Raw genomic sequence first — 765,513 nt, forward strand, 5'->3', positions numbered from 1 at the left:
GTCGGACGGCCCGGCAGCAAACCGGGTTGCGGACCACCTGCGATAATGCAGTCATGAGCACTCGGGCACGCGTCCTGCCAGACACCAGTTCACTGGCGGCCGACGACGCCAAGGAGCAACTGCGCCGTGTTCTGCGCGAGCACCGCGCCGCCCGCCACCGCCACCCCGAGCACGGTCACAACGACACCTGTGAGCGGCTCACCGCCCATATCCTCCAGGCCATCTCCGGCATGGACACGGTGGCCGCCTACGTGTCCGTGGGCCACGAGCCGTGCACCCGACTGCTACTGCAACAACTTGAAGAATCCGGCACGCGCGTGCTGTTGCCCGTGCTCGGCCCGCACCTGGCGCGCTCCTGGGGCTACTTCCACGGGGTCGCCGACCTGGCGGAGCGCTCCCCCGGCCGCCCGCCGGAGCCGAGCGGTGAGGTGCTGCCCGCCGCCGCCATTGCCGACGCCGAGGCCGTGATCGTGCCGGCACTCGCCGTCGACCGCTCGGGCCGGCGACTGGGCCAGGGCGGCGGCTGGTACGACCGGGTGCTGCCATTGCGCCGCGCCGGCGTGCCGGTGTTCGCGGTGGTGCACGACGACGAGCTGGTGGCCGGTCCGTTGCCAGCCCAGGCGCACGATGCGCCCGTCGACGTCGTCATCACTCCCGACGAGTGGTTCCTGCTGGAGGGCTCGGCCTTCGCCGGCACCCCCACCGACCAGGACTGACCGCCGTCGGCACCCCTCGCCGCGGCCGCGCCGTCACCGCAGTCCACAGGGGCGGTTGGCGACACCCCACGCCCGTTCCATTCACAGGGCCGGCACGCGCGTGAGCGGGCTGTGCCACTTTGAGTCCATGTCTCGCCCTCGCCGTCGCCCCGACCGCACGCCTCGTTCCAACCACTCCCCGCAACCCGACGGGCGCCGCCCGACGCGCCCGTCCCTGCTGCTGTGGCGGCAACGCCACCTGGTGGTCGCCGTCTGTCTGGCCGCCGCCGTGATGGCGGCGCTCGGCGTGCTCCGCCCGGCACCGGAGGGTCTGCAGGAGGTGCTTGTAGCGGCCCGCCACGTCAACGCCGGTGCCGTGCTGACCGAGGCGGACATTGAGATGCGGGCGGTGGCGCAGTCCGCCCTGCCCGAGACCGGCCTGGCCGACACGGACGTGGTGGGCAGTCGCGCCGCGATCGCCCTGGAGGAGGGCACGGTGCTGACCACGTCCATGACGAGTGCGGCCCTGGCCACCACCCTGACGCCGTCGGAGCGGCTGGTGCAGGTGCCCATCGATGTTGGAGCGGAGTTGGCGGAGCCCGGAGCGCGGGTAGATGTGGTGGCCGAGCGCAGCGCCGCGGCCGTCGGAGACGCGGGCAACTCCTCCGCCGTCGTGTGTGCGGGCGCGCGGGTGGTGCTCACGCAGCAGGAGGGCGATACCGACCGGTGGACCGCACAGACGAAGGTCACACTCGTTACGCTTGCTGTCCCGGCGGTGGACGCTAACCTAATCGTAGGCGCGGCCACGAATGGTGCGCTCGGCATTGTGCTGAGCCCATGACGTCGCCCGCCTCTTGCCATGCGGCCGCGGCCCGTCCCCGGGCTGCCGAGTCGCTCCCGCACCGTGACTTCCGCGAGTGGCACACCTGCGCCCTCGCTCCACACCGAAAGGCACCACATGCTCAAGGGATTCAAGGAGTTCATCGCCCAGGGCAACGTCCTGGAACTGGCCGTCGCCGTCATCATCGGTGGCGCCTTCGCCCCCATCGTTCAGGCCATCACCGACGTCATCATGGGCATCATCGGCGCCCTGGTGAAGCAGCCGAACTTCAACTCCGTGTTGCAGTTCTCCATCAACGGCTCCGACCCGATCCAGCCGGGCACGATCATCACCGCGCTAGTCAACTTCCTGCTCGTCGCCGCCGCCGTCTACTTCTGCGTCGTCGCGCCGATGAACAAGCTCACCGCGCGCCTGAAGAAGGAAGAGGAGGAGGCCGCCGAGCCCACCGACGTCGAGCTGCTGACCGAGATCCGCGACCTGCTCAAGCAGCAGGGCTGAGCCGATCACTGGCTCCCACCGGTCGGCCGTGACGCCGACGGTCGGAGCCAGGAGAAATGAAGTGGCGTCCGTCTTACGGCGGGCGCCACTTCGTTTTGTCCACGCGCGGCCTTCGCCGCTGCGGGCGGCTCAGCCCCAGTGGGGTGGCACTTCGCGCAGCAGCCGGGCGTCATTGGCGCGGTCGGAGCCCTCGCGGCCATTGACCCCGCCCTCGCGAGAACGCGCGTCGGTGAGCGCGTCCGTGCCGCGTCGACGCTCCGCCTCCGCCTGCGCCTGCGGTGCCTCGCCCCGGGCCACGCGGACCGCGTCCTGTGGGGACAGCGCGACGACGCGACGCCTACCACGCCTGATACCGGCCCCCGTCACGTCGGGCGCCTCATCCGCGTCGTGTGTGTGCAAGTCGCCCATCGTTCAGCGGCTCCGGCGCACGGCGTTGGCCAGCACGGCGTCGATCCCGGCCCCGTGACGGGTCAGGGCCAGCGCGTCGCGCAGCTGCTCGACCTCCTCGGCCTCGCTGCGCTGCACGCCGTCGGAGCGGATCCAGGCGACGAGCTCGTCGAGCTGGTCGTCGGAGTAGGCCTGTAGCGGCAGCCCCTGCGCGATCGGCGGGCGTTCGCCGCGCACGGGCGCGTCAAGCTGGGTCTGGTGCGGGGATGCCGTCTTCCCCGACTGCCCGGTCGCGCTTGACTCCGCCGGTTCGACGGGATGGGGTTCGGCGTCCTCCATGTGCTGCGGCAGGGGGGTGGCCGTCGCGACCTCGGTGCGGGAGGCGAGCACCGCCAGCACTTGCGCCTCGATCTTGCTCGCCTCCCCCTCCACGTCGACGAACACGCCCGCCGAGTAGGCCATGTGCACGCGCCAGCCGCGCTGCTGGAGCCGCTCCACCCAGTGCCGGTCACGCCGACGCAGGCTCCGCTCCGCCACGTACTGCTCGTCGTCGGTAAGCACGGCGACCAGCAGTTCGCCCGGCAGGTCCGGGTGGCCGATGGCCAGCGGGATGCGCACCCCGCCTTCAATGCCGTAGCGGGGCACCACCACCAGCCCCTTGCGCCACAGGTGCTCGGCCAGCTCGACGAGCAGCCGCTCGGGGGCTACCTCCTCCTGCTGCGGGTACTGCGCACCGGAGTCGGCGGCATGCACCAGCACCTCGCGCAGCAGTCGGGCACCGGGAGCGTGCAGGCGCTCGGCGTCGATGTCGTCGGGTCCCAGGCAGGACACGATTTGGGTGCTGCCGCGCGAGGCGCACAGCGCGTCCACTAGGCCGAGCATGCCGCCGAGGTCGCTGACCTCCCCGAAGTTGTGGATCGTGCGCCCGTGCGGAGTCTTGGCGTAGCCGACGGAGACGATGATGTGGTCACGGCGCAGCGAGCGCGCCTCCCCCAGGTCCACGACGACGAAGGGCTCGGATACGCCCGTCTCGAAGTAGTCGGCCAGGGCCGGTGAGCCGGCAACGGCGGCGGTCGTGGCGCGGCGGATCTCCTCGGCGTGTCGGGCGTTGAGCGCGATGACGCCGAGGGACTGCTCGGGGTGGGTCAGGGCGTGGTCGATGATCAGGTCGACCACCCGGTTGACCTCCGCGGGAACCGACTCAACGGCGGTGTGCCCCGGAGCGGGCATGCCCCGGCCGTCAACCAGGGAAAGAGACAGGCGGGAGCGGCCCGGCGGCGCCGGGATCGCCTCAACGACGTCGTCGTAGCCGTTGGCGGCGAGGAAGCCGGCAATCTCCGCATCCAGGGTGTTGCGGCCGGTCGGCAGCGTCACCCGCGGCAGCAGCGGGCCGAGTTCGGAGGCCAGCCCGGAGGTTGAGCGGCGGGGATCACCGACGACGAGCACCTGCTCGGCGCGCACGAAGGCGGGCATGACCCGGGACACCGGCACGTGGGCGGAGGCGTCCAGGATCGCCAGGTCCACCACGGCGTCGGCGGTGAACACCTGCGGCACCAGCGTGGGCGGAATGATCCACACGGGCTTGGCGACCAGGGCCAGCGGGTGGGCGGCAATGATGTCGCGCAGTGGCACCCCCTCCTCCAGCGAGAGGGCGCGGTACAGGCTACGGGCGGCGTCCTTGTCGGCGTCGACGGTCTCGCGGACGCGGCGGGTGCAGGCCTGGGCGACGGGGCCGGCCAGAGAGTCGGCCTGAGAGGCGTCCAGCTCGCGCAGGGATACGGCGAGGTCGTTGAGGGCGTCCGCGTCCAGTCCGCCCAGGTCGGGGTCGTCTTGCATGATCTGCCCGAGCAGGGAGTACCACCAGCAGTAGGTGAGCTCGTCATCGATCTGTGCCGGTTCCACATCACGTGCCGCCAGGTCGTCCAGCAGCGGGGTCAGGCCCAGGTCGCTGAGGGCGGTGACCACGCGGTTGATCTCCGGGAGCTTGTGGACGGTGACGTCGTCGGCAGCCAGCACGCGGGCGCGCTGCTCCAACTCGGTCAACGGCAGGTCCATCAGGACCATGTCCGCGCCGATAATCGGCTGCAGCGCGGTCACGGCGTCGCGGGCGCGTTCGGCCACACGCTGCATCTGGTCCAATCCCTGCGGCAGGTGCGGCCAGCCGCCCTCGGGGTCGTAGCGGCGCCACACCTCGCGGCGCTGCTGCACCTTGGCCAGCTCCCCATGCAGGTCGGCCACTTCCCGGCCGGGGCGCACCAGGTCCCGGGCCTGCTTGACGAACCGGCGCCGGGCGGCATAGCCCATCTCCACGCTGTGCTCCTGGCGCCAGTGCTTCGAGGCGGTGGCAATGACCATGTCGGCCGCAGAGCGTTCGAAGACCTCGGGCAAGAAGACGTCCAGGGAGTCGCGCACGCCGTCGAGCATTTCCAGCTGCTCACACCACTGGCCGAGCGTTTCGGCGCGGGTGATGCCGGTGGAGGTGTGCACCGCCTCAATATGCTCACCGACGGCGGGCAGCAGCTCGTCGGCGAGCCGGGTCAGTCGGGCCAGCGCGTCGGTGGCCTCGTCGACGTCGGCCACGGCCATACCGTTCCAGGCCGAATCCGCCAGGGCGGAGGTGAACAGGCCGAGCGCGTGGGCTCGGTGCAGCAGTTCGGACGCGCGCCGGCGTCCGTCGGCGTTCAGGCGCTCCAGGTGTCCGGGGGTGACGCGGGCGTTGGTGCGGGCGCGGCCGGAGGTGAGTTCGGCGAGCTGCTGCAGCGCGTCGTAGGCGGAGGCACCCCACGGTTCGCGCGGCTTGTGCAGGGCGGCCACGTAGCGGGAGAGCTTCTCGCGCACGGAGGTCAGACGGTTGCGCATGCCGACAATGGCGGTCACATCCAGGTCGGGAACGTTGACGCCCATGGCGGTCTTGATTTCCTCGGCCGCATGACGCCGCCAGGCGGGGTCCTCGGTGAGGTCGATCACGATGGAGCCCAGGCCGAGTTCGCGCAGGGCGGCGGCCACGGCGTGCCCGTCGGCGCTGGTGGCGGGCACGTGCAGCACGGTGCGGCCCAGAGCCGCGGCGTCGGCCATGATGGCGGCGAGGACGGCGGCCACGTCGGAGCCGGGTGGCGCGTCCAGCAGCAGGGAGGCGCCGGAGCCCACCGCCTCGACAGCGTCGAGTTGAGCCGGATCCAGGTCGCCCACGCCCCGCTCATCTTCGGGGGCCCGATCGGTGGGGTTGGGCTCAGGCAGGGCCACATCCAGGGCGGCCCGGGCCTCGGCGTCGCCGGCGAGCGCGGCCACGAGTGCAGAAGTGCGGGCGCGGTCGACGGTGGCGTCGAAGTCCTCGAGGAGCGCCTGCCCGGGGTGGACGAAGGCACCAACGACGAGCCGCTCGTGGATCTCGAAGCCGGGCAGGAACTCGCGTCCGAGCGAGCCGATGCCGCTGAGCGCGTCGCGCGGGGTGAAGCCGTCGTCGGCCAGGGTGGCGCGGGCGACGACGTCGACGTCCACCGTGCAGCCATGGCGGCGCAGCGCCCGAGTCAGGACCGGGTTGACCTCGATCGACGTATCCAGGGTGAGGGCGGCATCCGCGCCGGCGCTGGACAGCCGCACCGGCCGCAGAAGCACGGGAGCGCTGACGGTGCGCACGGCGACCGGCCGGGCGGAGGGCGCGTCGGTGTCGGTCACGTCGGCGGCAGGCGTGGCAGAGGGCGCCGCTTCGGGAGCCTCCGGATCGGCGCTGCCATCGTCGGAGGCGTCAGCCTCGGCGTTCGCGGCGGCTCGTGCGGCGGCGGGGCCGGCTGCGGCAGCATCGTCTGCCGGGCTGGGCGTGGGGAAGGCATCGTCGTCATCCGCTGTGGGTACCGGCTCGGTCCAGCCGGCCACGCCAATGGCCAGGTACACGGGAGCCACGCCGAACCGACGGGAGAGCTGGTCGGTGCGGCTGGCGAGTTCATGCAGGGACTGCCGGGCGATGCCGAGTGCGACGCGCTCGCGCACGAGGCTGCCCAGGTGGGTCGGGCGGCCTGCGTACAGCTGAGCGAGGCCCGAGGGGTGGGCGGCGGTCAGGTCGACAATGCCGTCGTGGTCGGAGAAGGCGTCGAGGCTGGAGGTGCCGCCGAGGTCGGCCAGTTCCTGGCGCCAGTCGTCGAGGGCCTCGTCGATACGGGCCCGACGCTCGGCGTCTGACACCGGGGTGCCACCGGACTGCGTGGCCGCGGCGGGGTCCGCGGGCAGGTCGACGTCCTCGGGGTCGCGCGTCTGCGCCCCGGCGTCGTGCCGGTTGCGGCCCAGAGAGAACAGTGGAGGCGTCATATTTCCTCACGATATCCGCCCGGCCGCGGCGGGCGGCGCCGACTCACCGATAGCGCGGGAATCTGCGGCGATGTCCCGACGGAGCCACACCGGCACGGCGAGAACCTGCCTACCTAATGGGCTCTTCGTGTTTGTGGATGTGGTGGTTCGGGCCGGCGCTGCGTGTGGGTGGTCGTTGTCCGGGACCGGAGGTCGTATTCGGGTGCGTGAGGTCGTTTTCGGGTCGCCGAGGACGTCGTCGGACCGGCCGCCTTCATTTCGCCCCACGCCCGCCACGCGACCCGGCCACGCCCACAAACCCATTGACAGGCTCGCCTGGAAGCGGGACCGTCTGCTACGCCACTTCCCGGTCTGCTACGCCGCTTCGGGGTTAACAACGCCGGTTAACCGTCTGCTGAAGGAACTGCAGGTGTACAGCAGAACGTTAAGTAGCGTCGTTAACGCCCAACCGGCACACCACACACCCCACCCCGTGTTATGGCTCAGGACATCGGTGACAGTTCTGCCGCAGCCCGCCACAACCACCACACCCCCAAACCGGAAAAGCCGATTTGGACCGCCCCAGTGGCGCACTACGGCGGTCCAAATGGAGGCTGACGGTCCACACAGAGGAAAGCGGTCCGAACAGTGCAGTCCGGCGGCGGGCAGCCTCACAGCACGCCGGTCTACAGCGGCACGCCCGCACCGAAAAATCCCGAAACCCGGCGTCTCCACGGCACTCCGGCCTAAAGCACCGCGTTCGCGCTGATGGCCCGGTTTCCGCGTGGTTGTGCGGGAAGGCGGCTGGTGCCCCCGGCGCGATTCGAACGCGCGACACCCGCTTTAGGAGAGCGGTGCTCTATCCCCTGAGCTACGAGGGCCGGCTGAGGACGGCTGCGATCCTACCCGATCGCAACCCGTCCCCAATTCCGTCGCCGGTTCGAGTGGTGCCGACCGCGTGCGCGACCGGCATCGTCTCCGTCAGGCGCGCGACCAGGGGGTGGTCTGAGTGCGGCCCACGCGTACGTCCTCTTCTCGCGTGCGAGCGGGAACCACCATGACGGGGCAGGAAGCGTGTGAGAGAACACCCTGGCTGACCGAGCCCAGCAGCAGTCCGGAGAAGCCGCCGCGACCGCGAGAGCCGACCACCACTAGGTCGACCGCGGTGGAGAACTCGGACATCAGTTCGGCGGCGTTGCCGTCCAGGGCGTGGCGGCGCACCACGACGTCGGGGTGGCCCTCGGTGGCCTCGGCGATGGCCCGGTCCAGGCCCGAGCGCACGTCGGTGAGAACCTGCTCGCGATCAACGGCGGCGGGCAGCCAGGCGAGCGCCCCCGCGCCAGAGGCCATGGGGACGGCTGCGATCGCGGTCAGCTCAGCGCCCCAGGCCTCGGCCTCGCGCACCGCCCACCTCAGGGCCTTGCGCGCCGAATCGGAGCCGTCGACGCCGACGACAATGCGGCGCACGGGGGTGAAGGCAGAGCCCTCCGTGTGGCGCGGAACCACGACGGCGGGGCAGTGGCTGTGCGCCGGTAGGGCCGAGGACACGGTTCCGAGCAGCCGGTCGGCGAAGCCTCCACCGCCGCGAGTGCCCACCACGGCGAGGGAGGCGTCCTCGGACAGGTCAACCAGCACGCCGGCTGGATCTCCGGTCTCCAGGGAGCTGGTCACGGTTACGCCCCGCCCCTGGGCGCGGGCGACCGCCTCGTTGACGACCGCTTCGGCGCCGGAGCGCACGGCCGAGTCATCCAGAGCGGCGTAGCCGCCGTCGAGCGAGGCGGTGGTGAAGGAAGGCAAGGAGTAGGCGCACAGGATGTGCACGCGCCAGCCGCTGCAAGCCGCACGGTCAACCGCCCAGTCAACCGCCTCCAGGGATTCGGGTGAGCCGTCAACTCCGACGAGGACGACCTTGTCTTCAGCCATGGGTTGTGTCCCTTTCTTCGAGCATCGGGTACTCGACCCGACTCATTGTGCCCTGCAGGCGGGCGTGTTCCAAAACACGTTTTGAAGATAGCACGTGGGGGCGGCCGGCCACACGGCCGACCGCCCCCACGTCAGGAAGCAGTTAAGCGTACGGTTCAGCCCACGCGCACATACTGCGGGGAGCCGTACACGGCGCGGTAGGACACGCCGACACTCGGGTTACCGGCGTCAATCATCATGCCGCCACCCGCGTAAATCCCGACGTGGCCGCCGTAGTAGACGATATCGCCCGGCTGGGCCGCAGCCGCGGACACGATCGTGCCGGAGGCGCCCTGGGCGTACGAGGTGCGCGGCAGGGAGATGCCGACCTGGCCGTAGACGTACTGGACCAGCCCAGAGCAGTCGAAACCGCCGTTGGCCGGGTTATTGGAGCCGTAGACGTAGGCCATGCCGGTGTACTGCATGGCGATCGAGACGACGGAGGAACCGGACGCGTTGGCGGGCGCGGCGGTGGCCGCGGCCTGGGTGGCGTCGGCGGTGGCCTCGGTAGTGCCCGCCGCGTCGGCGGCGGTCGCATCCGTGGCAGCGACGTCGGCGGCGACCTCGGTCTCCTCGGTCGCCTCGACCTCGGGCTCCTCCTCGACCTCAATGACCGGGGCCTCGGCGGTCGGGGTGTCCACGGTCTCGACGTCGCTGGGGACGGAGACGGAGTCGGCGACCTGCACGGCCTCGTTGGTGGAGACGGCAGTGCGCGCCTCGGCGGCGAGCGCACCCACGCCCTGAGTCTCAAGTGAGCCGGCGGACTGCGCGGCCTCGTTGGTGTTCGCGGCAGAGGCACCGGAAGCGATCATGCCCAGGGCCAGACCCGAGGATGCGGCCACTGCGAAGCCACGGCGGGCGACCGGAGCGACTGAGTTCATCGGGGTCAACGGCCGAGCGGCCTTGCGGTGCCGAGCCGAGGTGCGTGTTGTCATGTAGTGGTTCTCCTCTGAGATGCCGACGAGGTGAGCTGTCGGGTTCGGACTGGAGACGCCCGGCCCGCATCACGCGGGCTTCACCCCAAGGCTCCAGTCGATGCCGGAGCCGCTTTTGGTTCCCCCGTTCCTGCCTTGGTATGTGGGATATGGCTGCCGGAACCGAGCGGCAGGATTAGGCCTCGTTTCCAGCGCCACGAGCGGCTAGCGCCCGCAACGGTGAACACGTTACCCGAAGACCCCTCCCGGCGTCACGGCGGGATCACACACACCGCCGTGAAACGTCGCACATGCCGGTTGCGGTGTCCACGCCTGCCGCCCCGTCCCCGGCCATGCGGACACAAAAACGCCCCGCTCCCCGGGGCTGGGGTGCGGGGCGAGTGCGGTCAGCTGACGCGCAGGTAAGTCACACCGGAGTAGACGGCCCGGTAAGACACACCCTTCGAGGGGGTGGCGTCCACCATCATGCCGTTGCCCGCGTACAGGCCGACGTGGCCGGACCACCACAGGATGTCTCCGGGCCGAGCCTCGTCCGCGGAGATCGGCGTGCCGATGGCGCGGATCTGGCCGGACTGGTGCGGGATGCTGATGCCGTACTGGGCGTAGATGTAGGACACCAGGCCGGAGCAGTCGAAGGAAGACGGGCCGGAGGCGCCCCATACGTAGGGAGTGCCGACGTATTGCATAGCCAGCGCGACCATGCCCTCGCCGGTGGAGGTCGTGGCGGCCACCTGGGTGGTCTCGCTCGCCTCCACGGTATCCGAGACCTCTGCGGTCTCCTCGGCTTCGACAGCCTCCTCGACCTCGGGCTCTTCTTCGACCACTGGGGCGGTGGCGGTGACGGTGGCGGCCTCGACGACGTCCTCGCTCCAGTTCGTCTCCGAACCGGTCGAAATGGCGGCGTTGGTGGTGACGACCTCGCGCGCGTCGGTGGCCAGTGCGGCCACGCCGGCCTGACTGAGTGCGCCGGCCGAGCCGGTGGCATCCGCGTCATCGCTGGCCGCGTTGGCGCCCGAAGCGATCATGGTGAGGGCCAGGCCGGAGGAGGCGGCGACGGCAAGCCCGCGGCGCGCAACCGGGGCGGCATCCGTCAGGGGCGTCAGCGGACGCGCGGCCTTGCGGTGGCGGGCCTTGACGTTTGTAGACAATGAATTCTCCTGCAGAGCCGACGAGGTTAGCTGTCGGGTTCGGGCGGGAGACGCCCGGCCCGCGTGCTGCGGGCTTCACCCCGAGGCCGCGTCCGCCGGAGCGTCACGGCCGGAGAAGTGGTTCCCCCGGGCCTGCCGGAAAAAGTCGTTGGCGGAGGCGGCTCGCGCCGGCAGGCTTGGGCTCCGCGGGCGCCTCCACAGCCGAGGGGTGCCGGCTGCGGCATCTAAGTTAATGAAGTTCCCCCGTCCATGGGTAGTTTTCTCCGCCGCTCCCGCTGTGGAATCTCCCACGGCGGGGTCGCGCGGGCAACATTCTCGGCCCGCCGCACCACTGCCGGGGGGTGCCCCTATGTGGTTTGTCAAGCGGCGGTGGGTAGTTGTTGGGCTGGTGGGTCGTAGAGGGAGCCGTGGCGGATCATGGCGTATAGGGTGAGGATGCGGCGGTGGGCGAGGGCGAGTACGGCTTGGTTGTGGCGCTTGCCCTGGGCGCGTTTGCGTTCGTAGTAGGCCCGGGATGCGGGGTCGGATCTGAGGGATGCGAAGGCTGACAGGAACATGGCGCGTTTGAGGCGCTTGTTGCCCGCGTGGGAGACGCACCTCACCCCGGATGGAGGACCCCGACCGCCGGGTGACTGGTGTCAGGCCGGCGTATGAGGCCAGCTGGGCGCCCGTGGGGAATGTTCTACCCGCGGTTTCGGCCAGGAACACAGCGGCGGCCGGGACCCCCACCCCGGGGCACGGGTGGTCAGGGGCCGGGCAAAATGAGGGTGGGCCACCCGCCAGGGCCACTGGCCTGGGCGGCGACATCGTCGCGTTGGGCGCGGGTGGGCGATGAGCCGGCCGGTGCCGGGTGGGGCAGCACCACCCCGGCCGCGTCGGTACCAGCGACCACGACGGTCTGCTTGCCCAGGGCGTCGGTGATGGCCTGCGCCCAGGCGGCATGCCGTCTGCACCCGTTGGATTCGGGGCTTGGCGTCGATACGCGCCCGCCCGGCCTTGCGCAGGCGGGCGGGGGTGGGCCAGGCGGCGATCACCTCCAGCACGCTGTCGTGTTCGAGCCACTTGCCCAGCACAGTCTCGAGGGCTGGGCGGGGTCTGGGTGCACACGGGCCCCGGATACGGCCCCTCGGTCTGGCTGGTCCTGGCGGGCCAGGTCCAGGCCCGAAGCCGGTGAGCATACTCAACGCGGCCGCGTCCTCGTCCGAAGTGCCGATGGACCTGAGAGTGTGGGGCATGGTGCGGGCGGCGTCGGCGATCACCGCGGCGTCCTTCGCGTCGGTCTTGGCACTGCCCGGGGGCCTGGTCCGCGATACGGCGCATCGACAGGCCGGGCAGGTAGCCCACGGTGATGCCCATGTCCTGGGCCACCGCCACTGCCAGGGCACCGATCGTCGCCGGCTGATCCACAGCCACCAGGACCCGGCCGTGCTCACCGAGCCGTTGGTAGACCTCGCGTAGCCGGTCCTCGCTGTTGGGCAGGGCCTTGTCGAACAGCTTCTTCCCGTCGCCGGTCAGGGCCGTGGCCCAGTGCTCGGCCTTGCCCACGTCAATACCGACGAAGACCTCCACATCCTCGATATCCATCTTCCCGCGCGCCTCTCTCGTGCGTTGGTGGGTCAGCCTGTCAGGCAGACGGCCCCGCACCCACGCCTGCGAAAGGACTCGCGTCAAGCGGTCCGTTCCCCTAATCAGCGCCTCCCATCCGCCCGCCACCATGGGTGACAACACCCCCCGGATCATTGCATAGACAGGGGCAAGACACCCGTGCCCACAGCGGCTGGCCCAGCCACCGGCACTCCTTCACCGGCGACCACAAACAAGGTAACGGGCCGATCGTGCCGGTTCAGCGCTTGAGGAAGAGGTGCCTGGCCAGGGCACTGGGCAGGAGTACAGAGGCGTCGTCGTCCTGTCGGCTGACGCGGATGCCGCCGACCGTGGCGGTGAGCCGGACCGGAGTAGCCGCCCCAATGCGGGCATCCTCTAGCTGAGCGATGACGACGTCGTCGGCCTGGATGGGCTCTCCCACACGGGAGACGACGGCGTCTGAGCGCCCGTCGCGGACCAGGCGCTCGGCGCTGATCTCGTCACTTGCGGGGGCGGGGTGGGTGGGGACGCGGTCGGGAACCGGGTTGCCGAAGGGGTCGGAGGTGACCTCACCCAGGATCGCCGCCAGGCGGTCCTCAACCTGCTCACTCATCACATGCTCCCACCTGCAGGCCTCGTCGTGAACGAGTCTGCGATCCAAGCCGATCACGTCCAGGAGCAGCCTTTCAGCAAGTCGGTGCTTGCGAATAACTTCGGTGGCCCGACGGCGCCCCTCGTCGGTGAGCTGAAGGGAGCGGTCGTCGGCAACCCATATAAGGCCGCTGCGCTCCATGCGGGCGACCGTTTGAGACACGGTCGGGCCGGAGTGGCCTAGGCGCTCAACGATGCGCGCGCGCAGCGGCAGCACGCCATCTTCCTCAAGCTCGTACACGGACTTGAGGTACATCTCGGTAGTGTCGATTAACTCGCTCATCTGGTGCCTCCTCCGATGACCACTGACCGATGCAGCACGGCTGACCGTAGCCGGGGTGCGGCGTATGCGCATGTGCGTGAACAGGATATCGGTCCCCGGCTCCGACGCCGATGACGGGTTCGATCATCCGGCCCCGCGAGCTACTCCGAGGCGGTGGGAGCGCCGGGCGTGTCCGCCTCCGCGGCGCCCGCCGCGCCGTCGCCAGGAGCGCTACCTGCGGCGCGTTCACGCGGGCCGACGGTGGTCAGGAAGGGGCGGGTGGAGGAGTAGGCGAAGTCGATGTGCCAGTGGCGCCGCGCCCAGATGCCGGCGGCCACCGCCACGATTACGGCGGCGATTCCACCGGCCAGGATGGCTACGCGCGGTCCCCATTGGTCCGACACCCAGCCCACGATTGGCGCCCCAATGGGGTTAGTGCCCAGGAAGAACATCATGTAGATGCTCATGACGCGCCCGCGCATGGCCGGCTCCGTGTTCAGCTGGATGGTCTGGTTGGCGCTGGTGAGCACCGTCAGCACGCACAAGCCCACCGGGATCGAGGAGAGCGCGAACAGCTGGTAGCTGGGCATCAGCGCCATGGCGATCGTGAACACACCCAGGAAGAAGGACGCGACCACCAGGGTGCGTACCCGCGGGGACTTGCGCCGCGCCGCCCACAGGGCCCCGGCCAGGGAGCCGATGGCGAAGATCGAGGAGACGCTGCCGTAGGCGTCGGACTCCAGGTCGAAGGCGGAGCGCACCATGGCCGCCATGGTCACCTGGAAGTTGAGGGTGAACATGGACACGATCGTGATCACCGCGATGATCACGATGATGTCAGTGCGGTGGCGGATGTAGGCCAGGCCCGCCCGCAGCTGTCCCTTGGCCCGTTTGGCGCGGGGGACGTCATACAGCTCCGACACGCGCATGCTCGCCAGCGCCAGCGCCGGGAACAGGAAGGTCAGAGCGTTGACCAGGAAGACCCACCCCGGGCCGATCCAAGCGATGACCAGGCCGCTGACCGCCGGGCCGATGAGGCGCGCGGCGTTGAAGGAGGCCGAGTTCAGTCCGACCGCGTTGGCCAGGTTCTCGGCGGGGACCATCCGGCCGACGAAGATCTGACGCGCCGGGGAGTCGTAGGCGGAGGCCAGCCCGGTGCCGAAGGCGGCCAGGTAGACGTGCCAGAGCGCCACATGGCCGGCGAGCACGTCGGCGGCCAGGATCAGGGAGACCACGCCCATGGCGGTCTGGGTGAAGATGAGGAACTTGCGCTGGTCCACCCGGTCCGCGACCAGTCCGGCGTGGGCGCTGAACAGCATGGCGGGCAGGAACTGCAGCGCCGTGGTGACGCCGGTGGCGGAGGCGGAGTCGTCGGTCAGTATGCGCAGCACCAACCAGTCCTGAGCGACGCGCTGCATCCAGGTACCGATATTGGCCACGAGCGCGGCGAAGAACCAGATCCGATAATTGTGGAACTTGAGTGACTCGAAGGTGCTGCTCACGGTGGGGAGATAACTCCAGTTTCGCGGTGTGACGACGGGCGCACCCGCTGGGATGCGCGCTTTTTTGGGATCGGTCAATTGTACGTCTGTACACCGGGGACAGACAGGGGGCGACGACGTGACCGTAGCCGCGTCGTCGCCCCCGATTCGTGTGCGCCGGGCGCCGTCTGGCGCTCGGATCCGGCCATCAGCCGACGCCGAGGATCGCCTTGATGGGCTCGAGCGTGAAGTAGATGACGAACAGCACCGAGGCGACCCACATCAGCGGGTGAATATCCTTGACCTTGCCGCGGGCCAGCTGGACGACCAGGTAGGAGACGAAGCCCGCGCCGATGCCGTTGGTGATGGAGTAGGAGAACGGCATCATGATGATGGTGATGAAGGCCGGCAGGGCAATCTCGGGGGTCTTCCAGTCGATGTCCGTCACCTGGGTCATCATCAGGAAGCCGACCACCACCAGCGCCGGCGTGGCCGCCTCGTAGGGCACCATGGAGACGACCGGGGCGATGAACATGCTGGCCAGGAACAACACCCCGGTGACGACGGAGGCGAGGCCGGTGCGGGCACCCTCGCCGACGCCCGCGGCCGACTCGATGTAGGAGGTGTTGGAGGACACGCCCCCGGCACCGCCGGCAATCGCGCCCAGGGAGTCGACGACGAGGATCTCGCGGGTGCGCGGCGGGTTGCCGTTCTCATCCAGCAGGTCGCCCTCGGCACCGATGGCCACCATGGTGCCCATGGTGTCGAAGAAGTCGGCGAGCATGAGGGAGAAGACCAGCAGCACCACGGAGACGACGCCGACCTTCTCCACGCTGCCCAGCAGGCTGAAGTGGCCCAGCGTCGCCAGGCTCGGCAGCTCAACGGGCGCCCCCTTCAGGGCGGGGATGGACAGCGACCAGCCGGTGGGGTTGGTCGTCTCGTCAAAGGCATCCAGGTGGGCGAAGGCCTCGATCAGGGCCGCCAGGATGGTGGAGGCGACGATGCCGATGAGGATGGAGCCGCGCACCTTGCGCACGTGCAGCACGAGTATCAGGAACAGGCCGAACAGGAACACCAGGACGGGCCAGCCCTGCAGGGAGCCGCCCAGGCCGAGTTCCAGCGGGGTGCCGCCGGCGCGGACGACCTTGGCGTCCACCAGGCCGATCAGGGCGATGAACAGGCCGATGCCCACCGAGATGGCGGTCTTGATGTCCGGCGGGACGGCCTTGAACACGGCCTCCCGGAATCCGGTGAGCACGAGGACCAGAATGATGACGCCCTCGATCACCACCAGGCCCATGGCGTCGGCGTAGGTCATGCCGTTCATGCCGACCAGGGTGTAGGCGATCATGGCGTTGATGCCCAGTCCTGCGGCCAGTGCCATGGGATAGTTCGCCACCAGGCCCATGAGGATGGTGATGACGCCCGCGACGAAGGCGGTGCCGGCGGCGATCTGCTCGGTAGTGCCCAGTGGCGCGATCCCCTCGTGGGGCGTGGACAGCACCAGCGGGTTGAGCACGAGGATGTAGGCCATCGTGAAGAACGTGACGATTCCGCCGCGTAGCTCACGCGCCACCGTGGAGCCGCGCTCGGTGATGTGGAAGAAGCGGTCGATCGCGCTGCGGGAATCCGGCGCCCCGGCCGCTGCTGACGTTGTGGGAGATGGGGTATGTGTGGTCACGTGTCGTGATTGTCCCAGACGCGGCCGCAGCAACGAAACTCCGGCCACCCCTTGGGACGCCGCCGACGCCCAGGCCCGGCGGGGTCGGTGCCGCCCGCGAGCGCGGGGAGGCTCAAGAGCGGGTAGGCAGCGAGGCCTCCAGGGCGGCCAGGGCGTCGGCAGCGGCCTGGGGAGCGGCGGCGTCGTCGTGGTGGGCGTGCTCGAGGGCCAGGTCGGCGACGGCGTCGCGAGCCGAGGCGGCGCGCCGCGAGGCCACGGTGGCCTCCGGATCCTCTTCTTCCGCAGTCTCCGGCTCCTCCGGGGACTGTTCGGGGACCGAGTCAGCCGCGGCGTCCTGGGCGGCAATGGACTTGCCGGACCTGCGCGAGGTCTTCTCGGTCGGGTCGGCGGAGGTGTCCGCGTCCTGGGCCTCGGCCTCGCCGACAGTGGTCGGCTCCGGTTGCGCGGCCTCCTGGTCGGTGAGTTCGTCGCGACTGCGCCCGCCGCGCAGGTCCGTGCCGTTGGTGGCCAGCGGCTCCATGGCCGCCTCGTCCAGGCGCGCAGGCGTCACCGGCCACTCGGGCCCCTGATCCGGCAGGTCGGTTTCGGAGTGGGCGCCACAGCCGTGGTCGAGGGAGACCACGCGCCCGTCGTCGGCGGCCCACTCGTTGGCGCACACGCCGAAGGTGTTGCGCAGGCGCCCGCTCATGGGCACCAGGAACCCGCAGGTGGCGCAGGTGGCGTGGGCCTTGCGCACGCCGTCGGCCTCGGGGCCGTGGTCGCCGTCGTACCAGCGCTGGGCGGCGCGGCGGTAACCCTCCGCGGACAGCACGCGGGCGCGGCCGAGGTCGAGCTCATCCAGGGCCACGGTGTCCCCGTCCTCGCCGGTGGCCTCCCAGCCGGGCTCGAGCCGCTCGTCCGTCTCCCGCCGGGGCAGCCGGTCCGAGCGGGAGGCGTCTCCGGGCCGCAGCCGATCCGCCCACGGCACCCAGGCGGGGGCAAGCAGGGCATCCTCGCCGGGCAGTAGCTCCAGCTCGCAGATGGTGGCGGTGCGCCCGCGGGGCGGACGGGTCATGGTCACGGCCCAGCGCCAGCCGCGGTAGCCGGCCAGGTTGCATTCGAACAGGTGGGTGATCAGCCGCTTGTCCAGCTGCCGGCAGGCGGTGTACGGGCCGACGCTGACCGGTTCGGTGATCTCGCCCAGGGCGGCCCGGGCGGCCTCGATGGCGGCCTCGGAGGTCAGCACCCGGTCCTTGGCGGCCGTGGCCTGCTCGGCCGGGGTGGGCAGGGCACCGGGACGGTCGCCCGCGGGCTCGACGACGGCGGTGCGCGCGGCCTGCACCGGCTTGCTCGACGTGTTCTTCGACCTTTGAGTCGCTGCGTCAGTCACGGCTCAAGTGTAAGCGGACGGTCGGGCCGGCGCTCGCCCTCACCTACCATCCAGGCGATAGCCCGCGCGGTCCGCTGGATACCGCCGGTGAAGTGATCCCCGGGGTTGAGCTCGAAGACTGTTTGGACGCCCATGCCGGCATAGGCCCGGTATAGCGCCCGGGTGTTGGCCTCGACGGCGCGCACCGGCTCCACGGCCGTGCTCGCCTCCTGATCCCCGAGCGAGAAGTACACGCGCTCGGGCAGGCGCACGGGCTGGTGCGCGCCGGCGTACTCCAGGAACCCCGGAAACCAGAATGAGCCCGAGGCACTCGCAAGCCGGGAGAAGACATCCGTGCGGTAGCTGGCGTAGACGGCGAACAGGCCGGCAAGCGAGTATCCGGCCAGACCCAGGTAGGCGGGGGCGGCCGGCAGCCGTTCCAGCGCATGCGGCAGTATCTGGCCCGTCAGGACGTCGAGGTAGGCGTCGGCGCCGCCGGTGCATGGCACGTCTTCGGGGCCGAGTGCCGGAATCGGCCAGGGCGACATGTCATGGTTCCAGTCGATGCCGGACACCGCCGCCAGGGAGAAGGGCGCTTCGGCAATAGATGCAGCGGCCTGCCACACCGCCTGTCCCTCACCTTGCACCGTATTGAGCACCACCAGGGGCGCGCCGGGCTGCGGCGCCACGAAAAGCTCCACGTGCTTACCAGCTACGGTTTCGTTCACGAGCGCAGATGGTAGCGGCTCAAGAACTCCTTGGTCCGCGGCTGGCGCGGGTTGCGGAACACGACGCTTGGTGGCCCCTCTTCGCAAATCACCCCAGCGTCCATGAAGACGACCCGGTCGCTGACATCATCGGCGAACTGCATTTCGTGAGTGACGATGAGCATCGTCATCCCGCTGTCCGCGAGCGCCTTGATCACGTTCAGCACCTCCCCCACCTTCTCGGGGTCCAGCGCGGAGGTGGGTTCGTCGAACAGCATTATCTCCGGCCGCATGCACAACGCACGCGCGATGGCGGCGCGTTGCGCCTGACCGCCGGAGATCTCATCCACGTGGGCGTCGCGGAACTCGTACATGCCGACCCGTTCCAGCTCCTGCTCCGCCACCTGCTGCGCCTCGGCGCGCTTCATGCGCCGCACCGTCGTCAACGGCAGCATGCAGTTCTCCAGCACCGTCTTGTGCTGGAACAGGTTGAAGCCCTGAAAGACCATGCCGATCCGTTCGCGCAGCGCCCGCAGGTCCGTGCGAGGATCGCTCAGGTCCTCGCCGTCGAACAGCACCGACCCACCGTCGGGCTCCTCCAGCAGGTTGACGCAGCGAAGCAGCGTCGATTTTCCGGAGCCGGAGGCCCCGATGATGCTGACGACCTCGCCACGCACAACGGTCAGGTCGATGCCCTTGAGAACACTCAGCTCTCCGAACGACTTGCGCAGGTTGCGAATCGTCAGGATCGGTTCGCTCATGCGGCGATCTCCTTCTGGGCAATCCCGATGCGTCGCATGCTCGTTTCGAGCAGCCAGGTCAGCGACAGCGTGAGGATCAGGTAGATGACGGCGGCCGTCAGGTAGTTGGCCAGGTACTTGTAGTAGAAGCCCGCGACCGAGGAGGTGGCGAACATGAGTTCCGTGTAGCCGATGATGGTCAGCACGGAGGTCCCCTTGATGTTGTTCACCAGCTCGTTGCCGATCGACGGCAGGCTGTTGCGTACGGCCTGCGGGAAGATCACCTTGATCATGGTCTGCCAGTTCGAGAAGCCCAGCGACACCGCCGCCTCCCGCTGCCCCCGGTTGAGGGCACCGACGCCTCCACGCAGCACCTCCACCAGGTACGCGGCCGAGTTCAGCGATACCGTCAGCAGCGCGGCCATGAAGAAGCTCCACCGCTGGTTCACCTCGGTGATGCTGGCGTTGGGCATGGCCGAGCGCACGATGTTGAAACCCGCGTAGTAGACGATTGCCGCCTGCACCATCATCGGTGTTCCCCTGAAGATGGTCACGTACAACTTCACCAAGTCCACCCCCGTGCTCTTGGCGAATCACAGCGGCCGCGAGTCCCGCCTGCCGGGTGCGTTGATGCGCAAGAACACCAGGCCGACGGCGAGCACGAATCCGGCCACAGTTCCCAACACCGACACCGACAGCGTGCCCCACACGCCCGAGAGCCAAAGCCTGCGCGAGTGGTACAGCATGTAGACCATGGACGGAACCATCGCGTCAGGGTTCTCTTCCAGCGCCACAACCTCACGGCACCAGGGGATCACCCACACCACTGCGGCGAGCAAGACCAGCGCGATCGCCGCAGCAACGGTCGCGAATCTACAGCCGCGTCTCATTTCTGCCCCGCGAGCTCCATCGCCGAGTCCATCAGATCCTGTCGCTGCTCCGGGGACACGGAGGCCAACGCCGTATTGATCTCATCCAGCAGGGCCGTGTCATCCTTGCGCACCCCGGCGCACACGCCGTTGAAGTCCAAGACGAACCCGTCGTCGTCGGGGAAGTCGACTACCACCGTATCCGGGTACTGTGCCTGGTACGCCTCGGCGGACTCAAGGTTGATGACAATGCCGTCGGTAGTGCCCGCATCCAGTCGCTCGAGCATGTTGGTGATGGTGTCCACCGCAGGGAGGTGGTTGACCCCGTCAATCTGGTCGATCACCGTGTCCAGCTTGGTGCCCTTCTGTCCCAGCAGGCTCGCACCGACGAAGTCCTCCGGCACCGTCGCCGAGGCGTAGTCACCGTCGGCCTTGACCATCACGCCGTACTCAGTGGGCTGGGGCACGTAGATCTCGGAGAAGGCCGCCGCCTGCTTGTGCTCGTCGGAGTCGACCATTCCGGAGAACACCGCATCGACCTGCCCCTGGTTGAGTGCCTCCAGCAGTCCATCCCAGGGAAGTTTGACGATTTCCAGCTCCGCGCCCATATTGTCCGCCACCAACTTGGCGATCTGCACGTCGTATCCCTCGGCGTAGAAGCCCTCGTGATTGCTGATGGGAACGTTGGTGTCAGAGGGCTCTCCCTCCTCCCAGTTGTAGGGGGCATAGGCACATTCGACGCCGACACGCAGCGTTTTCGCGTTGCTTTGGCCCGTCGCGCCATCGCCTCCCGACCCGCATGCAGAAAAGGACAGGGACACGAGGCACAGCAGCACTATGCTCGCGATTCTTCTCATGTTCAGAACCTTCTTGATCGGCGTCTGGGAGAGGGAACCATCGACATGTCATCGAACAGGCGTTCGATAATGTTGGCACGCTACAGGTGGCGATCCCGGCTGTCAAGCCGTCGGCCGAGCCCGCCAAAGGCGCTCGTAAACAGTGCCAGGCCAACTCTGACCAACCACACTATATACATCGTTACGATGCAACAACAAGGCTAATGCGCCGTTCAACCGGCCTCGACCGACACGATCCGGTGGACGGCGACGGTCAACTCGGTCTCCCTGACCAGGTCGGCCAGGCGCACCCGGCCGGGTTCGACGGCGAGCACCCGCACGGTGCGCTCCTGCACGTTCCCGTCGGGGCCGGCCAGACGCAGCCGTACCCGCGCCCGTGAGGCCTGTGCCTGACGCAGCAGTGCCAGCGCATGCACCGGGTCGGTGGCCGCCATCGGGCCGGCGCCGCCCGCGGCACGGCGTGCCTCCTCCCCCGCGCGCAGACGGCCGACCAGCGCGGCCAGCTCCCGGCGTCCGGGACGGCGACGGCGGACCGCGTGCTCGTTTCCCGGGCGGGCCGGTGCCGGGGCAGGGAGGCGGCGCCCGCCCCGGGGCGTTCGGAGATCAACAGTCGGCCATGCTCGTTCTCCAGCACCGGGGCCAGACCGGCGGCACGCAGTTCACGCAGCACCACCCCGGCGGGTGCGGCGGACAGGATGACGCCGGGCGCCACCTGGTCCAGTCCCAGGTCTTTGAGCGCGGCGTCGGCGATGATCCCGGCGGCTACGGCCGGGTCGGCCACGCGCAGCACGCTGGCGACCTCGCGCACGCGCACCGCCCCGTGGCGGCGGGCGGCGTCGGCGATCAGGACCGTGAGCGCGCTGGGCAGCGGGGTGGGACTGAAGCGGGACAGGGCCTGGGTCAGTTCGGTGGCGGACCAGCCGCTGTCCAGGGCGCGGCGCACGGACTGGGGAGTGAAGCGGACGGTGAGCGCTCCGCCGCGGGACTCGACCTCGCTACTGCGCTCTAGGGCGGCGCCGAGTTCGGGCGCAGGGCGGCCGGGGACGATGGCGGTCAGGTCCGACTGCACCAGCAGGAGGTCGACCGGCGCAGCAGGCAGGTCGGCGGCCAGCGCCTGCTCGAGCGCGGCCAGCAGTGTCCCGTAGTGATTGTCCGGGTGGCCGACGGCGTCGGCGGGGGCATCGTCCGCCGCGGCGCTGCCGGCGGGTGTGGACGCTTCGGGGGCGCCGGCATTGGGACGCAGGCAGGCTGCCAGAACCCTTCCGGCGCGGCTGAGGGCACCGCCGCCGGTCAGACCGAGCAGCTGGGCCTCGGCGAGCACCGCCGCCACCGCACCCTCGGGCAGGGGCCGACGCGGCCGGGCGAAGGTGAGGGCGGCGTGCACCCAGTCGGCGTCGACCGAGGTTCCGGCGGGTAGGGAGTCGAGCAGGGCGAGGATGCGACGGCGCAGCCGGCCCGCCCAGGCGGCCTCGACGTCGGCGCCCAGGACGGGCCGCAGAGCGCCGTCGTCGGCGCGGGTGCCGACCAGCCAGGGGGTGCGGGCCGAGCCGGCCCAGGCGGCGGCGAGCGCAGCCCACTGCTCGGGTAGTTCGGCGTCCAGCCAGGCGGGGACCGTGTCCGCGGGCACCCACGCGGCGCCGGACTCGTCCAGGCCGAGGAGTTCGGCACCGGCGGCGAGTTCTATGACGCTGGCGGCCACGGCGCGCTCCAGGCCGAGGGCGGCGGCGGTTCGGTCCAGTGCCCGCACGCCCACTCCACCAGTGCGCAGAATCTGGCCACCCTCGCGTCCCCATTCGGTCAGCAGCTCGCGGGTCAGGCGAACCATCTCCTCCGCGTGACTGACCGACTCGGAGGCGACCGCATCTGCGGACAACACCTCCAGGGTGTCGGTGGCAGGGGGCGCGAGCGGCTCACGGGTCAGGCGGCCACCGCGCAGGGCGAGGCCGACCTCGCGCGGCAGGACGAAGCGCGTGCGTCCGGCGGCGTCCGCGGTGCGTTCGAGCCAGCCGCGCTCGACCAGCTCGGCCGTGCCGGCGGAGCTGCGGCCGGGGCTGAGGGTGCCGACCGGGGGACCCCAGGTCAACGCCTTCAGCACGCCAATGCCGGGGACGGGCTCGTCGGCCTGTTCCAGGGTGGACAGCGGGGGTGGGAGCTGCTCGGCGGCGGGCGGGTCGGCGGCGGCGGGGCCGAGTCCGAAGGGGTGGGGACCGAAGGTGTCGACCAGCCCAGGGACGGGGCCGGTGTCAATGACCAACGCCAGACGGGTAAGCACGCCCAGGCGGCCGGCGACGTCGTCGGCGCTGAGCCCCAGGGAGGGCGCCAGGGTGGCGGGGTCTACGGAGCGCAGGGCGACGGTGGCCTCGGCGACGGCAACGGTGACGGCATCCAGGTCACGCAGGGCGGCGTCCACGCTGGTGCGGGCGCCGGCGCGCACGGCCAGGGCGGTGAAAGAGGCGGAGGGTGGAGCGACCAGGTCGGGGCGTGCGAGTAGAAGCGCGGCGACGTCGCGGTCGGGCAGGGCCGTCAGGTGCGCGGCCAGCTGTTCGACGGTGGTGCCAGGTGCGGGCTCAGGCCGCCCGGTGCCCGGATGCTGGGTGCTCATCCGGGTAAATCTACCGCGGTCGATGCCTGCCGGGCCATGACCATGACATCCTCTCTGACAGCGTTCACCTTCGGCTGGGGGAACCGACCCGGTCCTGGCGCTCAACCCCGGATGCGTTCAGCACGGTTGAGCGTCCGCTCGCCGACGGCGGGACCGTTGAGCAGCATCTGCGCGGTCCTCCTGTCGGTGACCAGGGACGTTATGAGGCCTGAGCACGCGACCGCCCTCATCGCAGGCACCTTTTGAGACCCGCCGGCGACGGCGAGAACGCGCGGTGTGCGCAGGAGCTGAGCCGCGGTGATGGCGATGCAACGGCTCTGAGCCGTACAGGGAACTATTCGTCCGCGGTCGTCAATGAAGATGCCGAGCATCTCGGCGCGGGCCCCGCCGGACTCGAGCTGTTGTTTCTCCTCGTCGCTCAGCGCATCCATTAGCTGGGTCACAGGCGGGTCCCAAGAGCCGATCGAGACGACCGCCAGTGACAGGTCGGCGTAGGCGGCCAGGACGGAGGCGATGGCGGGATCTTGCCGCAGCGCCTTCGCAGTCTGCGGGGAGTCGACGAACATCGGTGCGAAGATCGACAACGTGGTCGAGCCGGAGTGAGTTGAGACCGAGCGGAAGATGTCGACGGGCGAGAGGGCGAAGTCCGTCCCGACAGCGCCCGTGAGAGCGACGACTCTGGCGTCGGCGAGGGGGCCGACGTGGGCGCCGATCTCGGCGACGGTGCGACCCCAGGAGAAGCCGATCGTATCCCCCCGACCGGCCATGGAGGCGATCTCGGTCGCTGCTGCGCGGGCCAGCGCCTGGCGGTTGGTGCTCTCGTCCTTGGCACCGGGTACTACTACGCAGTCGCGCAGGTTGAGGTGGGCGGCGACGCGCTCTCCGAGAACATCATCGGGATGGGTCGGCTCAACGATACGGATCTGCACGATGCCGGTTTCACGGGCACTCTCGAGCAGTCGCGCCACCTTGAACCGCGAGATGCCGATTCTCTCGGCGATCTCAACCTTCGACTCGTTCGCCTCGTAGTAGGCGCGCGCCACTGCGACCATCAGGCCAGTTTCGTCGGGCACGGCACCTCCTTGCTCGTCTGAGCAAGCGTATATGTTCCGAGCGGCCTTGACGCGCACGGCCCTACACCCTTATTGTACTCCCATACGAGCAATGATGCTCATATGAGCACAAGGAGACCGCCGTGGTCACAGTCGACCCCTCAATGCTTGCCCTCCAGACACCCCCCGACGACTGGCGCGACCTCATGAGGCGCAGCGCCGCACTCCTCGAGCAGCACCAACTCATCACGCCGACCTACGTCGATGCCGTCTTTGCCGGCCTCGAGCGCAACGGCGCCTACATGCTCATAGCCCCCGGAGTTCTGCTCGCTCACGCCCGCCCGGAGGAGGGAGCGCTCGGTACTGGGCTCAGCCTCCTGACAACCACCGAGGACGTCGCCCTTATGGACGACCCCTCAATGCCGATCCGGCTCTTCTTCACCCTCGCCGCCAATGACTCCCAAGAGCACCTTGCCCTCCTCACCGCCCTGGCCGAAACGCTCATGGACTCCGGCCTCATGAACGAGCTCCGCGAATCCGAGGACCCCGTCCGGGTGGCACAGATCCTCACCCCGTCAGAGTCATGAGGCTCGTCGTCAACGGCCTCGAGCAGGAGATTCAAGAGGACTCCGATGGCGTCTCGAAGCTGCTCGAACCGGCAGTCGCGGCTTGGATGCGGCGCCCGCCCGCGAGCCGCCGCAGTTTCGCCTTCCTCGCCGCCCCGCCGGGCACCGGCAAGTCCACTCTCGCCGAAATACTCGCACAACGCCTCGCCCCGGACCTTCAATGCGTGGGCATGGACGGATTCCACCTGCCCCAGGCGGAACTCGACCGACGCACCATCGTCCGTGACGGGTGCGCCATCACATTGGCCGACGTCAAGGGGGCGCCGGAGAGCTTCGATCTAGAGGCGTTGAACCGTGCGCTCATACGGGCACGCCGGGAGGACATCACCTGGCCGCGCTATGACCGAGTACTCCACGACGTCGTCACCGACGGCGACGCACTGACTGCCTCACATGTTCTCGTAGAGGGCAACTGGCTACTCCTCGACGAACCCGGCTGGCGGAGTCTTCGCCGCCATGCAGACCTGACCGTCTTCATCGCCGCGCCCGAAGAACTCCTCGCCAGACGCCTCATAGCACGCAAGGTGCAGGGAGGCCTCAGTACGGACGCCGCCCGTTCCTTCTACGAGCGCAGCGACGGCCCCAATATCCAACGCGCCCTCAACCACTCATTCCGCAACGGCACCGATCTCGTCCTCACCATGGATCGCGACGGGCTTCTACACGAAAGTGACCACGCATGACCACTCACCAATCCACTGCACCCTCGCCCTCGGGACGCGCACGCCTGCAGGCATTCGGAGGTTTCCTCACCGCCATGGTCATCCCGAACATGGGCGCCTTCATCGCCTGGGGCCTGATCACCGCGCTATTCATCCCCGACGGATGGATCCCCAATGAGAGCCTCAATACGCTAGTTGATCCTCTCATCAAGTACATGCTCCCCCTATTGCTGGCGTACTCGGGAGGCCACCTCGTGCATGGCCAGCGCGGCGGCGTCGCCGGCGTCATCGGAACCATCGGACTCGTTGTCGGCTCCGACATACCGATGTTCCTGGGCGCGATGGTCATGGGCCCGCTCAGCGCCTGGATCATCAAGAGGTGGGACGGGATCATCCAACCCCGAATCCGCCCCGGCTTCGAGATGGTCGTGAACAACTTCGGCCTGGGCATCATCGGATTCGTCCTGTGCATCATCTCCTTCAAATTCATCGGCCCCGTCATCGAGTCGCTAAACAGCGGTCTGACCTGGGTGATCAATGCCCTTGTGAACACCGGCGTGCTCCCCCTGGTCGCTGTCCTCAACGAGCCCGCCAAGGTGCTGTTCCTCAATAACGTCATCGACCAGGGCATCTACTACCCGCTCGGAATGCAGGCCGCCCAGACGGCCGGCAAGTCGATCTTCTTCGTGCTCGCCTCCAACCCCGGCCCCGGCCTGGGCCTGCTCATCGCCTACTGGCTCTTCTCCGGCAACAAGATCATGAAGGAGACCGCCCCGGGCGCCATGATCATCCACTTCCTCGGCGGCATCCACGAGATCTACTTCCCGTACGTGCTCGCCAAGCCGATCACCCTGCTCGGCATGATGGCCGGCGCGGCCTCAGGCATCGCCACCGCGCAGGTCTTCAACGCCGGCCTGGTGGCCGGCCCCTCGCCGGGGTCGATCTTCGCCTACATCATGCTCACGCCCCGCGGCAACCACCTGGGCATCGTCGCCGACGTCGTCGTAGCCACCCTCGTTTCCTTCCTCGTCAACGCAGCCCTGCTGCGCGCCTCCGCCCGCAAGGACGCCGCCATCGGCGACGCCGAGTTCGAGCAGGCGCGAGCCCGCAGCGCCGCCATGAAGCAGGAGGGCAAGGGCCTGCTCGCGGCCGTAACGGCTGACGGAACGCAGGTTGCGACCAAGACCATCGGCAAGGTCATCTTCGCCTGCGACGCCGGCATGGGATCGTCCACCATGGGCGCCAGCCTGTTCCGCAAACGGCTTGACGAGGCCGGCATCAGCCTCGAGGTCGGCAACACCGCCATTGAGAGGGTTCCCGACGACGCTGACGTCATCGTCACGCACAAGAACCTCGCCGAGAGAGCAGCCAATGCCAACCCGGGCGTTGAGATCGTCTCCATCGAGAACTACCTCTCCGACGCCCACATCGACGACCTCTACTCCCGGATCGAGTCCCAGCAGGAGGCGGACAAGTGAAGACCAGGGCCGTCTACATCGCAGGCGCTCACAAGGCGGTACTAGCCGAGAATGAGCTGCCGCCGCTCGGACCCCGCGAGGTTCTCATGAAGGTAGCGGCATCGAGCATGTGCTACTCGACCTACAAGGCGTACTGCCTCGGTGCCGAGCACAAGCGCGTGCCCGACGACGTGGCCGAGCACCCAGTCATGACCGGCCACGAATTCAGCGGAGAGATCGCCGAGGTCGGCTCGGAGTTGACCGGCCGCTACCGGGTGGGGCAGCGCATCGTCATCCAACCCGCTATGGGACTGCCCTCGGGCTACTCCCCCGGTTACAGCTACCCGGCCTACGGCGGGGACGCGACGTACACGATCGTCCCCGAGGTCGCGATCGACAAGGACGCGATCCTCCCCTACGACGGCACCTACATGGCCAATGGCTGTCTCGCCGAGCCGCTCATGTGCATCATCGGCGCCTTTCATGCGAGCTACCACACAACCCAGTACGTCTACGAGCACGAGATGGGCATCAAGAGGGGCGGGGCACTCGCTCTCCTAGGAGCGGCGGGCCCCATGGGCCTGGCCGCCGTCGAGTACGCGCTCAACGGCCCGTACCAGCCCACTCTGATCATCGTCACCGACATTGACCAAACGCGTTTAGATCGCGCGCGACGACTCCTGCCGCCCGAACGGCTGGAGGGAACGGGCCGCCGGCTGGTGTACCTCAACACGGCGGGCTGCGACGACCCCGTTGATCTGCTGCGCGGACACACCCCCCATGGCATGGGCTTCGACGACATCATGGTCTTTGCCGCCAGCCGCCCCCTGTTGGAGATGGCGGACCGGCTCAAGGGCCGAGACTGCTGTCTGAATTTCTTCGCCGGGCCGACCGACAAGGACTTCTCCGCGACATTCAACTTCTACGACGTCCACTACGAGTCCGCGCACGTAGTGGGCACATCCGGTGGGGCGCGGTCGGACATGCTCGAGGCCCTCCAGCTGACCGCCGAGGGCAAGTTGAGCCCCTCTCTGATGATCACTCATGTGGGCGGGCTCGACGCCGTTCCCCACACGTTGGAGCACTTCAAGGAAACTCCCGGCGGGAAGAAGCTCTTCTACCCCTGGGCAACCATGCCGCTCGTGGCACTCGCCGATCTGCGAGCCAAGGCCGCCCAGGACCGCAGATACGCGACTCTTGCCGACATCGTTGAAGCCAACGATGGCATCTGGTGCGAGGAGGCCGAAGCCTTCCTTTTGGAGAACTTCTCCTGACCCCGCGACGCACTTCTCGTGGGCGCCGCTCCGCTGGCGGTGAAGGCGTCGCCTGGGTCACGGCGGGCGGCGGTCCACGGCTGCGATACTCCCGCCCATGTCAGATTCCGGCTACTCCCCCACCCTGCCCGACGGCCCCCTGATCGTCCAGAGTGACAAGACCGTCCTGCTGGAGGTCGCCCACCCCGACGCCCCCGACGCCCGCCGCGCCATCGCGCCCTTCGCCGAGCTCGAGCGCGCCCCCGAACACATTCACACCTACCGGATCACGCCGCTGGCCCTGTGGAACGCGCGCGCCGCCGGCCTGGATGCGGAGACGGTGGTCCACGTGCTCATCACCTACTCGCGCTTCCCGGTGCCGCACGCCCTGCTGACCGAGATCGCCGAGACCATGGGGCGCTACGGACGGCTGCAGCTGGTGACCGACCCGGCGCACGGGCTGGTACTGCACGCCACCGACGCCCCCGTCCTGGCGGAGGTGATGCGCTCCAAGCGCACCAAGGGACTGCTGGGTACGCGCCTGGGCGATGCGGACGTGGTGGTGCACCCCTCCGAGCGCGGGCACCTCAAGCAGGAGCTGATCAAGCTGGGTTGGCCGGCCGAGGACCTGGCCGGCTATGTCGACGGCGAGGCGCACCCGATCGCGCTGCGGGACTCGGCGGCGGATGTGGCCGCGGGCGTGCCGGACGCCTTCGCGCTGCGCCCCTACCAGGCCCAGGCGGTGGACGCCTTCTGGGCGGGAGGCTCCGGCGTCGTCGTACTGCCGTGCGGGGCCGGCAAGACCCTGGTGGGGGCGGCCGCCATGGCCCGCTCCTCCACCACCACCCTGATCCTGGTGACTAACGCCGTTTCGGCGCGGCAGTGGAAGCAGGAACTGCTGCGCTTCACCTCCCTTACCGAGGACGAGATCGGCGAGTACTCCGGCTCACGCAAGGAGATCCGCCCGGTCACGATCGCCACCTACCAGGTGCTGACCACCAAGCGGAAGGGCGTCTACCCGCACCTGGATCTGTTGGACGCCCGCGACTGGGGGCTGATCGTCTACGACGAGGTCCATCTGCTGCCCGCCCCGATCTTCCGCATGACGGCGGACCTCCAGGCCCGCCGTCGGCTGGGGCTGACCGCCACGCTGGTGCGTGAGGACGGGCGGGAGGACGAGGTGTTCTCGCTCATCGGACCCAAGCGCTACGACGCCCCGTGGAAGGACCTGGAGAATCAGGGGTGGATCGCCCCGGCCGTGTGCACGGAGGTGCGACTCACCCTGGACGCCGGGGAGCGGATGGCCTATGCCACCGCCGAGGCCGACGAGCGCTACCGGCTGGCCGCCTCCACGCCGGCGAAGCTGCGCATCGTGGACTCCCTGCTGGCCCGGCACCCCGGGGAGTCGGCGCTGGTGATCGGCCAGTACGTGGACCAACTGGAGGAGCTGGCCGAGCACCTGGGGGCGCCGCTGATCACCGGGGCGACGACGGTGCGTGAGCGCCAGCGCCTGTATGAGGCCTTCCGCTCCGGGGAGGTGAGCACACTGGTGGTCTCCAAGGTCGCCAACTTCTCCATCGACCTGCCAGGCGCCTCGGTGGCGGTGCAGGTGTCGGGCTCCTTCGGGTCGCGGCAGGAGGAGGCGCAGCGGCTGGGACGGATCGTGCGCCCCAAGGACGACGGGCGGCAGGCGCACTTCTACACGGTGGTCGCCCGCGACACGGTGGACCAGGAGTTCGCCGCGCACCGGCAGCGCTTCCTGGCAGAACAGGGCTACGCCTACGAGGTGGTCGACGCCGAAGATCTGGAGGACCTACAGGCGTCCAGGTAGTCCGCGCAGACGGCATCGGGGATCTCGCTGTGGTGGCTGCTTGGTGGCCTCGGTGGCGGGTTGTGGTCATTGTCACGTGGGGTTTGGGTGGTGCGAGGGTTATGGGGTCGTTACCGTCGCGGGTGTGGAGGATGTTTCCCTGGAGGCGCGTTTGGCGCGGATTCGTGCGGATGTGGAGCGGTCTCGGCGGGATGCGCGGGCGGCTGCGCGAATGCAGGAGCGGGCTGAGGGTATCCGGGCTCGGGGGGTTTCGCGGGGTCGTGAGGTGCGTGTGGAGGTTGATGTGGCGGGCCGGCTGGTGGGGATCACGTTCCTGCCCGCTAGTGAGGGCTTGTCTTTGCGGGGCCTGTCGGAGGCGGTGATGGCGGCTTTGGCGGATGCGCGTCGGCGGGCGACCGAGCAGGTGCGGTTGGTGGTGGATGAGACCCTGGGGGCGGACTCGGCTCTGGGCCGCCGGGTGCTGGAGTCCTACCAGCAGGACACCACCGGCGGTGGGGCCGGTGGGGGCGCGGCCGCCTCCGGTCCTGCCGGGGGCGCATCTAGTGGGCGGCCTGCGTGGGGGGTGGCGCCCATGCCGGTGCGGCCTGCGGGCTGGGATGGGCCTGGCGGGTCGGGGCGGCGTTGAGGTCGTGCGGCTGTCTGGTGTTTGCCTGAGTGAGTGTTCGTTTCGTTTCGGTGCGTGGGGAGTTGATGATTGTGACTGCTGGTATTGAGGTTGATACCGGTGTGCTGCGTTCGGGTGGTGGTGACGCCCTGGGGGTGGCTGACGGTGTGGACGTGGCGTTGGATGCCGCAGGGCAGGCCCTGGCCTCGGACGCGTTCGGGGTGATGTGCTCGCCTTTGTTTGTGCCGGCGTATGCGTTGTTGTCTACGGCGGTCAATGGCGCGGTTGCCGGTACGGGTGAGAGTGTGGAGGAGGCGGGCATGGACTTGCGCACTGTGGCGCAGGAGTTGGATGAGACCGACGCCGATGCTGCTGCCGGCGCCCGGGCGCTGAGCGGCTGGTAGCCGGTGGCCCCGGCACTGGGGCGTCGCTGCTGTTCCTGAATTCGTAGCTTTATTGGAGGGTCCCTGTGAATAAGTACTTTGAGCTGATGGGTGATCCGGCCACCGGCCAGCCCATCACCACCAGCACCACTGCTACTGCCACCGCCGGTACTGCTACCGCCACTACGGCTGCTGGTAGTAGCAGCAGCTTCGGCGCCGGCGGTGGTGGTTTCGGTGGCGGTGGTGGCAGCTTCGGCGGCGGTGACGGTAGCGGTGTGGGTACTGGTGGTTTGCCTGCTGGGGAGTACGGGGGCGGTACCGGTGGTTACGCCGGTGGTGGCACCGGTGGTGGTTACGCCGGTGGTGGCGGGTTTGGTGGCTCCGGCGGGTCGTTCGGTGGCGGCAGTGCCAGTGGTGGGTCGTCTGCCGGTGGTGGTAATCCGTTGGTTGCGCAGGCGGAGGATTCGTCGACGGGGTTGTCGGGTCTGCGTCTGGTTGAGGATGGCCAGGATGTTGTTGATGCGTTGAAGACGGATTCGTGGGTGGATGACGCGCTGGCTGGTTTCGGCACGGTCGCCGACACGGTCGCTTTGGTTACTGATCCGATCGGTGAGGTGCTGGGCAGTGCGATTGGGTGGGCGATTGAGCACCTGGATCCGCTCAAGACCTGGTTGTATGAGCTCACTGGTGATCCGGGTCAGGTGACTGCGGGTGCGGACACGTGGGCGAACATCGCCACCAAGCTGAACACGTGCAGCGTGGATCTGACCGACTCGATCCAGGTGCGCCTGGCCGGGCAGTCCTCCGAAGCGGTCAATGCGTATAAGTCGTTTCAGACGGATAACGCGGCCCGGTTGTCGTTGGCGGCGTCGCTGGCTGGGGGTATCTCCAAGGGGTTGACGGTGGCGTCGGTGATCGTGCAGATCGTGCATGAGATGGTGCGTGATGCGATCGCTGATGTGCTGGCGAAGCTGAGTATCAAGCTGGCCGCCACCGCCCTGACTGCGGGGGCGGCGGCTATCTGGGCGGTGCCCTCCCTGGCGTCGGACGTGTTCAAGTGGGCTACCCGGTTGGAGCGTGAGGTCACCGCGGTGGTCAGGTCCGCCTCCAGCCTGGGGGACGTGTTCAAACGAGCCACCACGTTAATGGACAACCTGTCCGACGGGCTGAAGGGCCTAGGCCCCCACCCCGCCATGGCGAACATGGGCCCGGTCCCGCACACACCCCGCACGCCCAGCACGCCCCGGGCCGGCCGAACCCCACCCCGAGCCGGAGGCGGTGGTAAAGGCAGCAGCGGCAAGGGCGCCGGTAAAGGCGGCCAGTCGCCACGTAGCCCGCAGCCCAAACCCCAGCCCAAAACCGTCGACCCGAAGCCCGTGATCGGCGGTAAGAGCGAGAGCGGGCCATCGCGGAATAGCCCTAACGCAAAGTCCCAAGCTGCTTACCGGAGAGCGCAAGACGCAAAACGCCAACTGCCGAAGACCGAAAGGAACAGGACAAAGGCTGTTTCATCCGACCACAACAAAACATTAAGCGGATGGGGCGGCAATCGCCCTTCCGAATTCCATAAGCCGAATGTCGACGAAGTGCTTGCCAAGCAAAGAGAAATCGGGCATCCGCCGGTGGACATGGGCGGCAGAGATCATGGCGTTTTAGGTCAGTGCAAGGCTTCGCACGCCGAGCGCCAACAGTCTCTCATCGCCAAGGAACCGGACATTGGCGTCTCCAAAAACATCTGCCCTGACTGCATGGGATACTTCCGAAAGCTTGCAGCATACGAAGGGCGCGAATGGCGCGTCACGGACCCGAGGGGCACTTGGCTGTTTCGTCCGGATGGCAGCGTCGTCAAACCTTAACGAAACAGAGGTGCCGTAATACGTCCTTGTACATAACATGCCTCACTCAAGGAAGGTGAACTCACATGATCGACACGACTGTCCTCAATCGGGAAATATCTGCTGGTAGAACCGCGCTTTCTTCAAGCGACGAGGCAATCCTACCGCTTGGTGTGCGCAGACGTATTTGGGCCGCAATGCAGGACCCTGACGACGATGACGCCACTTATCGGCGTCGTGTAGAGTTGGCGATTCTGTGCGTCAAGCGAGTCCAGCACATCTGGGACCGGGGGTTCCCTGGTGACGCAGGGGTTAGCGAGATGCTTACGCTCGCACAAGAACTCGTCAACGAGCAAGCCGACCCAGAGCAGGCGGAGTGGCGCGCGGAAACCTTTTTGGACAACGTTCTTGACAGTGTCTCGTCATTTGATGCCATCGTTCAGCCTGCCACCTTTGTGGCTGACGCCGCTTCACGTACAGTGATATCTGCCTGTTATCGTAACCCTGATTACGATACCGCGGATCCGGAAACGGACGACGATGAGCTGCTGCCAGACTCGCTTGAGCCGAGTTATAGCTGCGCTAGTGCAGCTGCGGGTGCTTTGAATTGGCAGCCGATTGAGGAGACTGATGTGGAGGCGCGTCGAGAGTTTTGGACCTGGTACTTGGATGAGGCTATCCCCCAGGTCCTTGCAGAATGACGCCAGACAGAGGCAACCGTCTTCGAAAGCGGTTTGGAGCAGGCCAGCCCGCGGTGAGGTGTCTAGGGTGAGGGGGAGAACAATCTCTCTATTCGTTCCCAGGCGTATGAGGAGCAGGTCACCGGGGTTACCGTGAAGGACTCCTATTACGTCGACGGCGTGGAGTTCGGCGGTTTCTACGACGGTGCCCTCCACGACGCCAAGGGCTTCTACTACAACCTCACCAAAACCCCATTCGGCGACAACGTCATTACCGAGATGGTTGATTCAGCAAATGATTAACTTGACGCGGTGTGGGCGGTTGGCGCCAGTACGCCTATACGCTGGCATGTGGCCGAACCCGAAATGCTCGACCTGCTCAAAGACATGCAAAGCGCTGGGGATTTCCCTGCTGGTATTGAGTTGGTGCACACTCCACCGAACTTCTAAACCACGCCAAGCGCATTCGCTTCTGGTACCCTTAAGCAGGGCAGAGGAACACCGAGGAGGGACCCCACCGATGGCGGCAAATTGGAAACTTGGCTTTAGGATGCGTCGTCCGGGGCAGGAGGAGCGCATGGAGGAGGAGGCTGCGCGGTCCTGGGAGCTGATCCAGCAGTTGCGGGGCCTGCATCCCACCCTGGACCCGTGGCGCGAGAGCGATACGTCTAAGGCGAAGGCTGCGGCAAATCCGGAGATCACCACCCTGGAGGAGTATCTCGCCGTCATGCACGCCAACATCGAGCCTGACCTGTCTGGTGTGATGTTCGCGCTGTTTTCTGGGGATGTGGACCGGGCCGACGGTGCCTCCATCATGGTGAGGATCGGCGGGTGGCAGCCTGACACAGGTGGCGTATTGCTTGAGTTCCACAGTAGTGAGTTCGCTGAGCTTATCGCCACCAACGGTGCGTTGGCTGATCGTCTGCTTGCCATGGGGGCAGACATTCTGGATCCCGAGATCGGGGGCCTTTCCCGCTCGGATCATCCGCTCAATGATAAGCCGGAGCCGTATGACTATGTGCAGGGGTGGAAGCTGTTCTTCCCGGCCTCCTCGCCGCACTGGGCGCAGGCCGGTGCCCTGGCCACGGCCTCCTACCCCACCGCTAACGGTGCGGTGTTCACCTACGGCAGCCCCGATACCTACCCCACCATCCTGGACACCTGGCCCAAGAACGCCTGAACCCCCACCTCCTCACAGGGTGGCCCGCCCCGGGCGCTGACAAGCCCCTGGGGCGGGCCGCCCTGTCTTGCCTGACTCAAGTCCGGTAGTGCACGCCGGGGAGTACAGCAGAAGCCGTTCGACAGCCTGGTCTCGCCGGACAACCCCGCCCGGGTGACGCTGCCGGACGGACGCGTCATCGAAATCACCGAGGTCGAACTCCTTCAAGCACCCAGACAATACTGACCAACCGCCTCAGAGCATGAAAGGAAGCGAATAGTGAATTACTTCGTAACTTGGAATGTGGATGCTCGTCACGGGCGAGGGGAGCGATTCAAGGTTCGTCAGACTCCGGAGATGATAGCCGACGACATCGCGCATGATCTGACTTACCCGACATTTCTTACCGGGGTCCTCGGTTTGCTTTGGGTGTTCAGCCTTTGCCGGAGAGGGTGAGGTTTCCTGATGAGTTGGCTGATGATGATCCTGAGCAGATGCGGTATATGCAGGCGGCTGGGTCGAATCGGGCGTTGACGATTGAGGCCCGCGTCCCCAACCCGGACGGAGGCTACATCCACTACGTGCTGGCCCGTGAACCCGTCGCGGACCCTGACCGGTGGGTGCCACTGTCCTGGGACAACGGCTCGCCCGAGCCCTACACCATCCACCTGCACCCCGAGGAGATCTTCACCGGCCAGCAGGCCGTTCCCGTCTTCCGCGACTACATCATCAACGGCCGCCTCCCCGACCCCCAGCTGCTGCGCGTAATCGACGTCTAGCCCCATACCCTGAGGACCGGTCAATACCGCCGATTCAGACGTTCGCCGAAGCTTTGTGCAGACGATGAGCGCGGGCCTGCCGCGCCAGCACGCGGGCGAGCGCCCGCCCGAATGCCTGGACCACGGGCTCGGCCCGCTCCGCGTCGGCGCGCACGCGTCGCCCGGCGGCCAGCGCCTCGGCAGGAAGATCAGCGTCGGAGAGATGCTTCAGCTCCTCCACGTCGTCAACCGCGCCCAGCTTCCACGCGGTTATGCGCGACTCCACCCGCTCCATCCGCACCGGCGTGGACTCCGGGTGGTGCTGAAGCGCCAGCAGGCGGCCGGCACGCCAGGCCTGCACCGGCGCGCCCGCGGAGGAGGCCAGCAGCGTGGCCGTCGCGGGCAGGCTCACGACGCCGTCGTCGTGGGAGACGAGCACTGGCAGCCGGGTGCCGTCGTGGGTGGAGATGCCTGCGCGCACGGCCGCGCGGACGGCCTCATCGACGATCTCGGAGAAGAGTGGGTCGGCGGCGGCCGCATCCTTAAGCTCCAGGTCGACGACGCCGCGCTCGGTTCCGTAGGGAGAGGGCGCGGCGGTGGTCCCGCCGATCGCTTCGGCGGCGATCTGGGCGCCCAGGCAGATGGCGACGGCGGGCACCCACGTCTCGACGACGCCGTGCAGGAGGTCGCGCAGCGGGGTGATCCAGGGGTGGTCGGCCTCGGCGTGGGCGCTCATGGGGCCGCCGAGCACCACCAGGCCATCACCCAAGTCGTCCAGGCTCGGCAGCGGATCCCCGGCCTCGGGGCGCACCATACGCAGGGTAAGCCCCTCCGCGGCCAGCCATTCGCGCAGGCGGCCGATGGGAGCATGCGGCTCGGGCTCGATCACCGTGATGATCGGGGCGGTGGACGTGGGGACGGCGGCTAGAGCCGCGGCGTCGACAGGGACGGTGGCGTCGGTCATGGGGACAATTGAAGCCGCGAGCGCGGTCAGCGCAAGCCCGACGTCGCAGCTGTGAGCCGGAAGACGCACGGTCGCACTCCCCACCCCGCCCGATCACCGAGGTCGGCTGATCTTACGGGCCGAGGTCGGCCGGCATGGCGTGCCGGGGGCGAAACCGCTTGCCGCCGCGCCTGCTAGCGGGGACGATGTCCCCGATGCGATCAAATGCCCGCCCGTCCACGGGCGCCACTGCCTCTGCCGGCACCTATCGTTCTTGCAGGACCCGCAGACCCGCGGCCTCCTTGAGCACGCCCGCGGCACGCCGCGCCGTCCGGCTCGTGCTCGGCGCTGTGCTGCTCGTCGGCGCGGCCGGGACCGCGGCGACGGCGAGCGCCGCACCACACGCCGGGCCGCATGCCTTCGCCACCGCCTCCGGTGGCACCGGTGGTGCCGTAAACACCGCGGTGGCACCCGCCGAGGTGTCAACCCGCATTGCCGACCACGTCACGGACGACGCCGGCATCCTCGACGATGACGCCGCGCAGGCGGCCGTAGACGAGCTGGCTGAGGACGGCGTCGGCCTGTGGATCGTCACCATGAGCGATGACTCCCAGACCGCCGAGCAGTACGCCGCCAAGGCCTGGGAGGCCTCCGGGTTCGACACCACCGACCTGCTGCTGGTGATCAACCTGCCCGCCGACGGCGCCAACAGCTTCGCCTTCGGCGGCTCCGCCTACGACTCCGTCTGGTCCGACTCCAAGCTCGACTCCGTACGCGGCGACATCCAACAAGCCCTGAGGAACGGCGACTACGACGGCGCGGTTACCGCCATCGCGGACGCCGCCGGCTCCGGCTCGGGCGTCTCCGGCACCGCCCTGGGAGTGGGCCTGGCCGTCGTCGGTGCGGGCGCCGTGGGCGCCGTCGCCTACAACCGCAGCCGCAAGCGGAAGAAGGGCGCCGGCAAGGCCGTCCAGCCCGCCGAGCCTCTGGAGGCGTTGCGCACCCGCGCCGGCGCCACCCTGGTCAGCACCGACGACGCCGTGCGCTCCGCGGCCGAGGAGTTGTCCTACGCGCAGGCCCAGTTCGGCCTGTCCGCCACCGATGACTTCACCGCCGCCCTGACCGCCGCCCAGGAGCAGGTGGCGCTGGCCTTCGAGCTGCGCGGCCAACTGGACGACGCCCCCGGGGATGAGACCCGCCAGCGGCAGCTCTGCCAGGAGATTCTGTCCCGCTGCAACGAGGCCACCGCCGCCATCCAGGCGCAGGAGGCGGCTTTCAAGGAGCGGCGCGGCATCGAGGAGAACCTGCCGCGCTCCATCACCGAGACCGCCCAGCGCGCCGACGAGGCCGAGCAGGCCATTACCGCGGCCGACACGCTGCTGGTCACCCTCCACGCCACCTACCCCGACAGCGCACTCACCTCCATCTCGGAGGCGCCCGCGCGCGCCCACAAACTGGTAGAGGCGGGCCGGGCCGCGCTGGACCAGGCCCGGGCCAGCATGGACGCCGGCAATCAGTCCACCGCCGTCGAGCAGGTGCGCATCGCCCAGGCCTCAATCGCCCAGGCGGGCGAGCTGGCCGGGCAGGTGAGCGGCGTGCGCGAGCGGCTGGAGCGGGCCGACGCCGACTTGGAGGCGGCGATCGCCTCGATCTCTGCCGACCTGGTGGATGCCCAGCGGCTGGCGGGGCAGGTGCCCGCGGCGTCGTTGCAGCCGCTGGTGGCCGACGCCGAGGCGGCCGTGGCCGAGGGCCGCGCCGCTTCGAATCCCGACGGCGACCCGCTGGCCGCCCTGGACCACCTGGCCCGAGCCGAGTCGGCGCTCGACGCCGCCCTGGCGCCGGCACGCCAGCAGGAGGAGAACGACTCGCGTGCCCGCGCCTCCCTGGTCTCTCGCCTGGGGCGGCTCAACTCGCAGATCTCCGCGGTGACCTCCTACATCACCAGCTATCGCGGCGCCGTCGGCTCCCCCGCACGCACCGCCCTGGCCGAGGCCTCCCGGCACGCGGCGGCCGCCACCTCCCTGCAGAACACCGACCCGACGGCGGCCCTGGCCGAGGTCACCTCCGGGGAGTCGCTGGTGGCACAGGCGCAGGCGCAGGCGGAGGCCGACGTGCGGCGATCCGGCTCCTGGGGCTCCGGGTCGGGCGGGTCCTCCAGCTCTGGCGGCATCGACCTGGGCTCACTCGTGCTCGGCGGCATCCTCCTGGGAGGCAACCGGAACTACGGCGGCTGGGGCGGCGGCCCGCGCCCGCCACAGCCACCACGGGGTGGCGGCTTCGGCGGCCCACGGGGAGGCTCCTTCGGCGGCGGCCACCGCGGAGGTGGTTTCGGCGGCGGAGGCGGCAGCTTCGGCGGCGGCCGCGGGGGCGGCTTCGGTGGTGGCGGCGGCCGTTTCTGAATCGGCTGGTCGCGTCGCCTCGGGGCTACACCACACGTCGGCACGCCCCACCGTAGGCGGACCACAGACGGGCCGGATAGAGGAATCGTCGTCGACAATGCCGGTCGTTTTCCGACGATCGGGCGCGGTTTCCTGGAAGTATGGCCCGGTGACGGCGCCGGCAGACCCACTCCGTCGGCTGCTGCGCCTATGCGCATAGTCTGCTCATAAGGTGGACGCATACAGCCCGCAAGGGCATCCATACCCATACCATTCGCTCCCCGGCCGTCGGGCGAGCACGACGAAGGGAAACCACATGGCTGAGAAGCAGTCGATCCTGGGGCGCATCGCCCAGCTCACCCGCGCCAACATCAACGCCCTCATCGACCGCGCCGAGGACCCGGAGAAGATGCTCGACCAGCTGGTGCGCGACTACCGGGCCTCCATCGCCGAGGCGCGCGACGCCGTCGCCCAGACAATCGGCAACCTGCGGTTGGCGGAGAAGGACCACGACGCGGACGTCGCCGAGGCCAAGGACTGGGGCAACAAGGCGCTGGCCGCCTCCCGCAAGGCCGACGAGCTGCGTGCCGGCGGGGACGCCGCCGGGGCCGACAAGTGGGACTCCCTGGCGAAGATCGCGCTGACCAAGCAGATCGCTGCTGAGAACGAGGCCAAGCAGGCCGAGCCGATGATCGCCTCCCAGCAGCAGGTCGTCGACCAGCTCAAGACCGGTCTGCAGCAGATGGAGACCAAGCTCGGTGAGCTGCAGACCAAGCGCGACCAGCTGGTCGCCCGGCAGAAGAACGCCGAGGCCCAGGTAAAGGTGCAGGGCGCCATCCGCTCCATCAACATCATGGACCCCACCAGCGAGCTGTCCCGCTACGAGGACCAGGTGCGCCGCGTCGAGGCGCAGGCCGCCGGGCAGATGGAGATCGCGGGGGCCTCGCTGGAGGCACAGTTCGCCGAGCTGGAGTCCTCCGACCAGCAGTTGGAGGCCGAGGCGCGTCTGGCGGCCCTCAAGGCCGGCGGCAACGCCGCCCTGCCCGGCGCCTCCGCCCCGCGCAGATCACCGATGGGGATGTCGACGCCGCCTTCGAGGCACTCAAGGCCGAGAGCGCGCAGGACGCCGAGGACGCGCAGGACGCCGCCGAGACCGACGACGACGCCTCCTCGTACTGAGCCCGTGCCGGCGAGGCCGTCTGGCCGCCTACCGGCTTGCGCGTCGGTGCCCGTCCCATCCGTGGGACGGGCACCGATGCGGCATCGGCCACCCGGCTGCAGCTGACACCGGGTCGCCATAGTCACGCTGCCAGCGCAATCGCTCCTGCGAAGCGCTCCATGCTCGTGACTTGCGTCGGGCCGTGCCTTAGTTTTGCCCTATGCCGAATCTGCGCATCGACACCGCCCGCGGCATCAATCTCGCCGCGACGATGCACCTGCCCGACGGCGCCGCCCCCTTCGACCCCGATGCCTTCGACGAAGAAGCCATCAATTCCGGACGTCCCGTTCCGCCGCGCGAAGAAGGCGTCGTAATCCTCGCCCACGACTTCCTCACCGACCGCCACGGCCTGGACCATCGGCTGGACGCACTTGCCGAGCAGTACCGGCGCGCCGGCCTAGCCACGCTCCAGTTCGACTTCTCCGGCCTGGGTGAGTCCGACGACGACGTGATCACCCTGGCCGGCGAGATCGAGGACCTGCAGGCCGTGTCCGCCTGGCTCGCCAACCGCGGCTACGTCCGCCAGGCCATCCACGCCAACGGCTTCGGCGCCACGGCCGCCCTGTTGGCCCGTCCCGCGCAGGTGCGCACCGCCGTCGTCGCCGGGGCCGTCGTCGGCCCGCAGTCCATCCTGTGGGAGAACGTCTTCTCCCCCGAACAGCTCGACGAACTCGACCGGCACGGCCTGACCCGCCTGCCCGACGACAACCCCAACTCGCGCGAGTGGGACGTGCTGAGCAAGGAGACGCTCGCCGACGTCTCCCTGCAGACGCCGGAGAAGACCATGGCGGATCTGCCCTGGCCCATCCTCATGCTGCACGGCGCGCTGACCGAGGAGTTCCCGGACACGGCGGAGGCGGCCACCGAGGCCTTCCCGCTCCTGCCGGAGGGCAGCCGCCTGTACCAGGTACAGGCCGACGGCGATGACGCCGCTCGTGAGGTCGCCCGGCTGAGCACCGAGTGGGTCATCCGCCGTTTGAGCTGAATTCCGCACTCACGGCCCCGCGCTGACCCTCCCGCTACCTTCGCCGAGGTCGGCAGGGGTTACCTGCCCGGGTCGGTCGGATCCACGAGGCGCACCCACCAGGCACGTCGCCCCGCCCACTTTTTCCGCCAAGGCACCCACAGGCGGAAAAACTTCTGTTGGCCAGCTCACGCCGCCGGCTCCGATACTCATGCGCACGGAGGACCAAACGCATGAGCACAGCACTGACCGACCTGATCACCGATGATCACGTGATCATCCATAAGCACGTGGCGACCTGGCAACAGGCGATTGCCGCCGTCGCCCAGCCGCTTCTCGCGGACGGTGCAATCACCGCCGCGTACATCGACTCAATGATCGACGCAGTTGACCGGTTCGGCCCGTACATCGTGCTCTCGCCACACCTGGTTCTCGCCCACGCCCGGCCCGAGGCGGGAGTGGTGCGCCAGGCCATGAGCGTCATGACCTTGGCGGACCCCGTCAACTTCAATCACCCGGAGAACGACCCCGTCGACATCGTCTTCTGCCTGGCGGCCGTCGACGACGACTCCCACCTCAAAGCGCTCCGAGAATTCGTCGCTATCGCCGGCGACCGCCCGAAGCAGGAGCGGCTCATCGCGGCGAAAACCGTCGATGAATTTCAGCGAATCCTCCGGCAGGAGGACTGACCCGAGCTGGGGCACCCACCCCATTTCAAACGGCAAGGTCACGACACGAAGGAGTATCCCATGACCAGACCACTCGATATCTACTTCATCTGCGGTGCCGGACTCGGCAGCAGCCTGGCCTGCCAGATGGAAGCGGAAGAGGTACTAGCCGACGCAGGCATTCGCGCCAACCTCGGACACGAGGCCATTTCCGGAATCCCGGGCGTGCGCGCGGACATCATCGTCTCCGCGGAGAACTTCAAGCCCACGATCGAGAAGTACGAGCTCGACCCCGCTATCTCATTCGTATTCCTCAAGAACATCGTTGACAAGACCGAGATCGCGGAGAAGCTACTCCCGGTCGTGCAGGAGAAGGAGGCCCGAGCATGACCGTAATCAACTGGATCATCAACAACGTCCTCACCCAGGCCGGGATCATCATCGGCTTGATCGCCATGCTCGGCCTCATCCTGCAGAAAAAGGGTGTCGGCGCCGTCATCATGGGTACGTTCAAGACCATTCTCGGTTTCTACGTGCTCTCGGCGGGATCGGCCGTACTGGTGACCACACTGACGTACTTCGGCGTGATGTTCCAGGCGGCATTCCACACCACCGGAATCGTGCCGAGCATTGAGGCCGTCAACGGCTACGCCACCAACAACATGGGCCTGGGAGGGCAGATCGCGCTGGCGTTCCTGGGCATCTTCGTCGTCAACATCCTGCTGGCGCGATTCACCCCGTGGAAGTACATCTTCCTCACCGGTCAGGCCCTGCTGTGGATGTCCACGATGACCGTCATCTTCGGCTACGCGGCCGGACTGCGCGGTGCCGGGCTCATCCTCGCCGCCAGCGTGGTGGGCGGCTTCTTCTGCGTCGCCATGCCCGCCCTGGCCCAGCCCATCGTCCGCCGCATCACCGGTAACGACGCGATCGCGCTGGGACACTTCTGCACCATCGGTTACCTCGTTGAGGCGGGGGTCGCCTGGCTCGTGCGCAAGCGCAACGTCGAGAAGCAGCCCTCCACGGAGGACATCAAGCTCCCCCGCTCCCTGGAGTTCCTGCAGGACACCTACATGTCCCTCGCCGTGGTCATGACTCCGCTGTTCCTCATCGTCGCGGCGGTCGCCGGACCCGAGCCGGTGGCCGAGCAGGTCGGAACCATGAACTACATGATGTACGCCTTCCTGCAGTCCATCCAGTTCGTCGTCGGCGTCTACGTGCTGATGGCCGGTGTGCGGCTGCTGCTGGGTGAGATCGTCCCCGCCTTCCGCGGTATCTCCATGAAGCTGGTGCCCGACTCCAAGCCCGCGCTGGACTGCCCGGTGCTGTTCCCCTACGCCCCCAATGCGGTGGTCATCGGCTTCATCACCACTACGATCGGCACCCTGATCGCCATGGTGGCTCTTCCGGCCGTCGGTTTCGCGGTGATCGTGCCCGGCATGCTGACGAACTTCTTCGCGGGCGGCACCGCCGGCATCTTCGGCAACACCGTGGGCGGGCGCCGCGGCGCCATCATCGGCGGCGTGGTGCACGGCCTGTTCATCACGCTGCTGCCGGCACTGCTGGTGACCACCTTCATGAACCTGGGCTTCCCCAATTTGTCCGCGACCGACGTCGATACCATCACCGCCGGCCTGCTGTTCGCCTACATCGTCCGCCCCATCATGAACGCGTTCTGAGGGCGGCGAGATGAGACTATTCCGCAGAAACCGGAAGCAGGCCGAGCACCGGTCGACGGCGTCCGCCGACGCCGTCGAGACGGGCGAGGCGGTTGAGACACCAGCGGCGCAAACCGCTTCCGACCAAGAGGCCCTGCGCGAACGCGCCGCCGCGCTCACCGCACAGCTGGAGGAACAGGCCGATCCCGAGGCGCGGATCAAGCTCCTCAACGAGCTCGGCGGCCTCCAACAGGAACTGGGCGACGCCACCGCCGCGATCGACAGCTACGAGGCGTCCATGGCGATCCGCGAGCAGTTCGGCCCGGCCTACAACGCACTGCTCACGCTTTACAACGACCAGTTGAGGCAGGCCGCCAGGGCCCGCGACGACGCCGCCATCCAGCAGTGGACCGTGAAGCTCGACGAGCTGACCGCCCTGTCCAAGCGCGTCATGCGCTCGCAGTTCTAGACGAGCGCCCCTGCCGGGCGCACTGCCCGAAGCAATCGTTCACCCATTCAATCCCAAAAGGAAACGCCCAAATGTATATCCCCATCACCCCGATGCTCGCCGAGGCCCGGCGCCTCGGTTACACCGTCGGCGCCTTCAATGCCCACAACCTGGAGATGGTCCCCGCGATGATCCGCGCCGCCCGGGATCTGGGCTCCCCGATCATCATCCAGACCTCTCCCGGCACCGCCCGCTACGTGGGCATGAAGAACCTGGTGGCGGTGTGCCGGGCCATGGCGGAGGACGAGATCGTCGACGTCGCCCTGCACCTGGACCACGCCACCGATCTGACCGATATCCGCGACGCCATCGCCGCCGGATACTCCTCGGTCATGTTCGACGGCTCCCAGCTGCCCTTCACCGAGAACGTCGCCAAGTCGCGCCGCGTGGTCGCCTTCGCCCATGAGCACGGCGTCTCCGTAGAGGCGGAGATCGGCACGATCGGAGGCACCGAGGAGGGCATCCGCAACCGGGAGGGCAAGTACACCCAGCCGGAGGAGGCCCAGCAATTCCTTGCCGAGGTCGACTGCGACGCGCTCGCCGTCAGCATCGGCACCAACCACGGCCAGTTCAAGTCGAAGACCAAGATCGACCTGGACCTGCTCGGCCGCATCAATGACGCCGTCGCCGTGCCCCTGGTGGTGCACGGCGGCACCGGCGTGGACGAGGCGGACTACCCCGAACTGACCGCCAAGGGCATCCGCAAGTTCAACGTCGGCACCGAGCTGCTGGTCGGCTGGACCCGCAAGGCGCAGGAGACCTTCGGGGCCACCAAGGTCAACAGCTCGCTGCGCAACAACATCGTGCCCTGCAACGACGTCGTCGGTGAGATCGTCGCCCACAAGATCGCGTTGTTCATGGGGCGTCGGCCCGAATGACCCCGGCGAGCTGCGAGGCGACGGTGAGTGGAGCAATCCTCGTCCTGGTCGCGGGCCTGCCCGGCACCGGTAAGAGCTACTTGTGCACGCGCATAAGGGAACGCTTCCCGGGTTGCGCGCAGGTGTCCATCGACGACATCAAGGAGAAGCTGTGGGAGGAGCACGGGTTCGACAACGCCGAGCAGAAGCAGGCCCTGGACCGCAGGGCGCTCGGGATCTTCTTCGGTGAGATTGAAGCCGCGTTGAACCGTGACGCTCACAGTGGCGACATGAGTGACGACTCCAAACGTCCGCTGGTGCTGTCCGACTACCCGTTCAGCATTAAGCAGCTGCCGACGCTGCGGGCACTGTGCGAGCGCTACGGCGCCACCGCGTTGACAATCCGCCTGACCGCCGACCTGGAGGTGCTGTTTGAACGGCAGCAGCGGCGGGACCTGGATCCCTCACGGCATCTGGGCCACATCGTCGACCGGTACCACCGCGGCGACTCGCTCCCGGATCGCAGCAAGGCCGCCGGCCTGCTGAGCCGTGAGGAGTTCTACCGGCGCTGCACCACGCGCGGGTATGACACCTTCCGGCTCGGCGAGCTGTTGGAGGTGGATGCCACGGATCTGGACACCGTTGATCACGAGGCGATCCTCGACTGGATCGCCGCGCGGAGCTGAGCCGTCATGACGAGTTTCGAGGATCTGCTGCAGATCCTCTCCGAGGAGCCACGGCCGTTCTCCTCCGGCGAGCTGGCGGCGCGGCTGGCGGTATCCACGCGCACGATCCGCAACTACGTGACCGCCGCCAATGAGCGCTACGGGCGGGTCATCACCGCATCGCACTCCGGTTACCGCCTGGATGCATGCGCTTTGGAACGGGCACGGATGCGGCCGGCGCCGGCCGGGTCTCGGGATGATGGTCCCGAGGCCCGGCTGGCACATATCCTGCGCGTATTGGTCGCCGCCCAGGGGCCGGTGAGCGTATTCGAGCTGGCGGAGCAGCTGCACGTCTCCGACTCCACAATCGAGGCCGACCTGGGCAAGGCCAGGCCGCTGGTGGCCCAGTTCGGTCTGCGCCTGGCGCGCGACCACGAGCGACTGTCGCTTCAGGGGGAAGAGGCGGCGCAGCGCCGTCTCATGCGGCGCATCCTCACCGGGGCCGCCGTGCGTCGACGCCAGTTCATCGACGTCGCAGAAGTCGCCCACCGGCTTCGGGAGCCAGAACTGCTGGGCTTCAAGAAGCAGCTGCGCGAAGTGCTAGATGGCTTTCAGTTGTCCATCAACGAGTGGACCGCCGACGAGCTAGTCGCCCACATCGCCATCATGGTCGACCGGGTGCGGCACGGGCGCTCCGTTCACGATTCGCAGCTGCCCCCGGACGACGCGCTCGCCCCGGTGTCTCGCGCGGTGAGCGAGCTGGTGGCGAAAGTATTCGGGGTGCAGGTGCCGGAGCGGGAGGTCTCCTACCTGGCGCTCCTGCTGCTGACCAAGGCCGCCCCCGCCTATCCGGAGGAGACTTCCAACCCGGAGGTCAGGGCCTTCCTCGACGAGCACTATCTGGCCATGGTCACCCGGATCGTCGCGAAGCTCAACGCGAACTACCTGGTGGACCTCGCGGACGACAGGTTCATCGCCTTCCTCGCCATGCATGTGCGGAGCCTGGTGCAGCGGGCAGCGCACCATGACTCCGCCCGCATCCCGGTGGGGCAGTCCGTGAAGAACACCCACCCGCTGGTGCACGAATTGGCGGTGTTCATCGCCCGGCAGATTCAAGTGGAGACCGGCATCCAAGTCAGTGAGGACGAGATCGGCTTCATCGCCTTCCACGTGGGCGGCCGCCTGCTCTCCATGCACGCGCAGGACGACGAGGTCGCCGTAGCCGTCGTCGTTCCCCGCTACTACGACGTCCACGTCTCCCTAATGCACGCCGTGGAGATCGCGGTGGCTGGAACCGGGCGAGTGGACCGGGTGATCACGGACGTCGACGACGTCGGGCCCGACCTGGCCGCCGACCTGATTGTGAGCACAGTGCCGTTGCCGAACGCGCCCGATGTGCCGGTGATCCGCACGGGGCTGCTGCTGACGGACGCAGATCTGGAACGAATTCGAGAGATGACGGCGGATATCGCGGCCGGCCACAAGCGGTTCAAGGCCGCCGCCTGGCTGACTACGGTGATGGAGCCGGAGTTGTTCACCCGGATCCCGGACGGACAGGACCGCGATACCGCACTGGAAAGTGCGGCGAGTCTGCTCGCCCGTGCCGGCGCCGTCGGCCCGGAGTTCCTGGATCAGGTCAAGGAGCGGGAGCGGTTGTCCACCACGGCCTTCACCTCCGGTGCCGCGATTCCGCACACGATTGAGATGACTGCGGCGCGCACTGCGATTGCCGTGTGCCTGGCCGATCGGCCCGTCGACTGGGACGGCACGCCGGTCAAACTCATCGCCATGCTGTGCCTGTCCGCGGACAGCCGCGACGCCTTCGGAGATGTGTTCGACGCGGTGATCAAGGCGCTGGTGGATCCCGCCAAGGTCGCCCGCCTGGCCGCAGCCGACTCCTACGACGCCTTCGTCGCCACCATGCTGGACGTGCTGTGACTGGGGCAGGCCGCCGGCGTTCCGCGCCGTCCGAGGCGAGCACGACCTTTGGATGCGGTTTACGACCTTAGAGGACGTTTTACGGGTTCTTCGTGTTTGAGGGTGTGGTGCTGGCGACTGGTGTATACGCCAGTGCGGGGGGGGTGAGTGCGTGGGTCTGGGTCCGGCCTGGATTCGGGCTGAGCCAGTACGCGGGGCTACTACGGGGCTCTGGCGGCCTAGGAGGATGTCGGGCGGCGGGGGCCGGGCGCTTCGGCTACTGCCTGGGCCGCGAGACGAGGTCGGCAGCGTCCTCGTGTCCGTGGCCCGGGCCGTCTACTACTCCGGTTCGTGCTCTAGTACTCCGGTTTGACCTCTGCTGAAGGGCTTTGGAGCCTTCAGCAGAGGTCAAACCGGAGTAGTAAACACCGAAGGGGCGTACCCAACACACCCTACGGCCGCCCTATGGCGCCGCACCCAGCGCCCCGGCCCCGCGTCTCAACACCCCCAGGACCCGCCGCGAAGACCCGAGCCGAACCACCACACCCTCACAAACACGAAGAGCCGGTTTACGACCCTCCCGGGGTCGTAAACCGTCCCCCAAGGTCGGAAAAGGTCAACCGGCACCACCCGACCACACCGCGGGGTGTGACTTCTACCGACTTCGACACGTAGCTTCGACCGACCTCGGTGGTCATCTCGACCGACCCCGCTGAAGGGAAGGAAGCGGATGGGCGGGGGACCCGAGAACGTCCTGGCACCAAGTGTCAGTGACCGCCGGCGGCCGTGAAGAGGCTGTTGCGGGCTGCTCAGCCCTCCTGAGGGGCGGACTGGCCGTAGCCTGTGTCGCGAATCTTCCTGGCGACGGTGTCGATCTGCTCGTCGCTGAGGAGCTTGGGGGTACCGACAGCGAGTGTGCGCAGGTAGAGCTCGCAGACCCACTCCAACTCCAGAGTGAGGGTATAGGCGCTGCGCAGGTCGGCACCGGCGACGACGGAGCCGTGGTTGCTCATGAGCGCGGCGGTGCGTCCCTCAAGTGCCTTGGCGACGTTGGCGGCAAGCTCGGGAGAGCCGTAGACCGCATAGTCGGCCACGCGCACGTCCGGCCCGCCGAACATGGAGATGTAGTAGTGCACCGCGGGCAGGGCCGTGACTCCCTCCAGGCTGGCGACGGTCGTGGCCGCGCGGGAGTGGGTGTGGACGACGGCGTCGAGCCCGGTCGAGTGCATGGTGGTCAGGTGCAGGTCGAGCTCCGAGGCCGGCTTGAGCGGCCCCTCTACCTGCCTCCCGGTGGCGTACTCGACGACGGCAATGAGGTCGGGGCGTATGTCCTCGTAGGGCAGGCCGGAGGGCGTGATGGCGAGGAGGTCCCCCTCGCGTACGGACAAGTTGCCCGCGGTGCCCACGACGAGGCCGTCTGCTGACAGGTGGGCGCAGGCCTCGGCGATCTGCTCGCGGGCGTGGTGAAGAAGCACGAGATGAGCCTTTCCATGAGGTGCGGCGCGGCGATGCATCCCGCCGCGAGATCGCAGCACACCCACGATGCCATGTTTGCGCTCTCATGTCTACAGCACCGGACGCTGCGAATAATTACTTGACGCCATCCGCTTGCGGTGCACATACTTTGTTTGCGCTCTCATTGAGGCGCGTCTCTGGTCACCGACGCCCAGCGAAAGGTAGCAAGCCCATGTCCACCACCTATCCCGCCATCGGCATCCGGCCCCTGATCGACGGTCGCCGTCGGGGCGTGCGCGAGTCCCTCGAAGACAAGACGATGCGGCTCGCCAACGACGTCGCCGAACTCATCGCCTCCCGTCTCACGTACCCCGACGGGTCCCCGGTACGCACCGTCATCTCCAGCACCACCATCGGTGGCGTCAGCGAAGCCAACGCCTGCAAGGAGCAGTTCCGCACCGAGAACGTCTGCGCAGATCTCACGGTCACCGCCTCCTGGAACTACATCACCGAGGTGCTCGACCTCGACTCCTCCATCCCCCACGCCATCTGGGGCTTCAACGGCACCGAGCGCCCGGGAGCGGTCACCCTGGCCGCCGCCGCCAGCGCCTACAACATGCTGGGCATACCCTGCTTCGGCATCTACGGTCATGACGTCCAGGATGCCGAGGACTCCGGACTCACCGACGACGTCGTCGAGAACCTGCTGCGCTACGCCCGCGCCGCCCTCGCCGTCGGCCTCATGAAGGGACGCAGCTACCTGTCCATCGGCACCGTCTCCATGGGCATCGCCGGCTGCCGCCCGCCCGAGCAATTCCTCGCCGACTACCTCGGCATGCGCACCGAGTACATCGACATGATTGAGATCGACCGCCGCATTGAGCAGGGCATCTACGACCATGAGGAGTACGACAAGGCCCTGGACTGGGCCCGGGAAAACCTGCGCATCGGTGAGAACCACAACCCCGAGCACAACCGTGTGACTCAGGAGGAGTACAACGCCCAGTTCGACTACTGCGTCAAGATGATCCTCATCGGACGCGACCTCATGGAGGGCAACCCGAGGCTCGCCGAACTGGGCTTCGTCGAGGAGGCCGGCGGGCACGACGCCATCGCCGCGGGGTTCCAGGGCCAGCGCCAGTGGACGGACTTCAAGCCCAATGGCGATCTCATGGAGACCATGATCAACACGACCTTCGACTGGAACGGCAAGCATCCCGAGAAGGTATTCGCCACCGAGGCCGACGCCGCCAACGCCATCACGATGCTCTTCAACTCGTTGCTCACCCACCGCCCCCAGCTCTTCAGCGACGTGCGCACCTACTGGAGCCCCGAATCGGTCAAGCGCATCACCGGCTACACCCTTGAGGGTCGTGCCGCCGACGGGTTCATTGACCTGCGCAACTCCGGCGCCACCACCCTCAACGCCACCGGTCAGGAGCGAGACTCACAGGGACATCCCGTCATCAAGCACTGGTGGGAGATCACCGACGAGGACATCGCCAATGACCTGGCCACCACAACCTTCCACGCCGCAACCCGCGAATACTTCCCCGGCGGTGGGTTCTCCACGCACTTCGTCACCGCCGGTGACATGCCCGTCACGGCGGCGCGGCTCAACTTTGTCGCCGGCCAGGGTCCGGTCCTCCAGGTGTCCGAGGGGTGGACCGTCTCCCTGCCCGATGAGGTCCGCACCACGATCGAGGACCGCACCGACCCGACCTGGCCGACGACCTTCTTCGTTCCCCGCCTGACCGGCGCGGGCGCTCACACCAGCGTCTACGACTGGATGGCCAACTGGGGCGCGAACCACACCGCGACCGGCTACGGCCACTTCGGTGCCGACCTGCTCACCCTCGCCGCCATGCTGCGCATCCCCGTGTACATGCACAACATCCCGCGGGAGCACATCCTGCGTCCCAAGGCCTGGATCCCCTTCGGCACCGCCGACCTGGAAGGGGCCGACTTCCGGGCCTGCGCCGCCTTTGGCCCCATCTACCGCTGATGGACGCACCACGATGACGAGCACCGGCGCACACCCCAACCAGGAGTCGAGCCACGACCGTAGGCACGACGCCCTCGCACTGGATCTCGGCTCGAGTTCGGTCCGCGGCGTCCTGGGGCGCTACCAGGATGGGGTGGTCACCACCCAAGAGGTCCATCGCACCCACCACCAGGTGATGGAGCGCGACGGGTACCTCACCTGGGACCTCGCACTCATCCTGGAGGGCGTGCGCCGGAGCATCGAGGCCGCGACCACGCTCACCGGGCGCCTCCCCGACTCGATCGGGACGGACACCTGGGGCGTCGACTACGGCCTCCTCGGCACGGACGGCACCCTCCTGCGGGCCCCGCGCGCATACCGCGACGCGCGGTCCTCACGCTGGGCCGCCGAGTTGGACGCACGGCTCGACCCCGCCGCGGCATGGAGGGCCACGGGGGTCCTGCCGCAGCAGATCAACACGATCTACCAGCTCTTCGCTGACCTGCGCGAGGAGCCGGATCTGACCGACCGTGTGGGCACGCTCCTCCCGCTGCCGGACCTGATCGCCCACCTCATGGGGGCACCTGCCAAGGTGGGACGCACCATCGCCTCCACAACAGGACTGGCACGGCCCGGCGCCGACGCATGGTCCCAACCCGTCCTAATGGCCGCGGGCATCCCCATGGGCTGGCTTCCGGAAATCGTCGACGACGCCACCCTGGCCGGCCGGACGGCGGAGGGGATCGACATCGTCCGTCCCGGTGGGCACGACACCGCCTGCGCCGTCCACGTGCTTGGCCTTGGTCCCGAAGAAGTGCGAATGTTCATCTCCTCGGGATCGTGGAGCCTCGTCGGTGCGACCCTGCCCGAACCCGTTGTTACGGACGCCGCTAGGCGCGCCGGACTGACCAATGAGGTCCGCACCGACGGCGGAGTGCGTCTGTTGCGCAATCTAACCGGCTTCTGGCTCCTCCAGGAGTGCCAGCGGGCCTGGGACGAGGAGGACACGCAGGCACTGCTCGACGCGGCCTCCGAGGTCCACTCCTTGGGCGCTGTCATCGATCCTGACGACCCCGCTTTTGTGCGCCCGGGCCGGATGCCCGACAAGATCGCCAACTGGTGCCTGGAGCACTACGGTCTGCGACCTACGGACCGGGCGCAGACCGTCCGACTCATCCTCGAGTCACTCGCCTGCGCCCACGCCAACTACGCGTACCTGCTGCACGACGTCGTCGGAGACCGACTCGACCCCGCCGCCCCGATCCATCTGGTCGGGGGAGGGGCCCGCAACACTCTGCTCGTACAGATGACTGCATCCGCCTGTCACCGCCCCGTAATCGCGGGCCCGACCGAGGCCTCCGCACTCGGCAACATCCTCGCCCAGCTCGAGGCCACCGGCGTCATCGCCCCCTCCGAGAGGGCCGACGTCATCGCCCGCTCGGTGTCTCCACAACGGATCGAGCCCGGAGACGCCGCACCCTTCGACGCGATGCGTGAGCGCCTGCGCTCCGCAACCGCGTCCTGCCCCTCACCGACCACGTATCCGACCACACGATGAAAGGAGCGATGATGCTCCGCAATATACCCGCCAACCTGTCTCCTGATCTCGTCAAGATCCTGCTCGAAATGGGGCACGGAGACGAGATTCTCCTCGCCGACGCTAACTTCCCCGGCCACCACCTGCACCCCGTCACGGTGCGCGCAGACGGCCTCGGTATCCCCGACCTGCTGCGCTCGATCCTCCGGCTCATGCCGCTGGACCGGTACAGCGACTACCAGGTCGCCCTCATGAAGCCCGTCGGTGACGACCCGCGTCCGCCCGTGTGGGACGTCTACGAGCAGATCTGGACCGAGGCCGAGAAGGAGGCCGGGCCGGTCGTGGTACGCACCATTGAGCGCATGGCCTTCTACGAGCACACGCCGTCCGTCGCCGCGGTGGTCATCACCGGAGAGACCGCCCTGTATGGCAACCTCATCCTCAAGAAGGGAGTCCTGTAGGAACCCGCAGCCGCACGCACTCGACCCGACACCCCCGGCTGCGTCCGGGAATCCACCCCTGCAACGGAGCAGAACCATGTCAACCGCAGTACCCCCCACGACCTCCACCGATCCCGGCCCCGGCGACAGCACTGCCCCCGGGCGCGGGTTCCTTCATCCGGGGATGGCGATCCCCTTCGGCCTCCTGGTGGCGTGTTTCGCCGCCTGGGGCCTTGCCGCGAACATGACGGATCCCCTCGTCAAGGTCTTCCGGTCCGTGTTCTCGATGAACAACGTCCAGTCCTCACTCGTCCAGTCCGCCTACTACGGCGCCTACTTCTGCCTGGCGCTGCCAGCCGCGTGGATCAACTCGCGCCTGGGCTACAAGGGAGGGGTCCTTATCGGGCTCTCTCTCGCCGCCACCGGCGGTCTCCTGTTCATCCCGGCGTCGCATGTGATGACCTACTCGGTGTTCCTCGCGGCTCTGTTCACGCTCGCCTCCGGCCTATCGATCCTCGAGACCAGCGCCAACCCCTTCGTCATGGCCATGGGCCCGGCACACAACGCCACCAGGCGCCTGAACTTCGCGCAGGCCTTCAACCCCATCGGCTCGAACCTCGGCGTCCTGCTCGCCGCGACCCTCATCCTGCCCAACGTCAACCCGGCGACCGCCGAGCAACGCGAGGCGATGACCGAGGCCGAACTCCTCGCCACCCGCTCCGACGAGCTGCAGGCCGTCATGGGACCCTACGTCGTCCTCGCCTTCCTATACATCCTGCTGGCCATCAGCATCGCTACTGTCAAGGTCCGTGAGCGCCCGCCCGAGACCGTCAGCCGCACGACCTCCCAGAGCCGGTTCAAGCGCCTGCTGGCCAACAAGCGCTACAGCTTCGGTGTGGTCGCCCAGTACTTCAATATCTCCGCCCAGACCTGCATCTGGACCTACATGCTCCACTACGTCACCGAGACCCTGGGCGTATCGGACACCGTCGCGGGCTACTGGCTGCAGTGCTCCCTCATCGTCTTCCTCGTCAGCCGCTTCGTCATGGTGTGGCTGATGGGCCGCTACGACGGCCGTCGGCTCATGGTCGTCACCTGCGTGACCGGCGTGTGTCTGGCACTGTTCAGCACGGTGAGCGCCAATATCGTCGGCGCCGTCGCTGTCGCGATGCTCTCGGCGTGCATCTCCCTGCTGTTTCCCACCATCTACGGCGAGGCCCTCAAGGGCATGGGAGAGGACACGAAGTACGGCGCCGCCGGCCTGGTCATGGCCATCATCGGAGGTGCCACCATGCCGCTGGTCCAGTCCTGGGTCATAGATCGCTCGTCCGCCGCCGTCTCCTACGTGGTGGTCGCGGTCTGCCTGGCCGTGTGCGCCGCCTACGCTCTCTACACGCTGCGTCTGGAGGATCCGAAGCCCGCGGCGTCCGCCGCCTGAGAGCGCCTGGACTCTCGCCGCATAGGGGTCCACGACCGGGCTCCCCGCCGCGGGAGAGGGACCGGGGCGACGCGCTCAAGGGCGCGAGGAGTCGCGCACGACGAGTTCGGGCGTCAGTGTCATCGATTCGGGGGAGCCGCCGTCCAGGGCCTCGGCGGTCAGCGCCAGCGCCTGGCGCCCGAGCATGTCGAAGTCCTGTATCACCGTGCTGAGAGAGGGGGTTGACCAGCGAGCTTGCGGTATGTCGTCGAAGCCCACCACGGCCACGTCATCGGGCACCCGAACGCCCGCGGCAAGCAGCTCGTGGCACACACCGAGGGCAATGTCGTCGTTCGCGGCAAGGATGGCGTCGGGCAGCCCGGACTCCAGCAGGCGTCTGGCCACGCGCGCCCCCGTCTCACCCGTCCATGCGTCCGTACCGATCCATCGCCCCGGGACCCCCGCCTCGGCACAGACCGCCTGGTAGGCGGACAGGCGCTCGGTGGCGTCCTGCCAGGCGAGATCGCCCGTAATGTGCAGTAGACGACGGCGACCCTGGTCGAGGACGTGCTGGGTAGCCAGGCGCTCGCCCAGCGCCTGGTCGATGCCCACCGTCCTCAGCGACGCGAACGCATGCTGTCCCGAGATGACCACAATGATACGGTCCTGGTCGCGCTGGGTCGACAAGACCGCGAACACATCGGTGCGCTGCGCGAGCACCACGATCGAGCCGACCCGGTACCCGCGCAGGTGCGCCAGCGCCGCAGTGACCGACGCGGGGTCTGTACCGTCGGCCGTGGCGAGGATGAACTCGCTGCCGTGGTCATGCACAGCGCGTGCTAGGGCCGCGAAGATCTCGGACATGCCGTGGGACAGACTCGCGGCCAGCAGGATGCCGACGGCGCCCGAGGACCCCGACGCCAGGGACCGCGCCGCCAGGTTGGGCTCATAGCCGAGTGCGGTCACGGCCGCCATGACTCGCTGGCGAGTCCCCGGCCGGACCGATGGATGGTTGTTGAGCACCCGCGAGACCGTCTGGGAGGACACCCCGGCGGAACTGGCGACATCGGCGAGGGTCACGGGGCTGGGCATGACCCGTATGTTACGCGTGGCGAGCCGGGACGGACGGGGATGGGGGACAATAGGCGGCCTGATGAGTGACAACGAGCGACCAACCCGGCGCGCGGACCGCCCTGAAGCCGGCAGCAACAACGGCAATGGCACTCGCGGGCGGCGTTCACGAGGGCCCCGCCCCCGGCGCGGCCGGCGCCAGTGGCACGGCTACACCCCCGCGCAGATTGAGTCCCGCCGCGCCGCCGTACCCGTGATCACCTACCCCGAGGAGCTGCCCGTCAGCGCCCGCCGCGAGGAGATCGCCGCCGCCATCCGCGAGAACCAGGTGGTGATCGTGGCCGGCGAGACCGGCTCCGGCAAGACCACCCAGCTGCCCAAGATCTGCCTCGAGCTGGGCCGCGGCATCACCGGCATGATCGGCCACACCCAGCCGCGGCGCATCGCCGCCCGCTCGGTGGCCGAACGCATCGCCTACGAGCTGTCCACCCGCATCGGCCCCGACGGCGTGGTCGGCTACCAGGTGCGCTTCACCGAGGAGACCGGCCCGGGCACGCTGGTCAAGCTCATGACCGACGGCATCCTGCTCGCGGAGATCCAGTCCGACCCGCTGCTGCGCCGCTACGACACGATCATCGTGGACGAGGCGCACGAGCGCAGCCTGAACATCGACTTCATCCTCGGCTACCTGGCCCGACTCCTCCCCCAGCGCCCGGACCTGAAGGTCATCATCACCTCCGCCACCATCGACTCCGAGCGCTTCGCCGCCCACTTCGGCCAGACCGCGCCCACCGCGCAGGACGCCCCACTCGCCGGAGGCGGCCATGACGCCCTCGCCGAACATGGCGACACCACCACACAGTCCCGCCCCACACGGGTGCCCGCACCGGTGATCGAGGTGTCCGGGCGCACCTACCCGGTGGAGATCCGCTACCGGCCGCTGGTTCTCGACCCCACGGACCCCGACGACCCCGACGCCGACGCCTCCGGCGTCCAGGACTCCTCCCCCGCCGCCCGGGGACGGCAGGGCACCGGGGCGGCACAACCCGCGCCGGAAACCGACCGCGACCAGGTCACCGGCATCCTCGACGCCGTCGACGAGCTCATGGCCGCCGGCAGCGGCGACATCCTGGTCTTTCTGGCCGGAGAGCGGGACATTCGCGATACCGAATCCGCCCTCATCGACCACCTGGGTCCGCGCTACACCCCGCACGGGCGCACCTCCACCCCCGGCGCCGTCGAGGTGGTGCCGCTGTTCTCGCGCCTGTCCGCCGCCGAGCAGCACCGCGTGTTCGAGGCGCACACGTGCAGGCGCATCGTGCTGGCCACCAACGTGGCCGAGACCTCCCTGACCGTGCCCGGCATCCGCTACGTCGTCGACCCGGGCCTGGCGCGCATCTCCCGCTACTCCAACCGCACCAAGGTGCAGCGCCTGCCGATCGAGCCGATCAGCCGGGCCAGCGCCAACCAGCGCTCCGGACGGTGCGGGCGCGTCGCCGACGGTATCGCCATCCGCCTGTACTCCCAGTCCGACTTCGAGTCGCGCCCGGAGTACACCGAGCCGGAGATCCTGCGCACCTCGCTGGCCTCGGTGATTCTGCAGATGGCGGCGCTCGGCCTGGGCGACGTGCAGGACTTCCCCTTCCTGGACGCCCCCGACGCCCGCGCCGTACGCGACGGCATCCAGCTGCTGGGCGAGATCGGCGCCATCGAGACCTCCGGCCGCGAGGGCTCGGGGCGACGGCGGGGAGGCCGGGGCGACGGCGTCCGTGGGCCGCGGCTGACCGAGGTGGGCCAGCGCCTGGCCCGGCTGCCCATCGACCCGCGACTGGGGCGCATGCTGCTGGAGGCCGGTGAACGCGGCTGCGTCAGCGAGGTCATGGTGATCGTGGCAGCGCTGTCCATGCAGGACGTGCGCGAGCGCCCCGCCGACCATCAGGAGGCCGCCGACGCCCTGCACCGGCGCTTCGCCGAGCCGACCAGCGACTTCCTGACCTACCTGAACCTGTGGCGCTACCTGCGCACCCAGCAGCGCGACCTGTCCGGCTCCGCCTTCCGGCGCATGTGCCGCTCCGAGTTCCTCCACTACCTGCGAGTGCGCGAGTGGCAGGACGTGTACAACCAGCTGCGGCAACTCGCCCGCCCGCTGGGACTCGCCGCCGCCCCCGTCGACCTGCCCACCGCGAGCGCCGTGCGCGCGGCGGCCGCCGGCCTGGAGCCGGGCACGCAGGCGGCCACCATTGCCCACGGGGACGTGGCGGCAGCCGTCGTCGCCCTGGGTCGCAGTGCGGACACGCCCAGCGCGGACGCCATCCACCGCTCCCTGCTGGTGGGACTGCTGTCCAATGTGGGCACCTGGGACGAGCGTCGTCGCGAGTATGCGGGCACCCGCGGCAGCCACTTCGTGATCTGGCCGGGCTCGGGTCTGCGCCGCAAGACCTACGACTGGGTGATGACCGCGGAGCTGGTGGAGACTTCCCGCCTGTTCGCGCGGACGGTCGCCAAGGTGGATGCCCGCTGGATCGAGGAGGCGGCCGGGGCTGCCGGGCTGCTGCACCGGGTGTATGGGGAGCCGTACTGGTCCACGCGCCGCGGTGCCGCCATGGTGCACGAGAAGCTGCTGCTGTACGGGATGACCCTGGTGGCCGACCGCCCGGCCACGCTCGCCTCGGTCGGCACCGCCGATGCGCGCGAGTTGGCGCGGGAGATGTTTATTCGCTCCGGGCTGGTGGAGGGCGGCTGGCATGCCCGCCACGGCTTCGTGGAGCGCAACCGGGCGCTACTGGAGGAGCTGGCCGACGTCGAGCAGCGGCGCCGCGAGCACGGGCTGCTGGCCGGCGACGAGGCCCTGTTCGACTTCTACGACGACCGCCTGCCCGACGACGTCTATGGCGCGAACGACTTCGACGCCTGGTGGAAGCGCGAGCGCCGCAACCGTCCGGACCTGTTCGACTTCACCCGCGAGCTGCTGCTGCCCGGCGGGGACGACACCGCCGGTTACCCCGACGCCTGGGTGCAGGGCGATCTCACGCTCGGCCTGGAGTACGTCTTCGAGCCGGGGACGCCCAACGACGGTGTGAGCGTACTGGTTCCGGTGGAGGTGCTGGGCCGTCTGGAGCCGACCGGCTTCGACTGGCTGGTGCCGGGTCTGCGCCCCGAGCTCGTGGTGGCAACCATCCGCGCCCTGCCCAAGCGGGTACGTCGGGCACTGGTGCCGGCGCCCGACGTCGGGGCGCAGATGTGGGAGGAGATCCGCCGGGACGTCCCCGGTGCGGCCGGAGGCGCGGGGGCGCCTTCGGCGCCTGGGGTTCCCTTCCGGGAGGCCTTCACGGATGCGGTGGGGCGCCTGCGGCAGGTGGAGATCACCGAGGCCGACTGGGAGGAGGCCGCCGCGCGGCTGCCCGACCACCTGCGCATCGCCTTCGTGGCCGTGGATGGGGCCGGCCGGGAACTCGACCGGGATAAGGACCTGGTGGTGTTGCAGCGCCGCCAGGCCGGGCGCACCGAGGCGGCCGTGCGCGACGCCGTGCATGGCGCCATCGCCCAGGCCATGGCCGATGCACAGCGTTCCCAGGGGCGGCGTCGCGGCGGACGCGGCAGGCGGCGCGGCCAGGGCGGCGGCCCGGACGCGGGTGCGTTTGCCTCCCGAAATGCCGGGGGCAATGCCGCACCCGCGGCGAATGACAAGGGGACCCGCGCCGTCGGGCCGGGACTGGCCGAGCGTGCGGGACTGACGGACTGGCCAAAGGACGTCACCGGCCTGGAGGGTCCGGAGCACTCCACGATTCCGGCCACGATCGAAACCCCGGGCACGGCCGGCCTGGTGGTGCGCGGCTACCCGGCGCTGGTGGCCGTGGGGGCGCGAGGCGCGGATCTGCGGATCCTGCCCGACGCCGTCGCCCAGGAACGCGCGCACGGCGCCGGGGTGACGGCGCTGACGCTGGCGCGTACCGCCCTGCCCACGGCCCGCATCACCTCCCGGTGGAACCCCACCGAGACGCTGACGCTCGCGGCCAGCCCCTATCGGAGCACCGAGGCACTGGTGGAGGACATGCAGCTGACGGCCGCGCGGAGCATCGCCGACCGCTGGGCCGCGGCGCGGCGCACGCCCCTGGCCGGCGTGCGGGAGCAGACCGTGTTCGAGCAGCTGGTGGCCACCATGCGTCAGGAGCTGGAGGACGAGGTCTACCGCGTGGCGCAGGTGTCCGCCAAGACGCTCGCCGCCCAGCGGGAGGTCGAGCGGGAGGTGTCGACCCACACCTCATTGGCGCTGCTGAATACGCTGCAGCAGGTGCGCGAGCATGCGGCGGCACTGGTGTACGACGGTTTCATCGCCGACACCCCGCCGGAGCAGCTGCGGCACCTGCCCCGCTATTTGCAGGCGCTGGCAATGCGCGTGGGTAAGGCGGAGTCCTCCCCCAGCCAGGATGCGGCGCTGGCCTACCAGGTGGAGCAGGCCGAGCGGCTGTTGGCCGATGCCCGGGCCCGGGCTGCGGCGCTACCGACGGATCCCGAGCGGGAGGCCGTGCTGGTTGAGGCGCGCTGGCTGATCGAAGAGCTGCGCGTGAGCCTGTTCGCCCAGACGCTCGGCACCGCCCGCAAGGTCAGCGTGCAGCGCATCAGCAAGCTGCTGGCCAAGGTCTGAGCGGAGCCGTCATCGCGAGGCCCCGGAAGGAGCCCCGCACGGCGGTCTCCGCTATCTCCTCTGTGCGTAGCTCGCGTGTTCAGTCAGTGCCGATCGTGTCTATGACGGCCTTGGCGGTCTTGAGGTCGGCGCCGGGCAGCTTCGGGCCGTGCTCACCGCCGGAATCGCACGCCGTCGACGACCAGACCCGTAATTTCGTATACAAAAAAGCCGTGGATAAGCACCTGTTACATGGCGACTCCGTCAGTGATGACCAGATCCAGGCCTGGGCCGATGAGGCCGAGGCCGGCTATGACCTATCCAAGCTTCCAGCTCCACGACGTGGGCGTCCGCCACTGGGCAACGGCCCCACTTCGGTTCTGACTGTGCGCCTGGACGCCGAAACGATCGCTGCCCCGACCGCACGCGCCGAGGCCGATGGGATCACCACGCGCTCGGAGGCTATCCGTACCGCCGTGCGCGAGTGGGCACACGTTGCCTGACATCCACCGCTCCGCACGCAAGCACTACCAACGAGGCCACCTCAACGATGATGACATCCACTACGCAGCGGAACATGTCCTCTACTCCCGGACGAGCGCCTGGGATGTCAGAATCGATGACAAACGAGGCAGGCGGGTGTCGACGTCCGCAAACAAAACCTTGGAATCATGCGGGCTCCAGATCAGGCCCGGCGGGCGTGGGCGGTGTTTGTCATCGATTGTGGCAACTACATGAGCATCACCGCACCCCCGGCGGGGCTCCTAGCCCGCACGCCGCCCATCGGGGCCCATCCGAACCACCGTGCGGCCTTCACCCGGCAACCGCCACCCCGCCAAACCCTCAAGCTGAGAACTATCGAAATACCCGTCGGCGTTTTCCGATCAAGGTCACGTCCGGGGCAGCCATCACTCCCGTGCCCGAAGGACCTCGCCGACGCTCCGTTCCCGTCCTGCGCGCGCCGAGGCCACGACGGCCAGGCAGGTCGTGGCCAGTGCCAGCCCGCCCACCACGCCGAGTTCTCCCCACGGACCGCGGACGATCGTGGCCAGCACGCCCGCCCCGGATGCAGCCGCCATGAAAGCGCTGGTCGCCACCGACACAAGCAGTCCGAGAATCACGGCTGCGCCGGCATGCAGCGCCCCCTCCAACACCTGCGCCGCGAGCACCGTGCGCTCCCGGGCACCGGCCGCCTCCAGCAGCGCCGCGTCGCGTCGCCTGCCGCTCGCGCTCATCGCGATCACCGCGACACCACCACTCCAGGCGGTCACCAGCGCCAGGCTGAACATCGCCAGGAAACCAGACAGGCGCATGTTGCCGAAACCGGCGTGCGTGGCACCGAACATGACCGCCACCAGTCCGATCGCCACCAGGAACGGCAGCACCGTGGCGGCCGAGCGGCGCGACTGCAGGGAGGCCGTCCTGGTGGCCACCAGCCAGGCCGGGCCGCGCGCCGGCAGCAGCCCGAGCAGCCGCTCAAGGAGGGGAACCAGCCCGGGCGTCAGCACGCACACCAGCCCCAAAGCGCTGAAAGACCCCAAAATGACGGCATTGATGGCCTCGTCGGTCATGGCCCCGGCGCTGCGAGCCGTCACCGCCGCGGCGACCACTCCGGTCGCGAACCCGCCGACCAGAGCGATTCGGGTCAGTACTCCGAGCAGGCGCCGCAGACTCCATGCGTTCCCGGCACCGCCTCGGCCGGCGATCAATTCCATCTCCGTCGCCCGGGCGGCCCGCCGCGCGGGCCCCCATCCGCCGATCATCTCGGCCCCGGCGACCACCACCGCGGTCCAGATCAGATCACCCGTCTCCCACTGCGGCGTCGTCCCGGGCAGTGCCACCTCCTGGTCGATGAGCAGCGGCACCATTGCGCGAGCGACCGGCCACCCGAGTGCCCCGCCGCCGAGGGAGCCGACGGCGCCAACGACGGCCAGCTGCCCGAGCAGAATTGCGCGCAGTGTTCCCGGACGCATCCCCAACGCCCGCCACAGGCCATGGTCCCGCTGGTGCTCAGCGATCACGAGTGCGGCCGTCGAAGTGAGCACCGCCGCCGTCGCCAGCACCACGGAGGCGATGATGAACGCGCTTACCGTGTGGGCGGCGTCGGTCATATCGGCGCGAATGGAAATGCCCCACTGGTTGACGCCGGTGGCTGCCGACGCCGTACGCAGCGAGCCGTGCATGACCATGAACTGGCCGGATACACATGCCCCGGCCACAACCGCGACCACGCAGGCCCAGGTCCAGGAGGAGGCGTGCCGCCGCAGGTCGGCGAACAGTAGGTGCATCATCGCGCCTCACCCGCCCCACGGGTGAGCAGGACGGCCCGGGCGACGGCGTCGGCGTCACCGCCCGGCATCTCGGACATGAGGCGGCCCGCTCCCATCACCAGGACTTCGTCGGCGCGTGCCGCGGCCGAGGCGTCGTGCGTGACCATGAGCACCGTCGTGCCCATGGCGCTCAACTCAACCAACCAGTCCAACACCTCCGCACCGGCGGCGACGTCGAGTGCCGCGGTGGGCTCGTCGGCGAACACGAGCGCCGGCCGGGAGGCCAGGACCCGGGCGATGGCTACCCGCTGCCGTTCCCCGCCGCTGAGTTCGTGGGGCAGGTGGTGGGCCTGACCGGTCAGCCCCAGTCGTTCCAACGCCGCATCGACGGCGGTGCGTGGCAGTGGGCGCCGCCGCAGCCGCCCGGGCAGGGCGACGTTGTCCCTGGCGGACAGGGCCGAGACGAGGTTGTCGTCCTGGAAGATGAAGCCGACATGGTCGGCCCGGAAGCGGGCGGCGTCGCGGGGGCGCAGGGCGGTAGTGTGGGTGCCGAGGAGCCGCACCGTCCCGGAGGTGGGCCGGTCCAGTCCCGCGATGCACTGCAGCAGCGTCGACTTCCCGCAGCCAGAGGCCCCGACCAGGGCGGTGAAACTCCCCGCCTGCAGGTGTAAGGCGACGTCGTCGACGGCGGTGACGGCCGCACGACGCCGTCCGGGCAGCGTGAATACGCGCCGGAGTGCGGCCACGTCGATTGCCGGCGCCTCGTGCCGGATTGTCGGTCCACCGGGCGGGCCGGTGAGCGGGGCGGCTGCGGGGCCGCGCGCCGCTGTCTGCGCCGCCGGTGCGAGTTGCGTCGGTTCCGGGTCGGTTCGGGATGCTGAGGCTGCCATGGCAGTCAGGAAACCCGAGTTGCCCGGGTCCGGTCACTGGTGCCGACGCCCGTCCCGCCGGCAGCCCGGTGGTGCCAGGTCCACTCCGGGCGGGTGCTGGCACCCGTGTAAGGCGCGGTCGGCCGCCATAGGGTCTACACATGGCCATCGCAGCCGTACCCGCCGACATCGCACCCCACAGCGAAACTCCCCACCGCTGGGGGCGCCGCGGCATGCTGGTGCTCATCGAGCTCCTTCACGCCGTGGCATTCCTGCCCCTAGTGGTCGCCGCGATACCCCTACTGCTGGCCTTTCATCTGACGCTGCCGCTGTTGGCCGAGGCCGACCGTGCCCTGGCGCGCCTTGCCGGCGCTAACGCCCCGCGCGCCCTACCACCCGGGAAACTGTGGGCGTGGCTGCGGGGACGCGTGGTCCAGGCCGCCTTCTGGAAGCAGGACGTCCCGCTGGTTCTGGGCGGCACGCTGCTCAGCGCCGTCGGCTTCTTCGTCGCCGGTATAGGCGGGATACTGGTTGGCGTCCTGGCCGTCGGCCCCTTCATCGCCTCGCCCGAGCAGCCGCTGGAAGTCAGCCTGCGCGACCTCGTCGGCTGGTCGTACTCGGCCACCTCCTTCGGTCAGGTCTGGTGGCTGGAGCCGATCGCGCTGGTATGTCTCATCATCCTGCTGGGACTGCTGTTGGTCATAGGTAATCTGCGTTGCCGCATGACCGCGGCCCTGTCCCGCCCCGATGAGGAGGCCCGTCTGGATGCCCTGGCCGCGGAGGTCGGCCACTTGACCAGCGGCCGAGCCACGCTCGTGGACGCCTTCGACGCCGAACGCGCCCGCATTGAACGCGAACTGCACGACGGCGCACAGCAGCGGCTGGTGGCGGCGGCCATGCACCTGGGCGCGGCCGAGCTGCACGCCGGTCGGCTGGCGGGGATCGGCTCACCCGCCGGTCGCGCGGCGGGCCCCGCCGTCGCCCCCGCTGGCGTCATCCCCTCCGACAGCTCAGGCAACCCCGCCTCCACGGGCCGCCAGGCCGAGGCGCTTGCGGCGCTGCGGGCGGACGTGCGTTCCGCGCAGGAGGAGGTCGAGGCCTCCCTGCGCAGCCTGCGGGAGACCGTGCACGGCATTCGGCCGGCAATCCTGACCGAACGCGGCCTGGCACCGGCGCTGCGCGACCTCGCCGGACGGGCGCCTCTGCCCACATCCGTGACAGTAGTCGGAGGGGACGACGATCTGGCCGCCATCACCTCGCCGGTGGCGACCACCGTCTACTTCGCGGTCGCCGAAGCGCTGACCAACGCCGCCAAGTACGCCGGTCCGGCGGCACAGGCGCGGGTCGAGATGGTCGTGACCGCAGACGGACTGACCGTGACCGTCGGCGACGACGGGGCGGGCGGCGCCGATCCGCTCTTCCCCGGTTCGACCGGCCTGGCGGGCATGACGCAGCGCGTGGAATCCGTCGGCGGACGCCTGCTGATCGACTCGCCTCCGGGAGGCGGCACCAGGTTGACGTTGACCGCGCCGCTGATCCCGCCATGGGCCCGGGGCTGAACCCATCCGGGCGCGCTCCGGGCACAGTCCGACTGCGGTCCGCTCCCGGCGCCGTGGTCGTCGTTCCGACCGGGGCCACCGCCTACGGCAGGATGGGCCCATGAGGATCGTGCTCGCCGACGACGCCGCCCTCCTGCGCGAGGGCCTGGCCGGGTTGCTCACCGCGGCCGGGCATGAGGTGGTGGCGCAGGTTGCGGACGCCGATGCACTGCGCACGGAGGTCGAACAGATGGCCACGGCGGGGGCACTGCCAGACGTCGTCGTAACCGATGTGCGCATGCCTCCGACCGGCACCGACGACGGTCTGCGCGCCGCCATCGCCCTGCGTGCCGCTTATCCGGGACTGCCCGTCGTCGTCCTTTCCGCCTACGTGGCCGGACCCTACTTACGTGAGCTGCTGGATGGACCCGATGCCGGTGCGGGCGGGGTCGGCTACCTGCTCAAGGAGCGCGTCGGCCGGGTCAGCGACTTCATGCGGAGCCTGGACGTGGTGGCGGCAGGCGGGGTGGTGGTCGACCCGGAAGTGCTGTCCCGGCTCATGCGTGCGGGCTCGTCCCTGGAGCTCACCCGGCGTGATGGCCTCGAGGCCGCGCAGGGGGACGCGCACGCCGCCGATGGACGGCGCGCGGAGGCTGCGTACGGCCGCGGCCGAGCTGCGGAGGGTACGGCGCTGACGCGCCTGACCCCGCGTGAGCAGGAGGTGCTCGCCCTTATGGCCGAGGGACTGTCCAACTCGCAGGTGGCCGAGCGCCTGGTGGTGTCCGACGGCGCCGTGGCCAAGCACGTCGCAAACATCTTCGCCAAGCTGGACCTGCCGCCCGAGGAGGGCAACCGCCGCGTGCGCGCCGTGCTGACCTGGCTGCGCGCCCACGCCTGAGCCGACCGGGCAGCATCCCTCGCAGAGACCACCAACGAGGCAATAGGCGGTGAGTGGTCTCAGGCTTCAGCAAGCACGGTGGCGCCACCGGCGCCTGGTCGTCAGGACAGCCCCGATGAGGACCAGGCCGGCAGCGGCAGCGAGTTCGGGCAGCACGGACGTGCCCGTACGGGCAAGATCCTGAGGGCGAGAGACCGGCGTCCCGACCGAGACGACGGATGTAGCCTCGTTGGGGGACGCGTTGTCGGTGGGCGCACTCGGATCCGTCACCGCCACCGATGTGGCCGCCGATGAAGAAGCGCTGGGCGGGATCGTTGTGCTCACCCGTACGAGCCACAGTTGTCCATTACTGAAGATCATCTTGAATGATCCGTCAACGCCCTCAACAGTTATCGAGTCGAAGGCGCCGGATACGGAGCCCGTCACAGTCGCGAGGAGTAGCGAGCCTCCTTCGGCCAGAACCGTCGTGTCACCGGAGACTACCAGTGCCCCATCGATGGCCATGTCTCCCGTGACAGTGAGGCTCGGGGACTGGGCAGACGTGGTGGCAGTACTCGCAGGCGAGCCTGGCGTCGCGCTCCCTGCGACTACCGACAAATTGAGCTCCGCAGCGTCGGAGAGTGCAACCGTGCCCGTCACCTCGACCGGTTCGTCGACGGTCTCCGAGAGCACGCCGTCATCGACAGTGATGTCTCCGCTACCGACGGCGGTCATCGAGTCGGCAACGAGGGTGCCGCCGTTCACGGTCACGCCGCCGCTGAACGTGTTGTCACCTGAGAGCGTGAGTCGGCCTGTGCCGTCGAGCTCGAGCGACCCGGCGCCATGGATGTCGTTGCGCCATGTGTCCGCCGCCTCATAGCCGGGGGCCGAGGCATCAAGGCTCACGACGGTCGCACCGTCGAGTGACCCGTAGCCGCCGGAGGCTGCGAGGAGGTTGAGCCGTCCCCATCCCTCGGAGTCGTCGAGCAGGACATGCCCGGATTCGATGGCGGTGGTCCGCAGAACCTCGCGCCGCTGGTCCCGACTTAGGTAGGGGAATCTGGTCTCAAGGAGGACCTCGGCCCCCATCGGCACTACCGCCGGCTCATCGGTCGAGTCGGTGAGGGGCAGCCCGTACGTCATTCGCTCCGTGTAGACCGCCAGGAGAGACTCGTACTCGTCCTGGGTCATCGTGTCGGTAGCATCGAGAGCGGTCGCGGCATCGGCGACGGCCTGCTCCTTGACGCCCGCGTTCTCCTCGTTCGAGAGCGTCGCCGCGGCCAGTGCCGTCCCGAGGGTGCGCCCACCGATCACGTCGCCGGCGGAATGCATGCCGGAGATAATGCGGTAGTCGCCAATCGTGGAGGCGTTGGCGACCAGCTCGGCGTAGTGCTCGGGCACGGCGTAAGCCAGAGCGAGAGAGGCCATGTAGCCGGCACTCGTGTGGCCGGAGGGGAATCCGCCGTCCGTAAGTGAATCTGACGCCAACTCAACGCCCCCGAGGACGTCCGCGACTCTGACATCCGTGCTCCAGCGGAACGGACGCGGATACCGGAACGCCAGCTTCGCCGGATTCGAGCTGGTGTTAGCCCCGCGCACGGCGTTTACCAGTGCGACGACGGCGCCCAGGTCCGAGTCCGTGTCCGCCCACGCTCCGTTGGAATTCCCTGTGTCCGAGTACTTGACGGTCGTGGAGTCTGCGGGGATGTCCTCCGTTATGGAGGTGCCGGCGTTAGCGAGTTGTCGGAACAGCGGTGCGTCCACGCCGAGACCGTCAATCGCACTGTAAGACTGGTTGCGACGATCTGTAAGGTAGGCCTGCACCGCTTGCTCCTCGGTCCGCTCGGAGGTGGCGTTCTCCGAGTAGGCAATATTGGCCTGTTGAAAGGACTCGTTGAGGATGGTGCCGTCGGCGGGGGTCTCACCGGGCTCCCACACCTCATAGAACTCCGCGAGCAGGCTCACCGCGGCATTGGTGTCCGCCGCGAGATTGGCGGTCGTATTCGTCGAATAGGACTCAACGAAATACGATCCGTTAGCAGCAGGCACGGGATCAAGCGGATCAGTCGCCGCGGTCTGTGCGACGGCATTGGGGATCAGGAACATGGCCAGCACGAGCACCGTCGTGAGCGCGATACCGCCGCATTGATAGTCGTGACGGTCATGCCGGAAGGAAGACATCATTGGCTCCTTGGGGATTTACGTATGGCATTGGGATCAAGTGGTCTCAGCCCGTACGCCGGTCGACGCGAGTCCGGGAGGGCGATCCGCCCGCCTCACGCCGCGCGCGTGAGGCGCAGCGTGAGCGTGCCGGGGATGTCGATGGTGACGTAGAGGCGGGTCCCGGCCAGGGCGTCGGTGCCGCCGAGGTAGCGGTACTCCTCACCGGGTTCATAGAAGGCCGGAACACGGCCCACACGGTCGGCGACGACGTCGATGACGGTTCCGTCATTACCGCTCAGCGTCGCCGTTCTGTTGAGGACGAACGCCTCCTCCCCCAGCGCGCGGGCACCGTCGACCTCGACGTCATCGCCGAGCGCGATCTCGAGACAGGCTCCCGTACAAGGGCCCTTAAGGTCGACGGAGAGTTCAATACCGTCGCGCAGATCGCGGATGCTCACCTCCGTGTCAAGACGAAGTGAGATGGTCTTGCGCCGGGAGAATGCCATCCGGGCCGCGAAGCGTCCCTCGAACTCCATGTCGTAGGTGCCGTCCTCATGACGCGAGGCAGCGTCGAGCGGCAGGTAGTAGTCGGCGCTTGCGCTCTCTCGCAGGACAACCGTGTCATCGCTCGTCTCCCAGTCAGTGGGCCGGAAGGGACCGAGACCGAAGAAGTTCCGGGAGAGGCGCAACGAGCGCAGCTCAACGCCGCCGAGCCAGGCGTGCATGAACGTCGGGTTGCATGCGAGCCCGGATGCAATACGTCCCGCTGCTGGGTAATCGGAGTAGCCGTCGACGACGAGGCGCTGGTCTCCGTGTGTTCGCACAACCAGGCCCGAGTCGAGAACCCGGACGCCGTCAGCAGGCGCCACGGGCGTCGGCATCAAACTGGCTGTCACGGGGTGCAGGAGAACGCAGGCCAACTCGTCGCCCCCGCTGGGAATGCCGAGGTCCCAGGCGCGCTGCGCCCACCATGCGAGGTCTGAGCGATTGCGCTCGATCGCGATGCGCCGAAGCTGGTGGTGAAAGCGCCCAAGGCTCACGGTTACGTCCCCACGCTGATCCTGCCGGCGCGAGTGCATGGTCTCGACGTTCCCGGCGGGGTCGGTGAGCAGGGTCATCGTTGTGAGGTTGTGCTCGACGACGTCAACGAGAGCCGGCAGCCCGAGGGCGGTCGCGATACTAAGCAGGCTACGATTGGAGACGTCGATCGCGTAGTTGGCCGATCGCTCGGAGTACTGCCCGTCGGTATCGACATCAATCCCCTCGGCTAGCCACTCATCGATGCGTGCACGACGCGCCGGGTCAGGCCAACGCCGCTCCAGATGGGTGAGCGCCTCAACCAACTCCCAACGGTGGTTGGGTGTGTGCACGCCGCCGGCTTGGAGGGCTGGATCGAGCCTCCGTACCATCGCCTCGAGCCGCCGGCTAAGGGCCCGTACGTCGTCGCCGGCGTCGGCATCGAGGAGCTCGAGGCTCTCCATGAGGTCGTTGGCCGTGAAGGACGAGTCGGGCGGAGAGTCCAGATTGTCGCCACTGAAGAGGCCGGAGTCACCCTGAAGTGTCTCAAGGGACCTCGTCAGGCGATCGGCGTAGGCGATGAGTGACCGGTCGCCGTGCAACCGGCTGCCCGCCGAGAGGTGGCAGGCGACGGCGATCTTCATCGCCCGCGCAAGCCGCCTATGAGAGGGCCTCGCGGCTAGGAACGACTCCTCAGTGGCGAGGAGGGTGTCGGCCTCCCACGCCGCATTCTCATGCAGAGCAGCGAGGTAGGTGCGATCAACCCCCGTAGGCCCTGCCGGAGCGGTCATACCAACCGTTGCCGTCACGACTCGACCTCTTTCAGTCCTTGATTCCGGATCCAAGGTTCGCGTCCATGATGTTGCGCTGGAACACGAGGTATATGACTAGCAGCGGCAGGATCGAGATCACGGAGGCCGACAGCAGCACCGACCAGTTGATGTTCTCGGCGCCGACGATCGAACGCAGCGCGACCTGGAGGGTGTACTTGTCGTTGTCCGAGATGACGATGAGGGGCCAGATGTAGTCGTTCCAGCGCCACTGGAAGGAGAAGATGGCCAGGGTAACAGCCGTGGGCCTGGCGAGCGGCAGCATGATCCTGAAGAATGTCTGGAATTCTCCGGACCCATCGATGCGAGCGGCTTCCAGGAGCTCGTCGGGAACGCCCATATAGAACTGACGGAACATGAAGACGCCGGTGGCGGTCATGATTGAGGGCATGATGAGGCCTGCGAGATTGTTGTACAGGCCCAGATCGCGGATGACGAGGAAGGTCGGAGAGAGGATAACCTCGGTGGGCAGCATCGTCGTCATGAGGAGGCAGACGAAGAGCACTTTGAGCCAGCGGTTCTTGTACTTCGCCAGGGCGTAGCCCGTGGCGGCCGACACCATGACTGTAAGAACGGTCGTCGTGAACGCGACAATGAAGGTGTTCTTGAAGTAATTGGCGAAGTTGAAACGGGTCCACGCCTCAGCGTACCCGCCGAGCGTCCAGCTCCTCGGGAGGAAGGACAGCGGGAACGAGAACAACTCGCCGTTCGATTTGAATGATGACAGGACGAACCACAGGACGGGGAACGCGTAGATAGCGGCGACAACCCACATGAGGAGCGTTAATGTGATGGATTTGCGCTCCTGCGGGCCACCCTCTTTGATGCGCTTGGATCTCGTAGCCATATCATGCCTCGTTGTCACGGTTAAGGCGAAGCTGGACGAGGGATAGGATCAGCAGGATGACCATGAGGACCATCGATGCAGCGCTGGCATAGCCGACCTTCGCCCGCGAGAAACCGGTGGTGTAGATGTACTGGACGATGAAGTTGTTCGACGTTCCGGGGCCTCCGCCGTTAACGGCCTGGACGAGGGCGAACTCCTTCATTGAGCCCAGGGTGCTCAACAGGATAACCATGAAGGATGTCGGCCGGATAGACGGCAGGATGATGTGCCAGAAGGTCTGCCAGGAGGAGGCGCCATCGAGGGCGGCAGCCTCCTTGACGCTGGTCGAGACGTTCTTGAGGGCGCCGATGAAGAGCAGCATATTGAAAGCCGTCCCCGCCCAGGCACCAGCGAAGATCACGACAGCCAGGGACAAGTTCGAGCTCGTCTGCCACGACGGCTGTCCGAGTCCGACCAACGAGAGCAGATAGTTGATCAGCCCGAAGCTCTCTCCGAACATCCATCGCCAGATGACGCCGACTACGATCGGGGAGATGAGCCACGGCATGAACAGCAGCATGCGGGCGGGGGCCGCACCGACGACACGCTTGCTTGTGAGTATGACCGCGGAGAATAGCGAGAGGACGTACCCCAGCGGCACGGCGATAACCGCGTATTCGAAAGTGCGCAGCAGCGCCGAGTAGAAGTCCTTGTCAGATAACAGCTTTGCGTAGTTCGATAGCCCAACCGCACTGAAGCTGCCCCGCCCCTTGTAGTTCGTGAAGGAGTAGAACAATCCACTCGCGGCAGGCCACACGAAGAACACAAGGTAGAGGACAATAATCACTGCAACGAAGACGAACGGCTGCCAGTGGTACGTCCCCGGGGACCTGCCCCAGCGCCGCTTCTTATGAGTTCTTTCCAAGTTTGTTTCTGACGCCATAGCTCTTCCCAACGCCATGTCGGCCTCTGTCACCGGGGCGCCTCGAGTTCCCGCGGTGACGTGTTGGGAGGAGCGGCTCGACGCCGCCCTCCCGGCAACCGTCGTGTCAGCCGTTCGCGACGGCCTCGTCGTACTGCTCGATGATTCTGTCGATCGTCGTATTGACGTCCTGCTCGCCGGACACGTACTTGATCACCTCGTCGCGCAGCGGGTCGCCGTCGACGATCAGCCCGCGATTCTGCCAGTCAAGGCCTTGAGTCACTTGGTAGCCGGCGATATCAGGCGACGCGGCAATCTCCTTCGCATAGATTTCGAAGGAGTCCTGTGCGAAGTCGTAGTCGACTTGCATGTCCTCAACAGCGGGGATCGCAGCAGCCAGCTTGCAGTACTTCCGGTACTGGTCCTCGGCGAGCGCCCAAGAGATGAATTCCTTAGCCGCCCCACCGTTGCCATTGGTATCGAAAGCGGTGAGGAAGCCACCGGTACCGATGTTGGTCGAACGGGTCGGCTGCTGCGGCATGTATGCCGAGGCCCACTCGAAGTCGGTGATGTTCTCCTCGAAGTCGGCGAGCTGCCAACAGCCGGAGTAGTAGGCGACGACCTCGCCGGACTTGAACAGGGCGGAGGGGTCGTCCTCGCTCAGCCACACGGAACGCGGCATGATCGCGTCGTCGTTCATGTTGCTGAAGTACTCCAGAGCCTTCTTCGTGTTGTCGTTCGTGGAGTAGGTCCCGTCGTCCGCCTCAACAAAACCCTCGGACCCGAACTGGTAGAGGAAGGCGCGCAGACGGTGCGATGTGCGGTCCATGACCAGGTTGTAGCGGGCGCCGGTGGCCTCCTTGACCTTCGTCGTCGTCTCGATGAATTCATCCCAGGTCCAACTCTCGTCCTCGGACGTCGGGTAGGAGACCCCCGCCTGCTCGAACAGGGACTTGTTTACAAAGAGCCCAACGGAGGTAACAGCGGCAGGGATGGTGAGGACCTTGCCGTCGTCGTCCGGCAGCAGCAATGAACTCATGATGTTGCGTTCGCTCGCGACATCGGCGAGGTCGACAAGGTCCTCGGAGAAGGTCGGGTCGACCGAGGGGATACGACCGATGTCCGGCAAGTCACCGGCTAGCGCCGCGTTGACCAACTTGGTGTTGAAGTCATCGTAGGCGACGTCAACGATTTCGATGTGGATGCCTGTGGCGGCCTCGTAGTCCTCGGCGAGCACGGCGTAACCGCCGCCCTCGTTGGCGTCGCCGGACAGCCAGAACGTCAAGCTGCTCGGTGTCTCCGAGTTTGAGGAGGAGTCGCCGTCGGAGCCGCAGGCGGCGAGCGCCAAACCGGATGCTGCCAACAGGGCGCCTTTGGCCAGCGAGCGACGTGTTATGGCCAAAGACGCCGGGAACGTCTGCGCATCGTCGGTAGGGAGTGGGATGGATGTGGGGGGCACTGTCGGCTTGCCCTTAACAGCAGGCATGGCGGATCTCCTTCCCTTCGTTGCAAACGAGATCGAACGAAGAGTAAGCGACCTGTTTCGATCTGTCAAACTTCAGTTTCATGGGTATCCTCATGCTGCACGCCCGAGTCAACGACCCGGCCGTACCGGTCATGCCACCACGTCCCGCTCAGCAACTGCGCTCCCCCATGCCGAGCGCGTTACTGCCCGGGACCCGGTCGAGGACGCGGGGCACTGCTCGCAGCTTCGTCCGGCGTCACGACTGCACTCGCACTCATCGCGGCGGGCTGCGCGCGCGGACATCGTGGTGAGATTCTGAGACGCACCATGAGCGCTACTTTCTTCTCCCGTCCCCGTTTGACCCCGTTGGCACCCCTGGCTGGTCTCCAGGAGGCCAGACGCGATCCGTGCACCGTGACCCGGGCGATCCAGGGCTCCATTGACGCCGCGGCCGCCCGTGGCGGCGGTGACGTTGTCCTGTCATCCGCGGGCACCTGGCTCGTCGATGGGCTCGTCCTGCGCGACCATGTCACCCTTGTCCTCGGGGAAGGCGTAACACTGAAGGCGAGCGGGGACGAGCAGCGCTATACCCGGCGTCCCGGCCCGTTCGAGCTGCTCAGTCACGACACCCCGATCAGCGCACTCATCTACGGCAAGTCCCTAACCGGCGCCGGTGTGCGCGGCCGGGGCCGTATCGACGCCAGCTACGAGCGGTTCATCCCCCCGAACCAGGGCGATGCTCCTCATCTGCGGTTCTACGACTATCCCCGGCCGATGACTGTTTACTTAGAGGACTGCCGCGGTCCTCTCATCAAGGACATCACCATCATCGGGGCGCCCTTCTGGACGATCCATCTCGTCGGGTGCGTCAACACGGCGGTGCAGGACGTGACGATCCGCAACGAGATGCGCATGCCCAATACTGACGGCATCGACATCGACCGCTGCACGAACACCCTCATCGACGGCTGCACCATCACCACCGGTGACGACGCGATATGCGCCAAGTGCACCGAGGAGACCGCGCGCTACGGCCTGTGCGAGAACCTCACCGTGCGCGATTGCGTGCTCGAGTCCCAGAGCTCGGCGATCAAGTTCGGCTCCTCGAGCTTCGGCGGCTTCGCCAACGCTCTTTTCGAACGCATCACCATCAACCGCTCCAACCGCGGAATCGCCTTCCAGCTGCGCGACCCGGGCACCGCCCGCAGCATCGTCTTCCGCGACATCACGATCTCCACCAGACGGTTCTCGCCGGAGTGGTGGGGCTCTGGCGAACCGGTGCACCTCACCCTAGTTCCGCGCGATATAGGAACAAACCTCGCCGACTCGTGCATTGAGGGCGTGCGCTTCGAGCGTGTGCAGGCGCACAGCGACAACGCGGTCGTCATCCACGCCGCCGCAGGTCGCATCGAACACGTCTCCTTCCACGACTGCACAATTCAGTTGAACCGCCAGGAGGGCACTCCGTCAGACTTCGACCTGCGTCCCTGCATGGGTCCGCACACTCTCGTCGCGCCTGCACGCCCGGTCGTGACCACCGTCGGCGGCGTCAGTTGGGACGGCACTCCCGTGCCTGTCATCGGCCCGCGGGCCCGCTGACCGGGGATGCCCAATACCGGGCGTCCGGCGCCATGCGCCAACCGGGACCTCACAGGACCGCGGAGACCAACCGGCACACGTTGTCGATGTAGCGCCGCCACCAGGGTTCTTTCGCCCACTCCGCAGCGGTCAATTCGGTGGACACACGCCGGTAGTAGGCGTCGTTGTCCCTGAGCAGCGCATCCAGGTCGCCGCCGAAGGAAAGCAGCATCATCTCGTAGTTCAGGGCGAAGGAGCGGAAGTCCATGTTCGCGCTGCCGATGACGCCGACCTCGCCGTCGACCGTCAGGTACTTGGCATGCAGAACCGTCGGCGCCGGGTACCGGTAGATGCGCACACCGGCGGCGAGCAGCGCCCCGTAGTAGGAGCGTTGAGCGTGGTTGACGATCAGATGGTCGGATTCCTTGCCGACGAACAGTTCTACGTCGACCCCGCGGTAGGCGGCCGTTGTCATGGCGGCCAGCAGCGCCTCGTCGGGGATGAAGTAGGGGCTGGTGATCGACACGCGCCGGGTGGCGTTCTCGATCAGGGATACGAACATCCGGCGATTCGGTTCGGTGGGGTAGCCGGGCCCGGAGGGCACCAATTGCATGGCGTTGACGACGGCGTCGGGCCGGTCCGGCTGCGGCGCGGGCGTGCCGACCGAGGGCCTACGGGCCAGTAGTTCGGTCACGTCGGGCGTCCCCAGAAGCGCGTCCTGCACCTGAAGCACCTCGCCGGACTCGAAGAACCAGTCCATGGCGAAGACCGTCTCGGCCTCCACCACAATGTCCCCGGTGACCTCCACGGACAGGTCGGCCCAGGTGCGTCCGGCCCGGATGTTGGAGCGCAGCCGGTAGGTGGGGTCGATGATGTTGTGCGAGCCGATGAAGGCGCGCTCACCGTCGATGGTGAGGACCTTGCGGTGGTTGCGCAGGTCGGGGCGGCGGAAACGCCGTTTGTGCGGCAGCAGCGGCATCATGAGCCGCCACTGGATACCCGCGGCGGTGAGCCGTCGGCCGAAGTCCTTCCAGCCGGGATACTTGCGCGAGCCGAGGTGATCCACCAGTAGGCGCACGGTGACGCCGCGGGCGGCGGCCCGGGCGAGCGCGTCGTAGAAGACGTCGGTGACCTCGTCCCAGCTCTGGATGTAGAACTCGACGTGCACATGGTGCTGGGCCGTATCGATGATGCGAGCCATGGTGGCGTAGGTCTGGGCGGAGTCCCGGTGCAGGGCGACGACCTCCCCGGTGACACAGGGCAGGCCGGTGAGTTTACGGTTCATCCGCAGCACCGAACTGAGCTGCGGTGACGGCCGCGCCCCGGCGGGCACATCGGGCATCCCCGAGGCGAACTCGTTTACGACCGCATTGGCCTCGAGCTGCTGCTGGTAGCGCTTGCCGTGCACCCAGGGGCTGCCCAGGAAGAGGTACAGGGGCAGGCCCACCACGGGCAGCAGGAAGATCAGCAGCAGCCAGGCGGTGGACGACGATGGACGACGGTTCTCCGGGACGGTCCCCAGCGCCACGAACTTGATCACATACTCCAGGACAACCCATACGGTCGTCAGCACCGGATGCCAATCCATGCAGGCAATCCTCACACGCTTGCGGCCAGCACCGCACCGCCTCGACGGCGCGCCGTATCAGTCGGCGGTCGAGGGCGTGGGGTCGCCGAACAGCGTGCGGTAGTAACCGTAGAAGTTCCAGTTGCCCCAACTGGTGCAGTCGTCGCCGCCGTCGGCCGCAGCGGTGTTGGCCAGGTAGGGCGTGTAGTTGTACAGGCCCGCCGTCGCCTGGTTGGCGGGCGTAAGCTCGCCGCTGCCGCACAGCGCATCGGGCGAGTAGGCCAACTGCGTGGTCGTGCCGGCAACCACCTGGAAGCCGGCCGGGTCGAGCCGGTAGGTCTGGAACTGGGAGGCAGCGCCATACAGCTGGCGGAAGAAGCCGGCGTATTCGGGGTCGCACTCCTGCCCGTCGGGGCAGGCGTAACCGGTGGCCGCCTGGTAGCGGCTCTCGTTCAGGGTGAGCCCGGAGGCGGTGAGCAGTCCCTGTTCTTTTTGCAACAGGACCAACAGCACGCGCGGGTTGATGTCGCAGGAGGTGGCTACCTGGGAGATGACCTCGGCGGCCGTCTCCCCCGTGGCGGCGGTGTAACCGCCGGGGCAGGCGGTGCTGGCCTCGCGGTCCTCGGTGTCGAAGGTGGCCTCTGCCAGGCAGGGGGTGCCGTCGACGCCGCTCTGACAGCCCGCGTTGACGGTGTCGATGAAGGCGGCGACCTCGGTGGCGGTCATGGCGGAGGAGTCGTAGAAGACGTCGTCGTCGATGATGTGCTCGGCGTCGAAGCCGGTCATGTCGCGAGCGATGGCGGCGGGCCTCGTGGCCGCCGTGGGAGCGGGTGAGGCCGGCGTGGTGTCGACGGCGTTCATCACCAGCAATCCGACCAGCAGCGTGGTCAGGAAGGCGGTCAGGAAGACGCCGACCGGGCCGAGTCGGCGGGGGTGGCGTCGCCCTCCGCGGCGCCGGCGGGAGCCATGTCCGCGCGCCCCGGCTCTGGCCGCCCTGGCCAGCCGGGTGCCGCGCGGAGCCGTTGAACGGCTGCGGGCGGATGCTCCGCGTACCGCGCGGTGGTCGGCGGCGGTGTGGCGCGTGCGGCTTTGCGGGGAGCGGCGCGTCGGCCGGTCGGCGGGACGTGACATCGCAGCAATGTTGCCATACGCCGGCGCCGACTGCGCGAAGCCGGACGCGGCGGGGGCCTCGACAGTGCGTCCGGACCCGACATGGATCAACTACGCTCGGGGCGTGAACCTGCCCGACGTGCTGCCGCTGGCCCAACTCTTGATGGAGGAGCACGACGTCGCCGACTGGTCGGTGTCATTCGACCGCGCGCGGCGCCGGGCAGGGCAGGCCGACCACTCCCGTCGGCGTATCACTCTGTCCCGGCAGCTGATGGCGCTGTATGACGAGTCCGAGGTACGTGAGACCGTGCTGCACGAGATCGCTCATGCCCGCGTGGGTGCGGCCCATGGGCACGACGCCGTGTGGCGCGCGGAGGCCCGCCGGATCGGTGCCTCCGGCAGGCGCCTGGTCAGCGGTGAGGCACCGCGCGTGCCGGGACGCTGGGTGGGGACCTGCCCCGCCGGGCACACCGTGGACCGGATGCGGCGCCCGGCGCTGCCGTGTTCCTGTTCGCGTTGCGCGCGGGGCTTCAACGCCGAGCATCTGCTGAGCTGGTCCTACGACGGCGTGCCGGTCAGCCCGCAGGAGATCGGCGCCGGTTATGCCCGGGCCCTGGCCGGGATTTCCCGCGCCGGCCGCCGTGCGGCCGAGTGACCACGCGGTACGCCGCTTGGCCACGGGGCTGGTTGGCGCTCCGCTAGTACCCCGGTGCCGCGGCCGACGACTCACTTGCCGGCGGTGGACTCACGGACCACGAGCTCGGGCGGGAAGACGATGTGGCGCACCGCGCCGTCGGCGGACAGCAGGAGGTCGGCGGCGGCCGCCCCCATCTCCCGCATGGGTTGACGCACGCTGGTCAGCGGGGTGATGAGTTCGGAGGCGACGGAGACGTCGTCATAGCCGACGAGGGCGACGTCGCCCGGGATGCTCAGGCCGCGACGGCGAATCTCCCGCATGGCACCGATGGCGAGCTGGTCGTTGGCGCAGAACAGCGCGGTCGGCCTGGGGTCGCCTCCCAGCAGCGCTGCCGCTCCGACGGCGCCGGCATCCGCGGTGAAGCCCTGTCCACCGCTGACGGCCTCGATCTCCGTGAGGGCCCCCTCCGGGTCCAGGCCCGCCTCTGTCAGCGCGGCAATGACGCCGTCGCGCCGGTCCACCGCCTGGCGCACCGTGAGCGGGCCGTTTACGAACCCGATGCGGCGGTGGCCGAGTTCGATCAGGTGGGCGACGGCGGCACGGGCACCGGCGACGTCGTCACCGGAGACGGTGGACAGCTCCGCGGAAATCGGGGGGTGATCCATCAGCACCACGCGGATGCCGCGACCGGCGAGGACGGCGAGGTTGTCGAGCGTGGAGGCGGACGGGGTGACGATGACGCCGTGCACGTCCATGCCGGCCAGCAGGGTCATCAGTTCGCGCTCGCGCTCCGGATCTGAGTCGGTGGAGCCGAGCATGGGGATACGGCCGTCCTCACGCAGGCGGTCCTCAATGCCGCGGGCGGCCTCGGTGAAGAAGGGGTTGGAGATGTCGTGGACGAGTACGCCCACCAGAGAGGAGCCGCCGTGACGCAGGCGGCGGGCCGCCTCGGAACGGACGAAGCCGAGCTCGTCGATGGCGGCGCGCACGCGGTCGAGGGTGGGTTGGGCGACGCGTTCGGGGTGGTTAAGCGCGTGTGAAACCGTGCCGACCGAGACTCCCGCCCGTTCGGCCACATCACGCACCGAGGGCCGTGCCATGTTTGCTCCTTACTGCTGCCGTACTTTAGAACTGTTTGTCGACGGAACATAGATACAACCATTGACCCAGGTTGACTACCGGCACCATCATCCCAGACCAAGCCCCTGAACCACGGACCGCCACTACCTACGACCAACGGCTCACCACCACTCGACGCACATAGGCACATCACCGGGGGCGCATGGGCGACGGTTACGGGCCTCGAAGACCCCGGGGACTGCACGAAGCCTCACCCACCGGCCTTGCGGACTACCGGCGGGTGTTGCGCAAGCGGACCGGCTTCAACCGGCTTCAGTGGTGCTCTCGCCGCGCAGCTGGCTGGTCATTGGCTCTGGCCGGGGCGAGATAGCGATCGTTAGGCGCCGTGCTCATCGACGCCCGGTTCACGCCGGGCCTCCTGGCTGTAGCGGTCACCACCATCGACAAACTCATCTGCGCCTATAGCGGGCCCCGGCAACAGCGGCATGCACTCGCATTCTCCCCTGTCCTTCTCGGGGCAGCCTCAGCATACGGCCCCGCGTACTTCCTAGTGATCTCCGCCCTAGCCTGCATCGACAACCCACTCCCCATGCCCACCACGATCCGCAACTCTCCCGGGCAGTTCCAGATGAGGCACTGAACCACTTTCGCGCGGCACCTGAGATGAGTCTCGTCGAGAGGTTGCCTGACACCCCCGCACGGGGTATGACCTGCTTCACATTCACCCCCAACTGGAGCACTGCCATGAAATGCTCACCCCTGAAGAAACTCGTGATCCTCTGCGCCACCTGCGCAATGGCAATTCCTGGCGCACTAGCCATCTCTCCACCAGCACAGGCTGCGGTGCCAAATTGCATCTCAGTCAGAAATCACCCATCAACATGGGTGGTCGGCAACGCCGTCATGACCGGCGGCGTCGTAGAGGCCACAAACAACTGTAAAATAACACGAGGAGTGAAGTTTATAATCATTGCCGGATTTGATTCGCGATGCATGAGAATTGCGCCGGGCAAAAAGGCGATCTACCCACACAACCCGTTCTTCTACTCGAATGGGAGCGCGTTTTTCTCCAGAGCAGACTCCTGCTAGGCACTCCCTTGGCATTTGAGTGACAATACCGAGTTGAACGCGCTGCATGCGGCGGGGCGGCGCACCGTGGCACTGAACTCCAAGGACGCCTTCACCGATCGCCCGACCCGCGAGCAGCGCGCCTGGGTGGGCGACGGCTGGGTGCACCAGCTGGTGCACCTGACCCGCTTCGACGATTGCACGGCGCACCCTGACCTGGTATGCCGACTACGTCGACGACTCCGGGCTGGTGGCGGACGCCTCGGAGTGGAATCTCGTGGACTGGTCCGCGACCTTCCTCGACGGTCGTTCGGCGCTGATCAACGGCCTGTTCGCGCTTGCACTGGGCGAGTACGCCCGCATGAGCGCCGACGTCGGCAACGCGGCGGACGCCACCTGGGCGCGCGAACTGCTTGCCGGCGTGAAGGCCGGCTTCGAGGACCTGTGGGATCCGCAGCGGTGCTGCTATGTGGACCATGTGGACGGCTCCGGCGACGCCCGGGCGGCCTCACAGTTGGCTAACGCACTGCCCCTGCTGGCGGGAATCGTCCCGGAGGACCGCACTGAGGACGTGGTGCGGCTGCTCACCGACACCGAGCACCTGGTGGTCCGCTCCTGGATCGGCGCCAACGGTGTGTACGACGAGCAACTGATCATTGACAACATTCATGGCGTCCAGCGGGTCACCTGGGACACGGAGACCGAGCACGTGCGTGCGGAGCCCTTCGCCTCCGCGCTGGTGCATGAGGCTCTGGCCGCGGCCGGAAGGACGGACGCCGTCGTGGACGATATGCGCCGGTGGAGCGAGTTCCTGGCCGACGGCTACGACACCTTCGGAGAGTGCTGGGGTTGGGGCACGCCGTGCCACGGCTGGAGCTCCTGTCCCACGTCCGACCTGGTCCGCCACGTGCTGGGAGTGCGACCGGAGCAGCCCGGTTTTGCACGCGCCGTCGTCGCCCCGCGGCCAGATCTGGCATCCGGCCTGCACGGCAGTGCCCCCACCCCGGCCGGCCCGATCACGGTGTCCTGCACCGCCGACGCCGTCCGGGTGACCAGCCCGGTCCCCTTCACCTTCATAACGCCGTCGGGCAGCGCCAGTCGGCACGATGCGGGCGAATACGTACTGCCGCTACAGGTATAGGGGCTCTTCGTGTTTGTGGGTGGGGGTGTCTGGGTGGTGGTTTGTGTGTGTGCTCCGGCGGGCGCGATGAGCGGGGATGGGATAGTTCACCGTGAATCTCGGTGAATCTCGGTGGATCACGGCGGACAGCGGCGGATCGTGCGTGACGGTTCGGGTGCTTGCGTGAGAGTTCGCGCCTTCGCCTGACGGTTCGTACGCTCGGGTCGACGGTTCGGCACATCCAGCGACGGTTCGTACGCTCTGGTCGACGGTTCGGCACATCCGGCGACGGTTCGTGGGGTAGGGGTACTGTGCTGTCTCCACACTTCTGGGACGGTTGAGTCTCATGACTTCTGGGACGGTTGAGTCTCATGGGTTTTGGGACGGTTGGGAGCGGGGTGAGCGGGGTGGCCTGCTGATGATTCTGTTGGGTGGTTTGGAAGCGTTGATGGTGGCCCGGCTGTGGGTCTGTGCCTGGGTGGGCTGGGGCCAGGGAATCGCGGCGAAGTGTGTTCCGGCCTGGTCGTAAAGGTCCAGGCGGGTGGGGTACTGGCGGAACTCGATTCTCTGGCCGGCCATGAAGGAACCGACGTAGATGATCCGGCCCTTGTAGGTCACGCTCCCGTTGCTCAGGGCCTGTCTGCTGGTGATGGCCGGGTCGGTGCTGGCTGCCTGCGGCAGGCTCAGCGGCACCGGCCCGGATAGCGCGTCAAGGTTGATCGGGGAGGGGTTGGGCAGGGCCCGGGGGACCTGGTGCCACACGCGTATGGGGGTTATGGCTATCCCCAGCCCCTGGTGCTGGCGCTCGGTGTTGTAGTAGGCGGTGAAACACTCCAGGCCGGTGTTGAGGTCCTCCAGGGTGGTGTAGGGGTGCGCTTCCAGCCACAGCTGGAGGGGCTTGTGGGAGCTTTCGACCTTGCCCTGGGTCTGTGGGTGACCGATGGCGCCGCTGATCGGACGGATCCCCAGGCTGGCCAGCCACCTCTCTGTCCGCCCGAATCCGGTGGTGCGGTGAGTGTTGAAAGCCCTGCCGTTGTCGGTCAGGATGGCTGCGGGCCGCCCCCAGGAGTCTGAACTGCACCGGGTTTGATGGAGGCAGTGAATGCACGGAAGGATCACTGTCATGAGTGCACCGAGGAAGTACCCTGAGGAGTTGCGGGAGCGGGCTACCCGGATGGCTGTGGAGGCCCGCCGGGACCCCGAGAGGTCTAAGGGGGCGATCCGCAGGATCGCCGAGGAGTTGGGCGTCCACCCCGAGGCGCTGCGTACCTGGGTCAAGAAGGCCGAGATTGACGCAGGCGCCCGGCCGGGAACCACGAGCGAGGACGCCCAGCGGATCAGGCAGCTGGAGGCCGAGAACCGCGAACTGCGCAGGGCAAACGCGATCCTGAGGAGCGCGTCGGCTTTCTTCGCGGCGGAGCCAGGCCGCCCGTCCCGCTGATCTGCGAGATGCATCGACTCCCACAGGGAGGAGCTGCGGGGCCTGTGCCGGTTCTGTCAGGCGCTGGCCAGCGCCGATGTCAAGATCGCCCCGAGCACCTACTACGCAGCCAGGAGTCGTCCCCCATCGGCAAGGACGGTGCGCGACCAGGCTCTGAAGGCCGAGATCGGGCGGGTGCATGAGAACAACTACTGCGTACTGGGCGCAAGGAAGATGCATGCGATGCGGGGCCGTCCCGAGGAATCCGCCCGGCACGGCCTGGGGCATGTGGCCCGCTGCACCGTGGAGCGTCTGATGCGGGACATGGGCCTGCACGGCATCCGCCGCGCCAAGTCGCCCAGGACGACCCGGTCCGTACCGAAGGACGCATGCCCGGCGGACCTGGTCAAAAGACACTTCAGCGCCTTCAGGCCGAACGAGCTGTGGGTGGCGGACATTCCCCCACTACGTGGGAGGTACCCCCACCTACGTGCGCACCCTGTCGGGCTGGGTGTATGTGGCCTTTGTCACTGACGTGTACTCCCGTCGGATCGTCGGCTGGCAGACGTCAACGAGCTTGTACACCGATCTGGCGCTGGACGCTCTGAAGATGGGTATCTGGCAGCGCCAGCGCGAAGGAGCCGACCTTACCGGCCTGATCCACCACTCCGACCGCGGGGTGCAGTACCGGGCGATCCGCTACGGGCAGACCCTGTCCGACTGCGACGCTGTGGCCTCGGTGGGCTCCAAGGGAGACTCCTATGACAACGCGCTGGCCGAGGCCCTGAACTCGCTCTACAAGGCCGAGCTCATCCGCAACCACAAGTACCTCGACTCCCACGGGCCCTGGGAGGGCATCGACGATGTCGAGCTCGCTACCGCCGAGTGGGTGCACTGGTTCAACACCGTCCGGCCTCACTCCGCCATCGACATGCACAGCCCCGTCCAGCACGAGCAGGCATACACCCCACCACCACCAGATACCACCGACACCGCCGACGCCCAGGACGTCGGCGAGCAGACCACCAGCCAACCCCAGCCGGCGACCGCCGGCGCCAGATAAAACAGCCTCCACAAAACCCGGGGCTTGACAGTCGAACGCCTCGGACAGGATTTGGCGGGTGGCCTCATGCGTCTCCCCGCCCCAGGCCGCCTTGAGCGCCACCAGCACCCTGGAGCAGTCATCGATGACCTGGTAGATGGTCACCACACGCCCCTGGATGCGCCACTCGATACCGTCTAGCTGCCACAGCTCGTTAGCACTGGTACGCGTGAACCGCTTGAAAGACACCCGCGGGCGCTTGCGTGGCGCCGGAACCACCAGCCCCATGGCCCGCATGCGCCTGGCAATAGTCGCCCGCGACGGGGCCGGGTTGGCCCCCGCCCCGGACAGCACCCACCACACCGACCACGCACCCGCATCCTTCCCGTCGGCAACCAGCTCCCGGCGTACCTGGGCGATACGCTCATCAACCCGCTCATCCCAACGGCGCGCCGGGTGCAGCGGCGCCCTGGAACGGGCGACCAGCGCCGCCCCCGGTCCCTCCTGCTTGGCCCGCTTACGGATCCGGTAGAACGAGGACTTCGAGACCCCCACCTGCCGGCAGAACTCCTCCACGCTCACACCCGCAACCCGCGAGTCAAACTCAATGATGCGCTGACGCTTGAACGGCGAAACTGCATAACCCATCCCCCAACCCAACCCCACCCGCACCGCCCCAGAATCTCACGACTTCTGACACTCCCAGATGTCATGAGATCCAACAGTCCCAGAAGTCATGAGACAACACAGTGGGGTAGGGGTACGAACCGTCGTCGTTCATGCCGAACCGTTACTGCTACCTGACGAACCGTCACCGGAACACACGAACCGTCCACCCCACGACACCACCCCATCACGCCGCGCCCTGACGCCGACCAATGACGGCCCACGTGCCAGAGCCCTCCGACGCCGCACTCGGCAGTCCACCTGACCCGCGCCCGGCGGTGCGGGTCAGCGCCCGGCCCGCGCCCGGCGGCGTGGGCCTGGGCTTCAGGGACGGGGACCCGCCCCCGTGGCCCGGGGTTGGCGGGGCCCGTATTCCCCGGCCGGCTGCGCTCCCGTGAGACGGCCGTCATGTCGATTTACGACCTTGGGGTGCGAATCACGACCACCCCGGAGTCGTAAACCACACCCCAAGGTCAGAAACCAGCGCCGACCAGCGCTTCGCACTCGAGCTTGAGGATGCGGCCGCACGGAACCACCACGCGGCAGGCCCCCCTCGGACCCGGCAGGTCGCCTCCGGGAGCCGCAGGCCGTCCACGGGCAGGCCGCCCTCGAGCACGGGAGATGGCCTTCGGGCACGTGAGGCTGCGCGCGGGCGCGGGAGAGGTCGTCCTCGGCAGAACTCGTTCTCAGGCCAACCAGAACACACCACCAGCCACACCCCCAAACACGAAACGCCGGTATAGGACGCATAACCGACCGTATAATCGCTTGCCGACGATTGGAGTTCGAATGCCCACCAGTAACACCTCTGATTCCCAACCCAAGACGCTCGTCGTGCACTACTCCGCCCACGGGCACACCCGCCGCGTGGCGGAGACCATTACCCGTGCGCTCGGAGCCGACGCCTTCGTGTTGTCCCCCACCGAGGCCTACTCCGAGCCCGAACTGGACTACAACGACCCGCGCAGCCGGGTCTCGCGCGAGCACGTCGACCACAGCCTGCGTCACGTGGCGCTGGTGCAGGACACCCCGGATGGATTCGCCGGCTACGACGTCGTGCTGGTCGGCTACCCCATCTGGTGGGGTGAGGCCTCCTGGGTCATGAACGAATTCGTGAAGAACAATGACTTCACGGGTAAGACCGTGATCCCGTTCTGCACCTCGTTCTCCTCCCCGGTCGGCGCCAGCGCCCGCGATCTTGCCGCTCTGTCCAGCACCGGCGACTGGAGGCCCGGCACCCGCCTGGAGGCGAACATTGATGCCGCCGGCGTGCGCCGCTGGCTGGAGCGGCTCGGGGTCGACGCATAGGGGCAATGGACCCCGACGGCATATGTCTAAGCCGACGAAGCCCGGGCCACAAGGCCGACGTCCCGCCTATCGGCGTCATCGGGCAGTCGTCCGTCTGTGCCGGCGTACGGCTGGCGACCGCTCTTGTCGTATCGTGACGGGGGCGTGATGTGTGGGGTAGGTTGAGGCCGTTGCCGAGAGTGCAGCCCGCTACCCGCGCACCTGCCCCTGCCCGATACGATCTGAGAGTTGAGACCCCGATGCCGTCCTCCCCCACCTACGACGCCGACGATGATGACGTCCGCATGGCGCCCAACCGCAAACTGGAGGCAATTCGAGAGGTCAAGCACTACGCACAGGGCTCACGCTACCGCCTGGACGCCTGGGAGCCCGCCTCTACCACGGACTCCACCAGCCAGCACAGTGAGACCTTCGACGCCGGACTGAACGAGAACGTGTGGACCTCGCCGGTAGCCGACGACTACCGCACCGACATCGACACCGCCGACTCCGGCGCCTACGACGCGATCGGCGACATCGTCTCCGACCTGACCGACGCGGAAAACGCCTTCTACGACGCCGGGCTGGACATGGTTCCCGAGGACTCCGCCCTTGCCAGATGGCCCCTCACCTAACCACCCCCTGCCCCGCATCCCTCTGAACCACCCGCAAAGCACGGAGCCAAGCCCCATGGCCTTCATCAAGATCGACACCGACAAGATGCAAACGGTCATCAGCAACCTCGAAGACCGCGCCGAAGCGATCGACCACGAACGCAACGGCATCAACCAGACCAGCGCCTACTACCACGACCCGGTGCAGTCCGTGGTCGACGCAACCCAGGTACTGCCCGGCTTCCTGATCCCGGGGCCCGGATCGGGGACCATGGCGGCCTACGCATCCACCATGCGCGATCTCGCCGAGGAGCTGCGCTCGCGCCGCCAGGAAGCCATCGACATCAACGAGTCCGGCATCACCATGGCCAACCCCGACGGCACCCTGACCTACTACCTGCCCGACCCACCCCCAGGCACCACCGACGAAGCCGCCTACTGGCGCAACATGGACACCGCCGACAACGTCCACGCCTACAACACCGGGTCAGTAGAGACCGCCAAGGCCGAAGCCACCGAACTCCAAGAAGCACTCGCCAACGGCACCTCCTCCCAAGGCCGCACCCCCGAGGAGATCCTCGACCAAATCGACAAGCACCGCGACATCCCCACCTACGGCCTGGCGTTCTGCCAGACCATGGGCGTGGACAACATGCTCGATGCCCCACTGGAAGCGCAAAAGGACACCAACTACGCCTTCCAATCACAGCCGGAGATCATCAACCGGATGGTGGAAACCTTCGGGCATGTCATGTGTGCCGCCTCCAGCCTTTACGACGAGACCTCCTACCAGCCCTCCGTCTCATCTCCATCCTCCCCACACCAGTACTCGCTCGCATCGTCCATCTACAACGCCGTCACGGAAAAGGGGCACGAGGGCCGCGCCACCGTGCTGGACGCCTACCTCACAGCTGACGGCACCGTTTACGACACCGATTTCCTAGTCGGTCTGGCCGAGCTGATGGAGACCATTGAGGACTGGCCCGCCGAACCCAAGGGCGTCACATGGCACAGCGGCAACTACGGGACCGATGACTATGCGGACAAGTACCTACCCGACCACACCACCGACCCGCTGGCGGCCGTCCTCAACGGCATGGCCCGCAACACCGAGGCGTCACTGGCCTACCTTGCCCCAGAGGACTGGAACAGCGAAGACGGCCTCTGGGCGCCCTCGGCACAAGACAATCAACGCATGGAGATGCTAGCCAACCGGAAATGGACAGACCTGAGTATGGAAGGCCTATCAGCTGTCTTCGCCGCCGCCTCCGCCTCACGAGCCCCATCGGCAGACAACACCGGCACCCCAGTCGGCACCGAAAACAGCCGACGCGCCGCCTGGGCCACGGCAAACGGCATCACCATCCTCGAGGCACAAGACATCCCGGCACGTGGGCAAACCAAACACAACATCGGCATCATGCTCGGAAACTGCGGACCCGAAGTCATTGGTTTGGCAACTCGCGGTGATGCTGCATCCAGCCGCAACGACCTTGGCGCCTCACTAACTAATTGGGGTCACGATCAGAAGGCGATGAATAATGCAATCGCCCACCTATTATACGAAGCGTCTACGTCACCCGAGGCCGTCTACGAAATTGCCCGGGGCACCACCGCCTACACCGCCGCGCACACTTCTTTGGCTGCGACAGAGGACGGTCTCTCCACAGACACTATTAGGCGCTACTACAACAACGAGGGCAGTGTTCTAGCTCTGCTCACGGTGCTAGGTCAAGAGCATGCCGACAGCGCCTATAACGGCGCCACTGCCGCAACCACCCTGCTGTCACTGGTTCCCGGTGTCAACGTCCCCGCAACACTAGCCAACGCCAGCTTGAGTCTCGAAGGCTCGCCTACGGTTGATGTGACCGGAGCGAACGACCCCTCGGTGCTACTCGGAGCTGCCTACACCAATGCGTTCAACGCGGGGCTTATAAACGATCCGCCCGACCCTGCCACCACCTCGTGGTACTCCGTTGACGCCAACGGCGGCCACCGCATCACACTAGAAACAGACGAACAGTACAGAGGCTTTTATACCTGGGTCACCGACGGCGCAGGAAACAGCCCCGACGTAGCAAACGCCCTTGATCAGATCAGTGTCGACGGCGGCGCAAGGACTTGGACCAGCACCGACGATTTTAAGGATGCTTATGGTGGTGAGGAGTGGTGAAGCGCGATGGAGCTGACTCGACCCCGGCACCCGGGTTCCCCCTGGGCCCCGGTTCCCAGCCCCGCCATGGCGCTCGGCGTCGCGTCGTTGTGGTTGTGTTGATCTTGGCGCTCGTCGTGGCGGGGGTTGCTGGTGGTGTGTGGTGGCGGGTGTGGGTGGAGGACCCGCTGGAGGCACAGCTGGCCGAACTCGCCAACGACCCGGCCGCCGCCCTGAACTACCTCGCCCCCACAGACACTGACAACGCCCCCACCGACGGCAACAACGGCAACGACAATGACGGCGATGACGATGACTTCAGTGACGGGTGGGTGCCGTCCGATGAGGCCCGAACCCGGTGGGACCAGCTAACCGGACGGCACTGGGGCACCAAGGGCATCACCGCCCTCACCCAGGCCCTCGCAGCCGCCTCATCCCTCAGAACCGACACGGGCGAGGACGGCCAGCGCGCCACCTGGGTTACCGCCCAGGGCATCATCCTCCTGGCCAACCACACCAACCGCCTCACCGACCAGGCCAAGGCCAACACCGGCGTCATCCTGGGCAACTGCCCCACCGAACTCATAGCCCTGGCCCAACGCTTCCCCATAACCAGCACCGGACCCGACAACTACTACGAGGCGTTCCCTATAACAACCGCGGGCACCGACGAACAGACCCTCACCACGGCTACCGCCCACCTACTGTACGAAGTAGCAGACTCAACCGAAGCGGCCTACGAGATCGCCCGCGCCACAACCGCCTACACCGCCGCACGAGCCTCCCAATACATGAACACCCACGGCACCTCAACCGACACCCTGGCCGACTTCTACGCCCGCAACACCGACGCCCTGAACCTACTCACCCTACTAGGCGGCACCACCGACATCACCGACGCGGCCAACGCCGGAGCCGCAGCCTCCACCGACCTGTTAACCATCACCACCAACACCAACGGCCAACACACCATCACCCACACCCCCACAACCACACCTCAGCCCAACCCCACCATCCCCACAGGCACCCCCGGCCTACCCGCACCCATCTACACCAATGCGTTCAACGCAGGCCTCATCAACAACCCACCAGACCCCAACACCACCACCTGGTACACCACAGACACCAACGGCGCCCACCACGTTATATTGGAAACTAACGAACAGCAAAGGAACTTCTACACCTGGGTAACCGACGGATCCGGAAACAGCCCCGACGTAGCAGACATCCTCGATCAGAATGGTATTAACGGCAATCCAGAAAGATGGCGCACCACCGACGATTTTAAGGATGCTTATGGTGGTGAGGAGTGGTGAAGCGCGATGGAGCTGACTCGACCCCGGCACGCGGGCTCCCTCAGGGCGCCGGTTTCCGGGTCCGCCATGGCGCTCGGCGTCGCGTCGTTGTGGTTGTGTTGATCTTGGCGCTCGTCGTGGCGGGGGTTGCTGGTGGTGTGTGGTGGCGGGTGTGGGTGGAGGACCCGCTGGAGGCACAGCTGGCCGAACTCGCCAACGACCCGGCCGCCGCCCTGAACTACCTCGCCCCCACAGACACTGACAACGCCCCCACCGACGGCAACAACGGCAACGACAATGACGGCGATGACGATGACTTCAGTGACGGGTGGGTGCCGTCCGATGAGGCCCGAACCCGGTGGGACCAGCTAACCGGACGGCACTGGGGCACCAAGGGCATCACCGCCCTCACCCAGGCCCTCGCAGCCGCCTCATCCCTCAGAACCGACACGGGCGAGGACGGCCAGCGCGCCACCTGGGTTACCGCCCAGGGCATCATCCTCCTGGCCAACCACACCAACCGCCTCACCGACCAGGCCAAGGCCAACACCGGCGTCATCCTGGGCAACTGCCCCACCGAACTCATAGCCCTGGCCCAACGCTTCCCCATAACCAGCACCGGACCCGACAACTACTACGAGGCGTTCCCTATAACAACCGCGGGCACCGACGAACAGACCCTCACCACGGCTACCGCCCACCTACTGTACGAAGTAGCAGACTCAACCGAAGCGGCCTACGAGATCGCCCGCGCCACAACCGCCTACACCGCCGCACGAGCCTCCCAATACATGAACACCCACGGCACCTCAACCGACACCCTGGCCGACTTCTACGCCCGCAACACCGACGCCCTGAACCTACTCACCCTACTAGGCGGCACCACCGACATCACCGACGCGGCCAACGCCGGAGCCGCAGAGCTACAGAAGGCACTGGAGAACGGCACCTCCTCCCAAGGCCGCACCCCCGAGGAGATCCTCGACCAAATCGACAAGCACCGCGACATCCCCACCTACGGAGCCGCCTTCATCGACGCACTAGGCACCGAGGAGTTCCTCACCCTCACCATAGATGCGCAGACCGCGTATAAGAACATCAACCAGTACGGTCACTGGGTGACGCGGAGCGAGGAGGATGACGCTTCATTCGAACGAGTGATCACGACGCTGGGCCACGTGTTTGCGGCCGCTTCCCAGCCGGAGGTGAACAACGAGTCCATGACCAGCGGCCTGAGCCGGGAGGTGGGCGACGTCATCACCACCGACGGCAAGCAGGGCCTGGCCTCTGCGGTGACCGCACTGATGTCCGTGTCGGATACGACTTATGGGACGGACTTCGTGGTCAACCTGGCCAGCGACATGGAGACCACCGACAACACCCCAATGAACCTGGGAAACCTTTCTGCGGCCCGTACCGGCGAATATCTCGAGGGCTATGCAGCTGACGCGATGGCGGGGCCGCTCTTCGCCATGAGCCGCAACCTGGAGGCTGCCGACAAGTACTTCACGCCTACCCTGGTCAACCCGCCGATCGTGATTGATGAGGATGGCAACGCGACCAACCCGATCACCGACTACGACCCGAACATCTCGTTCACCACCCGGGACGGCCGCACCATCACCGCACAGGAGCGCACCGACCTGCTCTTCTCCCGGACCTGGGTGCGCGACAACGAGGAGGCACTCACAGCCGCTTATGCGGCGGTGTCAAGCCAGCGCGGGAGCACCGACGGCGCCCTTGACGGGCGGGCGACCTGGGCGTGCGGCCAGGCGCTGGAGTACTTCGGCAGCCATGAATTCTCCAAGTCTTCTGAGCGGACCAAGGTCAACCTCGGTGTGTTCACCGGCAACCACGCCGCCGAGATCACCGGTATGGCCATCTTGGAGGATGCGGACCGCCAGTACGGCTACGTCACCGCCAACGACTACGCCCACGATGCCGAGTCCAAGCGCAGGGCGTTGAAGCATGTGGTCGCGTCCTTCGCGGACTCCGACGACGCGGTGTCCGCGGCCGGGCAGGGGATCGCAAACTACACCGAGCGGGCCGCGCACGCCGAGGCCGCAGAGGACCTCCCCGCAGACGGATCGACCCCGACCCCCGAGCAGGTGACCTTGGCGCAGACGCGCATGACCGGCACCTATACCAATGGGCGCACGGCAGCTGCGTGGGTGGATGCAGTCGCCGACCAGGCCAATGAGCGTTCAAGTACTCGGCGCGACAAGGAGCGGGCGCAGGCCGGCGCGGCCTTCGCCATCGTGGGCGCGATCCCCGAACCGGCCGCCGCAGCCGTGTCCGCCGTGGGCTCCACCGGACTGTCACTGTGGGAGGCGGTGTCCAACGACACCGTGACCGCCCTGCAGATCGACGCGACCGGTTACAACGCCAGCATTACCGAGGTCGCCGTCCAACACGGGCTCGTAGACGAAAGCTACTTCCCCAGCGCCGATAACCCGCAGTCCTGGTACGACCCGGAAACCAAGACCATCACCATCACCGATGACACCCAGAAGGAACAGTTCCAGCAGTGGTGGGCCACCAACGGTGACGACATCGGCCTGTCCGGCGACCTCATGAACCTCAGCCTGAGAGCAGTCACTCCCCAGGAAACCTAGCTGCCCGAAGACTAATAACACAACCAACCACCAGCACCGGTAACACACAGCCATGAGCTCACCCACCACAGACAACAACGCCACCATCCAAGACCCTGATACAAGCACGAGTAGTCCGAGACGACGCTGGCTGGCAATCGTGCTCACCATCACGGTCCTGTGCGCCGGGGCCCTGGCCTGGTGGCGCCCCTGGGAACATGAGGAGGAGGTACTGCCACCGCCGGAGGCCGTATGCCAGGACGTCTACAACACTGCCGAGTTCGACCGAATCCTTGACAGCCACATCGGAAGCGACCATGTACTCGCCTATGGGGGCTGGAATAGGCGTTGCACTGTTTCGTCGGGCATGCCGACGGCCACGGACGCCAGAGGCTACGAAATGTACGGCACCATCGCGTTCATCGAATACTGGCACGACAATGAGTACGACGCGGGCAACGGTTACAAGTGGACCGATGAGACCATGGCCGCGGACACCGACAACGGAGTCCAGAAACTCAACACCCCCGAACTAGAGGGCAACACCTACCTCTGGGTAATGCAATCTGGCCAAAGCAACTATGTGCACGGTATCTGGTTCGGAGACGGCTTCACAATAGCAGCGGTCATTCCCCATCCAGAGAATAACCTAGACGGCCCCAAAACCACCCAGGAGGCCATGGCCGTCATGCCCGAGCTGCTGACGTACGTCGTCATCCAAGCTCAGGAACACCACGCCATTCCAAACCCCAAGCTCAGCAAGACCCCTGTAAGCGAACCGACCGACACGGCGGATACACCCGCCACGGACTCGGCAGCCATCAGAAACCAGCCCACCAGCACCCCGTCCGCATCCTGACCCATGGAATCCACCACTCCCGCACCCGCCCCGAGCGCTCCCCTCCCGGAGTCCGACCACCGACCTACCCGCGGCGCTCGGCGTCGCGTCGTTGTGGTTGTGTTGATCTTGGCGCTCGTCGTGGCGGGGGTTGCTGGTGGTGTGTGGTGGCGGGTGTGGGTGGAGGACCCGCTGGAGGCACAGCTGGCCGAACTCGCCAACGACCCGGCCGCCGCCCTGAACTACCTCGCCCCCACAGACACTGACAACGCCCCCACCGACGGCAACAACGGCAACGACAATGACGGCGATGACGATGACTTCAGTGACGGGTGGGTGCCGTCCGATGAGGCCCGAACCCGGTGGGACCAGCTAACCGGACGGCACTGGGGCACCAAGGGCATCACCGCCCTCACCCAGGCCCTCGCAGCCGCCTCATCCCTCAGAACCGACACGGGCGAGGACGGCCAGCGCGCCACCTGGGTTACCGCCCAGGGCATCATCCTCCTGGCCAACCACACCAACCGCCTCACCGACCAGGCCAAGGCCAACACCGGCGTCATCCTGGGCAACTGCCCCACCGAACTCATAGCCCTGGCCCAACGCTTCCCCATAACCAGCACCGGACCCGACAACTACTACGAGGCGTTCCCTATAACAACCGCGGGCACCGACGAGCAGGTCGCCACCTCGTCCCTTGCACGACTGGTCTATGTGGTCTCAACCTCAAAGGAGGCGAGTTACGAGATCGCCCGTGCCACGACCGCGTATACGGCAGCACATGCCTCCCAGTACATGAACACCCACGGCGCCTCAACCGACACCCTGGCCGACTTCTACGCCCGCAACACCGACGCCCTGAACCTACTCACCCTACTAGGCGGCACCACCGACATCACCGACGCGGCCAACGCCGGAGCCGCAGCCTCCACCGACCTGTTAACCATCACCACCAACACCAACGACCAACACACCATCACCCACACCCCCACAACCACACCCCAGCCCAACCCCACCATCCCCACAGGCACCCCCGGCCTACCCGCACCCATCTACACCAACGCGTTCAACGCAGGCCTCATCAACAACCCACCAGACCCCAACACCGCCACCTGGTACGCCACAGACACCAACGGCGCCCACCACGTTATATTGGAAACTAACGAACAGCAAAGGAACTTCTACACCTGGGTAACCGACGGATCCGGAAACAGCCTCGACGTCAAACACGTCATGAACCGAATCGGTATTAACGGCAATCCAGAAAGATGGCGCACCACCGACGATTTTAAGGAATACTACGGTGGTGACGACTGGTGAAACACACCGACACCGCCCCACGAAGCCGGGAAATCAGGCCAATACAACGCTGGCTGGCAATCGTGCTCACCATCACGGTCCTGTGCGCCGGGGCCCTGGCCTGGTGGCGCCCATGGGACCAGCCGGAGGAGATGCCGGTGCCGCCGGAGGCCGTATGCCAGGACGTCTACAACACCGCCGAGCTCGACCGAATCCTTGGCAGCAGTATCGGCAGCTCCACGATACAGAGCTACGGCGGTTGGGATAGGCGTTGTACTGTTTCGTCGGGCAGGCCACCGGCTACGGATGCCAGAGGCTACGAAATGTATGGCACCATCGCGTTCATCGAATACTGGCACGACAATGAGTACGACGCCGGAAACGGTTACAAGTGGACCGATGAGACCATGGCGGCGGACACCGACAACGGCGTTCAGAAACTCGACATCCCCGAACTGGAGGGCAACAGCTACCTCTGGGTAATGCAGATCGGCTCGGAGAACTATGTGCATGGCATCTGGTTCGGGAACGGCTTCACCATTGCCGTCGTCCTGGGCGACCCAGGAGGCAGCCTTGACGGCCCCAAAACCACCCAGGAGGCTATGGATGTCATGCCCGAGCTGCTGACCTACGTCGGCACCCAAGCGCAGGAACACCACGCCATCCCAAACCCAAGCAAGTCCCCCACCGGCGAACCGACCGCGACGGCGGAAACGCCCACAACGGAACCAACGGCAACCAGCACCCCATCCGCATCCTGACCCATGGAATCCACCACTCCCGCACCCGCACCGGACACTCCCCTCCCGGAATCCGCCCACGACGCTCGGAACCGCGCCATCGTGATCGCGCTGGTCTTGGCGCTCGTCGCAACTGGTATCGTCGGCTTGTGGTGGCGTCCCTGGGATCAACCGGAGGAGATGCCGGTGCCGCCGGAGGCCGTATGCCAGGACGTCTACAACACCGCCGAGCTCGACCGAATCCTTGACAGCCACATCGGAAGCGACCATGTACTCGCCTATGGGGGCTGGAATAGGCGTTGCACTGTTTCGTCGGGCATGCCGACGGCCACGGACGCCAGAGGCTACGAAATGTACGGCACCATCGCGTTCATCGAATACTGGCACGACGACGAGTACGACGCCGGAAACGGTTACAAGTGGACCGATGAGACCATGGCCGCGGACACCGACAACGGAGTCCAGAAACTCAACACCCCCGAACTAGAGGGCAACACCTACCTCTGGGTAATGCAATCTGGCCAAAGCAACTATGTGCACGGTATCTGGTTCGGAGACGGCTTCACAATAGCAGCGGTCATTCCCCATCCAGAGAATAACCTAGACGGCCCCAAAACCACCCAGGAGGCCATGGCCGTCATGCCCGAGCTGCTGACGTACGTCGTCATCCAAGCTCAGGAACACCACGCCATTCCAAACCCCAACCCCAGCCAAGACCCCGGCACCCCCGAAACCTCTGACGCCGTCAATACTCCTGCCGCGGCCCCGATGACCGCCAACGACCAACCCACCAGCACCCCGTCCGCATAATGACACAAGCGCAAGCGATCCACAGCTACCTTCGGTACGACAAGTAGAGATTAGCCGGCGCCTTATGGTTGTTTGGTGGGTATGGTGTTTAGGGCCTGGATCTCCGCCACCGGGATGCTGGTGGTCGTGGACGTGGTATGCGTGTCCATGGTTCCGGCGGCGCCGTCGGTGGCCGTGTAGGTGATCGCGTAGGACACTTTGATGTCTACCGGAGTCACACCGTCCTTGAAGTGCGCACTGGACCGGTCGAACACGATCAGGCAGTCCGTACCCTTGGCGTCATTGTCCTCACTCCAGGGGATGCCGAAGCCGGTGCACGTGGCAGTGCCATCCTTAGGCTGAAGGGTCAGCATCGAGGCCGTGGCGGTGATCGTGGCGGTGGTAGACCCCGCCGTAGCCGTCACCTGCACCTCCTTGGGGGTATCACCCGTGGCCCACACCCAGGTATCCATACCCACAATCGTGGCCCCCACATCCCCAACCATCGGGTTATACGAGATCGTCGCCGTAGGGATCGTCACCGCATCCCAGGCGGCCTGCGCCAACGTCGCCCCATCCACCTCCGGAACGGGAGCAGACTCGCCTGCGGGAACCCACACCGGGCTATTTTCCGCATAGTACGCCTCAGCGATATCGCCAATGCTGCGCTCGTCATCGTCGGCCATATACTTCGACGAGCACGTCGGCATATACCAGCGCCCTTCCGTGTCATCCGCGTGCAACCGGTAGTCGGGGTAGTCTAGTTTCTGCTCCTCCACACTCTTCCCATCAAAGTTCAAGTTCCGGGTATCCTCGTCCGCCTCACCGGAGTCGAACCACTCAGCCACCTCCGCCCCCGTACTGCCCTCCTGGTACCAGCACACCGGATGCACCGCAGCCGTCACCGACTGCGACGACACCGTAGCGCCACCCGAACCAGACCCGTCCGCAGCAGCCGACACAGACTCCACCTCCACACTCATCGTCACCGAACCATCCCCGCCAGATGACACCGAACCAGATGACAAACCAGTGTCATTATTCCCGATACCTTTAGCCTGCGCAGGGGCCACAACAGAGGCCAGGCTGATAACTAACGCCATCACAGCCGCCGAAACACGTCTATCGATCATCATAACTCACACCGCACACTCATTAGTGGATAGAGTCTGTTCGCCTGACACTTTCCAGGTTCCATCCTCATTGATCATAGTGATTAGCGTTTCATAGCGCCCTTGGAGGACTTCAGGGTTACTGACATCATTACCCTGAGCATCGTAGGCGGTCAGCGCCGATTGGTCCCCACAAGTGACAACTTCCGCCTGAGCGTTCTTAGAATATGGCGATGTTATGAGTACGGAAGCAATCGCAATCCTCAGTCCACCCTCAACGATCTCTCCACTAGAAGCTTCGTAATTGTTTACGATTATCTGATATTCTTCGTCGGTGGTGAGTGGTTCGGCGTTTTCTACGCCGGTGCCGGTGAACCAGATGTTCCAGGTGACCTGGTCGTAGTTGACGAAGGCCTTCAGGACTTCAGTCTGCTGCTCATCCAGATCCTCGGGGATGGAGGTAACTTCGTAGCGCTCGGTGGACAGCGACTCCGCCGTCACCACACCCGCAGCCTCCGCGGAAGCAGCAGCCGCGGACTCAGACGCCTCCGCCGACGCCGCAGCCTCCGGATCATAGGTGGGGATACCCAAGGGGTTGTCGTCCGACTCAGACGAACACGCCACCACCGGCGCACAGGCCAGCAGCAGCGCCGCCGCACCAACAGCGGCACGGCGCAACCTTGGAGAACCGGGCAGGAAACCAAGCATGACCAACTCCTCCGCGGGCCCTCACAGGTCGCACTCGCAATCAACGTCATCAGGATGTTATAGAGTCTCACACGCCCGTAGATCACACGCAAGCAACAACGGCGGCAGGCACACGCCCCAGCACCCTTGACACTCGCCCGGGACCGGACTAGCGTTGCCGATGTTGAAACGGTTCACACCGTTGGCGCCGCGAAACCAGCGGCGCAAGACTCGAACAAGGACGTTCCATGACCGACTCCCCCAGCGCCGACGCCTCCACCGCGGGCACCTCCGCGCAGGCAGCCCTCACCGAGCTGCTGAGCACGACCACCGCCCGCTCCCCTCACCGCTGCTGCTTCCTGCTGCACGTACGTCCGGACCGGCTCACCGAGTACGTCGAGGTCCACCAGCACGTGTGGGAGGAGATGCGCCAGGCCCTGACTCGCTGCGGATGGCGCAACTACTCGCTGTTCCTGCGCCCCGAGGACGGGCTCGTCGTCGGCTACTTCGAATCCGACGACGTCGACGCCGCCCAGTCCGCCATGAGCGACGAAGAGGTCAACACCCGCTGGCAGAAGGAGATGGCCCAGTACTTCGTCCAGCCCGACGGCGGCACCAACGAGATCCTGCCCCAGTACTTCTACCTTCCCTGACGCCCCCGCCCGCCCCCGTCCCCCACGATTCAAGGAGGAACCCGTGGCACGCAAGCCACTAACCGGCTGGAAGGCGACCGCCGCCGTCTCCATGTCGAACTACATCGACTCCGGCTCCATCATCGCCATCGCCACCTCGCTCGGCTTCTGGAGCGCCGCCTACTTCCCCGACGACGACGGCACCATCGCGGGTCTGCTCGCCGCCTTCAGCTCCAACGCCTTCGGCGCCGCCATCGGCGCCCTGATCGGCGGCCCGCTGTGCGACAAGTACGGGCGCAAGTTCATCTACACCTATGACCTGCTGCTGTATGCGCTCGGCGGCCTGATCGTCGTCTTCACCGCCAACCTGCCGATGCTGTTCACCGGCTTCGTCATCATCGGCCTGGCCGTGGGCGCCTCCGTCCCCGCCGGCTGGACCTACATCGCCGAGTTCGCCCCCACCGGGCAGCGCGGCAAGCACATCGGCGCCACGCAGCTGGCCTGGTCCTTCGGCCCGTTCATCGGCTACGGCCTGGCCGCCGCCCTCGCCCCGCTGGGCCTGCTCGGCAGCCGCATCATCTTCGCCCACCTGGTCGTGATCGCCCTGGTCACCTGGTACATCCGGCAGGGGCTGGAGGAGTCCGAGACCTGGCAGAACGCCAAGGGCGGCGCCCAGGCCAAGCCGCCGTCGATGTGGGCCGCCTTCCGCAAGCTGTTCAACCGTCGCGTGAACATCACCGCCCTCATCTTCCTGGCCGTCATCTACACCTGCTGGAACCAGGCCGCCTCCCAGAACGGCATCTTCCTGCCCACGATCCTCAGCTCCATGGGCTACGAGACCCTCCAGACCGACCTGTTCTCCATGCTGTCATGGGGCTTCGTCATCGTCTCCACCTTCGTCTTCATGAACCTGGTGGACCGCGTCCCCTACCGGTGGCACTTCCTGGTAGGCGGGCTGGCGGCCATCGTCTCCTGGATCATCCTGGTCTTCGGTCCCTCCGACGCCGCCTGGACCGCCTTCGGCTACACCATCGTGTGGGGCCTGTCCGCCGGCCCGTCCGCCCAGGCCTTCTACTCGGTGTGGTCCCCCGAGCTGTTCGCCACCCCGTACCGCTCGGCCGCTCAGGGCATCGTGTTCTTCGCGGTTCGCCTGGCCTCCGGCCTGATCTCACTGATCTTCCCGGTCATCCTCAAGTGGGAGGGCGGCCTGGTCGTCGACGGCCTGATCCTCATCGGCTTCCTCGTCGTCTCCACCCTGGTGGGCACCATCGGCGCCCCCAAGACCCAGGGCAAGTCCCTGGAGGAGATCGAGTTGGAACGCTACGGCGAGCGCGTCACCAACGCCAACGCCTGATCACCCATGGCCCGGTCCACCGGCCGGGGCCGCAACAACCCATCACCATCCGAACCAACACATTCAAGAAACGGAGAGAAACCATGACCGCATCGGTCCCCTCGCTGTCCGACCTCAGTGCCGAGGCCCGTGGTCTGCTTGAAACCCAGACCATCGAGCTGCCCAGCTGGGCCTTCGGCAACTCCGGCACCCGCTTCCGCGTGTTCACCACCGCCGGCGTACCCCGCGACCCCTACGAGAAGATCGACGACGTCGCCCAGGTCAACAAGTACACCGGCGTCACCCCCCGGGTCTCCCTGCACATTCCGTGGGACAAGGTGGACGACTACGAGACGCTGCGCAAGCACGCCGAGGACCAGGGCGTCACCATCGGCAACATCAACTCCAACGTCTTCCAGGACGAGGACTACAAGCTCGGCTCCCTGACCAACTCCAATGAGCGCATCCGCCGCAAGGCAATCGACCACCACCTGGAGTGCATCGACATCATGCGCGCCACCGGCTCGCCGGCCCTGAAGATCTGGCTCGCCGACGGCACCAACTACCCCGGCCAGGACTCCATCCGCGCCCGCCAGGATCGCCTGGCGGACTCCCTGGCGGAGATCTACGCCGCCCTCGACGACGACCAGGAACTGGTGCTGGAGTACAAGTTCTTCGAGCCGGCCTTCTACCACACCGACGTGCCGGACTGGGGCACCAGCCTCGTACACTGCCTGGCACTGGGAGACCGCGCCAAGGTCGTGCTCGACACCGGCCACCACGCCCCCGGCACCAACATCGAGTTCATCGTCGCCCAGCTGCTACGGCTGGGCCGCCTGGGCGCCTTCGACTTCAACTCGCGCTTCTACGCCGACGACGACCTGATCGTGGGTGCAGCCGACCCCTACCAGCTGTTCCGCATCATGAACGAGATCGTCTCGGCCGGGGCACTCGCCCCCGACTCCGGTGTCAACTTCATGCTCGACCAGTGCCACAACCTGGAGGAGAAGATTCCCGGCGAAATTCGTTCGGCCACCAACGTGCAGGAGGCGACCGCCAAGGCGCTCCTGGTGGACCGCGAGGCCCTCGACCAGGCGCAGCGCGCCGGCGATGTCCTGGCCGCCAACGACATCCTGGTTGACGCCTACAACACCGACGTGCGCCCGCTGCTGGCGGAGCTGCGCGAGTCCCAGGGACTGGCCCCCGACCCGATGAAGGCCTTCATCGAGTCCGGCTACCTGGACAAGATCCGCTCCGAGCGTGTCGGCGGCACCGCCGCCGGCTGGGGAGCCTGAGAGAGGTGCCGACCATGACCAACGCCCACCCCATCCACGTCGGGGCCGTCGACCTGGGCGCCTCCTCCGGGCGCGTCATGGTCGGCACCATCGCCGACGGCCGCATCGAACTGACCGAGACGCGCCGCTTCGCCAACGGGCCCATTCCCCTGCCGGGACCCGGCGGCGAGCGCCTGTACTGGGACGTGCTGCACCTGTGGGACGAGATCCGCCAGGGTCTGCTCGCCGCCGTGCGCGACGTCGGCCCGCTGTCGGCCGTCGGCATCGACACCTGGGGCGTCGACTACGGACTGCTCGGCCCCAGCGGCCTGTTGTCCGGACAGGTGAGTGCCTATCGCTGTCCCCGCACGCGGGGCGTGCCCGAGGAGGTCTTCGCGGCCATCCCCGCCCCCGAGATGTATTCGGTCAACGGCCTGCAGGTGCAGGACTTCAACACGCTCTTCCAGCTGGTGGCCGAGTCCCGCGACGGCGGCCTGCCCCGTGCCACACCGGCCGACGGGGGCGTCGTCTCGGCCGCAGGCGCAGGCTCCGCCCAGCGCACCATGCTGCTGTTGCCGGACCTGTTCACCTATTGGCTCACCGGCAGGCCGGTCGCCGAGATCACCAACGCCTCCACCACCGGCCTGGTCGACGCCCGGGAGCGCGCCTGGTCCGCGCCACTGCTTGAGCGGCTGCACACCGAGCTCGGTGTGGACCTGGACGGCGTGCTGCCGGAGGTCGTGGAGGCCGGCACCGTCGTCGGGCCGGTACGCCGCGACGTCGTCGATGTCTTCGACCCTGACGGTCGCCCGACGCCGGTGGTCGCCGTCGGCTCCCACGACACCGCCTCCGCGGTCGCCGCCGTGCCCGCGGCCGGAAGCGACTTCGCCTACATCTCCTGCGGCACCTGGTCGCTGGTCGGACTCGAGCTGGACGCACCGGTGCTCACCGAGGCATCTCGGGCCGCCAACTTCACCAACGAGCTCGGCGTGGACGGTACGGTCCGCTACCTGAAGAACGTCATGGGGCTGTGGGTGTTCAACGAGGCCGTGCGCACCTGGCGCGAGCAGGGCCTGGAGCTGTCCTACCGGGAGCTCGATGCGGCCGCCGAGGCCGCCGACCCGCTGCGCACCGTCGTCGACATCAACGATCCGGTCTTCTTCAATCCCGGCGACATGGCCGCCCGCATCGACGACTTCGCCATCCGCACCGGCCAGCCGCGCCCGCGCAGTGTGGGCGAGTACGTGCGCTGCATCGACGACTCCCTGGCTCTGGCCTACCGGCGCGCGATGCGTGAGGCGAGCGAGCTGTCCGGCAAACGCGTCGGCGTGCTGCACATGGTCGGCGGCGGCATCAGCAACCGGCTGTTGTGTCAACTGGCCGCCGACGCCACCGGGTTGAAGGTGGTGGCCGGGCCCGCCGAGGGCACCGCTCTGGGCAACATCGTCGTCGCCGCCCGCGGCGCGGGGCTGATCGAAGGCGACCTGACCGCACTGCGAAAGCTGGTGGGCGCCTCCTGCGACATCACCGAGTACGCCCCCGACCCGGCCGCGGCCGCCGGGTGGGACGCCGCCGAGCGGCAGCTATTCGGCTAAACCACACCCCGCCCGCGCCCCACGCACCATCCGCCAACTACACGGAGAAGACCCATGACCGACGCTCCCGGCGTCGCCCCGCCCACGCCGCAGCCCACCACTACCCGCGACGGCGTGCCCGTCGCCCCGCTGGCGGGCGGCTTCCTACCGCCCTACGCCGAGCGAGTGCACCTGATCGCCGACTTCCCGGCCCCGAGCGCCGAGGATCTGGCCGCCGCCGACCCCGCCGCGACCGCCGGGGCGCCCTTCGCCGCGGAGGCCCTGACAGCCATGGAGGCGTGGGAAGCGCCCTTCGGGGAGCCGGAGCCCACTCACACGCTCGTCGAGGACCGCGAGCTGCCGGGCCCGCACGGGCCGATACCGGTGCGCATCTACCGCCCCGAACCCGGCTGGGCCCCGCCCACACCCTCTCCGGCCACGGAATCGGGCCTGCGCGCCGGACTGGTGTGGTACCACGGCGGCGCCTTCATGGGCGGCGACCTGGACATGCCCGAGGCCGACGCCGTCGCCCGCGGCCTGGCCACCCGCACCGGGGCGAGCGTCGTCTCGGTCTTCTACCGGCTGTGCACCGGCGGCGTTCACTACCCGGTCCCGCACGACGACGCCTACGCCGCCTACCAGTGGGTGCGCGGGCACGCCGCCGAGTTCGGCATCGACGCCGCTCGCATCGCCGTCGGCGGTGCGAGCGCGGGCGGGAACCTGGCCGCCGGGGTGACGCTGCACGGCATCGACGACGACGCCGCCCCCTGGCAGGCGCTACTCGCCTACCCGGTGGCGCACGGCGGGCACTGGCCCACCCCCAGCGAGGAACTGGCCGCCCGCCTGGAGCAGATGCCGCAGATCCTGCGCTTCCCCACCGACATGATGGCGGCGATGAACACCAACTACCTCGGCGCCCCACTCGACGCCGGCGCGGGCGCACCCGCCTATGCCTTCCCCGGGGACGTGGTCGATGCCGCCCGCCTGGCGGGCTGGCCTGCCACCTACATCGAGAACTGCGAGAACGACGACCTGCGCGCCTCCGGTGAGGCCTTTGCCCGCCAGCTGCGGCAGGCGGGGGCCGACGTCGAGGTGCTCACCTGCGCGGGCGTGCCCCACGGGCACCTCAACGCCGTCGGCTCGCCGCTGACCGCCGCCAGCTTGGACCGCTTCGCCGCAAGGCTGACCCGCCCGGTCTGAAACGGCCACCCCCGACGGGGTACGAGCGCCCCGCCGCACTCATCCACAATCTTCCAAGAACACCGATCGGAAAGGACAACCACCGTGACCACCATGCCCCTGTCAGAGATCCTCGCCCAGATGGGCGCCGCCGGACGCCGCCTTGACCACATGGGCGCCGTCGAGGCCGGCGCCGGCAACATCTCCGTGTCCATCAATGCCACGGCCGAACAACTGGCCCTGACCGACCGCTTCCCGCAGGTCGCCCCCGGCACCGAGCTGCCCCTGCCCGCCCCGGCGCTGGCCGGCCGCACCGTACTGGTGACCGGCTCGGGCTGCCGCCTGCGCGACGTCGCCGCATCCCCGGAGGCGAACGTATCCGCCTTCGTCGTGGACGAGGGCGGCGTCACCGGCACCTGGTACACCCACCCCGACCGCGCCTACGTGCGCCCCACCAGCGAGTTCAACTCCCACCTGGCGGTCCACAACGACCAGGTGGCTCAGCGCGGTGTGGACTTCCAGGCCGTCATCCACGCCCAGCCGCCCTACCTGGTCCAGCTCTCCCACATCAAGGACATCCGCAACACCGCGGACTTCAACCGCCGCATCCTGCGCTGGGAGCCGGAGACGATCGTGCAGCTGCCCCAGGGCATTGAGGTGCTCGACTTCATGGTGCCCGGGTCGGCCACCCTCATGGAGAACAATGTGCGCGCCCTGCGCGACCACGTGATCGTGCTGTGGTCCAAGCACGGCATCATGGTGCGCTCCGACGTCGCCCCCCTGGCCGCCGTCGACAAGGTCGAATACGCCGAGACCGGCGCCATGTACGAGGTCCGCAACATCATGGCCGGCGGCCTGGGCGAGGGCGTCACCGACGCCGAGCTGCACGCCGTCGTCGAGGCCTTCAACGTCGACACCGACCTGTTCTAGCCGCCCCGCCGTCGAGATTATCCGAACTACTTCAAAGGAGAATCCCGTGACCCACCCCGCCGCACTGGAGGCGCTGCGCGCCGCCATCGCGGAGCCGCCCATCGAGTACCGCCCGGAGCTGCGCTGGTGGCTGGCCGAGGGACTGCACACCGACGCCACCATCCGCCGCGAGATCGCCGCAGCCCACCGCCTCGGCTTCGGGGGCATGGAGTTCCTGGCCATGCCCGAGGAGAACATCGACGAGGCCCGCTACGGCTGGGGCAGTGAGGAGTGGACCCACGACTCCCACACGATCGTCGCCGAGACCACCGCCCGCGGCATGTCCTTCTCCTTCACCTCCGGCACCAACTGGTCCAACGCCAACCTGCCCACCATCACCCCGGACGACCCCGCCGCCTCCCAGGAGCTCGACGTCGAGTACGAGCCCGTCCGCGAGCGCCGTGTCGGCCTTCTGCCCCGCATCGACCTGGGCGCCGACCGCGGCGAGGGCGGACTGCCGGGATCCCGGGTGACGCCGAAGCGGCAGCACCTCGTCGCCGTCGTCGCCGCCGCCGTCACCGACTCCGGCCCAACAGCCTCCGGACTCAGCACACCCGCCTCCGACGGTGCCGCAACCCTGGCCGGGGCCGACGGTGCGGCGGGTACGACCACCGTCCAAGCACTCACACCGGTTATCGACGTCGGCACCCTCACCGACCTGACACCCCTCGTCACCGGCGACGAGGGTGCCGAGGCACTGGACTGGAGCGCCCCGGACGCACGCGACTGGCGACTGTTCGTCTTCTGGATGCACGGGACCGGGCAGACCGCGAGCCCGTCGGCGTCCGTCAACTACACGGTCAACTACCTGGATCGTGACGGCGTCGACGCCGTAATCGACTACTGGCGCGAGGTCGTCCTCACCGACGCCCTCAAGGCGGATATCGCCCGCAATCCCCGCGCTCAGATGTACATGGACTCCTTGGAACTGAACACCTGGGGCGAGGGCGGCATGTTCTGGGGGCGCTGCGTGGCCGAGGAGTTCCGCGCCCGCCGCGGCTACGACATCACCCCCTGGCTGCCCCTGCTGGTGCGCTCCGCACCGCTGATGGCGGTGTCCACCCGGTACCGCTTCGAACCCGACGCCGCACACGCCATCGAAGTCGCCAAGGTCCGCCACGACTACGTGGCCACCCTTACCGACCTGTACATCGAGCACATGCTCCAGCCCTTCGCCGATTTCCTGCACGAGCAGGGCATCGCGTTGCGCGCCGAGATCTCCTATGGGCTGCCCTTCGAGCTGACCCGCCCGGGCGTGGCCGTGGACGGCATTGAGACCGAGTCCCTGGAGTTCGGCTCCCAGATCGACGCCTACCGGCTCATGGCGGGGCCGGCGCACCTACTGGGCAAGCAGTACTCCTCGGAGACCGGGGCGACCACCCGCAACCACATGCTGCCCCACCGCTTCTACGACCAGATCATCAACACGCAGCTGGCGGCCGGCATCACCAAGACCGTCCTGCACGGCTGGTCCAGTCCCGCCGGCGCCGAGGGCAGCACCGAGTGGCCCGGCCATGAGGGCATGCTGCCCATGTTCTCCGAACGCTTCGACACGCGCCAGCCCGCCGCCGAGTTCTATCCGCTGTGGAACCGGGCCGTCGGGCGCGTGCAGCAGGTGCTGCGTCGGGGCCGTCCGCGCATCGACGTGGGCATTCTGCGCACCGACCACTTCACCGACAACTCCTCCGGCATGATGTTCTACGACGGCGAGCGCCGCATTCCGGACGAGGTCGCCTACGGGCGCATGTGGATGCGCGACCGCCAGAACCACTGGTGGCGTGACCTGGGTATGCAGGACGCCGGCTGGGGGTACGAGTTCTTCGACGGCTCGCTGCTGCTGCGCGACGACGTGGTCTTCGCCGACGGCGTCGTTCAGCCGGACGGGCCCGGCTACCAGGCCCTCATCGTCTACCAGGAGGCGCTCGACGCCGACGTCGCCGCCCGGCTGCTCGAATGGGCGCGCGCGGGCCTGCGGGTGCTGATCGTCAACGGGGCCAGCGAGCTCAAGCGCCTGGAGACGGGCGAGTACTTCCACTACGGGGCCGCGGCCGCCCGCACGCCCGGACTGGACGGGCGCGACGCGGAGCTGGCCGCGACCATGGCGGCGCTGAAGGTGCTGCCGAGCGTCGCCGAGGTGGATGAGCCCGCCCGCGCCGTGGAGGCGCTACGAGCGCTGGGGGTGATCGGCTACCACGAGTTCGCCGTCCCGAATCAGAACGTGCTCGCCTACGAGCGCATCGACGGGGACCTGACCCATGTGTACGTCTACCACTTCCTGTACGAGACCGAGGCGCCCACCCGCGTGAATATCAAGATTCCCGGCGCCGGCATCGCCTACCAACTGGACCAGTGGAGCGGCCGATTCCGCGAGCTGGGTGACGCTCACACCGAGCCGATCGGCCCCGGTCACTCCGATGTCACCGTCGTCCCAGTCCGCCTACGCCCGGGCGAGGCCGCCGTCATCACGCTCGACCGCTCGGCCGGGTACTCCCTGGGCGAGTCCGCAACTGCACCCGCAATCGTCGCCGAGCTCTCCGACTGGGACATCACGGTGGAGTCCTGGGACGCCGGCGAAGCCCAGCTGATCGAGGAGGACCGCGGCCTGGGTTACGCGACCCGCGAGGTGCTCCCCACCACCGCCGTCACCCGTCTGCGGGCCAACGGTACCGCCCTGGCACCATGGAAGGACTTGGACGGCGTCGGCCCGGAGGTCTCCGGCGTGGGCGAGTACCGCACCACGCTCAGGCTTGACGTGGTGCCGGACGGGCGTCCGGTGCTCGATCTTGGCGACGTCTGCGGCGGCCTGGGGTCGGTGAGTATCAACGGCGGCGCACCGATCGGTTTCGACACCTCGGCGCCCCGTGTGGACGTGACCGGCCTGCTGCGCACGGGCAGCAACGACGTCGTCGTGCGCGTGTCCTCCTCGCTTTCCAACCGCCTCAAGGCCCGCGGCTACTACGAACGGATTCCCGACGTTTCCGCGCTGCTCAGTGGTCTGCCGTACCGGCCGCACCATGTGCCGGTGCGTGACTACGGCCTGACCGGCCCGGTCCGCCTGCTAGTCGAGAACTGAGGCTCGCGCGGCGTTCCCCCTGCACGTCGGGGCGACACACACCAATACTCCCCGACGCCGCCACTTCCACCGATCTCGGCGAGTCAGGGGGTCGGGGAAGCGGGTGCGGGCACAGTGGCACGCTCGACCACCCGCGCCAGCGTGGTGGGGGCAGCGGGTATCTCTGTCCCATCGAGCACTGCTCGTGCGCGGGCCGCCAGGTACTGCGCGAAGGCCACCATGTCTGGAGCCACCGTGGTCAGCGGCGGGTCGAGGAACCTGCCCAGCACCTCGTCGTCGGCTCCGATCACCGCCAGCTCGTCGGGCACGCGCAGCCCCGCGTTTCTTGCCGCCGCCACCGCCAGGCCCGCGTGCAGATCGTTGAAACAGACCACGGCGTCGACCCCGGCTTGCGACCAGTCGTGCAGAACTCCCGTGAACTCGCCAACCGCATCCTCGTCTAGAGGTCCGACGGCGTACTCGCGCGGGACGGGAAGCCCCTCCTGCTCGCAGGTCGCCAACACGGCCCGCCTGCGGGAAGCGACCAATGGTTCCAGCCCGGGCATCCGGGTGGTCAGGTAGGCGGGGCGACGCAAACCATGAGCCGCCAAATACCGCACCTGTAAGCCCGGCAACTGGCCGAGGACCAGATCGGAGAGCGGATCGCCCCGCCCGTCACGATCCACCAAGGCCGCACCCACCGCGGCGACCACGTCCGTCTCGTCCTTGTTCAGGCCCGCCGGGGCGATGACGAGTGCAGGATCCACGTGTTTGAGCACGTCGGCGATGGGCGTGTCCGAACCGCAAGACAGGAGGGTCATCCCCCAGGAGTGAACCTCGCGGGCCAGGGCGTCGCGCAGCAGTCCGGCCAGGGAGCCCAACGGAAGCACCTCTTGGCCCGCCGACGGGATACGTCCCGAATCACGCAGTAGCACCACCCGAGAACGCCCCGAGCCGAGTGCGGCCCCTGTAGCCGACGGGACATAGCCGAGTTCGCGGGCCGCTCGGAGCACCCGCTGCCGTGTCTGTTCGGAGATGCTCTTGTCCGCACGGCGGTTGAGGACGTAGCTGACGGTGGCGCGAGAGACGCCGGCACGCCTCGCCACATCACTGCTGAGCACCCGGGCCATCCGTGCCTCCATCTGTTTGCGGGAGTTCGCGCCGACGCGTCGGGATGCCGTGGCCGCCCGCGGGATTGACAGTACACCTGGGCGCCCTGTTCGGGAGATCACACTTGCGGCGGCGCGACAGACACCCTATCGTAGGCCCCGAGGTTACCCGTGTAACCTGCTGTCAACAGTCAGATTGGACCGAATCAATGGATGATTCCTCCACGGTCGGCGCGCCCGCATTCGTCGCTGAGCCCGTCAGCCCCCACGTGACGCGCATACGCGGCCCCTACGACGCACACATGTATCTCGTGACCGGAGATGAGCGGGCACTGCTCATCGACACCGGTTACGGCGTGGGCGACCTGGCCGCCCTCGTCGCCTCGCTGACCGACCTGCCGCTGACGGTCGTGCTGACTCACGGACACGTCGATCACGCCTTCGGCGCCTCGCAGTTCCCGGATGTGCGCATGCACCCCGCCGATCTGCCCGTACTCGCCGAGCATCGGCTCAAGTCCCGCCAGGTTCACGCCGATGCCGCCGCCACCCACGGACACCCCGTGTTTCTGGCTCCGGAGGTGGATCCCTCCCGTATCACCCCATTACATACGGGCGAGCGCCTGGAACTCGGCGGCCTGAGCGTCGCCGTGCTGGCCGCACCGGGCCACACCCCCGGCTCGGTGGCACTGCTGGTGGAGGAGGAGCGGGTGCTCATCACCGGGGACGTCGCCAACCAGTTCACCTTCCTGTTCCTGCCCGAGAGTTCCACGGTCACCGACTACCTCGCGGCGCTGCTGGACCTCAACGCCAGCACCACCGGCGCCTATGACCGCGTGCTCATCTCGCACGGCGCCGGCGAGATCGCCCCGACGGTGCTAGAGGATCTACTGGCTCTGGGCCGTCGAGTCCTGGCGGGAACCGACGACGGCGTCCCCTTCCACTTCGAGGACGTCGACGCCCGCATTGCCCGCGCCGTCACACCCGCCACCGACGACGGACCGCCCGCAGACGATGCCCCCAACCTCGTCTACGACCCGCAACGCCTCTGACTCAACGAGCACACCGTCCCCAAACACAACCCAAATCGACATCGGCGTCGGGCCCGCACCTGGTCCGGCGCCGGCACCAAGCAGTTCAAAGGAGAACGTCACATGTCAGCGTCACTAGCAACACGCCACGACGATCCCGACGCCCGCCTCGGCTGGGTCGAGCGCGTGGGATACGGTTCCGGCCAGTTGGGCATTAACGCCATCAACGGAATTCTCGGCTCGTTCCTGACCGTGTACTTCACGAACGTCGCCTTGCTGGACGCGGCCGTCATCTCCACCATCATCGCCGTCTCCAAACTGTTCGACGGCGTCTCGGACATCATTGTCGGCAGACTGGTCGACCGGACGAAGTCGAGGCTGGGCAAGGCGCGCAGCTGGCTGCTCAGAGTATGCGTCCCGTTCGCCGTGGCGGTCATGCTGCTCTTCCTGGTGCCGCCCAACTGGCCCGGGGCCGTGAAGTACGTGTACGTGTTCGTCATGTACAACGTGGTCAACGCGGTGTTCATGACCTCGATGCTGGTGCCGTTCTACTCGATGATCTCACTGATGACGCGGAACTCCTACGAGCGCGGTCTACTGGGAAACATCCAGCAGATCTTCCAGACCCTCGGCAACGTCATCGTCAACGCCGTGTTCGTATGGTTGCTCGCGCGATTCTCCTCCGACGCCGCGAACCCCAACACCCAGCAGGCCTACACCCTGACCATGCTGTGCTTCTGCGCGGTGATGGTCCTGCTGGCCCTCGTAACCGTCTTCACCACGAAGGAGCGCGTCCACGAGGGCGGAGGGAGCTCCACCAAGGCCGCCGCCTCGGCCGGCGGCGCCGGCTTCTGGGAGAGCGTGAAGGCCCTAGTAACCAACAAGTACTGGGTGATGATGTTCGTGGCGATGCTGGCGATATTCTTCGTGATCATTTTCAACGCCGTGGGCGCCATCTACTACTGCATGTACGTCTTCTACGACATGAGCCAGTACAGCTGGTTGTCCAACTCGATGGCCATTGCACAGTTCGCCATCATGTTCGCCACCCCATTGCTCATGGCCAGATTCGGCAAGGAGAAGATCTACATCGCCGGCATCGGAATCTCGACACTGGGTTATCTGGGGTTCGGTCTGTTCGGCTTCAGCGTTCCCATCATGATCGTCTGCAACATTCTCAAGGGCCTCGGCCTGGGAATGGCCGGCGGCATGGCAATGGGCATCGTCGCCGACACGCTGACTTACGGCCGGCTTCGCACCGGCATTGATGCCGTGGGCATGGGCAACGCGGGCGTATCCGCGGCGCAGAAAATCGGCATGGGGCTGGGAACCGCGGTCTTCGGGTGGGTGCTGTCCGCCTCCGGATTCGACGGCTCCCTGGATCTGGAGGGGCTGCGCCAGCCCGAGTCGGTTACCACCGCCATCCAACTCATGTTCAACTGGATCCCGTTCACAATGTTCCTGCTCGTATTCGTGGCTCTGGCGTTCTCATTCCGCCTCGAACGAGACATTGAGGCGCTGCGCGCCCAGGGCGACGCGCAGGAACCTCTGGCAGCGGGCCGACCCGAGTGAACCCCGCGCCGACCAGCCTGCGCCTGAGCCCACCCGAATGACATCATGAGTTCGCGCGCACGCCCGGACGAACACAGCCGTACAAGTCCCGCCCCGGACTAAGGAGCTCCCCATGCAGATCACCCAAACCGGTCCCGCACCCGCCCCCGTCAACCTGACCGTCGACCACCAGCACGCCCCGCTCGGAGTGGCGGTGCCGCGGCCGGTGCTTTCCTGGCAGGTGCCGGGCGAGGCACCCGCGAGCGCCTACGAACTGCAGGTGCGCGGCCTCGACCCGGCCACCGGCACCGCGCTCACACCGCCGGTGTGGGCCACCGGCCGCGTGGAGATCCCCGACCCGCCCGCCTCGCCCTGGCTGCCCTACGACGGCGAGCCCCTGACCTCGGATGCGGACTACACCTGGCGGGTACGCATCTGGACCGACTCCGCCACCGACGCCGAGCCCTCGCCCTGGGCCGACTCGGCCTTCTCCACCTCCCTGCTGGACGGGGCCGACGTCGTCGCCGACTGGGTGGAGCCCACCCAGACGCCGGTGGAACTGGAGCCGGAGGCCTCCTTCGCCACCCTGTTCACCCCGCAGGAACCGGTACCGGCCGGGGACAAGCTGCATCCGGTAAAGCTCGTGCGCCAAGACCTGCCCCGTACCGACGTCGACGCCGCCCCCATCACCCGCGCCCGCCTGTACTTGAGCGCTCAGGGCGTGATCGAGGCGAGTATCGACGGCGCCGCGGTGGGCGACAGCGTGCTCGCACCGGGGTGGACCAGCTATCACACCTACACCGAGTTCGAGGTCCACGACGTCACCGCGGCCCTCACCGACCCCGCCGGGACACCCCGGCCCCATACGTTGGGCCTGCGTCTGGGCGACGGCTGGTTCGCCGGCCGAGCCACCATCACCGGGGAGTCCGGCCAGTACGGCACCCTGCTGCGCGGCTGGTGGCAACTGTCGATCACCCGCGCCGACGGCACCCACCAGACCTGGGGGCCGGACCGCACCGCCCGCTGCACCGAGTCCGGGCCACTGCGCTACAGCGACATCATGATCGGTGAGAAGCGCGACGACCGGATGGCCGCCGCCGTCGCCGGTTGGGACCGCCCCGGCTTCGACGACTCGGGCTGGGATCCGGTGCGCATCATCCCGACCGCCGAGCTGGACCCGGCCACCGCCCTGGAGCCCTTCCGCGGTGAACCGGTGCGCCGCCTGCTGGAGCTGCCCGCCGCCCGGGTTATCACCACCCCGGCCGGGGAGACGGTGCTGGACTTCGGGCAGGTGATCGCCGGGCGGGTGCGGTTGCGCGCCGTCGGCCCGGCCGGCACCGAGATCACCCTGGAGCACTCCGAGCACCTGGACGCCGACGGCAACTTCTTCTCCAACGTCCAGGGCCCGAACAAGGACCAGCGCGACCTCTGGGTCCTGGCCGGCACGGGCACGCCGCAGGCGCCCGAGACCTACGAGCCGACCTTCACCTTCCACGGCTTCCGCTACGCGCGGGTGACCGGCTACCCCGGCGAGCTGCGCACGGGTGACGCGGTCGCCGTCGTCGTCGGCTCGGACCTGGAGGCGGCGGGCGACTTCACCTGCTCCGACGAGCGCCTGAACCGGCTGCACGCCAACACGGTGTGGTCCCAGCGCGCCAACTTCCTGTCCATCCCCACCGACTGCCCGCAGCGGGAACGGGTCGGCTGGACCGGCGACATCCAGGTCTTCGCCCCGGCCGCCACCAACAACGCCCAGGTGCACACCTTCCTGGCCCGCTGGCTGCGCAACGTGCGCGCCGACCAGCTCGACGACGGCCGCGTGGTCATCATCTCCCCCTTCGCCCCGCGGCAGGCGGCCATGGAGGGACAGCCCGGCATCGGCGGCATCACCGCCGCGGCCGGCTGGGGCGACGCGATCATCCGTGTGCCGCTTACCCTGTGGGAGCGCTACGGAGACGTCGACACCCTGCGCGCCAACTACCCGGCCATGCGAGCCTGGGTGGAGATGCAGTCGCGGCAGGCCGCCACCGAACTGCCGCCCCGCCTGCGCGGCGCCGACTGGGAGGACACGGACCGCACCTCCGGCTGGGAAGCCCTGGATGAGGCCACGACCGCCCGACAGCGACTGCTGTGGAACTCGCGCATGCACTTCGGCGACTGGCTGGCGCCGTCGACCCTGGCCAGTGGCGCCCCGGACGCGATCATGGCGGCGCCGCACCTGACCAGCGAGTTCGTCGGCGCCGCCTTCCACGCCGAGGCGCTGCGCACCCTCGCCCAAGTGGCGCAGGTCCTCGGGCACTCGGACGACGCGGCCGCCTATCGGGAGCGCTGGGAGGCGGTACGGGCCGCGGTGGCCGCGGAGTACATCGGTGCCGACGGCGCCATGGCCCCGGACCTGCAGGGCATGTACGTGCTGGCGCTCGCCTTCGACATCGTCGGTGCCGACGATCCGGACGGCGGCGCGCGGCGTCGGGCCGTGGCGGACCGGCTGGTGCGGCTGGTGCATGAGGCGGGCGACCACCTGGACACCGGCTTCCTGTCGGTGCCGTTCCTGCTGGACGTGCTGGTCGACTCCGGGCATGCGGACGCGGCCTGGGCGGTGCTCATGCAGGACACGGTGCCGTCCTGGCTGTATGAGGTGGCCGAGGGGGCGACCACGATCTGGGAGTCCTGGGACGCCGTTGCCCCGGACGGGACCGTGGGGGCGATGAGCTTCAACCACTACGCCTTCGGCTGCGTGGATGACTGGTTGTTCCGCCGCCTGGGCGGGATCGTGCCGACCGAGCCCGGCTACCGGCGGGTGCGGGTGGCGCCGCTGACCGGCGGGCCGGTGTCCTGGGCGCGCTCACACAGGGACACGCCCTTCGGCCGGGTGGAGGTCGCCTGGGAGCGCGTCGACCGGGCGGCGCCGGACGCGAACAGCGCGGAGGCTGCCGCTGACGCCACAGCCGCAGGGCTCGCCACCCCCGGCTCCACCGTGCGCTACGAGGTGGTCCTGCCGTCCGGCGTCACCGGAGAGCTGGTCACGCCCGACGGCGACGTGCGCGAGTTGAGCAGTGGGCGCACGGTGCTGGTCGCATAACCGCCGCGGGCGAGCCTGGAGCGCAGGCTGCAACTTGTTTCATGGCGTTACTGAAAGCATGACAGACTGCACACTCTCAGGACTGGATCGGGTGCCGACCGGTCGGTACATTTATGGGTGTCGGCAGGAACAGCCAGCCGGCCCCGGTCGAAGAACCGGCCGGGAGAACTCAACCGAAAGGAACCGAACATGTTCTTCGACATCGATCTGGCCGTCCGCGCCGCCGCCGCCCGTGAGCGTGAGCTCGAGCGTGCGATTGCCGCCGAGAACGAGCAGCGCTGAAAGCGACTGCAACACGGTGACCGCCTGACGCGGCTCACCCCGCGGGTGCTCCCGCGACGGCCATAAGGCCACGGAATACGCAGGGCGAGGACGAAGAGGTCCTCGCCCTTCTTGCTGTCTTGCTGAGTGAGCCCATCACCGCGATCGGTTGAATGGCTCGGGACGCCGACTTGGCCGCTCGAGGCCGGACTGATTCGCCCGACGCAACTGTTTGCTTCGCTCTGCGATTTGCCCGAGTACATCCGCCTTCGAGCGGACAGGACGCGTTTCAGTCAATTCCAGCGCGTGAGCAATGCCCTCACGCACAACCGGCGCCGACTTCAGCGCACCCGCGCGCTCAACGAGCGAGTCGACCCGCGCAAGCCTCTCCGCCGAGTCTCCGGGGCGGTTGCGCAACTCGGTGAGTACCTCGACGGCGCGCTCCGGCTGCATCCACTCTCCGTCATCGCCCCGTAGATTGTCATAGTGAACGGCGCCGGCGCGATCCACAATCGACAGCCGGTGCACATCCGGGCTCGAAGCGGCGGCACGCAGGGTCTGCGGTGTTCCCATCAGGCCCGCGTCGTGGGCCGCCAAGGGCGTCCAGCGCGCAGCCCTGCCAGTCTCCAACGCCGACAGATAGCGGTCTATGCATCCCGTCCACGAGTCGAAGGCACTCACACCCAGCGCTACCAGGTGCGTGCGGGCACCCGCCTTCGCGAACTGTGTCAGCGTTCCGAGCGTGGTCTCCGGACGCCGCAGGGTTCCTTCCACCACCGCCGAGTAACCGTGCTCGGCGGCGTAGGCCAGCGCCTGCCCGACCAGCCAGCCGGACAACTCCGCCGTCGCTGCGGGCATCGCCTCCGGGTCCGCGGAACGCGACAGAGTAGGAAAGTCCGGGTGGAACTGCCGCAGATCGTCGCCGACGATATCGACAAATGACGCACCGGGGTAAAACTCACGCAGCGCTGCGCCAATCGCGCGCGTCTTCCCAGCACCAGGTTGAGCGCCCACAGATAGCAGCACTGGTGACGGCGACGGAGCAGCGCTAGCGAATAGCCGAGCACATGCTCGGTCCCAAGCCCTCCGCTTGGTTACCTCGTCCATCATGCAGCTGCCGAAGCAGGTCTGGCAGCACGTGCGTAACGTAGCAACTGAAGGGTGCGGTCCCACTGCTTCATAGTTGCCACGATCATCGCGCGATCATTCGGGTTAACGGCCTGCCGCTCATTTTGAAGCAGGCGGCCCTGCTCGTCCCAAAACTCCACCGCCTCCGCGTCACCCGCATCCTCGGCCGCATACGCCAGAGACACGTACTCGCCGCCGAGCCGCGTGCCACACTCGTAAAACACGTCGTACAGGACCGACAGCTCCGTCGTCGACCAGTCCTTGCCGCTCATGTTGGCTCCTTCCGCCCCACTATCGAGTCTAGCGCCGCGGGCGTGGTCCGACCCGATGGCCCGCCCGCGCTTCGGACCGCCGGAGCGGCGCCGTCGGCTTCACGGCCCGACGACGCCGCCGGCGTTTCCGGCTACCGGTTCAGTACCGCCCCGTTGGACTGGGCGATTTCCCCGAGCACATGGGCGCTGGGCTTGGGGGCGCGCGCCTGCGTGTCCCGGTCGACGGCGATGATGCCGAACTTGGGACCGTAGCCGAAGATCCACTCGAAGTTGTCCATGGCCGACCAGCACATGTAGCCGCGCACGTCCACGCCGTCGGCGATCGCGGCGCCGACCTCGCCGATGGCGGTGCGCAGGAAGTCCACCCGCTGGGTGTCGTCCTCCGTGTTCAGCCCATTCTCGGTGACGTAGATCGGCATCTTGACCGCGTCCCAGGCCTGCCGGACCACGGCGCCGATCGCCCAGGGCCAGATCTCCTCCCCGCCCTGGTTGAGCACGGCGCCCTCTTCGGGCGGCACCGGCCCATCGGGGCCCAGCACCGTGCGGTTGTAGGTCTGCAGCCCGACGAAGTCGTCGCCCTCGCTCACGCGCAGGTAGCGCAAGTTGTTCTCCTCGTTCATGCGCGCCACCCGCTCCTCGCCGCCGGGGGCCGCGTGGAAGTCGGAGTTGGCCAGCGTCCAGCCGACCTGCATGTCGGGCTTGACCGCCTTGATGGCCTGGACGGCGGCCTTGTGGGCGGCGCACTTGATCTCGTAGGCCTGCGGCGTGGCCGAGAGCTGGAAGCCGGCGACCTTGTCCGCCGTCGTCCCCAGGGCGCGGGCGGCACCCTCCCAGGTGGGATTACCGAACCGCTGGGCGGGCTCCCGCTCGCACATGCCCATCTCACCCAGCAGGATGGCGAGGTTCGGCTCGTTCATGGTGCAGGCGATGTCGAACAGGTCGCATAGCTCCTCGGTGACGCGGCGGCAGTAGCGGGCGAACAGGGCCGGGGTGCCGGCGTCCTCCCAGCCGCCGCGGGCGATGAGCCACTGCGGGGAGGTGAAGTGGTGGTAGGTGACGATCGGGGTGAGCCCGTGCTCGCGGCAGGCGCGCAGCATGTCGCGGTAGTGGGCGATGGCGACGGCGGAGAACTCGCCCTCGGCCGGCTCGATGCGGCTCCACTCCAGGGAGAAGCGGTAGGAGTTCAGCCCCAGGGAGGCGAGCAGGGCGATGTCCTCCCGGTAGCGCGTGTAGTGGTCGCAGGCGTCGCCGGAGGACTCGGCGTACATGGTGCCCGGTACGTGCTCGTACAGCCAGACGTCGTTGTTGACGTTGCCGCCCTCCACCTGATGGGAGGCGGTGGCAGTACCCCACAGGAAGCCCTCGGGGAAGGGCGTGGTGGGGGCGGTCGGGGCGGGTGAGGATGCAGGGGTGGTCATGGGGCGATTATCTCCGTGGCGTAGTCGGTGGTTGGGGGGAAGCCGCAACGAGTGCGGCGGGTTGCGCGGCGGGGCCGAGCCCGCCCGGCCGACCGGCGACGGCGGTCGGCGCGGGCCGGCCGTCGTCGGCACGGTTATTTGACGCCCTTGATGAGGGGCATGAGCAGGGCGCCGATGAAGCAGAACACGGCGGCGATGCCCCACAGGAGGGGGTAGTTGTCGTTGTGGGCGCCGAGGATGGTCGGAGCGAGCGCGGGGACGATGACCGTGGGCAGGTTCAGCGCCAGCCCGAACACCGCCATGTCCTTGCCGGCATCGGCCTCCGAGGGGAGCACGGCCGCACACAGGGCCAGGTCGACGGTCAGGTACATGGCCTGCCCCATGGCGAACAGGCACCAGGCCACGGTGAAGATGGTGAAGTTGCTAGACATGGCGGCCATGACGAGGGCGCCGGCCATGATGACCGCGGCGAGCGCCACCAGCGGTCTGCGTACACCCAGTTTGTCCGAGAGCCAGCCCGAACCGGTAAAGAAGATGATCGAGATCGGTGCGCTCATCAGGGACAGGTGTCCGGCGAGCTTGCCGGCCGACTCCGGGTCGTTGTGCAGGCGGATGATCAGGTAGAGGACGAAGAAGTTCAGGAACGAGGTCATGGCGATGCCGGCGAGGAAGCGGGCCAGCCAGACCCAGCCGAAGTTCGGGTACTTGAGCGGGTTGACAAAGAAGTTGGTGAAGATGCTCAGCAGCCCTCCCTGAGGCACTTCCGCGGCGGTGTGCTGCGGGTCCTTGTACAGGACCAGTAGCGGGATGATGCACACGATGGCGAGGAATGGCGGGATGCACATCAGTAGGACCGTGTTGCCCACGAAGGCGGAGGCGATGTAGGCGGCGGCGGACATGGCCAGCGCACCGCACAGGCCCATGAACCCCATGACCCGGCCACGCATGTTGGCGGGGATGCCCTCGACGGGGATTACGGCGTAGGCATTGAAGCCGGCCTGGGCGAAGGTGAGGCCGACGACGTAGGCGGGCACAATGATCGCGGGATTCTCGGTCACGCCGATGAGGTAGAAGCACGCGGTCGCCACGAGATAGCCGATGACGATCCAGGGCTTGCGGCGGCCCCAGCGGCTGGTGGTGCGGTCGGACAACGAACCGATGAGTGGAATCAGGGGCAGCATCAGGAGTGCCGCCAGGGACGTCGCCGTTGAGTACGTGGCGGTCGCGGTGTCCTCGGAGATGATCGACAGGCGCAGCTGCAGCACCGTGCCCATACCCATCATCATGATGTAGCCGCCGATGGCGCCGATGATCACCAGCCAGATGGTCTTACGCGGACGGCCGAACTTGGCGGTGATGCGGGCGGTCTCCTCGTCCTCCGGGCTCATGGCCGCGGCCTGAGCGGAGTACGCGCCCTCGCCGGTAGGAGCTTCGTGGTTCTCCGCAACCACGGCGGAGGCGTAGGGATCTTCGGCACCTTCGTACCTGGTGCTGGGTGGGGTGGTCATTGATCGTCCTTGATATGCGGCCGGCAGCGGTGCCGGCGACGGCGCGCTCGCGCGGTCCGCGGCGCCTAACAGGTACACCATAACCCAAGTTGCACCATGTTGGTCAAGATCTACATCACTTCCAAGTTGGTCTGTATCCACTGCGCCCATCCGTAGGCCCGTTCACCCGCACCCCACCGAGCCCGGTGACCCCGCCGGCGATCAACTAGGCTTAGCGCCCGAGCCGACCGCTCCCGCGTGGACCCGGCCCCCGCACACACCACTGGCCAGAGACGAGGTTGACAGTGTCCGCTTCAGACGCCGTCGCCCCTCCGGACGGGCGCACGCGCTACGCCAACGGGGAGCGCCGCCGCGCCGCCATCACCGACGCCGCCATGGAGGTCTTCGCCGAGCAGGGCTACAACAACCTCTCGCTGCGTCAGATCGCCGACGCCGTCGGGGTGAGCCACACCCTGCTGCGCCACCACTTCGGCAACAAGGAGAAACTGCTTGAGGCGGTTCTGAAGCGGCGCGAGGAGACCGAGTCCGAGTGGCGAGCCACCCTCTTCGCCGAGCACGGCCTGCTCGAAGCGCTTCCCCTGGTCATGGAGCACAACGCCACGATTCCCGGCCTCATCCAGCTCGACGCCGTCATGCGCGCCGAGGCGGTCAACCCCGAGCACCCCGCACACGACTACATCGTCGGCCTGGCCCGGCGTTTCCGGGCGGCGGTGCGCGCCGACCTGGAGGGCGAACGCGACGCGGGGCGGCTGCGCACCGACGTCGACCTGGACCTGGCCGCCATGCAACTGACGGCACTCATCGAGGGCGTGCAGGCGGAGTGGCTGCTGGACCGCGACGTCGATATGGCCGGCGTCGTACGCGACTTCGCCGAACACCTGCGCAAGGCCTAGCCGCCCAGCCCCCGGAGCCGTCACCCGCTGCCGAGTTTCCGCAGTCCTGGCGGCGGTCTCTACCACGACCCTGGAGTGCATTCCACGACCTCGGTGACACTCCACGACCTTGGGGTACATTCCACGACCACCCCGGGGTCGTGCAACAGGCACCAAGGTCGTAAAACCCCGCCCGGGGTCGTGCAGTACACGGGACGACGCAAGCACCGCGGACTCCTGGGGCAGCGACGGCGGTACGGGACGGTCCGGGCTCCGCAACATCGGCCGCTCCAAGGTCAACACCTGACGGAGAATCACTCACCTTGAGGTGCCACGAGGCTCTGAATACCGTACTCAGGCGGGCAGCACCGCCACACCACGGACCCCAATCAACCGACGAGAGGAACACCCATGCAGATCGGAATTATCGGAACCGGCAATATCGGCGCCAGCATCGTGCGCGCATTGAGCGCCGCCGGGCACGACGTCGCCGTCGCCAACTCCCGCGGCCCGCAGACCATCCCGGCCGACCTACTCGTTGACGGCGCCCGTCCCGTCACGTCCGCGCAGGCGGTAGAAGGCGCCGAGGTGGTCATCCTCTCGGTGCCGCTCAGCGCGATCCCCACGCTGGCGCCGCTTCTGTCCGATCTCCCCGAGGACGCGACCGTCATCGACACCTCGAACTACTACCCGGGTCGAGACGGCGAAGACCTCCTGCCCGCCGGTACGGTCGAAAGCCTGTGGGTGTCCGAGCAGCTGGGCCGTCCCGTCGCCAAGGCATGGAACGCCATCGGCTCCGCATCACTGGCCACCAAGGGCGCCCCCGCGGGAACCCCAGGCCGGATCGCACTGCCCGTGGCCGCGGACCGGAGCATCGACATGCAGCGGGCCAGGGCACTGGTCGAGGAGACGGGCTTCGACGCCTACGACGCAGGACCCTTGGCCGAGTCGTGGCGCCAGCAGCCAGGGACGCCCGCATACGGCACGGACCTGACGCTCGACTCGCTCCCCGGGGCTCTCGGCCGTGCCGACGCCGAGCGCGCCCCGGAGCGGCGCGACCTGGTGGTCGGGGTGTTCTCGAGCTGGCTCGGCGCCGGCGTGAACCCGGACGCGCAGTGGGGCGTCGCCGTCGCACGTCTCATCTGCGGCGGTCCCGCCGGCGCTGCCGACGACTCCACGGCGGAGCACTAGCCGGCCCGAAACGCGTGGAGCGGGCAGTGCTCGCTCCACGCGTTTCGGCACGCCGTTCTCGCGGTCCATCCCGACCGCGCACGCGGAAAGGTTGACGAATCCCCCGCGGGCCGAATACGCTCACACCAATTCGTGAAACGGTTCAACGATGATCCGGAGGAACCCGTGACCACACACCAACCCAGCCAGCCCGCCGCCTCCGCCAAGAGCTCGAGCTCAAGCACTCCGCTCACAGCCGACGCCGGCGCACCCAACGCCGGACTCCTCACCGCCGCCGCGCCCGACGCCACCGATCCGGTCGGCCCCCTGGCCGCCCCACACCGGCTGCGCGTGGATCACCAGCGCCCCGACCTGTCCGTCCTCGGCGGCACCGGCCCCACTCCCGCGCTGTCATGGGAGGTGCCGACCGCCCCCGCCGGATGGAGCCAGGCACATGCCGAAATCGAGATCGTCCGCGCGAACGTCGGCGCACTACCCGCCGCCCCGCAGACCTTCAACCTGGAGGGCGCCGACGCACTGTTCGTTCCCTGGCCCGCCCCGCCGCTGAGCTCACGCGAGAGCGCCGCCTGGCGGGTGCGCGTTGCCGGGGAAGACGGAATCTGGTCGCCCTGGTCGGCGCCCGCCGTCGTCGAGACCGGCCTGCTGAGCCGCGACGGCTGGACCGCCCGCCCCATCACCGCACCCGGCAACCGACGCACCGATCCGGCACCAGTCATGGTCCGCCGCCTCACCGTCCCCGCCGGCACCACCACCGCCCGCCTACACCTGACCGCCGGCGGCATCTACGAGGCCTTCATCGACGGCGTCAAGGTCGGCGCGGACGAGCTCGCCCCGGGCTGGACGGAGTACTCCCGGCGCATCCTCGCGCAGACGCACGACGTCACCACCGCGCTGACGCCGGGCGAGCACGAGCTCGCCGTCGTCCTGGGCAATGGCTGGTACCGCGGCCACCTGACCTGGGCGATGCACGAGGCCGTCTATGGGGAGGACCTGTGGCTGCTGGCCCAGGTGGAGCTGAGCGACGGGCAGGACACCACCGTCATCGGCACGGATGAGGCGTGGACCTGGCGCCCCTCCAACGTCACCGCCAACGACCTGTACAACGGCCAGTCCACGGACCTGCGCCTGCCGGCGCTGGGCGAGGCGGAGGCCGAATCCCCGGTCGCCACCCTCGACCTGCCCGAAGCGGCGCTGGAACCGACCACGCTGCCGCTGCCCACCGTCGTCGGCGAGGTGCGGCCCGTGGAGGTCATCACCACGCCGTCGGGCAGGCGCATCGTGGACCTGGGGCAGAACCTGACCGGGCACCTGCGCCTGACCGTCCCCGGCGGCCACGCGGGGGACGTGGTCACCCTGCGTCACGCCGAGGTCCTCGAGCACGGCGAGCTGGGCACGCGCCCGCTGCGCCACGCCGAGTGCACCGACCGTGTCACCCTGGCGGGTACCGGCACCGTCGAACGGCCCGAGGTCTTCACCCCCACCCTCACCCAGCACGGCTTCCGCTACGTGGACGTGGAGGGCTTCCCCGGCGACGACGACGCCCTGCTCGCCTCCGTCACCGCCCGCGTGGTGTCGGCAGGTATGGAGCGGGCGGCCTGGTTCGCCAGCTCCCAGCCGCTCGTGGACCGGCTGGTGGAGAACACCCGCTGGTCCACGATCGACAACTTCATCACCGTGCCCACCGACTGCCCGCAGCGCGACGAGCGGCTGGGCTGGACCGGTGACATCGGCGCCTTCGCCCCCACCGCCCTGAGTCTGTACGACGCCGCCGCCTTCCTGAACTCCTGGACGAAGGACCTGGCCGCCGCCCAGACGCCCGACGGCGCCCTGCCGGTGGTCTCCCCCGACGTGCTCGGCGGCAACAAGCTGACCTGCGCCTGGGGCGACGCCATCACCCTGGTGCCCTGGGCGGTCTACGAGGCCACCGGGAATCCGGCTGTGCTGGCGACGAGCGTGGAGGCGATGAGTTGCTTCGTCGACGGCGTCGACGCGGTGGCCGGGGCCTCGCACCTGTGGCGGGGCGGCTTCCAGTTCGGTGACTGGCTGGATCCCGACGCGCCGCCGGAGGAGCCGGCCGCCGCCAAGGCCGACCCGGATGTGGTGGCCACCGCCTATTTCGCCCGCAGCGCCGACATCACCGCCCGCGCCTGGGCGATCCTTGGCGACGCCGAGCGCGCCGCCCACTACGAGGCGCTGGCCGCGAGCGTGCGGGAGGCGTACCTGGATGCCTACGTCACCGCCGACGGGCTGATCCTGTCCGACTGCGCCACCGTCTACGCCCAGGCACTCGCCTGGGACCTGCTGGACACGCCGCGGCGCGTGAACGGTGCCGGACGGCGCCTGGCCGACCTGGTGCGGCTGCGGTCCTTCCGGATCTCCACCGGCTTCGTCGGCACCCCGCTGGTGCCGGCCGCACTGGTCAAGGGCGGCCAGGCCGCCACGGCCTCCCGGCTCGTGCTGGAGCGGGAGTGCCCCAGCTGGCTGTACCCGGTGACCATGGGGGCCACCACCATCTGGGAGCGCTGGGACTCCATGCTTCCCAACGGGGACATCAACCCCGGGGAGATGACCAGCTTCAACCACTACGCCCTGGGTGCCGTCACCCAGTGGCTGATCACCGACCTGGCGGGCCTGGACGTCGTCGGCGCCGGCGGCCGGGCGCTGCGGGTGGCCCCGCAGGTGGGGCACGGCTTCACCTCCGCGAGCGTGGTGCGGCGGCTGCCGCTGGGCACCGCCCGCACCGCCTGGGAGATCGACGGCGACGTGCTGCACGTGAGCATGCAGGTACCGGTGGGGGCGAGTGCCGAGCTGGTGCTGCCCGGCGCCGCGCCGGAGACGCTCGGGCACGGCGTGCACGAGCGCACGGTGAGCTTGCCCGAGCAGCTGCACGACGGCGGTCGAACGATCCGCACGGTGCGGGACCTCATGGACGATGACGCGGCCTGGGCGCGCGTGGTGGAGGCGGTGGCCGGCAAGCACGGCGCCTACATGGCCGACCCGGCCGCCACCCTCACCGGCTTCCTCACCCACGAGCTCGGCTCGACCGCGAAGGTGATCCCGGGCGCGGCCACCATGTATGGCTTCATCCCCGGCATGGAGGCGGTGCGGGAGGCGCTGGATGGAGTGATCGCGGAGGTGGCGCCGGACGCGCCGGAAGTCCCCGCCGCCCAGCAAGGCTGACCCCCACCCCCCTCCGCCGAGGTCGGTGGATCTTACACACCGAGGTCGGTCGACATGGCGGTGGTCCGGGAGCCCTCCCGCGATCCCGGACCACCGCCCCGCCCCAGAAAGAAAGCGCTATGTCCATCCGCTCCACTCACCCGATCCTGCCGGGTTACTACCCGGACCCGTCCATCTGCCGCGTGGAGGACACGTTCTGGCTGGTCAACTCCAGCTTCGAGTACCTGCCCGGCGTGCCGGTGCACCGCTCCACCGACCTGGTGCACTGGGAGCAGGTCGGCCACGCCTACACGCGTCCGACCGCCCTGCCGCTGCCCGGCGGCGACGCCGGCTCCCAGGGCACCTTCGCCCCCACCATCCGCCACCACGACGGCACCTTCTATGTGATCGTCACCAATATGGGTCAGGACCCGCTGGGCCAGCGCATCGTGCGCACCACCGACCCGGCCGCCGGCTGGTCCGACCCGGTGGAAGTGCCTGACACCCCGGGCATCGACCCGGACCTGTGCTGGGACGAGGAGGGCATCTGCCACCTGAGCTGGCGCGGGGTGTCCTTCGAGACCGGCACCGCGGTCTCCACGCTGCGCTCGGTGCCGATCGACCCGGACACCGGCGAGCGTCTGGGCGAAGTGGTGGATCTCTGGCAGGGCACGGGCATGCGCGACGCCGAAGGGCCGCACCTGTACCGGCGCCGAGGCTGGTGGTACCTGCTGCTGGCCGAGGGCGGCACCGGCGTCGGCCACTGCGTGACCATGGCGCGCGCCCGCGAGCTGACCGGCCCGTGGGAGCAGCACCCCGGCAACCCGATCCTCACCCACCGCTCCACCGACCATCCGGTGCAGGCCACCGGGCACGCCGACCTCGTCCCGCTCGACGACGCCGGCTGGGACGGGGGCCGCTTCGCCATGGTGCACCTGGGCATCCGCCAGTTGGAGCCCTTCCCCGGCTACCACGTCAATGGCCGGGAGACCTTCCTGGTCGGCGTCGACTGGGAGGGGGACTGGCCGGTCGTCGTCGAGGACCGCTATGCGGAGGCGATCGCCGCGCGCGACGCCGCCTCGACGCAGGCCTTCACGGATGAGTTGCGCGGGCGGCCCGGCCCGGTCGCGGACGGCGACGCCCCCTGGGACCTGCCCGACCGGTGGGTCTCCCCCGGCGGGCTCGCCCGTACCGCGCTGACGCGCAACGCGGCCGGGGCGCTGGCGATCACTGCACCCGACGACGACGCCGCGCCGCGTCCGCTGCTGGCGACCCGGTGCCGCGACGTCGGCTGGCGGGCCGAGGCGGAGTTGACGGTGGAGCCGGGCGCCGTCGTCGAGCTCTGCGTGTATTTGGACCCCGATCACCGGGCCGCCGCGCGCTGGGACGGGAGCCGCGTTGTGGGCGTGGCGACCTCGGCGCCGTTCGAGCAGGTTCTCGGCGAATTGGCGGCAGAGGACTTGGAGGCGGCGCAGGGACGGACGCTGCGACTGTGGGTGAGCGCGCAGCTACCGGAGTCGGGGTTCTTCGGGCAGCGCGTGCCCGACGAGCTGGTGCTGGGCGTGAGTATGGCCGGACGGGACGTCGAGTTGGGGCGGTTGGACGGCCGCTACCTGTCCACCGAGGTGGCCGGCGGCTTCACCGGTCGGGTCGTGGGCGTGCGCGCCATCCGCGGCACCGCAACCGTTGAGCGCTTCGACTACCAGCCGCTGTAGACACATCAGGCTCGGGCAGAATGAGCCCGATTGACCGGTTGCACACTTCTCCTCGGAGCCCAATCCCACAATCCGCACGATTCCGCGGTTCTACTGAGACCGCCAGCAGCCATGAGCCGCCTCCAGTGTGCAACGAGGCGCCCGTTGCACACTGGAGCATCATCATCCATTTCAAACTCAACCACGTTTTTCGCGTAATACCAACAAATACTACGGGTCAGTCCGGGTCATGCCAACAGTCGTTGCGTGCAACCCCGCCACCTGAGCTCGGGGTTCCTCGGCGAACACCCTGCAGTTCTGGATTATCAGCCCAGGGTCCGCAGGGACAAGGAAAGTGTTGTCGGCGTGGATGTGTGTTGGATCGGGGTTTTTCGTTGAAGTGGCAGGTAAAGGTCGGGGCCAGTCAAGGGTGGGGCGTGATCAGGTACGCCTGGCACTAACAGGCCGCGGTATGTGGTACACGGCTCCGGGATGATCCGTAACGGCGCCATCACTACTGTTTGCCGCTCCTCGGTTGGCCTCGCGACTGCGGCAGGTGGCTGTGGGGCGGGCTGCCTGACTGCCGCGGAGTTGCCAGGGGTCGTGTTCGGGCATGGAAGGTCGTATTCGGTGGGTGGGGGTCGTCCTCGGGTGTAAGGGGACGTTGTCGGTGACCATGGACGGGGTGGGCGCAAGAAGGGGGTTGTGGGGTCGGTGAGGACGTATTCGACCATCGCCCATCGGCCGAGAACGTCCTCGTAAGCCCGAACCCCTCATCATTCGGTAGGGATTGGGGTACACGAGGTCGTACTCGGCGCGTGCGGGACGTTTTCGGGCGTACCAGGTCGTACTCGGCCCGTGTAGGTCGCACTCGGGGCGAGCCTGGACGGGCGAGACGTAGAGCTGGGCCGGTTCGACGGCCGCTACCTGTCCACCGAGGTGGCCGGCGGCTTCACCGGCCGGGTCGTGGGCGTGCGCGCCATCAGCGGCACCGCGACGGTGGAGCGCTTCGCCTACCGACCGCTTTAGGTGCACGGGAGGCGGCCGGAAGGAGCGCCTCGACCGTTTGCTCGCTGGAGGGAAGATGCGGATTGGAGCGTCGCCATTCAGGACGCGAGTTCGCGTTCGAGGATCTCGCGCAGCAGTTGGCTTCGGGTCTCCCCACGCGCCTGCGCCCTGCGGTCCAGCGCATCGCGTCGGGAACGCGGCACCTTGAAGGCGACCGTTACGAGTTCCTCCTCAGACAGCCGCGGGCGCCCGGGCGGGCCCACGACGAAGGCGCCCGGCTCGCCCGGAAAGTCGCCGCGTTCGGCCGCCCGCGCGAGTGCCTCAATGTCATCGTCTGTGAGCGTCCTGCCGCTCTTGGTCGTGTACTTCATCACCGGTTCCTCCTAACCGAGCCCGAGTTCGATTGCCGCGAGCCGTCCAGGGCCTAAGGCCCCAGTGCGTCTACTGCGCTGATCGGACGTCTACTACGCGGGTTCGCCGTCGGTTGTATGCCTCCGGAGCCTTCAGCAAACCGCTAACCAGCGTACCCAACAGCGAAGTGGCGTAACTGAAGAAAAAAGAGACAGCCCGTGCAGCCCCTGATACACGCCGGGACGTCCAGATAAGTGATGGCGGCCCAACTCGTCGCGCTATGAACGTTGCGGTCATAGCCGATAACCCTCCGATTACTACCACACCGGTCATATACGCTTGAGATGCCTTCTTCGGCACCTCCTCCCGGAACGCTTCATGTCCTTGCCGGGAAGGTAGGAGCCAGGAAGGAGGTGGGGGCTGTGGCCAAGTCGAAGGACAAGCGTCGCAAGGTCCGCAGGGACAAGGAAACGGCCCGGCAGACGAGCGAACTGATCAGTGCTGTCGCTCGTCTAGTCCGGGCCGTCGGTGTCCTTGCCGACGCCCTCGGCAGGTGGTTCAACTGAACTATCTGCCTCGGGGAGTCATCCGGGTTGCATCCGGGTGGCTCCCCACCATTATGCGTCCGCGGTCTTCCGGTGGGCAAGGTGAATCATCAGAGCATCAACGTCCACGGCGACTCCGAATGACCGCTGGATCAGTCGCAGCGCACGCGCACGGCCATCCAGGGGCGGCTGGGCAGTGCCACCTCCACGCTTCCGCTCGCGCCGGTGGCGACTTGTTCGATTGTCATGTTCCAGGTGTCGATCACATCGATCGCCGCGGTGCGGCCCTGGGGAACCGTCACGGCGCTCCGGTAGGGCTGAGCACCGCCGAAGTAGGTCAACATGTAGTCATCCCCATCGACGGCAGTCTTCGTGCCCAGGCCGGGAGGCGCAGGCAGCAGCCGCCCACGCGGGGCCTCCTGGATGAGCCGGCGCAGGAAGGCAATGCGTTTCCAGCTCTCACCCCGCAGGACACCGCCGTGGGCCCACCAGATCCCCTCCTCATGGAAGTAGGTCTCACCGTGGGTCATGCCGGCGCCGCGAATAATGCCCTCCCAGAAACGACGCAGCTCCTCCTCAGCGGTGAGGTTTCCCCACTCGTGCTCCAGGTTGCCCTCATAACCGTATTCGTCGATGACGACCGGCTTGCCGAAGCGGTTTCGCAGTTCGTCCACCTTCCGTCCCATCTCGTAGCCTCCGCCCTGGAAGGACACGTGACTGACCCAGTCGGCGGAGGCGTCGAAGGGCTCGAAGATGTTGTGTACGCCGATGGGGTGCCCCACCGGGTCCTCCTCCACCACAATCCGCCCCAGACGGTCCCAATCCGAGAGGCGCTTAGTTGTCAGCAGCTCGTACTCGTTGGCCATGGACCACCACACGTTGGGGAAGGCGGCCAGACGCCGGACCACGTGCCTCAGGTAGGCGTCGTCGACGTCCGGAGTCATCTCCGCGAAGCCCCAACGGTCGTAGGGGTGAAAGAGGATGAGATCGGCGATGATCCCGAGGTGCCCCAGTTCCCGCACGCACTGCTCAAGCCTGTCGAAGAAGTCTGCATCGAACGCGTCCCAGTCCCACTCGCGCTCACCCGGGCCTGTCGAGCGAAAGGGGACGGATTCCGGGTCGGCGTGGTTATAGTCGTAATGTTTAGGGAAGATGCACATGCGGAGCTTGTTGAAGCCGCTGGACGCCAGCGTCTCCAAGGTGCGGCGGCGCATGTCGGCACCCTGATGAATCCAGGCGTAGGCGGTGGTGCCCAGAGGCGTGAAAGGCAGGCCATCGGCATGGGCGAAGTGCCCGGCTACGACGCGCACAGGCCCGTGCTCACCTATGCCCGCCGGGTGGACATCGACTTCCGCCTCGAGCGGAGCGACCGCAGCGATCCCGTCGACACGCAAGCGCCAGTGGCCGGACACCTCGGGCAGGAAGCGGGCGGCCAGCTCGTCGCCGCGGCGATAGAAGACTCTCACGGACGTCCGTATACGGCTGCCTCCGGTCGTATCTCCGGTATCGGCGCCCGGGCCGGCGGACTCCACATCGGCCGCGTCGACGTCAACGAGTGTGGCGGTGAGGGTGACACTTCCAGCGATCTCGACGTCACGCAGTAGGGCTCCCGCGCCGGGAATGGTAACGGTTACCTCCACGGGCTCGTAGCAGCGGGCCGACACCGGGGCGCTCAATCGTGCTCGCGCCTGCTGTTCTAGCGTTGGCGCGGCGAGCGGGCGGGCCGCGCGGCGCACGGGCAGCACAGTGGGATCCTCGAGTTCGGCGAGCTCGGCGAGGAGCTCGGCACGCGCGGGGTTGTCCCAGCCGAGCGTGATCCCCAGCAGCCCGCCGATGGGAAACTCGGGGTGTTCGACGGCGACCTGGAGGTCGGTAAGCCACGGGATGCCGTGTTGAAGGAGAGCGCGTGCCTGCGGCACGCTGAGGACCGCCCCCAGGGTGGATTGCGGGCTGAAGTGGTTCATAGCAATCGCCTCCGACGATGTGAATGAGGATGACAGCCGCATCCGTCACGGCTGCTCGATGCGAGCGGGTGCGCGCAGAGTGCGGTGGCGCCCAACGACGGCGTCGGACCCGGTGACTCGGAAGGATGCCTCTGCACGCACATTATCGCTGGAGGAGCCCACCCGCAGATCCACATCTCCGGCCTCGACCATCCAGTGCATGTCCCCGTCCAGCAGGGCCAGCAGGCTCGGAGCCACCTCGAAAACGACGATGGCAGACTCACCGGCCGCAAGTTCGATGCGCTGGAAGCCGATTAGTTCCTGAACGGGACGAGTCGTCGTGGCGTAGCGGTCGGTGGCGTAGAGCTGGACTATCTCGGTGCCGGTCCGTTCCCCGGTATTGGTCACCGTGACGCGTGCCGACACAGTGCCGTCGGGCGCGATGGACTCAGCGTCCAACTCAAGTTCGGAGTATGCGAAAGACGTGTAGGACAGGCCGTATCCGAACGCATAACGCGGAGTGTGAGGCATGTCGACGTACTCGGGAAAACCCACCGACTCGCCCTGATGCCACTGGGAACCGTTGGGGTGGTTGTAGTAGACCGGCACTTGTCCGGCGCTGCGGGCGACGGACACGGGCAGGCGCCCGGTAGCGTCGACGGCGCCGGTCAGGACGTCAACGATGGCTTGTCCCCCGACCTCGGCCGGGTTCCACACCTCAAGTAGGGCGCTGAGCCCATCGGCGGCATCGGAGGAGACGGGCCGACCATCCATGTGAATGCCGATGGCGGGAACGCCGAGCGCTTCGATCCGTCGCAGCAGCCCCTCCTGCGAGGCGGGCAGACCCACCTCCGTCGAATCGATTCCCTCACCCATTGTGGCAATGGAACCCGTCCCGTTCTTGCCGCCGAGCATGAGAATGACGAGGTCTGTATCCGTTGCCGCCGTAAGCGCTTCCTCATACCCGGCGTCGGAGTCTCCCGCGACTTCGTATCCACGTACCCAATCGATCTCGCTGTTGGCCAGGCGCTCACGCAACTCATCGAGGATACAGCGGGCATCGGGGTGGAAGGCGTCCAGGATGGCGTCGAATTCCTCCCGTTCGTCGGACTGGACGGGCGTTCCGGGAATCGTGTCGTATCCGGTGGTTGTCTCGGCGTCGGCATCGATGGTGCCGGCCATGGAGGCACGCGCGGCCAGCACGCCCTCGGCCATGGACTCGTGCGTGTAACCGGCGAAGTGGAAGCGGGCATTCACGGCCTGGGGGCCGACGACGAGCACGCGTCCGGGGGCGCGGTCGCCCGTCGCGGGGAACGGCAGGATACCGTCGTTGCGCAGCAGCACGATGGACTCGCGGGCGCTGCGCAGGGCGGTCTCACGGGCCCGCTCGCGAGCGACTCCGGTGAAGGGGACCGTCAGTCCGGCCCCCTCGCGGGCGTAGGGATCCTCGAACAGTCCCATGCGGAACTTGGCCTCCAACACTCGGCGCACTGCACGATCCAGCGCGGCCATGTCCGCCCGGCCGGAGTCGAAGCGGGCGGCAAGCTCATCGTTGAACCCCTGGATTTCATGCCATTCGGCATCCATGCCGGCGGTAAGGGCGCGTTGCCCCGCGTCGGCGAAGGTCGCGGCGACCTTCTGGAATGCGTGCATGTTGCCGATGGCGCCGTAGTCGGAGACGACCACACCCGTGAATCCCATCTCCTCGCGGAGCAGGCCGGTGAGCAGGCTGCGGGAGCCGGATGCGACTTCGCCATTGATCGAGTTGTAGCAGGGCATGACGCCCCCGAGCCCGGCATTAATAGCAGCCTGGAAGGGCTTGGCGTAGACCTCGCGCAGGAGGCGGGCGGTCACGGGTGCGTGAGCACCATGGATACCCCCCTCTGAGCCGTGGAAGCCGACGAAGTGCTTGGCAACCGCCTCGGTGCGCCGGCCGGTGCCGTCGTCGGCCTGAAGGCCACGGGTGAAGGCGGCACCCAGGGCACCGGCCAACGTGGGGTCCTCGCCGTAGGCCTCGCCGAAACGTCCCATGCGGGGGTCTCGGGCGATGTCGAGTACTGGGGCAAGGGAATAAGTGATGCCGACAGCCCGTTCCTGAGCGCCGACGATCCGTCCGAGTTCCTTCTCCAGCTCCGGGTCGAAGGAGGCGCCGCGACCGATTCCGTTGGGGAGGGAGACGGCACCGGGCAGATACGCGCCGCAAACGGCCTCCATGTGGAAGGCCGCGGGGATGCCGTGGGGCTGACGGGCAATGATCTCGGCCTGGAGACGGCGCTGGAACGCCGCCACCTCGGCAAGATCGGTGACTCGTCGCATTTCCAGGGTGGTGACGTGACCGACTCCGAGCGGCGTCCCCGCGACAACGGCCTGGATGTCCGTGTCGGCGTCGCAGCTGCGGGGGAACACGCATTGCAGCTGACTGAGTTTCTCGGCCGTGGGCATGTCTGCGAGTAGACGGTCGGCGCGTTGCGCCGGACTGAGGCTGGTGTCCAACCAGGGTGCGCTGTGCATTCGGGGTCTCCTTATCGGGTCGTGCATTTGCAGGCAATCTGTTGCGGCCGCAGTCGGCGGTCAGTCGAAGTCCTCGACGCGCCACTCGTCGTGCCAGTCGATCCGGACGCGGTCGTCGTCAAAGCGAATCGGGAGCCAGACATAGTCGGCCACGGCGGTGTCGGCGCCATTCAGTTCATAGAGAGAGGCCTCGACGGCGGGGCTGGGCGCGGGGTCCAGGATTGTCTCGGCGTCGGCGCGCTGCCCGCCCATGGGCCTGAACCGCTCGGCGAAGCCCTGCTGCACCAGGCGGGCGTCACCGTTCCAGGCGGGCAGCCAACGGTCGGCCAACGCGATGTACAGGTCCTGTTTGCCCGGATGCCGGAAGACCGACGAGATCTGCGAACGGTAAGAGGTTCCGGTGATATCACCGGCGTGTGGATCGCCCTGCTCACTCCACGGCCCGTGGTAGCTGGGAGCGGTTGCGACCATGGATGGGTTGGGCAGGTAGCCGGTGGTCCCAGAGGTGATCAAATAGTGGTGCCCTCCCCGCTCGAAGTATGCGGGGGCCTCACGCACGTAGGGAGGTTGCAGCCGGGGGAAGTGGGTGGAGTAGTAGCCGGTGACGTCGGTGTAGTCGGTGGTGAGGTCGGCGCAGATCAGTTCGGAGTGGACCCGTTCGTAGTAGTAGTAGCCCTTGGCGTCGGTGGGGTCCACGACCAGGTCGAAGTCGCCGGCGTTCATGCCCAACGGCTTGAAGTCTCGGTGTGCCATCCGGTAGGGGCCGAGCAGATTGTCCGCAACCAGCACGCTGGAGCGCTGCCCGTGTCGGCTCATGACCTTGACCCAGCATACGAACAATCCCGTCTCCGCATTGAAGACGATGTGTGGACGGTCCAGCTTCGCGGCCGGGTGGAGCGGGGAGGAGGGATCGTCCGGCTCCGGCGGGATGATCAGCCCACAGTCCTCCCAGTTGTACAGATCGGTGGAGCGGTAGGCGCGCACACCCCAGTGCCAGGTGGAACCGTCGGGGGTGGTGCGCTCCTTGTTCTCGCCGTACCAGTAGTAGACGCCGTCGACGACGATGATTGATCCGCCATGGGCCTGGATGCGTTTGCCCTCGGTGTCGTACCAGGGACGTCCGGGAGTGAAGCAGGTGCGGCGACACACACGCCCCGCATCCGGTAGGGACTCCGGGTGAATGGACGGAAATGCTGCGACGTGGAAAGGTGACGCATCCGCATCATTCGTGCCGGCCACTGGCGGGTGGTTCGGAACGTTCATGCTCATCGCAGCTCCTTGATGGCAGCACCTATCACGGTCTCGATCCGCTCCCGCAGGCCAGGTGGGGCGAAACGGGGGTCAGGCGTCAACTCGGGGGCGATAGTCGACGGCGGCCGGTCGAGCAGCGGTCGCATGCGACGAGCCAGACCGGCGGAGTCGACGGTGAGGTCCCCGGCGTCCGCCATTACTGCGATGAGCGCCTCCCAGGCGGCGGGGTCGTCCATGAGTTCGCGCACGGTCCGGGGGCGCGGCCGCTCGCGGGCGGGCAGCGGCGCCGCGAAGGCATGATGGCCGGGGCCGATGTCCACGGCCGCAGTGTCCGGTGAGTGGTCGGGCAGGCGGACCGTGCCGGTCACGCCAACGGGCAGGTCCGCCGTGAGCTCCAGGACGCCGTTGTGAACCTCCCAACTCACGGCGATCCGACCGTAGGGACTCAGGTGGCTGGTGGCGGCGGAGGTGACGCCGTCGATGGGCGCAGGCGCAATCTCAACGTGCCCCCACCCCGGTACTGCGGGCGACAGTCCCGCCAGGCCCCGGTGCAGCCAGTCGGCGACGGCGCCCAGCGCGTAGTGGTTGAAGCTGGTCATCTCCCCGGGGTTGATGTCCCCGTTGGGAAGCATGGAGTCCCAACGCTCCCAGATAGTGGTGGCCCCCATAGTCACCGGGTACAGCCATGATGGGCACTCGGTCTGGAGCAGCAGACGGCCGGCTACGTCGGCGTGCCCGGTGGCGACCAGGGCCGGGATGACCAGCGGGGTGCCGACGAAGCCGGTGGCGATGTGGAATCCTGACAGGCGCACCAGATCGGCCAGGCGTTCCCCAGCGAATGCCCGCTGCTGCGCGGTCGGGAGCAGGCCCCAGCAGATGGCGAGCGCGTAGACGGTCTGGGCGTCGGAGTGGATCCGGCCGGCGGGGGTGACGAAGGCGCGGTTGAAGGCGGCACGTGCTTCATCGGCCAGACGCCGGTAATGCGCTGCGACGACGGCCTCGTTAAGTCTGTCTGCCGTGTCGGCGACGACGCGGGCTGAGCGGGCGAAATAGGCGGTGGCGACCACGTCGGGGTCGGCCTTCGCGTCAGCCGGACGGTCCGGTGGGGCGGTCGGATCCAGCCAGTCGCCGAACTGGAAACCACCAGACCAGATGCGGTCCTCCCCGGCCAGCGCGGCAACGCGGTCCACCCAGGCGCGCATAGAGGGCAGCTGGGCACGCAGCACCTCAGGGTCGCCCGTGGCCTCGTAGACGGCCCAGGGCACCAGGGTGGCGGCGTCTCCCCAGGCGGCTGCGGGAGCCTGCCTCACGGCCGGTTCGAAGGTGGGGGTGAAGTGCCGCACGCCTCCGTCCGCGTACTGCTCGGCTGCTAGGTCGGTCAGCCAGGACTGCAAGAACGAGGTGGTGTCGAACAGGTAGGCGGCGGTGGGTGCGAAGGCCTGAATGTCGCCGGTCCAGCCCAACCGCTCGTCGCGCTGGGGGCAGTCGGTGGGGATGGAGACGAAGTTTCCGCGTGTCGACCACACGACGTTGTCATGCAGCCGGTTCAGGAGCGGGTGGGAGCAGGCGAAGGTGCCGGCCGGTTCCAGGTCGGAGCCGATGATTATCAGTTCGATGTCCTGGGCGGCCAAGTCCGGAACACCGGAGACCTCGGCATAGCGCAGCCCATGGAGAGTGAGCGTGGGCCGGAGGACGTGTTCTCCGGCGTCGGGCAGGATCCAGGTGTCGGTGGCGCGCGCCCCGCGCAGGGGGCGGGTGCCGAGTTCTCCGTCCTCGAGGACCTCGGCATGGCGAATGGTGATCTCGGTGCCAGCTTCCAGCCCGCGGACGGTCAGACGGGTGACGCCGACGGCGTTCTGTCCGAAGTCGACCAGAGTCTTGCCGCTCGGCGAGTTCCAGACCCGCCGGGCGGGCAGAGCGCCGGTGGGACGGATGCGGGGCGCGGCCTGGGGAACGAGCTTTGGAGATGTCGCGCCACGAGCGGCGCCGGACGGGGCGGCGGACACGATCTCAACTCGGTGGGCGGACGCACCGGAGTCGGCCAGACGCAGGTCCGTGGTCTGCCCGTCGTACAGGTCATCGGCGACGACGGCGGACTCGGCGGCGGTCCAGGACTCGTCGGTGACGATGACAGTGCGGGTGCCGTCGGCCGCGGTGAGCTCGAGCTGGGCGGCCAGGGCGAGCCGGTCGCCGTATACCGCCGCGTCGCCCAGGTAGCCGAGGTGTCCGCGCCACCAGCCGTTGCCGAGGAGCACATCGATCCGGTTGGTGCCGGGCTGCAGCAGTTCGGTGACGTCCCAGGTGACCACTTGGAGCCTGTGGGTGTAGGAGGTCCAGCCGGGGTTGAGGACGGAGTCGTCCACGCGTACGCCATTGATGCTGGGCTCACAGACGCCGTGGGCGGTGGCCCTTAGACGGGCTGTGAGTAGACCGTCTGGCACCTCGATCGTCCGGGAGACGACGGGCGCTCGCTCGCCGACGCCGCCGATGTCGACCGGGGCGATGAAGGCGGCCTCCCACTCCGCGGCATCGAGGAGGGCCGCCTCGACCTCGACCCGGGCGGACCACGGCGACCACGCCGAGTCTTCGGCGCTCGCGGGCGGCGCGCCCGCCCCGGGTTGCGCGGCTTCTGCGCCGCTGGGAAAAGCGGCGCGATCGACGTGGTCCGTCCTCCCGCGCACGCGGATGCGGACGGTAGCGGATTGGCGGGAGGCCAGCGGCGTCGTCGGCCAGGGCACAAGGATCTGCTCCGCGGACTTGACCGTCGCCACTTCGGTTTCGTGTCCCTCCCCTCCTGCGCGGGTGACCTCCACCTCGTAGCCCTCCTGACGCCACCCGTCGGGAGCACCGCTGATCCGCCATGACAGGCGTGGCGTGGCGGTTTCGACGGCCAGTAGTCGTGCGGCGGCGCGATGATGCTCGAAGCGCAGATCGACGACTGACGGGGCGGTGTGAGCGGACATTGCGGAGTCTCCGGAGGGTTTGGTGGATAAATGGACGGTTGGCGGTAACGCCCTACCCGGTGGACGCGAGGAGGAACGACCACCGGGTAGGACGCCGGGGTCATGCGGTGTGTGCCAGGGCGAGGCGCGCCCGGCGGCGGGACCGCTGTTTGACCGGGTCGGCGACGGGCGCCGCCATCTGCAGCCGGCGCGTGTACTCGTGCGCCGGTGCCGTGGCCACCTGGTGCGCGTCGCCGAGTTCGACTATCCGTCCCTGGTACAGGACGGCGATGCGGTCGCTTACGCGGTTGACCACGCCGAGGTCGTGGCTGATGAACAGGTAGGCGACGCCGGTGGCCTGCTGGATGTCCTCGAACAGCGTGAGCACGCGGGCCTGGGTGGTGACGTCCAGGGCGGAGGTGGGCTCGTCACAAATGATCACGGCGGGGTCCAACGCGAGCGCCCGCGCGATGGCGATGCGTTGGCGCTGGCCGCCGGAGAACTCGCGGGGGTAACGCCCCGCGGTGTCCGCAGGCATGTTGACGGCGTCGAGCAGCTCCAGGACTCGTTTCCGGGAGTTCTCAATGCCGGCGGCCTGCAGGGGTTCGGTGAGAATGTCGCCGATTCGCATGGCGGGGTTCAGCGAGGTGTACGGGTCCTGGAAGACGACCTGAATGTCTCTGGCGATGGCGCGGCGCTCACTGCGGGAGACATTGGAGATGCGTCTGCCGCGGAAGCGGATTTCCCCGCCTGAGACGGGGGCCAGGCCCAGAATGGCGCGGCCGATCGTGGTTTTGCCGGAACCGGATTCACCGACCACGGAAAGGGTCTCGCCTGCGTGCAGGTCGAGGCTGACACCGTGAATGACGGTGGTGCCCGCACCCCGCTTGGCACCCGGGAAGGTGACGACGAGTTCATCGACTTCCAGGAGTGGAGTGCCGGTGGACTTGGCTTGGGCCTTCGTGCTGGTCATGACTCGACCTCCATGAGCTCGACGCTGAGGGAGGAGGACAGCAGGTCGCGCGTGTACTCCTCGCGGGGGTGGGCGAACAGGGATTCGACGTCCTGAGTCTCGATGATCTCCCCGTCCTTCATGACCGAGACGGTGTCGCACAGGTCGGCGACGACGCCGAGGTTGTGGGTGACGAAAATGAGGGCGAGGCCGCGCTCGCGGGCGAGCTCGCGCAGCAGATCCAGGACCTCGGCCTGCACGGTGACGTCCAGGGCGGTGGTCGGCTCGTCGGCGACGATGACATCCGGCTCGCATGCGAGTGCACCACAGATGAGTACCCGCTGGGCCATGCCACCGGAGATCTCGTGCGGATACAGGCCCATGACGCGTTCGGCGTCGTCGATGCCGACGGAGTGCAGTAGGGAGATGGTCCGCTCCCGTATCTGTTCCTTCGACAGGTCGGTGACGGCGCGCATGCCGTATGCCAGCTGTTTGCCGATGGTGAAGGACGGGTCGAGGTTGCTCATGGGCTCCTGCGGCACGTAGGCGACCTTATGTCCGCGGGTGGCCTGCATGGCCTCCTCGTCGGCGAGCACGTCGACGCCGTCGATCATGATCGTGCCGCCCAGTTTGAGCGCTTCCTTGGGGAGGATGCCCAGCACCGAGAAGGCGATCTGCGACTTGCCGGATCCAGATTCCCCGACGAGCCCGTGAATCTCTCCCTTGTGCACATCCAAATCGATACCGTGAACGACCTCCCGGAAACCACTGTCGGTGGTGTAGCCGACGCGCAGACCGCGGATGGAAACGGCGGCCTGCGGGTCCGGGGCGGCGACGACGTCGTCCCGGTGAGCGGCGATGGTGACCTCCAGCGCATCGCGGCGCTGGCGGCGGGTGACGACGCGCGCCCGGGCGGAGGCCTGAAGCGCATCGGACAGGGCATTACCCAGGAGAATGAGGGCGAGGATGGTCACCGAAATGACCAGAGCCGGCCAGAGGACGGCGACGGGGTTGTTGTAGATGCCGTTGAAGGAGACCTGGAGCATGACACCCCAGGAGACGCCGGCCGGATCGCCGAGCCCGAGGAACGACATTCCCGCCTCGGTGCCGATGCCGGAGGCGAGGATGAAGGCGCCCTGGATGACGATGGGGGCGCGCACGGCCCACAGGATGTGGCGACCGATGATGCGGGCGTCGGACAGCCCGACAACGCGGGCCGCGTCGACGTAGAGCTCGTTGCGTACCGAGACGACCACAGAGCGCACCAGGCGGTAGTAGGTCGGCGCGGTCAGTAGGCCGAAGACGGCCATCATGACCGGGATGTTCGGGCCGGTGACCGCGTACAGGGCGATGAGCAGGATGATGGAGGGCAGCGACATGAGCACGTCGGTTACGAAGCCGGCCACGGTTTCGAAGCGGCCGCGGTAGAAGCCGGCCACGAGTCCGCTGCTCACGCCCACTGCAAGGGAGACGCCGAGCATGAGCAGGCAGGAGACGACGGTCTGCCGGGAGCCCCAGATGAGGCGGGAGAGGATATCCCGCCCCGAGCCGTCGCCGCCGAGCGGGTGCCCGGGCGTACCCGGGGCCGCATTGGTGGCGGCGAGGTCGGTGACATTCGGGCCGTACCGAGCCAGCAGCGGGGCGAAGATGGCGGTGAGGACGACCGCTGCCACAATTAGCAGGCAGATGTCCGCGAGGGGGTTGCGCAGGAGTCGGAGTAATACGCTGCTATCCGTGGTCTGTCTGCCATCGTCGGCGGAGGTATCTGTAACAGGATCTGAGACGTTTGTTTCGGTTGTGGGAGTTGGCGTGCTCATCGTGTTCTCGCCTTCGGGTTGAGGAGGGTGATCGCAAGGTCGCCCAGGAAGTTGACGATCAGTACGATGACGGCGGTAACCAGGACGGTCCCCATGACCATGGGTACGTCGAATATCTGCGCCGAGGAGTTGGCGAGCTGTCCCAGACCCGGGAGCGCGAAGACCTGCTCGATGAATACCGCCCCGCCCAGGAGGGAGAAGACGGTGAGGCTGAGGACGGTCAGTCCCGGTGCAGCGGCGTTGCGCAGCACATGGCGGAAGATGACGGCTCGCTCGCTCACGCCGCGGGCGCGCAGCGTGCGTACATAGTCCTTACCGAGTTGATCGAGGGTGGCGGTTCGGAACTGCTGAGCAGCGCTGGAGACGGCGCCGATGAGCAGGGCGAGCACGGGCAGGGTGATGGATGCGGCCCACCCTCCCGGCGACACGTCCGGGGATACATAGCCGGTGGCCGGCAGCACCCGCCAGAAGATCGCAAAGAGGAATACCAAGACGATCGAGGTGATGAATGAGGGAACCGCGGTTCCAAGGATTGAAAGGAATTGGAGTATCCGGTCGATCCGACCGCCCTTGACCGCCGCGGTGACACCCAGCAGCACGCTGAGCAGTGCCGTGAGGACGAGTGCGACAGCGGTGATGGCCAGGGTGACGGGCACGCGCGTGGCCAGAGCCTCGGTCACGGACTGGCCGGTGTAGAAGGAGCGGCCGAGGTCTCCGGTGAACAGGCCCTGCACCCAGTGCCCGTACTGAACCAGGAGGGGCTGGTCGAGCCCTAGTTCGACCATCTTGGCGGCCACATTCTCTTCGGTGACTTCGGCCTGCATCCCCATGACCGCCCGTGCAATGCCCGGGCCGTTGCCGTACATGAGGAAGAAGACCACGAAGGTGACAACCACGAGGACCACCACCGATCGCAGCAGGTTCCTCAATACCGAGGTGAGCATGATCAATACTTCCTGTCTGGTTTCCAGCCTGTGCGGCGATTTACTGGAAGTCGCGGAGCTTGGGGGCCAGGCCTTCAATATCGGAGACGTTGTCAATGACGACGTCGGCGGTGTGGGCGTAGAAGGAGGTGGGGTTGACCATGGGGGCGAACCAGGCCTGGTCGATGATGTACTGGTTGATGGCCTTCTGCGCGGCCTCGGCCTCCTCGTCGGTGCCGGTGCAGATGATGTCCCACTGTTCGTCGACGTACTCGTCCTTCTGGTGCTCAAGATTCCAGTAGCCGGTGTCGCGTACCACGATGTCGATGTCCTGGGCGGAGTCGCCGATATTGCCCAGCTGCCACAGCACCACCGGGTAAGTACCCGAGAGCAGGTCGCCGATGGCGTTGGCTCCGGTTAGCGGCACCTGTTTGACGGTGATGTTCAGTTCGGCGAGCTGCTGGGTGACGTAGGGCATGAGCACGTCGTGGTTCTGGCCATCCATGGTGGGTAGCTCAAGCTCGAAACCCTCGGCGTAGCCGGCCTCGGCCATGAGGGACTTGGCCTTGTCTACGTCGAAGGGGTACGGGTCGGCGAGGTCATCTAGGTATGCAGTGGAACCGGGGCGGAAGATCTGGTGGGAGACCTCGCCGTGGCCGGCGTAGAGGTTGTCGACCATGGCCTGCTTGTCGAAGACCATGTTGATGGCCTGGCGCACGCGGACATCACCCAGAGCTGGGATGATCTCGCCCTTGTGGTCGGTGAGCAGCAGCCGGGTGGTCTGACCGTTCATTTCCTTGACCTCGAACCCGGAGCCGGTCACCTCGTCGTAGGACTGGGCGTTAACCAGGGTGCCGTCGATCTGTCCGGTCTTGAGGGCGTTCAGCGCGGCGGTCTCGGAGGCGTACACCTTGCAGACGAGCTTGGCGTAGGGGTAGGCGTCGGCTTCCCAGTACTCCTCGTTCTTGGTGAAGGAGTACACGGATCCGCGGGTGGTTCCTGCCTCATCAAGCAGATAGGGGCCGAATCCCACGGGCTTGTCGTTCAGGTTGCCGGAGTCGATCAAATCGGGCGAGGTGAGTTTGACCCGGGAGACTCGGTCATTCATGAGGGGCTGCGGCTCGGGCCAGGTGAGCGTGATGGTCTGGGCATCAGGAACATCGAAGGTGATGCCCTCGTACAGGCTGCGCGTGGCCTCATTGGTAGCGGCGAACTCGAAGTTCGCTCTGACGGCCTCGGCGTCAGCTGTAGCACCGTCGGAGAAGGTGGTGCCCTGGCGCAGGTGCGCCGTGAAGCTCCTGCGGTCGTCGCTGATCTCCCAGGATTCAGCCAGGCTGGGCTCGAGCTCGCCGAACTCGTTCGGACGGCACACCAGCCCCCAAATCGCCTCTCCCGGCCAGCCCTGATAACCGGGTTGATTGTTGGGATCCCAGCCTTCGATATCGGCGGTCATGCCAAGGGTGAGAGTGTCCTTGGCGCCTCCGGAGGCCGCACCGCCGCCGGTATTGTTGGCTCCTCCGGTGCAGGCGGCGAGTATCGCACTGATAGTTACAGCAGCGGAGCCGGTGAGCATGGAGCGACGGGTGACGAGTCGCATGATGTCCTCCCTTGGACGGATGGGATACGAACTCCTGGCCGAGTCGGCGTCGACTGTCGGCCGGAACCTTGCACAACCGGACTGTGCAACGTTCTACGACGACGATAGAACCTCCGAAGACGGTTGTCAAGGAGATGGTCTCGCGACGCAACATACACGAGAGTCGGCCACTCAAGCCCCCAGACCTGCCATCTCGCGCAACGACCGCGACAGCCACGCCACCATCTCACGCTATGTAGAACGGTGCACTACATCTAGAATGCCCACGTGTCCGCATCTCCCTTACCATCAGGCCAGTCGAAGCCCCGCAAGCGCGCCACCATCAAGGATGTTGCGGCCGAGGCCGGGGTTTCGGTCGCCGCCGTCTCAAAAGTGCTCCGGAACGCCTACGGTGTCTCCGACCAAATGCGGCAGCGGGTAGAGGCAGCGATTGAGAAACTGGACTACCGCCCACGCACCGGAGCTCGCACCATGCGTGGCAACTCGCAGACGATCGGTCTGGTGCTGACCGACTTCGCCTCACCCTTCCAATTCGAGGTGGCCGAGGCCATCGCCTCTCGACTCAACGAGACCCAGTACCAGGACATCCTGACAATCGCCGGCACTTCACCTGAAGGCTACCGCAGACGCATCGATTCGCTTGTGGATCTGCAAGTCGACGGCATCATTCTGATCTCCCCCAGGCTCGACATGGCGTCTCTCAATCGACTGGCCAAGACCATGCCCCTGACCACGGTGGCGCTCCACGGGGAGCCGGAACTCTTCGACACCGTCGTCACCGACGAGCATCATGGCGCACAGCTCATGGTCGACCACTTGGTGTCGCTGGGACATGAGTGGATCGCTCACACCACCATGCCACTCTCCAGCGTTGAGAACGGTTATCTACTGTCGCAAACGATGAGGCGCCGAGGATTCGTCCGAGCGATGGAAAACCACGGGCTCACCCCGGACGTCATTGAGACCTACTACTCGGAAGCCGGGGGACGTGACGCCGCCGAACGTGCACTCACACGACGGCATCGCCCTACCGCCATATTCGCCGGAACCGACGCCGTCGCCTTCGGAGTACTTGATTATATCGAAGAACAAGGCCTGACCGTCCCCGGGGACATGAGCGTGAGTGGCTACGACAATGTCCACACCACGGCCTTGCGGCGCGTCTCATTGACCACCATCGACCAATCGGGGGAGCAGACCGGCAAAGCAGCGATCGACCTACTGTTGGAACGGATCAACGGGCGCGCTGAGCCGACCCGGCGCATCATCGAGCCCACGTTGGTGACTCGTAGCACAACCGCGCCTCCCCCTGCCCGCCGGTGACGCCTCGCCGGGGCCATCCTGTTCTCGCGCGCGGCAGCCCCGACCTGCGACACCCACAGCACGGCCCGGAGGCGTGCGAACGACCTCGGCACGCCTCCGGACCGGACGCAGTCAGCCGCGTCGTCGAGCCACCAATAGCGCGCCGAGCGCGAGAACGGATACAGCACCTGCCATCAGCGCTACTGCCGGTACACCGGTCCGGGCCAATATCTTCGCCGAGCCACTCGCCGCAGATGGCGTCGGGGTCGCCGACACCGCGGCGCCGGGCACTGTCGCGCTCGCAGTCACTGCGGTACTCGGCGCGATGGTGGAGGCCGACTGCACTGCGGGGCGGGTCGCGAGCGGCGTAGGCGCCGCATCGGTGGCCGAGGGTGTCGACATCGGAGTCGGGTCCGACTGGCCCCCGGTTTCCCGCACAACCACGCGGACCCGGGCGAGGTTCTGCACCTGGGCGAAAGAATCGGAGTTTTCTGCGGCAGCCGACGTCGCCCGCACGGTGACCCAGTAGGCACCCGGCTCAGCAAATACGTGCTCGACACTCGCACGTACGTTTTCCTCGGACGTCTGCATAGCCTCGACGTAATCACCGGTTCCGGTGAACTCCCAGTCGATACGGACCACCTCTCCTGCGGACGCCGGCATATCGGCACTCACCTCGAATCGGACCGGTTGCCCGACTTCAGCAGTGGTGGTGTCGGCAGCAAGAGTCACCACGGGCTGCACACCCGCCCGCTCCGCCGCTGTGGACGGCAGGACGACCTGACCGCCGGCAACGGTGTATGAGGTGGAAGACGCCGGCTCGACGTCTTCCTCCACCCACGCCACCAGTTCACGCAGGGCTCGTTGCACCATGGGATCGTAGGAAACGATCCGGGTCGACTTCTCGCCGGTTACCGGGCCTTCGAGGTGATCGGCGTTCTCGTTTACGTAGATCCGCAACCGCTCGTCCACCCCCGCATCGCCCTGGGCCGAACGCACGCGCTCGACATACCAGGGAGCGTGCCAGGTGTAGGCGTCGACGTCCTGCAAGTTCGACACCAGAATGACTTTCCCCTGGAACAGGCCCGAGTAGGTGGCACCACCCGAGATCGAACTCGCCATCATGCCTGCAATGCGCGACTGCCGCTGCGGATAGAGCGGCTCACCGGCGTCGTCGTAAAAGCGGTTATATACCGTGAAGCCCTCCTCCTGGGGCGGAAGTTGGTGGCGGTAATAAGAGCGCACCGCTATCGACCAGCGGTTGTCGGCAGCGATCTGTGTACCTTCCGCCAGCGCCGCCAACGCCGCCGCATCGCTCCCCTCATCCAGGTGAATGCGTCCGGTTGTAGCGTCGAGCGTGCCGACAAGCTCTCCCACGGGGGCGCCATCGTTATCCAGTACCTGCATGTCGAGGCCTTCATCCAAGGCACCAGCGGGAAAACCCTCCGTCATGAGCGCGGCCGGGGACCCGGCGCCGTCGCGCTCCACAGCAGTGACGGAAAGAGTCGTATCCACCAGTGCCGCTCTGACGACTTCACCCAACGGGGAGTCTTCGGTGCCGAGGTAGCCGGACTCATTCCAGAAATCGTCGGCGTAGGTCGGGTCCATCCTCTTCACCATTGCGACATAACCGAGCAGACCGTCATCGAAGCTGTAGCCAAGAAGGTAGTCGGGGTCCTCCCAGCCCTCGAGCTGGACGCCCAGGGCAGTCATCTCCTCCAGCATCAGGGTCTGCGCATCGTTCAGACCGGCGTACGGATCGGAGCCGTTGAGTACGGCGCCGGAAATCTGCTGGCGCACGTCACCGAGAACCAATCGTCCCATCGCGCGGATGAAGAAGTTATTGGGGATGGACACGGGCGTGCCCATTACCGTGGGGACAAAGCCGTCCCAGACGCCGGTGGTGTTTTCGACGGCACCGACGGTCTGGAAGGAACCACCAGAGGGCCCATACAGGTAGCCGTAGATATGGCGCCCATCGTCGCCGTAGTAGGAGGCGGCGATCTCACGGGACACTTTGGCGGCCGCCGCCGCGTGCCTGTAGCCGCTTGAGCCGGAGGCTTGGACGGTGTATCCGCCGGAGTTAACACCGAACAGGATCGTCTCATCCGCGGCGTTCTCATCGGTGAGCGGGTAGGTGTATTGGAAGAAGCGGCCCTGCCACTGCCCAGCGGGAGGCAGGTAAACGGCGAACCGCGATGACGTCCCCTCGAAGTAGCCCCGCACAATGTGCAACGTTGTCGGCGAGGTAACATCCTCCTCCGATTCGATGACAGCATCGGCGTAGGTAGCGTCGAGGCACTCGGCAGTGACAATAACCGCACCCGTAGTCGAAGTAGCACACGACTCACCACTCCCCAGAGGCGCCGCGGCGGCGCGGGCGACCGGCATACCGCCGGCCATCAACGACAATGCGCAACACAGGAATGCCCCCAGCCACAGCAGACGCCCCGGTGGCGTAATCATGCGGCGTATCCCTCTACGCCAGCCACCCCAGAGCGGGCGACGCCGTCGCGACGATGTCGGTCGTAGTTGAGAGGGCGGCATTGGCTTCTCTGTCATTGGTCTTCCTTCATGCAGTCACCCCGCCGGGTGGCCCTAAACGCGCACACCGTCATCGACGGCGCGAACCGTGAACGGTCGACCCGGAGGAGGCGCCAGCGCCCCTTCAGTTGTTCGTAGACCGTTCTACATACGGAAGGTAGACCGTCCGTGCGATGCTGTCAACACCTAGGGCATGCGTCAACCGCAAGTGATGGGAGCACCATCGCTAGCGGTCCCGATTCATCTCCGGCGCCACCTGCTTACTATCTGCCGCCCGCATCGATTCTTCGCCACAGGACCGACCGGCCGCCCGTGGACAAGCTGCGATCTCCTCGAGTCAAGTCTCTTGATGTGGCGTAGACCTGGTTATGCGGTGATGGCCGTGACGGGGAACAGTGCGCGCTCGCGCCGTAGCCCGCCGTATTGCACACTTCTCCTCAGAGTCCGATCTCACAATCCGCACGATTCCGCGGTTCTACTGAGACCGCCAGCAGCCATGAGTCGCCTCCGGTGTGCAACGAGGTGCCCGTTGCACACTGGAGCCACACCACCCAACTCCAAGCCAACCGACAATTCCGCATAATACCAACGAAAACTCAGTATCGGGTGGGTTCACCCCAACGACTATTGCGTGCAAGAACACCCGCCAATCCAGTCGCAGCGCACCCACACCGCCTCCGCTACCCACGATTGAGTTCGCCTACGCCGGGCGCCCCAGCAGAGCTCGGGCCGTGGACGCCCGCGTGCAGATCTCTCCCGGCGTCGCCCTGCTTCCGACTCCCGGGCAGGCGGTGTGGGCGCAGCAGCGCGAGGTTGGCCTGGCCCGCTGTGTCGCTGCCGTTCACTCAGCCAGATCCGCGGTCGTACTCACCCATGAGGCCGCGGCACTCGTACACGGCCTTTGGCTGCGTCGCGGCGAAACCGATATTCGCATCGCGGTACCTACGAATCCCAAGCGTGCCCGACAACCGTTGGCTCCCATCGACTTCGCGGATGCGAGCCTTCCACACCCTTCCGGGGCGGGTCGTGCCGTCAGTCTGAGACGCCGTCGCTCCCGCCTGCAGCCCGAAGATGTGGAGGTGGTCAACGGGCTACCGGTCACGACCCTGCTGAGAACGGCGGTCGACTGTGCCTTCGACCTGCCTGCGCGCGAGTCGATCACGATCGTCGATTCAGCCATGCGGGCGCTGTGCCGCCCCGACCGCTTCGACCCGGAGCAGGCGAGGGCTCGGTGGGAGCGTATTCGCCCCCGATTGCTGGCGGCGGTTGAGGCCGAAGGACCACGGCGGGGAGCGGTGCGCGCCCGCGCCGTCGTCGCCATGGCGAGCCCCTTCTCGGAGTCACCCGGTGAAAGCCTGACGCGGCGGCTGGTCGTGGCGCTCGGGTTGCCGTCACCGGAGCTGCAGCACGAAGTCACACTGGATGCAGGCCGCGGCCAGCGCTTCCTCGATCTCGCCTGGCCGAATCTGCGGCTGGCGATCGAGTTCGACGGCCGCAGCAAATACGGCGTCAACAACGACGTCTGGGAGGAGAAGCTCCGTCAGGACGCCATCGGCGCCATGGGCTGATCGTTCATGCGGGTGACGTACGCAGACCTCAATGACGAGGCCCGACTGACGTCGAGAGTAATGGAGCACATGCCGCCAAGCGTGACGCTGCATGCCCGCCGCGTTCCCGGCCTGTGGGAGTAGTGCGGCTCGAGTTTCAACCACGGCGAACACCCGCACGGGTGAAGGTCGATCTCGGGACGAAAAGGACGTGTTCGCCCGTTCAGGGTCGCGCCCGGGATGAGGACGACGTGCTCGAACGTCCAGGCTGGGTCGTTCTGAGGCTGCGACAGCGCTCTCGAGCCGAAGGGGACGCGTTCGCCCGTCCAGGGTCGTCCTCGGGTCTGCCGGGTCGCCTTCGACGCGCGCTTCGGACACCGCTTGCCGGGCTGCCGCCAACCAGGAGGCCCGCGGAGCGACCCACGTCGCCGCCATCGAGCCTCATTGCCCCCATTGACTCGGACCCTCCCCGCAATTAACCTTTGAGTCGTTTCAACGCCCGCCCCTCGTCACCGCAGACGGAGCCACACCGTGTCAACGCAGACAACACCAGCACCTCACGCACCGCAGCAGCCCGCCACCGCGTCCCAGCCCCCGTCTCCCGCGGCACCGGGTCCACTCCCCGAGGTCTCAGTCTCCAAGCCCGACGGCGTCCTCCCGTCTGCCCGGCCCGCCGTCCCCGAGCCCGCCATCACCGCTGCCGCCCTGCCCGACCCCGTCGGCGAACTGGCCGCCCCCACTCACCTCAAGTTCGAGCAATACCTCCCCGGGGATGTCCTGGGCGGTGCCGCTCCCGCGCCGCGCCTGTCCTGGGAGATCGCCACCGCACCCGCCGGCTGGACCCCCACCGACGCCGAGGTCGAACTCACCCGCACCGACCCGGCCGGCGTCCCGATCGCCGCCCCTGAAACTCTTCCCCTGGCCACCGCCGACGGCGTCCTGACCGACTGGCCCGCCGCACCGCTCACCTCCCGCGAGCGCGCGGTGGTGCGGGTGCGCGTGACCGGCAGCGTCGCCGTAGCCGCCTCCGCCACCGCACCCTCGACCGCGGTGCCCGCCACCACCGAATGGTCCGAGCCGGTTGTCTACGAGGCCGGCCTGCTGGATGCCGCCGACTGGGAGGCGCTGCCCGTCGGCCCCGCCTGGCCGGAGAACCCCGAGAGCGACCGCCGCCCGCCGCGCGTGCGCCACGAGTTCACGGTCGACCGCCCGGTGGTGGCCGCCCGCGCCTACGTCAGCGCCCACGGCCTGATCCGCGCCGAGCTCGACGGCGGCCGCGTCGGCACCGACGAGCTGGTGCCCGGCTGGACCGTATACGGGCAGCGCCTGGTGGCCCGCGCCTACGACGTCACCGCTCAACTGCTGGACTCCTCCCCCGCCGGCGACGGCGTCGGCCGCCACGCGCTCGGCGCTCAGCTGGCCGACGGCTGGTACCGCGGACACATCGGCTTCGACGGCGGCTACCGCAACCTGTATGGCGACGACGTCGCCGCCATCATCCAGCTCGAGCTCACCCACGCAGACGGCACCCGCACCACGGTCGCCACCGGCCCGGACTGGCGGGCGGGCGCCGGCGAGATCCTGTTCACCGGCCTGTACGAGGGCGAGACGGTGGACGCTCGTCTGACCACTCCGGGCTGGTCGGCCCCCGGGTTCGACGACGCCGAATGGTCGCCGGTGGCCGTGGGCGCCTCGGACGCCGAGCAGCTGATCATGCCGCTGGATGCCCCGGTGCGCGCGCAGGAGACGCTGCTTCCGGTAGCGGTCACGGTGCAGGAGCGGCAGGCGATGTCGATCGGGGAGGCGGAGATCGAGACCGCCCCGGAGCGCGTGCTGATCGACTTCGGGCAGAACCTGTCCGGCCGCCTGCGCATCCGCGTGACCGGCCCGGCGGGCACCACCATCACCCTGCGGCACGCCGAGGTGCTGGAGGACGGCCGACTGGGTACGCGCCCGCTGCGCGGTGCCGCCGCCACCGACCGCTTCACGCTGGCCGGCGACGGCGTGGAGGAGTGGGAGCCCGCCTTCACCATCCACGGTTTCCGCTACGCGGACGTGGCCGGCTGGCCGGGTGGGGCGGCGGCCGCCAAGCGGGACATTGAGGCCGGGGCGATCACCGCCGTCGTCGTGCACACCTCCATGGAGCGGCTGGGCGCCTTCGACTGCTCGGACGCGCGCGTGAACCGCCTGCACGAGAACTCGCGGTGGTCCATGCGGGACAACTTCGTCGCCCTGCCCACCGACTGCCCGCAGCGCGACGAGCGCCTGGGCTGGACCGGCGACATCCAGGCCTTCGCCCCCACCGCGGCCTTCCACTACGGCTGCACCGGGCTGCTGTCCTCATGGCTGGCGGACCTGGCGATCGAGCAGGCCGCGCACGGCACCGTCACCTGGTACGTGCCCGTGATTTCGGGCGGACTCTGGACCCCGCCGCGGCCGGCAGCCGTGTGGGGCGACGCCGCCACCGTGGTGCCGTGGGAGCTGTTCCGGGCCACCGGCGACCGCGGCCTGCTGGCCCAGCAGTACGACTCCGCCAAGGCCTGGGTGGATCTGGTGGACTCCCTGTCCGCGGACGATCACGTGTGGGACTCCGGCATGCAGCTGGGCGACTGGTTGGACCCCTCCGCCCCGCCGGACAACCCCATGCAGGCGATGACCGACCCCTACCTGGTGGCCACCGCCTTCTTCGCCCAGTCGGCCCGGATCGTCGCCCGCTGGGCGGCCGTCCTCGACAAGAACGACGACGCCGCTCACTACACCGCCCTGGCGGACGCGATCGGGGAGGGCTTCCGCGCCCGCTTCACCGACGGCGCCGGGCACATGACCTCCGACACGCAGACCGCCTACGCCCTGGCGATCACCTTCGACCTGACCGGTTCGGAGGAGCACCGCCAGGTTGCCGGGGACCGGCTGGCCGAGCTGGTGGAGGCCTCCGGCGGGCACGTGTCCACCGGCTTCGCGGGCACGCCCGTACTCACCGGGGCGTTGACGGCGACCGGTCACGTCGACGCCGCCTACCGGCTGCTGCTGACGACGACGTGCCCGAGCTGGCTGTACACGGTCACCATGGGGGCCACCACCACCTGGGAGCGTTGGGACTCCATGCTGCCGGACGGGACCATCAACCCCGGCGACATGACCAGCTTCAACCACTACGCCCTGGGGGCGGTCGCGGCCTGGCTGCAGCGCGCCGTCGCAGGCCTGGCGCCGGCCGAGCCCGGCTACCGGGTGATCGAGGTGGCGCCGGCACCGGGCGGGGGCCTGACCCACGCCGAGTCCGTGCACCGCACCCCCTACGGCTGGGCGGCCTCCTCCTGGCGGCTGGTGGACGAGTCCGGCCGCGAGGTCACGCCGCAGGCGGCCGCCGCCGGCGAGGGCCGCCTGGAACTCGACGTCGTCGTCCCGGTCGGGGCGCGGGCGCGGGTGACCCTGCCGGGACGCGAGGGGGAGCCGCCCCTCGAGCTGTCTCACGGCCGCCACCACCTGGTGGCCTGAGCAAACATCCACACGAGAACAAAGGAGTTCCCATGTCCCAACCATCCACGGTCCCGCAGGTGGGCAAGGACCCAAATATCCAGGAGCCCACCCGCCCCGGCACCTCCATGAAGTACCTGGGCGGGCGCCCGTTCTACCAGTACCTGTTCGCCTACACGATCGCGGGCATGTTCCTGTTCTCGTGCTACTCCGCCATTCCCGGCATTCTGCTGCCCAACCAGGTGCAGATGGTGGAGTTCCAGGCGTTCTTCGGCGACTATCCGCACGTCACCTCAGAGGTGCTCCAGCAGCTCGCCTCCGGCACCTACACCGGGGCGGACGCCGCCGAGCTGACGGACATCTACAACCATTACGACGGCGCCCGCGCGAGTGCCATGTCCGTGGTCAGCGCCATCGGCTCCCTCTTCACCATGTTCGCCCAGCCGATCGTCGGGGTCATCTCCGACCGGTGGCGCTCGCGCTGGGGACGGCGCTCCTTCTGGATCTGCGCCGGCGGGTTCGTGGGCGCCCTGCTCATGATCGGACTGCGCTACTCCAGCACCATCCTACTGATCACCATATTCTGGGTGGTGGCCCAGGTGGCCCTGAACTTCATGCAGGCGCCGCTGGTCACCACCATCGCCGACCGTACTCCGGAGAACCGTCTGGCGACGGTCTCCGCCTTCTCCGGAATCGGCACCATGATCGGCGGCCTGGCGGGTTCACTGGTCGCTGGCAACGCCTTCAACGCGATGGGCCTGGACGCCTACTACATCTTCGCGATTCTGGTGGCCTTCGGCGCCGCCTGCTTCGTACTGCTGGCCAAGGACCGCTCCTCCAAGGACCTGGAACTGCCGCGCTTTGACGTCAAGACCTTCATCATCGGCTTCACCATCGCCCTGCGCGACCGCGACTACCGCTGGGTGTGGTTCGCCCGGCTGCTCATGTTCCTCGGCTACACCTCCTCCACCACCTTCAACCTGTACGTCCTCCAGTCCTATGTGCGCCCGGCCCTGACCCAGGCAGAGGCAAATGCCATGGTCCCCATCCTGAGCCTGGTGGCCATGCCCGGCATGATCATCATGATGCTCGTCTCCGGACGGCTGTCGGACAAGCTGGGGCGCCGCAAGCCCTTTGTCATCTACTCCTCCTTCGCGCTCATGGCACTGTATGCGCTGCCCGCCGTCTGGCCCACGGTTGCGAGCCTGCTGATCATGTCGGCCCTGTCCGGCTTCGCCTTCGGCGCCTTCATGACCGTGGACCAGGCCCTGTTCATCGATGTCCTGCCGGACCCGGAGGCCGCGGGCCGCGACCTGGGTGTGGCCAACGCGGCCACGAACATCGGGCAGATGCTGGCCCCCGTGATCGCCGGCCAGCTGGTAGCCCGCATCGCCGGCGCCGCCGGGTACCGCATGATCTACGTCTTCGCCATGGTCATGCTGCTGCTGGCGGCACTTGCCATCTACCCGGTCAAGAAGGTCAAGTGACATGCCCGCCGACCAGCCGACTCCCGACGCGCCCAGTCCCGTCGCCCACCCCGCTTCCACGCCGGTGGCCGTCCCCGAGCCCGGCCCTGGCCCGGTGGTCACGGCCCCCTGCGGGGCGGTGCGCGGGGTCTGGCGGCGGATCATCTCGGCCACCGGCTCCCCCGCCCGCTTCAGCCGCTCCGCCGTCTTCTACGGGATTCCCTTCGCCGAGCCGCCGACCGGCCCACGCCGCTTCCTGGCGCCGGTGCGCCGCGGACGCTGGGAGGGCGTGCGGGACGCCTCCCGCCCCGGTCCCACCCCGCAGCGGCGTCCCTTCGGGGAGACCACCGCCATCCCCGAGCCGTCCATCCCCGGGGACGACGTCCTCGCGGTGAGCGTCTTCACCTCCGCACCCGGGGACGCGGACGCCCGCCTGCCGGTGCTCGTGTGGATTCACGGCGGCGGCTTCTACGCGGGCAGCCCGGCCAGCCCCTTCTACGACGGGGCCGCCTTCAACCGCGACGGCGTGGTCACCGTGTCCATCTCCTACCGGCTGGGCTTCGACGGCTTCGGCTGGATCCCCGACTCCGACGCCCCGGTCAACCGCGGCGTGCTGGACCAGATCCTCGCCCTGGAGTGGGTGCGGGACAATATCGCCGCCTTCGGCGGGGACCCGGAGCGGATCACCGTCGGCGGGCAGAGCGCCGGTGGTGCCAGCGCCCTGGTGCTACTGGCGTCCCCGCGCGCCCGCGGCCTGCTGCACGGCGTGATCTGCGAGTCGGGCGGCACGACGGCGGCGACCACCGCCGACGCCCGCGTGATCGGGGAGCGGGCCGCCCAGATCGCCGGCATCACCCCGGGCCTGGCGGGCTGGCGCTCCGTGTCGGAGGAACGGGTGCTGGACGTCTCGGAGCAGCTCGGCCGGGAGTTCCCGCTGTTCGACGTCTCCGCCGACCTGTCGCGCTTCATCCGCCCGCCCCGGGCCATCTCCCGCACCTTCATGCCGGTGGTAGACGGGGACATCATCCCCGCCGCCACCCTGGACGCGGCGACCGCGGCAGCGGATGTGCCGGTCCTGTGCGGCGGAGTGCGCCACGAACTCACCCCCATTGGCCGGGCCCTGAGCGGGGAGATGGCCGGGCGTGGCGCCGCGGAGCTGTTGGCCGAGGCCGGCATGCGCCCGGAGCGGATCACGCAGCTGACCGCCACCTACCCGGAACTGGCCGGCGACGAGGAGCTGCTGGTGGGCCAGGTGGTCTCCAACGGCCTGTTCCGCCTGCCGGTACTTCAGTGGGTGCGGCGGCGCGGCGCCGACCCGGTCGCGGCCGACCGCACCTGGGTGTACGACTTCTCCTGGTGCTCGGCCCTGCCCGCGCCGGCGGGCGGCCTGTCCACCCACTGCATGGAGGTGCCCTTCGTCTTCGACTGTCTGGCCCACCCGCACGCCGACGGCGTCCAGGGTTCACCACGCCCGCAGTCACTGGCCGATGTCATGCACGCCGACTGGGTGCGCTTCATCCGCGACGGCGCACCGGGCTGGGCGCCCTGGGCACGGGCCGGCACCGGACGCCGCTACGGCGGCCCGGCCGCCCCCGCCGGCGCCGTCGACGAGGTCGTTTATCCCCTGGAGCTGGCCATGCTGGCCGACGCCGAATCCGCGCAATAGGAGCCCGCATCATGTCCGACAACAGTCAAGCCGCCGCGCAGCCGGACCGGACCCCGGTACGGCCATCGCCGTCGCCCGGTGGCCCGGCGCCCGAACCGGCCGGCAACATCCCCGCCTCCGTGCGCGCCGCCCTGAAGCTGCCTGCGGCAGACGGCCCCGCCTCCCACGCCATCCATGAGGTGCTGGAGCTCCCCATGCCGGACGGGACCGTGCTGCGTGCCGACGTCGTTCGCCCCGCCGACGACGGCGCCCACCCGGTGCTGCTGACCCGGTGCCCCTACTTCGGGGCCTGGCGGCCCATGGTGGCCGAGGTGTCCGGCGCTGACCCGGCCACGCCCGGCCTCATGGCGGGCGTGCTGGGCATGCAGGCCGCTGTAAGCCTGGACCGGGCCATCGCCGAGGGCTTCGCAGTGGTCGCCCAGGCCTGCCGCAGCACGGACATCTCCGACGGTGACTTCCGCTTCTACTTCGACGAGGCCGCGGACGGCACCGCCACGCGCGCGGCGCTGGCCGCCCTGCCCTGGTGCGACGGCCGGGTGCTCACCTTCGGCAACTCCTACCTGACCACCACCCAGTTCACCGCCGCCCTGGCCGGCACCGAGCACCTGGCCGCCATGACCGCCTGGGTGTCTCCCTCCACCTATGACGACGACCTGGCCATGCGCGGCGGCGTGCTGCTGGAGGGGCCGTCGTATGAGTGGGCGCGCCAGCAGGTGCGCACCGGGCTTTGGCGCGACGGGCGCCCGGACGCCCCACAGGAGACACTGCCCGAGCCGGTTCAGGCCTTCGCGCCCTACCTGGAACGGGTCGGGATCGCACAGGCCGCGCAGGACCTGGCTACGGCGCACCGGGCCGGCGGGCACGTGGTCGACTGGGTGCGCCACCCCCTGCACGACGCCTACTGGGAGCGGCTCGTCTACCCGGTGGACGGGCTGGCTGACCTGGCGGTGCCGACGCTGCACGTGTCCGGCTGGTACGACCTGTTCCAGGGCGGCACCCTGCGCAACTTCACGGCCATGGCCGCAGGCGCCGCCGCGCGGGGCCGTCCCGGAGACGTGCGCCTGGTGGTCGGCCCCTGGACGCACCTGGCCTTCGACGGGCATCTGGCCGGGCGTGACTTCCCCGGCGGCGGCACCGACGACGTCGGCCTGGGGGAACTGAGCCTGGACTTCTGGAAGGCGGCCCTCGGGGATGAGCAGGCGGCGGCGCGCCTGCCGGAGGACCCCGTGCGCGTCTATGTCATGGGGGCGGATCGGTGGATCGACCTGCCCGCCTGGCCCGCCCCCGACGCCGTCGAGCAGGCCTGGCGCCTGGGCGCGGGCGGGGTGCTGCACGCTCCCGACGGCCAGGCGGAGCGGGACGACGCCTCAGCGGCCGACGCCACCGCGGACGCGGCCGGCATGCCGGGCGCCAGCGGATACGAGGTGCCGGACACGCATGCGACCGCGAGTTCCGCGGCGGGCTGGACCGCCTGGGTGCACGACCCGGCCGAGCCGGTGCCCACCGCGGGCGGCCAGATGCTCATGGGTCCGCCGGAGAATGCCGGCCCGCACGACCAGCGCAGTATCGAGGCGCGCGACGACGTAGCGGTGTTCACCGGCGCGCCGTTGGAGGAGCCGGTGACGCTGCTCGGCCCGGTGCGGCTGCACGCCTGGGTGGCGGCGGACGCCGTCGACGCCCACCTGCACGCGGCCCTGACCGAGGTGAGCCCGGACGGCACCTCCACCCTGCTGACCGACGGCGTGCTGCGGCTCAGCGCCCGCGCCGGGGCCGAGCGCCGCGACCCGCTCACCCCCGGAGAACCCGTGGAGGTGGAGGTGGACATGTGGTCCACCGGCGTGCACCTGCCCGCCGGGCACCGCCTGCGCGTGCGCCTGGCGGGCTCCAACTGGCCGCGCTACAGCGTGGCCGACCCGGCGGGCGGGGCCCCGGTGACCATGCGGGTGCTGCACGACGCCGCCCACCCCAGCGCCGTCGTTGTATCCAGCGTGAGCCTGGACGACCACCCCGCAGTCGTCCGTTACGGCGCCTGACCCGCTCTTCCCCGCGTCTCAGCCGACCTCCAGTACCACGCGCTGGTAGCGGGTCAGCGGCGGCGTACCGGTGTCGGTGCCCTCCACTATCAGGTGGATGGCCTGGCCGGGGCGCGCCTCGGCGGGCACGGTCACGACGGCGGTGCCGGCGCCGTCGTCCCGGATGCGCGGCGGCGTCGGGCACGGGTTGGGCCCGGCCTCCGGGTAGGCCCACCAGCGCAGCAGCACGTGATCGTCGTCGGGGTCGGTGGCCGTGGCGGTCAGGGTGACCACCTCGCCGGGGCGCACGTGCCGCACCAGCCCACTGCCGCCGTCGGCGTGCTCGACGACGACGGCCGGCGGATGGTTGGCGTCCTCGTAGCGGGGCGTCACCGACCAGGCCAGGCGGGCGGCGAACTCGTTCTGCAGGGCCCGCCACCAGCGGGTCATGTGGTACTCGGGCGGGGTGGTGCCGTCGGCGGCGCGGTCGACCACCTGCTGGGGGTAGTCGGGCTGCGGCAGGCCCGGCAGGTCGAAACGCATGTCGGAGGTGAGCGTGTCGGGCAACTTCGGGTGCGGCACCTGGCGGCCGCCCCAGCCGCCGAAGGTGGCGTCCTCCCAGGAGTGCAGGCCGTTGGGGATCAGCAGGGTGAAGTTGGAGGTGTCGCCCTCGGAGATGAAGGCGCCGGCCTCCTGCACCGGGCACCACACCTGATAGCCCTCCTCGCGCAGCTGCGCCTCGGTCTTGCCGGCCTGGCCGAAGTAGTCCTCGGGGTCGAAGTCGGCGGCCATGCGCCGCCCGTCGCCCCACACCCGGTAGGCGGCCCCCAGCGGGCCCCGGGCACTGACGTACTCGCGCGTCCACTGCGCACCGACGAGTTCGAGGTCGGCGGGGAGCAGCACGTCCCGAGTGGTGTACCCCCAGGTGAGGGTGGCGACCTCACGGTGCTCCAAGCCGGGCCAGTGCGGGCGGATATAGCCCTGCAGGGTCGAGTCCTGCTCCCCGAAGGAGGACAGCACCACCCGGTCCAGTACCCGCTGCTTGAGTACCGGCCAGTCCTCCCGGCCGCCAAGCTCCTCCTCCAGGGTGCGCAGGGCGCGGGCGAAGGTGGAGATGCCGCCCCAGGCCTGGATGAACAGGGGGCGGGCGGCGTCCAGCAGGGCACCGCCCTCGCCCGTGGCGCCGTCCGGGGTCAGCGCAATGTCCCGCAGCAGGTCCGCGATGAGCGTGGAGCCTGGGGTGACCTCGTCCATCTCCCCCTCGGCGGTGATATTGCCCATGCGCACCAGTGAGCGCAGGAAGGCGGCGGTGGGGAAGCGGGGGTCGTGCACGCGCAGGGTGTCCTCCACCTGCGCGTAGGCGTCGATGGCCTCGTCGATGTGGAGCCTGGCGCCGGGCGCGGGCCAGCGGTGAGGTGCGATGCCGCGGGCGGGGTCGCCGGTGTAGTGGAACTTGCTGCCCGCATACACCAGGCCGCACAGGTCGATCTCGGCGGAGTGGGTGAGCAGGCGGATCATGGAGTTCAGGTCGTCCAACTCGGGGTCGGTGGTGACCACGACGCGGGGCCAGTCGGTCCGTGGGAAGGCTTCCTTGCGCATGGCCCCAGCGTGCCACATGCGGGCGGGCATGGTGCGCGACGGCGTCTGAACGACTCATTAGGCCGCCCGGCGGTTGTCGGCACCGATATGCGTCTGTGCTCGAAGTTACACTGAACCCGCCTTCTCCGGCACCTTCTCCCGGAACACCCAGTGTCCTTGCGAGTTATCGGCGTGAACGTGTTGCTAAAGATCGGGATTTTGGTTGCTGTGGTGCGGGGAAGTCGGGGTGATTATGGCCTGGGAGGTTAACCCGGGGCGGTGGTTGACTTTCGGGGTAGATGTGCGGGCCGTGAGAACACGGTCCCCACGAGCAAGGCTCTGCCCGATCTGTCAGACCCCTATGAAGAAGCCCGGCCGCACCGCCGCAGGCACCCAACGGTGGAAGTGCACCGCCCCGGTTGGACCGCCCACGCCCCGGTTGGACCGCCCACGCCCCGTTGGACCGCCCACGCCCCGTTGGACCGCTGTAACCGGCGGCTACGGCGGTCCAACCGGGGAACAGCGGTCCAACCGGGGAACAGCGGTCCAACCGGGGAACAGCGGTCCAACCGACAGGCTCAACAGCCACGCACACCGCCACCCAACCGCGCATCGCCACCCAAGCACTGACACAACCGGACCTAGTGAGCCCGGGGGCGCCCGAACCACACACACGTTCGCGCCGACAACCCCGAAGAAGGCCTCTGGAAACGCAAAGGCTGGGCCGGCCGAACCAGCTAGAACACCCCGACACGCCGGTCTAAAGCAACACGTTCGCGCCTATAACCCGTCCTTGCCGGGGAAGAAGATGAGGTACGGGAGGAGGTGGGGGCCGTGTCCAAGCCGAAAGGCCGACATGCCAAAGTCCGCAAGGACAAGGGAATGGCCCGGAAGCTGAGCGAAATACTCGAATCACTCGCTCAACTGATCCGGGCCATTGGTGTCCTTGTGGATGCCCTCAGTAAGTGGTTCGGCTGAGCCGCTTACGTCGGGGAGTCATCCGGTTGCCTCCGGGTGACTCCCCTCTATTGTGCCCGCTCGCGCGCTCGCCTGACAAGCAAACGAGCCTCATCTCAGTTCGAAGACGCGGGTTAGCCCGTGACGACGCGGCCCGGCCCTCCAGAGCGCTGCCCGGCAGGACGTCCTCGACAGTAAACCGGCTCTTCCGGTTCGGGTGTGCCGGTGCTGGGTGTTGCCGGCCGGGTGGGTTGGGTGCTGGTGGGTGGGTGGTGTGCCCGGGCGCCCTGGCCGTGGGGCAGATTGTCCGAATCCGGCGCAAAGGCCGTCGGCGACCGCTGGAGCCGATTTGAAAACCGCATGATTCCAACGTTCTGCCCACGGCCGCCGGCGACGTCGGCGTCGTTTATGCCGATCCTGGACACTTTGGGGCCGCCACGCACAGGAACGAGCGCCAACGGAGAGCCGCCGCGGGCGGGCACGCCGCCCGTGCGCCCGAGGTCACCGCGCATTCCAACACCACACCCTCAAACCGGAAGAGCCAGCTAACCGGCGTCATGGAAGTTCGCCCCGCGTCGTCGACGGCTCCCGCCCGAGCAGCGTGCAGGCTACGCCACCAGCCCGGGATGTGCTGCAATGGGCCGGTGGATCGCACCGACGCCCCGCCCCGTGCAGACGACTCCGCGCCGCCGGAGCCCACCGAGGCGCCCGAGCTACCACCGGTGCCCGCCTGGTTGGACGAGCCCACCGGCGAGCGCGCCCTGGCCTGGGCGGCGGCGCGGACGGACGAGACCATGTCCGCCTTCACCGACGACGTGGACTACCTGCGCCTGACCCAGGACCTTCAGGAGATACTCGACTCCCCGGACCGCATTCCCGCAGTCACCGAGGCCGCCGACATGGTCTACAACTTCTGGACCGATGCGGCCCACCCGCGCGGAGTGTGGCGGCGCACCACCTGGGCGTCGTACGCGGCCGGCGCCCCCTCCCGCCCACCGCGCCCCGACGACGCCTCCGCCACCGAGTGGGAGGTGCTGCTCGACCTGGACGCCGAGCGCCGTCGGCGCGGCCGCGACCTGGCCTGGGCGGGGGCGCAGGTGCTGCAAACCGGCCCGCTGGCAGGGCGCCGCGCCCTGGTGAGCCTGTCCGACGGCGGGACGGACGCCACCTTCACCGAGGAATTCGATCTGGACGAGCGGCGCTTCCTGGATGCGACCGAGGGCGGCTTCCGCAAGCCGCTCTCAAAGGGCACGCTGACCTGGGGTGCCGACGGCGACACCTGCCTGCTTTCGGACGACTTCGGTGCCGGGTCGCTGTCGCCGGCCGGACTGCCGCGCCAGGCGCGTCGCCTGCGCCGTGGGCAGGCGCCCCGGGACGCCGAGGTGCTGATCACCGGAGCCGCGGATGCGATCGTCACCCGGGCCAGTTGCGATGCGTGGGGCCGCACCTGGCTCATGAGCATGGGCGGCCTGGGCGATACCCGGGTCTGGTGGCTGCCCGACGACGCCGCGGTCCCCGCCGGCCAGAAGGCGGCGCGGCGGGCGCTTGCGGCCGACGGCGCGAACGTACCCGCGGACGCGATCCGGATCGAGGCGCCGCCGTCGGCTTCCATCGGCGTGGGGGCGCAGTGGCTGACGATCCAGCTGCGCGAGCCGTGGGAGGTGGCGGGACGCCGCTACGAGCCGGGCATGCTGCTGGGGGCGCCGCTGAGCCAGTGGCTGCACGGCGAGCGCGACGGGCTGGAGGTGCTGTTCGCCCCCACGTCCTCGTCCTTCCTGTCCGCCGCTACGTGGACCCGCCACCACATGGTGCTCACAGTGCTGGACGACGTCGCCGGCCGGCTGGAGGTGTGCACCCCGCCGTCACGGTGGGAGTCGGAGGCGGGCGAGCACGCCGCCGACCGGCGGCAGTGGCGTCACCACTGGATCGACCTGACCGGGGCCGCCCACCGCCCGAGTGAAGCCGAGGCCGCCGCGGCCCCGGACCCCACCGAACTGCGGCCGGGCCGGCCCCTGCTGGAGGTGACCGCGCAGGCGGTGCGGCAACGGGACACCGACTACCTGTTCATCTCCGCCTCGGGCTGGACCACCCCGCCCACGCTCACGCTCGCCCGCCTCACCGAGGTCGGCGAGGTGACCGGAATGTCGGTGCTGCGGCAGGCGCCCGCCCGCTTCGACGCCCGCGGAGTGCGCGTCAGCCAGCACGTGGCGGTCAGCGCGGACGGCACCCGCGTGCCCTACTTCCAGATCGGTCGGCCACGTGCCGGCGCGGACGCAGGCACCGGCGACGGCGGGACGACGTCGGTTCCGGTTGCGAGCGCACCTGCGGTGGACTCACCGGCACAGGAGCCGTCGCCCGGCCCAACCCTGCTGTATGGCTATGGCGCCTTCGGCACCAGCCAGACCCCCTGCTACCAGCCGCTTACCGGCAAGGCCTGGCTGGAACGGGGCGGCACCTACGTGGTGGCGTGCACCCGTGGCGGCGGCGAGTATGGACCCGGTTGGCACCTGGCGGGCACCGCCCGGGAACGGCACCGGGTGGTGGAGGACTTCGCTGCGGTGGCGCGCTCGCTGATCGACCGCGGGGTGACCTCGGCAGGGCAGCTGGTGGTGCACGGCGCCAGCGCGGGCGGCCTGCTGGTCGGAGAGATGCTCACCTGCCACCCCGAGTTGATTGGCGGGGTAATCGCGGAGGCGCCACTGCTGGACCTGGAGCGGTACACGCGCCTGCTGGCCGGCGCCATGTGGCGCTCCGAGTTCGGGGACCCGGACGATCCCGACGATTGGGAGACCATGCGACCCCTGTCCCCCTTCCACGCCCTGGTACCGGGCCGGGAGTATCCGCCGCTGCTGCTGCTCACCTCTACCGCCGACGACCGCGTGCACCCGGCGCACGCCCGCGCCATGGCCTACCGGATGCGTGCGCTGGGGCTCGCGGTCAGCTATGTGGAACAGACCGAGGGCGGGCACGCAGGCACGGCGATCTCCGCCCAGCGGGCCGCCACGAGCGCGCTTATCCACACCTTCGCCCGGCGGGCGGCCGCCGGTCACCGGCTGTCGCCCGCAGGCACAATGCATGGAATTAAGGATCAGCCGAACTCGGGTGGGACGAAGTAATTATTGTACCGACTGGTGGAAGTATGCACTCCAGGGAGGGCACCATGTCCAAGAAACGTATTCTTGTTAGCGTAGCGGCGGCGTTGGTGATGGCCGTCGCACTGACAGGTGGATGGATCTGGTGGACCAGGCCCGCGCTACGATCCGTGGCTTCTCCTCCCGGCGGCGAAGAACGGATCAAGGTTCGCCTTGGGGAAGGATTGCTACCGCAGCGGACTACGGCAGGAACAATCAGTCCAGGCGGATTGTCATCCGAGGGACATAAATGGGTGGGAACAGTCGTGTGGACTGACAGCGACAATGCCACTACGAGCTACAAGTTGCCCCTCGGCGAGTCTGTGCATATTGATCGACTTGGAGTGGTCACGCTAATCGCGGTTGAACCAACTCCTCTCGATCAAGTGTTCCATCGACGTCCCGGCTGAGGATACCGTATGACGCTCAGTATTGACTTGGAACCTACCGCACAGCCGTGCAACATGGGCGACTGTTAGATGCGCGCATTGAATTGAACACAAGTTCTACGCCGCCCCGCTTCGGCGCAAAGTTACGATGCACCCGAGGCTCGCACGGCAGCGTACTCCCGATAACCGGAGGTGTCCTGATGGCGAGGAGGCTCATGATCTCCAAGCCCAAGAAACGCATTCTTATAAGCATCGCGGCGATCCTGGTCATCGCCACCGCACTGACAGGTGGATGGATCTGGTGGACCAGACCCGTACTGAGATCCGTGCCTTTACCTGAAGGAACAGAGCCAGACCAAGTCATGGTACAAGGCGGGTCGATACCACCGATACTTACGACCGCGGGAACGATATCCTCGGCCGGCTTGCGCTCCGAGAACCGTGAGTGGATAGCGAAGCTGCGTTGGACCGACCTGCAACACACCAAGCACCTTTACGAGCTGCGACTCGGGGAGCCTGTCGAGGTGGAAGGTCTGGGAACCATTACACTTGTGAGGGTGGACCCAGTCCCGCTATTTGACTCAGACAGATTATCATGGCTGCCGGGCATCAAACCGAAACTCGGAAGCGGAAACAGACTTTACTTCACACTCATTTTTAAAGACGGCGTCCGGGAATGTGAGATAGAAGAATATAACTGCCCTCCGCGGCCAGAGCAATAACGACCTGCGACTCACCGAGGCTAACACCTATTCTCCATCGTCCTCAATGGTCATGACGTCGAATTACTTCTCATAGTCCGCTCGGGAAATCCGTATCCTTACATTGGGGAGGTCTTCCCGGACCAAGGTGCAGCCGTCCATGCTGCGGTCGATTACATAACAAGGCCACGGCTCCGTCGTCGACAGAGTCTACCGTTCACATGACTACTTGGCGCGCGTGTTCGAACAGACGCGGCTGGCATGCAACAGCTTTTGTTGGACGGCTGTTGCTGAGCGGCAAGTACGCGAAACACAACAGGATGCGCTATCATAGGGGCATCAAATCTGACTGGTAACAACCCGGAGGCACCCTCATGGCAAGAAGGCCCACGATACCCAAGAAGCGCGTACTTATAGCTGTGGCAACACTGTTACTGGTAGCCGTGGCACTGACGGGCGGGTGGATCTGGTGGACCAGACCCGCACTGCGATCCGTACCTTTACCAGAAGGGACCGAGCAAGATGAATACATGGTTGTTGGCCCGTCACTGCCAAGCTTGCACACTAACGCCGGTACGGTCAGGTCGGCTGGGATACGTTCCGAGGATCACGAGTGGGTGGCTCGTTTGAGATGGACGGATTTGGATCGCATTGAGCATGTTTACGAGCTGCGGCTCGGGGAGTCGGTTGACGTGGAGAGTTTAGGACGTATGACGCTGGTGCGGGTTGAGCCTGCTCCGCTTATTGATCCGAACAAGTTTTCTTGGCTGCCTGGCGTACAACAGAATATCGGTGGCGGGAGCAGGATACACTTCGTTCTTGAATTCGAAGACGGAGTCAGAGAATGCATTCCCTGGGAAGAAACAGATTGCGCCCGCCACTAAGCTGCTGACATCGATTCTCTGCGCGACATCTAGTCTTCCTCATCCTTCTCTATGGTCGTGACGTCGAAGTACTTCTCGTAGTCTTCGCGGGAGATTCGTATGTATCCATCTCCCAGGTCTCCGGGTGGTGTGGAATAATCTTCCGCGGGATGGTTTTCCCCCCAGGGGTTATACAAGGTTACGGTTTCGTCGTCAATGGCGACTACCGTGTAAGCGTGCGCGGTCCGCTCCCCTGGTTCGTCGTACTCTCCTCCGACGATGCGGTATTGACCTTCTTCGTCCGGTTCTGCACCAGGTTCGACATCCGGCCGCCAGCTTTTTCTCCCCTCGCCGACGGTTACGCCCTCATTTTCATCTTCGGAGCGGATGACGCCGTCGTCATTCGTGTCAGCCAAGGCGGTAACCTGGTCACCGTTGTCGAAGTCACCACCTCCGGTGGTCGCGATAACAGGCTTCCCGTCCTCCACCGCCTCCTCGATCGCATTCCACTCCTCGTTCGTGTACCCGTGCTGCTGCTGAGGAATCAGGTTCCACGTCCACCCGATAGTTCTTACCGTCTCAGAATCGTTGCCTGAGATCACAGCAATCACATCGTCCGGGTGCCCGCCATCCCTGATCGCCTCATCCCCGAAGTGCTTGCCGTAGGCGCGCTCGTACACCGAGATAATGTCATACCCGCTGTTGCCGTAGGTGTAGACGTCGTCGACTTCAACCTCAACCTTCTTACCATCATCGTAAAGCGTGACAATGAATGCCTGTTTGGATTCATCCCACCGCATGTTCTCACGCAGGACCTGCTTGCCGTCATCGGTCCATGAGTACGCCTGCAGCGTCGCCATAAGATAACAGTCACCGACTCTCCCCTGGTGTACATCGTCCCATTCCTCGCTACCATCCAGCTGGAGTTTGATCGCCTCAATCTCGGCATCGGTCAGCTTGGTCTTGTCTTTCGTATAGTCGACCTCGTCATCGGCTTTGCCCTTGCCACCCTGGGCCAGCGGCCCGGCACCCTGACCCGGCGCCCCTGCACCCAGCGCCGTGCTCAAGGCCGCCGCGGTGCGTATGGCGGCGAGATTGACCTCTGCGAGTATGCCCGCCCACGCCTGGGCGATGGCGGGCACAACCGCTGCGGCCACGATCGCGGCCGCCGGGGTGCCCAGGGCGGCCAGCACCTTCCGGCCGGCAAACTCCCGCAACTCATCCGCCGCCGCGATCGCAGAATCAAGGACCTGCGCGTATGCCTCCAGAGGCCCCGCACCCGCCTCTAGCCGCTCGGCATCACGCTCCAACGCCCGAGTCAACTCCCGGGCGCCATGCCTGAAAGCATCGGCCGTAGCGCCCTGGAATGACGGCGTGGCACCACGGGCGTAATCAGCCAGGTCAGCCGCACCCCAGAAACTGCGGGCGGCGCTCTTCCAATCCTCCGCAACCGCGCGAACAGCCGCCGGATCGCCGGGCACCTGCCCAACCAGGATGCCGCCGACGCCCATCGCAGCCGCAGTTGAGACTCCGCCAGTTAGCGAGGAGGACGTGGACAAGGGGACCATAGGGGAACTCTTTCTCAAAGTAGGTCAAATGAGAACAAACGGGCGTAGGCGACCGGCGGTGCCAATCAATCAGCGACGAGCGCCGCGGTCATCGAATCAGCTAGTCAGGCCGCGATAACTGACCACCCGACCGGTGTCACGGTCGAGCACGGTCCCATTGGAGTGACCGCGACCGAACTGGTGCGAGGAGTCGCCAAGAACTCGTGCGCCGTCGGCGGCCTCCTCATCGGTGTTCGTAAAGTCCCGTTGAGCAGCCACCAACCCCTCGGCCAGCTCCACCGCGCGGGACGCGCCCTGGGTCGCCCGGTCCTCGAAGTGGTAGGCGAACCGTGCCGCCGCGGACGCCAGCACCGGCACACCGAAAGCGCCCTCGCTGCCGGTGTTCACATCGACGCTCCCTACCGCCGCCTGACACTCCTCCAGCAGCGCCCCGCCGCGGCTCGACTCCTCAGGGACAACCTGTAGAACCACCAAGAACCTCCACAAATCCCGGCCACGGCCGCCGCTTCTCAGGACAGACCACGGCGCTCACCGATTGGCATACAAACGGTCACAGGTTAGCAGCATGCCCCTTCGTCTCACCCCCGCCGACGCTGTAACGGCCACAACAACACATGAGGGCTCCCCACGAGCCTCAGACGGCCCAACGCCACGCGCGGCCATCCGGCCCGGTAATCAGGTGCCCGGGGCCGTGTTCGAACCTGCAAGCAACGGAGCGGCGGCGCCTGAGGCGGTCCGCCTTATCGCCATTCCGGGCGGAAGGCCCCCGCTCCGCCCTGACACGCTCGCCCATGCTCCGCCTACTGTCGCCGTGTACGCGGCGGCGGCAACGAAGTCGCCGCGAGCAGCCAATTGCAGCAGGCGAACCGCAGCCGCGCTGCGCGAACACTTTCGGAGGTCACCGTGTCTGAGCAAACCGCCCCCGCCCACAAGCTCGCCGTCATCGGCTACGGCACCCAGGGCGTCTACCACACCCGCAACCTGCGGGCACTGGACGACGTCGCCATCGACGTCGTCGGCATCTACGACACCGACCCGCGCGCCAACGAGGACGCCGAGGCCGACGGCCTGCACGTATACGCCTCCGCCGAGGAGGTTCTCGCGGACGAGGCCATCGACATCGTCTTCATCTGCACCCCCAACGACTCCCACCACGACTACGCCGTCTCCGCGCTGCGCGCCGGCAAGCACGTGCTGTGTGAGAAGCCCGCCATGATGAACGCCGCCGAGATGCGCGAGGTCGCCGCCGTCGCCGAGGAGACCGGCCGGATGTTCATGGTGCACCAGAACCGCCGCTGGGACCCCGACTTCAACGCCATCAAGAAGATCTACGACGAGCAGCTCATCGGCGCGCCCACCTACCTCGAGCAGCGCATCCACGGCTCGCGCGGCATCCCCGGCGACTGGCGGCAGCTGCCGGAGCACGGCGGCGGCATGATCCTGGACTGGGGCGTGCACACCGTCGACCGCCTGCTGACCATGGTCGACTCCCCCGTGGTGGACGTCTACGGCGAGCTGTCCTTCGCGCTCGGCCACGAAGTCGACGACGGCTTCCGCGCCCACCTGACCTTCGCCGACGGCTTCCGGGCGATGGTGGACGTGTCCACCACCTCCTTCCTGCCGGAGGCCAAGTTCTGGATGCAGTCCGCCGAGGGCACCGTGGTCATCGAGGACTGGGAGATGAACGGCCGCATGGTGCGCCGCACCGGCGCCGAGGAGGACGACGCCACCCCCGTGCAGGCGGGCGTGGGCCTGACCAAGACGATGGCTCCGCGCATCCTCGACTACAAGGCCCTCGCCTCCACCACCCCGCCCGTGGAGGTGCTGCCGCTGCCCGAGGTGGACGTGGACGTCATGGACTTCTACCGCAACGCCCGCGACGTGGTCGACGGCGTCGCCGAGCCGGTAATCACCAACGAGTCGGTGATCCGCTGCCTGACGGTCCTGGAGGCCATCGTGGAGTCCTCCCGCACACACGAGGTGATCCACCCCGAGCAGGCCTGACCGGCTTTCCCGCCGCACTCCCGTGGGTACCCTCGCCCCACCCGGCGCCGCGAGCACGCCCCCGCCGGCCGACGGCGTGAGCGAGTCTCCTCCCAACGACGTCGTCGCCCCCGCCTGGCTCTACGAGGCCGGCGGGGAGCGGGCGACAGCGTGGGTAGATGCCCACAACGAGCGAACCCGGCAGGAGTACGCCTCCTCCCCGGACTTCGTGCGCCTGGCCAATGACCTGAAGTCGGTGCTGGACTGCCCGGAACGGATCCCCGCCGTCGCCGACCGGGCCGGCATGCTCTACAACTTCTGGACCGACGCCGACCATCCCCACGGCATCTGGCGCCGCACCAGTTGGGAGTCATATGCCGCCGGCGCCCCATCCCGTGCCGACAGGGCCCCCGCCCCCACAAGCTGGGAGACCCTGCTCGACCTCGCGGCGCTGAACGCGCCCGGTGCCCTGCCGGCAGAACTCGGTTGCGGCAGCGGCGAACATCTGGTCTGGGGCGGGGCGCAGGTGCTCACCACCGGTCCGCGCGCCGGCCGCCGCGCGCTGGTCTGCCTCTCCCCCGGCGGCGGCGACGCGAGCCTCACCCTGGAGTACGACCTGGACGCGCGCCGCCTCATCGCACCTGCCGACGGCGGCTTCCACCGTCCGACGTCGAAGGGGACAATGACCTGGGGCGACGACGCGGGCGAGTCCGTCATCGTCTCCGCCGATTTCGGGCCCGGGGCGGTGTCGCGGGCCGGCTACCCCCGGCAGGTGCGGCGGCTGCGGCGCGGACAGGCACCGGACGAGGCGGAGGTGCTGGTGACCGCGGGAGGCGACGCCGTCGCCGCCTTCGCCTCCCGCGACCCGTGGGGGCGGACCTGGCTGACCACCATGCCGAGCTTCCAGCAAACACGCATCTGGCTGCTGCCCGACGATGTCGACTGCCCGACGGGCACCGGACCCGCCCGCGCCGCGTTGGACGGCGGTGCCCCCGCCGGCACGGTCGCCACTCCCGACGGCGACACGGTCCCGGTGGGCGCAATCCCGCTGCAGGTCCCGGAGGACAGCCTGGCCGGTGTCGGACGGGACTGGCTGACCATTCAGCTGCGCAGCCCCTGGGAGGCGGGCGGTGTCACCCATCCGGCCGGCACCCTGCTGGGCGCCGGCCTGGCTGACTTCCTGGCGGGGCGTCGCCAGCTGGAGGTCCTGTTCGCGCCCTCCGCCTCATCCACGCTGCTGTCGACCGCCTGGACCGCGGGCCACCTGGTGCTCACGGTGCTCGACGACGTCGCCACCCGCCTGGAGGTGTGCACGCCGCCCGCGCGCGGACGGGGCGGGGGTCCCGATGCGGACACCGCCCAGAACGGCTGGGGCCACCACTGGATCGACCTGACGGGCGCGGCGGATCGGCTCGGATGCCCCGCCGTCGACGACACCGAGTTGCGTCCGGGACGGGCACTACTGTCGGTATCCGCCGCGGCGCTGCGTCCGGCGGATACCGACTACCTGTGGATCTCGGCGTCGGGCTGGACCACGCCCTCAACGCTTGCCGTCGCCCGGCTGACCCCGTCCGGGGAGATCACCGGCATGGCGGTGGTGCGGCAGGCACCCGCCCGCTTCGACGCGCGGGGAGTGCGGGTGAGTCAGCACGTGGCCACCAGTGCGGACGGCACCCGGGTGCCCTACTTCCAGATCGGCAGGCCGGCGCCATCGTCGCCACCGGTGCTCGTGCACGCCTACGGGGCATTCGGGAAGTCGCTTGTGCCGGGATACGAGCCCGTCACCGGGAAGGCCTGGCTGGAGCGGGGTGGCACCTACGTGGTGGTCAATACGCGCGGCGGCGGTGAGTACGGGCCTGGTTGGCATCTGGCGGGCGCCGGCGCGGGGCGAAGGCGGGTAGTCGAGGACCTGACGGCGGTGCTGGACTCGCTGGTTGCACGCGGCGTAACCACGCCGGAGGACATCTGCCTGTATGGCTCCTCGGCCGGCGGTCTGCTCACCGGGGAGGTGCTGGCCAGGTACCCGGAGCGAATTGGCGCGGCCGTCCTGGAGGCGCCACTGACGGACATGCGCCGGTACACCCAGCTGTCGGCCGGGGCGGCGTGGACGGTGGAGTTCGGCGATCCGGACGATCCGGAGCAGTGGGCGTGGCTGCGGGAGCACTCGCCGCTGCATCTGTTGCAGACGGGACAGGCCTATCCGCCGGTGCTGCTGCTGGCCTCGGCGGCGGACGACCGCGTGCACCCGGCACACGCCCGCGCCCTGGCCCACCGGCTGGAGCAGCTAGGACAGAAGGTGACTTACTTCGAGACTGCCGCGGGCGGACACGGCGGCGGTACCACCCACGCGCAGCAGGCCTTCGTGAGCGCCCTGATGCACGACTTCGCCCGCCGCCACACCCGCCGAGGTCGGTAGATCTTACGTGCCGAGGTCGATAGATCTTACGTGCCGAGGTCGGTCTGCAGTACCCCGCACACCGGCATCCTCAGGACGTGGCCGGGATGGTGGCGCGCTCGCGACGCATGGGCAGGCGGAAGGCCATGAACAGCGCCAGTCCCATGGAAACGGTCGGCATCCAGAAGGCCCGCCCGAAGGCGTCCGCCGCCTGGGCCAGGCCGTTCGCCAGCTCCGACCCGCTCAGCTCGCCGGACACCGCCGCCGCGCCCGCGTCCGTGCCCGCCAGGAACAGCGCTAGCAGCACGGACACGATCGCAATACCGACGGCGCCGAATACCTGCTGGCCGATGTTGAACAGGGTGGTGGCGTTGCCTACCTCCTCGCGATCGACCGCCTGCAGGGCCGCCGTCGACACCGGCATCATGGTGCCGCCGATGCCGAGCCCCTGAACCGTAAGCACGACCCCCAACCACCACAGACTCGTGTCGGCTCCCACCTGGGTCAGCGCGAGCACCGAGGCGAACATGGCCGCCATGCCGAAGGGCACCACCCGCCCGGCGGGCAGCCGGTCCACGAGGTTGGAGGCGATGGGCATGGTGATGAGCGCCCCCAAACCGGTGGGCGCGATGAAGAAGCCGGCCGCCATGGCACCCAGGCCGCGCACCTGCTGGAAGTAGGCGGGCAGGAGCAGCAGGTCCGCCGTGAAGCCGGCCTGGAAGAAGATCGCCAGCGCGATGGCATTGCGATAACCGCGCAGCCGCAGGATCGTCAGATCCAACAACGGGCGCTCGGCATGCAGGCTGCGGCGCACGAAGGCCGCCACCATCACCAGCCCCAGCACCAACGGCACCCACACCACCGGCGCGGTGATGGCCGCACCGCCGCCGGCGTTGGACACGCCCCACAGCGTCAGCGCCAGCCCGGGAGACATGAGCACAACACCGGGCACGTCCAGGCGGACGGTGCCGCGATCGTCGTCGCGCGGGAGCAGGAACAGCCCGAGCCCGGCAGCCGCCGCCCCAAAGGGCAGGTTAATGAGGAACACCCAGTGCCAGGAGGCGACCTCCACCAGCCAGCCGCCCAGAATCGGCCCCATCACGGGGGCGATCAACATGGGGATGCCCATCAGGCTCATCATGCGGCCGAGATTGTTCGGGCCGGCGGCGCGAGCGACCAGCGTGGTGCCCACGGGCATGATGCAGCCGCCGCACAGGCCCTGCACCACACGCATGACGATCAGGAAGGCGAGGCTCGGGGAGAGGGCGCACAGCACGGAGGCGATGGTGAACAGGGTGATCGAGCCGATGTACATCCACCGGGCGCCGATGCGCTTCAGGCCCCAGTCGGTCAACGGGATGATTGCCGCCACCGCGAGCGCGTAGCCGGTCACGGTCCAGGCCACCGTCGAGTATGCGGGCAGGGCGCCGTCGGGCGCTGCGAAGTGGCGTTGCAGTGCGGGGATGGCGACGTTGATGATGGTGCCGTCCAGGACCGACATGAATGAGCCGATCATGACGACGGCGGCCACCCGGTAGGGGCTGGGCGCCGAACGGGCGGGAGAAGTGGGGATACGGGAGTCCGCAGTCATTGGTGTGCTTTCTTCGAGGAGGAGCGACGAGGCCCGGCCTGCGGCGATCGCGTGCGGTTGCGAGGCGGCGTGAGCGTGCGGCACGGGGCTTCGGGCGAACACGGCCGGTGCGCGTTGAGGGGCGGTACGCCGTGGGCCGGGGCTGGGCGAACCGTCCCGGCGGTCAATGCCCGTCCGCCCCCGCGGGGCGCCGCTGCGAGTTCAGTCGCCCGTAGACGGCGGAGGTGGGACTGTGTACGGAGTCGGCCTCGGTGATCTCGCGGATCGGGCGGGCCGGGGTGCCGAAGACGAGCCAGCCGGACGGCACGTCGTGAGTGACCAGGCTGCCGGCGCCGACGACGGCGTCGTGTCCGATGGTGACGCCCGGCATGACGGTGACGTTGGTGCCGAGCCAGACGCGGTCTTCGATGACGACGGGGTCGCCGTATTCGGCGCCGCCGGTGTGACCGTCGGGGTAGGTCAGGTGGCGGCGCTCGGAGGCGAGCAGGGGATGGGTGCCGGCGGCGATGGTGACGCCGGGACCAAGCTGGACGTCGTCGCCGATGGTCACGGGCACGTCGTCGAGCAGGGTGAGGTTGAAGTTGGCGAAGAAGCGCGCGCCGATGGTCGTGTGGAAGCCGCAGTTGACGTACAGCGGACCGCGCACGTATGCCTCCGGGCCGAGGCCGGCGAAGAGCTGCGGCAGGATTTCGGCGCGGGCGGGGTCCAGTTCGTCCAGCGCGTTGTAGCGACGGCACAGGTCGTGGGCACGGGCCTTGAGCGTGCGGTAGGGAGGCCAGGCGGCGTCGAACAGCAGGCCGGCGCGGGCGCGGGCGTCCTGATCGTCCATGTCGCACCTCCTCGTCCTTCCTCTGACGGCAAACCGCACATTACCGGGCCTTTCATCCGATTCTCGTCGACTTGAGAACGGCTTTCGCCCGCGCGGGGCAAAAGCCCGGGGCCGCGGCGTTGTCCGCCATCGGGGCGGATTCATACGGTGGTTTCAGTCGGCTCGCAGCGCCGTGACGCGCTGCTACCGCGGGTCGGACCGCCCACGCCAAGCGGGCGCCACGCGCATCAAACATCACCGGACGGGGCCACCGCGGGCTCCGCCGGCCCCACAAAGGACGTGCACACCATGAGCAACCTGCACCAGGCGCAGGATTCCCCCAACATCGACCGCCACTTCGACGCCATCGTCATCGGCTCCGGCCCTGCCGGCTCGACGGCGGTGCGCGAGCTGACCGCCGCCGGCATGGACGTGCTCCTGCTCGAGGCCGGCCGCGAGCTGACCGAGGAGGACTTCACGCCGCCGGTTTACGGCAAGCCCAAGCCCATGGGCATGGACATCATGACCCGCGCCAAGCGCATGCTCGGCAGCCGCCAGTTCAATCAGGCCCGCCGCTCCTTCTACTCCGACTCCTCCTCCCGGTTCCTGGTGGACGACCTGGCCAACCCCTACACCTACCCTCTCGACGCCCCCTACCTGTGGGTGCGCTCCCGGCTGCTGGGTGGCCGCATGCACGCCTACGGCCGCGTGCTGCAGCGCATGAGCGACGTGGACTTCAAGGCCGCCAGCCTCGACGGCGTCGGCATCGACTGGCCCTTCGAGTATGCGGACCTGGCCCCCTACTACGACCGGGTGGAGGAGCTCGTCGGCGTGTACGGCGACGCCGATCCCGGTGTGGAGCACCCGCCCGCCGGCAGGTACGTGGGCCCCGGGCACCTGAACGAGATGGAGCAGGAGTTCAAGCGGGTCGTGGAATCCCGGTGGCCCGACCGACACGTGATCGCCTGGCGCTTCCAGGCCCCCTTCCTGGACCGCGTCCCCCCGGGCATCCGCGAGGCCCGCAAGACCGGCCGCCTGACCATCCGCACCAACGCCGTGGTCTCCCGCATCACTACCAACGCCCGCACCGGCCTGGCCACCGGCGCCGTCTTCATCGACGCCCGCACCAAGCGCGAGCACCGGGTGACCGGCGACGTGGTCATGCTGTGCGCCTCGGCGATCGAGTCGGTGCGGCTGCTGCTGAACTCCGGGTCGAGTCGTCACCCGGGCGGGCTGGCGAACTCCAACGGGCTGGTGGGGCACTACCTCATGGAGCAGTCCATGACGCTGGGCTTCGGCGACGACGCCCGTCGCCCCGGCTACTTCGGTCCCTCCTCCCAGTGCGAGGAGGACCCCTTCTACGGCAACTCCGGCGGCTTCCTGATCCCCCGCTACCAGAACCTGCACGGACAGACCGAGGCCTACAAGCGCGGCTACTCCTTCCAAGGACTGGCCGGGCGGGTGCCGGTACCGGAGGACTCCCCCGCCATGTTCGGCTTCGGCGCCGGCGGGGAGATGCTGCCCCAGTACGGCAACCACGTGGCCCTCTCACGGCATGTGAAGGACAAGTGGGGCATCCCCGCCGCGCACATTGTGTGCCGTCCGGACGACAACGACCGCACCATGGTTGCCGCCGCGGTGCGGGACGTCACCGAGATGATGCAGGCCGGCGGCTACCGGACCAACTTCGTAGCCTCGACCTTCGGAGTGCACTCCAAGCACGTGTGGCCGGACTTCAACCCCGCCCAGCGCGCCATGTTCCGGGTCGGGATCCGCATGAGCCTGATGATGGGGGTCTCCATCCACGAGGCGGGCGGGGCGCGCATGGGCCACGACCCGGCCACCAGCGTGCTCAACGGCGTCGCCCAGTCGTGGGATGTGCCGAACCTGTTCGTCACCGACGCCGCCTCCTTCCCCACCGGCTCCACGGAGGGGCCGGCGCTGACGATCATGGCGGTCACCGCCCGCGCCTGCGACTACATCACCCGTGCACACGCGGCCGGGGAGTTGACCCGCCCCACCCAGGACGTGGTGCTGTAGTCCTGCGGGCACAGGGCATGCGGGGCCGGCCTCGGATTCGGTGCGCCAACAACGGCGGGGTGGGCAGGTTCCGGAGGCGGCGCCCGCGCGGTCCTGCCGCAACCGGTCGCCCCGGCCCGCCGCCCGGCGCCGCTCTGGCCGGAGTGACCTGGGTCCCCCGTAATGCCCGGTGCGGGCAGAAGCGCGCGGCCCCGCCGCCACCCCGATCCGGTACCGGTTTTCGTTGAAATACCAACCCCTCCGCCGCCAACCTCCCGGTCGCGGTGGTGCGTGTCACCGCGACCGGGCGACGTTTGCGTGCCGCCCGCGTTGATAGCGTGTTGCCACCGGCCACCGCACGGACGCCCATTCGGAAGGCCCGGGAATCCGGGCAATCCAGCTGGGACCGCGCGGCGGACCACACAACACCGATTCAACTCTTCTAAAGGAGCAACACATGTTCTTCAGCGCCATCGACGCCAACACCGCTCGCGCCATCGCCGAGGCCGTCAACGACCGCCTCGCCGAGAAGACCACCGACGAGCAGCAGTGAGCTCACCGAAGCCCCCGCGGCGGCCGTAGCGCCGCGCCAGCGCCGAGCGCCCGCAGTACACGGGACGGGGCACAGACAGCCAGGCCGGAGACATCGGGGTCTCCGGCCTTTGTTGTGCTCGCCGCACGCCGAACACGCGTGCATCTGCTAACGTCGCCGCCGACGGCCTCCCGGTCGCTTCCCGAGCCTGCTCGAACTCGACCGATTCCCGCCCACACCCCGCCTCAACGACGGGTGCGAAGCCACGCCCGGAAGGACAGCATGTTCATCCTCGTCCCCACCACACCCCTGGACGCCAACACGATCCGCTCGATCGCGGAGGCCACCAACGCCATGCTGGAGGAACAGGAAAACAAGCGGGCCGCACGGGACGCGCGCACAGGCGGCAGTCGCCGCCACAGCCCCGTCGGCACCCGTCCAGTGGCGCTACCAGCGGTCTGACGGCCCCGGCTCGGCTAGAACGCCCCTTCCCCGTCGGGCAGGCCGGCTCGCGCCGGGCCACGCCGCCAACGGCTGTGTTGGTTCGGTGGTGGCGGGTGTGGTTCGGCTTGTGGTGTGTTTTGTTTGGGGGGTTGACGGTGGGGTGTGGGGGTTGTTATGTTTGATCGCGCATCAAACGGGTGGTGGTCGATGGTGACCGCCGGTCTGGGTGGTGGCGTTCGTGCCGTTCGTTGGGGGCATGGTGCGGGCGGGGCCTGTTGCGGGCCTTGTTGGGCGAGGGTCGCCTAGTTCCCCGGAAGGCTGTGCGAGATGTTGTTCGCACCGAATGTTGAGTTGTTGTTTTCCGAGGCCGGCGAGGATTACGCGGATCGGATTCGGGCTGCTGGGGCTGCGGGTTTCACGGCGGTGGAGTTCTGGGGGCCGTTGGGCAGGGATTTGCCGTCGCGGCCCAAGGATATTCCTGCGGTGGCAGCCGCGTTGGAGGAGACGGGGGTGTCGTTGGTGGCTCAGTTGGCCGAGCCGCGGACGCAGTTCATGATTCCTCCGCGGGATCACTCCGAGTTCTATCGGGGACTGGACGAGGGTGTGGAGATCGCGCGTCGGTTGGGGAACCGACGGATCGTGGTTCAAAGCGGTACCGGTTTCCCGGGTGCCAGTAGGGCGAGTCAGCTTGATGATCTGGCGGAGGTCTTCACTAAGGCGGTCGCGCAGATCGAGGGTAGTGGGATCACGCTGGTGTTGGAGCCGGTCAATACTCGGGTGGATCATCCTGGCTCGTTGGTGGATCGCACGGGCGATGCGGTTTATGTGGCTCGTTGTGTGGGCTCGCCGTATTTCGGGGTGCTGTTCGACCTTTATCACTCGACGGTTGAGGGTGAGGACACCGCCGCGGTGTTGGCTAATGCGGGCGGGCTGGTCAAGTATGTTCAGTTCGCGGATGCGCCTGGGCGTGGCGAACCCGGCAGCGGGGCGATCGACTGGCCCGCCCGGCTGCGCGACATCATGGACGCCGGGTATGACGGCCCGATAGGGCTGGAGTACACCCCCACGCAGGACAGTGCGGCATCCACCCAGTACATACGCGGCGTCCTGGACCGGTTGCACACCAGTCGGTAGACCCGGGCGGGGCGCGTCCGCGAGGCGTGTTGAAGGCGACGTGTCGCCGTTACAGGCGAAGGTGTCGCGCTCAGTGCGTTATTGACCCACACGGCGGGCTTGTGAGTGTCGTGCACCCAAAAACCAGGGTACCTACGGTGGATCAGCGTCCACGAGTGCGCGTGAAACAGGCAATACGTAATCGTTTGAAACACATGTTCAGCAAAGGTTGAAGGGAAAACGAATGACCGAGTTCAAATGGTCATACATGGACCACTGGTTGACACGGACGCCGCAGGGACTGCAGCCTCCACAGTTCAACAAGGACTACACGGACAGCTACATCAAACAGCTTGCGGCGCTTGGCTTCAGCGGTCTTGACACGATGTTCTACAGCGTCTATCAGTATGCCGCGATGTACGGGTCAATGAAGGCGTTCGAGCATCGAATTCAGGACCTGGGACTGGAGAAGGTGACCGGAGTGTTCAGGGCGTGGGCGCAGGCGACTCGGTATGCCGCGCCGCACGTCAGACAGACCCATGAGCGGATCATTGAGGACTGTCGTCAGACCGTGGGGCAGCTGGAGGGGCTGACGGGCGTGGAGAATTTCATCGTCATGCCGTCATGTACCTACTACCAGGTGGAGCCGGTTACCGACGACAAAATCAAGACGATGGCCGAGTTGTGGACTCGGGTGGGTGAGATGACCGCCCAGTACGGAATGAGGCTGACCTGTCACCTGGAGTTCTGGGGGGCGATCCGCACTCTGGAGCAGATCGACACCTTCTTCGACTACTCCGACCCGCGGTATGTGAACTTCTTCTGCGACACCGCGCAGCACGCCATAGCAGGGGTCGACCCGGTGGAGTTGTTCCGGAAGTACTCGGCGCGCTGCTCGGGCTTCCACTTCAAGGACGCTCATCAGGTCGATCGGGACGACCTGTATCGCACCCCGCCCGATCCGGAGCGGCAGTCGCGGGGCGTGCGCCGATGGTTCCACGAAATGGGCGCGGGGGGCGGCTTGGTCGACTTCCCCGGGCTAATGCGGGCGATCGTCGAGACCGGGTGGGATGGACTGCTGACCGTCGAGCACGACGAGGCCGACATGAACGACTACGGGTCCAGCTATGCGCAGGCCACGGCGGTGGCCAAGTGGTACATCGACAACGTGCTCGCCCAGGCCGAGCGCGCGGCCAGGGAGGAAACGAAATGAAAGACACGCTCAAGTGGGCATACGCGCTCAACCAGTGGAAGCCCCGCATGGACGCCTTCACCCGCCATGAGGACCAGTTGCGCGCATTCAAGGTGACATCGGCGGCCGGCTTCGACTACGTAGAGCTGGCCTCGGGAAGCGGTCGCTGGGACAACCTCGCTCGCCCGGAGGTGATACTGGCAAACCACGGCTCGGCCGAGGGTTTCCTCGACTTCCTCCACCGCGGCTCACTCAAAGGTGTCTGCTCCATGTTCTGGGACCCCACCGCCCCAGCCGAGGAAGACGACGGAATGCCCCACAACCCTGCCGATTTCGACCAGCACGCCACCATCATCCGCACCTCGCGAGTATTCATCGACTTTCTCAACGCCGTGGGAGCCTCAACACTGGTAGCCCGACCTGCCCCACCTGCGTGGATCACCGGGAAACTATCCGACGACGCGATCAAGACCGCCGCCGACCTGTGGAACGAGGTCGGAGACCTGGCCCGTCAAGCAGGCCTGCACCTGGCCCTGCACTACGACTGCCTGTCATCCATCCACGATCCGGACCAACTCGCCACCCTGCTGGGGGCAGCCGACCCCGAACTGGTCGGCCTCGGGGTCGACACCGCCGAAATGACCATCGCCGGCATCGACCCGGTCGCCTTCTACCAAGCCCACGCCGACCGCGTCACACACATCCATCTCAAAGACACCCGGCACCAAGACAGCAACAACCAATACCTCAAGCCAAACGCAGAAATCGCCATGTTCCAAGGAGACTCCGGCAACCACATTCAACGCTGGTTCTACGAACTCGGCACTCCGAACGGACTGGTCGACACCCCCACCCTCGTCACCGCCCTACGAGAGCACTCGTACAACGGATGGACCGTCGTCGAAAGCGACCAAACCCCCGACCCCGCCGAAACCACGCTCCTGAACAGCTGGTACCTGCAAAACGAACTGGACATACCGAAATGATCAAATGGACATACATGGACCATTGGCGTTCCGAGTCCCCTCACGGTCAAATAGACCAATGGGAATCGCGGCGAACCATGGACCACTTCCTCAAGCAAGTGGCGGCCGTCGGGTTCGATGCGATCGATGTATTCGACTTCCGCTGGCACCAGATCGCCGGCGACTACGGGTCGGTAAGCAACTACCAGGAGTTCGTGCAACAGCGCAGCCTTGAACGGATCGTCAACATATTCCACGCAGCTGACTATGATCAGCGCACGTACGCGCCCCACATCCGCGAAACTCATGACAACATCCTGGAGGACTTCAGGGTTACCATTGACCGCTGGGCAGAGATAGAGCTGGACAACATCGTCGTAATGCCAGCCACCTTGTATTACGACATGGAGCCCGTGACGGAGGACAAGATCAAGGTCGCCGCCGAACTGTGGAACCGGGTCGGCGCGTTAACGGCCGATGCCGGAGTGACGCTGGCATGCCACCACGAGTTCTTCTGCGGTATCCGCTCACGTTCGGAGTTGGAGACGTTCTACTCCAACACCGACCCGACGCTTGTCAAGCTGTTCATGGACACCGCGCAGCACTGCATCGTCGGGGTCGACCCCGTCGAGCTGTATCGGGCGTACGCCGATCGCGTGAGCGGATTCCATTTCAAGGACACGCGGCATCGGGACCTGGTTGGCGATTATCGCAGGAGGCCCGATGCGGAAGTCATGGCGGACACGACTGAACGATGGTTCTATGAAATGGGCGATGAGGGGGGCCTCGTCGATTTCGAGTCGCTTATGCGGGCAATCGTCAAACACGGATACGGGGGCTATATCGGCGTGGAGCACGATAAGGCGGACAAGCTCGGAGGAGACTACGCCGAATCCACCGCAATTTCGCGTTGGTACGCCAAGAACGTGCTGGAACGCATTGCGAGTGAGGAGCAGGGGTCATGATTCGTTGGTCGTACGCCCTCAACCAGTTCAAGCCGCAGTTCGACCACTTCGTCCGTCGCCGCCAGCACGAGCGGGCGCTGCGCGTCGTGTCCATCTCGGGTTTCTCGGGAGTCGAACTGAATGCAGGCACCGGAAGATGGGAGCCCCTGGGCAACCCTACACAGCTGGCGGCGAACTTCGGCTCCATCGCAGGATTCCGCCGCTTCGTCCAAGACGCGGGCCTGGAGTCCGTCAGCAGTTGGTTCTGGGATCCGGCAATCGGCTATCAGGAGGACCTCACCCACGGTGACGACCCCTTGGATCCCGGCTCGCGCGACGGGCTGGTCGCGCACGCCGCATGGCTGTCAGAAGCACTCGCCGAACTCGGCGGAAGCGTCCTCGTCGTTCGTCCCGCTCCATACGCAGGACACTCCGGTCCGCTTGATGATGCTGCGCTGCAGGCGCTGGCGGACTCGTGGAACGCGGTGGGCGCCGCAATAGCTCCAATGGGCGTGCGGCTCGGCCTGCATTTCGACTTCCTGTCCTCGCTGCGCACCGCGGACGCGCTGGACAGTCTCCTCGCACTCACCGACCCAGAACTCACGGGACTCGCTCTCGACACCGCCGAGTTCGTGGTGGCAGGTCGGAACCCGCTCGAATTCATTGAGCACCACGCAGACAGAGTCATTCACGTTCATCTCAAGAACGCGGCCGACGTTGACAACGGTGAAGAGTACCTGAACGCCGGCGCGGAATACTCGGTACTCCGCGCCGGCGGGAAGCGGGGCGTGGGCAGGTGGTTCACCGAACTGGCGGAAGAACCGGTACTGGTCGACGCGGCGGCGGTTATGAGGGCCCTGACGGATCACGGCTATGCAGGGTGGATCGTGGTCGAAAGCGATATGAGTCCCCATCCCGCAAGCAGCACGATGCTGAACGGATGGGAGGTGCAACACGTTCTAAAACCAATAGCAGACTCGAGTGACTAATCGTTGTCCATGCCGAGCCCCGCGGCGTCTATCTCCTCCGACGAGGCGGCTCGGCGCAGCGCCGCTAACCCAACCGACAACAGATAGGAAGGAAAGATGATGAAACACGACATTGAGCGGCATTTCGATGCGATCGTCGTCGGCTCCGGACCGGGCGGGAGCGTCGCGGTCCGAGAGCTGACCGAAGCCGGAATGGATGTGCTTCTGCTCGAAGCGGGACCGGAACGGAGCGAGGCGGAGTTCGTACGGCCAGAGCAGCAGGCGGGAGCTCTCGGTATGGATATCATCCCGCGAGCAAAAGACATGCTGACCCGAGGTCAGGTGCGCCAGGCGTGCCGTGCCTTCTTCGACGGCGGAGTCAGCCCCTTCATGGTGAATGACCTGGAGGATCCGTATACGACTCCCCTGGGACAGTCGTACCTCTGGATCAGGTCCAAGATGCTCGGCGGGCGGATGCAGACCTACGGTCGCGTGCTTCAGCGCATGGGAGACCTCGACTTCAAGGCCGCCAGTCTCGACGGATACGGGGAGGACTGGCCGATCGAGTACGCCGATCTCGAGCCGTACTACGACCGGGTCGAGGAGCTCGTCGGCGTGTACGGAGACAAGGACGGCTTGGACCAACCCGCCGACGGTAAGTACATCGGGCCGGGTTTCCTCAGCACGATCGAGAAGGAGTTCAAGTCTAAGGTCGAGAAACGGTGGCCTGAACGCAAGGTCATTTCGTGGCGTGTGCAGGCGCCGTTCCAGGACCGAGTTCCGCCGGGTATCGCGGCTGCTCGCAGGACTGGCAGACTGGTTACGCGCACCAATGCCGTTGTCAGCCGGATCACGATCAATCCTCGCACCGGCCTCGCCTCCGGCGCGGAGTTCGTCGACCGCGTGACCAAGCGACGTCATCGGGTGTTTGGCGACGTCATTGTGCTGGCAGCGTCGACGATTGAGTCGATCAGGTTGCTGCTGAATTCCGGGACTACGAGCTTCCCGGACGGCCTGGCCAATTCCTCGGGACTGCTCGGGCACTACTTCATGGACCAGACGACGGCGCTCTGCTTCGCAGATGTACCGGACCGCCCTGGATGCTGGGATGAAGACACGGCGCAGCCTGCGGATTCGTTCCACGGACGGGCCGGCGGCATCCTCATTCCTCGTTACCAGAATTTGGAAGGCCGTCGCACGGAGCGCTACCTGCGTGGATTTGACTATCAAGGCATCGGGGGCAGGACGCCGATTCCCCCGGATGTGCCGGCGGTATTCGGTGGAGACGCAATGGGGGAAATGCTGCCACGCTTTGACAATTACGTTGGCGTCAGCCGTCGCGTGAAGGACAAGTGGGGTATTCCCGCACCGCGGATCGACTGCACACTCAGCGCGAACGAGCGGATGATGACCGAAGACATGATGAGAGCTGTCCGCGAGATGGTGGAGTATGCCGGATACAGGATCAACTTCATCGGCTCCACTGTGGGGCTCGACTCGTCCAAGGTCTGGCCCGACTTCAACCCGCTGCAGCGACAGATCTTTAAGGTCGGTATTCGCATGTCGCAGAGCCTCGGCGCCGCGATTCACGAATGCGGCGGAGCTCGCATGGGATCAGATCCGAAGAAGTCGGTCGTCAACAACGTCAATCAGACCTGGGACATCCCCAACCTGTTCGTCACCGACGCCTCCTCCTTCGTCACCAATGGGACCGTCGGGCCAACCCTGACGATCATGGCTCTGACATCCAGGGCATGCAAGTTCATCGCCGAGCAGCATGCCTCGGGCGGCCTTACTCGTCCCACCGAGCTAGCGGTCGTCGCATGACCATGGCAACGAACACCGCCCGTATCACGAGATCAAGGGCGAGATGAATATTATCACGAGACAACGGAACTGGAGATGACAGAACATGAATAGTACAGGGCCTAAGAGGCGACTGAACGTGGCTATTGTAGGAGCCGGATTCATGGGCAGGGCGCATTCTAACGCCTGGCGTCAGGCACCGAAGTTCTTCGACCTGCCACTCGACGTGTCTATGGCCGTCCTGTGTCGAAAGGACTCGGCGCATGCGCAAGAGGCTGCAGAAGCGCTCGGGTGGAGCTCCAGCGAGAGCGACTGGCGGAACCTGCTCACTCGCGACGACGTGGATCTGATCGACATCTGCGTACCCGGCGGTCTGCACCAGGAGATCGCCGTCGCCGCGCTCGACGCCGGCAAGCACGTGCTGTGCGAGAAACCTTTGGCCAATACCGTCGAACAGGCACAAGCCATGACGGAAGCCGCTGAGCGCGCTGCTGCTCGCGGCGTTCAGTCGATGGTGGGCTTCTCCTACCGCAGATCGCCGGCAATCGCGTTGGCGAGGCGCATGGTGGTGGAGGGTAAGATCGGCAAGATAAGGCAGATTCGTACCGGCTACCGGCAGGACTTCATCGTCGATCCCAACGAGCCCCTCAGCTGGAGGTTGGAGAAGGACAAGGCCGGTTCCGGCGCCCTCGGTGACATCGGCGCGCATCTGATCGATCTGTGTCAGTACCTCGCCGATGACAGGATCGTCGAGGTGTCGGGAACGTTGGAGACCTTCGTGAAACGGCGTCCTCTTGCCGCCCCTGGCAGTGGACTCGGTGGCAGACAGGCCGCCGAGGGGTATGGCGATGTCACGGTTGACGACGCCGCCTGGTTCCTCGGGCGCATGTCACAGGGCACCGTTGCCTCCTTCGAGGCCACTCGGTTCGCGACGGGCCGGAAGAACGAACTGACCATTGAGGTATCCGGGTCCTCCGGAGCGCTGCGCTGGAACCTGGAGGACTACAACGTGCTTGAGTACTATGACGGATCCGAGCCCGCCGTCGAGTCCGGATTCCGCCGAATTCTGGCCACGGAGCCCGACACTCCTTACTACAGCGCCTGGTGGCCCACGGGCCACGTGATTGGCTGGGAGCACGGATTTACCCACCAGGTGGTCGATCTGGTGGAGGCGATCGCCCGGGGAGAGGCTCCACGGCCAACATTCGCCGACGGATTGAGCGTGCAACGCGTTCTTGCGGCGGTGGAGCGCTCGGCGGCATCTCGTGCGGCCTGGACCGACGTATGAACGCACTGATGAAACCAAGGAAGGAGACAGTGCATCATGACCCGTGACGTATCACTACTCACTCTGCAATGGGCCGACCTCCCATTCGAGGAGGTCGCGCGACTCGCATCCGAATGGGGCTTCGACGGCCTTGAAATCGGCTGCGCAGGAGACCACCTCGACGTATGGCGGGGCGCAACCGATGACGCATACATTCAGGAGAAGTTGGATGTCTGCGCACGCTACAACCTCAAGATCGTGGCGCTTGCCAACCATCTGAAGAGCCAGGCGGTGTGTGACGATCCGATTGACGAACGGCATCACCGAATGCTGCCGGACGCCATCTGGGGAGACGGCGATCCGGAGGGCGTGCGCAGTCGTGCGGCCGAGGAGGTTATGAACACGGCGCGCACCGCTCAGCGACTAGGAGTCAAGACGGTAGTCGGCTTCACCGGATCGTCGATCTGGAAGTACCTAGCCATGTTCCCGCCGGTTGATGACGACCTCATCGAGGCCGGCTGGGAGGATTTCTCACGCCGTTGGAATCCGATCCTGGACGTATTCGCCGAGTGCGGCGTCCGCTTCGCCGCTGAGGTCCACCCCAGCGAGCTGGCATACGACTACTGGACTGCCAAGAAGATGCTTGAGGTGATCGATCGCCCGGAACTCGGAATCAACTGGGATCCCAGCCATATGAACTGGCAGGATGTCGATCCGGTGGGGTTCCTGGACGACTTCGCGGACAAGATCTATCACGTGCATGCGAAGGACTCCAAGAAACGGCTAACCGGACGCTCCGGGAGGCTCAGCTCACACCTGCCATGGAATGACGGGCGCCGTGGGTGGACATTCGTGTCGGTTGGGCACGGCGACGTCCCCTGGGAGGAATGCTTCCGTGCGCTCAACCGTATCGGATACACCGGGCCCGTATCGGTGGAATGGGAGGACGCCGGGATGGACCGGATGCGAGGCGCTCCCGAGGCGCTCGAGTTCGTCCGACGCGCGATGTGGGACGCGCCCGGCGCCGCCTTCGACGCGGCATTCGCGACACGCTGACGAGCTGTCCTGCTTGCGGCGGCGGGCCGACGGTCCAGACGCCGTGACCCGCCGCCGCAAGCCAGTCCGAGCGTGTCCGACGGTAGTGGTTCGCTGCCGCACGACCCGGTGCGATTGCAGCCCCCGAGACATCGACATACAGCCGGTATGCAAATTGACTGAACTGCCACAAAGACGTGGAGAGTATTATCATGACTGTAAGCCCTGCTAATTCTATGCCGTCCTCCCCACCCTCGGAGAAGCTGTCCACGGCGACAAAGATCTCCTATGGCCTCGGCGACGTCGGCGGCCAGATGGTATGGAATCTGTCGTCCAGCTATCTTGTTCTATTTTACACCGACAGCGTCGGCCTCGCGGCCGCCGCCGTGGGCACGCTGATGTTCGTCGCCCGCATAACGGACGCCGTCTTCGATCCGATTTGGGGCGCGTTCACCGAGCGGCGATACACGAAGCACGGTCGCTTCCGCCCATGGATGATCTGGGGAGGTCCGCCGCTCGCGATTTTCACCGTACTAACCTTCAGCACCATTCCCGGCACCGAAGGCGCCAAATTGGCGTGGGCCATCTGTACGTACATGATCCAAGGGCTTCTGTACTCCGTCGTCAACCTGCCGTACGGGGCGCTGGCGACGGTGATGACTCGCGACTCGGGAGATCGTGTCGCCCTGAACTCGTACCGGATGGTCGGAACGAACTTCGGAAGCATTATACTCGGCGCAATCACCATGCCGATTGTGCTCCATCTCAGCGGCGGGGGCGGCGCCGCCACCGTGGGCGGATTCACCGCAACGGCGGCACTGTTCTCGATAGCTGCGCTGCCGCTCTTCGCGCTCGTGTTCGTAACTAGCAAGGAGGTCGTCCGGCCGGTTCCGGAAGAGACTCGCGTGTCGCTGATCGACACATTCAAGACGGTGCTCGGAAACAGGCCCCTGATGCTCATCACGACGATGCTAATCTGCACCATGACCAGTCAGTTCGGCCGACTCGCCGTGGCCATGTACTACATTATCTATTCGATAGGCAGGGTAGACCTGGCGGGCTGGCTCATGCCGATTCCGCCCCTCTTCACGATCATCGGAATCGCCGCCTTCACACGATTCGCGAAGAAATTGGGCAAGAAGAGGATGGTAATGATCTCAATCCTCAGCTCCTCGATCTCGTTGCTGTTGCTGTTCTTTGTCGGACCCTCGAACCTCGTGGCCGTCGTCGTGCTGTCCATGCTGTACGGGCTCGGCCTGTTCGCAACGCCGATTGTGCTCGCGATGGTGCCGGACGCGATTGATTACCAGGAGGACAGAACGGGAGTCCGCAGTGATGGCACGTCATACGCTATGACCAGCCTCGCGATCAAGGTTGCATCCGCGCTTGGCGGGGCCATTGGAGCCTGGTGCCTCGCGGCGTTCGGGTACTCCGCAGATGCGGCGCCGACCGCGAGGGCGCTGATGGGCGTGAACGTCGCCGTCAACTTGATGCCCGCGGCGATCCTTCTACTCGCCCTCATTCCACTCGCCGCCTACCCGATCACAGAGGCGAAGTACCAAGCTATTCGTGCACGCCTGGAGTCGAGGACGCCGTCTACCGGCCAGTCGACTGAAGACCAGTAGGCGCCCGGCTCAGTCCACTCGGAATAACCGTACGCGGATGCGGACGCATGCGGGCAGATCTATTGTGGCGCGATGCCGATGTGCCTCGTTGGAGGCGAGTACAAGGAAAGTGGAGTGCTGGGTAACGGCTGATGGGCGGGTCCGGATGAGCTCGGTGGACGAGACCACGGTGGATCAGAAGTGTCTGTACATGTGTTCTGGTCGACGGTTCCGCCATTTCCCGCAGTGGTTCGTGGGGTAGACGTGCCGTGTTGTCGCCATGGTTTTGGGACTATTGGGTCTCATGGTTCCTAGGACGCCATCACACCCACCAACCGTGAAGCCGGGCGGCAACACATCCGGACCAAGAATAAGCAGGAGACGCTCCGGTAGCCAGGCCCGGCACCGCCGCTACGCCCCGTGCGCCGGCGCGTAGTTCACCCCGGGCCCGAAAGGAAAGCTACACCGGCCCCCAGCGGCCCGGCTGCAGTTCAAGTGACCTACTGGACCCCAGGTGTCTGCGTCTTGGCCGCTGGGGGCGCGGCGGGCGCGTCATTGACGCGTTTCTGGCAGAGGCTCATGACTGTTAGCGCTCCATGTCATTAGTTCCGGATGTTCCAGAAGTCATGAGACGACACAGTGCGTCTACCCCACGAACCGTCGCTGGAGTTAGCGAACAGTTCGGTTCGTCCCGACGAGCCTTCGCCGAGACACGCGATTAGATACGCCAACCGTCCGCCCTTGCTCGACGTACGCGCCAGGAGCTCGTCCAGGGGCGCGGTGATGCAAGTCGATGACAAACTGCCAACGCAGGCTCGTCTCCCGAGGGCGCGGCCTCTGACGGTCGAGCAGGGCGGTTGGGCTGCGGGATCGGTAATGCTGTGGCCCCGCCTGGAAGATGCTCTTCGTGTATGCGCGGCGGCGGCTGGTCTAATGGTCAGCGCTAGGCGCGCGGTTACAGTCTTCTTTCCCGGCTTCCCAGTGTCACCCGCCGAGCCTGTGCATGGTCCGCCGGGATGTTCGAGGACGCAGGTTGGGCCTCGACGAGGCCGAAGAGAGCGTTCTTGAAGACGTCCCCTCGTTCTGGAGGTCTAGCCCACGTGGCCGACTACCCCGCTCAGCATCGACAACTTCTCACCACCGTCATGCCCGCCCGAGCATCCAAACAACGGACGTCGACTTCCTCGTCGGTCCGAGATGCTCCTCACGCACCCGAGTACGAACACCACCGTCCGGTCCCGAACCATCACACTCATCAACCGGAACAGCGGTATTTCGGATGGAACTCGGCGACAACCGCGCTACGCGGTAGACGGGAAAGACGGTATTCGATTTACAATTCACAAAGATGCATTAGGAAGCGCTGGCTTGATCAGCCTCGCCCGCCTCCAGTCTCGCCCGGACCTCTTCATAGACGTCTTCAGTGACGGGATAGAAGAACATCGGAATCGCCGCCAGAATGAGGAACGCCGCGGGTACGAGGTTCACAGCGACATTGATACCGAACGCCGCATGCTCTGTCTGGACACTATTCGCCACGTAGCCGAACCCTGCAAGTATCCATGTGCCGATCGCCCCACCAACGGCAGAACCCAGCTTGATTGAAACGCTCGAAAGCGCAAACCCCGAGCCGTCACTGCGTATACCGGTACGATCCTCCTGGTAATCGATCGCATCCGGAATCATCGACAGGGCCAGAGGTGTTGCCACGAAGAACAGGCCATACAGGCCGTTCAACACGATGACGAAGACTACATTGGATGGGTCGACGAAGAACAGACATACGAGCGGAAGCGCCGTCATTATCAGCGACACAATTAAAAGCCTGCGCTTACCGATCCTGCTCGACAGCCTCGTAAAAAGGGCGATGCCGACTACAGTCGCGATGGAGGGCAGCGACATGAGCAGCGCTACCAGGTCCTGCCGATTCATGAGATATATATAGTAATACAGGGCGACCGCAAGGCGGCCGAATATCCCGGTCAGCATGAGCAGCATCGTGGAGGCCACCAGCATGAGCGGACCATTGGTGACAACCACACGAATAGTTGTTGCAAGTGAAACGCGGGTTCTCGTCACGTCGGGCACGATCACTTCATGGCACTTGGCGAAGACAAGCCAAAGCATGGGAACGGCAATGAGAACCATCGTCAGGGCAGTGAGCGTATACCCTCGAACGCTCGTTGAGTCCGCGTCACCGCTGAACGTAATCGCAAGCGGCATCGTTATGGCGTTGATCAGAACCACCCCGACATTCATGCCGACGGTTCGCGCAGAACCAAGGTCGACACGTTCGCGCGAATCACGGGACATGACCGCGCCGAGTGCACCATAAGGAAGATTGACGGCGGAGTACAGCAGGCCCTGGAAGAGATAGGTGATCGCCGCCCATGTCAGCTTTAGGTTCTGGGAACCGGGGATGGTCATGAAGGTAAGTACAGTCATTACCCCCATGACCGGAGAGGCAAATAGCAGCCACGGACGAAATCTTCCCCATCTGGTAGGGTGCCGCTCGATGTAGGCACCCAATATGGGGTCGAATATTGCGTCACTGACACGGGCGAACAGCATAAGTCCGCCCACGGCGGCCGCAGCGAGACCAACGTTGTCCGTGTAAAACAGCACGAGGTAGCTGGACGATAGCGACCACATCAGTTGACAGGCTAGGTCTCCAAGCCCGTAGACCAGTTTCGTCGACGTCGACAGTCGAGCGCTCCTCATACCTTACCTCCTGAATTGCCCTCCCGGAGTGCGTCATTATTCTCCCGGAGTGCGTTCATCGTTCCAGCTCCGGCAAGGCCGAGCCACCATTTGCTCTTAGGGTCATTTTGGTAGGTCCGGTTTTTTGTTGGTGTCAGCTGTTTAGGAGGATGGGTTCGACGGGGTCAGGGGCTTGGTCGCTTTCGACCACGGCCCATCCGTTGTATGAGCGGTCTCGTAGCGCCGCGATGAGGGCGGGGGCGTTGACCAGCGCCGAGTTAGTAGAACCGGCGTTGGATACGGTCACCGGTGTCCTCTTGGAGCACGGCGGTTTCTGCCGGCCCGAATCCGATCCGCGTAATCCTCGCCGGCCTCGGAAAACAACAACTCAACATTCGGTGCGAACAACATCTCGCACAGCCTTCCGGGGAACTAGGCGACCCTCGCCCAACAAGGCCCGCAACAGGCCCCGCCCGCACCATGCCCCCAACGAACGGCACGAACGCCACCACCCAGACCGGCGGTCACCATCGACCACCACCCGTTTGATGCGCGATCAAACATAACAACCCCCACACCCCACCGTCAACCCCCCAAACAAAACACACCACAAGCCGAACCACACCCGCCACCACCGAACCAACACAGCCGTTGGCGGCGTGGCCCGGCGCGAGCCGGCCTGCCCGACGGGGAAGGGGCGTTCTAGCCGAGCCGGGGCCGTCAGACCGCTGGTAGCGCCACTGGACGGGTGCCGACGGGGCTGTGGCGGCGACTGCCGCCGGCATCGCGCTGGTGGTGTCTGCCTGGGAGACCCTCTCCCCCACGTCCGCCGGACTGCCCGCCCCCGAGGACTTCCGCTGAGCCGCTGTGGCCATGCCCGTCGCAGTGGGTTCCGGCATATCGGGACGGCCGGGCGGGCCCGTCGCCGAATATGACGCGTACGCGCTCTCGACTCCCGCGGCTGCTAACGTGCGTTCGGCGGCCTGCCAGCCGTACCGGCGCCGTTCCCGGGTGCGCACGGTGTGGACCGGCCCCGTCCACGCCCACTTCGACGACGGGTGTGGGCTCCTCCTCCTGAAAGGACCGGCATGTTCGTCCTAGTCCCCACCACACCACTGGATGCCAACACGATCCGCTTCATTGCGGAGTCCACCAACGCCATGCTGGAGGCGCGGGCCGCAGAGCAGACCACGCGAGACGAGCGCGCTAACGGCGCACGCCGCCACGCCCCGATCGGCGCCCGGCCGACGGCGCTACCAGTGAACTGACCGCGTCGTCACCAGGCGTCTACTACGCCACTTCACCGTTGGGCACGCCGGTTCGACCTTTGCTGAACGGCCCACAGCCATTCAGCAGACCCCTAAGGGGCGTAGCAGACGGTGAACCGGCGTAGTAGACGGTCACCATCACCCGCAGAACCGTCGGCCCAACCCTGCCGCCACGGACACTAAACGCGAGCGCCGTGGCCCGCCGCGCCAACCGCTAGCATGGCAGCGCGATCGAGGAGGATCGGCAGCCGCGCGCACATCCCCCGATCAGCTGCTGGAAGTCGGCGCCGTCATGCGCGCGGCCAGGCAGATCGCAGTGAAGGAGATACGGTGCACAGCAACTCGCCCGACGACGCAGCACTTCCCCGGGCGCTGGACCTGCTCGCCGAGCAGTTCCCCCTCTACGACTGGACCTACAGGGAGGTGCCTGAAACCAGCGGCGCCGAGGTCGGTTTTGAGTGGTTCGGCGGAGACGATGAGGAAGTCATGGTCTGCGTCTTCCGCGGCAGCAGCATCGGCGAACGCTTCCACCGCCACGGGTTCTTCTTCCTCAACTACGCCTACCAGGGTGACTACCGGGCGCTGAGTCACCGGTCCGACAACCTGGTGACGGTGCACGAGGGCCAGATGTATACGGGCCAGCCCTTCCACGGCTACGCGCTGCGCTCCAGCGTCGACGAGCAATGCACGATCGTGGGCGTGCTGATACGCGCCCAGACCTTCTACCGAGAGTTCCTGCCGCCGGTCATGGCCGACGCCGAGCTGTTGGACTTCTATCTGGGCCCGCGCGACGACGCCTTCAGCGACGAGTTCCGGCACGTCACCATCCCCGACTCCTCCCCCGTGCGCCGGCTGCTGGAGATCATGGTGGTTGAGTACGCGAACCGCCGTGACGATTCCCAGCAAGTCCTCAAGCCGTTGGCCCTGGCGCTGGTAGAACTGGTGGCGCGGGAATGGCGTGCCGAGTACACAGGTAGCACGGGACGAGCCGAGAACGATAGGCCTGGACGCAGCGAAGGAACCGACGCCGGAGCTGGGAGCGGAGGCATCGAGGTTCCGGACAGGCCCGTGTCCTCAACAGTCATTGAGGCCGTGTCCCGGGATTTGGGGGGTGTCACCCTGCAGGCGTTGGCAGACCGTCTGGGCTACCACCCCAACTACCTGAGCACGCTGGTGCGTAAGGAGACGAGGAAGAACTTCTCCCAGTTGGTCCTCCAACTGCGCATGGAACGCGCCGCCCTCCTGGTGGAGCGGACCACACTGTCAGTGGAGGAGATCGCCCGGAGCGTCGGCTACTCCAGCACGAGTAACTTCTACCGGGCTTACATGAGGTACTTCGGTCACTCTCCCCGGGGAAGAAGCCGGGAGTAGCTCGTGGCCCGCTGAAGATACGACCTGAGGAATTGGCCCGGTGGTGCTGAGATGCGGGCGCTGCGCAAGACCGAGCGGGAATGGAATAGTGCGGACCGTTCCAGCAGACACATCGTCGCCGAGGTGCCGGCGAGAATCATGCACCCCTCGACGGCGATCGGACTCCTGGACCAGCTGCCCCAAGAAGATCCTCAAGCACAGCAAGGAGAGAATCATGCAGGACATCACCGGAAAGACCGCGATCATCACGGGTGCCAGTTCCGGCATCGGCAGGGCGTCCGCCCTCGCGCTGGCCGAGGAAGGGGTCAACCTCGTACTGACCGCCAGGTCTGCGGACAAGCTGGCGGACATCGCCCAGCAGTGCCGTGAAATGGGCGTCCAGGCCGTCTACCACGCCGGTGACGCCCGCGAGGAGGCCACCGTGATCGCTACCGTCAAGCTGGCGATGGACACCTTCGAACGGATCGACATACTCGTCTCCAACGCGGGCATCGGCATTGCCGGACCGTTCCTGGACTCCACCATGGAGACCTACGACGTGCAGATGGACACCAATGTGCGCTCCTCCTACGCGTTCTGTCTGCACGCGGTACCCGAGATGATCAAGCAGGAGGAGTCCCAGCTGATCATCGTCTCCTCCGTCACCGGCATCAATGGCCATGCCCAAGAGGTCGCCTACTCCGCCACCAAGTTCGCCAACCGGGGCATGGCGCAGGCGCTCAACCTGGAGTTCCGCGAGCAGGGGCTCAAGGTGTGCACGCTGTGTCCCTCGGCTACCAACACCGAGTTCCAGGTGGGTGCCGGACGCACGCACGAGGAGAACGATGCCCGCCTCATGCTGCTGCCGCAGGACGTGGCCGACGCCGTCGTGTTCATCTGCAAGCAGGGCAAGGGCACCAGCCGCGTGATGGAGATGACCCTGGCTGCCATGTCCGGGAACTGAGGCCACACCTCACAGCGCATCACCAACCGCAAGGGGCACGAAGAGCTCGTTTCGGGGATGAACCGTGCCGAGCTCCGTGTGCTCCCAGACGCATCCTCTCAGGTGAGCAGATCTCGCAGCAGGACCGCCATGTTCGTGGACAGGTTGGCGTGGTGGTCCGTCACGTACAGCACGCCGTCACGCGTCGAGCAGCGCAACTCGAGGACGTAGGAGGCGAACCACTCCAGAGAGATCCATAGGCAACCGTCACGATGCACGGCCTCAGCGAGCATGGAGGTCACTCGTCCGTTCCTCACGCACCCGATGCCGCCGCGCGCGAACTGCAGGCTCTGTCCATCGGACAGCGTCAAGACCGCCACGGCGCCTCCCTCGGACTCCTCCAGCGCAGCGTCGAAGGTGCACGCGATGAAGCTCAGGGGGACGTATACGTATTCCCCTCGCACGAGTGCGTCACCGCCCAGCCCGTGGTACTTGAGCTTCCTCCAAGTGAAGGCCTCCCCACCGAGCTCGACGACGCCTCCGCAGACCCACGCACGACTGCAGCCGTTCGCCACCGCGACCGCCCAGTCATCACCTTGCCGAGGGCATACGGACCCCGTGTCCTGAATGAGACCGTCCTCATGGCGACGCATCCCCGAGAACAGGTAGTCCCAGACGAGCTCGGCATCGTCGAAGGTCTGGCCGTGATCGCGGTTGCGCACGTCCCGAAACACCACATCGGCGTTCCCGCCCCGATAGAAGGCGAAGTTGTCATCCCCTCGGATGGAGATGGCGGGAGGCTCGGTGATCCCATTGACGGCCAGCCAGTACTCCCGGTTACGACGGACCACCTCCTGAACGGCCATCCCCGCGTCCTTCGGCGGCCCGTCGAGGTCCAGCCGCGACTGCCAGATGGCCAGCGGACCGGCACGGTTCAGAAGGCGTCCATCGGCGTCGAAGAGAAGATTGGGCTTGGCCGGGCCGCCGGAGCCGGCTGCGCCCGCCAGCACGTCCCCGAAATAGCGGGCGAACTGGGAGGTCATGAGGTTCCCCATGGACATTCCCTGCATGAACACCCGGCTCCGGTCGATGGAGTATTCCTGGCAGCACTGCTCAATGAGACCGAGGATGAAGCGCAGATCATGGTTATCCTCCGGATTGGCGGGAGGAGTGTTCAAGTACATGCCCTCAGCATCCGGACGGGTGAAAGCCTCGACGTCCTCCGCAGCGACGTCCACGGTCCAGAAGTTACGGGTTCCAGCGCTCGGGAACACCACGATGAAGCCCTCGCGGTCGGCCACATTGGTCCATGAGGTGTACACGGCCTGCGCCCACCCGGTCATCATGCCGCCGTGCAGGGAAACGACGAGTGGCACGGGAACCGTCGGGTCGTAGGACTCGGGCACATAGAGGTACCAGTGGTCGACGACGCCGTCAGCGATCTCTCCGGAGCATTCAGCCAGTCGGGGAGGGAAGGGCTGGGAGTTGTTGCCGTTCTCATTTACGACGATGCTGGAGTTCTTCAGAGATTTTGGGAGATAGTCCCGGTTGTCGTCATCCGGGACGCCCGGGCGAATGAATGCCGATCTTCCTGTCATGTGAAACACCTTTCGCTGTGCGGGTCGCGGGTCTCCTGATGTCTCAAAGGCACGCATCCTCAAGATCGAAGAATTCAAGGGCCTCTCGGATAGCGCGGTCCCAGAAGTCCCACTCGTGTCCGTACCCTTCGGTGATGACGAACTCCGCCTCAAGGCCGATCTCCTCGGCATGCTTCTTGAAGGTCATCAGATCAGGGACTATGTAGTCGTCATCGCCGCCAGTGTGGAAGCGCAGCCGCGGCAGCGCCCCGCTGGCGGCCTTCTCGTCGATGATCCGCCAAACGTTCTCCTCCGATGCCTTGAAGGCCTCCAGGCCACCGGCGTTGTGGACCATGCCCGCCAGACGCCGAGCGAAGATGTCATCCGAGGCGAGGTACTCCTCGGTCAGGAGATCGAAGTTCTTCGGCGCGGCGGAGAGCACCGCCGCCGCTGCGAAGAGCTCCGGGTGGTTGACCGCGAACTTGATGGTGGCTCGTCCCCCCATGGACAGGCCCGCAATGAAGTTGTCCTCCCGCCTATGTGAGACCGGGAACCAGTTCCATACCAGCGGCATGAGTTCCTTAATGACGTAATCGTATGCGTCGTAGCCCAGCATCGCGCCGCTCCAGTTGGAGAAGTTGGAGTTCTGCCCACTCGGCATGACCACCGCGATGCCCTTGTCGACGGCGTAACGTTCAATATTCGTCTTGCGCACCCAGTCACTGTGGTCACCGAAGGTCCCATGCAGCAGCCACAAAACCTTCAGGTCTCGGGCTCGCTCGTAATAGTCGGTCGGTTCCTCGGCCTGCGGGCGGTCTGGCAGGATCATTGTGAACTCCTGGTTCGCGCGCAGATGCCTACTCTCGAAGTTCATGGTCAGCAACGCCATAGCTTCTCCTAGTGTCATTGAATCCGGCACGGCATCCCCGCCACACCGATGGTGCGCAGCAACTATCCGCCCCTCATCCCACCTGCGTGAGCCGCCATCCGGCGGCGATATCCCGGCTGATCGCGCCGCGATGGCGGCTCACGCACTGCGCGCATCCTGATTGACTCGGCACATGACGCGGATCGCAGTGCGGCCTACACCACCCGCCTGCGCCCCGCGCCCGAGCAGTTCCCGTCCGTACCAGAGCGCCTCCGTGAGGGGCATCGAGGTCACGCATGTCCGCAGTCAACAACCAACGCATCTGGTCGACTGGATTCACCATCATCTTCGTCATTAATGTCATCATCAACTTCGCGCAGTACATGATGATCACGCTGGTGCCCAAGTTCGCCGAGTCCCTGGGCGCCTCGGCCGTGGTCATCGGCGTGGTCACCGGGACCTTCGCGATCACGGCGTTGGCGGTTCGTCCCCTGGTCGGACCGGCCACCCTACGTCTTCGCAGCCAATGGCTGCTTGCGGGCACGCTTCTGATTCTCATGGCTGCCTTCATCCTCTACTCCTCGGCAAACAGTGTCACGGGCCTGTTCGTGGCACGTCTCCTGCACGGAACAGGAATGGGATTCCTGGCTCCGGTCACCCTGTCGCTGGCCAGCCAGGCTCTCCCGGCGGAGCGCATGGCGCAGGGCATTGGGGTCTTCTCCCTGGGCCAGGCGGTGGCCACGGCCGTCGGCCCGTCAACGGGACTCTGGCTCCTAGACGTGATCGGCTACCGGGGAACCTTCCTGGCCTCTGGAGGCCTCATCGCGATCGCCTTCCTGATGACCTGGGCGCTATCCCCCGCTCCTCCGCCGGCACGCACCGACGGCACGTCCTTCTCCTGGCGATCCGTTATCGCACCCGAGGCGGTGGTCCCGGCCATCGTAATCTTCTTCCTGGCAGGGGCATACTCGGGCATCAACGCCTTCATCGTTCTGCTCGGCGAGTCCGTCGGAGTCGCCGATATAGGTACGTTCTTCACCGCCTACGCCCTCACAATCGTGATCTCGCGTCCCTTGGCGGGACGCATCTCGGACCGACACGGCCTGGCTGTCGTCATCGTGCCAGGCATGGCGGTTTTCGGCCTCGCGTTCGTCGTCGTCAGCCAGGCGCATTCCTTGGCCATGTTTCTGGTGGCCGGAGTGCTCTCGGCCCTGGGTTACGGCATCTGCCAGCCCGCGGTCCAGACCTGGTGCCTAATCAGCGTTGAGCCGGCGCGAAGGGGCATAGCCAGCAACACCAACTACATCGGCGTCGACCTGGCCTATCTGGTGATGCCGGTCGTTGCCGGTTCGATCGTCTCCCAGCTCCGTGACGCGGGCGCCTCAGCGGTGTCCTCGTATCAGATCATGTACCTCACCCTGATAGTCCCTGTGGCCATAGGCATGGCCGTGTTCCTCGCCTATGGACGGCGCAGTCTATCCCATCAGACCAACAACCCTAATGATCGGAGGTCATCATGAGGCCCGTCGTCAACCAGGCCATGCTCATCACTTACGCGGACTCCATGGGAGGTGACCTGAAACGCCTGCGCGCCTCCCTGGACACCCACCTGCCCGGAGCGTTCGGGGGCCTCCACATCCTGCCCTTCTTCCGCTCCTCTGGGGACCGCGGTTTCGCGGTCATCGATTACGACGACGTCGACCCCGCCTTCGGCGACTGGTCAGACATTGACGCCCTCGGCGAGGACTACTTCCTCATGGCCGACTTCATGCTTAACCATGCCTCTATCCGGTCCCACGAGTTTCTCGACTACATGGCGCGTGGAGAGGACTCCGCCTACCGTTCCATGTTCATCGACTGGGATGACTTTTGGCCCGAGGGTGAGCCCACGAGTAAGGACATGGAGCTCCTCTACCGACGCAAGCCGGGCGGCCCGGTAAAGGAGTTCACCCGGGCGGACGGGAGGACCGTGCGGATCTGGAATACCTTCTTCGACGAACAGGTGGACATCGACCCCTACGATCCCGCCACGCAGGCGTACTACGAGCGTAACCTGAGCCAACTGGCCCAACACGTGGCGGCCATCCGGTTCGATGCCTTCGCCTATGCCACCAAGCGCCCCGGCACCAGCTGCTTCTTCGTCGAACCCGATGTCTGGGAGGTCCTAGCAATCGGCCTGAAGCCACTACAGCCGTACGGCACGGTCATGCTCCCGGAGATACATGAGAACTACCGCACGCAGATGAAAATGGCCGACAGGGGCCACTGGGTCTACGACTTCGCCCTGCCCATGCTGACCCTGCACGCGCTGTTCACCGGGCGCACGGACCATCTCATACACTGGCTGGAGATCTGCCCCCGCCGCCAGTTCACCACTCTGGACACACACGACGGAATCGGCGTGGTAGACGTCGCCGGCCTGCTCAGTGACGAGGAGATCGACCTGGTCTCACAGCGGGTCGACGCCAACACGGCAAACCTCAAGGGGCACGGTCCCGCTCTCCCGGCGATACACCGGGACGGGAAGAAGGTCCGCTACCAGTTGATGACAACCTACTACTCGGCTCTGGGGGAGGACGACGCCGCTTTTCTCCTCGCCCGTGTCTTCCAACTCTTCGTTCCCGGGATCCCACAGCTGTACTACGTCGGGGCACTCTTCGGCGCAAACGACATCGCGGCGCTGGACCGGGTCGGTGATCCCCGCGCCGCCAACCGACACGACTACTCGGAGGCGGAGATCGCGCAGGCAGTCACCCGCCCTGCGGTGCAGACGCTCCTGGCCGCTCTGCGCCTGCGCAACACCTTCCCAGCTTTCAACGGTCATTGCTGCGTCTCGGAGCAGGGTCAGGGGCGCATCAGCGTCAAATGGGATGACGGAGCCTGCGCGGTACTACTGGAGGCGGACTTCTCCGACCACTCCTTCGTCATCAAGGCACGGCGGCGGCACGAGCCCTGGCGCCAGGTACTAGTGTCCTGATACCTCACCGACGGGGACGGCCGACGGCGCGCCCGGGAGGCCCCGGCTCAGGACCCCGCCTGATTTCCGCTCCTCGCCCAGGGGTCCAGTTCCGTGCCGAAGACGGCGAAGCGCTGGGCCACGCATCCCAGCCACAGGTAGAACAGATGACGAGAGTTACTCAGGTCGAGGTCAAAGGTGTCCTGAAGGCGATCGACGCGCTTCTGCACGGTGGAGTGGTGCAGGCCCAGCTCGACGCAGGCGCCCCGCACGGACTTGGCCCTGGTCAGGGCGGTCACGGTCTCCTCGAGCCACGGGATCTGCTCAGCGGTGATGAGCTGCACCGTGGGATCGGTCATGACGTCCTCCGGCATGGCATGGAGGAACAGGGGGGCGATCACCTTGAAGCGGTCCCATTCCAACAGCTTGCCGAAGGGGGCCATACGGAGCACCGTTCGCGCTCGGCTCCACGACTCCATGATATCCGTCGGTGCCACCGCCGGGCCGGCCCCACCTCGGTGACCGGGGAATTCCGAGTCCAACCTGATCGAGGCGGGCTGAATGACGGCATACACCCGGACGGCACCGATATCGGTCGTGGCACTCAACTGATCGGCTCCGGATATCTTCGTGGTCGCCAAGACCCGATATGTCCGGTTGGCATCCAGCCGCAGTGAGCTAATGAGTTGGACCCGCCGGTCGGCGGCTACCGGGTCATTGAGGAGGATGGACCAAGCCTGGGCGGGGCTGGGGGCGAATGAGTCCATGCGGTCGCGCCAGCGACTCACCCCCTGAACCAGGCGTTCAAGTACCAGGCGATCAGTGGTGCTGGGGTCGGGATTCTCCACCCAAATTCGGCTTCCGGTGTCCGGCGAGACGCACGCCGTCGGCCAACCGGACTCGGGACCAGTCGACCTGCTGGGCAGACGACGCCCCGCGGGGTCGACGCGGATGTCGATCCCGCGGTCCTGCAGGCTCATCCCCGTCACCGACCCGGTCAGTGCGGCACCCCCGCGCAAGTACGCCTCCGGCCCGGCACCGCTGCCATCCAGACTGTCGAAATAATCCAGAACACGCAGTGCCACGCCGGCCTCGGTATCCCGGGCGGCAAGCCTGGACAGAAGGTCCCTCACCCAACCACCTTATCCTGGGGCCCGTAGCCGAATATCCGCCCCAGCCAGCTGTTACGGGACTCCAACGCCGCCCGCCCCACCGAGGTGTGGAAATGGTTCTCGAAGCCGTGGTAGCCGCCGTCCCACACGTGCAGCTCGGCGGAGCCACCTGCCCGCCAGATGCGGGCTGCATAGTCGATGACCTCGGAGCGGAAGGTCTCGGCCGAGCCCACCTCCAACAGGGCAGGCGGCAACCCCGCCAGGTCCTTCACCCGGCCGGGAGTGTTGAACCTGACCTCCCCTGGGTCCGTACCGGCCAGGACCATCGACCAGGCCCTCCGGTTCTCCTCCGCGGACCACGGTCCCGTCAGGGGCTCCTGCCGAACGGAGTCACCGTCTGCGTCGGGGTCGAGCATCGGCGCCATAAGCAACTGACCAGCGAGCGGAGGGCCTGAGTGTTCTCTGGCGAGCAGGGCGGTGCCGGCAGCCAGCCCGCCGCCGGCGCTCATGCCGGCCACGACGATCGCCTCGGGGTTGATCCCCAGCGCCTGGGCGTGCTCGACCACGTAGCACAGGGCGGTGTAGCAGTCCTCTACCAGAGTGGGGGCGGTGAACTCCGGCGCCAACCGGTAGTCGACACTGAAGACGCTGGCCCCGAAGTCGTCAATCCAGCCCTCAAAGTCCGTCACGCCGTCCCAGGGCGTACCCACCATCATCCCGCCGCCGTGAATGTAGAACACGCACGGGCGCAGATCCCTGGCCCCCGCGGCGTGGGTGTGTACCAGGCCGATTGGGTATCCGTCAGCCGCGGGGACCGTGAGATCCTCGACCACGTAGCCCCTGGCCTCGTAGCCCTCGCGGATCTCCTCGGAGAAACCGCGGATATCGGTCCTCATAGCCTCCAGGGCGTCCGCGTCGAAGGGCATGGGTACAAAGCCTCGCACGGCCAGGGCGCCGGCCAACTCGGCGTCATAGGCGGGACGCAGCGGAACCTGACGGCAAAACAACTCACCCATGGTTCAACCCTTCACCGAGCCCTGCAGCAGCGCTTGCTTGAACTGACGCTGGAAGACGATGAATACCAGGAGCGTGGGGATCATCATCAGCAGTGCCGCGGCGCACAGCATGACGACGTCTGTGGCATAGGCCCCTTGAAAGCCAGCGAGTGCACCCCCAACAGTTCGCTGAGACGGATCGTCGATCATCACCACGGTGAGCATGAAATGGTTCCAAGTCCACAGGAAGCTCATAACCATCAGGGTGGACAACGAGGCCTTGGCGATCGGCAGCTGGATGCTGACGAACGTGCGGACTGGTCCAGCGCCGTCGACCTGTGCAGACTCCTCGAGCGCCCCAGGGACGCCGAGGAAATGCGTCCGCATCCAGAACACGCCGAAGGGCATCTGCATGGCCACCAGCGGCAGCGCCACGCTCCACACGGTATTGGTCAGATTAAGGTCCCGCATGGTGATGTAGAGCGGCGTCACAAGGCTCTCCGTGGGCAGGGTCAGGCCCGCGAGGAAGACCAGGAAGAAGATCGCGGATCCGGGCACCTTCAGCCAGGTAAGGGCGTAGGCCGCCATGGTCGACAAGAGTAGGACCAGGGGCACCACAATGATGACGAGCCGAGCGCTGGAGAGCATGAGTGTCGGAAACTTGGCCAGTTCGAAGGCGGTGGCGAAGTTTTCCCAGTGCAGAGCGCCCGTGAAGGAGATCCCGGCGGGCAACGTCCCCGGTTGCGCCAAAGCTACAGACAGCAGCGCGACGAAGGGCATGAGAGTGTAGATGGCCAGGGCAATGAGAAGGGCAGAACCTGAGAACCGCTCACGGCGTGAAATGCGCATGGTTACGTCAATCCTTCGAGCTGAGCTTCTGTAGCGGAATGATGACGAGCAGGACCACGGCCATGAGGACGATTCCCATGGCGGCGGCGGCACCGACCTTCTGCTGGCTGAAGGCAAGGAAGTAGACCTCGACGCCTGGCACCATGGTGGCCCGCGCCGGACCGCCCTGAGTGGTCATGTAGACGATGTCGAAGCTGGCGAGCGCGGCAATGATGGTCATGGTGGCGCACACGACGATCTCCCTGCGCAGGCCCGGAAGCGTCACCGCACGGAACTCCTGCCACGCGTTGGCACCGTCCAGACGGGCGGCCTCGTAGAGTCCCTGGTCGATCTTGGTGATGCCGGAGGACAGCATCATTGTCGTGATACCCAGCAGGGCCCAAGTCCCGATGAACCCGATTGCAACCAGGGCAGTCTTTGTATCGCCCAACCAGGCCCTGGTGATGCCACTGAGTCCGACGGCGTCGAGGATCTGGTTGACCAGCCCCTCGCGCGAGTAGATCCAGCTCCAGCCAATGGCGGAGGCGGCCATGGGGATAACTTGAGGGAGAAACAGTACGGTTCGTACCAAATCGCCGCCCCGTCGACGGGCGACGTGCCCGGTCAGCGCCGCCGCTGCCAACGCAAGGACCAAGGTTCCGCCGGTGAAGAACACCATCAACTCGAAGGAGTGCAGCAGCGTCACGAGCTTGGACGCGTTAGTGAAGATGTCGACGTAGTTCTTAGTCCCCACAAAGGTGGCCTCCCCAACCCCGTTCCAGTCGTAGAAGGAGTATTGGATGGCACGCACGAAGGACCCCAGGATGAGCCACCCGTACAGGCCCGCCGCCGGAGCGAGGAAGGCGAGGGCAATGAGAGTTCGTTTCCAAGACCGGGGTCGGCGCGCCCGGGTGGCTGCCTGTGCCATCAGCCGTTCAACTCCTGCTCGTACCCGTCCTGGATGGCCTGGGCGAACTCTTCGGGCGTGGTCTTTCCGAGCAGAAGAGCCTGGCACTCGGGGGTCATGACACCCATGCCGATTCCCGGAGTTGCATTGGCGATGAAGTCCACCGCCCCTCCGGATTCGAGAACGGTGTTGAATGCCTGGGTGGTCTCCTGGACCAGCTGAACATCACTCGTGGGTACGGGCAGGTCGGTGGGGCCGCCCGGGGAGCAGCCGATCGCGTCGACAACCATCTGACGCGCTGACTCATCGGTGTGAATCCAGTTGAGGAAGTATGCCGTGACGTCCTTGTTCGCAGCGGTGGCAGGAATGACGTAGTTGGCGGGAGACGCCATCGCCTTGAGATCGGCACCCGCCTGGGCTCCTGGAAAGAGGAAGAAGCCGACCTTGTCCCCCATGACCGAGGCGAGTCGCTGGGCCTCCCAGTCGCCGTTGGGGACGAAGAGCGCATCGCCGGCCTGGAAGTCGGCCATTGAGGTGGAGTAGTCGACCGAAACGGCGTCGGAGGGAATGACCCCGTTGCCGACCCATTCCTGGATCTTCGTGGCGGCTTCAATCATCGCGGGCTGGACAAAGGTGGCCCCGGACTTCTGGAAGATCCAGTCGTTGATCTCTTGCGAGTCGCCGTAGGCGTTCTGAAGCATCTGGAGGAGGTAGGGGGTCCCCACGTCCTTTCCGGCCATGGCGATGGCCTTCTTGCCCGCGGCTACCGCGGCGGCGCAGGCGGCGTCGAACTCGTCCACAGTGGCGGGCGGCATCGTAACGCCCAATTCGGAGGCGAGCTCCTTGTTGTAGAAGATACCGGTGACGTTGTAGCCGATTCCTACCGCGTAGAGGGAGCCGACGCCCCGCTGACCGCTGTCGTCCATTCGCGCGATCGCGAGCAGCGGCTGGGACCAGGAGTCCCAGCCGTAGGCCTCCGCATAGGGATCCATGTTGGTAACAATCTTATCCTTCGCCGCGGCGCTCAGCGCCGGCATGAAACACAACTCGGGAGGATCGTTGCGGGTGAGGATGCGGGATATGTTCTGTGCCAGTGTAGCATTCGCCTCAGCAGTGATCTCGAAGGTCACCGTATTGTGCTGAGCGGTGAAAGCCTCGCCGAGAGCCGTCACCGCGTCAGCGGCCTCGGTGCTGGTCATGATGCGAATCTTCACGGGCTCGGTAGGCAAGGTCGTGGAGACGGCCTCGGGCGCCGACCCTTCGGCGGAGGCTCCGCCGGATCCCGGCGCCGAGCATGCGGCGGTTGCGGCCGCAACCAGCGCCACGGCACTGGTACCCAGCATGCGACGGCGATTCATAAGAGGAAGGTGCTTCGCACTCACGTCTGACTCCTTCGGTCGTCGTTGACAGGATGATCATCTTCCGGAGCGACCTGCGCGGCCGCCGCCATGTGGTCTCCGTTTCGGCGCCTCCCACCGCCGAATGGCGGTGGGGCGTCCCGAGGGTGCCGCGGCCCTCGCCGAGGTCGGCCGCATTCACCGGAGTCCGTCACAGTTGTCCCCGCCAGGCACAAATCACGACTGAAGGCCACTACCTAATCTACCGAGAAGCTGGTAGAAGACCTCTGTGAAGACCGTACGCATACTCATGCGCAGCCTGCGCGAGTACAGGAAGGCATCGTTGCAGGCGCCACTGTTCATGGTGGGCGAGGCCGGACTCGAGTGCATCCTGCCCCTGCTGATGGCCGAGCTCATCGACACCCTCACCGGCCAGTCCATGGGTCCGATCCTGCGGATCGGCCTGGTGCTTGTGCTAATGGCGATGATCTCGCTCGCCTGCGGCGTCCTGTCCGGCGTGCGCGCCGCCACCGCCGCCGCCGGCCTGGCCCGCAACCTGCGCCAGGACCTGTTCTACCGGGTGCAGGAGTTCTCCTTCGCGGACATCGATCGCTTCTCGACGTCGTCACTGGTCACCCGCATGACCACCGACGTCACCAACGTGCAGAACGCCTACCAGATGATCATCCGGGTGGCCGTGCGCGTGCCCCTGATGGTGATCTTCTCCATCATCATGGCGCTGACGATCAATGCGCGCCTGGCACTGATCTTCATCATCATGCTGCCCTTCCTCGGAGGCGCCCTGGTTGGCCTCGCCGCCTACGTGTTCCCGATCTTCCAGCGGATCTTCAAGAAGTACGACGCCCTGAACAACTCCGTGCAGGAGAACCTCTCCGCGATCCGGGTGGTGAAGTCCTTCGTCACCGAGGAGCACGAGAAGACGAAGTTCCGCGCCGCCTCCCAGGAGGTCCGCAAGGACTTCACCTACGCCGAGAAGATACTGGCGCTCAACGGCCCGATCATGGTCTTCTTCATCTACGTGGCACTGATGCTGGTCAACTACCTGGGCGCCCGGGTGGTCGTGGCCAGCGGCGCGACCGAGCTGACCACCGGCGAGTTCTCCTCCCTGATGACCTACGGCGTGCAGATCCTGGCATCAATGATGATGCTCGCGTTCATCTTCGTAATGGTGTCGATGTCGGTGGAGTCCGCCAACCGCATCGCCGAGGTCATCGAGCACCGCCCCACCCTCACCTCCCCCACGGGCGGCCTGAAGGAGGTTCCCGACGGCGAGGTCCGCTTCGAGGGGGTCTCCTTCCGCTACGCCGCCGACGCCGAGGCCGACGTCCTGCACGGCATCGACCTGACGATCCCGTCGGGCTCCACCCTCGGAATCGTGGGCGGCACCGGCTCGGCCAAGACCACGCTCATCCAACTAATCTCCCGCCTGTACGACGCCACCTCCGGGCGGGTGAGCGTGGGCGGCGTCGACGTGCGCGAATACGACCTGGAGAGCCTGCGCGACGCGGTCGCCGTCGTGCTGCAGAAGAACGTCTTGTTCGCCGGCACCATCAAGGAGAACCTGCGCTGGGGCGATCCCGACGCCACCGACGCGGAACTCATCCACGCCTGCGAGCTGGCCCAGGCCGACGAGTTCGTGCGTCAGTTCCCCGACGGATACGACACTCGCATCGAGCAGGGAGGCACCAACGTCTCCGGCGGGCAGAAGCAGCGGCTGTGCATCGCCCGCGCCCTGCTGAAGAAGCCGCAGATCCTGATCCTGGACGACTCGACCTCCGCCGTCGACACCCGCACCGACGCCCTCATCCGTCGCGCCTTCGCCGAGGAGATCCCGGACACCACCAAGATCATCATCGCCCAGCGCCTGAGTTCCGTGGAGCACGCCGACCATATCATCGTCCTCGACGACGGCCGCATCCTGGAGCGCGGCACGCATGCGGAGCTGATGGCCCTGGGCGGCGAGTACCAGCAGATCTACGAATCCCAGAACCGCACCAGCCAGACGCAGGAGGTGGCGTGACCGTGGCGCGCACCCGCAATCAGCAGCCCCGGGACCTGCGTCCCGACGCCGACCAGCCGGACCCGCACGACCTGCCGCATATCGAACACCCGGCCCGCCGGCTGCTGGCCTATGTCTTCCGCTACTACCCGTGGCAGTTGATCGTCGTCGCCGTCAGCATCGTGATCGCCTCGGTGGCCTCCACCGTCGCCTCGATCTTCATGCAGCGGGTGGTCGACGAGGTGATCACCCCCGGGCTGAGCACGGGCCTGGACGCCGTAATGCCCACGCTGGTGCGGATCATCACCGCCATGGGCGTGGTCTACGCGCTCGGCGTGCTCACCAACTTCCTGTACTCGCGGATCATGGCGGTGGTCACGCAGGGCTCGCTCAAGCACATGCGTGACGACATGTTCGACCGCATGCAGTCCCTGCCGATCAAGTACTTCGACACCCACGCCCACGGCGCGATCATGTCGACCTACACCAATGACACCGACGCGGTGCGCCAGCTGATCGGCCAGTCGGTGCCCACCCTGATCCAGTCCGCCCTGACCCTCGCCGCCATGCTGGCGATGATGCTCTACTACAGCCTGTGGCTGACGATCCTGGTACTGGTAGTTGCCGCGATCATGGTCGGCGCCACCCGCAACCTGGGTGGGAACTCGTCGCGCTACATGGTCGCCCAGCAGCAGTCGCTGGCCACCGAGGAGGGCTTCGTCGAGGAGATCATGGGCGGGCAGAAGGTGGTCCAGGTCTTCAACCACGAGGAGGCCGCCAAGGCCGACTTCGACGCCCTTAACCGGCAGCTGTTCGCCGACTCGGAGAAGGCCAACCAGTACGGCAACATCCTCGGCCCCGTCATGGGCAACCTCGGCAACCTGCTGTATGTGCTGATCGCCATGGTGGGCGGCCTGCTCATTCAGCTGCAGGTGACCAACATCGGCTTCGCCGGCATGGGCACCATCACCGTCGGCATCATCGTCTCCTACCTGACGATGGTGCGGCAGCTGTCCCAGACCATCAACCAGGCCTCCCAGCAGGTGGCGCTGATAGCCATGGGCCTGGCCGGCGCCGGCCGGGTCTTCGCCCTGATCGACGAGCAGCCCGAGCAGGACGGCGGTTATGTGGGTCTGGTCGACGCCGTCGAGACCGCCGACGGCGGCGTTCAGCCCGCGGACCACAAGACCGACGTGTGGGCCTGGCGCCACCCCCACCAGGCGGACGGCACCGTCACCTACACGCGGCTGCGCGGCGAGATCGTTATGAAGCACGTCGACTTCTCCTACGACGGCGTCAAGGAGGTTCTCCACGACGTCTCCCTGTGGGCCGAGCCGGGGCAGAAGATCGCCTTCGTGGGCGCCACCGGCGCCGGGAAGACCACGATCACCAACCTGATCAACCGCTTCTACGACATAGACGACGGCAAGATCCGCTACGACGGCATCAACATCAACAAGATCGCCAAGGCGGACCTGCGCCGCTCACTGGGCGTGGTGCTGCAGGACGTGCGCCTGTTCACCGGCACGGTCATGGACAACATCCGCTACGGGCGCCTGGACGCCACCGATGAGGAGTGCATCGAGGCGGCGAAGCTGGCGAATGCCGACGGCTTCATCCGGCGCCTGCCGCACGGGTATCAGACGGTGATCTCGGGCGACAGCTCAAGCCTGTCCCAGGGGCAGGCGCAGCTGCTGTCGATCGCGCGCGCCGCCGTCGCCGACCCGCCGGTGATGATCCTGGACGAGGCGACCAGCTCCATCGACACCCGCACCGAGGCGCTGGTGCAGGCCGGCATGGACAACCTCATGCGGGGGCGGACGGTGTTCGTGATCGCCCACCGGCTGTCCACGGTGCGCAACTCGGACGCGATCATGGTGCTGGACCACGGCCGCATCATTGAGCGCGGCAGCCACGAACAGCTGATCGAGCAGCGCGGCACCTACTACCAGCTCTACACCGGCGCCTTCGAACTGGAGTAGGCGTTCCACCTAAGCCCTCCTTTAGTTTCATGCAACATACGCTACGAGTAACTAAAGTTTTTCTGTAGTTTCCCTGCTACACTTGTCACATGTTAACCCGGACTGACCTCCGCCGCTCGTTAGAAGGTACCGCCTTCCGTCAGCACGGTTTCTTCACAGCGGCTCAAGCCCTAGACGTCGGATACTCCTACCAGGCACAGAAGTACCATGCAGATCGCGGAAACTGGGTCCGCGTTGATCGTGGGGTGTTCCGGCTGCCCAACTGGCCGACCTCAGCAGATGACGAGTACGTGCGCGCTTGCCTCGGGCTCGGCCGAGACGCCGTTATCTCACACGAAACCGCCCTGACAGTCCATGACCTGTCCGATGTGAACCCGGCACGCATCAACGTAACGGTGCCCGGCGGTCGTCGCGAACGAAACGGCATCCTTTCCATTCACGAAGGCGCGGTACCCCCAGGCGATAGGGAGGAGCGGGACGGCTGGAGGGTCACCACGGTGGAACGCACGCTTGCCGACGTCGCCTCCTCCACCTCCTCACAGGAGCATCTGACCCAAGCCGTCCGTGAGGCGCTCGCCAACGGGGTGATTACTCCGCGTCGTCTGCGTAACCGAGCGGCAGGACTCAACGATCGGGCGGCATTACGACTCGAACGGGCCGTTTCCACGGCCGTTGAGGAGATACAGTGAGAGACAGTTCGTACAAGGAGTCGGTGACCCAGCGACTGTCAAACGAGGGCCGCCGTCTCGGCGTCGATCCGAACGTCGTCATCAAGCGTTTCGCCTTTCAACGACTGCTTGCACGATTCGCTACGGATCCCAGATGGGTACTCAAGGGCGGCTACGCGATGGAACTGCGACTTGGCCTGCATGCAAGAACCACGAAGGATCTTGACCTCGTCGTTCACGACATTCAGAACGGATTGACTGCCGTCGAGGTCCAAGACCTGATTGACGAAGTACTCGACCAAGATCTTGGCGACCGGACGACATTTACGGTCAGCACTCTAAGACTTTGACTGCAGACGGCAACACCGGTGAGACGTGGAGGGTCACGACGCGAGCCCTGCTAGACAACAGCGAGATCTGTTCAGTCAGGCTTGACGTGGTAACAAATACCGCAGATATGGGCGATACTGCAGACCAACTCCGAGTTGAGCCGGTAATTCCAGAACTTCAAGGGTGCGAAGCGATAACGATAGCCGCTATTGACCCAAATCAACAGGCCGCTGAGAAACTACACGCCTGCGCACGGACATATGCACACGATCGCCCTTCGTCAAGGGTGAAGGATTTGGTTGATCTGGTTCTTCTCGTAGAGGCGGACCTGCTGGCACCGAAACGCCTCGGCGAGGCTCTTCGTCGCGTGTTTGATGCGCGCGACGGCGAGTTGCCGCCACGCTCGCTGACAAACTCACCTGGTTTCTGGCGTGCAGCCTACGAGGAGATGGCAGCAGAGTTGCGGCTAGAAGCGAGCAATTACGATGACGCGATAGCGCTCATTGACAGCACCTACCAGCGCGCACTCATCCACGTCCCTGATGACATTAACAGTAATGGGAAAGAGTGATTCTGGCATTGCGCAGAGGTTCATCGACACCGAACCCACGTTGAGGTTCGGCGCCATCGGCCAGGGCCGCGCGACACAGCGTTGAAGCGGCTGCGCACGATTGCGGATCCCACGCAGCCCGCTCCTGTGCCGATATGGGTAGCGCCGCAAAGCGCGTCGATCGACGACGGCACAATGCTTCTACGCCGTCGTCTTCCGCAGGGAATGGAGACCCCAAAGGCCGGTCAGGAACGGCGCCGCCCCGAGCACCGCGGCGAGGATCGGAGGCACCTCACCCCAGCCCAGCCAGACCACTACGGCGAGTGAGACTAGCAAGACCGCCCCGTTGTTCTCAGCCATCCGTAGCACGACCCGTTGCCGTGCCGGAGTCCGCCTGTGCACCCACGTTCCCACAACCAAGATGAACACGAGCATGAACAGGGAAATCACACTTGCGCGTGTGTTCTCATCCCCGAACCAATCATCAAGCACAATGCTCCAGGCCGACAGCGACACCAACACCGCGAGCGCGATCAGGTACCACGCTACAGGCGCGACTCGCCGTCGCGAGGCCACCGGCCCCGCAGACGCCGTCTCTTGTTTCCGTTCCTGCACTTTACTCATGACACGCTCCTTTGCGTCTCAGGGAGAACCGACGGGCCACTCCCACATCATTCGCGCCGCCCCATTCGCCAGAGCAGCCGTCCTTTTCAATCGATCTCAGCACGTAACTTCAACCGATCTCGGCGAGAGGGGCCGGGGCCGACGGCGGCGTCAATGCTGCCAACCGGCGCCCGCCCCTCTCACCGAGGCGACGCCCGCCCTTGTCGAGGACGGTCCGTCACAGGCTCTCGAGGATGCTCTTCCCGAGGGCCAGGTGGCGGTCGAGCTGCTCGTCGGCGTCGTTGAGGTAGAAGGCGTGGCCCTCATACTCGGAGATGAAGGCGCCCTGGAAGCCGCCGTCGGCCAGTATGGACAGTGCCTTCTCATACGGGATCGTCGGCTCGAAGACCTTGCCGTCCGCGTCGAGTTCCAGGTGGTAGAACTTGCCGTGCACGTACTTCACATACGGCACCATCGCGGCGAAGGAGTCGAGCTCCGCCGGCGCGAAGGACAGGTAGCCGAACCATTCGGAGATGGCGACCTTCTCCCCCTCGCCGCCGCCCATGTTCTTGGCGACGTGCTCCTGCATCTCCTCCTCGGTCATGCCGTTGTGGCGGTTGGCGATGATCCAGTCGAGTGTCTCCCGCTTGGCACCCAGGCCCACGTAGCGGTTGATGGCGATCTCGGTGGGCCGCTCGATGAACATGCCGAAGTCGGGCACCAGCCCGAAGGACTCGAGCCGGTTCTTCTCGATCGTCTCCATGAATCCGCGGGTGGTGGCGTCGGCCGGCGTGTGCGGAGCGTGGATCTCGAAGCCGATCTGCACGCCGTAGCGCTCGGCCAGGTCGTTGACGGCGGGGGCGAGCTCCGGCTCGAAGCCGGTGGCGCGCAGATACTTCGCGCCGAGGCTGCGGGCGGTCATGATGTCCAGGCGGATGTCGGAGAGGATGTCCTCCCGGCTCATCTGGTAGCCCGTGATGCGCCCCAGGTCCACGTAACCGCCGTAGGAGAAGACCTCCACACCGTGCTTCGCGCCGGCGGCCAGCACCGCGTCGATCTCCTCGGGCCGCGGGGTGGGGTACTGCTGGAAGGTCTGGGCGCCGACCAGCTCCACCTTGCTGACGCCCTTGGCGGCGACGTGCTCGAAGATCGTGTCAATGCTCCAGTCCTCGTTCTCGATGAACTCCTGGGTGTAGCTGTAGCAGGAAATGCCCTGTTCAATTCCATTAATCGTTGCCATGGTGGTCTTGCTCCTCAGTTCTCAGAGTTCTCGGCCACGGTGAGGGTGGCGGATGCGGAGGCGTCGAACATTCCGTAGACGCCGGGGGCGAACTGCATGTAGACGACGCGCGCCTCGCACACGAAGTCGACGTCGTGCGGCCCGGCCGCCAGCGGCTCGCCGGTCACGTGCAGGCGGATCGGGGTCTTGACGCCCCAGTACTCGGTGAAGGCCAGCGGCACCTGCTTAAGGCGCAGGAACTTGCCGTTGATCTCCACCAGGATGCGGTCGTCGTCGACCCGCTCGCCGTCGACGCTCAGTTCCATCCGCTCGACGGCGGAGATCGGGGTGCCGCGGTAGTAGTTGAGGCCGACGTCGAGGACGTAGCCGTCGGAGTCGTTGGCGAGCCGGCGCAGCACCTGCTCGTCGAAGCCGAGCTTCATGAATTTGGTGGGCATGGGTGATTCCTTCGGTTGGTTCGAGTTTGGTAGCTAGTGAGGCAGCAGTGAGGTGAACACTGTTTCAGGCCACCGCGACCCTGCGGGTGAAGCGGTTCTCGGAGACGAATGGCAGGTAGGACACGCGCAGGCGCAGGTTCACGTGCACCTCGTGCTCGCCGGGGGCCAGGCCGCCGGGGCGCAGGACGGTGATGGTCGCGAAGGTGCGCAGCTCCCAGCGCACGTCGGTCACGTCGGCCAGCTCGTCGAAGGTGCGGGTCACGCCGTTGTAGGTGAAGCGCAGGTCCTCCCCGGGCACGGCCTCGCCGTCGACCGTGACCTCGGGTACCTCGACCATGGACAGCCCCAGACCGCGGTAGTAGGGGATGTGGCTCTCGAAGGAGAAGCCCACCGCCTCGCCGTCGGGTCCGGCGACGTTGCGGACGGTTCCCTCGCGGATGATCATCTCGTCGAACATGTCAGTTCTCCTCTCCGATGAGTGCCTTGAGCATGCCCTGGTGGGCGGCCACCTGGGTGATGGAGTCGACGGGCTCGGCGTCCTCGATGTGGCGGTTGCCCTCGTACTCGCTGGAGAGGTAGCCGTCGTAGCCGATCTCATCCAGCACGGGAACGATCTCGTGGTAGGGGATGGAGTACTCGTGCCAGTAGTCGGTTCCCTCCGCCTGGTGCATCTCGTAGAACTTGGCGTGGATGTGCTTGATGAACTCGGCGTGCTCGCGCAGGCAGTCCACCGGCTGGGCGATCATGTGGATGCCGTTGCGGGCCAGCCCCAGGGTGACGCCGTCGACCCCCTGCCGCTCCAGGCGGTCGAACAGGGCCTGGGTGTCGCCGTGGGAGTTGTAGGTGTCCACGATCTCGCGGGCCAGCTCCGAGTCGGCGCCGTCGCGCAGGGCCCGGTCGACGACGACGCGCGGCAGCTTATGGACGAAGATGCCCATGTCCGGCACGCAGCCGACGACGTCGGAGCCCACGCGCGCGGCGACCTCCAGATGCCGCTTGATCCAGTCGTCCTCGAAGGAGTATGGGGAGTGGACCTCCACACCCATCCACACGCCGTGGTCGCGCGCGTAGGGGGCGGCGGACTCGACGACCTCGGGCGGGGTGTTGACGATGATGCGGATGCCCTTGGCTCCGAGTTTGGCGGTGTGTCGGATGTCGCGCTTGAGAGAGTCGACCATCTCGTCGTGGTTGAGCAGGCGACCGCGGTAGCGCTTGGTGTCCAGGAACATGTCGTGGACGGTCGGGGTGGTGCCGTACTTGGCCATCAGGTCCTGCCACCAGGAGTAGAAGGAGTCAGGCAGGTCGGCCTGCCCGGGGAACGGGAAGCCGGGGATCATCTGTTCGCCTAGGGTTTCGATGCCAAGCGCGCCCTCCTTGGCGGCCGCGGCGACGCAGTCCTCGAGGTCCATGGTGCCGTGAACGTATTCGTGCTGGTATGAGTACAGGCTGACTCCGCGTTTGATCTGCGAGGTCATTGATGCGCTCCTCTCTGAGTGCGGGTTGCGGATGGGTCGGCCGGGAGCCGGCCGTGGTGCGGTTCGGCCCCGGCCCCGCGGTGGGGACCGGGGCCGAACCTGTTGCTGTCCGTCGGGCGAGCCGTGAGGCGGCGCCGGGACGGTGCGGCGTGTTATTTCGGAGGCGACGGCGTCGGCTCCATTGGGCCTGCGCGCCCGGCCGGCCGGGGGAGCGACGCCGTCGGGCCGTCAGTCGAAGTAGACGGGCTTGCCGCCCTGGGCCGCGGACTTGTAGATGCCGTCGAGGATCTCGGTGACGACGACCGCCTGGTCCGCGGTCACGTAGGGCTCGGTGTCGTTCAGGATGGCGTCGAGCCACAGGCCGGCCTCTAGGCCGCCCATGTAGGCGAAGCCGGTCTGGGCCTCGCCGGCGGCACCGGCGGAGAAGTAGGCTCCACCCTCGCCGAAGCCGGTGTTGACCTGCCTACCGCCCTCGATGGAGTTGACGTCGACGATCAGGTTGGCCGAGCCGGCCGGGTCCTGGATGGTCTCGGCACCGGCCTCGGTGCCCATGATGGTGATGCAGCCCTCGCGGGCGGCCTTGATGTTCAGGGCCCAGGAGGCCTCGACGAACAGGGAGGCGCCGTTCTTGAAGGTGACGAAGCCGAAGGCGGAGTCCTCGACCTCGTAGGTGGCCGGGTCCCATTCGCCGCCGATGTTGCCCTCGGGCTTGTCGGCCAGCTTGTAGTTAACCACGCCGGTGACGGAGGCGACGTCGTAGTTGTTCATCAGCCACAGGGCGACGTCGATGGAGTGACCGCCCAGGTCGATGAGCGGGCCGCCGCCCTGCTTGGTCTTGTCGGTGAACACGCCCCAGATCGGCACGCCGCGACGGCGGGTGGCGTGGGCCTTGGCGGCGTAGATCTCGCCGAACTTGCCCTCGTCGGCCAGGGCCTTGAGGAACTGGTACTCCTCGCGCTGGCGGTACTGGAAGCCGACGGTCAGCTTCTTGCCGGTGCGCTTGGCGGTGTCGCGCATCTTGCGGGCGTCCTCGCCGGTGACGGCCATGGGCTTCTCCACCATGACGTGCTTGCCGGCCTCCAGGGCGGCACAGGTGATCTCGCAGTGGTTCGCGTTCCAAGTGCACACGTGGATGACATCAATCGAGTCGTCGCTCACGAGGTCCTTGTAATCGGTGGTGGTGTAGGCGTCCGTGTTGCCCCACTGAGCCTTGCCGGCCTCGGCGCGCTCAATGTCGAAGTCGCAGAAGGCGACGATCTCGCACTTGTCCTTGTGCTGCGCCAGGCCCACCAGGTGCTTCTGGGTTCCGATGAATCCCAGGCCCACGATGCCGATGCGAAGCTTCTTGCTCATGTCTGAACTCCTGTGTTCGGGTTGAGCCCGCCGGCGGTGGCTGGGCCCGGCAGGATGCGTTCCCGCCTCACAGGATCGATTCAACTCGGCCGCCACAGCCGAACCCAAGCCCACACACGCACACTTGCGCCTCGTGCGTGCATAAGTGGCTACGGAAGGTGGGCATGCCCGCCCTCACCCGCGAGCAGCCTAGGTTTTCGTGGGCAGGAGTAAACACCGGACCAGCTCGCGATTGCGTTTCCCGGGGCGGCAGCGGAAAGCCGCAACGGCGGACACTCACCAAGCCCATTACGAGCACGAGGTACAAGGCCGTACCAATGGGTCAGGCCTACGCACGTACCGTCGACCCCCGCACGATCAACTCCGGAGTGAGCACAACCCGCTGGTGAACATGGAATCCGTCCCGATCCATCTCATCCAGGAGCAGGCGCACGGCCGCAGTCCCCATCTCCTGCCCCTTCATGGTGATGCTGGTCAGCGGCACTCGGCAGTCCCCCGCGGAGCTGTTGCGGTCGCAGCCCATGACGGCAATATCACCCGGAACCGCAATGCCCGCATCACACAGTCCCTCTACCAGTCCAGACGCGAGCGAGTCCGACACACCAATAATCCCGTCGGGGCGGGTTTCGGGGCCGCGGCCGGCGATTTGCTGTGCCACGGCCAAGCCGTCACCCTCTTTCACTCCACCGGCCATGATCTCCTCGAAGGAGGCGGCTCCGGCGGCTTCGCGCATCGCGCGGCGTACCCCCCTGCGTCGCAGCCGAACCGGTTGGTACTGCTCGTCACCGCCTGCCGCGAAAGCGATCCGCCTGCAACCAATATCCAGCATGTGCTGGACGGCCAGGTAGCCGACCTGTTCGTTGTCGACGACGACGGTGCACAGGTCCTCGTCCCCCTGGTCGTAGTTGATCAGTACCACGGGTATACCGCGCACCTTGAGCCGGGCCACATGCTCCGAGGAGTCCTGCATGGGTGCCAGAAGCAGTCCGGCGACCCTGGCCTCGTTGAAGGAGTCCACATTGCTCCCCTGGGCACCGAAGTCATCAGCGCTGTCCGCAAGCAACAGGTTATGGCCGGCCGCACGGGCCGCAGCCTGCGCTCCCCTAGCCACGTCAACGAACATGGAGTTCGAAAGGTTGATGACGACCAGCCCCAATGCGCCAGATCGGCCGGAGGCAAGCGTGCTGGCGTTGGCGTTGCGGACGAACCCGAGCTCATCGATCGCCGCCCGCACGCGCTCTATGGCTGCGGGGGACACGCGCTCGGGATGGTTGAGGACGTTCGACGCGGTACCAAGGGACACCCCGGCGCGATCCGCGACATCGCGCAGACGCGGCGACCGCTGCGTTCGCGTGGGCACCTCTAGAACACCTCCTCCCATCCCGAGCACGTCGGTCCGCATTATCCCTTCACAGCGCCCGCCGTCATCCCCTCCTGGATCTGTCGGTTGAAGAACGCGTACATGATCAGCGGCGGGATAGTGATCAGCAGGACATCCATGAACAGGAGGTTCCACTGGTTCAGGCCTTGAGATTGGTAATTGTACAGCGTGAGCTGAACCGTCTCGTTGCCGGCCCCGGGCAGGAAGTACAAGGCGTAGGTGAAGTCGTTGAAAACGGTCACCGCCTGCACCACGATCACCGTGACGATCGTCGACTTCAGCAGTGGAAAGATGACCCGGAAGAACAGGCGCAACGGACCAGCGCCGTCGATCACTGCCGCCTCGTCCAGTTCTCGCGGGATCGTCTCGACGAAGGCGCGGAACAGCAGGATGCAGAACGAGAGCCCGAAGGCCACGTGGACGGCGATCAGCCCCGCCAGGGTCTTGTACAGCCCTAGGCCATCCAGTACCCAGATGGTCGGGACGACGGCCGGTGGGATGATGAGCCCCATCATGACGAACAGATTGATGATGCCGTTCCACCGTGACTGGCGCCGCTGCAGGACGTAGCCGACCATCGCGCCCAGGATCACCTGGATCGCCACGGCAAGCACTGTTACGACGGCGGAGTTGACGAAGGCACGTATCAGCACGTAGTCCTGGGTGGCGATCACCGTTTTGAAGTTCTCCACGAAGGCCCACTGGGTGGGCAATGAGAACTCCAGCAGGGAGGCCTCCTTCTGCGTCTTCCCCGCGGTCAGCACAATGAAGACGAACGGGACGATGAAGACCACGACGCTGACAAGGATGGCGATGATCCCCGGGACCAACCCTTTGCGAGTACGCCGCCTTCCGGCGGATGCTGCGGTGACACTCATGATTGCTTGCCCTTCCTGTTCAGCCACGTGTTGAGGGGGATCACGATCACCGCAATGACGAGGAACAGCACGACGTTGCCCGCCGTCGACAGGCCGTAGAAGCCGGCCTGATACTGCTTGTAGATGACCGATGCGATCACGTCGGAAGAGAATCCGGGGCCGCCGCGGGTCATGGTCCAGATTAGGTCGAAGGACCTCAGCCCGCCGATGAGGGAGAGGATGATGACGGTGACCGTAGCCGGACGGCACAGCGGCAAGGTGATGTTCTTGAAAATCTGCCAGGCGCCGGCACCATCCACCTTCGCGGCCTCGACGAACTCGTGAGGGATGGCGACAATGCCGGAGATGTAGATGACCGTGGCCAGGCCAACCCCCTTCCAGACGTCGACACCGGCGACGGAGAAGAGCGCGAGGTTGGGATCGGTCAGCCAGCCGGGACCGTCAATTCCGACGAGGGCGAGGGCCCGGTTGACCAGGCCGTCCTGCGGATCGAGCAGCACCTTCCAGGTTACGCCGACCCCGATCGTAGATACGAGCACGGGGAAGAACACGACCGACCGCAGGTAGTTGCGGCCGAAGACCTGGGAGGTGAGGAGCACGGCGAGGGCGAGCCCGAGCACGACCTTTGTGCCTGAAGTGACGAAGGCGTAGATGAAGGTGTTGATGAAGCCCTTCACCAGGGAGGGCTCCTTGAAGAACTGGACGAAGTTGTCCAGTCCGATGAACTCCATGTCGAACAGAGTCCAGCGCGTTAGGGAGAAGTAGAACGAGGCGGCCGTCGGAACCAGGAAGAGAATGACGAAGAACAGCGCTGCGGGGATGTGGAAGTACAGCGGGTAGTACTTGTCCAGGCCCCGCCCCTTCTTCTTCATCTTCTTTAGATGAGTCTTGTTCTTCGAGGCGCCGCTCGACACCGTTGATGCAGTGATAGCAGTCATGATTCCTCCGAGTGAAGTGTGGGGACGGGGTTCTGCCCCGCCCCCACACAAGGCTCACGCGTCACCAGCCCTCGAGGCCCAGCTGCTGCGCTTGCTTCTCAACGTCCTGGTCATATAGGGCAGCGCCCTCGGACGCAGAAGAGATGCCTGAGCCCACCTGCACGGTGATCTGCTCGAGCGAGGGCCCCTTGATCGGCGAGAGGAACTCCAGCGCGAGGCCGGTGTTGCCCTCGTCGTAATAGGGGGTCATGTCATCGACCAACGAGGTGGCAGTCTCCGGTAGCTCGCAGCCGTCAATGACGAACGGACCGCCGACCGTGATCGCCGAGCCCATTACCGTGCAAGCTTCCGGCGTGGCCAGCCAGTCAAGGAGTTCGTAGGCGGCCTCAAGCTTCTCGCCCTCCGTGCTCTTGGGGATGTACATGCCGTTCGGCGTACCAATGGTCAGCGTGGTGTTGGCGGCGTCGTCCGCAGGAATCGCGAACACACCGAGCGAGGAGTCAGCGTCCGGATAGTTCTCACCAATGGCGGCGGATACATTCGAAGTCAACATCGGATAGTGGGCCGCCGTGCCCTCGGCGAGCATCTTGACGCCGTCGTCGTAGGTTGCGGAGGCGAAGTCGTCGTTCAGGTAGCCGGCGTCATAGACGTCCTGCAGGTGCTGGAAACCGGCGAAAGCGGGTTCGTCAGCGTACTTGGCCTTGTTGGCCGTGTAGTTTTCGGCCCAGTCGGGGTCTGCGGCCAGCACGTTGGCAGCGTCACCGAGGACCATGACCTGCGAGGTCCAGGTGTCGGAGTAGGTCTGTACAACCGGGGTGATACCGGCAGCGGCGATCTTCTCGTTGTTGTCGATGAACTCGTCCCAGGACTTGGGCACCTCAAGTCCAAGCTCGGAGTAGACATCCTTGTTGTAGATCATGCCGAAGGCAAAGGACGCCCCGACCGGCAGGCCGTACAGGCCGTTGTCGGTGGAGGCGGCCTGCGTCCAGTTGTCGTCGACCTTACTTGCCCACGCCTGATCGGACAGGTCCACGAGCGTGGAGTCGGGGCTCAATGCCTTCAACAACGAACCGGAGTTGTACCAGAACAGGTCGTTCATATCGCCAGTAGACAGACGCGTCTTGATCAGGTTGTCCCCCTCCGATCCCGAGGGGTGGGTCTCGTAGGAGATCTGAATGTCCTCATGGGAGGAGTTGAACGACTCCACCAGCGGATCCCACAGGGCGATCGATGAGGGGTCGGAGTCGATGTAGATGGAGAGCTCGGTCACGCCGTCGGCCGAGTCGCCTCCAGATCCGGAACCGCAGGCGCTGAGTCCAAGCGCCCCTGTGAGGGTGACGGCCGCTAGGACGGCCACGGACTTACGGATACTCATGTGGGTGTCCTCCATGTGTGGGTACCTCCGCCACTCCTCCATTGGAGTGGCGTGCGCCATGAAACTGAAGCGCTTCATTGCGAAGCAAGCATAAGCGCTGACCCACACAGCGTCAAGCACCAAGGCTCGCATCTACGTCAAAACGGTACAATTGCGGCGATTCAGCAGCACCGCAGAGGCTTTACACGATCGAACAACGCAACCAACAGCGCTCACACACCTCGTACACCACACCCCACTTGCGCCGAGAGTTCCGAAGCGCTTCAATATGTGCGGCAAGCCGACTAGGTTATGACACGCTGCGATGAGGCAACGACTCCCCGTGAGGTACAGATATGAGCTTCCCGCCAGCGCCGCATGGTGACTGCACCCCTGCGGCGCCAACCTGCGACTACGAGACGATCATCTCCCGCTCGCCACTGCCCATGATCGGGCTGGACGGCCCTGCTAAGACGTCTGCCGGACCCAAGCCACGAACCTGGCTCTATCCGCGCGCTCAGTTTGGCCGTGGAGCGCTACAGGCGCTGTTTTCAGAGAGTCGCCGAACCATGTGTCATGTCTCCTACCCGGAGACTGCTACTCCCCCGGCCTTGCGCGCCTTGTTCCGGCTGCGAGGACACGGGACCGCAGTCCTTGTCGACGCCACCGGCGTCGTCTCTGTGGAAGCAAGTAGCAGTTCGTCTGAGGCGACCGCATCCACGACGGCGGAGACTTCGTTCACGCCCCCGCCGCGCGTCAGGCACCTGAAACCCGGCACAACTTTGTGCTTCCACGGCGAGGAGGCGATTACCCTCGTCGTCGATGCGAAGGACGGTCAACCGCCAGCGATCTGTCTCGCCGCACCAGCCAGCCGCGGTCAAGAGGAGAGCAGCACAGTCCTCGGAGAACGACGCAACTCCCTTAGGGACATCCACGTCGAGACGCTACTGGAGGGGGATAAGCACTGGTATCCGGCCGACATTTTCTTCGGCGGTCAGGCGCCGCCACATGCGACGGGCGAGCCGGTCACCGAGGTCGAGCTGGCCCATGAAGATGGGGGATCACTATGGGTCGCGCCACTCCCCTTACTTGGGCATGTTGTCATCGATTGCCCACCCGGGGCCGAGCAACCGGTGCTGACGGCAGGCGAGTCACCCGCGGAGGCACTGGCCGGCACCGAGTGCGCTGAGTGCCATACCGATCTGAAACAGGTGGAGCCGGGACGTTGGGTCAGTAGGAACCGCCTGGGGCTACGGTACGTCCTCGTGGATGGCGCTACCGCATCACGTGTGCACGTGCGTGCCAGTTCTCGCACTTTCAGCCGGCGCGGAGCGTTCGCGTGCTCGGATGAGCGCCTGACCCGCATGTGGACAGTGGCGGCGACGACTCTGGGTACCTGCATGCAGACCCTCGTCGTCGACGGAATCAAGCGGGATCGCCTGCCATGGATGGCCGACAATGCCGCCGCAATTGGCCCGAACGCATATGCATTCGGTGATTCGCGTATCACCGCGAACGGCATTGCTGCCCTCTTCCTGCCGCAAAGTGGCTACGTGAACGGCATCGCCGATTACACACTGTGGGGAGTCATCGCACTCGCGCTCGACCTGGAGGCCTTCGACGATGAGGCGTTGCTGGCTGCGACCGCGCCGGAGTTGGACGAGGTCGTCACCTCGCTGCTGGCGATGACGAATAGCAATGGATTGCTGTACACCACCAAGGACGAGTCCTCCTTCCCCCATACGGGACCGGGAGCGGTCTTCCTGGACTGGGGCGTCGAGGTGGCCCCACAGCGCACACCGACGGCGTTCCAAGCCCTGTGGTACTGGGCGCTGCGAAGCGCGGTTCGGGTAGGCGCTCATCTGCGCAGTGCGGAAGCTCCGGACGCGCCTAGCGCAGGGCAACTTCATTCCTGGGAAGAGTGCGCCACGCGAGTTGCCCGGACGTTGAACAACGCGGCATGGGATCACAGCACCGGCGCATGGCGCGAATACGTTGACGGCGTCTCTCGGCCGACACCGTTGGCGAACACGCTAGCCACCCTGGCCGGGCTCACGCCGCTGCATGCGCCGGGCGTGGAAACGCAAATCCTGGCCACGTCGTCGGGAACCCCCTCGATGCGCGCCTGGGCGTTGCGCGCACTCGTGCAGCGCGGACTGCGACATCAGACGGTGGACGAGCTCGTGCGGATCTGGGGACCGCTGGTTGACGCCGGGGCGAGTACGTTCTGGGAAGAATTCCCCTCGGAGGGGGAGCAACCGACACAGATGTACGGGCGCCCCTTCGGCAAGAGCCTCTGCCACGGCTGGGCCGCAGGACCCGCTGATCTGCTCGTGCTGGCCATCCTGGGCGTGCAGGCCCTGGCACCAGGCTGGGAGGAGTTCACAGTGGACCCCCAGCTAGGGGAGCTCGAATGGGCTGCATGCGCCATCCCGACGGTGCACGGCGACGTGTGCGTCGTCGCGGAGCGGGGAAGGACGACGGTGGACGTGCCGGCGGGAACGGTGCTCGTTCGCGGCGCGGAGCGGTTCGTCGGACCGGCTCGAGCGATTTGGTAAACGGGCTCTTCCGGTTTGAGATTGGGGTGATGTCTGGGGTGTGTGGTCGTTTGCGGTTCGGCCGACTGGCCCGTGTCTGCTTGGACCGTCCCAGACGGTCCAACTAGAGGAACGCAGTCAAACTGGGGATTCGGGGGCCAGGTTTAGGTGCGGGCGCCGGCCCGGCTGGCCTCCCCGGCGCCGGCCAGCGCACCGGGCGCCGGGCAGGACCGCGAGTCCCCCCAGGCGGACGCAAACCGGCTCTTCCAGCTCCGGGGTTTGTGGTGTTGCATTCCGGGGCGGCCTCGGGTGGAGGGGTGGGGGCCTGTCCACCCACGGCCCACCGCTGGCGCTCGTTCCCGTGCGTGGCGGCACAAAGTGTCCAGGATCGGCATAAACAGCCCCGACGTTGCCCGCGGCCATGGGCAGAACGTTGGAATCATGCGGTTTCAGAAACGGCCCCAGCGGTCGCCGACAGCCTTAGTGCCGAAATCGGACATTCCGTCCCCGACGGGGCACCCGGGCACACACCACCCACCCCCGCGCCGGTAAACGTCAGCACCCGGCCAAAGGCACTTTTCCGGAGCATTCCTTCAAGAGCATCCTGGACAAACAGGATCTCGATCAAGCAGGTGCCTGGTGACGCAACCGAGCAGATGGCAACGCTGCACACTCAAGAAGTCCAACTCCCACCAAAACTCGCATGATCCTGCGGTTTCACCCATCGGGTCCGGAGCTGCGGAAAGGCTCCGGTGTGCAACGAGGTCCCCGTTGCACACCGGAGCACTGTAACCGAAATTCGGCCGGTCCGTCATTTCCGCACAATACCGATGAAAAACCAGAACTGAACAAGTTTGTCCTCGCAGTTCCAGTGTGCAGCCCCTACGCGCCCACTCCAACCACACCCATCCCGGATATAGCCTCCGCCACATCAACCGACGTCGGCACGTAACTTCTACCGACCTCGGTGGAGGGGACTGGAGGGGCTAGCGGAGGTGGACGGGGCCGAGGAGGCCGTGGGGGACGCTCGGGTGTTCCACCGCCCAGGGGCCAGTCATGTAGGCGTCGGCCGCGAGGGTGGCGTTGCGCAGCGTCGTGCGCACCTCGACCTCAATGATCGGCTCGCGGCCCGCGGCCACGGCCGCCGACAGCGCGCCCCCGATCGCGATTGTCGCAGCGTCGCGCAGCACCGGCCCGAAGACCCGGTCGCCCACCCGCACCACGGCGCTGCCGCCCAGCTCCCCAAGCGTCATCACCGCATCCGCGAGCGCAGCCCGGCCAGCGTCGCCGCCACTGCCCACTTCCACACGTGCCCGGTACAGGCCGGTGCCGGAGACGTCCTTCAGCGCCGCGATGTCGCGCCAGTCGCCGGGGCCCTGCCCGGGCAGGACGATGGTGCGGGGCCCGGCGGGCTCCTCGGAGATGACGGTCAGGCTCCAGTCCGTCAGCACGAACTCCTCGCCGCCGGCACCGACGCGGGCGGTGGCCGCCGAACCTCCGGGCAATGCGGCGCCGCCCGCGCCATACGCATCCGCTGCGCCGCCCACGGCCCCGGTTCCGATCACCGCCCCGGCCACCGCACGGGAGCCGGCTTCACCCGCTGCGGCGCCTGCTGTGTCGCCACTCCCCGCGGTCGCGGCGGCCGCCACTGCGCCCTCCCCCGCGGGCACGACCCGCAACATCACCAAGCCGAGCGGCTCCAGGCAGGCCTCCACCCGCGTACGCCCGCCGGCCACCTCGGCACCCACACGCGTGATCTCGCCGGCGTCCAGGTCCAGGACCTCCACGCGCCCGGCCCCCTCGATCTCCAGCGGCAGTGCCACCGCCTGCGCGGCGGGGTTGTAGACGAGCACGTAGCGGCCCTCGACGGCGTCACGCACCTGGGTCAGCAGCACCGGCCCGGTCCAGGCCACGCGGGGCCGCACCCCGAGTGCCGCGAGCGCGCCGGGCACCTCCGCCCAGGCGTCCACCCGCTTCACGCGCGGTCCCGCGAGCGCGGAGGCGATCGCCTCACGGACGGCCGCGCCGGCGTCGGCGCCGCCCCAACCGGCATCCCCGGTGGGCGGCCGGCCGACGAGCACAATCGCCAGTCCCTCCGCGGCGGCGCACGCCAGCCCACGGGCCGCATCCGACGGGATCGCGCCGCCCTGAAGCGCGGCATCCAGCACCAGTGCCCGGTAGGCGGGCCCCTCCGGGAAGAGCACGACTCGCCCCGCTTCGAGGCCGACGACACCTGCCTCGGCCAGGCCGACCGGGTCGAGTATCTGCACGTTGTAGCCGGCGCGCTCCAGGGGCTCCGCGTCGATGAGCCGGTCGGGGGCGGTCGCGTCGGCCTCGGCGTTGCCGCGGGCGGCGGTGGTCAGGAAGCCGTCCCGGTAGACGGCCACGTCCGCTCGGGGCGTGCCGGTCTCCAGCACCGCGGTGCCGCGCGCCCAGTAGTCGGTCAGTCCCTTCCAGTGCGGCCACTGGGGGAAGTGCCGGTGGTTCCAGGACTCGGAGACGATGGTGCCGAAGCGGCCCCGGGTGGGCCAGGGCGCCTCGGGGTCCTGGGCGGCGAAGCCGTGCACGAAGGGCTTGGTGACGCCGACGGCCCACTCCTTGTCCAGCATGTGCCGGTAGTCGGCCAGGGAGAAGTCGTAGCACTTGTCCATCTGGGCGCCGAGCTCGGTGGACACGCGCGCGGCCCCGCCCTGGTGGGCGCCGGCCACGCAGCTGCGCTGCCAGTCCAGGGCGAAGCGCCAGTTCGGGTGGTCCATGTTGATGGGCGCGCGGTCCCCGGAGTTCAGGGACTCCACCTCCGCGCGCCCGCCGCAGCGCACCAGCTCCCGGAAGGAGCGGACCGGTTCCAGGTTCTGCCCGTAGGCGGCCTGCGCCTTGTGCCGCATGCCGTGCCCGACGGCCCAGTCCTGGATGAGGGCCAGGTGGTCGGTGACGTACAGGTCGGTGACGGTGCGGTTGTAGTCCGTGCGCACGCGCCGCCCCAGCGAGGTCGGGGCGCCGTCGGGATCGGCGGAGTCGAAGTCGGGGCGCGGCGGCGTCTCGGGCACCCAGTACCGGCACTGGCCGTGGGCGATCAGGAGCGGCAGGTAGCGGGTGGGGTCGTAGCCGCGCCGGGCCTGGAAGCGCTCACGCAGTTCCGGGCTCCAGAACAGGCAGTCGGCGTTCAGTTCCAGGGAGTCCTCGAACAGCTCAGTGGCGGTAGACCCCTCCGCCCTCAGTGCGGCCGCACCCGCCTGCCCGAGCTGGTGCTCATCCAGGTAGGCCAGGGCGGCGCGAGCGGCGGCGGCGTCCAGGAAGCTGGTCACCCCCTGCTCGCTGTCGCGGCTCCAGAAGGCCATAAGCGCCCACTGCCCCGGCCCGGGCTCCCAGTCGACGACGGCGCCGGTCCCCTCACCGCGCACCTGCCCGGTCAGGTCGGTCAGGGTGGTCTCGTCCAGCAGGGTGGAGTGCTCGGGCTCGATGATCTTGGTGGGCTTGCCCCAAGGGTTGCCGGAGTCCACCACCCGCGGTGGTGTGCCGCGTCGGACCACCCGGGCGGAGACGACGGCGACCAGCTTCCCGCCGCGCGCCAGCTCCGCGTCGTCGAAGGGTGCGGGCACGGGGGTGGTGACCGCGCCCCGGCCACCACCGGGCCCATGAATCTCGGCGGCGGCCCGGCCGGCGTCGCCCCGGGCATCCGCCCGGCCCTCGCCCTCAACCCACCTCACCCCGTACTGGAGCTCCTGGGCGGCGTAGGCGGTGCCGCGGGTGGTGTTGGGGGTTTGCAGCGGCCAGGCGGCGCCGAGCGTCATGGCCACGCCCACCCCCAGGTGCCGTGCCTCGGCCAGGACGGCGGCCAGCGCCTCACGCTGGGCGGCGTCGGCCCAGAAGCCGGGCGAGAAGGCGATCTCCACCTCCCCGAAGCCGGCGGCGGCGATGGCCCGCAGCTCCTCGAGCAGTTCCTCAACCGGAACCGGCTGCTGCCACCACCAGCGGATGCCGGGCCGGTCGGTCATCTCCGGGGTGGCGAAGCGCGCCCGGGTCAGGGCGACGCGAGTGGCGGGTCGGCGCAGGTCGGCGGGCGCGGTCATTGTTTGCTCCTGGCTGTGACGTGCGGCCCTTACAGGGCCCGGTAGCGGAAGTCGGTGATGCGGACGCTGCCGGGTCCGGCGGCGAAGACGGCGGGCCGCAGCGAGACCAGGTCGTTCGCGGTGTTGGCGTGGTAGCCGGAGCACTCCAGGGTGAGCGGGTAGTGGGTCCACTCCGTCTGCCCGGGGCTGCGGTAGTACATCTGCACGATGTGCTCGCGCTTCTCCAGGGCGAGTTCCAGGGCGCGGGTGCCCTCCGGCAGCGGCTGACTCCCCCAGGTGCGGGTCCCGCCGGTCCACGCCTGCAGGCGCCCGGCGGCCAGTTCCAGTCCGAGGAAGAGCCGGTGGTTGAAGAACAGCAGCAGGCCCGCCGTCGTCCCGGGGGTCTCCGAGCCGCCGGACGTGCCCGGTTCACCGCCGGAGCCCTCCGCGGCTCCGGTCTGCGGGCCGCCGTCCTCTCCCGCCCGGGCTGCGTCCAGCAGTTCGATGCCGGCCTCCACCCGGTAGGAGCGGTCGGGGGCGCGCACGGTCATGGGTGAGGCCGACTCCGGGTCCTGGCCCTTCCCGGCCAGCACCAGGCCCGCCTCGGTGAAGGCGGCGCGGGCGGTCTCGTCGACACCCGGCCGGTCGAAGGTCCAGCGCCAGCCCCAGGCCGGGGCGTGGAAGTCGTCGGACAGGGCGACGCCGTGGGGCCGCTGCTGGCTGCCGCCGCCGGGCAGGGGCAGGGGCGCGGTGAGGTCGCCGCCGCGGGCGACGGGCCAGCCGTCGTCGGTCCAGTCGACCGGTTCCAGCAGGATCTGCCGACCCAGCCCCTGCGCGCCCCGCTCGTAGGCGTGGTAGATGACGTACCACTGCCCGCCGGGTCCCTCCAGCAGGGTGCCGTGGCCCCGGGACCACCAGGGCTGGGCGGCGTCGGTGCAGCGCACCAGCGGGTTGGTGGGCATGTTCTCCCAGGGGCCGTCGATGCTGCGGGAGCGGGCCACGATGACCATGTGCCCGGTGGCCGGGCCGGCGGTGCCGCCGACGGCGGAGACCAGGTAGTGCCAGCCGTCCCGCTGCACGTGCTTGGGGCCCTCCAGGGAGTAGGCCTCCACCACCCAGTCATCCGGGTAGTGCCAGCCGTCGTAGACGTGCTCCACCTCGCCGACGGTTCCCAGGCCGTCGGAGGTGAGCCGGACCCGGTCGATGCCGTTCAAAAACAGGTAGCGTTCGCCGTCCTCGCCCACGGCGTGCCCGGGGTCGATGTAGCCGCGCAGGCCCAGGTCGATGGGCCCGTGCCAGGTCCCCTCGATGTCGTCGGTCCACATCACCGCGATGGTGGGGGCGTCCACGCGCGACCAGGAGGTGGGCATGAAGGGGATGTACATGTAGTAGCGGCCGGCGTGTTCAACCAGGTCGATGGCGAAGACGCTGCCCCAGGGCTCCGGGCAGGCGGGGCCGACCGGTTCCCAGTCCACCAGGTTCTCCGAGCGCCACAGCACGATGCCGGGGCTGGACTCGAAGGAGGAGTAGGTCAGGTAGTACCGGTCCCCCACCCGCAGGACGGTGGGGTCGGGGTAGTCCCCACCCATGACGGGGTTGCGGTAGGTGCCGTCGCCGAGGTTGGCGCGGCGCTGGTTCTCGATGCCACGCCCCCAGGCGGGGGCGGCGGACGGGATGCCTGTGGTGGTCATTTGGTTACTCCGGTGGTGCGACGGCGGTTGTGTACAGCGTGCGGGTGGTCGGGGGAGGTGGGGTGAGCTCAGCGCAGCACGTCGCCGATGAAGGCGGCGAAGTGGGCGCAGGTGGCCTTGGCGGTGGGCAGACCGGGCACGGACAGGTGCCCGTGGGTCTCCCCCGGCACGGTGTGCTGCTCCACATCGACGCCCGCCTGGGCGAGTTGCTCGGCGAAGCGCTCCCCGGAGGCGCGCAGTTCGTCGGCCTCGCAGTTCTCGATGTAGGTGCGCGGGTAGCCGGTCAGGGACTCGGCGTTCCCGGGCATGGCGTAGTCGAAGTGCTCGACGCCGGTCAGTTCCGGCCCCAGCAGCTGGGCCATCAGGGCGTCGTTCTCACCCTCGGGGCCGAGCAGCACCGGCGGCAGGGTGGACAGGACGGCGGCGAGCTCGACGGAGGGCCCCGGCAGCGGGTAGTGGACCAGCGGGTAGGCGAGGAAGACGCCGGCGGGGGCCTGTCCGGCGTCGCGGCCGTGCAGGCCGACGGAGGCCGCCAGGCAGGCTCCGGCGCTGCCACCGCCGACCGCCACCCTGGCCGGGTCGGTGGGCAGTCCGTGCCCGCTGGCGCGCACCCACTGGTAGGCGGCCCAGCAGTCGTCGTGTGGCACCGGGTGGGTGACGCCGTCGACGGCGAGCCGGTAGTCGACGCTGACGACGGGCAGCCCGGTGGCGTCGGCGAGGCGGGCGGCGGTGTGGTCGGCCTCGGCGGTGTCCAGGTCGCCGAAGATGAAGGCGCCCCCGTGGATCCAGACGACGGCGCCGCGGCGGCCGGCGGCGTCGGGGGCGGCGAGCTCGTGCGGGGTGTACACGCGCACGGGCACGTCCCCGTGCGGGCCGGGGGCGGCAGCGTCCCGGCGGGCCACCTCGGGCAGGTCGACGGGCTCGACGGGTAGGTCGTAGCGGTCCGCCTGAGCCATCACCGCCGGCGTCCACTCCGGGCCGCGCTGGGGCAGGCCGTCCAGGACGTGAATCCGCTCGCCGTGGATGCCGGCGACGCGGCCGACCTTCTCGGGGCTCTCGGTGACGACGACGGGGTCGTCGGGTGAGTTGAAGCGCATGGGTCGTACCTCCTCGTACGTGCTTGCAGGTGCTTGTGCGCGGGGTCAGTCGGTGACGGTCAGCAGTAGGGGATCGGCGTCGGGGTCGTCCCCGAGGCGGATCTCGAAGTCGCCGGGCTCGACGCGCCAGCCCTCCCCGTCGTCGCCGAACAGCGCCAGATGGCTGCGGTCCAGCCGGAAGGAGACCGCTTGGCTGCCGCCGGCGGGGACGGCGACGCGCTGGAAGCCGGCGAGCCTGCGCACGGCGGGGGCGAGCGAGGCGAGCACGTCGCGGGTGAACAGCAGTACCACGTCCTCACCGTCCCGCTCCCCGGTGTTGGCGACGGCGGCCGTGACCTCCACGGCGGCGCCGGCGTCGAGCTCCGCCCGGGAGATGGTGGTGCGGGAAAGGGCGGCGTCGCGGTAGGCGAAGCTCGTGTAGGACAGGCCGTGGCCGAAGTGGAAGCGGGGGCCGAGCGGCAGGTCGCGGTACTTGGAGGTGAAGAACTCCTGGAGGTTGGCGGGGCCGTCCAGGCCCATGTCGAAGACGGGCTTGACCATCTCCCCGCCGCGGGTGGCGGGGCGGCCGGTGTTCTCGTGGGCGTCGTAGGTGGCCGGGAGCTGCCCGGAGTGACGGGGGAAGCCGATGGGCAGGCGACCGGAGGGGTTGACGGCGCCGGTGAGGACGTCGGCGATGACCTCCGGGCCGGTGGTGCCCAGGTGCCAGGCGGCCAGGACGGCACCCGGCTCCTCGATCCAGTCCTCCACGACCAGCGGGCGCCCGGCCACGAGCACCACGGCCAGGGGCGTACCGGTGGCGGCGACGGCGTGGACGAGGGCGGCCTGGTCGCCGGGCAGGTGCAGGTCGGCGCGGGAGGTGGCCTCGCCGGTGAGTTGGCTGGGTTCGTCCAGGGCGAGGATCACCAGGTCGGCGTCGGCGGCGGCCGCGGCGACGGCGTCGACCTCCTCCCCGGTGACGCCGAGCGGGTCCTGCCCACCCAGCACCGTCAGCTCGGGGGCGGGCGTGCCGGCGTCGGCGGCGCGGGCCTCCAGGGCCGCGGCCAGCGCGTCCGCGAGTGAGCGGGTGGGTGGGGCGGCGAAGTGCTGCACCCAGGCGCCCAGGTGGTCGGTGTGGGTGGCGGCCGGGCCGGCCAGCAGGATGCGGCGGGCGGTGGGGGCGATCGGTAGGGAACCGTCGTTGGTGAGCAGCACAGGGCACTTCTCGGCGGCGGCGCGGGCGGAGGCCAGGTGCTGCGGGGTGGGGGCCGTGATCTCGGCGGCGGGGTCCGTGTAGGGGTTCTCGAACAGGCCGAGGGCCAGCTTGAGGGCCAGGACGCGGCGGACGGCGTCGTCGACGCGCGCCACCAGGGCCGGGTCGCCCCCGTCCAGGAGGGCGGGGTGGTCGGGGCGGGCGTCCGGGTCGTGCAGGTGCCCGCCCATTTCGATGTCGAGCCCGGCGGAAAGCGACATGCGGGCGGCGTCGGGCAGGTCGGCGGCCACCCCGTGGGGGATGAGGTTCTCCACGCCGGAGGCGTCGCCGACGATGGCGCCGGTGAAGCCGAGCTCGTCCTTGAGGAGGCCGGTGAGCAGGCGGCGGTTGGCGTGCACCGGGCGGCCGTTCACGGTGTTGAAGGAGGCCATGACGGAGCCGACACCGGCGTCCACGCAGGCGGCGAAGGGCGGCAGGTACACGGAGTGGAGCCGCTGGCCGGACATGTCCACGGTGTTGTAGTCACGGCCGCCCTCGGCGGCGCCGTAACCGATGAAGTGCTTGGCGGTGGCCACCATGGTGTCGGGCTCGTCCAGGCGCTCGTGCTGGTAGCCCGCAACCATGGCGGCGCCGAGTTCGGCGGTCAGCAGGGGGTCCTCGCCGAAGCCCTCGGCGACTCGCCCCCAGCGCGGGTCGCGGGCGACGTCCACCATGGGCGAGTAGGTCCAGGTGACGCCGCCGGAGCGGGCCTCGGCGGCGGAGACGGCGGCGCAGGAGCGGGCGACGGCGGTGGAGAAGGAGGCGCCCATGGCCAGCGGGGTGGGGAAGATGGTGCGCTGGCCGTGGATAACGTCCAGGCCGATGAGCAGGGGGATGCCGTGCGGGGTCTCCTCCACCGCGGCGCGCTGGATCGCATTGGTATCCACCGCGTTGCCGGGCCAGAACAGGGCGCCGATACCGGCACGCGCCGCCTCCAGACACTCCTCGGTGGTCATCTTGAAGGTGACCTGCACCTGCGCCAGCTTCTCCTCCCAGGTAAGGGACGCGAGGATGGACTCGATGCGCTCGCGCTGGGCGTCGGTGAGCTGTGCGGCGGGGCTCTTTGGGCTGGTGGCTGGGTGGTTGGCGGCGGGGGCGGCGGTCACGGGAGGGCTCCTCGTTGAGCGGGTTAGCGGGTGGATGGTCGTGCGGCGTTGACTGGGTCGGGCGGGCGCAGGAGGGTGCCGGCCCTGCGGCCGATCATCCGCCTGCACCCGCCCGCGGCGTAATTAGATCTCGCCGCGTTCCTCGGCGGCGCGCTCGGCCGCCTCGGCGAGGCGCTCGGCCTCGTCTCGGCTTACCCCCTCGGCGAGGGCCTCGGCCCGGGCGGCACGCTTGACCTCGAGCTCGGCGGAGATCTTGGCCATCGTCTTCGTGTCCAGCTTCCAGAACAGGAGCGGGACAAAGGCGAGGAAGGCCATGATGGCCGGCACCAGGTTAGCGGCGATGTTGATGCCGGTTAGCGCGCTGGCGCTCTGCACCTCAAGGGCCCCGTCATAGCCGAACCAGCCCATGATGTACAGGGCGGCGGCGCCACCGATCGCGTTGGCGAACTTGGTGGACAGTGAGACGGTCGCGTAGGAGGTGCCGTCGGCGCGGACGCCGGTCTTGTGCTCGTAGTAGTCGACGGCGTCCGGCACCATGGACAGGGCGATCGGCGCCGCGAAGCCTGACAGGCCGTAAAGGAACTGCAGCACGAGGAGTACCGTGAGGTTCGTCTGCCCGAAGAAGAAGATGAGCAGGAGGAAAATGCCTCCCGAGAGTACCGACGCCATCATCATGTTGCGCTTACCCAGCTTGAGTGCGAACGGCGGCAAAGTGACGCTGCCAATGATGGTGCCGATTCGGAAGGCGAGCATGACCCCCGCCATCAGGAGCGGGCTGCCCAGGATCCAGCGGCAGTAGTAGAACATGATGCCGATGCGACCGAAGAGGCCGAAGAGCTGGAACAGCAGCGCGAAGAAGACGACCATGAGCTGACCGTTGGTGACGACCGCCTTCACGGTCCGGGTGAAGGGAACCTTCTGCTGCTCGGCCGTCATGGTGATGCGCTCGCGAACGTTGAGGCCCGTGATGAGGAAGGCAGGCAACGCGATAACGGCGAATATGAGCATCGTCAGGAAGTAGGAGCGGTTGTCGAAGCCACGGTCCTTGGCAGCATCGGAGGCTACTAGGGAAACCAGGAGGAAGGGTGTGGCCACGTCCAGGATCAGCCCGGCGGCTTGGGAACCGATATTGCGAATCCAGTTGAGGGTGACGCGCTCACCAGAATCCGTGGTCATGACACCCGCCAGTGAGCCGTAGGACATGTTGGCGACGGTGTAGAAGAAGCACAGGAGCACGTAGGCGATACCCGCCCAGGCGATCTTGGCGCCGTTGCCGCCGTGGAACGGCATCCAGAAGGCCAGAATCATCGTGATGGACAGCAACGGGGCGCCGAAGATCACGTAGGGGCGGAAGCGACCCCAGCGACTCTTCGTACGCTCGGCCACGTAGCCGAAGGCGAGGTCCTGGATGCCGTCCAGAACACGGGCGACGAGCAGAATATTCGCCGCCGCTGCCGCTGGGATGAGCGCGATGTCGGTATAGAAGGTGATGAGGTAGTTACCGACGGTCGTCCAGATGAATTGGGAGCCGAACTCGGCGAAGCCATAGGAGATCTTCTCCTTGAGGGGGACCTGGGCCCCCGTCTTGGCGGGTGCCGCAGACTGCGTCGTCATGACGGGCCTTTCTGTGATGCGAAGTGCGGGCTGCTCTGCCCGGAACTCCCGAGGCCAGGGACTGCGACGTCCGCACCTCGTTGCGTTCTGCGCTACAGTCAACGCGGGGCAGCCGCGGGCGACAAGCACACCGCCCCCTCCTTCCGCACTGCCCGTGCATAAGGTGGAGCCTTCGACACTCACACGACCATCCCGCTCACAGCCCCGACGCAGTAGCTGCCATACCCACGGTAAACAAACCCTCAGCACATTGACAGCCAGGTATTGGGGTCACATCGACCGCCTTCAAGTTTCGCACGATTGAGGCATAAGTCGCGGCATCGTTGCCATCATTCCGGTTGACGCATACGAAAGTGGGACGGACACTGCCTGTGTGACACCTCGAGACAGCCAGCACGAAGGCGTGCAGCCGCCCGACACCTCAGCGCCAGCCCGGGGTACAAAGACGAGCACACCAGTCCCGCTCCGCGCCCCCTCCTTCGCCCACGTCTCCCAACTGGCGGAGCTCATCGCCGAGGCACGCCAGTATCCTCAAGGCGTCTCCCGTGCTGACCTGTCCGAGACCCTGACGCTGGGCCGGAACGCCGTCGACCGGCGACTCAAGACCGCCGTCGAGCTCGGGCTGCTCGCTCCCGCCGGCCGGGGCGTGTCAACCGGCGGGCGCGCCCCGGAGATGTGGCGCTTCAATCCGTCCGCGGCCACAATCCTGGTCCTGTCGATCTCCTACCGTTCCAGCACCGCGGCACTGACGGACTTGAGCGGTGCGATTCTCGATCGGATCAGCTGGGAGGAGGGCATTCTCAGCGATCCGCAGACAGTCACCCGGCACGCCCTGGAGCATCTGACCGCACTGCGCAACCGCCACCCCGAGCTTCCACCTACCTGGGGCGTGGGCGCCTGCATCCCGACGGCCGTGGACTTTCGCGATGGGAGTCTGATCGCCCCGGCTACGGCCAGGACCGGCGGCGCCTCCGACACCCTTAGCTGGACCGGCTTCCCGCTGCGCAGCCGACTGGCACAGGCGCTGGACCTGCCGGTCTGGGTCGACGACGAGGTCAATGTCCTGGCGCTGGCCGCCGCGAAGCGCATCGGCGCCCCGCAGGACCTTTTGTATGTCCGCCTCAGCCTGGGGCTCGGCATGGGCATCGTCTCCCGCGGGCAGGTGCACCGCGGCGCCGCAGCGGCCTCCGGGGAGATCGCCCACATCCAGATGACGGGATCGGGGGGACGCGCCTGCCGCTGCGGACGCAAGGGGTGCCTGGAGACGACGCTCTCCGGCGGCGCCATGGAGGAGGCGGCCGTGACCCCACAGGCCCTGAAGCGCTCCTCCTACCTGCGCCGACTCGACGAATCCGGAGGCATCCGCTGCGAACACGTCTTCCGCGGCGCGGCGGAGGGCGACCCCGTGTGCATGCGACTGCTGACCGAGGCCGCGGACCGACTCTCCGTGGTGCTGGCGGTACTGACCACCACATACAACCCCGGGGAGGTCGTGTTGGGCGGCGGCGTGGCCGAGGCCGGCGAGTTCTTCTCCCGCGCGGTCGGTCAGGCTCTGCGCCGTCGCGTCCTGCCGGCCACCTCCGAGCGCCTGCGCGTGCGCATGGGCAACACGGACGATGCGCTGAAGGGTGCGTGCCGCATGGTCACCGATCGCCTCCTGTCCGCCCACGTCATGCACATCTGGCTGCCCCACGGCACCCCCGTAGGCGTGCAGGAGCTGGTCACCCACCGCCGCCAGGACGCGTGACCCCCTCCCAGTTCCAACCGCCACCCCAGTTCCAGCCCCCCATTCACCGAGACCGGCACCAGTAACACACCGAGACCGCGAGCTGTCACGAACCACACCGACCCGGCCTCGCGGCTGCCGACCCGCGCCAATCGGACTATGCGCGCCACCTGCTACGCCCATGGCCCCGGTGCGCGTCCCCCCGCTTCTTTGTCGAACATCCGCCGAACACCGCCTCCCTTGTCAACTTGCCTGAGCCTCCGTAGGTTCAACATCCGGGCAAACATGACGATGCTCACACTCGAGAACCGCCGATCTCATCCGAGATGAACGTTGTCGAACAGCTCGACCCGAGGGCGAAGATGTGGAATACTTTCCACATCGGCAGTTCGCCACGACGACGAGCGGCCCAACGTAAACCTGGGCAGAGGATCTAACTCACCCCGTTCCCTGACAAGCCCCCGAGGAGGCCAAGATGGTCATCAAATCAAAACTCTACGCAGCGGTTGCAGCCTTAACCCTGTGCTTCGGGCTCACCGCAATGACCGCCGCTCCGGCACAGGCTAACACACTCTCGGACTCGGAGTACCTCACTACTAGCTCAATCGGTTTCCGCCGAGGATCCAATGTCTGCACACACTCCTATTCGACTTTCTGGGTACCTGGCTACTCCGAAACAGTCTGGTTTCAATCTCACTGGAACAGCGGAGGAAAACACTATCACCGTATTCGCGTCGTATACACAACCGTGGCAACTTGGACACCTTTGAGACAATCCACTAATACAGTTTATCTCACCGTTCAGTGCTAAGCAGTAGTGTTTTTCACACAACATCCTGTCTGCAACACATCACAGGTGGTGCTGCAGTGCACCCAGCGCAGAGGCTCGACAAAGTCGGTGTGTGGTTAGGGGGTTGTTAGGAGTCTGATGGCTTTGCTGGGTTTGCGTGTCATGGCCCGGTTGGCTGAGGCGATGCCGGTGGTGGTGGTGGGGTCGTGGTAGGTGGTGCGGATTAGGCTGATGGCCAGGTTGCGTAGGATGGCCATGACCTGGGGTCCGGAGCCGGTGCGCAGCTGGTGGCGGTCCTCGTCATAGGTCACGTCCCGTATCCAGTGGACGCGGTTTTCGATGCCCCAGTGTCCGCGTATCCAGGCGGCAACAGTCTCGGGCTGAGCGTCCTCCATCGGAACAGAGCAGATGAGGTAGACGACCTGTGTGGTGCGCCTGGACTGGAGTGCTGGGTGTTTTTTGGACTCTTGGTTGTTGTGTGTTTGTCAGGCTGCTTTCGGGGTGGCGGCCTGCAATAGTTCGCGTTCGAACTGGTTGGGTGTGCGGTACCCGATCGCCGAATGCAGACGCCTTTGATCATAGGTCAATTCGATCCACGCCGCCACATCCCTTAGCGCCTTGCTCCGGGTGAGGTAGACCATACGGGCTCTTCCGGTTTGAGGGTGTGGTGGTGGGGTAGTGCGGGCGCGCGTGTCGGGGTGGTGGGTGTGGGTCGAGGTCCCCGATAATTGGTGGTTGCTAGACACTACCGATCACAGAGACCTCGACATTACCGAGGCTACCTTCACCGCCCCTGATCTTGCTAGTTTCCTGGAACTGGACGCCCTGGGGCTGACCGTGACCGGTCAGCGGATAACGCCTGACGAGGCGCTGGTGGAGTGCCGCCTGCAAGCCCAGGGGCTCGGCAAAGTTGTTGGCTGGATGGTGGGTTGTTAGGGGTTTTCGGCGTGTTGGTGCGGGTGCGGCGCGACCCGCCGGTGACGATAGGTGGTGCTAAATCAACATCATCACGGAAGGTCGCGCCGCTGTGCCATCATCCCCCACTTCTGCCTTGTCGCGCCAGCCCCTGACCGGAGTGTTCAAGAGTGTTCCCGACCCCCGGTGCCGGCGCGGGGTTCGCCACCGCCTGGACGCTGTGCTTGCTTTGGCGGCGGTGGGGGTGCTGGCCGGGTGCCGGACCCTGCTGGCGATCTGGGAGCACGCCCGCGACCTTGAACCCCGAGAGCTGGCCGACCTGGGGCTACCGCAAGACCGGGGGCTGCCGTCGGAGCCCCGCGATCCGCCGCACCCTTGCCAGCCTGGACGCCGACGATCTGGACACTCGTATCACCTCGTGGATGCTCACCCGCACCGGCACCATCGACGGACGCAGGGTGATAGCAGTGGACGGGTGAGACCATGCGCGGCGCCCGCAGCAACAGCAGCGGAGACGGGAATGGCGGTGATGGTGGTGGTGGTGCGCCGCACCTGCTGTCCGCCCTTGACCAGGGCACCGGGGCGGTGGTGGCTCAGCAGCGCGTGGCCGACAAGACCAGTGAGATACCCGCCCTAAGAGACCTGCTGGCACCCCACGACCTGGCCGGCGCCGTGGTCACTGCTGACGCACTGCACACCCAGACCGGCACGGCCGAGTGGATCATCTCCCACGGCGCCGACTACCTGCTGACCGTCAAGAACAACCAGCCCGGTCTGCGAGCGAAGCTCAAGGCCCTGCCCTGGAAGGGCGTCCCCGCCGTCACCGGGGTGGACACCTCCCATGGGCGGCGGGTACGCCGCACCATCAAAGCCGTACAAGCACCCAAGTGGGTCGAGTTTCCCGGCGCCGCCCAAGTACTACAGATACGCCGCACCCGCACCACCCACACCCGTACCGGCACCACCAAGCGCACCACCGAGGTCGTCTACCTGATCTGCTCCATACCCATGACCGACGCCCAGCCCGAGCAGATCGCCGCCTGGACCCGCGGACACTGGGGCATCGAAAACCGTGTTCACTGGGTACGTGACGTGACCTATGATTTGCTTCAGCGTTCGTGTCCGGTTCTGGGCTGAGGATCAGACCGCATGGGTAGGGTCTTCGTGACACCTTGAGGAGGGTGCGCGATGAGCAGTGATGCTGGCACGACGAGGGGTTGGGGGGCGCCGGGCCAAGGTGTTCTTGTCGCCTTCGCCCAAGTATGAGATCTACGTACGGTTGATGCCGGTGGGAGGTCACGGTGGGGGCGGCCGCGTCCGAGGCCGGGGCGGGGCCGCTCCACGATCGTGAGGCTGCGGCAGGTCGCCAGGCAAGGCGTCCTGGACGCGCTGTCGGCCTCGCGTCCGGGCTCGTCGGGCAAGTCGGCTCGTGATTTCGAGCTTGAGCAGGCCAGGGCTGAGATCGACCGCTTGACCCGTACGGTGACGGAGCAGGCGGCGGGGCTGGTGGTGCTGGAGAAAAAAAGGGGGCTCGGTCTGATGCCCGGCGCACCGGTCCCCGCCCGGGTGGATGCACCCGCCGGGCAGGGGCTTTTGGAATTGGTGTCAAGCCCCGGGTTTTGTGGAGGCTGTTTTATCTGGCGCCGGTGGTTGCCGGCTGGGGTTGGTTGGCTGGTGGTCTGCTCGCCGACGTCTGCGCGTCGGCGGTGTCGGTGGTGTCTGGTGGTGGGGTGTATGCCTGCTCGTGCTCGATCGGGGCGTGCATGTCGATGGCGGAGTGAGGGCGGACTGTGCCCGACCAGTTGCACCCACTGGGCGGTGGCGAGCTCAACGTCCTCGATGCCCTCCCAGGGGCCGTGGGAGTCGAGGTAGTGCCGGTTTCGGATCAGCTCCGCCTTATAGAGCGAGTTGAGGGCCTCGGCCAGCGCATTGTCGTAGGAGTCGCCCTTGGAGCCCACCGTGGCCACAGCGTCGCAGTCCGAGCAGGGCCTGCCCGTAACGGATCGCCCGGTACAGCCGCGCCCCGGTCGGAGTGGTGGATCAGGCCGGTAAGGGCGGCTCCTTCGCGCCTACGCTGCCAGATACCCATCTTCAGGGCGCCCCTGGGCCAGGTCGGTGTACAAGCTCGTTGACGTCTGCCAGCCGACGATCCGCCGGGAGTAGACGTCGGCGAGCGAAGGCCACGTACACCCAGCCGGACAGGGTGCGTACGTAGGTGGGGGTACCTCCCACGTAGTGGGGGAATGTCCGCCACCCACAACTCGTTCGGCCTGAAAGCGCTGAAGTGCCTGTTGACCAGGTCCGCCGGGCACTGCTCCTTAGGAGCCGACCGGGTCGTCCTGGGCGACTTGGCGCGGCCGGTGGCCGTGCAGGCCCATGTCCCGCATCAGATGCTCCGCGGTGCAGCGGGCCACATGCCCCAGGCCGTGCCGGGCGGATTCCTCGGGACGGCCCCGCATCGCATGCATCTTCCTTGCGCCCAGTACGCAGTAGTTGTTCTCATGCACCCGCCCGATCTCGGCCTTCAGAGCCTGGCCGCGCACCGCCCTGGCACTGGGGGGACGGGACTTGCGGGCCCGGCAGGACGGGTAGGGGCGATCTTGACACCGGCGCTAGCCAGCGCCTGGCAGATCGGCACAGGCCCCAAGGTCCGCCTTGTTGCCCGTCGATGAATGAGACCGGTGACCTCTAGCGGCGCCTCACACTCCGCCCGGGCAAACATACGCGCTCGCCTTGCGCAGGATCCCCGTTAGCCCTGCGCAGCTCGCGTACTTCCTTCTCCAGCCCCCCGGATCCGCTCGGCATCGGATGTGGTGGTTCCCGGCCGGGCGCCCGCATCGACCTCGGCCCTCCTGTGTCCCAGGTGCGCAGCGCCTCGGGGCGGGGCACCCAGTTCATCGGCGATCCTCCAGGTTCGCCCCCTTAGACCTCTCGGGGTCCCTACGGGCCTCCACAGCCGTCCTGGTGGCCCGCTCCCGCAACTCCTCGGGATACTTCCTCTGAGCACTCATGACAGTGATCCTTCCGTGCGTTCACTGCCTCCATCAAACCCGGTGCAGTTCAAGGTCCTCCAGCGCGTGTGGGCGGCCAGCGGCGGGGGAGTTGCGGCAAATACTTGAAGGTGTCCATGCCGCTGTTGCTGGACCTGCTGGAGGGGCGCGGGCGAGCTCGTAGACGGTCAGGACCGATACAGCCACCAGGTGCGGCGTGAGCCGGGTGTCGATGAGCGCGGCGACCATTGACCGTTATCTCGCCCCTGCCAGGGCCAAGGACCAACTGCGTGGCAAGAGCGCCACGAAGGCCGGCCCGCTGCTGCGCAACACCCGTCAGGATCCGCAAGGCCGGCGGGCGAGGCCCGTGCAGCCGGCGGGGTTCTTCGAGGCCCGTTACCGTCGCTCACTGCGGCCTGGTGCACGCAGGGGCGAGTTCGCCCGCATCGGGAACATGACCAACCGTGTTCACCGGCCGGGGCCTTCACCCGACCCATCCGTGGGCGGCGCCGAGAAGCACACCCGGGGCAGCCCTGGAGGCGGCTGTGAATGCGATTCCGTTCCCCATCACGGGCGTGGACTACCGAATAACGGCAGCGAGTTCACCAACCACGGGGTGGTCAAGTGGGCAGCGGACCTGGACATCTTCTTCACCCGGGGTCGGCCGTACACGAAGAACGACCAGGCCACCATCGAGTCCAAGAACAACCACCTGGTACGCCGCTACGCCATCGCTGCTTCCGCTACCGGCACCGACGCCGAGCGGGAGGTGCTGAACCGGTTGTGGGTGCTGGTGGACGCGCAGGCCAACTTCCTGACTCCCACCAAGAAGCCCATCGGGTGGGGCACCGACAAGGCCGGCAAACGAAAGCGCCTATACGACGCTCCTCGTACCCCGCCCGGCCGGCTGCCCGGCACCGACGCCTCTGACCGACAAGCACAAGGCGGGAGCTGATCGTCTACCGCAACCAGCCCAGCCCGGCCGCCATCACCCGCCGCATCGGCGAGCTCCAGGACGTGCTCATAGCTCTGGCCAAGGACAAGACCGACCAGCACCTGCCTAGCTCAGTTCCCCAGCGTCCTACCCGACGTCCACAAGGGCATCCGCGTCAAGAAAGCCTCCTAGAGCCTCCCAGTTTCGCGGGCAGTCCTAAATGAGGCACCAACGAGTTTCGCGGGCACCTTGACATGAGGCACACCGGTGGTTCTCGTACACCGGTGGTTCTCGTAGGTGTTCGGGGGCAGGTTGTCGCAGTAGGAGTGCCTGCGGACGGTGTTGTAGCGAGTAAGCCACCGGAAGACCTGGCGGCGGCAGGTCAGCTCGTCGGGCCAGGCGCGTTCGTCCATGAGCACTTCCCGCTTGAACGCAGCGTTGAAGGACTCCGCCAGGGCGCTGGTTGGCACTGGTGCCCACCGCACCCATCGACTGGGTAACCCCCAGGTGTTTGCAGGCCTTGTGGAAGTCCTTGGAGGTGTAGACGCTGCCGTGATCGGAGTGGAAGATGGCCCCTTTAAGGCTCCCGCGGGTCCGCGCGGCCGCCCGTAGGGCGTCGACCACGAGGGATGTGCGCATGTGGTCGCGCACCGCCCAGCCGACCAGGCGCCTGCCGTACGCGGTCGATGACGGTGGCCAGGTACAGGTTGCTCCCGCCAGCCAGCGGCAGGTAAGTGATGTCGCCCACGTACTTGCGGTTGGGCGCATCCGCGGTGAAATCCCGCCCCATCAGATCGGGGTACTTCGACGCCGCCTGATACGGGACGGTGGTACGCACCCGCCTGCGCTTGCGGTACCCCGCAATGCCGCCGGCCCGCATCAGACGCGCCACCCGCCTTGCGGTTGATGCGTCTGTCGTCGCCCTTGTCGATCCCGTCGCCTGGTTCGGCGGCGGGTCCTGGGCGCGCCCATGGCCCGGTCACCAGCATTGATGGCCCGTATCCGCTCAGTCAGGGCGGCATCAGCCGCGGCCCGCTCGGCTCGTCTGGGACCGGCCTGTTTCCAGGCGTAAAAGGAGGAGCCGGCTACCCCCGAGCAACTCACAAAGCCGCTCCCGCCCCATAGGTGGCTGCATGGTCGACGACGAAACCGGGAAGGCGACCTCTACCGGATCGTCTCCCCCGCGAAACATGCTTGGCCGCCTGCCGGGAAGATCTCCCGCTCCCGGGTCAGCTTGGCCCGCTCCGCCCGCAATGCGGCGTTCTCCGCCACTCGGGCGGGCGACCCGCTCCTCCACCGACTCCCCAGCCGGCGCCAGTGCACCGTCAGCGCCGGCCTGAGCAGGTGGCGCCGTCCCGGTCTTGCTGTTGGGTTTGAGAGGGCTGGGCCGGTGCCCCGTCCGGACCGGTTTTCCGCCCGGTGCCCCAACGGTGCAACCAACCGCGCAGCGTCCCGCGGGAGACCCCCAGGTCCTGGGCGATACCACGCACGCATCGCCCCCGGGGTCGTCTCGTACAAGTCCACGCACCTGACGACGCAAGCTCCTCCGAGTAACTCTTCAACCCACAGGTCAGATCATCTCGCTCTCCCCAGCCACACAGGGCCGGAATCAGCGTGTCCAACAAACAGGGCCAAGGCCCGTCCAACCCTGGCCGGTGGCGTAGTCCACCAGCTCCAAAAGCCCCTGCCCGGCGGGTGCATCCACCCGGGCGGGGACCGGTGCGCCGGGCATCAGACCGAGCCCCCTTTTTTTCTCCAGCACCACCAGCCCCGCCGCCTGCTCCGTCACCGTACGGGTCAAGCGGTCGATCTCAGCCCTGGCCTGCTCAAGCTCGAAATCACGAGCCGACTTGCCCGACGAGCCCGGACGCGAGGCCGACAGCGCGTCCAGGACGCCTTGCCTGGCGACCTGCCGCAGCCTCACGATCGTGGAGCGGCCCCGCCCCGGCCTCGGACGCGGCCGCCCCCACCGTGACCTCCCACCGGCATCAACCGTACGTAGATCTCATACTTGGGCGAAGGCGACAAGAACACCTTGGCCCGGCGCCCCCCAACCCCTCGTCGTGCCAGCATCACTGCTCATCGCGCACCCTCCTCAAGGTGTCACGAAGACCCTACCCATGCGGTCTGATCCTCAGCCCAGAACCGGACACGAACGCTGAAGCAAATCAGGGCCGGGCTTATGTGGCCTCCCGGGCCGGGGCGGCTGCGCGCTCACGCCGCCATGGCAGGCGTGCGCGTATGAGCCATGATCCGCTGGTCGCCTATGTAACCGAGCGGCTGCGCCGGGGGTGGAGTCTCCTGGTGATCAGCGGCCGCCTGAGGCTGGATCACCCCGATGATGGGCGGATGCGGGCCTGTCCGGAGACCATCTACGCGTGGATATACGCCACGCGGGCGCGGGCGGCGGACTTGTCCGGCTACTTGGCCAGGGCTCACCGGCGTCGCCGCCGCGCCGGCGGGCGGAGGGCCTCGGGGGCCCCGATCCGTCTGCGCGTGGGTGTCAGCCACCGGCCCAGCACCGCCTGGGACCAGTCCCAGGCGGGTCACTGGGAGGCCGACAGTGTCATCTGCAAGCATGGGGTCATCCACACCCTGGTGGACCGGGCCACCCGGTTCATGCTCACCGCCCTGCTGCCGGACAAGACCGCCGCCGCCACTTCCGCCGCCCAGACCCGCCTGCTCGATGGCCTGCCCACCCATATGCGCAGGACGATCACCTACGACAATGGTAGTGAATTCGCCGCCCACCACACCCTGGTGGAATCCCACGGGGTACTGACCTACTTCGCCGACCCCCACACTGCTCCTGGCAGCGGGGCACCAACGAGAACCGCAACGGCGTGCTTCGCCGCTACCTGCCCAAAGGCACCGACATCACCGACTTAGAGGTCGCGGAACTGGCCGACATAACAGCCGAGATCAACAACCGCCCCCTACGGGTCCTGGGCTACCACACACCAGCCGAAGCCCACCAACAAGCCCTGACCCAACATACAATCAAAACCACCAACCCCAGGCGTTGCACTTCAACCTAGACAACGGGACCTTGGCGATCGGCTCCACAACCTGCTATCATGCTGATGATAAAGAGTCTTCGCTGAGGGACTGAGGTTACCCATGCCAGTCATCCGCCCGATCTCCGACCTGCGCAACAAGTTCACGGAGATCTCAGCAACTGTCCATGAGGACGACCGCCCGGTCTTCCTGACTCGCAACGGAGTGGGCGACATGGTGGTGATGAGCATCGAGCACTACGAGGCGCTCGCGCTTAACCGGGAGATCACCGAGGCGCTGGCCGCGGCGGAAGTCGAGATGGAGACGACCACCGAGCGGTTCACCACGGCCGACATCCGCGCCGACCTTGACGAGCTCCTGGCAGCCAGAGCGACCGAACAGTCGCAGAGCGCATAAACGACTCACATGTATCAAGTCGTCGTCCTGCAGTCAGTCCGTCAAACGATGGCCGCGATCAACGCGCAACTGATCAACGAGCTCAACGCGCCTGAAGCTGCTGACCGTCTGACCGAAGCAATTATTCGGACAGTCGACTCCCTGAGCACCATGCCCTATCGTCACCCGGCATACAGACCATCTCGTCCGCTCCGGCACGAGTACCGGTACACACGAGCCAGAACCATCTGGTGTTCTATCGCATCGATCAGGCCGAGCAGGTGGTCACGGTCACCCACATCGTGCACGGCAGCCAGGACCTTGACTCTTACCTCGACTGACGGTTCGTGGGTTTCGACGACGGTTCGTCACTTGGCACCAACGCTTCGGCACTTCCTGCGACGGTTCGTGGGGTAGACGCACGAACCGTCGCTGTGATGTCTCAGGACATCGGTGACAGTTCTGCCTCAGGACATCGGTGACACTTGGTGTATCAGGACATCGGTGACACTTGTGGTGGTTCGCGGGGGCCGGCACGGTTGGAGCGTGGGCTGGGGGTCGTGGTGGCGGCCGCTGTAACCCACGGCCGGGTCGGGCCGGGGACAGCCCGGGGGTCTCTCCGGCAAAGTCGACCAACCAGGGCCTCGTAAGTCGGGTCAGGGCCCGCTTTACGGCCGCAGCACGCCGGCCCGGTCAGGCTCCAGAAGCCACCAGCCGATGGCCCGCTGGTCGCAAGGATGCGGTCACCGCCCCGCGCGGGGCGTCATCAGGCCACCGGGCGATCGCCAGACGCACACGCGGATCAACACCACTACTGTTGGACTTCCTGACTGAGCTCATGCGCCCAAAAGCACACCAGAACTGTCACCCCCAACAACCCACGAACTGTCACCGATGTCCTGACACAGAACTGTCACCGATGTCCTGAGACATAACACGCACGAACCGTCGCCGTTCCTGACTGTGCTGTCTCCACACTTCTGGGACGGTTGAGTCTCATGACTTCTGGGACGGTTGAGTCTCATGGGTTTTGGGACGGTTGGGAGCGGGGTGAGCGGGGTGGCCTGCTGATGATTCTGTTGGGTGGTTTGGAAGCGTTGATGGTGGCCCGGCTGTGGGTCTGTGCCTGGGTGGGCTGGGGCCAGGGGATCGCGGCGAAGTGTGTTCCGGCCTGGTCGTAAAGGTCCAGACGGGTGGGGTACTGGCGGAACTCGATTCTCTGGCCGGCCATGAAGGAACCGACGTAGATGATCCGGCCCTTGTAGGTCACGGTCCCGTTGCTCAGGGCCTGTCTGCTGGTGATGGCCGGGTCGGTGCTGGCTGCCTGCGGCAGGCTCAGCGGCACCGGCCCGGATAGCGCGTCAAGGTTGATCGGGGAGGGGTTGGGCAGGGCCCGGGGGACCTGGTGCCACACGCGTATGGGGGTTATGGCTATCCCCAGCCCCTGGTGCTGGCGCTCGGTGTTGTAGTAGGCGGTGAAACACTCCAGGCCGGTGTTGAGGTCCTCCAGGGTGGTGTAGGGGTGCGCTTCCAGCCACAGCTGGAGGGGCTTATGGGAGCTTTCGACCTTGCCCTGGGTCTGTGGGTGACCGATGGCGCCGCTGATCGGACGGATCCCCAGCGACGCGAGCCACCTCTCTGTCCGCCCGAATCCGGTGGTGCGGTGAGTGTTGAAAGCCCTGCCGTTGTCGGTCAGGATGGCTGCGGGCCGCCCCCAGGAGTCGAAGGCCTCGGACAGGATTTGGCGGGTGGCCTCATGCGTCTCCCCGCCCCAGGCCGCCTTGAGCGCCACCAGCACCCTGGAGCAGTCATCGATGACCTGGTAGATGGTCACCACACGCCCCTGGATGCGCCACTCGATACCGTCCAGCTGCCACAGCTCGTTAGCACTGGTACGCGTGAACCGCTTGAAAGACACCCGCGGGCGCTTGCGTGGCGCCGGAACCACCAGCCCCATGGCCCGCATGCGCCTGGCAATAGTCGCCCGCGACGGGGCCGGGTTGGCCCCCGCCCCGGACAGCACCCACCACACCGACCACGCACCCGCATCCTTCCCGTCGGCAACCAGCTCCCGGCGTACCTGGGCGATACGCTCATCAACCCGCTCATCCCAACGGCGCGCCGGGTGCAGCGGCGCCCTGGAACGGGCGACCAGCGCCGCCCCCGGTCCCTCCTGCTTGGCCCGCTTACGGATCCGGTAGAACGAGGACTTCGAGACCCCCACCTGCCGGCAGAACTCCTCCACGCTCACACCCGCAACCCGCGAGTCAAACTCAATGATGCGCTGACGCTTGAACGGCGAAACTGCATAACCCATCCCCCAACCCAACCCCACCCACACCGCCCCAGAATCTCACTACTTCTGACACTCCCAGATGTCATGAGATCCAACAGTCCCAGAAGTCATGAGACAACACAGTCGCCGTTCCTGACGAATCGTCGTCGTAAGAGACGAACCGTCACCACGCGCCGGCCACCGCACGCACATTCGCGCCGATCACCCGCACCGCCGCAGCACGCGCACCCGCACCGCGGCCAGGCGGTCCAGCGGCAGCAGGTTCAGGCGCTCGTCGCCGTTGAGGTTGCGGCCACTCACCCACTCCCCCGCCTCGTAGCGGCCCTCGACGGCGTCGTCGATCTCCACGATCTCACCCGGGGCACCGGCCGCCTCCAGCATGAGGCCCTGGCCGATCACCAGCACCTCATCCTCTCCCAGGTCGATCAGCACGCCCATGGCGCGCGTGTCCGCCGGGGCGGGCATGAGCGCCTCCTCCAGGTTCTCCTGCTCGCCGCGGGCCTGCGTGCGCACCTGCACGCCGGCATCGAGGAAGATCTTGCTCAGCACGTCGGCGGCGCCGCGCACGGTCCAGGTCAGGCCGCCCAGCTCGACGACGGCGGTCTCCTCCGCCTCCAGCAGCACGGGCCGGATACGGCCCTCACGCTGCGCCGCCACGATCACACCCTCCGCCCCGGTGAGCAGGTGGTAGGCGGCGGCGAACTGTCCGTCGGGGCGCAGGTCGTCCACCCCGAAGACGTTGAAGCCGACCGCCCCCGAGCCGACGGCCCAGAAGACGTTGCCGACGGCCACCCGCGACTCGGGCACCAGCAGCGCATTGTCCTCCCGCACGTACCCGGACACGGCGCCCTTGACGTCGTCGACGTAGATGTCGGGGCCGAGCAGGGCCAGCGTCGGCGCCGCCGCCTTCCACACGTCCACGACGCCGGCCACGGGCCCACCGCTGGGATACTGGCCCGGCAGCTCCTGCCCCGGCTGGGGGCCCAACCAGGCGTTGGCGTAGTAGGCGACGTCCAGGTGCTCGGCCGCGGCGGCGGCCAGCGCCTCGCAGTAGGAGGCGAAGCCCCAGGCCATGAAGACCTCGTCGGCGCCCGGGCCGTCCCCGAACACCTGGGGCCAGTTGCCCGCGGCGGGTGAGCCCTGCTCGCGCCACAGCCGCGAGGCGGTGCCGGTGGCCTCGGGGTGCGCGGCGAGCCAGTCCAGCAGCGCCGTCGGCACCGGGGCGGACCAGGCGGCCTCGGCGACGGCCGCGTGATCGCGGGAGGCGCCCAGCAGCCCGGTCTCGTTCTCCACCTGCACCATGACCACGGTGCCGTCGGCGTCCACTTCGGCGATATGGCGGGCCAGGGCTGTGAAGGCGCGCCGGTCGGCCTCCAGCAAAGCGGGAGAGAACACCGACAGCACGGGGGTGCCGGGTCGGGTGAAGGCACCGGTGGCGCCGTCGGCGCCGGCCTCCGCGCGCGGGAAACGCCCGGTGTCGGCACGCACCCAGCGGGGCGCGTAGGTGGAGGCGGCGTTCTTGAAGACGCCGAACCACAGCAGGGTAAGCGCCAGGCCACGCTCGCGCGCCAGGTCGATCAGCGCATCCACGCCCGTGAAGTCGAAGGTGCCCTCGCGGGGCTCCACCAGGTGCCAGCTGGCGGTGGCGGTGACGGCGTTGCCGCCGAGCTCGACCACCCGGTCGAAGGCGACGCGGGCGAGCTCGATGTCGGAGCTGGTGGAGTTGTGCAGTTGCCCGCCCAGCAGCAGCCGGGGGCGTCCCCCGACCACCAGATGGCGGCTGTCGATACGGTTCATGGGAAAGTCTCCTTCGGCTTTCGGAATGGTCGGGGCTGTGGGCGGTTGCGGAATCTGGCGTCCGACGCCGGCGGCCCGGTGGCGAGGAGCCAACCGGGCCGCCGTCGTCGGGATGCGCCTGGGCCGGCTCAGACGGTGACCGTGCGCTTCATCTCGCCGGAGAAGGGCACGGGGATATAGGCCACGCGCGCCGAGACCCGCAGCAGTACCTCGTGCTCACCGGGGGCGAGCCCGCCCTCGTGCAGCACGCGCACGGTGGCCTCGTCGGCGTACTCCCAGCGGAAGAAGGTGACCGTCTCCATCTCCCCCAGGGTGAACCAGTGCTTGCCGTCGTCGGCGGTGAAGCGGATGTCCTCGCGGGGCACGACCTCACCGTCCACCTCGACCTCGACGTCGTGCACCATCGACAGCGGAATGCCGCGGTAGTAGGGAATGCGGGTGCGCATCTGGAAGCCGATGCTCTTGCCGTCCTCCTCGACATTGGCCAGGGAGTTCTCGGTAAAGATGTATCCGTCGAACATGGGTGCTGCTCACTTTCCGTCGTTCTGGGCGGCGTCGGCGCCGCCGTTCTTGCCGTCGCTTAAGTGCCGTTCCATGAGCTCCTGGTGACGGCGCACCTGCTCGAGGTCGGTGATGGGCTCGCCCGGCAGTACGAAGCGCTGCCCCTCGTACTCACTGCACACGTAGCCGTCGAAGCCCAGCTGGTTGAGCCGGGTGAAGATGCGGCCGTAGTCGATGGAGTACTCCTCGCCCTCATCGGTGACCTCCCAGAACTTGCCGTGGAAGGACTTGATGTAGGGCAGGTACTCGTCCAGGGTGTCCAGAGAGGTGTTCTCATACCCGGTGGACATCATGGCGTAGAAACGGTCCTGGAAGGTGTGGAAGTGCCGGGTAAGCTCCTCCGGGAACTCGTAGTCGTCGGGGTTGTCCGGGTTGCGGGGGAAGAACTGGCGCGGGTCGATGCCGCGGGCGAAGATGTCGTCGATGTACTTGATGACGTCCTCGTTGACCCCGAGAGTCTCGCGGAAGTAGTTCGTGGACACCCGCGGGTGCCGCTGGCAGTAGATGCCGAAGTCGACCACGAGTCCGACGTGCGGGTTGTCGACCTCCTTCATCTCCTTGATCCAGGCCTCCGTCATGGGGTGATCGAAGCTCATACCGGCGTGCACCTCGACCGCCATGGTGATGCCCAGCTTCTCCGCCAGCGGCAGAGTCGGGCGGATCACGGCCGGGTCCGTCTGGGAGACGATGCGCACCAGTGGGAAGCCCAGCCGGTGAGTCAGGCGCAGGTCCGCACTGAGCAGTTCGACCTGCTCCTCAAGCGTCAGCCAGCGGTTCTTGTACAGCGAGGAATTGATGAAGATGTCATTGGAGACTCGCTCGAGCGGGTGCCGCTCCATAATCGCGTCCCACTCGGCGAGGGTCTCCTCGCTGGCACGCGCGGCGCCGCGGATCATCTCGTCGGAGAGGATCTCGATGCCCTGTGTGCCCATTTCCTCGACGGCGGCGATGGTGCCCTCAAGCCCGAGGCCGCCGCGTCCATAGGCGTCCTGCAGCGAGTACAGGGAGACGCCCTTCTTGATAGTCATGTATCCGTCCTCTCTCCGTCCTTGGAGGGTTCCTGGAGGGTGCTGAGTTCCAGTGCGGCCGGCAGGCGCCACGGGCGGGATTGCCCGCGGGTGATAGCCGCAGCTGTCTCGGGATGCCCCGGTTGCACCGAGGTTATGGCGCGGCGGTTGGGGGCGGCCAGGCACCCGGACACCGCTTCTGCACGATCACGGCATTAGCGGTTCTTCGGGTTTGAGGGTGTGGTGGTTCGGGTGTGTGGGGTCGTTGTCGGTCCGGCCGGATCATTGTGGCTTCCGGGTCACGTCGTCGCGGGTTAACCCACGTCCTCGATGAGTCCCCACCGACCCGCCCGGGCAAACAGCAACGCGCAGCACTGATACCGTCCTCGTCGGCCCGACGACGTTCTCGTCAGCCTGACGACATTGTCGTCGGTCCGAACACGACCCTGTGAAGTCGAAGACGTCCTCGTCGGCCCGACGACGACCTTGCGAGCCCGAAGACGTCCTCGTGAGCCTCAGAACGACCCGTCCCGGCCGGGCGAACACGTCCTCTTCAACCCGAAGACGACCCCGACCGGCCGAGTACGACCTCCTGCGCCCGAACACGACCCTCGCAGCGTAGCCCCGCGCCGAACCATCACGGGATACCGGCACGAGCGTGGCGCCTCGGTCCGGCGTGTCGCGGGGAGGCCCGCCGGTTCGCACCGGGACCCCCGCACTCGGACCGGTTTCTTCAGTTGGTCCGTCTGAGAGTGCGTCTGAGGCGGTCCATCCGCAGGCGGGCGGTCCAAGTGGATGCGGGCAGTCCAATCCCTGGACGAAGGGGGCGCCGACGAGCGCCTGGGAGCACGCCTTGCCTACGCCAAGCAGGCAGGGGTGGGGATCTCCGAACACTCCTTGCGAAGATCCCAGCGCCGCCTACGCCAAGCAGGCAGGGGTGGGGAACATGTCGGCGCCGGGGCCCCCGGCGGCGTGCGAGGGCGACGCTGCACGACCCTCGTGTGTGTTGCACGACCCCGGGGTGGTCGTGCAACACACACCAAGGTCGTGGAACGCGGCCCGAGGTCGTGCAAGTACATAGGGGCGGGGTGAACATCACCACCACCCCGACACACGCACCCGCGACAACCCCACCACCACACCCTCAAACCGGAAGAGCCGCATTAGCTTCGCCGATGTCGTCCGGCCCGCGGTCTCTCAGCCTGAATTAGGCTGAGGGCACGTCGACGCCCATCCCCGTGCGGCGCCGCGGTCATTCACACCGGGAGGCAGCCGTGTCCAGTCCCATCGCCGCAATTGACACCGATGTGCTCCTGACCGTCAACCTCATCCGCACGGGCCGTGCGATTACCCGGCAGCAGCTGGCGCGTATGACTGGAATGAGCCGCAACACGATCTCCTCGCTGATAAACACGGCGATCGACGCCGGGCTCATCGCCCCGGACGGCTCGGCGCCCTCGACCGGGGGTCGAGCGCCCGCCACGTGGAGATTCCGTCAGGAGGCCGGGCTCGTGCTCGCGGTGGGCGTGCACACGTCGACGCTGCGCCTCGCCGTCACAGACCTCGCCGGGCAGCCGGTGGAGCGACGCACCCTGGACTGGCCCATAACCCGCGGCCCGGAAGCGACCCTGACCCGGGCCGCCGAAGAGCTGCAGGACATGACGCGCCGCCACGAGCCACCGGTTTGGGCGGCCGGAGTCTCACTCCCCGGCCCGATCAACCAGGAGACCGGACGCCCGTCGAGCCCGCCGATCATGCCCGGCTGGGACGACTTCGACGTCGTCGGCACCCTCGAGCCCGCCCTGGGCGTGCCGGTCGCCACGGGAAACGACGTCAACATCATGCTGCTGGGCTACGCCTCCACCCTGCCCGACCAGGGCAGGCGAGAGTCGGCAAACATCCTCTACCTGCAAGTCGGCACCGGAATCGGCGTCGGAATCATGTCCAACGGACACCTGCACCTGGGTGCTGCAGGCGCCGCCGGCGACATCGGGCACGTGCAGGTCTCCGGAACTGACTCGGTGATCTGCCGCTGTGGCCGTACCGGATGCCTGGAGGCCGTGGCTGGCGGGTGGGCGCTGCTGCGTGACGCCCACCGAGCTGCGGTGGAGGGGTTGAGCCCGCACCTGAAGGAGTGTCTGGATCGGCGTGGCGAGCTGACCGTCGAGGACATCGTCACCGGCGTGAACGCCGGCGATACCGAATGCGTCACCCTGATGGTGCGCTCCGCGACCGCCGTCGGCGATGCCCTGGCCATGGTGGTCAGCTTCTTCAACCCCGGACGGGTGGTACTGGCCGGGCCGATGCCGCAGGGGTGCCCCATGTTCCTGGACGTCATCCGGCGCATCGTGTACGAGCGCGCACTGTCCTTGGCCACCACCGACCTGGAGATCCTGCCCGCGGGCAGCGGACTCGACGACGAGCTGCGCGGCTGTGCCCTGCTCGCCGTCAACTCGGTCTTCACCGCCGCCACCGCCTGACCCCGTTCCCGCCCCTCTCTCCCCGAGGTCGGTTGAAGTTACGTGCCGAGGTCGGTAGTAATGTCGCAGCCGCACCGCCGGCAGCCGCTGCCCCTGCACGAAGGAGTTCCCATGATCCGCATCATCGCCACGTTCACGGTCCGGCCCGACGCCGTCGGGGAGTTCACGGCCAAGGCGCACGAGCTGGTGGAGGCCTCGCGCGCGGAGCCCGGCAATATCTCCTACGAGTTGCTGCGCGCCCGCGACGACGCCACGACCCTCACCTTCCTGGAGGCATGGGCCGACGACGCCGCCATTGAGACGCACAACGCCTCGGCGCACTTCACAACGATCATTCCCCAGCTGATCGCCCTGTCCACCGGCGATCCGACGATCGTCCAATACGAGCCGGCCTGATTTCGATCGCCCCAGGAAATGCGGCTCTTCCGGCTTGAGGGCGCGATGGTTCCGGCTGCCTCATTCTCCGTTGATCAGTGCCTGGAGCATCTGCTGGTGGCGGGTCAGCTGCTCGACGTCGGGAATCGGGTCCCCGGGGATGATGAAGCGCTGCCCCTCGTACTCACTGCACAGGTAGCCGTCGTAGTCGAGCTGCTTCAGGCGAGCGACGACGGCCGGGTAGTCTATGGAGGCCTCCTGGTAGCCGCCGACGCCGTCGGGAACCATTTCCCAGAACTTGGCGTGGAAGGACTTGATCCACGGCAGGTACTCGTCCAAGGTGTCTAGGGACGTGTTCTCGTAACCGGAGGCGTTGGTCGCGTACACCTCATCCACAGGCGACTTGAACAGGCGTGTCAGCTCCTCGGGGAACTCGTAGGCGTCCCGGTTCTCCTCCCCGGTGGCACGGGGGAAGGCTCGGCGACCGTCGGATCCGGAGGCGTAGATGTCGGCGATGTACTCAACCACATCTTCGTTGAGCCCTTGTGCACGGAAGTAGTTCGTAGCGATTTCGGGGTAGCGGTGGCAGTAGATGCCGAAGTCGACCACGAGTCCGACGTGTGGGTTGTCCAGATCCCGCATCTGCTCGATCCAGGCGGCGGTGAGGGGGTGGTCGAAGCTCATGCCTGCGTGCACCTCAACCGCCATGGTGATGCCCAGCTTCTCCGCCAGCGGGTCTTGCACCGCCCCGTTGGACCGCCCACGCCCCGTTGGACCGCCCACGCCCCGTTGGACCGCCCACGCCCCGTTGGACCGCTGTAACCGGCGGCTACGGCGGTCCAACGGGGGAACAGGGGTCCAACGGGGGAACAGGGGTCCAACGGGGGAACAGGGGTCCAACGGGGGAACAGGGGTCCAACTGGCGGGTCAGCAGCCGGGCCAGCATGCCGCCTTCGGCGTCGGCCTGGGCGAACAGTGCGGCCTCAATGCGCTTCCACACCCCAGCGGTCTGCCAGACCCCGGTACAGGGCATAGGCCCTCCACCACGGCCCGTAGCGGGAGGGCATGTCGCGCCAGGGCGCCACGACCCTGGTTCTCCACCGTGCGGCGTTGATCATGTCCCGCAGCGGATACACCCGGGGCCTGCCACGAGCAGGCGGGGCGAGCAGCAGGGGCTCGAGCAGCCCCCACCGGGCATCGGTCAGATCATGACGGGCACAGGTGTCTATACGCAACAGCCGAGGCCTTTGGTGGTGTCACGGTGTGGTCTCGCACCACCCGTGACACCCCGAAGGCCTCACCTTGTTCCGCACACCACGCCAACCACCCCACCCACTTACGCAACACGCCCGAGGCCACCCCGGCCGTAGGCGTCCTGGAGCGCGTACAGCGTCACTCCACGTTTGAGAGTCATGTTTCCGTCCTTTCTTCTGCATGTGGGAAGTAAGGCGGTCGGGGCCGGGCGCGCGGAACTGCGAGCGCGGACGACCGCACAGTTCCGGGGGAATAGCCCTTTCAACCCCGGTACCCGGGAGTCTGCGTCGGCTCCCGGCCAGCCCGGTCATCTCCGGTCCAGAGCGGACGTGCCCCTACGCCGTCGACGCCGAACGCCCACGACGCTACGGTCCGCGCCGCTTCCGGGCCAGGCACCGGAGACGGGCTTTCGCACGATCAGCAAGAAAGTGAGAGCGGCAGTCGCAAGAGTTACGACGGCACCGCCCCATAGCGAATCAGCGGCCGGAAGTGTCCATCCGTGACCACTGCCTCCGAGATACCTTGACCGGCCGGTTCGCGCAAACGGCCATTCGATCAGGGACGCAGCGCATCCAGCGGGAAGGTCAGCGTGCCGTCAGGCAACGTGGCCGTGAATCCGGTTCCGGTGATGACGGCCCGGAACGCTGGCGGCGGTGCGTCGATCTGCGCCACCGCCTGCGAAAGCCGCGCTGCCCCGGCGGAAACCTGACCTCCCCCGAGCTTGACCTCCACCGCGGCCCACGAACCGTCCGGCATGGTAATCACGGCATCGATCTCATGCCCGTTCGAGTCACGGTAGCGATGCACGCGGCCGCCCACCGCCTCGGCGTAAACGAGTAGATCGTGGACAACGGCGGACTCGAACAGGAAGCCGAGCGTCTCAAGGTCGCGCGTCAGGCGCGCAGCGTCGGCCCCCAGGGCGGCAGCGGCCAAGGCCGGATCGGCGAGGTGGTAGGCATTGCTTCGGCGCAGCTTCGCCTTCGAGCGCAGCGCAGTCGCCCACGGCGTCACGGCCTCAACCACAAACACACGTTGCAGCAACTCGAGCAGTTTCGCGACGGTGGCCTCAGACGGCGCCGGGAGCACGCGGGCGATATCTCGGCGCAGCGTTGCCTGCGAGACCTCGCTAGCCGTGGATCGTGCTAACGCCACCAGCATCTGTTCTACGAGGACGGGCTCAGAGCGCAGCGTGGCGAGTCTCCCGAGGTCCGTGGTAGCGGTGTCCTGAAGGTAGCCGTTCAACGCACGGGTACGCACCTGCGCGTCGGCTGTGCGCAAGGCCGGGAAGCCCGGAGTAAGCACATTGTTGACTACATCGGCGAGCGGGGTGGTGCGCATTGATGGTGTCGGCTGCGAGCCGGAAAAGAGGTCTTGCAGCCCGATACCCGGCGTTGTCAGTTCACCGGCCTTCTCCGCCCAGGTCATGGTGCGCTGACGGATGCGGATGAATCGGCTCGCTCCGGTGTGCCTCACCGAGTCGGCGGTAGGCACGGCCGAACCGGTGAGGATGAAACGCCCAGGTTGATTCGAGAAGTCGACTGCCCGGCGAGCAAGGTTCCAGACCTGCGGGACGGTCTGCCACTCATCGAGCAGCCGTGGCGTCTCGCCCTCGAGCAATATGCGCGGGTCGACGTCGGCGGCGGCCTGCGCCTCGGGGGTGTCGAGCAGAACGTACGATCCGGCGTGATGTAGGCCGGTCATGGTCTTTCCGCATCCCCGCGGCCCCTCCAACACGATGGCACCGACGGACTCGAGGGTTTTGCTGACCGCCGCATCCACGGCGCGCGGGAGGTAGGCAATACCCACTTCCTGTGCCGTATCCATGCCCACAGCATAGCTGAAGGTAGGGATTTGCAGGAGCTGAAGGTAGGGATTTGCAGGAGCCGAAGGTAGGGATTTGCAGGACCCCTTCCGCCCGGGGCGTGCAGTTCCGCGCGCACCCGCACTGTCTGTGGCGCCCTCCCCCGCGCGAGGATGGCGGGACCGGTCAAGGAGGATCCCGCCATGTCAGTTCCCAGCGTCCAGCTCTACGCCGTCCGCGACGCCCTCGCCGCAGACCTGGAGGGCACCCTCGCCCGCATCGCCGAGATCGGCTACACCCGCGTCGAGGCCTTCGCCTTCGTCGAGCAGGCGGAGCGGCTACGCCGTGCCCTGGACGCCGCTGGCCTAACCGCACCAACCGCGCATGCCTCGATCATCGAGGCCGAGGATCCCGAGCAGGTCCTGGCCGCGGCCACGGAGATCGGTACCCGGCTGCTCATCGACCCGTACCTGCCACCGGATCGCTGGCGGACCGCCGACGACGTCGCCCACCTGGCCGAAAGGACCAATGCGTCGGCCACGCTCGCGGCGCAAGCGGGGATGACACTCGGCTATCACAACCACTCCTGGGAGACAGCGACCCTGATCGGCGGCAAGCATGCGCTGGAGGTGTTCGCCGATGCGCTTGAGCCGGGTGTGGCCCTGGAGGTGGATACGTTCTGGGCAACCTTCGGCGGTGCGGATGCCCCGGCACTGCTGCGGCGCCTGGGCGACCGGGTCAGGGCAATCCACGTCAAGGACGGCGTCCTGCCCTCCACTCCCCCGCGACTTCCTGAAAGCATTAAGGGGATCACCGCCGTCATGGCGCAGTACACGGCCCAACAGCAGCCGGCCGGCCGTGGCGCGGTAGACATCGAAGCCTCGCTGCGTGCGGCGCCGCAGGCGCTGCGCGTGGTCGAGTTCGACGACTATGCGGGCGACATCTTCGAGGGCATCGCGGCCTCACTGACCTGGCTGCGCGAGCACGACGCCTGAAGGCGCGTTCACTCTAGGCCTTCTGCACCATGCGCGCAGAAGGCGGGCATCTGGGCCTGTCCGCGGCCGAACCTGCATCGGTAGCTTCGCATTCGTCGGGGGGCTCGGATCGGGCGATGCCGCCGCATCAGCCTCCGGACGGCCGTTTGTCTGCGAAGGAGCTTTGTCATGCCGCGTCCCATCAACCTGTTCACCGGCCAGTGGGTGGATCTGCCGTTCGAGGAGGTGTGCACGCTGGCGGAGCAGTGGGGCTTCGATGGCCTGGAGGTACCGGTGGCCGGCGACCACCTGGACGTCTACCGCGCCGCCGAGGACGATTCCTACTGTCAGCAGTGGAAGGACACCCTGGCCCGTCACAACCTGAGCGTGTACGCCATCTCCAACCACTCCACGGGCCAGTGCATCTGCGATGACCCCATCGACTTCCGCCACCGTGGCCTGCTGTCCGATCGCGTCTGGGGCGACGGCGAGGCGGAGGGCGTGCGCGAGCGCGCCGCCGAGGAGCTCAAGCTCACCGCCAAGGTGGCCGCCAAGCTCGGCGCCAAGGTCGTCACCGGATTCACCGGCTCCAAGATCTGGAAGTACGTGGCCATGTACCCGCCGGTGGGCGCCGAGGTTATCGCCGACGGATACGAGGACTTCGCCCGCCGCTGGAACCCGATTATCGACGTCTTCGATTCCGAGGGGGTCAAGTTCGCCCTCGAGGTCCACCCCAGCGAGATCGCCTACGACTACTGGACCACCAAGGCCACCCTGGACGCCATCGGCAACCGCGAGGCCTTCGGCATCAACTGGGACCCCTCCCACATGATCTGGCAGCAGATCGACCCGGCCGTCTTCCTCACCGACTTCGCCGACCGCATCTACCACGTCCACTGCAAGGACACCAAGACCCACTTCGACGGGCGCAACGGCCGCCTGTCCAGTCACCTGCCCTGGGACGACCCCCACCGCGGCTGGACCTTCGTCTCCGCCGGCCTGGGCGAGGCCGACCTGGACGGCTACTTCCGTACGCTGAACCAGATCGGCTACGACGGTCCGATCTCGATCGAGTGGGAGGACTCCGGCATGGACCGCCTCCACGGCGCCCCCATGGCCCTGAAGTTCGCGCGCGAGCACGTCTACGACCTACCCGACGCCGCCTTCGACTCCCACTTCGACAACCGCTGACCCGTCAAGGTAGAGCCAGAAACGCACTCCCGACGCCGCACCGGTGCCCCACAGCTTCCATCTGGAAGGTGTGGGGCACCGGAGCCTCATGCGGGTATCCCCATGGCCGGACCATGGCGCCTTGTGGCACCCTGGGGATCGTGGATGCTTCCCCCGTCGACGACGACGCCTCTCCCGCCTCCGCCTCGGTCACCCCACCCCGGCGTCCCAGCACAGAGGTGCTGCGCGGTCTGCGCTTCGGCGCCCTGGCCATCGCAGTGATCGCCAGCGTCTGGGCCTGGCAGCAGGCCAACCACTATTACCACGTATTCTCGTTCCCCGAGGGTGACATTGCGCTTCCAGTTGTCCCCTCTGTTGTGATCCTCCCAACCTTGGCGTGGGGAGCATTCGTCTGTTCGGACCGGTTGGCACGTCCCAGCCAGATCCAGAAAAGCATCACATTGTTAACGGTGGCAGTGGCTTCCCTGTTGACCAGCGTTTTGTTCGCCGGGTCGTGGTGGGGCGAATCGCAGGACATCCAGATGTCCTATCCGGCGCTCGCCCAGCTCGCGGTTGCAGCGATCGCCCTAGGCGCCGCGGGGGTCGCGGATATCCTCATCCGCGACCGACGCAACCACCACGCAAAGCCCCGTTCCCGCCGAATCCGTCTACTCCGCCCCACCCGATCCGCCACCATTTCCGCCGTCCTGGCACTCGCCGTCGGCGCGGCGGCTCTAGCCCTGCCCGCAGGACACTACGCGACCGAATCCGTGCAGGTACCCGCCGCCCCGACCCAACCAGCGCCCGAGTACCTGAGCGATTCCGTCACCTGGCAACGGTCCATTCAGATTCCCATTCCGAGCGACACGGAACCCATCGTCGGGGTAATCGCCGGGGCAGCCGGCCCCATCGTCATAACCGACCACGGCGCCATGGGCCTCGATCCGAGCACCGGGGAGACCACCTGGTCCTACACCCGCGGCGGCATGACCGTGAAACTCGGCTATGAGCCCTGTTGGGACAACATAAACGCTTGGTGCTACGCGGCCGTCAGCCCGGACCGGAGCCGGCTCGTGCTCGGCTACGACGCCGGCAGGCTTGGAACACCACTGGTCGTACTCGACACCACCACCGGGGAGGTCGCCTTCGAATACGTCTTCCAATATTACTCTTCTTCCCGCATAGATCCGAACCGCATCCAGGTCACCGACCACGTACTGCGAGTAGACGACGAGATCCTATCGCTCAGCGACGGCAGCCTGCAGGCCACTCTCCCCTTTGAGCTCCTGTGGGATTACGACAAACCATCCTACTGTCGCAATAGGGATATAAGTCCTTGCCGGTTCATCCCCGGTCCGACACAGGGCGGACACTCCACCCTGGTTTACGGCGCCATCTGCCACAACCCCGGCAAGCCCGAGGACATAGAATCGAAGGACTACGATTACCGCTGGTGCGAGTTGATCACCGCACCGGACGACGATCCCACCACTGTCACCCTGGCCGAAGGCGTCGCAGCTGCTCCCGATGAACCGGAGTACATCGGCGGCTGGACCGTGCACTACGCCGACCCCGACGCCGCCTACGCCGAGCTGAGCCGCCACCAGGATCCCGAGGAAGTGGATACTCTCAGCTTCCCCCTCGAGGCCGTCAGCCTAGACACCCTTGCCGGAGTCGATGATGCCGAGCCCGTTACCCTCGGCAGCCTGAACCGCCCCGAATACAACCGCAGCACCCGTACCCTCGCCGTACTCGGAGCCGCAGCACCGACCGAAAAGGCAACCGTGCAGGCACGCTTCGACCCCGTCACCCGCACGGTTTACCACGTCGACGATGCAGGCTCCGCCCTCTCCGGACCGGGATACCTCGACGACCTGCAGGCCACCGAACCGGATGAGCAGGAGGGGATAGACCTGGTGCGCAGCGACGGCACCGCCGCCCTGCACCTGGACTACTACTCCGAAGATCCTGCCCCGCATACGTCCTATTCGAGCATTGACGTCCCGTATCTGGTCCAGGCTCCCGGGGTGATCACTGTTATAGATGCCCGCATCGCCTGGGACAGCAGTGGCGACGTCTTAAGACACGAGCTCGTCATTTACGGCGTCGGCTGACCGGGCTACGGCCGCGTCCGGGCCCGCCCACGGGCAGTCCACCCCATGGCCGGGTGCGGCGCCTCCTGCCACCCTGGGAGCATGCGCACCTCCTCCCGCGACGACGCTGCCGCCACACCCACCCCACCCCAACGCCGCAGCACCGAAACGCTCCGCGGCCTGCGCGCCGGCGGACTGCTCACCGCCATGGGCGCAGGAGCCTGGGCCTGGTGGCAGACCGCGCACTACAACGGCGCATTCCGACTCTCCGAGGACATCCGAACCATTGCTCTCGGCGGCGGACTAATCCTGGTTGCGGCCGCGTGCTGCGTCTGGCTACTGATTGCTCCCGCGATGTCGCAGATGCAACGGCGTCGTGCACTGGTACGCGCGCTCGTGCCGACACTATCGTTCGCCGCCGCTTCGCTCCTGTTCGGCTGGATGTGGTGGCGCGAGTCGCAGGACATCCAGATGAGCTACCCGGTGCTCGCACAACTCGCCGTCGCCGCCGCCGGACTCGCGGTTGCCGCAGGCTCAGACCTGCAACTGCGTAGAACCGGGCCACACGCCACTAAAGCGCCGACACGCGCAGAGCAACGCCCACGCATGACGACTATCGCGACCGGCGCCACGACGGGGCCTCTCGCCGTCGCCGTCATCGCGTTGACCATCCCCTCAATGATGTATGCCCCCACATCGGTACGGGTCGCCGCAACCGAACCCGCGCCGATCCCCGAAACCTTGACCGATGAGGTGCGCTGGCAACGAGTCATTGAGTACGACCGTGACGATGACATCAAGGGCGTGATCGCCGGCGCCGCAGGACCCATAGTCGTCACCGCCCACGGCGCCATGGGACTCGACCCCAACACCGGCGAAACCACCTGGTCCTACACCCGCCCCGCGACGCTCGACGGAATAGGCAACAATTGTTCCACACGCGAGCAGGCATACTGCACCGCGGTATTGACCCCGGATCGCACCCGGCTGGTCCTGGGTTACGGGTACCAGCCTTTGGAAACGGAGTTCGTTGTGCTCGACGCCAGCACCGGCGAGGTCGTCTTCGAGCATGCGTACAAGGATCTCTCTGGACTTGAAGAGAACCGCGGTAGGCCCTGGGTCTATTGGAACCCCAGCGTGCAAGTCACCGATCACGTGCTCGTGGTCGAGCAGGAGGTGCTGTCTCTGACCGACGGCAGCCTGTTGAGCACGCTGCCGGACGAACGCGCGCCGAAACTTAACCTAGGCAATCGCTCCGAGTGCCCCCGCAACGATTCTCCCCGGTGCGGAGGTTATCTGCCCCCGTCCCGTGCCGGGCACTCGACCCTCATCCTGGGGATCACCTGCTGGAGCCCGGACAACGATCCAGAGAATTATGTCGATTATCCCTGGTGCGAAATGGAAGTGGCGCCGGACAGCGACCCCTCGGCAGTGAGCACGGCCAGCGGAATCGTCCCGCCAGACCCTGACCGCTGGGAATCCGACTCTGTAGTCGTGGACGGGTGGACCGTGCGCTACGCCGACCCGGACGCCGCCTATGAGGAACTGAGTCGGCACAACCTGATGGAGGAGGCGACCTCTCTCAGTTTCCCTCTGGAGGCCGTTAGCCTGGATGCCCTAGCAGGAGTCGATAATGCCGAGCCCGTCGCCCTCGGTAGCCTGAACCGCCCCGAACACTACGAGGGCGCACACACCCTTGCCGTCCTGGGCGCCGCCGAACCGGACGAGCCGGCCACCGTCCAAGCCTGGTTCGACCCCGCTACTCGGCAGGCCTTCACCCGCGACGACATCGACGCCCACCCCTCTGGTCCTGGCTATCTCGACTCCCTGCGCCTCACCAAGTCACGGACGAACGACAGTATCGATCTGCTTCACCCCGATGACACCATCGCCATGCACGTGGACTACCCCGATCAGCAGGAGATTCTCGACTACGAGTCCGAGTACTCTCCGTACCTCGTACAGGCTCCCGGAACAGTAGCGATCGTCGACCACTGCAGCATCTGGCGCACAGACACGAATGACCCCGCCCCCACGGGCTACGAAACGGTGATTTACGGCGTCGGCTGACCGGGCAAAAGCCGCGTCCGGGCCCGCCAACGGGCAGTGCGCCCCATGGCCGGGTGCGGCGCCTCCTGCCACCCTGGGAACATGCGCACCTCCCCCGCCGACGACACACGCCTCCGCCCGCCTCGCCCGGCACGGGCGATCCGTGAAGCAGCTCTGACTACCGCCGTCGCCATCGGCCTGGTATCGCCCATGCTGGCGGGCTGCACCGACTCGGTCCCGACGTCCACGCCGTCGACGGCCTCCCCTACCCCCACGACGGCGGCCGTCTCCACCACCGCCCCGGGCGGCATGGCCGCAGACATCCCGGACACCCTCGGGCAACAGGTGCGCTGGCAACGCGTCATTGACGATGACGACGCCGAGATCTACCACGTCGAGGGCGTGCTGGCCGGGGCCTCTGGACCCATTGTCGTCACCGGCCACGGCGCGATGGGCCTCGATCCCGAAACCGGTGAGACCACCTGGTCCTACCGCGATCCCGAAGGCACCATGCCGGTAACCGGATACGGCGTCGTCTCCGCCGAACGGGCCCACGGCCAGGCGGTGCTGAGTCCGGACGGCACCCACCTGGTTCTCGGGCTGAGCTCGAGCACCAGCAACTTCGCCACCCGGCTGGTCGGGCTCGACACCGGCACCGGAGAGGTGCTGTTCGACCATGAGGTGACCGGCTACGCGATCGTCAGCGAGCGGGCCGTTGACCTGCATATCCAGGTCACCGATCATGTGGTCATGGCCGAGCGGGAAGTGATCTCGCTCGAAGACGGCTCCGTCCTGGTCACCCTGCCCCCGGACCCGGCCGTCGTCGACGGCGACCGGCAATGCCTGCGCACCGACGTCGGCTCCTGCGAGAGCTTTTGGCCCGGCTCCCAGGGCGGGCACTCCACCCTCATTCTGGACTCGACCTGCTGGAGCCCCGGCCAAACCGCGACCAGTTGGTGCGAGTTGACCCTGGCCCCCGATGACGACCCCACGGCATCGCGACAAGTCGGCGGCTTCGTACCCATCGACCGGACCACGGGCGACGCCGAGGGGCAGAGCACCGTCGACGGGGACAACCTCGACTCCGTGTGCCCCGTTCTGACACCGCCCGTAGTCGACGGTTGGGTCATCCGCTATAGCGACGTCGACGCCGCCTACGCCGCCATGCGCGACGACGATGCGGACCCGCTCTCCCTTCCTCTGGAGGCCATGAGCCTGGACGCCCTCGTGAGCACCAACGACGCCGCACCGGTGCCGCTGGGCACCTCGGGGCAGACCGTGCGTGACTACGGCGCCCGCACTCTGGCCGTGGCAGGCGCGGACGGGAAACCCGGCGACGCGGTGGTCTTCGACCCGGCCACGCGACAGGTACAGGGCGTCGACCAGGCCTTAGAACAGGGCACGGGGGCCGTTTACCTGGATGCGCTGACCGTCACGCGGTCCGGCAGGGACCTCGACATCACTCGCCCCGACGGCTCCGTTGCCCTGCACCTGACCGAATACGACGCTCGCATCGAGCACACCGACGCCTACCTGGTGCCAGCGCCCGGCGTGATCGTCGCCGTCGAACGTCACCGCACCACTTCAGAGGATGGGAAGACCGATGAGTCCGAAGTCGTCATCTTCGGCGTCGGATAGCGGCTCCGCGCCCGCCCGCGGTGACGGTGCCCGGCGCCGCGGGCGCCTCAGCCGACCGGCGTTCCTCGCCACCGTCCTCACGCTCGCCATCGGCGCCGCAGCGCTGGCCATCCCGCAGAGGATGTACGCACCGGAGTCCGTGCGGGTGCCGCCCGCCGCCGTCGCCCTCAGGCCCGATACCCTCGGTGAGGAGGTCGCCTGGCAGCGGGTCATCCGCTACGACGACCGCGACGCCGTAACCGGGGTTACCGCCGGAGCGGCAGGCCCCGTCATCGTTACCGCTCATGGCGCCGCGGGCGTGGACCCCGCGACCGGCGAGCAGACCTGGTCTTATACCCGCCCCGCCTCACTCCGCAGAATCGGAAATCCCTGCGAACGTGATGGGGTGCCCGAGCCGCATACCGACGCCTCGTGCTACGCGGTGCTCACCCCGGATAGAAGCAGACTTGTCTTGGGCTACGACGCCGGCCCGCTCGGAGTTCTGCTGGTCGTGCTCGACACCACCACCGGCGAGGTCGCCTTCGAGCACATGTATGCATACCGCGGTGGCGAGGACAGCCGCACCAGTGCTGGGAGACACGTTGACGTCCACGTCACCGACCGGGTGCTCATGGTGGGAGAGGAGGTGGTGTCACTCGAGGACGGGAGCCGACTTGCCACAGTTCCCGGAAGAGCGCTTCCCGACGTCGGCCTCACCAATGACTGTCCCCGCGACGACGTGGAGCTGTGCGAGAGGTTGGAGGGGCCTTCACGCGGCGGTCATGCGACGCTCGTCCTCGATCTGACCTGCTGGCGGCCGGACCACGACTACGACAAGAACTCGACCTGGTGCGAGGCGCGAATCGCCCCGGATGACGATCTCACTGCCATCCAGACCGTCGCCGGGGTCGTTCCCGCAGAGAGCGGCGGCCCGGAGGTCATCGAGGGGCGGGTCCTGCGTTATGCCGCCCCCGATGCCGCCTACGCGGAGCTGTCCCAAAGCTCTCGAGAGGACGTCGACGCCAGTGAGGGGGCGGCCGGGCGCGGCCTCCCCCTTGAGGCCGTGAATCTGGACTCTGTCTCCGGTTCCGAGCCCGCGGAGACGGTGCCGCTGGACGGTGTCGGTGCGGTCCATTCCTACCGCATTCGGCATCCGTACCGGGTGCTCACAGCCGAGGGCGGGCCCGAAAAGGCGGAGCGGTCGGCCGGGGACGCGGCACCTGACGCGGCGGTTGAGGCCTTCATCGTCCCGTCCGCAGACGGGGTGTATACCGCTGCCGAGCTTGCGGGGCAGACGTCCGGAGCCGCCTGGTTGGAGACGCTCCAGGTACACAGGTCAAAAGGCGAAGGCGTAAGCGTGATGCGCCCGGATGGTGAGGTCGTCCTGCACCTGAACGACTACCCCGCCGCCGCCAATTGGCTCCCGACCTCCGGGGTCGGCTACATCCTCCGGGCTCCCGGCGTGACCGCCGTCGTCGATCAACACGCGATCGTAGAGAGCACCGGGGACGCCTCGTACGAACTCATTATTACCGCGCTGCGCTGACTCGGTTGGCGCGGGCAGCCCGCCCCATGGCCGGACGCGGGGCCGCCTGCCACCCTCTTGCCATGGCCAACGACGACGCCCCGCCCTCCCAGCCCACGCCCGAATCGCAGTCCCCGCGACGGAACCGGGCCCGGAACCAAACCCGGCGCGACAGCATCCTGCGCGGCCTGCGCGCCGGCGGACTACTGGCCGCCGTTATGGCGGGGATTGCCGGTGCCTGGGCGCGCCGTGGAATCACCGTCGACACGGAACTCCCGGAATGGCTGCGTCCGGACGCCAGACTCATCCCGGTCCTGATTCTTCTCGCCTCGGCCATCTGGATAGCGACGAGTATGCTCCCAGAACGCAAGCGAAGGTTGTTCCCCGGACGCAGCATCCTGGCTGTACTGTTGTTGGGCATGCTGCTTGTCGTCGCCGCATGCTGGTCGTTGATCGGGCTGATGTCTGTCAATGACATATCCCTCATCCTGATCCTGGCTATTCTCGCCCCGATCTTCTGGGCGGCGGCCGTTTCTATGGCGGAAAATCTTCGCACGAGTCCTCGTGGGAGGCGCACATCCATTGCAGTCATAACGATTCTGCTGGGAGCACTGCCCAGCACCGGCACCTACCTGCTCGGCAGATCGTGGTGGCAGCAGTCGCAAGATATCGGGCTTCCCTATCCGGTGCTATGGCAATACGCCGTCGCCGTCGCCGGACTAGGAGTCGGCGCGGTGGCCGGAGTTCTTCTGCACGCAACCACTGCTGGAACCTACAAGGAACGGCGTCACATGCTGAGGCTCCCGCACACAGGCCGGGCATCGACAATCACCATGAGTCTCACTGTCGGTATAGCGGTCATAGCCCTGATGGCGCCGTCCCAAGTATACGTGTCGCAATCAGTCCAAGTCCCCCTGACAGACGGACAGCCGGTGCCTGAAACGCTCGGCGACCATTTCGCTTGGCAACGCGTTTTCGACCGTCAAGACGAGGACTGGGTCCATGGCGTCATCCCGGGTTCGGTCGGACCAATTGTCATCACCGAACACGGCGCTCAGGGCCTTGACCCCAGCACCGGCGAAACCACATGGTCTTACCACCGCGAAGCTAAAACCACACTTCTCGCCTCCAATAATCCGCCCTGCGACGAAGAAGAGCAGGCGCACTGCCACGCGGCACTGTCGCCGGACCGCACCCACCTGGTAATCGTCTACGCCGGCGCCGGCGGAGACCTGTTCGTCTCGTTGAACACGACCACCGGCGAAGTCGCCTTTGAGCGCACCGTCACGGATTGGCGGGACAGAGAGGTTCCAATCCAGATTACAGATAACATCGTCACGGCGGGCACCAAGCTTCTGTCTTTGACGGACGGGAGCGTCGTGGCCGAGCTACCGGACCATGACACCGGCAGCGATCAGAGTGAGGCACAGCAGCCAAAATATGCGCACAGTTCAGATCCTGAGGCGCCCCGAATCTATTCGCCCTTCCTTCAGGGTGGGCACTCGACCCTCATTCTTGGAGTCAACTGCTCAGACCTCGGCATTGGTTCCGAATATGCCACGTGGTGCGAGATAACCGTGGCCCCGGACACCGACCCCGAAGCGACCAGGACTGTGGAAGGCATCGTTCCTGTATTTGAGGACTGGGATTACACCGGGATCGCCATTGCCGATGGTTGGACCGTGCGCTACAGCGATCCCGCAGCCGTCCATGAGAGTCTTGGCACTCGATTCGGAACCGACTCGCTCGGATACTCTATTGAAGCAGTCAACCTCGATGCCCTTTCCGGCGTCGATGCCGATGCACAGCCGGTAACGCTGGGAGACTCGGACCGCCCTATTCCCCCCAACGCTGCAAGCACGCTCGGCATCCGCGATCCGGAAGCGTACGCCTACCGCTTTTACCGCCCGGCCCTTTCGGCCGTATTCGATCCCATGGCGGAGCAGGTGCACTCCGCCGGGGATCTGACCGAGCAGGCCACGGGCCGCGGCTACCTTGACACCCTGGTCGTGGAGAAGAGCGTTGACCATTCGGGCCTGGACGTCCTCGACCTGAACGAAAAGGTGGTACTGCATCTGAGCCTCAGCCAAATCGCCTCCCCGGAAGACTTCGCCACTGCGAACGACACCCCGCTTGTCAGCAACGGATACCTCGTGCCAGCGCCCGGAACCGTGGCACTCGTCTATGAGCGCCTCGCCGTGGACAGCGCCAAGCACCCAACCAAGGAACAGATCGTCGTCTGCGGTCTGATATAGAGGCGGATACCGCCAAGGGATGGCGCGTTCGGTGGGCAGCCCGCCCCATGGCCGGGCATGGAGCCTTCTGCCACCCTCTTGCCATGGCCAACGACGACGCCCCGCCCTCCGAGACCACGCCCGAATCGCAGTCCCCGCGACGGAACCGGATCCGGAACCAAACCCGGCGCGACAGCATCCTGCGCGGCCTGCGCGCCGGCGGACTACTGGCCACCGTCATAGCAGGAGCCTGGGCCTGGTGGCAGGCCTGGCGGAACCCGGGCATGTTAGGCCTACACAGCAGCGGCTTGGATCCGCTCTCGCTCTCCTTCATCCTGCTCCTCGCAGCTGCGACGGTCTGGGCCTTTTACGCCTGCATAGTCGAACCGGCAGACAGTCCCCGTCCCCGACGTACGCTCCTGCTCGCCGCGCTGCTTGTACTGATTCCCTCAACCATCGCTGTAGTTCTGCTCGGCAAGTACTGGTGGCAGCGCTCCCAGGCCATTGGTCTGCCCTACCCAGTGCTCTCCCAACTCGCCGTCGTCTCCGCCGGAATCGGCGTCACAGTCACCGCCGGCCTCCTGCTGCACCTGGAACGCGGCAGTCGTACACCTTCCACACAGCTCCTACGCCGCCGCCCCACCCGAACCACGACGGCGGTCGCCGTCCTCACCATCGCCGTCGCCACCATCGCACTCATGCTGCCGGGCCTGACCTTTACAGCCCGGTCCATCGAGGTGTCTGGTCTCCGCCCCGCGTCTGTCCCGAACGCGCTAGGCGAGCAGATTCTGTGGCAGCGTGCCTTCGACACCAATGAGTCCGACTCGTTCAGATACGTCGTTTCCGGAACAACCGGCCCCATCGTCATCACCGAACACGGGGCCCAGGGCCTGGACCCCCACACCGGCGAAACCACCTGGTCCTACACCCGCCCGGCATCGACATTCAGCCTTTGCGGATACAACCATGACTCCGGCACGTGCTACGCGGCCATGAGCCCCAATCACGCACATATGGTGCTCGCCTACCACGCCAGTTTCGGACGCACCCTGTTCGTAGGCATTAATACCACCACCGGGCATGCGAATTTCGAGTACATGCATCACTCCTCCGCCGATACGGATCCAGCGCAGTACCGCAGACAGATCACCGACCATGTGTTCGTATCCGGCCCGGAAATTATCTCTCTTGCCGACGGCAGTCAGCTGGCCACACTGCCGGAAGTCACCATGCCGAGCTGCGACGGGGATTCATCTTGCTTCACACCTCCTGTCCTGCACGATCCATCCAATTTGCAGGGCGGGCATTCAACTCTCATTCTCGGAGCATACTGCCCCAACACAGTACCGATGGGCCCCGAGAGCATCTGGTGCGAAATGGCGGTGGCCCCTGACGACGACCTCACCGCCGTTACCACCGTCAATGGCATCCTGCCCACGGTTAATGACGGACCAGTCGTAGCGAATGGGTGGACCGTGCGCCTCCACGACCCCGACGCCGCCAACCAGGAAATAAGCGACCAGCTCGGGACAAGCCACAGCCGTCCCGTGGATGCAGTCAGCCTCGACGCCCTGTCCGGCGCCGACAACACCGCCCCGATTCCCCTCGGCGACCTAATTCAACCCCTCAATAACAACGGCTCCTGTACGCTGACAGTGCAGGGCGCTTCTTCGACCGAGGTCGTCTTCGATCCCGCCACCGGGCAGGTCAACACCACTCAGGAGCTCACCGAACGAGCGTACGGCCCCGGCTATCTAAACACGCTCACCGTCGAGGAGTCCAAAGAAATATCGGAGCAACCAGACGGAAGCATATCCGTGGAATACACGGGAATTGACATACACAACGCCGACAATAAGGTTGCATTGCACCTGGATTATGCCGATCTCGCCACCGACAATGGAGACATCATCTCCGGCGACTCCCCCGTGCCCGCGCCCGGCGTCGTGACCTTGGTCTATGACCGCGCCGTCGTAGACGACAATGACGGAACCAGCAAGCACCAAACCGTGGTCGTCGGCCTCGGCTAGGAACTCACCCACGGTCAGCCGAGGGCTGTACCAACCCGAAGTGCACTCTGAACGACCTTGGGGACGTTGTACGACCTTGGGGTACGTTCCACGACCACCCCGGGGTCGTGAAACACACCCCAAGGTCGTGAATCGCGCACCGCGCCCCCTAGTCCGCCGTCAGCTGCCATCCTTGGATCATGTGTCCCTCCCACGGCTCCACCTCCCACGACGCAGCACCGTCCTCAGGCGCTCGATCCGCCGATTACGGCAACCGCCCCGACCCAGGCCCGGAGTTCCCGCCTCCTCCGCCGTCGTCCATGCGTGAAGCCGCCGCCGAGCCCCGGAGCACCTTCGAGGTCCTGCGCGGTCTGCGCGCCGGCGGAGCGATCACCGCCGTCGTGGCCGCAGCCCGGGCCATGATCCAGGCATCATGCAACCCCGGCATGCTGGAAGCCGCGGCCGACGTGCTCATCCCCGGTCTCGCCCTACTGACGCCCGTGGCCCTACTGGTCTGGGCGTACTACGCGCACCTGGTCGGCGTACGCCCCCGTCATCACCGCACCCGGATCGTCACTCTGCTCGTGCTGCTCCTGGTCGTCGTACCGGCATTCGCTGTGACGGTCCTCCTCGGCAGACTGTGGCTGCAACAGTCCGAGGCGATCGGCATGGATTATCCGGGGCTGTTCCCACTCACCATCACCGCCGCGGGGCTGGCCCTGACCGTCACCGCCGACGTCCTGCTGCGTTTGACCCGACAGCGGCACCCAGCGGCACCCCGACCGCTCCGACGCCACCTGCGCCCCACGCGGACAGCGCTGGCCGCCGCAGTTCTCACGCTGGTCATCGCCGCCTCCACGGTCATCGTCCCGTACCTGTCCTTCCCGGACCGCGCCCGGTCCGTGTGGCTGACCGCCGTGCGCCCGGTGACGGTCCCCGACACGATCGACGACGACGTCGCTTGGCAGCGGGTGTTCGACGAGACCGAGCCCGTCCGAGGCGTCGTGGCGGGAGCGTTCACCCCCATGGTCATCACCGACCACGGCGTTCTCGGACTCGATCCCAACAGCGGCTACACCGATTGGATCCAAACCCGCGCGGCGTCAACCATTGCGATCGCCGACTGCGACGGCGACCAGCGGGAGGCGTCCTGCTACGCAGCCCTCAGCCCGAACCGCGCACACCTGGTCGTCGCCTACGGCGCCGGCCCGACCCGCACCCTGCTCGTGGGCATCGACACCGCCACCGGGCGCATCGCCTTCGAACACATGCACCACCACTCCAATCCTGATTGGTCAGGCACCGAGAACCGCCTACAGATCACCGACCACGTGCTAATGGTCGACGACGACGTGTTGTCGCTGACGGATGGTTCCCTCCTGGCCACAATGCCGGAGACACGTCTCCCGGTCTGCGAGGACGACTGGGGCTGCGCCATCTCCGGCTGGGAGCCCGCCTCGTTCTTCCAGGGCGGGCATTCGACCCTCATCCTGGGCACCTACTGCCCGAGCGACCGGGAGGGATGGTGCGAGCTGACCCTCGCGCCCGACGATGACCCCACCGCCATCACCACCGTCGACGGCATCGTCCCCACCGGACACCATGGCGGCCCGGTCGTCGTCGACGGGTGGACCGTGCGCTACCGCGCCCCCGACACCGTCTACCAGAAGCTCGCGGACCAGAGCCAGGACACCGCCGAGACAACCACCCATCCCCTGGATGCCGTCAACCTCGACGCCCTATCCGGCGCCGCGCCCACATCCGTCGTACCCCTGGGTGACTTCACGGCACCGGTACAGAACCACGCCGCCAGGACGCTGCGCGTCCAAGCCGGTTCCTCGGCCGACTCCACTGACGCCGTCTTCGATCCCGCTACCGGGCAGGTCGGCACCGTCCAGGCGCTGACCGAGCGGGCCTCCGGCCGCGGGTACCTCGACACCCTCACGACCAGGCGCTCCGGAAGCACTTCTTCGCCGGACGACGTCGGCTTCGACATCGTCGCCCCGGACGGCGCCACCGCCGTACACCTGGACCGCGACGCTATTGAGGGCCACACCGCGGTCTCCGCGGCCGACCAGCGTTACCTCGACGACGGTTACCTGGTGCCGGCGCCCGGCATCATCGCCCTGGCGTGCTCACGCTCGGCCACGGCCGAAGACCCGGATGACTCCGCCCGGGTCTCCTCCGGGTCCGGGAGCTCCGGTAGCAGTGAGACCGTCGTCGTCGGGCTCAGCAACCGGCCCGCGGCGCCCATGGGTCGCCCCGCCTGAGGCACTTGCCGTATTCCCAGTATGGGCCACCAACCCGGGCACTTTGCCGTGGGCGATAAAGCTAGGCGGACCTCAATACGCGAGGCTAGCCTCATCTCATGACCACAAGTTCAGTAAGCGCGAATGAGACCCCTGACTTCGACTCCCGCTCGGTGGCCCGCGTGGCGACCGACAAGCCGGCCGACTACGGGCGCCGGCTCGTCAGCCACATGAGCCGCAGGATCGACGGCGAGTGGAATGGGGCCGAGTCCACCGGTCACCTGGCCTTCAACCGCGAGGGGGCCGTGACCGGCGTGGCGGACCTGGCCTGCGAGGACGACGCACTCGTCCTGACCCTGTCGGCTTCCGCGCAGGAGCTGCCGCGCCTGGAGGAGGTCGCCGGTCGGCACCTGGCGCGCTTCGGCTACGAGGACGGCTTGGTCGTCTCCTGGACGCGCCAGGACGGTTCCGCCGGTACCACGCAGGGCCCGCTGACCAAGGAGGACCTGGACCGCCTGCGCGCCGAGTACAAGGCTCGCGCGGCCCGCGAGGGCGAGTCCGACGCCGCCGAGGACTTCCCGGACCTGCGGAACTGACAGAGTTTCCGAGATACTCGATGCTTCATCCCGTCTGTCCCGTCGAACATGCGCATCGAGTCCGCATCCAGTCGACTCCCAGCCCGACGCGGTAAGACATCAGCGCCACGTAAGCGCACCGCACAGGAAGGCTCACCATGCCCGACGCCATCACCCCCATTTACACCATCGAAGCCCTGGCCTCCGGTGACGGCCGCAACGGCCACGTCACCTCAACCACCGGCCGCATCGACACCGACCTGGCTGTGCCGAAGGAGATGGGTGGCTCCGGTGCGAACCTGCCCAACCCGGAGGAGCTGTTCGCCGCCGGTTACGCCGCCTGCTTCCACTCCGCCCTGCAAGCGGTCGCCCGGTCCCAGAAGGCTGATCTGGGTGACTCCAGCGTCGGCGCCCGGGTCTCCATCGGCTCCAACGGCGAGGGCGGTTTCGGCCTGGCCGTCGAGTTGGAGGTTGTCATTCCCGCGCAGCCCCATGATGCGGCGCAGGCGCTGGCAGAGGCTGCTCACCAGATGTGCCCCTACTCCAATGCCACTCGCGGCAACATCCCGGTGACCATCACCGTCTCCGACGACTGAGGCCGGCCGTGGGCGAGCAATATCAACCGATCTCGGCACGTAACTTTGACCGATCTCGGCGAAGACGAGGACGGCGCCATTACTCGCCAACGGTGATGTGGCCGGCGGGGTCCTGGACCCGCAGCATGAGCAGCAGGCCGACGGCGAGCACCGTCACGATCCCGAGAATGCCCCAGTAGCCGGCATCGGCGCCTACCACGTGCGTGCCCACCCAAATGGATGCGCCGTACATCATGGGCGCCATGAATGACACGGCCCGCCCGGTCGTGGCGTACAGGCCGAAGATCTCGCCCTCACGCCCCTGCGGTGCCAGCCGGGCCAGATAGGAGCGGGCCGCGGACTGGGCGGGTCCCACACAGCCGGACAGCACCAGGCCCAGTATCCAGAAGACCCGTGCGCCCGCCGTGTGCAGGACGAACACGAGTAGGCCGGCCACTACCAGCACCGTCAGCGCGCCCAGGATGACTCGACGGGGGCCGAGCAGGTCGTCCAGCCGCCCGGCGGCAATGGTGGCGACGCCGGCGACAACATTGGCGGCAACGGCGAAGACGATCACCTCGCCGGAGGTGAAGCCGAAGGTGTTCTGGGCGATAATCCCGCCGTAGGTGAACACCCCGGCCAGCCCGTCGCGGAATACCGCCGCCGCCAGCAGGAACCACAGCACCTCCGGATGGGTGCGATACAGTCCCACGAGCGTGCGCCACAGGTGCTTGTAGGAGGCGGCCAGGGGCTCGTGGCGCATGATCCGCGCCGGCGCCTCAGCCGGATCCACGGGCTCGCTCTCCAACCCGGCCAGGGCGCGCTCGTCCCCACCGGCGGCGGCCTCGATCGCGGCCCACCGCCGCCAGGCGTGCTTGCCGGACTGGGTGACCAGCACGGGGATCGCGCACAGACCGAACCAGCCGGCGGACACCAGCATGGAAACACGGATATCCATGCGGTTCTCGTCCGTCACCCCGAACCAGCCGACCTCCGGGTTGATGAAACCGACGTACAGGATCAGCAGCAGCACAATGCCGCCGAGGTACCCCATGCCCCAGCCGAGCCCGGAGACGGCGCCCACCCGGTCCTTGGTGGCCAGGCGGGACAGCAGCCCGTTGTAATTGACGGAGGCCAGCTCGAAGAACACGTTGCCGACCCCGAGTAGCGTGATGCCCAGCCACAGATAGCCGGGCTCGGGCAGCACGAAGTACATGGCCGCGCTGACGGCGACCACGATCGCCGTGTACGCCCCCAGCCAAAACACGGTGCTGCCGGAACGATCGGCGCGCTGCCCGGCGACGGGCGCGAGCAGGGCGATACACGCCCCCGCGATGACCAGACCCACCGAGAGGGCCGACTCGTTGGCGGCGGGATCACCAAACGCTGAACTGGTGAGGTAGACCGAGAAGACGAAGGTGGTGATCACCGCGTTGAAGGCCGCCGAGCCCCAGTCCCACAACCCCCAGGCGAGGACCGGCCAGGTCAGCAGCTTGCCGCGCGCAGACGCGGCGCGCTCACCGTCCGCCGCGCCGACCGGGGTGAATTCGGCATCCCGTCCAGGAATATGTGGCCTCATGGCCTAGAGCCTAAGACCGAATGCCCTCCCGGCGGGCGAGTACCTCGGCGAGAGCCAGGTCCAGTGGCGTAGTCACCTTCAGGGCGAGCGGGTCCCCGGCGACGACGACGACCCTGCCGCCCATCGCCTCCACAAGAGCGGCGTCGTCCCTGGCGGCGTGGGCCTCATCGGCGGCGCGGAGCGCCCCCAACTGGTGCGCGGCCTCGAGAGTGGCACGGGCGAAGCCCTGCGGGGTCTGGATCGCCCGCAGCCGCGCCCGGTCCGGGGTGCCCACCACTCGCTCCACCCGCTCCCCCGCGTCGGTCACCTCCTTAACGGTGTCGACCACGGGCAGCCCGGGGACGACGGCGTCGTGCCCCGCGCGCACGGCGGCGACGATGCGCCGGATCAGGTCGGGCGGGGTCAGGGCGCGCGCGGCGTCGTGCACCAACACCACTTCAGCCTCGGGGCGCGCCTTCAGCGCGGCGTCCAGTCCCAGGGCGACCGAGGCCTGTCGGGAGTCCGGCGAGCCGGCAACCACGGCGACAGCCCCTTCACCCGCAAGGTCGACAACCTCCGCGGTGAAACGGTCGATCTCGGGGCCGGGAGCGGTGATGGTGATGTGGTCGATGACGCCGGAGGCGAGCAGGCCGCGGGCGGCCCGGTGCAGCAGGGACTCGCCGTCAACCTCCACCAGCGCCTTGGGCCCCCGGGCGCCGAGCCTGGTGCCGGAGCCGGCGGCGGTGAGTACGGCGACGGCGATCCCAGCGGTCTTATCCGACATGCGCGGGACCTTACCAGTGTCGCGGGACCGCGTGGCCGCAGCCGGGTTTCAGGCCGCGACGAGTGTCAAGACAACACGAACCGGGGGTGGATGCCTTCAGGCCGCCGTGCCCGAGGCGAGCACCTCGTCAAGCGTGTTCTCGGCCTCTTCCTCGGGGGTCTTCTGCGCGAGCGCGAGCTCGGAGACGAGGATCTGCCGGGCCTTGGCCAGCATGCGCTTCTCCCCGGCGGACAGACCGCGGTCGGTGTCCCGACGGGACAGGTCGCGCACCACCTCGGCGACCTTGATGACGTCTCCGGAGGCGATCTTCTCCTGGTTGGCCTTGAAGCGCCGCGACCAGTTGGTGGGTTCCTCCGTCAGCGGCGCCCGCAGCACCTCGAAGACGCGCTCGAGTCCGGACTCGTCGACGACGTCGCGCACGCCGATGAGGTCGACGCTTTCGGCCGGGACCAGAATGGTCAGGTCGCCCTGAGCGACCTCGAGCTGCAGGTAGGTCTTCTCCTCGCCCCTGACCTTGCGCTGGCGGATGTCAATGATCCGGGCGGCTCCGTGGTGGGGGTAGACGACGGTCTCGCCGACTTCAAATGTCATGTGTGAGGTCACTCCAGAATTTGTCGCGGGACTCCATTTTATCAGGAAATAACGCCGGAAGATCGGGGAGCTAGCTCACACGAGCCCGGGGTCAGTCGGCAGCGACCAGCCGATAGCCCACGCCGCGCACGGTGGTAAGCAGCGTCGGGGAGCTGGGGTCCGCCTCGATCTTGGCGCGAATCCGCTTGACGTGCACATCCAGCGTCTTGGTGTCCCCGACGTAGTTGGCGCCCCACAGGCGCTCAATGATCTGGGCGCGGGTCAGCACCCGGTCGGGGTGGCGCAGGAACAGTTCCAGCAGTTCGAACTCGCGCTTGGGCATGGGCACCACCTGCCCATCCACGCGCACCTCGTGGCGGCCCACGTCCATGGCGACCCGCCCCGCCGTCAGCACCGGCTCCTCGGGTGCATCGTCCGCGGTGCGGCGCAGCACCGCGTGCACGCGGGCCACGAGTTCCCGGTAGGAGTATGGCTTGGTGATGTAGTCGTCGGCGCCGAGTTCCAGTCCGGCGATCTTGTCCATCTCCGCATCCCGGGCGGTGAGCATGATGACCGGCACACGCGAGCTGCGGCGGATACGGCGGCACACCTCCGCCCCGGACATGCGCGGCAGCATCAGGTCAAGCAGAACCAGGTCGATGGGCCCGCTGCCGCCGGGCGCCCCCGCGCGCTCAAAGCGCTCCATGGCGGCGGCGCCGTCCTGCGCCTCAACCACCTCGAAGCCGTCGCGGCGCAGGTTCAGCGCCAGTGGCTCGCGGTAGTTCTCCTCGTCCTCCACCAGCAGGATGCGGGTCACGACTGCTCCTTCCCCCGGGCGGGCTCGTCGGAGATGGCGGCGATGGCGGCGAACGAGGCGCCGGCGGCCCCGCTGGCCACCGCCTGGACCGCCTCGGGGTCCGGCCCGGGCCGGTCCGCCTCGGTGCGGTGGCGGGGCAGCACCAGGGTGAAGGTGCTGCCGCGCCCGGGCGCCGACCACAGCTCCACCGTGCCGCCGTGGTCGGCGGCCACATGCTTGACGATCGACAGGCCCAGCCCGGTGCCGCCGGTGGCCCGCGAGCGCGCCTTGTCCACCCGGTAGAAGCGTTCGAAGACGCGCTCCTGCGCCTGCTTGGGGATGCCGATCCCCTGGTCGACGACGGCGATGCGCACCAGCTCCGGGTCGTGGGCGTCCACGCTCAGCCCCACGCTGACGCGGGTGCGCGGGTCGGAGTAGCGGATGGCGTTGTCCAGCAGGTTGCTGACGGCCGTAACCAGCAGGGAGGCGTCACCCAGGACGTGGAGGTTCTCGGCACCGCCCGCGACCAGGGCGACCTCCTTCGCCTCGGCCTCCACCCGCACGCGGTCCAGGGCGTCGACGACGACGTCATCCAGGCTCACGTCCTCGGGCTCGACCAGGGCGTCACCGTCCTGCAGGCGGGACAGCTCGATAATGTCCCCCACCAGCAGTTCCAGGCGGTGCGACTCGCGGTTCATGCGTGCGGCGTAGTCGACGACGAGCGTGGGATCGTCGGCGTTCTCGCGCACGGTTTCGGCCAGCAGGGAGATGGCACCGACGGGGGTCTTGAGTTCGTGGGAGGCGTTGACCACGAAGTCGCGCCGCATCTCCTCCACGCGCCGTGCGGCGGTGCGGTCCTCGATGAGCACCAGCACGCGGCCCCGCCCGATTCCGGCGACGCGCACCTGCAGGTGAAAGTTGCCCGCGCCGGGCAGGCGACCGCGGGCCACCGTGATCTCGGCCTCCTCGGCCTGACCGGAGGAGCGCACGCGCTCGACCATCTGGGCGACCTGCGGCTCGCAGACCTCGTCGTCGCGCACCAGGTTGTAGGTGTAGGCAGCGGCCGAGGCGCGCAGGACCTCGCCGTCGTCGTCGAGCAGGACCACGGTGGAGCTGAGCGCGGCCAGCACCGGGATCAAGCCGTCCCGCTCAAGGGTCGAGCCGGAGGTGATCCCGTTGCCCTGTGCGTCGCGCGTGGCGTGCCCGAGCGCGAGTCCTGCCGCCGCGCCCGCGGCGACACCGGCCACAGCAACGGCGATGATCAGCCAAACGGTTCCCACGCCCCCTAGGGTAGAGGGGTGGGCGGGCCGTTCGCGAGCCCCGAGCGCCGACACGTGGGAGGCAGCCGTGCGCGACATCTTCAACCAGGAGCTCAAGCAGCTGGGAACCGATCTGGCGTCCATGGCGGAACAGGTCGCCACGGCCATCGAGCGCGCCGCGGAGTCGCTGCGCAGTGGCGACATCGTGGTGGCCGAGCAGGTCATCGACGCCGACGAGCGCATCAACGACCTCCAGCGCGACATCGATGACATGTGCGTAATGCTGCTGGCCCGCCAGCAGCCCGTGGACCGGGATCTGCGCAACGTCATCTCCGCCCTGCGCATGGCGCAGACCCTGGAGCGGCAGGGTGACCTTGCCCGCCACGTCGCCGCGATCGCACGCGGCCGCTACCCGCTGCCCGCGGTGCCCGAGCCGGTTTTCGGGCTGATGGTGCAGATGGCCGACGCCGCCGTGCGCGCCGGTCATGATGTCAGTCGTCTGATTCAGACCCAGGACCTGCAGCTGGCCGCGCAGATCCAGGAGCGCGACGCCGAGCTGGACGCGCTGCACCGGAAGTCCTTCCAGATGATCCTCGACCCGGAAAACGAATTGACCCGCCAGCAGGTGGTCGACGCGGTGCTCATGGGGCGCTTCCTGGAGCGCTTCGGTGATCACTCCACGTCGGTGGCCCGCCGCATGGCTTACCTCGTCTCGGGTATCACCCCGCCCAGTCCCAGCGAGTCCTGAAATATGCCTTTCCGCTCAAGGGCTGGGGTGGTGAGTTATCGGCGTGGGTGTGGTGTCGACGATCGGGGTTTTGGCTGCTGTGGTGCGGGAAAACTGGGGTGAATATGGCCTGGCGGGTGATTCCGGGGCGGTGCTCGACACTCGTGGGTAAGACCGCGGCCCCCGCGCAGGGCCATGCCCGATCTGCCATACCCCGATGAAGAAGTCCGGCCGCACCGCCGCAGGCAGCCGACGGTGAAAAGCGAACCACCTGCCCGACTTCCGCGCCCCGCCCGGCCTCACCTCATACCAGGCACGCCCGGTCCGTAACCGGCGAGGCGTACTCCGGACGCTCATCGGCGCCGAACCACATAGGGGCCCGTTATGTGCGGGGTGGCGGTGATACTCATCCCGCCCCTATGTATGTACTGCACGACCCCGGGCCGCGTTCCACGACCTTGGTGTGTGTTTCACGACCCCGGGGTGGTCGTGCAACACACACCAAGGTCGTGCAGTGTCGCCCAGGGTCGTGCAAAAGCACCACCACCCCGCACGCCGCCGAGCTAAAACACCACGTTCGCGCCGATAACCCGCGGTGGTTGCCCGATGCCGGCAGCCGAAGATGAGCATCGGGCGGGGCTGAACGACGTCATGAACGTCGTTCAGCCCCGCCCGATCAGTTCGACCTTGGCCGCCCCGCGCGAAAGCCCCTGTGGGCCGGCGATTACGCGGGTGGCCGCGGATCACTTGCCCTGGTTGGCGACGGCGGCGATCTTCGCCTCGGCCTCGGGGTCCAGGTAGCGCCCACCCTTCTTAATGGGCTTGAGGGTCTCCTCATCGAGCTCGTAAACGAGCGGAATCCCGGTGGGAATGTTCACGCCGGCGATGTCCGCGTCCGAGATGTCGTCCAGGTGCTTGACGATCGCGCGCAGCGAGTTGCCGTGGGCCGCGATCATGATCGTCTTGCCGGTCTTGATCTCGGGGACAATCGTCTCCTCCCAGTAGGGCAGCAGACGGGCAAGCACGTCCTTCAGGCACTCGGTGGTGGGAATGGGCTCGCCGGCATAGCGCGGGTCGGTGTCCTGGGAGAACTCCGAACCGAGCTCGATGGCCGGCGGCGGCACGTCGTAGGAGCGGCGCCAGAGCATGAACTGCTCATCGCCGTACTGCTCGCGAATTTCCTTCTTGTTCTTACCCTGCAGGGCGCCGTAGTGGCGCTCGTTGAGCCGCCAGTGCCGCTCCACCGGAATCCAGTGCCGGTCGGCCGCGTCCAGGGCCAGGTTCGCGGTCATGATGGCGCGACGCAGCACCGAGGTGAACAGCTTGTCGGGCAGGACGCCGGCCTCCTTGAGGAGCTCACCGCCGTGGACGGCCTCGGCGCGCCCCTTCTCGGACAGCGGGACGTCAACCCAGCCGGTGAACAGGTTCTTTGCATTCCATTCGCTCTCGCCGTGGCGGAGCAGCACAAGGGTGTAAGCCATGTGGCCCATTGTGCCAGGCCCAAGCAGATGCCACCAGGTCCCGAGTCCTAAAAGGGCCCGGGACCTGGTGCTTACGAGAGCGCGCAATGCGCGCGGCGGCGTCGGGGGGCGTTGGCGCCCGACGACGGCGCGGCTCAGGCGTTGTTGTTGCTCGGGTTGTTGGCCGCCATGTAGGCCTCGCGTACCGGAGCGGGGATGCGCCCGCGGTCGGAAACCTCGTAGCCATTAGCGCGCGCCCACTCGCGGATCTTCTGCGTGACACCGGCTGCCGGGCGACGGCGAAGCGTGCGGCGGCCACCGCGGCGACGGGCCTTAATGGTCCACTCCTCGATCGACTCACGCAGCGCGGCTGCGTGCTCCTCGTTTAGGTCGATCTCGTAAGTGACACCATCGAGGGCGAAAGTGATGGTCTGAGTCGCCTCGGACCCATCGATGTCATCAACTAGAACAATCTGCGTCTTCTGCGCCATATTGGTCCTCCTTGCCACAGATTTGCGGGTTCCGCCTCTACTACGGAATCACCCGCGAAACAGGATACGCATATCTGCGCAATTAAAGCAAGAAACTCGCCGAATACGGCACGCCGACCGGTGGACGCGCACGAGCCCTCGGCACGCAAGAGCCAATGGAGCCACCTGTGGGAATCGAACCCACGACCTATTCATTACGAGTGAATCGCTCTGCCGACTGAGCTAAGGTGGCCTGCCGCCAAAGCGGCGAAACGCAGGGTACCGCCTGCCGGCGCCGCCACGCAATCCAGCACCCCAATCACACCGGGTGGTTTACAGCACAGCGGCGCCGCCTGCGTAGGCTGTCCATATGCACGTCCACTTCACCTACGCCGGTGGGACCATTGGCATGGTTGACTCCCCCCACGGGCTGCAGCCAGGTGCCGACTTGGAAGCCTGGCTGGCCGACCTACTAGCCGCATTCCCCGCACCGAAGCACATGCCGGTGCCCCCACGCAGTGCCGGGCGGATCGCCCCGGACCGCACTGACGCGCAAGGCCGAAACACCTCTCTGACAACGCTGCACCCTTTGCTTGATTCTGCCCAGGCGGCACCACAAACCTGGCAATCGATCGTCAATGACCTGTATGCCCATGCCGACGTTGCCGACGCCTTTGTGGTTCTGCACGGAACCGACACCATGGCCTACACGGCCTCCGCCCTGTCCTACGCCCTCACGGAACTGAAGCAGCCGGTCATCGTCACCGGCTCCCAGCTGCCGCTGGGAGTATCCGACTCCGACGCCGTCGCAAACGTCGTCGGCGCCTTGCAGGCGCTCACCCAGGGCGCACCCCGCGGTGTGCACCTGTTCTTCGGCGGGCGCCTGCTCGCCGGCAACCGCGCCACCAAGATCTCCACCTGGAGCCTGACGGGTTTCGACTCCCCCAGTGCCGCGCCGCTGGCCCTGGCCGGCGCCCCCTGGCACTGGACGGCCAGCACCGCGGCCGGTGCGGCAGCAACCGTGCCCGGCGTCGTCTGGAAGGAACCGGCCCCTTCGGCCGGCACGACGTGATCGTCGTCGACGCCGTCCCCGGGTTGAGCGCCGCGCGCCTGGCGCAGCTGCTGACGCCGCCCCCCGTGGCGGTGGTACTGCGGGCCTTCGGCGTCGGCAACCTGCCGCCGGAGCTGACCGCCGTGATTGCCCAGGCGGTGGCCGAGGGCGTGGCGGTGGTGGTCTCGTCCCAGTGCCTGCAGGGCGAGGTGGAGCTCGGCCGGTATGCCGCCGGCGACGGGCCGGCCGCGGCCGGCGCGGTGGGCGGCGGCGACATGACCCTGGAGGCCACCTACGCCAAACTGCAGTTCCTGGCCTCCCAGGGGCTGCGCGGGGCGGAGCTCGGTGCCTGGATGGGCCGCAATCTGGCCGGCGAGCTCACGGTCAAATAGTCAGCCGCGGCAGGTGAGCCCAGCCTCGGGCAGAACGCCGGCCAGCAGGTAGTCGTCGACGGCGGTGGTCACACAGTCGCCGGCGCGCCCGTAGGCGGTGTGCCCATTGCCCTCCCAGGTGAGCAGGTGGCCGTCGTCGAGCTGCTCGGCCAATGACTGCGACCAGGCGTAGGGGGTTGCCGGGTCCCCGGTGGTGCCGACCACCAGGATCGGGGCGGCGCCGGTGGCGTGGATCGCGGCCCGCTCGCGCGTGGACTCGTGCCCCCAGGTCTGGCAGAACAGGTCGGAGTAGCCCAGGTCGGCGCCGAAGGTCGGGGAGGCCTCCTCCAGCTGCGCGTGTTCCGCCGCCCAGCTGTCGGCGTCGCCCTCCACCGGGTGGTCCAGACAGTTGATGGCGTTGATGGCCTCATCGCCGTTGCCGGAGTAGGAGCCGTCATCCTCCCGGGAGGCGAACAGGTCGGAGATGAACAGCAGCAGCGTGCCGTCGTCCTGGTTCATGGCCTGGTCCAGTGCCTCGGTGAGCACGCTCCAGGACTCCGACTGGTACATGATCCCAAGGATCGCGGACTCGGCCAGGGAGTAGGTCAGGGGCCGGTCGGGGTCGGAGGTGGGAATCGGGGCGCCCTTGGTGACCTTGAGGAAGTCCTGAATCTGGGCGACACCGGCGTCGACGTCGCCGTGCAGCGGGCACTTGTCACCGCTTTGGCAGTCCTCAACATAGGTGCGCAGGGCGTTCTCGAAGCCGGCCGCCTGGGCGAGGGTCGTCTCACCGGCGCTGAGCGTCGGCTCGATGGCGCCATCCAGCACCATCCGCCCGACGTTGCCGGGGAACAGTTCGGCATAGGTGGCCCCCAGGTAGGTGCCGTAGGAGTAGCCGAGGTAGGTCAGCACGTCTTCGCCGACGACGGCGCGCAGCATGTCCAGGTCGCGGGCGGTGGAGATGGTGTCCACGTGGTCGAGCAGGTCGGCGGGGTATTGGCCTCGCACTTGCCCTCATACCACTGGACGTACTCCACTACCGCCTCCTGGGCGGCGGCCTCGTTGTCCGCACCGTCCGCATCCGCGGTGGACTCCGCAATCTCGGAGGCGGCACGGTCCTCGTCCAGTTCGGCGTCGGTCAAGCAGTCGATGGCCGTCGAGTTGCCGACACCGCGCGGGTCGAATCCGATCACGTCGTAGGAGGCGATCAGCTCGTCGGAGAAATAGCCCTTGGCGGTTTCCACGAGGTCGACGCCCGAGCCGCCCGGGCCGCCCGGGTTGATGAACAGGGTGCCGATCGCGTCATCGGTTGCGGCGCGCCGTTTCATGGCGAGGTCGATCGTCTGGCCATCGGGGTCGTCGTAGTCCAGCGGGGCGGTGACGTAGGCGCAGGAGTAGTCCGCGTCGCCGTCAGTCTCGTCCATGCCCACGTTGGCGCACGGATACCAGTCGACCTCCTGCGCGTAGAAGTCCTCCAGGCCCGCGGGCACGGCGCTGGTCGACGCCGTCGCCCGGGCGGCGGGAGAGGGACTGGGGCCCGAACCGGATAGCGGACTGTCACACGCCACGAGGCCGGCGGCGGCGAATACGGCGGTCAGTGCCGCAAGCGCGCGGCGGCCAGGTAACTTGAACGGCTTCACCCGTGCAGCTTACGGGGTGGCCCCTCCCCCAGGCGGACGCGCGGCCGTGGAGCTCTCCCCATTGCGACGCAGCCGTTAGGCTCTGTCACCACGTCCCAGGGCCTATCCCGCCCCCTCTGGTCCCACCTGAACCTTGACGGGGACTGGGCGGGCCTCCCACGGCGGCCGGGCGGCGCCTACGCTGATCCCATGAGCCAGCAGCCGCCCGTATCCGCCGACGCCCGCGCCGAGATCAAGGACTTCCTGACCACCCGCAGGGCAAAGGTGACCCCGCAGATGGTGGGGCTGCCCGTCGTCGCCGGGCACCGCCGGGTGCCGGGGCTGCGCCGCGAGGAGGTCGCCATGCTCGCCGGGGTGAGTGTGGACTACTACACGCGCCTGGAGCGGGGGAATGCGGCCGGCGCCTCCGACGAGGTACTGGAGGCCCTCGCCTCCGCGCTGCTGCTGGACGACGCCGAGCGGCAGCACCTGATCGACCTCGCCCGCGCCGTCACCCCCACGGGCCGGATGCGGCGCCGTCGCGGGCGGGCCAAGAGCTGCGCCGTACGGCAGGACACCCAGTGGCTGCTGGACGCGACGCCCATGCCGGCCGCGGTGCGCAACGGCTCGGGCGACTACGTGGCGACCAACACCATGGCGCGGGCGCTGTATTACCACATGTTCGTGGACCCGATCCCGGAGGTGGCCGCGGAGCACCCGAGCATGGCCCGCTTCATGTTCCTGGACCCGCGTTCGCGGGACTTCTTCCCCAACTGGCAGATGGGTGCGGAGGACCTGGTGGCGATGCTGCGGCTGAGCGCCGGCGAGGACCCGACCGACCCGTGCCTGCAGGCGCTCATCGGTGAGTTGTCCACGCGCAGCCGGGAGTTCGCCGACCTGTGGGCGCGCCACGACGTCCGCTACGTGTGCCGCAATGAGAAGGTGGTTAATCACCCGATCGTCGGCCAGATTCACCTGTGCTACGAGCCGGCCGCGATGGCGACCACCCCCGGAATGACCATGCTCGTCTACGGCGTGGAGCCGGGCAGCCCGAGCGAGGAGGCGCTGCGGCTGCTGTCGTCCTGGGCGGCCACCGAGCTCGCGCCGGAGGACACCGCCGCGGCACAGCCGGCCGAGCCGCGTTAGGCGGAGCCGACGGGCTTCCTTGGCAGCGCCTAGGCCTGGGGACGCAGTTGCACCATGAGGGATTCGACCGCCAGCAGCGGAGCGGCATTGGAGCGCAACCGCTCACGGCACTCCTCGATGGCGGCGATGCGCGCCAGCGACTGGCGCGGCCCGGTGGAGGCGGCCACCTGTGTCACCGCATCGGAGAGGTCGATGTTGACCTGTTCGACGTCGCTGCCGAGCTGGACCACCAGCACGTCCCGGTAGAAGGACAACAGGTCGATCATCGCCCGGTCGAGCACGTCGGTGCGAGCACGCCGGGCGCGCCGCTTCTGATCCTCTTCCAGTTGCCGGACCTGGGCGCGCAGCGACGGCGGAACCCGCCCGCCCTCCTCCAGCCCGAGGGCTCGCAGCAGGGCGGCCTTCTCCACGGCGTCGCGTTCGGTGGTGGCCTGCGCGGCCTCCGCCTCGGCCGCGTCGACCAGATCGGCGGCGGCCAACACGGCGTCCCCCACGCTGCGCAGGGAGATGGGCGCCAGCAGCAGGCGACGGCGCCGCTCCCAGGCGCCGGGGTCGGTGGCCAGGTGGCGGGCGAGCCCGATGTGGGACTGGCTGGCGCGGGCGGCGCGGGCGGCCAGCTCCGGCTCGGCGCCGTCGCGGCGCACCAGCAGTTCGGCTACGGCGTCGGCGGGCGGGACGCGCAGCGTCACCAGCCGGCAGCGCGAGCGAATGGTGGGCAGTACGTCGTCGGCGCTGGGCGTACACAGGATCCACACGGTCTGCGGGGGCGGCTCCTCGATGGACTTCAGCAGCACGTTGGTGGTGCGCTCGGCCATGCGGTCGGCGTCCTCCACCAGGATCACCCGCCAGTTGCCGGTCCAGGGACGGCGCTGCGCCTCACCGATCAGCGTCTTGACCTCATCCATGGTGATCAGGAGCTTCTCGGTGGCCATGCGCACCACATCGGGGTGGCTGCCGCTGAGCACGTCGCGGCAGGCCTTGCACACCCCGCAGCCGGGAACTTCGCCTGTGCACTGCAGGGCGGCGGCGAAGGCGCGGGCGGCGACGGACCGGCCGGAGCCGGGCGGACCGGTCACCAACCAGGCGTGGGTCATGGCGGAGGCGTCGACGGCGCCGGCCTCACCGGCGACTATGGCCTCACCGGCACCGGAATCGCCTCCCCCGCGCGCGGCTACGGCCACACGGGCGGCTTCGGCAGCCGCCCGGAAGGCGGCGACGACCCGCTCCTGCCCGACGACGTCTCCCCACACGCTCATACGGGTACCCGGAGGCGAGGGAATGAGCCGTTGATCACCGGCGTCGGGATGGACTGATTCACCCCACCAGGCTAGCGGCAACCGCCGACGCGTTCAGCACGCCGATCCGCCTTGCTCGCCCGTGCCGGCGGACAGCTCGACCGAGCTTCAGGTCCCGCCGAGCGGCCCGAGTGTCAAAATCGATGACAAACGGCTCGCGTGGCCACGCGCACCGGCTCGACATCCGCATGATTCCGCCATTTTCAAGAGCGTCGTGGACGTCGACGCCCCCGTTTGTCATCATTTTTGACTCTTAGCCACCCAACCTTGGGCGCGCCGACACATAACCGTGCCGCCAAACGCCAGTGACTGGGCCGCGGCAGCACAAACTATGAGACTCGGCGCCGCGAGGAGGCGCGCACCACGAGGGTGGGAGTCATCAGGCGAACGGTCTGAGACGTCTGTTCACTCAAATACGTCCGTAAGAGCCTGGCAGCGGTTTGTCCCATCTCGCCCGGTTCTCGATGAACGGCCGTAACATCGGGAGTCAGTACACGCAGAACGGCAGAGTCCTCCAGGGACACGACGGCGACGCCGGGCCCGATGTCGCTCTGATCCTGCTTCAGCACGGACAGACCACCAACCGCGAGCACTTCGTTGTCGTAGATGATTGCGTCGGGGACGCGCCTGCTCCCGATGAGTTCGGCAGTGGCCTGACCGCCGGAGCGCTCCGAGTAGTCGGGAGCCTGCACGACCATGATCTCGACTCCCTCACGCCTGCCGGACGCGGATAGGGCGTTGGTGCGCCGCGCATTGTGCATGACGCCGGCGGCACCGGAGACGTAGGCGATACGAGCGCATCCCTGTTCGATCAGGTGCATCAGGACCATGTCCATCATGCCCTCGTCGTCCCCGACGACGGCGGGCATACCGGACACATCCGGCTCACCGACCAACACATACGGAAGGCCGAGTTCACCAAGAACTGCCAAGCGCGGATCCTCGCTGCGCGGGTCGACCACAACAACCCCGTCGACACGGCGCTGCGCCCACCACGAGCGGTAAGTAGCGATCTCCTCCGCCGTTGTCTCGACAATCTGCAGCACGAGGGCGAGTCCGTCTGCCGCCAACTCCCCCTGCATACCAACGATGAATTCGAAGAAGAAGCGTTCGGCGGCGACAGCATGGCTCGGCTTCGCAATGACCAGGCCCACAGCACCCGCCCGGGAGGCAGATAGGGCCCGCGCGGCGGCATTCGGCGTCCAACCCATCTGATTCGCAACGGCAACCACCCTGCTGCGGGTGCTCTCCGAGACGCCCGGACGGCCGTTGAGGGCGAAAGACACAGCCGATGGGGATACACCGGCTACCTCCGCAATATCACGGATGGTGGGACGTTCCATGATGGCAGTATGCCATAGCTGATCGTCTTATGAAGTTCCGTCGAAAACGCTTGACCCCCTACATAACACGGTTTAGCCTGGGCTGCCATCAGGCAGTCCGCCACCGACGACGGACACTCGCCGTCTCATCCGCCCGCGCCGATGGAGGCCGCCGTGCACGACAACCGCCCGATGCTCCTTAAGCACATTGACCGCATTCTCAATGAGAAGGTCCGCCCGGCCGGCCTCGAGACAATCGCCCCCTTGCACGTCGAGGCCTGGGAGGTCACCGATGACGCCGGACCTGTGGCTGGCGTCCCAGGGGCAGGCGCTCCAGTCCCCTTCTCGGTTGCTATGTCTTCCCACACCCCCTACCGCACCTTCACGGTCCCCGGAGACTGGGGACCCGCGTGGGGCACTACCTGGTTCCGGGTGAGTGTTCAGATCCCCGCCGAGCTGCGCGGCGAGCACCTTGAGCTGGACATCGACCTCGGCTGGGCCTCCCATTCCCCCGGCTTCCAAGCCGAAGGACTGGTGCGAACCCCTGACGGAAGCATCCTCAAGGCCATCAATCCGCGGAATCAATGGGTTCCCGTGTCACCGACGCTACTGGACGATGCAGGACGCCTCACGTTGTACATCGAGGCCGCATCCAACCCGCTGCTTCTCGGGGTTCCTCCGTTTCAGCCCACGGCCGCGGGATCCCGGTTCACCCAGTCCTGTGCACCGCTATACACGTTCCGCACGGCTCGTCTTGTCCGAGTTCACGACCAGGTGCGCGCCCTCGCCGCGGATGTCGACACCCTGTTGGGTCTCGCACGGACACTGCCAGAGGATTCTCCGCGCATGTGGAAGGTCCTGATCGGCACCTCGGAGGCGATCGACCGGCTCGACCCCGCAAATGTTCGCGCCGCGGCCGCTGAAGTGCGTGAGCTGTTGAGGCCGCTCCTGGCCACACCCGCCGATCATGACGCGGTGACTCTTGGGGTGATCGGGCACGCGCACATCGACTCCGCCTGGCTCTGGCCCGTCCGGGAGTCACGGCGCAAGGCGGTCCGCACTCTGGCCAATGTGATACGCCTGCTCGAGGACGGATCACCCATGATCTTCGCCCTCCCCGCCGCTCAGCACGCCGCATGGGTCAAAGAGGAAGATCCGGCGCTGTTCGAACGCCTCAAGACCCAGGTTGAGGCTGGTCGCATTGTTCCGGTCGGCGGTTCCTGGGTCGAGCCCGACGCGGTCCTGCCCTCGGGCGAGTCCCTGGTGCGCCAACTGACCGAGGGAACGGCCTTCTTCCGTGACGAGTTAGGAGCCGTATGCCATGAGATCTGGCTTCCCGACTCATTCGGCTACACCGGAGCGCTGCCGCAGATCGCCCACCTCGCCGGTTACGACAACTTCCTCACGCAGAAGATCTCCTGGAACCAGGTTGACGTGTTTCCCCATCACACGCTGTGGTGGGAGGGGATCGATGGCACACGGATATTCACCCATTTCCCTCCTGCGGACACCTATGGCGCCGAGGCTAGCGCGGAACAGATACAGCACGCCCAGCGCAACTTCAAGGAGAAGGGGCGGGCCACCACCGAGCTCTTCCTCTATGGCTACGGCGACGGCGGGGGTGGCCCGGTCCGCGAGATGCTCGACCGCATAGAACGCAGTCAGGATCTCGCCGGTTCGCCCCGGATGGAGCACATGACCTCCGAGGAGTTCTTCAATCGCGCTCGCACGGAGTATTCGACGGCTCCGGTATGGGTCGGGGAGTTGTACCTGGAGAAGCATCGCGGAACACTCACCAGCCACGCCGCCACCAAGCGCGGCAATCGCGAGGCCGAGGCGGCGCTGCGCGAAGCCGAGACCTGGTGCACGACCGCCTGGGTACGTGGTCTACTCGCCGACGACGTCTACCCCGCCGCCCTCCTCCGCCGGCTGTGGCGCGCCACCCTGCTGTGCCAATTCCACGACATCTTGCCGGGATCATCAATCGCCTGGGTTTACGAAGAGGCCGAAACCGCGCTTCAGCGGGTCATAGCCACCGCGCGCGCCCTGGCCACAAGCGCGCGTCGTGCTCTGGCCGACCAGACTCCGACCGCTCTTCTTTCCGAGCCCGCCCCCGCCGCTCCCCGCAGGACGCTTCCTCCCCCGGAGCACAACGCTGCGCCCGGCGATGCTCCATGCCGGCTGGTCTTCAACACGGCGCCGGCATCGCAGTTTGTGGACGGCGTGGAGATTCCGCCTCTGGGAGCCGCATTGGTGACGGCCGCAGACGCCAGCGCCAAGGCCGAGCAAACCGACGTCGTGATCACGCGATTGGAGGACGGCGGCGCGATCCTCACAGTCGACGACGCACATGCGGAGCTCGATGCGTCGGGAGCGGTCGTCTCACTGTCATTTAATGTTGACGGCAGTCGCCAGGAGATCATTCCGCCCGGGCAACGACTCGGCTGCCTCCAGATCGCCAACGACTTTCCCAACGAGTGGGACGCCTGGGACCTGGATCCCTTCTACCGCGCCTCCATACATGAACTCCCGGGCCGGCTGGTCGAGACGCGCGCGGAGAACGGGGCGGCGCAAGCCGTCGTCGAGGTGCCCTTCGGGAACTCGCACGCCCGACTGACATGGACCCTGACAGGCGACAGGATCGACCTCAGAGCCGACGTCTCCTGGCACGAGAAGGAAAAACTGCTGAAGCTGGCATTCCCCGTCGACGTGCACACCGACTCCGCAACCTATGGGGCGCAGTTCGGCCACGTACGCCGTCCCACCCATGAGAACACCTCCTGGGACGCTTACCGCTTCGAGGTGTGCGCTCACAAGTGGATTCAATTGGGCGAACCCGGCCGCGGCGTAGGCATCGACAACGACGCCACCTACGGCTGGGACATAACCCGCCACCCCCGTAAAGGCGGTGGCACCTGGTCACTGGTACGGGCATCGCTGCTACGGTCCGCCCGCTTCCCAGATCCGAACCAGGACCAGGGCGACCACCTGTTCCGTTTCTCAGTGCTCCCCTCAGCCGGAACACGACAGGCCCGAGAGGCGGCGTACCGTCTGGATCTACCGGTGTGGGAGTGCGCCGCTCCAGGTGACGCCGTCGGCGTCGTCCCACTGGTTACCGCGACCGGCGCCGTCATCGAGTCGCTCCACCCGGCCGATGACGACTCCGGGGATGTGCTCGTGCGCCTGTATGAGGCGGAGGGCGTACGCACCCGCGTAACGCTGCGTTCCGAAGACCTGGTCGGAGCCGTCGGCACAGACCTGCACGGGCATCCCGACTCCACGCTGGGCGTTGATATAGCGCCCGTCACGGGTGAGACGGGGGCCTGGGGCTTCGAATTGCACCCCTTCGGAATCGCAACCGTGCGGATGAGTCAGAAGCCGAAGCACGCAGGAGGCCACTGACAATGAGGTTCGGCGTCAACTACACGCCCCGTGTGGGATGGTTCCACTCCTGGCTGGATCTGGACCCCGCACTCGTCTCCGAAGACATGGCCACGATACGGTCGATCGGGGCGGACCATGTGCGGATCTTCCCGTTGTGGCCACTGCTGCAGCCCAATCGCTCTCTCATCCGACCAGCGGCCGTCGACGATGTTCTGCGCGTAGTAGATATCGCGGGCCAGGCCGGTCTCACGGTTACCGTCGACGCACTGCAGGGGCACTTATCCTCATTCGATTTCCTGCCATCGTGGGTGACCAGCTGGCACGATCGGAATCTCTTCACCGATCCGAAGGCAGTGTCGGGCCAAATCAGGCTGGTGCGAACTCTTGCCCGAGAGCTCTCTTCGCGCCCGCACGCCGACGGCTTGAGCCTGGGCAACGAGTTCATACAGTTCGCCTCCGCCCGACACCCGCACCGTTCACAGCTGAGCGCCGACGAGGCCGAACGCTGGCTGACCACGCTCTTGGGGGCCGCACGAGAGGAGTGGCCCACCGGCGAGCTCACACACTCCTTCGACGACGACCTGTGGTTCGACGATTCCCACCCCTTCACGCCTGCCCATGCACTTCTGGGAGACACTACGACGGTGCACTCGTGGGTGTTCATGCAAGTAGGCCCGCGGTACGGCAGCGGACATCCCGCTCTGCCGCTGTTCGCACGCTATCTCGTCGAGCTGGCCCGCGCCTGGGGAGGACCGCGCCGATCCATTTGGTTGCAGGAGGTCGGCGCCCCGGTTACATACGTGCCCAACAACGACGCGCCCGCTTTCATCACCGACACCATCGCGCACCTCACGGGGTTGGACGGCATGCCGTCAGCGCGGAACCTGGAGGCGATCACCTGGTGGTGCTCCCATGACGTCTCGCGCGACCTGACTGATTTCCCGGAGCTTGAGTACTCCCTCGGCCTCATCGACTCCACTGGAGCGATCAAGCCCGCAGGACGCGCCTTCCGCGAAGTCGTCGATGCCGCGCGCGACTCTGCATCCACGCACGCAGCATCACCGGGAGACCAGCCGCGGTTCGTCCTTCCCACAGCGGATCCCGCGCGCCGTTCCACGACCGGCCCGAACTCGGAGTTGTTCGACCAATGGCTGCGAATGGCTTTGCAGGGCACCGTGCCCGAACTCCGGCTGCCCTGAGGTACTCAATCCGTACTAAACCGGTGTAGTCTCTATCCAGTGGCACGGACGCCACCGCTTCAAAGACGAAGGGAGTCCACCATGAAGCTCACCCGCCGCTCTCTACTCATGGGCCTGTCCGTCACAACGGCAGCGACTCTGTCCGCCTGCACCGGGTCCACCGGCTCCAACAGCTCGGGTTCGAACACCGGGGCCGCATCCGGGTCCGGAGAGCTGTCCGGCGAGATCACCTTTCAGACCTGGTCACTCAAGGACGACCGCTTCACACCATACTTCGAAAACCTCATCAAGTCCTTCCAGGACGACAATCCCGGCACCACCATCAACTGGATCGATCAGCCCGGAGACGGCTACGAGGAGAAGGTCCTCCAGCAAGCAAACTCCGGCGAATTACCCGACGTCATAAACCTTCCCGAGGGCTTCGCCTACAAACTCGCTCAGGTCTCGCAAGTGCTGGATCTGAAGGCCGCGGACGCAGACCTCCTGAGTTCCTACGTTCAAGGCGGTCTGGACGCCTACACCTACGACGGCATCGAGGGCGTCTACGGCTACCCGTGGTACCTGGGCACGGACGTGTGCTGGTGGAACACCGAAATGCTGGAGCAGGCCGGTCTGTCCATTGACGACGCCCCCACCGATCTCGACTCGTACATCGATTGGTGCACCACCGCCGCACAGAAGGGGGTCTACCTGGCCTCCACCATGCCCGGCCTCACCGAGATCAGCGACTACGGAGTCGACATCTTCAATGGCGAGGAATTCGCCTTCAACACCGACCAGGCAGCCGAAATCGTCAGCCGGTACGCCGAGTTATACGAGATCGGAGCCATGCCGGCCGAGGTGCTCAACGACGACTATGCCGGCAATGCCACCATGTACACCCAGGAAAAGGTGGGATACACCACGGCCACCGGCTCGTTCGTCACCCAGCTGACAAACGACGCCCCGACCCTCCTCGACAAGACGGACTGCTCAGCACGCTTCACCACGCCGCCGCTGTACATCCAGGGCATCAGCGTTGCCGCGAACTCGGCGAATCCCGACTTGGCGCTCGCGTTCGCCCAATACGTGACGAATAACGACAACCAGGTGGAGTTCGTCAAGATCGCCCAGGGCTTCATGCCCGGCACCCTCGAAGGCAATGAGGATCCGGATGCCCTCACTGAAGACATCTCCGACCCCCTGATGAAAAAGGCAGTGGAACTGGCGGCGGCCGCGATGTCCAGCGCCGAGACGGTCAAGCCGATCCAGTACACCGACGATATGGACACCTACACACAGCAGCAGATCGCGCTCGCAATGAAGGGAGACATCTCCGCCAAGGAAGCGCTGGATGCCGCCGTTCAGTACTGCAACGAGAATCTCAACGTTTAACGCTCCATGACGGGGCGGGCGCATGCCCGCCCCGTCTCCCCGTTCCCACGTCCGGGCCTGCGCTTCACGCAGCCACTCACCCACCGGAGGCCAACCGCATGCGTCTGCGTCAACGCCTTACCCCCTACATCTTGGTCGCACCGGCGACGATCTGGGTCCTGGTATTCGCCCTGTGGCCGTTCCTCAATACCGTCATGCTGGCCTTCACCGATGCGAGACCGCTACGTCCCGCCCAGTTCATAGGCCTGGACAACTTCAAGAGGATTCTGGACGATCCACAGGTCGGCTACGCCCTGACCACCTGTTTCGTCTACGTACTCGTGTGCGTTCCACTACTGACAATCATCCCCCTGCTTCTGGCACTGTTGATATCGAAGTACATGCCCGGAATGTCGTTCTTCAGAACCGTCTACTACTTCCCGGTCATAGCCTCGGTAGTTGTCGTGGGCATCATCTGGTCATGGATGTTCGACTCACGCGGGGTCGTCAACCAGGCGATCGAGTTCCTGGGCGGAACAGGCATCTCCTTCTTGACCGATCGCTGGTGGATCCTCATGTGCTCCATACTCCTGACCACCTGGAAGGGGCTGGGATACTACATGGTGGTGTACTTGGCCGCCTTGGGCAACGTGGGTCGCGAACTGCACGAGGCGGCCGCATTGGACGGCGCCGGCCCGATTCGCCGCTTCTGGTCCATCACGGTCCCCGGCGTACGAGGAGCCATGCTTCTGGTCTCCGCCCTGATCACGACCTCCGCGATGCGCATATTCTCCGAGATCTACATCCTCACCAACGGTTCCGGCGGGCCCGGTGGGCAGGCCATGAGCCTCGTCATGCTCATTCAGCGCAAGGGAGCGGGACTGGATGGCCAACTCGGCTATGCCTCCGCGCTCTCCGTGGTGCTCTTCCTGCTAACGATCGGGCCTCTACTCCTGACCGCTTTCATCAACAACGGCACCGACATAGCCGCCATGCGCAGCAGGTTGCGCAAGCGCCGCGCGCACCGGGCGGCACTGCGCGAGAACGCCAAACGGGCTAGTGAGAGGGCCTCGCGATGACATCGACAGCAGCCAAGCACGCGGAGGCCCCCGCTCACACCCTCGCCAAGCCTTACAAGGATCGTTTCTGGCGGCGCAAGGGGGAGTCGGACTTTCTGAAGCCCACTGTCGCCGGCGCCGTCGTGCGCTATGTCCTGCTCATTCTCATGGCGGTAATCGCCATCTTCCCCTTCCTGTGGCAGCTGTCCACCTCGTTGAAGGGCGCATCCGAGAATATCTACGCATTCCCGCCGCATCTGGTTCCGGAGCATCCGACACTGGAGCACTACGCGACGGTCTCGCGCACCATACCGATTCTGAAGTACGCCTGGCACTCCCTGCTCGTAGGTGTGGCCACAGTGGTCAGTCAGGTCTTCTTCTGCACCTGCGCCGGCTACGCCATGGGCATCTTGAAGTTCCGCGGCAAGTACCTCTTCATGGCAATCTTCCTGTCGACGCTGCTCCTTCCGGGCGAAGTCACGCTGACCAGCCAGTATCTGACCGTCAGATCGCTCGGCTTCGCCAACTCTCTTGTCGGCGTCTTCCTGCCCGGGGCGATCGGCGCCGTCAACGTCCTATTGATCACGACTGCGTGCGCGATGATCCCCAAGGACATCCTCGAAGCCGCAGAGATTGACGGCGCGTCCACCTGGCAGCGTATCCGGCATGTGGTGTGGCCGAACATCCGCGGTATGGTCAGCGTCGTCGCCCTGTTCTCCTTCATAGGCGCCTGGGATGACTTCCTGTGGCCCCTCGTAGTCCTGTCGGATCCCGAGAAGTACACGCTCACGGTCGGAATGCAGTACCTGCAGTCAAACTTCGGTTCCAACCCGCGCGTCGTCGCCGCCGGCACCATCATCGCGCTCGTCCCCATCATCATCCTGTTCGCGCTGGCGCAGAAACAGTTCTTCAGCGGAGTTCAGGAGGGCGGCGTCAAGGGCTAGTTGTCAACAGGACTTCCTCGGCACGTTACTGTTGCAGGCCTCGGCGGGGAAGGACGGCGCGGAAGGCCTTCAAGGCAGCATGGACGCCATGGCCCGCGGAGTTGGCTCCCGCGGCGGCGCTGGCTCGGGCACCCCCGCTCTCCAGACGCAGTCCCGCCCCGCGGGCGGCAATGAGCTGCTCGACCAGCCCGGTCACCTCCGCAGCCACCACCTCGACGGGCCGCTCGGCGTCGACGAGCTTGATGCGTTCGGGCTCCTGGCGCGCCAGCACCCGGAACTCCTCACGCAGGGCGGCGTGGAAGGCGTCGGGCTCGCGCTCCAGGCGGTCGCGCCGACCGCGGGCGTCGGTACGGGCTGAGCCGACGGCGGGATCGGCGTCGAGCAGGATGGTCAGGTCGGGCAGCAGACCGTCGGTGGCCCACAGGGATAGGTCACGCACCTCCTGCGGGCCGAGCGCACGGGCGGCACCCTGGTAGGCGACGGAGGAGTCCAGGTAGCGGTCGGTCAGTACCACCTCGCCGCGGGCGAGCGCGGGACGCACCACCGTGGCGACGTGGTGGGCCCGGTCGGCCGCATACAACAGGGCCTCGGCGTGCGGACTCACGTGGCCGCCGTGCAGCAGCAGGTCGCGGATCCGGTCGCCCAGCTCGGTGCCGCCGGGCTCGCGCGTGCGCCGGTAGGCGATCCTTGCCGCGGTCAGCAGCGCGCTCAGGCGGTCGATCTGGGTGGTCTTGCCGACACCGTCGCCGCCCTCGAAGGAGATGAACAGGCCGGGATAGGCGTGCACAGGGGGCACCGGGGCGAAAACGGACAAGTTCACGGCGCCAGGGTAGCCGGAGACCACGCCGAGTCGGGGCGGATCCCCGTTCACCGGACCGCCCCTGTCACAAAATGCACCACTTTCCAAGGACTGGCCGTGTTCTAGAACCGACAAACCGTAGGATTCCGCGGTCACAGTCGGCATAAGCTGCAGCAGCAAGTCCTAAAGTGGTGCATTCCATGACACCGCTTCACGCCCAGCGCCGCACCCGCATCAGAAGGCCGGAACGTAGATCTCTACGCGACGGTTGAGTTGGCGCCCGGCAGGATTGTCTAAGCCGTCCTCGTTCTCGTTGGGCGCCACCGGCCGGGTCTCGCCAAAGCCCTCGGCCTCCAACAGCGCGGCCACTCCGTCCTGCTCCAGGGCGTCGAGCACCGCCTGGGCCCGCTGCTCGGCGTCGACCTCGATGCTCTGCACGCCCCGGCTGACCAGCGCGGTACCGTCGCCCTCGTTGACGATGCTCACCGAGCCGTCCTCATAAACCGCGCCGCCCTCACCGTCGTTGACCAGGGAGGAGTCGCCGTCCGAGGTGATGACCGAACCGTACCCGCCGACGACGGTCATGCCGCCGTTCAGGACCCCCGCCTCGTCACAGCACGCCGGGGAGACGGTGATGCCCGGGCGGGCTGGATGTCCCCGGTCAGGTCCGGGGTGAGGCTCCCGGTGGAGGAGGTCAACAGGCCGAGGTCGGGCAGCGCGAGTGCCAGGGCGCCGACGGCGATGCAGGCCGCGGGGTCTGGGGAAGAAGCGGCGGCACCGGGTGGGGGCGGTTCGGGGATTCACGACGTGGGCCCTTGTCGCTGGTTCTCTGTGGGTGTCAGGTGTGTACGTCTATCGGGATGCGCGGGGTGGTCCAGGGGGTGCGGCGGCGGGCGGGCCGGCCACCGGCAGGGTCAGCCACACCCGGGTGCCCACCCCCTCACGGGAGGCCATGCGCACCTGCCCGCCATGCCGGCCGACGATGGTGCGCACCAGCGCCAGCCCCAGTCCGGAGCCGGGCAGGGCGCGGGCGTTGGAGGCGCGCTCCAACTCGCGGAAGACGCCGTCCAGCTCCGCCTCGGGCACGCCGATTCCGGTGTCGGCCACCTCAATGGTGACGGCACCGGCCTCCTCCCTGCCGCGCACTTCCACGGCCCCGCCGTCCGGGGTGTACTTGGCGGCGTTAGTGAGCACGTTGTACACGGCCGAATACAGCAGGTCGCCGTCACCGCGTACGTGCGGCAACGGCCAGGGCACCGCCGGCAGGTCCAGACGTACCCGCACCGCCGCGCCGCGTCCGGCAGCCTCCTCGATGACGGCGGAGACCGCGTCCTGGACCGTCTCGGCCAGGTCCACGTCCTCCACCGCCAGCGGGGCGGTCTCCAGCTCGGCGAGCTTGCGCAGGTCGGTCAGCAGACGACTCATCCGCCGCGACTGGGCATCCACCACCTCCAGATCCGCGGCTACGACCGGGGTGGCGGTGCGGGAGGCGTCGGCGACGGCGGCGCGCACCGCCGTCAGCGGGTTCTTCAACTCGTGGTCCAGGCGACGTAGGAACTGCCGGTGGCGGGTGCGCGCCTGTGCCTGCGCCTGCGCGCGCAGCCGCTGCTGTTCGGCCCGGTGGCGTCGCCGGGCGACGACGACCAGCGCCACCGCCGTCAACGCGCCCCCGCCGGCCATGGCCACGGCCGCCGGGACGGCGGTCGTAACCGACAGGGTCAGCCCGCCCCAGGCCGCTTGGGCGAGGGCGGTAAGGGCCGCCACGGCGATGACGCCGCTGCCCCACCACAGCCAGAACCGGCGGCCGGACCGGGTGTGAGTGCCGGAGTCGGCGTCGACGGGCCCGCCCCCGTTTTCCGCTCTCAGGCGTCCGGCGTCACCGATCGAACGGAGCGCGCCGGATATGTCCGGTCCCACCGGCGCGCTCACGTGTGCACCTCGGCGCAGAAACGGTAGCCGCCCTGCGGCACGGTCTCAATGAAGATCGGGTGGGTGGCGTCGTCGCCCAGGGCGCGGCGGATCTCGCGGATGCGGTGGTCTACGGCGCGGGTGGAGGACACGAAGTCGATGCCCCACAGGGCGGACAGCAGCGCCTCGCGAGTGTGCAACTCGCCGGGGTGGCTCATCAGATAGTCCAGGAGGGTGACCGCCTTCGGGGTGAGGGACACCTCCCGGCCGGCCAGAGTGACGCGGCGGGCGGCGCGGTCCAGGGTCAGCTCACCCGCCATCAGCCGGGACGCCGCCGTCAGGGGCTGGCCGACGCCGCGGGTGCGGCGCAGGACGGCGCGGATTCGGGAGGCGAGCTCGGCGGGGTCGAAGGGCTTGGACAGGTAGTCGTCGGCGCCGTCATCCAGGGCGGAGACGCGCTCATAGGAGGCGTCGACCTGGGTAAGCAGGATGATCGGGGTCCAGGTGCCGCCGGCCCGTACCCGCCGCACGAGTTCACGCCCGTCCATGCGGGGCATGAGCACGTCACTGACGATGATGTCGATGCTGTAGGCGCCAAGCAGGTCGAGCGCCTCCACACCGTCGCTCGCGCGCAGCACCCGGTAGCCGCTTCGCTCCAGGTAGGAGCCGAGCGAGGCGCGGATCGGGGCTTCATCGTCGACGAGCAGGACGGTAGCGGCGGGTTGGCCGGCCGCCGGGGAGGCGGCAGGCTGGCCGGCCGCCGGGGAGGCGGGGGGCGGGGCGGGTACGGGCCGGGGCATGGGCTGCGCGGTCGGGTTGCTCGGGCCGGTCAGTCGGTCAGCTGCTCGACGGTGTTGTCAGCGCCGATGTCCTGAATGCTCGGGGCCCCGTCCAGGTAGTAGACGGTGACATCGGAGCCGAACACCTGGATCGTGTCGGCCTGGCGGAGGTAGACGGTCACGTCCGAGCCCTGCACGGTCAGCGTCCCGATGTTCTCCGCGGAGACGGTGACCTCCGAGCCCTGAATCGTCAGGCTGTTGAGCTCTCCGACGAGGTTGTAGGTGCCCCCGGAGCTCTGGATCGCGTAATCGCCGGACACGTTCTCCTGGGTACCGTTCGCAATTACGCCGAGCCAGTCGGAGTCGGTGATGTCAGCGGTGGAGGCACCGACGGCGGCGTCGGCGTCGGTGTCGTCCGTATCGGCGTCTGCGGCGGCATCTGCGTCGTCCGTATCGGCGTCCTCGCTGTCGTCGGTGTCGGTGTCGTCCGCGCTCTCGGTTGTCTGTGTGGCCTCCTCGGTGGCCACGGCGGCGGTGGTCTCCTCCGAGGCGGAGTCGCCTTCCGAGCCGCCGACGCTGATGGAGCAGGCGGCCAGGGAGACGCCCAGGGCCATGACGGTGGCGGGGACGAGGAGCTGGTTGGGGATACGCATTGGGGTTCCTTCCGGCGTACAACAATTCGTGTGTCGGAAGATTACAGGCCCGCATAAGGCAGCCGTGTCGCTGCACTGTCGCAATCCTGCGATCTGGACGCAGGTCACATGCGAGCTCCGGACAACGCCGGGCACAGCCGCGCCCACGGAGACTTGGAGCACTCCGGGTTTGAGGGTGTGTGGTGGGGACTGCGGTGGTGTCTGCGGTGTGTGGTTGCTTGCGGTTGGGTCGACTGACCCGTGTCTGCTTGGACCGCCAGGCTGCACTTGGACCGCCAGGCTCTACTTGGACCGCCGGGCTGCACTTGGACCGCCCTAGACGCTGTCTCAGGCGGTCCAACTGCGATTATGCGGTCCAACTGGAGGAACGCGGTCCAAGTAGAGGCCAGGGAAAGGTGCGGGCGCCGGTCCCGACCGGCCACACCGCCGCCAACCAGCGCACCGGGCGCGAGCAGGACCCAAGCCCCGGGCGGACCCGAGCCAGCTGTGCCGGTCTCCGTCGAGTACGGCAACGCCTTGAGAGTCCCAAACGGACCCAAGCCGGCTTTTCCGGCCCCCAGGGGGTCGTGGTGTCGGATTCCGGGGGCGGCCTCGGGCACGCGGGGAGCCTGTCTGCCCACGAACCGCCGTCGGCGTCGAGTCCCGCGCGTGGCGGCACAAAGTGTCCAGGATCGGCACAAACGACTCCGACGCGGCCCGCGGCCATGGGCAGAACGTTGGAATCATGCGGATTCCAAATCGGCTCCAGCGGTCGGCGACGGCCTTAGTGCCGAATTCGGACATTCCGCCCCACGGCGGGGCGCCCGGGCACACACCGCCAGCACCCAGCCCACCAGGCCGGCAACACCCACCACCCACCACACCCACAAACCGGAAGAGCCGCGAGAGCCCTAGATTCGCGATAGCCTACGCGCTTGTAACTATACAGTTCGCACAGATGCACAAACCGAATTGTGCTCGGAGTACATCACGCCCCAAAAGGGCTCCATCCGATCTAGTCGGAAGCACCAGTTCCGACGAGGAGACGACATGCCAACAACCAAGACGGCGCGACTCGCGCTCGCATGCACCATCATCTACATCGCGGGGATGGGGGTCTCGAACCTCTTGATCTACCGCGTCCTCAACGTCGGCTACAACGATGCCGCCTTCGTGAAGACGCTGCTGCCGTTCATCTCCCTGCTGGCGCTATGGGCGCTGGGCAGCTTCCTAGCCCTGCGGAATCGGCTCACACCCCCCGACGGTCCGAGACGCTACCCTGCGTTCCTAGTCGTATTCATTCCCCTCGTAGGCATGGCCCTGTACTACTGGGCAACTCACGGCGAACTGACACCCGCATTTGCAACCCCATTGGTCGCCACTGTGCTCATCGGATTCGCTGAGGAAATGATGTTCCGCCGGGTGCTGTACGTCGGCCTGCTCCAGGAGCCCCAGGGAACGCAGATTCGAGGCGCGCTACTCGGCTCCGCGGTGGTGTTCAGCCTGCTTCACTCGGTGAACGTGCTCGCCGGACTGCCCTTCCCGAACATGCTGCTGCAGCTGGTGACCACCTTCATCGCTGGACTGTTCTATGCCCTGATGTATGACTACACCAAGAGCATCGGCCTCATGATCGCCTCACACTTCCTGTGGGACTACCTTATCTTCAGTGGAGCAGTTACGAAGATTCCAGTGTTCAGCGGCGTCATCACGGTACTGAACATTGCAGAGTTCGTCATCGTAGTCGTACTCCTCACCAAACGATGGCAGCAAGAGAGGCTCTCGTCCGCTCAGAACGCATGATCACGTCTCACTGGCCGCGGCCGTCCACACACCGGCGAAACTCTGCTCGAGGGCGCGGTTGCCCCTCCACGACACCACGCTCCTAGACGACGGAGGACGGACATCAGCGGGACTTCTTGGCGGTGGTCTTCTTCGCCGTGGTCTTGCGGGTGGTGCGCTTCTTGGCGGGACCCTTGGCGCGCTTCTCCGCCAGCAGCTCGTAGGCGCGCTCGGGGGTGACGGTGGCCGGATCATCGTCGCGGCGCAGCGTCACATTCGTCTCCCCATCGGTGAAGTAGGGGCCGAAGCGGCCGTCCTTGATCACCACGGGCCGGCCGGTGTCCGGGTCGGTGCCGAGCTCGCGCAGCGGCGCCCGGGAGGCCGCCTGGCCGCGGCGCCGCTTGGGCTGGGCGAACAGCTCCAGCGCCTGCTCCAACGTCACCGTGAACAACTGCTCCTCGCTCTCCAGGGAGCGCGAGTCCGTGCCCCGCTTCAGGTAGGGCCCGTAGCGGCCGTTCTGCGCGGTGATGTCCACGCCGTCGGCGTCTTGCCCCACCACCCGTGGCAGGCTCAGCAGGTCGAGGGCCTGCTCCAGGGTCACGGTGGCCAGGTCCATTGACTTCAGCAGCGAGGCGGTGCGCGGCTTGGGGCCCTTCCGGGACCGGCGTGCCGAGCCCTTCCCGGCCGACTTCGACGCCGCGGCGCCCTGCGCCTCCGCGGTCTCGTCCGCGGCCGGCTCCGGCTCGGGCAGGATCTCGGTGACGTAGGGGCCGTAGCGGCCGTCCTTGACGACGATGGTGTGGCCGGTGGACGGGTCCGTGCCCAGCTCGCGGCCGTCGTCGGCGGCACGGGTGAACAACTCGCGCGCCTTGGCCACCGTCAGCTCGTCGGGCGCCAGGTCACCGGGGACGTTCGCGCGCTTGCCCTCGGCGTTCTCCAGGTAGGGGCCGTAGCGGCCCACGCGCAGGGTGATGCCCTCGCCGATGTCTATGGAGTTGACGGCGCGGGCGTCGATCTCCCCCAGGCCGTCCACCATGGCCTTCAGGCCCAGCCCGTCCTCGGCGGTGGGGGCGGTTCCCGCCGCACCCGCCTGCCCCTGGGGGCCGTAGTAGAAGTGGGTGAGCCAGTCGACCCGGTCCTCTTCGCCGGCGGCGATGCGGTCCAGGTCTGCCTCCATGGAGGCGGTGAAGTCGTAGTCGACCAGCTCGCTGAAGTTCTCCTCCAGTAGGCGGGTGACGGCGAAGGCCAGCCAGGTGGGCACCAGCGCCTGGCCGCGGTGTTCCACATAGCCGCGGTCGGAGATGGTGGACATGATGGAGGCATAGGTGGAGGGGCGGCCGATCTCCCGCTCCTCCAGCGCCTTAACCAGGGAGGCCTCCGTGTAGCGGGGCGGCGGCGTGGTCTCATGCCCGGCGGCCTCGGCCGTGAGCGCCACCAGCTCCTGGCCGGCGATCATGGCGGGCAGGCGCACATCCCGGTCCCGGCCGGCAGCGGCGCCCGCGCCGGCACCCGAGGCGGAGCCGCTGCCCGACGCCGTCGGCGCAGCCCCGTCCGTCACCGCGGGGGCGGTCTCGGACTCGTAGCGCTCGGCGTCGCGCCCCTCCTCGTAGGCGGCCAGGAAGCCGCGGAAGGTGATGACGGTGCCCGAGGCGGTGAACCCGGCCGTGTTGAAGGTGATGCCCGAGTCACGGGAGCCGCCGTCGGCGGGACGCAGGGGCACGTCCACCCGCACCGTGGCCGTGGAACCGGTGGCGTCGGCCATCTGGGAGGCGACGGTGCGCCGCCAGATCAGCTCGTAGAGGCGGAACTGAGCGCCGGTGAGCCGCCCGGACACCTGCGCGGGGGTGCGGAAGTGGTCGCCGGCGGGACGGATCGCCTCGTGCGCCTCCTGGGCGCCCTTGGTCTTGGTGGCGTACACGCGCGGCTTGGGCGCCACATACTCCGCGCCGTACAGCTCGGCCACCTGGCCGCGAGCGGCGGCGACCGCCTGCCCGGACAGCACCGTGGAGTCGGTACGCATGTAGGTGATGAAGCCGTTCTCGTACAGGGCCTGCGCCACCCGCATGGTCTCGCGCGGGTTCATGCGAAGCTTGCGGCTCGCCTCCTGCTGCAGCGTGGAGGTGGTGAAGGGCGCGGCCGGGCGCCGCCGGTAGGGCTTCTCCTCCACCTCGGCCACGCGCGGCACCGCCCGGGTAACGGCCTCGGCGACGGCACGCGCGGCCCCCTCGTGCAGGTGCACGGTGCCGGCCTTCACGGCGGCGGGACGCAGCGCCCCGGCGTCGGTGAAGTCGCGTCCGGTGGCCACGCGCCGCCCGTCCAGTGCGGTCAGGCGGGCGGTGAAGGCGGTGTCCGCCGCGGCCGCGGGGCGCAGCGAGCTGCCGGCGGCGAGGTCGGTGGACAGCTGCGCCTCCACACCCCAGTAACCGGCCGCCTTGAAGGCCATGCGCTCACGCTCACGCTCCACCACCAGCCGGGTGGCCACGGACTGCACGCGCCCGGCGGACAGCCCCGCGCGAACCTTGCGCCACAGCACCGGGCTGACCTCGTAGCCGACCAGCCGGTCCAGGATGCGGCGAGTCTCCTGCGCGTCCACCCGGTGGGTGTCCAGGTCGCGGGTGTGGTCCAGAGCGCGGGTGACCGCCTCCTTGGTGATCTCGGTGAAGGTCATGCGCCTCACCGGTACCTTGGGCTTGAGAACCTCCAGCAGGTGCCAGGCGATGGCCTCCCCCTCGCGGTCGTCATCGGTGGCCAGGTAGAGCTCATCGGCGTCCTTGAGCGCCTTGCGCAGCTGCGTGACGGTCTTCTTCTTGTCCGGGTTGACCACGTAGTAGGGCTTGAAGCCGTCGGTCACGTCGACGGCGAACTTGCCGTAGGGGCCCTTCTTCTCGGCGGCCGGCAACTCGGAGGGCTGGGCGAGGTCGCGGATATGGCCGACCGAGGCCTCGACGTCGAAGTCCTTGCCCAGGTAGCCGGCGATGGAGCGGACCTTGTTGGGGGACTCGACGATGACGAGTTTCTTGGACACGGAGACCTTCTTCGAGTGCTTCGGTTTTACGGCGTTTCAGCGGCGTGGCCCCAGCGGACCGCGGTAGACCGGTGCGGTGCCGCCCGGGCGCGCCGGAGGGGTGAAGACGGCGGCTTGAGGCTGCGAGCGTGACTGTAGCGCACCTGTCCGACAGGATTCCGCCCCGCCCCGCCGCCGTCCACCCCTGGATTCACAGCTGCACCACAGACTAGACGTGTTCAATGAGCCGCATGAGCACCCCCGCCGAATCTCTCACCCGACCTGACGGCTCCCCCATACGCGTTCTGGTGGTCGACGACGAGCAGACCCTCGCCGATCTGCTCGCCTCTGCACTGCGCTACGAGGGCTGGGAAGTGACCACCGCCGGCACCGGCCGGGCCGCGGTGCGCCTCGCCCAGGAGCTCACCCCCGACGTCATCGTGCTGGACATCATGCTGCCCGACTTCGACGGCATGGAGGTCATGCACCGCATTCACGGTCACCAGCCCAACGTCCCCGTGCTGTTCCTCACCGCCAAGGACGCCGTCGAGGACCGGGTTGCGGGGCTCACCGCCGGCGGCGACGACTACGTGACCAAGCCCTTCTCCCTGGAGGAGGTCGTCGCCCGGCTGCGCGCCCTACTGCGGCGTTCCGGTGCCAGCGCGGAGAAGCCCGCGAACGTGCTGGAGGTGGGCGACCTGCGCATGGACGAGGACTCCCACGAGGTGTGGCGCGGCGAGGACGAGATCCACCTGACCGCCACCGAGTTCGAACTGCTGCGCTACCTGATGCGCAACCCCCGCCGAGTGCTGTCCAAGCCGCAGATCCTGGATCGCGTGTGGAACTACGACTTCGGGGGGCAGGCCAACATCGTGGAGCTGTACATCTCCTACCTGCGCCGCAAGATCGACAAGGGCCGCGAGCCCATGATCCACACCATGCGCGGGGTCGGCTACGTGCTCAAACCCGCCGTCGCCCAGTAGCCCCGGCAGGCACCGATGCAGCTCATGGCCGGCGGACACCGGCGGCGGGAACCCGGCGGCACGGCTCGCGGCCCCACAAGGCGCTCGGCTAGCCTCGGGCGCGTGCGTCCAACACCACGCAGCCTGCGAACTCGGCTCGTCGTCGGCGTGATCGGCATCGTGCTGGTCATGGCGGCCGGCATCGGGGCCCTGTCCACACTGATGCTGCGCCAGTCGCTGGTGGACCGGCTCGATGAACAGCTGACGGCCGCCTCCGATCGCGCCGCCGCCCGGCGTCAGGACGCCAACCCCGCCGGCGTCGGCCTGGCCGGGAGCCAGAGCTCGGACTCGGGCCAGGACACCACCCGGCCCGGGGCCGACGTGGCACCGCCCACTGACGGCGCCGCCCCGCCCGCCGCACCGAAGGGCGATGTGCCCATCGGCCTGGACGCCGTCGGACAGTCCACCGGCACCCTGACGGTTATCGCCTCCGGAGCGCGCGATGGCGCCGATGACTCCGGATCGGCCGTCTCCACGGTGAAGGCCGGATACATCGACGACGACGGCAACTACCGCACCCTGACCGACGCGGAGTGCGAGGCCCTGCTCGCGCTGGAGGTCACCGGCGAGCCGGTGACGGTGTCGATTGATTCCCTGGGCAACTACCGGGTGCTCGCCACCGAGGACTCCGCCAGCGGAGACGTGGTGATCACCGGCCTGTCGACCGCCGCCGATGAGAAACTCATCCGCACCCAGCTGCTGGCTCAACTGGGGATGGCGCTGGCCGGAGCCCTGATCGCCGCCGTCACGGGCCGGGCCATGGTGCGCACCTCGCTGGCACCGCTGGAGCGCGTGGCGGACACGGCCGAACAGGTCGCCTCCCAGCCGCTGTCCCGCGGGGAGGTGAGCATCCGGGAGCGAGTCTCCGCCGCCGACATCGCCTCCTCGCAGGAAATCGGCCAGGTCGGCAATGCCCTGAACACCCTGCTCGGGCACGTCGACGACGCCCTCACCGCCCGGCAGCGCAGCGAGACGCAGGTGCGCCAGTTCGTCGCCGACGCCTCCCACGAGCTGCGTACACCGTTGGCCTCCATCCGGGGTTACACCGAGTTGATCAAGCGCAGCGGCGCCGACGCCGTACTGCCGGAGGATGCCGTGCACGCCCTGGAGCGGGTGCACTCGGAATCGGTGCGGATGACGGCGCTGGTGGAGGACCTGCTGCTGCTGGCACGCCTGGACGCGGGCCGCGAGTTGGAGCACGGGGAGGTCGACCTGGTGGAGATCGTCGTGGATGCGGTCGCGGACGCCCGGGCCGCGGGCCCCGACCACACCTGGGAGTTGAATCTGGCGGTGCTCGAGCCTCCCGCCGGGCTGAGCGACGAGGCGGCGGAGGAGTTCGTGCCCGAGCCGACGCTGGTAGTGGGCGACGAGGCGCGGCTGCGGCAGGTGATGGTCAATCTGCTGGCCAATGCCCGCGTGCACACTCCGGCGGGCAGTCGGGTGACCACGACCCTGTCCCGGGGCGAGGACGGGACGCTGGCAATCGCCGTCGCCGACGACGGCCCGGGCATCGACCCCGCGGTGCGCGACCGTCTGTTCGAACGCTTCGCCCGCGGGGACGCCTCGCGCGAGCGGCGCACCGGCTCCACCGGTCTGGGCATGAGCATCGCCCTGGCGATCGTGCAGTCCCACCACGGGACCCTCAGCGTGGACTCCCGCACTGGCACCGACGACCACGGCACCACCTTCACCGTGATCCTGCCGGCGGCCCCGGCATCCGCGGACGCCGCCTGACGCGGACGACCCAAATCCGGCGGAAAGTTCGGCACCGATAAGCACCGAAAAGCACACCACGCCGACTTTCCAACACCACACCGGCCAAAAGTCCAGTCTCAAACACCGCGTTCACGCCGAGAGCTCGTGTTTAGCCCGGCGACGTTCGGGCCGGTGTTTTGCACGACCCTGGGTGACACTGCACGACCCTCGTGGGCATTGCACGACCCCGGGGTGGTCGTGCAACACACACCAAGGTCGTGGAACGCGGCCCGAGGTCGTGCAGTACATAGGGGCGTGAGCGCCACTGCCACCCCGGGGCTATCGGCGTGGATGAGGCGTTTTCGACCGGGGCTATCGGCGTGGATGAGGTGCCTTAGACCGGCGCGCCTCGGTCCTCTAGCTGGATCGTCCAGCCCAGCCCTTGCAGTCCCAGAGACCCTCCTCGCGATGAGGCGCGTTTCCCGCGTGGTCCACGCTCGTGGCGACCTGCGCGCCGACGGCTCATCAGGCAGAACAACGATTCGTCAGGTGCGCTAACGGTTCATGCGTTCTCGGCGACGATTAGCCACGAACACGCGTTCGCGTCACGAACACGAGTTTTAGAGCTTTGCACGTGCCCCGCACCCGCAAACCTCCAAAACTCGTGTCCTTGCGGGAAACTCGTGTACAAGACACGTCCCAGCCGCCCCGTCGGCGCCGCGCATCGAAAGGTCGGCGACCGCTCAGTCGTCGGGGTCGGCGTTGACGGCGCCCTCGACGTCGTGGAAGAGCAGGTTGGAGATCTCCACCTGCACCATCTCCACGTCGGGCACATCGACCAGCACCAGGGGCTCATCCGCGCTGGTCTGCAGGGAGAGGCTGCCGCAGCCGAACATGCGGTCGGTGATGGTCCGCTCCTGCTGGACGTCGGAGATGCGTGACAGCGGCAGGTCGTGGCCGGTCTTGTTGATAATGCCGGAGCGGGTGATCACACGCTTGGAGGTGACCGTGTACGTCGTGGTCATCCAGCGCAGCCAGGGCACCACGAAGGCCGGCATGGCCGCAATGACGACCAACACCCACACGGCGATGACGGCACCGGTGCGCCAGTTGGCATCCGGGAACAGAATGGAGGCGACCACGCCTACGGCCAGTAGCGCGATCACCACGAGGGAGCGCCACAGCAGGATCTTGGGGTGGGTGCGCATATGGCGCACGACGATCTCGTCCTTGCTGAGCAGCTTCTGGGGTAGAGCCATGCCCCCAGTGTGCCACCCGGCTAGAGCTCGCGCCGCATTGCCGGCATCGCCGGCTTACGCGCGGGCAGCTGGCCCCGCCTGGTCGACGCCGCGCGGCGTGAGCAGGGCCAGCGCCGCCATGCCCATGCCGGCCACCGCAACCGTGCCGACGGCACCCGCCGCATAGGCGATGAAGACGGCGGTGCGGCTGAGCTGCGCGGCGGCGACCGCACCGGCTCCACCGGCGTCGACGACGCCCCGCCAGGTGAGCACCTCCAGCATCAGGGCCGCTGCACCCGCAAGGATCCCGAGCCCGCCCAGCACGGCGGCGGACGACAAGCGCGCCGGCGGCAGCTCACCCGCTGCGGCGCCGCCCTCCGCCTCGGCGGGCGTTGGCGGCGTCGCAGGCGCTGGGCCGGCAGGCTCGGAGTCGGCGGGCCCCGTCTCATCCGCCCAGGCGCCGCAGGCGATCGCCACCGCGCCCCAGAAGGTGGCCAGCAGCAGGGCGGCGATAACGTCACCGGGACGATGCCACTGGCACACCAGAGTGGAGTAGCCCATGGCGGCGGCCAGCACCGCTCCCGCCCAGGCCGCAGCCCCGCGCCACCGTGGGCCGGTGACCAGGATGAGGGCGACGGCAGCGGATGCGGCCACCGCGGTATGCCCCGAGGGCAGGGTGTTCATGCCGCCGAATTTTCGGAACAGCCCGTAGTCCGGGCGCCACAGGATCAAGTACTTCAACACCTGGGTGGAGATGTTGATGGCGACGACGGCGCCCGCAGCCCACAGTGCCCGCCGGCGGCTGCCGCGCCACCGGGCACCGACCAGCACCACGAGCACCAGGCCGATTGCGGCCGGCAGGGACACCACGTGCAGCAGGTTGCGGGCGTGGTCGGACACGAAGTGGGCGCCGATGCGGGAGCCGTCCAGAGCCGCCTGCTCCATGGCCTGCCCGGTCAGGTGCACCACCAGCAGCCACCAGGTGAGCGCCACGCCGACCATACAGACGACGGCGAGCACGCCCGCCAGCAGGCGCGAGCGCCGCTGTGCGCGCCGCCCGGGGTCAGGAAGTTGCGTCAGGGAATTGTTGCGAGACGTCATTGGGCCCGGATGATACGACCTGCGGCTGGGTGGAGTCGGAGTCCGGCGTCGCGGCCGGCGTGGCGGTGCGGGTGCGCGTGCCGCGCTTGCGAGGCGGGTAGCCGGAGCGCCACACGTACAGACCCACCAGGACGAAGCCTGCCGCCAGACCCACCGCCCACCAGGGGAACGAGGGCACCGTGGGGGGATCGCCGGCGGCGTCCAGGTCCTCCTGCGGGGTGGGGTAGACGCGCTCCCCGGTGACCAGGATGCGGTGGGTGTTGATGCCCAGTGGTGTGCAGGTGACCAGGGTGACCAGGTCGCGCCCCTGCTCGGCGCGCAGCGCCTCGGTCTCGTCGGGCTCGACGACCTTGGTGTCGAACACCCGATAGGTGAGTACTTCCCCGAACACCTCGATGACGAAGGTGTCACCGACCTCCACCTGGTTCAGGTCGGTGAACATGCGGGCGTCCGCCAGACCGCGGTGACCGGTGATCACCGCGCGGGTGCCCTCTCCGCCCACGGGCAGAGAGGTGCCCTCGAGGTGCCCCAGCCCCTCAAGTAGGGTTTCATCCGAGGTTCCGTGGTAGACGGGCAGGTCCAGGTTGATAGCGGGGATGCGCAGCCGGGCCATGAGCCCGGCGCCGTTGGCGTCCAGGATCGAGTCGTAGTCGAGGGTGTCGTCCCCGCCCTCGCCGACGCCGGTGGGGACGTTGGTGTTGGCCTCCAGCACCGCGCCGACGGAAAGGGCGTCGTTGTAAGCATGCGCCTGGGCGAGCTGGGTGGCGGCGTCCGGGTCGGCGGAGTCGACGTCGGAGGCGTAGGTGGTGATGATCTTGGACTGGTTGTACTGGGTGACCCAGGCGGCGACGGTCGGGTAGGCGAACAGCAACATGCCGGCCAGCGCCAACAGGGCAGACACCAAAGCCGGACACGACAAGCGCCATCGGTCGCCACCATCACCGACCTGGTGGGAGCGCCGGGGTCTGGTTGACAAGGATCCTCCTCTCCCGAAGTCAGTGACAGGCACGCGGCGTGGCGGGGAGGCCGTATGTCCTCCCCGCCACGCCGCACGGCTCAGACGATCAGTCGTCCGGGCCTAATGCGCGATGTCAATCAGCGGGTTCAGTCCTGCGATGCTGCCGGCTTCTTCGAGCGTGACACGAATGCCCTGCCGACGCCGATCATCACGAAGGCCACGCCGAGCAGCATCATCAACAGCGCACCGTTGGCACCCGTAAGCGGCAGCTGAGGCACATTCTGCTTGGTGTTGGGCACAGACAGGTCGTAGTCAGCGGCCGCGGTGACCCCGGCCGTGACAGTCAGCGGCGTGTCCGCGTCGGAGGGCAGTACGTATCCGGCGGGAGCAGCGGTCTCGACCAGCACATAGCAGCGCTGGGTGTGCTCGGGCGCAACCGAGTCATCCGTGGCGGCACCGGCCTTCTGGTCAACGAACAGACCCGCGATGAACACCAGCCCATCCCCGTCGGAGGCGAACTCAGTCGCCCCGTTGACCGCGATCGGATCGCCGACCTTGACGGCGTTGTCGCATGAGGTCGCGTAGGGGTCTGCGGCGTTGTAGACCTGGAATGTAGCGCCCTGGAGGGCCTTGCTGTTGTCCGCGTCGACCTTGGACACGCGCGCGTCGCCCCACGAGGTGACCACCTTGTTGGTAGGCGTGCCCGGCTCGTCCGGGGGAGTCACCGGCGGTTCATCCGGAGTGTCACCCGGAGTGGTGTCTACGTACAGCGTCGCCGTGTTCTCAATGATCCCGCCAGAGGGCACGGTCCCGGTCTTGGCCGTAAAAACAACCTCAATCTGCGCGTTCGGCTGGGTCTTCAGATAGGCCAGACCGGCCCGGTTGAAGCCGACCGACACCGTCTGCCCCGTTGTCACCGTGTAGTAGGACGCGTCAACGTCCGAGCCGTTGAGCTTCACCGACGCCACGTTCCCATCGGACAGGCTGGAGTCCAGCGGATCGGAGACCACGAAGTACTTGAACGAGTCAGTGTCGGCAATGCTCGGAACCTTCGCAGTCACCGGGAAGGAGACCTGATCATCGGTGTTCAGACCATTTGCGGTCACGTTCACACCCTTGGTGGGAGCCTCGACGACGACGTTCTTCGGATAGACGTTCACGTCATACAACCAGTTCCCGTCCGCGCTGGCGGTGTTGGCCGCGTTGTTCGGGAAGGGAATGGTCACGAGGAACGGCGCGGCAGCGGTCTTCACTGTGCTGGGCGCACTGGTCTCGCACACCAGATATGCCGCCACCGGCAACGGGTTGATGCTGGTCTCGCCGCTCGCATCGGTCGCGGCGCTCGCCGTACCCGTATCGAAGGTGTAGCTACCCAGCTGCGGCGAACGGTTATCGGAGCCGCAAGCGTCCGCGGGAACCGCGACGTCGGCCAGGCCGTCCCAGGCGGCCTGAGTGGTCAGGTCCAGGTTGGTAATCCGATAGGCCGTGAAGACGACTCCCTCAACGGGGTCGCCACCGGTTGTGGTCTGACCATCAGGCGTTCCGTTAGCGCTCTGCGAGCCTGCCTCGTGCTTGTGGATCAGGATCGATCCGGTCGCCCCGGTATCGATGTTGGCCAGGTCGGCGGCCTGCGCCGTCGCGGCAAGGCTCAAGCCGGTTGCGGCAAGCGCCATCATGCCGAGGGCCGCGGCCGCGCGGCTGCCGAGACCGTGGGAAGTGGTTCTCATGGGGTCGAGTGTCCTTTGTTCGTGCGCGGCGGGCCGCGCGGATGCGATTGGATGATGTGATTACTGGTCAGGCTTGCGCGCGCCGCCTCCTCACAATTCCTACAATCAGAGCGACCAGGGCCAGGACCCCGCCACCGATCAGGAACCAGTCGGAGCCGAGGCCACCGGTAAGGGGGAGGGACGGAACGGAAGTCTTGGAGTTCTCAAAGGGCTCGGCGAACGCGTAGTCGAGGCTGTCGGTCGTAATGACGAACGCGTGTGGAGTGGCATCCATCTGGTATCCGGCCGGCGCAGCCACCTCGGTCAGGACGTAGCTCTCTTCGCTCCAGACCAGGCCGCCTACTTTGAAGGAACCCGCAGCCGGGTCCTCGTCCCTGTAGGCACCGGGTGTGCAGGGTTCGGCGACACAGTCGTCGACCACCGTGCCCTCGGGCACCTCCGGTCCGGTCAGCCCCCAGGCGGCTCCTGCCAGAGGCTCGCCATTGTCCGCATCGGTCTTCGTCCAACTCACCGAGCCGGTTAGACGCTCATTGACCACGCCACCGTTCACAACGCCTTCCGCCTCGATCAAGGCTCCTTCCACGGACGAACCCTCGATCCTAGTGAAGGCGAAGGAGCCGGTAACGGGTCTGTACCCCGCAGGCGCAACCGCCTCCTCAATCGCATAGTCGCCCCAGCGAAGTCCGGTAAGGCTGAAAGCCCCGGCCGCTGGATCCTGATCCGTATAAGCACCGGCCGCACAAGCACCGACGCAGTCCGTGATCACCGTGCCGTCCGGAACGCCCGGCCCGGACAGGGTCCACTGCGACCCGCCGATGGCGGTGGAACCATCGACTTCCACCTTGTTCCACGTCAAGGTACCGGGCTTGGTGGTGTTGGCAATCGTACAGGTGACGCGGTCTTGGTTCCTGACAGTCAGTGTCGCCTCTCCGTCGGTCGATTCACTGACAGTCGAGGAGTACGTCTCCGAGTCGGTTCCCGGTGTCTCGGTGCATTCCCACTGACCCGCCTGGTATCCGACGGCCTGGGGGTCATCCGAGCTCTCATACAGGGTCATCGACCCCTGGTCGACGGCCCGTGGCCCGCCCGTACTCCCCTGCCCGGACAGGGCGACCGTTCCGTTCGCGCCAACAGTCCACTGCTCGGCTGACAAGCCGGGCACCTGCTCTGAGGCATAAGCGTTATCCACCGTTTTGATAAGTTCGAGGGTGGGAACCATCACGGTGATCTTCCCGTAATCCTCAACCTCACCGGATAGGGTCACACCGGTGGCCCGCGGGACAACGAGGGAACCATCCGGATTCCTGTCTCCCGTGATACGCAGGCGCATGAAGGTGGAGAACGCACTCCCCGTTTCTCCATCGACGCTTCGGACAACGTCTGAGGGCACAGTCCATGTCAGGGAAGCCCGTCCGGAAGCTGGGCACACCGTGGGTGCGGATGCCTCGGCGTCGTCGAAAGTACCGTTGTGGTTCCAATCGATCCATCCGACGATATTGCCCTCGCCATGGCAGATGATGTCGTGCTTCGTCCACTCAAGACCTGGGGCGGTGCGGATGATACCGTCCCAGTTGTCAGAGCCGACCGGAGCCGTCGGGTCGATTGACAACGCGTCCTCGTCATCGGGCGGACTGAAGTCGACGTTCGAGTCGTAGCGGTCATCAAGGTCGGCATTCTCCGAGTAGTACTGGAAGATGTCCGGGTCGGTGAAATTGCCCAAGCGGATGTCGGGCGCGCTCACCCGGACGGCCTGTCCGGCTTCCTGAGCGGCGCTGAGGTCATACCAGGTTCCCTCGGCCCCGACGGGGGCGGGGCTGGGAGCAATATCCTCTCCCAGCTCGCCTCGTTCCCAGTTGGGCTGGAAAAGAGAGGCGGCGCTGCCGTAGCTCTCGGGCGCGTCTCCGTAGTCCAAGTAGGTTACGACGCCGAAGGCGATGGCGGAGACCCCACCGCCTTTGAGCTCGACATAGCCACCATTGGCCTTCTCCATGAAGAGTATCGAGGAGGGGCCGTAGCCCTCGTAATTGGACGGACTACCCGTGGTCCGTGTCGCGCACTCGGAGGCCTCGCCGCCTGAGGCGGTGGCAGGACGCAACTGGAAGCCGTTCTTCACGCCAGTCGGATAGGGGAAGTCACGTTGACCGACCCAGGAGTGCACCGTGCATCCCTGGGAGCGAGCGGTTTCAAGGTAGCGCCACTTCACATCGGAGGCCCCATAGCCGTCCATCGGGATCGGGGCGACCGTCTCCGACTCGTACTGTCCGCTCTTCCAGTTCGACCCCTCTGCGTCGGCGTAGACGAAGCCCTCCATGGGAAGCTCCGTTTTGGGCAGGTCCGCGATCTCCGACTTCGTCGGCTGGACGGCGGATTCTACGATGTAGGTCTTGCACTGAATCTTGAAGTACGCGTTCGCAGACTCGTTGTAACGGCCACCCTGGGCGTTGGCGATGCCGATAGGAAGGCCCGAACGCACATTGACATTCCGATATGAGATCCCGGGAACGCCATAATTCGGGTCGATCTCGACGCCATTGTCGTATCGTGTCGAGTCGTTGTAAAGACGAGCCATGCCGTCGCCGATCCAGGACCCCGTATCGTAACCGACCACAAGGCCGGCATCGTAGGTCTCGGTTACACCCTCGTGGGTGACCTCGTAGTGAGTCTCGACCTCGCTAATGCTGCATTGGCTTGATCGCCACAGGCCGTCACCGATCCGCGATGGAGTGGACCAGACCGTGGAGTTCACTCCATCGGGAAGGATCATTCGACCATTGTTGTCAACGTTGACGTTTGAGGCCTCGGTCCAATCGATCCAGTCGATGACGGACTCGAAGCGGCCAGACCCTCCATCAGGCGCGGCATAGACCGCCTGCGCAGCAGGAGCTACTAGGTAACACACAGCGAGGGAAGCTGCAAGGAAGAGCGCAGTAAGCCCCGATAGCGCGGGACGATAGCGCCGCGCGCAGCGGGTACCGTCACGTTGAGCATGGCGCAGCATGTGCTTCACTGACAGCTCCTTGAAAACACTAGGTGGCGAGGGAAGAGCCACAAAACTCCATGGGTTCGGGACGGCGGAGCGCCGTCTGCGTAACGCACAAGACGCAGGATCTGATTGATTGCTGGCCCGACCTTAGCGCCCTTTGGAGGCGCTTAGGGCAAGCGAACTGAGCTGTGCCAAACCTGTGGCATACCCGTGCCGGCGTCGCGGCAATCCGGTTATCAAAGTAACCCTATTGAGTTGAATCACGCATTTAAAACGTCAGATACCAGAGATATTCCGCGACTCAGGAGCGGCGCGCGTAACGCACCCGACGCACCACCCGCCGCCCGGCTGCGACGGTGAGCACGGTCAGGATCACGACGACGGCGCCGATCAGCCACAGCATCCACGGACGCATGGGCGCGGGAGTAGCCGCGGCCTGCTCCGCCTCGGCCTGTACCGGGTCCATGGCCACGCGCGTCCCGGTGACCAGCAGGCGGTGGGTGTTGACGCCGTAGGGGGTGCAGGTGATCAGGGTGACCAGGTCCTCCCCCGGCACCTTGTTCAGCGATTCCGTCTCGGTGGGCAGGACCACGCGGACGTCGTTGACCTCGTATTTGAGTGTGCGACCGGCGGCGGTGATGTAGAAGACGTCGCCCTCCTCCAGCTTCGTCAGGTCGTCGAAGAGCGTGGCCGATCCCATGCCGGTGTGGCCCGTCAGTACGGAGTGGGTGGAGGTCCCGCCCACGGGCAGGGCGGTGCCGAACAGGTGGCCGACGCCCCGGGAGAGAGTCTCGGCCTCGGTGCCGTGGTAGACCGGCAGGTCCACATGGATCTTGGGGATGACGATCCGAGCCATGACCTCGTCCAGATCCAGCTCGGCCAGGTAGGCCTGGTACTGGGGGTGTCGGGGCGCTGCTGGTCCAGCCAGGGGTCGAGGATCGGGGAGGAGGCCAGCTCCTGGTTGTACTCGTCGGCGCTGGCGAGCTCGGCGGCGAGCACGTCGGGGCTGACGGCGTTCATCTGCGCCTGGTACTGGTCGGCGATCTCCTGCTGGCGGGCATTGTTGTGCTGGGTGGCCAGCACCGGGTAGGCCAGCACGAGTGCACCGGCCAGGGCCAGTATGAAGGGCAGTACGCCCAGCAGGCGGTTGCTCCGGCTGGGTCTTCCGGTGGACTTCTCACTCGGTGGCTTGGGGGGCTCGGCGCCGCCGTGCGCGTCATCGGGCTGCGCGGGCCTGTCCGCGGAAGCGTCGCCCAGGTCGGGACCGGGTTCATCCAGGACGTCGGCGATTGACGGAGTCTGGCCCATTGGCTTCCTTCTGTGTGGCTCGTGGCGGAAAAACGGAGGTGAGGCTGTGGTGAGTCGGCGTTGAGCGGAGCCGCCGACATTCGGATGTCAAGATAGTGCGCCGTCGAGCCAGCCCTGGGACGGCGGCGGCGTGTACGCCGGAGTTATCCGATTCGTACACGCCGCCGCGTGTGCTGGTGTGCCGGCGCTCAGTTACCGGCACATTCGTAGCCTCAGGCCTGGGCGCTGCGGCGCTTGTTGTGCACCGTGAGCAGGACCGCACCGGCGACCAGCAGGATGCCGGCGATGGTGAGGAAGATGATGCCGTTGGCACCGGTCAGCGGCAGGCGGAAGCCGGCGTTGGAGGGGACATCGATCACCGTGAAATCGATGGCGTACGGCGAGGCCTCGACCTCGGACTTGAGCACCTGGAAGGCGATCGGGTCGCTCTGGATCTCGTAACCCGTGGGGGCCTTGGTCTCCACCAGGCAGTACCAGCCGGGGTTGGTGACGGCAGCGTTGTTGATGAAGTCGTTCGTCCGCAGCGCGTCGATGGTGACCTTGCCGTCGGAGCCGGTGGTGAACTTGGCGGTGTTCTCAACCGTGCCGGCCGCGGTCACCTGGTTGGCGGTCAGAGCCGCCCCGGTGATGTTCGCCGCATCGCGGTCGATGGTGGCACCCTGGGTAGCACCGGTCGGGTTGCACTCGTAGACCTGGAACTCGGCGCCGGCGTACTTCGAGGCCGCAGCGTTGTCAGTACCACTCTTGGTGATGGTCACCTTGCCGTAGTAGGACTTGACCTCGTCGCTGGGCTCACCGGGGACGTCCTCCGGGTTGGGGTTGTTCGGGTCCCAGGTGGTCTGCGAGTCGTTCGGGATCAGGAACGAGGTGTTGGAGATGGAGCCATTGCCGTTGCCGATGGCCTTGATAGTGGCGTTAATGACCACCTGCACCTGGGTGCTGGTGTCCCCGTCGGCGCGGGCGGAGGCGATCTTGGCGCGGCCATCCGCGGTGAAGGTGACGGTCACGTACGTCTTGCCGTCGCTGCCGACGGCGGTGACGATCTCATAGTCGGTCCCCTCAAGTTCCTGAGCCCCGGTGCCGAGCATGGTCACCGTCGTGTCCTGGTACTGCAGGCGCGGGTCGAGCGGGTCGACGATCTGGTAGTTCTTGATCGTCGCGCCGCCGTCGACGTCAATCTTGGGGATGTCGGCCTTGATCGTGTAAGTGACCGTGTCGCCGATCGTCGGAGAGCCGTTGTCGCTGACCTCCTTGCTGGAGTCAACCACAGAGTTCTTCGGGTAGACGTGGACGTCGTAGTTCCACTCAGAACCATTCGGATTGGTCATCGGCACCGTGACCACGAAGTCCTCGGCGGTGGTGACGTTCTGGGGGGCCTTGGTCTCGGAGACCAGGTAGGCGCCCACCTCCAGGTTCGAGAAGGTGGCCAGCCCGTCGCCGTCGGTCGTCTGCGTGAACACGGTGGCGGTCTTGTAACCCGCGGCCTCCGCGGCGCTTCCATTCAGCGCCGCTAGCTGCTGCCAGCCGGCCTGGGTGGTCAGGTCGAAGTTGAGCTTCGTGACCGTGAAGGTGACACCTTCGACCGCATCGCCAGTGGCGCTGGTGTCCTCCAAGCCGTTGCCGGCGGAAGTGCCGTTGGTCTCGGTCTGAGCCAGCTTGTGAATGGTCAGAGTCGAAGCACGGTCGGCGTCGATGAGCGCCGTGTCCAGATCGGTTGCCTCGGCGGCAGCGAGAATCGCGGGGGTTGGGGCAGCCGTGGCGACGGGCGCCGCGACCATCCCGCCGATTGCGAGGGCCACCGCCGCAGCGAGGCCGGCGCCACGGCGCCTGGTGAGGGATGACATGGGTTCTCCTCGTTGATGTGGTTTCGGGTTGCCCGGCTGTCCGGTTGGCCCCTGGTTTCTCCCGCTGCTCAGGCCCTGCGGCCCTCGCGTCGGGAAGTCTTGGTGATGGTCAGGACGAGCGCGGCAGTCAGCAGCAGCCCGGCCCAGGCCAGGTACACGCCGATGCCGCGGCCGCCCGAGAGGGGCAGCGTGCCGGTTTCGACGTCGTGGATGTTGATGCCGATGGCGGTGACGACGTTGCCGTCGGCGTCGGTGACGGCGGGGATCACCGCGATGGTGTCCGCCGTCAGGTTCGTGTCGGCGAGCGTGATGGTGGTGTTGCCGCCCGAGTCCACGCCCAGGTGGAACTGGACGGGCCGCGGCAGCAGGCTGTGTCCGGCGGGCGCCTTGGTCTCAACCACCCAGTAGTCGTGGTTGATGGGCAATCCCGCGGAGGTGAACAGGGAGCCGTCCACCGGATCCACGCTCACGCCGTTCTCAATCGGGGTGGCGCCGTCCGTGGCCGGGTCGACGTCGTAGATCGCGAACTCGGCGCCGGGCAGGTTGGTGGTGCCGTCGGCCTGCACCTGGGTGCCGGTCTTGCGCAGCGTGATGATGCGCTTGCCGGCGTCCGGGGTGACCGGTTCGCAGGCGGTGTTGTCACTGCGTCCAGTGGCGTCACGCCCATCGGTCGGGTAGACCTCATTGAACAGGCCGTGGCCCGGCGTGCGAGTGCCGTCCGCCTCCACGGAGCACTCCAGCAGCTCCTCGGAGTAGTCGGCGTGGCTCGGGTCGACGCTCACCGTGAAGGTGATCGTGTACTGGGCCGTCTGCCCGGGGGCGATCACGTCGCCGGCGGTGAGGGTGTAGTAGCCCTCGGCGTCGGCCTCTGCGGTGACCGGTTCCCCGCCGGGGGCGGTGACGGTCGCCCGGTCGATGTCCAGGCCGGGGGCGAAGTCCGGCTTGTCGCGCAGCAGCCCGGTGGACTGGGCGAGCTCGCCCTCGTTGGTCACCGTGATGGTGTAGGCGACGTCGAAGCTGGAGGTGGTGCCGACGCCGGTGGTGGCGACGGACTTGGACACGGTCAGCCGGGGCGTGAGGTCCAGGCAGGCGGTGTTGTTGGCATCGTCATCCGTGTCACCCGCCATGGCGGAGGTGTTGACCAGGCCGGAGGGGGCGCCGTCGGCGCGCTCGTGCCCGCACTGGTAGTCGGTGTCCTCGAAGTCCGCGGCGGAGTCGACGGTGAAGCTCACCTGGACGGTGATGACTCGGGTTCCGCCGCCGGTGATGGTGCCGTCCTGGCCGGCGGTGCCGCCGGCCAGCGCGGGGCCGGAGCCGGCCCGGGCCAAGGTGATGGGACCGGCCAGTACGCCGTCGGAAATGCCCGGGATGGTGGCATCCGAGGCGGCCTCACCGTTCTCCAGGACGGCGACGCCGGTGATCTTCGCGGTCTCCGGCAGGGCGGGGGTGTCGGTGACGTCGGCGATGATCTGGCTGGCGGCGCGGGAGGTGTTCTCCACGGTCACCGTGTAGGTCGCGGTGTAGGTGTCCCCGTTGCGGACCACGTCGACGCCGTCCTTGCGCACCGAGAACTTCGGGTTGGTTGGGACGTCGCCGCAGTCCTCGGCGGTGTCTGTGACCTCGCCGGAGGTGACGGCGGCGGTGTTGTGGATGGCGGTGCCGTCGGTGGCGGCCTGCGCGCTGCACTCGCCGTCACCGACGCCGGGGATTCCGGTGTCGGGGGCGGTCACGTTCAGCACCACGGTGTAGGTGTGGGTGGCGCCGGCCGGCAGGGTTGCGCCGTCGACGACGGTCACGGGCCCGGAGGCCTGCGTGAGCGCGTCTGCCAGGGCACCGCCGGTGACGGTGATGGAGTTCAGCGTGGTGCCCTCGGGCACGGTCGGGGTGTCCACCAGGTCGTAGGTGAGGTCCTGCACCTGCGAGGGGTTGGTGACGGTCACCTCGTAGGTGACGTCCCAGGTCTCGCCGGTCCAGTTGCCGTCGGCGTCCAGGTGCTTGCTGGTGCCCGTGAAGGTCTTGTTCACGCCGGCGTGCGGGGCGACGTCGTTGGTGACCGTGGCGGTCACGGCGGCGTCGGCCTGTACGGGCAGGGTGAAGGTGACCGCTCCGGGGGTGGAGGTGTCGGCGTCGGCGCCCTCGACCTCGTAGGTCATGGGGTCGGTCCATGTGAAGGAGCCGTCCGCGGGCGCGGCGAGGGCGTCGTCCCCGGGTGCCGCCTCGGTCAGGGTGCAGGTGGCGCCCACGGGCACGTCCGCCACGGCGACGGCGTTGCCGTCGGCGGGCAGGGTGAGCGTGCCGGTGAAGGTGTCCTGCCCGGCGGTGCAGGTGTAGTCCACCGTGTAGCTCTCGCCGGTGGCGCCGTCGGTGGCCCCGGAGATGGCCTTGTTGACGGTGAAGCCGGTGGCCAGGGTGCGCTCGTCGGCGGCGTTGGTGACCTCGGCGGTGGAGGTGGCGTCCCGGGCGATGGTCTGCGCCTGGGTGACGGTGCCGTAGTCGCCGTCGAGCTCCGGGTCCGTCCACTGGTAGGACGGGTCGCCACTGACCGGGGTGGTCGGGCGGCCGGTCTCGGTGACCGTGCAGGTGGAGCCGACCAGGATCTGCGTGTAGTCGCCGGTCAGGGTGGCGGTGCCGGCGCCGGTGACTCGCCAGGTGCCCTCGTTGCCGGTTCCGTCAGGGGCGGTGCAGGACCAGGTGCCGGCGTAGGTGTTGGATTCGGCGGCGGTGACGCCGTCGAGCCCGTTCACGAGCTTGTTGATGGCCAGGGCGCCGTAGATGCGCTGGGTGGAGTTGGTGACCCGCAGCACCGGGTCGGAGTCCTGGGCGATGCCCGTCAGTGTGTTGCCGTCGGTGAAGGTCTGCCCGTCGGCGGCGACGTCGTAGGCGGGGTTGTTCCACGCGTAGGAGACGTCCGTCAGCCCGGAGGTGTCGATGGGCGTGTCCTCGGTGAGGGTGCAGTCGGCGCCGGCGTAGATGGTGGCGCCAGCGGCGCCCTCACTGACGGTGGCGGAGCCGCCGGAGGCGGGCAGCTCCCAGCGTCCGCCGACCTCGCTGCCGTCCGCCTGGGTGCAGGACCAGCCGCCGCGCACGGTGGCGCCGTCGTTCAGGGCGCCGTCGATGCCGGTGTAGGCCTTGGTGATGGTGAGCGGCTGGGCGGCGCGCTCGGCGTCGTTGGTGACGGTGAGCGTGTTGGCGGCGGCGTCCGCACCGATGGTGACCGGGTCGGAGACGGTCGGCTCGGCCCAGCGGTAGGAGATGTCCTTCAACTGGTCCTGAGTGGGGGCGTCCTCGGCGGCGGTGCAGACGGTGCCCAGCGGCAGGCCGCCCTCGGGCAGGCCGTCGATGGTGGCCGCACCGGCGCCGTCGGCCGTCCAGGTCAGGCTCCAGTCCTGGGTGATGCCCTGGCCGTCGTCGTAGTGGCAGGCGATGTCGCCGGAGAAGGACTCGTCGACGACGACGCCCTCGGACAGCCCGTCCCCGTAGGCCTTGGTCAGGCTCAGGTCGGAGGTGACGCGGCGGATCGTGTTGGTGGCGGACACGGCCACGGTCTCATCCTTGGTGATGGTGACCTCGTCGGGGAAGACGGTGGCCATCTCCCACGCGTAGGAGGAGTCCTTGAGCTGGTCCTGGGTGGGGCTGGTCTCGCTGATGGCGCAGGTCCAGCCGGCAGGGATCTCCCGGTCGAAGGCGACGCCGCTCTCGCCGTCCGCGACGGTGGCGGTGGCGGTGAGCTCGCCGTCCACGCCGGGGGCGGTGCAGGTGGCGTTCAAGGTGAAGGTCTGGCCGTCCTTGAGGCCGTCCGTCTCCCCGATGACCGTCTTCGCGGCGGTCAGGGAGCCCATGTCCCGGTTCACGGTGTTGGTGACGGTCATCGCGGCGGTGCCGTCCGCCGTCACGGTGGCGGCGTCGTAGCTGGGCTCGCTCCAGGAGAAGGAGGGGTCGGTGTCCGGGGCGCCGGAGGCGTCCAGGTCCTCGGTGGGCGTGCAGGTGGAGTCGACGTAGGGGGCCTCGCCGTCGTCGTAGGTGATGGCGGCGTTGCCGGCGCCGTCCACGCTCCAGGTGCCGGTCACGTCGGCGTCGCCGTCGTGGGTGCAGGTGAAGGCGCCGGAGTAGGTGTTGTCGGCGCCGAACTGGGTGGCCAGTTCGCCGGAGAGCACCTTGCTCAGGTTCACGTCGGCGCGCACGCGCTCAATGGTGTTGGTGACGGTGACGGTGCCGGAGGAGGCGTCCTCGCTGGTGATCCGAACCGGGTCGGTGATGGTGGGCGCACCCCAGGCGTAGGAGCCGTCGGCCAGGCCGCCGCTGATGGTGCCCTCGGTGACGGTGCAGGTCTGGCCGAGGGGGATGTCGCCGACCGTGACGGTCTCGCCGTCGGCGAGGGTCCCGGAGTAGGTCTGGGCGCCGTCGCAGGTGACGGTGATGGGGAAGAGCTTCTCCCCGGCGCCGGTGAAGCCGTTCGCCTTGTTGTTGTCAGCCACCGTCTTGGTGACCTGGATGGAGCCGTAACGCTCACTCATGGTGTTGGTGGCGGCCACGGCCACACCCGGCTCGTCCCCGCCGGGCATGGTGAAGGAGATGCTCCCGCCGTCCGCGGACACGGCCGCACCGCTCGACGGCGTGGCCGTCATGGAGGTGCCGTCGGCGTCCCAGCGGTAGGGGTCGATGGCGGCGGGCAGGGCGTCCGTGCTCTCGGTGACCGTGCAGGCTGAGCCCTCCGGGATGCCGGTGATGGGCTCGGTGACCTGGCCGGCGCGCACGGTGGCAGTGCCGGTGATGACCTCGCCGGTGAGCGGGGTGCAGGTGTAGGTGAAGGTGAAGTCGGTGTCGGCGAAGCCGGTGCCGGCCTCGGCGCCCTCCACACTCTTGGTGATGGTCAGCCCACCGGTGGTGCGGGCGACGACGTTGGTGACGTCCACGTTGCCGCTGCGGGTACCGGGGTCGATGGTTGCCGGGCCGGAGGTGGCGCCGGCGGTGGAGAACACGTAGGAGGAGTCGGCGGCGTTGGGGGCGCCGGGGTCGTCCTCGGTGACCGTGCAGGTGGAGCCGAGCAGCACGGCGGCGCTGGTTCCGGCCGCGGTGGCGGGTCCGGAGGTGACGCTCAGCGTGGCGGCGCCGGAGCCGGTCACCGACCAGGTGCCGGTGGCGTCGTCGTCGCCGGGGTGGGTGCAGGTCCAGGTGCCGGTGTAGGTGTTGTCGGCGCCCTGGCCGTCCAGGTCGGTCAGCTGCTTGGTGATGGTGAATTCGCCGTAGTCACGCTCCCAGGTGTTGGTGACGGTGACCGGCTCGGTGCGGTCGCCCTGGACGGTGACGGCCTGGTCGGCGGGCCCTGCGCTCCACTTGTAGGAGGCGTCGGTCAGGCCCGTGGAGCCGGTGGGCGCGGTCTCGCTGACGGTGCAGTTGGCGCCGGCGGCGATGTACGGGGTGGTGGCGGTGGCCGCCGAGCCGGTGGCCGACAGGTTGAAGGTGCCGGCGTAGTTCTCGGTCTCGCCCTGGGCGGGCGCGTCACAGGTGACGGTGACCGGGAAGGTGGTGCCGGCGGTCACGGGGCCGGAGTCGGGGCTGACACTCTTGGTGACGGCCACCTTGCCCCAGGCGGCCTCGGTGGGGTTGACGACGGTGACGGTCTTGCCGCCGTTGGCCGCGTTCACCATGGTGCCCTCGGCGGCGTCGAGGCCCTCGTAGCTGGGGGTGCCCCAGTCGTAGGCGTCGGCGAGCAGGTCCTCGTTCAGCGAGGATGCGGGCTCGGAGACGGTGCACAGGGCGCCGCGGGGTACCTGTACGGTGGTGGAGGCGCCGTCCGCGACGTCAACTGTGCCGGCGTAGTCGGTGCCGCAGTCGTAGTCGATGGCGAAGGTGGCGTTGCCGCCGTTGTAGCCCTCGCCGTCAACCTGCTTGGCGAGGTTCAGGTCCACCAGTACGCGCCGGTAGGTGTTGGTGACGGTGATGGTCTCGGAGGTGTCCTTGCCGACGGTGACCCGGGAGTTGTCGAAGCTGCCCGCGCCGGTCCACTCGTAGGAGGAGTCCTTGAAGTCGCCGTCCGCGGTCTCGGGGGCGGCCTCGGTGAAGGAGCAGGTGGTGCCTGCGGGGACGGTGAGCGTGGCTGGGGTTCCGGTGGAGACGTCCAGGGTGCCGGAGCCGCCGTCGCCGGTGCAGGTGTAGTCGACCTTGAAGGTGCGGTCCGCACCGCCGGTCCAGCCGCTCGCGGCGGTCTCGTCTTCCGGCTCGACGGCCTTGCTGACGTTGATGGTGCCGGTATTACGGACGACGGAGTTGGTGACGTTCACCCGGTTTACGGAAGGGGCCCGCAGAACCTGCACCGTCGTTCTATCGATGTTCGGAGTAGTCCACTCGTACGAGCCATCCTTGAGGTCACCGCTCGGGGTGTCCTCGGAGATGGTGCAATTGGCACCGACGGGCAGGCCCGTGATCACCGCCGAGCGACCGCTGGCGGCGGACCAGGTGCCGGAGAAGTCGCGGCCGTTGGTGTTGCCGCAGTCGTAGGTGCCGGTGAACACCTTGTTGGCGTTGCTCAGACCGCGATCAGGGTCGTTGACGGTCTTCCTGATCTCGATGGAGCCGGTATCGAAGCTGTTGGTGACGGTGCAGGTGACCCGCTGGTCGGGCGCTAGAGTCACCTGTGAGTCGGTGACCGTAACGTCGCGGTTATTCTGGTCCCGGCAGACCCAATCCCCCTGCTGTTCGAAGCCCTGCACGTTGCCGGTGGTGGCCTCCGACAGGGTGTAGGTGCCCGAGCGGGTCCACTGGCCGGTGACCGAGGGCTGTCCCGAGATTCCGGAGATCATCCGGTACGGGTAGGGATCGTCGGCCTCGGAAGTCCTGGTGGGCGTAGCCGTGAGCGTCCAGTTTGCGGTGCTTACGGCCGGAAAGGTCATACCGTTGAGCCGCTTGACCAGCGTGAGCTGAGAACGACCGACGTAATCGTTGTGCCAGGTACAGATGAAATCCGTATTCCTCTGATCCTGGGACAGCTGGGTGGAATCCAGGTCCAGGGTGTTCGTGCTCAGGTCGAGAGCGGTGTCGGTGAAGTCGCCGCCGTTGCGGTGCTGGAGCACACCATCGGGGGTACGGCACTCGACACCCGCCAGCCGCCAACCGGAGGAGGTCTGAGTCACTGGATTGGCAATATTCTCCCTGACAGCGGCCTTATCGTCGGGTGCCAGCAGCTCATACGCCTGCGGGTCGGAAACGGTACCGGCAGTTCCCCAGCCATTGGGCCGAAGGTTGTTCAACGGACTCCAGTCCGCGAGCGCGTTCGATCCCGGCTCGGACACATTGGTGTAAGTGAACGTCGGCGGCGTGACAGAGCTCTCCAAAGAAGGATCAGTAGTCGCGTACTTGGCGAAAGTGACGTGGCGCACCTGCTCCAAGGAGCCGTACAGGCAGCCGTAGGTCTCGGTGTTCTCCTTGGTGATGAAGGTGTTCTCCAGTTTCCCCTCATCCGCCAAGTCGGTGGAGCAGACTCCGTTCTCACCGTTGTTGACGAATCCCCATAGCTTCAGCTTGTAGTCGATGCCGGTAGCTGGATCCGTCCAGGCAGTGGACGAGATCGCGGCCTCCACTTCAAGAGTGTCGTCCTCACAGGAACGACCGTCAGAACCGTAAATAGGGCCGCCATCCGCACCTCCACTCGCGCCGTCATTCGTATCGAAGGAGACGAGTCGACCATCACGGTTGTAAGCGTAGTGATAATCGCTACTCCAACCGTAGCTGCCGTACCAGGAATCCCATCCGAATGTAGCCCGCAGGCCCGTCCTTCCGTTCCGATCGAAGGCATACCGACCGGTGCCACTCGTATTGTAGCTACCATCTTGATTGAAGGTGGAACGACAAATGTTCGTCGTCTCCTTGAGCTTCCAAGGGAACTCTGAACGAATTGCATTTCCGAGCGTAAGCTCCATGGTGCCGCCCACAGTAATTTCATCCACTATCGCGTAGATCGGACGGTTACCGTGCCGCATGGTGGCGACCAAGAAGGGCTGACCCACACCAACACTGCCAGACACCTCGGGCCTCAAACCGACGGTGCTTTGACTAGCAGGATCGTATTGCCGCGGACAATCTCTGGGATTTGCCCCCATGTTTGAGCCATACCCGAAGGCCGCATAAGTGCCATCACCCGCAACTACTTCTGCGGTAGTCGTCTGACTTCCCGGATCCTCTGGACTGTACCGCACACAGCCCCTATAGATCGCCTCCGAAACGGTGGGAAAGGCACTGGTGACAATGTCGTGTTGACGCGCTGTCGACGTCCCCAAAGGAACCACGACCTCGGCCGCCACGGCGGCCGGGACAACGGGGAGCACGACACCCCCCAGGAATGTGCCGGCAAACAACGCAAGAACCGTTATCAGAGCCAGCGCTCTTGCACGCGAAGGTGCGAGCGCCCGGAGGCGCGAAACTGCTTTGCGCATCGGCGTCCTCTCCCGATCGAACTGACTCTGCGGCGATATCGACTGCGCGCCTCACACCCTCAAGGCGTGCACCCGCGACACCTCAAGGATACCGATCATGACGCACGATTGACCGTCTAACATGCAACATTTCAGCACTATTCATGCCACCACACTATAAACGCATCAGTTCCGTCACGCTTTGCAGCCATTTCAGCGCCGGCAACATCAAGACCCGAGTGCGTTGCCCCGGTATCGCGACGGCGGGGCGTGCACCGCTTCGCATGCCCGCCCCGCCACTCGTGACCGCCCTATGCGTCGCACGGTCGACACGATTTCTATGCGAGTCGCATGCCGTAATGCTTTCGCCATGCGATTCCCGCTGCGGCCGCGAGCAGTGCGATTGCGACAACCACATTCGGCATCAACCCGTTGCCACCAGCATTGGGCAGCCTCGCAGCCTCGAGATCCCGAATGGTGAGCACGTCATCCGCCCCGGTACCCGCCGACTGTGAAACGACCGCCGTGGATACGCCCAGTTCGGAATCGTTCAGCACGGTGATACCGGTATCGGTGATCCGGATGTGGACCGGGTTGGCCAGCAGTTGGTGTCCGGCCGGGGCCCGGGTCTCCAGCAGCCAGTACTCGTGGTTGATCGGGAGCAGCGCGGTGGTGAACACGCCGGTCTCACCCGAGGGGACCACGCCGTCAGCAATTGCGGTCGCCCCGGAGGTTGAGGGGTCGACCGGGTAGATGCTGAAGGCGGCGCCGTCCAGGTTGCCCTGACTGCCGGTCTTGACCACCGACAGCGTGCGCTTGCCGGCATCGGGCGAGACGCTGGCACACGCGACGTTGTGGTCGGGTTCGGTTGCCTGATCCACATCGCTCGGTGGGATGGCTGCGTTGTACAAGCCGTGTCCGCTTTCCAGCAGGCCATCGGCACCCGTGGAGCACGCAAGCAGCGCCTCGTCGTATCCGGCTGCCGCGGGATCGATCGCAACTGACAGGGTGAGCCTCCAGGTCATCGTCTGCCCGGAACCGATGGTCTCACCGTCGGCGAGGACGTAAGCACCCGATCCGTCCGCTGTGATCGCCTGCGCGGCGCCGCCGTCGCGGGAAACCGTGGCGCCGGTGATGTTCAGGCCGGGGGCGAATGCGGGCTGGTCCGTGACGGTACCGGTCGAACCGGGCAGTGCGCCCTCGTTGACGACGCTGATGTCGTAGGCGACGTCGAAGGAGGATCCGGTGCCCGGTTGGAGAGCCACCGTCTTGGAGAACTTCAGTACGGACTGGACGGACAGGCAGGCCGTGTTGTCGTCCTCACCGGAGGTGTCGCCGTCCATGGACACTGTGTTGACCAGTCCGGTGGGTTGGCCGTCGGCCCGGGTGCCGCCGCACTGGTAGTCGGCGGCGTCGTATCCGGAGGCCGTGGGGTCCACCGTGAACGTGATGCGGACGGTGAAACTGCGCGTGCCGCCCACGTCGGACCCCTCGGGCGCAGCGGCAAGTTCGGGGCCGGTTCCGGCGGCTGCCAGTACCACCGGTCCACTCAGGGCGCCGTCGACGATCGCCGGGATGGTCACGCCAGAGGCCGCGGCACCGTTCTCCAGCACCTCAACGCGGCTGATGCGTGCGCCGACGGGCAGATCCGGGACGTCGGTGACGTCGCTGATGATCGTAGAGGCGGCGTGGGAGGTGTTGGTGACCGTCACGGCATAACCGGCGGTGAAGGTGCCGTCGACACTATTGCGCACCACCTCACCGGCCTGCTTGCTCACCGAGAAGCTCGGATTGGCCGGCACCGTGCCGCAGGCCTCGGCGACCTTGGCGACGCCACGAGAAGTGACTTGCGCAGCATTGTGCACCGCTCTGCCATCGGTCGCGTCCTGGGAGGTGCAGGCGCCGTCGGGTCCGGCGAGTCCGGCGTCAGGCGCGGTGACGTTGACGGTCACCGTGTATACGTGTCGTGCTCCCGCATCCAGGGTCACGTCGTCGGCCGTGTAGGTGGTCTGGCCCTCGGGGAGTAGCTGTGGGCTCGCAAGCGGGCCGCCGCTAATGGTGACCGAGTTGACGGTTGTGTTCGCGGGCGCGGTGACCACATCCTCCAGTGAGTAGCGCAGCGGGAGGATGCGAGAGGGATTGGTGACCGTGACGGTGTAGGTCTGGTCGAAGGTGGCGTTCGCGCCCAGGGCGTCGGCGGCGGTCACGGAGTCGAAGGTCTTGGTGACGCCGGCGTGGGGGATGATCTGGTTGGTGACGGTGACCACCAGGTCGCCCTGGCCGCCGGGTACGGTGAAGGAGACGCCGTCGCCGCTACGCGTGGTACTCACCGGGGTCTCGCCCACGGTCACCGTGTAGTCCGCGGGGCTGCCCCAGCTGAAGGAGCCGGAGTCGGACGAGTTCAGGTCCGCGGCCTGTGGGGCCTGCTCGGTGACGGTGCAGGAGGCGCCCACGGGAACGGCCTCGCCGGCGACGACGGTTCCGTCACTGTTCACGGTGGCCGTGCCGGTGACGTCGGGCTTGCCCTCCTTGGTGCAGGTGTAGCTCAGTTGGTAGGAGTCGAGGTCGGTGCCGTCGGTGGCGCCTGCCAGCGACTTGGCGAAGGAGATCGTCTTATTGGCGAGTTTCTGCGTGGCGGTGCAGGTGACGTCGGCGTCGGCGGGCAGCACCACCTGGGTGTCGCTGTTCATGGTCACCGCGGTGGACGTACCGGTGTGCACACAGGACCAGGAGTCGACGGCGTATCCGTCCACCTCGGAGGTGGACAGCTCATAGGCGCCCGACCCGGTCGTGACCGCGGTAACGGCCGGGTCGCCCGTGACGCCGCTGAGGGTGTTCTGGCCCGACAGGCCGGAGACCGGGGTCGCGGTCAGGGTCCAGTCGGTGGCCTGGGCGTCGCCCTCGCCGACGGTGTTGACCAGGGTCAGCCTGGAGTGGGCCACGTACTGGTTGTGCCAGGTGCAGTTGATTGCGGCCTCCTCGTAGGAGGTGGCCAGCTCGGCCTGGTCCAGGCGGATGGTGCGGTTGGCCAGGTCGACCGAGTCAGAGGTGTCCATCCGTTGGCCGTCGCGGCGCATCAGCGGATGCTCAATGCCGCCGCTCTTGTAGGTACAGGTGACACCGCCGAGGGTCCATCCGGAGGTGGTGTCCGTCAGCGCCGGGGTGAGTGCGTTCTCCTGGACGATTGCGGCGTCGTTGGGCGCGAGCAACTCGTAGGTGGTGGGGTCGGAGACGGCGCCGGCACTGCCCCAGCCGGTGGGGGTCAGCGAAGCGGGGGTGCCCCACTTCTCGGCCCCGTAGCTGCCCTCGGCGGAGACGTTGGAGTAGCTGAAGGTGGGGATCGGCGTGGTGGCCTGGAGGGAGTCATCGGTCTCGACCACCTTGGTGAAGGTCACCGGACGGACCTGCTCCAGCGAGCCGTAGAGGCAGCCGTAGCTGGTCCTGCCCTCAGGAGTGATGAAGGTGCTCTCCAGATCGGCTGAGGCCATCTCGGGAGTGACCGCGCAGGTCCCGTTTTCCCCATTGTTGACGAAGCCCCACAGGCGCAGCTTGTAGGAGATGCCGGTGCTGGGGTCGGTCCAGGAGGTGTCGGAGCGGTCGGAGGCGATCTCCAGGACGTCATGCGCGCAGGTAATTCCGTTCGGCCCCGAGGCCCCTCTCAGGGTCGAGTCGAACCGCTGCAACCTGCCGTAGTACCACGCGTAGTTGTACGTGCTGCCGTCGCCGGCGGAGGTTCCTATGCGCCCGACGGCGGTACCGCTGCTGTTCCATGCGTACTCGGACGGCCCGTCTGCACCGACAATGGCGTTGCCATCTGGGCCCAGCATGGTTGCGCAGTAGTTGGGTGTATCCCACTCGCGGAAGGGGAAGTTGGTCTGAATCTCCTCACCCGCGGTGGTGATCTGCAGGCTGCCGTAGTAGGACTTGGTGGTTGTGTCCACAGGGTCGATGTTGACATTGTCGTGGCGCAGCGTACCCACGAGGAACACGTCGCCGACATCCGCCGCGGTGACCGACGTGGGCTTGAAGCTCATGGCCGACTGCCTGGTGTTGTTGAAAGTATTAGGACAGCTTTCATCCAAGAACCCGTAGGAGAAGCCCGCCCATTGCCCGGAGGAGCCGGCAACAACACCGGTGTTGTAGTTGTTGTCCTGGGGCCCGTAGTGCAGGCAGGCGATGCGCCGCGCGTACTCCTCCTGCGACATGGTCTGCCCCTGGTAGGACACCGTGTTGTCGGTGTCATACACCTTCACGTTGGAGATCTGCGCAGTGGTCTCGCCCAGGCCAACGGTGAGTGTTGCCCCAGCGGCCTCAGCCTCAGGCACAGCCAGCAGAGGAGGAGCGGCGAGCAGGGTCGCGAGCGCAAGAACACCGACCGCCACTACCGCCAAGAGGCGGCGCGATACGGCCCGCGTCCTGTGGAACGCGTGTGACAGAGGCATGGGAAGGGCTCCGTTCGACGAGGAAGGCAGGGGCGTCGCACGCCCCGCATGCGGACCCCGGCTAGGCTACTGACAGCTCTTCGACAGGTTAGTGCAAATCGATTGGCAGAAATCCACGATGTCGATAACAATGCCGTTGCCATAGAGTTAGAATGTGTGATTCGTGTCGAGTCGGTATACGAAACCTCTCATTTGCGCGGCGATTGAATCGCGCACGGCGACAGCTCGAATCCGCCGCCCCACAGACGCACCGGTTCGAGGTGGGACGGCGCGAGATATCTCGGGGCGGCTCGGCACAGGAAAGTGTCCGAGCCGCCCCGAGGCTGTTCGCCGCGGCTGTGAGCATCAACCGCTACCTCACAGCTCCCTCCTATGCGCCAGGCGCAGCACCGCGTATCCGCACACCGGAGCCACAGCCATCACCACCGACAGAAGTCGTCCGTCGATGCCGGTACACGCGAGTGAGCGGACCTGCACCGTCGTACCGGTCGCGGCGCTGGTCGGCGTCGAGAGCTCCGTGCCCCGAGGCGCTGCGTACCTGGGGCACAGAGGGGCCGAGGTCGACTCGGGCGCCCGGCCGGGAACCACGAGCGAGGACGCCCAGCGGATCCGGGAGCTGGAGGCCGACAAGCCGCGAGCTGAGGCGGGCGAACGCGATCCCAAAGGAGTGCGTCAGTTGTTTTCGCGGCCGGTGCCCGCACCGCCCGTCCCGCTGATCTGCAAGATGCATCGACTCCCACACAGGGAGGAGCTGCGGGGCCTGTGCCGGTTCTGCCAGGCGCTGACCAGCGCCGGCGTCAAGATCGCCCCGAGCACCACTTGCACAGCCAAGGCCCTGCCCCCATCGGCAAGGAGTAGACGCGATGAGGCTCTGAAGGCCGAGAACCGGGCCGGTGCACGAGAAGAACTACTGCGCGGGCGGGGCCCGCAAGACGTATGCGATGCGGGGCCGTCCCGAGGCCTCCGTCCGGCACGGGCTGGTCCATGCGGCGCCTGCTGCACCGCGGGTGCGCCTGATGCGGGCCATGGGCCTGCACGGCCACCGGCCGCGCCAAGTCACCACGCACCACGCGCAGCGCTCCTAAGGAGCAGTGCCCCGCAGACCTGGCGGGCAGGCACTTCAGCGCTTTTCAGGCCCAACGAGCTGTGGGCGGGTGGGCATTCCCCCACTACGTGGGAGGTACCCCCACCCACGTGCGAACCATGAGCGGCTGGCTACGTCGCCTTCGCCCGCCGACGTGCTGCTCCCGGCGGATCGTCGGCTGGCAGACCACCCGCGAGCCCGTGTGCACCGACCTGGCCCAGGGGCGCCCTGAAGATGGGTATCTGGCAGCACCCGGCGCGAGGGAGCCGACCTTACCGGCCTGATCCACCACACGCGGCCGGGGGGCGGCTGTACCGGGCGACACGAGTGCGGGCAGGCCCCCTCCGACTGCGACGCGGTCGCCTCGGTCGGGTCGAAGGGCGACCTCCTTTCGGCCTCGCGCTGGCCGAGGCCCTGATACTGGCTGCACAAGGCCGAGCTCATCCTTGGGCCACCACTGCCTCGACTCCCACGGCCCCTGGCAGGGCATCGACGACGCCCGTGTTCGCCACCGCCCAGTCGGCGCAACTGGTCGGGCACAGTCCGCCCCCACTCCGCCATCGACATGCACGCCCCTATCCAGTACGAGCAGGCATACACCCCACCACCACCAGACGACAACGACAACGACACCACCGCCGAGCCCGAAACCGAGCCCGAGGCCGATGCCATGGACGCCGGCGAGCAGACCGCGCACCCATGCGCCACTCCTTCTCTCGCCTTCACCCCGGCTACAAGTCAGTAGTCGACCCGGAGGTTTCCGAAGTCCGGCGCCGGACCATCCGGATTATCCCCGGTTACGGAGTTCACTCCCGCCGAGAGCCTCGTCTTAATGGACAGCTTGGAGAAACTACCGGTGAAGGTGCCGTTAGACACTCCCTTGATCTCTGCCTCGGCCTTCCCCGCCACCAGCACTCGGAAGCTGCGCGGCTCGGCGCTACGATAGTTGAATGTCAGTGTGTACTCACCATCCTCCGGAATCCACACGTTGGCCAGCGTGGCGTCATTCCCGGCTCTTCGCGTTTGTGGGTGTGGTCGGTGGGGGTGGGAGCTGTCAGCTGGGGTGCGGGCCTGGTCGTTGACGCCCGCGCCGCCGGGTGCGGGCCGGTCGGGGTGCCGGGCGTGTTATCCCGGGTGGGACCTGGCGCGTACGCCGGCGCGGGCCCTGACGGTTCGTACCTTTGGTTGACGGTTCGGCACATAGCGCCGACGATTCGTACTTTCCTGCGACGGTTCGGCACCCAGAAGTACGTACCGTCGCTGTGATGTCTCAGGACATCGGTGACAGTTTTGTGTCAGGACATCGGTGACACTTGGTGTGATGCTCCTATGCGTGTCAAGCGGTGGCGAGCCATTGGTCGTAGGTGGTGGTGAGGTCGCGGTCGGGGCGTTTGCCTCGTTCGAGTTCGCTGATGCGGGCGGGCCAGGTGTGTAGGGCGGTGGCGGCTTGGGTGAGGGTGATGTTCTTGGTCTTGCGGCGTTGGCGCAGGGTGGTGTGGTCTGGTAGGGGTTGGGGGTTGGTCAGGGTTTTGTAGATCTCGCGGGTGATGGCTCTTTTGAGGCATCTGATGGCTTCTCGTTTGGTCTTGCCTCGGGAGATCAGGCGTTGGATGTAGGCGCGTGTGGTGGGGTCGTGTGTGGCGCGGTTGTGGGCGATTTGGTGGATGGCCCAGTTGGCTTGGCGGTCGCCTCCGCGGTTGAGGCGGTGGCGGTCGGTGCGGCCTGAGGAGGCGGGTATGGGGCAGGTGCCGGTCATGGCGGCCAGGGCGGCTTGGGAGCGGATGCGGCCGGGGTTGTCCCCGGCCAGGGACAGTAGTTCGGCTGCGACGACGGTGCCTACGCCCTTGGTGGCGCGCAGGGCCGGGTTGGCTTGTAGGGTCAGGGTGTCGAGCAGGCGGGTGTGCTGGTTGATCTCGGTGTCCAGGTCGAGCCAGCGCCGGGCCAGGCAGCCCAGGACGGAGCGCACGATCTGGCCGGGGTCCTGTTGGGGGTCGGGCTGGTCCAGTGCGGCCAGCGCGTCCAGAAGGGCCCGGTCGTCCAGGCCCCGGTAGTCCTCGCGTACGCTGGTGGGGGCGGTGATCAGCAGGTCCTTGAGCTGGCGCATGGTGTCGCCCTGGGCGCGTACGGCCTGGCGGCGGGCGTTCTTGGCGGCGCGGATCGCGGTGACGCTGCCGGTGCCGGTCTTGGGTACCGGTAGTGATCCGTCGTCCGCTGCGGCGGCGCGTGCGGCCCTGTAGGCGTCGATGGTGTCGGTCTTGCCTCTGGGGCGCTTGGGGGTGCCGGGGCGCAGGGCCTCGCGTACTTGCAGGCCCTGGGACAGTAGGTGGCTGGTCAGGGTCCTGCCGTAGGAGCCGGTGCCCTCCACCGCCACTAGTGCGGGTCGGCCGTGGCTGGTGATGAAGTCGTACAGGTCTTGGTGGCCTTCCGGGGTGGAGGGGAACTGGCGGTCCGCCAGCGGGTGGCCCAGGGCGTCCACTACGGCCGCGTGGTGGGTGTCGGCGTGGGTGTCCACGCCGGCGAACACGCTCGCCGACGCTCCCGGTCCGGCACCTGCGGTGCCGGTGTGGACATGCTCGGGTGTCCTTGTCATGATGAGTCCTGCCTCTCGCGCAGTATGTGGTGTGGGGGCTGCGGCCGCCCGGGTCGTGCGCGGACAAGACGTTTACGGGACGATTCGTAGGATGAGTTCAGGCTCCTATTAGGTCACGCGCCGGCCCGGCGGCTGCGCTCGTCGGCGAGGCGGACAAATCACGCGAAAGGCACCACTACCGGCAGGCCAGTCAGTTTGAGGGTCACGCCCCACGACGAGCACAACCAACATAAACGTCAGGACATCGGTGACAGTTGTGGTGGTTGGTGGGGTTGGGTGTGTGTGGGTGGAGACGTAACGGACGCCGGGTGCGGGCCAGGGGTACTGGGCCAGGATCTCGCCTTGGGTGTCGGTGAAGGCGACTTGGTGGGGGTCCCAGGTGATGGTCACTGGCTGGTGTGCGTGGGTTCTGGATACCAAGAAGCTGATACCGGCCAGGCTGACCACTCCGTTAGCCCCGATGGTGCCTTGGCGCTGCCCTGAGGGCGGTGTTGTGGGCCGGCGCCTGGGGCGGGGTTGTGTGGGGATGCCGCCGACGGATACGGGCTCGTGGTGCTTGGGGCGTGGCGGGGCGGCGACGGGGGTGGCGTCCCACGCCTGCTGGGGTGTCATCCTCCCGGGCAGGGCCTGGTGTCCTCGCTCGGTGTTGTAGATGTGGTCGAAGGCGTCGACTTGGGCTTGTAGCTCTTCGATGGTGTGGGCCAGGGGCTGGTTGTCGAGGTAGCGGAACAGAGTCTGGTGGAAGCGCTCGTTCTTGCCCTGGGTGGTGGGCTTATAGGGCTTGGAGGTGATGGGTTCTACCCCCAGGGTGCGCACGTGGCCCGTCCAGTTTGCCTTTGCGGCCGCGTCGGGTGGGGTTCAGGGCCGTCCCGTTGTCGGTCAGTAGCCGCTGGGGCACCCCGTAGCGGGCGACGGCCCGGTCGAATACCGCGATAGCCGCCTGGCTGGTCTCGGCGGCGGCGACCAGGGATGCCACCGCCAGGCGGGAGTGGTCGTCGATGAGCTGGAAGATGACGACCTTGCGTCCTCCGGCGAGGACGTACTCGGTGGCGCCCCGTCTGCCAGCAGGCGTTCGGGGCCGGATAGACAAACCGGCGCCATGCCGCCCGGGGCCTCTTCGTGGGCTCGGCTCGGGCCACGCCGGCGGAGCGAAAGATGCGGGCCAGTGATGTCGGCGAGGGCGCCTTGAGGCCCATGGCCCGCATCTTGTCGTGCACGCTGATCGGGCCGCAATCCAGGCCAGAGCGTTCCAGCGCGGCACGCACGTCAAGGGCCTGGGAGCGTACCTGGTCGCTTATGCGTCCCGGGCTTGTGCGAGGACGGCGGGAGCGGGGCTCGAGTACCGCGGCCTCCCCGTCAGCTCGGGCTCGGGCCCGCAGCACATAGAAGGTCTTGCGGGAGATGCCCTCCTGTTCGCAGAACGTGGTCACCGCCCCGCGCGGGGCGTCATCAGGCCACCGGGCGATCGCCAGACGCACACGCGGATCAACACCACTACTGTTGGACTTCCTGACTGAGCTCATGCGCCCAAAAGCACACCAGAACTGTCACCCCCAACAACCCACGAACTGTCACCGATGTCCTGACACAGAACTGTCACCGATGTCCTGAGACATAACAAGTACGTACCGTCGCAGGAAAGTACGAATCGCTGACCAGAAGGTACGAACCGTCGCCGGATGTGCCGAATCGTCCCGAGACGGGACTCACCCCGCCAGGCGAGCACCCGAGTCCTCCCACCCGAACCGCCACATTCCGGAGGGAGACGCCGGGACTCGCCGCATCCGCCGGGAACCCGCCGGGAATCGGCGTGTTTCGTCAGGATCTGCCATGACCCCGCCCAGGCCTCGCGACGATCAATCGCGCCCGCCCAACCCGTGCCTGCCAGAGCAGCCCCGCCGGAACGTCCACAACGACCACCACCAGGCCCTCACCTGTACACCACCACACCCCAAAACGCGACGAGCCTAGTTAGCCCAACAGTGCAGGTCATTGCGCTCGTATGCCAGCACGGAGCTGATCCGCATCCCCGAATCATAGGCGGGATCCCACTCCTCACGATCTTCACGCATCACCAGCCGCAAATGACCGTCCACGATGTCATAGTCTGTCTTCGTGGCGCCCGTGGACCAGTGCGGCAGGCAGTCGTCCAGGAACCGCCCGCGGCAGAGAGGGCGATCGCGGAGAAGGCTCCGCCCAGAAGAGCGCGCCTACGGACTCCTGAGGTATTGGCGGTCATTTCAGGTCTCCTTTCCATGTACGTATGACCACGTTTTATTTGGCCAGGATCCGGTCGCTGATGCGGAAACGGGGATTGATCCAGGGTTCGAAGTCGATGCTGCGCCCGTCCAACTCAAAGCAGTACCGGCCCGTACGCCTTGCTTTCGGTTTGGCCAAGGCGCGGACACAAAGATCGCGCACCTGTCGCCGCTCGGCGTCCGTCAGCCACGCGTCCGGGTCGGAGCAGCCCACCACGCCGGCGACCAATGCCATGTCGCGGGTGACGGCGCACGCCTCCGGGCTGAGGAGCGAGCCCCGTGACCGCGCGAAGGCGACGTCCGGGTCCGTATCGACAATGTCGCTCAGCCAGGACCTGGCCACTGCTGCGCGCAGGGCGTTGCGCACGCCCGGACCACTGGGATCACATCTGCGTTCGGTGTTGTCCCAGTAGGGTGCGGTGTCGGGACCTACCCTTATGCCGTCAACCACCCCCAGGGACGGGGCGATTAAGGCGCCGGAGGCCATCAGGTAGGCGTGTGGAGCGGCCTCCCGTATGGCCTCCAGCCCAAGCCGATAGGCGGCCTCCCGGTCCACCCGGCGGTGGCGGACTCCACGTATGGCCGCGGCATTGAGGAAGTCGAGCTTGAGATAGCCGTATCCCCATCCGGTCACCTGCTCGATGAGCTGCCGGATGTACGCCAGTGCCTCGGGGCGGGTGCAATCCAGGGCATAGTACGGCGCCGCCCAGTTGTAACCGGCTACAGCCGGCTCCCCCGATTGTGCGCGCACGAGCAGTTCGGGATGGAGCCGCGCCACCGGTGATTCCGCCGACACAATGAACGGGGCCAGCCACAGCCCGGCCTCCATATCGGCGTCGTGAATATGCTCGGCCAGGGCCGCCATGCCCTCGGGGAAGTCCCCGTTGGGCTGCCAGTCGCCCACGGCGCGCTGCCAGCCGTCGTCTATCTGGACGACGCCATAGCCGTTGGCCGCGGCCGGGAGGATCTCGGACTCGATTGTCTCGGCGGTGATCTCCTCGAACCACGAGTACCAGGAGGACCACACGGGCCCCGGATCGTCGCGCCGTGCGCGCGGCTCCGCAGACAGCCCTACGGAGTCCGCCAGGGCTCGCGTCCAACGCGCGAACACCTCCAGCTCCGGGCCGACGCCGATCCACCAGTCGATACCGGCATCTGCGTCGGAGCCCTCGACTATTTCTCCATGGTCCCGGCCGGCCCGGCCCAAAGTGGTCGCCTCGATGCGTCCGGGTAGGGCATCGAGGACGCCGCTCCTGCCGCCGAGACTGCCCACCAGCAGATACTCCACCTCCCCGGGTGCGTCCGGGCTCTCCGGCAGCTCCACGGCGGTGAGCAGGTAGGAGCGGTGGCGGTCGTAGCGGTCGGTCGCGGGGTCCTCCGCGGTGGCCGTGCGCTCGGGGTTCTCCCACACCCTCCAGGGGCGGCGCTCCTGAGACCACCAGGAGGACGGTGACCATGACGTCCACCCGTGCCGGTATAGCTCCGCGGTGTCCCGGCCGGGGTGCTCGACCACCAGGGAGCCGGCAGGCAGGACTACACCGACTGATGGGTCGGCTGTTTGCGGGCTCTGTCCGGTGAGATCGCCCTGGAGGGTCCAGGTGGTGTCTTGACGCGTCAGGATCAGCTGTACGGACACGGGGGACGTCATGGCTATCACTCCTCCAGCAGGGAGTTGACCTTGGTTGCCAACTCGGGCAGGGCGGTGGCGGGATCGGCCTCACCGCGCTGGATTCGCTCGATCACGACGTCGGCCTCGGAGTTGATCTCATCAGCCTTGAAGGTGATCGGATAGTAGGACAGCGCCTCGGGGTCCTGGGCGATGTCGAGGAAGGCGGACACGTCGACTCCGGCGTCCTCATGGGCCTTGGCGGCCGCCTCGGACTGCTGCGTGATGGAGGGGAAGACGACGGCCTCCTCGGCGATTACCGACTGGCAGGCCTCGGAGGTGAGGTACTTGACCCACTGCCAGGCCTCGTCCTGGTGCTTGGAGGAGGCGGTGATGGAGGGAGCCAGGCCGTTGATGATGGTCTTGCGCCCCTCGGGACCCTTGGGCAGCGGGGCGAAGGCGAAGTCCTGCGCCTCGGAACCGGCCCAGGTGTTGATCCGCCAGGAGCCGTCGGGAACCAGGGCCGCCTTGTTCTGCTCCATCATCGGCTCCAGCCCCAGGTTTCCGGCCTGCTCTACCGGAGTGACATAGCCGGCGTCGATTTGCTTCTGCCACCAGGCCATGGCCTCGATCAGCTTGGGCGAGTCGAGGTTGTAGTGGGTCCCGAAGGGATTCTTGTCCAGGTAGTCGAAGCCGTTGGACAGGGCCAGCCAGGACCAGGGGCCCTGCCCGACCACCCCGCCGCCGGTCTCCAGACCCCAGCCGTAGGTGGCCACCTTGGCCTTGTCGAAGCCGGGCTCGTCTCCCCGCACGCCGTTCTCGTCGACGGTCAGGCGGGCGATGAGCTTGCCGAAGGAACCGCCGTCGGTCGGGTTCCAGTCCAGGTCCTTCAGATCGGCTGGATCGACGCCCGCGTCCTTTACGTCCTTGACGTTGTAGACCAGGGCGATGGTGTCCCAGTCCTGGGGGATGCCGTAGGTCTTGCCGTCGTAGTTCCACAGGGAGGCCAGGTCGCCGGTGTACTGGTCCAGGTCGATCCCGTCCTTCTCAATGCGGTCCGACAGGTCCGCCAGCGCCCCCTTGGAGGCGAGCTCGGGGTAGTGGGCGACGTGGTTGGTGATCACGTCCGGGGCGGTCCCGGAGTTCAGGCCGACGGTGAGGTTCTGCCAGTAGTCGTCCCAGCCCTTCTGATCGATGGTGACGCCGATGCCGGTCTCCTTGGTGAAGGCGTCGGCGCACTTCTGGTAGGCCGTCTGCTGGTTGGGGTCCCACAGCGAGTAGACGATGTTCTTGCCGCCGTCGCCGTCGGAGCTGAGTTCCGCCGGGGTGCAGGCCGCCAAAGTCGCGCCGGATAGGGCGACGGCGGTCAGGAGCGCAATGGTGCGTTTCATGGTTCTCTCCTTCGAGATGGGATTGGGCGCCGATGGCGCGGTTTCACTTGGCTGAGGTGAGGCTGATGGAGGAGACGAGCTTGCGCCCGAGTACCAGCAGGACGATCAGCATGGGGATCGTCTGAAGGGTGGCTGCGGCCATGAGGCCGGTCCAGTCGGGGCGGGTGGAGGGCGAGCTCTGTTGGAAGACGGCCAGCGCCACGTTGAGCAGGCGGACCCCGTGGTCCTGGCCGATCAGCTGTGGCCACAGGTACTCGTTCCAGGCGAAGACCGCCTGGATAATCGCCACCGTGGTGATCGGCGTGGCAGCCATCGGGACTATCACCTTGCGGAAGGTGGTCCACGAGCTCGCACCGTCGAGCATGGCCGCCTCCTCCACCTCCCGGGGCAGCGAGAGCATGAACTGGCGCAGGAAGAAGATCGCGAAGGGGCTGACCAGCACGTAGGGGGCGAGCAAGCCGGTAAAGGTGTTCAGTAGACCCGCATTCTTGATGAGCACGAAGTTCGGCAGCACGATGAAGATCGGGGGGATCATCATGCCGGTCAGCAGCAGCCCGAACAGCAGGTCTCGCCCGGGAAAGCGCAGCCGGGAGAAGGCATAGGCGGCCATGGTGGAGGTAGTCACCTGGCCCGCGACCAGCAGTGCGGTGAAGATCAACGAGTTGCGCAGGTAGAGCCAGAAGTACATCTTGGCGCCCGACCCGCCGGCAGCGAGGCTCTCCTCCACGCCGACCAGCCCGAGTACCCGTTTGAAGTTGATCAGAGTCAGGTTGCGCGGAATGAGGGAGTAGTCGCCGTTGAAGACCTCGGCGTTGGAGATCAGTGCGGTGCGGATCGCCCAGGCGAAGGGCGTCAGCGTAATCAGCAGCAGCAGGATCAGCAGGGCCCAGCCCAGGACTCGGCCGGGGCGGCGCAGCAAGGCGGGCCGACGAGTAACGGTGCGTGCGGCGTCGGTCATGTCATTCACCCCAGATCCGATTCCGCGGCCCGGGAGGCGCGCAGCTGGATGAGTGTCATGACCAGGATGATCGCCAGCAGTACCACGGCCATGGCCGCGGCGTAGCCCATCTGCCCCTGCTGGAAGGCCTTCTCGTAGATGTAGAAGTAGATCACCCGGGTTGCTCCCACGGGACCTCCTTTGGTTGCGACGGCGACGGTGTCGAAGATCTGGAAGGAGCCGATCATGGAGACGACGACGACCATTACGAGCACCGGCCTGATCAGCGGCAGGGTGATGGACCACAAGGTGCGAGCGGTTGAGGAGCCGTCCAGTTCGGCGGCCTCGTAGACCATGCGGGGGACGGTTTGCATGCCGGCGAATATGAGCAGCGCCGTGTAACCCATGTTCCGCCACGAGTTCACCAGTGCCACGGTGACGATCGCCAGGTCGGGGTTGCCGTAGAAGGCGATGGGGCCCACGCCCACGCCGCCCAGCAGGTGATTGAGCAGGCCGACGTTCGGATCGAGGACGAACAGGGTGATCACCGCGATGGTTACGTTGGGCACCAGCCACGGCACCAGCAGCAGTGAGCGCACGAGCGTGGAGTGGCTGATGCGCTGCATCAGCAGCGCGATCCCCAGGCCGGCGGCGGTCTGCGTGGTGATGTTGACCAGCACGTAGGTGGCCGTGATCACAAGGCTGTGCAGGAAGTTCTCATCGGCCAGTAGCCGGCGGTAGTTGCTCAGTCCGACGAAGCGGGGCTGCGTGATCAGGTCCCAGTCGGTCAGCGAGATCTGCAGTCCGCGCGCCATCGGGATCAGAAAGAACACCAGGAAGCCGATGAGCGCGGGCGCGAGGTAGGCGTAGGCGGTCAGCACGTTGCGGCGCCGCCGCGCGGACCGGCTTGCGGACCGCGATGCAGTCCCGGCCTCAGTGGCATTAGGAGCGAGGTCTGTCATCCTTGAGTCCTCAGGAGGAGTTGCGATGAACAGATTAAAACGCTACTTACTTATTAAAGTCAAGCCCGCCACCCACCCCGCCTGGAGCCTGTCGTGAGAGCACCCCGCCGCATCCAACGCCGCGCCAACATGTCCGCCGTCCTGCGCTACTGCCTGGGCGGGCCACAGACCCTGGCCGACATCGCCGCAGGCACCGGCATCACCCGCCCGGCAGCCGAGTCGGTGGTCGCGGATCTGAACGAGCTCGGCTGGCTGACAGAGACCGCCGTAACCCCCCAAACCCCCCGGCCGGGCAGACCCGCCACTTATGTGGGTCTCAGTCCCGACGCGGGCCATGTGCTGTCCCTGGACATCGGCGCGCACCACGTCACCGCAATGGCCGCCGATCTGTCCGGCAGCATCCTCGTCCGAGACCGTCGGGAACTGGCCGAGGATCTATCGGCAGACGCCAGATTGAAGGCGTCCACCGAGCTTGCCCGCAAGACCCTGTCGCGCGCCGGGGATGGCCCCCTGTGGACCTGCACTGCGGCCTCGCCCGGCGTCGTGCATGACGGGCGCGTGGCCTACTTCGGTGGCTACGGCATGCCCGGATGGCAGGGCATTGAGTTGGATGAGGCGGTCCGCGCCGCACTGGGATCCAGGGTACGTAGCGCCGGCGACTGCGCCCTGGGCGCCCGGGGAGAGTCCTGGAGGGGCGCCGCCGCGGGGTTTGACGACGTCGTCTTCATCCTCGCGGGCAGCCGTACCGGCGCCGCCAGCGTGATCAACGGCCGGGTGCATGAGGGCCTGCACGGGGCCGCGGGCCTGATCGGTGAGCTGCCGCAGCTGCGGTGGCGCGAACTGGAGGACGAGACCTTCGCCGACTCCCTTTACGACGGCGCGAGCCCGCGCCGCGAGCAGCTGTTCGCGGCCGCCCGACGCGGGGAGGCACAGGCATTGTCCGCACTCGACGAGTACGCCGACGTGCTGGCCACGGGAACCGCCGCCATGGTGCTCGCGGTAGCGCCGCAGGTGGTCGTCGTCGGCGGCGCCTTCTCCGCCCAGGCGGACCTGTTCCTCCCCCGCTTCAAGCGCAGACTCGGTGAGCTGTGCCCCTTCCCCCGCAGGTGGCGGCGTCCCGGCTGGGCGACGACGCCGTCGTCATGGGCGGCCTCAGACTCGCCCTGGACGACATCCTGGACAGCATCGACTCCATCGTGCGCGAGGCGGACTACTTCCCCTCCACCTCACCGGCAAGCCTGTGGCAGTAAACCCGCTGCGAACATAGCAGCCCGGCCGGGGCCCTTGGGTGTCCTCGGGGACCAAACGCTCGTGGAGCCCCCGCCGAGCCAACTCGGCCCTTGACCAGAACGAACGAACCGCCTGGCGAAGACGCGAGCCAAGACGTCTCCTCCAATGGCCCCGCCGCGGTAGGCGGGGCTTGGAGCGCCTACTCGGCGTCACCCCTCGAGTTCAGAAAGCCTGACCGCTGAGCGCCTTCTGCTTGGGCGTGGGTAGTTGGCAAGGTCGGTTCGAGGAGGACCACCGCACCGCAGCCCGGGCCGTAACTATCACACCCCTCAACACGAAGGGCCATCACCTCACCAGAGAGTCTTGAGGCCAGGCAGTCCCGCGAATGCGGGATCAACGGTGACGAGAACCAAAGACTCGCTGATCGCCTGGGCCGCGAGCATCCGGTCGAAGGGATCACGATGCGTCCACTCCAACTGACCGCTCAGCCGGGCATGCTTCCAGCTGATCGGCAGGACTTCGGCCCCCAACCTGGACATATGCCCGTCGAGAGCCTCCAACCAAGGTCCCGCACCAGGGAGCTTGCCGATGCGGAATTTGGTGGACAGCTCCCAGGCACTCGCCGCCGACACCAGTAGGTGATTCTCCAATAGTCTCAACGCCTGCGCGGCTCCGGGCCCCAGTCGGTCGGGCTCATTGATCGCCCACAGGAGGGCATGGGTGTCGAGCAGATAGTCGCTCACTCTCCCTCCCATGCATCCAACTCTTCTTCAGGCAGTTCATCGAAGAAGCTGTCCGGAAGGTGGTATCCGCCGAAGCCGAGCTCACGCTCGCCACCCACGGCAGGGGACAGTCGCGCGATGGTTCGCGATCCACGGGCAATGTTGATGGTGGACCCACGCTCCACCTCCGCCAGCAACGCTGACAGGTGAGTCTTCGCCTGCTGCACCTTCACGGTCTTCATGTTGTCAAGTATCGCCCAGCTGGTTCAGGTTGGTCAACCATCCAGACCAGCTCCATTCTGGCCCGGGCCGTACACAGGCGAGTTATCGGCGTGAACGTGGTGCTTAAGATCGGGGTTTTGGCTGGTGTGGTGCGGGAAAGTCGGGGTGATTATGGTCTGGGAGGTTAATCCGGGGCGGTGCTTGACTTTCGCGGGTAGATGTGCGGACCGTGAGAACACGGTCCCCACGGGCAAGGCTCTGCCCGACCTGCCAGACCCCTATGAAGAGGTTCGGACGTACAGCGGCCGGATCACAGCGCTGGAGGTGCACCGAGTGCAAGCTGACCACCACTGCGCCGCGCCCACCCTCGCCGGGTAGGGCCGAGCAGGCGGTGCTGGGCGAATTCATCGACTGGGCGACCAGCAGCCGTTCCCAGGCCGACCTGTCCGGTGGCAGCGGCAGGGCGTTTCGCCGCCGGACGGCCTGGTGCTGGGACATCCCAGTCCCCAAGCCACCGGTCACCGACCAGGTGCACTCCCAGGTGTTCATTGACGGGATGTGGCTGTCCCACAAATGGGTCCTCCTGGTGGCCCGCAGTCCCACGCACGTGATCGGCTGGCAGTGGGCCGCGTCCGAGAGCGCGGCGGCCTACCAGGCGCTGCTTGCCCCCCATCGCCCCGCCCGACCTGGTAACCACCGACGGGGCCGGCGGCGCCCTCAAAGCGCTACGCAGCCTGTGGCCCGACACTCCCATCCAGCGGTGCCTGATCCACGTGCGCCGCGACACCGTGCGTGACCTGACGCTGCACCCCAAGACCACTCCCGGCAAGGCCCTACTACGGCCCTACTACGCCACTCCCGCAAGCTGCTGAGCATCTCCACTGACGAGGAGGCCGCCGGGTGGCTGGTGACCCTGAACGACTACGGCATCCAGTACAAGGACTGGCTGAACCAGCGCACCACCGCCCAGCAGGACCCTCAGACCGCCGCCCGCACCGGACGCAAGTGGTGGTACACCCACCCCCGCCTACGCCGCGCCTGGCGGCGCCTGGAACGCCTGGCCAAGCAAGGCCAGTTGCTCGCCTACCTGGCCGGCCCTGACGGTACGCCCCGCCCCACCCCCGCCGAGCGCGCCACCAACCCCGTAGAGTCCGTCAATGCTCAGGTCCGCGACCGGCTGCGCCACCACCGCGGCGCCACCCCCGACCACCAGGCCGCCATCGCCGAATGGACCCTGCACACCTACACCCAGGCACCAGCCACGCCCGCGGTGATCCTGGCCGACTGGGACGCTCAAGGCCGCCCCCAGCGCGCCCGCACACCCAAACCCAAAACCAGCAAGCCCGCCAGCACCAGTCAGCACCCCGCCGGATGGGGCACCACCCCCACCCCCGAAGAAGGCCTCCGGGCCCGCAAGGGCTGGGCCGGACGAACCAGCTAGAACACCCCGACACGCCGGCCTAAAGCAACACGTTCGCGCCTATAACCCGCCAAGGTGCCGAGGGGGATGAAGAGTGAGCAAAAGGCCCAGATCTGGCGGACTGTCGTCGAAAGCATTCCGCCGATGATCTGGGCCCTTGCGGCTCTGCTCAGCGTCCTGCTAGGCCGCTGAGATCAACATCCCGGATGTCTCCGGGGAGCCGGGCGGTCGCCACCGCTCGGCTCCCCACCATTATGCGACTGGGGCGCCCGAGCAGACAAGCACACGACGAGACTCATCTCAGGCGCCCGCGAAAGGGACTCGGTGCCTCATTTGGGATCGCCCGTCCCCCATCGCAGCAGCCCGTCGGCCAGCAGGTCGCGCGCGTCGGCGACCATGCGCGTGGTGAGCGCCTCGGCGTCGGCGCCGGTGAGCGCCGCCACGGCGGTGGCGATCTGCCCGACGCTCAGCTCACCGTCGGCCACCTCCACCAGCGCCGCCAGCGCCGTGTCCGCCCGCACGGTGCGAGCGAAGCCGCCGCCCTGACGCAGCAGGATCACACTGGGTTCGCTGTCGCCCGGACGCAGGTGGCGCTCCTCGGTGACGTCGGGCGCGACGACGGGGTGCAGCGCCGCTACCTCTGCGTCGCTCATGGCGGCCAGGCGGCTGCGCGATGCCACAGACGCCGCCACATGCGGTCCGAGCGGTCCCGTCGGCCGGGTGCCGACCTCCTCCAGCACCCGCCAGGGCGCACGGCCCCCGGCATCTGCCTCATCCGGCCGGTGCAGCACCACGTAGCCGAAGCCGACGGCCTCCACCTTCCGGGCGGCGAAGTCGTCGATCCACGCCCCCAGGGCGGCCTCGAAGCCGACGCGGTCGCGCTCGGGAATGGTGCCGCCGTCGCGCAGCCACATGGTGGCGTACTCGACCGGGTCCTGCACCTCCCGCTGAATGACCCAGGCGTCGACGCCCTCCGGCAGCCAGCCGCTCACGCGCTCCCGCCAGTCCTGGCCGGCGTGGTGCTCCCAGTTGCCGAGCATGACGGCGATGCCGCCGCCCGTCAGGTGCGCTCCGAGGGCGGGCAGGAGCGTCGGCAGGACGGGGCCGCCGGCGTCGCGGTACTCCATGAGCGGCAGGCCGGCCGCGCGGACCGCCGGCGGCGTGATGACGAAGGGCGGGTTGGTGGCGACCAGGTCGAAGCGGCGCCCGGCCACCGGTTCCAGGAAGGAGCCGCACAGCAGTTCCAACCGCCCGGGGTCGGTGCCGGCGAGGGCCGCGTTGAAGGCGGTGAAGGCCAGTGCCCGCGCGGAGATGTCGGTGGCGACGACGTGTTCTGCGTGCCGCAGCAGGTACAGGGTCTGGATGCCGCAGCCGCAGCCGAGGTCCAGGGCGGTGTCCACCGGGGTGCGCGGGGTCAGGCCGGCCAGGGTCAGGCCGGCTCCGCCAATGCCAAGGACGTGGTCGGGGGCCAACTGCCCCTGCGATACCAGCTCCCCCAGGTCGGAGGCCACCCACCAGCGCACCTCGCCGACGTCGTCGCGCGCCTCGTGGGGGCGCAGGTCGACGGCGGCCCGCACCCGGTCCGCGACCGCGACAACCAGCCCCATGGCCCGGGCGCCGGCGGCACCTGTGCGCGGCAGGGCCGCGTCCAGTTCCGCTGCGGACACCGGCTCCCCGAGCATGAACAGGGCGGTCAGCACGGCCACGGGGTCGGCCGCACCGCCCGGCTCGGCATCGGTGCGGGCGGCACCCTCGGCACTCAGCACCTCCCGCACCCGCCGCAGGGCGGGGTAGCGCTGCTCGCGACGCAGGGCGGCGTCGGCGGCGGGACCGAGCAGTTCGGCGACGGCGTCCACGCCCCAGCCGGACGCCTCCAGGTCGGCGCGCAGGGAGGCGGCCTGGGCCGGAGTGGCCACGGGCGGAGGTGGAGCGGTGGGGGCGTCGGTCATAGGGGCGACCGTACCGCTTTACCGCGCGCCGGCCACCGCGGGCCGCACGCGTATCCGGGCGTGCCCACCGCAGCCAGCCGCCCCGCCGTCTCCCGGGTTCATCCGGCCAGCATGTCCACGCCTACGCTGAGCACCACCGGGACGATGCCCAGGATGATGAAGGCCGGCAGGAAGCAGGTGCCCAACGGCAGCACCAGTCGGACCGCCAGGCGCTCGGCGGCCTCCGCGTCTGCGGCCTGCCGGCCGGCCCGCAGGGAGGCGGCGGTGCCGGCGAGCAGCGGCGCGGGCGAGGCGCCGTCCTCCCAGCCCGGCCGCAGGCACGCCTCGAGCCGGCCGTAGCGACGTGGCCCCCGCGACTCTGCCCAACCCCACCACCGGCGTCGGTGCGGCCCGTTCGCGGCACCACCCTCCTCGGCGCCATCCTGCGAACCGTCCGCGGCAGCGCCCACTCCCCCGCGTCCGGCCCGCCATGCCTCGTCCCAGTCGGCCCCCAGCAGCAGGGCCCGACCGACCACGCCCAGCATCTCGTCGTCCAAGGCCCGCCCCAACGCCTGCAGCGTCCCCGGTACCGACGCGCCGGCCGCGAGCGCGGCCCCGGCCAGGTCCAGGACGAGGGCCTCATCAACCTCCTCCGGGGCGGCAGCCGCGGCCGCGACCAGCCTTCCGGTCAGCCAGTGGCCGACGCCCATGAGGACCACGCCGGCCACCCCCAGGGCACTGCCCCAGCCGCCGTCGAGGAGCATCCGCCCGGGGTGGGCGCCGACCGCGGAGCCGAGCAGCAGCCCGACCGGCGGCAACAGGGCCAACAGGCGTGCGGTGGACCGCGGCCCGGACAGGGCGGTGCGGCGGGAGGCGTCGGCGTGCCCGGAGTCGGCCACTCCCCCGGCGACGGCCTCCAGCACACCCGCGAGCGGGGCGCCGAGCGCCGTTGTCAGTCGGCAGGCGGCCACGGCCCCGGGCACCGCCGCGGCGGTCAGACGCCGACGGGCGTTGCGGGCGCGGCGCCCCGGCAGCGGCGGCTCCCACTGCCAGCGTCCCGCCCGGCGGCGGGGCAGCCAGCCCGTGGGAGGCTCCCGGGCGAGGGCGCGCAGGGCGGGTGGGACGCCGTCGTCGTCGGGCCGGGTGCCCTCGCTGATGCCGGCGCGCTGGAAGGTGCGCTCCCAGGCGCGCTGCGGGGTCGCGCCGGAGCGCAGCAGGGTGGCGACCTCGGTCAGTACCAGTCCGAGGTCGAGGTCCTCGGCGCCGGGTCGGGGTGGTCGGGCCAGGCGTCCGGCGTGGTGGGTGCCGAGCGCGGCCGGGGGCTCACGCCGGGCGGGCAGCAGGATCACCGCGGCGGCCAAGGCCACCAGCAGCCCGGCCAATACTTGCGCGCCGCTCATGTTCGGCTCCCGTGTCCGCCCGCGCGGGTGCGCCTCGGAGACTCGGCGTTGGTCACCGGCGCCACTGCGTCCGGTGCGGGGCTCCGCGCGGCGTCGACACCCAGGGCGGCGGCGATGGGTGTCTCCCCGATCCGCGCGGCCAGGCGGTCCACGCCGGGCCCGGCCGTCACCGCGCCGTCGGTACCGACCACCAGGGCGTCCCGACAGCGCATCCGCTCCCCGTCCCGCTCCAGCACCCCGACGGCGACTACCCGGCGCAGCGTGGTGGTGCCGGGTCTGGCCTGGCGGCGCAGATGGACGACGGCGTCGAGGGCGCTGACGGCCTGGGCGGACACGGCGGTCTCACCCATGCCGGCCAGGGCCCCCAGCGCGGTCAGGCGGGCGGGAACGTCGGCGGGCGAGTTGGCGTGGAGGGTGGCCCAGCCGCCCTCGTGGCCGGTGTTGAGCGCGGTCAGTACGTCGCGGACCTCGGGGCCGCGGCACTCGCCGAGCACGATCCGGTCCGGCCGCATGCGCAGGGCGGTGCGCACCAGGGTGGTCATGGGGACGGCGCCGACACCCTGAACGTTCTCCCCGCGCTCCTGCAGGTGGATGACGTGCGGGTGGTCGGGGCGCAGCTCGCTGGCCTCCTCAATGCACACGATCCGTTCATCGCCGGGCACTCGCCCCAGCAGGGCCGCCAGCAGGGTGGTCTTGCCGGTGCCGGTGGCGCCGGTGACCAGGCAGTTGGCGCGGCATTCCACGAGTGCGGTCAGGACGGCGTCCATGCCGGGGACGATGGTGCCGGCGGCGACCAGCTCGGGCAGGGTGAAGGCGCGGCGCCGTTTGGTGCGCAGGCAGATGAGGGTGCCGTCGGCGCTCAGCGGCGGCAGGACGGCGTTCAGGCGGGTGCCGTCGGGCAGGGTGACGTCGACGATGGGGCTGGCGTCGTCCAGGCGGCGCCCGCAGGCGGCCGCCATGCGCACGGCCAGCGCCCGCGCCTGCGTCTCCGGCAGGCCGGCGTCGGGGACCGGTTCGAGCCCGCGGCCACGGTCGATCCAGGTGCAGCCGGCGCCTACGAGCACGTCGGTGACGCCGTCCAGCTCCAGCAAAGGCTGTAGGACGGGGCCGGCACCCGCGACGTCGGCGCGCACGTGTCGGGTGAGGCGGGCCAGGCCGCCCGCGCCGGTGGTGGGGGCGGCCCCGGAGCCGAGGGCGGCGTCAAGGCTGGCGCCGTGAGCCAGGGCGTTGCGCACCCGGGCCAGCTCGTCGCGGTCGGCGTCCCCGGCGCCCGTTCCCGGAGCTTCTGCCGGGGTGATGCCCGGGCCGACCGGTGAGGATGCGGCTACCATGACGCGCCCTCGGGTGCTTCGACGTCGCCCAGCAGTCGTTCGGCGACGGCGCGCGCCTGGGCACGCAGGGTGCCGCGGCCGCGGGTGGGATCGTCACCGCGGGCGATGCGCTGGGCGACGGTGCGCTCGTGCGGGAGGACGGCGAGGATCTCGGTGCGGGTCATCAGCGCCAACTCGTCGGGGCTGACGTCCTCGCCGAGCTTGCGCACCACCGTGTACAGCCCGGGTGGCGCGTCCGCCCCCGCGCCCGCCGGGGCGGTATCCCGCCTCGCCGCCTGGAACCGCGCGGCCAGGGCCTCCGCGGCGACGGCCGAGCGCAGGTCGAGCCCGGACACCAGCAGGACGGTGGCGCCCTGCGGCACCGGCCACCCGCGGGGCAGGTCGAGCAGCACCAGGTCATGCTCGGCGCGCAGTGCGTCCAGGACGGGGCGCAGCTGCTGCGGATCGTGGGGGCCGCCGCGCCCGTCCCCGGTCAGCACGGGCATGCCCAGCCAGGTGGGCAGGGCGGTGGTGAGTTTCTCCGGGCGGAAGGCGGGCTCGTCGTCGGGCAGGTCCGCCCAGCGCAGCCCGGGCAGTACGCCGTCCCCCATGAGCAGGCCCAGGCAACCGGCGGGGTCGGCGTCGACGATGGCGACGCCGCTGCCGCGGGCGTGGCAGGCGCGCGCCAGGTGCAGCAGGAAGGTACTGGCGCCGAGTCCGCCCCGCGCACCGACAACAACCAGGAGCCGGGCCCGCGGCGGATGCTGCGCGGACAGCAGCAGGACGATGAGGTGGTCGGCGCCGTCGGGGGCGCAGCAGCGCTCGAGGCCGCCCACCACGATCCCCGGTTGGGTGGGTACCTCGGGGCTCCCCTGCCGCATCAGCAGCAGGACGGCGGAGGTATCCGCTTCGGCGAGCAGGGCCCGGGCGGAGCCGAGCGGATCCTCTCCGGGCACGGTGACGACGGGTTCGGCGCCGGTGCAGGCCCGCACGATGTCCGCCGGGAAGCCCTCCGGGACTGCGGGCGGTTGGGCGGCAGGCTGCGCGCCGTCGGCGGTGCCGGCGAGGAGTACCCGCACGTTGGGGACGAGTGGAGCGGTTTCCATGGGGCCTCCTGCGCGACGATGCCGGACGGTCGTGACTCGTGCCGACCGCCAACAGGGTGCGCCGGGAGCCGGCAATGGTGCCGGCGGCCTGTGGATAGCGTCCGCGCGGGGTGTCTTGAACCGCGCCTGTGGGCTCCGGTCGCGGCTCAGCGAACGGCGGTGGTCCCGGCCAGGACGGAGCGGCAGATGGCCTGCCCCTCCTGGATGCCGACGAGGATCGCCTCCGCCTGCCAAACGATCCAGTCGATCACGCCGTCGGGCTGCCCGGAGGCGTAGGCGGCGGCCGCATCGGCGTAGGCGCCGGGCGCGCGGCCGGCGTACTGGTCGGTGACGGCCACGCCGGTGGGTTCCAGCCCGTCGCGGGTGATCAGGTAGCGCACCAGCAGCCGGCCGACGGCGGCGTTGGCGGCGATGAAGGGGCGGGCGGTGATCATCTCGCCGTGTACCACGGCGGCGCGCACGAGCGCGGGGACGCCGGGGAGGTCGAGGAGGCTGAGCAGGGCCGCGATGCGGTCCCGCAGTGCGGCGGCGTCGGGAGCCGCTCCGGGTCCGCCCTCGCGCGGGGACACCCCCGGGGCGCGCGGAATGGCGACCGCGCCCAAGGGGATTTGTCCGGTAGCGGCGAGGGGTCCGGCGACGTCGCGGTGCAAGGCGGTCAGCAAGGTGCGGGGGCTCGGTTGGGCGGGTCGGGCGGGGCCGCCCAGGTCGGGCATCCACTCGCCCAGGCGCACGCCGGCGCGCCACAGGCCGGCGGCGGCGTCTAGGGAGGGATCGCCGGTGGCGGCCTCGGCCAGGCCGCGGGCGGCGACGGCGTCGCGCAGCACCGCGGCGGGCAGGACGACGCCCTCGACGGCGGCGGAGGCGATGGCGCCACGTATTGCGGTCTCGGCGCGGGCCTCGCGCCAGCGGCGACGTAGGGCCTGGTGCCAGCGCAACTGCGTGGAGGCGTCGCGCACGGCATCCTCGGCGCGCTTGACCCGCGGGTGGGCGGCGAGCGCCTCCAGTGCCCGGACGGTGGGATCACTGGTGCGCGCAGGCTGCTGGTGCCGCGCGCGTGGCGCGCCCGCGGACTCGGACGCGCGCACGGACGGCACCCCGCGCGCCGGCCGCTCGCCAGGCGGCGGTCCGATCGACACCCCCATGCTGATCACGGAGCCACTGTAGGCGTGCGGGCGGAGCCCGCCACAAGCCGGTGCGCATGCGACTGCGTCGCAAACACCCGTTATGTGCAACGCACCAAGAGCAGATGTCACACAAATGCCCGTTGTATGCAAAGTTCCTCTGGAACATGTCACACAAGTGCCGTTAGGCTGGCATGGTAGACCTTGAGATGTTCAAACACAGCTCGATGGGAGAACTCGTCGACATCGCAGGCTCTGACGCGCTCCTTGGAGACTGGAGACACAAGGCCTTCATCCCGGCGTCCTTGGGCGCGCACGAACCTGAGTTGACCGGAGCCACATACCGCTCCATCGCCCAGGCCCGCGCCGCTCTGGCGGCTTTGGACGCCACCGCTCGTCGCCTGCCGAATCCTTACCTCCTGCGTACGCCCGTACTGCGCCGCGAGGCTCAGTCAACCTCAGCGTTGGAAGGCACCTACGCTCCGCTTGACGATGTCCTCACAGCCGATGAAGACGCTCCGTCCACGCCCCAGATGACTGAGATCCTCAACTACGTGGCCATGGCGGATCAGGGCTTCGCCTGGGTTCAGGAGGGACGACCTCTCACCGTCGGTCTCATCGAGGACCTTCAGGGACGTCTGATGCGGGGGACTCCTTTGGAGCCCGAATCGGGCCACCTGCGCACCCCAGGTGGTAATCGGCCGTCGCGATGAGGCCGCTTCCGCGACGGCAACGGACGACTCGGACGCTACCTGATCGGCCTGACGCTGCTGTCCCTCGGCGTACTAAGTGAGCCGACGCTCACAGTCTCACCCTGGTTTGAGGCTCGCCGCAGCCACTACTACGACGCCCTCCTCGGGGTGAGCACGAACGGCGACTGGGACACCTTCCTCAGTTTCTTCGCCTCCGGCCTTGCCGCTGCCGCAACCAGCACCCAGAAGCAGATGGAGACACTCACGCAGGTGCAAGATGAACTCAAACAAGTCATCCATTCCTCGTCTCTGCGTTCCGCACGCGCTGCCGACCTGGTGGACCTGGCGGTGTCGACGCCGTCTTTCACGGTGCGCACGGTGGCACAGCGACTTGGACTGTCCTACGGGCGAGCCAATGGTCTGGTGGGGCAGTTGGTCGACTTGGGAGTCCTGCGGACACTCAATCCCGACGCACAGCCGCGCCGCTTCACCGCACCCCGAGTGCTAACAGTCCTACTCGCCGGAGACCCGGTGTAGCTGCGTACGGGTGGTTACTCGCTTCGATAGAAGACGGCTTCGTAGGCGTTTACGGGCACGTCGTGTCTCCTGGCTGGCGACCTACTACGACGACGACGCGCGACGGATCCGTCGTGCCCGCCGCAGAACTCGTCTGCTACGCCACTTCGCCGTTTGGTACGCCGGTTAGAGGTCCGCTGTATACCTCGGAGGCCTTCAACAGACCGCTAAGTGGCGTAGCAGAGCACAAACCGGCGCAGTAGGCGGTCAAGTGGACAGGCACCCAGCACCGCCGTCCAAGTTCGGGCCTCGGCCCCGCAAGGCCTGCGCAGCTTGTCAAGGAAGCGACCGGTGCTGTCTGATGTCATAGGTCCGGTACTGTGCGGGACATGACCGGTGAACGAAATGCTCGCGCGTTACCGGCCCAGGCCGACCGCAGCGGCGCCGCCGCACCGATGGTGCGCACTCGCCCCCGTCCTGATTCCCCGCCCGTCTACTCGGCGGGATCGGACAAGGTGCTGGCCGCCGGCGCCCGTGACTGGGGCCTCGACGACGTCCTGGACGCCGTCTTCTTCGCCGTCGCCGCGCTGGCCACGCTCTGGCTGGCATGGCTGCTGCTCGGTTCGGGCACCCACCTGAGCCCGGGGGCGATAGTCAACATCGTGCTGTTCTGGGCGGTGCTGTCCTATCTGGCGCTGCCCCGCCTGCATCAGATACTCACCTGGTTGTACGTGCCCGACTACTTCATCGGCCGCACCCGTACCGCCGACGGTCTGCTGGGCGATCCGGTCAACCTCGCCGTGCTAGGCGACGAGGAGGACATCCATGCCGCAATGACGAAGGCCGGCTGGGTGCGCGCCGACCCCATCACGCTGCGCTCGGCATGGGGGATCGTCGTCTCCTCGCTGCTGCGCCGCTCCTACCCGGCCGCACCGGTCTCCGACCTACTGCTGTTCGGGCACAAGCAGGACTTCGCCTACCAGAAGGAGGTGGAGGGCAACCCGGCCCAGCGGCATCACATCCGGTTCTGGCGTGTGCCCGAGGGCTGGGTCATGCCCGGCGGCCGCCGCGTGGACTGGCTGGCCGGTGCGACCTACGACCGCTCCGTGGGGCTGTCCACCCTCACCTTCCAGGTGACGCACAAGATCGACGCCGACATCGACGTCGAGCGCGACTATGTGGTCGACGACGTCCGCTGGGCCAATGATGCCGCCTCGCTGGAGATATGGCCGGACTTCTTCACCGCCTACCACCACCGCAACGGCGGTGGCGACCGGATCGTCACCGACGGCGATCTGTACGTGCTGAACCTGGATCGCCTGGTACCCGACTCCGGTGGCGAATTGCAACGGGCACGCAGGACTGAGGCCGAGGTGCGCCGTCGGCGGCCGCCGGAGCTGATTGTGGCCATGGTGCTGGTGGTGTCGCTTCTTTGTGCCAATGCGCTGAGGCTGTTCGGCGGTGCGGCCATCGACGACATTGCCCGTGAACTGGATGGGAGTGGCGTCGCCGACACCCATCGACTGGTCGTGGCGACGGCGACGGTAACCACCGCGGTGATGACGGCCCTGATCCTGGGGCTGGCGGTGGCGGTCTGGCTCGGGCATCCCCGTGCCCGCATCGCCCTGATGGTGGTGCTGGGTCTGAGCCTCGGTTCGCTCATGACCGAGATCTCCGGGGTCGGGATTCGCCAGGCGAGTTGGGGGCCGATCGTCGCGGCGGCGCTGGGAGTGCTGGCGCTGCTGGCGATGACGGCCAGACCCATTCCCCGCTGGGAGCGGGAGCACAAAGCCGAACGGCTGCGGGCACGGGCTGAATGAACCTCGAATGGACCCTGGAGGAGCTATGTCGCTCCGGTCGCCACACTCGGTCCTGCTGGCCGACCGCCGCGGCGGCGGTCGGTGCGAGGTGTTCTGGTGCGGACTTACCCGTCACCGTGTCCCATGCTCATCCGCTGTTTACCGTCGGCCGCCCCCCCTATACGCGCCCCGCTTCTGGGCGACGCGGGCCGTATTGCTCCCCACCAAGAGTTATTTGGCGACAAACACCTCTCTGCCGTTCTCGGTGGTCTTCTCGGCCTTGATGGTTCCGGTGATCTCATCACCCGTGACCGTGAGCACGCCGTCGGCGTAGCTGTGCGGCGCGTTGATCAAGGGGATATTCAGCGATTCCTTGTCAGCGCCGGTGAAGGTCGGCACTCCCAGCACCTGAAGATTCTGCCCCTCACCATTCAGGACCAGAATGGTGGTGGTCAGCACCACCTTGTCCTTGTAGACGAAGGAACCGCCGTAACCGATCTCATCCAACTTGGGCAGGTGCAGGTAGGCCACCGAAGTATCCGCCTCGGCGTCGTCGATCTTCTTGATGTCCGGTGCAACGTACTGGTCGGCCTCCTTGATCGCCTCGTCAACCTGACCTCCGACCTCGGGGTCCACCTCCTCCGGAACGGGGGCCACGTCCTCCAGGAGCATCTCCGTGAGCGTCTTGCCACTGGTGTAGAAGCCGTTCTTCCAGTCGGGCTTGACCGCGTCCAGCAGCACCCCGGTGATGAATCCGAATGCATAGGACTCCACGTCGACCGATACGTCCAGCGGTTCCTCCTTCAGCAGCGCCGCCTGCCGGGTCTGAAGCTGCTCAGGGGACTGATTCTCCTGGATGGACAGCGCCATGTACTCCACGTACCGGGCAGTGCCCTCAACGATGTCGTACTGATGGATGTCCTCGGCCTCGCCCGCGAACTCCGACTTCCAGGTGTCCATCCAGTAGCGGGCGTGCCCCAAGTGCTCGGACCGCTTGTCCGCATCCGTTGCCGCCTGGCGCAAGCGGTGCAGCATCATGCGCCGCAGGGTGCGGGGCTGCGCCTGGTACGGGTAGGGGGTGTCCCTGCTGCTGGAGGCGGTCACATTGATCTCGCCCTGATAGTAGAAGTGGACCAGCTCGTGGGTCATGAGCGCGAAGGCGTAGGTGGCCGGATCCTTCAGATCCGCGACGGGCTCCGAGGCGCCGGTGGCGGTTACGGACGGCGTGGAGTTCATACCCGCGGCGGCCCCACCGCCCTCTCTGCCGCTAACCCCCACCGTTGCTGCCTGACCGAGGTTGAGGGTGATGGACGGCTGGTCCTCGAAGGTGACCTTGCCGTAGGAGGTGGGCACCTCAATGCTCGCGTACTCGTCGGCCTTGAGTTCCCGTTGACCGTCAACCGAGATCGCCCACGCACGTTTCACCTTGAACTGCTCGTCGACCTGCATGGCCACGATCCGATGCCTGGTGTAATCGACCCCCGGCCACACCGGCCCCATGATCGGCCAGATACGGGTCACCCAGGCGGACACCCCCTCGACCACGGTCTCGTACTGCTCATCGGACAACGACGGCGCACCGGCCAGACTGCCTAGCGGGTCCTGCGCCCCCGTGGGGGACTCGGGGGTCGGCGATGTGGACGCCGGGCTCTTGCTCTGCGAGTCATTGCCACCCGCGCAGGCCGCCAATGGCAGCAGGAGCGCGGCCCCGATAGCCGCTACGGCAGAGCGGCGCGTGAGTGAGAAGGAGGTTGGACTGGACTCAGTCATCAGATGCTTCACTTTCAACGATCGGTTCAACTTCTATGGTTTTCTGAACATTGCACAGCGGTGGTTGGGCGGGTCCGTTCAACCGACCCGCCCCGCCCGGGTTCAGTAGTACTGCTCAATCTCCTCCTTGCAGGTCAAGTCCTTCTCCGGCAACTCGCCACGCAGCAGGTAGTTGTCGATGGTGTTGTCCACGCAGTCACCCTTGCGCTTATAGGCGCCGTGACCGTTGCCCTCGACGGTCAGCAGGCGGGCAGAGTCCAGCTGGGCGGCCAGATCCTTGGCCCACTGGTACGGGGTGGCGGGGTCTCCGGTGATGCCGACGACGAGGATCGGTGCCGCACCCGTGGCACGGATCTCACCCGGCTGGTTATCGGTGTGGTGTCCCCAGCCCTTGCAGAACGCGTCGGGGTAGGTCAGCCCCGTGCCGAGCGTGGGCGCCACCTCCTGGATTCTGGTCGCCTGCTCGTCCCACTCGGACTCGTCTCCACGGACCGGGTAGTCGAGGCAGTCGATGGCGCTGATGGCGTTCTCATTGGCCGCCTCGCGGGCCTCCTTCTCAGCCAGCTCCTGCGGGTCCGTCTCATCGTCCACCAGTGATGGATTGGTCAGCACGGCGAGGGCCGTACCGTCATTGTTCTTGATCGCTTGGCTGAGCGCCGCGGTCAGAAGGTCCCATGCACTGTTGTCATACATCATGTCGATCAGGGTCTTCGTGAGCGTCGCCCCGTCTACGGAGTCGCCCAGAGTGGACGGCAGCGGCGTGGTGTTGGCCTTCTCAATGAGTTGCCTGATCTGCTCGACGCCGGAGTCGACATCCCCGGTCAGTGGGCAGTCCTCTCCCGCCTGGCAGTGTTCGACGTAGGCGCGCAGGCTCTTCTCAATGGCCTCCGCCTGCTGCACCACGTTGTCCGCATTCTCCTGTGAGGGGTCCTGCGCGCTGTCCAGCACCATCCGGCCCACGTTCGCGGGGAACATCTCCGCGTAGCGCGCTCCCAGGTAGGTCCCGTAAGAGGTTCCCAAGTAGTGCAGGCGCGCATCACCCGATAGCGCCCGCAGCACATCCATGTCACGCGCCACCGAGGCGGTGTCCATGTGGTCGATCAGATCGGGTTCAGGCGAGTACTGCTTGCACCTGGCGGCCAGTTCGGCCGCAGTTTGCTCGGTGCTCTCGGCGGTCTCCTCCTCAAAGTCCACCGGCGTTGAGCCCTGCCGCGGATCGGCGGCATCATTGTCCTGCTGCTGGTTGGTGGCTCCGGAACTCTTCTGCTGCAATGTGGCCTCGGCCACCTCATTCATCTCCTGGGGGCTCAGGCAGGTCAGGGGTGTGGACTCACCCACCCCACGCGGGTCGAAACCGAGGATGTCATAGCCCGCTCGCAGCGCATCGGAGAAGACTCCCTCCTGCGAGACATATTCCAGGCCGCTCCCACCGGGTCCTCCGGGATTGGTCAGCAGCGTACCGATCGGCTTGCCCGACGTGGAGGGGAGCTTCTTCAACGCCAAGTCGATGGTCTTACCCGAGGGCTCGTCGTAGTTCAGCGGAACCTTCGCCGTGGCGCACTGGAAAGAGGCGTCGTCGTCGCATTCCTTCCAGTCGAGCTTCTGATTGTAGAAGGTCTCCAGGCCTGCGGGTACCGGCGGAGCGCTCTGCGCATCCACCGGGATGGCGGATGTCGTACCGCCCGACGCCGTCGAGCCGCTGCGGTTGTCGCTGACTGCGGTACACGCAGACAATGCCAGGCATGCGACTGCCGCTACCGCAAGCGGAGCAGCAACCTTATTGTGAATCATTTTCGTTCTCATGAACGGGAATGTAAACATCTCCGACACCGTCCGAATCCCCCCGCCGACCGATTGCCCCGTCGGCCACGGTCATGCCACAGGAGGAGACCCCTACACCTCAGCCAGCGGACGACGCCGAGCACGGCCAACCGCCAATCGTCTAGAATCCGGTTGTGGCGCAAGACAAGTCCTCCCCCGCGACGGCGTCATCGGGGCGAGCCGTCCCCACGCCGTCGGCCCCTGACCCCGATCCCGACGGCGTCCGCCAGGCGCCGCGCTCGCGCCGCGGCGACTACCTGCTGACCGCCGCCGTCGGCGTGGTGTTGCCGCCGCTGACGCTCGCCCTGGCTGGTGCGACCGCCCAGGCCTCCACCGCCGGCCAGCTGCTGCGCATGATCGTGCTCGGGCTGCTCACGCTGCTGCTGTCCGCCCTGGCGCAGTGGCTGTTCGCGGTGCGTTCCTCTTTGGGCGGCCTGGTCGGCGGTGTGGTCGCGCTGGTGGCGCAGGCAATCATCCTGCTCAGCCCCGAGCGCGCCGCCGCCGCACCCTTCGAGTGGGCCCGCTCCCTGATCCCCACCGGCGCCGTGCTCATCGTCGCGGGACTGCTGCTGGGCGGTTCCTGGGGGATGCGCCGGGCCCGCCGCGCGGGGCGCGCGGAGGCACGCCTATCGGTAAGGCTTGGTGCAAGCGATCGGAAACTGGGGGTCACCCCGGCGGCCCCGCCTTCGCGGCGGCGCGACCACGTGATCTCCTTCCCGCTTACGGCAGTGGCGGTGGGAGCCGGCCTGGCCCTGCTCGCGGTCGGGTATGCGCCCCTGGTGTCCCCGGGGGCGTCGCTCGGAGGCGCCCTGCTCGAGCCCGCACTGGCACTGGTGCTGCTGGCCCTGGGGACAACCTTGACCGGGCGATCGACCCTGGGGGCCCGCGTCACCGGGGCGCTGCTGGCATTGTTCTCTCTGCCCGCAATGCTGGCGCAGGTGTGGCCGCAGCTGCCTGGTGCCGGGCTGCTGGCCCGGCTGCTTCCCCACGACCCGACCGGTATCAGCCTGCTGCTGGCGGGCACGGTGCTGGTCACGGTCGGGTGGGGCGCGCACCTGGCCCGGCGCCGAGGGCGGGCGGGCGAACTCGCCGAGCTGCACTCCCGCGAGACACCGCCGCACGTGTAAGGTGCCGCAGCAGGCCCGGCCTCCGCCGACGCCGTCCCACCTGCCAACTCGGTCGACTTTCGGCCCCCGCCCGGCACGCCTCCCCGCGGGCGGGTACCCGACCATTACCGTGGGCGGAAAAGGAGGTCACGATGAGCACCGACACCACCGCCGGGAACGACCCCGAGGATCAGGCCACCGCTTCCGATCTCGAATCCACGGCCTGGGCCCGCGCATCCGCGCCGGGCGACGCCGCGGCCGACGGACCTACGCCCGACGCACCGAACACCACCGAGCCCGAGCCCAGCGCTGCCGATCTCGCGGCCACCCCCGCCGCCTCCGCGGACGCCATCCCCGCCGCCTCCAGCACGCCGGAGGAGAAGACCACCTCCACCCTGTTCCCACCGGACCCCGCCCCGGCCCCGGCGGCTCAACCGCCGCTCGCCTCACAGGACACCGCGGACCTACCGCCCGACACCCAGGCAGACGCCAGCCCCGCCGCAGAGCAACCCGAGCCGCGCGCCCCCAAGGCACGCACGGAGGACGACATCCTGCTGGACGGCTCCAGCGTCGTCGGCCGCCCGAAGTCCCGCGCAGCCGCCCACTGGGCCGGCGTGCTGGTCTGGGTGGTAGCCCTTCCCCTGGCCTGGTACCTCTTCCACGACGGGGCCGCCGCCGCGGTCGACGGCGCCACCCCGCTGAGCTTCGGCACGCCGGTGCGCGCGCTGCTGGAGTTGGGTGCGGGCGCCGTCGTGCTCGCCATCGCCCTGTGGACGGCGAGCCGCTCCAGCCTGGGATCCTTCGTCGTCGGCGTGGTCTCGCTGCTGGTCGGGGTGCCGTTCCTGGTGGCACCGACGGCGATGAACGGCTCGATCGGGCCGTTACTGGACCGACTCACGGCACATTCGAACCTGGGCGCCTCCCTGTCCAGCTACTTCTGGGCGGACGCCGTCAGCGGCAAGTTCGTTGCCTTCGGTATGTTCATGATCATGGTTGGCGTGGTCTCGCACAACGCCCGCCGTGCGGGTCGCCGCGAGCAGGAGATCATCGATCGCGGCCGTCACAACGACTGACCCCAACACCGATGCGTCCCGCAGCGGTGCCGCCCACAGGCAGGTCGGCCCCGAACAGCGGCGCGGTCTCACCATGAAACCAACGGCGCTCCCGCGCCCGTCGGCGGCCTAGCCTGGGCCGGTGCCCGCTCCCCGTACCTCCCCCACCGGCCCGCGCCCGGCGTCCGCGTCCCGCCCGGCGTCGCTGCCGATGGTGACGAGGCGCGACGCCGCCCGCGACGCCGTGCCGGTCGTAATCGGCTACATCACGCTTGGCCTGGCGGCCGGCCTGCTACTGGTCGCCGAGGGCCTGAACTGGTGGTGGGCGCCGCTTTGGAGCGTGCTCATCTACTCGGGCACCATGCAGATGCTGTTGGTGCCGCTGGCCGGTACCGGGGAGCCGCTGGCGGCGATCGCCGCCTCCACACTGTTCGTTTCCGGCAGGCACGTCTTCTACGGACTGGGTTTTCCCCTGGACCGGGTGCGCGGCCGCCTGGTCACCCGCCTGTATGCGATCCATGCCATCACCGACGAGGTGTACGCCCTGTTGGCCTCGCGGGAGCGGACGGCGATGAGCGGGCGCTACATCGTCACCGTCGAGGTCATGAGCCACTGCGCGTGGATCTTCGGCACCACGGCGGGGGCGCTTGCGGGTACGGGTCTGGCTGCCCTGGTCGGGGAGCGGGTGGAACTGCTCGGCTTCGTGCTGACGGCGCTGTTCGTGGTCCTGGCTATTGAAAACTGGCGTTCCCACCCGGACCTGGCGGTGCTGCTGATCGGGTTCGTGGCCGGCGCAGTCGGACTGGCGGTGGGCGGATCGGCGGCCCTGCTCAGCGCCCTGGGTACTCTCGCCGTCGCACTGATCGCGCTGTACACCTGGCGGCAACGCGCCACCCGGACCGCCGGCGAGGAGGCGCGCTGATGCTGACCAACTCCCAGCTGGCGCTGACCGTCGTGGTGGTGGCGGCGATCACCTTCGCCTGCCGTATCGCGCCCTTCGTGCTCCTGCGCGGCCGCGGCCGCGTACCTTTGCTGACCTTCCTCGGCGACGCCATGCCACTGGGCGTCATGATCGTGCTGGTGGCCTACACGCTCGACGGCGTGACCACCTCCCCGGCCACCTGGCTGCCCGCCGTCGTCGGTATCGGCACTACTGCCGGACTGCACCTGTGGCGCCATGCGATGGGCCTGTCCCTGGTCGGGGGTACCGCCGTCTACGTGGCGGCCTCGCTACTGATGGCCTGAACCACTTCGCTCCGCGGCCACCAGCCGAGCGCTCCGCGAGCACAGCATGAACCTTGCTCGGGGATGGATCGGACCTCCCTCGGGAACACGCCGGCCCTCGGCACTCGACAATCGGGCGACGCCGGTGACGGCTCACGCCTTCGTCTGACGGTTCGTGTGCTCACCCAGCGGTCCGGCACCTTCGCCCGACGGTTCGCGCGCTGGCCTGACGGTTCGTACGTTGCGGTCGACGATTCGGCACATCCGGTGACGGTTCGTGGGGTAGGGGTACGAACCGTCGTTGTGATGTCTCAGGACATCGGTGACAGTTTTGTGTCAGGACATCGGTGACACTTGGTGTGTCAGGACATCGGTGACACTTGGTGTGTCAGGACATCGGTGACAGTTGTGGTGGTTGGTGGGGTTGGGTGTGTGTGGGTGGAGACGTAACGGACGCCGGGTGCGGGCCAGGGGTACTGGGCCAGGATCTCGCCTTGGGTGTCGGTGAAGGCGACTTGGTGGGGGTCCCAGGTGATGGTCACTGGCTGGTGTGCGTGGGTTCTGGATACCAAGAAGCTGATACCGGCCAGGCTGACCACTCCGTTAGCCCCGATGGTGCCTTGGCGCTGCCCTGAGGGCGGTGTTGTGGGCCGGTGCCTGGGGCGGGGTTGTGTGGGGATGCCGCCGACGGATACGGGCTCGTGGTGCTTGGGGCGTGGCGGGGCGGCGACGGGGGTGGCGTCCCACGCCTGCTGGGGTGTCATCCTCCCGGGCAGGGTCTGGTGTCCTCGCTCGGTGTTGTAGATGTGGTCGAAGGCGTCGACTTGGGCTTGTAGCTCTTCGATGGTGTGGGCCAGGGGCTGGTTGTCGAGGTAGCGGAACAGAGTCTGGTGGAAGCGCTCGTTCTTGCCCTGGGTGGTGGGCTTATAGGGCTTGGAGGTGATGGGTTCTACCCCCAGGGTGCGCACGTGGTCGACCAGTTTGCCTTTGCGGCCGCGTCGGGTGGGGTTCAGGGCCGTCCCGTTGTCGGTCAGTAGCCGCTGGGGCACCCCGTAGCGGGCGACGGCCCGGTCGAATACCGCGATAGCCGCCTGGCTGGTCTCGGCGGCGGCGACCAGGGATGCCACCGCCAGGCGGGAGTGGTCGTCGATGAGCTGGAAGATGACGACCTTGCGTCCTCCGGCGAGGACGTACTCGGTGGCGCCCCGTCTGCCAGCAGGCGTTCGGGGCCGGATAGACAAACCGGCGCCATGCCGCCCGGGGCCTCTTCGTGGGCTCGGCTCGGGCCACGCCGGCGGAGCGAAAGATGCGGGCCAGTGATGTCGGCGAGGGCGCCTTGAGGCCCATGGCCCGCATCTTGTCGTGCACGCTGATCGGGCCGCAATCCAGGCCAGAGCGTTCCAGCGCGGCACGCACGTCAAGGGCCTGGGAGCGTACCTGGTCGCTTATGCGTCCCGGGCTTGTGCGAGGACGGCGGGAGCGGGGCTCGAGTACCGCGGCCTCCCCGTCAGCTCGGGCTCGGGCCCGCAGCACATAGAAGGTCTTGCGGGAGATGCCCTCCTGTTCGCAGAACGTGGTCACCGCCCCGCGCGGGGCGTCATCAGGCCACCGGGCGATCGCCAGACGCACACGCGGATCAACACCACTACTGTTGGACTTCCTGACTGAGCTCATGCGCCCAAAAGCACACCAGAACTGTCACCCCCAACAACCCACGAACTGTCACCGATGTCCTGACACAGAACTGTCACCGATGTCCTGAGACATAACAGGTACGAACCGTCGTCGTTCATGCCGAACCGTTGCTGCTAACTGACGAACCGTCACCGGAACGCACGAACCGTCCGCACGCGCAACGGCGCCGACGACGTCCTCATCAACCCGAGAACGACCTCGCCAGCCCGACGTCGACCTCCCGCACCCAAACACGAACAGCTCTTTCAAGCAATGTCGGTGAAGGGCCGCGGCAGACCGAGCGGGCATCGACGTCTTACCAGTAGGCTGCCGCTGTGCAAGCCACCGTGACTCGTCCCGGACCGTGGACCCACCGCCACGTTACCGCAGGCGGTACTCGTTTCCACGTCGTCCTGGCCGGCCCCGAGGCTCCGCTGGCCTCCGCCGTCCCGCCCCCGGCCTCACCGGCGGCACGCAACCCCGAGACGGCCGCGCCGGCCGGACACCCGGTCCTGCTGCTGCACGGCTTCCCCGAGTGCTGGTGGACGTGGCGACATGTGATCCCGGCGCTGGCGGACGCAGGCCACCGCGTGATCGCCGTCGACCTGCGCGGCTTCGGCGGCTCCGACCGCCCGCCGTCGGGATACGACCTGGTCACTCTCGCTCGCGACGTCGCCGCCGTGGTGCGCGCGCTCGGGCACGACCACGCGATCATCGTCGGCGCCGGGCTCGGCGGGCAGGTCGGCTGGACGCTGGCCAGCCTGGAACCAGAGCTGACGGTGGGGCTGGTGCCGATTGGGGCGCCGCATCCTCTGGCCGTGCGCTCCCTGCCCATGCGCACCGTCATGGGCTCCACGGTGCAGCACCTGTTCTTCAACGTCCCCCTGCTGCCCGAACGCAGCCTGCGGACGACGGCGGGCGTCGAGCGGCTGCTGCGCTCCTGGGCGGCCCCGGCCACGCGCCCACTGGTCACCGAGGGCGCCGAGTATTACGCCGCACTGCTGGCGCGCCCGGGCGCGGCGCATTCCGCACTGGAGAGCACCCGCCGCTCCACCCTCACACGCGCCGAGGTGCAGGCGCTGAACCGGCCGACGACGGTGCCGGTGTTGTCCGTGCAGGGCGAGTTCGATCCGGTGCAGCCCGCCCGGGCCCACGCCCGCGACACCCACCATGTGGTCGGCGTCCTGCAGCAGGTGACCATCCGCGGCGTCGGGCACTTCCCGCAGGAGGAGGCACCGGAGCGGCTGGTTGACGTGCTGCTGCCCTTCCTCACCGAGCTGGCGGCCCCGCCCCGACAGGCCCAGTCCCAGTCGCACTCCTCCATCCGTAGGCAGCGGACCGGCGCGCGCCGCAGGACGTCGTTCATACGCCCACCCGGGGGCATAGCCCGGCGGCGTTCAGCGCGCACGCCTCGCAGCGGGGAGCGCGGGCGCGGCACACCGTCCTCCCGTGCTCAATGAGCCGGTGACACCCGCCCGTCCACCGCGCCGGTTCCCACAGGGCGGCAAGATCGCGTTCGACGGCGAGCGGATCGCGCGCCGTCGTCCAGCCCAGGCGGCGCGATAGGCGGCCCACATGCGTGTCCACGGTGATCGCGGGCACGCCGAAGGCGTCGCCGAGCACCACGTTGGCGGTCTTGCGCCCCACTCCGGGCAGGGCCACCAACGCCTTCCGGTCCGCGGGCACCGCGCCGCCGTGAGCGGCTACCAGCTCGGCACCCAGCGCGATCAGTCGGGCCGCACGGGTGTGGTGCATGCCCAAGGGCCGCAGCCGCGCCTCCAGGTCGACCCGGTCCGCGCCGGCGAGCGCGACCGCATCCGGGTAGCGGGCGAACAGTTCCGGGGTGATGGTGTTGACGCGGGCGTCGGTGGTCTGGGCGGACAGGACCGTCGCCACCAGCAGCTGAAAGGGGCTGTCGTGGTCCAGGGTGCAGCGGGCGTCCGGGTACAGGCCGATCAGGACGTCGTCGACGGCGGCGGCCCGCCGGGCGGCCGCGTCACTCGGGGCGTCTGGCGCACCCGGGGTGGGAACCGGCGCGCCCGGGCTGGGGGTCGCCCCGCCCGGACCCGTCGACGTGGCCGATGACTCGATGATTTGACCTGGCACACAGTGAGACTACAATGCTCGTCGGCGTGCCACAGGTCACAAGCCGTGGCTAGGATATGACGTAAGAGGCCCCGCTCGTTCCCGGGCCCGCCCTACTACACACCACAGGAGGACCCTCGTGGAAGACAGCATCATCTCCAAGATCCCACTGTTTGAGGGGATGAATCCGGAGGAGCGGGAAGAGCTGCGCAACATGATGACGCAGACCACCCTGCGCCGCGGCGAGATCCTCTTCAACGAGGGTGACCCGGGCGACCGCCTGTACATCCTCCTATCCGGCAAGATCAAGCTCGGCCACGCCTCCGCCGACGGGCGGGAGAACCTGCTCGCGGTGCTCGGCCCCGGCGAGGTCGTCGGCGAACTGACCCTGTTCGATCCGGGCCCGCGCTCCACCACGGCCACCGCGGTCGCCCCCACCGACCTGTTGGCGCTGGAGCACACCCAGCTGATGAGCTTCATCGAGACGCACCCCACTCTGGCCAAGGACATGCTGCGCGCCCTGGCCCAGCGGCTGCGCCGTACCAACACGGCCCTGGCCGACCTGGTCTTCTCCGATGTGCCCGGCCGCGTCGCCAAGGCCCTGCTGGACCTCGCCGACCGCTTCGGCTCCACCACGGAGGACGGGGTGCACGTGCCGCACGACCTCACCCAGGAGGAGCTCGCCCAGCTGGTCGGCGCCTCCCGCGAGACGGTCAACAAGTCGCTGGCGGAGTTCGTCTCCCGCGGCTGGATCCGTCTGGAAGGGCGCGCCGTCACTCTGCTCGACGTCGACCGCCTGCGTCGTCGCGCCCGCTGACGCCCGCATCTCCTTCGCCGCAAGCTCGGCGCGGATAAAACGCCGAAACCGGCACGAATGACGTGCCGGTTTCGGCGTTTGTTGCTGCTGGCGCGGCCGCTCGAACTGGTCGGCGGTCCGGCCGACCGCGGTTACCCGGACCGCCGACCGCAACCACGTCTCAGGCCAGTGGCCGCTTCAAATAGGCGACCAGGTTGTCCGAGCCGGTCGGACCGGGGATCACCTGCACGAGCTCCCAGCCGTCGGCGCCCCACTGGTCGAGGATCTGCTTGGTGGCGTGGACGAGCAGGGGCACGGTGGCGTACTCCCACCGGGTAATTCCCGGGGCATTGCTGTTGCTTGTTGCGTCGGTCATGCCCTAAAGCCTATGGGGCAAGAAGCACAGCCGAAAGCCCAGCGGCGGCGTGGCCGCGCATTCCGCCCCGCAAAGCAACGAGCACACACGGGCGCACTGCGGACCCAGTTACCGCGGGCCCAACACCGGCGCCGGTCACCGCACGCGCGCGAGGATGCGGGGAGCGCGTCGGGCATGAATCTCGGCGACCAGTTCGTCGTCCTCGCGGCGCAGCCACTCGCTCCAGTCGGTGACCTCCGGGAACCGCCGCAGCAGCGCTCGACGTTCACGCTCGGTGAGCCCTCCCCAGACGCCGAAGCTCAACTCCGAGTCCAGGGCCTCCGCCAGGCACTCCATGCGTACCGGGCAGGTGAAGCACAGCGAACGGGCATCGCGCTGCTCCGCCCCCTTGCCGAACAGCCGGTCGGGCTGGACGCTTGCGCAGGCCGCACGGGCCGCCCAAGTCTGGTCGCTCGTCATTTCTCACTCCCCTACCGCTGAGGTCGACTACAATGTCGGCCGGATCACACGTAGACGGTATGCCAACCGATGGTCATTTGCCAAATTGGCATCCGCACAAGGGCTCGTGCGCCGACCAAGCACCCCCGCACTCCCCACCATGCGGCCGTCGACCACACCACGACCACCACGCACCGGCGCCTCCAAGGCGTTTTCCAGCCGCTGTTCGTCGTAGCCCGGTGCACAAACACGCCATTTCGCCGTAGTGTGGACACCATGTCGAAGTCTTCCTCCCGCGGCAGGTCCTTATCGTCCCCTGCCCAGGTCGTGGCGATGCTGCTGGTCTTCCTGCTGCTGTCCGGCGCAGGCGGAGTACTGGCGGCGGGCTTCGCCATGCCCGCCGTCGGCGTCGCCTCCGCAATCACCAACGCCTCCGCACAGCTCTTCGACGAGCTGCCCGACGACTTCAACGTCCTCGAGCCCAGCCAGGTCTCGGTGATCAAGGCCTCCGACGGCAGCCAGATCGCCCAGTTCTACGCCGAGAACCGCATCGTCGTCTCCCTGGACGACATCGCCCCGAGCATGCAGAACGCCATCGTGGCGGTTGAGGACCAGCGCTTCTACCAGCACAAGGGCGTCGACCCGGCCGGCATTGTCCGCGCCGTGGTCTCCAACGCCAACGGCGGCTCACAGGGCGCCTCCACGCTCACCCAGCAGTACGTCCGCAACGTCCTGGTCGAGGCGGGGCTGCAGAACGACGACGACGCCGCCATCGCCGCCGCCAAGGCGCCGACCGCGGCCCGCAAGCTGCGAGAGATCAAGTACGCACTCACCCTGGAGCAGAAGTACTCCAAGCAGCAGATCCTCGAGGGCTACCTCAACATCGCCTCCTTCGGCCCGTCCACCTACGGGGTCGAGGCATCCGCGCAGCACTACTTCTCCCATTCGGCCAAGGACCTGTCGATCGCGGAGTCGGCACTGCTGGCCGGCTTGACCAATGCCCCCGGCGCCTACGACCCTGTCCAGTACCCGGACAAGGCCAAGAGCCGCATGGACTGGGTGCTGCAGAAGATGTACGAGGAGGAGTTCATCACCGCCGACGAGTACCAGGCGGGTCTGGACACCCAGATCGCCGACATGCTCAACGTCACCGACTCCGTGGGAGGCTGTGGGGCCGCAGGCTCGGCAGCCTACTTCTGTGAGTACGTGGTCGGGGAGATCGAGAACTCGGACATCTTCGGCGACACCGAGGCCGAACGACGCCAACTGTTGCTGCGCGGCGGCCTGGAGATCACCACCACGCTGGACCCCGCCAAGCAGAAGAACGCCAACGACACGATCCAGGCCTACGTGCCCACCGGCGACCCGTCGAACGTCAAGTCCGCCCTGGTGTCGATCGAGCCGGGCACCGGCCGGATCCTGGCCATGGCGCAGAACACCAACTACGGCGACGCCACGGGCTCCGACCCCACCGCCACCCAGATCTCCTATTCGGCGGATTACCTGCACGGCGGCATGGAGTCGAATGGCTTCCAGCCGGGGTCGGCCTTCAAGACCTTCGCCTTGGCCCAGTGGTACCAGGAGGGGCGCTCCGGGTACACGGTTACGAACACCACCCCGCGCACCTTCTACTCCTCCGACTGGACCATCTCCTGCGACCCTGACCTCCATCCGGAGGCCTGGGCGCCCAAGAATGCCGACCCCAGCGAGAATGGCCGACACACGGTGATTGAGGACACCGCCATGTCGATCAACGTCGGCTATGCGGAGATGCTGGCGCAGATGGACGTGTGCTCCGTGACCCAGTTGGCGGCCGACATGGGCGTGACCAAGGCCAACGGGGATCCAGTCGACCCCTACCCGTCCGTGGTACTCGGCGGCACCGAGACCACCCCGGTGTCCATGGCCAACGCCTATGCGACCTTCGCCGCCCACGGCGTGTACTGCACCCCCGTCGCCATTGACTCGATCATCGACGCCGACGGCAATGAGATGAGCACTCCGTCGGCCAGTTGCAGCCAGGTCATGAGCGCCACCGCGGCGGACCAGGTGACGCTCACGCTCCAGTCGGTGCTGACCAGTAAGGGCACCGGCCCTGGGGCCGCCCTGAGCGGGCGCCCGGCGGCCGGAAAGACCGGCACCACCGACTTGATGGACAACGCCTGGTTCATCGGCTACACCCCGCAGCTGGCCACCGCCATCTGGGCCGGCCACTCCGACGGCTACTACGCCATGAATCACCAGTACATCGGCGGGCGCTACTACGCCACCATGTACGGTGCCGACCTGCCAGCGCCCATGTTCAAGACCTACATGGACGCGGCCCTGGCCGGCGAGCCGGTGGAGGCCTTCAACCAGGTGAGCCTGGGCGCCGGTGCGCCAACATCCAGTAACTCAAACAACGGCGGCCAGGCGCAGCAAAACTCCGCCGGGTCCCATGACGGCGACGACGACTCCGACGACGAGGACTGATATGCCCGCGGCTCGTAACGCCGTACTCGGCGGTCTGGCCGCCGGCGCCGGCTTGCTCGGCTATGCCCTGATCGAGGCTCGCCTGCCGGTGCTGCGCCGGGTGGACGTGCCCGTGCTGGCGGCCGGCCAGCGTCCGCTGACTATCCTGCACCTGTCGGACTTGCACCTGACCGATCACACCGAGGCACGTGTGGCCTGGGTGCGCGGCCTGGCGGAAGCTCGCCCCGACGTCGTCGTCAACACCGGTGACAACCTGTCCTTCGCCAGCGGCCTGGAGCCGCTCAGCCGGGCCCTGGAGCCCTTCGCGCACCTGCCGGGCGCCTTCGTCTTGGGCGACCACGACTACCGCACCACGGTGTTCAAGCTGCCCACTCGCTATCTGCGCCGCGATCCGCGCTCGGGCGATGACCCCGAGCAGGAGGCCGCCGTCGAGCCGCTCCCCTGGCGGGAGGTTCGCGACCTGCAGACGGGCGCCGGCTGGGTCGATCTGAGCAATGCCCGCGGCGCCCTCGACGTCGGTAGCCGCCGTGTCGAGCTGGTCGGGGTGGATGATCCACATGTGGATCGGGACGCCTTCCCACCACCCGCCCTGGTGGTCCCGAGCGCCGACGACGGTGAGCCGGTCCTCGACCGCAGCGGCAGGCCGCTGCGGTTGGGACTGATGCACGCCCCTTACCGGCGGGTTCTGGACGCCATGGTGGCAGACGGCGTGGAACTGGCCTTCGCCGGGCACACCCACGGCGGGCAGTTGTGCCTGCCCGGCTACGGGGCGCTGGTGACCAACTGCGACCTGGACCGCCGCCGCGCCTCGGGCCTGTCCCACTGGCCGGATGCCCACCCCGAGGGCCGGGAGGCCGACGCCATGTTTCTGCATGTGTCCGCCGGCCTGGGCACCAGCCCATACACGCCGGTGCGCGTGGCCTGTCGCCCGGAGGCGACGCTGCTGACGCTGCGCCCCGCCGGCTAGGGCCCCGACGCCGTCAGAGGACAGCCACGGAACCTGTGATCTCGCTCTCCCGTGGCCCGGCAGGTGACCGACCCCTCAGAGACACGATTTCCCCCACCGGCGCGACGGCGGCTATAGTCGTTCCGCACACGGGGTGTGGCGCAGTTTGGTAGCGCGCTTCGTTCGGGACGAAGAGGTCGTGGGTTCAAATCCCGCCACCCCGACGACGAGGACGCCCGCGAGCTTGCTCGTGAGGCGTCCGAGGAGGAAGGGGTAACAAGGCCGCCAGGCCGAATACCCCGACGATAAGAAGATCCATGAGCTTGCTCATGAGATCTTCGCAGAGGAGGGAGTAAGAGGCCGCCAGGCCGAATACCCCTACAAACGGTCGTTGCCCAGGCGGGCGGCGGCCGTTCGTCGTTCGCAGCAGCGAGCGAGGGTTATAGGCGCGAACGTGTTGCTTTAGACCGGCGTGTCGGGGTGTTCTAGCTGGTTCGGCCGGCCCAGCCTTTGCGTTTCCAGAGGCCTTCTTCGGGGTTGTCGGCGCGAACGTGTGTGTGGTTCGGGCGCCCCCGGGTTCACTAGGTCCTGTTGTGTAAGTGCTTGGGTGGCGATGCGCGGTTGGGTGGCGGTGTGTGGCTGTTGAGCCTGTCGGTTGGACCGCTGTTCCCCGGTTGGACCGCCGTAGCCGCCGGTTACAGCGGTCCAACGGGGCGTGGGCGGTCCATCGGGGCGTGGGCGGTCCAACCGGGGCGTGGGCGGTCCAACCGGGGCGGTGCACTTCCACCGTTGGGTGCCTGCGGCGGTGCGGCCGGGCTTCTTCATAGGGGTCTGACAGATCGGGCAGAGCCTTGCTCGTGGGGACCGTGTTCTCACGGCCCGCACATCTACCCCCGAAAGTCAACCACCGCCCCGGGTTAACCTCCCAGGCCATAATCACCCCGACTTCCCCGCACCACAGCAACCAAAATCCCGATCTTTAGCAACACGTTCACGCCGATAACTCGCGAGCGAGGGGTTGACACGCCTTGGATACTTGAGGGGAAGGCGCGCCGCGCGAATCCCGCACAAAGGAGGGATGTACTGTGAGCACTGCAGTTGCGCCGCCTCGCGGCGTGGTAAAACACTTTACACGCCCGGAGCTAGAGGCCCGCAAACGAGACATCGTCAATGAATTAGAGCGCCGTTTCGGCAGCCTGGACGCGGCGCTTGCCCAGGAGTACACCGGAGACTACCCCTCGGAAGACCTGCGGCTATTCGGTGCCTACCATGACGTGCTGTTCTTACTAGAGCATGACCGATAGCGTCGACGAGCAGACCTTACGGTTTGCCAACGGCCTGACTCACACGGTCCGGGCGGTGACCGTGGAAGCTCCCGAGTTTCAGGTCAACGTTGCTGGCAATGATCCGTGGTTCGCCACCGTCCGCCCTGAAGACGAGGCGGCAATCAACCTGACCATAGGTGGTAGATGCCTGCTTGACCTCACGGTCTCTTTCCAATGCACGCTGTCTCAGAAGCATCCGTACATGCTCATCGAGCGGTCACAGTTCGGCTTGCGCCCACACGGTGGCGGGGAATGGCTTGTCCGCCTTGACTACGAGCATCACCCGGCAGGGAACCTTCCTTGTTCCCACCTTCACGTACACGCCCAATGCGATGGAAGCCCTGACGCAGGCTCGCGCTGACTGGCGACTGGAACAAACCAAGTCCATCGTTGCATCGTCGTAAGATACCGCCGCAGATGTTCTCCGTGGCCTTGGGTGGAGTGTCACCCCACCGGATGGATACGAGCCCAAGCCGGCCTTGCCTGACTGGCTTTATCGTTACTGATCTAACTCAGCTGAGGTACTGCGGTCCCCGATTCCTATGCTTTACGGGCTCTTCCGGTTTGGGGGTGTGGTGGTTGTCTGGGGCGGCGGCAGGAGTGCTGCCGATGTCCTGGGACATGGCATGGGGTGGGGTGGGTGGCGTGGGGTGTTTGGTACGCCGGCTGGGCGTTAACAACGCTACTTAACGCTCTGCTGTATACCTCTGGGGCCTTCAGCAGACGGTTAACTGGCGTTGTTAACCCCGAAGTGGCGTAGCAGACGGCGAAGCGGCGCAGTAGACGGCCCCGCTCCCGGGCGCCGGAGCTATCGGCAGCCAAGTGCAGCCAGGCCAGGCGTTCTGGCGTGGTGAGCCGGCGCCGTGGAGGTTCAACCCGCGTCCTCGAGCACTCCGCCCGGCCGGCGGCGAGGACGCCCCTACCGGCCTGAGGACGCCCTCGCCGGCCCGAAAACGTCCTCGTGCGCCCGACAACGACCTGCGCTGGTCGAATACGTCCTCGTAAGCCCCAAACCCTCCCGCATGTGGAGGGTTTGGGGATGACGAGGACGTTCTCGGCAGACCAGCACCTACCGAGCACGACCACGCCGGCCCGAGCACGACCACGCCGGCCCGACATCGACCTCATCCGCCCCCGAGAACGTCCCCGCCGACCCGACACCGACCTCACCACCCCAACCACGACCACCGCAACCCGGACCGAAGCCACCACGCCGGAAGCACCACACCCTCAAACCGGAAGAGCCGCTTTACGAGACCCATCCACCATCGCCGGAAGGGCGAGGGCTTCTCGACGTCCGCGGCGGGCGGACACGCGCCAGGAGCCGAGCCGCGTGTACTACCCTGGTCGCGACGTCGGGCCGCGACGGGCCCCGGGCTCCAACATAAGCCGCCACGAGCGGCCATCGCGCCGACTGGCGCTCTCCGGCCCGACGTCCCTTAGACGGCACCGAAACCGTGCAGAGCAGGACGCCGTCAGCGGCCCTCGGAAAGCACCGGGCGCTGCTTCTCAATGGCCACGGCGCGGATCTTGCCGCGCGGACGGCGCGCCATGTGCACCACCATGATCTCCCCGGTCTTCAGCCACGGGTCCCGGTCCGGAACCGAGCGCAGAAGCTTGCCGGGCGCATAGTCCGAGATCGCCTCCATGACGGTCGGCAGCACCGGGCGGTGCGTGCACACGGCCACCGGCACGTCGCGCCGACGCAGCACCTTGGAAACCACCTTACGGGCGGCCTTCGGCTTGGCGGCGTGCGCCGCCTCCGTCAGCGCCGGCTCGGTCACCAGCTCCAGGCCGGCCGCCTGCGTGTACGGGGCGACGGTGTCGTAGCAGCGCCGCCACGGGCTGGTGATCACCTGGGCGACGCCGTAGGCGGCCAGCACCGGCACCAGCGCCCGGGCGCGCACCTCCCCCTGGTCCTTGGTCAGCGGACGAGTCGCCTCGTCGGTCTCCGCGTCCCGCTCCTTGGGTCGGTTCCACACCGAGCGCTTGACCGCGCGGGCATGGCGCACCAGTACGAAAGTCCAGGTGTCGAGCTTGCCGTCTTCCCACAGATCCACCAGGGAACCGAGCAGATCCCGGTCAGCCGGGTGAGTGAGCAACGTGCGGGCCTTCTTCGAGCGCACCCATTCGACGTCGTCGATCTCCGCCGCATCGGCCGGGCTCACCGGTGTGCGGGCGCGCAGGGCCGGAGAGTCGCCGGAGAGCTCGCGACCGGCCCAGTAACGGACCTCCTTGCGGGCGCCGTCGGGCAGCTTGTAGCGCACCGTGTCCAGCGGCTGCCCGAGGGCGACCTGGATGCCGGTCTCCTCGGCCACCTCGCGCACCGCGCAGGTGCGCACCGACTCCCCCGGCTCCACCTTGCCCTTGGGGAAGGACCAGTCGTCGTAGCGGGGACGGTGTACCAGAAGAATCTCCAGGTGTCCGTTCGTCTCACGCCACACCAGGGCACCCGCCGCCCGGATCACCGCTTCTGTTTTGGACTTATCTGCCATTTCCGGAGATTCCCGCTGTCAGTGCCCGCTCCGCAGACGCGAACGCGCCCGGGTCATGAGCGTGGTCTGGATGTCCTCCAGCCGATTGCCCTCGGCGTCGTGGGTGTGCCGGGTCCAGCTGCCATCGGGCTCCAGCCACCAGGAGGAGACCGCGTCGGAGGCGGCGTGGGTGACCAGCCACTCGAGCTGGACGATCATCACCGGATCGGTGATGCGCACCAGCGCCTCCACGCGGCGGTCGAGGTTGCGGTGCATCAGGTCCGCCGAGCCGATGAACAGGTCGGTCTCGCCGTCGTTGCAGAAGGCGTAAATGCGGGAGTGCTCCAGGTAGCGGCCCAGGATCGAGCGGACCCGGATGTTGTCGCTGAGCCCGGGCACGCCGGCGCGCAGGCCGCAGATGCCGCGCACCACGATGTCGACGTCGACGCCGGCCCGGCTGGCCCGGTACAGGGCGTCGATGCAGGCCTCGTCGATGATCGAGTTGACCTTGATGCGGATCCAGGCGGGCTTGCCGGCCCGCTTGTTGGCGATCTCCCGTTCGATGCGTTCGATGAGCCCGTCGCGCACGGTGCGGGGCGCCACCAGCAGGCGGCGGAAGCGGGCGCGCGGAGCGTAGCCGGACAGCTGGTTGAACAGGGTGGTCAGGTCCTGGGCGACGTCGCGGTCGCAAGTGAGCAGGCCCAGGTCCTCGTACCCGCGGGCGGTCTTGGGGTGGTAGTTCCCGGTGCCGACGTGGCAGTAGCGGCGCAGACCGTCGGACTCCTGGCGCACCACCAGCAGCAGCTTGCAATGGGTCTTGAGCCCCACCATGCCGTAGACGACGTGCACGCCGGCGCGCTCCAGCTTGCGGGCCCAGGAGATGTTGTTCTCCTCATCGAAACGGGCCTTGATCTCCACGATCGCCACCACCTGCTTGCCGGCCTCGGCGGCCTCAATCAGGGCGTCGACGATCGGGGAGTCGCCGCTGGTGCGGTACAGGGTCTGCTTGATGGCCAGCACCTTGGGGTCGGCCGCCGCCTGCGAGACGAACTCCTGCACGGAGGTGGAGAAGGAGTCATAGGGGTGGTGCAGCAGCACGTCGTGCTCGCGCATGGCCGCGAAGATGTCCCCCGGAGTGCTGGACTCCTGGGGGGCCAGGCCGGCGGCGGTCACCGGCACGAACCGCGGGTACTTCAGTTCGGGGAGGTCCAGGTCGTGCAGCTGGTTGAGGCTGGTCAGGTCCAGCGGCGCCGGCAGCTCGAAGACGTCGTCGTCGTGCAGGTTCAAGGCGCGCACCAGGTAGCGGCGCACGAAGGGGCTGATGGTGTCCTCCACCTCCAGGCGCACACTGGCGCCGAAGCGACGGCGCTCCAGCTCCTTCTCCATGGCGGTCAGGAGGTTCTCGGCGTCGTCCTCCTCCACCTCGAGGTTCTCGTTGCGGGTCACCCGGAACAGGTGGTGCTCGAGGATGTCCATCCCCGGGAACAGGTGGTCCAGGTGGCGGGCGATGACGATTTCGATCGGGATGAAGGCGGTGCCGGCCTGCTTGTTCTTGGGGTCGAGCTCCCGCCCGGGCACGGTGATCAGGCGCGGCAGCGACTGCGGCACCTTGACGCGGGCGAAGTGCTCCTTGCCGGAGCGGGGGTTGCGCAGCAGCACCGCCAGGTTCAGTGACAGACCAGAGATATAGGGGAAGGGGTGAGAGGGGTCCACGGCCAGCGGAGTGAGCACGGGGAAGATCTGGTGACGGAAGTAGCGAGTGATCTTCTCGGCCTGCTCGGGCTCAAGCTGTTCCCAGTCGAGGATCTCAATGTTGTGCTCGGCGAGCTTGGGACGGATGTCATCCTGGAACAGGGCCGCCTGCCTGGCCATGAGCTCCTTGGTGCGCTCGGTGATGGCGGCGACAACCTGGTGGGCGTCCAGACCGGAGGCACGCACGGGTGTGATGCCGGCCTTGATGCGGCGCATCAACCCGGCCACACGCACCATGTAGAACTCGTCGAGGTTGGAGGAGAAGATTGCGGTGAACCAGGCGCGCTCCAGCAGCTGCAGGTCTTGGTCCTCGGCCTGCTCCAGGACCCGCTGGTTGAAGTCCAGCCAGGTGAGTTCACGGTCGGTGAAGCGGTCGGTGAAGGAGTCCAGCGGCGGCAGGTCGGCTTCGGGGTCGTCGACGACGACGTCACCGGCGGCATCCGGTCCGGCCGCGGCATCCGTGGAGGTGTGTGCGGTGGCGGACTCGGCCTCGGGCAGCGGCGTGGGATCCGCGGCGTCGAAGAAGCCGGTCTGCTCGTTGGCGTCGGGGGGCGAGACCGGGGTTATACCGGTGTCATCGCCCCGATTGCCCTCGGCAGCGGGGGCATCCTCGTCGAAGTCCTCGTCCTCGTACTGGGGGCCGGCGTCATCGTCGACGAAGTCGCGAGGATCGGCCGCCTCAATGACGTGATCCTCAATGATGTCCAGGTCGTCCTGGGACAACGCCTCGGCGTCGCCCGCATCCGCAGACGGCGCCGAGGCCGCGGCGAGCGTATCGGCCTCCTCGGGACTGACCGGAGAGGAACCCGGGTCGGCGGCATGCCGGGCCTGCGCGCGTGCCCAGCCGCCCAGGAAGGAGGCCAGCGGCGCGGAGTTCGTGGAGGGGGTCGCTTCGGGGTCGGGCGTCGTCATGGGGAAATCGTCCCACGTCTAGGCCGGTAGCGGGCCGTGAACCGCGCCGAGGAACCCTGTGCGGAACGCGCCGATGCCCGGCGCCGGGATCTGCGGCAGGCGCCTGCGCGAGAAGTACGGGCGGGCCCGCACAATGTCGGGCAATCTCAGTCCAGCAGACCGACGTCGGCACGGCGGGCCGCCTCGGCCAGTTCGTCGGCGGTGGCCAGCAGCGCGGATTCGCGGCGGGTGACGCGGTGTGCCAGCTCGTCGGCGTCGTCGTCGATCCAGACCGGGCTAGAGCCGGCGGCCAGGGCCCGCAGGAAGCCGGACGTGGCGGTCAGGATGGGTACGAGCGCGGGCACGGAACCCGCAAGGCCGCCGGCGAGGACGTCGTCCAGGGCAGCACGTACATCCTCCGGGGCGGGGGCCGGGCGGGCATCGACCAGGGCCGCGTCGAGGCGGACGCGCGCGGCGGCGGCCGCGGCTTCGCTAGTGATGGCGGTCAGGTCCACGACGGTGGCGTAGCGCCGCTCAACCAGCTCCGGGTCGCGGCGGATCCACTCGCGCACGAGAAACAGCCGCCAGAGCGTGCCCGGCAGGGTGGTTGCCGGGGAGTCCGCCCACAGCTCGGCTACGGCGTCGACTCCGTGGCCGGCGACGGCGGCTACCACGCCGGCGCGGGTGATCAGCTCGACGGAGGCGTCGGTCTCGGGTGCGTCCTCGGGGAAGCCGCCGATCAGGGCCTGGGCGGCGCGGTGGGCGAGTTCGGAGGCGACGGCGGGGTCGTCGCTGCCCTCGATGTTCTCGGCCGCTTCGGGGTCGAGTCGGGCGGGGCGATGGAACTGGCGAGCCATAGGAACTCCTTGTGATCCGCGGGTGTTTGCCGGGTTGGCCGTTTCGGCGGCGCGTCGACGGCGAGTGGCCCGGTTCGCGTTGCTGGTGGCATTGTCCCGCATGGGTGAGCGGAAGCGTGAGTGGCACCCGGCGCGCGTGGTGAACAACGCACGCACGGGCAGCCCACGTGCCTGCCGCAGGCGCTTCCTGGAACCGATGGCGCATGCATGGCTCACCGACCAGTAGGGCGGCAAGCTCGTAGGTGCGGCCGGGCCCGATCGCGCGCACAGCTCGCCGGCAGGGGGGCGGCTGCGGAATCGGCTATGCTGACGGCGCCGACCGCGTCAGGGTTCTACTCCCGGCCGGGGGCGCGCCCCTCTAGCTCAGTTGGTCAGAGCTGCGGACTTTTAATCCGAAGGTCGTGGGTTCGAGCCCCACGGGGGGCACCAGCGAGATGCCGCTGCCGCACCCGCATACTCCCCGCCATCACGCCCCAAAGTGCGAAACATCCGTCGCCGAGGCCACCGTGCGCGCGGCACCGGGAGAGGGCCCGGCGACTACGACCAGAGCCGGCGAGCTATCAGCAGCGCGATGACCGACGCCAGCGCGACCACCCCTGCGGCCGGAATCAGGAAGGGCACCACCGCGACGTCGGCGCCACCCTCCGCTAGTAGCTCGATGGCCCCTTCGAGGAGCGTCAACGCGAGCACGGCGAGCAGCACACCGATTATATTCGCGACAACGGCAGTAATCACTGACCGCACCGTTCCCTCCTCCTTATGTACAGTGTCCCGTCACCCAGTATTCCGGTCAGCTGCAACCAGTGCGACCGTCCGGTGAAGCGGACAGAAAATGTTGGCCTGCCCTATTCTGGCGCGCAGCCATATGCGGACTAGCAATGACCTCGATTACCCGGGCCACGCAATTGAATGCCGGCACGCGGCGTGGCGAGGGGCCCACATGCCGCCTCGCCACGCCCGCGCCTCACCGCCTGCGCGCAACGGCCAGGTAGATGTAGATCGCGATCATGGCGGCGATCAGCGACAGGAGCCAGCGGATCCAGTCGATACCTGGGGTTGCGTCCACGCCGAGCGCCCCCGCGAGCCAGCCACCAACCAGTGCGCCCACGGCCCCCAGCACGATGGTCCACAGGATCGACAGATTCTGGTCACCCCGCATAATGAGCCTGGCCAGGGCACCGATAATGCCACCGAATACGACCATTCCAATGAGCTCACCCATGACGCATTCCCTTCATCTAGTGCGAAACGATGCACTCAACGCCGCAATCACCGCGTGGAGTACCGGCGCCCTAAACGCCTGGAATCAACATACACCAGGAATTCCCTGCTGTGAGACCGCTCTCCCCCGGATGCGTTAAAGCAACCGCCCACACATGCTTTTCCCGTCACCTTCCCACGTCATTCCGGTACGAACTCCAGGAAATGCACACCTTCCAGTCCGAACCTCAATGAATCCTGAGGACCGGGTGGGCCTGCTCCGGCCGCCGCGGGTTATCGGCGTGGGCGCAGTGCTTAAGTTCGGGCCGCTGGTTGGTACGGTGCGGTAAAGCCAGGAGGCTTACCCCTGGGTGGCGGTTGGTGTGCCTGTCCCGGTGGCGCGATGGGTGAGGTTGCGCAGGGGTGGACCACGGTGGATCAGGCGCGACGGCTCGCATGTTCGGGTCGACGGTTCGTGTGTTCCGGTCGACGGTTCGGCACATCCGACGACGGTTCGTGGGGTAGGGGTACGAACCGTCGTTGTTATGTCTCAGGACATCGGTGACAGTTCTGTGTCAGGACATCGGTGACAGTTCGTGGGTTGTTGGGGGTGACAGTTCTGGTGTGCTTTTGGGCGCATGAGCTCAGTCAGGAAGTCCAACAGTAGTGGTGTTGATCCGCGTGTGCGTCTGGCGATCGCCCGGTGGCCTGATGACGCCCCGCGCGGGGCGGTGACCACGTTCTGCGAACAGGAGGGCATCTCCCGCAAGACCTTCTATGTGCTGCGGGCCCGAGCCCGAGCTGACGGGGAGGCCGCGGTACTCGAGCCCCGCTCCCGCCGTCCTCGCACAAGCCCGGGACGCATAAGCGACCAGGTACGCTCCCAGGCCCTTGACGTGCGTGCCGCGCTGGAACGCTCTGGCCTGGATTGCGGCCCGATCAGCGTGCACGACAAGATGCGGGCCATGGGCCTCAAGGCGCCCTCGCCGACATCACTGGCCCGCATCTTTCGCTCCGCCGGCGTGGCCCGAGCCGAGCCCACGAAGAGGCCCCGGGCGGCATGGCGCCGGTTTGTCTATCCGGCCCCGAACGCCTGCTGGCAGACGGGGCGCCACCGAGTACGTCCTCGCCGGAGGACGCAAGGTCGTCATCTTCCAGCTCATCGACGACCACTCCCGCCTGGCGGTGGCATCCCTGGTCGCCGCCGCCGAGACCAGCCAGGCGGCTATCGCGGTATTCGACCGGGCCGTCGCCCGCTACGGGGTGCCCCAGCGGCTACTGACCGACAACGGGACGGCCCTGAACCCCACCCGACGCGGCCGCAAAGGCAAACTGGACGGGCCACGTGCGCACCCTGGGGTAGAACCCATCACCTCCAAGCCCTATAAGCCCACCACCCAGGGCAAGAACGAGCGCTTCCACCAGACTCTGTTCCGCTACCTCGACAACCAGCCCCTGGCCCACACCATCGAAGAGCTACAAGCCCAAGTCGACGCCTTCGACCACATCTACAACACCGAGCGAGGACACCAGGCCCTGCCCGGGAGGATGACACCCCAGCAGGCGTGGGACGCCACCCCCGTCGCCGCCCCGCCACGCCCCAAGCACCACGAGCCCGTATCCGTCGGCGGCATCCCCACACAACCCCGCCCCAGGCGCCGGCCCACAACACCGCCCTCAGGGCAGCGCCAAGGCACCATCGGGGCTAACGGAGTGGTCAGCCTGGCCGGTATCAGCTTCTTGGTATCCAGAACCCACGCACACCAGCCAGTGACCATCACCTGGGACCCCCACCAAGTCGCCTTCACCGACACCCAAGGCGAGATCCTGGCCCAGTACCCCTGGCCCGCACCCGGCGTCCGTTACGTCTCCACCCACACACACCCAACCCCACCAACCACCACAACTGTCACCGATGTCCTGACACACCAAGTGTCACCGATGTCCTGACACAAAACTGTCACCGATGTCCTGAGACATCACAGGTACGAACCGTCGTCGCTCATGCCGAACCGTTGCTGCTACCTGACGAACCGTCACTGAAACACACGAACCGTCCACCCCACGACACCACCCAGACGCCGGCCCGACAACGTCCTCATCAGCCCGAGAACGACCCGGGCTCGACCAAAACGACCTCATCATCCCCAAACCCTCCCGAATGTGGAGGGTTTGGGGATGAAAAGGTCGTACTCGGCGAACCGGCACCCGCCGAACACGACCTCGCCAACCCGAACACGACCTCATACGCCCGACAACGACCCCCCAAACACAACCCCATCAACCCGAACACGACCTCGCTTACCCGAGAACGACATCGCCATCCCGACGTCGTCCTCCCACACCCGAACACGACCACCACACAACAACCCGCAGGCCCGAACCACCACCCCCCACAAACACGAACAGCCCCTACACGCCGATAACCGGCCGACGCCGACAAGAATGCCCCGCCCGGTCATGACGACTGGGCGGGGCGGCACCCCGACGCCTGCGCACGGTGGCGCCGGGTTTGCCCGCTACAGCACCCCCAGAGGCAAGGCGATCAGCATGATGACCAGCATTGCCGTTACCGACAGGATCGTCTCCATGAGCGACCAGGTCTTGAAGGTCTGCCCCACGGTCATGCCGAAGTACTCCTTGACCAGCCAGAACCCGGCGTCGTTGACATGCGAGAGGAACACCGAGCCCGCACCGATGGCCAACACCAGCAGAGCTGTTTCCACGGGCGGCATGGTCTGTGCCAGCGGTGCCATGATCCCGGCTGCCGTGATGGTGGCGACGGTGGCCGAACCAGTAGCCAAACGCACGGCTACCGCGACCAGCCAGCCCGCCAGCAGTGCCGGCACAGCGGCCTGCTCGATCCAGGTGGCGATGATGGTGGCGATGCCGGAGTCGATCAGAGTCTGCTTGAAACCGCCACCGGCGCCCACGATCAGCAGCACGCCCGCAATGGGCCCGAGCGCACCACCGACACGGGCGGAGATCTCGTCGGCGGTGTCGCCCATGCGCACGCCGAATATGAGGATCGCCACCAGCACGGTCAGCAACAGGGCCACGATGGGTTGTCCCAGGAACAGGGCGAAGTGAACGATTGGGCTGTTGGAGCCCTCCGGCGCCGCCGTTTCGACCACCGTGCGCATGAGCATCAGCAGCACCGGCATCAGCACGACGCCGATGGACACCCCGAAGGAGGGCCGTGGGCCGGTGCGCTCCTGCTCGCTTCCGCCGAGCGGCTCCGGCGCCTCGATCGGCACCCAGCGGGCCATGAGGCGGGCCGACAGCGGACCTGCGACGATCACCGTCGGTATCGCGATGAGCAGACCGAAGCCGAGGGTTATGCCGAGGTCGGCGCCGACGGCGTCAATGGCGATGAGCGGCCCGGGGTGCGGAGGCACCAGGCCGTGCAGAGCGGAGAGCCCGGCCAGGGCGGGCACGCCCACGAGTACGAGCGGCTGGTGCGCCCGCCGGGCCACGATCATCACTACGGGGATGAGCAGGACGATGCCCACCTCGAAGAACAGCGGGATGCCGACGACGAACGCGATCAGCGCCATGGCCCAGGGGAGCCGATTCGCCGAGGTGTGCCCCAGGATCGTGTCGACGATCTGGTCGGCGCCGCCGGAGTCGATCAGCAACTTGCCGATGATGGCACCGAAGGCGATGAGAGTGCCCACGTCTCCGATGGTGGAGCCCAAACCGGAGGTAAAGGCGGTGAAGGTGTCGGTCAGCGGAATGCCGGCCACCAGGGCGAGTACGGCCGATCCGAGGGTGAGTGCCAGGAAGGGATGGACCTTCTTCCAGACGATCAGGACGATGATTGTGGCGATGCCGACCAGCGCGGCGAGGATCAGCCGCAGGTCGCTGCCCGCGTGCGGCACGGCGTCTGCAGCAGCCAGGATTGTGTACATCATTGTCTATGTCTCCGTGGCGAAGATGTGTGTGAACGGGGGATGACCGCGGTCAGGCCGGCGCGGCGGCCTCGAGCGCGGCAAGGATCGCTTCGAAGGTCTCTTCGGGGGTGGCACGCGAGACCACGGTGACGCCGTCCTCGTCGTCGGCCAGGGGCTCGAGGGTGGCGAATTGCGATGGCAGGAGGCTCGGGGGCATGAAGTGCCCCTCTCGGTGCTCCATGCGCTCGCGCAGCTCATCCTGCTCGGCGACCAGGTGGATGAAGAAGACGCGCCCGTTCGCCTGGGAGAGCAGGTCCCGGTAGGCCCGTTTCAGTGCGGAGCAGGTGACGATGGTCTTTGTGCCACTGGCCGCCTGCTCGCTCATCCAGTCGCGTAGGGACTCCAGCCAGGGGCGGCGATCGGCGTCGGTCAGCGGCACGCCCTGGGACATCTTGTCGATGTTCGCCTGCGGGTGGAAATCATCCGCCTCGGCCACTGGCCAGCCCAACGCGGCATGGAGATTGGCCGCGGCAGTGGTCTTTCCGCAGCCTGCGACGCCCATAAGCACCAGATGCTCGACGGGTTGTTTCATAGTGGCCTCCTAGGACTTCTTTGTCGACCATGCGTACTACGATTATGCGCGCTTAGGTACTATTTTTAAATAGGTCGTAAGTCCCGAAGATGAACTTGCGGCGCACTCACCTCCCGCGCCGGGAACCTTCGCGGGACCATGCCGATGCCGCTATGATCGCGATTCCAAGCCAGTTGGGGCCGCCACCGGCGACGCCACACAACCACTTGCCTCAGGAGCGCCCATGTCAGCCTCAGCCCTGCGCGGCGGCGTACTCGACGCGCTCGGCACCGCGATTGTCTCGGGCCGGGTGCGCCCGGGAGAGGCGCTCACCCTGGAGTCCATACAGACGCGTTACGGCGTCTCACGCACGCTCGCCCGCGATTGCGTGCGCACCCTGGAATCGGCGGGCCTGGTCGAGTCGCGCCGCCGTACCGGCGCAATCGTGCGTCCACCACAGGAGTGGGCCGCGTTGTCCCCGCTAGTGATTCACTGGCAGCTGGCGGTATCCCCCGACGGCCCCAAGCTCGGCGCACTCACCGAGCTGCGCGCCGCCATTGAGCCCGTGGCCGCCGCGGCTGCGGCCCGGCGCGCGACCGAGCCGCAGCGCACCGAGCTGTTGCGCCTCGCCACCACCATCCGCGAGCGCGGGCGCACGGGCGAGGTCGCTTCGTATCTCGACGCCGACATCGCCTTCCACGGCCTGGTACTGGAGGCCAGCCAAAACGACACCTTCGCGGCGCTGACGGACGTGGTGGCCGAGGTTCTCACCGGGCGGACCCGGCTGGACGGCGGACTGCAGGCGCCCAAGCCGGAAGCACTCGAATTGCACGTCCAGGTGGCCGAGGCGATCGCCGCGGGAGACTCCCGGGAGGCCGAACGCTGCATGCGCGAAATCGTGGCGGAGGTACGCGACGTGCTGCTGGAACGCGGGCTGCGGGGATTCCTCACCACTACCTGACGCTTGGCCCGCCCGCCGACTCACTCGCGGCACACCGTTGCTGTGCGCAGGCCGGCGGCATCGGCAGCGGGTCACAGCACCGCCGCGGCGAGCAGCACCACCGGCACGAATCCCGCCGTCGTGAGCAGCACGGCGTCGCGGGCGAGCGGCTTGGCCACCCCGTAGCGGGAGGCGTACATGAACACGTTCTGCGCCGTCGGCAATGACGCCGTCGTCACCGGCATCAGCAGCGCGGAGCCGTGCAGCCCGGCCACCAGCCCCAGCCCCACGGCCAGGCCGGGGACGACCAGCAGCTTCCAAGCCACGGCCCAACGCAGGGCGGTGCGGCTGGCGGCGTCGTGCACCGGCTCGGGCGGCACGTTGACGACGCGGGGCACCGCTCCACCCGTTCCTTCAGCGCCACCGGCCCGGCCGGACTTCGGCGCGCCGGCCACGTTCTGCGGCGGCCGCAGCCGGGAGGCGGCCAGGCTCATGCCCAGCGAGAGCATCATCAGCGGCACGGCGATCCGCCCCAGCGTGTCGAGCAACTCGGCGAGGTGCCCGCGCAGGGCGGCATCCAGGTCGAAGCCGCTGAGGTTGACCAGGACGCCGACCAGCACGGCGAGCACCAGCGGGTTGCGCAGCGGCAGGGTGTAGGTGGCGAAGCGGGAGGGACTGCCGCGGCGGGTCACGGCATCCAGCACGGTGAAGGCGAGCGGCGTGAGTACCAGCAGTTGCAGCAGCAGGATCGGGGCGACCGCGGTGGCGTCGCCGAGCACCAGTACCAGCACCGGTATGCCCAGATTGGCGGCGTTGACGTAGGCGGAGGCGAGCGCCCCGAGCATCGCCTCGGCCACCGGCCGGTGCAGCAGGCAGCGGTGCACGCACCAGGCGGTCACCAGCCCCAGCAGTTCAGCCCCGATGGCGACGGCGGTGCCCAGGGAGGTGACGGCCGCAAGGTCGGCGCCGGCGAGGGTGGTGATGAGCAGGGCGGGGGTGGCGGCGAAGAAGCACAGTCGGGTCAGGACGGTGTCGGATCCCACGGGCACGGCCCCGGTACGCACCAGCACCCAGCCCACCGCGATGACGACGGCGAAGACCGCCAAGCCCCCGATGACATCCGACACGCCCCCACCTTATGCGCTTTAAACCGCGGCCTCGAGGTCGATCCAGGTGCCGGCATGGTCGGAGACGACGAAGCTGTGAGTGCCGGCGGCGACGGCGCGCAGCCGGGGCCCGACCGGCAGACCGCCACCGGACGCGGCCGCCTCCGGGACGGCGGTTTCGCTCGCCGTCGGCGACGGGCCGTTGGCGGCGGACCCCGGGTCGGTGAGGAAGTGGTCGATGCGGCGAACGGGGCGGGCGGCGGGGAAGGTGGGCCCGTCGCCGAGCATCCGCGCCACCCCGAGGGCCGCGACCTGATCGGCGGGCAGGTTGAGGTCGCCGGCCAGCAGGTGGGGGCCGGGGAGGGCGGCGAGTCCGGACCAGGCCGCGGCGAGCTGCCTTGCGGCGGTGTCGGCGCGGGTGGCCAGATGAGTGACGCCCAGATTGAGCGCGTCGACGCCGGGCAGCACCCCCTCCGGCGGCTCCAGGCGACCGACCAGCAGATTGCGGGCGGTGGCGGTGAATAGACGATAGGAGCGCGGGTCGACCGGACTGCCACGGCGCAGGAGGGTGGCCGGACCGCGCCCCAACCGCATCACCCGCCAGACGGTGACGGGGTACCGGCTCAACAACGCGTTCCCGAAGCCGACCGGCCCCTGGCCGAGCCAGGCGCGGGCGGGACCGAGCACGTCGTCGCCGGGGCCGGTCAGGGCGGTGCGCAATGGGCGACGGCGCAGCCCGGCGACGGGGCCCGCGTAGGCGGCGGCGAAACGGCGGTAGCGCCACCCGAGCAGCTCGGCCAGGGTTGTCGCCTGGTCCAGCCGTCCGGAGCGGGCCTGGCCGAGGTCCACCTCTTGTAAGGCGACCACGTCGGGGGCGAGCTCGGCGATCTCCTCCGCCAAGGCCGCCAGCACGGCGCGGGCGGTGGCGGGGTCGTGGATGTCGGCGCCGGCCAGTGACCCGCTGACAGCGGTCCCGTCGCCCGCGCCGACGCCGGGCTGACCGTGTTGCAGGTTCAGAGTCAGCACACGCAGCACGTTGAGCCTCCTATTGGCGCTACCGGTATCGAGCCGCGGTGTAGGCGCTCCCCGGGCCGGGTCTAGGCCTCGGCGGAGTCCAGGTCGGGCTCGAAGCTCAGGCTAACGGAGTTCATGCAGTAGCGCTGGCCGGTAGGAGTGCTGGGGGCGTCGTCGAAGACGTGCCCGAGGTGACTGTTGCAGGCCGCGCAGCGAACCTCGGTGCGCACCATGCCGTGCGAGGTGTCCGTGGACAGCACCACGGCGTCGGTGTGGGACGGGTCGTAGAAGGAGGGCCAGCCGCAGTGAGAGTCGAACTTGGTGGTGGACCGGAACAGCTCCGCCCCGCAGGCACGGCACCGATAAATGCCCTCGCGATGCTCGTCGAGCAGTTCCCCCGTGTAGGGGCGCTCGGTGCCGGCCTCGCGCAGCACGTGGTACTCCAGCGGGCTGAGCGCGGCCCGCCACTCGGCGTCGGTGCGCGCGACGGCAGCGGGGTCGAGGCGCGGACCAGAACTCGTGTTTTCGTTGGCGGTCATGGCGCAATACTGGTCCGGCCGCAGCGGGCCGACAACCCCGCACCGGCGTGGATAGTCTCACCTGAACAAGGCGTGTCAGCGGGAATACCACCGACGCTCGTCTCGCTCGGATCCCCCACACCCGACGGCCCCTACACCCTCCTCTTTTTGCCCTTAGCCGCACGGCCCATACACGTATTAGTTAGGGTTGACATACCTCACTATGTTGGATAGCGTCGTTATCCAGCTGTGGAAGCTCGTTGAAGAGAGGTCCGAGGTGATCGGCAGGGCCACGCACACGCGCCGGCCGGCACAGACCCGGCGGCGGACCCTGGCCGCCGCGCAAGAGGAGGAACACAGTCATGCTGGTCCACACCGCGATCGGAACACTCCGAGCCGAAAGGGTCGGCCCGACCGACACCCCGGTTTACCGCATCCTCGGCATCCCCTACGCCCACGCAGAGCGCTTCCGGGCGCCGGAGCCAGTGACAACCGACCCGGGCGACGGCATCGTCAACTCCGGGCGCGGACAATGCTTCCCCCAGCGACTCATGCCGGGCTTCATGAACCTGTTCCTGCGTCATTTTCAGCTGCGCTCCGAATGGCAGCCGCGCCACGACATTCAGAGCGAGGACGCACTGCGCGTTAACGTCTGGACCTCCGGTTCGGACACCCCCAAGCCGGTGCTCGTATTCATCCACGGCGGTGACTGCGGCTCGGGCACGCTGCCCATCTACGACGGCACCCACCTGGCCGCGCAGGGCATTGTGGTGGTCACCGTCACCTACCGGATCGGAGTGCTGGGACACCTGCACGTGGTCGACGGCGACCGGATCAGCTGCGACCGCGCCCTGCTGGACCAACAGGCTGCGTTGCGCTGGATCAAGGACAACATCTCCGCCCTCGGCGGCGACCCCGAGCGGATCACCCTGATGGGCCACTGCGGCGGCGCCCAGTACGCCCTCTACCAGGCACTCAACCCGGATAACCGCGACCTGTTCCACCGTCTCATCCTGTGCAGCGGACAGCGCGCCACCCCGCAGCCGCTGGACCCCGACGCCGAGCGGGACGCCTTCGCCCGCCTGCTGGCGGACAACCACCTGCGCGATTACCGGGAGTTGGCCGCCGCGCCGCTGAGCCGCTTGCTGCGGCTGGCACAGCCCACCATGACCCTGTCCACCACCATGGATCAGCCCTTCTTCAAGGTCGATCCGCGCGACGTACTGCGCGAGGGCGCTTTCCCGCACGTGCCGGTGCTGGTGGGCTCCACCAGCGACGAGTTCTCCATGATTGAGATCCCCATGTGGTATCGGCGCATGGGGATCGCCAAGACCCCGGAGGAGTTCGACCGCACCACCACGCGCCTATACGGCCGCTGGGCCGCCCCCATCGCCGACGCCCTGCGCCCGGAGTCCACGGACCTGCCGGATCTGCAGATCAAGATGATGGAGCTGCTGGTTTTTCACAGCGCGGCACTGAACCTGCTGGAACGACTATCGGCCCACACCACGGTCTACGGCTACCGCTTCGAGTACGTCCCGAACCTCTACCGGGGGCTGCGCGGCGCCTACCACGGCGCGGAAGTAGCGATCTTCTTCGGCAACCTGGATCGCATGCGCATCCCCATCACCGACGACAACCGCCGGGCGATGGCCGTCACGCAGCGGGACTGGCTCGGCTTCGTGAGGGACGGCGTCATGCCGCATCGGCCCGCCTTCGATGCGCAGGCGCGGATCACCCGCTACCGGGGCGACGGCGAGACGATCCCATTCCCGCACCTGGAGCTGCTGCGCGAACTGGAGGGGACCGATCTGGCCCAGCGGGTGGTGAACGCCTATATGAGTCGCCGTTGACATCGACTCCGCACAACACTGCGGTGGAAAAGGTCCATCGGTGCCCACTTTGACGCGCACCACGCCCTACGACCGCCGCACCACTCGGCCTTTTCCGCCATATCAAGCGGTTTCCGCCAGCGGCCGTATTGCGTCCCTCTGCCAAAATGGGCACCGATGGACATTCTGGCGTCTTCAACGGTCAGTCGTCGGCCTCGTCGGCATCCGTGCTGGACTTGCCGATGCCGAGCTTGCCGGTGGCGGGCGGGTTCGCGTCCAGGTAGGCCTGCTGTTCCTGGGTGGAGATGACGCCGGTCGCCTCGCCGGTGTCCACCGCCGGGCGGGCGGGCATGTCGGAGCCATCGGCGACGGCACCGCCCTGCGCCGCATCCCGGGCGAGTATGCGCCGGCGCCGCACCTTGTCCCGGCGGGCGCGGCGGAGCTTCGCCCGCCCCTTGGCGACGGCGCGCAGGCGTGCGGCCTCGATCGGGTCGTCCGCTATGGGACGCTGCACGGCCGTGGCCTCCCCCACCGGCTCGACGCCGTCGGCGTTCGGTTTTTGCAGGGTGACGAGCTCCTCGGCCAGGCGAGCCACCTTCTCCGGCGTGGGGTCGTGGGCGACGTCCACGTTGTCGACCTCCACGCGGGTGCGCGGCAGGGCGTAGGGGGCCTCCCGCTGCAGCCAGGCGACCAGCTCCTCGCGCAGCTGGCACTGGAGGGTGAACACGTCGGCGTTATTGGCGCCGGAGACGGCCACCCGCACGGTGACGGTACCCGCGGAGGTATCGGTGACGTCCACGGAGGCGACCCGCCCGTCCCACACGGACGAACCGGACAGGATCCGTTCCACCTCGGCGCGCAGGGCCGCCACCGGCGCGCGCCAGTCCAGGTCGATGGTGAAGGTACCGGTCAGCTGACTGCCGCGGCGCGACCAGTTGGCGAAGGGGTTCTGAGTGAAGTAGGTGGAGGGGAAGATCAGGCGCCGCCCGTCCCACACGCGCACCACCACGTAGGTCAGGGTGATCTCCTCGATGAAGCCCTGCTCGTCGTTGACCACCACGACGTCGTCCACGCGGATGGCGTCGGTGGTGGCCAGCTGGATGCCGGCGAAGAGATTGCCCAGGGTCGACTGGGCGGCCAGGCCGGCAACGACCGAGACCAGTCCGGCGGAGGCCAGCAGGGAGGCCATGGCCACACGCGCCGAGGGGAAGGTCATGGCGGCGCCGACGAGCCCGCAGATCACGATGATGAACTCCGCCACGCGCCGCAGCACCTGCGCCTGGGTGGTGATGCGCTTGGTGCGGTCGACGTCGCCGTGGGCGCGCACCCCGATCACGATGGAGGACTCCACCGCCTTGGCCACTCCCACCACCACCCAGGTGGCGGACAGGATGATGCCGATCACCAGGGCGTGGAGCACGAACTGCGCCCAGTCCGGCTGGGAGAGGTCGAAGAAGGCGATCTGCCCGCCGACGAAGGCTCCGATCAGCGCCGCCAGCACGTACATGGGGTTGCGGCAGAAGCGGATCAGCTCGGCGTACAGCGCCCGACGCTGCCCCATGGCGCGCAGGACGACGACGAGTATGAGTACCAGCGCAATGCCGATGAGCACCCCAATACCCGCCCGCCAGGCCAACGCGAATACGTCGGCGGTGGCCTCCACGACCGCCTCGGCGGCGTCGGCAGCACCTTCGGTGGCCGAGGAGGTGGCGGAATCGCTGGGGTTATCGGCACTCAGGACCGCGGTCAGGGCTGTGAGGGCGCGTGCTGGTGCGGCTAGTGCAGCGGGTGCGATGACCATGTGCCCAAGACTAGGGCCCGGCGCTGTGCCCGAGCTGTGCAGGTCCGGGACATGGTCGTCATTCACATCACTGCGGTTCCGACCACTCGGGCGTCGGCCGCGCCACCGTCAACCGGTGACCAGCGGTAGCCCCGCGAGGACGGATCCCAGGGCGAGCAGCTCGCGGGGAAGGTACTCGGCCACCGTCAGCCCGACGACGTCGGCCGCCTCGCCGAGGTCGGCAATCAGGCGGTGCACCTGGGCGGCAGTGAGCCCGCCGGATACCCGCCCGAGACCGAGGGCGACCTCGTCGGCGTCGATCGTGTCGACGTCGAAGTGGATAGCCAGGCGGGAGGCGCCGGTGGCGTGGAGCCAGTCGATGAGGGGGCGGGTGTCCACGCGCAGATCATCCGGCCCGAAGGCGGTAATGCCCCAGCTCGACACGTGCTCGTCGCAGTCGGGCTCCCACTCGTGCAGGCCGGCCCAGGCGATGCGGGAGGGGTCGATGCGGGACGGCAGATGTGACAGGACCTCGGCATCGCCCCTGCCGGCCAGGGCGGTTACGGCCATGGCGTGGTAGCCGTCGTAGCCGGTGTCGGGGGTGTCGACGTCGGGGTGGGAGTCGATCCAGACCACGGCGAGGTCGTCGCCGTACTTGTTGGCGAGCCAGGCGAATGGGGCGACGGAGACGGAGCACTCGCCGCCGATGGTGAGGATGCGCTCGACGCCCGGGTGGGAGTCGATGGTCCGCAGGGCGGCGTCGATGCCGGCCAGGATGGCGCTGCGCGATTCGATGCCGCCGGTGGAGCCCTCGGGGCCGTCCGGGCCGGCGAGCTCGGTCAGATCGACGGGGACCGTCGCGGTGGGGCCGGCGGCGGGCGGGAGCAGGGCGGCCAGGGCACGGGCGCCGGCCATGTAGCCGCGACGGGCGACCGGCGCCGGGAGTTCCGGGACGAGCGCGCCGGCGTTGGCATAGCCGGCACCCTGCCATTGGGGCCAGACCAGCCGCAGGGTGGCGGGGTCGTCGTTGGGCGGGTAGGAGGGGAGGAATCCGGGGACGGGCTGCGCTGCGCTCACGGCTTCAGAGTAGGCGTAAGAGAGGAACAGCCAGCAATAGACCACTAGACGTACTACGTCTGCCGTAGTACGTTGGACGTATGAACATAGTCGCGACCCGCCGCCGACCCCCAGGGCCGGAGCACCCCGCGGAAGGCCGTCATGATTAGCGCCGACGCCATCCGCGGCTACATCGACCTGATCGCGCTCACACTGTTGCGCGACCGTCCCTCCTACGCCTACGAGCTCGCCAAGACCATCGCCGAGGTGGCACAGGGGCAGTACACGATCAAGCAGACCACGCTGTACTCCGCACTCAAACGCCTGGAGTCGGCGGGACTGGTCTCCTCCTTCGCGGACACCAGCGAGTCGGGCAAGCCCCGCACCTACTACCGCCTCACGGACGCCGGACGCACCCACCTGACGGACAAGCTCGCCGAGTGGGAGGACACCAAGGCCCTCATCGACCGCTTCGCCCTGTACGCCTCCGCTCACCCCTCCTCCGCTGAGCCCTGATCCACCGACCGCCCGTAAAGGCGCGAACCACCCGCCCCCCTCCAAGCAGACAAGGAACCCATGATGGACACCATCGACACTTTTCTCGAGGCCATGTTCGCCCCCTACCCAGCCACCCCGCGCCTGCTGGAGGCCAAGCAGGAGCTCCACGCCATGATGGAGGACGCCTACGCCGACGCCATCGCCTCCGGGAAGTCACACAACGAGGCGGTCGGGTCGGTGATCACCGACTTCGGCAATCTGGAGGAACTGGCGCCCGTGCTCGGCATCCTTCCCGATATCCGTGGCGCCGAGGCCGGGACGACCGCTGCTGGCGAGCACGGCGCCGCGAGCAGCAGCGACACCGGCACCCCGACCACGCCCGGCACGACGTCGTCGGAGTACCCCGTCATCACACTGCCGGAGGCGCAGGCACTGGCCGAGGCGCGTCGCACCACCGGCACCCTGCTCGGCAATGGCGTCGCCCTGTGCGTGCTGGCGGCGGTGCCGTTGTTCCTGCTCCCCGGTCTGTCGCGGGACGACGGCCTGGGTCTCATCCCCCTGGACGAGGACCAGGCTTCAACGCTCGGACTCGTTCTGACGCTTGTCCTAGTGGCGCTCGCGGTATCCGTGCTGATACGCCGCCACCGGGCCTTCACCGGCCTCACCCACCTGACGGACGGAAAGTTCACGCGTAATCCGGTTGTCTCCGCTTGGACCGCGAGACTGCGGCTGGAGCACGAGGGAGTGCGGTCGCGGGCGCTGAGCATCGCCGTCGCCCTGTGGATCATGGCTCCAATCCCCACCGTGGGGGCAGGCATCCTATTCCAGGAGTCAGCCGACCGCTCCGGGCCGCCGCTGGGTCTAGTCCTCACCCTGTTCATGGTCGCGGCCGGTCTGCGGATCTTCCTGCCGACCACCTGGGCGTCCATGACGCATACGACCGTCACCGAGGAGGGCCGTCCCGCCGACGCCGCACCCACCTGGCGCAACCCCGAGGAGAACCCGTTCATTGAGGCGATCGCCGGGCCGTACTGGATCGGCTGCGTGGCCATCTACCTCGCCTGGTCCTTCATCGGCTCCAGCTGGGACATCAGCTGGATAATCTGGCCGATTGCGGGCGCCCTGTTCGGCGCGATCGCCGCAGGCGAGGCCGGCCTGCGGTCCTGGCGCTCCCGCTAACAAACCGACGTGCCGCAGCGTCCCCGCATCGCCGATATCGGTAGAAGCTGTTGCGGCGAGAGTAGCCTGGCGCATGTAGGCACTGCGAGTTCGAGGAGGAACGTCTCATGCTCGTCAACCAACACGCAGGCTCACCGAACCGAAGGACGCCGACTACGTGCGAGCGCTCCGGTGCCGACCGATTCCCTGGGAAGCGCTCGAGTTCGCGGCGTGACGCGGTTTTCTTACCATTCGCCGAGCAGGGCACCGTGGCTGAGTAATGCGTTTCAACGGCAGCGCTCGCGAGATCAGGTACAATCCTTGGCATGCTGCGGCAAAATTAGCGAGCTGTCTTCCCGGTCTCCACGACCGGGCTCCATTGAGGCACGTTCACCGACGCCGAGGATGACAAGGGCGTCAAGTCTTCCCGGTCTCCACGACCGGGCTCCATTGAGGCGTCGACCCAGTGGTCGTGGAGTACCCGGGCGCGGTGGTCTTCCCGGTCTCCACGACCGGGCTCCATTGAGGCTACTCTGGCGCGAACATCATCATCACCACTCCCGAGGTCTTCCCGGTCTCCACGACCGGGCTCCATTGAGGCTGATCGACTCCGTCGCTGACGGTGGCCCTGCCGTGCGTCTTCCCGGTCTCCACGACCGGGCTCCATTGAGGCTGTGGTGACGTCTCGCCCGGTGTTGTGGGCCTCGCCCGTCTTCCCGGTCTCCACGACCGGGCTCCATTGAGGCGGCACCAACCCCTCGCGCGAGCTGTACGGCTACGACGTCTTCCCGGTCTCCACGACCGGGCTCCATTGAGGCCTGAAGACCATCAATCCCTTCCGCGACAGCGGGGATGTCTTCCCGGTCTCCACGACCGGGCTCCATTGAGGCGGGACCACTCTTTCAGGTTGACATAGCCGCGCTCGGTCTTCCCGGTCTCCACGACCGGGCTCCATTGAGGCCCGCTACATCGCTTACGACCAGCATTCGATCCACGGGTCTTCCCGGTCTCCACGACCGGGCTCCATTGAGGCCCGCTACTATCGGCGACGAGCCCCAGCAATTGGTCGAGTCTTCCCGGTCTCCACGACCGGGCTCCATTGAGGCACGTCGCCGCCGAAAAACTCTAGTGGCCGGTCGAAGTCTTCCCGGTCTCCACGACCGGGCTCCATTGAGGCCGGCCCTGATCCGCAACCCTTGACGGCTCAGTAACCGCGTCTTCCCGGTCTCCACGACCGGGCTCCATTGAGGCCTCGCTATCGTAAGCGCGCGAGACATATTCCAGGTCTTCCCGGTCTCCACGACCGGGCTCCATTGAGGCCAGCGTGGACATAACCATCTCACTCGGCGTCATGGTCGTCTTCCCGGTCTCCACGACCGGGCTCCATTGAGGCCGGTCGAACAGGTCAATACCGCCCGCACGCTCGGAGGTCTTCCCGGTCTCCACGACCGGGCTCCATTGAGGCTAGGGCTTGGTCTGACAATCCGCCTTCAATCGCGCTAGTCTTCCCGGTCTCCACGACCGGGCTCCATTGAGGCGCGGAGTTGGTTGCCGCCGTCGCGTAATTCTCATTGCGTCTTCCCGGTCTCCACGACCGGGCTCCATTGAGGCGAGGGTGGTCAGTCCCACCACAGCCACCAGCCGGTGGGTCTTCCCGGTCTCCACGACCGGGCTCCATTGAGGCCGACTATGCGCTGCACCGCTATCAGGTGCCTGCCGGTCTTCCCGGTCTCCACGACCGGGCTCCATTGAGGCCCATTGCCGTTGGCAACGACCAGCTCGTCGGCGAGCGTCTTCCCGGTCTCCACGACCGGGCTCCATTGAGGCGACATCTTGGCTGACACGGGGGCGCTGTCGGGTAGCCGTCTTCCCGGTCTCCACGACCGGGCTCCATTGAGGCAGGGCGATGGTCTCGGTAATGTCGATCTCCTTGCCGGTCTTCCCGGTCTCCACGACCGGGCTCCATTGAGGCTTGACGTCCTCCAGCGCGAGCGCGTCGACGACAGCGGTCTTCCCGGTCTCCACGACCGGGCTCCATTGAGGCATCCGCCGGCGCGGCACCCTGTACATCGTCGGCGAGTCTTCCCGGTCTCCAAGGCCGGGCTCCATTGAGGCCGGTTTCGATGAGCGCCTGGACGGTCTCGATCTCGGGTCTTCCCGGTCTCCACGACCGGGCTCCATTGAGGCCAGAATCCGCACCGGGCAGTCGTGCAGGATCTCCAGGTCTTCCCGGTCTCCAAGGCCGGGCTCCATTGAGGCTAGGCGAAGTTGTCGGACTCGTACTCCAGCGCCCGGGGTCTTCCCGGTCTCCAAGGCCGGGCTCCATTGAGGCGTGACCGTGCACGTGCTGCGGCCGGTGGCCGGCGTGTCTTCCCGGTCTCCAAGGCCGGGCTCCATTGAGGCCCTGGCCAGTCGGTGTGCATGACGGTGCGCATGCTTGTCTTCCCGGTCTCCACGACCGGGCTCCATTGAGGCGGGGTACTGATAAACCAAACCCAACCAGACCTGATCGTCTTCCCGGTCTCCACGACCGGGCTCCATTGAGGCTTGGGTGGTCTGCCGGCCCGTGAGATGCCTCTGCTAGTCTTCCCGGTCTCCACGACCGGGCTCCATTGAGGCGAGTCGATGGTGCGCCAGACGCCCTTCTCCTTGCTTGTCTTCCCGGTCCCCAAGGCCGGGCTCCATTGAGGCAGTAGCTCCTGGGTGGCAAACTTCTGCCAGGTCTGGTCTTCCCGCCGGGCTCCATTGAGGCACAGCACCCGTCAACGCCGCCGCGAGGGTGCGCGCGTCTTCCCGGTCTCCAAGGCCGGGCTCCATTGAGGCGTCCCGCGGTGGCCCAGATCGAACCAATGCCCAACAAGTTTTCCCGGTCTCCAAGGCCGGGCTCCATTGAGGCATGTGGTCGGCAGCGGCATTGGTGAAGCTCAGCACCGTCTTCCCGGTCCCCACGACCGGGCTCCACTGAAGCGCGGCGACAAAACGGGCTTCTTCGACTCGGGGAGTGGAGTGGGGACGTGACGTGGTGTTTGGCACCTGCGATGTCGGATGCTGGCCTGCTCGCCGGCCACCGTCGACGCCGGGCAGCTTGCCGCTGGCGAGTATTCCGGCGGGCGAAGGCAGGGAGTGTCCAGATCTATGACAAACGATGTAGGAGACGGCACCAGCCGCGGGCAGAACGTTGGAATCATGCGGGTGTCAGATCGGCTCTCGCGGCCGTAGGCGGCGTTTGTCATCGATTTTGACAACCATAGGAGCATCATTCCGTCCCACGGCGGGGCACACACCCCACACCACCCACACCCACTAACCAGAAGAGCCCCTTCACGGATACCACAACGACCGGCAGGTTGTGGGTCTCGGCGCGCTCACGCAACCGGGCCAGCAGGCCGTCTCCGGACACGCGCGGCAGCATGCCACTCCACCCGGCGGTTTCCAGTCTGGGCCGTCTCCGGACACGCGCGGCAACGTGAGGTCCACAGGGACGACGTCGATCCCCCCGGCCGCGCTCCGCTCCAGCGCGGCGGCGGCCTCAACGACCAGGACTGCGGGGCCCCATACCGCCGAACGCCGATGATGACAACCACCGCAACCGTGGCCAGAAACAAGCGAAGCCCCCGGGACCTTGTGGGTCCCGAGGGCCATCGCCGTGGCTCCGACCGGCGTCGATCCGGTGACCTTTCGATTTTCAGTCGAACGCTCTACCAACTGAGCTACAGAGCCGAGGTGCGCGATCGCCCAGCCGTTTCCGACTGAGCGACCCGCATCCGCGACCTCGACGGGACTTGAACCCGCGACCTCCGCCGTGACAGGGCGGCGCGCTAACCAACTGCGCCACGAGGCCAATATGTCATCACTTACGTGAATCGTACCCCCAACGGGATTCGAACCCGTGTTACCGCCGTGAAAGGGCGGGGTCCTAGGCCGCTAGACGATGGGGGCCCGGTGCCCTTGGCGTCGTCGCGCCTTGAACCGGGATGTACGGTATTGGGGCGGGACCCGTCCGCGCAAATCTTACGGGCGTGACTCTGCTCACCGCCCGTCGAAGTCCCGCAGACAGCCTCCCCCAAACGGCCGCCGGCCGGCGCATGGCAGGCTGTTCCCATGACCCCGATCCGCCTGTCCGACGCCGAGTTCGAGTCCGCCGTCGCCGACGCCCTGGACGCCATCCCGGAGGAACTGGCCGCCGAAATGGACAACGTGGTGGTGCTGGTCCAGGACGAACCGGATGCGGACATGCTCGGCCCCGGCGACTACGACGCCGCCGGCCACCCCACCCTGCTGGGCCTGTACGACGGCGTGCCGCTGACCGAGCGCGGCGCCGACTGGTCCCTGGCGCTGCCCGATCGCATCCTCATCTTCCAGGGCCCGCTGCAGCGCTGGTGCCGCAGCCGGGAGGAACTGGTGGAGCAGGTGGCGGTAACCGTGATTCATGAGGTCGGCCACCACTTCGGCATCTCCGACGCCCGCCTGCACGAGCTCGGCTGGGAGTAGGCGTACACATTCACACGGGGCGCAAGCTTCACTCCCGGCGCGATTACGTGTGACACTACCGTTATGACCACAGTTGCACCCGGGGAATCCTCCTCGCCCGAGGCGCGTCACCTGAGCACCTCATCCACGCCGCCCCGCCGCGAGACACGCATGAGCCGCCGTCACCCGGAGGGGCTGATGGCTCACGGACCGGTCGGGGATCCGGTGGTAACCGCCCGCAACCTGTCCAAGCTCTTCGGCAACGGCGAGAGCGCGGTCACGGCCCTGGAGTCGGTGGACGCGCATATCGCTCAAGGCCGCTTCACCGCCATCCTGGGCCCCTCCGGCGCAGGCAAGACGACCCTGCTGCGCTGCCTGGCGGGCCTGGAGACGCCCACCTCGGGGACGATCATCCTCGACGACGAAGAGATATCCCTGCTGAACCAGCGGCGCCTGACCCGCCTGCGGCGTGAACGGATCGGCCTGATCTTCCAGTCCCACAACCTCGTCCCCTCCCTGAGCGTTGTCGAGAACATCACCCTGCCGCTGACGCTGGCCCGGCGGCCCATCGAGACCGCGCGCCTGGACCGGATCGTCGACGTCGTCGGCCTGCGGGGCCGTCTCGATTACCGCCCCGACGAGCTCAGTCCGGAAATGGCCCAGCGAGTGGCCAGTGCCCGCGCACTCCTCGGCGCTCCGGCGGTGGTGCTCGCCGACGAGCCGACCGGCTCCCTCGGCTCGCCGGCCGCCACGCAGATCCTGCGCATCCTGCGCACCGCGGTCGACGAACTGGAGCAGAGCGTCATCGTCGCCACTCACAACGCCGACGTGGCCGCCCACGCGGACACCGTCCTGTTCCTGCAAGACGGCAATATCGTTGCCGAGATGAATCAGCCGGACCGGGATCGGCTCCTGGATGCTCTACACGATCTGGGCGACACGGCCAACGCCAGCATCGGCGTCGGCAACGTCGAGCGGGAGGTCTCGCAGGTGGAGGAGGCCTGGGCGCAACCGCTCGGCGCTCGAGGATCCGCCCGCTCCCACACCCGCGGTAACCGTCCCCACGACTGGGACGACCCCGGTGAGCGCCCCCGCCCCGGAAGGTCCGCACGCGACTACGACGCCGCCCCCCACGACTGGGACGACCCCGGCAACCGTCCGACCCGACCCGGGCGACGGCCGCATCGGGCCGCCGGATCCGGCGGCGCCGGAGCGGACGGCGCAGACCGCAACGACCCCTGGGGCTACCAGTGATCCGGGCGGCCTGGCGCGGCGTGCGCATGCGGCCCGGTCCCGCTCTCCTGCTTGCCGTGGTCGTCGCCGCGGCCACGGTCATCATGGTCGGCGCCTTCGCGCTTGTCGCCGCCGACCGGGACGGCGGATCGGTGGTAAGCGGACAGGCCGACTCGTTGGCTCGGGCCGGCACAAATGCACTGGTGCTGGGCCTCGGCGGCTTGACGGGACTCATGCTCGCGCTGATCGTCGCCGAGGCGTTCAGCACGAGCCTGCGTCGGCGCGCCGGGGTGTTCGCGCTCCTGCGGGCCACCGGGGCGTCCACGTCGCTGTTGGCGGGGGCCATCCTCCTCCAGGCGCTCGTCATCGGCCTGTTGGGCAGTGCGCTCGGCCTGCTCGGCAGCATCGTGGCGCCGCGCCTGCTCACCGCCGAACTCGCCTCGGCCCTCAAGCCGACCTGGGACTCCGGCGAGGCGCTGCTGCCGCAGGAGCTCGCCGTCGGCACGGCCCTACTGGCCACGCTCATCGGCTCCCTGCCGCCCGCCTTACGCGCAGTCACCGCCCCACCGGGGACGACGCCGGCCGCGCCCTCCAAACCGCAGCAGCCACCGCCGGCACGCGGCGTCATCGGCGCAGTGTTGCTTGTTGTGGGTGCGGTTGGCAGCGTCGTGGTCTGGCGCGTGGATGCCCTGCCTCACCGCGTCGGCGTGCTGTGGGCAGCGGCCGGAGTGCTGCTCGTCGGGCTGCTCATTGCACTGCCGCAGGCGGTGCGCGCGCTGGTCGCCGTATTGGGACTGCCGGCGCGACTCGGTTCCAGCGGCCGGCTGGCGCTGCGGCAAATGACGGCAACACCCCGCAGTGCGGCCGCCATCGCGGTGGCCCCGCTGCTCGCCACTGCGACGGTCTGCGCGGGCGCGCCGCTCGCCGTCTCACTGCGCGCCACCGTGGCGGATGAGGCCGTCCCCGGACGGGCGGCTGCACAACTGGATGTACTGCCCGCGTTGCTGATCTGTGTGAGCGCACTCGCCGGTCTGTGCGCAGCCGGAGCCCTGGCGGCATCGGCCGCTGAGCGGACGGGTGAGAGTGCGCTCATGCGAGCGGTAGGGCAGGGCCGCGGGCAGCGGGCCGCGCAGCTCCTGTGTGAATTCACTCTCGCCTGCGTAGCCGGACTGGTCCTGGGCGCGGCGACCGGACTGCTGCTGGCCGGGGCGGGAGGAGCCGTGCTGGCCGACCAGGGAATTGGCGGCTTCGCGATCCCCTGGCGGCAACTGCTGCCACTGCTGGCGATCGGCTGCGGCGTCGGCGTGCTATCCGCGCTGGCACCGGTGCTGAAACCAGCACCGCGAGTCGTGTCAACCACAGAACCGGACGGGGCGCCTGCATAACCCCGCCCCAGTCCGTTAGCATGCCATTACCTTCCCGTAAGCCCGCGATGAGGTGGTCGACTCTTGTCGGCTCTCGCCGCACCCGGCCACTGGAGGTACCAAACCCGCCCGCGCCTGTTGAGGAATGCCATGGCGAAAACCACCATCTTCATCTTTCATCCCGATCTCAGCCAGTCCACCATCAACCTGCGCCTGGCGCAGGCGGCGGAGGGACTGGAAGGAGTCGAGATCCGCGACATGTACGCCCTGTACCCCGACTTCAACTTCGACGTCGAGGCCGAGCAGGACTTGCTGGAACGCACCGATCGGATCGTGCTTCAGTTCCCGATCCAGTGGTACTCCAGTCCGCCGCTGTTGAAGAAGTGGGAGGACGACGTCCTGACCTGGGGATGGGCCTACGGCACCAACGGAGACGCCCTGCAGGGCAAGGAGCTGCTGCTGGCCGTGTCCGCCGGCGCCGTGGCCGCACACTACCGGCGCTTCGACACCCGCCGTTCGGTGACCGACGTGCTGTTCCGACGGCGTCGGCGCGATCGGGACGCCGCCTCCTCCGGCTACACCATGAACGACGTGCTGCGCCCCTTCCAGGCCACCAGCGTCATCATCGGCACCGACTACCTGGAGCCCTTCGTCACCCCGGGGGCGACGACGATGCACACCGCCGACCTGGAGGCGCGGGCCAAGGCCTACGCCCGCTACGTGACCTCACGCAAGCTGCGCATCCTGGACACCTACCAGTAGCGCCCGCCGCTCGGCCGGTGTCGGGGCCCCGACACCGGCCGGCTCCCGGCACGGGCACCCCGGCATGGACCGGAACCCGCGCCGACGCCTATTCCCGCCTTCGAAGCGTCCCTTCCCACACCGATCGGGCGGCGCCCGTTTGCTCGGGGGCGGCTAGCCTCATGCCACCATGGCCGACTCTCGAATGCCCCGCGCCGCCGTCCGACGGCTGCTGCCGCAGCCCGACGCCCCGCTCCCCCAGCCGCCCGTCGGCACGTCACCGGGGAGACTGCTGCGCTGGCTGCTGCGCCGTGCCGCCGCACCGCTGGCAGTCGCCACCGCGGCGGCGATCGTCTCCAGCATTATCCAGGCGATCGTGCCGTCCTTCCTCGGCGCCGCCCTGGACGCGGGCATCGAGCATGGCCTGAACCCGCGCGTGTGGGCGATTGCGCTGACCCTGCTGGGGCTGTTCGTGGTCTACGCGGTGGGTGACACCCTGCTGTCCTACTTCCGTGTGCACGGGTGGATGCGAATCAACTTCGACATCACGCGTCTGGTGGGGCGGCAGGTGTCCACCACCGGCGCCGACTTGCCCCGGCAGGTCTCCTCCGGGGAGGTCGCCTCAATCGTCGCCTCGGACGCCCAGTACATCGGAAACTTCGCCGAGCGGCTGCCGGAGCTGATCGGGTCCGCCTGCGCCTTCCTGGTGGTGGCGGTGGTCATGCTGAGCACGTCGGTGCGGCTGGGCGTGATCGTGCTGGTGGGGATGCCGGTGGTGGCGTGGGCGATCACCCCGGTTATCCGGCCGTTGCAACGTCGCCAGTCGGTGCAGCGGGAGGCACAGTCGGCACTTACCACCATCACCACCGACACGGTGGCGGGTCTGCGGATTCTGCGCGGGATCGGCGGGGAGGACGTGTTCGCCCACCGCTACCGGGAGGCCTCCCAGGAGCTGCGGCGCCGTGGCGTCGACGTCGCCGGGGCCCAGTCGCTGTTGATGAGCCTGCAGGTGCTGCTGCCGGGACTGTTCGTCGCCGTCGTCGTGTGGGCGGCGGCCCGCATGGCCATCACCGGGGCGATCACGGCCGGTGAACTGGTCACCTTCTACGGCTACACCGCCTACCTGTCCTGGCCACTGATGGTCTTCTCCTACTCGGTGCAGGACTTCACACGCGCCCTGGTGGGCAGTCGGCGCCTGGCGCGCCTGCTCGCGGTTGAACCGGTCGCCGGGGGCGTTGCCGAACGGCTGGTGCTCGATCCGGCCCGCCCGGTGCCGGTCGACGGCGAGCTGGTGGACTCCGCCTCGGGGGTGGTGCTGGCGCCCGGGCGCATGACCGCGCTTGTCGCCGCCGATCCGGATGCCTCCGCCGCGCTGGCCACCCGCCTGGGCCGCTTCGACGACGCGGCTCCGGCCGTCACGCTCGCCGGGCGGGCCCTGACCGACATGCCCTTGGAGCAGGTGCGCGCCTCGATCGTGGTCTCCGGGGCGACGGCGCAGCTGTTCACCGGCACCCTGCGCGAGGCGCTGGACGTGCGCGGCGGGGCGGCACCCGCACCGGTTGACGTTGACACTCTGGTGGCCGCCGAACGAGAGCGGTCCGGGGTCGCCGATGTGGACCAGAACGTGCACGCGGCGGTGACCCGCGCGGACGGCGACGAGCGCCTGCTGGCCGCCCTGGAGGTGGCCGACGCCCACGACGTTCTCTCCTCCCTGGACCTGGGGCTGGCGGGCATGATCACCGAGCGGGGGCGGTCACTGTCCGGCGGGCAACGGCAGCGCGTGGCGTTGGCCCGGGCGCTGCTCACGCAGGCGCCTACGCTGGTACTGATCGAGCCGACCAGCGCTCTGGACTCGCATACGGAGGCCCGGGTGGCGCGGCGGGTACGCGCCGCCCGCACGGGGCGCACCACGATCGTCACCACCGCCTCCCCGCTGGTGCTGGAGGTCTGCGATGAGGTCGTCTTCCTCGACGACGCCGGCCGCGAGCGCCTGCGCGCCCCGCACCGGGAGCTGCTGGCCCGCGCCCGGGCCGGTGACCCCGACGCCGTCGCCTACCGCGCCGTCGTCGCCCGGGCCACGGGGGAGCAACCGCAGGCGGGCGCGACCCAAACCCCGCGGACCCCGCCGTCGGCGCGACCGAACGCCGTCGCCCCCACCGAGGAGGCGACCCGCTGATGGCACTGCCCGTAGCCCCCGGCAAGGTGGCCATGCGCAAGACCTTCGGGATCATGGCCTCCTACCGCATGCGCTTCGTGTGGGTGCTGGTGTTGCAGATCACGGCGGTGCTGGCCACTTTGGTGGCCCCGCAGCTGCTGGGTCGGCTGGTGACTCGCGTGTCCGCGGGCACCGCCACCGTCGACTACGTCGACAAGATCGTCCTGGTGATCGTCTTGGTCACGCTAGTCGGCGCGATTATCAATCGGTTCGCCCAGCTGCGTGCACGCACGCTCGGGGAGTCGGTGTTCGCCGACCTGCGTGAGCGCATGATGACCCGCGTGGTGCACCTGCCCCTGTCCGCCGTCGAGTCCGCGGGGACCGGCGACCTGGTGGGGCGGACCACCAATGACGTCTCCCGCATCGAGTTCCTGGTGCGGGTGGGCGTGCCCCAGATCATGGTGTGTACGGTGACGATCGTGTTCACGATCGCCGCGGCGGCGGTGTCGGATCCGCTGCTGGCGGCGGGGCTGCTGCTGGTGGGCCCTCCGGTGTGGGCGATGATGAGCTGGTACTTGCCGATCTCGGTGCCCGCCTACCGTGCCGGCTCTGCCGCCGATGCGCGAGTCAACGGCGTCGTCTCCGAGACTGTCGACCACGCCTTCACCGTCGACGCCCTGGGGATTGGCCGCCGCCGGGAGGAGGTCATCGCCGCGTCGATCGCGGAGGCCTGGAGCCTGGAGAAGTTCACCGCCTGGCTGCGACTGCGCCTGTACCTGGTGCTGGACGTGGCCTGGCGCGCGCCGGTGGTGGTGATCCTGTTGTGGGGCGGTTTCCTGGCCTCCCGCGGCTGGGCGAGCCTGGGGGCGATCACCACCGTGACCCTGTACGCCATGGAGCTGCGCAAGCCGATCGGCCAGCTGATGTACTGGATCGACCAGGTGCAGGTGTCCCAGGCGTCGCTCACGCGCATCCTGGGGGTGGAGGAGGTGCCCGAGGACCGTACTCCCACCGGGGCCGTGCCCGAGGACACGCGTATGCGTCTGCGCGATGTCCGCTTCTCCTACCGCCGGGGCGTGGAGGTGCTGCACGGCATCGACCTGGATCTGGTGCCCGGGGAGCGGCTCGCCGTCGTCGGCCCGTCGGGCTCTGGCAAGTCGACGCTGGGGCGAATGCTGGCGGGCATCAACCCGCCCACCTCCGGGTCGGTGACGGTGGGAGGTGTGCCGTTGACGGACTTGACGGAGACGGAGCTGCGCCGGCATGTGGCCCTGGTGACACAGGAACAGCACGTGTTCTCCGGCACGATCGCCGACAACGTGCGCCTGGGCCGCCCGGACGCGGACGACGCCACCATTGCCCGCGCGATCACGGCCATCGGCGCGCAGGCGTGGGTGGAGGCGCTACCCGATGGCATGCACACGCGGGTTGGCTCGGGAAACCTGACGCTCACGCCCGCGCAGGCCCAGGAGGTGGCGCTGGCACGATTGGTGCTGCTCGATCCTCATACGCTGATCCTGGACGAGGCGACCTCCCTGCTGGACCCCCACGCCGCGCGCACCCTGGAGCGGACGCTGTCCACGGCGCTGGCTGGGCGCACGGTGATCGAGGTGGCGCACCGGCTGTACACCGCGCAGGACGCGGACCGGGTGGCCGTCATGCTGGATGGGCGGATCGTGGAGCTGGGTACGCATGACGAACTGGTCGCCCGCGGCGGGGAATACGCGAGCCTGTGGGAGGCCTGGAGCCAGGAGTAGGCCCGCCCTCCACATGGGAAAGCGAGTGCCACGCCGTTGGACCGCTGAGCCCCCGTTGGACCGCCGCGCCCCGGTTGGACCGCTGCGCCCCCGATGGACCGCCGTAGCCGCCGGTTACGGCGGTCCAACCGCGCGTAAGCGGTCCAACCGCGCGTAAGCGGTCCAACCGCGCGTGAGCGGTCCAACCGGGCTGAACCGCATCAGCGCACAGGGCGGATACCGGCTCCAGCAAGGATCTCCAGCAGACCTTGTTCCCTCCAGGCGTCGTCCCAAAGCCAACGTACGACTCGCATGCCGGTAGCGCTCTCAATGTCAAGCTCTCGGCGCCGCTCGGCGAGTAGGACCTCATCCACCGGTCTGCCCGTCAGCTCCCGTCCGTACTTAACCCGACCGTCGAACTCCCCGATCACGCCGTGCTCAGGCCAGATGAAGTCCACCCGTCCAAGCAGCCCGCCGTGCTGATCCCGCACCGGCTCCTGCAAAGCGGGCATGGGTAGGTGATGTTCGATCATCACCGCCCGGCTCAGGCTCTCTCCCGGTGACTCGGCATTCGGATCGGCCACCTCGATCGTCCGGTACAGCCTTGGTCGTCCCCGCGAGCGCTCCGGAGCCGCAGCGGCGATATCCTCCTTCGTCACTCGACCGGCTCTCAGCATGGCGTCAAAGCCGGCCAGTACATCGCGCAGTGGGCGACGACGTCCAAGATCCGCCAAGGTCTGCGCCACCGAGGCCACCGGGACGCCATCGTCCAGCACGGTCTGGAAGCCGTGGCCGGCACGCAGCGTACGAATCCCCGACGACATTCGTCCACCGTCGCGCCCGGGTCGTACCACCTGCACCTGCTGAGGAATCGCTCCTACGAGAGGGATGCCGTGTATCACGGCAGCAGACTCCCTGGCCAGTACGGCACCATCCAGTGCCCCGGTGAGTCGGGCAGCGATCACCTTGACCACGTGTGCCTGCTGCCTACTCAAACTGCTGAACTCACTTCGCCGCACGTAGACACCGCGACGGATACGAATGAGTTCTCCTCCAGAACGCGCGGCTTCTTGAGCGAGGACGTCGCTACGCCGCCCCTGTCCGGCGAGATCCGAAGACAAAATGATCGGAATCGGTGAAGTCCACATGTTTCCACTGTGCACACCGGCAGTGGCGCGCATCCGAAGGCCTGTGAATGCGCCGAGCGGTGCCCTGCGCGAACCCGGCCTGTGGACCTTGGTGAACTTCGGCGACGCGGCCGCCCTCCACATGGGAAAGCGAGTGCCACGCCGTTGGACCGCTGAGCCCCCGTTGGACCGCCGCGCCCCCGTTGGACCGCCGTAGCCGCCGGTTACGGCGGTCCAACCGCGCGTGAGCGGTCCAACCGCGCGTGAGCGGTCCAACCGCGCGTGAGCGGTCCAACCGCGCGTAAGCGGTCCAAGCAGATCCCCGGAGGCGCGCTCCCCGAGGACAGGGGCCGGGACACGACCACACCGACGCGCCGCAACGTCACCATTCGGTTGCACTACTCCTGCTGCCGACGAATCAGGCACTTACGCAGGGGCGGCAAGCTGCCGCTCAGGCCCGGCATGTGAGATTCTGGTGCAAGCAGTAGGAGCGGCCGTCCGCCGCCCCGGGATTGTTCATCAGCAGGCATGAGAAGGTCGGTTCCATGAGCCAGCAGGCCCAACAACCCAAACAGCCCCCAGCGGCGTCCTCGTCATCCGCCTCGGCGGCGCAGCCGACGCTCGGCGAGCTCGTGACCCGGATCTCGGACAACGTCTCCGCGCTGGTGCATGGTGAGATCGATCTGGCCAAGGCAAAGGGCAAGCGCATGGCCACCACCATGGGCGTGGGCGGTGCCCTGCTTGCCGTGGGCGGGGTCGTCGCCCTGTACGGCGTGGGCTTCCTGCTGGGAACCATCGTGGAGTTGATTGCGCTCGCGCTGCCCCTGTGGGCGGCTAAGCTCATCGTCGCCGTGGTGCTGCTGATCGTCGCCGCCATCGCCGCACTACTTGGCGTCAAGCGCCTCCAGGCCGCTAAGGCCGACATGCCCGACCCGAAGGGCGCCCTCCAGCATGATCTGAACACCGTCAAGTCCGCCGCCACCACCGGCTTCGAGAAGGGCAGCCAGCAGTGAGTGAGAACAATTCGGCCGCAGCGGCTACCCCGGAAGAGATCGAGGCCCGGCTGGCCGACCTGCGCGCATCGGTTGTGAACGACGTTGAGGAGCTGACTCAACGCCTGGCCCCCAACGCCCTCAAGGCGGTGGCCCGCTCCACCACCGAGGCAACCGTGGCCGACCTGCGCGAACGTGCCCGGTCGGCGGCCACCGGTCTGAAGGCCCGCCTGCAGGGCGACGCCGACGCTCCACTGGTGTCGGCCGACGCGCCGAGAACCGACAGCCTGTCACTCATCGAGCGGGCCCGGCGTCTGCTCGACGACGCCCAGGACGGAGATCCGCAGGCACTGGCCCTGGTCACCGGAGCCGTGGCGGGGCTGGCCGGGTTGAGCGTGTTCGCCCTGATCAAGGCCCTGCGCCGCTAGGCGCGCGCCGCCGCCATCCCGCGCGCCGCCCGACCCCGCCCACACCCGTATTCCCAGCATGCGGCGCCTCATCCGTGGGCCTTACCACGACCGAAGCGCCGCCTGTGGAATGGTGTTTCGGCGCGGTGACGTTGTACGGTTGCCCCACGACACATTTGCCCAGTTGCTGCGCGCCCACGTGCGCGCCCAGAGATATGTTGGAGGGGGTCGAGCCTATGGGGCGCGGCCGTCAGAAGGCCAAGGCGACCAAGGTCGCCCGCAAGCTCAAGTACTTCAGCCCGGAGACCGACTATGCGGCACTCGAACGCGAGCTCGCCACAGCGTCCTCCGCAGCGTCCCCCGACGTCGAGTCCGACGACGACATGTATGAGGAGTTGGCCGCAAAGTATGCGGTCGACGACGACTGGGACGACGAGGACGCCTGACACCCGCCCCGGGCGCCTCGCCGTACGCAGCCATGCGCGAGTGCGGCGCCTGAGCGTCTCCGCGTAACGCCGCGACGCGCCGCCGGGCCCACAGCGGCTCCGGCGGCCCCGCCCCGGTGTCGGCTCAAGCGATCCGATAGGTCCCCAGCAGGTCCACGCCACCGCCGTCGACGCCCTTGGTGCCGGCAATCAGCCGTCCCCGGGGCGCGTAGTCGGCGGCGTCCTCGACGCTGCCCAGCACCCAGGCGGGCACGCCCGCGGCCTCGGCTCCGCCCAGCACCGCATCGGCGGCGTCCGGGGATACCACCGCGACCATGCCCACCCCCAGGTTGAGGGTGGACTCCAGGTCGTCCCACGGGACCGCGCCCAGGCGGCGCACGACGTCGAATACCGCGGGCACCACCCAGGAACCGCGGTCGACGACGGCGATGGTCCCGGCGGGCAGGACGCGGGCCAGGTTCGCCCCCAGGCCGCCGCCGGTGACGTGCGCCAGGGCGCGGATGCGCAACTCGGCGGGGTCGACGTCGGCGGGGTCGATCTGGGCGATGAGGTCAAGCAGCACCCGGGTGTACAGGCGTGTGGGCTCCAGCAGCTCCTGCCCGACGGTGCGGCCGAACTCGGGCACCTCCCGGTCCAGGGACCAGCCGGCCTGATCCACCACGCGGCGCACCAGTGAGTAGCCGTTCGAGTGCAGACCGGAGGACGCCAGGGCCACAAGCACGTCGCCGGGGCGCACCCGCTGCGCACCGAGCGCCCGGTCGGCCTCCACCACGCCGGTGGCGGCACCGGCGACGTCGTAGTCGTCCGGGCCCATCAGCCCGGGATGCTCGGCGGTCTCCCCACCCAACAGGGGGGTGCCGACGGCGGCGCAGGCCTGGGCCACGCCGCGCACGATGTCGGCGATGCGCTGCGGGATCACCTTGCCGCAGGCGATGTAGTCGGTCATCAGCAGGGGGCGGGCGCCGACCACCACGATGTCGTCGATGACCATGCCCACCAGGTCCTGACCGATGGTGTCGTGGATGTCGAGAGCCTGGGCGATGGCGACCTTGGTGCCGACCCCGTCGGTGGAGGTGGCCAGCAGGGGGCGGCGGTAGCTGCGCAGCTCGGAGACGTCGACCATTCCGGCGAAGCCGCCCACCTCCCCGACGACGGCGGGGGTCATGGTGGCGGCAACCGACGCCTTCATAAGTTCGACCGCCCGGTCGCCCGCGGCCGTGTCGACGCCGGCGGCGGCGTAGGTGATGGGGGCGTTGGGGGCGTCGCTCTGGCTCATCGGACGGCTCCTTCCGGTGCGGGGTCGGCGGGGGTGACGGCGTGCCGGGCGGATGCGGCGTCGGCACCCGAAGACGTGGCGGCCTCGGGGTCGGCCGGGGCCCGGTGGGGACTGCCGGCGCTCAGGTCCGGGCGGGTGACGCGGCGCGGGGCCGCGGGCACGGGGGCGGCATCGGTGTCGGCGCGACGACGCCGGTAGGCGCCGGGGACGCGGGCGGCCGGCGCACCGGGTAGCGGGCCCGTGGTGGGCGTGGCGGTGTGGTAGTTGCCGGTGAAGCAGGCGGTGCACAGGGCGTCGGCGTCCTGCCCGGAGGCGGCGACCATACCGTCCACCGACAGGTAGCCGAGGGAGTCGGCGCCGATGGAGTCGCGGATCTCCTCCACGCTCATGCCGGTGGCGATCAGCTCGGCGCGGGTGGCGAAGTCGATGCCGTAGTAGCAGGGCCACAGCACCGGCGGGGAGGAGATGCGCACATGTACCTGCGCGGCGCCGGCCTCCCGCAGCATGCGCACCAGGGCGCGCTGGGTGTTGCCGCGCACAATCGAGTCGTCGACGACGATGAGGCGCTTGCCGGCGATGACCTCACGCACCGGGTTGAGCTTGAGCCGGATGCCGAGCTGACGCAGGGTCTGGGTGGGCTGGATGAAGGTACGGCCGACGTAGGTGTTCTTCACCAGTCCCTGCCCATAGGGGATGCCGGAGGCCTGGGCGTAGCCGATGGCGGCAGGGGTACCGGATTCGGGGGTGGCGATGACCAGGTCGGCGTCGACCGGGTGCTCGCGAGCCAGGGCCGCCCCCATGGCGTTGCGGGCGGCGATCACCGAGGTGCCGGCGATGCGCGTGTCCGGGCGGGCGAGGTAGACGTACTCGAATACGCAGCCGGCCCGGCGGGGCGTGGCGAAGCGGGTCGAGCGCACGCCGTCGGCGTCGATCTCGATCAGCTCGCCGGGCTCGATCTCGCGGACGAAGGCGGCCCCGAGGATGTCCAGGGCGGCGCTCTCGGAGGCGACCACCCAGCCGCGCTGCAGGCGGCCGAGCACCAGTGGACGCACGCCGTGCGGGTCGCGGGCGGCGTACAGCGTGTGCTCATCCATGAACACCAGGGAGAAGGCGCCGCGCAGCAGGGGCAGCACCCGCCGGGCGGTGGCGGAGATGCTCAACGGCGGAGCGGCGTCGGCATCGGTCACCGGGAGGTACAGGGGGGTGTCGGCGTCGACGGCGTCATAGTCCCAGGCGTCCAGGCGGCCACGCTGGGAGACCAGCTCCATGAGGGCGGCGATGACGGCGGTGTCGGTGGAGGAGCCGCGGCCGAGTTCGCCGGTGAGGTCCTCCCCGCTGGTGCGGTGGACCGCCTCCATGAGTTCCCGGGTGTTGGTGAGGTTGCCGTTGTGGGTCAGCGCCAGGGTGGAGCCGGCGGCGGGCCCGAGCATCGGCTGCGCGTTCTCCCAGGTGCCGGCGCCCTGGGTCGCGTAGCGGACGTGTCCGACGGAGAGGTGGCCGGTGAGGCTGGACAACGTGCCGTCGTCGAAGATCTGGGAGACCAGGCCGAGGTCCTTGTAGACCAGGATCTTGCTGCCGTCGGTGGAGGCGATGCCGGCGGCCTCCTGGCCGCGGTGCTGGAGGGCGTACAGACCGAAGTAGGTAAGCCGCGCGGCCTCCTCCCCCGGCGCCCAGACGCCGAAGACGCCGCACTCCTCGTTCACCTCCTCGCCGAGGGCGAGCGGCGGAGCGGGGCGGGCAGGGGCGAGTGTGCCGCCGGAGGGCGGGGTGGTCCGGTCGGGGTCACCAAAGCTCACCGGAGCATCATCCCACAAGCCGATCCGGCGGACCCTAGTCGCGTCGGCGGGCGGTCAGCAGGGTGCCACCGCCCATGAGGCCGAGGGCGAGCAAGCCGAGGGCGATCGGCGCGCCGGTGCGGGCCAGGGCACCGCGCGAGCCGTGCCCCGTGGCGGGCGTACCGGCGACTACCGGGACCACGCCGGCCGTCGTCGGAGCCCCGGTGGCCGGTCCCACCGCCGCGCTGGGCGTTGGCGGTGCCGGTGTCTCCGGCGAGACCGCGTGCACGACCTGGGCGGTGACGGCGAGGGTCTCGGTGGACTCGTCGGCCCTGGTGATGGTGAAGGAGACGATCGCGCACGTCGTGCTCACGCCGTCGACCGTGCAGTCCTGGGTGGCGACGCCGTCGGGAAGCGTGAAGGTGAGCGTCGCCTGGCCGGTCTCGGGCAGGCCGGGGGTGACCGACTGGTCGATGTCGCTCGTCGTCAGGGTGCGGGTGGTGCCGTCGGCCATGTCGACGGTGGCGGCGATCGAGGTGGCCGCGTCGCGCACGCCCTGCTCGGCGGTGGCCGAATAGCTGAGTCCGGTGAAGCGGGCCGTCACGGTGTCGCCGTCGACGGCGAGCGAGGTGCCGACCTGGTGCTTGTCGTAGGAGGCGGTGGCCGGGGAGATGCGCACCAGGTACTCGGAGGTGACCGTGCGGTCGAGGATGCCGGTGTTGATCATCGTCTTCTCGCCGAGGGTGGTGAAGTTGTCGCCGCCCGCGAGCAGGAAGGTGTTGGAGGCGACGGTGACGGTCGCCGCGTCGTCGAGCAGCTCGCCGTCGATGTAGACGGCGTCGATGACCCGCGAGCGTGCGTCGGCGATGTCGTCGGCAAGGCTCTCAACCAGTGCGCTCCGTTCCGCCTCGGAGGCGGCGGTGGAGATCTGCGTGAAGTAGTCCTCGAGCTGGTCGGCGGCGTCCTGGTCGAGGTAGACCTCGACGTTGTCCGAGGTTCCGAGCATGAGCGCGGCGCGCGTCGTCGTCGGCTGGAACTGCTCGGCGAGCACCTGCTTTACCTGGGCGCCCGTGTAGGTGGCGTAGGCCATCTCGTTGCCGAAGGGCTGCACCGTGTAGGCCTCCCCCGCGGTGAGCTCGCCGGCCAGGTAGTCGGCGCGCACCCCGCCGGGGTTCATCAATCCGATCGCGTAGTCGCTTGACGGCTGAATGTCCTCGGCCAGCCAGGAGGCGAAGGAGGTGGCGATGAGGTTGGAGGCGGTGGACTCGGTGGAGCGGTTGGCCCCGTAGTCCGTGCCCGTGTCGGTGCCGCGGTAGAAGTTCGAGCCGAGGGTGGTGAGGACCTCGTTGCCGGCGGCCTCGGAGTCCGTCTTCGCCTTCGCGACGATGTCGGCCACGCCGTAGGCGTCGGTGGTGCAGTCGGACTCCGCCAGGTCGAGGTTGCGGGCGGTGGCGGCGGTGACGTCCTTGGTGCCGTCGGCGGCGGTGGTCACCGTCAGGGAGATCTCGCCGAGTTTGAGGCCGTAGTGGTCGGGCTGGACGACGGCGATGTCCGTGCCGTCGGTCGACTTGACGACGTCGGCGAAGGGCACGTGGGTGTGGCCGGCGACGACGGCGTCGACGGCGCCGTTGAACTGGTTGCCATAGATGGCGGCGTCCTCGTGGGCCAGGACGACGACGACGTCGGCCTCTCCGTTGGCGGCGTCGCCGTCCTTCAGCGCGGTGGCGCGCGCGTTGGCGGTGGCGGTCGCGTCTAAGACCGTGAGGCCTTCGAGCGCGGACTTGGACACCAGGCTGGGCAGCTCTTCGGTGACGACGCCGATGAAGCCGACTGTGACGCCGTCGACCTCGGTGATCCAGGTGCCGTTGCCGGAGCCCTCGGCGGCCAGGGCGGCGTTGCCGGTGACGTTCGCGGACAGGATCGGGGCGTTGAAGGCGGGCAGGAGGCGGTCGGCGAGGTCGGTGATGCCCTTGTCGAACTCGTGGTTGCCGGCGCTGGTGACGTCCAGACCGATGGCGTTCAGGACGTCGATGGTGGGCTGGTCGTCGAGGATCGAGGAGATGTAGGCGCTGCCGCCGACGTTGTCACCGTTGGAGACGAAGAGCGTGCTGGGGTTGCGCTCGCGGGCGGCGGCGACCTCGCAGGCCAGGGTGACGGCGCCGGGCTCGTCGCCGGTGGTTTCGATGTGGCCGTGCAGGTCGGTGATGCCGAGGATGGAAAGCGTGGTGGTGTCGGCGGCCTCCGCGGCCGTGGCCGGGGCGGTGATTGTCGGCGCGAAGGCACCGAGGGCCAGGGCCGCCGTGAAGGCGACGAGGCGGCGATATAGGTGTGGCATGAGCAGTCTCGGGAGGTTAGTGGGGTGGAAGACGCGACGAGTGTAACCCCTTTCACACGGCGTCCGGGCCCGAGTGGCAATCCCACCCGGGCCCGGACGCTTCGGACCGACTCAGTCGACGGTCGGATCAGGCGGCAACCGCCTCGGCGGCGGCTTCAGCCAAGAGCTTGCGAGCCCGGGCCTGCTTGAGGACGAGCACGCCGATGGCGGTGACCAACATGCCCGCGATGATCGAGATGAAGAACCCGAGCAGGTTGTCGATCGCGAAGAACACGAAGATACCGCCGTGCGGAGCGCGCGAACCCACGTGCAGCGCCATGGACAGGGCGCCGGTCACGGCGCCGCCCACCATGGACGGCGGGATGATGCGCAGCGGGTCGGCGGCGGCGAAGGGGATGGCGCCCTCGGAGATGAAGGAGGCGCCCAGCAGCCAGGCGGCCCGCCCGTTGTCCCGCTCGACGTCGGTGAACAGGCCCGGGCGCACCGTGGTGGCCAGCGCGAGGGCCAGCGGCGGCACCATGCCGGCCGCCATAACCGCGGCCATGATCTCGTAGGAGGCGGTGGTCGCCGCGGACAGGCCGGCGGTGGCGAACAGGTAGGCGGCCTTGTTGACCGGACCGCCCAGGTCGAAGCACATCATCAGGCCCAGGATGATGCCCAGGAAGATGGCGGAGCCGGAGTCTGCCATGGAGGTCAGCGAGTCGCTCATCCAGGTCATGAAGGAGGCCAGCGGGTTGCCGAGGACCATGTACATCAGGGAACCGACCACCAGTGTGGTGGACAGCGGGATGATGACCACCGGCATGAGGCTGCGCAGCCACCGGGGCACGTCCAGCCCCGCGAGCCAGGAGGCCATGTAGCCGGCGAGCAGCCCGCCGATCAGACCGCCGATGAAGCCGGCACCGATGGCCACCGACAGCGCGCCCATGGCGAAGCCGGGGGCGATGCCGGGGCGTCCGGCCAGGCCGAAGGCGGTGTACCCGGCCAGGGCCGGCACCAGGAAGTTCATGGCCGCGGTGCCCAGGAGGGCGAAGACCGCACCGATGTAGGCCATCAGCGGGGAGCCGCCCAGGGCGTGCGGGGCCGCGTAGGCCGGGTTACTCAGATCCGGCAGGTTCCAAAGGCTGGAGGCCGTGAGCCCCTCATCCGCGTTGCCGATGACGATGGTCTGGGCGGTGGAGCCGATGTCGTAGCCGCCGAACAGGAAGCCCAGGGCGGTGAGCAGACCGCCCGCGGCCACGAAGGGAATCATGTAGGACACGCCGGTCATCACCGAGCGCTGCAGGCGCCGCGCCCAGTGCACGTGCTCCTCCTCGCCCTCGGCCTCGCCGCCGCCGGCTCCCGCCGCCACCCGCTTGGCGCCGGGATCGTCGATGGCGGCCAGGGCCTGGTCCACCAGGGAGCCGGCGTCGTTGACAGCGGCCTTGACGCCGACGTCGATCACGGGCTTTCCGGCGAAGCGCTCCAGGCCCTTGACCGGCAGGTCGTGGGCGAAGATGACGGCGTCGGCCGCCTCCACCAGGTCGGCGTCGAGCCAGTCGATCTTGCCGGAGCCCTGCCCCTCGATGCGCACGGTCACGCCGCGCTCCTTGCCGGCCTGTTCGAGCGCCTCGGCGGCCATGAAGGTGTGGGCGATGCCGGTGGGGCAGGAGGAGACGCCGACGATGACGCGGCCGGTGTCGGCGGGAGCCGCGGCGGGCGCAGCGGCATCCTCCTGAGCGGGGGCGCCGCCGTCGCCGAGCAGCTCGGGCTGGACCTGCTCGGTGACCAGTCGGGCGACGTCCTCAGGGGTGGCCGCGGCGCGCAGGGCGCCGGTGAACTCCGACTTCATCAGCCCGCGGGCGAGCTTGGCCAGCAGCTGCAGGTGGAAGTCGTCCGCACCGGCGGGGGCGGCGATCATGAACACGAGGTCGGCGCCCTGCCCGTCGGCGGCACCGAAGTCGACCGGCTGGTTCAGGCGGGCGAAGCCGAGCGAGGGGGCGAGCACGTGCGGGCTGCGGCAGTGCGGGATGGCGATGCCGCCGGGGATGCCGGTGGGCGCGGTGGCCTCGCGGGCCAGGGCGTCGGCGGCGAGCCCCTCGGTGGTGTCGGCGCGGCCGGCGGCGGCGACGACGTCTGCCAGGTAGTTGATGACCGCCTGCTTGTCGGTGCCGGCGGACGCGTCCAGGCGGACGAGTTCGGGCACGATCAGCGGCGTGTTCGCTGCGTTGGTGGGTTGGGACATGGTGTTTTCCTTGTGGTCTCCTGGTTAGTGGTGGTGTGGTTGCGGGCTGGTCAGAGCTCGGTGATTTCGGCGGCCTGCGTGGACAGGTCGGCGGGTCCGGGCAGGGTGGTACCGGGCAGGCCTGCGGCGGCGGAGCCGTAGGCCATGGCGGTGGCCAGACACTCGGGGGCGGCGGCGCCGTGCACGTCGGCCAGGATGTAGCCGGCGACGGAGGAGTCTCCGGCACCGACGGTGGAGATGACGGGGACGGCGGGAGCGGTGGCCCGCCAGGCGCCGGAGGCGGTGGCCAGGACGGCACCGGCGCCGCCGAGGGTGGCCAGCACCGCGCCCACGCCGCGGTCCACCAGGACGCGGGCGGCCTGGGCGACGGGGGCGTAGTCACCGGCGAGCGCGCCCTCTTCCAGGGCGGTGGCGCGCTCGGGGGGCAGGCCCGCGAGCTGGCCGAGCTCCTCCCCGTTGGGTTTGATCAGGTCGGGGGCGGCCTCGGGCAGGGCGGCGGCCAGGGCGGCCAGGGGCGCGTCGGAGGTGTCGACCGCGATGCGCAGCCCGGGGGCTGCCCGACGCAGCAGACCGACCAGGCGCGCGTACCAGTCGGTGGGGGCGCCGGGCGGCAGCGAACCGGACAGGATGGCCCAGCTGTGGACGCCGGCCGGGCTGTCCCGATCGACGCCGGCGGTGTTGTCGGCCGCACCCGCCGCCACGGCTCGACTCAGGGCCGCCTCCACGGCGGCGACCTCGGCGTCCGTCAGAGTGGCACCGGGCTCGTTGAGTTTGGTGGTGGTGCCGTCAGGCTCGGTGACGGCGGTGTTGATGCGCACGGCCCCGGCCACATCCACGGGGATTGTGCTCAGGCCGGGCGCGTCCAGCGCCTTGACCGCGGTCACCAGCGGGTCGTGCTCGGGCGCGGGCAGGACGGCGGTTACGGCCTCGCCGGAGCGGGCCAGCACGCGGGCGACATTGAGTCCCTTGCCGCCAGGCTCGGTGGTGACCGACTGCAGCCGGTTGACGCCACCGCGCACGAGCGGACCGGCGAGCGTGACCGTGCGGTCCAGTGAGGGGTTGGGGGTGAGTGTGATGATCATGCGATGAGGACCTCGGTTCCGGTGTCGGCGAGTTGGGCGGCCAGTGGCGTGGGGAGGGCGGCGTCGGTGACCAGCAGGTCGACGTCGTCGATGTCGGCGAAGGAGACCAGGTGCTCCTGGCCGATCTTGGTGGCGTCGGCCAGGGCGACGACGCGGCGGGCGGCGCGGACCATGGCGCGCTTTACGGCGGCCTCATCCGGGTCGGGTGTGGACAGCCCGTGCTCGGCGGTCAGGCCGTTGGTGCCCATGACGGCCACGTTCACGCGCATGGCGGCGAGCGTTTCCAGGGCCTCGGGGCCGACGGCGGCCTGGGTGATGCCGCGGACCTGACCGCCGAGCATGCGCACGGTCAGGTCACTGCGGCCGGCCAGCAGGGCGGCGGTGAGTACGGAGTCGGTTACCACCGTCAGTCCCAGGCCCTCGGGCAGGAGCCGGGCGAGGCAGCCGACGGTGGTGCCGGCGTCGAGCAGGATGGTGGCACCGGGGCGCAGCTCCAGGGCACCGACGGCGGCCGCGGCGATGGCCTGCTTGGCGGTGGCGCCCAGCAGTTCGCGTTCGGCGACGGCGGTCTCCGGGAGGGCCAGCACGGTGGCGGGGACGGCGCCGCCGTGGACCTTGCGCACGGCGCCGGCGCGGTCCAGGGCCGTCAGGTCGCGGCGGATGGTTTCGACGGTGACGCCGTAGCGGGTGGCCAGGTCGGCGACGGCGACGCGACCCTCGTGGGCCACGGCATCGACGATGTCCTGCTGGCGCTGTTCGGCGTTCACTGCGTACCTCCACCCTGAAGTCCGTTCGGGCATAAGCATATGCCCGAACGGACGTTCTTGTGAAGTGGTTATGCGAACTTCGGGGAACTTTCTTGTCCGACCGGGCGTTCAGGCGCGCAGCAGCGGCAGGTAGGCGGACAGGTCGCAGCGCTCACCGGAGGCGTGCAGGGCCCCGGAGTCCAGCGCCTCCCGCCAGCCCAGGCGGCCGGTGGCCAGGGCCAGCCAGGTGGCGGCGTCGGTCTCCACCACACTGGGCGGGGTCCCCCGGCGGTGCACGGTGCCAGAGACCGCCTGGGTGACGCCGAAGGGCGGCACCCGCACCTCCACGGCATGCCCGGGGGCGCAGGCCGCCAGCTCCTCCAGGGTGTATCGCACGGCGGCGGCCGTATCGGCGCGTTGGGGCCGGGCGCCGGCATCGGTTGCGGTCGCCCACTGCCGCACGGCGTGGGCGCCCGCGGCGGGATCAATACGTCGTCTCACGCCTCCGACGGTACGGCATGGCGCCACCCGCGCAGGCCCCGGCGGATCACGCAGTAGCAGGCCAGCCCCGAGGCGGCGACCACGGCCACCGACATCACGCTGAAGGAGCCCAGGAAGTCCGGCACCTCGAAGCCGGCCAGCGAGTCGTCGGCGGGGGCGACGATCACCTGATCGGCCGCCTCCGGGACGCCGGCATCGGCCTGAGCGGCGGCCGCACCGACCGGCACCAGGGCCTGCAGATCAATGCTGCGGGTGGAGCCGTCGCGGGCCACCAGGGTGAAGGAGACGACGGCGCAGGCCGCATTGGCGCTGACGCCGGCAGCACTGCCGGCGTCAGCCGGGCAGGTCGTGGTGGCGACGTCCGCGGGCAGGGCGATCTTCAGCGTGCTGGCGCCGGTCTCCGGCAGTTCGGGGGTGATGGTCGCGTCAATGGCGGCACTGGTCAGATGCTGGGTGCCGCCGTCGGCCAGGGCCACCGTGGCGGTGACCTCCGCGGCGGCGCCGGGGGCGGCCTGTTCGGAGGCGGCGGTAAAGCTCAGCCCGGTGAAACGGACCGTAGCGCTGCCGTCGGCGGCGTCAACGTCCAGGTCGACGCCGATCTGCCGCTTGGCCAGGTCGGCGGAGGTGGCGCCGCCGGCCTGGAGGTACTCGGCGGTGACGGCGCGGTCCAGAATGCCGGTGCTGGAGACCTCGCCGCCGCGCAGGACGGTGAAGCCGTCGCCGCCCGACAGCATGAAGGAGTTGGAGGCCACCACCACGCTGGCGTCGTCGTCGAGCTCGACACCGTCGACGTAAACCGAGCGGATGACGCGGGCGCGAGCGGCGTCGATGGCGGACTCGAGCTCGGCGGCGCTCTGCGCACCGTTGGAGATTCGGCTCCAGTACTCCTCGAGCTCGTCGGCGGCGTCCTGGTCGATATAGACCTGCACGTTGGCCGAGACGCCGAGCATGAGCGCCGGCCGGGAGGTGTCGGGCTGCCACTGCTGGGCGAGCACGTCCTTGAGTTGGGCGCCGGTATAGGCGGCGTACCCCATCTCGTTGCCGAAGGGCTGGACGGTGTAGGCCTCCCCCTCGGTCAGGTCGCCTAACAGGTAGTCGGCGCGCACGCCGCCGGGGTTCATCAGCCCCACATAGTGGTCGCCTTCGGGGCGAATATCGGTGGTCAGCCAGGCGCGGTAGGAGTCGGCGATGAGGTTGGCTGCGGTGGACTCGGTGGAGCGGTTGGCACCGGGGTCGGAGCCGGTGTTGGTGCCACGGTAGAAGCCGGTGCCCAGGCTGGTCAGCACGCGGGCGCCGGCGGCGCGGGACTCGCGGGCGGCCTGGTCGACGATGGCCTGGACGCCATAGGCGTCGGTGGTGCAGTTCGAGGCGGCCAGGTCGATGTTGGCGGCCTGCACCACGCCCACGGCACCGGTGGCGGGGTCGAAGGACAGGGTGATGTTGCCCAGTAGTTCCCCGTACTGGCCCGACTGGACCACCGCGATGCGGTTGCCGTCCTTGCCGGTGACGGTGGTGGCGTGGGCGACGTGGGTGTGCCCGCCGAAGACGGCGTCGACAGAACCGTTGAACTGGGTGGCGTAGACCGCGGCGTCCTCGTGGGCCAGGACGACGACGACGTCGGCCTCCCCGTTGTCCGGATCGCCGTCCTTCAGGGCGGCGGCACGGGCGTTGGCGGTGTGCACGAGGTCGGCGACCTCGAGTCCCTCGAGGGCCGAGCCGGCCACCAGGCTGGGCAGGGAGTCGGTGACCAGGCCGATGAAGCCGACGGTCACGCCGTCCACCTGCGTCGTCCACACGCCGTCGCCGTCCCCCTCGGCGAGCAGGGCGTCGTTGCCGGTGACATTGGCGGCCAGCACGGGGGCGTCGAAGGCACCCAGCAGGCGGGCGGAGAGGTCGGTGACGCCGTTGTCGAATTCGTGGTTGCCGGCGGCGGTGACGTCCAGGCCGATGGCGTTGAGGATGTCGATGGTGGGCTGGTCGTCCAGCACCGATGAGATATAGGCCGAGCCGCCCACGTTGTCGCCGGTGGACACCAGCAGGGTGCCCGGCGTGGCTGACCGGGCGGCGGCGACCTCACAGGCCAGGGTGACGGCGCCGGGCTCGGAGACCAGCTGCGCGCCCTCGCTGTCGGTGGACACCCGCTCGATGTGGCCGCCGAAGTCGCTGATACCCAGCAGGTTGATCGTGACGGTCGCAGCGTCCGCACCGGCAGGGGCGGCAGCGGCAGCCGCCCGCTCGTCGGCGACACTCGCGCCGGGGCTCGCGCTCAGCATGCCGCCTACCGGGGCGGCCACTACCACCGGGCCGCCGATGGCGGAGCCGGTAACCGCGGTCGGCGCAGCCACTGCGCCGGGATCAAGGGCAGCGAGGCAAAGGGCCGTCAGGGGGACGACCAGCCGGGCCAGGTGTCGCGATCTCATGGTGGTCCTCGTAGTGATCATCAGTAAGTCGAACGATTGACATCACCATAAGTGTCAGGACACCTATGGGCCAGGGCACACACCAATTAGTAATCATGACAATTTGATGATGCTAGGCAGGCCTCCACCTATGAACCCGGATCGCCGCCACCGCGCCCCTACTTTCCGGCTCCATACCGCGCATACGACACGACGGCGCCCGGCCGCCTGGGAAGCGACCGGGCGCCGTCGTCGGGCAGCAAGTCCCGGAGCACGTGACCGCGAGGTAACCGCATCCGCGCTACGCATCGGCCGATCGGCTAGGCCGATTGGCTACCCCCGTCTTTCGGATCATCGGATCAGACGATGCCGTGGGCGATCATGACGTCGGCCACGCGGGTGAAGCCGGCGGCGTTGGCGCCCAGGACGTAGTCGCCGGGGCGGCCGTAGGTCTCGGCGGCCTCGACGCAAGAGTCGTGGATGTCGGCCATGATGCCGGTGAGCTTGGCCTCCGCGGTGGCGAAGTCCCAGCGGGTGCGGCCGGCGTTCTGCTCCATCTCCAGGGCGGAGGTGGCCACGCCGCCGGCGTTGGAGGCCTTGCCGGGGGCGTAGAGGATGCCGGCCGCCTGGAAGGCCTCGATGGCCTCCGGGGTGGAGGGCATGTTCGCACCCTCGGCGACGACGGCGCAGCCGTTGCGCAGCAGGGTGGCGGCGTTGTCGGCGTCGAGCTCGTTCTGGGTGGCGCAGGGCAGGGCGACGTCGACCGGGACGTCCCAGGGGCGGCCCTCGGTGACCAGGCGGGCGCCGGGGCGCCGGGAGACGTAGTCGGCGACGCGGCCGCGCTCGACCTCCTTGACCTGCTTGAGCAGCTCCAGGTCTACGCCGGCCTCGTCCACGACGTAGCCGGAGGAGTCGGAGAAGGTGATGGGCTTGGCGCCCAGCTGCTGCGCCTTCTCGATGGCGTAGATGGCGACGTTTCCGGCGCCGGAGACGGCGACCGTCTTGCCCTCCAGGGAGTCGCCCTTGGTGGCCAGCATGGACTGGGCGAACAGGACCGTGCCGTAGCCGGTGGCCTCGGTGCGCACCAGGGAGCCGCCCCAGGCCAGACCCTTGCCGGTCAGAACGCCGGCGTCGTAGCTGTTGCGCAGGCGCTTGTACTGACCGAAGAGGTAGCCGATCTCACGGCCGCCCACGCCGATGTCACCGGCGGGCACGTCCACGCTCGGGCCGATGTGGCGGGACAGCTCGGTCATGAAGGACTGGCAGAACCGCATGACCTCGGCGTCGGACTTGCCGTGCGGGTCGAAGTCGGAGCCGCCCTTGCCGCCGCCGATGCCCTGGCCGGTGAGCGCGTTCTTGAAGATCTGCTCGAAGCCGAGGAACTTGATGATGCCGGCGTTGACGCTCGGGTGGAAGCGCAGGCCCCCCTTGTAGGGACCGAGCGCCGAGTTGAACTCGATGCGGAAACCGCGGTTGACGTGGACCTCACCGGCGTCGTCGACCCACGGCACCCGGAACATGATCTGCCGCTCGGGCTCCACAATGCGCTCCAGCAGCGCATTCTCGGCGTAGTGGGGGTGCTTGGCGATTACCGGGCCGAGCGACTCCAGCACCTCGCGGACGGCCTGGTGGAACTCGGCCTCCCCGCGGTTGCGAGCCACAACCTGCTCATAAACCTTCTCAACGACGTCCTGCATGGGGAACTCCTTCACCTGTCACCTGGCAGCGGCGCGTGCCGATTTCCCATCAGCGTCGCGTGACTGCGATTACGGCGCAGGAGCACGTCTTTGAGCAGGCGGGCATCCCGCGCTGGGCTAAACACTCCCACCTCGCCGGTAACTGAGACGAAACATCTCATGTTTCGACCGTAGGCTGCGGAGAGGGAGGGAGCGGCGACCGCCAACGCGGGAGCGCCACTCACAGAGCAGCGTAAGCGACGTCGTCGACGGGCTCGAGCCACTCGTTGGAGGTGTTCTCCCCGGGAACCGCGAGCGCGATGTGGGAGAACCAGGAGTCGGCCTTGGCACCGTGCCAGTGCTTGACGCCGGCGCGGATGAACACCACCGATCCGGGCTCGAGGGAGACGGGCTCCTCGCCCTCCGCCTGGTACCAGCCGGAGCCGGCGGTGCAGATGAGCACCTGGCCACCGCCGGAGGTGGCGTGGTGAATGTGCCAGTTGTTGCGGCAGCCGGGCGAGAAGGTGACGTTGTGGACGCCGACGGCGCACTCGGGGTCGTCGACGAGGTTGTTCAGGTAGCTGTCGCCGATGAAGTACTGGGCGAAGGCGGTGTTCAGCTCGCCCTTACCGAAGACGTTCTCGGCGGCGAAGACGGATTCGTCGGTGGTGGCGGTCATGGTGGTTCCTCTCCCGCGGCCCGGACGGCCGCGCAGCCTCAGGCTAGGAGCGCCGCCCGGCCGCAGCCAGGCACCGACCGGGCCCCCATGCGCCGTCCCACCGCACTCTGGGAGCGCGCCGAGGTCGGCAGAAGTCTCGTGCCGAGGCCGGTCGAGGCGGCGGCAGCATTCGGTCCGTCTACGCCGCCTCCAGCACCGCCAACTGGCATGATCCAGGTATGAGCGCCACTGACTCTTCCGGGTCCGCCCCCTCTGACTCCAGGCCCTCCTCGTCCAGCCGCGGCCGCGCCGATAGCAAGCGGCGGAGTGCTCCGCCGGTTGATTCGATCCTGCTGCAAGCACCGACCCGACTTCCACGACGTCGCCGGACCGAGTGGTGGACGGTCGCCGCATGGTCCCTCGCGCTGCTACTGCAGATAGCCCTACGCCTTGACGAGGAGTTCTCCGACAGTTCTGACCGGGTGAGCCAAATGACGGAGGCATATTCGAACTCGACCATCCTCCTGTGCATCCTCGGCCTCATCTCCTGCCTAGTCCTCCTGAGCACGGAATCACTGCGCGCCGCCATTTGGGGAACGACCTTGGCCGCCGTCACGCTCACCGCCTCGCTAGTTACCTGGACGATCCTGTATGGATTGTGGCCGATTGAATACGTCTGGTGGACGCGCGGATGGGTTGTCAATTTCGTGTTCGGCATCGTCCTCGTCCGCGCCATCCGCGACCTCGCCGCAAACATCAATGAAAGCTTCGGTCACCGGTACGAGGTGTAATCACGCCCGCCGACCGCAGTCGACGCACCGCCGTCGACGCAGAGGCCACCACCTGGCGCGCTATCCGGCCGTGACTGCCTCGACGGCGACTCCGACCGCTTCATATGTCCCCCTCGCGCGCGCGTCCCGTGTGGCGAGCACCGCGCCATTCTCCAACGCCGCGAGAGCGACCAGACCGTCGTAGACGGCACCGCCGGCGATTCCAAGGCCGGCCAATCGCCGGTGTGCCGTGATCGCCGAATTCGCAGAAAGGGCGAGTACCTCTGGGAAACGGTCGTCGATAAGCGCAACCGCGTCTTCGGCGGACACGCGCGCGTCTCCGGGGAGCCGCGTCAGCACCGCATAGGTCTCCGCCAGGGCGTGCCCGCTGAGACTCAGCCGCCTCCCCCTCGCCCAGTCACGCACCGGGCGATGTGCCTCATGGGAGGCGACCAGCAGAGGAATGGCAACACTCGTGTCGACGGCTAGGCGCGGCGCGGCGTTCACCTTCTGCCACCATCGATCAGTGCGAACATCACGTCATCGGTGACTGGGGTCTGCGAAGTGGCGACCAGGTGCCCATCCTCACCACGCTCCACTCGGGCAGTACGCCCACCCGGGGTCAGCTGCACGCCGCCTCCATAGGGGGACACATCCACCTTCGTTCCCGGCAGCAATCCAAGCGACTCCCGCAGGCTCTTCGGCAGGAGGATGCGTCCGCCCGAATCGATCGTCAGCTCCATGGGATGAGATTACCATCGCAGTCCCATTTCGCTGAGGGGCGCTCGCACGGACGCGGCAGGGCCGGGACCGGGCCCAGGAGGGGCGCCGGAGTCAGGCGATCAGCCAGACGACGCCGGTGAGCAGGAAGCCGGTGAGTCCGCCGACGGTCGACAGCAGGGTCCACTTCTTGATCCCGTCCTTGACGGACAGGCCCATGTACTTGGTGACGATCCAGAAGCCAGAGTCGTTGATGTGGGAGAAGCCCAGGGCGCCGAAGCCGATCGCCATCTGAATCAGCACCACCTGCAGGGCCGAGTAGCCGCCGCTGGCAATCGCGTCCGCCAGCAGCCCTGCCGTGGTCAGGATCGCCACCGTCGCCGAGCCCTGCGAGGCCCGCAGCGCTGCCGAAATGACGAAGGCGGTCAAGAGGATCGGCAGGTGCGCGGTCACCAGGGCCTGCGCCAGCGCATCGCCGATACCGCTGGCCACCAACACGCCGGCGAACACTCCCCCGGCGCCGGTGACGAACACAATGGTGGCCACATCGGGCAGTGCGGAGTCGAGGATCTTGCCGCGCTGCTCCAAGGACCACCCCTGCTGCTGGCCGACGATGAAGTAGGCCAGCAGCACGGCGGTCAGCAGCGCCGTCGTCGAAGAGCCGATGAATCCGAGCACCGCGTGGGCGGAGGACTCCTCATCCACCAGCATCTGCCCGACGGTGCCCACCATGATCTGCACAATCGGCTCGAGAATCAGGAAGACGACCGTTCCGGGGCCGGTGGCGTGCGCCCGGGGCACCGCGCCGCCGGGCGTATAGGTGGACTCGGCGGCCTCCGTGGCGCTGCCGAGCGGCGTCGGGCCGACCGGAACCGCCTCCAGGCCCAGTCGCGTGGAGGCGAAGTAGACCACGACCGCCACCAACGCGCACACGGGCAGGGCCAGCAGCATCAGCAAACCGACGTCAACCTCGAGCGTGGCCGCCGAGGCGACCGGCCCCGGATGAGGCGGGATGACCACGTGCAGGGCGAGCATCGTCGCCGCCACCGGCAGGCCGATCTTGAGCGGGTTGATCTTCGCAATGTAGGCGAAGCCGAAGACGATCGGCGCCAGGATGATGAAGCCGACGTCAAAGAAGATCGGGATGCCGAGGATGAAGGCGGCCGCGACGACGGCCGCGACCACGCGCTCACGCCCCAGTATGCGGGTGAAGCGCTCGGCCAGGACCTCCGCGCCGCCGGCGGCCTCAATGACCCGGCCCAGCATCGCCCCCAGGCCGACGACCATGGCCACGGACCCGAGGGTCTTGCCCATGCCGTCGATCATCGTCTGGACTACGTCCCCGATCGGGATGCGCGCGGCCAGCGCGAGCACCATGGACACCAGGATCATGGCCACGAAGGCACTCATTTTGGCCTTGATGACCAGTACCAGCAGAACGGCTATCGCCGCTACCGCCAGTAACAGCAGGACGGTGGTGGACATGGTCCCGCCCTCAGTCCTGCTCGGGCGCGATCACGGTGATGACCGTGGAGTCGTCCTGCGCTCCCAGGCCGCGCCGCGCCCCCTGCAGGTACAACTGCTCGGCGGCGGCCGCCACCGGGGTGGACAACCCGACCGACTTGGCGGCGGCCGTAACGATGCCCATGTCCTTGACGAAGATGTCGAGCCGGGAACGCACCTCGGGCCCGTCCTCGTCGTAGGCCTGCAGCATGCGCGGCCCACGGTCGCCGAGCATGAAGGACTCCGCCGCGCCGGCCATGAGCGCCTTCAGCGCGGCCTCCACATCCAGGCCGAGGGCCTGGGCCAGCGCCAGTGCCTCACCGGCGGCGGCGATGTGCACGCCGCACAGCAGCTGGTTCACGGTCTTCATGGACTGGCCGTAGCCGGGTTCGTCGCCCACGCGCACCAGGGTGGAGGACATCGCCTCGAGCACATCCTCGGTCGCCGCCCAGGCCTCGTCATCGGCGCCGACGACGACGAGCAGGTCACCGTCTCCGGCGCGTACCGGTCCGCCGGAAACGGGGGCGTCCACCAGCAGCAGGCCCATGTCCCGCAGCCGACCGGCGACGGCCTCCACGCCGGCCCCGCCCACCGTGGAGGTGAGCAGGACCGCGGCGCCGGGGCGCATGGCGGCGGCGATGCCGTCCTGGCCGAACAGCAGTTCCTCCAGCTGCGCCTGGTTGCGGACGGCGACCAGCACGACGTCGGCGTCGGCTACGGCCTCGGCTGCCGAGGTCGCGGGCACGATCCCGGCCTGCTGAGCGAGGGCCAGTCGTTCGGCCGAGATGTCGAAGCCGCGGACGGTGAAAGTCTGGGAGAGGTTGGTGGCCATGGGCAGACCCATGGCGCCTAGTCCCAGGACGGCAACGGTGGTGGTCATGATGAGATCTCCTTTGATCGGTTGTGGGGCAACTGCCCCGGGTGTTGATGGGAAATGGTGAGGTGTGCAGCGCCGCCGCCCGGCGAGGCGATCAGGCGTTGAGGGTGCTCACGACGGCGGTGAGTGAGCTCTCGTCGCCGACGTTGCCGGCGAACACGATGTAGGGGACGCCCGCGGCGGGGCCGTCCTGCGGCTCCCACAGGGAGACGATGCCGGGCAGCATGGGACCGCGGACCAGCGCCCTACGCATGCCCAGGCCGCGGGAGGCGACGTCGGAGGAGGTGATGCCGCCCTTGGCGATGACGAAGCGGGGGCAGCGGGCGGCGACAATGCGCTGGACGATTTCGACGACGGCGGCCGAGACGCGGCGGGCGAATTCGAGGGACTCCTCCGCGTCTCGTCCGGCCACGAAGGCGCCGCCGCGGCGGACCACCACGTTGCCCTCACGCAGCGCGGCGGCGGCCTGTTCAGCAACCTGTTCGACGTGGGCGTCGCGCCGGTCCGGGTCGAGCACGGTGGGGACGTCGATGACGACTTCGGGCGTGCCGGTGGCCTCGCGCAATGCGTCGACCTGGCGCCCGGTCAGGCCCACGTGCGAGCCCACCACGATCAGGCCTCCGGCGGCGTCGGAGGCGGGGGCGAAGTCGGCCGGGCGGGCCTGCTCGGGAGTGAGCGGCGCATGCGGCACCTGCCCGATGCGTGCCCGGACGAAGGGCGGGCCGACGCGGTAGACGAGGTTCGCGCCGGCCGCCTCCGCCCGCTGGAGGGCGCGGGCGAGCAGCAGCAGGTCGTTCTCCTCCACGCAGTCGACGGCGATCGGCGTGCGGTTGTGCACGGAGGTGAGCCGGTCGACGACGGCGTCCTCATCGGTGCGTAGCATCTCCAGGTCGATGACGACGACGTCCTGCGCCCGGGTGACGCCGGCGGTCTTCTCCTCGACCCACTCGGGCAGGTAGGAGGCCCGGTAACCGAAGGTCTTGTCGGCGGCGAACTCGGTGTCTCCGACGGGCACGAAACCGGTCTGCGCATTGCCCGCGTAGTGGGTGCCGTGCACGGTGATGCGTCCGGCGTCGGGGAAGGCCGGGGACAGGATGACGCCGTCCACCTTGGTGCCGGCGCGTTCCAGCAGGTTGGCGATGGTGTCGGGCTCCAGCGGGAAGTGGCCGCGCAGTGTGGAGTCGGAGCGGGACACGAAGGCGATCTCCCTGCCGACGGAGTTGGCTGCAGCCAGGGCATTAGTGACGACCTCGGTGTTGACGCGGGCGGCCTCGGCTGGGTCGAGGCTGCGCGAGTTTGTCATTACGTAAACGGCGCTGGCGCCGGTGGCGAGGGCCCACGCCAGGTCCTCGACCTCCCAGCCGGTTACCACCGGCAGGTCGGCGACCGACTGGGTGCCAGTGGGGTCGTCGTCGAGGACGACCAGCGCCCTGGTCAGGGCGGCGGATACTTGTGCCGGGTCCACGGCCGGGCCAGCGGGGATGCCGGCGGTGAGCTCGTCCAGCGTCTTCATGAGTGCACTCCTTTGTGACTGATGTTTTCGGATATGAGGTTGTCGGCGTCGTCCGGATTGCCGGCCTCAGGCCGCGCGCCGGCACGGCGGAGCGGTCAGGTGGTGTATTCCAGAAGGTCGTTGGTGGTCTGATCCATGTGGGCGCGCATGGCCGCCTTGGCGGCGTCCGGGGAGCCGAGGCGCAGGGCCAGGAGGATGCGCTCGTGCTGGGCGATGGCGTGGGCGCGCACCTCGTGGTGGGCGGAGGTGACCCGCCGCGCAGTCATCAGCTCCTGCCGCAGGGGTGCGAAGGTGGCGTGAATGAAGAGGTTGCCGGTGGCCTCGATGATGTGGTCGTGGAAGGCGAGGTCCGCGGCGGTGGCGGCCTCGACGTCGTCGGCGGCGTCCGCGGCCTTGAGGGCCGCGATGGTTGCCTCCATTTCGCTCAGCCGCTCGGGGGTGATGCGGGCGGCGGCGATGCCGGCGCTGCCGACCTCGATCATGCGCCGCACCTCGAGCAGGGCCAGCCCGATCTCGCGCTCCGAGCCTTCGTGGCGGGCGAGGGCGACCAGGCTGGCCAGGTCCTGCCAGTCGGCGGGATCGTTGACGTAGGTGCCCGATCCCTGGCGGGCCGAGAGGACTCCCCGCGTGATCAGGACCCGGGTGGCCTCGCGCGCGGTGAGCCGGGAGACGGACAAGACGGCGGCGAGCGCCTCCTCCCCCGGTAGAGCCGAGCCCACGGCATAGGTGCCGTCCACGACGCGGCGCAGCAGCTCGGCGACTGCGGTGTCGATGCGCGACGGGGCCATGCAAACTCAACTCCTCTGAGGACTTGAGCACGAGCGTACGCTTCCGGGCGCCGGCTCGCAAGGGCAGTTACGGCTTGAATCGACAAATCACCCCGCCTGGCGAGGGGCGAGCGAGCCACACACGCGCCACAATCCTCAGAGGACTAGCGCAGCATCCGCGCGTCCCGGACATGGGCCGAGGCCCCCACGCCTTGGCCGTCCCACCCGGGCGGTCCGGCATACACGAGCGCGGAGGCGGACGCCCTGCTCGCCGAGCAGCGCAGGGACCACTGACCATGCCCGCTCAAGTGGTTTATCTCGATTCGTCGGTGGCCCTGCGCACGATCCTGGATGCGCCCGAGCGGAAGCGGGTGCAGGCCTGGATGCAATCACCGGGTATGACGCTCGTCTCCTCGCGCCTGCTGCGCACGGAGGTGATCCGCGTCCTGCGTAGAGAGAACCGACCGCTACGCGACGGGCTTCCGCTGCTCGACCGCGTGGGTCTGATCGACATCACGCGTCAGGTGCATACGGTGGCCGAATCCATTGAGAGGCACGTCAAGACCCTGGATGCTCTGCATCTGGCGACCGCTCTTGTCCTGGGTGAAACGAGTGCCGTCGCCACTCACGACGCCACAATGAAGACCGTTGCCGAGAATCTCGGGCTGAGCGTGATCGACCCGGTCGAATGTCCGTCCTCCCCGAATTCGGCGTGACCAGCACACCACCCGCCAGCCCACCAGCACCCGCCGAGGCGAAGAGCCGTCATAGAGGATGTCGAGTCCGCGCAGGCCCCGTTGGCGCCGGCGAGGAGACTCATTGAGTCGGGGGCATGGCAGTGGTAGCTCGCGGAGAGCCTGGTGGCTCCGCTTCGGCGCGCCGCCCGTGGCCGAAACCGGGGGCAACGCGTCCTACGCGCCTCAGCGGACGAAATCGGCCACAACCTCGTATAGGGAGCGGTGCTCACGCAGGTCCTCCAACGCCTGCATGACGGCGGCGGGCAGATCGGCGTCGTCGGGCAGATAGGACAGCAGCCCGTAATCCGCCCTTACCGTTCCCACTGCCCGGGACCAGCGCAGCGGGGCCAGCGGATCCTCAACCCGGTAGGGCATGGGTGCGTCGGCGACGCCCGCGTCATGTACAGCCTGCTCGCTCGCCGCGACCAGATCGGGCGATTCAGCGTCATAAACGATTCCGCCACCGGGGAAGCGGTGCGACAGCTCGTCGACCAGCCGCCGCACGTCCTCCTCCGCGAAGAAGTAGACCACGCCAGAGGCGACGGCGATCATTCCGGCGTCGGCGTCGACGTCTGCCATCCAGTCGGTGTCCGTCAGAGAGGCGGGCAGTTCCCTCTCACGTGGGTGAGGTGGTAGCCACTCACGCCGCAGGCTCATGACTTCCGGCAAGTCCAGGCAATAGACGCGCGCCGCAGGGGCGTCCAAACCGTCGACGAGTCGGTCCATTCCGCAGCCCAGGTCGACGACGGCGGCGCCGGGGTGGTCCCGAAGGTACCTGCGCACCTCAGTTACCGCAGCCCGATGCCGCAGGGCGTAGATGGCTGCGGGGACGTCACCCAGGTCCGCTGCCGCTAGTTCGGGCATGCGCCCTGTCATTCTTTGGGCGAGGTCCTGGGCCCAGGCGTCCTGAAAGCAGTGCGGCCACAGGCGTGCCGCACGCGCTCTACCGAGCAGTGGAGTGAACAGGGTCCGCTGAACCGCCTGACTAAGCAGGCACTAACCATAGTGCCGATCCGAGGCCGACGGTCCCCACACGCCCCGCCCGCGCCTAATGCACCTTGAGGTGCGAGGTGCTTCCTGACAAGAGGAGGCGGGTGGCCTGCCCGCAGCGCGTTGCGCGCCAAGAGTGGGCTGGCTCCCGCCTCGCCTCAGATTCTACCGGTCTTTGGTGTGGCGTGTCATGCGCCCGGCATGGTCGATGAGTCTTAATGCACCTGAAGGTGCGAGGTGCTTCCTGACGGTTCGCTCACTCCGCCCCGGAGGGGAGTCCCCTATGACGTCTTAATGCACCTTAAGGTGCGAGGTGCTTCCTGACTCCACACTCATCACTCTACGTCTCACTCACATGGTCTTAATGCACCTTAAGGTGCGAGGTGCTTCCTGACCGGGGGAAATGGAGCTTCTTCGCCGCGAGGCGGAGGTCTTAATGCACCTTAAGGTGCGAGGTGCTTCCTGACGCCGCACTGATGAAGCTGGTGCGCGAGGCCGGATCTGTCTTAATGCACCTTAAGGTGCGAGGTGCTTCCTGACAGCATATGGCGGTCCGGCGAGGCTTACATTCTAATGTCTTAATGCACCTTAAGGTGCGAGGTGCTTCCTGACCCGCCCAAGGAGGAGGATGACAATGCCGGCCAGGTTGGTCTTAATGCACCTTAAGGTGCGAGGTGCTTCCTGACCCACCGAGGACGCCACTGTTGCCGAGGCGTCTGAGCGTCTTAATGCACCTTGAGGTGCGAGGTGCTTCCTGACTGAGAGGAGACTACCGATGACCATTGAGAGTATTCTGTCTTAATGCACCTTGAGGTGCGAGGTGCTTCCTGACCTATGGCAGGCAGCGCTGAACGCCGAGCTGAAGTCAGTCTTAATGCACCTTAAGGTGCGAGGTGCTTCCTGACCGGCCAGCAGTGGCAGGACTTGCTCCATGAGCTTGTGTCTTAATGCACCTTAAGGTGCGAGGTGCTTCCTGACAGAGAGGAAGATGAGTCATGCGCATCCCCAGTTTTGGTCTTAATGCACCTTAAGGTGCGAGGTGCTTCCTGACGCCCGACTTCACGAAACGGTACAGCAAGCCATCGACAGTCTTAATGCACCTTAAGGTGCGAGGTGCTTCCTGACCCCTACCCCTGGAAACCGCGTCATACCGCCACTTCCAGAGGCGAGATCGCCACCGACCCCGCAAGCACCCCACGGGACCGACTGGCACCAGGCCAAAACTACCACCTTTCGTTGAAAACAAGCCAAGCGCCACCGACACCCCTCCAAACCCCTCCAGCCACCAACTTTCAACGAAGTCATGCGGAAAAGTCAGGGTCAAAATGCACCAATCTTTGTACCGTAGACCGAATTGTGACCATCTGGCGAGTACCACGCCAACCCCACACGTCCCAACAACCCCACACACCATACCCGCCACCGTTGCCCGACACCGCGAACACCCCGCCATGCACCACCGCGGGGGCACTCACCTCCGCACCAGACATCTACTACGCCGCTTCACCGTTAACAACGCCAGTTAACGGTCTGCTGAAGGCCTCTGAGCCATTCAGCAGACCCCTAAGTGGCGTAGTAAACCCCGAACAGGCGTAACAGACCGCGAGCCCGCGTTCTAAACGCCCTCCCTAAACGCCCCCTGGGCGACCTCAGTCGAACAGCGCTGGCAGAGTCGCCTGCACCCCCGCGCGCAGCTCATCCAGGTCCAGCACGAGCGGGCGGCCGGAGCCGCCGTCGGCCAACAGATCGGTACCGGTGACGGCGAGCATGTCCCCGCCGGTGGTGCCCAGGCGCCCCCAAGTCACGCCCTCGGCCTCAGCGGCCGCCGCCACCGCGGGAAGGGCGCCCTCCGGCACCGCCACCAGGGCGCGGGCGCCGGACTCGGACAGCAGAGCGGTGAAGTCGTCGACGTCGCCAGGCAGGGCGGCCAGGTCGATGGCCGCCCCCACACCGAAACGCAAGCAAGCGTCAACCAGACTCTGCGCCAGCCCGCCGGCGGACAGATCGTGGGCGGCGCGCACCAGCCGGGACCCGTCGGGCAGGTCCACCTCGCTCAAGGCCACCAGCACCCGCCCGAGGGCGGCCTCCGCCTCCAGGTCCACCTGCGGCGGCAGACCGCCCAGGTGGTCGTGCACCACGCGGGTCCAGGTCGAGCCGTCCAGCTCGTCGCGGGTCTCGCCCAGAGCAATGATGGCCAGGCCCTCCTCCTGCCAGCCCGACGGGTTGGCCCGGCGCACGTCGCCCATCACGCCGAGCACACCCACCACCGGGGTGGGGTTGATGGAGGAATCGGGCAGTCCCTTGACCTTGCCGTGGGAGTTGTACAGGGAGACGTTCCCGCCTGTGACGGGAACACCCAGCTCGCGGCAGGCGTCGGCCAGGCCGGTGATCGCCTCCACCAGCTGCCACATCGCATCGGGGTCCTCCGGGGAGCCGAAGTTGAGGCAGTCGGTGACGGCCAGCGGGCGGGCGCCCACGGTGCATACGTTGCGGTAGGACTCGGCCAGCGCCTGGGCGGCACCGGTGGCCGGATCGAGCTTGGTGAAGCGACCATTGGCGTCGGTGGCGATCACAACCCCGCGGCCGGTGGCCTCATCCACGCGAATGACACCGGCGTCGTCGGGCTGGGCCAGGGCGGTGGCGCCGCGCACGAAGCGGTCGTACTGGTCGGTAACCCAGGCCGCAGAGGCCTGGTTGGGGCTGGTGACGACGGCACGCACCTGCTCCGCCAGCTCGGCGACCGTCTCGGGCCGGGCCAGTGCGTCGGAGGTGTCGGCGTTCAGGGCGTCCTGCCAGGCCGGGCGGGCGTAGGGGCGGTCGTAGGTGGGGCCCTCGTGGGCGACCGTGCGCGGGTCGACGTCCACGATCCGCTCCCCGAAGTGGTCGATGGTGAGCCGCCCGGAACCATTGACCTCACCAATCACGGAGGCCTCGACGTCCCACTTGTCGATCACCGCCATGAAGTCGTCGAGCTTGTCCGGGGCGACGACGGCCATCATCCGCTCCTGGGACTCGCTCATGAGGATCTCCCCGGCCGTGAGGGTGGGGTCGCGCAGCAGCACGTTCTCCAGGTCCACGTGCATGCCGCCGTCGCCGTTGGAGGCCAGCTCGCTCGTGGCGCAGGAGATGCCGGCGGCGCCGAGGTCCTGAATGCCGAGCACCAGGTCGGAGGCGAACAGGTCCAGGCAGCACTCGATCAGGACCTTCTCCATGAAGGGGTCGCCCACCTGCACGCTCGGCCGCTTGGCGGGCATGCCGTCCTCGAAGGACTCCGAGGCGAGGATGGAGGCACCGCCGATGCCGTCACCGCCGGTGCGGGCGCCGAACAGGACCACCTGGTTGCCCGCGCCGGAGGCGTTGGCCAGGTGGATGTCCTCGTGCCGCAGCACGCCCACGCACAGGGCGTTGACGAGCGGGTTCTCCTGATAGGAGGGGTCGAACTCGGTTTCGCCGCCGATGTTGGGCAGGCCCAGGCAGTTGCCGTAGCCGCCCACCCCGGCGACGACGCCGTGCACCACGCGGGCGGTGTCCGGGTGGTCGACGGCGCCGAAGCGCAGCTGGTCCATGACGGCCACGGGCCGGGCACCCATGGAGATGATGTCGCGCACGATCCCGCCGACGCCGGTGGCGGCCCCCTGGTAGGGCTCGACGAAGCTGGGGTGGTTGTGGGACTCGACCTTGTAGGTGACGGCCCAGCCGTCGCCGATGTCGACGACGCCGGCGTTCTCCCCCATACCCACCAACAGGTGCTCACGCATCTCGGGCGTGGTCTTCTCCCCGAACTGGCGCAGGTGGAGCTTGGAGGACTTGTAGGAGCAGTGTTCGGACCACATCACCGAGTACATGGCCAGCTCCGCGGCGGTGGGGCGACGGCCGAGGATGGTCTTGATGGAGTCGTATTCCTCGTCCTTGAGACCGAGTTCGCGGTAGGGCATCGCCTGGTCGGGGGTGGCCGCGGCGTGGGCGACGGTGTCGGGGTGGTCGGCGGGGCGGGCGGGTTCGGTCACGGCGTTGGGCTCGACGGCGGACATGGCTGCTCCTGGGTGGGCGGTGGAACCGGTTAGAGGTTACCCGGCGGGGCGGCCTCGCACCTATTCCCCCTCCGTGTCCGCCTCAACGTTGCGAGACCGCCCCAGGCCCCCTCGCCGAGATCGGTTGACATGACGGTCGAGATCGGTCGTTATGGTGGCTGGTCATCCGCCGTCCAGGTGGTGGTCGGCTGTGCGCCTGTGGGTCGGGTGGGCAAACGTAATGGGCTATTCCTGCTGCCGACGACTGGCGCCGTCGACGAGCTCGGGGACATCGTGAACACGCGTCGGCAGCATCGACACGTGATTTGGCGGGTTGCACGGTTTCTACCCGCGCAAACCGCCAAGATCTCCTGCACCCGAGCTGAACTCGTGTGTCTGAGAGCAACTCGCGCTCTAGGTCCTGTTGTGTAAGTACTTGGGTGGCGGTGTGTGGATGTTGAGCCTGTCAGTTGGACCCCTGTTCCCCCGTTGGACCCCTGTTCCCCCGTTGGACCCCTGTTCCCCGGTTGGACCGCCGTAGCCGCCGGTTACAGCGGTCCAACGGGGCGTGGGCGGTCCAACGGGGCGTGGGCGGTCCAACGGGGCGTGGGCGGTCCAACCGGAGCGGTACAAGACCCACTCGCCCCCTTCGACTGTCGGCAACCAGGCTCCCGACACCGCGGGAACGCCGTACGCGCCTGACTGCGCACAACGATCCTCGCTAAGCACACAACCGGCCCGCCCACAGGCACCCGCGTCGACAACCCGGCTCCGGGACGACGCTCCCAACAGCGCGAGCGAGCTCACGAAGGCGCGAGCGAGCTCCCGAAGGGCGCACGCAGCCCACTCAAACTCGGGCCCCGTAGCCACCAGACACGACCAACTCACCATCCGCCACCAGACCACCACCCACATCGCCAGCACCGCCCCACCACCACAAACGACTTACACAACACGACCTAGAGCCCCGCGGCGGGACGGCCGCGCCAACGGTTATGGGGCGGATGGGGCTGACGCTTCGTACCCCGACCCGACGGTACGTACCTTCCGGTGGACGCTTCGTACCCTCCGGTGACAGTTCGTACCCCTGGGTGCCGAACCGTCGTCGCAGGTGCCGAACCGTCGTCGCAGGTGCCGAACCGTCGTCGCAGGTGCCGAACCGTCGTCGCAGGTGCCGAACCGTCGTCGCAGGTGCCGAAGCGTCGCTGCCAAGTGCCGAACCGCCGTGGAAGCACACGAACCGTCAACACGAGCACCCAAGGACGTCGTCGGGCGAAACAGAGAGTCGGACTGGTAGCCAAAGGCAGGCTGCGCCCGGGCATGGCTGAATGCACGGACGAGGTCCCGGGCGGTAGCCCCATAGCACCGATGAGCGCTCCTGCCATACGTTCCCCAACGCGGTGCGCACGCGTCACGATCTGGACTTCGACAGCGTCGGCTGCTCTGGCTCAAACCGCCCAGTAGTTGCTCATTGAGTCGAAGTGCAGTACGTGCAGACGTTCGGGGGTGAGCATGACGGGCGTGCCCGTGACCCGTGCGGTGAGCTCACCGAGCACGGCGCGCAATGCGTCGGGCGCCAACGGCGTCGGCGCCTCCGGCCGGTAGTAGGCAACGGTGATGTGGGGCGTGAACGGCCCGGACGGGACGATCTCGTCGAACAGGGGGCGAGCCGAAAGCAGCTTGCGATGCTCGCCCTCTTCCACCGCTCTGATCCCGACGACGACGCTCGTGTTCATCAGGTTGAAGACCGCCGTGCACCTGGTGCGGATGGGGCCGATCGTGCGCGCCCTCGCAACCAACTCCGCGGCCTTCACCGCGCCGCCAAAACCCTCCCGGACAGCCACACCGACCGGACTCGAAGGCGGTCACGACCGATCTACGCTCTCCGACAAGGGGTTGGTTATATCGACTGCAACGATGGCGACTTATGCCCCTACTGGAGGCTGCCGTCGTTGGAGACCAGGATCATGATGAACTCGACGAAGGCCCAGATGCTGTTACCAGCGGCGACGAGCGAGCCCAGCAGCATCAGCATCCCGGCGGTGGAAGCTGCGCCGTCCGACACATTGCCGTAGGCATCGACGTTAGTCCCCAGGACCACCCCGCCGATGATGAGCAGCACAATCGCCGCGCCAACCAGGCACAGGTGAATGATGCCGTTGCGGGTCTGGCCCCGGTAGAAGTTGTGGATGCCCAGGGTCCCGAGGAAGAAGGCCAGCACCGCCGCGGCGACCTTCGACTTGGGCTCGACGTATCCGCCCTGCCCATAGGGGTCGCCGTATGCCGGCGCACCGTAACCGGGGGCCGCATAGGCCGGCTGCTGACTGTATGCCTGCTGGCCATAGGGATTGCTCGGCTGCCCACCGCCGTACGCAGGGGGCTGCGGCTGGCCGGGGTTATTGGGGCTCTGGCTCATGACTGTTTCCCTTCAGACGGGTTGGACTGGGCACGGGATGATCGCAGGTCGCACCGGTAACACAGCCATCCCGCGACATGCTCGTTACTCGGCTAGCCTCTCCCCCACACCTCCCGACGCGCAAGCCGGTTCGTACAACTGAGGGTGACGCAACACCTTGAAACGCACGGCGCGCCGTCGAAAGTGCTGCGCATCACACGGCTTTGGGGCAGTATCGGGACATGAGAACCATCGACGTCGCCCCGCTCCCACTGTCGGACCTCGAAAGCCACCTGGATGAGGTCGCCACCCGACGCCTGCGCGACGGCGTGGCCGCGGCCCGTAACCTCCTGGAGGGACGCGCCGTCTGGACCATCACGCCCACGTCCGCCGCAGCGTCGGGGCCTGCGGAGATCGTCGCCCCACTGGTCGGATACGCGCTGGACATCGGCGTGGACGCCCGCTGGCTGGTGCTGGACGCGCCGCGCGAGTTCAACACGATCGCGGCCCGCCTGCACGCCGGCATTCACGGCGACCGCGGCGATGGCGGCAAGCTCGCGGAGAAGCAGCGCGACATCTACGAGCACGTGATCGCCTCCAACGCGGAGAACATCGTCGACGACATTCGCGACGGCGATGTGGTCATCCTGCACGACCCGCCCACGGCTGGCCTGGCCAAGGCGCTGAAGGCGGCCGGCGCCGCCGTCATCTGGCGCTGCCACCTGGGCGCTCAGGACACCGGCGACGCCGGCCAGCGCGCCTGGGCCTTTCTGGACCGCTACCTGGAGGAGGTGGACCTCGTCGTCGTCTCACGCCCCAACTACCGGCCGCCCTTCGTGGAGCCGGAGCGCTGCGTGGTGATTGCCCCCTCGATTAACCCCGACTCCCCCAAGAACCGAGTGCTGGACCTGGACGAGTCCTGGTCGGTGGCGAGGCTGGCGGGCGTGTTCGCCGGCGAGCCGCCCTTCGACGCGGTCGCCTTCGTGCACGAGGACGGGCGCCCCGACGCGCTTCGCGAGTTGCCCACGCTCGCTGGTGCGGGCCTGCCGGTGCCGCAGGGCGTGCGCGTGATCGCGCAGGTGTCCCGCTGGGACCGCCTCAAGGGCGCCAAGGAGCTGATCGACGCCTTCGCGGACAACGTGGCTACGCTGCCGGCCGACGCGCACCTGCTGCTGGTGGGGCCGGACCCGGACCCCGAGCGCGACGCCGAAGCCGCCGCGGTGCTGGGCGAGGTGCTGGACCGCTGGGACCTGCTGCCGGAGTCGGTGGCCTCGCGCGTGCACATCGCCGCCGTGCCCATGCACGACCGGGATGTCAACGCCATGGTGGTCAACGCCGTGCAGCGAGTGGCCGACGTGGTCACCCAGCGCTCCCTGGTGGAGGCCTTCGGGCTGCCGGTGGCGGAGGCCATGTGGAAGAAGGCGCCCGTGGTCGCCTCTGCGGTAGGCGGCATTCAGGACCAGATCGACGACGGCGTCGACGGCGTGCTGGTGGATCCCGCCGACGGCGCCGCGTGGGCACAGGCCGTGGCCGACGTGCTGCGCTTCCCGGAGCGGGCACACGACATGGGGCTGGCAGCGCACGAGTCCGTGCGCCGGGAGTTCCTGCCCGACCGCCACCTGCTGGAATTGGTCGACGCCATCGCCGGCGCCCTGGAGTGAGCAGAAGCACACCGGCGGCGGGGCCGTTCGCAAGACGACGGCGCCGCCGACGTCTGCCCGCGCCCCGCCCCACCGACGGTTATCCACAGAATTGATCCACAGGTTTGTGCACAGACCTGGTGATGCCGAGAATGCCGCCGCTTGGCCTGTGGGCGACCGTCGGAACACCCGCCCCGAGGGCGTGAGACCCGGCGTCCAACTGGGCGCACACCTCGCCGAGCGGCCAGTACCACCGCCACCACCGGCCGGTCAAATCGTTGCAATTACGCGGTTCTACGACGCCGCCTCCGAGAATCGATCGACGCCAATCCGCGCGAGCGCGCCACTTTCACCGCTACTGGCGAGGCCGCCGCGGCTGCACCAACTGCAGCCTGCACGGACATTCATGATCATCCACCCACGCGGCGTGCACAAGAAGTTATCCACAGGCAATGTGGATGCGACCGCGCCTTTGCCGATTCGTTTGCCGCCGGGTCGGCCGGCAAGCACGAATGCATCCCGCTCGGCAGTCGGACCGCTTAAGAGTTCTTCCAGTTTGAGGGTGTGGAGGCGGGGGTTGGGTGGTGTCAGGCACGCGGGGAGCCTGTCCGCCCACGAACCGCCGTCGGCGCTCGTTCCCGCGCGTGGCGGCACAAAGTGTCCAGGATCGGCACAAACGACTCCGACGCGGCCCGCGGCCATGGGCAGAACGTTGGAATCATGCGGATTCCAAATCGGCTCCAGCGGTCGGCGACGGCCTTAGTGCCGAATTCGGACATTCCGCCCACGGCGGGGCGCCCGGGCACACACCACCCACACCCACCAGCACCCGGCCCACCAGGTCGGCAACACCCACCACCCACCACACCCACACGCCGGAAAAGCCCGTTTAGGAGGAGCGGATTGCGGCATCCAAAACCATGGCTGCGGCCCCCAGCGCCGCGGCGGTGCCGCAGTTCTGTGAAAGCCTCGCCGACACCGGACGCGAGGCGGCCGCCCCATAGCGCAGTTTGAGCTCACTCTCAATGGCCCGCAGGTACACCGCGCCAGCGCCGGCGGCACTCGGCCCAGTGAGGATGACGGCCGCATTGTCCAGCACGTTGACGACCGACCGTATCGCTACTGCCAGAGCGCGAGCGGACTCGGCGAGCAGACGCCGCGCGGACTCGTTCCCCAGGTGCGCGGCCCGGGCGATCGCCGCGAAATCCGCCTCGACCGAACCGCGTGAACCGACCTGCGCCCCCAACCCTGCGGGGCCGGCGATGTCGGGGTCCAACAGCGCCCTGGACACCACCGCTTGTGGTCCGGCAACCGCCTCCACGCAGCCGCGGGCCCCACAAGTGCACACCGGGCCGTTGAGATCCACGCAAACGTGCCCGAGCTCGCCGGCATTGGCCGAGGTTCCCCGCTGCAAGCGGCCGCCGACCAGCAGTCCTCCGCCGATGCCGGCACCCAGGTAGACCACCAGGGCGTCGTCTGCGCGCCCGCTCGGAGAAACCCACCATTCGCCTAGTGCCGCCGCAGTGGCATCGTTCTCCATGAGGACGGGCATGCCGGTCGACCGCTCCAACGCTGCGCGCAGTTCATCGCGGTCGGTCGCGGAGGTCGTCCCGGGCAGACCGCGGTCGGCGGGTCCCGCCAGCACCACGCCGGTTCCAACCAACTTGGTGTTGTCGATTCCGGTGCCGGCAATGATCTCCGCAATGGCCTCCTGCACAGTCTCCCGCAGACAGTCCTGTCCCACGCCCTTCCCCGGGTCTGTTGGCAGCTCTCTCCGGGTGCGTCCAATGATCGCGCCCAACAGGTCGGTCAGCACCAGCACCATGTCGGTGCGCGTCAGGTGCACACCGACCGCATACCTAGAGTCCGGCGCAACCCGCACGAAGGTTCGCGGCTTCCCACCGGTTGATGGAGCTCTTCCGGTTTCCTCAAGCAGCCCCTCATCCAGCAGGCGACGGGTAATGGTCGAGATCGACGCTCCGGTCAGCCCGGTCCGCTTGACCAGTTCCGCCCGTGAGGTGCGCTCCAGAGCGCGCACGAGGTCGAACACCAGCGCCTTGGTATCGGTACCTCGTACCATCCACTGTCTCCTTCATAATCCCGTTATCCCGGACAAATGCGGCAGGCCACATCCCCGTTCCGACCTAGGATAGGGGGCGTCCCGGCTCACACCGGGTGGCTTCCCAGGCGCCGCTGATCTCGGCCCGACCAGCAATTGGTTCAGACTGAAAGGTCCGCATGACTACCGGCTCGGATACTCACCGTTGGGGCATGGTTCTAGCCCGCCCACGGGGACTACTTACTGCCGAGTCCTTCTGGTCGGAGAACGCCGACGGCATCGAAGAAACCCTGCGCGGCACCTCTGTACTGTTCTTCCTGCATCAGGTTCCCGGACTGTGTGAGGAGCTGGAGGTGTATCGCCGCTGGGCCGCCGAGGCCTTCGTCCGCGGGGTGATTCTCGTCAATCCGCTGGTGGACGATCCGCGTCCGGCACTCCTAAATGAGCTGGGCCTGGCCACACTCCACGCGGGTGTGGAGCAGGCTGTACCCGACACTGCTTCGATCGTCTCCGACAACGCCGAATCAACCCGCGGGGTGATGGAGCGGCTGCACGAACTCGGCCACGAGCGCATCGCCCGCGTAAGCGGCCCTGAGCACCTGGCACACACCCTGATCCGGGACACGGTGGCCCGCCGGGTGGCACAGGAACTCGGCGTAGAACTGCGCATCGTCCCGGGTGATTACAGCGAGGCCTCTGGTCAGCGGGCCACCGCGGAGTTGCTGAAGCTCCCCGCGGCCACGCGTCCGACGGCGATCATCTACGACAACGACACCATGGCGCTGGCCGGGCTGGCCACCGCCTCCGCTCTGGGCGCCGTCGTGCCCGACGACGTCAGCCTCGTCGCCTGGGACGACTCCTCCTCCTGCCAGCTGGCCTCACCCCCAATCACCGCGATCGCACAGGATGTGCATGCGTTTGGCCGGACCATCGCCGAATGCGTGCTGCGCATTGAGTCCGGGCAGACCTCCTTCGAAGTTCCTGAGCCCGCCCACCACTGGCTGCGGCGCGCCTCCGTGGCGGAGGTGACGCCGCAGCCGTGACGGCGGCACGTGGCCGCAACAGGCCCGATCGCCGTCGCGGTCAGCCCGCCAAATGATTGGCGCTGCGCAGCACCGGCCAGGTGGCCAGCACCTGCGGGTCTGTCGGTTCGCCGTCGGTCAGGACAGTGAATGAGGCCTGCTCGCCGGGCAGCAGGGTGGTGAGCATGTCGTCGACGACGGCGCCGGGCCGTTCGGCATCGGCGGTTACCGCCACGTCCCGCAACAGCACTCGCGCGGTCACGTCGAGCCGGTAACCGCCCGCAATCCGGGCCACCTTCACGTCCGCGTTGAATTCGGGCAGGCCGGCCTCGCGGTCGGTGGACACGAACCAGACGACGCGGCGGGCGTCGTCGGCCTCGGCCATGAGGAAGCCATCCGGGTCCTCCGGCAGGGCCAGCTCGACCGCGGCGGCAGCGCGGGGCGCGACCTCGATTCGGCGCTCCTCCCACGCGACCTCCAGCCCGTGGCGCGTGCCGTATCCAATCCTGACGTGCGCGGCCCAAGGCTCGGCCAGGTCGTTGACCGCCGCCAGCCGGACCCGGCCGCCCCCGGCGGGCTCCAGGCACAACATGCGGTTCTGCTGGGCGTGGCGCAACGCGTACCAGGCGGGCTTGCGCACCCCGGCGGAGTCGACCACGGCCCAGGAGATGACGGGCCAGCAGTCGTTGAGCTGCCAGATCAGCGATCCCGTGCAGCGCGGCTGGAGCGAGCGGAAGTGGCGCACTCCGAAGTCGAGGGCGCGCGCCTGGTTGAGCTGAGTGGCCCAGTGCCAGTGGCGGAAGTCGACCGGCTCGGGGAAGTGGGCCTCCAGCCCGCGGCGCAGCTTGGTGAAGCCGTCCTCGGCCTTCTGGTGCACGGCCAGTTGCGCACCGCTCACGTTCAGCGGCTCATCGTGCACCGCGGCGGTGAGGGTGGAGTAGGCCATGGGCCCGCCGAAGCCGAACTCGGAGGCGAAGCGCGGCGTCTGGTCCGCATAGTGCAGGTAATCGAGCTCGTTCCACACGTCCCATACGTGCGTGTCGCCGTCGGTGCGGTTGTTCGCCTCGGCCTCGGGATCCGGGCTGAACGGGCTGGAGGGGATGTAGGGAGTGGTCGGGTCCAGCTCGGTGACGACCGCCGGGAGAATCTCCCGGTAGTATCCCTGCCCCCAGGCACGGCCCCGCAGGCGCTCCTTCCAACCCCAGTCCTGGAAGGCCGTCTCGTTCTCGTTGCTGCCGCACCACAGTGCCAGGCACGCGCGTCCACCCAGCCGGGCCACCGCCTGGCGGGCCTCGGCGATGACGTTGTCCCTCATCCAGGCATCCTCGCTGTAGGCGGCGCAGGCGAACATGAAGTCCTGCCACACCAGCAGCCCGAACTCATCGGCGGCGTCGTAGAAGTACTCGGACTCGTAGATGCCGCCGCCCCACACACGCACGGTGTTGCAGTTGGCCTCCACCGCGTCCGCCAGGGCGCGCCGGTAGCGGGCACGGGTGATGCGGGTGGGGAAGACGTCGTCGGGGATCCAGTTGACCCCCTTGGCCAGCACCAGCTCTCCGTTGACCTTGAGCCGCAGCGGCGTCCCGACCTCATCGGGCGTCAGATCCACCTCCATGCGCCGGAAACCGACGCGACGGGACCAGACGGGTTCCCCGTCCAGGTGCAACGTCGACTCGTACAGGGGCTGGTCACCATAGCCGCGCGGCCACCACACGTCGGCGTCGGCCACGCGCGCCTCGAGCACGACCTCGCTGATGCCGGGGGCTTCGGCCATTGCCTCCACGGTGGTTCCCGCGACGGCGTAGGCCAGGGACGCGGCCGGCGCGTCCGGGTCCCGCTCGACTTCGGCGACCAGCCGGGCGACGCCCACACTCCCCTCCAGGTCCACCCCCAGGCGCACGCCGCGGACCCGGGTCCCGCGCCACCGCTCCAGGCGCACCGGTTGCCAGATGCCGGCGGTGATCGTCACCGGCCCCCAGTCCCAGCCGAAGGAGCAGGCGCTCTTGCGGACCATGGGGAAGGGGTGGGCGTTGACGAACGGGTACTCGCCGTGGAGGCGCTCGCGCTCCTCGGCCACGTTGAGCGCGGAGGTGAAGTCGACCACCAGGCGGTTCTCACCGGCCTGCAGCAGGTGGCCGACGTCGAACCGGTACCGCCGGAACTGGTTGTCGGTGCGGCCCAGCTCGACGTCGTTGAGGGTGACCGTGGCGATCGTGTCCAGGCCCTCGAATACCAGCTCGACATGCTCACCGGGCGCGGCCGGTGCGGCGTCGAAGCGCAGTTCGTAGCGCCAGTCGCAGCGCCACATCCAGGCCAGGCGCTCCTCGTTGTCGGCGTCCAGCGGGTCGGGGATGAGGCCGGCGTCCAACAGGTCGGTGTGTACGCAGCCGGGGACGGTTGCCGGCACCGTCTCGGGGATCCGGGTCTCCTCCGGGACGGCGCCAGCCAGATGGCTCAGTCGCCAGCCGGAGTTCAGCGTGGTCGTGGTGATCATGGGTGGTCTTTCCTGAGTGGTCAGTGTGCGGATGATTCCGGGGCGTCCATGCCGGCGGCCCGCCAGGCCTGCCACCAGGCGTCGGCAATGGCGCGGTGGCCGGCGGGCGTGGGGTGGACGCCGTCGGCAGCGACCGCGGCATCACCGATTTGGGCCGCGAGCGCCGTCATGGGTTCTTGCAGCGGCACGTATACGGCGTCGAGCTCCTGGGCGATCCGTGCGATCGCCCGCACCCGCGGGTTCAGGTCCTCCTGCCAGCTGCGGTCCTCCCCGGTGTAGGGCAGCACGAAGGGGGAGACCAGGACCAGCGGCGTGCCGGCGGCGGCGAATGGAGCGAGCAGTTCCCGCAGCCGCCGTCCGAAGTCGGGAATGGGAGAGACGATGCCCTCGTCATAACGTCGCCAGGTGTCGTTGATGCCGATGTAGACGCTGAGCACGTCGGGGGCCAGATCGATAACGTCTCGCTGCCAACGCTCCGCCAGGTCCACCAGGCGGTCCCCACCGATGCCGGTGTTCAGGACCGTGCGCCCGGCCAGGTGTTCCTCGGCCAGGAGCTGCACGTAGTTGTGTCCCAGGTCGTGCGGGTCGCGCTTATCGATGCGCCCCCACTCGGTGATCGAGTCGCCGGTGAACAGCCACCGCTGGGGGCCCGGGTTTGCCGGGGGCGTCACTGGTTCGCCCCCTGCTGACGGCGCAGCTGGGCCAGGCGGCGCTCCGGGTCGGGGGCGGCGGCCAGGAGTCGCTTGGTGTACTCGTGGTTCGGGTGGAGGATCACCGTGTCTGCCGGCCCGCGTTCTACGACGTCACCGTGGTAGAGCACCATGATCTCGTCGGAGAAGTGGCGGGCGGTGGCCAGGTCGTGAGTGATGTACAGGACGCCGAGGTCGTTGTCCTGCTGCAGCTCGGCCAGCAGGTTGAGCACCCCCAGGCGGATCGACACGTCCAGCATGGACACCGGTTCATCGGCGATGAGGATGCCCGGGTCGGGGCCAGGGCACGGGCTATGGCCACGCGCTGGCGCTGGCCGCCGGACAGTTCATGCGGCTTGCGATCGGCGTAGTCGTCGGCCGGATCCAGTCGCACGCGGCGCAGCAGCTCCAGCACCCGCTCGCGTACCGCATCCTTGCCCAGGTGCGGATTGTGGAGCCGGACCGGACGCGCCAAGTGGTGGCCGATCGTGTGGTAGGGGTTCAGGGAGGCGAAGGGGTCCTGGAAGACCATCTGCACGGTGCTGCGGTAGCGCGCCAGTCCCCGGCCGCGGCGGCTGACGGGCTCGCCGTCGAGCAGGATCTCGCCGCTGGTGGGCGACTCGAGCTGCAGCAGGAGCTTGGCGATGGTGGACTTGCCGGAGCCGGACTGTCCGACCAGCGCAATGGTCTTCCCCGGCACCAGCCGGAATGAGACGTCATCCACCGCGCGCAGGGTGGAGGTGTGCAGCCCGTTGCGGAGCGTGTACTCCTTGACGAGGTTCCGCGCTTCAAGGACGGTCATGACTGCTCCTTAACGTGGGTGCGGCGGGTGCGGACGAACGCGCCACGCTCGCCGGTCAGCGACGGGAAGGAGCTGAGCAGCTGCTTGGTGTACTCCTCCTTGGGGTGGGTGTACAGCTCGATGGCGTCGTCGAGCTCGATGACCACGCCGTCGCGCATGACGGCGATGCGGTCGGAGATCTCCAGCAGCAGCGGCAGATCGTGGGTGATGAAAATGACCGCGAAGCCGAGCTCCTCCCGCAGCCGCGAGATCTCCTGGAGGATCTCCCGCTGGACGACGACGTCGAGCGCGGTGGTGGGCTCGTCCATGATCAGGATCTGCGGCTCGAGGGCGAGCGCCATGGCGATCATGACGCGCTGCCGCATGCCGCCGGACAGCTCGTGGGGGTAGGCGTCCAGGCGATTGCGGTCCACGCCCACACTCTCCAGGAGTTCGCCGCTGCGCTCCAGCCGCTGCTGCTTGCTCATCTCCGGACGGTGGGTGGTCAGCACGTCGCCCAGCTGGGTCTTGACCTTGAGCACCGGGTTCAGGGAGTTCATCGCCCCCTGGAAGACCATGGCGATCTTGTCCCAGCGCACGGCCCGCAGGTCGGCGCCCGTCAGGGCGGTCAGGTCGATGTCGTAGCCCTCGCGGGAGTGGAAGACCGCGGAGCCGCTCACGCGGCGGGCCGGGTCCTTGAGCAGTTGGACCACGCCGTAGGCGAGCGTTGATTTTCCGCAGCCGGACTCCCCCGCCAGGCCCAGAATCTCACCGCGGTGCAGGGTCAGGGACACGTCCTTGACGGCATGTACGGGTGGGTCGACGTCGTAGTCGATCGACATGTGTTCAATATCGAGGACGGCGGGGCGGGCGAAGCGGCCGGTTGCGCCGTCGGGGATGGTTCGGGGGCTCATGCGGCGACCTTCTGGGGGATGCGGTTGCGGGCGGGCTCGGAGCGTTTGCGTGCACGACGGCGTTTCTTCGCGTCCGTGGCCGCCCGCAGCTTCGGGTTGATGGTCTCGTCGATCGAGTAGTTGATCATCGACAGTGCCGCGCCGAAGAGCGCGAGCATGAGGCCCGGCGGCACGAACCACCACCAGGCGCCGAGTCTGAGCGCCAGTCCGTTCTGGGCGTAGAACAGCATCGTGCCCCAGGTGAAGGAGCCCGAAGCACCCAGGCCGAGGAAGGACAGCCCGGCCTCGCCGAGGATGCCGGCGATGACCGCGCCGACCACCTGGGAGGCCAGCAGCGGGATCAGGTTGGGCAGGATCTCTATGGTCAGGATCCGCCAGGTCTTCTCCCCGCTCACGCGGGACGCCAGCACGTAGTCGCGATTGCGCACCGATAGGGTGACGCCGCGCAGCACCCGCGCGGACCCCGCCCAGCTGGTCAGCGAGAGGATGAAGGCCACCAGCCAGATGCTCTTCTTGGGCACGTAGCTGGAGATGATGATGACCAGCGGGAGCCCGGGGATCACCAGCATGATGTTGGTGAACAGGGAGAACAGGTCATCCACGATGCCGCCGATGAAGGCGCCCACGACTCCGAAGAACGCGGACAGCAGCAGCGTGAGGCTGCCGACGATCAGCCCGATCAGTAGCGATCCGCGGGTGGCGTGGGTGAGTTGAGCGAGTACGTCCTGCCCGGTCTGCGTGGTGCCCAGCGGGAACTCGCCGGAAGGCGCCGTCATGCCGAGGTTGCGCACGGTCGAGGGGTTGCCGACCACGAGCGGTCCGACGAGCCCGAACAGGATGGTGAGCACGACGATCGTGGTGCCGACGACGAGCTTGGGGGTGACGCGGAGGCGGAAACGGCTGCCGCTCCTGCGGGCGGGCCTGCTGCCGGCCGCGGTAGAGGTTTGCGTGGACATGGTGGAGCCCCCTTCAGCCGCGGGCGCGCGTGCGCGGGTCGATGACGCCGTACAGCAGGTCGACGATCAGGTTGGCGCCCAGCACGGACAGGGTGATCACCAGGAAGATCCCCTGCATGAGGGCGTAGTCGTTGTTGTTCACTGCCTGGTACAGGGCGGTGCCGATGCCGGGGTAGGAGAAGACCTGCTCGGTGACCAGCGAGCCGGCGACCACGAATCCCAGGGAGATGGCGAAGCCCGAGATGGATGGCAGGACGGCGTTGCGGGCCGCATACCAGGTGCGGATGCGGCGGGGTGTGAGGCCCTTGGCCTCCGCGGTGAGGATGTAGTCCTCACTCATGGTGGACACCATCATGTTGCGCATGCCCAGCGTCCAGCCGCCCACCGAGGAGATGACGATGGTGATCGCCGGCAGGATTCCGTAGTAGACGACCGACTTGATGAACGGCCAGTTGAGTCCGACCACGGTGCCGTACACGTCGTAGCCGCCGTGGATCGGGAAGATCCGCCAGGTGGAGGAGAACAGGAACAGCAGAATCAGTGCGAGCCAGAAGTAGGGCACCGACTGCAGCATGGTCAGCCCGGGGATGATGTTGTCCAAGAGGTGTCCGCGCTTCCAGCCGGCGGCCGTACCCAGCACGATGCCGAGCAGGAAGGAGATGATGGTCGCCAGCCCGACGAGCCCGATCGTCCAGGGGAGCGTCTGACCGATGACCTGCCCGACCGGGGTCGGGAAGTAGGCCACGGATACGCCGAGGTCGCCGCGCAGCAGCTGGCCCAGGTACTGCACGTACTGATCCCACATGCTCGCACCGGTGTCGGCGCCCAGCAGGGCCTCGATCGCCTGCCGCGTGGCGGGGCTGACCTGACCGTGCGTGGCCAGGCGGGAGACCATGATGTCAACGGGGTTGCCCGGCAGCAGCCGGGGCAGGAGGAAGTTGAGGGTTACGGCCGCCCACAGGGCGATGGCGTAAAACCCGATCTTTCGTAGGAGAAAACGCAACCTGGGGTCCTTAGGGTTCCGAGTAGCCGGTGCCTGCATACGGTGGCGGCGGACTCACCTGTGTGAGTCCGCCGTCGCCGCGGGTCAGGACGCGGGCTCCAGCCGCTGCAGGATGATGCCGGTAGACCAGCTGCCCCAGGAGGCGGGCAGCGCGTACAGATCGTCCTCGGTGGGCCAGCCCGTGTAGCGGGAGGTGTTGAACTCGGTGAGCATGGAGTTGACGTAGATCGGGATGTAGGGCAGGTCCTCGGCGATCTGCTCCTGGACGATCGCGTACTGCGCCTTCTTCTCCTCGGGGTCGTTGGTCTGCCCGGCGGCGCGGATGGCCGCGTCAACCTTCTCGTTCACATAGCGGCTGTAGTTACCGCCGGTGGCGGAGTCCCCCACCTGCTCGGTGTTGTCGGAGTGCAGCATGCGGTTGTAGGTGAAGTAGGGGTCGGTGGAGGCGCCCAGGTTGAGCGAGTCCAGGGAGAGCTGGAAGTCGCCCGTGACCTCCTTCTGGTTCCACTCGTTCCAGGACACCTGGGAGGTGCTCAGCTCGATGCCGACCTCGGCGAGCTGCTGCACCAGGGTGTCGTTGATGGAGATGAAGTCCGACCAGCCGGTCACGGTCTGGATGTTCAGTGCCAGGCGCTCGCCGTCCTTGACGCGGACCCCGTCGGACCCCTCGGTCCAGCCGGCGTCTTCGAGGATCTGCTTGGCCTTGTCGACGTCGGGGCTCTGCGGCACGACCAGGTTGTCCTGGTCGGCGATCCAGTCGTCGTCGCGCCCGGGAACCAGGTAGGACGGGGAGGCCTCGCCGGCGAGCCCGCCGCCGGCCAGCTGGTTGAGTTGGCTGCGGTCCATCGCGTAGTAGATCGCCTGCCGCACCGCCTTGTCGGTCTGTGGGCCGGTGGAGCCGAGGTCGGGGTTGCAGGAGGCGTAGATGCAGCTGGTCAGCGTCGGGGTGTTGACGTAGGTGAGGTCGGGATTGGAGGCAATGATGTCGTCGATGCTCGGCAGGAACGCGCTCATCCAGTCGACCTCGCCGGCGACCAGCGAGGCGGAGGCCGAGTCGGCGTTCTCCAAGGAGATGTAGCGAATCTCTTCGACCTTCGGCTTGCCGTTCCAGTAGTTCTCGTTGGCGACCAGGGAGTAGGACTGAGAGGAGACGCTGTCCAGCACGAAGGGGCCCGTGCCGACGGGCTCCTCGTTGGTGTAGGTGTCGGGTTCGGCGACGTCCTTCCACAGGTGCTCGGGGAGGATCGCCTGGTTGCCCAGGGTGTCCGCCTCCGAGGTGAAGGACGTCTGCTGGAAGGTGAGCACGACGGTGGTGTCATCGGGGGCCTCGGCCGTCGCCGCCAGCCCGGAGGTGTTCAATGCCGGCGTCTTCTGGATGAGGTTGAAGGTGAAGGCCACGTCGTTGGCGGTGAAGGGTTCGCCGTCGGACCAGGTGACGCCCTCGCGGGTCTTGACCGTTAGGACCGTGCCGTCGTCGTTCCAGCTGTACTCCGTGCCCAGCATCGGTTGGGGGTCCTCGCCGGTGACGAGGTTGTAGAAGAACAGGGGCTCGTAGATCACGCCGCGGGTGGGCTGGAGCGCCGTGGGGCTCTGGGGGTTGAAGTTGGCGGTGACGGTACCTGTGGCGCCGTTGAAGATGGTCAGGGTGCCGCCGGAGCCGCCCGCCCCTCCGCCGGAGGAGCCTGAGCCGCCTCCGCAGGCGGCGAGGGTGCCGACGGCGGCGACCGCCGCCGTCGAGGCCAGGAAGGAGCGGCGGGTGATGGGGATGTTGCGCAGCTGCATTGCGTGCCTACTTTCCGTATTCGCCATCGTTGGCGAGGACCTCTCGACGCGGCCGGGGAAGGGTGTCGCCGCTGGATCGGTCGCGGTCTCTACCGACCACCGCAACTTAACTCACTTACTTAACTAAGTGCAATGGGACGATCGTCCCTACTTTTGCCCACAATTGCGGCGCGCCCGCATGACGGTCCCGAACGCTGCTGGTACGCCACGTTGCCGTCGGTGGTATGGCCGAAGGCGACGTACGGAGTAGGCCGCCGGGCGGTGCAGTTGACGCGCAACCGGCGTGACGCCGGCCAGCGACTCGAACTCAGGCGCCGACCAGCGCGCTGATGGCGGACTGGAACAGGCGCAGGCCGTCTACGCCCTGGCGGGCGCCGGCCGGAGAGTCCGGGCCGAAGCCGGGCTCGACGGCGTGCTCGGGGTGCGGCATGAGTCCGACGACGTTGCCGCGCTGGTTGCGCACGCCGGCGATGTCGCGCGCGGAGCCGTTGGGGTTGTCCAGGTAGCGGAAGACGACGAGTCCCTCGCCCTCGAGGCGGTCCAGTTCATCGGGGGAGGCGATGAAGTTGCCCTCGCCGTTCTTCAGCGGGACGACGATCTCCTCCCCCTCATCGAACAGGTTGGTCCAGGCGGTGGTGGTGGATTCCACGCGCAGGCGCTGCTCGCGGCAGATGAACTTCTGGTGGTCGTTGCGGATCAGCGCGCCGGGCAGCAGGTGGGCCTCGGTGAGGATCTGGAAGCCGTTGCAGATGCCGAGCACCGGCATGCCCCGCCCAGCGGCCGCGATGACCTCGTCCATGACCGGGGCGAAGCGGGCGATGGCGCCGCAGCGCAGGTAGTCGCCGTAGGAGAAGCCGCCCGGGACCACCACGGCGTCCACGCCGTGGATGTCGGCATCCTTGTGCCACAGGGAGACGGACTCGGCGCCGGCGAGCCGGACCGCGCGGGCGGCGTCGACGTCGTCGAGCGTGCCGGGGAAGGTGATGACGCCGATGCGGGTCACTCAGGCCTCCTCGGGGTTCGACGCGGCGTCCGCGCCGTCGGCCGGGTCGGCGGTTACGGAGACGACGTCCTCGATGATCGGGTTGGACAGAAGCTTCTCGGCGGCCTCGGCGGCGGCGGCCAGGTGGGCGTCGGTGACGGGGCCGTCAACCGTGAGCTCGAAGCGGCGGCCCTGGCGCACGCCGGTGAACTGGTCGAATCCTAGGCGGGGTAGGTTGCTCATTACGGCCTTGCCCTGCGGGTCAAGGATCTCGGGCTTGGGCATGACCTCGACGACGATGCGTCCCATCGGTCCTCCTGGATGCGGTCGGGCGGGAGCGGGTCCGGGCCCAGCCTACCGGCCCGGGCCTGCATGAATCGCATGGCCCGCCATATCAACCGACCTCGGCACGTAACAACGACCGACCTCGGCGAGCTAGATCGTGCCGAGCCAGTCGCCGGCCAGGCGGACGGCGAGGATGCCACCGATGGCAAGAGCCAGCGTGCCCAACAGCCATTCGCTGCCCAGCACCAGCGCGAGGATCGCGCACACCACCGCGGCGGCGAGCATGAAGCCGCCGACCGCGCCGGCCACACCCGCCGGGGCGTGCACGGACTGGTCCATGGTGGAGGTGCCCATGACCGGTTTAGGTCCGGAGTCGACCCTCACACCGGAGCCGCCGACACCGACATTGCGCTGCCCCGGTGGCAGTGCGGGCCCGCCGAGGCCCGCGCCGGCCAGCAGGTGGTGGGGGTCGGCGGCGTCGACGACGCCCGCGGTCAGGCCCGCCGCCGCGTCGACGACGGTGGGCTCCCACCGCTCGGCCTCATGGCGCACGGCCGTGCCGCCGGCCCAGGCCAGGTAGCCGGCGGCGGAGACCAGCCCGGCCCCGCCGAGCACAACCACCAGCCAGGGCGGCAGCCACGGGTGGCCGGCCTCCGCGTTGGCGGCCAGGTGCATGGCCGACCAGGTGGCTAGCGCCAGCCCGACCATGGCGAACACGATGCCGGCCAGGCGCTGGCGGCGCACCGCCTGCGGCCAGGGGGTGCGACCGGGCGTGGCGGCGGAAGCGGGCCCGCGCCCCACGCCCCAGTCGGTGCCGGTGTCGTTGCGGCGGCGCTGTGCGCCTCCGGGAGAGGCGGGAGCGCCCCAGTCAACGTCGGGCTCGGTATCCGTGTCCGGCGCTGCATAGGCGCGGGCCCGGGTGCCGCCCTGGGCGGCGTAGGCCCTGGCGCGCTCCCCCATGCCCCAGTCGACGGGACCGCGCTCATCCTCCCGACGACGGTCGCGTGGCGGCGTCACACGATCACCTGCCCGAGGATCGAGGCGAGTCCGAGGGCGAGCAGCAGGAAGCCGAGCGTTCCGGCGAGCAGTTGCAGGACCCGGATCAGCGTCTCGCCGATGGTGGTTCCGGCCAGCAACTCGTCGGCCTTCCGCCCCGCGGCGGTGGTGGCGAGCGCGGTGGTCAGCGGCCCGCTCACGACGTCGAGCGTGGTCAGCTCCCGTCGCCCACCGGAGTCGGGAATGATCAGGTCGGTGCCGGGCACCGTCAGCGGGGCCGGTTCTTCCGGGTACCCCGTCGCGGCGGCTTGCTGCGTCCCGCGACGCCGCCGCGCCATCCGCGCCCGGTTGCGCTCCAGCCGCAGCCGGGGTGCGTTGACGACGACGCTTCGCGCCGGCACGCGCAGCAGCAACAGCAGCCCGACTCCCACTATCACCAGCGCCACGCCGCCGAGGATCGCGGACAGACCGGGCGCACCGAAGGCGCTGGCGGCGGCGGCCACGAGCGCCAACAGCAGCACCGCGCCGACGGCAACCAGCGCGATTACGAAGCCGGGCCCCGGCTGGAAGCTGCGGGTCGTGCGCACGGCCGTGGGGTCGGGAGTCGCCTGGGGAGCACTCATGCCAGCTCCAGGGGGCTGCCGGTAAGGCGCTCGTAGGCCTCCAGGTACCGCTGCCGCGTGCGCTGCACGACGTCGTCGGGCAGGGCGGGCGGGGCGGCATTGGAGCCGCGGTCCCAGCCGGATGCGGGCGAGGTGAGCCAGTCACGCACGTACTGCTTGTCGAAGGAGGGGGTGGGGCGGCCGGGCGTCCAGGCATCGGCGGGCCAGAAGCGGGAGGAGTCGGGCGTGAGAACCTCGTCGCCCAGGATCAGGGCGCCGGTGGCGGGGTCCTGGCCGAATTCGAACTTGGTGTCGGCCAGGATGATGCCGCGCTCGCGGGCGATATCAGCGGCGCGGGAGTACAGGGCGAGGGTGGTCTCGCGCAGCGCCTCGGCCGCCTCGCGGCCGACCATCTCCACCACCCGCTCGAAGGAGACGTTCTCGTCGTGCTCGCCGAGTTCGGCCTTGGCGGCGGGCGTGAAGATCGGCTCTGGCAGGCGCGACGCCTCGGTCAGGCCCGCGGGCAGGGGCAGGCCGCATACGGTGCCGGACTCGCGGTACTCGACCAAGCCGGAGCCGGTGAGGTAGCCGCGGGCGACGCATTCGACCGGGTACATCTTCAGGCGCCGGCAAATCATGGCGCGACCGGCGACCGCGGCCGGCACGTCCAGGCTGACCACGTGGCCGGGGACGATGTCGGCGAGCTGTTCGAACCACCACACGGACAGGGCGGTGAGTACCTTGCCCTTGTCCGGCACCGGGGTAGACAGGATGTGGTCGTAGGCGCTGATGCGGTCGGAGGCGACCAGCAACAGCACGTCCTGCCCGGACCAGGGGCCGACCTCGGCGGGGGCGTAGACGTCGCGCACCTTGCCGGAGGAGACATGTTTCCAGCCGGGCAGGGCGGGGGCCGACGACTGTGCGGCTCCCGGCGGGGCGGCGACGTCAGGGCTGCTGGTTACGCTCATGGGCCCATCCTGCCACCGCAGGCGGTGACGGGCGAGGCGCGGAGCGCAAGCCATCACCTGTGACCGTGTCACGCACGCGCACTAGGTACATACGCGTGCATTGTCGCCAGACACACGAGATTCGGAGTTATACACGCGCTAAACACCGGCAAAGCTCCAAGACTCGTGTGCGTAAGGGGAACTCATGCGTTCGGCGGATCTGGACGACACGCTACGAGACCCGCCCCTCCTGCCGCGCAACGTCGGCGGATGACGGTCCTGGCTGCGCCGCACCTGGCACAGAATGCACCACTTTCGCCGGTCAGCGCCGCCCAGGCTTCACAAGAACCGCGCAATTCCGCGACCATAGTCAGTCACGGGCATCAGACAGACGGGTAAAGTGGTGCAATCCATGACACCCGCACGCCGCGGGTGCCCCTCCCTCGGGTGCGTCATCCGGCCCCGCTGCACACGCGACACCGCCACTGCGCACATGATGCCGCGGAGTGCACACACGCTCCCCCCGCGCAGGTCCGACACGCAGACGCGCCGCTGACCGCCGCAGCGACTGGACGTGCAGGCGGAAGAACCGATCGGCTCAGCGGCCGGCGGCGATGTCGGTGCGGTACTGGGCGCCGTCGAGGTGGATCTTGTCGATGGCCTCGTAGGCGCGTGCGCGGGCGTCGGCGACCGTCTCCCCCAGGGCGACCACGGACAGCACCCGCCCGCCGGAGGCGATCAGGTTGCCGTCGTCGTCGCGGGCGGTGCCGGCGTGCAGGACGTGCACACCGTCGAGGGCCTCGGCGTCGGGGATGCCGGTGATCAGGCCGCCGGTGGTGACGGTGCCGGGGTAGCCGGGGGCGGCCAGGACGACGTCGACGGCGGCCTGGTCCGCCCACCGCAGGGCGGGAACCTCGGCCAGGCGTCCGGTGGCGGCGGCCAGCAGCAGTTCGGCCAACGGGGAGTCGAGGCGGGCCAGGACGGCTTGGGTCTCGGGGTCGCCGAAGCGGACGTTGAACTCGACCACGCGCAGGCCCTTGTCGGTCAGGGCCAGGCCGCAGTAGAGCAGGCCGATGAAGGCGGTGCCGCGGCGGGCCATCTCGTCCACGACCGGCTGGGCGACCTCACGCAGCACCTGCTCGGTCAGGTCATCGGGTGCCCAGGTCAGCGGCGTGTAGGCGCCCATGCCGCCGGTGTTGGGGCCGACGTCGCCGTTGCCGAGCCGCTTGAAGTCCTGAGCGGGGGCGAGTGGGCGGACGGTGGCGCCGTCACAGACGCAGAACAGCGAGACCTCCGGACCATTGAGGTAGTCCTCGACGACGACGGCCCCGCCCTCCTTGGCCAGGCAGGCGCGCCCGTGGGCGAGGGCGGCCTCGAGGTCGGAGGTGACCACAACGCCCTTGCCGGCGGCCAGGCCGTCATCCTTGACGACGTAGGGCGCGTCGTAGTTGCGCAGGGCGGTGTCCAGTTCGGCCTCGGTCGTGCAGGTGACGGAGTCGGCGGTGGGCACGCCGGCCGAGGCCATCACCCGCTTGGCGAAGGACTTCGATCCCTCCAGCTGGGCGGCCTCGGCACCGGGCCCGAAGACGGGGATGCCGGCGTCGCGGACGGCGTCGGCGACCCCGGCGACCAGTGGTGCCTCCGGGCCGACGACGACCAGGTCGGCGACCATCTGGGTGGCCAGGTCCACCACCTCTTCCGGGGAGGTGGGGTCGATCTTGATGTTGGTGGCGATGTCGGCCGTGCCGGGGTTGCCGGGGGCGACGACGAGTTCGGTGGTGGCGGGGTCGGAAGCGAGGGCGCGGGCCAGGGCGTGCTCGCGCGCGCCGGACCCCAGCAGCAAGATCTTCACGCCCCCAGCCTAGCCGTCCCGTGACCATTCCGCCTCCACCCCTCACCGAGACCGGCACCAGTTACATGCTCAGGTCAGTCATCGATGCGGTCGCGGGTCGCCGCGCCCCCAGTCGATAGGCCAATTCGCTTCCTCGAAGTAGCCTCGGACACTGTCGGCGTCCTCCACCCAGTCGTCGTAGCCCTGCTCGCCGCGGGTGAGGAAAATGTAGTAGCCACCAGTCCCCTCGGCGTCATACATGACTTCGACGTCCCAGCCCGCATACTCTCCCGCAAGGATTCTCCCCTTGACCCCGATAGGTATCTCCATCGGCTCCTCCTCAACATGCACACCCGAGCGTACGGTCAATCGCCGACGTATCGGATCCCTGGCAGGCCGGTGTGGCGGTATCGTCGGCGTTCATTACGATCGCCCCCGCACTCGCGAGCGTCTGCGACACCGGAGGAGAACAGATGGACGCCCCTACCGCTGTGTTGGAGGAACGAGCCGCAGCCCTGCTCGATGTTGATGTCAGCCAGGAGGACGTGCACCGGTTCCTCCTGGACACAGCCGACTTCCTGGGCTCACCACCACGGGAGATGGTGGGGCCGGGCGTAAGGTTCCGCTGGTTCCTTGATGATCGCGTCGTGCAGGTCGGTGCTGGCAAGGGGATCGGTACCGACTACAGCCTTAAGGTGCAATCCTTCAGCACGGAGGTGGTCGACGACATCGAGTACCGGTGGTTCAAGTACGGCGTCCTGGACCACTCGCTTCCCTACCTGTGGTCGGTCGGGATCGATCAGGAGCCCAATGACCGTCTGGTGGAGATGTGGGATCCCGATTCGGCTACTACGGTCGCAACCTGGGCGGGAGTGGAGAACACCCTAGACCCCGTAATGGATGACTGGCCCCTGGACGTGGCACTCACTCCGCCGGAATGGCGCAGGTACTTCGCCTACCTGTGGGAGATGCCCGAGACCTCCCCCTGGAGCAAAGTCCGCGTGGCGGCGAACCCCGAGGGCATCGAGATCGTCGCCACGAGCCGTGACGGGCAGGCCGAACCTGCCCGGTTGTTGGTCCCCCCGACCGTGCTCCGCCACCATCGTCTGACAGTCGCCGATATCCTGGCGGGGCTGGCGGGAGGCGGGCTGGCCGCGGACATCCGACTTCTCGACGTCGAGGGATTCGATCTGCGCACCGGGGACCTATTCATCATGACGCCAGGTCGCTACAGCACCCTCGGAGCGGAGATCCCGATCCCCGAGCCGGGCTGGGATGACGTAGAGGACACGCCGCGCACGGGCATCAGTTTGGAGAAGCTGCGTGCCCTTGTGGAGGAGGGGCCCGCCCGTCCCAATCGTCCTGGGCCGCGCGTTCGGGAGGTTCGTCCCATGCAACCGGGCCTGACGATTCCCCAAGTCCTGGACCTGATAGACGGATTACTGCGTGGAGAGCCTGCGATTGAGGTCCTTACGAAGATGGGGGCAACTGCCGGGGAGCGTCATGGCCGACCCGCCCTGATCGGTGAGGGGTGGTACGCGGAGGAGCACCTCGGCACGTGGACCGTGAATGTCCTGGCCTATCCGCCACGGGGCGTCACCTACAAGACGCGGGAGGTGCTTGGACTGGGATGGTGGCTGGCCCAGGCGCTCGAAGGGCGATACGGCAGACCGTTCGGGCAGGAACTGTCTACCTGGGGACATCTCATGCGTCTCTTCCGAGTCGGTCGGACCGGCGTGAAAGTCAGTGTCGGAAGCGAAGTCGAGGTCAACATCGGCGAATTCGAAGGCCTGACCCGCTATGCGGGCTGATCCCCGACCGATGGTGCCTCCGAGCCGGACGACAGCTGCCGGGCTTCACAAGCGTCCCAGCCGCCGCCATATCAACCGACCTCGCCGGTAACTTCGACCGACCTCGGCGGAAGGGGGCGACTCGCCCGTGGGCACCGCTGCCCATGGCGGCGCGGGTTCACGCGTGTAGCCTGGAGTGTGCGCGGTTCCCGGCCGCGGCGCAGGAAGGACCCCCATGAGCGACGGCGGATACGGCATCAGCTCCGCGAACGCCCCCACTGCGAGCGCTTCCCCCGCGCCCTCCACCCAACCACCGGACCTCGGCGACGTCGGCTCCTGGACCAGTTCCGCCGGCCACGACTGGCTGATACTCGCCGATCCCGACCCCGAGCAGCTGCTGCTGGCCGCCTACTTCGACTACGGCCTGGTGGACGAGCCGCCCGCCCGCCTGGATGCCGCCGCTCGCCTGTGCGGCGCGCTGCGCGCCGAGTTGCAGCGCCCGATCGAGGTCGGCGTCGGCGAGGTCTCGGTGCCCGAGGTCGCCGTCGAGCTGGAGCCGTCCATGCTGGGACTGCGCATCCGCGGCCGCCGCGCCGCCGTGCTCGGCGCCTGGACGCATCTGGGAGAGCTCTTCGCTCGCCCGGACCTGCCCGCCAATGCGCCGCTGCTCCCCCGTCAGGTCAACGCCTGGGACCGGGATCTGGCCACCCATGCGGGCGTCTCCGCCATGAACCTGGCGGACATGCCCATCCACGGCCCCGACGGCGAGGCGGGCCGACTGCTGTCCTGCGAGCTGCTCGCCCACCTGGATCCCCGCCGCGGCGCAGTCCGGCACGTGTTCATCACCAACGATCCCACCCTGGTCGGCGTCGGTTGGACGGCCGACCCGCCCGCCGCGGCACCGCCGACCCGCCCGCCCGTCTACCTCGACCGGCGTCCGGCCCTGGTGCTGTGCCCTCCCGACGACGGCGTGGTGCTCTCCGCCACCGCCACCCCGGGCGCGGACGCCTATGTGGCCGGGTTCGTCATGCAGGCCCTGATCGCCGACCTGCTGGACCGGATGGATATGCAGGCCCGCCTCGGCTACGAGTTCATCACCCTGCGGGACGCCTTCTACTGCTGCTTCGCGCTCAACACCAACGACGGCCGCCTGGGCGGCCGGGAGGTGATGGCCGTGCACGACGCCGTCGTCACCCACCCCCAGCCCGTGCCCGACACGCTCATCGAGCGGGCGCTGAACGCATACGGCCCCTCCGCGACGGTCGACGACGCGCTGCGGCTACGCACCAGCGGTCGGGCCGGCAACGTGCAGCCGACCGCCGACGGCGTGCGGCGGGCCCTGGCGGAGATCCGCGCCTCGGTGCACCTGCCGCTGCGCGATGAGACCGAGCCGCTGGCGGAGCAGGCCGGCTACCTGCTCTGGAAGCACATCGATGAGCCCGGAGGAGACGTCATCCTCCTCCATGACGGGCCGCAACACCGGCGCAACGCCGACCATCCCGATGCCATCAAGCTGACCGCCCACCAGATTCAGGCGCACCAGTTCAACTGGGTGTATCGGGGGCTGCCTCGACGCTGGCATCCCGACCACTCCGCCGGCTTCCGCTGGGTGGACTCCACCCGGCTGGTGATGGCCTGCTACGACCCCTCCGACCAGTACCTGGAGCTGATCGACGACCGGCTGCGCACCGTCAGCCTGTACTGGGACGAGGTCGTCACCCACCCCCAGTTGCGCACCGAACTGGAACGCCGCGGCATCTGGCGCCTGCCGCGCGGTACCTTCGGACTTATCCAATGACCGCGCCCGTCCGCCGGCCGGGAAGGCCGGCCTCGCCAGGCCCGGCCGCGGTCCACACCCAAGCACGCAGTCAAGCAGGTGAGCCGAGATGAACGACGCCGTCGAACCCGAGCACGAGTGGGCGACCTTCGCCGGGCACGACTGGATGGTGCGCACCGCGGGCCTGGAGCCCGGGCAGGCGCTGCTGGGGTTGAGTCTGGACTACGGCGCCGTCGACGAGCCGCCCGCCGCGCTCGACACCCTGGCACGCCTGTGCGGGGCGCTGCGCGCCGAGTTGCAGCGGCCGGTGGAGGTCGGCGTCGGCGACGTGGTCGTCCCCGAGGCGGAGGCGAGCTTCACCGCCGTCAGCCTCACCATCGCCGTCTGGGGACGGCGCGAGGCCGTGCTGCGCGCCTGGGAGCATCTGGGCGACCTGTTTGCCGAGCCGGGCCTGCTGGCCACCGACGCGACACCGATTAGCCGACCCGGGGTCGTCTGGGACCGGGACCTGGCCACCTACGTCGGCACCAACACCCAGACCCTCGGAAACCTGCGCGTGCACGCGCCCGACGGCGAGGCCGCCTGGCAGGCCGTGCGCTCCCTGCTGGCGCATCTGGACCCGCGCCGCGGCGAGGTCCGGCACGTGTTCGACACCAACGATCCCTACCTGGTCGGCGTCGGCTGGACCGCGCAGCCCGCCTACGGCGCGGCCCCGGCGCGTCCGCCCGTGTACCTCGACCGCCGCCCCGCCCTGCTGCCCTGTAATGACGACCGGCGCATCCTGCTGAGCGCGACGGGGAACCCGGGCGCGAACACGCTGGTAGCCATGCGCGCTCTGGCCCACCAGTCGATCCGCGTCCTGCGCGACTTCAACGTCTACGACAACCTCGGATTGAACGTGGTGGAGCTGCGCGACGCGGCTTACTGCTGCATCCACCTGGAGGAGCGCGAGCCAACCCCCATGCTGCTGCGCCGCATCGTCGAGCAGCTGATCCACAACCCGTTGCCCATCCCGGACGCCGTCGTCGATGCCGCGCTGGAGGAGTTCGGGGCGGAGGAAGTGGCGGCTCTCGACCGCCATCTGCACCTGACCGGCCGCAGCGCCGAACTGCATCCGACCTCCGCCGGGGTGCGCCGCGCCTACGACCAACTGCGCGCCGGCGTGCACGTGCCCCTGAACGACTCCACCCGCGCACTGGCCGAGCGCCACGGCTACATCGTCTGGGACGTGCCCGAAGAGCCCGCCCGCATGGAGGTCGCGCTCCCCTACGACCCCGACCGCGGCATCGACATCTCCCACCCCGAGAGCCTGCGCGTCAGCGAGCACACGCTGGCCGCCCTGTGGCAGGAGCGTCGTCGCGACGACGACGGCGCCTGGCGCCTGACCGGGCACACCTCCGTGCGCTGGGCCGACATGTCCCGCCTGCAGCTGACCAGCTACGACGCCGACAGTCAGGTGCTGATGCTCGTCGACGACCGCATGCGGCACGTATTTCTGCCTTGGGACGAGGTCGCCGCCCGGCCGGCGCTGCGGGCCGAGATCGAGCGCTTCGGCATTTGGCGGGCACCGCAAGCCCGGCTGGGGGATTCCTAGCCGGCGGCCCGGGCGGAGGGCACGAGCTCCACGCCGGCCTCGGCCATGGCGGTGCGGGCCGCCTCGCCCTGCTCGGGGCTGACGGGCGCGGTCAGGTCGGTCAGGACGCGGACCCGGTAACCGCCGCGCACGCCGTCGAGCGCCGTGTCCTTCACGCAGTGAGACTCGGCCAGGCCAACCACGTCCAGGGCCTCGATGCCACGGGCGCGCAGGATCGCGTCCAGGCCGGCGCCGGTCTCGTCCACACCCTCGAAGCCGGAGTACGCCGCGGCGTACTGGCCCTTCTTCACGCTCACGTCCGGGGCCAGCGCCGTCAGGGCCGGGTGCAGTTCGGCCTCGGCGGTGCCGGCGACGCCGTGCGGCGGCCAGGTGTCCACGAAGTCGGGGGTCTCGGAGAAGTGCTCGCCGGGATCGATGTGCCAGTCCTGGGTGGTGACCACCAGGGCATAGTCGGCGCGGTGAGCGGCGGCATAGGCGGCCACTCGCTCGGCGACCGCGTTACCGCCGGACACCGCCAGGGCGCCGCCCTCGCAGAAGGTCGGCTGGACGTCGACGATGATCAGAGCGCGGTTGGCAGCAGTCATGTGGCCACGCTAGCCGCCCAGGTGTCTTGACACAAGGCGGAGCGGCCCGGGTGTCAAAATCGATGACAAACGGCTCGCGTGGCCGCGGGCACCGGCTCGGCACCCGCATGATTTCGCCATTTTCAAGAGCGTCGCGGACGTCGGCTTCCCCGTTTGTCATCATTTTTGACAGCCATAGGACCGTCAACCGTGTGCGGGCGGCCGAGTAGACCGTCGCGTGCGGCCAGCAGACTCCGAACCTCCGCGCCTACCTTCCCAAGGTGGACGTCCTTGCGGGTAAACCGAGCAACCCGATACCCCTGTCGGACCAGTTCCCGATCGCGGGTGCGATCCTTAGCGAACTGAAAGTCGTCCTCGTGGTAGGTGTAACCGTCCAGTTCCATAACCAGGCGGCCGTCAACCAGCAGGTCTACCTCGCCCACGTGCGGAATAACCACACCGTCCTCGAAGGGAATCCCAGCGTCGTACAACTGCAAACGGGCCAGAGTCTCTAGCGGGGAGCGCGCCCGCGGGCTGGCCAGCGCCAGCCGCCGAAGCGCCTGCCGGGACCCCGGCCCTCGCAGCAGCGCCGCGATGGTCTCGATGTTGGTATGTCCCTGGTGAAGGGCGGCGTCGCAGGCCATTAGTGGTGCTTCGCGGCTGGGATCGCAGCGCAGGTAGCGCGCCAGCATGAGCGGCACTGGCGCAACCGGGAACCGAGTCGGAGGAGGCGGCTGAAGGGAGCCCTCAGCGTGCAGCACCTCGCCCTTGAGCGAAGGCATCGTCCTGCCGCGAGGAACCGCCAAATGCACCGGCACCCACAGCCGCGGGCATGGGTACCCATAATGCTTGGCGGCGTGCATACAGGTGATCACCCCGCCATGGATGCGAGCAAGGACCAAGTCCCAGCCCACGCCAGGCAAACTCACCACCCCATGGGGATGCGCAATCAGTTCGCGAGCCTCGACCAGCCTCTCGATGTGACGACGCTCCGTCCGATCCGGATGCAAGTCCCGTATCCGAACGGCGCCATGGCAAGCCCGTACCCGCACCAGAATGTCATCCTCATCCTGTTTCATGTCCCGAGGGTGCGCCGGTGGGCGATGCCGCGCCACCCGACCGAACGAGCTCTGTGGATTCACCCTGCACGAACCGAGCCTGTGGGCGCCGGTGACATTGGCTGGCGCGAATGGTGCTCCAAAACGGCATAATCGCCCTGCGGGCGCACACCGGCCGGGTGCGGAACGTTGAAATGACGCCGATCGTGGTTCGCCGTCGGCGGGCGGGAGGGGCGTTCGTGCCGATTCTGGACAATTCGCCCGCTGAATGCGGCGGGGTCCCCGGTCAGAAGACCGGGGACCCCGCGGCGCTCAGGCGCCCGCTGACATCCAGGCGTCGCCTGGGGAGTGTCGGCTGCTCAGGCGTTGGCCTTGGCAGCGGCGATGCGCTCGCGGAACTTGGCCAGCTCCTCGCGGAGGGCAGCCGGGACCTTGTCGCCGAACTGCTCGTAGTACTCCTCGGTGGAGTCCATCTCGGCAGCCCAGGCGTCGGGGTCGATGTCGTACATCTGGTTCCAGATGGACTCGTCCACGTCCAGGCCCTCGAGGTTGAAGTCCTCGAACTTCGGGTACAGGCCCGTCACGCCCTCGATGGCCTCGACCTCACCGGCGGAGCGGCGCACGATCCAGTCGAGCACGCGGGAGTTGTCGCCGTAGCCCGGCCAGAGGAACTTGCCGTCGGCGTCCTTGCGGAACCAGTTGACCTGGTAGACCTTCGGGAAGTTCTCGCCCAGCTGCTCCTGCATCTCCAGCCAGTGGCCCCAGTAGTCGGCCATGTGGTAGCCGCAGAAGGGCAGCATCGCGAAGGGGTCGTGGCGCAGCGAGCCGACCTTGGCGTCAAGGGCGGCCGCGGTGACCTCGGAGGCCACCGAGGAGCCGATGAAGACGCCGTGCGCGGGGCTGTACTGCTCGGCCACCAGCGGCACGTTGGTGGCGCGGCGACCGCCGAACAGGATGGCGTCGATGGCAACGCCCTCGGGGGCCTCCCAGTCGGGGCAGATGATCGGGCACTGCGAAGCGGGCGTGGTGAAGCGCGAGTTCGGGTGCGCGGCCTTCTTGCCGGCCTCAGCGTCGGCGGGGGTGTAGTCGTTGCCCTGCCAGTCGATCAGGTGGTCCGGCAGCTCGGCGTCGATGCCCTCCCACCACACGTCGCCGTCGTCGGTCAGGGCGACGTTGGTGAAGATGGTGTTGGCCTTCATGGTGTCCATGGCCACCGGGTTCGTCTTGTAGGACGTGCCCGGGGCGACGCCGAAGAAGCCGGCCTCGGGGTTGATGGCGCGCAGGCGGCCGTCCTCGCCGGGGCGCATCCAGGCGATGTCGTCGCCGACGGTCTCTACCTTGTAGCCGGGGATGGTCGGCTGGAGCATGGCCAGGTTGGTCTTGCCGCAGGCGCTCGGGAAGGCGGCGGTCACGTGGTACTGCTTGCCGGACTTCTCGTCGGTCAGGCGCAGGATCAGCATGTGCTCGGCCATCCAGCCGTCGCGGCGGGCCATGGTCGAGGCGATGCGCAGCGCGTAGCACTTCTTGCCCAGCAGGGCGTTGCCGCCGTAACCGGAGCCGTAGGACCAGATCTCGTTGGTCTCCGGGAACTGGGTGATGTACTTCTCCTCGTTACACGGCCAGGTGGTGTCCTCCTGGCCGGGGGCCAGCGGGGCGCCCACGGAGTGCACACAGGGAACCCAGGTGCGACCCTCGTTGATGAGGTCCATGGCCTTGGCGCCCATGCGAGTCATGATGCGCATGTTGGCCACGACGTACGGGGAGTCGGTGATCTCGATGCCCAGCTGGGAGATCGGGCCGCCGAGCGGACCCATGGAGAAGGGGATCACGTACATCGTGCGGCCGGCGTAGGTGCCGTCGAACTTCTCGTTGAGGATCTTCTTCATCTCGGTCGGGTCGTACCAGTTGTTGGTCGGCCCGGCGTCCTCCTCCTTCTCGGAGCAGATGAAGGTGCGGGACTCAACGCGGGCGACGTCGCTGGGCAGCGAACGCGCCAGGAAGGAGTTGGGGCGCTTCTCCGGGTTGAGGCGGATGAACATGCCCGACTCGACCATCTCGGTGGTCAGGCGGTCCCACTCCTCCTCGGAGCCGTCGCAGAAGTAAACGTCCTCCGGCTTGCCGAGCTCGGCGAGACGGACGGCGAAGGCAATGACGTCCTCGGGGGCGTTGGCCGGTGCAGCCGCCCGGACATCCTGCTCAGACACTGTCATGTGAGTCCTTCTTTCTTCGATTCTCGTGACTCAACGGGTCAGGTCCTATCCTTCCTCATCTGGCGCCCCAGGTCACGTCCGAAGGTCCCCCGAACGCGGAATTGGCGCCCTCCGGGGTGGTGTTTCCCGCCACACCCGCCGCCGTGTAGCGTCGGGGCGTGTCCCCGAAGCCACTCGCCGACCGCCGCAAACGCGCACTCGCCCACCGCCTCGCGATCACGGTGGGCGCGGCCGCACTGGCGCTGTCGGGCTGCACCGCCCACATGGACATGCACTTGGATACGGCCGGCACCTACGCCGTCGACCTGGTCATGCGCGACACCACCGGCGCGGTTTTCACCGACGGCGCCGACTGCGAGAGCCTTACCGCCGACTCGCTGATCGGCTCCGGCGACGGCGCGACGGTTACCGCCTCCCCGCTCGGTTCCGCCGACGACGCCGAGGGACTCGGCTGCGAGGTGCACGTCACCGGCGTGCCCATCCCCGACGCCGACGACGAGGATGCCGCCTCGGAACAGTTGGTGGTTCGCGACGGTGACCTGTACGTGGTGCACATCGCCGGCGTCGGGGGCGCACTCGCCGCCGACGCCGCTCAGGCGGACGCGGATGCAACCGCGCAGACCGATGCCACACAGGCCACCACCGCGGAGTCCACGCCTGGGTCGTCTGGGTCGTCGGAGTCACTGAACACGGTGGTGGACGCCCGCCTGTCGATCACCTTCCCGGGCGCCGTCGTGGACGCCGGCGGCGGCACCGTGAAGGGCACCACCGTCACCTGGGAGGATGCCGACCTGCTGTACGACGGCGTGAGCGCGTCCGGGCGGGCGCAGGCGGGCGCAGGCGTGTCGGCCTGGGACCGCTACGGAACGTGGATCGTGGCCGGGGTGGCGGTCGCCGGCGCGGTGGTGGGCGCGGCCGCGCTGTGGCGACTCCGCTCACAACGGCGTTGAGCGTCATCGTTTTGTTGCCGGAGTTGGGGTGTTTCCGTACACTCCGGGGCATGAACAACCTCTTCCCCAACTCCCTGCGCCGCACGGGCGCCGTGGTGGCAGGCTCAGCGCTACTGCTCGGCTCCGCCCTCCTCGGCCCCACCGCGACCGCCGACGACAACGACGACCTCTACGGACTCTCAGCAAACATGAGCCTCGACCTCGTGATCCACGAGGAAGAGCTCATCGATATGTCCATATCGACGGGAATCGACGGCATCGACCCCAGCCTCTACTGCACCGAAGACATGCTGGAACTCAGCGGCATCAGTGACGACGACATCGCGGAACTCGGCGACGAGGCCAAACTCGACGTCGCCGCCCAGGACGACTCCTGCACCCTGACCGTCACCGGCGCCTCCCTTGACGCCCTCGATAGCTCCGACTCCCCGATCACGCACGAGGGCGACGAGTACATCGTCGACTTCGGCGACTTGGGGGACGCCGGCGACTACCTCAGCTCGATCTCCATCTCCGTCACCTTCCCCGGCAAGGTCACCGAAGCCGATGACAGCGCCAAGATCGACGGCAACAAGGTCACCTGGGACGACCTGACCGACGCAGGTACCATCCGGGCGGTCGGCAAGGACTCGGCCGGCAAGAGCTCGGCCATTTGGATCGCGCTCGTCGTAGTGGCGCTCCTGGTGGTTGCCGGCGTCGTTGCCTTCATCGTCTTCCGGAGCCGGAAGAAGCCCGCCCCGGCAGCCAGCTACCCCGGGGCCGGATACCCGGCCCAGCCGCAGCAGCCCGGCCAGCCAGGCTACGGCGCCGCACAGCAGCCTTACGGCCAGCAGCAGGGCTATGGCGCCCAGCCACAGCAGCCCGGCCAGCAGGCCTACGGCAACCCGCAGCAGTACCAGCCGGGCCAACAGCCCGGAGACCCCAACACCCAGCACTGAGCGAACTCTTCGCGACGCCCACGCGCCCGGCACCGGACGCGTGGGCGTCGCCCTATGCTGCGGCCGTTGCTCCTTCGGCGGTGCTTAAGCGGCGATATCCCAGTCCGACTCTAGGCCGCAGCCCAGAAGGTTCCGTACACTCCCGGCATGAGCATCCTCTCCCCCACCACCCTGCGCCGCGCGGGCGCCGCAGTGGCCGGCTCCACGCTACTGCTCGGCTCCACACTCGTGGGTCCCGCCGCCTTCGCCGACTACGGCGATGCGAGCGCCCATATTGACTTCACACTGTATGAGAACAAGACCGCCGACTTGGTCATGACCATCGACATCGAAGGCGTGAGCGCCGACCTCTACTGCACGGAGGATGCGGCCGATCTTGATAGCCTCAAAGACATCGAAGACGCCGACGACGACATCGAGGTGACACTGTCCGCCGAGAACGACACCTGTGTGCTGTCCATGCTCGGCCTGCCCATCGTCGGCTCCACCGACGATGGGTTCTCCGTCAAGCACCAAGACGGCACCTACGTCGTCGAGATGTCCGGCTTCAGCGACTTGAGCGATTACGACTCCGCCACCCTGACGCTCACCTTCCCCGGCGACGTCATCGAAGCCGACGAGAACGCCACCATCTCCGGCCGCAAGGCCGACTGGGAGGATATCGCCGCACTCGACTCCCTCCAGGCGACCGGTTTCGACACCGCCGATCCGGCCACGCCGAGCCCCTCGGCCTCCGCCTCCGCCTCCGCGGAGCCCACCGACGCGCCGTCTCCTGCCACCGGAGACGCGGAGCCCACTCCCACGAGCGAAGCGGTTGCGGCACCCGCCGACGCCGACTCCGACGAGGGACATTCGCTGCTGCCGGTCGTTCTCGGCATCGTGGGCCTGCTGGCGATCGCCGGCGTCGTGGTCGGCGTCGTCGTCTACCAGAACCAGAAGAAGCACGCCGTCCCGGCCGCCGGCTACCCCGGCACCGGATACCCGGCCCAGCCTTATCAGCAGCCCGGCCAGCCGCCCTACAACCAGCCGGGATACGGCGCGCAGCAGCCTTACGGCCAGCAGGGTTCCGGCGTACAGCCGCAGCAGCCCGGCTACCCGAGCCAGCCCGGCCAGCAGGCCTACGGAAACCCGCAGCAGTACCAGCCCGGCCAGCCCGGCTACGGCAATACGCAGCGGTACCAGCCCGGCCAGCCGCCCTACGGCCAGCAGCCCGGCCCCTACGGACACCAGTGAACTAGCGCCGTCCAGAGCCGTCCAGACGTCAGCGCGCCCGCGCGGCAACAGCGGCGGCCGGCCCCCACCTGCGGGGCCGGCCGCCGTCGTCGTTAACCGCTCAGCCGAGCAGCCGGTGCCGGGTGATGGTGGCCTCGCGGCCCGCACCCACCCCGATCGCGGAGATGCGGCAGCCGGCGAGCTCCTCGATGCGCAGCACGTAGTCGCGGGCGGCAGCGGGCAGGTCCTCGAAGCGGCGCACGCCGGTGATGTCCTCGCTCCAGCCGGGCAGCTCCTCGTAAACCGGCTTGGCGTGGTGGAAGTCGGTCTGGGTCAGCGGCATCTCGGAGGTGACCTCGCCGTCGACGTCATAGGCGACGCACACGGGGATGGTCTCGTGTCCGGTGAGCACGTCGAGCTTGGTCATGACCAGGTCGGTGAGTCCGTTGACGCGGGCGGCGTAGCGGGTGACGACGGCGTCGTGCCACCCGCAGCGGCGCGGACGGCCGGTGGTGACCCCGTACTCGCCGCCCTCGGCGCGCAGCCGCTCCCCCATGGCGTCGGTGAGCTCGGTGGGGAAGGGGCCCTCGCCGACGCGGGTGGTGTAGGCCTTGACCACGCCGACGACGGCGTCGATGCGGGTGGGGCCCACCCCGGTGCCGGTGCAGGCGCCGCCGGCGGTCGGGTTGGAGGAGGTGACGAAGGGGTAGGTGCCGTGGTCGATGTCGAGCATGGTGGCCTGCCCGGCCTCGAACAGGACGGTCTTGCCGGCGTCGAGGGCCTGATTGAGCAGCAGGGAGGTGTCCACCACCATGGGGCGCACGCGGTCGGCGTAGGACAGCAGCTCGTCCGCGACGGCGTCGGGGTCGATGGCGGGACGGTTGAAGACCTTCAGCAGCAGGCTGTTCTTCTGGGCGAGGGCGGAGTGGACCTTCTGCCGCAGGATCGACTCGTCGAACAGGTCCTGCACGCGCAGGCCCACGCGGTTCATCTTGTCCGCGTAGGTGGGGCCGATGCCGCGGCCGGTGGTGCCCAGTTGGCGGGCGCCGAGGAAGCGCTCGGTGGTGCGGTCCATGACCCGGTTGTAGGAGGGGATCAGGTGGGCGTTGGCGGAGATCTTCAGTGCGGAGGCGTCCTTGCCGCGGGAGGTGATCTCCTCGATCTCCTGGAATAGGACCTCCAGGTCCACCACCACGCCGTTGCCGATCACGGGGGTCACCCCGGGGGTGAGGACGCCCGCGGGCAGGAGGTGGAAGGCGAAGGTTTCGCCGTCGATGACGACGGTGTGGCCGGCGTTGTTGCCGCCGTTGAACTTGACGACGTAGTCGACGCCCTGACCGAGCTGGTCGGTCGCCTTGCCCTTCCCTTCGTCTCCCCATTGAGTTCCGACGACGACGACGGCTGGCATTGCTGCTCCCTGTGTGCGTGGGTGCCCCGGAGGGCAGGCGCGGCCTGGGCGCGCCGCAGGCCAGACTACCGGAGACCCCACGCCGTGCTCGGGTGGGGCCACCTGACGGACTTGCACCGCCTAATGATAATCATTACCGTTTGCAGCATGAGAACTCTCCCCAAGCTCGGTGCTTTAACTCTGGCCGCAACGACGGTGTTGACCATGACCCTGACCGCCTGCGGCTCACCCTCCGCCGGCGGCTCTGGCTCCCACAGCACCGTGGAAGCACAGGCCCCGGCCTCGTCGGCCAAGCCGGTGGAGGTCAGCGATGTGGATCCGCGCGCCGCCATCGCCTACGACGGCGGCATCCAGATCGTCGACACCTCCGACAGCACCGTCGTGGCGGACATCAAGAAGGAGGGGTTCCTGCGCCTCAACCCGGCCGGGGACGGCCGCCATGTGCTGGTCTCCTCCTCCGAAGGCTTCGAGGTCCTGGACCTGGGAATGATCGTCAAGCCCCACGGCGACCACAACCACTACTACACCACCACCCCCGGCCTCACCGGCTCCGTGATCGCGGCGCAGACCCCCGGACACGTCGTCACCCACGCCGGGAAGACTGCCGTCTTCGACGACGGCACCGGCACAGTCACCATGTTCGACACCAAGGCACTGGAGGACGGCCAGCTCAGCCCCGACGAGCTGACCAGCTTCCAGACGAACGACCCGCACCACGGCGTCGCCGTCCCCCTGGCCAGTGGCAGCGTCCTGGTAACCGAGGGGACCGAGGACGAGCGGCACACGGTCCACGAACGCAAGGCCGACGGGAGCATCGGCGCCGAGTCCACCGACTGCCCCGGCGTCCATGGCGAGGCCACTGCACAGGGCGAGGACGTGGCCAGCTTCGGCTGCACCAACGGCTCGGTGGTGTTCCGCGACGGGCAGTTCCACAAGGTGCCGGTGCCGGAGGCGTACCAGCGCAGCGGAAACCAGTTCGGTTCCCCCGAATCCCCGTACGTGCTCACGGACTACAAGACCGTTGAGCCGGTGGACGGCGCCGCGCCGGAGCACCCCACGAAGGTCGGCGTCATCGATACGACCGATGCCACCACCACAACCGTGGAGCTGGGCTCGGCCTACTGGTTCCGCTCCTTCGGCCGCGGCGCCGCCGGGGAGGGAGTGGTACTGACCTACGACGGCCGGCTCAACCTCATCGACCCGGCATCGGCCGCGGTGACCAAGCAGGTGGACGTGGTCACGCCTTGGACGGAGAACGAGAACTGGCAGGAGCCCGGGCCCAATGTGAAGACGGCCGGCGACTTCGCCTACGTCACCGACCCCACCGCCAAGAAGCTGCACCTGGTGCAGATCTCCACCGGCAAGCTGCTCTCCAGCCTGGACCTGTCGGTGGTGCCCAATGAAATGGCGGTGATCGACGCCGAGCTGAAGCAGTAACCGGTGCCGGGTAGCGCGGCGCCGAGCCGCGCTACCCGGTGGATGTACGGGCGTCCTCACGCAGACGGTCGATGACGGGCCGCTGCACCAGGGCCATGAGGTAACCGATGAAGGCGACGCCGAGCAGCACCACGAACCAGCCGGCGGCGGCACGCGCGCCCGGCAGGGCCACCGCCAAGACCACGGGGGCGGCAAGCAGAAGCAGGCACACGGCGGTGCGGCCGAGTGCCCCGACGGCCAGGCGCGCCGCATTGGCCACGTGCGCGCCGACGGTGTTGTCGAAGAAGGCGACCAGCGGCACCAGCCAGATCAGGACGGCGACGATCAGCAGCGCCCCGGCGTCGACCAGACCGGTCAGGGCGGCACCGCCCAGCTGGGACAGCGACAGGTTCATCCAGGCGGCCAGTCCCGCCGCGGCGAGCGTCGGCAGCCACCAGGCCAGCGACTGGACCAGGTTGGTGCGGAAGGAGTGCCACCAGGTGCGCACCGTGTAGGTGTCCTCGTCGCGCACCATTTCCATCACCACGCGGGCGCAGGCGGTAAGCGCTGCGCCCGCGGTGATGATCGGCAGACACGCCAGCAGGGTGAGCAGGTTGACGACGACGAGGTCGGCGGCCGCGGACCAGGCCCGGTAGAAGGCCGAGTCGGGTCTTAAGAAACCGGGCATGGCGCGGGCCGGCTCAGCCCTTGACGGCCCCGGCGGCGACGCCCTCGACGATGTACTTCTGGCCGAAGGCGTAGAAGACGACGATCGGGATGATGGCCAGGACCAGCATGGCCATCTGGGCGCCCATGTCGCGGTTGCCGTTGGAGCCGACGAGCATCTGGATGACGATGGGCACCGTCTTGTAGCGCTCGTCCTGGCCGATGACCAGGTTCGGCAGGAGGAAGTCGTTCCACACCCACATGGCGTTCAGGACCGCGACCGTCACCGAGGTTGGCTTGAGCAGCGGCATGACCACCCGGAAGTAGCTCTGCAGCGGGGTGCAGCCGTCCATGTAGGCGGCCTCCTCGATGTCCATCGGCACGGACTTGATGAAGCCCGCGAACAGGAACACGGACAGGCCGCCGCCGAAGCCCAGGTAGAGGATGATCATGCCCCACGGCGTCGCCAGGCCCAGCGCGTCGGCGATCTTGACGGTGGGGAACATGACCAGCTGGAAGGGGGCGATCATGGAGAAGGCGAACAGGTAGTAGATCAGGGAGGTCCACCAGGTCTTGACGCGGGTGATGTAGTACGCGGTCATGGCCGTCAGCAGCACGATCACCGCCACCGAGCCGACGGTGATGAACAGCGACCAGCCCAGGGCCCGGGCGAAGCCGGACAGCTGCAGACCGGTGATGTAGTTGGTCAGCCCGGCGAAGGTCTCGCCGGTGGGCAGGGAGAAGGGCGAGTCGGAGATGAAGAACTTGCCCTTGAAGGAGTTGATCAGGATGAACAGCAGCGGAATGATCCAGATCAGCGACAGCACCGTCAGCAGGGCGGTGAGCAGGTTCTGACCGGCCGTCTGCTTGCGGCGGGCGGGCTTGGAGGGCTGCATCGGCTTGATGGCCGTCGGGCCCATGGGGGCGAGGGTCTCGGTGCTCACGCTTCAACCTCCTTGGCGCGGGTCGCACGCAGCTGCAGCACGGCGATGACGGAAACGATGATGAAGAAGATGACGGCCTGCGCCTGGGCGATGCCCTGCTTGCCGACCTGCTTGTACATCAGGTCGACGATGTTCAGCGCCGCCATCTGCGTCTGCTTGAGCGGAGCGCCGTTGGTCAGCGCCAGGTTCTGGTCGTACATCTTGAAGGTGTTGGCCAGGGTGAGGAACAGGCAGATGGTGATGGAGGGCATCACCATCGGGATGGTGACGTGACGCAGAGTCATCCACTTACCGGCACCGTCGATCTGGGACGCCTCGATCAGTTCCGGCGGCACGTTCTGCAGGCCGGCGATGTAGATGATCATCATGTAGCCCATGAGCTGCCAGTTGATCAGCAGGATCAGGCCGAGCATGCCCAGGTGCCAATCGTTGACGATGGTCTGGCCCCAGTGGCGCAGGATCGCGTTGAGCATGACCTGCCAGGTGTAGCCCAGCACGATGCCGCCGATCAGGTTCGGCATGAAGAACACCGAGCGGAACAGGTTGGTGCCGCGCAGCTTGCGAGTGAGCAGGTAGGCCAGGGCGAAGGCGCCGAGGTTGACGGTGATGATGGATATGGCCGAGACCAGGGCCGTGAAGCCGAGCGCCTTGACGAATCCGGTGTTGCCGGTCAGCGCGGTCTGGTAGTTGGCGAAGCCGACCCACTTGGCGTTGGTCAGCGTGGTGAACTTGGTCAGCGACAGGTACAGGCCCATGAAGAAGGGCACGATGAACGCGATGAGGAAGGCGATCAGCGTGGGGCCGGTGAAGACGACGAAATACTTCTTGAGCGACTTGGTCATGTGTGTCTCGAGGGGTTCACGGAGGCGGGGTGGCAACGGCGCGTTTGAGTGGGAATGACAGGCGGCGCCCGGCAGTGTCACCGGGCGCCGCCGTCGTCAATTCGTGATTCTACAAGGGCCACTCAACGGCCGTTGTGGGAGTGCGGAGAATCAGGCGCTCTTCTCGGCGTGCCACTCCTCGACGAAGTAGGTCTTGACGTCGTCCCACTCCTCGGCGCCGGAGGCGTACTGGGACAGGTGCTGACCGGCCTGATCCTTGAAGTCCTGGCTCGGGAAGGTCTGGAACACCCAGTTGATCGGGTACAGGTCCTCGTTGTTCATGTACTCCACGACCTCGGCACCGAGCGGGTCGGCGGGGGTGAGCTCGGCGAAGGCCGAGTAGGGAGCCATGGAGACCACGGAGTTGTCCGTGAGCAGCTTGGCCGCCTCGGCGTCCATGAACAGCCAGTTCAAGAAGTCGATGGAGGCCTGCTGATCCGCCTCGGAGGCCTGGGAGTTGATCGACAGGTAGTTCTCGGTGCCCAGCGCGATGCCGGAGTCCTCCTCGCCGTCCACGCCGATGTAGATCGGCATGAAGTGGATCTGGTCCTCCTTGACGACGTTGCCGTCGACCTCGGAGATCTGGGACCAGGCCCAGTTACCGTTCTGGACCATGGCGGCCCTGCCCAGGGCGAACTCGGCCATCGAGTCGGAGACGGACTTGGCGGAGGCCTCGGAGGGGGCGATCGTGGAGTTGTTGAGGTACAGGTCGAAGATCTGCTGGTAGTTGTCCGAGTAGGTCAGCTCGAGGTCGGGGGTGTCGGTGACGCGCTTGTCCTTGAACTCGTAGTAGATGGGGTAGTTGGCCAGGTGGGTCTGCCAGCGCCAGTCCTCACCGGGGGTGAGGGAGGTGGAGGCGAAGACGCCGTCGATGCCCAGGTCGTCCTTCTTGGACTGCATGTCCTCGACGACCTCCTTGAGCTTGTCGAAGCCCTTGATCTCGTCGATGGAGGAGGCCTTGGCGCCGTCCATCGCGAAGTAGGCGTCCATGATCTCGCCGTTGTAGATCAGGCCGTAGCCCTCGGTTGCGAGCGGGGAGCCGTAGACGGTGCCGGCATCGTCGGTCAGGGCCATGGACGGGTCGGTGAGGTCCTTGACAAAGTCCACGTCCGAAATGTCGAGCGCGTAGTCCTGCCAGGTGGCCAGGCCGACCGGGCCGTTGATGTTGAAGATCGTGGGCGGGTTGGACTTGGCGACCTCGGTCTGCAAGGTCTGCTCGTAGGTGCCGGAGGCGGCGGTGACGACCTTGACCTGGACACCGGTCTTCTCGGTGTAGGTGGAGGCGATGGTCTTGAAGGCGTCCTCGGCCTCGGGCTTGAAGTTCAGGAAGTAGACCGAGCCGGCCCCGGAGTCGCCGGAGCCGGAGTCGGACCCGTTGGAGCAGGCGGCCAGAGTCGCGGCGAGCGCGACCGCCGCGGAGCCACCGAGCATGGAGCGACGGGTGATGGGTCGCATTGATTGTCCTCCCTTGGACACGAGGTTGCCGGGCCGAGGCCCGGGTAGAGAGCAACTGCCAATCGTGAGCCATGAACCGCGGAACGGCTCACAGCGCGACGGCGATGACGCCCCCCATTACACACGACACCCCGCCTTGCTGCAAGCCTTGCAAGCCGGATTCGGGATATTCATGGGCAGATACGGGGTTTTCCACGAACTTGCGGCACCATCCTGTAACCTTATTGCAAAGACGGTGCCACTCCATTGCAGGCCGGCGGTCGCCCGCGCCGAACGCGAGGACCGCCTGACGGAGCTGCTCGATGACTTGGACCGCGAGTTGGGCCAGGTCGACGACGCCGACCTGGCGTGGGCCGACCGCGTCCTGGGACTGGCGTGAACATGGATGGCGAGGTCACGGGCCTGACCCTGGACACGGGGGCGCTGCTGGCGCTTGAGCGCGGCGATGCCAGAATGCGAGCCCTGCTGCGCCGGGCGGTCGAGGCCCGGATCGCGCTGGCGGTACCCGTCGGCGTCGTCGCCCAGGCGTGGCGAGGAGGACCCCGCCAAGCGCGAATCGCCCGCCTGCTCGGCGACCCCGCGGTTCAGGTCATCCCACTGGACGATGTGGCGGCGCGGGCGGTGGGCCTGCTATGCGGCCGCGGCGGACACCCCGATGTCATCGACGTCCATGTGGTGCTGCACGCCCGCGAGCAGGGCCACGCGGTAGTGACCTCGGACCCGGGCGACCTGCACGCCGTCGACCCCGGGCTGCGCCTCATCGCCGTGTAGCCCGCCGACGACGGCGAGGCCGGCCTCCTGGACATCACAGGGTTCAACGCCTGTGCCGACCCCCTGTCTCCTACTACGAGCTTTTGCACCCTGGTGTGCGGGTATACCCATCGGATCAGGGCGCAAAAGCTCGTACCACAGGTGAAGGACGTGTTCCTGCGCCACGTCCCGAGCCTTCATCGGCGGGCATGGGCCGCGGTGCCCATTGCCCGTGATTGCCCAGCCGGAGAGGATACGATGCATGTCCGCTCCCACCGAGGTATCCGGCAAGGTCGTGCACCGCCTGACTGGCCGACGCACTGCCCCGGAGCGGGCTGCGCTCGCGCTCATCGTCATGACAATGCTGATATCCCTTCTGGTCGTGGTTGACCACGTCAGGCGGAGCAGGCCCGAGGCCTCCATCGGAGGAGACGCGTCGCAGCCGGTCCGGGAACTGGTCGAACTGGTCGAGACCCTCAGCAACATGAGCGGCTGGTTGTACACCGCGCTCGTACTTGAGACGGTCGGACTGGTACAGCTCATGAAGCGCCGGCAGGCGACCGCGGCCGTAGCGGGGTTGTGGGTGAGCGGACCGCTTACGTACACGATCGCGTTCACAGGGGCGGATGAGACATTTCAGGTAATGGAGGGAACGATTGGTGACAGCGTCGCCCTGTTGGTGGCCTTGCTCGTCGCCGTGATCCCAACCGGCATTACCGCAGTAGTGGCGGGACGGCGGATGCCCCGGCCCCGCCCCGTGTCCGTCGCGTTGGGCCTGGGGGCGTCGGTGTTCCTGCTCGCCTTCTCCGCGATTCAGCTGATCCGAGGCTGGCTCAATTACCAGTATGTAGCGAACCTCTGCTGGTACGCACCCGTGCGAATCGACGCGGCGGTGGGCCCGTGGCTGTCCACGGAAGTCAACCTGAACGGCTCCGAACACGGTCTGCCGTTCATCGGTGCCGGTGGCGTGATGCTGGTGGCGGTGTTCGTACTCGCGCTGCTGGCCGTGACGGCGTCGGCCTTCCGGATTCGAGGGCTGTTCCCGGCAGGGGCGGTCGGTGGACCGGTTGCTCTGCTGATTCACCATGTAGCGGTCTGGGTGGTGTCGAACAGCACTCTGTTCGGCCGGGGATCGCAGTGGGTGCCGTTGGCGTTCCTCGTCCTGCAATCCGGGATTCTGTTGGCGATGTCCCTGGCTGCCCGGTCGGCGGCAACGACAACCGTGGCGCCGGTGGCGGCCAGCTCATAAGGCGCTGGAGGTGCCAACCGGCTGATGCGAGCTTTTGCACCCTGCTACGAGCTTTTGCACCCTGGTGTGCGGGTATACCCATCGGATCAGGGCGCAAAAGCTCGTACCAGAGGTAAAGGGCGTGTTCCTGCGTCAGGGGCGCGGCAGGCCGAGGTCACCCCGCCAGCGTCGGGCGCAGGCTAGCAGGCCGACTGCCAGCAGCCCGACGGCGACCAACCAGGACGTCAACACGGTGGCGGGCGCCTGCCCCCAGTTCCACGGCGCGGGCGCTCCCGCCGGGTGCCCGAACCAGGCGATGACGAAGAATCCCGCCAACGGCCCGATTGCGGCCAGGGATTCGCGCAGCGCGCCGGCTGCCAGCAGTGCCAGGCCGAGCCAGGCCAGGTAGGCACGCCCCGCCTCAAGGGCGCCCATGCCCGAACGGGGCAGGGACGCCGCAACCACAAGCAACAGCCCCAGGGCTTCCATGCCCGCCAGGTGCAGCCAGCGGGCCCGCGCGACCACGCCGACGTCCCCGCGGTCCATGGCGGGCACCGGGGAGGCCAGGCTGCCGACCGCCAACACCGCGATGAAGGCGTCGAGCACCAGCAGGTAGGGCACGGCCACGGGGTCGCCGCGGGATACGAGCGTCAGCATGTTGGTGCCGATCACTGCGCTCATGACCGCGATGACCGCCATGAGCGCGCAGGCCGCGAGCAGCCTGCGGGAGCGCACGTAGAGTTTCACCGGCACTGCTCCGCCGCGCTGTCACGCATGGTGTCGAGGCGCGCTTGCATCCAGGCGTCCTGTGTGGCCTCGTCGGACTTGGCTACGCGCGCGATCTCCGCACGGTCGATGTCTCTGGTGTCTCCCATGCCGGCGGGGCGGGCGTCGGCGCCCTGCAGGCGCAGTTCCACCAACCCCGCAAGCTCTCCGTGCGCCCGATAGAAGTCCTCCACGCCAGGATCCGCGTCCGTCGGCAGGCAGTCGACCGACACCGCCGAGCCGACGATTATTCCCGCCAGGTCGTTCGCAGCGAACCAGACAGAATCGGACTCGATGGTGAAGTTCGAGGCCCCCGGCTCCAGCCCGTAGGCACTGACGTGGTCAGGGAGCTCCAGGCCGAGCGCATCCGCCTGCTCGGCGGCGCGCTCGGCAAGCGTGGTCAGCGCGGGCAGCCGGGCGGCGTCCTCGGGCCACACGCACAGCCGCAGCTGCGTATCGGTGCACACGGGATGTTCGGGAATGGCGCGCTCCACCGTCAGCGGCGGACCGGTCAGCACGAGGCCCGCCCCGAGCACGCACACCGCACAGCCCGCGGTGACTGCCACTCGGGTTCGCCGCGGCTGCGGGAAGGCGGTGCGCTCACGACGGGCTCGCAGGGCGGCGAGCAGACCCGGCAGCGCCAGAGCGGCGGCAATCACAATCGCGGCCTCGACGACGGCGAGCGTCACCCCTGCGGGTGTCAGTGCCACCCAGGCGTGGCCGGCAAGGAACACTCGGGTCAGCCGGCTCTCCGGCGCGCCCACCGCCGTCCCCTGGGTGGTGATGAGCCGGAGGAAGCAGGCCAGCACGGCGACCACGGGCGCGAACCAGGCCGGGCCGCCGAGTCGGCCCAACAGGACGCCGGCGGCCAGGCATTCGCTTACCACGGCCAGGGCGATGATGAGGTACGAGGGCCACAGAAAGCCCGCCGGGGCTGAGGCGGACAGGTTGACCGCCACCGCGCATATCGCGCCAACCGCGATCACGCCCGCACCCGCCAGCAGGTAGGCGGCCAGCAAAGGTCCGGCCCAGGGCTCGCCGCCGTTGCGGGAGTCGCGTTCCCCGCGGCGACGCCGCGCCTCCCAGGCTGCCGCCCCGGCCAGGGCGGGGCCGAGGTAGTACAGCGGGGCGGTGATGGCCGCCGATGCCTCGGGCCATACTCCCTGCCACTGGTGACGGTCGCTGAGCATCAGGGCCACCAGTCCTACTGCGGCCAGGGGCGTCACACGGGCCACCAGAGAGCGCCGCAGTTCGATGCGCAGCACGCCGCTCATGACTGCTCCTGACTGAGCACGCTCATGTAGCCGCGCTCGAGTTGGTTGTCTCCGGGAGCGTCGGGCGACGCCTGCGCTTCCAACTCCGCCGTGGTGCCGCGGAAGCGGACCTGCCCGGCGTCGAGCACCATTATCTCGTCGCTGAGGGCGCGCACGTCCTCGACCAGGTGGGTGGCCAGCACGGTGGCGGTGTCTTCGAGCTCCTCTACCAGGGCGCGGAAGGCGATGCGCTGGGCGGGGTCCAGGCCCACGGTCGGCTCGTCGAGTAGCAGCAGGGCCGGGCGGCCGACGAGTGCGGCGGCCAGGTGCACGCGCTGGACCATGCCGCCGGACAGAGTGCGCAACGGCCGCTTGGCCTGCGCCGCCAGTCCCACCCGGTCGAGCGCGTTCATGCAGGTCTCCCGTCGCCCGCGCGTGGGCAGGCCCTTGGTCCAGGCCGCGTACTCGACCGTGTCGAGGGCGCTGAATCCCGGGACCGACGCCGGGCGCTGGGGCATGAGCGCGAGCCGGCGCCGGGCCCGGCGCGCAGCGGAGGTGTCGGTGACCGTAGTGCCGCCGACCGTCACCGTCCCCGTGCTTGGCGCCAGCTCACAGGCCATGATCGACATGAGCGTGGTCTTGCCGGCGCCGTTGGGGCCGAGCAGGCCGAGCACCCGCCCCGCGCCGACCTCCAGGTCGAGCGGGGCGAGTGCCTGCAGCCGGCCGAAGTCTCGCGACACACGGTTCAATGTGATGATCGAGTGGGAGTCCGCCCCCGGTCGGCTGTATTGGTGGTGCTGGGCGCCTGCCCCACCCGGCATCTGCGTCTTCATGATTCGGTTGTACGCCGATTCCCCAGGTCCAGCCATGCGGGATTTCCCTGACCTGGCCCTGATACACGCGCCGGACATGCGGAGTGTCTCGGTGTCTCGGCCACCGGCGCAGTCATGTTCAATCAGACAGAAGTCTCAGTCGTCCCGGTGGCGCATCCAGTACAGGTAGGAGTACACCCCGACGACGGCGAAGAAAAGTGGATATCCCCAAACGCGGGGTGTCAACCAGGCCTCAGCCGAGCTCAGGTTGTCACCGTCAATCAGTCCTAGTATCACTCTGGCCAGTAGCAGCCCCCAGAAGAACTCGATCACCAGCCGCCACACCGGTGGGCGACGGCGCTGCGCACGTCCACTCACAGCAGCCATCTGCAACCTCCTAAGTACGCACTTACCATTTTAGCGGATGCCTCATAACTTCGTCCATACAAATCCGACTTTTCCAGTCTGAGAGGTGCCGGGGCTGGTTGAAGTCGGTGGTGCCCGGATGCGGGAGCCGAGGGGTGTCCGTCGTCGGGCGGCTGTGGCCCGCCCGACGACATACAGGCCGGGACCAGAGTGCGCCGTCCACCGTCCATCTTCCCCGCACGCCCGTGTCCCAAGATTTTGCTGCAGCACGAGCCAATGCTCTCCTGTGTGCGGCCGACTACCCGCACATAGGAGAGCAAGAACTCAGGCCAGGCCAACCTCGTGGAAGCTGTCGGGGACCAGCAGAGCCGTCAATCATCTCGGTGACGCATCCAGTACAGGTAGGAGTACACCCCGATGACGGCGAAGCCCAACGGAGCGATCCAGCTGTTGGGATTCAGCCATGCCTCAGTGGACAACAAGTTGTCCCCACCTACTAGCCCTGTAATGACTTTGGCGACCAGCAGTACCCACAAAAATCGCCCAACTAGCCGCGATACAGCAGGTCGACCACGCTGAGGCTTTCCATCAGTCACAGCCGGCCCCTGCAGTTAACCGCAGCCCAGCCTAGCGCCACACCGATCGCCAAAGGTCCTCCCAACGTCTTGACAGCGGACGCGCCAATGATCCTCGCAACCGTCCTGGCCGTCAGACCCCAGTTCCAGGCCCTGATCCCCGATTTAATAGCAGCAAGGAGGCCAGGGGAAACACCTGTCGCAGGAATACCCAATCCGTTGAGAGCAACGCACAGTGCGAACTCGCCAGCGCCCTCGGTCTGCGATCCACCACCACGGGCCGAGTTCGTCTGGTCAACCTCATTCATGACGTCCGCCAGCATACGGAGTTCTGGAAGACTCTCCTCGAATCCGTCTTCAATAACGGCGTTCTCATTCACCATCAGCTTCCCATCCGCACCCATGGGGATGTAGCGGGTGAAAAGTATCTCGAGGTCGTCGGCGAGTTCCTCGGTCTCCGCCGCGGACAAACCCGTGGCTTCAGAAACCGACCCGCTCTGCACGACGTCTGACGATGGAACAGCCGCGGCCATTCCCCCACATCCAATGGAAAGCGACGCAGCCAACAGGAATCCAACAACGCGTCCCGCACTCTTGACCGACATGATTATTCTCCTTTGAAAAGCAGTCACATGCTCATCGACCAACCGCCGGTCGATGCAATACAAGGCTATGACTCAGGCCTCACCTGGAACACCGACGAATGTCAGTGACCTTGCTGCGCCCAGCGGGAGCGAGAACCGCCAGGGTTGATGCTTACGCCCCATTCTGAGAGTCGGCCGATGCCATCATGCCGAATCGTCCGCCACCAGCCCGAGGCGGTTGGCCTTGACCGCGAGTTCGGTTCGAGAGGAGCAGTTCAAGGTTTGGAGGATCTCCGAGAGGTACGTGCGCACGGTCGACTCTGTGTGCCCGCTCCGCGTCGCCACCTGCCGGTTGGACAGTCCCCGAGCCACCAGTTTAAGCACCTCGGCATGGCGGGGAGAGAGCGCTTCGGCGCGGTCGAGGAACTCAGCGTTGGCCTCCCGCTCGGCGGCCCGCTGCCGGAGGCTCTGCGCCGCGACTTCCAACGGCTCCGGCCCCAGAACCGTCCTGCCCGCCACGGCGTCCCTCATGCCAGCAATGATCTGATCAATCTCCATGTCCTTGGTGAGGAATCCGCGCGCTCCCGCACCCAGCGCCTCTGCCAGGCGGGCCTTGTTCTCAAAGGCGGTCAACATGACCACGACTACCCCGGGATGGCGCGAAGCAATCGCCCGAACCGCCTCAACGCCGTCCATCCTCGGCATCTCCACGTCCACCAGCGCCACATCCACTCGGTGCAGGTCGAGCTCACGCAACGCGGCAAATCCGTCCTCAACGACCGCCACAAGTTCGATACCTGGTTCACCGGAGAGCATGGCCGCATATCCTTCGCGGACAAGGGCGTTGTCCTCGGCTAACAGCACACGCAGAGGACCGCTTGCCGAGGAGGGCGCGGTATTGGATGAGGCGGTCATGTCGTCAGTCTCCCCCCAGTGTCACCGACAGGCGCCACTCCCGCAGGAACGTCGGCTCCGCCGTCCGGGAATACACCCGAGCGTACCGGCACGCTCACTCCGAGCAGCCAACGATCCCCTGCGGGACCGTAAACCACCTTGCCACCCAGGCGCGCCGCACGCATGGCCAAGCCGCTGAGACCGGTGCTGCCACTCATGCCCTGCCTGCGCATCTCTTCTGTTGTGGCCGACTGCCCGTCGCCGGTCTGCCTGGGGGAGGAAACCTCGAGATTGACATGCTCACCAGTCTGCTCGATGTCTACCACGACCGTAGATCCGGCCGGTGCGTATTTGAGAGCGTTGACGGTGCCCTCACGCAGCGCCAGCACCAGCAGGGTCTGCGACGGATGATCAAGATCGCGCAGCGGCACGTCCCACGGCACGGCCGTGGCAACCTCGAGTATGACCCCTCTCGATTCCAACATCCGGCGACACTCGGAGACCGCGGCGCGCAAGTCCGTGTTTTCTCGTTCCGTCACGGAATTCGGTGTACGCAACCCATCCATGAGACCGCGCAGATGCTTCATGGCCTGCTGCCCGGAATCCACAATGGCATGCGCACGGTCCCCTTCGGAACCGGCGGGCAGGTCCCGGGCAAGACTCTGCCCCGCCACCACGACCTGGGCCAGGTCCGTTGCGATCGAGTCGTGTAGAGTCAGCGCGATTTCGGAGCGGACCCGCAGTTCCTCATTCTCAAGCTCCAAGCGCAGCCGAGTCTCCCTCTCCGCCAGTTCGGCGAGCCTATACTCGTACTGCCGCAGCGCCATACCGACAATCACAGCAATCGACATCAGCAAGGCCTGCGCCTGCAGGAACCACATGAGGTCTTCAGCAAAAGCAGCACCGATCAGTGTGTGCGCTACCACGGCGCCCGCTACGGCCGCATCCCAGCGCCGGGACAACCAATCCACCACAACAAGCAATAGCGCGAGCGACGCAGCCTCGACGTTCGCAGACAGCACCTCATCCGCAATGGCGCAAACAACGATCAGTACTCCGGCGAACCTCGGATACCACCCCAACAGCAGGGAACCGGAGACCATGAGAGTGGTCAGTACAGTCCGCAACGCAGCGGATTTTCCATCACCCCAGGCGCTCAGGTCCATGCCCAATACAACCGCCGCAATGGCCGCATAGGACAACTTTTTCCCTAGGGACGTCCCGACGGCAGCAAGTGTACGCCCAACCACACGTTCCAACATCATCTTTGATTGTCGCAACACTGAGGCAACAGCCTACACAACAGCCCACGGGTACTGTCTATATCGCTCCCCCGCGAGTAAGCCTGCCACTTTGCCAAGCCATCCTCTGCCGCCGACTCCACAGTCACCTGTGGTACGCCGCCTCCCGCCAGCACCGCCACCAGCAGCATCACGACCGTAGTTCGCCTCATCATGGCGCGCTCCTCCGTCTCATCATCGAGCGTTACCGGAGGCCATTGTCTCCGGCGAGCCGCGCCTACGCCATCGACGAATGTCGGTGTCCGCCCGCCCCCTCCCGTCCTCCGAACCACAGGGGACAAGCCTGACCCGGTTCAGGGCATCGACGAACCGAAGTCCTACGCCGGTGTCGAACACGCCCCGCCTCGTCAAGCGATGTTCTCAGTCGTCCCGGTGGCGCATCCAGTACAGGTAGGAGTACACGCCCATGACGCCGAAGAAGAGCGGGTAAAGCCAGACACGCGGGGTCAGCCAGGCCTCGATGGACAGCAGGTTGCCGTTTTCCAGTCCCAGAAGCACCCGCGCCACCATGAGCGACCAGAAGAACTGCGCCACGACCCGCCCGGCCGCCGGCCGCCGGCGCCGCGTGCTTTCGCCGGTGACGCTCATGGGACTCTCCTTAGGCCGGGCTCACCAGTATACTCGGCAATTCCGCGCCGCGTGAGGGCGTTTCCGCCGCCATCGGATGAACCCCGACACTTTGCGTCCTGCTGCGAGCTTTTGCACCCTGGTGTGCGGGTATACCCATCGGATCAGGGCGCAAAAGCTCGCAGCAGAGGGCAGAGGTGGTTCCAGGACTACGTCGGCACCGACGCCGTAGCCGGATGTCCCGCCGCTGCCATGCGCCTGCCGTCGATGGCCGACGCCCCAGCCTCGGGCTGCGACAACGGCGATCGGGCACAGGGATCTGCCGCGGGAGGGCCGGCATTCCAGAAGGTGCACATGCACTCCCAGCGCCCCGCGCCGCTACCACAGCCCGATGACGGGGTACCTCGGAGCGGTGAACCACTGGCGCGCCGCGGGCGTTACTGCGGCCAAGGACATTGCCAACGGAATCCCGGAACCCAAGACAGTCAACCCCATCCACGGCGAGCGCCAGTCGGGCAGGAAATCGGCATACACCGCCCAAACCGCCAGGTGATGAACCAACAGCATGACCGGCCCGCCGATCGCCCCAGCAATAAACGCTCTCCACATCCGGGTGCTCCATGCGATCACGGCCAGCATCCCGAAAGCACACGCCGCCACCAGCACCACGCCTCCAACCCCGAGGAAGGGCAGTCCGTAAACAAGATCAGCATCGATGATCATTGGGGCCAACCACGGTCCGATCTCCAATACTTGTCCCCCTTCTGGATACATCACTTCCCAGAAGGTGAACCACACCAGGCTCAGCCACGCGCGCCCAACCTCGATCACCGCCAACAACAACAAGAACAGGGATGCTCCTACCCCCACGGATACAGCAGCGGGTTGAGCACGCATACCCCTGCGCCCCGCCATCACCGCCGCGACGCCCGTCGCGATCACCAGCGGCAGCAGTACCAATCTCAAGGCAGCCCCGACAGAGCTCCCGCCCGCCAAAGGCGCCTCGGACTGAGAATAGGCGACAGTCGTTGCGAAGTCTTGGAGGATCGGCACACCGAGACCAAGCAGTCCTGCCGCCGCGCTCGCCGGCCGCCGCCGCCTCATTTGAGCCAGAGCCACCACCTCCAGCGCTACCGCGACGAGCAGCCAGCCGGGGTGGTCCAAGAGTCCGTAGATCAGCGCCATGACTATCGCGTACGGATTCCCACTCGCATTAGCTACAACAAACGATCCAATCGCCATCAGGGCGAGCACCAACGTCGTAATGAACGTCAAGAGGAGCAGCACGAGCGCAACCATCTCCTCGGTGCTGCGCGGAGAAGGCGGGTTCTGCGTACGACGCATTTGGGCCGACGGCGAGAATCCGCCCGGCACACCAAGCCCATGAAAGCCACTGGAAACGCTCATGGGTCGAATGTTTTCCCCAATGACCTCGGCACGCAACGGTGACCACTGCCCATGGGAACAGACACCGTGCCGCCGCGACACCAGACCGTGCGAGACCGTGCGAGACGGTCTCCGCCAAACGCCGCTGCGGCCCCGGCACCGCGTGGGTGCCGGGACCGCAGATCATGTTTACGCGGCACCGGGGCAACCGCACCCGCGTGCGGGCACCCCGGGAAACACCGGGGCCGGGACGACGACGCCGCGCCGGGCGCGCCGTCGTCGTCGGGCCGATCAGCGCTTGGCGGAGCCGACGGAGCCGAGGCGCTCGCAGGCCTCGACCACGCGGGCGGCCATGCCCTCCTCGGCGGCCTTGCCCCAGGCGCGCGGGTCGTAGGTCTTCTTGTTGCCGACCTCGCCGTCGATCTTGAGGACGCCGTCGTAGTTCTTGAACATGTGGTCGGCGACCGGGCGGGTGAACGCGTACTGGGTGTCGGTGTCCACGTTCATCTTGATGACGCCGTTGCGCACCGCGGTGGCGATCTCCTCGTCGGTGGAGCCGGAGCCGCCGTGCATGACCAGGTCGAACGGAGAGTCCTTCACACCGACCTTGGTGGACAGGCGGTCGCCCAGGCGGGCCGCGACGTCCTTCTGGATGTCGCCGAGGATCTCGGGGCGCAGCTTGACGTGGCCGGGCTTGTAGGAGCCGTGCACGTTGCCGAAGGTGAGGGCGGTGATGTAGCGGCCGTTCTCACCCAGGCCGAGGGCCTCGATGGCGCGGAAGGCGTCATCCGCGGTGGTGTACAGGTTGGCGTTCTCGGCACCGGTGATGCCGTCCTCTTCGCCGCCGACGGCGCCGATCTCGATCTCGAGGACGGTGTTGGCGGCCTTGGTGCGGGCCAGCATGTCCACGGCGATCTCGATGTTGTCGTCCAGGGACTCGGCCGAGCCGTCCCACATGTGGGAGTTGAACATCGGCAGCTCGCCGCGCTTGACCTGCTCCGCCTCGATCTCGAGCAGCGGGAGGATCCAGGGCTCGAGCATCTTCTTGGGGCAGTGGTCGGTGTGCAGGCCGATGACGCCCGGGTACAGGTCACCGACGGCGCGGGCGTAGGCCGCGAAGGCGATGGAGCCCTTCACCCGGTCTAGACGGGAGGAGCCGGACCAGTACGCGGCGCCGCCGTTGGAGATCTGGACGATTCCGTCGGACTCGGCGTCGGCGAAACCCTTGAGCGCCGCAGACAGGGTCTGCGAGGAAGTGACGTTGATCGCTGGGATGGCGTACTTGCCGGCCTTGGCGCGGTCAAGCATGTCGGCATAGGACTCCGGGGTTGCAATGGCCACTGGGTGCCTCCTGATGAAAGTGAATAGTCAGTGGTGCACCGCTGATTCTGTCACGGATTCACTCGCGCGTGAACCGGATCATGGTCCTGTTTGGTCGCGCAGTCCCGCAACCGGCGGGTTTCACCGTTGGCGATGACCCGGATCACTCCGGCGGGAGGGGGTCCACAATTGACCCACAGGCGGTCGGCGCGCAAGGACGCCGCCGCTCGACTCTCGGACCCTCCGAGGCCGTAACCACTGGAGGTGGTTGACATGGCAACAACATCCTTTGACCCGTTCCGCGACCTGGACCGCTGGCTCACCGGCGGCATGGTGCGCACCCCCGCGTCCGTGGGCATGCCCCTGGACCTGTACCGGGAGGGCGAGTCCTTCGTGGCCCGCATTGACCTGCCCGGCGTGGATCCCGCGACGATCGACGTGGACGTCGAGGACCGCACCCTGACCGTGCGCGCCGAGCGCCCGGCCACCGACGCCAAGGACGTGCAGTGGCTCGCCCACGAGCGCCCGACCGGCACCTTCGCCCGCCAGCTGACGCTGGGCCACGGGCTGGCACTGGACCGCATCTCCGCCCAGTACACCGACGGCGTGCTGACCCTGACGATCCCGGTGGCCGAGGAGGCCAAGCCGCGCAAGATCGAGGTCACCCACGCCCCGGCCGAACACCCGGTCATCGAGGCCGACAAGGCCTAAACCCCGCGGCGCCCCGGCACTCGCCCGGCGGCGCCGTGATCACGTCAAACGACTCGGCCCGTCCCGTCGTATCCCCGGGCCCGTTCCCGACTCAGTCGGGGGCGGGCCCGGCGTGCTGCAGCACCCAGGCGTGCATGGCGACGGCGGCCGCGGCGGCCACGTTGATGGAGCGGGTGGAGCCGTACTGGCCGATCCGCAGCACCCGTGAGCAGCGCGCCAGCAGCGCCGGGCTGATGCCCTCCCCCTCGCTGCCGAACACCATCAGGCAGCGCTCCGGCAGCACGGCCTTCTCCAGCGGCTCCGCCCGCGGCCCGTTGTCGATCCCGATCACCTCGTAGCCGGCGTCGGCGGCCCACTCCAGCAGCGCGTCCGGCTCGGGGTGATGGCGCACGTCCAGGTAGCGGTTGGTGACCATGGCGCCGCGCTTGTTCCAGCGGTGGCGCCCGATGATGTGCACGGCGGCCACGTTGAAGGCGTTGGCGGTGCGCACGATCGACCCGATGTTCAGATCCTGCGAGAGGTTCTCCACGGCCACGTGCAGCGGGTGAGCGCGACCGGCCAGGTCGGCGCGGATCGCCTCGATGGTCCAGTAGCGGTAGCGGTCGACGACGTTGCGGCGGTCGCCGTCGGCCAGCAGCGCCCGGTCGTAGCGGGGGTCGTCGGGCCACGCATCCGGGCCCCCGGGCCAGGGGCCGACTCCGACCTCGCGCACGCGCGCCGTCGGCGCGTCCGCACCGGCGGTGTCGGAGGAGTCGGCCGCAGCGGGGCGGTCGGCGGCGTCAGTCAAGTCCCAGGTCCGCCAGTCCGAGGGCGGCGTAGTAAGGCAGGCCGGCGGCCTCGATCCGCTCGCGCGCCCCGGTGGCGCGGTCGACGATCACGGCGACGGCGAGCACGTTGGCGCCGGCCTCGCGCAGCGCGGCGACGGCCTCGAGCGGGGAGCCGCCGGTGGTGGAGGTGTCCTCCAGGACGACGACGTTGCGGCCGGCGACGTCGGGACCCTCCACGCGGCGCTTCATGCCGTGGTCCTTGGCGGCCTTGCGCACCACGAAGGCGTCCAGGTCCAGCCCGCGGGAGGCGGCGGCGTGCAGCATGGCGGTGGCCACCGGGTCGGCGCCCATGGTGAGCCCGCCGACGGCGTCGACGTCCTCGGTGCTCAGGCCGGTCTCCTCCAGCATGTCCAGCATGACGTGGCCGATGAGGGGGGCGGCCTCGTGGTGCAGGGTGGCGCGGCGCATGTCCACGTAGAAGTCGGACTCCAGCCCGGAGGCAAGAGTGACCTTCCCACGCACGACGGCGAGGTCGCGGATGAGTTCGGCCAAGCGGGCGCGGTGGGAGTCGTTGGCGATCACATCGGTACTCACGCCGCCAAGGCTAACCCGACGGCGCCGTACGTTGCAGGATGGGTTGATTCCAGGGCGGGAAACGGGCTGTAGGCGTCATGGCCGGGCGCCCTCGGTGTGCGTGTTGACGGTTAGTGTGCTTCGGCGGCGGTTCCGGTGACGGTTCAGCAGTTGGCACCAGCGCTTCGGCAGTTCCAGTGAGGGCTCTGCACCTGGCGTTGACGGTTCGGCACTTCCCGCAACGGTTCGGCACTTGGCACCAGCGCTTCGGCAGTTCTGGCGACGGTTCGGCACCCCGAGGTACGAACCGTCACCGGAGGGTACGAAGCGTCCACCGGAGGGTACGAAGCGTCGTCGCGAGGGGATGCGCCCTCACCCCCGGCCGCCGGCAGGGGTGGCCAACGCGCAGGCGGCACACGCCCAGGGCAGGCAGACGACCCCACACCGTGGACACCCCCTTCCAGTCCTCCCCCACCCGGCCCGCGGGCACACAGACGACCACCACAACGACCGAACTCGGCACGTGACCTCTACCGACCTCGGCGAGGGTGGGGTGGAACGAGGCGGGGGCCGTCTGGTCAGGCGCCGGTGAGGGCGCGCAGCGACTCGTCCATCTGCTCGGGGGTGAGCAGGCCGACCTGTACCTGCTCCACGACGCCGTCGGCGCCGATGAAGAAGTGCGAGGGCACGCCCATGATCCCGTAGGCGGCGGAGATCGCCTGGCTGCGGTCGGGCACCTGCGTGAAGTCATTGCCCACGCGCTCGGAGTAGGCGCTCACCGCGGCGGCGTCCTCCCCCACGTAGACCACGATCACCTCGACGTCGTCCCCGTAGTCGGCGGCGGCCGCCTGCACGTCGGGCATCTCGGTGCGGCAGCCCGTGCACCAGGTGGCCACGAACATCAGCCACACCGGCCGCCCCTCCATGGCGTCCGGATCCAGCACCACCTCCTGGGAGTCGAGGTCGGTGGCGGTGAAGGCCGGAGCCCTCTGCCCCACCGCCGGGGCGCTGTCCGCCCCCGCCACGTCCACCTCGGTGACCACGGCGGTCTCGGCCTGGGCCGGGCCGGCGTCGTCGGGCCCCACGGCCCACCAGGCGGCGATGGCGATGGCGAAGGCCGCGACGATCATCACGGCCACCTGCCCGAAGCGGGAGCCGCGGAGGCCAGCGCGCCAGGCGGGCTCGTCGGGGTCATCGGCCCGGGTCGCGGGCTCGGGGTCGGGCCGGTCGCTCACGTCGGCGGAGGTCTCCTCCGGCAGCTCGTCACTCGAATCGTCACGCATAGGAGTGCAGTCCTCCGAAGAACAGGTTGCCCAGGTAGGTGAACAGGACGGCGGCGAATCCCAGGATCAGCAGCCAGGCGGCGCGGTTGCCCCGCCAGCCGCGGGTCACGCGCGCATGCAGGTAGGCGCCGTAGATCAGCCAGGTGACCAGCGCCGCCGTCTCCTTGGGATCCCAGCCCCAGTAGCGGCCCCAGGCGACGTTCCCCCACAGCGCCCCCAGGATCAGCATGAGGGTCAGCATGGGGAAGGTGACCACGGTGGCCCGGTAGGCCAGGTCGTCGAGCACCTCCTGCCGGGGCCAGCCCCGCCAACGCACGTGCGGGGCCAGCAGGTACATGACCGCGGCGGCGAAGGAGACCACCGCGGCCCCGTAGCCCAGGGAGGCGGTGAACACGTGCAGCGTCAGCAGCGGGGAGTTCTGCAGCGCCGGCATCAGCGGGCTGGGCTGGTAGGACAGGGTGGAGGCGTAGATGAGCATCGCCAGGATCACCGGCAGCACGATGATCGACACGGTGCGCACCCGGTAGCGCCACTCGAACACCACCTGCGCCAGCATCATGCCCCAGGCGAAGCAGATGGCGAACTCGTAGTGGTTGGAGAAGGGGGCGTGCCCGGTGGCGATGGTCCGGGCGATCAGCGAGCCCGTCAGCAGCAGCAGGGCCAGCTGGGTGGACTTGGCGGCCCACCAGGTGACGGTGAAGCGCTTGATCGGGGCCCGCTGGACCCCGCCGGTCACCTCCACGGTGCGCTCGCCGTCGCCGGTGTCGACGACGACGGTGACGCCCGTCCCCCCGGCCGGCGCGGCGGCCGCGGCCCGCGACATGCGGGCGGCGAAGAAGGCGCCCAGGTAGGCGATGGTGGAGACCACCACTAGGGCGGTGGTGATCAGCAGTAGGGCCTGGGAGTACTCAAGCATCGGCGTCGGTCCTTTCCGCGTGCCGCGTCATTTGTCCGCTCAGGCGGACGGCCATGTCGGTGAAGAATGCGCTGAACCCGAAGTCGCGGCGGTCCGGGGAGGCCAGTTGCACCAGGGCGCCGCCGTCGCCCTCGGTGACCCGCACCCAGATGCGCCGGTGCCGGAAGAACATGGTCATGCAGGTGCCGATCGCCAGCAGGCCGAAACCGACCCACACGATCGGGGCGCCGGGGTCGCGGCGCACGATCAGCCCGGTGAACTGCTGCTCCCGCTCGAAGGTGAGGGTGTAGTCGCCCACCGCGCCGGGCGTGCCCTGGTCCAGGACGGCCTGCGCGCTGGGTGTGGTGGCGTCGCCCTGGTACAGCTCGACGCGCACCTGGCCGGGTTCGATACCGGTGCCGACCTGCCCGGAGGCCGCCTCCACCACGTACATGACGGTGCCGTCGGGCAGGGTGGTGTGGCCGTAGTTGAAGATCTTGTCCGACGTGGTCCATTCCAGGGCGACGCCGTCGTGGAGGACCTCCGCCCCGGAGGCGTCGACCACCCGCATGACGGCGGAGACCCCGAAGTAGGACTGGTGGAACATGACGCCGTGGTAGCTCAGCGGGGTGTTGACCCGCACCTGCTGGGAGGCGACCTGGCGGCCGGCGTCCAGCAGGGTCAGGTCGGCGACGTAATCCTTGGGAGAGCCGTCCTCGTAGTAGGTGTCCTGGAAGCTGTTGGCCTGCACGGTCAGCGCGGTGCCATGGCCGACGTCCTTGGGGTGGCCGACGGTCAGGGCGAACTGCTGGTCGCGGAAACCGGTCAGGGAGGAGACCACGAATCCGGCCATGACCACCACGAAGGCGACGTGGGCGAAGACCGTGCCGAAGGGCGCCCAGTGGTTGCGGTCCAGGTAGGCGTTACGACCGGGTCCCCGCTCGTCGACGATCACGCGCAGGTGGTGTCGGCGGGCGTCGGCGCACACGATCTCGAAGGCATCCTCGGCACTCACCGGCGCGGTGAAGTGGGAGCGCAGCCGGGCCCGGTCGAAGAAACGTGCGGTCACCCGGGTGCGGGGGTGGCGGGCGGCCCGCCAGATCACCGGCAGCCGGTGCGCCGTGCAGGCGAGGATCGAGGCGGCCAGCAGCCCCATCACGACCAGGAACGGCACCGAGGTGAACATGTTGAAGGCGCCCAGCGCGCGCAGGATGCCGGTCCAGCCGCCGAACACCGGCCGCACCTGCTCCAGCCACTGCTCGGCGGCCTGCGCATCCGCCCTGGCGGAGGCGGGCATCTGCGGGAGGATCGCACCCAGCAGGCCCAGCAGGCCGGCCAACAGGATCAGCACCAGGCCGACGGTCTTGTTGTAGAGGAAGGCGTACACCTGCCCGGCCAGCTGACCCGGGGACGGCGCGGCCTGATCATCGAGGCCGTCCACGGCTCCGGCGCCGCCGGGCTCACCGGTGGTGCCCGCCTGCTTCGCGGCGGGCGACTGCGCCGGCCCGGTCGGCCGTGTGTCGGTCTGTCTCACCTTCAGGTACCTCCTCACAGCCCCGGGGTGGGGATCAGGGCGGACAGTCTTCCCAGCAGTCCGGCGATCATAAGCAGCCCAATGACCACGAGGATGCCCCCGCTTACGAGCGAGACTCCCACGTGGTGGCGGCGGAACCAGTCGAACCTCCGTGTGGCCTGGGCCGAGCCCATGGCGACGGCGACGATCGGAATCCCCAGGCCCAGGCAGTAGGCGGCCATGAGGGCGACGCCGGACCACGCCGTCGGGCTCGCCGTCGCCAGGGCGAGGATCCCGCCGAGGATCGGGCCGATGCACGGGGTCCAGCCCGCCCCGAAGGCGACTCCCATCAGGGCGGCGCGCAGCGGCGACCCGGCGGCGTCGGCGGGGCCCGACGCCCGCACCAGCGTGTCGAAGGGCCGCAGTGTCAGGATGCCCGCCACATGCAGCCCCATGAGCACCAGCACCGCGCCGCCGGCCATGCGCGCGTAGACCACGTGGGGGCCCAGCGAGCGCCCGAGGAGCCCCAGCGAGGCCCACAGGGCGATGAACACCACGGAGAAGCCGATTACAAAGCTCACCGAGTTGGCCAGGGCGGTGCGGCGGCGTACCGGGCCCGCGTCCGCGCCCACCAGCTGCCCCACGAAGGCGGGCACGATCGGCAGGAAGCAGGGCGAGGCGAAGGAGACGAGGCCGGCCAGCAGGGCGACCGGAAGGGTCAGCTCCATCCGCTCACCCCGCACTCGGCGTCGCGGTGGCCGATCCCATGGTGGTCACGTGGCCGCGGACGTTGGCGGCCATCTCCGAGTCGGGGGCGAGCTGGAGCACCTTCTCCCAGCACTGGTTGGCCCGCTCGGCGTCGGGCGGGGTGCGGGCCATGTACAGGAAGCCGAGGTTGTACCAGGGCTCGGCCACCTCCGGATCGATCTCGGAGGCGCGCAGCCAGTGCGTCTCGGCCTCCTCGTACTGGTTGGACTGGTACTCGGCCACGCCGATGGTCAGCAGGGCGTCGAGGTTGTCCGGGTCGAGGTCGAGGATCTGCTGCAGCCAGGTGATGGAGTCCTGGTAGAGGGCCGCCTTCAGGTACATGACGCCCAGCTCCTGGCGGGACTCGATGTCCTCGGGGTCAGCCTCGGCCTGTGCCCGGAGCTCCGCCTCCCGTTCGGCGTCCACCGGCTCGGCCTCATCCATGGCGGCGACGGCGCTCGCCGCGGCCGTGGCGGCGACCGACGGGTGGCCTTCGGGCAGGGCCGTGCTCGCGGTGTCGCCCCGGCCCGCCTGTTGCACGATGATGACCACGGCGGCGGCCAGCAGCGCCACCAGCGCCAGGTTCAGGCGGGAGACGCCGGTGCGGCGCTCAATCGCCGAGGGGGTGCGCTCGCGCCCCGCCGAGGCACTCCGCCGCGGCCGCGGGGCGGCATCGTCGTCGTCGGCCAGCAGGTCCTCGACGTCGGCCGCCGCCTCGACGTCGGAGTCGGAGTCGCCCTGTGCGTCCGGCCCGGAGGGGGCTGTGCCGCCGTCGGGCGCGTCCGCCTCCCCGGCCGCCTCGCCCGTTGCCTCAGCGGTGGGTTGAAGCGCGTCCAGCTGGGCGGCCGCCCAGCCCTTCAGCTCCTCCGGGGCGGTGGCCAGGAAGGCCGCCAGTGCCTCCCGATCCGGCTGGTCGGCGGTGCCTGCTGCTTGCTGCTCCGCGCTGTCCTGCGCCTGGGTCATACCGTTCCCGCGCCCCGTCAGTTGCCGCTGTCCGGCATGTGCTGCTCGGGGATGGCCGGGCCGATCCCGTTCTCGACCTCGACGCCGCGCAGCGCCAACTGCCCGGAGCGGGCCCAGTCGGTCGACTGGTTGAGAATGGAGATCGAGTACGCCGGGGCGTGGAAGCCGCGGCCGTTCTCGGAGAAGGAGTAGTCGATCACGAACTGCGCCTTGCGCTGGTAGTCGCGGGCGGTGGCCAGTTCCTCCGCCGACGCGCTGCCGTCCGCATCGGCCGCGGCGATGTCGGTGATCAGCGCATCCAGGGCGGTGAAGGAGACGTTCAGCGACTCCTGCCAGCGGGTCTGGATGCCGTCCACCCGCTCGCGCATCTCATCCGCGGTGGAGTGGTGGCAGGTCAGGCAGGAGGCGTTGATGGTCTCGTCGCTGGCCATCGGGCTCATGATCTGGTGGTTGGAGACCTTGTTCGCGCCTACGCGGCTGTAGGCCATGTGGCAGTCGGCGCAGGTCACTCCGTTGGCGGCGTGGATGCCCTGCGACCAGGTCTCGAAGTCGGGGTGCTGTGCCTTGAGCAGGTCGGCGCCGGACTCCTCGTGGGTGAAGTCGGTCCACCCGACCTCGTCGTAGTAGTCCATGGCGTCGTAGACGGTCAGACCGTTGTCCCACGGGAAGGTCAGCGTCTTGGAGTCTCCGGCGAAGTAGTACTCGACGTGGCACTGGGCGCACACGTAGGTGCGCATCTCCTGGTTGGTGGCGTCCCGGTTGACGTCGTAGTCCTCCACGCCCTCCGCGGCCTTGGCCTTGCGGATGCCGTCGATGAAGGCGGGCCGCGTGATGGTCAGCTCCATCGTCTGCGGGTCGTGGCAGTCGATGCAGGCGATCGAGGAGGAGGCGTGCTCATAGGCCTCGTCGTAACTCATGGCGTTCATGGCGTGGAAGCCGGCCTCACGGTCGCCGTCGCCCAGCTCGTCATAGACCTCGGGCATGGAGGCGTGGCAGTTCAGGCAGGTGCCGGGCTGGTTGAAGCGCTCGCCGGTGCGCTCGGTGTAGCGCTGGTCCGCCAGCGCCCACTCGTGTCCGCGCGGCTCGGTGTAGTCCACCGCGAAGGCGTATCCGCGCCACATCCGCTGCGCGCGAGTCTCGGACTCGATCCGGGACAGCGTGTGGTATTCGCGCGGATCATCGGCGGTGGGGGTAGCGGGGATGAAGTCGCCGTCGGTGTCCTCGATGGTCTTGAGGTACTGCTCGTACTGGATGGGGAAGTTCTGTCCCCATACGGCCGGGTCGTAGGAGGTGTCGGTCAGCTCCACCACCTCGGTGAAGGAGGCCGCCGACTCCTGCTTGTGCTCGAAGATCGTGGTCAGCAGCCAGGTCACGGCGGCCGCGGCCACGGCCACGGTCACCAGCACCAGGGCCGGCACCAGTTTGCGGGAGCGGCCGGGCCGGGACTTCTTCTTGGCGTCATCCGCCACGCCGACGTCGTCCCCGGCGTCGGAGTCGATGGCATCGTCGTCAAGTTCCGGAGCATCCACCTGGGGGTCCTCCATAGCAGCATCTTCCCTCTCGGTACTCATGTCGCGTCACCTCATGTGCCCGACGCCGTCGTGGCAGCGGATGCACGACACCGTCTCGTCCTTGTGGGTGGAACTGTTGGTGGCCTGGTCGACGAAGTCGCCATGGCAGTAGAGGCAGGCAGCCTCGGTGATCTCGCGGTTGTGCTCGCGGATCTGGATGTTCTCCGGGTAGTTCTGGAAGGTGAACTTCAGGGAGTGCCAGAAGCCGTTGTCCGCCTTGTTGATGTACTTGTAGACGATGTTGTCGTGCGGGGCGTGGCAGGAGTTGCAGGTCGCCACGTCATGGTGGCTGCCCCGCTGCCAGGCCTCGTACTGCTCATCCATCGCGTGACAGTTGGCGCAGGTGGCCGGATCGTCACCGAGGTAGCCGGCGACGCCCGAGTAGTACACGGTGAAGCCGCCGACCCCCAGGACCACGCCGAGCAGCGCCGCCAGCGCGATTCGCGTCCAGCCGCTGAACAAGCGCGTGTAGCCGCGCCATAGCGCCCTGACGAGACCTACCACGCGGCACCCCCTCATGCTCCGGGAATGTCACGCCCCGTCCGTTGGGAACACGGACCTACACAGGGCTTCCTGACCTTATGCAGGATATCACAGGATGTCAGGAAAAGTCAGGACCTATGCCCTGCAGGTACCGAAGTCAGTACCGCGTGCGCACGCTGGCATGCCCGGCGACGCGCCGCACCACCCCGCGGGGCGCCAGGCGCAGCAGGGCGTTGACGCCGAGGTAGCGCAGCGATGGGGTGCAGATCACCTGGCCGCGGCGCACCGCCGCGAGCGCGGCCCGCGCGACGTCGTCGGCCCGCAGCCAGGCGATCTGCGGCCAGGCGGCCTCCATGCCGGCGCGGTCATGGAACTCCGAGCGGGTCAGGCCGGGGTTGACGACGGTGGCCGTCACCCCGGTGCCGCGCAGCTCACTGGCCAGCCCCTCGGTGAAGGTGCGCACCCAGGCCTTATGCGCGGCGTAGGTGCCCATCGCGGTCAGCGCGGTCACGGAGGAGACGTTGAGGACGGCACCGTGCCCGCGGGCGATCATCCCCGGCAGGACCGCATGGGTCAGCTCCATGACGGCGCCGACCATGACGTTCAGCGCGCGCCGCTCCTGGGCGATGTCGCCGCTGGTGAAGGGCTGGCCGACGGCGAAGCCGGCGTCGTTGACGAGCAGGTCGATGGGGCGGGCGGCCACCTGCGCGGCGGTGTGGGGGGCATCAGAGCGCGCCGGGCCCGCCGAGGGGCCGGCTGCGGGCGCCTCGACACGCAGGCGCTCGGCGACGCGGGCGACGTCGGCGGGAACGGACAGGTCCGCGGCGATCACCTGCACGCCCACGCCCGCCACCTGGCTGATGTGCTTGGCGACCTGGTCCAGCCGCGTCCGCGTGCGGGCGACTAGGACGAGGTCGTGGTGGGCCTCGGCGAGCTGCCAGGCCAGCTCCAGGCCGATGCCGCTGGTGGCGCCGGTGATGAGTGCGGTTCCCATACGGCGAGCCTAATCGCCCGGCCCCGTCGTCGTCGGCAAGTGGTCGCGGTAGCCTGCACGCATGCGCCTGGTCACCTGGAATGTGAACTCCGCCCGCACCCGCGTCGACCGGATCGTCGACTTCCTGCAGCGCCGGGACGTGGACGTGCTGGCCATGCAGGAGACCAAGTGCCGCCCCGACCAGTTCCCGCGTGCCCCCTTCGAGGCGGCCGGCTACGAACTGGCCGTGCACGGGTTGAACCAGTGGAATGGCGTCGCCATCGCCTCCCGGGTGGGGCTGACGGACGTCGTCACCGCCTTCCCCGGGCAGCCGGGCTGGGCCGCGAAGGCAGGGGCCGAGCCGGTGGTGGAGGCGCGGGCGCTGGGCGCCACCGTCGGGGGCGGGAACGGCGACCCGGTGCGGTTGTGGAGCCTGTACGTGCCCAACGGGCGGGAGCTGACCCACCCGCACTACCAGTACAAGTTGGCCTGGCTGGCGGCGCTGCGTGACGCCGTGGCCGGCTGGCTGGCGGCGGATCCGAGCCAGTCGCTGGCGCTGGTGGGTGACTGGAATGTGGCGCCGCGCGACGAGGACGTGTGGGACATGAGCGTCTTCGAGGGCGCCACGCACGTGTCCGCGCCGGAGCGGGCGGCCCTGGCGGCACTGGAGGCGGCCGGCCTGCGGGAGGTCACCCGCGAGCGCGTCACCAACTACACCTACTGGGACTACCAGCAGCTGCGGTTCCCGCGCAACGAGGGCATGCGTATCGACTTCGTGTACGGCTCGGCGGCCTTCGCGACGCGCATGCGGGACGCCGCCATCGACCGGGACGAGCGCAAGGGCAAGGGCCCCAGCGATCACGTGCCCGTCGTCGTCGACCTCGACTGAGCGGGCGGCAGGCGCTCCGGCGGCGCCGTGCAGGCACGCAGCCGTAATCTCGGCGGCGCGCAGTCCGCACAGGACCGCAGGCCGGCCCGGGACGCACCCGCTCCGACCTTCATTACGCGTGTCAAGATGCGTCAATACGAGTGCCGCACGCTTAGCCGTCGACGCCCAGTACACGAACCGCGAGATTCCGCGGTTTCACCGAGCGCGCCGCGGACGCGGGAAAGCTCCCATGTGCGCCGGCGCCTTCGCCGCACATGGGAGCGTCGGCGCCGAATACCGGGCAATTTCAACAATGGCTTGTTTTCAAGGAAAAGTCCCGATTGGAATGATTGAGGCGAGCGGCTAAGCGTGCGCGGCGCCGATGCCCTAGGTCGTGTTGTGTGAGTCGTTTGTGCTGGTGGGTCGGTGCTGGCGATGTGGGTGGTGGTCTGGTAGCGGGCGGCGAGTTCGTCGTATCTGGTGGCTACCGGGCTCCAGTTTGAGTGGGCTGTGTGCGCCCGTCGAGGGGGGCGAGTGGGTCTTGCACCGCCCCGGTTGGACCGCCCACGCCCCGTTGGACCGCCCACGCCCCGATGGACCGCCCACGCCCCGATGGACCGCTGTAACCGGCGGCTACGGCGGTCCAACGGGGGAACAGGGGTCCAACCGACAGGCTCAACAACCACACACCGCCACCCAACCGCGCACCTCCACCCAAGCACTTACACAACCGGACCTAGTCACAGGGCGAGGATCTGGGCGCCGAGGGCGGGCCAGTTCTCCCGGTGCACGGTGCCGAAGGGGCGCGCACCCAGGAACACCGCCTGGCGGCGGGCGACCGGGTCTATCCAGATGAAGGACCCGGACTGGCCGAAGTGGCCGAAGGTCTCGGGGCTGCTTGTGGGGGCGGTCCAGTGCGGCTGTTTGGCGCCGCGGACCTCCAGGCCCAGGCCGAAGTCGTTTACGGCCTGGCGCCCATATCCGGGCAGGACGCCCGGCAGCCCGGGGTGGACGGGGCGGCGTGCGGCTTCGGCCAGTGCGGGGGAGACGAGTGTGGGGGCCGCGAGCTCGCGGGCGAAGGCGGCCAGGTCGGCGGCACTACCCGTCCCCGAGTGAGCGGGCGAGCCGGGGATGCGGACGCTCGCCATGCCGAGGGGCTCGAGGACGGCCTCCTCCACCCACGCCTCGAGCGGGGTGGCGGTGGCCTCCTCCAGGTGCCGACCGAGGATTTCGAAGCCGCGGTTGGAGTAGATGCGCCGTTGTCGCGGCGGCGCCAGCACGGCATCGGAGTCGAAGGCGACGCCGGAGGCGTGGGCGAGCAGATCGCGGACGGTGGCGCCGGGGAGTTCGGGCGCGGCGGGGGCGTCGAGGTCCAGCAGGTGGCGGTCGGCGGCGATCAGAGCGCTCCAGGCGACGATCGGCTTAGTCAGGGAGGCGAGTGGGAAGACCGCGTTGCCGTCGCCCACCCGGGCGAGGGTGCGGAAGCGGGGTCGCGCGCCGGGGGCGGAGGGAGAGTTGGCGTCCGCGTCCGTGAGGAGCTCGCCGGCGATGAGCGCGATAGGAAAGTCGAATCGCTGTACGGCGGGGAGGTCCTCCGGACCGACCGGGGCGGGCACGGCGCCAAACCCGGCGGGGAGGGCCTCCGGCCCGACCGGGGCGGGCACGGCGCTGCCGGCTCGGCCCGGCCGGTCGGCTCCCAAGGAGGTCGGCATCGCGCCTCGCCTCAGTGCAGGCAGAGGCGCTGCTCGTGCAGGACGTCCAGGACGGGCGCCTGTGAGGCGGGGCCGCCGCCCAGCGCCCGGGCGATCTGCGTGGTGAAGGAGTCCACCCGGTTGTTGGTGTCGCGCAGGTCGTAGTACTGCTGGACCTCGGCGTCGTAGGCGGCCAGGGCGTCGGCGTGGGCGTCGAGGTCGGGGTAGGCGTCAACGGCGGTGACGATCTCGCGGGGCAGGCGCGGCTTGTACTGGGGCTCCTGGGCGGCGTGACCCACGAGCAGGCCGAGCAGCGGGTAGGTGCGTTCGGGCAGGCCCAGGGCGGAGATGACGCGACGGACGTCGCCGATGATGGAGCCGAGATAGACGGTTCCCAGGCCCAGGGACTCGGCGGCCACGACCATGTTCTGGGCGGCGATGACGGCGTCCTCCACGCCCTGGAGGAACAGGGCGGTGCGCTCGAGCGGCTCCAGGGAGGCGCCGGCGCGCTCGCGGATGACGGCGTTGCGGTGCAGGTCGACGACGAACACGAACAGTTCCCCGCGGTCGCCGCCCACGTAGGGCTGGCCGGAGGCGAGGTGGAGTTGCTCGCGCACGGCGGGGTCCTTGACCCGGATGACGGTGACCTGCTGCTGGAAGGAGGAGCTGGCGGCGTGGCGGGCGACGTCGAGCAGGGTGGTAACGACGTCCTCGGCGACCGGCTCGGAGGTGTAGGCGCGGATGGTGCGGTGGGCAAGTTGGGCGGCGATGGTGGTGTTGGTGATGGGCGTAGTCGCCGGGGTGGTCAGGGCGTCGGTTGGTGCGGCGGCAGCGGCGCCGGTGGACTCGTTGGCAGGCGTGGTCGTCATGACTCGACTTTAGCCCGGTCGGCCGGGTCCCAGCCGTGAGTGTTGGGAGAGAACCAAGGGTGGGGCCGGCCTGCGGCGAACGCCTACCATGGGGCCGATGCCCTTCTATCACCGCACGCGTCGTCCACTGCGCCAGACTCTCCAGCCCCGCTCCGCCGCGGGCGCACCGGAGACCGTGGACGTTTCGCGGGTGGGCTACGCCGTCGTCGACCTGGAGACCACGGGCCTGTCCCCGGCGGCGGATTCGATCATTGAGATCGGGCTGGTACTGGCGGGCCCCGACGGCGCCGTGGAGCGCACTTGGTCAACCCTGGTGAACCCGGGCACCGGTGTCGATGTGGGCCCGACGTACATTCACGGGCTTGTGGCCGAGGACCTGGTCGGGGCGCCCGCCCTGGCCGACGTCGCCGACCTGCTGGTGCGCGACCTGGCGGGGCGGGCGGTGGTCGCCCACAACGCGCGCTTCGACGTCGGCTTCCTCACCCAGGCGCTGGGCGGCCTGGACCGGTTGGAGCGCGGAGCGCGGGTGCCGCGCGTGTGCACCATGGAGATGGCACGGCACTTCATGGCCACGCCGTCGCGGCGGCTGGTCACCTGCTGTGAGACCGCCGGCGTGGAGATCGGGCGGCATCACACGGCGCTCGACGACGCCCTGGCCAGTGCGGGCCTGCTGCGCCACTATATGGCGGTGGGGCGGGAGCGCGGCGAGGAGCCGGTGGCGTGGTCGCGCTCGCTGACGGAGGCGGTGGCCTTCAACGGCTGGCGCTGGAGCGAGACGGCCGCCCGCGCCCAGGAGTCGCGTCTGGTGCCGCGCCGCGGCGACGGCGTGCTGCGGTAGGTTGCGCCTCGGGTTCTTCCTACACGGGAGGTTCGAGATCAAGACAAACGCACGTCGGGATGCTGGGCTTGAGTGCACCGACCAGGTCGAGTTGCTGGTCGGAGATGAAACAACGGCCTCTGACAGCTCCTCGTGGGCCAACCCGTGTCCTCGAACTACCACCTGACGCGAAGGCACTTGGCGGTCTCGTACCCCACACCGGCGTCGAATCGGTCATGATTGGCCCGTTAGGACCAAAGCCGGCGCGACGGAGCACCGGCCCGAAAGGACCACAACACCATGAAACGCACCGACCTCAACCGCGGCTGGACCTTCCGCGAGAACACCGGCGCCTTCGCCAGTCTCCTCGGCGCCGCCCCCACGAGGGGCGTCGACCTTCCCCACGACGCCGTCCTCGCCGGCGGCCGCGACCCCGGCAGTGAGAACCAGGGCAACAACGCCTACTTCCGCTCCGGCGCCTGGGTCTACGAGAAGACCATCGACGTACCCGCCCAATGGCGCGACCGCCGCGTCACCCTGGAGTTCGAAGGCGTTTACCGCGACGCCGTCGTCAAGGTCAACGGGGCCTTCGCCGCCCAGCGGCCGGGCGGCTACACCCTCTTCCACGTCAGCCTCGACCCGTACCTGCACTACGGCGAGGAGAACGTCATCACCGTCGAGGCCCAGGCCCACAACGACTCGCGCTGGTACTCCGGCGGCGGCATCACCCGCCCCGTACACCTGCTCCTCGGCCCACTCATCCACATCGCCCCCACCGGCATCCAGGTGACCACCCCGGAGATCGACGACGAACTCGCCGTCGTTGAAGTCGCCGTCCCCGTGGTGAACGGCTCCAACGCCACCGCCACCACCGACGCCCGCATCGAAATCCTTGACCCCGACGATGTCCTCGCCGCCACCGGGACACTGCGCGTATCGACCCTCGCCGGCGAGACCCAAACCGGCCGCCGGCGCCTCTACATCCAGGCCCCGCAACGCTGGAGCACCGACTCCCCCGCCCTGTACACGGCCCGCGTCACCCTCGGCAGCGGCGATGCCGAAGACACGGCCGAGGCCCGCTTCGGCATTCGCAGCCTGCGTCTGGATCCCATCCACGGGCTGCGTCTCAACGGCCGGACCGTCAATCTGCACGGCGCCTGCGTGCACAACGACAACGGCGTCCTCGCCGGCGCCTGCATCGCCGCCGCCGAGGACCGCCGCGTGCGTCTGCTCAAGGCCGCCGGCTTCAACGCCCTGCGCTCATCACACAACCCCATGAGCGTGGCCATGCTCGAGGCCTGCGACCGCCACGGCATGCTCGTCATGGATGAGACCTGGGACGTGTGGACCGACGCGAAGACCACCGATGACTACTCCCTGGCCTTCCCCGAGTGGTGGGATCGCGACGTCGAGTCCCTCGTCGCCAAGGACTTGAACCACCCCAGCGTGATCCTCTACTCGATCGGCAACGAGATCCCCGAAATCGGCACCCCCCACGGCGCCCGCCGCGCCCGCGCCATCGCGGAGAAACTCCGCTCCCTGGACTCCAGCCGCTACGTCCTCAACTCCCTCAACGCGATGATGACAGTCCTGGACGAACTCGCGCAGATGCGCGAGCAGGCCGGTCAGGGCTCCGATGCGGACTCCCCCGCCGAGGGCGCCGATTCCGGCGCCGGCGACATCAATACCGCCATGACGGACGCCGACGACATGATGTCGGCGATCATGAGCCTTCCGGAGATCACCGACAAGATCACCGAGGCGGCCGACGCCGTCGATATCCTCGGACACAACTATGCGGACGTGCGCTACCGGATCGAGCATGAGGCCGACCCGAACCGTGTCATCGTCGGCTCGGAGACCTTCTCCACGCGCATCGCCACCTACTGGAGGCTCGTCCAGGAGCTGCCCTATGTCATCGGCGACTTCACCTGGACCGGCTGGGACTACCTGGGCGAGGCCGGCATCGCCCGCCCCATCTACTCCGACGACCAGGCCTCCGGCATGGGCGCCGCCTACCCGTACCTGCTCGCGGGCTCCGGCGACATCGACATCCTCGGCGATCGCAAGACGATCTCCCTGTACCGGGAGGTCGCCGTCGGCCTGCGCAAGAAGCCGGTGCTGGCCGTCCAGCGGCCGGAGCACTTCACCGAGCCGATCGCGCCGCACTCGTGGACGTGGACGGACTCGGTCGCGTCGTGGACGTGGGATGTACCGACCGGCAGCCCCGTCACGGTCGAGGCCTACGCCGACGCCGACGAGGTCGCCTTCCTCGTCAACGGCGCCGAGGTCGCTCGCACGCCCGTCGGCACCGACCTGCCCTTCTACGCGAAGGCGGACACGACCTACCAGCCCGGCGAACTCACCGTCGTCGCCTACCGCGACGGCCAGGAGCTCGGCCGTACGAGCCTGGAGACGGCGGGGCCGGTGGCCGCGCTCAAGGCGGAGGTCGAGGCGGGGCCGGTGCGGGCCGACGACGCATCACTGGCCTTCGTGCCGATCTCACTGCTCGACGCCGCCGGCCGCCTCAACCCGGCCGCGGACCGACCAGTCACCGTGGAAGTCGCGGGACCGGCGGTGCTGCAGGGGCTCGGCTCCGCCCGCCCGAGCCACGAGGAATCCTTCCTGTCCGACACGTTCACGACGTATCAGGGCCGTGCGCTCGCGGTCATCCGTCCAACGGGCATAGGCAAGGTCACGGTGAGAGTCTCCGGGGATGATCTGGGCACGGAGGTGTCCTTCACCGTCGAGCCCTGATCCGTAGGCGTGTTCCGGGGGCCGGTGCCGTCCCCAACCGGCCCCCGGCGCGTCATTCACGCCGGGCAGCGGCTGTTGCGGGGACGGTCAAAGCGCCACCAAGAACCCGTCGTCGTCCACCACCACTCCCCGGCGCCGCCCAGCAGGGTGGCGGCGATCTTCTCAATCAGTGCCCCGGCGGCATCGCGCGCCCGCCGAACGTCGGTGGGAGGGTACTCGTGGTGAGCGTCGGCCGGGTCGAGGGGTGCCCACACAACCTGGTAGGCGATCACCCCGCCGCGAGCCCAGGACTCGCCGCGCACCGCCAGCGGCACCGCCTCGGCCGCCTGGACGCGGATCTCGATCCCGCCCCAGTCGGGGCGCTCCTCCGCCACGTCGGTAACCACGCCGTACCCGTCGCGCAGCTCCTCCACGGGAGTTCCCGCGGCGAGGGCCTGCGCCTCCTGCTCGGCCTGCTCGTGACGGTGCTGCTCGGCGGCGCGCCAGGCGGCGTCGAGCGCGTCCTCCCCCAACGTCTCAACCAACCTGTCCAACTCCTCCGGCGGTATGGACGCCAAACCGGTTGGGCCCGGCGTGGAGTCGGGCTGAAGTAGCACGTGCGCGCCCGGCGCGACCGGGGCGGTCAGGGCGACGACGCCGTCGGGAACAATCCACACGGGCGAGTACACGGTCAGGGTGGTGGAGCGCTCCGGGTCGGGGACCACCAGCACCGGTCGGGTGCGGCCGCCGGGCGCAGCCGGGTCGCCGGCCAGGCGAATCCCACCGGCCAGGCGGCGCGCAATGGCACGCAGGCGGATCAGGGCGAGCAGCTCCGTGCCGGTCGGCTGAGCGAGGGGGAAGGCGTCGGTGAGCGGGTCAACGCCGACCAATTCCTGCGGCAGGGCGCCGGCGCGCTGCGGTGGGCAGTCCAGGACCATGACCTGGGACGCCCAATCGGGCAGTTCCAGCACCCGGCGCAGCTCGCCGTCGACATGCCAGGGCCCCTGCAGCTCGGCGCCGGGAGCCACCTGCAACCGGGAGGCGCCCACCCAGCCGGCATGTTCGTCCAGGGACAGGGCGAGGGCCTCGACCTCGTCGACGGTAACGTCGTCGGCGAGCAGCAGCAGGTGCCGGGAGTCGGCGCGGCCCACCGGGAAGGAGCCGACCGCGGAAAGCGTGGTATCCGGAAGGGTGATGGCCAGGTCGGCGCCGGCGGTGAAGAAGTCCGGCATGGCCGGGCCGGCGGACCGGGGCGCTTGAGGCTGGCTCATGCCCCGGCCCCTTCGGGATGACACGCGGTGGCATCGTCGGCCGGGGAACCGGGGTCGGTGATGCGGACGCGGTGGAAGGACAGGTGGGAGCGCGAGGCCGTAGGGCCGCGCTGGCCCTGGTAGCGCGAGCCGGTGGCGCCCTGGCCGTAGGGGGCGGCGGCGGGCGAGGACAGCCGGAAGAAGCACAGCTGCCCGACCTTCATGCCGGGCCAGAGCTTGATGGGCATGGTGGCCGTGTTCGACAGCTCCAGGGTGACATGCCCGGAGAAGCCGGGATCGATGAATCCGGCGGTGGAGTGGGTCAGTAGGCCGAGGCGCCCCAGGCTGGACTTTCCCTCCAGGCGGGCGGCGACGTCGTCGGGCAGGGAGACGCGCTCGTAGGTGGAGCCGAGCACGAACTCGCCGGGGTGCAGTACCAGCGGCTCATCGGGGCCGACGTCGACCAGGTGGGTGAGCCGGTCCTGCTCAACGGCGGGGTCGATGACCGGGTAGCGGTGGTTGTCGAATAGGCGGAACCAGCGGTCCAGGCGCACGTCAATGGAGGCGGGCTGGATCATCTCCGGGTCGTAGGGCTCGAGGCCGACGTGACCGGATTCGAGTTCCGCGCGGATGTCACGGTCGGAAAGCAGCACGACCCCGATTGTGCCAGGTTGCCGGCGCCCCGGCACCCAGGTCGGGGCGCCGCGGCCGACTCAGTTGCTCAGCGGCACGCCCCTGGCGTCGACGCCCCACGGCTGGGCGCCGGGGGTGGCGGTAAGGATGATGATGCCCTCGACCAGCCCCCAGATCGCCGAAACCACAGCGAGGATACCGAAGGACAGCAGCGTGATGAGCAGTTGGGCGACGGCCTTGCCGGTGTAGCCGAGGTAGAAGTTGTGGACGCCGAGCGACCCCAGGAAAATGCCCAGTAGGCCTGCGGCGACCTTGGACTTCTGGTCGTACATCGCGTAGGGCGGGCCGTATGCCGCCGCGGACCCCTGGTAACCCGGCTGCTGGTAGCCCTGCTGGTAAGCGGGGTCCTGGTAGCCCTGCTGATAGTCGGCCTGACTGTAATTCGGGTCTTGGTAGCCCTGCTGCTGGTAGCCGGCCTGTTGCGCCTGCTCGTACCCGGTCGGGTAGGCGTCGCCCGGGTAGTCCTGGACGCCCGGGTAGGCGTCGGGTTGGCGGTAGGGATCGGCGGTCTCGGCGGTGGAGGCGTTTGAAGCGCCGTTGCCCTGAGAGTATGGGTAGCTCACGGTGGGAGCGTCGTTGAGGTTCGCCCCATAGGAGCCATCGTTGTTCTGCGGTTCGGGCGCACTGAAGGGCGAAGCAGTCATGGCGTCATGCTGACAGATCGGCGCGGCGGCGTGCAGCCCGTCTCGGGGGTTGTTCTACCCGTACGCGAGGTATCTCACGGTCCGGCTGCCCCCAGGGTCGGAGCGGTGGCGCGTTGCGCCAGGCCGGTCGCGTGGTAATCTGTGCGGGCACCTCACCCAGGTGAGGCATGCGGGTGTAGTTCAATGGTAGAACTTCAGCTTCCCAAGCTGACAGCGCGGGTTCGATTCCCGTCACCCGCTCCACCGACGGCCCACGGACACCTGACGAATCACATCCCTCACCACAGCTCGGCGACGGCGCGCACGACCAGCCAGGTAGCACCGGCGTCGACCAGCGTCCAGGTCAACCACCAGAATCCGGCCGGTAGGGGGGTGAGCGCCCCCAGTGTGCGGTGGTCGGCGCCGCCGTCACGCGAGCGGGCGACGTCGCCGAGTGATTCCCACGCCCCGGCCAGCAGCAGCAGTCCAACGCCTGCCACCACGCCGGCGCGCAGCGGCACGGCTGCGGTGGCGTCACCCCACCACCACAGGGCCGCCACCGCCGCGCCGCACAACGTCACCAGTACTGCGGTGCGCACGGATCGGCTCATCGCCAGCAGCACGACCAATACCACCAGCGCCACCGCCAACACCGCGCCCGCCCAGCCCGACAGGGCGGCGAGCACGGCGCCCGCCCCGACAATCGCGGGCATCGGGTAGCCGGCCCAGGCCGTGATGCAGCGGCCGGGCCCGCGGCTGCGGCCGGAGGTGACCGCCCGCCCGGACAGGTCTCCCGCGACGACGAAGCCGTGGAAGCGGCGTCCTACCAGCATGCCGACGGCGGCGTGTCCGGCCTCGTGTACGAGCGTGGTCAGTGCTCGCGCCCACCGGCGCACCACCGGCAGCGCCCACGCCAGGGCGACGACCGCCGCCGCGGGCCACAGCAGCCGCGGGTCGGGCGGCGTAGTGGCGGCAACCCGGGCAAGCACCCCGCCCCAGAAACCGGCGGCGCCGGGGGTCGCCGCGGCAGCGTCCGGGGTCGGCCCCGCCGCGGCGAGCATTGTGGTGTCGATTGCGTGCGTGCTGATCATGGTCACCGCCCGCAGTCTGCCAGGTGCTCCTGTGCAGGGATGCCAAGCCCCAAACGCAGCCCGAGCACGTTTCACCGGCCGTGATTCAAGCGGATGCTGTCACAGGATGCACCACTTTAAGACGGCTCCACCACTTGTAACATCGCCGGGTCGCACGATGACGCGGTTATCAAGGCGATCCAATGGCAGGGCGGGTTGAAAGTGGTGCATTCCATGACAGCTGAACCCAACCGGCCATGGCCCCGACCGGCCTCGGTGCGCGTCACCTAGGGTCGGTCCATGCTCGAAACGCGTCGTGTCCGCCCCGGCCGCCTGGTGGTGGCCGCCGCCATAGTGGACCAACTGCCGCCCTGGGGCCGGACGGCGGCCGGGCCATCAACCGCTCCGCCCGCGCCGCACACCACCGCTCCGGCTTTCTCCACCGCGCACGCCGCGCCGCCGAGGCTGCTGTGCACGGCGCGGTCGTACCCGGCCGAGCACGTCGGCCAGTACGAGTTCCCCGGCGGGAAGGTGGAGCCTGGCGAGACCCCGACGGCCGCGCTGATGCGCGAGCTCGCCGAGGAGCTCGACCTGAGTGTGCGGCTGGGCGCCGAGGTTCTCCCCTCCCCCGACCTGGCGGTGCCGCCGCCAACCCGGGCCTCCCGACGGGGTGATGCCGCGGCCACCTCCGCAGGCATACAGGTCTCCGACGCGCAGCCGGATGGCACCGTTTTCCCGGGTGACGACAGCCCGGCCTGGCCGGCAATGCACGGCTACCGCATGCGCGTGTGGCTCGCCGAGCCCATCGGGACGCCGCCCCACCTCGGCGAGGCGCACGCCGCGCTGAGTTGGGTACCGCTGGATAAGGTCGCCACCCTGCCCTGGCTGCCCGCCGACCAGCCGATCCTGAAGGCGATCCTCCACTTGCTTATGTGCCCCCGGGTGTAGCGAAGAGTTCGAGGCTAACGGCGACCCGGTGTGGCGCCGGCGCAACCGACCGAACTGCTCAACGACGACGAGCACTACTCGCCTCTGGCCACAACCCAGTGCTGGGAAAAAGCCGGGACGACATACGCCCACAAGACCCTCTACGCTGTAAGCACGTAGAAAACTCCGAGGCCCGGAAAGCCTAACCGGCTCTCCGGGCCTCGCCAAATCCAAGATCTACACCACTGTCCCCAATCAGCGCCTAGGGAGGCAATGACGCCGCCACACCATCTCGCACCCCTGTTGTGCCGCACGGCGCAATCAATAAACACAGCAGCACCGCTTGAACAGCGGCAACGCCTAGAGTCACCCTGAAGAACGCTGCTGCGAACCGCTTCACCGTATCCCCGCGAAGCGGTTCGCAGCCTCACCCCAGTGCATCAAGGTAGTCCTGCCTCACATCCTCAGGCATCTCATCTTGAAACCACACCACATATCTGCCCAACACATGTGGAACGATAATATTGGGCGGGTTCACAGACGAGAAACCCTCTAAGTAATCGCCGCGTTCCTTGGCATGCTCTTCGGTATCGAACTCCTCGATTCCTACGCGACACCTATCCTCATCATCCAGATCATTGAAGCATTCATATTGGGAGTCATATACAACCACAATCGACCGCACCCCTTCCTGCATCAAAGGTTGGTACATCAAATAATCATGATCACCCTCCGACTGGACTATTGCGGTCTTTGCCGACGGCACTCGCCTCTGAACATTCTTAGCGATTTCCTCAGCATCGCCAGACAGGTCAGGCCCGGAACATCCCGCAAGTATCGCCGCCCCCAAAAGCAGAACCGCCACCCTTGAAAACTTCATCACATCTCCTGTCACCACAAACACAAACCACCCAGACAGGAGCATGATACCACGATCGACTATAGGCACCCACAGCAGACATCACATTAATGACGTCCAACACCTCGCTCGGGCTAGTGACTACCGCACCCACCGCGGATAGCACCCCCTGCTCTCACCGCTTTCCTCCTACGGTCTCACGCAAACCCATCAGCCGACAACAGCGCTTTCTCGAGCGCTTCTATTTTGCCATGATCAATAAACTTGCATGCTAGGACTTGTGTCGCGCCGCGTTCCGCATGCGTTGCAACCACACTCGTCCACGCAGCTCAAGACATCACCCTGAAAGAGAAAGATCGATGATCGCCCTTGTTACGGACATCACCTGGAAGTACGTAGACCGCCGCGAAGCAGCCATCAAGGCCATGCGTGATTACTCCACCATAGAGACAATCCTCAACAACACCGAGAACGATCTTAATCGTATCGCAGAAGACGCGCCCGTCCCGGCCCAACCGCGCCTGGATGGCGTACCCGCCGCTGGCCTCAACCCGCATGCATCGGAGGAGCGCATCGTAGCGCACTTGGAGCGGATCGATAACCGCCAACGCCGGTATCTTCAGGCCCGCGAGTACATGAATTGGTTCGTTCCGGCCTGGCGAGCTCTCACTGATGACGAGCGGTGGATTCTAGAGACCTGCTTCCTCACCAACGACAGCGAGGCGTCGTCCGGTTCACCCATACAACGAGTGTGCGAACACTTCCTTGTCGAAAGGAGTTCGGCCTACCGGCGCCGAAGCGCCGCCCTGGAGCACCTCGCCACACTGCTCTACGGCAAGTAGCACCAGTATCCCGCACGCCCATATTCCGCTAGCGGGAATTATCTGGGACGGCATCAAGCCACAGGCACCTCTACGCTGTAAGCACGTAGATAACTCCGAAGCGCCGGGCAGGCCACCGAATACCGTAGCCTCTCGGTGCCCGATGTCTTACCCGGCGCCCCATCAACACGGTAGAGGAACCGTATCCCCGCCGCTTCGTTCTGCCGCACTGTGCCTGCGAGCGGGGTAGGACGTCGCGCCAACCCCGTCACGCACCACTTCGCCGCCACATCAATAAACACACGGCGCCTATTAAGCGCGATCCGCGTCGAATCCGACGTCGATTCCACTACCCCGAGGCTCCACACCACTATCTCGCAACCACGCGAGGCGAACCGGGACGCCCGCAGAGGCCGGGTTCATTCCCTATCCCCCAAAGCTCCTTCTCGAAACGCGGGAAGGTTTCTCCGACCTGAGTCCTGACAGTTTAGTGCCCTGCGGCGTTCAGGTTGTTGAGGATTTGCTGTGCGGTCTGGGTGGTCTGGGGCTGGGCGGTTATTTGGTGTCCGTTGATGGTGATTGTGACTTCCTGAAGTGGCTTCAGTTCGCGGACGAGCCGCTTGATGCTCACACCGGTGGCTTGTTGTAGGTGGCGGGCGACGGCCAGGGATGCCATCACCACGGTGAGATGGGCCTGGATGGCGTCGTGGGTGTGGTGGAAGACGGGCCTGGCCCGCAGGTCGTGCTTGCTCATTCGGAAGGACTGCTCCACGTGCCACAGCTCGTGGTAGGAGGCGATCACTTCACTGGCGGGCATCACGGTGGCGGGGATATTGGTCACGTAGCCTTTCAGTCCCGCGAGCCGCTTAGCGCGAGCCAGAGCCTTCTCGTCGAGCACCTGGTCGCCCTTACGGGTGGTGACGAAGCGGGTGCCCTTGGGGCGCCTGTGGCCGGCGACCACCGCCCGCGCCCGGTTCTCCTGCGCGGTCAGGGTCTTGTTGTCCCGAGCGAACCGGCGCGCGCTATAGGCCCAGATCGCCCGCCACGAGCCCGGGAACTCCACTGGGCTCCAGACGGGCTCATCACGCGTCTTGTCGTCCCTCTCGGTCGAGCGCGTGCCTCGACGTGGGGTGATCGTATCGATCACCTGCCCGTCGGCCAGGGCGTCCCCGTGCCAGCGGAAATGGGCGGCCAGGTCCGCCGGCGCCTTGGTCATGCGGGACCCGACGATGAACCCCAAGCCGGCCTGGTCGAGCGCTTCGAGGTTGGCCGCGGAGAGCATGCCGGCATCGGCCACCACCACCAGGTGCTCAATGTTGGAAGCCTTCCGGAACTCCTCGACCATGGGGATCAACGTGCTGGTCTCGGCCTTGTTGCCCTCCCAGCAGCCGATCTGTAGGGGGAAGCCGGCCCTATCCACCAGCAGCCCCACGATGACCTGCGGGTCGACCCGCCTCTCCTTGGAGTACCCCACCCGCCGCAGGGAGTCCTCCTTCTCGACCTCGAAGTACAAGGTGGTCACGTCGTATAGGCACAGGGACAGGTCCCCGCCGGCACTCACGTGCCGCAGGCAGGCGGCCTGAATACGGGAGCGGTAGTCGCCAGTAATGCAGCGGGCCAGGGACCGGAACAAGGAGCGTGGGGTTAGGGCATCAATTCCGAGTTCTCCCAGCACGGCGGGGACCTGCTCCTTACTGGTGGGCTCGACCAGACGGGCCAGCACCATCTGCATAAACCCCTCATCCCCACCCACCGCTTCATCCAGCCCCAGGGCCTCATACGCACCACACAGCACGTCCCACAGCAGGGCAGAGCGCTGCCCGACGACTACCGCCGGGGCGGCCTGGCGGGCAGCCTGAGGTGTCAGGCCGGCCAGGTCCAGCACCCCCTGGCCTCCCCGGATCTTCTCCCTGCCGGCCTGAATCAGGGCCGCCAGCTCCGCCTCATCGTGGGCCGAGCCCAGGTGCTCCACAACCCGGCGCACACCGTGCTCCTTAGCCACGATCTGCACAGCCGTAGCCCCCGACGCGGTACGCACCTTACGAACATACGGGCTCACACACCATCACTCTACCGCCACCGGATTAGTGCCCCACAACCACCAACCCAACCACACCACACCAACGAAAAACCCCAATCACCCCAGCGACCTGTCAGGAGTCAGGTCCAACGCAAATGCGGCGTAACGGCCGACGGCCTTATCGGGCCGATAACCATTCGTGCACTTCAGAAGCGCTTGGGAACCACCCAGGATGGGTCGATTTCTGCCCCCTCACAAGCCGTAATGGCGCTACAGCGCCGCTTGAACAGCGGCACTTTCTAGGAGCACCCTGAGAAACGAGGCTGCGAACCGCTTCAGCTGGCCGACATACGAAGTGGTTCGCAGCCTCACCTCAGCGCATCAAGGTAGTCCTGCCTCACATCCTCAGGCATCTCATCTTGAAACCACACCACATATCTGCCCAACACATGCGGCACAACGATATCCGGAGGATTCGCAGACGAATACCCATTCAAATACCTAGCGCGCTGCTCAGCATGATCCTCCGTATCGAACTCCTCAACCACAACCCGACACCGGCGATCATACTCCAAGCCATTGACGCATTCGTACTGGGAATCGTAAATGACGGCGACAGAGCGCACCCATTCCCGCATCTCATATTGATAGAGTAAAGACTCGTCATCGACATCCGACCGCTCGACAGTCTGAGCCGAAGACACCTGCGCTTGAACATTCTTAGCGATTTCCTCAGCATCGCCAGACAGGTCAGGCCCGGAACAGCCCGCAAGTATCGCCGCCCCCAAAAGCAGAACCGCCGCCCATGAAGCCCTCATGGTCTCTCCCACCGCTACAAACGCCGGCCACAGGAACCACATGAAGTTTACCCAATTCTTCGTGTTTGTGGGGGTGGTGGTTCGGGCCCGCGGGTTGTTGTGGGGTGGTCGTGTTCGGGTGTGGGAGGTCGTTTTCGGGCTGACGAGGACGTTCTCGCCGGACACAGGACGTCCTCGGGCAGACGAGGACGTTTTAGCCGCTCAGAGGTCGTTCTCGGGCGTATGAGGTCGTGTTCGGGCGGATCAGGACGTAGTCGCGGGGCGGCGGCGGGGTGTACGGTTCGTGTGTTCCAGTGACGGTTCGTCACCTAGCAGCAACGGTTCGGCACTTCCTGCGACGGTTCGGCACCTAGAGGTACGTACCGTCGCTGTGATGTCTCAGGACATCGGTGACAGTTTTGTGTCAGGACATCGGTGACACTTGGTGTGTCAGGACATCGGTGACAGTTGTGGTGGTTGGTGGGGTTGGGTGTGTGTGGGTGGAGACGTAACGGACGCCGGGTGCGGGCCAGGGGTACTGGGCCAGGATCTCGCCTTGGGTGTCGGTGAAGGCGACTTGGTGGGGGTCCCAGGTGATGGTCACTGGCTGGTGTGCGTGGGTTCTGGATACCAAGAAGCTGATACCGGCCAGGCTGACCACTCCGTTAGCCCCGATGGTGCCTTGGCGCTGCCCTGAGGGCGGTGTTGTGGGCCGGCGCCTGGGGCGGGGTTGTGTGGGGATGCCGCCGACGGATACGGGCTCGTGGTGCTTGGGGCGTGGCGGGGCGGCGACGGGGGTGGCGTCCCACGCCTGCTGGGGTGTCATCCTCCCGGGCAGGGCCTGGTGTCCTCGCTCGGTGTTGTAGATGTGGTCGAAGGCGTCGACTTGGGCTTGTAGCTCTTCGATGGTGTGGGCCAGGGGCTGGTTGTCGAGGTAGCGGAACAGAGTCTGGTGGAAGCGCTCGTTCTTGCCCTGGGTGGTGGGCTTATAGGGCTTGGAGGTGATGGGTTCTACCCCCAGGGTGCGCACGTGGTCGACCAGTTTGCCTTTGCGGCCGCGTCGGGTGGGGTTCAGGGCCGTCCCGTTGTCGGTCAGTAGCCGCTGGGGCACCCCGTAGCGGGCGACGGCCCGGTCGAATACCGCGATAGCCGCCTGGCTGGTCTCGGCGGCGGCGACCAGGGATGCCACCGCCAGGCGGGAGTGGTCGTCGATGAGCTGGAAGATGACGACCTCGCGTCCTCCGGCGAGGACGTACTCGGTGGCGCCCCGTCTGCCAGCAGGCGTTCGGGGCCGGATAGACAAACCGGCGCCATGCCGCCCGGGGCCTCTTCGTGGGCTCGGCTCGGGCCACGCCGGCGGAGCGAAAGATGCGGGCCAGTGATGTCGGCGAGGGCGCCTTGAGGCCCATGGCCCGCATCTTGTCGTGCACGCTGATCGGGCCGCAATCCAGGCCAGAGCGTTCCAGCGCGGCACGCACGTCAAGGGCCTGGGAGCGTACCTGGTCGCTTATGCGTCCCGGGCTTGTGCGAGGACGGCGGGAGCGGGGCTCGAGTACCGCGGCCTCCCCGTCAGCTCGGGCTCGGGCCCGCAGCACATAGAAGGTCTTGCGGGAGATGCCCTCCTGTTCGCAGAACGTGGTCACCGCCCCGCGCGGGGCGTCATCAGGCCACCGGGCGATCGCCAGACGCACACGCGGATCAACACCACTACTGTTGGACTTCCTGACTGAGCTCATGCGCCCAAAAGCACACCAGAACTGTCACCCCCAACAACCCACGAACTGTCACCGATGTCCTGACACAAAACTGTCACCGATGTCCTGAGACATCACACCCACGAACCGTCGCAAGAAGTGCCGAATCGCCGACCGCAACACACGAACCGTCAACAGAACGCACGAACCGTCAACAGAACGCACGATCCGTCGGGCGAAGGCGCCGAACCGTCAGCGGAACACACGGACCGTCACCCGCCCGCTCACGGCACCCACAAATGCCAAGAGCTCACTTGCTGACACTTCTCGCCGCTCCGTCACCTTAAGGGTTAGGGTGTCCTCATGCCGAAGATCATGGGTAACTCACTCGCCGAACACCGCGAGCGCACCCGCCGCGCCCTGTTCGACGCCCTGTCCGACCTGCTCGCCCAACGGCCCTTCGACAAGATCACCCTGTCCGACGTGGCCGCCCGCGCCGGCGTCGGCCGCACCGCCGTGTACAACCACTTCACGGACAAGGAGGACCTGCTCCTAGCCTTCATGGAGCACGAGACCGGCCGCTACGCCAAGGAGCTCGCCCAGGCCCTGAGCAACGTCGCCGACCCCATCGACCGACTGCGCGTCTACGTGCGCCAACAGGCACTGATCAAGCGTCACTATCACTTCCCGGCCACCGGCCCGCTGGCGCGCTCGGTCTCCCGCAGCACGGCCGGTCGCCTGCACGCCCACGCCGAGCAAATGACGACGATGCTCACCCAGATCCTGTCCGACGCGATGGACGCCGGCGCCATCCCCCGCCAAGACCCGGCGCTGGTGATCCCGCTGATCCACGCCTGCGTGCTGGGCGGCCGCCCCGCACCGACCGAGCCGCGTGCACGCGCCGCCTACCTCGACGCCCTGGACACCTTCGTGCTGCGCGCCGTGGGGGCACCAACGCCGGACCATGCCGTTCCCGCGGTGCGGCCCCCGCACGTCACCGAACCGACACCCCGGCCCGCCCGCGCCGCCGGCTGACGCCCCGCCGGCCTGCTAGTACTGCTGCTGCGGACGTCTCACCACTGACGTCCGTACCCGCCGCCGGATCCGGTGGTGGAATTGGCATCACCGTTGCGATCCTCAAGTTTCTGGCGCTTGGCGTCGGTGGGTGTGGGGGAGGGTGAAGGACTCGGCGACGGCGACGCCGATGAATCCCCCTGCCCGGTGGCGGTCGGCTCCGCGGAGGGCGTTCCCGTGGACCCGTCCGACGGCGTCGGCTCGGCGGTGGGCGGTTCCGAAGAGGACGTGCTGGGGTCGGGCTGCGGTGGGTCGGGCTGCGGGGGCGGCGGCACCTCGCACTCGCCGGCCGCCTCCACGGCCGCGTCCTGCTCCGCCTCCGAGGTATCCGCGTCATCCGCCTCCGCGGCCTGCGCGGCCAGTGACAGGTGGGTGACGTAAAGGTTCACCCGCACCAGGCACTCGGGCGACTCCGGGTCCAGGATCGTGACCACGTTGCCCTCGTCGTCCTTCACCTGCACGGTGCCGGCGGCGGGGGCGGTCCCCAGTGCCTCCTCCAGTTCGCTCACCGCGGTGTCGAGCTGATCGTCCAGCAGCTGGGCGGTGCCCAGGTTGTAGTGCACGCGCCACTGCTCCAGCCACGGGTTCAGGCGCTCCACCGCCCGGTAGCGGCCGATCGCGGTGGTGTAGCTGCCGTCCACGACCGCATGGTTGCCGGCGAAGGTCAGTCCCCACACCGACAGCATCCACACCCCGACGACGGCGACGACGGTGGCCGGGATCCCCTGCCAGGTCAGCAGGCGGCGGCGCCGCGCCAGCCGGGCCCGCCGGTGATGGGGGGACTCGGGGGCGGAGTCGGCGGAGTCGGTGATGCCGACGCGCGCGGCGTAGTCGGCGGCGTCGGCCTCGCTACGGGCGCCGGGGCGGAAGGCATCGTTCCCGCCGGGCAGGCCGGTGGGGTCCGGGGTGCCGGCGGTAGTCATCGGGGGCCTCCTACCTGGCTCGGTCGGGTGCCGACGGCGGGACGGGTCAGGTCCTGCAGGGCCCGGTCGGCGCGGATGAGGGCAACACCCTCCCAGATGAGCAGGCCGGCGGCGATCACGCCCAACGGCCAGATCATGTAATGGCTGTAGCGGCTGCGCTCGCGGCCGTCGGACAGAACCTGTTCGACGTCCTGATCGGTGAAGGCGCTGGTGGGGTCGTCGTCACTGCCGGTGCGCTGCAGGTAGGTGATCCCCAGGGCGTCGGCGACGGACTGCAATTCGGCGGTGTCGGGAACGGACACGGCCGCCTCGCCGGTCTCCGGGTCGGTGATGTAGTCGGCATTGTCGCTCCCGGAGCCGTCGAAGGCCCGCATGGAGCCGCCGGACTCGGTGCCGTACCCGAGCACCGCGCCGCCGTCGACCACTTCCGCCAGTTGTTCCCAACTGATCCCGGCGGCTGCGGCCTCGTCGGCGCCGGCACCGTCGTCGGTGGCCTCGCCGTCGGACAGGATGTACACCAGCCGGGCGTCCTCGGGACTGGAGTCGGCGGCCGCGACGAGGGTCTGGGCCAGCAGCGGCAGAGCACGCTCCAGGGAGGAGCCGTGGGAGCGGCCGGTGATCTCCTGCTGCAGCGCACCGATCCAGGCGTCGACGGCGTTGACGTCGCGGGTCAGCGGCAGCTCGCGGGCGGCCGTGGAGTCCAGGGCGATCACGCTGAAGCGGGCGTCGGGGTAGGCCTCGCGAATGGCGGTCAGGTCGGCGCGCACCCCGTCCAGGCGGGTGCCGCCGCCGGCATCGGGACCGCCCGCCCAGTCCTCGGCGGCCATGGAGCCGGTACGGTCCACCACCAGGTAGATCTCCACGTTGGATACGGCCACCGCCTCCGTTGCGGCCAGGCTGGGACCGGCCAGGATGAGCACCATGACCGCGCCCAGCGCCACGCGCCGCCACCAGGTGGTGCGGGCGCCCGGGTCGGCGCCGTCGCGCAGCAGCCAGCGGGCGGAGACGGCCAGCGCGGCGACGACGACGAGCGCCGCCAGGATCGTCAACGGCCAACCGAACAGGGGCACCAGGCTCATGCGCGCCTCCATGCGGCCACGGCCAGGAAGGCCAGTACGAACACCGACAGCAGGGCGGCGGCCCGCTCGGGCACGTCGGTGACGCGCACCTGCGTGTTGGTGTCCAGCTCGTCGATCTGGTCGGACTCCAGCTCCTGGACGATCTGGCCGGCGGTGTCGGCGTCGTCCACCTCGTAGAAGCGGCCGTCGTGCTCGGTGGTGATGTCGCGCAGGTCCTCGCGGGCCTCGTCCACGTCCTTGCCGGACACGTCCGGGTCGGCCAGTTCCGGGTCGGCACCGAACAGGGAGAACAGGCGGATGGAGTCCTCCTGGGCCAGGTCGGCCGCCTCGGACACGGAGTAGATCTGCTGCTCGTAGGGGTCGATGATCTGGTTGTCGGTGGCCAGGATGATGGAGCGGGAGCGGTCGGAGACCTGGTTGTCGAAGGCGAGCGTGCAGGAGGCGAGCCCGTCCCCCGCCAGGGAGGAGGCGAGCACGTCTTCGGAGAAGGTGCCGGGGAAGGTCTGGTAGTAGCGCTCCAGGGCGGGGTTGCCGCGCACGGGCACGAAGTCGAGCACGTCGGCGATCTCGTTGAACTGATCGCGCAGCAGGTCGTAGTCGTCGGTGAGCGGCACGATCGTCTGCGCGGTGGTGTTCCAGACGACCAGCGACACCCGCTCCCCCTCGAAGGTGTCCAGCAGTTGCGCGAAGGTGTCCAGGATCTTGGAGTCGGTGGTCACCATGGAGGTGGAGATGTCCAGGCACAGCACGATGTCACGGCTCGCCAGGGACTCATTGCGCACGGTGCGCTCCACCGGCCTGCCGGCCAGGGCGGCGGAGGCGGCCAGGCTGACCGCTAGGACGGCCCCCATCCCGGCGTACAGCAGGCGCCGCCGGGTGAGCCGCTCCCGCAGGGCGGCGCTGGTCAGCAGGGCGGCGGAGTTGGCGATTCGCCGTGGTGCGGCACCGCGGCGCGCAGACCTGCCGCCGGGCAGATGGCCGGTGGCGGCCAGGGCGACCACCGCGATGGCGGCCAGGACGATCAGCACTACCAACCAGGGCATCACCATCGGGTGACCACCTCCTTGGCCTCGCCGATGGCGGCGTCGGCGGCGGCGTCGGGGTCGCGGTCGAAGGAGGGCTGCTCCCACACGGCCAGTAGCTCGCCGACATGCCCGAGGGGATTGGTGTCCAGGGGACGGCGGCTGGCGCGCACCCGCCGCAGCCGCTCGAGAATGGAGCGGGGGCCGGCGGTGTCGGCCATGTCGAGGATCTCCAGGACGGTGGCGGAGACGATGTCCTCACCGCTGCGGGCGGTGGCGAAGCCGCGCAGGGCGCCGGCCAATTCCAGGTGCAGTCCGCGCAGGTCCAGTTCGCCACTGCGGTAGCGGGCGGCGGCTTCGTCGACGCGGCGCACCCACTGGCTGCGCTCGGAGGCGGCCATGGGGATGTCTCCAACGGTGCGGGCGGTGTCGCGACGGGTGACCAGGAAGGCGCGCAGGATGACGGCGGCGGCCGCGATCAGGACGACCACGCCGACGATCACCAGCCACACGGGCATCAGCACGGGATAGTTGACTGGCACGCTCAGCGCCTCCCCCCGCCCCGGCGGGACGCCAGGCGTTGACGGGCCAGCAGGGAGGCGATGGAGTCCACCAAAGTGGCGTCGGAGTGGATGGCGGTGTGCTCGATGTGACGGGCGTCCAGCAATGCGGTCACGGCGGCGCGGCGGGCCCCCTCGGTGGCGGCCAGACCGGCCGCCAGTTTGGCGTCTTCCCGCAGGAATGCGGGAATCTCGCCGGTCAGTTCGACGTCGCGGGCCCGCCCCCGGCCGGGCGCGAGCGGGGTGTCGTCGGCGATCTGGATGGCGATGAGCTCGTGCTGGGCGGACAGGCGCCGCAGCCGGTCGGTTACGGCCGGGTCGCTGCCGGCATCGGGGTGGGAGGTGTCGGTAATCAGCACCACCAGGCTGCGGCGGCGGTGCCAGGTGCCGACGCGTTCCAGCAGGGTGGACAGGGCCGGACCGGGCGCGCCGGGGGCCAGTTCGTCGCCGCGGGTGAGGGCGTCCAGCTGGCGCTGAACCAGGGACAGGATCATCTCGGTGTGCTCACTGCCGGCCCGCGGCGGGCGGGAGACCACGCGGGCGGTGTCGGCGGCGACCAGGGCCACGGTGTCGCCGCGCAGGCGGGCCAGATAGGCGAAGACCTCGGCGACGGCGAGGACGAGCTCGCGCTTGTCCTCCCCGCTGGGGGCCTGGGCGGCCATGGTGCGGCCGGTGTCGACGGCGAGCACCAGCGGCAGGTTGGACTCGCGCTGGTAGCGCTTGATGACCGGCTGGCCGATGCGGGCGGAGGCCTTCCAGTCGATGTCGGTGACGTCGTCGCCGGGCCGGTAGTTGGACAAGTCGTCGAAGTCCTGGCCGTGGCCGACGAACACGGAACGGTGGCGCCCGTCCAGCAGGCTGGTGGAGCGGCGCAGGGTGGGCAGGGACAGGCGCCCGCGCACGCGCGCCACCCGGGAGCCGGACCGCCGTCGGGCGGAGGTCGGCTCGGGCGCGTTTGCGGAGACCGGATCGCTGGTCATGGTGTCGTGCCGCTCAGGGGGTGGGGACGGCCGCGAAGATCGCGTCGATGATGGACTCCGGCGCGATGTCATCGGCCAGGGCGTCGTAGGTGAGCACCAGGCGGTGGCGCAGTACCCCGTAGCGCAGCAGCCGCACATCGTCGGGGGTCACATAGGTGCGGCCGGCCTGCAGGGCGACCGCCTGGGCGATCTTCATCAGGGCGATGCCGCCGCGTGGGGAGGCGCCCACGCGCACGTGCCGCTCGAGCCCCGGAACGGGGCGCGGCCCGCCGCCGCGGGAGGTGTTGACCAGGGCGACGATGTACTGCTTGATGACCGGGTCCACATAGACGCGCTCGACCGCACCGGCCAGCCACTCCACGTCCTCGGTGGAGATGGGGCGGTTGCGGATGGGTTCCTCGAAGGCGCCGTTGGAGATGCGGTCCAGTACGTCGGCCTCCTCCGCCGGCTTGGGGTAGGTCAGCACCTCCTTCATCAGGAAGCGGTCCATCTGGGCCTCGGGCAGCACGTAGGTGCCCTCCTCCTCGATGGGGTTCTGGGTGGCCATCACCATGAAGGGCTGCGGCAGCGGGTAGATGACCCCGCCGATGGAGGTCTGCCGCTCCTGCATGGCCTCCAGCATCGCCGACTGGGTCTTGGCGCTGGAGCGGTTGATCTCGTCCAGCAGCACGATGTTGGCGTGGACCGGGCCGAGCTGGGTGGTCATCTCGCCGGTGGCGTAGTTGAGGACCTGGGTACCGACGATGTCGTTGGGCATCAGGTCGGGGGTGCACTGGATGCGGTGGAAGGTGCCGGAGACGGCGGCGGCCAGCGTCTGGGCGGCCGTGGTCTTGGCCAGGCCGGGCACGGATTCGAGGAGGATGTGTCCCCCGGCGATGAGGCTGGAGACCAGGGCCAGGCGCAGCTGCTCCTGCCCGACCACCCGCTGGGAGAAGATGTCGCTGACGCGGCCCAACAGTTCGCCGGCGCGTTCGACGTCGGCGCGCGGGGAGGCGTTGGAGCGGGAGGTCCGCTCGGCCTCGCGCTCGAGTTCGGCGGATGAGGGTAGGGACTGGGTGCTGGGGTAGTCGGTGTCCGGGGAGGAGGCGACGACGGCGGCCGTGCGGGCGCGGCGCCCGGTGCCGGACCGGGTGGGCGGCGCGGCCGCCGGAGCCGGCGTCGGCGCGGCCGAGGGCTGTGGGACCGGGGGGATGGGCGGCGGGAAGGAGCCGTTGCCCGCGCCTGCAGCGCCGACTCCCGACGGATTTGGCTGATTGCTCATGAATCTCCTCTGGCTCTGCCCCGGACGATCGGCCCATACAGGGCACGCCGCAAGCACATTGTCACGGGGAGGCTACACGAGCTCCCCGACCGTTTCCCAGTACTGTGGTGGGTACTACTCCCCACAGGGCCTGTCAGGCGTTCCCCGCATCGCGGCCCGAGTCGTGCGGCACCGGGGCGGTGTCCACGCGGGACTCGGCTCCGGCCGCGGCCTGTGCGGCGGCGACCCGGTTCGCCTGGTACTCCTCGTCCAGCAGGGGCAGGTCCTCGGCGGTCACCATCAGGGTGGACACGGCGTGCTCCACCAGCGCGGCCCGCCGGTTGGAGGCGACGCCGCCGACGCGTCCGCCGCGCAGCCCGCGCACGCCCACCCGGTCGAGCTTCTCGCAGACGTTGTCGAGTTTGCGGTTGAACTTGGTCAGCGACCAGCCCAGGCGGGCGGCCGCCGAGGCCGAGGAGGGGATCTCGGCCGAGCCGGTGCCGGCCCGCTTGAGCACGGGCTCGGCCAGCGCGAGGACGAGCAGCCGCTGGGAGCGGGTCATGGGGGTGGCGCCGATGGTGGTCTGACCGCGCGGGCTCGGGCTGTGGCCGTCGATGCCGGCGAAGCGCCCGGCCTCGGCGGTGATCAGGTCGATCTCGTAGGTCGTGGGCCCGGCGGAGAAGGTCAGAATGACGCGGGAGAACACCAGCGGCATGCTGGCGCCGGGGGCGAGCCGGGACTGCACCAGCCCGTCGCCGTCGGTGAGCGTGGCGGACAGGCGTGAGCCCTCGTTGGCGATCCACCACAGGCCGGAGTCGTGACGCAGCACCAGGAAGCGGCGGTGCAGGTAGGGGTTGTCGTCGATGTCCAGGTCGCCGCCGCGGCCGATGACGAAGATCTCATCGGTGCCGACGCGGTAGACCTCGCCGGAGAAGTCGAGGACGAGCTCGTCGGGACGGTCGGGGTCGACCTCGGGCAGTTCGGTCCAGGTCAGGTCGCTCATGGGGTCCTCCGCTCGCTGCGCATCGACTCTGCTTGGCTAACAACAGCGTAACGGATGGGCGCGCCAACTGTTCGCCGTGAACGCATCTCACCCGTGAAAGCGGTCGCAGGTCACAGCGGCGGATCGACGCGCAAGGTCACGCCGTCGCCGACGTCGAGCAGGTCGCCGACGATCAGCGGCGTGGGCAGGGTGCTTGCCAGCAGCACCGGTGGCATGCCCGCCCGCACCAGCACCGTGCCGTTGGCGGAGCCGAGATCACGAGCCAGCAAGCTCCAACCGGCCACGCTCACCTCCAGGTGCGAGCGGGATACGAAGTGGGCGGGGCTGGGCACGGTGATCAGCTGGGTACTCGCCTCGGACCCGGCCGGTGCCTGCGGGGCCCGGCCGACGACGACGTCGCCGCGCACCGGCACGGCCTGCCCGGTGGACAGGCTCAGCACCGCCAGCACCGGCCGCGGCACCTGCCGAATCTCACCGGTGAGCGGGGCGGCGCAGGCCTGGCAGGCTGCCGCGTCGGGCGGGTTGGGATGCCCGGCGGCACACATGACGGCACGGACCAGAGGCGGCGTCGCCTCCGTCACCAGCGCAATGGTGGCCTCCCCCAGCGTCTGGGTGGCGTCGGCGCCGGAATCGGGTGACGCGGCGGCATCCGCCGTATCCGCCGAGGCGGGCGCGAGGGCCGGCATGTCCGCCGAGTCGACCCGCCGGCCGCGACGACGGCGCCCAGAGTCGGCGCCGGGCTCGAACTGTTCCGCGCCCTCCTGGTCCTCCTGCGCGCGCAGGGCCGCCTCGTCGGCCTCGTCGGCCTCGTCGGCCTCGTCGGCAGTGTCCACCCACACGCCGGTCTCGGGCAGGGGCGCGGACCGGGGCGCGCGGTCCGGGTCCACCCACACCCCGGTCTCTCCAGGGGCGGGGTCAGAGGCGGCGTCGGTGCGGGGCGGCCCGCCCAGGGCCTCGAGCACACACAGACGCACTTGCGGCGGCGCCCCGGCCGACAGGACGGCGGTTCCGTATCTGCCCACCACCGTTAGCTCCTGCGTCCCGGCGCCCGTCTGCGTGCTCACGACCGCTACTCCGACAGGTCGACCACGAGGGCGGTGACGTTGTCGTGCCCGCCGGCCTCGAGCGCGGCGGCCACGGCCACCTCCGCGGTGCGCTGCGCCCCCAGGCCGGAGCCGAGCACGGTGGCCAGGGCGTCGTCGTCGAGCTCGTCGCTCAGGCCGTCGGAGCACACCAGGATGCGGTCGCCGGCGCGCGCCTCCACCAGGTGCAGCTCGGGGTAGGCGGGCTGGTTAAGGCCCGCGCCCAACGCCCGAGTGACCACGTTGCGACGCGAGTCGATGTGAGCCTCGGCACGGGTGAGCTGACCGGCGTCCACCAACTCCTGCACCTGGGAGTGGTCGTGGGACAGCTGGGACAACAGGTCGTCGCGCAGCAGGTAGACGCGCGAGTCGCCCACGTTGAACACGATCCAAGTGCGTCTCTCCGGCAGGTCGGCGAGCACGGCGCCGGCGATGGTGGCACCGGGCGGGTTAGCCGCCTGCGAGGGGATCGCGGCCACCGCCTCACCGGCCGCGAGAACGGCGGCGACGACGTCGGCGCGATCGGTGATGCGGCTCCCGGCCAGTGGGAGCAGTGCGCCCAGGGCGGTGCGGGCGGCGGCCCGGCCGGAGGCATGCCCGCCCATGCCGTCGACCACGATGAAGGCGGGCGCGAGGGCGAGGTAGCCGTCCTCGTTGACGCGGCGCAGGCGACCGACGTCGGTGGCCGCACCGACGACGGTGCTCGGCCGCGGCCCGGCGTCGTCCGGGGACTGCGGTGCCGCCAGGGCCGCCGCCGCATCCGCCGAGTCGTCGGGCTCAACCGGGTCGAATGACTCGCTGTCCTCGGGCATCGACGTCTCCTTGCAGTGCGGTAATGCGGGCGGTCTCGTGTCCCAGACGATACCGGCCAAGCCGCCGAATTGTGCTCTCAGGTAGGCTCGGGGTGCCGACACCCACCGGCCGCCCGCGAAAATACGCGGGCCGAGCCCACGCAGTCACAAAGGATCCAGCATGTCTCAGCCTCAGGACGACCTCGTCGCACGGGCAAGCGACCCCAATGCGGAACTCACCACCCTGCACGAGCTCGCCAACAACTACCCCGGCTTGCGCCCCTACATCGCCGAGAACCCGCGCACCTACCCGGCGCTCCTGGAGTGGCTCGGCAGCCTGGGAGATCCCGCCGTCGACGCCGCGCTCGCCCGCCGCCATGCCGCCGCGACCACGCAGGCCCTGAGCCTGGAGCAGGCACAGGCGGCAATGCAGGCCGCCGCGAATGAGTCGGGCGCCGCCGCGCAGGTCGGCGGGCAAGCCCCGCAGACCGGCCCGGGAGCGCCGACCCAGGCCATCTCCCAGCCCGAGGTCACACGTGCGGTCACTCCCGAGCGCCGCCCCATCATGGAGGGACGCCAGGCCGCACGGGACGTGGCCGCACCCACCGCGGCCTTCGCCTACCAGCAGCCCCCACAGCAGGCGGTCTACCAGCCCCAGCCGCAGCAGCCGGCCTACGCCCAGCCCGCCTACCAGCAGCCCCAGCCCGCCTACCAGCAGGCCCAGCCCGCCTACCAGCAGGCCCAGCCCACCAACCAGCAGCCGCAGGCCGGCGACCAGGGCGTCTTCGGCGTCGGCACCCCCGAGGCGGAAGAGCAGCGGGGCAGCAGCAACCGGTGGCTGTGGGTCCTCGCCGCCGTGGCCCTGGTGCTCGTGGTCGCGCTGGTGGTGTGGTTCTTCAGCTCGAACCACGGCGGCGAGGACCCCGCCCCGATCACCAGTACCACTCAGGCCGCGGCACCGCAGGAGCCCGCCACCACGCCGACGCAGGCCGAGGAGACGCCGTCGTCCACGCCGTCGCCCAGTCCGACCGCATCCCAGAACCTGACCGCGCCCGCCCCCGCCGATGCCATCGAGATGGCCGCCTTCACCACGCCGTCGGGCAACATCAGCTGCGTGCTGGGCGACGACTCCGTCTCCTGCACCATCAACGACCACGACTTCGTCCCCACCGACAGCTCCTGCAACGACTCCAACGCTCAGGCCTTTACGGTGAGCGTGGGCACCGACGATGAGGCCGAGGGCGGTTGCGGCATCTCCTTCTCCGCCGCCGGCGCCTCGCTGAACTATGGCGCGTCGGCCAAGAACGACACCTTCGCCTGCACCTCCACCGAGGCCGGGATCGAGTGCTGGAGCCAGGTGTCCGGCAACGGTTTCCGCATGTCGCGCTCCGAGGCCGAGACCACCAGCCGCTGACCGGCCTCGCCCGACCCGCCGCGAGGGCGGGCCTCCGTTTCAATCCACAACTCTCAGAACTGAATGTCCTCGACCTACGCCACCATCCTGCGCCGCCCCGGCGCACTCGGTTTCTCCATCGCGGGCCTGCTCGCCCGCTTCCCCATGTCCATGGTGGGCATCTCCACCATCCTGGCGATCCAGGAGCTCTACGGCAGTTACTCGGCGGCCGGAACCGTGTCCGCCGTGAACGTGGTCGCCGTCGCCGTCGGGGCACCCGTGCTGGCGCGGCTCGTCGACGCCTACGGGCAGTCGCGGATCATGCTGCCGGCGATGCTCGGCTCGGCGGCTGCGCTGGTCGGGTTGGCGGTCGCCGCGCAGGCCCACGCCCCGCTGGGCGTCCTGCTGGTGCTGTCGGCACTGGCGGGGCTACTGGCCGGGTCCTTCGGCTCGCTGGTGCGTTCGCGCTGGACGACGATCCTGACCACCCCGGAACAGGTGCACACCGCCTTCTCCCTTGAGGCCGCCTTCGACGAGGTCGCGTTCATCATCGGTCCGGTGCTGGCCACGGTGCTGTGCACCTCCCTGCCGCCCACCAGCGGCTGGATCGCAGCGGTCGCCCTGCAATTGGGCGGCGGGCTGTGGTTCTTCTCCCAGCGGGCCACCGAGCCGACGCCGCACCGTCGTCGGCGGGAGGCGCGCGCAGGCGCATCGGCGGGCGCGGCCCCCGAGCCGACGTCGGGCCAGGCGACCGTGCCGGTGCTGCGGCACGGTGCCGTCGTCGCGGTGATCGCCGTCTTCCTGGCCTCCGGCGCCATGTTCGGCGCCAACGACGTCGCCGCCGTCGCCTTCGCCACCGAACTCGGCAGGAAGTCGGCATCGGGAGTAGTACTGGCGGCCTGGGGCGTGGGCTCGTTCACCGCGGCTCTCGTGTACGGCTCGCGCTCGTGGCACCGGCCGCTGTGGCAGCAGTTCCTGTTCGGCGCCACGGCGCTGGCGGTGGGCGCCTCGACCCTCATGTTCGCGCCGAACCTGGTGGTGTTGGGCGTGCTGATGGCGCTTACCGGCATGGCGATCGCCCCGACGGTCACCACCGGCAACACGATCACCCAGGTGTCGGTGGCGCCCTCTCAGCTCACCGAGGGGCTGGCCTGGGTCGGCACCGCCATGAACATCGGGGTGTCGCTGGGTTCCATGTTCGGCGGTCATGCGATCGACGCCGCCGGCAGTCACGGCGGCTACCTGCTGGTGGCGGCTATGGGCTGGCTCGCCGTCGTCATGTGCCTGGCCGGGCTGCGCACGCTGCGGCATGCCCGCCCGCACCACGTCCTGCCGGCCTCCCCACAGGTGGCGGACGCGGACCCCGGCCTCCCGGTGCACCCGGCCTAGACTGCCCGGCGTGGAGTCCCTCAAGCGCGCACTCTCTTCCCCTGCCGCCGCCCTGATCGGTTGGGCGGCATTGGCCCTGTCCATCTACCCGACTCTGTGGGGCAAGGACGGCACCGCCACCTTCAAGCTCGACGCCTGGATCTACCACCACGCGGTCGCCCAGTGGCACGCCGGCGGCAGCCTGTACGGCTGGTACGCCAACCCCGACCAGCAGCTGTGGCCCTTCACCTACCCGCCGTTCGCCGCCTGGGCACTCACGCCCCTGACCTGGTGGTCGGACCGGGCCACCCAGGTGGCGCTGGTGGTGGCCACACCGGTGTGCACCGCGGTGGCGGCGTGGGCGGTGCTGCACGCCCTGGGTGCGGGCCGCCGCGTGGCATGGGGCGCCGCCCCGTGGCTGGCACTGGCCGCGGTGATAGTGCTGGAGCCGATCCCCAAGACCATGGAGTACGGGCAGATCAATGCGGTGCTCATGATGCTGGTCGCGCTCGACCTGCTGGTGGTTCCGCCCGCCTCCCGGTTACGGGGCGTGCCGGCGGGACTGGCCGCCGCCTTCAAACTGACCCCGGCGATCGCGGTGCTCGTCTTCCTGGCGCGGCGGGAGTGGCGGGCGGCGGCCACCATGGTCGGCTCCGCCCTGGGGGTGACGGCGCTGAGCTGGCTGGCCTCGCCCAGCGAGTCGGCGCAGTTCTTCTTCTCGGCGATGTGGGACTCCTCCCGCGCGGGCTTCACGGACTACTCCGGTAACCAGAACCTCAAGGGGCTGGTGGCGCGCTGGCTGCCGACGCAGACCTGGGACGTGGTCTGGGCGGTCCTGGCCGCGGCCGCCGTCATCGCCGCCTGGCTGCTGCTGGTGCGCCTGAATCGCCTGCGCCCGGCCGCTGATGGTGCGCCCGCCCCGGCCGACGGCGTGGTCCTGGTGCTGCAGACGGCGGTGGCGATGACGCTGGGCCTGCTGCTCTCCCCCATCTCCTGGTCGCACCACTGGGTGTGGTGCCTGCCCGCTCTCATGGGGCTCGTGGCCGCGGGGCTGGCATGGGCGGCGCCGTCGCTGCTGACGACCGCGGCCGCCGGCGCGGCGGTGTTCGGCCTGGCCATGCAGTGGTGGTTCCCGGAGCAGAACCACGTCGAGCAGGACTGGCCCTTCTGGGCGACGGTGGTGGGCTCGTCCTACACATGGTGGGCGTTGGCCGCCGGTGTGGTCCTGTGGCGTGCGGCCGGTCGCCATATCAACCGACCTCGGCACGTAACATCAACCGACCTCGGTGCGTAACTTCGACCGACCTCGGCGAGGGGGCGGGGCGGAGAGCCCGCAGTGCCCTCCCAGCCGTCTCCCAGTCCCGTCCCCCCGCCGCTGTCCGTAGGGGTGTCCGTAGAATGGACGGGTGCCGTTTGCCGACATCGTCCGCGCCGCCGCGGACCAGTTCCACCGTGACTCGATCCCCGTGCTCCGGCGCCGCGGCTGGCGCCCGCGGGCGATCGCCTACGACGGCTACGGCTCGGCCGCGCCTGACCGCAGCGGAGTCCCGGCCCCCGACGCCCCATCGCGTGACATGGCGCGCGTGCTGGCGCGCATGGTCATGCGCCCACCCAACGCTCCCAGCGAGGGCCCCCTGTTCCAACGCCTGCCCGAGCAGCTACCGACCACGGCCCGCGACGCGCGCCGTCAGGCCGCGCAGAACCTGCTGGAGGCACAGCGCGGCTGGCGCATGTTCATCGACGTGCCCGTCCCGCACCTGCCGGTGACCGTCCACCTCGGCTCCGCGAGCGTACAGACCCGCGCCGACCGGGAGGGGTACGTCGACGTCGTCGTGCGCGGTCACGGCCTGCCCCCCGGCTGGCACGACGCCACCCTGGAGGCGACGGGGACGGAGCCCGTGACCACACGGGTGTTCGTCGTCGCCCCCGGACCGCGGCTCGGCGTCGTGTGCGACATCGACGACACGGTCATGGTCTCCCACGTGCCCCGCATGTTCGTGGCCGCCTGGAACCAGCTGGTCAAGTACACCTCTTCGCGCGAACCCGTACCGGGCATGGCGCAGCTGCTCACGCAGGTGCTGCAGGAGCACCCGGGAACGCCGGTGATCTACCTGTCCACCGGGGCCTGGAACGTGGTGCCGACCTACCGCGCCTTCTTCGAACGCAACGGCTTCCCGCAGGGGCCCATGCTGATGACCGACTGGGGACCCACGAACACCGGCCTGTTCCGCAGCGGCATCGAGCACAAGCGCACGGGTCTGCGTCGGCTCATGATCGACCTGCCGGAGGTGAAGTGGCTGCTGGTCGGAGACGACGGCCAGCACGACCCACTGATCTACGGGGAGGTCGCACGCGAGCACTCCGACCGGGTGGCGGCGGTGGCGATCCGGCGCCTCACCCCGACCGAGCAGGTGCTCGCGGGCACGCAGCTGACCCACCCGGTGGGGCTGGCGCCGGAGGTTCGGGCGCTGGCCGAATCCGGCGTGCCGGTGGCGGCGGGGGCCGACGGCTTCGAACTGGCGCGCGCCCTGCGCCCCGAGGCCCTCGCCGTACAGCCTCGGCGCTGAACCTCGCCATCGACACGAGTTCCCGCCGGACACACGAGTTTTGGAGCTTTGCAGGTGCAGGGCGCGTGCAATCCTCTAAAACTCGTGTATCTGAAGCAAACGCGTGTACTTGACGCAGATGCGCTAGACGGCGACGCCGATGAGGTGGCCGATGCCCCAAGTGACGGTCATGGCCAGCGCACCGCCGAATACATTGCGCAACACCGCGGGTCGCACCGGGGCGTCACCGAGTTTGGCCGACACCGCGCCGGTCAGCGCCAGCCCGGCCAGCACGGACACGAAGGTCAGCGGGATCTTCACGCTCACGGGCAGCAGCAGAATGGCCAGCATCGGCAGCATGGAGCCGACCGTGAACGCCACCGCGCTGGAGATGGCGGCATGCCAGGGGTTGGTGTAGTCGTCCTCGCGCAGCCCGAACTCGGCCTCCAGGTGGGCGCCGACGGCGTCGTGCACCGTCAGCTCGCGGGCGACCCGGCGCGCGGTCTCATCCGTCAGGCCCTTGGCGCGATAGTGGGCGGCCAACGAGTCGACGCCGGCGGCCGGGTCGGCGTCCAGCTCGGCGCGCTCACGGGCCACGTAGGCGCGCTCGGTATCCGACTGGGTGGACACGGACACGTACTCGCCGGCGGCCATGGAGACGGCCCCGGCCAGCACTCCGGCCACCCCGGCGGCCATGATGGCGCCGGTGTCGGTGGGGGTGGCGGCGGCGACACCGATGACCAGGCCGGCCACGCTGACAATGCCGTCGTTGGCGCCGAGCACCCCGGCCCGCAGCCAGTTGAGCCGCGACGCCAGGGCGGAGGCCCCGCCGGTGTCCGCGTAGGCGGCTGTGGCGGGCTGGTAGCGGCGCGGCCGCGCGGTGAGCCACAACGCCGTTGGGCAGGCCTCCGGCTCCGGAGGAGCGGGGTTATCAGCCGACGGCACGCGTGGCCCGGCCGAAGCGGACAGACGCTCCGAACGGAAGGGACACGAGAGCTGCGGCACACCCATGCTCTGAAGATAAGGTCGATCAATGCGCCTGTATAGCAAAGGTAGATTTACCTAATGAGTTCTCGTCAGACCTTCATGGGGCCTTCGCCCAGCCGAACTCCAGGGTGGAGCCGGTAGGGTTGTGTGCAGGGACCGCACCGGACGGCACCCGTGCAGGAGGAATCCATGGCTAGCAAGCTCCCCTTCATCGTCGGCCTCGGCGCCGGCTACGTCCTCGGGACGCGCGCAGGCCGCGCCCAGTACGAGCGGATCAAGGCGTCGGCCACCAAGCTGGCCGATCAGCCCTTCGTGCGGGACAAGCTCAGCGCCGCCTCCAACCGCGCCTCCAGCTTCGTGCGCGAGCAGGGCGAGGCCGTCACCGACAAGGTTGCCGACGCCGTCAAGGAGCGCCTGTTCGGCGCGCCCGCCGCGCAGCCCTCCCCGGCCCCCTCGGTGACCGTCGACGACGCAGAGGTCCGCCCCGTCAACCAGGCCGACTGACCGCGCCGACTCGGCGTCGCAACCACGTGCGCGACGCGGACGCGACTTCCGCGGGGGCGCCCGCTGCGGCCATACTCGGGGAGTGTCATCTCCGCGCTACGCCCCGCCTAAGGATCTGTCCGGCTACGCCTGGCTCTCCGTCGGCGCGGCCCTGGCCACCATCACGCTCAAGGCGGCGGCCGCCTGGCTGACCGGCTCGGTCGGGCTGCTATCCGACGCCGCCGAGTCCCTGGTGAACCTGGTAGCCGCCCTGGTGGCGGTGGTCGTGCTGAAGATCGCCATCCGCCCCGCCGACGACGACCACCAGTTCGGCCACTCCAAGGCGGAGTACTTCTCCTCCGTGTGCGAAGGCGCCATGATCTTCGTGGCCGCCGCCTTCATCATCTTCTCCGCGGTGGAGCGGATCATCGCCCCGGTCATGCCGGAGCGGCTGAGCCTGGGCCTGGTGATCTCGGTCGGCGCCTCCCTCATCAATGCGCTGGTTGCCTGGGTGCTGCTGCGCAAGGGCCGCGCCGAGCACTCGGCCACACTCGTCGCCGACGCCAAGCACCTGCTGACCGACGTGATCACCTCCGCGGCCGTGCTGCTGGGGGTGGGCCTGGTGGCCGTCTTCCATTCGCCGGTGCTCGACGCCGTCGTCGCACTGGGAGCGGGCCTGAACATCATGTGGACCGGATTCCAGCTGATCCGCGACTCGGTGGCCGGACTCATGGATGTGGCCCCGGACCGGGAGGCGCTGGAGCGGATCAACGCCATCCTGGACGAGCGGCGCCGCACCGGAGTGGTGGACTTCCACGCGGTGCGCGTCCGCGAGGCGGGCAGCCGCCGCTTCGCCCACCTGCACGTGCTGGTTCCGGGCGCCTGGACGGTCAAGCAGGGCCACGACTACACCGAGGCGCTGATCGATGAGTTGGTCTCCGCCGACCCCAGCCTGCGGGTCTCCGCCCACCTGGAGCCGATCGAGGACCCGCTGTCCTATGCCGACGTCGAGGACGTCTGACGGCCCGACCCCTCAGCCCTGGCGGGCGCGCAGCCGCGCCAGCGGACCGTCGGCCTCCGCCAGCAGCTCCCGCGGGGCGCCGGACTGCACCACGCGGCCGCCGTCGAGCACGACGACGTGATCGGCCTGCTCGATGCGGTGCAGCCGGTGGGTGATCTCCACGACCGTGGCCCCGCGCCGCGCCGCCCAGTCGTGCACGCCATCACGCACGCGCGCGTCGACGGCGGGGTCGAGGTGACTGGTGAACTCGTCCAACACCAGCACGTCCGGCTCGGCCAGCAGGGCGCGCGCCAAGGCGAGCCGCTGGCGCTGCCCGCCGGAGACGGAGGCGCCGCGCTCGCCGAGCAGGGTGTCGTAGCCGGCGGGCATGGCCGCCACCTCCTCATGCAGCGCAGCGACCCGGCAGGCCGCCTCGACCTGCTCGCGGGTGGCCCCGGGACGGGCCAGGCGCACGTTGTCGGCCACGCTCATGCGAAACAGGTGCGCCTCCTGGCTCACCAGCGCCACCCGGCCACGCAGGCTGTCGGCCGCCGCCTCGCGCAGGTCGACGCCGCCCACGCGCACCCGCCCGCGATCGGGGTCGTCGAAGCGCAGCGCCAGCCGCGCGAGCGTCGTCTTACCCGAGCCGGATACCCCCACCAGGCAGGTCCACTGTTCGGCCGCCGCGCGCACGCTCACCCCGCGCAGGGATGGGCGGGAGGCCCCCGGGTAGGTGTAGTCGACGTCCTCCCAGGCGATGCCGAGGGGGCCGGGCGGCAGCACAGCGGCACCGTCGGGCAGTTCGACCGGGGCGGTGGCCAACTGGTGCACGCGCTCGGCGGCCGCGAGCGCGGTGGGCAGGGAGCCGGCCAGCTCCTCCACGCCGCGCACCGTCTCCCCCAGGCGCAGCACGGCCGCCGCCGCAGCCGCCAGCGCGGCGGGCGAGACGACCCCGGCGGCGACCGGCCCGGCACCGGCCGCGACGACGGCGATGGGTCCCGCCAGCACCAACAGCTGTACCCCGCCGCGGCGCAAGGCCCCGGCCGCCGTCGCGGGGCGGGATGCGGCCACCACGGCGTCGTCGAGGGCGCGGGTGCGCTCCAGGCGCTCGGCGGCGCGGCCGTAACCGACCACCTCCGCCAGCCCCTGCACAGAGTCGGTGACATGCTGGGTCAGCGCCGCCCGGGCGGCGACGGCGCGTCGGGATCCGGCCGCAGCCAGGCGCTGCCCGAGGACCGGCACCACCGCGATGGCCGCCACCAGGGTGAGGGCGGCTGCGCCGGCGACCGGCCAGGTGGTGCCGATCCCGATGGTGACCACCACGGTCAGCGCCACCAGCAGGGCGCTGACGGCGGGGGCGAAGGTGTGGGCGAAGAACACCTCGATGCGGTCGACGTCCTTGGTGGAGCGGGCCAGCAGGTCGCCGGAGTGGGCGGTGGTGAGCACCCGCGGGGTGCGGCGGGCCAGGGCCCGGAACAGTTCGGCGCGCAGCAGCTCCAGGGAGCTGAAGGCGACCGTGTGACCGAGGAACTGCTCGCCGTAGCGCAATGCGGCCTTTGCCAGGGACATGACCACCATGGCGCCCAGCACCGGCCAAACCGAGGGAGCGGGGCCGCCGGCGGCCAGGGCCTGGGCGGCCTCGACCACGGCGTGGGCGGCCAGGGCGAACATGGCCACGCCGAGCAGTTGGCCGGCCACCCGGCAGACGGTGGAGGTCAGCAGTGGCGGCAGGACCGGCCGAGTGACCGTGAGCAGCCAGCCGACCAGCGCGCGGCGGGAGGGGCGGGCGGCGTCGCCGGGGGCAGGAGCCGTGGCGTTGGGGCGGTGCGGGGTTGGCGTGCTCATCGCAGGCTGCCCTCCGCAACGGTGACCACCCGGTCGGCGGCGGTGGTTGCCCCGGCGCGGTGGGAGACGGTGATGACGGTGCGGCCGACCGACAGGCGCTCGATGGCGTCGATAATCGCGGCCTCGCTGGCCAGGTCGACCTGGCTGGTCGGCTCGTCGAGCAGCAGCAGGGGCCGGTCGGCGAGGAAGGCGCGCGCCAGGGACAGGCGCTGGGCCTGGCCGCCGGAGAGCCGGGAGCCGCGCTCGCCGACGTCCGTGTTCAGGCCGTCGGGCAGGGCGCGGACCTCGTCGGCCAGGTTGGCGGCCTGCAGCGCCTGCCACATGCGCGCCTCGGTGGCGCCGGGGTCGGCCAGGCGGAGATTGTCGGCGATGGTGCCGGTGAACAGCCAGGTGGTCTGGTCGACCACGGCGCTGGCGGCCCGGATGGCGTCCTGGGTGGCGGCGGTGGAGGCGATGCCGTCCACGCGCACGGTCCCGGCGGCGGGCAGCAGGTCCCCGCGGATGAGGGCCATGAGGGTGGACTTGCCGGCGCCGGAGGCGCCGACGACGGCCACATGCTCGCCGGGGGCAACCTCCAGGTTTACGTCGGCCAGCACGGTGACCGGGGCGGGCGGCTTGGGCCGCGGGTGGGCGGCGGGTCCGGGGTGTCCTCCCGGATGCCCACGGGTTGCTGAGGCGCCGGGGTGGCCCCCGGGGTGCCCGCCGGCGTCGGCGGGGCGTGGCTCCCGGACGGCGGTGACGCCGCGCAGCGAGACCATGGGCGCGGCGGTGTGCGCAGCCGCGCCCGGGGCTGCGGGCCCGTCGGGGTCCGGCTGTGGCGCTGCGCCGTCGGGGCGGCGGCGGGCCAGGACGCGGCGCAGGGCCCGCTGGTTGGCCATGCCGCCCATCCCCACGTAGAAGAAGCTGCCGACCCGGTCCAGTGGCTGCAACAGGATGCAGGAGACCAGCACCAGCGCGAGGGCGCCGTCGAGCCCGATCGCCCCGGAACCCAGGCGGGTCAGGGCGAGTGCGGTGGAGGCGGTTACCAGGAACAGGGAGAACAGGCCGTCGGTGACCAGGATGACCAGCTGGTTGCCGGCCAGCAACCGCATCACCGCGCGGCGGTTGGCCTCGCCGAAGGCCTCCAGGTCGGCGGCGCGGCGGTTGGCGGCGCGGGCGAGCACCAGTGTGGTCAGGCCCTGGATGGCGTCGAGGTATTCGGCGCTCAGCCGCATCCGCTGCGCGCGCGAGTCGGCCGAGGAGCGGCGCAGTCGCCGATGCAGGAAGACGATGAACGCGGGTACCACCACGAAGGCGGTCGCCAGCACTAGTGCGCTGAGCGGGTCGACCGTTGCCCCGAGCAGCGCCAGCACCAGCAGCGGGGAGGCGATGGCGGCGATCGTGGGTACGAGGAAGGTTTGCCGGTAGGCGGCCACCCGCTCGGCCCCGTCGGTAAGCAGGGTGACGGTGGCGCCGGTGCGGGCCGACGCGTGCGCGGGGCCGAGGTCGAACAGGTGGGCGAGCACCTGGCGGCGCAGCGCCCCCTCCTGGGTGGCGGCACTGGCCTGGGCGAGGTAGTGGACGGCTGCCGCGCACACGGCGGAGACGAGGGCGGCCGTGGCGGCGACGATGAGGTGGTGGGCCGCGGCACCGGGCGTGGCGGTTGCGTCGGCGAGCGTGGCCAGTGCGGGGGCCGCACTCGCCACGGAGGCGACGGCGCGGGCCGCGGCAATCAGCGCCCACGCCTCGGCCAGGGAGCCGACTGCGGTCAGCACGGCGGCCGCCGCATTCGCGAGGGTGCCAGCGCGGGTGCCGAGCCTGGGCTTGGAGGCAGCGGCCGCCGCTGGGTCGGCGGCATCATCGGCACCGCGGGGGCGGTCGGCGGGCTGCGTCTTCATCATGCACTTATGATCACCTAATCTCTGCCCCTCTATGACCCCGGTCCGCCGTCTGCAAAGCCCTCGGCCGCGAGCATTGTCCGAATCCGGGACAAACGCCCCCTAGGCGCTGGAGCACACCTCGCAAAACGTTGAAATCACGCGGGCGCCAGGGCGGAGCGCGGGACCCGATCCGGCGTTTGTCCCCGCTGGTGACAATCAGCCTCAGCCTGCAGCGCCGCGGTCCACAGGTGGCGTTCATGCAGGGTGAATCCACAGCGCTCAACAACGTCGCTGGATTGCTCACCCGCATGTGGAGAGCATCGAGGCATGAAACGGCGCGAAGACGACATCCTGGCACGGGTACGCGGCTGCTACGGCGCGGTGCGCCTACGTGACCTCGGCCTGGACCGTACCGAGTACCGCCAGGTCGAGCGGCTCATCGCTGCCGGCACGCTCATTGCCCATCCGCACGGAGTCGTGAGCGTGCCGGGTGCCGACCGCAGCCTGGTCCTTGCTCGAATACACCGTGGAGTCATCACCTGTCAGCACGCGGCGCAGTACTACGGTTACCCGCATCCGCGGCGATATATGACGGTCCACCTGGCAGTACCTCATGGCGGGTCAGCGGCCCCGATAGGCAATGAGATTCTGCATGTAGAGCGGTCTTTGGAGCCGCCCTTGCCTACCGATTACCCGGTGGCGTCAATTCCGGAAATGCTCGCGCGCTACCTGCGCTGCGATCCCACCCCGGAGGGGCCGCTGATGGCCTGCGACGCCGCCCTCCATCAGGGCCACACGTCGGTAGAAGCCATCGCAGAGCTGCTGCGGGGCCCCGGCTCCCGACAGGCTCGGCAACGCCTCGGCCTGGCCAGCTCGCGTGCACGCTCGCCACTAGAAACGCTCGCACGGTTGCAGCTACACCAAGCCGGCATTTCCTTCGAAGACGGGGTAGACATCCATCGCGTTGGAGAAGTAGACCTGCTTGTCGACGGCTGGCTGGTCCTCGAGCTCGACGGCTACAGCTACCACGAAGACGAGTTCCAATTCGGCCTGGATCGCCGACGCGATCGCGAACTGACCCGACAGGGCTACCGGGTCGCCCGTTTCACCCGCCAAGACGTCCAAGCCGGCCGAGTAGGAACGGAAATCCAAGAACTCCTGGCGGCTCGAAGCCGTCTTGCCGGCAGTTCCTGAAGCACATTGTCCGAATCCGGGACAAACGCCCCCTAGGCGCTGGAGCACACCTCGCAAAACGTTGAAATCACGCGGGCGCCAGGGCGGAGCGCGGGACCGGATCCGGCGTTTGTCCCCGCTGGTGACAATCAGCCGCGTGGAGGACATCCTCGGCGCGTGACCGCTGCCCGTCCGCGACCCGTCCGGCGAGTGCACGGGCGCGGACGGTTAGCATGACGCCATGACCACACCCACGTATCTCCTCGTCGATGGGGAGAACATCGACGCCACTCTCGGCATGAGCGTGCTGGGGCGTCGCCCCGAGCCCGATGAGCGCCCGCGCTGGGACCGCGTCCTGTCGTTCTGCGACGATCTTGCTGACGACTCCGACGGTGACGTCGGCGAAGACGAGACCCGCGCCCTGTTCTTCCTCAACGCCACCTCCGGACACATGCCCATGGGCTTCGTTCAGGCGCTGCTGGCGATGGACTACCGGCCGATCCCGCTGGCGGGCTCCGGCTCCCAGGAGGAGAAGGTCGTCGACATCGGTATTCAGCGCACCTTGGAGGCGCTGGCCGAGCGCGTCGAGTCCGGCGAGTCCGTGCATGTGCTGCTGGGCTCGCACGACGGCGACTACGTCCCCCAGGTGGAGCGTCTGCTCGACGTCGGCGCCCAGGTCGACGTGCTGTGCTTCCGGGAGTTCCTCAACACTCAGCTCGCGTCGCTGGAGTCGCGCGGCCTGACCGTCTACGACCTGGAAACGGACGTCGACGCCTTCACCATTGCGCTGCCGCGCGTCCGCATCATCCCGCTGACCGAGTTCGACCCGCTCAAGTTCATCTGACGCTGTGGGCGGCGGAGCCGCACGTCTCGAGGAGCGGTCCCGCCGCCACAACAACCGACCTCGGCACGCAACTTCGCCCGACCGCGGCGAAGACGGCCGGTCGGGGAAGCGCCATGGAAACACATTCCACACTCCCACCACGCGTCCAGGAGACTCCCAGAGTCACCGTGCACAGTGGCGGCATGGACCGCACCCACGATTCTCAGCAGACGTCTCACGAGGCCCGCCTCCTCGTGGTGGACGACGAGCCGAACATCCGCGACCTGCTCGCCTCATCGCTGCGCTTCGCCGGCTTCGAGGTGCTTACGGCGGCGGACGGCAACGGCGCCCTGCGCGGCGCCGAAGAGGCCGACCCCGACCTGATCGTGCTGGACGTCATGCTGCCCGACATGGATGGGTTCACCGTCGCCCGGCGCCTGCGCGAGCGCGACGTAACCATCCCGATCCTGTTCCTGACCGCCCGCGACGACATGGCGGACAAGGTGCAGGGCCTGACCGTCGGCGGCGACGACTACGTCACCAAGCCCTTCGGCCTGGAAGAGGTCGTGGCCCGTATTCGCGCGATCCTGCGCCGCACCCGCGCCCTGGAGGGTGAGGACGACGGCATGGTGCGTGTAGCCGACCTGACCCTGGACGAGGACGCCCACGAGGTGCACCGCGCCGGCGTCGAGGTGGACCTGTCCCCCACCGAGTTCAAGCTGCTGCGCTACCTGATGCTCAACGCCGGCCGCGTAGTGTCCAAGTCTCAGATCCTGGACCACGTGTGGGAGTACGACTGGAACGGTGACGCCGCCATCGTGGAGTCCTACATCTCCTACCTGCGCCGCAAGGTGGACCAGATCTCCGGCGCCGACGGCAAGCCGGTCGCCCCGCTGATCCAGACGCGCCGCGGCGTCGGCTACATGCTGCGCGAACCCAAGGCGGGTTGAGCGTGCGCGCCACCGTGATGGACACGGTGCGCCGCCCACCCACAGGTCGCCAGTACCGGCCGGTCCGCCGCGGGCGCTGGCACCTGCTGACCGACTTCAAGCGGGCGTGGCGCGCTCAACCGCTGCGCAGCCGCCTGGCCCTGATCACCACCGGCCTGCTGACCGTCGGACTACTCGCCTCCTCGGTCTCCGTCACCTCGTTGCTCTACGACCAGCTGCTCGGCCAGGTGGACGATCAGTTGAAAGCCACCGCGCAGGCCATCGGCACCCAGGGGCTGACCGCCCTCAGCACCAGCCGTACCAGTAGTTCCAGCAGCGACTCCTCTATGCCCTCCACTTACTACCTGGAGGCCCAGTATCTCGACGGCGAGAACGGTCAGATGATCTCCTCCGACACCGCCGCCAAGTACGGCACGCCTATCATCGGCACCCTGTCGCTGGATCAGGCCGTCGCACAGGCCTCCGATCCAAAGCTGTTCACGGTCGACTCCGACCAACTGCACCACCAGTGGCGGGTCATCGTCCTGCCGATCGACGATCGCAACACCGGAGAGCACATCGGCGTGGTCGCCATCGCCCTGCCGCTCAGCGATGTGATGGAGACGGTCGAGCAGACACGCCTGGTGGTTGCACTCACCGACGTGTCCGTGATTCTGCTCGGCGCCATGGCCGCCGCGTACCTGGTGCGGCGCTCCTTCCGCACCCTGCGCCAGATCGAGGGTGTGGCCGGGCAGATCGCCGGCGGGGACCTGTCCGCCCGCGTCCCCGTCACCGAGCCGGCGACGACGGAGGTCGGCTCCCTGCAACGCGCCCTGAACACGATGTTGCAGCAGAATGAGCAGGCCTTCGACGTGCAGGTCGTGGCCCAGGAGCGCATGACCCGCTTCGTCTCCGACGCCTCCCACGAACTGCGCACGCCCCTGGCGGCGATTCGCGGCTACGGGGAGCTGTACCGCATGGGTGGCGTGCCGCCCGAGCGCACCGGCGAGGTCATGGGGCGGATCGAGTCCGAGGCCTCCCGCATGGGACGGCTGGTGGACGACCTGCTGCAGCTGGCCCGCATGGACGAGGGCCGGGAGATGGCGATGGAGCCGGTAGACATAACCCGGATTGCGGCGGGGGCGCTGACGGACATGTTGGTGCTGGCCCCCGACCGCGACTGCGCGCTCCTCCCGCTTGACGATGCCGACGGCGAGGCGCCCCCAACGATGGTCCTGGGCGACCGGGACCGCCTGTCCCAGGTGCTGACCAATCTTCTGGGCAACGTCACCCGCCACACCCCCGACGGCTCCCCGGTCGAGATCGCCGTCGGCACGGTGAACCGGCCGCCCGCCCCCGGGGTGGGCCGGCCCGCCGACCGCCCCACCGCGAGGCGGCAGCCCGCCGATGGGACGCGGGCGCCGCAGGGGCCGACCGTCGTCGTCGAGGTGCGCGACCACGGGCCGGGCGTGGCGGAGGCGGACGCGGAGAAGGTCTTCCAGCGCTTCTACCGGGCCGACACCTCCCGCAACCGGGAGACCGGCGGCTCCGGGCTGGGGCTGTCGATCGTCTCGGCCATCATCGCCCGCCACGGCGGCACGGTGCGCATGGACCAGACGCCCGGCGGCGGCGCCACCGTCCATATCGAGCTGCCCGCCCTGGTTACCGCGCCAGAGGAGAGCACCCCCAACACCCCGCAGTAACCCCGCCGAGATCGGTAGTACTTACGTGCCGAGATCGGTCGGCGCGACGACGAACGGGGTACGCGCGCAAAAGGTGGCGGGTAGAACACCCCGTGGGCTTCAAGTTCGCCGCCGGTAGTCCTACCATGGCTGCGTTTCATCTCATCTTGGAGGCTTTCTCATGAGCCAAATGGACGTGATCGACGCGCCCCAGTGGCTGCTCCCCGCGTTCGTACGCAGTGCGAAGGCGGTCGGCGCTACCGCGCCGGTCGAGCAGATCCGCACCACCGGGGAAGAGCTCGTCTCCCTGTGGACGAGCCCCGACCGGCACTTCCATAACCTCAAGCACGTCATCAACATGCTGGCGCGCGTCGACGAGTTGGCCGACGAGTCCCACAACCCCGACGTCATGCGGCTGGCCGCCTGGTACCACGGGTGCGTGTTCTGTACCGCACAGGAGTCGACCTATCGGCGCAATGGCGGCGAGGATGAGGTGGCCTCCGCCGCCTACGCCGCCAAGAGCCTGCAGGCGCTCGGCGTGCCCGACCAGACCGTGGATCGCGTATGTGCGCTCATCCTGAACCTCAAGCGCCACAACCTCGCCAAGAACGACATTGACGCCCAAGCCCTCTCCGACGCGGACCTGGGGGCGTTGGCCGTAGAGCCGCAGCAGTACAAGAGCTACCGGGCAGCGGTGCGCGAGGAGTACGCCCACATCCCCCTGGAGGACTTCCTGCGCGCACGCCTGGCGATCATCACCCGGCTGCTGGACCGCGAGACGCTGTTCTCCTCCCCGCTGGGCGCCCGCTGGGAGCTGCCCGCACGGGAGAACCTGGAGGCGGAGAAGCGTCACCTGGAGAACAAGCTGACGCAGCTGCCGCCGTCCGCGCAGCAGCCCCGCCCCACCGCGTCGACCGCAGGGTCCGGGGCCAACGCGCATGAGCAGCCCGATGCGGTTGCAGCGACGCCACTCCAGCCGGAGGCAAGCAGCTCAGATACGCAGGACCGGTCCGTGCAACTGGGTGGTTTGGAGGCGGCCGCCGACGCCGACGTCGTTCCCTCGGAAGTCCGGCCCGTCGCGCCCGCGCGCGCCACGGCCGCCTCCGCGTCCACACCGCCGGAGGCGGCCCGCGCGCATCGACGTGCGCCCCGGGACCCGGATGAGTTGCACACGACATCCCTGGAGTCGTGCGCGGATGAGCTCGACCAGCTGTTGTCCAAGCCGCGTCCGGGCGAGGAGGGCCCGACCGACCGTGCCAGCGCAGCGGAGGCGGAGCGCGCCAAGCTGGCCGAGAAGCTGCGCGCCAAGTGCGAAGAGGCCAAGGCGCTGCGGGAGGCGCGCACGGGCGAGTTCGCCGCCATCACCGAACCGATCCTCGGCTCCTCCGCCGACTGAGGCGCAAACTGTCCAGGATCGGCACGAACGCCCTCCACGCCCGCTGACAACGAATCACGAGCGGCGTCGTTTCAACGTTTCGCGCCGGGCCGGCCCGCACCCGCAGGACGTTTATGCCGTTGCCGGACGTTCGCGTCGGCGAGGTCACCAAAGTCCACAGGCGCGGTTCGTGCAGGGTGAATCCACAGAGATCGACGGCGGTGGATGCGGGCGCCTCAACTCAATCCCTACGGTGATTTCAAGCGCCGCGGCTGCGGCGCCGCCCACATGTCCGGGCCACAGGGGCTCCGGACCGTCTCACCGAAAGGCTCCCGCCATGCCCGTCTTCGCCGTCGACACCCAAGCCGTCACCGACACCGCCGTGCGCGCCCGCACTCGCATCTCCACCATCCAGACCGAGGTGGACGGAATGCAGGGCGACATCTCGCTGCTCCAGTCCTCCTGGACGGGTGGCGCCTCAGACTCCATGGCCGCCTGCGCCGCCGACTGGCACGTCACCGCACTGCAGGTGCAGGCGAGCCTGGACGCGATCAGTCAGGCCCTGGACCAGTCGGCCGTCTCCTACGACGACGCCGAGACCGCCAACTCCGGTCGCTTCAGCTACCAGGCCCCGCCCGCCTGAGCAGCGCGCCCGACGACGGCGGGCCGCCTCCTGCACTCGCAGGAGACGGCCCGCCGTCGTCGCGTCGGCCTGCACCCAGGGTGAACACATGTATCTCTAAAACGCAGCTCATTCAACGCACCTCTTTTCTCTTGACTCCTCCCGCGATCACAGAGATATTGGTCACACCTGATTTCGAAGGAGCGCCATCATGCACAGACGCATGCTCGGCGGCCTGACCGCCTGCCTCCCGGCACTCGCAGCCGCATCACCTGCGATCGCCGCCGAAGCACCCCCACCCTAGAGGACCTGGTCCAAGGTGCCACCACGGACAACGTTTCTTAGGAATCATCAATGAGCATTCTGCTTTGGATCCTGTTCGCCCTGGCGCTGCCCGCCTTAGCGGGATGGCGTTCGGGAGAGCGACACTGGGACGGCTTCGTTCTGTTCGGCCTGATCGCCGTCGCCACCATCGCCCTGCGACACCTACAGGTGTTCGACTTCGATGGGCTCGGTATGCTCAGCGCCCTCATTGTGTTCCTGGGCATTCACTTCTGGCAGCTGCAAGGCAACCGCTCGACCAACACGTGACCGTAACACGGTCAGACTGGCCTCCCACACGCATGGATAGCTGACACACGACGGCGGGCCGCCTCCCGCACTCGCAGGAGACGGCCCGCCGTCGTCGTGACCGGACCGGGGTCCTGTCTAGCGGCGTCGCGTAGGCGCGTCGGCAGGCACGGCCGGACGTGTCCGGGCGACGCGGGCCTATACGCCCCGCAGGGGATTGAACTCGCACCGTCGTACCGGCCGCGGACCGTCGGGGAAGCGCCAGCACCGCAGGGCCACGCACACCCCCAGGAACAGGGCCAGCAAGGCCAACCCGCCGGTCAAGGCACCCCAATTGCCGAGCAGAAGCAGCAGTGCGATCACCGCCAGTCGCCCCAGGTTGTTGATCCGGACCCCACCGGTGTCGCTCTCAGCGCGAGTCTTCGCCAGCACCAGCACCTGCCACAGCACTCCGCCAAGGACCAGCAGACTCGCCGCCCACAGGGGACCGTCACAGACCCGCAGTAGCCCTCCAAGTCCTACCAGCAGGAAGGGCGGCACCTCCGCGAGTACTCGCCCGACGAGGGCGTTGGCATCCGTCCTACTCATACGCCCATCCAATACCGCGTCGATGTCCTCGGCAAGGGTGAGCTGGGAGCCGCCTCCGCCCCGGCACTGAACGCCCGAGTGTCACGCCGTCTACTACGCCGAAGGGGCGTACCCAACGCGTCCTGCGGCCCCACAGTCCCAGCGCCCCCAAGGCTGCGGCGCCGCGAAGGCCCGCACCACCAAGGCACCACACCCTCAAACCCGAAAAGCCTCACCGGCTCTTCCGGTTTGAGGGTGTGGTACGGGTGGGTGTGGGTGTTCGGTGGCGTTGTTCGGACCCCTGTGGTGGGTCTGCACACTCGAGGAGTGAGCACCGTGGCGGAATCCGCGTGATCGCGCGGATCTTGCCCGCGGCCCGGGTGTCATGACAGTGCTCCAGTGTGCAACGACCCCCTCGTTGCACACTGGAGCGATGCCACCGGATTCGGGTCGAGAAGCAGTTTCCGCGTACTTCCAGGGGAAACCGGGATTTATGCGGGCTTGCCCGGACGGCCCTTGCGTGCAAACCCACAGCTCCAGCCCGGCCCGCCGGCCAGCGCAAGGCACCGGAGCACACGCGGAGCAATGACCTCCCCACTTCGTAGACAACCACAGCAGCCGAACCGACGGCGGGCCGCCTCCTGCGCTTGCAAGAGACGGCCCGCCGTCATTGTGATGGGACCGGGGTCCGCCGGGCGGCCGCGCGGGGCGCGTCTAGCGGCGAACCGAACCGACCGGGCGACCGATCAGTACATGCCGCCCATGTCGTCACCGGCGCCCGCGCCGGCGGCGGCCGGGGCCGGGGGCTCCGGCTTGTCGGCGACGACGGCCTCGGTGGTCAGGAACAGGCCGGCGATGGACGCGGCGTTCTGCAGCGCGGAGCGCGTGACCTTGACCGGGTCGGCAATGCCGGCGGCCAGCAGGTTGGTGTACTCACCGGTCTGAGCGTTCAGACCCTCACCGATGGGCAGGTTGCGCACGCGCTCGGCCACGACGCCGCCCTCGAGGCCGGCGTTGATGGCGATCTGCTTGAGCGGAGCCTCCAGGGCGACGCGCACGATGGCGGCACCGGTGGCCTCGTCGTCGGACAGCTCCAGGGCGTCCAGGGCGGTGGCGGCCTGCAGCAGGGACACGCCACCACCGGCGACGATGCCCTCCTCGACGGCGGCCTTGGCGTTGCGCACAGCGTCCTCAATGCGGTGCTTGCGCTCCTTGAGCTCCACCTCGGTGGCGGCACCGGACTTGAGGACGGCGACGCCGCCGGCCAGCTTGGCCAGGCGCTCGGACAGCTTCTCGCGGTCGTACTCGGAGTCGGAGTTCTCGATCTCGTTGCGGATCTGGGCGACACGGGCGTCAATGGCGTCCTTGTCGCCGGCGCCGTCGACGATCGTGGTCTCGTCCTTGGTGACGACCACCTTGCGGGCCTGGCCCAGGTCCTCCAGGGTGGCGTTCTCCAGCTTCAGGCCGACGGTCTCGGAGATGACGGTGCCGCCGGTGAGGATGGCCATGTCCTGCAGCATCGCCTTGCGGCGGTCGCCGAAGCCGGGGGCCTTGACGGCGACGGACTTGAAGGTGCCGCGGATGCGGTTGACCACCAGGGTGGCCAGGGCCTCGGCCTCGACGTCCTCCGCAACGATCGCCAGCGGCTTGCCGGACTGCATGACCTTCTCCAGCAGGGGCAGCAGGTCCTTGACGTTGGAGATCTTGGACTCGACCAGCAGGATGTAGGCGTCCTCGAGGACGGCCTCCTGACGGTCGGCGTCGGTGACGAAGTAGGGGGAGATGTAGCCCTTGTCGAAGCGCATACCCTCGGTGACCTCGAGCTCGAGGCCGAAGGTGTTGGACTCCTCCACGGTGATGACGCCGTCGTGGCCGACCTTCTCCAGGGCCTCGGCGATCATGGCGCCGATCTGCTCGTCGGCGGCGGAGATGGAGGCGGTGGCCGCGATCTCGTCCTGGGTCTCGACCTCCTTGGAGTCGGCCAGCAGGCGCTCGACGACGGCGGCGACGGCCTTGTCGATGCCGCGGCGCACGGCGATGGGGTTGGCACCGGCGGCCACGTTGCGCAGGCCCTCGCGCACAAGCGCCTGGGCCAGCACGGTGGCGGTGGTGGTGCCGTCACCGGCGACGTCGTCGGTCTTCTTAGCGACCTCCTTGACCAGCTCGGCGCCGATCTTCTCGTAGGGGTCCTCGAGCTCGATCTCCTTGGCGATGGTCACACCGTCGTTGGTGATGGTCGGGGCGCCCCACTTCTTGTCGAGGACGACGTTGCGGCCCTTGGGGCCGAGGGTGACCTTGACGGTGTCGGCGAGGGTGTTCAGGCCCCGCTCCATTCCGCGACGGGCCTCCTCATCGAAGGCGATGATCTTGGGCATTGCTGCTCCTGTATTTGGTGGTGGCTGGCGGGTGCCCGCGACGGACGGAGCGGCACCGGACGTTCATGTCCCGTCCGACGCCGACCCTCACCTGCCGGCCTGGGTCGTTCACCGGATCCGGGGAGCGGCTTTGTCACTCTCCGGGTCCGAGTGCTAACCGCAATGCTGGCACTCTCACCCCTTGAGTGCAAGACGCTCAGGTTCGCCGTCGGCCCGAAACGGGGTGTGAAAGAGCTCTCCCGACACCGTTTCCGTCGGTCTCGGCGTGTCGCTTGTGCCGATCTCGGCAGCCATATCGACCGATCTCGGCACATAACTTCTACCGATCTCGGCGGAGTTCCGCCGTGGCCAACAGTACGAGCGCGCAGGTCCAGGCGAGCGGTGCAGGGCCCGCGGGCAGGCCGTCGGCGCGCACCTTCTCGGGCAGCGCACCGGCGCGAGTACGGTGCGCCTCCAGCCACTCCAGCAGCGTGCGCGCCTCGGCGTCGCGCCCCAGACCGGCCGCCGACCAGGCCAGCAGTGCGGTCTCCGGGGTCCAGGAGATCCCGTCGTCGCGCCACGACTCCCCCGGCGCCACCCCACCGGCCGGCCGGGACATGCGGGCCACCGCTCCGTCCCTTACCGCCGCGACGCCGTCCAACGCGCGGGTGAACGGCGGAGCTACGAGCGCGATGGCCGCGTCGAGGTCGTCCCCGCGCACGTGCCTGCCCCAACCGGGCGCGAAGCCACGCTCCATGGCCGCGCGCACCGTCACCGTCCGCTCCGTCAACGGGCCCGCGCCGGCGCCCAGTTCCAGCCCCGCCTGCGCGAGCGCGGCCGCGGCCTCCAGCCCCAGCAGAGTGGGCGCCGCCGTCCCCAGGGTGAGGGTGCGCTCCCCCACCTCCCAGTAGTCCGGTGCCGCGGCCGGCAGGTGCGCGGGCGTGTCGGTCAAGTCCAGCAGAAAGCCGCAGGCCCGCGCACTCGCCTCCCCCAAGCGGGCGGATAGCTCGTCCACCCGCGCGCCGGCGGCGAGCAGTCGGCCGATCGCCCACAAGAACCAGCCGGTACCGTCGGACTGGGCGGGGCGGTCATCCGGGACGACGCCGACGGCGGTGTAGCGCGCCTCGAAGCCGCCGTCGCGACGCTGCAAGGTCGCCAACTGCGCGAGCACGTCGAGGGCCTGCGCCTCCAGCCCGACCGCCGCATAGGCGGCAGCGGCGAAGGCGGCGTCTCGGGGCCAGATATAGCGCCAGATGCTCACCGGGCCGGCCACGACGGCGCCATGCGGGAAGCGGGTCACCGCACCCGCGGCAGCAGCGCCGGGCTCGGCCAGCGCGGGCCCGGTCAGGGTCAGCAGATCGATCAGCGCCGTGCGGGCGAATTCCTCCCATCGGCCGGTCGGCAGCGTGGCCGCGTCCAGGCCCTGGCGTACAGCGGCGGCCAGCGGTGTCGGGCGGCCCGTTCGCTCGGGCGGCAGCACCGTGACGACGCCGTCGGTTCGGGCCAGCACGCCACCGCTCAGCAGAGCGGGACGGGCAGGTCTTGACGACAGCAGAACCGTTGCGCTCGCCGCCGCGACCGCGGCCGGCACGGCGAGCAGCAGCGCACGCCGGGGGAGCCGGCCGGCGCCGCCGCCTTCCGCGCGCATCATTCCTGATAGTCGCTGCGCAGAACCACAACAATCGGGTTGGACTGGGCCTCCTCGGCGGACTCAACCAGCTCGCCCGCCCCGAGCGCGTTGACGACGGCCTGCGCGGTGGCGGCCTGGTCGGCGGAGGCGTAGTAGACGGTGGTGTTGGCCGGCTCGGCGGCACTGTAGACGCCCTGTGAGACGGTGACGGAGGTGAAGCCGGCGTTGCGCAGCTTGTCGCCGGTACGGGTGGCCAGGCCACTGGTGTCGGTGCCGTTGTGCACGGTGACGCCGGTGGTGAAGTCGGCATTGCCGGTCGGTTCCTCGGTGGGCTGCGCGGTCGGTTCCTCGGTGGCCTGCTCCTCGCCGCCCTGCGCGGCATCATTGGCGCTGTCATCCGCGGGGACGGCGGCGGTGGCCGTGGAGGCGCCGCTCACCCCATCCGCGTGGCGCCCGAGCAGCCCCACCGCACCCCATGCCAGCAGCGGGACGATGATCAGAATGGCCAGTAGGGGAATCCAGCTGCGCCAGGCGGGGACCTGGGCGCGATGAACCCCGACGGGCACCGGACCGTCGTCGTCGGCGTCGAACTCGTCGTCGGGGTAGTCGTAGCGGCTCACACCGTGAGAATACCGGGAGGCCGACGCGGCGGCGGCTAATGCGCGCCGACACCCCGAGGCCGACCCGGAGCTAGGCTCTAGGCGTGACCGAACCGAAGCCGCTGTCCGAGATCATCCATCCCTCCTGGGCCCAGGCGCTCGCGCCGGTAGAGCCGACCATCCACGAACTCGGCGCGAAGTTGCGCAAAGAAATCGCGGCCGGCCGCGGCTACCTGCCCGCCGGCACCGATGTGCTGCGCGCCTTCACCTACCCACTCGACGACGTCAAGGTGCTGATCGTGGGACAGGACCCCTACCCCACACCGGGTCACCCGATGGGGTTGAGCTTCTCGGTGCAGCCGGGGGTGCGCCCGCCGCGGAGCCTGGAGAACATCTACACCGAACTGGTCAGCGACCTGGGCGTGGCGCGCCCGACCTCCGGGGACCTGACGCCGTGGTCGCTGCAGGGGGTCATGCTGCTCAACCGGGTGCTGACCGTGCAGCCGGGCAAGCCGGCCTCGCACCGAGGCTGGGGCTGGGAGGAGGTCACCCAGTGCGCCATCGAGGCACTGGTGGCGCGGAACCAGCCGCTGGTGGCGATTCTGTGGGGGCGGCCGGCGCAGTCGCTGTCCCCCATGCTGGGCTCGACGCCGATCATCGCCTCCCCACACCCCTCACCGCTGAGCGCCTCGCGGGGGTTCTTCGGGTCGCGCCCGTTCTCACGGGCGAACGCGGAGCTGGAGCGCCTGGGGGCGACGCCGGTCGACTGGCGGCTGCCCTGAGTGTGTTCGCGGGGCGCGGGCACGATGGCTAACACAACGGCTAGCATCCGCCCGATCCGCACCTTTGCCCTCTACTGCGACGTTTTGCACCCTGGTGTGCGGCAATTGGGCGCACACCAGGGTGCAAAAGCTCGAAGCAGGCGACGTGCCGCCGGCACGGAGGAGTCCCGGAAGAGGGACGTACACGTGGCCGTGCGGGAAAACGTGGAGCCGCGTGTCGGACTCGAACCGACGACCTGCTGTTTACAAGACAGCTGCTCTACCAGCTGAGCTAACGCGGCGTGCGGGCCGAGCTTACCCGACCAAATGCCCCGCTACTGCGCAGACGTGTCCTCGGCCGCGCCGCCCTGGATGTAGTCGGTGATGCCGGTCTCGGTGGCGATGGCGGTCAGTTCCAGCCTCTCGTTGTCCAGGCAGACCGTCGGAGTCCCCGAGACGCCGCCCTGTGAAAAGGTCTCACGGTTGAGCGCTAGCCAGGCGGAATAGGTGTTGTCGGCGATGGCGGTCTCCATCTGGGCCACCACCGCGTCGCTCACGCCCGCCTCGGTCGCGGCCTGCGTCACCGAGGCGGCGGTCAGTGCCGAGGAGTCCTGAGCGGCGTAGATCTCTGCGAAGCGGGCCAGCACCGCCTGGTGGAAGGCGAGCGCAGAGGCGGGCTCCTGGTCCAGCACGACACCCAGGGCGTTGCACACCATGTTGCTCCAGGAGCCGTCATTGGTTTTCTCCAGGAACCGTGCCGTGTGCAGCACGAGGTTGATGGTGCCGTCGCTCAGCAGGGAGTCGATCTCCGCGGCATGCAACGCCTCGAAGTTGGCACAGTAGTGGCAGGAGTAGTCGAAGTAGATGTGCAGGTTCCGGGCGCCGTCCGTGCTGGTGCCCGGCGTCAGGTCCGGCCCGAAGACGATCGACCCGTCGGCGCGGACGGTAGCCGGCATGCCGTCCCCCTGAGCCAGTTCCGAGACGATCTCGCCGCCCAGGCCGGTGTCCTTACGCGAGTTGACGACCAGTGCGGCCGCGGCCCCGACGACGGCGACGCCGCCCAGACCCAACAAGCTGCGGCGGGTGATCCGGGCGCGCCGCTCCCGGCGCTCCTGCTCCTCGCGCATGGCCCGGGCCTTGGCGCGCGCCGCCTCCCGACGCTCCGCCTTGGTGGGACGTGGCTGGTTTGAGGCCACAAGCAACTCCTCAACTCGGGTTCGACGCTGCCGCAGGTCACGCGGCGCATTGCACATTAGGCATTCTGCCTGTGAACCGCCAGGAAAGCACGACCGCAGGGTGCGGCCTGCCTCACCTCGGTGGGCGGGCCATGCCTATGTTTAGCGGGCCATGCCTACAAGCTGAAGGGGTCTAGCCGGGCCACGGGAATCGCGCCCATGGCGAACAGAAACACGATGGCCACCGCGATGACGACGAACACGACGCAGCCGATGCGCCGGTTCGTGCGCCCACGCAGGACCAGGTCGATCAGGCGGGCGCCGCCACGGCGGGTGGGCGCACCCCAGGGCACGAACCAAGCCACCAGCATGTAGGCGATCACCACCGACACCACGCACAGCCCCAACCGGTGGTAGTCACCCCACGTGGCCAGCAGGGCGGGAGGGGTATTCGGAGCGAACCCTAGCGCTCGGCCGGAGAAGTAGAACTCCATCACGGCGACGACCGCCGCCACCGCACAGGCGGCGGTGCCGGCGATCAGGGAACGCAGCAGGTACCAGGGGGTCGACGCCCACATGCGCGAGTTGTCGGCGGCGGAGGCGTAGCCGGCCCGCAGGCGACGCCAACGGCGCGCGTCATCGGCCCGACCGACGGTCCCCGCAATCACCACCAGCAGCGAGAAACCGATCGCCAGCCAGCCGGGAATCAGCAGTCCCAGCGCCGCCAGCATCAGGAAGAAGCAGGCGGCAACGGTGCGGTGACGCCGGGGCTCCAGCGCCCATTCGGGAACCGCTCCGGGGACGGGTGGGGCCATGGCCGCGGAGTGGGCGTCCCCGTAGCCGGCAGGGGCCGGCTGGACGGGCGCACCGAAACTGGGCTGCGCCGGCACCGCGGGTCCCGACTGAGCCGGTTCCACCCCGCCTCCGGGCGTAAACGACGGCGGCATCGGCGCCGCCGACGCGCCTGCAAGAGATGCCGGCCGGACGGCGTCGGCCTGCGGGGCGGGACTCGCCACGGCCCCGTAGCCCCCGGGGGCCGAAAACGCCGAAGACGACGGAGCCACCATCCCATAGCCGGAGCCGGACACCGGACCGGTCCCCGGGCTTCCCGCGCTGCCGGCCGACGAGAAGGGGGAGTAGATGGCCCCATACGTGCCGGTACTCGTGTCCGCCTCGACGACCTCGGGGACGGCCGCATCGCCGGCGTCGGCCTCGGCATCCGGCAGCACCTGCGCCAAAGCGGTCTGGCCGTCGCCGCCGTCGGCGATCTCATCCAGGACGCGCAACAGATCGGGGACGGGCAGGCGGTCGGCGGGGTCGGGGGCGAGTGCCGCGGTGAAGGCGCGCGCGAGGGCCGGCTGCGCCTGTTCCAGGTCGCCCAGTTCCGGAGTGCCGGCGTATACGCGGCGGAAGACGGCCTGCCAGGGGCCGGAGCCGAAGGGCGGGAGGCCGGTGATGGTGAACAGTAGGACGCCCGCGCAGGCGTACCAGTCGACGCCGGGGTTGGGTTCTCCGCCGTCGAGCATCTCCGGCGGAATGAAGCCGGGGGTACCCGTGACCTGGCCGGTCTGGGTGAGGCGGACGTCGTCGGCCACCTGGGCGATGCCGAAGTCGATCAGAACCGGGCCGGCCGCGCCGAGCATGACGTTGGAGGGTTTGAGGTCGCGGTGGATGACGCCGGCGGCGTGCACGACGGCCAACGCGTCGACCAGGCCGTGGGCGAGGTCGGAGAGATCGCGGATATCCGTGTCCAGCCGGTAGACGCCGGCATGGTCGATTTCGTACTGGAGAGTCGGGCCGTCTATCAACTCGGTGATGACGAAGGTGACGCCGACGCCGTCCGCGCCGTCGCCGGTCTCGATATCCAGTATGCGGGCCACGCGCGAGTCCTTGACGCGGGCGAGGACGGAGGCCTCACGGTCCAGGCGCCGGCGGGCCGTCGGGTCGGCCGCGATCTGCGGGTGAAGGATCTTCATCGCGACGCGTTTGCCGTCGCCGTCGATGGCTTCCCAAACCACGCCCATGCCGCCGGCGCCCAGGCGGCGCACCAGCCGGTAGCCGCCGACGTTGGCACCTGCGCGCAGCCCGGCCAGGGCGGCGGGGGTGGAGCTGTCGGGACTCTGCGGCATGGCGACACAGTACCGGGAGGTGCCCCGGACGCGGTTGACGTGAGTGGATTCACAGACCTTTGAGGATATTCCGAGCCTTTTCGGACTACCCGGACGGCGTTGTCGTATGACAAAGTTGGTCCTAACCGGAGCAAACCGCCCCGGCACGTGTCAATGCGGACACGCATCGGCACCTTTCACTCGGATCGTCCGGCACGTACCTGTCGGTGAAGGGATACCCCTTATGGCAACCGTCACCTTTGACCACGCCACCCGTATCTACCCGGGGAACGACACCCCGTCGGTGGACAGCTTGAACCTTGAGATCGCCGACGGCGAGTTCCTGGTCCTGGTCGGCCCCTCGGGCTGCGGAAAGTCAACCTCCCTGCGCATGCTCGCAGGCCTCGAGGACGTTAACTCCGGTCGCATCCTCATCGGCGACCGCGACGTGACCGACGTCCAGCCCAAGGACCGTGACATCGCCATGGTCTTCCAGAACTACGCTCTGTACCCGCACATGTCGGTGCACGACAACATGGGTTTCGCCCTCAAGATCGCCGGTACTCCCAAGGATGAGATCGACCGGCGCGTCAAGGAGGCCGCCAAGATCCTCGGCCTGACCGAGTACCTGGACCGCAAGCCGAAGGCCCTGTCCGGTGGTCAGCGTCAGCGTGTGGCCATGGGTCGCGCCATCGTGCGTAAGCCGAAGGTGTTCCTCATGGACGAGCCGCTGTCCAACCTGGACGCCAAGCTGCGCGTGCAGACGCGTACGCAGATCGCGTCCCTGCAGCGCTCGTTGGGCGTCACCACCGTCTACGTGACCCACGACCAGACGGAGGCCCTGACCATGGGTGACCGCATCGCGGTCCTCAAGGACGGCGTGCTCCAGCAGGTCGGTACTCCGCGCGAGATGTACGACAAGCCCGCCAACGAGTTCGTTGCCGGCTTCATCGGCTCTCCCGCCATGAACATCGGCCGGTTCACGGTCGACGGCGACGTCGCCTCCATCGGCGCCGCTCGTGTGCAGCTGTCCCGGGCCACGCTCGACGCCATGGTTCCGGCTGACAACAACAAGATCGTCATCGGCTTCCGCCCCGAGTCCCTCGAGGTGGTCTCCGCCGAGGACGAGCACTCCATCCCGGTGCGCCTGTCCTTCGTCGAGGAGCTGGGTAGCGACGCCTACATCTACGGCGAGCTGGTCGGCGCCGAGGGCTCCGAGGACAGGCTCGGCTCCGGTGAGGACTCCAGCCAGATCATCGTCCGCGTTCCTCCGCGCACTGCGCCGGAGCCGGGTGAGACGGTGTACGTGCGTATCAAGCCCGGCGAGGAGCACATCTTCTCCGCCTCCACCGGCGAGCGCCTGCCCGCCTGACTCGCCCACGGCGATGCGGTAACCGGCCGCCTGACGACCTCCGTCGCCGCATCGCCCGTACCACGACCGTGCTTGAGCCCCGCTCCTCCCCTACGAGGAGCGGGGCTCAGCCACAGGCCGACGGCGAGCGCCACAACCGCAGGTATGGTTCGCCGTGAATTAACGAGCCCGAAGGCGATCGGCTTCGCCTGAACCGACCCGGCGCCGTTGACGAGTGAATCGCGACGGACCTGAGAGAATATGTCCATGCCCCCGTCCATGCAGATCACCGCGGCAACGATTGACCCGGCGCTGCTCGATCTCCCGTGGGAGATTCCGTTGGAGGAGTGGCCGGCCGAGGTGCTCGCCGCCCTCCCGCGGGGGCTTTCGCGCCACATCGTGCGCTTCGTGAACCTCTCCGAACGCGTCATCGCCGTGAAGGAGATCGGTGAATCCGTCGCCCACCACGAGTACGAGCTGCTGCGCGACCTGGTCCGCCTCGGCGCCCCCTGCGTGACGCCGACCGCGGTCATCACCGGCCGCACCGCCCTCGACGGCTCGGCACTCAACTCGGTGCTGGTCACCGAGCACCTGTCCTACTCGCTGCCCTACCGGGCGCTGTTCAGCCAGTACATGCGCCCGGAGACCGCCACCCGGTTGATCGACGCCCTCGCCGTGCTGCTGGTGCGGCTGCACCTGCTGGGCTTCTACTGGGGGGATGTGTCCCTGTCCAACACACTGTTCCGCCGGGATGCGGGCGCCTTCGCCGCCTACCTGGTGGATGCCGAGACCGGCGAGCTGCACACCGAGGGCCTGACCGACGGCAAGCGGCTGTACGACATCGACGTCGCCCGCACGAACATCATCGGCGAGCTGATGGATCTGCAGGCCGGGGCGCTGCTGGAGCCGAGTGTGGACACCATCGAGGTGGGCGACCGGATCGTCAGCCGCTACACCGAGTTGTGGAATGTGCTCACCGCCGAGGAGACCTTCGACCTGGGCGAGCGCTGGCGCGTGCGCAACCGCATCGAACGGTTGAACGAACTGGGCTTCGACGTCGGCGAGCTGACCATGAAGACCGAGGCGGACGGCTCGCGCACGCGCATGATCATCCAGCCGAAGGTGGTCGACGCCGGCCACTACCACCGCCAGATCATGCGACTCACCGGCCTGGATGTGCAGGAGCGCCAGGGGCAGCGCATGCTCAACGACCTGCAGACCTTCCGCACCGTTACCGGCCGGAAGGACGAACCGGTGGAGCAGGTGGCGCATGCCTGGCTGGCCGAGGTGTTCGAACCCACCATCTCCGCCGTCCCCATGGAGCTGCGCCGCAAGCTGGAGCCGGCCGAGATCTTCCACGAGGTGCTGGAGCACCGCTGGTACATGTCCGAGCAGCGCCAACGCGACGTGACCACCCAGGAAGCGGTGGACGACTACGTGCGCACGGTCCTGCCGCAACACTGGGACGAGCAGTCCTACCTGTCGCTGGGCGACACCCAGGAGATGGAGGCCATCTTCGACGACGGCGAGGAGCCGGTGCCCGAGGACGACGCGGACTTCGCCGCCCTCGACGAGGCCACGGCCAACGCCTTCGAGCTCAACCCCATGGGCTTCACCGCCGGCATGAAGTTCAAGGGCGAGTGACGCATAGCATGCGCTGATCCGTTCAAACGGATGGCGTTCCTTCCGTCCGGGGAGTATCGTCACAGATGTATATCGGCGCGCGGCGCATTACCGCCCCGTGATTGCCACGCGCGCATCGTAGTCCATCTGACAGGAGCGGGACCTTGGCCGATCTAGAAGTCTCGGAAGATGCTCTCAACGCAATCGCCGACGCGCTGCGTTCCGCAGCGTCGCAACTAAGCTCGGACAACGCCGAGCTGTCGGGGAGCATGGCCGCTACGCAGTCTGAATGGACAGGAGAGGCGGCCAGTGCAGCCGCATCGTCGCATGCCAGCTGGTCAGAACGGTTGCTCACGCAAGTCGATTACATGGAAAGCATAGCGACCGCGGTCGATAACGCCAATGAGCGCTACCAGCAGACCGACAACACAGTCGCAAACATATGGTCCCTATGACAGTTGAACCTATCGGTTCTGACACCCGGAGTAATACATGAAAGTTGACTACGCCGACCTCGGTCTTACCAAGCAGGTACTCGCGCGACAGGGCGACGAGCACCTACCGGCCATGAAGTCCTTCCTGACCACCTGGGGGCGAATAGATTCGGCCGAGATGGGAGGCCTGTTCTCCGTACTCGTACCGCTCAACAATGCGGTCGTTCTTGTAGGCGAGGAGGTCCTCGGCCTGGCCGCCGAAGCCCACTCCGCCGCAGCCGACTCGATGAACAACACGATCGATGCTTACGCAAAGGCGGACGAGCAAGCGTGGGATGAACTTGCTGAGATCTTCAGGAAGATGGATGTGCCTCCGCCGCCATTCAATGATCCTCGAGAGTCCATACCGAGCCTGGGAGACGCCGCGCGCCAGTCGAGTGGGGGCGGAGGCGGAGATCCCATGCTGCTGGACCAAAGCATTCAGAATCGCGCCGCACTTGAAGAATACAAGAACGACCAGATGCAGCGCCTCCAAGAAAGGAACGACGTAGCTTACTCGTCGAACCGGTCGGTGCGCGAGGAGCAGGATCCACAATCCTATCTTGGCGAGCCGGGAACTCCTACGTCCGAGATGGAGAACCTGCGTTGGTCTGCTGGAGCACTGCTCGGCGGTCTCGACTGGGTGTTTGAGAAGCTCTTCCGATGGTCATTTCTCAACGACTTCGTCTACAAGAATATCGTGGGTGACTGGCGCTACGTCGATCGCGCCTCAACGGCCTGGTCGGAGCTCGACTCCGCACTCGTCGCCGTAGGCCAGAACGACTCGGGAGTCCTTCCTGCCCTGGCCGAGTGGGTAGGCAAAGGAGCGGTAGCTTGCAACGCCTTCATAACCGCGCTGTCGGTGGCCACGACTAGGCTGAGCTACGCAGCAGGGTACGTCAGCGAGATTGTCGGCAAAGTGGCACTCGCAGCAAAGCTTGCTGCAACCGGCCTGGGTATGCTTCTTAAGAAACTGTCTTACAAACTTGCGCGCGTCGCAGCCGAGGCCGCCGTTCCGGTTGTCGGCTGGGCCGCTGTAGCGGTAGAGTGCGCCATTCTCATCTCTGATATCCTAGGCATGGTGCGGCTATCTTACTCGATCGTCAACGCAGTATATGATGCCATTGAGGGCATCGTTACCGCCAAGGCGAAAATCGTTGAGGTATTGTACACCACCACGAATATTGCAGAAGCAGCGATACGCGGCGCGGCGGTACGTGCATGACTTCATTTCCTCCCCCACCCCGCAGCAATAGAGATCTCGATGAGCTCATCGAGCAACTTCGTGGCATCAATGAACGTCTGGAGAAGGAAGTCAAGCAGGCCGAGCAGGAGGCCGAGCGGGCGGACGCGGAGCGTGCCGAGGCTGCGCGTCGAGGCGAACTCGGTCCCGACTGGCAGGCCGTTCAACGACGAATCGACTCGGGCAGAACCACCGTTGCGGCGGTTTTCTCCGGAGAAGACACTTCACCCGAGGCCGAACGCCTACGCAAGCAGGTAGCAGAGAATCTGGGGCGCCTCCGCGACGACTGGGAGACCCAGCGCCGAACGGGCTCCCAAACCACGCCGTTGGATGAAATGGATGACTTGCGCCGTACCTCGCCACGGTTTCCCTGACGGCCTGGTCGGTGACGTCTTGCAGTCGGCTCCCCTATTGACACGGAGAAGTCATTGAGATCTCCTCTTTATCTGATGAGGTGTAGTCACCATGGCATGGCATGAGACGCAGCCCATGCGCCGCTTTGAGGTGGCGGCGCCGCCGCGGGACGCGGTGCGCTTCGTCGTCGACCAGCTGGCGTCCCGAGGGTTCACGCTGGAGACCTGGGACCTGGACTCGGTGCTGGCCGAACGAGGGCCGTGGACCGGCGTGATCCTGCGCGAGGGCAGTGAGGCCGCCAATTTCGCAGTGGACGTCCTTCTGGAGGCGTTTCCGCTGATTCTTGCTCTTCCCTGGGCACGCCGCCAACACGGACGCGTGCGCATGGCAGTCATTGCCCGTCCACTGCACAGCGACGCGACGGGGAGCGAACTCATCTGCTGGCACTTCCACCTTGACTCCGTGACTATACGTTACTGGGCCACGAACTTCACCATCGACATCATGGAAGGTTTGACCGAGCCCCTACGTGCGGCAGGCCTGCTGCTCGCCGGGCCGGCGAAACCATCCAGCTGGAAGACCTGGAAAAATCTGTCGGCCGATCACCCACTGCATCCTAAGCAGTGGCGCGCCATCAGCAAGGAGGCGCGGCGCCGTGGTCGCCGGCGCCAAGGCGGGACGCGACCGTCCTGAGCATCGTCCGGTAACGATGTTCGCGGCCGGGCGTGCCACCACGCCACTGTATTAAGTCGATGAGTTGCGCCGAAGCTCGCCTTGGTTTCCCTGCCAACTTGAGCGATGGTACGCAGCGGTCGGCTCCAGTGCTAACAGGGAGATGTCATCCAGGCCCACTCTTTTACTGATGAGGTGTAGTCACCATGGCATGGCTTGAGACGCAGCCCATGCGCCGCTTCGAGGTGGCGGCGCCGCCGCGGGACGCGGTGCGCTTCGTCATCGACCACCTGGCACCGCAGGGTTTCGCCCTGGAGACCTGGGACCTGGACTCGGTGCTGGCCGAACGAGGGCCGTGGACCGGCGTGATCCTGCGCGAGGGCAGTGAGGCCGCCAGCTTCTTCGCGGATTACCTTGCCGAGGTATTTCCGTTAGCGCTCGTTCTCCCCTGGGTACGCCGCCAACACGGACGCGTGCGCCTGGCGGTGCTGGCCCGCCCGTTGGGTGGCCGCGCGGCGGCAAGCGAGCTCATCTGCTGGCACTTCTCCTTTGATTCCGATACCCCTTGGAACCATCCCAAGTACTTCACCATCAACGCCATGGAGGGCTTGACCGAGCCACTGCGTGCGACGGGCCTGCTGCTTGCCGGGCCGGCCAAACCATCCAGTTGGAAGACCTGGAAAAGTCTGTCGGCCGATCACCCACTGCATCCTAAGCAGTGGCGCGCCATCAGCAAGGAGGCGCGGCGCCGTGGTCGCCGGCGCCAAGACGGGACGCGACCGTCCTGAGCGCCGTCCTCCAGCAGATCACGACGTTTGCAAGCCGCCCTTCTCCGCCAGGTGCGCCACCACGCCGCCAATGAAGGTGTCACCCAGGCCGATCGTCGTCGGGGAGGCGGTGCGAACCGCGAAGCCCGGCGCGATCAGCACGCCCGCCGCGGCCGGCTCGGAGGCGCGGGCGAGGCGCTCGCCGGTCTCCTCCCGGGGCGCCCACGCCACCTCCGTGTACTCCTCAACGGCGTAGCGGTCCCCGTGTAGGAAGCGAGTGGATGCCAGTAGGCAACCCGCCTCGGCGGCCTCGCGGAACAGGGCCGCCCGCTCCCCCACCACCGCGGCGTAGCGGCTGGTATGCACCATGACAGTCGGCGCCCCGAGTCGCCGGTGCAGGTCGGTCATCATCGCCGCGACCTGTGCCCCGTCCTCCAGATCTATGGCGCGTCCGAGATAGTGACGCGCCTCATCCTCGTTGAGCGAGTGAAGATCCACCAGGTGCGGAATTGTCTCCAGGATCACCTCACGCATGGCGTCGTTGTGAAAACCCGCGTCCTCGTAGACGACGACGGCGTCTGGTGGCGTCTCGGCCAACGCGTCCTCGAGTTCGCCCAGTCGAGTGCGCAACTCGGATGCCGACTTCATGGTGTTGAAGCCCGAGATCAGGACTACCCGGGCCTCGGCCAGCAGCCGAGGCAACTCCTTGCTCAGCCGCAGATCCTCGTTGGGCGCATCGTTGACCAGGATCACCCGATTGGGGCGGTGCGCGGTCAGCTCCCCATCGGCCAGGCGCACCGCCGCGCCCGCCGGGTACTGGACGATCACGTGCGGATCCAAGGAATCCGCCTCGGCGCTGCACACCCACTCGACGGCGGGCGACAGGAGCCGACGGACGTCGTCGTTAATTGAGACCAGGTGCACCGTCGAGGCTACGCCGATCCGTTCCATGGCCAACGCCGCGCGAACGCACGTGCCGCCCAGGGTGACTTGGTAGGTGAAGTGATCCGCGAAGGCAAGCAGCGCCCGCTTATCGGCCGCGTAGCACTCGCATCCCCGGGACTGTCGCATGGACCTCAGCACCGCCAGCAGCATCTCCCGCTCGTCGACGGCGCTGGCCGGCGGAGCGTCCTCGAGCTCGGCCTGGTGTATGCCATGGGTGTCCACGAGCTCCTGAAACGCCTCAGCATCCCAGTACAGCTCGTAATCGACGGTCCCGCCGAGCCCGAGGACAATCCGCACCGTCATCTCACTCTCCCTTCAGCCGCGCCCGCATCGACGCCGCAGGCTCACAGCAGCTCTGCCTTGCCCGCGGATTCGAACAGATCGATCTTCTGCGCCGCACACTCCCGCAGTGCCGCCTCGCACGGAGGCTCGATCACGTTGGGCTCGCGCAGGTGCACGTCCTGGAGCACCTCGCGCATCTTGTTGAAGTAGGCGGCCTTGATGTCGGAAGAGATGTTGATCTTGTTGATGCCGCCGTGCACGGCCCCGGCAATCTCGGTGTCGGAGTTGTTCGACCCGCCATGCAGCACTAGGGGAATGCCCAGACGCGACTTGATCTCACCCAGCAAGTCCAGGCGCAGCGCGGGCTTGGCCGCGGCGGGGTACAGGCCGTGCCTGGTGCCGATCGCGATGGCGAGAGAATCCGCACCGGTGGCGTCGATGAAGCGCGCCGCGTCATCGGGGTCGGTGTACAGGATCTCCTCCGTGCCGGTCTCCCCGTACTTGTCGGACACGCCGATGGTGCCCAACTCGGCCTCCACGGATAGCCCGACGGCGTGGGCGGCGTTAACCACGCGCACGGTCTCGGCCACGTTCTCCTCGAAGGATGCGAAGGACTTGTCAATCATCACCGAGGTGAAGCCCGCCTGGATGGCCAGCAGCACCTGCTCATAAGACGCGCCATGGTCAAGGTGGATCGCCGTCGGCACCGGGGACTCGTGGGCGATCCGGATGATGGAGGCCAGCATCGCGGGCCGGATGTGGCTCAGTTCGTCCGGGTGAATGGCGATGATGTGTGGGGAGCGCTTGTCCTCACAGACGTCCACCACCGCGCGCAGCATCGAGTACGAGGAGATGTTGAACGCCGGGACCGCGAAACCGTGTTTATTGGCGACGTCCAGGATGTCGCTGCCTGTGACTAACATTTGCATTGTACCTTTCTGTGTTGTCGTCAAGTTCAGTTCTTGACGGATCCAGCGGTCATCCCTCCGATGAAGTAACGCTGGAAGAAGATGAAGAGGAGCACCACGGGAATCGATCCGAGCACGGACATCGCCATCATCTCGTTCCACTCGTATGAGTGCTGCCCCATGAGGAGCTGAATACCGATGGGCACGGTGCGCATGTCATTCGTGCGCGTGAGCGTCAACGCGAACAGATACTCATTCCAGGCGATCATGAAAGTGTAGATACCAACCGAGACGATTCCCGGGATGGAAATTGGGACCAGCACCCGCCACAGTGCACCGAGAGAACTGGTTCCATCCACCTTCGCGGCCTCATCGAGCTCGCGCGGGAGGGTGTTGAAGTAGCCGGTGAGCATGATGATGGCGTAGGGCAGCGTGAACACCATGTAGGTCAGGATCAGGCCCTGGTAGGTGTTGTACAGCCGCAGCGTCACCATGAGCCCGAAAAACGGGATCAGCAGGGTGATCGGCGGCACCGCCTGCACCGATATGACCAGTACGTTCAAGATCCTCTTCCCGGGGAACTCGAAACGGCTGAAGGCGTAGGCGGCGAGGATCGCGACGATGAGTGTCAGCGCCGTCACCGACAGCGCCACGAAATAGCTGTTGATGAAGAAGCGGATCTTCTCCGAATCATGGAAAATGGAGATGTAGGCCGCCCAGGAGGAGCCCTCTTCAATGATCCGCGGAGGCGTGGCGAAGATCTTCGCATTCGGTTTGAAGGAGGACACCAGCATCCAGAAGATCGGCAGGGCCGCGAAGCCGGCGCCCAGGAGCAGCCCCACCCATACACCCGCCTTGGCCAACAGCCGTCGACGCCGTTTAGTAGTCATAGCACCCATGTCACTACTCCCTCACCTGTTGGCTACGCACGTAGAAGAAGGCGAGGATCATGGACAGGATCAGCACGATCACCGCACTGGCGGACGCCCCCGAGAAGTCGTACTCGGAGAATGCCAACTTATAGGTGAAAGTGGACAGCACCTCCGTCCGGTCAAGCGGCCCTCCGCCGGTGGTCATCCAGATGAGGGCGAACTGCTGGGAGGTCCAGATGACGTCGAGCAGCGCCATGGAGATAATGATCGGCCGCAGCTGTGGGAGGGTGATCGACCAGAACCTCCGGATCGGGCCGGCGCCGTCGACCTCCGCCGCCTCGTACAGATCCTTCGGGATGCCCTGAAGACCGGCAAGGATCGAGATCATGAAGAACGGGTACCCGGACCAAATGTTGATGAAGGTGACTGCGGCCAGGGCGATATCCGGATCGGCGAGCCACTCGTGCTGTCCGCTAACGACGCCCAGACCAGACAGGATCGCGTTGACTACGCCGTTGGGATTGAGCAGCAGTCGCCACAGGATGGCGATGATCGCCACGGTCAGTAGCCACGGGAGTACGAACAGGGTGCGGAAGACGGTCCTGGTGACAGCGGATACCGACTCGGAATTGAGCAGCATGGCAAAGCCGAGACCCAACAGCATATGCGCCACCACGCTGATGGCCACGAACCAGAACGTGTTGGCCAGCGCCGTACGGAACTTGCTGCTGGTGAGGATCTCGACGTAATTGCCCAGCCCGATGAAGTGGGACTCCCTAGCGGTGATGACAGCATCCATCAGCGAGTATCCGACCACCATGACGATCGGAATCACCATCAGCACCATCAACAGGATTAAGGTCGGTGACAGGTATGCGTAGGGCACAAGTGCCTGGGTCAGGCGCCGCCCACGGGACGGCGCCCGCACCCGCCGCGTCCGAGACGCATTTGCGGCATCGGTGACGCTCATGGGTGAACCTCAGAACTCCTCGTCCCACGCCTGCTGGGCGTTGGCGAGCATGGTGTCGACGTCGATATCGCCGCTGAGGTAGCTCTGGAACTGCTCATCGAACTTGCGCATGAGCGTCTCGGAAACCGGCAGACCGGTGAACTCATTGGCAGGCGTGCCCGAGCTCCAGATCTCGAAGGCCTGCTTGAACAGCTCATCATCCTCGACATAGTCGGGCGTGGCCGTACTGTTTCCGGGGAAGGCCTTAGCGTCGTCGGCGAGCACCGCATTGGTGTCGGCCGACATGAGGAACTCCACCAGCTTCCACGCCTCCGCCGGATGCTCGGTGGTACCGGAGACACCGATGCCCCAAGAGGCGTAGGGCATGCCGCGCTGGCCGGTGTAGCCACTCACGGCGGGCAGTGCGGCAATGCCGAATTCCAGGTCCGGGTTGCCCTCGCGGATGGTGTTCACGTGCGCGAGGGAGTCGATCATCATGCCGACCCGCGCATTGGTGAAGTCCTCGACCTTGTCCTGCTCCTTCATGGTGAAAGCGCCCGGCGATATGACTCCGTCGTCCCACAGATTCTTGATGAATTCGCAGGCGCTCTTGACGTCCGCGTTGCCCTGGAGGTTCGGCTTGCCGTCCTCGGTGAGCATCGATCCACCGGAGGCCCAGACCCAGGACATCACATCATTCTGAATGCCGTTCGGCGCCTCCAGCGAGAGCGGCAGCGCCCAGCCGGAGATGTCCTCACCCGTGTCCGCGATCGCCGCGGCCGCGGACTCGAACTCCTCACGCGTGGAGGGGATTGCCGAGACGCCGGCCTGTTCAAGCAGATCCATATTGGTGAACATGGGGTAGACGAAGTTGACCACCGGGATCATGTAGGTGGCGCCGTCGATCTGAATCTGGCTGGCGAGCTCGGAGTCGTCGTAGCCCTGCTCGGCCATCAGGGCCGTCAGGTCCGCTATGGCACCCTGCTTCGCGAAGTCACTCACCCATGCACCGTCCAAGCCGACCACATCCGGCATGGTCTGCGCCGCGGCACCGGCAACCAGCTGCTCCTTGGTCGAGGCATAGGGCCCGGAGAGCAGTTCGACCTTGATCCCGGGGTTGGCCTGCTCGAACTGGTCCATGAGGGCGCGCAGGGCCCCGTCCGGCAGTTCGGGTTCCCACCACTGGGTGAACTCCAAGGTCACCTCCCCATCGCGGCCTCCACTACTTCCCGATCCGCCACATCCGGCCAGACCCATCGCCGCCAGAGCGGCCACTACGGCCGTCATCTGCCCGAATTCGCGCCTACGCATACGCATCAGCATTGTTACTCCATCATCATTGACACGAGTTGCGACATCATGCTGGTTTCATCCACTTCCTGATGTCTGTGGACGAGCATAGTGCGACTTTTTGCGGCTGTCTGCGCTCGATCGGCAACAATCACGTAACGTTCGGCTTGAAGGCGCATGAAGAATGCCTAGACTGGCGCCATGAACGACGCCGCACCCCGCCTCCCTGGAGGGCGGAAGGCCGAAATCGCCGGCTACGTGAACCGACTGGGTCAGGTGACGGTGACGGCCCTGGCGGACCACTTCGGCGTCTCGGCCGACACCATCCGCAGAGATCTAGACCAGCTTGACGCCGACGGCCTGCTCATCCGTATGCACGGCGGAGCGATGTCCAACTCCGCCGTCCCCTGGCACGATACGAACCTGAGCGACCGCGCCCGTTTGCAGGCGTCCCAGAAGGATCGTATCGGCCGGATCGCCGCGGAGCTCGTGCAGGACGGCAACGTCCTGTTCATCAACGGGGGAACCACCGCACTGTCCCTGGTACACCACCTGTCGAACAAGCGGGAACTCATCATCGCGACCAACAACCTCGCACTGCCGGTGGAGATCAACCCGGAGGCGTGCCGCGACGTATACGTCATCGGCGGGCACGTGCGTCTGTCTGGCCACGTAACCATCGGCCCGGTCGCCTTCGCCTCCGCCATCTCAGGCGTCGAAAACGACATCCACGTCGACCTCGCCCTCATCGGCGTGGGCGCCGTCGACACCGACGGCTTCTCCACTTCCAACTTGGACGAGGCCGCCATGCTTGCGCAAATGGCCGCCCGCGCCCGTCGGGTAGCCATTCTTGCCGATTCGACCAAGCTTGGTCGGCGTCTGTTCGCCGCGATTGGCGACCTTGCGATTGCCGACTACCTGATCACCAACGAACAGCCCAACGCCGAGCTCAGCGCCGCTTTGAACGCCCGCTCGGTACAGGTACTCACTCCGGATACGCCTTACTGAATCCTCGCCTCTCGACCGAGGTAGGCACCTGAGTCAAGGAGGACTCGATGACCACGCTCATGACCCGCCAATTCTTCGATTCCGAAGCCTGGAGCCTACTCGCCTTCGGCAAACGCTCCCGCACCGATCATGGGTTCGGCTGGCTCGACGACGTCGGCAGCATCGACGCCACGCACGGCGTACAGCTATGGATCACCGGCCGCATGACCCACTGCTTCGCTCTCGGGCAGCTCATGGGCGACCCGGACTGCGCCGCTCTGGCAGAACACGGCGTCGCCCGCCTACTGGACGGCCCGCTGCACGACACCGTCGCCGGAGCCTGGCTCTCCGCAGTTGATATCGACGGGACCCCGCGCCCAGGAAACCTGGTCTCCTACGAGCACAGCTTCGTCATCCTGGCTGCCGCCTCCGCACTCATGGCCGGCGTATCACGCGCGCAGGAACTGCTCGATGCCGCCCTGCTCACCTTCGACCGACTGTGGTGGGACGAGGACGCCGGGATGGTGGTGGATGCCCGGGACCGTCACAGCCCCGCCGTCGACCCCTACCGTGGCGCAAACGCGAACATGCACACGGTTGAGGCACTGTTGGCGGCCTATTCCGCCACCCACGACGCCACTCACCTGCGGCGAGCGGCGCGCATCACCGACCGGATCGCGCGCGAGTTCATCACCCATGACTTCCGCCTGCCCGAGCACTTCGACGTCGACTGGAACGCCGTCCTCGACTACAACCGGGACCGCCCCGCCGACGCCTTCCGCCCCTATGGCTCCACAGTCGGGCACTGGCTGGAGTGGTCGCGGCTGATGATTCAGGTACGCGCCGCGTGCACCGCCGCGGGCATCGGCTACGACCCGCTGCTGGACACCATCCCAGGGCGCATGTACCGGCAGGCACTGCAGGAGGGATGGGGCGTAGACGGCGAACGCGGTTTCGTCTACACGGTGGACTTCGCTGGACGCCCGGTGGTGCATGAACGCATGTACTGGGTGCTGTGCGAGGCGATCGGCGCGGCGGAGACGCTGCGTGAGACCACCGGGGATCCCTCCTACGAGCACGACATCGACATCTACGCCACCTTCGCCCGGGAGTTTCTGATTGAGGCACCCGGTCGGTGGCGCGAGGAGCTCGACGCCCATAACCGCCCGAGCTCAATCACCTGGTCGGGCAAGCCCGACATCTACCACGCACTCCAGGCAATGCTGATCGGCCGCCTGCCGATCACCCCATCATTCGCGGAGGGCCTGCTGGCCACTGGGGCATCGCCCGCCCGAAGCCGCTGAACCGGCCACACGCAAAACACGACCCCCGTTTGCGTTCCACGACCCCCGGCCATGATCCACGAACTTGGGGTGCGTTTCACGACCCCGGGGTGGTCGTGGAATGTTCACGGAGGTCGTGCCATAGCACCAAGGTCGTGGAACGCAATCCCGGGCCCGAAGTGTTGCGCGGTGAAGGGCACCGTGCAGCCGCCGGGCTGCTCACGCCGTCGGGCCATCTCCAATCTGCGCGTGCACGCTGGTGAGCACTCCGGCGTCGTCGGTCGCCAGCGCCAGTGCGCACAGGAAGGCGGCCATGGTGTGCGACCAGTAGGGCACGCGCATGCTCATACACTCCCTTCCCGCGGATACGTCCGGCGATCCCACCACCTCGTGGTTCAGTTCCCAACCAGCTGCATCGGCGACCAGGGCCAGTAGGTCATCCGTGGTGGAGAAAGCGCCTTCAAACCCGGTGGCGGCGTGAGTCCCCTCCTGCCCCGCCACAGTGATCGTCACTGGCCTCATGACGGCGTCACCGTGCGCCGGCAAACGCTCCGCAATGTAAGTGGCGAGGGAATGGTCGTGGACGACCCGCTCCGACGAGAGTCTCAGCGCCAGCCCCCGGATCGCCGCCTCGCCGATCAGTGCGCCGTAGGCCGCATCATCTGCCGCCGTGGCCGCGGCAGCGGCGGCTCCCTCGCGGCGTCCGAGCACGCCGATCTCAAGAGAGGGCACATACGTGTCGTTCATGGTTCGCAGCCTATGGATCCGCTCGCCGCAGCCCGGAACGCACCGCGCCCCCGGTTAAGGGGGGGCGGAATCGGCGGTAGCTCGGCGACGCTGACTCGGGACAGCACGCGCCCCGAGTTTAGGGGTTCTTGGTGTTGGTGGGTGTGGTTGGTGGGGGTGGGTGCTGCTGGCTGGGGGCGGAGGGCTGAGTCTGATCGTTGATGCCTGGGGCTGTAGTGTTTGGGGGGTGTGCGCAGTGGTTGGTGGGAGGCGCGTCACTATCGCTGGTCTCCCCCCGGGGGGTGCGTCTGCTGCGCCAGTTCGCTGTTGGGTACGCCGGTTAAGAGGGGCCTGCTGTGTGGCCCGGAGGTCTTCAGCAGGCGTCTAAGTGGCGTCGTACACGACTTCCGCGCCTGGCGCGGGCCCGTGCCGCTAACCGCAGGCAAGTCGGGGTGCCGAGTGCGCCCCTGGAAGCAGACCCACGCTGCCGGGTGCGGGTCGGTCGGGGTGCTGGGAGGGGGTGGGTTGGGTTGTCTGGTGTGTTTTCCCGGGTGGGATCTGGCGCGTAGGTCGGCGCGGGCCCTGGCGGTTGGTACCTGTGGTTGACGGTTCGGCACTTAGCACCGGCGATTCGTACCCTCTCGTGGCGGTTCGGCACCTAGAGGTACGTACCGTCCCTGTTATGTCTCAGGACATCGGTGACAGTTCTGTGTCAGGACATCGGTGACAGTTCGTGGGTTGTTGGGGGTGACAGTTCTGGTGTGCTTTTGGGCGCATGAGCTCAGTCAGGAAGTCCAACAGTAGTGGTGTTGATCCGCGTGTGCGTCTGGCGATCGCCCGGTGGCCTGATGACGCCCCGCGCGGGGCGGTGACCACGTTCTGCGAACAGGAGGGCATCTCCCGCAAGACCTTCTATGTGCTGCGGGCCCGAGCCCGAGCTGACGGGGAGGCCGCGGTACTCGAGCCCCGCTCCCGCCGTCCTCGCACAAGCCCGGGACGCATAAGCGACCAGGTACGCTCCCAGGCCCTTGACGTGCGTGCCGCGCTGGAACGCTCTGGCCTGGATTGCGGCCCGATCAGCGTGCACGACAAGATGCGGGCCATGGGCCTCAAGGCGCCCTCGCCGACATCACTGGCCCGCATCTTTCGCTCCGCCGGCGTGGCCCGAGCCGAGCCCACGAAGAGGCCCCGGGCGGCATGGCGCCGGTTTGTCTATCCGGCCCCGAACGCCTGCTGGCAGACGGGGCGCCACCGAGTACGTCCTCGCCGGAGGACGCAAGGTCGTCATCTTCCAGCTCATCGACGACCACTCCCGCCTGGCGGTGGCATCCCTGGTCGCCGCCGCCGAGACCAGCCAGGCGGCTATCGCGGTATTCGACCGGGCCGTCGCCCGCTACGGGGTGCCCCAGCGGCTACTGACCGACAACGGGACGGCCCTGAACCCCACCCGACGCGGCCGCAAAGGCAAACTGGTCGACCACGTGCGCACCCTGGGGGTAGAACCCATCACCTCCAAGCCCTATAAGCCCACCACCCAGGGCAAGAACGAGCGCTTCCACCAAACCCTGTTCCGCTACCTCGACAACCAGCCCCTGGCCCACACCATCGAAGAGCTACAAGCCCAAGTCGACGCCTTCGACCACATCTACAACACCGAGCGAGGACACCAGGCCCTGCCCGGGAGGATGACACCCCAGCAGGCGTGGGACGCCACCCCCGTCGCCGCCCCGCCACGCCCCAAGCACCACGAGCCCGTATCCGTCGGCGGCATCCCCACACAACCCCGCCCCAGGCGCCGGCCCACAACACCGCCCTCAGGGCAGCGCCAAGGCACCATCGGGGCTAACGGAGTGGTCAGCCTGGCCGGTATCAGCTTCTTGGTATCCAGAACCCACGCACACCAGCCAGTGACCATCACCTGGGACCCCCACCAAGTCGCCTTCACCGACACCCAAGGCGAGATCCTGGCCCAGTACCCCTGGCCCGCACCCGGCGTCCGTTACGTCTCCACCCACACACACCCAACCCCACCAACCACCACAACTGTCACCGATGTCCTGACACACCAAGTGTCACCGATGTCCTGACACAAAACTGTCACCGATGTCCTGAGACATCACAGGTACGTACCGTCCCATAGGAGTACGAATCGTTGATCAGAAGGTACGTACCGTCGTCGGAAGTGTCGAATCGTCGACCCGAGAAGGGTGCCCCGTCAGGCGAGCAGCCGAGTCCTCCCGCCCGGACCGCCGCATCCGAGAGGGTGAGGCCGGGAATCGTCCCTCGGGGTGCGCTGGCTGCACACCGGCGGCATGAGATGCCGGGACTCGCCGGGACTCGCCGGGACTCGCCGGGATTCGCCGGGGCTCGCCGGGACTCGCCGGGACCTGTTGTGGCCTGTCCAGGCTCGCGGCGATCAATTGCGCCTGCCCTTCCCATCGTGCCTGCCAGAATGCTCCTGCCGGATGTCCACAATGACTGCCGCCAGGCTCTTACCTGTGCACCACCACACCCGCGATCCCGAGGGGTCCCCCCCGATTCCCGGGTCGGCTGTGCTTCCGTGGGATGGCTGTCATGTCGTTTTATGACCTTGGGGTGTGGTTTACGACCACCCCGGGGTCGTAAACCACACCCCAAGGTCGGAAACCAGCGCCGACCAGCACTGACCGGTGCTTCGCGCTTGAGCTTGAGGGTGCGGCCGCATGGAACCACGATGCGGCAGGCCTCCCTCGGGCGCGGGAGGGCAGCGCCGCTGACCGCCCACACACGAAGAGCCCCTTAAGGACACGGAATTCATGTCGGTGCCCCGCGATACCGTGGACACATGTACGAAGGCAACGGTGCTGAGCGGCGATCCGGCGGGGCGTCCCCGACGGATCGGGCGGGGCTGCCCGGCGTCGGGAGGGGATCGACGGCGACCGTTGCCTGGGCCGCTACATACGGGGAGGCAGCGGCCGGGCCCGGGGCCGAGCAGGATTCCACGGCCGTGCTCGAAGTCGTGCGGGAGCCCACGGCGCTGATCGAGCACCTGGCGGAAGTACCTGCAGGCGCAGGTCTGGCGAGCCTGGTTGAGGGTCTGTTGGCCGGCATACTGGTACCCGCCAACCCCAACGGTGAGGCGGCCGGCTCCGCCGGGGAGAACGCAGCAAACGCAAGCGCGGTGGCTACTGCAAGCATCGCGGACGCTGCAAACACCACGGACACTGCAAGCACCGCGGACGCTGCGAACACCGCGGACGCCGTGGGCATCGCCGAGCTGGCGGAAATACTGGGGACTCCCGACACCGGCGCACTGTTCAACACCATCACGAGCCCGGCCGACCGCGCCCTGGCGCAGGCCTCCGCACAGCAGGGCGTGGACTGGGGCGAGGGCACCGGCATCGACCGCCTGGCCACGCTGGGCGGGCAAGTGCTCAGCGAACTGGTGGCGGCGTGCCACCGGCTGGTCTCCTGGGCGTCGTGGTGCGAAAGCGCGGCGGCTGCGTGCCTTGCCCGTACACCGGAAATGAACCGCGGCGCAGCTCCCTGGGGTCCGGACGGGCGACTCGAATGCCTGGTGACGGAGGAGGAGCGACGTTTCACCACCAGCGGGGAGATCGCCTGCCGACTCGGCACCACCCGCCAGAGCGCCTGTCAGATGTTGGATCGGGGCGAGGCTCTGCTACAACCCGAGTTCGCGGCCACCGAGACCCTGCACCGGGGCGGCCTGCTGGATGCGAGCAAAACCGCCCTGATTGTTCGCCGCCTGGAGGGTGCCGACGCGAGGGTGGCCAGGGCCGTACAGGAGCAGGTCCTGCCTCGCGCATCCCGCAGGACGACGTCGCAGCTGGCCAAGGACATCGACCGCGCCCTGGCCGCTTTAGACCCCGACGGCGCCGGCAGCCGCCGTAAGCGCAACCTGGCGCGCAGGCACGTTACGCGGCCCCGCCAGGCGGGCGAGGGCGTTCATGAAATGCGGCTCCTGCTGCCGAGCCTGGACGCGTTCCTATTGGATGCGACCCTGGACGCCATAGCCGCCTCCGCCCGGGCTGCCGGGGATGAGCGTTCCCCGGCGCAGCTACGGGCCGACGCCATCACCGGCATGACGCTGCGCACCCTGCAAGCCAGCCAGTACGCCGCCTGTCGGCCGTCTTTCACCGCACCTGCAAACGTCGACCACGCCGCCCCAGCAACTGTACCGACCAGCGTCGACGCCGGTGCCCCGCCGCCTGCACCGGCCAGCGCACAGCTGCTGCCCGACGGGGTCCCGTTGGAGGGGTTGCTGGCCGGGTTGAGCAGCCTGGTTGAGCCCTCGCTCCCCTGGTGGACGCCCTCCGGGGTAGAGGCGGTCTTCCCTCCGCCGGGGATCACCATCAATGTCGACGTCGCCGTCCCCTTGGAGCACCTGCTCCCCGACGGCGCCGGCGCCATCGGGGATGACCCGCAGACCGGATACGGCCCGCCCATCGGGGATGACCCGCCAACCGGGTACGGCCCTCCCACCGCCGGCGATACGCCGGGGCGGCCCACGGACGCCGTAGTCGGGCGATCCTTCGCATCCGACGGGCGAAGTGTGCCCGAAACGCCCCCGGCCGACGGGAGCAGTGCGCCCACCACAGGTCACTCAGACTCACCTACGCGAGGCGGAAGCAGTGCGCCCACCACAGGTCACTCAGACTCACCTACGCGAGGCGGAAGCAGTGCGCACACCGCGGTTTTGGACCGTCAGCGCCCCCTCCCCTACACCGGGACGGCCGCGGGCGCGGGTCCCGCGGCCGAGGTCACCATTGGGGTCAGCACGGCGCCGGTGCCCGCCGCCACCGCCCGCGCCCTCGCAGCCGGTGGGGTCTGGCGCAGGCTGGTCACCGACCCGGTCTCGGGGACGGTAGTCGACGTGGGCCGCACCCACTACCGGCCCCCGGTCGCCCTGCGCGAACTCGTGCAGGCCAGGGACGGCTCCTGCACGTTCCCGGGCTGCACCATCCCCGCCACCCGTTGCGACACGGACCACATTCAACCCTGGGCCGAGGGCGGGGCGACCAGCCTGAGTAGTCTCACCAGCCTGTGCCAGGCCCACCACCGGCTCAAGCACACGCCCGGGTGGAGCCTCAGCCGCACCGACTCCGGTGATCTGACCTGGTGTACTCCCACCGGCGCTCGCTACCGGCGCAGCCTGGACGGGAGCATCACCCTTCTGGCCCACAGGATCGGGCCTCGCCAACTGCTTGTCCCCGCCCAGAAGGTCCCCGCGCGCCTCACCGAGGCCGTCGACGACGCCGTCCTGAGTCGTCTCCAGCACGGCCTTGAGCTCAGTGCTCGAGACGCCGCTCGTGCGGACGGGCGCCCCCGAGTCGCCAGCCGCGGTCCCCGCCCCGGCCAGCCCGTCGGCGCTTTCGAGACCACTCCCTACTCGGAGGCCCTGCACGACCTCGGCCTGGCCCCACTGCTAGACGAGATTCCGCCCTTCTGACATTCCGCCCTTTTGACCGCCTAGTCAGGCCCCGAGCTCCTCGGCAACCAGCGCCATCTCCTGGTCCGCACGACGCCGCAACTCCCGGTGTCGGGTCCAGGAGGCGAGGGAGGCCTCGGCGACCGCGTCGACCAGCAGCACCACACCCGTGGCCAGCAGGCCGCGGTGTGCCACCCCGGTGCGGTCGCGGCGGTGCACCGCCGTCCCGATCAGCGCCCCGCCGATGCCGGCCTCCAGGGCAACGCCGGCCCGCATGAGCCAGGGCCGCTCGGTGACGACGCGAATGTAGGTCTGCCAGAAGGCCGAACCGGGCGCCTCCGGGTCCTGCAGCATGAGCCCGACCGAACGCCCCACGGCGTTGGACAGGCCGCGCGGCTCGTGCACCACGGCGCCGGGCGCCTCCGCGGGCGCCAGCCGACCGGTCAGCACCGACGCCACCCAGTCGGGCAGGCCGAGCGCATCGATCAGGGCCACCAGGCCGTCGATACCGGGGGTGGAGAAGGCCTCCGCCACCGCCTCCGCATCCGCCCCGGGCACGGCCGCGGCCACGAGCGAGACGTCGGTGGAGTCGGTGAGCATTTCATCCACCAGGGCGCGCAGGGCCGGCCCCGGCTCGGCCACGCCGCCCCACACGTACTGCGAGGTCATGCCCCAGGAGAAGACGGCGTCGTCCTCACTCTCGCCGGTGGTGACGGCGCGTACCGCGATGTCGCGGGCGTCCACGGTCAACACCAGGGCCGGCAGAGACTCCTTGTCCCAGCCGAAGGAACCCAGCTGGTTGCCCTCACCGGAGTACATGACGATGCGCCGGTCGAGCGCGGGCAAGGAGGTGACGGCCAGCGGACGCTCCAGCAGGGTGGCCTGCAACGGCACCATGTAGGCACTGAGCGGAGAGACGACCACGGTGCGGGAACCCTCCGGCGTCTCCGGGGCCACGGTCGGCAGGGCGACATCGGCGGGCAGGGCGTTGAAGGAGGCCGGGCCGATGGTGACATCCCCGGAGAACTCGCGCGCAAGGGACTCAACCAGCTCGCTGATGCGAGTTCCGGGCATCACGCCGCCGCGCGACGGCGGGGTGACGGCCACGCGCCCGTCGGCGTCGGCCAGCAGTGTGAGGGAGAGCAGGTGGGGGGTCGCCGGGTACCACTCGAGGCGGGCGACTACCCGCTCCGCCTCGAGGCGCGCGGCAACCGCGTCCGGCTGGGTTCCGGGCACGACGAGTACGCCCTCGGTGCGGTTCCAGCGCTGTGCGGGGTCTTGAGCCATGAAGGCCTCCTAGTCGGATGGTGACGACCGTTGTCCGGCCCGTCCACGCGACGGGCGGGGACACCACCATTGTGTCAGCATAGAGCCTCCCGGTCAGCCCGGGGAGCCCCGACCGGGGTCGCCGGGTTGCCTGGCCGGGGGAAGCCGGACCACCCGGCCGGGTCGTCAGGTGGCCGGAAAGCCTCGGCGGTTACTTGCCGGCCCCGGCCCGACGGCGCAGCCGGTCGACCTCGTACAGGGCGATGCCGGTGGCCACCGCGGCATTGAGCGACTCCACCGTCCCGGCGATCGGGATGGAGATCAGCAGGTCGCAGGTCTCGCGCACGAGCCGCGACAGTCCGCTGCCCTCCGCGCCGGTAACCACCACCAGCGGGGAGTCGGCCAGATTCAACTCCTCCACCGGCGTATCCGCCCGCCCATCCAGGCCAACGACGAAGCAGCCCTCCCGCTTGAGCGCCTCGAGGGCGCGCACCAGGTTCGTCTCCCGGGCGACCGGCACCCGCGCGGCGGCGCCGGCGGACACCTTCCAGGCGGCGGCGTTCACGCCCGCAGAGCGGCGCTCGGGCACGATCACGCCGTCGACGCCGAAGGCCCCGGCCGAGCGCAGCACCGCCCCCAGGTTGTGGGGGTCGGTGACCTGGTCGAGCGCCACCAGCAGGGGGGTGTGCCCGGCGGCGCGGGCACGTTCCAGCAGGTCGCGGGCGAGCACGTACTCGTAGGCGGGCACCTCAATGGCGACCCCCTGGTGGGCGGCGCCCTCGGTGAGGGCCTCCAGGTCGAACTTGGTGGCCTCCACCACCGGTGCCCCGACCAGGGCGGCCCGCCGCACCACGGCGCCCAGGCGGTCATCGGATTGGGCGGAGGCCGCCATGAACACCCGGGTGATGGGCACGCGTGCGCGGGCCGCCTCCGCCACCGCGTTGCGGCCGCAGACGATCTCGTGGTCCCGCGGCACGTTGAAGCGCTGCCGGGCGGCCTCCAACTGCCCGGAGCGGGTCGGCTGAGCGGCGCGGGCCTCGGCCCGGGCCTTGGCGCGCGCCTTCGGGTGGCCGACGCGGTCCTCGGCCTTGGGGGTGGGTCCGCGCCCCTCCAGGCCGCGGCGGCGCACACCGCCGGAGCCCTTGAGCGGGCCCGTCTTCTTGCCCTGCTTGCGTATGGCGCCGTGGCGCCGATCATTTCCCGGCATCGCGGGCCTCCTGTTCTGCGGTTGGCGGCCAGTGGCCGCGGTGACGTTGGTGTTGCGCCGGGGTCGACGCGGCGGGTCAGGCCAGGTGCCAGCGGGCCCCGGTGGCACTGTCCTCGACGACGACGCCGGCCGCGGACAGCTCGTCGCGCAGCGTGTCCGCCCGCGCCCAGTCCTTGGCGGCGCGGGCCTGCGCCCGCTGCTCCAGCAGCCCGGTGACCAGCTGGTTCAGGGCACGCATGGCGGCGTCGTCCGTGCTGCCGCCCGCGCCGAGCACGCGGTCGCGCCAGGGCTCGGCGAGCGGGTCGAGGCCGAGCACGTCCAACTGGGCGCGCAGGTCCAGGGCCGCCTGGGCGACGGCGTCGAGGTCGGGGTTGGGCGCGGCCAGGGCCGTGTTGAGAGCCTTGAGACTGGCGTGGACGACGGCCATGGCGCCGGCGAGGTTGAGGTCGTCGTCCATGGCTGCGGCGTACTGCGCGGGCAGGTCCCGGGCGCGCACGGCCGCGGCGGGGGCGTCGACCGGGTTCGGGCCGCCGTCGGCGGGCGCGGTGATCTCCAGGGCGCGCATGATCGCCCCGGACAGCCGCTCCCATAGGGAGGCGGCGTCGGCGAGAGTCTCCTCGGAGAACTCCACCGTGGAGCGGTGGTGAACGGTGCCCAGCGCCAGGCGCAGCACCGCCGGGTCGTAGCGGTTGAGCAGTTCGGAGACCACCAGCGAGTTGCCCAGGGACTTGCTCATCTTCTCGCCCTTGATGGTGACCCAGGCGTTGTGCACCCAGTGGCGGGCGAAGCCCCAGCCGGCCCCGTGGGACTGGGCCTGCTCATTCTCGTGGTGCGGGAAGCGCAGGTCGATGCCGCCGCCGTGGATGTCGAAGGACTCCCCCAGGTAGCGGCGGGACATGGCCGAGCACTCCAGGTGCCAGCCGGGCCGACCCCTGCCCCAGGGGGCGTCCCAGGCGGCGTCCGCGGGCTCGGTGGGCTTGGCGGCCTTCCACAGGGCGAAGTCGCGCGGGTCGCGCTTGTCCGCCTCCACCTCCGCGTCGATCTGGGAATCCTCCTCGGTGGTGGCCAGGTCGTCGACGCTCTGGTTGGTCAACGACCCGTAGTCGGGCAGGGAGCGCACATCGAAGTAGACATTGCCGGGCTGCCCGGTGTAGGCGTGTCCGGCGTCGAGCAGCCGCTGCACCAGGTCGATCATCTCGGGGATGTGGCCGGTGGCGCGCGGCTCGTAGGTGGGGGGCTGCACGCCGAGGGCCCGGTAGGCGGCGTCGAACTCGCGCTCGTGACGCTGCGCCCACGCCCACCAGGGCACGGGCGGGTCGGCGGCCGCGGACTTGGCGAGGATCTTGTCGTCGATATCCGTCACGTTGCGGATCAGCACGACGTTCTGCCCGCAGTGGGTCAACCAGCGGCGCAGCACGTCGAAGGCGATGGCGCTGCGCATGTGGCCGATGTGCGGGGAGCCCTGAACCGTGGCACCACACAGGTAGATCGCCACCGTACCGGGCGTGACGGTGGGCGCCAGGGGCACGACGCCCTGAGCGGCCGTGTCATACAGGCGCAGGTTCAGCGCGGGACGCGCTTCATTGGATGAGGTGCTCACGGCCGCAGCCTAGCGGGTGCGGCAAGTCCGGCTACACCTGCGGCACCGGCCAGACCAGGGCGGAGGCGACGGCCGCCAAACCCTCCTCACGCCCGAGGAAGCCAAGGTGGTCGGTGGTCGTGGCCGAGAAGGCGACCGGGGCGCCGACGGCGTCACTCAAGGCGGTTGTGGCCTCCCGCATGCGCCCGGCCACCCGCGGGCGTGCGCCGACCAGTTGCACGGCGACGTTACCGATTTCGAAGCCGGCCGCGCGCACCCGCCCCGCGGCCTCGGCCAGTAGCGCGGCACCGGCGGCGTTCTCCCACTCCGGCGCATCCGTGCCGAAGTTACTGCCCAGGTCCCCCAGGCCGGCGGCGGACAGCAGGGCGTCGCAGCAGGCGTGGGCGACGACGTCGCCGTCGGAATGCCCCTCCAGTCCGACCTCGTCGGGCCAGTCCAGGCAGGCCAACCGCAGCGGAGTGTCGGAGTCGGCGGCGAAGGCGTGCACGTCGGTGCCGATGCCGGTGCGCGGCGTCCACTGGGCGATCTGCGCGCGGTAGGCGGCGGCGTCGGCCTCGGTGAACGTGGCGGTGCCGGCCGAGTGGCGGGGCGTGCGTCGCGCAGGGGTATCACTGTCGGGTTGATCGGTCATGCCCCACAGTCTGCCGTATATCTACTCGTGACCCGTGTATCCGTTTGTTGCCCCGCGCGTCGCCGGGAGCACCGGCCGCCTTGACGCGGTGGCAGGATCCGGCCGGACAATGCGCCCCGTGGCTCCCGCACGCACGTCCAGCAGCACTACCCCGGCCGCACCGGCCGGGTCGACGCCGCTGTGCGCGCTGCACGAGGACGGCACCTGTCACTCCTGCCCGCACATGTCGACGCCGCTGCCCGTGCAGCGGGCCCGCAAGCAGGCCCGGATCGTCGCACTGCTGGCCGACGGCGCGAACCCCGTCCCGGCCGCGGCCTGGGAGCGGCCGGCGGCGAGCGCGCCGAAGCGCTTTCGCAACAAGGCCAAGATGGTGGTCTCGGGGACGGCGGCCAAGCCGCTGCTGGGCATTCTCGGGCCGGGCGGGCACGGCGTCGATCTGCGCACCTGTCCCCTGCACGTGCCCGAGATCGAGGCGGCGCTACCGGTACTCGCACGCGCGATCACGACGCTCGGGCTGACGCCCTACGACGTGTCCGCGCGGCGTGGCGAGCTCAAGCACCTGCTGGTAACGGCCTCCCCGGACGGGGACCTGATGGTGCGCTTCGTGTTGCGCAGCCGCCGACACGTCGACGACCTGCGCGCCGCCCTGCCCGGCCTGCGGCGGGCGCTGCCGACGCTGGCGGTGCTCAGCGCCAACATTCAGCCGGTGCACCAGGCGATTATCGAGGGGCCCGAGGAGATCCTGCTCACCGAGGACGACCGTCTGCTCATGCGGCTGCACCTGCCGGTGTCGGACGCGCCAGAGGATGGCACGGCGGGTGCGGGCCCGACGGAGCTGCCGTTGTACCTACCCACGCGTTCCTTCTTCCAAACCAACACCGGCATCGCGCAGGCGCTTTACGCCACGGCGCGGCGGTGGGCGGATGATGCGCTCACGGTTCCCGGTGCGGCGCCCACGGCTCCCGCCGCGACGCCCACCGCCCCGCGGGCCCCGCGGCGGGTGTGGGACCTGTTCTGCGGCGTCGGCGGCTTCGCCCTGGCCCTGGCCGGACCGGATCGGCGCGTGCTGGGAGTGGAGGTGTCGGCGGCGGCGATCGACGGCGCCCGGGCCGCCGCCCGACTCATGAGGCTGCCCGACGATCGGGTCCGGTTCGAGGCGGGCGACGCCTCCGTTCTCGACCCGGGAGCCGGGCCGGTGCCGGACCTGCTGGTGGTCAACCCGCCGCGGCGCGGCATCGGGGCGGAACTGGCCGAGCGCATCGAGGCCGCGGGGGTGGAGCGGGTGCTGTACTCCTCCTGCAACCCCGCGAGCCTGGCGAAGGACCTGGCGCGGATGCCCTCGCTGCGGCCGCGGCGGGCGCGCCTGTTCGACATGTTCCCCCACACCGACCACGCCGAGGTCCTCGTAGACCTCCGCCGACGTCGGTAGACGTTACGTGCCAAGACCGGTTGTTAGGGCGGGTCTGGGCACGACGGCCCATGGATCGGTGTCGCCTTGTCACGTAGCCTCGTGACATGGCGAGCAACGACGCTGCACCCGGTCCCTTTCCATCCGCCCCCTCAGCATCGACCACCCCCTCGGCCCCTGCGCCCCCGGGCCGCCCTGCGCCCGGCCGCGGGACTCGCGGCCTGTCCCGCCGCCGGGCGCTGGCGCTCCCGCCCGCCATCGCCGCGCTGGTGGCCCTGGGCGGGTGCGGAGTATTCGGAGGCTCCGCGCGGGCACAGGCCTACGACACCGACGCCGTCCACCGCGAGATCCCGCTGGAGGACGCTCCCGGCGCGCCGGATGCCGCGGCCGCCTGCGCCGCTCTGAGTGAGTCACTGCTGCGCTTCCGCCTGGGCGAGGAGCCCGCGGCTAACGCCTTGACCTGCCCGGTCGGAACGGCCCTGACCATAGCCCTGCTGTACGCGGGCTCCGACGCCCCCGCCGACGGCGTGGACTCACTGCTCGGCGTATCGGCCGCCAAGGCCGCCGACGCCGATTCGGGCACCACCCGCGACCTGACCTGGTCGGCGCTGCAGAACGCCCTGCTGGCCTACGACCCCAGCGATGAGGAACTGAACGACTTCGACCCCGAGCAGATCCCGGAGGCCCCGCTGCTGCACATCGCCAACCGGGTGCTGCTGGTCGGCGATGACCCGGCAGTGGAGCAGTCCTACCTGGATGCCGCCCGCGAGTGGTATGCCGCCACCACCGAGCACGCGGACCGCGACGACGCCAAGGCCGCCCTGGACGCCTGGGCCGAGCGCCACACCGGCGGGCTGATCAAGTCCTCGGGCATTGAGATCACCAAGGACACGCGGCTGGTGCTGCAAAACGCCCTGCTGTTCGCCGCCCGGTGGAGCACTACCTTCGACGCGAACCACACTTACGACCAGGACTTCACCCTGGCCGACGGCTCCACGGTCACCGCCCAGCTCATGCACGAAGACTTCTTCCGGCCCTGCGTGCAGGGCGAGGGCTGGCAGGCCGTGCGCCTGCCCTACTGGGACGGGGACGACGACGCCCAACTCGTCATGGACGTGATCCTCCCCGACGCCGGCGTCGCTCCGACGGATCTGCCCGAAGGCGCCTGGGAGCAGGCCTCGGCGGCGCTGGACGCCGTCACGGAGGACCGGAGGAGCGAGGTCGTGCTGGCCCTGCCAACCCTCGACCTGAAACCCGGGCCCGTGGACCTGCTCGCCTTTCTGGACGCCCAGGGCACCACGCTGGACTCCCTGGAGCACATCGGCGAGGAGCTGGTCGTCGACCAGGCGGTCCAGCAGGTCCGCCTCATGGTCAAGGAGGAGGGCACGGTGGCCGGGGCGCTCACGGAGCTCTCCGGAGCGGACGGCGCGGCGGCACCCCCGGAGGCGCCGGTGCAGTTCATCGTGGACCACCCCTTCGCACTGCGCATCGTCGACCAGTTGACCGGCCTGGTGCTGATCGAGGGCGTCATCATGGACCCGACCGCGGCCGCCGAGTAATTCCGGCCACGCCGCGGCCCCGCCTCCCGAAGGCCGGCCGAACGGCTACGCTCATACCCGGCAGCCCTTCCCACGACTGTAAGGAGTACCCGTGAGCGTCGACGTCATCACCCAGTCCACCCCCGAGCTCGTCGAGGCGATGGAGCGCCTCATCCCCCAGCTCTCCCGCAGCGCCCCGGCTCTGACCGCCGCGCAGTGCGAGGCCCTGGTCGCCCAGCCGGGCGTGTACCTGTTCGCCTTCCGCCCCGACGCGCCGCTCGCCGACGGCACCACCCCCATCCTGGGCATGCTGACCCTGGCGACCTTCACCATCCCCACCGGACTGCGCGCCTGGGTGGAGGACGTCGTCGTCGACGGCGACGCCCGCGGCCACGGTGCCGGCCAGGCACTGGTCGAGGCCGCCGTCGAGTACGCGCAGTCGCTGGGCGCCCGCACCGTCGACCTCACCTCGCGCCCCTCCCGGGAGGCGGCCAACCGCCTGTACCGCCGGGCCGGCTTCAAGCTGCGCGAGACGAACGTTTACCGCTTCTCCGGCGAGTGATCCCGCGGCCGGTCCGGGGCGCGGCGTCGTGCATGCCCCGGCCCACGCTCAGGGCTCGGCCCACAGCAGCAGGTGCGGCGTGACGGCCTTCAGGTCCGGGACGACGACGAGCCCCGGATCGGCCGGGAAGTGCTTGTGCCCGCCGATCTGGATCACCCGCAGGTCGTTGGAACGGGCGGAGGCCGCCCCGGTGGCGGAGTCCTCGACGACGACGCACTGGTCCTCGCTCAGTCCCAGCAGGCGCATTCCGGCGGCGTAGGGGGCCCGATCGGGCTTGCCCGGCAGGCCATCGTCGCCGGTTATCAGGCCGGCGAAGACGTCGCCGAGCGCGTGCGCAACCGCCTCGACGATCGGGCGCGGGGACTGGGTGACGATCACCTGCGCCAGCCCGACCTCCAGCAGGGTCTGCGTGATCTCCCGCGCCCCCGGCACCAGCGGCGGGTTGGCCCTGACGGCGGCCTCGACGTCGGCGGCCATGCCGGTGAAGATCGCCTCGGCCGCCGGGTCGTCGGGGCCGGGGGCCGCCCCGGTGGCGGCGATGAGTTCGTGGGTGCGGCTGATGGAGGCGCCTTCCAGGGCGGTGACCTGTGCTGCGGTGACGGTGCCGCCGGCGGCCTCGCAGCGACGGCGGAAGGACTCATCCCAAAAGGGTTGGGAGTTGATGAGCGTGCCGTCCATGTCCCACAGGACGCCGCGCACATAGCGGCCGGAGTCACTCATCGCTTGCTCCCGGAGTTGCGCCCGCCGTTGCCCGACCGGCCGCGGCCCTTGTTGCCCTTGGCGCGTCGGCGTTCGGCCCGCTCCGCACGCCGAGCAAGCTTCTCCTTCTCGCCCTGCGCCCACTCGACGCGCCCGGTCAGCCAGTCGCGGGTTTCGCGGGTGAGCATCTTGTTGTCCTCCAGCAGGCCGCCTGCGCGCAGCTCGGTGAAGTCCAGGTACTCGGAATTGCGGGTGCGCGCGTACTGTCGCTCGGCCTCGTGCAGGTCCGCGGCATCCCGTGCGACCTGCCGCTCGATCATCTGCCGCCCCAGCAGCAGGAAGATCGCCAGCACCAGGGCCACGATGCTGCCGTAGCCCTTCGTGGGCGCATACAGCAGGGCCGCCAGGACGGACAGCCCGACGGCGGGCCCCATCATGCCGTAGGTGTACCCCTCGGAGCGTCCGTCGTGGCCGCGGGCCCAGGCACGGAGCTTGGCGCGCCCGTCCGGGTCGCCACCATTGAACCAGTCGCGCACCCGCCCGCCGATGCTGCTCATCGTTCTGCCTCCTCAAGTAGCCCGTCGATCAGTTCGGCCATGGATCCCACCGACCGCTCGCAGGCGGCGACGACGTCGGGCGGGGACCAGGGCAGGCAGATGGCGTGGTCGGCGACGACGTGCATGGGGATGTCGTTCCAGGAGTCGCCCACGCTCCAGGTCTCGATCCGCTCCCCCGGCAGGGGACCGTCGGTGCCGGTGAGCACGTCCACCAGGTCACTCAATCCGGCGCCCTTGGTGGCCCCGGCGGGAATGACGTCGAGGAACTCCTGGTTGCGCACCACCTCGATCTGATCCGGCCAGCGGGCGGTGAGGTCGGTGGCGATGCGCTCGCGCACGTCGTCGTCGCGCACCCGCATGGGCACCCCGATGAAGCGGTGGCAGGGCATCTCCTCCAGGGTCATGGGCAGGAAGATCTCCAGGATTGGGGAGGTCTCGTGGTAGGTGTCGGACAGGATGTGGTCCGCCTCCATGGTGGTGGCGAAGACGGTGAGCCCGTCGATGCCCTGCAGAAAGTCGGCGATCTCGTGCGCGACGCCGTCGGGCAGGTAGCGGGCGGAGAGGACCCGGTAGTCGCCGTCGATCAGGACGGCGCCGGTGAAGGTGACGGCGTAGTCGAAACTCATGCCGGCGGCCGTGAGGGTGTTGCGCGTGGCGAAGACGGACTTGCCGGTGTCGACGACGAGCAAGTTGCCGGCGTCCCGCCAGCGCTGCATGGCTTCCAGGTCGGCGGAGCTGACGCGCCGGTCGAACAGGACCGTGCCGTCCAGGTCGGTGGCGATGAGTTGACGCACTGCTTCTCCTGCCAGGCCGAGTTATGTGCTGGGTAACAGATTACTGACTGGGCGCCGGGAGCACACCAGTGATGCGGGTGGAATTCGGTCGGAACGGGCGTCGAGGTCGGTCGAAGCCTCGCAACTTCGACCGACCTCGACGGTAACAACGACCGACCTCGGTGGTGGGGCTATAGGCCGAGCCAGCCGGTCCAGGCGCCGAGGATGCCGATGACGAACATGCCGAGAATGATCCACAGGGCGTTGATCTTCTTATTCAGCAGCCACATGCACAGGAAGGTCAGCCCCAGCGCGGCCACGCCCGGCAGCAGCTGGTCGAGAATATTCTGCAGGGTGGTCTCGGTGACGGTGCCGTCGTCCGCCTCCACCGAGGAGATCACCCCGGGGAAGTTGATCGTCGTCCATTTGGCCACCAGGGCACCCATGACGAACAGACCGGTGATGGCGGCGATCTGCGTGATGCGCTTGAGCTGGCCGCCGCCGACCTCACTGACCATGGCGGTGCCGCGCTCGTAGCCCCACTTCAGGCCGTACCAACGCACCAGGATGCGAATGACATTGATGCCCAGGAAGTAGATGAGCGGGCCGAGCCACGCACTGCTCGAGCCGGTCAGGGCCAGGGAGGCACCCAGAGCGCCAAGCACGGGCCGGATGGTCCCCCAGAAGATGGGGTCGCCGACGCCGGCGAGCGGGCCCATGAGGCCGACCTTGACGTTGGTGATGGTGTCATCACCGATTTCCTCGCCCTTGGCACGCTGCTCCTCCATGGCGGCGGTGACGCCGAAGACCACCGAGGAGATCCAGGGGTGGGTGTTGTAGAACTCCAGGTGGCGCTTGAGGGCGGCCGCCTGTTCGGTCTTGTTGGACGGGTAGAACCTCCGGATCGCCGGCATGAGGGTGATGCAGAAGCCCATGGCCTGCATGCGCTCGAAGTTGAAGGATCCGAGCAGGAATGTGGAGCGCCAGTACATGCTCCGCAGGTCGCGGTCGGTGAGCATGCGCCCGGTGTCGGGAGCGGCGTCGATTTCAGTGGACTCTGTGGACATGGTCGTGTTTCCTTCCCTGTTCCTTGCCGCGGTCAGTCGAGCTCGTCATCGAGTTCGTCGTCCAAGTCGTCGTCCAGGCCGCCGGAGCCGCCGCCCACTGCTGCGGGGGCGGGACGCGGCAGCTGAACCGACTCGTGGAAGTCGGGGTTGAGTTGGACGTAGATGAAGGCCAGGCAGACGCCCATGATGCCCAGGGCGACCAGGGTGATACCGGTGTCCAGGGTGGTCATGGACTGCGCCACGATGAAGCCGATGAAGAAGAAGGGCATGAGTTTGCGTGCCCGCATCATGTTGATGACCATGGCGTAACCGACGACGACGATGAAGCCACCGGCGATCTGCAGGCCCTCGGTGACGACCTCGGGAATCAACCCCAGGGCGCGCGCCACGGAGTCACCGGAGGCGACCACCGCGACCGCGGCGGTGGGAATCGCCACGCGCAGGCCCTGCAGGGACAGCGCGATGAAGTGCATGATCTGAATGCCCCGCATATTGCCGTCCTCCGCGAAGCGGTCGGCCTGGTGGGCGAAGAACACGTTGATGGTACGTACGAAGATGGTCAGGGCCTGGCCGGCGACGGCCAGCGGGACGGCGACGGCGATCGCCTCATCGTGGGTCTGTCCGCCGGCGATGGCGATGACGGTGGAGATGGTGGATGCCAGTGCGGCGTCGGGGGCCATGGCGGCGCCGACGTTCATCCAGCCGAGGCTGAGCAGCTCGAGGCTGCCGCCAACCATGATGCCGGTGGTCGGATCGCCCATGGCGAGCCCGGTCAGGGTGCAGGCGATGATGGGTCGATAGAACATGCGTTCGTCCAGAACGGAGTCGCAACCGGCGAGGAAGGCCACGAGGGTCACGAGGATGATCTGGACAGCACCGATGTCATGCATGAGAGTGCTTCCTGGTGGGGACGGATAGGGGAGGGGGTCAGTTGATGAAGCCCTTGGACTTCAGCGTTTCCATCAGGCCGGTGCGCCCGGAGGAGGGGACCTGCTGGATGTATTGGCTGATGCCGCGGGAGTCGATCTCCTGGAAGTTCTTGACGTCCTCGTCGGAGACGTAGACGGCCTGCGACAGGGCCTTGGTGCCCTGCTTGAAGGTCATGCCGCCGACGTTGACCTCATCGGCCTGGATGCCCAGGTCGAGCAGGCGCACGATGTCTGCCGGGGTCTCGACGACGATGACGGCCTTGAGGTTCTCGTACTTGGGGTTCTTGTACACGCGGGCGGCCTTGGCGACGGTCAGCACATGGACCTTGACCTTGCCGCCGCCGGTCTGGAGCATGAGCGTCTTGCGCAGCTCGTCGTTGGCGGCGCCGTCGGAGACGGCGAGGATGGCCTCGGCGCCCAGGGAGCCGGCCCAGTTGTTGGCGACCTGGCCGTGGACCAGGCGGGAATCGATGCGCAGGAGCTTGATGTCCATCAGAGCTCGTCTCCTTCGTCGTCGTCGGAATCGGTGGTGGTGGGTGGGGTGAAGATCTCGGAGAGGACCTTGACGCCGCCGGCGCCGGAGGTCTTGGCGACCTCGACCAGCTCGGTCAGGTCGCCGCCGGCCAGGCGGCGGCCGAGGACCTCGATGAGCATGGGCAGGTTCACCCCGGTGACGACGTCGGCGTCCTCACGGGCGGCGGCGAAGCGGGCGGCGGCGTTGTAGGGGCTGCCGCCGAGCAGATCCACGAGGATGAGGTACTGCCCCGAGGCGGAGGACTCGACGGCGTCGGCGTACTTCGCCAAGAGGTCGTCCGGTCCTTCGCCGGGGTCGAAGCTGATGGGGACGACGTCGTCCTGCGGGCCGGCGATCATGGCGGCGGAGTTGAGCAACCCCTCCGCCAAATGACCGTGGGCCGCGACGATCACTGCAACTGATGACTGCAACGGCGGGCTCCTGCCAGTGGCGCACCGTCGGGGAACGGTGCTGATCGAACAATGGGGTCATGACCACGTCGCCATGCCCCAGCACGGTCAGCGTATGCCAAATCGTTTGGACTGGCGACAGATTATGACGAAGCACACAGTAGCACGCGGGTGGTCTTAGATCTCGGGAACGTTGCGCTCAATTTCAGCGAGCCACGGCCCGGCGTCGGCGTCGGAGGGCATGCGCCAGTCGCCGCGTGGGGACAGCGTGCCGCCGCCGACCACCTTGGGGCCGTTGGGCAGCGTCGAGCGCTTGAACTGACTGGAGAAGAAGCGCCGGAAGAACACCAGCTCCCACTTGCGGATGTCGGCGAGCGTGTAGGCGACCTTCTCCTCCTCGGGCAGGCCGGCCGGCCACTGCCCCACGCTCGGGTCGGCCCAGGCCTTCTCCGCCAGGAAGGCGATACGGGAGGGGCGCTCGCCACGCCGCAGCACGTGCCACAGTGTGAAGTCCTGCAGCGCGTAGGGGCCGATCCGCGCCTGAGTGGACTGGATGGGCTCGCCGTCGTCGGCCGGAACCAGCTCGGGGCTGATCTCGGTGCTCAGCACGGCCAACAGCACCTCGCAGGCCTGCTCGGAGAAGAGCTTCTCGGCCACCACCCAGCGGATCAGGTGCTGAATCAGGGTCTTGGGTACGCCCGCATTGACGGCGTAGTGGGCCATCTGGTCGCCCACCCCGAAGGTGCACCAGCCCAGGGCCAGTTCGGACAGGTCGCCGGTGCCCAGCACGATGCCGCCGCGGGCGCCGGCGATGCGGAACAGGAAGTCGGTGCGCAGCCCGGCCTGCACGTTCTCGAAGGTGACGTCGTAGACCTCGCGGCCGCGCTCACCGCGCCCGTAGGGGTGGTCCATGGCGGTGAGCATCTGCTCGGCGACGGGCCGGATGTCCAGCTCCTCCACATGGCAGCCGAGCGCGGTGGCCAGGGCGAGGGCGTTGTGCTTGGTGGCGGCGGAGGTGGCGAAGCCGGGCATGGTGATGGCGTGGATGTCCGTGCGCGGGCGACCGAGGCGGTCCATGGCACGGGCGGCGACGATCAACGCGTGGGTGGAGTCCAGGCCACCGGAGACGCCGATGATGAGCTTGGGGTTGCCGATGGCGCGCAGCCGCTGCTCCAGGGCGGACACCTGAATGTTGTAGGCCTCGTAGCAGTCCTGGGCGAGGCGGTCGGGATCGTTGGGGACGAAGGGGAAGCGGGACACCTCCCGGCGCAGTCCGATGTCGGTGCGGGGCGCGGCCAGGGCGTCCCGCGGGATGCGTACGGTGCGGAAGGCGTCGGGATTGGTGGGGGCGGCGGTGCCGCGGGCGAAGGTGCGGCGGTTGTCGTCGAAGGTGCCCTGGCGCAGGCGCTCGGCGCGCAGGCCCTCGAGGTCGACGTCGACGACGGTGGCGCGGGGGGAGTCGGGGAAGCGCTCGGTCTTGCCCAGCAGGGTGCCGTTCTCGTAGATGAAGGTCTGCCCGTCCCAGGCCAGGTCGGTGGAGGACTCGCCCTGCCCGGCGGCCGCATATACGTAGGCGGCCAGATCGCGGGCGCTGGAGGCGCGGGCCATCAGTCGGCGCTGCTCGGCGCGGCCGACGGTGACCGGGGAGCCGGAGAGGTTGACCAGCACGGTGGCGCCGGCCAGGGCCGCGATGGAGGACGGCGGGACCGGCACCCACATGTCCTCGCAGATCTCCACGTGGAAGACCAGCCCGGGCACGTCCTCGACGGCGAAGAGCAGGTCCGGCCCTAGCGGCACGCTCACGCCGTCGGCGTCGGGGCCGACGCCGGGCAGGGGGACGGTGGCGGGCAGGTCGCCGGCTCCGGCGGCGAAGTGCCGGGACTCGTAGAACTCGCGGTAGGTGGGCAGGTACGACTTGGGGGCGACGCCGCGCACCGCCCCGCCCTGGATGACGACGGCGCAGTTGAGCAGCCGGTCGCCCACGCGCAGGGGGGCGCCGACGACGAGTGCCGGCAGCAGGTCGGCGCTGGCGACGCGGATGGTTTCGAGTGCGGCCAGCACGTTGGCGGCCAGCAGGTCGTCCAGGAGCAGGTCGTCGACGGAGTAGCCGGTCAGAGTCAGCTCGGGGAAGGCGGCCAGTACCACGCCGTCGGCGGCCAGGGCGCGGGCCTGCTCCACAACGGCGGCGGCATTGGCGGCGGGGTCGCCCATGGACACCGGCAGGGTGACCGCGGCGACGCGCGCGAAGCCCTGGTCGTAGGCGGAGTGGAAGGCGATGTCGGTGCGCTCCGGGTTGCTCATGGGCCGATCCTGGCACAGCAAACCCGACAACGACTCTTGTCAAATCGTTTTCTTCACCGTAGTGTCTTCATGCGTCCCGGGAACACGCGGCCCCGGACGCCTTGACCCTTACCCCTGAATCGCATCGAAGGAGATGCACATGCACGTCGCTTCGCGATTACCACGCCTGCTCCGGCCCCTGGCCGTCACGACGGCACTCGCCCTGGCCGCCGTCGGCGCTGCCGCGCCCCTGCCCGCAGCCCCGGCCGCCGCCGACCCCGCGGATACCACGGCCGCCGACCCCTGGCGGCCGCTGGCCCACTACTCGCCCCAGAACAACTGGATGAACGACCCCAACGGCCTTGTGTATGTGGACGGCGAGTACCACATGTTCTACCAGTACAACCCGGAGGGCAGCGAGTGGGGCAACATGTCCTGGGGGCACGCGGTCTCCACCGACCTGGTGCACTGGGAGGAGCTCGGCGTCGCCATCCCCTACACCGCGGACTACGGAGTGTTCTCCGGCTCGGCCGTCTACGACGTCAACAACACCTCCGGCCTGGGCACCGCCGACGCCCCACCCCTGGTGGCGGTGTGGACGCGCGCCGACAACCACAACGGCAACCAGTCCCAGTCCCTGGCCTACTCCACGGATAAGGGCCGCACCTGGACCACCTACAAGGGCGGCGACCCGGTGCTGGACATCGGCTCCACCGAGTTCCGCGACCCCAAGGTCTTCTGGGATGAGGCCGCCGGCCACTGGACCATGGTGGTGGCCCTTTCCGCCGACCACCAGGTGGCCTTCTACTCCTCCGACAACCTGATCGACTGGACGCGGCAGTCCACCTTCGGCCCCATGGGTGACACGAGCGCCGTATGGGAGTGCCCCGACCTGTTCCCCATGGCGCTGGACGGCGACCCGAACAACGTCAAGTGGGTGCTGTCGCTGAGCGTGGCCGGCAGGGGCCGCTACTTCACCGGCGACTGGGACGGCACCACCTTCACCGCCGACGACATCCCCGTCTACACCGGCGCCGAGGGCACCGTGGTGGAGGACTGGGAGTCCGGCGCCTACGGCGACTGGACCACCTCCGGCACCGCCTTCGGCGACGCCCCGGCATCCGGGGACGTCACCGGGCACGCGGGCTCCTACTACGCGGACTCCTGGGGCACGGGGGACGCCGACACCGGCTCGCTCACCTCCGCCCCCTTCACCATTGAACAGGACTACCTGAACCTGCTCATCGGCGGCGGCAACCACCCCTATGACGCCGCCGCCACCGGCGACGACGGCGACGGCACCCTGCTGGCCGGCTTCGACGACGGCACCTGGGAGGGCTGGACCGTCACCGGGAACGCCTTCGGGAGGCTCCGCTGACGGGTGCCGCGCCCGGGCAGCAGGACCTGATCAACATGAGCAGTGCCGGTGTGCTGAACTCCTTCTATGACGCCGACACCGGTCAGGGCACCGACGCGTCCACCGGCACGGCCACCTCTCCGGAGTTCACCATCGACGCCGACTACCTGAACCTGCTCATCGGCGGCGGCAACCACCCGGAGGCGGATGGCGGCGGCGCCACCGTCGTCCAGCTGCTGGCCGACGGCAAGGTAGTGCGCACCGCCACCGGCCGCAACCTGGAGGAGCTCAACTGGCAGAGCTGGGACGTGAGCGACCTGCGCGGGACCACCGTCACGCTGCGCGTCGTCGACGAGAACACCTCCGGCTGGGGACACATCCTCCTCGACGAGGTGCGGTTGTCGGACCGCGCCGCCACCGCCATTCCCAACAACACCTCTGCCAACGTGGTGGTCGACGGCCAGGTGGTCGCCTCCGCGACCGGCCGCCAGTCGGGCGGCCTGGACTGGGCGAGCCTCGATCTGCGCCAGTGGCGGGGACGGGAGGCCCGGTTGGTGCTCGAGGACAACAACCAGACCTCCGAGTGGGGCCACTTCATGGTCGACACCATCGTCCAGTCTGCCACGCCCGGGTTCAGCCAGGCGGAAGTGATGCCGTACCTGGACTACGGGCGCGACTACTACGCGGCCGTCACCTGGAACGGCGTACCCGACGGCGAGCGGTACACGGTGGCCTGGATGTCCAACTGGGACTACGTGAACGCGGTACCCACCACCTCCTGGCGCACCGCCATGACCACGCCCCGTCAGCTGGAGCTGCGCACGCTGAACGGCGAGCCGCGACTGACCGCCGCACCCGTGGCCGGGATCGAGTCGCTGTACACCGGTGACGCTGTGGTGCTGGACGGAACCGAGATCCCCGAGGGCACCAGCACCCTCGATGATCCGGCCGCGGGCACGGCCCTCGACATCTCCCTCGCCCTGGACCCGGGCTCGGCCACCGACAGCGGGATCGTCGTGCATGCCGCCGACGGGCAGGGCACCGTCGTCGGCTATGACGCCGAGGCGGGTGAGGTCTACCTGGACCGCACCAACTCCGGTGCCACCGACTTCTCGGCGGCCTTCCCGAGCGTGGAGCGCGCGGAGGTCACTCCCGACGCGGATGGCCTGGTGCGGCTGCGGGTACTGGTGGACGCCTCGTCGGTTGAGGTGTTCGCCGCCGACGGCGCAACAACCATCACCGATGCGGTCTACCCGGAGGAGACGGCGACGGGAGTGTCCCTGTTCGCCGACGGGGGTGCGGCCACGGCGGTGCAGCTGCGCATCAACCAGTTGTCGGACTACCGCAACCCCTCCATCACCCCGCTGCCCTCGCCGTCGGCGAGCCCCTCGGCGGAGCCCACAACCGCGCCCTCGTCTGCGCCCTCGACGGCCCCGTCGACCGGACCGTCGAGGCCGGCCGCGACGCCGACCGCCGCAGCGACTGCGCCCAGCGGATCTAACGGACCGCTGGCACACACCGGTGCCACCACGCCGCTTCTCCTGGTCGTGGCGGCGGCGCTGGTCGTCGCAGGGGTCACCCTGAGGGCTTCGCGGCTCCGCCACTGATTCGCGAATCTGGGGCATCCCGCGTAACCGCAACCCATCCGTTACCAGACTCCCGCGGAATTCTGGGCTTTCCTGGATGGATTAACCACGCGGGACGGCCTATGATTACCCATGTCGGAACGCTCGCGGCATCGAGGAGGTTCAGGGACTCTGATGACGTGCCGGTGCGTTTGGGGTTGACGCGTTTCAGGGACCGCGCCCCCAAAGTCCGACCGGGGCCCCGCGCCAATGGCGCGGGGCCTCTTTTTGCCCTGACGTGGTCATCGGCGCGAACGTGGTGCTGTAGACCGGCGTGTCGCGGGGAGGCCTGGCCTTTGTGTGGGTGGTGGTGTCCGGCGTCGGGGGCCGGGGTGGCTTTGCACGACCCTGGGCGACACTGCACGACCCTGGTGCACATTCCACGACCCCGGGGTGGTCGTGCAACAGGCACCAAGGTCGTGGAACGCGGCCCGAGGTCGTGCAAAACACGAGGCGGGTCAGTAGTTAGGACCCCGGGCGTATGGCCGCGCCCTGTCCCGCGCTCGCTGCCACATCCTCAGACCGAAGGAGCCCCAATCGCCGCCGACCGGGTCCACCCGGCTGAACTTGCGGTTTATCGGCGCGAATGCGTGTGGTTCGGGCGCGTCGTGGGGGCCTTAGTTGGTTCGTCCGGCGCAGCCCTTACGGGTTCCGGTGGCCTTCCTCGGGTGTGGGAGTGGTGTCCCACCCTGCGGCGGCGTTTCCCGCGGGACCCACGCACGTGGTGGCCTGCGCGTCGACGACTCGTCAGGTGTGGTGACAGTTCGCTAGGTGCGCCGACGCCGAACACACGCGTTCGCGTCAGGAACACGAGTTTTAGAGCTTTGCACGTGCCCCGCACCCGCAAACCTCCAAAACTCGTGTCTTTGCGGGAAACTCGTGTACGAGACGAGGCCCAGCCGTACAGCACCCCAGCCCCCGAGGCCCAACCCGCGCCACAGAAGAGCCGCCCCCGCCGCGGCAGAACTCGGAATAACTCAGCCGATCCGCCAGCGCCGCTTGAGGTCGTCCACGTACAGGCGCATCTCTTCGACCATCCCGGTGCCGACGTTCACCTCCGCCGCCGTGCCGGGCGTGGTCGCACACAGCCACTGGATCTGCAACCCATCACTGAGGGCCACCACCGAACGCGCGATCAGCCGCGAGGGCGCCTCGGGACGCACCGTGCCGGCGGCCTTGCCCCGCTCCAGGCTTGTCTCAATCTGCGCGATGGACTCTGCCAGGTGTTGGGCCAGCCAGGCATGCGCCGGATGGTCGGCAGCCAGAACCGCCGGCGTCGTCGCCGTATAGATCGCCACCAGTTCGCGGTGGCGGGTGTTGTGCTCCACCAGGGTCGCGAAGGCGTCGAGCAGGCGCCAGGGGTCGTCCTTAAACTGCTCGTCCCCCAGCAGGCTCGCACGGTCCTCGCGGTCGCGGCGCTCGAGCACCTGGGCGAACAACGCCTCCTTGGAGGAGAAGTGGTGCAGTAGACCGGCCTTGGAGATCTCGGCGGCAGCAGCGATATCCGCGAGTGAGGTGCCCGCGTAGCCATGGGCGCCGAACAGGGCGACGGCCTCATTGAGGATGCGTTCGCGCTTGTCCTCGCTGCCGGCCGGCGGGCGGCCAGGGCCGCGCCAACGCCCACCCGAAGCGGTAGAAGTGGTCGCGAGCGAGGCGGCATGTGGGTGGGCCGGGGTAGAAGACATACCCTCATTCTCGCACTGGTGCGCGTCGGCCCCGGGTGCCGTGTTGCAGCACCCGGGGCCGACGCTCCTGGATCCGGTCGGATCAGGCCACCGGCGTCGCCGCCGACGGCGCCCAGGCGTCCCCGCGGGCGGTCAGCGCCAGGCCGGCCAGCATGCCCTCGGGGCTGACGTCGACGACGACTTCCTGGCCGTCGAGCACCTCCCCGGCCAGCAGCATCTTGGCCAGCCGATCGCCGATCTCGCGCTGCACCAGCCGGCGCAGCGGCCGAGCGCCGAAGGAGGGGTCGTAGCCCTCGTCGGCGAGCCACTCGCGAGCAGCGTCGGTCACCGTCAGCGTGAGTCGTCGACCCTGCAGCCGCTCGGCCATGCGGGCCAGTTGGATGTCGACGATCCGGCCGAGCTCCTCCTTGGTGAGTGCGTCGAAGATCAGCGTGTCGTCCAGCCGGTTGAGGAACTCCGGCTTGAAGGCGCCGCGCACCGCGGTCATCACCGACTCGCGCTTCTCATCCGGGGACAGCAGCGGGTCGATGAGGAACTGGCTGCCCAGGTTCGAGGTGAGCACGAGGATGGTGTTGCGGAAGTCGACGGTGCGGCCCTGGCCGTCGGTGAGGCGGCCGTCGTCGAGCACCTGCAGCAGGATGTCGAAGACCTCGGGGTGGGCCTTCTCCACCTCGTCCAGCAGCACCACCGAGTAGGGGCGGCGCCGCACGGCCTCGGTGAGCTGGCCGCCCTCCTCGTAGCCGACGTACCCCGGGGGGCGCCGACCAGTCGGGCCACCGAGTGCTTCTCGGAGTACTCGGACATGTCGATGCGCACGATGGCGCGCTCGTCGTCGAACAGGAAGTCCGCCAGGGCCTTGGCCAGCTCGGTCTTACCCACACCGGTGGGGCCGAGGAACAGGAAGGAGCCGGTGGGCCGGTCGGGGTCGGACACGCCCGCACGGGAACGGCGTACGGCGTCGGACACGGCGGTCACCGCGGCCTTCTGGCCGATCAGCCGCTTGCCGATGGCGTCCTCCATGTGCAGCAGTTTGGCCTGCTCGCCCTGCATGAGCTTGCCGACGGGGATGCCGGTCCAGGCGGAGATGACCTCGGCGATCTCGGTGGGGCCGACCTTCTCCGCAATCATCGGCTCCGGGGCGGCCCCCTCGCGCTCGACCCCGTCCGGGCCGACGACGGTGGTGTCGGTGGCCTCGGCGTCACGGATCTGCTTCTCCAGGGCGGGCATCTCGCCGTAGCGCAGGCGGCCGGCCTCCTCGAAGCGGCCCTCGCGCTCGGCCAGGTCCGCCTTGGTGCGCAGTTCGTCCAGCTGCGCGCGCAGCTCACCAACCTTGTTGTGGCCGGCCTTCTCGGCCTCCCAGCGGGCATTGAGCGCAGTCAGTTTCTCCGAGGCGTCGGCCAGTTCGGCGCGCAGCCGCTCCAGCCGGTCCACGGCGGCGGGGTCGGCGCGGTCGCTCCCCTCCTCCAGCGAGTCGGCCAGGTAGGACTCCTCCATGCGCATGCGATCCACGCGGCGGCGCAGCTCGTCGATCTCCACCGGCGAGGAGTCCAGCTCCATACGCAGACGGGAGGCGGCCTCGTCGATCAGGTCGATGGCCTTGTCGGGCAGCTGCCGGCCGGAGATGTAGCGGTCGGACAGGGTGGCGGCGGCCACGAGCGCGCCGTCGGAAATGGTGACCTGGTGGTGGGCCTCGTACTTGGGGGCGATGCCGCGCAGGATAGCGACCGTGTCATCCACGGAGGGCTCCCCCACGTACACCTGCTGGAAGCGGCGCTCCAGGGCGGGGTCCTTCTCCACGTGCTCGCGGTACTCGTCCAGCGTGGTGGCGCCGACCAGGCGCAGCTCGCCGCGGGCCAGCATGGGCTTGAGCATGTTGCCGGCGTCCATGGCTCCCTCCGAGCCGGCGCCCGCACCGACGACGGTGTGCAGCTCGTCGATGAAGGTGATGATCTCGCCGTCGGAGTCCTTGATCTCCTTCAGCACGGCCTTCAGCCGCTCCTCGAATTCGCCGCGGTACTTGGCGCCCGCGACCATGCCGGACAGGTCCAGGGCCACGAGCCGCTTGCCGCGCAGGGAGTCGGGGACGTCGCCGGCGACGATGCGCTGGGCGAGCCCCTCGACGACGGCGGTCTTGCCGACGCCGGGCTCACCAATCAGCACGGGGTTGTTCTTCGTGCGGCGGGACAGTACCTGCACCACCCGGCGGATCTCGGCGTCGCGGCCGATCACCGGGTCGAGCTTGCCCTCGCGAGCCGCCTCCGTCAGGTCGGTGCCGTACTTCTCCAGGGACTTGTAGGTGCCCTCGGGGTTCGGGGAGGTGACGTGGGCGGAACCGCGCACCTGCGGCAGGGCCTCGCGCAGCTTCGGGGCGGTGGCACCGGCGTCGGCCAGCAGTTTGGCGACGGGGTCGGCCGACGGGTTGCCGGCGGCCAGGCCGATGAGCAGGTGCTCGGTGGAGACGTACTCGTCTGCAAGCTGCTTGGCCTCGTTCCCGGCGGCCTCCAGCGCGGCCAGGAAGGCGCGCGAGGGCTGCGGCTGGGCGACGGAGGAGCCGGAGCTTGCCGGCAGCGACGTCAGGACGCGGCGGGTGGCCGCGCCTACGGCCTGGCGGGCCGCGGCGTCGGGGACGACGGCGGCGAGCAGGCCCGCGGCTACGCCGTCGGTCTGGGTCAGCAGTTCGGAGAGCAGGTGGGCGGTGTCGACCTGCGGGTTGCCCGCGGCGGCGGCCGCCTGCATGGCTCCGGAGATCGCCTCCTGCGAGCGAGTGGTGAAGTTAGTGTCCATATGGACCTCCTTGACGTGGATGCCCGGACACAGGCGGTCCGGAGTTCTGCACGCCTCAACCGATGCAGCCTTGAGTCTATTCCACTCAACTTTGCGCAGGGATGCTCGTCGCATGAGTCCCGAGTCACTACTTGCGCAGGTGGGTAGTTCTCCCCGGGGGAGTTCTACCCATTTCGTCACCTGGGGCGCCTCCATAGCGTGTTCAGCACGCACAGTCCGACACAAAGATTGGAATCTCCCATGTCCCGCCCGTCCCGTCTGACCACCCTCGTAGCAACCAGCGTGACCGCCGTCGCCCTGACCGCGTCCATGTCCGCCTGCTCCTCCAACTCCGACGACGCAGCCGACCAGGGCTCCGACCAGCAGGTCACCACCACGGCCGACACGGACACCGGCTCTGACGACGCCGACGAGACCGAAGCAGCCGCCGAGCCGACCGTGCCCGACGGCTACACCCTCACCGAGGTGCCCGACGCCGAGCTGTCCGTTCCGGTCCCCGACGGTTGGGAGGCGATCACCGGCGACGACCTGGCCGACAGCGAGCGGGTTGAGGCAGTCGCCTCGGCGCTCGGCTACACCACAGACCAGATCACGGCCATGATGGCGAGCATCGGGCTGTACGCCGCCGATACCAGCGGCACCTCGACATTCGCCGAGAACTACAACATTCAGGTGGTCGCAACATCTGTCATGCCCGGTGAGGCCGATTTCAACGACATGCTCACCGGTAGCGAGCAGCTGCCGGGCGTAAGCAGCCTCACTCCCGGCACCTTCAGCGAGCCGAAGACCGCGAGTGGCGAGGACGCCGCCATGCACACCTTCACGATGAACGTGGATTACGCGACCGAGCCGATCGAAGGGGCCTATCTGGCGATCCCCACCCAGGACGGCCAGACCGCTCTCATCACGATGGGCACCGCCTCTGCCGAGCGGACCCAGGAGCTGGCCGACGTGATCCTCGGCTCCATCTGATCCGTAACACATTGACGACTAATTCGTTACCGTTGGGGTGGGAACGCAGCCGGCGTTCCCACCCCAACGGCTCGCCGCCGCTGGTCAAGGCAATACCCGCCGCAATCAACCGCGAAGGACTCCCATGACTCGCCTGTCCCGTAGAACCGCTCTGACCACCGCATTCGCCGGCGTGTTGGCGGCCTCGCTCGCCGCCTGCTCCGACTCCGAGGACACGCAGAACACCGGCGCCGCCAGCCAGGAGGCCGGCGAGACCACGGCCGCGGCGGATGCGGACGGCGGTTCGGACTCGACCGCTACCGTCCCCGACGGGTACACCGCCGTGGAGATCCCGGACACCACCGTCGCCTTCGCGGTTCCCTCCGACTGGAACGTGCTCACCAGCGACGACGCCGACGACGACGAGCGCATCAATGCCTTCATTCAGTCCACGGGTCTGGATGAAGACACCGTGCGGCTGAAGCTCGAGGCGTACAGCGTATTTGCCGCCAGCGGCGCGGACTCCGACGCAACCGAAGAGCTCGACGTCCAGACCGACAGCCGCACGACCGAGTTGCGCTCGGAGGAGGAGATCTCCGCGGACATGGAGGAATACGGTCTCACGCCCGATGACCTCAGCGTTAGCACCGCGACTACGGGCAGCGGCGCCGAGGCCAGGCTCATGTCCTACTCCCTGGAGGTGGTCGAGCCGCAGTACACGAGCATGGTCAACGCACTCAACCCCGATGGCTCCGGGATCATCGTTTTCACCGTCACCAGCACCGACTCCGCCGAGCGCGCCCAGGAACTGGTTGACGCGATCCTCGGCTCCATCTGACCCGAAGCGTATTGAAGCGTATTAAGGACCCCTATGACTCGCCTGTCCCGAAGAACCGCCCTGACCACCGCATTCACCGCCGTGCTGGCGGCCTCACTCACCGCCTGCTCCGGCTCCGACAATGCGCAGAGCGCCAGCACGGCAACCACGCAGGAGACGCTACCGCCCAGCCCGGAGCCGAGCCCGACTCCCACCAGCGCGTACACCATGGTCGAGTTCCCCGATGGCAGCTACGCGATCATGATCCCGTCCAACTGGGCGTCCCTCACCAGCGACGACGCCGACGACGACGAGCTCGTGAACGCCTACGTCCAGGCCACGGGCCAGGATGCTGACACGGTGCGACAGAAACTCGAGACCTACCAGGTCATCTGCGCCGGCCCCGTGGACTCCGGCGAAACCGCGGAGATCACCGGCCAGGTCAACTATGACAGCGCCGAGTTGCCGATGGAGCCGGAGGTCATTCAGGAGCTGGAGGAAAGCGGCATCGAATACACCGACCTGCAAACCTCCACCATCGGGTCATACTTCGGGTTGCGCACCACCATGAGCTACACCGTCGACCAGGGTGGAACCCCGCAGTACGTTTCCAACGTCTACGTGCTCACTCCGGAGGAGAACGGCACGGTCACCGTGACGGCCTCCACTGATGTCTCCGCCGAGCGGGCGCAGGAACTGGTAGAGGACGCGGTCCCGCTGTTCTAGCCGTCGAGCACCGCCCACCACGCACTCGATAACCGAATCATCCGCCTATATCCGATCATGAAAAGGAATCACCCATGACCCGTTCCATCCGTCTACCCCGCCCGGTCACCCTGGCCACCACCGGACTGGCCGCCGTCGCCCTGACCGCGTCCATGTCCGCCTGCTCCTCCAACTCCGACGACGCCGCCGACTCCGCGAGCGCCGCCTCCGACCAGGAGGTCACCGCCACCGCGGATGCCGGCGCCGACACCACGGCCGACACCGATGACAACGCCGTCCCGGACGGCTTCACCCTGGTTGAAGTGCCGGACTACGACATCTCCGTGGCCGTCCCCTCCGACTGGGACACCCTCACCTCCGCCAACGCCTCCGACACCGAGCTGGTGGGACGCATAGCGCAAGCACTCAATGACTCCGAGGACGAGGTCATCGCCGATCTGGAGGACACGCCGCTTACCAGCGTCGACACCGCCTCCGACTCCGACGTCGCGCCGTACCTCGTCCTGGGCCGGATCGATGGGGAGGGCGCGTTGCCGTCCGAGGACCAGATGCGGTCACTGGCGGACTCCAACGAAGCCGATGTCACCGGCTACGAGCAGACGACCTCCGGCAGCGGCGCCGATGCCGCCACCATCACCCTAAGCGCCTCCGAGGTCGGTACGCACTATTACCTGTCCGCCCTCGCCGTAGCGGACGGCGATGACGCCTACTACGCGTCGGTGATCGTCTCCGATTCCGAGGAGCAGCTCAAGGAGATCTCCGACGCCATGCTCGCCTCCCTCTGACCCGCAAGTGTCATACTGCACGGGTGGGATGCCGCTCGGCTTCCCGTTGGTCGACGAAAGGATGCGCTTATGGGACTCGATGACGTGAAGAAGAAGGCCGAGGGCGTCGTCAGCTCTGACAAGGTCGAGGAGGTCTCCGACAAGGTCCTGGACAAGGCCGCTCAGGCCGCCAAGAAGGTCACCGGCGGGAAGTTCGACTCCCAGGTCGACTCCGCTCGCGACGCCGCCGACAAGGCCATCGGCAACAAGTGATGCCCACTGCGGCATCGTCAGACACCGACCGGCCGTAGAGTCGGTCAGGTGACTACCGCGCCCGTTCCCCCTCCGTCCAATCTTGAGCCCGTCCCCGACTGGCTCGACGAGATCGAGGGGGAGCGGGCGCTCGCATGGGTGGCGCAGCGCAACGCCGCCACCCGCGCCGCCTACGACAACACCCCTGGATTTGCGGAACTGCGCGCCGACATCCAGGCGATTCTCGACGCGCCCGACCGCATCCCCCGCGCCGGCCAGGCGGTCGGTGCCCTGTACAACTTCTGGACCGACGCCGCCCACCCGCGCGGCCTGTGGCGGCGCACCACCTGGGAGGCCTACCGCGCCGGCGCAACCGCTGGTTCTGAGCAGACCGACTGGGAGGAACTGCTCGACCTCGACGCGCTCGGAGCCGCGGAGGACACCGCCTGGGTGTGGCACGGCGCCGCGGTGCTGCGTACCGGCCCGCGCGCCGGTCGGCGCGCCCTGATCACCCTGTCCGCGGGCGGCGCGGACACCGACGTCACCCGCGAGTTCGACCTGGAATCGCGTCACTTCGTCCCCACCGACCCCGACGGCGGGGCCGGCTTCCATCGCGAGTCCTCCAAGGGCTTCCTGGCCTGGGCCGACGACGCCGGTGAGGCGGTGCTGCTGGCCGACGACTTCGGCCCCGGCTCCCTCTCCCCCGCCGGCTACCCGCGGCAGGTGCGCCGCCTGCGTCGTGGTCAGAGCCCGCAGGAGGGCGAGGTGCTGCTCACCGCCGCGGCCGACGACGACGGGGCCTGGGCCTACCGGGATCCCTGGGGGCGCACCTGGCTGCTGACCCACCCCGACTTCTACACCGAGGAGCTGTGGCTGCTGCCCGACGGCGCCCCAACCCTCCCCGCCGCCGACGCCGAACGCTGCCTGGCCGACGCACAAACAGTGGTGGCGCCGGGCGCCCTGCACGTGGACGTGCCCGCATCGGCCGCGGTCACCCCCGCCTGGGACCTGTTGCTGATCGAGCTGCGCGAGGACTGGGAGACCACCGCGGGCTGCATCTATCCGGCCGGTTCGCTCCTGGCCGCCCCCATCGACGCCTTCCTCGACGGCTCGCGCGAACTGACGGCACTGTTCACTCCTACGCCGGCGACGTCGCTCAGCGGCTTCACCATCACCGCCCATCACCTGGTGCTCACGCTCCTGGACGACTGTGTGACCACCTTGGAGGTGCTCACTCCCACCGACCCGGATGGCACCGGCCCCTGGGGGCGCCACCGCCCGGACCTGGGCGCCCTCGCCGGCGCCGCCGCTACCGCCACCAGCAGGGGGCCCGCGGACCCGGCAAACCCGACGCTGCTGCGTCCCGGGCGGGCCCTGATCGACGTGTCCGCGAGCGCCGTCGATCCGCGGGAGGACGACCGGTTGTGGCTGACCGTCTCCTCCTTCACCCGGCCCACCGCGCTCGCCGTCGGGGAGCTGGACGCGGTCGGGAAACTCGGCGCCGTGGAGGTGCTGCGGGAGGCGCCCGCGCGCTTCGACGCGAGCGGCGTCGTCGTCACCCAGCATGTGGCCGTCTCCGACGACGGCACCCGCGTGCCCTACTTCCAGATCGGCCGACCCGCGCGGGACGACGCGGGCGCATCCCGGCCGGCCCCGACCCTGCTGTACGGCTACGGCGGCTTCGAGATTCCGCTCGGGATCGGCTATCTGCCGGTCACCGGCCGGGCCTGGCTGGAGCGCGGCGGTACCTACGTGGTGGCGAACATTCGGGGCGGCGGCGAGTACGGCCCGGCCTGGCATCGGGCGGGGCTGAAGCGGCACCGGCACCGGGTCTACGAGGACTTCGCCGCCGTGGCCCGGGCCCTGGTGGAACGGGGCGTGACCACGCCGGCGCAGTTGGCGGTACGCGGCGGCTCTAACGGGGGACTGCTGGTGGGCGTCATGCTCACCCGCTACCCGCAGCTGGTGGGGGCGGTGGTGTGCGAGGTGCCGCTACTGGACATGCGCCGCTACCACCGCCTGCTGGCGGGCGCCTCCTGGGAGGCGGAGTACGGCAACCCGGACGATCCGGAGCAGTGGGAGTTCATCCGCGAGTTCTCCCCCTTCCACCTGCTGCAGCCGGGGCGCAGCTACCCGCCGGCGCTCCTGGTCACCTCCACGCGCGACGACCGGGTGCACCCGGCACACGCCCGCACCATGGCCTACCGCATGCTGGAACTGGGCCAGGATGTGACCTACTTCGAGAACAGCGAGGGTGGGCACGGCCGCGCCGCCACCAACGCACAGCGGGCCTACATGCAGGCCCTGGAGTACGAGTTCGCCTGGCGGAGGCTGGCCCGCTAGTCAGCGGCGGGCGCGGGCGAGGCCGATGACGGTGACGATCAGCCCGGAAAGCCCGACCGCGCCAGCCCCCAGTATCAACGCCGCCGCCAGTGGCACACGGTCGAGGTTCATGGGTGGGCCCACCACCAGGCCGGCGGTGCCCGCGGGGCAGGTGACGGTGTAGGCGCCGCTGCGGGCGGGCGTGAAGGTGGCGTAGGGGACGCCAGCTTCGGGAGCATCCAGGGCAACCGCGGCGCCGTCGGGGTCGGTGACCGTACAGCCGGTGACCGCCGTCGCGGAGGTGGCGTACAGGCCTGCCGGGGTGCCGGATTCCAGGTAGACCACGCCGTCCTCACCGAGCGTCGCGCTCCGGGTCAGGGAGCCTCCCAGGGCGGTCAGCGCGCCTGTCAGCAGCAGCAATGGCGCAATCACCAGCATCAGAACCAGGCCTACGCCGAAGGTGCGCCACCGGTGCGCCGGGCGGCCGGTCCCGGTCGCGGAAGTGCCGACGCCCCAACGGGTGGGCACCGGCCCGCCCGCCTCGATGGGGCTCCGCCGATAGGGATCGTTCGCAGGCGCGGGGATCTGGCCCGCCGCGGCCCGACCGCCGCCGGTCCCGGCCGGCGGCTCCATGCCCTGCTCACGCAGGTAGGCGGCCAGTTCTTCCGGGCTCAGGCGCTTGCCGTAGCGGGGCTCGCCGTCGTCGGTCTCGTAGGCGGCCACCGGTCCTCCGTGGTGCGCTGACGCCGTCAGGCGGCCGGCGTGTCGGTCTTGGACGCACCGACCTTCGCCGCGATCTCAATAATCAGGCGCAGAACGAGGATGTTGAAGACGAACTGAGCGATGCCCAGGTAGCTGCCTGTTCCCTGCACCCCGCCGCCAATGAAAAGGGACCGGAGGAACGTAAGGAAATCGAAGTGATTGCTCACATCATCGATCCCAGACATAAAGGTGAACAGCCCGCCGTTGATGGCGCTGCCGATCCACATGACGACATTCGCCACGAATCCGATGGTGAAGATCGTCTTGCCGTACTTGGAGGCGAAGTCGCTCACGCCGTCGAACAGGTTGGTCATGAACGAGTCGGCCTTGGGCGCGGCGGGCTGCGCGTAGGAGCCGGCCTGGTAGGCGGCCTGCTGGTACTGGGCCTGGGCGGGCTGACCGGGCTGGGCCGCCTGCGCCTGCGGATACGAGGCCGGCTGCTGCGCCTGCGGGGGGTATTGCTGCGGGTTGTAGCTGCCGGAGGCCGAGCCTGCCGACGGCGGGATGTACGGCTGTCCGGGGTTGGGGGGCTGGGTCATTGCACGCATTCCTTCACTTCGTGTTGCAGTATCGTGGTCAGCCTACCGCGGAGAGCCGGGCCGACGCCCAGAGCGCGGTCTCACAGCTGGTCCGTCCAGCCGCGGCGCACCACGATGGCGGTGCCGGGCCGGGTCGAGCCGGCGGCCGCCCCGTTTGCGGCACTCGGCGTGTCCGTACGCGGCCGAGCCCGCCGACCGGGAGGCACCGGGACGACCTGCACCTCGCCGTCGGCGGCCGCGGCGAAGACCCGTTCGACGGCGGCCTGGCGGGCGCGCAGGGAGCGGTTCTCCTCCTCCAACCGCTCCACGCGCCGCTCCAGGTCGAGGATGCGGCGGATGCCCGCCAGGTTGATGCCCTCCTGGCTGAGCGCCTGCACGCGCCGCAGCCGCTGAACGTCGCGGTGCGAGTAGCGCCGCCCCCGCCCGGAGGCGCGGGCGGGGGTGACCAGACCGAGCCTGTCGTACTGCCGCAGAGTCTGCGGGTGCATGCCGGCCAGCTCCGCAGCCACGGAGATGACGTAGACGGCCCGCTCGTCGGCATCCTCGGCGAGGAAGTCGACGCCCTGTCCGGTCAGCCGCCGCGCACTCACCGGGCCGCCTCCTGGGCGAGGCCCGCGCGCGGATCCGCCTCCATCGCCGCGTCAAATGCCTCCAGGGCGGCCTTGGCCTCCTTGGACAGCTTCTTGGGCACGGCCACCTGCACGGTCACCAGCAGATCGCCGGTCCGCTTGGAGGTGACGATTCCCTTGCCGCGCAGGCGCAGCACGGTGCCGGAGGAGGTGCCGGGCTTGATGCGCACGCGGCTGGTCTTGCCGTCCAGCAGCGGCACCTGCACGGTGGCGCCCAGCGCCGCCTCCTTGAGGGTGACGGGCAGGTCCATGCGCAGGTTGGCGGTGTTGACCGGATCGATCGAGTACACCGGGTGCTTGGCCACCGAAATGGTCACCACCATGTCCCCGTTCTCGCCGCCGTTCGTACCCGGGCGCCCCTTGCCGCGCAGGCGGATCTTCTGCCCGTCGTGCACGCCGGCGGGAATGCGCACCGTGATGGTGCGCCCGTCGGCGGTGAGCTCGGCCAGGGTGCCGGAGACGGCATCGCGCAGGGACAGCGTGGCGTTGGTGAGCACGTCGGGCCCCTTGACCGGCTGCGGCTGGGAGGAGAACCCGCCGAAGCCGAAGGGACCGCGTCCGCGCCGTCCACCCCCGGCGCCCGCCGCACCGCCGAACATGCGCAGCAGGTCGTCGATGTCCTCCTGGGAGGCGCCGCCGGAGGTGGAGTAGCGCACGTTGGGTCCGCCACCACCGAACATGGAGGAGAAGATGTCCTCGAAGCCGGCGCCGCCACCACCGGAGCCGGAGGTGAAGCGCGCGCCGCCACCGGCCATGGAGCGGATGGCGTCGTACTGCTGACGCTCCTTGGGGTCGGACAGCACGGAGTAGGCCTCGCCGATCTCCTTGAACTTCTCCGCCGCGGCGGCGTCACCCGGGTTGCGGTCGGGGTGGTACTTCTTGGCGAGCGCGCGGTAGGCCTTCTTAATGGCGGCGGAGTCGGCGTCCTTGGCGACGCCGAGAACCGCATAGAAGTCCTTGGTCATCCAGTCCTGACTGGCCATGGCTCACCGCCTCCTTTCTGTTCCTGTTGAACTGTCCATTTGAACCGCCTAGTACGCAGCCTTCGTACTCAGGCCGGGTTGGCGACCTGAACGCGAGCCGCCCGCACCACGCGCTCACCGAGCTTGTAGCCGGGCTGCAGTACCAGCGCCACGCTCGGCTCGGTGACCTCCGTGGACTCGGTGGCCATGAGCGCCTCGTGCAGCTTCGGGTCGAAGACCTCTCCGACCTCGCCGAAGCGCACCAGGCCGAACTTGTCGGCCAGGATCTGCTCCAGCTTGTGGGCGGTCGTCGCGAAGGTGCCGGTCAGGTCGCCGTGCTGGCGGGCCAGCTCGATCTCGTCCAGGACCGGAATGAGGGTCTCGACGACGCTCGCCTGCCCCGCCTCGCGGTGCCCGGCCGCGCTCTCGCGCGAACGGCGTACGAAGCCCTGGTACTCCTGCTGCAGGTTGTACAGGTCGGCGCGGGCACGGGCCAGGTCGTCGGCCGCCTGCGCGGCCTGGGCCCGGGCCTGCTCCAGCTCCGAGGGCGCCTCGACGTCGGTGCCCGCGTCCTCCGCTCCGTTGCCGCCCGCCGGGGCGGCGCCGCCCTGGGCCGCGGAGCCCAGGTCGACGCCGTCGAAGGCGGCCTCGATCTCGTCGGCCAGCGCGGGGTCGACCCCGCCGGCGCCGGCGTTGGCGCCGGCGGGCCGGTCCTGGCCGGCGTCCTGCCCCGGTTCGGGCTCGGAGCCCTCCTCCGGGCGCTTGTCCGGGTCGGTGCTCACTTGGCGTCCTCGTCGTCAACGATCTCGGCGTCCACGACGTCGTCGTCCTCGGCGGAGGACTGCGCCTGGGAGGCTCCGGCATCGGCGGCCTGGGCGGCCTGCTCGGAGGCGTACAGGGCCTGACCGATCTTCTGGGAGACCTCGTTCAGCTTCTCCTGCGCGGCCTTGACCGGCTCGATGTCAGTGCCCTCGAGGGCCTTCTTGAGCTCGTCCACGGCGGCGGAGACCTCGGAGTTGACGTCCTGCGGCAGCTTGTCCTTGTTCTCCTTCAGCAGCTTCTCGATGGAGTAGGCCTGCTGCTCCGCCATGTTGCGGGTCTCGGCCTCCTCGCGGCGCTTCTTGTCCTCCTCGGCGTGGGCCTCGGCCTCCTTGACCATGCGGTCGATGTCCTCCTTGGGCAGGGCGGAGCCGCCGGAGATGGTCATCGACTGCTCCTTGCCGGTGCCGCGGTCCTTGGCGGAGACGTGCACGATGCCGTTGGCGTCGATGTCGAAGGAGACCTCGATCTGCGGGATGCCACGGGGGGCCGGGGCGATGCCGGTCAGCTCGAAGGTGCCCAGCGGCTTGTTGTCGCGGGCGAACTCGCGCTCGCCCTGGTAGACCTGGATGAGGACGGAGGGCTGGTTGTCCTCGGCGGTGGAGAAGACCTCGGAGCGCTGGGTCGGGATGGCCGTGTTGCGCTCGATCAGCTTGGTCATCACGCCGCCCTTGGTCTCGATGCCGAGGCTCAGGGGCGTGACATCGATGAGCAGCACGTCCTTGCGGTCGCCCTGGATGACGCCGGCCTGCAGGGAGGCGCCGATGGCGACGACCTCGTCGGGGTTGACGCCCTTGTTGGGCTCCTTGCCGCCGGTCAGCTCGCGCACCACCTCGGTGACGGCGGGCATGCGGGTGGAGCCGCCGACCAGGACCACGTGGTCGATCTCGGACAGGGAGACGCCGGCGTCCTTGATGACGTTGTGGAACGGCACCTTGGTGCGCTCGAGCAGGTCCGCGGTCATCTCCTCGAAGTGGGAGCGAGTCAGGCGCTCATCGAGGTGGATGGGGCCGGCCTCGCTCATGGACAGGTACTGCAGGTTGATGTCGGTGCTCATCGCGCTGGAGAGCTCCTTCTTGGCCTGCTCGGAGGCGTCACGCAGACGCTGCATGGCGATCTTGTCCTTGGACAGGTCCACGCCGGACTTGTCCTTGACCTGCTTGACCAGCCAGTTGACGATGCGGGCGTCCCAGTCGTCGCCGCCCAGGCGGTTGTCGCCGTTGGTGGCGCGCACCTGAATAGTGGAGAAGCCGTCCTCGTCCTTGCCGACCTCCAGCAGGGAGACGTCGAAGGTGCCGCCGCCCAGGTCGAAGACCAGGATGAGTTCGTCCTCCTTGCCCTTGTCCAGGCCGTAGGCGAGGGCCGCGGCGGTGGGCTCGTTGACGATGCGGTCCACGGTCAGGCCCGCGATGGTGCCGGCCTCCTTGGTGGCCTGGCGCTCGGCGTCGTTGAAGTAGGCGGGGACGGTGATGACGGCGTTGGTGACGCTCTCACCCAGGTAGGCCTCGGCGTCGGCCTTCAGCTTGGCCAGGATGCGGGCGCTGATCTCCTGGGCGGTGTACTTCTTGCCGTCGATGTCGACGGTCCAGTCGGTGCCCATGTGACGCTTGACGGAGGAGATGGTGCGCTCGACGTTGGTGACCGCCTGGCGCTTGGCGACCTCGCCGACCAGCACCTCGCCGGACTTGGAGAAGGCGACGACGGACGGCGTGGTGCGCCCGCCCTCCGCGTTCGGGATGATGGTGGGCTCGCCGCCCTCGAGGACGGCGATGGCGGAGTTGGTGGTTCCGAGGTCGATGCCGACGGCACGTGCCATGGGTGCTCCTTGATGTCTCGTAGTGTTGAAGTTGAGTGGTATGCACTCAGGATCATGGTTGAGCGTGGCCTTGTCAACTCCACGCGCCGCGACCTTGAGTCTGATGGGCTCAACCCTGCATGGGGCGGTTCTATTCCAGAGCCGCCCTCCGTGACTCGGGTTACTCCGGGCACCTGAATACGACCCATACGCCGCCCGACCACCACCCGGACGTCGCCCGAGCACCCGCCGCGCCGCGATCGGTAGAGGTTACGTGCCCAGATCCGTAGATATGGCGCTTATGGGGCTCTTCCGGTTTGAGGGTGTGGCTGGCGGTGTGTTCTGGTCGGCGGTCGGCTGCTTGTTGTGACGGTAGGCGGGGTGGGGCATGCGCCGTAGGCACTTCCCGTGGAAAGCGAGGCGGACGGTTCGTATGTTTAGTTGACGGTTCGGCACTTGGCACTGACGCTTCGGCATGAACGGCGACGGTACGTACCTCTGGGTGCCGAACCGTCGCAAGACAGTACGAATCATCGGAGCAAAGGTACGAACCGTCAGGCCCCGCATCGGCCTGCGCACGCACCCCGAACACTGCCGGCCCAGGCATCAATGACAAGGCCCGACCCCTGCACCCCAGCCGACAGCGCCAACCCCCACCGACCACACCCTCAAACGCGAAGAGCCGCTTCACCGCCCTCACGGCGCTGTGCGCCGCGCTCGACTGCACAGTTGGCGAACTACTGGAGGTAACCGCCGACAAGACAGTCAGCCGTCACGACCGGCGTCGGGCAGGTCGGCCGCGGGCGGCGGCACTCACGGCCATGACCAAGGTCACGGTCGCGCCGATCACCTCCACGGTTAAGGGGCTGTCCAGCGAGGTGCCCGTCGGCCCCGCGCAGGGGCTCGACCACCCCGGCGCCATCTCGCTGGACAACGTACTGACCATTCCGACGGCGTCGCTCGGCCGCATTGTCGGCTACCTGGGCTAGGAGCAGGAGCACATGCGCGCCCGGGCGATGGTGCTCACCTTCAACCTGGAGCTGCCACTGCCCGGTAATCGGTGAGCGGCTCCCCCAGCTAGATCCGACGCGCAGGCTCAACAGTGGGAAGACCGGAGGCGCCGGCGGTACGCCGACGGTCGGCACGAGGACCCTCCCGCGATCAGGGACGCACCCCCAGACCGAGCGGTACAAAACTCTGTCAAACGATTGCGTGACGTCGAGGTCCCAACGGGCTTAGGCTGACATATGTAGTGCAGCTCACTTTCCCTTCCATCTCGACGAGGAGATCCCTATGGCAGAGCCACCAACTTCAGAAACCTTCTCGATCAGGGGGCGCGCCACCCAGGAGGAGATCGACGCCTTCTTCGCGCCTCCCACCAAGCCCGTAAAGCCGTTCTTCATCGCGGCTTACGTCCTGGCCCAGCTCTTCTTCTTCATCGCCCTCATGGGGCCGGCGGTCGTGGCCATTCAGACCAAGGCCATGGCCATGTTCCCTACCGATTCGGCGGCGCAGGCCAACGCCGTCTCCCAGATCGCCGGTCTGGGCGCCCTGGGCGCGGTCTTCGCCAACGTCATCTTCGGGCAGGTGTCCGACCGCACCATGTGGCGCTGGGGACGGCGCCGCCCCTGGCTGGTGATCGGCATCCTCGGCATGACGGTGGGCCTGGTGATCATGGGCCTGACCAACACTGTCTCCGCAGTCGCCGCCGGCTGGCTCGTTGCCCAAATCGGCGCCAATGCCGCCCTGGCACCCTTCGTGGCAGTGCTATCCGACCAGGTACCCGAGTTACAGCGAGCTCGCGTCAGCTCCATGATCTCCATCGCCCAGAACCTGGCCCAACTCATCGCCACCTGGTGGGCCGGCGCCATGGCGACCAGGCTCCCGATGCTGTTTATCGCCCCGGCCATTCCAGCCATCCTGGTCATGACCTGGTTCGCCTTCGTCCTGCCGGACAAGCAGCTGACCATTAAGCCGCCGCGACTCGATTTCATCGGCCTGCTCAAGACCTTCTGGGTCAACCCCGTCAAGCACCCCGACTATGCCCTGGCCTGGGCCGGGCGCTTCCTTATCACTTTCTGCGCCTTCTCCTTCACCACCTACCGCCTCATGTACCTGGTGCACCAGGTCAGCCTAACCGAGGCCGAAGCGCGGAACACGGTGACAATCTCCGTGTTCATCTACACCTGCTTCCTCATGGCCGCGAGCTTCGTCGGCGGGCAGCTCTCCGACCGGCTCCATCGGCGCAAGGCCTTCGTCTTCGCCGCCTCCGCACTATTCGGCGTCGGCACGCTCATGCTGGCGCACACCACCACCGTATCCGGGTTCTACATGGTGGAGGCCATCATGGGCCTGGCCTACGGCGTCTACATCTCCGTCGACCTGGCCCTGGTGGTGGACGTCCTGCCCAACCCGGACAACGCCGGCAAGGACCTGGGCGTGTTCAACATCGCCAACGCCCTGCCGCAGTCGCTCGCCCCGTACATGGCGCCGCTCTTCCTGGGCATCGGCTCGCCGGAGAAGATGAACTACCCGGCGCTGTGCTACTTCGCCGGCATCTGCGCCATCGTCGGCGGTGTGCTGGCCATCTTCATCAAGAAGGTGAAGTAGCCAGGCGCAACCGACACCATCATTCCGAAACGATCCCCCACCCACCTCGTCGGGACGGGCGGACACACAGCTCCACCGCACGCGACCCTGGTAATTTGGCGCCGCACCGCCGGCGGCCCGCGCGCCGCCCAGCGACATCAGCGTGAAGGAGCCCCGTGTCCGCCCGTCTCGGCACTTTCAACGACCGGCTTGCCGGCGTCGCCGACCGCCTGCGCCGCCGCTGGGAGCTCGGCTACGGCGCCTGGATCCTGGGCGCGCTGGCATTCGCCGCCTGGACCGTCCTGGTTCGCACCGGACTCACCGACCGCCTCGACGCCGCCCTGACGGTGCCCATGCTGCCACCGCGCTCGGGACGGGGGCAGGTGCTCGAGGCGATCTCCCTGCTCACCCACCCGGTGCTGATCTATACGGCCATCGCCGCGGCCGCCGTCGTCACCTACCAGCAGCGCATGCGGCGCCTGTCGACCGCCCTGACCACCTCCCTGCTCGGCCTGCCACTCCAGATCGCCATCGCCACCTGGATCGACCACGCACGCCCCTCCTCCGCCTTCGCCGACTCCCTGTCCTACCGCGGCTTCGCCTACCCCGCCGGGCACGCCGTCGCCATGACCGTGGCCGCCTGGGTGCTGGTGACGCTCACCCGAGCCCACCGCCGTCCCACCTCCCAGGTGCGCCTGTGGCGGCTGGCGGGCGTGGTCGCCGTCGCCGTCACCTGCGCGGGCCAGTGGGCCATGGGCCTGCAGTCCGTCTCCGACCTGATCGGCGGCGTGCTACTCGGCGCGACGGTGGCGACCTTCTCGCTCAGCGTGGGCGGAACCGAGGAGATCCTCGCGTCCTGGGCGCATATCGGCCTGCCGTCTACCACCGTGGACAAGCGCGCCGCCATCGTCTACAACCCCACCAAGTTCGACGACCTGTCCCTACTGCGTCGGCGCGTGGAATCCGAGGTGCTGGCCGCCGGCTGGCAGCCCACCCTCTGGTTGGAGACCGCTCCCGACGACGTCGGCCACGAACAGACCCGCCGCGCCCTGGGCGCCGGCGTCGACCTGGTGCTGGCCGCCGGCGGGGACGGCACCGTGCGCGCCGTCTCCAGCGAGCTGGCGGGAAGCGGCGTGCCTATGGCACTGCTGCCCACCGGCACCGGCAACCTGCTGGCCCGCAACCTGCAGGTGCCGCTCGACACCGACGCCGCCCTGCGCCTGGCCCTGTCCGGCCCCACCCGCGCCATCGACGTCGTGCGCTGCACCTGGGACGGCGGCACCGAACGCTTCGTGGTCATGGCCGGCCTCGGCCTGGATGCCCGCATCATGGCGGACACCAGCGAGGATCTGAAGAAGGTGATCCGCTCCGGCGCCTACGTGGTGGCCGCGGTGCAGAACGCGGTGCCGGACCCGTTCACGGTGCGGGTGGAGCTCGACGGCGACGACGACAGCGGCGCCGGCGCGGGCGCCCCCGCCGCCTCCGCCGAGCACCGAGTGGTCATGGCGCTGCTGGGCAACGTCGGCACCATCACCGGCGGCATGACGATCTTCCCCCACGCCGCCCCAGACGACGGCCGCGTGGACCTGCTTCTCACCGGCCCCAACCGGATCACCGACTGGGCCAAGGTCGGCGCCGGCCTGCTGATCGGCCAGGACGTCGACGGCCTCAGCCACCACCAGGCCCGTCGGCTGACCCTGACCACGCCCGAGCCGGTCCCCTTCGAGCTCGACGGCGACCCCGTGGGCCGCACCCGGAAGCTGGTCGCCGAGGCCGAGCCCGCCGCACTGCGCGTCGTCGTCCCGCCCGCCTCCACCTCACACCGCCAAGGCGGAGGCACTCATCTAGACTGAGGCGGTCAGCCGTCGACCACAAGCAGGAGCCCCATGCGTTCACGCCTCACCGTCGCACTCGGCCGTACGGCCCGCGCCCTGGCCCGCCTGCGTGGCGGCGGCTCCGGCGGCACCGCCTTCCCCGGCCTGGTCATGGAGCGCACGGACCCCGGCTTCCTCGCCCGCACCCTGGACCGGCTGCCGCACGGGGTGGTGCTCGTCTCCGGCACGAACGGCAAGACCACCACCACCAAGATGGTCGTCCAGCTGCTGCGCGACCAGGGCTTGAAGGTCTTCACCAACCGCACCGGCTCCAACTTCGTGCGCGGAGTGCTCGCCGCCCTACTCACCGAGGTCGACGCCGCCGGCCACCTGGACGCCGACGTCGCCGTGCTGGAGCTCGACGAGGCCCACGCCGTCCACTTCGTCCGCTCCGTCAGGCCGCGGGCGGCGCTCATGCTCAACGTCATGCGCGACCAGCTCGACCGCTTCGGCGAGATCGACTACACCGCCTCCCTGCTGCGCCAGGCCGCCCTGGCCACGCGCGACGTGGTGGTGGTCAACGCCGACGACCCGCGCCTGAACGGGGAGCGCTTCCTGGGGGGCCTGGCCTCCCGCACCGCCGCCTTCGGGGTCGGCCCCGCCCTGCGTTCGGTTTTCCTGTCCGACGACGATCTGCGTACCGAACAGGCGGACGCGGGCGGCGCACCCGGGGCGCTCGCCGACGACGCCGTCGAGTCCACCGCCGGCGCCGACTCCCCCTGCCCGGCTCCGCGCGTGCGCCTGGTGGCGCTGGCCGGCAACGAGGCCACCATTGAGGTGGACGGCACCGAACACCGGGTCGCCTTCGCCATTCCGGGCATCCACAATGTGCTCAACGCCTGTGCCGCCCTGACCCTGGTGCTGGAGGTGCTTGGCGACCGGGCCGACCTGCCACGCCTGCTGGCGACCCTGTCCGAGATCCGCCCGGCCTTCGGCCGCGGTGAGGTCATCACCCTGGACGGTCGTCCGGTGCAGCTGTCCCTGGTGAAGAATCCGGCGGGCTTCCGCATGAGCCTCATGTCCGCGCCCACCGCCCAGGCCGACGCCACCAGTCGGACCGACACCGTGGATGCCGGCAGCGCGCCCAGCACCATTGCAGCACCCGCCGCGGGCCGGGGTCGGCCCGACGAGCTCATCATGATCGCCATCAACGACGAGTACGCCGACGGCCGTGACATGTCCTGGCTGTGGGACGTGGACTTCACCTCCCTCAAGCGGGCCGGGGTCGCCGTCGTCACCGGGGTGCGCGCCTGGGACATGGCGCTGCGGCTGCGCTACGACGAGGTACCCGTCGGCGTCGTCGAACCGGACCTGGAGGCCGCCCTGGACGCCCTGCGCGCGCGTGCCGCCGCCGAAGACCGCCCCATGCGCGTGTACACCACCTACACCGCCATGTTGGCCCTGCGTGCTCGCCTCGGGCGGCTCACCGAGGTCGAGGAGGTCATGAAATGAGCACCGCCCCCACCGTCTACAACCACACCGGCTCCGGCCCCGCCCGCGGCCACATCCGCGTGCTGCAGCTGTATCCGCGGGACATGAACATCTACGGCGACTGGGGGAACCTGCTCACCCTGGCCCGCCGCGGCCAGTGGCACGGCTACGACGTCGAGCTGCACTCCTACAACCCCGGCGACGAGATGCCACAGGAGGTGGACCTGGTGCTGGGCGGCGGCGGCCAGGACTCCGGGCAGGAGCGCATCAAGGACGACCTGGTCCAAATCGGCCCGCGCCTGCGGCAGTGGGCGGCCGACGGCGTGCCGATGCTGGTCATCTGCGGCCTGTACCAGTTGTTCGGGCACCGCTTCGTCACCGGCGAGCGCTCCGAGATTCCCGGGATCGGGCTGCTGGACGCCGAGACGGTGGCCGGGCAGGGGCGACTGATCGGCAACATCGTGCTGGACTCCCCCGAGTTCGGCCGGGTGGTCGGCTATGAGAACCACTCCGGACTGACCACGCTCGGCCCCGGCGCCGAGCCCCTGGGAACGGTGCGCTCCGGGGCCGGCAACAACGGCAAGGACGGCGCGGAGGGGGCCCGGTTCAAACACGTGATCGGCACCTACCTGCACGGCCCGATCCTGCCGAAGAACCCCGCCGTGGCCGACTGGCTGCTGCAGCGCGCGGTCGAGTTGCGCGGTGGGGCCTGGGATCCGCTGCCCATCGACGACGCCGACGCCCGCCGCGCCAGCAACATCGCCGCCGCCCGGCCGCGGTGACGCGCCGTGGCGACCCCCGAGTTCATCATCGAGCTACGCAGGAAGATCGGGCACGAGCAGTTGTGGCTGCCCGGCGTCAGCGTGGTAGTGGTGTCCCCGGACGGGCGGCTGCTGCTGGGACGACGCTCCGATAACGGCGCCTGGGCGGTGGTCTCCGGCATCCCTGAGCCCGGGGAACAGCCTGCCGCCGCGGCCCGGCGCGAGTGCCTGGAGGAGACCGGCGTCGACCCCGAGATCGTCGGTGTGGCCGGGGTGGCCGCCGGGCGGCCGCATACCTTCCCCAACGGGGACCGCTGCGTGTTCATGGACATCACCTTCGCCGCCCGGGCGGATGCCGCCGCGGTGGCGCGGGCGCATGTGGCCGACGAGGAGTCGACGGCGGTGGGCTGGTTCGCGCCGGATGCACTGCCGACCCCGCTGGTCACCTCCACCCCGGGGCGCATCGACGCCGCCCTGGCGTGGCTGGCCGATCCGGCCGCAGGCGCGCGCTTCCAGTGACGCGGTGCCGACATGTACGTCCGCCGACGCGGTGCCCAGAGTCGGCGTCACCCCCTCAGCCTCTACTACGAGCTTTTGCACCCTGGTGCGCGGACATTTGCTGCGCACCAGGGTGCAAAAGCTCGTAATGGATCGCAATGGCTCGTAGTGGACGGAATCAGCGCCTCATCCCACCAGGTCCCGTCTGCGTCCGGCCACGGCGGCAACGGCCATCAGCGCGACGGCGAGCACCAGGCACGCGCCCGGACCCACCCAGTGGTCGGCGGCGCCCCAATGGGGTATCGACCCGGCCGTCCCGGCGTCCTGCACGGGCAGCGACGGCACGTGGGTGAAGGGTGAGAGATTGAGTAGCCACTGCGGCACCCCGGGTAGGGGGCCGAGCAGGGTGATGCCCACCATGAGCGCGTAAGCACCCCATCCCAGTGGGCGGGTCAGCCGGGGAGCCAGTGCGTGGACGGACAGCACCAGGGCCCCCGCCAGGAGGCAGGCGGGCACCGTGGCGAGGGCGCCGACGACGATCCCGTGGACCAGCACCCATGGCCGGGCTGCGGCGTCGGAACCCGCCATCACCAGAACCGGCACCGCCGTCCCGGCCAGGGCCCCCGCGGCGGCTACGACGAACAGCGCTGTGCCGAGTGCCACCGCGCATGCCCTCGCCACCAGCCACCCGCACCGGGAGACCGGTGCGGCCAGGACCGTGGCCATAGCGCCCCGTCTCTCCTCGGAGATGGCACCGGCTCCCAGGGCGACGGCGCAGGCGGCCCCAGCCGGACCGAGGTAGCCGATGATCATCCCCAGGTAGGTCGAAACGCCCAGGCTGTCGCCGAACCAGACCTGCATGGCGGGGTTGTCCTCCACCAACTGTTGGAAGGACTCCTCAATGGCGGAGGCGAAGAGCCCGTAGGTGGCCCCGTAGGCGATTCCCAGCCCCGCGCACCAGCCGCGTGCGGCCGCGGTGGTCCGCAGGGCCAGGGCCACCGCGCCTGCGGGCCCACGGCGTCGGGGACGCACCGGGGCGCCCGTCCCCAGGAGCCCCTCCCCCAGATCGCGGCGGGCGTGCAGGGCGGCTCCGCTTCCCGTCAATACTGCGGCCCCCACGGCCAGGAGGAGGATCGGCAGCCAACGCGTATCCACCCAAACACGCGTCTGCTGCACCAGGCCCATGGGGCTGAGCCAGGACAGGAAGGAGGCATCCTGGTCGGCGTCGCCCATGCCGCGCAGTGCGAACCAACCCAGCACCAGCAGAATCCCGGTGCCGCGGGCGGCCCGAGCCGAAGCGGTGACGGCCCCCAGGAGCAGACCGGCGCCCGTCCCCCACAGGCAGGCCAACCACAGCCCCAGCGCCATGACCAGGGCTCCGCCTGCTTCCAGCCCTCCGGCCAGTACGGCCAGGGCGCTGAATAGGGCCAGCGCCGTCGCGGACACCAGACCGGAGACCAGGGCTGCGCGTGCCGCCTCGCCGCGTCCTACCGGGTGGGATCGGATCAGCTCACCGGGTCCGGCGTCCTCGTCACCCCGAGTGCGTGAGATGGCCATGAACATCCCCATGAGGCAGCCCACGGCGGCCACCCAGCCCATGGCCTGGGCTGCGAAGAGGGCCGCCAGGCCGGGGTCGGCGCCCTCGAGCCCGAAGCCGGGGCCAGTGAACAGCCTGGCGGCCGGCGTCGAGTACACCAGGGACGCCGAGCGGCGATCCGCCGCCGTGGGGTAGGCGGCCCCGAATACCAGAACGCCGTATAGGGCCAGGGCTCCCGCGCCCAGTGCCCAGGTGGCCGTGGCGCGTCGGTCGCGACGCAGGGTGAGGCGGGTGAGCGGGGTGAGTAGAGCCGGCCGGGCCTTTCGGCGCCGAGAGGGCTCCAAGCCGGCGGGCGTGCTCGGCGCGGCGGCTGAGATCGGCTCGGACCGGGCGGCGCGAGCGGCCGGCGGGGTCTGGTCGGTGGTCATGACGCCCTCCCCGTCCCGTTCCGGACGTCAGCGGCCGGAACGGCGTTCCCGCCGCCCCCGGGGCCGGCTTCCTCGGCGCCCTCGGTGGTGACGGGGTCGTAGTGACGCAGGAAGAGCTCCTCAAGGCTGGGCGGGGCGGCCGTAAGCGAGCGCACGCCCAGGGCGGCCACGGCGTGCATGACCTGTGGACTGTGGGCCGAGTCCACACTGAAGGTGATCTCCCAGCCCGTCTCCCCGGACCCCGGGGCGTCGGCGCCCGAGCGCGAGGCGGTGCCGCGACGGGTAGCGTCCGCAGCGCCGCTCCCCTCCGCCCGCGCCGCCGTCTCGTCCAAGGGGTGGAACACCAGGCCGTAGATGCCCTCCTGGCCGTCCAGTCCGGCCGGGTGCTCGGCGACGACGGCGTGCACGCGGGTGCGCAGTAAGGAGCGGATGTGGGCGAGTGTGCCCTGCTCCACGGTGCGTCCGGCCCGGATGATGGTGACGGTGTCGCAGAGCCTGTCCACCTCGGACAGGATGTGGGAGGACAGCAGTACGGCGGTACCGCGGTCGGCGGCCTCGGCCACACACTGGCTGAAGACCTCCTCCATGAGGGGGTCCAGACCCGCGGTGGGCTCATCGAGGACCAGGAGTTCCACCGGCTGGCTGAGGGCGGCGATAAGTGCCACCTTCTGGCGGTTCCCCTTGGAGTAGGCGCGCACCTTCTTGGAGGGGTCCAGGTCGAATCGCTCCACCAGCTGGCTGCGGCGTCGCACGGCCCGCGCCTGGTTGCCGCCGGGACGCAGCGAGGCGAGTGCTTCCAGGGTCTGGGCGCCGGTGAGGCCGGGCCACAGGGCCACGTCGCCGGGCACGTAGGCCAGGCGCTCGTGGAGGACGGCGGCCCGCGTCCAGGGGTCGGCGCCGAACAGGCGCACGCGACCGCCGTCGGCCCGGATCATGCCCAGCAGGATCCGCAGGGTGGTGGTCTTGCCGGCACCGTTGGGGCCGAGGAAGCCGCTCACCTCACCCGGCGCGAGCGTGAGGTCCAGCCCGTCGAGTGCTCGGGTGGCGTGGTGGCCGCGGCCGAAGGTCTTGGTGAGGTCGTGGATGTCGATGATGGGAGCGGTGGGACTCATGGGTCCGTCACCCTTCTGCCTGCTTTCAGGCGCACTGGTTCAAGGTGGGTGATTTCAACGTGTCTGATAAGGGGTTCCGGCGCCAGTGCCCGGGCGCGCCGGGGTGGTGTCGGCGCGGCCAGGAGCGGCGGGCCGGCGGCCGCAGGGGACCGTGCAGTCCGGCGGCCGAGGGCTACTCGGTCGCCTCGGACCGGCCGGACGGCGGCTGCTCGGGTGGTTTGGGGCCGGCGGAGGGGCGCCGGCCCGTGCGGGCTGCCCGTATGTATTCCGTCAGCGCCGCGGGGCTGGTGATCAGGGGCGTGGAGTAAAGCTCGGCCGCCACCGGCCCGCTCCACTCCTGGAACTCGCGGATCACCGCCTCCACGTCCGTGGGGTCGCTGGCCGCGTACCGGGTGAAGAACACCAGGGCGCCGAAGCCGGAGTAGACGAGGTAGCGGACGCGCTCGAATTCGTCGGCGGAGGGGCTGATGAACCCGCCGTCGACGCCGGCCCTGAGCAGCTCCACGGTGTCGGCGATCAGGGAGTCGAGCAGGGAGGCGACGAGCGGCCCGCCCTCCATGACGCAGCGCAGGGTGTAGGCGGAGGCCGGGAGGTACTCCTCGGCCCGCGCCATTTGGGAGAGCAGGTCCACGGGGCCGCCCAGTACCTCGGAGTCCTCCGTCTTCTTACGCGCCAGGCGCAGGACCTCCTCGTCGCAGGCTCGGCGCAGCCCCTCCTTGGAGCCGAAGTGGTGGGTGATGAGGCCGGCGGTGACCCCGGCGTCGGCGGCGATGGCACGCAGCCCGGCTCCGAAGCCGTCCTTGGCGAATCGGACCATGGCGGCGTTGCGGATCCGGGCCACGGTGGACAGATCCGGGTTGATGCCGGCGGACGGGGGACACATGCACTCATCGTAGGCCGGACCCCGGTGGGAGTAGGTCGGCGCACGGGCCGATGGGGGCCGCACGCGGCCGTCGCCGCGTGGCGGACGGGGGCTGTTCCCCGCCCATGGCCACGCAGCACTATACGCATGACCAATATGCTATACAGTCGTTCAACGGAGCGCAAGAGTCTCCGGCGCACAAGAACCTCCCGCACACAGCTTCCCTGACGGCGGCGCACTTGCCTGCGCGTTGCTCTACTTCGAGCCTTTGTACCCTGATGAGCGGCAATTACCCGCACACCAGGGGGCAAAGGTTCGGATTGGATGGGTAAAGCGTGTGCGAGGTGCCCAGGCGGCAGCTACGGTGACGTGCACTCGTGGCCCCGACCACAGGATTTCCGTCGGTGCTTACCACCGCCTATCTTTGACTCGGCGATCAGACGCCAGCGCCCACTCGACACCGCGATCCGTCCGGTTCACCCGGCCGATCCGCACCGACTGACCCGCACCGCGAGAGTCACCAGGACCAAGGAGTCAGACATGGCCGCATCCGCCACGGCCGCGACAACTCGATCCGGGCCCGCCGCCTCGATCGTTCCCCTGACCACCCTGCGACGCGGCACCCACGCCCGCATCAAAGCCGTATCCGCCTCCCGCGGCGAGGCGCTGGCCCGGCGCCTGACCGACCTCGGCTTTGAGCCCGGACGCCTAATCGAGGTGGGCCGCCGCGCCCCGATGGGCGACCCGACGGTCTACCACGTGGCCGACTATGAGATCAGCCTGCGCCGTCGTGACGCCGCACTGGTGTCCGTGGAGGTACTGGCGCCTGCCTCCGCATCCGCCTCCGTGCCCGCTCCTTCGGAACCCACCCCACAAGCACCCGCCGCACCGGAGACCTCCGTATGACCACCACCGTCCAAGCCGACACGGCCTCGGGCAAGACAGAGATCGCCGTAGGGGTTCCCACCGACATGCCCGCCTGCCACGAACCCTCCTGCCACGGCGGCTGCGCCGCCCACGGCGCCGCCTCCGGCCCCGTTGACGCCGACGCCGCCCGCATCGCCCTGGCGGGCGCCCCCAACGCGGGCAAGACCTCCATCTACAACACGCTCACCGGCCTGCGCGCCAAGACCGGCAACTATCCGGGCGTCACGGTCTCCCGCTCACTGGGCGCCCTGGAGCTCTCCGCCGCCGAGACCGGCTCCGACCCGCTCACCCTCGCCCTGGAGGACCTGCCGGGCGCCTACTCACTGGAGCCCATCAGCCCCGACGAGCGGGTCGTGCACGACGTCCTGACCGGCCACTGCCACGACGTCGCCCCGCCCGACGCGCTGCTGGTCGTCGTCGACGCCACCACCCTGTCCCGCTCCCTGGGCTTCGTCGCACAGGCCCTCGCCCTGGGCCTGCCCACCGCGCTCGCAGTCACCATGACCGACGAGCTGACTCGCCGCGGCGGCCGGCTCGACGTCGAGGCCCTGGGCGCGGCGCTCGGCGTGCCCGCGGTGCGGGTGATCGGCAACCGCACCACCGGCATCCCGCAGCTGCGCCGCACCCTCGCCGCCTGGCGCGACTGGTCGCGCGCCCCCATCGCGCCACCGACCAGCGGCCCGGAGCGCACCTCCTGGGTGACCTCGATCCTCGCCGCCGCCGACTACACCGCCCCCGTGCCCGACTCGCGCACCGCCGCCGTCGACCGAGTACTGCTGCACCCGCTGTGGGGCACGCTGGTGTTCTTCGCGGTCATGTTCACCTTCTTCCAGGCGATCTTCACCTGGGCCGCCCCCTTCCAGGACGCCATCGAGGCCGGCTTCGGGCTCCTGGGCGACGCCGTCCACACCTGGCTCGACGCCCCCGCGCCGCTGCTGGCGGGGCTGCTGGCCGACGGCGTGATCGGCGGCGTCGGCGGGGTGCTGGTGTTCCTGCCGCAGATCGCCACCATGTTCCTGCTGATCGCCCTGATGGAGGGCGTGGGGTACATGTCGCGCGCCGCCTTCCTCATGGACCGGGTGATGAGCCGGGCGGGGTTGGAGGGGCGCGCCTTCGTGGCGCTGCTGTCGTCGCTGGCGTGCGCCATCCCCGGCATCATGGCCACCCGCACGCTGCCCAGCGCCAAGGACCGTCTGGCCACCATGCTGGCGGCGCCGCTGATGACCTGCTCGGCGCGCCTGCCCGTCTACATCATCATGATCTCCCTGCTGGTCGACCCCGGCCAGCGCATTGGCCCGTTCGGGGCGGCGGGCACGATCATGTTCGGCCTGTACCTGGCGGGGGCGGTCGCGGCCATGCTGGCCGCCCGGGTGGTCAAGCGCCTGACCGACCGGGACGGCGTGCTGCTGCCCTTCTACATGGAGATGCCGCCCTACCGGCTGCCGCGCGCCCGCACGGTGGCCCTAATGGTGTGGGACGCATGCAAGGGCTTCCTGAAGAAGGCGGGCACCATCATCCTGGCGGCCACCATCCTGGTGTGGGTGGGGCTGAATGTGCCCGCCCGCTCGGAGGCGGAGTTCACCGCCCACTGCGACACCAGCGCCGAGTGCGCGCCGATCGCCGCCGCCGTGGCCGACCCCGCCTCCTCCACGGTCCTGGACGACGACGGCGCGGTCGTAACCGACCCCGAGGAGCTGCAGGTGCTGCTGGACGCCCAGCGCACCAGCTACACCATGGACTCCTCACTGGCGGCATCCATCGGCAAGGCGATCCAGCCGGTGTTCGAGCCGCTGGGCTTCGACTGGCGGATCAACGTGGCGGTCATGTCCTCCCTGGTGGCCCGGGAGACGGCGGTCGCCACGCTCGGGCAGATCGCGGCCGCCGGGGACCCGGAGGAGCCGGGTGCGCAGCTGGCGGCCATGACCTACTCCGAGGACACGCTGGTGGCCCACGCCGGCGAGCCCCTGTTCAACCCGGCGACGGTCGCGGCGGTGCTGGCCTTCTTCGTCTTCGCCATGCAGTGCATGGCTACCGCCGGGGCGATACGCCGCGAGACCGGCACCTGGAAGTGGTCGGCGATCGCATACGGCTACCTGTTCGTGCTCGCGTGGGTGGCCGGGGCCGCCGCCCACGCCGTGGTGGCCGCCCTCATTTGACCCGGAACCGGCGCCACCGGCCCCGCCCCCCTCGCCGAGATCGGTAGAAGCTACGTACTGAGATCGGTTCAGCCCGCGCGGCCAGGCCGCACATCCGCCGCACCGAAACTGCCCGGACTCGTCCTTTACCCCTTGTACTCAAGACGGTAGCCTGGGCGCAGGAGAGGAGCCTCGAGATGGTTGTCAAGACTGTCCCGATTGTTGATGTTGAGCAGTCGCTCGCGTTGATCGAGAAGGGCCAGCAGCTCGCTGGTCACTTCCCGGATGAGGAGGACATGGGGCGCGCGCGCCGGATCCTGACGGGCGAGCTGTCGCCGGAGGCGGCGCGCGCAGAAGTTCGGGATGCGTTGGCGCAACTTGGCGCGAACGAGTGTGCTACCGGCCGTGGCTGAGGACGACCGCTACACGATCCCTGGAAGCGGAGGAGTACTCCGCAACAAGCTTGGGTTGATCACGCAGGCCGGTGTCGATCGGGCGATGAACATCAGTGCCTCGGCGGAGTGGGCGATTTTGCAGCTCGAGCCGATCCCTGATCGGCTCGACCTTGATTATCTTCGCTCGATTCATCGGCGTTTCATGAGCCCGGTACTGGATTGGGCGGGCGAACTGCGGAAGGTAGGAGACGAGGTTGGGGCGGGCGGTACGCCGTTCCAGTACGCACCATCGGAATTCTACAAGCCGTATCTTGATGCGTTGTTCGATCGGCTTGCGGAAGAAGACTATCTGGTAGGTCTTCCAGAGAAGGAGTTTGCTGACAGGCTCGCGGATCGCTGGGGGACGCTGACATTCTGTCATCCGTTCCGCGACGGCAACACCCGCTCACAGAGTGCCTACATCGACCGACTCGCGACACGTGCGGGTCACCCTATCGATTGGCAGCACGTGAACGTGTCTGAACTGCGCGAGGCGCGTCTGTCTGCGGCGTTCCGCGTTGGTGGTGAGCAGGTACTGTCGAACTACCTACAAATGCGACTCTTGCCGCCATCACGCAGCGCCACCCTGCGCTTTGCACCGGAGTAAGCCGTACGCGGGGAGACCAGGGTGCAGCGATCCGGCACGGCAGGATCGTCCAGCCGCACGCCAACCCACCGAAAGGAGCCGCCATGAGCGTCGTCCCCACGCATCCCGTGGCGACCCCAGACCCGGCCGTGCTGCGTTGGGTGATCCCCGACGGGCTGCTGGACTTCTCCGGGACCGTAGCCCGCGCCCCGCGCCTGCTGCAGGCCCTGCTCGACGACGGCACCCTGGCCGGCATTGAGGTGGTGCCCGGAGCGGTGCTCACGCTGCTGGGCGAGGGCCGCAGTTGGCGGGACGACGGCGCCCGGGTGCGCACCGCCCTGGTGGACGCGCTCGGCGCACCCGGGGCGTGGAAGCCGGCGGCGGGCGCCGTCGGGGTGGGGCCGGACGAGGCGCTGGAGGCGGCGGCCCGGGAGATCGCCGTCGGGCCGGTGGGGGCGATCGCCGCGGCCCACGGCGGCTCCTTCACCGTGCAGAAGGTGGCCGACGGCGTCGTCGAGGTGGCCCTGGAGGGCGCCTGCCGGGACTGCCCGGCAGCCGTGATCACCATGCATGCGCGCTTCGAACACCTGCTGCGACGCCGCTGCCCGTGGCTGGCCGAGGTGCGCGAGGCACCGAGGTCCGCAAGCTAGCGGGCTCACCCCGCCAAACCCCGCCAACATGCTCTGAATGGACGGGGAAGGCGTGTGCGAGGCGCCCGCTTAATCGTCGCCCTGGCTGCGGGGCGTACGGGCCGCGGCCACCAGCAGGCCGACGGCCACCGCCGCCGACGCCGCGATGGGGATGGCCCACCACCAGCCGAAGGAACCGGTCACCAGGGGATTGTTCATTATCAGCGCAGGTTGCGCCCCGAAGCGGCCGAGCAGAGCCGCCACGGTCGTGCACGCCACCACGCTCAGGCTCAGTGGCACCGCCAGGGCGCACTGCCCGCGCCTGCCGACGCCGTGGTCCCGCGCCTGCAGGCGCACGGGCCGCAGCCGCCCCAGGAAGGTGATCGCTGCCAGCCCCTGGCCGATCACCGCTACCAGGCTTGCCGCAATCGGCAGGGCGAGGGCCTGCCGCATCAGTTGGCGCTGCTCCGGCGAGTCCGGCTCGATTACAAAGGCGTAGCCGGCGCGGGTGATGACGTCGCTGCGGAAGGCATCACGCTCATCGTCGGGCAGGGAGCCGAATTCCGGCAGGTAGATCGTGCGCACGTTCGATGGCTCCAGCCCCAGCGCCTCCACCTGCGGGTCGTCGGCGGCGAGCACCACGTCGGGCAGCCACTGGCTGTCCAGCAGATTCGACGGGGACAGCCCCGTCACCTCGGCGGTCTCCTCCACCTGGTCCGTGGCCAGAGTGAAGAAGACGCGCGTTGCCCGGTCCTCGGCACCGCCGTCCAGCAACTCTGTTGCCGCTGTGCCGGCCAGTGCGGAGGCGGGCCCATCCTCAGGCGCGAGCGCAATGAGCCCCAGGGCGGTGAAGCACATGGCGTCGGTGCAGTCCGACTTTCCCGCCGGAGCCACCCGCGGCCGCCGCTGGTCCTCACGCAACTCGGTGAATACCAGCGCCGACTCCATGGCCTGCGGGTAGGTGGTGGTAAGCACGGCGACGTCCTGCGCGGTCAGTCTCTCCACCGTCAGCGTCTGATCCTCTCGCCCATCGGTCCCGTTAGCGAAGTGGAGGCTCGCACTGTAGAAGGCGGCGAAGCCGGTGAACATCATGGTGGCCATGAGCACGGGCAGTGCCACCGTGAGGCAGTGGCGCACGGCCGTGCCCGCGGTGGGCTTGCGCCGCAGCCACGGCAGGCTGAGCAGCAGCACCGGGGCGGCCAGCGCCCCCACGATCACACCCAGGATGTGACCGGTCAGCACGCGGTGGGGCTCGGCGACGCGCAGGTAGACGAGCACCACCGCCGCGATCACGCCCACCGCGCCCAGCGCCACCCCGTAAACGGGGCGTAGGTGCCAGGCCGCACCCCTGGTGTCGGCTGACCAGCGGCGCAGCCGGTCCGGCAGTGCCCCCACCGCGGCGGCGAGCAGCAGCCAGGCCAAGACCAGACCCAGAGTCTGCAACAGTGCCGGACGGTAGCCGTCCCAGTACTGTCCTAGCGCCGTGCCAATGGCCCCGTGGCCGACGCCGAGGGACACCTGGGCGGCGATGATCCCGAGAACGCTGCCCACAAGGAGTGTCAGCGGCATGCCCGCGCCGGCCAGCACCGTTGCACGCTGTGGCGTCGCCCCCGCGGCCCGCAGCGCCCCGGCGACGCGACCGGCATGGGGCCGATCCGCGGCCAGGGCGGCGCCGCAGGCGGCGCCGGCGCTCAGCAGCAGTAGCGCCAACAGCACCGGGAACCCGGCCAGTTGCCGGGAACTGACCTCCTGCACGGCAGACCGAACGGCATAGTCGACCCCAGCTACCGTTACCGCACCGCTACCACACTGCTTACCCACCCCGATCTGTTCGCACGGGTCGGCGTCACTGAGCCAGGAGGAGATCGCCGCGCCGGCATCCAGGACCTCGCCGGATACCGCGACGGCCGTGGGCTCATCCGGCGCGGCGGGATTGCGGGTAATGCCGGTAACCGTGTACTCGGCTGTGCCTTCGGGAAGATCCTCCGAAGTCCATTCCAGGCGGTCGCCCACGCTCAGGCCCGTGCGCCGTGCGACCTCTGCGGAAATGGAGGCCTCGCCGTCGGCGCGCGGATAGACGCCCTGCGCGAGCACGCCGGTGCGGGAGGGCCCACTCAGCACGGACACCTGCGCATCGGAGACGGCCTGCGGCCCGCTCAGGGCTGCGCTGATGCGCAGCACGGCCACCGCCTGGCCTTCGTCCGCCAGCGCGCGCATGCGCTCGGACAGCTCGTCGCTGTCGCCGCTGACCTGGTAGCGGTAGCCGCCGAATTCGGCGCGCGCCCCGGCCTCCACCGTGGCCAGGAAGGTGGCCCTGCCGCTCAGCAGCAGGGAGCCGAACAGCGCCAGCACGCCGGATAGCAGCAGTGCCGCGGCAAACAGTCCCGGATGCGCACGCACCGAGCGGGTAATGACCCGCAACTGCAGACGGGTCACCGCTGGGCCCCGCCCGTCATGGCGCCCACCGAGGAAGGTTCGGCTACGAGGTCGTGGTCGTGGATGCGCAGCACCACGTCGGCATACTCGGCCACCACCGGGTCATGCGTGGCTACCAGCACCAGCAGGCCGTCGTCGTGGGCCAGGTCGGCGAAGCGCCGGGCAATCTCCCTCGTGGCCTGCTCGTCGACCGCGCCGGTCGGCTCGTCGGCGAGCAGGACCTGCGGGGCGGTAGCCAGTGCGCGGGCGATGGCTACCCGCTGCTGCTCACCGCCCGAGAGGCTACCCACTGCGGCGTTGGCCTGCCCGGCGAGCCCGAGCTTGTCCAGCAGTGCGGCGGCGTCGGGGAAGGTACCGACGCCGCCACCCGCGGAGGCGAACTCCTGTGCCAGTTTCACGTTCTCGACCGCGGTCAGGTACGGGACCAGCCGGTAGTCCTGGTAGACCTGGGACACGCGCCGGGCACCGCCGGTGCCCGCCAGCTCGATCGTTCCGGTATCCGGTTCGAGCTCGCCGGTAATCAGGCGGAACAGGGTGGTCTTACCCGAACCAGAGGGCCCCATCACCGCGTACAGCCGCCCGGCCGCGAGCCGACAGGCAACGTCCCGGTAGATGACGCGCTCGCGTGTGCCGCCGTAGGCGAAGCCCACGCGATCGAATACGAGTTCCAGGGGCATGCGTCCTCCCGTCCTTGGGCCGGCTTCCCGCCCTTGGCCGACTCCTTCGCACGATAGCGCCCCCGCCCTCTGCTACGAGCTTTTGCACCCTGGTGTGTGGGAAATTGCCGCACACCAGGGTGCAAAAGCTCGTGATGGACGGGGAAGGCGTGCGCGAGGCACCGAGGTCCGCGAGCTAGCGGGCTCCCCCGCCCCCGCGCTCATCGGCACCGGCATGCGTTCAGGCGGGTCGTCCCGAACGCGCGGGCGCGCTCAGCAGCGCCTTCACGTCCTCGGGGTAGGGGAAGGAGCCGGGCTGGTAGGCGCACAGGGGCTCCTCCGCGTGCAGGTCCCCGGTGCTGTTGAAGGCCCGCGCCCGCGAGCCGCCGCACACACGGTTGTACTCGCAGGCCCCGCACTTGCCCTTGAGCCGGGAGGTGTCCCGCACCCCGGTGAAGACCTCGCTGTTGCGGTAGATCTCCGTCAGGGAGGCCTCGCGCACGTTGCCGGCGCTCTTCTCCAGGAAGCCGGAGGGGGTGACGTCGCCGATGTGGGAGATGAACATGAAGCCGTTGCCACTGGAGACGGTGATCGGGGGCCGACGCCGCCGCTCGCCGTGGTCCAGGCCCAGCTCCACGATCCGCTCCCGCAGGCTGCGATACAGCGGCCCCAGGTGCATGGCGGCGATCATGTCCTCACCCTCGATGCCCCGCTGCGCCAGCGCGTAGCGCTGCAGGGAGACGCGCCGGAAGTGGTGCCCCTCGGTGGTCTTGGCGGGCACCGCCTCGCCCATGTCGTAGAAGATGTTGAGCACGTCCTCGATCTCGGCGGCGTCCAGGCTGCCCAGGTCCACCCCACGGCCCGTGGGCACCAGCAGGAACCCGGACCAGGTCATCGCCCCGTACTCGCGCACGAGCGCGGCGATGTCCGGCAGCTCGTGGACGTTGTGGCGGGCGACGACGGAGTTGATCTGCACCTTCATGCCCAGTTCGCGGGCCGCCTGCCAGCCGGCGACGGTGCGGTCGAAGGTGCGCTCCACGCCGCGGAAGGCATCGTGGGTGGCGGCGGTGGCGCCGTCGAGCGACAGGGAGATGACCCCGGCGCCCGCGTCCTGAATGCGGGCCAGGGACTGCTTATTCAGCTTGTCCGTGCCGGAGGGGGACACGGCCATGTGCAGGCCCAGGCCACTGCCGTAGGCGACCAGCTCAGCCAGGTCGGGGCGTTCGAAGCAGTCCCCGCCGGTGATGATGAAGATGACCGCCGGCTTGCCGAAGGAGGCGGCCTCATCCATGAGGGCCTTGGCCTCGGCGGTGGTCAGCTCGCGGGGGTCGCGCAGGGGCCGGGAGACGGCCCGGCAGTGGCGGCAGGCCAACTGGCAGGCGCGGGTGGACTCCCAGGTCACCAGCATGGGGCGCTGCGCCGGGTCGTGGTGCGGCATGCGCACCGGCCGGGCGGTGCGGGGGCGCGTGGCGGTGCTCATGCGCGGGGCTGGCGTTCGGCCCACTCGTGGGGGCTGACGCGGCAGCCGGTGTAGAAGGGGGTGTCCACGCGCACGTGCAGGCGGGCCTCCGTGTAGCGCTGGCGGTGGATGACCCCTTCCAGGCGGTCCAGGGAGTCGGCCTCGAAGCCGAGCACCCACTCGTAGTCGCTCATGCCGAAGGCGGCGAGCGTGGAGCCCTTGACGTCGGGGTACTTGGAGAAGCCGTTGCGGCCGTGGGCGGCCATGATCCGCGAGCGCTCCTCGGGCGCCAGCAGGTACCAGTCGTAGCTGCGCACGAAGGGGTAGACCATGCACCAATCGCGCGGCGCCACACCGCCGAAGCAGGCGGGGATGTGCTTGCGGTTGAACTCGGCGGGCGTGTGCAGGCCCATGCAGGACCACACCGGCTCCAGGTAGCGGCCCAGGGCGCTGGCGCGCAGCCGGTGGTTGGCGTCCTGCAGCTTCTCCGGGTCGTCGTCGAGCCACCAGACCATCAGGTCGGCGTCGGAGCGGAAGCCGGCCACGTCGTACCAGCCGCGCGTGGTCACCTCGGATACGTCCACGAAGTGGGTGGACTCCCCCACCAGGCGACGGCGCGTGTCCTCCAGCGGCGGCAGCGGCGCCGCCAACCGGTAGACGGCGAACAGGGCGTAGTGATTGTTGTTGTTGACGGCGTCGAAGTCGACCTCGGCGGCGTCGCGCGGGTCGTGGAAGGGGCGGCGCTCCTCATCCTCGAAACGGTGCAGGCGCGGGGCGCCCTGACCGGAGTCGACTTCGGGGTGAGAGTTCTCGTGGTCGCTCATGGTGTCTCCTTCGTCGATTACTGGTGGGTGGTGGTTTGGGAGTGTTTTCCGCTCGGGTGCCCGGCGGGCCGGGCGGCGGGCCGACAGCAGGTGGGAGGGCAGACGGTGTGGAAGGGACCGGTGCCGGTGGTGGACTCGGGGCGCACGTCCTCGCCCCGGGCGACGGCGGCCCGCTCGGCGAGCACGTCGGCCAGGGAAGCCACGAACTCAGGGTGCGTGCCGGCCGTGGCCGCGCGCACGTAGGGCAGGCCCAGGTGTGCGGCGGTATCGCGGGCCTCGGTGTCCAGGTCGAAAACGACCTCCATGTGGTCGGCCACGAAGCCGATGGGGGCGACGACGACGCCCGCCGGCACCGCCACAGCCCGCCCGTCGGTCAGGCGCCCGGCGGCCAGTGCCTCGAGGTGATCGTTGACGTCGGGCTCCAGCCAGCGGGCCTGGGGCGGGCCGGAGCGGGAGCAGTAGACCAGGTCCGCCTGCGGGCGCCTGCCCAGGCGGGCGGCGACGGCGTCCAGCAGCACCGCGGCCAGGCGCTCGTGCTGGGCGACGTAGGAGATCTCGGTGGACAGGTCCGCGGCAACGCCGGGCTCAGGGAGGGAAGGGTGGGGGAGCCCCCCTCGGCTACCATCCGCGCCGCTCGTTCCTCGCGGCGCTCCCGCCAGCCCCGCCACGCCTTCGGGGGCCTCCCCGGTCCCCCAGGACTCGCGGGAGGGGCCGGAGAGCTCTCCTCGGCTACCATCCGCGCCGCTCGTTCCTCGCGGCGCTCCCGCCAGCCCCGCCACGCCTTCGGAGACCTCTCCGGCCCCTCCGATAGCACTCCCTCCCGAGGCGCGTTCCTCGGCGGTGGGCGCGGACAGGCGCTCCATGGACTCCGGGATGGAGTGGGTGACCAGCACCAGCCGGATGCCGTCGGCGCTCACGCCGTCGGCCACCAACTGGTTGAAGGCGGTGACAATGGCGTCGGTGTTGGCGGCCAGCATGCCCGGCGTGTTGTAGAAGGGGCGGGTCTTGTCCACCACCAGCTCCACCGGCGCGCCCCCGGCGCCACCGACGCGGGCGGCGGCGTCCGTCTCCCGACCGCGCCCGGTGGAACCGTCCTCACCGGCAGCCAGGAGGGCGAGCGCGCCGGCGACGTCCTCCCGGTACTGGCGGCAGCCGGAGTAGGAGGCGTAGGCGGCGGTGGTGAGGGCCAGGATGCGGCGGGCGCCGCCGTCGGCGAGCTCGCGCAGGGCCTCGGAGACGAAGGGGTGCCAGTTGCGGTTGCCGATCGCCACGGGCACCCGGCTCCCGCGGGCGGCCAGCTCGGCGCGCAACGCATCCAGGAGTTCGGCGTTGCGGGCGTTGATCGGGGAGACGCCGTCCCAGCGGCCGTAGTGGCCGGAGACCTCGCGCAGCCGGGAGTCGGGCACGCCCCGCCCGGCGGTGGCGTTGCGCATGAAGGGCAGCACGTCGTCGGGGCCCTCGGGGCCGCCGTAGGACAGCAGCAGGACGGCGTCGTAGGGGGCGAGCGGATCGCCGGCGGTGGGGCTCATCGAGCCTCTCCCGGGGTCGCGGCTTCGCGCAGGTCCGCGGCGATTTCTACACCCAGCAGCAGGTTGAGGGCGTCGAGGTAGTCCTGGCCGCGGCCGGCCTCGGCGGCGGCGCGGGCGGCGACCGTGGGATGGTGCAGCATGCGGGCGGCCAGGTGGTGCAGGGCGCGGGCGGCGTCACCGGCGTCCACACGGCCGTCGACCACGCGCAGGCGGGCGACCTCCTCCTCCACCAGTTCCGCGACGTGACTGCGCAGGGAGCACACGACCGGGTCCATGCGCCGGCCGCACAGCATGCGTTCGAACAGGGCGGTCTCCTCGTCGACGATGCGGCGGGCGGCGTCGACCTGCCGCGCCTCGGCCGCGGGCACGGCGCGCTGCACGCTGGGCAGGTCGATCAGCTTCACGCCGGGCAGGGAGCCGACCGCCACCTCCACGTCGCGGGTCAGCGCCAGGTCGAGCACCACCAGGGGGCGCCGGCCGGTCGCCTCGGCGGCAGCGGCGTCGGAGACCCGCCCGCGCCCGGCGACGGCGGGGGCCACGAGCTGCCGGGTGAGCACGGGCGCACCCAGGCCCCGGCAGGTGATGACCAGGTCGGCCGCCTCCAGCGCGCCGGGGAGCTCGGCGTCGGTCACGGCCCGCAGGCCCCGGCCTACGGCGAAGGCCTGCGCCCGGTCGGAGCGGGAGTAGACGGCGATGTCGGTGACACAGCGGCGGCGCAGGGCGGTGACGGTGGCGCCCGCATAGGCGCCGGTGCCGACGATCAGGACCCGCACGCCCGGCAGCGGCGGCAGGTGGCGCGCCGCCAGGTCGATACCGACGGCGACGACGGAGCGGCCGTTGCCGGCCAGACCGGTCTCGTGGGCGACGCGGCGGGAGGTCGTGGAGGCGTGCTCGACGGCGCGGGTGAGGTCCGTCGACAGGGTGTCCTCCTCGGCGGCGACCCGCATGGCGCGGCGCAGCTGCCCGGCGATCTCACGCTCACCCACCACCATGGACTCCAGTCCGGCGGCGGTCGCGAACAGCTGGGAGACGGCGTCCGTGCCGCACCAGGCGGTCAGGTCGACGGCGTCGGCGCGCAGATCCGCGCGCCGGGCCAGGCCGTCCGTCACCTGTCGGCGCAGGCCGTCCGCGGCGACGGCCTTGGGCGCGTCGAGCAGGAGGGCGAGCCGGTTACAGGTGCCCAGGACGATGACGCCGCGCAGCGCGGGGACGGCGCCCATCAGGTCGGGGCCGAGGTGCGCGGCGGTGGCGCCCAGGCGGGCGACCGCGTCGAGGCCCTGGGTGCGGTGGTCGGCGGAGAGGAGATGAATCGTCACAGCGGGTGGTAGTTAAGCATTGGATGCCGTTCGGGGCACAATTATCACCGGCACGGCCGCCCCCTATTCCGACGGGCCGTCAGAAAACCTTTCCGACGACCCGTCCGATACGGGAGAAACCGCGCCATTCCAGCCGAGAATAGTGATTGCGGGAATGTTCGACCGACCGGCCGAGCCATTTTGTTAGGGGTTGCTTAGCAACGCCACGTCGCGTCATTTCCGCGAGGACGAGGACCATTTCGTGACAATTTCCGTGCGGAATTCCGCCGGGGCGCGCGGCGGCGATGAGCACCGGCCGGCCCTGCTGGAGGCGCTGGCCGGCCGGCGGCCGACGCGCACACCCGTGTGGTTCATGCGGCAGGCGGGGCGCTCGCTGCCGGAGTATCGGGTGCTGCGCGCCCAGGCGGGGGCGTCCATGCTGGACGCGTGCCTGCGGCCCGAGCTGGCGGCGCTGGCCACCGTGCAGCCGGTGCGGCGTCACGGGGTGGACGCCGCCGTCCTCTTCTCCGACATCATGGTGCCGCTGCGGCTGGCGGGCGTGGAGGTGCGCATCGAGCCCGGGGTCGGCCCCTTGCTGGACACCCCGGTGCGCGACGCCGCCCAGGTGCGCCGCCTGGTGTCCCGCCGCTACGGGGAGGCCGAACGGGCGGGAACCGGCGCCGACGGCGTGGCGCTCGACGGCGCCGCCGGGGTGGCGGCCGTGGAGGCGGCCGCCCGCGGCGTCGTAGCCGAACTGGGCACTCCAGAGCGGCCGGCCGACTCCGCGCCGGGCGCACTGTCCCCCCGGGCCCGGGCGGGCCTGGCCGAATCGCGGGGCGGGGCCGGCTGGACGCCGCTGCTCGGCTTCGGCGGGGCGCCGTTCACCCTGGTCGCCTACCTGGCCGAGGGGTGCCCGTCGCGCGACCACCTGGCCGCCCGCACGCTCATGCACGCCGACCCGGACGCCTGGGACCGGCTCATGACCTGGGCCGCGCACCTGACCGGCGCATTCATGGCCACGCAGGTGCGCGCGGGCGCGGCCGCCGTGCAGCTGTTCGACTCCTGGGCCGGTGTCCTGCCCGCCGCCGACTACCGGGAAAAGGTCGCCCCCTACTCGGCACTCGCCCTCGACGTTGCCCGCGAGGCGGTATCCCCCACCACCGGGCGGGTGGCCCCCGCAATCCACTTCGCCACCCGCGCCGGCCACCTCCTGCCCGAACTGCACCGCACCGGGGCCGACGCCGTCGGCGTGGACCAGTGCGCCGACCTGGCTCAGGCCGGCCGGCAGGTCGGGGACCGCCCGGTGCAGGGCAACCTGGACCCGGCGCTGCTGGGGGCCCCGTGGCAGGCGCTGGCGCGGGGCGTGGACGCCTGCCTGGAGGCGGGCCGGGCCGCGCCCGGCCACGTGTTCAACCTCGGCCACGGGGTGCCGCCGCACACGGACCCGGACGTGCTCACCCGGGTGGTGGCGCGCGTGCACGGCTCGCAGAGTTGGGAACGCACCGCATTGGCGGGATGGGATGGTCAGGCATGAGCTATTCGCAGCAGACACCGGTCACATACGACGCCCTGGTGGTCGGCGGCGGCATCGGCGGGCTGGCGGCCGCCTGGGAGCTGACGCGCGCCGGGCTGCGGCCGCTGCTGATCGAGGCGCGCGGTTACACCGGCGGGCTCGTGGCCGGCGGCGCCATCGGCGGGGTGCGCATGGACCTGGGGGCGGAGGGCTTCGTCATCCGCGGCGACGCGATCACACAAATGGTCGACACACTCGGACTGGAGGTAGTCGGGCCCTCAGGCGGCGGGGCACGCCTGTTCCTGCCGCCCCTTGGCGGCGCCGACGCCGGACCCGGCGCCGAGCCGGACCCGGCGCGCGGCTGGGGCCTGCATCGCTTCCTGCGCGACGCCTACCTGGGCATTCCCGCCGATCCACTGGCCGACGACGTCGTCGCCGTCATCGGAGCCGACGGGGCCGCCCGGGCGGCCCGCGACGCCGAGCTCGCTGGATCCGTGGGCACTTCCCCGCAGGACCCGGCCGACCTGGCCGCATTCGTGCGCACCCGCATGGGCGAGGCGGTGTTGGACCGGCTGGTGCGGCCGATCGTGGCCGGCATTCACACCGCCGACCCGGCCGACCTGGCCGCCGACACGGTGGCGCCCGGCCTGCGTCAGGCCACCGCCCGGCTGGGCTCGTTGCAGGCCGCCGTCGGCGAAATGCTGGAGCGGCGGCGAGCCCGGCGGCGCGGCGGCGGCGCCGCGGACGTGACGGTCGCGGGCGGCCTGTTCCGCCTGACCGATGCCCTGCGGGCGGCGATCGAGGCGGCAGGCGGGCGGGTACTCACCCGCACCGGCGCCCAGTGGCTGCGCCCGGCCGACGACGGCTGGGAGGTGGGGATCGCCCCGACCACCCGGGGGGCGACGCCGTCGGCCGAACCGGTGGCCGCCGGGCCGGAGCAGGTGGTGCGCACACGGCGGGTGATGCTGGCCTGCTCGGCGACTGCGGCGCTGCGGCTGCTGGCGGGTGCGCCGGGCGTGGACACCGCGTTGGAGGTGCCGGTCGGCTCGCCGATCGCGCGCTTCACCCTGGTGGCTCGCGCCCCGGAGCTGAGGGGCGCGCCGGTCGGCTCCGGCCTGCTGGTGGCCCCGGCCGCGCCCGGGCAGGTGCCGGTGCGGGCGAAGGCGCTGTCGCACCTGTCGGTCAAGTGGCCGTGGATCGGGGAGGAGCTGCGGCGCCTGCACGGCGGGGCGGCCCCCGAGCAGGACGAGGTACATGCGCTGCGGCTGTCCTACGGGCGGCCGGGTGAGCCGCGCCCGCAGGTGGAACTGGACGATGTTCTCAACGACGTCGCCGTGCTGACCGGGGTGCGCATCCCCCGGGCCGACGTGATCGACTCGATGCTGGTGCGCTGGGACGGGACGCTGCCGCCGGTGACGCCCGCCTACCGCGAGCGCACCCGGCGCCTGCTGGCCGAGGTCGCCCCGCTGGAGGGCTTGGCGGTCACCGGGGCGTGGGTGGCCGGGACCGGTATCGCCGCCGTCGTCGCCCATGCCCGGGAGCAGGCGGCCGCGCTCGCGGGAGCGGACAGTACGAGCCGCGTCGTCACACCGGAGGGGCGCGTATGAACACCGGCACCACGATCGGGGCGGGCGGACCGGCGGCGCGGACGGTGCGCCTGGGCACCCGCGGCTCGGCGCTGGCGGTCGCCCAGTCCACCCAGGTGGCGCGGGCGCTGGCCGCGGCCTCCCGGCGGATCGGCGCCGACCTGGAGGTGGAGCTGGTCCAAATCCGCACCCGCGGTGACGTGGACGCCACCCCGCTGACGCGGCTGGGCGGCGTAGGCGTGTTTGCGGCGGCGCTGCGCGAGGCGCTGCTGGCGGGCGCCTGCGACCTGGCGGTGCACTCCTGCAAGGACCTGCCCACCGCCGCGGTGCCGGGCCTGCGCATGGCGGCGGTGCCGGCCCGCGAGGACCCGCGCGACGCCCTGTGCACGGCGGACGGGCGCACCCTCGCGGACCTGCCCCGTGGGGCGCGGGTCGGCACCGGTTCGCCGCGGCGCGGCGCACAGTTGTTGGCCGTGCGCCCCGATCTGGAGGTTGTGCCCGTGCGCGGGAACGTGCCCACGCGGCTGTCGCGGGTGGTTGGAGCGGTGGTGGGTGCGGACGGCCCACTAGGCGCGGTGCGCGAACCCGACCTGGACGCCGTGGTGCTGGCGCTGGCGGGTCTGCGCCGCCTGGGTCTGGACGGCTACGCGACCCAGCCGCTCGCACTGCCCCAGACCGTAATTGCGGGAGCGGGCGTCGTTGACCCGGCCGACCCGGCGCCCGTCATGGTGCCGGCACCCGCGCAGGGCGCGCTGGCCCTGGAGACGCGGGACGAAGCCGGGGCCGGAGCAGACCCGAGCGGCGTCGCAGCCGGCGTGGAACCCCTTGTGGGCGGAGCCGGCCGCGACCCTGGCCTGGCCGCGGCGCTGGCCGCCGCCCTCGCCGAGTTGGACGATCCGGTCACCCATGCGGCGGTGACCGCCGAGCGGGCCCTCATGCGGCGCCTGGAGGCGGGCTGCGCCGCACCGGTGGGGGCCGTGGCCGTGCCCGCGCCGCGCGCCGACGGCAGCAGCGGGCTGCGACTGGACGCCGTCGTCGCCGCGGCGGATGGGACGCGACTGTTGCGGGAGTCGGCAGTCGGAGACCAGGCGGAGCCCGCCGGGCTCGGGGAGGCGGTGGCCGAGGCACTGCTGTCGGCGGGCGCCGCACAGCTGGTCGACCTGCACGCCGAGCTGCCCGACCGCGGCCGCCGGGAGGCGCCATGAGCCCGGCGACCGCCGCGCCGGGCTCCGCAACCACCCCTCTGGCCGGGCGACGCGTCCTGCTGCCGCGCGCCAAGCCCGGCGACGCCATCGCCGCCGCACTGGTGGCTGCGGGCGCCCGGGTGCTGTGCGTGGGAGTCACCCGCGCCGTCGCCGGGCCGGCCGAGCCCCGCATGCGCGCCGCCGCACAGCTGGCGGCCGGCCGCTACGCCTGGGTGGTGCTGACCTCGGCGCGCACCCTGGACTTCTTCGCCCTGGGCTCCTTGAGCGGCCGTGAAAAGACCCCTCCCCGCGCGAAGGCCGACGACGCGGCCCTGTCCCCCGGTGACACCGGGCGGCCGAGCAACGCGCCCATGCACACCGGACTCGCCGTCGTCGGGGCGGGCACGGCCCAAGCCGTGCGGGAGCAACTGGGTCGCGAGCCCGACCTCATCGCTGCGGGCAGTGGTGCCGCCCTGCTGGAGCTGCCCCAGTTGAGCCGGGGCCCCGGCCGCGCGGCGGGCGCATCCGGTCGCCGCCTGCTGCTGCCGGGTTCGGCGCTGTCCTCACCCGTATTGCGGGAAGGCCTGGCCGCGGCCGGCTGGCAGGTCGATGCCGTGCCCGCCTACACCATGGAGCCGGTCCGCATCGTCGACCTGCCGGAGGGGTTCGCCGCCGAGTGGGCGGGCGGCGGTTTTGACGCGGTGGTGCTGGTGGCCGGCTCCTCCACAAGGGCTCTGCTCGGCCTGGTCGGGCCGCCTCCGCCCGCCACGCGTGTGGTCGCCATCGGTGCCCCGACCGCCGCGGCCGCGCGCGCTGCCGGAGTGCGCGTGGACGCGGTGGCGGCCCGCCCGACCCCGGAGGCGATCCGCGACGCCTTAGCCACGACGCTGCCGGATCCACCACACTGAAATCACATCCTCCACCACTCGCCCGCATGCCTGAGGAGGCTGCTGCAATGACCCAGACAACATCCACCTTGCCCCTGCCCGACCCGCGCAACCCCGCCACCTCCCCGGCCGCCGACCTGCTCACCTCGCGGGGCGTGCCCGCACCCGCCATCCCGACCGTCCGCCCCCGGCGCCTGCGGCGCACGCCGGCCCTGCGCGGGCTGGTGGCCGAGACCCGCATCGACCCCGCCCAGCTGATCCTGCCGGCCTTCGTACGCGAGGACATCGGTGAGCCCACCCCGATCGGTGCCATGCCCGGCGTCGTCCAGCACACGCTGGACTCGATCCGGCGGGAGGCCGCCGCCTGCGCCGAGGCGGGCGTGGGCGCCATCGACCTGTTCGGGGTGCCCGCCACGCGCGACGCGACCGGCTCACAGGCGTGGGCCGAGGACGGCATCCTCAACCGGGCGGTGGCCGCGGTGCGCGCGGAGGTCGGGGACGCGCTGGTGGTGTGCGCCGACACCTGCCTGGACGAGTTCACCTCCCACGGCCACTGCGGTCTGGTGCGGCCCGACGGGGACCCACGCGCCGGTGAGATCGACAACGACTCCACGCTCGCCCTCTACCAGGCGATGGCCGTCTCCCAGGCGGAGGCCGGGGCGCACATGGTCTCCCCCTCCGGCATGATGGACGGGCAGGTGGCGGCGATCCGCGCCGCCCTGGACGCCACCGGGCATGACGACGTCACCATCCTGGCCTACTCGGCCAAGTACGCCTCCGCCTACTTCGGGCCGTTCCGGGAGGCGGTCGGCTCCACCCTCAAGGGTGATCGGCGCACCTACCAGCAGGATCCCGCCAACCGCCGCGAGGGGCTGCGGGAGGTGCTGCTGGATGTGGAGCAGGGCGCCGACGTGGTGATGGTCAAGCCGGCCGGCCCCTACCTGGACGTGCTGGCGGACGTGGCCGCGGCCAGCCCGGTGCCGGTGGCCGCCTACCAGGTCAGCGGCGAGTACGCGATGGTGGAGGCGGCCGCCGCCAACGGCTGGATCGACCGCGAGCGCGTCATCATGGAGTCGCTGCTGGGGATCGTGCGCGCCGGCGCGGACTGCGTGCTGACCTACTGGGCGCGCGAGGTGGCCGAGCGACTGCACGCGCAGCGGTGAAAGTGTCCATCGGTGCCCACTTTGACGATTCGGCCGCGGGCGCACCCCCGGCAGCGAGCACGTTTTCCCCGGAATTAAGCCATTATTGCCGCGATCCATTGCGGATCACTGGCTCAAAGTGGTCACCGATGGACAGTTTCATCATCTTGGCGGAGCCAAATAAGGCCGTAGGCTGCCGCCAGGCAACCGACCTAGACCGCAACCAGCTCAGGAGCCCATATGCCGTCAGCCACCAATGCCGACCTGTTCGCCGCCGCCCACGCCGTGATCCCCGGCGGCGTGGACTCCCCGGTGCGCGCCTTCGGCTCGGTGGGCGGCACGCCCGCCTTCATCACCAGCGCCCGCGGCGCGCGCGTTACTGACGCCGAGGGGCGCGAGTACGTGGACCTGGTCGGTTCCTGGGGGCCGGCGCTGCTCGGCCACGCCCATCCGGAGGTGGTGGCGGCGGTGCAGGCGGCTGCCGCCCGGGGACTGTCCTTCGGGGCGCCCACTGCCGCGGAGACCGCGTTGGCCGAGGCGGTGCGGCGCCGGGTGCCGCCGGTGGAGCGGCTGCGGCTGGTGTCCACCGGCACCGAGGCGACCATGACCGCGGTGCGGCTGGCACGCGGCGCCACGGGCCGCGACCTGGTGGTGAAGTTCGCCGGCTGCTACCACGGTCACAGCGACGGTCTGCTGTCGGCGGCCGGCTCGGGCGTGGCCACGGGCGGGCTTCCGGGTTCTGCCGGAGTGCCGGAGGCGGTGGCCGCGCAAACGCTGGTCCTGCCGTACAACGACGTGGACGCCCTGGAGACTTGCTTCGCCGCCCGCGGGGAGGAGATCGCCGCGGTCATCACCGAGCCGGCGCCGGCGAATATGGGCGTGGTTCCGCCCGCGCCCGGCTTCAACGCGGCCATCCGCCGGGTGACGGCGGAGCACGGCGCCCTGATGATCGCCGACGAGGTGCTCTCCGGCTTCCGGGTGGGCCCGGCGGGATTCTGGGGCCTGGAGGCGGTCGACGGCTGGGAGGCGGAGGTGGCCGATCCGGGTGCTCACACGCAGCCCTCACCCTCCTGGCCCGGCGGCCCGGACGGGAACGACGCCAACTGGCGCCAGCGGGCGGCCTGGGTGCCAGACCTGTTCACCTTCGGGAAGGTGATCGGGGGCGGCATGCCGCTGGCGGCCGTGGGCGGCCGCGCCGACGTGATGGAGCTGCTGGCGCCGCTCGGTCCCGTCTATCAGGCGGGCACCCTGTCCGGGAATCCGCTGGCGACGGCCGCCGGCCTGGCCACACTCGCCCTGGCCGATGATGGCGTGTACTCCACGGTCGCGCACCGCGCCCGCGAGATCGGGGCGATCGTCGGCGCCGCCCTGGAGGATGAGGGGGTGCCGCACCGGGTGCAGTACTCCGGCTCGCTGTTCTCCGTCATGTTCGGCCCCGCGGCCGCCGCGGAGGGCGTACGCGACTATGACGCCGCCCGCGCCCAGGAGACGTGGCGCTTCGCCCCGTTCTTCCACACCTTCCTCGACGCCGGGGTGGCGCTACCGCCGAGCGTGTTCGAGGCCTGGTTCGTCTCGGCCGCCCACGGCGACGCCGAGGTCGAGCGCATCGCGGCGGCGGCACCGGCGGCCGCCCGGGCGGCGGCCTCCGCGCGCCCCAACTAAAGCCAGTTGGACCGCTATTCCCCCGGTGGACCCCTATTCCCCCGGTGGACCGCGGTAGCCGCCGGCTACAGGGGTCCAACCGCGTGTGGGCGGTCCAACCGCGCCTAAGGGGTCCACCGAGCTGCCAGAACCAGGGTGGCATCGGGATGGTCCCGGATACCGGAATCGTTCCGGGGCGGGCAGGCTGACAACATGACACAGCAGCGTCCGACCGATCCCTACGGCCACGAACCGTACTTCTCTCAGCGCACCGAGTCGTGGCGCGCACGGCTGCCGCGGCGGTCCTACCGGCGCATGGTGGCGGGCGTGTGCGGCGGACTGGCCGAGTACTGGGGCGTGAGCCCCACGCTGGTGCGGCTGGCAACGCTGGCCCTGGCGGTGCTGCCGGGCCCGATGTGGGTCGTCTACGTAACCGCCTGGGTGCTCATGCCCGGCCCCTACGAGTGCTGAGCCCCGCTCCCGCCCCGGCCGGCGAGCGCGGCCTCGTAGGCGGCGACGTCGACGTCGGCGAAGGCGCAGATGACGATCCGCAACTCGGATTCGGGGTGGCCGCGCAGCCAGTCATCGAGGGTGTCGAGCACCAGCGGTGCGGCCTCGTCCTTGGGGTAGCCGAAGACACCGGTGGACACCGAGCACAGGCCCACGGAGTCCAGGCCGGCGTCGTCCACCGCGTCCAACACGCTCCGGTAGCTGGAGGCCAGCAGGGCGCGGTCGGCGTCGGTGGGGTGGCCGCCGTCGACGATCGGGCCGACGGTGTGAACCACGTGCGCGGCGGGCAGGTGGTAGCCGGCGGTGAGCAGCGCGCGGCCGGTCTCCTCCGGGCGGCCGTCGCGGGCGTCCATGTAGGCGGCGCATTCGGCGCGCAGGCAGGGCCCGGCGACGGCGTGGATCACGTTGTCGATGCAGGTGTGCCCGGGGACGAAGCAGCCCAGCATCTGCGCGTTGGCGGCGTTGACGATCGCGCCGGCGCGCAGGGTGGTCAGGTCGCCGCGCCACAGGGCGACGTGCTCGCCGAGCCTGCCGGTCACCCCGTGAGTGGCGGCCAGGGTGGGCAGGCTCAGGGCGTCGGGGGCACCGGCGTCGTGCACGCGCTGGGCGGCCTCGGCGGCGAGCATCTCGTCCAGGTCCTCCCGGACGTCGTCGTCGGGGATCTCGCGGGGCGGGCGGATGGTGAGCAGCCCGTCCAGCAGCCGCCGCAGCTCCACGGGCGGGAGCTCGGCGAGGGCGGCGGGCGGCGGGAATGCGGCGACGTCGCCGGCCTGGACGGCCTCGGTGGCGAAGTGCCGGGTGAGGCGTTGCAGGCGGGCGACGTCGGCGGTGGGGGCGTGCGGCATGCGCTCAGGTTAGGCGCGGCGCCGCGCGATTGGCGGTGGCTCGCGCCGCAGCCCGGATCAGTTGGCGGAGTAGTTCTGAGCGGACAGGAACCAGCTCTGCTGCTCCAGGCGCTGGGTGTAGTCCTCCAGGATGCCGGAGGAGGAGGGGTCGGCCTCGTCGACGGCGTCGTGGATGTCACGCAGGGTGGTGACCACGGCGTTGATGGCGGACACGATGTAGTCCACGGCGTCGGCGGTGATGACGGCTCCCTCGGGCGCCTCCGGGACGGTGGTCTGCGAGGCGACGGTGCCGGGGCGGCCGTCGGGGAAGGCGTTGATGGCGCGCATGCGCTCGGCGAGCTCGTCGGAGCCCTCGCGGGCGATGTCGACAACCTCGTCCAGGTTCAGGTGCAGGTCGCGGAAGTTGGGACCGACCAGGTTCCAGTGGACCTGCTTGCCGACGAGGCTGAGCGCGGTGATGTCCACCAGGGCGCGCTGCAGGTCGGCGGCGAGGGACTCGGAGGCGGTGAAGGCGGGGATGACGGCTGGGTTCTTGACTTGGTGCTTGCTCATGGCTTGAAGTTTACAATCACGATAGTTCGAACGGTAGGGCTTATCGCTCGTGAGGAAACCTAAGCGGATCCGCAATGCCCAGAGCGTTGAAAAACCGCCCGACGACGCGGCTCGAGGCGACGTCGTCGGGCGGTTGTACAGCGGCATTCCAGGCGGTTTCAATCCGCCGGAGGCAGCGCGCACCCGGGCGGCTGCCAGGGGCTTGGTGCGGGCCGGTCAGGCCTCGGCAGGGGCGGCGGCCTCCTCCTCAGCGATCTTGCGCTTGATCTCGTCCATGTCCAGCTCGCGGACCTGGGTGATCAGGGAGTCCAGCGCGGCCGCGGGCAGGGCGCCGGGCTCGCGGTAGACGAGCACGTCGTCGCGGAAGACCATCAGCGTGGGGATCGAGGAGATGCCCAGGGCGCCGGCGAGATCACGTTCGGCGTCGGTGTCGACCTTGGCGAAGGTGATGTCCGGGTTGTTCTCCGCGGCCTTCTCGAATACCGGCGCGAAGCGGCGGCACGGGCCGCACCAGGAGGCCCAGAAGTCGACGAGGGTGATGCCCTCGCCGCGTACGGTCTGGTTGAACTCTGCGCCGGTGATGTCTTTGGGGGCCATGAGGCTTCCTTCCGAGTTCTCAGGTGGCTGGTGGTGTTGTCCGCCGAGCACGCGGTCGTGCGATCGTGCGGCTGTGCGGACGACTGCGGTCCAGCCGTCCCCCGGCGGCGCATCCCGCACCGCCGGCGCCTGGGACAACCGTCCTAGCCCATGAGGTATTCCGCCGGCGTGGCCATCCCACCCGAGTGCGCTCCCTCACCGAGGTCGGCGGAAGTTACGCGGCTCTTGCGGTTTGTGGGTGTGGTGGTTGGGGTCGGGGTTGCGGAGTGGTGGTTGTTGTCGATGGGTACCGGGTCTGCCGAATATGACCCCGCCGTCCCGAGGCCCTCCGCATTCGGGAGGGTTTGGGGTTGATGAGGTCGTTTTCGCCGGGCCGGAGGTGTTGTCGGGCGGGCGGTGTTGGCTTGCGGGGAGGATTCGTTGGAATCGTTGGGATCATGCGGGTATTGGACTGGGTCGGTGGCCGTTGGCGGCGCCTGCCGGTGATTCTCAGTGCTTCTGGTGCCGCGCCTGGGCGCGCGTGCGCCGCTGCGCAGGCGCGGATCTGGCGTGTTCGCCTGTGCACTCCGGGTGACGGTTCGTCACTTCGCATGACGGTTCGGCACTTGGCACCCACGCTTCGGCACTTCCGACGACGGTACGTACCTCTGGGTGCCGAACCGTCACGAGAGGGTACGAATCGTCGATCACAACGTACGAACCGTCGCGCCAGTGTACGAACCGTCGCGCCAGATCCACCGCGGACATCAAGGCGCCATCACCTCGGAATGTCACAAGTGCCGGTCTCGGCGTGTCACGTGTGCCAGTCTCGGCACGCCACCCCACCCGGCCGGCGAACCACCACATCCCCAAACCGGAAGAGCCCGTTACGTGCCGAAGTCGGTAGAAGTATCCGCCGAGGTCGGCGGAAGTGGCGGGCGCGCCCGGTCACACGTCCAGTCGCGCCCGCCGCCCGAGCAGGAGGATTTCAGCCGAGATCCTCCCCGTTGCTCGCTATCACCCGCCGGTACCACGCGTAGGAGTCCTTGGGAATGCGCCGCCCGGTTCCTCGGCCGTGGTCGTCCAGGTCAACGTAGATGAACCCGTATCGCTTGGACATCTCCGAGGACGAGCAGGAGACGATGTCGATCGGACCCCAGGCGAAGTAGCCGCGCAGATCCACCCCGTCCGCGATCGCCTCCCGCATGACCTCCAGGTGACGGCGCAGGTAGTCGATGCGGTAGGGATCGTGCACGGTGCCATCGGCCTCCAGCACATCCCTAGAGCCGAGCCCGTTCTCGGTGATCATGATCGGTTTCTGGTAGCGGTCCCAATAGTCATTCAGCGCCACCCGGAGCCCGGTCGGGTTGATCGCCCACCCCCATTCGGAGGCCTGCAGATGCGGGTTGGCGAAGCCGTCCGTGTCCCCACCCGCCCAGGCCTCGGCGTCAATGATCCGGGTGTAGTAGTAGGAGAAGCTCATGAAGTCCGCTACACCGTCGCGCAGGGCCTGGGCGTCCCCCGGGCCGAATTCGACGCAGATGCCCAGATCGCGCAACCGCCGCTTGGCATAGCCGGGGTATTCGCCGCGCAGGGCCACGTCGGAGAAGAAGTACTCCATCTGGTTCTGCTGCAGCGCGGCCAGCACGTCCTCGGGCTTGCAGGTCGCCGGGTCGGCGTTTCCGTGGCACAGCATGACGCCGAACTCGAAGTCCGGGTCGATTGCGTGCCCGAGCGAGGTGACCTTGGCGGCCGCCACCATTTCATTGTGGACGGCCTGGTATTTGGCCTGCTCCAGGTTGTCCACCTTGTCCGCGGCAACGCCCAGGTGGTTGAAGGACTCGTGGGTGATCAGGTTGATCTGGTTGACGACGATCCAATAGCGCACCTTCCCGGCCAGACGTCGCATCACCGCCTCGCAGTAACGCACGAAGAAGTCGATGGTCTCCCGGCTGTACCATCCGGTGTAGGACAGGGTCAGGTTCACCGGCATCTCGTAGTGAGACAGGGTGATGACCGGTTCCATACCCTGGGCGCGGATCTCGTCGATGAGTCGCTCGTAGAAGGCCAGCCCCTCCTCGTTGGGTTCGGCGTCGTCCCCGTTGGGGAAGATTCGGGCCCAGTTGATTGAGGTGCGGAAGGCGTTCATGCCCGTGCCGGCCAGCAGTTGCAGGTCGTCGGCGTAGGTGTGATAGAAGTCGATGCCGTCGCGCTTGGGATAGCGGCCTGCGGTATCGCGCATGTGGAAACGCACCTGGTCGGTCGTCATCTCCTTGTTGGAGCGTTTCTCGGGCGGCAGGTCACCCCGGTAGAGGTTGATGTCGGCCAGGCACCAGCCCTTGCCGTCCTCCTGCCAGGCGCCCTCCGCCTGGTTCGCGGCGATGGCGCCACCCCAGAGGAAGTCCTTGGGGAAGCCGGCGGGTACATCGAGCGCATCGGTCTTACTGCCAGTCATTTCATTCATTCCTTGTCTCCAGTGCGGTCTCCAGCGCGCGGATGCGCTCATCCTGGGAGCGGAATACGGGAAGGATCCTGCGCACCAGCCGCAATTCGCTATAGGCGGTCATGAGGGTGTCTTGCGCATGGGAGAACAGAGCGGCATAGGCGAGCTGCTCACCATCGGCCTCCTGTTGAATAAGCGTGGTGTGGACCTGGTGGGCCTGGCGGATGCACCCGTCGGCGGCGTCCAGAAGCGCGGTGGCCTCGGTGAAGTCCGAGCGTTCCATGGCCTCCACGGCCCGGTAGGTTTCTCGGCGCGCATCGCCGGAGTGGATGAGTATGTGCATGGAGGCGTCGATGATGCTCTGATCCATGGCTCAGTCTCCTTCGGGCCGGGGTTTGCTGCTCGTAACGGTCAGTCTCCTGGTACCCCGCCGCACGCCGGAGTGCGCCGTTTCCGCGGCGGCGGTGGCAGGTAAAGGTTCCTCGGCCTTGGTGACGCGGGTTGCCTGCGCCTTAGGGGCCGGCCGGGATACGCGGGACGACGACGGCGTGGGCGCCTCGTCTCTCCTGGCGCCGGCCTGCGCCGCGCCGGCCTCCTTCAATAGGGACTGGTGCTCGTAAGCCTTGAAGAACGGGTACCAGATGACCGCGGAGACGGCGAAGACGGCGAGCATGAGAATCATGGCGGTCAGGGACCGAGTCGTGATCCAGGTCGCCAACGGGTAGGGGGTGTACCAGAGCTCGAACTGGTTCATCGGGATCGGCGCGAAGTGGATCTTTTTGGTGAACAGCCAGATGATGATCGGCGGGATCACGCCTTGCAGCCACATGGGGATCATGAGCACCGGATTCCAGGCGATCGCCCCGAATACCACCGGCTCATTGATGTTGGCAATCATCGGTGGAATGCAGGCCCTTCCCAGAGCCTTCAACCGGGTCGACTTGGAACGGGCCATCATGATTACGAGCGCCATCGTATTGCCGATTCCGCCGAACCAGAGGTAGGTGGAGAACAGCATCGTGGAGGTGACCAGATTCTGCGCGGTACCGGCCATATTCGCCTGAATGGCGGCCAGGAGCACCGGGGTGGTGACGGGGGTGAGCACCCATGTGGAGATGCCCATGGAGTACAGGAAGCAGTAGATGAAGCACATCAGTGGGAAGCCCCACGGCGATTCAATGACGCCCGCGAGCGGGCGGAACACCGCCAGCACCGCGTTGTAGACGTCCAGCCCCAGCAGGTCCACGCACACCCATCCGAGCGTGACCACCAGTGCAACCGGGATCATCGCGTCGAACCAGGCCCGCACGAACTCGGGGATGACGGAGTCGTCCTTGAACAGGGTGAACCGGCCGAACAGGGACATGATGGCGCCGGTTACCACGCCCGCCAGAATGGCGATGAACATGCCGCCCGCTCCCAGGGCCGAGTGGCCGAATCCCGGTTCCCCGTCCTGCACCACCTGCGGGGTGATGATGATGAGGAACAGTATGGTGCCGCAGCCCCCGGCAATTAGCCGCTGCTTGCGGAAGTTGCGCTTCTCCATCAGGTTGAAGGGGATGAGGAAGCTCACCAGGAGGGACAGCATGCCCATGGTCCAGCCGTACGGCGTCCAGAAGCTGGGCAGTGACGGGAAGTAGTCGTTGAGGATCGCGAGCATGGCGAACACGGAGCCGACGAGGATGAACGGCAGCACCTGCATGATCGCGTCCTTGATGGACACGATCCAGACGTTGTTGTTCACCTTGGCCATGCGCGGGGAGAAACTGGTCTCCAGCCAGTGGATGAGGGCGTCCATCAGGCGTCCTCATTGAGCACGTCGACCAGATGCTGAATCGCTGCCTCACCGTCGAGCGAGGAGTAGTACTCCGGACGCATGAGGATCGCCGTGACGTCGGCGTCCCCCACGAATGAGTCGATGTCGTCGAACACGTAGGACAGGTGTGGTCCGATCATGACGACGTCGGTTTCGTTGATGAAGTTCTCGATCTCGCTCTCGGAGCGGGCGGTCACCTTGATGTTGTAGCCGTGCGCCGCGACTGCCTTGCGCATGTTCGCCGCCATGAACCCGCTGCTGGCGCCGGTGCCGCAAACGAGGAGAACCCGGATGTCGTCTGCCATTGTTCCTCCATTGGACCTAGAAGCATGACGTGATCAAGTCTGCGCAGCTTGGCACCCGCGCTCCACCAGGAAATCTTCCGGGGGCCGGAAAACCATTGAGAAGCCGCCTCCGCCCGCATCACCGCCCGCGCCGATCGGGCCTGACCACGACCGTCAGCCGATCACCAGTTCTCGCAGTGCCTCCATTAGGCGGCTGTAGCTTGTCCCGGCGCCAATGAGTGCGTCGACTCCCGCGGGGTCGGACAGAATGCGCACCAACTCGTCGAGCACATCCCGGAAGACGGCGCGGTCCCGGTGGCTGACGGCCATCATGATGACGAGGTTGATCTCATGGTCCCCCCACGGGATCGGCCGGGTGCACGTCAGCACGGCCAGAGCGGTGCGGGCGGCGTCCATGTACAACGAGTGCGGCATGGCGAACCGCCCCCCGAACGCCGTCGAGGCGCGCCGCTCACGATCGAGCACATCCGCGAGGTGCTGGTCGTCGACGGCGGCCTGGCGGACCAGCAGCGAGTGGCAGGTGCGCAGGGCCTCGTCACGGTTGAGCCGGGTCTCGGTGTGCACGAACAGGCGCTCGTCGGTGAAGGCGACCAGCGCGGACCAGACCTGGTGCCGCTGGGCCCGCTGCCGCTCCTCCAGGACCGCCTGCCGCACGGCGTCGACCTCACTCCGGGTGCACAGCGGGCTGATGCGTACCACCGGAACGGAGGGGTCGACGTCGAGGTCAACCGCGGTGACGACGACGTCGCTGGGCCTGCGGGAGACCTCCGGGTCTATCTCGGTGACGAGGCGCTCGACGACGGCCAGCCCGTGCAGTCCTTCATTCAGCCTGCGCACCGCGTCGTCGGCCACGGACCCGAATCGGGGCACCACGAGTGTGATCGTCACCTGCTGCTCGGCGTCCATGAGCTGCTGGAGGCGGGAGCCGAGGTGCAGGGCGAGAAAGTCCGTCTCGGAGCAGGGAATCTCGACGTCGAGCGCGGTCTCCACGGCGTGAGAGAAGTAGACGGACAGTTCATGCACCAGTGGGTGCCCCAGTTGGAAGTCGGCGCCGAACGGACGGTCGATGCGCTGGCCGGCACGCAATCGCGCCAGCATGTCCTGCACGTGGATGGCCAGCCCGACCAGTGATTCGTCGCCGTCGTACAGCCGCAGCAGGAAGTGGTCGTCGAGCCGCAGCACGCAGTCACGGACGACGTCGAGGACCGCCGGATCCAGACCCTCGCCGTCGGCGTTTCGGTGAGTGGAGACCGCGAGGAAGGAGGCGACGAAGTCGGTCTCCGAATCCGGCAGCGAACGCTCGGACCACCGGCTCACCCAGTCGGTGACCGCGCGGGCAATGGTCAAGACGTCGGCGTCGTATGCTGCGCGTCCGGAGTAGTCGATGGGGTATCCCTCGAGAGCGATGTACAGGTGCGTGCACAGATTGAGCAGGACGTACTCGTTCAAGACGACGCCGTTGTCTGCGAGCACGGAGCGGACGCCGCGGGTGAGTTCACGCCGCCGCGCCAGATGCGTGCGGTGCCGGTCCGATTCCAACTCGTCATCGACCGGAGAGAGCAGTATTTGGCGGATGAGTCGTCGACGCCGCTGTTCCGGTCCGTCTATGCGAATGTATGATCCGTGCCGCCTCAGCCTCAGTTCATGGTCCCGCAGGAGTAGGCGGACGCGACCAAGGTCCGCCTCCAACGTCGATGGACTCACGCAGAGCCGATCGGCCAGTTCAAACACCTCACACTCCTCGGAGGCCGTGAGGAGAATACGGGCCAGCTCGTTCAGGCGGCCACGCTGGTCGAGACTTCGGTGTGTGGTTCGGCCGGCGGCATGCTCGCGCCTTATCCGGTACACGCGGCGGTCCAGCTGGTAGCCGGAGGGTGTGGACCGGATGAGGTCATCGTCTTGGCCCTCGTTCAGCTCCTTGACGTAGGAGCGGATCGAGCGGTCGGTGACTTGCAGCATGGCCGCCAGCGCTCGGGCCGACACCGGGCGGCTGGCGGCATGGAGTTCACGCAAAAGTCGTTCGAGCCTGTCCGCCTTGGCGACCACGTCCACATCATCCTCTCGCAACGGTGCGGCAGTGCGGGTACGCAATTGGGTGGCGACGCCGCATGCGGGTATCCCCGAGGGGTGCCGCACTCTTGCGCGTCGTGCCCCAAGTATGTGCCCGGCAGGCGGATCAGCGCCGTAGACCGCCAGCGCCTCGCCCTTCTCGGCGACGTCGGAAACACGAAGGCGCCTCCCCGGAGCCGCCCAGGCCGGCTACCTAGCGTCGCATCGACGAACGCTAGTTCCGACAATGCCAGGAGGCACGATGTCCACCACTACCTACCGCCCCTACGAGCCCCGGGACGCCGAGGGGGTCATGGCGATTGTCCTCGACGCCTTCAACATCCGCTGTTATGCGCCTCGCCCGTACCTCGAGCGCTCCGCCGCGGAGGTGTTCCTGTCCGAATGCCTGCTCGCCTCCACCTACGCGCAGGTCGCCGTCGCCACCGACCACGCTCAGGGCGACGGCGACGAGGCACCCGGCACCGAGCGGGTCATGGGCGTGATCATGGGCCGTGTCGAGGACGAGCCCCCGCTTCCGGCCCAACCGCTCGTTCACGCCCACAGGCTCGCCGGGATGGCCTGGTTGGCGACGGCGGGAATGCCGCAGTGGGACACACTCACGCAGGCATTCGGTTTCGACTACCGCCGCGCCGAACTGCGGCAGGACGTGCTAATGGGCGGATGCGCCGCCCTCACCGACGAGATCACTCTGCTCGCGGTGCATCCCGCCTGTCGGGGCCGCGGGATCGGCACCCGGCTGTACGACGGTTTCATGGAGCACCTGCGCGCCCACGGCCGCAAGGACTTCTTCCTGTACACGGACTCGCTTTGCGGCTACGAGTTCTGCGAGCGGCAGGCCCTGACGCGCGCCGCAACCCGGGAGCTGCGGCTGGACGTGCCCGGGCTGCCGGAGAACGTTGAGGTGTACCTGTACGCCGGCGAGGTGCCGGAAGCCGAACCAGCTTCCGCGTGAGTGGCAGGAGGCCGCCCGACAATGGACGCCGCAGCCACTTCAACCGACCTCAGTACGTAAGATCTACCGACCTCGGCGCAGTTCCACGGCGACGAGTTCGGCGAGCTGGACGGCGTTGAGGGCGGCGCCCTTGCGCAGGTTGTCACCCACCGCGAACAGCGCGATGCCGTGGCCGTCGTCCCAGGCGCCGTCGGCGCGCACCCGACCCACGAAGGTGCCGTCGCGGCCGGCGGACTTCAGCGGGCTGGGCACGTCGTCGTAGGTGACGCCGGGGGCCGCGCGCAGCAGCTCGATGGCCCGCTCGGGGGCGAGGGGGCGCTCGAACTCGGCGCTCACGCTCACGCCGTGCCCGGTGAACACCGGGATGCGCACGCAGGTGCCGGATACGCGCAGGTCCGGGATCCCCAGGATCTTGCGGGACTCGTTGCGCAGCTTCTGCTCCTCGTCGGTCTCCCCGGAGCCGTCGCCGGCGTCGTTCCCGGCCCAGGCGACGGCGTTGAAGGCGATGGTGTCCACGTACACGTTCGGCTCGGGGAAGCTGACGGCCCGCCCATCCAGGGCGAGGCCCTCGATGTCCTGCCCCTGCTCGACGGCGGCACGCACCTGCCCGGCCAGCTCCGCCACCCCGGCGCGCCCGGAGCCGGACACGGCCTGATAGGTGGAGGCGACCAGGCGCCGGAGCCCGGCCTCCTCGTGCAGCACCTTCAGGGCCGGCATGATGGCCATGGTGGTGCAGTTGGGGTTGGCGATGATGCCCTTGGGGCGGTCGGCCAGCGCCTCCGGGTTGACCTCGGCGACCACCAGCGGCACGTCGGGGTCTCGGCGCCAGGCGGAGGAGTTGTCCACCACGACGGCGCCGGCGACGGCGAAGCGGGGCGCGTACTCGCGGGAAGCGGCCCCGCCGGCGGAGAAGATGGCCACGTCGATGCCGGTCAGGTCCGCGGTGGCCACGTCCTCCACCTCGATGCGGGCGCCCCGGAACTCCAGCATGCTCCCGGCGGAACGGGCGGAGGAGAACAGGCGCAGGCTGCGGGCGGGGAAGTCGCGCTGGGCGAGCATGGTGAGCATGACCCGGCCGACCTGCCCGGTGGCGCCGACGACGGCGACGGCGATGCCGTCCTCCGGGCCTACATACTGGCCCGCGGGACCCACGTACTCACCCGCACCCGCTTGAGCGGCCTGGCGGTTCTGGTTGCTGGGGTTACTCATCGTCCGGTACCTCCGTAGACGACCGCCTCGGCGGCCTCGGCGTCGAGGCCGAATGCGGAGTGGACGGCGCGCACGGCCTCGTCGAGTACGGCGTCGTCCACCACCACCGAGATGCGGATCTCGGAGGTGGAAATCATGTCAATGTTGATCCCGGCATCGCTCAGGGCGCCGAAGAGCTTGGCGGACACGCCCGGGTGGGAGCGCATGCCGGCGCCGACCAGGGAGAGCTTGCCGATGTTGGGGTTGAAGTGCAGGGATTTGAAGCCGAGTTCGTCCTGGGCGGCCTCCAGAGCGGCGCGGGCCGCCGCAGAGTCCCCGTCGGGGCAGGTGAAGGAGATGTTGGTCAGGCCGGTGCCCTCCGCGGACACGTCCTGCACGATCATGTCGATGTTGGTGTCGGCGCGGGCCACGATCTCGAAGATGCGGGCGGCGGCGCCGGGGATGTCGGGCACGCCGACCAGGGTGATCTTGTCCTGGCTGCGGTCGTGGGCGATACCGGAAATGACGGGGGCTTCCACGTGATCCTCCTGGGCGGACGGGTGCGGGCGGGCCTGGGCGCGGGCGTTGACGGCCTTGGTGTGGGCGGCACCGACGGAGGCGCCGTCGGGCGGCAGGGCACCATCGGGTGCGACGACGCGCCCAGTGACGGCGTCAACGGCGGGTGCCCGAGTGGGGCGACCGGGCACCGAGGCGGCAGGTACCGAAGCGGGCGGTGCCGAGGCATCGGCGGGGACACCGGAGGCGAGCGCGGGCGTGGGGGCGGAGGGGGCGTCGTCGTCGGCCCCGGGCAGGAGGGGCGGGATGAAGGCGCCCTCGCGGCGGCCGTCGTAGATCCAGGTGCCGGTCTTGTCGGAGAAGGAGGAGCGCACGTGCAGGGGCACGCCGAAGCGGCGGGCGTACTCCACCGCGCGCAGGTGCAGGATCTTGGCGCCGTTGGCGGCCATCTCCAGGGTCTCCTCGCTGGAGAGCGCCTCGATGCGGCGGGCGGTGGGGACGATGCGCGGGTCGGCGGTGAACAGGCCGTCGACGTCGGTGTAGATCTCGCAGACGTCCGCGTTCAGGGCGGCTGCGAGGGCGACGGCGGTGGTGTCGGAGCCGCCGCGCCCCAGGGTGGTGACGTCCTCCACCTCGTTAATGCCCTGGAAGCCGGCGACGACGGCGACCGCCCCCATCTGAATGGCGCGGGCAATGCGCTCGGGAAGGACGCCGACGATGCTGGCGCGCCCGTACTTGGAGTCGGTGAGCACGCCGGCCTGGGCGCCGGTGTAGGCGCGCGCGGGCACGCCCAACTCGCCGATGGCCATGGCCAGCAGCGCCATGGAGATGCGTTCGCCGGCGGACAGGAGGATGTCCATCTCGCGGGCGGGCGGCTTGGCGGAGATAGCGTCGGCCATGTCCAGCAGGTCGTCGGTGGTGTCACCCATGGCGGAGACGACCACCACCACGGTGTTGCCCGCCTTGCGGGTGGCGACGACGCGCTTGGCGACGCGGCGGATCGCCTCGACGTCGCTGACGGATGAGCCTCCGTATTTCTGCACTACCAGTGCCATGTGGGGGTTCCTGCCGTTGTGCTGCCGGTTGGTCGTTGCCGACACCGATTCGGCGGGCGCCCGCGCGGGGCGTCCCGGCGTCCTCGGCGTGGCGTCTGGCCCAAGCATACGGCCCGGGTGTTACGGCGGCTTACGGCGACCGCCAGGTGGGAGCGGGGCCGGTGGCGTGGGCGGGCGGATCCGGACGGCGACCTCCGGCCCGCGCCGGCGCCCGCGTTGACGCTCCGCCACGTTCCACGACCCCGGGCGTCGTTCCACGACCTTGGTACATGTTTCACGACCCCGGGGTGGTCGTGGAACGTACACCAAGGTCGTGCAACGCCCGGCCGACTCCTGGGTCAGCCCTCCTCGTCCACGCGGCGGCGTCCCTCGAAGGCACGCCTACTGCCGTGATCCTGACGTCCTGCCTCGCTCCATCGCACGGTCCACGCGACAGTCGATGGGTCCTCCCGGCCTGTGATGACGTGAACCTTGCCGTTGACGACGCGGCGGAGCGATCTGCGGAGCTTCTGCCGATAGTTCGCCATCGTCTGCTGTGCGGCGGCTTGCCGACCTCGCCCCGCGTGTGGCTGTGCGCCGGGCAGGTCGATGCGCAGCGCGACATACAGCGTCCGAGCCCTCACCGCCTTGCGGCATATCTCCCGCTTGGCGTGTTCGTCGCGGGTCCCGGCGTGCAGGCCCGCGAGCGTATCCATGACCTTCTCGGCCACGACGGCGACCAGGTCCTTGGGCTCTCTCGCCTCCGGGTAGGCGTAGTCCTTCGCCTCAATGAGCCACAGGTGGTCACCGTCCAGAGCGACGACGTCACAGCCATGGAGCGCCTTGCCGGCGGGGTCCTGGATCTTGCTGAGAGCGGCCCTGAAGTACGGCCACTCGTCGTACTTGCTTACCTCCCAACCGTCCGGGAAAGTGAAGACGGCGCCGTCGACCGCTAACTCCACCATGAGGGGTCACCGATAGAGGTAGCGGGTGGACTGCTCGAGCTCGGCGTCGAGGGCAGTGATGACGGGCAGGTCGTCAAGGTCATCGGCCTGCGTCACGGTCACCGGATCGTCGTTGGCGCGGTCGAGCCCGAAGTAGCGGATGTCCGCGTCCTCATCCTCGTCGAGCATCTGGAGCTCGCGCAGGAGGAAGAGGCTGTGCGTGGCGAGGAAGACCTGGACACCGCGGCGGGCGAGCCCGGCGATGAGCGGGGCGAGAAGCCGGATGGAAGCGGGGTTGAGATTCGCCTCGGGCTCATCCCAGAACAGGTACCCCTGATCTTTAAGAACCCCGTTGGCGAGGAGCACCTGGATCATGCCGAGCTTGCGGTGCCCCTCGGAGACCAGCGGCGCCTCAAGCTGGAAACCTGGATCAGCCTCACTGTCGCGGCGCAGGACAAAACGGTCATCCCGGACCTCGAAGCGTCCGCCGACGATGTCGCCGATGACGTCCTCAATCTCCGTGTCGGAGCGGTCCTTGAGTCGGGGGCGGTAAAGGAGCGTCGCCAGGTCGTTCCAGGTCTCATCAAAGGGGAGCTCGTAGGTGGCGAAGAGGGAGCGCAGACCGTGAGCGACCGAGAGGATCTCATGTGCGGGAATGAAGACGGGAAAAGCCTGGGGTCGCGAAAAACTGGCGGTACGGATATAATTAGGCCTAAAAAAGGGCTTATTATTCTCATCATAGGTGTATGACAACGCCGAGCCCTCCCCTAACTCGAAGTCCGCTTGACTGCGCACCTCACCATGAGTCACCAGACGGCTCAAGTCTTCCGCGGTTTTGAACACTCCAGGAAGTTTGCCCCGCAAGGCGCCATGCCACCCACCCAACAACCACTCCGGATTGCTCGAGCGCGCCGGGTTCGACTTTTCCGAGGCCACCGCCGTCATGGCGTACAGCAGCTTGAGGAGCATGGACTTGCCGGTGTTGTTCGTGCCGACAAAGACGTTGATCTGAGGCGAGAAGGTCAGGTCGGCCGACGCGAAGGGCCCGAAGTTGGTCACGCCTAGGCGTGTGATCGGCTGGTCAACCATGACTGAATCCTACCGGCGACGCGCGGAAGGCCTGCCATCTCCCGAGCGGTGCCGACAACCACGCGTCGAGCCCGGCGACGAGCTCGCCGCCACATGACGTAACCGTTACATTAAGCCCCATGAGTATTGAGGCGAGCGAGGTCACACGCTTCTTCGGGTCAGCGCCGGCCGTGCAGCGGCTGAGCCTGTCCGCGCCCGCCGGCGCCATCACCGGCCTGGTGGGCCCCAACGGGGCGGGCAAGACCACCCTGCTGCTCATGCTGGCGGCACTGCTGCGCCCTGATACGGGCACGATCAAGGTGGCGGGCCTAGACCCGGTCACCCAGCCGCGTCAGGTGCACAAGGCGGTGGGTTGGATGCCGGATGCCTTCGGCACCTGGGACTCGCTGACCTGCACGGAGATCCTGCTGACCTTCGCCGCCGCCCAGGGACTCGACGACGTGACCGCCCGCGAGCGCGCCGCCGACATGCTCGCCCTCGTGCATCTGGAAGACATGGCACGCACCCCGGCGCGCGTGCTGTCGCGTGGGCAGAAGCAGCGCCTCGGCCTGGCGCGAGCGCTCGTTCATTCACCGCAGGTGCTGCTGCTCGACGAGCCCGCGGCCGGCATGGACCCCCGCTCACGCGCCGATCTGCGCGGCATTCTGCGGGACCTGGCCGACCAGGGGGCGACGGTGCTGATCTCCAGCCACGTGTTGGGCGAGTTGGAGGAGATGGTCGACGGCGTCATCTTCATGTCCCGTGGGCGCGCGGTTGTGCCGCCTGGCGCCAACTCCGCCGACGCCGTCGCGACGGCCTCTAGCCAGGATGTAGGAGCTTCTGATGCGGAGTCCGGGACCGGGACTGCGGCGTCGGCCGGGGGCGCGGTGCCGGTGCGGCCCACGCTGCTGCGCACCACCTGGCGGATGCGGGCCCTGGACTCCGGGCGCCTGGCCGCGTGGGCGCGGGCGGGGGCACCGCCGGGCGCCGTCGTCGACCCCGACGGTTCAGTGCATTTGGAGGTGGCCGACGACGCCGCGGCGGCACGCATTCTGCGGCAGGCCGTTGAGGACGGAGTCGAGGTGGTGTCCTTCGCTCCGGTGACCGGTGCGCTGGAGGCGGCGTATCTCGCAATGGAGGAGGAGCGCGCATGAGCCGACAGGGCATACGCACCGTGATGGTGCTGGAGTTGCGGCAGCGAGTGCGGTCGACCCGCTGGTGGGTAATGCTGCTGGTGTGGGCGCTGGTGCTCGTGGTGCTGTTCGTGGGTATGACGGGACTGTCCGTCTCCGCGGGCGCGGAGCGCGAGGAGTTCGCACCGGTCCTGTATGACATGGTGCTGTGCTTCGTGCTTGGGATCGGGTTGATCGTGGCACCCACGCTGTCGGCCACCTCCATCAACGGGGACCGCGCCGACGCGACCCTGGCGCTGTTGCAGGCCACGGCGCTGCGCAGCCGGGAGATCGCCGTCGGGAAGCTGTTGGCGGCGTGGCTGGCGGCCATGGCCTTCCTGGCGGTGGCGCTGCCATTCCTGCTGATACTGGCGGCGGTGGGCGGGGCGAACCTGCCGGCGCTGCTGGGCCATATGCTGCTGCTGGTGGTGACGCTGGGGTCGGTGTGCGGGATCGGCCTGGGCTTCTCCGCGTTGACGGCGCGCACCTCGGCATCCGCCGTGCTGACTTACCTGGTGGTGGCGGCGCTGACGGTCGGCACACCCATGGCCACCGTGCTTGTTGCTCCCATGGTGCAGGAGCAGCAGGAATCGATCACCTACAGCATCGACCATGACGCCTCCACGGATGACCAGCTGGTGTGCCGCGAAGACCCCTACCGGTACCACAACACGGTCACTCACACCGAGCGGATCTGGTGGCTGCTCATTCCCAATCCCTTTGTGGCACTGGGAGATGTTTCGACCCGCGCGCCGCTGAGCCACTACAACTCTGATAACTTCCTGGAGGGGCTCGGCCGAGCAATCGACACGATGCGCGACCCGCAGTCCTCAGAACCAACGGTCCATAACCCCTGCGCCGAGCAGGCCGATGACAGCGACGACGACGTCTACGAGAGCTCGCGGGACGAGTCCGGCGCCGGACACGTGGCGTTCTGGCCCGCTAGCGCGGCGCTGCTGTTGTTGCTCGGCGCGGGCGGGGCCTGGGTTGCGGCCCGCCGCCTGCGGGTCCCGGCGGGTCCGCTCCCCCGCGGCATCCGCCTGGCGTGAGTCACACGCAAGGACGTGGCGGCCGCGCATTTCGGCCGGATGTCCCTCGCCGTGAGTACCGGTATGTTGCGCGACATGGACGCGAGAACGATCTGGCATACGCCGTCGCTCCCGTTCGTTGTTGATGCGGGGGCGGCGGCCGTCGTGATCGGGCTGTTCTGGGCCCCGGCACCGGGCGCCCCCGACCGTCTGGCGTCTTGGCCGCTCGGCGTTCTGCTCGCAGCGCTTGTCGCCGCGGCGATGCTGCTGCGCTGGCGCCTGCCCCTCGCCGCGACGGCAGCCGCATTCATCACCACCGCGGTCGGCTGGCGCCTGGGACTGGCCACCGATCCGATGCTCGCCGCGGCGTGGTGCCTGTACCCGCTGGCGGTCAGGTACGGCTCCCGGACGCGCGCCTTCCGCCTCGCGGCCGTCATCGTGCTGATTCTGTTGGCGGCTCTCTTCGGCACTCCGGCCGCGGATTCAATGACACAACGCATCGTGGCCTCCGGCCTTGCCGTCGGCGTCTCTTGGCTGCTCGGCTGCGCGGAGTCCCGCAGGCTCGCTTCCGCGGGCGAGGCGGCCCGACAACGCGCCCAGGCGCTGCGCGCCCAACAACAAGTGGCGATCGCCCGGGAGGTTCACGACGTCGTCGGGCATGCGCTCAGCGTCATTCGGGCGGAGGCCGACGTCGCCCGCAGCACCTCCACAACACAGGACGAGCTGCGAGTGAGCCTGACGGACATTGAGGAGCGCGCACGCGCCGCCCTGGAGGAGGTCCAGCAGCTGGTGCGCACCCTGCGTGCCGATGACCCGGCCCGCTCCACTGCACCGTCACTCCAGGAGTTGGTGACGGCGGCGCGGGTGAGCGGCCTCGACGTCACCTCCGAGCTCGACCTGCCGACGCTTGCGCCGGAGCTCGAGGAGGTCGTCTCCCGTGTGGTACAGGAGGCGCTCAGCAACGTCGTGCGGCACTCCGGAGCATCGGCCTGCACGGTCGCCGTCGGGATCGACGGCGGAGCCCTCGCCGTCCGCGTCGACGACGACGGCACCGGCATATCCGCCCGCCAGGCTCCCGGCTCCGGCTTGGCGGGCATGCGTGAGCGGGTCGAGTCGGTCGGCGGCGCCCTGACCGTCTCTTCCCCGGCGCACGGCGGCACACGGGTGCTGGCGCGGATACCGTTGCGGGAGGCGCCATGAACACCTCCATTACCGTGTTTCTCGCCGACGACGATGCCGACTTCCGCCGCGTCTATCGGCGCCTGTTCGACGCCGCCGAAGGATTCCGCGTCGTGGGCGAGGCGGAAACCGTCCCGGAGACGATCCGGAAGATCACCACGCTGCGCCCGGACGTGTCGCTCATAGATGTGCAGATGCCCGGTGGAAACGGGATCGACGTGCTGCGCGGCACAGGTGAGTCGGACACGCGAGTCATCATGCTGACGGCCTTTGACCTGGACGAGTACGTGGCCGACGCTCTCAAGCAGGGCGCGGCGGGCTTCCTGCTGAAGAACGCCTCCTCCTCCGAGGTTCTCAGCGCGGTGCGGGCCGTGCATGCCGGGCACGCGTCCCTGGCCCCGGAGGTGACCGCACGGTTGATGGGACAGTTCGAGCGGCGGCCGTCCCACTCGCATCATCCATTCGCCGATGTGCGCCTGAGCGGGCGGGAGCTCCAGGTGATCCGCCTGGTGGCCCAGGGACGTTCCAATCGGCAGATCGCGGAGGAGCTCTTCCTGGCCCTGCCCACCGTGCGCACCTACCTGAGTCGGCTGTTTACGAAGCTGGACGTCAGCGACCGCACGCAGCTGGCCGTGCTCGCCTACCAGGCGGGGCTGCTGTACGAGTCACGCTGACCCACCTGCTTTCGCGCCCGCCCGAGGGTGGACCGGCGCCGGCAAATGTCGACATCCGTACGACGCGGCACCCAGCCCTTCGGTGGAACGGTTGCACCGGCGGCATGAAGTCGCCGCAATCGCCCGGAAGGGGTTTCACCGCATGATTGAGATCGTCAACGTGACCAAGAAGTACGGGGGCAAGACCGCAGTCGCTCGGGTCGGCTTCACCGCGAAGCCCGGCCGGGTGACCGGCTTTCTCGGACCGAATGGGGCCGGCAAGTCCACAACGCTGCGCATCCTGCTCGGCCTGGACCGCCCCACCTCCGGCACCGCGCTTATAGACGGGCGCCCGTACACGGCCCTGAAACAGCCACTGCGCACGGTCGGTGCGATGCTCGACGGCGCCTCCGCCGTCCCTGAACGCCGCGGCATCGACCACCTGCGCTGGATCGCCCAGTCCAACCGGATACCCGCCCGCCGCGTGGGTGAGGTACTTGAACAGGTCGGGCTGGCCGACGCCGCTACAACGCGAGTACGCAAGTACTCGCTCGGCATGCGCCAACGCCTGGGACTGGCCGCCGCTCTCCTGGGCGAGCCGCGCTTCCTGGTGCTGGACGAGCCGGTGAACGGCCTCGACCCCGAGGGCATTCGTACCATCCGCGCCTTCCTGCGCCGTTACGCCGACGCCGGAAACACCGTGCTGCTGTCCAGTCATCTCATGGGGGAAACCGCTCAAACGGTCGATGACATTGTCATCATCAACCGGGGACGGATCATCGCCGACGGCACCCTGGATGAGATCACCGCGGGCCACACCTCACTTGAGGACGCCTTCTTCGCCCTCACCGACGCTGACCCCGGACAAGGCCGGTGAACCGCATGCTCAGCATCGTCCGCTCGGAACTCACCAAGACCCTCACCTTGCCCAGCGTCTGGATCATGACGCTGCTCCTAACCGCGGTTCTCCTCCTGTTCCAGTTCCAGTCCTTCACCTTCAACCACGAGCTGGTCGCGAACCTACGCGGCGACGGAACCAGCGAGGTGGACGGTCTCTTGGTCGTCGTCGACGCGTCTGTCTTCACCGATTACGTCGCCTACATCTTCAACCCCGCCATCCTGACGCCTCTGCTCGGCGCGGTGATCGCCGGCGCCGAGTTCCGTACCGGCCAGTTCGGCATGAGCGTGCTCGCTGTCCCTGACCGCGGACGCCTGCTGGCAGGAAAGCTCATTGCAGTGGCGCTCCAGGTATTGACCCTCGGCGTGATTTGGATCGGTGCGGCCAAGGCGTTGCTCCACCTGGCGGTCCGTGACTCCGATGCACTTGCGGGCGGCGTGTGGTCGCCGAGCCTGCCCCTGGCCGACGCCCGCATCCTTCTGTTCATGGTTGCCGCCACCGTGTTCATCTACGCCCTCACCCTGATAGCGCGTAAGACGCTCGTCGGCGTTATTGTCACGGTGCTGCTGATCATGGTGACCATGACGCAGGTACTCGCGTTTGTCTCCCCCGCCGTCGACGCGCTGATGCCCTTCAGCGCGGCACGGAACCTGGTGCTGGCCGGAGGGGACGTCGCCGTCCCACTGACCGGCAGCCCTGCCCGGGGTGCGGCCGTGCTGCTCGGTTGGGCGGTGGCCTCCTGCGTCGCCGCTGTGGCGGGCGTACTCAGGAGGGACGCATGATGAGCGCAGCTCGACCGCTCCCCATCCGCCTTCGCGACGTCGTTGCCGGTGAGGTCACCAAGCTGGTGACCTCCCCATACATGCTCATCATGGTTATGGTCGCCACCTGCGCGAACCTGGCGTTGGCCGTCGTCGCCGCCTCCGGCGTCGGTTTCTACACCCAGCCCGACCAAATCGAACCGGTGTCCGTCTCCTCCTTCGGCATGGTGATGTTCGCCCCCGTTTATGCCTTCCTTGCGCTTCCCGTTTACGCCGCAGCGGGCGAGTATCGAGGCGAACAGATCCGCATGACGCTCCTGGCGGTACCGAATCGACGAGCCCTAATGGCGGGCAAGACCGCCGGCATGCTGGCCGTCGTCGTCGTCGCCACGGCCATTGCGGTCATACCCGCCAGACTCATCATCGACATCCCCGCCGACTTGGGCGTCAGCGGGGCCCTGCTGGACATCGCCCGCTGGGCCGCGGTCTACCTGCTGATGTCGGCGATCGCCTTCGGTCTGGCCGGGCTACTGCGCTCCGCGATCGCGACCCTCGGAATCCTGATCGCCGTGCCCGTCGTGGTCGGCACCGGCATCCTGCAGTGGCCCCAGGTCCTGCGGCTCCTCCCCGATCAGGCCGCCCTCAGCCTGCTGGGAACCCCCGGCTACGACGTCACCGCGCTGCCGCCCGCAGTCGCCGCGGCCACGCTGGTCATCTGGGCGGGTCTGTGCCTCACGGCCTATGCCCTCGCCCTCTGGCGGCGAGACACCTAGTGCCCGCGCGCCGTCATCCGGCCTCGGCGCCGGGAACAGGCGGTTCACTCCGAGATGTCGTCCTGGCGCACCTCTCGCTTACCGAGGTCCTCGGAGAGCGTGACTCGCACGGCCGAAAGCACCGCGATCGCCGGGCAATCGCCGTCCGCCATCTCCGGCAGCACCACGGCGCTGAGATTAATGGGGCTCTTCGCGATTGCGGATGAGGTAGCCGGGGGAGCTGCGGCCGAATCCGCGCCTCGGCTCAGGCCTGCCGTCGCTCAGCTCTCCTCGTCGATCCGGCGGCGTCCCTCGAAGGCGCGCCCGAGGGTGACCTCGTCCGCGTACTCCAGGTCACTGCCGACGGGCAGGCCGGAGGCGAGCCGCGAGACGGGCACGTCCATGGTGCGCAGCATGCGTGTCAGGTAGGCGGCGGTCGCCTCGCCGACCACGTCCGGGTCGGTGGCGAGGATGACCTCCTCCACAGAGCCGTCCCCCACCCGGGCGAACAGCTCGCGGATGCGCAGGTCGTCCGGGCCGACCCCGTTGATCGGGTCGATGGCACCGCCGAGCACGTGGTAGAGGCCCCGGTATTCGCGGGTGCGCTCGATGGCGACCACGTCCTTGGGCTCCTCCACCACGCAGATGACCCGCCGGTCGCGGCGCGGGTCACGGCAAATGGCGCACTGCTCCTCCTCGGCGACGTTTCCGCAGATGACGCAGAAGTGCACGCGGGACTTGACGGCCCGCAGTGCCTCCACCAGCCGCTCGACGCTCTCGGCGTCCGCGGACAGGATGTGGAAGGCGAGCCGCTGGGCGGATTTGGGGCCGATGCCGGGCAGTTCGCCGAACTGGTCGACGAGGTCCTGAAGTGCGCCTTCGTAGGCTGCGGGCAAGGTCAGTGTCCTTCCTGGGTCACGGTGACTTCCTCCAGGACGGTGGCGCCCAGGAGACGTTTGACGACTTCCAGCCCGACGACGCCGGCCTCCTCGGCGTCCTCGTCGTCCTCGCTGGGCAGGTCGTCCTCAAGGGCGGGGTGCGCGGGAGTCGAAGCTCCGCCGTTGTGGTTGCGGGCCCCGCCACGGGCGGCCGCTCTGGCGGCGGCCTGGGCGGCGGACAGCCGCGATGGCCCGGGCTGTGGACCGAGGTCCTCCGGACCATCGGGGTCGCCGGGCTCCTCGGGTAGGGGCACACCATCGGAGAAGGTCTGAGCCGGGGCGTCCCAGGCGACTGGTGCCAGCCGGTGCGGCCGCGCCGGGTCCGGGTCTACGGCACCCACGGGGTCCGGCGCGGACGGCGTGCTGGGGCTCGAGTCCGGCTCGGGCGAGCCGGGCGGCTCCGGCACGGGGGGCACCTCCGGCAGCGGACGCAGCCGGTGGACGGTGGCGAGCGGGGCGGCATCGGGGTCTGCCTCATCCGCGGGTGCGGGCGCCGGGTCCGGGCCGGGCATGGCGGCGGGGACGGCGGCCGCCGGCGAGTCGGCGGAGGCCGGCTCCTCGGGGATGGGGTCCGGGCTGGATGCGGCGACGCCGCTGCGTGGGGACACGTCCGCCGCGGCGGGGGCGGGGTCGGCTACCGCCGGGCCGGCCGAACCGGTCGGGCTCGCGCTGCCGGCGGCGCTCGGATCGGCATCCGTGGAGGTGGACAGCTCGCCGTCCACGGGGCCGGCCGGCGGCTGGGCGTGCGGGCTCTCCGGGCCCGCGTCGGCGGGGGCCGCGCCAACAATGCCATCGGGTTCGTCACCGGCGGGCGTCGGCCGCGCATCGACCGCCGCCGACGAGACGGACGATTCGGGACTGGTGGAGGTGATGGGTGCCGGACTTGCGGCGCTTTCGGCGGCGACAGCCGCCTGTTCCCGGGTGGCGTGGCGGGCGCCGGGGACGGCGACCTCGCCCCAGCCGTCGTCGCCGACGGGGGCCGACGCAGGAGCGGAGGCCTGTGAAGCGTCGGCATGGTGCGGCGCTCCGGCAGGAGGACGCATGCCGCCGTTGCCGGGTCCCGCCCCGGAGCTGGCGCCGGGGCCTGCGCCGGGGGCGTGTGCCGGTGTGCCCGCGTCGCCGGGGTTGGCGCCCGGGCCGGGTCGCGCACCGAAGCCGCCGTTACCGGTTAGCCTTCCTGGACGACCGCCGCCCGGGCCACCCGGACCGCCGGAACCTCCGCGCGGCCCGCCGGGCCCGCCCTGGGGGCCGACGAGCACGGCGTGCACCTCAAGGTCGAGGCCGAGCGCCTGGCGGATCGCCTGGGCGAGCACCGGGCCGTGCCCGCCGTTCTCGAAGGCGTTGGCCAGGCCCTGCCCGGTGAAGATCACCTGGAAGACGCCGTCATTGATGCCACCGGGCTGAGAGTTGGGGCCGACCAGCGCCCAGGTGGCCCGCCGTGAGCGTTTGGCCGCATCGAGCACCTCCTCCCAGCGAGCGCGAATCATCTCGGCGTCGGCGGCGCTGCCGGACGCCGGAGCGGGGCCGGGCTGGCCCGAGGAGTCCGCCGGGGCCGACGGCGATGCAGGCGGTACGGCGGGACCGGGTTGTGTGGGCGAGTCCGGGCCTCGCTCCGGCACCCCGGGCCGAACGCCGCGCCCGGACATGGAGGCAGGCTCGGCGGCCGGAGCCGCGGCGCGGTTGGCGGTCGGCTCCTGGGAGGCGTTGGGGGCTGCCGGGGTTGGGGCATCCGGCTCCGGCGCTGCCGGACGCGGCCGGGCCGCTGCCGCCTGCACGGGCCGCGGCGCCGTCGGGGCGGGCACGCCGGCGTTGGCGCGCGCCGGCCGGCCGGTCGGCGGTGCGGGTTGCGACGTCGACGCCACGGGGGCCGCGGGCAGCAGCAGGCGCGCCATGAGCAGCTCCAGCTGCAGCCGGGGAGAGGTGGCCCCGACCATCTGGTCCAGGGCCTGGGCGGTGGCGTCCGCGGCCCGGGACAGGCCGGCCGCGCCGATGGTGCGGGCCTGGCCCTCCATGCGGGAGAGTTCGTCGGCGGGCAGGGAGCCGAGTGCGGGCCCGGCCTCGTTGCCCGCGAGCGCGATCACCAGTAGGTCCCGCAGCCGCTGCAGCAGGTCCTCGACGAAGCGCCGGGGGTCGTGCCCGGAGGTGACCACGCGGTCCACCACCCGGAACACGCCGGCGCCGTCGGCTGCGGCGACCGCGTCCACGCAGGAGTCCAGCAGGGTGGTGTCCGTGTAGCCGAGCAGCGCGACGGCGCGCTGGTAGTCGACCTCGCCGTCGACGGCGCCGCCGATCAGCTGGTCCATGACCGACAGGGTGTCGCGCACACTGCCTCCGCCCGCGCGCACCACCAGCGGGAACACGCCCGGGCCGACGTCGATGCGCTCCGCCTGGCACAGGCGCCCCAGGTAGCCCTCCAGGATGTCCGGCGGGACGAGGCGGAAGGGGTAGTGGTGGGTGCGGGAGCGGATGGTGCCGATGACCTTGTCCGGCTCGGTGGTGGCGAAGATGAACTTCACGTGCTCGGGCGGCTCCTCGACCAGTTTCAGCAGGGCGTTGAAGCCCTGCGGGGTGACCATGTGGGCCTCGTCGAGGATGAAGATCTTGTAGCGGTCCCGGGCGGGGGCGAAGGAGGCGCGCTCACGCAGGTCGCGGGCGTCGTCGACGCCGTTGTGGCTGGCGGCGTCGATCTCGACGACATCGAGCGAGCCCGGCCCGCCGGTGGCCAGGTCCCGGCAGGAGGGGCACTGCCCGCAGGGGGTGTCGGTGGGGAACTGCTCGCAGTTCAGGCAGCGGGCCAGGATGCGGGCGGAGGTGGTCTTGCCGCAGCCGCGCGGGCCGGAGAACAGGTAGGCGTGGGTGACGCGGTCGGCCCGCAAGGCCGCCATGAGCGGAGCGGTCACATGCTCCTGCCCGATGACGTCCTGGAAGGTGTCGGGCCGGTAGCGGCGGTAGAGGGCGGTGGTCACAGTCCGACTCTAAACGGCATGGCCGACACGATGCGACGCCTGACGCATTGCCAATCGCATAACCGCCGGGCGAGAGGGAGAAGGTGCTCCCGCCCGGCGGTTACGCGGGGAGGGGTGATTACTCGGTGCCGAGCTGCGCGGCGAGTTCGTTGCAGAAGGCGGCGAGATCCTCTTTGGAGATGAAGGAGGCCTCTGCCGAGACGACGACCGTTCCGTCGGTGACCTGCAAGTAGCAGGCGAGGCTGGTTCCACCGGGCAGGGTGGTGCCGCACAAGCCGGTGCCCGCGGGAACCGTCTCGTTCAGGCGTTCAACCGACATCTCGTAGTTCATGCCCTCCCTGAATTCGACTCCTATGGCTTTTAAGAGGCTGTCCTCCTCATTGAGCTTGTACCAATCCGCGTCCCCATCCTTTCCGGTGTTGGTGTATTCGCCCAACTTCTCGGGCAGGTCCCGGCCGGACATGGCGGAGATCATCACACCCTCGGGCGCCGGGGTCGCCGTGGTTGCGGAGTCGGCATTGGAGTCGTTCGCAGCATCGGTTTCGGTGTCCTCGGCGCCGGATTCATCGGCGTCCTCGGTCTCGGTTGCCGTCGCGTCCGCATCCTCGGTGGCCGCGACGGTCTCGACGGCTACAGGCTCACTCGCTGCCGTCGACGCGTCAGCGCCGGCGTCATCGGAGGAGCCGCAGGCGGTCAGCGTCAACGCGAGGCTTCCGGCGAGCAGCAAAGAGGCGATAGCAGGGACATTGCGGTCGGAGTTCTTTCTCGTAGCCATACCGTTACCATATCGCTGCCGCCCGTCCCCGTCGATGGGTAGCGCGCCCCGAGGCACCCCGGCCATGCGTATGGCGTGGCAAGTGCGTGCCGCCCCGGCCGACGCGGGCACACCGCCGCGAGCCACGGCCTCGACGACAGCGCGGCGGCAACTCGACGTCCGCAAAAGTCAGGACCCCCCGTGCACCCGCCAGAGCCCGCTTACCCTTGCTACCTTCCGGTCCTGGGGGATTCACTGGATGACGCCGCACGAGGGGCCGGGTGCGAGCGTACCCGATGGGGGCCGGAGGCGGTCAAGTCCGCCGGCCAGCAAGCCATGCGGGCAGGACCGCGCCCACGCCTGCCACGTCTGCTCGTGACCGATGCCACCGCATCCAGGCCGCTGCGGGTTGGCGCTGAGGGCGCCGGGTCCGATATATTCGCGTTTCGCTACGCGTGGTGAGCAGCCGCGTGCGGCACCTGGAGGATTCGCCTAGCGGCCTATGGCGCACGCTTGGAAAGCGTGTTGGGTGCAAGCCCTCGGGGGTTCGAATCCCCCATCCTCCGCCACCACTTTTCCCCGGAATCACAACGATTCCGGGGATTCTCTTTTCCCTCCTGTCAACACTCCTGTCAACATCTGCCCACCACCTACGTGACGAACACCACCGCGCGGGCACGCGAAAAAGGGGCCGCCCCACACCCGGTTTGGGTGAGGGGCAGCCATTTGCGTGTGGCGGCACGCCGCGACCGCGGGGACGACAGCCACCAAGGCAGCGCGGTCGAAGCCCATACCAATCGGGCCGTCGCCTGCCGGCTCATCACCCCTGATGCCTACTGCCGGGCCGAGATGCCGGCAGACCCTCGCATCGGGGGTTATAGGCGCGAACGTGTTGCTTTAGACCGGCGTGTCGGGGTGTTCTAGCTGGTTCGGCCGGCCCAGCCTTTGCGTTTCCAGAGGCCTTCTTCGGGGTTGTCGGCGCGAACGTGTGTGTGGTTCGGGCGCCCCCGGGCTCACTAGGTCCGGTTGTGTCAGTGCTTGGGTGGAGGTGCGCGGTTGGGTGGCGGTGTGCGTGGCTGTTGAGCCTGTCGGTTGGACCGCTGTTCCCCGGTTGGACCGCTGTTCCCCGGTTGGACCGCTGTTCCCCGGTTGGACCGCCGTAGCCGCCGGTTACAGCGGTCCAACGGGGCGTGGGCGGTCCAACGGGGCGTGGGCGGTCCATCGGGGCGTGGGCGGTCCAACCGGGGCGGTGCACTTCCACCGTTGGGTGCCTGCGGCGGTGCGGCCGGGCTTCTTCATAGGGGTCTGACAGATCGGGCAGAGCCTTGCTCGTGGGGACCGTGTTCTCACGGCCCGCACATCTACCCCGAAAGTCAACCACCGCCCCGGGTTAACCTCCCAGGCCATAATCACCCCGACTTCCCCGCACCACAGCAACCAAAATCCCGATCTTTAGCAACACGTTCACGCCGATAACTCGCATCGGGGCGCTCGCCGTCGAGCTTGACGTGCCAGGTGGGTCGTGTTCGCCTACCGAGAGACGCTGCGTCGTCACAAGATCGTTGCCTGAGACGACCTCAAAACCGCACAGACGAGCTAAGCGCAGCGCAAGATAAGAGACGCCCGCCACTGTCCGCACTCAGGGAAGAGATGAATATGAAGCCCTCCGGCTGGGGGATCGCACTGCGCGTCCTCGGCGTCCTGTCCACACTCTTCGCAGGCCTCGGGATCATCGGCATCATCGGCGCCATGGCCACCGACGACTACAGTGGCGGAGACGCCGTCCTCGGCTCCCTGATCCTCGTGATCCCACCAATCGTGGTCGCAGTACTCCTGTTCCGCGGAGCCGAACGCGTAGACAAGTGGGCCGTCGAACGCGCCGCACGGCGAGCCGCCCAGGCCGCCGCAGCCCGGCCGACACCACCGCAACCGGCCCTGCTGCAGACCCAGCCCCGCGACGAGTCACAGAAGGCCAAGGCAGCCGAGGAAAAAGCCGCGAAACGACGTCAGATAGAAGCCGAGCGACAGGCAGCCAAGGAAGAGCAGGAGGCAAAGCGTGCTGAGCGGAAGGCCGCCAGAGCCGCACGGCGAAAAGAACGCGAGGAGAAACGGGCCGCTGCCGCAGCAGCGGCTCGCGAGCGCGCCCAGGCCGAGCAGGAGCGCAAGGACCGGGAGGGCTACAGCACTGCGAGTGGTGATTGGGTGCCGCCGAAGCCGTTGGGGACGCTCGTGGACCCGTGGGCTCCCGGGCAGTCGCTTGAAGTGGTGGGGGAGCACTACCGGCAGCGGGCATTCGTGCGCCTACTGGGCCGCAAGCCGGGGTTCGACCAGTACGGCGGCGTCGAGGTTTATGGGGAGGGAATTCTTGTCCCGGACCCGAACAATCCCTACGGTGGGGATGGTGCGGTGGCCGTGTACTTCGGTGGGGAGCACGTTGGATATCTCGCCCGGGAGGACGCCGACAGATACTTTCCGACGTTGGAGAGCATGCATGGCAACGGCGTGCTCGTGCGGGTTCGAGCGAGGGTCTGGGCGAGCCGCCCCTCCGCCGGCGGCGACGTCAATGCCCGCGTGACGCTCGTAGTGCCCGAGCCGGCAGGCATGTTCCCCTCCAATGACTTCCCCGACGCGCCGTATGCCGTAATCCCGACGGGCAGGCGCATCCAAGTGACCAAGGAGGAGGAGCACATGGACGTCCTGGCCGGGTACGTGCGTCGCGGCGTCAACGTGGACAACCATGTTGCGGCGTCCCTGAGGTCCATTAACGAGATCCGGCCCCGGTCGTCATACGAATGCGTGCAGGTCGAGATCGACGGGCAGCGCGTCGGAGTACTGACCAAGGGACAGTCGGACAAGCTCCTGCCCCTGGTCAGGCACATTGAGCAGCGCGGCTACGTGCCGATCGTGAGGGCCGTGGTCAAGGGCACCAAGCTCAAGGCCGACGTCGTGCTCAACACCGCCGACGCGGAAACCATTGACGAGGACTGGCTCGACGACCTCGGCGAAGCCATCACCGACGCGAACATCGACAAGATGCCCGCCACCACGCCCCGCCCGGACTTCGACTGGGACGACTAGCAAACCGCGAGCACCCCGCGCCGATGGAAGGAAAGCGCCGACCCTGCATAGGGCCGGCGCAATACCTGGGTGGGCGATCGGTCAGGGGAGAGAACAGGTCATCCCTCATGCGATGCGCGAACGCCCTCGTAGATGGCTGTATTGCCGCGAGGCCAGCAACCGAGAGCGAAGTAGTGCGTCCAGAGCGCCCAGACCAACTTCCATGCCTCGTCATTGCAGTCCGCGGCTGTAGCGGGCAGGCCGACGGCGGCAGCGTGGTCGACAGAGACGACTGCCGAATGGCTTCTTGGCGCATCGATCAGGAGTGGCTTCAGTTCTCCGGCGAGACGCTCGACCTCATCCCCTGATCTACCAGCTGCGGACAACGCTTCACGCATGAGCGACTCCGACCTATCAAGGGCCGATCGCGCCTGCTCAAGCATCACCATAGTGACGTCGGCGAGCATCGACGAGAACAGAGGGTAAGCGTTCGGGTTCTGAGTTGTCCGAGCCTCCGCCTCCTCAACCGCCGCGACGATGTCCTTGGCGCTGGACATCGTCGGTCGCCCGGTCTCGTCGGTGTAGAGCATCTGCGGGTCGATCGGGCCGAGGTCGCCGCCGGGCCCCATCACGATGTGGTTCGCGCCGAGGCAAAGGATCGTGGCGGCGCTCTTTGCCATGTCCGGCACAAGCACCGTGAGTTCACGGCACCGCGTCTGCATTGAGCGGACCATACGCAGAGCGGTCTCCCCATCGCCGCCCGGGGACGACAGGAGCAAGTGAAGGTCCTTCTCTGGATCACAGTCGACGAGGAGTTCCTCAAGGATTGTCATGTTCGTCCAGCCGATCTGGTCGATCACGACGATGAGATTCACGTCTTTGAGATCCTGATACTGCTTGATCAGCTCCTGGCGTGCGTAGCGGGCCGAATGCTCCGCGTGGAACAGCGGAGTATGCGGTGCCGAGGCCATCAGATACGGCCAACCACGGGGCGGAAGCTCTTCCTCTTGCCGCGGCGCAGCTTGGCCCCCTGACGACGTGCCTCCATCGCAAGTTCGGCCTTGGCGGCCCAGTCCTGGCCCCTGTCCTTGGTCGGCTGAGGGAGCGCCGGGGTCGGCTCCTCGCGCTGAGGCGCCGGGGCGGTGGACGTCGTTATCATCATCGACCTCCTGGCGGTGGTGCGGAACGAGTTGCTTAATCATGGTAATGGGCCCAAGGGCCCATTACTAGGTGACTTTCTTCCCAGGTCAGTTAGCCCTCGCACGCGGTGGGGCGTACAGGGCAGCCGTTCAACCGTCGGCCCCAATCGCCCGCCCAGCTGAACAAGACCCCGGCAATGATGGGTGTACCGGCATCTCAGAGGCCTTGCGACTCAACCGTCCCAGGAGCGTGAAGACAACATAGCGGGGTAGACGCACGAAGCGTCGCCGTTCATGCCGAATCGTTGCTGCTACCTGACGAACCGTCACCGGAACACACAAACCGTCCATACCCACAACGGCGCCGACGACGTCCTCATCAACCCGAACACGACCACCACACCCCGACCGCCGGCCCGAACCACCACCCCCACACACACAAACCGCCGGTTAAGTCGTTCCTAGAACTTTCACAGCGCCACATCGGGGGACCTCCCAGCCGCAGCGGGTTACATGGTCACTGCCGCCGGGCGGAACGGGTCATGAGGGAATGGGGAGCCCAGTGACTGACCCGCTTCCGAGACGGGACGGGTACATGGGAGCCCGCGCCGCGTCGTCCTGGCGAAGGAGGACCGCCCCTCGGGACCGGGAACCCCGAGGGCTTCGAGCACCTCGTCGGTGGCCTGTGGGCCGGGGACACCACCCGCCCACGGGCCACCGGCATGTCCGGCGGCATCCCCCGCGCAGCGCTGAATGCGTTGGTGGGCGTGTCGGATCCGGCGCAACGGCCGGCGGCCGGCGGGGCACCGATGAGCCTACGGCCGCGCACGGGCGCCTTTCCGTCCCCGGAGCAATGTGTGTCAGCCTTAAGACATGCGTCATCCCCGTACCGCGCTCGCCATCCCCGCCGCGCTACTGCTTGCCCTGGGAGTAACGGCATGCCAGGGCGGCACCACGGCGGATCCCGCCACGCCCACAACCACGCCGTCGCCGTCCGCCACACCCAGTCAGGGCGTGCCGCTCCAGGAGGCCCTCGCCACCCCGACCGCACAGACCGTTTCCGCCATGGACATCGAGGTCGGCGACTGCCTGACCTATGCCACGCCCGGGGACGCGGCAGACGCCGGCGCGGAAACCTCGAACACACAGACGCCGGAGCCCTCCGCGTCACAGCCCGACACCGCCACGGCGGACGCCTCGGCAAACACCGCGAGCGCCGCCGAGCCCGGCACCGTCTCCAGCGTCGATCTCATCGACTGCGCCGCCCCACACCGCTACGAGGTCTACGCGGAGGGCGCGATCGCCGCGGACGCCTTCCCGGAAGGCGACCTCATGGAGCAGTACGTCTCGGACATCTGCTACGACGCCTTCGAGAACTACGTCGGCACCAGCTACGACGACGCCTACACCCAGGGCCGCTACGCGGTCACCTCCCTGCGGCCCACGCAGAGCACCTGGGCACAGGGCGACCGCAGAGTCTCCTGCCTGCTGACCTCCGTGGATGGCGGCGACCTGACCGGGTCCGCCCGCAGCTCTGACGGCTGACCCGCTACGGCGACCGTCTACTGCGCGACTTACACCCGGTCGGCGCCGACCCGCTCGGGAGAGGCCACGTCCGGTGAGGTCGGCGTGCCATCGGGGGCGGGTCCCAAGTCGGCGATCAGGTCGCGGGCGGTGCGCCCGTCCTCCGAGGCGTTGTCAATGCCGGTGAGCAGCCGATCCGCGGTCGACGACGACGCCTCCGCCGTCCGCACGCCCGCCGGTGTGGCCGGTGCGCCGGCCGCATCCCGCGCGGCATCCTCCTGCATCATGAAGGCGGTGGAGATCATCAGCTTGATGCGGTTGAGCTGGTTGACCTCGCTGGCGCCGGGGTCGTAGTCGATGCCGACGATGTTGGCCTGCGGGTAGCGGCGGCGGATCTCCCGGAACATGCCCTTGCCGACCACGTGGTTGGGCAGGCAGGCGAAGGGCTGGCAGCACACGATGTTGGGGGTGCCGTGCTCGATGAGTTCGATCATCTCGGCGGTCAGCAGCCAGCCCTCGCCGGCCTGGTTGCCGAGGCTGAGGATCTGGCCGGCCTTCTCGGCCATTTCCGCGATGGGGGACTCGACGTCGAACTTGCCGCCGGCGGCGGCCAGGGCGGCCCGGGCGGGGGCCTGCACCTGCTCGATGAACCACACGCCCGCCTTCTTCTGGTAGACGGTGTCGGTGCCGATGCCGTAGGTGTCCGCCTTCCACTGGGCGGTGGTCATGCCGTTGAGGAAGAAGCCCAGCAGCCCGGGGACGACGGCCTCGCAGCCCTCGGCCTCGATCTGGTCGACCACGTGGTTGTTGGCGTCCGGCTGGAACTTGACCAGGATCTCCCCCACGACGCCGACGCGCGGCTTGCGGGGCACATCCGCCAGCTCCAGCGCATCGAACTCGTGCACCATCTCCCGCAGCAGGCGGCGGTAGCCGATGCGCCCGCCCCAGGTGGTGGAGCGGCCCTTGTGCTCGAAGAACTCGCAGGCGATCTGGCTCCAGCGCTCGTACAGCGCCTGCGCGGAGCCGGGCACCGCCTCGTAGGGCCGCACCCGCAGCAGGCAGGTGCTCAGGGTGTCGCCGATGACGACCCCCTGCAGCGCCTTGTAGGCCATGGTGGGGGTGAGCTTGAAGCCGGGGTTCTCCTCAATGCCCTGCAGGGAGACGGCCAGCACCGGGATCTGCGGGTAGCCGGCCTCGCGCAGGCCCTTGCGGAGCATGGCGGCGTAGTTGGTGGCGCGGCACATGCCGCCGGTCTGGGAGATGGCGACCACGCACTTGTCCGGATCGTGGGAGCCGTCCTCGAAGGCGCCGATGAGCTGGCCGATCACCATGATGGCGGGGAAGCAGGCGTCGTTGTTGACGTAGCGCAGCCCCACCTCGAGGTCGGCCTTGCTGGCGGACTCCAGCAGCTCGACCTTGTAGCCCAGGCGTCGCATGAGCGGCACCAGCGGCCGGAAGTGGATCGGGCTCATCTGCGGCATGAGGATGGTGTGGGTCTCGCGCATCTCCTCGGTGAACATCGGGGTGGTGGCGGCCGGCAGGCTCCGCTCGCTGCGGGCCACGCGCCCGGCGAGCGTGTGGTCGCCGTCGTCCGCGGGCGCCGGGTTCTCGCGCGGAGCACCGCCGTCCTCCTTGCCGACGGCGATAGCGTCCCCGGCGGTGGGCGTGGTGGTGTCGACCTCGACGGGCTCGTCCGCGAGGTCCTGCGCCTGCTCGTCGACGACGGCGTCCGCCGCCTGCTCTCCCGCCTCCCGCTGCCGCCGGCGCGCCTCGCTGGCGGCGGCGAGCGAGCGCAGGCGGATGGTGGCGGCGCCGAGGTTGGAGACCTCGTCGATCTTGAGGGTGGTGTACACCCCGCCGGCGGACTCGAGGATCTCCTGCACCTGGTCGGTGGTGACCGCGTCGACGCCGCAGCCGAAGGAGTTCAGCTGCACCAGTTCGAGGTCGTCGGCCCGGGTGACCAGCTCGGCGGCCCGATACAGGCGCGAGTGGTAGGCCCACTGGTCGCGTACGCGCAGCCTCGGGGACACGTTGGCGACGGCGACCGACGCCGTCGGCGCCTCCAGCCCCTCCGCGGTGACGTCGGACCAGTCGGCGGGCGCCTGCGGGTCCTCCTTGCCGCGGCCCAGGCCGCGGCGGATGGAGGCGACGGCGCGGGACAGTGCGCCGCCGGCCACCTGGTGCTCGACGCCGTCCCCGGCGCCGTCGGGGGACGGCTCGGGTTCGGGCAGGATCGAGTCCTCGGAGAGGACGGCCATGCCCAGGGTGTTGATGACGTCGGGGACGCCGTGGTTGATCTCGGGGTCGATGTGGTAGGGGCGGCCGGCCAGGACTATGCCCTTGCGGCCGTTCTCGCGCATCCACTCCAGGGTGCGGCGGCCCTCGGCGCGCACGTCCGCCTTGAAGGCGGCGTCCTCGGCGAAGCCCGCCGCTACGGCCTTGCGCGCCTCGGGGAGGGTCACGTTCCAGTCGGCGAAGACCTCCACCAGCCGCTCGGCCAGCTTGGCCGGGTCGGCGAGGTTCAGGAAGGGGGCGAGCATGCGCACGCCGTCGGTCTTCTCCCCCTCGGCGGGCGCGGCGCCGTCGGCATCCGCGCCGTCGCGAATGGCCTCCACGTTGTTGCGGATGACCTCGGGGTAGGTGGCCACGATCGGGCAGTTGTAGTGGTCGTCGGCGCCGTCGACGAGTCCGCGCTCGTAGAAGACGCAGGGGAACCAGATGGTCTTCACGCCCTTGTCGATCAACGACTGGACGTGACCGTGGGCGAGCTTGGCCGGGTAGCACACGTTCTCGGAGGGGATGGAGTCCATGCCCTTCTCGAACAGTTCGTGGTTGGAGCGGCCCGACAGCATGACGCGGAAGCCCAGCTGGGTGAGGATCGTGAACCACAGCGGGTAGTTCTCGTACATGCCCAGCACCCGGGGCACGCCGATCTCGCCGCGGGTGTCCTGCCCCTGGCGCAGGCGCCGGTAGGCGAAGGTGCGCCGGTACTTGTAGTCGTACAGGTTGGGCATGTCGGACTTGGTCTTGCGGCGCTCCTGGGTGGCGCCGCGCTCGCAGCGGTTGCCGGACACGTGCCGCTGGCCGTCGTTGAAGGTGGTGATGGTCAGCTTGCAGTGGTTCTGGCACAGCTTGCACACCGTGGTCTCGGTGGTGAAGCCGAAGCGGGACAGCTCGGCCAGGCTCATCAGCGTGCCGGGGACGCCGTCGTAGGTCTCGTGGGCGGTCAAGGCGGCGCCGAAGCAGCCCATGAGGCCGGCGATGTCGGGGCGGACCACCTCGCGTCCGGTGAGCAGCTCGAAGGCGCGCAGCACGGCGTCGTTGAGGAAGGTGCCGCCCTGAACGCTGATGCGCTCGCCCAGCTGGGAGGCGTCGCGCAGCTTGATGACCTTGTACAGGGCGTTGCGCACCACCGAGTAGGACAGTCCGGCGCTGATGTCGCCGGGGGTGGCGTTCTCCTTCTGGGCCTGCTTGACCGAGGAGTTCATGAACACGGTGCAGCGGCTGCCCAGGTCCACCGGGCTGTCCGCGGTCAGCGCGGAGGCGGAGAACTCCTGGATGGACTGGCCCATGGACTGGGCGAAGGTCTGCAGGAAGGAGCCGCAGCCGGCGGAGCAGGCCTCGTTGACGGAGATGGAGTCGATGGCGCCGCCGCGGATGCGCAGGTACTTCATGTCCTGCCCGCCGATGTCGATGACGCTGGTGACGCCGGGGTTCAGGTGGGCGGCGGCCCGGTAGTGGGCCATGGTCTCCACCACGCCCTCGTCGATGCGCAGCGCGGCCTTGACGATGCCCTCGCCGTAGCCGGTGACGCAGGAGCGGACGATGCGCACGTGCTCGGGCATCTCCAGGTGGATGCGGCGCAGGATCTCGACGGCGGCGGTGACGGGGTCGCCCTCGTTGCCGGCGTAGTGCTCCCAGACGATGCGGTTTTGTTCGTCGACGACGACGGCCTTGATGGTGGTGGAGCCGGCGTCGATGCCCAGGAAGCAGTCCTGGTAGTGGGTGGGGGCGCCGTCGGCGGCCTCGGCGTCGGCGGGCGGGGCGGGCCAGCCGACCCGCTCCACGGTGGCCTGGGCGTGACGGGCGCGGAAGGCGGCGAGTTCGGCGTCGTCGGCGAACAGGGGGCGCATGCGGCTGGCGCCCGTGCCGGCGGCGCGGCGGGAGGCGAGGCGGTCGGCGATCTCGGTCAGCGGCGCCGGCTCCCCGTCGGCCAGGAGGGCGGCGCCGACGGCGACGTACAGCTGGGCGTCGTCGGGGCAGGTGAAGGAGTCGACCTGGTCGGCCAGGGTGCGCTCGAAGGCCCGGCGCAGCTCGGGCAGGAAGTGCAGCGGGCCGCCGAGGAACATGACGTTGCCGCGGATGGGGCGGCCGCAGGCCAGGCCGGCGATGGTCTGGGTGACCACGGCCTGCAGCACGGAGGCGGCCAGGTCCTCGCTCGCGGCGCCCTGGTTGATCAGCGGCTGCAGGTCGGACTTGGCGAACACGCCGCAGCGCGAGGCGATCGGGTAGAGGGTCTGGTATTTGGCGGCGAGCTCGTTCAGGCCGGAGGCGTCGGTGTGCAGCAGCTGCGCCATCTGGTCGATGAAGGCACCGGTGCCGCCCGCGCAGGTGCCGTTCATGCGCTGCTCGGGGGTGGGGTGCAGGTAGGTGATCTTGGCGTCCTCGCCGCCGAGCTCGATGATGACATCGGCCTCGGGGTTCTTGGCCTGGACGGTGCGGGTCTCGGCGATGACCTCCTGCACGAAGGGCAGGCCCATCAGGTTGGCAAGGTTCAATCCGGCGCTGCCGGTGACGGCGCCGCGCACGCGCGCGCCCGGGAAGGCGGCGTCGACCTCGGCCAGTAGGCGGGAGACCTCGCCGCGCACGTCGGCGTTGTGGCGGCGGTACTCGGCAAAGACCGGCTCGGGGAAGGGCGCGCCCGCGACCGGTTCGGGCAGCAGCACGAGCTTGACGGTGGTGGAGCCGATGTCCAGGCCCATGCGCAGGGCGACGGCGGGGTTGGCGGTATCGGCGTCGGCGGCCGTCGTCGCAGATGGGGCGCCTGCGGCGGTCGTGCCGGTGGCGCGCCGGGCGGGGAAGGCGGGCATGCCGAGCGGGATGGCCATAAGCGACGGGCCCGTGCTGGCGACTGGCCGCCCCTCATTCACGACGGGCGCGGCGCCGGAGACAGCCGGCGCGGATACAGCGGCGGGCTGCTCGACGTCGTTCCTGCGTTCAGCGTTCGCGGTCATGAATTCACCTCTCGACCCCACCCGGAATGCGTTACTTCCGGGGCCTCCCAAGACCCGGGGTCGGATAGAACCGTAATCACGGGCGCCGTCGGGCTTCAACGGTGTTGAAATAACCCGGCCCTAGGTCCTTAGTCCTGGCGGCTTTTCCTTGGAAGCGCCGCGAGCCGGGCCGAAACCGCCTGAACATCCCCTGAACGCCGTTGAATATTGCGCAGTCAACCTTTCCTAATTCGGGAGAACGTGCAGCCGCCCAGGCCCCGCGAGCCGGATCGTCTAGCCTCACGACATGAGCGACGCGGCCGCACCCAGGCGATCCCATTCGGGGCAACCCCTCCCCGCCACCCCGATTCCCCAGGACACAGGCGACGTCGACCCCGCCGCTCCCGGCACCAGCTCCGCATCCGCACGCGCACGTCGTCGGGGGCCGCGCTCCGGCAGTCGCGCGGGCACGGGCGCCGAGACCACGCGCGACGCCATCCTCGACGCCGCCCGCACCTCCTTCCTGGCCAAGGGCTTCGCCAAGACCACCATCCGCGGGGTCGCCCGGGCCGCCGGCGTCGACCCGGCGCTCGTCTCCTACTACTTCGGCTCCAAGGGCGACCTGTTCGGCGCCTCCATGAACCTGCGCATACGCGCCAGCGAGGAGATCGCCAAGGTGATCTCCGGCGACATCCGCACCGCCGGGCCGCGCCTAGTGCGCCTGGCGATGACCGCCTGGGACGACTCCTCCGGCGGAGTCACGTTCCGTTCCCTGCTGCGCTGGGTGTCCACCGACGACGGCGCTCCCGAGGCCGTGCAGACCTACGCCACCGAGCAGATCGCCGTACCGGTCGCCCAGGCCCTGGAGCAGGCCGGGGTGCTGGGACCCGACGCCCGCGAGCGCGCCACCCTGGCCGGCAGCCAGTTGGTGGGCCTGGCGATGATCCGCTACGTCTTCCAGGTGGAGCCGCTGGCCAGCGCCCCCGTGGACCACCTGGTGGAGGTCGTGGGGCCGACCATTCAGCACTACCTCACCGGTCCCCTGCTGCGCCGGCAGACGCCGGAGAGCCGCTGATCCGCCGTCCTATGCGCCTCCGGGCGGATGCGCACCACCAGCCCGGGACTAACGGGGCTCAGCAAACGGGGCCAACGGGTCCGGCTCTCGGGCGGGATTGTCCGAATGCCGTTCCGTGTCCCGGTGTGTCACACGTTCCCGTTAGCATGGGTTCGTGATCTTCAAGGCCGTCGGCGACAGTGCGCCCTACCCCGCTCATGGGGTCACTGCGCAGCGCGACTGGGCGGCCATCCCTCCTCGTCAGATCCGGCTCGACCAGTTGGTGACCACGCGGGCGCAGCTGGACCTGCGCGGCCTGCTCGACGACGACTCCACCTTCTACGGTGATTTGTTCGCCCACGTCGTCGCCTGGAACGGGGAGTTGTATCTGGAGACCGGTCTGCACCGGGCCCTGCGCGCCGCGCTCCAGGGGCGCACCTCCATCCACGCGCGCGTCCTCGAACTGACCAACGACGGCCGCCCCGTCTCCGCCCCGCCGCCGCCCACGGAGTAGACGGCGGCGCGCGTAAACGCCGAGGCGGGGGACGGAGGTCCGAAACGTTCGGCTGGGCGCCGACATGCATGTCTGTGAGACATGATGTCAGCGCCCAGCTCAATGAAGTGCAGTCCTCGGAGAGACTGCAACCTTGTTGAAGCGACGAGGTGCAAAGCACGTCGCAGTACCTCAATGAAGTGCGACTCCACGAAAACTGTAGCCCGTCGAACCCCGACGAACGATCCAACCTGCAGATGACCGCGATGAAATGCGGTCCTCGGAGGGACTGCAACCGGTGGGGTATCCAGCCTCATCGAGGAGGTGGAGTGCGCCTCAATGAAGTGCAGTCCCCGGAAAGACTGCAACCCGAGGCCACCCTGGGTTGGCCGTCGCCAGCCGCCGCCTCAATGAACTGCAGCCCCTGGAGGGACTGCAACATGTGCGAGGTGTACCGCCACATGTCCGGGTGGTCGCCTCAATGAAGTGCAGTCCCCGGAGGGACTGCAACCTGCCGTCGGGCCGCAGGTAGGGCTTGGTGCCGTCCCCGCCTCAATGAAGTGCAGTCCCAGGAGGGACTGCAACAAGTCACTGCCGCTTCGACTAAGGAGAGGATCGACGCGCCTCAATGAAGTGCAGTCCCCGGAGGGACTGCAACAATAGCTACGGACAGGTTAGACGACCACGCTCGAAGCCTCAATGAAGTGCAGTCCCCGGAGGGACTGCAACTACTTCGACGACGACGCGATCATGCAGGTCGGCGAGGCCTCAATGAAGTGCAGTCCCCGGAGGAACTGCAACTACTTCGACGACGACGCGATCATGCAGGTCGGCGAGGCCTCAATGAAGTGCAGTCCCCGGAGGAACTGCAACCGGTGGCACCAACTGCCGCCAGTCGACGTCTTTGCGCCTCAATGAAGTGCAGTCCCCGGAGGGACTGCAACGACGTTCGCGTGCCCGCCCGGACGCGCCCCTCAAGAGCCTCAATGAAGTGCAGTCCCCGGAGGGACTGCAACGAGTTCGGTCGTGGTCAGCCGTGTGTTGGTGCCGATGCCTCAATGAAGTGCAGTCCCCGGAGGGACTGCAACCGGGCGGGGAACACTTGCCTTAGTGCGTACCACGGTGCCTCAATGAAGTGCAGTCCCCGGAGGGACTGCAACAGCAACTGATTGACGGTCATCCCCAACGCCTCGTTGCCTCAATGAAGTGCAGTCCCCGGAGGGACTGCAACTGGAACGAGGGCAAGTACTCGTGCGCGATCCGCCAGCCTCAATGAAGTGCAGTCCCCGGAGGGACTGCAACCGTAGAAGACGCGCTCGACGCCGGGGAAGTCCAGCTTGCCTCAATGAAGTGCAGTCCCCGGAGGGACTGCAACAGTGGGGCCGGGAAGGAGTGTTGACAACGTCTCGAGCCTCAATGAAGTGCAGTCCCCGGAGGGACTGCAACGGGTCGGACCTGTGGTGGTCCCGGCTGCTCGACCAGCCTCAATGAAGTGCAGTCCCCGGAGGGACTGCAACTAGTGGTTAGTGGTTGCGGGTGTGCTTGGGGAGCGTGCCTCAATGAAGTGCAGTCCCCGGAGGGACTGCAACCTTGCGCGCCCCGAAGGTTTGGACACGGGCGCGTCGCCTCAATGAAGTGCAGTCCCCGGAGGGACTGCAACCTTGTGGCTAGGTTGGTTGGGCGGGTATCCAACCGCCTCAATGAAGTGCAGTCCCCGGAGGGACTGCAACACGCGCTCGAGGAAATCACAGCCAACCCCGACCTCTTGCCTCAATGAAGTGCAGTCCCCGGAGGGACTGCAACGTTACCGGCCCGGCTTGACCCGGGGCAGGCCGGGCCGGCCTCAATGAAGTGCAGTCCCCGGAGGGACTGCAACGCAGGGGTACAGCCAGGGCGTCGTGCGCATACCCGTGCCTCAATGAAGTGCAGTCCCCGGAGGGACTGCAACTGCGCTCCGGGGACGCCGGGCGGACGGCCTCGGCCACGCCTCAATGAAGTGCAGTCCCCGGAGGGACTGCAACACCCGACCGCACCGTGGTCCTCGCGCGCTGGTGAGGCCTCAATGAAGTGCAGTCCCCGGAGGGACTGCAACCGCGGGACACACCCATGTACGGGGCGGACGTGTGCGTGCCTCAATGAAGTGCAGTCCCCGGAGGGACTGCAACCATGCTGACGCGGGTGAGTGTCGGAAAGTGCGTGAGGGCCTCAATGAAGTGCAGTCCCCGGAGGGACTGCAACATCATCGCCATGGTCCAGTCGTGGACACGTCCGGCGATGCCTCAATGAAGTGCAGTCCCCGGAGGGACTGCAACAGCACCAATAGATTAGCCCACCACGTCGCGACTATGGAGCCACATCGCGAGCGCTCGTCCCGGACGCACCACCTTGACGCACTCCACACCGAGCCGTGTGTCCTCCGAAATGCCACAAAACGCGGCGTTGAGGGCGGCGAGCGCTACCGGGCTCATCCGGACCACCGGAGCGCTCGCCGCCAGTCACAGGCTACGCGACAAGCGGCCCCTCAGGCGTGATCGTCCGGGTCAAACCGATGTAGGAAAAGCGCTCGGCGTCAACGCTGGCCAACAGGCCTACATCGCACAGCAACACAGAATCCTCATCGGGATCGATGACCTCGTCGAGCTCGGCACGCATCCGCAAAAGCTTCGCCGGAGTAGCATCAACAACAAAGACCGAGTACTGGATACGATCGCCATACTTGAGCAGTTTCTTGGCAACCCGGCTTCGGCGTCTATCCGACGGCACATCATAAGCTACCAGGACCCGCCTAACATCGTCCCGCATCAGCGAATCGTCACCCCCTTATAGGAGCGCTGCGTACCGTCAATCGTTCCAAGCACGAGACGAGCCTGGACTTCGATCGCACGCCGCCAGGTCACGTCATAACCGAACACAGGGTGCTTGAACGAAGTCTCGATACGACGTTCAAAACCACTGATTAGCTGCTTTCTCCCGTGATCACTCAGGCGGCACGCACCCATGATCTCGGTGAAGTCACCCGAACCGACCTCACCGTTGCGGAAGGCACGCACAACCACGGAATCAGCCACTGGCGCCCGAAACTCTTCCATGAGATCAAGGGCCAACGCGGGCTTATTGCGAGAACTGGAGTGGAGAAATCCCGCATGCGGGTCAAGACCGCAGGCAACCAACCCACGAATACACTCCCCCAAAAGCAGAGCGTACGCGTAGTCAAGTGCCGCGTTAACGGGGTCGGGCGCCGGCCTGCGGTGACGGCCACCCCAACGGTTCGCCGCGAATGCGGCCGTCTTACCCTCGAGCATGGTGTCGAAAGAATCAAAATACAACCCCGCAGCCTCACCCTCAGTTCCCATCAAGTCATTCAAAGACGGCGCCACTAGAGCATCGCGCTGCAGCACTCGCATTCGGTCCACAGCCCTGGGCGCATCACCATTCCGCCTAAGCAGAGTGGCTTGATTCGCAATCTTCGCGGCCACCATCTGTTGGGCAATATCCAGCCTCCCACGGGCGCTGGCGACATGCTGTTGAACGCGTTGTAGACCGTTGGAAGAATCCGCTCCTTGCGACCATCCGATTACCCTTCCAGACCAAGAGCACCAGACCACACAACGGTCCCTCCAACACATCTCACGCAGCAGCGCAGATGACACATCGACGTTCCCGTGGACTACTATACCGAACACCCTCTCTAAAGGGATCGTCATTAGCGTGTCCCCCGCTTTGATAACCTCAACTCTGCCACTCCGGAGAGACGCCCTTGCACCCGGCGTAGCGAGGTGGAGAACCTGAGCATCAGGCAATGTTGCCACGATCCTCCGTCTAGCAGCCTCATATCGATGTTCGGAAGGCAGGCACACAGACACGTGTGAACACCAGCGGCATCGAGAGTCATCCTCCACCGGGGGTGGAGCCGTCGGCGAAGAAATGATGTGTCGAGTCTGCTCTACGGCTCGCTCGGCCTCTGCAAAGTCCTCTTCGTTCAGATGGACCTCCACCCTGCGGCGATGATTCGTGAAGTAGATTTGAGTCTCCGCAACCTGCTCCCCCATCTCTTCCAGGCACAGGACCTGTAATGCCAATTGGATTCTGTTGGCAGCTGTTACCTCCGGGCGCCGTCGCACAGGAGTCGCCTTATACTCCACTATCGTCAACGGGGCTCCGGGATCACCCTCCAGAACATCGCATCTGCCAGTCAGGCCCAGTCGGTCGCCGCGGACGCTGACGGCACGGTGCTCCTTCGCACGACTCTCCCCCGCCTGGTCCGCACGCCGATGAGCGTCAGTGCCCGCCTGCATTTGCGCCGTATCCGTCTTCTCCCCGACCGACTCCAACCACGTTCGCCGTGGACAGTAGACGGTATGAATGACGAGACTGATCGGGATCGCTTCTTGGCTCTCCGCACGGTTCATAAGTGTCTCCTTTGACGGCCTCAAGGGCCGGATCGCGGCATCAGGGACTTCCTGGCACCGCCGCGACGCTACGACCGATGTACGACATGAATCTGGGGAGGAACCCTCCTCAGGGTCCCTCCCCAGATTTTCCTGAGTTGCCGTCGTTGCTTCGGCATCGAAGCCGCTCAGCGCAGGGGCATGGCAGTGCCCTCTCCCAGATATCGCTCAGGAGCGTTCGGATTATCACTGACATTGACCTGGAAGGCGATGAGCGCCTCCGCGCCATGCGATACCAACCACGCCCGCGCCGTAGTTTCCTCTCCCACACCCGCCTCAGCACACCGCGCGAGCTGTTCGGAAAGAAGCGTCGCACGCCACCGCCCCAGCGAGTACGCCCCCGTGAGCACCGGAAGCACCAACTTAGCGGGCATGAAGCGTCCTACCGGGAACGCCCCAGCGGTCACAGACGGCCTGTCAAAGCGATGAATGACCGGGAATGAGGCGATCCCCCACAGCCCGCACCAGGCAAGGGCACTGTCAGTGAACCGGGGCACCGTGAGCCCGGTGGCGGTCCGCGATTCGTCCGAACGATTCTTGGCGTAGGCCTCATCCACCAATGTTCGCCCGGTCAGTCCGCCTAACACAGTTGCGGGTTCCCGCTTGGCCACGATGCGTGCCAAGCCCCGCAGACGGTTGCCCACGAAGTCCTCGCCGCGGTTCCGCGTCTTCATCTCCCAGCGACTAGCGCCTTCGTCGGGCCTGGGGCCATTGGAGGCAATCCGCCAGTACGCGGGTTCACCTAAGGCGCCGATGAGTTCAAGATCAGCATCATGGCCGGGCGATGCAAGCTCCTGGTCGATACCCTCGTATCTCGCCTTCTGGAGCGTCTGCCACCGTGCAGCGATTTCCGCAGACGAAGGCGTGGGCGCGCCCTTCCCGCTTTTCGCTGCTGCCGATTTGATCCTCGGGCTGAACACCGCATTGGCGCCGGCCCAGGGGTCACCTTCGAGATCGGCATGGAGCCAACTCGCGTGCATCGCACGATCCTTCGCGTGCTGTTGAATCATGGCAGCGATCGTGGCATCGTCTTCCCCCTCCGCAGTGAGCTTCAGGCGCGGGGAAGTCGTATTCGTCCATCCAAGACGAACGCGCCGTGCGCCACTTCGTTCCAGTATGAGCGCCGCGCCCAACCCTGCGAAGGTGGTCAGCGCACTCGTGTACGCTCCGGCGAGTTCCATGCCGTTCACTTCCCTTCCGCTGAGACGGAGCAATCCGCAGCTCGTAGCATCGCCTCGAGGTAGGCGATCGCCCATTCGCCCCAGGCGCCGCCGGTGCGGGCAATGAGTGATTCCCACTCGCCTTCGCCCACGAGCTCTTCGAGAGCATCCAGATGTTCAGGTCCCGCGGTCTCGGGATCGTGATTGAACAGGGGTCTGCCTCTACCATGGCTGGTGCCGATGAGCCGCGCCACCAGTTCGCGCCGCTCGCCATCCGTGCAGGCTTCGTCCTGTGCCCAGTAGGCGGCTGCCGAAGCCAGCTCGTGCCGCCATCCCGGTGGCAGCCCCGCATCGGCCCATGCCCGCAGGATCGTCCGTCTGGAGCCGCCTCGGCTCTTGGCAACACGATCGGGGAATCCGGCCCGGCGCTTCAAGAAACGCTGGAATCGTTCATCCGTCTTGCCGACGTCGTGCCATCGACCGGCCTCGGCCAGCGCCTCCACCAGTTCGGCGTCCAAGTCGACGCCGGTGGCCAGCTGCCGTGCGCGTGCGGCGACATCGGCGTTGTGCTGCTCGAGCAGCACCCACCCCGGGTTGCGAGAAAACGCCGACCGCATGCCTGACTCATCGTCCACGATGGCACTGCTTCGGAACACCGCCCAGTCCGGCGCTGCTCCACTTCCGGGTTCCCAGCCCGGCGGCCACTCGACGTTTTGCTCCTGGTCGGCTTCCTCAAGCACCTGTTGACCAGGTACCGCAAACTCAAGGAGTTCTTCTGGGTCGGTGACGATCCGGAAGATGCCCTCGAGGTCGGACGCCGGTACGGCTTGGCACGTTTCGTCGCCGTCCGCGGTAATCACCCCGCTGGTGAAGAATCGCGCCTCCTCGTCAATGACGAGCAAGTCACCCGGATGCAGGTCGGGGGCCGCCGGCCGCTCTCCCTCCATTGCCGCGGCAAGCTGCACCTGCCAGTCAGGGACGGCATTGTCATCTCTCCACAGCACAGAGTGACGCAGAAGCTCAGCCGTGTGTTCACTATTCGCCGCTGACTGGTTCTGCAAGAGCTGCTCCACGGCATTACGCACAGTACCGATCGACGCCGGGAACACCTCACACGCTTGCGGCGGCACTGCCCGTACCAGTGCTTCGCAGGAGTCGGCGTCGGGCAGCTCGGACAGTTTCCGCACAACTACCCCAACCTCCTCCGTCTCGGGTTCCAGCTCGTCACGCAGCCAGAGATCCAGCTCGGGTTCGACCACCAAATCCATGGACGTTTTAGACCACAGAGCCACGTCCCATGGCTCGGGACGCTGCCACAGGAGTCGTCGTGGCATCTCCGGCTCGGGCGGATTCTCACTGACAGCGAGCGGCGAAAGGCTCCCCTGCGCCTCGCGCGCCAGAATCCACTGTCTGCCCCGAGCCAGATCGGCGCTGCGATAGGGCAGCACGTCTTTGTCCAAGTCGGTTTCCGGATACGGCCCCACGACGACGAACCGGCCCTGCTCGCGGCGACCCAGCCGGTTGACACGACCGGCCCTCTGCGCCAAAGCACTCCCAGAGGCCAGTTCGGTGACCATGGAGACCAGGTCCAGGTCCACTCCCACTTCTACGGTCTGGGTCGCCACCAGTACGTCGATCCGCTTGGAACCACGTGGGCTGAACAAACCGGGTTCCGTTACCTGGAGCCGGCGCAGGTCCCAGGGACGCATGCGCCCCACCCTGAGCGCACAGCTGAGGCCTTGGGAGTCCAGCGCCTTACAGACCCGCACGGCGCTGTCTACACGGTTGAGAACGCAACCCACGGTTCGAGGGGCATGATCCCCGTCTGAGTGATCTGGGACCAGAGACTTCGCCTCCTGCACCGCTTTGACGACCTGGTCGACGACGTCGTCACGGTATGCGGTAGTCATCCTCCCGTTCTCGGGCCATGTGGCCGTGGGAATGTACTCGGCCACCTTGGCGGCCTGGACCCGGCGAGCCAAGGGCTCGTCATGATCCAGCGACTCCCGAGTGACTCCGATGGTCTGGCCGGTTCGCCGAGACGGCGTCGCCGTCATTTCCACCGCTTGTAGTACGGGTAGTCCGAGTTTCTCGGCGGTGTGCCCGCACAACTCTGATACGCGCCTGGCGGTGACCATGATCTGGCGATTCAGATGCGCCTCGTCAACGACTACCGCCGCATCCACGGCGAGCATCCCCGCCAACCTTGGACGCGCGTGTCTCGGTGCGCCGTATGACCGGAACAGAAGGGAGGACGCCCACATGGCCGGCGTCATGCACAACACTGCACAAGCCTCCGGGGCATTGAGCCAGGTACGATCCGTTGCAGCGGCGCCGCGCATAGTGGTCACCACCAGTGGTGAACGGTCTTCAGCGGCGTCTGGGCGCATACTCGCCAGAGCATCACGGACGCGCGTCAATACATTCGCGTTTCCAAGACCGGGTTGATCAAGCAAGGCCTTAACGCGCTCGGCCTTCTCCGCATGCGCATCGGTCAAGGCCCTGCGATTGACAACAACGGCGAGTCGCCGCGGAACACGCGCACCTCGACCTATGGCCGCCAGGGCGTTGGCGAACACGTGTACTTCAATGACGCTGGACTTGCCGGCACCGGTTGGGGCGGCAATCTGCTCGGGCCAGGTCCCATGGGACACCAAGTACTCGAGCAGTTCCTTCTGCCAGATAAACGGACGAACCCCTGAACCGTGAACCGACTCGAAGAAGTCGTCGAAATCCTCAATCTCCAGCATGGCTCCCTCTCCTGACGGCCGCCTGTGCCAACTCGAGGGGAAGGTCCACGGGCACGAGCAGCCCACCGCCGAGGTGGCGACTCTGCCCGATGGCGGCCAACGTCCTATCGGCCAGCAGATCTCCGACGTCGATCACCGCACGGTATGGCTGAGCCATCATGCCCTGCGGCATCTTGTGGGCATAGGCAGCAGGCCTGTCGGTGATCCGCTGATATCCAAGGACCCCGGCATGGTGATCGCGCACCTGCGAGACCAGGGACCGGTATCCCCGTTCACCCTTCGGCACACTCTTCAACGCCTCCCGCCGAACGAAACCGAGTGACAGCAGGATCGCGTCCTCGAACCGCCAATCACGGCGTTGCCTAACAACCTCGGGGACCGCCACCGGCGCAGGCGACCACATACGCGAGGTCCCCGGCCCGGGTGCCTTCCAGAAGTCTCCTGCGGAGACCACCTCATCCAGCGGGCGCAGCTTTGCCACTCCCCAGCGGGACTTGAGCCGCGTCATGCCGGTCAAGGCCGCAAGCACGACTGCGGTCTCATCGGCCTTGATTCCCCTGGGAAGCAAGACCAGGAAGACGCCGGGCGCCGACGTTGTGCTGCCCTCCAACGTGGACAGGGCCAGCACCGAGGCCGGCGCGTACTGGATCGCCAGGCGGTTGGCCGGTGGCGCGCCGTCAAGGTAGCGGCCGGTCACGACGGCGGGGGCGCCGTCACCGATCCGGGAGATCAGCGCACGGTGGAACGCGACGCACCAGTCCAGACGACGCGACGGTTCGATCTCCCCTCCAGAACCGTCGTCGGCCAGCAGGACAACCACTTCATTCCAAGGCGGCCCACTCACAGTTGCCCGTTCGGGCTCCGCCTCCACGTACTGAAGCATGCACAGGCATTCGGTCGAGACAGGCTGCAGCCGGACCTCGTCTGCACTTGGTTTGAAGCGGTCCGCGCTCTTGGTGGGGGGCTTCTGAGGCCGGGCCTCGGCGTACAGTCGCGCCAGAGCATCCGCTCTTCCCGGGGCTGCCCCGACGAATTGCCTTCCACCACGGGTGAAGGGCGTGGCGTCCGGGTTCAGGCGCCAGTTGGGCGCTTTGGCGTCTACAGCTTCCCCCACTTCCATGACTACCGGGCTGTCGGTCTCCCCCAGGCAGGGCACATCCGCACACAACCGATCCAAGACAGTGCGGACTTCCGCAGGCATGTCATCCCAGATCCATTGCATCGGGCCACGGACGGCGACGCCGTCGGAGACTCTCTTGGAGGACCGCTTCGGCGCATTCTTTTCAATGACACCGGTATCCCGGTAGGCAACACGACCGCGTGCCTCCGAGTCGACCTCCATCGCCTCGGGCAACTTCAGTCCCGTTGGCGGATGCTCCTCGAGCCAGTTCAGGCAATGAATGACGTCGGGGATCAGCGCACCGTCGGAGCCCATTTCGGGACCCGTGTAGGCAGCGCTAACCAGTGCCGTGAACAGGCGTGCCGGCGAGGGATAGAAGTCCACTCCGCCGTCGGGGGCGTGACCGTGGTAGACGCCCAGGGGGAACCGGGCGGTAATGGCGATCGGCGTCATCATTCGTCCCGTGAATCATCGCTGGCGGCCGCCAGGATCGCGGGGTTGCCGTCCACCGCCAGCACCGAACCGTCCCACTTCAGTCCGGCTGTCTGCTCCGCGTGGGCGATCGCCTCAGCCAGCAGCTCCTGTGCTTGCTCGATGGTGAGCGGGTCGAAGGTCTCCTCCTGACCGTAGCGCTTGTCGAGCTTGACCACCGGCGCGCCCGCCTCTCTGAGGTCGCAGTTCGCCCGTAGAAGCAGCTCCGCATCGGCACGCGCCAACCCGTCCAGAGCCAAGGCGGCCAGGACCGCCCTGCAAGCAACATCCCCTGCGGGGGAATCGCTGTCGAAGCGCAGGGCCCGCAGGGCGGCGAAGCTCAAAACGTGGGAGCGGATGATCGCCTGGCAGGCGACCCCTCCCAGCTGTTCCAGGCTCGGGGGAATCCCGCCGATACCCAGACGCGCCAGCCCCTCGGTCTCATCCTTGCCCACCGACTTCTCATAGGTCTTCTTCGACAACTCGTCCTTCTGCGCATCGGCAATCGCCTTCCGCCCGGCCTTGTCGAGCTCGATCTTGGCGCCCAACGGGTCGATGCGGGCGCCTCCGCGCTTGGACTGATGGGACTTCGGGTTGCCGTCTTGGTCAGCGAGGATACCGATGATCTCTCCCACGAGAATGCTCCGGTAACGCCCCTGGTGGCTCTTCCTGCTTGCGTCCCATCCGCCAAGCAGGAGCGTCATGGGGCTGCGCTCCAGGAGTGGGCGCGCATGCGTGATGGTTGCGTCGCGCAGAGCGCGGTACTCGTCAGCATCCGTTGCAGGACGGCCATTGATCGTCCCGGCGCGAATCTGCCCATCGAAGGCGCGATGAGGTAGCTCGAGATCGCTGAAGACCTGTCCGTCGGAGAATCGCAGCTCAATCCGGGGAAGACGCGACAGGACCGCGTCACCGTCCGCGATGGCCGTTGCTACTGCATCCTCGAGCCGGTTGTTCTGGGACTGCTTGGAGTCAATGACTACCGCGTCGACCGCCTTGCCTCCCCAGAATCGCCTCTCGTACGCGAACACGCTGTTGCTGCGCTCGGAGAACTTGGCCGGCGCCACCGACGCGTGTGGCCCGGCCGCGGGTTCCAGCGGCGTGACGGAGGTCAGGACACTGGCGCCTCCCCGGCTGCAGGCGTCCAGCAGGTGTTGCAGAGTGATCGTTGGCATGAGTTGTCTCCTTCACAGCTCTCGTAGTCGTACGGTCAGGACGTGCCACCAAGTCTGCCGCGAGCCTCCGACGCGAATTCGCGGACGTTAACTGCGCGCATCCGCGAGCGACCATGGCACACCACCCCGACTCCTTCGATGACCTGTTGGCCGGTACCGGCCGCTGGGAGCGTCTGAGGGCTGACCGTTCTGGGCAATGGTCTGCACGTCTGGACAAGAACTGGCGTCTCATCGTCATTGATGAGGGTGGCAGCCCAGTCGTTGCGCGCGTCATCGACATCGTCGACTACCACTAGCCTGCTTCCGCACCGGAAAGGAGGCAAGATGAGTCGCTTGCCGAACTACATCGTCCCTACCGGGGATTTCATCCAGGAATGGATGGATGACGAGGGGATCAACACGGTCGAGCTCGCCCGTAGGCTCGAGGTCGCACCTGAGTGTGTCAATGAGCTCCTGCGCGGCGAAGCTCCACTGTCGCCAAGTATGGCCCGTCGGCTTGAGAGCGTAACCGGCGTCCCGTCCCGAATCTGGAACCTGCATGAGGCCGGTTACCGCCAGGCCCTGGCACGACTGAACAGCACTCCGGCGGCCTGAGCCGACGCTCGCAGCGATCCTTTCCCAAGCTAGGGGACGTGCTGATGCATTGCACGACCTTGGGGTGTGTTCCACGACCCCGGGGTGGTCGTGGAACACACCCCAAGGTCGTAAAACGTGCCCCAAGGTCGTGGAACGTCCAGCCGGAGGGACAGGTGCGAACTCGCATCGTGCACCACCCACTCCAAGAAGCCGGCACACGGAGCCCGACGCCTCTGCCCGCCCGCGCCCCTTTCAGCCCCGCCGACGGGCCCGTTTGGCGTAGGCCGGGCCCTCGAGTTCGGTGCCCGCGGGCGCCGACGCCGGTGAGGCCTCCTCCAGGTTCGTGCCCCGGGCTCGGGAGATGGCGCGCATGGCGTGGTAGACGACGATCGCGGCCAGCGAGCCCAGCGCGATGCCCGCGAAGGTCATGTCGCCCCAGCTGAAGGTGTAGTCGGCGATGGCCACTACCATGGCGACCGCCGCGGTGTTGAGGTTGACCGGGTCGGAGAAGTCCACGCGGTTCTGCACCCAGATGCGCACCCCGAGCATGCCGATCATGCCGTACAGGACCGTCGCCGCCCCGCCCAGGACGCCGGCGGGAATGGTGGCGATGATGACGCCGAACTTCGGCAGCAGGGACAGGCCCAGAGCCGTCACGGCCGCCACGATGTAGGCGGCCGTGGAGTAGACGCGGGTGGCGGCCATGACGCCGATGTTCTCCGCGTAGGTGGTCGTGCCCGAGCCGCCGCCCACGCCCGCGAACATGGTCGACAGCCCGTCCGCGAACAGCGCGCGGCCGGTGACGTCGTCGAGGTTCTCCCCGGTCATGGCGGCCACGGACTTCACGTGCCCGATGTTCTCCGCGACCAGCACCAGCACCACCGGGATGAACAGGCCCAGGAGGCTGACGTCGAAGGCGGGCGCCCGGAACTCGGGCACGCCGAGCCAGCCGGTCTGGGCGATCTGGGAGAAGTCGACCTCTCCCCTCACACAGGCGGTGGCATAGCCGATCAGCACGCCGATGAGGATCGACAGCCGCCCGATGATGCCCTTGAACAGCACCGTGATCACCAGGATCGACACGATCGTCACCAGGGCGGTCACCGGGGCGGTCTTGACGTTGTTCCAGGCGCTCGGAGCGAGGTTGAAGCCGATGAGAGAGACGATGGCGCCGGTGACGATCGGCGGCATGAGCCGGTCTATCCAGCCGGTTCCGGCCACGTGGACGATCACGCCGATGACCGCCAGCAACGCGCCGACGGAGATGATCCCGCCCTGCGCGAGGGACGCCTTGGCCTCGTCCAGCGGCGCGCCCGCGTCCGCCGCATACCCGGTCACGGCGCCGATCGGCGCGATCAGGGCGAAGGAGGAGCCGAGGTAGCTGGGCAGACGGCCCGCGGTGATGAGGATGAACAGCAGCGTGCCCAGCCCGGTGAAGAACAGGGTGGTGGACGGGTTGAAGCCCGTCAGCAGCGGCACCAGGAAGGTGGCGCCGAACATGGCGACGACGTGCTGCACGCCGATGCCGACGGTGCGGGGCCAGCTCAGCCGCTCGGCGGGGGTGACGACCTCGCCGGGGGCGATAGAGCGGCCGTCGCCGTGGAGGGTCCAGCCGTGGAAGCGGCGTTTCTGCTTGGGTGGCTGCTTGGAGGGCACGTCGGCTCCTGTCGCGTGGGGGAAGGGGACCGGCACGCGGAGAAGCGACCCCGCACGCCGGAGCGGCAGGGCCCGGCAGAGTCCTGCCGGGGCCACAGTCTAGAAGCCGCCGTCGACGCCCATATGAACTGTCCACGGCCGCCATCGACGTCGTCGGCACCCGCCGACGGCGACTCCGGCCCGCTCCTCCCGGCGCGCATCCGGTCACATACCTCCACGACACGACTTTCACAGGGCGCGCATAGCCTCGCCTCTTAGCGTGGAACGCGGTCCGGGACGGCCCACGCCGTCCTCCCCCACAACCGGAAGCAGCCAATGTCTCCCAGCACTCTCGCCTACATCGCCGTCGACCTGGTCGCCCTGGTCGTCCTCGTCGGCGCCCTGTACACCCGCCGCCACGCCCGCAAGGACCTGGTGGCCGCGTACGCCGGCGTCAACGTCGGCGTCCTGGCGGTCACGCTCCTGCTGTCGACGGCGTCGGTCGGCGCCGGCCTGGGACTGGGCCTGTTCGGCGTGCTGTCGATCATCCGCCTGCGCTCCACCGAGCTGGCCCAGCACGAGGTCGCCTACTTCTTCGCCGCCCTGGCCCTGGGCCTGCTCGGCGGCATCACCGCCGCACCGCTGGCGCTGACGGCCCTGCTGATGGCGCTCGTCGTCGCCTCCCTGTGGATCGGCGACCACCCGGCACTCATGCGCCGGAGCCGCCACCAGATCATCATGCTGGACCGCGCCATCACCGACGAGGACGCGCTCATCACCCACCTGGAGCAGCTGCTGGACGCGCAGGTGCGCTCGGTGGAGGTGCAGCGCCTCGACCTGGTCGACGACACCACGCTCGTCGACGTCCGCTTCCGCCTGCGCCCAACGGGACACTCGCGGGCGACGACGGCGTCGGCTCAGCCCGCCGCGAGCGCGCCCGCCCCGGCGCCGGCGCCCCCATCCGCGCCGTCGTCTCATGCCTCCCGTCCCCAGCACGCCGCCGCGTCCACTCCGACGGACACCGCCGACTACGTCTTCCCGCCCGTGGTGCAGCCCGTGGCCCAGCCCGCCGGCCGCTGAACCCGGACCAGAGGACGGACAAGCCGCGTCACGCACCGCGCAGCCACAGGAGTCACCCCTCATGAATCAGCACCTGCACACCGGCCAACTGGCAACAACCACACTGGACGAGCTCAACGCCGCCGCCGGCCTGCTCACCCGCGTGGACCGCAAGTACCTGCTGCCCCTGACCACGGCCCAGGCGGTCGTCGACGCGCTGGAGGGGCAGGCACGCGCACTGGACATCGACGGCGAGCGCCGCTTCGCCTACGCCTCCGCCTACTTCGACACCCCCGGCCTGGACGCCTACCTGCTGGCCGCCCGCAAGCGCCGTCGTCGCTTCAAGGTGCGCACCCGCTCCTACCTGGACTCCGGAACCTGCTTCCTGGAGGTCAAGACCCGCGGCGCGCGCGGCGCGACGGTCAAGCAGCGCATGCCCTGCGCGCTCGACGACGCCGACCGGCTCACCGCCGAGGGGCGCGCCTTCGTGGCGGGCTGCCTGGAGCGGGCGCAGGTCTGCTCGCCGGGACACGCCGCGGCGCTCGCCGACTCGCTGGTGCCGGTGCTGGCGACCTCCTACGAACGCACCACCCTGCACCTGCCGCAGGCCCGCGCCCGGGTCACGGTGGACACGGGTCTGACGTGGACCGATCTGAGCGCCGACGGCGCGCCCGTGCGGGAGGCGTCGGCCGACGGGTTGGTGATCGTCGAGACCAAGAACCCGGCCACGCCGTCGCCCGCCGACCGGCTGCTGTGGGCGCAGGGGCACCGCCCAGCCAAGATCTCCAAGTTCGCCACCGGCATGGCGCTGCTCCACCCGGAGCTGCCCGCCAACAAGTGGCACCGAGTGCTGGGGCGCGAGTTGGCCGACACCCAGGACTCTCAATTCGACCGTCTGGCCTTCGCCGCCTGACGGCGCCCGCCGCGCACCGGCGTTCCCGGACCACCAGGCACACCACCACTCACGAGGACTCCACCACATGAAGAACCCGCTCAAACACCTGCACCGCATCACGCGCACCGGCGCCATCCGGGCGCTGGCCGCCCTCGCCGCCGTGGCGCTGGTAGCCGGCTGCTCCACCGGCACCGCTACCTCCAGCGCCTCCACCGGCCTCGCCTCCGGAACCGCCTGGACCACGATCACCAGCGAGGTGGCCACGGCGTCCACCGGCGCCGGCGTCGCCGAGATCCTGGCCGCGAACGCCGACACCTCCGAGGCGGTCGCCGCCGTCACCACGGACGACGACGACGGCACCTATGACGCCGCCTCCGCCACCACGATCACCCTGTCCGGCGACTCGGCGAGCGTCGACGGCGACGGGACAGCCGGCGTGAGCGTCGACGGCGGCGACATCACCATCACCGCCTCCGGCACCTATGTGCTGTCCGGCGAGCTCACGGACGGCCAGGTGATCGTGAACGCCGACGACGCCGAGGTGCGCCTGGTGCTCGACGGCGCCGCGATCACCAACGCCGACGGTCCGGCCATTGACATTCAGGATGCGGGCAGCGCCGTCGTCGTGCTGGCCGAGGACTCGGAGAACACGCTCACCGACGGGGAGACCTACGCCGACACCAGCGAGGACGCCCCCACCGCGGCCCTGTTCTCCTCCGACACCGTGGTGATCACCGGCACCGGCTCGCTGACCGTGACCGGCAACCACAACGACGCCATCTCCTCCAAGAACGGCCTGGTCATCCAGGGCGCGCCCGCGCTCACGGTGGACGCCGTCGACGACGGCATCCGCGGCAAGGACTACCTGGTCGTCTCCGGCGGCACCATCACCGTCACCGCCGGCGGGGACGGGCTGAAGTCCACCGAGGACGACGACGAGACCAAGGGCTTCATAGCCCTGGGGGCGGCCGACATCGCCATCACCTCCGGCGACGACGGCGTGTCCGCGACCACCGACGTCACCGTGGATGGCACTACGTTGGCCGTGACCGCGGGCGGCGGGCAGGCGAACGCCGTCCAGGAGGAGGGCTTCGGCGGCATGGGCGGCATGCCCGGCCAGCAGGGCGAGGCCGGCGCGCAGCCCGAGCAGCAGGCACAGCCGCAGGACCAGCAGGCGGGCGCCCCGGCCGAGCAGGCGGGCGACGCCGCCACCGCCGTCGCCACGGATGCCGCCACGGATGATGACGAGGATGAGTCCGGCGTCGACGAGGCCACCAAGCCCAAGGGCATCAACGCCGGCGTCAGCTACACGCAGGAGGACGGCACCGTAACCCTGGACGCCGCGGACGAGGGCCTCCAGGGGGCCTTCATCAACATCGCCGGCGGGGCCCTGACGATCACCTCCGGCGACGACGGCATCAACGCCACCAACGGCGACTATGTGATCGAGGGGCATGAGAACGTCGACTCCGAGGGCGACGACGGTGCGGTGCTGACGATCTCCGGCGGGCAGGTGCAGGTGTCCTTCACCTATTCCGACGGCATCGACTCCAACGGGTCGGCGTACATCACCGGCGGGCAGGTGGTCGTCTCCGGCCAGGCGGGCTCCGTGGACGGGGCGGTGGACGTCAACGGCGAGAGCCAGGTCGTTGGCATCACCGGCTCCCCGAGCGTGTCGGCGGGCGACACCATCACCGTGACCGGCGCGGACGGCAGCTCCTGGGAGATGACCAGCGTCTTCACCTCGCAGTACCTCACCGTGCTGGGCCTGACCGAGGGCGCGGAGTACACCGTGGCCACCACCTCGGGCGGCTCGGCCACCGGCACCGCCGCGGCGCTCAGCTCGGGCATGGGCGGAGGAATGGGTGGCGGCATGGGAGGCCAGGCGCCGTCCGACGACGGTGCCGGTGGCCAGGGCAGGGCGGGCGGCCAAGGCTGACGCACGGCCCCCGTCTACTACGCCACTTCGGTGTTGGGTACGCCGGTTAGGTGTCCGTTGAAGGCCTGTCAGCCATTCAGCAGACCCCTAACCGGCGTTGTAGACGCTGAACCGGCGTAGCAGACGGCTTCGGAGTGTCGGAGAAACCGCGAGCTACGGCAGCGGGCCACGACCTAGGTCAGGTGCTCCTTGAGGAAGGCGTCGACGACGTCGAGCACGCCGTCCTGCCAGAAGGGGGCACCGCCGTGGTCGGCGCCGGCCAGCCGGTAGAAGGTGACGTCCTGGCCCTTGGCCTGCAGGTCCTGCACCAGCCAGACGGACTGGGAGAAGTTGACGATGCGGTCCTTGTCCCCATGGATCACTAGCAGCGGCGGCAGAGCGCGCCGCGAGGCGTGGGGCACGTGATCCATGATGACGGTGGGGGAGACGAGTTCGGGATGCTCGTCCACCCGCACCCGGCCGATCAGCCAGCCCTCGGGAGAGTCCGCCTCCAAATGGTCCTGAATGGACAGGTACTCGTTCATCCGCCCGATGTGGGTGGGGCCGTAGTAGTCAACGAAGGCCCTCAGGCCCAGCCCCTCGGTGACGAGCTCGTCGGAGAAGGCGGGATCGTCGTCGGCGCCGCCCGTACCGGTGGCCCAGGTCATCAGGGTGGTGTGCCCGCCGGAGGAGTCGCCCCACATGGCCATGCGATTGACGTCGACGTGGTAATCGGCGGCGTGTGCGCGCAGCCAGCGCACCGCCGTCTTGGCGTCCTTGGCCTGGGCGGGGAAGGGCGCGACCTCACTGCCGCGGTACTCGACGATGGCGATCACGTACCCGCGGGCGGCAAAGGCCACCAGGTTGCCCAGTTCATGGCCGAGCTGCTGAGTGTGGAAGGCCGAGCCCTGCACATACAGGATGGTGGGGTAGACGTCGGTCGCGGTGTCGGGGAAGACGACCCGACGCGGCGGCATGATGATCTGCAGGTGGAGCGTGCGGCCGGACTTCTCGGCGTAGGGCACGTTCAGGTGGACCTCCCCGTAGCGGGGCTTATCTTCTGCCGGAAGCGTGCGCATGCCGGGCGCGGTCAGCTCGGAGGCGGGGAAGTCGGCGGGCTCGACGAGCCGGGGCGGGGTGAATAGCAAGTCGGTCATGGCGTACTCCATGTCTGTAGGACGGCGTCGGCCGCGGCACAAACCATCATGCCTCCCCCGGGGATGCCGCACACCATTCATGAAGAAACCGTGGAGTTGCTCGAACGGCGAGAGTTCCCCCGCTACGCCTTCGATCGCGTCGGCCGGCTTCTCAACGACTTGCGGGTCACTTCGATTGGAAGAACGTCGATCTCTCGAGAGACCGTCGCCTCCGCTGGGAGCTCATCCTCCGAGTAGGTGCCGAGGATCGACTGCGAACCGATGACGACGACTTCGCGCCTACCTGTGATCGAGCAAGCGGCGCGTATGGCGTGAAACAGCTCCTCACGCCGCATAATGCTCTCGCTCCCAACGGATGACGGTCTGTCGCTGAGCGTCGGTGAGGAAGCCGGCCATTGGCGATACCTCGCGCAGGCCGCAGGCGTCCTCGTCGGTCGCGCACATGCGCTCACGCATCGCCGCCGCTTCGCCGGATTCGGCCCACGCCTCCCAACGGCTCAGATTCGACAGATGCGGCTCCCCCTGCGTCGAGCGCCGAATGCGCGCGATCCCCTCTCGCACCCGCGGCAGCCACGACTCCCGGTCCGACCAGTCGACGGATTCCGCAACCAGCCGATGCAGGAGCAAACTGCGCCGTCGTGAACGGCTCGACGCCGCCGCGCTGCCCGGATCAATCCTCGTCACCCGGTCGGAGAGTCCCATCCCATCTTCGGGCAACACGGGTGCGCGGGGAACCACCACGCCGGCGTCGGCCAGTCCGAGAGCCTCGAGATAGCGGGAGCGTGTGCGCAGGGTGATGTCACCGCGCAACTCACGCGTCTCCGTCTGCGACACCGAGGCGACCGACACGCCGAGTCTCCTGGCCAGCTCGCTCTGCGCGAGTCCAAGACCCTGCCGCGCCTCCCGAATCGCGGTCATGCTATTAATCTAGGAGTTAAGCCACCCTACGGCAAGGACCCCGCGGCACATCTCCGCACGACCGCCGGAATGTACATTCCGGCGCTTTTGATGCACACTAGCGTTATGAGCATGCTGAGCGTGACAGACGCCCGAGCCCGTCTGGCGGAGGTCGTTGATGACGCGCGGGTGCGCCACGAACCCGTTTTCTTGACCCGGCACGGCCGTCGCGTAGCGGCGGTGATTGACGCCGAGGATCTAGACCGTCTGATCGAGGCGGCCGAGGACCTGGCCGACATCGAAGCCGCCGAGGCTGCGCGCGCAGAGATTGAAGAGCAGGGAACCCTCCCCTGGGAGCAAGTCAAGGCCGACCTCGGGCTGGCATGAGCTACCGGGTCGAGCTCAGCCCTGCAGCCGCGAAACAGCTGCGCAAACTTGACGCGCCGGCCCGTCGCAGAGTCCGGGCGGCGATCGACCTCCTGGCACAGACTCCACGCCCGCCTGGGGCGAAGAAGCTGGTAGGCGGTGACGGCGAGTGGCGCGTGCGCACCGGCAGCTATCGCATCATCTACGAGATTGCTGATGACGTACTGCTCGTGCTGGTCCTGACTGTCGGCCACCGACGCGAGATCTATCGACGCCGCTGACATCGCCCACTCATCCGGGCACACTGAGACCCGAGCCTCGAGGAAGGTCCCGACGCCGGACCGGCGCCGGAACGGTGGCACGTTCCCACTGCGGCCGCGGCGGCGGGCAGTGGAGTCGCAGTAGAGTCTTGGCATGGTCTCCATGGACGACGCCACCGCACCGCTCGGCGGACTGAGTGTGGAGGGCTACGCGTCGATCAGTAGAGTGAACTTGGAACTCACCAGCGCAGTCACCGTGCTCATCGGCGCCAACGGGGCGGGCAAGTCGAACCTCGTCAGCGCACTCGAGGTCATCTCCCGCGTTTGGGATAACACCTTCCAGGACTACCTGGTGCGCCACGGCGGCCTGCCGGCGCTGCTGCACACGGATGCGGCGGCATCATTCGATGAAGCCACCTTTGAAATACGCGGTCTGCCCGATGCGCAGAACCACTCCACCGGCTACCGCGTACGCCTGCGGGTGGACCGCAACAGCGAGGAGCAGGCCGCACTCGTCACCGAGGACTTCCTGTTCCACGACCGCACCAAGTACCCAGAGCCCTACAACGAGCACGTGTCATGGCGGGTGGCACGCAGTCGGGCCGCCTCCTTCCTCACCGCCGATGACCCTGAGGACGGCAAGCTGCAACGCTTCGCACGCTATGTGGCTCCGCTGGTCTCCGGGTGCCGGGTCTTTCACTTCGACGACGTCTCCCCCGAGGCACCGCCACGTTCCTTCTCCGAGGTTGGCGACGACATCGCCTTGCGCGCCAACGCCGAGAACATCGCCGCCTACCTGCTGCGCATTCGGGACGACCATCCGCAGCACTATCAGCGAATCGTGGCAACCATACGTCTGGCAGCACCGTTCTTCGAGGACTTCGTGCTCCAACCCAACCGAAACGACCAGCTACGCCTGCGCTGGCGTCAGCGGGGCCTGGACCGGGTGTTCCAGCCACGCTCCCTGAGCGACGGCACCCTGCGTTTCATCTGTCTGGCGACTCTGCTGCTCGGCCCGGATCTGCCGGCGACGATCGTGCTCGATGAGCCGGAGTTGGGGCTGCACCCGGCAGCGATAGGCCTACTTGCCGAGATGGTGCACGCGGCCGCCGACGACGGACACCGAATCCTGTTGGCAACGCAGTCGGTGCCGTTGCTGTCACAGTTCTCCCTGGAAGAAGTAGCCGTGCTGAACCGGGTGGGCGGCAACACCACCATCAGCCGTCCGAATCCCGATGAACTCACCGGTTTCCTCGAGGAGTATTCGGTGGGCAGCCTGTGGGAGATGAACCTGCTGCGCGGACGCCCCGCACCCGAGACTCTGTCCGGGGAGGCGGAGCGATGAGTATCCGTTGGGTAGCGCTCCTAGTTGAAGGACAGACCGAAGAGGCCTTCGCTAATACAGTGTTGGCTCCAACCGCCGAGTCTCAGGGAGTGTCCCTGACCCCCATGGTTGTGAAAACCTCGGCCACGCCCACTGGCTCACATAAAGGAGGCGGTGGCTGGCAGGGATACGACCGCATGCTTCGTAATCTGTTACGGCAACCGCATTGGCGCCGCGTGGGGTTGATGATCGACTACTACGGTTACCCACCGGGAGCCCCCGGACAGAATGGCCGCCGGTCTGACGCCAATGACCGCCACCAACTCACCGAGGCGCTCACTTCGCACTACGTCGATCCTGCTGCGGCCGATCGGTTCTGTCCGCTGATCATCAAGCATGAGTTCGAGTCCCTGGTACTCGCAGCCATCGACGGCGGAGCAGGCGATGAGATCATTCCCAGCCAGGCGCTGCGTTCCCTCCGCGCCGCCATAAAGCTTGCGGGCACTCCGGAGGATGTGAACAACGGCGCGAGCACAAGCCCATCCAAGCGGCTCAAACGCGCATTCCCCCGCTACAGCAAAACCGTGGACGGCATAACCCTGATCCAACAGGTTGGTCTGACGGCCATCCTTGAACGCTGCCCGGTCTTCTCCGCCTGGTGGCGGGAACTGCTCGCCTGAGGCACCCCGTCCGCTTCGCCACTTCGGCGTTAACAACGCCAGTTAACCGTCTGCTGAAGGGCTCCGAGGTATACAGCAGACCGTTAAGTAGCGTTGTTAACGTCCAACCGGCGCAGCAGACACCTCACCCCACCCCACCACCGCACCCGTAAACGCCAGAAGCCGGTGAACGGGCGTAGCAGACGAGTTCGGGACCACCAGCGGCGGCGGCATAAGCTCCGGGTATGACCATCGTTGAGGCATCCGCCGTCGCCCCGCTCGCCCGTCACCTGGCCGGGCCGCTGGACGACGATGCCGCGCCGGTGCTCGTCCTATCCCACGGCATCACCGACTCCGCGGCCTGCTGGATCGAGGCCGTGGACCGCTGGTCGGCGTTCGGCTACCGGATCGTCGCCCTGGACGCCCGCGGCCATGGCGACTCCCCGCGCTGGGATCAGCCGGATCTGGCCAACCAGAGGACGACCGGCGAGCGCCTGGCCGCCGACCTGGTGGACGTGCTGGAGGACCTGCGCGCGCACGGCCTGCGCGGTGAGGGTCCACTGCGCGCGCCGCTCGCCGTCGTCGGGCACTCCATGGGCGGGGTGACCAGCCTGGACGTGGCCGCGCACCGCCCCGACCTGGTGGACGCCGCCGTCGCCGAGGACCCGGCCTTCGTCACACCGATCTGGCGCCGGCTGCTGGCCATTAACGCCTACCGCCAGGTGCGGGAGATGCGGCAGATCGCCGCCGACCCGCAGGCGCGCTTCGAGTTGGAGATGCGCAACAACCCCACCTGGTCGCCCCGGGAGACCCGCGCCAGCGTGGAGGCCGCCTGCGGCGTCGACCTGGGGTTTATCGCGCAGGGCTGTGTCTCCCCGCCGACCCCCTGGGAGGAGGTCATCGACTCCCTGGCGGTGCCGACGCTGATCGTCACCGGCACCGAGCGCGTGGTGCTGCGCGGTGACAATCTCACCAACATCACCCGTCGCGCGAATCCAACCATCGAGACCGCAGTCATCGAGGGCGCGCCTCACTGCGTGCGCCGCACCTTCCCCAATCGCTTCCACGCCATCACCGACCCCTGGCTCGCCAGGCGCCTCGAGGCCAACACACGTCGGCAGCTGCACCCCACCAGTCACCAGGCGGCATAAGAGCGGCGCGGACCTTCGGGGCGGGGCCCCGCCTAAAGTGCCCCCACCTTCGGTGTCTTCGACGACGCCTGCCCGGGCCTGTGGGGCAGGGCGGAGCCCGCCCCAAGCTGGCATTGCGGGACGACCGCAGCGGTGGGATCGTCATGGCGAAGTATCCCGCAGTGGCCGACACCTACGACCTGCTCACCTGCGAGGCCGTGGCACTGCAGGTGGCGCGCGCCATGGTGGCCCGTGCTGCCCTGTCGATCTGCCTGCACGACGTCGACGATCACCCCTGGAACATGGGCTTCCTCCGGGACGCGGATGGCTGGCGGGCGGCACCGGTCTTCGACGTCGTCCCCTGCCCGGACGAACGGGACGGAACGCCACTGGAGGGGACGACGTCGGAGCGGAGCCTAGAACAACTATTGGACCTGGACTGGGGACTGCCGCGCAGCGAAGTCCTCGACCTGACCACGCGAGTGGCGCAGGTTGCCCGAGGCGCCTGGGAGCGGGCCCGGAAGGACTTCGGCCTGGACCCGCAGGACGCCCGGATGTGCGAGCGCATCATTGAATCGACCTGCGACTTCGACACGGTGCTCGACGGCCGTGAGGCCCGCTACGCCAGCTGAAACCGGGCGCCCACCAAGGCATGGCTCACCGAACCGCGTCAGTCGGTGGAGCGCACCAGCCACCAGGCGGCGTAGGGCGGCACCGGCACCTGGCCGTCGCCGGCGCCCTCCAGGCTGGTGGAACCCGAGGGCACCGTGTCCGTGAGCACGTCCACCGCCCCGAGCACCCCGTACTCGGCCAGGCGCGCCGCGGGCACGGAGCGCCAGTCCGGAGTCACGTTGTACACGCCCACGAAGCTGCCGCGCGGATGATCGCGGAAGGTGACCAGCACGCCGTCGTCGTCGACGGGGGCGACGACGGTGCGCACGTCCGCGCTCAGCTGCGGCAGGGAGGCCCGCACCTTGCCGATATGCGCCAGGTCGGTGAACACCCGGCCGGGCACCGTGGAGCGGTCGTGGCGCTCGGCGACGGCGGCCTCGCTCAGCCGGGGGCGCCCCGCCCAGCGGGAGTCGGATTCGTGGCCGGGCTCGGTGTCCCAGTTCGGGTCGTTGAACTGCGCCAACTCATCCCCGCTCCACAGCACCGGGATGCCGCCCCAACCGTAGATGATGGCGTAGGCCAGGCGCATGGCGTTGAAGCGCTCCTCCAGCCACGTGCGCAGTTCCTCCTCGCGCCAGGCAGGGGTGCGTTCATCGATGCCGGCCACCGCCTCGGCGGCGGCTTCGATCCCGATCAAGGAGGCCGCGGTCCCGGCCGTGCGCCGGTCGTTGGTGACCGGGTTGTACTGGAAGGTCAGGCCGCGGGCATCGCTCATCGGGTACTGGCCGGTGTACCAGTCCGCCAGGAAGACCCGGTGCAGATAGCCGTTCAGACCCACCGCCTCGGCGTCGGCGTCGTCGATCGCCCAGCCGATGTCATCGTGGCAGCGGATGTAGGTGATCCAGGTGGCGGTGGACGGCTCGATCGGCAGCGAGGAAAGCGTCTGCACGGCCAGACTCACGCTGCGGCTGGCCAACATGGACCAGACCTGAACCATGAGGGAGTTGTGGTAGGCCAGGTCGGAGACCTTGCCGGTGTAACGGCCCTGCCCCAGGTACTGCAGCAGCTCGGTGGGGGCCACGATTGCCTCCGCCTTCAGAGCGATGGCGGGGCAGGCGATGCGGGTCAGCGCCCGCAGCACCTCGGTGATGGAGTGGACCTCGGGCTGCCCCTGGCAGTCGGTGCCCTTGCGCTTGATGGTGAAGGCGATGGCGTCCAGGCGCAGCACCTCCACGCCGCGGTTCGCCAGCTCCATCACGATCTCGACGAACTCCTCCATCACCTGCGGGTTGCGCCAGTTCAGGTCCCACTGGAAGGAGTTGAAGGTGGTCCAGACCCAGCCGTCGAGATCCTCGTCCCAGGTGAAGTTTCCGGGGGCGAAGTCGGGGAAGATCTCCGGCAGGGTGCGTTCGTACTCGTCGGGCTCGGTGCGGTCGGGATAGATGAGGAAGTAGTCGCGGTAGCGCTGCTCGCCGGCGCGGGCCCGACGCGCCCACTCGTGCTCGCGAGCCACGTGGTTGAGCACCAGGTCGATGACCAGGCTCATGCCCTCCTTGCGCAGCTCACCGGTCAAATGCTCCAGGTCGTCCATGTCGCCCAGGTCGGGCCGCACGGAGCGGTAGTCGGCCACGGCGTAGCCGCCGTCGGAGTCGCCGGGGCGGGGGGTGAGCAGCGGCATCAGGTGGAGGTAGCTGACGCCCAGCTCGCGCAGGTAGCCGATGCGCTGCTCCACGCCGCGCAGGTCGCCGGCGAAGCGCTCGGTGTAGCCGGAGTAGCCGATGCGGGAGGGATCCTGCACCCAGGCGGGGTCCAGGGTGCGAGCCAGATCCAGGTGGCGCAGTTCGGGACTGCGAGCGGCGTAGGCGCGGGCCGTCTCCGCCAGCAGGGTTACGGCGGTGCGCCCGGCGGCGGGCTCGCCATACAGGGTCAGCAGACCATCCATGACATCCGGGTACCAGCGCTCAACGCGGGTCGTGAAGATCTCACGCTCGGCGCGAGGCAGGCCCGCGAGCGCGGCGTCGACGGCGTCGCGAACCGGCTGGGGCACCACCGCGGCCGCAGCTCCGGTGGACCAGGTGGACGATGCGGGGGCGCCGGCGGGGTCGGCGGGTGTGGGAGCGCTCATACCTCTATGGTCCCCGATTCGACGCCCGAGCGGGAGCACTTTCGAGCCGCGATGCCGCCGCAGGTACGCGCAGGTGTCACAAAACGCACCACTTTGAACCGCCGCGCCGTTGGAGCGTCTCCGTGAGCCGCGCGATTCCGCGGCAGAGTCGACCGGGCACCGAGAACGCGCCCGGAAAGTGGTGCATTCTTTGACACTCGTAGCCCCATCCGGTGCCCGCAGATATCCCTCAGACTTCCCTCAGACATGATCCGGCACAACACGGGTCGGATAGCGGTCACCTACTCCTCGGGGTGGAGGTGCGCGCGGTCGTAGCTCTCACGATTGACCAACACCTGCGCGGCATTGCCCTCCGCCCATGCACGCAGTGCCGCGATCGGCTCTGCGAGGCTCGCACCGAGGGGGGTAAGCGTGTAGTCCACGCGCGGCGGCACACCCGGGGTCTGCTCGCGCAGTACCAGCCCGTCCCGCTCCATTGAGCGCAGGGTCTGCGCCAGCACCTTGGGGGTCACGCCGCCCACGGCCTCGCGCAATTCACCGAAGCGCCGCGGTCCCTGCGCCAGCACGGCGACGATCAGCGGCGTCCAGCGGTCGACGACGTGGCGCAGCACCGTGCGCGACGGGCAGTCGGGCGACAGCACGTCGTAGGCGGCGAGCGGCCGGCACGCGGTGGTGCCCGTGGTGGTGGGAACGGCCTGCGCAGCCTCGGCCGCGGGCGCAGCACCCATGCCCGCCGCAGCGGGCGCGGCAGCATCAATTGAATGTGACACGAGCGACTCCATAGTTACCTTGAGGTACTTGGTTTCAAATAAATACTGTAACAGCGTTGCCGCCGCACCGCGAGCGCGGACGGCGCACGACCGCAAGACCACAAGCACAAGGAGCCCCCATGAACATCACCGTCATCGGCGGAACCGGCAACACCGGCGCCGCCGTCGTCGCCGAGGCCGCCCGCCGCGGCCACACCGTCACCTCCGCCTCCCGCTCCGGCCGTCACGCCGAGGGCGCCGCCACCGACGTGGCAGTCGAGTTCGCCGACACCGCCGCCGTCGTCGACCTGATCAACGCCGCCGACGCCACCATCGTCGCCGTCTCCCCCGACCGCACCGGTGGCCCCGTACAGCCGACCGTTGACGCCTTCAAGGCACTGATCGCCGCCCGCCCCACCGGTCGGCTCGTGATCGTCGGCGGCGCCGGCTCGCTGCTCGACGCCGACGGCAAGCGGCTGGTCGACTCCCCCGACTTCCCCGCCGACTCCAAGCCCGAGGCCCTGGCCTTCAGCGAAGTACTGGACGCCTTCCGCGCCGCCGGGGACGACCTGGCCTGGACCCTGGTTTCCCCCGCTCCGGCCTACCCCTCGGAGCAGTCCACCGGCGCCTACGTCGTAGGCAAGGACAACCCGGTCGGCACGAACCTCTCCCCCGCCGACTTCGCCATTGCACTGGTCGACGAGGCCGAGCGCGACGCTCACCGCGGTGAGCGCTTCGCGGTCGCCGGCGCCTGATCCCACACCGGCCGACGACGGCGGCCGCACAGTCGCCGTCGTCGGCCGCGCGGTGGGTGCCAGGCGGCCGAGGCGAGTTCCAGCATGCGGCCCGCCGTGTGGACACCTCCCGGGCTCCGGGGCATGCTGACCGCATGGCAAGCACCACGGCAAACAGCACCGTCCCCGCCGCCCCTCCCATCGCCCTGGCCATCGCCGGCTCGGAGGCCTCCGGCGGCGCCGGCGCCCAGACCGACCTGAAGACCTTCCACCAGTTGGGCGTGTTCGGCTGCACGGCCCTGACCTGCATCGTCTCCATGGATCCCAAGCACAACTGGGACCACCGGTTCGTGCCGGTCGACCCGCAGGTGATCACCGACCAGATCGAGGCCTGCGCCACCGTCCACACCCGGATCGACGCCGTCAAGATCGGCATGCTCGGCACCGCCGCCACCATCGACGCGGTGGACGCCGCCCTGGAGCAGTACCAGTTCCCGAACCTGGTGGTGGACCCGGTCCTGATCTGCAAGGGTCAGGAGCCCGGTGCCGCGCTCGACGTCGACAACGCCCTGCGCGCCAAGATCCTCCCCCGCGCCAAGGTCACCACGCCGAACCTGTTCGAGGCCGCCACCCTGGCCGGCGTCGACGAGATCACCAGCGTCGAGCAGCTCAAGGACGCCGCCAAGCGCATCTACGACCTGGGCGTGCCCAACGTCCTGGCCAAGGCCGGGCCCACGCTCGGCACCGGCACCGCCCTGGACGTCTTCTACGACGGCCAGACCCTGGAGGTGCTGGAGGTGCCGGCGGTCGGCACCGAGCGCATGCACGGCGCGGGCTGCACGTTGGCCGCCGCCATCACCGCCGAGCTGGCCAAGGGCGCCGCCCCGCTGGACGCCTGCGTCACCGCCAAGAACGTGGTCTCCGCGTCGGTGAACCCGGGCATGCACGGCAACATCCCCTTCACCTACGTCTACCAGGGCTTCTACCGCGGCTGACGGCACTGGAGGGCGCCGGACCGACCAGAACGCCGCACACGCACCGGAGGCACGCCCTCCTGCAATTCACGACCTTGGGGTACGTTCCACGACCACCCCGGGGTCGTGTTTTGTACCCCAAGGTCGTAAAACGTCAGCCCTCTTCGGCAGTCAACGACGTCGGCGCCGGAGTTTGGGCCGGTACCTTGCGCAACCCAGTAGACAGCCTGCCTACTATCTAGATAGTCTGACTACATGGACTCCTCGACTTCGCGCCTCCTGCGCGGCTTCCTAGAACCGTGCCTACTCGCCCTGCTTGAAAGCGGCGCCGACTACGGACTGTCGCTGACCCGTCGCCTCGACGCCGCCGGTCTGGAGAATGTTCCCGGAGGCAGCCTCTACCCGGCACTCACCCGCCTGGAGCGGCGTGGCCTGCTCGCCACCACCACACGCCCTTCCGATTCCGGACCCGCTCGCAAGTACTACGAGCTCACCGACGCCGGCCGAAACGAACTCGCCGCGCGTCGAGCGGAGTGGTGCGCCTTCCGTAGCGCCGTTTCAGCCATCCTGGAGGGTGAGGCGTCACCCCACGGGCGGGCGCTTCCCGCCCATTCAGCGGCCGAGGCCCACTCATGACCGCCGCTACCTACTCCGGCTCCTCGTCGCACCCCGAGCCGGATCCTGCCGACGCCGCCTGGTACCGAAGCCTGAACGCGGAGCTGACGGCACATGGCCTGAGCCCCAAGGAGCTCGAACGCATCGTGGCAGATGCCCGTGCTGAGGCCGATTCAGCCGGTATCGCGCCGGCGAACCTCTTCGGCCCCGCCGTCCTGTTCGCCCGCGAGTTGGCCTCTGCGATGAAAGAGGGCGACGCCGCCGGTCGCGACACGGGACACGCACTGGGCCCAGTGGTACTGCGACTGCACGATGTCACCCTCCGGCGTGGCCGACGCACAGTCCTGTCGAACTTCAGTCTCACGGTACGACGGAGCGAAATCGTCGCCGTCGTCGGCTCAAACGGAGCCGGCAAGTCCACTCTCCTCCAGGCCTGTGCGGGCCTGCTGCCAACCAGCTCGGGTCGAGTGGAGCGGACCGAGCGCTTCGGCTACGCGCCGCAACTCGACGCGCTGGCCCCACTTCTGACCGTCGACGAGCATCTACGGCTATTCGGGGCCCTCGACGGCGCGAACCAGGACCGCGCGGTGCCGACGGGGCACCAGATCCTCCACCGCCTGGGGTGGCGCCCCAACGGCGAACAGATCACCCGCACCCTGTCAGGAGGCACCCAACAGAAACTCAATCTCGCCCTGGCTCAACTCACCTCCCCCGAACTGCTGCTCCTGGACGAGCCCTACCAGGGCCTTGATGCTCTGGCCTATGAGGATTTATGGACTCTCATCTCGGCCTGGCGAAGCTCCGGCGCCGGGGTCCTTCTGGTAACCCACCTGCTGCGAGACATCGACTTCGTCGATCGCGTCGTCGAACTGCCCGCCCCCGAATCGTATACGGAGGCCCCCAAGACCAAGGAGCGAGCCGTATGACCGCAGCCGCAATCGCCGAGCCCGGCGCCTCGTCACCGAACAACGAGCACCGGCTAATGCGCACCGCAGTGCTGGTGGCCATAGTCACCACGCACGAACTGAGCCGGCGACGTGGAGCGCTTGCCCTCGCCCTGCTGTTGCCGCTCGTCTTCTACCTGGTGCGAATCGACACGCACTGGACCGCACTGCGCCTGCTGTCCATCGGACTGGGCTGGGCGGCCGCGACACTGGCCCTGTTCACGTCGGTGGCCTCACGCTCGATAGACCTGCGGCTCGCCGCGAGCGGGGCCAGCCCGACAGCACTGGTCCTGGGACGGCACACAGCCGTGCTGGGCCTCGGCTGGATCATTACCGCGCTCTACTCCGGACTCGTTCTACTCACGATCGGGGACAAGCTGACCTACCCGGCCGCTGTGCCGCTCATGCTGCTTCTGACCGTGACCGTGGCGGCGCCCCTGGGCTCTGTGGCCGCCGCGCTTGTACCAAGGGACCTGGAGGGCGCCCTGTTGCTGCTGGCGGTCATGGCCCTTCAGCTCCTCGTGGACCCGACGGCCGCGTGGACTCGAGTGCTGCCCCTATGGTCGACGCGAGAGCTATCCAGCTACATCGTCGATTCTCTGGGCACACAGGCGGACGACTACCTCTGGCGCGGGCTGCTTCACGGATTGGGCTTCGCCGTCGGGCTAATGACGCTGACCTGGCTGCTGGGCATCCGGCGTCTACAAGTGATCCGTCTTCCCGAGCCGCAGTGATTCGCGGCCCCATCCCCGGTGAGACAGAAGCACGTTCCACGACCTTGGGGTACGTTCCACGACCACCCCGGGGTCGTGCTGTGCACACCGAGGTCGTGCAGTGCGATGTGGCGTCCGCGAGTCGGCGCGTTGGGCGAGCCACGCCAACGGATCAAGCCCGCACCACCTCGCCGTGAGCAGCAGCACCGACACCGAAATCAACCAGGTTCTGCCTGAACGCCGAAACCTGGTTGATTTAGAGGCGCCCCGTATCAACAATACCCATGATTCCGGGGATGAATCGGGGTTCCGGCGGCCAACAGTGACGCCCGCCTTCAACCGAGTTCCCACAGGGCGGACACCGGCAGCGCCCACAGCGGTCCACCCAGACTGCGCGCCCGATCATCGGTGGTCAGTACGACACCTGCCTTCAGTCGATCCCCGATCCGATCATGCAGCCAACGCAGATGCTTGGTATCCGCAACTGCCACCGAAGCCGCCGCCTTCACCTCAATGGCAATGACTCCGCCATCGTCCAACTCGAGGATCAGGTCGATCTCGCGTCCCTCTGGGGAACGGTAGTGGCTGAGAGTGAAACGCTCCGCGGACCATGTGCGTTGCCGCATTAGTTCGGCAGCGACGAAGGCCTCAAGCTGACCTCCCAGGGCTCCTCCGCGTATCAGATCCTTGAGGGTGTCGGACCCAGTCCGAGTCAGCCACATAGCCAGCGCAGAGTCGGTCAGCAGATACTTCGATCGACCAACCTCACGCTTGAGCAGGTTCGGCGTCCAAGGCGGCAGTCGATCAACCAGGTAGAGCGCTCGCAGAAGCTCTAGGTAGGAGGCGGTGGTTGATGCGCTCAGGTTGATCTCACTCCCCATCCGCGCGATCACGGTCTCCGACCCTTGCGTGGCCGCCAAACCGACCAGCAGCGAGCGTAAGCGATGCGGATCGGACAGGCGGGAGAGTTCACGCAGATCGCGCCCGAGCAGCCGGGAGATGTAGCTATCCAGCCAGTCGGCACGGAAGCGCTGAGGCAGACGGTACGCCTCGGGCATGGAGCCGGCGGCCAACAGATCGACATAGTCGCCACGCTCCATTCCGGAACGGTAGTCGCCATCCAGCGCCCCATGGAGCACTGCGGCCACGAAGTCTTCCTCTCGCCCGGCAATCTCACCCTGACTGAATCCGAACACGCGGGTGCCGATGACGCGACCGGCCAGGCTGTCTGTCGCCGGTTGGAAAGGACTCGTGGTCACTGAGCCGGTTAGCAGGTAGCGTCCGGCGGACCGATCGGAATCAATCTCCACCTTGAGCGCCAGTGCCAGTTCGGGAACGCGCTGGAACTCATCGATGACCAGCAACCCTTCAGGTTCCAGACGAAGGAAACCGCGCGGATCCGCGGTCGCCGCAGCGCGGGTCTCAGCATCGTCCAGAGTCACGATACGCGTCGGCCGCTCAGATGCCGTCGCGATCATGGATGCGAGCGTGGACTTCCCAACCTGACGCGCACCAACCAACTCAACCGCGGGGAAGACTTCCAGGAGCTCTTCTACCCGTGGCTGCGCATGCCGCTTAAGCAGATCGCTCATGCCCCCAGCGTACGATAGGCCGAAAAATGGTGGCAAGCCTCTTCGTAAAACGGTGTCATAGTTCGTCGAAAAACGGTGGCCGAGTCGGCCGTGATTCGGTGGCAGGTCTTGCTGTGAAACGGTGGCAGCGTTCGCTCACAGGCACTTATTCGTAGGCCGGCTCGGGCGTGATGTCGCGGGCCATGTTGGCGAAACGCGACAGGTGCCCCTGGAAGGCCACCGGAATGGTGCGGGTCTGGCCATTGCGGTGCTTGGCGACGATGATGTCGGCCTCGCCCGGCCGCTCCTCCTCCTGGTAGTACTCGGGCCGGTGCAGCAGCATGATGACGTCGGCGTCCTGCTCCAGCGATCCCGACTCGCGCAGGTCGCTCATCTGCGGCCGGTTGCCGGTGCGCTGCTCGGGGCCGCGGTTCAGCTGGGCGACGGCGATCACCGGGATGTCCAACTCCTTGGCCAGCAGCTTCAGCGAGCGGGAGAACTCGGAGACCTCCTGCTGGCGGGACTCGACCTGCTTGCCGGAGCTCATCAGCTGCAGGTAGTCCACCACCATCAGCCCCAGCCCGTGCTGCTGCTTGAGCCGTAGCGCCTTGGAGCGGATTTCCGGCATGGTCAGGTTCGGGGAGTCGTCGATGAACAGCGGCGCCTCGGAGACGGGGTTGTAGGCGAGGGCAACGTCCTCCCAGTCGCGCTCATCCATCTGGCTGCCGCCGCGCAGCTTGTTCAGGGCCACCCCGGATTCGGCGGCCAGGATACGCATCATCAGCTCCATGCGCCCCATCTCCAGGGAGAAGTAGCACGAGGGGATGGGGTTGCCGTCGGCGCCGCGGGCGTGGATGGACGCCGAGCGGCAGAAATCGACGGCGAGCGTGGACTTGCCCATGGCGGGGCGCGCGGCCACGATGATCATCTGCCCACCATGCAGGCCGCCGAGCAACTCATCTAGCTCCACGAACCCCGTGGGCACGCCCCGCATCTGCCCGTCCTCACGGGCCTGCCCGGCCTCGATCTCGAGGTTGGCCTCATTGAGCAGCTCCCCGACCGGTACGTAGTCCTCCCGCTCACCCTCCTTGTGGGCGACGGCGTACACCTCGGACTCGGCCAGGGTAACCAGCTCATCGATGTCACCGGCGTTGGTGGAGTAGCCGAGCTGAGCGATACGGGTGCCGGCCTGCACCAGGCCGCGCAGAAGCGACTTCTCCTTGACGATGCGCGCGTAGTAGGCGGCGTTGGCGGCCGTCGGCACGGTGGCCATCAGAGAGGCCAGGTACGGAGCCCCGCCCACACGCTCAAGCTCCCCGCGCTTGGACAGCTCGTCGGCCACGATCAGTGGGTCGGCCGGCTCGGAGCGGTTGTAGACCTCGACGATCGCGTCGAAGATCGACTCGTGGGCGGGCTTGTAGAACTCGGGGCCGCGCAGCACCTCGATGACGTCGGTGATGGCCTCCTTGCTCAGCAGCATGCCGCCGAGCGTGGACATCTCCGCCTCCAGGTCCTGGGGCGGTACCCGGTCGAAGGCGCCGTCGTAGCGGGCGTCAACCGGTCGCTCCTCACCGCGGGTGCGAGCGCCGATGGTGTCGACGTCGGTCATCTGTCGGTCACTACCCTCCCCCTGCAACGCCCCGCCCAGACGGGTCGCGCGGCGACACTAGCGGCCAAAAGGGGCGGTCGCAAACGCCAGGCCCTTGCAGGCTGTGGGCAACCCCCTGCGGGGTGTGGATAACCCCTCCCATCCTGTGGGCGACGCGCCGCCGCGGATGTGGAGCGCCGCCGGACCGCCGCGCTGCCAACCTCGTCGAAACCCCCGAAACTCGCCGGAATCTTGCCTCTGATCGGGGAAGGTAACAAGCCACAACACGCGTGCACCAAACCGAAATCAAAATCTGTGGATAAGTGGGTATTCCTGTGGATGAACCTCAACCTCGACCTGAGGGACGGCCTCACTGCCACCCCACAGCGTCCCCGCTGCACGCATTCCGGCTGCACCTGGCCCGCTTCCACCCGGGCGTGAGACACTGACCCGCCCAACCCCCGGAGTGTCTCGTGCCCAATTCTTCAACCCCGACTTCAACTCCCGATGCCGCACCCGCAAGCGTTGACCCGCCCGCCCCGTCCTTGAACCGGCAGATCCTGTCCCTGGCGGTCCCCGCCCTGGGGGCGCTGGTGGCCGAGCCGCTGTTCGTGCTGATCGACTCGGCGATGGTCGGCCACCTGGGCCCCGACAGCCTGGCGGGCCTCTCGCTCGCGTCGAGCCTGCTGACCACGATCGTCGGTCTGTTCGTCTTCCTGGCCTACGCGACCACCGCAACCACCGCCCGCCGTTTCGGCGCCGGCGACCGGGTCGGCGGCCTGCAGGCGGGCGTCGACGGCGCCTGGCTGGCGGCACTGCTGGGGCTGGTGGCGGCGGTCCTGCTCGCCGTCGGCGCACCGTGGGCGGTGGACGTCATGGGGGCCGACGGCACCGTCGCCGCGGCGGCCATCGCCTACCTGCGCGCCTCTGCGCCCGGCCTGCCGGGCATGCTGGTGGTTTACGCCGCCACCGGCACGCTGCGGGGCCTGCTGGACACGCGCACCCCCTTCGTGGTGGCCAGCGCGGGGGCGGTCGGCAATGTGGCCGTGAATGCGACCCTGCTGTACGGGGTGCACATGGGGATCGCCGGCTCCGGCCTGGGCACGGCGATCGCGCAGACCGCCATGGCAGTGGCGCTGCTGTGGCCCGTTGTGAGGGCGGCCCGCGCGGCCGGCGTACCGCTGTCTCCGCGGGCGGCGGGAATGCGCGCCTCCCTGGGCTCCGGGGCGCCACTGCTGGTGCGCACGGTGTCGCTGCGGGCGGCGATCCTGGCCACCGTGTGGGCGGCCACCGCCCTGGGGACGACGGCGCTCGCCGCGCACCAGGTGGTCAACTCGTTGTGGAACTTCACCGCCTTCGCCCTGGATGCGCTCGCCATCGCCGCGCAGGCGCTGGTGGGGACGGCACTGGGCCGCGCCGAGGCCGAGCGGGCGGCACAGGTATCCGCGGAGCAAGCCCCGGCGTCGGCGAACCCGGGCCCCTCCCGTGCCGCTGCGGGTCCGGCCGCGCGCCAGGCGCCCTCCTCGGCGTCGCCGCCGGCATCCACCGTGCCGACACCGCATGACGGCCCGACGGTCGACGCCGTGCTGCGCCGGTGTCTGGCGTGGGGGGTGGCCGCGGGGGCGGTGATCGGCGTCGTGTTGGCGGGTGCCAGCCCCTGGCTGCCGTACCTGTTCACCTCCGAAGCCGCGGTGGTCGCGGCCGCGCGGCCGGCCCTGCTGGTGGCCGCCACCGCCATGCCGCTGGCGGGTGCGGTCTTCCTGTTCGACGGGGTGCTGATGGGGGCGGGCGACGGCCGCTACCTGGCCGGCGCCCAGATGGCGACGCTACTTCCTTACCTGCCGCTCGCCGTCGTCGTCGCCCATGGCTGGCCCGCGGCCGGAACCACCGGGCTGGTGTGGCTGTGGGTGGCCTTCGCCTGGGTGTTCATGGGGGCGCGCGCCCTGGTGACCGGCCTGCGTGCCCGTGGCGACGCCTGGCGGCACTGAGCGGCTCGGCACGGAGCCATCGGTTGTTGCCACAACCACTCGCATACAGCCGCCGTAGTAGGGCGCAACGACTTCCGCAGCGAGCACACGGCCACCGACAGCACACATTGCCCACCCCGGTCGGGGCAGGAGGCTGGCGGGACCTGACGGTTCGTACTCTTGCACGACGGTTCGTACCTTCAGGACGACGCTTCGTACCGTGGCCTGACGATTCGGCACCCCGAGGTACTGTGCTGTCTCCACACTTCTGGGACGGTTGAGTCTCATGACTTCTGGGACGGTTGAGTCTCATGGGTTTTGGGACGGTTGGGAGCGGGGTGAGCGGGGTGGCCTGCTGATGATTCTGTTGGGTGGTTTGGAAGCGTTGATGGTGGCCCGGCTGTGGGTCTGTGCCTGGGTGGGCTGGGGCCAGGGGATCGCGGCGAAGTGTGTTCCGGCCTGGTCGTAAAGGTCCAGACGGGTGGGGTACTGGCGGAACTCGATTCTCTGGCCGGCCATGAAGGAACCGACGTAGATGATCCGGCCCTTGTAGGTCACGGTCCCGTTGCTCAGGGCCTGTCTGCTGGTGATGGCCGGGTCGGTGCTGGCTGCCTGCGGCAGGCTCAGCGGCACCGGCCCGGATAGCGCGTCAAGGTTGATCGGGGAGGGGTTGGGCAGGGCCCGGGGGACCTGGTGCCACACGCGTATGGGGGTTATGGCTATCCCCAGCCCCTGGTGCTGGCGCTCGGTGTTGTAGTAGGCGGTGAAACACTCCAGGCCGGTGTTGAGGTCCTCCAGGGTGGTGTAGGGGTGCGCTTCCAGCCACAGCTGGAGGGGCTTATGGGAGCTTTCGACCTTGCCCTGGGTCTGTGGGTGACCGATGGCGCCGCTGATCGGACGGATCCCCAGCGACGCGAGCCACCTCTCTGTCCGCCCGAATCCGGTGGTGCGGTGAGTGTTGAAAGCCCTGCCGTTGTCGGTCAGGATGGCTGCGGGCCGCCCCCAGGAGTCGAAGGCCTCGGACAGGATTTGGCGGGTGGCCTCATGCGTCTCCCCGCCCCAGGCCGCCTTGAGCGCCACCAGCACCCTGGAGCAGTCATCGATGACCTGGTAGATGGTCACCACACGCCCCTGGATGCGCCACTCGATACCGTCCAGCTGCCACAGCTCGTTAGCACTGGTACGCGTGAACCGCTTGAAAGACACCCGCGGGCGCTTGCGTGGCGCCGGAACCACCAGCCCCATGGCCCGCATGCGCCTGGCAATAGTCGCCCGCGACGGGGCCGGGTTGGCCCCCGCCCCGGACAGCACCCACCACACCGACCACGCACCCGCATCCTTCCCATCGGCAACCAGCTCCCGGCGTACCTGGGCGATACGCTCATCAACCCGCTCATCCCAACGGCGCGCCGGGTGCAGCGGCGCCCTGGAACGGGCGACCAGCGCCGCCCCCGGTCCCTCCTGCTTGGCCCGCTTACGGATCCGGTAGAACGAGGACTTCGAGACCCCCACCTGCCGGCAGAACTCCTCCACGCTCACACCCGCAACCCGCGAGTCAAACTCAATGATGCGCTGACGCTTGAACGGCGAAACTGCATAACCCATCCCCCAACCCAACCCCACCCACACCGCCCCAGAATCTCACGACTTCTGACACTCCCAGATGTCATGAGATCCAACAGTCCCAGAAGTCATGAGACAACACAGGCACCCCGAGGTACGAACCGTCACCAGAAAGTACGAACCGTCGTAGCTAAGTGCCGAAGCGTCAGCCCCGAGGCCGCACACACCGTAACGCCCTCACCCGAGAACCGACCTCGACATCCCCACGCACTCAAATCGGAAGCGCCGTACATGGGCGCGTGGCCGATGCTCCATCCGACGCGCCGCCCACACAAAAGTCGTAGCCGACGCGCCGGGCGGCGCGTCGGCTACGACGTGCTTGTTCGTATCGGCTGCTGCCCGGCTCAGCGGGCGGCGACGACGTTGACCTCGAGGGGGGCGACGACGTCGGGGTGCAGGCGCACCGTGGCGCTGTGGCGCCCGGTGGACTTGATCGGGGGGACGACCTGGATCTTGCGGCGGTCGATGGCGGGGCCACCGGCCTCCTTGACGCCGTCGGCCAGCTGCGCCGTGGTGACGGCACCGAACAGGCGGCCGTTGTCGCCGGCGGAGGCGGTCACGGTGATGACGTTGCTCGACAGCCAGGCGCGGGCCTCCTGGGCCTGCTCCAGGGAGTTGATGGCGCGCTTGCGGCGGGCCTCGGCCATCTGGTCGATCTGACGCTGGGCGCCCTTGGTCCACGGGGTGGCGAGCTTACGGGGCACGAGGTAGTTGCGGGCGTAGCCGTCCTTGACCTCAACGACCTCCCCGGCGGCACCGAGGTTGGTCACGTCGTGCGTGAGAATGAGCTTGGTGGTCATGTTGTTGCGCCTCCTATCAGCGGGCAGAGCTCGTGTAGGGCAGCAGGGCCATCTCGCGGGCGTTCTTAATGGCCTTGGCGATCTTGCGCTGGTCCTGCACGGAGACGCCGGTGACGCGGCGGGCGCGGATCTTGCCACGGTCGGAGATGAACTTCCGCAGCGTGGCGGTGTCCTTGTAGTCGATGGTGCCGACCTTGATGGCCTTCACCGGGGCGATCTTCTTCTTGGGCTTACGAAGCTGAGGCTTCGCCATGGTGGTACTCCTTGGTTCGGGCGCCGGGTAGGGCCCGTGGGTCTATTGCGAGATTGTGGTGGGCGCCCGGAGGCGCCTGTGCACCCGGTCGAGCCGGGCGTATGACGACGCGGCGCGTACCGCGTTTAGCGAGGTTGGCTTAGAACGGAGGCTCGTCGCCGAAGCTGGTGGTGCCGCCGGTGGCCCAGGGGTCGTCCGCGGCGCCGCCGGCCGGGGCGTTGTAGCTGCCCTGCTGGCCGCCTTGGCTGTAACCGCCCTGGGATCCCTGGCCCTGGTTGTAGCCGCCCTGCTGGCCGCCACCCTGGGAGCCCTGGTAACCGCCCTGCTGCTGGCCGGCGTTGTAGCCGCCGCCCTGACCGCCCTGGTTGAAGCCGCCCTGACCACCCCCACGGGGCTGGCGGGTGACCTGCGCCTTGGCGTAGCGCAGCGACGGGCCGATCTCATCGACCTGCATCTCCACCACCGTGCGGTTCTCGCCCTCACGGGTGGTGTAGGAGCGCTGCTGCAGGCGACCCTGCGCGATCACGCGGGTGCCCTTGGTCAGCGACTCGGCCACGTTCTCCGCGGCGTCGCGCCAGATCGAGCAGCGCATGAACAGGGTCTCCCCGTCCTCCCACTGGCTCGTCTGCCGGTTGAAGCTGCGCGGAGTGGAGGCGATGGTGAAGGAGGCGACCGCCGCCCCCGAGGGCGTGAAACGCATCTCGGGGTCCGCAGTCAGATTCCCGATAATCGTGATGACGGTATCGCCGGCCATTGCTTGTCTCCGTTCCGGTTCGCGCTCAGGCCTCGGGGCGCAGCAGCTTGGTGCGCAGCACCGACTCGTTCAGGCCGAGCTGACGGTCGAGCTCCTGGGCGATCTCCGGCGTGGTGGTCATGTCGACGACCACGTAGATGCCCTCGGACTTCTTCTTGATGTCATACGCGAGGCGACGCTTGCCCCAGATGTCTGTCTTGTCCACGGTGCCCCCGTTGTTGGGGACGACCTGCAGCATCTTCTCGAGCGTGGGAGCGATGGTGCGCTCGTCCGTCTCGGGTGCGAGGATGATCATGATCTCGTAATGACGCATACTTTGTACCCACCTCCTCTGGTCTGAAGCGGTCACGGTCTCTCCGTGACAGGAGGGTGATGCGTTCGACCGCACCGCCGTGTACGCGGGTGCGTGCACGGGCAGGCAGTCCGTCGGTCACCATACCCGAGGGCGCCGGTAGGCCGAAAGGCGACGACGGCGCTACCCGCCGTGCGGTGCGCCACGCGCCGGGTGGCGGAGGCCTGCCCGGCTACTGGCCACCGCCTTGGTTGTTTCCGCCTTGCTGCCTGCCTTGACCCGGGCCGTATCCGTACCCGTTGCCGGAGTCGTCATTCTGGTCCGAGCCATCTTCTGGAACGGTGCCGCCGCCAGTGTTCCCGGTGCCGCCGGTGCCCGGGTCGAAGCTACCGCCGGTGCCACCGGAGTCGTCATTCTGGCCAACGCCACCGGTGCTTTGGTCATCGGGGTTCTGCTGCTGCTCGTTCTCCTCAGTGTCCGCCTCTTCCTCGGCGTCGGTCTCCTCCTCGAGCGGCTCCTCGGCGTCTTCCTCGGTCGTGATGTCGCCACCGGTGGAGGTGTCGGCCGGCGCGACCGGGGCCGGGGTGCCGTACAGACCGCCGGCGTAGTAGGAGGCGGCGGTCCGCTCGGGGAAGTACTCGACCGGAAGGTCCGCGAGCGCCGTGGTCATGTACTCGGTGAAGATGTCCGCCGGGTAGGTGGAACCCGTGATCTCGCCGTAGTACCCCCACGGCGTGATCGACTCCTCCGAGCCGTCCTCCCCGGTCTGATAGAGGGTCACGGCGGTGGCGATCTGCGGGGTGTACCCGGCGAACTGGGCGGACTTGTTGTCCGAGGAGGAACCCGTCTTCGCGGCCACCGGGCGTCCGAGCGCGAGCGCCGTCGTCCCGGAACCGGAGTTGACCACCTGCTGCATCGCGTAGGTGGCGTCGGCCATCACGTCGTCGGAGAAGACCTTCTCCCCGTCCGTGGGACCGGTGTAGGCGACCGACCCGGCGGAGTTGGTGACCGTGTCGACGATGTGGGTGTCGTGCCTGGTGCCCTGCGCGGAAAAGGTCGCGTAGGCCGTAGCGATGTCAACCGTGTGCGGCGATGCCGAACCGAGGACGTTCTGGACGTAGGCGTCCAGGCCCAGGGTGTCCTCCGGGTAGCCGGCGCGCACCGCCACCTCGTTGGTCACGTCCGGGCGGACATCCCGGTTGAGCTGCAGGTAGACGGTGTTGATCGAGTTGGCGGTCGCCTTCACCAAATCCGACCAGCCGTAGGAGACGTTCTGGTAGTTCTGGAAGGTCGCGCCATCGATGACCATGGGCGAGTCGCCGTTGTAACCGTTGGCGAGCGTGTCCCCGTTCTCCAGGGCGGCCACCATCGCGAAGGGCTTGAAGGTGGAGCCGGCCTGGGCGACGGCGTCGGTGGAGGAGTTCACCTGGTTGGTCAGGTAGTCCTCGCCGCCGTACAGGGCGAGGATCCCCCGGTGGAGGAGTCGATGGATACCAGCCCCACATGCAGATTCGGCGAGGCCCCCTCGGGCAGGTTCTCGACCGCGGCGACGGCGGCGTCCTGATCCTCCTTGTCGATCGTGGTGACGATCTTGTAGCCGCCGGTGTCGATGTCCTCGGCCTCCATGCCGGCGTCGGACTCCAGCTCGGCGCGCACCATCTGCAGCAGGTAGCCGGTGGAGCCGCCGTAGGTCTCCTTCGTCTGCGTGGCGACGGTTTCGGGGAACTCGGCGGCGTCGTACTCCTCCTGGGTGATGTAGCCGTCCTCAAGCATGAAGTCCAGTGCGCGCTGCCAGCGCACGGCGGCCTGATCCGGGTTCAGGGCCGGGTCCAGGCTGCTCGGCGAGGGCAGGACGCCCGCCAGCAGCGCGGCCTCCGATACCGTCAGCTCGGAGGCGGGGTGATCGAAGAACGCCTCGGAGGCCGCCTCGATGCCGTAGGCGCCGCGGCCGAAGTAGACGGTGTTGAGGTAGGAGTCCAGGATCTCCTGCTTGCTCATCTCCCGGTCGATCTTGATGGCCATGATCGCCTGTTTGAACTTGCCGGAGTAGGAACTGGTGGTGTCTACGTAGTAGTTCTTGATGTACTGCTGGGTCAGGGTGGAGGCCCCCTGGCGGGCGCCGCCGCGCATGTTGTTGACGAAGGCGCGGACAATGCCCTTGGGGTCGATACCGTTGTTCGAGTAGAAGCTGCGGTCCTCGGAAGCCACCACGGCGTTGCCCACATAGTCGGGCAACTCACTGGTGTCGATGATGGTGCGGTCCATCTCCGCGAACTCACCCATCACGGTGGTGCCGTCGGCGTAGTAGACCGTGGTGGTCTGCGCCTGCGCGAACTCGCTGGGCTCGGGCACCTTGATCAAGGCGTAGGCGGCAGTGAAGCCCGCCACGGCCAGCACGATCAGGAACAGAAAGGTACCCAGCACGAACCGCCAGCTGGGCAGCCAGCGGTGGATCGGCCCCTTGCCGGCGCGCGGGTAGTTGATCCGCCGACGCCGTCCCGACGCCGCGGCGTCTGCCTGCTTGCTCTCGCGGCCCGCGGGTCGCTTACCGTCTTTGACGGTCCTCGAGTTCCTACCCTTGCGCGCCTTGGTCACATGCCCGGCGCTGGCCGCCTGGGCAAGCTTGCGCCCCGTGGGACGGGCGCCGCCCTGATTCGCGGAGTCTGCCATGCGCTCCTCATTCCTGTCCGCAGCTTGGTCCAGGTTCATCACATCACGCCGAGGCGGCCTTGGGCTACCGCCTGGGCTGTCAGATGCGTCTATTCTCCCCACAATTCTCTCTGCGTCGGAGCCGGATGGGTCACATACGGGGCTCACATTCCCGCTCCGGCCTCGAAGAACGCTGGGACGGCGGTGGACTCCACCCGAAAATCGAGGACGCGGCGCTAGTGGCGAACGGGACTCGACGCCGGGGGTCGACACTGGTGAGATACGTGTGTGACTGCACGGATGACTGCCCCCGCCGCGCCTCCTGCCGCGCCCTGGTCGCTCCCGGGCGAGGAGGTCGCCGCAGCGCTGGGAACTGATGCACGCACCGGCTTGAGTTCGGCCGACGCCGCGGCGCGCCTGGCGGCGGACGGCCCGAATGAACTGCCGCGCAAGCCGCCGGTGCCGGCCTGGCGCCGCTTCCTCGCCCAGTTCGCCGACCCCCTGGTCTACCTGCTCATCCTCGCCATCGTCATCTCCGTGATCGCCTGGGTGTTGGAGGGCGCGCACGGCGTGCCCGTGGACGCCCTGGTGATCCTCGCGGTCATCACCCTCAACGCCGTGCTCGGCTTCGTGCAAGAGAACAAGGCCGCCGACGCCGTCGCCGCCCTGTCCGCCATGACCCAGGCCTCCAGCACGGTGCTGCGGGACGGGGCGCGCGTGTCCATCCCCTCGGCCCAATTGGTGGTCGGCGACGTGCTGATCCTGGGCGAGGGCGACCAGGTGGGCGCCGACGCCCGCCTGCTGTCCGCCGCCTCCCTGCGCGTGATCGAATCCTCCCTGACCGGGGAGGCCGACGCCGTTTCCAAGCGCGCCGACGCCGTCGCCGCGGACGCCGACCTGGCAGACCGCACCGCCATGGTCTACCGGGGCACCTCCGTGGCCCAGGGCTCCGGCCAGGCCGTGGTCACCGCCACGGGCGGGGCCACCGAGATGGGCGCGATCGCCCGCATGCTCGACGCCGTCGAGGACGAGGACACGCCCCTGGAGCGGGAGATCACCCGCGTGTCCAAGATGCTCGGCGGGATCGTGGTGGCCATCGCCGTCGTCGTGGTGGCCACCCTGCTGGCGCTCACGCCGGAGCGGACCGCGGACTCCTTCATCGACGCCCTGCTGCTGGGCGTCTCACTGGCGGTGGCGGCCGTGCCGGAGGGGCTGCCGGCGATCCTGTCGGTGGTGCTGGCGCTGGGCGTGCAGCGGATGGCGCTGCACCGGGCGGTGGTCAAGAAGCTCAGCAGCGTGGAGACCCTGGGCTCGGCCTCGGTCATCTGCTCGGACAAGACTGGCACCCTGACCCGCTCGGAGATGACCATCCAGGAGGTGGTCACCGCCTCCGGGTCCACCGTGGTCACCGGCATCGGCTACGAGCCCAATGGGCACGTCGCCCCCGACGCCGACGGCGACGGTCACCCCGACGGCGAGCCGCTGACGGGCGCGCTGCGCGAGGAGGTCACCGTGGTGCTGTCCGGCGGGGCCATGGCCTCCGACACCGAGCTGGCCGAGGACGACGGCGTCTGGAGCGTCGTCGGCGACCCCACCGAGGGCTCCTTCCTGGTGGCGGAGTTGAAGCTCGGCACGCAGGGCAGCCGCGAGGGCCGCTTCACCCGCGTGGGCATGGTGCCCTTCACCTCCGAGCGCAAGCTCATGAGTGTGCTGTACACGGACGCCAAGCACGGCACCACCATCCTGATGGCCAAGGGCGCCCCCGACGTGCTCATGGAGCGCTGCACCCGCGTGCGCGTGGGCGAGGTCGACCAGCCGCTGGACGCGGCGGCGCGCGCGGAGTTCAGCGCGCATATCGCGGACATGTCCGGCCGGGCCCTGCGCACCCTGGCGGTGGCCTACCGGGACCTGGACGCCGACGAGGCTGCCGCCGTCGCCGCGGCCGGCACGGACGGCGTCTTCGACCACCTGGAGCAGGGGCTGACGCTGGCCGGCGTCGTCGGAATCATTGACCCCGCCCGCCCGGAGGCCGCCGCCGCCGTCGCCGAGGCGCACCGGGCCGGCGTGCGCGTGCTCATGATCACCGGAGACCACCCCGCCACCGCCGGACGCATCGCCGCCGACCTGGGTATCGCCGCGCCCGGCGCCCGCGTGCTTACCGGCCGGGAGCTGTCCGACATGGACGACGCCGCCCTGACCGACGCCGTCGGCAGGGTGAACGTGTATGCGCGGGTGGCTCCGGAGCACAAGCTGCGGATCGTGGGGGCCCTGAAGGCGCAGGGGCAGACGGTGGCGATGACCGGCGACGGCGTGAATGACGCCCCCGCCCTGCGGGCCGCCGACATCGGCGTGGCCATGGGCGTGACCGGGACGCAGGTGACCAAGGAGGCCGCCACCATGGTGTTGTCGGACGACAACTTCGCCACCATCGTGGACGCCGTGCGGGAGGGGCGCCGGATCTTCGACAACATCAAGAAGTTCCTGCGGTATCTGCTGTCCTCCAACATGGGTGAGGTGCTCACGGTGTTCGGCGGCGTGGTGTTCGCCGGCGCCGTGGGACTGAGCGGGCACTCCGAGTCCGGGGTGGTGCTGCCGCTGGTGGCCACGCAGATCCTGTGGATCAACCTGATCACGGACTCCGGCCCCGCCCTGGCGATGGGCGTGGACCCGAGCGTGGAGGACGTCATGGCGCGGCCTCCGCGCCGCCCCGACGAGCGGGTCATCGACGCCGCCATGTGGCGAGGCGTGCTGCTGATCGGCGCCGTGATGGCCGCGGCGACCCTGGGCACCCTCGACATCTTCCTGCCCGGCGGGCTGATTGAGACGTCCTTGAGCGTGGACGATCTGGCGACGGCGCGCACGGCGGCCTTCACCACCCTGGTGCTGGCGCAGCTGTTCAACACCGTGAACTCGCGCTCGGAGACTGTCTCCGCCTTCCGGCATCTGCTGGTCAACAAGTGGCTGTGGGGCGCGATCGCGCTGGGCGTGGTGCTGCAGGTGGCGGTGGTGGAGGTGCCGTTCCTGCAGGCGGCCTTCTCCACGGCGAGCCTGGACCTGGCGCACTGGGCGGTCGCCGTGGCCATGGCCTCACTGGTGCTCTGGGTAGATGAACTGCGCAAACTGGTGCGCCGGGCGCGGCTGCGCTCCCAGGAGGGCTGATCGCCCATTCCACCCCGCCCCACCGCCGAGGTCGGTAGATCTTACGTACCGAGAACATCCCTTGGCCCGTCATCGCGCCGTTGAATCAGCGCAGTGTCTAGCCCAGGCGAGTCCAGGCGCGTTCTCACGGTGTATGCCGCGTAGTCGACGCCCTCCCTCGGGCACGGCAATATCTGGCGCTTCCGGTTTGGGGGTGTTTCGGTTGTGTCGGGCGTGGGTGTCTGCTGCGCCGGTTGGGCGTTAACAACGCTACTTAACGGTCTGCTGTATACCTCTGGGACCTTCAGTAGACGGTTAACCGGCGTTGTTAACCCCGAAGTGGCGTTGCAGATGAACCCATTGCTCGCGGCCGCCGCAGGTTAGCTCCGGTTGTGTGAGTGCTTGGGTGGCGGTGCGCGGCCGGGTGTCTGTGTGCGCCTGCCAGTTGGACCCCTGTCCCCCCGTTGGACCGCCGTAGCCGCCGGTTACAGCGGTCCACCGGGGCGTGAGCGGTCCAACCAGGGCGGCGCGGGGCGTGTTCGCCCGGTTGCGTGTGGAGGGGCGGAGTTCTTGCCCGACCCTGGGCGACACTGCACGACCCCGGCCCGCATCCACGACCCCGGGGTGGCCGTACAACACACACCAAGGTCGCGGAACGCAGCCCCAGGTCGTGCAGAACACAGGGGCGGGGGCGAGCGTCACCGCCACCGCAACCGTCGCCGAACCGTGCCCGATCCCGAATCTGAGTCTGAGCCCGAGGCCATGGACCTCGGCGAGCAGACCACCATTAACTAACCCAGTCGGCAACCATCGGCGCCAGATACAGCACCCTCCGCCGAACCCGGGCCGCGAGCGGGATGCGGTCTACGGCGTGCTCGTGGACCCCTTCGGCATCCGCTGGATCTTCAACATCGGCACCTCGCAGTGAGTTGCACGCAATAGCGCAGACCCCGGCACCGCCCACCCTGACTTATCCGCGGAATTACAACGATCTGCTTCCTGGGCCGAAATACGTGTTCCCGCTCCGGTGTGCAATGAGCCCCTCGTTGCACACCGGAGCACCTTAAGCGCACCCAGCTCATTTCCGTTTTCCGCGCCATCATGCGGTTTCGCGTTCCGCGCTCGGATTCTTTGCGTGCAACGGGCCGACTGCCGGGCTCTCAGCGCCCGCCGACGCCCACCCCAGCGGACACGTCGATCTCCGCGGAGACCAGTAGGTCCCGCACGGTCATCGCCAGGGGCCGTGGCAGGAAGCCGAGTTCCTCGCGGGCCCGCCGATTGGAGACCGTCGGACTGTCGGCCAGGGCACCGAGCGCGGCCGGCGTGAAGACGTCTGTGCCGAGCCGACTACCCACCACTTCCCCTAAGGGCGCCAACGGCCGCACCCATTCCAAAGGGAATGCCAGGCGCAGTGGCGGCCGTCCGGCCAGGATCGCGCCGAGTGACATCAGGGTGGAGATCTGCGCACGTGCGCCGCTCAATAGGTAGGAGCGCCCCGCCCTGCCCCAGTCGAGTGCCACCGTGATGCCCGCGGCAACGTCTCGCACATCCACCCAGTCGAAGCCGCCCGCTACCGTCACCTTACGACCCCGCGCGGCGGCGAGAATGAGCCCGTTCACACGCGAACCGCGGTCGATCGGGCCGATGATTCCGGTGGGCAGACAGATCACCGCATCCAGGCCCTTGGCCACCTCCGCCAACACCGCCCGCTGCCCCACGGCCTTGGAGCGATCGTAAAGCGGGCGCTCCACACCCGCCAATGGCGTCGCCTCGGTGATAGTTCCGTCAGCGGAGCAATCCAGGGCATGGATTGAGGAGCAGTGCACCATGCGGATGCCACGGCGCCGGGCCTCGGCCGCCACCAGCGCCGGACCACGGGTATTCAGTCGCCAGGCCGCGGGGTCGCGTCGCCACAGGGTGATTCGCGCGGCCAGGTGGACCACGGCGTCGCAGTCCGCCATCGCTTCGGCCAGGGACGTCTCATCCAGGACGGAACCAGTCACCCATTCAACGTCCACGGGCGGGGCGGCGTCAGGACCCGGCGGGTACGGGCCCATGGCCCGCACCTTCCAGTCCGCCGCCGCGAGCCGCGGCAGCAGATTCGACCCGAGGTACCCGCCGCCACCGGTCACGAGGACGCGTTTCACCCTCAAATTGTCGCGCAAAGGTCACGCGAAGGCCACCCTTGAGCCGTGAATCACGGCACCGACTAGGGGCGAGGCTCAAGTCTCATCGTGGTGGCACGTACGACGAGCTCGGTCGGCAGCACTTTGTGCACCGGTGTGTCCATCCCTTGTCCAAGCGCAGACAACAGCAGTTCGGCACCACTACGTCCCTCCGCCAGCACGGGCTGCCGAACGGTCGTCAGTCCGAACAGCTCCGACATCTTGTAGTCGTCAAAACCCACCACCGATAGATCCTCCGGAACCCGGATACCCATGGACCGTGCCGTGTGTATGGCCCCGATCGCCATTTCGTCGCTCATCACGAATATGGCAGTAGGCGGTTCAGCCAAGCTCATCAGCCGCGCCACGGCGAGGCATCCGCCCTGAACGGTGTAGTCGGCCTCGACGACTAGTGCGGGATCGGAAGCGATGCCAGCCTGTGCCAGTGCGTCTCGGTATCCCTGGTGACGTAGGCGAGAGGACTTGAAACCCATAGGATGGTCGAGTTCCCCACTGATCAGGCCGATACGCCGATGGCCCAGGTTGAGCAGGTGACGCACCGCCGCGGCGGCGGCGGCGCGATCGTCGATCATGACGGAGCTGACTTCCGCCGTCGCCTCGCCCAAGGTGGTCAAAGCAATGCGGTAGCGCGTGAATTGGCGGATCTCCTCCTGGCTCAACGCGAGGGAGAAGATCAGCGCCCCTCCCACCACGTTGCGCAGGGGCATGCGGTCAAAGAAGCTCCGGCGTCCATCGATGTCTACCAGGTTGTACAGCAGGACATCACACCCGGCCGCTCGCAGCACCTGCTCCGCACCGGTGATCGCCTGACCGAAGAACCATCCTGTCACGTAGGGCACAAGCAGGCCGACGGCATCGGTGCGCCCACTGGCCAGGCGCCGAGCTGAGGTGTTGACCACGTAGTCGAGCTCGCGTGCGGCCTCTTTCACCCGAAGGCGCGTCGCCTCCGAGATCTGTGAACTGTCGCGCAGCGCCCGCGACGCCGTAGAAACCGACACCTTGGCGACCCGGGCGACGTCGGCGATCGTGGCCATCGGTCTCCTTACATCCCACGCTTCCCTGCTGAGCCTGGCGAGGCTCCTTGGAGTTGCCACGAGCCACGCGGCAGCCCGGGGCGGCGGTCAACTCTTCACTGACCCCGCCATCATGCCGCGTACGAAGTATTTCTGCAGCAGTAGGAACACGGTCACGGGCACGATGATGGAGACGAATGCTCCCGCCGTCAGCAGGTTCCAATCGTCCCCGTAGGTTCCCGACAGGTCGGCCAGACGCACCGTCAGCGGGGCGGTCTTCGCGGTACCGCCGGCGTAAGTGAGCGACACCAGCAGATCGTTCCACACCCATAGGAACTGGAAGATGAAGAAGGAGGCCATGGCCGGGGTGAGCAGAGGCAGGACGATCCGGGTGAAGATCGTAATGTGTCCGGCGCCGTCCACCTTGGCGGCTTCCACGATTTCCCGCGGAATGTCCGCCATGTAGTTGTGCAGCAGGAATACGGCCAGGGGCAGGGCGTAAATCGTGTGGGCGATCCACACCGCCACGAATGGCAGGGTCTTGGATACCCCGGACCCCACGAATATGCGCATCAGGGGAACGAGTGTCATCTGGATGGGGACGATCTGGAGGGCGAAGACGATCGTGAACACCAGATCGCGTCCGCGCCAGTCAATCATCGAGAAGGCGTAGGCGGCCATGAGCGCGAGCAGCATCGGCGCGAATGCACCGATCAGGGTGATCAGGAGGGAGTTGAAGAAGTAGTTGCTCAGCTGGTTGGAGGCCGATCCTCCGAATAGGACGTCCGTGTAGTTGTCCAGCGTGAAGCTCGGCTTGGCTAGGAAGGTCCACCAGCCGGAGTTGTTGAGGTCGGACTTGTCCCTGAAGGAGGAGATGAACAGGCCGAAGGTCGGCACGGTCCACAGCAGGGCTATCAGCAGCGACAGCCCGGAGGCGGCCTTGGAGGTCAGTGCCGTATGGGTGCGGGCCCATATCGACGGCGTGGCGGGGGCGGCGGTGCTCAACCTCGTACCTCCCGGTTGCGGCGGAGCTGATGGACGTTGAAGGCGATGACCGGCGCCACCATCACCAGTAGGAGCACGGCGATGGCGGATCCGATCCCGGGTTGTCCGTAGCGGAAGGACTGGTCATACATGGTGTTGGCGATTACCTGGGTGTCGTACTGGCCGCCGGTCATGGTGCGTACGATGTCGAACACCTTCAACGATCCGATGGCGATGGTGGTGAACACGACCACCAGGGTCGGCCGCACCAGAGGAATGGTGATATTGGTCAGCATGCGCAGGCCACCGGCACCGTCCAGGCGGGCGGCCTCGACGACGTCCACCGGCATGGCCTTGATGGCGGCGGACAGCAGCACCATGGCGTAGCCGGTCTGCGTCCAGATCATCACCACGATCAGGAACAGCGTGTTCCAGGGAGAGTCGATGAGGAACTGCCGCGGTTCTTGGCCGAGCCAGACGAGGAGCTGGTTGAGCAGGCCGATCTGGGGTCGGGAGATATCCCGGTAGGCGTAGACGAACTTCCAGATGATGGAGGCCCCCACGAATGAGATCGCCATTGGCATGAACATGAGGGTCTTGGTGAAGCGTTCGAAGCGGCTGCCGTCTATGAGTAGGGCGTACAGGAAGCCGAAGCCGGTTGAGGCCACGGGGACCACCACCAGCCAGATCAGGGTGTTCAGCAGCGAGCGCACGGCGGCCGGGTCCGTGAAGATCCACTTGTAGTTGTCCAGGCCGACGAATTGCGTCTGCGTACCGTCGTACAGGGACATCAGGGCCGTCCCACCCATGGGATAGACGAGTCCCACCGCCAGCAGTAGCAGCGCGGGTCCCGCAAAGACCAGAGCAATCCTCCGCTCCTTGGTGCGCCATCGCTCCAACAGCGCGATCACGAACACCACCAGGGCGACGACGATCGCGATGGCGGCCAGCGCCAAACCGACTTGCAGGAGCTTGTCCTGCCATCCTGCCAACATGGTTGTTCTCCTGTCCTCCGGTTCCCGGGTACCGGGGGCGGCACACGCCGGCGCCGCCCCCGGGCGAGTTCAGTCGTTCCAGCCGGACTCGATGTCGGAGAGCACCTGCGCCGTGGTGGAACCGAGCACCCAGTCGGTCATCCCCTTCCAGAAGGTGCCCCCGCCCACGGCGGTGGGCATCAGGTCGGAGGCGTCGAAGCGGAAGACGGCGCCGTCGGACTGGAGTAGTTCGATGGCGTTCTCCAGCTGGGGTGTCGGGGCGTTGGAGGCGTCCACTCCGGTGTTGGCCGAGACCATTCCCTGGGTGACGATGTCATTGGCCCAGGTGTCCGAGGCCAGGTACTGGCGCACGGACTCCACGGCGTCGGACTCGGTGAAGGCGACGGTGAACTCTCCTCCGCCCACGAGCTGCTTGGGGTCATCGGCGCTGGTTCCCGGCAGGTAGAAGCCCCAGACGTCGCCGTCCGGAGCGACGGTGACGTCCTCGTCGAAGGTGGCCGAGGCGGTGCGGTGGGACATGTAGCAGGACTCCCCGTCCGTGACCGCGGTCAGGGCGTCGATCTGGTTCGTGGACGCGATCGAGGTCACGTCCCCGAAGCCGGCGTTGACGTAGTCGGCATTCTTGAGGATCTTCCCGACCTCATCCAACGCCGCGACGATCTGCGGGTCGTCGAAGGGGATCTCATGGGCGATCCACTGGTCGTATACGTCCTCACCGGCGGTGCGCAGCACCAAGTCCTCCAGCCAGTCCGTTCCCGGCCATCCCGTGGCGGCCCCGGACTCGAAGCCGTCGCACCACACCCGCTGCCCCGTGTCGGCCTGAATCCGGGCGGTCAAGTCGAGCAGCTCCTGCCAGGTGGTGGGAGCCTCGTAGCCGCCCGCCTCGAACAGGGGTACCGAGTACCACACGTAGGACTTGACTCCGGTGGTCAGCGGCGAGCCGTACAGGGTGCCGTCGACCGTGGCGTAGTCGGAGAAGGACTCCGACCAGCCGGCCTCGACACTGGCGGCCACCGCGTCGGAGGCGGGGATGAGCACATCCTGCTGGGCGAGGGTGTTCAGTAGTGCCGGCTGGGGGATGAAGGCGATGTCCGGAGCGTTGCCTCCTTGGATGCGCACCTGGATCTGCGACTCGAAGTCGGTGGAGCCCTCGTAGACGATCTCCGCCCCGGTGCACTGGGAGAAACCCGCCCAGGAGTTCTCCAGGCGCTCCTGATCGGCGCCGACGTAGGGGGAGTAGATGTTGATCGTCTCCCCTGACAGGTCGCCCCACTGCTCGTACTTGGCGCAGTCCACATCCCCTTCTGCGGATTGCCCGCCCCCGGAGGAGCAGGCGGCCACACCCGTGGTGGCTAGAACGAGTGCGGAGGCGAATGTCACTGCTCGGCGAAGCCGACGGTTTACAGATCGCATGTGCCGATCCCTTTCTGGTGGCCTCAGTGGGAACGACGGCGTGACTACACCTGGCCGTGGGACGGCCCGAGCCCAGCTGCGGTGGTGGGTTGAGAATCGAGGTGGATGGGGTAGATGAGCCGGTAGATACCGACGATGCGCGCAGCATCAGCGGTGACCCGCGCAACACGGTGAGCATATGTTGAACCGGTCGATTTACGCAAGCGCTTGCGTGAACCAAGTCCCCAACTCGTCAAGCACGCCCTTAGGGAATCAAACATGTTTGCCACACATAACCCGGCCTTGTATGTTGTCGGCGCTCCTGTCCAGAAGATGTTTGCCTAGCGTTTGCATCGGCGCACGGAGTTCCTTCCGCGTCGACCCGAGTCCGGTGATGCCTCAGCCCAGCCCGGGCAGCCCGCTGACCTCCCGCGGTTGGTCGTGCAGAGCGCGCACACACGCCCGGTAGGTGAGGGCTACGCACCACACGAAGCCCACCAGCGCCACCTGCACCGGGCGCGACCAGCCGACGTCGGGCATGACCAGCACGGCCACTCCGGCCGCCACGCACTCGGCGGTGTTGAACAGCACGTCATAGATGGAGAAGGCGCGGCCGCGGTAGGCGTCGGCGGTGTCGGCCTGGACGATGGTGTCGACGGCGATCTTGGCGCCCTGCACGCCCACGCCGAAGATGAAGATCCCCGCGGTCATGAGCGCCTGCTGGTACGTGCCCACGAGGATCAACTGGCCAACCGATCCGCCGAGCAGGCACATGACGATCCAGGTCGACGGCGCCACGCGCTCGTGGGCCAGCGGGGTGAGCACCACCGCCAGGCCGTGGCCGGCGACCATGGCACCCATCAGGGTGGCGAAGATGGCGAGCCCCGTGTCGGCGTCTTCGGGGGCGGCCAGCAGGTTGCGGGCGGTCAGGATCATGGTGATCACCTGCATGCCGTACACGAAGCGGTGCAGCGCCATGGTGGTCAGCGCCAGACCGGGCGTGCCCCGGCGCACCAGGTAGCGCACGGCGTCGGCCAGGTCGCCGGCGGTGGCCGCGAGCGCGGCGCCCAGGCCGTCGTCGGCGGGCTTGTCCGGGCCGAGCTGGTTGGCGCCGAGCCGGGTGACCACCCCGGCGGCCAGCACGTACAGCACCATGGCGGTCAGCAGGCTGGCGGTGTCCTGGGCGGTCCCGGCCGGCAGCGCCAGGCGCAGCACGAAGCCGATGACGGCGCCGATCGCGGTGGCGGCACCGCCCAGAGTGGGCACGATCGAGTTGGCGGTCAGCAGGCGTCGGTGGTCGATGATCTGCGGCAGCCCGGCGGACAGCACGGACAGCAGGAAGCGGTTGATGCCCAGCGCCACCAGGACGAGCACGTACACGGCCGGGCCGATGCCGGTGGCGCGCAGCGCGAGCGTGGTCAGCGCGATGACGCCGGCGCGCGCCAGGTTGCCGTACAGGAGGGTCTGCCGACGGCGCCAGCGGTCGATGAACGGCCCGGTGAAGGGGCCGACGACGCTGAAGGGCAGCAGCATGACCACCAGGGCCGCGGCCACGCCGGAGGCGGTGGTCATGTTTTGCGGCTGGAAGAAGAACAGGGTGGCCAGGCCCGCCTGCACCATGCCGTCGCCGGTCTGAGACACCAGGCGGACGCCCAGCAGGCTCCGGAAGGCCGGGACGGAGGCGAGGTCCTTGAGGTCGTCGGTCAGGCGCATGGGCATAGCCTTCCGCATGGGCGCACCGACAGCGGTCAGCGTCCGCTGTGAGATCCGGCTGGGAGGGCGCGTTACGACGGCGTGAGTCCACTCGGGGAGCCGCGGCCGCGGGGGGGCTTCGGCCGCGCGGGTCGCCCGGGCCGACGTCGGCGCGAAGCGCTGATACCGCAATCGCCTCGGCAAGGGTGGGTGCGACGCGCGAAGGCCTGAATCGAGCTAGCAAACGCTTTGGCAACCCTTGACAACAACCGCGAACGGCGATTAGTCTTCCCGACGTACTTACTAAGTAGTAAGTAACTGCCGTTGGTGAACATCGCCGTTCAATGAAAGGGTCCACGCACATGGCACAGCAGCCCGCGTCCCCCGCCGAGGAAGACGCCTCGGCTCCCTCCAACCTCGCACCCGACACCGGCCTACCGCTCGACCGAGGCGCCATGGTGCGCTTCGGCGCAGGTTTTCTCCTGATATCCGTACTTTGGGCAGTCGGCCTGAGCATCATCGCCTCGGTGCTCCTACCTCAACGCCTTAAGGACTTGGGAGTTGCCAACCCCGATGCGCTTCTCGGCACCATCAACGCAATCACCGCCGTCGTCTCGCTGGTCTCCAACCTGATCTTCGGCAACTTCTCCGATCGCACTCGCTCACGTCTTGGGCGCCGCACCCCCTGGGTCGTCTGGGGAGGAATTATCGGCGGAGTCACGCTCTTCGCCGTTGGCGTCATCGGCAACACCAAGCTGCTCACGCTCGACTACTGCCTGTGCATGGTCGGCCTGAACATGATGCTCGCCCCGGCGATCGCCGTGCTGTCCGACCGCGTACCCGAGTCCATTCGCGGCACCATGTCCACCTTCTGGGGCGTGGGCGCGGCGATGGGCTACCCGCTCGGCGCAATCATCGGCGCCTCCTTCATCACCGGAGGCTCTGCCGCAACCTCGGGCTTCGTGGTCGGCGGCATCCTCATGGGTATCTCCGGCATCGTTGCCGTGGCGCTGTGGCCGCGCGAACGCTCCTCCGCCGACCTGCCTCCGGCGGGCCAGTCCCTGGCTGATCTCGCCCGCTCGTTCATTCCCCCCACCCACGGCGCCAGCGACTTCTACAAGGCGTTCTTCGGCCGCTTCACGATGCTCATCTCCTACCAGATGATCAACGCCTACCAGCTCTACATCATTCAGGACTATCTGGATCTGTCCGCCGGGCAGGTGGCCTCCACCGTCGCGCTTACCAACACCATCATCCTGGTGGTCAGCCTCGCCGGCGGCTTCATCGGCGGCCCACTGTCCGACCTGTTGCACCGCCGCAAGGTGCCGGTGGTGATGGCCTCCCTGTGCTTCGCCCTGGGAGTCGCAATGCCCTGGATCATGCCGACGACAACGGGTATGTACCTGTTCGCCGCCATCGCCGGATTCGGCTACGCGGTCTACGGCTCCGTAGACCAGGCGCTGAACGTGGATGTGCTGCCCGACCCCGAGACGGCCGGCAAGGACCTGGGCATCCTGAACATGTCCACCACCTTCGGTCAGATGTGCGGCCCTATCATCACTTCCTTCGTGGTCACCCGCACCGGGAGCTACTCCCTGGTGTTCCCAATCTCGATCGTCTGCGCCGTCGTCGGCTGCTTCTCTATCCTGGCGATCCGCAAGGTGCGCTGAACGGATGTGCCCACGCGCCCGGCCGAGGCACCATGCCCCGGCCGGGCGCGCCTCATTGTCGCCATCCGGGACAAACGGCGGCCGACCGCCTCGCAGCCACTCGTACAACCGCGCGATCTCAACGATCCGTAATCGCGCCGTCGCCGCTGCGGGCGCGTTTGTCCCGGACTCGGGCAGTTAACGAGCCCGGGCCATAGGATCGGCGCATGTCGCCGTCCTCCCCCAAACGCCACCGCATGACCGCCGCCCAGCGGCGCGAGCAGATCGTTGATGTCGCCACCGAGCTGGTGGCCAAGCACGGATTCAACGGGCTGTCGCTGCAGGAGGTGGCGGACGCCGTCGGTATCACCCAGGCCGGGCTGCTGCACTACATCGGCACCAAGGACGGCCTGCTGGAGCTGCTGCTGAACGATCGCTACGACCGCCAGGGCACCCCGCAGGACTTCATCGACTCCGGCGACCCGGCCGCCACCCACCCCGAGGGCATCAGCCTGCCGGCCTACTTCCGCTACCTGGTGGCCTTCAATGAGGCCCGCCCGGAACTGATGGAGCTGTACATGACGCTGGGCGTGGAGGCGACCGACCCACGTCATCCCGCCTACGAACGCTTCATCGACCGCCCCGACCAGGTGTGGGACTACTACTCCTCCTTCACGTGGCGGCTGCCCCCCGAGGTCATGGCGGCGGGCGGCTGGGAGTCGATGCGGCCGCTGGTGGAGATGGCGATCGAGGCGATGGACGGCGCACAGATCCGCTTCTTCCGCCGCCCGCCCATCTCCCTGGCCGAGGAGTGGGCGCGCTGGGAGGCGGTGCTGTTCCCCTCCCCGGTCTGGGACGACTACCGCTGACGCTCATGCAAATCACGACCTTGGGGTACGTTCCACGACCCCGGGGTGGTCGTGGAACGTACCCCAAGGTCGTGCAGTGTCACCAAGGTCGTGGAATGCGCACGAGCATGCGCGGGAAAGGCAGCAGGCCGACGACGGCGGGGCGGGAGCAGCGGGCCGCAGGCGTGGCCGGGGCTGGCGGGAGCGGCCCGAGGCACGAGGGCTGCGGCTGGCAAGCCCTGGCCTGCCGCTCCCGCCCGCCGCTACCGCCGACCGCTCCCGACGCCGCCTTCCTTACTTCGCCTGCGCTCCGCGCGCCGCTCAGGCCAGCGGCTTGGGGGCCACCTCCACGTGCTCGGCGGGCACCACCACGGTCACCAGGGAGTCGGCGGGGGCGGTGAAGGACACATTCTTGCTGCCCACGCCCACCACGAACTCCTGCGGGGTGGTCATGTCGTTCTGTGCGGCCACCACCACCGAGCCATCCGGGTTGTGGAAGGCCAGCAGGTTCTCATACCCCGTGTAGGACAGTGCCGGCACGAAGCGGGCGCCCGGCTGCACGAAGCCGGACAGGTGCCGCAGCACGTAGTACTCGTAGGTGAAGCGGCTCCTGCCGGTTTCGGGGTCCACGGTCACCAGGGAGTTCTGGCTCCATCCCCAGCGGGAGACGCCCCCCTCGTCCAGGGCCAGGTTCCAGTAGTCGTAGACGCTGGCGCCATTGTTGAAGTAGTGGCGCATCATGGTCCAGGCGTAGCGGGCGTAGCGCCAGTCGTTCTTGCCGTCGCCGCACTCCTGCTCGGACTGGTAGATCTTCAGCTCCGGGTGGTTGTGGTGGACGAAGGGCACGGCCCGCTTGCCGTCCCACTGGAAGCCGACGCCGGCGATGTGCGGGCCCACCTCCGGGTCGGCCAGCACCTTCTCCACCATCGTGTCGTCCGGGCGCTCCATGGTGCCGAAGAAGACCTTCACGCCGCGCCGCTCCATCTGCGGGATCAGGTGCTTCAGGAAGGCGATCAGGCCCTCCGGCGTCCAGGTGCAGGCGGGGTAGATCTGGGCGGAGTTGAACTCGTTCTGCGGCATGACCATGGAGATGTCGATGCCGCGCTCGGCGTAGGCGTCGATGAACTTGCCGAAGTAGCGCGCATAGGCGTCCAGCACCTCCTCACTCAGGATCAGCCCGTCGGTGCCCTCCTCGATCTGGTTGTCCGGGGACAGGCCGTTGTCGAAGTTGGTCTGCTCGCTCATGGGGTTGGGGGCGGCGCAGGCGTAGTGGTGGTTGCGCTTGAACCACGACGGCGGGCCCCAGGGGGAGGCCCACAGGGTCAGGTCGGGCCGCTGGGCCTTGGCGGCCTGAATGTAGGGCACCAGGGTGGCGTCGTCGTGCTCGACGCTGAAGTGCTCCAGGGCGAAGTCGCCGTCGACCTCGTCGTAGGAGTACCAGTCGGTGGCGAAGTCGTTGGCGCCCACCGGCATGCGACAGGTGGACAGGTTGGTGCCGACGCCGGGAGCGAAGATCTGCCGCAGCACCTCGGTGCGCTCGGCCTCGGACAGGCGGGACAGCGCCACCCAGCCGAGTTCGTTGAAGCAGACGCCGAAGCCGTCGATCTCCTGGGCGGGTGCGTCCAAGCGCAGGAAGGCGCCCGGGAAGGTCTGCATGGGCTCGATGGTGACGGGGGTTTCCGGGGTGAACCAGGGGTCGGCCTCGGTGGTGGCGTAGAACTGGAAGCCGGCGGCTTTGGCGGCTGGCGTGCTGGCTGGGCTGGTGTCGGTCATGGGTTCTCCTAATGGTGCGGGTTTTGTGCTTCGTTGCGGTTGGCTGGCGGCGGTTCGTCGACGTCGGCGGTCGGCTCAGGACTCGACGGCGAGGACGCCCCAGGCGGGGAGGGTGACGGTGGTGCCGGCCTCCAGGCGGGCCCCCGGGGTGGCGGCGGTGCCGAGCACGTCGTCCCCGCTGGCCGGCAGGGCGATCTCGACGGCGTCGTGGGAGTAGTTCAGGAAGTAGCTCAGCTGGCGGCCGCGGCCGTTGGTGCCGCGGCGCACGGTGACGGTGCCGGCCAGGTCCTGGGCCCAGTCGGTCACGCCCGCCCGCTCGGCCACCAGCCGCATCACGGCGCGGGCCGACGCCGGGGCAGTCATGGTGGCCAGGTGGGTGATCGAGCCGGCGCCGACGGCGCGGGTGGCCACCGCCGGCCCGGACCAGGCGTGGTGGTCGTACTCGGCGAGCACCTCCACCTCGGCGTCTCCCTCACGAGCGGCGGCGTCGACGGGGGTAAGCAACTCCATGAAGGTGGAGGCGGCCAGTTCTGCCGCCACTGCCGGACCGGCTGCTATGCCGTCGTCGTCCAGGGCCGCGGCGAGCGCGCCCACCGGGCGCAGGGCGACGCCGTCGGGGCGGGTGAACTGGTCGGTGCCCAAGCCGAGCAGGGCGGACAGGCCGTGGGGCTGGCGGTCGGTGAAGACCTGCACGTTCTCGTCGGCGACGCCGGTGCGGAAGGTGGTGACCAGGTGGCCGCCGCCGACCACGTAGGCGCGCAGGGCGTCGGTGGTGGCCTGCGGGGTGACGTACAGGGCGGGGGCGATCAGCACGGCGTAGCGGCCCAGGCGCTCGACGGGGGCGTCGGCGGGAACGATGTCGGCCTCCAGGTTGAGGTCGAACAGGGCGTCGTAGACCCAGCGGAAGACGTCGTTGTAGTTGGCGCCGCCGCCGGCGTACTGGCGCGGGAAGCCGGCCTCTAGGCTGAACCACTCCAGGGCGGTGTAGGCCTCGTTGGAGATCATGATGGCGATCCGGTTGTGCTTGCGCAGGCCGGTGAGCGAGTCGGCGTGGGTGGCCAGTTCGCGGCCGATCGTGGCGGCCTCCCGGTAGGTGGGGTTGGGCGTGTAGTCCTGGCTGAGCAGGCCCTTCCAGTAGGTCTCGAAGGAGTTGTGCAGGGAGCCCCAGTGCCAGTACATGACGCCGCAGGCGCCGGAGGCCAGGTGGGAGTAGGCCTGCAGGCGCAGCTGGCCGGGGTAGGGCAGCCAGCCCATCTGCCCCTGCGCCTGCGTCTCGATGACCAGGTAGGGGTCGCCGTCCTTCAGGGAGCGGGAGATGTCGCCGCCGAAGCCGATCTCGCGGCCGGTGAGGTGGTCCTCGCCGGGGTGGTAGATGTCGACGCCGGCCAGGGTGACGGCGTCGGCGGCCTGGAAGTGGTCGACGGCGGGCTGGATGCCGAAGGAGTAGCCGCGCCACTCGTAGTCGAAGTTCTGGGTGACGAACTGGTCTTCGCGCCGGTACTCGTCGACGATGGCGCGCTGCCAGGCGAGGAAGTCGGTGACCAGGCGGCGGCGGAAGGCGTCGAAGGCGGCGGCCAGGGAACCGTTGATGGTGCCGGTGACGTCGGGGAAGTCCTCCCAGGCGCCCACCCGGTTGGACCAGTAGTTCAGGCCGAACGCCGAGTTCAGAGCGTTGAGGCCCTCCTGCCCGTCGCCGAAACGGGCCTTGAGGTGGTCGACGAAGGCGCGCTGGATGTCGGCGTTGGCGGCGTCGTAGTACTTGGTCTCGTTGTCCAGCTGGAAGCCGACGACGTGCGCGCGCGGCGCCGTGTGCTCGACCAGGGCGCGGATGGCGGCCTCGGCGTAGTGGCGGTAGGCGGGGGCGAGGATGTTCATGTTCTGCCGCGGCCCGTACTTGTTGGGGCCGGCGGCGGTGACGCCGAGGACCTCGGGGTGGCGGGAGGCCAGCCAGGTGGGGATGGCGGCGGTGGGGGTGCCGATGATGACGTCCAGGCCGTGCGCGGCAGCGGCGTCGAGGGCACGGTCGATGTGGGTGAAGTCGAAGACGCCGGGGGCGGGGTTCCAGGTGCCCCAGGTGAACTCGGCGATGCGGATGGTGGTGAAGCCGGCGTCCACCATCATCTGCATGTCGCGCTCAAGCCGGTCGGGGCCCGCGGCGGCGGGGGTGTACTCGTCGTAGTAGGCGGCTCCGAAGATGAGCCGGTCCGGGTGCTGCGTCATTGTGCCCTCCTGTGCGGCGCCCTCGCCGCTTATCTAGTAGTTACTAGATAGTAGATCAGTTGGGCGCGGAAGGGAAGAGGCAATAGAAGGCAATAGGTCCGCCGAGGCGGCCTCGACGCTCACGCCGCAGGCAGCGACGACCCGCGCGCCACCCGCCTCGCACGCAAAACACGACCTTGGGGTACGTTCCACGACCTCCCCGGGGTCGTGGATTAGCCCGAAGGTCGTGGCTTGCGCGTTGGCGCGGGCAGGATCGTGCGTCAGCGCCCAGGTTCAGGCGGCGGGCTCGAGGGCGCGGGCCGACAGGACGCCGTCGATGGCACGCAGCTGCTCGAGCACGTCCTCGCCGAGCTCGCCCTCGACGTCGACGAGCGTGACGGCGAGGTCGCCGCGGGAGCGGTTGAGCAGGTTGGCGATGTTCTGGCCCCGCTCGGCCACCAGGGTGGAGACCTGGCCGACCATGTTGGGCACGTTCTGGTTGACGATCACCAGGCGGCGGGTGCCGGGCTCGCGCGGCAGCACCGCCTCGGGGAAGTTGACCGCGTTGTGGACCTGGCCGTCCTCGAGGAAGCCGCGCAGCTCGTCCACGGCCATCACCGCGCAGTTGCGCTCGGCCTCCTTGGTGGAGGCGCCCAGGTGGGGCAGCGAGATGCACTTGGGGTGCTTGTGCACGGCGGTGGAGGGGAAGTCGCACACGTAGCCGCCCAGGGTGCCCTCGTCCAGGGCGGCGACGACGGCGGCCTCGTCCACGATCTCGGCGCGCGCGAAGTTCAACAGCACCGCCGTCTCCTTCATCAACGCGATGCGCTGGGTGGAGACCAGGCCGCGGGTGGACTCGATCAGCGGCACGTGCACGGTGAGGATGTCGGCGCGGCGGAACACCTCCTCCATGGATTCGGCGCGCTCCACCTCGGCACTCAGGTGCCAGGCGTGCTCCACGCTGATGCCGGGGTCGAAGCCCACCACGTTCAGGCCCAGCCCGAGCGCGGCGTTGGCCACCTGCACGCCGATCGCGCCCAGACCGATCACGCCCAGGGTGCGGCCGGGCAGCTCGAAGCCGACAAACTGCTTCTTGCCGGCCTCGACGGCGCGAGCGATCTCGGCGTCGTCGCCGGTGAGCTCGTGGGCGAAGCGGGCGGCGGGGATGAGGTTACGGGAGGCGATGAACAGGCCCGCCAGCACCAACTCCTTGACGGCGTTGGCGTTGGCGCCGGGGGTGTTGAACACCGGGATGCCGCGCTGGGTCATGGCGTCGACGGGGATGTTGTTGGTACCGGCGCCGGCGCGGGCGATCGCCAGCACCGAGTCCGGGATCGGGGCGTCGTGCAGCTTGGCCGAACGCACCAGCAGCGCGTCGGGGTCGGTGACGTTGCCGCCGACGTCGTAGCGGTCGTCCGGGAAGCGGGACAGGCCGGCGCCGGAGATGGCGTTGAGGGTCTGGATGCGGAACTGCTTCGTCATGGCTGTGGCTTCTCCTGCGGTGCTACTGGGCTTCCGGGCGGACCGTCAGGCGCGGGTGCGCTCGAACTCGGTCATGTAGTCGATCAGGGCGGTGACGCCGTCGGCGGGCATGGCGTTGTAGATGGAGGCGCGCATGCCGCCGACGCTGCGGTGACCCTTGAGGTTGGTCAGGCCGGCGGCGTCGGCGCCGGCGAGGAAGTCGGCGTCGAGGGCGGGGTCGGCCAGGGTGAAGGGGATGTTCATCCAGGAGCGGGAGCGCGCCTGAACGGGGTTGGTGTAGAAGTCCGAGGCGTCGATGGCGGCGTACAGGCGCTCCGCCTTGGCGCGGTTGCGTTCGCCCATGGCCTCCAGGCCACCGGTGGACTCGATCCAGTGCAGGATCAGCCCGAGCAGGTAGATGGAGAAGGTGGGCGGGGTGTTGAGCATGGAGTCGGCGCCGGCCATGACCTTCCAGTCCCAGATGGCGGGCACGTCCTCGCGGGCGCGGCCGAGCAGGTCCTCACGCACGACGACGATCGCCAGGCCGGCGGGCCCGAGGTTCTTCTGGGCGCCGCCGTAGATGACGCCGAAGCGCTCGACGTCGATGGGGCGGGAGAGGTAGGTGGAGGAGAAGTCGGCCACGAGTGGGACGTCGCCGGCGTCGGGGATGTAGGGGAACTCGACGCCGCCGATGGTCTCGTTGGGCGTGTAGTGCAGGTAGGCGGCGTCGGCGGGGACGGTGAAGGAGTCGGGTTCGGGGGTGGTGGTGTAGGCGGAGGCGGACTCGTCGGCGACGACGCGCACGTCCACGCCCTGACGGCCGGCCTCCTTGATGGCCTTCTTGGACCACTGGCCGGTGTTGAGGTAGGCGGCGGTGGCGCCGCGGGCGGCCAGGTTCATAGGGATGGCGGAGAACTGGCCGGTGGCGCCGCCGGCGAGGAAGAGGATGCGGTAATTGTCCGGGACGCCGGCGACGCGGCGGAAGGCGGCCTCGGCGTCGGCGGCGCAGGCGACGAAGTCCTTCCCGCGGTGGGAGACCTCCAGCACGCTCATGCCGGAGCCCTGCCAGTCGGTGAGCTCGGCGGCGGCCTGCTCGAGCACGGGCAGGGGCAGTTGTGCGGGGCCTGCGGAGAAGTTGTACACGCGCATGGCTCCACGATAGCCGGGGTGCGCGGCGGGGCCGTAAAGCGTCTCATGGGACGGGGCGGCGTGCGGGGTGCGCGGCGGACGGCGGCGGCAGCAGGGGTGCCTGGGCGACCCCGCCGCGGCGGGCACCGGCCGTCTACTACGCCGGTTCGGGGTTAACAACGCCAGTTAACCGTCTGCTGTATACCTCCGAGGCCTTCAGCAGAACGTTAAGTAGCGTTGTTAACGGGGAAGTGGCGTTGCAAACGACCTCCTCCGCAGCCAGCTACTCCGACCAGAACCCACGACCTGCCGACCGGGCCGCCCTACAAGCATCCTTTTGCGCTTCGCAACGGACGCATAGAGTCGGAACGACGACGGAAGGAGCCCCGGTGAGCAGGACGCTGACAATCACCGTGCCGGACAGTCTGGCCGCTGAGCTGGATCAGCGTGTGGCACCAGGCGCGTACGCCAGCCGGAGTGCAGCCGTCGTAGACGGGCTCCGCGAGTTGTTCAGTCGCTAAGAAGCTCTCGATTCATGGCTGCGCGACGAAGTGGGCCCGGCCTATGACGAGCTACGCGAGGATCCCACCCGCGCACTGTCGCCCGAAGCAGTGCGCGCACACATCGCCGGCATCCATGCCCACTCAGCATCTGAACCCTGAGGCAAAAGTCAGTCACGTCGTCTACTCCGTACGCGGCCGGATCTGACACACCGGCGTCCATCCTCTGAATCGCCGTACCCCGTGCCGACTCGGGGATCTGCAACAACTACAGTGAGCTACACCGCTAACCGCCGTCCCTGAAAGAAGCAGCCATGGATTCTGCTCGCACCGGCTCCACCGACAGCCTGTACCTGAACTCCCCGCGCCACCTGCGCACACTCCTGGTCTGGGCATTGGTCACCGCCGTGTGCTTCAGCTTTCTGCCCGCAGCCGTGTGGAGCATCGTGCGCTGGATCCTGCTTGCCGGCCTATGCGTAGAAGTCGTCCTGCTTGTTCGCGATCGCCGCGGGCATCCCAGGCATTAGCCGCCTGCGTCCACGCCCCGGCCTCCCACGGCGTCGGGCGTCTACTACGCCGGTTCGGGGTTAACAACGCCAGTTAACCGTCTGCTGTATACCTCCGAGGCCTTCAGCAGAACGTTAAGTAGCGTTGTTAACGGGGAGGAGGCGTTGCAGACGAGAAGAGCGAATGCCCCTGTCAGCTCGTAGATCAGGTTGGTCGCCGACACCACCCACCCGGACGCTTCCTGCGCATGCGCAAACGCACCATGACGTGGTCCAAACGCGGCCCCTCTACGGGTGCGGGTGAGCCTCGGCGCCTTCATTGCTACCGACCACCTCACCCGCAAGCGCGTCCACGACGCTTTACGCCACACTTACCTTCCCCGGCGGCCGGTGGGCCGCGGTCGAGGTGATATCGGGCACCTCCCAGATCGAGAAGGGCGCCCGTTCACTGGCCCGCACCGTGCAGCAGATTGACACCTCCGCGGTCGGGGAGCCGGTACTCAAGCTTGTGGTCACCGGCACCGGCCCGACGGCGACCCTGCCGGACGGCACCGTGACCTGCCCGCTAAGCGTCATCGGCCCCTGACGCAGAACCTCCCCGGCACGCGCCTTGGGCACCCGTCCGGGCGATCTTGTCCACCGCCCCGCGCCCCCTACAGCCACAGGTCGCGGCGACGCCGTACCCCGCGCATGACCTGCGGCGGGAACAGGCTCTCCACCCGCCGCACCAACCGCTCGGGATCGGCCAACTCCCGCCACTCGAAGCGGTGCACCGCCCACCCGCCACGCCGCAGCACCATCTCCCGCTGCTTCTCCGCGCGCACGTCCGCCGACGTCGCCAGCTTGCCGTAGCCGTCGAACTCCAGGTCCACCATGGCACTGTCCACGGCGACGTCGAGGAAGTACTCGTGCGCATCGTCGCCGATCCAGCGCCGCTGCGTCACCGGTTCGGCCACCCCGGCAACACCGACCGCCCAGCGCAGCACGCTCTCGCCCGGCGACTCCGCGAAGGGATCCGCCAGCGCCACCGCCACCCTGGCACGACGCTTGCCGTGACGGCGCCCCTGGCTCTCCACCATGCGCATCAACCGCTCGCGCGCCGCGTCGATCTCCATCTCCCCGTAGCAGCGTCGGTTGAAGCGGTCGGGACGGCACACCGCCCGCAGCGCGGCGTCCACCACCGGCAACGACTCGCGCACCGGCAGGTCGAAGGCGCAGTCCATGGCGGTGCGCAGCGGCGTCGTCACCCGCAACCCGCCCACGTTGACGACCTCCTCCGGCGCCGGCGCGGTCGTCGAACGCAGCAGCGTCACCGACCGACCATGACGTCGGCCCTCCGGCGGCCCGTACCTGACCGTTGGGAAAACGATGGTGCTGCGCGATCGGTTCCCGGGCACCGCCAGGCGGATACAGGGCTCGGACTCTAAGACAGGCAGCCCCAGCACCACCGCCGCCGCTTCGTGGGTCAGGGCGATTGCCGACGGCGAGGCTCGCAGCGCCGCCTCGCAGCGCGCCAGGGTGACGAGTTCCTTCAGGCGCCAGGTCGGCGTATCCCGGTCGGGAATGAACATGTAGCTGCCATGCGCCACCCGTATGAGATCGCGCCGACCGGCCAGGTCGCCGTTGGAGCGGTCGGCGGTGAACAACATGCGGGGACGTTCCGGCGGGGTCGGGTAGCGCTGCATGTCAGCAGAATCGCCGCGGCCCGACGGCGGCGCCACCGCGCCCCGCGATCTCTGTGGATTGGGGTGTCGCGAACGGCACCTGTGGACGCCGGTGAGATGTCATGACGGCGCTGACCAGGGGGTGGCCCGGTCGAGCGCCACACACACGTCACCAATAGTCAGTCCAGTTGCGGACAAGGGCACTCGCAAGCCCGTCTATTACGCCGGTTCGGGGTTAACAACGCCAGTTAACCGTCTGCTGTATACCTTCGAGGCCTTCAGCAGAACGTTAAGTAGCGTTGTTAACGGAGAAGAGGCGTTGCAGACGTCGTTAACGGGGAAGAGGCGTTGCAGACGAAGAGAGCGCACCCTCCGGCTAGTTGACCAGGGCGATTGCCGACGGCGACACCCGCAGTGTCGGCTCGCCGCGCGCCCGCCAGCTACTTCCCGCCGCGCGCCGCCCACCAGGAGTGCAGCGCCTCGCGCGCCAGGTCCTCGCCCAGCGGGCCCTTCTCCATGCGCAGGTCCATGAGGAAGCGGTAGGCCTCGCCGACCACCGGCCCGGGCCCGACGCCGAGCTCGGCCATGATCTGCTTGCCGTCCAGGTCCGGGCGGATGGCGGCCAGCTCCTCCTCCTCGCGCAGCTGCGCGATGCGGTCCTCCAAGTCGTCGTAGGCCGCGTCCAGCATGTGCGCCTTGCGCTTGTTGCGGGTGGTCACGTCCGCGCGGGTCAGCCGGTGTAGACGCTCCAGCAGGGGCCCGGCGTCGGCCACATAGCGGCGCACGGCGGAGTCGGACCAGGCGGCGTCGGCGTAACCGTGGAAGCGCAGGTGCAGCTCCACCAGGCGGGAGACGTCCTTGATGGTCTGCTTGTCGAAGCGCAGGGCGCGCATGCGCTTGGCGGTCATGCGAGCGCCGACGTGGTCATGCCCGTGGAAGGTGACAGTGCCGTCGCGCAGGAAGCGCCGGGTGGCAGGCTTGCCGATGTCGTGGAAGATCGCTGCCAGCCGCAGCACGAGGTCCGGGCCGGGCACGGGCCCGTCCGGCCCGGTCTCCAGATCGATCGCCTGCTCCAGCACCGTCAGGGTGTGCTCGTAGACGTCCTTGTGGCGCTTGTGCTCGTCGACGGTCTCCTGCAGGGCGGACAGCTCGGGCAGCACCACGTCGGCCACCCCGGTGTGCACCATGAGTTCCAGCCCGCGCCGCGGCCAGGGCGCCAGCAGCAGCCGCTCGAACTCGGCGCGCACCCGCTCGGCGGACACGATCTTCAGGCGTGGCGCCATATCGGTCATGGCGGCCAGCACGTCGGGCTCGACGTCGAAGCCGAGCTGGGCGGCGAAGCGGGCGGCCCGCATGATGCGCAGGGGGTCGTCGTCGAAGGACTGCTCGGCGGACACCGGGGTGCGCAGCACGCCCGCACACAGGTCGTCGAAGCCGCCGTGGGGATCCACGAGCTCCAGCTCGGGCAGACGCAGCGCCATGGCGTTGACGGTGAAGTCGCGGCGTGTGAGGTCGCCGGTGAGGCTGTCACCGTAGGCGACAGCCGGCTTGCGGGAGCCGGCCTCGTACTCCTCGGTGCGGTAGGTGGTGACCTCGACGACGTCGTCACCCTTGCGGGCCCCGATGGTGCCGAAGGCCTTGCCGACGTCCCAGCAGGCGTCGCCCCAGGCCTTCATGATCGCCTCGGTCGCCTCCGGGCGGGCGGAGGTGGCGCAGTCCAGGTCGTGCGGGACCACGCCGAGGAAGGCGTCGCGCACGGGGCCGCCGACCAGGGAGAGTTCATACCCGGCGTCGGCGAAGCGGCGACCCAACTCATGCAGGGAGTCCGGTAGGGCGCGCAGGGCCCGCCGGGCGGTGGGGGTCAGGCCGTCGGCGTCGGGGCGCTCGTCGGGGACGACGGCGCTGCGGGGGCCGCGTCCGGGGCGGGAGGCGGGGGTGTGGGCGGGGGCGGTCGGGCGGTCGGTCATCGGCCTAAGCCTGCCACGCGGAACCCAAGGGAGCCGATCGGGCGGTGAACCGCCTAGAGTGTCCCCATGTCCTCCCACCGCTCTCGTATGCCCCGCGCCGGTACCCGGCCGCGGCGCACGGCCGCACGCTCGCTGCCGGTGGTCGACGAGACAAGCGCCGGCGGACTGATCATCGACGTGCAGGACGGTCGGGCCGTGACCGCTGTGATTGCGCGGCGCAACCGGGGCGGCCGGTTGGAATGGTGCCTACCCAAGGGGCATCTGGAGGGCAACGAGACCGCCGAGCAGGCGGCCGTGCGGGAGATCGCGGAGGAGACCGGCATCACCGGCCGGGTGTTGCGGCACTTGGCCACCGTTGACTACTGGTTCGCCGGTGAGGATCACCGTGTGCACAAGGTCGTCCACCATTTCCTGCTGGAGGCGCTCGGCGGCAGCCTCACCACCGAGAACGATCCCGACCATGAGGCGGAGGACGTCGAGTGGGTGACCCTGGACGACGTCGCCCGCCGCCTGGCCTACCCCAATGAGCGTCGGATCGTCGCCGCCGCCAGGGAGATCCTGGTGGGTGACGGGTGAACTCCGCCATGCCGCGCCGCTCGGGGGTCGCCCGCGCCGCCCGGCGAGCGCTGACGGTGCTGGCCGCGGTGCTCGTGCTGGTGGGCGCGCTGCCCCTATCCCCGGCGCGCGCCAACGCAGGCACCGCCGGCCCGGCCGCCCGCGACGTCCTGCCCGGGGCGGTTGCCACCACCGTGCTCCCAGCCGACACCGACGACGAGTCCGCCGGACGGGTGACCCTGGCCGTCACCAGCCTGGCGCCGCAGGTGTTGGGCACCGGCGAGGACGTCACGCTGACGGGCACGATTACCAACGGCACCGACCAGACGCTTTCCGGCGCCACGCTGGTGGCGCAGATGCAGTCGCGCACCGAGATGACTACGAACGGCCTGGCCTCCTGGCTCGCCGACGAGCAGGACACGCCGCTGGCGACCATCGCCCTGGAGGCCCTCACGGATGACGTGGCACCCGGCGCGGCGGTGGACTTCCGGCTCACCATCAGCGCCGACAACCTGCCGCTGCGCAACACCGAGCAGTGGGGCCCGCGCGGCATACAGGTGGCGCTGACCCAGGGTTACACCACGCTCACGCAGGACCGCACCATCGTCCTGTGGAACCCGGGCGTACAGGTAAGCCCCACGCGGGTGACCGCCTTCGTCCCGGTCACGGCCTCGCCGGCCGAGCTGCTGGCACTGACCTCCCCCGCCCCGGGCTCGCTCCCCGACCACGCCGGCCCCCCGACGCCGACCGCGAGCGCTACCGCTTCCGCCACCGACTCCGGCGCCGACTATGCCGAGACACTCGCGGCGCTGCATGAGCGGGTGCTGGGCCTGCTGGAGCTCGCCGGCGACGGCGTGGTGCTCGCCGTGGACCCGGCCCTGCTCGCCGTCCTCGGCGTGGAATCGACCGCGCCCACCAGCGCCGCCGCCACCGGCTCACCCACCCCGTCGGCCGCCGGCGACGGCGGCCCATCCGAGACGGCCGACGCCACCGACCTCAAGCAGGCGCTCGCCGACGCGGTCGCTGCCGGCGACGTGGTCGCCCTGCCCTGGGGCGACGCCGACCTGACCGCCCTGGCACACCTGGGCGAGACGGATCTGCTCGCCTCGGCCCTGCAACGCAGCGCCGACAGTGCGGCGGCGCAGGCCGGTGCCGACACTTCCGTCGCCTGGGCGGCCGGCGCACTGGATGCGACCACGCTCGCGGCTCTGCCCGACTCGGTGACCACTGTCGTCGCCGCCCCCGGTGACGCGCCCGTGGCCGTGAACCTGACCTACACGCCGTCGGGCACCATGACCCTGGATGGGCGCACGGTGCTCATCCCAGATGCGGGAATGTCGGCGGCGATCGGCGGCAGCCTGCTCACCGACGAGGGGGACGCGCAGCTGTCCGACCTCGACGCCGTCCAGCTGCTGCGCGGCCAGACCGCCATCGTCACCCGGCAGGCGCCGGCCGTCAGCCGCGACATGGTGGTGGTTGTCCCCCGTGAGGCGGCCGCCGAGCTGGACCCGCAGGTGCTGGCCCAGCGCCTTACCGCCCTGACCAATTCCACCTGGACGCAGCCGCAGGGCCTGCACGCGCTGCTGGAATCGGCTGCCGACTCCGCTCAGTCCGGGGCGGAGGTGGCCCGCGTGCCGCTGCCGGATTCGGCCAGCGGACAGGGCGAGGTGACCGCGATGACCCTGTCGGCGGCACGGGCGGCGGAGGACCACCTGGATTCGGTCGCCTCGATCCTGGACGACCCCGAACGGGCCCTGGGCATGTCCACCGACGTGGTCGCCCTGGCCACGTCGGCGTCCTGGCGGGCCGACGAGTCCGCCTGCACGACCATGATCGCCCAGTCCCGTGCCCGCGGGGAGGCGGTCTCCGACGCCCTGGCGGCAGCGCCGTCGAGCACCATCAACCTGATCTCCTCCTCCGCGGACCTGCCGGTGCGCATCGTGTCCACCCTGGACCAAGACGTGACCGTCGAGGTGCACCTGGAGTCCAGTTCCACCCGCCTGCAGACCGATGAGGACGTCACCGTCACCGTGCCGGCGGGCGGGCAGGTGACGGCGAGCGTACCGGTGACCGCCGTCGGCTCCGGCGACGTCGACCTGACCATCCAGCTGCGCGCGCAGGACGGCACGAATGTCGGCACGCCCTCCACGGTGCACCTGCGCGTGCGTGCCGACTGGGAGAATGTGGGCACGCGCGTACTCGGCGGGATCCTGGTGATCCTGTTGGTCGCCGGGATTATCCGTACCGTGCGCCGGGGGCGCCGCACCGCCACACCCAGGGAGCGTAGATGAAGCAGGACGGGGCCCAGTCCCAGACCGCCGGCCCGGCCACGAAGCAGCCCTCCCGGACGGGTAAGCCGGCGCCGTCCATCGCCCGCTCCAGCGCCGTGATGGCGGCGGGTACGCTCACCTCCCGCATCCTCGGCCTGGTGCGCAACGCCCTGCTGGTCACCGCCCTGGGTGCCACCGCCTCGGGTGCGGCCGACGCCTTCAACACCGCCAACACCGTGCCGACCCAGTTGTACAACCTGCTGATCGGCGGGATCCTCAACGCAATCCTGGTGCCGCAGATCGTGCGGGCGCTGCGCCAGCGCAACGGCGAGGAGCTGGTCAACCGGCTGCTGACGGCCGCCTCCATGGTGATCGCGGCCGTCTCCGCGCTGCTGACGGTCGCCGCACCACTGGTGATCATGCTGTACGCATCCGGCCTGGGGCGCTGGCAGCCGCTCGCCTTCGCCTTCGCCTTCTGGTGCATGCCGCAGATCTTCTTCTACGGCCTGTACGCCCTGTGGGGGCAGGTGCTCAACGCCCGCTCCAGCTTCGGGCCGTACATGTGGTCACCGGTGCTGAACAACGTCATCTCCATCGCCTCGATCCTGGCCTACCTGCATATCTACGGCGGCTACACCTCCGGGCAGGACCCGGGCATCTGGGACGCGGGCCGTATCGCCCTGATCGGGGCGACGACGACGCTGGGCATCGCCGCGCAGGCACTGATCCTGTACATCCCGCTGGTCCGCTCCGGCTTCCACCCCAAGCTCATCTTCGGCGTGCGCGGCATGGGCCTGGGCAACATGTCCAAGGTGGCGCTGTGGGCGCTGCTGGGCACGGCCATCGTCTCCTTGGGTGACCTGGCCGCCACCAACCTGGGTTCACGGGCGGTCACGGCCGCCGAGTCGTCCGCCTACGCGGACGTGATCGTCCCGTCGACGACCATGTACGCCAACGCCCAGCTGGTGTACATGCTGCCGCAGTCCCTGATCACCACCTCGATCATCACGGCCCTGTTCACCCGCATGAGTGAGAAGGCCGCCGCCGGGGACCGCGCAGGCGTGCGCGACGACCTGTCCCTGGGGCTGCGCTCGATCGCGGTGTTCACGGTGCTGTTCGCCGCGGGTATCGGCACCTTGGCCGCCCCGGCGCTGCAGGTGTTCGTCCCCTCCCTCTCAACGGAGCAGGCCCACGCCTCCGCCCCGATCCTGACGGTGCTGGCCGCCGGCATCGTGGGGCAGGGCGTGTGGTTCACCATGCAGCGGGTCATGCTCGCCTACGCGGACACCAAGCGGCTGCTGATCGCCGACACGGTGGTGGGCTTGATCCCGGTCCTGATCTGCCTGATGGCCTACCTGCTGGCCCCCGCCAACCACTGGATGGTGTGGGCGGCGGTGGGCTCGGCCACCTGCCAGATCGCCGGATTCCTGGTGCTGGTGCCACTGATCCGCCGCCACCTGCCGGACCTGGACGGGCCGCGAGTGGTGGGGACCTACGTGCGACTGATCGTGGCGGCACTGCCCGCGATCCTCGTCGGACTGGGGGTGCGCCGCCTGCTGGGCTCGGCCGACGGCTCCCTGACCGGAACCCGGCAGGTGGATGCCCTGGTGACCGTGCTGATAGTCGCCGCCGTCATGACCCTGGTGTACCTGGCGGTGGCCAAGCTGCTGCGGGTGCAGGAACTGGACGTGTTCTTCGGCCCGCTCTCGCGGATCGTGGCGAAGATCGGCCGGATGCTGCCCGGGCCGGTGGGCCGGGCGGTGGTGCGCATGGGCCGCGCCCTGGCGCCACCGCCGCCACTGGCCGCGCACGCGCCGGTGGAACCGACCCCGGTCCTGCCGCCGTCGTTCCCGCCCGCACCCAGGCCGGCACCGGCGGCCTCACATATCGGTTTCGCCCCGGCCGCGGTGTGGCCCGCAGATCCGGCTAGACTCGCCTTTAATACGCAGGCACTACCAGTCGTGGGAGGCGACCTCATGGCGGACGCAACGCCGATCGGCTCCGGCCGGTATGAGCTGCTGTCCACCATGCCGGCCACGCTGCCGCGCATTGTGCGGCACCTGGGCCGGGACACGATCCTGGACCGCCCGGTCACGGTACTCATGCTCACCGACGCCACCCCGCACCGCCGGGAGGTGCTGGAAGTGGCCACCCGCGCCGTGCTGGTCGATGACACCCGGATTCAGCGCGTCTACGACGTCGAGGCGGCCACCCCGTCGTTTATTGTCACCGAGCCGATGACGGGCCGGACCTTCTCCGCGCTGGTCAACTCCGGGTTGCGGGCCGACCAGGTGCGCGCCATCGTGGGTGAGGCCGCCCAGGCCCTGGACGCCTGCTCGCGCCGCGGCCTGCACCACCTGAACCTGTCGCCGGAGTCGGTGCGGGTGCGGCCCGACGGCACCGTGCAGGTTTCCGGCATCGGCGTGGAAGCGGCGGTGCTGGGGCTGGAGGCGGGCACGCAGGCCGACCCGCTCGCGGGCGACCGCGCCGACGCCCGCGCCCTGGTCGAATTGCTGTACTTCGGACTGACCCGGCGATGGCCGGGCAAACGCGCCGGCCTGCCCGCCGCCCCCATGGCCGGCGGCGCTCCCGTACCCCCCTCCCAGATAGCGCGCACGCCCGACGACGTCGATGCCGCCCTGGACCGGCTGGTGGCCCGCACCTGGCGCGACGCGGCCAGTGCACCCACCTCAGCCGCCGAGGTCGCGGGTGCCCTGGCCCCCTGGGACCCCGGCTCGCTTGCTGAGCTCGCCGCCCCGGCCGCACCCGGTCCGGCTCCCGAACCGCCAGCAGAAACGGAGTCGGCGGCGTCGGGGTCGGCCGGCGCACTGACCGGTATGGCCGGCGGGGTGCTGGCGCGGCTACGGCGTCGGTCCAGTGCCCGCCCGGCGGCTCCCATGGATGAACCCACGCCGGCCCCAACCGCAGGCGAGCAGGCCACCACCCCGCCGGAGCGTCGGCCGGCCGTGCGGGTAAACCCAGCGCCGGCACCGTCCTCCGAGACCGCGGCGCCACCGCGTCAGGAGGAGTACTTGGAGGCCCTGGACTTCGCCGCGCAGGAGCCGGAAGCGGAGTACAAGGAGGACGCGCAGGAGCGGGCGGTCAACCGGACCACCACCGCCGTGCTAGTCGCCGTCGTACTGGCGGTGCTGGTTGGCGTGGCCCTAGCCGTGAACAACCTGCTCGGACTGGCCGGCGTGAAGTTCCAGGACGACAACATCCCGGCCGCCAAGACCGTGCCCACCGCCTCGGAGTCCGCCGTACCCGAGCCGGCGCCGGAGCCGGAGGAGGAGCAGGCCGAGCCCAGTGCGCCAATCACACCCGCTTCCGCTCAGTCCCTCGACCCCTTCGGGAACAACAACGAGCACCCGGAGAACGCCTACCTGGTCATAGACGGCAACACCGACCAGGCCTGGTCCTCACGCTTCTACCTGGAATCGACTCCAGCCGGCAAGCCGGGCATCGGCATGGCGGTGACACTGGAGCAGGAGGCCGAGATCTCCGGCATTGACGTGCAGGGCACCGGCAGCGGCGGGAATGTGCAGGTGCGCGCCACCAGCGCCGATGACCCCACCGGGGGGACGCTGCTGGCCGAGGGTGCGTTCACCGAGGGCACGACCTCCTTCGAGTTCGATCCCACCACCACCGGGTCCGTGGTGCTCTGGGTGACCAACCTGCCCACCGCCGCGGACGGGCAGTTCAAACTCACCATCTCGGAGATCACCCTCAAGTAGCCGGCCCCGCCGGAACAAAGCGCCCCGCGCCCCGGTTCATCGGGCATCGGGCGGGCGCTTCCCGCAAACGCGGCGGCGCCCGGCACATACGAGAAAGACGCAGAATCAGGAGAGTCATGGTCCACGACGTCGTCATTGTCGGCTCCGGCCCCGGCGGTTACACCGCGGCGATCTATGCCGCCCGCGCCCAGCTGCACCCGATCGTCCTCGCCGGCTCCGTCACCGCCGGCGGCGCTCTGATGGACACCACCGAGGTGGAGAACTACCCCGGGTTCCGTGACGGCGTCATGGGCCCGGACCTCATGACGCAGATGCAGGAGCAGGCCGAGCGCTTTGGCGCCGATATCCGCTACGAGGACGTGATCGCTCTCGACCTGACCGGCGACATCAAGCGCATCACCACCGACGACGCCGTATACGAGGCGCGCACCGTGATCCTGTCCACCGGGTCGGAGTACCGCAAGCTGGGTCTGGCCGACGAGGAGCGCCTGTCCGGGCACGGGGTGTCCTACTGCGCCACCTGCGACGGCTTCTTCTTCAAGGACCGGCCGATCGTGGTGGTCGGCGGCGGCGACTCCGCCATGGAGGAGGCGCTGTTCCTGACCCGCTTCGGCTCCTCGGTGACCGTGGTGCACCGGCGCGACCAGCTGCGCGCGAGTGCGGTCATGGCTCAGCGCGCCCGCGAGAACGAGAAGATCGACTTCGCCTGGAACTCCCGGGTGGTCGGCCTGAACGGCGCCGACGGCCTGGAGTCGGTGACCCTGGAGGACACCGTCACCGGCGAGCGCCGCGACCTCCCGGCCGCGGGCCTGTTCGTGGCCATCGGGCAGATCCCGCGCTCGGAGTTGGTCAAGGGCGTGCTGGAGCTGGATGACGCCGGCTACATCAAGGTCGACTCTCCCTCACAGCGCACCAACATCCCCGGCGTGTTCGCCTGCGGCGACGTCGCCGACCCGGAGTACCAGCAGGCGGTAACCGCCGCCGGTTCTGGGTGCCGGGCGGCCCTGGACGCGGAGGCCTACCTGGCCGACCTGGATTCCTGAGCCGGCGACGCATCCACGCAGCTTCATCCATACAAACTCATACTTATTCAGACTCATTGTTAACTAGGAGTGACCCATGTCTGACACCCACGCCGTCACCGACGCCACCTTCGAGGCAGAGGTCATGCAGTCCGATGTCCCGGTCGTAATCGACTTCTGGGCCGAGTGGTGCGGTCCCTGCCGGCAGATGGCCCCGGTGGTGGATGAGGTCGCGGCCGAGCTGGGCGAGCGGGCCAAGTTCGTCAAGCTGGACGTGGACGCCAACCCGGCCACCACCCGCTCCTTCGGCGTGCGCTCCATCCCGACCTTCGCCGTCGTCTCGGGCGGCGAGGTGGTCCACCAGTTCGCCGGCTCCCGCCCGAAGGCCTCCTTCAAGGCGCAGTTGGAGAAGGTCATCGCCTGACAGGGGGACTTGGCGCGCCGTGCCCGGTTAGCGGGCTGTGGGGCGCCGCCCCGCAAGAATGTCGCAGATCGGCACAAACGCCGGGATCAATCGCCAGACCTTACGGCACAGCCGCGTGATTCCAACGATCGTCGGCGGGCCCTTTGGGCCCGCCGACGCGTTTATGCCGAACTCGGACATTCCTCAGCACCGGGTGGACATCCACGCTCGCCGACACGAGCCTCCGACGCACGAGGCTTGAACTCAGCTGATGGGGACGTCCTCCAGCAGAATCAGCTCGTCGGCGTCATGCCCGCACAAGCCTCCCGCGACTCAGGCTAATGAAACAGTACCAACAATCCACAACAGCCCGCGACGACCGCGCTGGGCTATTCAGTTCGGGGGAGATCCCCTCTCTCGTCTCGGCGAGGCAGCTCAGCTCCGTGCGGCTCCAATTGAGCAGCGCAGGTTCATGGACGGCACCTACTTTTGCAGACGACGCTTCCCCTGCCGAGACCACTGTCTCCACGGCCACCAATGACCCAGGTCAAGTCAGAGACATCCTCCCCGACATTGGTTCCAGCCCCATACCGGAGGACGCGAACGCCAGGTGGTTGTATCGCGTCACTTGTTGGTGCGGGGCCGTGGCGGGGGCTCGGTTGGGAACTCGGCCTCCTGCGCGAGATAGCGTCGTTCGGCCTCGGCCGCACGATTAGCAGCAGGCGAATTGACGGTGGCGCTGAGGACTCGCCCGACGGTACCGAGTCGCAGCGATGCCCCGCTCGGCAGGGTCCAGGTAGTGGACTCCTGGGGGCCGTTACGCCCCTGGGAGTGCTTAGTAGTGCCGGTACCGTACAAGCCGGTCAGCACTTCGACGTACTGGGCGTACACCTGGCGCACCAGCACAGCCGCCTCCGGCGGCGCACTGGCCTTAGGAACACGCGAAGCCAACCCCATGCGAAAGGACCCGATTTGGCCTCTGAGCGTTACGAAAGAGGCGTCCTTGCCGCCCAAGTCATGACCGGTAGTAAACATGGTCTCCCTAGTCGGGGAAGACTGCCAGCCAAGACGGTCACGCAGCTCCAAACCCTCCTGTACGCTCATGGGCCACTTATGCTCCAACCACAGCCGAATCACCGGCACACCCACCTCAGGCGGAACCACCCGAAACACCCCACCACCAGGCAAAGACAACTCGAACACCGAAGCCGCCCCCGTCTGGCCACCGGTCCCGGACTGTCCGCTGTTGCTACTACTCATGCCTGTTTCCTCTCTAAGTCACTCGGGCCGGCCAACGAAAAGAACTCCCAACGATGCTGAATATTTTAAGCTGTGCTGGTCGCAATGTCTACCATTTCAGTCGTTGAAAACATCACGTAATAATCGTGGTTAGGACCGTCATTCAGTCGAGCGCGTCGATCATCTCCTGTAGCGTGTCGCGAACCTTGTGGCTGTTTGGCCCGTCTCCGACCAGGTCGAAGAAGACGTCCTGCACGTGCGGCTCCCCGTGTGCCGTGCGAGTGGAAATGGTTCGGAAGCATAGTTTAGTATTCCCACTCTTGATCGCTTCCCACACATCCTTATGGTCATGGAAGTACTGGGCGTAGCGCGGGTCCGTGATAAGGTGATCGCGCGCATATTCTGGTGTGCCTTGAGGGAAATCTCCTTCGAACGTGGTGTGCACAGGCGTTTTGCTCAGCCTGGCGGTGACGCCCTTGTACTCCAGCTCGTAGAAGGTCTTGCCGTCACCGCTCAACGCGGCCCCGTCGGAGTAGCCCCCCGGCGGCGTGTGGCCATTGTTCTCGTTGCGCCACGCGTCCAACACCGGAGCGCCATGCGTATCCGAATAGTGCTGCCCACCGACCTCACCAATCGCCGCGGAAGTCTCAGAGATATCCTGTCTGGCGCCGGTCAAGTTGATAGCGATCTGATTGAGTTCGTCGACCTTTTCTGGGTCGTAGCCGTCGTCCAAAAGACTATCAATAGTGTTGTCTCGGTTTTTGATGTTGAAAGCCTTTCGTTCCAGGCCGTCGGGCATTGAATCGTCCAATTGCCCCAGCAACTCGTCGCGCTGGTCAACGAATCCTTCACGGTCCTCGAACAACTCAGGAACACTCTTCTGATACCTGTCATCAACGTCGCCGTCAGCACCGTCTGCCCCGTCTACATCGGCGTGATCGTCAACGTTGTGGTCGTCATCGGGATCGTGATGGCTGTCTTGATCGGCGGTGTTGTCCTTTGCGTGGTCGTTGCTGGTGTCCCCGTCGTTGCTCTTGTGGGTAGTGTCGGTGTCGCTGCTGGGCGCGTCCTTGTGACCGCCGCTGGCCGGGTCGGGTGCGTCGTCGGCCTTGCCGTGTGGGGCTGTACTGTCAGCTGCCGCGGTACTCGAATGAGAGCTGTTGCCTTCTGGGTCCATGTGAGCAGACACGGACTCGGGCTCGGCCTCATGGCCACTGGTGCGCTCGGAGGAGCCCGGCGAGTCGGTGTCCCGGGGTCGCTCGTCGGGAGCCTGTTTGCCGTGCTCATCGGGTTGATGCTGCTCCGAGTTGTGGTCGGCAGGCCGGTTGCTGCCCGGGTCGCCGTCAGCACCGGACCGGCCGCGGGGCTTGGCATCAGCGTCAGAGCCGTTGCGACTGGCGGGCTCAGGCTCGCCAGCGTCGGCCCGGCTGCCCCCGGCACCAGAGCCGCCGCCACCGGCTCGGCCGGTGGTCGCGTCGGGGGTGCTGGTGTGAGCGCCCTCCGAGCCACTGCTGCCCGCACGCTGGGTGTCAGCGCCTGAACCGACATCGGCGTGCGCGGCGCCGTGGGCCGATGGAGAGATACTGGTGTCGCCATGTATCGGGTTAATGCCGTGGTAGCTGTTGTTCCCGGCAGAGGATGCAGCATCGCTGTAAGTACTTGGAGTCCCGGCCCCGCCAGCACTGCCGGGGGAGCCCGACGAGGACCCACCACGAGCACCAGCACCATCGGGCGAGGACGGAGCCGACGCCTGACCCGGACCGCCCGACGAACTCGCGGCGCCGTGGGCCGGGGGAGCTTCGGCGCTCATGTCCCCACGAGTGGGGTGAATGCCATGGAACAGAGCATCGGAGCCGCCGCTGGCAGTACCGCCCGCCGCGCCAACACCACCGACGGTACCGCCGGAACCGGAGCCCGCGTGGGCGCCGCCACCCGCTGTGGTCGATCCGGTACCGCTGGAAGCCGATGACCGGCCACCAGCGGCGTCCGCACCACCGGGACCGCCCACAGACCCGGCGGTGTCGCCAGCAGGCGCAGGCGTGCTGGTGGTGCCGGGGCCGTCGAGGTTGTTGGCGCTGCGTGCCGCCCGTGTACTGGGAGCAGCGTGCGCGTGGGGCCTGGAAGAGCCGACCAAGTGCTTCCTGGCAGTGCGGCCGATTCCCCGGCCCGTGGCCTCCGCCACGTTGGAGGGGGCCAGCTTCTTCAGTTTCTTGAGCTTGCCCACCATGCCGGTAAGACCCGGCGGCACCCGGCTCAGCAGCCGCGCCAAGGCCGAGATCGAAGTAACCAGGTCCTTGATCTTCCCCGACAGCCTGGTCACCCGCGTCGCAATCCACGAATAGGTCTGATAGGCAACCAGCGGGGTCAACAGCCCCAGCGAGAAGACCTCCTCCGCCGCCGCCTGAATCAGCATGCCGAAGGCCTCCGTGATCGTGTCACGCACCATGTCATGGACGAACTGCACGATCGCGGCGGCGATCTGAAGACCCTTGGCAATCCCCGACGCCGCCCCAGAGGCACCGTCCAGGCCATCGGACAACTCCTTGGCCCGCGACCGCCACGCAGCGGCCGCCAACCCGGCCTGACCCGCCATGTCCGCGGTCACATAGTTGCGCACATCCTGCGCATGAGTAGCAAGCGCCTCGGAGATGTTCGTCCAGGTCTGCGCCCCCGCCATCACCGCATCGGCATCACCGGTCAGCTGCTCCAGCATTTCATCCAATGGATGAATATGCTCGATCAACCACCCCAGACCCGCACTGACCGCAGCCGCAATCGGGTTGAATACCGTGAACACCACATCCCCGGCCAAGGCCACACCCGCCAGGGAGCCGTACACCCACGACCCATTACCGATCGCCTCACTCAGATCCGACAGATCCTCACCAATACCCGTACCCGCCCAAAACGACGTCGAATCCTGCCGCTCAGCCACCAACGGATTAGCGGTAGTCACCAGGAACCTCCAGGGAAACAAATCATAGTAATCATGTAACACAACCGTTGCGGACAGGCCTATAACCCGTCAGTCCCGCGGCAGACACCCACCCGGCGAACACACACCACAACCAGCCGCACCCAGCCCTCAGTAAGACGGGTAGGTGTTGTTGGCGTCGGTAGCCGCCTGGGAGTCGGTCTCCTCGAAATCGGTCGCTGTGTCCTTCAAGTCCTGCACGTCCTGCTCGAGCAGATCCCCGATATCAGACAGACTCGAATCGAACTGAGTCTTCGCGCTCTCATACGACGACGCGAACAACGGCGTACACAACATCCCGAACGGCTCACCCGCCAACGCCGCATCAGATGCAGACTCCACCGTGTCCAGTCCGTCGCCTACCGAGGCGACGTGCCCGGCGTGGGTGCGCCACACCTCCGGGGAGATCTCCAGGTCAGCCATCACCAACCACCCCACAGGCCACGCCCGTCATCGCTCTGCCGGAAGCTCCCCAACAAACCGGTCGGGTCGATCAGGCCCGCACCCCGCGGGGCGGTCCCAGGCCGCCGGCCCGACTGCGCCGCAGCGTCATCGATCTCGTCGTCCACCGAAGCTCCTCCTCATGCGTGTAACCGAAATGGAACATACCAAACCCGCAACGCCACTTACCAGGCATACGGATGGGATCTTCACCATGCCCTCCCCGCTTCGGGATATGCCGCATTGCCTACCGACCCAAAGGCACTCGTCGCATAGGATGGGGCCGCTTCAGCACGGCGCACGGGAGGGCGGCACATGCACCGCACGCAGGACACGAGTTACATCTCCACCCGGGGCGGCATGACGCCCACCGGATTCCTGGACGTGCTCCTGTCCGGATTGGCTCCCGACGGCGGCCTCGCCGTCCCCGCAGAGGTCCCGCGGGTATCCGCCGCCACTCTGGAGTCCTGGCGGGCACTGACCTACTCGGAGCTCGCCGCCGAGGTCATCGGCCTGTACGCCACCGACATCCCGGCCGCCGATCTGCGGGCGCTGACCGCGGCCGCCTACGGTCCGGAGCATTTTCCGGAACCGGTGGTGCCGCTGCGCCCGCTCGACGCCGTCGCTCCCGGGCTCGCCCTCGTGGGACTGTCCGAGGGGCCGACCATGGCGTTCAAGGACCTGGCCATGCAGTTCCTCGGGCAGGCGATCCCGTACCAGCTGACCCGCGAGGGACGCGTGCTCAACATCCTCGGTGCCACCAGTGGGGACACCGGCTCGGCCGCCGAGCACGCCTTCCGTGGCCGCGACGGCGTCAGTGTCTTCATGCTGTCCCCGCAGGGGCGCATGAGCGATGTGCAGCGCGCGCAGATGTACTCGCTCGCCGACGCGAACATTCACAACATCGCCGTCGATGGGGTCTTTGACGACTGCCAGAACCTGGTCAAGGCGATCAACGGCGACGCCGCCTTCAAGGTCGAATACGCCATAGGCGCGGTCAACTCCATCAACTTCGGGCGCATCGCCGCCCAGGTCGTCTACTACGTGTGGGCCTGGCTGCGCGCCTCCGACGGCGTCGCGGAGGGCCTCGCCGGGGCGGCAGCGGGCGCCGGGGTTGGCGAGCCGACCGGCGAGCGCATCTTCGGCGTGGACGTCACGGTGCCCAGCGGCAACTTCGGCAACATCTACGCCGGTCATCTCGCCCGCACCATGGGGGTGCCGATCCGCCGGTTGATCCTGGCCACGAATGAGAACAACGTGCTGGATGAGTTCTTCTCCACCGGCGTCTATCGGCCCCGCTCGAGTGCACAGACCCTGGCCACCTCCAGTCCATCCATGGACATCTCCAAGGCCTCCAACCTCGAGCGCTTCATCTGGACTCTGCTCGGTGCCGAGGAGTTCCACTCCCGCTGGCCCGAGCTGGAGCGTACCGGGGTGCTGGACCTCTCCGATCAGCTGGCACGGATGCGCGATGAGTTCGGCTTCGTCTCCGGCACCTCGACTCATGCCGACCGGCTCGCCGCGATCCGGCGCGTACACGAGGCCACCGCTGCACCCATCGACCCGCACACCGCCGACGGCGTGACCGTGGCCCTGCGGTTGATGGAACCGGAAGTTCCGACCCTCGTGCTGGAGACCGCCCGGCCGGAGAAGTTCCCGGAGACCGTTGCCGAGGCGCTCGGCGCCCCGCAGCCCGTGCCCGAGGCGATTCAGCGTCTTCTCGACGCCGAGCAGCACGTGGTGAGCATCCCCTGCGACGAGGCGCGGCTGCGGGCGCTCATTGCCGCCGACGCGCTGCGATCCTGAATGCCGAGAACCGCCGCCACAACCGGGTGAGCATGTTTCACGTGAAACATCCGGGCCGGGCCCGAAGTGTTTCACGTGAAACACTCGTGTCGACGGTCCATGTTTCACGTGAAACATCGCTGCACATACTCCATGTGCGGCGTGCGCCGACCGTAGCGGGTTCAGGCGGCCCTCGTAATCGAGGCACGGCGGGCCACGCCAGCGAAGAACTCGCTCACTGTCATCGCCCGAGCGCTCCCGTCTGGTGATGTTTCACGTGAAACATCACCGTCAAGCCCAAGCGTGGCAGACTGTTCTCTGACGAAGCACCACCCGCCGGGAGGGATTACCACGTGAACGAGACGAACCCACAACGAGGCAACCGGCTGGACCCCTGGCTCGACTCCTACGCCACGCGAGCGTACGGCCTGCGCGAGTCCGAGACTCGCTCCCTGTTCGCCGTCGCCTCCCGGCCCGAAGTAGTCTCCCTTGCCGGCGGCATGCCCAACCTGAAGGACCTGCCGCTCGACCAGTTGGCCGAGGCGACGGCCCGCATGATCCGCAAGGACGGCGGTCGCGCGCTCCAGTACGGCAACGGACAGGGACTGCCGCGACTGCGCGAGCAGATCCCCGAAGTCATGGCGCTGGAGGGGATCGACGCCGACCCCGAGGACGTCGTCATCACCACCGGCTCCCAGCAGGCGGTGGACATCGTCACCGAGCTGTTCATCGATCCCGGCGACGTGATCCTCACCGAGGCGCCCACCTACGTGGGCTCGTTGTCCATCTTCTCCACCTACCAGGCCGACGTCCAACAGGCGCCCATCGACGCCGACGGCGTCATTCCCGAAGCGCTCGAGCAAACCATAACCGACCTTGAGCGGCAGGGCCGGCACGTCAAGTTCTTCTACTGCCTACCCAACTTCCACAACCCGGCCGGCGTCAGCCTCTCGGAGGAGCGGCGCCCGCAGGTCATCGAGATCTGCCGCCGCCACCACATTCTCATCATCGAGGACAACCCCTACGGACTGCTCGACTTCGAGGGCCGCACGCACACCGCGCTGAAGACCCTGGCGCCCGACGACGTCGTCTACCTCGGATCCTTCTCAAAGATCTTCGCGCCCGGATACCGCGTCGGGTGGGCCGTGGCGCCGCCGGCGGTGCGGGAGAAGATGAAGCTGGCCTCCGAGGCCGCCATCCTGTGTCCGAGCTCGGTGGGCCAGTTCTCGATCTCCAACTACCTGGACAACTTCGACTGGCGCGGTCAGATCCAAGACTTCCGCACCATGTACCGCAGGCGCCGCGACGCCATGGTGGACGCTCTTTCCGAGTTCATGCCCATGTGCACGTGGAACGTGCCCGAAGGCGGCTTCTATGTCTGGGTCGGACTGCCCGAGGGCCTCGACGCCAAGGAGATGCTGCCGCGGGCCGTCACCAACCTCGTCGCCTACGTCTCCGGCACCGCCTTCTACGCGGGCGGCCGCGCCGGCCGCGACCACATGCGTCTGTCCTTCTGCTATCCGGAACCAGTCGATATCCGCGAGGGAGTGCGGCGCCTCTCCGAGGTCGTCACCCACGACCTGGAACTGGTCAACCTGTTCGGACCCGCCTGCCAGCGGCCTTCGGGCGGCGTCTCCGCACCCTCGCCGGACCAGGTCTGAGACCCCATCATCACCCGCACCGACGCATATACACCGAATCGACCTTGAACAACGAGGAGCCGTCCATGTCCGACACCGCCGAATCCAACCCCGACGCGCCGCTGCGCATAGCCGTACTTGCGGGCGGTCTCAGCCACGAACGCGACGTGTCGCTGCGCTCCGGACACCGCGTCGCCAGCGTCCTGAAGCACCTGGGCCACAACGTGTTGGTCATGGACGTGGACGCGCGCACCATCGCCTCCCTGAAGGCGTTCAGCCCCGACGTGGTGTGGCCGCTGGTGCATGGAGGTCACGGCGAGGATGGCGGGTTGCAGAACGTGCTGATCGCCCTCGACCTGCCCTATGTGGGCACGCACTCCGACGGCTGCCAGCGCGCATCCTTCAAGCCGACGGCCAAGGCATCCGTGCGCGCCGCCGGCGTCCCCACGCCGGACTCGGTGACGCTGCCCAAAGCCTACTTCAGCCAGCTCGGAGCGCAGGAGGTGCTCGGCGTCGTCGCCGGTCACCTCGGCCTGCCCGTGGTGGTCAAGCCCAACCAGGGCGGCTCCGGACTCGGCGTCTCCTACGCGGAGAACGCCGACGAGCTGCGCACCGCGATGGTCTCCTGCTTCGCCTACGACGAGCGGGCGCTGATCGAGAGGTACGTGGAAGGCACCGAGCTCGCGGTGTCGGTCGTGGACACGGGCGATGGCCCGCACGCACTGCCCGCGGTCGAGGTGGTCTCCCAGGGCCGCTACGACTTCGACGCCCGCTACAACCCCGGCCGCTCGGAGTACTTCGTCCCGGCCCGCGTCGACGATTCGGTGCAGGCGCGCGCCCAGGAGATGGCCGTAACCGTGCACCGCGCGCTTGGACTCGGCAACCTCTCGCGCACCGATCTGATCGTCGACGCCGAGGGCCAGCCCTGGTTCATCGACGCCAACGTCATCCCCGGCATGACCGAGGTCTCCCTGTTCCCGATGGCCGCGCAGGCCGCCGGCGACCTGCCGAAGCTGTATGACGACATCGTGCGCCATCCAGCGGTGCGCCCCTGAACGACCGGCGTCCTCGAGCCGAGAGGGCCGCGATGTTTCACGTGAAACATCGCGGCCCTCTCGCCTTCATCTGATAACTGCTTGCGGTCCGGGCCGGGCGCCGCACGCCATCGACTACTCAATCACGCCTACGCGCGTCTCCGTGGCGCAGCCGACTCGGTCCAGTTCGACCCACGCGCACGGTCGTCTCAAGGCCCTAGAGGCACATCGCCAGACGAGCGACCGTGTCAGCCCTCGTCCAGCGAGGTTCCCGGCGCCAGCGCCTCCACGATCCGCGCCAAATCCTCATCCCCAGCGAACTCGATGGTGATACGGCCCTTCTTGGCGCCCCGGGTGACCTTGACGCGAGTGTCGAAGGCGTCGGAAAGGCGCGTGGACAGCGCAGGCAGGGGGGTGTTGCGCGAGTGCCCCACCGTCTTCGCAGCGGCATGCGCCTCGGCCGGCTCTCCGTACACGGCCACGATCTCCTCGGTGGCGCGCACCGACAGTCCCTCGGCCACCACGCGCTGCGCCACGCGCTCCATGGCGGCGGCGTCGGGCAGGCCCAGCAGCGCGCGCGCATGGCCGGCGGACAGCACCTCCGCAGCCACCCGCCGCTGCACCAGCGGCGGCAGCTTCATCAGCCGCAGGGTGTTGGAGATCTGGGAGCGGGACCGAGCGATCTTCTCGGACAGTTCCGCCTGGGTGCAGTCGAAGTCCTCCAGCAGCTGCTGGTAGGCGGCCGCCTCCTCAAGCGGGTTCAACTGCACCCGGTGCAGGTTCTCCAACAGCGCGTCGCGCAGCAGTTCTTCGTCCGCGGTGTAGCGCACCACCGCCGGAATCGTCTCCATCCCGGCCGCCTTCGCGGCGCGCAGGCGCCGTTCGCCCATCACCAGCTCGTAAGCGGCGTCCTCGGGCGCGTCCGCGTTCTCGGAGCCCGCGGAGCCATCCACCGGCGCGTCCATGCGGCGCACCACGATCGGCTGGAGCAGGCCGACCTCCCTGATGGAGTCGGCGAGCTCCGCAATGTCGTCCTCGTCGAAAACCTGACGCGGCTGACGCCGGTTCGGCACGATCGCTGCGACCGGCAGCTCGGCGAAGGTCGCTCCCGGCACCGGCACCAACTCGATGTCGGCCTCTGCGTCAGCGCCGGCAGCGGATGTTTCACGTGAAACATCGACGGTGCTCGCCGCGGCCGCCTCGGTCATACCGGCCGATTCCGCCGGGCCCTGCGCGATCCCCGGGGAGCCCGCGGCGTCCACGTCGGTCTTCTTCGCGTCGCCCACAGCGTTCGGGTCCACCGGCGTCCGCGGACGCGTTCCAGTACTGCGCCCGCCCCGCCGGGAGCGCTTGGAGGGGGCGAGCAGGGTGGCGGCGATGTCATCCGCGTGGCGCGCCGTTTCGGGCTCGGTCCCCGCGGCGGCGTCGGCGCCCGGGCCCTCGGGGAAGAAGACGTCGGAGGGGCGGCGGCTGGGATTCTCCACCTGCGCGTCGGGGATGAGTGCCTGCAGCCCGCGTCCCAGGCCGCGCTTCTTCTGAGCCATCGTCATGCCTCCGTGGGTTCGTCCTGCCGAGCCTGCTCAACACCGCGCGCGGCGATCTCCATCGCGAGCTTCTTGTAGGCGACGGCGCCGCTCGAGCGGGGGTCCCAGAATACGACCGGGGACCCGAAGGACGGCGCCTCCGCCACGCGTACAGAACGGGGTATGCGAGTTGTGAGCGTGGCCGCCGGGAAGTAGGTGCGTACTTCCGCCTCCACCTCCTTGGCCAACGTGGTGCGCGCGTCAAACATGGTCAGGGCGATCATGGAGACGCTCAGGTCAGGATTGTGAATCTGGGCGATGCGATCCACCGAGCGCGTCAGCAGCGCCAAACCCTCGAGTGCGTAGTACTCGGCCTGCATGGGAATGAGTACCTCCCCGGCGGCCACGAAGGCGTTAATCGTCATAATGCCGAGGCTGGGCGGGCAGTCGATGAGTACGTAATCCATGCGAGGCAGCCCCTGCGCCTCGCGGTCCCGCAGGAACTCCTCCAGCGCGAGCCGCATGCGCGACTCACGCTGCGAAGAGTTGATCAACTCGATCTCCACGGCGGCGACGTCGAGCGTTGAGGGCACGCACCACAGGGTCTCGGCGAAACGCGTGCGCACCGCCACGTCCTGGATGCGGGCGCCCTCAACCAACACGTCGTAGATGGAGGCCTGATCCTCGTCGTGCTCGACCCCGAGCGCCGTCGAGGCGTTGCCCTGCGAGTCCGCGTCCACCACCAGCACCTGCAGCCCTGCCTCGGCCAGTGCGGCCGCGACATTGACCACGGTGGAGGTCTTGCCCACGCCGCCCTTCTGGTTGGCGACGGCGATGATGCGAGTGTGCTCGGGCCGGGGGAATCCGCCCTCGGCGACTTGATCCAGGGCTGAGCGGTCAGCGCGGAGCTGATCGAAGATAGACGATCCTGACAATCTGCTTCTCCTACGGCGTCCGGTTGGCGTACGCCTTTCGGCGCTTCAGTCTACGTGAGCGGCCGCCGCCGATCGGTCAGCGCGAGGCGGGCCGTCGAACCTCAACGACCTTGGTGACCTCTTCACCGGGGGTGACCACCTCGTGGATGACGGCCGGCTCAAGACGCGCCCGCTTGATCACATACTTGGCGTCCGCCACCTCGGCCTCCGCCCGCGCGCCCTTGAGCGCAAGCAGACTGGCACCCGGCCGCAGCAGAGGTGAGGTCAGCCTTACCACCTTTGAGAGGTTCGCCACTGCTCGCGCGGTGACGGCGTCATACTTGGCGCGCAACTCCTCTGCCCGCGCGCGCCGGACGGTGACATTGTCCAGGTCGAGCTGCGCGACGACGTCGTCGAGCCACTGAGTGCGCCGCTCCATGGACTCCACCAGCACCACATCGAGGTCCGGCCGCAGCAGGGCGACGACGATGCCGGGAAAGCCGGCGCCGGAACCGATGTCCGCCACCCTGCCATGGTCGGGCAGGAACGGGACCACGGCGGCGGAGTTGACGATGTGCCTGGTCCACAGGCGCGGCAGCTCGCGCGGCCCCACCAGCCCGCGCAGCTCACCCTCCTCGGCGAGCACGTGGGCGAAGTGTTCGGCCGCGCTGAAGGCGGGGCCGAACATCGCCCGCATCTCCGCGGTCGGCTCCTCCACCACCACCGGCTCGCCGGGCTGCGGGGCGGCGGGGTCGAGCGTCGCCATCGGCTCAGGCCTGCTCGTCGTCGGTCGCCTCGTCGGCGGCGCCCGCATCCGGCGCGCCTTGTTCCACCTCATCCGAGCCGTCGACCTCGTCGACGTCCTCCGGCTCGTCGTCGGGGAGCATGACCACCACGTGCCGGTGCGGCTCGGTGCCCTCGGACTCGGAGAACAGGCCGGCCGCGGCGACGACGTCGTGGCAGACCTTCCGCTCGAAGGGGTTCATGGGCTCCAGCGCCACCGGTTCGCCGGTCGCCTTGACCTTGTTGACCGCCTCGGCGGCAACCTTGGTCAGCTCGGCGCGGCGCGCCGCACGGTAGCCGTTGATGTCCAACATCAGCCGGGAACGATTGCCGGTGCGCGCCTGGACGGCCAGGCGGGTCAGCTCCTGGATCGCCTCCAGGACCTCGCCGTCGCGGCCGACCAGGTCGGCCAACTCGCGCTCGTCGCCCGCCTCGGAGGCGATGATCGCCACCGAGGCCCGACCGTGGTCGACGTCGATGTCGATGTCGCCGCCGAGATCGACGATGTCGAGGAACTCCTCCAGGTAGTCGGCGCCGATCTCGCCTTCCTCCTCGAGGTCCTTGACGCTGCTGGCCTGGTGCTTGGGGTGCTGTGCGTGCTCGCTCATGGGACTGTCTGCTTCGCCTCTCGTGGATGCCCTGCCTCCGGTGATCCGGACTCAGCGGGGCTTGCGCTTGTTGTTCTTCTTGTTCTTACCGGCCTGACCCTTGCGTTTGGCGGCCGCCTGCTTGCGGGCCCGAGCACGCCGCTCGTAGCGGCGCCGGGCGATCTCCTCCTGGGTGAGGCCGACGGCGTTGGTGCGCCGATCGGCGTCGTTGGTGTCCGACTCGGTGTCCTCGGGCGCGGTCTTGTCCAGGTTCGCGGCGGTCGAGGCGTTCTGCGGGCGCTTCTTCTGCCGGTCCTTGCGGACGGGCTGGGCCCGCTGCCCGGTGCGGATGGTGCCCTCGGCCTCGGCCTTGGCGCGTTCCTCCTCCTCCAGCGAGGGCAGTCCCTTGCGGGCACGGCGGGCGTTCTCGCGGGCCCGCATCTTCTTCTCGGCCTCGGAGCCGGGTGCGGGCATCTTGCGGATGGTGAAGAACTGCTGCCCCATGGTCCACAGGTTCGTAGTCACCCAGTACACCAGCACGCCGATCTGAAACTGCACGCCGGTGAAGGCGAAGAAGATCGGCATGATCGTCATCATCATGCGCTGGGAGCGCATGGCCGGGTTGTCGGAGTTCTTGGTCGCCTCCGGCATGTTCTTCATGCTCAGCTGCGCCATCGTGTACCACTGGGTGACGCTCATCAGGATGATCATCACCACGGTCACGATCTTGACCGTGACATCGCTGGAGTTCATGAAGGAGGCCGACAGCGGCGCCCCGAACAGCGTTGAGGCCTGCACCTGCTCGGCCAGGGCGGCGGTGAGCGGACCGATGGAGTCATGGTCCGGGTAGGTGCCGGTGGCGACCGCCTCCAGGTTGGCCAGCACGCGGAACAGCGCGAAGAACACCGGCATCTGGATCAGGATGGGCAGGCAGGAGGCGAAGGGGTTGGTGTTGTGCTTGCGGTACAGCGCCATCATCTCCTCCTGCTGGCGCTGCTGTGAGGCGGGGTCCTTCTTGCCCTTGTACTTCTCCTGCAGTGCCTGCAGCTCGGGCTGCATGAGCTGCATGCCGCGGGACGCGCGAATCTGCCGGACGAACAGCGGCATGATCAGCAGCCGCACGAACATGGTCAGGCCGACGATCGAGATGACCCAGGCGACGCCGGGCCCATCGGAGAATCCGATGAAGACCAGGAATCGGTGGATGGTGACCATGACCCAGGCGACCGCGACCTTGAGGGGCCACAGGATCGTGTCCATTGCACTCCTTGTTTACGAACTTACGACGCTAACGACGCCGACGGCGCCTGATGGGCTGCCGACCGCCCGGGCGCTATCGGCACGGGGCGGGTCGGCGGACTTGCGGTGACTGACGAATCGGTGGGGACGGGGACTACTAGGCGGTGACACTCGCTGGCAACACGCGTCCATCGGCGTCGGGCGGGGCACCCGAACGGGGGCGCTCATCCGGGCAGTGCGGGTTATTAGCGGCAAAGCGCGGCACGTCGGGGGCAGGTGGTAGCGCCACCGACCCGGGTCGGGGACATGGTCGACGCCCCCGCGCGTGAGCGGGTTGCACCGCAGTAGCCGCCAGGCGGCCAACACTGTGCCCTTGAGCGCACTGTGCACCTTGATCGCCTCAACGGCGTAAGCGGAGCAGGTGGGGTAGTAGCGGCAGCGGCGCGGCAGAGCCGGAGAGATCCAGCGCTGATACAGGCCCACCAGGGCCAGAGCCGCGCGGGCCGCGGCGGAGGGGCGAGGAGCTTGTGGTGAGCAGGTCATCGACGCCGTCCGGTGTGTGCGAGGTGGCGGCTGCGGGCTAGCAACCGGTCCAGATCCGCGGCCAGCTGTTCGCTGGTCGCGCCGTCGGCACCGGCCAGGCCACGCACGACCACACGCGCACCCGGCTCCAACGTGTCCAGGCGCGCGCGCATCAGTGCACGCACACGCCGCTTGATCCGGTTGCGGTGGGTGGCGCGGGCGACCTGCTTCTTAGAGACGACGATGCCGACGCGGGCCTGCGGCAGCGCGTCTACGGCCCCGGCCGCGTCCGCTTCGGGACGAGAGTCGGGGCCGTAATTCGGTCCGGCGCAGTAGTGCACTACCAGTCGGCGACTGCCGCTGCGCGCACCGGACCTCACTGCGGCGGAGAAGTCCTCCGACCGCAGCATCCGGTGCGCCGCCGGAAGCACCTCAGGCCGCGAGACGGGCGCGGCCCTTGCGGCGGCGCGAGGCCAGAACGGCGCGGCCGGCGCGGGTGCGCATGCGCTTACGGAAGCCGTGCACCTTGGCGCGGTGACGGTTGTTGGGCTGGAAGGTCCGCTTGCTCACGGGTGTTCTCCTGGTGCGGTGATCGGAACCGTGCATCGCCAATCGCGGCACGGTCGCTCGTGTTGGCTGCCCCATGGTCCGGGACGTGACTCCACACGAACGTCCGCACCACCATAGGGGCA

General features: G+C 68.3%; 599 protein-coding genes, 10 tRNA genes, 1 other RNA gene, 22 pseudogenes, 3 CRISPR repeat arrays and 2 riboswitches. Of the genes and pseudogenes, 285 read left to right on the forward strand and 347 right to left on the reverse strand.

Annotated elements, in window-relative coordinates; all coding sequences use genetic code 11:
• Nucleotides 1–53: 53 nt before the first annotated feature.
• The 3 genes from C3B71_RS12530 (at nucleotide 54) to mscL (ending at nucleotide 2,034) form a co-directional block, all read left to right on the forward strand.
• Nucleotides 54–716 (forward strand): 5-formyltetrahydrofolate cyclo-ligase, encoded by a 663-nt coding sequence (locus C3B71_RS12530; protein WP_108968471.1) that lies wholly within the window; start codon nucleotides 54–56, stop codon nucleotides 714–716.
• A gap of 127 nt (nucleotides 717–843) precedes the next feature.
• Nucleotides 844–1,536: an RcpC/CpaB family pilus assembly protein gene (locus C3B71_RS12535; RefSeq protein ID WP_309300317.1), complete on the forward strand. Its 693-nt coding sequence runs from the start codon at nucleotides 844–846 to the stop codon at nucleotides 1,534–1,536.
• 117 nt (nucleotides 1,537–1,653) lie between these two features.
• Nucleotides 1,654–2,034: a large conductance mechanosensitive channel protein MscL gene (gene mscL / locus C3B71_RS12540; RefSeq protein ID WP_073329218.1), complete on the forward strand. Its 381-nt coding sequence runs from the start codon at nucleotides 1,654–1,656 to the stop codon at nucleotides 2,032–2,034.
• Nucleotides 2,035–2,163: 129 nt separating this feature from the next.
• On the opposite strand, the gene C3B71_RS12545 is transcribed toward mscL, so the two are convergent.
• The 18 genes and pseudogenes from C3B71_RS12545 to C3B71_RS12630 all read right to left on the reverse strand — a co-directional run bounded on the left by C3B71_RS12545 (nucleotide 2,164) and on the right by C3B71_RS12630 (nucleotide 24,602).
• Nucleotides 2,164–2,433, reverse strand: coding sequence for a transcriptional regulator (locus tag C3B71_RS12545; RefSeq protein WP_234415915.1), 270 nt, complete (start codon nucleotides 2,431–2,433; stop codon nucleotides 2,164–2,166).
• Nucleotides 2,434–2,445: 12 nt separating this feature from the next.
• Nucleotides 2,446–6,723, reverse strand: a complete 4,278-nt coding sequence (locus C3B71_RS12550) for a DNA helicase (RefSeq protein WP_108968473.1) — start codon at nucleotides 6,721–6,723, stop codon at nucleotides 2,446–2,448.
• A gap of 784 nt (nucleotides 6,724–7,507) precedes the next feature.
• Nucleotides 7,508–7,583: transfer RNA gene (locus C3B71_RS12555), tRNA-Arg, on the reverse strand.
• A gap of 100 nt (nucleotides 7,584–7,683) precedes the next feature.
• Nucleotides 7,684–8,625 carry a universal stress protein gene (locus C3B71_RS12560; RefSeq protein WP_073329212.1) on the reverse strand — a complete coding sequence of 314 codons (942 nt, stop codon included), beginning with the start codon at nucleotides 8,623–8,625 and terminating at the stop codon, nucleotides 7,684–7,686.
• A gap of 155 nt (nucleotides 8,626–8,780) precedes the next feature.
• A complete protein-coding gene (locus C3B71_RS12565; RefSeq protein ID WP_108968476.1) occupies nucleotides 8,781–9,599 on the reverse strand; it encodes a C40 family peptidase in 819 nt (272 codons plus the stop codon).
• A 5-nt stretch (nucleotides 9,600–9,604) separates the two neighbouring features.
• A riboswitch (cyclic di-AMP (ydaO/yuaA leader) is annotated at nucleotides 9,605–9,764 on the reverse strand.
• A 221-nt stretch (nucleotides 9,765–9,985) separates the two neighbouring features.
• A complete protein-coding gene (locus C3B71_RS12570) occupies nucleotides 9,986–10,747 on the reverse strand; it encodes a C40 family peptidase (protein WP_073329208.1) in 762 nt (253 codons plus the stop codon).
• A riboswitch (cyclic di-AMP (ydaO/yuaA leader) is annotated at nucleotides 10,748–10,911 on the reverse strand.
• Between the two features lie 195 nt (nucleotides 10,912–11,106).
• Nucleotides 11,107–12,331 (reverse strand): annotated as a pseudogene (locus C3B71_RS12575) (IS110 family transposase).
• Nucleotides 12,332–12,590: 259 nt separating this feature from the next.
• A complete protein-coding gene (locus C3B71_RS12580) occupies nucleotides 12,591–13,265 on the reverse strand; it encodes a metal-dependent transcriptional regulator (protein ID WP_108968477.1) in 675 nt (224 codons plus the stop codon).
• A gap of 140 nt (nucleotides 13,266–13,405) precedes the next feature.
• Nucleotides 13,406–14,746: an MFS transporter gene (locus tag C3B71_RS12585; RefSeq protein ID WP_073329204.1), complete on the reverse strand. Its 1,341-nt coding sequence runs from the start codon at nucleotides 14,744–14,746 to the stop codon at nucleotides 13,406–13,408.
• A gap of 187 nt (nucleotides 14,747–14,933) precedes the next feature.
• Complete coding sequence (locus C3B71_RS12590; RefSeq protein ID WP_108968479.1) at nucleotides 14,934–16,406, reverse strand: NCS2 family permease; 1,473 nt, start codon at nucleotides 16,404–16,406, stop codon at nucleotides 14,934–14,936.
• Nucleotides 16,407–16,518: 112 nt separating this feature from the next.
• Nucleotides 16,519–17,775, reverse strand: a complete 1,257-nt coding sequence (locus C3B71_RS12595; RefSeq protein WP_234415916.1) for a DUF3027 domain-containing protein — start codon at nucleotides 17,773–17,775, stop codon at nucleotides 16,519–16,521.
• Nucleotides 17,772–18,482: an alpha/beta hydrolase gene (locus C3B71_RS12600; protein WP_073329196.1), complete on the reverse strand. Its 711-nt coding sequence runs from the start codon at nucleotides 18,480–18,482 to the stop codon at nucleotides 17,772–17,774. The genes C3B71_RS12595 and C3B71_RS12600 overlap by 4 nt, the downstream gene beginning before the upstream one ends.
• The gene (locus C3B71_RS12605) at nucleotides 18,479–19,222 is read right to left on the reverse strand and encodes an amino acid ABC transporter ATP-binding protein (RefSeq protein WP_073329193.1); all 744 of its coding nucleotides are present in this window, start codon (nucleotides 19,220–19,222) and stop codon (nucleotides 18,479–18,481) included. Before C3B71_RS12605 ends, C3B71_RS12600 begins: the two co-directional genes overlap by 4 nt.
• The gene (locus C3B71_RS12610) at nucleotides 19,219–19,755 is read right to left on the reverse strand and encodes an amino acid ABC transporter permease (RefSeq protein WP_146752392.1); all 537 of its coding nucleotides are present in this window, start codon (nucleotides 19,753–19,755) and stop codon (nucleotides 19,219–19,221) included. The genes C3B71_RS12605 and C3B71_RS12610 overlap by 4 nt, the downstream gene beginning before the upstream one ends.
• Nucleotides 19,756–19,794: 39 nt before the next feature.
• On the reverse strand, nucleotides 19,795–20,040 hold the full coding sequence (locus C3B71_RS12615) for a hypothetical protein (protein ID WP_159097692.1): 246 nt from the start codon (nucleotides 20,038–20,040) through the stop codon (nucleotides 19,795–19,797).
• Nucleotides 20,041–20,087: 47 nt separating this feature from the next.
• Entirely contained in the window at nucleotides 20,088–20,927 is an 840-nt protein-coding gene (locus tag C3B71_RS12620) for a transporter substrate-binding domain-containing protein (protein WP_108968488.1), read from the reverse strand.
• A gap of 253 nt (nucleotides 20,928–21,180) precedes the next feature.
• Entirely contained in the window at nucleotides 21,181–23,529 is a 2,349-nt protein-coding gene (locus tag C3B71_RS12625) for a helicase-associated domain-containing protein (protein WP_234415917.1), read from the reverse strand.
• A gap of 101 nt (nucleotides 23,530–23,630) precedes the next feature.
• Nucleotides 23,631–24,602, reverse strand: a complete 972-nt coding sequence (locus C3B71_RS12630) for a sugar-binding transcriptional regulator (protein WP_108968490.1) — start codon at nucleotides 24,600–24,602, stop codon at nucleotides 23,631–23,633.
• 122 nt (nucleotides 24,603–24,724) lie between these two features.
• On the opposite strand from C3B71_RS12630, the gene C3B71_RS12635 reads away from it, so the two are divergent.
• The 12 genes from C3B71_RS12635 (at nucleotide 24,725) to C3B71_RS16560 (ending at nucleotide 35,850) form a co-directional block, all read left to right on the forward strand.
• Nucleotides 24,725–25,168, forward strand: a complete 444-nt coding sequence (locus C3B71_RS12635) for a PTS sugar transporter subunit IIA (RefSeq protein WP_083565647.1) — start codon at nucleotides 24,725–24,727, stop codon at nucleotides 25,166–25,168.
• A complete protein-coding gene (locus tag C3B71_RS12640) occupies nucleotides 25,165–25,890 on the forward strand; it encodes a nucleoside/nucleotide kinase family protein (RefSeq protein ID WP_073329180.1) in 726 nt (241 codons plus the stop codon). The genes C3B71_RS12635 and C3B71_RS12640 overlap by 4 nt, the downstream gene beginning before the upstream one ends.
• Entirely contained in the window at nucleotides 25,887–27,347 is a 1,461-nt protein-coding gene (locus C3B71_RS12645) for a PTS mannitol transporter subunit IICB (RefSeq protein WP_108968492.1), read from the forward strand. Before C3B71_RS12640 ends, C3B71_RS12645 begins: the two co-directional genes overlap by 4 nt.
• Nucleotides 27,344–28,600 carry an alcohol dehydrogenase catalytic domain-containing protein gene (locus C3B71_RS12650; protein ID WP_199912509.1) on the forward strand — a complete coding sequence of 419 codons (1,257 nt, stop codon included), beginning with the start codon at nucleotides 27,344–27,346 and terminating at the stop codon, nucleotides 28,598–28,600. The genes C3B71_RS12645 and C3B71_RS12650 overlap by 4 nt, the downstream gene beginning before the upstream one ends.
• A 97-nt stretch (nucleotides 28,601–28,697) precedes the next feature.
• Nucleotides 28,698–30,410 (forward strand): DNA repair helicase XPB, encoded by a 1,713-nt coding sequence (locus C3B71_RS12655; protein ID WP_108968494.1) that lies wholly within the window; start codon nucleotides 28,698–28,700, stop codon nucleotides 30,408–30,410.
• A 211-nt stretch (nucleotides 30,411–30,621) separates the two neighbouring features.
• The gene (locus tag C3B71_RS12660; protein ID WP_108968496.1) at nucleotides 30,622–31,035 is read left to right on the forward strand and encodes a YbaB/EbfC family nucleoid-associated protein; all 414 of its coding nucleotides are present in this window, start codon (nucleotides 30,622–30,624) and stop codon (nucleotides 31,033–31,035) included.
• 71 nt (nucleotides 31,036–31,106) lie between these two features.
• A complete protein-coding gene (locus tag C3B71_RS12665; RefSeq protein WP_159097693.1) occupies nucleotides 31,107–31,418 on the forward strand; it encodes a type VII secretion target in 312 nt (103 codons plus the stop codon).
• Between the two features lie 65 nt (nucleotides 31,419–31,483).
• Entirely contained in the window at nucleotides 31,484–33,253 is a 1,770-nt protein-coding gene (locus C3B71_RS12675) for a hypothetical protein (RefSeq protein ID WP_159097694.1), read from the forward strand.
• 65 nt (nucleotides 33,254–33,318) lie between these two features.
• A complete protein-coding gene (locus C3B71_RS12680; protein WP_073333893.1) occupies nucleotides 33,319–33,933 on the forward strand; it encodes an Imm5 family immunity protein in 615 nt (204 codons plus the stop codon).
• A 132-nt stretch (nucleotides 33,934–34,065) separates the two neighbouring features.
• Nucleotides 34,066–34,215, forward strand: coding sequence for a hypothetical protein (locus tag C3B71_RS15970; RefSeq protein ID WP_159097695.1), 150 nt, complete (start codon nucleotides 34,066–34,068; stop codon nucleotides 34,213–34,215).
• Nucleotides 34,216–34,489: 274 nt separating this feature from the next.
• The gene (locus C3B71_RS12685; RefSeq protein WP_108968504.1) at nucleotides 34,490–35,092 is read left to right on the forward strand and encodes a hypothetical protein; all 603 of its coding nucleotides are present in this window, start codon (nucleotides 34,490–34,492) and stop codon (nucleotides 35,090–35,092) included.
• Nucleotides 35,093–35,601: 509 nt separating this feature from the next.
• Nucleotides 35,602–35,850: an NTP pyrophosphohydrolase gene (locus C3B71_RS16560; RefSeq protein WP_234415918.1), complete on the forward strand. Its 249-nt coding sequence runs from the start codon at nucleotides 35,602–35,604 to the stop codon at nucleotides 35,848–35,850.
• A 34-nt stretch (nucleotides 35,851–35,884) separates the two neighbouring features.
• Here C3B71_RS16560 and C3B71_RS12695 read toward each other — a convergent pair whose 3' ends face one another.
• A complete protein-coding gene (locus C3B71_RS12695; RefSeq protein ID WP_108968506.1) occupies nucleotides 35,885–36,793 on the reverse strand; it encodes a type 1 glutamine amidotransferase in 909 nt (302 codons plus the stop codon).
• A gap of 281 nt (nucleotides 36,794–37,074) precedes the next feature.
• On the opposite strand from C3B71_RS12695, the gene C3B71_RS12700 reads away from it, so the two are divergent.
• From C3B71_RS12700 to C3B71_RS12745, 10 genes and pseudogenes are all read left to right on the forward strand, one after another.
• Nucleotides 37,075–39,171 carry a TPM domain-containing protein gene (locus tag C3B71_RS12700; protein WP_234415919.1) on the forward strand — a complete coding sequence of 699 codons (2,097 nt, stop codon included), beginning with the start codon at nucleotides 37,075–37,077 and terminating at the stop codon, nucleotides 39,169–39,171.
• A 295-nt stretch (nucleotides 39,172–39,466) separates the two neighbouring features.
• Nucleotides 39,467–40,329 (forward strand): annotated as a pseudogene (locus C3B71_RS12705) (PspA/IM30 family protein).
• Between the two features lie 200 nt (nucleotides 40,330–40,529).
• Nucleotides 40,530–41,354 (forward strand): alpha/beta hydrolase family protein, encoded by an 825-nt coding sequence (locus C3B71_RS12710; RefSeq protein ID WP_108968512.1) that lies wholly within the window; start codon nucleotides 40,530–40,532, stop codon nucleotides 41,352–41,354.
• 212 nt (nucleotides 41,355–41,566) lie between these two features.
• Complete coding sequence (locus C3B71_RS12715; protein ID WP_108968515.1) at nucleotides 41,567–42,022, forward strand: PTS sugar transporter subunit IIA; 456 nt, start codon at nucleotides 41,567–41,569, stop codon at nucleotides 42,020–42,022.
• 60 nt (nucleotides 42,023–42,082) lie between these two features.
• On the forward strand, nucleotides 42,083–42,391 hold the full coding sequence (locus C3B71_RS12720; RefSeq protein ID WP_073329144.1) for a PTS sugar transporter subunit IIB: 309 nt from the start codon (nucleotides 42,083–42,085) through the stop codon (nucleotides 42,389–42,391).
• Nucleotides 42,388–43,680 (forward strand): PTS sugar transporter subunit IIC, encoded by a 1,293-nt coding sequence (locus C3B71_RS12725; protein WP_108968517.1) that lies wholly within the window; start codon nucleotides 42,388–42,390, stop codon nucleotides 43,678–43,680. The genes C3B71_RS12720 and C3B71_RS12725 overlap by 4 nt, the downstream gene beginning before the upstream one ends.
• Nucleotides 43,681–43,690: 10 nt before the next feature.
• Nucleotides 43,691–44,128 (forward strand): hypothetical protein, encoded by a 438-nt coding sequence (locus C3B71_RS12730; protein WP_108968519.1) that lies wholly within the window; start codon nucleotides 43,691–43,693, stop codon nucleotides 44,126–44,128.
• Nucleotides 44,129–44,199: 71 nt separating this feature from the next.
• Nucleotides 44,200–45,045 (forward strand): class II fructose-bisphosphate aldolase, encoded by an 846-nt coding sequence (locus C3B71_RS12735; protein ID WP_108968521.1) that lies wholly within the window; start codon nucleotides 44,200–44,202, stop codon nucleotides 45,043–45,045.
• 23 nt (nucleotides 45,046–45,068) lie between these two features.
• Nucleotides 45,069–45,710: an AAA family ATPase gene (locus C3B71_RS12740; protein WP_199912510.1), complete on the forward strand. Its 642-nt coding sequence runs from the start codon at nucleotides 45,069–45,071 to the stop codon at nucleotides 45,708–45,710.
• A 6-nt stretch (nucleotides 45,711–45,716) separates the two neighbouring features.
• Nucleotides 45,717–47,627: a BglG family transcription antiterminator gene (locus C3B71_RS12745; protein ID WP_073329131.1), complete on the forward strand. Its 1,911-nt coding sequence runs from the start codon at nucleotides 45,717–45,719 to the stop codon at nucleotides 47,625–47,627.
• Nucleotides 47,628–48,415: 788 nt separating this feature from the next.
• On the opposite strand, the gene C3B71_RS12750 is transcribed toward C3B71_RS12745, so the two are convergent.
• The gene (locus tag C3B71_RS12750; RefSeq protein ID WP_108968525.1) at nucleotides 48,416–49,081 is read right to left on the reverse strand and encodes a class II aldolase/adducin family protein; all 666 of its coding nucleotides are present in this window, start codon (nucleotides 49,079–49,081) and stop codon (nucleotides 48,416–48,418) included.
• 212 nt (nucleotides 49,082–49,293) lie between these two features.
• On the opposite strand from C3B71_RS12750, the gene C3B71_RS12755 reads away from it, so the two are divergent.
• The 4 genes from C3B71_RS12755 to fucP all read left to right on the forward strand — a co-directional run bounded on the left by C3B71_RS12755 (nucleotide 49,294) and on the right by fucP (nucleotide 54,460).
• Complete coding sequence (locus C3B71_RS12755) at nucleotides 49,294–51,066, forward strand: L-fucose isomerase (RefSeq protein ID WP_108968527.1); 1,773 nt, start codon at nucleotides 49,294–49,296, stop codon at nucleotides 51,064–51,066.
• A 13-nt stretch (nucleotides 51,067–51,079) separates the two neighbouring features.
• Nucleotides 51,080–52,603, forward strand: a complete 1,524-nt coding sequence (locus tag C3B71_RS12760; protein WP_108968529.1) for a rhamnulokinase — start codon at nucleotides 51,080–51,082, stop codon at nucleotides 52,601–52,603.
• Nucleotides 52,604–52,614: 11 nt separating this feature from the next.
• Nucleotides 52,615–53,043, forward strand: a complete 429-nt coding sequence (locus C3B71_RS12765) for an RbsD/FucU family protein (protein WP_108969929.1) — start codon at nucleotides 52,615–52,617, stop codon at nucleotides 53,041–53,043.
• A gap of 76 nt (nucleotides 53,044–53,119) precedes the next feature.
• Entirely contained in the window at nucleotides 53,120–54,460 is a 1,341-nt protein-coding gene (gene fucP / locus C3B71_RS12770) for an L-fucose:H+ symporter permease (protein WP_396027142.1), read from the forward strand.
• A gap of 75 nt (nucleotides 54,461–54,535) precedes the next feature.
• On the opposite strand, the gene C3B71_RS12775 is transcribed toward fucP, so the two are convergent.
• The gene (locus tag C3B71_RS12775; protein WP_108968531.1) at nucleotides 54,536–55,531 is read right to left on the reverse strand and encodes a LacI family DNA-binding transcriptional regulator; all 996 of its coding nucleotides are present in this window, start codon (nucleotides 55,529–55,531) and stop codon (nucleotides 54,536–54,538) included.
• A 61-nt stretch (nucleotides 55,532–55,592) separates the two neighbouring features.
• Between C3B71_RS12775 and hrpA the strand changes: the two genes are divergently transcribed.
• Both hrpA and C3B71_RS12785 read left to right on the forward strand, forming a co-directional pair.
• The gene (hrpA, locus tag C3B71_RS12780) at nucleotides 55,593–60,155 is read left to right on the forward strand and encodes an ATP-dependent RNA helicase HrpA (protein ID WP_108968534.1); all 4,563 of its coding nucleotides are present in this window, start codon (nucleotides 55,593–55,595) and stop codon (nucleotides 60,153–60,155) included.
• 212 nt (nucleotides 60,156–60,367) lie between these two features.
• Entirely contained in the window at nucleotides 60,368–60,637 is a 270-nt protein-coding gene (locus C3B71_RS12785) for a ribbon-helix-helix domain-containing protein (RefSeq protein ID WP_073329368.1), read from the forward strand.
• 405 nt (nucleotides 60,638–61,042) lie between these two features.
• Here C3B71_RS12785 and C3B71_RS12790 read toward each other — a convergent pair whose 3' ends face one another.
• Both C3B71_RS12790 and C3B71_RS12795 read right to left on the reverse strand, forming a co-directional pair.
• Entirely contained in the window at nucleotides 61,043–62,425 is a 1,383-nt protein-coding gene (locus C3B71_RS12790) for an FtsX-like permease family protein (protein WP_108968536.1), read from the reverse strand.
• A complete protein-coding gene (locus tag C3B71_RS12795; protein ID WP_181574860.1) occupies nucleotides 62,422–63,294 on the reverse strand; it encodes an ABC transporter ATP-binding protein in 873 nt (290 codons plus the stop codon). Before C3B71_RS12795 ends, C3B71_RS12790 begins: the two co-directional genes overlap by 4 nt.
• A 140-nt stretch (nucleotides 63,295–63,434) precedes the next feature.
• Between C3B71_RS12795 and C3B71_RS12800 the strand changes: the two genes are divergently transcribed.
• Entirely contained in the window at nucleotides 63,435–64,832 is a 1,398-nt protein-coding gene (locus tag C3B71_RS12800) for a sensor histidine kinase (RefSeq protein WP_170866467.1), read from the forward strand.
• 100 nt (nucleotides 64,833–64,932) lie between these two features.
• A complete protein-coding gene (locus C3B71_RS12805; RefSeq protein WP_108968538.1) occupies nucleotides 64,933–65,709 on the forward strand; it encodes a LuxR C-terminal-related transcriptional regulator in 777 nt (258 codons plus the stop codon).
• A gap of 66 nt (nucleotides 65,710–65,775) precedes the next feature.
• On the opposite strand, the gene C3B71_RS12810 is transcribed toward C3B71_RS12805, so the two are convergent.
• From C3B71_RS12810 to C3B71_RS12830, 5 genes are all read right to left on the reverse strand, one after another.
• Entirely contained in the window at nucleotides 65,776–67,872 is a 2,097-nt protein-coding gene (locus tag C3B71_RS12810) for a phosphatase PAP2 family protein (protein WP_108968540.1), read from the reverse strand.
• A gap of 92 nt (nucleotides 67,873–67,964) precedes the next feature.
• Nucleotides 67,965–69,512, reverse strand: a complete 1,548-nt coding sequence (locus C3B71_RS12815; protein ID WP_146752394.1) for a hypothetical protein — start codon at nucleotides 69,510–69,512, stop codon at nucleotides 67,965–67,967.
• A gap of 178 nt (nucleotides 69,513–69,690) precedes the next feature.
• Nucleotides 69,691–70,545, reverse strand: coding sequence for a carbohydrate ABC transporter permease (locus C3B71_RS12820; RefSeq protein ID WP_073329119.1), 855 nt, complete (start codon nucleotides 70,543–70,545; stop codon nucleotides 69,691–69,693).
• A gap of 1 nt (nucleotide 70,546) precedes the next feature.
• Nucleotides 70,547–71,371, reverse strand: coding sequence for a carbohydrate ABC transporter permease (locus C3B71_RS12825; protein ID WP_234415921.1), 825 nt, complete (start codon nucleotides 71,369–71,371; stop codon nucleotides 70,547–70,549).
• Between the two features lie 202 nt (nucleotides 71,372–71,573).
• Nucleotides 71,574–72,932 carry an ABC transporter substrate-binding protein gene (locus C3B71_RS12830; RefSeq protein ID WP_108968544.1) on the reverse strand — a complete coding sequence of 453 codons (1,359 nt, stop codon included), beginning with the start codon at nucleotides 72,930–72,932 and terminating at the stop codon, nucleotides 71,574–71,576.
• A gap of 306 nt (nucleotides 72,933–73,238) precedes the next feature.
• On the opposite strand from C3B71_RS12830, the gene C3B71_RS12835 reads away from it, so the two are divergent.
• A complete protein-coding gene (locus tag C3B71_RS12835; protein ID WP_108968546.1) occupies nucleotides 73,239–74,510 on the forward strand; it encodes a glycoside hydrolase family 28 protein in 1,272 nt (423 codons plus the stop codon).
• 49 nt (nucleotides 74,511–74,559) lie between these two features.
• Here the strand turns inward: C3B71_RS12835 and cls are convergent, their stop codons facing one another.
• Together cls and C3B71_RS12845 are read right to left on the reverse strand one after the other, a co-directional pair.
• A complete protein-coding gene (cls, locus tag C3B71_RS12840) occupies nucleotides 74,560–76,077 on the reverse strand; it encodes a cardiolipin synthase (protein ID WP_108968549.1) in 1,518 nt (505 codons plus the stop codon).
• Between the two features lie 57 nt (nucleotides 76,078–76,134).
• Nucleotides 76,135–77,187, reverse strand: a complete 1,053-nt coding sequence (locus tag C3B71_RS12845; protein WP_234415922.1) for a hypothetical protein — start codon at nucleotides 77,185–77,187, stop codon at nucleotides 76,135–76,137.
• Nucleotides 77,188–77,290: 103 nt separating this feature from the next.
• Between C3B71_RS12845 and C3B71_RS12850 the strand changes: the two genes are divergently transcribed.
• Nucleotides 77,291–77,821, forward strand: a complete 531-nt coding sequence (locus C3B71_RS12850; RefSeq protein ID WP_073329111.1) for a SprT-like domain-containing protein — start codon at nucleotides 77,291–77,293, stop codon at nucleotides 77,819–77,821.
• A gap of 71 nt (nucleotides 77,822–77,892) precedes the next feature.
• On the opposite strand, the gene C3B71_RS12855 is transcribed toward C3B71_RS12850, so the two are convergent.
• Complete coding sequence (locus C3B71_RS12855; protein ID WP_108968551.1) at nucleotides 77,893–78,903, reverse strand: LacI family DNA-binding transcriptional regulator; 1,011 nt, start codon at nucleotides 78,901–78,903, stop codon at nucleotides 77,893–77,895.
• Between the two features lie 365 nt (nucleotides 78,904–79,268).
• Between C3B71_RS12855 and C3B71_RS12860 the strand changes: the two genes are divergently transcribed.
• The 4 genes and pseudogenes from C3B71_RS12860 to C3B71_RS16565 all read left to right on the forward strand — a co-directional run bounded on the left by C3B71_RS12860 (nucleotide 79,269) and on the right by C3B71_RS16565 (nucleotide 81,092).
• A complete protein-coding gene (locus tag C3B71_RS12860; protein WP_108968553.1) occupies nucleotides 79,269–79,523 on the forward strand; it encodes a hypothetical protein in 255 nt (84 codons plus the stop codon).
• A gap of 23 nt (nucleotides 79,524–79,546) precedes the next feature.
• Nucleotides 79,547–79,972 carry a hypothetical protein gene (locus tag C3B71_RS15975; protein WP_146752395.1) on the forward strand — a complete coding sequence of 142 codons (426 nt, stop codon included), beginning with the start codon at nucleotides 79,547–79,549 and terminating at the stop codon, nucleotides 79,970–79,972.
• A 15-nt stretch (nucleotides 79,973–79,987) separates the two neighbouring features.
• A pseudogene (locus C3B71_RS16975) lies at nucleotides 79,988–80,143 on the forward strand (alpha-L-rhamnosidase-related protein); the annotation flags it as partial.
• Nucleotides 80,144–80,201: 58 nt separating this feature from the next.
• On the forward strand, nucleotides 80,202–81,092 hold the full coding sequence (locus C3B71_RS16565) for an MGH1-like glycoside hydrolase domain-containing protein (RefSeq protein WP_146752396.1): 891 nt from the start codon (nucleotides 80,202–80,204) through the stop codon (nucleotides 81,090–81,092).
• 348 nt (nucleotides 81,093–81,440) lie between these two features.
• Here C3B71_RS16565 and C3B71_RS12870 read toward each other — a convergent pair whose 3' ends face one another.
• Entirely contained in the window at nucleotides 81,441–82,196 is a 756-nt protein-coding gene (locus C3B71_RS12870) for an integrase core domain-containing protein (RefSeq protein ID WP_108965259.1), read from the reverse strand.
• Here C3B71_RS12870 and C3B71_RS12875 point away from each other — a divergent pair.
• Nucleotides 82,195–83,455: pseudogene (locus tag C3B71_RS12875) on the forward strand (IS3 family transposase); the annotation flags it as partial. The gene C3B71_RS12870 and the pseudogene C3B71_RS12875 sit on opposite strands and share 2 nt — an antisense overlap.
• 546 nt (nucleotides 83,456–84,001) lie before the next feature.
• On the opposite strand, the pseudogene C3B71_RS16980 reads toward C3B71_RS12875, so the two are convergent.
• A pseudogene (locus tag C3B71_RS16980) lies at nucleotides 84,002–84,181 on the reverse strand (helix-turn-helix domain-containing protein); the annotation flags it as partial.
• A gap of 807 nt (nucleotides 84,182–84,988) precedes the next feature.
• On the opposite strand from C3B71_RS16980, the gene C3B71_RS12885 reads away from it, so the two are divergent.
• From C3B71_RS12885 to C3B71_RS12925, 9 genes are all read left to right on the forward strand, one after another.
• Entirely contained in the window at nucleotides 84,989–85,507 is a 519-nt protein-coding gene (locus C3B71_RS12885) for a flavodoxin (protein ID WP_108968557.1), read from the forward strand.
• A gap of 239 nt (nucleotides 85,508–85,746) precedes the next feature.
• Complete coding sequence (locus C3B71_RS12890; RefSeq protein ID WP_108968559.1) at nucleotides 85,747–86,121, forward strand: hypothetical protein; 375 nt, start codon at nucleotides 85,747–85,749, stop codon at nucleotides 86,119–86,121.
• 55 nt (nucleotides 86,122–86,176) lie between these two features.
• Nucleotides 86,177–88,273 carry a DUF6571 family protein gene (locus C3B71_RS12895; protein ID WP_108968561.1) on the forward strand — a complete coding sequence of 699 codons (2,097 nt, stop codon included), beginning with the start codon at nucleotides 86,177–86,179 and terminating at the stop codon, nucleotides 88,271–88,273.
• Between the two features lie 104 nt (nucleotides 88,274–88,377).
• Nucleotides 88,378–89,568: a DUF6571 family protein gene (locus C3B71_RS12900; RefSeq protein ID WP_159097697.1), complete on the forward strand. Its 1,191-nt coding sequence runs from the start codon at nucleotides 88,378–88,380 to the stop codon at nucleotides 89,566–89,568.
• A gap of 104 nt (nucleotides 89,569–89,672) precedes the next feature.
• Nucleotides 89,673–92,162: a DUF6571 family protein gene (locus C3B71_RS12905; RefSeq protein ID WP_159097698.1), complete on the forward strand. Its 2,490-nt coding sequence runs from the start codon at nucleotides 89,673–89,675 to the stop codon at nucleotides 92,160–92,162.
• 52 nt (nucleotides 92,163–92,214) lie between these two features.
• On the forward strand, nucleotides 92,215–93,000 hold the full coding sequence (locus C3B71_RS12910) for a hypothetical protein (RefSeq protein ID WP_159097699.1): 786 nt from the start codon (nucleotides 92,215–92,217) through the stop codon (nucleotides 92,998–93,000).
• A 3-nt stretch (nucleotides 93,001–93,003) separates the two neighbouring features.
• Entirely contained in the window at nucleotides 93,004–94,299 is a 1,296-nt protein-coding gene (locus C3B71_RS12915; protein WP_159097700.1) for a DUF6571 family protein, read from the forward strand.
• On the forward strand, nucleotides 94,296–95,039 hold the full coding sequence (locus C3B71_RS15985) for a hypothetical protein (protein WP_146752449.1): 744 nt from the start codon (nucleotides 94,296–94,298) through the stop codon (nucleotides 95,037–95,039). The genes C3B71_RS12915 and C3B71_RS15985 overlap by 4 nt, the downstream gene beginning before the upstream one ends.
• Nucleotides 95,040–95,042: 3 nt before the next feature.
• The gene (locus C3B71_RS12925) at nucleotides 95,043–95,828 is read left to right on the forward strand and encodes a hypothetical protein (RefSeq protein ID WP_108968573.1); all 786 of its coding nucleotides are present in this window, start codon (nucleotides 95,043–95,045) and stop codon (nucleotides 95,826–95,828) included.
• 62 nt (nucleotides 95,829–95,890) lie between these two features.
• Here C3B71_RS12925 and C3B71_RS16570 read toward each other — a convergent pair whose 3' ends face one another.
• Together C3B71_RS16570 and C3B71_RS12935 are read right to left on the reverse strand one after the other, a co-directional pair.
• Nucleotides 95,891–96,943: a hypothetical protein gene (locus C3B71_RS16570; protein ID WP_234415923.1), complete on the reverse strand. Its 1,053-nt coding sequence runs from the start codon at nucleotides 96,941–96,943 to the stop codon at nucleotides 95,891–95,893.
• 3 nt (nucleotides 96,944–96,946) lie between these two features.
• Nucleotides 96,947–97,627, reverse strand: coding sequence for a hypothetical protein (locus C3B71_RS12935; protein WP_108968576.1), 681 nt, complete (start codon nucleotides 97,625–97,627; stop codon nucleotides 96,947–96,949).
• A gap of 227 nt (nucleotides 97,628–97,854) precedes the next feature.
• Between C3B71_RS12935 and C3B71_RS12940 the strand changes: the two genes are divergently transcribed.
• From C3B71_RS12940 to C3B71_RS12970, 7 genes are all read left to right on the forward strand, one after another.
• Nucleotides 97,855–98,259, forward strand: a complete 405-nt coding sequence (locus C3B71_RS12940; protein ID WP_073329081.1) for an L-rhamnose mutarotase — start codon at nucleotides 97,855–97,857, stop codon at nucleotides 98,257–98,259.
• A 43-nt stretch (nucleotides 98,260–98,302) separates the two neighbouring features.
• A complete protein-coding gene (locus C3B71_RS12945) occupies nucleotides 98,303–99,592 on the forward strand; it encodes an MFS transporter (protein ID WP_073329079.1) in 1,290 nt (429 codons plus the stop codon).
• 83 nt (nucleotides 99,593–99,675) lie between these two features.
• Complete coding sequence (rhaI, locus tag C3B71_RS12950; RefSeq protein WP_108968578.1) at nucleotides 99,676–100,866, forward strand: L-rhamnose isomerase; 1,191 nt, start codon at nucleotides 99,676–99,678, stop codon at nucleotides 100,864–100,866.
• 14 nt (nucleotides 100,867–100,880) lie between these two features.
• On the forward strand, nucleotides 100,881–102,440 hold the full coding sequence (locus tag C3B71_RS12955) for a rhamnulokinase (protein WP_108968580.1): 1,560 nt from the start codon (nucleotides 100,881–100,883) through the stop codon (nucleotides 102,438–102,440).
• Between the two features lie 54 nt (nucleotides 102,441–102,494).
• A complete protein-coding gene (locus C3B71_RS12960; RefSeq protein ID WP_108968582.1) occupies nucleotides 102,495–103,619 on the forward strand; it encodes an alpha/beta hydrolase in 1,125 nt (374 codons plus the stop codon).
• Nucleotides 103,620–103,712: 93 nt separating this feature from the next.
• Nucleotides 103,713–104,528, forward strand: a complete 816-nt coding sequence (locus tag C3B71_RS12965; RefSeq protein WP_073329344.1) for a class II aldolase/adducin family protein — start codon at nucleotides 103,713–103,715, stop codon at nucleotides 104,526–104,528.
• A gap of 46 nt (nucleotides 104,529–104,574) precedes the next feature.
• Nucleotides 104,575–107,640 (forward strand): glycosyl hydrolase, encoded by a 3,066-nt coding sequence (locus tag C3B71_RS12970; protein WP_234415924.1) that lies wholly within the window; start codon nucleotides 104,575–104,577, stop codon nucleotides 107,638–107,640.
• Nucleotides 107,641–107,723: 83 nt separating this feature from the next.
• Here C3B71_RS12970 and C3B71_RS12975 read toward each other — a convergent pair whose 3' ends face one another.
• On the reverse strand, nucleotides 107,724–108,749 hold the full coding sequence (locus C3B71_RS12975; RefSeq protein ID WP_159097701.1) for a LacI family DNA-binding transcriptional regulator: 1,026 nt from the start codon (nucleotides 108,747–108,749) through the stop codon (nucleotides 107,724–107,726).
• Between the two features lie 188 nt (nucleotides 108,750–108,937).
• Here C3B71_RS12975 and C3B71_RS12980 point away from each other — a divergent pair, with 188 nt between their 5' ends.
• From C3B71_RS12980 to C3B71_RS12990, 3 genes are all read left to right on the forward strand, one after another.
• Nucleotides 108,938–109,777 carry an MBL fold metallo-hydrolase gene (locus C3B71_RS12980; RefSeq protein WP_159097702.1) on the forward strand — a complete coding sequence of 280 codons (840 nt, stop codon included), beginning with the start codon at nucleotides 108,938–108,940 and terminating at the stop codon, nucleotides 109,775–109,777.
• Between the two features lie 102 nt (nucleotides 109,778–109,879).
• Entirely contained in the window at nucleotides 109,880–111,328 is a 1,449-nt protein-coding gene (locus C3B71_RS12985; RefSeq protein WP_108968588.1) for an MFS transporter, read from the forward strand.
• Between the two features lie 112 nt (nucleotides 111,329–111,440).
• The gene (locus C3B71_RS12990) at nucleotides 111,441–114,389 is read left to right on the forward strand and encodes an alpha-L-rhamnosidase (protein WP_108968590.1); all 2,949 of its coding nucleotides are present in this window, start codon (nucleotides 111,441–111,443) and stop codon (nucleotides 114,387–114,389) included.
• A gap of 417 nt (nucleotides 114,390–114,806) precedes the next feature.
• Here C3B71_RS12990 and C3B71_RS12995 read toward each other — a convergent pair whose 3' ends face one another.
• The 4 genes from C3B71_RS12995 to C3B71_RS13010 form a co-directional block, all read right to left on the reverse strand.
• Nucleotides 114,807–115,760, reverse strand: a complete 954-nt coding sequence (locus C3B71_RS12995; RefSeq protein ID WP_108968592.1) for a zeta toxin family protein — start codon at nucleotides 115,758–115,760, stop codon at nucleotides 114,807–114,809.
• Nucleotides 115,757–116,050 carry a hypothetical protein gene (locus C3B71_RS13000; RefSeq protein ID WP_108968594.1) on the reverse strand — a complete coding sequence of 98 codons (294 nt, stop codon included), beginning with the start codon at nucleotides 116,048–116,050 and terminating at the stop codon, nucleotides 115,757–115,759. Before C3B71_RS13000 ends, C3B71_RS12995 begins: the two co-directional genes overlap by 4 nt.
• 131 nt (nucleotides 116,051–116,181) lie before the next feature.
• Nucleotides 116,182–117,468 carry a glycoside hydrolase family 1 protein gene (locus C3B71_RS13005; RefSeq protein ID WP_108968596.1) on the reverse strand — a complete coding sequence of 429 codons (1,287 nt, stop codon included), beginning with the start codon at nucleotides 117,466–117,468 and terminating at the stop codon, nucleotides 116,182–116,184.
• A 134-nt stretch (nucleotides 117,469–117,602) separates the two neighbouring features.
• A complete protein-coding gene (locus tag C3B71_RS13010; RefSeq protein ID WP_159097704.1) occupies nucleotides 117,603–118,976 on the reverse strand; it encodes an MFS transporter in 1,374 nt (457 codons plus the stop codon).
• Nucleotides 118,977–119,260: 284 nt separating this feature from the next.
• On the opposite strand from C3B71_RS13010, the gene C3B71_RS13015 reads away from it, so the two are divergent.
• The 5 genes from C3B71_RS13015 (at nucleotide 119,261) to C3B71_RS16985 (ending at nucleotide 126,921) form a co-directional block, all read left to right on the forward strand.
• Nucleotides 119,261–119,869, forward strand: coding sequence for a TetR/AcrR family transcriptional regulator (locus C3B71_RS13015; RefSeq protein WP_073329043.1), 609 nt, complete (start codon nucleotides 119,261–119,263; stop codon nucleotides 119,867–119,869).
• Between the two features lie 324 nt (nucleotides 119,870–120,193).
• Nucleotides 120,194–121,039, forward strand: coding sequence for an NADPH-dependent F420 reductase (locus C3B71_RS13020; protein ID WP_256329130.1), 846 nt, complete (start codon nucleotides 120,194–120,196; stop codon nucleotides 121,037–121,039).
• A gap of 165 nt (nucleotides 121,040–121,204) precedes the next feature.
• A complete protein-coding gene (locus C3B71_RS13025) occupies nucleotides 121,205–124,219 on the forward strand; it encodes an alpha-L-rhamnosidase (RefSeq protein ID WP_199912511.1) in 3,015 nt (1,004 codons plus the stop codon).
• A 119-nt stretch (nucleotides 124,220–124,338) separates the two neighbouring features.
• Nucleotides 124,339–125,913, forward strand: a complete 1,575-nt coding sequence (locus tag C3B71_RS13030) for a glycoside hydrolase family 43 protein (protein ID WP_108968600.1) — start codon at nucleotides 124,339–124,341, stop codon at nucleotides 125,911–125,913.
• An 861-nt stretch (nucleotides 125,914–126,774) separates the two neighbouring features.
• Nucleotides 126,775–126,921 (forward strand): hypothetical protein, encoded by a 147-nt coding sequence (locus C3B71_RS16985; RefSeq protein ID WP_395994437.1) that lies wholly within the window; start codon nucleotides 126,775–126,777, stop codon nucleotides 126,919–126,921.
• A 77-nt stretch (nucleotides 126,922–126,998) separates the two neighbouring features.
• On the opposite strand, the gene C3B71_RS13035 is transcribed toward C3B71_RS16985, so the two are convergent.
• Nucleotides 126,999–127,271, reverse strand: coding sequence for a hypothetical protein (locus C3B71_RS13035; protein ID WP_073329038.1), 273 nt, complete (start codon nucleotides 127,269–127,271; stop codon nucleotides 126,999–127,001).
• Nucleotides 127,272–127,673: 402 nt separating this feature from the next.
• Between C3B71_RS13035 and C3B71_RS16195 the strand changes: the two genes are divergently transcribed.
• Nucleotides 127,674–127,817 (forward strand): hypothetical protein, encoded by a 144-nt coding sequence (locus tag C3B71_RS16195; protein ID WP_168708182.1) that lies wholly within the window; start codon nucleotides 127,674–127,676, stop codon nucleotides 127,815–127,817.
• A gap of 131 nt (nucleotides 127,818–127,948) precedes the next feature.
• Here the strand turns inward: C3B71_RS16195 and C3B71_RS13040 are convergent, their stop codons facing one another.
• The 8 genes from C3B71_RS13040 to C3B71_RS13075 all read right to left on the reverse strand — a co-directional run bounded on the left by C3B71_RS13040 (nucleotide 127,949) and on the right by C3B71_RS13075 (nucleotide 141,732).
• The gene (locus C3B71_RS13040) at nucleotides 127,949–129,760 is read right to left on the reverse strand and encodes a DUF5605 domain-containing protein (protein WP_108968602.1); all 1,812 of its coding nucleotides are present in this window, start codon (nucleotides 129,758–129,760) and stop codon (nucleotides 127,949–127,951) included.
• A 45-nt stretch (nucleotides 129,761–129,805) separates the two neighbouring features.
• On the reverse strand, nucleotides 129,806–132,250 hold the full coding sequence (locus tag C3B71_RS13045; RefSeq protein ID WP_108968604.1) for a glycoside hydrolase family 3 N-terminal domain-containing protein: 2,445 nt from the start codon (nucleotides 132,248–132,250) through the stop codon (nucleotides 129,806–129,808).
• 60 nt (nucleotides 132,251–132,310) lie between these two features.
• A complete protein-coding gene (locus C3B71_RS13050) occupies nucleotides 132,311–133,519 on the reverse strand; it encodes a family 43 glycosylhydrolase (protein ID WP_199912512.1) in 1,209 nt (402 codons plus the stop codon).
• Entirely contained in the window at nucleotides 133,516–136,464 is a 2,949-nt protein-coding gene (locus C3B71_RS13055) for an alpha-L-rhamnosidase (protein ID WP_108968609.1), read from the reverse strand. The genes C3B71_RS13050 and C3B71_RS13055 overlap by 4 nt, the downstream gene beginning before the upstream one ends.
• 100 nt (nucleotides 136,465–136,564) lie before the next feature.
• On the reverse strand, nucleotides 136,565–137,416 hold the full coding sequence (locus C3B71_RS13060) for an ABC transporter ATP-binding protein (RefSeq protein ID WP_108968611.1): 852 nt from the start codon (nucleotides 137,414–137,416) through the stop codon (nucleotides 136,565–136,567).
• Nucleotides 137,413–139,212, reverse strand: a complete 1,800-nt coding sequence (locus C3B71_RS13065) for a dipeptide/oligopeptide/nickel ABC transporter permease/ATP-binding protein (protein WP_108968613.1) — start codon at nucleotides 139,210–139,212, stop codon at nucleotides 137,413–137,415. Before C3B71_RS13065 ends, C3B71_RS13060 begins: the two co-directional genes overlap by 4 nt.
• On the reverse strand, nucleotides 139,209–140,156 hold the full coding sequence (locus C3B71_RS13070) for an ABC transporter permease (RefSeq protein WP_108968615.1): 948 nt from the start codon (nucleotides 140,154–140,156) through the stop codon (nucleotides 139,209–139,211). Before C3B71_RS13070 ends, C3B71_RS13065 begins: the two co-directional genes overlap by 4 nt.
• A 40-nt stretch (nucleotides 140,157–140,196) precedes the next feature.
• A complete protein-coding gene (locus tag C3B71_RS13075) occupies nucleotides 140,197–141,732 on the reverse strand; it encodes an ABC transporter substrate-binding protein (RefSeq protein ID WP_108968617.1) in 1,536 nt (511 codons plus the stop codon).
• A 267-nt stretch (nucleotides 141,733–141,999) separates the two neighbouring features.
• Here C3B71_RS13075 and C3B71_RS13080 point away from each other — a divergent pair, with 267 nt between their 5' ends.
• Nucleotides 142,000–143,055, forward strand: a complete 1,056-nt coding sequence (locus C3B71_RS13080; RefSeq protein WP_108968620.1) for a LacI family DNA-binding transcriptional regulator — start codon at nucleotides 142,000–142,002, stop codon at nucleotides 143,053–143,055.
• Between the two features lie 111 nt (nucleotides 143,056–143,166).
• Here the strand turns inward: C3B71_RS13080 and C3B71_RS13085 are convergent, their stop codons facing one another.
• Nucleotides 143,167–145,500, reverse strand: coding sequence for a PKD domain-containing protein (locus C3B71_RS13085; protein WP_159097705.1), 2,334 nt, complete (start codon nucleotides 145,498–145,500; stop codon nucleotides 143,167–143,169).
• An 821-nt stretch (nucleotides 145,501–146,321) separates the two neighbouring features.
• Here C3B71_RS13085 and C3B71_RS15990 point away from each other — a divergent pair.
• From C3B71_RS15990 to C3B71_RS13110, 5 genes are all read left to right on the forward strand, one after another.
• Nucleotides 146,322–147,146, forward strand: coding sequence for a hypothetical protein (locus tag C3B71_RS15990; protein WP_146752408.1), 825 nt, complete (start codon nucleotides 146,322–146,324; stop codon nucleotides 147,144–147,146).
• Nucleotides 147,147–147,656: 510 nt separating this feature from the next.
• On the forward strand, nucleotides 147,657–150,620 hold the full coding sequence (locus C3B71_RS13095; protein WP_108968627.1) for an alpha-L-rhamnosidase: 2,964 nt from the start codon (nucleotides 147,657–147,659) through the stop codon (nucleotides 150,618–150,620).
• A gap of 32 nt (nucleotides 150,621–150,652) precedes the next feature.
• Nucleotides 150,653–152,086, forward strand: coding sequence for an MFS transporter (locus tag C3B71_RS13100; RefSeq protein ID WP_108968629.1), 1,434 nt, complete (start codon nucleotides 150,653–150,655; stop codon nucleotides 152,084–152,086).
• Nucleotide 152,087: 1 nt separating this feature from the next.
• A complete protein-coding gene (locus C3B71_RS13105) occupies nucleotides 152,088–153,731 on the forward strand; it encodes a carboxylesterase/lipase family protein (protein WP_108968631.1) in 1,644 nt (547 codons plus the stop codon).
• An 11-nt stretch (nucleotides 153,732–153,742) separates the two neighbouring features.
• The gene (locus tag C3B71_RS13110; RefSeq protein ID WP_108968633.1) at nucleotides 153,743–155,764 is read left to right on the forward strand and encodes a CocE/NonD family hydrolase; all 2,022 of its coding nucleotides are present in this window, start codon (nucleotides 153,743–153,745) and stop codon (nucleotides 155,762–155,764) included.
• 18 nt (nucleotides 155,765–155,782) lie between these two features.
• Here C3B71_RS13110 and C3B71_RS13115 read toward each other — a convergent pair whose 3' ends face one another.
• Complete coding sequence (locus C3B71_RS13115; RefSeq protein ID WP_108969949.1) at nucleotides 155,783–157,342, reverse strand: DUF1593 domain-containing protein; 1,560 nt, start codon at nucleotides 157,340–157,342, stop codon at nucleotides 155,783–155,785.
• Nucleotides 157,343–157,574: 232 nt separating this feature from the next.
• Between C3B71_RS13115 and C3B71_RS16990 the strand changes: the two genes are divergently transcribed.
• From C3B71_RS16990 to C3B71_RS15995, 4 genes are all read left to right on the forward strand, one after another.
• Nucleotides 157,575–158,219 (forward strand): transposase-like zinc-binding domain-containing protein, encoded by a 645-nt coding sequence (locus C3B71_RS16990; protein WP_442778377.1) that lies wholly within the window; start codon nucleotides 157,575–157,577, stop codon nucleotides 158,217–158,219.
• On the forward strand, nucleotides 158,156–158,299 hold the full coding sequence (locus tag C3B71_RS16200; RefSeq protein ID WP_168709442.1) for a hypothetical protein: 144 nt from the start codon (nucleotides 158,156–158,158) through the stop codon (nucleotides 158,297–158,299). Before C3B71_RS16990 ends, C3B71_RS16200 begins: the two co-directional genes overlap by 64 nt.
• A gap of 623 nt (nucleotides 158,300–158,922) precedes the next feature.
• Nucleotides 158,923–161,394, forward strand: a complete 2,472-nt coding sequence (locus tag C3B71_RS13125; protein WP_234415925.1) for a prolyl oligopeptidase family serine peptidase — start codon at nucleotides 158,923–158,925, stop codon at nucleotides 161,392–161,394.
• Nucleotides 161,395–162,013: 619 nt separating this feature from the next.
• Nucleotides 162,014–162,520 (forward strand): hypothetical protein, encoded by a 507-nt coding sequence (locus tag C3B71_RS15995; RefSeq protein ID WP_146752443.1) that lies wholly within the window; start codon nucleotides 162,014–162,016, stop codon nucleotides 162,518–162,520.
• An 892-nt stretch (nucleotides 162,521–163,412) separates the two neighbouring features.
• Here C3B71_RS15995 and C3B71_RS13130 read toward each other — a convergent pair.
• Together C3B71_RS13130 and C3B71_RS13135 are read right to left on the reverse strand one after the other, a co-directional pair.
• Entirely contained in the window at nucleotides 163,413–164,930 is a 1,518-nt protein-coding gene (locus tag C3B71_RS13130) for a C2 family cysteine protease (protein WP_234415926.1), read from the reverse strand.
• 96 nt (nucleotides 164,931–165,026) lie between these two features.
• Complete coding sequence (locus C3B71_RS13135; RefSeq protein WP_146752444.1) at nucleotides 165,027–165,404, reverse strand: hypothetical protein; 378 nt, start codon at nucleotides 165,402–165,404, stop codon at nucleotides 165,027–165,029.
• Between the two features lie 429 nt (nucleotides 165,405–165,833).
• Here C3B71_RS13135 and C3B71_RS13140 point away from each other — a divergent pair, with 429 nt between their 5' ends.
• Both C3B71_RS13140 and C3B71_RS13145 read left to right on the forward strand, forming a co-directional pair.
• Entirely contained in the window at nucleotides 165,834–166,934 is a 1,101-nt protein-coding gene (locus C3B71_RS13140) for a Gfo/Idh/MocA family oxidoreductase (protein ID WP_108968647.1), read from the forward strand.
• 76 nt (nucleotides 166,935–167,010) lie between these two features.
• Nucleotides 167,011–169,329, forward strand: a complete 2,319-nt coding sequence (locus tag C3B71_RS13145; protein ID WP_108969951.1) for a prolyl oligopeptidase family serine peptidase — start codon at nucleotides 167,011–167,013, stop codon at nucleotides 169,327–169,329.
• Nucleotides 169,330–169,399: 70 nt separating this feature from the next.
• Here C3B71_RS13145 and C3B71_RS13150 read toward each other — a convergent pair whose 3' ends face one another.
• Together C3B71_RS13150 and C3B71_RS13155 are read right to left on the reverse strand one after the other, a co-directional pair.
• Nucleotides 169,400–170,899 carry a DHA2 family efflux MFS transporter permease subunit gene (locus C3B71_RS13150; RefSeq protein WP_108968649.1) on the reverse strand — a complete coding sequence of 500 codons (1,500 nt, stop codon included), beginning with the start codon at nucleotides 170,897–170,899 and terminating at the stop codon, nucleotides 169,400–169,402.
• Nucleotides 170,900–171,062: 163 nt separating this feature from the next.
• Nucleotides 171,063–171,728: a sugar O-acetyltransferase gene (locus C3B71_RS13155; RefSeq protein ID WP_159097707.1), complete on the reverse strand. Its 666-nt coding sequence runs from the start codon at nucleotides 171,726–171,728 to the stop codon at nucleotides 171,063–171,065.
• A gap of 288 nt (nucleotides 171,729–172,016) precedes the next feature.
• Here C3B71_RS13155 and C3B71_RS16720 point away from each other — a divergent pair, with 288 nt between their 5' ends.
• The 11 genes from C3B71_RS16720 (at nucleotide 172,017) to C3B71_RS13210 (ending at nucleotide 185,617) form a co-directional block, all read left to right on the forward strand.
• On the forward strand, nucleotides 172,017–173,747 hold the full coding sequence (locus C3B71_RS16720; RefSeq protein ID WP_108968653.1) for a GMC oxidoreductase: 1,731 nt from the start codon (nucleotides 172,017–172,019) through the stop codon (nucleotides 173,745–173,747).
• A 793-nt stretch (nucleotides 173,748–174,540) separates the two neighbouring features.
• Nucleotides 174,541–174,720: a hypothetical protein gene (locus tag C3B71_RS13165; RefSeq protein WP_108968655.1), complete on the forward strand. Its 180-nt coding sequence runs from the start codon at nucleotides 174,541–174,543 to the stop codon at nucleotides 174,718–174,720.
• Nucleotides 174,721–175,029: 309 nt separating this feature from the next.
• On the forward strand, nucleotides 175,030–175,836 hold the full coding sequence (locus C3B71_RS13170) for a TIM barrel protein (RefSeq protein WP_108968659.1): 807 nt from the start codon (nucleotides 175,030–175,032) through the stop codon (nucleotides 175,834–175,836).
• A 223-nt stretch (nucleotides 175,837–176,059) separates the two neighbouring features.
• Entirely contained in the window at nucleotides 176,060–177,028 is a 969-nt protein-coding gene (locus C3B71_RS13175; protein ID WP_108968662.1) for a sugar phosphate isomerase/epimerase family protein, read from the forward strand.
• Nucleotides 177,025–177,993, forward strand: coding sequence for a sugar phosphate isomerase/epimerase family protein (locus C3B71_RS13180; protein ID WP_108968664.1), 969 nt, complete (start codon nucleotides 177,025–177,027; stop codon nucleotides 177,991–177,993). The genes C3B71_RS13175 and C3B71_RS13180 overlap by 4 nt, the downstream gene beginning before the upstream one ends.
• Before the next feature lie 77 nt (nucleotides 177,994–178,070).
• Nucleotides 178,071–178,937 (forward strand): sugar phosphate isomerase/epimerase family protein, encoded by an 867-nt coding sequence (locus tag C3B71_RS13185; protein ID WP_199912513.1) that lies wholly within the window; start codon nucleotides 178,071–178,073, stop codon nucleotides 178,935–178,937.
• Nucleotides 178,934–179,905, forward strand: coding sequence for a sugar phosphate isomerase/epimerase family protein (locus C3B71_RS13190; protein WP_108968668.1), 972 nt, complete (start codon nucleotides 178,934–178,936; stop codon nucleotides 179,903–179,905). Before C3B71_RS13185 ends, C3B71_RS13190 begins: the two co-directional genes overlap by 4 nt.
• A gap of 96 nt (nucleotides 179,906–180,001) precedes the next feature.
• Nucleotides 180,002–181,711: a GMC oxidoreductase gene (locus C3B71_RS13195; protein WP_199912514.1), complete on the forward strand. Its 1,710-nt coding sequence runs from the start codon at nucleotides 180,002–180,004 to the stop codon at nucleotides 181,709–181,711.
• A gap of 118 nt (nucleotides 181,712–181,829) precedes the next feature.
• A complete protein-coding gene (locus tag C3B71_RS13200; RefSeq protein WP_220092949.1) occupies nucleotides 181,830–182,978 on the forward strand; it encodes a Gfo/Idh/MocA family protein in 1,149 nt (382 codons plus the stop codon).
• 36 nt (nucleotides 182,979–183,014) lie between these two features.
• Complete coding sequence (locus C3B71_RS13205; protein WP_108968672.1) at nucleotides 183,015–184,013, forward strand: sugar phosphate isomerase/epimerase family protein; 999 nt, start codon at nucleotides 183,015–183,017, stop codon at nucleotides 184,011–184,013.
• 191 nt (nucleotides 184,014–184,204) lie between these two features.
• On the forward strand, nucleotides 184,205–185,617 hold the full coding sequence (locus C3B71_RS13210; protein WP_146750765.1) for an MFS transporter: 1,413 nt from the start codon (nucleotides 184,205–184,207) through the stop codon (nucleotides 185,615–185,617).
• Nucleotides 185,618–186,949: 1,332 nt separating this feature from the next.
• Here the strand turns inward: C3B71_RS13210 and C3B71_RS13215 are convergent.
• Nucleotides 186,950–188,317, reverse strand: a complete 1,368-nt coding sequence (locus C3B71_RS13215; RefSeq protein WP_108968676.1) for an MFS transporter — start codon at nucleotides 188,315–188,317, stop codon at nucleotides 186,950–186,952.
• A 1,067-nt stretch (nucleotides 188,318–189,384) separates the two neighbouring features.
• Between C3B71_RS13215 and C3B71_RS13220 the strand changes: the two genes are divergently transcribed.
• From C3B71_RS13220 to C3B71_RS13230, 3 genes are all read left to right on the forward strand, one after another.
• Nucleotides 189,385–189,564, forward strand: a complete 180-nt coding sequence (locus tag C3B71_RS13220; protein ID WP_108968679.1) for a hypothetical protein — start codon at nucleotides 189,385–189,387, stop codon at nucleotides 189,562–189,564.
• Between the two features lie 330 nt (nucleotides 189,565–189,894).
• Nucleotides 189,895–190,935: a helix-turn-helix transcriptional regulator gene (locus C3B71_RS13225; protein ID WP_159097708.1), complete on the forward strand. Its 1,041-nt coding sequence runs from the start codon at nucleotides 189,895–189,897 to the stop codon at nucleotides 190,933–190,935.
• 214 nt (nucleotides 190,936–191,149) lie between these two features.
• The gene (locus C3B71_RS13230; protein ID WP_108968683.1) at nucleotides 191,150–191,878 is read left to right on the forward strand and encodes an SDR family NAD(P)-dependent oxidoreductase; all 729 of its coding nucleotides are present in this window, start codon (nucleotides 191,150–191,152) and stop codon (nucleotides 191,876–191,878) included.
• Nucleotides 191,879–191,976: 98 nt separating this feature from the next.
• Here the strand turns inward: C3B71_RS13230 and C3B71_RS13235 are convergent, their stop codons facing one another.
• Nucleotides 191,977–193,455 (reverse strand): alpha/beta hydrolase family esterase, encoded by a 1,479-nt coding sequence (locus C3B71_RS13235; protein ID WP_108968685.1) that lies wholly within the window; start codon nucleotides 193,453–193,455, stop codon nucleotides 191,977–191,979.
• Nucleotides 193,456–193,498: 43 nt separating this feature from the next.
• Entirely contained in the window at nucleotides 193,499–194,323 is an 825-nt protein-coding gene (locus C3B71_RS13240; RefSeq protein WP_108968687.1) for an alpha/beta hydrolase, read from the reverse strand.
• A gap of 275 nt (nucleotides 194,324–194,598) precedes the next feature.
• Between C3B71_RS13240 and C3B71_RS13245 the strand changes: the two genes are divergently transcribed.
• Nucleotides 194,599–195,822, forward strand: coding sequence for an MFS transporter (locus tag C3B71_RS13245; protein WP_108968690.1), 1,224 nt, complete (start codon nucleotides 194,599–194,601; stop codon nucleotides 195,820–195,822).
• Nucleotides 195,819–197,279 (forward strand): sucrose phosphorylase, encoded by a 1,461-nt coding sequence (gene gtfA / locus C3B71_RS13250; protein ID WP_108968692.1) that lies wholly within the window; start codon nucleotides 195,819–195,821, stop codon nucleotides 197,277–197,279. The genes C3B71_RS13245 and gtfA overlap by 4 nt, the downstream gene beginning before the upstream one ends.
• A gap of 47 nt (nucleotides 197,280–197,326) precedes the next feature.
• Here gtfA and C3B71_RS13255 read toward each other — a convergent pair whose 3' ends face one another.
• The 5 genes from C3B71_RS13255 to C3B71_RS13275 are packed head-to-tail and all read right to left on the reverse strand — an operon-like array spanning nucleotide 197,327 to nucleotide 202,482.
• Nucleotides 197,327–198,391 carry a helix-turn-helix domain-containing protein gene (locus tag C3B71_RS13255; protein WP_073328969.1) on the reverse strand — a complete coding sequence of 355 codons (1,065 nt, stop codon included), beginning with the start codon at nucleotides 198,389–198,391 and terminating at the stop codon, nucleotides 197,327–197,329.
• A complete protein-coding gene (locus C3B71_RS13260; RefSeq protein ID WP_073328966.1) occupies nucleotides 198,388–199,386 on the reverse strand; it encodes an alpha/beta hydrolase in 999 nt (332 codons plus the stop codon). Before C3B71_RS13260 ends, C3B71_RS13255 begins: the two co-directional genes overlap by 4 nt.
• Before the next feature lie 3 nt (nucleotides 199,387–199,389).
• A complete protein-coding gene (locus C3B71_RS13265) occupies nucleotides 199,390–200,214 on the reverse strand; it encodes a carbohydrate ABC transporter permease (protein ID WP_073328964.1) in 825 nt (274 codons plus the stop codon).
• Nucleotides 200,215–200,221: 7 nt separating this feature from the next.
• The gene (locus tag C3B71_RS13270) at nucleotides 200,222–201,121 is read right to left on the reverse strand and encodes a carbohydrate ABC transporter permease (RefSeq protein ID WP_083565597.1); all 900 of its coding nucleotides are present in this window, start codon (nucleotides 201,119–201,121) and stop codon (nucleotides 200,222–200,224) included.
• Nucleotides 201,121–202,482, reverse strand: a complete 1,362-nt coding sequence (locus C3B71_RS13275) for an ABC transporter substrate-binding protein (protein WP_146752426.1) — start codon at nucleotides 202,480–202,482, stop codon at nucleotides 201,121–201,123. Before C3B71_RS13275 ends, C3B71_RS13270 begins: the two co-directional genes overlap by 1 nt.
• A 244-nt stretch (nucleotides 202,483–202,726) precedes the next feature.
• On the opposite strand from C3B71_RS13275, the gene C3B71_RS13280 reads away from it, so the two are divergent.
• The 5 genes from C3B71_RS13280 to C3B71_RS13300 all read left to right on the forward strand — a co-directional run bounded on the left by C3B71_RS13280 (nucleotide 202,727) and on the right by C3B71_RS13300 (nucleotide 208,008).
• Complete coding sequence (locus C3B71_RS13280; RefSeq protein WP_108968696.1) at nucleotides 202,727–204,478, forward strand: ABC transporter ATP-binding protein; 1,752 nt, start codon at nucleotides 202,727–202,729, stop codon at nucleotides 204,476–204,478.
• Between the two features lie 35 nt (nucleotides 204,479–204,513).
• The gene (locus C3B71_RS13285; RefSeq protein ID WP_108969955.1) at nucleotides 204,514–206,439 is read left to right on the forward strand and encodes an ABC transporter ATP-binding protein; all 1,926 of its coding nucleotides are present in this window, start codon (nucleotides 204,514–204,516) and stop codon (nucleotides 206,437–206,439) included.
• Nucleotides 206,440–206,528: 89 nt separating this feature from the next.
• Entirely contained in the window at nucleotides 206,529–207,128 is a 600-nt protein-coding gene (locus tag C3B71_RS13290; protein WP_146752425.1) for a type IV toxin-antitoxin system AbiEi family antitoxin domain-containing protein, read from the forward strand.
• Nucleotides 207,129–207,151: 23 nt separating this feature from the next.
• Entirely contained in the window at nucleotides 207,152–207,457 is a 306-nt protein-coding gene (locus C3B71_RS16725) for a nucleotidyl transferase AbiEii/AbiGii toxin family protein (RefSeq protein ID WP_159097709.1), read from the forward strand.
• A complete protein-coding gene (locus tag C3B71_RS13300; protein WP_159097710.1) occupies nucleotides 207,454–208,008 on the forward strand; it encodes a nucleotidyl transferase AbiEii/AbiGii toxin family protein in 555 nt (184 codons plus the stop codon). Before C3B71_RS16725 ends, C3B71_RS13300 begins: the two co-directional genes overlap by 4 nt.
• 180 nt (nucleotides 208,009–208,188) lie before the next feature.
• Here C3B71_RS13300 and C3B71_RS13305 read toward each other — a convergent pair whose 3' ends face one another.
• The 10 genes from C3B71_RS13305 to C3B71_RS13350 all read right to left on the reverse strand — a co-directional run bounded on the left by C3B71_RS13305 (nucleotide 208,189) and on the right by C3B71_RS13350 (nucleotide 217,667).
• Entirely contained in the window at nucleotides 208,189–208,611 is a 423-nt protein-coding gene (locus C3B71_RS13305) for a hypothetical protein (RefSeq protein ID WP_108968704.1), read from the reverse strand.
• 217 nt (nucleotides 208,612–208,828) lie between these two features.
• Entirely contained in the window at nucleotides 208,829–209,830 is a 1,002-nt protein-coding gene (locus C3B71_RS13310; protein WP_108968706.1) for a TIM barrel protein, read from the reverse strand.
• Between the two features lie 14 nt (nucleotides 209,831–209,844).
• Nucleotides 209,845–210,267 carry a C-glycoside deglycosidase beta subunit domain-containing protein gene (locus C3B71_RS13315; RefSeq protein ID WP_108968708.1) on the reverse strand — a complete coding sequence of 141 codons (423 nt, stop codon included), beginning with the start codon at nucleotides 210,265–210,267 and terminating at the stop codon, nucleotides 209,845–209,847.
• Nucleotides 210,268–210,331: 64 nt separating this feature from the next.
• Nucleotides 210,332–210,724, reverse strand: a complete 393-nt coding sequence (locus C3B71_RS13320; protein ID WP_108968710.1) for a C-glycoside deglycosidase beta subunit domain-containing protein — start codon at nucleotides 210,722–210,724, stop codon at nucleotides 210,332–210,334.
• A gap of 1 nt (nucleotide 210,725) precedes the next feature.
• Entirely contained in the window at nucleotides 210,726–211,742 is a 1,017-nt protein-coding gene (locus tag C3B71_RS13325) for a sugar phosphate isomerase/epimerase family protein (protein ID WP_108968712.1), read from the reverse strand.
• 228 nt (nucleotides 211,743–211,970) lie between these two features.
• Complete coding sequence (locus C3B71_RS13330; protein WP_108968714.1) at nucleotides 211,971–213,095, reverse strand: Gfo/Idh/MocA family protein; 1,125 nt, start codon at nucleotides 213,093–213,095, stop codon at nucleotides 211,971–211,973.
• A gap of 328 nt (nucleotides 213,096–213,423) precedes the next feature.
• Nucleotides 213,424–214,497, reverse strand: a complete 1,074-nt coding sequence (locus C3B71_RS13335) for a LacI family DNA-binding transcriptional regulator (RefSeq protein WP_325048207.1) — start codon at nucleotides 214,495–214,497, stop codon at nucleotides 213,424–213,426.
• Nucleotides 214,497–215,354, reverse strand: a complete 858-nt coding sequence (locus tag C3B71_RS13340; protein WP_108968716.1) for a carbohydrate ABC transporter permease — start codon at nucleotides 215,352–215,354, stop codon at nucleotides 214,497–214,499. The genes C3B71_RS13335 and C3B71_RS13340 overlap by 1 nt, the downstream gene beginning before the upstream one ends.
• Nucleotides 215,351–216,292 carry a carbohydrate ABC transporter permease gene (locus C3B71_RS13345; RefSeq protein ID WP_108968718.1) on the reverse strand — a complete coding sequence of 314 codons (942 nt, stop codon included), beginning with the start codon at nucleotides 216,290–216,292 and terminating at the stop codon, nucleotides 215,351–215,353. The genes C3B71_RS13340 and C3B71_RS13345 overlap by 4 nt, the downstream gene beginning before the upstream one ends.
• A gap of 61 nt (nucleotides 216,293–216,353) precedes the next feature.
• A complete protein-coding gene (locus C3B71_RS13350; RefSeq protein ID WP_199912517.1) occupies nucleotides 216,354–217,667 on the reverse strand; it encodes an ABC transporter substrate-binding protein in 1,314 nt (437 codons plus the stop codon).
• Nucleotides 217,668–218,257: 590 nt separating this feature from the next.
• On the opposite strand from C3B71_RS13350, the gene C3B71_RS13355 reads away from it, so the two are divergent.
• Entirely contained in the window at nucleotides 218,258–220,204 is a 1,947-nt protein-coding gene (locus tag C3B71_RS13355; RefSeq protein WP_159097711.1) for an alpha-L-rhamnosidase-related protein, read from the forward strand.
• Nucleotides 220,205–221,169: 965 nt separating this feature from the next.
• On the opposite strand, the gene C3B71_RS13360 is transcribed toward C3B71_RS13355, so the two are convergent.
• The 5 genes from C3B71_RS13360 to C3B71_RS13380 form a co-directional block, all read right to left on the reverse strand.
• Nucleotides 221,170–224,253 carry a glycosyl hydrolase gene (locus C3B71_RS13360; protein ID WP_108968725.1) on the reverse strand — a complete coding sequence of 1,028 codons (3,084 nt, stop codon included), beginning with the start codon at nucleotides 224,251–224,253 and terminating at the stop codon, nucleotides 221,170–221,172.
• Nucleotides 224,254–224,282: 29 nt separating this feature from the next.
• Nucleotides 224,283–225,923: a family 43 glycosylhydrolase gene (locus C3B71_RS13365; protein WP_108968727.1), complete on the reverse strand. Its 1,641-nt coding sequence runs from the start codon at nucleotides 225,921–225,923 to the stop codon at nucleotides 224,283–224,285.
• A gap of 68 nt (nucleotides 225,924–225,991) precedes the next feature.
• Nucleotides 225,992–227,020: an alpha/beta hydrolase gene (locus C3B71_RS13370; RefSeq protein ID WP_108968729.1), complete on the reverse strand. Its 1,029-nt coding sequence runs from the start codon at nucleotides 227,018–227,020 to the stop codon at nucleotides 225,992–225,994.
• A 45-nt stretch (nucleotides 227,021–227,065) separates the two neighbouring features.
• The gene (locus C3B71_RS13375; RefSeq protein ID WP_199912519.1) at nucleotides 227,066–229,354 is read right to left on the reverse strand and encodes a glycoside hydrolase family 3 N-terminal domain-containing protein; all 2,289 of its coding nucleotides are present in this window, start codon (nucleotides 229,352–229,354) and stop codon (nucleotides 227,066–227,068) included.
• Between the two features lie 123 nt (nucleotides 229,355–229,477).
• Nucleotides 229,478–230,968, reverse strand: coding sequence for an MFS transporter (locus tag C3B71_RS13380; RefSeq protein ID WP_108968731.1), 1,491 nt, complete (start codon nucleotides 230,966–230,968; stop codon nucleotides 229,478–229,480).
• 373 nt (nucleotides 230,969–231,341) lie between these two features.
• Here C3B71_RS13380 and C3B71_RS13385 point away from each other — a divergent pair, with 373 nt between their 5' ends.
• Nucleotides 231,342–232,715: an ROK family protein gene (locus C3B71_RS13385; RefSeq protein WP_146752424.1), complete on the forward strand. Its 1,374-nt coding sequence runs from the start codon at nucleotides 231,342–231,344 to the stop codon at nucleotides 232,713–232,715.
• A gap of 885 nt (nucleotides 232,716–233,600) precedes the next feature.
• Here the strand turns inward: C3B71_RS13385 and C3B71_RS13390 are convergent.
• A pseudogene (locus C3B71_RS13390) lies at nucleotides 233,601–233,930 on the reverse strand (ISAs1 family transposase); the annotation flags it as partial.
• 39 nt (nucleotides 233,931–233,969) lie between these two features.
• Nucleotides 233,970–234,125, reverse strand: coding sequence for an integrase (locus C3B71_RS13395; RefSeq protein ID WP_108968738.1), 156 nt, complete (start codon nucleotides 234,123–234,125; stop codon nucleotides 233,970–233,972).
• Nucleotides 234,126–234,219: 94 nt separating this feature from the next.
• On the opposite strand from C3B71_RS13395, the gene C3B71_RS13400 reads away from it, so the two are divergent.
• The 4 genes and pseudogenes from C3B71_RS13400 (at nucleotide 234,220) to C3B71_RS13410 (ending at nucleotide 235,536) form a co-directional block, all read left to right on the forward strand.
• Nucleotides 234,220–234,420 carry a hypothetical protein gene (locus C3B71_RS13400; protein WP_146752423.1) on the forward strand — a complete coding sequence of 67 codons (201 nt, stop codon included), beginning with the start codon at nucleotides 234,220–234,222 and terminating at the stop codon, nucleotides 234,418–234,420.
• Nucleotides 234,421–234,619: 199 nt separating this feature from the next.
• A pseudogene (locus tag C3B71_RS16580) lies at nucleotides 234,620–234,694 on the forward strand (hypothetical protein); the annotation flags it as partial.
• Nucleotide 234,695: 1 nt separating this feature from the next.
• Entirely contained in the window at nucleotides 234,696–234,878 is a 183-nt protein-coding gene (locus C3B71_RS16585; RefSeq protein WP_234416333.1) for a hypothetical protein, read from the forward strand.
• Between the two features lie 4 nt (nucleotides 234,879–234,882).
• A complete protein-coding gene (locus tag C3B71_RS13410; RefSeq protein WP_234415928.1) occupies nucleotides 234,883–235,536 on the forward strand; it encodes an ISAs1 family transposase in 654 nt (217 codons plus the stop codon).
• Between the two features lie 496 nt (nucleotides 235,537–236,032).
• On the opposite strand, the gene C3B71_RS16730 is transcribed toward C3B71_RS13410, so the two are convergent.
• Both C3B71_RS16730 and C3B71_RS16995 read right to left on the reverse strand, forming a co-directional pair.
• Complete coding sequence (locus C3B71_RS16730) at nucleotides 236,033–236,164, reverse strand: hypothetical protein (protein ID WP_267896293.1); 132 nt, start codon at nucleotides 236,162–236,164, stop codon at nucleotides 236,033–236,035.
• Between the two features lie 13 nt (nucleotides 236,165–236,177).
• A pseudogene (locus C3B71_RS16995) lies at nucleotides 236,178–237,410 on the reverse strand (IS3 family transposase); the annotation flags it as partial.
• Nucleotides 237,411–238,005: 595 nt separating this feature from the next.
• Here C3B71_RS16995 and C3B71_RS16205 point away from each other — a divergent pair.
• Nucleotides 238,006–238,344 (forward strand): hypothetical protein, encoded by a 339-nt coding sequence (locus C3B71_RS16205; protein WP_181574808.1) that lies wholly within the window; start codon nucleotides 238,006–238,008, stop codon nucleotides 238,342–238,344.
• A 260-nt stretch (nucleotides 238,345–238,604) separates the two neighbouring features.
• Here C3B71_RS16205 and C3B71_RS16590 read toward each other — a convergent pair.
• Nucleotides 238,605–239,885: pseudogene (locus C3B71_RS16590) on the reverse strand (IS3 family transposase); the annotation flags it as partial.
• Between the two features lie 47 nt (nucleotides 239,886–239,932).
• Nucleotides 239,933–240,247 carry a hypothetical protein gene (locus C3B71_RS13435; protein WP_234415929.1) on the reverse strand — a complete coding sequence of 105 codons (315 nt, stop codon included), beginning with the start codon at nucleotides 240,245–240,247 and terminating at the stop codon, nucleotides 239,933–239,935.
• Between the two features lie 248 nt (nucleotides 240,248–240,495).
• Between C3B71_RS13435 and C3B71_RS13440 the strand changes: the two are divergent.
• Nucleotides 240,496–241,361: pseudogene (locus C3B71_RS13440) on the forward strand (IS30 family transposase); the annotation flags it as partial.
• Nucleotides 241,362–241,443: 82 nt separating this feature from the next.
• Nucleotides 241,444–241,737: a type II toxin-antitoxin system Phd/YefM family antitoxin gene (locus C3B71_RS13445; protein ID WP_108968742.1), complete on the forward strand. Its 294-nt coding sequence runs from the start codon at nucleotides 241,444–241,446 to the stop codon at nucleotides 241,735–241,737.
• 1,000 nt (nucleotides 241,738–242,737) lie between these two features.
• Here C3B71_RS13445 and C3B71_RS13455 read toward each other — a convergent pair.
• The 4 genes from C3B71_RS13455 to C3B71_RS13470 form a co-directional block, all read right to left on the reverse strand.
• Nucleotides 242,738–244,033, reverse strand: a complete 1,296-nt coding sequence (locus C3B71_RS13455) for a DDE-type integrase/transposase/recombinase (protein WP_108966214.1) — start codon at nucleotides 244,031–244,033, stop codon at nucleotides 242,738–242,740.
• A gap of 180 nt (nucleotides 244,034–244,213) precedes the next feature.
• Nucleotides 244,214–245,809: a DUF5597 domain-containing protein gene (locus C3B71_RS13460; protein ID WP_108968746.1), complete on the reverse strand. Its 1,596-nt coding sequence runs from the start codon at nucleotides 245,807–245,809 to the stop codon at nucleotides 244,214–244,216.
• Between the two features lie 128 nt (nucleotides 245,810–245,937).
• Nucleotides 245,938–246,330 carry a C-glycoside deglycosidase beta subunit domain-containing protein gene (locus tag C3B71_RS13465; RefSeq protein ID WP_108968749.1) on the reverse strand — a complete coding sequence of 131 codons (393 nt, stop codon included), beginning with the start codon at nucleotides 246,328–246,330 and terminating at the stop codon, nucleotides 245,938–245,940.
• Between the two features lie 9 nt (nucleotides 246,331–246,339).
• On the reverse strand, nucleotides 246,340–247,398 hold the full coding sequence (locus C3B71_RS13470) for a sugar phosphate isomerase/epimerase family protein (protein WP_108968751.1): 1,059 nt from the start codon (nucleotides 247,396–247,398) through the stop codon (nucleotides 246,340–246,342).
• Nucleotides 247,399–248,651: 1,253 nt separating this feature from the next.
• On the opposite strand from C3B71_RS13470, the gene C3B71_RS13475 reads away from it, so the two are divergent.
• Both C3B71_RS13475 and C3B71_RS13480 read left to right on the forward strand, forming a co-directional pair.
• On the forward strand, nucleotides 248,652–249,857 hold the full coding sequence (locus tag C3B71_RS13475) for an ROK family transcriptional regulator (protein ID WP_073328902.1): 1,206 nt from the start codon (nucleotides 248,652–248,654) through the stop codon (nucleotides 249,855–249,857).
• Nucleotides 249,858–249,968: 111 nt separating this feature from the next.
• On the forward strand, nucleotides 249,969–250,253 hold the full coding sequence (locus C3B71_RS13480; protein WP_108968753.1) for a putative quinol monooxygenase: 285 nt from the start codon (nucleotides 249,969–249,971) through the stop codon (nucleotides 250,251–250,253).
• Between the two features lie 60 nt (nucleotides 250,254–250,313).
• Here C3B71_RS13480 and C3B71_RS13485 read toward each other — a convergent pair whose 3' ends face one another.
• From C3B71_RS13485 to C3B71_RS13495, 3 genes are all read right to left on the reverse strand, one after another.
• Nucleotides 250,314–250,976 (reverse strand): hypothetical protein, encoded by a 663-nt coding sequence (locus C3B71_RS13485; protein WP_108968755.1) that lies wholly within the window; start codon nucleotides 250,974–250,976, stop codon nucleotides 250,314–250,316.
• A gap of 239 nt (nucleotides 250,977–251,215) precedes the next feature.
• Entirely contained in the window at nucleotides 251,216–251,467 is a 252-nt protein-coding gene (locus C3B71_RS17000; RefSeq protein WP_159097713.1) for a transposase, read from the reverse strand.
• Between the two features lie 574 nt (nucleotides 251,468–252,041).
• Nucleotides 252,042–253,310 (reverse strand): ATP-binding protein, encoded by a 1,269-nt coding sequence (locus C3B71_RS13495; protein ID WP_108968759.1) that lies wholly within the window; start codon nucleotides 253,308–253,310, stop codon nucleotides 252,042–252,044.
• 180 nt (nucleotides 253,311–253,490) lie between these two features.
• On the opposite strand from C3B71_RS13495, the gene C3B71_RS13500 reads away from it, so the two are divergent.
• The 11 genes from C3B71_RS13500 to C3B71_RS13555 all read left to right on the forward strand — a co-directional run bounded on the left by C3B71_RS13500 (nucleotide 253,491) and on the right by C3B71_RS13555 (nucleotide 270,378).
• Complete coding sequence (locus tag C3B71_RS13500) at nucleotides 253,491–254,282, forward strand: sugar phosphate isomerase/epimerase family protein (protein WP_108968761.1); 792 nt, start codon at nucleotides 253,491–253,493, stop codon at nucleotides 254,280–254,282.
• 168 nt (nucleotides 254,283–254,450) lie between these two features.
• Nucleotides 254,451–255,452 (forward strand): sugar phosphate isomerase/epimerase family protein, encoded by a 1,002-nt coding sequence (locus tag C3B71_RS13505; protein WP_073328889.1) that lies wholly within the window; start codon nucleotides 254,451–254,453, stop codon nucleotides 255,450–255,452.
• Between the two features lie 140 nt (nucleotides 255,453–255,592).
• The gene (locus tag C3B71_RS13510) at nucleotides 255,593–257,545 is read left to right on the forward strand and encodes a hypothetical protein (RefSeq protein WP_146752367.1); all 1,953 of its coding nucleotides are present in this window, start codon (nucleotides 255,593–255,595) and stop codon (nucleotides 257,543–257,545) included.
• A gap of 81 nt (nucleotides 257,546–257,626) precedes the next feature.
• Complete coding sequence (locus C3B71_RS13515; RefSeq protein WP_108968765.1) at nucleotides 257,627–259,594, forward strand: hypothetical protein; 1,968 nt, start codon at nucleotides 257,627–257,629, stop codon at nucleotides 259,592–259,594.
• 81 nt (nucleotides 259,595–259,675) lie between these two features.
• Complete coding sequence (locus C3B71_RS13525) at nucleotides 259,676–261,211, forward strand: hypothetical protein (RefSeq protein WP_146752368.1); 1,536 nt, start codon at nucleotides 259,676–259,678, stop codon at nucleotides 261,209–261,211.
• On the forward strand, nucleotides 261,177–262,736 hold the full coding sequence (locus tag C3B71_RS13530) for a hypothetical protein (protein ID WP_108968771.1): 1,560 nt from the start codon (nucleotides 261,177–261,179) through the stop codon (nucleotides 262,734–262,736). Before C3B71_RS13525 ends, C3B71_RS13530 begins: the two co-directional genes overlap by 35 nt.
• Nucleotides 262,737–262,798: 62 nt before the next feature.
• Nucleotides 262,799–264,970, forward strand: a complete 2,172-nt coding sequence (locus tag C3B71_RS13535; RefSeq protein WP_111890636.1) for a hypothetical protein — start codon at nucleotides 262,799–262,801, stop codon at nucleotides 264,968–264,970.
• An 83-nt stretch (nucleotides 264,971–265,053) separates the two neighbouring features.
• On the forward strand, nucleotides 265,054–266,979 hold the full coding sequence (locus C3B71_RS13540) for a hypothetical protein (RefSeq protein WP_108968776.1): 1,926 nt from the start codon (nucleotides 265,054–265,056) through the stop codon (nucleotides 266,977–266,979).
• Between the two features lie 179 nt (nucleotides 266,980–267,158).
• On the forward strand, nucleotides 267,159–269,228 hold the full coding sequence (locus tag C3B71_RS13545) for a hypothetical protein (RefSeq protein WP_146752369.1): 2,070 nt from the start codon (nucleotides 267,159–267,161) through the stop codon (nucleotides 269,226–269,228).
• Nucleotides 269,229–269,326: 98 nt separating this feature from the next.
• Nucleotides 269,327–269,803 carry a DUF2218 domain-containing protein gene (locus tag C3B71_RS13550; RefSeq protein WP_108968780.1) on the forward strand — a complete coding sequence of 159 codons (477 nt, stop codon included), beginning with the start codon at nucleotides 269,327–269,329 and terminating at the stop codon, nucleotides 269,801–269,803.
• Nucleotides 269,804–269,940: 137 nt separating this feature from the next.
• Nucleotides 269,941–270,378: an organic hydroperoxide resistance protein gene (locus C3B71_RS13555; RefSeq protein ID WP_073328858.1), complete on the forward strand. Its 438-nt coding sequence runs from the start codon at nucleotides 269,941–269,943 to the stop codon at nucleotides 270,376–270,378.
• Between the two features lie 79 nt (nucleotides 270,379–270,457).
• Here the strand turns inward: C3B71_RS13555 and C3B71_RS13560 are convergent, their stop codons facing one another.
• The 5 genes from C3B71_RS13560 to C3B71_RS13580 all read right to left on the reverse strand — a co-directional run bounded on the left by C3B71_RS13560 (nucleotide 270,458) and on the right by C3B71_RS13580 (nucleotide 275,345).
• Nucleotides 270,458–271,936: an MFS transporter gene (locus C3B71_RS13560; protein ID WP_108968782.1), complete on the reverse strand. Its 1,479-nt coding sequence runs from the start codon at nucleotides 271,934–271,936 to the stop codon at nucleotides 270,458–270,460.
• A gap of 10 nt (nucleotides 271,937–271,946) precedes the next feature.
• Complete coding sequence (gene ispD / locus C3B71_RS13565) at nucleotides 271,947–272,699, reverse strand: 2-C-methyl-D-erythritol 4-phosphate cytidylyltransferase (RefSeq protein WP_108968784.1); 753 nt, start codon at nucleotides 272,697–272,699, stop codon at nucleotides 271,947–271,949.
• 96 nt (nucleotides 272,700–272,795) lie between these two features.
• Nucleotides 272,796–273,290: a CarD family transcriptional regulator gene (locus tag C3B71_RS13570; RefSeq protein ID WP_073328853.1), complete on the reverse strand. Its 495-nt coding sequence runs from the start codon at nucleotides 273,288–273,290 to the stop codon at nucleotides 272,796–272,798.
• Between the two features lie 91 nt (nucleotides 273,291–273,381).
• Nucleotides 273,382–274,086, reverse strand: coding sequence for a response regulator transcription factor (locus C3B71_RS13575; RefSeq protein ID WP_073328850.1), 705 nt, complete (start codon nucleotides 274,084–274,086; stop codon nucleotides 273,382–273,384).
• Nucleotides 274,083–275,345: a sensor histidine kinase gene (locus C3B71_RS13580; RefSeq protein ID WP_073328848.1), complete on the reverse strand. Its 1,263-nt coding sequence runs from the start codon at nucleotides 275,343–275,345 to the stop codon at nucleotides 274,083–274,085. Before C3B71_RS13580 ends, C3B71_RS13575 begins: the two co-directional genes overlap by 4 nt.
• 67 nt (nucleotides 275,346–275,412) lie before the next feature.
• Here C3B71_RS13580 and phoU point away from each other — a divergent pair, with 67 nt between their 5' ends.
• The gene (gene phoU, locus C3B71_RS13585) at nucleotides 275,413–276,072 is read left to right on the forward strand and encodes a phosphate signaling complex protein PhoU (protein WP_073328844.1); all 660 of its coding nucleotides are present in this window, start codon (nucleotides 275,413–275,415) and stop codon (nucleotides 276,070–276,072) included.
• Between the two features lie 722 nt (nucleotides 276,073–276,794).
• On the opposite strand, the gene C3B71_RS13590 is transcribed toward phoU, so the two are convergent.
• From C3B71_RS13590 to C3B71_RS13600, 3 genes are all read right to left on the reverse strand, one after another.
• Nucleotides 276,795–277,532: a phosphoglyceromutase gene (locus C3B71_RS13590; RefSeq protein ID WP_073328842.1), complete on the reverse strand. Its 738-nt coding sequence runs from the start codon at nucleotides 277,530–277,532 to the stop codon at nucleotides 276,795–276,797.
• A gap of 134 nt (nucleotides 277,533–277,666) precedes the next feature.
• Entirely contained in the window at nucleotides 277,667–278,002 is a 336-nt protein-coding gene (locus C3B71_RS13595) for a histone-like nucleoid-structuring protein Lsr2 (protein WP_073328839.1), read from the reverse strand.
• Between the two features lie 156 nt (nucleotides 278,003–278,158).
• Nucleotides 278,159–278,234 (reverse strand) — tRNA-Thr (locus C3B71_RS13600).
• Between the two features lie 117 nt (nucleotides 278,235–278,351).
• Between C3B71_RS13600 and C3B71_RS13605 the strand changes: the two are divergent.
• A pseudogene (locus C3B71_RS13605) lies at nucleotides 278,352–279,424 on the forward strand (asparaginase domain-containing protein).
• On the opposite strand, the gene C3B71_RS17005 reads toward C3B71_RS13605, so the two are convergent.
• Both C3B71_RS17005 and C3B71_RS17010 read right to left on the reverse strand, forming a co-directional pair.
• Nucleotides 279,425–280,411: an alpha/beta hydrolase gene (locus tag C3B71_RS17005; protein WP_442778369.1), complete on the reverse strand. Its 987-nt coding sequence runs from the start codon at nucleotides 280,409–280,411 to the stop codon at nucleotides 279,425–279,427. It lies immediately after the preceding pseudogene.
• Nucleotides 280,309–281,043, reverse strand: a complete 735-nt coding sequence (locus C3B71_RS17010; protein WP_442778370.1) for a hypothetical protein — start codon at nucleotides 281,041–281,043, stop codon at nucleotides 280,309–280,311. Before C3B71_RS17010 ends, C3B71_RS17005 begins: the two co-directional genes overlap by 103 nt.
• A gap of 189 nt (nucleotides 281,044–281,232) precedes the next feature.
• On the opposite strand from C3B71_RS17010, the gene C3B71_RS13615 reads away from it, so the two are divergent.
• The gene (locus C3B71_RS13615; protein ID WP_108968788.1) at nucleotides 281,233–282,168 is read left to right on the forward strand and encodes a helix-turn-helix domain-containing protein; all 936 of its coding nucleotides are present in this window, start codon (nucleotides 281,233–281,235) and stop codon (nucleotides 282,166–282,168) included.
• 29 nt (nucleotides 282,169–282,197) lie between these two features.
• Here C3B71_RS13615 and C3B71_RS13620 read toward each other — a convergent pair whose 3' ends face one another.
• Both C3B71_RS13620 and C3B71_RS13625 read right to left on the reverse strand, forming a co-directional pair.
• Nucleotides 282,198–283,424 (reverse strand): DNA polymerase III subunit delta', encoded by a 1,227-nt coding sequence (locus C3B71_RS13620; protein WP_108968790.1) that lies wholly within the window; start codon nucleotides 283,422–283,424, stop codon nucleotides 282,198–282,200.
• Nucleotides 283,425–283,792: 368 nt separating this feature from the next.
• Complete coding sequence (locus C3B71_RS13625) at nucleotides 283,793–284,806, reverse strand: LacI family DNA-binding transcriptional regulator (RefSeq protein ID WP_108968792.1); 1,014 nt, start codon at nucleotides 284,804–284,806, stop codon at nucleotides 283,793–283,795.
• 153 nt (nucleotides 284,807–284,959) lie between these two features.
• On the opposite strand from C3B71_RS13625, the gene C3B71_RS13630 reads away from it, so the two are divergent.
• The 5 genes from C3B71_RS13630 to C3B71_RS13650 all read left to right on the forward strand — a co-directional run bounded on the left by C3B71_RS13630 (nucleotide 284,960) and on the right by C3B71_RS13650 (nucleotide 292,723).
• Nucleotides 284,960–288,187 (forward strand): alpha-mannosidase, encoded by a 3,228-nt coding sequence (locus C3B71_RS13630; protein WP_159097714.1) that lies wholly within the window; start codon nucleotides 284,960–284,962, stop codon nucleotides 288,185–288,187.
• Between the two features lie 2 nt (nucleotides 288,188–288,189).
• A complete protein-coding gene (locus C3B71_RS13635) occupies nucleotides 288,190–289,368 on the forward strand; it encodes a glycoside hydrolase 5 family protein (protein WP_108968795.1) in 1,179 nt (392 codons plus the stop codon).
• An 81-nt stretch (nucleotides 289,369–289,449) separates the two neighbouring features.
• A complete protein-coding gene (locus tag C3B71_RS13640; RefSeq protein ID WP_073328820.1) occupies nucleotides 289,450–290,742 on the forward strand; it encodes an ABC transporter substrate-binding protein in 1,293 nt (430 codons plus the stop codon).
• A gap of 98 nt (nucleotides 290,743–290,840) precedes the next feature.
• Entirely contained in the window at nucleotides 290,841–291,800 is a 960-nt protein-coding gene (locus tag C3B71_RS13645; RefSeq protein WP_073328818.1) for a carbohydrate ABC transporter permease, read from the forward strand.
• Nucleotides 291,797–292,723 carry a carbohydrate ABC transporter permease gene (locus C3B71_RS13650; protein ID WP_073328815.1) on the forward strand — a complete coding sequence of 309 codons (927 nt, stop codon included), beginning with the start codon at nucleotides 291,797–291,799 and terminating at the stop codon, nucleotides 292,721–292,723. Before C3B71_RS13645 ends, C3B71_RS13650 begins: the two co-directional genes overlap by 4 nt.
• Before the next feature lie 25 nt (nucleotides 292,724–292,748).
• Here C3B71_RS13650 and tmk read toward each other — a convergent pair whose 3' ends face one another.
• From tmk to C3B71_RS13675, 5 genes are all read right to left on the reverse strand, one after another.
• Nucleotides 292,749–293,543: a dTMP kinase gene (gene tmk, locus C3B71_RS13655; RefSeq protein WP_234415930.1), complete on the reverse strand. Its 795-nt coding sequence runs from the start codon at nucleotides 293,541–293,543 to the stop codon at nucleotides 292,749–292,751.
• A gap of 213 nt (nucleotides 293,544–293,756) precedes the next feature.
• On the reverse strand, nucleotides 293,757–294,107 hold the full coding sequence (locus C3B71_RS13660) for an OmpA family protein (protein WP_108968800.1): 351 nt from the start codon (nucleotides 294,105–294,107) through the stop codon (nucleotides 293,757–293,759).
• Between the two features lie 267 nt (nucleotides 294,108–294,374).
• Nucleotides 294,375–295,451, reverse strand: coding sequence for a sensor histidine kinase (locus C3B71_RS13665; protein ID WP_234415931.1), 1,077 nt, complete (start codon nucleotides 295,449–295,451; stop codon nucleotides 294,375–294,377).
• Nucleotides 295,448–296,230 carry a response regulator transcription factor gene (locus tag C3B71_RS13670; RefSeq protein WP_108968802.1) on the reverse strand — a complete coding sequence of 261 codons (783 nt, stop codon included), beginning with the start codon at nucleotides 296,228–296,230 and terminating at the stop codon, nucleotides 295,448–295,450. The genes C3B71_RS13665 and C3B71_RS13670 overlap by 4 nt, the downstream gene beginning before the upstream one ends.
• Before the next feature lie 29 nt (nucleotides 296,231–296,259).
• On the reverse strand, nucleotides 296,260–296,862 hold the full coding sequence (locus C3B71_RS13675; protein ID WP_108968804.1) for a DUF3060 domain-containing protein: 603 nt from the start codon (nucleotides 296,860–296,862) through the stop codon (nucleotides 296,260–296,262).
• 1,029 nt (nucleotides 296,863–297,891) lie between these two features.
• On the opposite strand from C3B71_RS13675, the gene C3B71_RS13680 reads away from it, so the two are divergent.
• Nucleotides 297,892–298,644: a CPBP family intramembrane glutamic endopeptidase gene (locus C3B71_RS13680; RefSeq protein ID WP_108968806.1), complete on the forward strand. Its 753-nt coding sequence runs from the start codon at nucleotides 297,892–297,894 to the stop codon at nucleotides 298,642–298,644.
• A gap of 103 nt (nucleotides 298,645–298,747) precedes the next feature.
• On the opposite strand, the gene topA is transcribed toward C3B71_RS13680, so the two are convergent.
• On the reverse strand, nucleotides 298,748–301,648 hold the full coding sequence (gene topA, locus C3B71_RS13685; protein WP_108968808.1) for a type I DNA topoisomerase: 2,901 nt from the start codon (nucleotides 301,646–301,648) through the stop codon (nucleotides 298,748–298,750).
• A gap of 230 nt (nucleotides 301,649–301,878) precedes the next feature.
• Between topA and C3B71_RS13690 the strand changes: the two genes are divergently transcribed.
• Nucleotides 301,879–302,610 carry a response regulator transcription factor gene (locus tag C3B71_RS13690; protein ID WP_073328799.1) on the forward strand — a complete coding sequence of 244 codons (732 nt, stop codon included), beginning with the start codon at nucleotides 301,879–301,881 and terminating at the stop codon, nucleotides 302,608–302,610.
• 168 nt (nucleotides 302,611–302,778) lie between these two features.
• Entirely contained in the window at nucleotides 302,779–304,383 is a 1,605-nt protein-coding gene (locus C3B71_RS13695) for a sensor histidine kinase (RefSeq protein ID WP_234416287.1), read from the forward strand.
• 704 nt (nucleotides 304,384–305,087) lie between these two features.
• Here C3B71_RS13695 and C3B71_RS13700 read toward each other — a convergent pair.
• The 9 genes from C3B71_RS13700 to C3B71_RS13740 form a co-directional block, all read right to left on the reverse strand.
• Nucleotides 305,088–305,603, reverse strand: a complete 516-nt coding sequence (locus tag C3B71_RS13700) for a PH domain-containing protein (protein WP_108968810.1) — start codon at nucleotides 305,601–305,603, stop codon at nucleotides 305,088–305,090.
• A 54-nt stretch (nucleotides 305,604–305,657) separates the two neighbouring features.
• The gene (locus C3B71_RS13705; RefSeq protein ID WP_108968812.1) at nucleotides 305,658–306,683 is read right to left on the reverse strand and encodes a phosphatase PAP2 family protein; all 1,026 of its coding nucleotides are present in this window, start codon (nucleotides 306,681–306,683) and stop codon (nucleotides 305,658–305,660) included.
• The gene (locus C3B71_RS13710; protein WP_234416289.1) at nucleotides 306,646–307,584 is read right to left on the reverse strand and encodes a class C sortase; all 939 of its coding nucleotides are present in this window, start codon (nucleotides 307,582–307,584) and stop codon (nucleotides 306,646–306,648) included. Before C3B71_RS13710 ends, C3B71_RS13705 begins: the two co-directional genes overlap by 38 nt.
• A 203-nt stretch (nucleotides 307,585–307,787) precedes the next feature.
• Nucleotides 307,788–309,368 (reverse strand): SpaH/EbpB family LPXTG-anchored major pilin, encoded by a 1,581-nt coding sequence (locus C3B71_RS13715; RefSeq protein WP_108968814.1) that lies wholly within the window; start codon nucleotides 309,366–309,368, stop codon nucleotides 307,788–307,790.
• Between the two features lie 67 nt (nucleotides 309,369–309,435).
• Complete coding sequence (locus C3B71_RS13720; protein ID WP_234416290.1) at nucleotides 309,436–312,366, reverse strand: CshA/CshB family fibrillar adhesin-related protein; 2,931 nt, start codon at nucleotides 312,364–312,366, stop codon at nucleotides 309,436–309,438.
• A 286-nt stretch (nucleotides 312,367–312,652) separates the two neighbouring features.
• Nucleotides 312,653–313,207: a class C sortase gene (locus tag C3B71_RS16595; RefSeq protein WP_234415932.1), complete on the reverse strand. Its 555-nt coding sequence runs from the start codon at nucleotides 313,205–313,207 to the stop codon at nucleotides 312,653–312,655.
• A 664-nt stretch (nucleotides 313,208–313,871) separates the two neighbouring features.
• Nucleotides 313,872–315,503 (reverse strand): SpaH/EbpB family LPXTG-anchored major pilin, encoded by a 1,632-nt coding sequence (locus C3B71_RS13730; RefSeq protein WP_108968818.1) that lies wholly within the window; start codon nucleotides 315,501–315,503, stop codon nucleotides 313,872–313,874.
• A 68-nt stretch (nucleotides 315,504–315,571) separates the two neighbouring features.
• Nucleotides 315,572–323,080, reverse strand: coding sequence for a DUF5979 domain-containing protein (locus tag C3B71_RS16735; RefSeq protein WP_159097715.1), 7,509 nt, complete (start codon nucleotides 323,078–323,080; stop codon nucleotides 315,572–315,574).
• A gap of 1,169 nt (nucleotides 323,081–324,249) precedes the next feature.
• Nucleotides 324,250–328,236: a DUF5979 domain-containing protein gene (locus C3B71_RS13740; protein WP_146752370.1), complete on the reverse strand. Its 3,987-nt coding sequence runs from the start codon at nucleotides 328,234–328,236 to the stop codon at nucleotides 324,250–324,252.
• A 1,010-nt stretch (nucleotides 328,237–329,246) separates the two neighbouring features.
• On the opposite strand from C3B71_RS13740, the gene C3B71_RS13745 reads away from it, so the two are divergent.
• Nucleotides 329,247–329,438 carry a hypothetical protein gene (locus C3B71_RS13745; protein ID WP_108968823.1) on the forward strand — a complete coding sequence of 64 codons (192 nt, stop codon included), beginning with the start codon at nucleotides 329,247–329,249 and terminating at the stop codon, nucleotides 329,436–329,438.
• Nucleotides 329,439–330,002: 564 nt separating this feature from the next.
• Nucleotides 330,003–330,182 (forward strand): hypothetical protein, encoded by a 180-nt coding sequence (locus C3B71_RS13750; protein ID WP_108968825.1) that lies wholly within the window; start codon nucleotides 330,003–330,005, stop codon nucleotides 330,180–330,182.
• Here C3B71_RS13750 and C3B71_RS13755 read toward each other — a convergent pair.
• From C3B71_RS13755 to C3B71_RS13785, 7 genes and pseudogenes are all read right to left on the reverse strand, one after another.
• Entirely contained in the window at nucleotides 330,176–330,424 is a 249-nt protein-coding gene (locus C3B71_RS13755) for a hypothetical protein (RefSeq protein ID WP_108968827.1), read from the reverse strand. The two genes, C3B71_RS13750 and C3B71_RS13755, sit on opposite strands and share 7 nt — an antisense overlap.
• A gap of 349 nt (nucleotides 330,425–330,773) precedes the next feature.
• Complete coding sequence (locus C3B71_RS13760; RefSeq protein WP_108966230.1) at nucleotides 330,774–332,027, reverse strand: IS110 family transposase; 1,254 nt, start codon at nucleotides 332,025–332,027, stop codon at nucleotides 330,774–330,776.
• A gap of 288 nt (nucleotides 332,028–332,315) precedes the next feature.
• Nucleotides 332,316–333,550 (reverse strand): annotated as a pseudogene (locus C3B71_RS13765) (integrase core domain-containing protein); the annotation flags it as partial.
• 751 nt (nucleotides 333,551–334,301) lie between these two features.
• Complete coding sequence (locus tag C3B71_RS13770; RefSeq protein WP_108968829.1) at nucleotides 334,302–335,933, reverse strand: glycoside hydrolase family 36 protein; 1,632 nt, start codon at nucleotides 335,931–335,933, stop codon at nucleotides 334,302–334,304.
• Between the two features lie 5 nt (nucleotides 335,934–335,938).
• Nucleotides 335,939–337,282: an ABC transporter substrate-binding protein gene (locus tag C3B71_RS13775; RefSeq protein WP_108968831.1), complete on the reverse strand. Its 1,344-nt coding sequence runs from the start codon at nucleotides 337,280–337,282 to the stop codon at nucleotides 335,939–335,941.
• 43 nt (nucleotides 337,283–337,325) lie between these two features.
• Nucleotides 337,326–338,240, reverse strand: coding sequence for a carbohydrate ABC transporter permease (locus C3B71_RS13780; RefSeq protein WP_108969969.1), 915 nt, complete (start codon nucleotides 338,238–338,240; stop codon nucleotides 337,326–337,328).
• Nucleotides 338,241–338,245: 5 nt separating this feature from the next.
• Entirely contained in the window at nucleotides 338,246–339,181 is a 936-nt protein-coding gene (locus C3B71_RS13785; RefSeq protein WP_108968833.1) for a carbohydrate ABC transporter permease, read from the reverse strand.
• A 93-nt stretch (nucleotides 339,182–339,274) separates the two neighbouring features.
• Between C3B71_RS13785 and C3B71_RS13790 the strand changes: the two genes are divergently transcribed.
• On the forward strand, nucleotides 339,275–340,525 hold the full coding sequence (locus C3B71_RS13790) for an ROK family protein (protein ID WP_108968835.1): 1,251 nt from the start codon (nucleotides 339,275–339,277) through the stop codon (nucleotides 340,523–340,525).
• A gap of 236 nt (nucleotides 340,526–340,761) precedes the next feature.
• Here C3B71_RS13790 and C3B71_RS13795 read toward each other — a convergent pair whose 3' ends face one another.
• Both C3B71_RS13795 and C3B71_RS13800 read right to left on the reverse strand, forming a co-directional pair.
• A complete protein-coding gene (locus C3B71_RS13795; RefSeq protein WP_108968837.1) occupies nucleotides 340,762–341,154 on the reverse strand; it encodes a type II toxin-antitoxin system VapC family toxin in 393 nt (130 codons plus the stop codon).
• A complete protein-coding gene (locus tag C3B71_RS13800) occupies nucleotides 341,151–341,375 on the reverse strand; it encodes a type II toxin-antitoxin system Phd/YefM family antitoxin (protein ID WP_108968839.1) in 225 nt (74 codons plus the stop codon). Before C3B71_RS13800 ends, C3B71_RS13795 begins: the two co-directional genes overlap by 4 nt.
• Nucleotides 341,376–341,584: 209 nt before the next feature.
• Here C3B71_RS13800 and C3B71_RS17015 point away from each other — a divergent pair.
• From C3B71_RS17015 to C3B71_RS13810, 3 genes and pseudogenes are all read left to right on the forward strand, one after another.
• Nucleotides 341,585–341,698, forward strand: a pseudogene (locus C3B71_RS17015) (transposase-like zinc-binding domain-containing protein); the annotation flags it as partial.
• Between the two features lie 319 nt (nucleotides 341,699–342,017).
• Nucleotides 342,018–342,227, forward strand: coding sequence for a transposase (locus C3B71_RS13805; protein ID WP_108968841.1), 210 nt, complete (start codon nucleotides 342,018–342,020; stop codon nucleotides 342,225–342,227).
• Between the two features lie 35 nt (nucleotides 342,228–342,262).
• The gene (locus tag C3B71_RS13810; protein WP_108968842.1) at nucleotides 342,263–342,796 is read left to right on the forward strand and encodes a hypothetical protein; all 534 of its coding nucleotides are present in this window, start codon (nucleotides 342,263–342,265) and stop codon (nucleotides 342,794–342,796) included.
• A gap of 308 nt (nucleotides 342,797–343,104) precedes the next feature.
• On the opposite strand, the gene C3B71_RS13815 is transcribed toward C3B71_RS13810, so the two are convergent.
• The 5 genes from C3B71_RS13815 to C3B71_RS13835 form a co-directional block, all read right to left on the reverse strand.
• Nucleotides 343,105–344,724: a DUF7059 domain-containing protein gene (locus C3B71_RS13815; protein ID WP_108968844.1), complete on the reverse strand. Its 1,620-nt coding sequence runs from the start codon at nucleotides 344,722–344,724 to the stop codon at nucleotides 343,105–343,107.
• Nucleotides 344,725–344,822: 98 nt separating this feature from the next.
• Entirely contained in the window at nucleotides 344,823–346,103 is a 1,281-nt protein-coding gene (locus C3B71_RS13820) for a hypothetical protein (protein WP_073331006.1), read from the reverse strand.
• Nucleotides 346,100–347,434 (reverse strand): TadA family conjugal transfer-associated ATPase, encoded by a 1,335-nt coding sequence (locus C3B71_RS13825; RefSeq protein ID WP_181574884.1) that lies wholly within the window; start codon nucleotides 347,432–347,434, stop codon nucleotides 346,100–346,102. The genes C3B71_RS13820 and C3B71_RS13825 overlap by 4 nt, the downstream gene beginning before the upstream one ends.
• Nucleotides 347,428–348,519 (reverse strand): cellulose synthase operon protein YhjQ/BcsQ, encoded by a 1,092-nt coding sequence (locus C3B71_RS13830; protein WP_108968846.1) that lies wholly within the window; start codon nucleotides 348,517–348,519, stop codon nucleotides 347,428–347,430. Before C3B71_RS13830 ends, C3B71_RS13825 begins: the two co-directional genes overlap by 7 nt.
• 146 nt (nucleotides 348,520–348,665) lie before the next feature.
• On the reverse strand, nucleotides 348,666–349,661 hold the full coding sequence (locus C3B71_RS13835; protein WP_325048233.1) for a cell filamentation protein Fic: 996 nt from the start codon (nucleotides 349,659–349,661) through the stop codon (nucleotides 348,666–348,668).
• A 173-nt stretch (nucleotides 349,662–349,834) separates the two neighbouring features.
• Between C3B71_RS13835 and C3B71_RS16610 the strand changes: the two genes are divergently transcribed.
• The 3 genes from C3B71_RS16610 to C3B71_RS13845 all read left to right on the forward strand — a co-directional run bounded on the left by C3B71_RS16610 (nucleotide 349,835) and on the right by C3B71_RS13845 (nucleotide 352,668).
• Nucleotides 349,835–350,353 (forward strand): Fic/DOC family N-terminal domain-containing protein, encoded by a 519-nt coding sequence (locus C3B71_RS16610; RefSeq protein WP_234415933.1) that lies wholly within the window; start codon nucleotides 349,835–349,837, stop codon nucleotides 350,351–350,353.
• Between the two features lie 147 nt (nucleotides 350,354–350,500).
• Complete coding sequence (locus C3B71_RS16615; protein ID WP_234415934.1) at nucleotides 350,501–350,869, forward strand: hypothetical protein; 369 nt, start codon at nucleotides 350,501–350,503, stop codon at nucleotides 350,867–350,869.
• 434 nt (nucleotides 350,870–351,303) lie between these two features.
• On the forward strand, nucleotides 351,304–352,668 hold the full coding sequence (locus tag C3B71_RS13845; protein ID WP_108969973.1) for an LssY C-terminal domain-containing protein: 1,365 nt from the start codon (nucleotides 351,304–351,306) through the stop codon (nucleotides 352,666–352,668).
• A 210-nt stretch (nucleotides 352,669–352,878) separates the two neighbouring features.
• Here C3B71_RS13845 and C3B71_RS13850 read toward each other — a convergent pair whose 3' ends face one another.
• Nucleotides 352,879–354,417 carry a hypothetical protein gene (locus C3B71_RS13850; protein WP_146752438.1) on the reverse strand — a complete coding sequence of 513 codons (1,539 nt, stop codon included), beginning with the start codon at nucleotides 354,415–354,417 and terminating at the stop codon, nucleotides 352,879–352,881.
• Nucleotides 354,418–354,519: 102 nt separating this feature from the next.
• Nucleotides 354,520–356,220: an alpha/beta hydrolase gene (locus tag C3B71_RS13855; RefSeq protein WP_234415935.1), complete on the reverse strand. Its 1,701-nt coding sequence runs from the start codon at nucleotides 356,218–356,220 to the stop codon at nucleotides 354,520–354,522.
• Nucleotides 356,221–356,372: 152 nt separating this feature from the next.
• Between C3B71_RS13855 and C3B71_RS13860 the strand changes: the two genes are divergently transcribed.
• The 4 genes from C3B71_RS13860 (at nucleotide 356,373) to C3B71_RS13875 (ending at nucleotide 359,641) form a co-directional block, all read left to right on the forward strand.
• The gene (locus tag C3B71_RS13860) at nucleotides 356,373–357,365 is read left to right on the forward strand and encodes a hypothetical protein (RefSeq protein WP_234415936.1); all 993 of its coding nucleotides are present in this window, start codon (nucleotides 356,373–356,375) and stop codon (nucleotides 357,363–357,365) included.
• A gap of 131 nt (nucleotides 357,366–357,496) precedes the next feature.
• Entirely contained in the window at nucleotides 357,497–358,417 is a 921-nt protein-coding gene (locus C3B71_RS16620; RefSeq protein ID WP_234415937.1) for a hypothetical protein, read from the forward strand.
• Nucleotides 358,418–358,607: 190 nt separating this feature from the next.
• A complete protein-coding gene (locus tag C3B71_RS13870) occupies nucleotides 358,608–359,318 on the forward strand; it encodes an AzlC family ABC transporter permease (protein WP_108968854.1) in 711 nt (236 codons plus the stop codon).
• Nucleotides 359,318–359,641 (forward strand): branched-chain amino acid transporter permease, encoded by a 324-nt coding sequence (locus tag C3B71_RS13875; RefSeq protein ID WP_073331024.1) that lies wholly within the window; start codon nucleotides 359,318–359,320, stop codon nucleotides 359,639–359,641. Before C3B71_RS13870 ends, C3B71_RS13875 begins: the two co-directional genes overlap by 1 nt.
• A 341-nt stretch (nucleotides 359,642–359,982) precedes the next feature.
• On the opposite strand, the pseudogene C3B71_RS13880 reads toward C3B71_RS13875, so the two are convergent.
• Nucleotides 359,983–361,294 (reverse strand): annotated as a pseudogene (locus C3B71_RS13880) (integrase core domain-containing protein).
• A 335-nt stretch (nucleotides 361,295–361,629) separates the two neighbouring features.
• Here C3B71_RS13880 and C3B71_RS13885 point away from each other — a divergent pair.
• Complete coding sequence (locus tag C3B71_RS13885) at nucleotides 361,630–362,754, forward strand: alpha/beta fold hydrolase (RefSeq protein ID WP_073331027.1); 1,125 nt, start codon at nucleotides 361,630–361,632, stop codon at nucleotides 362,752–362,754.
• Here C3B71_RS13885 and nth read toward each other — a convergent pair.
• Nucleotides 362,657–363,385: an endonuclease III gene (gene nth / locus C3B71_RS13890; RefSeq protein ID WP_396027155.1), complete on the reverse strand. Its 729-nt coding sequence runs from the start codon at nucleotides 363,383–363,385 to the stop codon at nucleotides 362,657–362,659. The two genes, C3B71_RS13885 and nth, sit on opposite strands and share 98 nt — an antisense overlap.
• A gap of 133 nt (nucleotides 363,386–363,518) precedes the next feature.
• On the opposite strand from nth, the gene C3B71_RS13895 reads away from it, so the two are divergent.
• Complete coding sequence (locus tag C3B71_RS13895) at nucleotides 363,519–364,196, forward strand: Crp/Fnr family transcriptional regulator (protein ID WP_073331028.1); 678 nt, start codon at nucleotides 363,519–363,521, stop codon at nucleotides 364,194–364,196.
• Nucleotides 364,197–364,356: 160 nt separating this feature from the next.
• Here C3B71_RS13895 and C3B71_RS13900 read toward each other — a convergent pair whose 3' ends face one another.
• Nucleotides 364,357–364,515, reverse strand: coding sequence for a DUF4177 domain-containing protein (locus tag C3B71_RS13900; protein ID WP_108969978.1), 159 nt, complete (start codon nucleotides 364,513–364,515; stop codon nucleotides 364,357–364,359).
• A gap of 171 nt (nucleotides 364,516–364,686) precedes the next feature.
• Nucleotides 364,687–365,010, reverse strand: a complete 324-nt coding sequence (locus C3B71_RS13905; protein ID WP_073331031.1) for a WhiB family transcriptional regulator — start codon at nucleotides 365,008–365,010, stop codon at nucleotides 364,687–364,689.
• Between the two features lie 255 nt (nucleotides 365,011–365,265).
• Between C3B71_RS13905 and C3B71_RS13910 the strand changes: the two genes are divergently transcribed.
• The 3 genes from C3B71_RS13910 to C3B71_RS13920 all read left to right on the forward strand — a co-directional run bounded on the left by C3B71_RS13910 (nucleotide 365,266) and on the right by C3B71_RS13920 (nucleotide 368,631).
• Nucleotides 365,266–367,461 carry a transglycosylase domain-containing protein gene (locus tag C3B71_RS13910; protein WP_108969980.1) on the forward strand — a complete coding sequence of 732 codons (2,196 nt, stop codon included), beginning with the start codon at nucleotides 365,266–365,268 and terminating at the stop codon, nucleotides 367,459–367,461.
• 1 nt (nucleotide 367,462) lies between these two features.
• Nucleotides 367,463–368,428, forward strand: a complete 966-nt coding sequence (locus C3B71_RS13915) for a metallophosphoesterase (RefSeq protein WP_108968857.1) — start codon at nucleotides 367,463–367,465, stop codon at nucleotides 368,426–368,428.
• 129 nt (nucleotides 368,429–368,557) lie between these two features.
• Nucleotides 368,558–368,631: transfer RNA gene (locus tag C3B71_RS13920), tRNA-Pro, on the forward strand.
• Between the two features lie 238 nt (nucleotides 368,632–368,869).
• On the opposite strand, the gene C3B71_RS17020 is transcribed toward C3B71_RS13920, so the two are convergent.
• Nucleotides 368,870–369,292 carry a transposase-like zinc-binding domain-containing protein gene (locus C3B71_RS17020; RefSeq protein ID WP_442778372.1) on the reverse strand — a complete coding sequence of 141 codons (423 nt, stop codon included), beginning with the start codon at nucleotides 369,290–369,292 and terminating at the stop codon, nucleotides 368,870–368,872.
• Nucleotides 369,293–369,492: 200 nt separating this feature from the next.
• Between C3B71_RS17020 and C3B71_RS13930 the strand changes: the two genes are divergently transcribed.
• Both C3B71_RS13930 and C3B71_RS16015 read left to right on the forward strand, forming a co-directional pair.
• On the forward strand, nucleotides 369,493–369,711 hold the full coding sequence (locus C3B71_RS13930; RefSeq protein WP_073331036.1) for a hypothetical protein: 219 nt from the start codon (nucleotides 369,493–369,495) through the stop codon (nucleotides 369,709–369,711).
• Nucleotides 369,701–370,093 (forward strand): hypothetical protein, encoded by a 393-nt coding sequence (locus C3B71_RS16015; RefSeq protein ID WP_146752371.1) that lies wholly within the window; start codon nucleotides 369,701–369,703, stop codon nucleotides 370,091–370,093. The genes C3B71_RS13930 and C3B71_RS16015 overlap by 11 nt, the downstream gene beginning before the upstream one ends.
• A 1,114-nt stretch (nucleotides 370,094–371,207) precedes the next feature.
• On the opposite strand, the gene C3B71_RS13935 is transcribed toward C3B71_RS16015, so the two are convergent.
• The 3 genes from C3B71_RS13935 to C3B71_RS13945 form a co-directional block, all read right to left on the reverse strand.
• A complete protein-coding gene (locus C3B71_RS13935; RefSeq protein WP_073331039.1) occupies nucleotides 371,208–372,227 on the reverse strand; it encodes an NUDIX hydrolase in 1,020 nt (339 codons plus the stop codon).
• 18 nt (nucleotides 372,228–372,245) lie between these two features.
• On the reverse strand, nucleotides 372,246–374,870 hold the full coding sequence (locus C3B71_RS13940; protein ID WP_108968861.1) for an RNA degradosome polyphosphate kinase: 2,625 nt from the start codon (nucleotides 374,868–374,870) through the stop codon (nucleotides 372,246–372,248).
• A 146-nt stretch (nucleotides 374,871–375,016) separates the two neighbouring features.
• On the reverse strand, nucleotides 375,017–375,706 hold the full coding sequence (locus tag C3B71_RS13945; RefSeq protein ID WP_108968863.1) for a hypothetical protein: 690 nt from the start codon (nucleotides 375,704–375,706) through the stop codon (nucleotides 375,017–375,019).
• 352 nt (nucleotides 375,707–376,058) lie between these two features.
• On the opposite strand from C3B71_RS13945, the gene C3B71_RS13950 reads away from it, so the two are divergent.
• Nucleotides 376,059–376,135: transfer RNA gene (locus C3B71_RS13950), tRNA-Lys, on the forward strand.
• 108 nt (nucleotides 376,136–376,243) lie between these two features.
• Here the strand turns inward: C3B71_RS13950 and C3B71_RS13955 are convergent.
• Nucleotides 376,244–376,441, reverse strand: coding sequence for a hypothetical protein (locus tag C3B71_RS13955; protein WP_073331047.1), 198 nt, complete (start codon nucleotides 376,439–376,441; stop codon nucleotides 376,244–376,246).
• Nucleotides 376,442–376,670: 229 nt separating this feature from the next.
• Nucleotides 376,671–376,928 carry a GlsB/YeaQ/YmgE family stress response membrane protein gene (locus C3B71_RS13960; protein WP_073331050.1) on the reverse strand — a complete coding sequence of 86 codons (258 nt, stop codon included), beginning with the start codon at nucleotides 376,926–376,928 and terminating at the stop codon, nucleotides 376,671–376,673.
• Between the two features lie 616 nt (nucleotides 376,929–377,544).
• On the opposite strand from C3B71_RS13960, the pseudogene C3B71_RS13965 reads away from it, so the two are divergent.
• Nucleotides 377,545–378,856 (forward strand): annotated as a pseudogene (locus C3B71_RS13965) (integrase core domain-containing protein).
• 569 nt (nucleotides 378,857–379,425) lie between these two features.
• On the opposite strand, the gene C3B71_RS13970 reads toward C3B71_RS13965, so the two are convergent.
• Both C3B71_RS13970 and C3B71_RS13975 read right to left on the reverse strand, forming a co-directional pair.
• On the reverse strand, nucleotides 379,426–380,820 hold the full coding sequence (locus C3B71_RS13970; protein WP_108968865.1) for a GntP family permease: 1,395 nt from the start codon (nucleotides 380,818–380,820) through the stop codon (nucleotides 379,426–379,428).
• Between the two features lie 49 nt (nucleotides 380,821–380,869).
• Entirely contained in the window at nucleotides 380,870–381,391 is a 522-nt protein-coding gene (locus tag C3B71_RS13975; protein ID WP_108968867.1) for a gluconokinase, read from the reverse strand.
• Between the two features lie 223 nt (nucleotides 381,392–381,614).
• On the opposite strand from C3B71_RS13975, the gene C3B71_RS13980 reads away from it, so the two are divergent.
• Nucleotides 381,615–382,331: a FadR/GntR family transcriptional regulator gene (locus tag C3B71_RS13980; protein ID WP_108968870.1), complete on the forward strand. Its 717-nt coding sequence runs from the start codon at nucleotides 381,615–381,617 to the stop codon at nucleotides 382,329–382,331.
• A gap of 71 nt (nucleotides 382,332–382,402) precedes the next feature.
• On the opposite strand, the gene C3B71_RS13985 is transcribed toward C3B71_RS13980, so the two are convergent.
• The 3 genes from C3B71_RS13985 to msrB all read right to left on the reverse strand — a co-directional run bounded on the left by C3B71_RS13985 (nucleotide 382,403) and on the right by msrB (nucleotide 384,969).
• Entirely contained in the window at nucleotides 382,403–383,437 is a 1,035-nt protein-coding gene (locus C3B71_RS13985; RefSeq protein WP_073331056.1) for an AEC family transporter, read from the reverse strand.
• 18 nt (nucleotides 383,438–383,455) lie between these two features.
• Nucleotides 383,456–384,451: an endonuclease/exonuclease/phosphatase family protein gene (locus C3B71_RS13990; RefSeq protein WP_108968872.1), complete on the reverse strand. Its 996-nt coding sequence runs from the start codon at nucleotides 384,449–384,451 to the stop codon at nucleotides 383,456–383,458.
• 62 nt (nucleotides 384,452–384,513) lie between these two features.
• Nucleotides 384,514–384,969 (reverse strand): peptide-methionine (R)-S-oxide reductase MsrB, encoded by a 456-nt coding sequence (gene msrB / locus C3B71_RS13995; protein WP_073331062.1) that lies wholly within the window; start codon nucleotides 384,967–384,969, stop codon nucleotides 384,514–384,516.
• Nucleotides 384,970–385,310: 341 nt separating this feature from the next.
• Here msrB and C3B71_RS14000 point away from each other — a divergent pair, with 341 nt between their 5' ends.
• Nucleotides 385,311–386,801, forward strand: a complete 1,491-nt coding sequence (locus C3B71_RS14000; RefSeq protein WP_108968874.1) for an alpha/beta fold hydrolase — start codon at nucleotides 385,311–385,313, stop codon at nucleotides 386,799–386,801.
• Between the two features lie 181 nt (nucleotides 386,802–386,982).
• On the opposite strand, the gene C3B71_RS14005 is transcribed toward C3B71_RS14000, so the two are convergent.
• Together C3B71_RS14005 and C3B71_RS14010 are read right to left on the reverse strand one after the other, a co-directional pair.
• A complete protein-coding gene (locus C3B71_RS14005) occupies nucleotides 386,983–388,581 on the reverse strand; it encodes a mechanosensitive ion channel family protein (protein WP_073331068.1) in 1,599 nt (532 codons plus the stop codon).
• A 108-nt stretch (nucleotides 388,582–388,689) separates the two neighbouring features.
• Nucleotides 388,690–389,637 (reverse strand): arginase family protein, encoded by a 948-nt coding sequence (locus C3B71_RS14010; RefSeq protein WP_108969981.1) that lies wholly within the window; start codon nucleotides 389,635–389,637, stop codon nucleotides 388,690–388,692.
• A gap of 141 nt (nucleotides 389,638–389,778) precedes the next feature.
• Between C3B71_RS14010 and C3B71_RS14015 the strand changes: the two genes are divergently transcribed.
• The gene (locus tag C3B71_RS14015; RefSeq protein ID WP_108968877.1) at nucleotides 389,779–390,132 is read left to right on the forward strand and encodes a PadR family transcriptional regulator; all 354 of its coding nucleotides are present in this window, start codon (nucleotides 389,779–389,781) and stop codon (nucleotides 390,130–390,132) included.
• Nucleotides 390,133–390,192: 60 nt separating this feature from the next.
• Nucleotides 390,193–391,293 carry a permease prefix domain 1-containing protein gene (locus tag C3B71_RS14020; protein ID WP_108968879.1) on the forward strand — a complete coding sequence of 367 codons (1,101 nt, stop codon included), beginning with the start codon at nucleotides 390,193–390,195 and terminating at the stop codon, nucleotides 391,291–391,293.
• A gap of 329 nt (nucleotides 391,294–391,622) precedes the next feature.
• Nucleotides 391,623–393,964: a CRISPR direct-repeat array (repeat unit 36 nt; unit sequence GTCTTCCCGGTCTCCACGACCGGGCTCCATTGAGGC).
• Nucleotides 393,965–394,919: 955 nt separating this feature from the next.
• Here C3B71_RS14020 and C3B71_RS14035 read toward each other — a convergent pair.
• The 3 genes from C3B71_RS14035 to C3B71_RS14045 form a co-directional block, all read right to left on the reverse strand.
• Nucleotides 394,920–394,992: transfer RNA gene (locus C3B71_RS14035), tRNA-Phe, on the reverse strand.
• Between the two features lie 47 nt (nucleotides 394,993–395,039).
• Nucleotides 395,040–395,113: transfer RNA gene (locus C3B71_RS14040), tRNA-Asp, on the reverse strand.
• A gap of 25 nt (nucleotides 395,114–395,138) precedes the next feature.
• Nucleotides 395,139–395,211: transfer RNA gene (locus C3B71_RS14045), tRNA-Glu, on the reverse strand.
• Nucleotides 395,212–395,373: 162 nt separating this feature from the next.
• Between C3B71_RS14045 and C3B71_RS14050 the strand changes: the two genes are divergently transcribed.
• From C3B71_RS14050 to C3B71_RS14075, 6 genes are all read left to right on the forward strand, one after another.
• Nucleotides 395,374–395,763: a metallopeptidase family protein gene (locus C3B71_RS14050; protein WP_073331078.1), complete on the forward strand. Its 390-nt coding sequence runs from the start codon at nucleotides 395,374–395,376 to the stop codon at nucleotides 395,761–395,763.
• A 63-nt stretch (nucleotides 395,764–395,826) separates the two neighbouring features.
• Nucleotides 395,827–396,996 (forward strand): ABC transporter ATP-binding protein, encoded by a 1,170-nt coding sequence (locus C3B71_RS14055; protein ID WP_234415938.1) that lies wholly within the window; start codon nucleotides 395,827–395,829, stop codon nucleotides 396,994–396,996.
• A 26-nt stretch (nucleotides 396,997–397,022) separates the two neighbouring features.
• On the forward strand, nucleotides 397,023–398,360 hold the full coding sequence (locus tag C3B71_RS14060) for an FtsX-like permease family protein (RefSeq protein WP_146752343.1): 1,338 nt from the start codon (nucleotides 397,023–397,025) through the stop codon (nucleotides 398,358–398,360).
• Nucleotides 398,361–398,489: 129 nt separating this feature from the next.
• Nucleotides 398,490–399,101 (forward strand): NAD(P)H-dependent oxidoreductase, encoded by a 612-nt coding sequence (locus C3B71_RS14065; protein ID WP_073331086.1) that lies wholly within the window; start codon nucleotides 398,490–398,492, stop codon nucleotides 399,099–399,101.
• A gap of 169 nt (nucleotides 399,102–399,270) precedes the next feature.
• Nucleotides 399,271–401,256, forward strand: a complete 1,986-nt coding sequence (locus tag C3B71_RS14070) for an ABC transporter transmembrane domain-containing protein (protein WP_234415939.1) — start codon at nucleotides 399,271–399,273, stop codon at nucleotides 401,254–401,256.
• Nucleotides 401,256–402,992, forward strand: coding sequence for an ABC transporter ATP-binding protein (locus tag C3B71_RS14075; RefSeq protein ID WP_108968888.1), 1,737 nt, complete (start codon nucleotides 401,256–401,258; stop codon nucleotides 402,990–402,992). The genes C3B71_RS14070 and C3B71_RS14075 overlap by 1 nt, the downstream gene beginning before the upstream one ends.
• A gap of 200 nt (nucleotides 402,993–403,192) precedes the next feature.
• Here C3B71_RS14075 and C3B71_RS14080 read toward each other — a convergent pair whose 3' ends face one another.
• Nucleotides 403,193–404,152, reverse strand: a complete 960-nt coding sequence (locus C3B71_RS14080; RefSeq protein ID WP_234415940.1) for a type IV toxin-antitoxin system AbiEi family antitoxin domain-containing protein — start codon at nucleotides 404,150–404,152, stop codon at nucleotides 403,193–403,195.
• Between the two features lie 491 nt (nucleotides 404,153–404,643).
• Here C3B71_RS14080 and C3B71_RS14085 point away from each other — a divergent pair, with 491 nt between their 5' ends.
• The 3 genes from C3B71_RS14085 to C3B71_RS14095 all read left to right on the forward strand — a co-directional run bounded on the left by C3B71_RS14085 (nucleotide 404,644) and on the right by C3B71_RS14095 (nucleotide 405,943).
• Entirely contained in the window at nucleotides 404,644–405,111 is a 468-nt protein-coding gene (locus tag C3B71_RS14085) for a phage holin family protein (RefSeq protein WP_108969983.1), read from the forward strand.
• Nucleotides 405,108–405,518 (forward strand): hypothetical protein, encoded by a 411-nt coding sequence (locus tag C3B71_RS14090; RefSeq protein WP_108968893.1) that lies wholly within the window; start codon nucleotides 405,108–405,110, stop codon nucleotides 405,516–405,518. The genes C3B71_RS14085 and C3B71_RS14090 overlap by 4 nt, the downstream gene beginning before the upstream one ends.
• Before the next feature lie 215 nt (nucleotides 405,519–405,733).
• Nucleotides 405,734–405,943: a DUF3073 domain-containing protein gene (locus C3B71_RS14095; RefSeq protein ID WP_073331097.1), complete on the forward strand. Its 210-nt coding sequence runs from the start codon at nucleotides 405,734–405,736 to the stop codon at nucleotides 405,941–405,943.
• Between the two features lie 124 nt (nucleotides 405,944–406,067).
• Here the strand turns inward: C3B71_RS14095 and purM are convergent, their stop codons facing one another.
• From purM to C3B71_RS14145, 10 genes are all read right to left on the reverse strand, one after another.
• Complete coding sequence (gene purM, locus C3B71_RS14100) at nucleotides 406,068–407,219, reverse strand: phosphoribosylformylglycinamidine cyclo-ligase (RefSeq protein WP_108968896.1); 1,152 nt, start codon at nucleotides 407,217–407,219, stop codon at nucleotides 406,068–406,070.
• Nucleotides 407,216–409,015 (reverse strand): amidophosphoribosyltransferase, encoded by a 1,800-nt coding sequence (purF, locus tag C3B71_RS14105; RefSeq protein WP_108968898.1) that lies wholly within the window; start codon nucleotides 409,013–409,015, stop codon nucleotides 407,216–407,218. Before purF ends, purM begins: the two co-directional genes overlap by 4 nt.
• 34 nt (nucleotides 409,016–409,049) lie before the next feature.
• Nucleotides 409,050–411,329 (reverse strand): 5'-nucleotidase C-terminal domain-containing protein, encoded by a 2,280-nt coding sequence (locus C3B71_RS14110; RefSeq protein WP_108968900.1) that lies wholly within the window; start codon nucleotides 411,327–411,329, stop codon nucleotides 409,050–409,052.
• Nucleotides 411,330–411,456: 127 nt separating this feature from the next.
• The gene (locus C3B71_RS14115; protein WP_108968902.1) at nucleotides 411,457–413,553 is read right to left on the reverse strand and encodes a PTS fructose transporter subunit IIABC; all 2,097 of its coding nucleotides are present in this window, start codon (nucleotides 413,551–413,553) and stop codon (nucleotides 411,457–411,459) included.
• A gap of 50 nt (nucleotides 413,554–413,603) precedes the next feature.
• Nucleotides 413,604–414,635: a 1-phosphofructokinase family hexose kinase gene (locus tag C3B71_RS14120; protein WP_073331113.1), complete on the reverse strand. Its 1,032-nt coding sequence runs from the start codon at nucleotides 414,633–414,635 to the stop codon at nucleotides 413,604–413,606.
• Entirely contained in the window at nucleotides 414,632–415,402 is a 771-nt protein-coding gene (locus tag C3B71_RS14125; RefSeq protein ID WP_073331116.1) for a DeoR/GlpR family DNA-binding transcription regulator, read from the reverse strand. The genes C3B71_RS14120 and C3B71_RS14125 overlap by 4 nt, the downstream gene beginning before the upstream one ends.
• Before the next feature lie 108 nt (nucleotides 415,403–415,510).
• On the reverse strand, nucleotides 415,511–415,882 hold the full coding sequence (locus C3B71_RS14130) for a sterol carrier family protein (protein ID WP_108968904.1): 372 nt from the start codon (nucleotides 415,880–415,882) through the stop codon (nucleotides 415,511–415,513).
• Complete coding sequence (locus C3B71_RS16740; RefSeq protein WP_267896294.1) at nucleotides 415,879–418,302, reverse strand: bifunctional metallophosphatase/5'-nucleotidase; 2,424 nt, start codon at nucleotides 418,300–418,302, stop codon at nucleotides 415,879–415,881. The genes C3B71_RS14130 and C3B71_RS16740 overlap by 4 nt, the downstream gene beginning before the upstream one ends.
• 338 nt (nucleotides 418,303–418,640) lie before the next feature.
• The gene (gdhA, locus tag C3B71_RS14140) at nucleotides 418,641–419,978 is read right to left on the reverse strand and encodes an NADP-specific glutamate dehydrogenase (RefSeq protein WP_073331127.1); all 1,338 of its coding nucleotides are present in this window, start codon (nucleotides 419,976–419,978) and stop codon (nucleotides 418,641–418,643) included.
• Nucleotides 419,979–420,198: 220 nt separating this feature from the next.
• The gene (locus C3B71_RS14145) at nucleotides 420,199–420,636 is read right to left on the reverse strand and encodes a cupin domain-containing protein (protein WP_073331129.1); all 438 of its coding nucleotides are present in this window, start codon (nucleotides 420,634–420,636) and stop codon (nucleotides 420,199–420,201) included.
• A 218-nt stretch (nucleotides 420,637–420,854) separates the two neighbouring features.
• On the opposite strand from C3B71_RS14145, the gene C3B71_RS16215 reads away from it, so the two are divergent.
• Nucleotides 420,855–421,406, forward strand: coding sequence for a hypothetical protein (locus C3B71_RS16215; protein WP_181574819.1), 552 nt, complete (start codon nucleotides 420,855–420,857; stop codon nucleotides 421,404–421,406).
• 60 nt (nucleotides 421,407–421,466) lie between these two features.
• Here the strand turns inward: C3B71_RS16215 and C3B71_RS14155 are convergent, their stop codons facing one another.
• The 6 genes from C3B71_RS14155 to C3B71_RS14180 all read right to left on the reverse strand — a co-directional run bounded on the left by C3B71_RS14155 (nucleotide 421,467) and on the right by C3B71_RS14180 (nucleotide 426,786).
• Nucleotides 421,467–421,892: a type II toxin-antitoxin system VapC family toxin gene (locus C3B71_RS14155; RefSeq protein WP_073331135.1), complete on the reverse strand. Its 426-nt coding sequence runs from the start codon at nucleotides 421,890–421,892 to the stop codon at nucleotides 421,467–421,469.
• Entirely contained in the window at nucleotides 421,889–422,128 is a 240-nt protein-coding gene (locus tag C3B71_RS14160) for an AbrB/MazE/SpoVT family DNA-binding domain-containing protein (RefSeq protein WP_073331139.1), read from the reverse strand. Before C3B71_RS14160 ends, C3B71_RS14155 begins: the two co-directional genes overlap by 4 nt.
• 91 nt (nucleotides 422,129–422,219) lie before the next feature.
• Entirely contained in the window at nucleotides 422,220–423,590 is a 1,371-nt protein-coding gene (locus C3B71_RS14165; RefSeq protein ID WP_108968906.1) for a GntP family transporter, read from the reverse strand.
• A gap of 10 nt (nucleotides 423,591–423,600) precedes the next feature.
• Complete coding sequence (locus C3B71_RS14170) at nucleotides 423,601–424,488, reverse strand: NAD(P)-dependent oxidoreductase (RefSeq protein ID WP_108968908.1); 888 nt, start codon at nucleotides 424,486–424,488, stop codon at nucleotides 423,601–423,603.
• A gap of 91 nt (nucleotides 424,489–424,579) precedes the next feature.
• Nucleotides 424,580–425,998, reverse strand: coding sequence for a four-carbon acid sugar kinase family protein (locus tag C3B71_RS14175; RefSeq protein WP_108968911.1), 1,419 nt, complete (start codon nucleotides 425,996–425,998; stop codon nucleotides 424,580–424,582).
• 95 nt (nucleotides 425,999–426,093) lie between these two features.
• A complete protein-coding gene (locus C3B71_RS14180) occupies nucleotides 426,094–426,786 on the reverse strand; it encodes a FadR/GntR family transcriptional regulator (RefSeq protein WP_108968913.1) in 693 nt (230 codons plus the stop codon).
• 275 nt (nucleotides 426,787–427,061) lie between these two features.
• On the opposite strand from C3B71_RS14180, the gene C3B71_RS14185 reads away from it, so the two are divergent.
• Nucleotides 427,062–427,481, forward strand: coding sequence for a type II toxin-antitoxin system VapC family toxin (locus tag C3B71_RS14185; protein WP_108968915.1), 420 nt, complete (start codon nucleotides 427,062–427,064; stop codon nucleotides 427,479–427,481).
• Between the two features lie 204 nt (nucleotides 427,482–427,685).
• Here the strand turns inward: C3B71_RS14185 and C3B71_RS14190 are convergent, their stop codons facing one another.
• The 4 genes from C3B71_RS14190 to C3B71_RS14210 all read right to left on the reverse strand — a co-directional run bounded on the left by C3B71_RS14190 (nucleotide 427,686) and on the right by C3B71_RS14210 (nucleotide 434,918).
• Nucleotides 427,686–428,495 (reverse strand): class I SAM-dependent methyltransferase, encoded by an 810-nt coding sequence (locus tag C3B71_RS14190; RefSeq protein WP_108968917.1) that lies wholly within the window; start codon nucleotides 428,493–428,495, stop codon nucleotides 427,686–427,688.
• Between the two features lie 209 nt (nucleotides 428,496–428,704).
• Nucleotides 428,705–429,617: a CRISPR direct-repeat array (repeat unit 37 nt; unit sequence GTCTTAATGCACCTTAAGGTGCGAGGTGCTTCCTGAC).
• Nucleotides 429,618–430,141: 524 nt separating this feature from the next.
• On the reverse strand, nucleotides 430,142–432,523 hold the full coding sequence (gene purL / locus C3B71_RS14200; protein ID WP_108968922.1) for a phosphoribosylformylglycinamidine synthase subunit PurL: 2,382 nt from the start codon (nucleotides 432,521–432,523) through the stop codon (nucleotides 430,142–430,144).
• 1,427 nt (nucleotides 432,524–433,950) lie between these two features.
• Nucleotides 433,951–434,346 carry a 2'-5' RNA ligase family protein gene (locus C3B71_RS14205; protein WP_234415941.1) on the reverse strand — a complete coding sequence of 132 codons (396 nt, stop codon included), beginning with the start codon at nucleotides 434,344–434,346 and terminating at the stop codon, nucleotides 433,951–433,953.
• Nucleotides 434,347–434,435: 89 nt separating this feature from the next.
• Nucleotides 434,436–434,918 (reverse strand): TM2 domain-containing protein, encoded by a 483-nt coding sequence (locus C3B71_RS14210; protein WP_108968924.1) that lies wholly within the window; start codon nucleotides 434,916–434,918, stop codon nucleotides 434,436–434,438.
• A 221-nt stretch (nucleotides 434,919–435,139) separates the two neighbouring features.
• On the opposite strand from C3B71_RS14210, the gene C3B71_RS14215 reads away from it, so the two are divergent.
• Entirely contained in the window at nucleotides 435,140–436,558 is a 1,419-nt protein-coding gene (locus C3B71_RS14215; RefSeq protein WP_108968926.1) for a glycosyltransferase, read from the forward strand.
• 868 nt (nucleotides 436,559–437,426) lie between these two features.
• Here C3B71_RS14215 and C3B71_RS14220 read toward each other — a convergent pair.
• Nucleotides 437,427–438,617: an ROK family protein gene (locus C3B71_RS14220; RefSeq protein ID WP_108968928.1), complete on the reverse strand. Its 1,191-nt coding sequence runs from the start codon at nucleotides 438,615–438,617 to the stop codon at nucleotides 437,427–437,429.
• A gap of 191 nt (nucleotides 438,618–438,808) precedes the next feature.
• Between C3B71_RS14220 and C3B71_RS14225 the strand changes: the two genes are divergently transcribed.
• On the forward strand, nucleotides 438,809–439,639 hold the full coding sequence (locus C3B71_RS14225; RefSeq protein ID WP_159097716.1) for a LacI family DNA-binding transcriptional regulator: 831 nt from the start codon (nucleotides 438,809–438,811) through the stop codon (nucleotides 439,637–439,639).
• Between the two features lie 40 nt (nucleotides 439,640–439,679).
• Here the strand turns inward: C3B71_RS14225 and C3B71_RS14230 are convergent, their stop codons facing one another.
• From C3B71_RS14230 to C3B71_RS14295, 15 genes and pseudogenes are all read right to left on the reverse strand, one after another.
• Nucleotides 439,680–442,112, reverse strand: coding sequence for a glycoside hydrolase family 2 protein (locus C3B71_RS14230; RefSeq protein WP_199912520.1), 2,433 nt, complete (start codon nucleotides 442,110–442,112; stop codon nucleotides 439,680–439,682).
• Nucleotides 442,113–442,132: 20 nt separating this feature from the next.
• The gene (locus C3B71_RS14235) at nucleotides 442,133–442,783 is read right to left on the reverse strand and encodes an SGNH/GDSL hydrolase family protein (RefSeq protein ID WP_108968930.1); all 651 of its coding nucleotides are present in this window, start codon (nucleotides 442,781–442,783) and stop codon (nucleotides 442,133–442,135) included.
• On the reverse strand, nucleotides 442,780–443,061 hold the full coding sequence (locus C3B71_RS16635) for an ABC transporter ATP-binding protein (RefSeq protein WP_234415942.1): 282 nt from the start codon (nucleotides 443,059–443,061) through the stop codon (nucleotides 442,780–442,782). Before C3B71_RS16635 ends, C3B71_RS14235 begins: the two co-directional genes overlap by 4 nt.
• Nucleotides 443,062–443,159: 98 nt before the next feature.
• Nucleotides 443,160–443,603, reverse strand: a pseudogene (locus C3B71_RS17025) (ATP-binding cassette domain-containing protein); the annotation flags it as partial.
• The gene (locus C3B71_RS14245; RefSeq protein ID WP_108968932.1) at nucleotides 443,600–444,496 is read right to left on the reverse strand and encodes an ABC transporter ATP-binding protein; all 897 of its coding nucleotides are present in this window, start codon (nucleotides 444,494–444,496) and stop codon (nucleotides 443,600–443,602) included. The pseudogene C3B71_RS17025 and the gene C3B71_RS14245, both read right to left, overlap by 4 nt.
• Nucleotides 444,493–445,452, reverse strand: a complete 960-nt coding sequence (locus C3B71_RS14250) for an ABC transporter permease (protein WP_108968934.1) — start codon at nucleotides 445,450–445,452, stop codon at nucleotides 444,493–444,495. The genes C3B71_RS14245 and C3B71_RS14250 overlap by 4 nt, the downstream gene beginning before the upstream one ends.
• A 13-nt stretch (nucleotides 445,453–445,465) precedes the next feature.
• Nucleotides 445,466–446,455, reverse strand: coding sequence for an ABC transporter permease (locus tag C3B71_RS14255; protein WP_073331185.1), 990 nt, complete (start codon nucleotides 446,453–446,455; stop codon nucleotides 445,466–445,468).
• Nucleotides 446,456–446,539: 84 nt separating this feature from the next.
• The gene (locus tag C3B71_RS14260) at nucleotides 446,540–448,237 is read right to left on the reverse strand and encodes an ABC transporter substrate-binding protein (protein WP_073331190.1); all 1,698 of its coding nucleotides are present in this window, start codon (nucleotides 448,235–448,237) and stop codon (nucleotides 446,540–446,542) included.
• Between the two features lie 307 nt (nucleotides 448,238–448,544).
• A complete protein-coding gene (purQ, locus tag C3B71_RS14265; RefSeq protein ID WP_108968936.1) occupies nucleotides 448,545–449,240 on the reverse strand; it encodes a phosphoribosylformylglycinamidine synthase subunit PurQ in 696 nt (231 codons plus the stop codon).
• Complete coding sequence (gene purS, locus C3B71_RS14270; RefSeq protein ID WP_108968938.1) at nucleotides 449,241–449,528, reverse strand: phosphoribosylformylglycinamidine synthase subunit PurS; 288 nt, start codon at nucleotides 449,526–449,528, stop codon at nucleotides 449,241–449,243.
• A 126-nt stretch (nucleotides 449,529–449,654) separates the two neighbouring features.
• The gene (locus C3B71_RS16645) at nucleotides 449,655–450,521 is read right to left on the reverse strand and encodes a PsbA protein (RefSeq protein ID WP_234415944.1); all 867 of its coding nucleotides are present in this window, start codon (nucleotides 450,519–450,521) and stop codon (nucleotides 449,655–449,657) included.
• A complete protein-coding gene (locus tag C3B71_RS14280; RefSeq protein ID WP_073331199.1) occupies nucleotides 450,518–451,123 on the reverse strand; it encodes a hypothetical protein in 606 nt (201 codons plus the stop codon). The genes C3B71_RS16645 and C3B71_RS14280 overlap by 4 nt, the downstream gene beginning before the upstream one ends.
• The gene (locus tag C3B71_RS14285; protein WP_108968940.1) at nucleotides 451,120–452,070 is read right to left on the reverse strand and encodes a phosphoribosylaminoimidazolesuccinocarboxamide synthase; all 951 of its coding nucleotides are present in this window, start codon (nucleotides 452,068–452,070) and stop codon (nucleotides 451,120–451,122) included. Before C3B71_RS14285 ends, C3B71_RS14280 begins: the two co-directional genes overlap by 4 nt.
• 577 nt (nucleotides 452,071–452,647) lie before the next feature.
• Nucleotides 452,648–453,901, reverse strand: a complete 1,254-nt coding sequence (purD, locus tag C3B71_RS14290) for a phosphoribosylamine--glycine ligase (RefSeq protein ID WP_108968942.1) — start codon at nucleotides 453,899–453,901, stop codon at nucleotides 452,648–452,650.
• Nucleotides 453,902–453,979: 78 nt separating this feature from the next.
• Nucleotides 453,980–454,210: a hypothetical protein gene (locus tag C3B71_RS14295; RefSeq protein WP_073331208.1), complete on the reverse strand. Its 231-nt coding sequence runs from the start codon at nucleotides 454,208–454,210 to the stop codon at nucleotides 453,980–453,982.
• A 143-nt stretch (nucleotides 454,211–454,353) separates the two neighbouring features.
• Between C3B71_RS14295 and C3B71_RS14300 the strand changes: the two genes are divergently transcribed.
• From C3B71_RS14300 to C3B71_RS14310, 3 genes are all read left to right on the forward strand, one after another.
• Nucleotides 454,354–455,691, forward strand: a complete 1,338-nt coding sequence (locus C3B71_RS14300; RefSeq protein ID WP_108968944.1) for a hypothetical protein — start codon at nucleotides 454,354–454,356, stop codon at nucleotides 455,689–455,691.
• Between the two features lie 214 nt (nucleotides 455,692–455,905).
• Nucleotides 455,906–457,468: a hypothetical protein gene (locus C3B71_RS14305; RefSeq protein WP_073331214.1), complete on the forward strand. Its 1,563-nt coding sequence runs from the start codon at nucleotides 455,906–455,908 to the stop codon at nucleotides 457,466–457,468.
• 88 nt (nucleotides 457,469–457,556) lie between these two features.
• Nucleotides 457,557–459,041, forward strand: coding sequence for a hypothetical protein (locus C3B71_RS14310; RefSeq protein ID WP_108968946.1), 1,485 nt, complete (start codon nucleotides 457,557–457,559; stop codon nucleotides 459,039–459,041).
• Here the strand turns inward: C3B71_RS14310 and C3B71_RS14315 are convergent.
• The 3 genes from C3B71_RS14315 to C3B71_RS14325 all read right to left on the reverse strand — a co-directional run bounded on the left by C3B71_RS14315 (nucleotide 459,038) and on the right by C3B71_RS14325 (nucleotide 462,872).
• Nucleotides 459,038–459,625, reverse strand: a complete 588-nt coding sequence (locus C3B71_RS14315) for an isochorismatase family protein (RefSeq protein WP_108968948.1) — start codon at nucleotides 459,623–459,625, stop codon at nucleotides 459,038–459,040. The two genes, C3B71_RS14310 and C3B71_RS14315, sit on opposite strands and share 4 nt — an antisense overlap.
• Nucleotides 459,626–459,747: 122 nt before the next feature.
• Complete coding sequence (locus tag C3B71_RS14320) at nucleotides 459,748–460,683, reverse strand: endonuclease domain-containing protein (RefSeq protein ID WP_234415945.1); 936 nt, start codon at nucleotides 460,681–460,683, stop codon at nucleotides 459,748–459,750.
• A gap of 338 nt (nucleotides 460,684–461,021) precedes the next feature.
• On the reverse strand, nucleotides 461,022–462,872 hold the full coding sequence (locus C3B71_RS14325; RefSeq protein ID WP_108968950.1) for a phosphoenolpyruvate carboxykinase (GTP): 1,851 nt from the start codon (nucleotides 462,870–462,872) through the stop codon (nucleotides 461,022–461,024).
• Between the two features lie 158 nt (nucleotides 462,873–463,030).
• On the opposite strand from C3B71_RS14325, the gene C3B71_RS14330 reads away from it, so the two are divergent.
• The 3 genes from C3B71_RS14330 to C3B71_RS14340 all read left to right on the forward strand — a co-directional run bounded on the left by C3B71_RS14330 (nucleotide 463,031) and on the right by C3B71_RS14340 (nucleotide 465,993).
• The gene (locus C3B71_RS14330; RefSeq protein WP_108968952.1) at nucleotides 463,031–463,822 is read left to right on the forward strand and encodes an LppM family (lipo)protein; all 792 of its coding nucleotides are present in this window, start codon (nucleotides 463,031–463,033) and stop codon (nucleotides 463,820–463,822) included.
• Nucleotides 463,823–463,872: 50 nt separating this feature from the next.
• Nucleotides 463,873–464,760, forward strand: a complete 888-nt coding sequence (locus C3B71_RS14335) for an LppM family (lipo)protein (protein ID WP_108968955.1) — start codon at nucleotides 463,873–463,875, stop codon at nucleotides 464,758–464,760.
• Between the two features lie 147 nt (nucleotides 464,761–464,907).
• The gene (locus tag C3B71_RS14340) at nucleotides 464,908–465,993 is read left to right on the forward strand and encodes a hypothetical protein (RefSeq protein WP_108968957.1); all 1,086 of its coding nucleotides are present in this window, start codon (nucleotides 464,908–464,910) and stop codon (nucleotides 465,991–465,993) included.
• Nucleotides 465,994–466,093: 100 nt separating this feature from the next.
• Here the strand turns inward: C3B71_RS14340 and C3B71_RS14345 are convergent, their stop codons facing one another.
• Nucleotides 466,094–467,380 (reverse strand): adenylosuccinate synthase, encoded by a 1,287-nt coding sequence (locus C3B71_RS14345; protein ID WP_073331237.1) that lies wholly within the window; start codon nucleotides 467,378–467,380, stop codon nucleotides 466,094–466,096.
• A gap of 147 nt (nucleotides 467,381–467,527) precedes the next feature.
• Here C3B71_RS14345 and C3B71_RS14350 point away from each other — a divergent pair, with 147 nt between their 5' ends.
• Entirely contained in the window at nucleotides 467,528–468,817 is a 1,290-nt protein-coding gene (locus C3B71_RS14350; RefSeq protein ID WP_234415946.1) for a hypothetical protein, read from the forward strand.
• Nucleotides 468,818–468,848: 31 nt separating this feature from the next.
• Here C3B71_RS14350 and C3B71_RS14355 read toward each other — a convergent pair whose 3' ends face one another.
• The 4 genes from C3B71_RS14355 to C3B71_RS14370 all read right to left on the reverse strand — a co-directional run bounded on the left by C3B71_RS14355 (nucleotide 468,849) and on the right by C3B71_RS14370 (nucleotide 472,742).
• Entirely contained in the window at nucleotides 468,849–469,484 is a 636-nt protein-coding gene (locus C3B71_RS14355) for a YesL family protein (RefSeq protein ID WP_108968960.1), read from the reverse strand.
• A gap of 13 nt (nucleotides 469,485–469,497) precedes the next feature.
• Entirely contained in the window at nucleotides 469,498–470,358 is an 861-nt protein-coding gene (locus C3B71_RS14360) for a carbohydrate ABC transporter permease (protein WP_234416300.1), read from the reverse strand.
• A gap of 44 nt (nucleotides 470,359–470,402) precedes the next feature.
• Entirely contained in the window at nucleotides 470,403–471,248 is an 846-nt protein-coding gene (locus C3B71_RS14365) for a carbohydrate ABC transporter permease (RefSeq protein ID WP_073331246.1), read from the reverse strand.
• Between the two features lie 150 nt (nucleotides 471,249–471,398).
• Nucleotides 471,399–472,742: an ABC transporter substrate-binding protein gene (locus tag C3B71_RS14370; RefSeq protein ID WP_108968962.1), complete on the reverse strand. Its 1,344-nt coding sequence runs from the start codon at nucleotides 472,740–472,742 to the stop codon at nucleotides 471,399–471,401.
• A 235-nt stretch (nucleotides 472,743–472,977) separates the two neighbouring features.
• Here C3B71_RS14370 and C3B71_RS14375 point away from each other — a divergent pair, with 235 nt between their 5' ends.
• The 3 genes from C3B71_RS14375 to C3B71_RS14385 all read left to right on the forward strand — a co-directional run bounded on the left by C3B71_RS14375 (nucleotide 472,978) and on the right by C3B71_RS14385 (nucleotide 474,741).
• The gene (locus tag C3B71_RS14375; RefSeq protein ID WP_234415947.1) at nucleotides 472,978–473,121 is read left to right on the forward strand and encodes a hypothetical protein; all 144 of its coding nucleotides are present in this window, start codon (nucleotides 472,978–472,980) and stop codon (nucleotides 473,119–473,121) included.
• A 2-nt stretch (nucleotides 473,122–473,123) separates the two neighbouring features.
• A complete protein-coding gene (locus C3B71_RS14380; protein WP_108968964.1) occupies nucleotides 473,124–473,513 on the forward strand; it encodes a type II toxin-antitoxin system VapC family toxin in 390 nt (129 codons plus the stop codon).
• A 211-nt stretch (nucleotides 473,514–473,724) separates the two neighbouring features.
• Entirely contained in the window at nucleotides 473,725–474,741 is a 1,017-nt protein-coding gene (locus C3B71_RS14385; RefSeq protein WP_146752342.1) for a hypothetical protein, read from the forward strand.
• Between the two features lie 132 nt (nucleotides 474,742–474,873).
• Here C3B71_RS14385 and C3B71_RS14390 read toward each other — a convergent pair whose 3' ends face one another.
• From C3B71_RS14390 to fbaA, 10 genes are all read right to left on the reverse strand, one after another.
• Nucleotides 474,874–475,467 (reverse strand): hypothetical protein, encoded by a 594-nt coding sequence (locus C3B71_RS14390; protein WP_111890615.1) that lies wholly within the window; start codon nucleotides 475,465–475,467, stop codon nucleotides 474,874–474,876.
• A complete protein-coding gene (locus C3B71_RS14395; RefSeq protein WP_108968970.1) occupies nucleotides 475,464–476,759 on the reverse strand; it encodes a DUF7224 domain-containing protein in 1,296 nt (431 codons plus the stop codon). The genes C3B71_RS14390 and C3B71_RS14395 overlap by 4 nt, the downstream gene beginning before the upstream one ends.
• Entirely contained in the window at nucleotides 476,756–477,571 is an 816-nt protein-coding gene (locus tag C3B71_RS14400) for an ABC transporter ATP-binding protein (RefSeq protein ID WP_199912526.1), read from the reverse strand. Before C3B71_RS14400 ends, C3B71_RS14395 begins: the two co-directional genes overlap by 4 nt.
• A 135-nt stretch (nucleotides 477,572–477,706) precedes the next feature.
• A complete protein-coding gene (locus tag C3B71_RS14405) occupies nucleotides 477,707–477,937 on the reverse strand; it encodes a hypothetical protein (RefSeq protein ID WP_108968975.1) in 231 nt (76 codons plus the stop codon).
• Nucleotides 477,938–478,508: 571 nt separating this feature from the next.
• Nucleotides 478,509–479,096 carry a hypothetical protein gene (locus C3B71_RS14410; RefSeq protein WP_108968977.1) on the reverse strand — a complete coding sequence of 196 codons (588 nt, stop codon included), beginning with the start codon at nucleotides 479,094–479,096 and terminating at the stop codon, nucleotides 478,509–478,511.
• A 183-nt stretch (nucleotides 479,097–479,279) separates the two neighbouring features.
• The gene (locus tag C3B71_RS14415) at nucleotides 479,280–479,990 is read right to left on the reverse strand and encodes a response regulator (RefSeq protein ID WP_108968979.1); all 711 of its coding nucleotides are present in this window, start codon (nucleotides 479,988–479,990) and stop codon (nucleotides 479,280–479,282) included.
• The gene (locus C3B71_RS14420) at nucleotides 479,987–481,171 is read right to left on the reverse strand and encodes a sensor histidine kinase (protein ID WP_146752341.1); all 1,185 of its coding nucleotides are present in this window, start codon (nucleotides 481,169–481,171) and stop codon (nucleotides 479,987–479,989) included. The genes C3B71_RS14415 and C3B71_RS14420 overlap by 4 nt, the downstream gene beginning before the upstream one ends.
• 459 nt (nucleotides 481,172–481,630) lie before the next feature.
• The gene (locus C3B71_RS14430) at nucleotides 481,631–481,858 is read right to left on the reverse strand and encodes a hypothetical protein (RefSeq protein ID WP_108968985.1); all 228 of its coding nucleotides are present in this window, start codon (nucleotides 481,856–481,858) and stop codon (nucleotides 481,631–481,633) included.
• 357 nt (nucleotides 481,859–482,215) lie between these two features.
• Nucleotides 482,216–483,244, reverse strand: coding sequence for a hypothetical protein (locus C3B71_RS14435; protein WP_146750834.1), 1,029 nt, complete (start codon nucleotides 483,242–483,244; stop codon nucleotides 482,216–482,218).
• 270 nt (nucleotides 483,245–483,514) lie between these two features.
• Complete coding sequence (gene fbaA, locus C3B71_RS14440) at nucleotides 483,515–484,564, reverse strand: class II fructose-bisphosphate aldolase (protein WP_073331285.1); 1,050 nt, start codon at nucleotides 484,562–484,564, stop codon at nucleotides 483,515–483,517.
• A gap of 252 nt (nucleotides 484,565–484,816) precedes the next feature.
• On the opposite strand from fbaA, the gene C3B71_RS14445 reads away from it, so the two are divergent.
• Nucleotides 484,817–485,254: an Hsp20/alpha crystallin family protein gene (locus C3B71_RS14445; protein ID WP_108968989.1), complete on the forward strand. Its 438-nt coding sequence runs from the start codon at nucleotides 484,817–484,819 to the stop codon at nucleotides 485,252–485,254.
• A 91-nt stretch (nucleotides 485,255–485,345) separates the two neighbouring features.
• Here the strand turns inward: C3B71_RS14445 and C3B71_RS14450 are convergent, their stop codons facing one another.
• The 10 genes from C3B71_RS14450 to C3B71_RS14495 all read right to left on the reverse strand — a co-directional run bounded on the left by C3B71_RS14450 (nucleotide 485,346) and on the right by C3B71_RS14495 (nucleotide 495,043).
• A complete protein-coding gene (locus C3B71_RS14450; RefSeq protein ID WP_073331291.1) occupies nucleotides 485,346–486,041 on the reverse strand; it encodes a TrmH family RNA methyltransferase in 696 nt (231 codons plus the stop codon).
• Nucleotides 486,034–486,603 (reverse strand): orotate phosphoribosyltransferase, encoded by a 570-nt coding sequence (gene pyrE, locus C3B71_RS14455; protein ID WP_181574820.1) that lies wholly within the window; start codon nucleotides 486,601–486,603, stop codon nucleotides 486,034–486,036. The genes C3B71_RS14450 and pyrE overlap by 8 nt, the downstream gene beginning before the upstream one ends.
• A gap of 569 nt (nucleotides 486,604–487,172) precedes the next feature.
• Nucleotides 487,173–487,877, reverse strand: coding sequence for a TlpA family protein disulfide reductase (locus tag C3B71_RS14460; RefSeq protein ID WP_108968991.1), 705 nt, complete (start codon nucleotides 487,875–487,877; stop codon nucleotides 487,173–487,175).
• A complete protein-coding gene (ccsB, locus tag C3B71_RS14465; protein ID WP_073331294.1) occupies nucleotides 487,870–488,793 on the reverse strand; it encodes a c-type cytochrome biogenesis protein CcsB in 924 nt (307 codons plus the stop codon). Before ccsB ends, C3B71_RS14460 begins: the two co-directional genes overlap by 8 nt.
• The gene (locus C3B71_RS14470) at nucleotides 488,786–490,306 is read right to left on the reverse strand and encodes a cytochrome c biogenesis protein ResB (RefSeq protein ID WP_108968993.1); all 1,521 of its coding nucleotides are present in this window, start codon (nucleotides 490,304–490,306) and stop codon (nucleotides 488,786–488,788) included. The genes ccsB and C3B71_RS14470 overlap by 8 nt, the downstream gene beginning before the upstream one ends.
• 14 nt (nucleotides 490,307–490,320) lie before the next feature.
• Nucleotides 490,321–491,013 carry a cytochrome c biogenesis CcdA family protein gene (locus C3B71_RS14475; RefSeq protein WP_073331297.1) on the reverse strand — a complete coding sequence of 231 codons (693 nt, stop codon included), beginning with the start codon at nucleotides 491,011–491,013 and terminating at the stop codon, nucleotides 490,321–490,323.
• A 4-nt stretch (nucleotides 491,014–491,017) separates the two neighbouring features.
• On the reverse strand, nucleotides 491,018–491,995 hold the full coding sequence (locus tag C3B71_RS14480; protein WP_108968995.1) for a tetratricopeptide repeat protein: 978 nt from the start codon (nucleotides 491,993–491,995) through the stop codon (nucleotides 491,018–491,020).
• 17 nt (nucleotides 491,996–492,012) lie between these two features.
• Nucleotides 492,013–493,566, reverse strand: a complete 1,554-nt coding sequence (locus C3B71_RS14485) for an ammonia-forming cytochrome c nitrite reductase subunit c552 (protein ID WP_199912527.1) — start codon at nucleotides 493,564–493,566, stop codon at nucleotides 492,013–492,015.
• Between the two features lie 6 nt (nucleotides 493,567–493,572).
• The gene (gene nrfH, locus C3B71_RS14490; protein ID WP_234415948.1) at nucleotides 493,573–494,070 is read right to left on the reverse strand and encodes a cytochrome c nitrite reductase small subunit; all 498 of its coding nucleotides are present in this window, start codon (nucleotides 494,068–494,070) and stop codon (nucleotides 493,573–493,575) included.
• Between the two features lie 136 nt (nucleotides 494,071–494,206).
• Nucleotides 494,207–495,043 carry an SDR family NAD(P)-dependent oxidoreductase gene (locus C3B71_RS14495; RefSeq protein ID WP_108968999.1) on the reverse strand — a complete coding sequence of 279 codons (837 nt, stop codon included), beginning with the start codon at nucleotides 495,041–495,043 and terminating at the stop codon, nucleotides 494,207–494,209.
• Between the two features lie 61 nt (nucleotides 495,044–495,104).
• Here C3B71_RS14495 and C3B71_RS14500 point away from each other — a divergent pair, with 61 nt between their 5' ends.
• Nucleotides 495,105–495,911 carry an exodeoxyribonuclease III gene (locus C3B71_RS14500; protein WP_108969001.1) on the forward strand — a complete coding sequence of 269 codons (807 nt, stop codon included), beginning with the start codon at nucleotides 495,105–495,107 and terminating at the stop codon, nucleotides 495,909–495,911.
• 719 nt (nucleotides 495,912–496,630) lie between these two features.
• On the opposite strand, the gene C3B71_RS14505 is transcribed toward C3B71_RS14500, so the two are convergent.
• Nucleotides 496,631–497,602, reverse strand: a complete 972-nt coding sequence (locus C3B71_RS14505; protein WP_108969003.1) for a serine hydrolase domain-containing protein — start codon at nucleotides 497,600–497,602, stop codon at nucleotides 496,631–496,633.
• 11 nt (nucleotides 497,603–497,613) lie between these two features.
• Entirely contained in the window at nucleotides 497,614–498,366 is a 753-nt protein-coding gene (locus C3B71_RS14510; protein ID WP_073331442.1) for a nitroreductase family protein, read from the reverse strand.
• A gap of 181 nt (nucleotides 498,367–498,547) precedes the next feature.
• Between C3B71_RS14510 and C3B71_RS14515 the strand changes: the two genes are divergently transcribed.
• Complete coding sequence (locus C3B71_RS14515; RefSeq protein ID WP_073331310.1) at nucleotides 498,548–499,288, forward strand: 3'-5' exonuclease; 741 nt, start codon at nucleotides 498,548–498,550, stop codon at nucleotides 499,286–499,288.
• Between the two features lie 279 nt (nucleotides 499,289–499,567).
• Nucleotides 499,568–502,024 carry a glycoside hydrolase family 2 TIM barrel-domain containing protein gene (locus C3B71_RS14520; RefSeq protein WP_108969005.1) on the forward strand — a complete coding sequence of 819 codons (2,457 nt, stop codon included), beginning with the start codon at nucleotides 499,568–499,570 and terminating at the stop codon, nucleotides 502,022–502,024.
• A 56-nt stretch (nucleotides 502,025–502,080) separates the two neighbouring features.
• Here C3B71_RS14520 and C3B71_RS14525 read toward each other — a convergent pair whose 3' ends face one another.
• Genes C3B71_RS14525 through C3B71_RS14535 form a run of 3 tightly spaced genes read right to left on the reverse strand, consistent with a single transcriptional unit; the run spans nucleotide 502,081 to nucleotide 504,590 of the window.
• Nucleotides 502,081–503,274 (reverse strand): hypothetical protein, encoded by a 1,194-nt coding sequence (locus C3B71_RS14525; protein ID WP_325048208.1) that lies wholly within the window; start codon nucleotides 503,272–503,274, stop codon nucleotides 502,081–502,083.
• On the reverse strand, nucleotides 503,271–503,906 hold the full coding sequence (dcd, locus tag C3B71_RS14530; RefSeq protein ID WP_108969007.1) for a dCTP deaminase: 636 nt from the start codon (nucleotides 503,904–503,906) through the stop codon (nucleotides 503,271–503,273). Before dcd ends, C3B71_RS14525 begins: the two co-directional genes overlap by 4 nt.
• Before the next feature lie 60 nt (nucleotides 503,907–503,966).
• Nucleotides 503,967–504,590 (reverse strand): TM2 domain-containing protein, encoded by a 624-nt coding sequence (locus C3B71_RS14535; protein ID WP_073331322.1) that lies wholly within the window; start codon nucleotides 504,588–504,590, stop codon nucleotides 503,967–503,969.
• A gap of 169 nt (nucleotides 504,591–504,759) precedes the next feature.
• On the opposite strand from C3B71_RS14535, the gene C3B71_RS14540 reads away from it, so the two are divergent.
• A tRNA-Gly gene (locus tag C3B71_RS14540) sits at nucleotides 504,760–504,833 on the forward strand.
• A gap of 35 nt (nucleotides 504,834–504,868) precedes the next feature.
• On the opposite strand, the gene C3B71_RS14545 is transcribed toward C3B71_RS14540, so the two are convergent.
• Complete coding sequence (locus C3B71_RS14545) at nucleotides 504,869–505,666, reverse strand: M50 family metallopeptidase (RefSeq protein WP_234415949.1); 798 nt, start codon at nucleotides 505,664–505,666, stop codon at nucleotides 504,869–504,871.
• A gap of 273 nt (nucleotides 505,667–505,939) precedes the next feature.
• Here C3B71_RS14545 and C3B71_RS14550 point away from each other — a divergent pair, with 273 nt between their 5' ends.
• Complete coding sequence (locus tag C3B71_RS14550; RefSeq protein ID WP_108969009.1) at nucleotides 505,940–506,587, forward strand: (deoxy)nucleoside triphosphate pyrophosphohydrolase; 648 nt, start codon at nucleotides 505,940–505,942, stop codon at nucleotides 506,585–506,587.
• A gap of 406 nt (nucleotides 506,588–506,993) precedes the next feature.
• On the opposite strand, the gene C3B71_RS14555 is transcribed toward C3B71_RS14550, so the two are convergent.
• Nucleotides 506,994–507,491 (reverse strand): hypothetical protein, encoded by a 498-nt coding sequence (locus C3B71_RS14555; RefSeq protein WP_159097717.1) that lies wholly within the window; start codon nucleotides 507,489–507,491, stop codon nucleotides 506,994–506,996.
• 293 nt (nucleotides 507,492–507,784) lie between these two features.
• Between C3B71_RS14555 and C3B71_RS14560 the strand changes: the two genes are divergently transcribed.
• Nucleotides 507,785–508,267, forward strand: a complete 483-nt coding sequence (locus C3B71_RS14560) for a hypothetical protein (protein WP_108969013.1) — start codon at nucleotides 507,785–507,787, stop codon at nucleotides 508,265–508,267.
• A 466-nt stretch (nucleotides 508,268–508,733) separates the two neighbouring features.
• On the opposite strand, the gene C3B71_RS14565 is transcribed toward C3B71_RS14560, so the two are convergent.
• The 3 genes and pseudogenes from C3B71_RS14565 to C3B71_RS14580 all read right to left on the reverse strand — a co-directional run bounded on the left by C3B71_RS14565 (nucleotide 508,734) and on the right by C3B71_RS14580 (nucleotide 512,799).
• Nucleotides 508,734–510,305, reverse strand: coding sequence for an IS1634 family transposase (locus C3B71_RS14565; protein ID WP_108969015.1), 1,572 nt, complete (start codon nucleotides 510,303–510,305; stop codon nucleotides 508,734–508,736).
• 329 nt (nucleotides 510,306–510,634) lie between these two features.
• Nucleotides 510,635–511,249 carry a hypothetical protein gene (locus tag C3B71_RS14570; RefSeq protein ID WP_146752451.1) on the reverse strand — a complete coding sequence of 205 codons (615 nt, stop codon included), beginning with the start codon at nucleotides 511,247–511,249 and terminating at the stop codon, nucleotides 510,635–510,637.
• 238 nt (nucleotides 511,250–511,487) lie between these two features.
• Nucleotides 511,488–512,799: pseudogene (locus C3B71_RS14580) on the reverse strand (integrase core domain-containing protein).
• Nucleotides 512,800–513,120: 321 nt separating this feature from the next.
• Between C3B71_RS14580 and C3B71_RS14585 the strand changes: the two are divergent.
• Nucleotides 513,121–513,792: a TetR/AcrR family transcriptional regulator gene (locus C3B71_RS14585; RefSeq protein WP_108969022.1), complete on the forward strand. Its 672-nt coding sequence runs from the start codon at nucleotides 513,121–513,123 to the stop codon at nucleotides 513,790–513,792.
• A gap of 38 nt (nucleotides 513,793–513,830) precedes the next feature.
• Here the strand turns inward: C3B71_RS14585 and C3B71_RS14590 are convergent, their stop codons facing one another.
• The 9 genes from C3B71_RS14590 to C3B71_RS14630 form a co-directional block, all read right to left on the reverse strand.
• A complete protein-coding gene (locus tag C3B71_RS14590; RefSeq protein WP_108969024.1) occupies nucleotides 513,831–514,754 on the reverse strand; it encodes a tetratricopeptide repeat protein in 924 nt (307 codons plus the stop codon).
• Complete coding sequence (locus C3B71_RS14595) at nucleotides 514,751–515,833, reverse strand: vWA domain-containing protein (RefSeq protein WP_108969027.1); 1,083 nt, start codon at nucleotides 515,831–515,833, stop codon at nucleotides 514,751–514,753. Before C3B71_RS14595 ends, C3B71_RS14590 begins: the two co-directional genes overlap by 4 nt.
• Nucleotides 515,830–516,882 (reverse strand): VWA domain-containing protein, encoded by a 1,053-nt coding sequence (locus tag C3B71_RS14600; protein ID WP_073328038.1) that lies wholly within the window; start codon nucleotides 516,880–516,882, stop codon nucleotides 515,830–515,832. The genes C3B71_RS14595 and C3B71_RS14600 overlap by 4 nt, the downstream gene beginning before the upstream one ends.
• Complete coding sequence (locus C3B71_RS14605) at nucleotides 516,876–517,397, reverse strand: alpha-amylase (RefSeq protein ID WP_108969029.1); 522 nt, start codon at nucleotides 517,395–517,397, stop codon at nucleotides 516,876–516,878. The genes C3B71_RS14600 and C3B71_RS14605 overlap by 7 nt, the downstream gene beginning before the upstream one ends.
• A 2-nt stretch (nucleotides 517,398–517,399) precedes the next feature.
• Nucleotides 517,400–518,395, reverse strand: coding sequence for a DUF58 domain-containing protein (locus C3B71_RS14610; RefSeq protein WP_108969031.1), 996 nt, complete (start codon nucleotides 518,393–518,395; stop codon nucleotides 517,400–517,402).
• 13 nt (nucleotides 518,396–518,408) lie between these two features.
• Complete coding sequence (locus tag C3B71_RS14615; protein ID WP_108969033.1) at nucleotides 518,409–519,656, reverse strand: AAA family ATPase; 1,248 nt, start codon at nucleotides 519,654–519,656, stop codon at nucleotides 518,409–518,411.
• 133 nt (nucleotides 519,657–519,789) lie between these two features.
• On the reverse strand, nucleotides 519,790–520,638 hold the full coding sequence (locus C3B71_RS14620; protein ID WP_073328031.1) for a hypothetical protein: 849 nt from the start codon (nucleotides 520,636–520,638) through the stop codon (nucleotides 519,790–519,792).
• Nucleotides 520,639–520,748: 110 nt separating this feature from the next.
• On the reverse strand, nucleotides 520,749–521,702 hold the full coding sequence (locus C3B71_RS14625; RefSeq protein WP_146752419.1) for an FHA domain-containing protein: 954 nt from the start codon (nucleotides 521,700–521,702) through the stop codon (nucleotides 520,749–520,751).
• 5 nt (nucleotides 521,703–521,707) lie between these two features.
• Nucleotides 521,708–522,532, reverse strand: a complete 825-nt coding sequence (locus C3B71_RS14630; RefSeq protein ID WP_083565460.1) for a PP2C family protein-serine/threonine phosphatase — start codon at nucleotides 522,530–522,532, stop codon at nucleotides 521,708–521,710.
• A gap of 160 nt (nucleotides 522,533–522,692) precedes the next feature.
• Here C3B71_RS14630 and C3B71_RS14635 point away from each other — a divergent pair, with 160 nt between their 5' ends.
• The 4 genes from C3B71_RS14635 (at nucleotide 522,693) to C3B71_RS14650 (ending at nucleotide 527,839) form a co-directional block, all read left to right on the forward strand.
• Nucleotides 522,693–523,925 (forward strand): variant leucine-rich repeat-containing protein, encoded by a 1,233-nt coding sequence (locus C3B71_RS14635; RefSeq protein WP_108969037.1) that lies wholly within the window; start codon nucleotides 522,693–522,695, stop codon nucleotides 523,923–523,925.
• Nucleotides 523,926–523,988: 63 nt separating this feature from the next.
• Nucleotides 523,989–525,293, forward strand: a complete 1,305-nt coding sequence (locus C3B71_RS14640; RefSeq protein ID WP_108969039.1) for an MFS transporter — start codon at nucleotides 523,989–523,991, stop codon at nucleotides 525,291–525,293.
• 10 nt (nucleotides 525,294–525,303) lie between these two features.
• A complete protein-coding gene (locus tag C3B71_RS14645; RefSeq protein WP_234415951.1) occupies nucleotides 525,304–526,566 on the forward strand; it encodes a glycosyltransferase 87 family protein in 1,263 nt (420 codons plus the stop codon).
• Between the two features lie 112 nt (nucleotides 526,567–526,678).
• Nucleotides 526,679–527,839, forward strand: a complete 1,161-nt coding sequence (locus C3B71_RS14650; protein ID WP_108969043.1) for an App1 family protein — start codon at nucleotides 526,679–526,681, stop codon at nucleotides 527,837–527,839.
• Nucleotides 527,840–527,962: 123 nt separating this feature from the next.
• Here the strand turns inward: C3B71_RS14650 and C3B71_RS14655 are convergent, their stop codons facing one another.
• Nucleotides 527,963–528,829 carry a VIT1/CCC1 transporter family protein gene (locus C3B71_RS14655; RefSeq protein ID WP_234415952.1) on the reverse strand — a complete coding sequence of 289 codons (867 nt, stop codon included), beginning with the start codon at nucleotides 528,827–528,829 and terminating at the stop codon, nucleotides 527,963–527,965.
• Nucleotides 528,830–528,994: 165 nt separating this feature from the next.
• Here C3B71_RS14655 and C3B71_RS14660 point away from each other — a divergent pair, with 165 nt between their 5' ends.
• Nucleotides 528,995–529,309, forward strand: a complete 315-nt coding sequence (locus C3B71_RS14660; protein WP_108969047.1) for a protoporphyrinogen oxidase — start codon at nucleotides 528,995–528,997, stop codon at nucleotides 529,307–529,309.
• An 82-nt stretch (nucleotides 529,310–529,391) separates the two neighbouring features.
• Entirely contained in the window at nucleotides 529,392–530,309 is a 918-nt protein-coding gene (locus C3B71_RS14665) for a cation diffusion facilitator family transporter (RefSeq protein WP_108969049.1), read from the forward strand.
• 12 nt (nucleotides 530,310–530,321) lie between these two features.
• Here the strand turns inward: C3B71_RS14665 and C3B71_RS14670 are convergent, their stop codons facing one another.
• Together C3B71_RS14670 and C3B71_RS14675 are read right to left on the reverse strand one after the other, a co-directional pair.
• The gene (locus C3B71_RS14670; RefSeq protein WP_108969051.1) at nucleotides 530,322–532,133 is read right to left on the reverse strand and encodes an ABC transporter ATP-binding protein; all 1,812 of its coding nucleotides are present in this window, start codon (nucleotides 532,131–532,133) and stop codon (nucleotides 530,322–530,324) included.
• Entirely contained in the window at nucleotides 532,130–534,013 is a 1,884-nt protein-coding gene (locus tag C3B71_RS14675; RefSeq protein ID WP_234415953.1) for an ABC transporter ATP-binding protein/permease, read from the reverse strand. The genes C3B71_RS14670 and C3B71_RS14675 overlap by 4 nt, the downstream gene beginning before the upstream one ends.
• Nucleotides 534,014–534,319: 306 nt before the next feature.
• Between C3B71_RS14675 and C3B71_RS14680 the strand changes: the two genes are divergently transcribed.
• The 7 genes from C3B71_RS14680 to C3B71_RS14710 all read left to right on the forward strand — a co-directional run bounded on the left by C3B71_RS14680 (nucleotide 534,320) and on the right by C3B71_RS14710 (nucleotide 541,187).
• Complete coding sequence (locus C3B71_RS14680) at nucleotides 534,320–535,186, forward strand: DUF559 domain-containing protein (protein WP_073328017.1); 867 nt, start codon at nucleotides 534,320–534,322, stop codon at nucleotides 535,184–535,186.
• A gap of 220 nt (nucleotides 535,187–535,406) precedes the next feature.
• Nucleotides 535,407–536,009 carry an NYN domain-containing protein gene (locus tag C3B71_RS14685; RefSeq protein ID WP_108969053.1) on the forward strand — a complete coding sequence of 201 codons (603 nt, stop codon included), beginning with the start codon at nucleotides 535,407–535,409 and terminating at the stop codon, nucleotides 536,007–536,009.
• A 182-nt stretch (nucleotides 536,010–536,191) separates the two neighbouring features.
• Entirely contained in the window at nucleotides 536,192–536,938 is a 747-nt protein-coding gene (locus C3B71_RS14690; protein ID WP_073328014.1) for a response regulator transcription factor, read from the forward strand.
• Nucleotides 536,939–536,955: 17 nt separating this feature from the next.
• Nucleotides 536,956–538,620, forward strand: coding sequence for a sensor histidine kinase (locus C3B71_RS14695; protein ID WP_108970000.1), 1,665 nt, complete (start codon nucleotides 536,956–536,958; stop codon nucleotides 538,618–538,620).
• A gap of 160 nt (nucleotides 538,621–538,780) precedes the next feature.
• A complete protein-coding gene (locus tag C3B71_RS14700) occupies nucleotides 538,781–539,995 on the forward strand; it encodes an HD domain-containing protein (protein ID WP_396027148.1) in 1,215 nt (404 codons plus the stop codon).
• Between the two features lie 316 nt (nucleotides 539,996–540,311).
• Entirely contained in the window at nucleotides 540,312–540,617 is a 306-nt protein-coding gene (locus C3B71_RS14705; protein WP_073328011.1) for a WXG100 family type VII secretion target, read from the forward strand.
• Between the two features lie 333 nt (nucleotides 540,618–540,950).
• Nucleotides 540,951–541,187, forward strand: coding sequence for a hypothetical protein (locus C3B71_RS14710; protein ID WP_073328009.1), 237 nt, complete (start codon nucleotides 540,951–540,953; stop codon nucleotides 541,185–541,187).
• A 177-nt stretch (nucleotides 541,188–541,364) separates the two neighbouring features.
• On the opposite strand, the gene C3B71_RS14715 is transcribed toward C3B71_RS14710, so the two are convergent.
• The 4 genes from C3B71_RS14715 to C3B71_RS14730 all read right to left on the reverse strand — a co-directional run bounded on the left by C3B71_RS14715 (nucleotide 541,365) and on the right by C3B71_RS14730 (nucleotide 546,337).
• Entirely contained in the window at nucleotides 541,365–541,754 is a 390-nt protein-coding gene (locus C3B71_RS14715) for a hypothetical protein (protein ID WP_108969056.1), read from the reverse strand.
• A 725-nt stretch (nucleotides 541,755–542,479) separates the two neighbouring features.
• Nucleotides 542,480–544,108, reverse strand: a complete 1,629-nt coding sequence (groL, locus tag C3B71_RS14720; protein WP_108969058.1) for a chaperonin GroEL — start codon at nucleotides 544,106–544,108, stop codon at nucleotides 542,480–542,482.
• A gap of 319 nt (nucleotides 544,109–544,427) precedes the next feature.
• Nucleotides 544,428–545,738, reverse strand: coding sequence for a glycoside hydrolase family 15 (locus C3B71_RS14725; RefSeq protein ID WP_146752418.1), 1,311 nt, complete (start codon nucleotides 545,736–545,738; stop codon nucleotides 544,428–544,430).
• Nucleotides 545,735–546,337, reverse strand: a complete 603-nt coding sequence (locus tag C3B71_RS14730; RefSeq protein WP_108969064.1) for a LytR C-terminal domain-containing protein — start codon at nucleotides 546,335–546,337, stop codon at nucleotides 545,735–545,737. The genes C3B71_RS14725 and C3B71_RS14730 overlap by 4 nt, the downstream gene beginning before the upstream one ends.
• Nucleotides 546,338–546,420: 83 nt before the next feature.
• Between C3B71_RS14730 and C3B71_RS14735 the strand changes: the two genes are divergently transcribed.
• On the forward strand, nucleotides 546,421–547,098 hold the full coding sequence (locus C3B71_RS14735; RefSeq protein ID WP_108969067.1) for a uracil-DNA glycosylase: 678 nt from the start codon (nucleotides 546,421–546,423) through the stop codon (nucleotides 547,096–547,098).
• 205 nt (nucleotides 547,099–547,303) lie between these two features.
• On the opposite strand, the gene C3B71_RS14740 is transcribed toward C3B71_RS14735, so the two are convergent.
• From C3B71_RS14740 to C3B71_RS14750, 3 genes are all read right to left on the reverse strand, one after another.
• Nucleotides 547,304–547,379: transfer RNA gene (locus tag C3B71_RS14740), tRNA-Thr, on the reverse strand.
• A 33-nt stretch (nucleotides 547,380–547,412) separates the two neighbouring features.
• Nucleotides 547,413–548,273 carry a DsbA family protein gene (locus tag C3B71_RS14745; protein WP_234415954.1) on the reverse strand — a complete coding sequence of 287 codons (861 nt, stop codon included), beginning with the start codon at nucleotides 548,271–548,273 and terminating at the stop codon, nucleotides 547,413–547,415.
• A 155-nt stretch (nucleotides 548,274–548,428) separates the two neighbouring features.
• On the reverse strand, nucleotides 548,429–550,381 hold the full coding sequence (locus C3B71_RS14750; protein WP_108969070.1) for a serine/threonine-protein kinase: 1,953 nt from the start codon (nucleotides 550,379–550,381) through the stop codon (nucleotides 548,429–548,431).
• Nucleotides 550,382–550,604: 223 nt separating this feature from the next.
• On the opposite strand from C3B71_RS14750, the gene C3B71_RS14755 reads away from it, so the two are divergent.
• The 7 genes from C3B71_RS14755 (at nucleotide 550,605) to C3B71_RS14785 (ending at nucleotide 556,864) form a co-directional block, all read left to right on the forward strand.
• Nucleotides 550,605–551,732 (forward strand): ABC transporter ATP-binding protein, encoded by a 1,128-nt coding sequence (locus C3B71_RS14755; RefSeq protein WP_108969072.1) that lies wholly within the window; start codon nucleotides 550,605–550,607, stop codon nucleotides 551,730–551,732.
• 246 nt (nucleotides 551,733–551,978) lie between these two features.
• Nucleotides 551,979–553,355: a DUF4032 domain-containing protein gene (locus C3B71_RS14760; RefSeq protein ID WP_108970002.1), complete on the forward strand. Its 1,377-nt coding sequence runs from the start codon at nucleotides 551,979–551,981 to the stop codon at nucleotides 553,353–553,355.
• 143 nt (nucleotides 553,356–553,498) lie between these two features.
• Nucleotides 553,499–553,789, forward strand: a complete 291-nt coding sequence (locus tag C3B71_RS14765) for a WXG100 family type VII secretion target (RefSeq protein WP_073327995.1) — start codon at nucleotides 553,499–553,501, stop codon at nucleotides 553,787–553,789.
• 37 nt (nucleotides 553,790–553,826) lie between these two features.
• Nucleotides 553,827–555,032: a hypothetical protein gene (locus tag C3B71_RS14770; RefSeq protein ID WP_108969074.1), complete on the forward strand. Its 1,206-nt coding sequence runs from the start codon at nucleotides 553,827–553,829 to the stop codon at nucleotides 555,030–555,032.
• The gene (locus C3B71_RS16020; RefSeq protein WP_146750887.1) at nucleotides 555,029–555,424 is read left to right on the forward strand and encodes a hypothetical protein; all 396 of its coding nucleotides are present in this window, start codon (nucleotides 555,029–555,031) and stop codon (nucleotides 555,422–555,424) included. Before C3B71_RS14770 ends, C3B71_RS16020 begins: the two co-directional genes overlap by 4 nt.
• Before the next feature lie 91 nt (nucleotides 555,425–555,515).
• Nucleotides 555,516–556,097 carry a hypothetical protein gene (locus C3B71_RS14780; protein ID WP_111890674.1) on the forward strand — a complete coding sequence of 194 codons (582 nt, stop codon included), beginning with the start codon at nucleotides 555,516–555,518 and terminating at the stop codon, nucleotides 556,095–556,097.
• A 185-nt stretch (nucleotides 556,098–556,282) separates the two neighbouring features.
• Nucleotides 556,283–556,864: a hypothetical protein gene (locus C3B71_RS14785; RefSeq protein WP_108969081.1), complete on the forward strand. Its 582-nt coding sequence runs from the start codon at nucleotides 556,283–556,285 to the stop codon at nucleotides 556,862–556,864.
• An 18-nt stretch (nucleotides 556,865–556,882) separates the two neighbouring features.
• Here C3B71_RS14785 and C3B71_RS14790 read toward each other — a convergent pair whose 3' ends face one another.
• The 5 genes from C3B71_RS14790 to C3B71_RS14810 are packed head-to-tail and all read right to left on the reverse strand — an operon-like array spanning nucleotide 556,883 to nucleotide 562,122.
• A complete protein-coding gene (locus C3B71_RS14790; protein ID WP_108969083.1) occupies nucleotides 556,883–558,091 on the reverse strand; it encodes an ADP-dependent glucokinase/phosphofructokinase in 1,209 nt (402 codons plus the stop codon).
• Between the two features lie 41 nt (nucleotides 558,092–558,132).
• Entirely contained in the window at nucleotides 558,133–558,993 is an 861-nt protein-coding gene (locus C3B71_RS14795) for a ketose-bisphosphate aldolase (protein WP_108969086.1), read from the reverse strand.
• Between the two features lie 32 nt (nucleotides 558,994–559,025).
• Nucleotides 559,026–559,877, reverse strand: coding sequence for a carbohydrate ABC transporter permease (locus C3B71_RS14800; RefSeq protein WP_234415955.1), 852 nt, complete (start codon nucleotides 559,875–559,877; stop codon nucleotides 559,026–559,028).
• Nucleotides 559,878–559,881: 4 nt separating this feature from the next.
• Nucleotides 559,882–560,820, reverse strand: a complete 939-nt coding sequence (locus C3B71_RS14805) for a carbohydrate ABC transporter permease (protein WP_073327984.1) — start codon at nucleotides 560,818–560,820, stop codon at nucleotides 559,882–559,884.
• Between the two features lie 9 nt (nucleotides 560,821–560,829).
• Nucleotides 560,830–562,122: an ABC transporter substrate-binding protein gene (locus C3B71_RS14810; protein ID WP_073327982.1), complete on the reverse strand. Its 1,293-nt coding sequence runs from the start codon at nucleotides 562,120–562,122 to the stop codon at nucleotides 560,830–560,832.
• Nucleotides 562,123–562,290: 168 nt separating this feature from the next.
• Between C3B71_RS14810 and C3B71_RS14815 the strand changes: the two genes are divergently transcribed.
• Together C3B71_RS14815 and C3B71_RS14820 are read left to right on the forward strand one after the other, a co-directional pair.
• Nucleotides 562,291–563,097 carry a DeoR/GlpR family DNA-binding transcription regulator gene (locus tag C3B71_RS14815; protein WP_073327981.1) on the forward strand — a complete coding sequence of 269 codons (807 nt, stop codon included), beginning with the start codon at nucleotides 562,291–562,293 and terminating at the stop codon, nucleotides 563,095–563,097.
• 47 nt (nucleotides 563,098–563,144) lie between these two features.
• Nucleotides 563,145–564,380: an AGE family epimerase/isomerase gene (locus tag C3B71_RS14820; RefSeq protein WP_108969090.1), complete on the forward strand. Its 1,236-nt coding sequence runs from the start codon at nucleotides 563,145–563,147 to the stop codon at nucleotides 564,378–564,380.
• Nucleotides 564,381–564,578: 198 nt separating this feature from the next.
• Here the strand turns inward: C3B71_RS14820 and C3B71_RS14825 are convergent, their stop codons facing one another.
• The gene (locus C3B71_RS14825) at nucleotides 564,579–565,106 is read right to left on the reverse strand and encodes a hypothetical protein (RefSeq protein WP_108969093.1); all 528 of its coding nucleotides are present in this window, start codon (nucleotides 565,104–565,106) and stop codon (nucleotides 564,579–564,581) included.
• 754 nt (nucleotides 565,107–565,860) lie between these two features.
• On the opposite strand from C3B71_RS14825, the pseudogene C3B71_RS14830 reads away from it, so the two are divergent.
• Nucleotides 565,861–567,172 (forward strand): annotated as a pseudogene (locus C3B71_RS14830) (integrase core domain-containing protein).
• 737 nt (nucleotides 567,173–567,909) lie between these two features.
• Nucleotides 567,910–570,534 (forward strand): HNH endonuclease signature motif containing protein, encoded by a 2,625-nt coding sequence (locus C3B71_RS14835; protein WP_108969095.1) that lies wholly within the window; start codon nucleotides 567,910–567,912, stop codon nucleotides 570,532–570,534.
• 24 nt (nucleotides 570,535–570,558) lie between these two features.
• Here the strand turns inward: C3B71_RS14835 and C3B71_RS14840 are convergent, their stop codons facing one another.
• The 4 genes from C3B71_RS14840 to ispF form a co-directional block, all read right to left on the reverse strand.
• A complete protein-coding gene (locus C3B71_RS14840; RefSeq protein ID WP_108969097.1) occupies nucleotides 570,559–571,800 on the reverse strand; it encodes a hypothetical protein in 1,242 nt (413 codons plus the stop codon).
• A gap of 190 nt (nucleotides 571,801–571,990) precedes the next feature.
• Entirely contained in the window at nucleotides 571,991–572,986 is a 996-nt protein-coding gene (rlmB, locus tag C3B71_RS14845) for a 23S rRNA (guanosine(2251)-2'-O)-methyltransferase RlmB (RefSeq protein WP_073333973.1), read from the reverse strand.
• Nucleotides 572,987–573,062: 76 nt separating this feature from the next.
• Nucleotides 573,063–574,586: a cysteine--tRNA ligase gene (gene cysS, locus C3B71_RS14850; RefSeq protein WP_073333970.1), complete on the reverse strand. Its 1,524-nt coding sequence runs from the start codon at nucleotides 574,584–574,586 to the stop codon at nucleotides 573,063–573,065.
• A 31-nt stretch (nucleotides 574,587–574,617) separates the two neighbouring features.
• Nucleotides 574,618–575,217, reverse strand: a complete 600-nt coding sequence (gene ispF / locus C3B71_RS14855; RefSeq protein ID WP_108969099.1) for a 2-C-methyl-D-erythritol 2,4-cyclodiphosphate synthase — start codon at nucleotides 575,215–575,217, stop codon at nucleotides 574,618–574,620.
• 223 nt (nucleotides 575,218–575,440) lie between these two features.
• Between ispF and C3B71_RS14860 the strand changes: the two genes are divergently transcribed.
• The 3 genes from C3B71_RS14860 (at nucleotide 575,441) to C3B71_RS14870 (ending at nucleotide 578,725) form a co-directional block, all read left to right on the forward strand.
• Complete coding sequence (locus C3B71_RS14860) at nucleotides 575,441–576,646, forward strand: methyltransferase domain-containing protein (protein WP_234416315.1); 1,206 nt, start codon at nucleotides 575,441–575,443, stop codon at nucleotides 576,644–576,646.
• A gap of 86 nt (nucleotides 576,647–576,732) precedes the next feature.
• Nucleotides 576,733–578,184 carry a serpin family protein gene (locus C3B71_RS14865; protein ID WP_146750875.1) on the forward strand — a complete coding sequence of 484 codons (1,452 nt, stop codon included), beginning with the start codon at nucleotides 576,733–576,735 and terminating at the stop codon, nucleotides 578,182–578,184.
• 139 nt (nucleotides 578,185–578,323) lie between these two features.
• On the forward strand, nucleotides 578,324–578,725 hold the full coding sequence (locus C3B71_RS14870; RefSeq protein ID WP_395994451.1) for a GNAT family N-acetyltransferase: 402 nt from the start codon (nucleotides 578,324–578,326) through the stop codon (nucleotides 578,723–578,725).
• 48 nt (nucleotides 578,726–578,773) lie between these two features.
• Here the strand turns inward: C3B71_RS14870 and C3B71_RS14875 are convergent, their stop codons facing one another.
• The 8 genes from C3B71_RS14875 to C3B71_RS14910 all read right to left on the reverse strand — a co-directional run bounded on the left by C3B71_RS14875 (nucleotide 578,774) and on the right by C3B71_RS14910 (nucleotide 585,975).
• Entirely contained in the window at nucleotides 578,774–579,445 is a 672-nt protein-coding gene (locus C3B71_RS14875) for an HAD family hydrolase (RefSeq protein ID WP_108969106.1), read from the reverse strand.
• The gene (locus C3B71_RS14880; protein ID WP_073333960.1) at nucleotides 579,442–579,981 is read right to left on the reverse strand and encodes a hypothetical protein; all 540 of its coding nucleotides are present in this window, start codon (nucleotides 579,979–579,981) and stop codon (nucleotides 579,442–579,444) included. The genes C3B71_RS14875 and C3B71_RS14880 overlap by 4 nt, the downstream gene beginning before the upstream one ends.
• Nucleotides 579,978–580,775, reverse strand: coding sequence for an HAD family hydrolase (locus tag C3B71_RS14885; RefSeq protein WP_108969108.1), 798 nt, complete (start codon nucleotides 580,773–580,775; stop codon nucleotides 579,978–579,980). The genes C3B71_RS14880 and C3B71_RS14885 overlap by 4 nt, the downstream gene beginning before the upstream one ends.
• Before the next feature lie 170 nt (nucleotides 580,776–580,945).
• A complete protein-coding gene (locus C3B71_RS14890) occupies nucleotides 580,946–581,821 on the reverse strand; it encodes a PTS system mannose/fructose/sorbose family transporter subunit IID (protein WP_073333956.1) in 876 nt (291 codons plus the stop codon).
• 32 nt (nucleotides 581,822–581,853) lie between these two features.
• The gene (locus C3B71_RS14895) at nucleotides 581,854–582,711 is read right to left on the reverse strand and encodes a PTS mannose/fructose/sorbose transporter subunit IIC (protein ID WP_073333953.1); all 858 of its coding nucleotides are present in this window, start codon (nucleotides 582,709–582,711) and stop codon (nucleotides 581,854–581,856) included.
• Nucleotides 582,712–582,748: 37 nt separating this feature from the next.
• Nucleotides 582,749–583,243: a PTS system mannose/fructose/N-acetylgalactosamine-transporter subunit IIB gene (locus C3B71_RS14900; protein WP_073333951.1), complete on the reverse strand. Its 495-nt coding sequence runs from the start codon at nucleotides 583,241–583,243 to the stop codon at nucleotides 582,749–582,751.
• The gene (locus tag C3B71_RS14905) at nucleotides 583,243–583,695 is read right to left on the reverse strand and encodes a PTS sugar transporter subunit IIA (RefSeq protein ID WP_073333948.1); all 453 of its coding nucleotides are present in this window, start codon (nucleotides 583,693–583,695) and stop codon (nucleotides 583,243–583,245) included. The genes C3B71_RS14900 and C3B71_RS14905 overlap by 1 nt, the downstream gene beginning before the upstream one ends.
• 156 nt (nucleotides 583,696–583,851) lie before the next feature.
• Nucleotides 583,852–585,975, reverse strand: a complete 2,124-nt coding sequence (locus C3B71_RS14910) for an NAD(+) synthase (protein WP_108969111.1) — start codon at nucleotides 585,973–585,975, stop codon at nucleotides 583,852–583,854.
• Between the two features lie 139 nt (nucleotides 585,976–586,114).
• Here C3B71_RS14910 and C3B71_RS14915 point away from each other — a divergent pair, with 139 nt between their 5' ends.
• Together C3B71_RS14915 and C3B71_RS14920 are read left to right on the forward strand one after the other, a co-directional pair.
• Nucleotides 586,115–587,332 carry a glycoside hydrolase family 32 protein gene (locus C3B71_RS14915; protein WP_159097718.1) on the forward strand — a complete coding sequence of 406 codons (1,218 nt, stop codon included), beginning with the start codon at nucleotides 586,115–586,117 and terminating at the stop codon, nucleotides 587,330–587,332.
• 35 nt (nucleotides 587,333–587,367) lie between these two features.
• The gene (locus C3B71_RS14920; protein ID WP_108969115.1) at nucleotides 587,368–588,918 is read left to right on the forward strand and encodes a glycoside hydrolase family 32 protein; all 1,551 of its coding nucleotides are present in this window, start codon (nucleotides 587,368–587,370) and stop codon (nucleotides 588,916–588,918) included.
• A 995-nt stretch (nucleotides 588,919–589,913) separates the two neighbouring features.
• Here the strand turns inward: C3B71_RS14920 and C3B71_RS14925 are convergent.
• The 3 genes and pseudogenes from C3B71_RS14925 to C3B71_RS14930 all read right to left on the reverse strand — a co-directional run.
• Nucleotides 589,914–590,621 (reverse strand): TetR/AcrR family transcriptional regulator, encoded by a 708-nt coding sequence (locus C3B71_RS14925; protein ID WP_073333944.1) that lies wholly within the window; start codon nucleotides 590,619–590,621, stop codon nucleotides 589,914–589,916.
• Between the two features lie 82 nt (nucleotides 590,622–590,703).
• The gene (locus tag C3B71_RS17030) at nucleotides 590,704–591,108 is read right to left on the reverse strand and encodes a hypothetical protein (protein WP_442778378.1); all 405 of its coding nucleotides are present in this window, start codon (nucleotides 591,106–591,108) and stop codon (nucleotides 590,704–590,706) included.
• A 6-nt stretch (nucleotides 591,109–591,114) separates the two neighbouring features.
• A pseudogene (locus C3B71_RS14930) lies at nucleotides 591,115–593,600 on the reverse strand (ATP-dependent Clp protease ATP-binding subunit); the annotation flags it as partial.
• Between the two features lie 45 nt (nucleotides 593,601–593,645).
• Between C3B71_RS14930 and C3B71_RS14935 the strand changes: the two are divergent.
• From C3B71_RS14935 to C3B71_RS14960, 6 genes are all read left to right on the forward strand, one after another.
• On the forward strand, nucleotides 593,646–594,377 hold the full coding sequence (locus C3B71_RS14935; RefSeq protein WP_108969117.1) for a hypothetical protein: 732 nt from the start codon (nucleotides 593,646–593,648) through the stop codon (nucleotides 594,375–594,377).
• A gap of 124 nt (nucleotides 594,378–594,501) precedes the next feature.
• A complete protein-coding gene (locus tag C3B71_RS14940) occupies nucleotides 594,502–595,194 on the forward strand; it encodes a hypothetical protein (RefSeq protein ID WP_108969119.1) in 693 nt (230 codons plus the stop codon).
• Between the two features lie 33 nt (nucleotides 595,195–595,227).
• Nucleotides 595,228–595,899: a hypothetical protein gene (locus C3B71_RS14945; RefSeq protein WP_108969122.1), complete on the forward strand. Its 672-nt coding sequence runs from the start codon at nucleotides 595,228–595,230 to the stop codon at nucleotides 595,897–595,899.
• Nucleotides 595,900–595,973: 74 nt separating this feature from the next.
• Entirely contained in the window at nucleotides 595,974–596,684 is a 711-nt protein-coding gene (locus tag C3B71_RS14950; protein ID WP_108969124.1) for a hypothetical protein, read from the forward strand.
• A 69-nt stretch (nucleotides 596,685–596,753) separates the two neighbouring features.
• The gene (locus tag C3B71_RS14955) at nucleotides 596,754–596,936 is read left to right on the forward strand and encodes an Rv0909 family putative TA system antitoxin (protein ID WP_108969126.1); all 183 of its coding nucleotides are present in this window, start codon (nucleotides 596,754–596,756) and stop codon (nucleotides 596,934–596,936) included.
• Between the two features lie 48 nt (nucleotides 596,937–596,984).
• A complete protein-coding gene (locus C3B71_RS14960; RefSeq protein ID WP_108969128.1) occupies nucleotides 596,985–599,258 on the forward strand; it encodes a prolyl oligopeptidase family serine peptidase in 2,274 nt (757 codons plus the stop codon).
• Here C3B71_RS14960 and C3B71_RS14965 read toward each other — a convergent pair whose 3' ends face one another.
• From C3B71_RS14965 to dnaK, 6 genes are all read right to left on the reverse strand, one after another.
• Nucleotides 599,259–599,960, reverse strand: coding sequence for a hypothetical protein (locus C3B71_RS14965; protein ID WP_108969130.1), 702 nt, complete (start codon nucleotides 599,958–599,960; stop codon nucleotides 599,259–599,261).
• A 26-nt stretch (nucleotides 599,961–599,986) separates the two neighbouring features.
• On the reverse strand, nucleotides 599,987–600,538 hold the full coding sequence (locus tag C3B71_RS14970; protein ID WP_108969132.1) for a hypothetical protein: 552 nt from the start codon (nucleotides 600,536–600,538) through the stop codon (nucleotides 599,987–599,989).
• An 80-nt stretch (nucleotides 600,539–600,618) separates the two neighbouring features.
• Complete coding sequence (locus C3B71_RS14975) at nucleotides 600,619–601,128, reverse strand: heat shock protein transcriptional repressor HspR (protein WP_108969134.1); 510 nt, start codon at nucleotides 601,126–601,128, stop codon at nucleotides 600,619–600,621.
• Nucleotides 601,125–602,150, reverse strand: a complete 1,026-nt coding sequence (locus C3B71_RS14980; protein ID WP_073333915.1) for a DnaJ C-terminal domain-containing protein — start codon at nucleotides 602,148–602,150, stop codon at nucleotides 601,125–601,127. Before C3B71_RS14980 ends, C3B71_RS14975 begins: the two co-directional genes overlap by 4 nt.
• Nucleotides 602,151–602,218: 68 nt before the next feature.
• Entirely contained in the window at nucleotides 602,219–602,794 is a 576-nt protein-coding gene (gene grpE, locus C3B71_RS14985; protein WP_073334003.1) for a nucleotide exchange factor GrpE, read from the reverse strand.
• Between the two features lie 113 nt (nucleotides 602,795–602,907).
• Nucleotides 602,908–604,764, reverse strand: a complete 1,857-nt coding sequence (dnaK, locus tag C3B71_RS14990; protein ID WP_108969138.1) for a molecular chaperone DnaK — start codon at nucleotides 604,762–604,764, stop codon at nucleotides 602,908–602,910.
• Nucleotides 604,765–605,564: 800 nt separating this feature from the next.
• Between dnaK and C3B71_RS16230 the strand changes: the two genes are divergently transcribed.
• The 6 genes from C3B71_RS16230 to C3B71_RS15020 all read left to right on the forward strand — a co-directional run bounded on the left by C3B71_RS16230 (nucleotide 605,565) and on the right by C3B71_RS15020 (nucleotide 611,917).
• Nucleotides 605,565–605,732, forward strand: coding sequence for a hypothetical protein (locus C3B71_RS16230; protein WP_199912528.1), 168 nt, complete (start codon nucleotides 605,565–605,567; stop codon nucleotides 605,730–605,732).
• A 304-nt stretch (nucleotides 605,733–606,036) separates the two neighbouring features.
• Nucleotides 606,037–607,353 carry an MFS transporter gene (locus C3B71_RS15000; protein WP_108969141.1) on the forward strand — a complete coding sequence of 439 codons (1,317 nt, stop codon included), beginning with the start codon at nucleotides 606,037–606,039 and terminating at the stop codon, nucleotides 607,351–607,353.
• Between the two features lie 155 nt (nucleotides 607,354–607,508).
• The gene (locus C3B71_RS15005; RefSeq protein ID WP_234415956.1) at nucleotides 607,509–609,185 is read left to right on the forward strand and encodes a diacylglycerol kinase family protein; all 1,677 of its coding nucleotides are present in this window, start codon (nucleotides 607,509–607,511) and stop codon (nucleotides 609,183–609,185) included.
• Between the two features lie 33 nt (nucleotides 609,186–609,218).
• Nucleotides 609,219–610,658 (forward strand): Mur ligase family protein, encoded by a 1,440-nt coding sequence (locus tag C3B71_RS15010; protein ID WP_108969143.1) that lies wholly within the window; start codon nucleotides 609,219–609,221, stop codon nucleotides 610,656–610,658.
• The gene (locus tag C3B71_RS15015; RefSeq protein WP_108969146.1) at nucleotides 610,655–611,419 is read left to right on the forward strand and encodes a type 1 glutamine amidotransferase; all 765 of its coding nucleotides are present in this window, start codon (nucleotides 610,655–610,657) and stop codon (nucleotides 611,417–611,419) included. Before C3B71_RS15010 ends, C3B71_RS15015 begins: the two co-directional genes overlap by 4 nt.
• Nucleotides 611,420–611,425: 6 nt before the next feature.
• Complete coding sequence (locus C3B71_RS15020; protein WP_108969148.1) at nucleotides 611,426–611,917, forward strand: NUDIX domain-containing protein; 492 nt, start codon at nucleotides 611,426–611,428, stop codon at nucleotides 611,915–611,917.
• A 165-nt stretch (nucleotides 611,918–612,082) separates the two neighbouring features.
• On the opposite strand, the gene C3B71_RS15025 is transcribed toward C3B71_RS15020, so the two are convergent.
• The 3 genes from C3B71_RS15025 to C3B71_RS15035 form a co-directional block, all read right to left on the reverse strand.
• Nucleotides 612,083–613,861 (reverse strand): hypothetical protein, encoded by a 1,779-nt coding sequence (locus C3B71_RS15025; RefSeq protein WP_234415957.1) that lies wholly within the window; start codon nucleotides 613,859–613,861, stop codon nucleotides 612,083–612,085.
• The gene (locus C3B71_RS15030) at nucleotides 613,858–614,973 is read right to left on the reverse strand and encodes an ABC transporter ATP-binding protein (protein WP_108969151.1); all 1,116 of its coding nucleotides are present in this window, start codon (nucleotides 614,971–614,973) and stop codon (nucleotides 613,858–613,860) included. The genes C3B71_RS15025 and C3B71_RS15030 overlap by 4 nt, the downstream gene beginning before the upstream one ends.
• Before the next feature lie 172 nt (nucleotides 614,974–615,145).
• Entirely contained in the window at nucleotides 615,146–615,856 is a 711-nt protein-coding gene (locus tag C3B71_RS15035) for a TetR/AcrR family transcriptional regulator (protein ID WP_108969154.1), read from the reverse strand.
• 519 nt (nucleotides 615,857–616,375) lie between these two features.
• Between C3B71_RS15035 and C3B71_RS15040 the strand changes: the two genes are divergently transcribed.
• The 5 genes from C3B71_RS15040 (at nucleotide 616,376) to C3B71_RS15060 (ending at nucleotide 620,567) form a co-directional block, all read left to right on the forward strand.
• Nucleotides 616,376–616,741 (forward strand): FeoA family protein, encoded by a 366-nt coding sequence (locus C3B71_RS15040; protein WP_108969156.1) that lies wholly within the window; start codon nucleotides 616,376–616,378, stop codon nucleotides 616,739–616,741.
• 65 nt (nucleotides 616,742–616,806) lie between these two features.
• Nucleotides 616,807–618,918: a ferrous iron transporter B gene (feoB, locus tag C3B71_RS15045; protein ID WP_181574843.1), complete on the forward strand. Its 2,112-nt coding sequence runs from the start codon at nucleotides 616,807–616,809 to the stop codon at nucleotides 618,916–618,918.
• Between the two features lie 176 nt (nucleotides 618,919–619,094).
• Entirely contained in the window at nucleotides 619,095–619,310 is a 216-nt protein-coding gene (locus C3B71_RS15050; RefSeq protein WP_073333878.1) for a hypothetical protein, read from the forward strand.
• Nucleotides 619,303–619,938 (forward strand): Fic/DOC family protein, encoded by a 636-nt coding sequence (locus tag C3B71_RS15055; RefSeq protein WP_108969161.1) that lies wholly within the window; start codon nucleotides 619,303–619,305, stop codon nucleotides 619,936–619,938. The genes C3B71_RS15050 and C3B71_RS15055 overlap by 8 nt, the downstream gene beginning before the upstream one ends.
• 83 nt (nucleotides 619,939–620,021) lie before the next feature.
• Nucleotides 620,022–620,567 carry a NifU family protein gene (locus tag C3B71_RS15060; protein ID WP_108969163.1) on the forward strand — a complete coding sequence of 182 codons (546 nt, stop codon included), beginning with the start codon at nucleotides 620,022–620,024 and terminating at the stop codon, nucleotides 620,565–620,567.
• Nucleotides 620,568–620,636: 69 nt separating this feature from the next.
• Here C3B71_RS15060 and C3B71_RS15065 read toward each other — a convergent pair whose 3' ends face one another.
• The 6 genes from C3B71_RS15065 to C3B71_RS15095 form a co-directional block, all read right to left on the reverse strand.
• On the reverse strand, nucleotides 620,637–622,982 hold the full coding sequence (locus C3B71_RS15065) for a hypothetical protein (RefSeq protein WP_108969166.1): 2,346 nt from the start codon (nucleotides 622,980–622,982) through the stop codon (nucleotides 620,637–620,639).
• Nucleotides 622,979–623,659 (reverse strand): ATP-binding cassette domain-containing protein, encoded by a 681-nt coding sequence (locus tag C3B71_RS15070; RefSeq protein ID WP_108969168.1) that lies wholly within the window; start codon nucleotides 623,657–623,659, stop codon nucleotides 622,979–622,981. The genes C3B71_RS15065 and C3B71_RS15070 overlap by 4 nt, the downstream gene beginning before the upstream one ends.
• A 220-nt stretch (nucleotides 623,660–623,879) precedes the next feature.
• Nucleotides 623,880–625,118, reverse strand: a complete 1,239-nt coding sequence (locus C3B71_RS15075; protein WP_234415958.1) for a TIGR04053 family radical SAM/SPASM domain-containing protein — start codon at nucleotides 625,116–625,118, stop codon at nucleotides 623,880–623,882.
• Complete coding sequence (gene hemQ / locus C3B71_RS15080; RefSeq protein ID WP_108969171.1) at nucleotides 625,115–625,921, reverse strand: hydrogen peroxide-dependent heme synthase; 807 nt, start codon at nucleotides 625,919–625,921, stop codon at nucleotides 625,115–625,117. Before hemQ ends, C3B71_RS15075 begins: the two co-directional genes overlap by 4 nt.
• A 17-nt stretch (nucleotides 625,922–625,938) precedes the next feature.
• Nucleotides 625,939–627,450, reverse strand: a complete 1,512-nt coding sequence (locus C3B71_RS16650) for a ferrochelatase (protein ID WP_234415959.1) — start codon at nucleotides 627,448–627,450, stop codon at nucleotides 625,939–625,941.
• Nucleotides 627,447–628,766: a glutamyl-tRNA reductase gene (locus tag C3B71_RS15095; RefSeq protein ID WP_108969174.1), complete on the reverse strand. Its 1,320-nt coding sequence runs from the start codon at nucleotides 628,764–628,766 to the stop codon at nucleotides 627,447–627,449. The genes C3B71_RS16650 and C3B71_RS15095 overlap by 4 nt, the downstream gene beginning before the upstream one ends.
• Before the next feature lie 241 nt (nucleotides 628,767–629,007).
• On the opposite strand from C3B71_RS15095, the gene C3B71_RS15100 reads away from it, so the two are divergent.
• The 7 genes from C3B71_RS15100 (at nucleotide 629,008) to C3B71_RS15130 (ending at nucleotide 637,169) form a co-directional block, all read left to right on the forward strand.
• A complete protein-coding gene (locus C3B71_RS15100; protein ID WP_234415960.1) occupies nucleotides 629,008–630,279 on the forward strand; it encodes a uroporphyrinogen decarboxylase in 1,272 nt (423 codons plus the stop codon).
• Nucleotides 630,276–631,865 (forward strand): protoporphyrinogen/coproporphyrinogen oxidase, encoded by a 1,590-nt coding sequence (locus tag C3B71_RS15105; protein WP_108969176.1) that lies wholly within the window; start codon nucleotides 630,276–630,278, stop codon nucleotides 631,863–631,865. The genes C3B71_RS15100 and C3B71_RS15105 overlap by 4 nt, the downstream gene beginning before the upstream one ends.
• Complete coding sequence (hemC, locus tag C3B71_RS15110; protein WP_108969178.1) at nucleotides 631,862–633,049, forward strand: hydroxymethylbilane synthase; 1,188 nt, start codon at nucleotides 631,862–631,864, stop codon at nucleotides 633,047–633,049. The genes C3B71_RS15105 and hemC overlap by 4 nt, the downstream gene beginning before the upstream one ends.
• Nucleotides 633,046–633,936, forward strand: coding sequence for a uroporphyrinogen-III synthase (locus tag C3B71_RS15115; protein ID WP_108969181.1), 891 nt, complete (start codon nucleotides 633,046–633,048; stop codon nucleotides 633,934–633,936). The genes hemC and C3B71_RS15115 overlap by 4 nt, the downstream gene beginning before the upstream one ends.
• 47 nt (nucleotides 633,937–633,983) lie before the next feature.
• The gene (hemB, locus tag C3B71_RS15120) at nucleotides 633,984–635,078 is read left to right on the forward strand and encodes a porphobilinogen synthase (protein ID WP_108969183.1); all 1,095 of its coding nucleotides are present in this window, start codon (nucleotides 633,984–633,986) and stop codon (nucleotides 635,076–635,078) included.
• A 219-nt stretch (nucleotides 635,079–635,297) separates the two neighbouring features.
• Complete coding sequence (locus tag C3B71_RS15125) at nucleotides 635,298–636,719, forward strand: glutamate-1-semialdehyde 2,1-aminomutase (RefSeq protein ID WP_108969186.1); 1,422 nt, start codon at nucleotides 635,298–635,300, stop codon at nucleotides 636,717–636,719.
• A gap of 192 nt (nucleotides 636,720–636,911) precedes the next feature.
• Complete coding sequence (locus C3B71_RS15130; RefSeq protein WP_108969188.1) at nucleotides 636,912–637,169, forward strand: PspC domain-containing protein; 258 nt, start codon at nucleotides 636,912–636,914, stop codon at nucleotides 637,167–637,169.
• On the opposite strand, the gene C3B71_RS15135 is transcribed toward C3B71_RS15130, so the two are convergent.
• The 8 genes from C3B71_RS15135 to C3B71_RS15170 form a co-directional block, all read right to left on the reverse strand.
• A complete protein-coding gene (locus tag C3B71_RS15135) occupies nucleotides 637,157–638,053 on the reverse strand; it encodes a macro domain-containing protein (protein WP_108969190.1) in 897 nt (298 codons plus the stop codon). The two genes, C3B71_RS15130 and C3B71_RS15135, sit on opposite strands and share 13 nt — an antisense overlap.
• A gap of 57 nt (nucleotides 638,054–638,110) precedes the next feature.
• Nucleotides 638,111–638,605 (reverse strand): Dps family protein, encoded by a 495-nt coding sequence (locus C3B71_RS15140; protein WP_073333842.1) that lies wholly within the window; start codon nucleotides 638,603–638,605, stop codon nucleotides 638,111–638,113.
• 216 nt (nucleotides 638,606–638,821) lie between these two features.
• Nucleotides 638,822–639,202 carry a thioredoxin gene (gene trxA, locus C3B71_RS15145; protein WP_073333840.1) on the reverse strand — a complete coding sequence of 127 codons (381 nt, stop codon included), beginning with the start codon at nucleotides 639,200–639,202 and terminating at the stop codon, nucleotides 638,822–638,824.
• 967 nt (nucleotides 639,203–640,169) lie between these two features.
• Complete coding sequence (locus C3B71_RS15150) at nucleotides 640,170–641,636, reverse strand: glycoside hydrolase family 1 protein (RefSeq protein WP_108969193.1); 1,467 nt, start codon at nucleotides 641,634–641,636, stop codon at nucleotides 640,170–640,172.
• A gap of 1 nt (nucleotide 641,637) precedes the next feature.
• Nucleotides 641,638–641,994 (reverse strand): PTS lactose/cellobiose transporter subunit IIA, encoded by a 357-nt coding sequence (locus C3B71_RS15155; protein ID WP_108969196.1) that lies wholly within the window; start codon nucleotides 641,992–641,994, stop codon nucleotides 641,638–641,640.
• A 3-nt stretch (nucleotides 641,995–641,997) separates the two neighbouring features.
• Nucleotides 641,998–643,422, reverse strand: a complete 1,425-nt coding sequence (locus tag C3B71_RS15160; RefSeq protein WP_108969198.1) for a PTS sugar transporter subunit IIC — start codon at nucleotides 643,420–643,422, stop codon at nucleotides 641,998–642,000.
• Nucleotides 643,422–643,745, reverse strand: coding sequence for a PTS sugar transporter subunit IIB (locus C3B71_RS15165; RefSeq protein WP_073333829.1), 324 nt, complete (start codon nucleotides 643,743–643,745; stop codon nucleotides 643,422–643,424). Before C3B71_RS15165 ends, C3B71_RS15160 begins: the two co-directional genes overlap by 1 nt.
• A 153-nt stretch (nucleotides 643,746–643,898) precedes the next feature.
• Nucleotides 643,899–645,791: a BglG family transcription antiterminator gene (locus tag C3B71_RS15170; RefSeq protein WP_146752366.1), complete on the reverse strand. Its 1,893-nt coding sequence runs from the start codon at nucleotides 645,789–645,791 to the stop codon at nucleotides 643,899–643,901.
• Between the two features lie 265 nt (nucleotides 645,792–646,056).
• Between C3B71_RS15170 and C3B71_RS15175 the strand changes: the two genes are divergently transcribed.
• Complete coding sequence (locus C3B71_RS15175) at nucleotides 646,057–646,767, forward strand: GNAT family N-acetyltransferase (RefSeq protein ID WP_108969204.1); 711 nt, start codon at nucleotides 646,057–646,059, stop codon at nucleotides 646,765–646,767.
• A 63-nt stretch (nucleotides 646,768–646,830) separates the two neighbouring features.
• On the opposite strand, the gene C3B71_RS15180 is transcribed toward C3B71_RS15175, so the two are convergent.
• The 4 genes from C3B71_RS15180 to C3B71_RS15195 form a co-directional block, all read right to left on the reverse strand.
• Nucleotides 646,831–647,976: an aspartate-semialdehyde dehydrogenase gene (locus tag C3B71_RS15180; RefSeq protein WP_108969206.1), complete on the reverse strand. Its 1,146-nt coding sequence runs from the start codon at nucleotides 647,974–647,976 to the stop codon at nucleotides 646,831–646,833.
• On the reverse strand, nucleotides 647,973–649,526 hold the full coding sequence (locus C3B71_RS15185) for an aspartate kinase (RefSeq protein ID WP_108969209.1): 1,554 nt from the start codon (nucleotides 649,524–649,526) through the stop codon (nucleotides 647,973–647,975). Before C3B71_RS15185 ends, C3B71_RS15180 begins: the two co-directional genes overlap by 4 nt.
• 338 nt (nucleotides 649,527–649,864) lie before the next feature.
• Nucleotides 649,865–650,470 carry a hypothetical protein gene (locus C3B71_RS15190; RefSeq protein ID WP_108969211.1) on the reverse strand — a complete coding sequence of 202 codons (606 nt, stop codon included), beginning with the start codon at nucleotides 650,468–650,470 and terminating at the stop codon, nucleotides 649,865–649,867.
• Nucleotides 650,471–650,476: 6 nt separating this feature from the next.
• The gene (locus tag C3B71_RS15195; protein ID WP_108969213.1) at nucleotides 650,477–651,538 is read right to left on the reverse strand and encodes an AAA family ATPase; all 1,062 of its coding nucleotides are present in this window, start codon (nucleotides 651,536–651,538) and stop codon (nucleotides 650,477–650,479) included.
• A 119-nt stretch (nucleotides 651,539–651,657) separates the two neighbouring features.
• Between C3B71_RS15195 and C3B71_RS15200 the strand changes: the two genes are divergently transcribed.
• From C3B71_RS15200 to C3B71_RS15230, 7 genes are all read left to right on the forward strand, one after another.
• The gene (locus C3B71_RS15200) at nucleotides 651,658–652,671 is read left to right on the forward strand and encodes an ABC transporter ATP-binding protein (RefSeq protein WP_108969215.1); all 1,014 of its coding nucleotides are present in this window, start codon (nucleotides 651,658–651,660) and stop codon (nucleotides 652,669–652,671) included.
• Nucleotides 652,668–653,738 (forward strand): ABC transporter permease, encoded by a 1,071-nt coding sequence (locus tag C3B71_RS15205; protein ID WP_108969218.1) that lies wholly within the window; start codon nucleotides 652,668–652,670, stop codon nucleotides 653,736–653,738. The genes C3B71_RS15200 and C3B71_RS15205 overlap by 4 nt, the downstream gene beginning before the upstream one ends.
• Before the next feature lie 75 nt (nucleotides 653,739–653,813).
• The gene (locus C3B71_RS15210; RefSeq protein WP_108970010.1) at nucleotides 653,814–654,917 is read left to right on the forward strand and encodes a sensor histidine kinase; all 1,104 of its coding nucleotides are present in this window, start codon (nucleotides 653,814–653,816) and stop codon (nucleotides 654,915–654,917) included.
• Nucleotides 654,914–655,570, forward strand: coding sequence for a response regulator (locus C3B71_RS15215; protein WP_073333808.1), 657 nt, complete (start codon nucleotides 654,914–654,916; stop codon nucleotides 655,568–655,570). The genes C3B71_RS15210 and C3B71_RS15215 overlap by 4 nt, the downstream gene beginning before the upstream one ends.
• Nucleotides 655,571–655,712: 142 nt before the next feature.
• Nucleotides 655,713–656,426 (forward strand): ABC transporter ATP-binding protein, encoded by a 714-nt coding sequence (locus C3B71_RS15220; RefSeq protein WP_073333806.1) that lies wholly within the window; start codon nucleotides 655,713–655,715, stop codon nucleotides 656,424–656,426.
• Nucleotides 656,427–656,431: 5 nt separating this feature from the next.
• Nucleotides 656,432–657,229, forward strand: coding sequence for an ABC transporter permease (locus tag C3B71_RS15225; RefSeq protein ID WP_108969220.1), 798 nt, complete (start codon nucleotides 656,432–656,434; stop codon nucleotides 657,227–657,229).
• On the forward strand, nucleotides 657,226–657,981 hold the full coding sequence (locus tag C3B71_RS15230) for an ABC transporter (protein WP_108969223.1): 756 nt from the start codon (nucleotides 657,226–657,228) through the stop codon (nucleotides 657,979–657,981). The genes C3B71_RS15225 and C3B71_RS15230 overlap by 4 nt, the downstream gene beginning before the upstream one ends.
• A 44-nt stretch (nucleotides 657,982–658,025) precedes the next feature.
• On the opposite strand, the gene C3B71_RS16745 is transcribed toward C3B71_RS15230, so the two are convergent.
• The 5 genes from C3B71_RS16745 to ffs form a co-directional block, all read right to left on the reverse strand.
• Nucleotides 658,026–658,148 carry a hypothetical protein gene (locus tag C3B71_RS16745; RefSeq protein ID WP_258522928.1) on the reverse strand — a complete coding sequence of 41 codons (123 nt, stop codon included), beginning with the start codon at nucleotides 658,146–658,148 and terminating at the stop codon, nucleotides 658,026–658,028.
• Between the two features lie 93 nt (nucleotides 658,149–658,241).
• On the reverse strand, nucleotides 658,242–658,856 hold the full coding sequence (recR, locus tag C3B71_RS15235) for a recombination mediator RecR (RefSeq protein WP_108969225.1): 615 nt from the start codon (nucleotides 658,854–658,856) through the stop codon (nucleotides 658,242–658,244).
• Between the two features lie 2 nt (nucleotides 658,857–658,858).
• Nucleotides 658,859–661,864, reverse strand: coding sequence for a DNA polymerase III subunit gamma and tau (locus tag C3B71_RS15240; RefSeq protein WP_108969227.1), 3,006 nt, complete (start codon nucleotides 661,862–661,864; stop codon nucleotides 658,859–658,861).
• Between the two features lie 118 nt (nucleotides 661,865–661,982).
• Nucleotides 661,983–662,639, reverse strand: a complete 657-nt coding sequence (locus tag C3B71_RS16235) for a hypothetical protein (RefSeq protein WP_181574892.1) — start codon at nucleotides 662,637–662,639, stop codon at nucleotides 661,983–661,985.
• 166 nt (nucleotides 662,640–662,805) lie between these two features.
• Nucleotides 662,806–662,900, reverse strand: an RNA gene (ffs, locus tag C3B71_RS15250) — signal recognition particle sRNA small type.
• A 199-nt stretch (nucleotides 662,901–663,099) separates the two neighbouring features.
• Here ffs and C3B71_RS15255 point away from each other — a divergent pair.
• Nucleotides 663,100–663,187, forward strand: a tRNA-Ser gene (locus tag C3B71_RS15255).
• 682 nt (nucleotides 663,188–663,869) lie between these two features.
• Here the strand turns inward: C3B71_RS15255 and C3B71_RS17035 are convergent.
• Nucleotides 663,870–663,968, reverse strand: a pseudogene (locus tag C3B71_RS17035) (transposase-like zinc-binding domain-containing protein); the annotation flags it as partial.
• Nucleotides 663,969–664,268: 300 nt separating this feature from the next.
• Here C3B71_RS17035 and C3B71_RS15260 point away from each other — a divergent pair.
• Nucleotides 664,269–665,696, forward strand: coding sequence for a hypothetical protein (locus C3B71_RS15260; protein WP_146750759.1), 1,428 nt, complete (start codon nucleotides 664,269–664,271; stop codon nucleotides 665,694–665,696).
• Between the two features lie 98 nt (nucleotides 665,697–665,794).
• On the opposite strand, the gene C3B71_RS15265 is transcribed toward C3B71_RS15260, so the two are convergent.
• Both C3B71_RS15265 and C3B71_RS15270 read right to left on the reverse strand, forming a co-directional pair.
• A complete protein-coding gene (locus C3B71_RS15265) occupies nucleotides 665,795–666,646 on the reverse strand; it encodes an SDH family Clp fold serine proteinase (protein WP_073333787.1) in 852 nt (283 codons plus the stop codon).
• Nucleotides 666,646–666,837 carry a hypothetical protein gene (locus C3B71_RS15270; RefSeq protein WP_073333785.1) on the reverse strand — a complete coding sequence of 64 codons (192 nt, stop codon included), beginning with the start codon at nucleotides 666,835–666,837 and terminating at the stop codon, nucleotides 666,646–666,648. Before C3B71_RS15270 ends, C3B71_RS15265 begins: the two co-directional genes overlap by 1 nt.
• Nucleotides 666,838–667,687: 850 nt before the next feature.
• Here C3B71_RS15270 and C3B71_RS15275 point away from each other — a divergent pair.
• Entirely contained in the window at nucleotides 667,688–668,359 is a 672-nt protein-coding gene (locus C3B71_RS15275) for a septum formation family protein (RefSeq protein WP_073333783.1), read from the forward strand.
• 29 nt (nucleotides 668,360–668,388) lie between these two features.
• Here C3B71_RS15275 and C3B71_RS15280 read toward each other — a convergent pair whose 3' ends face one another.
• Entirely contained in the window at nucleotides 668,389–673,320 is a 4,932-nt protein-coding gene (locus C3B71_RS15280; protein ID WP_108970012.1) for an acyl-CoA dehydratase activase-related protein, read from the reverse strand.
• A gap of 538 nt (nucleotides 673,321–673,858) precedes the next feature.
• Here C3B71_RS15280 and C3B71_RS15285 point away from each other — a divergent pair.
• Nucleotides 673,859–674,626, forward strand: a complete 768-nt coding sequence (locus C3B71_RS15285) for a TetR/AcrR family transcriptional regulator (RefSeq protein WP_108969232.1) — start codon at nucleotides 673,859–673,861, stop codon at nucleotides 674,624–674,626.
• Between the two features lie 154 nt (nucleotides 674,627–674,780).
• A complete protein-coding gene (locus C3B71_RS15290; protein ID WP_073333778.1) occupies nucleotides 674,781–675,119 on the forward strand; it encodes a type II toxin-antitoxin system VapB family antitoxin in 339 nt (112 codons plus the stop codon).
• Between the two features lie 239 nt (nucleotides 675,120–675,358).
• Nucleotides 675,359–677,410: a CRISPR direct-repeat array (repeat unit 36 nt; unit sequence GCCTCAATGAAGTGCAGTCCCCGGAGGGACTGCAAC).
• 190 nt (nucleotides 677,411–677,600) lie between these two features.
• Here C3B71_RS15290 and cas2 read toward each other — a convergent pair.
• From cas2 to cas7g, 6 genes are all read right to left on the reverse strand, one after another.
• Complete coding sequence (gene cas2, locus C3B71_RS15295) at nucleotides 677,601–677,900, reverse strand: CRISPR-associated endonuclease Cas2 (RefSeq protein WP_199912529.1); 300 nt, start codon at nucleotides 677,898–677,900, stop codon at nucleotides 677,601–677,603.
• On the reverse strand, nucleotides 677,900–679,507 hold the full coding sequence (locus tag C3B71_RS15300; RefSeq protein ID WP_108969236.1) for a CRISPR-associated endonuclease Cas4/Cas1: 1,608 nt from the start codon (nucleotides 679,505–679,507) through the stop codon (nucleotides 677,900–677,902). The genes cas2 and C3B71_RS15300 overlap by 1 nt, the downstream gene beginning before the upstream one ends.
• A 167-nt stretch (nucleotides 679,508–679,674) precedes the next feature.
• Complete coding sequence (locus C3B71_RS15305; RefSeq protein WP_146752421.1) at nucleotides 679,675–680,727, reverse strand: hypothetical protein; 1,053 nt, start codon at nucleotides 680,725–680,727, stop codon at nucleotides 679,675–679,677.
• A 5-nt stretch (nucleotides 680,728–680,732) separates the two neighbouring features.
• Nucleotides 680,733–683,456 carry a type I-G CRISPR-associated helicase/endonuclease Cas3g gene (gene cas3g / locus C3B71_RS15310; protein WP_108969240.1) on the reverse strand — a complete coding sequence of 908 codons (2,724 nt, stop codon included), beginning with the start codon at nucleotides 683,454–683,456 and terminating at the stop codon, nucleotides 680,733–680,735.
• On the reverse strand, nucleotides 683,443–685,032 hold the full coding sequence (gene csb2, locus C3B71_RS15315; protein WP_108969243.1) for a type I-G CRISPR-associated protein Csb2: 1,590 nt from the start codon (nucleotides 685,030–685,032) through the stop codon (nucleotides 683,443–683,445). The genes cas3g and csb2 overlap by 14 nt, the downstream gene beginning before the upstream one ends.
• The gene (cas7g, locus tag C3B71_RS15320) at nucleotides 685,029–686,222 is read right to left on the reverse strand and encodes a type I-G CRISPR-associated RAMP protein Csb1/Cas7g (RefSeq protein WP_073333308.1); all 1,194 of its coding nucleotides are present in this window, start codon (nucleotides 686,220–686,222) and stop codon (nucleotides 685,029–685,031) included. The genes csb2 and cas7g overlap by 4 nt, the downstream gene beginning before the upstream one ends.
• A gap of 113 nt (nucleotides 686,223–686,335) precedes the next feature.
• On the opposite strand from cas7g, the gene C3B71_RS15325 reads away from it, so the two are divergent.
• Together C3B71_RS15325 and C3B71_RS15330 are read left to right on the forward strand one after the other, a co-directional pair.
• Nucleotides 686,336–686,518: a type II toxin-antitoxin system YoeB family toxin gene (locus C3B71_RS15325; RefSeq protein WP_108969245.1), complete on the forward strand. Its 183-nt coding sequence runs from the start codon at nucleotides 686,336–686,338 to the stop codon at nucleotides 686,516–686,518.
• A 28-nt stretch (nucleotides 686,519–686,546) separates the two neighbouring features.
• Nucleotides 686,547–686,816 (forward strand): helix-turn-helix transcriptional regulator, encoded by a 270-nt coding sequence (locus tag C3B71_RS15330; RefSeq protein ID WP_234415961.1) that lies wholly within the window; start codon nucleotides 686,547–686,549, stop codon nucleotides 686,814–686,816.
• 234 nt (nucleotides 686,817–687,050) lie between these two features.
• Here the strand turns inward: C3B71_RS15330 and C3B71_RS15335 are convergent, their stop codons facing one another.
• A complete protein-coding gene (locus C3B71_RS15335; protein WP_108969248.1) occupies nucleotides 687,051–688,454 on the reverse strand; it encodes a uracil-xanthine permease family protein in 1,404 nt (467 codons plus the stop codon).
• A gap of 315 nt (nucleotides 688,455–688,769) precedes the next feature.
• Here C3B71_RS15335 and C3B71_RS15340 point away from each other — a divergent pair, with 315 nt between their 5' ends.
• From C3B71_RS15340 to C3B71_RS15350, 3 genes are all read left to right on the forward strand, one after another.
• Nucleotides 688,770–689,513: a DUF4956 domain-containing protein gene (locus tag C3B71_RS15340; protein WP_108969250.1), complete on the forward strand. Its 744-nt coding sequence runs from the start codon at nucleotides 688,770–688,772 to the stop codon at nucleotides 689,511–689,513.
• 61 nt (nucleotides 689,514–689,574) lie between these two features.
• Entirely contained in the window at nucleotides 689,575–690,405 is an 831-nt protein-coding gene (locus tag C3B71_RS15345) for a polyphosphate polymerase domain-containing protein (protein ID WP_108969252.1), read from the forward strand.
• Nucleotides 690,406–690,472: 67 nt separating this feature from the next.
• The gene (locus C3B71_RS15350) at nucleotides 690,473–692,326 is read left to right on the forward strand and encodes a carbohydrate-binding domain-containing protein (RefSeq protein ID WP_108969254.1); all 1,854 of its coding nucleotides are present in this window, start codon (nucleotides 690,473–690,475) and stop codon (nucleotides 692,324–692,326) included.
• Between the two features lie 173 nt (nucleotides 692,327–692,499).
• Here the strand turns inward: C3B71_RS15350 and C3B71_RS15355 are convergent, their stop codons facing one another.
• Together C3B71_RS15355 and C3B71_RS15365 are read right to left on the reverse strand one after the other, a co-directional pair.
• The gene (locus tag C3B71_RS15355; RefSeq protein WP_159097719.1) at nucleotides 692,500–693,462 is read right to left on the reverse strand and encodes an alpha/beta hydrolase; all 963 of its coding nucleotides are present in this window, start codon (nucleotides 693,460–693,462) and stop codon (nucleotides 692,500–692,502) included.
• Nucleotides 693,463–693,786: 324 nt separating this feature from the next.
• Nucleotides 693,787–694,380, reverse strand: a complete 594-nt coding sequence (locus C3B71_RS15365) for a helix-turn-helix domain-containing protein (protein ID WP_108969262.1) — start codon at nucleotides 694,378–694,380, stop codon at nucleotides 693,787–693,789.
• A gap of 105 nt (nucleotides 694,381–694,485) precedes the next feature.
• Between C3B71_RS15365 and C3B71_RS15370 the strand changes: the two genes are divergently transcribed.
• The 6 genes from C3B71_RS15370 (at nucleotide 694,486) to C3B71_RS15395 (ending at nucleotide 698,730) form a co-directional block, all read left to right on the forward strand.
• Nucleotides 694,486–694,746, forward strand: coding sequence for a type II toxin-antitoxin system Phd/YefM family antitoxin (locus C3B71_RS15370; protein ID WP_092607461.1), 261 nt, complete (start codon nucleotides 694,486–694,488; stop codon nucleotides 694,744–694,746).
• Nucleotides 694,743–695,006: a type II toxin-antitoxin system RelE family toxin gene (locus tag C3B71_RS15375; RefSeq protein WP_108969265.1), complete on the forward strand. Its 264-nt coding sequence runs from the start codon at nucleotides 694,743–694,745 to the stop codon at nucleotides 695,004–695,006. Before C3B71_RS15370 ends, C3B71_RS15375 begins: the two co-directional genes overlap by 4 nt.
• A gap of 133 nt (nucleotides 695,007–695,139) precedes the next feature.
• The gene (locus C3B71_RS15380) at nucleotides 695,140–696,330 is read left to right on the forward strand and encodes an AAA family ATPase (protein ID WP_234415962.1); all 1,191 of its coding nucleotides are present in this window, start codon (nucleotides 695,140–695,142) and stop codon (nucleotides 696,328–696,330) included.
• A complete protein-coding gene (locus C3B71_RS15385) occupies nucleotides 696,327–696,989 on the forward strand; it encodes a DUF4276 family protein (RefSeq protein WP_234415963.1) in 663 nt (220 codons plus the stop codon). The genes C3B71_RS15380 and C3B71_RS15385 overlap by 4 nt, the downstream gene beginning before the upstream one ends.
• Nucleotides 696,990–697,213: 224 nt before the next feature.
• Complete coding sequence (locus C3B71_RS15390) at nucleotides 697,214–698,119, forward strand: alpha/beta fold hydrolase (protein WP_073333321.1); 906 nt, start codon at nucleotides 697,214–697,216, stop codon at nucleotides 698,117–698,119.
• Between the two features lie 143 nt (nucleotides 698,120–698,262).
• Complete coding sequence (locus C3B71_RS15395; RefSeq protein ID WP_146752422.1) at nucleotides 698,263–698,730, forward strand: HipA domain-containing protein; 468 nt, start codon at nucleotides 698,263–698,265, stop codon at nucleotides 698,728–698,730.
• Nucleotides 698,731–698,768: 38 nt separating this feature from the next.
• On the opposite strand, the gene C3B71_RS15400 is transcribed toward C3B71_RS15395, so the two are convergent.
• Nucleotides 698,769–700,835: an alpha-amylase family protein gene (locus C3B71_RS15400; RefSeq protein ID WP_108969270.1), complete on the reverse strand. Its 2,067-nt coding sequence runs from the start codon at nucleotides 700,833–700,835 to the stop codon at nucleotides 698,769–698,771.
• A 281-nt stretch (nucleotides 700,836–701,116) separates the two neighbouring features.
• Nucleotides 701,117–701,563, reverse strand: coding sequence for a winged helix-turn-helix transcriptional regulator (locus C3B71_RS15405; RefSeq protein ID WP_108969273.1), 447 nt, complete (start codon nucleotides 701,561–701,563; stop codon nucleotides 701,117–701,119).
• A gap of 161 nt (nucleotides 701,564–701,724) precedes the next feature.
• Here C3B71_RS15405 and C3B71_RS15410 point away from each other — a divergent pair, with 161 nt between their 5' ends.
• From C3B71_RS15410 to C3B71_RS15430, 5 genes are all read left to right on the forward strand, one after another.
• A complete protein-coding gene (locus tag C3B71_RS15410; protein WP_108969275.1) occupies nucleotides 701,725–702,339 on the forward strand; it encodes an NAD(P)-dependent oxidoreductase in 615 nt (204 codons plus the stop codon).
• Between the two features lie 134 nt (nucleotides 702,340–702,473).
• Nucleotides 702,474–703,313, forward strand: coding sequence for a bifunctional hydroxymethylpyrimidine kinase/phosphomethylpyrimidine kinase (gene thiD, locus C3B71_RS15415; protein WP_108969278.1), 840 nt, complete (start codon nucleotides 702,474–702,476; stop codon nucleotides 703,311–703,313).
• A 234-nt stretch (nucleotides 703,314–703,547) separates the two neighbouring features.
• Nucleotides 703,548–703,928, forward strand: coding sequence for a PadR family transcriptional regulator (locus C3B71_RS15420; RefSeq protein WP_108969280.1), 381 nt, complete (start codon nucleotides 703,548–703,550; stop codon nucleotides 703,926–703,928).
• Complete coding sequence (locus C3B71_RS15425; RefSeq protein WP_108969282.1) at nucleotides 703,925–704,833, forward strand: ATP-binding cassette domain-containing protein; 909 nt, start codon at nucleotides 703,925–703,927, stop codon at nucleotides 704,831–704,833. The genes C3B71_RS15420 and C3B71_RS15425 overlap by 4 nt, the downstream gene beginning before the upstream one ends.
• Nucleotides 704,830–705,585: an ABC transporter permease gene (locus C3B71_RS15430; RefSeq protein ID WP_396027151.1), complete on the forward strand. Its 756-nt coding sequence runs from the start codon at nucleotides 704,830–704,832 to the stop codon at nucleotides 705,583–705,585. Before C3B71_RS15425 ends, C3B71_RS15430 begins: the two co-directional genes overlap by 4 nt.
• A gap of 314 nt (nucleotides 705,586–705,899) precedes the next feature.
• Here C3B71_RS15430 and C3B71_RS15435 read toward each other — a convergent pair whose 3' ends face one another.
• Together C3B71_RS15435 and dnaB are read right to left on the reverse strand one after the other, a co-directional pair.
• Nucleotides 705,900–707,156 (reverse strand): ATP-binding protein, encoded by a 1,257-nt coding sequence (locus tag C3B71_RS15435; protein WP_108969284.1) that lies wholly within the window; start codon nucleotides 707,154–707,156, stop codon nucleotides 705,900–705,902.
• Between the two features lie 145 nt (nucleotides 707,157–707,301).
• Nucleotides 707,302–708,744 carry a replicative DNA helicase gene (gene dnaB, locus C3B71_RS15440; protein ID WP_073333335.1) on the reverse strand — a complete coding sequence of 481 codons (1,443 nt, stop codon included), beginning with the start codon at nucleotides 708,742–708,744 and terminating at the stop codon, nucleotides 707,302–707,304.
• A gap of 524 nt (nucleotides 708,745–709,268) precedes the next feature.
• Here dnaB and C3B71_RS15445 point away from each other — a divergent pair.
• On the forward strand, nucleotides 709,269–710,711 hold the full coding sequence (locus C3B71_RS15445) for an MATE family efflux transporter (protein WP_234416330.1): 1,443 nt from the start codon (nucleotides 709,269–709,271) through the stop codon (nucleotides 710,709–710,711).
• A 288-nt stretch (nucleotides 710,712–710,999) separates the two neighbouring features.
• Here C3B71_RS15445 and C3B71_RS15450 read toward each other — a convergent pair whose 3' ends face one another.
• The 6 genes and pseudogenes from C3B71_RS15450 to C3B71_RS15475 form a co-directional block, all read right to left on the reverse strand.
• Complete coding sequence (locus tag C3B71_RS15450; RefSeq protein WP_108966214.1) at nucleotides 711,000–712,295, reverse strand: DDE-type integrase/transposase/recombinase; 1,296 nt, start codon at nucleotides 712,293–712,295, stop codon at nucleotides 711,000–711,002.
• Between the two features lie 362 nt (nucleotides 712,296–712,657).
• Nucleotides 712,658–713,113 carry a 50S ribosomal protein L9 gene (gene rplI, locus C3B71_RS15455; RefSeq protein WP_073333341.1) on the reverse strand — a complete coding sequence of 152 codons (456 nt, stop codon included), beginning with the start codon at nucleotides 713,111–713,113 and terminating at the stop codon, nucleotides 712,658–712,660.
• Between the two features lie 16 nt (nucleotides 713,114–713,129).
• Entirely contained in the window at nucleotides 713,130–713,366 is a 237-nt protein-coding gene (rpsR, locus tag C3B71_RS15460; protein ID WP_073333345.1) for a 30S ribosomal protein S18, read from the reverse strand.
• Nucleotides 713,367–713,505: 139 nt separating this feature from the next.
• Nucleotides 713,506–714,120: a single-stranded DNA-binding protein gene (locus C3B71_RS15465; protein WP_108969286.1), complete on the reverse strand. Its 615-nt coding sequence runs from the start codon at nucleotides 714,118–714,120 to the stop codon at nucleotides 713,506–713,508.
• Between the two features lie 25 nt (nucleotides 714,121–714,145).
• Entirely contained in the window at nucleotides 714,146–714,433 is a 288-nt protein-coding gene (rpsF, locus tag C3B71_RS15470; RefSeq protein WP_073333348.1) for a 30S ribosomal protein S6, read from the reverse strand.
• A 211-nt stretch (nucleotides 714,434–714,644) separates the two neighbouring features.
• Nucleotides 714,645–717,082: pseudogene (locus C3B71_RS15475) on the reverse strand (transglycosylase domain-containing protein).
• Between the two features lie 279 nt (nucleotides 717,083–717,361).
• On the opposite strand from C3B71_RS15475, the gene C3B71_RS15480 reads away from it, so the two are divergent.
• Entirely contained in the window at nucleotides 717,362–720,220 is a 2,859-nt protein-coding gene (locus C3B71_RS15480) for a cation-translocating P-type ATPase (protein ID WP_108969287.1), read from the forward strand.
• Between the two features lie 1,139 nt (nucleotides 720,221–721,359).
• On the opposite strand, the gene C3B71_RS15485 is transcribed toward C3B71_RS15480, so the two are convergent.
• The 6 genes from C3B71_RS15485 to C3B71_RS15510 all read right to left on the reverse strand — a co-directional run bounded on the left by C3B71_RS15485 (nucleotide 721,360) and on the right by C3B71_RS15510 (nucleotide 728,482).
• Complete coding sequence (locus tag C3B71_RS15485) at nucleotides 721,360–722,346, reverse strand: NAD-dependent epimerase/dehydratase family protein (RefSeq protein ID WP_073333360.1); 987 nt, start codon at nucleotides 722,344–722,346, stop codon at nucleotides 721,360–721,362.
• A gap of 62 nt (nucleotides 722,347–722,408) precedes the next feature.
• Nucleotides 722,409–723,419, reverse strand: coding sequence for a LacI family DNA-binding transcriptional regulator (locus C3B71_RS15490; protein ID WP_108969291.1), 1,011 nt, complete (start codon nucleotides 723,417–723,419; stop codon nucleotides 722,409–722,411).
• An 87-nt stretch (nucleotides 723,420–723,506) separates the two neighbouring features.
• Nucleotides 723,507–724,403 carry a carbohydrate ABC transporter permease gene (locus tag C3B71_RS15495; protein WP_108969293.1) on the reverse strand — a complete coding sequence of 299 codons (897 nt, stop codon included), beginning with the start codon at nucleotides 724,401–724,403 and terminating at the stop codon, nucleotides 723,507–723,509.
• Nucleotides 724,400–725,377: a carbohydrate ABC transporter permease gene (locus tag C3B71_RS15500; protein ID WP_108969296.1), complete on the reverse strand. Its 978-nt coding sequence runs from the start codon at nucleotides 725,375–725,377 to the stop codon at nucleotides 724,400–724,402. Before C3B71_RS15500 ends, C3B71_RS15495 begins: the two co-directional genes overlap by 4 nt.
• Nucleotides 725,378–725,446: 69 nt before the next feature.
• The gene (locus C3B71_RS15505; protein WP_159097720.1) at nucleotides 725,447–726,757 is read right to left on the reverse strand and encodes an ABC transporter substrate-binding protein; all 1,311 of its coding nucleotides are present in this window, start codon (nucleotides 726,755–726,757) and stop codon (nucleotides 725,447–725,449) included.
• A gap of 411 nt (nucleotides 726,758–727,168) precedes the next feature.
• Entirely contained in the window at nucleotides 727,169–728,482 is a 1,314-nt protein-coding gene (locus tag C3B71_RS15510; RefSeq protein WP_108969300.1) for an MFS transporter, read from the reverse strand.
• A gap of 341 nt (nucleotides 728,483–728,823) precedes the next feature.
• Here C3B71_RS15510 and C3B71_RS15515 point away from each other — a divergent pair, with 341 nt between their 5' ends.
• Together C3B71_RS15515 and C3B71_RS15520 are read left to right on the forward strand one after the other, a co-directional pair.
• Nucleotides 728,824–730,131: an MFS transporter gene (locus C3B71_RS15515; protein WP_108969303.1), complete on the forward strand. Its 1,308-nt coding sequence runs from the start codon at nucleotides 728,824–728,826 to the stop codon at nucleotides 730,129–730,131.
• 206 nt (nucleotides 730,132–730,337) lie between these two features.
• Nucleotides 730,338–730,979, forward strand: a complete 642-nt coding sequence (locus C3B71_RS15520) for a TetR/AcrR family transcriptional regulator (RefSeq protein ID WP_108969305.1) — start codon at nucleotides 730,338–730,340, stop codon at nucleotides 730,977–730,979.
• A gap of 300 nt (nucleotides 730,980–731,279) precedes the next feature.
• On the opposite strand, the gene C3B71_RS15525 is transcribed toward C3B71_RS15520, so the two are convergent.
• From C3B71_RS15525 to serC, 4 genes are all read right to left on the reverse strand, one after another.
• Nucleotides 731,280–732,731 carry a glycoside hydrolase family 30 protein gene (locus tag C3B71_RS15525; RefSeq protein WP_108969308.1) on the reverse strand — a complete coding sequence of 484 codons (1,452 nt, stop codon included), beginning with the start codon at nucleotides 732,729–732,731 and terminating at the stop codon, nucleotides 731,280–731,282.
• Nucleotides 732,732–732,806: 75 nt separating this feature from the next.
• On the reverse strand, nucleotides 732,807–734,951 hold the full coding sequence (locus C3B71_RS15530; protein WP_108969310.1) for a beta-galactosidase: 2,145 nt from the start codon (nucleotides 734,949–734,951) through the stop codon (nucleotides 732,807–732,809).
• Nucleotides 734,952–735,224: 273 nt separating this feature from the next.
• A complete protein-coding gene (locus C3B71_RS15535; protein WP_073333373.1) occupies nucleotides 735,225–736,412 on the reverse strand; it encodes a phosphoglycerate dehydrogenase in 1,188 nt (395 codons plus the stop codon).
• A gap of 45 nt (nucleotides 736,413–736,457) precedes the next feature.
• The gene (serC, locus tag C3B71_RS15540) at nucleotides 736,458–737,540 is read right to left on the reverse strand and encodes a 3-phosphoserine/phosphohydroxythreonine transaminase (RefSeq protein WP_108969313.1); all 1,083 of its coding nucleotides are present in this window, start codon (nucleotides 737,538–737,540) and stop codon (nucleotides 736,458–736,460) included.
• 793 nt (nucleotides 737,541–738,333) lie between these two features.
• Here serC and C3B71_RS15550 point away from each other — a divergent pair.
• On the forward strand, nucleotides 738,334–738,546 hold the full coding sequence (locus tag C3B71_RS15550) for a hypothetical protein (RefSeq protein WP_108969315.1): 213 nt from the start codon (nucleotides 738,334–738,336) through the stop codon (nucleotides 738,544–738,546).
• Nucleotides 738,547–738,844: 298 nt separating this feature from the next.
• The gene (locus C3B71_RS15555; RefSeq protein WP_108969317.1) at nucleotides 738,845–739,111 is read left to right on the forward strand and encodes a hypothetical protein; all 267 of its coding nucleotides are present in this window, start codon (nucleotides 738,845–738,847) and stop codon (nucleotides 739,109–739,111) included.
• Nucleotides 739,112–739,178: 67 nt separating this feature from the next.
• On the opposite strand, the gene C3B71_RS15560 is transcribed toward C3B71_RS15555, so the two are convergent.
• Together C3B71_RS15560 and C3B71_RS15565 are read right to left on the reverse strand one after the other, a co-directional pair.
• Nucleotides 739,179–740,210, reverse strand: coding sequence for a hypothetical protein (locus C3B71_RS15560; RefSeq protein ID WP_146752399.1), 1,032 nt, complete (start codon nucleotides 740,208–740,210; stop codon nucleotides 739,179–739,181).
• A 419-nt stretch (nucleotides 740,211–740,629) separates the two neighbouring features.
• The gene (locus tag C3B71_RS15565; protein ID WP_108969321.1) at nucleotides 740,630–742,156 is read right to left on the reverse strand and encodes a CCA tRNA nucleotidyltransferase; all 1,527 of its coding nucleotides are present in this window, start codon (nucleotides 742,154–742,156) and stop codon (nucleotides 740,630–740,632) included.
• A 66-nt stretch (nucleotides 742,157–742,222) separates the two neighbouring features.
• On the opposite strand from C3B71_RS15565, the gene C3B71_RS15570 reads away from it, so the two are divergent.
• From C3B71_RS15570 to trxA (C3B71_RS15590), 5 genes are all read left to right on the forward strand, one after another.
• On the forward strand, nucleotides 742,223–742,732 hold the full coding sequence (locus C3B71_RS15570) for an NUDIX hydrolase (protein WP_073333394.1): 510 nt from the start codon (nucleotides 742,223–742,225) through the stop codon (nucleotides 742,730–742,732).
• A complete protein-coding gene (locus C3B71_RS15575; RefSeq protein WP_108969323.1) occupies nucleotides 742,729–745,002 on the forward strand; it encodes a DUF6049 family protein in 2,274 nt (757 codons plus the stop codon). Before C3B71_RS15570 ends, C3B71_RS15575 begins: the two co-directional genes overlap by 4 nt.
• A complete protein-coding gene (locus C3B71_RS15580) occupies nucleotides 744,999–748,715 on the forward strand; it encodes a murein biosynthesis integral membrane protein MurJ (RefSeq protein WP_108969325.1) in 3,717 nt (1,238 codons plus the stop codon). The genes C3B71_RS15575 and C3B71_RS15580 overlap by 4 nt, the downstream gene beginning before the upstream one ends.
• 116 nt (nucleotides 748,716–748,831) lie before the next feature.
• Nucleotides 748,832–749,758, forward strand: coding sequence for a thioredoxin-disulfide reductase (gene trxB / locus C3B71_RS15585; protein WP_073333400.1), 927 nt, complete (start codon nucleotides 748,832–748,834; stop codon nucleotides 749,756–749,758).
• A gap of 76 nt (nucleotides 749,759–749,834) precedes the next feature.
• Nucleotides 749,835–750,161: a thioredoxin gene (gene trxA / locus C3B71_RS15590; protein ID WP_073333402.1), complete on the forward strand. Its 327-nt coding sequence runs from the start codon at nucleotides 749,835–749,837 to the stop codon at nucleotides 750,159–750,161.
• A gap of 603 nt (nucleotides 750,162–750,764) precedes the next feature.
• On the opposite strand, the gene C3B71_RS15595 is transcribed toward trxA (C3B71_RS15590), so the two are convergent.
• From C3B71_RS15595 to C3B71_RS15605, 3 genes are all read right to left on the reverse strand, one after another.
• Nucleotides 750,765–751,400 carry a DUF6301 family protein gene (locus C3B71_RS15595; RefSeq protein WP_220101872.1) on the reverse strand — a complete coding sequence of 212 codons (636 nt, stop codon included), beginning with the start codon at nucleotides 751,398–751,400 and terminating at the stop codon, nucleotides 750,765–750,767.
• 142 nt (nucleotides 751,401–751,542) lie between these two features.
• On the reverse strand, nucleotides 751,543–754,377 hold the full coding sequence (locus C3B71_RS15600; RefSeq protein ID WP_146752398.1) for a hypothetical protein: 2,835 nt from the start codon (nucleotides 754,375–754,377) through the stop codon (nucleotides 751,543–751,545).
• Between the two features lie 87 nt (nucleotides 754,378–754,464).
• Nucleotides 754,465–754,776 carry a type VII secretion target gene (locus C3B71_RS15605; RefSeq protein WP_146752397.1) on the reverse strand — a complete coding sequence of 104 codons (312 nt, stop codon included), beginning with the start codon at nucleotides 754,774–754,776 and terminating at the stop codon, nucleotides 754,465–754,467.
• 333 nt (nucleotides 754,777–755,109) lie between these two features.
• On the opposite strand from C3B71_RS15605, the gene thrC reads away from it, so the two are divergent.
• From thrC to C3B71_RS15620, 3 genes are all read left to right on the forward strand, one after another.
• Nucleotides 755,110–756,600 (forward strand): threonine synthase, encoded by a 1,491-nt coding sequence (gene thrC / locus C3B71_RS15610; RefSeq protein WP_108969331.1) that lies wholly within the window; start codon nucleotides 755,110–755,112, stop codon nucleotides 756,598–756,600.
• Between the two features lie 332 nt (nucleotides 756,601–756,932).
• Nucleotides 756,933–758,240 (forward strand): aminotransferase-like domain-containing protein, encoded by a 1,308-nt coding sequence (locus C3B71_RS15615; protein ID WP_108969333.1) that lies wholly within the window; start codon nucleotides 756,933–756,935, stop codon nucleotides 758,238–758,240.
• A 65-nt stretch (nucleotides 758,241–758,305) separates the two neighbouring features.
• The gene (locus C3B71_RS15620) at nucleotides 758,306–759,274 is read left to right on the forward strand and encodes a D-alanine--D-alanine ligase family protein (protein WP_108969335.1); all 969 of its coding nucleotides are present in this window, start codon (nucleotides 758,306–758,308) and stop codon (nucleotides 759,272–759,274) included.
• 227 nt (nucleotides 759,275–759,501) lie between these two features.
• Here the strand turns inward: C3B71_RS15620 and C3B71_RS15625 are convergent, their stop codons facing one another.
• The 8 genes and pseudogenes from C3B71_RS15625 to rpmH form a co-directional block, all read right to left on the reverse strand.
• The gene (locus C3B71_RS15625; RefSeq protein WP_108969337.1) at nucleotides 759,502–760,797 is read right to left on the reverse strand and encodes a ParB/RepB/Spo0J family partition protein; all 1,296 of its coding nucleotides are present in this window, start codon (nucleotides 760,795–760,797) and stop codon (nucleotides 759,502–759,504) included.
• A gap of 2 nt (nucleotides 760,798–760,799) precedes the next feature.
• Entirely contained in the window at nucleotides 760,800–761,711 is a 912-nt protein-coding gene (locus tag C3B71_RS15630; RefSeq protein WP_073333428.1) for a ParA family protein, read from the reverse strand.
• Nucleotides 761,712–761,787: 76 nt separating this feature from the next.
• Nucleotides 761,788–762,456: a 16S rRNA (guanine(527)-N(7))-methyltransferase RsmG gene (gene rsmG / locus C3B71_RS15635; RefSeq protein ID WP_108969339.1), complete on the reverse strand. Its 669-nt coding sequence runs from the start codon at nucleotides 762,454–762,456 to the stop codon at nucleotides 761,788–761,790.
• Nucleotides 762,457–762,460: 4 nt separating this feature from the next.
• On the reverse strand, nucleotides 762,461–763,081 hold the full coding sequence (locus C3B71_RS15640) for a Jag family protein (RefSeq protein WP_073333433.1): 621 nt from the start codon (nucleotides 763,079–763,081) through the stop codon (nucleotides 762,461–762,463).
• Nucleotides 763,082–763,132: 51 nt separating this feature from the next.
• Nucleotides 763,133–764,320: a membrane protein insertase YidC gene (gene yidC, locus C3B71_RS15645; RefSeq protein ID WP_108969341.1), complete on the reverse strand. Its 1,188-nt coding sequence runs from the start codon at nucleotides 764,318–764,320 to the stop codon at nucleotides 763,133–763,135.
• 232 nt (nucleotides 764,321–764,552) lie between these two features.
• Nucleotides 764,553–764,842: pseudogene (gene yidD / locus C3B71_RS15650) on the reverse strand (membrane protein insertion efficiency factor YidD); the annotation flags it as partial.
• On the reverse strand, nucleotides 764,839–765,231 hold the full coding sequence (gene rnpA, locus C3B71_RS15655; RefSeq protein ID WP_234415965.1) for a ribonuclease P protein component: 393 nt from the start codon (nucleotides 765,229–765,231) through the stop codon (nucleotides 764,839–764,841). The gene rnpA and the pseudogene yidD, both read right to left, overlap by 4 nt.
• 22 nt (nucleotides 765,232–765,253) lie before the next feature.
• Nucleotides 765,254–765,391 carry a 50S ribosomal protein L34 gene (gene rpmH, locus C3B71_RS15660; protein ID WP_073333441.1) on the reverse strand — a complete coding sequence of 46 codons (138 nt, stop codon included), beginning with the start codon at nucleotides 765,389–765,391 and terminating at the stop codon, nucleotides 765,254–765,256.
• Nucleotides 765,392–765,513 lie beyond the last annotated feature (122 nt).

The sequence above is a fragment of the Actinomyces sp. Z16 genome (genome assembly GCF_003111765.1).
GTDB lineage: Bacteria > Actinomycetota > Actinomycetes > Actinomycetales > Actinomycetaceae > Actinomyces > Actinomyces glycerinitolerans.

Coding starts and splice junctions, on each gene's coding strand:
- C3B71_RS12530 (WP_108968471.1), top strand. CDS start 54: ATGAGCACTCGGGCACGCGTCCTGCCAGACACCAGTTCACTGGCGGCC.
- C3B71_RS12535 (WP_309300317.1), top strand. CDS start 844: ATGTCTCGCCCTCGCCGTCGCCCCGACCGCACGCCTCGTTCCAACCAC.
- mscL (WP_073329218.1), top strand. CDS start 1,654: ATGCTCAAGGGATTCAAGGAGTTCATCGCCCAGGGCAACGTCCTGGAA.
- C3B71_RS12550 (WP_108968473.1), bottom strand. CDS start 6,723: ATGACGCCTCCACTGTTCTCTCTGGGCCGCAACCGGCACGACGCCGGG.
- C3B71_RS12560 (WP_073329212.1), bottom strand. CDS start 8,625: ATGGCTGAAGACAAGGTCGTCCTCGTCGGAGTTGACGGCTCACCCGAA.
- C3B71_RS12565 (WP_108968476.1), bottom strand. CDS start 9,599: ATGACAACACGCACCTCGGCTCGGCACCGCAAGGCCGCTCGGCCGTTG.
- C3B71_RS12580 (WP_108968477.1), bottom strand. CDS start 13,265: ATGAGCGAGTTAATCGACACTACCGAGATGTACCTCAAGTCCGTGTAC.
- C3B71_RS12605 (WP_073329193.1), bottom strand. CDS start 19,222: ATGAGCGAACCGATCCTGACGATTCGCAACCTGCGCAAGTCGTTCGGA.
- C3B71_RS12620 (WP_108968488.1), bottom strand. CDS start 20,927: ATGAGAAGAATCGCGAGCATAGTGCTGCTGTGCCTCGTGTCCCTGTCC.
- C3B71_RS12625 (WP_234415917.1), bottom strand. CDS start 23,529: ATGAGCACCCAGCATCCGGGCACCGGGCGGCCTGAGCCCGCACCTGGC.
- C3B71_RS12640 (WP_073329180.1), top strand. CDS start 25,165: ATGAGGCTCGTCGTCAACGGCCTCGAGCAGGAGATTCAAGAGGACTCC.
- C3B71_RS12645 (WP_108968492.1), top strand. CDS start 25,887: ATGACCACTCACCAATCCACTGCACCCTCGCCCTCGGGACGCGCACGC.
- C3B71_RS12655 (WP_108968494.1), top strand. CDS start 28,698: ATGTCAGATTCCGGCTACTCCCCCACCCTGCCCGACGGCCCCCTGATC.
- C3B71_RS12660 (WP_108968496.1), top strand. CDS start 30,622: ATGCAGGAGCGGGCTGAGGGTATCCGGGCTCGGGGGGTTTCGCGGGGT.
- C3B71_RS12680 (WP_073333893.1), top strand. CDS start 33,319: ATGATCGACACGACTGTCCTCAATCGGGAAATATCTGCTGGTAGAACC.
- C3B71_RS12685 (WP_108968504.1), top strand. CDS start 34,490: ATGGAGGAGGAGGCTGCGCGGTCCTGGGAGCTGATCCAGCAGTTGCGG.
- C3B71_RS12695 (WP_108968506.1), bottom strand. CDS start 36,793: ATGACCGACGCCACCGTCCCTGTCGACGCCGCGGCTCTAGCCGCCGTC.
- C3B71_RS12710 (WP_108968512.1), top strand. CDS start 40,530: ATGCCGAATCTGCGCATCGACACCGCCCGCGGCATCAATCTCGCCGCG.
- C3B71_RS12715 (WP_108968515.1), top strand. CDS start 41,567: ATGAGCACAGCACTGACCGACCTGATCACCGATGATCACGTGATCATC.
- C3B71_RS12720 (WP_073329144.1), top strand. CDS start 42,083: ATGACCAGACCACTCGATATCTACTTCATCTGCGGTGCCGGACTCGGC.
- C3B71_RS12725 (WP_108968517.1), top strand. CDS start 42,388: ATGACCGTAATCAACTGGATCATCAACAACGTCCTCACCCAGGCCGGG.
- C3B71_RS12730 (WP_108968519.1), top strand. CDS start 43,691: ATGAGACTATTCCGCAGAAACCGGAAGCAGGCCGAGCACCGGTCGACG.
- C3B71_RS12735 (WP_108968521.1), top strand. CDS start 44,200: ATGTATATCCCCATCACCCCGATGCTCGCCGAGGCCCGGCGCCTCGGT.
- C3B71_RS12745 (WP_073329131.1), top strand. CDS start 45,717: ATGACGAGTTTCGAGGATCTGCTGCAGATCCTCTCCGAGGAGCCACGG.
- C3B71_RS12755 (WP_108968527.1), top strand. CDS start 49,294: ATGTCCACCACCTATCCCGCCATCGGCATCCGGCCCCTGATCGACGGT.
- C3B71_RS12760 (WP_108968529.1), top strand. CDS start 51,080: ATGACGAGCACCGGCGCACACCCCAACCAGGAGTCGAGCCACGACCGT.
- C3B71_RS12765 (WP_108969929.1), top strand. CDS start 52,615: ATGCTCCGCAATATACCCGCCAACCTGTCTCCTGATCTCGTCAAGATC.
- fucP (WP_396027142.1), top strand. CDS start 53,120: ATGTCAACCGCAGTACCCCCCACGACCTCCACCGATCCCGGCCCCGGC.
- C3B71_RS12775 (WP_108968531.1), bottom strand. CDS start 55,531: ATGCCCAGCCCCGTGACCCTCGCCGATGTCGCCAGTTCCGCCGGGGTG.
- hrpA (WP_108968534.1), top strand. CDS start 55,593: ATGAGTGACAACGAGCGACCAACCCGGCGCGCGGACCGCCCTGAAGCC.
- C3B71_RS12790 (WP_108968536.1), bottom strand. CDS start 62,425: ATGATGCACCTACTGTTCGCCGACCTGCGGCGGCACGCCTCCTCCTGG.
- C3B71_RS12795 (WP_181574860.1), bottom strand. CDS start 63,294: ATGGCAGCCTCAGCATCCCGAACCGACCCGGAACCGACGCAACTCGCA.
- C3B71_RS12800 (WP_170866467.1), top strand. CDS start 63,435: ATGGCCATCGCAGCCGTACCCGCCGACATCGCACCCCACAGCGAAACT.
- C3B71_RS12805 (WP_108968538.1), top strand. CDS start 64,933: ATGAGGATCGTGCTCGCCGACGACGCCGCCCTCCTGCGCGAGGGCCTG.
- C3B71_RS12810 (WP_108968540.1), bottom strand. CDS start 67,872: ATGATGTCTTCCTTCCGGCATGACCGTCACGACTATCAATGCGGCGGT.
- C3B71_RS12815 (WP_146752394.1), bottom strand. CDS start 69,512: ATGAAGATCGCCGTCGCCTGCCACCTCTCGGCGGGCAGCCGGTTGCAC.
- C3B71_RS12820 (WP_073329119.1), bottom strand. CDS start 70,545: ATGGCTACGAGATCCAAGCGCATCAAAGAGGGTGGCCCGCAGGAGCGC.
- C3B71_RS12830 (WP_108968544.1), bottom strand. CDS start 72,932: ATGCCTGCTGTTAAGGGCAAGCCGACAGTGCCCCCCACATCCATCCCA.
- C3B71_RS12835 (WP_108968546.1), top strand. CDS start 73,239: ATGAGCGCTACTTTCTTCTCCCGTCCCCGTTTGACCCCGTTGGCACCC.
- cls (WP_108968549.1), bottom strand. CDS start 76,077: ATGGATTGGCATCCGGTGCTGACGACCGTATGGGTTGTCCTGGAGTAT.
- C3B71_RS12845 (WP_234415922.1), bottom strand. CDS start 77,187: ATGTCACGTCCCGCCGACCGGCCGACGCGCCGCTCCCCGCAAAGCCGC.
- C3B71_RS12855 (WP_108968551.1), bottom strand. CDS start 78,903: ATGGCACGGCCCTCGGTGCGTGATGTGGCCGAACGGGCGGGAGTCTCG.
- C3B71_RS15975 (WP_146752395.1), top strand. CDS start 79,547: ATGAGTCTCGTCGAGAGGTTGCCTGACACCCCCGCACGGGGTATGACC.
- C3B71_RS12870 (WP_108965259.1), bottom strand. CDS start 82,196: ATGACAGTGATCCTTCCGTGCATTCACTGCCTCCATCAAACCCGGTGC.
- C3B71_RS12885 (WP_108968557.1), top strand. CDS start 84,989: ATGCCCACCAGTAACACCTCTGATTCCCAACCCAAGACGCTCGTCGTG.
- C3B71_RS12890 (WP_108968559.1), top strand. CDS start 85,747: ATGCCGTCCTCCCCCACCTACGACGCCGACGATGATGACGTCCGCATG.
- C3B71_RS12895 (WP_108968561.1), top strand. CDS start 86,177: ATGGCCTTCATCAAGATCGACACCGACAAGATGCAAACGGTCATCAGC.
- C3B71_RS12910 (WP_159097699.1), top strand. CDS start 92,215: ATGAGCTCACCCACCACAGACAACAACGCCACCATCCAAGACCCTGAT.
- C3B71_RS12915 (WP_159097700.1), top strand. CDS start 93,004: ATGGAATCCACCACTCCCGCACCCGCCCCGAGCGCTCCCCTCCCGGAG.
- C3B71_RS12925 (WP_108968573.1), top strand. CDS start 95,043: ATGGAATCCACCACTCCCGCACCCGCACCGGACACTCCCCTCCCGGAA.
- C3B71_RS16570 (WP_234415923.1), bottom strand. CDS start 96,943: ATGATGATCGATAGACGTGTTTCGGCGGCTGTGATGGCGTTAGTTATC.
- C3B71_RS12935 (WP_108968576.1), bottom strand. CDS start 97,627: ATGCTTGGTTTCCTGCCCGGTTCTCCAAGGTTGCGCCGTGCCGCTGTT.
- C3B71_RS12940 (WP_073329081.1), top strand. CDS start 97,855: ATGACCGACTCCCCCAGCGCCGACGCCTCCACCGCGGGCACCTCCGCG.
- rhaI (WP_108968578.1), top strand. CDS start 99,676: ATGACCGCATCGGTCCCCTCGCTGTCCGACCTCAGTGCCGAGGCCCGT.
- C3B71_RS12955 (WP_108968580.1), top strand. CDS start 100,881: ATGACCAACGCCCACCCCATCCACGTCGGGGCCGTCGACCTGGGCGCC.
- C3B71_RS12960 (WP_108968582.1), top strand. CDS start 102,495: ATGACCGACGCTCCCGGCGTCGCCCCGCCCACGCCGCAGCCCACCACT.
- C3B71_RS12965 (WP_073329344.1), top strand. CDS start 103,713: ATGCCCCTGTCAGAGATCCTCGCCCAGATGGGCGCCGCCGGACGCCGC.
- C3B71_RS12975 (WP_159097701.1), bottom strand. CDS start 108,749: ATGGCCCGGGTGCTCAGCAGTGATGTGGCGAGGCGTGCCGGCGTCTCT.
- C3B71_RS12980 (WP_159097702.1), top strand. CDS start 108,938: ATGGATGATTCCTCCACGGTCGGCGCGCCCGCATTCGTCGCTGAGCCC.
- C3B71_RS12985 (WP_108968588.1), top strand. CDS start 109,880: ATGTCAGCGTCACTAGCAACACGCCACGACGATCCCGACGCCCGCCTC.
- C3B71_RS12990 (WP_108968590.1), top strand. CDS start 111,441: ATGCAGATCACCCAAACCGGTCCCGCACCCGCCCCCGTCAACCTGACC.
- C3B71_RS12995 (WP_108968592.1), bottom strand. CDS start 115,760: ATGATGGACGAGGTAACCAAGCGGAGGGCTTGGGACCGAGCATGTGCT.
- C3B71_RS13000 (WP_108968594.1), bottom strand. CDS start 116,050: ATGAGCGGCAAGGACTGGTCGACGACGGAGCTGTCGGTCCTGTACGAC.
- C3B71_RS13005 (WP_108968596.1), bottom strand. CDS start 117,468: ATGACCACCCCTGCATCCTCACCCGCCCCGACCGCCCCCACCACGCCC.
- C3B71_RS13010 (WP_159097704.1), bottom strand. CDS start 118,976: ATGACCACCCCACCCAGCACCAGGTACGAAGGTGCCGAAGATCCCTAC.
- C3B71_RS13030 (WP_108968600.1), top strand. CDS start 124,339: ATGTCCATCCGCTCCACTCACCCGATCCTGCCGGGTTACTACCCGGAC.
- C3B71_RS13035 (WP_073329038.1), bottom strand. CDS start 127,271: ATGAAGTACACGACCAAGAGCGGCAGGACGCTCACAGACGATGACATT.
- C3B71_RS13040 (WP_108968602.1), bottom strand. CDS start 129,760: ATGAACCACTTCAGCCCGCAATCCACCCTGGGGGCGGTCCTCAGCGTG.
- C3B71_RS13045 (WP_108968604.1), bottom strand. CDS start 132,250: ATGCACAGCGCACCCTGGTTGGACACCAGCCTCAGTCCGGCGCAACGC.
- C3B71_RS13050 (WP_199912512.1), bottom strand. CDS start 133,519: ATGAGCATGAACGTTCCGAACCACCCGCCAGTGGCCGGCACGAATGAT.
- C3B71_RS13055 (WP_108968609.1), bottom strand. CDS start 136,464: ATGTCCGCTCACACCGCCCCGTCAGTCGTCGATCTGCGCTTCGAGCAT.
- C3B71_RS13060 (WP_108968611.1), bottom strand. CDS start 137,416: ATGACCAGCACGAAGGCCCAAGCCAAGTCCACCGGCACTCCACTCCTG.
- C3B71_RS13065 (WP_108968613.1), bottom strand. CDS start 139,212: ATGAGCACGCCAACTCCCACAACCGAAACAAACGTCTCAGATCCTGTT.
- C3B71_RS13070 (WP_108968615.1), bottom strand. CDS start 140,156: ATGCTCACCTCGGTATTGAGGAACCTGCTGCGATCGGTGGTGGTCCTC.
- C3B71_RS13075 (WP_108968617.1), bottom strand. CDS start 141,732: ATGCGACTCGTCACCCGTCGCTCCATGCTCACCGGCTCCGCTGCTGTA.
- C3B71_RS13085 (WP_159097705.1), bottom strand. CDS start 145,500: ATGATTACGCCACCGGGGCGTCTGCTGTGGCTGGGGGCATTCCTGTGT.
- C3B71_RS13100 (WP_108968629.1), top strand. CDS start 150,653: ATGTCCCAACCATCCACGGTCCCGCAGGTGGGCAAGGACCCAAATATC.
- C3B71_RS13105 (WP_108968631.1), top strand. CDS start 152,088: ATGCCCGCCGACCAGCCGACTCCCGACGCGCCCAGTCCCGTCGCCCAC.
- C3B71_RS13110 (WP_108968633.1), top strand. CDS start 153,743: ATGTCCGACAACAGTCAAGCCGCCGCGCAGCCGGACCGGACCCCGGTA.
- C3B71_RS13115 (WP_108969949.1), bottom strand. CDS start 157,342: ATGCGCAAGGAAGCCTTCCCACGGACCGACTGGCCCCGCGTCGTGGTC.
- C3B71_RS16990 (WP_442778377.1), top strand. CDS start 157,575: ATGGCCTGGGAGGTTAACCCGGGGCGGTGGTTGACTTTCGGGGTAGAT.
- C3B71_RS15995 (WP_146752443.1), top strand. CDS start 162,014: ATGATCTCCAAGCCCAAGAAACGCATTCTTATAAGCATCGCGGCGATC.
- C3B71_RS13130 (WP_234415926.1), bottom strand. CDS start 164,930: ATGGTCCCCTTGTCCACGTCCTCCTCGCTAACTGGCGGAGTCTCAACT.
- C3B71_RS13150 (WP_108968649.1), bottom strand. CDS start 170,899: ATGACTGCGGACTCCCGTATCCCCACTTCTCCCGCCCGTTCGGCGCCC.
- C3B71_RS13155 (WP_159097707.1), bottom strand. CDS start 171,728: ATGGACGATCAGGACGCCCGCGCCCGCGCCGGCCTGCTGTTCGACGCC.
- C3B71_RS16720 (WP_108968653.1), top strand. CDS start 172,017: ATGAGCAACCTGCACCAGGCGCAGGATTCCCCCAACATCGACCGCCAC.
- C3B71_RS13165 (WP_108968655.1), top strand. CDS start 174,541: ATGTTCATCCTCGTCCCCACCACACCCCTGGACGCCAACACGATCCGC.
- C3B71_RS13170 (WP_108968659.1), top strand. CDS start 175,030: ATGTTGTTCGCACCGAATGTTGAGTTGTTGTTTTCCGAGGCCGGCGAG.
- C3B71_RS13175 (WP_108968662.1), top strand. CDS start 176,060: ATGACCGAGTTCAAATGGTCATACATGGACCACTGGTTGACACGGACG.
- C3B71_RS13180 (WP_108968664.1), top strand. CDS start 177,025: ATGAAAGACACGCTCAAGTGGGCATACGCGCTCAACCAGTGGAAGCCC.
- C3B71_RS13185 (WP_199912513.1), top strand. CDS start 178,071: ATGGACCACTTCCTCAAGCAAGTGGCGGCCGTCGGGTTCGATGCGATC.
- C3B71_RS13190 (WP_108968668.1), top strand. CDS start 178,934: ATGATTCGTTGGTCGTACGCCCTCAACCAGTTCAAGCCGCAGTTCGAC.
- C3B71_RS13195 (WP_199912514.1), top strand. CDS start 180,002: ATGATGAAACACGACATTGAGCGGCATTTCGATGCGATCGTCGTCGGC.
- C3B71_RS13205 (WP_108968672.1), top strand. CDS start 183,015: ATGACCCGTGACGTATCACTACTCACTCTGCAATGGGCCGACCTCCCA.
- C3B71_RS13210 (WP_146750765.1), top strand. CDS start 184,205: ATGACTGTAAGCCCTGCTAATTCTATGCCGTCCTCCCCACCCTCGGAG.
- C3B71_RS13215 (WP_108968676.1), bottom strand. CDS start 188,317: ATGAGGAGCGCTCGACTGTCGACGTCGACGAAACTGGTCTACGGGCTT.
- C3B71_RS13220 (WP_108968679.1), top strand. CDS start 189,385: ATGTTCGTCCTAGTCCCCACCACACCACTGGATGCCAACACGATCCGC.
- C3B71_RS13230 (WP_108968683.1), top strand. CDS start 191,150: ATGCAGGACATCACCGGAAAGACCGCGATCATCACGGGTGCCAGTTCC.
- C3B71_RS13235 (WP_108968685.1), bottom strand. CDS start 193,455: ATGACAGGAAGATCGGCATTCATTCGCCCGGGCGTCCCGGATGACGAC.
- C3B71_RS13240 (WP_108968687.1), bottom strand. CDS start 194,323: ATGGCGTTGCTGACCATGAACTTCGAGAGTAGGCATCTGCGCGCGAAC.
- C3B71_RS13245 (WP_108968690.1), top strand. CDS start 194,599: ATGTCCGCAGTCAACAACCAACGCATCTGGTCGACTGGATTCACCATC.
- gtfA (WP_108968692.1), top strand. CDS start 195,819: ATGAGGCCCGTCGTCAACCAGGCCATGCTCATCACTTACGCGGACTCC.
- C3B71_RS13260 (WP_073328966.1), bottom strand. CDS start 199,386: ATGGGTGAGTTGTTTTGCCGTCAGGTTCCGCTGCGTCCCGCCTATGAC.
- C3B71_RS13265 (WP_073328964.1), bottom strand. CDS start 200,214: ATGCGCATTTCACGCCGTGAGCGGTTCTCAGGTTCTGCCCTTCTCATT.
- C3B71_RS13270 (WP_083565597.1), bottom strand. CDS start 201,121: ATGGCACAGGCAGCCACCCGGGCGCGCCGACCCCGGTCTTGGAAACGA.
- C3B71_RS13290 (WP_146752425.1), top strand. CDS start 206,529: ATGTTAACCCGGACTGACCTCCGCCGCTCGTTAGAAGGTACCGCCTTC.
- C3B71_RS13305 (WP_108968704.1), bottom strand. CDS start 208,611: ATGAGTAAAGTGCAGGAACGGAAACAAGAGACGGCGTCTGCGGGGCCG.
- C3B71_RS13310 (WP_108968706.1), bottom strand. CDS start 209,830: ATGGCAACGATTAATGGAATTGAACAGGGCATTTCCTGCTACAGCTAC.
- C3B71_RS13315 (WP_108968708.1), bottom strand. CDS start 210,267: ATGCCCACCAAATTCATGAAGCTCGGCTTCGACGAGCAGGTGCTGCGC.
- C3B71_RS13320 (WP_108968710.1), bottom strand. CDS start 210,724: ATGTTCGACGAGATGATCATCCGCGAGGGAACCGTCCGCAACGTCGCC.
- C3B71_RS13325 (WP_108968712.1), bottom strand. CDS start 211,742: ATGACCTCGCAGATCAAACGCGGAGTCAGCCTGTACTCATACCAGCAC.
- C3B71_RS13330 (WP_108968714.1), bottom strand. CDS start 213,095: ATGAGCAAGAAGCTTCGCATCGGCATCGTGGGCCTGGGATTCATCGGA.
- C3B71_RS13335 (WP_325048207.1), bottom strand. CDS start 214,497: ATGCGGACCGACGTGCTCGGGATGGGAGGAGGTGTTCTAGAGGTGCCC.
- C3B71_RS13340 (WP_108968716.1), bottom strand. CDS start 215,354: ATGAGTGTCACCGCAGCATCCGCCGGAAGGCGGCGTACTCGCAAAGGG.
- C3B71_RS13345 (WP_108968718.1), bottom strand. CDS start 216,292: ATGACTGCTATCACTGCATCAACGGTGTCGAGCGGCGCCTCGAAGAAC.
- C3B71_RS13350 (WP_199912517.1), bottom strand. CDS start 217,667: ATGAGTATCCGTAAGTCCGTGGCCGTCCTAGCGGCCGTCACCCTCACA.
- C3B71_RS13360 (WP_108968725.1), bottom strand. CDS start 224,253: ATGACCGCGCCCGCCGACCTGCGCCGACCCGCCACTCGCGTCGCCCTG.
- C3B71_RS13365 (WP_108968727.1), bottom strand. CDS start 225,923: ATGACCACCACAGGCATCCCGTCCGCCGCCCCCGCCTGGGGGCGTGGC.
- C3B71_RS13370 (WP_108968729.1), bottom strand. CDS start 227,020: ATGCGCTTCAACTCACCCGACGACCCCGTCGTCGTCACCGAGAGCCCC.
- C3B71_RS13380 (WP_108968731.1), bottom strand. CDS start 230,968: ATGACGACGCAGTCTGCGGCACCCGCCAAGACGGGGGCCCAGGTCCCC.
- C3B71_RS13395 (WP_108968738.1), bottom strand. CDS start 234,125: ATGGTCTACCTCACCCGGAGCAAGGCGCTAAGGGATGTGGCGGCGTGG.
- C3B71_RS13410 (WP_234415928.1), top strand. CDS start 234,883: ATGCGCGGCGCCCGCAGCAACAGCAGCGGAGACGGGAATGGCGGTGAT.
- C3B71_RS16730 (WP_267896293.1), bottom strand. CDS start 236,164: ATGCACGCCCCGATCGAGCACGAGCAGGCATACACCCCACCACCAGAC.
- C3B71_RS13445 (WP_108968742.1), top strand. CDS start 241,444: ATGCCAGTCATCCGCCCGATCTCCGACCTGCGCAACAAGTTCACGGAG.
- C3B71_RS13455 (WP_108966214.1), bottom strand. CDS start 244,033: ATGGGTTATGCAGTTTCGCCGTTCAAGCGTCAGCGCATCATTGAGTTT.
- C3B71_RS13460 (WP_108968746.1), bottom strand. CDS start 245,809: ATGAACCGTATCGACAGCCGCCATCTGGTGGTCGGGGGACGCCCCCGG.
- C3B71_RS13465 (WP_108968749.1), bottom strand. CDS start 246,330: ATGTTCGACGGATACATCTTTACCGAGAACTCCCTGGCCAATGTCGAG.
- C3B71_RS13470 (WP_108968751.1), bottom strand. CDS start 247,398: ATGACTATCAAGAAGGGCGTCTCCCTGTACTCGCTGCAGGACGCCTAT.
- C3B71_RS13480 (WP_108968753.1), top strand. CDS start 249,969: ATGATCCGCATCATCGCCACGTTCACGGTCCGGCCCGACGCCGTCGGG.
- C3B71_RS13495 (WP_108968759.1), bottom strand. CDS start 253,310: ATGGATACGGCACAGGAAGTGGGTATTGCCTACCTCCCGCGCGCCGTG.
- C3B71_RS13500 (WP_108968761.1), top strand. CDS start 253,491: ATGTCAGTTCCCAGCGTCCAGCTCTACGCCGTCCGCGACGCCCTCGCC.
- C3B71_RS13505 (WP_073328889.1), top strand. CDS start 254,451: ATGCCGCGTCCCATCAACCTGTTCACCGGCCAGTGGGTGGATCTGCCG.
- C3B71_RS13515 (WP_108968765.1), top strand. CDS start 257,627: ATGCGCACCTCCTCCCGCGACGACGCTGCCGCCACACCCACCCCACCC.
- C3B71_RS13525 (WP_146752368.1), top strand. CDS start 259,676: ATGCGCACCTCCCCCGCCGACGACACACGCCTCCGCCCGCCTCGCCCG.
- C3B71_RS13530 (WP_108968771.1), top strand. CDS start 261,177: ATGAGTCCGAAGTCGTCATCTTCGGCGTCGGATAGCGGCTCCGCGCCC.
- C3B71_RS13535 (WP_111890636.1), top strand. CDS start 262,799: ATGGCCAACGACGACGCCCCGCCCTCCCAGCCCACGCCCGAATCGCAG.
- C3B71_RS13540 (WP_108968776.1), top strand. CDS start 265,054: ATGGCCAACGACGACGCCCCGCCCTCCGAGACCACGCCCGAATCGCAG.
- C3B71_RS13545 (WP_146752369.1), top strand. CDS start 267,159: ATGTGTCCCTCCCACGGCTCCACCTCCCACGACGCAGCACCGTCCTCA.
- C3B71_RS13550 (WP_108968780.1), top strand. CDS start 269,327: ATGACCACAAGTTCAGTAAGCGCGAATGAGACCCCTGACTTCGACTCC.
- C3B71_RS13555 (WP_073328858.1), top strand. CDS start 269,941: ATGCCCGACGCCATCACCCCCATTTACACCATCGAAGCCCTGGCCTCC.
- C3B71_RS13560 (WP_108968782.1), bottom strand. CDS start 271,936: ATGAGGCCACATATTCCTGGACGGGATGCCGAATTCACCCCGGTCGGC.
- ispD (WP_108968784.1), bottom strand. CDS start 272,699: ATGTCGGATAAGACCGCTGGGATCGCCGTCGCCGTACTCACCGCCGCC.
- C3B71_RS13570 (WP_073328853.1), bottom strand. CDS start 273,290: ATGACATTTGAAGTCGGCGAGACCGTCGTCTACCCCCACCACGGAGCC.
- C3B71_RS13590 (WP_073328842.1), bottom strand. CDS start 277,532: ATGGCTTACACCCTTGTGCTGCTCCGCCACGGCGAGAGCGAATGGAAT.
- C3B71_RS13595 (WP_073328839.1), bottom strand. CDS start 278,002: ATGGCGCAGAAGACGCAGATTGTTCTAGTTGATGACATCGATGGGTCC.
- C3B71_RS13615 (WP_108968788.1), top strand. CDS start 281,233: ATGAGCCAGCAGCCGCCCGTATCCGCCGACGCCCGCGCCGAGATCAAG.
- C3B71_RS13620 (WP_108968790.1), bottom strand. CDS start 283,424: ATGAGCGTGTGGGGAGACGTCGTCGGGCAGGAGCGGGTCGTCGCCGCC.
- C3B71_RS13625 (WP_108968792.1), bottom strand. CDS start 284,806: ATGGAACGTCCCACCATCCGTGATATTGCGGAGGTAGCCGGTGTATCC.
- C3B71_RS13635 (WP_108968795.1), top strand. CDS start 288,190: ATGAGGTTCGGCGTCAACTACACGCCCCGTGTGGGATGGTTCCACTCC.
- C3B71_RS13640 (WP_073328820.1), top strand. CDS start 289,450: ATGAAGCTCACCCGCCGCTCTCTACTCATGGGCCTGTCCGTCACAACG.
- C3B71_RS13645 (WP_073328818.1), top strand. CDS start 290,841: ATGCGTCTGCGTCAACGCCTTACCCCCTACATCTTGGTCGCACCGGCG.
- C3B71_RS13650 (WP_073328815.1), top strand. CDS start 291,797: ATGACATCGACAGCAGCCAAGCACGCGGAGGCCCCCGCTCACACCCTC.
- C3B71_RS13660 (WP_108968800.1), bottom strand. CDS start 294,107: ATGACCGTCGTCGGCGGGTACGGTTCGGTCATCACCTCGGACGGCGAC.
- C3B71_RS13670 (WP_108968802.1), bottom strand. CDS start 296,230: ATGCCCCGGCCCGTACCCGCCCCGCCCCCCGCCTCCCCGGCGGCCGGC.
- C3B71_RS13675 (WP_108968804.1), bottom strand. CDS start 296,862: ATGCGTATCCCCAACCAGCTCCTCGTCCCCGCCACCGTCATGGCCCTG.
- C3B71_RS13680 (WP_108968806.1), top strand. CDS start 297,892: ATGCCAACAACCAAGACGGCGCGACTCGCGCTCGCATGCACCATCATC.
- C3B71_RS13690 (WP_073328799.1), top strand. CDS start 301,879: ATGAGCACCCCCGCCGAATCTCTCACCCGACCTGACGGCTCCCCCATA.
- C3B71_RS13695 (WP_234416287.1), top strand. CDS start 302,779: ATGGCGGCCGGCATCGGGGCCCTGTCCACACTGATGCTGCGCCAGTCG.
- C3B71_RS13700 (WP_108968810.1), bottom strand. CDS start 305,603: ATGGCTCTACCCCAGAAGCTGCTCAGCAAGGACGAGATCGTCGTGCGC.
- C3B71_RS13705 (WP_108968812.1), bottom strand. CDS start 306,683: ATGACGTCTCGCAACAATTCCCTGACGCAACTTCCTGACCCCGGGCGG.
- C3B71_RS13715 (WP_108968814.1), bottom strand. CDS start 309,368: ATGAGAACCACTTCCCACGGTCTCGGCAGCCGCGCGGCCGCGGCCCTC.
- C3B71_RS13720 (WP_234416290.1), bottom strand. CDS start 312,366: ATGCTGCGCCATGCTCAACGTGACGGTACCCGCTGCGCGCGGCGCTAT.
- C3B71_RS16595 (WP_234415932.1), bottom strand. CDS start 313,207: ATGGCTCGGATCGTCATCCCCAAGATCCATGTGGACCTGCCGGTCTAC.
- C3B71_RS13730 (WP_108968818.1), bottom strand. CDS start 315,503: ATGTCATCCCTCACCAGGCGCCGTGGCGCCGGCCTCGCTGCGGCGGTG.
- C3B71_RS13750 (WP_108968825.1), top strand. CDS start 330,003: ATGCACGCCCCTATCCAGTACGAGCAGGCATACACCCCACCACCACCA.
- C3B71_RS13760 (WP_108966230.1), bottom strand. CDS start 332,027: ATGACAAGGACACCCGAGCATGTCCACACCGGCACCGCAGGTGCCGGA.
- C3B71_RS13770 (WP_108968829.1), bottom strand. CDS start 335,933: ATGACGTCCCCCGTGTCCGTACAGCTGATCCTGACGCGTCAAGACACC.
- C3B71_RS13775 (WP_108968831.1), bottom strand. CDS start 337,282: ATGAAACGCACCATTGCGCTCCTGACCGCCGTCGCCCTATCCGGCGCG.
- C3B71_RS13780 (WP_108969969.1), bottom strand. CDS start 338,240: ATGACCGACGCCGCACGCACCGTTACTCGTCGGCCCGCCTTGCTGCGC.
- C3B71_RS13785 (WP_108968833.1), bottom strand. CDS start 339,181: ATGACAGACCTCGCTCCTAATGCCACTGAGGCCGGGACTGCATCGCGG.
- C3B71_RS13800 (WP_108968839.1), bottom strand. CDS start 341,375: ATGAAGACCGTGAAGGTGCAGCAGGCGAAGACTCACCTGTCAGCGTTG.
- C3B71_RS13815 (WP_108968844.1), bottom strand. CDS start 344,724: ATGACCGACGCCCCCACCGCTCCACCTCCGCCCGTGGCCACTCCGGCC.
- C3B71_RS13820 (WP_073331006.1), bottom strand. CDS start 346,103: ATGAGCGGCGCGCAAGTATTGGCCGGGCTGCTGGTGGCCTTGGCCGCC.
- C3B71_RS13825 (WP_181574884.1), bottom strand. CDS start 347,434: ATGGTAGCCGCATCCTCACCGGTCGGCCCGGGCATCACCCCGGCAGAA.
- C3B71_RS13830 (WP_108968846.1), bottom strand. CDS start 348,519: ATGGAAACCGCTCCACTCGTCCCCAACGTGCGGGTACTCCTCGCCGGC.
- C3B71_RS13835 (WP_325048233.1), bottom strand. CDS start 349,661: ATGGGGGTGTCGATCGGACCGCCGCCTGGCGAGCGGCCGGCGCGCGGG.
- C3B71_RS16610 (WP_234415933.1), top strand. CDS start 349,835: ATGGTAGACCTTGAGATGTTCAAACACAGCTCGATGGGAGAACTCGTC.
- C3B71_RS13845 (WP_108969973.1), top strand. CDS start 351,304: ATGGTGCGCACTCGCCCCCGTCCTGATTCCCCGCCCGTCTACTCGGCG.
- C3B71_RS13850 (WP_146752438.1), bottom strand. CDS start 354,417: ATGACTGAGTCCAGTCCAACCTCCTTCTCACTCACGCGCCGCTCTGCC.
- C3B71_RS13855 (WP_234415935.1), bottom strand. CDS start 356,220: ATGAGAACGAAAATGATTCACAATAAGGTTGCTGCTCCGCTTGCGGTA.
- C3B71_RS16620 (WP_234415937.1), top strand. CDS start 357,497: ATGAGCACCGACACCACCGCCGGGAACGACCCCGAGGATCAGGCCACC.
- C3B71_RS13870 (WP_108968854.1), top strand. CDS start 358,608: ATGGTGACGAGGCGCGACGCCGCCCGCGACGCCGTGCCGGTCGTAATC.
- C3B71_RS13875 (WP_073331024.1), top strand. CDS start 359,318: ATGCTGACCAACTCCCAGCTGGCGCTGACCGTCGTGGTGGTGGCGGCG.
- C3B71_RS13905 (WP_073331031.1), bottom strand. CDS start 365,010: ATGACGAGCGACCAGACTTGGGCGGCCCGTGCGGCCTGCGCAAGCGTC.
- C3B71_RS13910 (WP_108969980.1), top strand. CDS start 365,266: ATGTCGAAGTCTTCCTCCCGCGGCAGGTCCTTATCGTCCCCTGCCCAG.
- C3B71_RS13915 (WP_108968857.1), top strand. CDS start 367,463: ATGCCCGCGGCTCGTAACGCCGTACTCGGCGGTCTGGCCGCCGGCGCC.
- C3B71_RS16015 (WP_146752371.1), top strand. CDS start 369,701: ATGACCGATAGCGTCGACGAGCAGACCTTACGGTTTGCCAACGGCCTG.
- C3B71_RS13935 (WP_073331039.1), bottom strand. CDS start 372,227: ATGGCAGATAAGTCCAAAACAGAAGCGGTGATCCGGGCGGCGGGTGCC.
- C3B71_RS13940 (WP_108968861.1), bottom strand. CDS start 374,870: ATGACGACGCCCGACCCCGAAGCGACCCCCTCCACGAACTCCGCGCCG.
- C3B71_RS13945 (WP_108968863.1), bottom strand. CDS start 375,706: ATGGCTCGCCAGTTCCATCGCCCCGCCCGACTCGACCCCGAAGCGGCC.
- C3B71_RS13960 (WP_073331050.1), bottom strand. CDS start 376,928: ATGGGTGAGCTCATTGGAATGGTCGTATTCGGTGGCATTATCGGTGCC.
- C3B71_RS13970 (WP_108968865.1), bottom strand. CDS start 380,820: ATGATGTACACAATCCTGGCTGCTGCAGACGCCGTGCCGCACGCGGGC.
- C3B71_RS13975 (WP_108968867.1), bottom strand. CDS start 381,391: ATGAAACAACCCGTCGAGCATCTGGTGCTTATGGGCGTCGCAGGCTGC.
- C3B71_RS13980 (WP_108968870.1), top strand. CDS start 381,615: ATGTCAGCCTCAGCCCTGCGCGGCGGCGTACTCGACGCGCTCGGCACC.
- msrB (WP_073331062.1), bottom strand. CDS start 384,969: ATGACCGCCAACGAAAACACGAGTTCTGGTCCGCGCCTCGACCCCGCT.
- C3B71_RS14000 (WP_108968874.1), top strand. CDS start 385,311: ATGCTGGTCCACACCGCGATCGGAACACTCCGAGCCGAAAGGGTCGGC.
- C3B71_RS14005 (WP_073331068.1), bottom strand. CDS start 388,581: ATGGTCATCGCACCCGCTGCACTAGCCGCACCAGCACGCGCCCTCACA.
- C3B71_RS14015 (WP_108968877.1), top strand. CDS start 389,779: ATGATTAGCGCCGACGCCATCCGCGGCTACATCGACCTGATCGCGCTC.
- C3B71_RS14020 (WP_108968879.1), top strand. CDS start 390,193: ATGATGGACACCATCGACACTTTTCTCGAGGCCATGTTCGCCCCCTAC.
- C3B71_RS14050 (WP_073331078.1), top strand. CDS start 395,374: ATGACCCCGATCCGCCTGTCCGACGCCGAGTTCGAGTCCGCCGTCGCC.
- C3B71_RS14055 (WP_234415938.1), top strand. CDS start 395,827: ATGACCACAGTTGCACCCGGGGAATCCTCCTCGCCCGAGGCGCGTCAC.
- C3B71_RS14060 (WP_146752343.1), top strand. CDS start 397,023: ATGCGGCCCGGTCCCGCTCTCCTGCTTGCCGTGGTCGTCGCCGCGGCC.
- C3B71_RS14065 (WP_073331086.1), top strand. CDS start 398,490: ATGGCGAAAACCACCATCTTCATCTTTCATCCCGATCTCAGCCAGTCC.
- C3B71_RS14070 (WP_234415939.1), top strand. CDS start 399,271: ATGGCCGACTCTCGAATGCCCCGCGCCGCCGTCCGACGGCTGCTGCCG.
- C3B71_RS14075 (WP_108968888.1), top strand. CDS start 401,256: ATGGCACTGCCCGTAGCCCCCGGCAAGGTGGCCATGCGCAAGACCTTC.
- C3B71_RS14080 (WP_234415940.1), bottom strand. CDS start 404,152: ATGCGCGCCACTGCCGGTGTGCACAGTGGAAACATGTGGACTTCACCG.
- C3B71_RS14085 (WP_108969983.1), top strand. CDS start 404,644: ATGAGCCAGCAGGCCCAACAACCCAAACAGCCCCCAGCGGCGTCCTCG.
- C3B71_RS14095 (WP_073331097.1), top strand. CDS start 405,734: ATGGGGCGCGGCCGTCAGAAGGCCAAGGCGACCAAGGTCGCCCGCAAG.
- purM (WP_108968896.1), bottom strand. CDS start 407,219: ATGAGCCAGAGCGACGCCCCCAACGCCCCCATCACCTACGCCGCCGCC.
- C3B71_RS14110 (WP_108968900.1), bottom strand. CDS start 411,329: ATGCCACACCTATATCGCCGCCTCGTCGCCTTCACGGCGGCCCTGGCC.
- C3B71_RS14115 (WP_108968902.1), bottom strand. CDS start 413,553: ATGTCCCAACCCACCAACGCAGCGAACACGCCGCTGATCGTGCCCGAA.
- C3B71_RS14120 (WP_073331113.1), bottom strand. CDS start 414,635: ATGATCATCACACTCACCCCCAACCCCTCACTGGACCGCACGGTCACG.
- C3B71_RS16740 (WP_267896294.1), bottom strand. CDS start 418,302: ATGAGATCGCGACACCTGGCCCGGCTGGTCGTCCCCCTGACGGCCCTT.
- gdhA (WP_073331127.1), bottom strand. CDS start 419,978: ATGCAGGACGTCGTTGAGAAGGTTTATGAGCAGGTTGTGGCTCGCAAC.
- C3B71_RS14145 (WP_073331129.1), bottom strand. CDS start 420,636: ATGACCGCCACCACCGACGAATCCGTCTTCGCCGCCGAGAACGTCTTC.
- C3B71_RS16215 (WP_181574819.1), top strand. CDS start 420,855: ATGAGCGCCACTGACTCTTCCGGGTCCGCCCCCTCTGACTCCAGGCCC.
- C3B71_RS14160 (WP_073331139.1), bottom strand. CDS start 422,128: ATGGAGCTGACGATCGATTCGGGCGGACGCATCCTCCTGCCGAAGAGC.
- C3B71_RS14165 (WP_108968906.1), bottom strand. CDS start 423,590: ATGTCCACCACCGTCCTGCTGTTACTGGCGGTAGCGGCGATAGCCGTT.
- C3B71_RS14170 (WP_108968908.1), bottom strand. CDS start 424,488: ATGACCACCACCGTTGCCGTCCTGGGACTAGGCGCCATGGGTCTGCCC.
- C3B71_RS14175 (WP_108968911.1), bottom strand. CDS start 425,998: ATGAAGACGCTGGACGAGCTCACCGCCGGCATCCCCGCTGGCCCGGCC.
- C3B71_RS14180 (WP_108968913.1), bottom strand. CDS start 426,786: ATGGCCCCGTCGCGCATCGACACCGCAGTCGCCGAGCTGCTGCGCCGC.
- C3B71_RS14185 (WP_108968915.1), top strand. CDS start 427,062: ATGCCCGCTCAAGTGGTTTATCTCGATTCGTCGGTGGCCCTGCGCACG.
- purL (WP_108968922.1), bottom strand. CDS start 432,523: ATGTCCGCCGTCGAGCCCAACGCCGTGACCGAACCCGCCCGCCCCGCC.
- C3B71_RS14210 (WP_108968924.1), bottom strand. CDS start 434,918: ATGAGCCAGAGCCCCAATAACCCCGGCCAGCCGCAGCCCCCTGCGTAC.
- C3B71_RS14215 (WP_108968926.1), top strand. CDS start 435,140: ATGAGAACCATCGACGTCGCCCCGCTCCCACTGTCGGACCTCGAAAGC.
- C3B71_RS14220 (WP_108968928.1), bottom strand. CDS start 438,617: ATGGTACGAGGTACCGATACCAAGGCGCTGGTGTTCGACCTCGTGCGC.
- C3B71_RS14225 (WP_159097716.1), top strand. CDS start 438,809: ATGGTTCTAGCCCGCCCACGGGGACTACTTACTGCCGAGTCCTTCTGG.
- C3B71_RS14230 (WP_199912520.1), bottom strand. CDS start 442,112: ATGATCACCACGACCACGCTGAACTCCGGCTGGCGACTGAGCCATCTG.
- C3B71_RS16635 (WP_234415942.1), bottom strand. CDS start 443,061: ATGCTGGACGTGTCGATCCGCCTGGGGGTGCTCAACCTGCTGGCCGAG.
- C3B71_RS14245 (WP_108968932.1), bottom strand. CDS start 444,496: ATGAGCCCCCGAACCATCCCCGACGGCGCAACCGGCCGCTTCGCCCGC.
- C3B71_RS14250 (WP_108968934.1), bottom strand. CDS start 445,452: ATGTCCACGCAAACCTCTACCGCGGCCGGCAGCAGGCCCGCCCGCAGG.
- C3B71_RS14260 (WP_073331190.1), bottom strand. CDS start 448,237: ATGCAGCTGCGCAACATCCCCATCACCCGCCGCTCCTTCCTGGCCTCG.
- purS (WP_108968938.1), bottom strand. CDS start 449,528: ATGGGACGCATCGTCGTCGAGGTCATGCCCAAGCCCGAGATCCTTGAC.
- C3B71_RS14280 (WP_073331199.1), bottom strand. CDS start 451,123: ATGAGTGCTCCCCAGGCGACTCCCGACCCCACGGCCGTGCGCACGACC.
- C3B71_RS14285 (WP_108968940.1), bottom strand. CDS start 452,070: ATGAGCGTAACCAGCAGCCCTGACGTCGCCGCCCCGCCGGGAGCCGCA.
- C3B71_RS14295 (WP_073331208.1), bottom strand. CDS start 454,210: ATGGAGATACCTATCGGGGTCAAGGGGAGAATCCTTGCGGGAGAGTAT.
- C3B71_RS14300 (WP_108968944.1), top strand. CDS start 454,354: ATGGACGCCCCTACCGCTGTGTTGGAGGAACGAGCCGCAGCCCTGCTC.
- C3B71_RS14305 (WP_073331214.1), top strand. CDS start 455,906: ATGAGCGACGGCGGATACGGCATCAGCTCCGCGAACGCCCCCACTGCG.
- C3B71_RS14310 (WP_108968946.1), top strand. CDS start 457,557: ATGAACGACGCCGTCGAACCCGAGCACGAGTGGGCGACCTTCGCCGGG.
- C3B71_RS14315 (WP_108968948.1), bottom strand. CDS start 459,625: ATGACTGCTGCCAACCGCGCTCTGATCATCGTCGACGTCCAGCCGACC.
- C3B71_RS14320 (WP_234415945.1), bottom strand. CDS start 460,683: ATGAAACAGGATGAGGATGACATTCTGGTGCGGGTACGGGCTTGCCAT.
- C3B71_RS14325 (WP_108968950.1), bottom strand. CDS start 462,872: ATGACAGTGTCTGAGCAGGATGTCCGGGCGGCTGCACCGGCCAACGCC.
- C3B71_RS14335 (WP_108968955.1), top strand. CDS start 463,873: ATGAACAACCTCTTCCCCAACTCCCTGCGCCGCACGGGCGCCGTGGTG.
- C3B71_RS14340 (WP_108968957.1), top strand. CDS start 464,908: ATGAGCATCCTCTCCCCCACCACCCTGCGCCGCGCGGGCGCCGCAGTG.
- C3B71_RS14345 (WP_073331237.1), bottom strand. CDS start 467,380: ATGCCAGCCGTCGTCGTCGTCGGAACTCAATGGGGAGACGAAGGGAAG.
- C3B71_RS14350 (WP_234415946.1), top strand. CDS start 467,528: ATGAGAACTCTCCCCAAGCTCGGTGCTTTAACTCTGGCCGCAACGACG.
- C3B71_RS14355 (WP_108968960.1), bottom strand. CDS start 469,484: ATGCCCGGTTTCTTAAGACCCGACTCGGCCTTCTACCGGGCCTGGTCC.
- C3B71_RS14360 (WP_234416300.1), bottom strand. CDS start 470,358: ATGCAGCCCTCCAAGCCCGCCCGCCGCAAGCAGACGGCCGGTCAGAAC.
- C3B71_RS14365 (WP_073331246.1), bottom strand. CDS start 471,248: ATGACCAAGTCGCTCAAGAAGTATTTCGTCGTCTTCACCGGCCCCACG.
- C3B71_RS14370 (WP_108968962.1), bottom strand. CDS start 472,742: ATGCGACCCATCACCCGTCGCTCCATGCTCGGTGGCTCCGCGGCGGTC.
- C3B71_RS14380 (WP_108968964.1), top strand. CDS start 473,124: ATGGATGGCGAGGTCACGGGCCTGACCCTGGACACGGGGGCGCTGCTG.
- C3B71_RS14395 (WP_108968970.1), bottom strand. CDS start 476,759: ATGAGCGGCGTGCTGCGCATCGAACTGCGGCGCTCTCTGGTGGCCCGT.
- C3B71_RS14400 (WP_199912526.1), bottom strand. CDS start 477,571: ATGAAGACGCAGATGCCGGGTGGGGCAGGCGCCCAGCACCACCAATAC.
- C3B71_RS14405 (WP_108968975.1), bottom strand. CDS start 477,937: ATGGCTGCTGTGAGTGGACGTGCGCAGCGCCGTCGCCCACCGGTGTGG.
- C3B71_RS14410 (WP_108968977.1), bottom strand. CDS start 479,096: ATGTCGGTCAAGAGTGCGGGACGCGTTGTTGGATTCCTGTTGGCTGCG.
- C3B71_RS14415 (WP_108968979.1), bottom strand. CDS start 479,990: ATGACCGCCTCATCCAATACCGCGCCCTCCTCGGCAAGCGGTCCTCTG.
- C3B71_RS14430 (WP_108968985.1), bottom strand. CDS start 481,858: ATGAGCGTCACCGGCGAAAGCACGCGGCGCCGGCGGCCGGCGGCCGGG.
- C3B71_RS14435 (WP_146750834.1), bottom strand. CDS start 483,244: ATGAGCGTTTCCAGTGGCTTTCATGGGCTTGGTGTGCCGGGCGGATTC.
- C3B71_RS14445 (WP_108968989.1), top strand. CDS start 484,817: ATGGCAACAACATCCTTTGACCCGTTCCGCGACCTGGACCGCTGGCTC.
- C3B71_RS14460 (WP_108968991.1), bottom strand. CDS start 487,877: ATGCGTGACGATTCGAGTGACGAGCTGCCGGAGGAGACCTCCGCCGAC.
- ccsB (WP_073331294.1), bottom strand. CDS start 488,793: ATGCTTGAGTACTCCCAGGCCCTACTGCTGATCACCACCGCCCTAGTG.
- C3B71_RS14475 (WP_073331297.1), bottom strand. CDS start 491,013: ATGGAGCTGACCCTTCCGGTCGCCCTGCTGGCCGGCCTCGTCTCCTTC.
- C3B71_RS14480 (WP_108968995.1), bottom strand. CDS start 491,995: ATGACCCAGGCGCAGGACAGCGCGGAGCAGCAAGCAGCAGGCACCGCC.
- C3B71_RS14485 (WP_199912527.1), bottom strand. CDS start 493,566: ATGAGTACCGAGAGGGAAGATGCTGCTATGGAGGACCCCCAGGTGGAT.
- C3B71_RS14495 (WP_108968999.1), bottom strand. CDS start 495,043: ATGGGAACCGCACTCATCACCGGCGCCACCAGCGGCATCGGCCTGGAG.
- C3B71_RS14500 (WP_108969001.1), top strand. CDS start 495,105: ATGCGCCTGGTCACCTGGAATGTGAACTCCGCCCGCACCCGCGTCGAC.
- C3B71_RS14505 (WP_108969003.1), bottom strand. CDS start 497,602: ATGCCGACCTCCTTGGGAGCCGACCGGCCGGGCCGAGCCGGCAGCGCC.
- C3B71_RS14515 (WP_073331310.1), top strand. CDS start 498,548: ATGCCCTTCTATCACCGCACGCGTCGTCCACTGCGCCAGACTCTCCAG.
- C3B71_RS14520 (WP_108969005.1), top strand. CDS start 499,568: ATGAAACGCACCGACCTCAACCGCGGCTGGACCTTCCGCGAGAACACC.
- C3B71_RS14525 (WP_325048208.1), bottom strand. CDS start 503,274: ATGAGCCAGCCTCAAGCGCCCCGGTCCGCCGGCCCGGCCATGCCGGAC.
- C3B71_RS14535 (WP_073331322.1), bottom strand. CDS start 504,590: ATGACTGCTTCGCCCTTCAGTGCGCCCGAACCGCAGAACAACGATGGC.
- C3B71_RS14550 (WP_108969009.1), top strand. CDS start 505,940: ATGCTCGAAACGCGTCGTGTCCGCCCCGGCCGCCTGGTGGTGGCCGCC.
- C3B71_RS14555 (WP_159097717.1), bottom strand. CDS start 507,491: ATGCTCCTGTCTGGGTGGTTTGTGTTTGTGGTGACAGGAGATGTGATG.
- C3B71_RS14560 (WP_108969013.1), top strand. CDS start 507,785: ATGATCGCCCTTGTTACGGACATCACCTGGAAGTACGTAGACCGCCGC.
- C3B71_RS14585 (WP_108969022.1), top strand. CDS start 513,121: ATGCCGAAGATCATGGGTAACTCACTCGCCGAACACCGCGAGCGCACC.
- C3B71_RS14590 (WP_108969024.1), bottom strand. CDS start 514,754: ATGACTACCGCCGGCACCCCGGACCCCACCGGCCTGCCCGGCGGGAAC.
- C3B71_RS14595 (WP_108969027.1), bottom strand. CDS start 515,833: ATGAGCCTGGTGCCCCTGTTCGGTTGGCCGTTGACGATCCTGGCGGCG.
- C3B71_RS14600 (WP_073328038.1), bottom strand. CDS start 516,882: ATGGTGATGCCCTGGTTGGTAGTGCTGATCGTCCTGGCCGCCATCGCG.
- C3B71_RS14610 (WP_108969031.1), bottom strand. CDS start 518,395: ATGACCAGCGATCCGGTCTCCGCAAACGCGCCCGAGCCGACCTCCGCC.
- C3B71_RS14615 (WP_108969033.1), bottom strand. CDS start 519,656: ATGAGCAATCAGCCAAATCCGTCGGGAGTCGGCGCTGCAGGCGCGGGC.
- C3B71_RS14620 (WP_073328031.1), bottom strand. CDS start 520,638: ATGAGCGACCTGACCTGGACCGAACTGCCCGAGGTCGACCCCGACCGT.
- C3B71_RS14630 (WP_083565460.1), bottom strand. CDS start 522,532: ATGCCCGAGGACAGCGAGTCATTCGACCCGGTTGAGCCCGACGACTCG.
- C3B71_RS14635 (WP_108969037.1), top strand. CDS start 522,693: ATGTCTCAGCCTCAGGACGACCTCGTCGCACGGGCAAGCGACCCCAAT.
- C3B71_RS14640 (WP_108969039.1), top strand. CDS start 523,989: ATGTCCTCGACCTACGCCACCATCCTGCGCCGCCCCGGCGCACTCGGT.
- C3B71_RS14655 (WP_234415952.1), bottom strand. CDS start 528,829: ATGGGTGTGCCGCAGCTCTCGTGTCCCTTCCGTTCGGAGCGTCTGTCC.
- C3B71_RS14660 (WP_108969047.1), top strand. CDS start 528,995: ATGGCTAGCAAGCTCCCCTTCATCGTCGGCCTCGGCGCCGGCTACGTC.
- C3B71_RS14670 (WP_108969051.1), bottom strand. CDS start 532,133: ATGAGCACGCCAACCCCGCACCGCCCCAACGCCACGGCTCCTGCCCCC.
- C3B71_RS14675 (WP_234415953.1), bottom strand. CDS start 534,013: ATGATGAAGACGCAGCCCGCCGACCGCCCCCGCGGTGCCGATGATGCC.
- C3B71_RS14680 (WP_073328017.1), top strand. CDS start 534,320: ATGAAACGGCGCGAAGACGACATCCTGGCACGGGTACGCGGCTGCTAC.
- C3B71_RS14685 (WP_108969053.1), top strand. CDS start 535,407: ATGACCACACCCACGTATCTCCTCGTCGATGGGGAGAACATCGACGCC.
- C3B71_RS14690 (WP_073328014.1), top strand. CDS start 536,192: ATGGACCGCACCCACGATTCTCAGCAGACGTCTCACGAGGCCCGCCTC.
- C3B71_RS14695 (WP_108970000.1), top strand. CDS start 536,956: ATGGACACGGTGCGCCGCCCACCCACAGGTCGCCAGTACCGGCCGGTC.
- C3B71_RS14700 (WP_396027148.1), top strand. CDS start 538,781: ATGAGCCAAATGGACGTGATCGACGCGCCCCAGTGGCTGCTCCCCGCG.
- C3B71_RS14705 (WP_073328011.1), top strand. CDS start 540,312: ATGCCCGTCTTCGCCGTCGACACCCAAGCCGTCACCGACACCGCCGTG.
- C3B71_RS14710 (WP_073328009.1), top strand. CDS start 540,951: ATGAGCATTCTGCTTTGGATCCTGTTCGCCCTGGCGCTGCCCGCCTTA.
- C3B71_RS14715 (WP_108969056.1), bottom strand. CDS start 541,754: ATGAGTAGGACGGATGCCAACGCCCTCGTCGGGCGAGTACTCGCGGAG.
- groL (WP_108969058.1), bottom strand. CDS start 544,108: ATGCCCAAGATCATCGCCTTCGATGAGGAGGCCCGTCGCGGAATGGAG.
- C3B71_RS14725 (WP_146752418.1), bottom strand. CDS start 545,738: ATGATGCGCGCGGAAGGCGGCGGCGCCGGCCGGCTCCCCCGGCGTGCG.
- C3B71_RS14750 (WP_108969070.1), bottom strand. CDS start 550,381: ATGCCGCAGAGTCCCGACAGCTCCACCCCCGCCGCCCTGGCCGGGCTG.
- C3B71_RS14755 (WP_108969072.1), top strand. CDS start 550,605: ATGGCAACCGTCACCTTTGACCACGCCACCCGTATCTACCCGGGGAAC.
- C3B71_RS14760 (WP_108970002.1), top strand. CDS start 551,979: ATGCCCCCGTCCATGCAGATCACCGCGGCAACGATTGACCCGGCGCTG.
- C3B71_RS14770 (WP_108969074.1), top strand. CDS start 553,827: ATGAAAGTTGACTACGCCGACCTCGGTCTTACCAAGCAGGTACTCGCG.
- C3B71_RS16020 (WP_146750887.1), top strand. CDS start 555,029: ATGACTTCATTTCCTCCCCCACCCCGCAGCAATAGAGATCTCGATGAG.
- C3B71_RS14780 (WP_111890674.1), top strand. CDS start 555,516: ATGGCATGGCATGAGACGCAGCCCATGCGCCGCTTTGAGGTGGCGGCG.
- C3B71_RS14785 (WP_108969081.1), top strand. CDS start 556,283: ATGGCATGGCTTGAGACGCAGCCCATGCGCCGCTTCGAGGTGGCGGCG.
- C3B71_RS14790 (WP_108969083.1), bottom strand. CDS start 558,091: ATGACGGTGCGGATTGTCCTCGGGCTCGGCGGGACCGTCGATTACGAG.
- C3B71_RS14795 (WP_108969086.1), bottom strand. CDS start 558,993: ATGTTAGTCACAGGCAGCGACATCCTGGACGTCGCCAATAAACACGGT.
- C3B71_RS14800 (WP_234415955.1), bottom strand. CDS start 559,877: ATGGGTGCTATGACTACTAAACGGCGTCGACGGCTGTTGGCCAAGGCG.
- C3B71_RS14805 (WP_073327984.1), bottom strand. CDS start 560,820: ATGAGCGTCACCGATGCCGCAAATGCGTCTCGGACGCGGCGGGTGCGG.
- C3B71_RS14810 (WP_073327982.1), bottom strand. CDS start 562,122: ATGCTGATGCGTATGCGTAGGCGCGAATTCGGGCAGATGACGGCCGTA.
- C3B71_RS14815 (WP_073327981.1), top strand. CDS start 562,291: ATGAACGACGCCGCACCCCGCCTCCCTGGAGGGCGGAAGGCCGAAATC.
- C3B71_RS14820 (WP_108969090.1), top strand. CDS start 563,145: ATGACCACGCTCATGACCCGCCAATTCTTCGATTCCGAAGCCTGGAGC.
- C3B71_RS14825 (WP_108969093.1), bottom strand. CDS start 565,106: ATGAACGACACGTATGTGCCCTCTCTTGAGATCGGCGTGCTCGGACGC.
- C3B71_RS14835 (WP_108969095.1), top strand. CDS start 567,910: ATGTACGAAGGCAACGGTGCTGAGCGGCGATCCGGCGGGGCGTCCCCG.
- C3B71_RS14840 (WP_108969097.1), bottom strand. CDS start 571,800: ATGGCTCAAGACCCCGCACAGCGCTGGAACCGCACCGAGGGCGTACTC.
- rlmB (WP_073333973.1), bottom strand. CDS start 572,986: ATGCCGGGAAATGATCGGCGCCACGGCGCCATACGCAAGCAGGGCAAG.
- ispF (WP_108969099.1), bottom strand. CDS start 575,217: ATGACCGATCAACCCGACAGTGATACCCCTGCGCGACGCACGCCCCGC.
- C3B71_RS14860 (WP_234416315.1), top strand. CDS start 575,441: ATGTCGACGCCGCTGCCCGTGCAGCGGGCCCGCAAGCAGGCCCGGATC.
- C3B71_RS14865 (WP_146750875.1), top strand. CDS start 576,733: ATGGCGAGCAACGACGCTGCACCCGGTCCCTTTCCATCCGCCCCCTCA.
- C3B71_RS14870 (WP_395994451.1), top strand. CDS start 578,324: ATGGAGCGCCTCATCCCCCAGCTCTCCCGCAGCGCCCCGGCTCTGACC.
- C3B71_RS14875 (WP_108969106.1), bottom strand. CDS start 579,445: ATGAGTGACTCCGGCCGCTATGTGCGCGGCGTCCTGTGGGACATGGAC.
- C3B71_RS14880 (WP_073333960.1), bottom strand. CDS start 579,981: ATGAGCAGCATCGGCGGGCGGGTGCGCGACTGGTTCAATGGTGGCGAC.
- C3B71_RS14890 (WP_073333956.1), bottom strand. CDS start 581,821: ATGTCCACAGAGTCCACTGAAATCGACGCCGCTCCCGACACCGGGCGC.
- C3B71_RS14895 (WP_073333953.1), bottom strand. CDS start 582,711: ATGCATGACATCGGTGCTGTCCAGATCATCCTCGTGACCCTCGTGGCC.
- C3B71_RS14900 (WP_073333951.1), bottom strand. CDS start 583,243: ATGGACATCAAGCTCCTGCGCATCGATTCCCGCCTGGTCCACGGCCAG.
- C3B71_RS14910 (WP_108969111.1), bottom strand. CDS start 585,975: ATGAGCAACCCGGAGCGCACCGACATCGCCTTCCACTCCGCCTACGAC.
- C3B71_RS14915 (WP_159097718.1), top strand. CDS start 586,115: ATGCACGTCGCTTCGCGATTACCACGCCTGCTCCGGCCCCTGGCCGTC.
- C3B71_RS14920 (WP_108969115.1), top strand. CDS start 587,368: ATGAGCAGTGCCGGTGTGCTGAACTCCTTCTATGACGCCGACACCGGT.
- C3B71_RS14925 (WP_073333944.1), bottom strand. CDS start 590,621: ATGTCTTCTACCCCGGCCCACCCACATGCCGCCTCGCTCGCGACCACT.
- C3B71_RS17030 (WP_442778378.1), bottom strand. CDS start 591,108: ATGACCGCGGTGCGCGGCGCCTTCAAGCCGGAGTTCCTCAACCGGCTG.
- C3B71_RS14935 (WP_108969117.1), top strand. CDS start 593,646: ATGTCCCGCCCGTCCCGTCTGACCACCCTCGTAGCAACCAGCGTGACC.
- C3B71_RS14940 (WP_108969119.1), top strand. CDS start 594,502: ATGACTCGCCTGTCCCGTAGAACCGCTCTGACCACCGCATTCGCCGGC.
- C3B71_RS14945 (WP_108969122.1), top strand. CDS start 595,228: ATGACTCGCCTGTCCCGAAGAACCGCCCTGACCACCGCATTCACCGCC.
- C3B71_RS14950 (WP_108969124.1), top strand. CDS start 595,974: ATGACCCGTTCCATCCGTCTACCCCGCCCGGTCACCCTGGCCACCACC.
- C3B71_RS14955 (WP_108969126.1), top strand. CDS start 596,754: ATGGGACTCGATGACGTGAAGAAGAAGGCCGAGGGCGTCGTCAGCTCT.
- C3B71_RS14970 (WP_108969132.1), bottom strand. CDS start 600,538: ATGACCCAGCCCCCCAACCCCGGACAGCCGTACATCCCGCCGTCGGCA.
- C3B71_RS14980 (WP_073333915.1), bottom strand. CDS start 602,150: ATGGCCAGTCAGGACTGGATGACCAAGGACTTCTATGCGGTTCTCGGC.
- dnaK (WP_108969138.1), bottom strand. CDS start 604,764: ATGGCACGTGCCGTCGGCATCGACCTCGGAACCACCAACTCCGCCATC.
- C3B71_RS16230 (WP_199912528.1), top strand. CDS start 605,565: ATGACCAAGGTCACGGTCGCGCCGATCACCTCCACGGTTAAGGGGCTG.
- C3B71_RS15000 (WP_108969141.1), top strand. CDS start 606,037: ATGGCAGAGCCACCAACTTCAGAAACCTTCTCGATCAGGGGGCGCGCC.
- C3B71_RS15010 (WP_108969143.1), top strand. CDS start 609,219: ATGCGTTCACGCCTCACCGTCGCACTCGGCCGTACGGCCCGCGCCCTG.
- C3B71_RS15015 (WP_108969146.1), top strand. CDS start 610,655: ATGAGCACCGCCCCCACCGTCTACAACCACACCGGCTCCGGCCCCGCC.
- C3B71_RS15025 (WP_234415957.1), bottom strand. CDS start 613,861: ATGACCACCGACCAGACCCCGCCGGCCGCTCGCGCCGCCCGGTCCGAG.
- C3B71_RS15030 (WP_108969151.1), bottom strand. CDS start 614,973: ATGAGTCCCACCGCTCCCATCATCGACATCCACGACCTCACCAAGACC.
- C3B71_RS15035 (WP_108969154.1), bottom strand. CDS start 615,856: ATGTGTCCCCCGTCCGCCGGCATCAACCCGGATCTGTCCACCGTGGCC.
- C3B71_RS15040 (WP_108969156.1), top strand. CDS start 616,376: ATGGCCGCATCCGCCACGGCCGCGACAACTCGATCCGGGCCCGCCGCC.
- feoB (WP_181574843.1), top strand. CDS start 616,807: ATGCCCGCCTGCCACGAACCCTCCTGCCACGGCGGCTGCGCCGCCCAC.
- C3B71_RS15050 (WP_073333878.1), top strand. CDS start 619,095: ATGGTTGTCAAGACTGTCCCGATTGTTGATGTTGAGCAGTCGCTCGCG.
- C3B71_RS15060 (WP_108969163.1), top strand. CDS start 620,022: ATGAGCGTCGTCCCCACGCATCCCGTGGCGACCCCAGACCCGGCCGTG.
- C3B71_RS15070 (WP_108969168.1), bottom strand. CDS start 623,659: ATGCCCCTGGAACTCGTATTCGATCGCGTGGGCTTCGCCTACGGCGGC.
- C3B71_RS15075 (WP_234415958.1), bottom strand. CDS start 625,118: ATGAGCACCGCCACGCGCCCCCGCACCGCCCGGCCGGTGCGCATGCCG.
- hemQ (WP_108969171.1), bottom strand. CDS start 625,921: ATGAGCGACCACGAGAACTCTCACCCCGAAGTCGACTCCGGTCAGGGC.
- C3B71_RS16650 (WP_234415959.1), bottom strand. CDS start 627,450: ATGAGCCCCACCGCCGGCGATCCGCTCGCCCCCTACGACGCCGTCCTG.
- C3B71_RS15105 (WP_108969176.1), top strand. CDS start 630,276: ATGAGCTATTCGCAGCAGACACCGGTCACATACGACGCCCTGGTGGTC.
- hemC (WP_108969178.1), top strand. CDS start 631,862: ATGAACACCGGCACCACGATCGGGGCGGGCGGACCGGCGGCGCGGACG.
- C3B71_RS15115 (WP_108969181.1), top strand. CDS start 633,046: ATGAGCCCGGCGACCGCCGCGCCGGGCTCCGCAACCACCCCTCTGGCC.
- hemB (WP_108969183.1), top strand. CDS start 633,984: ATGACCCAGACAACATCCACCTTGCCCCTGCCCGACCCGCGCAACCCC.
- C3B71_RS15125 (WP_108969186.1), top strand. CDS start 635,298: ATGCCGTCAGCCACCAATGCCGACCTGTTCGCCGCCGCCCACGCCGTG.
- C3B71_RS15130 (WP_108969188.1), top strand. CDS start 636,912: ATGACACAGCAGCGTCCGACCGATCCCTACGGCCACGAACCGTACTTC.
- C3B71_RS15135 (WP_108969190.1), bottom strand. CDS start 638,053: ATGCCGCACGCCCCCACCGCCGACGTCGCCCGCCTGCAACGCCTCACC.
- C3B71_RS15140 (WP_073333842.1), bottom strand. CDS start 638,605: ATGAGCAAGCACCAAGTCAAGAACCCAGCCGTCATCCCCGCCTTCACC.
- trxA (WP_073333840.1), bottom strand. CDS start 639,202: ATGGCCCCCAAAGACATCACCGGCGCAGAGTTCAACCAGACCGTACGC.
- C3B71_RS15150 (WP_108969193.1), bottom strand. CDS start 641,636: ATGACTGGCAGTAAGACCGATGCGCTCGATGTACCCGCCGGCTTCCCC.
- C3B71_RS15155 (WP_108969196.1), bottom strand. CDS start 641,994: ATGGATCAGAGCATCATCGACGCCTCCATGCACATACTCATCCACTCC.
- C3B71_RS15160 (WP_108969198.1), bottom strand. CDS start 643,422: ATGGACGCCCTCATCCACTGGCTGGAGACCAGTTTCTCCCCGCGCATG.
- C3B71_RS15165 (WP_073333829.1), bottom strand. CDS start 643,745: ATGGCAGACGACATCCGGGTTCTCCTCGTTTGCGGCACCGGCGCCAGC.
- C3B71_RS15175 (WP_108969204.1), top strand. CDS start 646,057: ATGTCCACCACTACCTACCGCCCCTACGAGCCCCGGGACGCCGAGGGG.
- C3B71_RS15180 (WP_108969206.1), bottom strand. CDS start 647,976: ATGAGTAACCCCAGCAACCAGAACCGCCAGGCCGCTCAAGCGGGTGCG.
- C3B71_RS15185 (WP_108969209.1), bottom strand. CDS start 649,526: ATGGCACTGGTAGTGCAGAAATACGGAGGCTCATCCGTCAGCGACGTC.
- C3B71_RS15190 (WP_108969211.1), bottom strand. CDS start 650,470: ATGGTGGAGTTAGCGGTCGACGGCGCCGTCTTCACTTTCCCGGACGGT.
- C3B71_RS15195 (WP_108969213.1), bottom strand. CDS start 651,538: ATGGTTGACCAGCCGATCACACGCCTAGGCGTGACCAACTTCGGGCCC.
- C3B71_RS15200 (WP_108969215.1), top strand. CDS start 651,658: ATGAGTATTGAGGCGAGCGAGGTCACACGCTTCTTCGGGTCAGCGCCG.
- C3B71_RS15205 (WP_108969218.1), top strand. CDS start 652,668: ATGAGCCGACAGGGCATACGCACCGTGATGGTGCTGGAGTTGCGGCAG.
- C3B71_RS15210 (WP_108970010.1), top strand. CDS start 653,814: ATGGACGCGAGAACGATCTGGCATACGCCGTCGCTCCCGTTCGTTGTT.
- C3B71_RS15215 (WP_073333808.1), top strand. CDS start 654,914: ATGAACACCTCCATTACCGTGTTTCTCGCCGACGACGATGCCGACTTC.
- C3B71_RS15220 (WP_073333806.1), top strand. CDS start 655,713: ATGATTGAGATCGTCAACGTGACCAAGAAGTACGGGGGCAAGACCGCA.
- C3B71_RS15225 (WP_108969220.1), top strand. CDS start 656,432: ATGCTCAGCATCGTCCGCTCGGAACTCACCAAGACCCTCACCTTGCCC.
- C3B71_RS15230 (WP_108969223.1), top strand. CDS start 657,226: ATGATGAGCGCAGCTCGACCGCTCCCCATCCGCCTTCGCGACGTCGTT.
- C3B71_RS16235 (WP_181574892.1), bottom strand. CDS start 662,639: ATGGCTACGAGAAAGAACTCCGACCGCAATGTCCCTGCTATCGCCTCT.
- C3B71_RS15260 (WP_146750759.1), top strand. CDS start 664,269: ATGAATATGAAGCCCTCCGGCTGGGGGATCGCACTGCGCGTCCTCGGC.
- C3B71_RS15265 (WP_073333787.1), bottom strand. CDS start 666,646: ATGGCCTCGGCACCGCATACTCCGCTGTTCCACGCGGAGCATTCGGCC.
- C3B71_RS15270 (WP_073333785.1), bottom strand. CDS start 666,837: ATGATGATAACGACGTCCACCGCCCCGGCGCCTCAGCGCGAGGAGCCG.
- C3B71_RS15275 (WP_073333783.1), top strand. CDS start 667,688: ATGCGTCATCCCCGTACCGCGCTCGCCATCCCCGCCGCGCTACTGCTT.
- C3B71_RS15280 (WP_108970012.1), bottom strand. CDS start 673,320: ATGGGCCTGGACATCGGCTCCACCACCGTCAAGCTCGTGCTGCTGCCC.
- C3B71_RS15285 (WP_108969232.1), top strand. CDS start 673,859: ATGAGCGACGCGGCCGCACCCAGGCGATCCCATTCGGGGCAACCCCTC.
- cas2 (WP_199912529.1), bottom strand. CDS start 677,900: ATGCGGGACGATGTTAGGCGGGTCCTGGTAGCTTATGATGTGCCGTCG.
- C3B71_RS15300 (WP_108969236.1), bottom strand. CDS start 679,507: ATGAACCGTGCGGAGAGCCAAGAAGCGATCCCGATCAGTCTCGTCATT.
- C3B71_RS15305 (WP_146752421.1), bottom strand. CDS start 680,727: ATGGAACTCGCCGGAGCGTACACGAGTGCGCTGACCACCTTCGCAGGG.
- cas3g (WP_108969240.1), bottom strand. CDS start 683,456: ATGCTGGAGATTGAGGATTTCGACGACTTCTTCGAGTCGGTTCACGGT.
- csb2 (WP_108969243.1), bottom strand. CDS start 685,032: ATGATGACGCCGATCGCCATTACCGCCCGGTTCCCCCTGGGCGTCTAC.
- cas7g (WP_073333308.1), bottom strand. CDS start 686,222: ATGCCAACGATCACTCTGCAACACCTGCTGGACGCCTGCAGCCGGGGA.
- C3B71_RS15325 (WP_108969245.1), top strand. CDS start 686,336: ATGGCACACCACCCCGACTCCTTCGATGACCTGTTGGCCGGTACCGGC.
- C3B71_RS15330 (WP_234415961.1), top strand. CDS start 686,547: ATGAGTCGCTTGCCGAACTACATCGTCCCTACCGGGGATTTCATCCAG.
- C3B71_RS15340 (WP_108969250.1), top strand. CDS start 688,770: ATGTCTCCCAGCACTCTCGCCTACATCGCCGTCGACCTGGTCGCCCTG.
- C3B71_RS15345 (WP_108969252.1), top strand. CDS start 689,575: ATGAATCAGCACCTGCACACCGGCCAACTGGCAACAACCACACTGGAC.
- C3B71_RS15350 (WP_108969254.1), top strand. CDS start 690,473: ATGAAGAACCCGCTCAAACACCTGCACCGCATCACGCGCACCGGCGCC.
- C3B71_RS15355 (WP_159097719.1), bottom strand. CDS start 693,462: ATGACCGACTTGCTATTCACCCCGCCCCGGCTCGTCGAGCCCGCCGAC.
- C3B71_RS15365 (WP_108969262.1), bottom strand. CDS start 694,380: ATGACCGCGATTCGGGAGGCGCGGCAGGGTCTTGGACTCGCGCAGAGC.
- C3B71_RS15370 (WP_092607461.1), top strand. CDS start 694,486: ATGAGCATGCTGAGCGTGACAGACGCCCGAGCCCGTCTGGCGGAGGTC.
- C3B71_RS15375 (WP_108969265.1), top strand. CDS start 694,743: ATGAGCTACCGGGTCGAGCTCAGCCCTGCAGCCGCGAAACAGCTGCGC.
- C3B71_RS15380 (WP_234415962.1), top strand. CDS start 695,140: ATGGTCTCCATGGACGACGCCACCGCACCGCTCGGCGGACTGAGTGTG.
- C3B71_RS15385 (WP_234415963.1), top strand. CDS start 696,327: ATGAGTATCCGTTGGGTAGCGCTCCTAGTTGAAGGACAGACCGAAGAG.
- C3B71_RS15390 (WP_073333321.1), top strand. CDS start 697,214: ATGACCATCGTTGAGGCATCCGCCGTCGCCCCGCTCGCCCGTCACCTG.
- C3B71_RS15395 (WP_146752422.1), top strand. CDS start 698,263: ATGGCGAAGTATCCCGCAGTGGCCGACACCTACGACCTGCTCACCTGC.
- C3B71_RS15400 (WP_108969270.1), bottom strand. CDS start 700,835: ATGAGCGCTCCCACACCCGCCGACCCCGCCGGCGCCCCCGCATCGTCC.
- C3B71_RS15405 (WP_108969273.1), bottom strand. CDS start 701,563: ATGGGTGCTGCGCCCGCGGCCGAGGCTGCGCAGGCCGTTCCCACCACC.
- C3B71_RS15410 (WP_108969275.1), top strand. CDS start 701,725: ATGAACATCACCGTCATCGGCGGAACCGGCAACACCGGCGCCGCCGTC.
- thiD (WP_108969278.1), top strand. CDS start 702,474: ATGGCAAGCACCACGGCAAACAGCACCGTCCCCGCCGCCCCTCCCATC.
- C3B71_RS15420 (WP_108969280.1), top strand. CDS start 703,548: ATGGACTCCTCGACTTCGCGCCTCCTGCGCGGCTTCCTAGAACCGTGC.
- C3B71_RS15425 (WP_108969282.1), top strand. CDS start 703,925: ATGACCGCCGCTACCTACTCCGGCTCCTCGTCGCACCCCGAGCCGGAT.
- C3B71_RS15430 (WP_396027151.1), top strand. CDS start 704,830: ATGACCGCAGCCGCAATCGCCGAGCCCGGCGCCTCGTCACCGAACAAC.
- C3B71_RS15435 (WP_108969284.1), bottom strand. CDS start 707,156: ATGAGCGATCTGCTTAAGCGGCATGCGCAGCCACGGGTAGAAGAGCTC.
- dnaB (WP_073333335.1), bottom strand. CDS start 708,744: ATGACCGACGTCGACACCATCGGCGCTCGCACCCGCGGTGAGGAGCGA.
- C3B71_RS15450 (WP_108966214.1), bottom strand. CDS start 712,295: ATGGGTTATGCAGTTTCGCCGTTCAAGCGTCAGCGCATCATTGAGTTT.
- rplI (WP_073333341.1), bottom strand. CDS start 713,113: ATGACCACCAAGCTCATTCTCACGCACGACGTGACCAACCTCGGTGCC.
- rpsR (WP_073333345.1), bottom strand. CDS start 713,366: ATGGCGAAGCCTCAGCTTCGTAAGCCCAAGAAGAAGATCGCCCCGGTG.
- C3B71_RS15465 (WP_108969286.1), bottom strand. CDS start 714,120: ATGGCCGGCGATACCGTCATCACGATTATCGGGAATCTGACTGCGGAC.
- rpsF (WP_073333348.1), bottom strand. CDS start 714,433: ATGCGTCATTACGAGATCATGATCATCCTCGCACCCGAGACGGACGAG.
- C3B71_RS15480 (WP_108969287.1), top strand. CDS start 717,362: ATGACTGCCCCCGCCGCGCCTCCTGCCGCGCCCTGGTCGCTCCCGGGC.
- C3B71_RS15490 (WP_108969291.1), bottom strand. CDS start 723,419: ATGGCCACGATCGCCGACGTCGCCCGGGTCGCCAAGGTGTCGGTTTCT.
- C3B71_RS15500 (WP_108969296.1), bottom strand. CDS start 725,377: ATGTTGGCAGGATGGCAGGACAAGCTCCTGCAAGTCGGTTTGGCGCTG.
- C3B71_RS15510 (WP_108969300.1), bottom strand. CDS start 728,482: ATGCGCCTGACCGACGACCTCAAGGACCTCGCCTCCGTCCCGGCCTTC.
- C3B71_RS15515 (WP_108969303.1), top strand. CDS start 728,824: ATGGCACAGCAGCCCGCGTCCCCCGCCGAGGAAGACGCCTCGGCTCCC.
- C3B71_RS15520 (WP_108969305.1), top strand. CDS start 730,338: ATGTCGCCGTCCTCCCCCAAACGCCACCGCATGACCGCCGCCCAGCGG.
- C3B71_RS15525 (WP_108969308.1), bottom strand. CDS start 732,731: ATGACCGACACCAGCCCAGCCAGCACGCCAGCCGCCAAAGCCGCCGGC.
- C3B71_RS15530 (WP_108969310.1), bottom strand. CDS start 734,951: ATGACGCAGCACCCGGACCGGCTCATCTTCGGAGCCGCCTACTACGAC.
- C3B71_RS15535 (WP_073333373.1), bottom strand. CDS start 736,412: ATGACGAAGCAGTTCCGCATCCAGACCCTCAACGCCATCTCCGGCGCC.
- serC (WP_108969313.1), bottom strand. CDS start 737,540: ATGCGCGTGTACAACTTCTCCGCAGGCCCCGCACAACTGCCCCTGCCC.
- C3B71_RS15550 (WP_108969315.1), top strand. CDS start 738,334: ATGGATTCTGCTCGCACCGGCTCCACCGACAGCCTGTACCTGAACTCC.
- C3B71_RS15560 (WP_146752399.1), bottom strand. CDS start 740,210: ATGCAGCGCTACCCGACCCCGCCGGAACGTCCCCGCATGTTGTTCACC.
- C3B71_RS15565 (WP_108969321.1), bottom strand. CDS start 742,156: ATGACCGACCGCCCGACCGCCCCCGCCCACACCCCCGCCTCCCGCCCC.
- C3B71_RS15570 (WP_073333394.1), top strand. CDS start 742,223: ATGTCCTCCCACCGCTCTCGTATGCCCCGCGCCGGTACCCGGCCGCGG.
- C3B71_RS15580 (WP_108969325.1), top strand. CDS start 744,999: ATGAAGCAGGACGGGGCCCAGTCCCAGACCGCCGGCCCGGCCACGAAG.
- trxB (WP_073333400.1), top strand. CDS start 748,832: ATGGTCCACGACGTCGTCATTGTCGGCTCCGGCCCCGGCGGTTACACC.
- trxA (WP_073333402.1), top strand. CDS start 749,835: ATGTCTGACACCCACGCCGTCACCGACGCCACCTTCGAGGCAGAGGTC.
- C3B71_RS15595 (WP_220101872.1), bottom strand. CDS start 751,400: ATGAGTAGTAGCAACAGCGGACAGTCCGGGACCGGTGGCCAGACGGGG.
- C3B71_RS15605 (WP_146752397.1), bottom strand. CDS start 754,776: ATGGCTGACCTGGAGATCTCCCCGGAGGTGTGGCGCACCCACGCCGGG.
- thrC (WP_108969331.1), top strand. CDS start 755,110: ATGCACCGCACGCAGGACACGAGTTACATCTCCACCCGGGGCGGCATG.
- C3B71_RS15620 (WP_108969335.1), top strand. CDS start 758,306: ATGTCCGACACCGCCGAATCCAACCCCGACGCGCCGCTGCGCATAGCC.
- C3B71_RS15625 (WP_108969337.1), bottom strand. CDS start 760,797: ATGGCTCAGAAGAAGCGCGGCCTGGGACGCGGGCTGCAGGCACTCATC.
- rsmG (WP_108969339.1), bottom strand. CDS start 762,456: ATGGCGACGCTCGACCCCGCCGCCCCGCAGCCCGGCGAGCCGGTGGTG.
- C3B71_RS15640 (WP_073333433.1), bottom strand. CDS start 763,081: ATGAGCGAGCACGCACAGCACCCCAAGCACCAGGCCAGCAGCGTCAAG.
- yidC (WP_108969341.1), bottom strand. CDS start 764,320: ATGGACACGATCCTGTGGCCCCTCAAGGTCGCGGTCGCCTGGGTCATG.
- rnpA (WP_234415965.1), bottom strand. CDS start 765,231: ATGCTGCGGTCGGAGGACTTCTCCGCCGCAGTGAGGTCCGGTGCGCGC.